The sequence below is a fragment of the Chromobacterium violaceum ATCC 12472 genome (genome assembly GCF_000007705.1).
GTDB classification, from domain to species: Bacteria; Pseudomonadota; Gammaproteobacteria; order Burkholderiales; family Chromobacteriaceae; genus Chromobacterium; species Chromobacterium violaceum.
In genome coordinates this window covers 3405027-4308176 of sequence record NC_005085.1, presented here as the reverse complement: position 1 = coordinate 4308176, position 903150 = coordinate 3405027, and the positions used below count along the sequence as shown (strand labels likewise).

At 65.4% G+C, this 903150-nt stretch carries 862 protein-coding genes, 25 tRNA genes, 6 rRNA genes, 5 pseudogenes and 4 riboswitches (2 of these 902 running past the window's edge); of the genes and pseudogenes, 504 read left to right on the top strand and 394 right to left on the bottom strand.

The window, feature by feature from the left end; translation table 11 throughout:
• The 42 genes from tssM to CV_RS19520 all read left to right on the top strand — a co-directional run.
• Positions 1–3443 carry the 3' portion of a type VI secretion system membrane subunit TssM gene (tssM, locus tag CV_RS19725; RefSeq protein WP_227590059.1) on the top strand. Its footprint begins 307 nt before the window's first position, so only the last 3443 of its 3750 coding nucleotides appear in the window; its start codon lies off the left edge, out of view; it ends in the stop codon at positions 3441–3443.
• Between the two features lie 16 nt (positions 3444–3459).
• Positions 3460–4476: a type VI secretion system-associated protein TagF gene (gene tagF, locus CV_RS19720; RefSeq protein WP_043598356.1), complete on the top strand. Its 1017-nt coding sequence runs from the start codon at positions 3460–3462 to the stop codon at positions 4474–4476.
• 41 nt (positions 4477–4517) lie between these two features.
• The gene (tssB, locus tag CV_RS19715) at positions 4518–5024 is read left to right on the top strand and encodes a type VI secretion system contractile sheath small subunit (protein ID WP_011137526.1); all 507 of its coding nucleotides are present in this window, start codon (positions 4518–4520) and stop codon (positions 5022–5024) included.
• Positions 5021–6499: a type VI secretion system contractile sheath large subunit gene (tssC, locus tag CV_RS19710; protein ID WP_011137525.1), complete on the top strand. Its 1479-nt coding sequence runs from the start codon at positions 5021–5023 to the stop codon at positions 6497–6499. The genes tssB and tssC overlap by 4 nt, the downstream gene beginning before the upstream one ends.
• A gap of 69 nt (positions 6500–6568) precedes the next feature.
• Positions 6569–7066, top strand: coding sequence for an Hcp family type VI secretion system effector (locus tag CV_RS19705; protein ID WP_011137524.1), 498 nt, complete (start codon positions 6569–6571; stop codon positions 7064–7066).
• A gap of 74 nt (positions 7067–7140) precedes the next feature.
• Complete coding sequence (locus CV_RS19700; protein ID WP_011137523.1) at positions 7141–7578, top strand: OmpA family protein; 438 nt, start codon at positions 7141–7143, stop codon at positions 7576–7578.
• A 108-nt stretch (positions 7579–7686) separates the two neighbouring features.
• A complete protein-coding gene (locus tag CV_RS19695) occupies positions 7687–10305 on the top strand; it encodes a type VI secretion system Vgr family protein (protein ID WP_011137522.1) in 2619 nt (872 codons plus the stop codon).
• Positions 10302–11093, top strand: coding sequence for a DUF4123 domain-containing protein (locus tag CV_RS22410; protein ID WP_052278879.1), 792 nt, complete (start codon positions 10302–10304; stop codon positions 11091–11093). The genes CV_RS19695 and CV_RS22410 overlap by 4 nt, the downstream gene beginning before the upstream one ends.
• A complete protein-coding gene (locus tag CV_RS22405) occupies positions 11090–11632 on the top strand; it encodes a DUF3304 domain-containing protein (protein ID WP_011137520.1) in 543 nt (180 codons plus the stop codon). The genes CV_RS22410 and CV_RS22405 overlap by 4 nt, the downstream gene beginning before the upstream one ends.
• Before the next feature lie 45 nt (positions 11633–11677).
• Positions 11678–12226, top strand: coding sequence for a DUF3304 domain-containing protein (locus tag CV_RS22400; RefSeq protein WP_011137519.1), 549 nt, complete (start codon positions 11678–11680; stop codon positions 12224–12226).
• Positions 12214–14289, top strand: coding sequence for a T6SS phospholipase effector Tle1-like catalytic domain-containing protein (locus CV_RS19675; protein ID WP_011137518.1), 2076 nt, complete (start codon positions 12214–12216; stop codon positions 14287–14289). The genes CV_RS22400 and CV_RS19675 overlap by 13 nt, the downstream gene beginning before the upstream one ends.
• 108 nt (positions 14290–14397) lie before the next feature.
• Positions 14398–15030 (top strand): hypothetical protein, encoded by a 633-nt coding sequence (locus tag CV_RS22395; protein WP_147296213.1) that lies wholly within the window; start codon positions 14398–14400, stop codon positions 15028–15030.
• Positions 15031–15095: 65 nt separating this feature from the next.
• Complete coding sequence (gene tssF / locus CV_RS19665) at positions 15096–16955, top strand: type VI secretion system baseplate subunit TssF (protein WP_011137516.1); 1860 nt, start codon at positions 15096–15098, stop codon at positions 16953–16955.
• A gap of 7 nt (positions 16956–16962) precedes the next feature.
• Entirely contained in the window at positions 16963–17262 is a 300-nt protein-coding gene (locus tag CV_RS19660; protein ID WP_011137515.1) for a hypothetical protein, read from the top strand.
• Entirely contained in the window at positions 17249–18286 is a 1038-nt protein-coding gene (gene tssG / locus CV_RS19655) for a type VI secretion system baseplate subunit TssG (RefSeq protein WP_043598348.1), read from the top strand. Before CV_RS19660 ends, tssG begins: the two co-directional genes overlap by 14 nt.
• Before the next feature lie 17 nt (positions 18287–18303).
• The gene (locus CV_RS19650) at positions 18304–19011 is read left to right on the top strand and encodes a hypothetical protein (protein ID WP_043596794.1); all 708 of its coding nucleotides are present in this window, start codon (positions 18304–18306) and stop codon (positions 19009–19011) included.
• Between the two features lie 36 nt (positions 19012–19047).
• On the top strand, positions 19048–21687 hold the full coding sequence (gene tssH / locus CV_RS19645) for a type VI secretion system ATPase TssH (RefSeq protein ID WP_043596793.1): 2640 nt from the start codon (positions 19048–19050) through the stop codon (positions 21685–21687).
• A 12-nt stretch (positions 21688–21699) separates the two neighbouring features.
• Positions 21700–23136 (top strand): hypothetical protein, encoded by a 1437-nt coding sequence (locus CV_RS19640; RefSeq protein ID WP_043596790.1) that lies wholly within the window; start codon positions 21700–21702, stop codon positions 23134–23136.
• Positions 23133–23396 carry a PAAR domain-containing protein gene (locus CV_RS19635; RefSeq protein ID WP_043596788.1) on the top strand — a complete coding sequence of 88 codons (264 nt, stop codon included), beginning with the start codon at positions 23133–23135 and terminating at the stop codon, positions 23394–23396. Before CV_RS19640 ends, CV_RS19635 begins: the two co-directional genes overlap by 4 nt.
• 9 nt (positions 23397–23405) lie before the next feature.
• A complete protein-coding gene (gene tssA / locus CV_RS19630; protein ID WP_011137510.1) occupies positions 23406–24491 on the top strand; it encodes a type VI secretion system protein TssA in 1086 nt (361 codons plus the stop codon).
• Positions 24492–25190: 699 nt separating this feature from the next.
• The gene (locus tag CV_RS19625; protein WP_011137508.1) at positions 25191–25916 is read left to right on the top strand and encodes a (5-formylfuran-3-yl)methyl phosphate synthase; all 726 of its coding nucleotides are present in this window, start codon (positions 25191–25193) and stop codon (positions 25914–25916) included.
• 10 nt (positions 25917–25926) lie between these two features.
• Positions 25927–26742 carry an isopentenyl phosphate kinase family protein gene (locus tag CV_RS19620; RefSeq protein WP_011137507.1) on the top strand — a complete coding sequence of 272 codons (816 nt, stop codon included), beginning with the start codon at positions 25927–25929 and terminating at the stop codon, positions 26740–26742.
• Between the two features lie 4 nt (positions 26743–26746).
• A complete protein-coding gene (gene asnB, locus CV_RS19615; RefSeq protein WP_011137506.1) occupies positions 26747–28735 on the top strand; it encodes an asparagine synthase (glutamine-hydrolyzing) in 1989 nt (662 codons plus the stop codon).
• A 14-nt stretch (positions 28736–28749) separates the two neighbouring features.
• Complete coding sequence (locus CV_RS19610; RefSeq protein ID WP_158303334.1) at positions 28750–29919, top strand: polyprenyl synthetase family protein; 1170 nt, start codon at positions 28750–28752, stop codon at positions 29917–29919.
• 10 nt (positions 29920–29929) lie between these two features.
• On the top strand, positions 29930–30697 hold the full coding sequence (locus CV_RS19605; protein WP_011137504.1) for an HAD-IIA family hydrolase: 768 nt from the start codon (positions 29930–29932) through the stop codon (positions 30695–30697).
• Positions 30698–30701: 4 nt separating this feature from the next.
• Positions 30702–31586 carry a UbiA family prenyltransferase gene (locus tag CV_RS19600; RefSeq protein WP_011137503.1) on the top strand — a complete coding sequence of 295 codons (885 nt, stop codon included), beginning with the start codon at positions 30702–30704 and terminating at the stop codon, positions 31584–31586.
• A 1-nt stretch (position 31587) separates the two neighbouring features.
• Positions 31588–32517 (top strand): hypothetical protein, encoded by a 930-nt coding sequence (locus CV_RS19595; protein ID WP_011137502.1) that lies wholly within the window; start codon positions 31588–31590, stop codon positions 32515–32517.
• Positions 32517–33632 carry a polyprenyl synthetase family protein gene (locus CV_RS19590; protein WP_218567072.1) on the top strand — a complete coding sequence of 372 codons (1116 nt, stop codon included), beginning with the start codon at positions 32517–32519 and terminating at the stop codon, positions 33630–33632. Before CV_RS19595 ends, CV_RS19590 begins: the two co-directional genes overlap by 1 nt.
• A 56-nt stretch (positions 33633–33688) precedes the next feature.
• Positions 33689–34870: an SDR family oxidoreductase gene (locus CV_RS22390; RefSeq protein ID WP_011137500.1), complete on the top strand. Its 1182-nt coding sequence runs from the start codon at positions 33689–33691 to the stop codon at positions 34868–34870.
• A 29-nt stretch (positions 34871–34899) separates the two neighbouring features.
• Positions 34900–35922: a methyltransferase domain-containing protein gene (locus CV_RS19580; RefSeq protein ID WP_011137499.1), complete on the top strand. Its 1023-nt coding sequence runs from the start codon at positions 34900–34902 to the stop codon at positions 35920–35922.
• Between the two features lie 21 nt (positions 35923–35943).
• Positions 35944–36282, top strand: a complete 339-nt coding sequence (locus CV_RS19575) for a hypothetical protein (RefSeq protein WP_011137498.1) — start codon at positions 35944–35946, stop codon at positions 36280–36282.
• Positions 36283–36284: 2 nt separating this feature from the next.
• Positions 36285–36728 carry a 3-hydroxyacyl-ACP dehydratase FabZ family protein gene (locus tag CV_RS19570; RefSeq protein WP_011137497.1) on the top strand — a complete coding sequence of 148 codons (444 nt, stop codon included), beginning with the start codon at positions 36285–36287 and terminating at the stop codon, positions 36726–36728.
• Between the two features lie 19 nt (positions 36729–36747).
• Positions 36748–37977 (top strand): beta-ketoacyl-[acyl-carrier-protein] synthase family protein, encoded by a 1230-nt coding sequence (locus tag CV_RS19565; RefSeq protein WP_011137496.1) that lies wholly within the window; start codon positions 36748–36750, stop codon positions 37975–37977.
• The gene (locus CV_RS19560) at positions 37970–39139 is read left to right on the top strand and encodes a beta-ketoacyl synthase (protein ID WP_011137495.1); all 1170 of its coding nucleotides are present in this window, start codon (positions 37970–37972) and stop codon (positions 39137–39139) included. The genes CV_RS19565 and CV_RS19560 overlap by 8 nt, the downstream gene beginning before the upstream one ends.
• A 54-nt stretch (positions 39140–39193) precedes the next feature.
• Entirely contained in the window at positions 39194–39973 is a 780-nt protein-coding gene (gene fabG, locus CV_RS19555) for a 3-oxoacyl-ACP reductase FabG (protein WP_043596780.1), read from the top strand.
• The gene (locus CV_RS19550) at positions 39966–42005 is read left to right on the top strand and encodes an FAD-dependent oxidoreductase (RefSeq protein ID WP_158303333.1); all 2040 of its coding nucleotides are present in this window, start codon (positions 39966–39968) and stop codon (positions 42003–42005) included. The genes fabG (CV_RS19555) and CV_RS19550 overlap by 8 nt, the downstream gene beginning before the upstream one ends.
• Complete coding sequence (locus tag CV_RS22385; protein WP_052278876.1) at positions 42002–43057, top strand: zinc-dependent alcohol dehydrogenase; 1056 nt, start codon at positions 42002–42004, stop codon at positions 43055–43057. The genes CV_RS19550 and CV_RS22385 overlap by 4 nt, the downstream gene beginning before the upstream one ends.
• On the top strand, positions 43054–43944 hold the full coding sequence (locus CV_RS19540) for an NAD(P)-dependent oxidoreductase (protein ID WP_011137491.1): 891 nt from the start codon (positions 43054–43056) through the stop codon (positions 43942–43944). Before CV_RS22385 ends, CV_RS19540 begins: the two co-directional genes overlap by 4 nt.
• Positions 43945–44034: 90 nt before the next feature.
• Positions 44035–44784 carry an ABC transporter ATP-binding protein gene (locus CV_RS19535; protein ID WP_011137490.1) on the top strand — a complete coding sequence of 250 codons (750 nt, stop codon included), beginning with the start codon at positions 44035–44037 and terminating at the stop codon, positions 44782–44784.
• Entirely contained in the window at positions 44781–46073 is a 1293-nt protein-coding gene (locus tag CV_RS19530; protein WP_011137489.1) for an ABC transporter permease, read from the top strand. Before CV_RS19535 ends, CV_RS19530 begins: the two co-directional genes overlap by 4 nt.
• A gap of 13 nt (positions 46074–46086) precedes the next feature.
• Positions 46087–46830 (top strand): outer membrane lipoprotein-sorting protein, encoded by a 744-nt coding sequence (locus CV_RS19525; RefSeq protein WP_043598340.1) that lies wholly within the window; start codon positions 46087–46089, stop codon positions 46828–46830.
• A complete protein-coding gene (locus CV_RS19520; protein WP_043596778.1) occupies positions 46802–47917 on the top strand; it encodes a hypothetical protein in 1116 nt (371 codons plus the stop codon). Before CV_RS19525 ends, CV_RS19520 begins: the two co-directional genes overlap by 29 nt.
• A gap of 235 nt (positions 47918–48152) precedes the next feature.
• On the opposite strand, the gene CV_RS19515 is transcribed toward CV_RS19520, so the two are convergent.
• From CV_RS19515 to CV_RS19500, 4 genes are all read right to left on the bottom strand, one after another.
• Positions 48153–48950: a hypothetical protein gene (locus CV_RS19515; RefSeq protein WP_011137486.1), complete on the bottom strand. Its 798-nt coding sequence runs from the start codon at positions 48948–48950 to the stop codon at positions 48153–48155.
• Between the two features lie 273 nt (positions 48951–49223).
• Positions 49224–49772 (bottom strand): hypothetical protein, encoded by a 549-nt coding sequence (locus CV_RS19510; protein ID WP_011137485.1) that lies wholly within the window; start codon positions 49770–49772, stop codon positions 49224–49226.
• 212 nt (positions 49773–49984) lie between these two features.
• Positions 49985–50977 (bottom strand): succinylglutamate desuccinylase/aspartoacylase domain-containing protein, encoded by a 993-nt coding sequence (locus CV_RS19505; RefSeq protein ID WP_052278875.1) that lies wholly within the window; start codon positions 50975–50977, stop codon positions 49985–49987.
• Positions 50965–52551, bottom strand: a complete 1587-nt coding sequence (locus tag CV_RS19500; protein WP_043596773.1) for an ABC transporter substrate-binding protein — start codon at positions 52549–52551, stop codon at positions 50965–50967. The genes CV_RS19505 and CV_RS19500 overlap by 13 nt, the downstream gene beginning before the upstream one ends.
• 141 nt (positions 52552–52692) lie before the next feature.
• Between CV_RS19500 and CV_RS19495 the strand changes: the two genes are divergently transcribed.
• The 4 genes from CV_RS19495 to CV_RS19480 all read left to right on the top strand — a co-directional run bounded on the left by CV_RS19495 (position 52693) and on the right by CV_RS19480 (position 54749).
• Entirely contained in the window at positions 52693–53304 is a 612-nt protein-coding gene (locus CV_RS19495) for a M15 family metallopeptidase (protein ID WP_011137482.1), read from the top strand.
• Positions 53305–53510: 206 nt separating this feature from the next.
• Entirely contained in the window at positions 53511–53786 is a 276-nt protein-coding gene (locus tag CV_RS19490) for a hypothetical protein (RefSeq protein WP_011137481.1), read from the top strand.
• Positions 53787–53818: 32 nt separating this feature from the next.
• Positions 53819–54250, top strand: coding sequence for a hypothetical protein (locus CV_RS19485; RefSeq protein WP_147296212.1), 432 nt, complete (start codon positions 53819–53821; stop codon positions 54248–54250).
• Positions 54251–54311: 61 nt separating this feature from the next.
• Positions 54312–54749 (top strand): DUF411 domain-containing protein, encoded by a 438-nt coding sequence (locus CV_RS19480; protein ID WP_011137479.1) that lies wholly within the window; start codon positions 54312–54314, stop codon positions 54747–54749.
• A 62-nt stretch (positions 54750–54811) separates the two neighbouring features.
• Here the strand turns inward: CV_RS19480 and CV_RS19475 are convergent, their stop codons facing one another.
• Both CV_RS19475 and nadB read right to left on the bottom strand, forming a co-directional pair.
• Positions 54812–55894 carry a chitosanase gene (locus CV_RS19475; protein ID WP_011137478.1) on the bottom strand — a complete coding sequence of 361 codons (1083 nt, stop codon included), beginning with the start codon at positions 55892–55894 and terminating at the stop codon, positions 54812–54814.
• A gap of 314 nt (positions 55895–56208) precedes the next feature.
• Positions 56209–57798 (bottom strand): L-aspartate oxidase, encoded by a 1590-nt coding sequence (nadB, locus tag CV_RS19470; protein ID WP_011137477.1) that lies wholly within the window; start codon positions 57796–57798, stop codon positions 56209–56211.
• 450 nt (positions 57799–58248) lie between these two features.
• Here nadB and CV_RS19465 point away from each other — a divergent pair.
• From CV_RS19465 to rrf (CV_RS19445), 5 genes are all read left to right on the top strand, one after another.
• Positions 58249–59784: ribosomal RNA gene (locus CV_RS19465) — 16S ribosomal RNA — on the top strand.
• A gap of 182 nt (positions 59785–59966) precedes the next feature.
• Positions 59967–60043 (top strand) — tRNA-Ile (locus tag CV_RS19460).
• A gap of 86 nt (positions 60044–60129) precedes the next feature.
• Positions 60130–60205 (top strand) — tRNA-Ala (locus CV_RS19455).
• 253 nt (positions 60206–60458) lie between these two features.
• Positions 60459–63347, top strand: a 23S ribosomal RNA gene (locus CV_RS19450).
• A 124-nt stretch (positions 63348–63471) separates the two neighbouring features.
• Positions 63472–63586, top strand: a 5S ribosomal RNA gene (rrf, locus tag CV_RS19445).
• Together the 16S, 23S and 5S rRNA genes with 2 tRNA genes alongside form the textbook arrangement of a ribosomal RNA operon.
• A 101-nt stretch (positions 63587–63687) precedes the next feature.
• On the opposite strand, the gene CV_RS19440 is transcribed toward rrf (CV_RS19445), so the two are convergent.
• The 7 genes from CV_RS19440 to CV_RS19410 all read right to left on the bottom strand — a co-directional run bounded on the left by CV_RS19440 (position 63688) and on the right by CV_RS19410 (position 73238).
• Positions 63688–64008, bottom strand: coding sequence for a VOC family protein (locus tag CV_RS19440; RefSeq protein ID WP_011137475.1), 321 nt, complete (start codon positions 64006–64008; stop codon positions 63688–63690).
• A gap of 93 nt (positions 64009–64101) precedes the next feature.
• On the bottom strand, positions 64102–65562 hold the full coding sequence (gene gabD / locus CV_RS19435) for an NADP-dependent succinate-semialdehyde dehydrogenase (protein ID WP_011137474.1): 1461 nt from the start codon (positions 65560–65562) through the stop codon (positions 64102–64104).
• Positions 65563–65631: 69 nt separating this feature from the next.
• Positions 65632–66897 (bottom strand): 4-aminobutyrate--2-oxoglutarate transaminase, encoded by a 1266-nt coding sequence (gene gabT, locus CV_RS19430; protein WP_011137473.1) that lies wholly within the window; start codon positions 66895–66897, stop codon positions 65632–65634.
• 180 nt (positions 66898–67077) lie between these two features.
• Entirely contained in the window at positions 67078–68412 is a 1335-nt protein-coding gene (locus tag CV_RS19425) for a TolC family outer membrane protein (protein WP_011137472.1), read from the bottom strand.
• The gene (locus tag CV_RS19420) at positions 68409–71498 is read right to left on the bottom strand and encodes an efflux RND transporter permease subunit (protein ID WP_011137471.1); all 3090 of its coding nucleotides are present in this window, start codon (positions 71496–71498) and stop codon (positions 68409–68411) included. Before CV_RS19420 ends, CV_RS19425 begins: the two co-directional genes overlap by 4 nt.
• 10 nt (positions 71499–71508) lie before the next feature.
• Positions 71509–72576, bottom strand: coding sequence for an efflux RND transporter periplasmic adaptor subunit (locus CV_RS19415; RefSeq protein ID WP_011137470.1), 1068 nt, complete (start codon positions 72574–72576; stop codon positions 71509–71511).
• Positions 72573–73238 carry a TetR/AcrR family transcriptional regulator gene (locus CV_RS19410; protein ID WP_043596769.1) on the bottom strand — a complete coding sequence of 222 codons (666 nt, stop codon included), beginning with the start codon at positions 73236–73238 and terminating at the stop codon, positions 72573–72575. The genes CV_RS19415 and CV_RS19410 overlap by 4 nt, the downstream gene beginning before the upstream one ends.
• Positions 73239–73416: 178 nt before the next feature.
• On the opposite strand from CV_RS19410, the gene argB reads away from it, so the two are divergent.
• Together argB and CV_RS19400 are read left to right on the top strand one after the other, a co-directional pair.
• Positions 73417–74286 carry an acetylglutamate kinase gene (gene argB, locus CV_RS19405; RefSeq protein WP_011137468.1) on the top strand — a complete coding sequence of 290 codons (870 nt, stop codon included), beginning with the start codon at positions 73417–73419 and terminating at the stop codon, positions 74284–74286.
• Positions 74287–74384: 98 nt separating this feature from the next.
• Complete coding sequence (locus CV_RS19400; RefSeq protein ID WP_011137467.1) at positions 74385–74819, top strand: CBS domain-containing protein; 435 nt, start codon at positions 74385–74387, stop codon at positions 74817–74819.
• A 60-nt stretch (positions 74820–74879) separates the two neighbouring features.
• Here CV_RS19400 and CV_RS19395 read toward each other — a convergent pair whose 3' ends face one another.
• On the bottom strand, positions 74880–75650 hold the full coding sequence (locus CV_RS19395; protein WP_011137466.1) for an IclR family transcriptional regulator: 771 nt from the start codon (positions 75648–75650) through the stop codon (positions 74880–74882).
• 132 nt (positions 75651–75782) lie between these two features.
• Here CV_RS19395 and CV_RS19390 point away from each other — a divergent pair, with 132 nt between their 5' ends.
• From CV_RS19390 to ylqF, 7 genes are all read left to right on the top strand, one after another.
• Positions 75783–76970: an acyl-CoA dehydrogenase gene (locus tag CV_RS19390; protein WP_011137465.1), complete on the top strand. Its 1188-nt coding sequence runs from the start codon at positions 75783–75785 to the stop codon at positions 76968–76970.
• Positions 76971–77190: 220 nt separating this feature from the next.
• Positions 77191–78381 (top strand): CaiB/BaiF CoA transferase family protein, encoded by a 1191-nt coding sequence (locus CV_RS19385; RefSeq protein WP_011137464.1) that lies wholly within the window; start codon positions 77191–77193, stop codon positions 78379–78381.
• Positions 78382–78483: 102 nt separating this feature from the next.
• Positions 78484–80103, top strand: coding sequence for an electron transfer flavoprotein-ubiquinone oxidoreductase (locus CV_RS19380; protein ID WP_011137463.1), 1620 nt, complete (start codon positions 78484–78486; stop codon positions 80101–80103).
• A gap of 332 nt (positions 80104–80435) precedes the next feature.
• Positions 80436–80975, top strand: a complete 540-nt coding sequence (locus tag CV_RS19375) for a hypothetical protein (protein ID WP_052278874.1) — start codon at positions 80436–80438, stop codon at positions 80973–80975.
• Positions 80976–80986: 11 nt separating this feature from the next.
• The gene (locus CV_RS19370; protein WP_223938065.1) at positions 80987–81337 is read left to right on the top strand and encodes a DUF4870 family protein; all 351 of its coding nucleotides are present in this window, start codon (positions 80987–80989) and stop codon (positions 81335–81337) included.
• A 201-nt stretch (positions 81338–81538) separates the two neighbouring features.
• Complete coding sequence (locus CV_RS19365) at positions 81539–81751, top strand: DUF3820 family protein (protein ID WP_043596768.1); 213 nt, start codon at positions 81539–81541, stop codon at positions 81749–81751.
• Between the two features lie 3 nt (positions 81752–81754).
• Positions 81755–82693, top strand: a complete 939-nt coding sequence (gene ylqF / locus CV_RS19360; RefSeq protein ID WP_011137459.1) for a ribosome biogenesis GTPase YlqF — start codon at positions 81755–81757, stop codon at positions 82691–82693.
• Positions 82694–83006: 313 nt separating this feature from the next.
• Here the strand turns inward: ylqF and CV_RS19355 are convergent, their stop codons facing one another.
• The 3 genes from CV_RS19355 to CV_RS19345 are packed head-to-tail and all read right to left on the bottom strand — an operon-like array spanning position 83007 to position 84449.
• On the bottom strand, positions 83007–83465 hold the full coding sequence (locus tag CV_RS19355; protein WP_011137458.1) for a DUF3592 domain-containing protein: 459 nt from the start codon (positions 83463–83465) through the stop codon (positions 83007–83009).
• A complete protein-coding gene (gene ruvX / locus CV_RS19350; protein WP_043596766.1) occupies positions 83465–83905 on the bottom strand; it encodes a Holliday junction resolvase RuvX in 441 nt (146 codons plus the stop codon). Before ruvX ends, CV_RS19355 begins: the two co-directional genes overlap by 1 nt.
• Positions 83889–84449, bottom strand: a complete 561-nt coding sequence (locus CV_RS19345; RefSeq protein WP_043596763.1) for a YqgE/AlgH family protein — start codon at positions 84447–84449, stop codon at positions 83889–83891. The genes ruvX and CV_RS19345 overlap by 17 nt, the downstream gene beginning before the upstream one ends.
• Before the next feature lie 125 nt (positions 84450–84574).
• Here CV_RS19345 and smc point away from each other — a divergent pair, with 125 nt between their 5' ends.
• The 3 genes from smc (at position 84575) to CV_RS23095 (ending at position 90365) form a co-directional block, all read left to right on the top strand.
• Complete coding sequence (gene smc, locus CV_RS19340; RefSeq protein WP_011137455.1) at positions 84575–88063, top strand: chromosome segregation protein SMC; 3489 nt, start codon at positions 84575–84577, stop codon at positions 88061–88063.
• A gap of 197 nt (positions 88064–88260) precedes the next feature.
• Positions 88261–89640 carry an MFS transporter gene (locus CV_RS19335; protein ID WP_011137454.1) on the top strand — a complete coding sequence of 460 codons (1380 nt, stop codon included), beginning with the start codon at positions 88261–88263 and terminating at the stop codon, positions 89638–89640.
• Complete coding sequence (locus CV_RS23095) at positions 89598–90365, top strand: energy transducer TonB (protein ID WP_080509073.1); 768 nt, start codon at positions 89598–89600, stop codon at positions 90363–90365. The genes CV_RS19335 and CV_RS23095 overlap by 43 nt, the downstream gene beginning before the upstream one ends.
• 15 nt (positions 90366–90380) lie before the next feature.
• On the opposite strand, the gene CV_RS19330 is transcribed toward CV_RS23095, so the two are convergent.
• Positions 90381–90848, bottom strand: coding sequence for a MarR family winged helix-turn-helix transcriptional regulator (locus tag CV_RS19330; RefSeq protein WP_011137452.1), 468 nt, complete (start codon positions 90846–90848; stop codon positions 90381–90383).
• A gap of 510 nt (positions 90849–91358) precedes the next feature.
• Here CV_RS19330 and CV_RS19325 point away from each other — a divergent pair.
• From CV_RS19325 to CV_RS19305, 5 genes are all read left to right on the top strand, one after another.
• Positions 91359–92555, top strand: coding sequence for a cell division protein ZipA C-terminal FtsZ-binding domain-containing protein (locus tag CV_RS19325; RefSeq protein ID WP_011137451.1), 1197 nt, complete (start codon positions 91359–91361; stop codon positions 92553–92555).
• Positions 92556–92617: 62 nt separating this feature from the next.
• Entirely contained in the window at positions 92618–95029 is a 2412-nt protein-coding gene (gene ligA / locus CV_RS19320; RefSeq protein WP_043596760.1) for an NAD-dependent DNA ligase LigA, read from the top strand.
• Positions 95030–95040: 11 nt separating this feature from the next.
• The gene (locus tag CV_RS19315) at positions 95041–96474 is read left to right on the top strand and encodes a tetratricopeptide repeat protein (protein ID WP_011137449.1); all 1434 of its coding nucleotides are present in this window, start codon (positions 95041–95043) and stop codon (positions 96472–96474) included.
• A gap of 70 nt (positions 96475–96544) precedes the next feature.
• A complete protein-coding gene (gene galU, locus CV_RS19310) occupies positions 96545–97417 on the top strand; it encodes a UTP--glucose-1-phosphate uridylyltransferase GalU (protein ID WP_011137448.1) in 873 nt (290 codons plus the stop codon).
• A gap of 59 nt (positions 97418–97476) precedes the next feature.
• Complete coding sequence (locus tag CV_RS19305; RefSeq protein WP_011137447.1) at positions 97477–98019, top strand: hypoxanthine-guanine phosphoribosyltransferase; 543 nt, start codon at positions 97477–97479, stop codon at positions 98017–98019.
• 58 nt (positions 98020–98077) lie between these two features.
• Here CV_RS19305 and CV_RS19300 read toward each other — a convergent pair whose 3' ends face one another.
• From CV_RS19300 to hemP, 6 genes are read right to left on the bottom strand one after another with little or no spacing between them, the layout of a single operon-like run.
• The gene (locus CV_RS19300; RefSeq protein ID WP_011137446.1) at positions 98078–98845 is read right to left on the bottom strand and encodes an ABC transporter ATP-binding protein; all 768 of its coding nucleotides are present in this window, start codon (positions 98843–98845) and stop codon (positions 98078–98080) included.
• Positions 98838–99794, bottom strand: coding sequence for a FecCD family ABC transporter permease (locus CV_RS19295; protein ID WP_052278873.1), 957 nt, complete (start codon positions 99792–99794; stop codon positions 98838–98840). Before CV_RS19295 ends, CV_RS19300 begins: the two co-directional genes overlap by 8 nt.
• Positions 99791–100582 carry a heme/hemin ABC transporter substrate-binding protein gene (locus CV_RS19290; protein ID WP_043596757.1) on the bottom strand — a complete coding sequence of 264 codons (792 nt, stop codon included), beginning with the start codon at positions 100580–100582 and terminating at the stop codon, positions 99791–99793. The genes CV_RS19295 and CV_RS19290 overlap by 4 nt, the downstream gene beginning before the upstream one ends.
• The gene (locus CV_RS19285) at positions 100572–101606 is read right to left on the bottom strand and encodes a hemin-degrading factor (protein ID WP_011137444.1); all 1035 of its coding nucleotides are present in this window, start codon (positions 101604–101606) and stop codon (positions 100572–100574) included. Before CV_RS19285 ends, CV_RS19290 begins: the two co-directional genes overlap by 11 nt.
• A 49-nt stretch (positions 101607–101655) precedes the next feature.
• The gene (locus tag CV_RS19280) at positions 101656–103863 is read right to left on the bottom strand and encodes a TonB-dependent hemoglobin/transferrin/lactoferrin family receptor (protein WP_011137443.1); all 2208 of its coding nucleotides are present in this window, start codon (positions 103861–103863) and stop codon (positions 101656–101658) included.
• Between the two features lie 57 nt (positions 103864–103920).
• Positions 103921–104094, bottom strand: coding sequence for a hemin uptake protein HemP (gene hemP / locus CV_RS19275; protein WP_011137442.1), 174 nt, complete (start codon positions 104092–104094; stop codon positions 103921–103923).
• A gap of 307 nt (positions 104095–104401) precedes the next feature.
• On the opposite strand from hemP, the gene CV_RS19270 reads away from it, so the two are divergent.
• The 24 genes from CV_RS19270 (at position 104402) to CV_RS19155 (ending at position 133991) form a co-directional block, all read left to right on the top strand.
• The gene (locus CV_RS19270) at positions 104402–105130 is read left to right on the top strand and encodes an S-methyl-5'-thioinosine phosphorylase (RefSeq protein ID WP_043596755.1); all 729 of its coding nucleotides are present in this window, start codon (positions 104402–104404) and stop codon (positions 105128–105130) included.
• A 270-nt stretch (positions 105131–105400) separates the two neighbouring features.
• Positions 105401–106171, top strand: a complete 771-nt coding sequence (rfbF, locus tag CV_RS19265; protein ID WP_011137440.1) for a glucose-1-phosphate cytidylyltransferase — start codon at positions 105401–105403, stop codon at positions 106169–106171.
• Complete coding sequence (gene rfbG, locus CV_RS19260; RefSeq protein ID WP_043596753.1) at positions 106156–107214, top strand: CDP-glucose 4,6-dehydratase; 1059 nt, start codon at positions 106156–106158, stop codon at positions 107212–107214. Before rfbF ends, rfbG begins: the two co-directional genes overlap by 16 nt.
• 16 nt (positions 107215–107230) lie before the next feature.
• Positions 107231–108544, top strand: a complete 1314-nt coding sequence (rfbH, locus tag CV_RS19255) for a lipopolysaccharide biosynthesis protein RfbH (RefSeq protein WP_011137438.1) — start codon at positions 107231–107233, stop codon at positions 108542–108544.
• An 11-nt stretch (positions 108545–108555) separates the two neighbouring features.
• Positions 108556–110043 (top strand): N-acetylneuraminate synthase family protein, encoded by a 1488-nt coding sequence (locus CV_RS19250; RefSeq protein ID WP_011137437.1) that lies wholly within the window; start codon positions 108556–108558, stop codon positions 110041–110043.
• Between the two features lie 2 nt (positions 110044–110045).
• Positions 110046–111875: a thiamine pyrophosphate-binding protein gene (locus tag CV_RS19245; RefSeq protein ID WP_043596750.1), complete on the top strand. Its 1830-nt coding sequence runs from the start codon at positions 110046–110048 to the stop codon at positions 111873–111875.
• Positions 111876–111878: 3 nt separating this feature from the next.
• Complete coding sequence (locus CV_RS19240; RefSeq protein ID WP_011137435.1) at positions 111879–113033, top strand: class I SAM-dependent methyltransferase; 1155 nt, start codon at positions 111879–111881, stop codon at positions 113031–113033.
• A gap of 2 nt (positions 113034–113035) precedes the next feature.
• Positions 113036–113662, top strand: coding sequence for an NUDIX domain-containing protein (locus CV_RS19235; protein ID WP_011137434.1), 627 nt, complete (start codon positions 113036–113038; stop codon positions 113660–113662).
• A 94-nt stretch (positions 113663–113756) separates the two neighbouring features.
• Entirely contained in the window at positions 113757–114869 is a 1113-nt protein-coding gene (locus CV_RS19230; RefSeq protein WP_043596749.1) for a radical SAM/SPASM domain-containing protein, read from the top strand.
• Positions 114870–114908: 39 nt separating this feature from the next.
• Complete coding sequence (locus CV_RS19225; protein WP_011137432.1) at positions 114909–115706, top strand: hypothetical protein; 798 nt, start codon at positions 114909–114911, stop codon at positions 115704–115706.
• Positions 115707–115715: 9 nt separating this feature from the next.
• Positions 115716–116789 (top strand): NAD-dependent epimerase/dehydratase family protein, encoded by a 1074-nt coding sequence (locus CV_RS19220; protein WP_052278872.1) that lies wholly within the window; start codon positions 115716–115718, stop codon positions 116787–116789.
• Between the two features lie 94 nt (positions 116790–116883).
• Positions 116884–120441 (top strand): hypothetical protein, encoded by a 3558-nt coding sequence (locus tag CV_RS19215; RefSeq protein ID WP_043596746.1) that lies wholly within the window; start codon positions 116884–116886, stop codon positions 120439–120441.
• A 188-nt stretch (positions 120442–120629) separates the two neighbouring features.
• Positions 120630–122384 carry a B12-binding domain-containing radical SAM protein gene (locus tag CV_RS19210; protein ID WP_158303332.1) on the top strand — a complete coding sequence of 585 codons (1755 nt, stop codon included), beginning with the start codon at positions 120630–120632 and terminating at the stop codon, positions 122382–122384.
• Positions 122385–122601: 217 nt separating this feature from the next.
• Positions 122602–126456 (top strand): glycosyltransferase, encoded by a 3855-nt coding sequence (locus CV_RS19205; protein WP_158303331.1) that lies wholly within the window; start codon positions 122602–122604, stop codon positions 126454–126456.
• Between the two features lie 175 nt (positions 126457–126631).
• Positions 126632–127480, top strand: coding sequence for a flagellin (locus tag CV_RS19200; protein ID WP_011137426.1), 849 nt, complete (start codon positions 126632–126634; stop codon positions 127478–127480).
• Between the two features lie 175 nt (positions 127481–127655).
• The gene (locus CV_RS19195; protein ID WP_011137425.1) at positions 127656–128504 is read left to right on the top strand and encodes a flagellin; all 849 of its coding nucleotides are present in this window, start codon (positions 127656–127658) and stop codon (positions 128502–128504) included.
• Positions 128505–128579: 75 nt separating this feature from the next.
• Positions 128580–129005 (top strand): flagellar protein FlaG, encoded by a 426-nt coding sequence (locus CV_RS19190; protein ID WP_011137424.1) that lies wholly within the window; start codon positions 128580–128582, stop codon positions 129003–129005.
• 36 nt (positions 129006–129041) lie between these two features.
• Entirely contained in the window at positions 129042–130412 is a 1371-nt protein-coding gene (fliD, locus tag CV_RS19185) for a flagellar filament capping protein FliD (protein ID WP_011137423.1), read from the top strand.
• A gap of 59 nt (positions 130413–130471) precedes the next feature.
• A complete protein-coding gene (gene fliS, locus CV_RS19180) occupies positions 130472–130909 on the top strand; it encodes a flagellar export chaperone FliS (protein WP_011137422.1) in 438 nt (145 codons plus the stop codon).
• Positions 130910–130915: 6 nt separating this feature from the next.
• On the top strand, positions 130916–131248 hold the full coding sequence (locus CV_RS19175) for a flagellar protein FliT (RefSeq protein ID WP_011137421.1): 333 nt from the start codon (positions 130916–130918) through the stop codon (positions 131246–131248).
• A gap of 97 nt (positions 131249–131345) precedes the next feature.
• Positions 131346–131699: a DUF2802 domain-containing protein gene (locus CV_RS19170; protein ID WP_011137420.1), complete on the top strand. Its 354-nt coding sequence runs from the start codon at positions 131346–131348 to the stop codon at positions 131697–131699.
• Positions 131696–132724, top strand: coding sequence for a flagellar hook-length control protein FliK (locus CV_RS19165; protein ID WP_011137419.1), 1029 nt, complete (start codon positions 131696–131698; stop codon positions 132722–132724). The genes CV_RS19170 and CV_RS19165 overlap by 4 nt, the downstream gene beginning before the upstream one ends.
• Complete coding sequence (locus CV_RS19160) at positions 132717–133055, top strand: EscU/YscU/HrcU family type III secretion system export apparatus switch protein (RefSeq protein ID WP_011137418.1); 339 nt, start codon at positions 132717–132719, stop codon at positions 133053–133055. Before CV_RS19165 ends, CV_RS19160 begins: the two co-directional genes overlap by 8 nt.
• A gap of 69 nt (positions 133056–133124) precedes the next feature.
• Positions 133125–133991: an NAD(P)-dependent oxidoreductase gene (locus CV_RS19155; protein ID WP_011137417.1), complete on the top strand. Its 867-nt coding sequence runs from the start codon at positions 133125–133127 to the stop codon at positions 133989–133991.
• 67 nt (positions 133992–134058) lie between these two features.
• On the opposite strand, the gene CV_RS19150 is transcribed toward CV_RS19155, so the two are convergent.
• Positions 134059–134328, bottom strand: a complete 270-nt coding sequence (locus CV_RS19150) for an HU family DNA-binding protein (protein WP_011137416.1) — start codon at positions 134326–134328, stop codon at positions 134059–134061.
• A 231-nt stretch (positions 134329–134559) separates the two neighbouring features.
• Here CV_RS19150 and CV_RS19145 point away from each other — a divergent pair, with 231 nt between their 5' ends.
• Together CV_RS19145 and CV_RS19140 are read left to right on the top strand one after the other, a co-directional pair.
• Positions 134560–134829, top strand: coding sequence for a DUF3761 domain-containing protein (locus tag CV_RS19145; RefSeq protein WP_011137415.1), 270 nt, complete (start codon positions 134560–134562; stop codon positions 134827–134829).
• Positions 134830–134945: 116 nt separating this feature from the next.
• Positions 134946–135392, top strand: coding sequence for a hypothetical protein (locus CV_RS19140; protein WP_011137414.1), 447 nt, complete (start codon positions 134946–134948; stop codon positions 135390–135392).
• 67 nt (positions 135393–135459) lie between these two features.
• Here CV_RS19140 and CV_RS19135 read toward each other — a convergent pair whose 3' ends face one another.
• Complete coding sequence (locus tag CV_RS19135) at positions 135460–137088, bottom strand: methyl-accepting chemotaxis protein (RefSeq protein ID WP_011137413.1); 1629 nt, start codon at positions 137086–137088, stop codon at positions 135460–135462.
• 458 nt (positions 137089–137546) lie between these two features.
• Between CV_RS19135 and CV_RS19130 the strand changes: the two genes are divergently transcribed.
• Positions 137547–139247: a B12-binding domain-containing radical SAM protein gene (locus tag CV_RS19130; RefSeq protein ID WP_080509072.1), complete on the top strand. Its 1701-nt coding sequence runs from the start codon at positions 137547–137549 to the stop codon at positions 139245–139247.
• 284 nt (positions 139248–139531) lie between these two features.
• Here the strand turns inward: CV_RS19130 and CV_RS19125 are convergent, their stop codons facing one another.
• The 15 genes from CV_RS19125 to CV_RS19060 form a co-directional block, all read right to left on the bottom strand.
• Positions 139532–139867, bottom strand: a complete 336-nt coding sequence (locus CV_RS19125; RefSeq protein WP_115610242.1) for a hypothetical protein — start codon at positions 139865–139867, stop codon at positions 139532–139534.
• 233 nt (positions 139868–140100) lie between these two features.
• Positions 140101–140751: a hypothetical protein gene (locus tag CV_RS19120; protein WP_011137410.1), complete on the bottom strand. Its 651-nt coding sequence runs from the start codon at positions 140749–140751 to the stop codon at positions 140101–140103.
• A gap of 316 nt (positions 140752–141067) precedes the next feature.
• Complete coding sequence (locus CV_RS22380) at positions 141068–141472, bottom strand: hypothetical protein (protein ID WP_011137409.1); 405 nt, start codon at positions 141470–141472, stop codon at positions 141068–141070.
• A gap of 47 nt (positions 141473–141519) precedes the next feature.
• Complete coding sequence (locus CV_RS22375) at positions 141520–143679, bottom strand: hypothetical protein (protein ID WP_011137408.1); 2160 nt, start codon at positions 143677–143679, stop codon at positions 141520–141522.
• Positions 143680–143682: 3 nt separating this feature from the next.
• Positions 143683–143895: a helix-turn-helix domain-containing protein gene (locus CV_RS19105; RefSeq protein ID WP_011137407.1), complete on the bottom strand. Its 213-nt coding sequence runs from the start codon at positions 143893–143895 to the stop codon at positions 143683–143685.
• Positions 143896–144029: 134 nt separating this feature from the next.
• On the bottom strand, positions 144030–144383 hold the full coding sequence (locus tag CV_RS19100; protein WP_011137406.1) for a hypothetical protein: 354 nt from the start codon (positions 144381–144383) through the stop codon (positions 144030–144032).
• Positions 144380–145201, bottom strand: a complete 822-nt coding sequence (locus tag CV_RS19095) for a hypothetical protein (protein ID WP_011137405.1) — start codon at positions 145199–145201, stop codon at positions 144380–144382. Before CV_RS19095 ends, CV_RS19100 begins: the two co-directional genes overlap by 4 nt.
• Entirely contained in the window at positions 145198–148074 is a 2877-nt protein-coding gene (locus CV_RS22370) for a DUF927 domain-containing protein (RefSeq protein WP_052278871.1), read from the bottom strand. Before CV_RS22370 ends, CV_RS19095 begins: the two co-directional genes overlap by 4 nt.
• Positions 148075–148162: 88 nt before the next feature.
• Positions 148163–148504, bottom strand: a complete 342-nt coding sequence (locus tag CV_RS19085; protein WP_011137403.1) for a hypothetical protein — start codon at positions 148502–148504, stop codon at positions 148163–148165.
• A complete protein-coding gene (locus CV_RS19080; protein ID WP_011137402.1) occupies positions 148501–148890 on the bottom strand; it encodes a hypothetical protein in 390 nt (129 codons plus the stop codon). The genes CV_RS19085 and CV_RS19080 overlap by 4 nt, the downstream gene beginning before the upstream one ends.
• On the bottom strand, positions 148887–149165 hold the full coding sequence (locus CV_RS19075) for a hypothetical protein (protein ID WP_011137401.1): 279 nt from the start codon (positions 149163–149165) through the stop codon (positions 148887–148889). The genes CV_RS19080 and CV_RS19075 overlap by 4 nt, the downstream gene beginning before the upstream one ends.
• A 299-nt stretch (positions 149166–149464) precedes the next feature.
• Complete coding sequence (locus tag CV_RS23090; RefSeq protein WP_011137400.1) at positions 149465–149695, bottom strand: helix-turn-helix transcriptional regulator; 231 nt, start codon at positions 149693–149695, stop codon at positions 149465–149467.
• A 172-nt stretch (positions 149696–149867) separates the two neighbouring features.
• Positions 149868–150920: a hypothetical protein gene (locus tag CV_RS23690; RefSeq protein ID WP_011137399.1), complete on the bottom strand. Its 1053-nt coding sequence runs from the start codon at positions 150918–150920 to the stop codon at positions 149868–149870.
• A gap of 101 nt (positions 150921–151021) precedes the next feature.
• Positions 151022–152293, bottom strand: a complete 1272-nt coding sequence (locus tag CV_RS19065) for a tyrosine-type recombinase/integrase (protein WP_011137398.1) — start codon at positions 152291–152293, stop codon at positions 151022–151024.
• A 243-nt stretch (positions 152294–152536) separates the two neighbouring features.
• A complete protein-coding gene (locus CV_RS19060; RefSeq protein ID WP_011137397.1) occupies positions 152537–153403 on the bottom strand; it encodes a YicC/YloC family endoribonuclease in 867 nt (288 codons plus the stop codon).
• A gap of 95 nt (positions 153404–153498) precedes the next feature.
• Here CV_RS19060 and CV_RS19055 point away from each other — a divergent pair, with 95 nt between their 5' ends.
• From CV_RS19055 to rph, 3 genes are read left to right on the top strand one after another with little or no spacing between them, the layout of a single operon-like run.
• On the top strand, positions 153499–154473 hold the full coding sequence (locus tag CV_RS19055; protein ID WP_043596730.1) for a serine/threonine protein kinase: 975 nt from the start codon (positions 153499–153501) through the stop codon (positions 154471–154473).
• Positions 154470–155348 (top strand): PP2C family protein-serine/threonine phosphatase, encoded by an 879-nt coding sequence (locus CV_RS19050; RefSeq protein WP_011137395.1) that lies wholly within the window; start codon positions 154470–154472, stop codon positions 155346–155348. Before CV_RS19055 ends, CV_RS19050 begins: the two co-directional genes overlap by 4 nt.
• 52 nt (positions 155349–155400) lie before the next feature.
• On the top strand, positions 155401–156117 hold the full coding sequence (gene rph / locus CV_RS19045) for a ribonuclease PH (RefSeq protein WP_011137394.1): 717 nt from the start codon (positions 155401–155403) through the stop codon (positions 156115–156117).
• Positions 156118–156171: 54 nt separating this feature from the next.
• Here rph and CV_RS19040 read toward each other — a convergent pair whose 3' ends face one another.
• The 14 genes from CV_RS19040 to ffh form a co-directional block, all read right to left on the bottom strand.
• Positions 156172–156981, bottom strand: a complete 810-nt coding sequence (locus CV_RS19040; protein WP_011137393.1) for a trypsin-like serine peptidase — start codon at positions 156979–156981, stop codon at positions 156172–156174.
• Between the two features lie 89 nt (positions 156982–157070).
• Complete coding sequence (locus tag CV_RS19035; protein WP_052262568.1) at positions 157071–157976, bottom strand: hypothetical protein; 906 nt, start codon at positions 157974–157976, stop codon at positions 157071–157073.
• A gap of 131 nt (positions 157977–158107) precedes the next feature.
• Positions 158108–159382, bottom strand: coding sequence for a two-component system sensor histidine kinase RstB (gene rstB / locus CV_RS19030; RefSeq protein ID WP_011137391.1), 1275 nt, complete (start codon positions 159380–159382; stop codon positions 158108–158110).
• 6 nt (positions 159383–159388) lie between these two features.
• Positions 159389–160102: a two-component system response regulator RstA gene (rstA, locus tag CV_RS19025; RefSeq protein WP_011137390.1), complete on the bottom strand. Its 714-nt coding sequence runs from the start codon at positions 160100–160102 to the stop codon at positions 159389–159391.
• Positions 160103–160220: 118 nt separating this feature from the next.
• Positions 160221–161108 (bottom strand): formate dehydrogenase accessory protein FdhE, encoded by an 888-nt coding sequence (gene fdhE / locus CV_RS19020; RefSeq protein ID WP_043596728.1) that lies wholly within the window; start codon positions 161106–161108, stop codon positions 160221–160223.
• Between the two features lie 257 nt (positions 161109–161365).
• Positions 161366–161983, bottom strand: a complete 618-nt coding sequence (locus CV_RS19015; RefSeq protein ID WP_011137388.1) for a formate dehydrogenase subunit gamma — start codon at positions 161981–161983, stop codon at positions 161366–161368.
• A complete protein-coding gene (gene fdxH / locus CV_RS19010) occupies positions 161980–162867 on the bottom strand; it encodes a formate dehydrogenase subunit beta (protein WP_011137387.1) in 888 nt (295 codons plus the stop codon). Before fdxH ends, CV_RS19015 begins: the two co-directional genes overlap by 4 nt.
• Before the next feature lie 12 nt (positions 162868–162879).
• Positions 162880–165936 (bottom strand): formate dehydrogenase-N subunit alpha, encoded by a 3057-nt coding sequence (gene fdnG, locus CV_RS19005; RefSeq protein ID WP_011137386.1) that lies wholly within the window; start codon positions 165934–165936, stop codon positions 162880–162882.
• A 278-nt stretch (positions 165937–166214) separates the two neighbouring features.
• Positions 166215–167645, bottom strand: coding sequence for an efflux transporter outer membrane subunit (locus CV_RS19000; RefSeq protein ID WP_011137385.1), 1431 nt, complete (start codon positions 167643–167645; stop codon positions 166215–166217).
• A 4-nt stretch (positions 167646–167649) separates the two neighbouring features.
• Positions 167650–168810: an efflux RND transporter periplasmic adaptor subunit gene (locus CV_RS18995; protein ID WP_011137384.1), complete on the bottom strand. Its 1161-nt coding sequence runs from the start codon at positions 168808–168810 to the stop codon at positions 167650–167652.
• A 1-nt stretch (position 168811) separates the two neighbouring features.
• Positions 168812–171994 carry an efflux RND transporter permease subunit gene (locus CV_RS18990; protein WP_011137383.1) on the bottom strand — a complete coding sequence of 1061 codons (3183 nt, stop codon included), beginning with the start codon at positions 171992–171994 and terminating at the stop codon, positions 168812–168814.
• Between the two features lie 359 nt (positions 171995–172353).
• Positions 172354–174522 carry a hypothetical protein gene (locus CV_RS18985; RefSeq protein WP_011137382.1) on the bottom strand — a complete coding sequence of 723 codons (2169 nt, stop codon included), beginning with the start codon at positions 174520–174522 and terminating at the stop codon, positions 172354–172356.
• Between the two features lie 266 nt (positions 174523–174788).
• The gene (purB, locus tag CV_RS18980) at positions 174789–176159 is read right to left on the bottom strand and encodes an adenylosuccinate lyase (RefSeq protein ID WP_011137381.1); all 1371 of its coding nucleotides are present in this window, start codon (positions 176157–176159) and stop codon (positions 174789–174791) included.
• 176 nt (positions 176160–176335) lie between these two features.
• Positions 176336–177691 (bottom strand): signal recognition particle protein, encoded by a 1356-nt coding sequence (gene ffh, locus CV_RS18975; RefSeq protein ID WP_011137380.1) that lies wholly within the window; start codon positions 177689–177691, stop codon positions 176336–176338.
• A 113-nt stretch (positions 177692–177804) separates the two neighbouring features.
• Between ffh and CV_RS18970 the strand changes: the two genes are divergently transcribed.
• The 9 genes from CV_RS18970 (at position 177805) to yacG (ending at position 186257) form a co-directional block, all read left to right on the top strand.
• Positions 177805–178626, top strand: coding sequence for a cytochrome C assembly family protein (locus CV_RS18970; protein ID WP_011137379.1), 822 nt, complete (start codon positions 177805–177807; stop codon positions 178624–178626).
• A 68-nt stretch (positions 178627–178694) separates the two neighbouring features.
• Positions 178695–179012 carry a ComEA family DNA-binding protein gene (locus CV_RS18965; protein WP_011137378.1) on the top strand — a complete coding sequence of 106 codons (318 nt, stop codon included), beginning with the start codon at positions 178695–178697 and terminating at the stop codon, positions 179010–179012.
• A gap of 406 nt (positions 179013–179418) precedes the next feature.
• Positions 179419–180525, top strand: a complete 1107-nt coding sequence (locus CV_RS18960; RefSeq protein WP_011137376.1) for a porin — start codon at positions 179419–179421, stop codon at positions 180523–180525.
• Between the two features lie 168 nt (positions 180526–180693).
• Complete coding sequence (pilB, locus tag CV_RS18955; protein WP_011137375.1) at positions 180694–182400, top strand: type IV-A pilus assembly ATPase PilB; 1707 nt, start codon at positions 180694–180696, stop codon at positions 182398–182400.
• A 125-nt stretch (positions 182401–182525) separates the two neighbouring features.
• Positions 182526–183749 (top strand): type II secretion system F family protein, encoded by a 1224-nt coding sequence (locus tag CV_RS18950; RefSeq protein WP_011137374.1) that lies wholly within the window; start codon positions 182526–182528, stop codon positions 183747–183749.
• The gene (locus tag CV_RS18945) at positions 183749–184666 is read left to right on the top strand and encodes a prepilin peptidase (protein ID WP_011137373.1); all 918 of its coding nucleotides are present in this window, start codon (positions 183749–183751) and stop codon (positions 184664–184666) included. The genes CV_RS18950 and CV_RS18945 overlap by 1 nt, the downstream gene beginning before the upstream one ends.
• A complete protein-coding gene (gene coaE / locus CV_RS18940) occupies positions 184651–185265 on the top strand; it encodes a dephospho-CoA kinase (protein WP_011137372.1) in 615 nt (204 codons plus the stop codon). The genes CV_RS18945 and coaE overlap by 16 nt, the downstream gene beginning before the upstream one ends.
• Positions 185266–185301: 36 nt before the next feature.
• Entirely contained in the window at positions 185302–186060 is a 759-nt protein-coding gene (gene zapD, locus CV_RS18935; RefSeq protein WP_011137371.1) for a cell division protein ZapD, read from the top strand.
• Between the two features lie 5 nt (positions 186061–186065).
• Positions 186066–186257 carry a DNA gyrase inhibitor YacG gene (yacG, locus tag CV_RS18930; protein ID WP_011137370.1) on the top strand — a complete coding sequence of 64 codons (192 nt, stop codon included), beginning with the start codon at positions 186066–186068 and terminating at the stop codon, positions 186255–186257.
• A gap of 72 nt (positions 186258–186329) precedes the next feature.
• Here the strand turns inward: yacG and CV_RS18925 are convergent, their stop codons facing one another.
• Both CV_RS18925 and tsaE read right to left on the bottom strand, forming a co-directional pair.
• Complete coding sequence (locus CV_RS18925; RefSeq protein WP_043596725.1) at positions 186330–187571, bottom strand: N-acetylmuramoyl-L-alanine amidase; 1242 nt, start codon at positions 187569–187571, stop codon at positions 186330–186332.
• Positions 187532–188023: a tRNA (adenosine(37)-N6)-threonylcarbamoyltransferase complex ATPase subunit type 1 TsaE gene (gene tsaE / locus CV_RS18920; RefSeq protein ID WP_011137368.1), complete on the bottom strand. Its 492-nt coding sequence runs from the start codon at positions 188021–188023 to the stop codon at positions 187532–187534. The genes CV_RS18925 and tsaE overlap by 40 nt, the downstream gene beginning before the upstream one ends.
• A 37-nt stretch (positions 188024–188060) precedes the next feature.
• On the opposite strand from tsaE, the gene queG reads away from it, so the two are divergent.
• Positions 188061–189098, top strand: a complete 1038-nt coding sequence (gene queG, locus CV_RS18915; RefSeq protein ID WP_227590057.1) for a tRNA epoxyqueuosine(34) reductase QueG — start codon at positions 188061–188063, stop codon at positions 189096–189098.
• A gap of 2 nt (positions 189099–189100) precedes the next feature.
• Here the strand turns inward: queG and CV_RS18910 are convergent, their stop codons facing one another.
• A complete protein-coding gene (locus CV_RS18910; RefSeq protein WP_011137366.1) occupies positions 189101–189517 on the bottom strand; it encodes a MaoC family dehydratase in 417 nt (138 codons plus the stop codon).
• A 240-nt stretch (positions 189518–189757) separates the two neighbouring features.
• Here CV_RS18910 and CV_RS18905 point away from each other — a divergent pair, with 240 nt between their 5' ends.
• From CV_RS18905 to CV_RS18810, 20 genes are all read left to right on the top strand, one after another.
• Positions 189758–190507 (top strand): electron transfer flavoprotein subunit beta/FixA family protein, encoded by a 750-nt coding sequence (locus CV_RS18905; RefSeq protein WP_011137365.1) that lies wholly within the window; start codon positions 189758–189760, stop codon positions 190505–190507.
• A 3-nt stretch (positions 190508–190510) separates the two neighbouring features.
• Positions 190511–191443, top strand: coding sequence for an electron transfer flavoprotein subunit alpha/FixB family protein (locus CV_RS18900; RefSeq protein WP_011137364.1), 933 nt, complete (start codon positions 190511–190513; stop codon positions 191441–191443).
• Between the two features lie 154 nt (positions 191444–191597).
• Positions 191598–193379 carry an acyl-CoA dehydrogenase gene (locus CV_RS18895; RefSeq protein WP_011137363.1) on the top strand — a complete coding sequence of 594 codons (1782 nt, stop codon included), beginning with the start codon at positions 191598–191600 and terminating at the stop codon, positions 193377–193379.
• 294 nt (positions 193380–193673) lie between these two features.
• Positions 193674–194288 (top strand): type II secretion system protein N, encoded by a 615-nt coding sequence (locus tag CV_RS18890; RefSeq protein WP_011137362.1) that lies wholly within the window; start codon positions 193674–193676, stop codon positions 194286–194288.
• A gap of 9 nt (positions 194289–194297) precedes the next feature.
• Positions 194298–196424, top strand: a complete 2127-nt coding sequence (gene gspD / locus CV_RS18885) for a type II secretion system secretin GspD (protein WP_011137361.1) — start codon at positions 194298–194300, stop codon at positions 196422–196424.
• Positions 196421–197881 carry a type II secretion system ATPase GspE gene (gene gspE, locus CV_RS18880; RefSeq protein WP_011137360.1) on the top strand — a complete coding sequence of 487 codons (1461 nt, stop codon included), beginning with the start codon at positions 196421–196423 and terminating at the stop codon, positions 197879–197881. Before gspD ends, gspE begins: the two co-directional genes overlap by 4 nt.
• Positions 197881–199092: a type II secretion system inner membrane protein GspF gene (gspF, locus tag CV_RS18875; protein ID WP_011137359.1), complete on the top strand. Its 1212-nt coding sequence runs from the start codon at positions 197881–197883 to the stop codon at positions 199090–199092. The genes gspE and gspF overlap by 1 nt, the downstream gene beginning before the upstream one ends.
• 84 nt (positions 199093–199176) lie before the next feature.
• Positions 199177–199620 (top strand): type II secretion system major pseudopilin GspG, encoded by a 444-nt coding sequence (gene gspG / locus CV_RS18870; RefSeq protein WP_011137358.1) that lies wholly within the window; start codon positions 199177–199179, stop codon positions 199618–199620.
• Between the two features lie 21 nt (positions 199621–199641).
• The gene (locus CV_RS18865) at positions 199642–200118 is read left to right on the top strand and encodes a prepilin-type N-terminal cleavage/methylation domain-containing protein (protein WP_011137357.1); all 477 of its coding nucleotides are present in this window, start codon (positions 199642–199644) and stop codon (positions 200116–200118) included.
• Positions 200115–200495 carry a type II secretion system minor pseudopilin GspI gene (gene gspI / locus CV_RS18860; RefSeq protein ID WP_011137356.1) on the top strand — a complete coding sequence of 127 codons (381 nt, stop codon included), beginning with the start codon at positions 200115–200117 and terminating at the stop codon, positions 200493–200495. The genes CV_RS18865 and gspI overlap by 4 nt, the downstream gene beginning before the upstream one ends.
• Positions 200492–201076: a type II secretion system protein GspJ gene (locus CV_RS18855; RefSeq protein ID WP_011137355.1), complete on the top strand. Its 585-nt coding sequence runs from the start codon at positions 200492–200494 to the stop codon at positions 201074–201076. Before gspI ends, CV_RS18855 begins: the two co-directional genes overlap by 4 nt.
• Entirely contained in the window at positions 201073–202062 is a 990-nt protein-coding gene (gspK, locus tag CV_RS18850; protein ID WP_011137354.1) for a type II secretion system minor pseudopilin GspK, read from the top strand. Before CV_RS18855 ends, gspK begins: the two co-directional genes overlap by 4 nt.
• Positions 202019–203209, top strand: a complete 1191-nt coding sequence (gspL, locus tag CV_RS18845) for a type II secretion system protein GspL (RefSeq protein ID WP_043596718.1) — start codon at positions 202019–202021, stop codon at positions 203207–203209. Before gspK ends, gspL begins: the two co-directional genes overlap by 44 nt.
• Positions 203210–203211: 2 nt before the next feature.
• Positions 203212–203721, top strand: coding sequence for a type II secretion system protein GspM (gene gspM, locus CV_RS18840; RefSeq protein WP_043596716.1), 510 nt, complete (start codon positions 203212–203214; stop codon positions 203719–203721).
• Positions 203718–204467 carry a type II secretion system protein N gene (locus CV_RS18835; RefSeq protein ID WP_011137352.1) on the top strand — a complete coding sequence of 250 codons (750 nt, stop codon included), beginning with the start codon at positions 203718–203720 and terminating at the stop codon, positions 204465–204467. The genes gspM and CV_RS18835 overlap by 4 nt, the downstream gene beginning before the upstream one ends.
• 202 nt (positions 204468–204669) lie before the next feature.
• On the top strand, positions 204670–205797 hold the full coding sequence (carA, locus tag CV_RS18830; protein WP_011137351.1) for a glutamine-hydrolyzing carbamoyl-phosphate synthase small subunit: 1128 nt from the start codon (positions 204670–204672) through the stop codon (positions 205795–205797).
• 14 nt (positions 205798–205811) lie between these two features.
• A complete protein-coding gene (leuE, locus tag CV_RS18825; protein ID WP_011137350.1) occupies positions 205812–206462 on the top strand; it encodes a leucine efflux protein LeuE in 651 nt (216 codons plus the stop codon).
• A 76-nt stretch (positions 206463–206538) separates the two neighbouring features.
• Positions 206539–209748: a carbamoyl-phosphate synthase large subunit gene (carB, locus tag CV_RS18820; RefSeq protein ID WP_011137349.1), complete on the top strand. Its 3210-nt coding sequence runs from the start codon at positions 206539–206541 to the stop codon at positions 209746–209748.
• 142 nt (positions 209749–209890) lie between these two features.
• A complete protein-coding gene (greA, locus tag CV_RS18815; RefSeq protein ID WP_011137348.1) occupies positions 209891–210367 on the top strand; it encodes a transcription elongation factor GreA in 477 nt (158 codons plus the stop codon).
• 47 nt (positions 210368–210414) lie between these two features.
• Positions 210415–210843 (top strand): DUF4149 domain-containing protein, encoded by a 429-nt coding sequence (locus CV_RS18810; protein WP_011137347.1) that lies wholly within the window; start codon positions 210415–210417, stop codon positions 210841–210843.
• 62 nt (positions 210844–210905) lie between these two features.
• Here the strand turns inward: CV_RS18810 and CV_RS18805 are convergent, their stop codons facing one another.
• Positions 210906–211226, bottom strand: a complete 321-nt coding sequence (locus tag CV_RS18805) for a YhbY family RNA-binding protein (RefSeq protein WP_043596712.1) — start codon at positions 211224–211226, stop codon at positions 210906–210908.
• Positions 211227–211381: 155 nt separating this feature from the next.
• Between CV_RS18805 and rlmE the strand changes: the two genes are divergently transcribed.
• The 6 genes from rlmE to CV_RS18775 all read left to right on the top strand — a co-directional run bounded on the left by rlmE (position 211382) and on the right by CV_RS18775 (position 218979).
• The gene (rlmE, locus tag CV_RS18800) at positions 211382–211999 is read left to right on the top strand and encodes a 23S rRNA (uridine(2552)-2'-O)-methyltransferase RlmE (protein WP_011137345.1); all 618 of its coding nucleotides are present in this window, start codon (positions 211382–211384) and stop codon (positions 211997–211999) included.
• A gap of 81 nt (positions 212000–212080) precedes the next feature.
• Positions 212081–214000 carry an ATP-dependent zinc metalloprotease FtsH gene (gene ftsH / locus CV_RS18795; protein WP_011137344.1) on the top strand — a complete coding sequence of 640 codons (1920 nt, stop codon included), beginning with the start codon at positions 212081–212083 and terminating at the stop codon, positions 213998–214000.
• Between the two features lie 100 nt (positions 214001–214100).
• Positions 214101–214937 carry a dihydropteroate synthase gene (gene folP, locus CV_RS18790; protein ID WP_011137343.1) on the top strand — a complete coding sequence of 279 codons (837 nt, stop codon included), beginning with the start codon at positions 214101–214103 and terminating at the stop codon, positions 214935–214937.
• A gap of 87 nt (positions 214938–215024) precedes the next feature.
• Positions 215025–216362: a phosphoglucosamine mutase gene (glmM, locus tag CV_RS18785; RefSeq protein ID WP_011137342.1), complete on the top strand. Its 1338-nt coding sequence runs from the start codon at positions 215025–215027 to the stop codon at positions 216360–216362.
• 146 nt (positions 216363–216508) lie between these two features.
• Entirely contained in the window at positions 216509–218422 is a 1914-nt protein-coding gene (locus tag CV_RS23685; RefSeq protein ID WP_011137341.1) for an ExeM/NucH family extracellular endonuclease, read from the top strand.
• A complete protein-coding gene (locus CV_RS18775; protein WP_043596709.1) occupies positions 218404–218979 on the top strand; it encodes a rhomboid family intramembrane serine protease in 576 nt (191 codons plus the stop codon). Before CV_RS23685 ends, CV_RS18775 begins: the two co-directional genes overlap by 19 nt.
• On the opposite strand, the gene alr is transcribed toward CV_RS18775, so the two are convergent.
• Positions 218921–219994, bottom strand: coding sequence for an alanine racemase (gene alr / locus CV_RS18770; protein WP_011137340.1), 1074 nt, complete (start codon positions 219992–219994; stop codon positions 218921–218923). The two genes, CV_RS18775 and alr, sit on opposite strands and share 59 nt — an antisense overlap.
• A gap of 112 nt (positions 219995–220106) precedes the next feature.
• Between alr and CV_RS18765 the strand changes: the two genes are divergently transcribed.
• Positions 220107–220724: a DedA family protein gene (locus tag CV_RS18765; protein ID WP_011137339.1), complete on the top strand. Its 618-nt coding sequence runs from the start codon at positions 220107–220109 to the stop codon at positions 220722–220724.
• Positions 220725–220786: 62 nt separating this feature from the next.
• On the opposite strand, the gene CV_RS18760 is transcribed toward CV_RS18765, so the two are convergent.
• Complete coding sequence (locus CV_RS18760) at positions 220787–221113, bottom strand: FKBP-type peptidyl-prolyl cis-trans isomerase (RefSeq protein WP_011137338.1); 327 nt, start codon at positions 221111–221113, stop codon at positions 220787–220789.
• 138 nt (positions 221114–221251) lie between these two features.
• Here CV_RS18760 and CV_RS18755 point away from each other — a divergent pair, with 138 nt between their 5' ends.
• Both CV_RS18755 and CV_RS18750 read left to right on the top strand, forming a co-directional pair.
• Positions 221252–222037 carry a DUF2189 domain-containing protein gene (locus CV_RS18755; protein WP_011137337.1) on the top strand — a complete coding sequence of 262 codons (786 nt, stop codon included), beginning with the start codon at positions 221252–221254 and terminating at the stop codon, positions 222035–222037.
• Between the two features lie 10 nt (positions 222038–222047).
• The gene (locus CV_RS18750) at positions 222048–222998 is read left to right on the top strand and encodes a D-2-hydroxyacid dehydrogenase (RefSeq protein WP_011137336.1); all 951 of its coding nucleotides are present in this window, start codon (positions 222048–222050) and stop codon (positions 222996–222998) included.
• Positions 222999–223225: 227 nt separating this feature from the next.
• Here the strand turns inward: CV_RS18750 and CV_RS18745 are convergent, their stop codons facing one another.
• Complete coding sequence (locus CV_RS18745) at positions 223226–223705, bottom strand: DUF1841 family protein (RefSeq protein WP_011137335.1); 480 nt, start codon at positions 223703–223705, stop codon at positions 223226–223228.
• 116 nt (positions 223706–223821) lie between these two features.
• On the opposite strand from CV_RS18745, the gene CV_RS18740 reads away from it, so the two are divergent.
• On the top strand, positions 223822–224301 hold the full coding sequence (locus CV_RS18740; RefSeq protein ID WP_011137334.1) for a glutathione peroxidase: 480 nt from the start codon (positions 223822–223824) through the stop codon (positions 224299–224301).
• Between the two features lie 47 nt (positions 224302–224348).
• On the opposite strand, the gene trmB is transcribed toward CV_RS18740, so the two are convergent.
• Together trmB and CV_RS18730 are read right to left on the bottom strand one after the other, a co-directional pair.
• Complete coding sequence (gene trmB / locus CV_RS18735) at positions 224349–225029, bottom strand: tRNA (guanosine(46)-N7)-methyltransferase TrmB (RefSeq protein ID WP_011137333.1); 681 nt, start codon at positions 225027–225029, stop codon at positions 224349–224351.
• 37 nt (positions 225030–225066) lie between these two features.
• On the bottom strand, positions 225067–225984 hold the full coding sequence (locus CV_RS18730; protein WP_011137332.1) for an SDR family oxidoreductase: 918 nt from the start codon (positions 225982–225984) through the stop codon (positions 225067–225069).
• Positions 225985–226023: 39 nt separating this feature from the next.
• Between CV_RS18730 and CV_RS18725 the strand changes: the two genes are divergently transcribed.
• From CV_RS18725 to arcC, 6 genes are all read left to right on the top strand, one after another.
• Complete coding sequence (locus CV_RS18725; protein ID WP_011137331.1) at positions 226024–227052, top strand: CDP-6-deoxy-delta-3,4-glucoseen reductase; 1029 nt, start codon at positions 226024–226026, stop codon at positions 227050–227052.
• A 178-nt stretch (positions 227053–227230) separates the two neighbouring features.
• Positions 227231–227362, top strand: a complete 132-nt coding sequence (locus CV_RS23680) for a DUF3149 domain-containing protein (protein ID WP_099973774.1) — start codon at positions 227231–227233, stop codon at positions 227360–227362.
• A gap of 473 nt (positions 227363–227835) precedes the next feature.
• Entirely contained in the window at positions 227836–229287 is a 1452-nt protein-coding gene (gene arcD / locus CV_RS18720; protein ID WP_043596707.1) for an arginine-ornithine antiporter, read from the top strand.
• Between the two features lie 71 nt (positions 229288–229358).
• The gene (locus CV_RS18715; protein WP_011137329.1) at positions 229359–230591 is read left to right on the top strand and encodes an arginine deiminase; all 1233 of its coding nucleotides are present in this window, start codon (positions 229359–229361) and stop codon (positions 230589–230591) included.
• A gap of 141 nt (positions 230592–230732) precedes the next feature.
• Positions 230733–231743, top strand: coding sequence for an ornithine carbamoyltransferase (locus tag CV_RS18710; protein ID WP_011137328.1), 1011 nt, complete (start codon positions 230733–230735; stop codon positions 231741–231743).
• 147 nt (positions 231744–231890) lie between these two features.
• Positions 231891–232835 (top strand): carbamate kinase, encoded by a 945-nt coding sequence (gene arcC / locus CV_RS18705; protein WP_011137327.1) that lies wholly within the window; start codon positions 231891–231893, stop codon positions 232833–232835.
• Positions 232836–232908: 73 nt separating this feature from the next.
• Here the strand turns inward: arcC and CV_RS23860 are convergent, their stop codons facing one another.
• Both CV_RS23860 and CV_RS18700 read right to left on the bottom strand, forming a co-directional pair.
• Positions 232909–233064, bottom strand: a complete 156-nt coding sequence (locus CV_RS23860; protein ID WP_011137326.1) for a hypothetical protein — start codon at positions 233062–233064, stop codon at positions 232909–232911.
• A 72-nt stretch (positions 233065–233136) separates the two neighbouring features.
• Positions 233137–234198 carry a patatin-like phospholipase family protein gene (locus CV_RS18700; RefSeq protein WP_011137325.1) on the bottom strand — a complete coding sequence of 354 codons (1062 nt, stop codon included), beginning with the start codon at positions 234196–234198 and terminating at the stop codon, positions 233137–233139.
• Between the two features lie 283 nt (positions 234199–234481).
• Here CV_RS18700 and CV_RS18695 point away from each other — a divergent pair, with 283 nt between their 5' ends.
• Genes CV_RS18695 through CV_RS18675 form a run of 4 tightly spaced genes read left to right on the top strand, consistent with a single transcriptional unit; the run spans position 234482 to position 237021 of the window.
• Positions 234482–234823 (top strand): PadR family transcriptional regulator, encoded by a 342-nt coding sequence (locus tag CV_RS18695; protein ID WP_043596705.1) that lies wholly within the window; start codon positions 234482–234484, stop codon positions 234821–234823.
• Positions 234820–235929 (top strand): DUF1700 domain-containing protein, encoded by a 1110-nt coding sequence (locus CV_RS22365; protein ID WP_011137322.1) that lies wholly within the window; start codon positions 234820–234822, stop codon positions 235927–235929. Before CV_RS18695 ends, CV_RS22365 begins: the two co-directional genes overlap by 4 nt.
• Before the next feature lie 29 nt (positions 235930–235958).
• A complete protein-coding gene (locus tag CV_RS18680; protein WP_011137321.1) occupies positions 235959–236237 on the top strand; it encodes a hypothetical protein in 279 nt (92 codons plus the stop codon).
• A 22-nt stretch (positions 236238–236259) separates the two neighbouring features.
• Entirely contained in the window at positions 236260–237021 is a 762-nt protein-coding gene (locus CV_RS18675) for a hypothetical protein (protein ID WP_011137320.1), read from the top strand.
• Positions 237022–237141: 120 nt separating this feature from the next.
• Here CV_RS18675 and CV_RS18670 read toward each other — a convergent pair whose 3' ends face one another.
• A complete protein-coding gene (locus CV_RS18670; RefSeq protein ID WP_021478751.1) occupies positions 237142–237699 on the bottom strand; it encodes an adenine phosphoribosyltransferase in 558 nt (185 codons plus the stop codon).
• Between the two features lie 105 nt (positions 237700–237804).
• Positions 237805–239103, bottom strand: coding sequence for an NCS2 family permease (locus CV_RS18665; protein WP_011137318.1), 1299 nt, complete (start codon positions 239101–239103; stop codon positions 237805–237807).
• 165 nt (positions 239104–239268) lie between these two features.
• Here CV_RS18665 and gmk point away from each other — a divergent pair, with 165 nt between their 5' ends.
• The 12 genes from gmk (at position 239269) to CV_RS18605 (ending at position 249676) form a co-directional block, all read left to right on the top strand.
• Complete coding sequence (gmk, locus tag CV_RS18660) at positions 239269–239901, top strand: guanylate kinase (RefSeq protein ID WP_011137317.1); 633 nt, start codon at positions 239269–239271, stop codon at positions 239899–239901.
• 80 nt (positions 239902–239981) lie between these two features.
• Positions 239982–240188 (top strand): DNA-directed RNA polymerase subunit omega, encoded by a 207-nt coding sequence (gene rpoZ / locus CV_RS18655; RefSeq protein ID WP_011137316.1) that lies wholly within the window; start codon positions 239982–239984, stop codon positions 240186–240188.
• A gap of 23 nt (positions 240189–240211) precedes the next feature.
• On the top strand, positions 240212–242368 hold the full coding sequence (locus tag CV_RS18650; RefSeq protein ID WP_011137315.1) for a RelA/SpoT family protein: 2157 nt from the start codon (positions 240212–240214) through the stop codon (positions 242366–242368).
• Positions 242365–242574 carry a sulfur carrier protein ThiS gene (gene thiS / locus CV_RS18645; RefSeq protein ID WP_011137314.1) on the top strand — a complete coding sequence of 70 codons (210 nt, stop codon included), beginning with the start codon at positions 242365–242367 and terminating at the stop codon, positions 242572–242574. Before CV_RS18650 ends, thiS begins: the two co-directional genes overlap by 4 nt.
• Before the next feature lie 42 nt (positions 242575–242616).
• Positions 242617–243417, top strand: a complete 801-nt coding sequence (locus CV_RS18640) for a thiazole synthase (RefSeq protein ID WP_172539954.1) — start codon at positions 242617–242619, stop codon at positions 243415–243417.
• Between the two features lie 162 nt (positions 243418–243579).
• Positions 243580–243792 (top strand): 30S ribosomal protein S21, encoded by a 213-nt coding sequence (rpsU, locus tag CV_RS18635; RefSeq protein WP_011137312.1) that lies wholly within the window; start codon positions 243580–243582, stop codon positions 243790–243792.
• A 110-nt stretch (positions 243793–243902) separates the two neighbouring features.
• Positions 243903–244349 (top strand): GatB/YqeY domain-containing protein, encoded by a 447-nt coding sequence (locus tag CV_RS18630; protein ID WP_011137311.1) that lies wholly within the window; start codon positions 243903–243905, stop codon positions 244347–244349.
• A 17-nt stretch (positions 244350–244366) separates the two neighbouring features.
• A complete protein-coding gene (dnaG, locus tag CV_RS18625) occupies positions 244367–246163 on the top strand; it encodes a DNA primase (RefSeq protein ID WP_011137310.1) in 1797 nt (598 codons plus the stop codon).
• A gap of 77 nt (positions 246164–246240) precedes the next feature.
• A complete protein-coding gene (gene rpoD / locus CV_RS18620; RefSeq protein ID WP_011137309.1) occupies positions 246241–248172 on the top strand; it encodes an RNA polymerase sigma factor RpoD in 1932 nt (643 codons plus the stop codon).
• A 92-nt stretch (positions 248173–248264) separates the two neighbouring features.
• A tRNA-Ile gene (locus tag CV_RS18615) sits at positions 248265–248343 on the top strand.
• Positions 248344–248544: 201 nt separating this feature from the next.
• Positions 248545–249318 carry a DUF1223 domain-containing protein gene (locus tag CV_RS18610; RefSeq protein ID WP_011137308.1) on the top strand — a complete coding sequence of 258 codons (774 nt, stop codon included), beginning with the start codon at positions 248545–248547 and terminating at the stop codon, positions 249316–249318.
• Positions 249319–249421: 103 nt separating this feature from the next.
• Positions 249422–249676: a hypothetical protein gene (locus CV_RS18605; RefSeq protein ID WP_011137307.1), complete on the top strand. Its 255-nt coding sequence runs from the start codon at positions 249422–249424 to the stop codon at positions 249674–249676.
• A 53-nt stretch (positions 249677–249729) separates the two neighbouring features.
• Here the strand turns inward: CV_RS18605 and CV_RS18600 are convergent, their stop codons facing one another.
• Complete coding sequence (locus tag CV_RS18600; RefSeq protein WP_011137306.1) at positions 249730–250989, bottom strand: murein transglycosylase A; 1260 nt, start codon at positions 250987–250989, stop codon at positions 249730–249732.
• A gap of 199 nt (positions 250990–251188) precedes the next feature.
• On the opposite strand from CV_RS18600, the gene CV_RS18595 reads away from it, so the two are divergent.
• Positions 251189–251503, top strand: coding sequence for a BON domain-containing protein (locus CV_RS18595; protein ID WP_011137305.1), 315 nt, complete (start codon positions 251189–251191; stop codon positions 251501–251503).
• Between the two features lie 73 nt (positions 251504–251576).
• Here CV_RS18595 and lysA read toward each other — a convergent pair whose 3' ends face one another.
• Positions 251577–252806, bottom strand: coding sequence for a diaminopimelate decarboxylase (lysA, locus tag CV_RS18590; RefSeq protein WP_011137304.1), 1230 nt, complete (start codon positions 252804–252806; stop codon positions 251577–251579).
• A gap of 122 nt (positions 252807–252928) precedes the next feature.
• Between lysA and CV_RS18585 the strand changes: the two genes are divergently transcribed.
• The gene (locus CV_RS18585) at positions 252929–253846 is read left to right on the top strand and encodes a LysR family transcriptional regulator (RefSeq protein WP_011137303.1); all 918 of its coding nucleotides are present in this window, start codon (positions 252929–252931) and stop codon (positions 253844–253846) included.
• Between the two features lie 42 nt (positions 253847–253888).
• Here the strand turns inward: CV_RS18585 and CV_RS23855 are convergent, their stop codons facing one another.
• Positions 253889–254047, bottom strand: a complete 159-nt coding sequence (locus CV_RS23855) for a hypothetical protein (protein ID WP_158303330.1) — start codon at positions 254045–254047, stop codon at positions 253889–253891.
• Positions 254048–254268: 221 nt separating this feature from the next.
• Here CV_RS23855 and dtpA point away from each other — a divergent pair, with 221 nt between their 5' ends.
• On the top strand, positions 254269–255756 hold the full coding sequence (gene dtpA / locus CV_RS18580; protein WP_011137302.1) for a dipeptide/tripeptide permease DtpA: 1488 nt from the start codon (positions 254269–254271) through the stop codon (positions 255754–255756).
• Positions 255757–255803: 47 nt separating this feature from the next.
• Here dtpA and CV_RS18575 read toward each other — a convergent pair whose 3' ends face one another.
• Both CV_RS18575 and CV_RS18570 read right to left on the bottom strand, forming a co-directional pair.
• Positions 255804–256493 (bottom strand): MOSC domain-containing protein, encoded by a 690-nt coding sequence (locus CV_RS18575; protein ID WP_011137301.1) that lies wholly within the window; start codon positions 256491–256493, stop codon positions 255804–255806.
• Positions 256494–256509: 16 nt separating this feature from the next.
• Positions 256510–257217 carry an alanyl-tRNA editing protein gene (locus tag CV_RS18570; protein ID WP_011137300.1) on the bottom strand — a complete coding sequence of 236 codons (708 nt, stop codon included), beginning with the start codon at positions 257215–257217 and terminating at the stop codon, positions 256510–256512.
• Positions 257218–257324: 107 nt separating this feature from the next.
• Here CV_RS18570 and CV_RS18565 point away from each other — a divergent pair, with 107 nt between their 5' ends.
• A complete protein-coding gene (locus tag CV_RS18565; RefSeq protein ID WP_158303329.1) occupies positions 257325–258311 on the top strand; it encodes a GNAT family N-acetyltransferase in 987 nt (328 codons plus the stop codon).
• 75 nt (positions 258312–258386) lie between these two features.
• Positions 258387–259064: a pseudouridine synthase gene (locus tag CV_RS18560; protein ID WP_011137298.1), complete on the top strand. Its 678-nt coding sequence runs from the start codon at positions 258387–258389 to the stop codon at positions 259062–259064.
• Positions 259065–259133: 69 nt separating this feature from the next.
• Here CV_RS18560 and queF read toward each other — a convergent pair whose 3' ends face one another.
• The 3 genes from queF to murJ are packed head-to-tail and all read right to left on the bottom strand — an operon-like array spanning position 259134 to position 262281.
• A complete protein-coding gene (gene queF, locus CV_RS18555) occupies positions 259134–259973 on the bottom strand; it encodes an NADPH-dependent 7-cyano-7-deazaguanine reductase QueF (protein WP_011137297.1) in 840 nt (279 codons plus the stop codon).
• An 11-nt stretch (positions 259974–259984) separates the two neighbouring features.
• The gene (locus tag CV_RS18550; protein ID WP_011137296.1) at positions 259985–260743 is read right to left on the bottom strand and encodes a CPBP family glutamic-type intramembrane protease; all 759 of its coding nucleotides are present in this window, start codon (positions 260741–260743) and stop codon (positions 259985–259987) included.
• A gap of 2 nt (positions 260744–260745) precedes the next feature.
• Positions 260746–262281, bottom strand: coding sequence for a murein biosynthesis integral membrane protein MurJ (gene murJ, locus CV_RS18545; protein WP_043596695.1), 1536 nt, complete (start codon positions 262279–262281; stop codon positions 260746–260748).
• 127 nt (positions 262282–262408) lie between these two features.
• Here murJ and rpsT point away from each other — a divergent pair, with 127 nt between their 5' ends.
• Together rpsT and CV_RS18535 are read left to right on the top strand one after the other, a co-directional pair.
• Entirely contained in the window at positions 262409–262672 is a 264-nt protein-coding gene (gene rpsT, locus CV_RS18540) for a 30S ribosomal protein S20 (protein WP_011137294.1), read from the top strand.
• 172 nt (positions 262673–262844) lie between these two features.
• Positions 262845–263543, top strand: a complete 699-nt coding sequence (locus CV_RS18535; protein WP_011137293.1) for a glutamine amidotransferase — start codon at positions 262845–262847, stop codon at positions 263541–263543.
• 8 nt (positions 263544–263551) lie between these two features.
• Here the strand turns inward: CV_RS18535 and CV_RS18530 are convergent, their stop codons facing one another.
• Genes CV_RS18530 through fabI form a run of 3 tightly spaced genes read right to left on the bottom strand, consistent with a single transcriptional unit; the run spans position 263552 to position 266443 of the window.
• A complete protein-coding gene (locus tag CV_RS18530; protein WP_011137292.1) occupies positions 263552–264703 on the bottom strand; it encodes an acetate/propionate family kinase in 1152 nt (383 codons plus the stop codon).
• Complete coding sequence (locus CV_RS18525) at positions 264700–265635, bottom strand: phosphate acetyltransferase (protein ID WP_011137291.1); 936 nt, start codon at positions 265633–265635, stop codon at positions 264700–264702. The genes CV_RS18530 and CV_RS18525 overlap by 4 nt, the downstream gene beginning before the upstream one ends.
• Positions 265636–265645: 10 nt before the next feature.
• Complete coding sequence (fabI, locus tag CV_RS18520) at positions 265646–266443, bottom strand: enoyl-ACP reductase FabI (protein WP_225547843.1); 798 nt, start codon at positions 266441–266443, stop codon at positions 265646–265648.
• Positions 266444–266677: 234 nt separating this feature from the next.
• Between fabI and CV_RS18515 the strand changes: the two genes are divergently transcribed.
• From CV_RS18515 to CV_RS22355, 6 genes are all read left to right on the top strand, one after another.
• Positions 266678–266932 carry an FmdB family zinc ribbon protein gene (locus CV_RS18515; RefSeq protein ID WP_043596693.1) on the top strand — a complete coding sequence of 85 codons (255 nt, stop codon included), beginning with the start codon at positions 266678–266680 and terminating at the stop codon, positions 266930–266932.
• 23 nt (positions 266933–266955) lie between these two features.
• A complete protein-coding gene (locus CV_RS18510) occupies positions 266956–267609 on the top strand; it encodes a DUF502 domain-containing protein (RefSeq protein WP_223938053.1) in 654 nt (217 codons plus the stop codon).
• A 78-nt stretch (positions 267610–267687) separates the two neighbouring features.
• Complete coding sequence (aspS, locus tag CV_RS18505) at positions 267688–269481, top strand: aspartate--tRNA ligase (RefSeq protein WP_011137287.1); 1794 nt, start codon at positions 267688–267690, stop codon at positions 269479–269481.
• Positions 269482–269773: 292 nt separating this feature from the next.
• Positions 269774–270388, top strand: a complete 615-nt coding sequence (locus CV_RS18500) for a peroxiredoxin (RefSeq protein WP_011137286.1) — start codon at positions 269774–269776, stop codon at positions 270386–270388.
• Between the two features lie 116 nt (positions 270389–270504).
• On the top strand, positions 270505–271707 hold the full coding sequence (locus CV_RS22360) for a GGDEF domain-containing protein (protein WP_147296198.1): 1203 nt from the start codon (positions 270505–270507) through the stop codon (positions 271705–271707).
• A complete protein-coding gene (locus CV_RS22355) occupies positions 271704–272924 on the top strand; it encodes a GGDEF domain-containing protein (RefSeq protein ID WP_052278870.1) in 1221 nt (406 codons plus the stop codon). Before CV_RS22360 ends, CV_RS22355 begins: the two co-directional genes overlap by 4 nt.
• Positions 272925–272948: 24 nt before the next feature.
• Here the strand turns inward: CV_RS22355 and CV_RS18485 are convergent, their stop codons facing one another.
• Positions 272949–274172, bottom strand: a complete 1224-nt coding sequence (locus CV_RS18485; RefSeq protein WP_011137283.1) for an MFS transporter — start codon at positions 274170–274172, stop codon at positions 272949–272951.
• 127 nt (positions 274173–274299) lie between these two features.
• A complete protein-coding gene (locus CV_RS18480) occupies positions 274300–274896 on the bottom strand; it encodes an arylesterase (protein ID WP_011137282.1) in 597 nt (198 codons plus the stop codon).
• Here CV_RS18480 and CV_RS18475 point away from each other — a divergent pair.
• The 3 genes from CV_RS18475 to CV_RS18465 are packed head-to-tail and all read left to right on the top strand — an operon-like array spanning position 274895 to position 278644.
• Positions 274895–275593 (top strand): ABC transporter ATP-binding protein, encoded by a 699-nt coding sequence (locus CV_RS18475; protein WP_011137281.1) that lies wholly within the window; start codon positions 274895–274897, stop codon positions 275591–275593. The genes CV_RS18480 and CV_RS18475 overlap by 2 nt on opposite strands.
• On the top strand, positions 275590–278085 hold the full coding sequence (locus CV_RS18470; protein WP_011137280.1) for an ABC transporter permease: 2496 nt from the start codon (positions 275590–275592) through the stop codon (positions 278083–278085). Before CV_RS18475 ends, CV_RS18470 begins: the two co-directional genes overlap by 4 nt.
• A 34-nt stretch (positions 278086–278119) precedes the next feature.
• The gene (locus CV_RS18465; protein WP_225547850.1) at positions 278120–278644 is read left to right on the top strand and encodes a DUF2946 family protein; all 525 of its coding nucleotides are present in this window, start codon (positions 278120–278122) and stop codon (positions 278642–278644) included.
• Positions 278645–278709: 65 nt separating this feature from the next.
• Here CV_RS18465 and CV_RS18460 read toward each other — a convergent pair whose 3' ends face one another.
• From CV_RS18460 to CV_RS18430, 7 genes are all read right to left on the bottom strand, one after another.
• A complete protein-coding gene (locus CV_RS18460; RefSeq protein ID WP_011137278.1) occupies positions 278710–279963 on the bottom strand; it encodes a CynX/NimT family MFS transporter in 1254 nt (417 codons plus the stop codon).
• A gap of 9 nt (positions 279964–279972) precedes the next feature.
• Positions 279973–280662, bottom strand: a complete 690-nt coding sequence (locus CV_RS18455; protein ID WP_011137277.1) for a FadR/GntR family transcriptional regulator — start codon at positions 280660–280662, stop codon at positions 279973–279975.
• 79 nt (positions 280663–280741) lie between these two features.
• Positions 280742–282274, bottom strand: coding sequence for a flagellar filament capping protein FliD (gene fliD / locus CV_RS18450; RefSeq protein ID WP_043596690.1), 1533 nt, complete (start codon positions 282272–282274; stop codon positions 280742–280744).
• Between the two features lie 165 nt (positions 282275–282439).
• Complete coding sequence (locus CV_RS18445; protein ID WP_043596688.1) at positions 282440–282694, bottom strand: hypothetical protein; 255 nt, start codon at positions 282692–282694, stop codon at positions 282440–282442.
• Between the two features lie 41 nt (positions 282695–282735).
• A complete protein-coding gene (modB, locus tag CV_RS23675; RefSeq protein ID WP_011137274.1) occupies positions 282736–283410 on the bottom strand; it encodes a molybdate ABC transporter permease subunit in 675 nt (224 codons plus the stop codon).
• The gene (gene modA, locus CV_RS23670) at positions 283407–284135 is read right to left on the bottom strand and encodes a molybdate ABC transporter substrate-binding protein (RefSeq protein ID WP_011137273.1); all 729 of its coding nucleotides are present in this window, start codon (positions 284133–284135) and stop codon (positions 283407–283409) included. The genes modB and modA overlap by 4 nt, the downstream gene beginning before the upstream one ends.
• Before the next feature lie 53 nt (positions 284136–284188).
• On the bottom strand, positions 284189–284815 hold the full coding sequence (locus CV_RS18430; RefSeq protein ID WP_011137272.1) for a DUF3313 family protein: 627 nt from the start codon (positions 284813–284815) through the stop codon (positions 284189–284191).
• A gap of 228 nt (positions 284816–285043) precedes the next feature.
• Here CV_RS18430 and mltG point away from each other — a divergent pair, with 228 nt between their 5' ends.
• From mltG to CV_RS18395, 7 genes are all read left to right on the top strand, one after another.
• Positions 285044–286036, top strand: coding sequence for an endolytic transglycosylase MltG (gene mltG / locus CV_RS18425; RefSeq protein WP_011137271.1), 993 nt, complete (start codon positions 285044–285046; stop codon positions 286034–286036).
• Entirely contained in the window at positions 286033–286671 is a 639-nt protein-coding gene (tmk, locus tag CV_RS18420) for a dTMP kinase (protein ID WP_011137270.1), read from the top strand. Before mltG ends, tmk begins: the two co-directional genes overlap by 4 nt.
• Positions 286671–287675, top strand: coding sequence for a DNA polymerase III subunit delta' (locus tag CV_RS18415; protein ID WP_011137269.1), 1005 nt, complete (start codon positions 286671–286673; stop codon positions 287673–287675). The genes tmk and CV_RS18415 overlap by 1 nt, the downstream gene beginning before the upstream one ends.
• 16 nt (positions 287676–287691) lie before the next feature.
• Positions 287692–288069, top strand: coding sequence for a PilZ domain-containing protein (locus CV_RS18410; protein ID WP_011137268.1), 378 nt, complete (start codon positions 287692–287694; stop codon positions 288067–288069).
• Between the two features lie 61 nt (positions 288070–288130).
• A complete protein-coding gene (locus CV_RS18405; RefSeq protein ID WP_011137267.1) occupies positions 288131–288901 on the top strand; it encodes a TatD family hydrolase in 771 nt (256 codons plus the stop codon).
• 13 nt (positions 288902–288914) lie between these two features.
• A complete protein-coding gene (locus CV_RS18400; RefSeq protein WP_011137266.1) occupies positions 288915–289298 on the top strand; it encodes a hypothetical protein in 384 nt (127 codons plus the stop codon).
• 16 nt (positions 289299–289314) lie between these two features.
• A complete protein-coding gene (locus CV_RS18395) occupies positions 289315–290091 on the top strand; it encodes an MBL fold metallo-hydrolase (RefSeq protein ID WP_043596686.1) in 777 nt (258 codons plus the stop codon).
• A 47-nt stretch (positions 290092–290138) separates the two neighbouring features.
• Here the strand turns inward: CV_RS18395 and CV_RS18390 are convergent, their stop codons facing one another.
• The 4 genes from CV_RS18390 to CV_RS18375 all read right to left on the bottom strand — a co-directional run bounded on the left by CV_RS18390 (position 290139) and on the right by CV_RS18375 (position 292655).
• On the bottom strand, positions 290139–290600 hold the full coding sequence (locus tag CV_RS18390) for a CreA family protein (protein WP_011137264.1): 462 nt from the start codon (positions 290598–290600) through the stop codon (positions 290139–290141).
• A gap of 86 nt (positions 290601–290686) precedes the next feature.
• Positions 290687–290962 carry a chorismate mutase gene (locus CV_RS18385; protein ID WP_011137263.1) on the bottom strand — a complete coding sequence of 92 codons (276 nt, stop codon included), beginning with the start codon at positions 290960–290962 and terminating at the stop codon, positions 290687–290689.
• A gap of 30 nt (positions 290963–290992) precedes the next feature.
• Positions 290993–292015 (bottom strand): tryptophan--tRNA ligase, encoded by a 1023-nt coding sequence (trpS, locus tag CV_RS18380; RefSeq protein ID WP_011137262.1) that lies wholly within the window; start codon positions 292013–292015, stop codon positions 290993–290995.
• A 229-nt stretch (positions 292016–292244) separates the two neighbouring features.
• The gene (locus CV_RS18375; RefSeq protein WP_011137261.1) at positions 292245–292655 is read right to left on the bottom strand and encodes a nuclear transport factor 2 family protein; all 411 of its coding nucleotides are present in this window, start codon (positions 292653–292655) and stop codon (positions 292245–292247) included.
• A 115-nt stretch (positions 292656–292770) separates the two neighbouring features.
• On the opposite strand from CV_RS18375, the gene CV_RS18370 reads away from it, so the two are divergent.
• On the top strand, positions 292771–293523 hold the full coding sequence (locus CV_RS18370) for an AraC family transcriptional regulator (protein WP_011137260.1): 753 nt from the start codon (positions 292771–292773) through the stop codon (positions 293521–293523).
• Here CV_RS18370 and CV_RS23080 read toward each other — a convergent pair.
• Entirely contained in the window at positions 293422–293727 is a 306-nt protein-coding gene (locus tag CV_RS23080) for a hypothetical protein (protein ID WP_043596684.1), read from the bottom strand. The genes CV_RS18370 and CV_RS23080 overlap by 102 nt on opposite strands.
• Before the next feature lie 153 nt (positions 293728–293880).
• Here CV_RS23080 and CV_RS18360 point away from each other — a divergent pair, with 153 nt between their 5' ends.
• Positions 293881–294237 carry a translation initiation factor Sui1 gene (locus CV_RS18360; RefSeq protein WP_011137258.1) on the top strand — a complete coding sequence of 119 codons (357 nt, stop codon included), beginning with the start codon at positions 293881–293883 and terminating at the stop codon, positions 294235–294237.
• A gap of 16 nt (positions 294238–294253) precedes the next feature.
• Here the strand turns inward: CV_RS18360 and CV_RS18355 are convergent, their stop codons facing one another.
• A complete protein-coding gene (locus tag CV_RS18355; RefSeq protein ID WP_011137257.1) occupies positions 294254–295075 on the bottom strand; it encodes a posphoenolpyruvate synthetase regulatory kinase/phosphorylase PpsR in 822 nt (273 codons plus the stop codon).
• Positions 295076–295358: 283 nt separating this feature from the next.
• Here CV_RS18355 and ppsA point away from each other — a divergent pair, with 283 nt between their 5' ends.
• Positions 295359–297746 (top strand): phosphoenolpyruvate synthase, encoded by a 2388-nt coding sequence (gene ppsA / locus CV_RS18350; protein ID WP_011137256.1) that lies wholly within the window; start codon positions 295359–295361, stop codon positions 297744–297746.
• Positions 297747–297823: 77 nt separating this feature from the next.
• Here ppsA and CV_RS18345 read toward each other — a convergent pair whose 3' ends face one another.
• The 4 genes from CV_RS18345 to CV_RS24350 form a co-directional block, all read right to left on the bottom strand.
• Positions 297824–298486: a redoxin family protein gene (locus CV_RS18345; RefSeq protein ID WP_011137255.1), complete on the bottom strand. Its 663-nt coding sequence runs from the start codon at positions 298484–298486 to the stop codon at positions 297824–297826.
• Between the two features lie 121 nt (positions 298487–298607).
• Positions 298608–299933 (bottom strand): dicarboxylate/amino acid:cation symporter, encoded by a 1326-nt coding sequence (locus CV_RS18340; protein ID WP_011137254.1) that lies wholly within the window; start codon positions 299931–299933, stop codon positions 298608–298610.
• A 140-nt stretch (positions 299934–300073) separates the two neighbouring features.
• Complete coding sequence (locus tag CV_RS18335) at positions 300074–300676, bottom strand: MarC family protein (RefSeq protein ID WP_011137253.1); 603 nt, start codon at positions 300674–300676, stop codon at positions 300074–300076.
• Positions 300677–300843: 167 nt separating this feature from the next.
• Positions 300844–303507 carry a THUMP domain-containing protein gene (locus CV_RS24350; protein ID WP_085953303.1) on the bottom strand — a complete coding sequence of 888 codons (2664 nt, stop codon included), beginning with the start codon at positions 303505–303507 and terminating at the stop codon, positions 300844–300846.
• Between the two features lie 128 nt (positions 303508–303635).
• Here CV_RS24350 and mutY point away from each other — a divergent pair, with 128 nt between their 5' ends.
• The 15 genes from mutY to CV_RS18260 all read left to right on the top strand — a co-directional run bounded on the left by mutY (position 303636) and on the right by CV_RS18260 (position 317471).
• The gene (gene mutY, locus CV_RS18325; RefSeq protein WP_011137250.1) at positions 303636–304679 is read left to right on the top strand and encodes an A/G-specific adenine glycosylase; all 1044 of its coding nucleotides are present in this window, start codon (positions 303636–303638) and stop codon (positions 304677–304679) included.
• 91 nt (positions 304680–304770) lie between these two features.
• Positions 304771–306975 carry a RelA/SpoT family protein gene (locus CV_RS18320; protein ID WP_011137249.1) on the top strand — a complete coding sequence of 735 codons (2205 nt, stop codon included), beginning with the start codon at positions 304771–304773 and terminating at the stop codon, positions 306973–306975.
• A 9-nt stretch (positions 306976–306984) separates the two neighbouring features.
• Entirely contained in the window at positions 306985–307215 is a 231-nt protein-coding gene (locus CV_RS23665) for a hypothetical protein (RefSeq protein ID WP_147296197.1), read from the top strand.
• On the top strand, positions 307199–307966 hold the full coding sequence (deoC, locus tag CV_RS18315; RefSeq protein WP_011137248.1) for a deoxyribose-phosphate aldolase: 768 nt from the start codon (positions 307199–307201) through the stop codon (positions 307964–307966). The genes CV_RS23665 and deoC overlap by 17 nt, the downstream gene beginning before the upstream one ends.
• Positions 307967–308078: 112 nt before the next feature.
• A complete protein-coding gene (gene deoA, locus CV_RS18310) occupies positions 308079–309404 on the top strand; it encodes a thymidine phosphorylase (RefSeq protein WP_011137247.1) in 1326 nt (441 codons plus the stop codon).
• Positions 309405–309419: 15 nt separating this feature from the next.
• Positions 309420–310637: a phosphopentomutase gene (locus CV_RS18305; RefSeq protein ID WP_011137246.1), complete on the top strand. Its 1218-nt coding sequence runs from the start codon at positions 309420–309422 to the stop codon at positions 310635–310637.
• Between the two features lie 94 nt (positions 310638–310731).
• Positions 310732–311442 (top strand): purine-nucleoside phosphorylase, encoded by a 711-nt coding sequence (deoD, locus tag CV_RS18300; protein WP_011137245.1) that lies wholly within the window; start codon positions 310732–310734, stop codon positions 311440–311442.
• Between the two features lie 379 nt (positions 311443–311821).
• A complete protein-coding gene (gene rplM, locus CV_RS18295) occupies positions 311822–312250 on the top strand; it encodes a 50S ribosomal protein L13 (RefSeq protein WP_011137244.1) in 429 nt (142 codons plus the stop codon).
• Positions 312251–312265: 15 nt separating this feature from the next.
• The gene (rpsI, locus tag CV_RS18290; RefSeq protein ID WP_011137243.1) at positions 312266–312658 is read left to right on the top strand and encodes a 30S ribosomal protein S9; all 393 of its coding nucleotides are present in this window, start codon (positions 312266–312268) and stop codon (positions 312656–312658) included.
• 131 nt (positions 312659–312789) lie between these two features.
• On the top strand, positions 312790–313818 hold the full coding sequence (gene argC / locus CV_RS18285; protein WP_011137242.1) for an N-acetyl-gamma-glutamyl-phosphate reductase: 1029 nt from the start codon (positions 312790–312792) through the stop codon (positions 313816–313818).
• A 174-nt stretch (positions 313819–313992) separates the two neighbouring features.
• On the top strand, positions 313993–314325 hold the full coding sequence (erpA, locus tag CV_RS18280; RefSeq protein WP_370448048.1) for an iron-sulfur cluster insertion protein ErpA: 333 nt from the start codon (positions 313993–313995) through the stop codon (positions 314323–314325).
• Between the two features lie 67 nt (positions 314326–314392).
• Positions 314393–315250, top strand: coding sequence for a CheR family methyltransferase (locus tag CV_RS18275; RefSeq protein WP_011137240.1), 858 nt, complete (start codon positions 314393–314395; stop codon positions 315248–315250).
• A gap of 104 nt (positions 315251–315354) precedes the next feature.
• Positions 315355–316602 (top strand): D-amino acid dehydrogenase, encoded by a 1248-nt coding sequence (locus CV_RS18270; protein ID WP_011137239.1) that lies wholly within the window; start codon positions 315355–315357, stop codon positions 316600–316602.
• A gap of 72 nt (positions 316603–316674) precedes the next feature.
• Positions 316675–317064, top strand: coding sequence for a group II truncated hemoglobin (locus CV_RS18265; protein ID WP_011137238.1), 390 nt, complete (start codon positions 316675–316677; stop codon positions 317062–317064).
• A gap of 122 nt (positions 317065–317186) precedes the next feature.
• The gene (locus CV_RS18260; RefSeq protein WP_011137237.1) at positions 317187–317471 is read left to right on the top strand and encodes a hypothetical protein; all 285 of its coding nucleotides are present in this window, start codon (positions 317187–317189) and stop codon (positions 317469–317471) included.
• A gap of 9 nt (positions 317472–317480) precedes the next feature.
• Here CV_RS18260 and CV_RS18255 read toward each other — a convergent pair whose 3' ends face one another.
• Complete coding sequence (locus CV_RS18255; RefSeq protein ID WP_011137236.1) at positions 317481–317840, bottom strand: dihydroneopterin aldolase; 360 nt, start codon at positions 317838–317840, stop codon at positions 317481–317483.
• 84 nt (positions 317841–317924) lie between these two features.
• Between CV_RS18255 and plsY the strand changes: the two genes are divergently transcribed.
• Positions 317925–318545, top strand: coding sequence for a glycerol-3-phosphate 1-O-acyltransferase PlsY (gene plsY, locus CV_RS18250; protein ID WP_043596681.1), 621 nt, complete (start codon positions 317925–317927; stop codon positions 318543–318545).
• Positions 318546–318610: 65 nt separating this feature from the next.
• Here plsY and lepB read toward each other — a convergent pair whose 3' ends face one another.
• Both lepB and CV_RS18240 read right to left on the bottom strand, forming a co-directional pair.
• Positions 318611–319279, bottom strand: a complete 669-nt coding sequence (gene lepB / locus CV_RS18245; protein ID WP_011137234.1) for a signal peptidase I — start codon at positions 319277–319279, stop codon at positions 318611–318613.
• Positions 319280–319299: 20 nt separating this feature from the next.
• On the bottom strand, positions 319300–320259 hold the full coding sequence (locus tag CV_RS18240; protein WP_011137233.1) for a histone deacetylase family protein: 960 nt from the start codon (positions 320257–320259) through the stop codon (positions 319300–319302).
• A 73-nt stretch (positions 320260–320332) separates the two neighbouring features.
• Here CV_RS18240 and CV_RS18235 point away from each other — a divergent pair, with 73 nt between their 5' ends.
• Genes CV_RS18235 through CV_RS18225 form a run of 3 tightly spaced genes read left to right on the top strand, consistent with a single transcriptional unit; the run spans position 320333 to position 324073 of the window.
• The gene (locus CV_RS18235) at positions 320333–321238 is read left to right on the top strand and encodes an AAA family ATPase (RefSeq protein WP_011137232.1); all 906 of its coding nucleotides are present in this window, start codon (positions 320333–320335) and stop codon (positions 321236–321238) included.
• Positions 321222–322166 (top strand): DUF58 domain-containing protein, encoded by a 945-nt coding sequence (locus CV_RS18230; RefSeq protein WP_011137231.1) that lies wholly within the window; start codon positions 321222–321224, stop codon positions 322164–322166. The genes CV_RS18235 and CV_RS18230 overlap by 17 nt, the downstream gene beginning before the upstream one ends.
• 5 nt (positions 322167–322171) lie before the next feature.
• The gene (locus tag CV_RS18225) at positions 322172–324073 is read left to right on the top strand and encodes a transglutaminaseTgpA domain-containing protein (RefSeq protein WP_011137230.1); all 1902 of its coding nucleotides are present in this window, start codon (positions 322172–322174) and stop codon (positions 324071–324073) included.
• Between the two features lie 42 nt (positions 324074–324115).
• Here the strand turns inward: CV_RS18225 and rpoS are convergent, their stop codons facing one another.
• The 5 genes from rpoS to nadA all read right to left on the bottom strand — a co-directional run bounded on the left by rpoS (position 324116) and on the right by nadA (position 328703).
• Positions 324116–325066, bottom strand: a complete 951-nt coding sequence (rpoS, locus tag CV_RS18220; protein ID WP_011137229.1) for an RNA polymerase sigma factor RpoS — start codon at positions 325064–325066, stop codon at positions 324116–324118.
• Positions 325067–325119: 53 nt separating this feature from the next.
• On the bottom strand, positions 325120–326199 hold the full coding sequence (locus CV_RS18215) for a peptidoglycan DD-metalloendopeptidase family protein (protein WP_052278920.1): 1080 nt from the start codon (positions 326197–326199) through the stop codon (positions 325120–325122).
• Between the two features lie 74 nt (positions 326200–326273).
• Entirely contained in the window at positions 326274–326942 is a 669-nt protein-coding gene (locus tag CV_RS18210; RefSeq protein ID WP_011137227.1) for a protein-L-isoaspartate(D-aspartate) O-methyltransferase, read from the bottom strand.
• The gene (surE, locus tag CV_RS18205; RefSeq protein WP_011137226.1) at positions 326927–327670 is read right to left on the bottom strand and encodes a 5'/3'-nucleotidase SurE; all 744 of its coding nucleotides are present in this window, start codon (positions 327668–327670) and stop codon (positions 326927–326929) included. Before surE ends, CV_RS18210 begins: the two co-directional genes overlap by 16 nt.
• 115 nt (positions 327671–327785) lie before the next feature.
• On the bottom strand, positions 327786–328703 hold the full coding sequence (gene nadA / locus CV_RS18200) for a quinolinate synthase NadA (protein WP_011137225.1): 918 nt from the start codon (positions 328701–328703) through the stop codon (positions 327786–327788).
• 195 nt (positions 328704–328898) lie between these two features.
• Between nadA and CV_RS18195 the strand changes: the two genes are divergently transcribed.
• The 8 genes from CV_RS18195 to xerD all read left to right on the top strand — a co-directional run bounded on the left by CV_RS18195 (position 328899) and on the right by xerD (position 336033).
• Complete coding sequence (locus tag CV_RS18195; protein ID WP_011137224.1) at positions 328899–329909, top strand: cation diffusion facilitator family transporter; 1011 nt, start codon at positions 328899–328901, stop codon at positions 329907–329909.
• The gene (locus CV_RS18190; protein ID WP_011137223.1) at positions 329906–332581 is read left to right on the top strand and encodes a bifunctional acetate--CoA ligase family protein/GNAT family N-acetyltransferase; all 2676 of its coding nucleotides are present in this window, start codon (positions 329906–329908) and stop codon (positions 332579–332581) included. Before CV_RS18195 ends, CV_RS18190 begins: the two co-directional genes overlap by 4 nt.
• 106 nt (positions 332582–332687) lie before the next feature.
• Entirely contained in the window at positions 332688–332939 is a 252-nt protein-coding gene (gene rpsP, locus CV_RS18185; protein ID WP_011137222.1) for a 30S ribosomal protein S16, read from the top strand.
• 34 nt (positions 332940–332973) lie between these two features.
• On the top strand, positions 332974–333483 hold the full coding sequence (gene rimM / locus CV_RS18180; protein ID WP_011137221.1) for a ribosome maturation factor RimM: 510 nt from the start codon (positions 332974–332976) through the stop codon (positions 333481–333483).
• Positions 333483–334250: a tRNA (guanosine(37)-N1)-methyltransferase TrmD gene (gene trmD, locus CV_RS18175; protein WP_043596678.1), complete on the top strand. Its 768-nt coding sequence runs from the start codon at positions 333483–333485 to the stop codon at positions 334248–334250. Before rimM ends, trmD begins: the two co-directional genes overlap by 1 nt.
• Before the next feature lie 3 nt (positions 334251–334253).
• Positions 334254–334622, top strand: a complete 369-nt coding sequence (gene rplS, locus CV_RS18170; RefSeq protein ID WP_011137219.1) for a 50S ribosomal protein L19 — start codon at positions 334254–334256, stop codon at positions 334620–334622.
• Between the two features lie 72 nt (positions 334623–334694).
• Positions 334695–335159: a methylated-DNA--[protein]-cysteine S-methyltransferase gene (locus tag CV_RS18165; protein ID WP_011137218.1), complete on the top strand. Its 465-nt coding sequence runs from the start codon at positions 334695–334697 to the stop codon at positions 335157–335159.
• The gene (xerD, locus tag CV_RS18160) at positions 335146–336033 is read left to right on the top strand and encodes a site-specific tyrosine recombinase XerD (protein ID WP_011137217.1); all 888 of its coding nucleotides are present in this window, start codon (positions 335146–335148) and stop codon (positions 336031–336033) included. The genes CV_RS18165 and xerD overlap by 14 nt, the downstream gene beginning before the upstream one ends.
• Before the next feature lie 69 nt (positions 336034–336102).
• On the opposite strand, the gene clpA is transcribed toward xerD, so the two are convergent.
• Together clpA and clpS are read right to left on the bottom strand one after the other, a co-directional pair.
• Entirely contained in the window at positions 336103–338385 is a 2283-nt protein-coding gene (clpA, locus tag CV_RS18155) for an ATP-dependent Clp protease ATP-binding subunit ClpA (RefSeq protein WP_011137216.1), read from the bottom strand.
• On the bottom strand, positions 338385–338693 hold the full coding sequence (gene clpS / locus CV_RS18150) for an ATP-dependent Clp protease adapter ClpS (RefSeq protein ID WP_043576531.1): 309 nt from the start codon (positions 338691–338693) through the stop codon (positions 338385–338387). The genes clpA and clpS overlap by 1 nt, the downstream gene beginning before the upstream one ends.
• Before the next feature lie 225 nt (positions 338694–338918).
• Here clpS and CV_RS18145 point away from each other — a divergent pair, with 225 nt between their 5' ends.
• Complete coding sequence (locus CV_RS18145; RefSeq protein WP_011137214.1) at positions 338919–339122, top strand: cold-shock protein; 204 nt, start codon at positions 338919–338921, stop codon at positions 339120–339122.
• Positions 339123–339170: 48 nt separating this feature from the next.
• Here the strand turns inward: CV_RS18145 and CV_RS18140 are convergent, their stop codons facing one another.
• On the bottom strand, positions 339171–339737 hold the full coding sequence (locus tag CV_RS18140) for a GNAT family N-acetyltransferase (RefSeq protein WP_011137213.1): 567 nt from the start codon (positions 339735–339737) through the stop codon (positions 339171–339173).
• A gap of 97 nt (positions 339738–339834) precedes the next feature.
• Here CV_RS18140 and CV_RS18135 point away from each other — a divergent pair, with 97 nt between their 5' ends.
• On the top strand, positions 339835–340725 hold the full coding sequence (locus tag CV_RS18135) for a LysR family transcriptional regulator (RefSeq protein ID WP_011137212.1): 891 nt from the start codon (positions 339835–339837) through the stop codon (positions 340723–340725).
• A 63-nt stretch (positions 340726–340788) separates the two neighbouring features.
• Here CV_RS18135 and CV_RS18130 read toward each other — a convergent pair whose 3' ends face one another.
• On the bottom strand, positions 340789–343026 hold the full coding sequence (locus tag CV_RS18130) for an NADP-dependent isocitrate dehydrogenase (RefSeq protein ID WP_011137211.1): 2238 nt from the start codon (positions 343024–343026) through the stop codon (positions 340789–340791).
• Positions 343027–343361: 335 nt separating this feature from the next.
• Between CV_RS18130 and CV_RS18125 the strand changes: the two genes are divergently transcribed.
• The gene (locus tag CV_RS18125; protein WP_043596675.1) at positions 343362–344039 is read left to right on the top strand and encodes a pseudouridine synthase; all 678 of its coding nucleotides are present in this window, start codon (positions 343362–343364) and stop codon (positions 344037–344039) included.
• 131 nt (positions 344040–344170) lie between these two features.
• Here CV_RS18125 and CV_RS18120 read toward each other — a convergent pair whose 3' ends face one another.
• Both CV_RS18120 and mutS read right to left on the bottom strand, forming a co-directional pair.
• On the bottom strand, positions 344171–344596 hold the full coding sequence (locus tag CV_RS18120; RefSeq protein WP_011137209.1) for a hypothetical protein: 426 nt from the start codon (positions 344594–344596) through the stop codon (positions 344171–344173).
• A 64-nt stretch (positions 344597–344660) separates the two neighbouring features.
• Positions 344661–347201, bottom strand: a complete 2541-nt coding sequence (gene mutS / locus CV_RS18115; RefSeq protein ID WP_043596673.1) for a DNA mismatch repair protein MutS — start codon at positions 347199–347201, stop codon at positions 344661–344663.
• A gap of 156 nt (positions 347202–347357) precedes the next feature.
• Between mutS and CV_RS18110 the strand changes: the two genes are divergently transcribed.
• The 9 genes from CV_RS18110 (at position 347358) to ugpQ (ending at position 356875) form a co-directional block, all read left to right on the top strand.
• Positions 347358–348620, top strand: a complete 1263-nt coding sequence (locus CV_RS18110; protein WP_011137207.1) for a glycerate kinase type-2 family protein — start codon at positions 347358–347360, stop codon at positions 348618–348620.
• A 206-nt stretch (positions 348621–348826) separates the two neighbouring features.
• Positions 348827–349402 (top strand): GbsR/MarR family transcriptional regulator, encoded by a 576-nt coding sequence (locus CV_RS18105; protein ID WP_011137206.1) that lies wholly within the window; start codon positions 348827–348829, stop codon positions 349400–349402.
• A complete protein-coding gene (locus CV_RS18100) occupies positions 349399–350745 on the top strand; it encodes a cytochrome ubiquinol oxidase subunit I (RefSeq protein ID WP_011137205.1) in 1347 nt (448 codons plus the stop codon). The genes CV_RS18105 and CV_RS18100 overlap by 4 nt, the downstream gene beginning before the upstream one ends.
• Entirely contained in the window at positions 350742–351752 is a 1011-nt protein-coding gene (locus CV_RS18095) for a cytochrome d ubiquinol oxidase subunit II (RefSeq protein ID WP_011137204.1), read from the top strand. Before CV_RS18100 ends, CV_RS18095 begins: the two co-directional genes overlap by 4 nt.
• A 175-nt stretch (positions 351753–351927) precedes the next feature.
• On the top strand, positions 351928–353256 hold the full coding sequence (gene ugpB / locus CV_RS18090) for a sn-glycerol-3-phosphate ABC transporter substrate-binding protein UgpB (protein ID WP_011137203.1): 1329 nt from the start codon (positions 351928–351930) through the stop codon (positions 353254–353256).
• A 57-nt stretch (positions 353257–353313) separates the two neighbouring features.
• Positions 353314–354195: a sn-glycerol-3-phosphate ABC transporter permease UgpA gene (gene ugpA / locus CV_RS18085; RefSeq protein ID WP_011137202.1), complete on the top strand. Its 882-nt coding sequence runs from the start codon at positions 353314–353316 to the stop codon at positions 354193–354195.
• A complete protein-coding gene (gene ugpE, locus CV_RS18080) occupies positions 354195–355034 on the top strand; it encodes a sn-glycerol-3-phosphate ABC transporter permease UgpE (protein WP_011137201.1) in 840 nt (279 codons plus the stop codon). The genes ugpA and ugpE overlap by 1 nt, the downstream gene beginning before the upstream one ends.
• A gap of 13 nt (positions 355035–355047) precedes the next feature.
• Positions 355048–356160 (top strand): sn-glycerol-3-phosphate import ATP-binding protein UgpC, encoded by a 1113-nt coding sequence (locus CV_RS18075; RefSeq protein ID WP_011137200.1) that lies wholly within the window; start codon positions 355048–355050, stop codon positions 356158–356160.
• On the top strand, positions 356123–356875 hold the full coding sequence (gene ugpQ / locus CV_RS18070) for a glycerophosphodiester phosphodiesterase (protein WP_043596668.1): 753 nt from the start codon (positions 356123–356125) through the stop codon (positions 356873–356875). Before CV_RS18075 ends, ugpQ begins: the two co-directional genes overlap by 38 nt.
• Positions 356876–356878: 3 nt before the next feature.
• On the opposite strand, the gene CV_RS18065 is transcribed toward ugpQ, so the two are convergent.
• Positions 356879–357607, bottom strand: a complete 729-nt coding sequence (locus CV_RS18065) for a substrate-binding periplasmic protein (protein WP_011137198.1) — start codon at positions 357605–357607, stop codon at positions 356879–356881.
• A 421-nt stretch (positions 357608–358028) separates the two neighbouring features.
• Here CV_RS18065 and CV_RS18060 point away from each other — a divergent pair, with 421 nt between their 5' ends.
• Entirely contained in the window at positions 358029–359444 is a 1416-nt protein-coding gene (locus CV_RS18060) for an alanine/glycine:cation symporter family protein (protein WP_011137197.1), read from the top strand.
• Positions 359445–359524: 80 nt separating this feature from the next.
• Here CV_RS18060 and CV_RS18055 read toward each other — a convergent pair whose 3' ends face one another.
• Entirely contained in the window at positions 359525–361540 is a 2016-nt protein-coding gene (locus CV_RS18055) for a methyl-accepting chemotaxis protein (protein WP_011137196.1), read from the bottom strand.
• 169 nt (positions 361541–361709) lie between these two features.
• Entirely contained in the window at positions 361710–363116 is a 1407-nt protein-coding gene (hemN, locus tag CV_RS18050; protein WP_011137195.1) for an oxygen-independent coproporphyrinogen III oxidase, read from the bottom strand.
• A 106-nt stretch (positions 363117–363222) separates the two neighbouring features.
• On the opposite strand from hemN, the gene fnr reads away from it, so the two are divergent.
• On the top strand, positions 363223–363969 hold the full coding sequence (gene fnr, locus CV_RS18045; protein WP_011137194.1) for a fumarate/nitrate reduction transcriptional regulator Fnr: 747 nt from the start codon (positions 363223–363225) through the stop codon (positions 363967–363969).
• Positions 363970–364018: 49 nt separating this feature from the next.
• Here fnr and CV_RS22350 read toward each other — a convergent pair whose 3' ends face one another.
• Both CV_RS22350 and CV_RS18035 read right to left on the bottom strand, forming a co-directional pair.
• Positions 364019–364930: a DUF1853 family protein gene (locus tag CV_RS22350; RefSeq protein ID WP_045050455.1), complete on the bottom strand. Its 912-nt coding sequence runs from the start codon at positions 364928–364930 to the stop codon at positions 364019–364021.
• A complete protein-coding gene (locus CV_RS18035) occupies positions 364920–365681 on the bottom strand; it encodes an RNA methyltransferase (protein ID WP_043596666.1) in 762 nt (253 codons plus the stop codon). Before CV_RS18035 ends, CV_RS22350 begins: the two co-directional genes overlap by 11 nt.
• Before the next feature lie 145 nt (positions 365682–365826).
• Between CV_RS18035 and CV_RS18030 the strand changes: the two genes are divergently transcribed.
• From CV_RS18030 to CV_RS17985, 10 genes are all read left to right on the top strand, one after another.
• Positions 365827–366618 (top strand): inositol monophosphatase family protein, encoded by a 792-nt coding sequence (locus CV_RS18030; RefSeq protein ID WP_011137191.1) that lies wholly within the window; start codon positions 365827–365829, stop codon positions 366616–366618.
• 141 nt (positions 366619–366759) lie between these two features.
• Entirely contained in the window at positions 366760–368244 is a 1485-nt protein-coding gene (locus CV_RS18025; protein WP_043596664.1) for a multicopper oxidase family protein, read from the top strand.
• Positions 368245–368292: 48 nt separating this feature from the next.
• Positions 368293–368616, top strand: a complete 324-nt coding sequence (locus CV_RS18020; RefSeq protein ID WP_011137189.1) for a metal-sensitive transcriptional regulator — start codon at positions 368293–368295, stop codon at positions 368614–368616.
• Between the two features lie 56 nt (positions 368617–368672).
• Positions 368673–368969 carry a hypothetical protein gene (locus CV_RS18015; RefSeq protein ID WP_011137188.1) on the top strand — a complete coding sequence of 99 codons (297 nt, stop codon included), beginning with the start codon at positions 368673–368675 and terminating at the stop codon, positions 368967–368969.
• Positions 368970–369125: 156 nt separating this feature from the next.
• On the top strand, positions 369126–369500 hold the full coding sequence (gene rpsF / locus CV_RS18010; RefSeq protein WP_011137187.1) for a 30S ribosomal protein S6: 375 nt from the start codon (positions 369126–369128) through the stop codon (positions 369498–369500).
• An 18-nt stretch (positions 369501–369518) separates the two neighbouring features.
• Entirely contained in the window at positions 369519–369818 is a 300-nt protein-coding gene (priB, locus tag CV_RS18005; protein ID WP_011137186.1) for a primosomal replication protein N, read from the top strand.
• Positions 369819–369823: 5 nt separating this feature from the next.
• Positions 369824–370051, top strand: coding sequence for a 30S ribosomal protein S18 (gene rpsR / locus CV_RS18000; protein ID WP_011137185.1), 228 nt, complete (start codon positions 369824–369826; stop codon positions 370049–370051).
• A 21-nt stretch (positions 370052–370072) separates the two neighbouring features.
• Positions 370073–370522: a 50S ribosomal protein L9 gene (gene rplI / locus CV_RS17995; protein ID WP_011137184.1), complete on the top strand. Its 450-nt coding sequence runs from the start codon at positions 370073–370075 to the stop codon at positions 370520–370522.
• A 126-nt stretch (positions 370523–370648) separates the two neighbouring features.
• Positions 370649–371554, top strand: a complete 906-nt coding sequence (locus tag CV_RS17990; RefSeq protein WP_043596661.1) for a MarR family winged helix-turn-helix transcriptional regulator — start codon at positions 370649–370651, stop codon at positions 371552–371554.
• Positions 371555–371640: 86 nt separating this feature from the next.
• The gene (locus CV_RS17985; RefSeq protein ID WP_011137182.1) at positions 371641–372951 is read left to right on the top strand and encodes an anaerobic C4-dicarboxylate transporter family protein; all 1311 of its coding nucleotides are present in this window, start codon (positions 371641–371643) and stop codon (positions 372949–372951) included.
• A 1-nt stretch (position 372952) separates the two neighbouring features.
• Here the strand turns inward: CV_RS17985 and CV_RS17980 are convergent, their stop codons facing one another.
• From CV_RS17980 to CV_RS17970, 3 genes are all read right to left on the bottom strand, one after another.
• Positions 372953–373282, bottom strand: a complete 330-nt coding sequence (locus CV_RS17980) for a DUF2322 family protein (RefSeq protein ID WP_011137181.1) — start codon at positions 373280–373282, stop codon at positions 372953–372955.
• Positions 373283–373645: 363 nt separating this feature from the next.
• Complete coding sequence (locus tag CV_RS17975; RefSeq protein WP_011137180.1) at positions 373646–374197, bottom strand: hydrolase; 552 nt, start codon at positions 374195–374197, stop codon at positions 373646–373648.
• A 64-nt stretch (positions 374198–374261) separates the two neighbouring features.
• Positions 374262–374597, bottom strand: a complete 336-nt coding sequence (locus tag CV_RS17970; RefSeq protein WP_011137179.1) for a DUF7709 family protein — start codon at positions 374595–374597, stop codon at positions 374262–374264.
• Between the two features lie 95 nt (positions 374598–374692).
• On the opposite strand from CV_RS17970, the gene CV_RS17965 reads away from it, so the two are divergent.
• The 4 genes from CV_RS17965 (at position 374693) to CV_RS17950 (ending at position 377057) form a co-directional block, all read left to right on the top strand.
• Positions 374693–375436 carry a helix-turn-helix transcriptional regulator gene (locus tag CV_RS17965; RefSeq protein ID WP_011137178.1) on the top strand — a complete coding sequence of 248 codons (744 nt, stop codon included), beginning with the start codon at positions 374693–374695 and terminating at the stop codon, positions 375434–375436.
• Positions 375437–375529: 93 nt separating this feature from the next.
• The gene (locus CV_RS17960) at positions 375530–376048 is read left to right on the top strand and encodes a GNAT family N-acetyltransferase (protein WP_011137177.1); all 519 of its coding nucleotides are present in this window, start codon (positions 375530–375532) and stop codon (positions 376046–376048) included.
• Positions 376045–376551 (top strand): GNAT family N-acetyltransferase, encoded by a 507-nt coding sequence (locus tag CV_RS17955; RefSeq protein WP_011137176.1) that lies wholly within the window; start codon positions 376045–376047, stop codon positions 376549–376551. Before CV_RS17960 ends, CV_RS17955 begins: the two co-directional genes overlap by 4 nt.
• Positions 376548–377057: a GNAT family N-acetyltransferase gene (locus tag CV_RS17950; RefSeq protein ID WP_011137175.1), complete on the top strand. Its 510-nt coding sequence runs from the start codon at positions 376548–376550 to the stop codon at positions 377055–377057. The genes CV_RS17955 and CV_RS17950 overlap by 4 nt, the downstream gene beginning before the upstream one ends.
• Positions 377058–377135: 78 nt before the next feature.
• Here the strand turns inward: CV_RS17950 and CV_RS23950 are convergent, their stop codons facing one another.
• Positions 377136–377300 (bottom strand): hypothetical protein, encoded by a 165-nt coding sequence (locus tag CV_RS23950; protein ID WP_011137174.1) that lies wholly within the window; start codon positions 377298–377300, stop codon positions 377136–377138.
• 177 nt (positions 377301–377477) lie between these two features.
• Between CV_RS23950 and CV_RS17945 the strand changes: the two genes are divergently transcribed.
• Entirely contained in the window at positions 377478–378377 is a 900-nt protein-coding gene (locus CV_RS17945; RefSeq protein ID WP_011137173.1) for a LysR family transcriptional regulator, read from the top strand.
• Positions 378378–378414: 37 nt separating this feature from the next.
• Here CV_RS17945 and CV_RS23945 read toward each other — a convergent pair whose 3' ends face one another.
• The 12 genes from CV_RS23945 to CV_RS23660 all read right to left on the bottom strand — a co-directional run bounded on the left by CV_RS23945 (position 378415) and on the right by CV_RS23660 (position 388379).
• A complete protein-coding gene (locus CV_RS23945; RefSeq protein WP_011137172.1) occupies positions 378415–378588 on the bottom strand; it encodes a hypothetical protein in 174 nt (57 codons plus the stop codon).
• 215 nt (positions 378589–378803) lie between these two features.
• On the bottom strand, positions 378804–380045 hold the full coding sequence (locus CV_RS17940; RefSeq protein ID WP_011137171.1) for a uracil-xanthine permease family protein: 1242 nt from the start codon (positions 380043–380045) through the stop codon (positions 378804–378806).
• Between the two features lie 40 nt (positions 380046–380085).
• Positions 380086–380727: a hypothetical protein gene (locus CV_RS17935; RefSeq protein WP_011137170.1), complete on the bottom strand. Its 642-nt coding sequence runs from the start codon at positions 380725–380727 to the stop codon at positions 380086–380088.
• Complete coding sequence (locus CV_RS17930; protein ID WP_011137169.1) at positions 380724–381209, bottom strand: GNAT family N-acetyltransferase; 486 nt, start codon at positions 381207–381209, stop codon at positions 380724–380726. The genes CV_RS17935 and CV_RS17930 overlap by 4 nt, the downstream gene beginning before the upstream one ends.
• 73 nt (positions 381210–381282) lie before the next feature.
• On the bottom strand, positions 381283–381915 hold the full coding sequence (upp, locus tag CV_RS17925) for a uracil phosphoribosyltransferase (protein ID WP_011137168.1): 633 nt from the start codon (positions 381913–381915) through the stop codon (positions 381283–381285).
• Between the two features lie 168 nt (positions 381916–382083).
• The gene (gene grxD, locus CV_RS17920) at positions 382084–382395 is read right to left on the bottom strand and encodes a Grx4 family monothiol glutaredoxin (RefSeq protein WP_011137167.1); all 312 of its coding nucleotides are present in this window, start codon (positions 382393–382395) and stop codon (positions 382084–382086) included.
• A 68-nt stretch (positions 382396–382463) separates the two neighbouring features.
• Positions 382464–383792 carry a chloride channel protein gene (locus tag CV_RS17915; protein WP_052262902.1) on the bottom strand — a complete coding sequence of 443 codons (1329 nt, stop codon included), beginning with the start codon at positions 383790–383792 and terminating at the stop codon, positions 382464–382466.
• 177 nt (positions 383793–383969) lie between these two features.
• Complete coding sequence (locus tag CV_RS17910) at positions 383970–385223, bottom strand: RsmB/NOP family class I SAM-dependent RNA methyltransferase (protein ID WP_198404105.1); 1254 nt, start codon at positions 385221–385223, stop codon at positions 383970–383972.
• A complete protein-coding gene (locus CV_RS17905; protein WP_011137164.1) occupies positions 385219–386346 on the bottom strand; it encodes a DUF3108 domain-containing protein in 1128 nt (375 codons plus the stop codon). The genes CV_RS17910 and CV_RS17905 overlap by 5 nt, the downstream gene beginning before the upstream one ends.
• Positions 386347–386988 carry a phosphoribosylglycinamide formyltransferase gene (gene purN / locus CV_RS17900; protein ID WP_011137163.1) on the bottom strand — a complete coding sequence of 214 codons (642 nt, stop codon included), beginning with the start codon at positions 386986–386988 and terminating at the stop codon, positions 386347–386349.
• A gap of 129 nt (positions 386989–387117) precedes the next feature.
• Complete coding sequence (purM, locus tag CV_RS17895) at positions 387118–388155, bottom strand: phosphoribosylformylglycinamidine cyclo-ligase (RefSeq protein ID WP_011137162.1); 1038 nt, start codon at positions 388153–388155, stop codon at positions 387118–387120.
• A gap of 38 nt (positions 388156–388193) precedes the next feature.
• Positions 388194–388379, bottom strand: a complete 186-nt coding sequence (locus CV_RS23660) for a hypothetical protein (protein ID WP_131825712.1) — start codon at positions 388377–388379, stop codon at positions 388194–388196.
• 15 nt (positions 388380–388394) lie between these two features.
• Here CV_RS23660 and hda point away from each other — a divergent pair, with 15 nt between their 5' ends.
• The 5 genes from hda (at position 388395) to CV_RS17870 (ending at position 392198) form a co-directional block, all read left to right on the top strand.
• On the top strand, positions 388395–389069 hold the full coding sequence (gene hda / locus CV_RS17890) for a DnaA regulatory inactivator Hda (RefSeq protein WP_011137161.1): 675 nt from the start codon (positions 388395–388397) through the stop codon (positions 389067–389069).
• Positions 389066–389758 (top strand): HAD family hydrolase, encoded by a 693-nt coding sequence (locus tag CV_RS17885; protein ID WP_011137160.1) that lies wholly within the window; start codon positions 389066–389068, stop codon positions 389756–389758. The genes hda and CV_RS17885 overlap by 4 nt, the downstream gene beginning before the upstream one ends.
• 154 nt (positions 389759–389912) lie before the next feature.
• The gene (locus CV_RS17880) at positions 389913–390788 is read left to right on the top strand and encodes an ATP-binding protein (RefSeq protein WP_052278919.1); all 876 of its coding nucleotides are present in this window, start codon (positions 389913–389915) and stop codon (positions 390786–390788) included.
• Positions 390789–390828: 40 nt separating this feature from the next.
• On the top strand, positions 390829–391764 hold the full coding sequence (locus tag CV_RS17875; RefSeq protein ID WP_043596650.1) for a Nudix family hydrolase: 936 nt from the start codon (positions 390829–390831) through the stop codon (positions 391762–391764).
• On the top strand, positions 391761–392198 hold the full coding sequence (locus CV_RS17870; protein WP_043596648.1) for a hypothetical protein: 438 nt from the start codon (positions 391761–391763) through the stop codon (positions 392196–392198). The genes CV_RS17875 and CV_RS17870 overlap by 4 nt, the downstream gene beginning before the upstream one ends.
• Before the next feature lie 59 nt (positions 392199–392257).
• Here the strand turns inward: CV_RS17870 and CV_RS17865 are convergent, their stop codons facing one another.
• The 3 genes from CV_RS17865 to CV_RS17855 form a co-directional block, all read right to left on the bottom strand.
• Entirely contained in the window at positions 392258–392461 is a 204-nt protein-coding gene (locus CV_RS17865) for a hypothetical protein (RefSeq protein WP_011137156.1), read from the bottom strand.
• Positions 392462–392619: 158 nt separating this feature from the next.
• Positions 392620–393492: a 4-hydroxybenzoate octaprenyltransferase gene (gene ubiA / locus CV_RS17860; protein ID WP_085953318.1), complete on the bottom strand. Its 873-nt coding sequence runs from the start codon at positions 393490–393492 to the stop codon at positions 392620–392622.
• A complete protein-coding gene (locus tag CV_RS17855) occupies positions 393492–394016 on the bottom strand; it encodes a chorismate--pyruvate lyase family protein (protein WP_227590056.1) in 525 nt (174 codons plus the stop codon). Before CV_RS17855 ends, ubiA begins: the two co-directional genes overlap by 1 nt.
• A gap of 104 nt (positions 394017–394120) precedes the next feature.
• On the opposite strand from CV_RS17855, the gene CV_RS17850 reads away from it, so the two are divergent.
• From CV_RS17850 to CV_RS17840, 3 genes are all read left to right on the top strand, one after another.
• Complete coding sequence (locus CV_RS17850; protein ID WP_011137154.1) at positions 394121–394465, top strand: CidA/LrgA family protein; 345 nt, start codon at positions 394121–394123, stop codon at positions 394463–394465.
• Positions 394462–395166: an LrgB family protein gene (locus CV_RS17845; protein WP_011137153.1), complete on the top strand. Its 705-nt coding sequence runs from the start codon at positions 394462–394464 to the stop codon at positions 395164–395166. The genes CV_RS17850 and CV_RS17845 overlap by 4 nt, the downstream gene beginning before the upstream one ends.
• 65 nt (positions 395167–395231) lie before the next feature.
• Positions 395232–395690: a SixA phosphatase family protein gene (locus CV_RS17840; protein ID WP_011137152.1), complete on the top strand. Its 459-nt coding sequence runs from the start codon at positions 395232–395234 to the stop codon at positions 395688–395690.
• A gap of 64 nt (positions 395691–395754) precedes the next feature.
• On the opposite strand, the gene metE is transcribed toward CV_RS17840, so the two are convergent.
• Positions 395755–398037, bottom strand: coding sequence for a 5-methyltetrahydropteroyltriglutamate--homocysteine S-methyltransferase (metE, locus tag CV_RS17835; protein WP_011137151.1), 2283 nt, complete (start codon positions 398035–398037; stop codon positions 395755–395757).
• A 96-nt stretch (positions 398038–398133) separates the two neighbouring features.
• Here metE and CV_RS17830 point away from each other — a divergent pair, with 96 nt between their 5' ends.
• A complete protein-coding gene (locus CV_RS17830) occupies positions 398134–399063 on the top strand; it encodes a LysR family transcriptional regulator (protein WP_043596640.1) in 930 nt (309 codons plus the stop codon).
• On the opposite strand, the gene CV_RS22345 is transcribed toward CV_RS17830, so the two are convergent.
• Positions 399040–399591, bottom strand: coding sequence for a hypothetical protein (locus tag CV_RS22345; RefSeq protein WP_139791101.1), 552 nt, complete (start codon positions 399589–399591; stop codon positions 399040–399042). The two genes, CV_RS17830 and CV_RS22345, sit on opposite strands and share 24 nt — an antisense overlap.
• Positions 399592–399833: 242 nt before the next feature.
• On the opposite strand from CV_RS22345, the gene CV_RS17820 reads away from it, so the two are divergent.
• From CV_RS17820 to CV_RS17800, 5 genes are all read left to right on the top strand, one after another.
• Positions 399834–401162 carry an MFS transporter gene (locus CV_RS17820; protein WP_011137147.1) on the top strand — a complete coding sequence of 443 codons (1329 nt, stop codon included), beginning with the start codon at positions 399834–399836 and terminating at the stop codon, positions 401160–401162.
• Positions 401159–401851, top strand: a complete 693-nt coding sequence (locus tag CV_RS17815) for a transglutaminase-like domain-containing protein (RefSeq protein WP_011137146.1) — start codon at positions 401159–401161, stop codon at positions 401849–401851. Before CV_RS17820 ends, CV_RS17815 begins: the two co-directional genes overlap by 4 nt.
• A gap of 70 nt (positions 401852–401921) precedes the next feature.
• Positions 401922–403199, top strand: a complete 1278-nt coding sequence (locus CV_RS17810) for a phenylacetate--CoA ligase family protein (RefSeq protein ID WP_043596636.1) — start codon at positions 401922–401924, stop codon at positions 403197–403199.
• A 10-nt stretch (positions 403200–403209) separates the two neighbouring features.
• The gene (locus tag CV_RS17805; RefSeq protein ID WP_011137144.1) at positions 403210–404031 is read left to right on the top strand and encodes a pyridoxal-phosphate dependent enzyme; all 822 of its coding nucleotides are present in this window, start codon (positions 403210–403212) and stop codon (positions 404029–404031) included.
• A complete protein-coding gene (locus CV_RS17800) occupies positions 404028–404588 on the top strand; it encodes a hypothetical protein (protein ID WP_043596633.1) in 561 nt (186 codons plus the stop codon). Before CV_RS17805 ends, CV_RS17800 begins: the two co-directional genes overlap by 4 nt.
• Positions 404589–404666: 78 nt before the next feature.
• Here CV_RS17800 and CV_RS23940 read toward each other — a convergent pair whose 3' ends face one another.
• Positions 404667–404822, bottom strand: coding sequence for a hypothetical protein (locus tag CV_RS23940; protein WP_011137142.1), 156 nt, complete (start codon positions 404820–404822; stop codon positions 404667–404669).
• Positions 404823–404987: 165 nt separating this feature from the next.
• Between CV_RS23940 and CV_RS17795 the strand changes: the two genes are divergently transcribed.
• Positions 404988–405488 (top strand): VOC family protein, encoded by a 501-nt coding sequence (locus CV_RS17795; protein WP_011137141.1) that lies wholly within the window; start codon positions 404988–404990, stop codon positions 405486–405488.
• A gap of 270 nt (positions 405489–405758) precedes the next feature.
• Here the strand turns inward: CV_RS17795 and CV_RS17790 are convergent, their stop codons facing one another.
• The 5 genes from CV_RS17790 to glnA all read right to left on the bottom strand — a co-directional run bounded on the left by CV_RS17790 (position 405759) and on the right by glnA (position 411236).
• Positions 405759–406511, bottom strand: coding sequence for a substrate-binding periplasmic protein (locus CV_RS17790; RefSeq protein ID WP_011137140.1), 753 nt, complete (start codon positions 406509–406511; stop codon positions 405759–405761).
• An 85-nt stretch (positions 406512–406596) separates the two neighbouring features.
• The gene (gene ntrC / locus CV_RS17785; protein WP_011137139.1) at positions 406597–408009 is read right to left on the bottom strand and encodes a nitrogen regulation protein NR(I); all 1413 of its coding nucleotides are present in this window, start codon (positions 408007–408009) and stop codon (positions 406597–406599) included.
• Positions 408010–408036: 27 nt separating this feature from the next.
• A complete protein-coding gene (glnL, locus tag CV_RS17780) occupies positions 408037–409095 on the bottom strand; it encodes a nitrogen regulation protein NR(II) (RefSeq protein ID WP_011137138.1) in 1059 nt (352 codons plus the stop codon).
• 123 nt (positions 409096–409218) lie between these two features.
• Entirely contained in the window at positions 409219–409686 is a 468-nt protein-coding gene (locus tag CV_RS17775) for a DUF4124 domain-containing protein (RefSeq protein WP_011137137.1), read from the bottom strand.
• Between the two features lie 131 nt (positions 409687–409817).
• Positions 409818–411236 (bottom strand): type I glutamate--ammonia ligase, encoded by a 1419-nt coding sequence (gene glnA, locus CV_RS17770; protein ID WP_011137136.1) that lies wholly within the window; start codon positions 411234–411236, stop codon positions 409818–409820.
• Between the two features lie 272 nt (positions 411237–411508).
• On the opposite strand from glnA, the gene CV_RS17765 reads away from it, so the two are divergent.
• From CV_RS17765 to CV_RS17740, 6 genes are all read left to right on the top strand, one after another.
• Positions 411509–411961 carry a rhodanese-like domain-containing protein gene (locus CV_RS17765; protein WP_011137135.1) on the top strand — a complete coding sequence of 151 codons (453 nt, stop codon included), beginning with the start codon at positions 411509–411511 and terminating at the stop codon, positions 411959–411961.
• A 171-nt stretch (positions 411962–412132) separates the two neighbouring features.
• On the top strand, positions 412133–412954 hold the full coding sequence (gene aroE / locus CV_RS17760; RefSeq protein ID WP_011137134.1) for a shikimate dehydrogenase: 822 nt from the start codon (positions 412133–412135) through the stop codon (positions 412952–412954).
• A 2-nt stretch (positions 412955–412956) separates the two neighbouring features.
• A complete protein-coding gene (gene mtgA / locus CV_RS17755) occupies positions 412957–413643 on the top strand; it encodes a monofunctional biosynthetic peptidoglycan transglycosylase (RefSeq protein WP_011137133.1) in 687 nt (228 codons plus the stop codon).
• Between the two features lie 222 nt (positions 413644–413865).
• Positions 413866–415305 carry a magnesium transporter gene (gene mgtE / locus CV_RS17750; RefSeq protein ID WP_011137132.1) on the top strand — a complete coding sequence of 480 codons (1440 nt, stop codon included), beginning with the start codon at positions 413866–413868 and terminating at the stop codon, positions 415303–415305.
• Between the two features lie 7 nt (positions 415306–415312).
• Positions 415313–416134, top strand: coding sequence for a peptide chain release factor N(5)-glutamine methyltransferase (gene prmC / locus CV_RS17745; RefSeq protein WP_043596630.1), 822 nt, complete (start codon positions 415313–415315; stop codon positions 416132–416134).
• A gap of 3 nt (positions 416135–416137) precedes the next feature.
• Positions 416138–416884, top strand: coding sequence for a phosphatase PAP2 family protein (locus CV_RS17740; protein WP_011137130.1), 747 nt, complete (start codon positions 416138–416140; stop codon positions 416882–416884).
• 65 nt (positions 416885–416949) lie between these two features.
• Here CV_RS17740 and CV_RS17735 read toward each other — a convergent pair whose 3' ends face one another.
• Positions 416950–417429, bottom strand: coding sequence for an FKBP-type peptidyl-prolyl cis-trans isomerase (locus CV_RS17735; RefSeq protein WP_011137129.1), 480 nt, complete (start codon positions 417427–417429; stop codon positions 416950–416952).
• Between the two features lie 141 nt (positions 417430–417570).
• Between CV_RS17735 and CV_RS17730 the strand changes: the two genes are divergently transcribed.
• On the top strand, positions 417571–418704 hold the full coding sequence (locus tag CV_RS17730; protein WP_011137128.1) for a cupin domain-containing protein: 1134 nt from the start codon (positions 417571–417573) through the stop codon (positions 418702–418704).
• A gap of 726 nt (positions 418705–419430) precedes the next feature.
• Here the strand turns inward: CV_RS17730 and bamC are convergent.
• Positions 419431–420543 carry an outer membrane protein assembly factor BamC gene (gene bamC / locus CV_RS17720; protein ID WP_011137126.1) on the bottom strand — a complete coding sequence of 371 codons (1113 nt, stop codon included), beginning with the start codon at positions 420541–420543 and terminating at the stop codon, positions 419431–419433.
• Between the two features lie 26 nt (positions 420544–420569).
• A complete protein-coding gene (gene dapA, locus CV_RS17715; RefSeq protein ID WP_011137125.1) occupies positions 420570–421445 on the bottom strand; it encodes a 4-hydroxy-tetrahydrodipicolinate synthase in 876 nt (291 codons plus the stop codon).
• A gap of 172 nt (positions 421446–421617) precedes the next feature.
• On the opposite strand from dapA, the gene CV_RS17710 reads away from it, so the two are divergent.
• Both CV_RS17710 and fabG (CV_RS17705) read left to right on the top strand, forming a co-directional pair.
• Positions 421618–423249, top strand: coding sequence for an ABC-F family ATPase (locus CV_RS17710; RefSeq protein WP_011137124.1), 1632 nt, complete (start codon positions 421618–421620; stop codon positions 423247–423249).
• Positions 423250–423472: 223 nt separating this feature from the next.
• Positions 423473–424213, top strand: a complete 741-nt coding sequence (fabG, locus tag CV_RS17705) for a 3-oxoacyl-ACP reductase FabG (RefSeq protein WP_011137123.1) — start codon at positions 423473–423475, stop codon at positions 424211–424213.
• 212 nt (positions 424214–424425) lie between these two features.
• Here the strand turns inward: fabG (CV_RS17705) and cysB are convergent, their stop codons facing one another.
• Positions 424426–425370, bottom strand: a complete 945-nt coding sequence (gene cysB / locus CV_RS17700; protein WP_011137122.1) for an HTH-type transcriptional regulator CysB — start codon at positions 425368–425370, stop codon at positions 424426–424428.
• Between the two features lie 112 nt (positions 425371–425482).
• On the opposite strand from cysB, the gene CV_RS17695 reads away from it, so the two are divergent.
• The 8 genes from CV_RS17695 to ispH all read left to right on the top strand — a co-directional run bounded on the left by CV_RS17695 (position 425483) and on the right by ispH (position 434723).
• Positions 425483–426187 carry a phosphoadenylyl-sulfate reductase gene (locus CV_RS17695; protein WP_011137121.1) on the top strand — a complete coding sequence of 235 codons (705 nt, stop codon included), beginning with the start codon at positions 425483–425485 and terminating at the stop codon, positions 426185–426187.
• Positions 426188–426230: 43 nt separating this feature from the next.
• Positions 426231–427889, top strand: a complete 1659-nt coding sequence (locus CV_RS17690; RefSeq protein ID WP_011137120.1) for a nitrite/sulfite reductase — start codon at positions 426231–426233, stop codon at positions 427887–427889.
• Complete coding sequence (locus tag CV_RS17685) at positions 427873–428382, top strand: DUF934 domain-containing protein (RefSeq protein WP_043596626.1); 510 nt, start codon at positions 427873–427875, stop codon at positions 428380–428382. The genes CV_RS17690 and CV_RS17685 overlap by 17 nt, the downstream gene beginning before the upstream one ends.
• Before the next feature lie 239 nt (positions 428383–428621).
• Positions 428622–429302, top strand: coding sequence for an OmpA family protein (locus CV_RS17680; protein ID WP_011137118.1), 681 nt, complete (start codon positions 428622–428624; stop codon positions 429300–429302).
• A gap of 132 nt (positions 429303–429434) precedes the next feature.
• A complete protein-coding gene (locus CV_RS17675) occupies positions 429435–430370 on the top strand; it encodes a bifunctional riboflavin kinase/FAD synthetase (protein ID WP_011137117.1) in 936 nt (311 codons plus the stop codon).
• Positions 430367–433144 (top strand): isoleucine--tRNA ligase, encoded by a 2778-nt coding sequence (ileS, locus tag CV_RS17670; RefSeq protein WP_011137116.1) that lies wholly within the window; start codon positions 430367–430369, stop codon positions 433142–433144. The genes CV_RS17675 and ileS overlap by 4 nt, the downstream gene beginning before the upstream one ends.
• 69 nt (positions 433145–433213) lie before the next feature.
• Positions 433214–433696, top strand: a complete 483-nt coding sequence (gene lspA / locus CV_RS17665) for a signal peptidase II (protein ID WP_172539955.1) — start codon at positions 433214–433216, stop codon at positions 433694–433696.
• A gap of 91 nt (positions 433697–433787) precedes the next feature.
• On the top strand, positions 433788–434723 hold the full coding sequence (gene ispH, locus CV_RS17660) for a 4-hydroxy-3-methylbut-2-enyl diphosphate reductase (protein ID WP_011137114.1): 936 nt from the start codon (positions 433788–433790) through the stop codon (positions 434721–434723).
• A gap of 67 nt (positions 434724–434790) precedes the next feature.
• Here ispH and CV_RS17655 read toward each other — a convergent pair whose 3' ends face one another.
• The 4 genes from CV_RS17655 to xseA form a co-directional block, all read right to left on the bottom strand.
• Positions 434791–434982, bottom strand: a complete 192-nt coding sequence (locus CV_RS17655; protein ID WP_043596623.1) for a hypothetical protein — start codon at positions 434980–434982, stop codon at positions 434791–434793.
• 38 nt (positions 434983–435020) lie between these two features.
• Positions 435021–435470, bottom strand: coding sequence for a hypothetical protein (locus CV_RS17650; protein ID WP_011137113.1), 450 nt, complete (start codon positions 435468–435470; stop codon positions 435021–435023).
• Positions 435471–435522: 52 nt separating this feature from the next.
• The gene (locus tag CV_RS23850) at positions 435523–435699 is read right to left on the bottom strand and encodes a hypothetical protein (RefSeq protein ID WP_158303328.1); all 177 of its coding nucleotides are present in this window, start codon (positions 435697–435699) and stop codon (positions 435523–435525) included.
• 541 nt (positions 435700–436240) lie between these two features.
• Positions 436241–437605 carry an exodeoxyribonuclease VII large subunit gene (gene xseA, locus CV_RS17645; protein ID WP_011137111.1) on the bottom strand — a complete coding sequence of 455 codons (1365 nt, stop codon included), beginning with the start codon at positions 437603–437605 and terminating at the stop codon, positions 436241–436243.
• Positions 437606–438059: 454 nt separating this feature from the next.
• Between xseA and CV_RS17640 the strand changes: the two genes are divergently transcribed.
• The gene (locus tag CV_RS17640; protein ID WP_011137110.1) at positions 438060–438572 is read left to right on the top strand and encodes an O-acetyl-ADP-ribose deacetylase; all 513 of its coding nucleotides are present in this window, start codon (positions 438060–438062) and stop codon (positions 438570–438572) included.
• Here the strand turns inward: CV_RS17640 and CV_RS17635 are convergent.
• Positions 438569–439438, bottom strand: a complete 870-nt coding sequence (locus tag CV_RS17635) for an ion transporter (RefSeq protein ID WP_011137109.1) — start codon at positions 439436–439438, stop codon at positions 438569–438571. The two genes, CV_RS17640 and CV_RS17635, sit on opposite strands and share 4 nt — an antisense overlap.
• Positions 439439–439605: 167 nt before the next feature.
• On the opposite strand from CV_RS17635, the gene cysK reads away from it, so the two are divergent.
• The 6 genes from cysK (at position 439606) to CV_RS17605 (ending at position 443405) form a co-directional block, all read left to right on the top strand.
• Positions 439606–440538, top strand: a complete 933-nt coding sequence (cysK, locus tag CV_RS17630) for a cysteine synthase A (protein ID WP_011137108.1) — start codon at positions 439606–439608, stop codon at positions 440536–440538.
• Between the two features lie 100 nt (positions 440539–440638).
• Entirely contained in the window at positions 440639–441103 is a 465-nt protein-coding gene (locus tag CV_RS17625) for a hypothetical protein (RefSeq protein WP_043598250.1), read from the top strand.
• Positions 441103–441510 (top strand): YchJ family protein, encoded by a 408-nt coding sequence (locus tag CV_RS17620; RefSeq protein ID WP_011137106.1) that lies wholly within the window; start codon positions 441103–441105, stop codon positions 441508–441510. The genes CV_RS17625 and CV_RS17620 overlap by 1 nt, the downstream gene beginning before the upstream one ends.
• Before the next feature lie 94 nt (positions 441511–441604).
• A complete protein-coding gene (locus CV_RS17615) occupies positions 441605–442636 on the top strand; it encodes a histone deacetylase family protein (RefSeq protein WP_011137105.1) in 1032 nt (343 codons plus the stop codon).
• A gap of 107 nt (positions 442637–442743) precedes the next feature.
• A complete protein-coding gene (locus tag CV_RS17610) occupies positions 442744–443007 on the top strand; it encodes a hypothetical protein (RefSeq protein ID WP_147296195.1) in 264 nt (87 codons plus the stop codon).
• Between the two features lie 110 nt (positions 443008–443117).
• Complete coding sequence (locus CV_RS17605; protein ID WP_011137103.1) at positions 443118–443405, top strand: hypothetical protein; 288 nt, start codon at positions 443118–443120, stop codon at positions 443403–443405.
• 62 nt (positions 443406–443467) lie between these two features.
• Here CV_RS17605 and CV_RS17600 read toward each other — a convergent pair whose 3' ends face one another.
• Together CV_RS17600 and dcd are read right to left on the bottom strand one after the other, a co-directional pair.
• Positions 443468–443944, bottom strand: a complete 477-nt coding sequence (locus CV_RS17600; RefSeq protein ID WP_011137102.1) for a glutathione peroxidase — start codon at positions 443942–443944, stop codon at positions 443468–443470.
• 270 nt (positions 443945–444214) lie between these two features.
• On the bottom strand, positions 444215–444787 hold the full coding sequence (gene dcd / locus CV_RS17590; protein ID WP_011137101.1) for a dCTP deaminase: 573 nt from the start codon (positions 444785–444787) through the stop codon (positions 444215–444217).
• A gap of 235 nt (positions 444788–445022) precedes the next feature.
• Here dcd and CV_RS23845 point away from each other — a divergent pair, with 235 nt between their 5' ends.
• From CV_RS23845 to CV_RS17570, 4 genes are all read left to right on the top strand, one after another.
• Positions 445023–445253 carry a FeoA family protein gene (locus CV_RS23845; RefSeq protein WP_043596616.1) on the top strand — a complete coding sequence of 77 codons (231 nt, stop codon included), beginning with the start codon at positions 445023–445025 and terminating at the stop codon, positions 445251–445253.
• A complete protein-coding gene (gene feoB, locus CV_RS17580) occupies positions 445250–447019 on the top strand; it encodes a ferrous iron transport protein B (RefSeq protein ID WP_011137100.1) in 1770 nt (589 codons plus the stop codon). Before CV_RS23845 ends, feoB begins: the two co-directional genes overlap by 4 nt.
• A 47-nt stretch (positions 447020–447066) precedes the next feature.
• On the top strand, positions 447067–447534 hold the full coding sequence (bfr, locus tag CV_RS17575) for a bacterioferritin (RefSeq protein ID WP_011137099.1): 468 nt from the start codon (positions 447067–447069) through the stop codon (positions 447532–447534).
• Positions 447535–447686: 152 nt separating this feature from the next.
• Positions 447687–448637: a dihydroorotate oxidase gene (locus tag CV_RS17570; RefSeq protein WP_011137098.1), complete on the top strand. Its 951-nt coding sequence runs from the start codon at positions 447687–447689 to the stop codon at positions 448635–448637.
• 10 nt (positions 448638–448647) lie between these two features.
• Here CV_RS17570 and CV_RS17565 read toward each other — a convergent pair whose 3' ends face one another.
• The 4 genes from CV_RS17565 to CV_RS17555 form a co-directional block, all read right to left on the bottom strand.
• Complete coding sequence (locus CV_RS17565; RefSeq protein WP_011137097.1) at positions 448648–449427, bottom strand: DODA-type extradiol aromatic ring-opening family dioxygenase; 780 nt, start codon at positions 449425–449427, stop codon at positions 448648–448650.
• A 106-nt stretch (positions 449428–449533) separates the two neighbouring features.
• Positions 449534–449710 (bottom strand): hypothetical protein, encoded by a 177-nt coding sequence (locus tag CV_RS23840; protein WP_158303327.1) that lies wholly within the window; start codon positions 449708–449710, stop codon positions 449534–449536.
• 110 nt (positions 449711–449820) lie between these two features.
• Positions 449821–451266 (bottom strand): catalase, encoded by a 1446-nt coding sequence (locus tag CV_RS17560; protein ID WP_011137096.1) that lies wholly within the window; start codon positions 451264–451266, stop codon positions 449821–449823.
• Between the two features lie 269 nt (positions 451267–451535).
• Positions 451536–452531: a recombination-associated protein RdgC gene (locus CV_RS17555; RefSeq protein ID WP_011137095.1), complete on the bottom strand. Its 996-nt coding sequence runs from the start codon at positions 452529–452531 to the stop codon at positions 451536–451538.
• 97 nt (positions 452532–452628) lie between these two features.
• On the opposite strand from CV_RS17555, the gene CV_RS17550 reads away from it, so the two are divergent.
• From CV_RS17550 to CV_RS17515, 7 genes are all read left to right on the top strand, one after another.
• A tRNA-Pro gene (locus tag CV_RS17550) sits at positions 452629–452705 on the top strand.
• A gap of 78 nt (positions 452706–452783) precedes the next feature.
• Positions 452784–452860, top strand: a tRNA-Pro gene (locus CV_RS17545).
• A 61-nt stretch (positions 452861–452921) separates the two neighbouring features.
• Positions 452922–452997: transfer RNA gene (locus CV_RS17540), tRNA-Thr, on the top strand.
• A gap of 770 nt (positions 452998–453767) precedes the next feature.
• The gene (locus CV_RS17530) at positions 453768–453986 is read left to right on the top strand and encodes a hypothetical protein (protein WP_043596615.1); all 219 of its coding nucleotides are present in this window, start codon (positions 453768–453770) and stop codon (positions 453984–453986) included.
• 659 nt (positions 453987–454645) lie between these two features.
• Complete coding sequence (locus CV_RS17525; RefSeq protein ID WP_218567064.1) at positions 454646–455002, top strand: phage holin family protein; 357 nt, start codon at positions 454646–454648, stop codon at positions 455000–455002.
• 10 nt (positions 455003–455012) lie between these two features.
• Positions 455013–455396, top strand: a complete 384-nt coding sequence (locus tag CV_RS17520; protein WP_011137092.1) for a M15 family metallopeptidase — start codon at positions 455013–455015, stop codon at positions 455394–455396.
• A 354-nt stretch (positions 455397–455750) separates the two neighbouring features.
• Complete coding sequence (locus tag CV_RS17515) at positions 455751–456026, top strand: hypothetical protein (protein ID WP_043596614.1); 276 nt, start codon at positions 455751–455753, stop codon at positions 456024–456026.
• Positions 456027–456179: 153 nt separating this feature from the next.
• On the opposite strand, the gene CV_RS17510 is transcribed toward CV_RS17515, so the two are convergent.
• Positions 456180–457016: an SPOR domain-containing protein gene (locus tag CV_RS17510; RefSeq protein ID WP_043596610.1), complete on the bottom strand. Its 837-nt coding sequence runs from the start codon at positions 457014–457016 to the stop codon at positions 456180–456182.
• A 132-nt stretch (positions 457017–457148) separates the two neighbouring features.
• On the opposite strand from CV_RS17510, the gene ndk reads away from it, so the two are divergent.
• The 15 genes from ndk to CV_RS17435 all read left to right on the top strand — a co-directional run bounded on the left by ndk (position 457149) and on the right by CV_RS17435 (position 472497).
• Positions 457149–457574, top strand: coding sequence for a nucleoside-diphosphate kinase (ndk, locus tag CV_RS17505; protein WP_011137089.1), 426 nt, complete (start codon positions 457149–457151; stop codon positions 457572–457574).
• Between the two features lie 66 nt (positions 457575–457640).
• On the top strand, positions 457641–458735 hold the full coding sequence (rlmN, locus tag CV_RS17500) for a 23S rRNA (adenine(2503)-C(2))-methyltransferase RlmN (RefSeq protein ID WP_011137088.1): 1095 nt from the start codon (positions 457641–457643) through the stop codon (positions 458733–458735).
• 32 nt (positions 458736–458767) lie between these two features.
• Positions 458768–459484 carry a type IV pilus biogenesis/stability protein PilW gene (gene pilW / locus CV_RS17495; RefSeq protein WP_172539952.1) on the top strand — a complete coding sequence of 239 codons (717 nt, stop codon included), beginning with the start codon at positions 458768–458770 and terminating at the stop codon, positions 459482–459484.
• A gap of 2 nt (positions 459485–459486) precedes the next feature.
• A complete protein-coding gene (locus tag CV_RS17490) occupies positions 459487–460422 on the top strand; it encodes a helix-turn-helix domain-containing protein (RefSeq protein ID WP_011137086.1) in 936 nt (311 codons plus the stop codon).
• A gap of 13 nt (positions 460423–460435) precedes the next feature.
• A complete protein-coding gene (ispG, locus tag CV_RS17485) occupies positions 460436–461719 on the top strand; it encodes a flavodoxin-dependent (E)-4-hydroxy-3-methylbut-2-enyl-diphosphate synthase (RefSeq protein WP_011137085.1) in 1284 nt (427 codons plus the stop codon).
• A 35-nt stretch (positions 461720–461754) separates the two neighbouring features.
• Positions 461755–463026: a histidine--tRNA ligase gene (gene hisS / locus CV_RS17480; protein WP_011137084.1), complete on the top strand. Its 1272-nt coding sequence runs from the start codon at positions 461755–461757 to the stop codon at positions 463024–463026.
• 17 nt (positions 463027–463043) lie between these two features.
• On the top strand, positions 463044–463673 hold the full coding sequence (locus tag CV_RS17475; protein ID WP_011137083.1) for a YfgM family protein: 630 nt from the start codon (positions 463044–463046) through the stop codon (positions 463671–463673).
• Positions 463674–463677: 4 nt separating this feature from the next.
• Positions 463678–464817 (top strand): outer membrane protein assembly factor BamB, encoded by a 1140-nt coding sequence (gene bamB, locus CV_RS17470; RefSeq protein WP_011137082.1) that lies wholly within the window; start codon positions 463678–463680, stop codon positions 464815–464817.
• Positions 464818–464827: 10 nt separating this feature from the next.
• Entirely contained in the window at positions 464828–466237 is a 1410-nt protein-coding gene (der, locus tag CV_RS17465) for a ribosome biogenesis GTPase Der (protein WP_011137081.1), read from the top strand.
• 89 nt (positions 466238–466326) lie between these two features.
• The gene (gene hfq, locus CV_RS17460) at positions 466327–466587 is read left to right on the top strand and encodes an RNA chaperone Hfq (RefSeq protein WP_011137080.1); all 261 of its coding nucleotides are present in this window, start codon (positions 466327–466329) and stop codon (positions 466585–466587) included.
• A 100-nt stretch (positions 466588–466687) separates the two neighbouring features.
• On the top strand, positions 466688–467818 hold the full coding sequence (gene hflX / locus CV_RS17455) for a ribosome rescue GTPase HflX (protein ID WP_011137079.1): 1131 nt from the start codon (positions 466688–466690) through the stop codon (positions 467816–467818).
• Entirely contained in the window at positions 467805–469031 is a 1227-nt protein-coding gene (hflK, locus tag CV_RS17450) for an FtsH protease activity modulator HflK (protein ID WP_011137078.1), read from the top strand. The genes hflX and hflK (CV_RS17450) overlap by 14 nt, the downstream gene beginning before the upstream one ends.
• Complete coding sequence (hflC, locus tag CV_RS17445; protein ID WP_011137077.1) at positions 469028–469912, top strand: protease modulator HflC; 885 nt, start codon at positions 469028–469030, stop codon at positions 469910–469912. Before hflK (CV_RS17450) ends, hflC (CV_RS17445) begins: the two co-directional genes overlap by 4 nt.
• Before the next feature lie 98 nt (positions 469913–470010).
• The gene (locus CV_RS17440; protein WP_011137076.1) at positions 470011–471162 is read left to right on the top strand and encodes an ATP phosphoribosyltransferase regulatory subunit; all 1152 of its coding nucleotides are present in this window, start codon (positions 470011–470013) and stop codon (positions 471160–471162) included.
• A 39-nt stretch (positions 471163–471201) separates the two neighbouring features.
• Entirely contained in the window at positions 471202–472497 is a 1296-nt protein-coding gene (locus CV_RS17435; protein ID WP_011137075.1) for an adenylosuccinate synthase, read from the top strand.
• A gap of 253 nt (positions 472498–472750) precedes the next feature.
• Here CV_RS17435 and CV_RS17430 read toward each other — a convergent pair whose 3' ends face one another.
• Together CV_RS17430 and CV_RS17425 are read right to left on the bottom strand one after the other, a co-directional pair.
• On the bottom strand, positions 472751–473104 hold the full coding sequence (locus CV_RS17430; RefSeq protein ID WP_011137074.1) for a VOC family protein: 354 nt from the start codon (positions 473102–473104) through the stop codon (positions 472751–472753).
• A 60-nt stretch (positions 473105–473164) separates the two neighbouring features.
• Positions 473165–474406, bottom strand: coding sequence for a cytochrome-c peroxidase (locus CV_RS17425; protein ID WP_043598245.1), 1242 nt, complete (start codon positions 474404–474406; stop codon positions 473165–473167).
• A gap of 169 nt (positions 474407–474575) precedes the next feature.
• Between CV_RS17425 and CV_RS17420 the strand changes: the two genes are divergently transcribed.
• Both CV_RS17420 and CV_RS17415 read left to right on the top strand, forming a co-directional pair.
• The gene (locus CV_RS17420; RefSeq protein WP_011137072.1) at positions 474576–476678 is read left to right on the top strand and encodes an acid phosphatase; all 2103 of its coding nucleotides are present in this window, start codon (positions 474576–474578) and stop codon (positions 476676–476678) included.
• A 125-nt stretch (positions 476679–476803) separates the two neighbouring features.
• Positions 476804–478201 carry a DHA2 family efflux MFS transporter permease subunit gene (locus CV_RS17415; protein ID WP_220468469.1) on the top strand — a complete coding sequence of 466 codons (1398 nt, stop codon included), beginning with the start codon at positions 476804–476806 and terminating at the stop codon, positions 478199–478201.
• Positions 478202–478852: 651 nt separating this feature from the next.
• Here CV_RS17415 and CV_RS17410 read toward each other — a convergent pair.
• From CV_RS17410 to CV_RS17395, 4 genes are all read right to left on the bottom strand, one after another.
• Positions 478853–478939 (bottom strand) — tRNA-Leu (locus tag CV_RS17410).
• Between the two features lie 57 nt (positions 478940–478996).
• Positions 478997–479083, bottom strand: a tRNA-Leu gene (locus tag CV_RS17405).
• A gap of 33 nt (positions 479084–479116) precedes the next feature.
• Positions 479117–479203 (bottom strand) — tRNA-Leu (locus CV_RS17400).
• A 51-nt stretch (positions 479204–479254) separates the two neighbouring features.
• Positions 479255–479341: transfer RNA gene (locus CV_RS17395), tRNA-Leu, on the bottom strand.
• A gap of 73 nt (positions 479342–479414) precedes the next feature.
• Between CV_RS17395 and rnr the strand changes: the two genes are divergently transcribed.
• The 7 genes from rnr to CV_RS17360 all read left to right on the top strand — a co-directional run bounded on the left by rnr (position 479415) and on the right by CV_RS17360 (position 489314).
• Positions 479415–482282, top strand: coding sequence for a ribonuclease R (rnr, locus tag CV_RS17390; RefSeq protein ID WP_011137070.1), 2868 nt, complete (start codon positions 479415–479417; stop codon positions 482280–482282).
• 437 nt (positions 482283–482719) lie between these two features.
• Positions 482720–484255 (top strand): 16S ribosomal RNA (locus CV_RS17385).
• Positions 484256–484437: 182 nt separating this feature from the next.
• Positions 484438–484514: transfer RNA gene (locus CV_RS17380), tRNA-Ile, on the top strand.
• Between the two features lie 86 nt (positions 484515–484600).
• Positions 484601–484676 (top strand) — tRNA-Ala (locus tag CV_RS17375).
• Between the two features lie 253 nt (positions 484677–484929).
• Positions 484930–487818, top strand: a 23S ribosomal RNA gene (locus CV_RS17370).
• A gap of 124 nt (positions 487819–487942) precedes the next feature.
• Positions 487943–488057 (top strand): 5S ribosomal RNA (rrf, locus tag CV_RS17365).
• 213 nt (positions 488058–488270) lie between these two features.
• Positions 488271–489314 (top strand): oxidoreductase, encoded by a 1044-nt coding sequence (locus CV_RS17360; protein WP_011137069.1) that lies wholly within the window; start codon positions 488271–488273, stop codon positions 489312–489314.
• 10 nt (positions 489315–489324) lie between these two features.
• Here CV_RS17360 and CV_RS23655 read toward each other — a convergent pair whose 3' ends face one another.
• Positions 489325–489840 carry a hypothetical protein gene (locus tag CV_RS23655; RefSeq protein WP_011137068.1) on the bottom strand — a complete coding sequence of 172 codons (516 nt, stop codon included), beginning with the start codon at positions 489838–489840 and terminating at the stop codon, positions 489325–489327.
• Between the two features lie 26 nt (positions 489841–489866).
• Here CV_RS23655 and CV_RS17350 point away from each other — a divergent pair, with 26 nt between their 5' ends.
• The gene (locus tag CV_RS17350) at positions 489867–490607 is read left to right on the top strand and encodes an acetoacetate decarboxylase (RefSeq protein ID WP_011137067.1); all 741 of its coding nucleotides are present in this window, start codon (positions 489867–489869) and stop codon (positions 490605–490607) included.
• A 57-nt stretch (positions 490608–490664) separates the two neighbouring features.
• Here CV_RS17350 and CV_RS17345 read toward each other — a convergent pair whose 3' ends face one another.
• Positions 490665–492572, bottom strand: a complete 1908-nt coding sequence (locus CV_RS17345; protein WP_011137066.1) for a S53 family peptidase — start codon at positions 492570–492572, stop codon at positions 490665–490667.
• A gap of 465 nt (positions 492573–493037) precedes the next feature.
• Here CV_RS17345 and moaA point away from each other — a divergent pair, with 465 nt between their 5' ends.
• Positions 493038–494012 (top strand): GTP 3',8-cyclase MoaA, encoded by a 975-nt coding sequence (moaA, locus tag CV_RS17340; protein WP_011137065.1) that lies wholly within the window; start codon positions 493038–493040, stop codon positions 494010–494012.
• Positions 494013–494091: 79 nt separating this feature from the next.
• Here moaA and CV_RS17335 read toward each other — a convergent pair whose 3' ends face one another.
• The 12 genes and pseudogenes from CV_RS17335 to queC form a co-directional block, all read right to left on the bottom strand.
• Positions 494092–494616, bottom strand: coding sequence for a hypothetical protein (locus CV_RS17335; protein ID WP_011137064.1), 525 nt, complete (start codon positions 494614–494616; stop codon positions 494092–494094).
• 9 nt (positions 494617–494625) lie between these two features.
• Positions 494626–495474 (bottom strand): phosphoserine phosphatase SerB, encoded by an 849-nt coding sequence (gene serB / locus CV_RS17330; RefSeq protein WP_043596603.1) that lies wholly within the window; start codon positions 495472–495474, stop codon positions 494626–494628.
• 77 nt (positions 495475–495551) lie between these two features.
• Entirely contained in the window at positions 495552–496031 is a 480-nt protein-coding gene (locus tag CV_RS17325; RefSeq protein ID WP_043596599.1) for a DoxX family protein, read from the bottom strand.
• Entirely contained in the window at positions 496028–496795 is a 768-nt protein-coding gene (locus CV_RS17320) for an HvfC/BufC N-terminal domain-containing protein (RefSeq protein WP_011137061.1), read from the bottom strand. The genes CV_RS17325 and CV_RS17320 overlap by 4 nt, the downstream gene beginning before the upstream one ends.
• Positions 496782–497612, bottom strand: coding sequence for an MNIO family bufferin maturase (locus tag CV_RS17315; protein ID WP_011137060.1), 831 nt, complete (start codon positions 497610–497612; stop codon positions 496782–496784). Before CV_RS17315 ends, CV_RS17320 begins: the two co-directional genes overlap by 14 nt.
• A 55-nt stretch (positions 497613–497667) precedes the next feature.
• Complete coding sequence (locus CV_RS17310) at positions 497668–497925, bottom strand: BufA1 family periplasmic bufferin-type metallophore (protein WP_011137059.1); 258 nt, start codon at positions 497923–497925, stop codon at positions 497668–497670.
• Positions 497926–498017: 92 nt separating this feature from the next.
• Positions 498018–498269: a BufA1 family periplasmic bufferin-type metallophore gene (locus CV_RS17305; protein ID WP_011137058.1), complete on the bottom strand. Its 252-nt coding sequence runs from the start codon at positions 498267–498269 to the stop codon at positions 498018–498020.
• A 400-nt stretch (positions 498270–498669) separates the two neighbouring features.
• Positions 498670–499305, bottom strand: coding sequence for a 7-carboxy-7-deazaguanine synthase (queE, locus tag CV_RS17300; protein ID WP_011137056.1), 636 nt, complete (start codon positions 499303–499305; stop codon positions 498670–498672).
• 28 nt (positions 499306–499333) lie between these two features.
• Positions 499334–499633, bottom strand: a pseudogene (locus CV_RS24175) (6-pyruvoyl trahydropterin synthase family protein); the annotation flags it as partial.
• Positions 499634–499699: 66 nt separating this feature from the next.
• A pseudogene (locus tag CV_RS24170) lies at positions 499700–500050 on the bottom strand (6-pyruvoyl trahydropterin synthase family protein); the annotation flags it as partial.
• A gap of 93 nt (positions 500051–500143) precedes the next feature.
• A pseudogene (locus CV_RS24165) lies at positions 500144–500353 on the bottom strand (6-carboxytetrahydropterin synthase); the annotation flags it as partial.
• A 1-nt stretch (position 500354) separates the two neighbouring features.
• The gene (queC, locus tag CV_RS17290) at positions 500355–501059 is read right to left on the bottom strand and encodes a 7-cyano-7-deazaguanine synthase QueC (protein ID WP_011137054.1); all 705 of its coding nucleotides are present in this window, start codon (positions 501057–501059) and stop codon (positions 500355–500357) included.
• Between the two features lie 269 nt (positions 501060–501328).
• Between queC and CV_RS17285 the strand changes: the two genes are divergently transcribed.
• Positions 501329–502423 (top strand): M35 family metallo-endopeptidase, encoded by a 1095-nt coding sequence (locus CV_RS17285; protein ID WP_011137053.1) that lies wholly within the window; start codon positions 501329–501331, stop codon positions 502421–502423.
• 233 nt (positions 502424–502656) lie between these two features.
• Positions 502657–503823 (top strand): SpoIIE family protein phosphatase, encoded by a 1167-nt coding sequence (locus CV_RS17280; RefSeq protein ID WP_043596594.1) that lies wholly within the window; start codon positions 502657–502659, stop codon positions 503821–503823.
• 265 nt (positions 503824–504088) lie between these two features.
• Here the strand turns inward: CV_RS17280 and CV_RS17275 are convergent, their stop codons facing one another.
• From CV_RS17275 to CV_RS17250, 6 genes are all read right to left on the bottom strand, one after another.
• Entirely contained in the window at positions 504089–505024 is a 936-nt protein-coding gene (locus tag CV_RS17275; protein WP_011137051.1) for a diguanylate cyclase domain-containing protein, read from the bottom strand.
• On the bottom strand, positions 505021–509574 hold the full coding sequence (locus CV_RS17270; protein WP_052278869.1) for a response regulator: 4554 nt from the start codon (positions 509572–509574) through the stop codon (positions 505021–505023). Before CV_RS17270 ends, CV_RS17275 begins: the two co-directional genes overlap by 4 nt.
• A 249-nt stretch (positions 509575–509823) precedes the next feature.
• Complete coding sequence (locus tag CV_RS17265) at positions 509824–511893, bottom strand: prolyl oligopeptidase family serine peptidase (protein ID WP_011137049.1); 2070 nt, start codon at positions 511891–511893, stop codon at positions 509824–509826.
• 305 nt (positions 511894–512198) lie between these two features.
• Positions 512199–513293 (bottom strand): alkene reductase, encoded by a 1095-nt coding sequence (locus tag CV_RS17260; RefSeq protein ID WP_011137048.1) that lies wholly within the window; start codon positions 513291–513293, stop codon positions 512199–512201.
• A 28-nt stretch (positions 513294–513321) separates the two neighbouring features.
• Positions 513322–514062, bottom strand: coding sequence for an NADPH-dependent oxidoreductase (locus CV_RS17255; protein ID WP_011137047.1), 741 nt, complete (start codon positions 514060–514062; stop codon positions 513322–513324).
• A 76-nt stretch (positions 514063–514138) separates the two neighbouring features.
• A complete protein-coding gene (locus tag CV_RS17250; protein ID WP_011137046.1) occupies positions 514139–514756 on the bottom strand; it encodes a TetR/AcrR family transcriptional regulator in 618 nt (205 codons plus the stop codon).
• 201 nt (positions 514757–514957) lie between these two features.
• Between CV_RS17250 and CV_RS17245 the strand changes: the two genes are divergently transcribed.
• On the top strand, positions 514958–515914 hold the full coding sequence (locus tag CV_RS17245; protein ID WP_011137045.1) for a metallophosphoesterase family protein: 957 nt from the start codon (positions 514958–514960) through the stop codon (positions 515912–515914).
• 11 nt (positions 515915–515925) lie between these two features.
• Positions 515926–516246: a cupredoxin domain-containing protein gene (locus CV_RS17240; RefSeq protein ID WP_011137044.1), complete on the top strand. Its 321-nt coding sequence runs from the start codon at positions 515926–515928 to the stop codon at positions 516244–516246.
• A 7-nt stretch (positions 516247–516253) separates the two neighbouring features.
• Here the strand turns inward: CV_RS17240 and CV_RS17235 are convergent, their stop codons facing one another.
• Positions 516254–516526, bottom strand: coding sequence for a metal/formaldehyde-sensitive transcriptional repressor (locus tag CV_RS17235; protein ID WP_011137043.1), 273 nt, complete (start codon positions 516524–516526; stop codon positions 516254–516256).
• A 117-nt stretch (positions 516527–516643) separates the two neighbouring features.
• Between CV_RS17235 and CV_RS17230 the strand changes: the two genes are divergently transcribed.
• Together CV_RS17230 and CV_RS17225 are read left to right on the top strand one after the other, a co-directional pair.
• On the top strand, positions 516644–517744 hold the full coding sequence (locus CV_RS17230) for a nickel/cobalt efflux transporter (protein ID WP_011137042.1): 1101 nt from the start codon (positions 516644–516646) through the stop codon (positions 517742–517744).
• Between the two features lie 218 nt (positions 517745–517962).
• Positions 517963–520230, top strand: coding sequence for a nitric-oxide reductase large subunit (locus CV_RS17225; protein ID WP_011137041.1), 2268 nt, complete (start codon positions 517963–517965; stop codon positions 520228–520230).
• A gap of 69 nt (positions 520231–520299) precedes the next feature.
• Here the strand turns inward: CV_RS17225 and CV_RS17220 are convergent, their stop codons facing one another.
• Positions 520300–520827, bottom strand: coding sequence for a GNAT family N-acetyltransferase (locus tag CV_RS17220; RefSeq protein ID WP_011137040.1), 528 nt, complete (start codon positions 520825–520827; stop codon positions 520300–520302).
• 292 nt (positions 520828–521119) lie between these two features.
• Here CV_RS17220 and CV_RS17215 point away from each other — a divergent pair, with 292 nt between their 5' ends.
• Positions 521120–521434, top strand: a complete 315-nt coding sequence (locus CV_RS17215; protein WP_043596592.1) for a hypothetical protein — start codon at positions 521120–521122, stop codon at positions 521432–521434.
• Positions 521435–521681: 247 nt separating this feature from the next.
• Here the strand turns inward: CV_RS17215 and CV_RS17210 are convergent, their stop codons facing one another.
• Both CV_RS17210 and CV_RS17205 read right to left on the bottom strand, forming a co-directional pair.
• The gene (locus tag CV_RS17210) at positions 521682–522005 is read right to left on the bottom strand and encodes a hypothetical protein (protein ID WP_011137038.1); all 324 of its coding nucleotides are present in this window, start codon (positions 522003–522005) and stop codon (positions 521682–521684) included.
• Positions 522002–524626, bottom strand: a complete 2625-nt coding sequence (locus tag CV_RS17205) for a glycoside hydrolase family 15 protein (RefSeq protein ID WP_011137037.1) — start codon at positions 524624–524626, stop codon at positions 522002–522004. The genes CV_RS17210 and CV_RS17205 overlap by 4 nt, the downstream gene beginning before the upstream one ends.
• Before the next feature lie 488 nt (positions 524627–525114).
• On the opposite strand from CV_RS17205, the gene CV_RS17200 reads away from it, so the two are divergent.
• The 3 genes from CV_RS17200 (at position 525115) to CV_RS17190 (ending at position 527401) form a co-directional block, all read left to right on the top strand.
• Positions 525115–525543, top strand: coding sequence for a lytic polysaccharide monooxygenase (locus CV_RS17200; RefSeq protein WP_227590098.1), 429 nt, complete (start codon positions 525115–525117; stop codon positions 525541–525543).
• 146 nt (positions 525544–525689) lie between these two features.
• The gene (gene hmpA / locus CV_RS17195; RefSeq protein WP_011137035.1) at positions 525690–526904 is read left to right on the top strand and encodes an NO-inducible flavohemoprotein; all 1215 of its coding nucleotides are present in this window, start codon (positions 525690–525692) and stop codon (positions 526902–526904) included.
• Positions 526905–526960: 56 nt separating this feature from the next.
• The gene (locus CV_RS17190) at positions 526961–527401 is read left to right on the top strand and encodes an RrF2 family transcriptional regulator (RefSeq protein ID WP_011137034.1); all 441 of its coding nucleotides are present in this window, start codon (positions 526961–526963) and stop codon (positions 527399–527401) included.
• A gap of 63 nt (positions 527402–527464) precedes the next feature.
• Here the strand turns inward: CV_RS17190 and CV_RS17185 are convergent, their stop codons facing one another.
• Positions 527465–527851 carry a VOC family protein gene (locus CV_RS17185; protein ID WP_011137033.1) on the bottom strand — a complete coding sequence of 129 codons (387 nt, stop codon included), beginning with the start codon at positions 527849–527851 and terminating at the stop codon, positions 527465–527467.
• Between the two features lie 113 nt (positions 527852–527964).
• Here CV_RS17185 and CV_RS17180 point away from each other — a divergent pair, with 113 nt between their 5' ends.
• Positions 527965–528306: a YnfA family protein gene (locus tag CV_RS17180; protein ID WP_011137032.1), complete on the top strand. Its 342-nt coding sequence runs from the start codon at positions 527965–527967 to the stop codon at positions 528304–528306.
• A gap of 10 nt (positions 528307–528316) precedes the next feature.
• Here the strand turns inward: CV_RS17180 and CV_RS17175 are convergent, their stop codons facing one another.
• Together CV_RS17175 and CV_RS17170 are read right to left on the bottom strand one after the other, a co-directional pair.
• Positions 528317–528772: a DMT family transporter gene (locus tag CV_RS17175; protein ID WP_043596586.1), complete on the bottom strand. Its 456-nt coding sequence runs from the start codon at positions 528770–528772 to the stop codon at positions 528317–528319.
• Positions 528773–528774: 2 nt separating this feature from the next.
• Positions 528775–529245 carry a DMT family transporter gene (locus tag CV_RS17170; RefSeq protein ID WP_011137030.1) on the bottom strand — a complete coding sequence of 157 codons (471 nt, stop codon included), beginning with the start codon at positions 529243–529245 and terminating at the stop codon, positions 528775–528777.
• Positions 529246–529366: 121 nt separating this feature from the next.
• Here CV_RS17170 and CV_RS17165 point away from each other — a divergent pair, with 121 nt between their 5' ends.
• Entirely contained in the window at positions 529367–530314 is a 948-nt protein-coding gene (locus tag CV_RS17165) for a LysR family transcriptional regulator (protein WP_011137029.1), read from the top strand.
• Entirely contained in the window at positions 530311–531726 is a 1416-nt protein-coding gene (locus tag CV_RS17160) for a cryptochrome/photolyase family protein (RefSeq protein ID WP_011137028.1), read from the top strand. Before CV_RS17165 ends, CV_RS17160 begins: the two co-directional genes overlap by 4 nt.
• Here the strand turns inward: CV_RS17160 and CV_RS17155 are convergent.
• Complete coding sequence (locus CV_RS17155; protein WP_011137027.1) at positions 531716–532537, bottom strand: AraC family transcriptional regulator; 822 nt, start codon at positions 532535–532537, stop codon at positions 531716–531718. The genes CV_RS17160 and CV_RS17155 overlap by 11 nt on opposite strands.
• Positions 532538–532633: 96 nt before the next feature.
• Here CV_RS17155 and CV_RS17150 point away from each other — a divergent pair, with 96 nt between their 5' ends.
• The 4 genes from CV_RS17150 to CV_RS17135 all read left to right on the top strand — a co-directional run bounded on the left by CV_RS17150 (position 532634) and on the right by CV_RS17135 (position 538372).
• A complete protein-coding gene (locus CV_RS17150; RefSeq protein ID WP_011137026.1) occupies positions 532634–533530 on the top strand; it encodes a DMT family transporter in 897 nt (298 codons plus the stop codon).
• Positions 533531–534097: 567 nt separating this feature from the next.
• Positions 534098–535744 (top strand): Nramp family divalent metal transporter, encoded by a 1647-nt coding sequence (locus CV_RS17145; RefSeq protein WP_011137025.1) that lies wholly within the window; start codon positions 534098–534100, stop codon positions 535742–535744.
• 137 nt (positions 535745–535881) lie between these two features.
• Positions 535882–536610: an MgtC/SapB family protein gene (locus tag CV_RS17140; RefSeq protein ID WP_011137024.1), complete on the top strand. Its 729-nt coding sequence runs from the start codon at positions 535882–535884 to the stop codon at positions 536608–536610.
• Positions 536611–536845: 235 nt separating this feature from the next.
• A complete protein-coding gene (locus CV_RS17135) occupies positions 536846–538372 on the top strand; it encodes a fumarate hydratase (RefSeq protein ID WP_011137023.1) in 1527 nt (508 codons plus the stop codon).
• A 41-nt stretch (positions 538373–538413) separates the two neighbouring features.
• Here the strand turns inward: CV_RS17135 and CV_RS23650 are convergent, their stop codons facing one another.
• Positions 538414–540183 carry a hypothetical protein gene (locus CV_RS23650; RefSeq protein WP_140411236.1) on the bottom strand — a complete coding sequence of 590 codons (1770 nt, stop codon included), beginning with the start codon at positions 540181–540183 and terminating at the stop codon, positions 538414–538416.
• A 324-nt stretch (positions 540184–540507) separates the two neighbouring features.
• On the opposite strand from CV_RS23650, the gene CV_RS17130 reads away from it, so the two are divergent.
• Entirely contained in the window at positions 540508–541278 is a 771-nt protein-coding gene (locus CV_RS17130) for a class I SAM-dependent methyltransferase (protein ID WP_011137021.1), read from the top strand.
• 63 nt (positions 541279–541341) lie between these two features.
• On the opposite strand, the gene CV_RS17125 is transcribed toward CV_RS17130, so the two are convergent.
• The 3 genes from CV_RS17125 to tadA are packed head-to-tail and all read right to left on the bottom strand — an operon-like array spanning position 541342 to position 543117.
• Positions 541342–541755: a DUF2721 domain-containing protein gene (locus CV_RS17125; RefSeq protein ID WP_011137020.1), complete on the bottom strand. Its 414-nt coding sequence runs from the start codon at positions 541753–541755 to the stop codon at positions 541342–541344.
• A complete protein-coding gene (locus CV_RS17120; protein ID WP_011137019.1) occupies positions 541755–542381 on the bottom strand; it encodes a L,D-transpeptidase in 627 nt (208 codons plus the stop codon). The genes CV_RS17125 and CV_RS17120 overlap by 1 nt, the downstream gene beginning before the upstream one ends.
• 1 nt (position 542382) lies before the next feature.
• Complete coding sequence (tadA, locus tag CV_RS17115; protein ID WP_011137018.1) at positions 542383–543117, bottom strand: tRNA adenosine(34) deaminase TadA; 735 nt, start codon at positions 543115–543117, stop codon at positions 542383–542385.
• A gap of 202 nt (positions 543118–543319) precedes the next feature.
• Between tadA and CV_RS17110 the strand changes: the two genes are divergently transcribed.
• A complete protein-coding gene (locus CV_RS17110) occupies positions 543320–544384 on the top strand; it encodes a hypothetical protein (protein WP_011137017.1) in 1065 nt (354 codons plus the stop codon).
• A gap of 11 nt (positions 544385–544395) precedes the next feature.
• Here CV_RS17110 and CV_RS17105 read toward each other — a convergent pair whose 3' ends face one another.
• The 7 genes from CV_RS17105 to smpB all read right to left on the bottom strand — a co-directional run bounded on the left by CV_RS17105 (position 544396) and on the right by smpB (position 549541).
• Positions 544396–544668: a hypothetical protein gene (locus CV_RS17105; RefSeq protein ID WP_011137016.1), complete on the bottom strand. Its 273-nt coding sequence runs from the start codon at positions 544666–544668 to the stop codon at positions 544396–544398.
• A complete protein-coding gene (locus tag CV_RS17100) occupies positions 544665–545057 on the bottom strand; it encodes a phage holin family protein (RefSeq protein WP_011137015.1) in 393 nt (130 codons plus the stop codon). Before CV_RS17100 ends, CV_RS17105 begins: the two co-directional genes overlap by 4 nt.
• A 5-nt stretch (positions 545058–545062) precedes the next feature.
• Entirely contained in the window at positions 545063–545377 is a 315-nt protein-coding gene (locus CV_RS17095; protein WP_011137014.1) for a DUF883 family protein, read from the bottom strand.
• A gap of 116 nt (positions 545378–545493) precedes the next feature.
• Complete coding sequence (locus CV_RS17090) at positions 545494–546798, bottom strand: MFS transporter (protein WP_085953302.1); 1305 nt, start codon at positions 546796–546798, stop codon at positions 545494–545496.
• A gap of 286 nt (positions 546799–547084) precedes the next feature.
• Positions 547085–548668 carry a glutamine-hydrolyzing GMP synthase gene (guaA, locus tag CV_RS17085; protein WP_085953301.1) on the bottom strand — a complete coding sequence of 528 codons (1584 nt, stop codon included), beginning with the start codon at positions 548666–548668 and terminating at the stop codon, positions 547085–547087.
• Positions 548669–548738: 70 nt separating this feature from the next.
• Positions 548739–549089, bottom strand: a complete 351-nt coding sequence (locus tag CV_RS17080) for a hypothetical protein (RefSeq protein ID WP_043596582.1) — start codon at positions 549087–549089, stop codon at positions 548739–548741.
• Positions 549086–549541, bottom strand: coding sequence for an SsrA-binding protein SmpB (smpB, locus tag CV_RS17075; protein ID WP_011137011.1), 456 nt, complete (start codon positions 549539–549541; stop codon positions 549086–549088). The genes CV_RS17080 and smpB overlap by 4 nt, the downstream gene beginning before the upstream one ends.
• A gap of 200 nt (positions 549542–549741) precedes the next feature.
• Between smpB and CV_RS17070 the strand changes: the two genes are divergently transcribed.
• Both CV_RS17070 and CV_RS17065 read left to right on the top strand, forming a co-directional pair.
• A complete protein-coding gene (locus CV_RS17070) occupies positions 549742–550179 on the top strand; it encodes a type II toxin-antitoxin system RatA family toxin (RefSeq protein WP_043598227.1) in 438 nt (145 codons plus the stop codon).
• The gene (locus tag CV_RS17065; protein ID WP_011137009.1) at positions 550172–550474 is read left to right on the top strand and encodes an RnfH family protein; all 303 of its coding nucleotides are present in this window, start codon (positions 550172–550174) and stop codon (positions 550472–550474) included. The genes CV_RS17070 and CV_RS17065 overlap by 8 nt, the downstream gene beginning before the upstream one ends.
• A 68-nt stretch (positions 550475–550542) precedes the next feature.
• Here CV_RS17065 and CV_RS17060 read toward each other — a convergent pair whose 3' ends face one another.
• From CV_RS17060 to CV_RS17045, 4 genes and pseudogenes are all read right to left on the bottom strand, one after another.
• Complete coding sequence (locus CV_RS17060; protein ID WP_043596581.1) at positions 550543–552318, bottom strand: GGDEF domain-containing protein; 1776 nt, start codon at positions 552316–552318, stop codon at positions 550543–550545.
• 63 nt (positions 552319–552381) lie between these two features.
• Complete coding sequence (gene ftsB, locus CV_RS17055; RefSeq protein ID WP_011137007.1) at positions 552382–552684, bottom strand: cell division protein FtsB; 303 nt, start codon at positions 552682–552684, stop codon at positions 552382–552384.
• A 4-nt stretch (positions 552685–552688) separates the two neighbouring features.
• Positions 552689–553973, bottom strand: a pseudogene (gene eno / locus CV_RS17050) (phosphopyruvate hydratase).
• A gap of 155 nt (positions 553974–554128) precedes the next feature.
• Complete coding sequence (locus tag CV_RS17045) at positions 554129–555769, bottom strand: CTP synthase (protein ID WP_011137004.1); 1641 nt, start codon at positions 555767–555769, stop codon at positions 554129–554131.
• Positions 555770–556050: 281 nt separating this feature from the next.
• Between CV_RS17045 and rpmB the strand changes: the two genes are divergently transcribed.
• On the top strand, positions 556051–556284 hold the full coding sequence (gene rpmB / locus CV_RS17040) for a 50S ribosomal protein L28 (RefSeq protein ID WP_011137003.1): 234 nt from the start codon (positions 556051–556053) through the stop codon (positions 556282–556284).
• 34 nt (positions 556285–556318) lie between these two features.
• Positions 556319–556474, top strand: coding sequence for a 50S ribosomal protein L33 (gene rpmG / locus CV_RS17035; RefSeq protein ID WP_011137002.1), 156 nt, complete (start codon positions 556319–556321; stop codon positions 556472–556474).
• A 144-nt stretch (positions 556475–556618) separates the two neighbouring features.
• Here rpmG and CV_RS17030 read toward each other — a convergent pair whose 3' ends face one another.
• Genes CV_RS17030 through CV_RS16990 form a run of 9 tightly spaced genes read right to left on the bottom strand, consistent with a single transcriptional unit; the run spans position 556619 to position 564968 of the window.
• Positions 556619–557461 (bottom strand): uracil-DNA glycosylase, encoded by an 843-nt coding sequence (locus CV_RS17030; protein WP_011137001.1) that lies wholly within the window; start codon positions 557459–557461, stop codon positions 556619–556621.
• Positions 557458–557901: a ribosomal protein S18-alanine N-acetyltransferase gene (rimI, locus tag CV_RS17025; protein WP_011137000.1), complete on the bottom strand. Its 444-nt coding sequence runs from the start codon at positions 557899–557901 to the stop codon at positions 557458–557460. The genes CV_RS17030 and rimI overlap by 4 nt, the downstream gene beginning before the upstream one ends.
• Positions 557898–558569 carry a tRNA (adenosine(37)-N6)-threonylcarbamoyltransferase complex dimerization subunit type 1 TsaB gene (gene tsaB / locus CV_RS17020; protein WP_011136999.1) on the bottom strand — a complete coding sequence of 224 codons (672 nt, stop codon included), beginning with the start codon at positions 558567–558569 and terminating at the stop codon, positions 557898–557900. Before tsaB ends, rimI begins: the two co-directional genes overlap by 4 nt.
• A gap of 29 nt (positions 558570–558598) precedes the next feature.
• The gene (locus CV_RS17015) at positions 558599–559825 is read right to left on the bottom strand and encodes an EAL and HDOD domain-containing protein (protein WP_227590055.1); all 1227 of its coding nucleotides are present in this window, start codon (positions 559823–559825) and stop codon (positions 558599–558601) included.
• Between the two features lie 12 nt (positions 559826–559837).
• The gene (locus tag CV_RS17010; RefSeq protein WP_011136997.1) at positions 559838–561739 is read right to left on the bottom strand and encodes a chemotaxis protein CheA; all 1902 of its coding nucleotides are present in this window, start codon (positions 561737–561739) and stop codon (positions 559838–559840) included.
• Between the two features lie 41 nt (positions 561740–561780).
• Complete coding sequence (gene cheZ, locus CV_RS17005) at positions 561781–562542, bottom strand: protein phosphatase CheZ (RefSeq protein ID WP_043598223.1); 762 nt, start codon at positions 562540–562542, stop codon at positions 561781–561783.
• A 44-nt stretch (positions 562543–562586) separates the two neighbouring features.
• Positions 562587–562982 carry a chemotaxis response regulator CheY gene (gene cheY, locus CV_RS17000; protein WP_011136995.1) on the bottom strand — a complete coding sequence of 132 codons (396 nt, stop codon included), beginning with the start codon at positions 562980–562982 and terminating at the stop codon, positions 562587–562589.
• A gap of 51 nt (positions 562983–563033) precedes the next feature.
• Positions 563034–563975: a chemotaxis protein gene (locus CV_RS16995; RefSeq protein WP_011136994.1), complete on the bottom strand. Its 942-nt coding sequence runs from the start codon at positions 563973–563975 to the stop codon at positions 563034–563036.
• Between the two features lie 39 nt (positions 563976–564014).
• On the bottom strand, positions 564015–564968 hold the full coding sequence (locus tag CV_RS16990; RefSeq protein WP_011136993.1) for a chemotaxis protein: 954 nt from the start codon (positions 564966–564968) through the stop codon (positions 564015–564017).
• Positions 564969–565145: 177 nt separating this feature from the next.
• On the opposite strand from CV_RS16990, the gene CV_RS16985 reads away from it, so the two are divergent.
• The 9 genes from CV_RS16985 to cheD all read left to right on the top strand — a co-directional run bounded on the left by CV_RS16985 (position 565146) and on the right by cheD (position 576559).
• Positions 565146–566303, top strand: coding sequence for a sensor histidine kinase (locus CV_RS16985; RefSeq protein WP_227590054.1), 1158 nt, complete (start codon positions 565146–565148; stop codon positions 566301–566303).
• A gap of 65 nt (positions 566304–566368) precedes the next feature.
• Positions 566369–566683 (top strand): STAS domain-containing protein, encoded by a 315-nt coding sequence (locus CV_RS16980; protein WP_043596576.1) that lies wholly within the window; start codon positions 566369–566371, stop codon positions 566681–566683.
• 469 nt (positions 566684–567152) lie between these two features.
• Positions 567153–567518, top strand: coding sequence for a response regulator (locus CV_RS16975; RefSeq protein ID WP_011136990.1), 366 nt, complete (start codon positions 567153–567155; stop codon positions 567516–567518).
• A 39-nt stretch (positions 567519–567557) separates the two neighbouring features.
• Complete coding sequence (locus CV_RS16970) at positions 567558–569792, top strand: chemotaxis protein CheW (protein WP_227590053.1); 2235 nt, start codon at positions 567558–567560, stop codon at positions 569790–569792.
• 16 nt (positions 569793–569808) lie between these two features.
• Positions 569809–570309, top strand: a complete 501-nt coding sequence (locus CV_RS16965; protein WP_011136988.1) for a chemotaxis protein CheW — start codon at positions 569809–569811, stop codon at positions 570307–570309.
• 28 nt (positions 570310–570337) lie between these two features.
• The gene (locus CV_RS24420) at positions 570338–573964 is read left to right on the top strand and encodes a methyl-accepting chemotaxis protein (protein ID WP_115610168.1); all 3627 of its coding nucleotides are present in this window, start codon (positions 570338–570340) and stop codon (positions 573962–573964) included.
• Positions 573965–574026: 62 nt separating this feature from the next.
• Entirely contained in the window at positions 574027–574881 is an 855-nt protein-coding gene (locus CV_RS16955) for a CheR family methyltransferase (RefSeq protein WP_043598218.1), read from the top strand.
• The gene (locus CV_RS16950) at positions 574878–575957 is read left to right on the top strand and encodes a protein-glutamate methylesterase/protein-glutamine glutaminase (protein ID WP_011136983.1); all 1080 of its coding nucleotides are present in this window, start codon (positions 574878–574880) and stop codon (positions 575955–575957) included. Before CV_RS16955 ends, CV_RS16950 begins: the two co-directional genes overlap by 4 nt.
• Positions 575954–576559, top strand: coding sequence for a chemoreceptor glutamine deamidase CheD (gene cheD / locus CV_RS16945; RefSeq protein ID WP_011136982.1), 606 nt, complete (start codon positions 575954–575956; stop codon positions 576557–576559). Before CV_RS16950 ends, cheD begins: the two co-directional genes overlap by 4 nt.
• Positions 576560–576712: 153 nt before the next feature.
• Here cheD and fdxA read toward each other — a convergent pair whose 3' ends face one another.
• Positions 576713–577036, bottom strand: coding sequence for a ferredoxin FdxA (fdxA, locus tag CV_RS16940; protein WP_011136981.1), 324 nt, complete (start codon positions 577034–577036; stop codon positions 576713–576715).
• Positions 577037–577128: 92 nt separating this feature from the next.
• On the opposite strand from fdxA, the gene gluQRS reads away from it, so the two are divergent.
• The 9 genes from gluQRS to CV_RS22330 all read left to right on the top strand — a co-directional run bounded on the left by gluQRS (position 577129) and on the right by CV_RS22330 (position 590438).
• Positions 577129–578025: a tRNA glutamyl-Q(34) synthetase GluQRS gene (gene gluQRS / locus CV_RS16935; protein WP_011136980.1), complete on the top strand. Its 897-nt coding sequence runs from the start codon at positions 577129–577131 to the stop codon at positions 578023–578025.
• A gap of 334 nt (positions 578026–578359) precedes the next feature.
• On the top strand, positions 578360–579643 hold the full coding sequence (locus CV_RS16930; protein ID WP_045051571.1) for an amino acid permease: 1284 nt from the start codon (positions 578360–578362) through the stop codon (positions 579641–579643).
• Between the two features lie 172 nt (positions 579644–579815).
• Positions 579816–579906, top strand: a riboswitch (glycine riboswitch).
• 14 nt (positions 579907–579920) lie between these two features.
• Positions 579921–580019: riboswitch (glycine riboswitch) on the top strand.
• A gap of 40 nt (positions 580020–580059) precedes the next feature.
• Positions 580060–581148, top strand: coding sequence for a glycine cleavage system aminomethyltransferase GcvT (gene gcvT, locus CV_RS16925; protein WP_011136978.1), 1089 nt, complete (start codon positions 580060–580062; stop codon positions 581146–581148).
• A 56-nt stretch (positions 581149–581204) separates the two neighbouring features.
• Positions 581205–581591 (top strand): glycine cleavage system protein GcvH, encoded by a 387-nt coding sequence (gene gcvH / locus CV_RS16920; RefSeq protein WP_011136977.1) that lies wholly within the window; start codon positions 581205–581207, stop codon positions 581589–581591.
• Between the two features lie 92 nt (positions 581592–581683).
• Positions 581684–584536, top strand: coding sequence for an aminomethyl-transferring glycine dehydrogenase (gene gcvP, locus CV_RS16915; protein WP_011136976.1), 2853 nt, complete (start codon positions 581684–581686; stop codon positions 584534–584536).
• 289 nt (positions 584537–584825) lie between these two features.
• The gene (locus tag CV_RS22335; RefSeq protein ID WP_158303326.1) at positions 584826–585386 is read left to right on the top strand and encodes a class I SAM-dependent methyltransferase; all 561 of its coding nucleotides are present in this window, start codon (positions 584826–584828) and stop codon (positions 585384–585386) included.
• A gap of 205 nt (positions 585387–585591) precedes the next feature.
• Positions 585592–587580: a putative bifunctional diguanylate cyclase/phosphodiesterase gene (locus CV_RS16905; RefSeq protein WP_011136974.1), complete on the top strand. Its 1989-nt coding sequence runs from the start codon at positions 585592–585594 to the stop codon at positions 587578–587580.
• A gap of 257 nt (positions 587581–587837) precedes the next feature.
• Positions 587838–589418 carry an ABC transporter substrate-binding protein gene (locus CV_RS16900; protein WP_011136973.1) on the top strand — a complete coding sequence of 527 codons (1581 nt, stop codon included), beginning with the start codon at positions 587838–587840 and terminating at the stop codon, positions 589416–589418.
• 369 nt (positions 589419–589787) lie between these two features.
• The gene (locus CV_RS22330) at positions 589788–590438 is read left to right on the top strand and encodes a TetR/AcrR family transcriptional regulator (protein WP_011136972.1); all 651 of its coding nucleotides are present in this window, start codon (positions 589788–589790) and stop codon (positions 590436–590438) included.
• A 224-nt stretch (positions 590439–590662) separates the two neighbouring features.
• Here CV_RS22330 and CV_RS16890 read toward each other — a convergent pair whose 3' ends face one another.
• Positions 590663–591739, bottom strand: coding sequence for a porin (locus CV_RS16890; protein WP_011136971.1), 1077 nt, complete (start codon positions 591737–591739; stop codon positions 590663–590665).
• 653 nt (positions 591740–592392) lie between these two features.
• On the opposite strand from CV_RS16890, the gene CV_RS16885 reads away from it, so the two are divergent.
• Positions 592393–593247 carry a Rossmann-like and DUF2520 domain-containing protein gene (locus CV_RS16885; RefSeq protein ID WP_011136970.1) on the top strand — a complete coding sequence of 285 codons (855 nt, stop codon included), beginning with the start codon at positions 592393–592395 and terminating at the stop codon, positions 593245–593247.
• A gap of 80 nt (positions 593248–593327) precedes the next feature.
• Here the strand turns inward: CV_RS16885 and pncB are convergent, their stop codons facing one another.
• Genes pncB through CV_RS16870 form a run of 3 tightly spaced genes read right to left on the bottom strand, consistent with a single transcriptional unit; the run spans position 593328 to position 595830 of the window.
• Positions 593328–594536, bottom strand: a complete 1209-nt coding sequence (gene pncB, locus CV_RS16880) for a nicotinate phosphoribosyltransferase (RefSeq protein WP_011136969.1) — start codon at positions 594534–594536, stop codon at positions 593328–593330.
• Positions 594537–594547: 11 nt separating this feature from the next.
• Positions 594548–595252, bottom strand: a complete 705-nt coding sequence (locus CV_RS16875; protein ID WP_011136968.1) for an SAM-dependent methyltransferase — start codon at positions 595250–595252, stop codon at positions 594548–594550.
• Positions 595249–595830, bottom strand: a complete 582-nt coding sequence (locus CV_RS16870; RefSeq protein WP_011136967.1) for a Maf family protein — start codon at positions 595828–595830, stop codon at positions 595249–595251. Before CV_RS16870 ends, CV_RS16875 begins: the two co-directional genes overlap by 4 nt.
• 117 nt (positions 595831–595947) lie before the next feature.
• On the opposite strand from CV_RS16870, the gene CV_RS16865 reads away from it, so the two are divergent.
• The 11 genes from CV_RS16865 to CV_RS16815 all read left to right on the top strand — a co-directional run bounded on the left by CV_RS16865 (position 595948) and on the right by CV_RS16815 (position 605953).
• Positions 595948–596451, top strand: coding sequence for a YceD family protein (locus CV_RS16865; protein ID WP_043598212.1), 504 nt, complete (start codon positions 595948–595950; stop codon positions 596449–596451).
• A gap of 47 nt (positions 596452–596498) precedes the next feature.
• Entirely contained in the window at positions 596499–596678 is a 180-nt protein-coding gene (gene rpmF, locus CV_RS16860) for a 50S ribosomal protein L32 (protein ID WP_011136965.1), read from the top strand.
• Between the two features lie 56 nt (positions 596679–596734).
• Positions 596735–597772: a phosphate acyltransferase PlsX gene (gene plsX, locus CV_RS16855; protein WP_011136964.1), complete on the top strand. Its 1038-nt coding sequence runs from the start codon at positions 596735–596737 to the stop codon at positions 597770–597772.
• 5 nt (positions 597773–597777) lie between these two features.
• Positions 597778–598737, top strand: coding sequence for a beta-ketoacyl-ACP synthase III (locus CV_RS16850; RefSeq protein WP_011136963.1), 960 nt, complete (start codon positions 597778–597780; stop codon positions 598735–598737).
• 125 nt (positions 598738–598862) lie between these two features.
• Positions 598863–599792 (top strand): ACP S-malonyltransferase, encoded by a 930-nt coding sequence (gene fabD, locus CV_RS16845; protein WP_011136962.1) that lies wholly within the window; start codon positions 598863–598865, stop codon positions 599790–599792.
• A 91-nt stretch (positions 599793–599883) separates the two neighbouring features.
• A complete protein-coding gene (fabG, locus tag CV_RS16840; RefSeq protein WP_011136961.1) occupies positions 599884–600621 on the top strand; it encodes a 3-oxoacyl-ACP reductase FabG in 738 nt (245 codons plus the stop codon).
• 110 nt (positions 600622–600731) lie between these two features.
• Complete coding sequence (acpP, locus tag CV_RS16835) at positions 600732–600971, top strand: acyl carrier protein (protein ID WP_043596572.1); 240 nt, start codon at positions 600732–600734, stop codon at positions 600969–600971.
• A 165-nt stretch (positions 600972–601136) separates the two neighbouring features.
• Positions 601137–602378: a beta-ketoacyl-ACP synthase II gene (gene fabF, locus CV_RS16830; RefSeq protein WP_011136959.1), complete on the top strand. Its 1242-nt coding sequence runs from the start codon at positions 601137–601139 to the stop codon at positions 602376–602378.
• Between the two features lie 133 nt (positions 602379–602511).
• Positions 602512–603804 carry an aminodeoxychorismate synthase component I gene (locus CV_RS16825; RefSeq protein WP_011136958.1) on the top strand — a complete coding sequence of 431 codons (1293 nt, stop codon included), beginning with the start codon at positions 602512–602514 and terminating at the stop codon, positions 603802–603804.
• Positions 603804–604616: an aminodeoxychorismate lyase gene (pabC, locus tag CV_RS16820; RefSeq protein WP_011136957.1), complete on the top strand. Its 813-nt coding sequence runs from the start codon at positions 603804–603806 to the stop codon at positions 604614–604616. The genes CV_RS16825 and pabC overlap by 1 nt, the downstream gene beginning before the upstream one ends.
• 155 nt (positions 604617–604771) lie before the next feature.
• Positions 604772–605953 carry a dicarboxylate/amino acid:cation symporter gene (locus tag CV_RS16815; RefSeq protein WP_011136956.1) on the top strand — a complete coding sequence of 394 codons (1182 nt, stop codon included), beginning with the start codon at positions 604772–604774 and terminating at the stop codon, positions 605951–605953.
• Positions 605954–606245: 292 nt separating this feature from the next.
• Here the strand turns inward: CV_RS16815 and CV_RS16810 are convergent, their stop codons facing one another.
• A complete protein-coding gene (locus tag CV_RS16810; RefSeq protein WP_011136955.1) occupies positions 606246–606506 on the bottom strand; it encodes a DUF4936 family protein in 261 nt (86 codons plus the stop codon).
• 81 nt (positions 606507–606587) lie between these two features.
• On the opposite strand from CV_RS16810, the gene CV_RS16805 reads away from it, so the two are divergent.
• On the top strand, positions 606588–607478 hold the full coding sequence (locus CV_RS16805) for a prephenate dehydrogenase (RefSeq protein WP_011136954.1): 891 nt from the start codon (positions 606588–606590) through the stop codon (positions 607476–607478).
• 2 nt (positions 607479–607480) lie between these two features.
• Positions 607481–608221, top strand: coding sequence for an SDR family oxidoreductase (locus CV_RS16800; protein ID WP_011136953.1), 741 nt, complete (start codon positions 607481–607483; stop codon positions 608219–608221).
• On the opposite strand, the gene CV_RS16795 is transcribed toward CV_RS16800, so the two are convergent.
• Positions 608218–609102 carry a LysR family transcriptional regulator gene (locus tag CV_RS16795; RefSeq protein ID WP_043596569.1) on the bottom strand — a complete coding sequence of 295 codons (885 nt, stop codon included), beginning with the start codon at positions 609100–609102 and terminating at the stop codon, positions 608218–608220. The genes CV_RS16800 and CV_RS16795 overlap by 4 nt on opposite strands.
• 100 nt (positions 609103–609202) lie before the next feature.
• On the opposite strand from CV_RS16795, the gene CV_RS16790 reads away from it, so the two are divergent.
• Positions 609203–610456 carry an MFS transporter gene (locus CV_RS16790; protein WP_011136950.1) on the top strand — a complete coding sequence of 418 codons (1254 nt, stop codon included), beginning with the start codon at positions 609203–609205 and terminating at the stop codon, positions 610454–610456.
• 53 nt (positions 610457–610509) lie between these two features.
• Here the strand turns inward: CV_RS16790 and mnmA are convergent, their stop codons facing one another.
• Genes mnmA through CV_RS16775 form a run of 3 tightly spaced genes read right to left on the bottom strand, consistent with a single transcriptional unit; the run spans position 610510 to position 612666 of the window.
• Positions 610510–611586, bottom strand: a complete 1077-nt coding sequence (gene mnmA, locus CV_RS16785; RefSeq protein WP_043596568.1) for a tRNA 2-thiouridine(34) synthase MnmA — start codon at positions 611584–611586, stop codon at positions 610510–610512.
• Positions 611583–612176 (bottom strand): hypothetical protein, encoded by a 594-nt coding sequence (locus tag CV_RS16780; RefSeq protein WP_225547410.1) that lies wholly within the window; start codon positions 612174–612176, stop codon positions 611583–611585. Before CV_RS16780 ends, mnmA begins: the two co-directional genes overlap by 4 nt.
• Positions 612177–612198: 22 nt before the next feature.
• Entirely contained in the window at positions 612199–612666 is a 468-nt protein-coding gene (locus CV_RS16775; RefSeq protein ID WP_011136948.1) for an NUDIX hydrolase, read from the bottom strand.
• 60 nt (positions 612667–612726) lie between these two features.
• On the opposite strand from CV_RS16775, the gene CV_RS16770 reads away from it, so the two are divergent.
• On the top strand, positions 612727–612927 hold the full coding sequence (locus CV_RS16770) for a (2Fe-2S)-binding protein (protein WP_043596565.1): 201 nt from the start codon (positions 612727–612729) through the stop codon (positions 612925–612927).
• 127 nt (positions 612928–613054) lie between these two features.
• Positions 613055–613531, top strand: a complete 477-nt coding sequence (gene bfr, locus CV_RS16765; RefSeq protein ID WP_011136946.1) for a bacterioferritin — start codon at positions 613055–613057, stop codon at positions 613529–613531.
• Between the two features lie 57 nt (positions 613532–613588).
• Here bfr (CV_RS16765) and CV_RS16760 read toward each other — a convergent pair whose 3' ends face one another.
• Complete coding sequence (locus CV_RS16760) at positions 613589–615181, bottom strand: YdgA family protein (RefSeq protein ID WP_011136945.1); 1593 nt, start codon at positions 615179–615181, stop codon at positions 613589–613591.
• A 160-nt stretch (positions 615182–615341) separates the two neighbouring features.
• Between CV_RS16760 and CV_RS16755 the strand changes: the two genes are divergently transcribed.
• The 6 genes from CV_RS16755 (at position 615342) to CV_RS16730 (ending at position 622563) form a co-directional block, all read left to right on the top strand.
• Positions 615342–616529 (top strand): DesA family fatty acid desaturase, encoded by a 1188-nt coding sequence (locus CV_RS16755; RefSeq protein ID WP_223938040.1) that lies wholly within the window; start codon positions 615342–615344, stop codon positions 616527–616529.
• 169 nt (positions 616530–616698) lie between these two features.
• Positions 616699–617535, top strand: a complete 837-nt coding sequence (locus CV_RS16750; protein ID WP_011136943.1) for a class I SAM-dependent methyltransferase — start codon at positions 616699–616701, stop codon at positions 617533–617535.
• A 107-nt stretch (positions 617536–617642) separates the two neighbouring features.
• Positions 617643–619013 (top strand): pyridoxal-phosphate dependent enzyme, encoded by a 1371-nt coding sequence (locus tag CV_RS16745; RefSeq protein ID WP_011136942.1) that lies wholly within the window; start codon positions 617643–617645, stop codon positions 619011–619013.
• A gap of 61 nt (positions 619014–619074) precedes the next feature.
• Positions 619075–620217 carry a trans-sulfuration enzyme family protein gene (locus tag CV_RS16740; protein ID WP_011136941.1) on the top strand — a complete coding sequence of 381 codons (1143 nt, stop codon included), beginning with the start codon at positions 619075–619077 and terminating at the stop codon, positions 620215–620217.
• Between the two features lie 58 nt (positions 620218–620275).
• Entirely contained in the window at positions 620276–620623 is a 348-nt protein-coding gene (locus CV_RS16735; protein ID WP_011136940.1) for a RidA family protein, read from the top strand.
• A gap of 335 nt (positions 620624–620958) precedes the next feature.
• Positions 620959–622563 carry a hypothetical protein gene (locus tag CV_RS16730; protein WP_043596560.1) on the top strand — a complete coding sequence of 535 codons (1605 nt, stop codon included), beginning with the start codon at positions 620959–620961 and terminating at the stop codon, positions 622561–622563.
• Positions 622564–622619: 56 nt separating this feature from the next.
• On the opposite strand, the gene CV_RS16725 is transcribed toward CV_RS16730, so the two are convergent.
• Positions 622620–622886 (bottom strand): hypothetical protein, encoded by a 267-nt coding sequence (locus CV_RS16725; RefSeq protein WP_052278867.1) that lies wholly within the window; start codon positions 622884–622886, stop codon positions 622620–622622.
• A gap of 274 nt (positions 622887–623160) precedes the next feature.
• Here CV_RS16725 and CV_RS16720 point away from each other — a divergent pair, with 274 nt between their 5' ends.
• Complete coding sequence (locus tag CV_RS16720) at positions 623161–623832, top strand: hypothetical protein (protein ID WP_011136938.1); 672 nt, start codon at positions 623161–623163, stop codon at positions 623830–623832.
• A 13-nt stretch (positions 623833–623845) separates the two neighbouring features.
• Positions 623846–624430 (top strand): C39 family peptidase, encoded by a 585-nt coding sequence (locus CV_RS16715; protein ID WP_011136937.1) that lies wholly within the window; start codon positions 623846–623848, stop codon positions 624428–624430.
• Positions 624431–624480: 50 nt separating this feature from the next.
• Here the strand turns inward: CV_RS16715 and miaA are convergent, their stop codons facing one another.
• The gene (gene miaA / locus CV_RS16710; protein ID WP_011136936.1) at positions 624481–625458 is read right to left on the bottom strand and encodes a tRNA (adenosine(37)-N6)-dimethylallyltransferase MiaA; all 978 of its coding nucleotides are present in this window, start codon (positions 625456–625458) and stop codon (positions 624481–624483) included.
• A gap of 117 nt (positions 625459–625575) precedes the next feature.
• On the opposite strand from miaA, the gene CV_RS16705 reads away from it, so the two are divergent.
• From CV_RS16705 to greB, 5 genes are all read left to right on the top strand, one after another.
• Positions 625576–626091 carry a GNAT family N-acetyltransferase gene (locus CV_RS16705; RefSeq protein WP_011136935.1) on the top strand — a complete coding sequence of 172 codons (516 nt, stop codon included), beginning with the start codon at positions 625576–625578 and terminating at the stop codon, positions 626089–626091.
• Positions 626092–626169: 78 nt separating this feature from the next.
• Positions 626170–626802 carry an SMC-Scp complex subunit ScpB gene (gene scpB / locus CV_RS16700; RefSeq protein ID WP_011136934.1) on the top strand — a complete coding sequence of 211 codons (633 nt, stop codon included), beginning with the start codon at positions 626170–626172 and terminating at the stop codon, positions 626800–626802.
• A gap of 39 nt (positions 626803–626841) precedes the next feature.
• On the top strand, positions 626842–628254 hold the full coding sequence (locus CV_RS16695; RefSeq protein WP_043596557.1) for a pseudouridine synthase: 1413 nt from the start codon (positions 626842–626844) through the stop codon (positions 628252–628254).
• An 89-nt stretch (positions 628255–628343) separates the two neighbouring features.
• Positions 628344–628811: an NUDIX domain-containing protein gene (locus tag CV_RS22325; protein WP_158303325.1), complete on the top strand. Its 468-nt coding sequence runs from the start codon at positions 628344–628346 to the stop codon at positions 628809–628811.
• A gap of 28 nt (positions 628812–628839) precedes the next feature.
• Positions 628840–629394, top strand: a complete 555-nt coding sequence (greB, locus tag CV_RS16685) for a transcription elongation factor GreB (RefSeq protein ID WP_011136931.1) — start codon at positions 628840–628842, stop codon at positions 629392–629394.
• Between the two features lie 63 nt (positions 629395–629457).
• Here greB and CV_RS16680 read toward each other — a convergent pair whose 3' ends face one another.
• The 8 genes from CV_RS16680 to minC form a co-directional block, all read right to left on the bottom strand.
• Positions 629458–629919 carry a MarR family winged helix-turn-helix transcriptional regulator gene (locus CV_RS16680; protein ID WP_011136930.1) on the bottom strand — a complete coding sequence of 154 codons (462 nt, stop codon included), beginning with the start codon at positions 629917–629919 and terminating at the stop codon, positions 629458–629460.
• Between the two features lie 276 nt (positions 629920–630195).
• Positions 630196–632211: a M3 family metallopeptidase gene (locus CV_RS16675; RefSeq protein WP_011136928.1), complete on the bottom strand. Its 2016-nt coding sequence runs from the start codon at positions 632209–632211 to the stop codon at positions 630196–630198.
• A 64-nt stretch (positions 632212–632275) separates the two neighbouring features.
• Positions 632276–634300, bottom strand: a complete 2025-nt coding sequence (locus CV_RS16670; protein WP_011136927.1) for a M3 family metallopeptidase — start codon at positions 634298–634300, stop codon at positions 632276–632278.
• A gap of 86 nt (positions 634301–634386) precedes the next feature.
• Entirely contained in the window at positions 634387–634668 is a 282-nt protein-coding gene (locus CV_RS16665) for a hypothetical protein (RefSeq protein ID WP_011136926.1), read from the bottom strand.
• 71 nt (positions 634669–634739) lie between these two features.
• Positions 634740–635678: a LysR substrate-binding domain-containing protein gene (locus CV_RS16660; RefSeq protein ID WP_011136925.1), complete on the bottom strand. Its 939-nt coding sequence runs from the start codon at positions 635676–635678 to the stop codon at positions 634740–634742.
• 3 nt (positions 635679–635681) lie between these two features.
• Positions 635682–635939, bottom strand: a complete 258-nt coding sequence (gene minE / locus CV_RS16655) for a cell division topological specificity factor MinE (protein ID WP_011136924.1) — start codon at positions 635937–635939, stop codon at positions 635682–635684.
• 3 nt (positions 635940–635942) lie between these two features.
• Positions 635943–636755, bottom strand: a complete 813-nt coding sequence (minD, locus tag CV_RS16650) for a septum site-determining protein MinD (RefSeq protein ID WP_011136923.1) — start codon at positions 636753–636755, stop codon at positions 635943–635945.
• Between the two features lie 20 nt (positions 636756–636775).
• Complete coding sequence (gene minC, locus CV_RS16645; protein ID WP_011136922.1) at positions 636776–637498, bottom strand: septum site-determining protein MinC; 723 nt, start codon at positions 637496–637498, stop codon at positions 636776–636778.
• 409 nt (positions 637499–637907) lie between these two features.
• On the opposite strand from minC, the gene CV_RS16640 reads away from it, so the two are divergent.
• Positions 637908–638477 carry a phasin family protein gene (locus CV_RS16640; protein ID WP_011136921.1) on the top strand — a complete coding sequence of 190 codons (570 nt, stop codon included), beginning with the start codon at positions 637908–637910 and terminating at the stop codon, positions 638475–638477.
• 54 nt (positions 638478–638531) lie between these two features.
• On the opposite strand, the gene CV_RS22320 is transcribed toward CV_RS16640, so the two are convergent.
• Together CV_RS22320 and ppa are read right to left on the bottom strand one after the other, a co-directional pair.
• Positions 638532–639254: a hypothetical protein gene (locus tag CV_RS22320; RefSeq protein ID WP_052278866.1), complete on the bottom strand. Its 723-nt coding sequence runs from the start codon at positions 639252–639254 to the stop codon at positions 638532–638534.
• A gap of 165 nt (positions 639255–639419) precedes the next feature.
• A complete protein-coding gene (ppa, locus tag CV_RS16630) occupies positions 639420–639947 on the bottom strand; it encodes an inorganic diphosphatase (RefSeq protein WP_011136919.1) in 528 nt (175 codons plus the stop codon).
• 127 nt (positions 639948–640074) lie between these two features.
• Between ppa and coq7 the strand changes: the two genes are divergently transcribed.
• The 7 genes from coq7 to CV_RS16595 all read left to right on the top strand — a co-directional run bounded on the left by coq7 (position 640075) and on the right by CV_RS16595 (position 646489).
• A complete protein-coding gene (coq7, locus tag CV_RS16625; RefSeq protein ID WP_011136918.1) occupies positions 640075–640695 on the top strand; it encodes a 2-polyprenyl-3-methyl-6-methoxy-1,4-benzoquinone monooxygenase in 621 nt (206 codons plus the stop codon).
• A gap of 242 nt (positions 640696–640937) precedes the next feature.
• The gene (locus CV_RS16620) at positions 640938–642266 is read left to right on the top strand and encodes an anaerobic C4-dicarboxylate transporter (protein WP_011136917.1); all 1329 of its coding nucleotides are present in this window, start codon (positions 640938–640940) and stop codon (positions 642264–642266) included.
• 13 nt (positions 642267–642279) lie between these two features.
• A complete protein-coding gene (gene frdA / locus CV_RS16615) occupies positions 642280–644055 on the top strand; it encodes a fumarate reductase (quinol) flavoprotein subunit (RefSeq protein WP_011136916.1) in 1776 nt (591 codons plus the stop codon).
• Positions 644052–644798, top strand: coding sequence for a succinate dehydrogenase/fumarate reductase iron-sulfur subunit (locus CV_RS16610; protein ID WP_011136915.1), 747 nt, complete (start codon positions 644052–644054; stop codon positions 644796–644798). Before frdA ends, CV_RS16610 begins: the two co-directional genes overlap by 4 nt.
• Entirely contained in the window at positions 644795–645193 is a 399-nt protein-coding gene (locus CV_RS16605) for a hypothetical protein (protein ID WP_011136914.1), read from the top strand. Before CV_RS16610 ends, CV_RS16605 begins: the two co-directional genes overlap by 4 nt.
• The gene (gene frdD / locus CV_RS16600; RefSeq protein ID WP_011136913.1) at positions 645190–645552 is read left to right on the top strand and encodes a fumarate reductase subunit FrdD; all 363 of its coding nucleotides are present in this window, start codon (positions 645190–645192) and stop codon (positions 645550–645552) included. Before CV_RS16605 ends, frdD begins: the two co-directional genes overlap by 4 nt.
• A 256-nt stretch (positions 645553–645808) precedes the next feature.
• A complete protein-coding gene (locus CV_RS16595) occupies positions 645809–646489 on the top strand; it encodes a hypothetical protein (protein WP_011136912.1) in 681 nt (226 codons plus the stop codon).
• Between the two features lie 83 nt (positions 646490–646572).
• On the opposite strand, the gene CV_RS16590 is transcribed toward CV_RS16595, so the two are convergent.
• The 3 genes from CV_RS16590 to CV_RS16580 form a co-directional block, all read right to left on the bottom strand.
• A complete protein-coding gene (locus CV_RS16590; RefSeq protein WP_043596552.1) occupies positions 646573–647601 on the bottom strand; it encodes a DUF475 domain-containing protein in 1029 nt (342 codons plus the stop codon).
• 110 nt (positions 647602–647711) lie between these two features.
• On the bottom strand, positions 647712–648923 hold the full coding sequence (locus tag CV_RS16585; protein WP_011136910.1) for a DUF1615 domain-containing protein: 1212 nt from the start codon (positions 648921–648923) through the stop codon (positions 647712–647714).
• Between the two features lie 108 nt (positions 648924–649031).
• Positions 649032–649715, bottom strand: coding sequence for a M23 family metallopeptidase (locus tag CV_RS16580; protein WP_043598189.1), 684 nt, complete (start codon positions 649713–649715; stop codon positions 649032–649034).
• Positions 649716–649784: 69 nt separating this feature from the next.
• Here CV_RS16580 and CV_RS24415 point away from each other — a divergent pair, with 69 nt between their 5' ends.
• The gene (locus CV_RS24415; protein ID WP_080509057.1) at positions 649785–650222 is read left to right on the top strand and encodes a substrate-binding periplasmic protein; all 438 of its coding nucleotides are present in this window, start codon (positions 649785–649787) and stop codon (positions 650220–650222) included.
• Positions 650223–650237: 15 nt separating this feature from the next.
• Positions 650238–650507, top strand: a complete 270-nt coding sequence (locus tag CV_RS24410; protein ID WP_158303324.1) for a transporter substrate-binding domain-containing protein — start codon at positions 650238–650240, stop codon at positions 650505–650507.
• A gap of 45 nt (positions 650508–650552) precedes the next feature.
• Here the strand turns inward: CV_RS24410 and ettA are convergent, their stop codons facing one another.
• The 9 genes from ettA to gpmI all read right to left on the bottom strand — a co-directional run bounded on the left by ettA (position 650553) and on the right by gpmI (position 661701).
• On the bottom strand, positions 650553–652220 hold the full coding sequence (ettA, locus tag CV_RS16565) for an energy-dependent translational throttle protein EttA (protein WP_011136907.1): 1668 nt from the start codon (positions 652218–652220) through the stop codon (positions 650553–650555).
• An 87-nt stretch (positions 652221–652307) separates the two neighbouring features.
• Positions 652308–652733, bottom strand: coding sequence for a BLUF domain-containing protein (locus CV_RS16560; protein ID WP_011136906.1), 426 nt, complete (start codon positions 652731–652733; stop codon positions 652308–652310).
• Positions 652734–652842: 109 nt separating this feature from the next.
• Positions 652843–653322, bottom strand: coding sequence for a DUF456 domain-containing protein (locus CV_RS16555; RefSeq protein ID WP_011136905.1), 480 nt, complete (start codon positions 653320–653322; stop codon positions 652843–652845).
• 4 nt (positions 653323–653326) lie between these two features.
• Entirely contained in the window at positions 653327–655405 is a 2079-nt protein-coding gene (ppk1, locus tag CV_RS16550; protein WP_011136904.1) for a polyphosphate kinase 1, read from the bottom strand.
• Between the two features lie 70 nt (positions 655406–655475).
• Entirely contained in the window at positions 655476–655748 is a 273-nt protein-coding gene (locus CV_RS16545; RefSeq protein WP_021475089.1) for an oxidative damage protection protein, read from the bottom strand.
• Positions 655749–655846: 98 nt separating this feature from the next.
• Complete coding sequence (argA, locus tag CV_RS16540) at positions 655847–657154, bottom strand: amino-acid N-acetyltransferase (RefSeq protein WP_011136902.1); 1308 nt, start codon at positions 657152–657154, stop codon at positions 655847–655849.
• Between the two features lie 145 nt (positions 657155–657299).
• Positions 657300–658721: a S41 family peptidase gene (locus CV_RS16535; protein ID WP_011136901.1), complete on the bottom strand. Its 1422-nt coding sequence runs from the start codon at positions 658719–658721 to the stop codon at positions 657300–657302.
• A 43-nt stretch (positions 658722–658764) separates the two neighbouring features.
• On the bottom strand, positions 658765–660105 hold the full coding sequence (locus CV_RS16530; protein WP_043596545.1) for a murein hydrolase activator EnvC family protein: 1341 nt from the start codon (positions 660103–660105) through the stop codon (positions 658765–658767).
• A gap of 72 nt (positions 660106–660177) precedes the next feature.
• Positions 660178–661701, bottom strand: a complete 1524-nt coding sequence (gene gpmI / locus CV_RS16525; RefSeq protein ID WP_011136899.1) for a 2,3-bisphosphoglycerate-independent phosphoglycerate mutase — start codon at positions 661699–661701, stop codon at positions 660178–660180.
• A gap of 108 nt (positions 661702–661809) precedes the next feature.
• On the opposite strand from gpmI, the gene CV_RS16520 reads away from it, so the two are divergent.
• Positions 661810–662106 carry an ArsR/SmtB family transcription factor gene (locus CV_RS16520; RefSeq protein WP_227590052.1) on the top strand — a complete coding sequence of 99 codons (297 nt, stop codon included), beginning with the start codon at positions 661810–661812 and terminating at the stop codon, positions 662104–662106.
• Between the two features lie 140 nt (positions 662107–662246).
• Here the strand turns inward: CV_RS16520 and CV_RS16515 are convergent, their stop codons facing one another.
• On the bottom strand, positions 662247–662708 hold the full coding sequence (locus tag CV_RS16515; protein WP_011136897.1) for a DUF4442 domain-containing protein: 462 nt from the start codon (positions 662706–662708) through the stop codon (positions 662247–662249).
• Positions 662709–662986: 278 nt separating this feature from the next.
• Between CV_RS16515 and CV_RS16510 the strand changes: the two genes are divergently transcribed.
• The 7 genes from CV_RS16510 to CV_RS16480 all read left to right on the top strand — a co-directional run bounded on the left by CV_RS16510 (position 662987) and on the right by CV_RS16480 (position 667489).
• Complete coding sequence (locus tag CV_RS16510) at positions 662987–663601, top strand: MotA/TolQ/ExbB proton channel family protein (RefSeq protein ID WP_011136895.1); 615 nt, start codon at positions 662987–662989, stop codon at positions 663599–663601.
• Between the two features lie 2 nt (positions 663602–663603).
• Positions 663604–664020, top strand: a complete 417-nt coding sequence (locus CV_RS16505) for an ExbD/TolR family protein (RefSeq protein WP_011136894.1) — start codon at positions 663604–663606, stop codon at positions 664018–664020.
• Between the two features lie 13 nt (positions 664021–664033).
• Positions 664034–665053 carry a tetraacyldisaccharide 4'-kinase gene (gene lpxK, locus CV_RS16500; RefSeq protein ID WP_011136893.1) on the top strand — a complete coding sequence of 340 codons (1020 nt, stop codon included), beginning with the start codon at positions 664034–664036 and terminating at the stop codon, positions 665051–665053.
• Positions 665043–665225, top strand: a complete 183-nt coding sequence (locus CV_RS16495; protein ID WP_011136892.1) for a Trm112 family protein — start codon at positions 665043–665045, stop codon at positions 665223–665225. The genes lpxK and CV_RS16495 overlap by 11 nt, the downstream gene beginning before the upstream one ends.
• Positions 665222–665977, top strand: coding sequence for a 3-deoxy-manno-octulosonate cytidylyltransferase (gene kdsB, locus CV_RS16490; protein WP_011136891.1), 756 nt, complete (start codon positions 665222–665224; stop codon positions 665975–665977). Before CV_RS16495 ends, kdsB begins: the two co-directional genes overlap by 4 nt.
• Positions 665978–666039: 62 nt before the next feature.
• On the top strand, positions 666040–666696 hold the full coding sequence (gene adk, locus CV_RS16485) for an adenylate kinase (protein WP_011136890.1): 657 nt from the start codon (positions 666040–666042) through the stop codon (positions 666694–666696).
• A gap of 175 nt (positions 666697–666871) precedes the next feature.
• The gene (locus CV_RS16480) at positions 666872–667489 is read left to right on the top strand and encodes a PAQR family membrane homeostasis protein TrhA (protein WP_011136889.1); all 618 of its coding nucleotides are present in this window, start codon (positions 666872–666874) and stop codon (positions 667487–667489) included.
• Positions 667490–667555: 66 nt separating this feature from the next.
• On the opposite strand, the gene CV_RS16475 is transcribed toward CV_RS16480, so the two are convergent.
• From CV_RS16475 to CV_RS16405, 15 genes are all read right to left on the bottom strand, one after another.
• The gene (locus CV_RS16475) at positions 667556–669148 is read right to left on the bottom strand and encodes a DUF3369 domain-containing protein (protein ID WP_011136888.1); all 1593 of its coding nucleotides are present in this window, start codon (positions 669146–669148) and stop codon (positions 667556–667558) included.
• A complete protein-coding gene (locus tag CV_RS16470; protein ID WP_011136887.1) occupies positions 669145–670656 on the bottom strand; it encodes a sensor histidine kinase in 1512 nt (503 codons plus the stop codon). The genes CV_RS16475 and CV_RS16470 overlap by 4 nt, the downstream gene beginning before the upstream one ends.
• 139 nt (positions 670657–670795) lie before the next feature.
• Positions 670796–671719: a DMT family transporter gene (locus CV_RS16465; protein ID WP_011136886.1), complete on the bottom strand. Its 924-nt coding sequence runs from the start codon at positions 671717–671719 to the stop codon at positions 670796–670798.
• A 68-nt stretch (positions 671720–671787) separates the two neighbouring features.
• Complete coding sequence (locus CV_RS16460) at positions 671788–673254, bottom strand: bifunctional ADP-dependent NAD(P)H-hydrate dehydratase/NAD(P)H-hydrate epimerase (protein WP_011136885.1); 1467 nt, start codon at positions 673252–673254, stop codon at positions 671788–671790.
• Between the two features lie 2 nt (positions 673255–673256).
• Complete coding sequence (locus tag CV_RS16455; RefSeq protein ID WP_011136884.1) at positions 673257–673862, bottom strand: flavin prenyltransferase UbiX; 606 nt, start codon at positions 673860–673862, stop codon at positions 673257–673259.
• A 52-nt stretch (positions 673863–673914) separates the two neighbouring features.
• On the bottom strand, positions 673915–674757 hold the full coding sequence (gene rapZ / locus CV_RS16450) for an RNase adapter RapZ (RefSeq protein WP_011136883.1): 843 nt from the start codon (positions 674755–674757) through the stop codon (positions 673915–673917).
• Entirely contained in the window at positions 674738–675694 is a 957-nt protein-coding gene (gene hprK / locus CV_RS16445) for an HPr(Ser) kinase/phosphatase (protein ID WP_011136882.1), read from the bottom strand. The genes rapZ and hprK overlap by 20 nt, the downstream gene beginning before the upstream one ends.
• A complete protein-coding gene (gene ptsN / locus CV_RS16440; RefSeq protein WP_011136881.1) occupies positions 675687–676148 on the bottom strand; it encodes a PTS IIA-like nitrogen regulatory protein PtsN in 462 nt (153 codons plus the stop codon). Before ptsN ends, hprK begins: the two co-directional genes overlap by 8 nt.
• 122 nt (positions 676149–676270) lie before the next feature.
• A complete protein-coding gene (gene hpf, locus CV_RS16435) occupies positions 676271–676603 on the bottom strand; it encodes a ribosome hibernation-promoting factor, HPF/YfiA family (protein WP_011136880.1) in 333 nt (110 codons plus the stop codon).
• A gap of 67 nt (positions 676604–676670) precedes the next feature.
• Complete coding sequence (locus CV_RS16430; protein WP_011136879.1) at positions 676671–678071, bottom strand: RNA polymerase factor sigma-54; 1401 nt, start codon at positions 678069–678071, stop codon at positions 676671–676673.
• A gap of 3 nt (positions 678072–678074) precedes the next feature.
• Entirely contained in the window at positions 678075–678803 is a 729-nt protein-coding gene (lptB, locus tag CV_RS16425) for an LPS export ABC transporter ATP-binding protein (RefSeq protein WP_011136878.1), read from the bottom strand.
• A complete protein-coding gene (gene lptA, locus CV_RS16420; RefSeq protein ID WP_011136877.1) occupies positions 678800–679360 on the bottom strand; it encodes a lipopolysaccharide transport periplasmic protein LptA in 561 nt (186 codons plus the stop codon). Before lptA ends, lptB begins: the two co-directional genes overlap by 4 nt.
• On the bottom strand, positions 679350–679919 hold the full coding sequence (gene lptC, locus CV_RS16415; protein ID WP_011136876.1) for an LPS export ABC transporter periplasmic protein LptC: 570 nt from the start codon (positions 679917–679919) through the stop codon (positions 679350–679352). Before lptC ends, lptA begins: the two co-directional genes overlap by 11 nt.
• Positions 679916–680440: a KdsC family phosphatase gene (locus tag CV_RS16410; RefSeq protein WP_011136875.1), complete on the bottom strand. Its 525-nt coding sequence runs from the start codon at positions 680438–680440 to the stop codon at positions 679916–679918. The genes lptC and CV_RS16410 overlap by 4 nt, the downstream gene beginning before the upstream one ends.
• Before the next feature lie 46 nt (positions 680441–680486).
• Positions 680487–681464: a KpsF/GutQ family sugar-phosphate isomerase gene (locus tag CV_RS16405; RefSeq protein WP_043596538.1), complete on the bottom strand. Its 978-nt coding sequence runs from the start codon at positions 681462–681464 to the stop codon at positions 680487–680489.
• Positions 681465–681575: 111 nt separating this feature from the next.
• On the opposite strand from CV_RS16405, the gene CV_RS16400 reads away from it, so the two are divergent.
• A complete protein-coding gene (locus tag CV_RS16400; protein ID WP_011136873.1) occupies positions 681576–683546 on the top strand; it encodes a cation:proton antiporter in 1971 nt (656 codons plus the stop codon).
• Positions 683547–683605: 59 nt separating this feature from the next.
• Here the strand turns inward: CV_RS16400 and CV_RS16395 are convergent, their stop codons facing one another.
• The 7 genes from CV_RS16395 to CV_RS16365 form a co-directional block, all read right to left on the bottom strand.
• Positions 683606–685756, bottom strand: coding sequence for an AsmA family protein (locus tag CV_RS16395; RefSeq protein ID WP_011136872.1), 2151 nt, complete (start codon positions 685754–685756; stop codon positions 683606–683608).
• Between the two features lie 55 nt (positions 685757–685811).
• Positions 685812–685885: transfer RNA gene (locus CV_RS16390), tRNA-Gly, on the bottom strand.
• 170 nt (positions 685886–686055) lie between these two features.
• A complete protein-coding gene (locus tag CV_RS16385; protein ID WP_011136871.1) occupies positions 686056–686577 on the bottom strand; it encodes a cytochrome b in 522 nt (173 codons plus the stop codon).
• A gap of 71 nt (positions 686578–686648) precedes the next feature.
• A complete protein-coding gene (locus CV_RS16380) occupies positions 686649–687797 on the bottom strand; it encodes a lytic polysaccharide monooxygenase (RefSeq protein ID WP_011136870.1) in 1149 nt (382 codons plus the stop codon).
• A 249-nt stretch (positions 687798–688046) separates the two neighbouring features.
• Positions 688047–688982 (bottom strand): substrate-binding periplasmic protein, encoded by a 936-nt coding sequence (locus CV_RS16375; RefSeq protein WP_218567040.1) that lies wholly within the window; start codon positions 688980–688982, stop codon positions 688047–688049.
• Positions 688983–689055: 73 nt separating this feature from the next.
• Positions 689056–690903 (bottom strand): methyl-accepting chemotaxis protein, encoded by a 1848-nt coding sequence (locus tag CV_RS22315; protein WP_052278865.1) that lies wholly within the window; start codon positions 690901–690903, stop codon positions 689056–689058.
• Between the two features lie 7 nt (positions 690904–690910).
• The gene (locus CV_RS16365; RefSeq protein ID WP_011136867.1) at positions 690911–692896 is read right to left on the bottom strand and encodes a methyl-accepting chemotaxis protein; all 1986 of its coding nucleotides are present in this window, start codon (positions 692894–692896) and stop codon (positions 690911–690913) included.
• A 905-nt stretch (positions 692897–693801) separates the two neighbouring features.
• Here CV_RS16365 and CV_RS16360 point away from each other — a divergent pair.
• On the top strand, positions 693802–694374 hold the full coding sequence (locus CV_RS16360; RefSeq protein WP_043596534.1) for a hypothetical protein: 573 nt from the start codon (positions 693802–693804) through the stop codon (positions 694372–694374).
• A 222-nt stretch (positions 694375–694596) separates the two neighbouring features.
• On the opposite strand, the gene sgrR is transcribed toward CV_RS16360, so the two are convergent.
• From sgrR to hflK (CV_RS16330), 6 genes are all read right to left on the bottom strand, one after another.
• On the bottom strand, positions 694597–696282 hold the full coding sequence (sgrR, locus tag CV_RS16355) for an HTH-type transcriptional regulator SgrR (RefSeq protein WP_011136864.1): 1686 nt from the start codon (positions 696280–696282) through the stop codon (positions 694597–694599).
• 291 nt (positions 696283–696573) lie between these two features.
• A complete protein-coding gene (locus CV_RS16350; protein ID WP_011136863.1) occupies positions 696574–698949 on the bottom strand; it encodes a chitinase C-terminal domain-containing protein in 2376 nt (791 codons plus the stop codon).
• Positions 698950–699331: 382 nt separating this feature from the next.
• Positions 699332–700402, bottom strand: coding sequence for a TerC family protein (locus tag CV_RS16345; protein WP_011136862.1), 1071 nt, complete (start codon positions 700400–700402; stop codon positions 699332–699334).
• A 24-nt stretch (positions 700403–700426) separates the two neighbouring features.
• Entirely contained in the window at positions 700427–701680 is a 1254-nt protein-coding gene (locus tag CV_RS16340) for an NRAMP family divalent metal transporter (RefSeq protein ID WP_011136861.1), read from the bottom strand.
• A complete protein-coding gene (gene hflC, locus CV_RS16335) occupies positions 701677–702555 on the bottom strand; it encodes a protease modulator HflC (RefSeq protein WP_011136860.1) in 879 nt (292 codons plus the stop codon). Before hflC (CV_RS16335) ends, CV_RS16340 begins: the two co-directional genes overlap by 4 nt.
• Positions 702555–703580, bottom strand: a complete 1026-nt coding sequence (hflK, locus tag CV_RS16330; protein WP_011136859.1) for an FtsH protease activity modulator HflK — start codon at positions 703578–703580, stop codon at positions 702555–702557. The genes hflC (CV_RS16335) and hflK (CV_RS16330) overlap by 1 nt, the downstream gene beginning before the upstream one ends.
• 191 nt (positions 703581–703771) lie before the next feature.
• On the opposite strand from hflK (CV_RS16330), the gene CV_RS16325 reads away from it, so the two are divergent.
• Together CV_RS16325 and CV_RS16320 are read left to right on the top strand one after the other, a co-directional pair.
• Positions 703772–703987: a YdcH family protein gene (locus CV_RS16325; RefSeq protein ID WP_011136858.1), complete on the top strand. Its 216-nt coding sequence runs from the start codon at positions 703772–703774 to the stop codon at positions 703985–703987.
• 126 nt (positions 703988–704113) lie between these two features.
• Complete coding sequence (locus CV_RS16320) at positions 704114–704395, top strand: hypothetical protein (protein WP_043596531.1); 282 nt, start codon at positions 704114–704116, stop codon at positions 704393–704395.
• Between the two features lie 62 nt (positions 704396–704457).
• Here the strand turns inward: CV_RS16320 and CV_RS16315 are convergent, their stop codons facing one another.
• Positions 704458–705192, bottom strand: a complete 735-nt coding sequence (locus CV_RS16315) for a substrate-binding periplasmic protein (RefSeq protein WP_080509056.1) — start codon at positions 705190–705192, stop codon at positions 704458–704460.
• A 143-nt stretch (positions 705193–705335) separates the two neighbouring features.
• Positions 705336–706103 carry a 2OG-Fe dioxygenase family protein gene (locus CV_RS16310; RefSeq protein ID WP_076227865.1) on the bottom strand — a complete coding sequence of 256 codons (768 nt, stop codon included), beginning with the start codon at positions 706101–706103 and terminating at the stop codon, positions 705336–705338.
• Between the two features lie 158 nt (positions 706104–706261).
• On the opposite strand from CV_RS16310, the gene CV_RS16305 reads away from it, so the two are divergent.
• Complete coding sequence (locus tag CV_RS16305; protein ID WP_011136854.1) at positions 706262–706939, top strand: DUF1345 domain-containing protein; 678 nt, start codon at positions 706262–706264, stop codon at positions 706937–706939.
• A gap of 58 nt (positions 706940–706997) precedes the next feature.
• On the opposite strand, the gene CV_RS16300 is transcribed toward CV_RS16305, so the two are convergent.
• The 3 genes from CV_RS16300 to aceB all read right to left on the bottom strand — a co-directional run bounded on the left by CV_RS16300 (position 706998) and on the right by aceB (position 710152).
• Positions 706998–707609, bottom strand: a complete 612-nt coding sequence (locus CV_RS16300; protein ID WP_011136853.1) for a glutathione S-transferase — start codon at positions 707607–707609, stop codon at positions 706998–707000.
• A 103-nt stretch (positions 707610–707712) separates the two neighbouring features.
• Complete coding sequence (locus tag CV_RS16295) at positions 707713–708411, bottom strand: SIMPL domain-containing protein (protein WP_011136852.1); 699 nt, start codon at positions 708409–708411, stop codon at positions 707713–707715.
• Positions 708412–708556: 145 nt separating this feature from the next.
• On the bottom strand, positions 708557–710152 hold the full coding sequence (gene aceB / locus CV_RS16290; RefSeq protein ID WP_011136851.1) for a malate synthase A: 1596 nt from the start codon (positions 710150–710152) through the stop codon (positions 708557–708559).
• 125 nt (positions 710153–710277) lie between these two features.
• Here aceB and CV_RS16285 point away from each other — a divergent pair, with 125 nt between their 5' ends.
• Together CV_RS16285 and treR are read left to right on the top strand one after the other, a co-directional pair.
• The gene (locus CV_RS16285) at positions 710278–711174 is read left to right on the top strand and encodes a LysR family transcriptional regulator (protein ID WP_011136850.1); all 897 of its coding nucleotides are present in this window, start codon (positions 710278–710280) and stop codon (positions 711172–711174) included.
• Positions 711175–711261: 87 nt separating this feature from the next.
• Positions 711262–711966 (top strand): trehalose operon repressor, encoded by a 705-nt coding sequence (treR, locus tag CV_RS16280; RefSeq protein ID WP_011136849.1) that lies wholly within the window; start codon positions 711262–711264, stop codon positions 711964–711966.
• A gap of 190 nt (positions 711967–712156) precedes the next feature.
• On the opposite strand, the gene CV_RS16275 is transcribed toward treR, so the two are convergent.
• The gene (locus tag CV_RS16275; RefSeq protein WP_011136848.1) at positions 712157–713875 is read right to left on the bottom strand and encodes an AIPR family protein; all 1719 of its coding nucleotides are present in this window, start codon (positions 713873–713875) and stop codon (positions 712157–712159) included.
• 691 nt (positions 713876–714566) lie between these two features.
• On the opposite strand from CV_RS16275, the gene treP reads away from it, so the two are divergent.
• From treP to CV_RS16250, 5 genes are all read left to right on the top strand, one after another.
• On the top strand, positions 714567–716024 hold the full coding sequence (treP, locus tag CV_RS16270) for a PTS system trehalose-specific EIIBC component (protein WP_227590051.1): 1458 nt from the start codon (positions 714567–714569) through the stop codon (positions 716022–716024).
• Entirely contained in the window at positions 716017–717666 is a 1650-nt protein-coding gene (gene treC / locus CV_RS16265) for an alpha,alpha-phosphotrehalase (protein ID WP_011136846.1), read from the top strand. Before treP ends, treC begins: the two co-directional genes overlap by 8 nt.
• 104 nt (positions 717667–717770) lie before the next feature.
• Positions 717771–719039 carry a carbohydrate porin gene (locus tag CV_RS16260; RefSeq protein WP_011136845.1) on the top strand — a complete coding sequence of 423 codons (1269 nt, stop codon included), beginning with the start codon at positions 717771–717773 and terminating at the stop codon, positions 719037–719039.
• Between the two features lie 104 nt (positions 719040–719143).
• On the top strand, positions 719144–719590 hold the full coding sequence (locus CV_RS16255; RefSeq protein WP_011136844.1) for a hypothetical protein: 447 nt from the start codon (positions 719144–719146) through the stop codon (positions 719588–719590).
• Positions 719591–719865: 275 nt separating this feature from the next.
• Complete coding sequence (locus CV_RS16250) at positions 719866–721263, top strand: amino acid permease (RefSeq protein WP_011136843.1); 1398 nt, start codon at positions 719866–719868, stop codon at positions 721261–721263.
• Between the two features lie 56 nt (positions 721264–721319).
• On the opposite strand, the gene CV_RS16245 is transcribed toward CV_RS16250, so the two are convergent.
• The 5 genes from CV_RS16245 to CV_RS16225 form a co-directional block, all read right to left on the bottom strand.
• Entirely contained in the window at positions 721320–721979 is a 660-nt protein-coding gene (locus CV_RS16245) for a dihydrofolate reductase family protein (RefSeq protein WP_011136842.1), read from the bottom strand.
• A 118-nt stretch (positions 721980–722097) separates the two neighbouring features.
• Entirely contained in the window at positions 722098–723564 is a 1467-nt protein-coding gene (locus CV_RS16240; RefSeq protein WP_011136841.1) for a DegQ family serine endoprotease, read from the bottom strand.
• Between the two features lie 128 nt (positions 723565–723692).
• Entirely contained in the window at positions 723693–724325 is a 633-nt protein-coding gene (gene nth / locus CV_RS16235) for an endonuclease III (protein WP_011136840.1), read from the bottom strand.
• A complete protein-coding gene (rsxB, locus tag CV_RS16230) occupies positions 724322–725095 on the bottom strand; it encodes an electron transport complex subunit RsxB (RefSeq protein WP_011136839.1) in 774 nt (257 codons plus the stop codon). Before rsxB ends, nth begins: the two co-directional genes overlap by 4 nt.
• Before the next feature lie 26 nt (positions 725096–725121).
• Entirely contained in the window at positions 725122–726054 is a 933-nt protein-coding gene (locus CV_RS16225; RefSeq protein WP_011136838.1) for a LysR family transcriptional regulator, read from the bottom strand.
• A gap of 122 nt (positions 726055–726176) precedes the next feature.
• Between CV_RS16225 and CV_RS16220 the strand changes: the two genes are divergently transcribed.
• A complete protein-coding gene (locus CV_RS16220) occupies positions 726177–726959 on the top strand; it encodes a 3-methyl-2-oxobutanoate hydroxymethyltransferase (RefSeq protein ID WP_011136837.1) in 783 nt (260 codons plus the stop codon).
• On the opposite strand, the gene CV_RS16215 is transcribed toward CV_RS16220, so the two are convergent.
• Positions 726899–727822, bottom strand: a complete 924-nt coding sequence (locus CV_RS16215) for a LysR substrate-binding domain-containing protein (protein ID WP_011136836.1) — start codon at positions 727820–727822, stop codon at positions 726899–726901. The genes CV_RS16220 and CV_RS16215 overlap by 61 nt on opposite strands.
• 110 nt (positions 727823–727932) lie before the next feature.
• Between CV_RS16215 and CV_RS16210 the strand changes: the two genes are divergently transcribed.
• The 4 genes from CV_RS16210 to CV_RS16195 all read left to right on the top strand — a co-directional run bounded on the left by CV_RS16210 (position 727933) and on the right by CV_RS16195 (position 731228).
• Positions 727933–728247 (top strand): carboxymuconolactone decarboxylase family protein, encoded by a 315-nt coding sequence (locus CV_RS16210; protein ID WP_011136835.1) that lies wholly within the window; start codon positions 727933–727935, stop codon positions 728245–728247.
• Positions 728248–728258: 11 nt separating this feature from the next.
• Positions 728259–728663, top strand: coding sequence for a tautomerase family protein (locus tag CV_RS16205; RefSeq protein ID WP_011136834.1), 405 nt, complete (start codon positions 728259–728261; stop codon positions 728661–728663).
• Positions 728660–729226, top strand: a complete 567-nt coding sequence (locus tag CV_RS16200; RefSeq protein WP_011136833.1) for a DUF4865 family protein — start codon at positions 728660–728662, stop codon at positions 729224–729226. Before CV_RS16205 ends, CV_RS16200 begins: the two co-directional genes overlap by 4 nt.
• A 112-nt stretch (positions 729227–729338) precedes the next feature.
• A complete protein-coding gene (locus CV_RS16195) occupies positions 729339–731228 on the top strand; it encodes a methyl-accepting chemotaxis protein (protein WP_011136832.1) in 1890 nt (629 codons plus the stop codon).
• Between the two features lie 55 nt (positions 731229–731283).
• Here CV_RS16195 and CV_RS16190 read toward each other — a convergent pair whose 3' ends face one another.
• The 6 genes from CV_RS16190 to CV_RS16165 all read right to left on the bottom strand — a co-directional run bounded on the left by CV_RS16190 (position 731284) and on the right by CV_RS16165 (position 737843).
• Entirely contained in the window at positions 731284–731994 is a 711-nt protein-coding gene (locus CV_RS16190; RefSeq protein WP_011136831.1) for a class I SAM-dependent methyltransferase, read from the bottom strand.
• Positions 731995–732034: 40 nt separating this feature from the next.
• Entirely contained in the window at positions 732035–732994 is a 960-nt protein-coding gene (locus CV_RS16185) for a SphA family protein (protein ID WP_011136830.1), read from the bottom strand.
• Positions 732995–733142: 148 nt separating this feature from the next.
• Positions 733143–735107, bottom strand: a complete 1965-nt coding sequence (acs, locus tag CV_RS16180; RefSeq protein ID WP_011136829.1) for an acetate--CoA ligase — start codon at positions 735105–735107, stop codon at positions 733143–733145.
• Positions 735108–735182: 75 nt separating this feature from the next.
• Positions 735183–736862, bottom strand: a complete 1680-nt coding sequence (locus CV_RS16175) for a cation acetate symporter (RefSeq protein WP_011136828.1) — start codon at positions 736860–736862, stop codon at positions 735183–735185.
• Complete coding sequence (locus CV_RS16170) at positions 736862–737170, bottom strand: DUF485 domain-containing protein (RefSeq protein ID WP_043596526.1); 309 nt, start codon at positions 737168–737170, stop codon at positions 736862–736864. Before CV_RS16170 ends, CV_RS16175 begins: the two co-directional genes overlap by 1 nt.
• 382 nt (positions 737171–737552) lie before the next feature.
• Complete coding sequence (locus CV_RS16165) at positions 737553–737843, bottom strand: hypothetical protein (RefSeq protein ID WP_218567038.1); 291 nt, start codon at positions 737841–737843, stop codon at positions 737553–737555.
• A 236-nt stretch (positions 737844–738079) separates the two neighbouring features.
• Here CV_RS16165 and CV_RS16160 point away from each other — a divergent pair, with 236 nt between their 5' ends.
• The 9 genes from CV_RS16160 to vioE all read left to right on the top strand — a co-directional run bounded on the left by CV_RS16160 (position 738080) and on the right by vioE (position 749213).
• Positions 738080–738622, top strand: a complete 543-nt coding sequence (locus CV_RS16160) for a cytochrome b (protein WP_011136825.1) — start codon at positions 738080–738082, stop codon at positions 738620–738622.
• A gap of 19 nt (positions 738623–738641) precedes the next feature.
• Positions 738642–739211, top strand: a complete 570-nt coding sequence (locus tag CV_RS16155) for a YceI family protein (RefSeq protein WP_011136824.1) — start codon at positions 738642–738644, stop codon at positions 739209–739211.
• A 31-nt stretch (positions 739212–739242) separates the two neighbouring features.
• Positions 739243–739821, top strand: a complete 579-nt coding sequence (locus CV_RS16150; RefSeq protein WP_011136823.1) for a YceI family protein — start codon at positions 739243–739245, stop codon at positions 739819–739821.
• A gap of 222 nt (positions 739822–740043) precedes the next feature.
• Positions 740044–741576, top strand: coding sequence for a sphingomyelin phosphodiesterase (gene sph / locus CV_RS16145; protein WP_011136822.1), 1533 nt, complete (start codon positions 740044–740046; stop codon positions 741574–741576).
• A gap of 312 nt (positions 741577–741888) precedes the next feature.
• Positions 741889–743145 (top strand): NAD(P)/FAD-dependent oxidoreductase, encoded by a 1257-nt coding sequence (locus CV_RS16140; protein WP_011136821.1) that lies wholly within the window; start codon positions 741889–741891, stop codon positions 743143–743145.
• A 74-nt stretch (positions 743146–743219) separates the two neighbouring features.
• Positions 743220–746216: an iminophenyl-pyruvate dimer synthase VioB gene (gene vioB, locus CV_RS16135; protein WP_011136820.1), complete on the top strand. Its 2997-nt coding sequence runs from the start codon at positions 743220–743222 to the stop codon at positions 746214–746216.
• Position 746217: 1 nt separating this feature from the next.
• Positions 746218–747507, top strand: a complete 1290-nt coding sequence (locus CV_RS16130; protein WP_011136819.1) for an FAD-dependent oxidoreductase — start codon at positions 746218–746220, stop codon at positions 747505–747507.
• Entirely contained in the window at positions 747507–748628 is a 1122-nt protein-coding gene (locus CV_RS16125) for a tryptophan hydroxylase VioD (protein ID WP_011136818.1), read from the top strand. Before CV_RS16130 ends, CV_RS16125 begins: the two co-directional genes overlap by 1 nt.
• Positions 748629–748637: 9 nt before the next feature.
• A complete protein-coding gene (gene vioE / locus CV_RS16120) occupies positions 748638–749213 on the top strand; it encodes a violacein biosynthesis enzyme VioE (protein ID WP_011136817.1) in 576 nt (191 codons plus the stop codon).
• 65 nt (positions 749214–749278) lie between these two features.
• Here vioE and CV_RS16115 read toward each other — a convergent pair whose 3' ends face one another.
• Genes CV_RS16115 through CV_RS16100 form a run of 4 tightly spaced genes read right to left on the bottom strand, consistent with a single transcriptional unit; the run spans position 749279 to position 754351 of the window.
• A complete protein-coding gene (locus CV_RS16115; RefSeq protein WP_011136816.1) occupies positions 749279–750376 on the bottom strand; it encodes a tryptophan 7-halogenase in 1098 nt (365 codons plus the stop codon).
• The gene (locus CV_RS16110) at positions 750366–752186 is read right to left on the bottom strand and encodes a LodA/GoxA family CTQ-dependent oxidase (RefSeq protein WP_011136815.1); all 1821 of its coding nucleotides are present in this window, start codon (positions 752184–752186) and stop codon (positions 750366–750368) included. The genes CV_RS16115 and CV_RS16110 overlap by 11 nt, the downstream gene beginning before the upstream one ends.
• 13 nt (positions 752187–752199) lie before the next feature.
• Positions 752200–753462, bottom strand: a complete 1263-nt coding sequence (locus tag CV_RS16105) for a ferritin-like domain-containing protein (RefSeq protein WP_011136814.1) — start codon at positions 753460–753462, stop codon at positions 752200–752202.
• A gap of 43 nt (positions 753463–753505) precedes the next feature.
• Positions 753506–754351, bottom strand: a complete 846-nt coding sequence (locus CV_RS16100) for a heme-binding protein (protein WP_011136813.1) — start codon at positions 754349–754351, stop codon at positions 753506–753508.
• A 470-nt stretch (positions 754352–754821) separates the two neighbouring features.
• On the opposite strand from CV_RS16100, the gene CV_RS16095 reads away from it, so the two are divergent.
• Positions 754822–756306, top strand: a complete 1485-nt coding sequence (locus CV_RS16095; RefSeq protein ID WP_011136812.1) for a hypothetical protein — start codon at positions 754822–754824, stop codon at positions 756304–756306.
• A 63-nt stretch (positions 756307–756369) separates the two neighbouring features.
• On the opposite strand, the gene CV_RS22310 is transcribed toward CV_RS16095, so the two are convergent.
• From CV_RS22310 to CV_RS16065, 6 genes are all read right to left on the bottom strand, one after another.
• On the bottom strand, positions 756370–757134 hold the full coding sequence (locus tag CV_RS22310; RefSeq protein WP_011136811.1) for a DUF2182 domain-containing protein: 765 nt from the start codon (positions 757132–757134) through the stop codon (positions 756370–756372).
• A 15-nt stretch (positions 757135–757149) separates the two neighbouring features.
• Positions 757150–757626, bottom strand: a complete 477-nt coding sequence (locus tag CV_RS16085; protein WP_011136810.1) for a hypothetical protein — start codon at positions 757624–757626, stop codon at positions 757150–757152.
• Between the two features lie 31 nt (positions 757627–757657).
• The gene (locus CV_RS16080) at positions 757658–758548 is read right to left on the bottom strand and encodes a tyrosinase family protein (protein WP_011136809.1); all 891 of its coding nucleotides are present in this window, start codon (positions 758546–758548) and stop codon (positions 757658–757660) included.
• A 156-nt stretch (positions 758549–758704) separates the two neighbouring features.
• On the bottom strand, positions 758705–759208 hold the full coding sequence (locus CV_RS16075) for a GNAT family N-acetyltransferase (protein WP_011136808.1): 504 nt from the start codon (positions 759206–759208) through the stop codon (positions 758705–758707).
• A 55-nt stretch (positions 759209–759263) separates the two neighbouring features.
• Entirely contained in the window at positions 759264–761741 is a 2478-nt protein-coding gene (locus tag CV_RS16070; protein WP_011136807.1) for a two-component system response regulator, read from the bottom strand.
• Positions 761738–763192 (bottom strand): sensor histidine kinase, encoded by a 1455-nt coding sequence (locus tag CV_RS16065; RefSeq protein WP_011136806.1) that lies wholly within the window; start codon positions 763190–763192, stop codon positions 761738–761740. The genes CV_RS16070 and CV_RS16065 overlap by 4 nt, the downstream gene beginning before the upstream one ends.
• Positions 763193–763541: 349 nt before the next feature.
• Here CV_RS16065 and CV_RS16060 point away from each other — a divergent pair, with 349 nt between their 5' ends.
• Positions 763542–764531 (top strand): agmatine deiminase family protein, encoded by a 990-nt coding sequence (locus CV_RS16060; protein WP_011136805.1) that lies wholly within the window; start codon positions 763542–763544, stop codon positions 764529–764531.
• 11 nt (positions 764532–764542) lie between these two features.
• A complete protein-coding gene (locus CV_RS16055) occupies positions 764543–765496 on the top strand; it encodes a LysR family transcriptional regulator (RefSeq protein ID WP_011136804.1) in 954 nt (317 codons plus the stop codon).
• On the opposite strand, the gene CV_RS16050 is transcribed toward CV_RS16055, so the two are convergent.
• From CV_RS16050 to CV_RS16040, 3 genes are all read right to left on the bottom strand, one after another.
• Complete coding sequence (locus CV_RS16050) at positions 765447–766202, bottom strand: AraC family transcriptional regulator (protein WP_198403962.1); 756 nt, start codon at positions 766200–766202, stop codon at positions 765447–765449. The genes CV_RS16055 and CV_RS16050 overlap by 50 nt on opposite strands.
• 169 nt (positions 766203–766371) lie before the next feature.
• On the bottom strand, positions 766372–768621 hold the full coding sequence (locus CV_RS16045) for a M9 family metallopeptidase (RefSeq protein ID WP_011136802.1): 2250 nt from the start codon (positions 768619–768621) through the stop codon (positions 766372–766374).
• A gap of 112 nt (positions 768622–768733) precedes the next feature.
• Complete coding sequence (locus tag CV_RS16040; RefSeq protein WP_011136801.1) at positions 768734–769639, bottom strand: LysR family transcriptional regulator; 906 nt, start codon at positions 769637–769639, stop codon at positions 768734–768736.
• A gap of 119 nt (positions 769640–769758) precedes the next feature.
• Here CV_RS16040 and CV_RS16035 point away from each other — a divergent pair, with 119 nt between their 5' ends.
• On the top strand, positions 769759–770613 hold the full coding sequence (locus tag CV_RS16035; RefSeq protein WP_011136800.1) for a pirin family protein: 855 nt from the start codon (positions 769759–769761) through the stop codon (positions 770611–770613).
• Between the two features lie 18 nt (positions 770614–770631).
• Here the strand turns inward: CV_RS16035 and CV_RS16030 are convergent, their stop codons facing one another.
• Both CV_RS16030 and CV_RS16025 read right to left on the bottom strand, forming a co-directional pair.
• Positions 770632–772353, bottom strand: coding sequence for a diguanylate cyclase (locus CV_RS16030; protein WP_011136799.1), 1722 nt, complete (start codon positions 772351–772353; stop codon positions 770632–770634).
• Between the two features lie 106 nt (positions 772354–772459).
• Positions 772460–773107, bottom strand: a complete 648-nt coding sequence (locus CV_RS16025; protein WP_011136798.1) for a helix-turn-helix transcriptional regulator — start codon at positions 773105–773107, stop codon at positions 772460–772462.
• Positions 773108–773414: 307 nt separating this feature from the next.
• Between CV_RS16025 and CV_RS16020 the strand changes: the two genes are divergently transcribed.
• Together CV_RS16020 and CV_RS16015 are read left to right on the top strand one after the other, a co-directional pair.
• A complete protein-coding gene (locus tag CV_RS16020; protein ID WP_011136797.1) occupies positions 773415–774380 on the top strand; it encodes a threonine/serine dehydratase in 966 nt (321 codons plus the stop codon).
• On the top strand, positions 774367–775311 hold the full coding sequence (locus tag CV_RS16015) for an ornithine cyclodeaminase family protein (protein WP_011136796.1): 945 nt from the start codon (positions 774367–774369) through the stop codon (positions 775309–775311). The genes CV_RS16020 and CV_RS16015 overlap by 14 nt, the downstream gene beginning before the upstream one ends.
• Positions 775312–775321: 10 nt before the next feature.
• Here the strand turns inward: CV_RS16015 and CV_RS22305 are convergent, their stop codons facing one another.
• The gene (locus CV_RS22305; protein WP_080509054.1) at positions 775322–780511 is read right to left on the bottom strand and encodes a PAS domain S-box protein; all 5190 of its coding nucleotides are present in this window, start codon (positions 780509–780511) and stop codon (positions 775322–775324) included.
• A 162-nt stretch (positions 780512–780673) separates the two neighbouring features.
• On the opposite strand from CV_RS22305, the gene CV_RS16005 reads away from it, so the two are divergent.
• The gene (locus tag CV_RS16005) at positions 780674–781777 is read left to right on the top strand and encodes an HD-GYP domain-containing protein (RefSeq protein ID WP_043596520.1); all 1104 of its coding nucleotides are present in this window, start codon (positions 780674–780676) and stop codon (positions 781775–781777) included.
• A gap of 5 nt (positions 781778–781782) precedes the next feature.
• On the opposite strand, the gene CV_RS16000 is transcribed toward CV_RS16005, so the two are convergent.
• Entirely contained in the window at positions 781783–782808 is a 1026-nt protein-coding gene (locus tag CV_RS16000) for a magnesium transporter (protein WP_011136792.1), read from the bottom strand.
• A gap of 77 nt (positions 782809–782885) precedes the next feature.
• A riboswitch (M-box (ykoK) riboswitch) is annotated at positions 782886–783050 on the bottom strand.
• Positions 783051–783368: 318 nt separating this feature from the next.
• Here CV_RS16000 and CV_RS15995 point away from each other — a divergent pair.
• A complete protein-coding gene (locus tag CV_RS15995; RefSeq protein WP_043596517.1) occupies positions 783369–784148 on the top strand; it encodes an HAD-IIA family hydrolase in 780 nt (259 codons plus the stop codon).
• Positions 784149–784169: 21 nt separating this feature from the next.
• On the opposite strand, the gene CV_RS15990 is transcribed toward CV_RS15995, so the two are convergent.
• The 7 genes from CV_RS15990 to CV_RS24140 all read right to left on the bottom strand — a co-directional run bounded on the left by CV_RS15990 (position 784170) and on the right by CV_RS24140 (position 789450).
• A complete protein-coding gene (locus CV_RS15990; protein WP_011136790.1) occupies positions 784170–785567 on the bottom strand; it encodes an MFS transporter in 1398 nt (465 codons plus the stop codon).
• Positions 785568–785670: 103 nt separating this feature from the next.
• Positions 785671–786270, bottom strand: coding sequence for a hypothetical protein (locus CV_RS15985; RefSeq protein WP_011136789.1), 600 nt, complete (start codon positions 786268–786270; stop codon positions 785671–785673).
• 111 nt (positions 786271–786381) lie between these two features.
• Positions 786382–786834: an aminoacyl-tRNA deacylase gene (locus tag CV_RS15980; RefSeq protein WP_011136788.1), complete on the bottom strand. Its 453-nt coding sequence runs from the start codon at positions 786832–786834 to the stop codon at positions 786382–786384.
• Between the two features lie 17 nt (positions 786835–786851).
• Positions 786852–787475, bottom strand: a complete 624-nt coding sequence (locus CV_RS15975) for a LysE family translocator (protein WP_011136787.1) — start codon at positions 787473–787475, stop codon at positions 786852–786854.
• Between the two features lie 86 nt (positions 787476–787561).
• The gene (locus CV_RS15970) at positions 787562–788494 is read right to left on the bottom strand and encodes a LysR family transcriptional regulator (RefSeq protein ID WP_011136786.1); all 933 of its coding nucleotides are present in this window, start codon (positions 788492–788494) and stop codon (positions 787562–787564) included.
• A 141-nt stretch (positions 788495–788635) separates the two neighbouring features.
• The gene (locus CV_RS24145) at positions 788636–789112 is read right to left on the bottom strand and encodes a hypothetical protein (protein ID WP_256595702.1); all 477 of its coding nucleotides are present in this window, start codon (positions 789110–789112) and stop codon (positions 788636–788638) included.
• A complete protein-coding gene (locus CV_RS24140; RefSeq protein WP_011136784.1) occupies positions 789055–789450 on the bottom strand; it encodes a hypothetical protein in 396 nt (131 codons plus the stop codon). The genes CV_RS24145 and CV_RS24140 overlap by 58 nt, the downstream gene beginning before the upstream one ends.
• A gap of 408 nt (positions 789451–789858) precedes the next feature.
• On the opposite strand from CV_RS24140, the gene CV_RS15960 reads away from it, so the two are divergent.
• Together CV_RS15960 and CV_RS15955 are read left to right on the top strand one after the other, a co-directional pair.
• Positions 789859–790536 (top strand): type 1 glutamine amidotransferase domain-containing protein, encoded by a 678-nt coding sequence (locus tag CV_RS15960; RefSeq protein WP_218567036.1) that lies wholly within the window; start codon positions 789859–789861, stop codon positions 790534–790536.
• A gap of 51 nt (positions 790537–790587) precedes the next feature.
• Positions 790588–791001: a MerR family transcriptional regulator gene (locus CV_RS15955; protein WP_011136782.1), complete on the top strand. Its 414-nt coding sequence runs from the start codon at positions 790588–790590 to the stop codon at positions 790999–791001.
• A gap of 114 nt (positions 791002–791115) precedes the next feature.
• On the opposite strand, the gene CV_RS15950 is transcribed toward CV_RS15955, so the two are convergent.
• From CV_RS15950 to CV_RS15890, 14 genes are all read right to left on the bottom strand, one after another.
• The gene (locus tag CV_RS15950) at positions 791116–791610 is read right to left on the bottom strand and encodes a BON domain-containing protein (RefSeq protein ID WP_052278860.1); all 495 of its coding nucleotides are present in this window, start codon (positions 791608–791610) and stop codon (positions 791116–791118) included.
• A gap of 199 nt (positions 791611–791809) precedes the next feature.
• Complete coding sequence (groL, locus tag CV_RS15945; RefSeq protein WP_011136780.1) at positions 791810–793426, bottom strand: chaperonin GroEL; 1617 nt, start codon at positions 793424–793426, stop codon at positions 791810–791812.
• 29 nt (positions 793427–793455) lie between these two features.
• Positions 793456–793773: a co-chaperone GroES gene (groES, locus tag CV_RS15940; protein ID WP_011136779.1), complete on the bottom strand. Its 318-nt coding sequence runs from the start codon at positions 793771–793773 to the stop codon at positions 793456–793458.
• A 169-nt stretch (positions 793774–793942) separates the two neighbouring features.
• Positions 793943–794569 carry a hypothetical protein gene (locus tag CV_RS15935; RefSeq protein WP_011136778.1) on the bottom strand — a complete coding sequence of 209 codons (627 nt, stop codon included), beginning with the start codon at positions 794567–794569 and terminating at the stop codon, positions 793943–793945.
• 97 nt (positions 794570–794666) lie between these two features.
• On the bottom strand, positions 794667–794894 hold the full coding sequence (locus tag CV_RS15930; RefSeq protein WP_043596513.1) for a TIGR02450 family Trp-rich protein: 228 nt from the start codon (positions 794892–794894) through the stop codon (positions 794667–794669).
• Positions 794881–795417 carry a lipocalin family protein gene (locus CV_RS15925; RefSeq protein WP_011136777.1) on the bottom strand — a complete coding sequence of 179 codons (537 nt, stop codon included), beginning with the start codon at positions 795415–795417 and terminating at the stop codon, positions 794881–794883. The genes CV_RS15930 and CV_RS15925 overlap by 14 nt, the downstream gene beginning before the upstream one ends.
• A gap of 8 nt (positions 795418–795425) precedes the next feature.
• Positions 795426–796955, bottom strand: a complete 1530-nt coding sequence (locus CV_RS15920; protein WP_218567035.1) for a cryptochrome/photolyase family protein — start codon at positions 796953–796955, stop codon at positions 795426–795428.
• A complete protein-coding gene (locus tag CV_RS24295; RefSeq protein WP_230623759.1) occupies positions 796952–797041 on the bottom strand; it encodes a DUF2256 domain-containing protein in 90 nt (29 codons plus the stop codon). Before CV_RS24295 ends, CV_RS15920 begins: the two co-directional genes overlap by 4 nt.
• A 71-nt stretch (positions 797042–797112) precedes the next feature.
• Complete coding sequence (locus CV_RS15915; protein ID WP_011136775.1) at positions 797113–797547, bottom strand: nuclear transport factor 2 family protein; 435 nt, start codon at positions 797545–797547, stop codon at positions 797113–797115.
• Positions 797544–798323 (bottom strand): SDR family NAD(P)-dependent oxidoreductase, encoded by a 780-nt coding sequence (locus CV_RS15910; RefSeq protein WP_043596508.1) that lies wholly within the window; start codon positions 798321–798323, stop codon positions 797544–797546. Before CV_RS15910 ends, CV_RS15915 begins: the two co-directional genes overlap by 4 nt.
• Entirely contained in the window at positions 798320–798853 is a 534-nt protein-coding gene (locus CV_RS15905; protein WP_043596506.1) for a DUF3833 domain-containing protein, read from the bottom strand. The genes CV_RS15910 and CV_RS15905 overlap by 4 nt, the downstream gene beginning before the upstream one ends.
• Entirely contained in the window at positions 798853–800058 is a 1206-nt protein-coding gene (locus CV_RS15900; RefSeq protein ID WP_043596505.1) for an SAM-dependent methyltransferase, read from the bottom strand. Before CV_RS15900 ends, CV_RS15905 begins: the two co-directional genes overlap by 1 nt.
• Entirely contained in the window at positions 800055–800831 is a 777-nt protein-coding gene (locus tag CV_RS15895; protein ID WP_011136772.1) for a DUF1365 domain-containing protein, read from the bottom strand. The genes CV_RS15900 and CV_RS15895 overlap by 4 nt, the downstream gene beginning before the upstream one ends.
• Positions 800828–802114 carry an NAD(P)/FAD-dependent oxidoreductase gene (locus CV_RS15890; protein ID WP_043596502.1) on the bottom strand — a complete coding sequence of 429 codons (1287 nt, stop codon included), beginning with the start codon at positions 802112–802114 and terminating at the stop codon, positions 800828–800830. The genes CV_RS15895 and CV_RS15890 overlap by 4 nt, the downstream gene beginning before the upstream one ends.
• Before the next feature lie 115 nt (positions 802115–802229).
• On the opposite strand from CV_RS15890, the gene CV_RS15885 reads away from it, so the two are divergent.
• A complete protein-coding gene (locus tag CV_RS15885; protein WP_011136770.1) occupies positions 802230–802865 on the top strand; it encodes a TetR/AcrR family transcriptional regulator in 636 nt (211 codons plus the stop codon).
• Positions 802866–802874: 9 nt separating this feature from the next.
• Here the strand turns inward: CV_RS15885 and CV_RS15880 are convergent, their stop codons facing one another.
• Entirely contained in the window at positions 802875–803777 is a 903-nt protein-coding gene (locus CV_RS15880; protein WP_011136769.1) for a LysR family transcriptional regulator, read from the bottom strand.
• A gap of 95 nt (positions 803778–803872) precedes the next feature.
• On the opposite strand from CV_RS15880, the gene CV_RS15875 reads away from it, so the two are divergent.
• From CV_RS15875 to CV_RS15860, 4 genes are all read left to right on the top strand, one after another.
• Entirely contained in the window at positions 803873–805372 is a 1500-nt protein-coding gene (locus CV_RS15875; RefSeq protein WP_011136768.1) for an NADH-quinone oxidoreductase subunit L, read from the top strand.
• Positions 805365–807725 carry a YbcC family protein gene (locus CV_RS15870; protein ID WP_043596500.1) on the top strand — a complete coding sequence of 787 codons (2361 nt, stop codon included), beginning with the start codon at positions 805365–805367 and terminating at the stop codon, positions 807723–807725. Before CV_RS15875 ends, CV_RS15870 begins: the two co-directional genes overlap by 8 nt.
• 206 nt (positions 807726–807931) lie before the next feature.
• Entirely contained in the window at positions 807932–808390 is a 459-nt protein-coding gene (locus CV_RS23835) for a DUF6671 family protein (RefSeq protein WP_011136766.1), read from the top strand.
• A 142-nt stretch (positions 808391–808532) separates the two neighbouring features.
• Positions 808533–809498 (top strand): L-threonylcarbamoyladenylate synthase, encoded by a 966-nt coding sequence (locus CV_RS15860; protein WP_011136765.1) that lies wholly within the window; start codon positions 808533–808535, stop codon positions 809496–809498.
• A 185-nt stretch (positions 809499–809683) separates the two neighbouring features.
• On the opposite strand, the gene CV_RS15855 is transcribed toward CV_RS15860, so the two are convergent.
• The 9 genes from CV_RS15855 to CV_RS15810 form a co-directional block, all read right to left on the bottom strand.
• Positions 809684–811993: a copper-transporting P-type ATPase gene (locus tag CV_RS15855; protein ID WP_080509052.1), complete on the bottom strand. Its 2310-nt coding sequence runs from the start codon at positions 811991–811993 to the stop codon at positions 809684–809686.
• 40 nt (positions 811994–812033) lie between these two features.
• Positions 812034–812660: a methyltransferase family protein gene (locus tag CV_RS15845; protein ID WP_011136763.1), complete on the bottom strand. Its 627-nt coding sequence runs from the start codon at positions 812658–812660 to the stop codon at positions 812034–812036.
• On the bottom strand, positions 812657–812902 hold the full coding sequence (locus tag CV_RS15840) for a DUF2933 domain-containing protein (RefSeq protein ID WP_011136762.1): 246 nt from the start codon (positions 812900–812902) through the stop codon (positions 812657–812659). The genes CV_RS15845 and CV_RS15840 overlap by 4 nt, the downstream gene beginning before the upstream one ends.
• A gap of 77 nt (positions 812903–812979) precedes the next feature.
• Positions 812980–813438, bottom strand: coding sequence for a hypothetical protein (locus CV_RS15835; RefSeq protein ID WP_011136761.1), 459 nt, complete (start codon positions 813436–813438; stop codon positions 812980–812982).
• A gap of 92 nt (positions 813439–813530) precedes the next feature.
• Positions 813531–813911, bottom strand: a complete 381-nt coding sequence (locus CV_RS15830) for a hypothetical protein (protein WP_011136760.1) — start codon at positions 813909–813911, stop codon at positions 813531–813533.
• A gap of 415 nt (positions 813912–814326) precedes the next feature.
• Complete coding sequence (msrB, locus tag CV_RS15825) at positions 814327–814716, bottom strand: peptide-methionine (R)-S-oxide reductase MsrB (RefSeq protein ID WP_011136759.1); 390 nt, start codon at positions 814714–814716, stop codon at positions 814327–814329.
• A 139-nt stretch (positions 814717–814855) separates the two neighbouring features.
• The gene (locus CV_RS15820; RefSeq protein WP_011136758.1) at positions 814856–815497 is read right to left on the bottom strand and encodes a histidine phosphatase family protein; all 642 of its coding nucleotides are present in this window, start codon (positions 815495–815497) and stop codon (positions 814856–814858) included.
• Between the two features lie 20 nt (positions 815498–815517).
• Positions 815518–816879, bottom strand: coding sequence for a deoxyguanosinetriphosphate triphosphohydrolase (locus tag CV_RS15815; RefSeq protein ID WP_176217286.1), 1362 nt, complete (start codon positions 816877–816879; stop codon positions 815518–815520).
• Positions 816880–816973: 94 nt separating this feature from the next.
• Positions 816974–817195 (bottom strand): glycine zipper 2TM domain-containing protein, encoded by a 222-nt coding sequence (locus tag CV_RS15810; protein ID WP_011136756.1) that lies wholly within the window; start codon positions 817193–817195, stop codon positions 816974–816976.
• Between the two features lie 251 nt (positions 817196–817446).
• Between CV_RS15810 and CV_RS15805 the strand changes: the two genes are divergently transcribed.
• Positions 817447–818016, top strand: a complete 570-nt coding sequence (locus CV_RS15805; RefSeq protein ID WP_043596492.1) for a lysophospholipid acyltransferase family protein — start codon at positions 817447–817449, stop codon at positions 818014–818016.
• A gap of 58 nt (positions 818017–818074) precedes the next feature.
• Here CV_RS15805 and CV_RS15800 read toward each other — a convergent pair whose 3' ends face one another.
• On the bottom strand, positions 818075–818632 hold the full coding sequence (locus tag CV_RS15800) for a DUF1415 domain-containing protein (RefSeq protein WP_011136754.1): 558 nt from the start codon (positions 818630–818632) through the stop codon (positions 818075–818077).
• 102 nt (positions 818633–818734) lie between these two features.
• Positions 818735–818938: a cold-shock protein gene (locus CV_RS15795; RefSeq protein WP_043596489.1), complete on the bottom strand. Its 204-nt coding sequence runs from the start codon at positions 818936–818938 to the stop codon at positions 818735–818737.
• 301 nt (positions 818939–819239) lie between these two features.
• Here CV_RS15795 and CV_RS15790 point away from each other — a divergent pair, with 301 nt between their 5' ends.
• On the top strand, positions 819240–820346 hold the full coding sequence (locus tag CV_RS15790) for an HD domain-containing phosphohydrolase (RefSeq protein ID WP_011136752.1): 1107 nt from the start codon (positions 819240–819242) through the stop codon (positions 820344–820346).
• Positions 820347–820355: 9 nt separating this feature from the next.
• Here CV_RS15790 and CV_RS15785 read toward each other — a convergent pair whose 3' ends face one another.
• Positions 820356–821201 carry a dienelactone hydrolase family protein gene (locus CV_RS15785; protein WP_011136751.1) on the bottom strand — a complete coding sequence of 282 codons (846 nt, stop codon included), beginning with the start codon at positions 821199–821201 and terminating at the stop codon, positions 820356–820358.
• 189 nt (positions 821202–821390) lie between these two features.
• Between CV_RS15785 and CV_RS15780 the strand changes: the two genes are divergently transcribed.
• A complete protein-coding gene (locus CV_RS15780; protein ID WP_011136750.1) occupies positions 821391–822551 on the top strand; it encodes an HD-GYP domain-containing protein in 1161 nt (386 codons plus the stop codon).
• Between the two features lie 6 nt (positions 822552–822557).
• Here CV_RS15780 and CV_RS15775 read toward each other — a convergent pair whose 3' ends face one another.
• From CV_RS15775 to yjgA, 5 genes are read right to left on the bottom strand one after another with little or no spacing between them, the layout of a single operon-like run.
• Complete coding sequence (locus CV_RS15775) at positions 822558–823133, bottom strand: hypothetical protein (RefSeq protein WP_011136749.1); 576 nt, start codon at positions 823131–823133, stop codon at positions 822558–822560.
• A 21-nt stretch (positions 823134–823154) separates the two neighbouring features.
• Positions 823155–823667 carry a PaaI family thioesterase gene (locus tag CV_RS15770; protein WP_011136748.1) on the bottom strand — a complete coding sequence of 171 codons (513 nt, stop codon included), beginning with the start codon at positions 823665–823667 and terminating at the stop codon, positions 823155–823157.
• A gap of 53 nt (positions 823668–823720) precedes the next feature.
• Entirely contained in the window at positions 823721–824695 is a 975-nt protein-coding gene (locus CV_RS15765) for a YheT family hydrolase (protein WP_011136747.1), read from the bottom strand.
• On the bottom strand, positions 824692–825270 hold the full coding sequence (gene mog / locus CV_RS15760; RefSeq protein ID WP_011136746.1) for a molybdopterin adenylyltransferase: 579 nt from the start codon (positions 825268–825270) through the stop codon (positions 824692–824694). The genes CV_RS15765 and mog overlap by 4 nt, the downstream gene beginning before the upstream one ends.
• Positions 825270–825812, bottom strand: a complete 543-nt coding sequence (gene yjgA / locus CV_RS15755; RefSeq protein WP_011136745.1) for a ribosome biogenesis factor YjgA — start codon at positions 825810–825812, stop codon at positions 825270–825272. Before yjgA ends, mog begins: the two co-directional genes overlap by 1 nt.
• Positions 825813–825895: 83 nt before the next feature.
• Here yjgA and pmbA point away from each other — a divergent pair, with 83 nt between their 5' ends.
• From pmbA to CV_RS15730, 5 genes are all read left to right on the top strand, one after another.
• Entirely contained in the window at positions 825896–827239 is a 1344-nt protein-coding gene (gene pmbA, locus CV_RS15750; protein ID WP_043596488.1) for a metalloprotease PmbA, read from the top strand.
• Positions 827236–827883, top strand: a complete 648-nt coding sequence (gene alkB / locus CV_RS15745; protein WP_011136743.1) for a DNA oxidative demethylase AlkB — start codon at positions 827236–827238, stop codon at positions 827881–827883. Before pmbA ends, alkB begins: the two co-directional genes overlap by 4 nt.
• A 3-nt stretch (positions 827884–827886) precedes the next feature.
• Entirely contained in the window at positions 827887–828780 is an 894-nt protein-coding gene (locus CV_RS15740) for a DNA-3-methyladenine glycosylase family protein (protein WP_011136742.1), read from the top strand.
• Positions 828781–828988: 208 nt separating this feature from the next.
• Entirely contained in the window at positions 828989–830128 is a 1140-nt protein-coding gene (locus tag CV_RS15735; protein ID WP_011136741.1) for a patatin-like phospholipase family protein, read from the top strand.
• Between the two features lie 216 nt (positions 830129–830344).
• Positions 830345–830845, top strand: a complete 501-nt coding sequence (locus tag CV_RS15730; protein WP_011136740.1) for a disulfide bond formation protein B — start codon at positions 830345–830347, stop codon at positions 830843–830845.
• Between the two features lie 16 nt (positions 830846–830861).
• Here CV_RS15730 and CV_RS15725 read toward each other — a convergent pair whose 3' ends face one another.
• The 14 genes from CV_RS15725 to CV_RS15660 form a co-directional block, all read right to left on the bottom strand.
• Positions 830862–832538, bottom strand: a complete 1677-nt coding sequence (locus CV_RS15725; protein ID WP_011136739.1) for a CHASE2 domain-containing protein — start codon at positions 832536–832538, stop codon at positions 830862–830864.
• A 9-nt stretch (positions 832539–832547) separates the two neighbouring features.
• A complete protein-coding gene (locus CV_RS15720) occupies positions 832548–834080 on the bottom strand; it encodes a FecR family protein (RefSeq protein WP_011136738.1) in 1533 nt (510 codons plus the stop codon).
• A gap of 163 nt (positions 834081–834243) precedes the next feature.
• A tRNA-Asp gene (locus tag CV_RS15715) sits at positions 834244–834320 on the bottom strand.
• Positions 834321–834326: 6 nt separating this feature from the next.
• Positions 834327–834403 (bottom strand) — tRNA-Val (locus tag CV_RS15710).
• Between the two features lie 27 nt (positions 834404–834430).
• Positions 834431–834507 (bottom strand) — tRNA-Asp (locus CV_RS15705).
• A 6-nt stretch (positions 834508–834513) separates the two neighbouring features.
• Positions 834514–834590: transfer RNA gene (locus CV_RS15700), tRNA-Val, on the bottom strand.
• 27 nt (positions 834591–834617) lie between these two features.
• Positions 834618–834694 (bottom strand) — tRNA-Asp (locus CV_RS15695).
• 12 nt (positions 834695–834706) lie between these two features.
• A tRNA-Val gene (locus CV_RS15690) sits at positions 834707–834782 on the bottom strand.
• Positions 834783–834808: 26 nt separating this feature from the next.
• Positions 834809–834885, bottom strand: a tRNA-Asp gene (locus CV_RS15685).
• 12 nt (positions 834886–834897) lie between these two features.
• Positions 834898–834973, bottom strand: a tRNA-Val gene (locus CV_RS15680).
• A gap of 26 nt (positions 834974–834999) precedes the next feature.
• Positions 835000–835076 (bottom strand) — tRNA-Asp (locus CV_RS15675).
• 12 nt (positions 835077–835088) lie between these two features.
• Positions 835089–835164: transfer RNA gene (locus CV_RS15670), tRNA-Val, on the bottom strand.
• Between the two features lie 26 nt (positions 835165–835190).
• Positions 835191–835267: transfer RNA gene (locus CV_RS15665), tRNA-Asp, on the bottom strand.
• 12 nt (positions 835268–835279) lie between these two features.
• Positions 835280–835355 (bottom strand) — tRNA-Val (locus tag CV_RS15660).
• Between the two features lie 212 nt (positions 835356–835567).
• Between CV_RS15660 and CV_RS15655 the strand changes: the two genes are divergently transcribed.
• Positions 835568–836533 (top strand): acetyl-CoA carboxylase carboxyltransferase subunit alpha, encoded by a 966-nt coding sequence (locus tag CV_RS15655; protein ID WP_011136737.1) that lies wholly within the window; start codon positions 835568–835570, stop codon positions 836531–836533.
• On the top strand, positions 836505–837842 hold the full coding sequence (gene tilS, locus CV_RS15650) for a tRNA lysidine(34) synthetase TilS (protein WP_043596485.1): 1338 nt from the start codon (positions 836505–836507) through the stop codon (positions 837840–837842). Before CV_RS15655 ends, tilS begins: the two co-directional genes overlap by 29 nt.
• 236 nt (positions 837843–838078) lie before the next feature.
• Here the strand turns inward: tilS and CV_RS15645 are convergent, their stop codons facing one another.
• The 4 genes from CV_RS15645 to CV_RS15630 form a co-directional block, all read right to left on the bottom strand.
• On the bottom strand, positions 838079–840430 hold the full coding sequence (locus CV_RS15645; RefSeq protein ID WP_011136735.1) for a TonB-dependent receptor: 2352 nt from the start codon (positions 840428–840430) through the stop codon (positions 838079–838081).
• Between the two features lie 482 nt (positions 840431–840912).
• Positions 840913–841626 (bottom strand): UDP-2,3-diacylglucosamine diphosphatase, encoded by a 714-nt coding sequence (locus tag CV_RS15640; RefSeq protein ID WP_011136733.1) that lies wholly within the window; start codon positions 841624–841626, stop codon positions 840913–840915.
• A gap of 69 nt (positions 841627–841695) precedes the next feature.
• Entirely contained in the window at positions 841696–842187 is a 492-nt protein-coding gene (locus tag CV_RS15635; protein WP_011136732.1) for a peptidylprolyl isomerase, read from the bottom strand.
• A gap of 35 nt (positions 842188–842222) precedes the next feature.
• Positions 842223–842780 carry a peptidylprolyl isomerase gene (locus CV_RS15630; protein ID WP_011136731.1) on the bottom strand — a complete coding sequence of 186 codons (558 nt, stop codon included), beginning with the start codon at positions 842778–842780 and terminating at the stop codon, positions 842223–842225.
• Between the two features lie 246 nt (positions 842781–843026).
• Between CV_RS15630 and CV_RS15625 the strand changes: the two genes are divergently transcribed.
• A complete protein-coding gene (locus CV_RS15625) occupies positions 843027–844364 on the top strand; it encodes an OmpP1/FadL family transporter (protein WP_011136730.1) in 1338 nt (445 codons plus the stop codon).
• Positions 844365–844422: 58 nt separating this feature from the next.
• On the opposite strand, the gene CV_RS15620 is transcribed toward CV_RS15625, so the two are convergent.
• Positions 844423–844983 (bottom strand): cysteine dioxygenase, encoded by a 561-nt coding sequence (locus tag CV_RS15620; RefSeq protein ID WP_011136729.1) that lies wholly within the window; start codon positions 844981–844983, stop codon positions 844423–844425.
• Positions 844984–845295: 312 nt separating this feature from the next.
• Positions 845296–845775, bottom strand: a complete 480-nt coding sequence (locus CV_RS15615) for an Lrp/AsnC family transcriptional regulator (protein ID WP_043596483.1) — start codon at positions 845773–845775, stop codon at positions 845296–845298.
• Positions 845776–845903: 128 nt separating this feature from the next.
• On the opposite strand from CV_RS15615, the gene phhA reads away from it, so the two are divergent.
• The 5 genes and pseudogenes from phhA (at position 845904) to CV_RS15595 (ending at position 849661) form a co-directional block, all read left to right on the top strand.
• Positions 845904–846797, top strand: a complete 894-nt coding sequence (phhA, locus tag CV_RS15610) for a phenylalanine 4-monooxygenase (RefSeq protein ID WP_011136727.1) — start codon at positions 845904–845906, stop codon at positions 846795–846797.
• 226 nt (positions 846798–847023) lie between these two features.
• Positions 847024–847599: pseudogene (locus CV_RS24340) on the top strand (nucleoside-diphosphate sugar epimerase/dehydratase); the annotation flags it as partial.
• Positions 847520–847756, top strand: a complete 237-nt coding sequence (locus tag CV_RS24335; RefSeq protein WP_158303339.1) for a sugar transferase — start codon at positions 847520–847522, stop codon at positions 847754–847756. The pseudogene CV_RS24340 and the gene CV_RS24335, both read left to right, overlap by 80 nt.
• A gap of 10 nt (positions 847757–847766) precedes the next feature.
• Positions 847767–849224 carry a mannose-1-phosphate guanylyltransferase/mannose-6-phosphate isomerase gene (locus CV_RS15600; protein WP_043596477.1) on the top strand — a complete coding sequence of 486 codons (1458 nt, stop codon included), beginning with the start codon at positions 847767–847769 and terminating at the stop codon, positions 849222–849224.
• Positions 849221–849661 (top strand): hypothetical protein, encoded by a 441-nt coding sequence (locus CV_RS15595; protein ID WP_011136724.1) that lies wholly within the window; start codon positions 849221–849223, stop codon positions 849659–849661. The genes CV_RS15600 and CV_RS15595 overlap by 4 nt, the downstream gene beginning before the upstream one ends.
• 79 nt (positions 849662–849740) lie before the next feature.
• Here the strand turns inward: CV_RS15595 and pcp are convergent, their stop codons facing one another.
• From pcp to pxpB, 6 genes are read right to left on the bottom strand one after another with little or no spacing between them, the layout of a single operon-like run.
• Positions 849741–850373 (bottom strand): pyroglutamyl-peptidase I, encoded by a 633-nt coding sequence (pcp, locus tag CV_RS15590; RefSeq protein ID WP_011136723.1) that lies wholly within the window; start codon positions 850371–850373, stop codon positions 849741–849743.
• A 12-nt stretch (positions 850374–850385) separates the two neighbouring features.
• Positions 850386–851342 carry a DUF979 domain-containing protein gene (locus CV_RS15585; protein ID WP_011136722.1) on the bottom strand — a complete coding sequence of 319 codons (957 nt, stop codon included), beginning with the start codon at positions 851340–851342 and terminating at the stop codon, positions 850386–850388.
• Entirely contained in the window at positions 851339–852040 is a 702-nt protein-coding gene (locus CV_RS15580; protein ID WP_011136721.1) for a DUF969 domain-containing protein, read from the bottom strand. Before CV_RS15580 ends, CV_RS15585 begins: the two co-directional genes overlap by 4 nt.
• A 31-nt stretch (positions 852041–852071) precedes the next feature.
• Positions 852072–852809: a 5-oxoprolinase subunit PxpA gene (pxpA, locus tag CV_RS15575; RefSeq protein WP_011136720.1), complete on the bottom strand. Its 738-nt coding sequence runs from the start codon at positions 852807–852809 to the stop codon at positions 852072–852074.
• Positions 852799–853725: a biotin-dependent carboxyltransferase family protein gene (locus CV_RS15570; protein ID WP_043596474.1), complete on the bottom strand. Its 927-nt coding sequence runs from the start codon at positions 853723–853725 to the stop codon at positions 852799–852801. Before CV_RS15570 ends, pxpA begins: the two co-directional genes overlap by 11 nt.
• A complete protein-coding gene (pxpB, locus tag CV_RS15565) occupies positions 853725–854387 on the bottom strand; it encodes a 5-oxoprolinase subunit PxpB (RefSeq protein WP_011136717.1) in 663 nt (220 codons plus the stop codon). The genes CV_RS15570 and pxpB overlap by 1 nt, the downstream gene beginning before the upstream one ends.
• Positions 854388–854529: 142 nt before the next feature.
• Between pxpB and CV_RS15560 the strand changes: the two genes are divergently transcribed.
• A complete protein-coding gene (locus CV_RS15560) occupies positions 854530–855048 on the top strand; it encodes a winged helix DNA-binding protein (RefSeq protein WP_011136716.1) in 519 nt (172 codons plus the stop codon).
• Positions 855049–855200: 152 nt separating this feature from the next.
• On the opposite strand, the gene CV_RS15555 is transcribed toward CV_RS15560, so the two are convergent.
• Positions 855201–856028, bottom strand: a complete 828-nt coding sequence (locus CV_RS15555) for a hypothetical protein (protein WP_011136715.1) — start codon at positions 856026–856028, stop codon at positions 855201–855203.
• Positions 856029–856200: 172 nt separating this feature from the next.
• Here CV_RS15555 and CV_RS22285 point away from each other — a divergent pair, with 172 nt between their 5' ends.
• Positions 856201–856938, top strand: a complete 738-nt coding sequence (locus CV_RS22285; RefSeq protein ID WP_052278856.1) for a substrate-binding periplasmic protein — start codon at positions 856201–856203, stop codon at positions 856936–856938.
• Here CV_RS22285 and CV_RS15545 read toward each other — a convergent pair.
• A complete protein-coding gene (locus tag CV_RS15545; protein WP_011136713.1) occupies positions 856935–858113 on the bottom strand; it encodes a DUF1501 domain-containing protein in 1179 nt (392 codons plus the stop codon). The two genes, CV_RS22285 and CV_RS15545, sit on opposite strands and share 4 nt — an antisense overlap.
• 10 nt (positions 858114–858123) lie before the next feature.
• Positions 858124–859569, bottom strand: coding sequence for a DUF1800 domain-containing protein (locus CV_RS15540; RefSeq protein ID WP_115610163.1), 1446 nt, complete (start codon positions 859567–859569; stop codon positions 858124–858126).
• 124 nt (positions 859570–859693) lie between these two features.
• A riboswitch (TPP riboswitch) is annotated at positions 859694–859788 on the top strand.
• Positions 859789–859838: 50 nt separating this feature from the next.
• Between CV_RS15540 and CV_RS15535 the strand changes: the two genes are divergently transcribed.
• From CV_RS15535 to CV_RS15520, 4 genes are all read left to right on the top strand, one after another.
• Positions 859839–860855, top strand: a complete 1017-nt coding sequence (locus CV_RS15535) for a thiamine ABC transporter substrate-binding protein (RefSeq protein ID WP_011136711.1) — start codon at positions 859839–859841, stop codon at positions 860853–860855.
• Positions 860856–860920: 65 nt separating this feature from the next.
• Complete coding sequence (locus CV_RS15530; RefSeq protein ID WP_052278855.1) at positions 860921–861472, top strand: GNAT family N-acetyltransferase; 552 nt, start codon at positions 860921–860923, stop codon at positions 861470–861472.
• Entirely contained in the window at positions 861469–863034 is a 1566-nt protein-coding gene (locus tag CV_RS15525) for an ABC transporter permease (RefSeq protein ID WP_011136709.1), read from the top strand. The genes CV_RS15530 and CV_RS15525 overlap by 4 nt, the downstream gene beginning before the upstream one ends.
• Positions 863009–863968, top strand: coding sequence for an ABC transporter ATP-binding protein (locus tag CV_RS15520; RefSeq protein WP_011136708.1), 960 nt, complete (start codon positions 863009–863011; stop codon positions 863966–863968). Before CV_RS15525 ends, CV_RS15520 begins: the two co-directional genes overlap by 26 nt.
• On the opposite strand, the gene CV_RS15515 is transcribed toward CV_RS15520, so the two are convergent.
• Entirely contained in the window at positions 863958–864485 is a 528-nt protein-coding gene (locus CV_RS15515; protein ID WP_011136707.1) for a MarR family winged helix-turn-helix transcriptional regulator, read from the bottom strand. The genes CV_RS15520 and CV_RS15515 overlap by 11 nt on opposite strands.
• A 172-nt stretch (positions 864486–864657) precedes the next feature.
• Between CV_RS15515 and CV_RS15510 the strand changes: the two genes are divergently transcribed.
• A complete protein-coding gene (locus CV_RS15510; protein ID WP_011136706.1) occupies positions 864658–865062 on the top strand; it encodes a VOC family protein in 405 nt (134 codons plus the stop codon).
• A 14-nt stretch (positions 865063–865076) separates the two neighbouring features.
• Here CV_RS15510 and CV_RS15505 read toward each other — a convergent pair whose 3' ends face one another.
• Both CV_RS15505 and CV_RS15500 read right to left on the bottom strand, forming a co-directional pair.
• Positions 865077–865877, bottom strand: coding sequence for a helix-turn-helix transcriptional regulator (locus CV_RS15505; protein WP_011136705.1), 801 nt, complete (start codon positions 865875–865877; stop codon positions 865077–865079).
• 4 nt (positions 865878–865881) lie between these two features.
• The gene (locus CV_RS15500; protein ID WP_011136704.1) at positions 865882–866427 is read right to left on the bottom strand and encodes a kinase inhibitor; all 546 of its coding nucleotides are present in this window, start codon (positions 866425–866427) and stop codon (positions 865882–865884) included.
• A 160-nt stretch (positions 866428–866587) separates the two neighbouring features.
• Here CV_RS15500 and yidD point away from each other — a divergent pair, with 160 nt between their 5' ends.
• The gene (yidD, locus tag CV_RS22280; RefSeq protein WP_052278854.1) at positions 866588–867001 is read left to right on the top strand and encodes a membrane protein insertion efficiency factor YidD; all 414 of its coding nucleotides are present in this window, start codon (positions 866588–866590) and stop codon (positions 866999–867001) included.
• Here the strand turns inward: yidD and CV_RS15490 are convergent.
• Positions 866974–867471 carry a GNAT family N-acetyltransferase gene (locus tag CV_RS15490; protein ID WP_011136702.1) on the bottom strand — a complete coding sequence of 166 codons (498 nt, stop codon included), beginning with the start codon at positions 867469–867471 and terminating at the stop codon, positions 866974–866976. The two genes, yidD and CV_RS15490, sit on opposite strands and share 28 nt — an antisense overlap.
• 90 nt (positions 867472–867561) lie before the next feature.
• On the opposite strand from CV_RS15490, the gene CV_RS15485 reads away from it, so the two are divergent.
• Positions 867562–868500 (top strand): LysR substrate-binding domain-containing protein, encoded by a 939-nt coding sequence (locus tag CV_RS15485; protein ID WP_011136701.1) that lies wholly within the window; start codon positions 867562–867564, stop codon positions 868498–868500.
• A 42-nt stretch (positions 868501–868542) separates the two neighbouring features.
• On the opposite strand, the gene CV_RS15480 is transcribed toward CV_RS15485, so the two are convergent.
• Positions 868543–869412, bottom strand: coding sequence for a serine hydrolase (locus CV_RS15480; RefSeq protein WP_011136700.1), 870 nt, complete (start codon positions 869410–869412; stop codon positions 868543–868545).
• 294 nt (positions 869413–869706) lie between these two features.
• Between CV_RS15480 and uvrB the strand changes: the two genes are divergently transcribed.
• Positions 869707–871719: an excinuclease ABC subunit UvrB gene (gene uvrB / locus CV_RS15475; protein WP_011136699.1), complete on the top strand. Its 2013-nt coding sequence runs from the start codon at positions 869707–869709 to the stop codon at positions 871717–871719.
• A gap of 55 nt (positions 871720–871774) precedes the next feature.
• Here uvrB and CV_RS15470 read toward each other — a convergent pair whose 3' ends face one another.
• Positions 871775–873334 (bottom strand): hypothetical protein, encoded by a 1560-nt coding sequence (locus tag CV_RS15470; RefSeq protein WP_011136698.1) that lies wholly within the window; start codon positions 873332–873334, stop codon positions 871775–871777.
• Between the two features lie 188 nt (positions 873335–873522).
• Between CV_RS15470 and blaCVI the strand changes: the two genes are divergently transcribed.
• A complete protein-coding gene (blaCVI, locus tag CV_RS15465; protein ID WP_043598132.1) occupies positions 873523–874290 on the top strand; it encodes a CVI family subclass B2 metallo-beta-lactamase in 768 nt (255 codons plus the stop codon).
• Positions 874291–874292: 2 nt separating this feature from the next.
• Here the strand turns inward: blaCVI and CV_RS15460 are convergent, their stop codons facing one another.
• Positions 874293–874994 carry a hypothetical protein gene (locus tag CV_RS15460; protein WP_011136696.1) on the bottom strand — a complete coding sequence of 234 codons (702 nt, stop codon included), beginning with the start codon at positions 874992–874994 and terminating at the stop codon, positions 874293–874295.
• Positions 874995–875279: 285 nt separating this feature from the next.
• Here CV_RS15460 and CV_RS15455 point away from each other — a divergent pair, with 285 nt between their 5' ends.
• Genes CV_RS15455 through CV_RS15445 form a run of 3 tightly spaced genes read left to right on the top strand, consistent with a single transcriptional unit; the run spans position 875280 to position 879530 of the window.
• Positions 875280–877607, top strand: coding sequence for a sigma 54-interacting transcriptional regulator (locus CV_RS15455; protein WP_011136695.1), 2328 nt, complete (start codon positions 875280–875282; stop codon positions 877605–877607).
• Positions 877597–878790, top strand: a complete 1194-nt coding sequence (locus tag CV_RS15450) for a DUF917 domain-containing protein (protein ID WP_011136694.1) — start codon at positions 877597–877599, stop codon at positions 878788–878790. Before CV_RS15455 ends, CV_RS15450 begins: the two co-directional genes overlap by 11 nt.
• Entirely contained in the window at positions 878787–879530 is a 744-nt protein-coding gene (locus tag CV_RS15445) for an aspartate/glutamate racemase family protein (RefSeq protein ID WP_011136693.1), read from the top strand. Before CV_RS15450 ends, CV_RS15445 begins: the two co-directional genes overlap by 4 nt.
• Before the next feature lie 44 nt (positions 879531–879574).
• Here CV_RS15445 and CV_RS15440 read toward each other — a convergent pair whose 3' ends face one another.
• Positions 879575–880546 carry a bile acid:sodium symporter family protein gene (locus CV_RS15440; protein ID WP_011136692.1) on the bottom strand — a complete coding sequence of 324 codons (972 nt, stop codon included), beginning with the start codon at positions 880544–880546 and terminating at the stop codon, positions 879575–879577.
• Between the two features lie 93 nt (positions 880547–880639).
• Here CV_RS15440 and CV_RS15435 point away from each other — a divergent pair, with 93 nt between their 5' ends.
• A complete protein-coding gene (locus tag CV_RS15435; RefSeq protein WP_011136691.1) occupies positions 880640–881554 on the top strand; it encodes a LysR family transcriptional regulator in 915 nt (304 codons plus the stop codon).
• Between the two features lie 72 nt (positions 881555–881626).
• On the opposite strand, the gene CV_RS15430 is transcribed toward CV_RS15435, so the two are convergent.
• Positions 881627–881968, bottom strand: coding sequence for a hypothetical protein (locus tag CV_RS15430; RefSeq protein WP_043596470.1), 342 nt, complete (start codon positions 881966–881968; stop codon positions 881627–881629).
• 536 nt (positions 881969–882504) lie between these two features.
• On the opposite strand from CV_RS15430, the gene CV_RS15425 reads away from it, so the two are divergent.
• From CV_RS15425 to CV_RS15305, 25 genes are all read left to right on the top strand, one after another.
• Complete coding sequence (locus tag CV_RS15425; RefSeq protein WP_320406880.1) at positions 882505–883020, top strand: low molecular weight protein-tyrosine-phosphatase; 516 nt, start codon at positions 882505–882507, stop codon at positions 883018–883020.
• Positions 883021–883131: 111 nt separating this feature from the next.
• Positions 883132–883827: a chemotaxis protein CheB gene (locus CV_RS15420; RefSeq protein ID WP_043598126.1), complete on the top strand. Its 696-nt coding sequence runs from the start codon at positions 883132–883134 to the stop codon at positions 883825–883827.
• 25 nt (positions 883828–883852) lie between these two features.
• Positions 883853–885229 carry a sigma-54-dependent transcriptional regulator gene (locus CV_RS15415; RefSeq protein ID WP_011136685.1) on the top strand — a complete coding sequence of 459 codons (1377 nt, stop codon included), beginning with the start codon at positions 883853–883855 and terminating at the stop codon, positions 885227–885229.
• Positions 885230–885231: 2 nt separating this feature from the next.
• A complete protein-coding gene (gene fliE, locus CV_RS15410; protein WP_011136684.1) occupies positions 885232–885555 on the top strand; it encodes a flagellar hook-basal body complex protein FliE in 324 nt (107 codons plus the stop codon).
• A 53-nt stretch (positions 885556–885608) separates the two neighbouring features.
• On the top strand, positions 885609–887348 hold the full coding sequence (fliF, locus tag CV_RS15405) for a flagellar basal-body MS-ring/collar protein FliF (RefSeq protein ID WP_011136683.1): 1740 nt from the start codon (positions 885609–885611) through the stop codon (positions 887346–887348).
• Positions 887341–888339 (top strand): flagellar motor switch protein FliG, encoded by a 999-nt coding sequence (gene fliG / locus CV_RS15400; protein ID WP_011136682.1) that lies wholly within the window; start codon positions 887341–887343, stop codon positions 888337–888339. The genes fliF and fliG overlap by 8 nt, the downstream gene beginning before the upstream one ends.
• Positions 888320–889192 (top strand): FliH/SctL family protein, encoded by an 873-nt coding sequence (locus tag CV_RS15395; RefSeq protein ID WP_043596465.1) that lies wholly within the window; start codon positions 888320–888322, stop codon positions 889190–889192. The genes fliG and CV_RS15395 overlap by 20 nt, the downstream gene beginning before the upstream one ends.
• Positions 889173–890573, top strand: a complete 1401-nt coding sequence (gene fliI / locus CV_RS15390; protein WP_011136681.1) for a flagellar protein export ATPase FliI — start codon at positions 889173–889175, stop codon at positions 890571–890573. Before CV_RS15395 ends, fliI begins: the two co-directional genes overlap by 20 nt.
• Before the next feature lie 9 nt (positions 890574–890582).
• On the top strand, positions 890583–891032 hold the full coding sequence (fliJ, locus tag CV_RS15385) for a flagellar export protein FliJ (RefSeq protein ID WP_043596463.1): 450 nt from the start codon (positions 890583–890585) through the stop codon (positions 891030–891032).
• A 53-nt stretch (positions 891033–891085) separates the two neighbouring features.
• Positions 891086–892021, top strand: a complete 936-nt coding sequence (locus tag CV_RS15380; RefSeq protein ID WP_011136679.1) for a flagellar hook-length control protein FliK — start codon at positions 891086–891088, stop codon at positions 892019–892021.
• 108 nt (positions 892022–892129) lie between these two features.
• Positions 892130–892648 (top strand): flagellar basal body-associated FliL family protein, encoded by a 519-nt coding sequence (locus CV_RS15375; RefSeq protein WP_043596459.1) that lies wholly within the window; start codon positions 892130–892132, stop codon positions 892646–892648.
• Positions 892649–892655: 7 nt separating this feature from the next.
• Positions 892656–893660: a flagellar motor switch protein FliM gene (fliM, locus tag CV_RS15370; protein ID WP_011136677.1), complete on the top strand. Its 1005-nt coding sequence runs from the start codon at positions 892656–892658 to the stop codon at positions 893658–893660.
• Positions 893657–894100, top strand: coding sequence for a flagellar motor switch protein FliN (gene fliN, locus CV_RS15365; protein ID WP_011136676.1), 444 nt, complete (start codon positions 893657–893659; stop codon positions 894098–894100). Before fliM ends, fliN begins: the two co-directional genes overlap by 4 nt.
• Before the next feature lie 104 nt (positions 894101–894204).
• Positions 894205–894579, top strand: a complete 375-nt coding sequence (gene fliO, locus CV_RS15360; protein ID WP_227590049.1) for a flagellar biosynthetic protein FliO — start codon at positions 894205–894207, stop codon at positions 894577–894579.
• The gene (gene fliP / locus CV_RS15355) at positions 894579–895331 is read left to right on the top strand and encodes a flagellar type III secretion system pore protein FliP (RefSeq protein WP_011136674.1); all 753 of its coding nucleotides are present in this window, start codon (positions 894579–894581) and stop codon (positions 895329–895331) included. Before fliO ends, fliP begins: the two co-directional genes overlap by 1 nt.
• Before the next feature lie 5 nt (positions 895332–895336).
• Positions 895337–895831: a GNAT family N-acetyltransferase gene (locus CV_RS15350; protein WP_011136673.1), complete on the top strand. Its 495-nt coding sequence runs from the start codon at positions 895337–895339 to the stop codon at positions 895829–895831.
• On the top strand, positions 895828–896097 hold the full coding sequence (gene fliQ / locus CV_RS15345; protein ID WP_011136672.1) for a flagellar biosynthesis protein FliQ: 270 nt from the start codon (positions 895828–895830) through the stop codon (positions 896095–896097). Before CV_RS15350 ends, fliQ begins: the two co-directional genes overlap by 4 nt.
• The gene (gene fliR, locus CV_RS15340) at positions 896097–896855 is read left to right on the top strand and encodes a flagellar biosynthetic protein FliR (protein WP_011136671.1); all 759 of its coding nucleotides are present in this window, start codon (positions 896097–896099) and stop codon (positions 896853–896855) included. Before fliQ ends, fliR begins: the two co-directional genes overlap by 1 nt.
• A 100-nt stretch (positions 896856–896955) precedes the next feature.
• A complete protein-coding gene (locus tag CV_RS15335) occupies positions 896956–897681 on the top strand; it encodes a YebC/PmpR family DNA-binding transcriptional regulator (RefSeq protein WP_011136670.1) in 726 nt (241 codons plus the stop codon).
• 133 nt (positions 897682–897814) lie between these two features.
• The gene (locus CV_RS15330; protein WP_011136669.1) at positions 897815–899110 is read left to right on the top strand and encodes an aminopeptidase P N-terminal domain-containing protein; all 1296 of its coding nucleotides are present in this window, start codon (positions 897815–897817) and stop codon (positions 899108–899110) included.
• A gap of 17 nt (positions 899111–899127) precedes the next feature.
• Positions 899128–900285: an FAD-dependent oxidoreductase gene (locus tag CV_RS15325; protein ID WP_115610161.1), complete on the top strand. Its 1158-nt coding sequence runs from the start codon at positions 899128–899130 to the stop codon at positions 900283–900285.
• A gap of 3 nt (positions 900286–900288) precedes the next feature.
• Positions 900289–901440: a UbiH/UbiF family hydroxylase gene (locus CV_RS15320; protein ID WP_011136667.1), complete on the top strand. Its 1152-nt coding sequence runs from the start codon at positions 900289–900291 to the stop codon at positions 901438–901440.
• Between the two features lie 34 nt (positions 901441–901474).
• Positions 901475–902194 carry a DsbC family protein gene (locus tag CV_RS15315; RefSeq protein ID WP_227590048.1) on the top strand — a complete coding sequence of 240 codons (720 nt, stop codon included), beginning with the start codon at positions 901475–901477 and terminating at the stop codon, positions 902192–902194.
• Between the two features lie 69 nt (positions 902195–902263).
• Entirely contained in the window at positions 902264–902836 is a 573-nt protein-coding gene (locus tag CV_RS15310) for a hypothetical protein (RefSeq protein WP_043596452.1), read from the top strand.
• Between the two features lie 101 nt (positions 902837–902937).
• Positions 902938–903150, top strand: the 5' portion of a protein-coding gene (locus CV_RS15305; RefSeq protein WP_011136664.1) for an acyl-CoA-binding protein. 48 nt of this gene lie beyond the right edge of the window; the window shows 213 of its 261 coding nt (coding positions 1–213); the start codon lies at positions 902938–902940; the stop codon falls past the right edge of the window.

The following is a 903150-nucleotide window of genomic DNA, read 5'->3' as shown; positions in this document are numbered from 1 at the left end:
CCCGCGGCAGCGCGGCGCTGTACGAATTGCCGTGGTACATGATCATTGGTCATCCGGCCGCCGGCAAAAGTTCCGCCATCCTGCAGTCCGGTCTGAGCTTCCCGTTCAGCGACAAGAGCGGCATTCAGGGCGTGGGCGGCACCCGCAACTGCGACTGGTTCTTCTCCACCGAGGGCGTGCTGCTTGACACCGCCGGCCGTTACGCGACCGAGAGCGAGGACCGCACCGAGTGGCTGGCCTTCCTCAAGCTGTTGAAAAAGCACCGCGCCAAGGCGCCGGTCAACGGCATCATGGTGGCGATCAGCCTGCCGGAGCTGGCCCAGCACAACAGCGAAGGTTTCGTGCTCTACGCGCGCCAGGTGCGCGAGCGCATCCACGAAGTGTGCAACACCTTCGGCCTGATGGTGCCGATTTACCTGGTATTCACCAAGCTCGACCTGTTGGGCGGCTTCGCCCAGTTCTTCCACGATGCCGGCGAGGAGGAGCGCTCCCGGGTATGGGGCGCGACGCTGTCCGCCGACCAGGGCACCGGCTTCGATGCCGGCGCCGTCGTGTCGCAGCAGTTCGAGCAGCTGTACCGCGGCCTGGTGCAGATGGGCGAGGAGAAACTGGTGGGCGCGCGCGGCGACGCGGTGAAATCCGCCCACTTCGCCTTCCCGATCGAATTCCACGGCCTGCAGGAGGCGGTGGTCAAGTTCGTCCGCCTGCTGTTCGAGGAGGATCCCTACCATTCCCGTCCGCTGCTGCGCGGCTTCTATTTCACCAGCGCCTTGCAGGAAGGCGTGCCGCGCATCGTGACCGCAGGCCGCGTGCAGGGCCAGTTCGACCTGTCCTCCGCGGGCATCGACAAGCATCAGGCGCCTGCCTCGTACAGCTACTTCCTGCGCGGCCTGTTCCGCGAAGTGCTGTTCCCCGACCAGCACCTGATCTTCCAGCAGACGCGCCCGAGCGGCAGCCGCTGGCGCCTGGTCGGCATGGCGGCCGGCCTGGTGTCGCTGGCAGCGGTGGCCGGCGCGTGGACCTGGTCCTTCGTCGGCAATCAGCAGATGATCGCCCAGGTGAACGCCGAGCGCGTCCAGGCGCAGAAACTGGCCGCGTCCGGCCAGCTGTACGACCGCCTGAACGGCCTGCTGATCCTGCAGCGCCGTCTGGAGGAGCTGCAGAATTACCGCCGCAACGGCGAGCCGTGGCAAGTCGGCCTGGGCCTGTATCAAGGTGAGGAGCTGGAGCGCAATCTGCGCAAGGCCTATTTCGCCGGCCTGAAGGACGTGATGCTGCGCCCGGTGCAGAAGAATCTGGAGACCACGCTGGCGGCGCTGAAACCGGGCGCGGTGCAGCCGGTGGCGGTGACCCAACCGCCCAAGCCGGAGCCGAAGCCGGAAGCGAAGCCGGCCCCTGCGCCGAAGCCGCTCAAGCCGTACAAGCCGCGTCCCAAGCATGGTTTGCCGAACATTCAGCTGGGCGCGCTGGAGCTGCCGCAGCGTGCGACTACCGCCAAGCTCGATGCTTCCGCGCCGGCCGCGGGCGAGCCTGCGGCGGAAAGTGGCCAGCCGCAGAAGTCGCAAAAGCTCGACGTCGCTTACAACGCGCTGAAAACCTATCTGATGCTGCATGACCGCCGCCGCATGGAGGAAGCGCACCTGGCCGACCAGCTGCCGCGCTACTGGCGCCCGTGGCTGGAGAGCCAGCGCGGCGAGTATCCGGTCAGCGAGGTGATGGGCCAGGCCGAGAAGCTGGTGGCTTTCTACGTCAGCCAGATCAAGGAGCAGGACCTGCCGCTGATCGACAACGACGTCAAGGTCGTCGCCGACGCGCGCGACGTGCTGCGCGGCTCGTTCAAGCAGCTGTCCGCCCAGGAGCGCGTGTACAACGAGATCAAGGCGCGCGCCAACACCCGCTTCGCGCCGCTGACCGTCGCCCGCATCCTCGACAACCGCGACATGGACATCATGGCCAGCAGCCAGATGGTGGAGGGCGCCTACACCCGCGAGGCGTGGAACACCTATGTCCGCGCCGCCATCGACGAGGCGAGCAAGGGGACCATCCGCAGCGACGACTGGGTGCTGGCGTCGTCCACCCAGGACGACCTCGGCAAGGACGGCGACGTGGAGAAGAACCGCGCCGCGCTGGAAGCGCTGTACCGCGCCCAGTACATCGCCGCCTGGCACAAGTTCCTGGCCGGCGTGGTGGTGCGCGACATCACCAACCCGGCGCAGTCGGCGTCGGCGATGACCCGTCTTGCCGACAAGCAGAACTCGCCGATCAAGCTGATCCTGGCCCGGGCGGCGCAGGAAACTTCCTGGGACAATCCGTCCGAGCTGAACCGCTCGCTGGAGACCGCCAAGCGCTCGGTGCTGGAGAAGACCACCGAGTTCTTCAAGAGCGGCGATGCGCCGGCAGCCAAGAACGAAAAACAGTACGGCGTCGTCGGTGCGCACTTCGCAGGCGTGGCCGCGCTGGTCAAGGGCGACAATTCGCCGCTCAACGGCTATCTGGACCAACTCGGCAAGCTGAAGGTGAAGATGGCGGCGATCGCCACCACCGACCAGCCGGGTCCGCAGGCCCGCACCGCGCTGCAGTCCACACTGAGCGGTTCCGGCTCCGAGCTGGGCGATACGCTGTCCTATGTCGACAACACCCTGCTTGCCGGCGCGACCTCCGACACCGTCGAGATGGTGCGGCCGATGCTGCTGCGTCCGCTGTCGCAGTCGTACAGCGCCTTGTTGGGCCCGGTGGCGCAGGACATCAACCAGGCCTGGGCCAACGAAGTGCTGCCGCAATGGAAACAGCTGGCGAGCAAGTATCCGTTCAGCGACTCCAGCAGCAGCGCGTCGGTGGCCGACATCAGCCGTTTCGTAAAAGCCAACGACGGCACGCTGGACAAGTTCATCAACAAGTATCTGACCGGCCTGGTGCAGAAAAAGGGCGACGAGCTGGTGCCGCGCGTATGGGGCAACCAGGGTGTGCGCTTCAATCCGCAGTTCCTCAGCGGCGTCAGCAGCCTGATGGCCCTGGCCAATACCCAGCTGCAGGACGGCGAGAACAGCCGCTTCGAGCTGCAGCCGCTGCCGACGCCGGGCCTATCCGAGATCGTGTTGAGCATAGACGGCCAGGAGCTGCGCTACCGGAACGGCCCCCAGCAGTGGCAGCCGTTCAACTGGCCGGGCAGCAACGGCGAAGGCGCGCGCATCCAGGTGGTCAACTACGCGGGCTCCAGCACCGTGGTGGGCAACCAGTCCGGCCGCATGGGCCTGATGCGCCTGCTGGCGGGCGCCAAGGTCAGCCAGGACGGCGATGGCGCGCAGCTGACGTGGGCGCTGCCCAAGGGCAGCGGCGCGGAAGGCCAGACCGTTCGCTTCAATTTCCGCATGCTGGGCGGGGTCAATCCGCTGCAGTTGAACCGCCTGTACAAACTGACGTTGCCCGAGCGCGTGACGTTGTAATGGAGAGATGAACGGCATGCCGCTCAATTTCAAGCGCACCCAGGAGGTGCCGCCGCAGTACTGCATTTTCGGCAAATTGCCGCGCCGCGCCGATTTCGTGCGCGTCAACGCCACCCATCCGGCGGCGATGCAATTGGACCAGCTGCTGGCGCAGAGCCTGCAGCGGCTTGAATTCACCGAGGAGGCGACGCGCCATTATCTGGGCATGCCGCCGACCTCCTTCGTGCTGCAGAGCCGGGATCACAACTGGCTGTCGCTGGGGGTGATCCAGCCCAGCCGCGACGAGGGCGGCCGCAACTACCCGCTGGTGGCGGCCTCGCTGGTGGCGATCGATCCGGCGCTGCCGTCCACCGCCATTCTGCTGCTGGCCAACGAACTGTTCTTCACCGGCCTCAGGGATCAGTTGGCCAGCGCCATCGAGAACTCGGTGGAAATGCTGGCCTGCAAGCAGTTTCTGGAGGAGCAGCTGCGCTTCGGCGCTTCGTCAGTGGCGGACATCGACCTGGCGCAGCAACTGCTGGAGAAGCATCTGTCGGTGACGACCGCCGATTCCCTGTCGCGCAGCCTGAGCGCGGCGGGCCGCGGCGACCTGGAATCGGTGCTGCTGGCTTTCGTGTTCCACCACCGGCTGCTGAAGAAGTTCCGCGACAGCCTGCCGGTGCAGGCCTATGTGCTGCCCTTGCCGGCGGTGGAGGGCGACAACGTGTTGGCCGCGGTCACCTGGCTGGCGCTGTACCACGCCGCCACCGACAACGGCGCGGCGCTGGAGCAATGCCTGATCGTGCGCCGCCCGGAAGGGCATTTCCTGGTGCTGCTGCCGGCGGGTTTGAACGAGCAGATCGCCAGCCAGTGCTGGGGCGCGCCGCTCGATTCGAAGCACGTGGTGGATATCGACGACGTGAAGGCGCCCTGGCGCAATCACCAGTCCTATGCCGAGGCGGCCTATGTGCTGGGGCGGCAATTGAACGATCCGGGCTTGTCTTTAGCACAGTTGCGAACCGTTCTATCCAGTCTCGCGCGCAATATTGCGTAGCTTTGTTTTGAACCTTTTTGAACATCTTGTAGAGAAGAGCCATGGGCAAGGAAAGCACTCAGAAAAAACTGTCGAGGGTCCGTCCGCCGCGCGTGCAGATCACCTATGACGTCGAGATCGGCGACGCGATCGAAACCAAGGAGCTGCCGTTCGTGCTGGGCGTGCTGGGCGATTATTCCGGCCACAGCAAGGAGCCGCTGCCGAAGATGAAGGAGCGCAAGTTCGTCCAGATCGACCGCGACAACTTCGACGAGGTGCTGAAGGGCATGGCGCCGCGCCTGGCGATGAAGGTGGACAACGCGCTGAAGGACGACGGCACCCAGCTGGGCGTGGAATTGAATTTCGAGAGCCTGTCGGATTTCGAGCCGCAGAACGTGGTTCGCCAGATCGACCCGTTGAACCAGCTGCTGGAGGCCCGCACCCGCCTGGCCGATCTGCGCAATAAGCTGGCCGGCAACGACAAGCTCGAAGAGCTGCTGGACGAAGTGGTGCGCGATACCGAGAAGCTGCGCCAGATCGGCGGCAAGAAAGAAGGAGGCGAGCAGTGAGCGCGGAATTGCAACAACAGGCGGCGCCGGCCGCGGCGGAAGGCGTCAGCCTGCTCGACAGCATCATCGAGCAGAGCCGCATCGCCACCAATGAAAGCGAGAAAAGCCACACCCGCGACCTGATCGGCGAACTGGTCGACCAGGTGCTGCAGGGCAGCGTCACCGTCTCGCGCGACCTGTCGGCCAGCATCGACGCCCGCATCGCCGAGATCGACAAGCTGATCTCCGACCAGTTGAACAACGTGATGCACCACGCCGAGTTCCAGAAACTGGAAGCTTCGTGGCGCGGCCTGAACTACCTGGTGATGCAGTCCGAAACCAGCACCCAGCTGAAGATCAAGGTGCTGAACGCGTCCAAGAAGGACTTGGTCAAGGACTTCAAGGCTGCCGCCGAGTTTGACCAGAGCGCGCTGTTCAAGAAAATCTACGAGGAAGAGTACGGCACCTTCGGCGGCGCGCCTTACGCCGCGCTGGTGGGCGACTACGAATTCACCCGCCACCCGGAAGACTTCTACCTGCTGGACGAGCTGTCCCACGTGGCCGCCTCCGCCCACGCGCCGCTGATCTCGTCGGCCGATCCGGGCTTGTTCGGCCTGGAAAGCTTCGCCGACATCGGCAAGCCGCGCGATCTGGCGAAGATCTTCGACACCGTCGAGTACGCGAAGTGGAAGTCGTTCCGCGAATCGGAAGACTCCCGCTACGTCGGCCTGGTGCTGCCGCATGTGCTGGGCCGCCTGCCGTACGGCCGCGACAATGTGCCGGTCGAGGAATTCGATTTCGAGGAAAATGTCGACGGCAGCAACCACGACAAATACTTGTGGACCAACGCGGCTTACGCCTACGCCGCGCGCCTGACCGACGCCTTCGCCCAGTTCGGCTGGCTGGCGGCCATCCGCGGCGTGGAAGGCGGCGGCCTGGTGGAAGGCCTGCCGGCCCACACCTTCAAGACCGACGACGGCGAAGTGGCGCTGAAGTGCCCGACCGAGGTGGCGATCACCGACCGCACCGAGAAGCTGCTGTCCGACCTGGGCTTCATCTCGCTGGTGCACTGCAAGAACACCGACTACGCGGCCTTCTTCGGCGGCCAGTCGGCGCAAAAGGCCAAGACCTACAACACCGACTCGGCCAACGCCAACGCGCGCCTGTCCACGCAGCTGCCGTACATCTTCGCGGTATCCCGCATCGCGCATTACATGAAGTCCATCATGCGCGACAAGATCGGCAGCTTCGCTTCGCGCCAGAACGTCCAGGACTACCTGAACACCTGGCTGGCCCAGTACGTGCTGCTGGACGATTCCGCCAGCCAGGAAGCCAAGGCCAAGTACCCGCTGCGCGAAGCGCGCGTCGACGTGGTGGAAGTGCCCGGCAAGCCGGGCGTCTACCGCGCCGCCGCTTTCCTGCGCCCTCATTTCCAGCTCGACGAGCTGACGATTTCTTTGCGTCTGGTGGCCGAGCTGCCGCAACCGGCGGGCTAACGCGACGCATTGATCAGCTTGGGGGAGTCCCGCCCCCATTTTTTGAACCTTGTTTAAGGAGAAGTACTGATGGCTTTTGATGCATTTCTGAAAATCGATGGCATTCCTGGCGAAAGCGGCGACGACAAGCACAAAGACTGGATCGAAATCCAATCGTTCAGCCACAAGCTGGAACAACCGGCCCAGGCTTCCGCCAGCACCGCCGGCGGCGCTACCGCCGAACGCGTGAACCACGGCGTGTACGAAATCACCCACTTCCTGGACAAAGCCAGCCCGAAGATCTACGAAGCTTGCTGCACCGGCAAGCACATCAAGGAGATCACCATCGAGCTGTGCCGCGCGGGTGGCGACAAGGTGAAGTACATGGAAATCAAGATGGAACAAGTCCTGATCTCCAAGGTTGAGCCGCACGGCTCCGCCACCGACAGCGGCTTCCCGGCCGAAAAGGTGAGCTTCAGCTACGGCAAGATCAAGTGGACCTACACCCAGCAGAAGCGCGCCGACGGCGCCGGCGGCGGCAATGTCAGCGCCGGTTGGGACCTGACCGCGAACAAAGTAATCGCCTAATTCCAGCGATGGAATTCTGACCCGCCCGGCCCCGGGCGGGTTTTTAAGTTTTTTTTAACTTGGGGAAAGTCGCTATGAAACGTTTGTTGATCGCCGTGGTTGTCGCCTTGTCTTGCGCCGCCTGCAAAACGGTGCCGACCAAGGAGCAAGTGGAGGCCAGCAAGGCCGCCGCCGCAGCCAATGATGCTAAGGCGCAGATTGCCAAGCAGGCTGCCGCCAACTACGCGGCCGACGCTACCCTGGTTCCGTTTGAAAAGATGAACGCCAAGCTCACTCCGGTAGGCGAGGCCCAGCTGGACCTGCTGCTGCCCAAGCTGAAGACCGCCAAATCCATCCTGATCCGCGGTCATTGCTATCGCCGCGACATCGGCAACGCCAAGGCCGCGTCCCAGACTCGCGCCGCCAATGTGCGCGATTACCTGATGAACGCCGGCGTGCCGTCCAGCAAGATCACCCTGCGCTACGACACCGAGCGTCCAGTGCATGGCGTGCGCCTGGTCGTCAACGACTGATAGACGCAGGAAACAGCCGCCCCGTCGCCGCATCTCCGCCGATATCGGCGTGAGCCCCACGGAGCGGCATCAAAGCCTTCAGATACACGATAACGGATAGATTGCGCCATGGACCTTAGCTCTCTCCTAGCCAGCTTCGCCTCCGCCTTCAATCAAGACCAGCGCCTGCTCACCCTGGAGCTGGGCAGCGGACAGGTCGCCGCCGAGCAGCTGCTGCCGCAAAGCCTCAATGGCGAAGAAGGCGTGTCCCAGGCCTACCGCTATCAACTCACCTGCCTTTCCCCCGACGGCGCCATCGAACTCAAGACCCTGCTCGGCCAGGCCGCCCGCATCGGCATCGCCGACGCCCAGGGCCAGGAGACCATCCGCTGCGGCGTGGTCAGCCAGGCCCGGCTGATGGGTTCCGACGGCGGCTTCGCCCAGTACGGCCTCACCATCGAGCCGCCGATCGCGCTACTGCGCCACCGCCGCACCTCGCGCGTGTTCCAGGACTTGAGCGTGCCGGACATCGTCCAGCAGATCGTCCATGAGCATCAGGCGGCCAACCCGGTGTTCGCGCGCGCGCAAACGGTGGAGTTCAAGGTCGGCCCGGCGCAGCCGCGCAGCTATTGCCTGCAATACCGCGAGGACGACTTCAGCTTCATCGTCCGCCTGCTGCACGAGGAGGGTTACGCCTGGCGCTTCGAGCACGTCGACGGCGACGCGCCCCAGGTCAAGCTGGCGGTGTTCGACGACGCCTACAGCCTGCCGCCGGCCGAGGTGGAGCGGGTGCGCTTCCACCGCAGCGACGCGACGGAAGAGGAAGACGGCCTCACCGACTGGAGCGCCGCCCGCCAGATCGTGCCCGGCAACGTGGCGCTGGCCACCTTCGACTACCAGCCGGTGTCCACCCAGCACACCGGCGACAGCAGCCAGATCGACCAGGGCCCGGGCGGCCAGGCGCTGCAGTCCAGCCTGCAGGACTACGATCCGCAGGGCCTGTACTACGCCGGCGACGCCGAGCAGTTGAGCCACTACGCCCGGCTGCGCCAGCAGGCGCACGACCTGCAGGCCAAGAGCTTCGAAGGCGCCGGCTCCATCCGCGGCCTGACCGCCGGCCAGTGGTTCCGCCTGGACGACCACCCGGCGCACGAGGCCGACAGCCACGAGCAGCGCGAATTCGTCGTCACCGGCCAGACGCTGCAGGTGCGCAACAACCTGCCGACCGATCTGCAGTCCATCCTGCCGACGGACGACCAAACCGACGCCCCGTTTACCACCCGCATTCAGGCCCAGCGCCACGGCATCCCGCTGACCCCGGCCTATGCCGGTACAGAACACGCCAAACCGAAATCGCGCGGCGTGCAGACCGCCACTGTGGTGGGACCGGCCGGCGAGGAAGTCCACACCGACCAACACGGCCGCATCAAGGTGCAGTTCCACTGGCAGCGGCCGGACGAGCACCCCACCATCGGCGCCGCGCTGGACGACAAATCCTCCTGCTGGCTGCGCGTCGCCATGCCGTCGGCCGGCGCCGGCTGGGGCCACCAGTTCATCCCGCGCATCGGCCAGGAAGTGCTGGTCGACTTCATCGAAGGCGACATCGACCGCCCGGTGATCACCGGCGTCTTGTACAACGGCAGCCACCCCACGCCCGACTTCAGCGGCGCCGGCAGCCTGCCGGCCAACAAGACGCTGTCCGGCATCAAATCCAAAGAACACCAGGGCGGCGGCTACAACGAGCTGCTGTTCGACGACACCCCGGGCGAAGTGCGCGCCAAGCTCAGCAGCGAGCCGGGCAAGACCCAGCTCAACCAGGGCTACCTCGCCCACCCGCGCAGCAACGGCAAGGCCCTGCCACGCGGCGACGGCTTCGAGCTCAGAACCGACCACCACGGCGCCATCCGCGCCGCCCACGGCCTGCTGCTCACCACCGAAGCGCAGAACGGCGCATCCGGCAAACAGCTGGCGCGCGAGCATGCGCAGAGCCAGCTCGACGCCGCCTTGAGCCTCTCGCAAGCCTTGGCCGAAACCGCCAGCGGCCAGCTGGCCGACGCCATGGAAACCGGCCCCGACGAAATCGGCCCGGACAACGCCAAGGCCGGCAAGAAAACCGACGGCCACCTGCAGCACCACGTCGACGCGCTGAAGGCCTGGGAAGCGGGATCGAACACCGACAAGGATGGCAAGACCGCCAAGGATCAAGCGGGACAGCAGCCGCTGCTGGTGCTGTCCGCGCCCGCAGGCATCGCCGCCCTCACCGAACAAAGCCAGACCGTCTCCGCCGGCCAGAACCTGAACCTGGTCGCCCAGCGCGACGCCAACCACACCACGGGACGGCGCTGGATTCACAACGTGGGCCAGCACATCAGCCTGTTCGTGGCGGGGGTGAAGGACAAGGTGGCGCTGAAGCTGATCGCGGCGAAGGGCAAGGTGCAGGTGCAGGCGCAGAGCGACGCGATGGAGCTGACGGCGGATAAGGATGTGACCATCACCTCGGCCAAGCAGACGATACACGTCAATGCTAAGCAGGAAATCCTGTTGACCTCCGGTGGGGCCTATATCCGCCTGAAGGACGGCAAGATCGAGCTACACGCGCCGGGCACCATCAGCATCAAGGGTGCCAGCCACAATTTCAGCGGACCGGATCAAATGAATCCGCCGCTGCCGCGCTTCCCCAATACCGTATGCAAGCAATGCATGGCACAGGCGTTCAGCCAGGCCAACCCGCTGGTGGCCGCCAAATGAAGCCGCAAATCGTGATGACCGCCCCCAGCCCGGAAGCCTGGCTGTACATGTTATTGCAGACGGCGCGAGAGCTGGAGCTGCCGTGGCTGGACTTGATCGTCGATCAAGCCGAGATGGGCGCGCGCTGGCAAAGCCGGGTGGGCGCGCTGTATCCGCCGCGCATGCTGTTGCAAGACACCCCGCATGCCGAGGCCGCCGACGAAGGCCCGGTCTTGGTGCGCCTGGATGCCAATCAGCCGCAAACGCGCTTGCTGAAACTGCTGCGGCAATGGCAGGGCCAGCCGCGGGTGCTGGCGCTGTTCAGCGGTTGGGACTACGACCAACTGGCCGAGCGGCTGACGCTGTGCATGCAGGCCTCCTGGGACAAAGGCTTGCAGCAGGGCGTGCTGCGTTTCCACGATCCGCGGCTGTTCGCCGCCGTGGTGGACGCATTGGACGAGCCGCGCCGCCAGTTGCTGTTGGAGCCGGCGGTGCAATGGCACTGGCTGGACCGCGACGGCCACGCCCGCATGCTGGACGCCACCGCGCTGCAGTCGTTGCCGCCACTGGAGTGGGTGCATGACACGCTGACGCTGGAGCAGCCGCATATCGACGCGCTGGCCTGCTGGCATTTGGCGGAAACCTGGCGGCAAAACCACCTGTTGGTGCCGCAGCTGTATGGCCTGGATTCCGAAGAGGAGCTGGTGCGCCGCTTGGCGCAGGCCCATCAGGCGGCGGACAAGGCCAAGTTGTGGTCCGAGGCGGAGCGGATCCCGGTAGTGGAGCGCATGCTCAGGGAAAACGCATGAGCTGGCGGCGCTTGCTCTGGGGAGGCGCGTTGATCGGTCTGGCGGGCTGTCAGGGCATGGGCGAGCCCAAGATGATGGGTGGCTCGGGACGGGTGATCAATACCGATAATCGAACCAGCATTGTTTGGGCGAAATTCAATGGTCAGGGTATCGCCGGCAGCGGCGGCGATGATTGCTGTATCGAGTATCCCGCCAAATGGCAGCCGGGAATGACGGCGACAGTCGAGTGGATGAAAGATCCGCAGCGCTGGGGCAATCCGGATGGCTCTAAACGGCCAGCCAGTAATCAGGAAGCGATCAATCGCTGGGACAAGATTCATGAGTCCCGCTACACCCGGCATACTGCCATCGTATCGGTGCCGAAATATGATGGGACTTGCGGCGTGACGTTGATCATCCTGCCCTGTGACGAGGCAAGGGTGATTATTGATTGCCAGCAACATTTCGATGTAGTTCAGACCTTGCCAAGTGGCCCAGGACGCTATCCGGAATTGATCCGCCGTTTAGGCGGCAAGACGCAATGCGTTGCCGGCGTTTGAGACGCAAGCCAATGATTGAATGAAATATGAATAAGGGGAATAGGTATGTGGCGTAAATGGTGGATGTTGCCGCTGCTGGCGGTGTTGGCGGCTTGCCAAAGCATGGGCGAGCCCAAAATGATGGGGGGGGCGGGGCGAGTGATCAATACCGATAATCAAACTAGTATTGTCTGGGCGAAATTCAATGGCCAAGGCATCGCCGGCAGCGGCGGCGATGATTGCTGCATTGAATATCCCGCGAAATGGCAGCCGGGGATGACGGCGACAGTTGAGTGGATGAAGGATCCTCGGGTCGGCCTGAATGCTGACGGTTCAAAGCGTCCTCGAGGTAACCTAAATGGCTCGTTGTCGGAGGCCGAGAAAGTATGGGTAAAGGCGCATGAGGCCCAATACACCCGTCACGCCGCGATTGTATCGGTGCCCCAATATAACAAGACCTGCGGTGTGACGTTGATCTTCCTGCCTTGCGATGAGGCCAGGGTGATTATCGATTGCAAACAGTACTTCGATGTGATCCAGACCTTGCCGGGGGGAGCGCGCCGCTATCCGGAGCTGATTCGCCGTTTGGGAGGTCAGCAGACATGTCGAAAGTAAGCCTGGCTCCCGCCTTTCCGGAGCGTGGCCACTGGCCGAGCGACTTGAATGAGGTGATCAAGCAGCGTTATGCGCAGCAGCGGGAAATCGCCGCGCACTGCGTGGATGCCCGCGGAGAGGGCAAGCCGGCGGATTGCGCGCTGGTGATGAATGTCAGCCTGTTTTTTGACGGCACCAATAATCACGGCGATAGCGATGATGCCGCCGATCCGGTGTGTAGCACCAATATCCGTCGCCTGTATCATGCGACAGTCGGTAAGGATGATGCTCAGTCTAGTGGCTATTTCAGCTACTACATCCAGGGTGTGGGCACTTGTTTCCCTGAAATTGGTGAGAAAAAGCCTTTGGATAGCGGTCTGCGTTACGCGTCTGGCGGCGATGCCAGAATCCAGTGGGGAATTACTAGGTTAATTCGCGCTTTGCATTTGGCGACGCCGTTGGAGCCGCCATCTGAGGAAGATATGGCCAAGCTGGTCGAGGGCCTGCAATACCAGTACGAAAAGCGTGAGAAGGGGCCCACGGTCAAGTATGAGACCACGCCGGATGAGCGGCGGGCCCTGGTGAAAAAGGCGCTTAAGGACGTACTGGCTGAGCAGGAGAAGCCGGATCACAAGCCAAAGATCTTGAAGATCAAGTTGTTCGTTTATGGCTTTTCCCGCGGCGCGGCCGAGGCGCGCGCCTTCTTGTGGCGGCTGGGAGAGTTGATCGAGGATGGCGCGCTGGCCAGCTTCCCGATAGAGGTGAAGTTTGTCGGTCTGCTCGATACCGTGGCCTCGGTGGGGTTGACCGAGCTGGCGCCAGGCGCGCAGGGTCACCAGGGCTGGGCGGATGGCACAATGAAATTGCCGCCGTGGTTGCCAGCCGACTGCTGCGTGCACTTGGTCAGCGCGCATGAGCAGCGGCTGTGTTTCCCATTGGATTCGGTGGGTACCGATGCGGTGGGGGCCTATCCGGCCAGCGTCAAGGGCGAGTGGGTTTATCCCGGCATGCATAGTGATGTTGGTGGAGGCTATCCGCCACAAGATCAGGGTAAGGCATTGGATGGACAGCCGCTGCTTTTGTCTCAAGTAGCGTTGTTGCATCTGTATTCGCTTGCTTTTGCAGCGGGAGCACCTTTGAAAATCAATGCAGATAGGTTGATGAATGCCAATCCTCAGCAGTTGGCGATGCTGAAGGCTAAGGAACCATGGCGCTTCATGCTTGACGATGTGCAAAAGCTGTTTGCTATTGATGATGTTCTGATTCGTAGATTCAATGCGTGGCAAAATTTTTCTACCAAACATCTGCCTGCCTCACGAAAAGAGGAGGGGCCGATGGAGGCGATAATGCGGGCTCAAGCTGCCCAGATTAATGCTTGGCGGATAGAGCGTTTCTCTGGCGGCTTGCAGGGCAAGGGGGGGCAGGACCAGAGTCATTCCAATTTCTACCAATACGCGTCCAAAGAGCGGCAAACGCCTGAATGGCGGGTGAAGGAAGAAAAGCGGATCTGGGACAAGCAAAGCGGCAAGGGAAAACCGGCAGCCCCGGAACCACTGTTGGACGAGGATAAAAAGCCGAGACTGGACGAGAATGGCAATCCTATTGAGTGGAAGCCTAATCTGAACAAGGCGTATGAGCCGACGCTGGACAAAGTGCAACTGGATTTGGGCGCGACCGACTTCACGAATGACTATCTCGATCGTGCTAGCTTGGCCAATAAAGGCAATTTGGTAGGCATTCTGACGTCCATTTTGACCAGCCCTTCGCGTTTGTTCAGCGCGGACAAGATCATGGACGAGTTCCCCTTGCTCAAGCGTGACAGCGAAGCTTTGCACGCTGATGTGGTGGCGGACAAGGAGTTGATGGCCTTGTATGACGACCACGTGCACGATTCCCGAGCCTGGTTCATGCAATCATCGCTGGACAAGCTGGAACCGGGGGGCACTTATTGGCGTTACCGCACTATTTTCTTCACCGACGACATCAATAACAAGCAGCAGTTGGACAAGTTGCCGGAAGTGAAGGCGGAGCGTGAGCGGCGAGAGCGCGAGAAGGAAATGAAGAGGATGTACAGCGGCGGCTAAGCTGCGGGTAATCCGGATATTGGACCCGAACAGGCTTGACGGGAATAGTGAGTGAATGGACCGGGCATGGAGTTGCGTGTGCGGGCTGTAATTTTTGCAAGAATGAATATGAATCGTCGCAATTTTCTATTATCGACTGCCGCCTTGGCCTTGAGTGGTTGCACTACTGCCTCTTTGCTCAAAAAAAGCACGGAAGACACTGTTGACTATCAGCGTGAAAGAGTAAGCGGTTTTTTCGCTTCTGTGGATGGCAAGAAGTTGGTGGTGCTGGGAACGGATTATCACTATGTGATGGACCAGATTGGTGATCTGCCCCAAGTGTTGCGGTCGCCGCTGAAGCCGCGGCTGAACGCTGAGTTTTCCTATTTCGACCTGGATCACGACAATCATGTGTCTGGCCAGGTGACGCTCCAACTCAAAGGCAAAGTCTCCGACGCGGAGCGCCAGCAGCTGCAAATGGAAGGCTTCGAATGCAAGGGGTTCCAAGAAGAAGTCTGGACCAAGGTTTACAAGGTTAGGGGCACGCGTTATTTGGCCAAAGGCTTCGAACTGCCAGCGTCGGTCAGCAAATTCAACCACGATTATGAAATCATCGTGCGGGAGAGCCACTCTCCGGGAGTGAAGCGCGCCATGGTGCTATTGACGCCGGTGACGTTGGCGATGGATGGGGTGCTGGTACTCGGCGGGATTGTGCTGGCGCCGGTAGCCCTTGTCGTGCTGAGCAACACCCATTGGCGTTGAGTGCATGCATAGCTATTGATTTGGAATTGGCAGGCGATTGATATAACTATTTTACTTGAGCCTTCATGCTTGAATCCTTACTACCGTATTACGAACGCGAACTCGGCCACCTGCGGGAGCTGTCGGGCGAGTTCGCGCGCCGCTATCCGAAGATCGCCGGCCGGCTGCAGATGGAAGGCGACCAGTGCGCCGACCCGCACACCGAACGGCTGATCGAAGCGTTCGCGCTGCTGGCTTCGCGCATCCACAAAAAGCTGGACGACGATTATCCCGAGGTGGCGGAAAGCTTCCTGGATGTGCTGTATCCGCATTATCTGCAGCCGATTCCGTCGGCCACCATCGTCCAGTTCGAGTGCGATCCGGCGCGGCCGGAGATCGCCAAGCGCTACCGCGTGGAGCGCGGCCAGCCGGTGCATGCGCCGGCGATCAACGGCGTGGTGTGCAAATTCCGCAGCGCCTACCCGGTGGACCTGTATCCGCTGTCGCTGAATAGCGCCAAGCTGGAGCTGACCAGCGGCTCGCCCTATCTGCGCCAGTTGGCGCCGGACGCGGCGGCGCTGCTGACGATGGAGTTCCAGACCCACGGCGGCCTGGCCTTGAACAGCATAGGGCTGACTTCGCTGCGCTTCTTCCTGGACGGCGAGCCGGCGCTGATGCACCTGCTGTACGAGCTCCTGCTGTCCCAGGTGCTGCGCATCCGCGTCGGCGATGGCAGCGAGGACCCGTCGCGCAGCGCGGTGCTGCCGGCCTCGGCCATCCGCCCGGTGGGCTTCGGCCGCGACGAGGGCATGCTGGAGTACGACGAGCGCTCGTTCATGGGCTACCGGCTGCTGACCGAATATTTCTGCTATCCGGACAAGTTCCTGTTCGTCGACATCGCCGAGCTGGACAAGGCCGCGGTGCGCCTGGATGGCGGCAAGCTGGTGCTGCAGCTGGTGCTGGGCGACTACCCGGACAGCGAGCGCCATCACCGGCTGTTGACCCAATTGCAAGCCCATCATCTGAAGCTGGGCTGCGCCCCCATCGTCAACCTGTTCAACCAGCCCGGCGAGCCCATCCGCGTCAGCCACCAGAAGGCCGGCTACGCGGTGCTGGCCGACGGCCGCAAGCAGCAGGCTTACGAAGTGATCCAGATCCGCCGCGTGGTGCGGGTGGAGAAGTCCGGCGAGGGCGAAAGCAGCGAGGAGGTGCCGCCGTTCTATGCCACGCGCCACGGCAGCGAGCGCCAGACGCCGCGCTTCTACTGGCACGCCAGCCGCGAAGGCTCGCCGCGAGCCGGTGACAAGGGAACGGACCTGGAACTGCATCTGGTGGATCTGCAGTTCAACGCGGTGCGGCCGGCGGCCGAGGTGCTGAGCCTGGACTTGCTGTGCAGCAACCGCGACCTGCCGGAGCAGATTCCCTTCGGCGGCAGCCAGGCGGCGCAGCGCACCGATTTCAGCCTGCCCGGCCATTCGGTGGTGAAGCGGGTGAGGCTGCTGCGCAAGCCGTCGGCCACCCAGCGCAGCCCTTTGGGCCGCGCGGTGCAGTGGCGGCTGATCTCGCATCTGTCGCTGAACTACATGTCCATCGTCGATTCCGGCGTGGCGGCGCTGCAGGAGATGCTGGCGCTGTACAACCTCACTGGTTCGCCGGTCAACGTGCGCCAGATCCAGGGCGTGGTGGGCATAGACAGCAAGCCGGCGGTGACGCGCGTCAGCGGCCGCGATTTCGCCGGCTTCGTCCGCGGCAGCGAAATCAGGCTGAAACTGGACGCCGATTACTATGTCGGCGGCAGCGTCTACTTGTTCGCCTCGGTGCTGGAACGCTTCTTCGCTTTGTACTGCGCGCCCAACAGCTTCACCCGGTTGCGGGTGGAGACGACGCAGCAGGACCAGGAGGTGGCGGTATGGCCGGCGCGGGCGGGCGAGGCTTTGGTGATATGAGGGCACGATGGAATGGATGGTGATCGCCGTGCTGGTGCCTAGTATCGTCCAGCTATGCCATTTCTCCTTTTTTCATGACAACGTGGCGGAAGAAAGAAAAGGCAAATGGAATTTGATGGTTTGTGCATGTTTGCCTTTGGCATTTATCATGTGCGGCGTTCTGTATTTTTTCAGCGGAGCCATGGCGGAGACGCTGTTGGTTTCGCTGGCTCTTGTGCCGGGAGGAGCGCTGGGTTTGATGACCGGGCTGTTCTTCGGCGCGTGGGCACGCAGGAAAAGGGTAAAGGATGCAGATGAGCGATGCTGAGTTGGCTGTTACGGCATCGTCGCGGCAGCCCCGCGACCTGCGGCACGAGCTCGCGGCCGATGCCAGCCAGTTCGGTTTCTTCCAGGCCGCGCGCATACTCGGCTTGTCCGGCGCGCGCCGGCCGGGCGCGCGGCGCGGGCGTTTGCCGGAGCGGCTGCGTTTTCGCACGCTGGCGTCCCTTTCCTTCCCGGCCAGCGAGCTGACCGGCTACAAGCCGGGAACGGAAGAGGGCGACGCGGCGGACGAGATGACGATCAGCTTCCTCGGCCTGACCGGGCCGAGCGGCGCGCTGCCCACCGCCTATACCGAGCTGCTGCTGGAGCGCCGCCTGCGCCACCGCGACGACACCATGCACGCCTTCTTCGACCTGTTCAGCCACCGCGCCGCGTCGCTGTTCTTCGAGGCCTGGTGCAAGTACCGCAGCTGGATCCATGTCGAGGCGGGCGAGCGGAATGGCTTCACCCGCAACCTGCTGGATCTGGGCGGCGTCGGCCTATCCCAGCTGCGCCAGCAGATGGGGCCGGGCGCGGAGCTGGACGAGCGGATGTTCGTCTACTACGCCGGCCTGCTCAGCCAGAAGCCGCTGTCGGCGCAGTCGCTGCTGACGCTGGTGGAAGGGTTCTTCGGCGTCGACGCCACTTTGGAGCAGTTTGTCGGCCAATGGCTGCAGGTGCCCGAGGGCGAGCAGAGCCAGTTGGGCATGGATGGCTGCGAGTTGGGATTGTCGGCCTTCGCCGGCGAGCGCATCTGGGACCGCCAGACCAAGCTCAAGCTGCGGCTGGGGCCTTTGCGCCGAGAGCAGTTCAACGCGCTGCAGCCGCACGCCGCCGGCGCCCAGGCGCTGCGCGCGCTGATGAAGTTCGCGCTGGGCCACGGCCTGGCCGCCGAAGTATGCCTGGTGCTGGACCAGCGCGACGTGCAGCCGGCGGTGCTGGGGTCGGCCACGCTGAGCCTGGGGGGAGACAGCTGGATGGGCCGGCCGGCGGGACACCCCGACGATATGCGTTACACCTTGCTGGACTGAAACGGGAAACAGAAGCCATGGGCATACTCAAGCGATTGATGGGGCGTGGGAAGGCGGCGCAACTGAGCGTCAGTCACGGAGAGACGCCGCCAGAGCTGGCCGCCGCGGTAGATGCCCTGCAACGAGAGGATTGGCCGCAGGCGCTGCGGCTGGCGCAGCCTCATCTGGAAGCGAAGTCCGCCGGCCTGCGCGCCGACGCTTACCGGCTGTGCGCGCTGGCCACCAGCCGGCAGGGGCAGTGGCGCACGTCCTTCTCCTGCTGGCACAAGCTGTTCGAGCTGGAGCCGTCGGCCCACAACGCGCTGCAGCTGGCCAGCGCGTCGGTGATGGCGGGAGACGTGGAGCGGGGCAAGGCCTGGCTGATGAAGTTCGACGAGATCAACCGCGTCCGCCGGGAGTATTCCTGCGCGGCGGCCTATGTCAATTTCATTTCCGCGCTGGCCCAGGCCGGCCACGCGCGCGAGACGCTGCCCTATCTGACCTGGCTGCGCGAGCTCTACCGCCAGCTGAAGGTCACCGACGACATGTTTCTGCACCAGCGCGGGGTGCCGTTCCTTCATGTTTTCCTGGAGAACAGCTGGCCGCTGCTGCTGCAATGCCTGAACGAAAAACAAGTCCGGGAGTGGTACGGCGCGATGCTGGCCGACCTGGACGAAGACGGTTGCGCGGCGCTGCGCCGCTGGCTGGACGAGATGATGCCGGTCGCCGCCGCCAACGATGAATGATTTGAATCCATACCTTTAGAAAACGAGTACAAGCATATGTCCGTATCGCTGAAATCCCTGATAGACCGGTTGACGCCCACCGCGCGCCAGGCCATCGAGCAGGCCGCCAGCCGCGCGCTGGCCCGCACCCACTTCGAGATCGAGATCGAGCATGTGCTGCTGGCGATGTTCGATCAGGACGACAATGCCGCGCTGGCGGCGCTGCGCGCGCTGGGCGCGGACCTGGGCCGCGTCGAGCGCGAGCTGGACGCCGCGCTGGACAACTTCCGCAGCGGCAATACCCGCAATCCGGTGCTGTCGTCGTGGCTGCCCAAGTGGCTGGAAAAGGCCTGGCTGCTGGCCAGCGCCGAGCACGGCCAGGACAGTGTCTCCACGTTGGACTTGCTGCTGGCGCTGTGGCAGGACGACGCCCTGCGCGGCGCGCTGCAGTCCGGCGCGCCGGCATTGGCGCGCCAGGATGCCGGCAGGCTGTCCGGCGCCTACGCCGCGCTGCGCCAGCACGGCGGCGAGGCGGCGGGCGGCGAGCAGCCGTCGGCCGCGGCAGACGAGGGCGAAGGCGAGGCGCCGGCCGCGCCGCAGGGCAAGCGCGGCGGCGCCGCGCTGGACAAGTACACGATAGACCTGACCGCGCAGGCCAAGGCCGGCAAGATCGACCCCATCCTGGGCCGCGATGTCGAAATCCGCCAGATGATAGACATCCTGATGCGCCGCCGGCAGAACAATCCCATCCTCACCGGCGAGCCGGGCGTGGGCAAGACCGCGGTGGTGGAAGGCTTGGCGCGCAAGATCGTGCTGGGCGAGGTGCCGCCGGTGCTGTCCGGCGTCACGCTGCGCACGCTGGACCTGGGCCTGCTGCAGGCCGGCGCCAGCGTCAAGGGCGAGTTCGAGAACCGCCTGCGCCAGGTGATAGACGAGGTCAAGGCCAGCCCGGTGCCCATCATCCTGTTCATCGACGAGGCGCACACCCTGATCGGCGCCGGCGGCGCGGCCGGCCAGAACGACGCGGCCAACCTGCTGAAACCGGCGCTGGCGCGCGGCGAGCTGCGCACCATCGCGGCGACGACCTGGGCCGAGTACAAGAAGTATTTCGAGAAGGACGCCGCGCTGGCGCGCCGCTTCCAGGTGGTGAAGGTCGAAGAGCCGGCGCCGGAAATCGCCGTGCAGATGGTGCGCGGCCTGACCGACGCGATGGCCAAGCACCACAAGGTGGAAATCCTCAACGAGGCGGTGGCCGCCGCAGTGCAGCTGTCCAGCCGCTACATCGCCGGCCGCCAGCTGCCGGACAAGGCGATCAGCGTGCTCGACACCGCTTGCGCCCGCGTCGCGCTGTCGCGCGCCGGCAAGCCGGGGCCGATCGAGGACGTGACGGTGCTGATAGACAACATCGACCGCGAAACCGCCGCGCTGGAGCGCGAGGAAGGCCACGCCGAGCGCATCGCCGAGCTGCAGGCGCAGCGCGCCAAGCTGGAGCAGGATCTGGCCGCGCTGCATCAGGCCTGGGAGGCGCAGCAGAAGCTGATCGAAGAGATAGACGAGCTGAAGGCGGCCAAGGACGAGGCCAAGCCGGCCAAGGGCAGGAAGCTCAGCCCGCTGCAGGCCAAGCGCAAGGAATTGCGCGAGTTGCAGAAGCATCAGCCGCTGGCGTTCGAATGCGTGGACGAGAGCGTGATCGCCGACGTGATCGCCGGCTGGACCGGCATCCCGCTGGGCCGCATGGTCAGCAACGAGCTGGAGCAGGTGCAGAAGCTGGCCAAGCTGCTGGCCGAGCGCGTGATCGGCCAGGACCACGCGTTGGAGCAGATCGCCGAGCGGGTGCAGATCGCCAAGGCCAATCTGGAAGATCCCGGCAAGCCCAAGGGCGTATTCCTGCTGGTGGGCCCGTCCGGCGTCGGCAAGACCGAGACCGCGCTGGCGCTGGCCGAGGCGCTGTACGGCGGCGAGCGCAATCTGATCACCATCAACATGTCCGAATACCAGGAAGCGCACAGCGTGTCCGGCCTGAAGGGCTCGCCCCCGGGTTATGTCGGCTACGGCGAGGGCGGCGTGCTGACCGAGGCGGTGCGCCGCAAGCCGTACTCCGTCGTGCTGCTGGATGAAGTGGAGAAGGCGCACCCGGACGTGCTGGAGCTGTTCTTTCAGGTATTCGACAAGGGCGTGCTGGAGGATAGCGAAGGCCGCGAGGTGGACTTCAAGAACACCATCATCCTGCTGACGTCCAACGCCGGCACCGATCTGGTGATGCGCGCCTGCGAGCACGGCGTGACGGTGGAGGACGAGACCCGCGACCCGACCGCGGAAGACCTGGTGGAAATCCTGCGCCCGACGCTGCAGAAGACCTTCAAGCCGGCTTTCCTCGGCCGCCTGACCATCGTGCCTTACTTCCCGATCAGCGACGACGTGCTGCGCGCCATCGTCGGCCTGAAGCTGGACAAGATCCGCCGCCGCATCGCCGACAACCACGGCGCCCAGGTCGAGTTCCCGGAAGAACTGGCCGATCAGATGGCCGCGCGCTGCCTGGACGTGGACAGCGGCGCGCGCAACGCCGACGCCATCCTCACCCGCACGCTGCTGGCGCAGATCTCCAACGACCTGCTGTCGCGTATGGCCAGCGGCAAACCGGTGAAGAAGATCGCCGTCGCGCTGAAGGGCGAGCAGGTCAAGGTGAAGGTGAGTTAAGGAGCATTCGCGATGTGGAGAACCTTGGGCCTGTTCGGCGGCGTCACCATAGGCTGGTGGGCGCTGCTGTGGCTGGTGTTGCCGCAGAGCTGGCAGCGCATCAGCCCGTCGGCCATCCTGATGCTGCACCTGGGGCCGCCGATGCTGCTGAGCGCCGGCGTCAGGCTGTGGAGCTATCTGAAGGAAAAACGCGCGGCGGACGAGGCGCAGCAGCAGGAGGAACAGGCGGAGGCCGAGCGCAACGACAAGCGCGAGGCGGCGCGCGCGCAGCACGCCGCGGAATTGCGCGAGCGCCAGCGCGCGGTCGGCTGCCGTTGGCTGTGGACCGCGGCGGCCCCGGCCAAGGACGAGCCGGCCTGGCTGGCCGAGATGGCCGACGGCGCCCATTGGCTGGCGCTGGACAAGGACGAGGTGGAGGCCGGCGAGGCGATGGACGCGCTGTCCCCGCACCTGTCGGAGATGTTGTCCGGCCTGTACGCCGAGGCGCCGGGCGCGGCCTGGCTGCCGCTGTACCTGGAGCCGATGCGCCAGGTGCCGGGCGTCGAGCAACTGACCCGGGTCAAGGAACTGAAGCAGCTGGCGGTCGCCGAGACCCTGGGCGGCGACGTCCATGTCGGCGGCGACTGCCGCTTCCTGCCCGGCAGCGGACAGCTTGCCGACCGCGTGCTGCAGGTGCTGCAGCAGGATCCGGAGCTGCCGGGCCTGGTGGTGCTGGCGGCCGACGCGCCGCTGGCGGAGCGCGACGACGATGAAGACTGGGGCGAGGTCGATCCCGAGCTGAGCAAGCGCCGCAGCTGGATGGGCGAGCCGGGGATCGCGGTGGTGGCCATGCTGTTCCTGCGCGACGGCCTGGTGGCGCCGGCGGAGCCGGAACAGGAAGCCGAGGACGCCGATCCCTATCAGCCGTACTGGGAGAAGGATTTCGCCGGTCCGGCCGCCGGCTGGGGCATCGTGCCGCCCAGCCAGCAGGCCAGCCTGGCCAGGCTGCCCAAGCTGGCCATCCTGTCGCAGTCCAGCTCGGTGAGCTTGGCGCAGGACAAGGCGCTGCAACTGGCGCGCAGCCTGCAGCCGGTGCTGGACAACGCGCTGGTCAACGCCGCGCTGCTGGACTACCCGTTCAGCCCGGAAGAGGCCAAGCCGGAGAACAACCAGGCGTCCAGTTTGGCCTGGCTGTGCCACAACAGCGGACAGATCGACGTCGGCGGCGTGCGGCTGGCGGCCATCGCCACCGCGTTGTCCCGCCATCAGGTGGAGTTGCACCCGATAGACGAGGCGAGCAATGTGGTGCGCGAGTGGGGCGACGCCGGCGCGGCGACGCCGATGCTGCTGGCCGCGGCCGCGGTCAGCCACTGCGCGCGGCTGCAGGCGCCCGCCGTGATTACCCATTTCCATGACGAGCTGGTGTCTCTGGCGATGGCCAGACCGCCGGCAGAGGAGGCGACAGCATGAAGGCTGCAATCCGTTTGGGCGACCCGACCGACCACGGCGGCAAGGTGGTGAGCGCCGCCTCGTCCACCACGCTGTTCGGCAAGCAGGTGGCTTGCGTCGGCGATGCCGTCACCTGCCCGCAGCAGGGCCACGTCAACTGCACCATCGTCGAAGGCGACGGCGGCTGGCTGGTCGGCGGCAAGGCGGTGGCGCTGGACGGCCACAAGGTCAGCTGCGGCGCCACGCTGATTTCCACGCTGCCTCAGGTCAGCAAGGGCTAGAGAAAGAACATGGATCAAAGCATTGAACATCTGATGCAGCCGGTGCGTCCGGATGCGCCGGCCGGGGAAGACCTGGCCTACTCCCTGATCTTCGACCAGATCCGCGAGGCGCGCCGCAGCGACGATCCGTCGCTGGCGATGGGCGATTGGGAACAGTCGCTGAAGACCGCCGAATGGCCGCAAGTGATACGCCTGTGCGAAGACGCGCTGAAGAACAAGAGCAAGGATCTGCAGCTGCTGGCCTGGTATGCCGAGGCGCAGACCCAGGTCAACGGCGCGGGCGGCCTGGCGCGCGGCCTGGCGCTGGTGGGCGGCTGGCTGCGGGACTTCTGGGAAAGCGGCTATCCCGAACTGGACCCGCACGATCTGGACGAGCGCGTGGCCAAGCTGGAGTGGATGAACCAGCAGCTGGGCAACGCGCTACGCAATGTGCCGCTGATCAAGCCCGAGTTCGGCGGCTACAGCTGGCACCAGTGGCAGCAGTCGCGCGATGTGGAGAACCTGGGCCTGAAGGACGGCGAGGCGCGCGAGGCCGCCATCGCCGAGGGCAAGCTCAGCGGCGAGGCCTTCGAAAAGGCCGCCACCCTGTCCGGCCACGGCTGGTTCCAGGCCAAGGCCGAAGAGCTGGTGGCCTTGCTGACCGCCTACGAGGAGCTGGATGCCTTGGTCGACCAGCGCTTCGGCCAGGCCGGCCCCAGCCTGGCCGACATCCGCAACGCCATCTACGCCTGCCAGGACCTGGTCCTGCGCTATCGCCAGCAATTCGCCGGCAACGCGCCGGCGGCCGCGCCGCAGCGGCAGCCCGTCGAGGAAAGCAAACCTGTGAGCCCAGCCATGAGCAGTCCGGTCCATGCCGCCGCCCCGGCTACCGCCTTCAACGGCCAGATCCGCAGCCGCCAGGAGGCGGTGACCGCCTTGACCGAGGTGGCCCGCTACTTCCGCCACAACGAGCCGCACAGCCCGGTGGCGCTGCTGGCCGAGCGCGCCGCGCGCTGGGCGGAGATGAGCCTGGAGGAATGGCTGCAGCACGTGGTGAAGGACAGCGGCACGCTGAGCCAGCTGCAGGAGCTGCTGGACGTGCGCCAGGGCGATTGAGTCGGAATGGAATAGATCGGCGATTTCCAGCGCCGGCAATAAAAAACACGCGGCAGCGATGCCGCGTGTTTTTTTATTGCGTGCCGGTTTGCGAATGATTTTCCGCTTTGGCGCGATTGCTGTCCGTGGCGGCAAGGCGTTTCTCCAAACCGCTTAGCGTTTGCGTCGGGTGCCGAATCGCCGCTGTGGATAATAGGGAGCGTTTCGGAATGGGCTTTCTGTTTATCGCCAAGTAAGAGCCTGTTTTGCCTTGAGCGGATTTTTTTGGAAATGGTCAACAAATCTGGCATTTATTAAGTCATTGCATTTGTCATTATTCGGGAGTCTGATTGATATGTTTCTGATTTTTATTTGTTTTCATTTGATTGGTCTTGCTGATTGATTAAGAGCGAAATATATTTTTCAGACATTAATCTTATTTAGTTTCTCATTTGAAACAATATCTTGTGTCTTTTTGGCTGCATGGTTTGCGGCTATTCGAAATTTTTATTTTTACAAATCGATAAATGATGTAGTTTGATGACATTCACATTTTTCGTGTGGGCGTCGCTTTCATCATCGAGGCATGCTTGGACGCGGGGCACGGCGAAGCGTGGATGACGTTGCTGGAGTCAGGTCGTTCGGTTCATGGAAATCCATTGGGGCGGACCGCGGATGGCGGCCGCCGTTTGCTTAATCGTCAGAGTCAGGGGGCAGGGCATGAAGGTTCTTATCAGTCCTATCAGTACGGCGGAAGCGGTTGTGGCTTGGGAGTGCGGCACGAACATCATCGACATCAAGAACATCAACGAAGGCTCGCTCGGCGCGAGCTTTCCCTGGATCATCCGCGAGGTGATCGCCCGCATCAACGATCCCAAGGTGGTGTTCAGCGCCACGCTGGGCGATCTGCCGCACAAGCCGGGCACCGCCTCGCTGGCGGCGCTGGGCGCGGTCAGCAGCGGCGTCAAGTACGTCAAGGCCGGCCTGCACGGCTCCAAGGACGTGGCCGAAGGCGTGGAACTGATGAGCGCCGTGGTACGCACCTGCAAGGACTTCGATCCGTCGGTGACCGTGGTCACCGCCGGTTACGCCGATTACCAGCGTTTCGGCGGCCTGTCGCCGCAGCAACTGGTGGAAATCGCCGCCCAGTCCAAGTCGGATATGGTGATGGTGGATACCTATATCAAGGACGGCAAGTCGCTGTTCGACGCGCTGAACGAGCAGCAACTGACGGAATTCGTGCAGCAGGCCCACGCCAAGGGCCTGAAGGTGGCGCTGGCCGGTTCGGTGCGGGCCGAGCACCTGGAACTGTTGGCCCGCATCGGCGCCGACGTGGTCGGCGTGCGCGGCGCGGTGTGCAGCGGCTACGACCGCGGCACCACCATCGATCCGTTGAAGGCCGAGCAATTCATCAAGGCCGCCAACGCCATCGCCGTGGCGCAGTGACGCGGCCATCGTGAGCGGCATTCCACACTCCGCATCCGCGCCGGGCTGCGCGGTGGTGAAACTGGGCGGCAGCCTGATCACCTGCGAAGGGCCCGGCGGTCCGGACGTCGATCGCGACCTGCTGACGGCGCGCGCGCGCGAGTTGGCCGCTTGCGGCCGGCCGCTGGTGCTGGTGCATGGCACCGGCGCCTACGGCAAGCCGCCGGCGCGCCGCTACGGCTATCTGGACGGCAGGCTGCCAAGCGGCCGCGCCGGCGTGGTGGCCGAGGTGGCGCGCGATCTGGCCCGGCTGGAGCTGGAAGTGGTGGATTGCCTGGAGGCGGGCGGGCTCAAGCCTTTGCGGCTGCCCGCCATCCAGTTGTTCCGCGCCAGCGCGGGGCGCGCGTCTCCGCTCGATCTTGAGCCGGTGCGGGAGCTGCTGGCCCGCGGCGTGACGCCGGTGGTCGGCGGCAATTTCGTGCTCGATTGCGACGGCTTCGCCGTCTGCTCCAGCGACATCATGGCGGTGGAACTGGCGCTGGCGCTCGGCGCGGCCAGCCTGGTGCTGGCCACCCGCGCGCGCGGTGTCTACCGGGAGCACGGCCGCGGCGAGGCGATACATGGTCAGCTGTCCGACAGCGATGGCGACGCGCTGCGCAAGATAGACGCCGCCGGGCAGGACGTCAGCGGCGGCATGCTGGCCAAGATTTCGCACGGTTTCCGCGCCGCGCGCCACGGCATCGCCACCTACGTGGTGGATGGCAGGGTGGCCGGCAACCTCAACGGCGCGCTGGATGGTTCGCCGCTGCAGGGCACGCGGCTGCTGTCCGGCCAGGCGGGAGGGTAGGCGCATGTGCGGAATCGCGGGAGCGCTGCTGGACCGCCATGCGCACGATGGCGACGTGGCCGAGGCCAGGCGGATGATACTGCGCCAGACCCATCGCGGCCCGGACGGCCTGGCGGCGCGGCGCGTCGGCCCGGCGTTGCTGGCCTCGTCCAGGCTGGCCATCGTCGATGTCGCCAACGGCAGCCAGCCTTTCAGCGACGAGAGCCGCGCCATCCACGCCGTGTTCAACGGCGAAATCTACAACCACCTCGAATTGCGCGAAAACCTGTCGCGCCGCGGCCATAGCCTGTCAGGCGGCAGCGACGGCGAAGTCATCGTCCACCTGTACGAGGAGTACGGAACGGATTGCTTCCAATGGCTGGACGGCCAGTTCGCCATCGCCATCTTCGACTCCCGCGACGACTCGCTGCATCTGGCGCGCGACCGAATGGGCATCTGTCCCTTGCATTGGGCGCGGCTGGACGGCGCGCTGTATTTCAGCTCCGAGATCAAGGGCCTGCTGGCGGTGGCCGGTATGCCGCGCCGGGCGGAGCCGCGCGCGATGCTGCAGCTCGCTTATTTCGGCGCCGTCTGCGCGCCGCTGACGCCCTTCGGCGGCATCCATCAATTGCCCGCCGCCCACAGGCTCAGCTTCCGCGCCGGACGGCTGGAGATTGGCCGTTACTGGTCGCTGGATTTTCCGCTGGCCGGCGAGCATGCCAGGCTGAGCGAGGCGCAGGCGGCCGAGGGGCTGGCGGCTCGGCTGGAACGGGCCGTGGCCAGCCACGCTCAGGGCGAGTTCGAGCCGACCTGCTTTCTCAGCGGCGGCATCGATTCGGCCGTGATCGCCGCGCTGCTGCAGCGCCGCAGCCAAGCATCCATCGCCGCTTTCTGCGCCGCATCCGAACATGGGCGGATGGACGAGGGCGGCGCCGCGGCCCGCACCGCCGAGTGGCTGGGCGTGGATTTGAAGCGGGTCCGCATCGACGAGGCGGGCATCGCCGACGCCTTCCCCCGGCTGATCTGGCATGGCGAGACGCCGGTGATCTCCACCGAGGCGTCGGCCCTGATGCGCTTGGCCGGCGAAGCCGGCAAGCGTTCGAAGATCGTGCTCACCGGCGAGGGCGCCGACGAGGCTTTCGCCGGCTATCTGGCCTTCCGCCAGTACCGGCAGCTGGGCGCGCTGACGGGGCGCGGCCTCTCGCCGTTGCGGACGATGGTCCGGCCGTGGCTGCGCGGCCATTACGGCTCGGAATGCCTGTTGCCGGGGGAGGACCGGCTGGGCGTGTTGGCCGAGCATTTCGGCTGCGTGCCGGCGCAGGCCTATGAGTGGGAGTTCTACCGCGAGGCGTTGACGCCGCTGTTTTCCCCGGAGCTGAGGGCGATGGCGGCGGCGGGCGGCTGCTGGGACGGCTTCGAGTTCGACCGCGGCGCGGTGCGCGGCCGCCATTGGCTGGACCGCTCGCTGTACGTGTCCTACCAGGTGATGCTGCCCAATTATCTGCTGGGCGCGCATGGCGACCGCATCTATGCCGCCCATTCGGTCGAGGGGCGCTACCCCTTTCTGGATCGTGCGCTGGTCGAGTACGCGGCGGCGCTGGATCCGGCGCTGAAGCTGCGCCGCGGGCGGGAGAAACACATCCTGCGCGTCGCCGCGGCGCGCTGGCTGCCTGACGAGGTGGCCTGGCGGCCGAAAACCCGTTTCGTGATGCCCTTCGGCACCCCTTTCGTCGGCCCGCGCGCCGCGCCGCTGTACGCGGAGCTGCTGTCGCCGGGCAAGCTGGCCGAGTACGGCTATTTCGATCCGGAGCGAGTGCGTTCGCTGTTCCGGGCGCTGGCCTCGCCGCCGTCTGCCGGCGGCAAGGCCCGGCGCTATCTCGAGCGGCTGGCGCTGGGCCTGGGCGCCACCTTCGTGGTCAGCGCCCAGCTCTGGCACCACCTGCATTTGGCCGATGGCGGATCGGCCGTGTCCGGAGAGGCGGCGCGGCGCTCCGCGCCGGCGACCATCGCATGAGCAAGGAGCCGTTGATGAACGCAACAGCGCACGATGCGCAGCGCATGCCGGCCGAACTGGAGCGGCTGCGGGGCAGGATAGACGAATGCATCGCGGCGGCGATCGAATCGCTGCGCGAGGACGGGCCGGAGCGCGGCCATCCGCTGATAGGCCGCGTGTACGGCTGGCTGCGGCATTACCTGGACTGCGACGGCAAGCGGATGCACGGCATCGCCGCGGCGCTGGCCCATCTGGCCTGCGGCGGCGGCGAGGACGCCATCCTGCCGGTGGCCGCGGCGATGCAGCTGTACCACCACCATACCCTGGTGCACGACGACATCTACGACGAGGATGCGGCGCGGCGAGGCTGGCCGACCGTGCACCAGGCCTTCGCCGGCTGGTTCGCCGATCGGCGCGGGTCGGAGGAGGGCGTCGGCAGGGTGTTTTCCGGCGGCGCGATGCGGCGCGGCGCGATCACCGCCTTCGCCTACGGCAAGATCTGCCGCGCGCTGGCCGGCAGGCTGCTGCTGGAGAGCGGATTCGACCAGGCCGCGGTGCTGGACGTCGCCCGCGCGCTGGAGAGGCACGAATTCTTCGACAACGCGGCCCAGCTCAAGGACGTGTTCCACGAGGGCGACGAGATGCCATCGCCGCAGGCCTGCCTGGATAACGCCTGGCTGAAGACCGGCAGGCTATTCGAGCTGTGCGCGTACGCCGGCGCGCGGCTGGCCGGCGCGGAAGCGGGCCGGACCAAGGCGCTGGAGCGCTGGGCGGGGCAATCGGCGCTGGCCTACCAGCTGCAGGATGATCTGGAGGACTTGAACGCTGCCAGCGAGAAGGGACAGGGGCGCGGCGTCGCCACCGACCTGCTGCACTGCAAGCCCACCTATCTCTACGCGCTGGCCAAGACCATGGCCGAGGGCCGCGACCGCGACGCGCTGCTGGCGTGGCAATCGGGCGCGCAGGCCGGCCTGGACAGCGGCGACATCATCGCCATCCTGGCGCGCAGCGGCGCGCTGGACGCCTGCGGGGGCGAAGTGGCGCGCTGCATCGCCCGCGCCGGCGCGGCGCTGGACGGCGCGGTGCCGGCATTGGCGGCGGACAGGCTGCCGCTGCTGCGGCAATTTTCCGACTACTTCGTGTCGCCGGCCTACTGGCATCGTCCGCTGGCGGCTTCGCGCCCGGCGGCGGCGCTGCTGGCCTGAGGAGGACGCCATGGCTTACGCGCCCCTGATCTTCGATCTGCACGGCGTGCTGCTGGGCCGGCGGGAGCCCGATGGCCATCTGCCGGCCGGAGAAGTGCTGCGCCAGCTGCGCGCGGCCGGGCACCCGCTGCGCTTCCTCACCAATTCCAGCAGCGTCGAGCGGCGGCAGGTGGTGGCGCAGCTGGCGTCGGCCGGCGTCGAGGTTGACGCCGGCGAGGTGTACACCGCGGCGATGACGGTCGCGCATTATCTGCGGCGCTGCGGCCGGCCGCGCAAACTGTTCGTCGTCGGCTCCGACGCGCTGCGCGCCGAACTGGACGCCATGTGCGGCGGATTGCTGAGCTGGGCGGCGCCGGAGGAAGCGGACACCGTGGTGGCGAGCCGCGATCCGGCGCTGGACGAGGACACGCTGCGGCGTCTGGCGCGGGCGGCGCAGCCGCAGCTGATCGCCACCTGCCGCGATCTGGGCTTTCCCGACGGCGACGGCATCCATCCCGGCCCCGGCCAGACCGTGGCCCGCGTCGAGCAGGCGCTGGACGCCCAGGCGATGGTGCTGGGCAAGCCGAATCCCTATGCGTTGGAGTCGGTGATGGATTTGCCGGCGCCTTTGTCCGACTGCGTGGTGATAGGCGATTCGCCGCTGCAGGACGTCGCGCTGGCGCGCAAGGCCGGCGCGAGGGCGGTGCTGGTGGCGTCGGGCGGCGAAGCGCCGGACGGCCCGGAGCCGGACTGGCGCATCGACGCCATCGATCAACTGCTTCCCTTACTGTGCAGGTGACAGCATGAATATCCGCGCCTTGAGCCTAGGCACCGCCGGCTACTTCTTCACCAACCGCTTCCACATCGCGCTGATGCCGGTGTTCCTCACCTATTTCTGGAACCAGGCGCTGCGCTTGCCGCTGGCTTTCGATTACTACCTGATGATCGTGCTGACCACAGCCGGCGGCTACATCTACAACATCTACACCGACGCCGAGGAAGACGGCGTCAACTACAGCAGCCGCTACCGCCTGTTCGGCCGCAACCGCCACACCAAGGCGGTGGTCGCCGCCTGCTTCTTCGGCGGCTTTCTGCTGTCGCTGCACGCCGGTTGGATCTTCGTCCTCTACGGCGGCGCCGTGCATTTCCTGGGTTCGCTGTACAGCCGGCCGCTGCCCTTCGTCTGGCGCGGCCGGCCGCTGCGGATCAAGGAAGTGCCGTTCGTGAAGAATCTGTACGCCGGCCTGTTCTGGTCGGTGGCGCTGGTGCTGACGCCGCATCTCTACGTCGGCGTCCGCCCCGGCGAGGCCGCGCTGCAGGCCATCGTCCTCAGCTTCGCCCTCAATTACTTCGTCGAGCTGATGTGGGACATCCGCGACATGCCGGGCGATGCGCGTGCCGGTTTCCGCACCGTGCCGCTGCTGCTCGGCGAGCGCGCCGCCTACTGGCTGCTGCGGCTGGTGCACCTGCTGACCTGCGCGCTGATGTATTACGGCGCGGCCTCCGGTGTGCTGACGCCGGGCTGCGTGCTGTTCGCCGTCGTGCATCTGCCGGTGGGCCTGTTGTTTCTGGAATGGTACCGGCGCCAGCCGGAGAAGGACTGGGCCTCCCATCTGTACATCATGTACGGCGGCGGCCTGCTGGCGGCCGGCATGGTGTGGACGCATGCACTGACTACAGGGAGTTGATGTGATTACCACGCAATTCAAGGCTGCGCAGCAATGCGCGTCGGCCGCCCTCCACCGCTACCTGCCGCAGCGCGAGGACATGGCCTGGCTGGCCGAGGTAGTCGACCGGCCCCGTTTCGGCTGGGACTGGCCGGCGCTGGAGCAGGGCTTCTTCCAGCCGCTGCGCGAATGGGCGGACCAGCACGACGCCAGGCTGAAGCCGGCGCTGGCCGGCCTGCTGATCGACGCGCTGGGCGGAGACAAGCGCGAGCATCCGGCCTTGCTGGCCGCGCTGGAGTTCAGCCATCTGGCGTCCTTCATGCTGGATGATCTGGCCAATGGCCGAGATCTGGACGCCAGCGTCAGCGACAAGGTGTCGGTGCCGCTGCCGGTCTGGGTCACCATCGCCTACAACGCGCGCCAGCTGGCGCCGGTGCTGGTGTTGCGCCGCGCGGAAAACCTCGCGCCGGCGGCGCGGCTGCGGCTGGCTCAGCGTTATCTGTTCCAGCAGAGCCTGGGCACCACCATGGATCTGTGGGGCGCCGAGCGCGGGCTGGAGCATGGCTCGCTGACCGACTTCATCGCCCATCTCTCCAACTACGCCGGCGCGCCGGGCTTCGGCCTGGCGGCGGCGACGGCGGCAGCGGCCGCCGGCTTGGCCCCCGACGACGCCGACGCGCTGCGCCAGGCGGGAACGGAGTTGGGCGTGTCGCTGCGCCTGCGGGCTTTGGCCGACGGCCAGGCGCGATCGCTGACACTGAACGGCGACAGGGTGGCCGAGGCGGAAATCCGCTGGCGGGCGGAATACGACCGCGGCGCGCTGCTGGCCAGCGCCGACAGGCTGCAGTCGTCGGCGCTGGACGGCGCGCGCCGGCTGGGGCCGGACGTCGGCGCGGCGATGGCCGGTTTTCTGGCGGCGCTGGGCGCGCCGGTTGCTGAAGGGAGGCTGTGATGAACGGCAACGCGCAGTATAGCGACGATTTCCTGGCCGACATGGCGCCCGCGCTGGCGCAGCAGTACCGCCGCTGGTACCCGTGGTGCCGCGAGACGGTGCTGGCGACGATAGACCGGTTGGCGAGCCGCCCGTATCTGGAAACCGCGCTGGGCGCGCGGCTGTCCGAGGCCATGCTGCAGGCGGTGAAGGATGCCTGGCTCGATCCCTACCGTTCCTACCACAACCGGATGGGCAAGATGCTGCGCCCCTTCCTGGTATGCAGCGTGATGCAGGCCTTCGAGCGCGATCCGCGACGGACGCCGGTCGTGGTGGCGATCGCCGAGATCATCCACGCCGCCTCGCTGGTGCTGGACGATGTCGCAGACGACTCGCCGCTGCGCCGCGGCGGGCCGACCGCGCATCGCCAAGTCGGCGTCCGCGTCGCCGGTGCCGCAGGCTCCGCCTGGCTGAACGCCTGCTTCCAGCTGCTGGCCGCCGACGATTCCGGCCTGGAGCCGGAACAGGCGCAGCGCCTGGCCGACGAGATCGCCTGGGAGCACTGGGTGACCGGCGTCGGCACCACGATAGACACCACCTGGCCGTGGATGGGGCGGCTGGACGGCACGCCGGCGCAGTATCTGCAGTCGGTGGTGCACCGTTCCACTTCCTATACCTACCGCTTGCCGCTGAAGCTGGGCGCGATCGCGGCCGGCGCGTCGCCGCAGCAAACCGCGCAATTCGCCGCGCTGGGCGAGGAGCTGGGCATCGCCTTCCAGATCATCGACGACATCCTCAATGTGCAGCCGGGTGACGACAAGTGGGGCAAGGCGCTGGCCGAGGACATCACCCAGGGCAAGATCAATCTGCAGGTGCTGCTGGCGCTGGAGCGGCTGGGATCTGCCGAGCGGGCCAGGCTGGTGGAGATCCTGCAGAGCCGCACCGCCGACCCCCAGACGCTGGCCGAGGCGGTGGCGCTGATGGCCGGCAGCGGCGCTTTCGACGCCGCGCGCGACATCGCCCAAGGGTATATCGACAGCACCCAGGCCATCGTCGCCGGAATGGACTTCCTCAACCCGGTCGACCGCGAACGCTTCTCCGCCTTCGTCGACTACGTGATCCACCGCAATCGCTGAATGGAACCGCCCGCCAAAGGCGGGCATCGGCTTCGGCTGCGCAAAGGTGATGGCAAATGAGTTTTGTCGCTCAGGAAATGCAGGGAACGGTATTGCTGACCGGCGTCACCGGCGGGCTGGGAGGGGAGTTGCTGCCCAGGCTGCTGCGGCGCCACCCGGCTTGCCAGGTTGCGGCGCTGGTGCGCGGCGATGCGCCGGGGCAGGCGGCCGGCAGGCTGGCCGAGGCGATGGATTACGGCCGCTTGTCGCCCGCGGAACGGGCCAGGGTGTCGCTCTGCCACGGCGACGTCTCGCAGCCCCGTTTCGGCCTGGCCGAACCGGCCTGGCGCGAGCTGGCGGCGCGCACCCGGCGGGTGTTCCACCTGGCGGCCAGCGTCGATTTCGACCTGCCGCTGGAAGCGTCGCGGGCGGCCAATGTCGACAGCACCCGCGCGGTGCTGGCGTTCGCCGCGGAGGCGATGCGCGCCGGCGGCGATTTCCGGCTCAACTACGTGTCCACCGCCTACGTGTCCGGACGGCGCGGCGGCCGGCTGGGCGAGGAGGAGCTCGATCAGGGGCAGGCCTTCTGCAATGGCTATGAACAGTCCAAGTTCGAGGCGGAGCAACTGGTCTGGCAGGCGAGCGGCCGGCTGCCGCTGACCGTCTACCGGCCCAGCCAGATCATCGGCGAGTCGCGCGCCGGGCGCATACGCAAGTTCTTCGGCTACTACGAATTCCTCAAGCTGGCCGAGCGCGGCCGCATGCCGGTGCTGCCGGCCAACGCCAAAGCCCGGCCCGATCTGGTGCCGGCGGACTATGTATGCGAGGCGATGCTGCACCTGGATGCGGCGTCCCATACCATCGGGCGTTGCTATCACCTGACCGCCGGCCTGGCCAACAGTCCGGATTTCGAGCGCATTTTCGGCCTGATGTACCAGGAGCTGGCCGCGCGGCGGCCGGATGGCGGCGCGCCGGCCCGGCCACGGATGTTCCGTCCGGAGGAACTGGAAGCGATGGCGTCGCCGGAGGAGCTGCGCCGTTTCCACCTGAGCCCGCTGAAGCTGCTGTTGCGGACCTACCGCGCCTATCTGGACGAGGAGCGCGACTTCGATTGCGCGGCCACGCAGGCGGAACTGGCCGCCGTCGGCATTCCGTTGCCGGATGTCGAGGCCGCGCTGCGGCTGAGCACCCGTTACGCGCTGGACGCCCGTTTCGGCCAGCCGGCGCGCGGCCGCGCGCTTGAGCGGCAACCGGCCTGATCATTGCAACCTAGCTGGAGCAGACAACGATGAAACGCGAATTGCTGGCCATTCTCCGCTGTCCCCATTGCCGCGGTGAATTGCACGTGGCCGGAAGCGGAGAGAATGAGGGCGAGATCGACGACGGCGAACTCCACTGCGCCGGCTGCCGCCGCCATTACCCGGTGGTGCAGGGCGTGCCGCGGCTGTTGCTGCAGGACGGCCTGGTGGCCAGGACCCGCAGCGGCTTCACCTACCAGTGGAACAAGCGGCAAACCGGCCGCGCCGAGCGCCGCGCGGTGGTGTACGGCTACGAGATAGGCAAGTTCATGGATTGGTTCGTCGGCGAGTTCACGCCCGGCCTGTCCGCGCGCGCGGCCGGCGCCTGGCTGTTGGACGCCGGCTGCGGCAGCGGCGAGAAGGCGCGCGAGCTGGCGCGGCGCTTTCCGCAGCACCAGGTGGTGGCGATAGACCAGTCCAACGCCATCGCCCGCGCGGCCTGGGAAAACCGCGATCTGCCCAATCTGCATTTCGTCCAGGCCAACGTCTGGTTCCCGCCGTTCGCCGAGCGCAGCCTGCAGTTCGCGATGAGCATAGGCGTGCTGCACCACACGCCGGACACGCTGCGTGCCTTCCGCGCGATCGGCGCGCTGGTGGCGCCGGGCGGCGACTTCATGACCTGGCTGTATCCGCTGCCGGAAGAGGACAGCTTCTGGGCCGGACTGTACCGTCAGCGCGACCGCCATTTCCTCAAGCTGGGCCACCGCCTGCCGCATTGGCTGACGATCGCGCTGTGCCATGCCTACATCGCGGTCTTCTTCCCGCTGGTGCTGCGCTTCCTCAAGGCCCAGTACCGGGTGAACAAGGACCGTTTTCCCATCTATCCGGACCGGCCGACGCTGGGCGAGCTGTACCGCAGCTCGGTGTTCCTGTCTTTCGACAACGTGATGCCGCCGCACCAGTTCCGCCACGGCAGGCCCGAGGTCCGCGGCTGGTACCGCCAGCACGGTTTCGGTGCGGTCAACGACCGCTACCCGGGTTTTTTCCACGCGATACGCGGCCATGCCGCCTGATTACCAACGGAGGAGACTGCAATGAACGATGCCACCGTCGCGCTCGAGGCCGCGCTGGAGGACAAGCTGCGCGACTTCCTGGTCCGGCTGCTGAAGCTGGACGAAGACCAGCCGCTGCCGGCCGAAGCCGACTTGATCAACCAGATCGGCCTGGACTCCATCGAGGCCTTCGACGCCATCGCCACCCTGCATGAGCTGCTGGACGCGGTGATCCCGGAGAACTTCAACCCCAAGGTGGTCAACAGCATACGCACGCTGGCGCGCTATGTGCTGGACACCTTCGGCGACGGCGCGGCCCGCCGTTTCATCGAGCTGGACCTGGAAGCGGTGACGGCTTTTGACGCCGAGGAGGATCTGTAGCCATGGCGGCGCGGCGCTTCACCGGCGACGAGTTGGCGGCGCTGCTGCCGCACGCCGGCGACGCCTTTTTCCTCAGGGATGCCGAGGTAGACGGCTGGCGCGCCAGCGGCGGCGCCAGCTGGCGGTCCGACCATCCCCACCTGCGCGGGCACTTTCCGGGCGAGCCCATCGTGCCCGGGGTCTATTTGCTGGAGGCGGCGGCGCAATTGGCGGGCGTGGCGATACGTTGCGGCGCGGAGGACTGGACGCCGGAAACGCTGGGCGTGTTGGCTGGGGTGCGCAAATCCTACTTCCACCGCTTCGTCCGGCCGGGCGAGCGGGTGGATTATGCGCTGGACGTGAAGCCTGCGCCTGGCAGCGCGATGTACGCGGTCAGCGGGCTGGGCAAGGTGGACGGGGACAAGGTGCTGACCGTGGAATTGACGATAGCCGGCGTGCGGCGCTAGCGCGGCGGCGGGAGGGGGCATGGACAAGCGAAGAGTGGTGATCACCGGCATCGGCGTGGTGTCGCCTTACGGCGCCGGCCTGCAGCGTTTCTGGCAGGCGCTGGCGGGCGGCGAGAGCGCGCGGCGGCCGATACAAGGCTTCGACGCCTCGGTTTACCGCAGCGCCCAGGGCGGCGAGGCGCCGGCGGAGCTGCTGGCCGACGCCGGCGCGCGCGCGCGCTGCGGCGATCCGGGCGAGGACAGCGCCTACTTCCTGGCGCTGGCCGCCGCCGAGGCGTTGGCGGATGCCGGCCTGGGCGCGGCGTTCTCCGACGAAGACCGGGTGGGCTGCGTGCTGGGCACGCTGTGCGCCGGCATGCGCAATATGCGCGAATACGGCGCCGCTTACGAGGCGGGGCGGCCGTCGCCGGTGGCGGCGGAGACGATCCCGGCCCATTACCAGCTGGACTTCCTGGCGCGGCGGCACAATCTGACCGGGCCGTCGTCGCTGGTGTCCACCGCCTGCTCGTCCACCACCGACGCGTTGGGCTATGCCTTCGACCTGATACGCGGCGGCGAATGCGATAGCTGCCTGTCCGGCGGCGGCGACGTGCTGGCGGAGATGATACACGCGGCCTTCAACGGCCTGTATTCGATCACCACGGGCGAGCCCAGGCCGTTCGACAGCGAGCGGGACGGTTTCTTCATCGGCGAGGGCGCCGGTCTGTTCCATCTGGAAACGCTGGAGTCGGCGCGCGCGCGCGGCGCGCGCATCCATGCCGAGATTTTGGGCTACGGCCTGTCCAACACCGGCCACCATCTGACCGCCACCTCGGAAGACGGCGCCGGCGAGGCGCTGGCGATACGCCGCGCGCTGGACGACGCCGGCCTGGCGCCGGCGGACATCGACTACATCAACTGCCACGGCACCGGCACCCGCCACAACGACGCGTCCGAGATCCGCGCGATCAACCGGGTGTTCGGCGACGCCGCCGAGCGGCTGCACATCAGCTCCAACAAGGCCTCGATCGGTCATTGCATGGGCGCGGCCGGCGCGCTGGAGGCGGCCGCCACGGTGCTGGCGCTGGAGAAGGGCCTGATTCCGCCGACGCTGCACACCCGCGGCGACGAGGCGGAGTTGCGCAGTCGCCTGGTCGGGGCCGAGGCCCGGCCCGCTGCGTTGCGGCGCGCGCTGTCGCAGTCGTTCGGCTTCGGCGGCGCCTGCTCCTGCATCGTGTTCGGCCATTATGGGGAGGATGGGCATGCGTGAAGTGGCGATTACCGGCATCGGCGTTGTCGGGCCGCACGGCGTGGGGCTGGCTGGCGTGCTCGACGGGCGCTTCGTGTTTTCCGCCTGGCCGGATTCGGCGTCGCCGCCGCACGCCGAATCCCTGATCGCCAGCGTCGGCGACTACCCGCGCACCCGCTATTTCAGCGAGCGCGCGCTGCGGCTGATGGACAAGCCGATGATGCTGGCCAGCTTCGCCGCCGGCGCGGCGCTGGAAGATGCCGGCTACGGCGACGGCGAGGCACCGGAGGACTGCGCGACGCTGCTGGGCACCGCGCGCTCGGAGCAGACCTCGGTGCACAAGTTTTCGCTGCCGTTGCTGCAGGGGCGGCCGGAGCGGATCAATCCGGCCGAATTCCCGCTGGTGGCGCGCAATATCGCCTGCGGCCAGATGGCGATCCGCTTCGGCCTGCGGGGCCCCAGCTCGGTGCTGGCGTCGGGGCCGCTGGCTTCGCTGCAGGCGGTGGCGCGCGCCGCCGGCCTGATCCGCTCCGGGCGAGCCAAGGTCGCGTTGGCGGGCGGCGTGGAGGCGTTGTCGCGCTTCGCCTTGCGTTTCTGCCGCGATTACTACGGCGACGCGGCGCTGGCCGGCAGGCCGGCCTTCTTCGGCGAACGGGGCGGCGGGCTGATTCCGTCCGAGGGCGCGTGCATGCTGGTGCTGGAGGATGCCGAACACGCTGCGGCGCGCGGCGCGCGCGTCTACGCCAGGCTGGGCGGCTGGCACGCGGGCCGGCTGGGCCGGGGCGACGCGGTCCAATCGCTGCTGGACGGCTGGCGCCGCGCGGCCGACATGGCGCCGGCCCTGCTGCTGCCGGGCGCCGGCGGCGCGGGGCGCGCTCACGAAAGGCTGGAGACGCTGGCCTTGCGGCGCTGGCAGGCGGAGGGCGCCGCGCAGCCGTCCCGACTGTTAGCCGCGCGAGCCCTGGCGGGCGAGGGCGAGAGCTGGAGCGGCGCGCTGCAGGTGGCCTTGGCCGCCGCCTCGCTGGCGCGCCGGCATGCGCCGGCGACGCCGGACGTGGCGGCTGACGCGGATCCGGCGCTGGCGCGGGCCGCCGCGGGCGGCACGCTGCCGGACGATGCCGCCGCGCTGGTGTTGGGCAACGATGCCGCCGGCGCCTTCTGCGCGCTGGGGCTGCGCCGATGAGCGTCATCATTTCCGCGCTGCGCGCTGGGAAGCGGCGGCCATATGGAGAATCCGATGAGTGAACACGCACTGCCGCTCGCCTTGCGCAAGGCGGCGCTGGTGACCGGGGCGGGGCGGGGCATAGGCCGCGCGATCGCGCTGGAGCTGGCCGGCCGCAAGCTGCCGGTCTTCGTCAACTATCGCAGCGACGCCAAGGCGGCCGAGGATGCTTGCGCGGCGATCCGGGCCGGCGGCGGCGAGGCCTATCCGGTTGGCGCCGACGTGTCCGACCGCGACGCGGTGGCGGCGATGTTCGCCGACATCCGCCAGCGCGGCTTCTGGGTGCAGACTCTGGTCAACAACGCCGGCATCGTCCGCGACGGCCTGTTGGCGATGATGCCGGCCGACGACTGGAGCGCGGTGCTGGGCAGCAATCTGGACGGCAGCTTCCACTGCGCGCGCGCCGCGCTGCAGACCATGATGAGCCGCAAGAGCGGGCAGATCGTCAACATCGCCTCGGTCGGCGGCATGCGGGCCCAGGTCGGCCAGGCCAATTACGCGGCGGCCAAGGCCGGCCTCTTGGCGCTGACCCGCGGGCTGGCGCGCGAGGTCGGCCGCTACGGCATACGCGTCAACGCGGTGGCGCCGGGTTTCATCGACACCGACATGTTGGCGCAGATGAAGGCGTCGGACAAGGGCGCGGCCTTGCTGGAGGACGCGCGCGCCAGGCAGATCCCGCTGGCGCGCTTCGGCAGGCCGGAGGAGGTGGCGCAGACCGTCGGCTTCCTGTGCTCGGGCGCGGCCAGCTATATCACCGGCCATGTGCTGGTCGTCGACGGAGGGCTGTGTGCCTGAAGCCAGACCCTTGCTCGGCCGGCTGTTCTCGCCCATCCGCCTGAACCGGCTGCGGCTGCCCAACCGGCTGCTGATGAGCTCGATGCACCTCAACCTGGACGAGTGCGACGACGCCTGGCACAGGATGGCGGCGTTCTACGCGCTGCGCGCGCGCGAGGGCGTCGGCCTGATCGTCAGCGCCGGCTGCGCGCCGGACGAGGCCGGCAAGACCACCCAGGGGGGCTTCGCCCTGTGTCGCGACGACGAAATCGCCGGGCATCGGCTGATCACCGGCGCGGTGCACGAGGCCGGCGGCCGCATCGCGCTGCAGATCCTGCATTTCGGCCGCGAGGCCTTTCACGGCGGCATGGTGTCGTCGTCGGCCGAGCGGCTGCCGTCCAGCGTGTTCACGCCCAGGCCGCTGAGCGAGGCCGAGATCCAGGCGACCATCGCCGCCCACGCCGATTGCGCGGCCCGCGCCGTCGCCGCCGGCTACGACGCGATCGAGCTGCTGTTCGGCCAGGGCTTCCTGGTGCACCAATTCCTGGCCCCGGCTTGCAATAAGCGGACCGACCGCTGGGGAGGCGGCTTCGACAACCGCGCGCGGCTGGCGGTGGAGATCGCCGCCGCGGTGCGCCGCCGCGTCGGCGCGGATTTTCCGCTGATCTTCCGCCTGCCCTGCATGGACCTGCTGCCGGACGGGCTGGGCGCCGAGGAGTCGATGGCGCTGATCGGCAAGCTGCTGCCCTACGGCATCGACCTGCTCAACGTCAGCATAGGCTGGCACGAATCCGAGGTGCCGACGATCGCGGCGGCGGTGCCGCGCGCGGCTTTCGCCGACGCCGCCCGGCTGGCGCGGCGTCGCTATCCGCAGCTGAAGCTGGCCGTCAGCAACCGCGTCAACGACCCGCGCGACGGCGAAGCGCTGCTATTGGACGGCTGCGCCGATGTGATCGCGATGGCGCGCCCCTTTCTGGCCGACCCGGCGCTGGCCAGCAAGGCCGAAAGCAACCGTTTCGACGAGATCAACGCCTGCATCGCCTGCAACCAGCGCTGTCTGGACCACGTGCTGACTGGCCAGCCGGTCGGCTGCAGCGTCAATCCGGATTGCGGGCTGCCGGACGAAGGCCGCTATCCGCCGCTGCCGCGCGCGATGGAGGTGGCGGTGGCCGGCGGCGGCATCAGCGGCATGGGCGCGGCCCTGTTCCTGGCGCGGCGCGGCGCGCGGGTGACGCTGTTTGAGGCCGGGGACGAACTGGGCGGCCAGTTGCGCCTGGCGGCGCGCATTCCGCAAAAGGAGGAGTTCGCCGCCACCATCCGCCATTACCGCGGCGAGCTGCTGCGCGCGGGCGTGGCGGTGCGGCTGGGCTGCCGTTTCGACGCGCGCGCGCTCGACGGCGCGCGTTGGGACCACGTGGTGCTGGCGCAGGGCGCCGCGCCGCGCCGGCCGGAAGGCGTGCCGGGGCTGGAGCTGCCGCATGTGCGGGACTATGCCGAGGTGCTGGAGCAGGGCTGTCCGGTGGCGTTTCCGGTGGTGGTGATCGGCGGGGGAGGCATCGCCTGCGACCTGGCGAAATACCTGGCAGCCAAGCGCGGCAAGCTGACCCGCGATGCGCGCGCCTATCTGGCGCGGCATTTGCCGGCGGAGGCGCTGGCGCCGTACCTGGACGGCGGCGCGGACGACGAGGCGCCGGCGATCACGCTGCTGCAGCGTTCCGGCCGCAAGTTCGCCCACCGCGTCGGCCGCACCACGCGCTGGATATTGATGGACGCGCTACGCCGCGACGGCGTGCGCTTGCTGGGCCGGGTCGAAGTCGTCGAGATCACCGGCGACGCGGTGATCGTGCGCGAGCGCGGCGGCGCGGCGCGCAGCCTGCCGGCGCGCAGCGTGGTGATCGCCGCCGGCCAGACGCCGCGGCCGGGGCCGGAGGAGGCGCTGAGGCGGGCCGGCATTCCCTGCACCGTGCTGGGGGCGGCCGACGGCGGCGTCTTGGGCGTCAATCTGGCCGCCGCGCTGCAGGCGGCCTACCGCTTTGCGATGGAGCTCAGATGAACACGATGAAGGCGGTGGTATGGGACGGGCCGCAACGGCTGAGGCTGGCGATGCTGCCGCGGCCGGCGCTGTTGGCGCCGGACGATGCGCTGCTCAGGGTTACCCACGCGTCCACCTGCGGCACCGATCTGCACATCTACCGCGGCGCGGTGCCGGGTTTCGAGCCGGGCACGGTGATCGGGCACGAATTCGTCGGCGAGGTGGCGGCGGTGGGGGCGGCGGTCAGGCGGCTGCGGCCCGGACAGCGCGCGGCCTGCGCCGATTTCGTCGCCTGCGGCGAATGCGAGTCTTGCGCGGCGGGCCGGCATGCCCAGTGCGGCGAACGGCGGCTGTTCGGCTTCTCCGGCCTGCAGCCGCGGCTGGACGGCGGCCTGGCCGAATACGTGAGAGTGCCGCGGGCGGATGTCGCGCTGAGCCCGCTGGCCGCTGGCGCCGACCCGCGCTTCGGCCTGTTGTCCGGCGACGTGATGCCGACCGCGCTGGGCGCGCTGCAACGGCTGGCGCTGGCTCCGGGCGAACGTTTGGCGGTGGTCGGGGCCGGCCCGGTGGGCGTCTTGACCGCCTGGCTGGCGGCGCGCCGGGGTGTCGAGGTCCTGTTGTTGGAGGCCAGCCCTGCCCGCGCGGCGCGCGCGCGCGGCGGGGGGCTGGCGGTGGCGGAGATCGCGGTCGGGCAGCCGCTGTCGGACGCGGCGCCGGGCTTGGCCGGCGTTTTCGACGCCGCGGTGGACGCGGTGGGCGGCGAAAGCGGCCTGAAAACCGCGCTGGCGGCATTGCGGCCGCGCGGCAGGCTGGTCGGCGCGGGATCGCAAGCCGGCCGTTTCGAATTGGACTGGGGCGCGCTGATGCAGCGCGAGATCGCGCTGCAGTTCGTGATTGGCGATCCGATCGGCCTGCGCGGCGAGGTGGCGGCGGCGATGGCCGATTGCGCGCCGGCGCTGGACCTGATGTTTTCCGACAGATTGCGCCTGGACGAGGTGCCGGATTACTTCGCCGCGCTGTACCGGCGCGAGCGCTTCAAGGCCTTGGTCGAGGTGGCGGGGGAGGCGGCATGAGCAGGCGGAATGCGGGAAAACGGCTGGCGCTGATCGGCTGCGGCGCGATGGGAACCGCGCTGGGACTGCGGCTGCTGGGCCTGGGCTGGGAGGTGCGGGTCTATAACCGCAGCCCGGAGCGGACGGCGCCGTTGCGGGACGCCGGGGCCAGCGCGCACGCGACGCCGGCCGAAGCGGTGGCTGGAGCCGACTGGGTGGCGACGGTGCTGACCGACAGCGCCGCGCTGCGCGCGCTGTTGTTCGGCGACAACGGCATCGCCAGCGCGCCGGCCGCCGGCCGCCGGCTGGTGGACCTGGGCACCCATCAGCCCACCCAATTGGCCGCGCTGGGCGCCGAAGCGGCAGCGGCCGGCTGGCCATTGGTGGAGGCGCCGATGACCGGCAGCGTGCACGACGCCAGCCACGGCACCCTGCATTTTCTGGTCGGCGGCGCGGAGGCGGACGTGGAGTGGGCGAGCCCGCTGCTGTGGGCGCTGGGGCGCGGCGTCCATCATCTGGGCGGGCTGGGCGCGGGCAATACCGCCAAGCTGGCTTTGAACCTGCTGGTGGGCGTGATGGCGGGCGGGCTGGGCGAGGCGATCGCGTTGCTCAGGGCGCACGGGCTGGCGGTGGACAGCTTCCTCGACGCGCTGGACGGCAGCGGCCTGGCCTCGCCCTTGTACCGGCGGCTGGGGCAGCGCTATCTGGACGGCGACCACGCGCCGCGCTTCTCGCTGGCCAATCTGGAGAAAGACCTGCGCTGGGAGTGCGAGCACGCGCTGGCCAGCGGCTTGCAGCCCAGGCTGGCGCCGGCGTTGTGCCGGCTGCTGGCGCCGCTGAGCGAGGAGGCCAAGCGCCGCGACTACTCGGCCCTGATCGCCGATCTGGCCGGTGCGCCGTCCTGTTGAATTCATTGTCATGGTTGTTGAATTTATTAAATGATATATTCATTAAAAAACCATGCCGCCTGTCCCTTTCGAAAAACGAGCGAGCGCTTCATGAGTACAGCAGTCAAACCATCGACAAGCGGGCCCATCGTCGAGCTGCAGGACGCGGGCCGCACCTTTTTGCTGGGCGAAACCCGGATCGAGGCCCTGCGCCACGCGTCGCTGGCGGTCCAGCCTGGCGATTTCCTGGCGATCTGGGGGCCGTCCGGCTCCGGCAAATCCACCCTGCTCAACCTGCTGGGCCTGATAGACAGCCCCAGCTATGGCCGGATGCTGTTCCGCGGCCGGGACGTCGCCGGCCTGGACGACAACGCCTTGTCCGACTACCGCAGCCGCGAGATCGGCTTCGTGTTCCAGAACTTCAACCTGATCCCGGTGCTGTCGGCGCTGGAGAACGTGATGCTGCCGCTTTACTGCCAGCGCCTTCCCAAGGCCCAGGCCAGGGAGCGCGCCCGGGCCTGGCTGCAGAAAGTGGGCCTGGAGGCCTTTGCCGACCATCCGCCGGAAAAGCTCAGCGGCGGCCAGCGCCAGCGGGTGGCGATCGCGCGGGCGATGGTGACCGAGCCTTCGCTGGTGATCGCCGACGAGCCGACCGCCAACCTGGACTCGCGCACCAGCCGCGAGGTGATAGACCTGATGCAGGCGCTGAACCACAGGACCGGCGTCACCTTCGTGCTGTCCACCCATGATCCCAGGCTGCTGGCGCGGGTGTCGCGCCACTTGGCGCTGCGCGATGGCGAGATCGCCGAGGCCTCCTACGAGGAGAGCATGCTGAAACTGAACGCGGAGAGCCTGACATGAATCCCATCGTGATGGCGTGGCGCAATCTGCTGCGCAACCGCCGCCGCAGCCTGGTTACCCTGCTGTCCATCGCTTTCGGCATCGCCGCGCTGGCGCTGTTCGCCGGCTACACCCAGACCATCTACACCGGGCTGGCCAACCTCTCCATCCACGGCGAGATGATCGGCCACCTGTCGGTCAACAAGCGCGGCTGGCGCACCGAGGGCAAGCTGCATCCGGCGCGCTACCTGCTGACGCCGGCCGAGATCGCCAAGGTGGATGCCATCGTCCGCAAGCGCCTGCCGCAGGGCCATGTGCTGCCGCGGATGGGGCTGGACGGCATGATCTCCAACGGCCGCAACAGCACCATCTTCATCGCCGAGGGCATAGACCCGGCCGCGCTGCAGCTGATACTGGGCCCGCTTAGCGGCGTGCACCGCAACATCGTCGCCGACAAGCCCAACGGCGTGTCGGTCGGCGAGGCGCTGGCCGCGGTGCTGGGGCTGAAGCGCGGCGGCGAGGCTTCGTTGCTGGTCGGCACCATCCATGGCCAGGCCAATGCCGCCGACGTCGAAGTCAACGACGTGATCAACACCGGCAACACCGCCACCAACGACAAATTCCTGCTGGTGCCGCTGCAGTTGACCCGCTCTTTGAAGGATGTCGGCGCGCAGGCCGAGTGGTTGACGGTGCTGATCAACACCCCGGCCAAGGCCGGCGGCCAGCTGGACAAGGGCATGCTGGCGATGCTGACCACGCCGGCGCCCGACGAGGCCACCACCATCGCGCTGCGCGACCGGCTGCAGGCCGATTTCCAGGCGGCCGGGCTGGACCTGGAGGTGCGCACCTGGCAGGACATGTCCTTGTACTACAAGCAGGTGAAGAATATGTACGACCTGATCTTCACGCTGCTGCTGGGCATCGTGCTCGCCATCGTGGTGCTGAGCATCGCCAACGCGATGAGCATGAGCGTGCTGGAGCGCACGCGCGAGATCGGCACCTTGAGGGCGATGGGCTACCGCCGCGTCCGCGTGGTGGGCCTGTTCATCGCCGAGGCCTGCCTGCAGGTGGCGCTGGGCTGCCTGCTGGGCTTGCTGCTGTTCTGGCTGGCCAGCCACGCGGTCAACGCCGCCAACATCCAGTACGTGCCGCCGGGCAACAGCGTCAGCGTGCCGCTGTACATCGATTTCGATCCGGCGCGCACCGTGTTCGCGATGCTGCTGCTGGGCACGCTGAGCATCGTCGCCGCCTGGATGCCGGCGCGCAAGGCGTCGGGCCAGCAGATCACGCTGTCGCTGGCGCACAGCTGAGAAAGGGATGCGCATGAAGAGGACGATGATGATGGCCGGCCTGCTGCTGGCCGGCCTGATCGCCGCGCCGGCGGCCTTGGCGGCGCCGGACGCGCAGGAGCTGCTGCGCCAGTCCGACCAGGCGCGCGGCGGCGATCTGCCGGGACTCGCCTGGGAAGTGCGGCTGGCCAACAGCGGCAGCGCCAGCGAGGACCTGCAGCCTATGCGGCTGGACGTGAAGGCCAACAGGACCGCCAGCCTGGCCGAGGTGCGCGAGCCCTTGAGCAACAAGGGCTCCAAGATGCTGCAGGTGGACCGCAATATGTGGCTGAGCAAGCCCGGGCTGAAGAAGCCGGTGGCGATCTCGCCGCGGCTGCGGCTGTCCGGCCAAGCGGCGATAGGCGACATCGCCGCCACCAATTACGCCAAGGACTACGCGGCCAAGCTGCTGCGCCAGGAGACGCTGAACGGCGAGCCCTGCTACGTGCTGGACCTGAAATCGGCCAATAAGCAGAGCACCTACGACCGCATCGTCTACTGGGTGTCGGAGAAGCGGATGGTCGGCGTGCAGGCGCAGTTCTACAGCCTGTCCGGCAAGCTGCTCAAGCAGGCCAGCTTCCAGTACGACAATACGGTCAAGGTAGGCGGCAAGAGCATTCCCTTCGTCAGCGCCATGCAGATCAACGACGCGCTGACCGATGCCCGCACCACGCTGAAGTACGGCGAGCTGCGGGTGAAGACCTTCGCCGATGCCGAATTCCAGGTGGACAATCTCTGAGCGCGCCGCGGCCGGCCTGGCCGCGCTGCTGCTGTGCGCCGGCGTCCGCGCCGCCGAAGCCGACGGCGGCGAGGCATGGCGGGCCGACGCCAGCTTGGAGACCTGGCTGTACGGCGACGCCTACCGGCTGACATCGCCGGCGCCGCTGCCGCAGAAGCAATACCACGCCGAGGGCCGGCTGGACCTGACGCTCAGGCGCGACGCGCTGCGCGTGGAGCTGGCGCCCAGGCTGAATTGGCTGCGCGCCTGCCCGCCCGGCGGCGCGGATTGCCGCAGCGACGGGCAGGCCAGCCTCAACCAGGGCTACTTCAGCCTGGCCAGCGGCGGCGAGCAGCTGGCGGCCGGCCGCGAGAAATTCAGCTGGGGGCCGGCCAATTTCCGCTCTCCCAGCAATCCCTTCTATTTCGACAGCGGCCGGACCAATCCGCTGGCCGACACACCGGGCGTCGATCTGGCGCGCTGGACCCACAGCGCCGGAGCCTGGCGGTTGACTTCCGCCTACGTGTCCGACACCCGGGCCCTGCCGCAGCCCAGGCAACGCGACACCGTGCTGTTCAAGCTGGACCGGCAGGACGACGATTCATTGGCCAGCCTGGTGTTCAGCCAGGCGCGCAGCCAGCGCCTGGGGCCTTTCCTCGGCGCTTTCGCCCAATACACGCCCGACGACGCCTGGCTGCTGTACGGCGAAGCGTCCGCCCAGCGGCGCGAGGCGGCGACGGCCGCGCGCTGGCTGGCCGGCGCCAGCTACACCAGCGCCGCCGGCCGGGTCTGGTCCGCCGAGTACCTGTTCAACGGCGACAACGGCGCGGCGACGCTGCAGGCCGATCCCGCCGCGCTGCGCGGCCGCCATTACCTGTGGGCCAGCGTGCAGAGCAATCCGCAGGAACTGGAGCGCTACTGGCGGCTGGAATGGACGCGCAACCAGGACGACCGCAGCCAGGGCTGGATGCTGTATGGCGAGCGCCGGTTGCTGCCGCGCTTGTCCGGCTTCGCGATGCTGATCCTGGGCGAGGGCGGCGCCGGCAGCGAATTGGGCGGTGCCTACCGCAGCGGCGTCACTCTGGGACTCAAGCTGTTCCTGTTCTAGATCTTTGTCGGCAGGCATGCCGAAATGACGGTAGCCGAAGGGCGCGCAGGCGTAGCGGCCGTGTGACTGCCGTCCGCCCGGCCCCGATTGCATCGCGCGGCGGCGTGGGGATGAAGGAGGCGGAGGACGCGCACGCAAGGTTGCCCGTGTTTCCGACAGCTTCCACCGCCGTTTCCAGATGGGACCGTCCTGTTTGTTGCCTCTCGCGGCGGCGGCGGATGTTTGCGCAGTCTGGCTAGAGCCGCTTCGAGCCTATCAGCCGGTTGAACAGCGAGCGCGGGATCTTGCGGTGCATGCCGTGGTGGACCAGGAATTCCTTCAGCGCCTGCAGTCGGGCCTGTTCGATGCCGAACTTCTCGCACAGGTAGTTCTTGCACTTGATCACCGAGTCGGTGGTGCGCGGCGCGTTGCGCGGGCGGTACTTGTCCATGAAGGCGGCGATCTGCTTGAACTCCCAGTTGAGCAGCAACAGGAAGCAGACTTCCTGCTCGTACTCGGTCAGCGTCACGCCCTCCAGGCTGCTGTAGGCCGAGCCCTGTTCCAGGCTGCAGCCGGCGCCGAACTCCAGCACGTAGTTGGGGATGATATTGAGGAAATTGCCGATTTCCACGTCCTGGCCGCTGTAGATGGTGCCCAGGATGGACCGGCTGGGGTGGTGGACCAGCAGGTGCTTGTTGAACACGCGGGCCTTCAGGCCGTCCGCGTATTCGTGGATGTTCAGCGTGGCGAGCTTGCGGCCGGGTTCGCCTCCCTGCATCAGGGACAGGTCTTCGCTCACGTAGCTGTCGGCGAACTGGGCGGTGCCCTCGCACGGCATTTCGCTGTCCAGCCGGCCGGCGACGTCGCCGCCCCTCTCCAGCGCGACGATCCGGGCGTAGGCGTCGGTGGCGGCCAAGTGGCGGGAGCGGATGTCCTTGGCGCCCAGCATCATGTTCGAGCTGCTGGACAGCATTTCCATCGATTGGCGAAATCCGGCCAGGAAGCTTTTGTGTTCGTCGGTGAAGCAATCCGGGGCCAGCATGGCATAAGTCATGGGATTTTCCTTCCTCGCGCGGCCTGGCTGGCGCGGGACGATGCGATGTCTTATCGTTCGGGGCGTTTGCCGTTTTGAAGTCCGGCGCGATTGATGGGCGGGTGTTTCAGACGCGCCAGGCAGGAATTTTAACCAGCCCGGAAGCCTGTTGATGCCAGGCCTGTCCGTCCGGCCATCCGCAGCGCATGGTTCCAGGCTATTCGAAAAGGAAAGGCGTGACTGGCGCGACGGGGCGATGCGCAGCCGAATGCGGTTTGGGCGGGGGCGGCGCGCTCAGGCGGCCTGGCGGGCCTCCTGCTGGAAGCGAAGGCAATAGGATAGCTGCAGTTTCAGCCGATACAGGGTGAGGCGCTGATTGGACCATCCGCGGGGCGGGCCGGTTTCCTCGTCCTCCAGCCCGGCGGGCAGGCTGGCGATCTGACGGCGCAGCAGGGGGATGCGCGCCAGCCGCAATGGCTGCAGCACCTTCTCTTCCGGATGCTGGCGGCCGGCCAGCGTCGCCGCGCGCACCTGCCAGTAGCGCGGGTCGTACCAGGGGCCGGTGCCCGGCGGCAGGTCCCGGTAAGGCATGTGCCCGATATAGGGCAGGTAGAGATCGCCATGCCATACCGCGTCGTCTTCTATCGTGCCGCACAGCTGCAGCAGCAGGGCTTCCTGCCGAAGCGACCAGCCGGTGGAGGAAACGAAGACCATGGCTTCGGGCAGCAGCTGGAAACCCTGGTGCTCCAGCATCGCGCACAGCGGTCCGCTGAGCGTGCCGCGCGCGTAGATTCTCATCCTGTCGTCGTCCGGAGAGTACGTGGCGGTCATCGGTTTATTCATGTTTCCCCTCCCGTTGTTTGCGCGCGGCAGTCTATGAGCCTGCATGCCGGTGCTCCTGGCTCGAGGCTGGATTTTGCCCCTTTGTCCTACCAGGCGTAACTCCAGTTTTCTGGAGGTGGGCGCTCGCCGCGCGGCAGGCCGCGCCAGCGGAGGCGGGATGTCGGAATCGGCGCGTTCAGCGCTCGGCGCGGATAGGCCGGCGCGCGGCGACTTCAGGCATGGCGGCTTGCCAGGCGATCGGACGTTCTGGCCAGGTAGAACCACTCCTGGCCGGCCTGGGCGCGCGGATTGGGAAACACGATGCGGGCGTCGTCACGCGCGCAGACCGGGCTGCCGTCGGCGCGGCGGCCGATCAGGTCGCCTTTACGGACAATTTCGAAGCTGGTCCAGCCGCGGACGAAGCTGTCGGCATCATCCTGCTTGTCCACCACTTCGTACAGGCTGAGCAGGGACAGCGTCCGGGGAGCGGGATCGGGCGCGTCGACCAGGCCCAGATGGGCCAGCGCGTTGAGGATGGCGCGGTAGGCGACTTCCGGCGCGGCCGGGTCGGCGTGCTGGCCGCATTCCAGCGTCAGCGCCCAGCCGCCCTGGCTGCGCATGTATTCGGTGGTGCCCACGCCGTAGCGCGCGTCGCCGTTCAGTTCCCGGAGTCTGTGGTCGCCGACCGGCGACAGCCGCCGGCGTACGACGCCCAGCGCGTAGGTGGACAGCCAGCCGTCCACCGCGTCGGCGACGCCCAGCCGCCGGGCCAGCGCCTCTTCCCGGGCCGCGTGGGCGAATGGTTCCAGCTCGCCGTCGTTGTCCGTCGGGCCGAGGAACACGAAAGGCTGCCCGGGTGACTGGAACGAGTGCAGATCGAGCAGGACGTCGTGCTCGGCCAGCAGCGGGCACAGCCAGTTGGCGGCATGGTCCTCGTAGTCTTGCGGGGATGGGTTCGGCGCGAGGTTGCGATTCAGGTTGCGGTCTCCGCCGCGCTGGCCCAGCCGGTAGGCCAGCGGATTGGCCACCGGCACCAGAGTCAGTCTTCCGGCGCGCAGCGACAGCATTCCCTGCTCCAGCTCCGCCATCACGCGGCGGATGGCGACGGCGCCGCAGACTTCATTGCCATGCACCGCGCCGGTGACGATCAGCGCCGGACCGTTCGCCAGCGCCTGGTAGCGGTGGCAGGCGAAGGCCTGCGGCCAGGCCGGATTCACTTGAGCCATACGTCCTCGAAATCGAAAGAGCCGTTGGGGTTCATGATGAAGCCCTGCACATTGGCGCGCAACGGGATGTAGATGCGCGAATGGGCGATGGTGATCCACGGGCGCTCGCGCTTGAAGATTTCCTGAGCCTTCAGGTAGTACTGCGTCCGCTGCTTCTGGTCGGTGGTTTGGCGGCCCAGTTGCAGCAGCCGTTCGAACTCGGCGTTGCAGAAGCGCTGGCCGCCCTTGCTGACGCTGCAGGACAGACTGTTCCAGAGGAAGTCGTCCGGGTCGCCGGAGTTGCTGGTCAGGCCGGACATGTAGACATCGTGCTCGCCGGCGCCGGCCCGCTTCAGGTACTCGCCCCATTCATAGGACTGGATATTGGCCTTGACCCCTATCCGGGCCCAGTCCTGCTGGATCATCTGCGCCATCAGCTTGCCGTTGGGATTGGTCGGGCGCTGCACCGGCAAAGCCCACAGGTTGACGGTGAAGCCATCGGGATAGCCGGCCTTGGCCAGCAGCGCCTTGGCCTTGGCCGGATCGTATTCGTTGCGGGTGCGCGGGTTCCAGCTCCAGGTGGACGGCGGAAACGGGTTCACCGCCTGCGTCGCGCCGCCCTTGGGGAACAGCGCCTTGAACAGCGCGTCGCGGTTGATCGCGATGTCCAGCGCCACCCGCACCTCGCGCTTGGCGAACTGCGGCCGTTTCAGATTGTAGGCGAGGTAGGAGATGTTGCTGGCGCCGGTGGAGGCGATCTTGATGTTTTTATCTCCGCTTAGCGAGTCGAGGTCGGACTCGCGCACCGCCGCGGCGACCTGGCATTCGCCGGCCTTTAGTTTCTGGATGCGCACCTGCGGGTCGGCGACGATGGCGAACACCAGGTCGCGGGTTTTCTGCGGTTTGCCCCAGTACTGCGGATGGGCCTCGTAGCGGATGATGGCATCCTTGGCGTAGCTCTTGAAGCGATAGGGACCGGTGCCGATCGGCAGCAGATTGAGCTGTTGCGGCTTGCCGGCTTTCAGCAGTTGGTCGGCGTATTCGGCCGACTGCATGCCGGCGAAGCCCATCGCGAAGAAAGTGAGGAAGGTGGCGTTGCGTTCTTTCAGCCTTATCCTGACGGTATGGTCGTCCACCTTCTGCACCGAGTCGATCAGCTTGGCGAGGCCGTAGCCGTCCGGTCCGGTCAACGGTGTTCTGAGCGCCTGGTTGAACGGCAGCTCGGGGCGTATCCAGCGGTTGACGGTGAAGACGGCGTCGTCGGCGGAGAAGTCGCGGCTGGGGGTGAAATAGGCGGTCTGATGGAACTTGACGTTGCGACGGAGTCTGAATGTATATACCAGTCCATCGGGCGACACCGACCAGCTTTCGGCCAGGCCGGGCCGCAGCGCGACGCCGCCGCGCTTGAACTCGACCAGGCCTTGGAACACCGGCTTGGTGATGTTGTAGGTGGTGGCGCTGTCCCACATCGCCGGATCGAAGCCTTCCGGCGAGGCTTCCGCGCAAAAGACCAGTGGTTTGGCGGCGAGGGCGGGCAAGGCCGTGGCCAGCGCCAGGGACAGCGACAGGGCGCGAAGGGAACGGGAGAGGATCATGTCCGTTTTCCTGATGGTTCGCGCGCGGCGGCGATCGGCCGCGCGTCGGTATCGATATGCCTGCAGAGTATCGCACACTCCGGGTCCGCGACCGAGTGGGGGGAGCGGCAGGTTTGTTTCAGATCAGCGGGAGGCGGGGCGATGACGGGGACGATCAGGCTCGAGGAGCTGGAAAACCATTCCGAATACGTGTCCATCGCGGGCATGGCCGGCGTGAGGCTGGATTTGCGCTATGCCAGCGACGACAACTTCGTCGGCCGCGATCTATACGGCCCGTCGGCGCATGCGCTGCTGCACCGAGAGGCCGCCCGCCGGCTGGCCCGCGCCGCGCGCGAGCTGGCAAGCCGGCGAGCCGGATACAGACTGCGTGTTTTCGACGCGCTGCGGCCCGGCCGCGTGCAGCGGGTGCTTTGGGACATCGTCAAGGACACGCCGCAACGCATTTACGTCGCCGACCCCGCGCGCGGCTCCATTCACAGCTTCGGCATGGCGGTGGACATTACGGTGGAGGATGGACAGGGACGGGAGCTGGACATGGGCACCGGTTTCGACGATTTCACCGAGCGCGCCCAGCCGCAGCGGGAAGCGGAGATGCTGGAGAGAGGACTGCTCAGCGACGCCCAGCTGGACAATCGGCTGCTGCTGCGCGGCTGCATGGCGGCGGGCGGTTTTCGCGGCATCGCCACCGAGTGGTGGCATTTCGAGGCGGCGGACCGCGATTGGGTGCGCGCCCATATGCGCTTGATCGAATAAGCGCCCATCCGCGGGCTTCCCTGCGATTCCGCATGAGGCCGATTCTTCCTTCACCTGCGTGCATCTGATCTGGCGGCCTTCGGCAGGCCCGCGACAATGCCGCTCTGACGGAAGACAGGCGACCAGGGCGGCCGTCGGCGCGCAGCAAGGGGGAGGAGAGATCGTCCCGCAAACCGTGCGCAGCATGAAGCGCATCGCCGAGCATCATGGCCATCCACGACATCGCCTGTCAGATCCATCTGCCGGCGCAGAGCGTCGCCTGCGAGATCGAAGGCATGGGCGGGCTGGGGAAGCGGGTGGTGGCGATCTTCGCGCAGATCATCCACTCCACCCGGGAGCCGTCCACCGCCGTCGGCCATATCGCCCGCACCACCAAGCACATCCATGGCCTGACCCGCTCCACGTCGGAAGTGATCCACCCTGAACGAGCTGAACCGGCGCGCCTGCAAGCTAAAAACGTGGTGGAGCGCTGCCATATCTGAGCGCACGGCCGGGGCGCGGCGGACGGATGCGCTTGACGCTGCGCAAGCTCGATCGGCTCGGGTTCCGCTTGCGCCGCCCGGCGTGGTATCGTCGCGGAATGAGAATTCTGGGCCGCATCCTGTTGCTGATCGCGCTGCAGCTGTCCTTGCTGACCGGCTGGGCGGTTGCCGCGCGCGCGCCGCTTGCGGGCATGCAGCCGCATGATTGGTGCGCGGAGATGGCTGCCGCGCGGGAGTGCGCCGGCATGCGCGACGGACTGCCATCCGGCAAACCGGCGCCGATGGCGCATGCCTCCGCTTGCGATGCGGCCTGCGCGCAGGCATGCCCGCCGTTGTTCATCGAGACGGCTTTGCCTCGCATGGCCGTGATCAAGCCGAGCGGCGTGCGGGTGGCGGCGCTGCCATCCCTGTCGGCGGGCCCGATCCCGCCGCCGCCTTTGCGTCCTCCAGCCGTCCGGACCTGAGCCATTCCATCCGCGCCATCGCGCGCATCCGATCCGGACATTTTCTATATGGAGGGCAATCATGCCCCTGTTGCGTCATACCCTGTTCGCGGCCGTTTTGGCCGCCGTCAGCGCGTCCGCCCTGGCCGCCGTTCCCGTCACCGTTTACAAGAGCCCGAGCTGCGGCTGCTGCGAGGCCTATATCGCCTATCTGAAGCAGAATGGCTTCGCCGTTTCCGCCGTCAATCGCGACGACATGCAGCAGGTGAAAAGCCAGCTTGGCGTCACGCCGGGCATGGGCAGCTGCCACACCGCCAAGGTCGGCCGCTACGTGGTGGAGGGACATGTGCCCGTTGCCGCCATCAAGCAGCTGCTGGCCGGCAACAGCAAGCTGACCGGCATCGCGGTGCCGGGCATGCCGCTGAATTCGCCGGGCATGGGCGAGACCAAGCCCGGCACGTTGCCAGTGTACGCGATGTCGGCGGAGCAGAAGACCGGCGTGTTGTACGGTCGCTTCTAAGCGCTGAAACGAAAACTGCGCGCGCCGGCTTCGACGGCGCGCGCGGTTCGGCTGGCCGGGTCTTACTTCATTTCCCAGTTGGTGACTTTCTGCACCGCGGCGTCGGCATTCTTCAAGTCGGTCTCGCCCATGTTCAACAGCGTGCTCCATTGCTTGACGCGGTTTTTGCCGTTGGGCGGCTGATTGTAGTCGTTGGTGTCGACGATCTTGCTGCGCTGCGCGTAGAAGGCGGTCATGAAGGTTTTCTCGTCGCCGCTGTTGCCGGAGCGGGACAGCAGGCCCTGCAGCGTGCCGGAATCGCCGGTTGCGCCCTGGTTCAGCGCGGTGTCGACGAAGGAGCCTATGGTCAGCGCGCTGGAGAAGCCGCGCTGGCGGGCCTGCTGCACGCTGTATTGGATGTATACCTTGTAGAAGGTGTTCCACATCGCGTCGCGCCAGGCGGGATTGTTCTGCAGGCTGCCGATCTTGTCGCAGAACACCTTGGCGCTGTCGCTGATCTTCAGGATCTTGCCCTGCATGCTGCCGTGCACGCCGGCGCGGGCCAGACCGCCGGCGATGGAGGGATTGCTCGCGCCGCTGGAAGCGTCGAACTCCTTGAACAGCGTGGGACCGTCCGGGCCCTCGTCGTTCGGGCCACCGGTGGTGGCGCCGAAGATGCCTATCGTGTATCCGCGCTTGTCGCCGATGTTCTCGCAGTAGCCGTAGAACTTGGTCCACTCCAGCGAATCCTGCTCCGGCTTGTTGACCAGCTTCATGATGTTGTCCCACTGCTCGCCGTCCAGGCCGGTGTTGGCTTTCAGGAATTTCAGCGTCGCGGGCGGAAAGTTGGCGTCGTGGTCGGCGGCCTTGGCCTGCGCGGCCGGACGACAGCGCTTGCCGGCCTGCCAGGCCTGGCCCTGTTCCGGAGGATTGCCCTGGGTCCAGAAGGCCGCGGTGTAGTTGACGCCGCCGCGGCTGGCGACGCTGCCGGCTTGATAGGGCGAGGCGGGGCTCCACGCGGCGGCGCAGTCGGGCAGGCGAACGGTTTGTCTTTCGGGGCTGCCGGCCGTCGAGCCCTGGGCCGCCGCAGAACCGGCGGCGGCGAGGAGGGCGAGTCCCGCCAGGATGGCGGACGGGAAGGAAAGGCGTTTTGCTGCGTATTTCATGAGTCTTCTCCCTGTTAGGTGGTATTGCCTAAGAGATGCTTCCTGATGAAACAGCTGAAACGATGCATGTCCGTGGCGACCTGCCGGTGTTGGCGGAAAGGTTTCCCCGCGCAGGGCTGCCAAGAATCTGGCGTGATGCGATGGACGGCAGCACCGCGCTCGGATAATGCGCGGGACCATCATAAGCGCCAATAACTCAAATTGACTTATTTATTTTAAATTTTCATGCCATTGTGTTGCATGGGTGTCTGTACGAGTTTCGGCGAACATGAAAAAAGCCGCCCGCAGGCGGCTGTTCGGATCAGGGAAGCGGCTCAGCCGCCGAGCGGCGCATCCGGCGCCAGCACGGTTTCCGCCGCCTCGGGCAGCAGGTTGGGGTAGTCACGGCTGTAATGCAGGCCTCGGCTTTCCTTGCGCAGCAGCGCGGAGCGGACGATCAGTTCGGCGGTCTGCACCAGGTTGCGCAGTTCGATCAGGTCGTTGCTGACGTGGAAGTGGCTGTAATACTCGTCGATCTCGCCTTTCAGCAGGTCGATCCGGTGCAGCGCGCGCTCCAGCCGCTTATTGGTGCGGACGATGCCGACGTAGTCCCACATCGCGCGGCGCAGTTCGTCCCAGTTGTGGGAGATCACCACCTCTTCGTCCGGATCGGTGACGCGGCTGTCGTCCCAGGCCGGGATGGCCGGCAATTTGATGCTGTCCGCCGCCAGGATGTCCTCCGCGGCCGCCTTGCCGATCACCAGGCATTCCAGCAAGGAGTTGCTGGCCAGGCGGTTGGCGCCGTGCAGGCCGGTACAGGCGACTTCGCCCACCGCGTACAGTCCGTCCACATCGGTGCGGCCGGCCAGGTCGGTGACGATGCCGCCGCAGGTGAAATGCACCGCAGGCACCACCGGTATTGGTTGCTGGGTGATGTCTATGCCCAGTTCCAGGCAGTGGGCGTAGATATTGGGGAAGTGTTCCTTGATGAACTGGGCCGGTTTATAGGAAATATCCAGGTAGACGCAATCCAGGCCGTGCTTTTTCATCTCGAAGTCGATCGCGCGCGCCACCACGTCGCGCGGTGCCAGCTCGCCGCGCGGATCGTGCTGCGGCATGAAACGGGTGCCATCCGGCAGCTTCAGGATGCCGCCCTCGCCGCGCACGGCTTCCGATATCAGGAAGGACTTGGCGTGCGGGTGGTAGAGGCAGGTGGGATGGAACTGGATGAATTCCATATTGCCCACCCGGCAACCTGCGCGCCAGCCCATCGCGATGCCGTCGCCGGTGGCGGTGTCGGGATTGGTGGTATAAAGGTAAACCTTGCCGGCGCCGCCGGAGGCGAGGATGGTGTGTTGGGCGGCGATGGTGACGACTTCGTCGCCATTCTTGTCCAGCGCGTACACGCCATAGGCGCGCTTGCCGGACTGGCCCAGCTTCTGCGAGGTGATCAGGTCGATCGCTATATAGTGTTCCAGCTCGGTGATGTTGGGATGGGCCTTGATCTTCTGTCCCAGCGTGCTGGTCACGGCGGCGCCGGTGGCGTCGGCGGCGTGGATGATGCGGCGGTGGCTGTGGCCGCCTTCTCGAGTCAGGTGATAGCCGGTCTGGTGTTCGTCGTCGCGGGTGAAGGGCACACCCAGCTTGATCAGCCAGTCTATCGCCTCCTTGGAGTGTTCGACGATGAAGCGGGTCGCCTTCTCATTGCATAGTCCCGCGCCAGCGACCAGCGTGTCGCGGATATGGTCTTCTACCGAGTCTTCGGTATCCAGTACCGCGGCGATGCCGCCCTGGGCGTAGGTGGAGTTGCCTTCCAGCAGATCCCGCTTGGTGATCAATCCTACCTTGCGCGTTTCCGCCAGGTGCAGCGCCAGCGTCATCCCAGCCAGGCCGCTGCCGATAATCAGCACATCAAACTTGAGCATATATAGAGAGTTCCACGGCAGGCACCATGCGTGCCAAATGCATGTGAGCGTAGCAGAATCGCGGGCGGGCGCGTAGCGGGCCGCTCAATTCCCGGGTTTCGAGGAGCGAAATGGCGATGCCTTGAAATAATTCTTCAGCATAAATGCTTTCTTTTCAGCTTGTTATTGCGGTTCTGGAAAAGAATTGGCATTTTCCTGAGATTTTTCTCGCGAAAGGTGTTGACGGGTTTGGGGTCGGGGCGTATAGTTCGCCTCCTCAGCTGACGCAGCGAACGAAACAGCGGAAACGAAACGGTTCCGCAGCGACGACGCAGCGACCGGCACTGCTCTTTAACAGAATGAATAACCGATAGGTGTAAGTGCTTGGCGAAAGCCGAATACTTGCACTGCAAGAGATAGGAAATACCAGTTATTTCTTTGAACTTGCGTGCCAGAAATTGCTAAGAGATTGAACTGAAGAGTTTGATCCTGGCTCAGATTGAACGCTGGCGGCATGCTTTACACATGCAAGTCGAACGGTAACAGGGTGCTTGCACCGCTGACGAGTGGCGAACGGGTGAGTAATGCGTCGGAATGTACCGTGTAATGGGGGATAGCTCGGCGAAAGCCGGATTAATACCGCATACGCCCTGAGGGGGAAAGCGGGGGATCGAAAGACCTCGCGTTATACGAGCAGCCGACGTCTGATTAGCTAGTTGGTGAGGTAAGAGCTCACCAAGGCGACGATCAGTAGCGGGTCTGAGAGGATGATCCGCCACACTGGGACTGAGACACGGCCCAGACTCCTACGGGAGGCAGCAGTGGGGAATTTTGGACAATGGGGGCAACCCTGATCCAGCCATGCCGCGTGTCTGAAGAAGGCCTTCGGGTTGTAAAGGACTTTTGTCAGGGAGGAAATCCCGCTGGTTAATACCCGGCGGGGATGACAGTACCTGAAGAATAAGCACCGGCTAACTACGTGCCAGCAGCCGCGGTAATACGTAGGGTGCGAGCGTTAATCGGAATTACTGGGCGTAAAGCGTGCGCAGGCGGTTGTGCAAGTCTGATGTGAAAGCCCCGGGCTTAACCTGGGAACGGCATTGGAGACTGCACAGCTAGAGTGCGTCAGAGGGGGGTAGAATTCCACGTGTAGCAGTGAAATGCGTAGAGATGTGGAGGAATACCGATGGCGAAGGCAGCCCCCTGGGATGACACTGACGCTCATGCACGAAAGCGTGGGGAGCAAACAGGATTAGATACCCTGGTAGTCCACGCCCTAAACGATGTCAACTAGCTGTTGGGGGTTTGAATCCTTGGTAGCGTAGCTAACGCGTGAAGTTGACCGCCTGGGGAGTACGGCCGCAAGGTTAAAACTCAAAGGAATTGACGGGGACCCGCACAAGCGGTGGATGATGTGGATTAATTCGATGCAACGCGAAAAACCTTACCTGCTCTTGACATGTACGGAACTTGCCAGAGATGGCTTGGTGCCCGAAAGGGAGCCGTAACACAGGTGCTGCATGGCTGTCGTCAGCTCGTGTCGTGAGATGTTGGGTTAAGTCCCGCAACGAGCGCAACCCTTGTCATTAGTTGCCATCATTCAGTTGGGCACTCTAATGAGACTGCCGGTGACAAACCGGAGGAAGGTGGGGATGACGTCAAGTCCTCATGGCCCTTATGAGCAGGGCTTCACACGTCATACAATGGTCGGTACAGAGGGTTGCCAAGCCGCGAGGTGGAGCTAATCTCAGAAAACCGATCGTAGTCCGGATCGCACTCTGCAACTCGAGTGCGTGAAGTCGGAATCGCTAGTAATCGCAGATCAGCATGCTGCGGTGAATACGTTCCCGGGTCTTGTACACACCGCCCGTCACACCATGGGAGTGAGTTTCACCAGAAGTGGGTAGGCTAACCGCAAGGAGGCCGCTTACCACGGTGGGATTCATGACTGGGGTGAAGTCGTAACAAGGTAGCCGTAGGGGAACCTGCGGCTGGATCACCTCCTTTCTAGAGACTGGCGATTGCCAAGTACTTACAGCCTATCGGTTATTCAAGTTAAGGGCATTTTCGATGAAAATCTGCGCAGCTCTGCGTTGAAAGCCTCCTCGTGTACTCGATGTACACGTCGTCAGCTTTCGCCTGGATCTGCTTGATTTTGATCGAAAAGGATGTGGTATCAAACGACTACTGGGTTTGTAGCTCAGCTGGTTAGAGCACTGTGTTGATAACGCAGGGGTCGTAGGTTCGAGTCCTACCAGACCCACCAGTATTTTTTGGGTCAGGCAAGGCGCGAAGAAGCGAAGTGTGCTCATGCACATGAGCGACTGAGCAACGCAGCATCACCCAAAAAGAGGGGGATTAGCTCAGTTGGGAGAGCACCTGCTTTGCAAGCAGGGGGTCGTCGGTTCGATCCCGTCATCCTCCACCATACGCCGCAAACAAAATCGAATTGAGAAGTTTGATTTTGTTTGCGTTGTAAAACGCCCGATCTTTAACAAACTGAAGAAGCCGAATATATAAGACGGCGAGATGAAAGCGTAGAGTTAACTCTTTACGCGGACAAATCGTCATCTTGGGTATTTGATTGTATCTAAGGCTGCGTCGCCATATCAAAAGGGGCGGTGCAGTCGTCGCACAAACACGCTCCGTCGTTTTGGTGATTTAGGTTACTGAAATGATAGGGTCAAGCGACTAAGTGCATCTGGTGGATGCCTTGGCGATCACAGGCGATGAAGGACGTGTAAGCCTGCGAAAAGCGCGGGGGAGCTGGCAATAGAGCTTTGATCCCGCGATGTCCGAATGGGGAAACCCCTCCGCAAGGAGATCCCTGACTGAATACATAGGTCAGTGGAGGCGAACCGAGTGAACTGAAACATCTAAGTAACTCGAGGAACAGAAATCAACCGAGATTCCGTAAGTAGTGGCGAGCGAACGCGGAACAGCCTGTACGTGTTATGGATTGTGTTAGTGGAAGGTTATGGAAAGGACCGCCATAGTGGGTGATAGCCCCGTACACGAAAACACATTCCAAGGACTAGGCGTACGAGAAGTAGGGCGGGACACGCGAAATCCTGTCTGAAGATGGGGGGACCATCCTCCAAGGCTAAATACTCGTGATCGACCGATAGTGAACCAGTACCGTGAGGGAAAGGCGAAAAGAACCCCGGGAGGGGAGTGAAATAGAACCTGAAACCGGATGCATACAAACAGTGGGAGCGGACTTGTTCCGTGACTGCGTACCTTTTGTATAATGGGTCAGCGACTTACGTTCAGTAGCAAGCTTAACCGAATAGGGGAGGCGTAGGGAAACCGAGTCCGAATAGGGCGTCTTAGTTGCTGGGCGTAGACCCGAAACCGAGTGATCTATCCATGGCCAGGATGAAGGTGCGGTAACACGCACTGGAGGTCCGAACCCACTAGTGTTGCAAAACTAGGGGATGAGCTGTGGATAGGGGTGAAAGGCTAAACAAACTCGGAGATAGCTGGTTCTCCCCGAAAACTATTTAGGTAGTGCCTCATGTATCACTTCCGGGGGTAAAGCACTGTTATGGCTAGGGGGTCATTGCGATTTACCAAACCATGGCAAACTCTGAATACCGGAAAGTGCGAGCATGGGAGACAGACGGTGGGTGCTAACGTCCATCGTCAAGAGGGAAACAACCCAGACCGCCAGCTAAGGTCCCAAATGATCAGTTAAGTGGTAAACGAAGTGGGAAGGCCTAGACAGCCAGGATGTTGGCTTAGAAGCAGCCATCATTTAAAGAAAGCGTAATAGCTCACTGGTCGAGTCGTCCTGCGCGGAAGATGTAACGGGGCTCAAACTGATAACCGAAGCTGCGGATGGGCACGTAAGTGTCCGTGGTAGGGGAGCGTTCTGTAGGTCTGTGAAGGTGTCTCGTAAGGGATGCTGGAGATATCAGAAGTGCGAATGCTGACATGAGTAGCGATAAAGCGGGTGAAAAGCCCGCTCGCCGAAAGCCCAAGGTTTCCTACGCAACGTTCATCGGCGTAGGGTGAGTCGGCCCCTAAGGCGAGGCTGAAAAGCGTAGTCGATGGGAAACGGGTTAAAATTCCCGTACTTTTGTGTAGTGCGATGTGGGGACGGAGAAGGTTAGGTCATCAGACTGTTGGAATAGTCTGTTTAAGCCGGTAGGCGTGAGGGGTAGGCAAATCCGCCCTTCTTTAACGCCGAGACGTGATGACGAGGGTCTACGGACCTGAAGTGACTGATACCACGCTTCCAGGAAAAGCCACTAAGCTTCAGCTACACAAGAACCGTACCGCAAACCGACACAGGTGGGCAGGATGAGAATTCTAAGGCGCTTGAGAGAACTCAGGAGAAGGAACTCGGCAAATTGATACCGTAACTTCGGGAGAAGGTATGCCTCTTAGAGTGTAGGACTTCGCGTTCGAAGCTTTGAGAGGTCGCAGAGAATCGGTGGCTGCGACTGTTTAACAAAAACACAGCACTGTGCCAACACGAAAGTGGACGTATACGGTGTGACGCCTGCCCGGTGCCGGAAGGTTAAGTGATGGGGTGCAAGCTCTTGATCGAAGCCCCGGTAAACGGCGGCCGTAACTATAACGGTCCTAAGGTAGCGAAATTCCTTGTCGGGTAAGTTCCGACCCGCACGAATGGCGTAACGATGGCCACACTGTCTCCTCCTGAGACTCAGCGAAGTTGAAGTGTTTGTGAAGATGCAATCTCCCCGCTGCTAGACGGAAAGACCCCGTGAACCTTTACTGTAGCTTTGCATTGGACTTTGAACAGACTTGTGTAGGATAGGTGGGAGGCTTTGAAGCCAGGACGCTAGTTCTGGTGGAGCCGTCCTTGAAATACCACCCTGGTGTGTTTGAGGTTCTAACCTTGGTCCGTGATCCGGATTGGGGACAGTGCATGGTAGGCAGTTTGACTGGGGCGGTCTCCTCCCAAAGTGTAACGGAGGAGTTCGAAGGTTACCTAGGTACGGTCGGAAATCGTGCTGATAGTGCAATGGCAAAAGGTAGCTTAACTGCGAGACCGACAAGTCGAGCAGGTGCGAAAGCAGGACATAGTGATCCGGTGGTTCTGAATGGAAGGGCCATCGCTCAACGGATAAAAGGTACTCCGGGGATAACAGGCTGATACCGCCCAAGAGTTCACATCGACGGCGGTGTTTGGCACCTCGATGTCGGCTCATCACATCCTGGGGCTGTAGCCGGTCCCAAGGGTATGGCTGTTCGCCATTTAAAGTGGTACGTGAGCTGGGTTCAAAACGTCGTGAGACAGTTTGGTCCCTATCTGCAGTGGGCGTTGGAAGTTTGACGGGGGCTGCTCCTAGTACGAGAGGACCGGAGTGGACGCACCTCTGGTGTACCGGTTGTGACGCCAGTCGCATTGCCGGGTAGCTAAGTGCGGAAGAGATAACCGCTGAAAGCATCTAAGCGGGAAACTTGCCTGAAGATGAGACTTCCCTGGAGGCTTGACCTCCCTGAAGAGTCGTTCGAGACCAGGACGTTGATAGGTCGGGTGTGGAAGCGCTGTGAGGCGTGAAGCTAACCGATACTAATTGCTCGTGAGGCTTGATCCTATCATTTGAGTGGCTTGGAGAATCCGAGTTGCGAAGATAGCGTGTGTGCGACACGATCAGATACCGAATATTCAGAATCAGAGCGATGCTCTGGTTCAGGCTTCTTGAGTTTGACCAGTTTATGTCTGGTGGCCATAGCGAGGTGGTCCCACGCCTTCCCATCCCGAACAGGACCGTGAAACGCCTTAGCGCCGATGATAGTGTGGCATTCGCCATGTGAAAGTAGGACACCGCCAGACGCCCATACGACAAAGCCCAGCTCAGACGAGCTGGGCTTTGCGCATTCCGGCGCAGGACATTGCGCCGCGCCAATCCTGCCCCGACCGGACCCCGGCGGGGCTTAGTTATTTTTATCGTACTGCATCAGTTCGACCGGAGCGCCGTTGACTTCGATGAAGGCGACGGTGAGGCCCGGGCTGGGGCTGTTGGGGGCGATCAGCAGCTTGTGTCCTTCCAGGGCTTGCGCCAGATCTTCGACCTCGAAGGCGATGTGCGGCACCCGTTTGACCAGTTCCGGATAGGGCGCGTCCTGCCAGTAGCGCTGCCACTGGATGCCGAAGGCGTTGTCCTGATGATCGCTGACTGTCATCTTCAGGTGCGGCAGGTCGATTTCATTGTCGAAGCGTCCGCTGGTCGGTATGCCGATATGGTTGTATTTCATCTTCTAATCCTTGGTGACGGCGACGGGCGTAAAAAATCCCCGCTGTTTCGACAGCGGGGAGGGGGGAGAAATCCTGTTGATCGAGGATGCGGCTCAGCGATCCAGCCCGCCCAGCAGCACGTATTTGATTTCCAGATAGTCCTCGATGCCGTACTTTGAGCCCTCGCGGCCCAGGCCGGATTGCTTGACGCCGCCGAACGGCGCCGCCTCGTTGGACAGCAGGCCGCTATTGACTGCCACCATGCCGTACTCCAGGCCTTCGGCGACGCGGAAGATGCGGCCGACATCGCGGGCGTAGAAATAGCTGGCCAGGCCGAACTCGGTGTCGTTGGCCAGGCGGATCGCTTCTTCCTCGGTCTTGAAGCGGAACAGCGGCGCCAGCGGGCCGAAGGTCTCTTCGCGCGCCACCTTCATGTCGCGGGTGACGTCGGCGATCAGCGTCGGCTCGAAGAAGGTGTGGCCCAGCGCGTGGCGCTTGCCGCCGGCGATCAGTCGGCCGCCTTTGGCCAGCGCGTCGGCGATGTGCTCTTCCACCTTGGCCACCGCGTTGTGGTCGATCAGCGGCCCCTGGCTGACGCCGGCCTCCAGGCCGTTGCCCACCTTCAGGGTGGCGACGGCGGCGGCGAATTTCTCGGCGAAGGCGTCGTAGACGCCGTCCTGCACGTAGATGCGGTTGGCGCAGACGCAGGTCTGGCCGGCGTTGCGGTACTTGGAGATCAGCGCGCCTTCCACCGCGGCGTCCAGATCGGCGTCGTCGAACACGATGAAGGGCGCGTTGCCGCCAAGCTCCATCGATACCTTTTTCACCGTGCCGGCGCATTGGGCGATCAGCTTGCGGCCGACTTCGGTGGAGCCGGTGAAGGAGAATTTCTTCACCGTGTCGCTGCCGGTCAGCACCGCGCCGATTTCGCTGGAGCCGCCAGTGATCACCGAAAACACGCCGGCCGGGATGCCGGCGCGCTCGGCCAGCTCGGCCAGCGCCAGCGCCGATAGCGGGGTCTGGCTGGCCGGGCGGACCACCATGGTGCAGCCGGCGGCCAGCGCCGGCGCGGCCTTGCGCGTGATCATCGCGCTGGGGAAGTTCCACGGCGTGATGGCGGCGGTGACGCCTATCGGCTCCTTGGTCACCAGCACGCGGCGGTCGCCGGCGGGACCGGGCACGATGTCGCCGTAAACCCGCTTGGCCTCCTCGGCGTACCACTCGATGTAGCTGGCGCCGTAGGCGATCTCGCCCTTGGCTTCGGCCAGCGGTTTGCCTTGCTCGGAGGTCAGGATTATCGCCAGGTCTTGCTGGTGGGCGATGATCAGGTCGAACCAGCGGCGCAGGATGGCGGCGCGCTCCTTGGCGCTCTTGGCTTTCCAGGCTGGGAAGGCGCGGGCGGCGGCGGCCACCGCGCGTTCGGCTTCGGCGGCGCCCATCTTGGGCACTTGGCCGATTTTCTCGCCGGTGGCCGGGTTGTGGACCGCGATGTGCTGGCCGCCGTCGGCATCCAGCCATTCGCCGCCCAGATAGCATTGCTGGCGCAGCAGCGAGGGGTCTTGCAGATTCAACATGTCGGGCATTCCTTGAGCAAAAGAGCGGACGCGCCGTCTTGCGCGGCCGCTCGCATTGGCGTGTGTCGATCAGGCCTTGAGCGCCGCTTCCAGCTTGCCGAGCGCCTCGGCGAAGATCTCGTCTTCGATGGTCAGCGGGAACAGGAAGCGCACCACGTTGGCGTAGATGCCGCAGGTGAGCAGGATCAGGCCGTTGGCCAGCGCGTGCTGCTGCACTTTCTTGGCGAAGTCCGGATCCGGCTGATGGCTGCCGGGTTGATTGAATTCGACGGCGATCATCGCGCCCAGGCCGCGCACTTCGGCGATCTGCGGCACCGCGGATTTGAGGCCGTTCAGTTTTTCCTTCAGCGCGTCGCCCAGGCGCTGGGCGCGCTCGGCCAGCTTCTCGCTGTCGATGACATCCAGCACCGCGTGAGCGGCGGCCAGCGCCAGCGGGTTGCCGGCGTAGGTGCCGCCCAGGCCGCCCGGCGCAGGCGCGTCCATCACTTCGGCGCGGCCGGTGACGGCGGACAGCGGGAAGCCGCCGGCCAGCGACTTGGCCATGGTGATCAGGTCAGGCACCGCGTCGAAATGCTCGCTGGCCAGCAGCTTGCCGGTGCGGGCGAAGCCCGACTGCACCTCGTCGGCGATCAGCAGGATGCCGTGGCGGTCGCACAGTTCGCGCAGCGCCTTCACCCATTCGGCCGGCGCGGCGTAGAAACCGCCTTCGCCCTGCACCGGCTCGTAGATGATGGCGGCGACGCGGGCCGGGTCGATGTCGAACTTGAACAGTTTTTCCAGGCCGACCAGCGAATCCTGCACCGACACGCCGTGCAGCGTGTTCGGATACGGGGCGTGGTAGACGTCGGAAGGGAAGGGACCGAAACCGAGCTTGTACGGCGCCACTTTGCCGGTCAGCGCCATGCCCATCAGCGTGCGGCCGTGGAAGGCGCCGCCGAAGGCGATGACGCCGGGGCGGCCGGTGGCGGCGCGGGCGATCTTCACCGCGTTTTCCACCGCCTCGGCGCCGGTGGTGAAGAAGGCGGTCTTCTTGGCGTGCTTGCCCGGGGCCAGCGCGTTCAGTTTTTCCGCCAGGCTGATGTAGGACTCGTACGGCACCACCTGGTAGCAGGTGTGGCTGAAGCGGGACAGCTGCTCGGCCACCGCGGCTTCCACTTTCGGATGCAGGTGGCCGGTGTTGAGCACGCCGATGCCGCCGGCGAAGTCGATGTAGCGCCGGCCCTCGGTATCCCACACTTCCGCGTTCTTGGCGCGGTCGGCGAAGAAACTGCACATCACGCCGACGCCGCGCGGGGTGGCGTCGGATTTGCGTTGCATCAGTTGCTGCTGGCTCATGGAAGTCTCCTCGGGGCCGGGCGATCGTGGCGCCGCCGCGGCGGGTCGATATGGCGCCGGGATGGATGGCGCGTCAGCGGATCATTCTATGAGGGTGTTTAGCAAAAAGCCACAGATGCATTAAAAAATTAAACGCCTGTGGCGGATGCGGCACAGGCGTTTTGTCGGGGCGGCCCGGGCTCAGCGCATGATCAGCTGATTGACCTCGGCCAGCGCATCCGGCTGCAACTGGCCGGCGGCCTGGGCCAGCGCCAGGCGCGCGGTCAGATAGCTGTACTTGGCATTGGCCAGCGTGGTCAGCGCGGTGTAGTAGGCCTGTTCGGCCTGCAGCAGGTCGATGCTGGTGCGGATGCCCACTTCCTTGCCCAGGCGGGTGGATTCCACCTTGCTCTTGGCCGAGACCAGCAGTTGTTGCTGCGCGCGCACCAGGGCGGCGCCGTTGGTCACGCCGAGAAAGGCCTTGCGCACGTCTTCCTTCACCTGACGGCGGCTGGATTCGAGCTGGTCGCGCGCGGCTTCTTCCTGCGCCGTCGCCTCGCGCACCTGGGAGTTGATGCCGCCGCCGGCGAACAGCGGCAGGCTGACGGTGACGCCGACATTGCTGCCGCGCGTGTGCGGGTAGCTGCCGCTCTGGTTGCTGATATTGTCGGCGTAGCCGGCGTTCAGGGTGACGGTGGGCAGGTGGTTGCCCTTTTTCTCGATCACGGTCTGGCGCGCCAGCTCCAGGTTCTGCTGCGCGCTCTTGATCTTCAGGCTGTTGCGCTGCGCCATGTCGATCCAGGCGTCCAGGCCGGCCGGCTTGGGCGGAAGCAGCGGCAGCTGGTCGCGCACGGTCTGGATGCCGGACGGCTCCAGGCCGGTCAGGCGCTTCAGATTGTTTTCGGCCAGTTCCAGATTGTTGGCGTCGCTGATTTCCTGCGCCACTGCGCCGTCGTAGCCGGCCTGCGCCTCATGGGTGTCGGTAATGGTGGCGGTGCCGACCTCGAACGCGGTCCTGGCCTGCTCCAGCAGGTTCTGGTAGGTCTTCTTGCTGGCGCGGGTGGCGGCCAGCGTGTCGCGGGCGCGTAGCACGTCGAAGTAGGCCTGGGCGATGTCCAGGATCAGTTGCTGCTCGGCGGCGTCGAAGGTGGTGTCTGCCAGCTCGGTGCCTATCTTGCCCTTCTGGTAGCCGGTGTACTTGCCGGCGTCGAACAGCGGCTGCTGCAGGCCGACGTTGTAGCCGTGGGTCTCATAGGGCTTGTTGGCGACGAGGTTGCCGGAGGCGCCGATGCCCTGCGACGGCTGCAACGGATTATTGTAGGCGTAATTGCCGGTGACGCTGACCTGCGGCAGCAACTGGCTGCGGCCCTGCACCGCTTTTTCCTGGCCGGCCTCGCGCTGGGCGCGGGCGGCGGCGAAATCGGCGTTGTAGTCGCGGGCGGCCTGCCAGGCGCCGACCAGGTCGAAGGCCTGGGCGGGCAGCGCGGCGCCGAACATCAGCAGGGCGGCGATGAGGGGGAGGCGGTGGTTCTTCATTTGTGCTCTTGTTCTTGCGGTTGGGCGGAGAGCCGCTGTTCATTGCGTCCGACGCGGAACCATTGGGCGTACAGCGCCGGCAGGAACAGCAGGGTCAGCACGGTGGCGACCAGCAGCCCTCCCATGATGGCGACCGCCATCGGACCCCAGAACGTACTGCGGGTCAATGGAATCATTGCCAGAATGGCGGCCAATGCTGTCAGCATTATGGGCCTAAAGCGGCGCACGGTGGAACCGACGATGGCTTCGAAGCGGTCTATGCCTTCGCGGATGTCGTGCTCGATCTGGTCCACCAGGATCACCGAATTGCGCATGATCATGCCGGACAGCGCGATCACGCCCAGCATCGCGACGAAGCCGAAAGGCGCGCGGAACAAGATCAGCGTCAGGGTGACGCCTATCATGCCCAGCGGTGCGGTCAGCACCACCATCAGCGTGCGCTGGAAGCTCTGCAACTGCAGCATCAGGAGTGTCAGAACTACAACAATCATCAGCGGCGCGACTGCGGCGATCGCCTTTTGCGACTTGCCGCTGGACTCCAGCGTGCCGCCGACCTCGATGTGGTAGCCCAGCGGCAGCGTGCGCTCCAGCGCCTGCATCTGCGGCCACAGCTGGCCGGACACGTCGGCGCCCTGCACGCCGTCCACCACGTCGGCGCTGACGGTGATCGCCGGCAGGCGGTTGCGGCGCCAGATGATGCCTTCCTCCGGCTCGTAGCGGATATGGCCGATCTGCGACACCGGCACGAAGCGGCCGCTGCCGGTCTGCACCATCAGATTGCCGAGGCCGGCGACGTTCTTCTGCTCGCCCGGATTGAGACGGGCGACGATGGCGATGCTCTGGTCACCCTCGCGGTAGGCGCTGACCGCGGAGCCGGAGATCAGCATCTGCAGCTGTTGCGACAGTTGCTGCGAGCTCAGCCCCAGCGCGCTGGCCTTGTCCTGGTCGATGTCTATCCGCAGCGCCTTGACCTGCTCGCCCCAGTTCTGATTGACGTGCAGCGTAGACGGCTGCTTGCGCACCAGCGCCTCCACCTGGTCGGCGATCTTGCGCACCTGGTCGTGGTCCGGACCCATCACGCGGAACTGCACCGGGTAGCCGACCGGTGGACCGTTCTCCAGCCGGGTGACGCGGCCGCGCACCAGCGGGAAATCGTTGTCGAAGATTTTCTCCAGCCGCTTCTTCACGTCCTCGCGCACGTGCTCGTCGCGGGTCATTACCATCAATTGCGCGTAGTTGACGTGCTGCTGCTGCTGGTCCAGCGGCAGGTAGAAGCGCGGGCTGCCGCTGCCGACGTAGCTGGTGACGCTGACCACATTGGCGTCGGCGCGGACCTGCTTTTCCATCTTCTCCACCTGTTCCAGCGTGGCGTGGTAGCTGGCGCCGCGCGGCAGCCACATGTCCACCATCAGCTCCGGCCGATTGGACGAGGGGAAGAACTGCTGGGCGACGAACAGCTTGAACGCCAGCAGCGACAGGATGAAGGCGCCCAGCGTGACGGCGATCACCGTCTTGCGGTAATCCAGGCACCAGGCCACCAGCGCGCGGAAGCGGCGGTAGAACGGCTTCTGGTAGACGTCGTGCTGCTCGCCGTGATGCGGGTGGGCCGGCAGCAGCTTGTAGCCCAGGTAGGGCGTGAACACCACGGCGACGATCCATGACAGCACCAGCGCGATGCCGACCACGGCGAACAGGCTGAACACGTACTCGCCGGCCATGGACTTGGCCAGGCCCACCGGCAGGAAGGTGGCGGCGGTGATCAGCGTGCCGGTCAGCATCGGGAAGGCGGTGCTGGTGTAGGCGTAGGTGGCGGCCTGGAATTTGTTCCAGCCCTGTTCCAGCTTCAGCGCCATCATTTCCACCGCGATGATGGCGTCGTCCACCAGCAGGCCCAGCGCGATGATCAGCGAGCCCAGCGAGATGCGCTGCAGGTCGATATTGAAGAAGTACATGGCGAGGAAGGTCATCGCCAGCACCAGCGGGATGGACAGCGCCACCACCACGCCGGTGCGCAGGCCCAGGCTGAAGAAGCTGACCGCGAGCACGATCACCACTGCCTCCACCAGCGAGCGCATGAATTCGCCCACCGCGTCGTGCACCACCTTGGGCTGGTCGGACACCGCGTGGATTTCCACGCCCAACGGCAGCTTGCCCTTGATGCGGGCGATGGCCTGGTCCAGGTTGGCGCCCAGCTTCAGCACGTCGCCGCCGCCCTTCATGCTGATGGACAAGGCCAGCACCGGCTTGCCGTTGAAGCGCACGCTGGTGGCCGGCGGGTCGATGTAGCCGCGCGATACGGCGGCGATGTCGCCCAGCTTGAAGGTGCGTCCGCCCACGCTGACCGGCGTCGCGGCGACGGCCGCCACCGAGTCGTACTTGCCGGTGGGGCGCACCCAGATGCGGTCGCTGGCGGTTTCGAAGGTGCCGGCCGGCGTCATCGCGTTCTGCTGCTGCAGCGCCTGCCAGATGGCGCGGCTGTCGAGTCCCAGGCTGGCGAGCTTGGCGCTGGACAGATCGACGTAGATGCGCTGCTCCTGCTTGCCCAGCATCTGCACTTTCGCCACATCCGGCACGCGCAGCAGCTCCTTCTTGGCCGCTTCCGCATACTGGCGCAGCTCCTCGTAACCGAAGCCGTCGCCGCTGAAGGCGTAGATGTTGCCGAAGGTGTCGCCGAACTCGTCGTTGAAGAACGGCCCCTGCACGCCGGACGGCAGCGTGTAGGCGATGTCGCCCAGCTTCTTGCGCACCTGGTACCACAGCTGCGGCACATTCTTGGGCGGCACGTCCTCGCGCAGCGACACCACCATCAAGCTTTCGCCCGGCTTGGTGTAGCTCTGCACGTAGTCGATCTCGCCCATCTCCTGCAGCTTCTCTTCCAGCTTGTCGGTGACCTGGCGCTCCATTTCCAGCGTGCTGGCGCCGGGCCAGTTGGCCTGCACCAGCATCGCCTTGAAGGTGAATTCCGGGTCTTCCTTCTGGCCCAGCTGGGTATAGGCCCAGGCGCCGGCCAGCATCAGCATGATCATCAGGTAGCGCACCAGCGCCTGATGGCCCAGCGCCCACTCGGACAGATTCAGTTTCTTCATCGGCGCGTCCTCACTGATTCAGCAACTTGACGCGCTGGCCTTCGCGCAGCAGGTGCACGCCGGCGGTGACGATCTTGTCGCCCGGCCGGACGCCCGCGGCGATGACGGCGCCGTTGCTGTCTATCGACGCCACATGCACCGGCTTGCGGCTGACGCGCAGGGTCTGGCCGTCTATCGTCCACACGTATTGCTTGCCCTGCAGGTCCAGCAGCGCGGTCAGCGGCAGCTTGAGCTCGCCGCTGGCGCGGGCGGGCAGGGTGGCGGTGGCGGTCATGCCCAACTGCAGCGCATGGCTGTCGCCGGCCAGCGCGATGCGCGCCGGATAGGTGCGGGTGGCCGGATCGGCGTCGGCGGCCAGCTCGCGCAGCCTGCCCTCCAGCGGCGCGCCGCCCTTCCACAGCGTCACGCTGAAGGCGCCCGCCTTGCGCACCGCCTCCAGCGCGTTTTCCGGCACCTGGATGGCGATCTCGCGCGCGCCGTCCTGCGACAGCCGCGCCACCGGCTGGCCGGCGGCCACCACCAGGCCGGGCTCGGCCTGCATCTGGCTGACCACGCCGTCGGCGTCGGCCGTCAGCGTCGCGTAGCCGGTCTGGTTGCGGCTGGCGGACAGCGCGGCGCGCGCCTGGTTGACCTTGGCCTGGGCGGCGTTGACGCCGTTCTGCTGCGCGTCTACCTGGGCCTGGCTGATGAACTGTTTGGCCAGCAGCTCGCGGTAGCGCTTCAGGTTGAGCTGCTGCTGGGCGAGGTCGGACTCGGCCGCGGCCAGCTGCGCCTGCTTGGCGGCCAGGTCCAGCTGGTAGTCGCTGGGGTCCAGCCGCGCCAGGGCCTGGCCCTTTTTCACGCGCTCGCCGCTGTTGACCAGCTTGGCCACCACCTTGCCGGCGACGCGGAAGGCGAGCTGGGTTTCGTGCCGGGCGCGGATCTCGCCGGCGTAGCTGTCGCCGCCGATTTCGGCGTTGCCGCCGGCCACTACGTAGCGTACCGGGCGGATGTCTTCCGGCGCGGCGGTCTTGTCCTGACAGGCGGAAAGGCCCAGCGCGGCGATGAGCGCGAGGCTGAGGGGAAGCGGATGTTTCATGTGCGGGCGTCCTGGGGCGCGGGCTGTTGCATGCCTTGCAGCGTCAGCCGCAGAGAGGTCTTGAGGAATTCGAGCGGGTTGTCCTTGAGGGTGTCGCAACAGCCGGGCACCAGGGCGAAGGAGTGGCTGAGTATCATCGTCATCATCATCGGCGCGGTCACCGCGTCGATCGCGTAATCGAGGTGGACCGGGCGGAACTCGCCGCTGTCCATGCCGCGCTGGATGATGTGGCCCAGCAACTGGCGCGCCGGCAGGATGGCTTCCTCGTAGTAGAAGCGCGCCAGGTCCGGGAAGTTGGTGGCCTCGGCCGCCATCAGCTTGCACAGGCCTGCGGAGCGGGTGGAGCCGATGTAGGTCCACCAGTCGTCCAGCGCCAGGAACAGCAGCTCGCTGCTGCCGACGCCGTGCAACTGGGCCAGCTGGGCGCTCATCGCGTGCACGCGGGCGACGATGGTTTCCCGCACCACGGCCTTGAAGATTTCTTCCTTGTTCTGGAAGTACAGATAGGGCGTGCCCTTGGTAACGCCGGCGGCGCGGGCGATGTCTTCCATCTTGGTGGCGAGATAGCCTTTCTCGACGAACAGCGTCAGCGCTGCGTCGAGGATCTCGCTGGGCCTGGCGTCCTTCTTGCGCTGCCAGCGGCTGCTGCCGGTCTCTCCCATTGCGGTCTTTCTGAATGGCTGTTCAGTAATGTCGGCACTGTAGGCCTTCAGGCCAGGATCAGGCAATTAATAAATAACAGTTCAGTAATTGATGTGATTAAAATGCAACACCGTAATCCGAAATCGCCGGCCTGCCGTCATGGCTGGCAAAAGCGATCCGCCAGCAAGGAGAAATGAAGTGGCAACAGACGCAGCCGAAAAGGCGAACATCCTGGCCGAGGCCTTGCCGTACATCCGCGAATTCGCGGGCAAGACCATCGTGATCAAGTACGGCGGCAACGCGATGACCGACGACGCGCTGAAAGAGGGCTTCGCCAAGGACGTGGTGTTGCTGAAGCTGGTGGGGATGAACCCGGTGGTGGTGCATGGCGGCGGCCCGCAAATCAACGACCTGCTGGCGCGCGTCGGCAAGCAGGGCGAGTTTATCCAGGGCATGCGCGTCACCGACGCCGAGACCATGGAAGTGGTGGAAATGGTGCTGGGCGGCCTGGTGAACAAGGAGATCGTGTCGCTGATCAACAAGCACGGCGGCAAGGCGGTGGGCCTGACCGGCAAGGACGGCCATTTCATCCGCGCCCGCAAGCTGTTCCTCAAGACCGACGGCGACGAGGACGTCGATATCGGGCAGGTCGGCGAGATCGAGGCCATCGATCCGGCGCTGGTGTCGCTGCTGGACAGCCAGGATTTCATCCCGGTGGTGGCGCCGATCGGCGTCGGCGTGGATGGCGAAGCCTACAACATCAACGCCGACCTGGTGGCCGGCAAGCTGGCCGAGACGCTGCGGGCGGAAAAGCTGGTGCTGATGACCAATACCCCGGGCGTGCTGGACAAGCAGGGCCAGCTGCTGACCGGACTGACCGCGCAGCGCATCGACGAGCTGTTCGCCGACGGCACCATCTCCGGCGGCATGCTGCCCAAGATCAGCTCCGCGCTGGACGCCGCCAGGAACGGCGTCAACTCGGTCCACGTCATCGACGGCCGGGTCAAGCACGCGTTGCTGCTGGAAATCCTGACCGCGGCCGGCGTCGGCACCATGATCCGCGCCTGAGCCGGGACCGTCCGGCGGACGTGGAGCCGCGGGCGGCGGTGGGCTATAGTGATGTCATGCCGCGCGCCTTGGCGCCGCGGGTCACAAGGGGAGGCAGCATGCAGACCGTGAGACAACTTCTGGACAGCAAGCCCACTCGGGCGCTGGTGTACGTGACGCCGGACAGCACCGTGTTCCAGGCGCTGCAGGTGATGGCGGAAAACGACATCGGCGCGGTGCTGGTGATGGAGTCCGGCGACATCGTCGGCATTTTCTCCGAACGCGACTACGCCCGCCGCATCGTATTGCAGGGCCGCACCTCGGCCGGGACCAAGGTGCGCGACATCATGACCAGCCGGGTGGTGTACGTGACGCCGCAGCAGACGCTGGACGAATGCATGGGGCTGATGACCGAGAAACGCATCCGCCACCTGCCGGTGATGGAGGATCAGACCGTGCTCGGCATCCTGTCCATCGGCGACCTGGTGCGGGCGACGATAGAAGAGCAGGAGCAGGTGATCAACCATCTGGTTCATTACATCCAGTCGGCCTGACTCCACATTAAGCAGTTCCGCCAACGGCCCGCCTTGCGCGGGCCGTCGTCGTTGGCGCGCTCAGCCCGGCGTCGGCGCGATGCGCTGGCGCAGCGCCTTCAGCGCCGGCGCCACGCGTTCGCGCATCGCCGCCTCGTCGAAGGCGAAGGCCGGCCCGCTGGCGTTGAGCGCCATCGCCGGCTGGCCGGGCAAGAGCGCCGGCAGGTGGATGCCCACCGCCATCACGTCGGGCTCGTATTCGCCGAAGGACGCGGTGTAGCCATGGACGCCGTAGTCGGCCGAGGCGCGCAGCAGCCGGTCGCGCAGCGCCGGCCAGTCGCCGCCGTAGCGTTCGGCCAACAGCGGCAGCAGCGCGTCGCGCTCGGCTTGCGGCAGGCCGGCGAAATAGGCGCGGCCGATGGCGGTGGTGGCCAGCGGCACCCGCGAGCCGGTGGACAGCTGCACCGACACCCGCGCCTGGCTGCGGCAGGTTTCCAGATACACCATGTCGCTGCCGTCGCGCAGCGCCAGGCTGACCGACACATTGTTGGCCAGCGCGAACTCGCGCATCAGCGGCGCCGCCGCCGCCCGCGCGTCGTAGCCGGCCAGCGCCGCCGCGCCCAGCGCCAGCAGCGCCAGCCCCAGCCGGTACTGGCCGTTTTCCCCTTCCTGTTGCAGATAGCCGAGCCGGGTCAAGGTATAGCTCAGCCGCGACACCGTGGACTTGGGCAGCCCGGTGCGGCGCGCCAGTTCCTGGTTGGACAGCGCGCCCTCGCCGGGGCGGAACGCCGCCAGCACTTCCAGGCCGCGCGCCAGCGCGGTGACGAACTGGCGGTCTTCTTGCTGTTGCATCTTGTTCCCCATTGCGACAAAGAAATTGCCGCATGACAGGTAAATCGCTTTACAAGCGCGCGGCAGAGTGTTTAGTCTATTCTGCATGGTGAAATCTAATTCCGCAATGCGGAACTAAGAGGGAGAAGGCAGATGGCAGCATCCACGCAGCGCGCCCCGTTCGCTTGGGAAGATCCCCTGCTGTTGCAGGACCGCTTGACCGATGACGAGCGGCTGGTGCAGCAGAGCGCGCACGAGTATTGCCAGGAGCGGCTGCTGCCGCGGGTGCTGATGGCCAACCGCGAAGAGCGCTTCGACCGCGAGATCATCAGCGAGATGGGTGAGCTGGGCTTCCTCGGCTGCACCATAGAAGGCTACGGCTGCGCCGGGCTGTCCCACGTCGCCTACGGCCTGGTGGCGCGCGAAGTGGAGCGGGTGGATTCAGGCTACCGCTCGGCGATGAGCGTGCAGTCGTCCTTGGTGATGCACCCGATCTGGGCCTACGGCTCCGACGCGCAGAAGGACAAGTATCTGCCCAGGCTCGCCAGCGGCGAATGGCTGGGCTGCTTCGGCCTGACCGAGCCGGACTCCGGCTCCGACCCCGCCAGCATGAAGACCCGAGCCCGCAAGGTCGACGGCGGTTACCTGCTGTCCGGCAGCAAGATGTGGATCACCAACAGCCCGGCCGCCGACGTGTTCGTGGTCTGGGCCAAGGATGACGACGACGAGATCCGCGGCTTCATCCTGGAAAAAGGCATGAAGGGTCTGTCCGCGCCGGCGATACACGGCAAGTTTTCCTTGCGCGCGTCCATCACCGGCGAAATCGTGATGGACGACGTGCTGGTGTCGGAAGACCAGCTGCTGCCAGGCGTCAAGGGCCTGAAGGGACCGTTCGGCTGCCTGAACAAGGCGCGCTACGGCATCGCCTGGGGCGCGATGGGCGCCGCCGAGTTCTGCTGGCACGCCGCCCGCCAGTACACGCTGGACCGCGAGCAGTTCGGCCGCCCGCTCGCCGCCAACCAGTTGATCCAGCTGAAGCTGGCCAATATGCAGACTGAAATCGCGCTGGGCCTTTCCGCCGCGCTGCAGGTGGGCAGGCTGATGGACGAGGGCCGCGCCGCGCCGGAGATGATTTCGCTGATCAAGCGCAACAACTGCGGCAAGGCGCTGGACATCGCCCGCGTCGCCCGCGACATGCACGGCGGCAACGGCATCTGCGACGAATTCCATGTGATCCGCCACGTGATGAATCTGGAGGCGGTCAACACTTACGAGGGCACGCACGACGTGCACGCCCTGATTCTGGGCCGAGCCCAGACCGGTATTCAGGCATTTGCCTGATAAGCCGGCGCGGCCGGAGGGCCGGCCGCGCCGTTGATTCCTGTCTGTCCTTTGTTGGCCCGGCTTGCCGGGCCACTTTTTTTGCCGGAGCGCAGGGCGGGCCGGATAAGGGGACAGTGTCCGGAATATCAGCGATTGCTACACTGGAAGCGCTCGTATTGCGGGATGTGTCGCGAACGGGCGGCATCATCGACAATCCGGAGCGAAGGAGGAAGGCGCGATGGCAGGAGCGTTGTCGGGTATCAAGGTGGTGGACCTGAGCCGGGTGCTGGCCGGGCCGTGGGCCAGCCAGTTGCTGGCGGATCTGGGCGCGGAGGTGATCAAGATAGAGAAGCCGGGCAGCGGGGACGACACCCGGCAGTGGGCGCCGCCCAGCCTGCCGGACGGCAGGGCCGCCTATTTCCTGTGCACCAACCGCGGCAAGCGCTCGCTGACGGTGGACATCGCCCAGCCGGCCGGCCAGGAGATCGTGCGCAAGCTGGTCGCCGACGCCGATGTGGTGCTGGAGAACTACAAGGTGGGCGGCTTGAGGAAGTACGGGCTGGATTACGACAGCCTGAAGGCCGTCAACCCCAGGCTGGTGTATTGCTCGATCACCGGTTTCGGCCAGACCGGCCCCTACGCCAGCCTGGCCGGCTACGACTACATCGTGCAGGGCATGTCCGGCCTGATGAGCATCACCGGCCCGGCCGACGGCGAGCCGCACAAGGTGGGCGTGGCGGTATCCGACCTGTTCACCGGCCTCTACGCCGCCAACGCGGTGCAGGCGGCGCTGATCGCCCGCGAGCGCACCGGCGCCGGCCAGCACATCGACATGGCGCTGTTCGACTGCTCGCTGGCGATGCTGGCCAATGTCGCCTCCAACTGGCTGGTCGGGCATAATGTGCCGCCGCGGCTGGGCAACGCCCACGCCAACATCGTGCCCTACCAGGTGTTCGCCGCCTCCGACGGCCACTTCATCCTGGCCTGCGGCAACGACAAGCAGTTCGCCGAGGTGTGCCGTCTGGTCGGCCAGGCGCAATGGGCGCGCGATCCGCGCTACGCGACCAATCCGCAGCGCGTCGCCCACCGCGTGCAGTTGGTGCCGCTGCTGGCGCAGGCTTTCCGCCACCACGGCCGCGACTACTGGCTGTCGGCGCTGGACAAGGCCGGCGTGCCCTGCGGGCCGATCAACAATGTGGCCGAGGCATTCGCCGATCCGCAGGCGCAGGCGCGGCAGATGCAGCTGGACATGCGGGACGACGCCGGGCGGCAAGTGCCGCTGGTAGGGTGTCCGATCAAACTTTCCGGCACGCCGGTCGAGTACAATCTAGCCCCTCCCGAGCTGGGAGAACATACTGAGCAGATCTTGCGCGCGTTGGGTTACGTGGATTCGGACATTGTCGCATTGCGCAACAATGGCACCGTTTAAACGCTTGTTTGATTTTGACGACGTGACATCTTCATAGCATGATGTCCGGAAAATCAAACCCGTCCCAGCGGGCGCAAAGGAGAAACGGTGCAACGCGAATACATGGAATACGACGTGGTGATCGTCGGCGGCGGTCCTTCCGGCCTGTCCGCGGCGATCCGTTTGAAACAGCTGGCGGCCGAGCAGGGCCGCGACATCAGCGTGTGCCTGCTGGAGAAGGGCTCAGAGATCGGCGCCCACATCCTGTCCGGCGCGGTGATCGAAACCGGCGCGCTGGCCGAGTTGCTGCCCAACTGGAAAGAGCTGGACGCGCCGCTGAACACGCCGGCGCTGTCCGACCGCTTCCTCTATCTGACCGAGACCGAGTCCATCCAGCTGCCCACCCCGCCGCAGATGCACAACCAGGGCAACTACATCGTCAGCCTGGGCAACTTCTGCCGCTGGCTGGCGCAGCAGGCCGAGAACCTGGGCGTGGAGATCTACCCGGGCTTCGCCGCCGCCGAGGTGCTGTACCACGCGGACGGCTCGGTCAAGGGCGTGGCCACCGGCAATGTCGGCACCGGCAAGAACGGCGACCAGGAAGGCGAGCCGGGCATGGAGCTGTGGGCGAAGCAGACCATCTTCGCCGAAGGCTGTAGGGGCTCGCTGACCAAGGGGCTGCTGTCGCGCTTCCGCCTGACCGACGGCTCGGATCCGCAGACCTTCGGCATCGGCATCAAGGAATTGTGGGAAGTGAAGCCGGAAAACCACCAGCCCGGCCACATCACCCACACCGTGGGTTGGCCGATGGACACCGCCACCTACGGCGGTTCCTTCCTTTACCACCTGGAAGACAATCTGGTGGCTGTCGGCTTCGTGGTCGGCCTGGATTATAAAAATCCCTATCTGTCGCCGTTCGAGGAGTTCCAGCGCTTCAAGACCCATCCGGCGATCAAGAAGACCTTCGAAGGCGGCCGCCGCGTGTCCTACGGCGCGCGCGCGCTGGCCGAGGGCGGCCTGCAAAGCCTGCCCAAGCTGACCTTCCCCGGCGGCGTGCTGGTCGGCGACACCGCCGGCTTCCTCAACGTGCCCAAGATCAAGGGCACCCATACCGCGATGAAGTCGGCCATGCTGGCGGCGGAGGCGGTGTTCGAGCTGCTGGGCGACGACGCGCAGGCGCAGGGCGGCGAGGCCAAGTCCTACTCGGCCAAGTTCCAGCAGAGCTGGGTACGCGACGAGCTGCACAAGGTGCGCAATATCCGCCCATCGTTCCGCTGGGGCCTGTGGCCGGCGATGATCTACTCGGCCATCGACACCTTCCTGTTCCGCGGCCGCGCGCCGTGGACGCTGCATCACCAGCACGCCGACAACGAGGCGCTGCGTCCTGCCTACGAATTCAGCCCCATCGCCTATCCCAAGCCGGACGGGGTGCTGACCTTCGACCGCCTGTCGTCGGTGTTCATTTCCAACGCCAACCATAGCGAAGACCAGCCGGCCCATCTGAAGCTGAAGGACGCGTCGGTGCCGATCGCAGTCAACCTGGCCAAGTACGACGCCCCCGAGCAGCGCTACTGCCCGGCCGGCGTCTACGAGATCGTCGGCCAGGACGAAGGCGCGCCGCGGCTGCAGATCAACGCGCAGAACTGCGTGCACTGCAAGACCTGCGACATCAAGGATCCGACCCAGAACATCAACTGGGTGACGCCGGAAGGCGGCGGCGGGCCGAATTATCCCAACATGTGATCGAACGGCGCATGCCGCGCGAGGCCGGGTTTCCTGTCGGAAATCCGGTCTTTTTTCTTGATGGCGGCCAAGTCTTGGGAAACAACGGCTTGACGGCGGCGGCCATCATTGGCAGCATGGCCGAATGCTCGAACGCACCGTTTTCTTCGCCCACGCCTATTATTGGTACCGCCCCTCCCGGCGGCGCCAGGGATAGGCTCGACAGCGAGAAACGCGACACCTCGAGCACATTCCGACCATGCCGCCGCATCACCGGCGGCATTTGTCATTTCAGTCTCAAACAGCAAATGGTCTCCGGAGCGGCGGCAAGCTTCCATCCAGGAGACAGTGCCATGAACGAAGTCAGCGACGCCCTTTCACTCGCCACCAGCCGCAGTCTGCCCCAGGCCGACCTGCCGCTGTACCCGGCCGCCCTGGCGACCGACGGCGAGGCGCTGGCTTATCGCCCGGGGCCGCCGCGTGCGTTGCCGGACGGCGCCTGCCTGTCGGAGGCGCTGCTGCCGGAAATCCGCCTGCTGGCGCTGCGCCTGGCGCTCGGCCGCGGCTGGCCGGAAGGGCGGACGCCGGAGCGCGTCGCCGAGCCGGCCGACTGGCTTGCCGCGCGCATCCTGCTGCTGGAGTGGCAACAGGTGGAGCTGGCGCTGGACGAGCTGGCGCTGCTGGACGAGGCCAACCGCCGCGCGCAGGCATTGGCCGCCGCGCGCGGGCTGGCGTTCCAGCCGGCGCTGCCGGTGTTGCTGCCGACCGGCCGCGCGCCGGGCGCGCTGCGCGGCTGGCGCGCGCATCCGCTGCCGCGTGGCGGCGTGGCCGAGGCCAGCCGGCGCTGCCGCGAACGATTGTCGGCGCGTTTTGCCGAACTGTCTGGACAATAGAACAGGAGAGCATGCCCATGGAGCTGGAGCTGCACGACGAGAACGAACGCAAGCTGAACAATCTGACGCTGGCGGTGTACATCCTGCAGGCGGTGAGCCTGCTGGTCGGCGTCACCGCGCTGGTCGGGGTGATCATCAACTACGTGAAGCGCGACGATGTGCGCGGCACGCTGTACGAAAGCCATTTCGAATGGCAGATTCGCACCTTCTGGCTGGCGCTGCTCGGCTACGTCGTCGGTTTCGCCACCATCTGGCTGGTGGTCGGCGCCTTCGTGCTGTTCGCGGTGTGGGTGTGGTACATCTACCGGGTGGTGAAGGGCTTCCTGTACTTCAACGACCGCAAACCGATGCCGGCCCGATGAAAAGGCGGGCGCCGGAGCGCCCGCAAACGGCTCTGCGCGAACCGGGAAAAGCGGCCGATGGATCGGCTTGATGGCTGTACGCCATGCTAAACCGGCCGCCGGCGCCCTGCAGCGAAACCCGGCGGCCGCTTGTCCCCGGTCAAGCCTGGCAGCAAGCCGCCGACTTTGGCACAATGCCCAACCTCATCTATACCTGCCATCATGCAAGCCGAAGACCTGCTCTCCCTGACCACCCGCACGATGCCTTTCGGCAAGCACAAGGGCACGCTGATCTGCGATCTGCCGGGAAACTACCTGAACTGGTTCGCCCGCGAGGGCTTTCCGCCGGGCGAGATCGGCCGGCTGCTGCAACTGATGCAGGAACTCGACCACAACGGTCTGACTTATCTGCTGGACCCGATTAGAAAGCGCTGAACAATGGCAATCCAATGGTTTCCCGGCCATATGAACAAGGCGCGCAAGGATGTTTCCGAGCGCCTGAAGGATATCGACGTCGTCATCGAGATGCTGGATGCCCGCCTGCCGGCGTCCAGCGCCAACCCGATGTTGGCGCGCATGGCCAAGGGCAAGCCCAGGCTGATGCTGCTGAACAAGCAGGACCTGGCCGATCCGGCCGTCACCGAGCAGTGGCTGGCCTGGTACCGCGCCAAGAAGCAGACCGAGGCGCTGGGCATGGACGCCGGCGAGCGCGCGCCGGCGCAGCGGCTGATCGCCGCCTGCCGCGCGCTCGCCCCCAACCGCGGCGGACTGGAAAAGCCGCTGCGGGTGCTGATCTGCGGCATTCCCAATGTCGGCAAGTCCACGCTGATCAACAGCATGTCCAGCCGCAAGATCGCCAAGACCGGCAATATGCCCGGCGTCACCAAGAACGAGCAGCGCATCATCCTGGCCGACGACTTCGAGCTCTACGACACCCCCGGCATGCTGTGGCCGAAGATCGAGGTGGAGGAGGGCGGCTACAATCTGGCCGCCAGCGGCGCCGTCGGCCGCAACGCGATGGATGAGGAAGAGGTGGCGCTGGAGTTGCTGAAATACCTGCTGGTGCATTACCGCGCCGAACTGGCCGCCCGCTACAAGCTGGATGAGGAGGAACTGGACGGCGCGCAGGACTGGCAGGCGCTGGAGCGGATAGGCAAGCGGCGCGGCGCGGTGCTGTCCGGCGGCCGCATCAATATGCAGAAGGCGGCCGAGATCGTGCTGACCGATTTCCGCGACGGCCAGACCGGCCGCATCACGCTGGAGCGCCCGGAAGAGTGGGCGAAGTGGGAGAAGCGCGCCAAGGAGATCGCCGCCCAGCGCGCCGCCGAGCGCGAGGCGCGGGAGCAGGAAAAGGCCAGCCGCAAGGGCAGCCGCTGACCGCCGATTCGGTGCAGGCATGCCAAGCAGACAGGCCCGGATTTCCGGGCCTGTCGTCGTTTGATGGGGGGCGGAATAGCTCCGGCCATGGCGTCGACGATGCCGCCATCCAGCAGCGCGGCGCTGGCCAGCGCAAGCCGCGTGGTTTGGCTGATGCTGATGACGAGCCCTTGTTTGAGTCTGCCTTGGCTGTCCGTATCGGCCGCTCGGACATCGGACTCAATGGCGCTTCATAGTTTCGAACAAAACAATGGCTTGCGCCCAATTCCAGGGATGGGAAGGGCCTGGTCGGCCCTACGCGCAGGGAGGGGGCTTAGCCCCGGATCAGCAGGGCGACGCCGGCGACGGCGAACAGCAGCATCAGCAGTTGGCCGGCGCGCACGCTCCAGTGGGCGCCGGCCTCCAGGCAAGCCTGTTCCGGTTTGGCCGGGTTGTAGCGCACTTGCACCGACGCGCCTACGGGATAGCGGCTGACGGTGTCCTGCGCCAGCGTCTGGCTGCCGCCGAAGCCGGCGTCGGGGATACGGATGTTGCCGGCGCGGTGGGTTTGGCCGCCCGCCTGGTAGCGGTAGACGACGTCGGCGCGGTATTCGCGCGGGTCGCTGCTGTCGCCGCCGCGGCGCTGCCGCCATTCCACCTCGCTGCGTTCGACCGTGCCGACGGCCACCGGCCAGTCCTGCGCGGCATTGGCCAGCTGCGCCTGGCGCCACAGCCAGCAGAAGCCGGCGACGCTGACGGCGATCAGCAGCAAGGCGAACAGTTTGGCCGGCATCAGACGGCGGTGCCCGGCTGCTCGAACCAGCCGGCGAGGATGGCCTGGGCGGCCACCTGGTCCAGCGCCGGCTTCTGCTTGCGGCCTTTCTTCACGCCGGCCTCTTCCAGCAGTTGCTCGGCGATCACCGAGGTGTAGCGCTCGTCCACCAGCCATACCGGCAGGCCGAAACGGCCCTTCAGCCGGTTGGCGAAGCGGCGCGACAGCGCGGACAGCTCATGTTCCTCGCCGTCCGGATGCATGGGCAGGCCCACCACCAGCTGCCTGGGCTGCCACTCTTCTATCAGCCTGGCGATGGCGGCGAAGCGCTCGTCGGTGACGGCCGTGTCTATCGTGGCCAGCGGATGGGGAATGCCGAGAATCGTGTCGCCGACGGCGACGCCGATGCGGCGCTCGCCGAAATCGAAAGCCAATGCGCAACCTTCAGGCATGGCCGACATCCGACGACAGCAGGGAGGGATCGAAGCCAAGCAGCGCCATCGCGGCGTCGTAGCGCTCTTCGTACGGCAGGTCGAACACGATGGACGGCTCGGCCGGCACGGTCAGCCAGCCGTTGTCGGCGATTTCCTTTTCCAGCTGGCCGGCGGACCAGCCGGCATAGCCGAGCGAGATCAGCAGCTGTTCGGGCTTCTTGCCCTCGGACACCGCCACCAGCACGTCCTTCGAGGTGGTCAGCGCGATGTCGTCGGTGACCATCAGGCTGGATTGCCAGTTGCCGGCCGGCTGGTGCAGCACGAAGCCGCGGTCCGGCTGCACCGGGCCGCCGAAGTAGACCAGGCCGGTGCGGGTATCCTCGTCGTCCAGCGGCAGGTCGATCTGGTCGAACAGCTGCGCCATGGCGATGCCGGACGGCTTGTTGATGATCAGACCCATGGCGCCGTGCTCGCCATGCTCGCACAGATAGACCAGCGATTTGGCGAACAGCGGGTCGCCCATGCCTGGCATGGCGATCAGGAAGTGATGGGACAGCGATAGGGATTCCATACGGCCATTATGGCACAACTGCCATGCCGGCTGGCTAGCGGCATTTTGTCGCTTTGGCGGCGCGAGCGCCGGCGGCGGCGGCCTGATAAAATGAACAGTTTGCTCCACTTCGCAGCGAGGACGTTTTGCGCCTGACCCATATCAAGCTCGCCGGTTTCAAGTCATTCGTCGACCCCACCAGCATCGCGGTGCCGGGCCAACTGGTGGCGGTGATCGGCCCCAACGGCTGCGGCAAATCGAACGTGATCGATGCCGTGCGCTGGGTATTGGGCGAGTCGTCGGCCAAGCAACTGCGGGGCGAATCGATGCAGGACGTGATCTTCAACGGCTCGTCCAGCCGCAAGCCGGTGTCGCGGGCGTCGGTGGAGCTGGTGTTCGACAACGGCGACGGCCAGCTGACCGGCCCATGGGGCCAGTACGCCGAGGTGGCGATCAAGCGGGTGCTGACGCGGCAGGGCGAATCCAGCTACTACATCAACAGCCAGCAGGTGAGGCGGCGCGACATCACCGATCTTTTCCTCGGCACCGGCGTCGGCGCGCGCGGCTACGCGGTGATCGAGCAGGGCATGATCTCGCGCATCATCGAGGCGCGGCCGGAAGAGCTGCGCGCTTATCTGGAGGAAGCGGCCGGCGTGTCCAAGTACAAGGAGCGCCGCCGCGAGACCGAAAACCGCCTGACCGACACCCGCGCCAACCTGGAACGCATCGCCGACCTGCAGCAGGAGCTGGAGCGCCAGGTGGAGCGCTTGTCCGAGCAGGCCGAAGTGGCCGCGCAATACCACGACATGCGCGGCGCGCTGACGCACAAGCAGAACCTGCTGGCGCTGGCGAGGCGCGAGGAGGCGGCCCGCAACGAGGCGCACGCCCGCGGCGAGCTGGCGCGCATCGAAACCGAGGAGGCCGCGCTGGAAGCCTCGGCCACCCATCTGGAAACCGAACAGGAAACCGTGCGCGAGCAGCATTTCGCCGCCAGCGACGCGGTGCACGAGGCGCAGCAGCGGCTGTTCGAGGCCAACGCCCAGCTGGCGAGGCTAGAGGAGGCGCAGCGACACCGCGAGCAAAGCCGGCAGCGGCTGGAGCGCGATCTCTTGGCCGCGCGCGGCGAGCGCCAGCAACTGGCGGACAACCGCCAGCAGGTGGAGGCGGAGCTGGACGACTGGCTGCCCAGGCTGGAAGAGGCGCAGCTGAGGCAGGAGGAAGCGCAGATGGCGCTGGAGGACGGCGCCGACGAGCTGCCGACCGCCGAGGCGGCGTTCCGCCAGCTGGACCAGCGGCAGTCGCAGCTGGTCGCGCAACAGGCCAACCTCACCCGCGAGCGGGACCTGTCGCGGCAGAAGATAGAACATTGGCAGCGCGGCATGCAGCAGCTGGACGGCCGCGACGCCGCGCTGACGCGCGAACTGTCCGATCTGAATCTGCCCGAGCACCAGGCGCTGGACGCCGCGCGGCAGGCGGTGGACAAGGCCAAGGCCGCGCTGGACGCGGTGCGGGCGAGGCTGGTGGCCGACGAGGCCAAGCAGGCGGATCTCGCCGCCGAGCGGGAGAAGATCGATCAGCAACTGGCCGCCAAGCGCACCGAGCTCGCGCGCGCCGAAGCCGAAGCCGCCGCGTTGGCCGCGCTGCTGCAGCGCGAGGCGGCGGACGAACAGCTGGCCGGCTGGCTGGAGACGCATGGCCTGGCCGACGCGCCGCAGCTGTGGCAGTCGCTGCAGGTGGACGCGCGCTGGCAGCAGGCGCTGGAAGCGGCGCTGGGCGAGCGTCTGTCCGCCCGCGCCGCCGCCTTGCCCGGCGAGCCGCCGCCGGCGGCGCTGGCGGTGGTGGACGGCAAGCGCGCCGCCGCGGCCGGGCTGCCCGAGCGCGCCTGGCCGGCCCTGTCGGCGGCAGTGAAGGCGCAAGCGCCGTTCGACGCGGCCTTGGGCGACTGGCTGGCCGGCGTGTATCTGGCCGATACGCTGGACGCCGCCCTGGCGCGGCGCGGCGAACTGACGGCCGGCGAATGCTGGCTGACGCCGGAAGGCCATCGCGTCGACGCCGTCAGCGTGCGCTATCACGCCGAAGCCAGCGGCGACGGCCTGATGGCGCGCAAGCGGCAGCTGGACGAGGCATCGGCCCGCGCCGACGTCTTGCGGCCTGAGATCGACGCCATGCAGAAGAAGCGGGACAGCCTGCAAAGCATCGGCAATATGCTGGCCGAGGCGGTGCGCGGCCAGAAGGGATCGCTGACCCGTCTGGAGGCGGAGCTGAACGCGTCGACGCTGGAGCACGTCAAGCTCGACCAGGCGGCGCGGCAAGGCGCCGCGCGGCTGTCGGCGATCGAGGCCGAGCGCGGCCGCATCGCCGAGGAGCGGCGGCATGCCGAGGAGGGCATCGCCGAGGCCGAGCTGATGGGCGAGGAGGCGGCGCTGACGCTGGAAGAGCTGGGCCTGCAGCTGGAAGAGGCGCGGCTGGAGCGCCTGAACGCCGAAACCCGCCTGGAGCTGGCGCGCAACAAGGCGCGCGACGCCGAGCGGGTGCTGCACGAGATCAAGCTGGCGCTGCACAGCGCCGAGCAGAAAGTCGCCGAGCTGTCGCGCCGCGGCCGCGAGCTGGCCGACCGCGACGAGCAACTGCAGGAAAGGCTGGAAACGCTGGTCGGCGAAGCCGAAACGGTGGACGAGGCGGTGCCCGAGGAGGCGCTGCAAATGGCGCTGGCCGAGCGCGAGGCGCGCGATGGCGAAGTGTCCGCCGCGCGCGACCGGCTCAACCAGTTGACCGAGCGGATGCGCGAGATCACCCAGCGCCAGCACGAGGCCAATGCCGCGCTGCCGGCGCTGCGCGAGGCGCGCTCCGACTGGCTGCTCAAGCATCAGGAGGCCAGGCTGGCGATGGAGCGCTTCGCCGAGGAGCTGGCCCAGGCGGAGGCGGATGAGGCTGCCTTGCTGGCCGACCTCAACGAAGGCGTGAAGCCAAACGCGCTGGCGGCGGAAATCGCCCGGCTGGCGCGCGCGCTGGAAGGGCTGGGCGCGGTCAACCTGGCGGCGCTGCAGGAGTTGGACGAAGCGAAGAAGCGGGGCGAGTACCTGCAAAGCCAGTCCGACGACCTGAACCAGGCGATGGCGACGCTGGAGGAGGCGATCGCCAAGATAGACGGCGAAACCCGCGACATGCTGCAGACCACCTACGACGCGGTCAACGCCAAGATGCGCGAATTCTTCCCCACCCTGTTCGGCGGCGGCCGCGCCGAGCTGGTGTTGACCGGCGAGGACCTGCTGGACGCCGGCGTGCAGATCATCGCCCAGCCGCCGGGCAAGAAGAACAGCACCATCCACCTGCTGTCCGGCGGCGAGAAGGCCCTGACCGCGATGAGCCTGGTGTTCTCGTTGTTTTCCCTGAATCCGGCGCCGTTCTGCCTCTTGGACGAGGTGGACGCGCCGCTGGACGACGCCAATACCAGCCGCTTCTGCGACCTGGTCAAGCAGATGTCCGAGCGCACCCAGTTCCTCTATATTTCACACAACCGGCTGACGATGGAAATGGCCGAGCAGCTGGTGGGCGTGACCATGCAGGAGCAGGGCGTCAGCCGCATCGTGGCGGTGGACATCGTCGAGGCGCTGAAGATGCGCGAAACGGCTTGAGCGCGGGCGCCGTTCGACTCGCGTCCCGCGCCCGGCCGGAGCGCGCCTTCCATGAAGCGATCGCGGACAGGCGCCCAATCCGGTCTTGATCCGGCGCAAGTCCGCCGGCATGGGCGGATGGCATACTGCGCCGCCTGGCCGACTGGATTGCGTGCGACAGTCCGGACGCGTCGTTCTGTCATTGTGGAAGTCGAGTCATGACCGTAAGCATCAAGCGTTGGGAGCCGGAAAACGTCATTTTCTGGCTGAGCCGCGGCCGCGGCATCGCCCGGCGCAATCTGTGGCTGTCCGTGTTTTCCCTGCACCTCAACTTCAACATCTGGATGATGTGGAGCATGGTGGTGGTCAATCTGCCGGCGGTCGGCTTCCTGATCTCCGGCCAGCAGCAGTTCCTGCTGGTGTCGATTCCGCCCTTGGTCGGCGCGCTGATGCGCTTGATCTACTCGTGGATCTGGAGCTGGGTGGGCGGCGGCCTATGGCTGGGGCTATCGACGCTATTGCTGCTGCTGCCGGCCTGGGGCGTAGGCCGGGTGGTGCAGGACATCGCCTCGCCGTTCTGGCAGCTGCTGCTGGTGGCGGGATTGTGCGGCGTAGGCGGCGGCGCCAGCGCGTCCCACTTGTCCAATACCAGCTTCTTCTTCCCCAGGTCCGAGAAGGGCTTGGCGATGGGGCTCAACGCCGGTTTCGGCAACCTGGGCGTGTCGGTGGCGCAGCTGCTGATCCCCTTGTGCATCCTGTATCCGCTGTTCGGCGCTTGGGCCGGCGAGCCCCAGGTGTGGGGCCGCGGCGGCGAGGTGCATTTCGTCTGGCTGCAGAACGCCGCCTACGTCTGGCTGCCATTGATCGCGCTGATCGCCGCGGCCTGCCTGCTGTACGCGCACGACCTGCCCAAGCTGCGCATCACGCCGCACGACCAGCTGGACGCGATGCGCGAGGGGCACACCTGGTATATCTGCTTGCTGTACATGGGCAGCTACGGCACCTTTCTCGGTTTTTCCGCCGCCTTCCCGCTGCTCGCCCGCGCGATGTTTCCCCAGGTGGACGCCAGCCCCTATCTATTCGTCGGGCCCATGGTGTGCGCGCTGTCGCGTCCTCTGGGCGGCTGGATGGGCGACCGCGTCGGCGGCGGCGTGGCCACCGTGGCCAGCAATCTGCTGATGGCGCTGGGCACCGTCGGCGTCTACCTGAGCCTGCCGTCTGCGGTCAGCGGCGGTTCGTTCTGGCTGTTCCTGGCGATGTTCCAGCTGATCTTTTTCGCCGCCGGCGTCGGCAACGGCTCGTCCTACCAGCTGGCGCCCAAGGTCTTCCTGATCCAGGCCGGCCGCGACGCGCAGCGTCATGGCGAAAGCCTGCAGCAGGCTTATGCCAGAGGAGGCCGACGCGGCGCTTCGGCGATGAATGTCAGTTCGGTGATGGCGGCCTTCGGCGGTTTCGTGATTCCCAAGGCCTTCGGTTCCTCGCTGAGCTGGTTCGGCAGCTTTCTGCCGGCATTCGGGATGTTCTTCCTGTTCTATCTGCTGTGCTGCGCGGTGGCATGGTGGCAGTACAGCCGTCCGGGGGCGGCGATGCGTTGCTGAACCGCGACGACAGGCGCTGGTGGCGGGCTTTGTTGCTGTCCGCCGCCATCCATTTGTCGGCGCTGGCCGCTTGGCTGGCGCTGGACGGCCGCGCCACGGCGCCGCCCGCTGATACGGCGCCGCTGGTGCTGGCGTTGAGGCCGGCCGGCTCGCCTTCTGCTGACCGCGCGGCCATTCGTTCGGACCCAGCCCGCTATGGCTCCCCGCCGCCGGGCAGGCCGGCGGCGGCAGGCGGGCGTCGGCCAGGCATTGGTCATCCGGAGGCGGAGAAAAGACGCGTTGGCTCGCCTGTGCCCGCAACGCCGGAATGGGCGGGACGAGAATGGAAGACGGAGCCGAAGGATGGCGTTGGACCTGGCGGACTTGCTGCACTCACCGGCGGAAATCGAGCGGGAAAGACGGAGGGCGCCGATACGGGCGCGCTCAAAGGGGGCGGGGACAGCGACGCCTCATACGCGCCGGCGTATCTGGAGAATCCGCAACCCGCGTATCCGGAGCGTTCCCGCCAACTCGGAGAGGAGGGCGTGGTGACGCTCAGCGTCAGAGCTGGCGTGGACGGCCGGGTGCTGGCGGTGACGGTGGCGCGCAGCAGCGGTTTCAGGCGGCTGGATCAAGCCGCTACCGATGCTGTGTCGAGGTGGCGTTTCGTTCCCGCGAAGCGCAGCGGCAAACCGGTGGAGTCCGACTGGACGGTGCCGGTGCGCTTCGAGGTGAAGGGGCGCTAGCGCCCCGCCGGCGGCTCAGGCCGGCGTGTTTTCCTGCTGCTCCAGCGCCTGGCTGAAGCTGGCGCGCAGGCGGCCAAGCTCGTTGCAGAATCCGGAGAGGTCCTGCTCGCCGAATTGTTGGAAGGCGTTGTGCATGTAGTCAAGATGGGCCGGGAAGGCGTCATTGAACAATTGCTGGCCGTACGGGGTCAAAGCCACGAATACGCTGCGGCGGTCGTTGGGCTGCATGCTGCGGGTGACGATGCCCTTGTCTTCCAGGCGGTCCAGCACGCCGGTCAGCGTGCCCTTGGTGATCAGCGTGTGATCGGACAGCTCCTTGCAGTTCATCCCTTGGCTGTTGCCCAGCGTGGTGACCACGTCGAATTGCGGCGGTGTCAGTCCCAGCCGGCGGATATTGTAGCTGGCGAACTGTTCAAAGGCCTGATAGGTGCGCGACAGTTCGCGTACGACAGGCAGGAAACTGGCTTGATCGGATTTTTTCATCGAAAGAGTCCCCGTGCTGTTCTTAAGCAGAGTGGTACAGAGTAAGGCCCTAATTGACAGAGTCACCTACAATTCTGACACGCGCTCTGGATAAATTCGCCTGTCTGAAATGTCATGTTCATCCAGACAAAATTTTCTAGATCGGCCTGTCCTTATCGGCAGTAAACAAGGCGGATCGATCGATGGCAGCGCGGGGAATGCCGGATTTCGGCATGACGCCAGCCTGGAATCGGTTTTTGTCAAGCGCCAGGGCATTGCCAAATGGTGCGCCGAGGCGGGCTTTCGTTATAATGAGCGAGAAATGCCCGCGAGCGGCGGGCCGGCAGCCGGAAAACGGCGGCCGGGCAGGGACAGGATAATAACGGGAAGCTGCCTGAAAAGCATCGCCGCAAGAAACGGGCGGGCATCCGGGGCGATCGGCGCGGGGCGCGGCGTCAGGGCGCTTGTTTACCGGCTCTTGATGGTTTTGGACAGGCGGCTTCGATTATTCGCCTTAATGCGGACTGGCTAATGAGCGAATTGCAGATTGGTGTATTGATATTGGGCGGCGGCGTGATCGCCCTGGTTGTCGGTTTCAACGTGTTCCAGGAATGGCGTTTCCGCAAGCGGACGCAGCAGGCGTTCGCGCGCGCCCATGATGACGTATTGCTGGACGTTCCCAAGAACAATGTCCGCGACGGCGTGCGAGCCGACAGGATGGAGCCGGTGCTGGTGGACGCGGAGCTGGAGCCGGAGGATGACGCGCTGGCGTTCGAGCCGCAGTTTCCCGAACAGGCGCCCGTCGCCCGCGAGCCGGCCGCGCATCCTGCCAGACAGGAGCCGGCCGCGCCGCAGTTCGACGTGCCGGTGATAGACGAGGAGGACGAGGCCGAGCTGGCGATGGACTCCGCCGACCACCAGGCGCTGGTGGTCGCGATGCTGGATCCGTCGCTGGACTTCATCGCCGAGGTGGTGTTCCACGAGCCGCACGAGCTGGCCGCGATGCCGCGCTTCAACGTCGGCAAGCGCACCCAACTGATCGGCCGCACCGAACGCGGCCTGTGGAAGGTGGCCGAGGCGCTGCCGGGCACCCGCTACAAGCAGATCAACGTCAGCATGCAGATGGTGGACCGCTCCGGCGCGGTGACCGAGCAGGAGCTCGCCGCCTTCTGCCAGCAGGTGTCGCGCTTCGCCGAGGACCATGACGCCGCCGTCAGCTTCCCGCAGCGCCAGCAGAAGCTGGTGGCCGCGCGCGAGCTGGACCGCTTCTGCGCCGACGTCGACGTGCTGATCGGCATCAACATCGTGCCCCGATCGGCCATCGAGGGCGCGCGCCTGCGCAGCTTCGCCGAGGCGGCCGGACTGCAGCTGGAGCCGGACGGCGCCTTCCACTACCTGGCCGATTCCGGCAATACTCTCTATTCGCTGGTGGCTGCCGACCAGATGCCGTTCACTTTCCACACGCTGCTGGACAAGTCCTTCCCGGCGCTGACGCTGTTGTTCGACGTGCCACGCGTCGCCGGCGGCGTCGACGTGTTCGACCGCGCCGTGCATTTCGCGCGCCAGCTGGCGCAGGAGTTCGACGCCCAGCTGGTGGACGACAACCGCCGCGTGCTGAGCGAGACGGGGCTGGCCCGCATCCGCGACCAGCTGCTGCACATCTATGGCAGCATGGACGACCGCGGCATCGCGCCGGGCAGCGTGGCGGCCCTGCGCCTGTTCGCCTGAACGATGATTTGACGATACCCGGGGCCGGCTTTGCCGGCCCTTTTGCCGTTCGAGAGTTTCCGATGACCGCAAATGAATTGCGCGCAGCCGAGCTGCGCGAGCTGCTGAACCGCTACGGCCATGAATATTATGTGCTGGACGCGCCGACGGTGCCCGACGCCGAATACGACCGCCTGTTCCGCGAGCTGCAGGCGCTGGAAGAGGCGCATCCGGAACTGGCGGTCTCCGATTCGCCGACCCGCCGCGTCGGCGGCGCGCCGCTGGACGAGTTCGTCAGCGTCGTGCACGCGGTGCCTATGCTGTCCCTGTCCAACGCTTTCTCCGACATGCAGCTGACCGACCCGGCCGAGCGCCACTCCGAGCTGATCCAGTTCGACGAGCGGGTGCGCAAGGGACTGGACGCGGCCGAGGTGGAGTACGCGACCGAACCCAAGTTCGACGGCCTGGCTATCTCCCTGCTGTACGAGAACGGCGTGCTGACCCGCGCCGCCACCCGCGGCGACGGCGTGGCCGGCGAGCAGGTGACCGAGAACGTGCGCACCATACGCGCGATTCCGCTGAAGCTGGATGGCGCGAATCCGCCGGCGCTGCTGGAGGTGCGCGGCGAGGTGCTGATGCTGAAGCGCGACTTCGAGCGGCTGAACGCCGATCAGATCGCCCGCGGCGACAAGACCTTCGCCAATCCGCGCAACGCCGCCGCCGGTAGTCTGCGCCAGCTGGATTCGCGCATCACCGCGCAGCGCCGGCTGTCGTTCTTCGCTTATTCCATCGCCCAGGTCGGCGGGGCTGACTGGCCGGCGACGCACGCCGGCGAGATGGCCTGGCTGAAAACGCTGGGTTTTCCGGTGGTCATGGACAGCCTGCGGCCGGTGGTCAGCGGCGCAGCCGGCCTGGCCGGCTATTACGAGGCGGTGCTGACGGCCCGCGCCGGCCTGCCCTTCGAGATAGACGGCGTGGTGTACAAGGTGAACCGGCGCGACCAGCAGGAGGCGCTGGGTTTCGTGTCGCGCGCGCCGCGCTGGGCCATCGCCCACAAATTCCCGGCGGAGGAAGCGCTGACCTGCGTCGAGGCGATCGAGGAGCAGGTGGGCCGCACCGGCGCCATCACGCCGGTGGCGCGGCTGAAGCCGGTCTTCGTCGGCGGCGTCACCGTCACCAACGCCACGCTGCACAATGAGGACGAGGTGCGGCGCAAGGACGTGCGCGTCGGCGACACCGTGGTGGTGCGCCGCGCCGGCGACGTGATTCCCGAGGTGGTGTCGGTGGTGCTGGCGCAGCGGCCGATGCAGCCGGCCGAAGGCGGCGACCTGTTCAGTGCCGGCGAGGAGCCGCGATACCCGGCCTACCGCTTGCCGACCGCCTGCCCGGTGTGCGGCAGCCACGTGGTGCGCGAGGAGGGCGAGGCCATCGCCCGCTGCTCGGGCGGGCTGTCCTGCCGTGCCCAGCGCAGCCAGGCGATCCAGCACTTCGCCGGCCGCCGCATGATGGACATTGACGGCCTGGGCGAGCGCTATATCGACAAGCTGGTCGAGTACGGTTATGTCCAGGGCGTGGCCGACCTGTACCGGCTGAAGCTGGAAGACCTGCTGGAGATGAAGCGCCGCGCCGACGAGGACGAGGGCGTGACGCCGGAGACGGTGAAGGCCGGCAAGGTGGCCAGCAAGTGGGCGGAAAACCTGATCGAGGCGATAGACGCCAGCCGCGCGCCGCCGCTGGCCCGACTCCTGTTCGCGCTGGGCATCCGCCATGTCGGCGAATCCACCGCCAAGACGCTGGCCGACTGGCTGGGCACCATGGCGCTGATCCGCCGCTGTCCGGCGGCGTTGTTCGCCGCGCTGCCGGACATCGGCGGCGTGGTGGCCGATTCGCTGGCCGATTTTTTCGCCGAGGACAACAATGAAAAGGCGCTGGACGCCTTGCTGGCCGAAGTGAAGCCGGCCGACGAGCATGCGCCGTCGCCCAAGCTGCGCGAGCGGCTGGACGACGCGTCGCTGCTGGCGCGGCTGGCCATTCCGCGGCTGACCGAGGTGCGCAGCCAGCAACTGGCCGCGCAGCGCAGCCTGGCCTGGCTGGGGCAGAGCGAGCGCCGCGCGTTGCTGGCGCTGGAACTGCCGGCCGAGGTGGTCAACGCCCTGGCCGACTGGCTGGACGAACCGGGCCGCCGCGCGGCGCTGGCCAGCCTGGCCGGCCTGCGGGACGAGATCCTTGCCAGCCTGCCGGCCGCGGCCGAGGCGGCGGCGCTGCCGCTGGAAGGCAAGACGCTGGTGCTGACCGGCACGCTGCCCACGCTGAGCCGCGATCAGGCCAAGGCGCTGATCGAGGCCGCCGGCGGCAAGGTGTCCGGCAGCGTGTCCAAGAAAACCCACTACGTGGTGGCCGGCGAGGAGGCGGGCGGCAAGCTCGCCAAGGCGCAGGAACTGGGCGTGGCGATACTGGACGAGGCAGGCCTGCAAGCCTTGCTGGCGGGTAACTGAACGAGGTTGAGATGACATCTGCTGCGATGGCGACAGCCTATTTCGACAAAGGCAATCAATGCGCGGCCCGCTGCGACTGGCTGGGCGCGATCGAGGCCTTCGACCACTGCCTGTCCCTGAATCCGCGCGACTGGCAGGCGCTTGCCAATCGCGGCAATGCCAAGGTGCAGCGCGAGGATCTGTCAGGCGCGCTGGAGGACTATCTGGCCGCCGCCGCGCTGAATCCGTCTTCCTGCAATATAAAAAGCAATCTGGCGGTGCTGTTGAAGGAGCTGGGGGAGCTGGATTTAGCCGCGGCCTTGCTGGAGGAGGTGCTGGCCGCGGAGCCCGCCCATGTCGACGCCTGGAGCAATCTGGGGATCGTGCGGCAGCACCAGCGGCGCTACCAGGATGCGATCGCCTGCCAGCAGAACGCATTGGCCATCGCCGGGCCTTCGGTCGCGCGTTACAGCAATCTGGGCAATGCCTATAGCTGCGCGCTGATGCTGGATGCGGCGATCGAGGTGCAGCGCAAGGGACTGGAGCTGGCGCCGGATGATGCCAACCTGCAGTTCAACCAGTCCATCACCTTGCTGACTGCGGGCCGTTACGCCGAAGCCTGGCCGCTGTACGAGGCGCGCTGGCGCAGCGTGCTCAGGCCGAGGTTGACCCAAAAGCGCTGGCAGGGCGAAGCGCTGGGCGAACGCACGCTGCTGCTGTGGTCGGAGCAGGGGCTGGGGGACAGCCTGCAGATGGTCAGGCTGCTGTCCTGCTTGCGGCGCGCGCATCCGCAGGCCAGGCTGTTGCTGGCCTGCCCGGTCTCCTTTCATAGATTGTTCGCGCAATTCGACGGCGTGAGCCTGCTGCCGGCCGATGCGCTGCCTGAGCATGACTGCCAGTTGCCGCTGATGTCCTTGCCGTGGCTGCTGGGCATCACGCTGGACAATTTGCCGACCGAACCCTATCTGCGCGTGCCCGGCGGCATGGTGCCGCCGCTGCCGGCGGCGAGCCGGCGCAGAGTGGGCGTGGTGTGGGAGAGCGGCCTTTGGGGGGTCGGCGTCGCCGATCTGGGGCGCCAGCACAAATCTATCCCTGCCGGACTATTCGCCGAAATCTGCCGGGTTCCCGGCATCGAGTTCATCGCCCTGCAGCCGGGAGGGGTTCCCGCCGAGCTGAGCGATTGGGTCCGCGCCTGTCCGATCAGCGATTTCGCCGATACCGCGGCGCTGGCCGCGCAGATGGACCTGGTAATCTGCGTCGACACCGCCATCCTGCATCTGGCTGGCGCGATGGGGCGGCCGGTATGGGCCTTGCTGCGGGCCGAGAGCGCGCCGTTCTTCCTGGCAGATGCCGAAACCGCGCCGTGGTATCCATCGGTGAAATTGTGGCGGCAGCCGGCGCCCGGCGCCTGGGAGCCCATGCTGAAGCAGATCGCTGAGGCGCTGGCTGGACGACAGACATTTTGACCTTGAGCGAAGTCGGGCTAGAATGCGGCGCTGTTATCTAGCCTGATCGACATGGATTGCGGAGTTTGAGATGAAGAAAATCACCAAAGCGGTATTTCCGGTGGCCGGTCTGGGCACCCGTTTCCTGCCCGCCACCAAGGCCAGTCCCAAGGAGATGCTGCCCGTCGTCGACAAGCCGCTGATCCAGTACGCGGTGGAGGAGGCGATCGCCGCCGGCATGACCGAGCTGATCTTCATCACCGGCCGCAACAAGCGTTCGATCGAGGACCATTTCGACAAAGCCTACGAGCTGGAGACCGAGCTCGAATACAAGAACAAGCAGAAGCTGCTGCAGCTGGTGCAGGAAATCATTCCGCCTTCTGTCAGCTGCATCTATATCCGCCAGACCGAGGCGCTGGGCCTGGGCCATGCCGTGCTGTGCGCGCGCCCGGTGGTGGGAGACGAGCCGTTTGCGGTGATTCTGGCCGACGATTTGATCGAAGGCGCGCCGGGCGCGATGGAGCAGATGGTGCGCCTGTTCGACGAGACCCACTCGTCCATCCTGGGCGTGGAGACCGTGGCGCCGGAAGAGACCGGCTCCTATGGCATCGTCAAGGTGGCCGCAAATGCGCAAGGCCATCAGCGCGTAGAGCACATCGTGGAGAAGCCGCGCCCGGAAGAGGCGCCGTCCAATCTGGCCGTGGTCGGCCGCTATATCCTGACCCCGCGCATCTTCGACAAGCTGGTCAACACCGCAGCCGGCGCCGGCGGCGAAATCCAGCTGACCGACGGCATCGCCGCGCTGATGAAGAACGAGCCGGTGCTGGCCTTGCCCTTCAAGGGCACCCGCTACGATTGCGGCTCCAAGCTGGGCTATCTGAAGGCCACGGTCAACTATGGTTTGAAGCACAATGAGGTGGCCGGCGATTTCGCCGCCTTCCTGCGCGAGCTGAAGCTCGACTGACCGTTTTTCCCATTGCGCCGCCCGCGGGCGGCGCCGCCTGTTCTGTTCAAGGAGTCATCATGCCTAATATTGCCGAAGCCCGCGGTCTGATCAACAGCTCCGACGTGCTGTTCACCGCCGAGCAAGTCAGCGCCGCCGTCGATCGCATGGCGGTGGAAATCACCGAAAAGCTGGGCGAAGAATACCCGCTGGTGCTGTCCGTGATGGGCGGCGCCGTGGTGTTCACCGGCCAGTTGCTGCCGCGCCTGGCCTTCCCGCTGGATTTCGACTACGTCCACGTGTCCCGCTACGGCGACAAGACCCACGGCGGCGAGCTGGTGTGGAAGCAGGCGCCGAAGGAAGATGTGCGCGACCGCGTGGTGCTGGTGCTGGACGACATCCTGGACGAGGGCCACACCATGGCCGCCATCCGCGACAAGGTGATGAGCATGGGCGCGAAGGCTTTCTACAGCGGCGTGTTCGCCAACAAACTGATCAGCAAGGAAAAGCCGCTGGCGGCCGACTTCGTCGGTCTGGACGTGCCGGACCGCTACGTGTTCGGCTACGGCATGGACGTGCGCGGCGCCTGGCGCAACCTGCCGGCGATCTACGCGCTGAAGTAAGGCGGGGAGCCGTCGCGCAAAAAGCCGCCCCCGGCATCCGGGAGGCGGCTTTTGTGTTTCAGGCGGCCCGCCGGTGCGTGGCGCGGTGTTCCAGCCGCACCGGCCAGCGGTATACCGCCAGCAGCCGTTCCGGCGTCAGCACCGCGCGCGGCTGGCCCTCGGCCAGCAGCCGCCCGTCGCTCAGCAGCGCCACCCGATCCGCGTACTCGGCCGCCAGCTGCAGATCATGCAGCACCTGGGCGACGGTCTTGCCCTGGGCGGCGAGTTCGCGCAGCAGCAGCTGCAGCTTGTGCTGGTGGCGCAGGTCCAGGTGGTTGGTCGGCTCGTCCAGCAGGATGACCGGCGCTTGCTGCGCCAGCGCGCGGGCGATGGCGACCCGCTGGCGTTCGCCGCCCGACAGCGCGTCCAGCCGCTTGGCCGCGTGGCCGTCCATTTCCACGGTGGCCAGCGCTTCGGCCACCGCGGTCCGGTCGGACGGCGACGGGCGGGTGAAGGCGCCCAGATAGGGCATGCGGCCCAGGGCGACAAACTCCGCCACCGTCAGCGGAATGTCGGCGGGCAAGTGTTGCGGCACCCAGGCGATGCGCCGGGCGCGCTGCAGCGCGTCCATCCGGCAGACGCACTGGCCGTCCAGGCGCACCGCGCCTTGGCTGGGAACGGCCAGGCCGGCCAGCAGCCGCAGCAACGTGGTCTTGCCGGCGCCGTTGGGGCCGAGCAGCGCGCTGACCTGGCCGGCAGGCAGGTCCAGGCGGATGTCGCGCAGCAGCGCGCGGCCGTTCACGCTGTAACCGAGTTCGCGCGCTTTCAGAGTATGGGTGTCAGGCATCGCGGGGGCTCCGTTGTTGGCGGCGGAAAAGCCAGATGAAGAAGGGCGGGCCGGCGAAGGCGGCCATCAGCCCCACCGGCAGGTCAAGCGGCCAGGCGATGTTGCGCGCCAGCGTGTCCACCGCCAGCAGGAACAGCGCACCGGCCCACGCCGATGTCAGGATCAGCTTGCGGCGGCAGCCGCCGACCAGCAGCGCCAGCGCGTTGGGAATCATCATGCCCACGAAGCCGATCACGCCGGACAGCGCCACCGCGCCGCCGGTGGCCAGCGCCGCGCCGATGGCGGCCAGCCGCCGGGTGCGGCGGGTGTCTATGCCCAGCGAGCGGGCGGTCTCCTCGCCCAGCAGCAGGCAGTCCAGGTCGCGCCCTATCGCGCACAGCAGCGCGACGCCGAACCCGGCGATCAGCAGGCACGGCCACAGCCGGCCGGGCAGCGCCGATCCCAGGTTGCCGGCCAGCCAGCTGCTGGCGGCGCGCAGCGTCAGGTCGTCGGACAGGAACAGAATCAGGCTGGACACCGCGCCGCAGAACGCGCCGACCACCAGCCCCATCAGCAGCAGGCCGGCCAGGCCGCCTTTGGCCAGACGCGCCAGCGCCAGGATCAGCCAGGTGGCGGCCAGGCCGCCGCCGAAGGCCGCCAGCGGCAGCGACAGGCCAGCCATGCCCAGCGCCAGCACCGCGATCACCGCCAGCGCGGCGCCGCTCGAGGTGCCGATCAGGCCGGGATCGGCCAGCGGATTGCGGAACAGCGCCTGCAGCGCGGCGCCGCTGGCGGCCAGCGCCGCGCCGACGCCGAGCGCGGCGACCACGCGCGGCAGGCGCAGTTCGGCGACCAGCGGATCCGCCAGATTGGGCCATGCCAAGTGGCCGGCGGAACTGGCCAGCGCCAGCAGCGGCAGCGCCGCGCTGGCGATGACCAGGACAGGCCACAGCAGTCGGGCGCCGCTCACATCCTCACCATCCGTTCGACCACCTCCGGGCTGCCCAGGCCGATCAGCATGCCCTGCTGCGGCGGCAGCAGGTAGATGCGCCCCTGTTTGCCGGCGGGCGTGGCGGCGATCTCCGGGCGTCTGGCGAAGGCGTCCTTGCCGCCGTATGCGGCGGCGGTGTGGCTGCCCAGGATGATCACGTCCGGCTTCAGCGCTTGCCAGGCGTCGCGCGCCAGCGGCTTGAAACCGTTGAGGCCGGCCGCGGCGTTGACGCCGCCGGCGGCGCGGATCAGGGTGTCGGGAGCAGTCTCGCCGCCGGCGACCAGGCTGCCGTCGTAGCTGACCAGGTAGCGCACGGTTCGGCCGGCGCGGGGCTGCATGCCGCGCTGCCAGTCGGCCGCCAGCTTGGCGGCGGCGGCGTCGCGGCCCAGCAGCGAGCCCACCTTGCGGATGGCCTCGGCGAAGTCGCGGCCGTCTTCGCGGGCGCTGACCGCCTCGGCGCGGAACTTCAGCTGCTTCAGCTGCGGCCACAGCGTCGGCGGCTGGGCGGCGGCGCTGCCCAGCACCAGGGTGGGTTTGAGCTTGGCGATGGCTTCGGCGTTCAGCGCGCGGGAAAAGCCCACCACCTGGGCGTGGGCCAGCTCGGCTTCCTTGCTGCCGCGGTCACGGCCCACCACCTCGCCGGCCGCGCCCAGCGCGACTACGATCTCGGCGATGTCGGGCGTCACCACCACCAGCCGCTCGGCGGCGAGGCCGGCCGGCGGCAGGGCGGCCAGCAGCAGGCCGGCCAGCAGGGTTTTACGCGACATCGGCTTTCTCCAGCAGCGGCAGCTCGCCCAGCAGCTTCACCCATTCCGCCCGCTCCGGGCGGCCCGGCTTGCGCTCGCCGAAGAAGGTGGCCAGCGATTCGCCCTGCTCGTCGAACAACTCCAGCGAGGTGACCACGCCGTTGTCGCCGGGCTTGCGGGTGACCCAGGCTTCTGCGATCAGGTCGGTGCGCAGGTGCAGGTTGAAGTCCGGGTCCAGCACGTTCAGCCAGTCGCCGACCACCTGGATGTTGCGCACCGGGCCGGTGTGGATCTGGATCATGCCGCGGTTGCCGGCGAACACCATGATCGGCGTTTCGGTGGCGGCGGCGCGGCGCAGCAACTGCTCGACCGCGTCTTCGCGCACGCGCCAGGCCTGGCCTGCCGGCGCCAGCCGGAAGCCCTGGCGGCGCGATACCTGCCAGCGGCGCAGGAAGGGGTGGAAGGCGTGCACGTCGTTCAGGCTGCGCCACTCGGCCTGGAACGCGGCGCGGTCTATGGCGTCGTCGGGTTGCTCGGCGGCGGCCGCGGCGACCGGCTCCAGCTCCAGCGCCGCCGGGGTCGAGGCGAAACGCGCGGCCAGCGCGTCGAAGGCGGCGACGTCGCTGTCGGCGGTCAGATAGACCTTGTGCACGGCTTCTCCGTGGCGGTCGAAGAACTGCAGGCTGCGCTGGACGCCGCGCGGCGTCTCGCCGCGCACGGCGAAACCGTGCCGCCAGTGGAACAGGAAGATGCGCAGGTCTATCACCGGGTTGATGGCGAGGCCGACCCTGCCGTCGATTTCGACATTGGCGTAGTCGCCCTTGGTTTCATGGACGCAGGCATGGTTGCGCGTCAACGCCATCACCCGGCCCAGCGGGGCCAAGGCGGCGAGGATGGCCGGCCATTCCGGCTGCAGCGGGGTGGCGGCCGGGTCGGCGGCCACCAGCTCGCATTCGCTGACGCCCAGCGCCATCGCGGCGTCGCGGACGCGCAGCTTGGGCTGGCTGGCTTTGAGCGCCTGGTAGCGGTCCCATAGCTGGCTCATGGTGTTCTCCTGTGGTTGGCGGCGGGCGGGAGGCCGCCCGCCGGGTGGATCAGAATTGGTATTCGACGCTGGCGCTGACGTTGCGGCCGGGCTGGGTGTAGCGGTCCAGCGCCGGATCGCCGGCGGCCATGCCGCGCACGTCGGCGGTCTTCCAGTATTTGCGGTCGAAGATGTTGAACACGCCGGCGCGCACGGTGGTGCCCTTGGCCGGCTTCCAGTAGGCGGTCAGGTCCAGCGTCGCGTAGCCCGGGGTCTCGAAACCGGCGGTCTGCCCGGCCGAAGGCGGGGGCAGCGCCACCGCCGGCGCGCGGTTGTTGCGGACGGCGGCGCGCAGCAGCGCCTCCCCGCCGAAGCGCGCCTGGCCGTAGCGCAGGCCCAGCACCGCCGACATCGGCGCGACCGACGCCAGCGCGGTGTGGCTGTCGAGATCCTCGCCGTGGGTGTAGGCGACGGCGGCGTGGGTCTGCCAGCCCGGAGCGAAGCGCCAGGCGGCGCGCGCTTCGGCCCCCTTGATGTCGACCCGGCCGATGTTCTGGTACTGATAGGTCAGCAGGCCGTTCACCATGCCCAGACTCTGCTGCTCGATGAAGTCGCGGTAGCGGTTCTGATAGGCGGTCAGGCCGAAGTCGACGCTGTCCCACTGGCCTTTCAATCCCAGCTCGACGCCGCGGCTGGTTTCCGATTTCAGCGCGGGGTTGACGATCACCTGGTAGCCGTGGGCGCGGTTGACGAAGGCCATGTTGGCGTCGTCGAACGGCGGCGCGCGGAAGCCGGACGACAGCTGGGCGAAGGCGGTGTAATGGCCGGCGAACGGGATGCTCAGGCCCAGCTTGGGCGAGAACGCGCTGTCGCTGAACGACGGCACGGCCTGGCCGCCGCTGTTGGCATAGGCCTGGTCCGGGCTGGTGGTCATCTTGTAATGGTCCCAGCGCAGCGATGGCGACAGGACGACGCCGTTCGCGAACTTCATCTCGTCCTGAACGAACAGGCCGACGCGGTTCGAGGCGCTGTCGGGGAAGGTCTTGCTGGGGAAGGTCTCGCCGCCCACGACGTTGCTGGCGCTGCCGTCGGCGTTGTATTGCGTCTTGAGCCGTGGCCGGCTGGTGTCGGTGCGCGAGAGGTCCACGCCCCACAGCAGCAGCTGTTCGGCCGACAGCGCGGCGAAACGGTGCTCGGCGTCCAGGCTCAGGCCGAGGATTTTCTGGTCGAAGCCGTAATTCGACGCGATGCGGCTGCCATTGCCGTACTGCTCGAGGCTGTCGTCGGCATTGTCCAGCTTTTGCTGGTACAGCTTGACGGCCAGGCGTTCGAAAGGCCCGGTCCGTTTCGCTTCCCAGCCAAGCGAAACGCGGTCGCGCTGGGTGCGGTCGGCGGCGGTCTGCGCTTGCAGCGCCGGCTTGGGCCGGCCCGAGCGGCGGTCGATGGAGGCCGGGTACAGCGTGTTCAGCAGCTTGGTGTCGGTGTCGCGCCGGAAATGCTCCAGCGTCAGCTCCAGCCGCTGCCGTTCGACCAGCTTGTAGCCCAGCTTGGCCAGCAGGCTGTCGCTGTGCCAGCTTTGCGGATTGGGCGCGGTGCGGGCGGCGCCGTCGCTGCCGTTGCCGCCTTGGTTGCCGGTTTCATGGCCGTTGCGATGAGTGTAGATCAGCATGGCGTCGGCGCGCTCGCCCTTGGCGCCGAAGCCGGCGCTGCCCCCCCAGCTATTGTCCGCGCCGGCGCCGAAGGCCTTGACGCTGCCGCCTATCCCCTGGTCTTCCGGCACGAAGTCGTCGACCGCCTTGGTGCGGTAGCCGATCACGCCGCCGATGGCGTCCGAGCCGTACAGGCTGGAGGTCGGCCCCTTGACGATGTCGATCGCCCGCAGCGTTTCCAGTTCGACGAAGTCGCGGCCGGCGATGGCGCCGTTGCCGTTGCCGCCGCCGGCATAGGCTTCAGGCAGCCGCTCGCCGTCGATCAGCATCAGGATGCGGTTGCCGTCGATGCCGCGTATGGTCCACCCCGCGTTGCCGCGGCGGCTGGGGTCGGCGGCCACCTCCACGCCCGGCTCGTATTTCGCCGCGTCGGCAATATCGCGGATCAGCCGGTCGTCCAGCTTGTGGCGCGACACCACGGCGGCGTTGGGGGCGGTTTCCGCCAGCGGTTTCTCGCTGCGGTGCGCGGTGACCTGGATGGTCTCCAGCGCCGGCGAGGCGGTGTCTGCGAAGGCGGGCCAGGCTGCCGCCAGGCTCAGCACCAGAGGGGTGGCACGGAACAGGGCCATGGAAACTCCAATGTTGTTGTCGTTTCCGCTGGCTGGCTGTCGGCTGGCTTGCGGGTGTTACTTGATCAGTATCAGTTTGCCGTTGCGGGTGAGCTGCAGGCGGTAGATCTCGCCCTGATGCTCGATCCGCACCTCGCGCCCGCCGTCGAACAGCTGGCGGCTGTGCAGCAGCGGCGGGGAAGCCGGCGCGGGTGCTTTGTCGGGGATGGGCGGTGAGTGATATGTGCTCATTTAAAAATGATAACCATTATCATTTAAGTCGGCAAGCGAAAATGACTCAAGCCGAATGCCTCGCCTTGAATATGGGGAAATCCGTTTGGGAAGTAAGCGCCAGCTTGCCGGCGCGCTTGCGCGCAGAGGACGCGCCAGCATGCGCGCCCACGGGGCTTTGGCGGCTTGGCCGGCGTCGCGGACTATGCCGAAACCGCAGGATTCGGACATAATCAGATGGCGGGAACAAGGGGGCGGGGAGACCGCCGTGCCCGTCCGGAACGTTCCGGACGGCGTCCGCGCAGGAAACACGCAAGGGGAAACGAATATGATGGCAATCATCGGCGGCAGCGGCCTGGCACAGCTGCCTGTACTGGACGTCACGCATCGCCAGGTGGTGCGCACGCCTTACGGCGATCCTTCCTGCGCGCTGACCTTCGGCAAGCTGTCCGGCCAGAACGTGGTGTTCATCGCCCGCCACGGTTACGGCCATTCGCTGGCGCCGCACGAGATCAATTACCGCGCCAACCTGTGGGCGCTGCACAACCAGGGCGTGAAGGGCGTGATCGCCATCGGCACGGTGGGCGGCATCCGCCCCGACATGGCGCCGGGACGCCTGGTCGTGCCTCACGACATCATCGACTACAGCTGGGGACGCAAGCATACCTATTTCGAAGGGCCGGAGCGGCCGGTGGTGCACGCCGAGTTCACCACCCCGTATGACGCGGACCTGCGCCGGCGGCTGCGCGAGGCGATCAAGTCCACCGGCATCAGCGGGGTGCACGATGGCGTGTACGCCTGCACCCAGGGACCGAGGCTGGAGAGCGCGGCGGAGATTCTCAAGCTGGAGCGCGACGGCGCGGACATCGTCGGCATGACCGGCATGCCGGAGGCCGCGCTGGCCCGTGAGCTGGAGCTGCCTTACGCCCACTTGTGCCTGGTCAGCAACTGGGCAGCCGGCAAGGGAAAGCAAGGCAAGGTCGAGTTCGACCCGGCGGTGGCCGCCAAGAGCGTGCAGGACCTGATGGATACTCTGCAGGCCTGCTTCGGAAGCTGAGCGCCGGGCGCCCGCCCGGGGCGGGGCGAGCCGAATGGGGCGAGATTGCCGCGGCCGGCTCAAGTGCTCCGCCCTTCGCGCCGATAAAACCGCAAAGGACGCGATGCCGGGCCGCTGGCGGCCCCGGCGCGCGATCTGGCATAAACTGACTGGAGGTCGCGGGCGGCATGCCCGTCCCAAAGCGGATCCAGCCTTGCGGATGTCCGATTTACATTGGAATGGATTATCGAATCCATTTAATATACGCCGGGCGCAACAAGAGAGAGATGTATGAAAGCCGTGATTTTGGCTGGTGGTCTTGGCACGCGCATCAGCGAAGAGTCCCATCTTCGTCCCAAACCGATGATCGAGATCGGCGGCAAGCCCATCATCTGGCATATCCTGAAAATCTACTCCGCACACGGCATCAATGATTTCATCATCTGCCTGGGCTACAAGGGATATGTGATCAAGGAATACTTCGCCAACTATTTCCTCCACACTTCCGACGTCACGCTGGATCTGAGCAACAACCAGATGTTCGTGCACGAGCGCCATGCCGAGCCGTGGCGGGTGACCCTGGTCGACACCGGGGAAAGCACCCAGACCGGCGGCCGGCTGGGGCGGGTGCGCAGGCATCTGGAGAACGAGCAGGACTTCTGCTTCACCTACGGCGACGGGGTCAGCGACATCGACATCACCGCCGCCGTCGCTTACCACCGCAGCCAGGGCGTGGAAGCCACCGTCACCGCGGTGCATCCGCCCGGCCGCTTCGGCGCGCTGGAGATCCGCGACGAGCGCGTCGAATTCTTCAAGGAAAAGCCGCGCGGCGACGGCGGCATGATCAACGGCGGCTTCTTCGTGCTGAACCCGTCGGTGCTGGACCTGATAGACAGCGACGACTGCGTCTGGGAATCCGAGCCGCTGGAAACGCTGGCCAGCCGCGGACAGCTGGCCGCTTACGAACACAGCGGTTTCTGGCAGCCGATGGACACGCTGCGCGACAAGACCCTGCTCGAGGAGTTGTGGCAGAGCGGGGAGGCGCCGTGGAAGCTGTGGTGAATCCGGCCTTCTGGCGCGGGCGCAAGGTATTCCTGACCGGCCACACTGGCTTCAAGGGCGGCTGGCTCAGCCTGTGGCTGGCCGACATGGGGGCCGAGGTGCACGGCTACTCGCTGCCGCCGGAGCAGTCGCCGGCGCTATTCGAGGCCGCCGGCGTCGGCGGCCGCACCATGGGTATGCTGGCCGATATCCGCGACGCGGCGGCTCTGGCCGACGCGATGCGCTCCTGTCGCCCCTCCATCGTTTTCCATCTGGCGGCGCAGCCTCTGGTCCGGCACAGCTACGCCGATCCGCTGGGCACTTTCACGACCAATGTGATGGGCACCGCCAACCTGCTGGACGCGGCGCGCCATTGTCCGGGCGTGGAGGCCGTAGTGGCCGTCACCACCGACAAGTGCTACGAAAACCATGAATGGCCGTGGGCCTACCGCGAGAGCGACGCGCTGGGCGGCCACGATCCCTACAGCAGCAGCAAGGCCTGCGCCGAGCTGGTGTGCGCCGCTTACCGGCGCTCCTATCCCGGCATGGCCCCCATCGCCACCGCCCGCGCCGGCAATGTGATAGGCGGCGGCGACTGGTCGGCCAACCGGCTGGTGCCCGACTTGCTGCAAGCCTTCTCCGAGAACCGCTCGCTGGCGATACGCAGCCCGGACGCCGTCCGTCCCTGGCAGCACGTGCTGGAGTCGCTGGCTGGTTACCTGCGGCTGGCCGAGCGCCTGGCGCAGGGGCAGGATGATGCCGCGTCGGCCTGGAATTTCGGCCCCGCCGACGACAGCAATCGTCCGGTGTCCTGGATCGCCGACACGCTGGCCCGGCAATGGGGCGGCGACGCCCGCTGGCACCGCGACGGCGGCGACCATCCGCACGAGGCGCAGACCCTGCGGCTGGACAGCGCCAAGTCCCGCCAGCGGCTGGGCTGGTCGCCGCGCTGGAGCCTGGAGCAGGCCTTGTCGGCCACGCTGGACTGGCATCGCGCCTGGCTGCGCGGCGAGGACATGCAGGCCTTCACCTTAAAGCAGATCTCAGCCTATACGCGCGGCTGAGCAGAGAGAGCAAGACATGACTGACACAAGCCGAGAGGCCATTCTCGCCCTGGTGCGTCAATACGCCGAAGCGCGCCTGGCCCAGGCCGAATTCATTCCCGGCCAGACCGCCGTGCCGCCGTCCGGCAAGGTGGTGGGCGCCGCCGAAGTGGCGAACATGGTGGACGCCGCGCTGGACGCCTGGCTGACCACCGGCCGCTTCAACGCGTCCTTTGAAACCCGGCTGGGCGAATTCATCGGCCTGCCGCACGTGCTGACCGTCAATTCCGGCTCGTCGGCCAATCTGGTGGCCTTCACCGCGCTGACCTCGCCCAAGCTTGGCGAGCGCGCGATCAAGCCCGGCGACGAAGTGATCACCGTGGCGGCGGGCTTCCCCACCACGGTCAATCCCATCATCCAGAACGGCGCGGTGCCGGTGTTCGTCGACGTGCAGCTACCGACCTACAATATCGACGCCGATCTGCTGGAGGCCGCGCTGTCGCCGCGCACCAAGGCCATCATGATCGCCCACACGCTGGGCAACCCGTTCGATCTGGACAAGGTGGCCGCTTTCGCCCGCAAGCACGGCCTGTGGCTGGTGGAGGATTGCTGCGACGCGCTGGGCTCCACCTTCAACGGCCAGAAGGTCGGCACCTTTGGCGACATCGGCACGCTCAGCTTCTATCCGGCCCACCACATCACCATGGGCGAGGGCGGCGCGGTGTTCACCCGCGACCCGCAACTGCGGCTGATCATGGAGTCGGTGCGCGACTGGGGCCGCGACTGCTATTGCGCGCCGGGCAAGGACAATACCTGCGGCAAGCGCTTTTCCTGGCAGCTGGGCCAACTGCCCTGCGGCTACGACCACAAGTACACCTATTCCCACATGGGGTACAACCTGAAGATCAGCGACATGCAGGCGGCCTGCGGGCTGGCCCAGCTGGACCGGCTGGAGGGCTTCATCGCGGCGCGCAAGCAGAACTTCGCCTATTTGAGCGAGCGGCTGCAAAGCTGCGCCGAATTCCTGGTGCTGCCGCAGGCGACGCCGGGTTCGGACCCGTCCTGGTTCGGCTTCCCGCTGACGCTGAAGCCGGAGGCGCAGCTCAGCCGGGTCGACCTGCTGCACTACCTGGACCAGCACCGCATCGGCACCCGGCTGCTGTTCGCCGGCAACCTGACCCGGCAGCCCTATATGCAAGGCCGGAACTACCGCTGCGCGACGCCGCTGCCGGTGACCGACCGCATCATGAACGACACCTTCTGGATCGGCCTCTATCCGGGCTTGAGCCGGGAGATGCTGGATTTCACCGTCGAGAAGCTGGAAACCTTCCTCGGCGCCAACTTCGACTAGAGAGGCCCATCATGAGCAAGCCGCTATTCATCTTCGAGATGGCCAACAACCACATGGGCAACGTCGAGCACGGCGTCGCGCTGATCCGCGCCATCCGCGAATCCTGCCAGGGCTTCGATTTCGACTTCGGCTTCAAGCTGCAGTACCGCAACCTGGACACCTTCATCCATTCCAGCTTCAAGGGCCGCGACGACGTCAAGTACGTGAAGCGTTTCGAGGAGACCCGGCTGCAGCCGGAACAGATGCAAAAGCTGGTGGCCGAGATGAAGGCCAACGGCTTCAAGGCGATCTGCACCCCGTTCGACGAGGAATCGGTGGACCTGATCGAAGCGCACGGCATCGAGATCATCAAGATCGCCAGTTGCTCGTTCACCGATTGGCCCCTGCTGGAGCGCATCGCCCGCAGCGACAAGCCGGTGGTGGCGTCCACCGCCGGCGCGCGGCGCGAGGACATCGACAAGGTGGTCAGCTTCATGCTGCATCGCGGCAAGGATCTGACCATCATGCACTGTGTGGCCGAGTACCCGACGCCGGACGACCATCTGCACCTGGCGCGGATCAAGACGTTGCGCCAGCAGTACGCCGGCGTGCGCATCGGCTACTCCACCCACGAAGACCCGGACTTGATGGAACCCATCATGCTGGCGGTCGCCCAGGGCGCGACGGTGTTCGAGAAGCATGTGGGCCTGCCCACCGACCAGTACGGCATCAACAATTACTCCGCCAATCCGGAGCAGGTCCGCCGCTGGCTGGCCGCCGCCGCGCGCGCGCTGGCCATGCTGGGCGATGGCGAGGACGACGCGGTGTCGGAGACCGAGCAAGCCAGCCTGCGCTCGCTGCGCCGCGGCGTGTTCGCCACCCGGCCGGTCGCGGCCGGCGAGGCGCTGACCGCCGACAATGTCAGCTTCGCCTTCCCGCCGGTGGAAGGGCAACTGACCGCCAACGAATGGTCCAAATATGTCCGCTACACCGCCAAGACGCCGATCGCCGCCGACGCGCCCGTGATGGCCGCCGATCTGGAGCCGGTGAACCTGCGCGACAAGGTGCAGAAGGCGGTGGAGGCGGTGAAGGCCTTGTTCAAGCGCGGCAAGATCGTGGTGCCGGGCCGCTCCGAGCTGGAAATCTCCCACCATTACGGCATGGAGCATTTCCACGAATACGGCCTGACCATGGTGACCGTGGTCAACCGCGAATACTGCAAGAAGCTGATCGTGATGCTGCCGGGCCAGACCCATCCGGAGCAGTACCACCACAAGAAGGAAGAAACCTTCATCGTGCTCTACGGCGAGATGACCATCTGGCTGGACGACGAGGAGCGCCAGGCCCAGGCCGGCGACGTGATCACCGTGCAGCGCGGCGTGCGCCACCGCTTCCATTCGCGCAATGGCGTGGTGTTCGAGGAGATCTCGTCCACCCATTACGTCGACGATTCCTACTATACCGACGAGCGGATCAGCGCCAACCAGGACCGCAAGACCCGCCTGACCTACTGGATGTGAGCATGAGCGCAAAACTTGTCCGCCTGGCGGACTACGTGATGGATTTCCTGGCCGCGCGCGGCGTGCGCCACGTGTTTCTGCTGCCGGGCGGCGGCGCGATGCATCTGAACGACGCGCTGGCGCAGCAGCCCGACATCGCCGCCGTCCATTGCCATCATGAGCAGGCCTGCGGCATCGCCGCCGAGGCCTACGGCCGGCTGGCCGAGCGCACCGGCGTGGCCATGGTGACCACCGGCCCCGGCGCCACCAACATCCTGACGCCGGTGGCCGGCGCCTGGATCGAATCGCTGCCGCTGCTGGTGATTTCCGGCCAGGTGAAGCGCGCCGACCTGCTGCAGGGCAGCGGCCTGCGCCAGAAGGGCGTGCAGGAAGTGGATGTCGTGTCCATGGCCAAGCCGGTGACCAAGTACGCGGTCACCGTCACCGATCCGCAAGCCATCCGCCAGCATCTGGAGGAGGCGCTCTATCTGGCGCACAGCGGCCGTCCCGGCCCGGTGTGGCTGGACATCCCGCTGGACGTGCAGGCCGCGCCCATCGATCCGGCCACGCTGCCGGGCTGGCAACCGGAAGGCGAAACCGCGCCGGCCGCGCAAGACCATGTCGCCGCCATCGCCGATCTGTTGAAGCAGGCCGAGCGGCCGCTGATCCTGGCCGGCCACGGCGTGCGCATTGCCGGCGGCGCCGACGCGCTGCGCCGGCTCAGCGAAACGCTGCAAGTGCCGGTGGCCGCCACCTGGAACGCGATGGACCTGATGCCGTGGGACAGCCCGCTGTGCGCCGGCCGTCCCGGCGTGGTGGCGCTGCGTCCCGGCAACTTCGCGGTGCAGAACTGCGACCTGTTGATCGCCATCGGCACCCGCCTCGACAACATCCTCACCGCCTATAACCCCAAGGGCTTCGCCCGCGCCGCGCGCAAGGTGGTGGTGGACGTCGACGCCGCCGAGATCGCCAAGCTGGAGATGGAGATCGACCTGCCGTTGGCGATGGACGCCAAGGCCTGCCTGGAGGGCCTGCTGGCGGCCGTCGAGCGCCTGCCCAAGGCCAAGTGGCAGTCATGGCTGGACCGCTGCGCCGACTGGAAGCGCCGCTACCCGGTGCAGGACGGCGCGCCGTTCCCGACCTCCGGCCAGATCAGCCACTATCACTTCGTCGACGCGCTGTCCGACGCCGCGCCGGAAAACACGCTGATTTCCACCGGCAGCTCCGGCCTGGCGGTCGAGGTGTTCTACACCGTGTTCCGCAACAAGCCGGGCCAGCGCGTATTTCTGACTTCGGGCCTGGGATCGATGGGCTACGGCCTGCCGGCGGCGATAGGCGCCTGCCTGGGCAACGGCTCCAGGCCGATGATCGCGTTGGAAAGCGACGGCAGCCTGCAACTGAACCTGCAGGAGCTTGCGACGCTGAAGGCGCTGCGACTGCCCATCCGCCTGTTCATCATGAACAACAACGGCTACGCCTCCATCCGCAACACCCAGCGCAATTATTTCGACAGCCGCTATGTCGGCACCGGGCCCGAAGCCGGCGTGCTGATCCCGGACCTGCTGGAGCTGGCCGAGGCCTACGGCCTGCCTGCGGTGCGCATCGAACGCGTCGAGGAGCTGGCGGAAGGATTGGCCAAGGTGATGGCGCATCCGGGACCGATTCTGTGCGACGTGCGGCTGAACGAGAACGAAACGCTGCAGCCCAAGGCCGCCGCGCTGCCGCAGCCGGACGGCTCCATGCTGTCGATGCCGCTGGAAGACATGTCGCCGCTGCTGCCGCTGGAGCAGCTGCGCGCGGAAATGCTGATTCCGCTGCTGCCGGCGTCGGAAGCCGCCAAGCGGGGCGTTTGAGCGATGGCCGCTGCGATCGATCACTGCCGCCTCTGCGCGCAGCCGCTGTTTGATCAGCCCTTGCTGGTGCAGGACGACATGCCCGCCGCCGCCCAGGGGCTGCCGAGCGCCGAGCAGCTGCCCGGCGACCGCGGCGTCAGGCTTGCGCTGCGCCAATGCGGCGGCTGCGGCCTGGTGCAGCTGGATGCCGAGCCGGTGCCGTACTGGCGCGACGTGATCCGCGCCGCCGGCATTTCGCCGGAAATGCGCGATTTCCGGCTGGAGCAATTCGGCGGCTGGTTGGCCGAGCATGGCCTGACAGGCCGCAAGGTGCTGGAAGTGGGCTGCGGCCGCGGCGAGTATCTGTCGCTGCTGGCCGAGGCCGGCGCCGACGCCTACGGCGTCGAGCATCTGCCGGCGTCGGTGGACGCCTGCCGCCAGGCAGGGCTGAGGGTGGAGCAGGGCTTTGTCGACGGCCCGGACACGCGGCTGGCCGCGGGCCCGTTCGACGGCTTCATGATCCTGAATTTCCTCGAGCATATCCCTGCCGCCCATCGGACCTTGCAGGGCATCGCCGCCAACCTGGCCGACGGCGCCGTCGGCATGGTGGAGGTGCCCAACTTCGACATGATCATAGCGAAGGGCCTGTTCGCCGAGTTTATCCCGGACCACCTGTTCTACTTCACCGAGCGCACGCTGGCGCGGCTGCTGGAGGCCAACGGCTTCGAGGTGCTGGACTGCCGCGCCGCCTGGCACGACTACGTGCTGTCGGCCACGGTCAGGAAGCGCCGCCCACAGGACCTGTCGGCGCTGGCCGCCTGCCAGGGCGCGCTGCGCGCGTCGTTCGACGGCTTCCTCGGCCGCTTCGAACCCGGCCGGGTGGCGATCTGGGGCGCGGGCCACCAGGCGCTGGCGCTGATCAGCCTGATGGGCATCGCCGGCCGCATCCGCTACGTGCTGGATTCCGCGCCGTTCAAGCAGGGGCGCTACACGCCGGCCACCCACCTGCCCATCGTGCCGCCGGCGCGGCTGGATGACGGCGAGGTGGACGCGGTCATCGTGCTGGCGGCCAGCTACAGCGCGGAAGTGGTGCGGCAGATCCGCGCCCGCCACGGCGAGCGCTTCGCTATCGCCGTGCTGGACGGCGATGCGCTGCGAACCCCGGCTCCGGAGGCCTGACCATGCCGCGTCAACCATCGGTTCCCCGCGAGGCGATGCAGCAGGCGATCGAAACCCTGCGCGAAGCGGTGGGATCGGCGCGCGATGGGTTGCCGGAAGAGGTGTTCCTGTTCGTCAGCAGCCTGACGCCCATGGTCAACGTCGACCTGCTGATCCGCGACGAGGAAGGGCGCACGCTGCTGACCTGGCGGCACGACCGTTTCTACGGTCCGGGCTGGCATATTCCCGGCGGCATCATACGCTTCAAGGAGAGTTCGGCCGAGCGCATCGCCGCGGTGGCGGCCAAGGAGCTCGGCGCCGAGGTCGGCTTCGACCCGCGCCCGCTGTGCCAGCACGAGATCGTCAACCACAGCCGCGACGTCCGCGGGCATTTCATTTCGCTGCTGCACGCATGCCGGCTGCTGACGCCGCCGGACGAGGCGAGACGCTTCGACCCGTCGGCGCCGCGCGACGGCGACTGGGCCTGGCATCAGGGCTGCCCGGACGATCTGATCCGGGTGCACGAGATCTACCGCGCCTTCATCGATGGCGCGGAAGCCGGCAGTCCGCTTCCTTCGGCTCAAGTTTCGCTGGGAAAAGCCGAAAATCATATAAGAAATGCTGATACAGAAAACCAGGCGGCGCGCTAATCCGGCACGGCCTCTCTGATACACTCGAAATACTTGCAAAGCCCTGCCGGCGCGCGTGCGGACGGCGGGGATGGAAAGACCTGGAGATACCCACATGAATGCTCCCCTGGAAACCGCGAACTTGGCCTTGAGCCAGGCAGAGCAGGCGAAACGCAACGACCTCGCGCAGCGCAAGCCGTACATCGCGGCCAAGCTGGCGCGCATCGCGGAAATGGAAGAGCGCGGGGAGATCAGCCCCATCATCCGGCTGGAGAAGAGCTATCTGTGCAACTTCAAGTGCACGCACTGCTCGGCCGAATACTACATGGACCGCCACCTGAAGAACGTGATCAAGGTGGTGGACACCCGCAGCAAGATGGAATACGAGGACATCCGCAACCTGTCCCGCCAAGCGGACGAATTGGGCCTGGCCCGCTTCGTGATCACCGGCGGCGAGCCGCTGGTGATGAAGGATCTGGACGATGTCGTCGCCGCCATCGATCCCGAAAAGCATTATGTGATCGTCGACAGCAACGGCTGGTTTCTCGACCTGGAGCGCGCCAAGCATCTGAAGTCCATCGGCGTGGAAAAGATCCAGCTGTCGCTGGACAGCTTCGTCGAGAAGGACCACGACAATTTCCGCAACAAGCCCGGCTCGTACAAGCGGGTGATCCGCGCGGTGGACGCCTGCCTGGACGCCGGCCTCAATCTGATCCTGTCGACCGTGCTGGTCAAGGGCCGGGCCAAGAGCAAGGAATTCCGCCAGATGTGCGAGTACGCGACCCAGCGCGGCTTCGGACTGTACGTGTCCTACGCCAAGCCCACCGGATCGTGCACCGAGCACCCGGAATTCGTCATCGACAAGGAAGACGCCGACATCCTGCGCCAGATGGAGAAGGAGTACAACGTCTTCACCCACATGACGCCTTCCTACGGCTCGCACAAGGGCTGCATCACGGTCAAGGGCATCATCACCGTCACCTCCACCATGGAAGTGACGCCGTGCCCGTACATCGATTTCTCCATCGGCAACCTGCGCGAAACCCCGCTGAAGGAAGTGCTGGCGCGCGGCATGCGCAACCCGTGGCTGGGGCCGCACCGGCCCGACTGCCTGATCGGCGAAGACCCGAAATTCATCAAGATCCACACGGAAAAGACCGCGGGCGCCAAATTCCTGCCGCTGCCGTGGGGACAGGGCTTCTCCGACGAAGATTCGCTGTACGACTGAGACGGCACGACCCACAGAACACGGTAAAGGCTTTACCCGATGAACGCACCAGACATGATTCAAACCGCGCAGCGCTTCGACGCCCACGGCCGCTGCCTGCCGCACGAGGCCACCCAAGCCGCCTGCCATCGCCAGACCCGGCGCTATTTCCTGCCGACCCAGCCGGCGCTGGACTACGCCGCCATCCACCAACGCATCGTCGGCCAGCTCGGCGACGCCGGCGTGGATGCGGCCGAGTTCGAGCGCCGCGCGCGCGACGTGCTGGCCCGCCTGGCGGACGACGAAGCCACCCGCGGCATCCTGAACGGCCCGCACGCGCCCTTCCTGCTGCCGGCGGCCAGCCACGGCGACATCGGCGAGGCGCTGGAGAGCCGTTATCTGCCGGCCGTGGAGCGGGCCTATGCCCAAGCGCTGCCGGAATACAGTTTCTCCAACCATCACAAGGCCGGCCTCGCCGGCAAGCTGACGCCGGCGGAGGGATCTCGCCACCAGCGCCTGATCGACGCGATGGCGAGCGGTCCGGTGGTGGGCGTCTACTTTCCCTGCCTGCTGGAGTATTCGATTCCGGCGGCGATCGAGCAGATGGCTAGCCTGCCCGAGCCTTTCCTGCTGGCCGGCGGTTACGATACCGCCGCCGCCTTCATCGGCTCCCCCGACCTGCTGCTGCGCAAGGACGGCTATCCGCCGCTGCTGTGGCTGGCCGGACTCGATGGCGAGAAGGAGGGCATCGGCTATCATTTCGAAGCCTACGGCTACGATCTCACCTTCAATCGCCGCGTCCATCAGGGCATGGCGGCCGAATACTGGGCCAGCGGCCTGGTCGTCCTGGCCGGGTAGGTCGGCCGCATGCCCGCAGACCGCCGCGCCGCGGAGCCGCGCCGCGCGCTGAACGACGATCTGGACGCCATCCTCGCGCGCAAGCCCGAGGTGTGGGAGAGCCTGCGCGGCGCCTCGCTGTTCATCAGCGGCGGCACCGGCTGGTTCGGCCGCTGGCTGCTGGAGGCCATCGCCCACGCCAACGCCCGGCTGGGAACGGATATCCGCGTGCTGGCGCTCAGCCGCGATCCGGGCGCCTTCGCGCGCCGCGCGCCGCACCTGGCGTCCAATCCCGCCATCCGCTTCCACATCGGCGACGTCCGCGACTTCGACTTTCCCCGCGAGCGCTTCACCCATGTCCTCCACGCGGCCACCACGTCGGCGCATGAAACCTTCAACGGCGAAAGTCCGCTGGGCAAGTTCGACACCCTAGTGAGCGGTACCCGGCGCGTGCTGGATTTCGCGGCGGAGGCCGGTGTCCGGCATTTCCTGTTCACCAGCTCCGGCGCGGCCTACGGTCCGTCGCCGCGCGGCCTGCCGTTGCGGGAGGACGACGTCTGCGCGCCGGACACCATGGACCCGATGACGGCCTTGGGGCAGGCCAAGCGCGCGGCGGAGTTCCTGTGCGCCGCTTATGCCCGGCAATATGGCTGGCATCTGAGCGCCGCCCGCTGTTTCGCCTTCGTCGGGCCTTTCATGCCGCTGGACATCCATTATGCGATCGGCAATTTCATCCAGTGCGCGCTGCAAGGAGAGCCTATCATCATCAATGGAGATGGCTCTCCGGTCCGTTCCTATCTGTACATGGGCGACTTGGTGGTCTGGCTGATGACGCTGCTGCAACGCGAGGGGGCGGCCGAGGTCTTCAACGTCGGATCGGATGAGGCCATCGACATCGCGGCGCTGGCGAACCGGGTCCGGGACCGGCTGAATCCGGGCGTGGAGGTGCGCATCCTGGGCCGCTCCGACGCCAGCGTCGGCAACCCGGTCCGCAACCTGTACCTGCCCGACATCGGCAGGGCGCGGGAGAGGCTGGGCCTGGAGCCCTGGACTTCGCTGGACGATGCCATCCGGTTTTCGGCCGACGCGTTTCAACAGGCATGATATTGTCTGCTAGCCGGCTTGGCCGGTTGGCGTTCTTGTTCCGGGCGGGCCGAGGCGGCAGGCTGGAGCAAGGGATACACGAAAGCAAGCGAACATGCAGATCGAAAAAAAATTCTACAACGAGAAGCACCGGCCTTATTACATCTGCGCGCCAGGATTTACCCGGGTCTCCAACGGCGTGCGCGCCATGCACCTGTTGTGCCATTACCTGAACAAGCTGGGGGAGGAGGCGTATGTCTTCACTCCGGAGACCGATCCCAAGCTCAGGACGCCCTACCTGACCCAGGACATCGTCGACCGCCACAAGGCGACCAAGCGTTCGCCCATCGTTGTCTATCCCGAAGTGCTGCATGGCAATCCGCTCAACGCGACCTCGGTGGTGCGCTACATCCTCAACCACCCGGGTTTGCTCGGAGGACCCAAGGATTATCCGGAATCGGACATGCTGGTGTTCTGGCATCAGGACTACGTGGACTTCGCCAAGTATGCCGATCCGTCCTACATCTTCATCCCGTCCATCGATACCGGCATCTTCAATAACGACGACAATCCGCATGATGATGAACGCCACCTGACGCTGGTTTACCCCGGGCGTTACAAGACCGCGGAGCAGGATTTTCCCGAGCTGTTCAAGGACTCCACCGTCATCACCTATGACTGGCCGCAAAGCCATGAGGAGTTGGCGGCGCTGCTGAGGCAGGGCAGGGTGGTGTACACCTTCGCCAACTCCGCGATCATCTCCGAGGCGCTGCTGTGCGGCTGCCCGGTGGTGATCAAGGAAACCGTGTATTCCAAGAAGCCGGAGGAGCGCGCAGGGGTGGCGCTGGGCCTGGCCTTGCCGGGCGCGACATTCGACGACACGCCGGAAGGCATTGCCGCCGCGCATGCCAAGACGGTGGAATACCAGCAGGTGTATCACCAGTACCAGCTTGAGCTGCTGGGACAGCTCGAGCACTTCATCGATCGTTCCCAACTGCTGCCGCAAGGCGCCGGCAACGAAGTGGTGCTGCCCTCCTTCCAGCCGCAGGCGGCGCCGGTCAGCCAGGAGGAGGCCAGCTACGATGCCTGGATGCGTCGTCATGCCTTGACGCCGGCATCGGCGCAGCTTCATGCAGAGAGGATGATCCGCAGCTGGAGCGGACAGCCGCGTTTCATCATCCTGATGCCTTTGACGATGGATGGTTTGCCGGATGCGATCAGATCGATCAATTCCCTATCCCAGCAGTTGTACAAGCAATGGCAGCTGATTCTGGTCGCCGATTTCGACGAGCCCAGCGCGGTGTTCCAGAACTCCGAAATACTGGGCTGGCTGCGCATAGACAATGCCCGCGACCCCGCGCAACTGACCCAGGCCTATGCGGCCGTGCTGGGGGCATTGCCTTGCGATTGGATGGGCATTTTGCCGCCGGGGGCGGAGCTGGAGCCGCATGCCCTGATCGCGCTTGGCGATTATGCCGCCTTGAATCCTGCCTGGCAGGCGATTTACAGCGACAGCGACATCATTTCGCGGAACGGCAAACGCAGCCAGCCGGCCTTCAAGCCGGATTTCAATCTGGACTTGTTGCGGGGGAGCGACTATGTCGGCGACGGCGCCTGGTTCCGCGCCGAGGCTCTGCAGGAGATCGGCGCTTTCGCCGAGGCGCCGGACGCCGACAGCTACGATGCCCTGTTGCGCATCCATGACCGCTACGGCGCGATGGTGATAGGCCACATCCCCGACATGCTGCTGCATGCGCCGTCCCGCGGGACGGCGGACGGCTCGGGCCAGCGTGCCGCCTTGGACGCCCATCTGGCCCGCAACGGCGGCGGCGCGGACATCGAGGCGGGACCTGCGGCCGGCACGCGCAGAATCCGCTATCCGGCGCCGGAGCAGGCCAGACTTTCCATCATCGTCGCCGACGCTGGCGACGGTTTCCACCTGTCCCCCTGCATCGATGCCTTGCAAGCCAGCCTGGGGGGCTGCGCGTGCGAGATCCTCGCCATCGCGGCTGACGGCGAGCCTGGCGACGCGGCCAAGCTGCTGCGCTGCGACCCCGGGCTGGGGCTGGCGGCGCGTTTCCAGCTGGGCGCTGAGGCCGCGAGCGGCGATTTCCTGCTGTTCATCGATAGCCGGGTCGAGCTCGCGCAGCCGGATGGCCTGCAGGCACTGCTGGGTCTTGCCGCCCGCCCGGAAGTCGGCGCCGCCGCGCCGCGGCTGCTGCGGCCGGATGGCGAGGCTCTCTGGCGCGGCCCGCTGCTGATCGGCGCCGGCGAAGGCGCGGCGGCCTTGTTCTGCGATGCCGGGGCATCGGAGGCCGGTCATCTGAACCGACAGGCGGTCGAGCATAATCCGGGCGCGCTGCGTCTGGAATGCCTGCTGATGGCTAAAGCGTTTTACCAGCAAATCGGCGGCATGGACGCCTCTTTGCCGACCTTGCTGGACACTGCGGTCGACTTGGGACTCAGAATCCGGGCCGCGGGCAGATTGCCGGTATGGACGCCGTTCGTATCCGCGCGCCGGCATGGCGCGCTGGATGTGTCCGAGCCCCCGGAAACCTGCGATGCCGATGCCCTGTCTTTGCGCTGGAACGGCTGGCTGGGGCAGGACCCCGCCCATAACCGCCATTTGAGCCTGGCGGCCGACAAGGCCTTCCAGATAGAGGACGTTTATTCGGCGCAGTGGGATGCCAGCTTCCATGAGCGGACCAGGGTGCTGGCGCTGCCGGCAGAGAGCAAGGCCACCGAGGCGCGCATGGCATCGCCATTCAGGATTCTGCAGGAGGACTGCCAGTGCCAGTTGACGCAGATCCCCGCGGGCCAGCGCTTGCCTAGCGCCGGGGAAATCGAGCGGATGGCGCCCGACGCGCTGCTGATGTCGGCGCGTTTCGATTCCGCCTCCCTGGCCTGGCTGCGGGGGTATAGGCAGCGCAGGCCGGATGTGCTGGCGGTGCTGATGCTGGACAAGCTGGATTTCGGCGCGGGAACCACCCACCGCTACGGCCATTCGCTGTTGCAGGCGATGGCGGGCATGGCGGACAGGGTCATCGTTCCCACCGAGTCTCTTTACCGGATGGCGCTCGCCTTCGCTGACGATGTGCGCCTGGTGCCGGACGGTTTGGAGGAGGCGCGCTGGTTCGAACTGCAGTCCTTGCGCCGGGTCGGCAAGAAGCCCAGGGTCGGCTGGGTAGGCTCGGCAGCCGAGGCCCCCGACCTGCTGATGCTGAGCGGCATCATATTGGCGACCGCGGCTGAGCTGGACTGGATCGTGCTTGGCGACTGTCCCGAGGTGCTCAAGCCTTGCCTCGCCGAATACCATGCCTTCGATCTGTCCAGCGACGACTATCCGACCAGGCTGGCCAGCCTGAGTCTGGACATGGCGGTGATGCCCAAGGCCGCCACGCTGGCCAACGAGACGGGCAGCCCCTTGCGGATGTTCGAGTTCGGCGCGCTTGGCGTTCCAGTCATCTGCAGCGCTGTCGGCGAACTGGGCCTAAGCCCGGCGCCGGTGGCGAGGGTGGAGAACGATGTGTCAAGCTGGGGAGAGGCGCTGCGGGAGCTGGCTCGCGACGCGGCCGCCGCGGCGCAGGCTGGGGATGGCTTGCGCGCCTGGGTGCGGGAGAATTGCGGTTTGAAACGGCATCTGCCCTTATGGCAGCAGGCAATCAGCCGATAAAGCCTTATAGCGGGTCATCCGATATCGCTCCGCCTGGCCGCGGAGCGGTTGACGAGGTGATATTGTTGCGCGGGCGGCCGGAAGAGGCATGAGACCGGGACCGCTGTCATCGAGAATGGTTGGTAGCACAGATGAATGGCTGGCTTGACGCAAGCGTGCGGGGCAGGCCGTTGATCGGGGAGGGTGGGATGAAGAAGCTGCTGTTTGTCGTGCCCATGCACATTTCCTGGGACTCGTTCACCAAGCCCGAGTACTACAATGTGCAGTTGGCCAAGGGCGATGGGAAGGTTTACAACATTCCCCGCACCGATTTGCCCTTGGGGCCGTTGTCGATCTCGGCGTACTTGAAGAAATTCTTGTCGCTGGACGTCAAGCTGATCGATTTCAACGCGGAAGTGAACGCGCTGGACGCGGTGCCCTTCGATTGCTTCGAGGCGCTGTGCCGGCATTTCTTCCAGCAGATCCGCGATTTTCAGCCGGATTTTGTCGGCATTTCCTCGCTGTTCAGCCCATCCTTTCCCAACTTCATGGATTGCGGCAGGGTGGCGAAGGAGGTCTGGCCGGACAGCATCGTGGTCGGCGGCGGCAACATCCCGACCAACAGCTACGAGCAGATCTACCGCGACATGGGCTGCACCTTCTTCGACGGCCTGTGCTTCGGCGAGGGCGAGAAGCCCATGCTGCACCTGCTGGAGTCGGACGATCCGCGCGCCTTCCTGGCCAGTTCGGACACCTGGATCACCCGCGGCAAGGTGATGGGCGAGGAGCTGTTCGCCCCCAAGCATGACTTCATCGACGATCTGGATGAAATCCCGTTCTTCGATTACGACCTGTGCGACATCGACAAGCACGAAATCAATCAGGTGGTGGCGTCCTACCACAACCTGGACAAGACCCGCGGCTTCCACGTGATGACCTCGCGCGGCTGCCCCTTCCTGTGCACCTTCTGCGCCTCGCACCGCACGCACGGACGCTCGATGCGCTACCACTCGCTGGAAAGGGTGCGCGAGGACTTCACCCGGCTGGTGGAGAAGTACAACGCGGCGACGGTCATTTTCCAGGACGACCACCTGATGGCCGACTCGGACCGGGTCTACAAGATCCTGGACATCGTGAAGTCGCTGAAGCTGCATTCGGTGTACCAGAACGGCCTGACGCTGTACGCGCTGGACCGGCCGATGCTGGAGGCGTTCTGGGACGCCGGGGTCCGCCACCTGGTGCTGCCGGTGGAGAGCGGCAGCGAGAAGGTGCTGAAGAAGCAGATGCGCAAGCCCCTGAAGATGAAGATCTCGGAAAGGGTGGCCAAGGACTGCCGCGAACTGGGCATCTACACCAATACCAACATCCTGATCGGCATGCCCGGCGAAACCAAGGCAGACCTGGAGGACGCGCGGCGCAACCTGCGCGAGATCGCCTCCAACTGGTTCAACATCGCCTGCGCCAGCCCCATCGTCGGCAGCGAGATCCACGAAATCTCCAAGGCGAAGGGCTATATCAAGATCAACGATCTGGGATCCGATTACCGGACCGCCGTCATCAATACCGAGGATTTCAGCGCCGAGTTCATCCAGGAATACCAGTACTTCATGAACCTGGATCTGAACTTCGTGCATAACTACGATCTTCGCTGCGGCAATTACGCCTGGGCGGAGCGCGGCCTGAAGAACGTGCTGCGGCTGAAGAGCGATCACGCCTTCGCCCATTATTATCTGGCGCAATGCTACCGCGGCCTGGGCCAGGCGGAGCTGGCCGACCAGCACTACGCCAGCTACCTGGAGTCGATCAAGACGCCGTTCTGGGGACGCTGGGCATGGATATTCGGCCTGGAGGGCATCAATCCGGACGATTGGTCGGATGCGGATTACGGCCTGCTGGCCGACATCCTGCATCCCCCGGCCATGACGGAAACCGACGATTCCCGGATCATCGCGGCTTCCGCCTGAGCCGTCTTGCTTGACGCGATGGGGCGAACCGGCGGGCAATCCGCGGGTTTTGCCCCGTTTTTACTTTGCGGTCCGCCGAATGGGCCGCTAGGATGCCGGCAGAGGACCGGGCCGCTTTCCCGGGGCTAGGCCCCGCCGCGATCTGTTATGCTGTTTGAGGGGACCGGATTCATCGATGTCCTAGCGAGCCGCAGCCATGAAATCACAGGAAAATAACGTGGAACAACAACCCCGTAAGCCGCGCGTCGGCGTGTTGACTCGAGATCTGCAGGAAGCCGCCTGCTTCAAGTTGAGATTGGGAGATCCGCTTGGCCTGCTGGCTCCGATGCTGGACGTATACGAGTTCCGCAATCAGGCGGACTTCAATTATGAAGGCTCTTTCCCGTTCGACAGCGATAGCGCGTTCGTCGAGGCCATGGACATGTTCATCGTCCAGCGGGTGTTTCCTTTCGAAGAGTTCATGCCGGTATTGCGGGAGATCGTCGAGTCCGGCAAGCCCATAGTCTACGAGGCTGACGACTGGCTGCTGGACATGCCGGAACAGCACATCATGTACGATATCTGCAGCCCGGCTTTCGAAGGCATCAAGTGGCTGTTGCCCAAGTGTTCGCTGGTGACGGTGTCGACGCCGACGCTGGTGGAGAAGGTCAAGGCTTACACCGACAAGGTGCTGCTATTTCCCAACTACCTAGCCAAGGAGCGCCTGGTGGAGCCGCTGCCGCGCGACGGCGAAATCACCATCGGCTTTGCCGGCACCTCCACCCACGAAAAGGACCTGGCGCTGCTGTCCAACGTCCTGCAACGGATTTACAACGAGTACGCCGGCCAGGTGAAGTTCGTGTTCTGGGGCCAGGTGCCGGAAAGCTTCGTCGGCATCAAGGATGTGCGCAAGGTCCAGGAGTTCGTCGGCTACAACGAATATCTGACCGAGCTGGCCAAGCTGAACATCGATATCGGCATCGCGCCGCTGACCGACAGCGAGTTCAATCAATCCAAGTCGGATTTGAAGTGGATGGAGTATTCCATCGTCGGCGCCGCCTCCGTGGTGTCGGACGTCCCTTCCTATGCCGGCCTGAAGGACAGCGGCCTCGCCATGGTGGCGGCCAATACCGAACAGGCCTGGATCGAAGCCATCAGCAAGCTGATCGACGATCCCGAGTTGCGGACCCGCCAGGCGGCGGCCGCGCGCAAGCATGTGCTGGAGCATCGCCTGCTCGAGGATCATGTCGCGGCTCTGTGGGCCAAGTACGCCGAGTTGCTGCCGGCGCATCTGCGCTCGCAGCCGCTTGGCGCATTGGGCAAGATACAAACCCGCAATCTCACCGAAAACGACGTCGATACGGTGAGGAGCTACCGCAAATGGGTGAGACGGCACGAGATCCGCGAAATCCATGCCGAGCAGTTGGCCGAGCGGATGATGACCGTGTGGCGCAAGATACCGGTGTTCACCCTGATGGTGCTCGCGCCGTCGGATAAGCTGACCAGGCTGTCGGAAACCTTCGCCGCGATGGAGAAAGTGCTGTATCGGCACTGGCGGCTGATCGTCATTTCGGACGCGCAACAACCCGATCCCATCTTCAGCCAGAGCCAGCAGCTGGGCTGGCTGCAGCTGGATTCGCTGGATGACGAGCAGAAAGTGACGGAGGCGATCAACGGCGTGGTCGCCGATCTGCCGTCCGACTGGGTGATGCTGCTGCCGGCCGGCGCGCGCCTGCAGCCGCACGCGCTGGCGCGTTTCGGCGAGCATGCCCACGTCCATCCCGAGCAGGCCGCGATTTATTCCGACCACGATATCGTCTCTCCGATGGGCAAGCGCTTCCGCCCGTCGATGCTGCCGGATTTCGCGCCGGAATACCTGCGTTCGATGGACTACATCGGCCACGCGGTGACCTTCCAGACCGAGGCGATCGCCAAGATCGGCGGTTTCCAGCCTTTCCCGAGAGCGCATTGCTATGACGCCTTGCTGAGGATTGCGGAACAGTTCGGGATCGACAGGGTGGGACACATCGATACCGTGCTGGTCTCCCTGCCTTGGGTGGACCCCAAGTACGACACCTTGGGCCATGCGTCGCGGCTGGTGGCGCTGGAGGGCCATGCCCAGCGTTGCGGCATGCCGGTGCAGGTCAGCGACGGCTTGGTGCCGGGCACCTTCCACTATCAATACCTGTTGGCCGGCGCGCCGCTGGTGTCGGTGATCATTCCCAGCAAGGACAAGCTGGAGTGCCTGACGCCCTGCCTGCAAAGCCTGTTCCGCATCACCGGCTACCAGAACTTCGAGGTGCTGATCGTAGACAACGGCTCCGAGGATCCCGAAACCTTCGAGTTCTACCAGGAGATGAAGGCCCAGCATCCGGACCGCATCCGCATCCTCAGCTACGACGCGCCCTTCAATTTCTCCGCGCAGTGCAATCTGGGCGCGCGCGAGGCGCGCGGCGAATACCTGCTGCTGCTGAACAACGATACCGAAGTGATATTCCCGCAGTGGCTGGAACGCATGCTCGCTACTGCGCAGCAGCCAGGCGTGGGGGCCGTCGGCGCGCGCCTGCTGTATCCGGAGGTCGGCCTGGTGCAGCACGCCGGCATCGTGCTGGGCATGCCGGGCGGCATGTACTCGGTGGCGGACCATATTTTCGAGGGTATGGACTACCTGTATCCGGGCTATATGAACCGCAGCCTGACCATGCAGAACTACTCGGCGGTCACCGCCGCCTGCCTGCTGGTGGAAAAGCAGATATACGATCTGGTCGGCGGCTTCGACGAAGAGTCGCTGCAAGTGTGCTTCAACGATGTCGATTTCTGCCTCAAGGTGCAGGCCGCCGGCCTGCGCAATGTCTACAATCCTTTCGTCGTGCTGTACCACAGCCATGGCCAGAGCATAGGCCGGGTGACCACCGACCCGCGTCCGGCGCTGAAGGCCGCGGTGCGAGAGCGGGATGAGATGGAGGTGATGCTGGCGCGCTGGCTGCCGGTGCTGCAGCGCGACCCTTGCTACAACCGCAATCTGACGCTGCGCACCAAGCGGACGACAACCGAGTGGCAGCGCTCGGTGGCCTGGGATCCGGGCTTCTCCAGCCGCAAGCGGGTGCTCGGCATCCCGGTGCCCGGCGGCAGCGGCGAATACCGTCTCAGCCAGCCGCTGTCGGTATTGCAGGAGAAGGGCAAGCTGGATGGCGAAATCCACCAGCCTGACGAGGGCATCCCGACCGTGGTGGAACTGGCGCGGCAGGCGCCGAACACCATTCTGCTGCATACCGGCATCAGCGACTACATCTATGAAACCATGGATGCCTACCGCAAGTTCATTCCGGACCTGCGCATCGTCTTCGGCCTGGACGATCTGGTCGGCGGGGTGCCGGAGAAGAGCAGCCTGTACGATCACTGGAGCCGCCATTATCCGGATGCCAAGCAGCGGCTGCGCCGGGTGTTGAAGCTGTGCGACGCCGCCGTGGTGTCGACCCAGCCTTTGGCCGACTTCATCCAGAACATGGTTGGCGAGGTGACCGTCGCGCCCAACCGGCTGCGCAAGACGATCTGGGGCGATTTGAAGTCGCAGCGGCGCGTCGGCGCGAAGCCGCGCGTCGGCTGGGTGGGCGCCAGCCAGCACCGCGGCGACCTGGAGCTGATCTATGAGGTGTTGAAGGCCACTCACAAGGAAGTCGACTGGGTGTTCATGGGCATGTGCTTGCCGCAATTCCGACCCTTCGTCGCCGAGATGCATCACGGCGTGCCTTTTGCCGATTACGCGGCCAAGGTGGCGACGCTGAATCTGGATCTGGCGGTGGCGCCGCTGGAGATCAATCCTTTCAACGAGGCCAAGAGCAATCTGCGTCTGCTGGAGTACGGCGTGCTGGGTTGGCCGGTGGTGTGCACCGACATCTACCCGTACCAGACCAATAACGCGCCGGTATGCCGCGTGCCCAACCGGGCGGAGGCCTGGATCGAGGCGATACGCGCGCGGGTGCATGATCTGGACGCGCTGGCGAAAGAAGGCGATGCGCTGAAGGCCTGGTTCGATCGCGACTACTGGCTGGAGGAGCATTACGAGGAATGGTTCCGGGTCCTGCACGGTTGAGCGGGATGCGGCTCCGCCCCCGGACAGGTTCCGGGGTTTTTTTTTTATTCAAGGGAGGATGGTTCGATTAGTTGGCAGTTTTGCCATTTTCATCAAAGTTTCCCCGCCATGGCCGATCTGATCGGCAACAGGCAATTATTTTGGTGAGCCCGCTGGGCTGATTAAGAGGAACAAAATGGCAATTACCGTCAATACCAATACCAGTTCGCTGCAGGCTCAGCTGAACCTGAATGGCTCCCAGATGGCGCTGTCCAGGTCGCTGCAGCGGCTGTCTTCCGGCCTGCGCATCAACAGCGCCAAGGACGACGCGGCCGGTCTGGCGATTTCGCAGACCCTGACCTCGGCCATCCGCGGCAACAACCAGGCCGTCAACAACGCCAACGACGGCATTTCCGTCGGGCAGACGGCGGAAGGCGCGCTGGGGCAGATCGCCAACAACCTGCAGCGTATCCGCGAAATCGCGGTGCAGGCGTCCAACGGCTCGGTCAGCAACACCAACCGCTCGCAGCTGCAGAACGAAGTGGATCAGCTGACCCAGGAAATCTCGCGTATCGTGCAGACCACCCAGTTCAACGGCACCTCGCTGTTGTCCGGCAGCGCGGTGCTGACTTTCCAGGTCGGTTCCTCCGGCGCCAGCAGCAACCAGGTTTCGGTTTCCTCGGTGGACATGACTTCCGCCGGCGTCCTGTGCAGCTACAACTCGTCCTTGACCAATACCGGCACCATCAGCGTGCTGAGCCAGGGCAGCGCTTCCGCGGTGCTGTCGAGCCTGGATCACGATATCGCCGCGATCTCGAACGTGCGTTCCACCTGGGGCTCGGTGCAGAACCGCTTCGACGCGGTGGTGGCCAACCTGCAGAACTATGTGCAGAACCTGACCGCTGCCAATAGCCGTATCCTGGATGTGGACTTCGCCTCTGAAACCGCGAACCTGACCAAGAACCAGATTCTGCAGCAGGCCGGCTCTTCCATCCTGAAGCAGGCCAACTCTTTGCCGCAGGCCGCGCTGACGCTGCTGCAGTAAGCGCAATCGATGGCGCCGCAGTCTGCCTGGCAGCCTGCGGCGGATTGGGGATTGGCAAAGGGATTTGCAGTATTGATGCAAAAATTCACATCCGGGGCATAAAGTTCGGATCGCCTTGGTCGATAAGTTGTGTAAGCAAGCTGTTTTGCCCACCTAAAGCACCAGGAGAGTCACCATGGCTATTACCGTCAATACCAACGTATCCTCGCTGCAAGCGCAGCTGAACCTGAACAATTCGCAGATGTCGCTGACCAAGTCGCTGCAACGTCTGTCTTCCGGCCTGCGTATCAACACCGCTAAGGACGACGCGGCCGGTCTGGCGATTTCGCAGACCCTGACCTCGGCCATCCGCGGTAACAACCAGGCCGTCAACAACGCCAACGACGGCATTTCCGTCGGGCAGACGGCGGAAGGCGCGCTGGGGCAGATCGCCAACAACCTGCAGCGTATCCGCGAAATCGCGGTGCAGGCGTCCAACGGCTCGGTCAGCAACACCAACCGCTCGCAGCTGCAGAACGAAGTGGACCAGCTGACCCAGGAAATCTCGCGTATCGTGCAGACCACCCAGTTCAACGGCACTTCGCTGTTGTCCGGTAGCGCGGTACTGACTTTCCAGGTGGGTTCGTCCGGCGCCAGCAGCAACCAGGTTTCGATTTCCTCGCAGGACATGACGTCCGCCGGCGTGCTGTGCAGCTACAACTCGTCCTTGACCGCCACCGGCACCATCAGCGTGTTGTCGCAGGGTAGCGCTTCCGCGATTCTGTCCGCCTTGGATCAGGACATCTCCCAAATCTCGAACGTGCGTTCGACTTGGGGTGCGGTGCAGAACCGGTTCGACGCCGTGGTGGCCAACCTGCAAAACTACGTGCAAAACCTGACTGCCGCCAATAGCCGGATTTTGGATGTAGACTTTGCCTCGGAAACGGCTAACCTGACTAAGAACCAGATTCTGCAACAGGCTGGCGCGTCTATCCTGAAACAAGCGAATACTCTGCCCCAGGCAGCGCTGACGCTGCTGCAATAACAGTAGTACACTGATGGTATAGCCAGTCGCAGCTCCGGTTGGGCAGCCGGAGCTGCGGTCACGAGGAGCGTGATCATGCAAATCCCTTCCATCTTATCGCCTTCCGTTCCGACGACATCCGCTCCAGTACAGCGTCAGCAGCTGGTAGAGCTGGCGCAGGCTCCGACCAGCGACCAAAACCAGCAGGTGCTGGCGGAAACGACACAGGCTGTTGCCGCGGTTGGGCAGAACCAGCAGCAACAGGCGGCTGCGGATTCGGAGCAGAAGCAGCAGTCGCTGACCAAGCAGTTGGAAGACTCGGTCAAGCAGTTGAACAACACGGCTTCGTTGTACAACAGCTCCTTGCTGTTTTCGGTCGACAAGGACACCGGCGCCACCGTGGTGAAGGTGGTCGACAAGGAAAACAACAAGGTTATTCGTCAAATTCCGTCCGAAGAAGCGTTGCGCATCGCCAAGGCGATCGGCGACTTCAAGGGACTTTTGCTGAAGGACAAGGCCTGACCTCTTTGTCCCGATGCGGCTAAACATGGGGATGACATGGCAGCCATTACCAGTTCCGTGGGTGCATTGGATGTACAAGGCATAGTCAGTCAGTTGATGGCGATAGAGCGCAGGCCGCTCAACGAAAGCCAGCAACGCGCCGACCAATACAACACCCAGCTCAGCACCGTAGGCAAGCTCAGTTCTTCGCTGTCCGCGCTTCAAACCGCGTTGACAGGGCTTTCCTCCGGCCGTTTCCTGCAGGTGTTCAAGGCCACGGTCAGCGACGCGTCGATGGGCGCCGTGTCCACCACCAGCGGCGGCAGCTCCGGCACTTACCAGATCGATGTGAAGAATCTGGCCACCAGCCGCCAGCTGGTGTTCGATCAGGTCGGCACCAGCACGATCACCGATCCCAAGGCGGCCATCAGCGGCGCGCCGGACTCGATCTCCTTTCAAGTCAATGGCAAGACCCAGACGGTGACGCTGCGCAGCAAGCCGGACGACGTGGTTTCGCTGCAGACCATCAACGACAAGATCAATGCGGCCGGCATCGGCATCAACGCTTCCGTGGTCCAGAACGGCTCGCAGTACAAGCTGGTGTTGGGCTCGGTGGAATCCGGTCTCGACAATCAATTCAAGATCGTCGCCGGAAGCAATAGCAGCGACTCGGGCGGCACCAGCGGCTCCACGCTGGCGGGCCTGTCGCAGAGCCCCACCGCGGGAACGGAGTCGCGGGATGCCAGCAATGCCAGCCTGACCGTCAACGGCGTCGCCATCAGCGCCGGCAGCAACAAGGTGACCAGCGCGGTGGCCGGCGTGGAGATAGATCTCTACAAGGCGGGCAGCTTCACGGTGTCGCTGTCGCCGGACAGCGCCGGCGTGGCCAAGAATCTGCAGTCTTTCGTCGACGCGTACAACCAGGTGATAGGCGACGTCAAGGCCGCGCGCAGCGGCGCCCTGAAGGGCAACGCGTCTATCCTGGACATCCAGGGCAAGCTGCAGCAGGTCCTGGCCACCCCGGTGGCCGGCGTCGATCCGGTGAATTCCATCGCTTATCTATCGCAGGCCGGCATCTCTCTGCAGAAGGACGGCACGCTGAAGCTGGACCAGACCGCCTTCAACGACGCGATGAAGAAGGACAAGCAGGCCGTGGTCAATCTGTTCGGCAACGCCTCGAATACCGGTTTTGCCCAGCGCTTCAACCTCGAGATCAACGGCATGCTGGATCCCAAGGGCGTGATCGAGACCAGCAAGGCCACGATACGCACCAAGGTGAGCACGGAAACCCAGCTGCAAAGTTCCCTGCAGTCGCGCCTGGACACCAAGCAGGCGCAGCTGATCAGGCAGTACACGGCATTGAACAAGACCCTGGCCGAGATGCAGTCCGGCTCGTCCAGTCTGTTCAATCTGATTTCCAGCAAGTAAAGTGGCGGACCGGATGGCATGGCGCTGTCCGGTTTCAGTTCTAGAAATGATGGTGGGCCATGCTGAATTCACGAATGCTCAAGCAGTTCAACCAGGCATACGCCAACGATGCCTTGAAGACCGCGATTTATGGCGCGAGTCCGGTCGGCATCGTCGTGATGCTTTACGAGGGGGCCATCAAGGCCCTGCAGGCCGCGGATACCGCCATCGACAACAGCCGTTTCGATGAAAAGGCCAGGATGATCACCAAGGCGGTGGATATTCTGGAGGGGCTGAGAATCGCTTTGGATCTGGAGCAGGGCTCGGAAGCCGCCGTGAATCTGAACGATTTATACCTGTACATGAAACTGCGCTTGGCCAAGGCCAGCTTGAAGAACGACAAGGAGATCCTGGCCGAGGTTCGTTCATTGCTGGAAACCTTGCTGCCTGCCTGGCAGCAGGTCAACCGGGCCGGCGCGGCGCAAGCCGCGGGCGTAGAGCCTCAAGCGGGGGCCTAGGACGGGATGACGTCGCAAACCGCGCGTTCGGCATTGGCCGAACTGATTGAGCAACTTGAGCCTCTGACCAGAGAGCTGCTGGAAGCGGCGAATCTGCGGGACCGTCCGCGCTTCTCCTCGCTGTATGGCCGCAGCGAAGCCCATGTGCAGCAGTTGCTGAAAACCTTGGAGCAGGAGGGGCGCGACCAACTGAGCGACGAGCAGCGCGAGGCCTTGCACAGGGTACTCATCGTGCGTGAGGAAACCCAGCGGCAGCTGGCCAATTGGGCCGGCCAGGTAAAGGATGAGCTGCGCACGCTGAGCAAGAGTTCCAAGCTTAACCGCCAATACAAGGGGTGAATCCAGGAGGGATGCCCGCCCCGGGTTTTGGCTTGGGTTGCGCGGTATTTCGCCATACACTTAAGTCAGTGCGGATCTCACCCGAGGGGAAATCTCCATGTCCGGCGCCTTCTTCCCTTATCTGATGCTCGTATTCTGGCTTGTGCTGGCCGTGGCGGTCGTTTATCTGTACAGCCGCCTGCGGCGGCTGGAGAGCAAGCGCGACAGCGTCACCTCGCTGTATCTCGACCAGCTGCAGCAGCAGATCAGCGCCTTGCAGCGGGATGTGTCGCGTTTGCAATCGAGATTGGAAAACCGCAATCAGGGCGAGCACGGGCTGAGTCCCTACAACCAGGCGATAGAAATGATCCGCCAGGGGCTGACCGCTTCCGAGGTGGCGTCGCGTTGCGGCATTTCCCGCAGCGAGGCGGAGTTGATCGTCTCTCTTTACCGTAACAGTCCGACTTCATGATTCCATCGTTGCCCACCAATCTGCCCGTCACCAGCCAGGGAACGGCGCAGACGCCCAATCAGCTCAGAACCTCGATAGACGGCGCGCGGCTGCTGGAGGCGCTCAGCCAGCCGTCGAAGCTGCCGTCCTTGATGGTGGGCGAACTGCTGACCGCCAAGGTGGCGGATCAACTGGGCAACAACCAGCTGGCGGTGCTGATCAAGAACGCGCTGTTCACGCTCAGTCTGCCGCAGGGAGCCAATCCCTCGGGCGACACGCTCAACCTGCGGGTGGTGTCGTTGCAGCCGTCCCTGACTTTCGCCTTGCTGGACAGCGGCAAGGAGGCCGCGGCGCCTCAGGACGGTTCGGTCGCGGTCAAGCTCAGCCAGGCGTCGCGCTATCTGACCTCGCTGCTCAATTTCGGCGAGGCCCAGACCGCAGCCTCCAGCAAGCCTTTGCAACTCGATGTCGCCCAGCAGCCGCCAGCCCAGGTAGCGAAGCAGCTGCAGCAGGATGTCAAGCAGAGCGGATTGTTCTACGAATCGCACCTGAAGGATTTCAGCAACGGGCAGCATCCGCTGGAACAGCTGAAGCAGGAGCCGCAGGCCAAGCTGAGCGTGACCCTGCATGCGCTGGAGGACGATCAAAAAAACAGCAATCAAGTCAGGCCGCAGCTGCAGGAGCTGGGCGGCCTGGTGCAGCGCCAGCTGGATGGCTTGGAGAACAAGGCCATCCAGTTTCAGGGTTTCGCCTGGCCCGGCCAGCCGATGCAGCTGCAGATCGAGCAGGAAAAGGCCGAGAACGAGAGGCAGGGCAGCGCCGACGAGGACATCCCGGTGTGGAATACCAGCCTGTCGCTGGAGCTGCCGGCCTTGGGCGGCATGGGCGTCAGGTTGCGGATGGTGGGGCAGTCGGTGCAGGTGATGTTCAGCGCCGACGAGGGGGAAACCGGACAGATGATACAGCGCCACGCGTCCCGCTTGCAGAGCGGCATGGCCGCCGCCGGCCTGAATCTGTCCAGCCTGGTGGTGAAGCAGCATGAATGAAGCGCAGAATGACGAGAAACGCCGCTCCGCGGTGGCGCTGTCCTACAAGGAAGGGCAGCGTTCTCCCCGGGTGGTGGCCAAGGGCTATGGCCAGATGGCCCAGCGCATCATCGATTGCGCGCAGGATGCCGGCGTGTTCGTCCACGATTCCCCGGAACTGGTGTCGTTGCTGATGCAGGTGGATCTGGACAAGCATATTCCGCCGGAGCTGTACCGCGCCGTCGCCGAGATCCTGGCCTTCATCTATTACCTCGAGCGCCAGGCGGGCGCCCAGGACACCGCGTTCGAAGACTGGACGGCCGGCCGCCGGGAGGCCGCCGGCAACCCCTGAGCGCCTCTGGCGCGCTCGACCGCAATCCCCTATCCTCACCCGATCGCTGTTTTTCTATCGGAGAGCGGAATGCGCATCGGCTATATCGGTCTGGGCATCATGGGGCGTCCCTGCGTCCTCAATCTATTGAAAGCGGGCTTGCCCGTCAGCGTATGGGCGCGGCGGCGCGAGAGCGCGGCTTCTTTGCTGGAGGCCGGCGCAGCCTGGGCGGACAGCCCGGCGGAACTGGCCGGTCAGGTGGACGTGCTGGTGACCAATGTGTCGGACACCGCCGACGTCGAGGCGGTGCTGCTGGGCGAGCAGGGCGCGATCCATGGCGCGAAACCGGGACTGGTTTGCGTCGACATGAGCACCATCTCGCCGAACGGCGCGCGCCGGATCGCCGCCGCGCTGGCGGAAAAGGGCGTGGATTTCCTGGACTGCCCGGTATCCGGCGGCGAGGTGGGCGCCATCAACGGCACGCTGACCATCATGGCCGGGGGCCGGGAGGAGGCGCTGGAGAAGGCTAGGCCGGCATTACAGGCGATGGGGCAGACCATTACCCACATCGGCGCCAGCGGCGCCGGCCAAGTGGCCAAGGCTTGCAACCAGATCGCGGTGGCGGTCGGCGTGGCCGCTGTCGCCGAGATCGTCAAGCTGGCAAAGGCCTGCGACGTGGATCCCGCCCCGGTGCGCGCCGCGCTGATGGGCGGCTTCGCGCAGAGCCGGGTGCTAGATGTGCATGGCCAGCGGATGATAGACGACAATTACGCGCCGGGTTTCAAGGCCAAATTGCACGCCAAGGACATGCATATCGTGATCGATACCGCGCGGGAACAGGGCATCAGCCTGCCGGCGGCGGAGCGGACGATGCGATTGATAGACCAGCTGGTTGAGCAGGGGGACGGCGAACTCGACTCTTCCGCTATCGCCAGGTTGATCTGGCAGCAGAACTGACGTCAGGACATCCAAGCAAAAGGGCCGCGGAATCGCGGCCCTTTTTCATGTTCGGCTCATGCGCGCATCAGGCGATGCGGTCTTTCAGCTGCTTGCTGGCCACGAAGGAGACCTTGCGCTTGGCGGCGATCTGGATGGTTTCGCCGGTTTTCGGATTGCGGCCGGTGCGGGCGGCAGTTTCCTTCACCTTGAACTTGCCGGCCACGATGCTGATCTCGCCGTTGTCGGCCAGGGTGTCCAGCAGCACTTCGTCGAAGGCGCCGAGGACGCGCAGCACGTCAGCCTTGGTCAGGCCGGACTTGTCGGAGAGGAGGGCAATCAGTTCGGCTTTGGTCATGGCGATGAATCTTTCGAGAGGAGTAAAACCCCATTTTCTGCGATTTTACGCCGCGAATAAAGGTAAAAAAGCATGTCTGGCTTGTAAAAGCCCGCTCTATCTCCCTGATCGTGGCATGGCTGCTGCAGACAGGAGCGCGTTTCTATCTGATTTTCCATGGATTATCATATTCTGGATTGTTTGATAAATTCATACGGCCGCGTTTGCGGCATCGGATATCGAGGAGCGCGAATGTTGGCAGCAGCAAGAGTCGCCATGCTGGCGGCGGTATTGGCATTGTCCTGGCAGCCGGCCATGGCCAAGCGGGTGGCGGGGGCCAGCAATCTGGTGACGGAAGACAGTTATGTCAATCGCGACGGCATACGGGTGCACAAGCCCGTTCATGCCAAGAGCCGGCCAGCCAATGCCACCGCTCGTTGCCGAGACGGCAGCTACAGCTTCAGCACCCACCATCGCGGCACCTGTTCCGGTCATCGCGGCGTGGTGGAATGGTATCGCTGACGAGGCATGGAATAATGAGATGAGTATTTGTTAAGATATTGTTTGGTAAGGAATTTTTTACATTTCGCCATATCCAATCACTTCACCCAATCCGGCACGGGATGGAGGAGTGAGCGATGAGATCGATCAGTTGCTTATTGTGCGCGGCGTTCGTGTTGGCGGGATCGGCAGCGTGGTCTGCGTCAGGCGGGCACGGAGGCGGCCATGGGCAGGGCGAGGGAAACGGCGCTGCCCATGCGGGAATGAGGGCGGCGGATGCGGGCAAGAGCGTCTCGGATAAGCTGGCCAAGGATTCCAGGCTGTCCGCCGGCTTGGCCGCGAAATTGCCGCCAGGCACCGATCTGCAGCAAGCCGCCGCCGGTTTTCGCAATCTGGGGAGTTTTGTGGCCGCGGTCCATGTCTGCAGCAATCTCGGGATTTCCTTTAGCGAACTCAAAGGCAAGATGATGTCCGGCGATTCATTAGGCCAGGCCATTCATGCGTTGAAGCCTGGAGTGGACGCCGACGCGGCTGCGCGCAAGGCGCGAAGCCAGGCGCGCGTCGAACTGGCCGCCGCGCGCTGACCGCATCGTTTTTCCAGGCGGAGGCTGAGCGCCTCCGCCATCGTTTTGCCGCCTGCCGGAGCCGCGCTCACAATTTGAAGCGGGCGGTGACATGCTGCAGATTCTGGGACAGGGAATTGAGCTCGCTCGAGGTGGTGGCCAGCTCCTCCACCGTGGCGCTGTTCTGCTCCGCCATCTGCGACACCTGCTCCATATTCTGCGCCAGCGTCAAACTGGCCGCGCGCTGCTCAGACAGGCTGGAAGTGATGCTGGCGATGGTGCCGACGATGGATTGAGTGCTGTTCTCGATTTCCTGCATCGAGTTGCTCGCCTCGCTGGCGCTGCCTGACACCGCCTCGACGCTGGTCAAGCTGCCTGCCATGCTGTCCACTACCCGGTGGGCGTTGTGCTGGATCGAGCCTATCATCTGGGTGATTTCCTGGGCGGAGCTGGTGGTCCTTTCGGCAAGTTTTCTCACTTCGTCCGCCACCACCGCGAAGCCGCGGCCCATCTCGCCGGCGCGGGCGGCCTCGATCGCCGCGTTCAACGCCAGCAGATTGGTCTGGTCGGCCACGTCCCGGATCACGGTGACGATATTGCCGATGCGCTGCACTTCCTCGGTCAGCGTCTGCATCTGTTGCGAAGTGCTGGCGACGGATTGGGACACGGTGCCGATCTGGCCGACCGAGGCCTGAACGTTGTGGCCGCCGCGGCTGGCCAGTTCGCCTGCGGAGCGGGCCTGGCCGGATGCCTGGTCGGCGTTGTCGGCGACGTGGTTGATGCTGACGGTCAATTGCTCGATGGTGGCGGCGGCGGAGGTGGTGGCTTCGGATTGCCGCTGCGCGCCTCCGGCCACTTCTTCCGACATGCTGGCCAGTTCGCGGGCGGCATTGGACACGTTGTGCGCGTTTTCCTGGATGCTGGACACCACTTCGCGCAGTCCTTTTCGCATGTCCTGGATGTCGCGCGCGATGTTGATGGCTTCGTCGCGGGCCGCCGGCAGCGGCTCATCCGCGCCGGACAGATCGCCTTGCTTGATCTGATGCACCAATTGGGCCGAGCGTTGCAGCGGGGCGGTGATCAGCCTGGAGATGAACCATGCCGCCATCGCGCCCAGCGCCAAGGCCAGCAGCGCCACGGTGACCATCAGGCTGCGGGCCTGACTGTAGGTGCCTTGGCTGTCTTGCACCGCTTTGTTCATCCGCTCTTCCTGGTATTTGGCCAAATCCTTCAGCGCCGCCATGAAGATATTGTTGGATGCCGCGAAGTGCTGTTTCAGGAAAAGATAGGTGGGGGCGCCCTTGCTGGTGCGCGCCAGCTGATACATGGGCGCGTATTGCTGGCCCAATACGGCGCGAGTCTGTTTTACCTTCTCCAACAGTTCGCGCTCTGGCGGCGTCGCCATCAGCTTGTCCAGTGCATCCATGTCCGCGGTATTGGACGCGCGCAGGCTTTCCACCTTGGCGATCTCGGATTCGATCAGCTGCGGATCGGGAGCGATGATGGCGTTGCGCACGCCGCGGCCGATGTCCAGTGTGGTCATCGTGATGCGGTCGATCAGCATCACCTTGGGATAGCGGTCCTCCGTAATGTCCCGCGTCTTCTGCTGGATGTTGTCCATCTTGAACATCGCCACGATCACCACGGCGAGCAACATCGCCAGCAGCGAACCGAATCCGGCGAAAAGCTTCTGCCTGACTGTCAACTGATAAAACATCTCACTTCTCCACGATTGATCCATCGACGCGGCTACGCGAATAACCCCCTTCATATTAGGTGCTTGATTCGGAAGCGAAAGGTTTTCGGCAATGGTATGCAGACAGGTTGCCGGTCTGTTGATGAATGGGTTCGGGGAATGGACATATCTGAGTCAAGAGGCTGTCGATGCGGCCGATAACTGGTCTAGAACAAAGGAAGTCAGACTCCAACCGTGCGCTGCGCCATAGGCTTTGCGTCGAGAGGCGGAAGCCGGGTGGCCCAGATTGATGGGCGGCGCACTTGAAATGTCGAGGTACTGTGATGCTTATGGCATCATGTGGTGTTTGGGGGGGAAAGCAGCATCCTCCAGGTTTTGGGATGGCGTAGGCTAGGACAATAAGCATGACGTTGAGAGGCCTGGACCCTATCGTCAATGCTTAAGATTCATGCACTCATTGCAAGTCAGCGAGGTCGGCAATGTCTTCCAAGTGTTTACTGATTATTCCGCCCAACATCACGTTCGAGGCTTTTGTCAATCCATCTTCAAACAGCAAGTATTGGATGCATAAGAACGGAAAGAAATATGGCGTCCTGATCACGGATGTGCCTCTTGGCGTATTGACAATAAGCGCTTGGCTGAAAGAAAAGTGCGACACTGAAGTCAGGGTAGTCGATTTCAATACGGAAATACATAAAACATGGGATGATCCACAGGCCACTTCATTCCATGCCTGGTTTGAGCAGGTATTTATAAAAATCAAGCAGTCCGGGTTTGAGCCGGATGTGATAGGTTTTTCATCCTTGTTTATTACCGGCTATGATAATCTCCTCGCCCTGGCCGATGTTGCCAGCATGGTCTTTCCTGCCGCATTCAGGATCTGCGGCGGCAACTTGCCGACAACCATGTATAGAGAAATTTTCTCTGACAAACCAGAGGCATTTGACGCGCTTTGCTTCGGAGAAGGGGAATTACCTATTTCGGAGTTGATGGCGGCGGATGACAAGGCTGCCTATTGCAATGGTTCGAGTCAGTGGGTCACGCATGAAAATTTGAAATCAGGTGGGATTTATCAGCATAACTTCATTTCAAACCTGGACGATATTCCTGACCTGGATTACGACTGCATCGATTTGACGGACTATCACCTGAATCCGACTATCAAAGCCTATACATCAATAGGCGATAGAACAAACTATATTACTTATATGGGGAGTCGTGGCTGTCCATTTCATTGCACATTTTGCGCCGCGCATACCGTGCATGGACGAAAAATGCGCAGCTTCACCATAGACAGGATAGAGCGTGAACTGTCAGGGTTGTGCGATAAGTATGCGCCAAACACGCTGGTTATCGAGGATGACATGTTCCTGTGGGACAAGAGCTGGGCTACCAGCGTTTTGAAGATCGCACAGAAATTGAAGCTGACCTGTTTCTTTCCAAATGCGCTTGCCTTGTATGCTTTGGATCGCCCCATGCTGGAGGAATTGCACCGAACGGGCGTCAGACAGTTGACTCTTGCGGTGGAGTCCGGCAGCGCCAGGGTATTGAAAGAGGTGATGAAGAAACCGTTGAAATTGTCTATCACGAACCGGGTGGTCGAGGATTGCCGGGATCTGGGAATTTATACCGACTGCAATATCATCATCGGCATGCCCGGTGAAACATTAAATGATATCAAAGACACCCGAGAGTTTTTGAAGTCACTGGATGCGAACTGGTATCGGATAAACGTTGCCACGCCATTGGCGGGCAGTGAAATGTATATCAAGGCAGTCAAAAATGGACAGATAAAAGGCGATATCAGGATGGCAGGCTACAAAAAGTGCGTAGTCGAAACCAAGGATTTTACGCCTGCGCAAATAGAATCGATCGCATACGATATTAATTTGGAAATGAATTTCCTGAGAAATTCAGATATTAAGTATGGAAATTATGAGAGAGCGTTGGAAACGTTCGAAAATGTCTTGTTGCTGCGCAATGACCATGCTCTGGCTATGTACAAAGTCATCGAATGCAAGAGGCTGATGGGGGATAGCCAAGGGAGTGAGGCTTTATCGGCGCGGTTGCAAGAGATGATCGATGCGAGTCCTTTTTGGACGCAGTATTTCCAGGACCATGCTCTGACTGCGCAAGACTTCAGCGCGGACAGTTTGCCGGCGGAGCTGAAGGCAGGGTGAGATTGAGTATTTTCTTTTCTTGCCGACTGAATAAAAGAGCCGCCTCGTGATCAAGGCGGCTCTTTGCGTTCCCAAGAGAGGTATTTTACTCGATGTTGAATTTGATTATTGAGTAGAGGTCTCAAAGCCTTGCCTGGAAAGGATTGAGCTATTCGCGTTTTTCTTACGGGTACACCCATGGGTACACGGAAAAACAGGGTGCTCCCGGTGTTCGACTCATTCCCTCAGTTTTGCGATCCTGTGGAGTTGGTTGATGGTCTGCTTTGGATTGTGCTCCACTATGCTCAGTAACAAACGCTGCCGAGGCTGACTTCCCACTGCACCCCGCGCTGATCAATACCGTTTTGCGCTACGTAGGTCAGAAAAGGGTAGTCGAGCTTGATGATGCTGGCCTGTCCCTGGTCCCAGAAAATAACCACGTACCTTGCGATATAGTCGAAGTCTACCCTGTGTGTCGCGATATTCAGTTCTGACCCTGTAAGTGAGGTGGCTTCCACCTTGTAGGGATTCGACCAGTTGTACCCTTGTCGATACTTGGCACATACCTCGACTTTGTCGGCAGCCATTGCTTGCGCTGCAAGGAGTAGCGCAGACATAGCGCAGAGCATGGTGGCTTTCATGTATGCGGCTCGTAGAGAATGGACTCCCCATGATATGACAAAAGCCAGGAGATTTTTACCTTAGGGCTTTTGCCTTGCGCTTGCGCCACATTGCGTCAATGTGGTGATCGCAAGAGTGGCGGACTTCCGGAGCATGTCGCTTTGTCCTCCATGGGGTTTGTTTTCGCTAAGAGGCACCCATGCCGGCAGAAGCCGCTGGATCCCTTGCGCAGGCACACCGGATTGGCCCGGATTCAGGCATGGCTGACGCTGACGACGACCTCTTCCAGAACCTTCTTTGGCTCGATCCTTAAGCCATCGGGGAGGAAGCGGCTGTCGAAGGTGCCGGCGCTGAACAGCTTGATGAGGAGGACAACCAGGCCCGCGTCGCAGTCGGCCATGGAAAAGATCAGCGGCGCGGTGCGCTTGGCGGTGTGAAGCACCATGGTTGAGCTGTCTATGGCCTCCAGGGACATCACGTCCGACAGCTTGAAGCTGATGGTCTTTTGGGGCGACAGGAATACGGCCCGCTTGTTGGTCAGGTTGAGCGCGCCGTCGGCCAGCGGCGTCAAGGCATCTACGCTGATGCGCTGCCCGCCGCCTACATAGACGCCACGCGCGACACGCACAGCCCCGCCGACATTGTAGGACTGCTTGCGGTAGCCGTAGAGGGTGGCGCCGGCCTCGATCACGCCAAACTCTCCCGCCTGCATGTTCAATGGCAGCGGCACGTCAGGGAAGGCTCGTGCGTCGTCCACCTGGCGGAAATAGCACATGAGCGCATCGGCTCTTGCCTGCTGCTGCGCCACCGCTTCTTGCCGTTGGCGTTGTCGGTTTTGCTCCTTGACGTGTAGCCGCCAGACTGCCAGCGCCATGGCGGCAGTTATCAACAGTATCCATTCCATGATGCGCCCCTTGCGATGGTGTCATCATAGTGGGAAATCGATGGGCTGAAAGCTGGGCTACTGGTCTTCCATGGGGTTTGTTTTCGAAATCAGGATGGGCGGCCAGTATGAGGCGCGGCCGCCGTCCCGTTTTAGTTGGCCTTCGGCTTCTTGAAGGCCATGGCGTGCCAGTCAAATTGGTTGCCGGCAAACTCCGCCAAGGTGACGTAGAAGGCCACATGCTCATGCGGCATCAGCTTGTCCACGTCGAAGAGGAGATGGAAAGGAACCCCGTTTTTCAGTAGGTAGCAGGATTGCTGAAACTCGGGGTTCCGACTCAGTTTTTTGCGGCTTCCTTCTCAGCATCCAGCAGCTTCGCCAGCGCGGCGCGTGCCGCCTCGTTCTTGGCTGCCAGGTGGTCGATGATGGCATGCATGCCTTCAGTGTCCAGGTCATCCAGTACCATCTCGATTTCGGCGATAGACCCAGGCTGGCCGTAGGGCTCGCCGTCAATGTAGGCGACCATCGCGGCCGGCACGACGAAGGTGTTCAGGTAGACGGTGTTGGCGGCGTTCTCCGGGCCAACGGCCAGGATCAGTCTAGACTCGTCCAGGGGCGTCAGGCGGCGCAGCCGGATATTGCGACCCTTAGCGTCGATCACGGTTTCATACTGAGGCTTGGGTTTGGCCACGACTTCGGTATTGATTTCGGCGGCCTGGTGTACGGTGACTCGCTGGTTCATGGAGCTTCCTTTCTGGTTACGCGTGGTGATGCCGGAATGGCTGGGGCTTAGCCCCGGGGGAGAATTGAGGACGGCATGTCAGGACGCAGCGGCATCATTGAGCCGTCGAAACCAGACATGCCGGTCTGGGGTTTGCTGGCCTCGCGGACCATCTCGCGGGTGACGACGGCAGCCACATCCTTGCCGCCGACCTGTACCTTGACGTTGATGACCGGCTGTACTGCTGGTGGAATGGGGGAGAGGGCCAACAGGCTTTGCACGGACACCGGCGTGGTGAACTGGTACCGATCCTTGCTGTGGCCGTAGGCCCCATCATCCGGGATAGCCAAGAAGTCGTTCTTCTTCGGGAACATCTGGTTCGCGCGCTCGACGGTTGGGCCGGGGCGGTAGTTATCCATCACGCCCAGGCTTTGGCCAGGCTTGAAGTGAGTGTTCTGGTTCTTGTCTTTGTCCTGGCCCCAGCCGGCCACCCAGCGGCCCGCGATGGTGCCGGCATCTGCCGCGGCACGGAAAATGTCCGGCAGGATCAGCAGCGCTAGACCGACTTCCCCCAGCACCATTGCGAATCGGGACAGGCCTCCGGCAATCCTGGCCAGGCGGCCGCCCTTGTCGAGCTCGCCGACGGTGCCCGACAGTTTGCCCACACCCAGCGCCGCGCCTTCGGCCTTCAGCTTGGATGCTGCTGCCGCGTTACCCAGGACGTTCACCTCTTGGGATAGCCGGCGCACACGGCCGGCGGTGGTGGTGGCTTCTACCTCGGCCAGCTTGGTTGCTCGGGTCAGACCACCCATGCTGCCGGCGGCGGCTTCTGACTGCATCTTGGACAGCTTCATGATGAGGCCCAAGCCACCCATGGCGCGGCTGGTCAGTTGGATCGTGCCGCCGATCATCAGCGCCGGCCCAAGGATGAACAGGTCTTTCGTCAGTGCCTTGATGCCGTCACCGTCCTTCTTCATCAGCTCGTTGGTCACGCTGAGGAAGCTGTTCAGCTCCTTCAGCACGCTGATGGCGGATGGCAGGATGGAAACGCCCAGTTGGGTCATCAAGGTGTTCCACTGCTTGTGCAGTTCCAGCATCTGGCCGTCCACCGTGCCGCGCGCGGCCTTCTCGCTCTGGCCAATTCCCATGGCGGACTTGTTGGCCTGAATCTGACGTTCCAGTGTCGGCATCTGCTGGTAGATCCGGCCCAGCAGCGCGGAACCGGTGCGGTTGCTCAGGATCATGCCCAGCTCGCGGATGATGGCCTCATCGCCTGTGATGCCGTGCCGCTTGAAGGCCGGTAGCAAGACTTCTTTGAGGAAAGCGAGTTCGCCCCGTTCCTCCAGAATGTTGGAGCCGATGAACGCGCCGGCCTTGGCCTTCTTGAGCTTGCCCAGCTTATTGAACTGGACCATGGCGGGATTGAGCAGGCCCAGGCGGAACATCTCTTGCTGTGACGTGATGGTGCCTCGCATCTGCACCAGGTTTTGATACAGCGACATGGTGCCGGTGCCATAGCGCGATCCGCCAAACTCCTGGATCAGTGGCTCGGCGCCCAGGTAGAAGGCCTCATTGCTGCGACGGGTGAGCGCCAGGCCGCCGGTTTTCAGCGCCTGCAGCATCTGGGAAGCGTCCACCCGGTTGCGGCTGCCGGTAATGACTTTCTGCGCAAAGTCGGCCTGTTCCGCAAAAACCTTTTCGCTCAGCGTGCCGCCGCGCAGCTCAATCACCTTCAGCAGATCCATGAACTTGCGTTCATTGGCTTCGCCGCCGGCCTTGCCATACAACGTTTCGTTGGCAAACTTCATCCTGGCCATGATCGGCGCGGCAAACTCGGCATGGTGCAAGTCTTTGAAGACCGCCATGGCGTCAGACAACAGCGTCATGTTGTCGGTCAGGCTGGTGCCGAAGGTCTTCATGCCCAGTGCGAATTGCTGCGCCTGCCGGTTGACGTTATCGCCAAAGCCCAATGTGGAGAAGCGCGCGATCTCCGTCTGCAGCTTGCGTGCATCCTCCAGCGGCTGCTTGAACATCAGCGTGATGCCGGCGCCCGCGCCAATTGCCAGCGCGCCCGACTTGGCGAAGTCACGCAGTTTGTCGAGCTTCCCCTGCAGCTGGTCAACGCCCTTTTGCGAGCGTGCCAGATCGGACGACAGCAGCCGCAAGCCTGAACTGATCTCGTTCAGAAGGCTGATTTTTACCGCTACCGAATAGGATTCAAACGCCATGGCTTAGTCTCCGTCCTTCATGACCTGGCCAGCCAGAGCCGCCACTTCTTCCACCGGCCAGCCCAGACGGCCACCGATACGAACTGGGCGCAGCGGCCCGGCTTGACTGCAGGCCCACTTGCGCAAGGTCTGAGGTTTGCGCCCAAGGATGGCGGCCGCCTCTCTGGTGCTGAAAACATGCTTTCCCATGGACCGGGCCGCTTCGATCAGCTTCATGCCACCCCCTTCTGCCGCCTACCGTCTGCAGGCTATTGATTGACTTAGGCTATTATTTTTTGGCTAAAAATAGCAAAAGTCAATCATTTGGGTTGATACGGATAGATCGCGGCTATCGTGAGGGCGGGGGTAGATCAGGTGGCGCTGTCATCATCCCGCATGGCGCGGTTCATGGATTCCATCAAGCGCATGCTGTCCACAGCGTCGCAGGCTTCGGCCAACACCGGCAGGACGCGGCATACATCCGCGCCTGGGCGGTCCAGCCAGGTTTCGAGATAGCCCACCTTCGGAAAACGGGCGGCCCTGAAAACTGCCATGCAAGCCCGGATCAACTCGCGGGCATTGGCGCGGCCTTGTTCGCTGCCGTCTTCCATGTCGAACAGCGCATCGTAAGCCAGCCAGATGGTAGCCGCGGCGCTGAGGTAAAGCCCGCCCTCCGGGTCATCGGGGATGGGGCGGAAGTGGTCTTCGAGGCGGAAGGGCTTCATGCGGCGTGCTCCTGAATGTGCGCCGGCTGGAAGGCGCATTGCCCGATGAAGTGCCACCGGGTGTAATCGGCCTCGCTGGCCATGTTGGAGATGCGCCAGGGCCGGTAACGGGCGCCGCACATCCCTTGGGTGGCGTTGCCGCGGTGCGGCGTCTGCAGGCCCACCATCTGCGCCGCGCGCTGGCGTGCATCCGGCACGGTGGCTTCTCCCTTCCAGTGCCGGCAGTTCATGCAATCGTTCGCCTGCTTGGCGCGGTGCTCAGCTTCGGCGCGCGACAAGCCGCCGTCGTGCTCCATGATCGCGGCTCGCTCCTCGATGGCTTCCCGGTCATCGTCAGCCGTCGCGCCGGCATGGTGGCGGTTCAGGTGGGCATCGAGGGCGGCCACCAGCTCAGCCACCGGCACACCGTCGCGCTCGATTTGCGCGCGCAGCATCCCCAGCCACTCGACACGGCCGGCGCTCGGCCAGCGTTCCAGGTTGCAGATCAGGCTGACCCGCTCCAGCAGATCGGCGGGCAGGGCGGCCGGCGGCATCGGCTGCTTCATCACCAGCGCGGTGACGATGCCGGCGGCAAAATCGCCGGCCGAAGGGATAGCGCCCCCCTCCAGAGGGAGGCTTGAGAGCGTTTTCTGGGGTGACTGTTTTTCGGTGGGAACAGTGGGAACAGTGGGAACAACTTCCTGAATCCCTTGCTGGATAAGGCTTTCCGGTGTTCCCGTTTTTTGTTCCCACGTTCCCGTGTTCCCACTTTTGGCCTCTTCTGGGCTGCTTTTCCCTGACTGGTGGATGGTGGCATTGAGCCATTGCGGCATGTTCATTCTTCGCCCTCCAGTACTGTGCTGGTCAGCACGTAGACGTTCACGGTTGCGGAATCCAGCGCCTTGATCCGCTTCTTGCGGGTGTGGCGCCGCGTGTTGCCTTCGGTGTCGCCGGCGAGCAGCCAGCCGGCGCGCAGCAGCGAGCGGGCGGCGATCAGCGGGGTGTAGCCGCGGCACAGCTCCTTCTTGAAGGGCTCGGACAACACCCAGAATTGCTGCGTGCCTTGCTCGTCGATGAAGGTGAAGCCAGCGCGGTTCAGGTAGCGGGCCAGCACTTCTGGAGCTGCGTCGTGCGGTGGGAAGCGGGTGGAGCTGTGGGTCTGCATGAAACCGCTGACCTGGGCGAACAGCGCGCGGTCGTCGGCGGCCATTCCGGTATGGTTCTCGGCCAGCCATTCGCGGAAGCAACGCCGGGCCGCCTGTACCGCCTCGCCGGGTTTCCAGCCGGTGACGCCGTAGCGCGTGGCCAGTTCGCCGGCGAAAGCCACCAGCGCAAAGCGCGCGGCCACGCGGCCCACCTCCTGCGCGGCGCCAGCCGGAACGCCCAGATACTCGATCAGGCCGGTGACGCCGTCTTTGATGTCGCGCCGGATCTCGTCCATGCATTCCGGAGGTGTCAGCGCGGCGAGGAAGGCCGGGCCCGCGGTGCCGTAGTACTGGCGGGAGTAGGCCTTCATGGCGTCGGCGAAGGCCTGGCCGCTGGGGTGCTGGTGTAACTGCTCCAGGGTGCCCATGCCGGCGCCGGCATCGGCGGGGATGGCGGGTAAGCGGGCGATCTGGCCGCCTTTGGCGCTCTTGCCGGCTTCGGCCATGTGCTGGGCCAGGTCGATCTCGCCGGCTGACAGCAGCATCACGCGCCAGGTGTGCGCCGGCCGGTTGCCGCCCTCCTTGGTCATGCGCGCCTTGGCCTGGCCGTTGGCGATCAGGTAGGCGGCGCCGCCGGCGTCGGCCGGGGCGATCTGGGCCAGCTCGTCCAGGATCAGCAGATTGTCGTTGCGGCCCAGGCATAGGCCCTCGAGCCCGTTCTGGGTGGTACGCCACTTCTTGGCGAACTGGTCGGGATTGCCCCAGACGCTGGCGGCCGGATCCAGCAAGGTGGATGTCTTGCCCTTGCTGGTGGTGCCGACGAAGTGGAAGCCGCCGCCCGACTCGCCGGCCATGTCTGCCAGCACGCCAGCGAAGGCCACCGAGATGGCGAACACGATGCGGCTGTTGCCGGCCGCGGCGGCGGCGATGTGGGTTTGCCACTCCTGCAGCGTGCCGGCGCGGTCGAAGTCGCCGCTGTCGGCACCCTGGTAGATCACGCCTTCGCCGTCCTGCTCGCCGTGGACCTCCCCGGGCAGCACATAGCGCACGTCGTGCCAGCCAATGCGGGAGACGCAGCGCAGGCGCGTCGCGGCGGCCTGGCGGTGGCTCAACACGTAGTCCACCAGCTTTTGCCGGGCCTTCTGGCTGGTCGACATGGTCAGCCCGCCGCGCACCAGCTCGCGGCGGAACTCAGCGGTGTCGCTGGCGGCCAGCATCTCCACCGGGCAGGCCCAGCGGTGCGGGTGGCCGTCGTTGTCGCGCCACTCCAGCAGCCGGCCCCAATTCGATTGGCTGGCGTCGCGGGTCTCGGCCAGGACGTGCAGCGGCGAGCACAGCCACCACGGCGTGGCCGGGTCTTTGCCATCCTCCGCCGGCGGCAGCCAATACACGCCATCGCGCTGGCCGGGAATGCCCTCCACTACGAAGAAAGGGGAGCCGTCAGCCGGCGCCGACGGGGTATTTTCGGGGAGAAAGTGGGAACACTCGGAAGTGGGAACGGAAAACTGGGAACGGCTAGAACCCTTATCTGGCAATGGTTTCAGCGGTTCTGTTCCCACTGTTCCCAGTGTTCCCACCATTTTTGAATCACCCGGAAAAACGCTCTCGGTGACAGCCTCCAGGCCGGCGAGCTGGTGCAGGTCGTTGAAGTCGGATGGCAGTTTGTCGCCATGCTGCTGGCGATGCTGCTCCACCTGCTCAGTGGTGAAGACCGGGACCACGGAGCGTCCCCGCGGCTGGAGCAGCTGGGCAGCGCGGCCGGCGGCCTGCTGGCCGGTCAGGCTTTCGTCGCTGTCGCCGCAGACGATCACTTCCACCGCCGGCGGCAAGGTGGCGGCCAGGCGCCCGGCAACTGTTACCAGGTTGTGGGCGTTGAAGGAGACGACGACAGGCTGGCCTGTCGCCTGGTGCAGGCTGCAGCCGGTGGCCCAGCCCTCGCACAGCAGCACCTGGGCGGCGTCGCGCAGCTTGCCCAGCACCAGCGATGCGCCCTTGACCTGGCCGCCGGTCAGGAAGCGCTTGCTGCCATCTGCGCTGATGATCTGCAGGTTGACCAGCTCGCCGCCGGCGCGCAGCGGGATCAGCAGCATGTCGCGCAGCTGGGCGGCGCCGGCCGGCACGATACCCTTGCAGGTCAGGTATCCATGCTCGGCGCTGACGCTGTGGCCGCGCTCCCACAAGCGGCCGGCCTTGGTCCTGGCCTGTTGGCGTTGCTGCTCGGCCAGCGCTTCGGCTTCGGCCTGGGCCGCGGCGCGCTCGGCGTCCAGCCGCGCCCGCTCTTCTGGGCTGGGGGCTTGGTAGGGCTGCTCGGGCCGGTATCCCTGCTGGATGGCCAGCGCGAACAGGCTGGAGATGGTGACGCGGCCGGCTGGCTTGATCGACTTCCAGACGCTGTGCGCGGCCTTGGCCTGGTAGTTCTTCGCCGTCTGGCTCCAGTCGTCCCAGATCGGGAAGCCGGCTTCGCCCAGCTCGAACTTAATCGCCATCGCCATGGCCACCCAGGTTCCCCGCTCGTGGGCATCGATGTGGGCCAGCGCGGCGCGGATCTGCTCGGATGTATTGCTCATTGCGTACCCTTTGGGCGTAAGGAGGCCCGCGCCCGGAAACGTGTCCGTTCGTGGGTCAGGGCCTCCCCGTGTCTAGGTTGTGGTGTGCTTAAGTGGAGGTCGGGTTATCCCAGTCGTCGGGATCCAGTGTGGAGGCGATGCTTTCCAGCATACCCACGATCCAGCCGCGCAGGCGCTGTTGCTCCAGCGTCAGGCTGCGGCCCTCCAGACCAAGGCGTAGCAGCAGCTGCGACTTGCAGCGAGTCAGAGTGCTGCTCGGGCTGTCTTTATCTACTGACAAGGCGAAGATCAACTCTCCTTCGAGCGCACCCAAGAGGTAAGCCTGGGTATCGATGCTTTCGTGGATCAGCTCATCGGCCTCATGGCGAAGGTTCTCCACGGCAGGGAGCAGGCGAGAGCCGGCAGCGGGGTTGAAGTGAACGGGACTCATGAGTTGGCCTCCTTGTGCTTCGACTGCTGTTTGGCTTCCCTTGCTTGAGCAACTCGATATCCATCGCCGGCCATCTGCACTGCGTTTTGTAATGCGCAGATGGTGTCGCCGGTTTCCTGAAGTAAGCCGGCCAAGCCGTATAAGATTTCAGCTTCATCCCCGATCGTATTGTCATGACTACGGATCAGCAGACCAATAGCTTTGAGACCTCGGGAGAGGTGGCCGATTGACACCTCTGCCGAGCTCTCGATAAGACCAAGCTGGTATGCCGAGCCCACGAGTTCTGAGCCGCCAGCGGCTTCGTCATATCCAATTTGTTGAAGCAGGTGGCTGTTCTCGATCAGCATTGCTGTACCTGCTTGGAATTGGGGGAGTTCGCGGTTCATATGCGGGCCTCCTCTTGTTGTTGGGTGGTATGGCCTACGGAGAACAAGGCTTGTTCGATCTGGGCCAGGATGGATTTACTGGTGATCATGATTTGCCTCCCAATGGGCTGATAGCGCGTGATGTCGACCATCGACATTTGGCGCAAGGCAAACGGGATACCGATACCGTTGGCATTGGAAGACTTGCTCTGCTTTATCAGAGCAGTGGTAGCTTTTTCTGGGACAGGGTGAACTGAGAGATGGGCGCGGGGAGCGCGCAGGGAGATGCTAGACATGGTGCATGTCTCCTTGAGTCTGGTTTCACCAGCCTCCCGCCGCCAAGCGGGGTGGGCTGGCACAATGGCAGGATTGGCGGACCGGGACTCAAGGTGACCGGCGCGTGCAAGCACGCTCCTGCCATGGCCAGCCCATAGAAAAGGGCGCACCAATGGCAATTGACGGACATAAAAAATGCCGCATATGGCGGCAATCCGCCTTGAGTCTAACAGGCCGCCAAGCCTGGCGCTGGGATTGACCAGCACAAGGGAATTATGGCGCGGCTGGTGTGGGGTGGCAAGTGTCATTGCGTGTCACCTCATGCCGCACGGTTCTGGCTGTCCAGCCACTCGCGTATGTCCTCAGCTTTCCAGGCGGTAACACGATCGGACAGCTTGATAGGGGCGGGAAAAGTGCCGGCGCGGACGCGGCGCCATAATGTTGAGACTGAGAATGGCAGGATGCCAGGCTTGCCGGACTTGGCCTCACCGACCAGTAGAGGCTGACGAATGTAGCCGGTTTCAGGGAGTGTGATGACATGGGGTGGCATGTTGCGATTCCTTATGACACGTCGTGGTTGACGGTCAAATGAAAGCGCATGAGATTACCCTAGGGGCAATACTAAAAGGGCTGAGGGGTAGGGAAATATCTACCCTCAGGGTTATGTAGAAACCTTGTAGCCATAAGAGAGTTTTCCCTGAGGGTTGGCGCCGTCTATCAAATTAGCGCAAGCGGTACTTTCCGCTTGCATTTCTAGGGTCTCTATCAATTGGGGAGGCTACCTTGTCGATGGCTTTCGCGATAGCGTCCGTCATGCCGGGGTACTTTTCCTTCAGGTTTTTAACTATCGCCTCTTGATTGGCTCGAGACCGGACATCATCTTGAGGAGTAAGCTGGCTGTGCCAATGGATACGGAAAATGTCCATGGCTATTTGAACAAGTGGTGGCAGGGGCGTACAAGTTGTATTGTTGATTTCCGACCTTAACTCTTCTATTTCTTGGCGATATTTTTCCGATTCTCTACGCGCTACCGATAGCTCGTCGGATAGCGTACTAGTAATTCTCTCCGGCGAGGTCAATGTGCCAGCCTTTTCTCCATGCTTATGCTTTAGGCATGAGAAATAAAGCTCTAGCCGAGATTCATCTTCTGGATTGTTTCCCATCATGTCCAGAAAGAGGCTGCGGTCATATGGTCGAAAATAAGCCTTTTCGATCCAATTTGGAATGTGATTAAGGGTAAGGTCACTGCCAAGGTAATGTAGTGATGTTATTGCTTTATGAAGCTTTGAGTTGGGTAGTAAAGGCAAAAAGTCATTATTATCATTTTTGGTGAAAAATGGTATGCCTAGAGCAGCATCATCAGAGGAGCAATGTAAATCAAGCGAAAACTGCTCTGCTATTTCTTCTGATACTAGAGCTAGATCTGATGGTTTTCCATTAATGGGTTGCCATTTTTCCACATTGGCAGCATTTTCCGGAAGAAATAAAAAGTGCTTCAGAGAGAATGAGAGTGAACGATCAAGCCATTGCTTTAGGCTTATGAGCTCATCATCCTTATTAGTGATCTTTGCCGTGTTCTCAAATATCTCTGCTGAGAATAGTATTGCATATAGGCCTATGTTGTTTATTTTCTCTGCTTTTATTCTTTCTTTGATTGATTTTGTTGTTTTGCAATATTCTTGCCCGTTCCATTTGCCTGGTTCTATATTTGCGAAATCACTTAGGTCTATGTTCCATTTATTAAGTGTTGCAAGGACTGACTCGTGAATAGTCATTCATGCGCTCCCTTTGCGCAACCCTGAGAATGGGTTGCCGCGCCAGGCGGGCAGGGTTTCCCGCTTTTCGATTGGCCGATCTAGGCGTGGCAAAGCTGGTGTCAGGCCGTCTTGATCCGACCCTTGGTAATTGGCGTCACGTTGTAGGCCTCTCCCTTGTCCAGGGCATCAAGCAGCCCGGCCCACTTGTTCAGGGCGTCGCGGCGCTCGTTGAAGTAGTCGTGACGGTTGTAGATGCCTTCCACGCCCTTGATCTTGTGATTCAGGCAGCGCTCGGCCACCACCGGGTCGACGCCCAATTCCGCCAGGTGGGTGCGCGCGGTGCGGCGCAGGTCGTGGATGGTGAAGGCCGCCACGTCCGGCATGTGCGGCTTAACCTTGCCCAGTGCGGTGCCGATGGTGCCCTCGTGGATGTGCGGCACCATGCGGTGCTGCATCTTGCGGGCCGGCAGCAGCCAGGCGCTGGGGCCGGCCAGGTCGAACAGCTGCTGCAGCCATTCCACCGCCAAGGCGGGCAAGGGGATGTCGATAGGCTTGCCGGTCTTGCTGCGCTCGCCTGGCAGGTGCCAGACGCCGGCCGGCAAGTCGAACTCTTCCTTGCGCGCGGCGCACAGCTCCATCTTGCGGACGCAGAGCAACAGCAGCAGGCGGATGGCGAGGTCGTTTTCCACGCTGAAGCCGCGGGCTAGCTTCATGGCCTGGAACAGCTTGGCCAGCTCGTCGCGGCTCAGCGCGCGCTCGCGGGCCTCTTCCTTGCCACCGGCGTCGCCCAGATCGAAGGCGCTGGCCGGGTTGATCTCGATGATGTGGCGCTTGATGGCGTAGTCGAACATGCGGCGGGTCCAGCGCAGCACGTCGTTGGCGATGGTAGGCGCGCCGCGCTTGACGATGGTCTGCAGCATGTCGTCGATGTGGCGGGGCTTGATGTCCTCTACCTTCATCTTGCCCAGCATGGGGCCGATGTCTTTGTCGATCCGGCGCCGCACGATGTCCGGGTGCTTCCAGCGGCCCAGGATCATCCGCTCGTAGTACTCATTCGCCAGCGCCAACATGGTGACGGCGTTCTTCTCTTCCTCGATCTTGGCCAGGGCTGCGGACTTTTTCTCCTGCTTCTCCGCGGCAACATCATGGCCCAGCGCCACGCGGGCGGAGAGGGATTTGACGGCTTCTCTGGCTTTGGCAAGCGACAACTCTGCGTAGCTGCCGATCTGCATGGTGCGGGACTTGCCGGCGAACTTGTAGCGGTAGCGCCAGACCGGCACCTTGTCATTCTCGCGGAAGCGCAGCCAGAGCCCATCACCGTCGCCGCGGCCCTCGAATCGTTCCCCGGCCTTGATCCAGGCCTTGATCTGCATGTCGGTCAGCTTGCCCATGTTTGCACCTCGAATACTGAGTAGCCCCCTTAAACCCGCACCGCTGCTGGATCGGGAAAAATCTGAACAGCGAATAGAGGGGGTGTACCCAAACGCCCCTGCGAAAAACGCCTAGGGTACACCCTTGGGTACACGGTAAGTATGCGCTTTGTTGACACGTAGTGACACGTTATGAAATGAAGAAAGCCCCGGTTGACGGGGCTTTTGTGGTTTCGCTGACACGTTGTGACACGTAGTGAATGCTTACTCTATGTTTTGAATTTGCTCGCGCATCTGCTCGATCAGCACTTTCAGCTCCACCGAGGCCTGGGTGGTGTCGGTGGAGACCGACTTGGAGCCCAGGGTGTTGGCTTCGCGGTTCAGCTCCTGCATCAGGAAGTCCAGGCGCTTGCCGGATTGGCCGCCGGATTTCAGGATGCGTCGCACTTCTGAGAGGTGGGTGGTCAGGCGCGACAGTTCCTCGTCCACGTCTATCTTCTGCGCGAACAGCGCGAATTCCTGTTTCAAGCGGTCTTCATCGACGCTGCCCAGCGCCTCCTGCAGGCGGCCGGACAGTTTGGCCATGTAGTTTTCCAGGATTTGCGGCAGCTTGGGTTTGATCGCGGCGACGATGGCTTCCATCGCCTCGATGCGCTCGATCAGCACGGCCTTCAGCTTTTCGCCCTCGCGGCCGCGCGAGGCGTTGAAGTCGGCCAGCGCGGTTTGCAGCGCGTCCAGGCACAGCTGGTGCAGCACTTCCGGCGCCAGCTCGTTGCTCTTCAGCACGCCGGGCCAGCGCATCAGTTCGCCGACCGACAGTCCCTTGCCTTCGCCGCACTGTTTTTGCACGTCGCGGGAGACTTCCAGCAGGCGGGCGAGGAAGGCCTGGTTCACTTCCAGCGTGGGGGCGGCGCTGTCCACCTGGTTGAGGCCGACGCGGCATTCCAGCTTGCCGCGGGTGACGCGGGCGGCGATCTGCTCGCGCAGCTGGGGTTCGATGATGCGCAGCTCTTCCGGCAAGCGCATCTGCACGTCCAGGTAACGGTGATTGACGGCGCGGACTTCCAGGCTCAACATGCCGCCAGGGAATTCCCGGGTGGCGGCGGCGAAGCCGGTCATGCTCAATATCATGCGGAGCTCCTGTATCGGTATTTTCGAATGCTGGGCCCGAATTGCTTTGCTAAGCTCAATTCAGGGCCAGTGAACACTATAACAACTGCCATCCGATGACTCAATCCAGCAAGCAGACCCCGCTTCCGGCAGGCTACCGGCTCGCCGAATACACGATCGTGCGACAACTGTCGATGGGCGGTTTCAGCGTCGTGTATCTGGCTTTGGATGACGACGACCGCAAGTTCGCCATCAAGGAATACCTGCCGCGCAACCTGGCCGAGCGCAAGGACGACGGCGGGGTGACGGTGCCGCACGACTTGGACCGGGATGCCTTCAACCTGGGGTTGAAGTGTTTTTTCGAGGAAGGCCGGGTGCTGTCCGGCATTTCCCATCCAGCGGTGGTGCGGGTGAGCAATTTCTTCCGCGCGAATCAGACGGTCTACATGGTGATGGAGTATGCCGATGGCCGCTCGCTGGGGCGCGAGCTGGAGCTGGCCGGGGGGCGGATGGAGGAGAGGCTGATCCGCAAGTGGTTCGCGGCCCTGCTGTCCGGTTTGAGGGAGGTGCACAGCCGTCGCTTGCTGCATCTGGACATCAAGCCTGCCAATATCTATCTGCGGCGCAACGGCGTGCCGCTGCTGCTGGATTTCGGCGCGTCGAGGCAGACCCTGGCGCGGCAGGACAAGCATTTCGCCGCGATGTACACGCCGGGTTTCGCCGCGCCGGAGCAGTACGACAAAAGCCAGCCGCTTGGACCGTGGACCGATATCTACGCGATCGGCGCCTGTCTGTATGTCTGCATGGGCGGCGCTACGCCGCAGCCGTCGAGAGAGCGGTGCGAGCAGGATCTGTTGGCGCCGGCCAGCCAGGTTTTCCGCCACCGGTATTCGCGCGAGTTGACCGGCTTGTGCGATCGTTGCCTGTCGCTGGAGCCCAACCTGAGGCCGGCGTCGGTGCTGGAAATCCAGAAGAGCCTGCAGCAGACGGAATACAGCCAGCCGGAACGCCCGCCTGCGGGAGAGGGCAGCCGCCTGGTCGGCTGGATCAAGGGGCTGGCCGGTGGCCGGCATCGAGAGGGGTCGGAATGAAACTGTCCATCTTTCAGGAAAGCCGGATCGGCGGGCGCAGCTATAACCAGGACCGGCTGGCCATCGCCCATTCGCGCGAGGCGGTGATGCTGGTGATGGCCGACGGCATGGGCGGGCACATGCGCGGCGAGGTGGCCGCCCAGATCACGGTGGACCTGCTCAGCGAACTGTTCTACCAGCAGGCGACGCCTACGATCAGCCACCCCAACCGTTTCCTGGTGAACGCCATCAGTTCGGTGCACCAAGTGATCCTGGAGTATGCGGCCGACCACCGGCTGCCCGATGTGCCGAGCACCACGGTGGTGGTGGCCATCCTGCAGCACGGCCAGCTGTATTGGTGCCATGTCGGGGATTCGCGGCTGTACCTGCTCGACGGCGGCGGGCTGAGGCTTCGCTCGCGCGACCATTCCCAGGTGCAGCGGCTGATAGACCAGGGCCTGCTGACCGAGGAGGGCGCCAAGACCCATCCCGAACGCAACAAGATCTACAACTGCCTGGGCGCCGCGGGCGAGCCCGACATCGACATCGGCGAGCGGCAGGTAATCGGCCCGGGGTGTTCCATTCTGTTGTGCACCGACGGCTTGTGGTCGCAAGTGCAGGACGCCGAGCTGGAAAAGGTGTTCGCCGGGCGCAGCGTCAACCAGGTGATGCCGGCGCTGATCAATGTGGCGGAGCGGCGCGCCGGCAACGGCGGCGACAATCTGTCGGCGGTGGCGGTGACGCTGCTGGAGGATAGCCTGGAGCTGGGCGAGCGCGACGACGTGCTGGATACCGAAAAGACGCCGCCGCAAAAGGCCGGCCGGCTGATCCTGGAGTCCAACCTGGCGACCATGCACCAGGAAATCCTGGCCAGCCAGGTGGACAAGGACAGCTGAGCGCGGGCGGCTGTTATAATCGCCGTCGATCTTCTTTATCCCCAGGGCCATCATGCGACCTTCCCAACGTAGTGCCGACGCGATGCGCGTCGTGCGTCTGACCCGCTCTTACACCAAGCACGCCGAGGGTTCGGTGCTGGTGGAGTTCGGCGACACCAAGGTGATCTGCACCGCCAGCGTCGAGGAAACGGTGCCGTCCTTTCTCAAGGGCAAGGGACAGGGCTGGGTGACCGCCGAATACGGCATGCTGCCGCGCTCCACCGGCAGCCGCATGCGCCGCGAGTCGGCCGCCGGCAAGCAGTCCGGCCGCACCCAGGAAATCCAGCGTCTGATCGGCCGCTCGCTGCGCGCGGTGACCGATCTGGCCAAGCTGGGCGAGCGCCAGATCGTCATCGACTGCGACGTGATCCAGGCCGACGGCGGCACCCGTACCGCCAGCATCACCGGCGCCTATGTGGCGCTGGCCGACGCGATCCGCGGGCTGATCGATGCCGGCAAGCTGAGCGCCACCCCATTGCGCGACCAGGTCGCCGCGGTGTCGGTGGGCGTGTACAAGGGTCAGCCGGTGCTGGATCTGGACTATCTGGAGGATTCCGACTGCGAGACCGATATGAACGTGGTGATGACCGGCAGCGGCCGCTTCGTCGAAGTGCAGGGCACCGCCGAAGGCGAGCCGTTCAGCGAGGAGGAGATGGCGGCGATGTTGGGGCTGGCGCGCAAGGGCATTGCCGAATTGCTGGCGCATCAGCGGCAGGCGCTGAACGTATGAAGCCCAGGGTTTGAAGTCCGTTGCACAGAAAAAAGCCGCCTCGGGGCGGCTTTTTCATTTCTTGGCGGATTTGGCGATGAAGGCCTGCAGCGCTTGCCGGAACACCGGCGCGGACACGCTCATATTGTCTTCCAGCTTGCGGCGCGCTGCCGGCGGCGCCGAACTCTGCACCGCGACGATGGTGGCCTGGCCCTTGGCGTCGATGACGAAGATCGGCGAGCCGCTGTTGCCTTCCAGCGTGTCGCAGCGGTGGGTCAGGCGGCCGTCTTCGCGCAGCGCGGTGGCCTTGCAGCCGTGATGCGCGCGCAGGTGGCGCTGGTCGTCCACCGGGTAGCCGCCCTGGGTGAGGGTCCAATTCTGCTTGGCCAACAGCGCTTTCAGCGCCTGGGCGTCGCCGGAGAACACCGGCACCGTGCCCTGGCTATTGCCCAGCGGCGTGGCCAGCCGCACGAAGGCGAAGTCGCGCGGCGCGATGCGCGGCGGGATGTACAGGCCGTCGCGCTTTCGGATCAGGCCTTTGAGAAAGGCCTTGTCCACCTGCACTTCCTGTATGCGGCTCAGCGCCGTGTATTCGTCGCCCCACAGGCCGACGGTGAAGCTGGTGGCGGGATCGAAGCGTCCCTTCTCGTCGACGAAGCAATGGCCGGCGGTCAGCACCACGTCGGGGGCGACCAGGGTGCCGGTGCAGATGGTGCGGGAGCGGGTTTCCAGCTGGCCCACGCTGCGCCAGGGCGCGCGCTCGGGCTTTTCCAGCACGCGGTCGTCCTTGCCGAAGAACAGGATCTTGTGCTCTTTGCTCAGCGGAGCGGATTGGGCGAGGGCGGGGATCAGGGCGAGGCAGAGGGCAATGCGCGGCAGCTTCATCGTGGTGGCACCTGGAAATGGAAACGGGGCGCCGAAGCGCCCCGTGCAATGCTAAGCCGCTGAGTGATCAGACGGCGTCGGCACTGGAATTACTTGGCAGCGGAAGCGGCCTTCTTCTTGCCGGCTTTCTTGGCCGGAGCGGAAGCTTCTTTCTTGGCGGCTTGAGCCTTTTGAGCAGCGGAAGCTTCTTTCTTGGCTACGTGCTTTTTGGCGTGCTTGTGGGCAGCCTTCTTAGCCGGAGCGGAAGCGTCGGCCTTAGCGGCTTGGGCTTTCTGAGCAGCGGAAGCTTCTTTCTTGGCAGCGTGCTTCTTGGCGTGGTGCTTGTGAGCCTTCTTGGCCTTCGGAGCGGAAGCGTCGGCCTTGGCGGCTTGAGCCTTCTGAGCGGAGGCTTCCTTCTTGGCTACGTGCTTCTTGGCCTTCTTGGCTTTCGGAGCGGAAGCGTCGGCCTTGGCGGCTTGGGCTTTTTGAGCAGCGGAAGCTTCTTTCTTGGCAGCGTGCTTCTTGGCGTGGTGCTTGTGAGCCTTCTTGGCCTTCGGAGCGGAAGCGTCGGCCTTAGCGGCTTGAGCCTTCTGAGCGGAGGCTTCCTTCTTGGCTACGTGCTTCTTGGCCTTCTTGGCTTTCGGAGCGGAAGCGTCGGCCTTGGCGGCTTGGGCTTTTTGAGCAGCGGAAGCTTCTTTCTTGGCGGCATGCTTCTTGGCAGCGTGCTTGTGTGCCTTCTTGGCCTTCGGAGCGGAAGCGTCGGCCTTGGCGGCTTGAGCCTTCTGAGCTGCGGAAGCGTCCTTCTTGGCTACGTGCTTCTTGGCCTTCTTGGCCTTCGGAGCGGAAGCGTCAGCCTTGGCAGCTTGAGCCTTTTGAGCGGAAGCTACTTTTTTCTTTTCGGCTTTCTTGGCCTTGTGGATGGCCGGAGCGGAAGCAGCAGCTTTTTCAGCGGCGAAGCCGTTGGCGGACACCAGGCTGAAAGCAGCGGTCAGGGCGAGCAGAGCCAGCTTTTTCATTTACGAAACTCCTAAGTTTCTTTCGATTGGGTTGAAACGGACCCGAAGAAGTCCTAATTCAGGGCGAATGCTATCGGTGGCAAGGGGGAGCGTCTAGGGGAGGCTTGTATCTCAATGTTACAAAATGTACATCAGCCTGTAGGCCAACGCAGCACGAAGCGCGCGCCGCCCATGGGCGAGCTTTCCACCTTGATGCTGCCGCGGTGGGCGCGGGCGATGCCGGCGACGATGGCCAGTCCCAAGCCATGGCCGCCGGTCTTGCGGCCGCGGCTTTCGTCCAGGCGGACGAAGGGGTCGAACACCCGTTCGCGGTCCTCTTCCGGGATGCCGGGGCCGTCGTCGTCGACGATGATGCAGTATTGTTGCTTGTCGACCAGGATATGGGTGGCGACGACGCCGTTGGCGTGGCGGCGGGCGTTGGACAGCAGATTGTCCAGCGCGCGGGTGATCAGGTGCTCGTCGGCGGTGATGGTCAGCTCCTCGCCCGCGGGCTCGATCCAGTGGATCTCCTGCGCCAGCGCGGCTTGGCCGGCGATGCGGTCGCGCGCCCAGGGCAGGGCGTTGAAGCTGACCGGCTTCAGCGGCGCCTCGGGACGGTCCAGCCTGGCATGGAACAGCAATTCTTCCACCAGCTTGTCGATGGCGGTGAGGTCGCGCTCTATGGCTTGGCGCTCCGGCGTATCCTCGTCGCCCTCCAGCAGGGCCAGCCGGTAGCGCAGCCGCGCCAGCGGCGTGCGCAGCTCGTGGGCGACGGCGTTGGTCAGCGTTTTCTTGCTGTTGATCAGCGCGCCGATGTTGTCGGCCATGTGGTTGAAGGCGATCCCCAGGTGGTGGACGCCGGAATGCGGCGGCAGGTCGACGCGGGCGGCCAGGTCGCCGCTGGCCAGCCGGCCGGCGGTGCGCTCCAGCGCCACCAGGTCGCGCCAGTGCGGCCGCATCCACAGGAACACCGGGATCGCCAGCGACAGTCCCAGCAGGGCGAGCAGCGCGTAGTCCACCCACTTGAGCTGGTGCAGGAAGAACAGGTAGCGCAGCGGTCCGGCCACCAGCAGGTAGTTGCTGTCCTGCAGCTTCTGCAGGAACAGGTACTTGTCCTCCAGCATCACGATTTCGCCGCGGTCCAGCGCCTGCTTGGATTCCTCGTCCAGGATGTAGTTGCTCATCTTCTCCACCTTCACGCGGAAGGTGAAGCCGTAGTCGGAGTTGGCCAGGGTCTCGCTCCAGCGGTCCTCCGGCACGCCGCGCAGATCGGCCTCGATCAGCGACAGCGTGGTGCGCAGGAGGTCGGACAGGTAGCGTTCGCCCTTCTCGTTCGACGCTTGCTTGTACACCAGGCCGACCATGATGACGGCCACCAGGAAGCAGGCCATCAGCAGCAGGTAGAACTGGACGAAAAGACGGCGCATCCGCGCTTACTCCCAGCCCGACAGCGAGAACAGGTAGCCGCGGTTGCGCACAGTCTTGATGCGGAACGGCTCGCTGGGGTTGTCGCCCAGTTTCTTGCGCAGGCGGGAGATGGCCACGTCTATGCTGCGGTCCAGGCCGTCGTAGTCGACGCCGCGCATTTCCTTCAGCAGCAGGTCGCGGTTCAGCGTCTCGCCGGCGTGGCTGGCCAGCAGCCACAGCAGGTCGAAGTCCGAGGTGGACAGCGGGATCTTTTCGCCGCAGAGCACCACGTCGCGGCTGACCGGATCGATCGACAGCTGGCCGAACACCGCCTTGCGCGAGCCCTTGGCCGGCAGCGCCTCGGCGGCCTGGGCCGGCCGCAGGTTGCGCAGCTGGGCGCGCAGCCTGGCCACTAGCACCGACGGCGGCGTGGTTTTCAGGATGTAGTCGTTGGCGCCGAGCTCCAGGCCCAGGATCTGGTTCATGTCGCTGTCCAGCGAGGTCAGCATGATGATGGGCCCGTCGAACTTGGGCCGCAGTTCGCGGCAGATGGACAGGCCGTCCTTGCCCGGCAGCATGATGTCCAGCAGCACCAGGTCCGGCGCTTCGCGGGCGATGGTGTCCAGCGCGGTGTCGCCGCGCGGTTCGATCACCACTTCCATTTCGTGGCGGGACAGGAAATCGCTGATCAGTTCGGCGAGGTCGGCGTCGTCTTCGACGAATACGATGCGATGGGTCATGCGGGTATCCATGCGGTTGATTGGCGGTTCGCCGGCAAGTATCGCGCGCCCGGCCCCGCCGCTCAAGTGCGGGGCCGTCTCGGACAGGCCGGACCGGGCAAAGACCGCGAACCGGCGCTCAGGCCGGGTCGCCGGGCAGGAACAGCGGATTGAAGCCGATGCGGGCGTAACCGGCCTCGCCGGCCAGCAGATCCAGCGCCAGGCTGGCCAGGTCGTCGGCGCCGGCCTCCGCGTCGGCGTCCAGCAGCAGCGAGATCTGTTTCAGCGCGCCGTGGCATTGATCGCAGGCTTCCACTTCGCGCGCGCCGCGCGCCTGGTGCGGGCGTTGATGGTCGGGCTCCGGCGGAAGGTAGTCGCGCGCCGCCAGCGAGTAGTAATGCAAATCCCGGCTGTTGCCGCAGGACAGGCAGCGCACCCGGCCCACCGGCCAGGCGTGGCTGCACATCGAGCATACCACGTAGCGTTGGGCGTGGCCGCTGTCGCCGCGCAGCAGCAGCGAGGCTAGCGGCAGGCCGCCGCAGCATGGGCAGCGCGGCTCCTGGCTTTGCGGCTCCGGCAGCGGCCGCTGGCGGACGCTGCGGGTGGCCTGCGCCTGCAGCGCGGCGCCCAGCAGCGGCAGCGCGGCGAACAAGGGACCGTCCGCCGGATAGTCGCCGTTGATCAGGCGCTCGGCCAGGCGGCTGAGCGCGGCGGCGTCCTGCGCCAGCAAAAGATCCAAAGCGGCTTGCGCCGGCACGGGAAGCTGAGGCGTTAAGGCTTCGGCAAGCTTTTCCAGCGCGGCGCGCGGATCGAGCCGCGACGCGTCGTGCAGCGCCTGCTGTTGTTGGCAGATGGCGGCGCACAGCCGCAGAAAGCCGGCCATCGCGTGGCCGTCGGCCAATCGCAGCAGCCGGTCGGCGCGGCGGGAGAAGAGGTCGGCCGGCGGCCGCTGCACGGGCAGGCTCATCAGCGGGGCGTCGCCGGCGCGGATCTGCTCAGCCGGCAGGATGGGTTGGGTGGGGGTCATGGTGGGTATTGAGGCTCTGAGGTGGTTTTGCTATTTACATGGTAAGAAATCGGCCTTTATCGGCACTAGGATCGAGTCGATGCAACGGATTCCCCATCAGCGCAAGCCGGGGTTTCGCCGCGCTGTTGGGGCGGCTTGGGATGGCCTCTGCGTGTGAATCTTCGATTCACTCAGCGATAGGGCTGGCCGCTCAGCCCCTGGCCCGTCTGCCGGGCGGAACCGGCACCTAAACATGTCGTCCGCGCAGCGGACACTCGCTATTTCTTCCCCATCATTTCCTTATACCAGCCCGGATGATGCTTCTTGGCCCAGGCGTGGGTGACCACGCCCTCCACCATCGCCCGTATCGTGCCCTTCACCCACAGCGCGGCATAGACGTGGACGATGATGCTGGCGATCAGCGCGGTGGCGGCCCAGGCGTGCAGCAGCAGCGCCAGCCGGATCACCGGGATGGGGAAATAGCCGGAGAAGTACTGGCGCCAGGCGATGATGCCGGTGACCAGCATCACGGCCACGCACAGGGTCATGATCCAGAACATCGCCTTCTGGCCGCCGTTGTACTTGCCCACTTCCACGGTCTCATGGCCGCGCAGCACGTCCTTCACCGCCAGCATCCACTGGATGTCCTGGCTATTGATCAGGTTGCGCCGCCAGTAGCGGAAAAACTGGCGGAAGAAGCCCAGGAACATCAGCACGCCGACGAAGGGATGCACCATCCGCGCCAGCTGCGGCGTGCCGAACACGCCGGTCAGCCAGAAGAAGGCCGGGTAGAACAGCGCCAGCCCGGACAGCGCCAGCAGCACGAAGCAGATGGCGACGATCCAGTGGTTGATCCGTTCCGCCGCGCTGTAGCGCTGCAGCAGTTTCTCCTTCATTGCTTGTCCTCCTCGCGGGTTTCGCTTTCCGCTTCGTCATCGGCGCGGTTGGGCCCGACGGTGATGTAGTGCAGGAAGCCGAACAGGCCGGCGGCGGCGATGCCTATCGTCGCCAGCGGCTTGAGCAAGCCCTTCCACAGCTGCACGGTGGGGCTGATTTCGGGGTTGTTCGGCAGGCCGGAGTACTGTTCCGGCTTGTCGGCGTGGTGCAGCACGTACATCACGTGGGTGCCGCCCACGCCTTGCGGATCGTACAGGCCGGCGTGTTGATAGCCGCGCCGCTTCAGATCCGCCACCCGTTCCGCCGCCACTTCCTTCATGTCTTCCTTGGAGCCGAACTGGATGGCCCCGGTGGGACAGGTCTTGACGCAAGCCGGCTCCAGGCCGACGGCGACGCGGTCCGAGCACAGCGTGCACTTGTAAGCCTTGTTGTCTTCCTTGCTGATGCGCGGAATATTGAACGGACAGCCGGCGATGCAGTAACCGCAGCCGATGCAGTTTTCCTGGTGGAAGTCGACGATGCCGTTGCTGTACTGCACGATGGCGCCCGGCGACGGACAGGCTTTCAAACAGCCGGGGTCGGCGCAGTGCATGCAGCCGTCCTTGCGGATCAGCCACTCCAGCTTGCCGTTGCTTTCCTCCTCGGCGAAGCGCATCACCGTCCAGGCCTTGGCGGACAGGTCGGTGGGGTTGTCGTAGACCCCGATGTTGTGGCCGACTTCCTCGCGGATGTCGTTCCATTCGGAACAAGCCACCTGGCAGGCCTTGCAGCCTATGCAGGTGGAGGTGTCGATCAGCTTGGCCACTTCCAGCGTCTGGCGGACCTTGGGGCTTTCGGTCGGGCTGGCGGAGCGGCGGTGGATATCCAGGGATTGCAATGGCATGGCCGGGGCTCCTTACAGTTTTTCCAGCTTGACCAGGAAGGCCTTGTACTCGGGTGTCTGGGTGTTGCAGTCGCCGACCGCGGGCGGCAGCGCATTGGTCAGGTAGCCCGGCCGCGCCACACCCTCCCAGCCCCAGTGCAGCGGGATGCCGATCTGGTGCACGGTCTGGCCGTTGACCTTCAGCGCCATCAGCCGCTTGGTGACCACCGCCTTGGCCTTGACGAAGCCGCGGTTGGAGCTGACCTTGACCATGTCGCCCTGGGCGATGCCTTTTTCGCGGGCCAAGGCTTCGCCGATCTCGACAAACTGCTCGGGCTGGGCGATGGCGCTCAAGAGCACCGACTTGGTCCAGAACTGGAAATGCTCGGTCAGCCGGTAAGTGGTCCCGACATAGGGGAAGTCTTTGTGCGTGCCCAGGCGCTTCCTGTCGCTGTCGAACAGCCGCACCGCCGGGCTGGACACCACCTTGGGGTGCAGCGGATTGGTGCCGATCGGGCTTTCCATCGGCTCGTAATGCTCGGGGAAGGGGCCGTCCACCAGCTTGTCGGCGCAGAACAGCCGGCCCACGCCCTCGGGATTCATGATGAAGGGCTGCATGCCGGAGTCCGGCGCGGCGTCGGCCTTGAAGTCCGGCACGTCGCCGCCCACCCATTTCTCGCCGTTCCAGCTGATCAGCTTGCGCGCGGGGTCCCACGGCTTGCCGGCCGGGTCGCAGGAGGCGCGGTTGTACAGGATGCGGCGGTTGGCCGGCCATGACCACGACCAGCCCGGCGTGTTGCCGAGGCCGGTGTCGGTGTTGTCGCGCCGCGCCATCTGGTTGCCGGCCTGGGTCCAGCAGCCGGAGAAAATCCAGCAGGCGCAGGCGGTGCGGCCGTCGTCCTGCAGCGCGGCGAAGCCGGGTAGCTGCTCGCCCTTCTTCACCAGTGTCTTGCTTGGGTCGGCCGGGTCCGGCAAGTCGGCCAGCGCCTTGCCGTTCATTTCCATCGCCAGCTCGCTGGGCGTCGGGGCCTTCGGATTGCGGTAGTTCCAGTTGACCTTGAGGATGGGATCGGCCAGCTTGCCGCCTTCCTTGCGGTAAAGGTCGCGGATGGCGACGAACAGCTCGCCGATGATCTCGTTGTCGCCCCTGGCCTCGCCCGGCGGCTGGGCGCCTTTCCAGTGCCATTGCAGCCAGCGCGCGGAGTTGACGATGGAGCCGTCCTCTTCGGCGAAACAGGTGGACGGCAGCCGGAACACCGTGGTCTGGATCTTGGCCGGATCGACGTCGTGCGCGTCGCCGTGGTTCTGCCAGAAGGTGGAGGTCTCGGTGGCGATCGGGTCGATGATCACCATGTACTTGAGCTTGGAGAAGGCCTCGGTCACTTTGGCGGCGTCCGGGAAGCTGGCCAGCGGGTTGAAGCCCTGCACGATGAAGCCGTTCATCTTGCCCTGGTACATCAGCTCGGCCATGTGCAGCACGTCGTACATCTTGTCCCACTTGGGCAGCCAGTCGTAGCCCCAGTCGTTGTCCTTGCCCGCGTTGTCGCCCCACATCCACTTCATCAGGCTGACGAAGAACTTGGGGGTGTTGCTCCAGTAGTTGAACTGGTTCGCCTGCAGGGCCTTGGGCGTGGTCTTGGCCAGATAGGTCGCCAGGTCCGGGTGGTCGGCTTCGCTCGGCAGCGTCAGGTAGCCGGGCAGCTGGGTGGACAGCAGGCCCAGGTCGGACAGGCCCTGGATGTTGGAGTGGCCGCGCAGCGCGTTGACGCCGCCGCCGGGCATGCCGATGTTGCCGAGCAGGAGCTGGATCATCGCCATGGTGCGGATGTTCTGCGAGCCGGTGGTGTGCTGGGTCCAGCCCAGCGCGTAGAGGATGGTGCCGGCCTTGTCCGGGCGGGCGGTCTCGCCCAGCTCCTTGCATACCTGCAGGAAGCCGTCCACCGGCGTGCCGCAGATGGTGTTGACCATTTCCGGCGTGTAGCGCGAATAGTGCTGCTTCAACAGCTGCCAGACACAGCGCGGGTGTTGCAGCGAAGGGTCGGTCTTGGCGTAGCCGTCGTCGCCCAGCTCGTAGTTCCAGCTGCTCTTGTCGTACTTGCCCTTGGCGGCGTCGTAGCCGGAGAACAGGCCTTCGTCGAAGCGGTAGTCGTCGCGGACGATCAGCGCGGCGTTGGTGTAGGCCTTGACGTAGTCCCAGTGGATTTTGTCGTGCTGGATCAGCCAGTTGATCACGCCGCCGAGGAAGGCGATGTCCGAGCCGACGCGGATCGGCAGGTAGAGGTCGGACACCGAGGCGGTGCGGTTGTAGCGCGGGTCCACCACGATCAGCCGCGTGCCGCGGGTCTTCTTCGCCTCTATCGCCCATTTGAAGCCCACCGGGTGGGCCTCGGCGGCGTTGCCGCCCATCACCAGGATGAAGTCGGCGTTCTTGATGTCCACCCAGCTGTTGGTCATCGCGCCGCGGCCGAAGGTGGAGGCCAGCGCCGACACGGTCGGGCCGTGGCAGACGCGGGCCTGGGCGTCGGTGGCGACGATGCCCAGGCTGCGGATGAATTTCTGCGAGATGATGCCGGTTTCGTTGGAGCCGGCCGACGCGGTCAGCATCGCGGTGGACAGCCAGCGGTTGATCGGCACGCCGGCGGCGTTTTTCTCGACGATGTGCGCGTCGCGGTCATCCTTCATCAGCCGGGCGATGCGGGAAATCGCCTCGTCCCAGCCGATGCGCTTCCATTCGCCGCTGCCCGGCTCGCGCACTTCCGGATATTTCAGCCGCTTGGGGCTGTGGATGAAATCCAGCAGGCCGGCGCCCTTGGGACAGAGCGAGCCGCGGCTGACCGGATGGTCCGGGTCGCCCTCGATGTGGTAGATCTCGCCGTGGGCGTTCTTGGCGCCGTCGCCCAGTCCGTACAGGATCAGGCCGCAGCCGACGGAGCAGTAGGTACAGGTGTTGCGGGTTTCGCGCGCGCCCAACAGTTTGAACTGGCGGACTTCGGCCAGCGCCTGTTGCGGCGCGAAGCCCATGGCGACCAGGCTGGATGCGCCCAGCTGCGCCGCGGTCAGCTTGAACAGCTGACGTCGGGTGACTTGCATCGTCCATCTCCTCCAGGACATCGCGCCGCTTTGCGGCGCTGGATATCCAAAATGACAGCCTTGCAGCGTTTTTTACTTTTTTATGCTACTCCGCGGCGGCCTTAATGACCACCTTATTGACATGGCTTTGACGGACGACGCGGGGAGCCTGGGGCGGAGGGATGGGGCGATGGCGGGGAATGGGCCAGGCCGCTGCGGCTAACCGGCAGGCGGCGGGGCATCCCGCCGGCCCGTCCAGTTATTTGTAGCAGTTTTATTACGATTTGGAGATGTGTCCATTAAAACGGTTGGCGAGGGAATGGCGCTTGCCAGCCGCCGCCCAGCGCCTTCAGCAAGCTGACGCTGGCGGCCAGCTGGGCGCCGCGCAGCTGCGCCAGCGTCCGTTGCGCCGCCAGCTGGCTTTGGCGGGCGGAAGCCAGCGTCAGCGCGCTGTCCAGGCCTTCGCGATAGCGCAACTGGATGACGGCGTAGGCCTTGTCCTGGTTGCGCGCCGCCTCGTCCTGCTGGCGGCGCGCCTGGTCCAGCCCGTGCAGCGAGCCCAGCGCGTCCTGGGCTTCTTGCAGCGCTTGCAGCACAGTCTGGCGATAGGCGGCCAGCGCGGCGCGGTAGCCGGCTGCGGCGTAATCGACGCCGGCGCGGGCCTTGCCGTTGTCGAACAGCGTTTGCGTCGCCTGCAGGCCCACGCCCCAGATCAGCGCCGGCGTGGAGAACAGCTTGCCGAGGCCGGTCGATTCGCTGCCAAGATAGGTCGGCGCCAGCGTCAGTTGAGGGAAATACGCGGCCTTGGCGACGCCGATCTGGGCGTTGGCGGCGGCCATCGCCCGTTCGGCCGAGGCGATGTCGGGGCGGCGCTGCAGCAGATCGCTGGGCGCGCCGTTCGGCAAAGCCGGCAAGGCGGCGGGCAGCGAGCCGGATGCCAGCCGGAACGAGGGCGCCGGCGCGCCGCTGAGTGTGGCCAGCAGATCCTCATTGGCGCGGCGCTGGTTGAGCAGCAGTTCGCGCTGGGCGCGGCTGGCGGCGGAGGCGGCGGCCTGCTGCGCTTCGTCGCCGGCGGACGCGAGGCCGGCCAGGTGGCGGATGCGGGTCAGCTCCAGCACCCGCTGCTGCGCGTCCAGGATGCCGTCCAGCAGCCGGATTTCTTCGTCCTCTTGGCGCAGTTGCAGATAGGCGCTGGCCAGCTGGGCGGTCAGCAGTAGTTCGACGTTGGCGCGATCGGAGGCGGCCTGTTCGGCGCCGGCGCGCGCGCTTTCGATGTCGCGCCGCACCCGGCCCAGCCAGTCGATCTCGTAGCTGACGCTGAGCATGGGCTTCAGATCGCTCTGCACCGCGCTGGCGTTGCTGGCGCCATAGCTGGACAAGGGGCGGTCGGCGGAGACGCGGCTGCGCGAGGCCGCCGCGCCCAGGCTGGCGGCGGGCAGCGCGGCGGCGCCGCGGATGCGGCTTTGCGCCTGGGCCTGGTCCAGCCTGGCCAGCGCCAGCTGCAGCGTCGGGCTGCGGGCCAGCGCGTCGGCTTCCAGGCGGTTCAGACCCTCGTCGCCGAACATCCGCCACCAGTCGCGTTTGGGCAGCGCATCGGCGGGCGCAGCCGGCAGCCAGCCGGCGTCGCTCTTCCACTGCGCCGGCAATTCGCTGGCCGGGGGGCGGTAGTCGGGGCCGACGGCGGCGCAGCCGGACAGCGCGGCGGCGAGCAGCAGGGGAAGCGCGCGCATCGCCTCACTCCCCCTTGGCGGCGGGCACCACGGTCACCGCTTGTCCATCGTTGATCGAGTCCGGCGGGTTGACGATCACCTTGTCGTCCGGCTTCAGGCCGGCGCGGATTTCCACCTCGTGGCCGTAATCGACGCCTATCGCCACCGGCCGCAGATGGACCTTGCCGTCGGCGCCGGCCAGCGCGACGCGGCTGCCCTTGGCGCCGAACTGCAGCGTGTTGGTGGGCAGGGTCAGGCTGTCGCCGGCGGGCAGCTTGAACGAGACATCGACGTATTGGCCGGGCATCAGGCCGTGGCCGGCATTGGCCACCACCACCTCCACTTGCAGCGTGCGGGTGGACGGGTCCAGGGCGCCGGCGGTGCGAACCACCTTGCCGGAGGCCGGATGGCCAGGCGCTTCCTGGCGCGCGATGCTGACGGTTTCGCCGACGCGGACGTCGGCGGCGCGCGACTGCGGCACGTAAGCGTACAGGTGCAGCTTGTCGATCTGGGCGGTGGCGAACAGCGCTTGCGCGCTGCCGCCGTTGCCGGCGTTGACCAGGCTGCCGGTGTCGATATTGCGGCGGGTGACGATGCCGTCGAACGGCGCGACGACGCGGGCGAAGTCCTGCTGGTCGCGCAGCCGCTTCAGCTCGGCCTCGGTTTGCCGGTAGGCGGCCTGCTTCTCGTCGAATTCCTGCTGCGGCACCGCGTCCTGCGCGCGCAGCGCTTTCCAGCGCAGGTAGGCGGTTTTGGCCAGGCTGAAATTGGCCTGCGCCTCCTGCACCTGCTTGTCGATGTCGGGAATGTCCAGCTCTGCCAGCAGTTCGCCCTTCTTCACCGGCTGGCCGATGTCCTTGTGCCAGCGTTTGATGTAGCCGTTGGTGCGGGCGTAGATCTGCGCCTCCGCCATGCCCTGCAGCGTGGCCGGCAGCGTCAGCGAAGCTTCGCCGTGGCCCTGGCGCGGCGTGACCACGCTGACGGTGAGCACCGCGCTGCGTGCCGCTTCGCGGGCCAGCGCCTCGGCGTTGGCGTGGCGCGCCAGCAGCGTGCGGCCGAGTCCCAGCAGCAGCAGCGCGACGGCGATGACGGCGGCGATGCGGGCCTTGCGCGCCACCATGCCGCGGCGGGTGTGGTGCAGATGGAGTTCGGGCAGGCCCTGGTGGGCGTGGCGCGGGTCGGTCATGTCATGCGTCCTGCGCGGCGGAGCTTGCCGCGTCCGCCGCGTGTTGTTTGCGTTGAGCCAGGTAGCGGTGGAAGCTGGCGAACACCACCGGTACGAACAGCAGGGTGGAAACGGTGGCGAACAGGAGGCCGCCGATCACCGCGCGGCCGAGCGGGGCGTTCTGTTCCGAGCCCTCGCCGATGCCGATCGCCATCGGGATCATGCCGATGATCATCGCCAGCGCCGTCATCAGCACCGGCCGCAGCCGGGTGGTGCCGGCCTCCAGCGCCGCCGACAGCGGCGGCAGGCCGTCCTGCATCCGGTGGCGCGCGAACGACACCACCAGGATGCTGTTGGCGGTGGCCACCCCCATGGTCATGATGGCGCCGGTCAGCGCCGGCACCGACAGGCCGGTGCCGGTGACGATCAGCATCCAGGCGATGCCAGCCAGCGCCGCCGGCAGCGCGCTGATGATGATGAAGGGATCCAGCCACGACTGGAAATTCACCACGATCAGCAGGTAGACCAGCACGATGGCGCCGAGAATGCCGACGCCAAGGCCGATGTAGGACGAGCGCATCGTCTCCGCCTGGCCGCGCAGGCCGATGCGGCTGCCCTTGGGCAGATGGGCCTGTTCCGCGCGGATCGCCTGCTGGATGTCCGCGGCCACCGAGCCCAGATCCCGGCCGCGCGCGCTGGCGTAGATGTCGATAGACGGCAGGATGTTGTAGCGGGTGACGATGGCGGCTTCGCGGCCGGGCGCGGCGCTGACCAGATTGCCCAGCGTCTGCGCGCCGGCGCCGCGGCCGCCGGGCGCGTTGACCGGCAGCTGCAGCAGCTGGTCCAGCGTGCCGATCCAGTATTGCGGCGCCTGCGCCTGCAGGTTGTAGACGATGCTGTTGGCCGGGTTCAGCCAGAACGCGGGCTGGGTCTGCTGGCTGCCGGACAGCGGCAGCAGCAGGTTCTGCGCGACGTCGAGCGGCGCGATGCCCATGCTCTGCAGCCGGGCGCGGTCCATGGCCAGCTTGATCGCCGGCGCGTCCAGCCGCTGGTGGATGTGGATGTCGGCGGCGCCCGGAATCGTTTTGAGGCGCGCCTGCAGGCGGCCGGCGAAGGCCGCGTTTTCCTTCAGATTCTTGCCGAAGATCTGCACGTCGATGGCGGCTGGCGAGCCGAAGTTCAGAATCTGGGTGATGATGTCCGCCGGCTGGAAGAAGAATTCCACGCCGGGAAAGCGGCGCTCCAGCCTGGCCGGCAGCGCGGCGATGTAGCCGGCGCTGGGCTGGTGGCCGGGCTTCAGCGAGATCAGCGCGTCGGTGTCCAGCGTGCCTATGGTGCCGGAGTTGCTGTACGACAGGTTGATGCCGCTGTAGGGCAGGCCGATGTTGTCGATGATGGCGTCCAGGTCTTCCGGCGGGATCACCTTGCGGATTTCCGCGTCCACCTGGTCGGCCAGGATGGCGGTGTTCTCGATGCGGGTGCCGGTGGGCGCGCGCAGGTGCAGCTTGATCTGGCCCGCGTCCACCTCGGGAAACAGGTCGCGGCCCAGCAACAGATACAAGCCGCAGGACGCCAGGCAGAAACCGAGGAAGACGGCGATGAAGCCCTTGCGGCGGGTGAGCAGGTGGCTGAGCAGATGCACGTACAGCGCGCGCAGCCGCTCGAAGCGGGCGTTGAAGCCCTGGTGAGCGCGGCGTATCCAGGCCTCGATGCGGCCGTCCCGATGGCGGTGGCCCATCAGCAGCAGCGCCAGCGTCGGCACCAGCGTCCGAGACAGCACGTAGGAGGCCAGCATCGCGAACACCACCGCCTCGGCCATCGGCACGAACAGGTAGCGCGCCACGCCCTCCAGGAAGAACATCGGCACGAACACGATGCAGATGCACAGCGTGGAGACGAAGGCGGGCACGGCGATCTCGCCGGCGCCGTCCAGGATGGCGGTGTACAGCGGCGACCCCATGTGCAGGTGGCGCTCGATGTTTTCGATGGTCACCGTGGCGTCGTCCACCAGGATGCCCACCGCCAGCGCCAAGCCGCCCAGCGTCATCACATTGATGGTTTCGCCTATCATGTGCAGCGCGACGATGGAAGAGAAGATGGACAGCGGAATGGAGACGGCGATGATGGAGGTGGTGCGCCAGTTGCCGAGGAACAGCAACAGCATCGCCGCGGTCAGCGCGGCGGCCACCAGCGCCTCGTGGATCACGCCTGCCACTGCCGTTTTCACGAAGATGGATTGGTCGGCCAGCAGGCTGACGCGCAGGTCATTGGGCAGCAGCGGCAGCAGGCCCGGCAGTTTTTCCTTCAGGTGGCCCACCACGTCCAGCGTCGACGCGCCGCCGTTCTTGTAGATGGACATCATCAGGCCGCGCTGGCCGTTCTGCTTGACGATATTGGTTTGCGGCGAGTAGCCGTCGCGAACATGGGCCACCTCGCGCAGAAAGACCGTGGCGCCGTTGGCCGATCGCACCGGGATGTCGTTCAGGCCGGCGATGGTGTCGGGCGAGCCGTTCAGCTCGACATTGTACTCGCTGCCGCCGATCTTGGCGGTGCCGGACGGCAGCGCCAGGTTCTGGCTGTTGACCGCGTTGATCACGTCGGCCGGGGTCAGGCCCTTGGCGGCGATGGCGCGCGTGTCCAGGTCCACCGACAGCAGCCGCACCTTGCCGCCGTAGGGATAGGGGATGGCGATGCCCGGTATCGTCACCAGCTGCGGCCTGAGCGTGTTGATGGCGGCGTCGAACACGTCCTGTTCCGACATCGACTTGCTGGCCATGCCGATCTGGATCACCGGCACGCTGGAGGCGGTGTACTTGATGACCAGCGGCGGCGTCGCGCCGGGCGGCATCTGCTTGACCACCGCCTGCGACACCGACACCACCTGGGCGATGGCGGTCTGGATGTTGACGCCCGGCTGGAAGAAGATCTTGATGATGGCGATGCCGGCCAGCGACTGCGACTCGATGTGCTCGATGTCGTTGACGGTGGTGGTCAGTATCCGCTCATGCGTCTGCGTGATGCGGTCGGCCATCTGCTGCGGCGCCAGGCCGCCGTAGCCCCAGATCACGCTGATCACCGGGATGTCGATTTCCGGCAGCACGTCCACCGGCGTGCGCATGATCGCCAGCGGGGTGGCCAGCAGGATGACGATGGCCATCACGATGAAGGTGTAAGGCCGTTTCAGGGCCGTTTCGACGATCCACATATTGGACGGCTTGTCCTCTCTCCGATTGCGCGTCCGGACGGCGGCATCCGCTTCCGGACCTCCAGGGGCGTCTCTTGCGATTCCCGGGGCGCCTTGTTGCAGCTTATGCCAGCCTCACGGCGTTCTGTGGCCGGATTGCGCGGGGCGGAAGCGGGGTTTTGTTAAGGAGTGATGCGGCGGCGCGGCTTGCAGCGCGTTGGCATATTCATTGGCCTGCCAGCAGGATGAACTGGTCAATTGGCCAAGGCGTTGACACTTTCAGTCTGGTGGCGACAAAAATAATCCGCCGCGGGGCGCGGGCAGCAGAAACCCCGCCGCGCGCGGGGGCGGGGCGGGGTTGGAAGGCGCTGCCGGATGGGTTAGGCGTGGTGTTTGCGCGAGTAGCTGTTGAGCGAGACCACCCGGGTCTTGCCGATGCGGTGGCGGTAGATCTCGCGCAGGTAGCACACCGCTTTCTGCACGTGCTCGCGGGTCAGCCGGATGTCGTTGATCGACACGAAGCGCTTGCTGTCGCGGATCAGCTCGCGGTATTTCTTCTCGTACATCGGCTTGATCGCGAACCAGTTGGTGTCCAGGATCTTGGCCGGGTTTTCGTACTCGTTGAGCAGGCGTTCCAGCACCGTTTCGTCGAAGGTGTCAGCGGTGATCAGGTCCAGTATCACGTTGTCCAGGCTGTCGTCGAAGCGGTGGTTGCCGTGGGCGAAGCAGCGCTTGATGTAGGCGACGATCAGCGTCAGGAAGTCGTCGCTCAGGCAGGGGCTCTTGGCCACCAGCGTGGTCAGCGACAGATTGGTGGACGCGCCGATCACCAGCGCGTAGCGCTTCAGCGTGGTGCTGGGGAACAGGTCGTTCAGGTGGCGCTTCAGCCGGTTCAGGTCCAGGTAGGACAGCTTGTAGCCCTTGGGCAGCGACAGGATGGCCACCACCGACGAGCAATTCTGGAAGAAGAACAGCTGGTTCAGCTTTTCCGCCGCGTAGCCGGACTGCTTGTAGTCGGCCAGCGCCGCGCGGTAGCTGGCCGATTCGATCGGCAGCAGGCTGATGCCTTCTATCGCCTGGGTCTGCTGGTTGAAGTGCGGGAGGTCGATCGAGCGGTAGAACAGATCGTCGATGTCCAGCTTGTTGACGAAGCCGTCCGAGCCCAGCGGGTCTGACACCACCGATTCGGCGTAGGCGACGGCCACCGGGCCGGCCAGGCTCATGAACAGGTCGTTGGCGTCCAGCCGTATCGTCTCGCCCATGTCGATGCCGGCGCGCAGGAAGTAGTTCTCGTCGTAGTCGCTGGTGACAGCCTGCGCGGTCAGGATGTTGAAGATCTGCTGCGAGATGTACTGGTTGGCGTGGCGCTCCATCGCGTTGACGTCGAGGTGCTCGATGTTGCCGCCTTCGCTCTCCTCGGCGTAGCGCATGATGTCGTTGGAGATCAGCATCATCGCGTTCCACGGCCGGATGCGGCGCATCACGCTTTCGGCGCCGGCTTCCTCGTTGTCGAAGTTGTAGGAGAAGTCCCACTCTTCCGACAGGTATTTGCACAGCAGCCGGCCGGCGTTGATGTGCAGCGCTTCAGAGCCTTCGGCGTGCTGGCCGGAGATGTTGGGCAGGATGCAGATGCCGCTGGTGAAGATGGGTTCGAACACGAAGCCGTAGTCGTCGCCCTGGTCGGCCTTGCCTTCGTTGCGGGTCTCGAAGGTCTTGCTCATGTAGGCGTACTGCTGGGCCAGGCCGAATTCGGACGCCATGCCGGAGCCGGTGCCGCCGCCGGCGCTGAAGATGTAGAAATACAGCCGCGACTGGTTGGCCTTGATGCCGCAGGAGTCCACCAGGTAGGAGTGGATCAGCGTCCAGTCCGGGTCGGAGAAGCTCAGCGTGTCCTTGTTGAGAATGATCTTGGCCAGGTACTGGCCCAGAATGGGCGCGTTGCCGGCGCCGCCGGCGTGGACCTCGGCCAGGTCCATGATCTTCAGCTTGTTGTAGTTGTTGATGAAGTCGCCCTGCTCGCCGCGGCGGGAGAAGCGGATGCGGCCCTTGATGTCCTTGTCCAGGTCGCCCAGCATCACCATCGGTTCGATCAGGAAGGCCGGCTTGGCCGCCTTGTGCTGGGCCAGCAGGTTGCGGTGCAGCCATCTGCGCGGCCGGCGCTGCTCCTGCTCCGGCGCGCTCTTGTCGTCCTGGTTGAACTCGTTCAGGTAGAACTTGCGCGCGTTGTAGACCAGCGTCGCCACGTCGAGCGCGATATTGGAACCGCAGCGCCCCAGGCCGATCAGGCAGACCGAGGGGAAAGGCTTCTCGGTCGGACCGCTTTGGCCGTCTTCCGCGTCGCGGGAAAAGGCCATGCCGCGCAGCGTGTCCAGGTGCTGCAGGATGCGGTTGGTGTCGTGTTCGATGAAGTATTGGTACAACCCGTGCTGGCCGCGCTCGTTCAGATTCAGCAACTGGCGCGTGGTGACCGCCTGCGGGGGAGCGGCGGTCGGTTCGTCGGGGGTTGTCGGGGGATTCGAGGACTGGTCGTACATAGATTGCATGATCATCCATTCTCTCTTCAAGGTTACCCTTGGGGGGCGGTCGGGCCGGCGTGGCCGGCCTTTCCTTTCAGCAGCGATGCTTATGGTGTTTTGGTGTTATTCACATACCATTGTCAGGTCCAATTGGTATTTTGACCACTAAATTTTGCGGAATGGATGGCGGGACGAGGGCGAGGTGCGGCTAACTTGCCAAATGGCGGGGAGGCCGGCGGAGCGGGACATGAAAAACGCCGCCCGGGAGGGCGGCGCGGCGGGAGGCTGCGGGGATGGCGTCAGATGCGGCGCGCCAGTTCCTCGGCCTTGCCCAAGTAGTTGGACGGGGTCAGTTCCAGCAGGCTGGCCTTGACCGCGTCCGGCAGCTCCAGGCCGCGGATGAAGGCGTGCAGCGTCTCGCGGGTGATGCCGCCCTTGCCGCGGGTCAGCTCCTTCAGCTGCTCGTACGGGTTGGCGATGCCGTAGCGGCGCATCACGGTCTGCACCGGCTCGGCCAGCAGCTCCCAGGCGGCGTCCAGCTCGGCCGCGATCAGGGCCGGATTGATCTCCAGCTTGTTCAGGCCTTTCAGGCAGGACTTCAGGCCCAGGATGGTGTAGCCGAAGCCGACCCCCATATTGCGCAGCACGGTGGAGTCGGTCAGATCGCGCTGCCAGCGGGAGATCGGCAGTTTTTCCGCCAGGTGGCCCATGATGGCGTTGGCCATGCCCAGGTTGCCTTCTGAGTTTTCGAAGTCGATCGGGTTGACCTTGTGCGGCATGGTGGAGCTGCCCACTTCGTCCTTCTTCACCTTCTGCTTGAAGTAGCCCAGCGAGATGTAGCCCCAGATGTCGCGGTTCAGGTCGATCAGGATGGTGTTGACGCGCATCGCCACCTGGTACAGCTCGGCCATGTAGTCGTGCGGCTCGATCTGGATGGTGTACGGATTGAAGGTGATGCCCAGACCGGTGACGAAGCGGCCGCACAGGCTTTCCCAGTCGATGTCCGGGTAGGCGGACAGGTGGGCGTTGTAGTTGCCGACCGCGCCGTTAATCTTGCCCAGGATTTCCTGGTGCACCAGCTGCTCGCGCTGGCGCTTCAGGCGGTAGACGGCGTTGGCCAGCTCCTTGCCCATCGTCGACGGCGTGGCCGGCTGGCCGTGGGTGCGGCACATCATCGGCGTGTCGGCCAACTCGTGCGCCAGCTTCTGCAGCTTGTGGATCACTTCGTCCAGCGCCGGCAGCAGCACGGTGTTGCGCGCGGTCTTCAGCATCAGCGCGTGGCTGAGGTTGTTGATGTCCTCGGAGGTGCAGGCGAAGTGGATGAACTCGCTGGCGGCCATCACTTCCGGATTGCCCGACAGGCGCTCCTTCAGCCAGTACTCGATCGCCTTGACGTCGTGGTTGGTGCGGACTTCGATCGCCTTCACCTCTTCGCCGTGCTCGACGCTGAAATTGGCGATCACGTCGTCGATCTCGCGGATGGTGGCGTCGGAGAACGGCTTGACTTCTTCGATGCCCGGCTCGGCGGCCAGCATTTTCAGCCATTCCAGCTCCACCTTGACGCGGCACTTCATCAGGCCGAATTCGGAGAACAGGTTGCGCAGGCCTTCCACCTGGCCGGCGTAGCGGCCATCCAGCGGAGAGAGGGCGGTCAACGTAGTCAGATTCATGCGGGGTATTTCCAAACGTGGTTTGCCAAACAGCGGCAGGTTGCAATACAAACGGCGTTCAAATTCGCGATCGGGCGCCGGCTCGCCTTCCTATCAATGTAGCGGCTGGCTGCCATCTTGCCGGCAGCTTGTCTTCATCTCAAAAGAAACGGGCGACTAGCGCCCGTTGGTTTTGCTTACATGCCGGGCATCATGCCCTTCATGCCGCGCATCATCTTCATCATCCCGCCCTTGGACGAGAACTGCTTCATCATCTTCTGCATCTGTTCGAACTGGTTGAGCAGGCGGTTCACCTCTTGCACCGTCACGCCGGAGCCGGCGGCGATGCGGCGTTTGCGGCTGGCCTTCAGCAGTTCCGGCTTGCGGCGCTCTTCCGGCGTCATCGAGTTGATGATGCCTTCGACGCGGCGCATCGCCTTCTCGGCCTCCGCGCCCTGCACGCCCTTGGCCATCTCGCCCAGCTGGCCCGGCATCTTTTCCAGCAGGTTGGCCATGCCGCCCATCTTCTTCATTTGCTGCATCTGAGCCTTGAAGTCCTCCAGGTCGAAACCCTTGCCGGACTTCAGCTTCTTGGCCATCGCCTCCGCTTCCTTCTGATCGATGCCCTTCTGGACTTCTTCGATCAGCGACAGCACATCGCCCATGCCCAGGATGCGGCTGGCGATGCGGTCGGGGTGGAACGGTTCGATGGCGGCGACCTTTTCGCCGACGCCGATGAACTTGATCGGCTTGCCGGTGACGTGGCGCACCGACAGCGCGGCGCCGCCGCGCGAATCGCCGTCCATCTTGGTGAGGATGACGCCGGTCAGCGGCAGCGCTTCATTGAAGGCCTTGGCGGTGTTGACCGCGTCCTGGCCCTGCATCGCGTCCACCACGAACAGCGTCTCCACCGGGTTGATCGCCGCGTGCAGCGCCTTGATCTCCTCCATCATCGCCTCGTCGATGGCGAGGCGGCCGGCGGTGTCGACCAGCAGCACGTCGAAGAAGTGGCGGCGCGCGTGGTCGATCGCGGCGCGGGCGATGTCGACCGGTTTCTGCTTCTCGTCGGACGGGAACCATTCCACGCCCACCTGCGAGGCCAGCAGCTTCAGCTGCTCGATGGCGGCGGGGCGGTAGACGTCGGCGGAAACCACCAGCACCTTCTTCTTCTGGGTTTCCTTCAGCCTTTTGGCCAGCTTGCCGACGGTGGTGGTCTTGCCGGCGCCCTGCAGGCCGGCCATCAGCACGATGGCGGGCGGCACGGCAGCCAGGTTGAGCTCGTCGTTCTTGTCGCCCATCAGCTTGACGAGCTCTTCGTTGACCACGCCCACCAGCGCTTGGCCCGGGGTCAGGCTGCCCATCACGTCCTGGCCCAGCGCGCGCTCCTTCACCTGGGCGATGAAGGTTTTGACGACGGGCAGCGCCACGTCGGCTTCCAACAGCGCCATGCGCACTTCGCGCATCGCGTCCTGGATGTTCGATTCCGTCAGCCGCGCGTTGCCGCGCAAGGTTTTCATCACGCCGGACAGGCGGCTGGTCAAGTTGTCTAGCATGGGGTGCTGTCCTTACTCTCTGCCAACGAGCGGCAGCTTGGTGTAGACTCTCAAATCCGTCGATTTTACCACGAGCCGCCCGGGCCGCGCCCGGATTTGATCACATACCCGATATGACCAGCCTATTGCTCGTTCTGTCCCTGCTTCTCATCCTCTCCTACGGGGCCTTCACCTGGCATTACCTGGCCAACTGGAAAGGCTCGGCCCGCTGGCCGCGCAACCCGCGGCTAGAGCACAGCCTGCTCGGCCTGCTGCTGCTGGTGCAGGCTTTCGTGGTGGTGGTGCCGCTGAGCGCCAGCGGAGGCCTGTCGCTAGGAGTCGGCCACGCGCTGAGCGTGATGGTGTGGATCATGTTGCTGATCTACTGGACCTGCAGCTTCTTCTATAAGGTGGAGGGCCTGCAGCTGTTCATGATGCCGCTGGCGATGGCCGCGCTGGCCTTCGCCATCGCCTTCCCGGGCCGGCACATGGTCAGCGACTTGTCCAACCCGGCTTTCGTGCTGCACATCCTGGTGTCGATGCTGGCTTACAGCCTGTTCGCGATCGGCGCGCTGATCGCGGTGCTGATGCTGATCCTGGAGCGGGCGTTGCACCACCGGCGGGTGTCGATGCTGGCCAGGCAGCTGCCGCCGCTGCTGACGCTGGAAAAAATGATGTTCCAGGTGATCGCCGTCGGCTTCCTGCTGTTGACGCTGACGCTGCTGACTGGCGTGCTGTTTTCCGAGGAAGTGTTCGGCCAGGCCGCCGCGCTGACGCACAAGACGGTGTTCGGCGTGATTTCGTGGCTGATCTTCGCCGGCCTGCTGCTCGGCCGCCGGCTCAAGGGCTGGCGCGGCAAGGTGGCGATACGCTGGGCGCTGGCGGGTTTCCTGTCATTGATGCTGGCATACGTGGGCAGCAAGGTGGTCTTAGAATTGATCCTGCAGCGCGGATGAGTCCGCTCGTCTGTCGCTGACGCATACCCATTCGCTTTCACGACTGCACTTTCACTTAGGAGTTAGCCATGAAGAAGCTGTTCGCCGTATTCGCCGCTCTGTTGCTGCTGTGCAATGTCGCCTGGGCCGCCGTCAATCTCAATACCGCCACCCCGCAGCAGCTGGAAGCGCTGAAGGGCATCGGTCCGGCCAAGGCCAAGGCCATCGTCGATTACCGGACCAAGAACGGTCCGTTCAAGACCGTGGATGACCTGAAAAAGGTTTCCGGCATCGGCGACAAGACGCTGGAAAGCCTGCGCAAGGAAGTCACCGTGGGCGGCGCCGCCGTTCCGGCGGCCAAGCCTGCCGCCGCGAAACCCGCAGCCGCCAAGCCCGCAGCCAAATGACATCCTGCCGGCAAGCGCCGGCATCACATCGCAACCGCCATGCCGCCACGGATGGCGGTTTTTCATTTTCAGCGTCTTCTGTTGAATGTCTGACAGTCTGGCTGCTTTGGTTCGGGTGGTTTTTGTTGTTAACTAGCAACAATGTGACGTTTCTGTTGTTTTTGCGCGTCTGTCGCTCGCTTGGTTGAGGGTTGGAAGTATTTTGTAAACAAATGGATAGCGCTGTCTTGTTGTTTTTTTGCCGATTTTTGCCTGTCATGTCGGGGCTGTCTTTGTTTTTTTGCAACGCCAGTCTTATATTGGCTACAGCGATCGACGGAATATACCGTCGGCACATAAATGTCCGGGCAAACGGCTCAGCCGGGAAGCCAACAGGACAAAATCAACTGACTTGAAAGGATCTGCAATGAACAAGAAGCTCATCGCCTTGGCGCTGGCAGCCCTGCCCGCGGCCGCCATGGCAGACGTGACCATCTACGGTCAGATTCGTGGCGGTTATGAGTACAACAAGACTTATAACTCCACGCTGAGCAAGGATGCTAACGGCAAACCCCAGGGCAGCTCCGAGATCAATGACTGGACTTCGCGTCTGGGCTTCAAGGGCGGCGAAAGTCTGGGCAATGGCCTGAAGGCGATCTGGCAGGTGGAAAGCGCGATCAGTGTTGATGGCACCAACTCCACTGGTTTCGGCACGCGCGACACCTTTATCGGCTTGGCCGGCGACAGCTGGGGCCAGGTTCGCTTGGGCCGCCTGTCCAACTATCCGAACATGGATATGGAGCAGGTGGATCCGGGCTACTACAGCTCGCAAAGCGTAGGCGGCTTGGGCATGTTCACTCGCTTGGATACTCGAGTGAACAACTCCATACGCTATGACAGCCCGAATTGGTCTGGCTTCAGCTATATGGCCTTGTGGGGTGTTGATGAAGCCAGAAATGTAGCGACTGACGGCTCTGGTTCTCGCACCAACAATCAACTGATCAACATCGGTTTGAGCTACGAGAATTCGGGCTACTTTGCCAAGTACAGTTTCGTCAATATGGGCGACTCCAACAAGCTTGGGGCGGGGCTGAAGGATTGGCATCGCTTGGAGGCGGGTTACAACGCCAACAATATTTATGCCGCGTTTGGTTATCAGCAAGTTCGCGGTTATGTGGGCGGAGTGGCTGGAGCATATTCCGATACGACTGGCGTGCTGTATAACGTAAAGGCGTTGAATGCCAGTGGTTCGTCCCTTGGTTCCAATCAGCAGGTTAAGACCAAAGAGCTGGCTTTGACTGGCGGCTATACCTTTGGTGCGTTTACTCCCTACCTGAGCTATGCCAAGGGGTATGACCTCAGCGCCGGCGGAAATACCGTCTCCAAGTCTGGTTATGACCAGTTCGTGCTGGGTCTGGACTACGCGCTGTCCAAGCGCACCGATGTTTACACTTCTTACGGCCATGTGAACTGGAAGGCCGATGGCGTTGCCAGCGAAAGCTCCTTCGGCCTGGGCCTGATCCACCGCTTCTAATAAGCAGTATCTGCTTGGTCTGAAAAGGGCTGCCTCGGCAGCCCTTTTTTTGTCCAAGCCGCCGGGAAGCCTTGATAGACAGGGATTTGCCAGCCCGATTCGCATATAATACCGTGGCAGCCTGTACCTGATCACGACCGCAAGGTCCGAACTGGATCGATTTCGCTTATGGAAGCTACGGCAGGAATTTCCGGCCTGGGCAGAGCCCTGGTTCAGCACAATATGCTATTGCAGCAAGATGCGGATGCCATCTCAAAACAGGCGACGACGTCGCATCTCAGCTTCGTCGAGCAACTGATCCAGAGCAAGAAGATGACGTCGCGCGATATCGCGATGTTTTCATCGCGGGTTTTCGGCTATCCGCTGCTGGATTTGGCTTCGCTGGACACCGAACAATTGCCCAAAGGGTTGGTGGACGACGAGGTGATCGCCAGCCGCCGCCTTTTGCCGTTGCTGAAGCGCGGCAACAAGCTGTATATCGGCACTTCCGATCCTACCCAGACCTCGGCCTATCATGCGATCACCTTCAAGACCGGCTTGACGGTCGAGGTGGTGGTGGTGGAAGAGGACAAGCTGTCCAAGCTGATCGGCCGTTACCAGGACAATTCGACCTCGGCTTTGAAGGAGCTGGAGAGCGAGGACTTCGGCGACCTGGAGTTCGCCGATCCGGACGCCCAGCTCGACAGCGGCCCGCAGACCGAGGTCGACGACGCGCCGGTGGTCAAGTTCATTCACAAGATGCTGCTGGACGCGATAGGCATCGGCGCGTCCGACATCCACTTCGAACCTTACGAGAAATATTACCGCATCCGCTACCGAGTGGACGGCGTGCTGAAGGAGGTGGCGCAGCCGCCCTTGCTGCTGAAGGAAAAGATCGCCTCCCGCATCAAGGTGATTTCCAGGCTGGACATTTCGGAAAAGCGCTTGCCGCAGGATGGCCGCTTGAAGCTGGTGATTTCCAAGACCCGGGCGATAGATTTCCGCGTCAGCACGCTGCCCACGCTGTACGGCGAGAAGATCGTCATGCGTATCCTGGACTCGTCCGGCGCCTCGCTGGATATCGACCAGCTGGGTTTCGAGCCGGAGCAGAAGGCGCATCTGCTGAAGGCGATCGCCAGGCCGTACGGCATGGTGCTGGTGACCGGTCCGACGGGCAGCGGCAAGACTGTGTCGCTGTACACCTGCCTGAACATCCTGAACAAGCCGGACACCAATATCTCCACGGCGGAGGATCCGGTTGAAATCAACCTTCCCGGCATCAACCAAGTCAACGTCAACGAGAAGGCCGGGCTGACCTTCGCGTCGGCGCTGAAAGCCTTCTTGCGGCAGGATCCGGACGTGATCATGGTCGGCGAAATCCGCGATTTCGAAACCGCCGACATCGCCATCAAGGCGGCTCAGACCGGCCACATGGTGTTTTCCACGCTGCATACCAATGACGCCCCGTCCACGCTGACCCGGATGCTGAATATGGGCGTGGCGCCGTTCAACATCGCCAGTTCGGTGTTGCTGATCATGGCGCAGCGCCTGGCGCGCCGCTTGTGCAGCCATTGCAAGCAGCCGGTGGAGATCCCGAAGGAAGCGCTGCTGCGCGCGGGTTTTACCAAAGAGGACCTGGCGGGCGGCTGGCATCCGTACGGGCCGGTTGGCTGCGAGGAGTGCCGGAATACCGGCTACAAAGGCCGGGTCGGCATTTTCGAAGCCATGCCGATCAGCGACGCGATGATGCGCTTGATCATGAAGAACGGCACCTCGGTCGACATCTCCGATCTGGCCAAGGAGGAGGGCATGGTCGATCTGCGCCGCGCCGGCCTGTTGAAGGTGATGAGCGGAGTGACTTCGCTGGCCGAGGTCGAAGCGGTAACCAACGATTGAACGGCCCCGCCGGCAAAGCTCCGCCTCCGCCCTGGGCCAAGGCGCGCATGTGCCGCGCGGCAAGAGCGCGGCGCCGGCAGGATCAGGGGTTTTGTGGGCGGCGCTAAATTAAAAGGAATGGGGCGATGGCGACCACGGCAGCCAAAAAGGCGAATCCGGGCTACATCTGGGAATGGGAAGGCAAGGACAAGTCCGGCAAGATGATACGGGGCGAGCTGCGCGCCGAGTCGGAGGCCGTCGCCAAGACCCAGTTGCGGCGGCAGGGCATCAATGTCGCCAAGATCCGCCGGCGGCGCAGCGGTTTCGGCAAGAAGATCACCGAAAAGGACATCACGCTGTTCACCCGCCAATTGTCGACGATGATGCGCGCCGGCGTGCCGCTGCTGCAGGCCTTCGACATCGCGGCCAAGGGCCACAGCAATCCAGCGGTGACGCGGATGCTGCTGGAGGTGCGGGCGGATGTCGAAACCGGCCTGTCGCTGGCCGAGGCCTTCCGCAAGCGCCCGCTGTATTTCGACAAGCTGTTCTGCAACATCATCGCGGCCGGCGAGGCGGGCGGCGTGCTGGATACCTTGCTGGACAAGCTGGCCACCTATAAGGAAAAGGTGATGGCCATCAAGTCCAAGATCAAGTCGGCGATGATCTATCCGTCGGCCATCGTCGGCACCGCCTTCATCATCACCGCGGTGATCATGATTTACGTGATCCCGGCGTTCAAGGACCTGTTCTCCAGCTTCGGCGCCAATCTGCCGGCGCCGACGCTGTTCGTGATCTGGCTGTCGGACCAGTTCGTCCATTTCTGGTGGCTGATCTTCGGCACGCTGTTCGGCGCGATATTCGCCTTTTTCTACGCGTTCAAGCGCACGCCCAAGATGCAGGAGCAGATGGACCGCATCCTGCTGCGCTTGCCGGTGATCGGCGACATCATACGCAAGGCCACCATCGCGCGCTGGGCGCGCACCTTGTCCACGCTGTTTTCCGCCGGCGTCCCGCTGGTGGAGGCGCTGGACTCGGTCGGCGGGGCGGCCGGCAATCAGGTTTACGCCGAGGCGACGCGGCGCATCCAGGCCGATGTCAGCACCGGTTCCAGCCTCAATTACTCGATGCAGCGCACCGACTTGTTCCCTAACATGGTGCTGCAGATGACTTCGATAGGCGAAGAGTCCGGCTCGCTCGACCAGATGCTGGACAAGGTGGCCGACTTTTACGAGGAAGAAGTGGATAATGCGGTGGCCGCGCTGTCCAGCCTGCTGGAGCCGGCGATCATGGTGATTCTGGGGATATTGATAGGCGGGTTGGTGATCGCGATGTACATGCCGATTTTCAAGATGGGCCAGGTGGTGGGTTGATGCTGGATGACATGACATGGCTGCTGGCCACTCACCCCGCTTGGCTGGCAGGCGCGGCGCTTGTGTTCGGATTGATGGTGGGGAGTTTTCTGAACGTGGTGATCCACAGGCTGCCCAGGATGCTGGAGCGGGAGTTCCTGGCCGACAGCGTGGAGTACCTGGCGGAAGGGGGCGCGCCTGCCGCGCTGCGCTTGGCCGCGGAGCAGGCCAGGCACGAGCTGGACGATGGCGGCTACAATCTGTGGCGGCCCGCCTCGCATTGCCCCGCTTGCCGCGCGCCGGTGCGGCCCTGGCACAATGTGCCCTTGCTCAGTTACCTGCTGCTGCACGGCCGCTGCGGCGATTGCGGCGAAGCTATCAGCCGGCGATATCCGCTGGTGGAGCTGCTGTGCGGCGCACTGTACGGTTTCCTGGCGTGGAAGCTGGGCTGGGGCTGGCCGCTGGCCGGCGCGCTGGCGCTGACGGCTGTCCTGCTGGCGCTGGCCTTCATCGATTTCGACACCAAGCTGCTGCCGGATGGCCTGACCCTGCCGCTGCTGTGGGGCGGCTTGCTGTTCAACCTGATGACGGGGCTGGTGCCGCTGTCGGCCGCGGTGTTGGGGGCGGTTTATGGTTACATGACGCTATGGCTGGTGTCGCATGCCTACAAGCTGGTGGCGGGACGGCATGGCATGGGGGGCGGTGATTTCAAGCTGCTGGCGGCGCTGGGCGCCTGGCTGGGATGGACCATGCTGCCGCTGATCATATTGTTGTCGTCTTTGGTTGGAGCGGTTTGCGGCATCGCCATGATGTCCGCCTCGCGCGTTGGCCGGGGGCAGGAAATCCCGTTCGGCCCCTATCTTTCGGCCGCCGGCTGGATCGCGCTGGTGTGGGGGCCGCAGATCATGAATGGATATTTGACATGGCTATCCCGGTAGTGGGGCTGACCGGCGGCATCGGCTCAGGCAAGAGCGCGGCGGCGGACCGCTTCGCCGAGCTGGGCGTGCCGGTCATCGATACCGACAGCATCGCCCACCAGTTGACGGGGCCGGGCGGCGCGGCAATGACCGAGATCGTCCGCGTCTTTGGCCCGGGCGTCGTCGCCGGTGACGGTTCGCTGGACCGCGCGGCGATGCGGGCGCGGGTGTTCGCCGCGCCGGAGGAGAGAAAGCGGCTGGAGGCCATCCTGCATCCGGCCATTCACGCGGAGAGCGTGCGGCGCCTGCAGGCGGCGGTCGGAGACTACGCGGTGCTGGTGGTGCCTTTGCTGTTTGAGAGCGACCGCTACGCGCCGCTGCTGGCGCGCGCTCTGGTGGTCGACTGCAGCGAGGAAGTCCAGGTGGAGCGGGTGATGCGGCGCAGCAAGTTGAGCGCGGACGCGGTGCGCGCGATCATGGCCGCCCAACTGCCGAGGTCGGAGAGGCTGCGCCGCGCCGACGATGTCATCGACAATAGCGGCGGCTTGGCAGAATTGAGGCTTCAAGTTGATGCCAAACACAGTTATTATCTGGCAAATCTTGTCAAAGCAATGTTATAAGGCTTGCTGCAAGCCGTGGAGAAGGGCAGATCTGCCGTGATCAGTTTCGAATTTCCTGTCACCGAGCGCACCCGTATTCTGCTCCGTCTGGAGTATCTGTACGGGCGGCTGGCCTACTTCATCGGCAAGGATCATCCCCACGATCACCATGCCGCGCTGCAGGTGCTGTTCGAGTTGATGGAGACGGCGTCCCGCGCCGACCTGAAAGCCGACCTGCTGCAGGAGCTGGAGCGGCAGAAGCAGATGCTGGAGGCCTTGCGCGACAATCCCAACGTCGCGGAAGAAACGCTGGAAGGCGTGCTGGAGGAGATCGAGCGCGCGTCGTCGCAGCTGCTGGCGCTGACCGGCAAGTTCGGCCAGAACCTGCGCGAGAACGAGTGGCTGATGGCGATCAAGCAGCGCGCCGGCATTCCGGGCGGCACCTGCCAGTTCGACCTGCCGTCCTACCACCTGTGGCAGCAGCGCTCGGCCGAAGTGCGGCGCCAGGATCTGCGCCGCTGGGCCGCGCCGCTGATGCCCACCGCCGACGCGGCCGAAATCCTGCTGCATCTGCTGCGCGACAGCGGCAAGACCTACCATTACGTGGCGCGCAAGGGCGCGTTCCAGCAGATGTCCGGCGGCAAGGTGGTGCAGCTGATCCAGGTGGCTTACGACGACAATCTGGAACTGCTGCCCGAATTGTCCGCCAACAAATACGCGCTCAACATCCGCTTCGTCAGCGCGGTGACCGGCGAGGCCCGGCCGCGGCAGACCGAACAGGATGTCGAATTCCAACTGACCAACTGCAAGTTTTGAGCATCATGTCCGAGTCCGTACGCATCGTCGCCTGCCCCACCTGCAAAGCCGAAGTGCGCTGGGAGCCGCAGAGCCGTTATCGCCCGTTCTGCAGCGAGCGCTGCCGCCTGATCGACCTGGGGCAGTGGGCCAGCGAGAGTTATCGGGTGCCGGCAGAGGAGGATCATCCTCCCGGGGAAACGCCGCCGACGCATTGAGCGCTGGCTGACAGACAAAAAAACCGCCAGGCCAAATGGCCGGCGGTTTTGTTTTGGCGGCTGGACGCCCGTTCAGGCGCGCGCGGCCAGCGCCGCGCCCGACGCGAAGTAGCGCTTGACGCCGCTGAAGATGGCGTTGGCCATCTGCTGCTGGAACTCGGCGGTGATCAGCCGCTGTTCCTCTTCCGGATTGGAGATGAAGGCGGTTTCCACCAGGATGGACGGGATGTCCGGCGCCTTCAGCACCGCGAACCCCGCCTGCTCCACCGCGTTCTTGTGCAGCTTGTTCAAGCCGCCCAGCTGGCCCAGCACCGTCTTGCCCAGCTTGAGGCTGTCATTGATGGTGGCGGTCTGCGTCAGGTCCAGCAGCGTGTGCGCCAGGTATTTGTCCTTGCTGCCGATCTTGACGCCGCCGACCAGGTCGGAATTGTTCTCGGTCTGCGCCAGCGCCTTGGCGAAGGCGCTGGTGGCGCCTTTCTCGGACAGCGCGAACACCGAGGAGCCGCGCGCGGCGCGGTTGGGCGCGGCATCGGCGTGGATGGAGACGAACAGGTCGGCGTTCAGCTTGCGCGCCTTGGCCACGCGCACGCCCAGCGGGATGAACACGTCGTCGCTGCGCGTCATGTAGGCCTTCATGTTGGATTCGGCGTCGATCAGCTGCTTCAGCTGATGGCCTATCTTCAGCACCACGTCTTTCTCGCGGTTGCCCTGCAGGCCGATGGCGCCGGGATCTTCGCCGCCGTGGCCGGGGTCCAGCATCACGATGATGGGCCGGTCGGTGTTCTTGGACTTGGGCTTGATCTGGGCGGGCGGCTGCTCCATCTTGCCCTTGTTGTAGTCCTGCAGCAGCGCCAGCAGCGGATCGTCCTGCTGGCCGCTGGCCGGGTACAGGTCCACTACCAGCCGGTGCTGGTATTCGGCCACCGGGGCCAGGGTGAAGGCCTGCGGCTTGACGTCGGTTTTCAGGTCCAGCACCAGGCGCACGGTGTCCGGATCGAACTGGCCGGCGCGGGCGGTGCGGATATAGGGATCGGCGGCGGCGATCTGGCCGCTGATGTCCTTCAGCACGCCGTTCAGCTGCACGCCTTGCAGGTCTATCACCAGCCGGTTGGGATTGGCCAGCGTGAACTGCTTGTACTGGATGGCGGCGCTGGACTCCAGCGTGATGCGGGTGTAGGTGGACGACGGCCAGATCCGCAGGGCGACGATCTGGCTGCCGGCCGCCCAGCCCTTGCGGCTGACGGCGAACAGGAAGGTGGCGGCTGCCGCGCCTATCAGCGCGCGGCGTGTGGGGTCGAAAGTCGAATCAGGCATGACTGTCCGGTTTGGCTCAGGGCTTGAAAGTGATAGGTGCGACCATCTCCGTCGACGGCAAGTTCCAGCACGATGTCGGGCGCGGGCGCGAGTCCGCGGGCCTTGTCCGGCCACTCCACCAAGCATAGGCTGTCCTGGCCGAAATATTCGCTGAAGCCGGCGTCGTTCCATTCCTCGGGATCGGCGAAGCGGTACAGGTCGAAGTGATGGACACTATATTCAGGAAAGGCGTAGCTTTCCACCAGGGTGTAGGTGGGACTTTTCACTTTGCCGCGGTGGCCCAGCGCGGCCAGCAGGCCGCGGGTGAAGGTGGTCTTGCCGGCCCCGAGGTCGCCCAGCAGGTGCACGGTCAGGCCGGGTTGCGCGGCGGCGGCGAAGGCTGCGCCCAGCGCCAGGGTCGCGCTCTCGTCGGGCAGGCTGCCGCTTTGAACGCTGGTATCATCCATCGCCATGACTGAGAATCCTCCTCAAAAACCGGATTATCCCGAATTGTCGCGCCAAATCAAAGCCTGGGCGCGCGAAGCCGGTTTCGCCGATGCCCGCGTCACGCGCGCGGCGCTGCCGCCGGAGGCGGAGCAACGGCTGGAAGCCTGGCTGGCGGCCGGCCATCACGGCGAGATGGACTACATGGCGCGCCATGGCGCGCTGCGCGTCCGCCCCGCGGAGCTGGTGCCGGGCACGCTGTCGGTGATTTCGCTGCGGATGAATTACTGGCCGGGATCCGAGCCGGCCGAACGGGTGCTGGCCGACCCGTCGCGCGCCTATTTGTCGCGTTACGCGCTGGGGCGCGACTATCACAAGGTGCTGCGCAACCGGCTGCAGAAACTGGCTGAGCGCATCGAGGGCGCGGTCGGATCGTTCGGCTATCGGGTGTTCACCGACAGCGCGCCGCTGGCCGAAGTGGCGCTGGCCTCCCAGGCTGGCCTGGGCTGGCGCGGCAAGCACACGCTGCTGCTGACCAAACGCCAGGGCTCGCTGTTCTTCCTCGGCGAGATCCTGACCGATCTGCCGCTGCCGCCCGACGAGGCCGAGGATGGGCACTGCGGCCGCTGCACGCGTTGCCTGGACGTGTGCCCCACCGGCGCCATCGTCGAACCCTATACGGTGGACGCGCGGCGTTGCATTTCCTACCTGACCATCGAGTTGAAGGGCGCGATCCCGGAACCGCTGCGGCCCTTGATCGGCAATCGCGTTTACGGCTGCGACGATTGCCAGCTGTTCTGTCCGTGGAATCGTTTCGGCGCTTTAACAGCGGAAGCTGATTTTGCGGTGCGTCATGGCCTGGATTGCGCCAGTCTGGTAGAACTGTTCGACTGGAGCGCGGACGAATTCCGCGAGCGGATGGCGGGCAGCCCGATCTATCGGATCGGCTACCACAAGTGGCTGTCCAACCTGGCCGTGGGCCTGGGCAACTCGCCCACCACGCCGGAAGTGGTGGCCGCGCTGCGCAGACGGCTGGACTTTCCCGACGAGCTGGTGGCCGAGCCGGTGCGCTGGGCGCTGGCCCGGCACGGCCAGTCCTGTTGAGCTCAATTGCGGGACGGCGCGATCACCAGCGATTCCCCTTCCAGCACCACCTTGTCGCCGACGCGGCATTGGGTGGAGAGCCGCACCCGTTTCTTTTCCGGGATCAGCTCTTCGACGGTGACGCGGGTGGTGACGGTTTCGCCGATGCGCACCGGCGCCTTGAAGCGGGTGGACTGAGACAGGTAGACGGTGCCGTAGCCGGGCAGGCGGGTGCCGATCACGCCGGAGATCAGGCTGGCGGTCAGCATGCCGTGGGCGATGCGGGTCTCGAAAGGCGTGGTGGCGGCGTAGGTCTGGTCCAGATGCACGGGATTGTTGTCTCCGCTGACGGCGGAGAACAGCAGTACGTCGGCCTCAGTGATGGTTTTGCCCGATTCGGCGCTGGCGCCGACGGCCAGATCCTCGAAATAGACGGTCATGACAACTCCCTGCGAGATTTATGACGGGGAAATGTTGCAGTGCATTGTGACAGCTTTGGCCTGAAATGCAAACCGCAGGGAAATGACGTACTATCGACGCCGAGTTGCATTTTCACCACGCGTCGCGTCGATGCGTACAAACCAAACGCTCGTTTGAATTTTGCTTGGGGCATAATCAGGCTCTGCTGGCCGTCGTTGCCTTCCGCGTTCGATTAACCCACAGAAGTTTGCTGGAGGAATATGAAAGTTCTAGTCGCAGTGAAACGCGTTGTCGATTACAACGTGAAAGTCCGCGTCAAAGCCGACGGCAGCGACGTTGATATCGCCAACGTCAAGATGTCGATGAATCCCTTCGACGAGATCGCCGTGGAAGAGGCGGTGCGTCTGAAGGAAGCCGGCAAGGTGAGCGAGATCGTCACCGTGTCCATGGGCGTCAAGCAGTGCGAGGAAACGCTGCGCACCGCGCTGGCGATGGGCGCCGACCGCGCCATCCTGGTGGAAACCGACGTCGAGCTGCAGCCGCTGGCCGTGGCCAAGCTGCTGAAGGCCGTCGCCGACAAGGAGCAACCGCAACTGGTGATCCTGGGCAAGCAGGCGATCGACGACGACGCCAACCAGACCGGCCAGATGACTTCCGCGCTGCTGGGCTGGTCCCAGGGCACGTTCGCCTCCAAGGTCGACCTGGCGGCCGAGACCGTGGACGTGATCCGCGAGATCGACGGTGGCCTGGAAACCGTCAAGCTGCGCCTGCCGGCCGTGGTCACCGCCGACCTGCGCCTGAACGAGCCGCGCTTCATCAAGCTGCCCAACATCATGGCCGCCAAGAAGAAGCCGCTGGACAAGACCACGCCGGCCGAACTGGGCGTCGACGCCGCGCCGCGCCTGAAGACGCTGAAAGTGGCCGAACCGGCCAAGCGTTCCGCCGGCATCAAGGTGGCCAACGCCGCCGAACTGGTCGCCAAACTCAAGAACGAAGCAAAGGTGCTGTAAGACATGGCTATTCTCGTTATCGCTGAACACGACAACCAGAGCCTGAAGGCAGGCACCCTGAACACCATCACCGCCGCGGCCAAGCTGGGCGAAGTGCATGTGCTGGTGGCCGGCCACAACGCCGACGCCGCCGCCGACGCCGCCAAGAGCGTGGCCGGCGTGGCCAAGGTGCTGCTGGCCGACGCCGCCCACTATGCGCACGGTCTGGCCGAAAGCCTGTCCGCGCTGATCGTCGGCCTGGCCAAGGGCTATAGCCACGTGCTGGCCCCGGCTTCGTCCTTCGGCAAGAATCTGCTGCCGCGCGTCGCCGCGTTGCTGGACGTCGCTCAGATTTCCGAAATCGTCGCCATCGAATCCGCCGACACCTTCGTGCGCCCGGTCTACGCCGGTAACGTGCTGGCCACCGTGCAGTCGGCCGATGCCATCAAGGTGATCACCGTGCGTACCACCGCCTTCGACGCGGCGGGCCAGGGCGGTTCGGCCGCGGTGGAAACCATCGCCGCCGGCGCCGACAGCCAGCTGTCCGCCTTCGTCGGCCAGGAACTGACCAAGTCCGACCGCCCGGAACTGGGCTCGGCCAAGGTGATCGTGTCCGGCGGCCGCGCATTGGGCTCGGAAGAGCAGTTCAAGGCGGTGATCGGCCCGCTGGCCGACAAGCTGTCCGCCGCCGTCGGCGCCTCGCGCGCCGCGGTCGACGCTGGCTACGCGCCGAACGACTACCAGGTCGGCCAGACCGGCAAGGTGGTGGCACCGCAGCTGTACTTCGCCGTCGGCATCTCCGGCGCGATCCAGCACCTGGCGGGCATGAAGGACTCCAAGGTGATCGTCGCCATCAACAAGGACGAGGAAGCTCCGATCTTCCAGGTGGCCGACTACGGCATCGTCGGCGACCTGTTCACCGTGGTGCCGGAGCTGATCGCCGAACTGTCGAAGTAAGCGGCAGCCGGGGGCGCGGCCGCAAGCGCCCCCGACCGAGCAGGCAGCATAGCCGCCGGAATCAACAACAGCAGCCGGCGCCCAGAGTTGAGCGCCGGTTTTTTCATGGCCCGCGGCACGCGGGCCGACGCGAGAGAAGCAGAGGAGAAGCGCGATGATCTATCACGCCCCAATCAAGGACATCCGATTTGCATTGAACGAGCTGGCCGACCTGGCGGCGATCTGCGGACTGCCGGGCTACGGCGAATGCTCGGTGGAACTGACCGACGCCGTGCTGGAGGAGGGCGCCAAGTTCGCCGAGGGCGTGCTGGCGCCCATCAACAAGCAGGGCGACCAGGGCGCCAAGTGGAAGGACGGCGAAGTGAGCGCCGCGCCGGGCTTCAAGGACGCCTGGCAACAGTATGTCGAGTCCGGCTGGGTGGGCCTGCGCGCGCCGGAGGAATATGGCGGCCAGGGCATGCCGGCGCTGGTGGCGGCGGCGGTGGAGGAAATGTGGTGTTCGTCCAACCTGGCCTTCTCGCTGGCGCCGCTGCTGACGCTGGGCGCGGTGGAGGCCATCCACCATCACGCCTCGGATGAGCTGAAGAACATCTATCTGCCGATGATGGCCAGCGGCCAGTGGACCGGCACCATGAACCTGACCGAGCCGCAGGCCGGCTCCGACCTGGCCCAGGTGCGAACCAAGGCCGCGCCGGCCGCCGACGGCAGCTACCGCGTCAGCGGCCAGAAGATCTTCATCACCTGGGGCGAGCACGACATGGCCGAGAACATCGTCCACCTGGTGCTGGCCCGTCTGCCGGACGCGCCAGCCGGGGTGAAGGGCATCTCGCTGTTCATTGTGCCTAAGTTCCTGGTGAACGCCGACGGCTCGCTCGGCGCGCGCAACGACGTGCGCTGCGTGTCGCTGGAGCACAAGCTGGGCATACACGGCAGCCCGACCGCGGTGATGAGCTTCGGCGACAACGACGGCGCGGTCGGCTACCTGGTCGGCGAGCCGAACAAGGGCCTGAACTACATGTTCACCATGATGAACCACGCCCGCCTGGGCGTGGGCATCGAAGGCGTGGCGGTGTCGGAGCGCGCCTATCAAAAAGCGGTGGAGTACGCCCGCGATCGGGTGCAGAGCCGCGCCATCGGCTCGCCGGACCCGGCCGGCGTGGCCATCATCCGGCACCCTGACGTGCGCCGCATGCTGATGACGATGCGCGCCCAGATCGAAGCGCAGCGCGCGCTGACTTTCTACGCCGCGGCCGCGCTGGACCGCGCCGCCCGCCATCCGGTGGCGGCCGAGGCCGCGCGCAACCAGGCGCTGCTGAATTTCCTGATTCCCATCGTCAAGGGCTGGAACACCGAGCAGGCCAACGAGATCACCAGCCTCGCCGTCCAGGTGCATGGCGGCATGGGCTACATCGAGGAGACCGGCGTCGCCCAGTATTACCGCGACGCCCGCATCACCGCCATCTATGAAGGCACCACCGGCATCCAGGCGCTGGACCTGATCGGCCGCAAGACGGCGATGGATCACGGCGTCGTGGCCCGCGCGCTGCTGGCCGAGGCGCAGTCGACGGCGGGCAAGCTGCAGGCCGCCGGCTTCGACTCCATCGCCGGCAACCTGTCGTCGGCGATCGCCGATGCCGAGCGCTGCGTCGCCTTCATCCTGGAGACCTTCGGCGCCCAGCCCCAGCTGGCCGCCGCGGGATCGGTGCCGTTCCTGAAGCTGATGGGCATCGTGCTGGGCGGCTGGCAGATGGGCCGCGCCGCGCTGATCGCCAAGGACAAGCTGCAGGATGCGGACGCGGACAGCGATTTCCTGAACGCCAAGATCGTTACCGCGCGCTTCTTCGCCGAGCATCTGCTGCCGCAGGTTTCCGGTCTGGCCGCGGCCATTTTGAAAGGTGCGGACAGCGCGCTGGCGCTTGGCGACGATCAATTTTGATCCTGTTTATTCGACCCTCCGACGCCGCGGTCTTGCCGCGGCGTTTTTTATGCGAGAATGCCGAAAGTTTACATTTTCCCATTGGAAATTCCTTGGCGATATGCGGTAGAAATCAATTGCCAGGCTGCTTTGACGTAAATATTAACGATGACTAAATTTTTATCTGTCATCAAATATTCGTACTGGCTATTGCAAAATCGTCCTCTTGCTGCTTAATCTAGCGTGCCTGCAGTGACAGTTGCGCAGCATAATTTACGATACGGGAAGCTGATGGTTTCAGGGGACAAGACAATCATGCGCCGCAAGCCGGATTTCAGTCGCTGGAGATTGCCGGGCCGTCAGTGGCACAAGGCTTTGCCTGTCCTGGCGCTGGGACTGGCGGCCTTCTGGCTGGGGCAGCAGTTGAGCGCGCTGATCGCGCCGTCCTCGCGCGCTTACCGCGACCTGGCGCCGGCCCAGCCGCAGGCCGCCGCCGCCGCGGCCGCGCAAGGGCACTGGTTCGGCGAAGCGCCGCAGCAGCCGGTGGCGGCCTTGCCCCCGGTTCGCCTGCTGGGCGTGTACGCGCCCAGCCGCGACGGCGTGCAGGGGTTCGCCATCATCGACAGCAACGGCCATCCGGAGCCGCTGCTGCAGGGCAAGCAGACCCCCGACGGCTGGGAATTGGTCAAGGTCGCGCCCAATGGTGTCACCCTGCGCTCCGGCGGCAACGAGCAGTTCGTTCCGCTGCAGCGGCAGGGGAGCGGAGGAGCCGGCGGCGACATGCCGCAGTCCGCGCCGCAGCAACCTCCCGCGATGCAACCCGCCCAGCCGATGCCCGGAGCCGTGCCCGTTCCCATCCCGGGCCAGAACGCCGTCCCCGATGGCCAGCCTCAACCCGCGGTGGACCCTGCCGCGATGATTCGCCAATAAGAGAATGCAATGCGAATTTCCAAACTCGTCGTCGCCCTGTCCCTGATTTACAGCTGCAATCTGCTCGCCGCGCCGCAGAACGATACGGTCATGCTCAATTTCGTCAATGCCGACATCGAGACCGTGGTCAAGGCGATAGGCGAGATCAGCGGCAAGAATTTCATCATCGATCCGCGGGTCAAGGGTACGGTCAACATCGTGTCCAGCCGGCCGGTGCCGCGCGCGCTGTCCTATCAGGTGCTGCTGTCCTCGCTGCGCCTGCAGGGCTTTTCCGCGGTGGAGGGCAACGGCGTGATCAAGATCGTGCCGGAAGCGGACGCCAAGCTGCACGCCAAGGCCAGCAAGCGCATTCCGCGTGGCGACGGCGACCGCCTGATCACCAAGGTGTTCGCGCTGAGAAACAGCAACGCCAACCAGCTGGTGCCGGTGATCCGCCCGCTGGTGTCGCCCAACAACACGGTGGCAGCCTATCCGCAGGCCAATGCGCTGATCGTCACCGACTATGCCGACAACATCCAGCGCATCGAGTCCATCATCGAGTCCGTAGAGTCGGCGGCGGCGGGTGACACCGTGGTGATCCCGGTGCTGTTCGGCTCGGCGGTGGAGTTGGCCAACTCGCTGAACAAGCTGATGCAGGAAGGAGGCGCCGATGGCGGCAAAACCACCATCCTGGCCGACGCCCGCGCCAACGTGCTGCTGGTGCGCGCCGACACGCCGGGCAAGATCGGCAAGGTGAAGAGCCTGCTGAAAGTGCTGGACCAGCCCAGCCAGGCCGGCTCCAATGTCCGCGTGGTGTATTTGAAGAACGCCCAGGCGTCCGAGGTGGCCAAGACGCTGCGCCTGCTGCTGGCCAGCGAGGGTAGTCCGGTGCAGACGCGCAGCACGATCAATACCGCCACGTCCACCGGCGGCAGCGCCAGCCTGATGCCTTCCACAACCGGCTCAGGCAGCGGCGCCTCGGCGCAGAACCCGGTGTCGTCGCCGGACGCCGGCGCGGCCGTGGCAGCGTCCTCGTCTTCCGCGCCGTCCGGCGCCGGCGTCGGCACCATGATCCAGGCCGACAGCAACAGCAACGCGCTGATCCTGAACGTGCCGGATCCGATGTATCAGAACCTGCGCAATGTGATCGACCTGCTGGACAAGCGCCGCGCCCAGGTTTACGTCGAGGCGCTGGTGATGGAGGTGACGGCCAGCCGCGCCACCAAGATCGGCGTGCAATGGGCGGCCAACGTGCATGGCAACGGCCTGATCGGCAACAGCTTGCCTAGCCCGTCCAAGCCGCTTGTGCCGGGCGGCTCCGGCGCTTCCGACACCCCCGGCACGGCATTGGGCTCCCTGGTCAGCAGCCTGACCGGCGGCGGCCTGACCGCGGCCATCATCAATACCATCACCGTCGGCGGGCAACAGATTCCGACGCTGGGCCTGCTGGCCCAGGCCTTGGAGCAGGAGGCGCAAGGCAATCTGGTGGCCAGTCCGCAACTGGTGACCATGGACAACGAGAAAGCCAAGATCGTGATCGGCCAGGAAATCGGGGTGCCCACCGCCACCTATCCCGCCGGCACCAACGGCACCTCCAACGCGCCTTACAGCACCTATGACCGCAAGACGGTGGGCTTCGGCTTGGAGATCACTCCGCAGATATCCGAGGGCGGCACCATCCGGATGAAGATCAGCCAGGCGGCCGACTCCATCGACCAGACCACGCTGAGCGCGGCCGCCGGTCCGACGTTCAACCGGCGCACGCTGGACACGGTGGTGACTGTCGGCGACGGCGGCCTAGTGGCGCTGGGCGGCCTGACCCAGGAAACCACGAGCAACGCCGAGGACAAGGTGCCGCTGCTGGGAGACATCCCGGTCATCGGCAACCTGTTCAAGTACCAGGGCAAGGAGCGCAAGAAGACCAATCTGATGATCTTCATCCGTCCCACCATCATCCGCGACGAGATCGGCAACCGAGCGGTGGCCGGCGAGCGCTACGGCTATGTGATGGAGGATGCGGCGCGCAATGTGGGCCGCAAGTTGCCGCTTGGCCTCAACGACCAGTTGAAGACGCCGGCCGCCGGCAGTATCCATGGCGCGTTGAACGCGCTGGATACGTTGAACAAGTCGGAAGACAACACCAAGGCCAAGCAATGATGCAAGCCAAGTTCTCGACGCTGCTGCCCTTTCCCTTCGCCCGCGCCAACGGCGTCATCCTGCTGGACGGCGAGGCGGGGCGGGTGCTGCTGCTGCGCGAGGATGCCAAGCCGGCGGCATGGGGCGAGGCGCTGCGGGTGCATGGCGGCCAGCTGTCCGGCGTGGAGACGCTGACGGCCGCCCAGTTCGAGAAGCGCCTGTCCGAGCATTACGCCAGCCGCGACGGCGCGGCGGCGGAAATGGTGGACGACATCGGCCAGGACCTGGATCTGAACCAGATGGTGGAGTCGCTGCCCACCGTCGAGGATCTGCTGGAGAGCGAGGGCGACGCCCCCATCATCCGCATGATCAACGCGCTGCTGACCCAGGCGCTGCGAGACGGCGCGTCCGACATCCACATCGAGGCGTTCGAGGACCGCTCGGTGGTGCGCTTCCGGCTGGACGGCACGCTGCGCGACGTGGTCAGCCCGCATCGCGCCCTGCACGCGGCGATGGTGTCGCGGATCAAGATCATGGCCAACCTGGACATCGCCGAGAAGCGCATCCCGCAGGACGGCCGCATCTCGCTGCGCCTGGGCGGCCGGCCGGTGGACGTGCGCGTGTCGACGCTGCCCACCAGCCACGGCGAGCGGGTGGTGCTGCGCCTGTTGGACAAGGAGAACGCCAAGCTCGACCTGGCCACGCTGGGCATGGCCGCCGACACGCTGGCCTCAGTGGACAAGCTGATCCGCCAGCCGCACGGCATCCTGCTGGTGACCGGCCCCACCGGCTCCGGCAAGACCACGACCTTGTACGCCGCCCTGTCGCGGCTGGACGCCAGCCACACCAACATCATGACGGTGGAGGACCCGGTGGAGTACCACCTGGACGGCGTCGGCCAGACCCAGGTCAACGCCCGCATCGACATGACCTTCGCCAAGGCGCTGCGCGCGATCCTGCGCCAGGACCCGGATGTGGTGATGATAGGCGAGATCCGCGACCTGGAAACCGCGCAGATCGCGGTGCAGGCGTCCTTGACCGGCCACCTGGTGTTGGCCACGCTGCACACCAACGACGCCGCCAGCGCCGTCACCCGCCTCACCGACATGGGCGTCGAGCCCTTCCTGCTGGCGTCCAGCCTGCTGGGCGTGATGGCGCAGCGGCTGGTGCGCCGCGTCTGCCCGCAGTGCAAGGCGCCGCACCCGGTGCCGCTGGAAGACGCGCCGGAAGTTGTCCATTACCGGCCGGTGGGCTGCCCGGCTTGCGGCCAGTCTGGTTACAAGGGCCGCTACGGCATCTACGAATTGATGCTGGTCGACGACACCATGCAGCGGCTGATCCATGATCGCGCGTCCGAGCACAGGCTGCGCGACCACGCCGACCGCCACGGCATGCGCAGCCTGCGCGACGACGGCATGCGCTGGGTCAAGGCCGGCGAGACCAGCCTGGAAGAAATCCTGCGGGTGACGAGGAGCTGATGGCGGCGTTCAAGTACACCGCCTACGACGCGGCGGGCAAGGAGCAGAGCGGGCTGCTGGAGGCCGACTCCGCGCGCGCCGCGCGCGCGCAGCTCAGGGAGCGCGGCCTGCTGCCGGTCACCGTGGACGGCGTCAGCGCCAAGACCGGCGGCGCCGGCAGCAATGTGTTGCGCCGCGGCCTGCCGCGCGCCGAGCTGGTGATGATCACCGAGCAGCTGTCGACGCTGCTCAACGCCGGCCTGACGCTGGAAAAGGCGTTGACCGCGGTGACCGAGCAATCGGAAAACGCCCGCAGCCGCACCGTGCTGGCGGCGCTGCGCAGCGACATCCTGGAAGGCAAGGGCTTCGCCCAGGCGCTGTCGTCGGCGCCCGGCGTGTTCTCGCCGCTGTACCGCTCGCTGGTGCAGGCCGGCGAACAATCCGGCCACCTGGACATGGTGATGTCGCGGCTGGCCGAATACCTGGACAAGCGGCAGAACACCCAGCAGAAAGTGACGCTGGCGCTCGCCTATCCGGCGGTGGTGACGCTGGTGGCCATCCTGGTGGTGGCCGGCCTGATGAGCTACGTGGTGCCGCAGGTGGTCAGCGTGTTCGCCCAGACCAAGCAGAGCCTGCCTTTCCTGACCCGCGCGCTGGTGGCCTGCAGCGATTTCCTGCGCCAGTGGGGCGTGGCGCTGCTGATCGGCATCGCCGCCGCGGCGTTCCTGATCGTCCGCGCCCTGCGCGCGCCGGCGCTGAAGCGGCGCTTCCACGCCAGGGTGCTGAAGCTGCCGGTGTTCGGCCGGCTGTTCCGCGCGCTCAACACCGCGCGCATGGCCAGCACCCTGTCCATCCTGGTCGGCTCCGGCGTGCCGCTGCTGACCGCGCTGGAGACGGCGCGCGGCCTGATGACCATGCTGCCGATGCAGGACGCGGTGGCCGATGCGATGGCCAAGGTGCGCGAGGGTGTGTCCTTGTCGCGCGCGCTCAATGCCAGCCGCCAGTTCCCGCCGGTGCTGATCCACCTGATTTCCAGCGGCGAGGCCAGCGGCACCTTGTCCCACATGCTGGACCGCGCCGCCCAGCAGCAGGAGCAGGAGGTGGAGCGCAAGCTGGCCACCTTCACCACGCTGATGGAGCCGCTGCTGATCCTGGTGATGGGCGGCATGGTGCTGTTGATCGTGCTGGCCATCATGATGCCCATCATCGACATGAACCAGATGGTGCATTGAGTGCCCGCCATGGCGGCACGCATTCCGATTACCCATTGAAGCAACCCGGCGGCGAGCCCGCCGGACATGAAAGACGGAGATACGATGAAACAGCTCAAACGCGCCGCCCAACGCGGCTTTACCCTGATCGAGATCATGGTGGTGATCGTCATCCTCGGCGTGCTGGCCGCGCTGGTGGTGCCCAAGGTGATGAGCCGCCCGGACGAGGCGCGCATCGTCGCCGCCAAGCAGGACATCGGCGCGATCAGCCAGGCGCTGAAGCTGTACCGGCTGGACAACGGCCGCTATCCGAGCACCGACCAGGGCCTGTCGGCGCTGGTGCAGAAGCCGACCGCCGCGCCGGAGCCTAAGAACTGGAAACCGGGCGGCTACCTGGAGCGCCTGCCGAAGGATCCGTGGGGCAACGCCTATCAATACGCCAACCCGGGCACTCACGGCGAAATCGACATCTGGAGCTTCGGCGCCGACGGCGAGCCGGGCGGCGAGGGCAACGACGCCGACATCGGCAACTGGGACAGCGGCAAGTAAGCCGGACGCGGAGGAACGCCCGTGGCTTTTGCGGCGCGCGCGCGCGGCTTCACGCTGATCGAAGTGATGGTGGTGATGCTGATCATCGGCGTGCTCGCCACCACGGTGACGCTCAGCCTGAGGCCGGACACCCATCGCCAGCTGAACGACGAGGGCTACCGCTTCGCGCGCGTGCTGGAGCAGGCCGGCGATCTGGCCGAGATGGGCGACACGCTGGCGCTCCGCTGGAACGGCAAGGGCTACGCTTTCAGCCGGCTGGATGATGACGGCGACTGGCAGCCGGTGACCGAGGAGCTGTTGGCCGCGCACGAGTGGCCCGAAGGCATATCGGGAGAGGGCGCGCTGCTGGATGGCCAGCCCTGGAGGGGCGAGCGGCCGCTGCTGTTGTGGCAGGACGGCCGCGCCGCCGCGCTGGCGCTCAGGCTGGACGGCGCCGGCCGCAAGCTGACGGTTTTGCAGTCGCCGCTGGGCCGGGTGACGGTGGCGGACGGATCATGAAGCGGCAGCAAGGCTTCACCCTGTTCGAGGTATTGGTCGCGCTGGCCATCATCGCCGTGGCGCTGGGCGCCCTGCTGCGCGCCACCGGCCTCGCCGCCGACAACGCCGAGGGCATGGAGCGGCGCATGCAGGCCAATTGGGAGGCGCAGAACCAGATCGCGATGCTGCAGGCGCTGCGGCAATTCCCGGAGCCGGGACAGCAGGCCGGCGAAAGCAAGGAAGACGGCGTCGAGTGGCGCTGGGAGCGTGAAATCTCCCCCACGCCCAACCCCAACTTCCGCAAGGTGGTGGTGCGCATCCTGGCGCCCGGCGCCGGCCATTACGTGCTGGCGGAAATCACCGGCTATCTCCGGCAGCAGGCGGGAGGCGGGGGGTGAGCGCGCGGCGGCAGGGCGGCATGACGCTGCTGGAAATCCTGGTGGCGATGAGCCTGTTGGCCATCCTGTCGGTGATGGGCTACAAGGCTTTCGGCTCGCTGCTGATCGCCCGCGAGCGGCTGATGCAGACCGGCGAGCAGTGGGTGGACGTGGCGCGGGCCTTCCGCCGGCTGGAAAGCGATCTGTCCGGCCAGCAACCGGCGGCGAACGCCGCCGAGCAGCAGCAGGGCCTGACGCTGGGCGCCAGCAGCCTGGTGCTGCAGCAGGACGGCAAGGGCCAGGCGCTGGTGCTGGAGGCGGTGTCCACGCGTTACCCGAGCGGACGGGAGCGCATCGTCTACCAGAGCGGAGAGGGCGGCGTCAGCTGGTCTGCGGGAGAGGCGGGCGCGGCCTCGCCCGTCGTCTACGCCTTGCTGGGACGCGACATGCGCGTCGATTGGCGGGTCTTGCTCAACGACGGCAGCTGGCAGCAGGCATGGCCGATGGGCGACGCGGCCCAGGGACGGGTGCCGAGAGCGCTGGAGATGCGGGTGCAAATGCCGGGCAAGCGGCAGGCGCGGCGGATATGGGTGTTGCCATGAGGCGGCGCCAATCCGGCATGGCGGTGATCATGGCGCTGCTGATCGTCGCGCTGGCCACCACCGCCGCCAGCCTGGTGTTGTGGCAGCAGGGGCTTTGGTGGCACCAGTTGGAGAACGACAAGAGCCGCGCCCAACTGCGCCTGGTGGCCGACGCCGGCCTGGGCTGGGCGATGGAGATACTGCGCTTCAACAACGGCCCGGCCGGCAACGGCGTGGTGGCGCTGTCCCAGCTGTGGGCGCAACCGTTGCCGCAGACCGAGGCGCAGGGCGTGAAGGTGAGCGGGGCGCTGACCGATTTGCAGGGCCGCTTCAACGTCAATTCGCTGGTGCTCAACGGCCAGACCAACGTCAAGCAGCTGAAATTCTACAAGCGGCTGCTCAGTTCGCTGGGTCTGCCGAGCAAGCTGTCCGAGCCCTTGCTCAAGGAGCTGCGCGGCGGCAAGGACGAGGACGACAAGCCGTCGGCGGATGGCGCGGTCGCCGCGCCGCAGCCCAACCGCCCGCTGGCGCGGGTGGAGATGCTGCGCTGGCTGCCAGGCTACACGCCGGAGGTGATGGAGAAGCTGCTGCCGCACATCGCGGCCTTGCCGCCGTCGGTGACGCAGATCAACGTCAACACCGCGACCGGCGAGGTGCTGAAGGCGATGGTTCTCGGCCTGGGCGACGGCAACATGATGGTGTTGATGAAGCAGCGGCAGACCAATTATTTCAAGGACGCCAACGATTTCAAGGCCCGGCTGCCGGGCGGCGGCGTGTCCTTGCAGGATGTGGACATCGGCGCCGCGTCCAGCTATTTCCAGCTCGACAGCCGCGCCAGCTACGACAAGGCCAGGCTGTCGATGCGGGCGATGATCTACAGCAATCAGAACGTCGTCAAACTGGTTTGGCGACAGGAAGGCAATGACGGCCGCAGCCCGCAGGCGCGGTCCGGTGGAGACAAACATGACGACGCTGCGACTTTATCTGCGTCCGGGCTGGCCCGATAGCGAGCCCGGCCTGCCCTGGGCCTTGCTGGGCGCCCGCGGCGAGCTCTCCGCCCAGGGCGACAGCGCGCCGGGCGGCTGGCCCAAGGCCGAGCAGTGCGAGCTGGTGCTGCCGGCCGGCCGCACCCTGTTCACCGACGTGAAGCTGCCGGACGCGGTCAAGCAGCCCACTCCGGCCGTGATCGGCTTCGCGCTGGAGGAGGGCTTGGCCAACGACCCGGGCGCCAATCTCTATGCATTGGGCGAGGCCTTGCCCGGCGGCCGGCGCGCGGTGGCGGCGACCGAGGCGGCCGGCCTGCGCCGCGCGGTGGCCATGCTCAAGAGCCTGGGCCGCCTGTGCGACCGCATCGTGCCGGAGGAGTGCCTGCTCTCGCCGCCGCCGGCCGGCGGTTGGAGCGTGACCCGCTTGTCCGACCGCTGGCTGGTGCGCGCGGCCGCGCCGTACGCGGCCAGCCTGCCGCGAGGCGGCGGGCAGCAGGAGCAGGCGCTGTTCGCCTCGCTGCTGTCGACGGCCATGCCGGCCCGGCTGCAGCTGTGCGGGGTGGACAGCGCCGAAGAGGTGCTTGCCCGCCTGCCGGGCTGGCAGGGCGAAACCGCGCGCGGCGAAGCCTGCGACTGGCGCAGCGCCCGCCGCCACGGCGGCTACGACTTCGCCCAGGGCGATCTGGCTGCCAACCGCTACTGGCGCGACTGGGCGCCGTCGCTGAAAAAGACCGGCTGGCTGCTGGGCGGCCTGCTGGCCGCGCAGATCCTGCTGACGCTGGGCCAGTCCGGCTGGTACGCGTGGCAGAAGCACAGCCTGTCGCAGCAGATCCGCGCGGCGGCCACGCCGTGGATAGGCGGCCAGGCGCAGCCGGGCAGCAGCGCGCTGGCGATGACGCGGGCGGTGGACAGGCTCAGGCTCAGCCACGGCCTGCCCGCGCGCGACGACCTGGTGGAGCTGATGGGCGCGCTGGCCGCGGTCAGCGGCCGCGAACTGCAGGTGCGGACGCTGGAGTACGAGGCCGGCAGGCTGAAACTGCAGGTGGCCGAGGTGCCGGCGGAAAGCTTGGCCCGCTGGCGCAAGCAGCTGGCGGCGCGGCAGATCATGCTGGACGCGACGAGCAGCCAGCCCGGCAGCAAGCAATTGGTGGTGGCGCGGGAGCCGTGACGATGAAAGCCTACAAGCAACAGTTTCTCGAATACTGGAGCCAGCGCAGCCCGCGCGAGCGGCGGCTGCTGGCGGCGATGGGCGCGGTGCTGGGCGTCGCGCTGCTTTACCTAGCGGTGTGGGAGCCGGCCGACAAGTCGCTGCAGCGCAACCGCGCCTCGGTCGCGCGGCTGCAGGCCGAGCTGGGCGCGGTGGGCGCGCTGGCCGACGAGGCCGCCAAGCTCAAGCGCCAGCCGGCGCAGACGCCTCTGCCGGCCAAGGAGCTGATTCCGCTGCTGCAGCAGACGGCCAAGAGCCAGGGCCTGCCCATCGCGGCGCTGCAGTTCAACGCCGACGGCGAGTCCGGCGTAGCAATGGAGGGCGTGGTCGGTTTCGACGACTGGGCGCGCTTTGTCGGCGTCCTGGCCGCGCAGCAGCAGGTCAGGGTGGTCAACGTCAAGGCGGAGGCGCAGCCGGTGCCGGGACAGGTGAAGATCAAGGCGCTGCTGGCGCATGCGGGGGCGGCGGCATGAAGCGGCGGATCGTGAAATGGCTGGGCCTGGCCGTCTTGCTGTTGGCGGGGCTGGCGTCATCATTGCCGGCGAGCTGGCTGTCCTGGCCGGTGTCGCGCTACAGCGATGGACGCTGGGGCGTCAGCGAGGCCAAGGGCACGGTCTGGGACGGCGGCGCCAAGCTGGTTTACCTGGGGCCGGCAGGCGAGGTGCAAAGCATGAGTCCGCTGGCGTGGAAATGGCAGCCCAAGGCGTTGCTGTCCGGCCTGATGGTCTGGCATCTGGACAGCGCCGGCCAGCCGGGCATGCTGCAGCTGGGCTTCGGCAAGCAGGAGGTGAGGGGGCTGGCCTTGTCGCTGCCGGTGGCGGCCTTGGCCAATCTGTCCAAGACCTGGCAGGCGGCCCGCCTGGGCGGCGAGCTGCAGCTGAGCATTCCGCAGCTGGCGCGCCAGGGCAAGGAGATCAGCGGCAATATGCAGCTGGCTTGGCGCGGCGCTTCGTCTCCGCTGACCACGGCGCTGCCGTTCGGCAGCTACCAGCTGGACGTTGCCGGCGCGCCGCAGGGGCTGAATCTGACGCTGTCCACGCTGGAGGGGCCGCTGATGATCAACGGCCAGGGCGTCTTGCCGGCCGGCGGGGCTTTCCACATGGCCGGCACCGCGGACAGTCCGCAGGACAAATACGACGCGCTGAAGCCCTTGATGCTGATGCTGGGACAACCTGCCGGACCGACCAGCGTCAGCTGGCAGGTGAAGCCGGGCATGTGACGTTTTTTTGAAAAATGGCATTTGCGGTATTGTGCAAGTGCAAAATGCGCGGTACTATAGAAAGGTTTAACCAAACGGGACAGGCGCAAGGCGCCGAGTCCCGTTATTCACATAAGAATTTTGAAAATCCCAGGGTGTAAAACGAAACCGGCCGCTGCCGGTTTTTGTGTAAGCGCCCGAGCAATGCAACAGGAGCCAGCCAGTGTCAAACCTCCCCGCAATCCTTGTCTTGGCTGACGGCACGCTTTTCAAAGGTAGCGCTATCGGTGCCGCCGGCCATACGGTCGGCGAGGTGGTATTCAATACCGCCATCACCGGTTACCAGGAGATCCTGACGGATCCCTCCTATACCAGGCAGATCGTCACACTCACTTATCCGCACATCGGCAATGTCGGCGCGAATTCGGAAGACACCGAATCCCGCGCCGTTTTTGCATCCGGCCTGATCATCCGCGATCTGCCGCTGCTGCACAGCAACTTCCGCGCCGAAGATTCGCTGTCCGATTACCTGAAAAAGCACAATGTGGTGGCGATCGCCGACATCGACACCCGCAAGCTGACCCGCATCCTGCGCGAGAAGGGCGCCCAGGCCGGCTGCATCATGGCCGGCGACATCGACGAGGCGAAGGCGCTGGAGCTGGCGCGCGGCTTCGGCAGCATGGCCGGCCAGGACCTGGCCAAGGTCGTCAGCTGCCAGAAGCCGTACGCCTGGACCGAGAAGCAATGGAAGCTGGGCGCCGGTTACCAGGTCCAGGCCTCCACCCGCTTCCACGTGGTGGCCTACGACTTCGGCGTCAAGCACAACATCCTGCGCATGCTGGCCGAACGCGGCTGCCAGCTGACCATCGTCCCGGCCCAGACGCCGGCGGCCGATGTGCTGGCGCTGAATCCGCACGGCGTGTTCCTGTCCAACGGCCCCGGCGATCCGGAGCCGTGCGGCTACGCGATTGCCGCGATCCGCGACATCCTGGAGACCAAGCTGCCGGTGTTCGGCATCTGCCTGGGCCACCAGTTGCTGGGCCTGGCCACCGGCGCCGCCACTTCCAAGATGAAGTTCGGCCACCACGGCGCCAACCACCCGGTGCAGGACCTGGATACCGGCCGCGTGATGATCACCAGCCAGAACCACGGCTTCCAGGTGGATGAGACCAGCTTGCCGGCCAATGTCCGCGTCACCCACCGCTCGCTGTTCGACGGCACGGTACAGGGCATCGCGCTGACCGACCGCCCGGCGTTCTCGTTCCAGGGCCACCCGGAAGCGAGCCCGGGGCCGGAGGACGTCGCCTACCTGTTCGACCGCTTCATCGCGGCGATGGCGGAACGGCAGTAAGGCGGGATAGCAATATGTTGGGCATTACCGACCTTACCACCTACCTGATCGGCACGCTGATCGTGATCCTGCTGCCGGGCCCGAACGCCATGTACGTGTTGTCGGTGGCGGCGCAGCGCGGCAAGCGCGCGGGCTTCGCCGCCGCCGGCGGCGTGGTCAGCGGCGACTTCATCCTGATGACGCTGGCGGCCACCGGCGCGGCCGGCCTGCTGCAGGCCAACCCGGCGTTGTTCGCGGTGGTCAAGTACATCGGCGGCGGCTACCTGGCCTGGCTGGGCGTCAACATGCTGAAGTCCGGCATCCTGGCCTGGCGCCGCGCGCGCCGCGGCGACGAGTCGCCGACGAGGCCGTCGGCGCTGTCCGGCGGCCATCCTTACCGCAAGGCGCTGCTGATCAGCCTGATGAACCCGAAGGCCATCCTGTTCTTCGTGTCCTTCTTCGTGCAGTTCGTCGATCCGGTCTACCCGCATCCGGCGGTCACCTTCGCCGCGCTGGGCGCCATCGTCCAGTGCTGCAGCATCGCCAACCTGTCGATGCTGATCCTGCTGGGCGACAAGCTGGCCGCGGCCTTCCGCCGCCGCCGCAAGCTGACGGCGGCGCTGGGCGGCTCGGTGGGCGCGGTTTTCGTCGGGTTCGGGGCCAAGCTGGCGGCGGCCAGCCTGTAAGGTCGAAAGCAAACATGCCGCGCCGCCGGGGAGGGGGCGCGGCCGGAAAAATACAAGTCATCAAAGAGTAGAAGCCATGCCAAAGCGTACCGACATCAAAAGCATTCTGATCATTGGCGCCGGCCCGATCGTCATCGGCCAGGCCTGCGAGTTCGACTACTCCGGCGCCCAGGCCTGCAAGGCGCTGCGCGAGGAAGGCTACAAAGTCATCCTGGTCAACTCCAACCCGGCCACCATCATGACCGACCCGGACATGGCCGACGTCACTTACATCGAGCCCATCAGCTGGCCGGTGGTGGAAAAGATCATCGCCAAGGAGCGTCCGGACGCCATCCTGCCGACCATGGGCGGCCAGACCGCGCTGAACTGCGCGCTGGATCTGGCCCGCAACGGCGTCCTGGAAAAATACAAAGTGGAGCTGATCGGCGCCACCGAAGACGCGATCGACAAGGCCGAGGACCGCGGCCGCTTCAAGGAGGCGATGGCCAAGATCGGCCTGTCCTGCCCGCTGTCCTTCGTCTGCCACACCATGGAAGAGTCGCTGGAGGCGCAGGCCAAGGTCGGCTTCCCGACGCTGATCCGCCCGTCGTTCACCATGGGCGGCTCCGGCGGCGGCATCGCCTACAACAAGGAAGAATTCCTGGCGATCTGCGAGCGCGGCTTCGAGGCTTCCCCCACCCATGAGCTGCTGATCGAGCAGTCGGTGCTGGGCTGGAAGGAATACGAGATGGAAGTCGTTCGCGACAAGAACGACAACTGCATCATCATCTGCTCGATCGAAAACTTCGACCCGATGGGCGTGCACACCGGCGACTCCATCACCGTGGCGCCGGCGCAGACGCTGACCGACAAGGAATACCAGATCATGCGCAACGCCTCGCTGGCGGTGCTGCGCGAGATCGGCGTCGACACCGGCGGCTCCAACGTGCAGTTCGCCACCAATCCGGCCACCGGCGAGATGATCGTCATCGAGATGAACCCGCGCGTCAGCCGCTCTTCCGCGCTGGCGTCCAAGGCCACCGGCTTCCCGATCGCCAAGATCGCCGCCAAGCTGGCCGTCGGCTTCACGCTGGACGAACTGAAGAACGACATCACCGGCGGCGCCACCCCGGCCTCGTTCGAGCCGTCCATCGACTACGTGGTCACCAAGATCCCGCGCTTCGCCTTCGAGAAATTCCCGCAGGCCGACGACCGCCTGACCACCCAGATGAAGTCGGTGGGCGAAGTGATGGCGATGGGCCGCACGCTGCAGGAATCGATGCAGAAGGCGCTGCGCGGCCTGGAGACCGGCCTGGCCGGTTTCGACCCGGTCACCACCGACGAAGCCGCCATCCGCCACGAGCTGGGCGCGCCGGGACCGGAGCGCATCCTGTACGTGGCCGACGCCTTCCGCATCGGCATGAGCCGCGACGACATCCACGCGGTCAGCAAGATCGACCCGTGGTTCCTGGCCCAGATCGAGGACATCGTCGGCGAGGAGACGGCGCTCTCCGGCCGCAAGATCGAGGACATGGACTACGCCGAGCTGCGCCGTCTGAAGCGCAAGGGCTTCTCCGACCGCCGCCTGGGCGAACTCTTGGGAACCGACCAAGCCGCCGTGCGCGCCAAGCGCTGGGCGCTGGGCCTGCACCCGGTGTACAAGCGCGTCGACACCTGCGCCGCCGAGTTCGCCACCAACACCGCCTACATGTACTCCAGCTACGAGGAAGAGTGCGAATCCAACCCGTCCGACCGCAAGAAGGTGATGGTGCTGGGCGGCGGGCCGAACCGCATCGGCCAGGGCATCGAGTTCGACTACTGCTGCGTGCACGCCGCGCTTAGCCTGCGCGAATCCGGTTTCGAGACCATCATGGTCAACTGCAACCCGGAAACCGTGTCCACCGACTACGACACCTCCGACCGCCTGTATTTCGAGCCGCTGACGCTGGAGGACGTGCTGGAAATCTGCCGCGTCGAAAAGCCGTTCGGCGTCATCGTCCAGTACGGCGGCCAGACACCGCTGAAGCTGGCCCGCGCGCTGGAGGCCAACGGCGTGCCCATCATCGGCACCACGCCGGACATGATCGACGCCGCCGAGGACCGCGAGCGCTTCCAGAAGCTGCTGAACGAGCTGGGCCTGAAGCAGCCGCCGAACCGCACCGCGCGCGCGCCGGCCGAGGCGATGAAGCTGGCCGACGAGATCGGCTACCCGCTGGTGGTGCGCCCGTCCTACGTGCTGGGCGGCCGTGCGATGGAAATCGTCCACGAGCCGGCCGACCTGGAGCGCTACATGCGCGAGGCGGTCAAGGTATCCAACGACAGCCCGGTGCTGCTGGACCGCTTCCTCAATGACGCCATCGAGGTCGACGTCGACTGCGTGTCCGACGGCGAGCAGGTGGTGATCGGCGGCATCATGCAGCACGTGGAGCAGGCCGGCGTCCACTCCGGCGATTCGGCGTGCTCGCTGCCGCCGTACAGCCTGTTCCCGGCGCTGCAGGACGAAATCCGCCGCCAGACCGAAGCGATGGCCCGCGCGCTGAACGTGGTCGGCCTGATGAACGTGCAGTTCGCGATCCAGGGCGACACCATCTACGTGCTGGAAGTGAATCCGCGCGCCTCGCGCACCGTGCCTTTCGTCTCCAAGGTGACCTCCGCGCCGCTGGCCAAGATCGCCGCCCGCGCGATGGCCGGCATCAGCCTGGCCGAGCAGGGCTTCACCAAGGAGGTGATCCCGCCGTTCTACGCGGTGAAGGAAGCGGTGTTCCCCTTCATCAAGTTCCCGGGCGTCGATACCATCCTGGGACCGGAAATGAAGTCCACCGGCGAGGTGATGGGCGTCGGCAAGACCTTCGCCGAAGCCTACGTCAAGGCGCAGCTGGGCGCGGGCGACCGCCTGCCCAAGACCGGCAAGGTGTTTCTGTCGGTGCGCGACGGCGACAAGAACGGCGCCGTGGACGTGGCGCGCGAGCTCCAGCGCCTGGGCTTCGGCGTCTGCTGCACCCGAGGCACCGCCAAGCACCTGACCGAGGCCGGCCTGATCGTCCAGGTGGTCAACAAGGTGAACGAAGGCCGTCCGCACATTGTCGACATGATCAAGAACGGCGAAATCGATCTGGTGATCAATACCGTGGACGAGAAGCGCACCGCGATCCAGGACAGCCATTCCATCCGCCGTTCCGCGCTGCAGGCGCGCGTGCCGCAGTACACCACGCTGTCCGCCGCCAAGGCGGTGTGCGTGGGCATGAAGCACGCCGAGTCCTTCGATGTGTACAGCGTGCAGCAGCTGCATGCGCAGATCGCGGGTTGAGGAGGAGTGAGCACCGGTAGGCTTTGATGCGGAAGCGATTTGCCGTTACAATTCCGCTCAAACCCGCTCGCGCAAGCCGCCGTCCCGTACGGCGGCTTGTGCTTTTGATGAAGGCGGACAACCGCCTGTGGAGAATACTGTAATGATCAAAGTCCCGTTGACTGTACGCGGCGCCGAGCTTCTGAAGGAAGAACTGCAACGCCTGAAGAGCGTGGAGCGTCCGTCGGTGATCGAGGCGATCGCCGAAGCCCGCTCCCATGGCGACCTGTCGGAAAATGCCGAGTACGACGCGGCCAAGGAACGCCAAGCCTTCGTCGAAGGCCGCATCGCCGAGCTGGAAGGCAAGCTGTCCAACGCCGTGATCATCAATCCGGCCGAGCTTGACGCCGACGGCCGCGTGGTGTTCGGCGCCACCGTCGACCTGATGGACCTGGAAACCGAAGAGAGCGTCACCTACCAGATCGTCGGCGACGACGAGGCCGACATCAAGGTGTGCAAGGTATCGGTCAACTCGCCGATCTCGCGCGCGCTGATCGGCAAGGAAGCCGGCGACGTGGCCGAAGTGGTGGCCCCTGGCGGCATCCGCGAGTACGAAGTGCTCGACGTCAAATACATCTGATGCGGACCGCGCGTTTTTCATGAGCTGCGTCTGTTGCAGGGGGAGAGATGGACGGCTTGCGTGCAGTGGCCAAGACCTTGTGGATTGGCGGTTTGTGGGTGATCGGTCTGATCGTGGCGCCGGTGCTGTTCAAGTCGCTGGACGCGGCGACCGCCGGCATGGTGGCGGGGAGGCTGTTCTCGGCCATCGCCTGGGTCGGGCTGGTGTGCGGGGTGTTCCTGCTGGTCGACCAGGTCTGGCGCAACGGCGTGGCCGGCTTGAAACAGGGCGCCTTCTGGCTGATTGTCGGCATGCTGGTCTGCACGCTGATCAACCAGTTCGGCGTCGCGCCCATCATCGTCACCTTGAAGCAGCAGATGAATCACGCGGCGGAAGGGCTGTTCGGCGGCGGCTTCGCCACCTGGCACGCCATCTCCAGCCTGATTTACCTGGTGCAGAGCGTGCTTGGCCTCGCCTATATCTGGCGCAGCGAGTGACGCGGCGATAAAAAAAGCGGTGGCAAAGCCACCGCTTTTTTTCATCCGCCGGGCGGGAGGACTCAGTCCTTCATCGCCTGCTTGTTCTTCGGCAGCGCGATGCGCGCCTTGTCGCTGGGGCGCCACAGCACCAGAAGCTTGCCGATGTGCTGCACAGGGGCGCAGCCCAGTTCGTCGCAGATCTGCTCGAACATGGCGATGCGGGCGTCGCGGTCGTCGCCCAGCACGCGCACTTTGATCAGTTCGTGGGCGTCCAGGCTGATGGCGATTTCGCGCACCACGGCTTCGGTCAGGCCGTTGTTGCCCACCATCACCACCGGGTCGATGCCGTGCGCCAGACCCTGCAGGTACTTGCGCTGAAACGGCTTGAGTTCAATTTTCATGGAAATACGGAATTCAAAGCAAAACGCGATTCTACTAGAATTTGGCCCTGCGCCCAAAGTTTGGGGCTGAAATAACCGAAAAACAACAGGATAGCGCGCCGTCCGGCGCGCATCGGCTATCCTGACGAGTGAGACGACAGAAAGCACCGCCGCGTATGGCAAGAAGCAAGAGCAGCAACAACTGGTTGCAGGAGCACGTCAACGATCAATACGTGCACATGGCGCAGAAGGACGGTTACCGCGCCCGCGCCGCCTACAAACTGCTGGAAATCAACGACAAGGACAAGCTGATCCGGCCGGGCACCGTGCTGGCCGACCTGGGCTCGACGCCGGGCAGCTGGTCGCAGGTGGCGGCGCGCATCGTCGGGGAAAAGGGCAAGGTGTTCGCGCTGGACATCCTGGACATGGATCCGGTGCCGGGCGTGGATTTTATCCAGGGCGACTTCCGCGAGGAAGCGGTGTTGCGCGAATTCGAGCAATTATTGGATGGACGCGCGCTCGACCTTGTAATTTCCGACATGGCGCCCAATATGTCAGGCATGAGCGCCATCGATCAGGCCAGGAGTTTCCTGCTGTGCGAGCTGGCGCTGGAATTTGCGCGCGATCATTTGAAACCTGGCGGGCACTTTCTCGTCAAAGTGTTCCAGGGAAGCGATTTTCAACCCTACCTCAAGGCCATGCGCGAGCTGTTCGACGAGGTGGTGACGCGCAAGCCCAAGGCATCGCGCGACCGTTCCAGTGAAATCTATCTGCTGGGCAAGGGTCGCCGCTGACATAAAAGGGCGCGCAGCGTACAATCGTAGCCATTCAAAACAAGCAACCAAAAAGTCAGGGCACAGAGGAGTCCGCCACTCGTGAACAATATCGGCAAAAACATCGCCATCTGGGTGATCATCGGCCTGGTGCTGATGACCGTCTTCAATCAGTTCAACAAGCGCCAGGACACTCAGAACCAGCTCGAGTACTCGCAGTTCGTCAGCGATGTCGAGTCGGGCAAGGTGCAATCCCTGACCATCGAGGGGCATCCGCTGCGCGGCCAGTGGCTGAAAGGCAAGCTGACCGACGGCACCGCGTTTTCCACCTTCGCGCCGTACGATCCGCAGCTGGTCGACGACCTGATCAAGAACAACGTCCGCTTCTCCGCCAAGCCGGAGGAGGAGCCGTCGATGCTGATGAGCATCTTCATCAGCTGGTTCCCGATGCTGCTGTTGATCGGCGTGTGGGTGTTCTTCATGCGCCAGATGCAGGGCGGCGGCAAGGGCGGCGCGTTCTCGTTCGGCAAGAGCAAGGCGCGCATGCTGGACCAGGACGCCAACACCGTGGTGTTCGCCGACGTGGCGGGCTGCGACGAGGCCAAGGAAGAAGTGAAGGAGATCGTCGACTACCTGCGCGATCCTTCCCGCTACCAGAGCCTGGGCGGCCGCATCCCGCGCGGCATCCTGCTGGCAGGCAGCCCGGGCACCGGTAAAACCTTGCTGGCCAAGGCCATCGCCGGCGAGGCCAAGGTGCCGTTCTTCAGCATTTCCGGTTCCGACTTCGTCGAAATGTTCGTCGGCGTGGGCGCGGCCCGCGTGCGCGACATGTTCGAGCAGGCGAAGAAGAACTCCCCGTGCATCATCTTCATCGACGAAATCGACGCGGTCGGCCGCCAGCGCGGCGCCGGCCTCGGCGGCGGCAACGACGAGCGCGAGCAGACGCTGAACCAGCTCTTGGTGGAGATGGACGGCTTCGACACCAATTCCACCGTGATCGTGATCGCCGCGACCAACCGTCCGGACGTGCTGGACCCGGCGCTGCAGCGTCCGGGCCGCTTCGACCGCCAGGTGATCGTGCCGCTGCCGGACATCCGCGGCCGCGAGCAGATCCTGAACGTGCACATGCGCAAGGTGCCGATCGCAGCCGACGTCAACGCCGAGGTGATCGCGCGCGGCACGCCGGGCTTCTCCGGCGCCGACCTCGCCAACCTGATCAACGAGGCCGCCCTGTTCGCTGCCCGCCGCAACAAGCGCCTGGTGGACATGGAGGACCTGGAGTCCGCCAAGGACAAGATCATGATGGGCGCCGAGCGCCGCAGCATGGTGATGACCGAGGAGGAGAAGCGCAACACCGCCTACCACGAGTCCGGCCACGCCGTCGTCGCCAAGCTGCTGCCGAAGTCCGACCCGGTGCACAAGGTCACCATCATCCCGCGCGGCCGCGCGCTGGGCGTGACCATGCAGCTGCCGGAACAGGACCGCTTCGCCTACGACCGCGGCTACCTGATGGACCGTCTGGCCATCCTGTTCGGCGGCCGCATCGCCGAAGAGCTGTTCATGAACCAGATGACCACCGGCGCCAGCAACGACTTCGAGCGCGCGACGCAGATGGCGCGCGACATGGTCACCCGCTACGGCATGTCCGACAAGCTGGGCCCGATGGTGTACGGCGAAAACGAGGGCGAGGTCTTCCTCGGCCGCTCGATCACCACCCACAAGAACCTGTCGGAAGCGACGCTGCAACAGGTGGACGCCGAAATCCGCCGCATCATCGACGAGCAGTACGCGCTGGCGCGCCGCCTGCTGGAAGAGAACCGCGACAAGGTGGAGGCGATGACCGCCGCGCTGCTGGAATGGGAAACCATCGACGCCGAGCAGATCAACGACATCATGGATGGCAAGCCGCCGCGTCCGCCCAAGCCGGGCTCCGGTTTCGCCGCCAAGGCGGAGGAGAAGCCGGCCGAATCGGAGGAGCCGGCGGCGCCGTCGGCCACCTCGGACCCGGCCCAGGAAGTCTGACCGCCGCATTCTCTTCAACCGGGCAAGCCTTTGCGGGCTTGCCCGGTTTTGCTTTCCGCTCCCCGTCGCTCCGGCGGGGGCGCCAGGAACCAGAGTCAAAATGAAAACCTTGCAATGCGGGCGTTTCGCGCTCGAGTTGTCCCGTCCGCTGGTGATGGGCATCCTGAATGTCACGCCGGATTCCTTCTCCGACGGCGGCCGCTTCAACCGCATCGACGACGCGCTCGCGCGCGCCGAGGCGATGCTGGCCGAAGGCGCGGACATCCTCGACATCGGCGGCGAGTCCACCCGCCCCGGCGCGCCTTTCGTCAGCGCGGAAGAGGAGATGGCGCGGGTGCTGCCGGTGCTGGAGAAGCTGCGCGGCATCGGCGTGCCGCTGTCGCTGGACACGCGCCGGGCCGAGGTGATGCGCGAGGCATTGCTGCTGGGCGCGGTGGATTTGATCAACGACGTGTCCGCGCTGGAAGACGAGGGCGCGTTGCCGCTGGTTGCCGCCAGCCGCGCCGCGGTGTGCCTGATGCATAAGCAGGGCAACCCGGACACGATGCAAGACCGGCCCGAATATGGCGACGTGGTGGCCGAGGTGGCCGATTACCTGAAGCGCCGGGTCCAGCTGTGTCTGGACGCCGGCATCGTCCGCGAGCGTCTGTTGGTCGATCCGGGCTTCGGCTTCGGCAAGACGCTGGAGCACAATCTGGCCTTGCTCAAACGGCTGGACGAGATCGAACGCATCGCCGGCGCGCCGCAGCTGGTGGGCCTGTCGCGCAAGTCCATGCTGGGCGCGATCACGGGCGAGCGTGAGCCCTCCCTGCGGCTGGGCGCCAGCGTCGCCGCGGCGCTGGAGTCGGCGCGGCGCGGCGCGGCGGTGATCCGCGTGCACGATGTCCAGGCGACTCGGCAGGCGCTGCAACTGTGGCAGGCGCTGCGGGATTCTTGATTTGAAGCTGGTTTTCCACCCGGCGGTGGTGGCAAAATGGCGGGCATCGAGCCTGTCAAGGCATTGAACCGATACAGAGAATACTGAATGAGTCGCAAATATTTCGGCACCGATGGCGTGCGCGGCGAGGTCGGCAAATTTCCGATCACGCCCGAATTCGTGATGAAGCTGGGTTACGCGGCCGGCCGCGTGCTGGTCAACCATGACCAGGACAGCCGTCCCACCGTGCTGATCGGCAAGGACACCCGTATTTCCGGTTATATGCTGGAAGCGGCGCTGCAAGCTGGTTTTACCGCCGCCGGCGTCAACGTGCTGTTGACCGGCCCGTTGCCGACGCCCGGCATCGCCTACCTGACCCGCGCGCTGCGGCTGGAGGCCGGCGTGGTGATCTCCGCCTCGCACAATCCATTCCAGGATAACGGCATCAAGTTCTTCGCCGAAGGCGGCAACAAGCTGGACGACGCGTTGGAGCTGGAGATCGAGGCGATGCTGGACCAGCCCATGGCCACCAATCCGTCGCTGGAGCTGGGCCGTGCCCGCCGCATCGACGGCGCCGCCGAGCGCTACATCGAATTCTGCAAGAGCACCTTCCCCAACGAGCTCAGCCTGAAGGGCTTGAAGTTGGTGGTCGACTGCGCCAACGGCGCCACTTACCACATCGCCCCCAAGGTGTTTCACGAGCTGGGGGCCGAGCTGGTGGAGATCGGCTGCGAACCCAACGGCTACAACATCAACGACAAGGTGGGCGCCACCTATCCCAAGACCTTGCAGATGGCGGTGCTGGAGCACCAGGCCGACTTCGGCATCGCGCTGGACGGCGACGGCGACCGCCTGATCATGGTGGACGCCGCCGGCCGCGTCTACGATGGCGACCAGCTGATCTACGTGATCGCCAAGGCGCGCGCCGCGCGCGGCGAATTGAAGGGCGGCGTGGTCGGCACCGTGATGACCAATATGGCGATGGAGCTGGCGCTGCAAAAGCAGGGCGTGCCCTTTGGCCGCGCCAAGGTAGGCGACCGCTACGTGCTGGAAATGCTGCATGCGGACGGCTGGCAGGTGGGCGGCGAGGCGTCCGGCCATATTCTTTGCCTGGACAAGCACAGCACCGGCGACGGCATCATTTCCAGCCTGCAGGTGCTGGCCAGCCTGAAGCAGCTGGGCTTGAGCCTGGCCGAGATCTGCGCCGACTGGCGGCCATTCCCGCAGACGCTGATCAATGTGCGCCACAACGGCTGCGACTGGAAGGCCGCCTCGGCGGCGCCGCTGGCCGAGGCCGAGGCCGCGCTGCAGGGCCGCGGCCGCGTGGTGTTGCGCCCATCCGGCACCGAGCCGGTGGTGCGGGTGATGGTGGAGGCCGACGACAAGGCCCTGGCCGACACCTGGGCGAAAGCCATTGCCGCGGCGATCGAGAAAGTCTCTGCCTGAGCGTTCCGTCGCGCGGTCTGAAAAGAATGCCGACCTGTACGGGTTGGCATTTTTTTCATCCAAAATTTGTTTTCCGATAATAATAAACTTGAATGTCATCAATCTGTGGATAGAATTGCCGCACCTCTACTCAGGATGACAACAAGATGAGAACAATAGCCGCATTTCCCCTTTCCCGCGCCGCCGTCGCGGCTGCGCTGGCGCTCGCCGGCCTGCAGGCGCATGCCGCCTGCAGCTTGCCGGACGCGCGCATCCACCAGGTCCAGGGCAATGGCGCTCAAAGCCCGATGCAGGGCAAGACCGTCGCCGTGCAGGGCGTGGTCAGCAGCCTGCTGTACGGCAAGGACGGCCCGGTGGGCTTTTTCATCCAGGAAGCGCCGCAGAACCAGGACGCCGACCCCGCCACTTCAGAGGGCATCTACGTCTATACCGGCAAGCTGGCGCTGCCGGCGCTGAAGGCCGGCGACGTGGTCGGCGTGCGCGGAAAGGTGCTGGAATTCGGCCGCAAGGGCGACACGCGCACCGAAACCCAGCTGCAGCCGGCTGCCGCCGGCGATGTGCAGGCGTGCGGCTATCAGGGCGAGCTGGCGCCGGTGGCATTGCGCCTGCCGCTGAGCGGCGACGCGGCCCAGCTGGAGTCGCTGGCCGGCATGGCGGTCAAGTTCGAGCAGCCGCTGTATGTCATCGACAGCTACAACTACGGCCGCTACGGCGAGCTGACCTTGTCCAGCCAGCCGCGGCAATGGGTGCCTACCCAGCGCTATCGCCCCGGCAGCGCCGAGGCCCAGGCGCTGCGCGCCGCCAATCCGCGCGACCGCGTGCTGCTGGATGACGGAAAAACCTGGCAGAACGCCGACGCCTGGCTGCCCGCTCCCGGAGGCTTGTCGGCAGCCAATACGCTGCGGGTGGGGGATAGACTGGATGGCCTCGCCGGCGTGGTGTCGTTCAGCAACGGCGCTTATCGCGTGCAGCCGCTGTCCCCGCCGCAGGTATCGGCTGCCAATGCGCGCTCGGCGGCGCCGGCGCGAAAGGCGGGCCACCTGCGGGTGGCCAGCTTCAACGTGCTCAATTTTTTCAACGGCGACGGATTGGGGGGCGGCTTTCCGACCGAGCGCGGCGCGAAGACCCGCGACGACTTCCTGCGGCAGAAGGCCAAGATCGTCAGCGCCATCCGCCAGCTGGACGCCGACGTGCTGGGTCTGATGGAACTGGAAAACGACGGATTCGGCCCGCAATCGGCGGTGAAGGAGCTGGTCGACGCGTTGAATGCCGGCCAGGCGGCCGACAAGCAATATCGCTTCGTCGATCCCGGCTTGCCGAAGATCGGCACCGACGCCATCACCACCGGCATGCTCTACCGTCCGTCGCGGGTGAAGCCCGACGGCGCCGCGCAGGCGCTGACGGTGGGCGATCCGGGCAAGAACCGCCTCAGCCTGGCGCAAACTTTCGCCGCCGACGGCAAGAAGCTGACGCTGGTGGTCAACCATCTGAAGTCCAAGGGCAGCAGCTGCGATCAGGTCAAGGTGGATGGCGCGCCCGACGCGGATACCGGCGACGGCCAGGGCAATTGCAATCTGACCCGTGTGCAGGCCGCGCGCGATCTGGTGAAGTGGGCGAAGCAGCGCGGCGCGTCCGCCAAGGAAGGGCTGCTGGTGATGGGCGACATGAACGCCTACGCCAAGGAGGACCCGATCCGCGCCTTCGAGGACGGCGGCTTGTCCAATCTGCTGGCGCGTTTCCAGAAGGACGCCTACTCCTATGTTTACCAGGGCGAGTCCGGCAACCTCGACCATGCGCTGGCCGACGCTTCGCTGGTCAAATGGGTGGCCGACGCCGGTGAATGGCACATCAACGCCGATGAGCCGACCGCGCTCGAATACGGCAGCGAGTTCAAGTCCGCCGAGCAGCGGCAGAATTACTACGCGCCCGACGCCTACCGTTCGTCCGACCACGACCCCTTGTACGTGGATCTGCAGCTGGTCCCGATCGCCGGCGCCGACGAGGTCGCCCTGGGCATGCTCGGTCTCGCCGGTTTCCTGGCTTGGCGCCGACGCAGGTGAGGCTGCCGCCGGCCAGCCTGTTGCCGGCGCTGCTGCCGCTGCTGGCGCCTTGGGGCGAGGCGGCGCGGCGCTGGCTCTTCAATCCGTCCATAGACGGCGAGTGGTGGAGGGCTTTCACCGCCAGTTGGGTGCATGCCGACTGGCGGCACGCGGCATTGAACAGCGCCAGCTTGCTATTACTGGCCGGCCTGGGCGGGCGGCGCGCGGCCTGGGCGTTGTGCGCGCTGGCGTTGCTATTGCCCTGGCTGATCGCAGGGCTGCAGATGATCCCGCCCGAACCGCAGCCTTTCCTCGGCGCATCGGGCGTGGTTTATGGCTGGTGGGCGGCAGTGGCCTGGTTGAAGCGGAGCGAAACCGCCGGCCCTTGGCTGGCGGCGGCGCTGCTGTTGCGTTTGGCTTGGCAGGGCATGTGGCCGAATCTGGGGCCGGGCGGCGAGCCGGTGCTGTGGTCGGCGCATGTCTGCGGCGCCTTGCTGGCGCCGCCGCTGCTGCTTGGACTCAGCTGCGCACGACGCGCGGTACCCGCGGCATCACCGCGCTCATCAGCTCGTAGCTGATGGTGCCGGCGGCCGCGGCCACTTTCTCTATCGGCGCGTTTGGCCCCCACAGCTCCACCCGGCTGCCGACGCCGGCCTGGGGCAGATGGCTGATATCCACCGTCAGCATGTCCATCGATACCCGGCCCGCCAGTCGACAGGGTTGGCCGTCCACCGCCGCCGGCGCGCCGTTGGCGGCGACGCGAGGATAGCCGTCGGCGTAGCCGCAGGCGACCACGCCGATGCGCATGGCCCGGTCGGCGATGAAACGCCGGCCGTAGCCCACCGCGTCGCCGGGTTGCAGCTGTTGCACGGCGATGATGTCGGCCGACAGCGTCATCGCCGGCATCAGGCCGAGGCCGGCGCCGGTTTCGTTTTCGAACGGCGAGGCGCCGTAGAGCACGATGCCGGGGCGGCCGATGTCGCCGTGGGTATGCGGATGGCGCAGCAGTGCGGCGGAATTGGCGGCGCAGACCTTCAGTCCGCTGGCGACGGCCACCGGCTCGAAGCGGGCCCATTGCTCGGCGACGCCGTAATCTTCATCGGCGGTGGCGAAGTGGGTCATGACCGCGGTCAGCCGCGCGCCGGGCAGCGCCTGCAACCGGGCTTGGGCGGCGGCGGCCTCTTGCGGGCGGAAACCCAGCCGGTTCATGCCGCTGTTGATTTTCAGCCAGACGTCGATGGGCCGATCCGCGGAACCTTTGGCCAGCCAGTCCATCTGTTGTTGTGAGTGGACCGCGCCGCCCAGGCGGTAATCGGCCATCGCGGCGGCTTCGGCCGCGTCGAACGGTCCCTCCAGCAGCGAGATGGGGTGATCGAATCCCGCTTCGCGCAGGCGCACGGCATCTTCGATATTGAGCAGGGCAAAACCGTCGGCCTGATCGGCCAACGCCTTTGCAGTGTCCAATAAGCCGTGGCCGTAGGCGTTCGCCTTGATCACGGCGAACAGGCTGCGGGCCTGGGAATGCTGGCGGGTGAACAGGAAATTATGGCGGATGGCCGGGAGGGAAATCTCCAGCCGGATAGGGCGTGTCATGTCAAGAAAGCGTGTAGGAGAGGTGTGCTATTATACACCTCCGTGCATGGACATTAGCCGCCCAGCCGCTTGATCGCGACGATTTGGAATGAGCCGGCGGACGGAATACTAGATGGATACTCTGCAGATACTTCTCGATTTTTTCGCTGGCTACGGCTACGTGGCTGTGTTCGCGGTGTTGCTGGTTTGCGGTTTCGGGGTGCCGATTCCCGAGGACATCACCCTGGTGGCCGGCGGCGTGATTTCTGGCCTGGGCTACGCCAATGTGCATTACATGTTCGTGGTCGGCATGGCCGGCGTGCTGGTCGGCGACGGCATCATGTTTCTGGCCGGGCGGATCTTCGGCCACAAGGTGCTGCGCTTCAAGCCCATCGCCCGCATCCTGACCCAGGAACGCTTCGAGGCGGTGCAGGAGAAGTTCGAGAAATACGGCAACTGGGTGCTGTTCGTCGCCCGTTTCCTGCCAGGCCTGCGTTCCCCGATCTTCATCACCGCCGGCATGACCCGGCGCGTGTCCTATTGGCGCTTCCTGATCATGGATGGCTTCGCCGCGCTGATCTCGGTGCCGGTCTGGGTCTATCTTGGCTATTATGGCGCGGCGAACCGCGACTGGCTGATGACGATGGTGCACCGCGGCCAAGCGGGGATCCTGACCGTGGTGGCGGTGCTGCTGCTGGTGGTCGGCTTCGTCTGGCTCAAACGCCGCCGCATGTCCTGCGCGAAGAAATAAGCATCCGGCAATGCAAATGAAAAGGCCATCCTTGCGGATGGCCTTTTTGCCGTCAGGGCGGATCAGCCTACCTGCAGCAGCTCCACTTCGAACACCAGCGTCGCGTGCGGCGGAATCACGCCGCCTGCGCCGCGCGCGCCGTAACCCAGCTCGGACGGGATGGTCAGCTTGCGCTTGCCGCCCACCTTCATGCCCTGCACGCCCTGGTCCCAGCCCTTGATCACGTAGCCGGCGCCCAGCGGGAAGCTGAACGGCTGCATGCGGTCCTTGCTGGAGTCGAACTTGGTGCCATCGGTCAGCCAGCCGGTGTAATGGACGGTGACTTCCTGGCCGGTGACGGCTTCGGCGCCTTCGCCGACCTGCAATTCTTCGATGATCAGTTCGCTCATGGTATTTCCTTCCACGGGTAGGGTGTTGACCGCGCGATTGTAGCAGCCGGCCGGCCGATTTGTGTTTTCCCCTGTGTGGCATATAACGAAAATCAGAGCGTTCGTCTCTATTTTCCACGCGATGCAAGGGGGTGTGCCATGGATGTCACTCACCGCGATGTTCCGCCCGTGCGCCCGGTGGCGCGCAAGGTGGAGCTGCGACAGCCGCTGCTGTGGCTGAAAAGGGGATTCCGAGATTTCCAGAAGGCGCCGGCCGACTGCCTGTTCTACGGCGCGGTCTTCGTCCTGATGGGCTATCTGCTGGGCGCCTATGTCGATCAGGCGCCGGAACTGGTGATCACGTTCACCACCATCTTCCTGCTGGCCGGCCCCTTCCTGGCGATCGGCCTGTACGACATCGCCAAGCAGATGGAGGCCTTCGACGGACACGGACGAGTTAAGCTGCTGCACAGCATGGCCGCCTGGCGCGTCAACATGCCGGGCTTCAGCCTGTACGCGGTGCTGCTGGCGGTGCTGGTGTTCGGCTGGTTCCGCGTGTCGCTGCTGATGTTCGCGCTGTTTTACGATACGGCGGCGCTGCCCAATCTGAACGAGATCGTCGCCGACGCGTTCAATCCGGACAACCTGGAATTCCTGATCGCCTACTTCGCCGTCGGCTTTCTGTTCGCCCAGCTGGTGTTTTCGGTCAGCGTGGTGGCCATCCCGCTGCTGCTGGACAAGGAGGTGGACACCATCACCGCGATGATCGCCAGCGTGCAGGCGGTGTACCGCAACCTGCTGACGATGGGCGTCTGGGCCGCTATCATAGTCGCGATGACGGTGGTGGGCTTCGCCACCTATTACCTGGGCCTGATCATCATCATGCCGGTGCTGGCGCTGGCCAGCTGGCATGCTTATCGGGATCTGATCACCTTCGAGCGATGACCGCCACGCAATGACTCATAACGTCGTATTTCTGGACCGGGACAGCTTGCCTGTCCCGGTTCCCGTTTTTGGCTTCCCGGTTCATTACCGCGAATATCCGGCGACCGCCTCCGAGCAGCTCGCAGCCCATGCGGCCGGCGCCGACATCGTGATCAGCAACAAGGTGCCGCTGTCCCGCGAGGCCATCGCCGCACTGCCCGAACTCAGGCTGGTCGCCATCGCCGCCACCGGCTACAACCACGTCGATCTGGATGCCTGCCGCGAACGCGGCGTCGCGGTATGCAATATCCGCCATTACGGCGATCACACGGTGGCCGAGCACGCGTTTATGCTGATGATGGCGCTGATGAAGAATCTGCCCGCCTACCAGCGCGACGTCGCCGCCGGCGTGTGGAGCCAGTCGCGGCAGTTCTGCCATTTCGGCGCGCCGATACGCGAAGTGCGCGGCGCGACGCTGGCCATTGTCGGCAGCGGGGGGATAGGCGGACGGCTGGCGCAGATGGCGCGCGCCTTCGGCATGGAGGTGCTGTTCGCCGAACGCAAGGGCGCGACCCGGGTCAGGGAGGAGCGGGTGCCGTTCGACGAGGCGCTGGCCCGGGCCGACGTGGTGTCGTTGCATTGCCCGCTGACCGAGGAGACCCGCGGCATGATCGCCCAGCCTGAGCTGATGGCGATGAAGCCAGGAGCCATCCTGATCAATACCGCGCGCGGAGGCCTGGTGGATGAGGCCGATCTGGTGGCGGCGCTGAAATACGGACAGCTGGGCGGGGCCGGTTTCGACGTGCTGAGCAGCGAGCCGCCGTCGCCGGATAACCCTCTGCTTAAGGCGCGCCTGCCCAACCTGATCGTCACGCCGCACGTGGGCTGGGCCAGCGGCGAAGCGATGCGCCGGCTCGCCGCGCAGCTGGTCGCCAACATCGAGGCGTTCGTCGATGGACGGAAAGTAAACCGTTTAATTTAATCAGAAATTAGTGTTTTTGTGGTGATGCCTGTCATCCTTTGCAGGAAAACAAGCCGCCGCTGTCATGTTGGCTATGATTTTATTGTTTTTATTGAAAAAGAATTTGATGTATCTTACAGGTTGAGCTACTTTTAAATGGCTCGGTCGGTTCGCCGGCCTGAGCTGCCCCGCTTGTTACACCGTGGACAGTCCTCCTGCCACGGTGTCTTTTTGTCCGCTCGCCGCGTTTAGCCGTCGACGTCGTTTGGATTGATTCGCGGCGCATCCTCTTCGCCCATGCCCAGCTTGCCGCGCACGCAGCTGATGTAGCGGTTGACGTCCGGTCCGCCGCCGTAGCGCTGAGCGTGCCAGATCATCTCGCCCAGGCATTCCATGATCTCGTGCTGGGCGCGGTGTTCGTCGCCGTGGCGCAGCGCCAGCTGCGCGTACAGCGCGCGGATGCCGAAGGGCTGGTCGATGGAGCGCTGTTCCGCGATCGCCACGTGCAGGCCCAGGTGCAGGAAGGGATTGGTCTCGCCCATGTCCGGCGTCCATTCCTGCTCCATGAAGGCCTCCGGGTTTTCCAGGATGGGATGATACTCAGGGTGGTCTATAAGAATGGAGAGGACGATTTGTTCCAGGTCGGACAAGGGCTGGCTGGATTTGGATTTCTGCCAGGTGTCGAAGAAGAAGCGGCGCGCGTCCTGGCGGCTGGGGTTGAACAACATCGATAAAGACCTCGGGCGATTGCTGGCGCGCCCGGGACGGGCTTGCTCTGCAAGAGGATCTGGGTCGCAGGCGGCTGCCATTCCGGGCAGCGGCATTATACGGGAGGGAGCTTGCCATGACCACGCTCTACGATTTTAGCGCGCAGCGGGCCGACGGCGCCGAACAGGCGCTCTCGGCCTATGAGGGCAGGGTGGCCTTGCTGGTGAACACCGCCAGCGAGTGCGGCTATACCCGGCAATACGCGGGACTGCAGGAATTGCAGGACTATTTCGCCGGCCAGGCTTTCGTCGTGCTCGGTTTTCCCTGCAACCAGTTCGGCGGCCAGGAGCCGGGTGGCGAGGACGAGATCGTCGATTTCTGCCGCAGCCGTTTCGGCGTGTCCTTCCCGCTGTTCGCCAAGCTGCAGGTGAACGGAGACGGCGCGCATCCCTTGTGGCGCTGGTTGACCCAGGCCGATTCAGACCGTCCGCATCCGATCAAGTGGAACTTCACCAAGTTCCTGGTCGATGGCCGCGGCCGGGTGGTGAAGCGCTACGAGCCGGCGGTGGAGCCGCACGAGCTGGTAGACGACATCAAGGCGCTGCTGGCGAGGTGAAAGAAAAACGGCCCGCGCGAGCGGGCCGTGGCTGCAGAGCGGATCGCTTACTTGCGGCGGAAGATCACATCCCACACGCCATGGCCCAGCTTGATGCCGCGGGCTTCGAACTTGGTCAGCGGGCGGTAGTCCGGGCGCGGCGCGTAGCCGTCGGCGGTGTTTTCCAGATCGGCGTTGCCGTTCAGCACTTCCAGGATCTGGATCGCGTAGTCTTCCCAGTCGGTGGCGGCGTGGAAGTAGCCGCCCGGCTTCAGCTTCTTGGCCAGCTTTTCCACCAGCGGCGCCTGGATCAGCCGGCGCTTGTTGTGGCGTTTCTTGTGCCACGGATCCGGGAAGAAAATGTGCACGCCGTCCAGGCTGCCGTCGGCCAGCATATTGTCCAGCACTTCCACCGCGTCGTGGCGCATCAGCCGCAGATTGGTCAGCTCTTTTTCCGCGATCAGCTTGCACAGATTGCCGACGCCGGGGCCGTGCACCTCGATGCCCAGATAGTCATTGTCCGGGTTGGCGGCGGCGATCTCGGCGGTGGCGCCGCCCATGCCGAAGCCGATTTCCAGGATCTTGGGCGCGGCGCGGCCGAAGACCTGTTCCAGATCCATCGTTTCCGGACGGTACTCTATGCCCCACTTGGGCATGCCTTCGTCCATCGCCCGCTGCTGGCCTGCGGACAGATGGCCCTGGCGCAGCACAAAGCTGCGGATCGCGCGTTTGAAAGCCGGATTTTCCATTTTGCTGGCCTGCTGAAAACTCAAAAAAACCGCGATGTTACCGAATCTCGGCGTAGCTTGCGAGTATTGCCGACCGCCGGCCCTCGTCCCGCCGCAGCGCGGCCAGGTAGTCGAGCACGCTGGGCCAGCGCAGCCGGACGTCCAGCTCGCGCCGCATCCTGCTGTTGTCCAGGCGGCGGGATTCGGCCAGGAACGACCATTGCGACGGCGCGACGCGAGCCTTGACCTCCGCCCGAGGCAGCCGCGGCGGCATGGACAGGCCAAGCGTTTCCCCAAGCGCCGCGTACCACTGGCCGACCGGCATCGGCCTATCGTCGCAGGCGTTGTAGACGCGGATGCCGCGCCGGCGGCGCAAGGCCGCTACGCATAGCTGGGCCAGATCGTCGGCATGGATGTGGTTGCTCCAGCTGTCCTCGGCGTCGATGATCAGCGGCGCGCCGCTGGCAAAGCGCGACAGCGGCAGCCTCTCGTCGGCGTAGATGCCGGGCGCGCGCAGTATGGTCAGCGCGCAGCGGCGCCGGCAGGCGAAACGGCGCAGCTGGGCTTCGGCGTCGGCGCGGCGCTGCGCGCGTTCGTTGCGCGGACGAATCGCCGCGGCTTCGTCCAGCAGGCCGCCGCCGGCGTCGCCGTACACGCCGCTGGTGCTGATGTAGATCAATTGCTGTGGTATGCTGTCGGCTTTTGCCAGCGCGTACAACAACTTGCGCATTCTCGGGTCTGTCCGGCCATGGGCCGGGGGCGGGGCGGTCAGCAGCGCGGCGTCGGCCAGGCCGGCTAGCCGCTCCAGGCTGCCGGAGTCGTCGAGATCGCCGATCAGGGGCACGGCGCCCAGCGCGCGCCAGCGGGCGGCGGAGGCTTCGGTCCGGCACAGGGCCAATACCCGCCAATGCCGGAGCAGCAGCGGAAGGGCGCGCCGCGCGACATCGCCGGCGCCGATGATGAGCAAAGTACGCATGGTGGCATTTTAGCCAGAATTCGGGATTGAGAAACGATTATGACTTGCCAGGTGAAGGTGCTCCCCAGCGGGCATACATTCGGTGTCGAAGCGCATGAAACCATTCTTGAAGCCGCGCTGCGCCAGGGCGTGGGCCTGCCTTACGGCTGCCGCGACGGCGCCTGCGGCGCTTGCAAGGGCAAGGTGCTGGAAGGGGAAGTGAGCCAGGACGGCTTCCAGGAGAAGGCGCTGTCCGCGGCCGAGCGCGCTCAGGGCATGGCGCTGTTCTGCTGTTCCCGGCCCAAGGGCGATGTGAGCATCGAGGCCCGGGAAGTGACGGGCGTCGGCGACATCCAGATCAAGACGCTGCCGTGCCGGGTGGAAAAGATCGACAAGATCCATGACGTGGCGGTGCTGAAGCTGAAGCTGCCGGTGTCCGAGCGCTTGCAGTTCCGCGCCGGCCAGTACATCGATATCCTGATGAAGGACGGCAAGAAGCGCAGTTTCTCGATCGCCAACGCGCCGCATGACGATGCCTTCCTCGAGCTGCACATCCGCCATCAGCCCGGCGGCTCCTTCTCCGAGTACGTGTTCCACCAGATGAAGGAACGCGAGATCATGCGCTTCAAGGGGCCGATGGGTTCCTTCTTCCTGCGCGAAGAGTCGGACAAGCCCATCGTGCTGATCGCCAGCGGCACCGGCTTCGCGCCGGTCAAGGGCATCATCGAGCATGCCATCCACCACGGCATCACGCGGCCGATGCAGTTCTACTGGGGCGCCCGCACCAAGGCCGACCTCTATATGTCGGAACTGGCCGAAGGCTGGGCGGCCGCGCATCCGAACATCCGTTACATCCCGGTGTTGTCCGAGGCGCTGCCGGAAGACGGCTGGACCGGCCGCACCGGGTTCGTCCACCAGGCGGTGCTGGAAGACTTCGCCGATCTGTCCGGCCACCAAGTGTACGCCTGCGGCGCGCCGGTGATGGTGGAGGCGGCGCACGGCACCTTCATCCGCGAACGCGGCCTGCCCGAGGACGAGTTCTTCTCCGACGCCTTCTTCCTGGCCAAGGACATGGGCGGCGGCAAGTAAATACACAAGCTGCTGATCTGTATATGAAAAAGCCCCCGGCAATCGCCGGGGGCTTTTTGTTTGTCCTGCGTCAAAAGGCCGGGGCGAGCGGTTTGACCTGGGTCAATTCCACTAGTATCAGAGTGGTTATTATGTCGTTGGCAAGTTAACGGAGCCGCATGCCGGTGAGGAGGAAACCATGGAGTTGCTGACCCTGCTGTTGTCCGACGATGTCGGCCGTCTGAGCCTGATGACTATCGTGGTCGCCACCTTGGTGGCGTGCGGGGCTTTGTGGGTGATTTTCCGGAACATCAACAAGCCCGGCAAGTAAGGATTACCCCTGTCGTTTTTGGCATTTCCTCTTGATGTGTGTGTTGGCGGATACGGTGGTGGGCCGTATCCGTTTTTTTTTTGCGCCCGCCGGATTTTGTTCTACGTCAGATCAGCCTGGCTTCGGACTGTCCCTCCGCATTTCCTTTCCTATGCTTAAGAGCCGCCGGCCATGACGTGTCCGGCAACGGCGCCGATGCGCGGCGATACGGTCGCATCGGCGGATCAGGGTAGGGCGGGCGGCTGCGGGCGCGCGGTTTTCATCTTCCGGGACCGGGCGGCCATGACGCCTTAATGCAAGCCTTGGTCGCATTCCATTGAAGTCGCCGGATTGGCCGGCCGACCCGCTTGACGCAAATCAATCTAGCTATCGTCACCGCTGGAAAGCCTTGTTTTCCGGCGTATACCATAATTTCAGATGATAAGAATTTAATAATGTAATGCTCGGTTTACATCCCAGATTGGAGAATGAAAATGTCTACTGAAACTGCAACCCAAGCCGGCGTGGCCGAGGGCGGATCGCCCAGGCTGAAGCTGGGCGCGCTGACGGCGCTGGTCGTCGGCTCCATGATAGGTGGCGGCATCTTCTCGTTGCCGCAGAACATGGCGGCGGGCGCCGGCGCTGGCGCGATCCTGATCGGTTGGGCGATCACCTTCGTCGGCATGCTGGCGCTGGCCTTCGTGTTCCAGATGCTTGCCTCGCGCAAGCCTGAAGTGTCCGGCGGCGTGTACGGTTACGCCAAGGCCGGTTTCGGCGACTACATGGGCTTCAACTCGGCCTGGGGTTACTGGATTTCGGCCTGGATCGGCAACGTTTCCTATTTCGTCGTGATGTTCTCGGCGCTGGGCTTCTGGGTGCCGGCCTTCGGCGACGGCAACACGCCGATCGCCATCGCCTGCGCCTCGGTGCTGCTGTGGGCCCTGCACTTCCTGGTGCTGCGCGGCGTGCACGGCGCGGCCTTCATCAACACCATCACCACCATCGCCAAGCTGGTGCCGCTCGCGCTGTTCATCGCGCTGATCGTGTTCGCCTTCAAGGTGGATACCTTCAGCCTGGACTTCTGGGGCAGCGCCAAGCTCGGCTCCATCGTCGACCAGGTGAAGAGCACCATGCTGGTGACGGTATGGGTGTTCATCGGCATCGAGGGCGCGTCGATGTTCTCCGGCCGCGCCGAGAGCATGAAGGACGTGGGCAAGGCCACCGTGATCGGCTTCCTGCTGACCATCGCGCTGCTGGTCGCCGTGTCGGTGCTGTCGCTGGGCGTGATGACCCAGGCTGAGCTGGCCGCGCTGAAGAACCCGTCTACCGCCTACGTGCTGCAGAAAGCCTTCGGCACCTTCGGCGCCAACCTGATGAACGCGGGCCTGGTGATCTCCGTCGGCGGCGCGCTCTTGGCCTGGACCCTGCTGGCCGCCGAAGCGCCCTACCTCGCCGGCAAGGACGGCGTGATGCCCAAGGTGTTCGGCACCGTCAACGGCAACGACACCCCGGCCGCCTCGCTGTGGCTGACCAACGGCCTGATCCAGCTGTTCCTGCTGATCACGTTGAAGAGCTCGGCTGGCTACCTGGCGCTGCTGTCGCTGGCCACCTCGATGATCCTGATCCCCTACCTGCTGTGCGCCGGCTACTCCTGGCTGGTGGCGCAACGCGGCGAGGGCTATGCCCAAGGCGAGGCCCGCGGCAAGGAGCTGGGCACCGCCATCCTGGCCACCGTTTACGGCGCGTGGCTGATCTACGCCGCCGGACCCAAGTACCTGTTCCTGTCCATGGTGCTGTACGCCCCCGGCCTGCTGTTCTACCTGTGGGCCAAGAAGGAGCAGGGCCAGAAACCGTTCAACCTGATCGAAGCCGTGCTGGCCGCCATCGTGGTGGTGCTGGCGGTGATCGCGGTCTACATGCTGGCCACCGGTCAGATCGGCCTGTAAGCGAAAGATTTTGAAACCAGTGGGGGCGGATGCCCGCCCCCGAAGTCAGACAAGACTCAAGGAGTAGCGTTATGACCAAGTTTGGTGTTCATTCTGAATGCGGCAAGTTGCGCACCGTGATGGTGTGCCGTCCCGGCCTCGCCCACAAGCGCCTGACCCCCGACAATTGCCATGACCTGCTGTTCGACGACGTGATCTGGGTGGAGCGCGCGCAGAAGGACCACGCCTACATGGTCGAACAGATGCGCGCCCGCGGCATCGAGGTGATCGAGGTGCATGACGCGCTGGCCAAGGTGCTGGACGACAAGGCCGCCCGCAACTGGATCCTGGACCGCAAGGTCAAGGCCGACAACGTGGGCATCGGCATGCTGTCCGACCTGCGCAGCTGGCTGAACGAAATGCCGTCGTCGCAGCTGGCCGACCACCTGGTGGGCGGCATCGCCAAGTTCGAGCTGCCGTTCGACCCGAAAGGCCTGTTCGGCGGCTATCTGGACCGTTCCGACTTCGTGCTGCCCCCGATCCCGAACAGCCTGTTCCAGCGCGACCCGTCCTGCTGGATCTACGAGGGCGTGACGCTGAACCCGATGTATTGGCCGGCCCGCCGCCAGGAAACGCTGATCCTGCAATCGATCTACCAGTTCCACCCGTATTTCGCCGGCAAGGTGAACATCTGGTGGGGCGGCTGCGACACCGATCACGGCCCGGCCACGCTGGAAGGCGGCGACGTGATGCCTATCGGCAACGGCGTGGTGCTGATCGGCATGGGCGAGCGCACCAGCCCGCAGGCCGTGGTGCAAGTGGCCAAGCGCGTGCTGCACCGCGAGGGCGGCGCCAAGCGCGTGATCGCCTGCCAGATGCCCAAGTCCCGCGCGGCGATGCACCTGGACACCGTGTTCAGCTTCCTCGACATCGATCTGTTGTCGGTATTCCCGGACGTGGTGGACGAAATCACCTGCACCAGCATGTACGCCGGCGACCGCGAAGGCGAAATCCGCTTCGAGCGCCACGAGGGCGTGAAGCTGGTGGACGTGGTGCGCGAGGCGCTGAATCTCAAGGAAATCCGCGTGATCCAGACCGGCGGCGACGCCTACCAGCGCGAACGCGAGCAGTGGGACGACGGCAACAACGTGGTGGCGCTGGATCGCCGCGTGGTGGTGGCCTACGACCGCAACACCTACACCAACCGCCTGATGCGCGAGCACGGCGTGGAAGTGATCGAGATCCCGGCGTCCGAACTGGGCCGCGGCCGCGGCGGCGGCCACTGCATGACCTGCCCGATCATCCGCGACGAAGTGAAGGTGTAAGGCTGTATTTCCCGGCCGGCGAGTCCGGCCGGGGCTGAGAATCCGTATCTAGTTCTAGTTTGTTTGCAAAAAGACAGGTTGACCGCCGCTTCCCCCGGGGACGACGGCCCGCTTGCCCAGACTCTAATCAGGAGCAATATCATGGCTTTCAATCTGCGCAACCGTAACTTCCTGAAAATGCTGGACTTCACCCCGCGTGAAATCCGTTACCTGCTGGACCTGTCCCGCGATCTGAAGCGCGCCAAGTACAGCGGCACCGAACAGCAGCACCTGAAGGGCAAGAACGTCGCCCTGATCTTCGAAAAGACCTCCACCCGCACCCGCTGCGCGTTCGAGGTGGCCTGCTTCGACCAGGGCGCCAACGTGTCCTACATCGGGCCGTCCGGCTCGCAGATCGGCCACAAGGAATCGATGAAGGACACCGCCCGCGTGTTGGGCCGGATGTACGACGCCATCGAATACCGCGGCTACAGCCAGGACATGGTCGAGCATGAGTTGGCCGCCTACGCCGGCGTGCCGGTGTACAACGGGCTGACCGACGAATACCACCCGACCCAGATGCTGGCCGACGTGCTGACCATGTGGGAGCACAGCGACAAGCCGATCTCCCAGATCAGCTACACCTACCTCGGCGACGCCCGCAACAATATGGGCAACTCCCTGCTGGTGATCGGCTCCAAGCTGGGCATGGACGTGCGCATCGGCGCGCCGAAGCACCTGTGGCCGACCGACGAGCTGGTGGCCGAGTGCCGCGAGATCGCCAAGCGCACCGGCGCCCGCATCACGCTGACCGAAGATCCGAAGGAAGCCGTCAAGGGCACCGACTTCATCCACACCGACGTATGGGTGTCCATGGGCGAGCCGGCCGAAGTGTGGGCCGAGCGCATCCGTCTGCTGAAGCCGTACCAGGTCAACAGCGCGCTGATGGCCGCCTCCGGCAATCCGCAGGTGAAGTTCATGCACTGCCTGCCGGCCTTCCACAACAGCGAAACCAAGGTGGGCAAGGAAATCTCCGCCCAGTATCCGGAACTGGCCAACGGCATCGAGGTGACCGAGGACGTGTTCGAGTCCGAGGCTTGCATCGCCTTCGAGCAGGCCGAGAACCGCATGCACACCATCAAGGCCATCCTAGTATCCACCCTGGGCGATTGAGCCCGCGGGCCAAGCGCCTGGTTTCAGACGCTTTGCGATTGGGGTTGCATGGGGCCGGCAAGCCGGCCTGATCGAATACCGGCCGGCCAAGGACTCCTGACCGGAAGCCTTGGCCGGCGTGGTCAGAAGAATGAGGAAGGAAGCATTATGCGAGTCGTCGTAGCTTTGGGCGGCAACGCCCTGCAGCGTCGTGGCGAGGCCATGACCGCCGACAATCAGCGCGCCAACGTCAGAGTGGCCGCCGAACAACTGGCCGCCGTGACCCGGCTGGGCCACAACCTGGTGATGTGCCACGGCAACGGTCCGCAAGTGGGCCTGCTGGGGCTGCAGAACGATGCCTACGCCCGCCACGTGGACGACAAGGTGACGCCGTATCCGCTGGACGTGCTGGGCGCGCAGACCGAGGGCATGATCGGCTACATGGTCGAGCAGGAGCTGGGCAACGTGCTGCCGTTCGAGGTGCCGTTCGCCACCATCCTGACCCAGACCGAGGTGGACGCCAACGATCCGGCGTTCAAGAACCCGACCAAGTTCGTCGGCCCGGTCTACAGCAAGGAAGAGGCCGAGAAGCTGGCCGCGGAAAAAGGCTGGACAGTGAAGGCCGACGGCCAGTACTACCGCCGCGTGGTGCCGAGTCCGAAGCCGAAGCGCATTTTCGAGATGCGCCCGATCAAGTGGCTGATCGAGAAGGGCGCGGTGGTGATCGCGGCCGGCGGCGGCGGCATCCCCACCATGTACCAGGGCGACAAGCTGGTCGGCGTGGAGGCGGTGATCGACAAGGATTTGGCTTCCGCGCTGCTGGCGCGCGAGATCGAGGCCGACTACTTCGTGATCGCCACCGACGTGAAGACCGTGTTCGTCGGCTGGGGCACGCCCGAGGCCAAGGCCATCCGCCAGGCCCATCCGGACGAGATGGACAAGCTGGGCTTCGCCGCCGGCTCCATGGGGCCGAAAGTGGAGGCCGCCTGCGAGTTCGCCCGCCTGACCGGCAAGAAGGCGGTGATCGGCGCGCTGGAAGACATCGAGAAGATCGTCAAGGGCGAAGCCGGCACCATCATCTCCACCGAGAAGCAGGGCATCGAGTGGTATTGAACGGGCGCGGAAATCCGAGCCGAGAGAAAGGGCTGCCTGGGGCAGCCCTTTTCGCATGCGGACGCCGGCAGGATCATTCCGTCTTGAGCTGGCGGATCAGCTCCTCCAGTTCGGCAGGGTCGGGGGGCAGGCCGTCGCGGTCCGGCGCGGACTCGGCGCCCGGCGTTTTGAGATTGCCCTGCGCGACGGCATCGGTGATCTGGTCGTTGACTGCGGTGGGGAACGCCATGGCCGGTCTCCTTGCTTGAGTGTGGCGGATATTCAGATTAGCCGTCCGGCCGGCTGGCCGGAATCGTTGCAACTACGCAGTCATCTGCAGCGGCGCCTTCAGGCCCAGCTCGCGCGCGTAGCGCCGCGCGGTGTCCTGGCCCGCGCGGTAGCCGGCGTCGTATAGCCGGGACAGATTGGAGAACGACCAGTCCAGCTCCTCGCGGAATCCTTCCCGGCGGATGTGCGCGTCGAAGTCTATCTTCAGCACCTCGGTGCGCGGCTGGCCGTTCTCGTCGCGGTTGTGCAGCGCCTGGAACAGCCGCAGGTCGTCGCGGGCGATCTCGGTCAGCGGCGCGATGATGGACTGCACCCAGGCGTCGTACAGGTTGCGCGGCGGGTGCAGCAGCTTGTCGCTGCCCAGCACGTCGAACACGATGGTGTAGTCGATGTGCGGATGCAGCTCGAACAGGCGCTTGAAGTTCAGCGTGTCTATCGCCGCGCCTTCGATGTAATAGCCGTCTTCCAGCTTGTAAGGCGGGTAGATGAAGGGGAAGGACAGCGCCGCGAGGAAATGCTCGTGGGTGATTTCACGCTTGTCCCAGCAACGCATCTCGCCGCGGCTGATGTTGTAGGCGTTCAGGTAGAACTCGCCGGGCAAGGACTGCAGCTTGGAGAAATCCACCACCTGTTCGATGAAGGGCACGTGCGCGCACAGCCCCTGGCTGTCGGAGGTGAGGCCGCTGGGGCATAGCGCGGCCAGCGCCAGCGAGGTCCAGTCGGCGAACAGCCGGTGAGCCGGGCTGTCGTCGGCCTGTTGCTGTATCGCCTGCAGGAAGGGGTTGCGGGACAGCAGCGCGCGCCACGCGTCGGCCAGCGCGCCCGGCTTGTTGAACACCTTGAAATTGACCGGGAACAGGCTGTAGATCGAGTCGGACACGCCCATGTCGGCCAGCCGGGACAGCGCGGCCAGCGCATCGCCCTGGCGCGGGGCCGCGTACAGCAAACCGACGATGGCGCCGGCGCCGGACGCGGAAATGATGTCGAATTTGACGCCGGCTTCAGTCAGCGCCACCAGGGCGCCCGCCATCAGCGTGGCGTTGGGCGCGCCGCCGCCCAGCACCAGCGCGATCGAGGGATTTCGGGATTGGGCCATTGCTTGTTTCTCCATCTTGGATTGCCGTCTGGAAATGCCATTGGGGAAGACAAATGCATGGCTGAAGTATGACCGGAAAAGCGGGTTTTGCAATGCAGCATGTCAATAGCCCGCTGTGGCGGAAAAGACGCATTCCCATCCGCATTGAACAGAGCAATGAAAGATACCTTGCGATACAAGGTATCTTGTCATACAGTTCACTCAGACATCCGGATGAGGCAGTTTACCGAAGTTCCTTGTAATGCAAGGTATCGTGCATTGCCAGTCGGTGAGGAAGGCAACAATGAAGACACAATTGAAAAAAGGCACGCTGGACATGTGCGTGCTGGCGGTGCTGTCGCAAGCCGACAGTTACGCCTACGAGCTGGTCAGCAAGCTGTCGCAGGGCATGGACATCAGCGAAGGCACCATCTACCCGCTGATGCGCAGGCTGCAGAACGAATCGTGGGTGAGCACCTACCTGGTGGAGTCGTCGTCCGGGCCATCCCGCAAGTACTACAAGCTGACGGAAACCGGCAGGCGGGAACTGGAAACGATGCGGCAGGAATGGCAGGAATTTGTGGCCGAAGTGGAAAACGTGCTGCGGGGCGGACCGGCGGCAACGAAAGAGGGAGCGCAGCAATGACACGCAAGGAATTCCTGAAGCAGCTGGAACACGCGCTGTCCGGCCTGAGGCCGGAGGCGGCGCGCGAAATCCTCGCCGACTACGACGAGTATTTCAACGACGCGCTGGCCGACGGCCGCGACGAGGCCGAGGTGGTGGAGGCGCTGGGCAGCCCGCAGAAGCTGGCGCGGGAATTGAAGGCGCAAACCCATTACCGGCAATGGCAGGAGCATCGCTCCTTCGCCAACCTGTCGCGGGTGGTGATGTCGATCGCCGGCCTGGGCGTATTGAACTTTGTTCTGGCGATTCCCTTCCTGGTCTATCTGCTGTTCCTGACCGTCGGCTACATCGCGTCGATCGGCTTTTTGATGGCGGGCTTGACGGTGGTGCTGGCCTGGGGCAGCCACAGCCTGTTCGGCTGGCCGCAGTTCACCAGCGACGGTTCCGGCTGGTATATCGGCCGCTACGGCGACAACGGCGCCGAAATGGCCTGGCGCAGCGACAGGAGCGACCACGCCGAACAGGTCTGGATCGACAACGGATTGCTGGTGCTGAGGCCGGACGATGGCGACCGCTTCGAGCTCAGAACCCGGCAGGGAGAGCCGCTGCTGGTGTCCAGGTCGGACGACAAGCTGACGGTGGACGCCAGCCAGCCTGCGGTGCGCCAGCTGGTCCGGATCCGCGACGACGAGGTCAGCATCGACGGCGGCGCGATTCGCGAGCTGAAGCTGAAGGAGGAAAGCGGGGACGTGTTCACCGCCAGGGTCGACGACGGCAGCCGCCTGGTGCGCGTGGACGCCTCCTCTGCTGGCGGAACCGTGCTGAAACTGGTGGCCAGCGGTCCGAGCGGCAGCATCTCGCTGAAGGACGGCGACAGCACGCTGGAGATTTCAGAGCGCAGCATCGAGCTGAAAGACGGCATGGACCATATCCAGATCGATGCGCTGCCTGGTTTGTCGGTAGGGATGAGCGCGCTGGTGGTGGGATTGCTGCTGCTGCTGGGCGGTTCGCTGGGGCTGGTGTTCTGCGTGTGGCTGACCCGGCTGACCTGGCGCGCGCTGGTCGCCTATGTGAAATATCAGATTGAGCTGGTTTCCGGCAAGGTCGGCGAAAACGCCGAGGCCTGAATCTTAAACTTCGCAATGGAGTATGGATCATGAAGAACGATGCCTGCCTGCAACAACTGCAACTGACCCTGGTCGAATTGCCGGAAGCCGAATTGCGGAAACTCCTCCGCGACTACCGTGGTTATATCCGTGGCGCGGTGGCCGACCGCGCCAGCGAAAGCCGGCTGCTGGCGATCCTGGCCGATACCCGCGAACTGGCCGCCGGGTTTTCCCGCCGGCGCGGCCCGGCCCGAGTGGCCGAGCATGGCCTGGCGCTGGCGTTCGCGCTGGCAGCCACTTTGTCCGTCTATTGGCTGTTCCTGAACTGAGCGCATCCGAGGAGAACCGTGAATGAGCATCGTCAAGATAGGCTGCGGCTTGCTTCTGCTGATCAGCGCGGCCGCGCAGGCCGAGGACGTCAATGGCATCGACAGGCTGAATTTCAGCGGCGACGCCCTGAAGCTGGATCTGAGCGCCGACGCCTCCAAACCGTACAAGCTGAATCTGGAAAAGCGGAACTGGTCGGACGCCGACTGCAAGGTGACCGTCACCCGGATGGGGAAGGACCTGACTTTCCAGGTCAAGCTGAACAGGCCGGCCGGCGAGCGCTGCAAGCTGGAGGTCAGCGGCAACGTCAAGCCCGGCAAGCAGGTGGGCGTGGATCTGAAGGCTTTCGACGGCGATCTGAACGGGCAGTTCGCCGCGGTGCAGCTGCGCGGCCAGGCGCTGAAGGTGGAGCTGAAAGGCGCTTACGGCGCGGTGTCGATGCACGGCGACGCGGTCAAGGCCGAGGTCAGGGCCAGCGTGGAGGAGCTGAAGGCGCAAGGGCAGGCGGTAAACCTGGCCTTCGACGGCAGCGCCCGCGGCATGACGCTGGACGGCCAGGCGGTGAAGGCGGAGGTCAAGCTTCGCGGCGCCCAGCCGGCGGCCAGCGTCGACGTCAAGGGGCAGATGGTGAACCTCGACTTCAGCGCCGGCCGCCAGGCCAAGCTGGATTACCAGGTGAGCGGACAGGCCAGCAAGGTCAGCGGCGACTGGGCCAATACCCCGGGCGCGCCGCTGAAGCTGAGGGTCAACGGCTCGGCGGTGAAGGTGTCGCTCGAGCGCGACTGATTACGGTATGACTCCGTGTCCCTTTGCCCGGCCCTAGGCCGGGCCTTTTTCGTTTCGGCATGAAAAAACGGAGCCGTCGGCTCCGTTGTCAGCATGCGCGCGCGGATTTGCCTGCCGCGCTCAGTGGCCTTCGTAGCTGCAGACCGTGAACAGGTCCAGGCCGCCATCGCGAACCAGCTGGCCGCCGCCCAGTTCCGGCAGTTCGATGATGGCCGCGGCTTCCAGCACGTCGGCGCCCATGCGCTTGAGCAGCTTGTAGCCGGCCATCATGGTGCCGCCGGTGGCCACCAGGTCGTCGATCAGGATCACGCGGTCGCCCGGCTTGCAGGCGTCGGTGTGCATTTCCACCGCGGCGTTGCCGTATTCCAGCTCGTATTCCTCTTCCACCGTGGTGAAAGGCAGCTTGCCTTTCTTGCGGATGGGCACGAAGCCGACATTCAGCTCATAGGCCAGCACCGAGCCGATGATGAAGCCGCGCGCGTCCAGGCCCGCCACCAGGTCCACCTTTTCCATCATGTAGCGATGGACGTAGATGTCGATCAGCATGCGGAAGGTTTTCGGGTTTTGCAGCAGCGGCGTGATGTCGCGGAACATCACGCCTTGCTGCGGCCAGTTGGGCACGGTGCGGATCCAGCCCTTCAGGTAGCTGGAGTAGTCGAGATTGCTGAGGTTTTCCATGGGCCTATTGTACTTCGAAATCAAGAGACTGTGCCGACTGACACGGTTCGCGACGACGGCCTGCGCGTAGCGGGCAGGCCGTCGGATGAAGGGATTATTGTGCTTTTAGTGGAAGAACGCCAGCTTGAAGATCCACAGCAGGGCGATGATCAGCACCGCCGGACGCAGGTCGGAGAAGCGGCCGGCCAGGATCTTGATCACGGCGTAGCTGATGAAGCCGAAAGCGATGCCGTCCGCGATGGAGAAGGTGAAAGGCATCGCCAGCGCGGTCATCACCGCCGGGGCCGATTCCGTCAGGTCGTTCCATTCGATTTCGGCGAGGCCCCTGGCCATCAGCACGGCGACGTAGCACAGCGCCGGCGCGGTGGCGTAGGGCGGCACGGTGGCGGCCAGCGGCGACAGCCACAGCGCGGCCAGGAACAGCAGCGCCACCACCATCGCGGTCAGGCCGGTGCGGCCGCCGACGGCGGTGCCGGCCGCGGATTCAATGTAGGCGGTGGTGGACGAGGTGCCCATCACGGCGCCGGCGGTGATGGCGATGGAGTCGGCCATCAGCGCGCGCTTCAGGCGCGGCAGCTTGCCGTCCTTGTCCAACAGGCCGGCGCGGTGCGACACGCCGACCAGGGTGCCGGTGGTGTCGAACAGGTCGACGAAGAAGAACACGAAGATCACGCCGATCAGGCCGGCGTTGAGCGCGCCCTTGATGTCCATCGCCATGAAGGTGGGCGCCATGCTGGGCACCGGGGCGACGATGCCCTTGAACGGCGACAGGCCGAACGCGATCGACAGCACGGTCACCACCAGGATGCCGATGATGATGGAACCCGGGACCTTGCGGTATTCCAGCGCCACGATCAGGAAGAATCCCAGGATGGCCAGCAGGGTGGTCGGGTTGTGGATGTCGCCCAGCGTCAGGTAGGTGGCCGGATGCGCGGCGATCACGCCGGCGTTCTTCAGCGCGATGATGGCGAGGAACATGCCGACGCCGGCCGAGATGGCGAACTTCAGCGACTGCGGAATGGCGTTGACGATGGCCTCGCGCACCTTGAACAGGCTGACCGCCAGGAATACGATGCCGGAGATGAACACCGCGCCCAGCGCGGTCTCCCACGACAGGCCCATGCCCTTGACCACGCTGAAGGTGAAGTAGGCGTTCAGGCCCATGCCCGGCGCCAGCGCGATCGGGTAGTTGGCCACCAGGCCCATGATGGCGGTGCCGAGCGCGGCGGCCAGGCAGGTGGCGACGAACACCGCGTTCAGGTCCATGCCGGTGGAGGACAGGATCAGCGGATTGACCAGCACGATGTAGGCCATGGTCAGGAAGGTGGTGAAGCCGGCGATGACCTCGGTTTTCACCGTGGTGCCGTGCTCCTTGAGCTTGAAAAAGCTTTCCAGCAGTTGCATGAAAAATGACTCCGGACGGATCGCGAGCGTTCTGAAACGCGGCATTATCGGCCAGCGGGCGCTCAAACACCTAAATCTTGACGTGAAAATATGTCATTGCTTAACAATGGCGGTCCCGCTGTGCTATCCTGAAAAATTACTCTTTGGCAAATGTTGGTAGCTTGCATGAACCAGCCCATCGGCAACATTTACATCGTGGTGGCGCCCTCCGGCGCCGGCAAGACCTCGCTGGTGGCAGCGCTGTTGCAGGCCGAGCCGAGCGTCGAGCTGTCGATTTCCTATAGCACACGCCAGGCGCGCAAGGGCGAGATCGACGGCCAGCATTACCACTTCATCGACCGCGCGGCTTTCGAAGAGATGAAGGACCGCGGCGACTTCCTGGAGTGGGCCGAGGTGTACGGCAACTGCTACGGCACCAGCGCGCCGTGGATACGCGGCCGCCTGGAGGCCGGCAGGGACATCCTGCTGGAAATCGACTGGCAGGGCGCCGAGCAGGTGCGCAAGGTTTTTCCGGACGCCATCGGCATCTTCATCGCCCCGCCGTCCATCGAGGAGCTGGAGCGCCGCCTGCGCGGCCGCGACACCGACACCGAGGAAGTGATCCTGCGCCGGCTGGCCTCGGCCCGCGCCGAGATCGACAAGATCGCCGAGTACGACTACATCGTGGTCAACGACGACTTCGAGCGCGCGCGGCTGGATCTGATCAGCATCGTGCGCGCTCAGCGCCTGAGAAGCGCCCCGCAGTGCCGCCGGCTGGCCGACATGTTCCGCCGCATGGGCACCGCCGGCGCGAAATGAAAATAGTTCCGTCCCGCCGTGCCGGACGGGACGAAAATCGATATAGTGAACCCTGTAACCGTCATTAGCTGAGAGAGATCATGGCCCGTATTACCGTTGACGACTGCCTGGACCGCATCCAGAACCGTTTTGACCTGACCCTGGCCGCCGCTTACCGCGCCCGCCAAGTGGCTTCCGGCGCCAGCGCCTTTGTCGAGCCGGGCCGCCACAAGCCGACCGTGATCGCCCTGCGTGAAATTGCCGCCGGCCACGTCGGCAAGGAAGTCCTCAACCGCGGCAAGGCCTGATTGACGCAGTACGGAGCGCGAAGATGGGCACCGGCATTGAGACAGGCATCGACTACAACGTCCTGATCGAGTCCGAAGCGGCGGCATTCCTGGAGAGCGCCGCGCGCTACCTCAAGCCGGAAGACGTCGAAATGCTCAGGCTGGCCTTCCAGGTCAGCCGCGATGCGCACGAAGGCCAGACCCGCAAGAGCGGCGAGCCCTACATCACCCATCCGCTGGCGGTGGCGACCATGCTCACCGACTGGCGGCTGGACGTGCAGGGCCTGGCTGCGGCGCTGCTGCACGACGTGCTGGAAGACACCGGCGTCACCAAGCCGACGCTGGTGGAGAAGTTCGGCAAGATCGTCGCCGACCTGGTCGACGGCCTGTCCAAGCTGGAGCGGCTGGAGTATCAGACCAAGGAAGACGCCCAGGCCGAAAGCTTCCGCAAGATGGTGCTGGCGATGGCGCGCGACATCCGCGTCATCATCGTCAAGCTGGCGGACCGGCTGCACAATATGCGCACGCTGGACTCGATGCGCGAGGACAAGCGCCGCCGCATCGCCCTGGAAACGCTGGAGATCTACGCGCCGATCGCCAACCGCATCGGCCTGAACAAGGTTTACCGCGAGCTGCAGGACCTGGCGTTCAAGCATCTGCACCCGCACCGCTACAGCGTGCTGTCCAAGGCGGTGCGCGCCGCGCGCGGCAACCGCCGCGAAGTGGTGAACAAGATCCTGCAGGCGGTCAGCCAGCGGCTGGTGCAAAGCAATATCGAGGCCACGATCAAGGGCCGCGAAAAGAACCTTTACAGCATCTACAAGAAAATGCAGGAGAAGCACCTGTCCTTCTCCGAGGTGCTGGACATCTACGGCTTCCGCGTCGTCGTCAACGACATTCCGGCCTGCTACCTGGCGCTGGGCGCGCTGCACAGCCTGTACAAGCCGATTCCCGGCAAATTCAAGGATTACATCGCCATTCCCAAGGGCAATGGCTACCAGAGCCTGCACACCACGCTGTTCGGCCCCTACGGCACGCCGGTGGAGATGCAGATCCGCACCCGCGAGATGCACAACGTGGCCGAGGCCGGCGTGGCCTCGCACTGGATGTACAAGAGCGGCGAGGGCGTCAACACCGCGCAGCAGCGCACCCACCAGTGGCTGCAGAAGCTGCTGGACATGCAGGAGGAGAGCGACGACGCCGTCGAATTCCTCGAGCACATCAAAATCGACCTGTTCCCGGACGAGGTTTACGTGTTCACGCCCAAGGGCAAGATCATGGTGCTGCCGCAAGGCTCCACGCCGGTGGATTTCGCCTACGCGGTGCATACCGACGTCGGCCACCGCTGCATCGCCGCGCGCGTCAACCACGCGCTAGTGCCCTTGCGCACCGCGCTCCGGAACGGCGACACCGTCGAGATCATCACTTCCACCCAGGCCAAGCCCAATCCGTCGTGGCTGGCCTTCGTGCAGAGCGGCCGCGCCCGCTCCGGCATCCGCAATTATCTGAAGAGCCTGCAGCGCGAGGAGGCTGTGGCGCTGGGCGAAAAGCTGCTGCGGCAGGCGGTGGGCGCGCTGGCGTCGACGCCGCTGGCGGTCAGCGACGAACTGCGCGCCGAATACTTCGCCGCCTACGGCGAGAAGATGCAGGGCTTCGACGACGTGCTGGCCGACATCGGCGCCGGCAAGCTGCTGCCCATCGTGGTGGCGCGCCGCATGCTGGAGCTGGCCGGAGAGCGGCTGGGCGAAGGCGTGCGGGTCGGCCCGATCACCATCCGCGGCAACGAGGCCGGCATGGTGCAGCTGTCCAACTGCTGCAACCCCTTGCCCGGCGACGACATCCTGGGCGTGATCACCAAGGGCCAGGGACTGGTGATCCACCGCGTCAACTGCCCGAACGCGCGCCGCGCGGATCCGGACAAGCTGCTGGAAGTGACCTGGGAAGCGCAGCGCGACCGGATGTTCGGCGTCACCGTCGGCGTGCTGTCGCGCAACGAGCGCGGCGCGCTGGCCGATATCGCCACCGCGATTTCGCAGGCGTCGGCCAATATCGAGAGCGCCGATACCCAGGACAGCAGCCGCGACGGCGACAGCCTGTTCAATATCCACTTCCGCCTGCAGGTGGAAGGCGTGGAGCACCTGGAGCGCGTGCTCGCCGCCGTCCGCCAACTGGCGGTGGTGCAGCGCGTGGAGAGAAGATGAGTCAATTGAATCTGCGCATCAACGGCGAAGATCGGAGTTTCTCGGGCATCGCCACCTTCGCCGAGCTGGTCGAAGCCTTGCAGCTGGGCGGCAAGCGCATCGCCATCGAGCGCAACGGCGAGATCGTGCCCCGCGGCCGGCATGCCGAAGCGCGGCTGGCGGACGGCGACGTGCTGGAAATCGTGGTGGCGGTCGGCGGCGGCTGAAACCGTCTGTCCGCCATTCTAAGGCCAATGGAAGAAAAGGGAATGCAGGTGGACGACAAACTGGTGATAGCCGGCAGGGAGTACGGCTCTCGCTTGCTGGTGGGGACCGGCAAATACAAGGATTTCGAGCAGACCGCGGCGGCGCTGGACGTGTCCGGCACCGAAATCGTCACCGCCGCGATAAGGCGGGTGAATCTGGGGCAGAACGCCAACGAGCCGAATTTGCTGGACTTTCTGCCGAAAAACCGGTATAACCTGCTGCCCAACACGGCGGGGTGCTATTCCGCCGAGGATGCGATCCGCACCCTGCGCCTGGCGCGCGAGCTTCTGGACGACCATCGTTTCGTGAAGCTGGAGGTGCTGGGCGATCCCAACAACCTGTATCCCAACGTCAGGGAAACGCTGAAAGCCGCGGAAGTGCTAGTGGCCGAAGGCTTCGACGTGTTGGTGTACACCTCGGACGATCCCATCGTCGCGCGCGAGCTTGAGCAGATTGGCTGCTGCGCGATCATGCCGCTGGCCAGCCTGATCGGCTCCGGCATGGGCATCCTGAATCCGTGGAATCTGCAATTGATTATCGAGCAGTCCAAGGTCCCCGTGATCGTGGACGCCGGCGTCGGCACCGCGTCCGACGCGGCGATCGCGATGGAGCTGGGCTGCGATGGCGTGCTGATGAATACCGCGATTGCCGCTGCGCGCGATCCGGTCCGAATGGCGCACGCGATGAAATTGGCCGTGGAGGCAGGCCGCGCCGCGTATCTCGCGGGCCGGATGCCGAAGCGTTTTTACAGTGCAGTGCCAAGTTCTCCTAGTGAGGGGGTGATTTCTTCCGTCAAGTCGTGATGTTCATGGCCCAGGCTGGCCGCGCCAAACCGCGCAAAACACCACAAAAGACCTGACGTTGCCGTTTCAGACTTTTACAAATGCAGTAACATTGCTAAAATGCTGTTTTTACAGGCGGCGGCCCTAGCCACGCCCTAAAGAAATCTAAGGACCCTTAAGTACATGCCGACTATTCGCGTAAAAGAGAACGAACCGTTTGAAGTTGCCCTGCGTCGCTTCAAGCGCGCTGTAGAGAAGACTGGCCTGCTGACCGAACTGCGCGCCCGCGAGTTCTACGAGAAGCCGACCACCGAGCGCAAGCGCAAGCATGCCGCTGCCGTGAAGCGCCACTACAAGCGCATCCGCAGCCAAATGCTGCCGCCGAAACTCTACTAAGAGCTGCCCGGCATCAAGCAGGACCGCAGGCCATGCCTGCGGTTTTGCCATTTGTACTCCCGAATTTCCCCCGCTGCCCGCGCAGCGCCCGATTTCCAAGTGAGCACGACATGAGCCTCAAAGTTCGCATCACCGACGACATGAAGTCCGCCATGAAAGCCAAGGAAGCCGACAAGCTGGCCGCTATCCGCCTGCTGTTGGCCGCCGTCAAGCAGAAAGAGGTGGACGAGCGCATCGAGCTGGACGATGCCGGCATCACGGCCGTCATCGACAAGATGATCAAGCAGCGTCGCGACTCCATCGCCCAGTACCAGGCCGCCCAGCGCCAGGATCTGGTCGACAAGGAACAGGCCGAGATGGACGTGCTGATGGGCTACATGCCGCAGCAGCTGAGCCAGGCGGAGATCGAGGCGCTGATCGCCAAGGCGGTGGCCGATACCGGCGCCGCCGGCATGCAGGACATGGGCAAGGTGATGGGCGCGCTGCGCCCTCAACTGGCCGGCCGCGCCGACATGGCGCAGGTGTCCGCGCTGATCAAGGCCAAGCTGACCGCTTGACGCTCGGGTAGCAGGGTTTGATTCCGCAGGATTTCATCGACCAGCTGTTGTCCCGCGTCGACATCGTCGACGTGGTGGACCGCTACGTCCCCTTGAAGAAGGGCGGCCAGAACTACATGGCTTGCTGCCCCTTTCACAAGGAAAAATCGCCCTCATTCACCGTCAGTCCCAGCAAGCAGTTCTATCATTGCTTCGGCTGCGGCGCGCACGGCTCGGCCATCGGCTTCGTGATGGAGTACCAGGGCATCGGCTTCGTCGATGCCGTCAAGATGCTGGCCGAAGGCATCGGCATGCAGGTGCCGAACGAGCGCAGCGTCAACCCGGAAGCCAGCCGCAAGGCGCGCGAGAAGCAGGTGTCGCTGGAGCAGCTGATGCAGCTTGCCAGCGACTTCTACCGCCGCGAGCTGAAGGGGGCGGCCAACGCCGTCGCCTATTGCAAGGGGCGCGGGCTGTCGGGCGAGATCGCCGCGCGCTTCGGCCTGGGCTATGCGCCGGACGGCTGGCAGAACCTTGAGGCCGCGGTAGACAACTACCAGGACGACAAGCTGGTGGAAGCCGGCCTGGTGATCGTGGCCGAGGACAGCGGGCGACGCTACGACCGCTTCCGCGACCGGCTGATGTTCCCGATCCGCAACCAGCGCGGCGCCATCGTCGGCTTCGGCGGGCGGGTGCTGGGCAAGGGCGAGCCGAAGTATCTGAACTCGCCGGAAACGCCGCTGTTCGAGAAGGGGCGCGAGCTGTACGGCCTGTACGAGGGGCGGCAGGCGATCCGGGAGAAAAACCGCGTCCTGGTGGTCGAAGGCTATATGGACGTGGTGGCGCTGGCCCAGTACGGCATCGGCTACGCGGTGGCCACGCTGGGCACCGCCACCACCGGCGAGCATGTGCGCAAGCTGCTCAAGCACGCGGAGCAGGTGTATTTCTGCTTCGACGGCGACGCGGCCGGCCAGAAGGCCGCCTGGCGCGCGCTGGAGAACAGTTTGCCGCAGCTGGTGGACGGCAAGGCGCTGAACTTCCTGTTCCTGCCGACCGAGCACGATCCGGACAGTTATGTGCGCGAATTCGGCGCCGATGCGTTTGAAGAGTTGCTGACCCAGCAGAGCCTGCCGCTGTCGGTGTATTTCACCCGCGAGTTGTGCCGCGGCATCAACCTCGGCACGCCGGAGGGCAAGGCGGACCTGATCCGCCAGGCGACGCCGCTGCTGGCGCAGATCGCCGCGCCGGCGCTGGGGTACATGATACGCAAGCGGCTGGCCGAGATGGCCGGCGTGGACGTCGACGAGCTGGACATGCTGACCGGCGGCAAGCCGCAGCGATCCGAGCGCGGCGGCCGCAGCGGCGGCCGGCGAGATTACAAAGTGCCGGCCGAGTCGCAGCGCGTGGTCAACACCACCATGGTCAAGAAGCTGATCAAGTGGTTGTTGATGAACCCGCAATGGGCAAGCGACGTCAAGCTGCCGGACAGCCTCGCGCTGTCGGACGAGTTGGGCTGTTTCGCGATGCTGGCCGAGCGGGTGCTGGAGCACGGCGACGCGCCGAATACCGCTCAGTTGATCGAAGGATTGCGCGGCACGCCCTACGAGGGCTTGATAGACGGCGTGCTGCAGCAGGCGATGCAGGATCCGGACGAGTTCGCCGATCCAAGCGACGATGACCGGCAGCTGTTCCAGGATGGCAACGACAGGCTGCTGAAAATGCTGCATGCGGAGCAACTGGAGCGGCTAAAACTGAAGGACCGGCACGAAGGGCTGACTCCTGAGGAGAAAGCCCTGATGGGCCAGCTGTTGCGGGAAATGTTCTCGCCGCCGAACTAACGGGTTCGGCGGAAAAGTTCAAGTGGTTGTGTTATAATCAACTGTTTTTTTCGGCTTTTTTTCTAGCAGGAAGCGAAATGGCGGCCTCTCCCGAAAACCAGAAAGATGTGAAGGACAGCCAACAGGAGGTGATGAGCCTGGAAGAGCAGCGGAAACGCTTGCGCCAGCTGATCGCCCTGGGCAAGGAGCGTGGGTACCTGACCTACGCCGAAATCAACGACCACCTGCCGGAAGACGTATCCGACGCCGAGCAGATCGAGAACATCGTCACGATGATCGCCGGTCTGGGCATCCAGGTATGCGAGGAAGCGCCGGACGCCGAAACCTTGCTGATGTCCGACGCCACCCCGTCCGTGGCGGACGAGGACGCCGTGGAGGAGGCCGAGGCGGCCCTGTCCTCGGTGGACTCCGAATTCGGCCGCACCACCGACCCGGTGCGCATGTACATGCGCGAAATGGGTTCGGTCGAGCTGTTGACCCGCGAGGGCGAAATCGAGATCGCCAAGCGGATCGAGGACGGCCTCAAGTACATGATCCAGGCCATCTCCGCCTGCCCCGGCACCATCGCCGAGGTGCTGGAGCTGATGGAACGCGTGGCGCGCGATGAAATCCGCGTCGACGAAGTCGTCGACGGCTTCATCGATCTCAACGCCCCGACCGAGGACGAGGCGCAATTCGCCGAACCGGAGGACAGCGACGATCTGCTGGACGAGGAAGAGGAAGAGGAAGAGGACGAAGACGGCGCTCCGGTCGACGCCGACGCCGACGCCGCGGCCAATCTGGAAGAGCTGAAGCAACAGGCGCTGGAGCACTTCGCCGGCGTGCGCATGCTGTTCGACAAGATGGTCAAGGCGCTGAACGCCAAGGGCCAGCAGAGCAAGGAATACCTGGAGCTGCAGGACGCGATCACCACCGAGTTCATGCTGGTGCGCTTCGCGACCCGCCAGGTGGAAAGCCTTTGCGAGTCGCTGCGCGGCCGCGTCAACGAGATCCGCACCTACGAGCGCGATATCCAGGACATCTGCGTCAGCCGCGTGCGCATGGACCGCGCCCACTTCATCAAGGTGTTCCCGGGCAACGAGACCAATCTTGACTGGGTGGAAAACGAGATCGATTCCGGCAAGGCCTGGAGCGAGGCGTTGACCCGCTTCAAGCACGCGATCATCGAGAAGCAGACCCGCCTGTCCGATCTGCAAGACAAGGCGATGCTGTCGATCAAGGCGCTGAAGGAAATCAACCGCCAGATGTCGGCCGGCGAGTCCAAGGCGCGCCGCGCCAAGAAGGAAATGATCGAGGCCAACCTGCGTCTGGTGATCTCCATCGCCAAGAAGTACACCAACCGCGGCCTGCAGTTCCTCGACCTGATCCAGGAAGGCAACATCGGCCTGATGAAGGCGGTGGACAAGTTCGAATACCGCCGCGGCTACAAGTTCTCGACCTACGCCACCTGGTGGATCCGGCAGGCCATCACCCGCTCGATCGCTGACCAGGCCCGCACCATCCGCATTCCGGTGCACATGATCGAGACCATCAACAAGATGAACCGCATCTCGCGGCAGATCCTGCAGGAAAGCGGCCGCGAGCCGGATCCGGCGGAGCTGGCCGAGAAGATGGAGATGCCGGAAGAGAAGATTCGCAAGATCATGAAGATTTCCAAGGAGCCCATCTCCATGGAAACCCCGATCGGCGACGACGACGATTCCCATCTCGGCGATTTCATCGAGGACCAGAACAACCTGGCCCCGTCCGACGCGGCGATGTACTCCAGCCTGAAGGACGCGACCAAGGAAGTGCTGGACACGCTGACGCCGCGCGAGGCGAAAGTCCTGCGCATGCGTTTCGGCATCGACATGAATACCGACCACACGCTGGAAGAAGTGGGCAAGCAGTTCGACGTGACCCGAGAGCGGATTCGCCAGATCGAGGCCAAGGCGCTGCGCAAGCTGCGCCACCCGACCCGTTCCGAGCGTCTGCGCAGCTTCCTGGACAGCGAGCCGGGCGGTCAGTAAGCGCATCGCTTGAAATGCTGGAAATCCCCAAGCGCCTTGAATAAAGGGCTTGGGGATTTTTGTTTTCCTCGCTATAATTGCCCACTCTTTCAGGGCCTCTAGCTCATGCTTGGTTAGAGCAGCGGACTCATAATCCGTTGGTGCGGGGTTCGACTCCCCGGGGGCCCACCAGACAATCAAGGGGTTGCGCGCGAGCGCAGCCCCTTTTCCTTATTCTGCTCGCAGGCGGCGCCGTTCCGCCGTCTCCAGCCGCGGCGCGTCGTCTTCACCGCCGCCCCGCAGCGCCCGTCCCGCCGGGATCCCGACCCGCGCCCATCGCAAGAAAACCTCTCCGTCCGCGACTAATTTGCGGATGGAAACAGGAGAGCGGAAATGAACGGTCGGAATAAGTTTTTCTGGGCGGGCATGCTGTCGCTTTGCGCCCAGGCTGCCTGGGCTGACGGCGCCTGCGTTCTGAACGGCGCGCAGGGAAGCGGCCGGCAAGCGTCGCTGCTGGAGCTGTACACCTCGGAGGGCTGCAGCAGCTGCCCGCCGGCCGAGGCCTGGTTGTCGGGATTGGCCGCGGCAGGGCTGGACGCGCGGCGGGTGGTGCCGCTGGCCTTCCATGTCGACTACTGGGACGGGCTGGGCTGGCGGGACCGTTTCGCCAAGCCCGATTATTCCCAGCGCCAGCGTTGGCGCTCGGCCCAGGCCGGCTCGACGCTGGTCTACACGCCGCAGCTGCTGCTTGACGGCCGCGATTGGCGCTTCGCCGGCTATGACGGGCTGCGGGCCGGCTTGCGCGGCGGACGGGCGGGCGCCTCGTTGCGCGTGAGCGGACGGCTGGCCGGCGACGGCGTGGATGTCGAAGTCGAAGCCGTTCTGGAGTCCGGCTCTCCGGCGCAGCGCCTGATGCTGGCCGTGTTCGAGGATGGCTTGCAAAGCCGGGTGGAGGCTGGCGAGAACGAGGGCAGGCTGTTGCGGCACGACGCCGTGGCGCGAAGCTTGGCGGGGCCCTTTCCCTTGTCCGGGGCCAAAACGACGCTGAGGCGCCATTTGCGGTTCGCCGGCGGCCAGCGGCCGGGGGCCAGCGGCGTGGCCGTCTGGCTGGAGGATGGGCAGGGGCGGGTGAGCCAGGCGCTGGCCGCGCGTTGCGCAGGTGGCTGAACAGACAGGTGCGCTTTCCGCCGGGAATGCCGATCCTATGCGAGGTCCGGCCCCGATATTCGGGGCATGGATTGTCGTTTCATCAGTCTTGGGAGCCTGCATCATGTCGCCAGCCGAAGCCCGCAGCATCGTGGAAGCGCTTGCCATCGGAGTAGACCCGATCAGTGGCGAGCTGTTGTCGCAACCCGCCGTTCTCAGGCAGCCGGAAGTGGTGCGCGCGCTGTTTCTGGCCAGCCGGGCCCTTGAGGCCGCATTGCGCGGCAAGCTCGAGCGGGAGGACGACGAGGAGGGCGCGGTCGCGCTGCACCCGCCGGTCATGGTGGCCGGCCGCTGCCGCCAGCGCGCGCTGGCGGTCTGAGCCGCGAGGGAAAGCGGAGCGGGGCCGCTAGGCCCCGTTTGTCTTGCTTCGCGCTACAGCGAGGCGCCGGGCGACACGCCCTTGGGCAGCAGCAGCCACAGGCTGCCCTGTTGCTTCATCCGGCCCGCGTACATGCCGGCCTCGGTGCCGTAGCCCCAGAACAGGTCGGCGCGCAGCGCGCCCTTGATCGCGCTGCCGGTGTCCTGTGCGTGCACCAGCCGCACCAGCGGCTCGCTGGAGTGAGGCCAGGTCGTGGACAGGTAGACCGGCGCGCCCAGCGGGATGTAGCGCGGGTCCACCGCGATGCTGTAGCCGCCGGTCAGCGGCACCCCCAGCGCGCCGATCGGCCCGCCGTTGTCGCCGGGCAGCGGCTTGAAGAAGATGTAGCTCTGATTGACGGCCAGCAGCTCGTCGCGGCGCTGCGGGTTTTTCGCCAGCCAGTCCTTGATCCCCTGCATCGACGCTTGTCCCAGCGTCATCTCGCCCTTGTCCACCAGCCATTTGCCGATCGACTGGTAGGGATAGCCGTTTTGGTCGGCGAAACCGACGTGCAGGAAGCTGCCGTCGTCGAGCTGGATGCGGCCGGAGCCCTGCACCTGCAGGAAGAACAGCTCCACCGGGTCCTCCACCCAGGCGATCACCGGCGCGCTGCCGGCGATGCTGCCCTGGTTGATCTGGCCGCGGGTGAAGTAGGGCAGCAGCCGCGAGCCGGACAGGCGGCCCTTCAGCCGGATGCCGCGCGGATCCGCGGGGAAGTCGGCCGGATTGATCTCGATATTGCCGCCCGCCGCCAGCACCAGCCGGCCCGGGCCGGCCTGCTTGGCGCGCAGCGTGCCTCGATTGCGCTGGCTCATCGGCACGTCGACGCTGAGCATGTCGCGCGGCGCGCCGTAGACCGGCCATGGCGTGCGCTCGGAGCGGTTGAGGCTGCCGTTGAGCAGCGGCTCGTAGTAGCCGGTGATCAGGCCGCTGTCGCGGCCGCCGTCGCGCAGTTTCCAGGCGGTGAAGCGGTTTTCGAAGAAGCGGCGCGCGGCGTCGGCGTCGTTGTCCGCCAGCGCGCCGGCTTCGCGGCAGACGCCGCTCCAGGCCGGTTTCTTCTGCAGCGTGCGGCAGCTTTGGCGCAGGCCCTGCAGCGAATCGCCGACGGCTTGGTCGTTCCAGGACGGCAGCGCGGCGGGGCTGGCGCTGTCGGCGCCGGCGGGGATGCCCGTGGAGGGGCCGCCGGGCGTGACGGAGGGCGTGGTGGTGCAGCCGGCAAGCGCCAGCAAGGCCAGCCACAGCGGCCAGCTTTTCTTCAACAGTGTCTGCTTCATGCTTGGGCCGGAAGGCCTTTCCGTGATAGATGGTCTGGATTGTAACCCGATGCGCGGCCCGGCGTGATGCCGGGCAGATGTGAAGTCATTGAGCTGAAACAAAACCGAAAAGTTTCATCGTTAACATGGGCGGGTCCCATGGATATGGCCGCCGGCGTGGATGCCGAGCGGTCGTGGTCGCGAGAAATTGGAGAAAACGATGAAACGAATCGCAAGCCGCACTCTGCTGTTGGCCGTTCTGGCCTGCTCCGGCGCTTTCGCCGCCCATGCCGTTTACGCCGAGGACGCCGCAGTCGCCGCGCCGACCGACGAACAGCTGGCCGCCAGCGTCAAGCAGGCGCTGGACGCCGAGCCGGAACTGAAGCCGCTGGACCTGAAAGTGTCCAGCAAGAAGGGCGAAGTGACCATAGAAGGCGTGATGACCGACGACCAGCAAATGTTCAAGGCGGGCCAGGCTGCCGAGAAGGTGCCGGGCGTCAAGTTCGTCATCAACAAGATGGAACAGAAGGGCTGATTCCGGCCCGGGTTTGACGGAATGTGCGAAAAAGCCGGGCGCTGCCCGGCTTTTTCGCGCGCCGAGCGCGGCGTCAGGCCTCCAGCGCCAGCAGCTCGGCGATGGTCTGGCGGCGGCGGATCTGCCGGACGGCTCCGCCATCCACCAGCGCCTCGGCCAGCAGCGGCCGGCTGTTGTAGTTGGACGACATGGTCGCGCCGTAGGCGCCGGCGTCGTGGAACACCATCAGGTCGCCGACTTGCGCCGGCGGCAGCGGCCGGGTTTCCACGGTGCCGCCTTCCTGCTGGGTGAACACGTCGCCGGATTCGCACAGCGGGCCGGCCACCACGGTGTCGACGGCGCCGGTTTTTTCCGCGCCGTCCGCGTCCAGCAGCGAGATGCGGTGATAGCTGCCGTACAGCGACGGCCGCATCAGATCGTTGAAGCCGGCGTCCACCAGCACGAAATGGCGGCTGCCCATGTTTTTCACCGCGCGCACCTCGGAGAGCAGCGCCCCCGCTTCGGCCACCAGGAAGCGGCCGGGCTCGATTTCCAGCTGCACCGGATGGCCCAGATGCGCTTCGATGCGCCGCCGCGCCGCATCCCATAGCTGGAAGTAGTGGGCGGTGTCGATGCGCGCGTCGCCGTCGCGGTAGGGGATGGACAGGCCGCCGCCGGCCGAGATCGCCTCGATGTCGCATTCCAGCCGGGCCACCAGCTCCACCATCGCGCCGCATACCTGCTCCAGATGGCCGTAGTCGACGCCGGAGCCGATGTGCATGTGAATGCCGATCAGGCGCAGATTGAAGCGGCGCACCGCCTGCAGCGCCTCGTCCAGGTCGCCATGCCAGATGCCGTGCTTGCTGTTTTCGCCGCCGGTGTTGGTCTTCTGGCTGTGGCCGTGGCCGAAGCCGGGGTTGATGCGCAGCCAGACCGGGTGGCCGGGGGCGGCTTCGCCAAGCTGCCGCAGCATGTCGATGGAGCCGGCGTTGACCGGAATGTTCTCGGCGATCACCTTGGCCAGCGTCGGCCGATCCAGCACGTCGGCGGTGAACACGATATCGGACGGTTCGCCGCCGCCGCGGTAGCCGGCCGCCAGCGCGCGCTCGATCTCTCCCAGCGACACCGCGTCCACCTTGACGCCCTCGGCGCGCATCAGCCTGAGGATGTGGGTATTGGAGTTGGCCTTCTGCGCGTAGCGTATGGTGTCGAAGGCTTTCAGCTCCGCGATGCGCTCGCGGATGGTATCGGCGCGGTAGACCCATAGCGGCGTGCCGTACTGGCGGGCGATGTCGGCGAGCTGGCGATTGTCGAAAGCGTGCATGGCGGGCAATCCGGTTGAGGTTTCACACGATGATCCGCTGGCGGGACATAAAAATAAAATAGCAATTTTTAGATCAGTCTTTCATTTATGATATGGATTGGTTTGAAAGTACGGTGAGGTCCATGTCCATCAGCTTGCGCCATATCGAAGTGTTCCGGGCGGTGATGACCTGCGGCAGCGTCAGCGGCGCCGCGCGTTTGCTGCACACGTCCCAGCCTACGGTCAGCCGCGAGCTGGCGCGTTGCGAGCAATTGCTGGGCATGGCGCTGTTCGAGCGCGGCCATGGCCGCTTGCGTCCCACCCAGCAGGCGCTGCAGCTGTTCGCCGAAGTGGAGCGCAGCTTCGTCGGGCTGGAGCGCATCGTCGCCAGCGCGGATGCGATCCGGCAGTTCGCCGGCGGCCAACTGGCCGTCGCTTGCCTGCCGGTATTCGCGCAGGCGCTGCTGCCGGGGGCCTGCGCCGATTTCGTCGCCGACTTTCCCGACGTGGGCGTGGACATCAGCCCGCAGGAGTCGCCGTGGCTGGAGGAGTGGCTGGCCGCGCAGCGCTTCGACCTGGGACTGACCGAGCAGCAGCAGGCGCCGGCCGGCTGCCAGATGCAGCCGCTGTGGCAGGGCGACGAGCTATGCGTGCTGCCGGCGGGGCATCCGTTGGCGGAGAAGCGCAGGCTGGAGGCGCGCGATTTTGACGGTTTGTCCTTCATCAGCCTGGCGGCCAGCGACAGCTACCGGCAGCAGGTGGACGCCTGGTTGGCGCGGGAGGGCGTGTCGCGCCGTTTGCAGCTGTCGTGCCACAGCGCGGCTTCGGTGTGCGAAATGGTGAGGCTGGGACTGGGCGTGGCCATCGTCAACCCGCTGACGGCGCTGGCCGAGGCGGAGAGGGGGCTGGCAGTGCGGCCGCTGGCGGAGTCGATACCGTTTTCCGTGCAGCTGGTGCTGCCGCAATTCCGTCCGGCATCGCCGCTGCCGGCGCGCTTCATCGCCGCCTTGCGGCGGCGCGTGTCGGAACTGGATATCAGGCTGTCGGCTTTGCGAGGCTGAGCGCGGGAGAGTGGTGGTTTGATATAAAAGCAATTAAATTGCTTAAAAATTAAAAATAACAGTATTCTGTCTTTTTTTAATCGATTTGCAAGCGTTTTGATTGGTAAAATGCTGCCGCTTTTCCAAATCCCGCTCTTGCCATGCGGGTATTTTTCCATATTGCCAAGCCGCGGCATTGACAGTTGCGACAACTTCGATCATCAATAGTTCCTGAACGCTATCTTTTGTCGAGCAAAAGCGCTATTCGTCGTGCTTTTCCGAATGATGGCAAGAGTTTGCCTTATTTTTCAGTAGTGACCACTGTCTGTCTCACCCTGGCGTGACTGGCGATGGCCGGCGCCCTGGGGGCCTGTCTTTCCGTCATTCCGCCACGCAGGAGCTTTTCCCGGGTCCGCGGCAGTTCTGATTACAAGGAACCCAATATGACGACGTCTGCGCTCAACCCCTTGCGCCAGCCCAAGCCGTTCTACCTGATCTTCTCGATCGAATTCTGGGAGCGTTTCGGTTTCTATGGCCTGCAGGGCATCCTGGCCGTTTACCTGGTGAAGGCCCTGGGCCTGCGCGAGGCCGACTCCTTCACGCTGTTCTCCTCCTTCATCGCGCTGGTGTATGGCCTGATCGCCGTCGGCGGCTGGCTGGGCGACAAGGTGCTGGGAACCAAGCGCACCATCCTGCTGGGCGCGCTGGTGCTGACCGCCGGCTACGCGATGGTGACCGCGTCGTCCGAGCATATCAGCCTGCTTTACTTGGGCATGGGCACCATCGCGGTGGGCAACGGCCTGTTCAAGGCCAATCCGTCGTCGCTGCTGTCCAAGTGCTACGAGGAGAACGATCCGCGGCTGGACGGCGCCTTCACCATGTACTACATGGCGATCAACATCGGTTCGCTGCTGTCGATGCTGGCCACGCCGTGGCTGGCCGACCAGTTCGGCTACGCCCACGCCTTCGCGCTGTCGGTGGTGGGCATGCTGATCACCGTCGCCAATTTCATCCTGATGCAAGGCTGGGTGAAGAACTACGGTTCCGACGCCGACTTCCGCACGCCCAGGCTGTCCACCTGGCTGGCGGTGCTGGCCGGCGTGGTGGCCGCCTGCGCCGCCGCCGCGCTGCTGCTCAAGCACGAGATCATCGCCAACGTGGTGCTGGCCGTGCTGTCGATCGGCGTGGTGGGCCTGTACGTCAAGGAAACGCTGCTGCTGAAAGGCGCGGAGCGCAAGAAGATGATCGTGGCCGCCATCCTGATGCTGCAGGCAACCGTGTTCTTCGTGCTGTACAACCAGATGCCGCTGTCGCTGAACTTCTTCGCCATCCACAACACCGAGCACATGCTGTTCGGCATCCCGGTGCAGCCGGAGCAGTTCCAGTCGCTGAATCCGTTCTGGATCATGCTGGCCAGTCCGCTGCTTGCCTTGTGCTACAACAAGCTGGGCAATCGCCTGCCGATGCCGCACAAGTTCGCGATCGGCATGGTGCTGTGCGCCGGTGCCTTCCTGGTGCTGCCGCTGGGCGCCAAGTACGCCAACGCGCAGGGCCTGGTGTCGTCCAACTGGATGGTGCTGAGCTATCTGCTGCAGAGCGTGGGCGAGCTGCTGATCTCGGGCCTGGGGCTGGCGATGGTGGCGCAGCTGGTGCCGCAGCGTCTGATGGGCTTCATCATGGGCGCCTGGTTCCTGACCTCGGCCGCGTCGTCGGTGATCGCCGGCTGGGTGGCGGGCCTGACCGCCGCGCCGGACAACGTGACCAACCCGCTGGCCACGCTGGAGATCTACAGCCGCGTGTTCACCCAGATCGGCGTGGTGACCGGCGTGATCGCGGTGGTGACCATCATCATCGCGCCGTGGCTGCACCGGATGACGCTGGACGAGAAGCCGGCGCATCCTGAACACGAGATGGCGCTGGACGCTCGTTAAGCCGGCGCGCGAGTAAAAAAACGGAGACCATGCGGCCTCCGTTTTTTTTATCCATCCAGCCGGCGGCTCCAGTCTTCCAGTTGGCCGCTTTCCAGCCGTTTCTCGATCAGCGCCCGCCACGATTCCACCAGCGGCAGCCGGGCGATCTCCAGCAGCAGCTCCCGCTCCAGTCCGCGGCGGTAGAACGCCTCGACGAGCCTGGCCAGCGTCCATTCCGGATAGGGGCGCGCCAACAGGCGGATGTCGTCGCCGGCGCCGATATCGCCGGGCTGCAGCACCCGGCAGTACCAGCCGGTGCGGCCGGTGTCCTGCAGCCGTCGGGCCATGTCGCGCTGGTCGAAGCGGTGGTTGAGCTTCCAGCAAGGCTGGCGGCCCTGGGAGATTTCCAGCGCCGCGGTGCCGATGGCCAGCCGGTCGCCCAGGCACAGCGTGCGCTCGTCCACGCCCAGCGTGCTCAGGTTTTCGCCGAAACCGCCGGGCCGGCTCAGCGCTTGGCGCGGGCCGATCTCGTCGCGCCAGCGGGCGTAATGCTCGAAAGCGTACAAGTGAATCGCCTTGTGCGGCCCGCCGTGGTAACGGGGATCGCCCTGCTCGTCGCCTTCCAGGCCAAGCGTTCCGACCGCCGCGCGTCCGTTCCGGGCTTGCTTGTCGATGGCGCTGAGCGCGCCGGGGCGGGCATAGGGCACGGCTTTGCCTGCCAGAACGGCGAGCACGCTGCCGATCACGGTTTCGTCCATGGCGTTTCTCCCGGCGTCAGTCGACCAATTCCACCACCACGCGCTTGTTGCGCGCGCCCTTGCTTTCTATCTTCTTCACCCTGACCCGGCCCACTTCGCCGGTGCGCGCGACATGGGTGCCGCCGCAGGGCTGCAGATCCACGCCTTCGATTTCGATCAGACGGATTTCCGGCAGATGCAGCGGCGGCGTCACCGACATGGTGCGGATCAGCTCAGGCTGCGCCTTCAACGCTTCGCCGCTGGTTATCCTCACCGCGAGGGGCAGGTCGGCGTCCACCAGGCGGTTCAATTCGGCCTCGATGTTTTCCTTGTCCAGCTCCATGCCCTCGGGCAGCGCGAAGTCCAGCCGGCCCGATTCGGCGGTCATGTTGCCGCCGGTGACGCCGGCCTTGACCACCACGCCCAGCAAATGCAGACAGGTGTGGATGCGCATGTGGCGGTAGCGGCGGTCCCAGTCCAGCTCCAGCGTCACTTCCGTTCCCGGCGCGAGACGGGCGTCGCCTGCTGTCTGGTGCAGGATGGCCCGGGTTTCGCGGTCGCGGCGGGTGTCTGCGATGCGCAGCGCGGAGCGGTCCGCCAGCGTCAACGCGGCGCTGTCGCCGGGCTGGCCGCCGCCGAGCGGGTAGCACAGCGTGTCTTCCAGGATCAGGCCGGCGTCGTCGTGACGCAGCACGCGGGTGGCGAGGCGGGTTTGATAGGCATTGGCGTAGAACTGTTCGCTCATGTGATTTCCTTGTTTTTAACTATTTTCATGAACTATAGTAACTAAAACTAAATTATTGGTCTGGTCGGGGCATGGCCGTCATTCTTGGACCCTGGATGCGCCGACCCATGCTTACTCTACAAGATTTGCCTGCTCCGCCGGCCGATTTCTCCGCCGGCAATCCCGATAACGCCGATTTCTATAGCGCGTTCTCCCGTGGTTGCATGCCTGAGTTCCGGCAGGGTTTTTTCGTCGCGAAGGAGGCCGGCCGTCGCGTGTGCTGCATTCCTTACTTCGTCACCGATCTGGAACTGAACATCCTGTTGCCCAGGGGACCGCTGTTCGCCTGGCTGCCCAAACTGAGCATTCCGATGGCTTGCGTGGGCAACCCGGTGACGGACTTGGGGCGGGTGGAGGGGGAGCTGACGCCCGAAATCATCGCGGAGGTGACGCGGCGCTTGGGCCAGAAGGGGCGGCTGATCGCCTGGAAGGGATTCGGAGAAGACCTGCCGCTGAATGGCTACGCCAGGGTGAAGGGTCTGCCGGTTCCCGTCATCCGCTTGCGCGGCGATTACTACGCTTCGCTGAAAGGCAGCCGTCGCCGCGGACTCAGGCGCAAGCTGAAAAAATCGGACAGCTTGCGATACGAAGTGGTCGAAGGGCTGCCAGTCAGCTTGCTGGGCAGGATATACGCGCTCTATCTGCAAACCTGGGAGAAGGCGCCGCTCAAGTTCGGCCGGCTCGGCCCCGACTACTTTACCCGCACCAGCGACGGCAGCATCTACTTGCTGTTTTATCTGCAGGGCGAACTGATCGGCTTCTGCCAGTTGCTGGGCAAGGGGGCGTTGATGATGAACGCCTTTGGCGGACTGGATTACCTGCATGCCTATGATTACGGCCTTTACGCCACCATGCTTATTCGCTCGGTGGAGGTAGCCGAGGCGCGGGGCTGCGCGGAGATCGAGCTGGGTTCCACCAGCTATGCGTTCAAGCGCATCCTGGGGGCGGAACAGCGGCCCACCTGGAACTATTTCCAGCATCAGTCCAGGCTGCTGAACTGGCTGCTGACGCGTTTCTCGTCGTTGCTGGAGCCCTCCGCGGAAGATCTGAAGTAAGACTCAGGGGGCCTTGTCTCGATCCGGCGGAGCGCCGATAATCGCCGCCAATACCCGTTTTCAAAGCCGTTTTCGATGCAAAGACACAACCTGGAGCATTACAATCCGCCGCCGGACACCGGCCTCGACGTGATCTACGCCGACGATTGCCTGCTGGTGCTGGACAAGCCCAGCGGCCTGCTGTCGGTGCCGGGGCGCGGCGAGGACAAGGCCGACTGCCTGATCAGCCGCGCGCAGAAGGTGTATCCGGACGCGCTGACCGTGCATAGGCTGGACATGGATACTTCCGGCCTGGTGGTGATGGGACGCGGGCCGGAGATGCAGCGCGCGCTGTCGATCGCCTTCATGGACCGCAAGGTGAAGAAGCGCTACATCGCGGTGGTGGACGGCATCATCGAGAGCAACAGCGGCACCATAGACCTGCCGCTGATCATAGACTGGCCGAACCGGCCGCGGCAGAAGGTGGACTTCGACCAGGGCAAGGAAGCCATCACCCATTACCGGGTGATTCTGCGCGATACCGGCCGCAACATCAGCCGGGTGGAGCTGGACCCGCAGACCGGCCGCGCCCACCAGCTGCGCATGCACATGCTGAATCTGGAGTCCGGCCACCCCATCCTCGGCGACACCATCTACGCGCCGCCGGAGGCGCTGGCCAAGGCCGACCGCCTGCTGCTGCATGCGTCGCGGCTGGTGTTGCGCCATCCGGTGACTTTCGAGGAAATGGAGTTCGAGGCGCCGGCGCCGTTCTGATGCCTGGCCTGGGCCGCAAAAAAAGGGATGCCGAGAAGCATCCCTTTTGTTTTGCGCGTTTCGCCGGCGCTACTGCCGGGCGGTGCGGACGTTGTCCGTCGGCGCTGCGTCGCAGTTGCTGCGCCAGGGGTTGATGTCCAGGCCGCCGCGGCGGGTGTAGCGGGCGTAGACGGTCAGCTTCGTTGGCGCGCAGGCGCGCAGCACGTCGACGAAGATGCGCTCGACGCATTGCTCGTGGAATTCATTGTGCCGGCGGAAGCCGATCAGATACCTCAGCAGCGCTTCGCGGTCTATTTTCGGACCGGTGTAGCGGATGGACACGCTGCCCCAGTCCGGCTGGCCGGTGACCAGGCAGTTGGACTTCAAGAGATTGCTGCACAGCGTTTCGCTGACGATGGCCGTGGAGTCGGCGCTCAGGATTTCCGGGCAGGGCGCGTAGTTGTCGACGGCGATGTCCAGCTCGTCGATGCATTCGCCCGCGAGCTCGGCGATCCGCTCGGCGGCGAAGGCTTGCGGCAGCGCGATGCTGACCGCCACCTCGGCGCCGGCGGCGGCGGACAGGTCCCGCGCCAACTGGGCGGCGAGGGCGTCGATGCCGTCCATCCGCGTCTGGTTGTAGCTGTTCAGGTAGAGCTTGAACGACTTGGACTCGATCAGCCTGGGGCTGCCGGCCGGAATGCGGAAGGTGGCGATGCCGATCTGCGGCTTGCCGCGGGCGTTGAGCCAGGACAGCTCGAAGCCGGTCCAGATGTCGACGCCGGCGAAGGGCAGCGCGGCTTCATCCACGCCGATCTCGTCGCGCTTGGTCTGGCGCGCGATCGGGAACAGCAGGGACGGATCGTACTGGTCCTGGTAGCTGACGGTTTTGCCCAGCGGCGAATGTTCGGGTGTGGCGGCATGTATGTTCATGATGATTTCCTTTACAGCAGACCCTTGCGCCACAGCGCCATCAGGTCCATGGTCAGCGCCACGCTGCAATGCAGCGCCACGCCCAGCCAGATTGATTTATAGCGGTAGCTTAGCAAGCCCAGAGCGGCGCCGGCGATAATGGCGGCCAGGCTCTCCAGCGCCGGTTTTTCGAAATGGATCATGCAATAGGGGATGATCATCACGAATACCGCCAGCCAGCCGAGGCGGGGCTTCAGCCCATGCACCATATAGCCTCGAAAGAAGAACTCCAGCGCGGCGAACTGGGCGAAATAAAGCATTTCCCACAGCAGCCAGTGCGGCCATAGCGTTTCTCCCGAACTCAGCCGGAAGAAAGGATAGATGGCGAGAAAGCCAGGCTGAGCCGATGCCCACCACACCAGCGGCAGCATCAGTGCATAGAACAGCGGAAACAGCTTCAGGTCGGCGCGCAGCGTGCTGCGGTCCGGCCAGGCGATGCCGTAGTCGGACAGCTTGCCGCCTTTGAGCCGAATGTGCAGCCAAGGTAGCAAAACATAGCCGGCGATGCTGGCCAGCGCCCAATAGGCGACGCGGAACAGTTCGGTATGCGGATTGTGCACCACGGAGGCGCGAAACCAGTCCGCGGCCTGGGGCAAGGCCAGATTAAGCGTGGCCAGCATCCAATAGCGGTTGGCGGGGTATTGCAGCCAGACCATGCACAGGCTGCAAACCAGCAAAACCGTCAAGGCCTGGCGCTCTGCCTGAGAAATAGCCTTGAGCGTCTGGCGCATGATCAATGCTCGCGGCGCATGAAGTGGCGCGGGCGGAAGCCCTGGACGAACAGCGCGGCGAAATAAACCGCCGCGCCGACGCCGACCAGCAGCAGCAGCCACAGCGCGCGCTGCCAGGCGTGGCCGTGCCAGTCTATCGGCAGCCATTGCTGGCAGGCCAGCAGCGCGGCCGCCATCGCCGCGATGGCGATGAACAGCTTGGCGAGGAAGGGCTTCCAGCCGGCTTCCGGACGGTAGATGCCGCGCTTTTGCAGCGTGTGCATCAACAGGCCGGCATTGATGCAGGAGGCGAGGCCGATCGACAGCGCCAGGCCGGCGTGCTTCAGCGGGAACACGAAGGCCAGGTTCATCACCTGGGTGGCGATCAGCGTCGCCACCGCGATGCGCACCGGCGTCTTGATGTCCTGGCGCGCGTAGAAGCCCGGCGCCAGCACCTTGACCAGGATCAGCCCCAACAGGCCGAAGGAGTAGGCGATCACCGCCTGCTGCGACATCAAGGCGTCGTGGGCGGTGAACTTGCCGTACATGAACATGGTGTACAGCAAGGGGCCGGACAGCAGGCCCAGGCCGACGGTGGCCGGCACCGCCAGCAGCAGCGACAGCCGTATGCCCCAGTCCAGCAGCACGCTGAACTCGGCGTCGGACTTGCTGGCGGCGTGTTTGGACAAGGACGGAAGCAGGATGGTGCCGAGCGCCACGCCCAGCACGCCGGACGGGAATTCCATCAGCCGGTCGGCGTAATACATCCAGGACACGCTGCCGGTGGGCAGGAAGGAGGCGAAGGTGGAGTTGATCAGCAGCGAGATCTGCGCCACCGACACGCCGAAGATCGCCGGCCCCATCTGTTTGATCACCCGCCAGACTTCCGGATCGCGGAAGGCGAGGATGGGCTTGGCCAGCATGCCGATCTGCTTCAGGAAGGGCAGCTGCCACACCAGCTGGATCAGCCCGCCGACGAACACCGCCCACGCCATCGCCATGATGGGCGGATGGAAGTAATGGGTGAAAGCCAGCGCGAAGACGATGAAGCTGAGGTTTAGGAAGGTGGGGGTGAAAGCCGGGATCGAGAACTTGCCCCAGCTGTTGAGCACGCTGCCGGTCATCGACGACAGCGAGATGAAGAAAATATATGGGAAGGAGACGCGCAGGATGTCGGCGAACAGCGCGGCCTTGGCCGGCTCGCGGTAAAAGCCGGGCGCCGAGATCCACATGATGGCCGGCGCGGCCAGCATGCCTATCGCCGTCACCAGCAGCAACACCGAGCCCAGCACGCCGGTGACCTTGGCGACGAATTCGCGGGTCTCCTCGTGCGTCCTGTTCTGCTTGTATTCGCCCAGTATCGGCACGAAAGCCTGCGAGAACGCGCCCTCGGCGAACAGCCGGCGCAGCATGTTGGGAATCTTGAAGGCGGCGTTGAAGGCGTCGGCGGCCATGCCGGCGCCGAAAATGCGGGCAACCAGCGTGTCGCGCACCAGGCCGAGCACGCGGGAAACCATGGTCATGCTGCTGACTGCAGCCAGGGCCTTGAGCAGGTTCATTGCTTTATTTGGGTGTCAGAGGCGTTGAGCAAGCCCGCTAGTTTACGCTGGCGGGATTCCTGTTGCAAAACCTGTGTTTAGGGCTTAGAATCGCGGGTTTCAGATTCCGCTATCAGGAGAAAGATTCATGGCTAACAGCGCACAAGCTCGCAAGCGTGCACGCACAGCCCTCAAGCAGCGCGCGCATAACGCCAGCCTGCGTACTGCGTTCCGTACCGCAGTGAAGAAAGTGCTCAAGGCAATCGAAGCCGGCGACAAGGCCGCCGCTCGCGTGGTGTTCCAGGCTTCCGAAAAAGTGATCGACCGCATCGCCGACAAGGGCGTGTTCCACAAGAACAAGGCCGCTCGTCACAAGAGCCGTCTGTCCGCTCAGATCAAGGCCATGGCCTGATCTAGCCAGCCAAGGCTGCAAGAATACGCAAAGGCTCCGCATCGCGGGGCCTTTTGTGTATCCGCGCCCCCGCCGCAGAGATGCGGCGGGGGCGTTGTCCTTTCCATCGTCGACAATGGCGGGGGGCTTATGCATACTCGGAAAATTGAATCCGCATAGGAAGGGGGCGCGGATGAAGACCGCCATCGCGATCCGCCATGTCGCATTCGAAGATCTGGGAACGCTGCGCCGCGTGCTTGAGATGCGCGGCTACCGCATTGAATACCGCGAAGCCGGCGTGGACCGGCTGGACACGGCCGCATTGGATCAGGCGGATCTGCTGGTGGCGCTGGGCGGCCCGATCGGCGCGAACGACGAGGCGCAGTATCCCTTTCTGGAGCAGGAGCTGAGATTGCTGCAAGCGCGGCTGCGGCAGCGGCGGCCGACGCTGGGCGTCTGCCTGGGCGCGCAGCTGATGGCGCGCGCGCTGGGCGCCAAAGTGGCGCCGATGGGGCACAAGGAGATAGGCTACGCGCCGCTGAAGCTGACCGAAGCGGGCCGGGCGTCCGCGCTGGCGCCGCTGGCCGACGCGCCGGTGCTGCACTGGCACGGCGACCAGTTCGCCGTGCCCCGCGGCGCGCAATGGCTGGCCGCCAGCGAGCGCTGTCCGCACCAGGCTTACGCCGTCGGCGATTACGCGCTGGGCCTGCAGTTTCACCTCGAGGCGGAGCCGCAGCAGCTGGAGCGTTGGCTGATCGGCCATAGCGGCGAGCTGGCGGCGGCCGGCATCGACCCGCGCGAGCTGCGCGAGCAGAACCGACGCCATGGCGAGGCGCTGACGGCGCTGGCCGCTCAGGTGCTCACCCGCTGGCTGGGCGGCGCGGGCGCCTGACCCTGTTTTTATAACAAGCGCGCGGCCTGGCGCGCCATTTCGCCCTCCTCGTCGGTGGGCAGCACGTAGGCCGGCAGGCGGCTGCCGGCGGCGGTCAGCCGCCGCGCGTGGGCGAGGTTGGCGGCGTGGTCGAGATCGAATCCCAGCCAGGACAGCTGCTGCAATATCCTGGCCCGCACCTCGGCCGAGTGTTCGCCTATGCCGGCGGTGAAGACCAGCCCGTCCAGGCCGCGCATCGCCGCGGCCAGGCTGGCCGCCTCGCGCGCGGCGCGGTAGCAGAACAGCTCCACCGCCTCGCGCGCTTCCGGCAAGTCGCTGGCCAGCAGTTCGCGCATGTCGGCGGATACGCCGGACACCCCCAAGAGGCCCGAGTTCTTGTACAGCTCGCGCCGCACGTCCTTCACGCCCATGCCTTCGTGTTCCTGCCAGTACAGGATCACCTCCGGGTCGATATAGCCTGGACGGCTGCCCATCATCAGCCCGTCCACCGCCGAGAAGCCCATGCTGGACGCCACGCTCTTGCCGGACTCGATCGCGCAGGCGCTGGCGCCGCTGCCCAGGTGGCAGACCACCACCTTGCCGTGGGCAAGCCCCAGCTCCGGCAGCCGCCGCGAGATGGCGGCGTAGGACAGGCCGTGGAAGCCATAGCGGCGCACGCCCTCGTCGTGCCAGTGGCGGGCAATGCCGAAACGGGTGGCCACCGTGGGCTGGGTGGCGTGGAAGGCGGTGTCGAAGCAGGCAATCTGCGGCAGCCGCGGATCCAGTTCGCTGAACGCGTCCACCACCTCCAGGCTCACCGGCTGGTGCAGCGGCGCCAGCGCGATGTAGTCGTCCAGCGCCGCGCGGACTTCGGCGTCTATCCGCACCGGCTCGCGGAAGCGGCTGCCGCCGTGCACCACGCGGTGGACCAGGGCCTGCGCCTCCAGACCCTGGTCGGCCAGGCTGTTGAGTACCGCGGCCAGGGCGGCGGCGTGGGCTGCGTCGGCCAGATCGCGCTCGGCCAGGGCCTGGCCCTTGGCGTCGGCCAAGCGCAGCCTGGCCTCCTTGCTGCCGAAACGGTCCACCATGCCGCGCGCCAGCAGCGTCCGGCCATCCGGGGAGAAGGCGCGGAACTTCAGCGTGGCGGAACCGGCATTGATCGCCAGCAGGCAGCGGTTCATGGACGCCCTCCCTGTTGGCGGCGCTGGTGGGCCAGCAGATTGGCGATGGCGCTGGAGGCGAGGCGGCCGCTGGCGTCGTCGGCGCGGCTGGTCAGCACCATGGGCACGCGCGCGCCCATCACGATGCCGGCCGAGGCGGCCTGGGCGAGGTAGGTCAACTGCTTGCCCAGCATATTGCCGGCCTCCAGGTCCGGCACCAGCAGGATGTCGGGATCGCCGGCCACCGGCGAGACGATGCCCTTGCTCTGGGCGGCTTCCTTGGAGATGGCGTTGTCGAAGGCCAGCGGACCGTCCAGGATGGCGCCGGTGATCTGGCCGCGGTCGGCCATCTTGCACAGCGCGGCGGCGTCCAGCGTCGAGCGCATGTCGGGGTTGATGGTTTCCACCGCCGCCAGGATGGCCACCTTGGGGCAGGCGATGCCCAGCGCGTGGGTCAGGTCGATGGCGTTCTGGCAGATGTCGCGCTTGGTGACCAGGTCGGGCTCGATATTGACCGCGGCGTCGGTGATGAACAGGTAGCGGGGGTAGCTTTCCACCTTCATGATCCAGACGTGGCTGATGCGGCGGTCGGTGCGGATGCCGGTCTCGCGCGCCAGCGCCGCGCTCATGAACTCGTCGGTGTGCAGGCTGCCTTTCATCAGGATGTCGGCGTAGCCGTCGCGGGTCAGCTGCACCGCGCGCTCGGCGGCGGCGTGGCTGTGCTCGACGTCGATGCACTCGAAGCGCCCGAGGTCCACTTCCAGCTCGTCGGCCAGTTTCTGCAGCCGAGCGTGCGGCGCCACCAGAATGGGCGTGGCGATGCCGTTGTCGGCGGCCTCCACCGCGCCCAGCAGCGATTCCCGGCTGCAGGGGTGGGCCACCGCCATCGGCAGCGCGCCCAGTTGCCGCGCCTGCTGCAGGATGTCGTCGAATGCGTGGGTATCGTGAATCATGCCGCTCTCCTCAAGCCTTGATGTGGTGTCCGCCGTCTACGTAGATGGTCTGGCCGGTGAGGCCGCTGGCGGCGTCCGAAATCAGGAAGGCGCAGGTCATGCCCACTTCCTCTATCTCCACCAGGCGATTCTGCGGCGCGTGGGCGATAGCGTCCTCGATCAACTGGTCGAAATGCGCGATGCCGGAGGCGGCGCGCGTCTTCAGCGGGCCGGGCGACACCGCATGCACGCGGATGCGCTTGGGGCCGAGCTCGTTGGCCAGGTAGCGGGACACGCTTTCCAGCGCGGCCTTGACCGGGCCCATGATGTTGTAGTGCTCCACCACCTTGTCCGCACCGTAGTAGCTCATGGTGATCAGGCTGCCGCCGCGCTTCATCAGCGGCTCGGCCAGGCGCGCCATCTCGATGAAGGAGTAGCAGGACACCCGCATCGCCTGCTGGAAGCCGGCCAGCGAACAGTCGGTGACGCGGCCGTGCAAGTCCTCCATCGGGCAGTAGGCGATGGAGTGGACGATGAAATCCAGCTCGCCCCAGCGCTTTTCTATCTCGGCGAATACGCTTTCCAACTGGCCCGGCTGCTCCACGTCCAGCGGCAGCACCAGCTTGGCCTGCAGTTGCTCGGCCAGCGGCCGCACGTATTTCTCGGCCTTGGCGTTGAGGTAGGTGACCGCGCATTCGGCCCCCAGCTGGCGCAGCACGCTGGCGCAGCCGTAGGCGATGCTGTTCTCGTTGGCGATGCCGACGATGAGCCCCCTCTTGCCGGCGAGAATGTTGCGTATGCTTTCCATCTGACCTTCTTGGTAAACCATTTGGACCTCCGGGATAGCGTTGCAGGGCGGTGTTGCAGCAGAATGATTGAAAGTGGTTTTTGTATTGTCGTTTCAGTCGGATATAATGGCAGGTTTGCAGGCGGCGCACTTGATTTGAAAGCGGGCGGCCGCATCTGTACAGTCAGACCTGTCCTGAGTTTAGTTCCGGATGTGGTGCAGTGCAGCAAACGTGCGTATTATGCCATTGTGGTCAATTGGCGGGAAAGTAAAGCTATGCCGATCTATGAATATCGTTGCGGCGCCTGTGGCGTCGCCAAGGAACACCTGCAGAAACTGAGCGACGCCCCGGTGGCCGCCTGTCCGGAATGCGGCAGCGCCGACTACCATAAGCAGCTGTCCGCCGCGGGCTTCCAGCTGAAGGGCTCGGGCTGGTACGCGACCGACTTCAAGGGCGGCTCGTCGAGCGCGTCCGGCGGCTCGGCCCCGGCCGGCGGCCACAGTTGCGGCGCCGGCTGCGGTTGCGACTGATGTCGGTTCCCCCGCAAATCAAGATGACCCTGAAGGGGTACCTGATCGCCGGCCTGCTGATCTGGCTGCCGCTGGCGATCACCCTGTGGGTGCTGAACCTGATCATCGGTTCGCTGGACCAGACGCTGACGCTGCTGCCGGCCGAATGGCGTCCGGAGCGGCTGTTCGGCATGCATATCCCCGGCCTCGGGGTGGTATTCGCCGTATTGGTGGTGATGGGCACCGGCATGCTGGCCGCCAACGTGCTGGGCCGCCGCCTGGTGGAGTTCTGGCACGGCCTGCTGTCGCGCACGCCGGTGGTCAGCTCCATCTACAACAGCGTCAAGCAGGTCAGCGACACGCTGCTGTCCGACTCCGGCAACGCGTTCAAGAACGCGCTGCTGGTGCGCTGGCCTCACCAGAACGCCTGGACCGTGGCCTTCCAGACCGGCACGCCGGCCCAGGAGATCCTGCGCCACGCCGAGAGCGGCGAGGAGCTGGTCAGCGTTTACGTGCCGACCACGCCGAACCCCACTTCCGGCTATTTCATCGTGGTGCCGCGCAGCGACACCCGCGAGCTGAACATGAGCGTCGATGAGGCGCTCAAGTACGTCATTTCCATGGGCGTGGTGGTTCCGAACCCGCCGCCGCAGGCTCAGCGCCCGCGGCTGAATGATGAACATAATCGGCAGGGCTAGGCCGTCACCCTGTCTAGCCCCTAAGCATGTCGTCCCCTAGCGGGAACTTCGAAGAATTCAATCAAAAAGGTTTACCCAATGCGCACCGATTATTGCGGACTCATCGACAAGAAATACCTCGGTCAAACCGTGACCGTCAAAGGCTGGGCCCATCGCCGCCGCGACCATGGCGGCGTGATCTTCATCGACCTGCGCGACCGCGAAGGCCTGGTGCAGGTGGTGATCGATCCGGACACCCCGGAAGCGTTCAAGCTGGCCGACAGCAGCCGCGGCGAGTACGTGCTGTCCATCACCGGCATCGTGCGCGAGCGCCCGGCCGGCACCGCCAACAGCAAGATGATCTCCGGCGAGATCGAGATCCTGGCCAAGGAAATCGAAATCCTGAACGCCGCGGCCACGCCGCCGTTCCAGATCGACGACGAGAACCTGTCCGAGAACGTCCGTCTGACCAACCGCGTGATCGATCTGCGCCGCCCGGCGATGCAGAAGAACCTGCGCCTGCGCTACAAGGTGGCGATGGGCGTGCGCAACCACCTGGACAAGCAAGGCTTCATCGACATCGAAACCCCGATGCTGACCCGCTCCACCCCGGAAGGCGCCCGCGACTACCTGGTGCCGTCCCGCGTGCATCCGGGCGAGTTCTTCGCGCTGCCGCAATCGCCGCAGCTGTTCAAGCAGCTGCTGATGGTGGCCGGCTTCGACCGCTACTACCAGATCACCAAGTGCTTCCGCGACGAAGACCTGCGCGCCGACCGCCAGCCTGAATTCACCCAGATCGATATCGAGACCTCGTTCCTGAACGAGGACGAGATCATGGACATCACCGAAGGCATGACCAAGGAGATCTTCCAGGACGTGCTGGGCGTGACGCTGCCGACCTTCCCGCGCATGACCTACGGCGACGCGATGTTCTACTACGGCTCCGACAAGCCGGATATGCGCGTTGCGCTGAAATTCACCGAACTGACCGACGTGATGAAGTCGGAAGAGTTCAAGGTGTTCCGCGGCGCCGCCGACATGGCGAACGGCCGCGTAGTGGCCCTGCGCGTGCCGAACGGCGCGTCGTTCAGCCGCAAGGAAATCGACGACTACACCCAGTTCGTCGCCATCTACGGCGCCAAGGGCCTGGCCTACATCAAGGTCAACGACGTCACCAAGCTGAACGAAGAGGGCCTGCAGTCGCCCATCGTGAAGTTCCTGTCCGCCAATGGCCTGAAGGAAATCATAGCCCGCACCGGCGCGCAGAACGGCGACATCATCTTCTTCGGCGCCGACAAGGCCAAGGTGGTGAACGAGGCGATCGGCGCGCTGCGCATCAAGATCGGCCACGAGCACGGTCTGGAAAACGGCTACTTCGTCAAGGAATGGCGCCCGCTGTGGGTGGTGGACTTCCCGATGTTCGAGCACGACGAGGAAGAAGACCGCTGGACCGCCTGCCACCATCCGTTCACCAGCCCGAAGCCGGGCCACGAGGACCTGATGGCCACCGATCCGGGCAAGTGTCTGGCGCGCGCCTACGACATGGTGCTGAACGGCTGGGAAATCGGCGGCGGCTCCATCCGTATCCACCGCGCCGACATCCAGGAGAAGGTGTTCGGCGCGCTGAAGATCAGCCCGGAAGAGCAGCAGAACAAGTTCGGCTTCCTGCTGGACAACCTGAAGTTCGGCGCGCCGCCGCACGGCGGCCTGGCCTTCGGCCTGGATCGCCTGGTGACGCTGATGTGCGGCGCGGAATCGATCCGCGACGTGATCGCCTTCCCGAAGACCCAACGCGCCCAATGCCTGTTGACCAACGCGCCGAACGCGGTGGACGACAAGCAGCTGCGCGAGCTGAACCTGCGCCTGCGCCAGAAGGCCGAGCCGAGCGCTTGATTGGGCGGGATCGCCTGGAAAAACGGACAGCTTGCTGTCCGTTTTTTTTTCGCGCCCGGCCGGCTGATATCCGTCGGCTTGAAACTTAGGCCGGCGATCCCCATCTCAAACAATGGCCCCCGCGCCGCCGGGGCGGTTCCGCGCTCCGCGATTGCAAAACTTTATCGCAACGATATCGATTTACAATTTGCCGGGCTCGGACGCAGTGTTTTATAAAGCTCCGCAATCCACGGCGTTTTCCGATGCCCGATCAGGGAAACGTTGTCATATCAAGACCTTTAAGGAGATCAAAATGGCCGTACTCGTTGGCAAGCAAGCCCCGTTCTTCGCTGGTGAAAAGACTTTCTCCGCCGTGCTGGGCAATGGCGAGATCGTAGACAACTACTCCTTCAAGCAAGCCACCGCCGGCAAGTACGCCGTGGTGTTCTTCTACCCGCTGGACTTCACCTTCGTCTGCCCGTCCGAACTGATCGCCTTCGACCACCGCCTGGCCGAATTCAAGGCCAAGAACGTGGAAGTGATCGGCGTGTCCATCGACAGCCAGTTCACCCACGCCGCATGGCGCAACACCCCGGTGGAAAAGGGCGGCATCGGCCAAGTCGGCTACACCCTGGTCGCAGACATCCAGCACGACCTGTGCAAGGCCTACGATGTTGAAGCCGACGGCGGCGTGGCTTTCCGCGGCTCCTTCCTGATCGACAAGTCCGGCGTGGTGCAGCACCAAGTGGTGAACAACCTGCCGCTGGGCCGCAACGTCGACGAAATGCTGCGCATGGTCGACGCGCTGCAATTCACCGAAGAGCACGGCGAAGTGTGCCCGGCTGGCTGGAACAAGGGCAAGAAGGGCATGAAGCCGTCCGCCGAAGGCGTGGCTTCCTACCTGGCCGAGAACGCCAAGGACCTGTAATCCGCGACTGACCCGGATTCCGTCCCGCACCCCGCCCGCGCAAGCCGGCGGGGTGTTGTTTTATCGACCGCCGCCGTCCCCTATAACAATAGTATTCATAGGGTTAGGGGGATGGAGTGCAAGCGACCAGGCGGCGAATGGTGGAGCGGGAATCCAGGCTGCAGGTGATGCGCGCCTCCGGCGACTGCCTGCCCTATGCCTTTCCCGGCGTGCTGGTGCTGCAGGCGCTGCAATGGGGCCATGCGCCCACCATTGGCTTGCTGCGCTGGGGCATGCTCATCTATCCGCTGCTGGCGCTGGAGTACCTGATCACCATGCTGGCCAGGCGTTGCCGCGACGACGACGACGACCGCGTCGCCGTCCTGTATCGCAGCTTTGTCGCCTGCCTGCTGGCGAGCAGCCTGGGATGGGGCAGCTCGGCCTGGCTGATCATGCGCGACGACGACATCACCTACGCCTTGGTGGTATTGCTGTGGATGCTGGCGATCAGCGCGGTGCAGGGCGCGTTGCTGATCGGCAAGCGCAGGCTGTTCTACCTGTTCGAAGGAATCTTGGGGGCGCTGATGCTGACGCGTCTGTTCGACTCCCATGACCAGCTGCTGCACCTGGTCGGGGTGTCTGTGCTGGTCTTCAGCGGCGTGCTGATCCAGTTCACCGCCCATCTGCATCGTTTCCTGGTGGAATCGATCAAGAATCGGGTCGATAACCAGCTGTTGTCCTGGCGGCTGGGAGAGGAACGCGCGCAGCTGGACGACTGCAATGCGCAGCTGGAGCGGCAGAACGACGAGCTCGACGCCACCTTGCTGCGGATACGCGAGCTGACGGTTCGCGATCCGTTGACCGGTGTCTTCAACATGCGGGCGTTGACGCCCGAGCTGGAGCGCCTGCTGCAGCGTTCCGAGGAGCAGGGCGCGCCGTTCGCGCTGTCCATCATCGACCTGGATTACTTCAAACGCATCAACGACGAATGCGGCCACCCGACCGGCGACGAGGTGCTGCAGCAGCTGTGCCGGATCGTCAGCGCCACGCTGAAGCCAGGCGAAGTGTTCGCCCGCTACGGCGGCGAGGAATTCCTGCTCGTGACGCCGGATTGCAACGGCGGCGAGCATTTCCGCCGCATGGACGCCTTGCGCTCGGCCATCGCCGATTACGACTGGACGCCATTGACCGGCATCCTGCCGGTGACCATCTCCTGCGGGGTGGCCAGCTGGTATCCGGGCACCGATCTGGGCGCGATGCTGCAGCGGGCGGACAGCGCCTTGTACATGGCCAAGGCGCAGGGGCGCAATCGGGTCTGCTCCGAGAAGGACGCGATATGACGCGGATCGATCGCGAGCCTATCGTCTTCGGCCGGCAGGAGGCGGAGCTGGCGCGGGAGATGGTGGGCATGCTCAGGCTGTCGATTTGGCAATCCTTCCTCACCATTCCCTTGTTCGTGCTGCTGATGCTGCCCCAGGTGCCGTGGGTGAGGGGGCTGGCATGGGCGCTGCCTTTCCTGGCGATGCAGTTGTGGCTGCGCAAGTTGTGCGAGCGCTTCGGCAACGAGCCATTGTCCTTGTGGCAGACCTGGCGCCGCTACCTGGCGCTGCGGGGGGTGATGCTGGCGAACAGCATGGCTTGGCCCGCCATCATGTGGCTGATGCTGCCAGACCAGGACGAGCCGTACCGGATGGTGACCCTGCTGTGGCTGGTGGGCGCCTCGGCGCTGCTTTCCCTGCTGTTGGCGCCATGCCGGGACATGCTGCGCGCCCATTTGGTCGGATACTGGGCGTATCCCTTGTACCGGCTTTACAGTGAGGGCGGCAGCCTGTACCTGGCCCTGATGGTGGGGTCCGCCATCTATATCCTGGTGCAATGGGAATTCCTGCAGAGTTTTCACCGCCAGCTGCAGGATACCGCCAACCTGAGCGAGCGCAACGAGAGCATGCTGGCCTCGGTGCAGGCCCTGCATCGGGAGAGCATGGGCAAAAAGGCCCTGCTGGAAAAGCGGCAGCAGGTGCTGCAGAGCGCGCTGCAGCAGATGAAAAAGCTTGCGGAGAGCGATGCCCTGACCGGCTGCTACAACCAGCGGGCATTGCGCGAGAGGCTGGACCGCTGCGCCGAAGCCAGCCTGGCCAGCGGACGTCCCTGGTCGCTGGCGATGCTGGATCTCGACCATTTCAAGCAGGTGAACGATACCTTCGGCCACCTGGCGGGGGACCGGCTGCTGTGTCAGACGGCCAGGCTGATCGAAAGCCGCTTGCCGGAAGGCTGCATTCTGGCGCGATACGGCGGCGAGGAGTTCGCGGTGCTGGCGCCGGACCGGGACGGGCTGGAGCTGCTGAGCCTGATGGAGGAGGTGAGGACCCTGCTTTCCACGTCCAGCCTGGAGGGGTTGCCGGTGGGACGGGTGCAGACGATGTCGGTGGGGGTGGTAGGCTGCCAGCCGGGCGACCTGGTGCGGCAATGCCTGAAGCGGGCCGACGTGGCGCTGTACCGCGCCAAGCAGGGCGGGCGCAACCGGGTCTGCCTGGCGTCTCCGATGGATGACATCTAGGGTCTGGATCCGCGTTGACGGGCCTTAGCCCCTTTCCGCCGCGGGGGCGAGCATGGCTTTCAGCGCGCCGTGCTGGATGGCCACGCCCAGGCAGGCGGCCAGCGCGCACAGCCACCATAGCATTTGCCCTCCGAACTGGCCATAGAGCGCGGTGCCCAGCGCCGGCGCGACCAGCGTTCTTCCGTTCCATGCCGCGTTGTAGAGTCCCAGGTAGCTGCCGCGCAGCCTGCCCTCGGAGCGGTGCATCACCAGATGGGCGTAGCTGGGCGACAGCAACAGCTCGCCGAAGGTCAGCGTCATCATCATCAGCACCGCCCACGGCACGCCGTGGCCGGCGTTCAGCCACAGGAAGGAGCAGCCGGTCAGCAGCACGCCCAGCTGGGTGCTGCGCGCCAGCCCCCAGCGCAGGATGCGCCGGCTGATCGGAATCTGCAGCGCCACCACCATCAGGCCGTTGAGGGTGAACAGGTAGCCGACCCATTGCGGCCCCAGTTGGTAGTGTTCGCGCAGGAACAGCGCCAGCGTGACGTACATCTGGTCGAAGGCCAGCGTGATCAGCACCAGCGCCAGGATGCTGCGCAGAAAGCTCGCGTCGCGCCAGGGGCCGGCCAAAGCGTCTTCATCATCGGCCCGGCGCCTCTGCGGACGGGTGCTTTCCACGCGGCGGGCGTAGGAACAGGCCATCCAGCAGGCACCCAGCAGCGTGCCGGCGGCATTGGCGGCGTACACCCATTGGTAGCCATAGGCGGCGAGGAAGCCGCTGCTGACGCCGGCGATGGCCACGCCCAGGTTGAAGGCTACCCGCATCATGCCCTGGGCCACCGGACGCTGCTGCGGCGCGCAGGGCTCCAGCGCCAGCCGTTGGTTGATCGGCCGGAAGCCGCCGTCGGCCATGCCGGACAGCACCAGCACCGGCATGAACAGCCACACCGGAATCCGCAACGCCAGCAAAACCATGCACAGGCCGGACACGGCCAGGGCCAGCACGCCCAGCGCGCGGCTGTCGAAGCGGTCGGTCAGGCTGCCGCCCTTCAGCGAACCGGCCAGCATGCCGGCGCCGTAGAAAGCCATCAGCATGCCGATCTGGTTGTAGGGTAGCTGGTAGCTCTCGCGCAGATACAGCGGCAGGAACAGCTTGGAGATGCCGCCCACGTTGTTGATGAAGCTGCAGACGACCTGGATGTAGACGCTGGGCGGCAGGCCGCGGTAGGGACGGGAAAGACGGCGTAGCAAAGCGGCTTGAGGCATGGCGCGGCAACGGCCGTTCGGCCTGGTTCCGGCTGCGCGGCGGAAGCAGATTGGCGGATCGTTGTATGGTTATGCGATATGCTTATTCTTCTATTTAAAACAATAACCAGTCAATGGCTTTGTTGCATTATTTCACTGGCAGTTTTGCCTTGACCGTGCGCATCATGGTGGCCTGCTTCTCCGCGCGGGGATGCAGGCCGTCGGGCTGGAAGGCGCCGAGGTCGCCGGCGAAGCCCTCGACCAGCAGCGGCACGTAGGCCAGGCGGTTGCGGCGGGCCAAATCGTCATAAACGGCGCGGAACTCGGCGCCGTAGCGGGGGCCATAGTTGGGTGGCAGCGCCATGCCCACCAGCAGCACCTTGGCCTTGCGCGCCTGGGCCAGGTCTATCATCCGCTGCAGGTTGCGCCTCATGTCAGCCATCGGCAGGCCGCGCAGGCCATCGTTGGCGCCGAGTTCCAGCACCAGCACGTCGGGCTGGTGGCGGGCGAGCGCGTCGGGCAGCCTGGACAGGCCGCCGGCGCTGGTTTCGCCGGACACGCTGGCGTTGACCACCTTGTGCCGGGGCGAGAGGTCGCGCGCCAGCAGCGCCGCCCATCCCTGGCCCGGGGCCAGGCCGTAGCCGGCGGACAGGCTGTCGCCGAACACCAGCACGGTGGCGGCCAGGGCGGGCAGCTGCCACAGCAGCAACAAAGGGAACAGCATTTTGCAGACGATAGAGCGCATGAACCATCCTGAGAAAAAGAAGGCGGTGTTGGCCGCCAGCGAGTTGGCGAAACAAGTGCATTTCCGCGGCGACGTGCTGCACATCCTGCGCAGCGCCTCGCTGACGCTGTATCCGGGCGAGAGCGTGGCCATCGTCGGCACCTCGGGCTCGGGCAAGTCCACGCTGCTGTCGCTGCTGGCCGGCCTCGACCACCCCAGCGACGGCGAGGTGGCGCTGTTCGGCAAGCCGCTGTCCCGGCTCAGCGAGGATGCCCGCGCGCTGCTCAGGCGCGACCGGGTGGGCTTCGTGTTCCAGAACTTCCAGCTCCTGCCGCAATTGACCGCGCTGGAGAATGTCATGCTGCCACTGGAGCTGGCCGGGCGCAACGACGCGCGCGAGGCGGCCAGGCAGATGCTGGAGCGGGTGGGGCTGTCGGCGCGGCTGGGCCACTATCCGCGCCACCTGTCCGGCGGCGAGCAGCAGCGGGTGGCGCTGGCGCGCGCTTTCGTCATCCATCCCGGCCTCCTGTTCGCCGACGAGCCCACCGGCAACCTCGATCCGCACACCGGCCGCCAGATCATAGACCTGCTGTTCCAGCTCAACGCCGAGCAGGGCACGGCGCTGGTGCTGGTCACCCACGACACCGAGCTGGCCAGCCGCTGCGACGCGATTTACCGTCTGGTGGACGGCAAGCTGAACGGAGCGCGCGCCGAATGACCCTGCTTGGACGTTTCCGTTTCGTCGCCCGCTTCATCCGCCGCGAACTGGCGGCCGGCGAGCTGACCATCCTCGGCTTGGCCCTGCTGGTGGCGGTGGCGGCGATGAGCAGCGTCGCCTTTTTCTCCGACCGGGTGGAGAAGGCGCTGACCACCCAGGCCACCCAGCTGCTGGCGGCCGACCTGGTGCTGTCCGGCAACGAGACGGCGCCGGACGCGGTGCGGGCGGAGGCGAGGCGCCGCGGCCTGGAGACCGCCGACAACATCACCTTCCCGTCGATGGCGTTCGCCGGCGGACAGGCGACGCTGGCGCAGTACAAGGCGGTGAGCGCCGGCTACCCGCTGCGCGGCGAAACCACGGTGCGGCTGCTGGACGGCGGTGAAAAGAGCGGCAGGCTGCAGCCCGCGCCCGGCACCGCCTGGGCCGACGCCAGGCTGATCAGCCGGCTCAAGCTGAAACTGGGCGACGAGATCGGCGTCGGCAACGCCCAGTTGAGGCTGGCCGGCATCATCGTCCGCGAGCCGGACGGCAGCATGGACATTTATAACTTCGTGCCGCGGCTGATGTTCAACAGCGCCGACCTGCCGGCCACCGGCCTGGTGCAGGAGGGCAGCCGCATCCGCTGGCGCCTGCTGTTCGCCGGCGAGGACCGCCAGGTCGCCGATTTCCGCGCCTGGCTGCGCACGCACAAGCCTAAGGGGGCCCGGCTGGAAAACGTGGAGGAGATGCGGCCGGAAATCCGCACCGGCCTGGAGCGCGCGCGGCGTTTCCTCGGCCTGACCGCGATGCTGACCGTGGCGCTGGCCGCGTCGGCGGTGGCGCTGGTGGTGCGCCGCTACCTGCGGCGCCACTGGCAGCAGGTGGCGGTGCTGCGCTGCCTGGGACTGGGCTCCGGCGAGGTATGGGGGCTGTTCGTCGGCCTGTTCGTGCTGGTGGGGCTGTTGGCCGGCCTGCTCGGCACGCTGGCCGGCTTCGGCGTGCAACTGGGGTTGATGCGGCTGTTCAGCGGCTATGTCGGCGAGATCCTGCCCGATCCAGGCTGGCAGCCGTGGCTGATCGGCCCGCTGGCGGCGCAGCTGCTGCTGGCCGGCCTGGCGTTGCCGCCCTTGATGGGCATACGCGACGTGTCGCCGGCGGCGGTGCTGCGCAACGAGCTGCCGCCGACCCGCCAGGGCGTGATCGCGCCGGTGCTGGCGCTGGCCACGCTGCTGGGCCTGGCTTCGTGGCAGGTGGGGGAGTGGTCGCTGGCCGGCTGGCTGCTGGCGGCGATGCTGGGTTTTCTCGCCGTGTCCGGCGCGCTGGCGCTGGGCCTGGTGCTGCTGTTGCGCCGGCTGCCGCGCGGCGGCAAGGTGGGCTGGCGCTTCGGCATCGCCAACCTGGCGCGGCGGCGCTGGCTGGCGGTGCTGCAGATCGCCTCGCTGTCGGTGGGGCTGATGGCGCTGCTGACGCTGACCGTGGTGCGCGACGACCTGATCGGCGCCTGGCAGCGCAGCGTGCCGGCCGACGCGCCGAACAAGTTCGTGATCAACATCCAGGGCAACCAGCTGGACGGCGTGCGCGACGCGTTTGCCGCCGCCGGGCGGCCGCTGCCCGAGCTCGCGCCCATGGTGCGCGCGCGGCTGATCGCCATCAACGAGCAGCCGGTGCGCCCGGCCGCCTACGACAACGAGCAGGCGCGGCGGCTGGCCGAGCGCGAGTTCAACCTGTCCTGGCGCGCCGAGCCGCCGCCGGGCAACCAGGTGGTGTCCGGCAAGTGGTGGGACGAGGGCAAGCGGGTGAAGCCGCAATTCTCGGTGGAGAAGGGCCTGGCCAATCTGCTGGGCATCAAGTTGGGCGACACGCTGGCTTTCGACTTGGCCGGCACCGCCTACCGCGCCAAGGTGACCAGCCTGCGCGAAGTGCCCTGGGACAGCTTCCGCGTCAATTTCTTCGTGATCGGCACGCCGGGCCAGTTCAGCCGGCAGCCGGCCAGCTGGATTACCAGCTTCCGCCTTGAGCCGGCGGACGAGGCCTTCGCCAATCAGTTGGTGGAGCGCTTCCCCAATCTGACGGTGATAGACGTGGGCAGCATCCTGGCCGAGGTCAGGGCGATGGTGGACAAGCTGACGCGGGCGATCGAGGCGATGTTCCTGTTGGCGCTGGCGGCCGGGGTGCTGGTGTTGTGGGCGTCGCTGACGGCCACCCGCGACGAGCGGCTGGCCGACGTGGGGCTGATGCGGGCGCTGGGCGCGTCGCGCAGGCAAGTGCGCAGCGTGGTGCTGGCCGAGCTGGTATGGCTGGGCGCGGTGTCCGGCTTGCTGGCGGCATTGGGCGCGATGGGAATCGGCGTGCTGGCGGCGGTGAAGCTGTTTGCTCTGCCGCTGCTGCTCAACTGGTGGCTGCTGCCGCTGGGGATGGCCGGCGGCGTGCTGGTGGTGACGCTGGCCGGCTGGCCGCTGGTGGGCAAGGTAACGAGGACGCCGCCGCTGACGGTGCTGCGCGCGCTAGGCTAGCGGAAAAAAGCGGGAGATATCCGCGGGAGGAGAAATGATGGACGAAATGGTGTTGGCGGCGCTGGCCAAGTGGCCGAACGTGCCGGCGGTGTTCGGCTGGCTGCGGCTGGACGCCCGGGGCCAGTGGTGGATCAAGGACGCCCGGCTGCAGCACGAGGGCATGGTGGAATTCTTCAACCGCAATTACAGCCGGGACGGCCAGGGCCGCTGCTATGTGCAGAACGGCCCCCAGAAGGTTTACGTGCAACTGGACGCCGCGCCCTTGGCGGCGCGGCGCACGCCCAAGGGCTGGAGCACGGTGCCCTACGACGACGACCTGCCGGCGCGCGCCGCCTGGCTGACGCCGGACGGCATGCTGCTGCTGGAGATCGGCGGCGAGCTGGCCGTGGTGGACGACCGCGACTTGGCGGCGGTGCTGGAGGAGGCGCTGCCGGACTGGGACGGGGACGCGGCGACGCTGCCCGTCGCGCTCAAGGTCGGCGACGCCAGTCTGCCGCTGGCGGCCGAGACCTTGCCGGCGCTGCAGGCGCGTTACGGCATCGTCGCCCGGCCCAGGTGAGTCGTTTGTCGGGATGAGAAAAAGCCCCGCCTAAACGGCGGGGCTTGCTTATGGGGAGAGGCCGGTTAGACGGCTTCGGCCTTCACGCCGACCAGCCGTTTGCGGCCGGCCAGCATGCCGACGCAGAAGGCCGCGGCGGCGATCAGGCTGAACAGCAGCGCCAGCGGCCAGGCTTCATGGCTGTGGCCGCGGATCAGGCCGACGGCGAACGGGCCCAGCGAGGCCAGCATATAGCCTATGCCCTGGGCCATGCCGGACAGGTGGGCCGCCACGTGCTGGTCCGGCGAGCGGTGGGCCAGCAGGCTGAGCGCGGTGCTGAACAGGCCGCCCTGGCCGAAGCCGAGCAGGACCGCCCACAGGATCAGGCTGTCGGTGGGCGCGTACAGCATGCCCAGCAGGCCGGCGATCACCGCCAGCAGCGTGACGGCGATGGGCGGGCGCTGGTTGCGGCAGCGGTGGGCCAGCATCGGCACCAGCAGCGACGCCGGCACCTGTACCATGGTGGACAAGGACAGCATCAGTCCGCCCTGCATCGCGGTGAGGCCGCGGTCCATCAGGATGGACGGCAGCCAGCCGAACACGATGTAGGCCAGCGAGGATTGCAGGCCCATGAACAAGGTCACCTGCCAGGCCAACGGGTCGCGCAGAATGCCCCGCACCCGCCATTGGCCTTGGCTGGCGGCGTGGCGGGCGCTCAATTGCGGCCACCAGACCGCCAGCGCCAGCGCGGCCGGCACCGCCCACAACGCCAGCGCCGGTCGCCAGTCGTGGCCGAAGCTCTCGGCCACCGGCACGGTGAAGCCGGCGGCCAGCGCCGCGCCCAGGCATAGCGCCATGGTGTAGACGCCGGTCATCAGGCCGGCGCGGTTGGCGAATTCGCGTTTGACGATGCCGGGCAGCAGCACGCCGATCACGCCGATGGCGGCACCGGCCAGCGCCGAGCCGGCGAACAGGCCGAACAATCCGAGCTGGGTGCGCAGCAGGATGCCGGCGGCCAAGACCAGCAGGACGGCGGCGATGGTCTTCTCGCTGCCCAGGCGGCGCGCCAGGTGGGGCGCCAGCGGGCCGAAGATGCCCAGGCAAGCCACCGGCAGCGTGGTCAGCAGGCCGGACATCGCAGGGCTCAGGCCGGTGTCGGCGCTGACCATGGCCAGCACCGGCGCCAGGCTGGACAGCGCCGGGCGCAGGTTGAGTCCCACCAGCACCAGGCCCAGCAGCAACATCAGCACGCGATGGCGGCTGCCGGTTCGCGGCGCGGCTTCGTCGTCAATCAACAGTTCGTCGGCGATAGCTTTGGATCGCCCCATGTTTTCTTGCATCGTGCTTCCTTATTGTTTTGTGTCCAGCAGCCGGTCCAGCGTGGCCAGCAGCGGGCGGGTGATGGCGGCGGCGGCGCGGCCGGCTTCGTCCGGCCGGCCTTGCCGGATCGCGTCGAAGATGGCGGCGTGGGCGGCGAAGTCCGGGTCGGGCAGCGCCTCGTCGCGGATGGAGTCCTGCACGCTCTGGCGCACCGCGCGCGAGAAAAAGTGGTACAGGCCGGCCAGCGCCTGGTTGCCGCTGGCGTCGGCGATGGCGACGTGGAAGGCGAGATCGCGCTCGGCGTAGCTTTCCGGCGTTTCGCCGTCCCGGCGTTGCAGCCCGTCCAGCGTGGCGGCGATGCGGGCGATGTCGCCGGCGCCGGCGCGCTCGGCGGCCAGCCTGGCCGCGCTCTCCTCCAGCAGGCAGCGCACTTCCAGGTGCTCGCGCAGGCTGGCGCGGCTGAGCGCGCGCATCGCCTCGCCCGGATTGACGATGGCGCGGACATAGGTGCCGTCGCCCTGGCGCACCTCCAGCAGGCCGGCGTACAGCAGCACCCGCACCGCTTCGCGCACGGTGTTGCGGCTGATGCCCAACTCGTCGGCCAGTTCCGGCTCGGTGGGGATGCGGCTGCCCACCGGCCAGCGGCCCTGTTCCAGCTGTTTGCCCAGATTGTCGACGGCGATGTCGACCAGCGAGCGCTTGGAGGAGGAAATATTCATGGGAGTCCGATTAAACATCCAATCATCCGATGAATTTTACCGCCAAACGCGGCATGGAGCAAAGGGCGGGGAAAATCGCTCAGGCGATGGCGGAGAAGCCGCTGCTGGACAGGCCCAGCCCCTGGCCGACCAGCAGCGAGTTCAGCGCGTACGGCGCGCCGATCGAGTACACCAGCGCGTACATCGCGAGGCCGCTGATCTGCTGGGAGGACAGCAGGCTGTTGCTGGACGGGTAGCTGAGCAGGTTCTGCAGATTGTACGGGAAGGTATTGGGCGTCGGCCGGGTGTTGGTCACCAGCTGCCGGGTGCGCTGCTGGGCCTGCAGCGCGCGGGTTTCGTTGACCAGCGTGCCGTTGCCTTGAGTGGTATAGCTGTTGGCCAGCGCGTTCAGCGATTGCGCGACCGTGTACAGTAGGTTGGCCGTGCCGCTGGAATCGCTGTTGTACGCGGCCTGCAGCGAAGCGACGTTCAGGTTCAGCGTGCCGCCCAAGCCGTATTGCGCCGGGCTTTGGTAGTTCAGGCCGACCTGGCTCAGCGTGGTGAGCAGCGAGCTGCCGTTGCTGTAGCTCTTCTGCGCCTGCTGGTTCAGCATTTGCGGCAGTTGCCTGGCGATAGGATCCTGGCTTGGCAGAACCTGGTTGCCCAGCAGGCTGTTGATGGCGCCCAGAGCGGTGTTGAAGGCGCTGGCCAGCGACTGGGCGCTGGTGTTGAGCTGGCCGAAGTCGACGTTGACGGTGATGTTGCTGCTGCCGGTGGCCAGCAGGTTGGCTGACACGCCGCTGCCCAGCTGGATGCCGGCGTTGCTGGCGCTGGAGCCGGACGCGCCGTTGACGGTGTAGCTGGCGTTCAGCGCGGCCTGGGTCTGGGTCAGGTTCTGGCCGCTGCCCACCGCCTGGGTCTGGTCGAAGGCCAGCCGAGACAGGCCGCTCTGGTCGGTGTTGTTGCCGTCGTTGTCGCTGACGGTGATCTTGAAGTTGTTGCTGGCGCCGGTGCTGGCCTGGCTGATCTGCAGCTGGTAGCCGCCCGACGCGTTCTGCACCACGTTGGCTACCACGCCGGCGCCGGCGCCGTTGATCGAGCTGGCGATGCTGGACAGCGTGCCGTTGCTGATGCTGATGGTCACCGGGGAGCCGCTGGCGGTGAAGCTGGTGGCCGAGGTCGAGCTGGTGTAGGCATAGCTGCCGGTGGAGATGGTCAGGCTGCCGCTGCCCACCACGGTGGAGCCGCTGTCGGACAAGGAGAAGCTGGTGGTTGCGCTTTGAGCTTGCGCCAGTTGGGAAACATTGAGCAGATAACTGGCGTTCTGCGCGCCGGAGGAGGTGCTGACGCTGGCCACGGCGGGATTGCTGCTGCTGGCGGTGCCGCCGCCGAAACGGATGGACGGCGCGTAAATCTGCTGCAGACTGCTCTGGAAGGTGCCGAGTATCGACATCAGCTGGCCCAGCGTGGACAGCTCGATCTGTATCGGATCCGTTTTGCTGCTGCTGGCGCTGGCCTGGCTGGCGGCGCTGGACGAGCCCAACAGCAAGCCGCTCGACAACAAACTGCTCAAGTTTGGCAGCAGGCTGTCGAAAGACGAGACAGAGGGGTTGTATCCGGACAGGGCGTTCATTGCCAACACTCGCAAGCCACACCTTGTTTGAGTGTAGCGCATGGCGCGCAAGTTGTTGTCCGGAATGGATTTTTAGGAAAAGTAAAACGGCATGGCGATGCCATGCCGTTTGTGTCTGGCAAAGCCGCGATTCGACGCGGCCGCCGCATGGAGAGCTGGAAGGCTTTACTTGGCCATCGCGTCCTTCATGCACTTCTTGGTGAAGCTTTGCTTGGCCGCGCCAGCCAGCTTCTTCTCAGCGGCTTTGCCATCACAGCTTTTCTGGGCGGCGGCGCTGTCCTTTTCGCATTTCTTCAGGAAGCTCTGCTTGGCGGCGCCGGCCAGTTTCTTCTCGGCTGCCTTGGCGTCGCAGGCGGCGTCAGCCAGCGCCAGGTTGGCGCTGAACAGGGCGAGTACGGCGAGCAGCACGGATTTGCGCATGGTGGATGTCTCCAGTGTGGCGCCCGCGGCGCGGGCGGATGTCATTCGGATTGTTTCTGTCGGGCGTTCAGCCAATAAACGGCGCTCAACGCCGCCAGTGAAAACAGCAGCAACATCAGCGCCAGCTGGTGGGCGGCGCCGTAGTTGGCCTGCTCCACCTGATTGTACAGCGCGATCGATATCACGCGCGTTTCGCCGTCGATATTGCCGCCTATCATCAGCACCACGCCGAACTCGCCTACCGTATGGGCGAAGCCCAGGCAGGCCGCGCTGAGCAGGCCGCTGCGGCAGGAAGGCAGGATCACGTGGCGCATCCGCTGCCAGCGTCCGGCGCCCAGCAGCCGCGCGCTTTCCAGCTCTTCCTGCCGCACCGCGCGGAAGCTGGCCAGCAAAGGCTGCAACACGAAGGGAAGCGAGTACAGGATGGAGGCGAGCACCACGCCGGGGAAGGTGAAGGCGAGGCCCGGCAAACCCAGCGAGGATGTCAGTTTGCCGACCGGCCCGTGCGGTCCGAAGGCCAGCAGCAGATAGAAGCCCAGCACCGTCGGCGGCAGCACCAGCGGCAGCATGGCGCCGGCTTCCATGATGGGGCGCAGCCGGGAGCGGCTGTGCGCCAGCCACCAGGCGCAGGGAATGCACAGGGCCAGCAGCAGCAGCGTGCTGATGCCGGCCAGGCGCAGGGTCAGCGCGATCGCGCTCCAGTCCTGCGGGCTCACGGCTTGAAGCGGTAGCCTGCCTGGGCCATCAGCGCGCGCGCCTGCTCGCCCTTGAGGTAGGCCATCAGCGCGGCCGCGGCCGGCGTCGGCTTGATCAGCAGCGCGTCCTGGCGGATCGGCTGGTGCAGTTTTTCCGGCACCAGCCAGTAATGGCCGCGTATGCCTTGCTCCAGCAACTGGGAGTAGGCGACGAAGGCGAAGTCTGCGCCGCCAACCTCGGCGAATTGCATGGTCTGGCCGATGTTGTCGCCGGTCAGCAGCTTGGGCTTCACCGCCGCCTCCAGCTTCAGGGCGGCCAGCGTTTCCAGCGCGGCGCGGCCATAGGGCGCGGTGGCGGGGTTGGCGACCGCCAGCTTGGCGAAATCGCCCTTGCGCAGCGCCGCTTCGCCGGCGTCGTCGCGCTGCTTGCTCCATAGCGCCAACTGGCCATAGGCGTAGGTGAACTGGCTGGAGGCCTGGCCGAGGCCGGCTTTCGCCAGCTCGGTCGGGCGCTCGTCGTCGGCGGACAGGAACACCTCGAACGGCGCGCCCTGGCGGATCTGCGCCGCCAGCTTGCCGGAAGCGCCGGCGCTGGCCTTGACGTCATGCCCGGTGGCCGCCTTGAAGGATTTGGCGATCTTGTCCAGCGTCTGCTGAAAGTTGCTGGCGACGGCGACATTGACGGTATCGGCGAGGGCGAGCGGGGAAAGGATCAGGCACAACAGGGCAAGGCGCAGGCGCGGCATGGCGGACTCCGGAAGCACGGTCATCCCGCCATTATGCGGCCAAAGGCCGGCGGCTAGCCAGCCGCCCGGTCGGCAGTCTTGAACTGCAGCAGCTGCTGCCAGTCACAACCAAGCAGGTCCTGCCAGGTTTCCCCGCGCGCGCCTGCCGGGTGCGGCGCCGGAGTCTGCAGGTTGACGACGCCGCCCAGCAGATGTCCGTCGAGAGAGTCTTCCAGCTGGGCGACGCTGGCCACTTGCTCCAGATAGGGCGCGATGCCGCGCACCAGCGGCGACTGGCCGTCTATCGGCCGGCCGGGCGTCGGAGCGGCGTCGGCGCTCGGGCCGCGGACGACCAGCCTCAGCCGGGCGACGCCAGGCGCCGGCTCCGCCGTCTGGGGGATGTCCGGCATCCAGGCGCGCAGCAGGGTTTGCAGGCGCAGATTGAGGCTGTGGCCTAGCGCGGTGGCCACCAGCTGCCAGCGGCCATCCCTGCGGGTGTCCAGCAGCCAAAGCGGGTCCAGCAGCAGGCCATGGTAGGGCTTGAGCAGTCCGGCGGAGTCGGCGTAGACGAACTGGCGGTTGTGCCTGCCCTGGCAGAAACCGGGCCTGGCCGTTTGCGGATCGTTTTCGCCGCGGCGCGCCACCCGGCATAGTTCGTTCCAGGCGACCAGCGCGCATCCGAGATTGAAGAAAGGTTTCATCGCTTGTTCTGCCTGGCCGGATTTCATTAAATGGAGTGAAGGAGCGACCGGCGCGAGGCCGGCTGTCTAGGCTGAAAAATAGGCAAAAACCGGCAAATGACTATTGATTTGGCGCAAACGACCGGGCTTGCGGCCAGTGCAAGCTGGCATGTCGGACAGCCTCGCTTGCTGGTATGATTCCGCCTTCGTCGCGATGGCGGCCGTCAACCTGGATTTGCGAAGCGTTAGATGAAGAAAATTTCCCGCGTTCTGTTGCTGCTGCTGTTGTGCGCGGCCGGCTGGCTGGGCTGGGCGCTGCTGCTGCCCGTCGACATGCCCGCAGGCGGCTACAAGCTGCTGGTCGGCCCCAACCGCACGATGAAGCAGATCGCGCATGCGCTGGCGAAGGACGGCGCGATACGCAATGGCCAGCTGATGATCGCGCTGGCGCGGATTTCCGGTTCCGATCGCAAGGTCAAGGCCGGCCTGTACCGGCTGGAGGGCGGGCAGTCGATGCTGGACGTGCTGGACCGGCTGGTGCAGGGCCATCCGGACGAGGCCAGCCTGACCGCGATAGAAGGCTGGACTTTCCGCCAGCTGCGCCAGGCGGTGGACCGCAATCCGGATATCAAGCACGACGCGCTGAAGATGAGCAATGCCGAGCTGATGCATCAGCTGGACCTGCCCGACATCAATCCCGAGGGCTTGTTCTTTCCCAGCACCTATCTGTTCACGCCGGGCTCTTCCGATATCGATCTGTACCGGCAGGCCTTTTCGACGATGGCGCAGCAGCTGGACGCCGCCTGGGCGGCGCGCAAGCCGGGCCTGCCTTACGCCACGCCGTACGAGTTGTTGACCATGGCCAGCCTGATCGAGAAGGAAACCTCCAGCGAGGCCGACCGGCCGATGGTGGCGGCGGTGTTCGTCAACCGGCTGAAGAAGGGCATGCGGCTGCAGACCGATCCCTCGGTGATCTACGGCATGGGCAGCAGCTACCAGGGCAATATCGCCAAGGCCGACTTGCGCCGCGATACGCCGTACAATACCTATACCCGCGCCGGCCTGACGCCGACGCCGATCTCGCTGCCGGGCAAGGCCGCGCTGTACGCGGCGGCCCAGCCGGCCGAAACCGACGCGCTGTATTTCGTCGCCCGCGGCGACGGCAGCTCCCAGTTTTCCAGCACCCTGGACGAGCATAACCAGGCGGTGCGCAAATACATCCTGAAGAAAGGCCAGCAATGAGCAGTGAGGTCCGACGCGGCCGTTTCATCACGCTGGAAGGCATAGACGGCGCCGGCAAGAGCACCCATCTTTCCTTCATCCGCGACTGGCTGGCCCGGCATGGCGTCGACGCCGCGTTCACCCGCGAGCCGGGCGGCACGCCGCTGTCCGAGAAGATCCGCGACCTGCTGCTGGATCCCGGCACCGTGGCCTCGCTGGACGCCGAGGCGCTGCTGGCCTTCGCCGCGCGCCAGCAGCACATCGCCGAGGTGATTGAGCCGGCGCTGGCCGCCGGCCGCTGGCTGGTGTCCGACCGCTTTACCGACTCCACCTACGCCTTCCAGGGCGGCGGCCGCGGCGTGCCGTTCGAGCGCATCCGCGCGCTGGAGGACTGGGTGCAGCGCGGCCTGCAGCCGGACTTGACCCTGCTGTTCGACTTGCCGACCGAAGTGGCCGCCGGACGCATGGCCGGCACCCGGGTGCCGGACCGTTTCGAGCAGGAGGCGGCCGATTTCCACCGCCGCGTGCGCGCCGCCTACCTGCGCCGCGCCGAGGAGGCGCCGCAGCGCATCGCCGTGCTGGACGCCAGCCGCGGCATCGCCGACATCCAGGCTGACATCGTGCTCCACCTGGAACGCCTGCTGGAGCGCGGCTGATGCTGTACCCGTGGCAGAGCGCGGATTGGACGCGCCTTTCCGCCGAGCGCGAGCGCATGCCCGGCGCCTGGCTCTTCACCGGCGCCGCCGGCATCGGCAAGCTGGCTTTCGCCGAGCACTTGGCGCAATCGCTGCTGTGCGAGAGCCCGGCGGCCGGCCACCAGCCGTGCGGCCAATGCCAGGGCTGCCGCTGGTTCCATAGCGGCACCCACCCCGATTTCCGCCGCCTGTCGCCGTTCGCCGACGAGGAGGAGGAGGGCAAGGAGGCCAAGACCACGCGCAAGCTGCCGCAGATCAAGATCGAGGCGGTGCGCGAGGTGATCGATTTCGCCCACCTGACCGCCCATCGCGCCGGCCGCCGCGTGATCCTGGTGGAGCCGGCCGAGAGCCTGAACCTGGCCGCAGCCAACGCGCTGCTGAAGATACTGGAAGAGCCGCCGGAGGCGGTGCTGTTCCTGCTGGTGTCGCACGCGCCGCAGCGCTTGCTGCCCACCATCCGCAGCCGCTGCCGCCAGTTCGCGCTGACCCGGCCGGCCGAGAGCGCCGCGCTGGCGTGGCTGAAGGAGCAGGGCGTCGCCAACGCCGAGGCGGAACTGGCGCACAATGGCGGCGCGCCGCTGTTCGACCACGATCCCGAGCTGGCCGCGCTGCGCGGCCAGTTCGTCCGAGGCCTGGGCCAGCCCAGTTTCGCCGGCATGCTGCAATTGGCCGAGCTGATCGACAAGAACAAGCAGCTGTCGCTGCTGCAGCCCTTGTCCTGGCTGCAGAAGTGGCTGCACGACCTGGCGGCGCTGTGCCTGGCCGGCCGCGTCCGCTATTATCCAGATCATGAGCGCGCGCTCGCCGCGCTGGCGCCGCGCTGCGACGCCGTCCAGCTGATGGCCTGCCAGCAGGCGCTGACGGCGCTGGCGCCGTTTTCCCAGCATACGCTGAATGCCCGCCTGCAACTGGAGGCGGTGTTGATGGATTACCTGAAGATCTTCGCCGGCGGCAAGGCCGGCTGAGCAAGAAGGGGCCCGCATGGATGCCGCCAACCACCGGCCGGATCTGAACAATCCCAATCGCCCCGGCGTGCTGTCGCTGCATATCAAGGAGCGCAGCGCGCTGTTCGCCGCCTACATGCCGTTTCTGCGCAACGGCGGCATTTTCATTCCCACCAACAAGGAAATGCAGCTGGGCGAGGAGGTGTTCCTGCTGCTGACGCTGATGGAGGATCCGCAGCGCATCGCGGTGCAGGCCAAGGTGGTGTGGATCACGCCGGGCGGCGCCAACAACAGCCGCGTCCAGGGCGTGGGCGTGGAGTTCGTCTCCGGCGAGGCCGGCAAGCAGGCCAAGGACAAGATCGAGGCGCTGCTGGGCGGCGTGCTCAATTCCAGCCGCCCCACCCATACCATGTGAGGTACGGGGGGCGGACGTGATATCCTGTGGGCCGGATTCACGTTTTATCTGCCCACCGACCATGTTGATCGACTCCCACTGCCACATCAATTTTCCCGACCTCGCCGAGCGCATGCCCGACGTGCTGGCCAATATGCGCCAGAACCAGGTGACGCACGCCTTGGTGATCGGCGTCAGCCGTCCCAAATATCCGCAGGTGCTGGCGCTGGCCGAAGCGCATCCCAATCTGTACGCCACGGTCGGCGTGCATCCGGACGACCCGGAAGCCGAGGAGTACAGCGAGGACGAGCTGGTGGCGCTGGCGGGCCATCCGCGCGTGGTGGGCATAGGCGAGACCGGCCTCGACTACCACTGGTGCAAGGGCGAGCTCGATTGGCAGCATCAGCGCTTCCGCACCCATATCCGCGCCGCCAGGCGCGTCGGCCTGCCGCTGGTGATCCACACCCGCGAGTCCGCCGAGGACACCATCCGCATCATGCGGGAAGAGCATGCCGAGCAATGCGGCGGCGTGATGCACTGTTTCACCGAGACCTGGGAGGTGGCCGAGGCCGCGCTGGCGCTGGGCTTCTACATCTCCTTCTCCGGCGTGGTGACCTTCAAGAACGCCAGGCAGGTGCAGGAAGTGGCGCAGAAGGTGCCGCTGGAGCGCATGCTGATCGAGACCGATTCGCCCTATCTCGCGCCGGTGCCGTTCCGCGGCAAGACCAACGAGCCGGCCTATGTGCGCCACGTGGCGGAGTTCATCGCCGGGCTGCGCGGCATCCCGTTCGAAGAGGTGGCGCAGGCCACCACCGACAATTTCTTCCGCCTGTTCGCCAAGGCGGCCCGCTGAAACGGAGGGCATCATGCGGCTGTCCGCATTGGGCTGGATCGGCTGGCTGATGGCGCTGCCGGCGCTGGCTAATTGCGTCAGCCTGGGCGGCCGCAGCTACTGCGCGCCTCCGGGCGGCCAGGCCCTGCTGTATCAGGGGCAGCCGTACTGCGGCGCCGGGGCCTGCACCTCCGACGAATTCGGCAACCTGTTCTGCTCGCCCTATCCAGGCGGCGGCGTGATCCGCGCCCGCGGCAGCTTTTACGCCGGACCGGGCCTGTGCGTGCTGGGACCGGACGGCGCGCCCCATTGCGCGGCGCAGCCGGGCGGCAACTGCGCGATCGGCCCGGGCGGCCAGCCCTTATGCGACGGCGGTTCGACGGCGGCGCCGGCGGCGCGCGCGCAGCCGTGCCAGTGATCAAGCAAGGAGAGTCGTGAACACGCTAGAAGTCACCATACTGGGCTGCGGCTCCAGTTCGGGCACCCCGGCGATAGGCTGCGGCTGCCCCACCTGCCAGTCGGACGATGTCCGCAACAAGCGCACCCGCGCCAGCGCCTATGTGCGCGTCGGGGAGCTGGGTTTCCTGATCGACACCGGGCCGGATCTGCGCCAGCAGGCTCTGCGCGAAGGCGTGAGCCGGCTGGACGCGGTGCTCTATACCCATCCGCACGCCGACCACCTGAACGGCATCGACGATCTGCGCGCCTTCTGTTATCTGAAGCAGGGGCCGATCGCGCTGTACGGCAACGACTTCACCATCGCCAACATCCGCGAGCGCTTCGGCTACGCGCTGCAGCCGCCGTCCAGGATGTGGGACAAGCCGGTGTTGCTGCCGGAGGTGGTCAACGGGCCGTTCCAGCACCAGGGCGTGACGCTGACCCCCATTCCCCTGCTGCACGGCAGCTGGCCCTGCCTGGGATGGCGCATCGGCGACGTGGCCTGGCTGACCGATCTGTCGCGGATTCCCGACAGCAGCCTGCCTTTGCTGGAAGGCTTGGAGCTGCTGTTCCTCGATTGCCTGAACGAAGATCCCTATCCGTCCCACCTGTCGGTGGGAGAGGCCTTCGAGTGGGCCGCTCGCATCGCCGCGCGCCGCACGGTGCTGATCCACATGACGCACAAGCTGGAATACCTCGATCTCAGCCAGCGCTGTCCGCCCGGCGTGGAGGTCGGTTTCGACGGCTGGCGCGCGGAAGTGGCTATGGAATGATGAATATCATGTAAAAAAACATGATCTTTATCAATGGTTTGTGAGGTTCACTTCTTGAGCGGTATCTTCTGGTCCAGCACCGCCACCGCGGTGATCGCGTTGTCCGGGCTGCCGTCCACCAGCTTGTCCGAGTAAGTCAGGTAGGTCAGCACATTGCGTTTGGCGTCGACGATGCGCACCACGCGCACATGCTTGAACACGAAGGACGCGCCCTCCTTGAACACCTGCTCCTGCGGCGGGATCGGCTTGCTGAAGCGGATGGCCCCCACCTGCCGGCAAGCGACGGAGAAGCGGGACGGGTCCTTGGCCAGCCCCATCGCGCCCTTGTAGCCGCCCGTCCTGGCGCGCGATACATAGCAGGCGACGCCTTGCACCGACGGATCGTCGAAAGCCTCCACCACCACCTTGTCGTTGGGGCTGAGCAGCTTGAAGGTGGTGGAGACTTCTCCCACTTCCTCGGCCAGGGCGGGCAGGGACAGGAGGGCGAGCAGCAGGGCGGCTTTCTTCATCGGTTTTCTCCGGCGGAACCGGCCGCGGAAAGCGGCCGGACGGGGTCACAGGGTGGAGACGATTGTAGGCAAAGCCGCCCGCGGCCTCAATCTTCGGCCGTTCTGGCGCGGAAGGCGGCCATTTCGTCGGTGACGAAGTCACTTATCATGGCGCGGTAGACGGCGGCCGTCAGCGCCGCGTCGGCGCCCAGCCGCTCGACGCGCCTCATCGCCTGGTCGGCGCGCTTGCCGCCTTCCACTTCCCCGCGGCCATGCTTGAACGCCGCCGCCTGGCGCACGCAGATGCCGCGCTCGGCGATCAGCGCCACCAGCGCGCGGTCGATGCGGTCGTCTGCGCGCGCGTTTCTGCGAGGTTTTGGCATGGGTAGACGTGTTCCATGCCGGGCTCCCGCTCAGTAATAGTTCAGGCCCATCGCCGCCTTCACTTCGGACAGCGTGCGGGCGGCGACGTCGCGGGCGCGGCGGGTGCCGGTTTTCAGCATCTCCAATACCGCCGACGGATCCTGGGCGTAGTGCTCGCGGCGCGCGCGTATCGGCGCCAGCATCTCCTGCAGGCAGTCTTCCAGATGCTTCTTGATCACGGTGTCGCCCAGGCCGCCGCGGCGGTAGTGGTCCTTCAGGCCTTGCACCAGCTCGCGGTCGGGGTGGAAGGCGTCTAGGTAGGTGAACACCACATTGCCCTCCACCTGGCCGGGATCGGCCACGCGCAGATGGGTGGGATCGGTGTACATCATCTTCACCGCCTGGCGGATGTCGTCGGGGGACGCCGACAGCGTGATGGTATTGCCCAGCGATTTGGACATCTTGGCCTTGCCGTCAATGCCGGGCAGGCGGGAGCCCACTTCCGGCACCACCGCCCTGGTTTCCACCAGCACCGGCTGGTCTACGCTGGCGTTGAAGCGGCGCACGATCTCGTTGGTCTGCTCGATCATCGGGATCTGGTCGTCGCCTACCGGCACGATGGTGGCCTTGAACGCGGTGATGTCCGCCGCCTGGGCGGCCGGGTAGGTGAGGAAGCCGGCCGGGATGTCGCGCTCGTAGCCGCGCTGCTTGATCTCGTCCTTGATGGTCGGATTGCGCTCCAGCCGGGCCACCGTCACCAGGTTGAGATAGTAGGAGGCCAGCTCGGTCAGCTCCGGCACCAGGCTCTGGATGAAGATGGTGCTCTTGGCCGGGTCGATGCCGACGGCCAGGTAGTCCAGCGCCACCTGCAGCACGTTGTCGCGCACCTTCAGGTAGTTGCCCATATTGTCGGTCAGCGCCTGGGCGTCGGCTAGCAGCAGGAATTGCGCGCAGCGCTCCTGCAGGATCACGCGGTTGCGCAGCGAGCCGACGTAATGGCCGAGGTGCAGCTGGCCGGTGGTGCGGTCGCCGGTGAGGATGATGTCTTGCGAGCTGATCGTGTCCAGATTCATGTCGATATCTCCATCGGGTTGGAGAGGAGGCCGGCAAGGTGGACTGGGAGGAACCGCCAAAAACAAAACCCGGTGCGCCTTGTCGGCAGCCTCCGGGTTCTTGTGCGTGCGCAAGCGCCGGTGCCGCCTAGGAGAGGCGCCACCACCAAAACTGGATTGCGAATGCGGATGCGGTTTTCATGATGCCATCAAAACACGGCGCCGCGCGTCGCGTCAAGCTCCGCCCGGTTCAGTGGCGCGAGCCGAGATCGCGGTCGCCGACTGAGCCTTCCACCTGGCGGGTCAGTTCGTCGCAGGCGACGATCCTGCCGTCGCGCAGCGTGATGTGGGCCAGCACCTGGAAGCGTGCGGCGCTGCCGTCCTTGTTGGCGACGCGTACCTGGTGGTGGGTCAGCACGCAGTCGTGGTCCTGGGCGACGGCGAGGAAATGCACCTCCATCTTTGCCACGCTTGCGCGCTGCAGGCGCAGGTGATTTTTGAAGTCGTCCAGATCCAGCTCGCGGCCGTCCACCCGTTGGCGGTAGCCGGGCGCCATGTAGCGGGCGATGCTGTCGTCGTCGACGCGGCCGGTTTCGATCAGCTCGGCGAACATGCCGCGGACGATGGCGAGGTTGTCGGGCGAGTGGGGGGAAGAGCTCATGTTGCGGTCTCCTGGTATGGCGGCGCTGGCCGATGGTGGATGGAGACACAGTAGGCGCTTTACGGTTTGATGTGTTAGCGGCAAAGTATCAAGTATTGTCGCAATCGGATCAATCATGGATGCCGTCGATCTGCCTTTTCATTGCCAGGCGCTGCAAGGGGTGTCGCGCTGCGGGACGGCCAGCCATGTCCACGCGGTCGGCCAGCTGATCTATCTGCGCCGCGGCGCGATGCTGTGCCAGAGCGAGACCATGCGCTGGCTGATGGCGGCGGGGCAGGTCGGCTGGATTCCCGCCGGCGTCGCGCACAGCGCCGAACCGTTGGCCGAGCTCTATGGCGTGACGGCCTATGCCGATAGCGCGGCGTATCCGGATCTGCCCGCCGAGGTGCGGGTGATGCCGGCCGGGGGCTTGATGGGATTGCTGCTGGAGCGGCAACTGCGCTACGAGGCGGAGCCTTGGCCCGGCCGCCGGCAACGGCTGGCCGGGGCGATCGTCGACGAGCTGCTGCAATTGGTGCCCTTGCCGCAGCAGCTGCCCTTGCCGGCCGAACGCCGTCTGCGCGCGCTGTGCCGGCGGGTGCTGGCGGATCTGGGGCGGGGATGGCTGCTGGACGAGCTGGCGGTCGCGCATGGGTTTTCCCGCGCCAGCCTGACGCGGGCCTTCGCCAGGGAAACCGGCGTATCGTTCGGCCATTGGCTGGCGCAGGCCAGGCTGTTGGAAGCGGTGCGCCTGCTCAGCGGCGGCGCGATGGTCGGCGAAACCGCCTTACAGGTAGGGTATCAGTCCCCGAGCGCGTTTTGCGCGGCGTTCCGTCGCCATCTGGGTATGGCGCCGGGCGAACTCCAGCGTGCTCAGGCCCGCGTTTGAATCCAGCATGGAGGGGCGCGCGGCGGCCGCTTGAGGCGCAGACGGCGCCTGCAGGTTGTTCAGCAGCCGGCGGAACAGCATTTCCGCCAGTTCGCGCTGGGCCGAGGATTGGCCCTGGCTGGCGGTGGCGATGCCGTTGACCCGCTGCAGCGATGGCTGCCGCAACGCCGCGATGGGCGACAGATTGGGATCGGGCAGATTCATGACGCTCTCTGTTGGTAATATTCACACCATTTGAGAGCGAATGATTTCTATTGTTCTTGATTTTGCAGGAAATTTACAAATAAACAATGGCATGGCGCATAGCCGCGTTTTGCCGGGATGGCATGGCTGGCTATGCCAGGGAGTGGAGCGGAGATGGGAAGAGAGAAAACAGGCGGGCTGGTGTATTCGACCGAGCACGGACGGATGTGTCCGGCTTGCCGGCTGCCGGAGGCGCAATGCCAATGCAAGGCGCAGGCGGCGCCGGCCGGCGACGGCGTCGTCCGGGTGTCCAGGGAGACCAAGGGCCGAGGCGGCAAGGCGGTGACGGTGGTGAAAGGGCTGCCGTTGGCGGCCGACGAGCTGGCCAAGGTGGGCAAGCAGCTGCGCGCGCGCTGCGGCAGCGGCGGCACGGTGAAGGACTGGACGCTGGAAATCCAGGGCGACCACGTCGAGACCGTGGTCGCCGAGCTGGCCAGGCTGGGTTTCAAGGCCAAGCGGGCGGGCGGCTAGGCGCCGCTCGGCGGGATCAGAATTTCCGGCCCAGCGCCGCCTTGTGCATGATGGTGGACGCGATTTCCTCGATCGACTTGTGCGTGGTGCTGATGAAGGGCACCCCGTGATGGCGGAACATCGACTCCGCCTCGTTCACCTCGCGGCGGCAGTTGTCCATGCTGGCGTACTTGGAATCCGGACGGCGCTCCGAGCGAATGTGGTGCAGCCGGTTGGGATCGATGGTGAGGCCGAACATCTTGTCCTTGAACGGCAGCAGCATCTTGGGCAGCGTCGGGCTGCCCAAGTCTTCCGGCGTCAGCGGGTAGTTGGCCGCGCGTATGCCGTACTGCAGCGCCAGGTACAGGCAGGTTGGCGTCTTGCCGGAGCGGGACACGCCGACCAGGATCACGTCGGCCTCGTGCAGGTCCTTCAGCTTGACGCCGTCGTCGTGGTTCAGCGAGAAATTGACCGCCTCGATCCGGTGGTCGTATTTCTCCTCGTTGACCATGCCGTGGGCCTTGCCCACCGTCAGCGTCGCCTTCTGGCCAAGCTCGATCTCCAGGTGGCCGATGAAGCTTTCGAAGAAGTCGATCAGCACCACGTTGTTCAGCCGCAGCGCCTCGCGCACTTCCGGGTTGACGATGCTGGTGAAGACCAGCGGGCGCAGGTGGTCGCGCTCCGCGATCTCGCTGATGCGCTCGGCCAGCGCGCGCGCTTTCTCTACGGTGTCGACGAAGGGCACGGTCTCGCGCTGGAAGTCCAGCGCGTCGAACTGGGTCAGCAGGGTATGGCCCAGCGATTCGGCGGTGATGCCGGTGCGGTCGGAAATGAAGAAGGCGGAGCGGTGGTGAGACATGGATGACCTTGCGGATGGTGGATTTGCCTGCTGCAAAGTGTATACCGGCGCGGACGGCGGCGATATGGCGGGGCGCGGTTCGTTTTCTTCATGTAATCATAAAATTACATGATATTTGGTTATTTTGGACTGTCTTTGTCTAAACAACTGTTTGATTGTATTGATTTTGTTGAATCGGCTGTCGCAAAAAGTCTTGTGCAGCGCAAAAGATGCTACGCAATTCGCACGTAATTCGGCTAGAATGCGGCCCTATCGTCCCAATCCCAACACAGGAAGTGAAGTGATGGCAGACAACTACGTCATCTGGTTCGAGAAGCTGCGCATGACCGACGTGGAAGAGGTAGGCGGCAAGAACGCCTCCCTCGGCGAAATGATCAGTCAGCTGGCGGGCTCCGGCGTTCGTGTTCCCGGCGGCTTTGCCACCACTGCTCAGGCATACCGGGATTTCCTGCAGCACAATGGCCTGGCCGACAAGATCAACGCCGCGCTGGCCAAACTCGATATCGACGACGTCAGCGAACTGGCCCGGGTGGGCAAGGAAATCCGCCAGTGGATCATCGACACCCCGTTCCCGGCCAAGCTGGATGCCGACATCAAGGAAGCTTGGGACAAGATGGTGGCCGACGCCGGCGGCGCCGACATCTCCGTGGCGGTCCGCTCCTCCGCCACCGCTGAAGACCTCCCCGACGCCTCGTTCGCAGGCCAGCAAGAAACCTTCCTGAACATCCGCGGCCTCGACAACGTCAAGGACGCGATGAAGCACGTGTTCGCCTCCCTGTACAACGACCGCGCCATCTCCTACCGCGTGCACAAGGGCTTTGCCCACGACGTGGTGGCCCTGTCCGCAGGCGTGCAGCGCATGGTGCGTTCCGACATGGGCGCGGCCGGCGTGATGTTCACCATCGACACCGAATCCGGCTTCGAGGACGTGGTGTTCATCACCGCTTCCTACGGCCTGGGCGAGACCGTGGTGCAGGGCGCCGTGAACCCGGACGAGTTCTACGTGCACAAGCCGACGCTGAAGGCCGGCCGCCCGGCGGTGCTGCGCAAGACCATGGGCTCCAAGCTGATCAAGATGGAGTTCACCGACGCGTCGCAAGCCGGCCGCTCGGTCAAGACCGTGGATGTGGAGCCGGCGCTGCGCAAAGCGTTCTCGATCAGCGACGCCGAAGTGGCTGAACTGGCCCAGTACGCGCTGATCATCGAAAAACACTACGGCCGCCCGATGGACATCGAGTGGGGCCGCGACGGCGTGGACGGCAAGCTGTACATTCTGCAGGCGCGTCCGGAAACCGTTAAGTCGCAGGAAGACCGCAAGGACACCCTGCGCCGCTACCGCCTGAACAGCAAGTCCGAGATCCTGTGCGAAGGCCGCGCCATCGGCCAGAAGATCGGCCAGGGCGTGGTGCGCACCATCAAGGACGCGTCCGAGATGGACCGCGTCAAGCCGGGCGATGTGCTGGTCACCGACATGACCGACCCGGATTGGGAACCGGTGATGAAGCGCGCCGCCGCCATCGTGACCAACCGCGGCGGCCGCACCTGCCACGCGGCGATCATCGCGCGCGAGCTGGGCATCCCGGCCGTGGTCGGCTGCGGCGACGCCACCGACGTGCTGAAGGAAGGCATGCAGGTCACCGTGTCCTGCGCCGAAGGCGACACCGGCAACATCTACGACGGCCTGCTGGACGTGGAAGTGATCGACCTGGAACTGGACAAGATGCCCAAGGCCCCGGTCAAGATCATGATGAACGTCGGCAATCCGGAACTGGCTTTCGATTTCGCCCAACTGCCTAACGAAGGCGTGGGCCTGGCGCGGATGGAATTCGTCATCAACCGCCAGATCGGCATCCACCCGAAAGCGCTGCTGGAGTTCGACAAGCTGAGCCCGGAGCTGAAGGAAACCATTTCCGACCGCATCGCCGGCTACGCCAGCCCGGTGGACTTCTACGTCGACAAGATCGCCGAGGGCGTGTCCACGCTGGCCGCGGCCTTCTACCCGAAGAAGGTCATCGTGCGCATGTCGGACTTCAAGTCCAACGAGTACGCCAACCTGATCGGCGGCCAGCTGTACGAGCCGCACGAAGAGAACCCGATGATCGGCTTCCGCGGCGCCGCCCGCTACGTGGCCGAGTCGTTCCGCGACTGTTTCGAGCTGGAATGCCGCGCGATCAAGAAGGTGCGCGACGTGATGGGCCTGACCAACGTGGAAGTGATGATCCCGTTCGTCCGCACCCTGGCCGAAGCCGAGAAGGTGGTCGAGATCCTGGCTGAAAACGGCCTGAAGCGCGGCGAAAACGGCTTGCGCCTGATCATGATGTGCGAGCTGCCGACCAACGCGGTGCTGGCTGAGAAGTTCCTGCAGCACTTCGACGGCTTCTCCATCGGCTCCAACGACATGACCCAGCTGACGCTGGGCGTGGACCGCGATTCCGGCGGCCCGATCGCCTCCACCTTCGACGAGCGCAACGAGGCGGTCAAGGCCATGCTGCACATGTCCATCCAAGCTTGCCGCAAGCTGGGCAAGTACGTGGGCATCTGCGGCCAGGGCCCGTCCGACCACCCGGACTTCGCCAAGTGGCTGGTGGAGGAGGGCATCGAGACCGTGTCGCTGAACCCGGACACCGTGGTGGAAACCTGGCTTTACCTGGCCAAGGAGCTGAACAGCTGAGGCTGACGGCAGCCCATCGGTGAATGAGAAACCGCCCGGAAACGGGCGGTTTTCGCTTGTTTGCGGCAGGCTGATGATCAGCGGCCGGGGTCGCCGTTCCTGTTCAGCTGGTCCTGGATCAGCTTGGCCTTCTCCAGCAGCCGTTCGGTGCCTTTTTCCCGCTCCGCGTCCTGCTCCTGCCTCGCTTCCGCCGCCTCGCGCTCGGCGGCCATCGCCTGCTGCTCGCCTTCCTGCAGCAGTTTCTCTATGGCGTCGAAATCAAAGAAGTCCCGCGTATTGGCCAGCCGCTCCGAGTAATGGACCACATTGGCGGCGTCGGCCAGGATGATGGCCGGCGAGGTGTAGCCGCTGAGCGGGTATTCGGTGATCAGCACGCCGTAGCGCTTGTGGAAGTCGCGGCCGCGCAGCGTGGACAGCAGCGCGATGTTGGGCAGACCGTGCTCGTGCCGGGCGCGCGCCAGCGACGATGGCGAGTCGACGGTGATCACGATCAGCTTCAGGTGCGGCCAGCTGTCCAGAAAGCGCCGGGTTTCGCGCAGCAGCAGCAGACCGGCGTGCTCGTCCTCGTCCACCGACAGCAGGGTGACGATCAGTTTGGGCGTGTGGGAGAAGCTCTCCAGCGCGGCGTCGTGTTTCTGGTCGTCCACCAGCATGAAGCTGGGCAGATAGTCTCCCTTGCGCGGGAAATCGCCGATGACGGGCAACATTTCGTCGCCATACTGTACCCAAAAGTCTTCCATTTCAGCTCCTCCTCGAATTTCTATCGTGGACGAGCGAACGGCGAAATCAAGAATTTCGTCCTAAATAAAACGAAAAAACCCGCTTCGCAGCGGGTTGGGTACGTATTGCGGGGTGGGAGGCTCAGCGAGTCTGCAGCGCCGGTTCCGGCATGGTCTCGCGCTTGGTCTTGGGCGGAGCCGGGGGCTCGCTTCCTTCCAGCACCTGGCGCATCCGTTCGACGTCCAGCGCCTTTTCCCACTTGGCGATCACCACGGTGGCGACGCCGTTGCCGATCAGGTTGGTGATGGCGCGCGCCTCGGACATGAAGCGGTCGATGCCGATCAGCAGCGCCAGGCCCTCCACCGGCAGCTTGCCGCCCAGCGTCGCCAGCGTGGCGGCCAGCGTGATGAAGCCGCCGCCGGTCACCGCCGCCGCGCCCTTGGAGGTCAGCAGCAGCACGCCGATGATAGCCAGCTCCTCGCCCAGCGTCAGGTTCACATTGGTGGCCTGGGCGATGAAGATCGCCGCCATGGTCAGGTAGATGGAAGTGCCGTCCAGGTTGAACGAGTAGCCGGTGGGCACCACCATGCCGACCACCGGCTTGGAGCAGCCCAGGTTTTCCAGTTTCTTCATGATGCCGGGCAGCGCGGATTCGGAAGAAGAGGTGCCGAGCACCAGCAGGATCTCTTCCTTGATGTAGACCAAAAAGCGCCACAGGCTGAAGCCGGAGAAGCGGGCGATGGCGCCCAGCACGATGAACACGAAGGCGAAGCAGGTGAGATACACGCAGGCCATCAAAAAGCCCAGCTGCTTCAGCGAACCGATGCCGTATTTGCCGATGGTGAAGGCCATCGCGCCGAAGGCGCCGATCGGGGCCAGCTTCATCAGCATGTTGATCACGCCGAACAGCGCGTGCGAGAACTCGTCCAGGATGTGGACGATGGTCTTGCCGTTGTCGCCCATCTTGGTCAGCGCCAGGCCCAACAGCACCGAGAAGGTCAGCACCTGCAGGATCTCGCCGCTGGCGAAGGCGCCGACCACCGTGTCCGGGATGATGTGCAGCAGGAAATCGACCGTGTTCATTTCCTTGGCGCCGGCGGTGAACTTGGCGATGTCCTTGGCGTGTAGCGTATGCGGGTCGATGTTGAGGCCGGCGCCCGGCTGCAGCAGGTTGACCACGATCAGGCCGATCACCAGCGCCAGCGTGGTGACGGCTTCGAAGTAGAACAGCGCCTTGACGCCGACGCGGCCCACTTCCTTCATGTCGCCCATCTTGGCGATGCCGACCACGACGGTGGCGAAGATGATGGGCGCGATCATCATCTTGATCAGCTTGATGAAGGCGTCGCCCAGCGGTTTCATCTTGGCGCCGAGGTCAGGCGCGAGAGCGCCGAGCGTGACGCCCAGCGCGATGGCGATCAGCACCTGGACGTACAGGCGCGAAAAGAACGGAGTCTTGGTTTGCATGGTTCTCCCGACTGGCGTTGATTGCAGGAATCCGGACTCTTGAACGGTCCATTTTCCAGCGATGCTAACAACAGCCTTCAGCCGGGAGCATTGTCGATATCCCTATCGGGGATAACCCTGATGCGATATCCGGATTGGATTCAGTGCAGCTGCTTCAGGTAGGACGCGAAGCCGCTGAGCAGCATCTCCACCGAGATCGCGGTCAGCACCAGGCCCATCAGCCGCTCCAGCGCGGTGATCGCCTGTTCGCCCAGCAGCTTCTGCAGGCGGCTGGAGAACAGGAAGGTGACGGTGGTGACCAGCATGCAGATGGTCAGCGCGCCCATCCACTCCAGCATCCGGCCCGGCTCGCGGGTGGACAGCAACAGCACGGTGGCCATCGCCGACGGGCCGGCGATCAGCGGGATGGCGATCGGCACGATGAAGGGTTCGCCGCTCATCTTGTCGCCGCCGAACACGCTGCCTTCGCCGGGGAAGATCATCTTGATGGCGATCAGGAACAGGATCACGCCGCCGGCGATGCGCATCGATTCGTCGGTCAGGTGCATCAGGTCGAGGAAGTTGCGGCCGAACAGCATGAACACGCTCAGCACCAGGAAGGCGATCAGGCATTCGCGGTAGACCACGCGCTTGCGGCGCTCGGGCTTCACCTGCTTCAGCGCGGCGATGAACAGCGGGATGTTGCCCAGCGGGTCGGTGATCAGGATCAACAGGATGGTGGCGGACAGAAACGAGGTTTGCATGATTCGAGGCTTGGGTGGGTTCGGCCGCGATTATCGCATGCCGTCCGAGTGCCGGCGAGCGGCGATGCGACTGGAAATTAAGCGTTTTCGCGATGTTTGCCGGCGAACGTCCGTAAAAACGCCGCCCGGCCGGAGGCGGGGCGGCGTGTCGCCGTGAAAGCGGGGGTTTACTGTTCGTCGCCGGTTTCGATTTCGGCTTCGTCGCCGTCCTTCTGCTTGCGCGCGCTGCCTTCCACCATGTTGATGACGAACAGCCGGCATTGCAGCGAGCCGTTGAACAGCGGCGTGCGGCGCTTGGGCGCCAGCCGGATCAGCTTGCCCAGGCGCAGATCGCCGCTGAACAGGCAGGCGGTCCAGCCGGCGAAGTGGGCCTTCAGCCAGTCGCCCAGCTCCGGGTACCAGGCCGCCAGCTGGTCCTGCTCTTCCAGCCGCACGCCGTACGGCGGGTTGCTGACGATCAGGCCGTGCTCGGCGTGCGGGCGGGAGGCGGTCACGTCGGCGGCGCTGACTTCCACCAGCTCGGCCAGGCCGGCGCGCTCCAGGTTGGCGCGGGCGATATTGACCATGGCCTGCGAGCGGTCGGAGCCGCGGATGGCCAGAGAGGACGCCGGCTGCTCGGCCTTGCGCGCGTCCTGCTGCAGCTTTTCCCAGGCGGCGGAGTCGAAGCTAGACAGCGCCTCGAAGCCGAAGCGGCGGGCGCGGCCCGGCGCGCGGTTCAGCGCGATGTCGGCGGCTTCCACCAGGAAGGTGCCGCTGCCGCACATCGGGTCCAGCAGCGGCTGGCTGCCGTCGTAGCCGGCCAAGAGCAGGATGCCGGCGGCGAGGTTTTCGCGCAGCGGCGCCTCGCCGGTTTCCTCGCGCCAGCCGCGCTTGAATAGCGGCTCGCCGCTGGTGTCGAGGTAGATGGTCGCTTCGTCGGCGGTGAGGAACACGTTGACGCGCACGTCCGGGTGGCGGGTGTCGACGCTGGGGCGGCCGAGGTGCGCCTGGCGGAAGCGGTCGCAGATCGCGTCCTTCACCGTCAAGCCGATGTAGTCCAGGCTCTTGACGCGGGCGGCGATGCCGTCGGCCTTCAGCTTGATGGTGCGCGACACCTCGAACCAGCGCGGCCAGTCCACGCTCATCGCCAGCCGGTAGATGTCCTGCTCGGCGTGATAGCCGCCGTGGGCCAGGCGCAGCAGCACGCGGCTGGCGGTGCGCGAGTGCAGGTTGACCGCCATCATCAGCCTGGCGTCGCCGGCGAAAGCCACGCCGCCGTCGGCCGGGGCGATGTCGCCGGCGCCCAGCGCCAGCAACTCGTCGGCCAGGATTTGCTCCAGGCCGCGCGGGCAGGGCGCGAACATGGCCAGCCGGCTGTCCAGGCGGTTGGTGATCACGTTTTCCGCGCGGGGCGCCGGCGCGTGGCTGCTGTCGTGCGGGCGCTGCTCGAAGGCGCGGCGCGGCTGGTCGACCCGGTGGGTGTCGCCGAACGGCTGCAGGCCGCGCGAGCGATGCTCGTGCCTGTCGCCCCGCGGGGTGCGGTCTTCGCGCGGCTGCCATTGCGGCTTGTCGTCGCGGCGGAAGCGGCTGTCGCGCTCGCCGTCCTCGCGCTTGGCGAACAGCTTGCGCGGCGCGTCGCCGTCCTGGCGCGGGGCGCGGTCTTCGCGCGGCTGCCATTGCGGCTTGTCGTCGCGGCGGAAGCGGTTGTCGCGCTCGCCGTCCTCGCGCTTGGCGAAGATCTTGCGCGGGCCGTCGCCATCGTGGCGCGGCGCGCGGTCTTCGCGCGGCTGCCATTGCGGCTTGTCGTCGCGGCGGAAGCGGTTGTCGCGCTCGTCGTCCTCGCGCTTGGCGAAGATCTTGCGCGGGCCGTCGCCATCGTGGTGGGGCGCGTGGTCTTCGCGCGGCTGCCATTGCGGCTTGTCGTCGCGGCGGAAGCGGTTGTCGCGCTCGCCGTCCTCGCGCTTGGCGAAGATCTTGCGCGGGCCGTCGCCGTCGTGGCGGGACGCGCGGTCTTCGCGCGGCTGCCATTGCGGCTTGTCGTCACGGCGGAAATGATGGTCGCGCTCGCCGCCTTCGCGCTTGGCGAAGTCTTTGCGCGGGCCGTTGTCGCCGTAGGGCGCGCGATCCTCGCGAGCTTGCCACTGCGGCTTGTCGTCGCGGGGGAAGCCGCCTTGGGCGCGCGGCTTGAATTCGCGCGGCGGCGCGTCTTCGGTGTGCAGCGGCTTGCGGCCGGACGGGCCGCGGTCGCGGCTGTAGCGCTTGTCCTGCGGCGCGCCGTCGCGGCGGAAATCGGCGGCGCGTTCCACGCCCTCCGGCAGCGGCTTGCGATTGGATGGACCGCGGTCGCGGTCGTAGCGGCGGTCGTCCTGGCGCGGCTGCCAGGCCGACTTGTCGCCGTCGCGGTGGAAGCGTTGCTGCTGGCCTTGGCCGCGGTCGTCGGAGCGCTTGTCGAAGCGGCGGTCATCCTGGCGCGGCTGCCAGGCCGGCTTGTCGCCGTCGCGTTGGAAGCGTTGCTGCTGGCCTTGGCCGCGGTCGTCGGAGCGCTTGTCGAAGCGGCGGTCGTCCTGGCGCGGCTGCCAGGCCGACTTGTCGCCGTCGCGGTGGAAGCGTTTCTGCTGGCCATCGCCGCGGTCGTCGGAGCGCTTGTCGAAACGGCGTTGTTCCTGGCCGGGCTTCCAGTCCGGCTTGCCCGGGCCGGGACGCTGGCCGGAGTACGGCGCGCGCGGTTTGCCGTCCTGCGGCTGCCGATCGGGGGCGCTCGGGTTTCCGCCTGCCGGCGAGTTGGCCGCGCGTTCGCGGCTGGTTTGATCGCGGCGCTGGCTGGCGCGTTGGCGGGAGCGGAAACTGGACATGAAACGACCTCGAATGGGCAAACTAAATAAGTAATCCTTTAATTTTAACGTATTTGGCCGCCGCCTGCTTGGTGGCGCTGCGGCTTTCCGCTACCATAACCGGTTCGATTCGATATTGGATTGCGATGTTGCACAGCAGTTTCGCCTCCCGGCTGGTGGCCTGGCAACGGCGGCATGGCCGCCACGACCTGCCCTGGCAGGTGAAGGACCCGTATCGGGTGTGGCTGTCAGAGATCATGCTGCAGCAGACCCAGGTGAAGAGCGTGCTCGACTATTACCCGCGTTTCCTGGCCCGCTTCCCGGACGTGGCCAGCCTGGCCGCCGCGCCGGTGGACGACGTGCTGGCGCAGTGGAGCGGCCTGGGCTACTACAGCCGGGCGCGCAATCTGCACAAGGCGGCGAAGATGGTGATGGATGCTTTCGGCGGCGCCTTTCCCCCCGAGCGGGAGCGGCTGGAGCAGCTGCCCGGCGTCGGGCGCTCCACCGCCGCCGCGATTTCCGCCTTCGCCTTCGGCCGGCGCGAGACCATCCTGGACGGCAATGTCAAACGGGTGCTGGCGCGCTGCTTCGGCATAGACGGCTTTCCCGGCGACAAGGCGATAGAGAAGCGGATGTGGGCGCTGGCCGAGGAGATCCTGCCGGCCGCCGCCGCCGACATCGGCCCCTATGTGCAGGGTCTGATGGACCTGGGCGCGACGGTGTGCAGCCGCGGCAAGCCGGCCTGCACCGCCTGTCCGATGGTGGACGGCTGCGTGGCGGCGCGGGAGGGCCGCACCGGCGAACTGCCGACGCCGCGGCCGAAAAAGGCTGTGCCGATCCGGCACACGGCGATGCTGCTGGCGCGGCATGAAAACAAGGTATGGCTTGAGCGCCGGCCGCCGACCGGCATCTGGGGCGGGCTGTTGTCGCTGCCGGAGTTCGCCACCACCTTGGAAATGGAAGACTGGCTGAGCGGCCGGGGCGATGGCGACATGCTGCCCGCCTGGCCGGAGCTGGAGCATGTGTTTACTCATTTCCGCTTGATCATCACGCCGCAGCCGGTCCGGATCGACCGCCTGCATGCGGCGGGAGCCGCCGAGGCCGATGGCCAGTGGCTGGACATCGATCAGGCTGTGGACGCCGGCGTGCCGGCGCCGGTCCGTCGCCTGCTGCTCAGGCTGGCGTCGGATTGACGAGGGCGGACGAGGGTCCGCCGATTGTGGCAAATGCCGGGCGCGCCCCGGCTTACAATTGAAGACGGCGAGCCCGTCCAGATAGACAGATATGGTTTCCGTAGTCCGCACCGTTGCCGATACCCTGGCCGACGCCGCCGACCCGGCGCGCTGGCTGGAGCATATGTCCGCCGCTTTTCCCGACGAGGACGGCGCGCTGCTGGCGCGCGCCTTTCACGCCGCGCGCGAACTGTACGCGGGCAAGACCGTCCCCGCCACCGGCGAAGACCTGTTCACCCACGCGGTGGCCGCTGCGGCCGTCGTCGCCGACCTGAACCTGTTGCCTGACGCCATCGTCGCCACCTTGCTGTTCTCGGCGCCGGATTTTCACCCGGAGTGGCAGGCCTGGCTAACGGAAACCTTCAACCCGACGGTGGCGATGCTGGTGGACGGTGTGGGCGGCGTGCGCCGCATCACCGAGTTCGCCCGCATCGACAGGATGGCCACGCCGGAGGACTGCGCGCGCCAGGCCGAGACCATGCGCAAGATGCTGCTGGCCATGGTGGCCGACATCCGCGTGGTGCTGATCAAGCTGGCGTGGCGCACCCAGACCATGCACTACTTGGCCAATGTGGCCGACGAGGCGGTGCGCCGCCGCATCGCCGGCGAGACGCTGGAGCTGTTCGCGCCGCTCGCCAACCGCCTGGGCGTGTGGCAGATCAAGTGGGAGCTGGAGGACCTGGGCCTCAGGCACACCGAGCCCGACACCTACAAGAAGATCGCCAAACTGTTGGACGAGCGCCGGCTGGAGCGCATCGACTATATCGAGCGGGTGCTGGACGTCTTGCGCGACGAGCTGAAAAAGGCCGGCGTCAGGGCCGAGGTGGCCGGCCGCCCCAAGCACATCTATTCCATCTGGAAGAAGATGAAGAAGAAAAAGCTCGATTTCACCGAGCTTTACGACATCCGCGCGGTGCGCATCCTGGTGGACAAGCTGCCGGACTGCTACACCGCGCTCGGCATCATCCACGGCATGTGGCAGCCGATACGCGGCGAGTTCGACGACTACATCTCCCATCCCAAGGCCAACAACTACCGCAGCCTGCACACCGCGGTGGTGGGCCCGGAGGACAAGGCGCTGGAGGTGCAGATCCGCACCTTCGAGATGCACGAGCACGCCGAGTTCGGCGTGGCCGCGCACTGGCGCTACAAGGAGGGCGGCAAGGGCGACGCCGCCTACGAGGAGAAGATCTCCTGGCTGCGCCAGCTGCTGGACTGGCGCGAGGAAATGTCTGACCGCGAAGGCCTGGCCGAGGCGTTCAAGACCGAGCTGTTCGCCGACACCATCTACGTGTTGACGCCGCAGGGCAAGGTACTGGCGCTGCCGCAGGGCGCGACGCCGATCGATTTCGCCTACGCCATCCACTCCGGGCTGGGCAACCGTTGCCGCGGCGCCAAGGTGGAGGGGCAGATCGTGCCGCTGTCCACGCCGCTGCAGAACGGCCAGCGGGTGGAGGTGCTGGTGGCCAAGGAGGGCGGCCCGTCGGTTAACTGGCTGCACGACGGCTGGGTGAAGAGCCACCGCGCCATCTCCAAGATCCGCCAGTACATCCGGCTGCAAAACGCCGACACCGTGCGCGAGACCGGCAAGGCGCTGTTCGAGCGCGAGCTGGCGCGGCGGCCGCACATCCAGCCTAATCTGCAGCAGCTGGCGGAGAAGCTGGGCTACGACAAGCTGGACGAAGTCTACGGCGCGCTGGGCCATGGCGAGTTGACGATACGCGCAGTCAGCAACGCAATCACCAGCTTCGCGCCGCCGCCGGCGGTGGAGGTGCAGCCGGAAAGCCTGATCCGCGCCAGCAAAGGCGGCCACGATGCCGGCGGCGTGCTGATCGAGGGCGTGGACAATCTGATGACGGTGCTGGCCAAGTGCTGCAAACCGGCGCCGCCCGACCAGGTGATGGGCTTCGTCACCAAGGGGCGCGGCATCTCCATCCACCGCAGTAGTTGCCTGACGCTGAAGAAGCTGTCGCAGGAGGTGCCCGAGCGCCTGATCGCCGCCGAATGGGGCGACCAGCGCAACAGCGTGTTCCCGATCGACATCGAGGTGATGTCGCAGGACCGGCCGGGCCTGCTGCGCGACATCTCCGACGTGCTGTCGCGGGAGAAGCTCAACCTGATCGGCGTCAACACCCTGTCGCGCGACCTGAAGAGCCGCTTGCGGCTGACGGTGGAAGTGCGCCAGGTGCAGGACATCAGCCGCGTGCTGTCGCGCCTGATGGAACTGTCCGGCGTGCAGGAAGCCCGCCGGGTTTGAGCTAAAACCATGAACCGGCTGGAATGCCCGTGGATCGGGCGTTTCAGCCGGTTCCGCTTTTGGCGGGCGAGCCCGGCCGGCGCCGGGCGGTTTGCGTTTAAGCAAGCGGCGTTGATTCGCGATTTGCTTTCACGTGAAGAAATTTTCATAATCGTGGGCATTGCCCTGGTCAAACCGCTGTCATGCGGTTTGCGCCTTTTGGACGCATACGAGAGAGATAGACATGTCTGCACTGATTGAAGCCGCGCGCCGCGCGCTGTCCCTGATGGACCTGACCACCCTCAACGACGACGATACCGACGAGAAGGTGGCCGCGCTGTGCCGCAAGGCCAAGAGCCCGGACGGCACCGTGGCGGCGGTATGCGTGTTTCCCCGCTTCGTGCCCATCGCCAAGAAGACGCTGCGCGAAGCGGGTTGTCCGGAGGTGCAGGTGGCCACCGTCACCAACTTCCCGCACGGCAATGACGACGTCTCCATCGCGGTGGCCGAAACCCGCGCCGCCATCGCCTACGGCGCCGACGAAGTGGACGTGGTGTTCCCGTACCGCGCGCTGATGGCCGGCAACCGCGACATCGGCTTCGAGCTGGTCAAGGCCTGCAAGGAAGCCTGCGGCGGCAAGCTCTTGAAAGTGATCATCGAGAGCGGCGAACTGAAGGACGCGGCGCTGATCCGCGAAGCCAGCGAGATTTCCATCCGCGCCGGGGCCGACTTCATCAAGACTTCCACCGGCAAGGTGCCGGTCAACGCCACCTTGCCCGCGGCCGAGACCATGCTGGCCGTGATCAAGGAGCAGGGCGGCCAGTGCGGCTTCAAGGCCGCCGGCGGCGTCAAGAGCGCCACCGAGGCGGCCGAATACCTGGCCCTGGCCGCGCGCCTGCTGGGCGAAGATTGGGTGAGCGCCCGCCACTTCCGCTTCGGCGCGTCCAGCCTGCTGGCCAATCTGCAGATCGAGATCGCCGGCGGCGTCGCCAAGCCGAGCAGCGGCTACTGATCCATTCAAGAATTCGCGGGGTTACCGCAACTCTGGCCGGGCGATTTCCCGGCCGCACCGCCCATTGCCGTTTCATTCTGCAGCGCGATGGGTATCAGGCAGGGAGAATGCCATGTTTTTGCCGCAGGAAATCATCCGCAAGAAACGCGACAACTTGACGCTGTCGCAACAGGAGATTCAGCAGTTCGTCGCCGGCATCACCGACAACAGCGTCGCCGACAGCCAGATCGCCGCGCTGGCGATGGCCATCTACTTCAACGGCATGGAGCTGGAAGAGAACGTGCACCTGGCGCTGGCCATGCGCGACTCCGGCCGCCGCATGCACTGGAAGGACCTGAACCTGCCGGGCCCCATCGTCGACAAGCACTCCACCGGCGGCGTCGGCGACGTGGTGTCGCTGATGCTCGGGCCCATGGTCGCCGCCTGCGGCGGCTTCGTGCCGATGATTTCCGGCCGCGGCCTGGGCCATACCGGCGGCACGCTGGACAAGCTGTCCGCGGTGCCCGGCTACAACCCGTTCCCGGAGCCGGAACTGTTCCGCAAGGTGGTGAAGGATGTGGGCGTGGCCATCATCGGCCAGACCTCCGACCTGGCGCCGGCCGACCGCCGCTTCTACGCCACCCGCGACGTCACCGCCACCGTGGAGTCGATCGCGCTGATCACCGCGTCCATCCTGTCCAAGAAGCTGGCTGCCGGCCTGGACGTGCTGGTGATGGACGTGAAGGCCGGCAGCGGCGCCTTCATGCCGACCATGCAGAAGTCCATCGAACTGGCCGAGCGCATCGTCAAGGTGGGCAACGGCGCCGGCGTGGCCACCACCGCGCTGATCACCGAGATGAGCCAGCCGCTGGCCTCCACCGCCGGCAACAGCATCGAAACCCGCGAAGCGGTGCGCTACCTGAAGGGCGACCAGCGCAACCCGCGCCTGCACGAGGTGACCATGGCGCTGTGTGCGCAGATGCTGATCGGCGGCAAGCTGGCCGCCGACGAGGCCGATGCCCGCGCCAAGCTGCAGGCCGCGCTGGATTCCGGCCGCGCCGCCGAGATCTTCGGCCGCATGGTGACCGCGCTGGGCGGTCCGGCCGACTTCATGGAACATTACGACCGCCACCTGGCGCCGGCGCCCATCATGCGCCCGGTGTACGCCGACCGCGCCGGCTATGTCGGCGCGATGGACACCCGCGGCATCGGCATGGCGGTGTGCGCGCTGGGCGGCGGACGCCGCCTGGCCACCGACGTGCTGGACTTCCGCGTAGGACTGTCGCAGTTCGTGGAACTGGGCCAGAATATCGGCAAGGACACCCCGCTGATGATGATCCACGCCGCCGACGAGGCGAGCTTCGAAGACGCGGCGCGCCGCGTCAAGGCCGCCATCCGCATCGACGAAGCCGCGCCGTCCGAGCTGCCGCTGGTCTACCAGATCATCCGCGGAGAATAAGGCCGGGGAGGCATCATGAAACGCGCAATCATTCTGATACTGGACTCGCTGGGCATAGGCGCGGCGGCTGACGCGCCGAAGTTCGGCGACGCCGGCAGCAACACTTTGGGCCACATCGCGATGGAGGCGGCCGCCGGCCGCGCCGACATCGGCCGCAGCGGTCCGCTGAAGCTGCCCAATCTATCCCGGATGGGCCTGGGCCATGCTTGCCAGCTGTCGTCCGGCTACTTCCCGGAAGGGATGGATCCGGCCGCGCCGGCAGCCGCCTACGGCTACGCCCGCGAGATTTCCAGCGGCAAGGACACGCCGTCCGGCCATTGGGAAATCGCCGGCGTGCCGGTGCTGTTCGACTGGGGCTATTTCTCGGACCACGACAACAGCTTCCCGCAGCAACTGCTGGACGCCATTGTCGACAAGGCCGGACTGCCAGGCTATCTGGGCAACTGCCACGCCTCCGGCACCGAGATACTGGACCGGCTGGGCGAGGAGCACATGAAGACCGGCAAGCCGATCTTCTACACCTCGGCCGATTCGGTGTTCCAGATCGCCTGCCACGAAGAGACCTACGGCCTCGAGCGGCTGTACGAGCTGTGCAAGATCACCCGCGAGCTGCTGGAGCCGTACAACATCGGCCGCGTGATCGCCCGGCCCTTCGTCGGCGAAGGCAAGGGCAAGTTCGCCCGCACCGGAAACCGCAAGGACCTGGCGGTGGAGCCGCCGGCGGCCACGGTGCTGAAGAAGCTGGCCGACGCCGGCGGCGACGTGGTGTCGATCGGCAAGATCGCCGACATCTACGCCCACGTCGGCATCACCCACAAGCACAAGGCCACCGGCTTCGACCAGCTGTGGGACGCCACGCTGACCGCGATGGACCAGCATCGGGACAAGCCGGCCATCATCATGGCCAACTTCGTCGATTTCGACTCCAGCTACGGCCACCGCCGCAACACCGCCGGCTACGCCGCGGCGCTGGAGGAGTTCGACGCGCGCCTGCCCGAGGTGATGGCGGCGCTGGGCGACGACGACATCCTGATCCTGTCGGCCGACCATGGCTGCGATCCGACCTGGCCGGGCACCGACCACACCCGCGAGCACATCCCGGTGCTGTGCTACGGCAAGCAGGTCAAGGCCGGCCCGATAGGCGAGCGCGCCACCTTCGCCGACATCGGCCAGAGCGTGGCCGCCCACCTGGGCCTGCCCAGGATGGACTACGGCACGTCCTTCCTGGACTGAGGCCGCCACCCCGGGCCGCCGCGCGCGGCCCGGCGTCGTTTTTCCCCGCTTGCGCAAGCGCAGCGGGAGCAGAATCATTTAGAGGAGACCTTGAATGGCAACCCCGCATATCAACGCCAAAGACGGCGCCTTCGCCGAAACCGTACTGATGCCGGGCGACCCGCTGCGCGCTCAGCTGATCGCCGAGACCTTCCTGGAGGGCGCCGAGCTGGTGACCAACGTGCGCAACGTGTTCGGTTACACCGGCACCTACAAGGGCAAGCGCCTGTCGGTGATGGCGCACGGCATGGGCATCCCGTCGGCCAGCATCTACACCACCGAGCTGATCAAGGACTACGGCGTCAAGAACATCATCCGCATTGGCTCCTGCGGCGCGGTGACGCCGGACATCAAGCTGCGCGAGCTGTTCGTCGCCATGGGCGCGTCCACCGACAGCAAGGTGAACCGCATGCGCTTCAACGACCACGACTACGCCGCCATCGCCGATTACACGCTGCTGCGCACCGTGGTGGACACCGCCGCCGAGCAGGGCAAGAAGGTGACCGTGGGCAATGTGTTCTCCGCCGACCTGTTCTACGGCGTGCAGCCGAACATGCTGGACGTGCTCTCCAAGCTGCAGGTCAACGTGATCGAGATGGAGCTGGCGGGCATCTACAGCGTGGCCGCCCAGTACGGCGCGCGCGCGGTCGGCATCCTGACCGTGTCCGACATCATCCCGACCGGCGAGGCCACCAGCGCCGAGGAGCGCCAGACTTCGTTCCGCGACATGATGGAAGTGGCGCTGGACGCTGCGATCAAGCTGTAAGTCACTGAAAAAGCTGGATAAGTGGACGCCTTTCGGCGTCCGTTTCCGCATTGCGGAACCGGGTGTGGCATGCGCGCACATCGTTTATCGTGCAGTGCACAAAAAATGCTTGCCTAATCCCGATGGGATACCGATAATCGGTATTGCATCAGGGCGTTACGCACTGTGGCGTTCCTGGTGTTGTCTCCTCCATCCTCCTTCTTTAGGTGGAACTTGGCGCAACACGCATGAGCGTTGCGCTTTTTTTTTTTGCGGCCGTTCCGGCCCGAATCCCCCCGTTTGCCGCCGTGTGGAAATCTGTTGTCGCACAAGGGTTTGACAGCAGGGCGGCCACTGCACTAGAATCCGTAACTTTCAAGAATTACGATGGAAGAGTTCCATGAAGACCTTTTCTGCCAAGGCGCATGAGGTAAAGCGCGAATGGTACGTGGTCGACGCTGCCGATAAGGTGCTGGGTCGCCTGGCTGCCGAAATCGCCCGCCGCCTGCGTGGCAAACACAAGCCGGAATTCACTCCGCACGTCGATACCGGCGATTTCATCGTCGTGGTGAACGTCGAGAAGCTGCGCGTGACCGGTACCAAGGCTCAAGACAAGAAGTACTACCGTCACTCCGGTTACCCGGGCGGTATCTACGAGCGCACCTTCACCGAACTGCAAAACCAGTTCCCGGAACGCGTTCTGGAAAAGGCCGTGAAAGGCATGCTGCCGAAGGGTCCGCTGGGCTACGCCATGATCAAGAAGCTCAAGGTGTACTCCGGCTCCGAGCACCCGCACGCCGCCCAACAGCCCAAAGTGCTGGAAATCTGATTTTAAGGCTTAACAATGAACGGTAAATACTACTACGGCACCGGCCGTCGCAAGAGCTCCGTCGCTCGCGTGTTCATGCAGAAGGGTTCCGGCCAAATCATCGTTAACGGCAAGCCGGTTGACGAGTATTTCGCCCGCGAAACCGGTCGCATGGTTATCCGCCAGCCGCTGGCCCTGACCGAAAACCTCGAATCCTTCGACATCAAGGTGAACGTGGTTGGCGGCGGTGAAACCGGCCAGGCCGGCGCGATCCGTCACGGCATCACCCGCGCGCTGATCGACTTCGACGCTGCTCTGAAGTCCGCTCTGTCCGCAGCTGGTTACGTGACCCGCGACGCTCGCGAAGTTGAGCGTAAGAAGGTCGGCCTGCGTAAAGCACGCCGCGCCAAGCAGTTCTCCAAGCGTTAATCGCAAGGATTCTGCCGCAGAAAAAACCGCCTGGCTTTGCCCGGCGGTTTTTTCCATTTGTATGCTTGCCGCTACAGCCCGGCCTGCCTAAAATGTCGTCTTTGCGACATTTTTTTACATAAAGGCTAGCCATGGTCAAAGTTGGGATCGTTGGGGGCACCGGCTACACCGGTGTTGAGTTGCTGCGTTTGCTGGCCAAGCACCCGCAGGCGTGCGTGACGGCGGTGACCTCGCGCAAGGATGCGGGCATTCGCGTCGACGAGATGTTTCCCAGCCTGCGCGGCCGCATCGATCTCGCCTTCACCACGCCGGACGAGGCGCGTCTGGCCGAGTGCGACGTGGTGTTCTTCGCCACGCCCAACGGCATCGCCATGCAGGATGCCGCCGCGCTGCTGGACGCCGGCGTGCGGGTGATCGACCTGGCGGCCGATTTCCGCATCAAGGACGTGTTCGAGTGGGAGAAGTGGTACGGCATGCAGCATGCCTCGCCGCACCTGGTGGCCGACGCCGTCTACGGTCTGCCCGAGGTGAACCGCGAGGCGATCCGCAGCGCCCGCCTGGTGGCCAATCCCGGCTGCTATCCCACCGCGGTGCAACTGGGCTTCCTGCCCTTGATCGAAGCCGGCGTCATCGATACGGCCAGCCTGATCGCCGACTGCAAGTCCGGCGTGTCCGGCGCCGGGCGCAAGGGCGAGATCGGCGCCCTGCTGGCCGAGGCCGGCGATTCCTTCAAGGCTTATGGCGTGGCCGGCCATCGCCACCTGCCTGAAATCCGCCAGGGTCTGGCCCGCGCCAGCGGCAAGCCGGTGGGTCTGACCTTCGTGCCGCATCTGACGCCGATGATACGCGGCATCCACGCCACGCTGTACGCCAGGCTGACCAAGGACGTCGATCTGCAGCGGCTGTTCGAGAGCCGTTACGCCGATGAGTCGTTTGTCGATGTGCTGCCGGCCGGCAGCCATCCCGAGACGCGCTCGGTGCGCGGCGCCAATCTGTGCCGCATCGCCGTCCACAGGCCGCAGGGCGGCGACACGGTGGTGGTATTGTCGGTGATCGACAACCTGGTCAAAGGCGCGGCGGGCCAGGCGGTGCAGAACCTGAATCTGATGTTCGGTCTGCCGGAAAACGAGGGTCTGGATGTGGTGCCGCTGCTGCCTTGAGCCGCGCAGGGCGTGCGCTCCGAAGGGGCGTTGCGCCATTCCCGCTCCGCAGTCAAGGCATAAGGGGCTTGAAGGCTCGCCATCCGCCCCGATATCCGACTAAAATAGTGGGTGAATGGCCGCGACCGGCCTGATTGAATTGCGAGGTTACACATGACAGAAGCTGCTACCGAAATGCCGAGCCCGATCAACTTCACCGAGAGCGCTTGCGCCAAGGTGCAGGATCTGATCGCGGAAGAGGGCAATCCCGACCTGAAACTGCGCGTGTTCGTCACCGGCGGCGGCTGTTCCGGCTTCCAGTACGGTTTCACGTTCGATGAAATCGCCAACGAGGACGATACCGCTATCGAGCGCCAGGGCGTCACCTTCCTGGTCGATCCGATGAGCTACCAATACCTGGTCGGCGCCGAGATCGACTACCAGGAAAGCCTGGAAGGCTCCCAGTTCGTGATCCGCAACCCGAACGCCACCACCACTTGCGGTTGTGGTTCTTCGTTCTCGGTGTGATACTGAACCCAGGTAAGAACCAGGCCCGGGCCCTTGCCCCGGGCCTTTTTGCTGTGGAATCCAGGACATGAACAAGCTGCCGCCGGTGGTATTGCCCAAGATCGAATTCAATCGCGAGTTCTCTTTCACGGATGCCGACTTCGAGCGCATCCGCAAGCTGATCTACAAGGAGGCGGGGATTTCCCTGAATCCATCCAAGAAGGATATGGTTTACGGCCGCCTGGTGCGCCGCATCCGCGAGCTGAAGCTGCCCGGCTTCGCCGCCTACGTCGACTTCCTGGAGTCGATAGGCGGCAAGCGCGAGTTCGAGCAGTTCGTCAACGCGCTGACCACCAACCTGACCTTCTTCTTCCGCGAAGAGCATCATTTCCCCATCCTGGCCGAGCACCTGAAGAAAAAGGCGGCGGCGGGCGGGGAACTGTCCATCTGGTGCGCGGCGGCCTCCACCGGAGAAGAGCCGTATTCGCTGGCGATCACCGCGCTGGAAGCGTTTCCCGGCGTCTCCAAGCCCAATGTCAGCGTGCTGGCCACCGACCTCGATACCAGCGTGCTGGAAACCGGCCGCAAGGGCATCTATCCGGCGGACAAGATCGCCCGCCTGCCGGCAGGCCACGCGGTCAAATACTTCGACAAGCAGCCGGACGGCAGCTACCAGGCCAAGCAGGCGCTGCGCAACATGATCACTTTCCAGCGGCTGAACCTGGTCGAAAGCAACTGGAGCGTGCGCAAGCAGTTCGACGCCATCTTTTGCCGCAATGTGATGATCTATTTCGATCGCGACACGCAGTTCGCTGTGCTGAAGCGTTTCGCGCCGCTGCTGAAGCCGGATGGGTTGCTGTTCGTCGGCCACTCGGAAAACTTCTATTTCGCGTCGGATTACTTCCATCTGCGCGGCAAGACCGTGTACGAGCACGCGAAAAAGTAGGCATTTGTCAGACAAAACAGTCGCCGCGCCGCGCGATTGCCATTACCATTCCACCTCTAACGGGCAAGCGAGTCTTGCCCGTTGTCTTTCGTGTGGGGGATGGTATGCGAGTGGCGGTTCTCGGGGCCGGCGTGGTGGGCGTGTCCACTGCCTGGTTCCTGGCCAGGATGGGGCATGAGGTGGTGGTGCTGGAGCGCGCTTGCGGCGCCGCGCGGGAAACCAGCTTCGCCAATGGCGGCCAGCTGTCGGTCAGCCAGTCCGAGCCCTGGGCCAATCCCGGCGCACCCTGGCAGGTGCTGCGCTGGCTGTGGCGCGACGACGCGCCGCTGCTGTTCCGGCCGCGGCTGGACCCGGCGCAATGGCGCTGGATCGCCGGCTTTCTTGCCGAATGCCTGCCGGGCCGCCATCAGCGCAATACGCGTCAGATGGTGGCGCTGGGCCTGTATAGCCGCGATGCGATGCGCCAGCTGCGCGAGGAGACCGGCATTTCCTACCGCCGTCTGTCGCGCGGCATTCTCAGCCTGCATTACGATGCCTGCCAGTTGCGCCATGCCAGGCGTTCGGCTGCGCGGTTGCAGGCGCTGGGCGTGGACAAGCGGGTGCTCACCCCGATGCAGGCGCTGGCGCTGGAGCCGGCGCTGGAGCCGGCCTTGCCCATGCTCAGCGGTGCCAGCTGGTGCCCGGACGACGAGTCCGGCGATGTCCACCTGTTCACCCGCGGGCTGGCGGAAGCCGCCGCCGGTTTGGGCGTGGAGTTCCGCTACAGTACGCGGATCAATGCGCTGGAAGCCGCGAGAGGCGAAGTGTCCGGGGTGTCGGTCACCGGGCCGGACGGCAGCTACCAGCGCGTGACGGCGGACGCCTACGTATTGGCGCTGGGCAGCCATTCGCCGCTGTTGGCCGCGCCGCTGGGCCTGCGCCTGCCGATTTACCCGGCCAAGGGCTATTCGGCGACGGCGCCGGTGAAGAGCCTGATCGCGGCTCCCATGGTCAGCCTGACCGACGAATCCCACAAACTGGTGTTCAGCCGGCTGGGGGACGAATTGCGCATCGCAGGCACGGCCGAACTGTCTGGTTACTCGTCCAGCCTCGATCCGAGGCGTTGCGAAGCCTTGCTGCGGCGAGCCAGGGCCTTGTTTCCCGCCGCCTGCGATTGGGAGGCCGCGCGTTTCTGGAGCGGCCTGCGGCCGGCTACGCCGGGCAATGTGCCCTTGATAGGAAAAAGCCGCGTCGGCCGCTTGTATCTGAATACAGGGCATGGCACGCTGGGCTGGACCGAGGGTGCCGGTTCGGGGCGCGCGTTGGCGGAAATCATCAGCGGCAGGATGCCGCAGCTGGATTTCGCGTTCTGAGGGCGCTGAGGCGGCGGAATGCTTGATTTGCGGTTTTGACCGGCGCGTTTCGCGCCGGCGTCTGGAGTTTGAATGAGCGAAGTGCAGGAAATGACGCCATACCAGTTGCTGGGCGGCGAAGGCGTGGTGCGTTGGCTGACGGACCGGTTCTACGACATCATGGACAGCGAGCCTTCGGTGAAGCCGCTGCGCGACATGCATCCGGCGGATCTCGCCGGTTCGAGACAGAAGCTGTTCATGTTCTTGTCCGGCTGGCTGGGCGGGCCGTCGCTGTATATGGAGGCGTTCGGCCATCCCCGGCTGCGGATGCGCCACATGCCGTTCGCGGTCGACGAGGACGCGCGCGACCAGTGGATGTTCTGCATGCGTCGGGCCGTAAGCGAACTGGTGGTGGAGGACTGGCTGAAGGACAAGCTTCTGGAGGCGTTCCACAACACCGCGGATTTCATGCGTAATCGTTGACGCGATGGCGTATCGGCATGCCCATCCTATTGATCAGGAAATGATGGAGACTCTTGTAAATAGATGCTTGCAATCAGCCTTGCTTTGTCCATGATTAAAGTATCTATGCTCGGAGTCTGGACATGGGCCGCCTGCTGCTGCTGCTCGCCATTGGATGGGGTGGAGATTCCGCCTTGGCGGGGTGTTTGCCGCAGGCGATGATGTGTGCGTCGCCGCGCGATCCGGAGGTGAAGCAGCCGGCGTTGTCCGAGCAGGGCTTGCAACTGGGGCCCTTGAGATTGGAACGCGAACCCGGCAGCCAGAGCCTCAAGCTGACGCCGTCGCTGGATATGGGCAAGCGCACCCACCTGTCGGTGCGCATGCATCGCAAGGATGTCGGTCTGAGGCTGAAATTCAATACCGATTAGAAATCGGCTTCAGTTCGGCCTGTGCCCGCGCTCTATCTGCACGCCCACGCGCTTCACGCCGGGCAGGATGCCCAGCTTGGTGACCGCCACTCTCACCCAGGGCGCGCCGAACTCCTCCCGCACCATTTGCGCGATATGCTCGGCCAGCGCCTCCAGCAGCAGGAAGTGCTGCTCCTCCAGCGACTGGCGCAAGCGCTCCACCACTACGCCGTAGTGTATGGTGTCGCCGATGTCGTCGCTATGGCAGGGCGTGTCGCTGGGAATGCCGATCTCCAGATCGATTTCTATGGTCTGGGCGGCTTTGCGCTCCCAGTCGTACACGCCGATCACGGTGTCGGCGCGCACTTCGCGCAGGAATATGATGTCCATCTGTCCGTCAGGTGGTTGGGCTTTGCCGCCCGATACCGTAAAATCCGAAGCTGTCTATTCTAATGCAACGGATACCGCTCCACCATGACCACGACCGCATTCGCTTTTGTCCTGGCGGCTTATTTGATCGGATCGCTGTCTTTCGCCGTCATCGTCAGCAAGGCGATGGGCATGGCCGACCCGCGCAGCTATGGCTCCGGCAACCCTGGCGCCACCAATGTGCTGCGCACCGGCAAGAAGCTAGCCGCCGCGCTGACGCTGCTGGGCGACGGCGCCAAGGGCTGGGTGGCGGTGGCGCTGGCCTCCTGGCTGGGACCGCGCTACGGCTTGGGCGAGCAGGGCATCGCGCTGTGCGCGCTGGCGGTGCTGTTTGGCCACATGTGGCCGGTGTTCTTCGGCTTCAAGGGCGGCAAGGGCGTCGCCACCGCGGTCGGCATCCTGTTCGGCATCAATCCCTGGCTGGCGCTGGCTGCGCTGGCCACCTGGCTGTTCATGGCCTTCGTGGTGAAGATATCGTCGCTGTCCGCCATCGTCGCCTGCGTGCTGGCGCCGGTTTACGCCTTTTTCATCCTGGGGCCGCACAGCGTGTATTTCGGCACCTGCATCATCATCGCCATCGTGGTGGTCCATCGCCACAAATCCAACCTGATCAAGCTGATGACCGGCCAGGAAGACAAGATAGGCAACAAGGGCGATGCCGGCTGACGCGCAGCCCCGAACATGAAAAGCCGCCCCGTGGGGCGGCTTTTTGCTTGCTTGGCGTGTCTCTTTTAGTGAAAGCCGCTGGCGAAGCGCTCCCAGCGCGGCATCCAGCCGCCGGCGATGTCGGCCGAGGCGATCACGCCGACGGCGCGGCCGATCAGCAGCTCGCGCGGCACCAGGCCGATGTAGCGCGAGTCCGCGCTGTTGTCGCGGTTGTCGCCTAGCATCATGTACTGTCCGGCCGGAATGCTGAGCGGGCCGAAATCGCTGCGGGCGTCTACGCCGGCCAGCCATTGCACCCGGTGGGCCGGCAGCGCGCCGCTTTCCCGCAGGCGCAGCGCCGGCAGCGCGACATGGTCGGACACGGTTTCCGTCACCTGCTGCAAAGCTTGGTAATCGGCGGCGCGGCCATTGATGATCAGCCTCTCCCTGCGCATTTCCACCGTGTCGCCCGGCACCGCCACCAGCCGCTTGATCAGATGCTTGCCGTCCTTGGGCGAGTAGAAGGTGACGATGTCGCCGCGTTGCGGCTCGCCGGTTTGCTGCAGGACGACGTTGGTCAGCGGCAGCTTCAGATCGTAGGCCAGCCGGTTGACCAGCACCACGTCGCCCTCCAGCAGCGTCGGGCGCATCGAACCGGAGGGGATCGGGTTCCAGTCCGCCACCGCGGTGCGGAACAAGCCGAACAGCAGCAAAAAGACGAGAAAGCCGCGGTTGTTTTGCAGCCAGTTTTTCATATCGATTCCTAGTCGTTAGGTCAGCCGTCGGACAGCACGCGGATGTGGGCGGCGACGCTGCGGCCCAGCGCCGACAGGTCGTAGCCGCCCTCCAGCACCGACACCACCCGGCCGGCGCAATATTGGTCGGCGATCTGCACCAAGTGGCGGGTCACCCACTCGTAGTCGGACTCGGTAAGACCCAGCGAGCCCATGTCGTCCTCGCGGTGGGCGTCGAAGCCGGCGGAGATGAACAGCATCTGCGGCTGGAATTCGTGCAGTTGCGGCAGCCAGACATTCTCCACCGCCTCGCGGAATTCCCGCCCGCCGCTGCCTGCCTTCAGCGGCACATTGTGCATGTTGGGCCCCATCGGCTCGTCGCCGCTGTACGGGTAGAACGGGTGCTGGAAGACGGACACCATCAGCACCCGAGGATCGTCGTGCAGGATTTCCTCGGTGCCGTTGCCGTGGTGGACGTCGAAGTCCACCACCGCCACCCGTTCGAACTTGTAGTGGGCCAGCGCGTGGGTGACGCCGACGGCGAGGTTGTTGAAGAAGCAGAAGCCCATCGCCTTGTCGCTCTCGGCGTGGTGGCCGGGCGGGCGGATCGCGCAGAAGGCGTTGGGGGCCTTGTCCTCGGCCACCAGCTCCACCGCCTTCACTACCGCGCCGGCGGCGCGGCGCGCGGCTTTCAGCGTGCCGGGCGACATCGCGGTGTCCGGGTCCATGCGGAAGGTGCCCACGCTGGGCGCGCAGGCCTCCAGGTATTCGACGTAGCGGGGCGGGTGCACCCGGGCCAGCTGTTCGTAGCTGACTTCGGGCGCCTCGATTTCCTGCAGAGAATCGAATATCTGGGAAGCCATCAGCTGGTCGCGGATGGCGGTCAATCGTTCCGGGCACTCGGGGTGGCCCACCCCCATATTGTGTTGCAGGCAGTCGGGATGGGTGACGTAGGCGGTCAGTCCGTTCCGCTGCAGGCGGTTTTTCAGCCAAGTGAACACGAAGGCTCCCTGCGCGCTTACAATGGGATGGCGATATGTGATTTTAATAAATACTGCGCGCAAGCGGAGGCAAATGCAATCACTCTCCCAGGCCTACCGGCAACTGAACACCTTGATTCTGGGCAAACCGCAGGCGATCCGGCTGTCCTTCGCCTGCCTGATCGCCCGCGGCCATCTGCTGATCGAGGATGTGCCCGGCGTAGGCAAGACCACGCTGGCGCACGGGCTGGCTACCGTGCTTGGCCTGGATTACCGCCGGGTGCAGTTCACCAGCGACCTGCTTCCCGCCGACATCCTCGGCGTCAGCATCTACCAGCGCGACAGCGGCCGCTTCGAGCTGCACAGGGGGCCAGTGTTCACCCAGGTGCTGCTGGCGGACGAAATCAACCGCGCTTCGCCCAAGGTGCAATCGGCGCTGCTGGAGGCGATGGAGGAGCGCCAGGTGTCGATAGACGGCGACACCCATCCGTTGCCGGCGCCGTTTTTCGTGATCGCCACCCAGAATCCGGGCGAACAGATGGGCACCTTCCCCTTGCCCGAATCCCAGCTGGACCGCTTCCTGATGCGGATCTCGTTGGGCTATCCGCCGCGCGAGGCCGAGCGCGCGCTGCTGATGGGCGAGGACCGCCGCGCGCTGCTGGCGCGCTTCCAGGCAGTGATGGCGCCGGACGAGCTGTTGGCGCTGCAGCGCAAGGCCGCAGCGGTGACGGTGTCGCCGGCGCTGGCCGATTACCTGCTGGCGCTGCTGGAGGCGACGCGCAGGCCTGGCCTGTTCGCCACCGGCCTGAGCCCACGCGCCGGGCAGGCGCTGGTGGCCGCCGCGCGGGGCTGGGCGTTGTTGTCGGGGCGCGACCACCTGCTGCCCGAGGACGTGAAGGCGATTTTCGCGCCGGTGGCCGCCCACCGGCTGCAATCGGCGTCCGGCGCGCCGGTCGAGCGGGAACTGGACAGGCTGCTCGCCCATGTCGCCATTCCGTGAGCGCCTGCGGCGCTGGTGGCGGGCACGCCTGCCGCTGGAGGACCGTTGCGAGCTGTCGCAGCGCCGCATCTACCTGCTTCCCACCCGTTTCGGCTTGCTGCTGATGGCGGTGGCGCTGGCGGTCTGGCTGGGCGCGCTCAATTATCAGGTCAGCCTGGCTTACGCGCTGGCGTTCTGGATCGCCGGCCTGTTGCTGGTGGCGGTGCTGATGGCCTATCGGCAGCTGGCCGGGTTGAGGCTGAGCGCCGACGGCGGTCCTGCGGTATTCGCCGGCGAGACGGCGGTGTTTTCCCTGTTGCTCGAGAACCGGATGCCGGCCGCCAGGCGCTTGCGCGTCGCCGTCGACGGCGGCGAGCCGCGCGCGTGCGAGTTGGATGCCATGAGCGACGGCCGGGTGGCGTTGGCAGTGGTCGCCGCCAGGCGCGGCTGGACGCCGCTGCCGGCCTGCGTTGTCGACAGCGATGCGCCGTTCGGCCTGGTGCGCGCCTGGGCCGTGCTGAAGCTGCGCGCGCGGGTGCTGGCCTATCCGGCGCCGCTGCCCGACGCGGCAAGGGGACGGCATGACACGGAAACGGGGAGAGGGGGCGGCGAGCGCGCCGGCGACGAGGATTTTTCCCATCTGGATGCCTACCGTTACGGCGATGCGCCGCGGCAGATCGCCTGGAAGGTGATGGCGCGGCGCGACCTGTTGGCCAGCAAGCGCTTTTCCGCCGAGGCCGGCGCGCCGCTGCTGCGCCTGGGCTGGGACGATTACATCGGCGAATCCGATCCAGAGCGGCGCTTGTCGCGGCTGGCCTGGCGGGTGGAGCAGTGCGAGCGCCGGCGCCTGCGCTACCGGCTGTGCCTGCCGGATGGCGAGATCGGTCCGCAGCCCGGGCAGCGCGAACGGGCGCTCGGCGCGCTGGCGCTGTTCGGGAGCGCGCCGTGACGGCGATGGATGCGCGGGACGAAGGCCGCTGGCCGACGCTGCTGGCGCTGCTGTGGGCAATGCTGCCGCTGGCTTGGCATCTGCCGCCATGGCTGCCGGCCAGTTGCGCGCTGGCGCTGCTTTTGCGCGGCTGGCGGCCGGTTTTGCCGCCGCGCTGGCTGTTGCTGCCGGCGTTGCCGTTGGCGGCCGGGGCGCTATGGCTGAATCTGGGCACGCTGGTGGGGCGAGAGGGCGGCGTCGCCCTGTTGACGGCGCTGATCGCCTTCAAGGCTTTCGAAACCCGAACCCTGCGCGACTGGCGCGTGTTGGTGGCGCTGGGGTTTTTCCTGGCGGCGATGCCGCTGCTGTTCGACCAGTCTCCACTGATGGCCGGCTGGCTGGCGCTGGCGCTGCTGTTGCTGACCTGGGCTGCGGCGAGGCTGGCCGGCGCGCCGCCGCGCGGCGGCTGGCGGCATGCCGCTCAGGCTTTGCTGCTGTCGTTGCCCTTGATGCTGGCGTTGTTCGTGGCGATGCCGCGCCTGCCGCAGCCGCTGTGGAGCCTGTCGACGCCGCCGAAGACAGCCGCCAGCGGCCTGGGCGACGACATGGAGCCGGGGAGCATCAGCCGGCTGATCCTGAGCCGGGAGCCGGCTTTTTCCGTGACGTTCGATGGCGCTGCCCCTAGGCAGGATCAACTGTACTGGAGAGTGGCGCTGCTCGACGATTTCGACGGCCGGCGCTGGCAGGCGCTGGGAGGCCAGCGGGGAGAGCGCATCGAGCCGGCGCAGGGGCCGGTCGTCCGTTACAGCCTGACGCTGCGCGCCGATGACGGGCGGCTGCCGGTCTTGGAGCAGGCGCTGCGCGCTGGACGGGACAGCCATCTGGAAGATGGCGGATTGCTGCGCCAGGACAGGCGCGGCGACGAGCTGGCCCGTTATGCGCTGGAGAGCCGGCTCGGCGGGGGCAGCCGGATGGCCTTGAGTCCATCGCGGCGCGCGTTCTACCTGCGGCTTCCGCCCGGCAATTCACGAAGCCGGGCGCTGGCCGTCCAATTGGCTGCAAATGGGGGGAATGGCCGCGGATTCGTACGCGCGGCGCAGGATTTCCTGCGGCAGGGCGGCTTTCGCTACACCCTGCAGCCGCCCTTGCTGGGCGAGGAGGCGGTGGACCAGTTCCTGTTCGGCACCCGCCAGGGCTTCTGCGAGCATTACGCGTCGTCCTTCGCCTTTCTGGCCAGGGCAGCGGGCGTGCCGGCCCGGGTGGTGATCGGCTACCAGGGAGGAGAGTACAACCAGGTGGGACGATTCTGGCTGCTGCGCTCGTCGGATGCGCATGCCTGGGTCGAGGTCTGGCTGGATGGCGGCTGGCAGCGCGTGGACCCGACCGCCGCGGTGGCGCCGGGCAGGCTGGAGCAGGGCGCCGAGCAGGCCTTGCCGCCATTGCGGCTGGAAGGGAGCGTGGCGGGCTTGCCTCCGGCGTGGCTGAGGGGGATCCGCCAGCGCTGGCAGGCGGCCGGCTTCGCCTGGCAGCAATGGGTGGTAGGTTACGACGCGGACCGCCAGCGAGGTTTGTTCCGGCTGCTGGGGCTGGGCGAACGGGTCGATGCCGCCAGCGTGCTGCGCGCCTTGGCTGCCGGCATGGCGCTGGCCTTCCTGCCGCTGTTGTCGTGGTGGCGCCGGCGGCCGGTCGTCGGGCCCTTGCCGGCAGGCTGGGAGGCGTTGCGCCGGCGGCTGGAGCAGAAGGGGGTGCGGGTGTCGCGTGCGCAAGGGCCGCTGGAGCGGCTGAAGGCGGCGAGGGGGCTGCCGCGCGACGATTTCCGCCGCCTCAAGGCATTGGTCGACGAGTATATCGAATTGCGCTATCGGGGAATCGAAGCGGACGCTGCGCGCGAAAGGCGCTGGCGGAAACGGGCGCGGCGCTGGAAATGACAAGGCCCGGCTACGGGGCCGGGCCGATTGGGCGATGCGGAATCAGAGCAGGAAGTCGCGGGAGATGCCCTTGCGGCGCAGAATGCGGCGCAACTGCTCCAGGCCTTCGATCTGGATCTGCCGGACGCGCTCGCGGGTCAGGTTCAACGACGCGGCCAGCTCTTCCAGCGTGCAGATCTCGTAGCCGTTGAGACCGTAGCGCCGCTCTATCACCAGCCTTTGCTTTTCGTTCAGCTGGCTCAGCCAGTCGTGGACGAACATTTCCAGCTGGCTGTTGTGGAGCTGCAGCTCCGGCTCCTCATGCTGCTCGTCCGGAATCGACTCCCCGATGGACAGCATGGGGTCGATGTCCAGCGGCGCGTCCAGCGAGGCCATGCGCTCGTTCAGGTTCAGCACCTTGCGCACGTCCTCCACCGGCTTGCCGACCAGGTGGGCGATCTCTTCCACGCTGGGTTCCCGGCCAATCTGGCTTTCCAGGTGGCGCGAGGCGCGCAGATAGACGTTCAGTTCCTTGATCACGTGCACCGGCAAGCGGATGGTGCGGGACTGGTTCATGATCGCCCGCTCTATGCTCTGGCGTATCCACCAGGTGGCATAGGTGGAGAAGCGGAAGCCGCGCTCCGGGTCGAATTTCTCCAGCGCGTGCATCAGGCCGATGTTGCCTTCCTCGATCAGGTCGAGCAGGGCGAGGCCGCGGTTGATGTAGTGCTTGGCGATGTTCACCACCAGCCGAAGATTGTGCTCGATCATCTTCTGGCGGGCTTCGAACTCGCCAGCCACCACGCGGCGGGCCAGCGCAAGTTCCTCCTGCGGCGTCAGCAGCGCGTTGTTGCCGATGTCGTTCAGATAAATCTGGGTGACGTCGGCGACCACGTCTTCGAATACAGCGGTGCTTTCGCTGCTTTCTTCTGCCTCGGCTTCGGCGGCGTTTTCCTCGCCGCCTTCTTCGTCGAGGATGTCATCCTCGTCCAGGATGTCTATTTCGTTACTCATCTCTCTACCCCCGTCGCTGTCTTGTCCCGGCGGGAGTAGCTGGCTACGCCCGGTCAGGACTTGTGTTCAAGATACTGCATCGGATCCACCGGCTTGCCGTAGCGGCGGATCTCGAAATGCAGCTTGACTTGGTCGGCATCGGTATTGCCCATTTCGGCAATCTTCTGCCCTTTCTTGACAGTCTGTCCTTCCTTGACCAGCAGTTGGCTGTTGTGCGCGTATGCGGACAGGAAGGTCTTGTTATGTTTGATGATGATCAGCTTGCCGTAACCCCTCAGTCCCGCGCCGCTGTACACCACCTTGCCGTCTCCGGCCGCGAGCACCGGCTGGCCCATCCGGCCGCTGATTTCGATGCCCTTGTTGCTATCCGAATACCCCTTGGTCATTTTGCCTTCGGTAGGCCAGGCCCAGGCCACAGCGTCTTCCTCCTGCTTGGCGCTGGGGGCGCTGGCTTCCTTGGCCGGCGCGGGGGCTTGCGTGACCGCGCTGGCTTCCGGTTTCTTCGCCGGAGGCGGGACGACCGCGGGAGCGGATGTTTGAGCGTTGTTGTTGCCGGCTGCGCGTCCCTCGCTCAGGGCCGGCAGGTTCTTCACCGCTTCACTGCTGTACGGTTGCTTCAGCGCCTTCGGATAAGCCTTGACGCTGGAGCCGCCGACATTCTTGCCTGCCTCGTTCGCCGCCACGATCGGCGCGGCCGCAGGCTTGTCCGTCGCGGCTGCCGCCGCGTTGGCGGCGCCGCCCGGAGGCGTCAGCCGCAGCACCTGGCCGACCTTGATGTTGTTGTCGGGCAGATTGTTCCAGGCCGCCACGTCCTTGTATTTCAGCCCATGGTTCAGCGAAATCCGGAACAGGTTGTCGCCGGGTTTCACCACGTAAGTGTTGCCGTTTTCCGCTGCCGCGTCATCCGCCACGGGCTGGACTTTCAGACTGCCCTGGTCGTGATAGGGGGCGGCCACGGTTGCGTCATGCGAGGCGGGCGGCGTTTCAGCCTTGGCGGTCGCCGGCTGGGCGACGCGCGCCGGCGCGGCGCTTTCCACCGGCGCGGCCTGTTGCACCATGCTGCTGCAGCCGGCCAAACCCGCTACCGCCGCGGCGACTAATATATGTGCATACCTGCAATGCATTTTTAGCATGTTTTTTTTGTTCAAACGTTGAATAAGAGTTTTGCTTGATTGTCTGACAGCTGAAGTGTTGCGTTTTTGCCGCCTCAGCCGCGTCCGCCCAGCAGCGGAACGAACTTGACCGGATCCAGCCGGGTCTTCTGCAGGCCTTGCGCCGTTTTTTCCAGCAGCCACAGGTGTTGCTCGGCGTCGCCAAGCGGCAGCACCATCCGGCCGCCCTCGGCCAGCTGGTCCACCAGCGGCGCCGGCACCGCGCGCGCGGCGGCGGTGATGATGATGCCGTCGAACGGCGCGGCCTCGGGCAGGCCCGCGTTGCCGTCGCCGTGCACCAGCCGGGCGTGGACCAGCTTGGCGGCGCGCAGATTGCGTCTTGCTTGGTCAAGAATCGCGCCGAGTCGTTCAATCGAATAGACTTCGGCGCCGGTTTTCAGCAGCACCGCCGTCTGGTAGCCGCAGCCGGTGCCGACCTCCAGGATCTTTCCGGGTTGCCGGCCCTGGATCAGCAATTCGGTCATCCTCGCCACCGTCAGCGGCTGGGAGATGGTCTGGCCATGGCCGATGGGCAGCGACACGTCGTCATAGGCGCGGGTGGCCAGCGCCTGGTCGACGAACAGGTGGCGCGGCACCTCGTGCATCGCCGACAGCACCCGCTCGTCGCTGATGCCGTGCTGGCGCAGGCGGTCGCTCATGCGGCGGCGCGTGCGCTCGGAAAGCATGCCGTAGGCCTGGGCGTTCGGGGTCAGCGGTGCAGCCATGTGGAAATCCTGTCCAGTTGCCCGTAGGCGGTCAGATCCAGCATCAGCGGCGTGACGGACACCTGCTTGGACGCGACGCAGCCGAAGTCGGTGCCGGCGCCGGCATCCTGCACCGCGCCGACCGGTCCTACCCAGTATATCGTCTCGCCGCGCGGATTCTGAGATTTGATCACCGGCTGGGCGGCGTGGCGCCGTCCCAGCCGGGTGACTTGGAGCGCGCCCACTTCTTCCGGCGGCGCGTCCGGCACGTTGACGTTGAGCAGGACCGGCTGCTGGAACGGCTCCTCCAGGCAGCGCTCGACCAGTTGCTCCACCACCTTGCCGGCGCTGGCGAAATGCTTGCCGCTGTGGCCGGCCAGCGAGACCGCGACGGAGGGAATGCCCAGCATGAAGCCCTCGGTGGCGGCGGCGACGGTGCCGGAGTACAGCGTGTCGTCGCCCATGTTCGGGCCATGGTTGATGCCGGTGAAGATCATGTTCGGCCTGAAATCCAGGAAGCCGGTGACCGCGAGGTGGACGCAGTCGGTCGGCGTGCCGTTGACATAATGAAAGCCGTTGGCGGCCTTGCGCACCGTCAGCGGCCTATCCAGCGTCAGAGAGTTGCTGGCGCCGCTGCGGTCGCGTTCCGGCGCCACCACCACCACCTCGCCGTAGCGTTGCAGCGTCTGGGCCAGCATGGCTAGTCCAGGCGCGAAATAACCGTCGTCGTTGCTGAGCAGAAACTTCATACTGTCTTTCCGTGAATGTCGCCCGATTGTAGCGCCGCCGGCATGACGGCGGATAGCGCGGCGTGGGCGCGGGGACCGTAAAAAAACCCGCGGAGGGCGGGTTTTTCGGCCTGCGTCAGGCGTAGTAGCGTTTGCTGAATTCCAGCATCCGCTCGATGGGCACGCGCGCGGCGTCCATCTGTTCCGGGCTCAGGTAGTCGATGACCAGGCCCTCGCCCTGCTGCGCCCGCTTCACCGCCTCTATGGTGTTCATCTTCATGTAGGGACAGGAGTTGCACTGGCAGCCGGCGTAGATCGGCGCCTGGCGCAGGTCCAGGTCGGGACGGGCCAGGCCCATGTTGTACAGGATGCCGTCCTCGGTGGCGACGAAGATCACCGCCTTGGCGTCGCCCTGGTAGGCCTTCACCCAGTTCAGCATGCCGGAGGTGGAACCGACGTAATCGGCTTTCTTCAGCACCGGCAGCGGGCTTTCCGGATGGGCGATCAGGTACTTTTCGCCGGGCACCGCCTCGAAGGCCTCGGCCAGCGCGGCTTCGTTGAACTTGTCGTGCACTTCGCACACGGCGGACCACAGCGGCATGTCGTAGCCGTACAGGTCGTTCAGGTAGCCGCCCATATTGCGGTCCGGCGAGAAGATCACCTGCTTACCCTCGGCGTACAGGTGGGCGATGATGTCGTCGACGTTGCGGCTGGTGACGATCCAGTCGGACACGGCCTTGTGTTCGGCGCTGGAGTTGATGTAGGACACGTGCACGTGGTCCGGGTAGCGCTTGCGCCACTGGGTCAGCTCGGCGACGTCGGTCTGGGTCACCAGGGAACAGGTGGAGCCGGCGTCGGGCAGGATCACCGTGGCTTCCGGATTGAGGATCTTCGCGGTCTCGGCCATGAAGCGCACGCCGGCGAACACGATGATGTCGGCCTGGGCTTCCTTGGCGTACAGGGACAGCTCCAGGCTGTCCCCCACCTTGTCGGCCATCTGCTGGATTTCCGGCTGGGTGTAATAATGAGCGAGAGTGACGACGCGTTTCGTCATGGTGTGTCGGCTCCTGCCGGACCGGAAGACACGCCCCGGGCCGGTTGAATGCTGCGGCGCAATAAACGTTTGTTGCGAAACTGTAAAGGTTAGCAATATTGTAAAGCCTGCGCCACTGGCTGGATATCGCCCGGCTGGAATTTAACCGAACGCCGTGGCTGAAATGCATCTGTCAGCGGTTTGTCGGAGGTCAAAATGACGCCCAGCTTCCATCTGCATGATGAGAACGGCGTGGACCACGCCCACGACGACGATCACGACGCCAACCATCCCCACCTTCACCGCCACGGCGGTCCGGCGGGCGGGGAGGGCCGGCGGCTGAGCAGCCGCGCGCTGGCCAAGGTGCTGGCGCTGACCTGCGGCTTCGCGCTGGTGGAGGCGCTGGGCGGCTGGTGGAGCGGGTCGCTGGCCTTGCTGTCCGACGCCGGCCACATGCTGACCGATTCGCTGTCCCTGCTGCTGGCCTTGTGGGCAGCCCGCATCGGCAGGCGGCCGGCCACCGAGCGGCTGTCGTTCGGACATGGCCGGGCCGAAGTGCTGGGCGCGCTGCTGAACAGCCTGCTGCTGTTCGGCCTGTCGGCCTTCATCGTCGCGGAGGCGGTGGAGCGGCTGCTGCGCCCGCACGCGGTGAACGGCATGGGGGTGATGCTGATCGCCGCCATCGGACTGGCCGTCAACGTGCTGGCGGCCCGGGTGCTCAGCCGCGGCGCGCATTCGCTGAACAGCCGGGCGGCGCTGCTGCATGTGCTGGGCGACCTGTTCGGCTCGGCGGCGGCCATCGCGTCCGGCGTGGTCATCTACCTGACCGGCTGGATGGCGGCGGACCCGCTGTTGTCCATGCTGGTGGCGCTGATGCTGCTGGCAGCGGCCTGGCGCCTGATCCGCCAGGCGGTGATGGTGCTGATGGAGGGCGTGCCGCCGCACCTGGATTACAACCGCATCGGCGAGGCGCTGTCGGCCATCGCGGGGGTCCGCTCGGTGCATGACCTGCACGTGTGGACGATGTCGGCCGAGCGGGTGGCGCTGTCCGCCCACGTGCGCATCGCCGCGCCGCAGGACTGGCCGCGCATCCTGGCCGCCTGCCAGCTGATGCTGTCGCGCGAATTTTGCATAGATCACGTAACCTTGCAGGCGGAATGGCCGGCGTCCGCGCCCGCCGGCAAGCCGGTACCGATAGACATCATTTCCGAGGACAAGCTCCCATGAGGCCGCATTACCTGACCCCGCTGTTTTCCCCGCGCACCGTGGCCGTGGTCGGCGCCAGCGACCGGCCGGGCTCGATCGGCCAGGCAGTGTTCGCCAATCTGCTGGCCAGTTCCTTCCAGGGCAAGCTGTTCCCGGTCAACCTCAACCACAAGGTGGTGGGCGGCATGCCGGCGGTGGCCTCGGTGCGGCAGATAGACGAGCCGGTGGACCTGGCGGTGGTGGTGACGGCGATCCGCTCGCTGCCGGCCGTGGTCAAGGACTGCGGCAAGAAGGGCGTGAAGGCGGTGCTGCTGGCCAAGGAGTTTTCCGACAGCGAGCAGCTGGAGCAGGAGCTGATCAACGAGGCCCAGTCCATCGCCCGCCATTTCGGCGTCCGCATCCTGGGCCCGAATGTGCTGGGCCTGATGCGGCCGGTGGCCGGCTTCAACGCCAGCAACTACAGCGGCAAGGTGAGGCCGGGCAACCTGGCGCTGGTATCGGAATCGTCGGCGCTGTGCGCGGCGATGCTGGACTGGGCGGACAGCAAGGAGATCGGCTTTTCCAGCGTGATCTCGCTGGGCGGAGCGCTGGACGTCGGCTTCGGCGAAATCCTGGATTACCTGGTGGCCGACAATGCCACCCAGGGCATCCTGTTGCACGTTCACCACATCCACGACGCCCGCCGCTTCATGTCGGCGCTGCGCGCCGCCGCCCGCACCAAGCCGGTGGTGGTGATCAAGTCCGGCCGCTTCGAGAACGACGCCAGCGGCCTGACCCACGCCAGCAATCTGGTGGCCAGCGGCGACGCCTTCGACGCCGCGCTGGCGCGCGCCGGCGTGCTGCGGGTGTCGTCCATCGCCCAGCTGTTCACCGCCGCCAAGGTGCTGGCCGCCAACTACCGCGTCGGCGGCAGGCGGCTGGCCATCGTCACCAACGGCTTCGGCCCAGGCATGCTGGCCGCCGACAGCGCGATCGACTACGGCGTGGAGCTGGCCAGGCTCAGCGAGGGCACGGTCAAGCTGCTGGACAGCGTGCTGCCGCGCAACTGGTCGCACGGCAATCCGCTGGACATCATCGGCGACGCCAGTCCGATGCGTTTCCGCACCGCGGTGAAGGCTTGCGTCGACGATCCCGGCGTGGACGGGGTGATGGTGATCTTCACCCCGCAGGCCGGCACCGACCACCTGACCACCGCGCAACTGATGATAGGCCTACAGCGCGAGACCACCAAGCCGCTGTTCCTGTCCTGGCTGGGCGATGCCAAGGTGTCGGAAAGCCGCGAGCTGTTTTCCAAAGCCAAGTGCGCCCATTTCCGCGCGCCGGAGTACGGCATCGAGGTGTTTAGCCACCTGGCCGACTACCAGCGCAACCAGCAGCTGCTGCTGCAGACGCCGGGCCCGCTCGAAGGCCGGCGCAACGACCCGGACGTCAACACCGCGCGCAAGGTGATGGACGCCGCGCTGGCCGAGGGCCGCACCGTGCTGTCCGAGCGCGAGTCCAAGCAGGTGCTGGCGGCCTTCCACATCCCGGTGAACCCGACCACGCTGGCCCGCACCGCCGACCAGGCGGTCAAGCAGGCGGCCAAGATCGGCTACCCGGTGGTGCTGAAGATCGACTCCCCGGACATCATTTACAAATCCGACGTCGGCGGCGTGGAGCTGAACATCAGCAACGAGGAGACGCTGCGCGCCGCCTTCGAGGCCATCGTCTCCCGCACCCGCCAGGCGCGGCCGGAGGCGCGCATCGACGGAGTGTCGGTGCAGCCCATGCGCAAGCGCCGCTTCGCGCGCGAGCTGATGGTGGGCGTGGCGCGCGACGCCGGCCTGGGGCCGGTGATCGCCTTCGGCGCCGGCGGCATCGCGGTGGAGGTGATGCGCGATCTGGCGCTGTCGCTGCCGCCGCTGAACGACTACCTGGTGGACAGCATGATAGGCCAGACCCGGATCGGACAGCTGCTGGGGCCGTTCAAGAACCTGCCGCCGGTGGACGTGGATGAGCTGCGCCATGTGCTGCTGCAGGTGTCGGAAATGGTATGCGAGCTGCCGCAACTGAGGGAGATGGACATCAACCCGCTGGTGGCGGACGAGCAGGGCGTGATCGCGCTGGACGCGCGCATCTTCGTCGGTCCGGCGCGCGCCGACCAGAAACGCTACGGCCACATGGCCATCATGCCTTACCCCACCCATATGGTGGTGTGCGCCAAGTTGCATGACGGCACGCCGGTGATGATACGGCCGATCCGCCCGGAGGACGCCGACATGCAGCAGGCCTTCGTCCGCAACCTGTCCGAAGAAAGCCGCTACAACCGCTATCTGTCCAGCATCAAGCAGCTGTCGCAGAGCATGCTGGTCCGCTTCACCCAGCTCGACTACGACCGCGAGATGGCGCTGGCGATGACGCGCGACGGCGAAGGCGGCGAGGAGATGCTGGCGGTGGCGCGCTTCATCACCGATCCGGACAACGAGGCCTGCGAGTTCGCGCTGGAGGTGGCCGACGACTGGCAGGGGCGCGGCATCGGCACCCTGTTGATGCAGGCGCTGTTCGACGCCGCGCGCGAGCAGGGGTTGAAACTGATGCGCGGCGAGGTGCTGGCCGGCAACAAGGGCATGCTGAAACTGATGCATAAACTGGGATTTAGCGTCGAACCGCACCCCGAGGACAGGGCGCTGACGCTGGTGCTGAAGACGCTGTGAACGGGCGTTTCGCGACAGCCTTGCATTAAGCGCTTGCAAGATAAGGGAAATCTGCCATAAAATCGTGGGCTTTTCTATATCCAGTTTTTTTCAAGGACAATCGACAATGGTAGTGATTCGTCTGGCCCGCGGCGGCGCCAAGAACCGTCCGTTCTACAACATCGTGGTGACCGATTCCCGCAACCGTCGTGACGGTCGCTTCATCGAGCGCGTTGGCTTCTACAACCCGGTAGCCAACGAGAAGCAAGAGCGCGTCCGCTTCACCATGGACCGTCTGAACTACTGGGTCGGCGTTGGCGCCCAGCTGTCCGACTCCGTTGCCAAGCTGCTGAAAGAGCAGAAAGTCGTAGCCGCTTAATCCGGCTATCCGACATCAAGACGGAATTGGGCGCATGCGCGACGAAGATCTCGTAGTAATGGGCTTTGTGCGCGGCGCCTTCGGTATCAAGGGCTGGGTGAAGATCCACGCCGATACCGAATACGCTGACGGCCTGTTCGATTACCCGACCTGGTGGTTGGGCAAGAACGGCAGCTGGAAGCCGTATGCATTTGAGAACGGCGCTGTCCAGCCCAAGGCCCTGGCGGCCAAGCTGGAGGGCGTCGACGACCGCGACGCGGCGGAGGCTCTCCGCGGCACGCAGATCGCCATTCCGCGCAGCGAGCTGCCGGAAGCCGGCGACGGCGAATACTACTGGGCCGATCTGATCGGCCTGAGCGTCGTCAACCAGCAGGGCGAGACGCTCGGCAAGGTGGACAGCCTGCTCGAAACCGGCGCCAACGACGTGCTGGTGGTCAAGGGCGGCGACGGCCAGCAGCGCCTGATCCCCTTTGTGGATCAATACGTGCTGGAAGTGGTGCCGGCCGAAGGTCGCATCCTGGTGGACTGGGGTCTGGATTACTGATGCAGATCGACGCGGTGACGCTGTTCCCGGAGATGTTCGATTCGATTGCCCGCTTCGGCGTCAGCCAGCGGGCGCTTGACTTGGGCCTCTGGCAGTTCAAGGCCTGGAACCCGCGCGACTTCACCCACGACAATTATCGTCGGGTGGATGACCGGCCCTATGGCGGCGGCCCCGGCATGGTGATGCAGATCGAGCCGCTGGAGCAGGCGCTGGATGCCGCGCGCGCGCGCCAGCGCGAAGCCGGCGTCGAGGCCAGCCACGTGGTCTACCTGTCGCCGCAAGGCGCGCGGCTGACCCACGCCAAGGCGGCGGAGCTGTCGCAGCGGCCAGGTTTGATCCTGCTGTGCGGCCGCTACGAAGGCATAGACGAGCGCTTGATCGCCACGCAGGTCGACGAGGAGATTTCCATCGGCGACTACGTGCTGTCGGGCGGCGAATTGCCGGCGATGGTGCTGGCCGACGCGGTGGTCCGGCTGCTGCCGGGCGCGCTGAACGACGCCCAGTCGGCGTACGAAGACTCATTTGTGGACGGTCTCTTGGACTGCCCGCACTATACCCGACCCGAAGAGTATCGAGGCATGCGGGTGCCGGACGTGCTGTTGTCCGGTAATCATGCCCTGATCGCCAAATGGCGGCTCAAGCAGTCGCTGGGCAGGACGTGGCAACGTCGGCCCGAGCTGCTGCAAGACCGCGTTTTGACAAAACAGGAATCTCGGCTGCTGGCGGAGTACCAGCAGGAACAAGATATCCGCAAAAAACCGGAGTAAAACATGGATCTGATCCAGAAACTCGAGCAAGAAGAAATCGCACGCCTGGGCAAGACCCTGCCGGAATTCGCCCCGGGCGATACCGTCGTGGTTCAAGTCAAGGTAAAGGAAGGCAACCGCGAGCGTCTGCAGGCTTACGAAGGCGTTGTGATCGCCAAGCGTAACCGCGGCCTGAACAGCGCGTTCACCGTGCGCAAGATGTCCGCCGGCGAAGGCGTTGAGCGTACCTTCCAGACCTACTCCCCGCTGGTGGCTTCCGTTGAAGTGAAGCGCCGCGGCGACGTGCGTCGCGCCAAGCTGTACTACCTGCGTGGTCGTACCGGCAAGTCCGCACGCATCAAGGAAAAGCTGCCGGCCCGCAAGCAGGGTTAATCCTGCCGGCGATCGCCGCTATCATCAAAGCGCAAGGCCTGGCCTTGCGCTTTTTTCATTTGGGGAGGGGGAATGGACTATCCGGTGGTGATCGCCGCGCCGTTCGGCCGGCTGGGCGTGCGCTGCGAAGCCGGCGAGTTGCGCGAGCTGCGCTTCCTGCCGGCGGGCATGGCCTTGCGGCCGCCGGCGCCGGGCAGCCTGGAGGCCGAGGTGGCCAGGCAGCTGGACGCTTATTACGCCGATCCGCGCCATGTGTTCACCGTGCCGCGGCGCTTGCTCGGCACGCCTTACCAGCTGCGGGTGTGGCAGCGGATTGCGGCGATACCCTGCGGCGAGACCCGCCGCTACCAGGACCTGTCCCGCGAGCTGTCATCGTCGCCGCGGGCTGTCGGCGGCGCCTGCGGCCGCAACCCCATCCCCGTCATCGTGCCCTGCCACCGGGTAGTGGCCAGCGCCGGCCTCGGCGGCTTCAACCAGTCCACCGGCGACGAAACGCTGGACATCAAGAAATGGCTGCTGCGGCATGAGCTCGGATAAGGACAGCATCGACGCCTTCCTCGACCAGCTGTGGCTGGAGGACGGCCTGTCGCAGAACACGCTGGCCGCCTATCGCCGCGACCTGTCCAAGCTGGCGGCCAGGCTGGCGGAGCGCGGCGTTTCGCTGGAGACGGCCACGCTGGCCGATCTGGAGCAGGCCTTGCTGGCCGGCGTGGCCAGCGAAAAGCCGGCCACCCGCGCGCGGCTGACGTCGGCGTTGCGCCGCTATTACCAGCATCTGTCGCGCAACGGCGTCCGCCAGGACGATCCCAGCGCCCGGCTGGCGTCGCCGAAGCAGGGGCTGAGGCTGCCCAAGTCGATGTCCGAGATGGACGTGGAGGCGCTGCTGGACGCGCCGGACGTGGAGACGCCGCTGGGCCTGCGCGACCGCGCGATGCTGGAAGTGCTGTACGCCAGCGGCCTGCGGGTGTCCGAACTGGTGGGCATGACGCTGAACCAGCTGAACCTGCTGGACGGCGTGGTGAAGACCATGGGCAAGGGCAGCAAGGAGAGGCTGGTGCCGCTGGGCGAAATCGCCCAGGACTGGCTGCTGCGCTATCTGAAGGAAGCGCGGCCGCTGCTCTTGGCCGGCCAGCCGTGCGACGCGGTGTTCGTCACCCAGCGCAAGGCGGGGATGACGCGGCAGATGGCCTGGCATCTGATCACCCAGTACGCTGGCCGGCAGGGCCTGGCCAAGGTCAGCCCGCACGTGCTGCGCCATGCCTTCGCCACTCATCTGGTCAATCACGGCGCCGACCTGCGCGTGGTGCAGCTGCTGCTGGGCCACGCCGACATCTCCACCACCCAGATCTATACCCATGTCGCGCGCGAGCGGCTGAAGCAACTGCACGCGCGCCATCATCCGCGCGGCTGAGGCTGGAACGGGACGAAAGTCCAAACAAAAACGCCCGCTTGCGCGGGCGTTCGTTCCGACTGGCTGGGATCAGGCCGGCTCGGCCGCGGCCAGCGCGTCCTGGTCGAACTTCAGCTCCACCTTGTCGTCGATCACCGTCACCGTCACCTCGCCGCCGGCCACCAGGCGGCCGAACAGCAGCTCGTCGGCCAGCGCCTTGCGCAGCGTGTCCTGGATCAGGCGCGCCATCGGCCGCGCGCCCATCAGCGGGTCGAAGCCGTTCTTCGCCAGGTAGCGGCGCAGCTCGTCGGTGAAGTGAATGTCGACGTGCTTTTCCGCCAGCTGCTGTTCCAGCTGCATCAGGAACTTGTCCACCACCTGCAGGATGATCTGCTCGTCCAGCATGCCGAAGGGGATGATGGCGTCCAGGCGGTTGCGGAACTCGGGGCTGAACATGCGCTTGATGTCGCCCATCTCGTCGCCCGCCGCCTTGGTCTGGGTGAAGCCCAGAGACGGCTTGGACAAGGATTCGGCGCCCGCGTTGGTGGTCATGATCAGCACCACGTTGCGGAAGTCCGCCTTGCGGCCGTTGTTGTCGGTCAGCGTGCCGTGGTCCATCACCTGCAGCAGCACGTTGTAGATGTCCGGATGCGCCTTCTCGATCTCGTCCAGCAGCACCACCGCGTACGGATGCTTGTTGATGGCCTCGGTCAGCTGGCCGCCCTGCTCGAAGCCGACATAGCCCGGAGGCGCGCCGATCAGGCGCGACACCGCGTGGCGCTCCATGTACTCGGACATGTCGAAGCGGATCAGCTCGACGCCGAGGATGTAGGCCAGCTGGCGCGCCAGTTCGGTCTTGCCGACGCCGGTCGGGCCGGAGAACAGGAAGGAGCCGATGGGCTTCTGCGGATTGCCCAGGCCGGAGCGGGTCATCTTGATCGCGCTGGCGAGGCCCTCGATCGCCTTCTCCTGGCCGAACACCACGTTCTTCAGATCGCGCTCCAGGTTCTTCAGCACGTTCTTGTCGTCGCTGGAGACCGTCTTAGGCGGAATGCGGGCGATCTTGGCGACGATCTCTTCGATCTCCGACTTGTTGATCACCTTCTTCTGCCGCGATTTCGGCAGGATCTTCTGCGCGGCGCCGGCCTCGTCGATCACGTCGATGGCCTTGTCCGGCAGGTGGCGGTCGTTGATGTAGCGCGCAGACAGCTCGGCCGCGGTGGACAGCGCCGACTGCGTGTACTTGACGCCGTGGTGGGCCTCGAAGCGGGATTTCAGCCCCTTCAGGATTTCCACCGTCTGCTCGACCGTCGGCTCGGTGACGTCTATCTTCTGGAAGCGGCGCGACAGCGCGTTGTCCTTCTCGAAGATGCCGCGGTATTCGTTGTACGTCGTCGCGCCTATGCAGCGCAGGCTGCCGTTGGACAGCGCCGGCTTCAGCAGGTTGGACGCGTCCAGCGTGCCGCCCGATGCCGCGCCGGCGCCGATCAGCGTGTGGATCTCGTCGATGAACAGGATGGCGTTGGTGTCGTCGGTCAGCTGCTTGATCACCGCCTTCAGCCGTTGCTCGAAATCGCCGCGGTACTTGGTGCCGGCCAAGAGGGCGCCCATGTCCAGCGCGTAGACGGTGGACTTGGACAGGATCTCAGGCACCTCGCCGTTGACGATGCGGCGCGCCAGGCCTTCGGCGATCGCGGTCTTGCCGACGCCGGCCTCGCCGACCAAGAGCGGGTTGTTCTTGCGGCGGCGGCACAGGATCTGCACCGTGCGCTCAAGCTCGTGCTCGCGGCCGATCAAGGGATCGATCTTGCCGTCGCGCGCCATCTGGTTGAGGTTCTGGGTGTAATTCTCCAGCGCCCCGCCCGGACCGGTGGCCTGTTCCTCGCTGTCGGCGTCGTTGTTGCCGTTGTCGCGCGGCTCCTGCGGCGGCTGCTGCGACCGCTGCTTGGTGATGCCGTGCGAGATGAAGTTGACGACGTCCAGCCGCGAGATGCCCTGCTGGTGCAGGTAGTACACCGCGTGCGAATCCTTCTCGCCGAAGATGGCGACCAGGATATTGGCGCCGGACACCTCCTTCTTGCCCGACGACTGCACGTGCAGGATCGCGCGTTGAATCACGCGCTGGAAGCCTAGGGTGGGCTGGGTTTCGACTTCGGTTTCGCCGGGCACGGTTGGGGTGTGCTCGTCGATGAAGTCGGTCAGCTGCTTTTTCAGTTGGTCGATATTGGCGCCGCAGGCCCGCAATACTTCTGCGGCCGACGGGTTGTCGGTCATCGCGAGCAGCAGATGCTCCACGCTGATGAACTCGTGGCGCTTGCGCCGTGCGTCCATGAACGCCATGTGCAGGCTTACTTCAAGCTCCTGGGCAATCATCAGTTTTCCTCCATTACGCACTGAAGCGGATGCTGATGCGCTTTCGCATATTGCAACACCTGCTCGACCTTCGTTGCAGCCACGTCTTTGGTATAAACGCCACACACGCCGTGACCTTGCGTGTGGACTTGCAGCATGATGTGGGTGGCCTTCTCTCTGTTCATGTGGAAGAACTGCTGGAGAACCTGCACCACGAAGTCCATCGGGGTAAAATCATCGTTCAATAACAACACCTTATACATCGGGGGTGGGTTTTCCCTAACCCGTGACGCCTCAAGCTGGGCATCGTCTTTGACCGAGGTGGACATGTCGACTTTCATGGAAACGGTGCCTCACTTCAATTTTGGTTCCCCCGGACTTTTTTTCAAGGGGCGCCTGAAGACCGCAATCACTTGACGCCGCCGCCGCGGTTGCGTAGAAATGCAGCTGGTGCTTGGCTTAACTGTTTGGCATTTTGCGGCACAGCATTTTGTCAAACTCTATTAAGCTCTAAGTTGGTCGGCTTCACCAGCCTTTTTTTGCAAGGAAGTTAAATGGCATTTGGTACCGTGAAGTGGTTCAATGACGCGAAAGGCTTCGGCTTTATTACCCCGGACGAAGGTGGCGAGGATCTGTTCGCCCATTTCTCGGCCATCAACATGCAAGGCTTCAAGACCCTGAAAGAGGGTCAGCGCGTAAGCTTTGAAGTGGTGTCCGGCCCGAAGGGTAAGCAAGCGTCCAATATTCAGAACGCGTAAATACTGTTCTGAATCAGTCTCGCCGTGTGGCGGGCTGCAAGGCATATTTCAAAGCCCGCCTCCGGCGGGCTTTTCATTTGCGTCGGCGTTTCCCGCTGTCGGCGCGCGCAGCGCGTAGACCAGCGATGCCGGCGCGGCCGGAATGTCGCGCAGGCTGCCGTGATGGCGAAAACCCAGCCGCAGCAGCACGCGGATCGAGGGCAGGTTGGCCGGCCTGACCTTGGCGAAGACCGCGGGCGCGGCCAGCTCTTCGAACGCGCAACGCAAAGCCTGCCCTGCCATTTCGCTGGCCAGCCCTTGTCCCCAGGCCGACGGCGCGAAGCGGTAGCCGAGGTTGAGCCTGTCCCTGCCGCCGTAATCGCTGTAGTTGAGGCCGCCGAAACCGATGACGCGCCCGGCGTCATCTTTGCTTGCCACCGCCCAGCGGCCGAAGCCGTGCCGCTCCCATTCCTTCATCCAGCCGGCCAGCTGCAGGCGGGCATGTTCCAGCGAGGGGAAGGGGCCATGCGGGTTGTAGCGGTTGGTCTCAGGATCGCCGAAGATCGCGTACAGCGCTTCAGCGTCGCCGGCGTTGACGGCGCGCAGCAGCAAGCGTTCGGTCTGGATGCGGAGCATGGCTGGTCTTTTGTCCTATCAGTCGAGACGCTCATTGTCGGCAGTAGCCAGATATCATGTAAGGACTTGGCTGAAATGTTTGTTATGGATTTTCATTATGTCTATCAGTCTGGAAGATCTCGAATTGCTGCTGGACGTGGCCGAGCTGGGCAGCTTCAGCCAAGCCGCCGCACGCAGGGGATGGTCGCAGCCTCAGGCCAGCCAGCGCGTCGCCTTGCTGGAGAAGCGCTTGGGCGCGCCGTTGTTCAGCCGGCACCGCCGCGGCGCGGAGCCGACGGCGGCTTGCCAGGCCTTCCTGCCGGCGGCGCGGGCGGCGCTGGATGCGCTGGCCGAGGGGCGGAATAGGCTGGCGGGAGCGGAGGGTTTGCCGCGGCTGAGGATGGCTTGCCTGCCTTCGTTGGCTGGCGTGATATTCGGACCCTTGCTGCATAGGCTGGCCGAGGCGCCGATGGAAATCCGCTGCGATACCGACCATTCGCCCCAGATACTGCAATTGTTGCTGGCAGGAGAGCTGGATATCGGTTTCGTGCTGCATCGGCCGGCCATTCCGGGGCTGGAACAGGACGTTCTGTGCGATTCGCCCATCGTGGCGGTGGCGGAAGCTGCCCATCCGCTGGCGGCGGCTGAGCGGCCGTTGTCGCTCGGCCGGCTTGCCGGATATCCGCTGGCGCCGCAGAACTGGGGGGAGGGCGCGGAAGAGCTGGTCCGTCGGCTGAGGGGCCAGTGCGCGTCGGCGCGGCCCATCCATTTGCTGCAACCGGCCGCGGCAGCGAGGGATCTGGCCTTGTGGCATGGCTACGTGGCCTTTGTGCCGCGGCTGGCGGTGAGGCAGGAGCTGGAGAAGGGCGTATTGCGGGAGTTGGCGCTGGCGGAGCCGGAACTGGGACGATGGCGGGTGATGATGGCATGGCGCGGCGGCAAGCGGCGCGATGCCGCCAAGACGATGGCGCTGGATGCGGCGAGGGCCCTGGCCCGCGACTGGCGTTAAGGGGAGGGCGCGCGCGGGCAAGAAAAAAGCCCCCGGAAAACCGGGGGCTGTGTTTCTGCTTCCTCAGGCGCGCACAGCGGCGATGGCGGCGTTGAAGGTGGCGCTGGGACGCATCACCGCGCTGCACTTGGTGGCGTCCGGCAGGTAGTAGCCGCCGATGTCGGCCGGCTTGCCCTGCACAGCCTTCAGCTCGGCCAGGATCTGCTGCTCGCCGTCGGCCAGTTGCTTGGCCACGGGCGCGAAGCGGGCCTGCAGTTCCTTGTCTTCGGACTGCTCGGCCAGCGCCTGCGCCCAGTACAGAGACAGGTAGAACTGGCTGCCGCGGTTGTCGAGCTCGCCGGTGCGGCGCGACGGGGACTTGTTCTCGTCCAGCAGCTTGCCGGTGGCCAGATCCAGCGTCTTGGCCAGGATCTTGGCCTTGGCGTTGCCGGTCTTGATGCCCAGGTCTTCCAGCGAGACCGCCAGCGCCAGGAATTCGCCCAGGCTGTCCCAGCGCAGGTGGTTCTCTTCCAAGAGCTGCTGCACGTGTTTCGGCGCCGAGCCGCCGGCGCCGGTTTCGTACATGCCGCCGCCGGCCATCAGCGGCACGATGGACAGCATCTTGGCCGAGGTGCCCAGCTCCATGATGGGGAACAGGTCGGTCAGGTAGTCGCGCAGGATGTTGCCGGTGACCGAGATGGTGTCCAGGCCCCTCGCCACGCGCTCCAGCGTGAAGCGCATCGCGCGCACCTGGGACATGATGTGGATGTCCAGGCCGCTGGTGTCGTGATCCTTCAGATAGGTCTGCACCTTCTTGATCAGTTCGTTCTCGTGCGGGCGGTACGGGTCCAGCCAGAACACCGCCGGCATGCCGGAGTTGCGGGCGCGGGTCACGGCCAGCTTGACCCAGTCGCGGATCGGCGCATCCTTCACCTGGCACATGCGCCAGATGTCGCCCTGCTCGACGTTCTGCGACAGCAGCACTTCGCCGGTGGCGAGGTCGACGATGTTGGCGACGCCATCTTCCTGGATTTCAAAAGTCTTGTCGTGCGAGCCGTATTCCTCGGCCTTCTGCGCCATCAGGCCGACGTTGGGCACGGTGCCCATGGTGCGCGGGTCGAAGTTGCCGTGCCATTTGCAGAAGTTGATCATCTCCTGGTAGATGCGGGCGAAGGTCGATTCCGGCATCACCGCCTTGCAGTCGTAGGGCTTGCCGTCGGCGCCCCACATCTTGCCGCCGGCGCGGATCATCGCCGGCATCGAAGCGTCGACGATCACATCGTTCGGCGAGTGGAAGTTGGTGATGCCCTTGGCGGAGTCCACCATCGCCAGGCGCGGACGGTGCTCCTGGCAGGCGTGCAGGTCGCGGATGATCTCTTCGCGCTTGGAGGCCGGCAGGGTCTCGATCTTCTCGTACAGCGTGGCCATGCCGTTGTTGACGTTGACGCCCAGCTCGTCGAACAGCTTGCCGTGCTTCTCGAACGCGTCCTTGTAGTAGATCTTGACGCAGTGGCCGAACACGATGGGGTGGGACACCTTCATCATGGTGGCCTTCACGTGCAGCGAGAACAGGATGCCGGCCTCGCGGCAGTCTTCCATCTCGCGCTCGTAGAACTCGCACAGCGCCTTCTTGCTCATGAACATGGAGTCGATGATTTCGCCGTCCTGCAGCGCGACTTTCGGCTTCAGCACGATGGTCTGGCCGCTCTTGGTCACCAGTTCCATCTTGACGTCGCGGGCCTTGTCCAGCGTGATCGACTTCTCGCCGTGGTAGAAGTCGCCGTGGTGCATGTGGGAGACGTGGGTCTGCGACCACTGCTTCCATTCGCCCATGGAATGCGGGTGCTTCTTCGCGTAGTTCTTCACCGCCAGCGGCGCGCGGCGGTCGGAGTTGCCTTCGCGCAGCACCGGGTTCACCGCGGAGCCCAGGCACTTGGCGTAGCGGTCCTTGATCGCCTTTTCTTGGTCGTTGGCCGGGTTTTCCGGGTAGTCGGGCAGCTTGTAGCCCTTGGACTGCAGCTCCTTGACGCAGGCGGCCAGCTGGGCCACCGAGGCGCTGATGTTGGGCAGCTTGATGATGTTGGCTTCCGGCTGCAGCGTCAGCTTGCCGAGTTCGGCCAGCGTGTTCGGAACCTTCTGCCCGTCGGTCAGATAGTCGGGGAATTCGGCCAGCACGCGCGCGGCCACGGAGATGTCTGCAGTGTCGACCTGGATGCCGGCGGAACCTGCGAACGCCTGCACGATGGGCAGGAAGGAACTGGTGGCCAGCGCCGGCGCTTCGTCGGTGAGGGTGTAGATGATTTTCGATTGTTCTGCTGGCATTACTCTATCTCCATGTTGATCTTGTGACGACAGAACGATTGCGCGAAGAGTTCATCGCTCGGACGATGTTCCGAGGAACACCGGAGCGCGCGGCAGCCCAGACGCGAGGGTCCGGCGGCTCTTGGGCAATTTTCAAAAGCGAATTATACCTCTTCTCACAGGCTTGGTTGGCGGCGCAACTGAAACTTTTATGCCTGATAACTGGCGGCAGGACGTTCGAATGCGAATAAAACGGTTGTTCGAAGGCCGGCGCCGCGGCGGCGCGCATGATATCGATCACGAACCGGCCCGGGCTTGCTATCATTCGCCTACCTTATGTTTTCCGTGTCGTCCGCATGCCCCAGCTCATTCTGCTCAACAAGCCTTACGGCGTGATCTGCCAGTTTTCCGAACACCCGACCCATCCGACGCTGAAGTCCTGCGTGCCGCAGGCCGGCGTGTATCCGGCCGGACGGCTCGATACCGACAGCGAAGGCCTGCTGCTGCTGACCGGAGACGGCGCCTTGCAGCACCGCATCGCCGATCCGCGCTGGAAACTGCCCAAGACCTACTGGGTGCAGGTGGAGGGCGACCCGAAAGAAGAACAGCTGGAGATGTTGCGCAGGGGCGTGGACCTGGGCGATTTCGTCACCCGGCCGGCCGAGGTCCGGCGCATCGAGACGCCGGAATTATGGCCGCGCAATCCGCCGGTGCGTTTTCGCAAGACGGTGCCGGATTGCTGGCTGGAAATCATCATCAGCGAAGGCAAGAACCGACAGGTGCGGCGGATGACGGCCAAGGCCGGATTGCCTACGCTGCGCCTGGTGCGGGTGGCCATCGGGCCTTGGAAACTGGACGGTTTGCAGCCGGGCGAGATGCGCGCGATTGACGTGCGGACTGAGGATTTGCCCAGGGGGGCGAGTGCCGGCCCGGGCGGCAAGCCAGGCGACCGGGCGCCGCAGAGCCGGAGCGCCGCGGCGGCCAAGAGCGGCAAGATCCCGAGCTTCCGCTTCGCGCGAAACCGGAAAGGCTAGCGCCGTACGGCTGCGGGACGCTTCGTCAGCAAGCGGCCCGCTACGTTCCGGAGGAGCCGAAATGCGAAGCGGGGAAGCCTGGCTTCCCCGCTCGGGCGCAGCGATTGCGCCTATCTTGGTTCACGGAGGGTTTACTGGCTATGGTGATCCTCGAAATAGGCGATCGGACCGGCGCTGGTCAGACCGATATGGAAATTCGAGCTTTCCGAGAACACCTCGCCGGCGCTTTCGGCGGCCCGCACAAATTCGAACAGAACTTCGACTTCCTTGAACTTGCGCGCCAGGATCAGATTGCCGTCGAGCCAGTTGCGGATTTCATCCGCATGCGGGTGCTGGTTCTCCAGCTGAAGCTGGAAACCCTCTCCGCTGATCAGACTGATGGCGGGCGGCATGCTGATGTCGAACTGGCTCAATTCCTTTTGCGCCAGCTCTGCGAAGCTGGACAGTTCGTGGTTGGCCTTTTCCCGGATATCGGAAAGGGCGATGGATCCGTCGTCCCCGATGTGGCCAAGCAGCTGGCTCAGGCTGGGAATGGCGGAGGCGGTTTCAAACGACATCACTTGCTCCTCTTCTGAACGTTACCATTTAGTAATAATAGGAAACGATTCTCGAGTGGGCTGGTCAATCGGCCAGTTTTTTGAGCTCATACAGGATTTCCAGCGCCTGTCGCGGGCTCAGCACGTCGGGATCGATCTCCTGTAGACGGTCCATTGCAGGACTAAGTTCCGGTTCGGAAGCGGGCGCCGGCGCGGAGAACAGGTCGGGCTGCACCCGGGCCGCCGACTGGTTTTCCAGCTCGGCCAGATGGCGTCGCGCGTCGCGTATCACCTTGGCCGGCACGCCGGCCAGCTGCGCCACCGCCAGGCCGTAACTCTGGCTGGCGGGGCCGTCCTCGACGTGGTGCAGAAACACGATGCGGTCCTTGTGCTCCACCGCCGACAGGTGAACGTTGGCCACCGCCGGGTATTCGCCGGCCAGCGTGGTCAGTTCGAAGTAGTGGGTGGCGAACAACGTGTAGGCACGGTTCTTTTCGATCAACGCGCGGGCGATGGCCCAGGCCAGCGCCAGGCCGTCGAAGGTGGACGTTCCGCGGCCCACCTCGTCCATCAGCACCAGCGAGTGCTCGCTGGCGTTGTTGAGGATGTTGGCGGTTTCGGTCATTTCCACCATGAAGGTGGAGCGGCCGCCGGCCAGGTCGTCGCTGGCGCCGATGCGGGTGAAGATGCGGTCGATGGGGCCGATCACGGCGCTGTCGGCCGGCACGAAGCTGCCGACGTGGGCCAGCAGCGTGATCAGCGCGTTTTGCCGCATATAGGTGGACTTACCGCCCATGTTCGGGCCGGTGATCAACAGCAGCTTGCGTTCGGCGGACAGCCTGGTGTCGTTGGCGATGAAGCGTTCGACTTCCGCTTCCACCACCGGGTGGCGGCCGGCGACGATGTCGAGCTTGGGCTCGGGCACGAACTGCGGCTCGGCGTAGTTGCCGATGGCGGCGCGTTGGGCGAAGGCGGACAGCACGTCCAGCGCCGCCACCGCCTGGGCGATCAGCTTCAGCTCGGCGATGTGCGGGGCCAACTGGTCCAGCAGCGCCTCGTACAGCTGCTTTTCCAGCGCCAGCGCCCGGTCCTGCGCGGTCAGCGCCTTGTCCTCGAATTCCTTCAGCTCCGGCGTGATGTAGCGCTCGGCGTTTTTCAGCGTCTGGCGGCGGCGGTAGTCGTCCGGCACCTTGTCCGACTGCGCCTTGGACACCTCGATGTAGAAGCCGTGCACGCGGTTGAACTCCACCTTCAGCGTGGTGATGCCGGTGCGTTCCTTCTCGCGCGCTTCCAGTTTCAGCAGGAAATCGCCGCAGTCGGTCTGGATCGCCCGCAATTCGTCCAGCACCGGGCTGAAGCCGTCATTGATCACGCCGCCGTCGCGCAGGAAGGTGGCCGGCTCCGGCAGGATGGCGGCGGCCAGCATCTTTTGCACCGGCGATTCGGTCGGCAGCACGCCGGCCAGCTCGTTCAACAGCTCGGAATCCAGCGAGGCCGCCAGCGCCTTGACGCCGGAAAGGGCGGTCAAGGAATCGCGCAGCGCCGACAGATCGCGCGGGCGGGCGGAACGCAGCGCCACCCGCGAGGTGATGCGCTCGATGTCGGACACCTGGTCCAGCTCGGCGTGCACGTCCTGGTAGCGCGACAGCAGCGCGCGCACCGCGCCGTGGCGGCGGGCCAGCTTGCCGTGGTTGCGCATCGGATGGTGCAGCCAGTGGCCGAGCAGGCGGCTGCCCATGCTGGTGGCGCAGGTGTCGAGCAGCGACGCCAGCGTCGGCGAGGCCTCGCCGCGTATGGTTTCGGTCAGTTCCAGATTGCGGCGGGTGGCGGCGTCCATGCGGATCAGCTCGCCGGCGTCTTCCACCGACAGCGCGGAGATGTGGGCCGGGTTCACGCCCTGGGTGGACTTCACGTATTCCAGCAAGGCGCCCGCCGCGCCGACGGCCACCGGTAGCGTGTCGGCGCCGAAGCCGGCCAGATCGCGGGTGCCGAAGTGGCGGGTCAGCGCCAGCTTGGACGATTCGATGTCGAACTGCCACGGCGGCAGCTTTTTCTTCGGGGTCGAGATGCCTTCGAAGGCGGCCAGGCCGGTGTCGTCGGGAATCACCAGCTCGGCCGGCTTCAAGCGTTCCAGCTCGCTGGCCAAGTCCTCGACGCTAGCTTGCATGATCTTGAACTCGCCGCTGGCCAGCGACAGCCAAGCCAGGCCCAGCACGCCCTTGACCATATTGACCGCCAGCACCAGGTTGTCGCGCTTGTCGTCCAGCAGCGCGGCGTCGGTCAGCGTGCCCGGCGTGACGATGCGCACCACCTTGCGCTCCACCGGCCCCTTGGCCAAGGCCGGGTCGCCGATCTGCTCGGCGATGGCCACCGATTCGCCCATCTTCACCAGCCGCGCCAGGTAGCCTTCGGCGGCGTGGTAGGGAATGCCGGCCATCTTGATCGGATTGCCGGCGCTGGCGCCGCGAGCGGTCAGGGTGATGTCCAGCAGCCGCGAAGCCTTTTCCGCGTCCTCGTAGAACAGCTCATAGAAATCGCCCATGCGGTAGAACAGCAGCTTGTCGGCGTGTTCGCGCTTCAGGGCTAGATATTGCTGCATCATCGGGGTGTGCTGGGGCGTGCTCATCGGGTGTCTGGCTCTGCTCTTGGTCTGTCTGGATAAATGCGTAACGCCCCGGTGAAGGCGGGGCGTTGGAATCGCCGCCATTCTAACGCGCGGCGGCGGGGGTGTCAGCCGCCGCCGGCTGCGGCAGAATGGCGTCATCGCCACCGGGGAAACGCCATGTCCGATCTCGATCCGCAATCCACGCTCCGCCGCCTGTTCGCCGCCGCCGTCGCCAGCGCGATGCCGGAGCGGCTGGCCGACCATCTGCCGCCGCCGCCTCGGGGCCGCACCGTGGTCGTCGGCGCCGGCAAGGCCGCCGCGGCGATGGCGCGGGCGCTGGAGCAAGCCTGGCCGGGCGAGCTGTCCGGCGTGGTGGCGACGCGCTACGGCCACGCGGTGGCGACCGAACGGATAGAAGTGCTGGAGGCGTCGCACCCGGTGCAGGACGAGGCGGGCTGCGCCGCCGCGCGGCGGATGCTGCAAGCGGTGAGCGGGCTGACGGCGGATGATCTGGTGATCTGCCTGCTGTCCGGCGGCGGCTCCGCCTTGTTGGCTTTGCCGGCGCATGGCGTCAGCCTGGAAGACAAGCAGGAGGTTAGCCGGCAGTTGCTGGCCTGCGGCGCCGGCATCGACGAGATGAACGCGCTGCGCAAGCATGTGTCCGCCATCAAGGGCGGGCGGCTGGCGCTGGCCTGCGCGCCGGCCAAGCTGGTGACGCTGGCGATTTCCGACGTGGTGGGGGACGATCCGGCAGTCATCGCTTCCGGGCCGACGGCGGCGGATCCCAGCACCTATGCCGACGCGCGCGCCGTGGTCGCCAAATATGGTTTGACCTTGCCGCGGGCAGTCACTGCGTTGCTGGCGGCGGAGCCGGACGAAACCCCCAAGCCGGGCGATGCCAGGCTGGCGCATGCCGAGTACCGGCTGATCGCGACGCCGCAGCTGGCTTTGCGGGCGGCCGCCACCGAGGCGGAGCGGCTGGGCCTGAACGTGCTGCAGCTCGGCGACAGCATAGAGGGCGAGGCGCGCGAGGCGGCCAAGGTGCACGCCGGCATCGCGCGGCAGATCGCCGCGCACGATTCGCCTGTGGCCAGGCCGGCGCTGATCCTGTCGGGCGGCGAAACCACGGTGACGCTGCGGGGCAAGGGCAGAGGCGGGCGCAACAGCGAATTCCTGCTGGCGCTGGCCATCGCGCTGGACGGCCTGCCCGGCGTGTACGCGCTGGCGGCGGACACCGACGGCATTGACGGCAGCGAGGACAACGCCGGCGCGCTGATTTCGCCCGATACGCTGGCGCGCGCGGCGGCGCTGGGCGTGAATGCCGGCGCGCGGCTGACCGACAATGACGGCTACGGCTTCTTCGCGGCGCTGGGCGATCTGCTGGTCACCGGCCCCACCCATACCAACGTCAACGATTTTCGCGCGATCCTGCTGCGGTAACGGAGTCGCGGCCAGCCGCGAGTCGGAACGCCGCCCGGCTCTCCACGATCCAGGCCATGCGATGCATGGCCTTTTTTGCGCGCGCATTCATGACATGGAGGTATGGTCAAGCCTACAGATCAGACTTTGTTCATCTTGACCCGAACTATCTTGGGCAACTATGATTCATATCAAAGTTTCAGAAATTCCTGAAAGTTGAGAATGTCATGAATATTCCACCTCTGGTGCAGGCTTTCGTGCTGCATTTCGGCGAGATGGGCAGCCGCTGGGGCATCAACCGCACGGTTGGCCAGATCTACGCCTTGCTGTACGTGTCGGAAAAACCGCTGAACGCCGACGAGATCGGCGAGGCGATAGGCTGTTCCCGCTCCAATGTCAGCATGGGGCTGAAGGAGCTGCAGTCGTGGCGGCTGGTCAAGCTGCAGCACTTCCCCGGCGACCGCCGCGAATACTTCTCCACGCCGGAAGACGTGTGGCTGATCTTCAAGACGCTGGCGGAGGAGCGCAAGAAGCGCGAGGTGGAGCCGACGCTGACCATGCTGCGCGGCGCCATCATGGAAAGCCCGGCCAGCGAGGCCGAACAGCACGCGCAGGCCAGGATGAAGGAGATGTACCAGCTGATCGAGCTGGTCACCACCTGGTTTTCCGACATCCAGCACATGGACGTGGAAACCCTGCAGCGGCTGATGAAGCTGGGCTCGCAGGTGCAGAAAGTGCTGCAGTTCACCCAGTCGCTGTCCCGGCTGGGCAACCGCGATCAAGACCGGGAGCACGCAGAATGATGACCGAACTCGACCCCGTCACGCTGGCGCGCATCCAGTTCGCCACCAATATCAGCTTTCACATCCTGTTTCCCACCATCAATATCGCGATGGCCTGGGTGCTGCTGTTCTTCAAGCTGCGCTTCCGCCAGAGCGGCGACCAGGGCTGGATGGACGCCTATGGCTTCTGGGTGAAGATCTTCGCGCTGTCATTCGCGCTGGGCGTGGTGTCCGGCGTGACGATGAGCTTCCAGTTCGGCACCAACTGGCCCGGCTACATGCAGACGGTGGGCAATATCGCCGGCCCGCTGCTGGCCTACGAGATCCTGACCGCCTTCTTCCTGGAGGCCGGCTTCCTCGGCATCATGCTGTTCGGCCGCTCGCGGGTACCGGAAAAGGTGCACACGCTGGCGACTTTCCTGGTGGCTTTCGGCAACACCGTGTCGGCATTCTGGATCATCGCGCTCAACTCCTGGATGCAGACGCCGACCGGCCACGTGATGCGCGACGGCCGCGCCCACGTGCTGAGCTGGTGGGAGGTGATCTTCAATCCGTCGATGCCGTACCGGCTGACCCACATGCTGATCGCTTCCGGCCTGACCGTGGCCTTCCTGGTGGCTGGCCTGTCCGCCTACCGTTACCTGCGCGGCGAGCGCGGCCGCGGCGTGATGGCGGCCTTGAAGACCGGCGTGTTCCTGGCCGCGCTGCTGATTCCGCTGCAGATCTTCGTCGGCGACATGCATGGCCTCAACACGTTGAAGCACCAGCCGGCCAAGCTGGCGGCGATAGAGGGCATCTGGCACACCGAGAAGGACGTGCCGCTGCTGCTGTTCGCGCTGCCCAACGCCGAAACCCGCAGCAACGACTACGCGATCGGCGTGCCGCAACTGGGCAGCCTGATCCTCACCCACACCTGGGGCGGCGAAATCAAGGGCCTCAACGAGTTCGCACAGCATCCGCCGGTGGCCAAGGTGTTCTGGAGCTTCCGCGTGATGGTGGGCATGGGCATGCTGATGCTGCTGGCGTCCTGGCTGGGCGCATGGCAGTTGAAACGGCGCGGCGAGGTGTCGCGCGGCCTGGCCAGGCTGCTGGTGTGGATGACCTTCTCCGGCTGGATCGCCACGCTGGCCGGCTGGTTCGTCACCGAGATCGGCCGCCAGCCCTGGCTGGTGACCGGCATCCTCACCACCGCGCAGGCGGCGGGGCCGGCCACCGCGCCGATGCTGTTCACCTCGCTGAGCACTTATCTCGCGCTGTACGCGCTGCTGCTGCTGGCTTACGTCTCGGTGCTGTTCCACCTGGCGCGCAAGGCCGGCTCGCATGAACTGGCCGCCAACGCCCAACTGAAGGAGAAACTGGCATGAGCGAGGCTTACTACCTGCCGGCGGTGTTCGCCGGACTGATGGCGCTGGCGATGCTGGTGTATGTGGTGCTGGACGGCTTCGACCTCGGCGTCGGCATCCTGCTGCCGCTGGCCAGCGACGAGGAAAAGGATCTGATGATCGCATCCATCGGTCCGTTCTGGGACGCCAACGAAACCTGGCTGGTGCTGGGCGCGGGCCTGCTGCTGGTGGCTTTCCCGCTGGCGCACGGCGTGGTGTTCGGCGCGCTGTACCTGCCGGTGCTGGCGATGCTGGTGGGGCTGATCCTGCGCGGCGTGGCCTTCGACTTCCGCGTCAAGGCGCAGGACCCGCACAAACCGTGGTGGAACGCGGCCTTCGCCGGCGGCTCGATGCTGGCGGCGCTGGCCCAGGGCGTGATGCTGGGCCGCTATCTGACCGGCTTCGCCGACACCTCCACTTCCTGGCTGTTCTCGTTGGTGGTGGGCATCGGCCTGGCGCTGGCCTACGCGCTGCTCGGCGCCTGCTGGCTGGTGATGAAGGCTCATGGCGGCTTGCAGGCCAAGGCGATACGTTGGGCGCAGCTGAGCCTGTACGGCGCCGGCACCGCGGTGGTGGCGGTGTCGCTGGTGACGCCGCTGGCCAATCCGGCCATCGCCGCCAAGTGGTTCGCGCTGCCGCAATTCCTGCTGTTGCTGCCGCTGCCGCTGGGCACGCTGGCGCTGTTCGTGCTGCTGATCGCCTGCCTGCCCAGGCTGGCCCGCCGCCAGGCCGCCGGCAACGACAGCTTCTGCTGGCTGCCGTTCGCCGCCAGCGTCGGCATCGTGCTGCTGTCGTTCTGGGGACTGACTTACAGCGTGTTTCCGGAGGTGGTGCTGGGCCGGATGACCATCTGGCAGGCGGCGGCTGACCCGGAAGCGCTGTGGGTGATACTGTGGGGCGCCATCGTGGTGCTGCCCTGCATCATCGGCTACACCGCTTTCGCCTACCGGGTGTTCTGGGGCAAGGCCGACAAGCTCAGCTACCAGTAGAGCGGGGCAAAAAACAAAAAAGCGCGCCGGCATGGCGCGCTTTTTTTGCGTCTTCATTCCATTTTTGCGTCTTGATGCAAATTTAATGTCATATTATCGTAACGATACTGTCATTTTGTCCGGCCACAATCCGCCGCGTGAATGCCAGCCGCCATAACGATAAATGGAGAAGCCGATGTCCCGAGCCCTGTCCCTCACCTTACGCCGCGCCGCCGCGCTCGCGCCGCTGACGCTGGCCTTGTCCCTGCCGGCGCAGGCCGCCACCGAAATCCAGTTCTGGCATTCGATGGAAGGCTCGCTGGGCGACCGCGTCAACGCCATCGCCGCCCAGTTCAACGCCAGCCAGAAGGACTACAAGGTGGTGCCGGTGTACAAGGGCCAGTACGACGAGTCGCTGGCCGCGGCCATCGCCGCCTACCGCAGCGGCAACGCGCCCGCCGTCGTCCAGGTGTTCGAAGTGGGCACCGCCACCATGATCCAGGCCAAGAAAGCGGTCAAGCCGGTATACCAGATGATGGCCGACGCCGGCGAAAAGCTGGACGAGAAAGCCTTCATCCCGGCGGTGGCCAGCTATTACAGCGACGCCAAGACCGGCCATCTGCTGTCCTTGCCGTTCAATAGCTCCACCCCGGTGCTGTACTACAACAAGGACGCGTTCAAGAAGGCAGGCCTGCCGGACGCGCCGCCCAAGACCTGGCCGGAACTGGCCGCCGCCGCCGCCAAGCTGAAGGCTTCCGGCATGCGTTGCGGCTACAGCACCGGCTGGCAGGGCTGGGTGCAGCTGGAGAACTTCAGCGCCTGGCACAGCCTGCCGTTCGCCAGCCAGGACAACGGCTTCGGCGGCGGTAACGCCACGCTGCAGTTCAACGGCCCGGTCCAGGTCAAGCACATCGAATTCCTGGCCAAGATGGCCAAGGACGGCACCTTCAGCTACGCCGGCCGCAAGGACGAGGCGACGCTGAAGTTCTACAGCGGCGAATGCGGCATCATGACCGGCAGCTCCGGCTCGCTGGCCAATATCCGCAAGAACGCCAAGTTCGCCTTCGGCATGGGCATGATGCCCTACGATCCGGCGGTGAAGGGCGCGCCGCAGAATGCCTTGATCGGCGGCGCCAGCCTGTGGGTGATGGCCGGCAAGTCCCCGGCCGAGTACAAGGGCGTGGCCCGCTTCTTCAAGATGCTGGTCTCGCCGGAAGTGATGGCCAAATGGCACCAGGACACCGGCTACCTGCCGGTGGTGAACGCCGCCTATGATTTGTCGCGCAAGCAGGGCTTCTACGACAAGAACCCGGGCGCCGACATCGCCACCCGCCAGATGCAGAACAAGCCGCCCAAGTCCTATACCCGCGGCCTGCGCCTGGGCTACATGCCGCAGATCCGCACGGTGATGGACGAAGAGCTGGAAGAAGTGTGGACCGGCAAGAAGAGCGCCAAGGCCGCGCTGGACAGCGCCGTGCTGCGCGGCAACGAGCTGCTGCGCCGTTTCGAGAAAACCGCCAATTGATCCATCCGGAAACGGGCGCGCCGCGAGGCCGCCCGTTTTTCTCGATAGAGTCCACGCATGCAGAATCGCATTCATTTTTCCAATCGCTGGCTGGGTTTCGCCTTGATGGCGCCGCAGCTGGCGATCACCTTGATCTTCTTCCTGTGGCCGGCGCTGGAGGCGCTGTGGCAGTCGGTGCAGCAGCAGGACCCGTTCGGCCTGGACAGCCAGTTCGTCGGCCTGGCCAATTTCAGCCTGCTGTTCCATGACCCGCTGTATCTGGGCACCATCCAGACCACGCTGCTGTTCAGCGCGCTGGTGACCTTGCTGGGCACCGGCAGCGCGCTGATCCTGGCGGTGATGGCCAATCAGATCGTCCGCGGCAGGCGCGTCTACCAGACGGTGCTGATCGCGCCGTACGCCATCGCGCCGTCGGTGGTGGCGGTGCTGTGGCTGTTCCTGTTCAACCCCAGCCTGGGCTGGATCAGCTACCTGCTGCGCGAGGCCGGCTACGAGTGGAACCACGCGCTCAACGGCGGCCAGGCGCTGCTGCTGGTGGTGCTGGCCTCGGCCTGGAAGCAGATCAGCTACAACTTCCTGTTCTTCTACGCCGGCCTGCAGGCGATACCGGCGTCCTTGATCGAAGCGGCGGCGATAGACGGCGCCGGCCCCTTGCGCCGCTTCCGCGACCTGGTGTTCCCGTTGCTGTCGCCGACCAGCTTCTTCCTGCTGGTGGTCAACCTGGTGTACGCCTTCTTCGATACTTTCGCGGTGATCGACGCAGCCACCGGCGGCGGGCCGGGCAAGTCCACCGAGACCATGATCCTCAAGGTGTATCTGGAAGGCTTCAAGGGCCTGGACCTGGGCAGCTCGGCCGCGCAGTCGGTGGTGCTGATGGCGGTGGTCGGCCTGTTGACGCTGATCCAGTTCCGTTACGTGGAAAGAAAGGTGCAGTACTGATGGTGGAGAACCGTAAAGGGCTGGACCTGTTCTGCCACGCGATGCTGATCGCGGGCATGCTGGTGGTGGCCTTTCCCTTGTATCTGATGCTGGTCGCCGCCAGTCAGGACGCCGATCAGGTGACGCGGGTGCCGCTGTCGCTGCTGCCCGGCAGCCAGCTGTGGACCAACCTTTCCACCGTGCTGTGGAACGGCAGCGGCGGGTTGGCGGTGCCGCTGGCGCGCACGCTGTGGAACAGCTTCGTGATGGCGATGCTGATCGCCGTCGGCAAGATCGTCATTTCCTTCCTGTCGGCCTACGCCATCGTCTATTTCCGCTTCCCGCTGCGCAAGACCGGCTTCGCGCTGATCTTCGTCACACTGATGCTGCCGGTGGAGGTGCGCATCTTCCCGACGGTGGAAGTGGTGACCAAGATGGGGCTGATCAACAGCTATACCGGCCTGACGCTGCCCTTGATCGCGTCCGCCACCGCCACCTTCCTGCTGCGGCAGTTCTTCATGACGCTGCCCAAGGAATTGATGGAGGCGTCGCGGGTGGACGGCGCGGGGCCGATCCGCTTCATGGTGGACGTGGTGCTGCCCTTGTCGCGCACCAATATCGCGGCCTTGTTCGTGATTACCTTCATCTACGGCTGGAACCAGTATCTGTGGCCGCTCTTGGTCACCCATGATCCGGCGATGTCCACCTCGGTGATCGCGATCAAGGGCATGCTGGGCGAGGGCGCGGTGCAGTGGCACCTGGTGATGGCGTCCGCGCTCTTGACCCTGCTGCCGCCGCTGGCGGTGGTGATCGGCATGCAGCGCTGGTTCGTCAAGGGCCTGGTGGACAACGAGAAATGAGAAAGAGCGCCAAATGGCAAAACTGAGTCTGAAGAATATCGCCAAGCGCTATCCCGGCGCCGAGCGCCGGGTGCTGGAAGAGATTTCGGCGGAGATCGCCGACGGCGAGTTCGTGGTCATCGTCGGCCCGTCCGGCTGCGGCAAATCCACGCTGCTGCGGATGGTGGCCGGGCTGGAGAGCACCGAGGACGGCGAGATCCGCATCGGCGAGCGCCTAGTCAACCAGTTGGAGCCCAAGGACCGCGACATCGCGATGGTGTTCCAGAACTACGCGCTGTATCCGCACATGACGGTGGCGGAGAACATGGGCTACGCGCTCAAGCTCAAGGGCCTGAAGAAGGTTGAGATCATGGAGCGGGTGCTGAAGGTGGCCGCGGTGCTGGAGCTGGAGCAGCTGTTGCAGCGCAAGCCGCGCGAGCTGTCCGGCGGCCAGCGCCAGCGGGTGGCGATGGGCCGCGCCATCGTGCGCGAGCCGGCGGTGTTCCTGTTCGACGAGCCGCTGTCCAACCTGGATGCCAAGCTGCGCGGCCAGATGCGGCTGGAAATCCAGCGCCTGCACCGCCGGCTGGCCACCACCAGCCTGTATGTCACCCACGATCAGGTGGAGGCGATGACGCTGGCCGACCGCGTGATCGTGCTGAACAAAGGCCATATCGAGCAGATCGGCGCGCCGGACGAAATCTACGACCGGCCGGCCACCGCCTTCGTCGCCGCCTTCATGGGCTCGCCGGGGATGAATCTGTTCGACGCGCAGGCGGACGAGAGCGGCGAGCGGCTATTGCTCGGCGACGGCGTATCGCTGGCGCTGCCGGCGGCCAATCCGGCGCTGGCGGGGCGCAGGCTGAAGGCCGGCATCCGCCCCGAGCATCTGCGCGCGGCGGGCGAGGGCGGCGAGACGCTGAGCCTGCGGGTGGACAGCCTGGAGATGCTGGGCGCCGACAATTATGTCTACGGCTTGCTGGCCGGGCAGAACGTGGTGGCGCGGCTGGCGCATGGCCATCGGCCCGAGCCGGGCAGCCGGCTGGAAGTGGCGGTGCGCGCCGAGTCGCTGCACCTGTTCGACGCGGAAACACAGAGGAGAATCGAGCATGCCGCAGCATCGCAAGCAAGCCTGGCCGTATCCTGAGGTCGTCGCCCACCGCGGCGGCGGCACGCTGGCGCCGGAAAACACCGTCGCCGGCTTCCGCGAGGGCATCCGCTACGGCTACCGCGCCGCCGAGTGCGACGTGAAGCTGTCGGCCGACAACGTCTGCTTCCTGCTGCACGACGACACCGTGGACCGCACCAGCAACGGCAAGGGCGAAGCAAAAGCCAAGACCATGGCCGAGTTGTCGCAGCTGGACGCCGGCGGCTGGAAAGGCGCGGCCTTCGCCGGCGAGGCGCTGCCGACGCTGGCCAATGTGGCGGCCTGCTGCCTGGCGCAGGACATGCTGCTGAATATCGAGATCAAGCCCTGCCCGGGGCGCTTCGAGGAAACCGGCCGGCTGGTGGCGCAAGAAGCCGCGCGGCTGTGGGCCGGCGCGTCGCCGCCGCCCTTGCTGTCCTCGTTCGAGATCGACGCCTTGCGCGCGGCCAAGGCCGCCGAGCCGGCGCTGCCGCGCGCCTTCCTGTGCGAGGAGATTCCGGCCGACTGGCGCGCCATCCTGGCCGAGCTGGACTGCGTGGCGCTGCACTGCGACCACCAGACCCTGACCGAGCAGCTGGCGCGCGACATCAAGGCCGCCGGCTACCAGCTGTTGTGCTACACGGTCAACGATCCGGCCGACGCCCGCCGCTTGCTGGGCTGGGGCGTGGACAGCCTGTGCACCGACAGGCTGGACCTGTTGCCGGCGCGCGGCTAGCGCTCACTGCGCCCAGCGCTGGAATATGGGCTGCAGCGCGCCGCTCTGCTGCAGCCGTTTCAGCGCCGCCTCGAACTGCCGCGCGCGCGGATCGCCCTTGGCGAAGGCCACGTAGCGCGGCATCTCCACCAACGGCCTGGGCAGCACCTTCACCAGGCCGGCGGCCCTTTGCTCCTGGATGAAGTACATCAGCTGCACCTTGTCGCCGATGATGACATCCACCCGGCCGGCCAGCAGCATCGCCACCAGCTGGCGCGGCGAGCCGGCGTGGTCGTCGCGGGTGAGCGGGGCCTTGTCGAATTCGGTGTCGTAGCTGTAGCCGCGCACCTGGCCGATCACATAGGGCTTGAGATCGGCCAGGCCGCGCCAATCCGTGAGCGGGTTGCGCTTCATGACGACGAACACCGTCTGGCCCTTGCGCAGCGGGCCGACCAGATCGTATTGCGCGCGGCGCTCCGCGGTGCCGGTGAACACGAAGCCGGCGTCGGCCTCCTTCAGCGCCAGTTGCTGCTTCACCCGTTCCCAGGGCAGCAGGCTGATGCGGAACGGCTGCCCGGTCTCGCGCATCACCGCGCTGACCAGTTCCACGTCCAGCCCCCGCGGGGCAAGGTCCTCGGACAGATAGCTGTAGGGTTCGAAATTGGCGTCCGCCACCAGCCGCCAGGCTGGTTTGTCGGCGGCCGGCACAAGGGCGGCTGCGCAGAGCAGCGCGCACCAGAACAGGGATTTCATCCGCGTCTCGACTCCTGTGTCGGTAGGCCATCCCGCTGGCCGGATCCGCATCGAATGCTTCAGCTTAGCATTTGGATGCGGCGGTCAAGCATGCCGCCGGAGACATTTGGCAAGCCGTTCGTTTGCAATTCATTTACTTATTTTTGATTGTCAGTGTGGGAACTTTATTGCTAGATTTTTCGAGATTTCGCCCTCCGGGCGGAACCTTATGGCTAACATTCCCGCCAGTGTGATTTTCCCTTCACTCGAGCATCCCGTGCGCGGCCGACCGGCCGCCTGCCTGTCCTTCCATCTCGTTAGGCGCAGCATGAAACGGTGGCCTTGCGCCCGCTCGCAATGATTTCACCCGGCGTCAGACCGGGAGACCGTTCCGCGGCCGCGCGCCGTGGACTCCGATACGCTCAGGACAACAAGGAAAACCATGGAGTTGCTTCATTCTTTGATCAATGCCGTCAACGACGTGCTGTGGGGCAAGGTGCTGATCGCCCTGCTGTTGGCGGTGGGTCTGTATTTCTCGCTGCGTTCCGGTTTGTTGCAGCTGAGGCTGTTCTCGCGCGGTTGGCGCGAAATGATGGGCGGCCGCGGCGGCCATGTCAGCAAGAATGACATCTCGCCGTTCCAGGCCTTCGCCACCGGCCTCGCCAGCCGCGTGGGCACCGGCAACATCGCCGGCGTCGCCATCGCCATCGCCGCCGGCGGTCCCGGCGCGGTGTTCTGGATGTGGCTGACCGCCTTGCTCGGCATGTCCAGCGCCTTCGTCGAATCGACGCTGGCCCAGCTGTTCAAGACCAGCCACCACGACGACACTTTCCGCGGCGGCCCCGCTTACTACATCCAGAAGGGCCTGGGCCTGCGCTGGCTGGGCGTGCTGTTCGCGCTGTGCCTGATCCTGGCTTTCGGCCTGGTGTTCAACGCGGTGCAGGCCAACTCCATCGTCGCCGCGACCGAAGGCGCCTGGGGCTGGAACCGCTATGCGGTGGGCGTCGGCCTGGTGCTGTTGACCGCACCGGTGATCTTCGGCGGCGTGCGCTCGGTGGCGCGGGTGGCGGAGTGGCTGGTGCCGGTGATGGCGCTGATCTACCTGCTGATGGCCTTCTACGTGCTGGCCATCCACGCGGCCGAACTGCCGGGCCTGGTGGCGCTGATCGTCAAGAGCGCGCTGGGCCTGGAGCAAGCCGCCGGCGGCGTGGCCGGTTACGCGGTCAGCCAGGCGATGATGCTGGGCATCAAGCGCGGCCTGTTCTCCAACGAGGCCGGCATGGGTTCGGCGCCCAACGCCGCCGCGACCGCCACCTCCAAGCATCCGGCCAGCCAGGGCGCGATCCAGATGTTCGGCGTGTTCATCGACACCATGGTGGTGTGCACCGCCACCGCGGCCATCATCCTGCTGTCCGGCGTGCACGACCAGGGACTGAGCGGCGTCGCGCTGACGCAGAAGGCCGTCGAATCGCAGTTCGGCCCGATCGGCGTGTCCTTCCTGGCGGTGGCGATGTTCCTGTTCGCGTTCTCGTCCATCCTGGGCAATTACGCCTACGCCGAGGGCAACGTGGAGTTCATCCGCAACAACAAGCGCGCCTTGCTGGGCTTCCGCCTGGTGGTGCTGGCCATGGTGATGTTCGGCGCGCTGGCCAGCCTGCCGCTGGTATGGGACATGGCCGATCTGGCGATGGGCCTGATGGCGCTGATCAACCTGGTGGCCATCGTGCTGCTGTCGCGCTATTTCTTCACCGTGCTGGGCGATTACCAGCGCCAGCTGAAGGCCGGCGTCGCCGCGCCGGAATTCAAGGCCGACCAGTATCCGGAACTGGCCGGCAAGGTGGAGAAGGGCGTCTGGTAAGCCTGTCTCCCAATCCGCGATGACGAAGCCCGCCGTTTCCGGCGGGCTTTTTGTTTGGACGGCGCGGGCGAGCCCGGCGGTCAGACGGTGAAGCGTCCGGCCAGGCCCGTCAGTCTTTGCGAGATGGCCTGCAGCTCGCCGGCGGTTTGCGCGCTGTCCCGGACCGCCATGCTGTTTTGCTCCGACATCTTCGACACCTGCTCCACGTTCAGCGCCAGCGCCTGGCTGGCGCTGCTCTGCTCGCGCAGCGAGGAGGTGATCTGGTGGATGCTGTCCAGCACGTCGTCGACGCAGTGGCGGATGTTGTCCATGCTGGAACCCGCTTCGCGGGCGCGCTGCTGGCCGTCCATGATGGATTTCATGCCCTGTTGCATGCTGTCGTTGCCTTTCTGCGCGGTGTTCTGGATCTGGTTGACGATATTGCTGATTTCCGTGGTCGACAGCGCGGTGCGCTCCGCCAGCTTCCTCACCTCGTCGGCCACCACCGCGAAGCCGCGGCCCATTTCGCCGGCGCGCGCGGCCTCGATCGCCGCGTTCAAGGCCAGCAGATTGGTCTGATCGGCCACGTCGCGGATCACGTCGACGATGCCGACGATGGATTCGGACTGCCGGCCCAGGTCGGTGATGGTGTCGGATACCGAGGACACGTCGCGCACGATGCCGTCCATGGTGCTGGCGGTGGCGGCGATCACCCGGTTGCCGTCCGACGAGCGGCTGGCCGCGTCTGTCGACAAGCGGTCGGCCTGTTCGGACTGTTCCGCGCACACCGACAGGCTGGTGCTCAGCTGCTCTATCGCCGCCGCCATGCTGGCGGCCGCCTCGCTCTGCTGGGCGCTGCCGACGGAGATGCTTTGCGCGCTGTGGGCCATCGCGTCGGCGGCCCGGGTGACCTCGCCCGAGGTCTCCAGCAACTGGCTCACGGTTTCGCGCAACTGGTTGCGCATCTGGCGGATCGCCGCCAGCAGGCTGAGCTCGTCCCGCTCGCGCAGGTGGATGCGGGTATCCAGCCGGCCGGCCGCCAGCTGTTCCACCACCTGTTGCACGTAGCGCGGCTCGCCGCCCAGCTGCAGCGTGATGGACAGGTAGAGCTGGTGGAACAGGAAGATGGCCAGCAGCATCGATGCGACCCCGATGGCGATGTAGCTGTTGCGCTGGCTGGCGGTGCGGTCTATCCGCGCCTGCAGCAGCTGATCCAGGCGGCCCAGGCCGGCGTCGATGTAGGCGGCGACGGTCTGGGCGGCGTCGGCGCTGTGCCCGGCCACCTTCAGCCCGCTTGCGCCCGTCTTGCCGCCGACCGCGTCGTCTATCGCCGGCAGCTGGCCTTTCAGCGCCGCCGCGAGCTTGTCCGCCTGGGACGCCATGTCCGCTTTCAGCGCGGCGTTGTAGGCGACGGCCTTGGCGATGTCGCTGCCCAGGCCGTCATTGACTTCGGCGATCAGCGGCCTCAGCTCCACCAGGCGGTCGCGCTGGGCGGGATCGAGCGGGTGGCCGGCTTCCGCCAGCGAGGCGATGGCGTTGGCCTCGCCCAGATGGCTGATCAGCGTGGTCAGCTTGGCGGTGGCGGCGTCCATCAGGTAATAAGTGTCGATGTCCGGATCCAGCGTCAGGTTGGAATTGTCGCTGATGACGCCGATCAGATTATTCAGCTTGTCGCTGAGATTGCCGTAGGCAGCGATCCATTGCGTAGGCTGGGCGGATTGCGTGGCCTTCAGCTTGTCCCAGGCGGCAGAGGCGTCCTTCCAGGCGGCGTCGCTGGCCAGCTCGGCGCCTAGCCGGCCGTTGGCGTCCTGCAGCGCCTGCCACTTGCCTTGCAGCTGCTGCATGGCCGAGGGCAGCTCGTTCCGGGCCTGGGCGTTGCCCAGCGCGGCGCGCACCGCCACTTCCTGGCCTTGCTGCGCCTGGGCCAGCATCGCGGTCAGCGGCCGCATGTAGGCGACGCCCACTTTTTCCTTGGCGGTGGATTCGATATTGTCCTGGTTGCTGCGGTACAGACCGTAGACCAGGTACAGCAGCGCCGCGGCGAACAGCACGCCGATCACGGCGAAGCGCTGCGGATAGCTCAGGCGCTGCATCAGCCTGACGATGGGCGTGGACATGGGCGGCTCCTTGCAAAAGCGGGCTGCCGCGCCTGGTTCTGCCCGGCACGCTTGCATACCCTTTGTATAAGTGATTTTGCTTACCACGCAGGGAAAAATAAGCGCTACCCGCCTTAGGAACAGTTCCGCCGGGAACGGCGGGGCCGGAGAAACCCCGCCGGGAAGAGGCTCAGATAGTTCTGGAGTAGCGGGCTTGGGTCTCGCGCTCGCGCAGGTGGCGGTCGAAGATCATCGCGATGTTGCGGATCAGGAAGCGGCCCTTGGGCTCCACCATCAGGAAGTCGCCGTCGAAGGACAACAGTCCCTGCTGCTGGAATTCGCGTATCTGTGGCATTTCCGCCGCAAAATACTGGGCGAAGTTGATGCCGTGGACCTCCTCGATGGCCTCCACCGACAGCGCGAAGCGGCACATCAGGCTCTGGATGATGGTCCGGCGCAGCACGTCGTCGCTGTCCAGCGTCAAGCCGCGCACCACCGGCAGCCGGCCCTGGTCCAGCGCCGCGTAGTAGCCCTCCAGCGTTTTGTCGTTCTGGCTGTAACAGGATCCCACCTTGCCGATGGACGAGACGCCGAAGGCCAGCATGTCGCAGTCGGCATGCGTGGAATAGCCCTGGAAGTTGCGTTGCAGCCGGCCCTGGCGCAGCGCGACGGCCAGTTCGTCGTCGGGCTTGGCGAAATGGTCCATGCCGATGAACACGTAGCCGGCGTCGGTCAGCGTCTTCACCGCGTCCTGCAGGATGTCCAGCTTGAGCGCGGCGCTGGGCAGCTCGGCCTCGTTGATGCGGCGCTGCGGCTTGAACACGCTGGGCAGATGGGCGTAGTTGTACAGCGACAGCCGGTCGGGATCCAGCGCCAGCGCCTTCTGCAGCGTGTCGCGCATGGTCTCGCGGCTTTGCAGCGGCAGACCGTAGATCAGGTCCAGGCTGACCGACTTGAAGCCGCCTTCGCGGGCGGCGTCGATCACCGCGCGGGTCTCCTCCACGGTCTGCACCCGGTTCACCGCCTGCTGCACCGCCGGATCGAAATCCTGTATGCCCACACTGACGCGATTGAAACCATAATCTGCCAGTTTCAGCATGGTTTCGCGTTTTACCTTGCGCGGATCTATCTCTATGGAATATTCTCCGTCGCTCATGAATTCGAAATGGGTTCCCAGGATGCCCATCAGCCGCTCAAGCTGGGCATCGGACAGAAAGGTGGGGGTGCCGCCGCCGAAGTGCAGCTGTATCACTTTTTCCCGGAAACCCAGCTCCGCGGACACCAGACTGATTTCCTTCTCCAGATAATCCAAATACAGGTCGGCCTTGCTGCTGTCCTTGGTGATGATCTTGTTGCAGGCGCAGTAATAGCAGATGGTGTTGCAAAATGGTATATGAGCGTATAATGATAGAGGCTTGCGGTTGGCGCCGATCTGACGCTGGCGCAATTTGTCCAGATAGTCTTGCGTCGAGAAATTTGACGTAAAACGATCTGCCGTCGGGTAGGATGTGTATCTAGGCCCCGCGCCATCCAGCCTTTCGATCAACTCGCGATCGAAGACGAAATGGGCGGGAGAGAAGGGGTGGGTAGTTTTCATGTCGTATTCGGATGGTAAAACTTCTGGAGGACTGGTAAATTTGCGAAAAACTTGTGAATTCCGCCTTGATAAGGGTCAAGCTTCGCCGGCTTGTAGCAAACACAGCATGTCTGAACAAAACCACACCTCCCTGCATACGCTGAAAATCTCCTGCTCCAGCTGCAGTCTGCGCGAGCTGTGCCTGCCCGTCGGCCTGAACCGCGAGGAAATGGGCCAGCTGGACGCGGTCATCCGCCAGAGCCGCCGCCTGAAGCGCGGCGAATACCTGTTCCGTAGCGGCGAGTCCTTCAAGTCGCTGTACGCGATCCGCACCGGCTTCTTCAAAACCTGTGTCGCCAGCCAGGACGGCCGCGAGCAGGTGACAGGCTTCCTGATGTCGGGCGAGCTGATGGGCCTGGACGGCATTTCGTCCAGCAACCACAGCTGCGACGCGGTGGCGCTGGAGGACAGCGAGGTATGCGAGCTGCCGTTCACCCGCATGGAGTCGCTGTGCCGCGACATCCCCAGCCTGCAGCACCATTTCTACCGGCTGATGAGCCGCGAGATCGTGCGCGACCAGAACGTGATGCTGCTGCTGGGCAATATGAAGGCGGAGGAGCGCATCGCCGCCTTCCTGCTGAACCTGTCGCAGCGCTTGTCCACCCGCGGCTTCGCCGCCAACGACTTCATCCTGCGCATGAGCCGCGAGGAGATCGGCAGCTTCCTGGGCCTGAAACTGGAAACGGTCAGCCGCACGCTGTCCAAGTTCCAGCAGCAAGGCTGGATCACCGTTGATCACAAGCACATCCAGCTGGTGCAGCTGGCCGAGCTGAAGAACCTGATCTCGGGCTGCATGCACGCCGACGGCCACTGAGCCGGCGGAAGGTCTTTGCGACAAAGGCAGGCGCGCAGCCTGCCTTTTTTCATGCCTGCGCGATCTTGAGCCGCAGCGCGGCCAGGCGCTCGGCGTCCGGCCAGCCGGGCGGCGAGACGAAGCCGCGCGCCGCTTCCCGCCAGCGGCCGTGTCCGGCCGGCTGCAGTTCGGCCAGCATCTGCGGCGCGTCGACTCCCCGCAGCCGCGCGCGCAGCGAGGCTTCGTCCTCCGTGTCGGCTGCCGTCCGCAGCGCGGGCGCGAGCCAGGACAGCCTGGGCAGCCAGGCCCAGCGGGAATTTTCATACAGCCGGGGCCAGTCGGTGTCGAGCGGGGCGAGCCAGCCGCGCAGCTGGCCGCAATCGAGCGGCGCCGGCGGACAACGGCCTGGCGGATAGAAGAACCAGCCGCAGATCCGGGCGCCTGTCCGGCAGTCATGAAAGCCGTCTGGCAGCAGGGGAAGCGCGTCGGGATGGCGGGACAGTTGCAGCTGTGTGGTTATTTTGGTCGCTTTCAAGCGCCAGGCATCGTTGAGGCCGGGACCGAGCAGATCGTCGGCGGTCTCGCCCAGGGAAAGGTAAAGCTTGCATGCCGTTTCCAGGTGCCAGGGCTCGCCATCCACGCGCAGCAGATAGTCGAACTCCCCCACCGTGCGGCGCTCGCTGTTTATGACTTTGAGATTTTCCGCGATCAGATCAATGTGCGGCGCATGGCGGAACCAGAAGGAAAAAAGCCGTTCGGCATATTTGCCCAGTCGTTTGCCCGGGGCGGCGGCCAGCCAGGCTTCCAGCGCGGCCGGCGCGCGGTCCAGCCTGGCCAGCAGCGCTTCTCCGCGGAGGCCCAGCAGCCGCTGCGGCGGCAGATCGGCGCCGCAGCGCCAGGGGGAGGGGGAGGTCAGCAGGAAGGCGAGGTCGCGCACCGCGGGGTGCGCGTAGGGCAGGGTGAGGCCGGGCTCAGTCGGCATCTCCGGAGCGGCCAGAAGCGGTGCGCTGCACCTGTTTGTAGAAACCGCGCAGGATGTCGATCTCCTCGCGCAGCATGCCGGCGCGGTGGAACATGGTGCGCATCCGGCGCATCAGCCGCTCGCTGTTGCGGCGCTGGAAGTAGCCGATCTCGTCCATCGCCTGCTCCAGGTGGCCGCACATGCCGTCCACCTCGCTTTGCGTCGCCGCCTCGCCCTCGGCGCGCAGGTATTCCACGTCCACGCCGGTGTGGCTGAATAGCTCGTAGGTCATCACCTGGACCGCCATCGCCAGGTTAAGCGAGAAGTAATCGGGGTTGCCGGGGATGGTCACCAGACGGTTGCATTGCTCCACCTCCTCGATCGACAGGCCGAAGGTTTCGTTGCCGAACACCAGGGCCACCTGTTCGCCGTCGCGGGCGCGGGCGATCAGCTCCGGCGTGGTCTGGCGCGGAGTGGACAGCGGGGTGGTCAGTTCGCGGCGGCGGCTGGTCAGCGCGCAGGCGACGGTGACGTCGGACAACGCCTCCCGCAGCGAGCCGACCACGGTGGCGTTCTCCAGCAGGTCCACCGCGCCGGAGGCCAGCGCGTTGGCCTCTTCGCTGGGAAACACCTTGGGTTCGACCAGGTAGAGGCGGCTCAAACCCATGGTTTTCATCGCGCGCGCGGCCGAGCCGATATTGCCCGGATGGTTGGGGCGGGCCAGCACCACGCGGATGTTTTGCAGAAAATCAGGTACTTGGGGTTTATTCATTGGCGTTTTCACATTAAAATAGCGGGCATATACCAAAAGCCCGCGCCCAGGCGTCGGGTTTTTTTGTTCCTTAACCCAGATTGTTACCGGCGGGTGTCGCGTCATCGACGGACACCCGCCCATCGTTCAAGTGTAGAGGCCGTCAATGCATCCGATGCTCAATGTCGCGGTTAAAGCCGCTCGCCGCGCAGGCAGTGTTATCCAGCGCGCGTCGCTCAACCTCGACGCCATCCGCGTAGAGAAGAAAAAGCACAATGACTTTGTGACCGAGGTGGATCGCGCCGCCGAGGAAGCGATCATCAACGTCATTCTCGAAGCCTATCCGAAGCACGCGATTCTAGCAGAAGAGTCCGGCGCCAAAGGCGTGGGTTCTTCCGAATACGAATGGATCATCGACCCGATCGACGGCACCACCAATTTCCTGCACGGCCACCCCCAGTACGGCATCTCTATCGCGATGGCGCACAAGGGCCAGATCCAGCAGGCGGTGGTCTACGACCCGAACCGCAACGATCTGTTCACCGCCTCGCGCGGCGTCGGCGCCTTCCTCAACGATCGCCGCATCCGCGTGTCCAAGCGCTTCATGATGAACGAGTGCCTGATCGGCACCGGCTTCCCGGTTTCCGACCAGAGCTATCTCGACCAGTACCTCGGCATGCTGAAGGACGTGATAGCCAAGACCGCGGGCGTGCGCCGCGAAGGCGCCGCGTCGCTGGACCTGTGCAACGTCGCCTGCGGCCGCACCGAAGGTTTCTTCGAACTGAACCTGAAGCCGTGGGACATCGCGGCCGGCAGTCTGATCGTGCAGGAAGCGGGCGGCATCGTCACCGACCCCACCGGCGAGCAGGGCTGGTTCGAGTCCGGCGACATCGTCGCGGGCAACCCGAAAGTGCTGGCCCAGCTGCTGCAGCTGCTGGCGCCGCACGTCGCCAAGTAAGCGCATATCCGCATTCCGAAAACGGCAGGCCATCAGGCCTGCCGTTTTTTTTGCCCTCGCAAGCACAGCGCGCGGAACTGTTGCCATCGCGGCCGCTCTAGGTTCAATATACCTGCTAGGGGTATCTGTATGGAGCATGCGATGCAAAGACGTCAAATGATGCGCTGGGGCGCCGCGCTGGCCCTGTCCCCGTGGCTGCTCAGACCGGCGGCGGCCGCGTCCGCCCATGCGGGCCACGGCGGAATGGCGATGGGGCAGGCGGCGCCGCTGCCGGCCGCCGCCGCGCTGGGCCTGGCCAGGGGCCTGCAGCTGCCGGATTTGAAGCGGCTGCCGTTGGAGCGCAAGGACGGCGCGTTGCGAGGCTGCCTGACCGCGGCCGCGGTGAGCCTGCCCTTGCTGCCCGGCAAGCCTGCCACCGAGTTCTGGGCCTACAACGACAGCGTGCCCGGTCCTGCGATTGAATTGTTCGAGGGCGAGACGCTGGGCCTGCGTTTCGACAACCGCCTGCCGCAGCCTACCACCGTGCATTGGCATGGCCTGCCGATTCCGTCCGACCAGGACGGCAATCCGCATGATCCGGTGCCGCCCGGCCAGGGCCGCGACTACCGCTTTTCCCTGCCGGAGGACAGCGCGGGCAGCTACTGGTACCACCCGCATCCGCACGGCCATACCGCCGAGCAGGCTTACCGCGGGCTCGCCGGCGTATTCGTGGTGAAAAGCCGCAACGATCCGCTGGCCCATCTGCCGGAACGCTGGCTGGTGCTGTCCGACCTGAAGCTGGACCCGGACGGCAAGATCGCCGCCAATAGCGACGCGGACCGGATGGACGGCCGCGAGGGACAGTTCGTGCTGGTCAACGGCGCATGGCAGCCAAAGCTGGCGCTGGGCCGCGGCGAGCGCCAGCGCTGGCGGATCTGGAACGCCACCAGCGCGCGGGTGCTGAAGCTGGCGCTGCCGGCCCACGAGGTCTGGCTGGTGGGCACCGATGGCGGCCTGATTGAAAAGCCGCGCCGCGTCGAATATCTATTGCTGCCGCCGGGCGCGCGCGCCGAGCTGGCCGTCACCGGCCGCTTCGCCGCCGGCAAGCCGGCCGGCCTGGTCGCGCTGCCGTACGCGCGCGGCAAGATGATGGGGCCGGAGCAAGGCCAGGCGCTGCCGCTGCTGGACATCGAGGCCGGCGGGGGCATGGCCACCGCGTCCTTGCCGGAGCGGCTGCGCCGGATCGATCCCTTGCTCAAGGCTTCGGTGACGCGGCGCGTGGTCTTCAGCGAGGACATGGCCAATCCGGCGGCGATGTTCCTGATCAACGGCAAGACTTTCGATATGAACCGGATGGATTTCACCGGCCAGGTGGGCGCGGTGGAGGAGTGGGAAATCGACAATCAGGCCGATATGGACCACCCCTTTCACTTGCATGGCACCCAGTTCCAGGTGACGGAACGGCATGACGGCAAGGGGTGGAGGGCCGAGTCCTATCTCGCTTGGCGCGACGTGGTCAACGTGCCGCCGGGGCAGAAAGTCAGGCTGAGGTTCCGCCAGGACATGCCGGGTCCGCGCATGTTTCACTGCCACATCCTGGAGCACGAGGACGCCGGGATGATGGGCACGCTGGATGTCCGTGCCTAGCGCGGACGGATGGGCGATAATGCCGATATGAAAAATCCGGGAACCGTCATGGACGATACACATTCCAGCCAGGCGTGCTGTCATGAAGAGGCGCAGGCCGAGCGCAGCGTGGTGCAGCCGGGCAAGGCCGCGTTGCTGAAGCGCCTGGCGCGGATCGAGGGCCAGGTCCGCGGCATCAGCGGCATGATAGAGTCCGACCGCTACTGCGTGGACGTGCTGACCCAGGTGGCAGCGGTGAAGTCGGCGCTGGACGCGGTGGCGCTGCAGTTGCTGGAAAACCATATGAAGGGCTGCGTCGCCCGCGCGCTGCAGCAGGGCGACGCGACCGGCATGGTCACCGAGCTGATCGACGTGGTGAAGAAGGTGCGCTGAGCCGGCCGGTGTTTCAAGGAGCCTGTTGTCGCGGGCTTTTTTTCGGGGAGTTTGAGATGAAGAAACTGGCATGGATCGCGCTGTTGTCCTCCGGCGCCGCCCACGCGGCGCCGATCCCGTTCGAAACCTACATCAAGCTGCACAACGGCATGCTGGAGGCCGAGCTGGTGTCGGTGGCCGGCGCGCCGGATTACGGCAGCGACAGCAATCAGGGCCGGCTCGCCAGCGGCGTGGCCACCGTGTCCACCACCCGCCAGCTGTCCTGGCTGGCCAACGGCCAGACTCCCTACACCACTGTCGTCACGCTGCGCGACGGGGTGGTGGTGGACATCAAGCGCGACAAGAAGTTGTAATTCCACCGCGTTTCTCAGGCGCAGCGCGTTGATGTTTCTGAAAAAACGCGCTTAAAGTTTGCCTGGCCGCGGCAAAGTGCGTAGAATGCTGCGGTTTACTACCTTGCCTTTCGCAATCGCATGGCGAAAGGCTACGAATAGCCAAAAGGAGTTCACATGCGCCATTACGAAATCGTGTTCATCGTGCACCCGGACCAGTCCGAACAGGTCCCGGCCATGATCGAACGCTACAAGGGTATGGTTCTGGCCGCCGAAGGCAAGATCCACCGTCTGGAAGACTGGGGCCGTCGTCAACTGGCCTACCCGATCCAGAAACTGCACAAGGCTCACTACGTTCTGATGAACGTCGAGTGCCAAGCGGAAACCCTGGCCGAGATCGAGCACGCCTTCAAGTTCAACGACGCCGTTCTGCGTCACCTGACCATCAAGATGGATCGCGCGATCAGCGACGCTTCCCCGATGATGAAGGACGAAAAGGCTAAGAACCTGCTGGACGCCCAGCCGGCTGCCGAGGTTGAAGCTTCCGCCTAATCGGCAGGGGCTCAAGTCTTGCAGAACCGCCTGGTACTGACCGTCACGGTTGATCGCGAAGATGCGCTGAGATACACGCCCGCCGGCTTGCCGGTCGTGGAAATGTGGCTCAAGCACCAGTCCCGGCAAAGCGCCGGGGGATTCGAACGCGATGTGGCCTGCGACATACAGGCCGTGTGGGTGGGAGAGGAAGCCAAAAAGCACGCCGGGAAACTGGCGGGTCGGGTGATGAACGTCACCGGTTTTCTCAGCCAACGCAGCCTGCGCAATCCGCGGTTGGTACTCAATATCGAATACGTTGAATTTGTAAAAGGTTAGTCAAAATGGCTCGTCAACTCTTCAAGCGCAAGAAGTTCTGCCGCTTCACGGCAGAAGGCATCAAGGAAATCGACTACAAATCCGTTGATCTCCTGAAGGATTTCATCGCCGAAAACGGCAAAATCATCCCGGCTCGCATCACCGGCACCAAGGCCCGCTACCAGCGTCAGCTGACCACCGCTATCAAGCGTGCTCGCTTCCTGGCCTTCTTGCCGTACACCGATCAGCACTAAACCGGGAAAGGAACTTAAGAGATGCAAATCATCCTGCTCGAAAAAGTTGCCAACCTGGGTCAACTGGGTGACGTGGTGAACGTGAAGAACGGCTTCGCCCGTAACTTCCTGATCCCGCAAGGCAAAGCCAAGCGCGCTACCGAAGCCAACCTGAAAGAGTTCGACGCTCGCCGCGCCGAACTGGAAGCCAAGCAAGCCGAAATCCTGGCCGACGCCAAGGTTCGCGCCGAGAAGCTGAACGAAGCCGTGATCACCATCGCCCAGAAGGCGGGCGTGGACGGCCGTCTGTTCGGCTCCGTGACCAACGTCGACGTCGCCGAAGCGGTTACCGCTTTCGGCGTGCAGATCAAGCGTCACGAAGTTCGCCTGCCGAACGGCCCGTTCAAGGCCATCGGCGAATACGACATCGAGATCGCGCTGCACCACGACGTGGTTACCCCGATCAAGATCGTTGTGGTCGGCGAAGCTTAATTCCTGTTTCAGGAATCTTCGAGAAAAGCCCGCTTCGGCGGGCTTTTTCGCATTTGGCGAAAATATGGTTGCGTAGCGCAACTTGTATCGTTTATGGTTGCGTATCGCAACTTTAAAGGACGCGTCATGAACGAGCGCGAGCTGCGCGCGCTGTCGCGCGACATCGTCAGGGAACTGGGCATGCTGGCCGGCCGTTGCGGCGAGGTGGATCTGAGCCCGGTGGAGGCTCACCTGCTGATCGAGCTGGAGGCGGCCCCGGCGAACAATCAGCAGCTGGCCGAGCGCTTGCGGGTGGACAAATCCAACAGCAGCCGGCCGTTGCAGCGGCTGGCCGAGCGCGGTCTGATCGCCTGGCGGGCGGATCCGGCCGACGGGCGCAGCAAGCTGGCCGAGCTGACGGCAGCGGGCCGCGATTGGCTAAAGCGGCTGCACGCGGCGATGGACGCCGACATGGAGCGGGTGCTGGCTCAACTGGACGACGGGGAGCGGGCGGCGCTGGAGTCGGGCCTGCGCGTTTACCGCAGGGCGCTGTCGCAGGCGGATAGGCAGCGCGGCTACGTCATCCGCCCGCTGGCGGCGGCCGACAATGGCGAGCTGGCGGCGCTGATCCGGCGGGTATCGGCCGAGTACGGCCTGGGCGAGGGCTGCAGCTTTCTCGATCCGCAGCTGGACGCGCTGTTCCAGGTTTACGACCGGCCGGGCTCTTGCTATCTGGTGGTGATCGGGCCGGACGGACGACTGCTTGGCGGCGGCGGCATCGCCCCGCTGGCGGGCGGCGAACAAGATGTATGCGAACTGCAGAAGATGTATTTCGACGCGGCGCTGCGCGGTCGCGGGCTGGGGAGGCGATTATTGCGCCGGCTGCTGGCCGAGGCGAGGGCCTTGGGCTACCGGCGCGCTTATCTGGAAACCACGGCCGCGCTGGGCGAGGCGACGGCCTTGTACGCATCGGAAGGCTTCGCCAGGCTGAATGGGCGCTGGGGCGATACCGGGCACGGCGCTTGCGAGATCGCGATGGCGCGGGAGCTGTAAGAGCATAAGCGTATCCTGATCTTGGACAATCCGCAGGCGTGGCATTATTGCGACAATGGGGCCCTGATCCTGCGGAAAGTCGCATCATGGTATACCTGCAACTCGTAGTCGTGCTGGGGCTGATCTTCCTCGGCGTGCGCATGGGCGGCATCGGGCTGGGCGTCACCGGCGGCGCCGGCTTGTTCATCCTGACATTCGTCTTCGGCCTGAAACCCGGCCACGCGCCGATAGACGTGATCCTGATCATCATCTCGGTCATCACCGCGTCCGCCGCGCTGCAATCGGCGCGCGGGCTGGACTACATGGTCGGCGTGGCCGCCCGGCTGCTGCGGCGCAATCCCCGCCACATCGTGCTGCTGGCGCCGCTGGTGGGCTGGCTGTCCACCTTCCTTGCCGGCACCGGCTTCATCGCGCTGGCGCTGATGCCCATCGTGGTGGAAGTGGCGGAGAAGACCGGCATCCGGCCCGAGCGGCCGCTGGCGGGCCTGACCGTGGCGTCGCAGAACGCCATCGTCGCTTGTCCGGTATCCGCCGCCACGGTGGCGCTGGCCACGGTGCTGGCGCCGCACGGCGTCGCGCTGACCGACATCATCATGATCAGCATTCCGGCCACGCTGCTGGGCGCGCTGGCGGGCGGGGCGGTGATGCTGCGCTACGGCTGCGAACTGGCCGACGATCCCGTCTACCGCCAGCGGCTGGCCGACGGCGGCATCCGCCGGCCGCAGACCGACGCCGAGGAGGCCTTGCCGCGCACCGCCGCCTGGTCGGTTTACGGTTTCCTGCTGACGGTGGCGCTGATCGTGCTCTTGGCGGCGATGCCGCAGCTGCGCCCGGCCTGGCCCGGCGCCAAGGGCATGGAGCCGGTGGCGATGGTGGACGTGATCCAGATGTGCATGCTGGGTTATTCCGCGCTGGCCGTGCTGGTATGCAAGGCCGACCTGCAGGGCATGGTGTCGGGCAGCATGTTCCGCTCCGGCGCGGTGGCGGCGGTGACGATACTGGGCGCGGCGTGGATGAGCGATACCTTTATCCAGGCCAATCTGCCGCTGTTCAAACACAATATCGTCAGCATCATCGAGTCGGCGCCATGGCTGTTCGCCTTCGCGGTGTTCACGATGGCGGTGATCCTGTTCAGCCAGGGGGCGACCACCAAGGTGATGATGCCGCTGGGGGTGTCGCTGGGAATCGCGTCGCCGGTGCTGATCGCCATCTATCCGGCGGTAGTGGGCGTCTACGTGCTGCCCAGCTATCCCAGCCTGATCGCGGCGGTGGAGATGGATTACACCGGAACCACCCGCATCGGCCGCTGGGTGTTCAACCACAGCTTCATCCTGCCGGGGCTGGCGAGCACCGCGGTGTCGATCGCGGCCGGCTTCGCCTTGCTGGCCTTGAGGTGACTTACTCTTCCGTTTTCAGCACGACGCGGGCGCGCAGGCCCGGGGCGCCCTGTTCGGCGATGGCCAGCAGGCGGTCGATGTTGGGGTGGCTGCCGGGATGGGCGCGGGCGGCCGCGGTATGCTCGGCGAACAGCTCCAGTCCTTCGCGGGCGGCGTTGCGGTCGATGCGGCCGTGGCGCTTGACCAGCGCGTGGTAGACGCGCACCGAGCCGGCGGTGCCGGGGCGGTTCTCCAGCCGGTGCATCGCTTCGCCTTCCGGGCTCAGCAGCACGATGGCGTCGATGCCGTCGGTGGGCGGCAGGGTTTGCAGCAGATCCTGGAATGGGGTCATGGTCATTCTCCTTGTTATGCATGCCTTGTCTGTCACTCATAGGATAAGGGCTAAAGATGACAGTTCCAGATGAAGGTATTCATTAAGCTGACGGCAAGTGTTAATGAATGTTGCATCTTGGTGCATTTGGAGGCGTTTACGCACTGAATTGGTGCGGTTTTGCCGGCAAGGCATTGAGGTGTCCGTTTGAAACGGCGTTTTCCGGCGAGATATGAGCTGGCACGCTGTTTGCTTTATCCTGTCCGAGCTGTGAGCAGGGCCGCGAGGCTCGCGCGCCAGTCTGCAAAGGGGAGGATGAGAGCGGCAAAGCCGCCATTGGACGGGGTTGTCGAAGAGGTAAGCTTCGACAACCCCGATTCATTTTCAGGGCTGATCGCCCAGCAGATAGCGCTGGCTCATCGCCTTGAAATGATCGCCGCCTGATTTTTCCAGCAGTTCGAACAGCATCATCTCCCGGCTGACGATGACCGCGCCGGCCGCGCGCATCCGCGCCACCGCCAGTTCGATGTCGGACGGCTTGCGGCTGGAGATGGCGTCGGCGACGACGAATACCTGCTTGCCGGCGGCCAGCAGCTGCAGCACCGTTTGCAGCACGCAGACGTGGGCCTCCATGCCGCAGACGATGATCTGGCGCTTGTCGGTCAGCGCCGGCGGCAGGCAATCCGCCGCCACGCAGGAGAAGTGCAGCTTGTCCACCACCTGCGCTGCCGGCGCCTCTTCGCGCAGCGAGGCCAGGGTGCCGCCCAGGCCGCGCGGGTATTGCTCGGAAAACACGATGGGCAGCCCATGGTCGCGCGCCACGCCCACCAGCCAGCGGCTGCGCGCCAACAGCCCGTCCGCGTCGTGCACCGCCGGCAGCAACTTGTCTTGGATGTCCACCACCAAGAGGCCGGCTTCTTGTCTTTGCATCAGCATGTTCCGCTCCTGTCGATTCGAGGCTACAGCTTAACGCCAAAGACGGCGGGCTGGCATCGTCTGATCATGCCGATGTGTTTTTAGTCGGCCCGGCCAGCCACCGGCCAGCCAGTTCCCCGACCAGCTTGCGGCCCGGATTGTCGCCCCGCGTCCATTCCTCGGGCGGAAACAGGTCGAACAGTCCCACTTTGAACAGCGTCGGCACGGCCAGCTCCAGCTGGTTCTCCACCTCGCCTCGCTCGCCCCGGTTGTAGGCGGCGATGTTGACCAGCATGGTCGCGACGGTGCCGGTTTGCACCGTGCTGCCGTCGCGCAGCTTCACGGCCGGCAGCGTCTCGCCGTCGGCGATGACCTTGCGGTTGATCGCGGACAGGGCTTCGGTGTGTTGTACGTGTTTCATGGCCAACTCCTTGCGTGGAATGAGCGCCCAGTATCGCGCTGGCGGGATTGGCCTGCTTTCCATATAGTGCCAATGAATATCTATAAAGGGCCAATATGGAGCGAGCCATTCTGCCGGGACTGGCGGTGGCGGCGTTGCGGCGCGGCGTCGGCGACCATACCGCGCGCCACAGCCATGCGGAGGGACAGCTGGCCTGGGCCAGCGCAGGCGCGTTGGAGCTGGACGCGGATGGCCGGCGCATCCTGCTGCCCGGCGGCTGCGTCGGCTGGATTCCGCCGGGCATGCCGCATGGCGCGCATTACCATGGCGAGTTGCGCGGCTGGAGCCTGCAGCTGGAGGCGGCCTGCTTGCCGGCCTTGCCGCCGGACCTGCGCGTGTGGCGGGCTTCGCCGTTGCTGCAAGGCGTGTTCCAGCGCCTGGGCGACTGGCCGGAGCAGGCCGGTCCGGACGCGGCCAGGCGGCTGGTCGCCGTGCTGGCGGACGAGTTGGCCTGGGCCGAGCCTTATCCGGCCAGCCTGGCCTGGCCTTCCCATCCGGCGCTGCGCAAACTGGCCGAGGCCCTGTCGCGCGATCCGTCTCTGGATTGGGATCTTGAGCGCTGGGCGCGACAGATCGGCATGTCGAGGCGCAGCCTGATCCGCCATTTTCGCGCCGAGACCGGCATGGGCGTGGCCGAGTGGCGCGAGCGGCTGCGCATGCTGCGGGCCAGGGCGCTGCTGGCCGAGGGGCGCTCGGTCGGCTATTGCGCGGCGGAGCTGGGCTATGCCGGCAGCAGCGCCTTCATCGTCGCCTTCCGCCGCTGTTTCGGCGAGACGCCGGGACGCTACTTGTCGGCATGAAAATCATATTGCTATGCACAATAGTTATTTGGCATGATGGTGTGCCGGGCCTGGCGGCGATCCCGCCTGTGCCCATCAACTCAGGAGACCATCATGTCCCAGCCTTACTTGATCCGTTCCGTCGAACCGTCCGACGCCGCCGCCCTCCACCGCATCAAAACGTCCCCCGGCGTCTATCCGGACACGCTGCAGCTGCCGCACCAGCCTTTGGCCGACACCGAGAAACAGTTGAACGAGCGACCAGCCAACCTTCATCAGCTGGTGGCCTGCGCCGGCGGCGGCGAGGTGGTCGGCTCGGCCGGGATCATTGTCAATGAGGGCATGCGGGTGCGCCACAGCGCCGAACTGTTCCTGGTGGTGCGCGACGATTGGCAAGGCAAGGGAGCCGGCGGGGCGATGATGCGCGCCATCATCGACTTGGCCGACAACTGGCTGGGCTTGATCCGCATCGAGCTGAAGGTCATCCACGACAATGCCCGCGCCATCGCCTTGTACGAGAAGTTCGGCTTCGAATACGAGGGCCGGCTGCGCCAGGAGCAGCTGCGCGCCGGCAAGCTGGAAGACGTGCTGGTGATGGGGCGGTTGAACTGGCCTCGGAGGGCCGAGGCATGAGCGAATATCGAATCCGCCATGCCGAGCCGTCCGACGCCGAGGCCTTGAACGCGATGTTCAGCGACCCGGCGGTATTCGGCAACATGCTGGGCCTGCCTTGGCCGGCCTTGAGCAAGCGGCGCGAATGGCTGCAGAAAAACGAGCCGGGCCGCACCGTGCTGGTGGCGGCGGACGAGGCGGAGCGGGCTGTGGGCTGGGCGGCCTTGCTGCCGTCGGCCCGGGAGCGGCAGCTGCGCGCCGCCGAGTTGGGCCTGGGCGTCGATGTCGGCCTGCATGGGCGGGGCATAGGCTCGCTGCTGATGGCGGCGGCGCTGGCGCAGGCCGACGGCTGGCTGGGGCTGCGCCGCATCGAGCTGACGGTGTTCGCCGACAACGCTCGCGCCCAGGGCCTGTATCGAAAGTTCGGCTTCGTCGAGGAGGCCAGAATGCGCGCCTACGCGCTGCGCGACGGCGTCTACCAAGACGTGCTGGCGATGGCCAGGCTGAAGGAGGCATGGCGATGAGCGCATTCCGCATCCGTCACCTGGAGCCGGACGACGCGGGCGATCTGCGCGAGCTGGCCGCCGACGCCTCGGTATACGGCAATACCTTGCAACTGCCTTTTCCGTCCGCAGCCACCATGGCGTCGAGAATGGAAAAAATGCTGGGCGCGGGCCGCTGCCAGCTGGTGTGCGAAACGGCGGGCGGCAAGGTGGTCGGCAGCGCCGGGCTATGGCGTTTCGACGAGCAAAGGCTGGCCCATATCGCCGGGCTTGGCATCAACGTCCACCGCGATTGGCAGGGGCGGGGCGTCGGCAAGCTGCTGATGGCGGCCTTGCTGGATCTGGCCGACAACTGGATCGGCCTGCAACGGATCGAGCTGACGGTCTATCCCGACAACCTGCCGGCGCAAGCCTTGTACCGCCGTTTCGGCTTTGTCGAGGAGGCGAGGATGCGCGCGCACTCGTTCCGCGACGGCGCTTACCACGATGTCCTGTTGATGGGACGCTTGCGCGGCGGCCGCGTCTGAAGCGGGTGGTGCGGGTATGAGAAAACGCGCCGCGGACCATCCGGTCCGCGGCGCGTTTGTCTTGCCAGTGGGAGGCGCTTACTTCTGGGCCGGAGCCTGGTGCTGCACTTGCTGGGATTGGCCTTGCAGTTGAGCGTCCATGCGGTCACGCATGGCTTTCATATTGTCGTAGCCTTCGCCGGCGATGGCGGCGCCGGACAGCAGGATCATGGACAGGGCGGCGATGGCGGTTTGCTTCAGCATGGTGGTTTCCTTTCAGTGTGTGGATCGCCAGCATTTGCTTATGCATCAAAAATATTGATGTCCCGTTTGGGGTGTTGCTGGCTTCTTGCTACGGAGACCATTCTATTGCGGACGCTTCCTCGATAAAATCGGAAAGAACCGAACAAAGCATTCAAAAAAATTGAATTAGGTGTGCGAATGAAACTGACTCTGGAAGCATTGCAGGTGCTGGACGCGATCGAGCAGCACGGCAGCTTCGCCGCGGCGGCGGAGGCCTTGTTCAAAGTGCCGTCGGCCTTGACCTATACCGTGCAGAAGCTGGAGCAAGGCCTGGGCGTGGCCATCTACGACCGCAGCGGCCACCGCGCGCGGCTGACGCCGGCCGGCGAGCGGCTGCTGAAGGATGGCCGCCACCTGCTGGACGCGGCGCGGCAGCTGGAGCTCAGGGTCAGCAAGCAGGCGCAGGGCTGGGAGGACAGGCTGCGCATCGTGGTCGGCGATCTGGTCGGCTTCGAGCAGCTGCTGCCGTCCATCGCCGATTTCGACCGATTGCAGTCGGACACCCGGCTGCATTTCATCCGCGAAAGCTTCGGCGGCATCTGGGACGCCCTGTACGACGACCGGGCCGACCTGGTGATCGGCGCGCCCAACCAGCCGCCGCCAGGCGATTATTTCACCCGCAATATCGGCGATTACGACTTCGTGCTGGTCGCGGCGGCGGGGCATCCGCTGGCCGCCGAGCCGGAGCCGGTGCCGCCGCACGTGTTGCGGCGTTACCGGGCGGTGGCGGTGGGGGACACCTCCCGCCGCCTGCCGGCCCGCACCGGCGGCCTGCTGGAAGGGCAGCAGGTGCTGACCGTGCATAGCAGCCAGGCGAAATTGAAGGCCATCGTCGCCGGCCTCGGCACCGGCCACCTGCCGCGTTCGCACGTGCGGGCGCACCTGGACAGCGGCGAGCTGGTGGAGAAGGCGGAGGAGGAGAGCGGCAGTTTTCCGCCGATGTGCTTCGCCTGGAAGCAGGAACAGCCGGGACGGGCGATGCAGTGGTTCATCCAGCGGCTGGAGCTGGCGGTGGAGCAAGGAGAGCTTTATATCTGAGCATGCCGCCGCCACCGGGGCGGCGGCGGGACTGGGCTCAACCGTTGGACGGGATGGAATTGTTCTGCGGAATCATCGGCGCGGGCTGGCCGTGCAGCTGGGCATCCATCCTGCCGCGCATCGCCCACATCGCGGACAGGCCTTCGCCGGCCATGGCGGAGCTGGATAGCGTCAAAAGGGTGAGAGCGGTGGCAACTAGGGTTTTCAACATGGCTTTCTTCCTTGTTCTTGGCTTGGAATCAGGCCGCGTCAAGCCGCTGTGGGCAGGTGATGCTGGTTTGGGCAGCAGTTTGGCTCGGTCTACCGCGCCGCGGCGGCATGCCGCGGCGCTGAACTTCAGTGTAGACCCCGTCAGTTGCGTTGACGTGTGTTCAGTTGTGAATGATTTTTAAATTCAATAGTTTATGTTGATGTGCTGAGGTCGCGCTAGATATCCTGCCCTTCGACGATGCCGTCGTGGCTGGCCGCCCGGCGCGGCAGGATCAGGTTCAGGATGATGGCCAGCAAGGAGCACAGGCCGACGCCGGACAACGCGAAATCGCCCAGTTTCAGCGTCAGGCCGCCGATGCCGGCGGTCAGCACCACCGAGATGATCACCAGGTTGCGCGGCTCCATCAGGTCCACCTTGGCCTCGATCAGCGTTTTCAGGCCGATGGAGGCGATGGTGCCGAACAAGAGCACCATGATGCCGCCCATCACCGGCATCGGGATGGATTGCAGCAGCGCGTTGAATTTGCCGAAGAAAGCCATGCAGATGGCGAACACCGCCGCCCAGGTCATGGTCACCGGGTTGAAATTGCGGGTGATCATCACCGCGCCGGTCACTTCGGCGTAGGTGGTCACCGGGGGGCCGCCGATCAGGCCGGCCACGCATACGCCCAGTCCGTCGCCGGCCAGCGTGCGGTGCAGGCCGGGGGTCTTGGTGTAATCCTTGCCGGTGACGCCGCCGATGGCCATCACGCCGCCGATGTGCTCGATGGCCGGGGCGATGGCCACCGGCAGCATGAAGGCCGCCGCCGCCCAGTTGACTTCCGGGCTGTGGAAGGTCGGCGCCGCGAACCACGGCGCGGCGGCCAGCTTGGCGAAGTCCACCGCGCCGAGGAAGGCGGCTGCGATGTAGCCGACGGTGACGCCGGCCAGGATGGGTACCAGCTTGAACATGCCGCGGGCGTAGATGGAGACGACGATGGTGGTGGCCAGCGAGATGGCGGCCAGCAACAGAGAGGTCTCGTACGGCAGCACCTGCTTGCCGCCGGCCTGGCCCATCGCCATGCCGGAGGCGGCGGTGGCGACCGACAGGCCGATGATCATGATCACCGGGCCGATCACCACCGGCGGCAGCAGCTTGTTGACCAGCGCCATGCCGCGCCAGCGCACGATGGCGGCGAACACGAAATACATGAAGCCGGCGGCGAACAGGCCGAACATGGTCGCGCCCGGGCCCCAGGTGTGCATCGAGTAGATGATGGGGCCGATGAAGGCGAAGGAGGAGCCGAGAAAAATCGGCACTTGGCGGCCGGTGCAGGCTTGAAACAGCAGGGTGCCGAGACCGGCGCCCAACAGCGCCATCGCCGGATTCAGGCCGGTGAGCAGCGGCACCAGCACCAGCGCGCCGAAGGCGACGAACAGGATCTGGGCGCCGGACACCGCCAGCTTGAGTTGTTGCATCATCATTCTTCCTTGTTTTGGTTTTGTAATCGTGTCGGGTTCAGACGGCGCAGTACATCACCGCCTGCGCCAGCGTGTTGTCCACGTCCGCCGCCACCGCGCTGCGGCTGCGGAAATCCAGCACCATCCGCTGCACCGCCAGGTAGCATTCGTAGTTCGGCCTGGACTGGTAATGGATGTCCACGCCCAGCCGCGCGGCCACCTTCTTCACCGTGGTCGGCTTGATGCAAACGTGGCGCTGTGGATCGAAGCAGGCCAGGAAGCAGCTGACGATAGGCCATTTGGCGGCGTTGGCCTTGGGGTCCATCCGCGCCATCGCCAGCGTGTCGACATAGGTTTCAAAGCTGGCCGGACCGAAATCGTGCAGCACATCGCGCAGCGCCTGCACGAAGGGCAGGTTCAGGTCGCGGTTGTCCATGTAGTTGCGGAAGGCGATCTTCTCGAAGGTGCTGACCGTGGTGGCCAGCGAGATGATCTGGCGGCAGGCCTGGGTGGCGTCGGCCAGCTTGCCGCTCGCCAGCGCCGTGTCCAGCTTGCCGCGGGTCAGCTCGCGCTGGCACAGCGCCTCGGCCTTGGCGTAGCTTTTGTGCCTACGCGCCAGCGTCTGCCAGTCGGGATCCTGGAAACCGCCCGGGAAGCGGGCGAGGAAGTCTGCGTCTATCGCGGCGTAGCGGTCCGTCATCGCGCGGCTCCTGCAAGGGATTTGCTCATGATCTGGGATTGCGCGGCGAGCCCGTGGCGGGCGTAGAACGCCAGCGCGCCCTGGTTGAACTGCATCACTTCCAGCCTGAGCTCGTCGGCATCCTGCCGGCGGCCCCAGTCTTCGGCGGCGGCGAGCAGCCGCGATCCTATTCCTTGCCCTTGGCAGGCTTCGTCCACCACGATGGTGCCGATGCGACAGATGCGGCGCGCTTGCAGGAAAGGTAGCGGCGGTGAGCTTTGCAATTGCGCGGTCAGGAAGGCCAGCACCGCGCCTTCGCGCTCGGCGACCAGCAGCACGCTGTCTTCTCCTTCCAGCCGTGCGCGCCAGAACGCGCGGTCGGCATCGGCATCCGCCGCCGCCAGGAACAGCTCGGGCAGCGCCTGGTGGTGCTGGCGATTGATCTGCGCCGCCAGGCGGCAGATGGCGTCCAGATCTTGGGCGTCGGCCTTGCGTATCAGCATGGAACTGTCCTCGGACTTGCAAAAAAGCCGCCGGCTGCGGAAGCAACGGGCGGCTGATCGGGATGCATGGCGCTCAGGCCTGCTTGGTGCCGAAGATCTTGTCGCCGGCGTCGCCGAGGCCCGGGATGATGTAGCCGTGCTCGTTCAGGTGGCTGTCGAGCGAGGCGGCGTAGATCTGCACGTCCGGATGGGCGTCGTTGACGATCTTCACGCCTTCCGGCGCGGCCACCATCACCACGGCCTTGATGTGTTTGCAGCCATTGCGCTTGAGCAGGTCGATGGTGGCGACCAGCGAGCCGCCGGTGGCCAGCATCGGGTCGATGATGATGGCGATGCGTTCGTCCAGGTTGCCGACGAATTTCTCGAAATAGGACACCGGCTCCAGCGTCTCTTCGTTGCGGGCCAGGCCCACCACGCTGATCTTGGCCGACGGCACCAGGTCGAGCACGCCGTCCAGCATGCCGATGCCGGCGCGCAGGATGGGCACCACGGTGACTTTCTTGCCCTTGATCTGCTTGACGTCGATCTTGCCGCACCAGCCGTCTATGGTGACGCTTTCCAGCTCGAAGTCGCGGGTGGCTTCGTAGGCGAGCAGCCGGGCCAGTTCCTGGGTCAGCTGGCGGAACTTCATGGTGCTGGTGTCGGCTTCGCGCAGCAGGCCCAGCTTGTGCTGTACCAGCGGATGATCAACGATGGTGATGTTCAATTTCGGCTCCCTACCTTGGCAAAAAGCTGCTTGCCGGCGAAGGCAAACAGCTTTCAATACATATGACAGCGGCAGCCGCAGGGCTGCCGTGGATGGTATGGGGCATCATTCTAACGCGGATGACCCTGAAAACGCAAAACCCGGCCGGGGCCGGGTTGCTTGAAATGCTTACAGATCCTTCAGCAGATCCTGCAGTTCGCCGTTCTGGTACATCTCGTACATGATGTCCGAACCGCCGACGAATTCGCCCTTCACGTACAGTTGCGGGATGGTCGGCCAGTTGGAGAAATCCTTGATGCCCTGGCGGATGTCGGGATCGCGCAGCACGTCCACGGTCAGGAAGTTGTCCACGCCGCAGGCCTTCAGGATCTGCACCGCGCGCGACGAGAAGCCGCACTGCGGGAACTGGGCGGAGCCTTTCATGAACAGCACCACGGCGTTGTCGGCGACGGTCTGCTGGATATCTTGTTGAATCGACATGTATTGAATCCTTGCTGTGGGCCGGCGAAGGAGCCGGCGGAAATACCCGATCTTTTCAATAGGTTATTCTACGTGCGGGCGGCTGGCTGGTCAATTTGGCCGGCCTGGGTCCGCCATTGCGGCAGGAACAGCCGCACTTGGCCGTCGTACAGCGCGCGCCGGCTCACCAGCCGGGACACCGAGGCCGCGATCAGCGCGGTGGCCATCAGCGGAATGATCATGCCCGAGGTGTCGGTCATCTCCATCACGATGACGAAGCCTGTCATCGGCGCGCGCGTCATGCCGGCGAAAAAGCCCACCATGCCCAGCAGCACCACCATGCTCTGCGGCAGGAAGGGCAGCAGCTGCGACATATTGAGGCCGAAGCCGGCGCCGACAGCCAGCGATGGCGCGAACATGCCGCCCGGCACCGCGCTGATGTGGCTGACGAACATGCTGATCAGCTTCAGCACGCCGTAATCCTGCAGCGCCGCGCCGTGGCCCTCGATGATGTCGCGGGCGCGGAAATAGCCGGTGCCGAAGGTGCTGCCGTGGCTGACGATGCCGATCACGGCCAGCGCCAGGCCGCAGCCGGCGGCGAAGCGGATCGGATAGCGGATGCGCCAGCCGTGCAGCGGGCCGGGCAGCCGGCTGGACAAGGCCAGCAGCACGCGGCAGGCCAGCCCGCCTATCAGTCCGCCGACGACGCCGCAGGCCGGGATGGCCAGCCAGGCCTGCTGGTTGTCCATCGCCACGTGGACGATGCCGAAGTAGCTGTAGTTGCCGTTGATGGCGAAGGTGGTGAGGCCGGCGACGATCACCGACAGCAGGATGGTGGAGCTGGCGCGCATGTCGAAGATGCGGCCCATTTCCTCGATGGCGAACACGATGCCGGCCAGCGGCGCGTTGAAGGCCGCGGCCACGCCGGCGGCGCCGCCGGCCAGGATGAAGCTGCGGGCGGCGCCCTCGTGGCGCTGCGCCGCCTTGCGGTTCAGCGAATACTTGATCGCCGCGCCGACCTGGACGATGGGGCCTTCATAGCCGAAGGTGGCGCCGGAGCTGATGCCGATCAGCGTCAGCAGCACCTTGCCGAAGGCGGCCTTCAGCGTGAAGCAGTACTCGCGCAGCTTTTCCATGCCGGGCTCCAGCGCGGCGATCGACTGCGGAATGCCGCCGCCGGCGGAGCTGGGGAAAAAGCGCCGCATGATCCAGATCGCCAGCGCCAAGCCGGCCGGCGTGATCAGCAGGCTCCAGTACGGCGACGCGTCGTAGGCCTTGAAAAACAGGTCGTGCGACCAATGGCTGCCCAGCGCGAACACGTAGGCCACCAGGCCGATCAGGATGGCCGCGATCCAGACCGGCACCTGGCGCCGCAACTGGGCGGCGGACAGGTAGAGATGGCGCAGGCGGCGGTTCATCCGCTGGCGTCTGGAACGGCGGGGTAGGTGATCCTGCATCGTTTGGCGGCTCCCATTGGGCGGAGTCCAATTCCGCCCATTAATCATTTTTGTCTAATATACTCTCTATTGCCGCCTAATACGAGGGCGGCCCGCCTGCGCGTGGCAAGCGGGCCGCCGTCCATGCCCTTGTTCCGCTTAGGCTTGGCTGCGTTCCAGCACCGCGGCGAAGAAGCCGTCGGTGTTATGCAGATGCGGTTTCAGCTCCAGGTAGTCGCCGCATTGCAGCGGGATTTTCTGTTCGGCCAGCACCTCGTCCATCTTCACCAGGCGGAAGTCCGCGTGTTCGGCCAGGAAGGCTTCGACGATGGCCTGGTTCTCCTGCGGCAGCAGGCTGCAGGTGGCGTACACCAGCCGGCCGCCGTTCTTCACCAGCCGCGAGGCGGAGGCGAGGATGGACGCCTGCTTGGCGTTCAGCTCGGCCACGCTGTCCGGGCTCTGGCGGAACTTCAGGTCAGGGTTGCGGCGCAGCGTGCCCAGGCCGGAGCAGGGCGCGTCCACCAGCACGCGGTCGGCCTTGCCGGCCAGGCGCTTCACCTTGGCGTCGTTTTCGTGCGACAGCAGCTGCGGATGCACGTTGGACAGGCCGGAGCGGGCCTGGCGCGGCTTGAAGTTGGCCAGGCGCTTCTCCGACACGTCGAACGCGTACAGGCGGCCGCTGGACGCCATCTGCGCGCCCAGGAGCAGGGTCTTGCCGCCGGCGCCGGCGCAGAAGTCCACCACCATTTCGCCGCGGCGCGCGCCGGTGATCAGGCCCAGAAGCTGGCTGCCTTCGTCCTGCACCTCGAAGGCGCCGGACTTGAACAGCTCGTGCCTGGACAGCGCCGGCTTGTCTTTCAGACGGATGCCGAGCGGCGAATACGGCGTGGCTTCGCAGGCGATGCCGTCCGCGTTCAGGCGATCCAGCAATTCCTCGCGCTTCATTTTCAGCGTGTTGACGCGCAAATCCAGCGGCGCCATCGACATCAGGCCCTGGCCCAGCGCTTCCACCGCGGCCGGCTCCTGTTCGCCCAGGCGCTCGATCACCCATTGCGGCAGCTCGGCGCGGATTTCCAGGCTGTCTTCCAGCGCCTTGCCCTTTACCGTGCCCAGCCATTCGCGCTCGCCGGCGCTGGTGGCTTCGCTCAGTTCCTTGACGTTCAGCTTGTTGAACTTCATCAGCGCCACCAGCGCCAGCCGGCGCGGCGTGGCCTTCTCCGGCGCGATCAGCGCGCGCAGCTGGATCAGGCGGCGCAGCGCGCCGAAGGCGGTTTCGGCGATCAGATGGCGGTCGGCGCTGCCCAGTTTGTTGTGCTCGCGGAAGTAAGCCGACAGCACGGCGTCGGCGGGGCGGTCGAAGCGGGTCATCTGGCCGATGACGGTTTCCAGGTGTTTCAGTTGGCTATGGCTAATGTGCATTCTTGTTCCGTATCGTCGGTTGCGGCGGCAATTCCCACTGCCGCTTGCCGTTCACGTCTATGCGGATCGCTTTCAGCTCGATCCGCTTGTCCTTGTCGGCGCGCAGGATGCGCACCGGCAGATTGGCGAAATCCGGGGCCAGCCAGAACTCGGTGAAGTCTCCGTCGCCTTGGGCGCGGAACACGATCACGCGCATCTTGCCGGCGCCGGTGTCGTAGTCGAAGGCGCCGTTCGGCGCCATCGGGTATTCGTAAACCTTCTTGGCGGTGGTGATCTGTATCGGCGCATGGCCCAGATCGCCGCCCTTCAGCGCCAGCTGGAAGGCCAGGCTGAACGCGTCCTGCGCGCCGGGCTTCAGCGGCAGCTGCTGGCTTTCGTTGCTGCCGTAGCGCAGCAGCCCGGCGCCGTAGTCGAAGCGGGCCGACTCTTTCAGGTCGCCGCCGCGGAACGATTGCATGCTGTCCGGACGCAGTCCCGATTTTCCTATCGTCCCTTGTGCAAGATAGCGCAGCTTGGGCCCGATGAAAGGGCTGACCGAGATGTCCAGCTGGTAATGGCCTTGCCCGCGTTGCCAGTCCAGGTCGCCGAAGCCGACCATCGCCGAGCCCCAGTAGCCCTGGTAGCGTATCCTGGCCGCGGATGGGAAACGCTTCAACGGCGCGTCGGGATGCAGGATGTCGCCCTGGTCCGCCTGGTCTCGCGGCGGCGCTTCCGTCGCCGGCGCGCTGGATGCCCGCGCCGTCTCGGTGCGCGGCGCAGTCTCCGCCGCCGGTTCCGAGCTGGCCTGGGCGATCGCGGTTTCCGCCGCCGGCGCCGAGGCCTGCGCCTTGTCGTCCTCGGGGCGGGACGCTTCCCGCTTATGCGCCGGCTTGGGCTTGCGCCTGGGTTTCGGCTTGGGCGCCTCCGCCGGCCGCAGGCTGACCCCGGCCGATCGGGGATCGGGCCGAGGCGGCGGCTCGTCGAGCCGCATCGCCTGCATCTTGACGTCTATCTTCTCGAGCTTGGGCTCTTCGGCCGGCGGCGCGCTGATCGCGGGCAGCAAGTCGGAGCCGAGCAACGCGAGGTGCAGCAGCAACGACAGGACAAGGGCGATCAGCAGCAGACGGCGACGGGTCATTTAGGCCTTGCTTGAGGGTAGGGGCGACAGCAGGCTGGCGGCGGCTCCCGGGCCGGCGGCCACTTTGCCGTCGACGACGGCGATCTCGCCGGCGACGAAGCGGCGCACCGCTTCCGGGTACAGTTGGTGCTCCAGCTTCAACACCCGGGCGGCCAGGCTGTCCGGCGTGTCGCCGTCCAGCACATTCACCGCGCCCTGGGCGACGATGGGACCGTGATCGAGCTCGGCGGTGACGAAGTGTACCGTGCATCCGGCCAGTTTGCAGCCCATTTCCAGCGCGCGCTCGTGAGTGTGCAGGCCGGGGAAGGCCGGCAGCAGCGACGGATGGATGTTCATCATCCGGCCTTCGTAGCGGCGGGTGAAGCCTTCGGTCAGGATGCGCATGAAGCCGGCCAGCACCACCAGGTCGGGCTGATGCGCGTCTATCGCTGCGGCCAGCGCGGCGTCGAAGGCCTCGCGGCTGGCGTAGGCCTTGTGGTCCAGCGCCGCCGTGGCGATGCCGCGCTCGGCCGCCCAGGCGAGGCCGGCCGCGTCCGGGCGGTTGGCGATCACCGCGGCGACGCGGGCGCCGGGAATGCCGGCCTCGACGATGGCCTGCATATTGGAGCCGCGGCCGGAAATCAGGATGACGATGTTTTTCATGGCTCATGTCCGGAATGGCTTGCCATTCCTGTTTGTTGCGATTGCGCCGGCTGGGTTCCGCCGCCCGGCGATAAACGACAAGCGCCGCCGGCGGAGCCAGCGGCGCGGGGCGCTACCTGCGGAAGAACCTCAGGCTATCTGGGTCTGGTGCTCGCCGCCCTGGCGCTCGCGCACCTGGCCGATGCGATAGACGGTCTCGCCGGCCTCGCGCAGCAGCGCCAGCGCCTGCTCGGCGTGCTCGGGCGCGACCACCACCACCATGCCGATGCCGCAATTGAAGGTGCGGTACATTTCCTGGATGTCCACATTGCCTTCGCGCTGCAGCCACTGGAACAGCTTGGGCAGCTGCCAGCTGGCGGCGTCGATCTGGGCGACGGTGTTGTCCGGCAGCACGCGCGGAGTGTTTTCGGTGATGCCGCCGCCGGTGATGTGGGCCATGCCCTTGACCGGCAGCGTCTCCATCAGCTTCAGCAACGGCTTGACGTAGATGCGGGTCGGCGCGATCACCGCGTCGCGCAGGGTCTTGTCGCCGTCGAACGGCGCGTCCAGCTCAGGCTGAGCGCGGTCGATGATCTTGCGCACCAGGCTGTAGCCATTGGAGTGCACGCCGTTGGACGCCAGGCCCAGCACCACGTCGCCGGGGACGATGTCGCGGCCGCTGATCACCTTGCTCTTCTCCACCACGCCGACGGCGAAGCCGGCCAGGTCGTATTCGCCGGCCGGGTACATGCCCGGCATCTCGGCGGTTTCGCCGCCGGTCAGCGCGCAGCCGGCCTGTTCGCAGCCGGCGGCGATGCCCTTGATCACCTCGGTGGCCTGGGCCACGTCCAGCTTGCCGCAGGCGAAGTAGTCGAGGAAGAACAGCGGCTCGGCACCCTGCACCAGGATGTCGTTGACGCTCATCGCCACCAGGTCGATGCCGACGGTGTCATGGCGGTTCCAGTCGAAAGCCAGCTTGAGCTTGGTGCCCACGCCGTCGGTGCCGGAAACCAGCACCGGCTCCTTGTACTTCTTGGAGATTTCCACCAGTGCGCCGAAACCGCCGATGCCGCCGAGCACTTCCGGGCGCATGGTGCGCTTGGCAAACGGCTTGATGTTTTCGACCAGCGCGTCGCCGGCGTCGATGTCTACGCCGGCATCACGGTAACTGAGGGACGTGGTGTTCAAGATAATCTCGCTTTCTGCAAACTTGAAATATTTTTACATCAAGCTTTCGCCGGTGCGAAAGCACTGTATTTTAACTGAAAATCGGCAAAAAGGCTGGCGCTGCGGGAAGCCTTTTTCCTTTGTCGCCTTGATTTGCCGATGTCATCAATCTTGTCGGGGAAAATGGCGGTTCCAACAGCGGGCCGTATCGTCGTAAAATCGCATTCATTGATGTCAGCACGCAACGCAGCACCGTAAACTTGGACCAGCTCGTACTCGATCTCACGCCCACGCCGCTGCCGGCCTTCGACAATTTCCTGGCCGAGCGCAACCGCGAGGTGATCACCGCACTGACCGCCACCGAAGGCGAACGCTTCATCTATCTGTGGGGCGAGCCCGGTTGCGGCAAAACCCATCTGCTGCAGGCCTGGATCGCCCATGCCGAGCGGCTGGGCCGCGCCGCCATCTACCTGGACGGCAAGGGCGACCACCTGCCGGACTTCGCGCGCGAGGCCAGCTTCATCGCGGTGGACCATGTGGACGACCTGGCGCCGGACGACCAGATCATGCTGTTCTCCTTCTACAACTCCTTGAAGGAGGGCGGCGAGGGGCGGCTCTTGATGGCCGGGCGCAAGCCGCCGGTGGCGCTGTCGGTGCGCGACGACCTGCGCACCCGCCTGGGCTGGGGCCTGGTGCTGGAGGTGAAGGCGCTGTCGGACGACGACAAGCTGGCCGCCTTGCGCAGCCACGCCGCCAACCGCCAGCTGTCGATACCCGACGACGTCTACCGCTACCTGCTCACCCACTGGCGGCGCGACCTGACCAGCCTGATCTCGATGATAGACATGCTGGATCGCTACTCGCTGGCGCTGCGGCGCCCGATCACCGTGCCGCTGGTGAAAAACGTTTTGCAAACCGCCACCCCGGAATCATGACGACAGCCACTCCCGCCAAACGCAGGCTCGCCCTGTTCGACCTCGACCACACGCTGATCGCCGGCGACTCCGACTTCGAATGGCCGCGCTTCCTGATCAAGCGCGGCATTCTGGACGCCGCCCAGTACGACGAGCGCAACAGCTATTTCTACCGCCAGTACCAGAACGGCACGCTGGACATGAACGAGTACCTGGCGTTCATCCTGGCGCCGCTGACGCGCTTCTCGCGCCATCAGCTGGACGAACTGCACGCCGACTACCTGGAAAACCACATCAAGCCGCTGATCCCCAACAAGGCGCGCGAGCGGCTGGCCGCCCACCGCGCCGAAGGCGACCAGATCGTCATCATCACCGCGACCAACCGCTTCATCACCGGGCCGATCGCGCGCGAGCTGGGCGTCGAGCATCTGATCGCGATCGAGCTGGAGCAGGACGCCGACGGCAATTACACCGGTCGTCCTACCGGCGTGTTGAGCTTCAAGGAAGGCAAGATCACCCGCATCGAGCAATGGCTGGCCGAGCGCGGCGAGAGCTGGGACAGCTACGCCGAGAGCTTCTTCTACAGCGATTCGCACAACGACCTGCCGCTGATGAAGCTGGTGGACAATCCGGTGGCGGTGGACGCCGACGACAAGCTCAAGGCCTATGCCGAAGCGCACGGCTGGCCGGTGATCTCTTTACGCGATTGATTTGGGCGCGGCCGACAAAACGCCCGATGCGGCGTTGCGCCGCCTTGCCGCACCCGACGTACTGTCTGCGGCGGCGCGGCTTTCCGCCGTTTGCGATCAGAATGACAGCCTGTGTCTCGCCGCAGGCTGTTTTGCCATCTGAAAGGGAAGCATGATGGACGCCTTGCAGGATTTCTTGAACCGCGCCGAGGCGGTGCTGGCCCGGCTGGAGCCGATGCTGCCGCCGCCGCGGCGGGAGCCGGACTGGAGCGCCCAGGCCTTCCGTTGGCACCGCCAGGGCCTGGCCGGCTGGCTGGAGGCGGTGCATGAGCCGCATGCGGTGGCGCTGGACCGGCTGGCCTGCGTCGACGCCCAGCGCGAGCAGCTGCTGGCCAACACCCGCCAGTTCGTCGCCGGCCTGCCGGCCAACAATGTGTTGCTGACCGGCGCGCGCGGCACCGGCAAATCGTCGCTGGTGAAGGCGCTGCTGCCGGAGTTCGGCCGCGACGGCCTGCGTCTGATCGAGATAGACCGCGAGCATCTGGCGGATCTGCCGCAGCTGGTGGAGCTGCTGTCCGGACGGCCGGAGCGCTTCGTGCTGTTCTGCGACGACCTGTCGTTCGAGCACGGCGACGCCGGCTACAAGGCGCTGAAGAGCGCGCTGGACGGCGGCCTGGCCCGCCGCTGCGACAACCTGCTGGTGTACGCCACGTCCAACCGCCGCCACCTGCTGCCGGAGCAGATGAGCGAAAACCGCGAAGGCTGGCTGCGCGACGGCGAAATCCATCCCGGCGAGGCGGTGGAGGAGAAGGTGTCGCTGTCCGACCGTTTCGGCCTGTGGCTGTCCTTCTACCCGTTCGACCAGGACGCCTACCTGGCGGCGGTCAGGGAGTGGCTGGGCCATTTCGGCCTGAAATACGGCGACAAGGCCGAACGCGCGGCCCTGCAATGGAGCCTGTCGCGCGGCAGCCGCTCCGGCCGGGTGGCCTGGCAGTTCGCCTGCCACTGGGCCGGCAGCCAGAAGCTGGCCAGGCGCAGCGGCAAGAAATGAATCCCGGGCGCCAGGCGCCCATAGCCGACAGATTGAAGACATGACGAGCAACAAGATCATAGATGTAGTGGCGGGCGCGCTGATGCGGCCGGACGGCAGCTTCATGCTGGGCAGCCGCCCCGAGGGCAAGCCTTACGCCGGCTACTGGGAGTTCCCTGGCGGCAAGGTGGAGGCCGGCGAGACGCCGCTGGCGGCGCTGAAGCGGGAATTCAACGAGGAAATGGGCATCACGGTCACCGCCGCCACGCCGTGGTTGACCAAGATCCACCATTACGAGCACGCATCGGTGCACCTGCGCTTTTTCCGCATCTGGGACTGGCTGGGCGATCCGCATCCGCGCGAAGGCCAGTCCTTCGCCTGGCAGCGCCCGGGCCGGCTGACCGTGGCGCCGATGCTGCCGGCCAACGGGCCGATCCTGAAGTCGCTGGCGCTGCCGTCCTGCTACGCGATCACCTGCGCCGCCGAAATCGGCGTCGAGGCGCAGCTGGCGCGGCTGGCCGAGCGCGACTGGGGCATGGTCCAGGTGCGCGAGCGCGAGATGGGGCGCGAAGCGCTGGCCGATTTCGTCGCCCGCGCCGCCGCCATCGTCCGCCCGCGCGGCGGCAAGCTGGTGGTCAACGCCGATCCGGCGTGGCTGGAAGGCTGGCCGGTGGACGGCGTGCACCTGAACGGCGCGCGCCTGGCCGCGCTGGAATCGCGTCCGGCCTTCGACTGGGTGGGCGCGTCCATCCATGGCGCGGACGAACTGGCGCGGGCCGGCGAGCTGGGACTGGACTACGCGCTGCTGAGCCCGGTCGCGCCCACGGCCACCCATCCCGGCGCGTCGCTGCTGGGCTGGGACGGCTTCTCCGCTTGCCTGGCCGGCGGCGTGCCGCTGCCGGTGTACGCGCTGGGCGGCATGCGCGCCGAGAACCTGGACCTGGCCCGCCTTCACGGCGCCCATGGCGTGGCGCTGATGCGCGGGGCGTGGCGATGACGGCGAAGCAGCGCAAGCTGCTGATCCTGGGCGCGGCGCTGCTGGCCTTCGGCGCCGTCAAGTTCGGCCTGATCTACTACTGGTATTCGCATAACAGGCAGCCGTCCGCTCCGGCGGCGCAGGTTTTGTCCTGCGACATCGAGCGCGGCGCGTGCGCGCTGCCGGGCGGCGGCGCGCTGCGCTTTTCCGCCCGGCCATCCAACGGCCAGCCCTTCGAGATCCGGCTGGACGGGGTGGCGGCCGAGGCGGCGCCGACCGCCGACTTCACGATGCCGGGCATGGACATGGGCTTCAACCGCTACACCTTCCTGCGCGACGGCGCGGGATGGAAGGCCAAGGCCATCCTGCCGATGTGCGTCAGCGGCAGCCGCGACTGGCAGGTGGAGTTGAAGCTGGGCAAGGGTGCGTATCGGCTGCCGTTCCGCGTGCGCTGACCATCGCGTCCGGCAATGAAAAAAGCTCCCTTGCGGGAGCTTTTTCTGCGTCTGGCGGCTTACTTGGCGCCGGAAGCGGCTTTCTTGTGCTTTTCATGCGCGGCGCCGGAGGCGTGTTTCTTGTGCGCTTTCTTCTTGTGATGCTTCTTGTGCTCGGCCTTGTGTTCCATCTTCTTCTCGGCGGCAGGGCCGGAGGCGGCCGGAGCGGCGAAGGCGGAGGTGGCGAAGGCAGCAGCGATCAGAGCGGTCAGCAGTTTTTTCATGGTGTTCACCTTCCAGGAAGTCGCTTATTGGTATTGGACAGCCAAGCTATGGCACCGGGCCGCGGCCCGGCCTTGCTATGAGCCGCGCCGGCGGGCGAAGTTCATCCCAGAATGCTGACGCATGCGTAATTTATTGTAAATGGCATATGGGTCAGGTCTCAGCTCAGCCAGTAGCTGAGCAGCACGCCGGCGAACACGGCCGCGCCGACACGGTTGTTGTCGAGAAAGGCCTTGAAGCACTTGGCGCGGTCGCGGTCCTTGATCTCGCGGTATTGCTGCATGATCAGCGCGGCCGCGGCAGCGAGGCCCAGGTAGTAGGGCCAGGCCAGCGCCAGATGCACGCCTATTCCGCACATCAGGGCGAGGAAGGCGGCATGGCACAGCATCACGCCGGCGACGTCGTAGTCGCCCATGGTGATGGCCGAAGTCTTGATGCCGATCTTCAGATCGTCCGGCTTGTCCGCAATCGCGTAGGCGGTGTCGTAGGCCACCACCCAGAACAGGTTGGCCAGCAGCAGCAGCCAGGCCAGAACGGGTACTTCGCCGGTTTCGGCGGCGAAGCCCATCGGGATGCCGAAGGAGAAGGCGACGCCCAGGTAGGCCTGCGGCATCGGGAAGAAGCGCTTGGTGAACGGGTAACTGGCCGCGATCAGCACCGCCGGCACGCTCAGCAGCTTGGTCAGATTGTTCAGCGGCAGCACCAGCAGGAAGGAGAGGGCGGCCAGCAGGGCGGCCAGCAGCAGCGCCTCCTTCTTGCTGACCGCGCCGCGCGCGAACGGGCGCTGGCTGGTGCGCGCGACGTGGGCGTCGTAGTCGCGGTCGGCGTAATCGTTGATCACGCAGCCGGCCGAGCGCATCAGGAAGGTGCCCAGGCAGAAGATGGCGACGATGGACAGGCGGGGCGCGCCATGGGTGGCGATCCACAGCGCCCACAGCGTCGGCCACAGCAGCAGCAGAGTGCCGATCGGCTTGTCCCAGCGCATCAGTTGCCGATAGTTTTCGTAGCGGTCGCGGATGGTGGCGGTCGAAATCACAGGAAATCCTCCAGCGCGGGCAGGAACAGCTCGGTCAGCAGCAGCGGCGAGCCGCCCAGCAGAAAGCGGCAGCGGCGGGCCGGATAGCCGGCCGCGGGCTGGACCCGGGTGGCGGCGGCGGCCAGCGGATGGCCGTCGGCCAGCCATCCGTAGCGCAGCGGCTCGCGGTCCAGCTCGGGCAGCTCGCCGAACAGCGTCAGGCCCAGCGAGCGGCTGCCGCGCCGCAGCACCGGCAGCCAGGCCGGACAGTCGGGGCGGGCGGCGCTGCGGGCGTACACCACCGGCATGTCGTCCAGGGTCAGCAGCACGTGGCGGGCGTACATAGGCTGGCCTTCCGGCAGGCCCAGCGCCTCGGCCTCGTCGGCCAGCACGCGGTCTTCGCCCTGGCTCAGCACGGACACCGCGAAACGGCGGCCGCCCGCCTGCAGCCTCAGGCTCAGCGAGGCGGGCTCGGTCAGGCAATCCAGCATGGAGTCGGGCAGGGCGGGGGGCGCGGCGCGCCACAGGACATCGTTTACCATGGCGCGCATTATGCCAAAAGCCGGCGGCGCTTGTCGCCTGCGGCGATACCCGGAGGCGGCGACTTGCCGTTATCATGCCCAGAGCGCGTTGGACGGGAGGGCATATGCTGGATCTGCTGTTGTGGCTGCTGGGCTACCAGCTGGCGGGAGAGGCGCTGGTGCGCGGCATGGGCTGGCCGATGCCGGGGCCGGTGATGGGGCTGTTGCTGCTGTTCGCCACGCTGTGGTTGCGCCGGGCGGCGCCGCAGACGCTGCAGCGGGAGACGCCGCGCTTTCTCGGCCACATGTCGCTGCTGTTCATCCCGGCGGGCGGCGCGCTGATGGCTTACGCGCCGCTGCTGCGCTCGCATGGCTGGCAGCTGGCGCTGATCCTGCTGGGCTCCACGCTGGCCACGCTGCTGGCTACCGGGCTGGTCCTGAAACTGCTGCTGCGCGGGAGGCGGCATTGAGCGCCGCCTGGCTGGATTCGCCGCTGACCGGCGTCTTCGTCACGCTGCTGGCTTATCGGCTGGCGCTGGCGGGCCACCGCCGCTGCCATGGCCATCCGCTGGCCAACCCGGTGCTGCTGGGCGTGCTGCTGGTGCTGGCCTGGCTGTGGCTGAGCGGCAGCAGCTATCAGCAGTACATGAATGGCGCCCGTTTCATCCAGCTGCTGCTGGGGCCGGCGACGGTGGCGCTGGCGGTGCCCTTGTACGGCAACCTGGCGCGTTTGAAGAAAGCCGCCGCGCCGCTGTTGGCCAGCATCGCGATCGGCGGTCTGGTGGGGATGGCCAGCGCGGCCGGCCTGGGATGGTGGCTGGGTCTCGACCAGCCGGTGCTGGTGGCGCTGTCCACCCGGGCGGTGACCACGCCGATCGCGATGAGCCTGGCCGGGGGCCTGGGCGGCTCGCCGGAGCTGGCGGCGATGTTCGTCATCGTGTCCGGCATCGTCGGCGCGGTGATGGCGCCGCCGCTGTTCAAGCTGCTGGGCTGGGACGACGACATGCTGCTGGGCGTGGCCACCGGCGTGACCGCGCATGGCATCGGCACCGCCAGGCTGTTCCAGCTGTCCGAGGCGGCGGGCGCCTTCGCCGGCCTGGCGATGGGGCTGAACGGGGTGTTCACCGCGTTGGCGCTGCCGTGGCTGGTGCGGGCGCTCGGGCTCGGTTAGCATGCGGGGGCGCGGTTGGTTTGGCATGAAGACAAACCGCCGCGCGGTCGCATAAGGAGAATGATATGGATCTGATTTTGTGGCGCCACGCCGAGGCCGAAGACGGCGCCGACGATCTGGCGCGCGCGCTGACCCGGCGCGGACAGCAGCAGGCCAGCCGCATGGCGTCGTGGCTGCGGGACAGGCTGCCGGACGATTACCTGCTGCTGGCTTCCGAAGCCCGGCGTTCGCAGCAGACGGCCGCCTATCTGGCCAAGAGCTATGAAGTGATGCCGGAGCTGAACCCCGGCTCCAGCGTGGATGAGGTGCTGCAGGCGGTGGGCTGGCCGGAATCGGGACGTCCGGTGGTGCTGGTCGGCCACCAGCCTTACATCGGCTGGCTGGCGGCGCGCCTGCTGTCCGAGCAGCAGCAGCTGTGGAGCGTGAAGAAGGGCTCGGTGTGGTGGTTGAACCGCCGCGAGCGCCACGGTTATGAGCAGGTCAGGCTGAAGCTGATGCTGACGCCGGGGATGCTCGAGCCGTGAGTCCCGAACCTTCCCCCTGTCCCTGTCCGACGCCCCGGCATGCCGGGGCGTCTTCGTTTCCGCCTCAGGCCGCCTGTGCCAGCTTTTCGCGCAGCTCGCGGCCGACGGCCACCATCGCCGCCAGTGCGGCCTCCACCTCGGGCCAGCCGCGGGTTTTCAGCCCGCAGTCTGGATTCACCCACAGGCGCTCGGCCGGAATCACCCGCAGCGCCTTGTCCAGCAGCGCGCGGATTTCGGCGGCGGACGGCACGCGCGGGCTGTGGATGTCGTAGACGCCGGGCCCGATCGCGTTCGGATAGCGGAAGCGGCCGAAGTCGGCGAGCAGCGCCATGTCCGAGCGCGAAGTTTCGATGGTGATCACGTCGGCGTCCAGCGCGGCGATGGCCGGCAGGATGTCGCCGAATTCCGAGTAGCACATGTGGGTATGGATCTGCGTCGCGTCGTCCACGCCGCGGCTGGACAGACGGAAGGCCTCGCCGGCCCAGGCCAGGTAGACGTCGCGGCCGGCGCGCTTCAGCGGCAGGCCTTCGCGGATGGCGGGCTCGTCGATCTGGATCACGCGGATGCCGGCGGCCTCCAGGTCGAGCACCTCGTCGTTCAGCGCCAGCGCGATCTGGCGGCAGACTTCGCGCCTGGGCAGGTCGTCGCGGACGAAGCTCCATTGCAGGATGGTGACCGGACCAGTCAGCATGCCCTTCACCGGTTTGGCGGTCAGGCTTTGCGCGTAGCGCGCCCAGTCCACGGTCATGGGCTTGGGCCGCGCCACGTCGCCGAAGATGATGGGCGGCTTCACGCAGCGGCTGCCGTAGCTCTGCACCCAGCCGCCGGCGGTGAAGGCGAAGCCGGCCAGCTGCTCGCCGAAGTATTCCACCATGTCGTTGCGCTCGGCCTCGCCATGCACCAGCACGTCCAGCCCCAGCGCCTCCTGGCGGCGGATCGCCAGCTCGATTTCCTTCTCCATCGCCTGCCGATAGCCGGCGGCGGACAGTTCCCCCTTCTTGAACGCGGCGCGGCTGGCGCGGATGGCCGGCGTTTGCGGGAAGGAGCCGATGGTGGTGGTCGGCAGCGGCGGCAGCTTGAGCCAGGCTTGCTGCCGCTCGGCGCGGATGGGGTAGGGGCTGGCGCGGCGGTCGGTGCCTTCCGGCAGCGCGGCCAGGCGCCGCGCGACGGCCGGGTCATGGATGCGGGGGCTGGCTCGGCGCTGCTCGCGGGCGAAATCGCTGCCCGATAGTTCGCCGGCGATGGCGGAGCGGCCGTGCTCCAGTCCGCGCTTCAGCGTCTTGAGCTCGTTGAGTTTCTGCACCGCGAAGGCCAGCCAGTTTTTCAGCTCCGGGTCCAGCCCGGTTTCGGCGGCGGCGTCGAAGGGGCTGTGCAGCAGCGAGCAGCTGGGGGCCAGCCACAGCCTGTCGCCCAGTTGCTGGGCCAGCGGGGCCAGGCGGTCCAGCAGCGCGGACAGGTCGGCGCGCCAGATGTTGCGGCCGTCGACGATGCCGGCGGACAGCACCTTGTCGGCCGGATAGTCCGGCAGGAAGGCGGAAATCTGTTCCGGCGCGCGGACCAGGTCCAGGTGCAGGCCGGCCACCGGCAGCGACTTCAGCCGCGCCGCGTGTTCGGACACATCGCCGAAATAGGTGGCCAGCAGCAGCTTGGGCGCATGCCGGCTCAATTGCGCGTAAGCTGGCGCGAAGGCGTCCAGCCACGACGGCTCCAGGTCCAGCGCCAGGATGGGTTCATCGATCTGCGCCCACTCCGCGCCGGCGGCGCGCAGCGACGACAGCAGCTCGCGATAGGCGGCGACCAGGCCGGGCAGCAGCGCGAGCCTGTCGAAAGGCCGGCCCTTGGCCTTGCCCAGCCATAGCAGGCTGAGCGGCCCCAGCAGCACGGGCTTGGCGGCCACGCCCAGCGCCCGGGCCTCGCGCAACTGCGACAGCAGCCGCTCGGGCTGGGCGGAGAAGGCGGTGTCGGCATGCCATTCCGGCACCAGGTAGTGGTAGTTGGTATCGAACCACTTGGTCATTTCCATCGCAGGCTGAACGGCGTTGCCGCGCGCCAGTTCGAAATACTGGCCGGTGGTGAGCGCGGCGGCGTCGAAGCCGAAGCGCGCCGGCGCGGCGCCGACCAGCAGCTGCGCGTCCAGCACGTGGTCGTACAGCGAGAAGTCGCCGACCGGGCTCAGTTCGACGCCGGCGCCTTTCTGCAGCAGCCAGTGCTTCTGGCGCAGCTCTTTCGCGCCCTGCGACAGCGCGGCTTCGTCCAGTTCCTGTTTCCAGTATCGCTCCAGCAGCGTTTTCAGCTCGCGCTTGGCGCCGATGCGGGGGAAGCCCAGCAGGTGGGTGGCGTGGCTCATGGGTGCGTTCCTGTTCTTGTCGGGATGGAACAAGCATCTGTCATTGCGGTGTATGATTCAAACTCATTATTTTGTTGTTCAACATGAATGGAATCGATGATGAGCGTGCTGGAGCTGAGGCATCTGAAAAGCTTGCTGGCATTGGCCGAAACCGGCAGCGTGTCGCTGGCCGCGCAGCGGGTGTGTCTGACGCAGTCGGCGTTGTCGCATCAGTTGAAACAGCTGGAGACGGCTTATGGTTTGACGCTGTTCGAGCGCAAGACCCAGCCGCTGCGCTTCACGCCGGCCGGCGAGCGGCTGCTCAGGCTGGCGCGGGAGCTGCCGGCCCAGGTGGCGGCGGCGGAGCGCGATTTGGCGCGCATCCGCCAGGGCGAGGCCGGCGAGGTCAGGGTGGCGGTGGAATGCCACACCTGTTTCGACTGGCTGATGCCGGCGATGGACCGGTTCCGCCAGCATTGGCCGGCGGTGGAGCTGGACATCGTGTCCGGCTTTCATGCCGACCCGGTGGGTTTGCTGCTCAGCGACCGCGCCGACCTCGCCATCGTGTCCGAGGCGGAGCCGCAGGCCGGCATCGTCCACCTGCCGCTGTTCTCCTACGAAATGGTGGGGATCGCCGCGCGCGAGCATCCGCTGGCGGCGAAAGCGGTGTGGCGGGCCGAGGATTTCGCCGCCGAGACGCTGATCCACTACCCGGTGGCGGACGAGATGCTGGATTTGCTGCGCAAGCTGCTGCTGCCGGCCGGCGTCAATCCGGCGCGGCGCACCGCCGAGCTGACCATCGCCATCATCCAGCTGGTGGCCAGCCGGCGCGGCGTGGCGGTGCTGCCGTACTGGGCGGTGCAACCCTATCTGGAGCGCGGCTACGTCGCGGCCAGCCAGGTCGGGGAGGACAAGCTGCGCAGCGAGCTGTACGCGGCCTTGCGCGCGGACGATGCCGAACGCGCCTATATGCAGGATTTCGTGCAGACGGTGCGGGACAGCAGCTTCGCGACGCTGCCGGGCTTATCCCCGTTGGCGGGGGCTTGAGCGCAGCGCCGGCAGCAGCGCGTCCAGCCGTTGCCGGCATTGCGGACGCAGCCGCCGGCTGTTGGCCGCCATCGCGGCCGCCCCGCCGGCGTCCCGGACCGGCTGCTGGAACGGCGCCCAGCCGCCCAGCAGCCAGGGGACGGGGCCGAAAGAGGCGGGGAGAGCCGCAGCCTCGGGCGCCGCGGCCCCGCATAGCTCGCGCAGGCGCGCGTTCGCTTGTTCCAGAATGTCGTTTTCCAGCTTCGCCATTTCCACTCTTTCCAGCCGCAGCAGGTAGATGCGGGCGGCCAGCCAGTCTGCTTCGTCGCTGAGGCGGGGCGGGGTGGGACGGCAGCCGGCGCGGCGGGCGGCCAGCAGCATGGCGAGCAGGCGGATCTCGGGCAACAGCGACTCCAGCAGCCAGCCGCATTGTCGCTGCCGGCTCAGCCAGGCTGTCAGAGGGTGGCGGCCGTGATCCAGGGCTTGTCTCAGGCATTCTCCGTCCCGGACCAGGATGATGGGGCGCAGATTTCCAAGTCTCGTTTCCATGAGGTCATGATCAGGATGTGGTTTGCAAATGGTCTGTTTCCCGTAAGCGACATGGCGTTGAAGCACGGGATGGCGCGTTTTGACCAGGGTTATGGCTTGATCGACATCAATGACATAGGAAAATGAATAATTAATTTATTTCCATAATGAATATTTTGTTTGACTTCGGCGGGCATTGTTGCGCACCATATATTTGAAATCAATATATTTTTATGAATCAAAATTCTATGGGAGAGCTGTCGATGTCGGCCAGGCAACTGGATGTCGGCGATCTGATCAATCGCCAGCGCTTTTCCGCGCGGCAATGGCGCATTCTGATGCTGTGCTTCCTGATCGTGCTGTGCGATGGTTTCGATACCGCCGCCATCGGCTATATCGCGCCGGCCGTGATCCGCGACTGGGGCGTGGCGCGCACCCAACTGGGGCCGGTGATGAGCGCCGCGCTGTGGGGCTTGGCCGCGGGCGCGCTGCTGGCGGGGCCGCTGGCCGACCGCATCGGCCGCAAGCGCGTGCTGCTGGGCGCGGTGCTGCTGTTCGGCGCGATGAGCGTCGCGACCTCCGCCGCCGCCGATCTGGCCGCGCTGGCCTGGCTGCGTTTCGCCACCGGACTGGGCCTGGGCGCGGCGATGGCCAACGCGGTGACGCTGACGTCCGAGTATTCGCCGGAGCCGCGGCGGGCCTTCATCGTCAGCGCGATGTTCTGCGGCTTTCCGCTGGGCGCGGCCTGCGGCGGGTTGCTGGCGTCGTGGCTGGTGCCGCATGCCGGCTGGCGCAGCGTGCTGTTGCTGGGCGGCATCGCGCCGCTGCTGCTGCTGCCGCCGATGTGGCTGTCGCTGCCTGAGTCGCTGCGTTTTCTGATACTGCGCGGCAGAGAGGGCGAAGCCCGCCGCATCCTCAGGCGGCTGCTGCCCGACGCGCCGTTGCGCGACGGCGACAGGCTGGTGCTGCGCGAGGCCGAGCGGATGCCGGGCTTGCGGCTGGTCTGGTCCGCAGATTACCGGACGGGCACGCTGTTGCTGGCTCTGGCTTATTTCATGGGCCTGCTGATCTTCTATCTGTTGACCAGCTGGCTGCCCATCCTGATCAGCGACAGCGGCATGGATTTGCGGCAAGCGGCGTTGCTGACCGCGCTGTTCCCGTTCGGCGGCCTGCTGGGCAGCACGCTGACCGGCTGGCTGATGGACCGCTGCGACGCGCACCGCGTGCTGGCGCTCGCCTATCTGCTGACCGGCGCGCTGGTGTTCTGCATCGGCCAGGCGCTGAACAATCACGGCCTGCTGGCGGCGGTGATCTGCCTGGCCGGCATCGCGATGAACGGCGCGCAGGCATCGATGCCGTCGCTGGCCGCCGGCTATTACCCGACGGCGGGCCGGGCCAGCGGCGTGGCGTGGATGATGGGCATGGGCCGCTTCGGCGGCATCGCCGGCGCGATGCTGGGCGCGACGCTGCTGAAGCTGCAACTGGGCCTGCCGCTGTTCTTCGCGCTGCTGTCGCTGCCGGCGCTGCTGGCGGCAGCGGCCTTGCTGCTCAAGCGCCGTTCCATCGCGATGGCGAGGAGGGCATGGGCATGAGCGAGAGGACGATAGCCGGCGTGCTGGAGGCCGTGCGCCGCCAGGCTTTGCCGGCCGACGACCGGGAGTTCTGCGTCGCGCTGCACGACTACGTGCGCGACCGGGTGCGTTTCGGCTTCACCGCCGGTTTCGAGCGCGTCACGCCGGAGCAGACGCTGGCCTTGGGCCGCGGCCATTGCAACGCCCAGGCCGACCTGCTGTGCGCCTTGCTGCGCGGCGCCGGATTCGAGGCCAGCCTGCGTTTCGTCGCGCTGGACAAGCGCATCCTGCGCCACGCGGTGCCGGCGCCGGTGCTGTTCTGTCTGCCCTCCAGACTGTTCCACGCGGTCACGCAGCTTAAGCTGGGCGGCTTGCGCTGCAATATCGACAGCTATATTTTCGACCGCTCGGGTTTCCGCCAGCAGCGCGCGCGGCTGCAAGCCGCGGGGTGGGAGCGCGGCTTCGGGCTGGGACGCGGCGCGGTCTGCGAATGGAGCGGCCGCGGCGACGCGTTTTCCCAGGCCGAGCCCGGCAATCTCAAGCCCGACAACCTCGAATTCCCCTCGCTGGCCGAAGCCGTGGCCAGCGGCGCCGGCAACAACACTTTGCTCGGCATCCATTTCAACCAGTGGCTGGCCTGCGTGCCGACGCCGCTGCGCCGCGCCAGCGAGCGCTATCTGAACAGCCGCCTGGGGCCCGCCATGACTTAGCGGCCGCTGCGGCGTCGTGTCCGGCCCGAGGGGCCGGCGTCTGATCATCCGTCCAACGAGGAAACCAACCATGTTGCCTGTAGCAAGGATTGCTCGCGTCGTCGAGCAGGCGTCGCTGCGTCCGCACTACCCGCGCCATTGGGGCGTGGAGCGGGAGCAGATCATGCAATGGCTGCGCGACGGCGAGTATCACCGCGTGCCCGCGATCCGCAAGCAGGATCTGTCCAACCATTGGGACGAGCTGATGGAGTACGGCGACTTCACCGATGTCGTCAGCTCTTCCGGGACCACCGGACGGCCGGTGGAACTGCCGGTGCACCGGCTGCAGGAAATGGTGTGGGTCGATTGCGTGGCGCGGGTGCTCACCGAGCTGGGCGCGAAGCCGGGCGACCGCATGCTGCATCTGCTCAGCAACAACGACATGTTCACGCTGGGGCCGCTGGTGCTGCAGGCGGCCAAGAAGGTGGGTCTGGGGCCGTTCCGCTGCTCGCCGCAGCGCACGCGGCGCATCCTGGACGTGGTGCATTACCACCAGCCGGCCTTCGTGGTCGGCAATCCGGCTGTGATGCTGGAGCTGGCGCAGACCATGGGCGCGGATTTCCCGGCGCCGGAGTGTCTGCCGGATTACGCCTATTTCGGCGCCTGCGGCGCTTTCGACGCCGACAACCGGCCGACGCCGGTGGCGCGCAAGGTGATGGAGCTGTGGGGGCTGAAGGAGGCGCTCAACGAGTACGGCTGCAGCGAACTGGGTTCGGTCGGCCATGAGTGCCTGCAGCATCGCGGCTTCCACATCAACGACGATGCGGTCCACGTCGAGCTGATCGATCCCGATACCGGCCTGCCGGCCGCGCCGGGCCAGCCGGGCGAGGTGGTGGTCACCTCGCTGACCTTGCCGCGCGGCTTCATCGCGGTGCGCTACGCGACCGGCGACATCGCCAGCTGGCTGGACGACAGCCCTTGCGACTGCGGCCGCCGCAGCCCGCGGCTGGGCGCCATCATCGGCCGGGTCGACCACCAGTTGAAAATCCAGGGCCAGACGGTCTATCCGGATCTGATCTTCGACGTGCTGGGCGGCGTGGCCGGCATAGACAACGAACTGGTGGTGCGCTGTCCGGACGAGCAGGGCGGCCAGCGGGTGGAGGTATGGCTGTCGGCGGGAGACGGCGGCGCCGACATCGTCCGCCGGGTCGGAGAACTGCTGTTGCAGCGGCTGGCGGTGGCGCCGCCGCTGCGCCTGGTGCCGTCCGAGCTGATCCAGAAGCTGAAGCGCGACAAGATGGCCAGCGGCAACGGCGTCAAGGTGCCGCGCTTCATCGAGCTGCCGCTGCCCGTCCATGCCTACCTATGAGGGATGCGCGATGACCCCCTTGTTGCAGGCGCCGCGTCTGATGCCCGGCCTGAGCCTGAAGCTCGAATACCTGAATCCCTCGCTGTCGATCAAGCACCGTTCGCTGCCGAAGACGCTGCTGGCGCGCGCGGAAGCGGGCCGGATAGGCCGCGGCACGACGCTGGCGATCATGACCGCCGGCAGCGCCGGCGTCAGCGTGGCCTGGGCCGCCAGCCAGATAGGCTGCAAGGCGCTGTTGCTGATGCCGGAGAGCGCGCCGGACAGCGTGGTCAATTACGCGCGCTGGCTGGGCGCCGCGGTGGAGCGCCGCCCGCATCCGCAGTTGCAGGAGCTGCTGGACGCGCATCGCGGCATGCCGGACAGCCATGTGGTCGAGCAGTTGAGCGACGCGGAGCTGATCGGCCATTACCGGGCGGTGGGCGAGGAGTTGCTGCGCCAATCGCCCGGGCTGGCGGCGGTGACGGTGCCGGCCGGCACTTGCGCGTCGCTGATGGGCATCGCCGAGGCGCTGGCGCCGGCCGGCATCCCGGTCTACGCGGCGGAGCCTGCGGAAGCGGCCGTGCTGTCGGGCGAGCCGTGGCGTCCGCATGATATTCCCGGCCTGGCGCCGCCGGCGCCGACGAAATTATTCCGGCGCGAGGCCGTGGCCGGCATCGTGCCGGTGGCGTCGGCGTTGGCCTGGTCGACGGCGCGCGAGGCGCTGGCCGCTTGCGGCGAGCCGGTCGGGCCGTCGTCAGGCGCCGCCATCGCTGCCGCGCGCGCGCTGCGGCGGCAGGGCGTGGACGGCGACATCGCCGCGGTCTGCTCCTCTCACATGGCCACCAGCCTGTGAGGCTGCATCAGGCAAGCGCGGGGGGCGTCCGCCTCCCGCCGTTCCTGCCGGACGCGGAACAGGCGCGGCCAGCCATCACGATTCCCTGGGAGAAGGCCTGGCCGGTGTCGCCGGACGAGATCTGCGCGTGCAGCCGCGGCGCGCTGGTCCACGACGGATACATGACCGGCGCCCTGCAGGCCAGCCGTGGCTGCATGCTGCGCATCCGCCGGCTGTGGCAGCGGCATGACGCGCGCAGGCTGGAGCGCAGCATCCTGTTGCTGGACGAGGCGCAGCGTTGCCACGTGGCGGCCTGGATACGGATAGAGCTGCTGGCTTTCGAACCGAGGCTCAAGCGGCAGTTGATCGAGTCCGACCTGCCGTTCGGCAGCATACTGGCGCGGGCGGGCATCCAGCCGTCCTTCTCCGGCCGCCGGTATTTCGCGTTGCCCGGGCTGTTCGCCGCCGGCGGGGGCATCGCCTACCGCGAGTGCTGCGACCGGCACTATGGGCGCAGCCACTGGATGCTGGACGGCGAGGGCCGGGTGCTGGCCGAGGTGTGCGAAGCGCTGCCGTGAAGGCGGCGCTTGGCGAAATGCCGAAAGCATGGCAGTCTGCCGCGGCAGAGCGCCAGCCGGACACGCCCGGGCGCAGGCTCAGAGCAGGCGGGTCACCACGTAGTAGATGACGTAAAGCCAGCTCAAAAAGCCGTGAATGATCGCCCACAGGATGGAATGGTTGGCCGACCATGACAGGGCGACCGCGATCAGCGTGCCCAGCGAGAATCCGATTCCGATATGACGTGTGTCCATGCTGCTTGGCTCCTGTAGGCTTGGATGGCGCCTGCGTGCGGCTGTCTGCCGCGTGTCGGCGCTTTTAATAATAAACCATTTATAAAGTTTTTTATTTATGTTTTAAATTGCGCCGCTCCTCCCAATTTTCCAGGCGCGGCGGCGACTTTCGAAACCAGGTGATCGATGGGCATCAAACGACTCAATCATGCCGTGCTCTACGTCAGCGACGTGGCTGACAGCGCGGCTTTCTACCGCGACGTGCTGGGCTTCCGCCCCAAAGGCGACGCGGCATCCGGCCGCGCCGTGTTCGCGCAGGCGGCGCATTCCGACAACGACCATGATCTGGCCTTGTTCCAGCGCAATCTGGGCCAGCAGCGTTCGGGCCCCTTCAGTCCGCGCGGAGAGACGCCGGATCCGCACCAGCCCAGGGCAGGTCTGTACCATCTGGCCTGGGAGGTGGATACCATCCAGGAATTGAAGCGGATTCGCGACCATCTGGCCGAGATCGGCAAGCTGGGCATGGAGGAGGACCACGGCGTGCACAAGAGCGTGTACGGCCACGATCCGGACGGCTTGCTGTTCGAGGTGTGCTGGTTCGTGCCCGAGGACAGGATGGACGCGCGCGACCGCGAGCCCGGCGACGGCCGGCTGGATTGGGCGCGCGAGCTGGCGCGCTTCGCCTGAGGCCCAGGGGCTGTTGACGTTTGCCGAGCGGTCGCGCCGGGATGCGTTTTGCGGCGAATCCAGGCGTTTCGCGCGCCGCATAGTCATGCTCTGCCAGCGCGGCACAACGAAGCGTCGTCGCGAAACGCGCCCGGCCCGCGGGTTTGGCCGCTTTGGGACGGAAGCCGCGTTGCCCAGCCCTTGCATAGCATGACTATGCGTCGGACTGTGCGCCTTGCTTCCGTCCCAAATCGGCGCAAACGCGATCCGCTCACCAAACGTCAACAGCCCCTAGCCGCCGCCTTCCGGCAGATAGCGCGCGCGCAGGCCGGGCAGCTGCCGCCACACGCATTCCGCGTGCCGCGGATGGCGGCGCGCGTAGTCGCGGCTGAATACCCAGTAGTAGGTCTTGCTGAGCAGGGGCGGGGACAGCCGGCGGACTTGCAGCTCCGGATGGTGGCGCAGGTAGAGATCGCCGGCCTGGCGGTGCAGCGCGTAGGCCTGGATGCGGCCGGCTTTCAGCTTGGAGAAATTGTCGGCGATGGTGCTGCCGTTCTCGGCGGCGATGCCGAGCGCCGCCAGATCGCCGCCGATCGACCAGCCGCGGTTGATGCCGACCGCGCCGTCCAGACCGCTCAGCCGCGCGCCGTCCCAGCGCAGCGCGCTGTCGTTCCGCACATAGAAAACGTAGTGGAAGGTGGCCATGCGGCGGTTGGCGTCGGGCTTGTCTCCGCGCATCGGATAGGCCATCAGGTCGCGCCGGGGCGCTTGGTAAGACAGCAGCAGCGCGCTGTCCAGCCTATGCAGCCCAAGGTTTTGCACCAGGCGCTTGCCGGGCTGGCGCAGGAAGCGCGCCTCCAGCCCGCAGCGCCGCAACGCGGTTCGGGCCAGATCGATGGCCCGGCCCCGCGGCAGGCTGTCGGCCGCGGGATCTTCGATCATGTAGGGACTGGTCAGCGCGTCGCTGATGCCGACGCGCAGCGGCTCCGCGGCGGGCAGGGACAGCGGGAACAGGCAGGCCAGCGCGATGGGCAGACGGGACATCGGACATTCAGGCTGGGAAAGGTCTGCCCATTTTATCAAAATGATTAAAAATATGCTGATTGTTTTGGAATTATTTGATTAACAATTAACTGTGCTGAGCGTCGTGCTCCAGCCCTAGTTCCTGAATCTTGCGGGTCAGGGTGTTGCGCCCCCAGCCCAGCAGGTGCGCGGCTTCCACCCGGCGCCCGCCGGTATGGCCGAGGCTGGCGCGGATGCAGGTGGTTTCGAAGCGGCGCGTCAGCTCATCGACGATGCCGACCTCGCCGGCGCGCAGACGCCGGCGGATCTCGTCCTCCAGCATCCGGTCCCAGTCGCCGTGCGGGCAACCGGCGGCCTCGGCTTGCGGCTCGCGCAGCTCCGGCGGCAGGTCGGCCACTTCGACGGTCTGGCCCGGCGCCATCACGCATATCCACTGGCACAGGTTTTCCAGCTCGCGCACGTTGCCGGTGAAAGCGCTGCGCTGGATCAGCGCCATCGCCGCCTCGGACAGGCGCTTGGGTTCGACGCCCAGCTGGGAGGCGCTCTTGGCCAGGAAGTGGCGGGCCAAGAGCGGGATGTCCTCGCGCCGCTCCCTCAGCGGCGGCAGCCGCAGGCGGATCACGTTGAGGCGGTGGTACAGGTCTTCGCGGAACAGCCCGTCGCGCACCCGTTGCTCCAGGTTCTGGTGGGTGGCGGCGATCACCCGGACATTGGCCTTGATCGGCGTGTGGCCGCCGACGCGGTAGAAATGGCCGTCGGACAGCACTCTGAGCAGCCGGGTTTGCAGCTCGGTCGGCATGTCGCCGATCTCGTCCAGGAACAGCGTGCCGCCTTCGGCTTCCTCGAAGCGGCCGCGCCGCGTGGCCAGCGCGCCGGTAAACGCGCCTTTTTCGTGGCCGAACAGTTCGGATTCCAGCAGGTCCTTCGGTATCGCCGCGGTGTTGAGCGCGATGAAGGGCTTGCCGGCGCGCACCGAGTGGCGGTGCAGCGCCTCGGCCACCCGTTCCTTGCCGGTGCCGGATTCTCCGGTGATCAGCACGGTGACGTTGGATTGGGCCAGCCGGCCGATGGCGCGGAATACGTCCTGCATCGCCGGCGCCTGGCCCAGCAGCACCGGCATCGCTTCCGGGCTGTCGGCGCCGCCGCCTTGCGCCTCGCTTTCGGCCAGCGCGCGCTCGATCAGCAGCACCGCCTGGTCGATGTCGAACGGCTTGGGCAGGTATTCGAAGGCGCCGCCCTGGAAGGCCGACACCGCGGAGTCCAGGTCGGAGTGGGCGGTCATGATGATGACCGGCAGCTGCGGATGCTCGGTCTTCACCTTGGACAGGAACTTCAGGCCGTCGGTGCCCGGCATGCGGATGTCGGAGATGATGGCTTGCGGCTTGTCGTCGTATAGCGCGTTGAGCGCGTCGTCGGCGCTGGCGAAGCTGTCGAAGCCGATGCCGGCGCGGGTCAGCGCCTTTTCCAGCACCCAGCGTATCGCCTTGTCGTCGTCTATGATCCAGACCGGCTTGGCCATGGCGTTTCTCCTCGTGTTCTCTTGTCGTTATCCCGCTTCGCCGCCGAAGGGCAGCAGCACGGTGAAGCAGGTCTGGCCCGGCCGCGAATCGAACTCTATGCTGCCGCCGTGCTGGTGGACGAAGGCCTGGGCCAGCGTCAGCCCCAGGCCGGTGCCTTCGGCGCGGCCGGTGACCAGCGGATAGAAGATGTGGTCGCGGATGTCGTCGGGTATGCCGGGACCGTCGTCGATGATCTGCAATTTCAGTGCCAGCTGATGGCGCTTGCGCGCCAGCGTGATCTGCCGCGCCACCCGGGTGCGCAGCGTGATGCGCCCCTGGCCGCGCAAGGCTTGCACCGCGTTGTTGACGATGTTCAGCACCACCTGGATCAGCTGTTCCTTGTCGGCGGAGAGCAGCGGCAGGCTGGTGTCGTAGTCGCGGACGACGGTCAGGCCCTGCGGATGCTGGGCCAGCGCGATGCTGCGCACCCGCTCCAGCACTTCGTGGATGTTGATCGGCCCGCGGTTGTGGCTGCGGTGCGGCGCCAGCAGCCGGTCTACCAGCGTTTGCAGCCGCAGCGCCTCCTCGGTGATCACCTCGGTGTACTCCTTGAGCTCGGGCCGGTCTGCCAGCTCGTGCTCCAACAGCTGCGCCGCGCCGCGTATGCCGCCCAGCGGGTTTTTGATCTCGTGGGCCAGGTTGCGGATCAGCTCGCGGTTGGCCTGGTGCTGCAGCAGCGAGCGCTCCTCGTTGGCGATCTTCAGCTGCTGGTCCAGCGGCCTGAGTTCGATCAGTGCCTGGCAGCCTTCGACGTCTATCGGCGTGATCGACAGCATCACGTGCAGCGCCGAGTCGTTGTGCAGCGGCTTCAGCTCCAGATCGTGCTCGATGTAGCTGGCGCCCTGGGCGAGCGCGGTGGCGAGCGCCTGATTCAGCGCCGGGCAGGGCTGGAACAGCTCGGGCAGCGCATGGCGCAGCAGTTCCCGGCTGCCCAGGGCCAGCAGGTTCTCGCAGGCGGGATTGACGAAGCGCAGCGCGGCTCCGGCATCGCAGATCAGCACCGGGGTGTCCAGGAGCTCCAGTCCGGCAAAGCTGGGTATCGTCATGGGGTAGGCTTGATCTATGGGTGTCGCGCGGAGAGCAGCAATAAGCGCGCCAGCCCGCCGGCTGGATTCCGCGGGGAGGCGCGCGCGTTCAGCTTCAAGTTTGCACCATTTTGGTGCAGCTTGCTATGGCAGGCCCAATTCCTTCTTCAGCGCCTGGACGTTCTTCTCGCGGTCGGTGACCTCGTTCTGCAGTTTCTGCACCCGGTCCAGGTATTTCTGGTAGTTGCGGGCTTCGTCGCCCAGCCGCACCGCCTTGCCTTCGTCCAGCGCCTTCTTGGCGGCGTCCAGCGCCTTGGCCTCGTTGGCCAGCTCCTGCTCCAGTATCTTCTTGCGGCCGCTGTCGCGCTGTTTCTGGGTGTCGGCATCGACGCTGGGATAGCCGCCGGACGCGGCCGGCTTGCCGGCGGAGGCGCCGCCGCTCTTCGCCCGCTGGCCGGGATAGGACGACAGCGGGTTCAGCTTGATGGGCTGCGCGCCGCGCAGCGGCACATTGGTGTAGGTGACGTTGCCTTGCGGGTCGACGTACTTGTAGATGGTGGCCGCCTGGGCGGCCCCGCAGGCCAGTAGCAGGCAGAGTGCGAGTGTCTTCATCGTCCGGGTACAGGGTGGGAATCGCCCTTGCATGATAAGCAAATCGCGCCGCCGCGTCATTCATGCCAGCATGCCGGCAGGGCATGAAAAACGGCAGCCTGGGCTGCCGTTGTGATCGACGCGCTTGCCGCTTACAGCGAGTAGTACATCGCGAATTCCACCGGGTGGGTGGTCATGCGGGTCAGGTTGACTTCCTGCATCTTCAGCTCGATGTAGGCGTCGATCCACTCGTTGGAGAACACGCCGCCGCGGGTCAGGAATTCGCGGTCCTTGTCCAGCGCGGCCAGAGCTTCATCCAGCGAGGCGCAGACGGTCGGGATCAGCTTGTCTTCTTCCGGCGGCAGGTCGTACAGATTCTTGTCGGCGGCGTCGCCCGGGTGGATCTTGTTCTGGATGCCGTCCAGGCCGGCCATCAGCAGCGCGGAGAAGCACAGGTACGGGTTGGCCAGCGGATCCGGGAAGCGGGCCTCGATGCGGCGGGCCTTCGGGCTGGCCACGTGCGGAATGCGGATCGAGGCGGAGCGGTTCTTGGCGGAGTAAGCCAGCTTCACCGGCGCTTCGTAATGCGGCACCAGGCGCTTGTAGGAGTTGGTGCCCGGGTTGGTGATGGCGTTCAGCGCCTTGGCGTGCTTGATGATGCCGCCGATGTAGTACAGCGCGGTGTCGGACAGGCCGGCGTAGCCTTCGCCGGCGAACAGGTTCTTGCCGTCCTTCCAGATCGACTGGTGCACGTGCATGCCGGAGCCGTTGTCGCCGACGATGGGCTTGGGCATGAAGGTGGCGGTCTTGCCGTAGCTGTGGGCGACGTTGTGCACCACGTACTTCAGGATCTGGGTCCAGTCGGCGCGCTGGGTCAGCGTGCTGAACTTGGTGCCGATTTCGTTCTGGCCGGCGGTGGCCACTTCGTGGTGGTGCACTTCGACCGGCACGCCCAGCTCTTCCAGCAGCAGCACCATCGCGGAGCGGATGTCCTGCGAAGAGTCCACCGGCGGAACCGGGAAGTAGCCGCCCTTGATGCCCGGGCGGTGGCCCATGTTGCCGCCTTCGAATTCCTCGGCGGACGCCCAGGCGGCTTCCTCGGCCTTGATCTTGACGAAGCAGCCGGACATGTCGGTGCCCCAGGTCACGCCGTCGAAGATGAAGAATTCCGGTTCCGGACCGAAGTAGGCGGTGTCGCCGTGGCCGGAAGCCTTCAGGTAGGCTTCGGCGCGCTTGGCGATGGAGCGCGGGTCGCGGTCGTAGCCCTTGCCGTCGGCCGGATCGATCACGTCGCAGTGCATGAACACGGTCGGCTCGTCAAAGAACGGGTCGATGCGGGCGGTGGCCGGATCGGCGATCAGCAGCATGTCGGAGGCCTGGATGCCTTTCCAGCCGGCGATGGAGGAGCCGTCGAAGGCGTGGCCGCGCTCGAACCAGGCATCGGCGTCTTCCAGCAGCACGTGCGCAGGGATGGAGACGTGCTGTTCTTTGCCGCGGGTATCGGTAAAGCGCAGATCGACAAATTTGACGTCGTTTTCTTGGATCAGTTTGACTACGTCGGCTACTGCCATGTTTTATCTCCTGAAAGGCAACGTGCACCCAAGGGCAAGTGCGTGAAAATTTTGGTACGTCCCGTTAAGCAGGAAGCGTGCCAGCCTCTGAAGCGCTGCTGCTGCATTGTGTCATAGCCGCCTGGGCTTATCCAGCTGGCTGGAATGGCTGTGCTTGAACCATTCTGGTGCCATGGCTTGAGTGATGCACCGATATGGTGCCATTTGCCAGCCATGCCGCGCGGGTCGATAATCTCCAACATAAGCCCGCAGTGTTGCAGGAGGAAAACAGCATGAGCAAAATGAGCCGGATTCTGCAGGACGCGCATCAGCGCGCGGAGCAAATGAGCCTGCCCTACAGTGGGGCGGTGCTGCCCGACGAAGCGTACGAATTGATGCAGGGTCTGCCCAAGGCGGTGCTGCTCGATGTGCGCAGCCACGCCGAGTGGCAGTTCGTCGGCACCGTGCCGGGCGCGGTGAACATCGAATGGCGCAGTTATCCAGGCATGGAGCCGAATCCGAATTTCCTGGCCCAGCTGACCCATCAGGTCGACCCCGAGGCCGTGCTGCTGGTGATCTGCCGCTCCGGCGCCCGTTCCGACCAGGTGGCGCGGCTGGCGGCCGAAAACGGCTACAGCGAGGTGTACAACGTGCTGGAAGGCTTCGAGGGCGACCGCGACGGCGAAGGCCACCGCAACTCCGTCGGCGGCTGGCGCTGGCGCGGCCTGCCTTGGGTGCAGGGCTGATTGTTCGCTGGCCCGAGGCGGTTGAAGTTTGCGGCGTTAAGCGGCAAAGTGTGGGGTGAACCCACGGTCCGGGTTCGCTGAACGGTCTTCTTCTGTCCGCCGCGCGGGCGCGGGAGGCCGCCTCGGCGCTTCCTGGCCGCAGAAAACATATCGCATTTTGGAAAGCCGGACATGACCGACCGTTACGCCGTAATCGGCAACCCGATCTCCCACAGCCAGTCTCCGTTCATACACGAGGAGTTCGCCCGCGCCACCGGGCAGGACATCAGCTACGAGCGCCTGTTCGCCGACATCGGCCGCTTCAACGACGTGGTGGGCGAGTTCGTCGCCAGCGGCGGCAAGGGCTTGAACATCACGCTGCCGTTCAAGGGCGACGCTTTCCGCTACGCGTCCGAGCTGACCGAGCGCGCGCGCGCGGCCGAGGCGGTCAACACGCTGACTTTCCGCGACGGCAAGGTATACGGCGACAACACCGACGGCGTCGGCCTGGTGCGCGACATCGTGGAAAACCTCGACTACCCGATCGTTGGACGACGCGTGCTGATCCTGGGTGCCGGCGGCGCGGTGCGCGGCGTGCTGGAGCCCATCCTGGAGCAGAAGCCGGCCAGCCTGACCATCGCCAACCGCACCGTGATCAAGGCCGAGGCGCTGGCCCATCATTTCGCCCGCTACGGCAAAGTGGAGGCCGTCGGCTACGCCGCGCTGGAAGGCCGCAGCTTCGACATCGTCATCAACGCCACCTCCACCAGCCTGAACAACGAGATGCCGCCGCTGCCGCACGGCGTGTTCACGCCGCGCACGCTGGCCTACGACATGGTGTACAGCACCGGCCTGACGCCGTTCCTGCAGCGCGCCCAAGGCGAAAACGCCGGCATGCTGGCCGACGGGCTGGGCATGCTGGTGGAGCAGGCGGCGGAATCGTTCTCCATCTGGCGCGGCGCGCAGCCGGAAACGCGCAAGGTGACCAATATGCTGAGGGAAGTGCTGGCCTGAGCATGTCGCGCATCCTGTTCAAGATCCTGGCGGCCCTGGTGGCCGCCTTTCTGCTGTATAACCTGTGGGTGCTCGGCCATATCATTTACTGGCGCGACCACAATCCCGGCGCCAGTTCCTTCATGAACGAGCAGCTGGCCAGGCTGCAGCAGGACGACCCCGAGGCCGAGCTGCGCCACAAGTGGGTGCCGTACGACAAGATCTCGCCCAATCTGAAACGGGCGCTGATCGCGTCGGAGGACGCCCGTTTCGTCGACCACGAGGGCTTCGACTGGGACGGCATCGAGGCGGCGTTCGAGAAAAACCTGAAGAAGGGCAAGATCGTCGCCGGCGGCTCCACCATCAGCCAGCAGCTGGCCAAGAACCTGTTCCTGTCCAGCGGCAAGACGCCGTGGCGCAAGCTGGAAGAGGCGCTGATCACGGTGATGCTGGAGACGGTGCTGGACAAGCGCCGCATCTACGAGATCTACCTGAACGTGATCGAGTGGGGCAACGGCGTGTTCGGCGCCGAGGCCGCCTCGCGTTACTACTTCCGCACCGGCGCCTCGCGCCTGTCGTCGTCCCAGGCCGCCAAGCTGGCCGCCATGGTGCCCAACCCGCGCTATTACGACGAACATCGCAACGCGCCGGGCCTGGCGCGCAAGACCCGCATCATCCAGCGCCGGATGGCTTACGTCGAGCTGCCCTGATCCCGTTCCTTCCCGCCTGCCGCCACGCCCGTGGCGGCGGCTGGAAGCCGCTTGTGACGGTATGTTACAATCGCGACTTTCTTTTCGCGCGCCGCGGGCACGTCGCGGCCAACGCAATGGACTTACCCAGTTATCCCTTAATCCAATCCCGTATCACTCTATAAAAACCCGCCTCACACCGTCGGCCCCCTTCGCGCGCCCAGTGGGCGGAAGGAGACGTGCATGACGGTTGCCTACAAGCAACAATCCGCCGATCGTCTGCAGGAAAGCCTGGGCCTGGTGCAGCGCCTGATCGAGCGCCAGCGCCAGCTTGAACATCTTGCCACGCGTCCGGACGCGGTCGAAACGGCCGCCGATCCCCTGGCGCTGCAACACAATCTGCAGGAACTGGGACACAAGCTGTCCCAGCTGCACCCGGCCGACATCGCCCACGTGCTGGAGGCGCTGCCGCTGGAAGACCGGCTGCTGGCCTGGGACCTGACCGATCCCTCGCGGGACGGTTCGGTGCTGCTGGAAGTCTCCGACGCGGTGCGCGAGTCGCTGATCGAAGTGATGGAGCCCGACGAGCTGGTGGCGGCGCTGGACGAACTGGACGCGGACGAGCTGGCCGAGCTGGCGCCCGACCTGCCGCGCCAGGTGGTGTACGAGGCCATGGGCCGGCTGGACGAGGAAGAGCGCGGCCAGCTGCAGTCCGTGCTGTCCTACGACGACGACCGCGTCGGCGCGCTGATGGATTTCGAGCTGGTGAAGATCCGCGCCGACGTCAGCTGCGAGGTGGTGCTGCGCTATCTGCGCCGCTTCGACGAGTTGCCCGGCCAGACCGACAAGATCTTCGTCACCGACGAAGCCGGGCTGCTCAAGGGCGTGCTGTCGGTGCGCAAGCTGCTGGTGTCCGATCCGGACACGCTGGTGGCGGAGGCGATGGCCACCGAGGTGGTGAGCTTCCATCCCGACGAGCCGGCGGTGGACGCCGCCCAGGCCTTTGAACGCTACGATCTGGTCAGCGCGCCGGTGGTGGACGAGCGCGGCGCGCTGCTGGGCCGGTTGACCGTGGACGCGATGGTGGATGTGATCCGCGAGGAATCTGACAGCGAGATGCTGAATCTGGCGGGTCTGAAGGAAGAGGAGGACCTGTTCGCGCCGGTGATCGACTCGGTGAAGAACCGCTGGTCCTGGCTGGCGATCAACCTTTGCACCGCCTTTTTCGCCTCCCGCGTGATCGGCGCGTTCGAGCATTCCATCGCACAATTGGTGGCGCTGGCGGCGCTGATGCCCATCGTCGCCGGCATAGGCGGCAATTCGGGCAACCAGACCATTACCATGATCGTGCGCGCGCTGGCCATGGGCCAGATGCAGCTTGGCCAGGCCGGCCGCCTGTGGCGCAAGGAGCTGGGCGTCAGCGTGATCAACGGCATGGTCTGGGGCGGCGTCATCGGCGCGGTGGCGTGGCTGCTGTACGGCAGCGTGTCGCTGGGCCTGGTGATGCTGGCGGCGATGACGCTGAACCTGATGCTGGCCGCCACCATGGGGGTGATGATCCCGACGCTGATGCAGAAGCTGGGCAAGGACCCGGCGCTGGGCTCCAGCGTGCTGATCACCGCCTGCACCGACTCCGGCGGCTTCCTGATTTTCCTGGGGCTGGCCACCCTGTTCCTGCTGTAATAGAACCATGCCGACCATAGAACAGGCGCTGCGGCGCCACCCCTTGCCCAGGCTGGAGTCCAGGATGCTGCTGACGCAGGCCTGGCCCGGCCTGACCCACGCCACCATCCTCGGCCATCCCGAGCGCGAGCTGCCGGAGGAGACTGCGTCCGCTTTCGACGCGCTGGCCGCGCGGCGCCTGGCCGGCGAGCCGATCGCCTACCTGCTGGGATCGCGCGAATTCTACGGCCGGGATTTCCGGGTGAGCCCGGCGGTGCTGATTCCGCGGCCGGAAACCGAACATCTGGTCGAGCAGGCGCTGTCCCGCGTCGACCGTACCATGCCGGCTCGGGCGGTGGATCTGGGCACCGGCAGCGGCATCATCGCCATCACGCTGGCGCTGGAGGCGCCGGACTGGTCGTTGGGCGCGGTCGATGTCTCGGCCGAGGCGCTGGCCGTCGCGCGCGGCAATGCCGACGCGCTGGGCGCCCGCGTCGATTTCCGCCTGGGCAGCTGGTTCGGCCCGCTGGACGCGGACGCGCGTTTCGAGCTGATCGTGTCCAACCCGCCCTACATCGAGCGCGGCGACCATCATCTGGCGGAAGGCGACCTGCGTTTCGAGCCGCGCGGCGCGTTGACCGACGAGGCCGACGGCCTGGCCTGCCTGCGCGAAATCGCCGCCGGCGCGCCGGGGCGGCTGGCCGACGGCGGCTGGCTGATGGTCGAGCACGGCTACGACCAGGGCGAGGCGGTGCGGGGCTTGTTCGCCGACGCCGGCTTGCTTGAAGTGGAAACCATTGTCGATCTGGCGGGGCAGGACCGCATCACCATCGGGCGGAAGGCGGTTTGAGCGATGTCCCGGCTTAGCCGATTCTGGCCGGCCATGCTGTTGGCCGCATTGAGCGCGGCCCTGCTGGCCTGGCCGCAGGCCAACCGCCTGCTGTTTCTTTTTCTGCACCCGCTGCTTCAGCACCTGCCGGCGCCGCTGTGGCGCTTGATCAGCGTGTTCGGCGATTGGCCGACCGTGCTGGCGCTGATGCTGGCCCTGTGCTGGCGCGAGCCGAGGCGTCTGCCGGCGCTGATTGTCGGCGGCGCGGCCGCCATCGCGCTGGCGGCGCTGCTGAAGGCCGGCTTCGCCGTGCCCAGGCCGCCGCTGGTGTTGCCTCGCGGTTCGGTCGATCTGCTGGACCGGCTGCCCGGCAACGGTTCTTTTCCGTCCGGCCACGCGATGGCCGCCGCCGCGTTGGCCACCTTCGCCTGGAGAGGCGCAGGATGGGGCAGGGCGGCCGCGTGGCTGCCGCTGGTCGGGCTGGTGATGCTGTCCCGAATCGCCATTGGCGTGCATTGGCCGCTGGATTTGTCCGTCGGCGCGCTGCTGGGCTGGGTAACGATGCGGCTGGCGCTGCGTTTCGCCTGGCCGGGCGGCTGGCTGCGCGACACCGCCCGCACGGCGGAATTGATTTTGCTGGTGTTGCTGGCGGGCGCGCTGGCCTGGCTGCTGGGACAGCGCGGCGTGTTCGCCGAATACTGGCTGCGCGCGGCGATTGCCGGCGTCGTGTTGCTGGCGGGTCTCTGGCGCTTTGCCCGCAGCGGGCGCTGAGGACACATAAAAAAGCGGCCCGCGGGCCGCTTTTCCAGACAGGGCGATGAGTCGCCGCTTGCCGATCAGTGGTGATGGCCGTGTTCGCCGTGGGCGTGGCCGTGGCTGATCTCGTCGTCGCTGGCGGCGCGGACTTCCACTACCTTGGCGGCGAAGCGGATGCTCTGGCCGGCCAGCGGGTGGTTGGCGTCGACCACGGCTTTGCCGTCGGCGATGTCGGTGACGCGGAACAGCAGCAGTTCGCCGGTTTCCGGATCGTCGGCTTCGAATACCATGCCGACTTCGACGTCGGCCGGGAACACTTCCAGGTCTTCCACGCGGATCAGCTCTTCTTCCGGATCGCCGAACGCGTCGTCGGAGGTCAGCTTGACGTCGACGGATTCGCCGACGTTCTTGCCTTCCAGCGCCTCTTCCACCAGCGGGAAGATGCCATCGTAGCCGCCGTGCAGGTAGCTGATCGGCTCTTCGGTCTTGTCGAGCAGGTTGTTGTCGGCGTCGAACATCTCGTAGTGGATCGTGACGATGGTGTTTTTGGCGATTTGCATGAGTTGGATATCCGTGATGGATGGTAAAAAAACTTGACAGGGACGGTCCCGAGGGTGTTCCTTCCACCGCAAGATAGGACGCTCGCGCGTCTAGCTGGCGTATTGTAAACCATAGACGGGCGGCTGAGCCCGTAAAAGCAGATGAATACCACAAACTTGCTGGGCGGCATGCCGCCCGAACAATTCCTGGCCGAATACTGGCACAAGAAACCGTTATTGATCCGCGGCGCGCTGACCGATGTCGGCCCGCACGTCGACTTTTCCGTCTTGTCCGAACTGGCGCAACGGGACGACGCCGAGTCCCGGCTGATCGAATACAAGAAAGACAAGTGGCACCTGGAGCGCGGTCCCTTCCGCGCCTCGCGCTTCCGCCGGCTGGCGGAAACCGACTGGACGCTGCTGGTTCAGGGCGTCAACCACCATCTGCCGCACATCGACGACATCCTGTGGCGCTTCAATTTCATCCCCTATGCCAGGCTGGACGATCTGATGATCAGCTATGCCCCGCCAGGCGGCACGGTCGGCCCGCATTTCGACGCCTACGATGTGTTCCTGCTGCAAGTGGGCGGCAAGAAGCGCTGGCAGATTTCCTCGCAACACGACGACGACTTCATCGAAGACGCGCCGATCCGCGTGCTGAAGGATTTCCGCATGGAGCAGGAGTTCGTGCTGGAACACGGGGACATGCTGTACCTACCGCCCCACTGCGCGCACTACGGCGTGGCGCTGGAGCCGGGCATGACTTACTCGATCGGTTTCCGCGCGCCGCCGGCGCAGGAGCTGGCCGCCCAGTTCCTGGTCTATCTGCAGGACCGCGTCTGCATCGACGGGGTTTACGCCGACCCGGATCTGAAGCTGCAGGCCGATCCGGCGAAGATAGGCGGCGAGATGATCGATCAGGTCGCCGGCCTGTTGTCCAAGATTCGTTGGGACAAGGACACGGTCTGCGATTTCCTCGGCCATTATCTGACCGAGCCCAAGGCGCACGTATTTTACGATTCGCCCGAGGACGAGCTGGATGAGGAGGCGTTTGCCGAGGCGGTGGCCGAGCGCGGCCTGGAGCTGGATCGCAAGAGCCAGATCCTGTACTGCGACGCCTGCGTCTACTGCAACGGCGAGAAAGTGGATGCCGCCGATGGTGATTTTGCCGATTGGCAACACTTCGGCAACCGCAGGCGGCTGCCGGCGGGCTCTTATTCGGCCGATATGATAGACGCGCTGTACGATGGCTATCTGTCAGGTTATTGGCATCTTTCGTCTTTTGTCGCAGAATAGCAACAGTTTTCTTGCTTGTATCGACCGAGCAACGCGATGGAAGGCTGGATTTGGGGGGCAAACGCCCGTTTTAGTGCCTGAGCGGACACATGCCAGCCTGTGCTTGGCATTGTGGTTTTTTTAGATTTTTGCCCTCTATACAGCCATTTTTTTCGTGATACAATTTGCTCACTGATGGATTTTCAGTCGCCCGGCTTATTGTCGAGACCGTGCGATAACTGACGTCTTGTTCAACTTATCCTCAAAGGTAAAGAAAAAATGAAACAGTCGCTCCTCGTTGCTGCCCTGCTGGCCGTAGCCCTGTCCGCTTGCGGTAAGAAAGAAGCTCCGGCTGAAGCTTCCGCTCCGGCAGTTGAAGCTTCCGCTCCGGCCGCTTCCGCTCCGGCTGCTGAAGCTTCCGCTCCGGCCGCTTCCGCTCCGGCTGCCGAGGCTTCCGCTCCGGCTGCTTCCGCTGCCAAGTAATTCGCGGCGAGCAACACCAAAAAAACCGGCTTCGGCCGGTTTTTTTGCGCCCGCTGTTTGGCGGGTATCGATGATTTGTAAATATTTGGTGGAAAAACCACAGTTATCGCTGTCGAATACAAAGCGTTACATATTGCCGACGATAATTGCGGGAGCCATTCTCCCGGAGGCCGTCACTGCGATAAAGGCGGCAATTAAATGAATCCCGCATAAGAAACAGCCCGCTTTCGCGGGCTGTGGCGTTTTGGAGACTCGGCTGTTGCGTTATTGCAGCTCGGTCTGCAGTTTGCCGAGCGCTGCCTTGACGAAGGCGTCGGACAGCGGTTTGCCCTGCTTGTCCTGGATCTGCAAGGCCGTGGTGCCGTTGCCCTGTTCCACCAGTTTGATTCGGTATTCCGGCTCGGTCGGTTTGACGCCCTGGCCATCCTTGCTCTTCCAGAAGGCGAGGTTGGACCAGAAGCCGCCGGATTCTTCCTTGTCGGTGTCGCCCTTGGCCGGTTTCACGTAGTACAGGCCCTGGGAGCGGTCGCGGTCGGTGACGACCAGGCCGACGCGGTCCAGCGCCAGGCCGACGCGGCGCCAGGCGCGGTCGAAGCCGTCGGACAACTGCAACTGGCCGTCGACGATCGGATCTTGCGGTTTGGCCGGCTTGGCCAGCGTCTGCTTGACCTGGTCGCGGGCCTTCTCTTCGTTCATGCCCAGCCGCATCATGAAACGGCCCAGCAGTTCGGCTTCCAGGTTGGGATCGGTGGCGCGCGGCTGCCACACGGTGTTGGTCTTGCTGTTGTCGGCGTAGACCTCTTCCATGCCGCGGTGCGAGAAGTAAACCTCGGTGCCCTGCGGCGTGTTTTCCAGGCGGATGCGGAATTTGTCGCGCTCGCCGGTGGAGTACACGCTGCCGAGGCCGACGGTTTCCAGCAGCTTGCGCAGGCCGTCGTTCGGCAGCTTGGCGCGGTTCTCGGCCCAGTCGGTTTCCATGATGCCCAGGCCCGGATCCTCGGTTTTGATCACGAAGCCGTTTTCCTGCCAGAACGCTTTCAGCACCGGCCACAGCTCGGCGGCCTTCTTGTTGCCGACCAGCAGCCAGCGCTGCGTGCCGGCGCGCTCCATCTTGATGTTGTCCAACTGGTTGACGGCGACGGGCGAGCCCACGGCCGGCTCGCCGGCGTCGACATTGGCCGCGGTGACGCCGCCGGGCAGGTTGTACTTGTTCTGCACCTGCGGCGCGGTCAGGTCCGGCGGCACTTCCAGGCTGTTGGCGGTGGTTTTCGGAGCGTCGGACTTGTAGTCCAGAGGCTTGCTGAGCGGTTGCTGGGTGCTGCAGGCGGCCAGAACGCCGCTTGCCAGCAGAATCGCGACGGACGCGCTTCGTTTCATGCGTACTCCCATCTTTCGGGGGTGAATCAAATGACTTCGGCTTGTTTCAGCGCCGCTTCCACCAGGGGGCGGGAGACGGCGCTCAGCGGGGTCAGCGGCAGGCGGATGCCGGCGGGGATGCGCTGCATCCGCTCCAGCGCCCACTTGGCCGGGATAGGGTTGGGTTCGACGAACAGCTGCTTGTGCAGGCCCTGCAGCTTGTCGTTGATCGAGCGGGCCTTGCGGGCGTCGCCGGAGGTGGCGGCCGCGCACAGCTCGCTCATTTGTTTGGGCGCGATATTGGCGGTGACCGAGATCACGCCATGGCCGCCGCACAGCATGAAGGCCATGCCGGTGGCGTCGTCGCCCGAGTACAGCGCGAAGCCTTCCGGCGCGCGCAGCGCCAGATCGCAGGCGCGGCCGATGTCGCCGGTGGCGTCCTTCAGGCCGACGATGTTCGGATGAGCAGCCAGGCGCAGCGCGGTGTCGTTGCTCATGTCGGCCACGGTGCGGCCGGGCACATTATAAAGGATGACCGGCAGCGGGCTTGCGTCGGCGATGGCCTTGAAGTGCTGGTAGATGCCTTCCTGGGTGGGCTTGTTGTAGTAGGGCACCACCGACAGCACCATGTCGGCGCCGACCTCGGCCGACAGCCTGCCCAGCTCGATCGCCTCGCTGGTGGCGTTGCCGCCTGCGCCGGCGATTACCTTGACCCGGCCCTTGGCGTAGTCGACCACCGCTTTCACCACGGCGATGTGCTCTTCCACCGACAGGGTGGCTGATTCGCCGGTGGTGCCGACGGCGACGATGCCGGCGGTGCCGTTTTCGATGTGGAACTCAACCAATCGTTGCAACGCCGCAAAATCCACCGCCCCATCGTTCGACATCGGTGTTACGAGCGCTACCAAGCTGCCGGTAAGCATAGTTTTGCCTATCTGGAATAAGGATTTACAAGGTTTACGATTGTATCGGAATTCGTCTGGCTGGCAAAAGTTCGTGAGCCAGGCCCCCGCAAGGCTTCGGGGAACGGTCCTCATTGTGATAGAATCCTACGTTTTTCCGATACTTACGGCTCTGGCTGAAGGATCCTCAAGCGTGATTACCACAAGCAACATTACCATGCAGTTTGGCGTGAAACCTCTGTTCGAGAAGGTTAGCGTCAAATTCGGCGAAGGCAACCGTTACGGCCTGATCGGCGCCAACGGTTCCGGCAAATCCACTTTCATGAAAATCCTGGGTGGCGACCTGGAGCAGACCGCGGGCGAAGTCGCCATCGAGAACGGCCTGCGCCTGGGTAAGCTGCGCCAGGACCAGTTCGGCTATGAAGACCAGCGCGTCATCGACGTGGTGATGATGGGCCATACCGAGATGTGGGCGGCGATGAGCGAACGCGACGCCATCTACGCCAATCTGGAAGCCACCGAAGACGACTACATGCGCGCGGCCGATCTGGAGGCCAAGTTCGCCGAGTACGACGGCTACACCGCCGAAGCGCGCGCCGGCGAGCTGCTGATGGGCGTCGGCATTCCGGTCGAGCAGCATTTCGGTCCGATGAGCGAAGTCGCCCCGGGCTGGAAGCTGCGGGTGCTGCTGGCGCAGGCGCTGTTCTCCAACCCGGACATCCTGCTGCTCGACGAGCCGACCAACAACCTGGACATCAACACCATCCGCTGGCTGGAGCACGTGCTGAACGAGCGCAACTCCACCATGATCATCATCTCGCACGACCGCCACTTCCTGAATTCGGTCTGCACCCACATGGCGGATCTGGACTACAACACCATCCGCATTTACCCGGGCAATTACGACGACTACATGATCGCGTCGGCCCAGGCCCGCGAGCGTCAGCTGTCGTCCAACAGCAAGGCCAAGGAGCGCATTCAGGAGCTGCAGGAGTTCGTGGCCCGCTTCTCCGCCAACAAGTCCAAGGCCCGCCAGGCGACTTCCCGCCTGAAGCAGGTGGACAAGCTGAAGTCCGAGATGGTGGAAGTGAAGCCGTCCAGCCGCCAGAACCCGTTCATCCGCTTCGAGATGGACGACAAGTTCAAGCTGCACCGCCAGGCGGTGGAGGTGGAAGGCCTGAGCAAGGCTTACGACAACAAGGTGCTGTTCAAGGATCTGAACCTGATCCTGGAAGCCGGCGCGCGCCTGGCCATCATCGGCCCCAACGGCGCGGGCAAGACCTCGCTGATCAAGCTGCTGGCCGGCGCGTTCGAGCCGGCTTACGCCGAAGGCCTGACCGCCGATCGCGGCACGATCAAGTGGGCGGAGAAGGCGCAGATCGGCTACTTCGCCCAGGATCACGAGGCCGACTTCGACAGCGACGCCACGCTGACTGAGTGGATGCGCGAATGGGGCCAGGAAGGCGACGATGAGCAGGTGATCCGCGGCACGCTGGGCCGTCTCTTGTTCGGCGGCGACGAGGTGGGCAAGCCGGTGCGCGTGCTGTCCGGCGGCGAGAAGGGCCGCATGCTGTACGGCAAGCTGATCCTGCAGAAGCCCAATGTGATGATCATGGACGAGCCGACCAACCACATGGACATGGAATCGATCGAATCCTTGAACATGGCGCTGGAGAAGTACAAGGGCACGCTGATCTTCGTATCGCACGATCGCCAGTTCGTGAGCTCCCTGGCCACCCACGTGCTGGAGCTGGACGGCAAGGGCGGTTACGACTACTACACCGGCAACTACGAAGACTACCTGGCCAGCAAGGGCCTGGAGTAATCAACGGTCATACGGATACGGTCTGTCACAGGCCGTAACTTTACCGGCGGGAGGGCGTGCGCTATATTGCGGTGCACAAACTCCCGCTTTTCATATCCGCGCTCCGCGGAAAGACAACAATAATCGGGGAACCGGCCGGGAAGGCCGATGATGGAGACATCCGGGCTCATCCGTCCTGGTGACCTGATGAGATCTGCAAGCCAGAGAGATAGAAGGAAATCACATGCGTTTGAAAGGGAAAGTATCCATCATCACCGGCTCGGCCAGCGGCATCGGCAAGGCGACGGCGGAGAAGTTCGTCAAGGAGGGCGCCATCGTCGCGGTGTGCGACCTGAACCCGGACGCGGTCAAAACCGTCGTCGACGAACTGAAAGCCCTGGGCGGAGAAGCTTACGGCTACAAGGTGGATGTGACTGACAAGGGCCAGATCGCCGAGATGGTGGCCGACCTGAAGAACCGTTGCGGCCGCATCGACGTGCTGGTCAACAACGCCGGCATCGTCCAGGATGCCCAGCTGATCAAGATGAGCGAAGACCAGTTCGACAAGGTGATCGACATCAACCTGAAGGGCGTTTACAACTGTGCCCGCGCCGTGGTGGATACTATGGTGGAGCAGGGCGGCGGCGTGATCCTCAACGCCTCGTCGGTGGTGGGCGTTTACGGCAATTTCGGCCAGACCAACTACGCGGCGGCCAAGTTCGGCGTGATCGGCTTCGTCAAGACCTGGGCCAAGGAATTGGGCAAGAAGGGCATCCGCGCCAACGCGGTGTGTCCGGGCTTCGTCGCCACCCCCATCCTGAAGGCCATGCCGGAAAAAGTGCTGCAGGCGATGGAAGACAAGGTGCCGATGCGCCGGATGGCCGATCCGGCCGAGATCGCCAACGTCTACGCCTTCCTGGCGTCGGACGAGGCCAGCTACATCAACGGCGCCGCCATCGAGGTGACCGGCGGTTTGACGCTGTAAGCGCGAGTCCGCAAGCCCAAAGAAAACGCCCCGGCAGGTCCGGGGCGTTTGCGTGTCGGATTCGAGCGAGCTAAGCGAGGCCTCCTTGCAGGGCAAGGGCGGGGGGATGGGGATTTCAACGGCAGGCTGCGGAACGGGCTGCAAGAGTGAAAAGGCCCGGCTTTGCCGGGCCCTCCAGGTTCCCGCCGAATCACGATATCCGCGGCGGGCGCTCATTCCTCGTCGTCGACATCGTGCGCCAGCAGCGCCGAGTCTACCTCGCGGCGGTGCAGATGCGGCGCGAACAGCTCGATGAAGGTGTAGGCGAAGCCGCGCAGGTAGGCGTCCTTGCGGATGCCGATCTTGGTGGTGGACGGCTCGAACAGGTGGCCGGCGTCGATCGCCGTCAGGTTGTGGTCGCGCTCCGGCTCGAAGGCCATGCTGGCGATGATGCCGATGCCCAGCCCCAGCGAGACATAGGTCTTGATCACGTCGGTGTCGATCGCGGTCAGCACCACGTTGGGCGTCAGGCCCTGTTCGGCGAACGACTTGTTGATCTTGGAGCGGCCGGCGAAGGCGAAGTCGTAGGTGACGATCGGGTATTGAGCGATGTCCGCCAGGGTGATTTCGCGTTCCAGCGCGGCCAGCGGGTGGCCCTTGGGCACCACCAGCGAGCGGTTCCATTCGTAGCAAGGCAGCGTCGCCAGCTCCTTGTACAGCGCGATGCCCTCGGTGGCGATGGCGAGATCGGCCTCGCCGGACACCACCATGTCGCAGATCTGCGTCGGGCTGCCCTGCTTCAGCGACAGCCGCACCTTGGGGTAGCGGCGCACGAATTCGGCGATCGCCTGCGGCAGCGCGTAGCGGGCCTGGGTGTGGGTGGTGGCGATGGTCAGCGCGCCTTCAGACTCGCGGGAGAACTCGTCGCCGACCCGTTTCAGGTTCTGCGCCTCGCGCAGGATGCGCTCGGAGATGCGCAGCACTTCCTTGCCCGGCTCGGATACCGACACCACCCGCTTGCCGTTGCGGATGAACACCTGGATGCCCAGTTCGTCCTCCAGCAGGCGGATCTGCTTGGAAATGCCCGGCTGCGAGGTATGCAGCTTCTCGGCGGCCTCGGAAACGTTGAGGCCCTGCTTGGCCACCTCGACCAGGTAGCGGAGTTGTTGTAGCTTCATCTTGGCAGTCTGTCCTCTATACAACCTGTAGTCATTAAATACTAACACAATATTCTTTTAGGTTTATAAGCGCTTTGGTTAGGATACGCTCGAACCATCCCCGGAGTGCTTGATGAGCCTGGAGTCCAAACTCGCCGCCACCACGGCCCTGCTGCAAACCATCGCCGCCGAACATCCCGACGCGGTGCTGGCCAACAGCTACGGCGCCGAAGACATGGTGCTGACCGACCTGATCGCCCGTCTCGGCCTGCCGCTGGAAAGCTTCAGCCTGGACACCGGCCGCCTGCCGGCCGAAACCTATGAGTTGATGCAGCAAGTCGCCGAGCGTTATCCAGGCCATCCGGTCAGGATGTACTTCCCCGACACCGCCGCCACCGAGCAGTACGTCAACTTCCACGGCATCAACGGCTTCTATCGGAGCGTCGAGTTGCGCAAGTCCTGTTGCGCGGTTCGCAAGCTGGAGCCGCTGAAGCGCGCGCTGGCCGGCCGATCGGCCTGGATCACCGGCCTGCGCCGCCAGCAGTCGCCGACGCGCCAGGACCTGGCCGACAGGGAGTACGACGCCGACAACGGGCTCGTGAAATTCAGCCCGCTGCTGGAATGGACGGAAGCCGAAGTGTGGCAGTACCTGAAGGAAAACCAGGTGCCGTACAACGCGCTGCACGATCGGCACTATCCGTCGATAGGCTGCGCGCCCTGTACCCGCGCCATCAGCGTGGGCGAAGACGTGCGCGCCGGCCGCTGGTGGTGGGAAAACCCGGAAACCAAGGAGTGCGGGCTGCACGCGAAGTCCAGTCCGCTGCAGCGCCCCGTCTGAAACGCCGGCCCGCCGATGCGGGCATCCCCGTTGGAATCCAAACATGTATCGATACGATGAAGTAGACCATCGGCTGGTGCGCGAGCGCGTGGTCCAGTTTCGCGACCAGACGCGCCGCTTTCTGGCCGGCGAGCTGTCCGAGGACGAGTTCCGGCCGCTGCGCTTGATGAACGGCCTGTATATCCAGCGCCACGCGCCGATGCTGCGGGTGGCGATTCCCTATGGCCACTTGCGCAGCGAGCAGCTGAGAAAGCTGGCCGACATCGCCCGCCGCTACGACAAGGGCTATGGCCACTTCACCACCCGGCAGAACATCCAGTTCAACTGGCCGGAACTGGACAAGGTGCCGGATATTCTGGAAGAGCTGTCCACGGTGGAGATGCATGCGATTCAGACCTCCGGCAACTGCGTGCGCAACACCACCACCGACGCCTTCGCCGGCGTCGCCGCCGACCAGCTGTTCGACCCGCGTCCCTACTGCGAGATCATTCGGCAGTGGAGCACCATGCACCCTGAATTCAGCTTCCTGCCGCGCAAGTTCAAGATCGCGGTATCCGGCAGCATCGAGGATCGGGCGGCCACCATGGTCCACGACATCGGCCTGCACGTCAGCCGCAACGAGACCGGCGAGGCGGGATTCAAGGTGATCGTCGGCGGCGGGCTGGGCCGCACCCCAATGGTGGGCGAGGTGATACGCGAGTTCCTGCCGCGCCAGCACCTGCTGACCTATCTGGACGCGGTGCTGCGCGTCTACAACCGCTTCGGCCGCCGCGACAACAAATACAAGGCCCGGATCAAGATCCTGGTCAAGGCGATGACGCGCGACGGTTTCGCCGCCAAGGTGGAGGATGAGTGGAGCCATCTGAAGGATGGCCCTGCCACGCTGCGCGACGAGGATGTCGCCCATTACGCCAGCTTCTTCGCCGACCCGGACTACCCGGCGCTGGCCGACGATCCGGCGGAGCTGACTGGCCCGCTGGCCGAGGACAAGGCCTTCGCCCGCTGGTTCGAGCGCAATACCCGCGCCCACCGCCGGCCAGGCTACCGTTCCGTGGTGCTGTCGCTGAAGGAGAGCGGCGCCCCGCCGGGTGACATCACGTCTGAGCAGATGGAAGCCGCGGCCGACTGGGCCGACCGCTTCGGCTTCGGCGAGCTGCGCGTCGCACATGAGCAGAACCTGGTGCTGCCGGATGTGGCGCAGAAGGATCTGTACGCCTTGTGGCAGGCAGCCCGATCGCAGCGTATGGCCACCCCGAACATCGGTCTACTGACCGACATCATCAGCTGCCCCGGCGGCGACTTCTGCTCGCTGGCCAACGCCCGCTCCATCCCGGTGGCCAACGCGATCCAGCAGACCTTCGACGATCTGGACTACCTGTACGACCTGGGCGACATCGCCTGTAACTTCTCCGGCTGCATGAACGCCTGCGGCCATCATCATATCGGCAACATCGGCATCCTGGGCGTCGACAAGAACGGCGAGGAGTGGTACCAGATCACGCTGGGCGGCAGCCAGGGCAGCGACACCACGATCGGCAAGGTGATAGGCCCGTCCTTCGCTCAAGCCGACGTGCCGGTGGCCTTCTCCAAGATCATGCAGGTCTACATCGAGCGGCGGCTGGATGGCGAGCGCTTCATCGAAACCCTGCGCCGCATCGGCGCGGAACCGTTCAAGGAGAGGGTGTATGCCCCAGTTCATTAAGGATGGCCGCTTGCAGGCCGATGCCTGGAGGCTGTTGCGCCCGGATGAGAGCGGCGCGCTGCCGGCGGCGGACCCCTCCGAGGACGTGATCGTGCCGCTGGCGAGCTGGCTGGCCGATGCGGATGGTTGGCGCGCCCGCGCGGGCGGCGTCGGCGTCTGCCTGTCGCCTGACGACGATCCGGCGAAGCTGCAGCCTTACCTGGCCGAGCTGGCCTTGATCGCGGTCGACTTTCCCGCCTTCACCGATGGGCGGGGCTATAGCCTCGCCAGGCTGTTGCGCGAGCGCTATGATTACGCCGGCGAGCTGCGGGCGGTGGGGGATGTCTGGGCGGATCTGATCCGGCCCTTGTGGCAGGTCGGTTTCGATGCCTTCCTAGTCAAGGACGGCAAATCGCTGAATGATGGCGATTATTACAATACTTTTAGTGAAAGCTATCAGGTTACGTACAGGCAGCCGCTGCCACTGTTTCGCCGGCGCGTCACAAGACCGTAATGTGTCGCATCAGAGATACAGCTTCTGGTATAATCAGAAAAATGTGATGTATTTATGCAACGCTAACGCGACAAAGCGCCCGACGCTGTGTTGACATGGTGTTGCAGCATTCCTATAGTGCGGGTTAACTGCATCAACACAGCATGTAGCCATCCCTGATGTTTGCAGTCAACTTAGTTCGCGTGGTCTTTGCGTCAGCCCGCATTGCTACCCATTTTATAGATTAAAGAGGGAATAACATGACTAAACAGCTGAAACTGAGCGCACTGGTTGCCGCCCTGTTGGTTTCTGCTAGCGCTTTTGCTGCCAAACCGGGTTATGCCGTTGACCAATCCACTGACGCAGTGACCCGCAACAGCTACGGCGAATGCTGGAAGACCACCTACTTCGACAAGGCCAAGGACGGCCTGGTTGAGTGTGGCGACCGCGAAGCCGCCAAGCCGGTTGCCGAAGCTCCGAAGCCGGCCCTGGTTTCCGTGAAGGAAAAAGTGACCCTGTCCGCCAAGGTTCTGTTCGACTTCAACAAGTCCGTTCTGCGCGCTGACGCCAAGAACGAACTGGATCCGCTGGTTGCCAAGCTGAAGGCTCACGCCGGCAAGGGCTACCTGAACGGTGTTGAAGTTGACGGTTACACCGACTTCATGGGTTCCGACAAGCTGAACAACGCGCTGTCGCAAAACCGCGCTGACGCTGTCAAGGCTTACTTCGTGAACGCTGGTGTGCCGGCCGAGAAAGTGACCTCCATCGGCAAGGGCAAGGCTGAAGCCAAGATGACCGAAGAGTGCAAGGCCAAGTTCCCGAAATACGCGAAGAACAAGAAGCAAAACGCCGAAATCAAGGCTTGCATCGAGTCTGACCGCCGCGTAGAAGTGACCATCGACGCTGTTAAAGAGTCCGTGGTAGAGAAGTCCGGCAACTAATCGTTGCTCGGCGCAAAAAAAGCCCCGCGATCCGCGGGGCTTTTTGTTTGCCTCCGCGCGGGATCATGGCTGGACGCTATCGCTTGCTGGCGGCTACAATCGAAGGTTTCGGGACGTATGTAAAGACAGCGAATGCAGGTATTTCTGGGGGACCCGCGCCGTTTCGGCCTGCCTGGATGCGCGTTGACCATCGGCAATTTCGATGGCGTGCATCAGGGCCACCGGCGCATGCTGGAGCGTCTGCGCGCGGAGGCGCGCGCCCGCGAGCTGCCGACAGCCTTGCTGACCTTCGAACCGCACCCGCGCGAGTTTTTCGTCCGCGCCAATCCGCCGGCGCGTTTGTCGACCTTGCGCGACAAGTTCTCCTTGCTGGAAGAGCTGGGGCTGGTTGATTATGTGTTTGTCTACCGCTTCAACCACAGCTTTTCCAATATGCCGGCAAGGGATTTCGTCGATCAGGTGCTGGTGACGGAGTTGAACACCCGCTATCTGCTGATCGGCGACGATTTCCAGTTCGGCTCCGGACGGAAGGGCGATTTCGAGCTGCTGGCTTCCTGTCCGCGTTTCGCCACGGAGGCGATGCCGTCGGTGCTGGTCAAAGGCGAGCGCGCTTCCAGCACGCTGGTGCGCGAGCGATTGGGCGCGGGCGATCTGGACTCGGCCAATGCCTTGCTGGGCGGCGTGTACCGGATATCGGGCAAGGTGATGCATGGCAAGAAGTTGGGACGCACGATAGGCTTTCCCACCGCCAACATCCATTTGCCGCATTTGAAACCGGCGCTGCAGGGCGTATTCGTGGTGGAGGTCGATACTCCGGGCGGCCGCCTGGGCGGCGTGGCCAGCCTGGGATTGAATCCGACGGTCAGCGACACGCCGGATTACAAGCTGGAAGTGCACCTGTTCGATTTCTCGGGCGATCTGTACGGCCAGCGGCTGACAGTGCGTTTCCTGAAAAAGTTGCGCGATGAAGCGCGCTATGATGATTTGGCGACGCTGGTGGCGCAGATCGAACGCGACGCGGCCAGCGCCAAGACCTATTTGACAAGTTTGCAGCGAGAGCAGGCATGAGCATCGATTATCGTAAAACCGTAAACCTGCTGGATACACCCTTCGCCATGCGCGGGGATCTGGCCAAACGCGAACCGGCCTGGGTCAAGCGCTGGCAAGAGGAAAAGCGCTACGAAAAGCTGCGCAAGCTTGCCGCCGGCCGTCCCAAGTTCATCCTGCACGATGGCCCGCCGTACGCCAACAACGACATCCACCTGGGCCACGCGGTCAACAAGGTGCTGAAGGACATCATCGTCCGCTCCAAGACGCTGGCCGGCTTCGACGCCCCCTACGTGCCGGGCTGGGACTGCCACGGCCTGCCGATCGAGCTGATGGTGGAAAAACTGCACGGCAAGGACATCCCGGCCGCCAAGTTCCGCGAATTGTGCCGCGAATACGCCAAGGAGCAGGTGGCCCGCCAGAAGAAGGGCTTCATCCGCTTGGGTGTGCTCGGCGATTGGGACAATCCCTATCTGACCATGGATTTCAAGACCGAGGCCGACATCGTCCGCACCCTCGGCAAGATCCATGAGAACGGCTACCTGACCAAGGGCGAGAAGCCGGTGCACTGGTGCATCGAGTGCGGCTCCTCGCTGGCCGAGGCCGAAGTCGAATACGAAGACAAGGTGTCGCCGGCGATCGACGTCGGCTTCAAGGTGGTCGACACCGACAAGGCCTCCGCCGCATTCGGCGCGGACGCCGCCGGCGCGATGGCCGTGATCTGGACCACCACGCCGTGGACGCTGCCGGCCAACCAGGCGGTCGCCGCCGGCGCCAATCTGGATTACCAGCTGGTCGACACCCCCAAGGGCAAGCTGATCCTGGGCAAGGATCTGGTCGAATCGGCGATGAAGCGCTACGGCGTCGAAACATACCGCGTGCTGGGCGAAGCCAAGGGCCAGGCGCTGGAACTGCTCCAGCTGCAGCACCCGTTCTATGGCCGCCAAGTGCCGGTGATCCTGGGCGATCACGTCACCACCGACGCCGGCACCGGCCTGGTGCACACCGCGCCGGCCCATGGCCTGGAAGACTTCCAGGCCGGCCTGCAGTACAAGCTGCCGATCGCCAACCCGGTGGCCGACGACGGCCGCTACAAGAGCACGACCGAGCTGTTCGCCGGCATGCTGGTATGGGACGCCAACCCGCGCGTGATCGAAACGCTGGAGTCGCACGGCTCGCTGGTGCACAAGTCCAAGCTGGAGCATAGCTACCCGCATTGCTGGCGCCACAAGACCCCGATCATTTTCCGCGCCACGCCGCAATGGTTCATCAGCATGGACCGCAAGGCCAACGGCGGCGAGACGCTGCGCGAAGTCAGCCAGCGCGCCGTCGACGCCACCGAGTTCTTCCCGTCCTGGGGGCGCGCCCGCCTGGACGCGATGATCAAGAACAGCCCCGACTGGTGCGTGTCGCGCCAGCGCAACTGGGGCGTGCCGATGACGTTCTTCATCCACAAGGAAAGCGGCGAGCTGCACCCGCGCTCCGCCCAGCTGCTGGAGGAAGTGGCGCTGCGCATCGAGCAGCAGGGCATCGAGGCCTGGTTCAGCCTGGACGCCAAGGAACTGCTGGGCGAAGAGGCCGAGCAATACCGCAAGCTGACCGACACGCTGGATGTGTGGTTCGACTCCGGCGCCACCCATTTCGCGGTGCTGAAGCAGCGCCCGGAACTGGCCTGGCCGGCCGACCTGTATCTGGAAGGCTCGGACCAGCACCGCGGCTGGTTCCAGTCGTCGCTGAAGACCGGTTGCGCCACCATCGGCCGCGCGCCGTACAAGCAGCTCCTGACCCACGGCTTCACCGTGGACGACAAGGGCTACAAGATGTCCAAGTCCAAGGGCAACGGCATCGCGCCGGAGGAAATCTGCGGCACGCTGGGCGCGGACATCCTGCGCCTGTGGGTGGCCAGCGCCGATTACTCCGGCGACATGTCGCTGTCGCAGGAGATTCTGAAGCGCACCACGGAAAGCTATCGCCGTCTGCGCAACACCATCCGCTTCCTGCTGTCCAACCTGTCGGATTTCGATCCGCTGGAACACGTCGTGCCGCTGGCCAATATGGTGGAAATGGACCAGTACGCGCTGCTGCGCGCCCGCGAGGTGCAGGAGAAGGTGGTGGGCGAGCTGTATTCCCGCTACGCCTTCCATCACGTGGTGCAGGAAGTGGTCGGCTACTGTTCGGAAGACCTGGGCGCGTTCTATCTGGACGTGATCAAGGACCGCCTGTACACCACCAAGGCCGACAGCCATGCCCGCCGCAGCGCGCAGACCGCGCTGTACCACATCACCCGCAGCCTGCTGCTGATGGTGGCGCCGATTCTGTGCTTCACCGCCGACGAGGCGTGGAACGTGCTGGTGGACAGCGAGGAAGAGTCGACGCTGTATCACATCTGGCACGAGTTCCCGGCCCAGACCGTGGAGCGCGAGGCCGCGCTGTCTTCCAAGTGGCAGGCCATCCGCGAGCTGCGCGCCGCGGTCAACAAGGAAATCGAGGCGCTGCGCAGCGCCGACAAGCTGGGCTCCTCGCTGCAGGCCGAGGTGGAAATCGACGCGCCGGCCGAGCTGGCCCGCCATCTGGCCAGCCTGGGCGAGGAACTTAAGTTCGTGCTGATCGTGTCCAAGGCTGATGTGCGCGAGGCAGGCGAGGTGGCGATCCGCGTTTCACCGTCCGCGCACGGCAAGTGCGACCGTTGCTGGCACTACCGCGCCGACGTGGGCAGCCACGCCGGCCATGGCGCCGTCTGCGGCCGCTGCGTCGACAATCTGGATGGCCAGGGCGAGCCGCGCCGCTACGCCTGACCATTCGCCGGGGCCGCTGCGGCGGCCCCGTCTGCCCATGGATACCGACAGATGGATTCTGCAATGACTATGCCTGGCGCCCGCGGCTGGCCAAAATGGTTCGCGCTGGCGGCCCTGGTGATCGTACTGGACCAGATCAGCAAGCTGTATTTCAACAGCCGTTTCCAGTACGGCGAAATCCGGCCGGTGGTGGAGGGGTTCTTCAACTTCACCCTGGTCTACAATCCCGGCGCGGCGTTCAGCTTCCTGCACGACGCCGGCGGCTGGCAGAAGTATCTGTTCACCATCCTGGCCTTCGCCGTGTCAGGCTGGCTGGGCTGGAACATCGTCAAGCGGCGCTTTTCCGGCCTGATGAACCTGGCCGCGGCCTTCATCATGGGCGGCGCGCTGGGCAATGTGATCGACCGCCTGGCCTATGGCCACGTGATCGACTTCATCATGGTCCACTATTACAACGAGTGGTACTACCCGGCGTTCAACCTGGCCGATTCCTTCATCTGCGTCGGCGCGGCGCTGATGGTGGCGGACAGCATGAAGAAGCCCTCGCGCTGAAAAGGGCGGGGAACAGCACCTGCGATGGCCCGCTTGGCGGGCCATTCGCGCATTCGCCGGGCAAGGCCCTGGCCTGATTGAGGAAATACGGATGACGAAGACCATCATGCTCGCCAACCCGCGCGGCTTCTGCGCCGGCGTGGACCGGGCCATCGCCATCGTCGAGCGCGCGATCGAACTTTACGGCGCCCCCATCTACGTGCGCCACGAAGTGGTGCACAACCGTTTTGTGGTGGACGACCTGCGCGGCAAGGGCGCGGTGTTCATCGAGGAATTGAAGGACGTGCCCCCCGGCAGCACGCTGATCTATTCCGCGCACGGCGTGCCGCTGTCGGTGCGCGCCGAGGCCGAGGCGCTGGGTCTGACCGTATTCGACGCCACCTGTCCCTTGGTGACCAAGGTGCACGTCGAAGTGAAACGGATGAACAAGGCCGGCATGGAAATCATCATGATCGGCCACGCCGGGCACCCGGAAGTGGAAGGCACGATGGGCCAGGTGGATGCCGGCATCTACCTGGTGCAGACCGTGGACGATGTGGCCACGCTGCGGGTGGTCAACGAGGACCAGCTGTCCTACGTCAGCCAGACCACGCTGTCGGTGGACGAGACCCGCGACATCATCGCCGCGCTGAAGGCCCGCTTCCCCAACATCCACAGCCCGAAGAAGGACGACATCTGCTACGCGACGCAGAACCGCCAGGACGCGGTGAAGCTGCTGGCCGACCAGTGCGATATCGTGGTGGTGGTGGGCTCGCCCAACAGCTCCAACTCCAACCGCTTGCGCGAAGTGGCGGCGCTGAAGGGCGTGGACGCCTACATGGTGGACAACGCCAGCCTGCTGGAGCCCGAATGGTTCGCCGGCAAGCGCCGCGTCGGCGTCACCGCCGGCGCCAGCGCGCCGGAAGTGCTGGTGCAGGCGGTGATAGACCGCATCAAGGCTTTCGACGTCACCCAGGTCACCGAGCTGCCCGGCGTAGAGGAGAGCACGGTGTTCGCGCTGCCTCCGGCGCTGCGCCCGCTGTTCTGACGCGGGTTTTATCGCCAAAGCCAAGGCCGCTCCATCTGGAGCGGCCTTTTCCATGGCAGTGGGCCCCTTAGGATTGGGGAACAAAACCTGTTGTCGGCGGCTTGCGCGGCACGAAGCCGGTGGCGGGGCCATTGTTGTCTTGGCCGCCTGACACGCACTCGATCTCCTCGGCGCTCAGCCGCACCATCCGGGCGATTTCCAGGCTGCGGTCCAATTGGGCGTTCCATTCCGAGCGTTGCAGGGTTTGGGTTGCTTTCATATCGATTCTTTCTTTTCTGAGCGATGGCTTGAAAGGCTTCAACAGCCGGCCGAGGCGGATCCGGGCGGCATCCGGGCCTGGGCGATGGCTTCGTCCGGCTGGCGATCGATGGACACCACCTGCGGACAGCGCGCGCAGGCATCCCGGCCGTGCTGGCTCCACCACATGCAGCGGGGGCGTATCGCGCAATAAGCCAGCCGGTCGACCACCTCGGCCGCCGCGGCCACCACGCGTTCGGCCAGCGTGCAGCGCGCAGCGGCGTTGTCGTGATGGGCGCACTGGCTTTTGGCGCAAGGGCCGGCGGTGCGGAATACTTCTTCCGGCGCGATGTCTTCCAGCCTGGCGCGATCTATCTGGTTGGCCGGCAGCATCTGCTTCAGATAGATCACGCGGCGCTGCCGCGCGCTGCCGCCGACAATGCCGAACACCATATTGCCTTCACCCTCGAAGGTTGAGCTGGGACACAGCCGGGTCTGATCGTTTTTCATATCGGTTCGCGTCGATGCCGGAATGGATGATGTCGGTGTACGGCTGGCCGGTTTATGGCCTGGCCGGCGGCAATACGATTTTTCCGGTCATGCGCGGCGGATTTTCCTGAGCGCCGCCGCTGATCATTTCCATTTCTTCCACGCTCAAGCGAACCATGCGGGCCAGCTCCAGGCTTTTCTGCATTTGATTTTCAAATTCAGCAGTCGTTTTGATTTGATCCGGTTTCATTTTTCATGTCCTCGCATTGAAAGTTTGAATGGCATCGCCATTGGACGGCGGTTGTTTTCTAAGCTAAATCGTTCTTGGGGTGTGGATTTCGCTTGGAAAGAAAACCATTTCGATGGCGACATTTATTAAATTCAAGGATGTAGAGACGCATGGCCTTGAGTTGCGGCGCATGATCGCAAAGCGGCATGATAACGTCAATGCTGAAGGCTTAATCTGGATCAGGAAACGCGCGATTTGATAAAAGCATGGCGCGGAAAAATAAAATAACAGGCTATGATTTTGGCTGTGTTTTAAATAAATATTCGATGAATTATTTGGATGAAAATAAGATGCATTGAAATGATGAAGAGAATGCCGGGACATGAAAAAAGACGCCGATGGCGTCTTTTTCGAATGGTTGCCGATGCGGAAAGGCGGCAGGCGGAGGAGCGGGCGCAGGACCCGCTAACGGATCTCCGTGAAGCGCCTGAGGCAAGGCGCGCCGGCGGTGTAAATCGTACGACGCGTCGGCGCAACGCAGCATCAGGGGTTTTGCGCAGCGCTAAAACGGCAACTGGCCCTGGGCGCCCTGATTGTGCTCGATGCGCGCCTCGGCGCTGCCTTCGGCCAGCCGCAGCGTCACTTTTTCGCGGTCAGCCAATTCCGCCGGGTTCTTGACCGCGCGGCCATCCTGCTTCTGCACGATAGCGTAGCCACGCGCCAGCACGGCTTCCGGGTTGAGCGCGGTCAGCGTGGCGGCCAGTTGCGCCAATTGCTGGGCGCGGCGCTCCAGCAGACGGTCGCGGGCGCGCAGCAGCGCGGCCTGCCGTTGCCGCAGCGCCTGCTTGCCCACGTCTAGATCGGGTTGGTGGCGGGAGAGGCGGGTGCCGGCCAGTTGCAGCCGCCAGCGGCCTTGCTCGAAGGCAGCCTGGACGCGCTGCCCAAGCGCGCTCGACAACGCGTCCAGCCGTTCGCGCTGCACCTGCAAGCGCGCGCCGGGATGCGTCAGGCGGCGGCCGAGGAAGTCCAGCTGCTGCGTCTTGTCCGTCAATAGCCGGCTCAAGGCGCGCTCCAGCGCGCGCTTGGTCTGTTCCAGCTGGATGGCCAGGTGCTCGCGGTTGGGCGATACCAGTTCCGCCGCCGCGGTCGGCGTCGGCGCGCGGCGGTCGGCGACGAAGTCGCAGATGGTGAAATCGGTTTCGTGGCCGACGCCGCTGACGGTGGGGATGGGGCTGGCGGCGACGGCGCGAGCGACGATTTCCTCGTTGAACGACCACAGGTCTTCGATGCTGCCGCCGCCACGGCAGACGATCAGCACGTCGACCTCGCGCCGCTCGCCGGCCAGGCGGAGGGCGTCGGCGATCTGCCTGGCCGAGCCTTCTCCCTGCACCTGGGTCGGGTAGAGAATCAGCGGGATGCCGGGCATGCGGCGGCGCAGCGTGCTGACCACGTCGCGTAGCGCGGCGGCGGCGGGCGAAGTGACGATGCCGATGGCCGCCGGATGGGCGGGCAGCTCGCGCTTGCGCGCGTTGTCGAACAGGCCCTCCGCCTGCAGCCGGGCCTTCAGCCGCTCGAAGGCCTCGTACAGCCTGCCGAGGCCGGCGGCGCGCATCTCGCCGACATTGATCTGGAATTCGCCCCTGGCCTCGTACAGCGTCACTTGGCCGCGCAGCTCCACCTGCATGCCTTCCTGCGGGCGGAACGGCAGCAGGGACAGCTTGTGGCGGAACATCACGCAGCGGATCTGGGCGCCGCCGTCCTTCAGCGAGAAGTAGGCGTGGCCGGAGGCGGCCAGCGTCAGATTGGAGATTTCCCCGCCGATCCACACCGGCGGAATGCCTGCTTCCAGCAGGTCCCGCGCCATGCGGTTGAGCGAGGAGACGCTGATCACGTCCTGGCTTTGATCAGGGAAATGGTGTCTTGTCAAGTGATCCACAGCGCTTCACTGGAGTAAATATTCAAGGGGCGCAGGCGGCCTCCCACCTGCGTAGTGTTTGATATCTGATTCAAAATGCAATCAAATCAATATCTTACGAAAATCAATCCCCGGCGTGAAAAAACACCGGAAGCCAGGTTCGGCAAGGGTTTCAGCCAACTGTTCACCGGCTTATCAACAAAGTTATCCACAGTTTGCCGCCCAGACCGGCGCGGCCGGCTCCCTGGCCCCGGTGGAATGGAGTGACTTGCCAATGGCATGTTGCGTCCGAGCCGCAGTTGAAGTAAGCGCTTGCTATTTGAGGGCTGGGACGTGTGTCCGCCGCGCCGCACAGATGGCATTCGCATGCATTCCGGTTGCGCGCCTAGGCTGGACGTCATGATACCACCCGACGGCTTTTGGCGGCCGGTGATCGGGCGTAAGCTCAGAGACATGAGGAGGCGATATGGATGATTTGCTGCGCTGCGTGCAGGGCGATATTACGCGGATGCGGGTGGACGCCATCGTCAATGCCGCCAACAGCCGCCTGCTGGGCGGCGGCGGGGTGGACGGCGCCATCCACCGGGCGGCGGGGCCGGCGTTGCTGGAAGCCTGCCGCAGGCTGGGTGGTTGTCCCACCGGGGAGGCTAGGCTGACCGAAGGCTATCTGTTGCCCGCCCGTTATGTGATCCATACGGTGGGACCGGTCTGGCAGGGCGGGGACTGCGGCGAGCCGGCGTTGTTGGCGGCCTGCTACCGCAACAGCCTGGCGCTGGCCGCGCGCCAAGGCGTGGCCAGCATCGCGTTTCCGGCGATCAGCTGCGGGGTTTATGGCTATCCGCTGGAGGCGGCTTGCGCGCTGGCGGTCACGACCCTGCGCCATTGGCTGTCTGGTTGCGACCACCCCTTGCTCGAAGTCCGGCTGGTGGCCTTCGACGCGCTGGCCTTGAGGGCCTACCAGCGGGCGCTCGAGGCCTAGCTGACCTCGCCCTTGGCCGGGCGCGGCAGCTGGCCGCCGCAGTGCTTGCAGTGGCGCGCGTCCCAGTCGTGCCCCTCGCTGAAACAGTGCGGACACAGCCGGGTGGCGGAGCGGTTGTCGGAGGGCTCCGGCGCCGCGCTGCGGGCGATCTCCGCGCTGACGATGCCGGTGGGCACCGCGATGATGCCGTAGCCGGTGATCATCACCAGGCTGGCCAGCGCCTGGCCCATCGGCGTTTTCGGCGTGATGTCGCCGAAACCGACCGTGGTCAGGGTGACGATGGCCCAATAGATGCTGATCGGGATGCTGGTGAAGCCGTGTTCCGGGCCTTCGATCACGTACATCAGGGTGCCCAGCACGATCACCAGCAGGATGACGGTGGCCAGGAACACGGTGATCTTGCGCCGGCTGGCCAGCAGCGCCTTCTGCAGCTGCGCGGCCTCGCCCAGGTGGCGGCTGAGCTTGAGGATGCGGAACATCCTGAGCAGACGGAGGATGCGGATGTCGGCCAGAAAGCGGCTTTCCGGGATGAACAGGCCCAGGTACAGCGGCAGGATGGACAGGAGGTCGATGACGCCGAAAAAGCTTTTCACGTAGCGCATCGGTTTGTGCACGCAGATCAGCCGCAGCGCGTACTCGATGGTGAACAGGATGGTGAACAGCCAGTCCAGCACGGCCAGCAGCGTGCCGTAGCGCTGGCGTATCGAGGACACGCTTTCCAGCATCACGCAGGCGACGGAGATCAGGATGGCGACGATCAGCGCCATGTCGAAAATCCGCCCGGCGCGGGTGTCTGCCTCGTAGATGATGATGTACAGCTTGCGGCGCCAGCCGGACAACGGAATCAGGGTTTCCTGGGTGGGCATATGAACCTTGCCTGTGTTTGCATTGACTATAACAAAGCGGTTTAGAGAGGGCGGCCGGAGTTTGGTTTGCTGGATATAAGCAAACAATATTAGGTCATCCGCGCCGGATTGATTATGATGCCGTGGAATATCGGCATTGTCATTTTAGCTGGATGAGGAATAAGATCATGCGCATCGCCAACACCATCACCGATCTGATCGGCAACACCCCGCTGGTCAAGCTCAACCGCGTCACCGAGGGCGTCGGCGCCACCGTCGTCGCCAAGCTGGAGTTCTTCAATCCGGCGCACAGCGTCAAGGACCGCATCGCGGTGGCGATGCTGGACGCGGCGGAGCAAGCCGGCAAGATCGGTCCGAACACCGTCATCGTCGAACCCACCTCGGGCAATACCGGCATCGGCCTGGCGATGGTGTGCGCGGCGCGCGGCTACAAGCTGGTGATCACCATGCCGGAAACCATGAGCAAGGAGCGCCGCCAGCTGTTGAAGGCCTACGGCGCCGAACTGATCCTGACCCCGGGGCCGGACGGCATGGGCGGCGCCATCGCCAAGGCGAAGGCGCTGGTCGACGAATTTCCCGACACCTACTTCATGCCGCAGCAGTTTGAAAACCCGGCCAACCCGGAAATCCACCGCCACACCACCGCGGAAGAGGTGTGGAACGACACCGACGGCAAGGTGGACATCTTCGTGGCCGGGGTCGGCACCGGCGGCACCATCACCGGGGTCGGCGAGGTGTTGAAGGCGCGCAAGCCGGGCGTGCAGATCGTCGCGGTGGAGCCGGACGCGTCGGCGGTGCTGTCCGGCAGCCCCAAGGGCCCGCACCCGATCCAGGGCATAGGCGCGGGCTTCGTGCCAGCCATCCTCAATACCGGCATTTACGACGAGATCATCCGCGTCAAGAACGAGGACGCGCTGCAGACCGCGCGCGAGGTGGCCACCAAGGAAGGCATCCTGGTCGGCATCTCGTCCGGCGCGGCGGTGTGGTCGGCGCTGCAGCTGGCCAAACGGCCGGAAAACGCCGGCAAGCTGATCGTAGTGGTGATCCCGTCGTTCGGCGAGCGTTACCTGTCCACCGTGCTGTTCGAGCATCTTGGCTGAGCGGTCGCCGGATTCGGCCCGCCGGCCCGCGCCGCGCGCAATCGATCGCAATACCTTTGCCGTTGACGGCGCGCGGGCAGGGCGGGCTACAATGGCCGCCATGAAAAGACAGCTCATCGCTTTCTCCCTGCTGGGCTCGCTGACAGCGTGCAGCGCGCTGCAGCAGTTGGGCGTGCCCATCCATTCCGGCTCGGGCGCCTCGTCGCGTCCGGCGCCGCCGCGCGCCGCCGCCAAGGTGGACCTGCTGCTGGCCGAGGCCAACCGCCTGGCCGACAAGGTCAAGTCGGGCGAACTGACCCGCACCGCGGCGGCCGACCAACTGAACGCCGCCCGGCTGCGCATCGCCGGCAGCAACGCGGTGGACAACGACAACTTCGCCGTCTATCGCCAGCTGACGGCGGAGCGCGACGCCGGCCGCATCGACTCCGACGCCTTCCGCGCCAGGCTGGAAGCCCATCTTCGCGAATGGATGCGGCGCTGGCCCAAGTACGCGCCCAAGCCGGCCGATCCCGCGTTCACCAATTTCCTGCTCAAGCTGTACGGCTTGCCGCCGCTGGGGTACTGATGAAGTCTAAGAAACAAGCCAGGGCCGCCTGCCCCTGCGGCGGCGGCGAGCTGGCCGCCTGCTGCGGCCGCTACCTCGGTCCGGACGCTTCGCCGGCGCCGACCGCGCAGGCGTTGATGCGCTCGCGCTACAGCGCCTACGCGCTGGGGCTGGAGGATTACCTGCTGGCCACCTGGCATCCGTCCACCCGGCCCGAGGCGCTGCATCTGGACGAAGATGCCGGCGTGGTGAAGTGGATAGGCCTGGAGGTGAAGCGCTGCGAGGCCGGCAGCGAGCGCGATGCCGAAGGCGTGGTGGAATTCGTCGCCCGCTGCAAGGTGGGCGGCAAGGCCGAGCGCATGCATGAAACCAGCCGTTTCCTGCGCGAAGACGGCCGCTGGTACTACGTGTCCGGCCTGGTGGCCTGAGCGGCGCTTGTCCTGGCGCAAGTTCGCGCCCATCAATGTTTGACCCGGCAGGCCCATGGCGGGAGCATGGAGTTTTCCCACGCCGGAAAACATCATGCTCACCGTCTACTCCGATTCCCACCGTCTGCAGCATGGCCAGGCCGAGCTGATAGACGGCACCCTCAAGCCCTGTTTCGAAACCCCGTCCCGCGCCGACATGGTGCTGGCCGCCGTGCGCGACCGCGAGCTCGGCGACGTGATCCATCCGCGCCGCCACGGGCTGGACCCCATCTTGCGCGTGCACGACGCCGGCTATGTCAGGTTCCTGGAAACCGCCTGGCGGCGTTGGACGGAAATGGGGCGCGACTATGACGCGCTGCCCAAGATGTGGCAGGTCCGCCGGCTGCGCGAAGCCATTCCCGAGCACGTGGAAGGCCAGCTCTGCTATTACTCGATGGATTGCGGCACGCCTGTCACTTCCGGAACCTGGCAGGCGGCGAGCGCGGCCGCCGACACCGCGCTGACCGGGGCCGACCGGCTGATCGGCGGCGAGCGCGCGGTGTTTGCGCTGACCCGGCCGCCCGGCCATCACGCGGCCTTCGACTATTGCGGCGGCTACTGCTTCCTCAACAACGCCGCCATCGCCGCCCAGGCGCTCCGCGACCACGGCATGCGCAAGGTGGCGGTGCTGGACGTCGACTACCATCACGGTAACGGCACCCAGGACATCTTCTACCGCCGCGCCGACGTGCTGTTTTTGTCGATACATGGCGATCCGCGCACCGAATACCCGTTCTTCCTCGGCTTCGCCGACGAAAAGGGCGAAGGAGAGGGGCTGGGCTACAACTTCAATTTCCCGCTGGCGGCCGGGTCCTGCGTCAGCACCTGGTTCGTCGCGCTGGACTGCGCGCTGGAGCAGATCGCCCGTTTCGGCGCCGAGGCGCTGGTGGTGTCGCTGGGCGTGGACACGTTCCAAGGCGATCCGATCTCGCGCTTCCAGCTCGACTCCCCCGACTTCGTCACCCTGGGCGCGCGGCTGGCGGGGCTGAAGCTGCCGACGCTGTTCTGCCTGGAAGGCGGGTACGCGGTGGAGCCGATAGGCACCAACGTGGTTAACGTGCTGGCTGGTTTCGAGGCGCGCGGCTGACGCGGTTTTTTGATGGGCTTTGGCCTATGCTCAAAGAGTCTTTCGCCGCCATCACGGCGGGCGCCGTAGGCGCGGAAGCGGATATGGAGAAGGCGATGGGCAATAGCATGGAAAGATTGGTCGCCGGCCTGGGCGAGGCGGCCGCGGCGCCGGGCGGTCAAGGGGCCGCGCGGCGGATGGCGGCGGCGCTGCCGGCGGACCGGGCGCTGGAATTGCAGGCGTTGGCGGCGGCTTTCGGCAGCAGCAGCGAGGACATGGCCGGCAGGCTCCTGGGGGCGGCGATCGCCGACGCCTGGGACGCGCTGGACGATGGCCAGATGCTGAGGGCGACCCGGGCTTGCCGGCGTCTGCTGGACGACGGCTCGGCTTGAACCGGTGGAATGGCCCTCGCCAGGCAGGCGGCCGGCTGGCGAGCGGAGGCAGTGGCCGCAGGGGTCGGGCTTGGCCCGGCGAGGATGAACGAGAGTGCGGGGAGGGCAGAATGGGACTGGCCTTGAAGACCTTGTTGGCGGAGCTGGAGGCCCAGCGCGCGGCCCAGCCCGAGGAGGCGGCGGATGTGGCGCTGACGGCGGTGCGCACCCTGGAGGTGCCGCTGGACATCACCGCGTGCCGCGAGTTGAGGGTGCTGGCCCATGTGTTCAATGGCGACCAGGCGGCGCTGGCCGCGGCGGTGCTGCGCGCGGCGCTGATGGATATCCAGGAGCACCTGGACGACGATCTGGACCTGTTGGCTGTGAGCGCCAGGCGCAATATCGATTCGTGCGCGTGAGCGGGATCATTCCGCTGCGCCGCGACGACGCGGCGATGGAGCCGGGCGATGCCCGGCTCTTTTCATTTGAGCAGCGCTTCTATCCTGGCGGCCAGTTTTTCCGGCCGGGTGAACGGGGCGAAGCGCGCGACCACCCGGCCCTGGCGGTCCACCAGGAATTTGCTGAAGTTCCAGCGTATCGCCTGCCCGAGCAGGCCGCGTTTCTGCCGCTTCAGATACTGCCACAGCGGGTGGGCGTTCGCGCCGTTGACGTCCACCTTGTCGGCCATGGCGAAGTCCACGCCGTAGTTCTTCTGGCAGAAGGCGCCGATTTCGCCGGCGTCGCCCGGCTCCTGGGCGCCGAACTGGTTGCAGGGGAAGCCGATGATCGCCAGGCCTTGCGGGCCGAAGCGGCGGTGCAGCGCCTCCAGGCCGGCGTATTGCGACGTGAAGCCGCAGCGGCTGGCGGTGTTGACCAGCAGCAGCACGCTGCCGCGGTAGTCGGCCATCGCCTGTTCGCTGCCGTCCAGGCGGCGGAAGGAGAAGTCGTAGATGCTCATGAATGGCGGGAAGCTGGGAAAAGAAAATGATGGCTTCGTTGGCGGGCGCTGGCAAGCGTATGGGCATAAAAAGGGGGCGCAGCGGCAAGGGGGAACCGCGACGCCCCAAGAAGAAACAGCTTGCTGTGCAAAGGGTCGGCGCAACCGGGATGTCAGCTAACCCTTTGTTTAGCCTAGAACAGATGGCGGAAAATGCGAGCGGCTTTTGCGCGGGGCGCAAACAAAAAGGGATGGCCTCGGCCATCCCTTCTCAGCTTGGGCGGCTTGCGCTCAGGGACGCGGCAGCGTGACGCCCACCTGGCCCTGATACTTGCCGGCGCGGTCCTTGTACGACACGTCGCACTCCTCGTCCGACTCGAAGAACAGCACCTGGGCCACGCCTTCGTTGGCGTAGATCTTGGCCGGCAGCGGCGTGGTGTTGGAGAACTCCAGCGTCACATAGCCTTCCCATTCCGGCTCGAAGGGGGTGACGTTGACGATGATGCCGCAGCGGGCGTAGGTGGATTTGCCCAGGCAGACGGTCAGCACGCTGCGCGGGATGCGGAAGTACTCGACGGTGCGCGCCAGCGCGAAGCTGTTGGGCGGGATGATGCAGTAGCCCTTGCCGGAGACTTCGACGAAGGAGTTGGGGTCGAAATTCTTCGGGTCGACGATGGTGCTGTTGATATTGGTGAACACCTTGAACTCGTCGGCGCAGCGGATATCGTAGCCGTAGCTGGAGGTGCCGTAGGAGATCAGCTTCTGCCCGTCGGCGGCCATTTTCACCTGGTTGGCCTCGAACGGCTCGATCATGCCGTGCTGGTCCGCCATCCGCCGTATCCACTTGTCCGATTTGATGCTCATAGTCGTTGGCCCGTTTTGTCGATATTTCAATGCCTGCGATTCTACCCGCTTAGCGCCATGTCGGGTGGCTGATATCCGCGCTCCGGCCGCTAGCGGGCCGGAGCATGCCGTGGTATGGCATGATGGCGGGCTTGACCGAAGTCAAGCCGCGCGCGGATTGCGGCAATATGCCGCATCCCGGCGCGGAGCGCTTCGATATACTAATGCAAACTATTCGCATTATCTGGGAATTCCTATGCAGTCATTGGATGGCTTTCCGGCCGGCGCCTGCGGCGTCGTGGACCGGCTGGATCTGAACGACGAGGCGTTTCGCCGCGTGGCCGCCTTCGGCCTGGTGCCGGGCTGCCGCTTTCATTTGCGCCGCGCCGCGCCCTGGGGCGGCCCGCTGCTGCTAGAAGTGGGCGCCACCCGCTTCCTGCTGCGCCGCAGCCTGGCCAGGCGCATCCTGGTGAGGGCGGCGGCATGAAGCGTTTCGCGCTGATAGGCTTGCCCAATACCGGCAAGTCCACGCTGTTCAACCGCCTGACCGGCATGTCGCAGCGGGTGGGCAACTGGCCGGGCCTGACCGTGGAGCTGATCAGCTCGCGCCTGCTCCTGGGCGGCAAGATGGTGGAGCTGATCGACCTGCCCGGCGTCAACGACCTCACCGGCTACACCGACGATGAGGCAGTGGTGCGCGACGTGCTGCTGTCCACGCCGTTCGACGGCGCGGTGCTGGTGCTCAACGCCAGCCAGCTGGACCGCCAGCTGCCGCTGGCGCTGCAGGTGATCGCTAGCGGCCTGTCTTGCCTGGTGGCGCTGAACATGGCCGACGAAGCCAGGCTGCTGGGCGTGTCCATCGATGTGGACGCGCTGGCCGAGCGGCTGGGCGCGCCGGTGGCGCTGGTGTCGGCCAAACGCATGGAAGGCTGGCCCAGGCTGAGCGAGGCGCTGAACCGGCTGGCCGCGCAGTCCGGCCCGGCGGTGCACGCGCAACTGGACAAGGTGCCGGAAGCGCAGCGGGCCATCGATCTGGCCCGCCGCAAGCTGGAGGGCTGCTGGCGGCTGCCGCCGGTGCTGCCGACGCTGCTGACCGAAAAGGTGGACCGCTGGCTGCTGCATCCGTGGCTGGGCCTGCCGCTGTTCTTCGCCTTCATGGCGCTGCTGTTCAACCTGACTTACCAGATCGGCACGCCGCTGCAGGACGCGGTGGGCGGCCTGCTCGACTGGGTGAAGGACGGCGCGCTGGCGCCGGCGGTGTCCTCCTTGCCCGCCATCGTGCAGAGCCTGCTGCTGGACGGCGTGTGGCAGGGCGTGGCCACGGTGCTGACCTTCGCGCCGATTCTGTTCGTGTTCTTTGTGCTGATGGCGATGGTGGAGGACAGCGGCTACCTGGCCCGCGCCGCTTTCCTCACCGACGCCATGATGGCGAGGCTGGGACTGGACGGCCGCGGCTTCGTGATGCAGCTGATGGGCTTCGGCTGCAATGTGCCGGCCATCATGGGCACCCGGGTGATGCGCGAGCGCAGGCAGCGGCTGCTTACCATGCTGGTGATCCCGTTCTCGCTGTGCTCGGCGCGGCTGCAGGTGGTGGTGTTCTTCGCCGGCATCCTGTTCAGCAAGGCGCAGGCGCCGTGGGTGGTGTCCGGCCTGTACCTGATGACCTTCGTCGCCGCCATCGTCACCGCCTGGGTGTTCAAGCGCCGCTACCGCGGCGACGAGGCTTTCCTGCTGGAAGTGCCGCCGTATCGGCTGCCGGGCGCGCGCCACATGCTGACCCGCGCGGCGGGCGAGGTCAGCGCCTTTCTGCGGCTGGCCTCCACCTTCATCCTGGCCGGCGTGGTGATGGTCTGGCTGCTGACCCACATCCCGGCCGGGGGCGACAAGACGCTGGCCTACGCGCTGGGCGAGGCGTTGTCGCCGGTGCTGAGCCCGATCGGCATACGCGCCGAGCTGGCGGTGGCGCTGCTGTTCGGCTTCATCGCCAAGGAAATCCTGCTGGGCAGCCTGGCGGTGATCTACGGCGTGTCCGAGGCCGGGCTGGGCGGGGTGCTGGTGCAGCATCTGGACTGGGTGTCGGCGATGAGCTTCCTGATCTTCACGCTGGTGTACGTGCCCTGCCTGTCCACCGTGGCGGCGATGCACCGCGAGTCCAAGAGCTGGCGCTTCGCCGCGATGTCGGTCGGCTGGTCGGTGCTGCTGGCCTGGACGTTGTCCTTCGTTTTCTACCAGGGCGTGCATCTGCTGCGCTGAACGCCTAAAATGATGGTTTGCATCAGCCGGAAAGACAGGACAAGAACATGAAGGGCGATCCCAAGACCATAGCGCTGCTCAACGATTTGCTGGCCGAAGAGCTGTCCGCCGCCGACCAGTATTTCATCCATGCCGAGATGTACAAGGACATGGGGCTGAGCAAGCTGTTCGAGCGCATCGACCACGAGCGCGAGGACGAACTGGAGCATGCGCGCACGCTGATCGCCCGCACCCTGTTCCTGCAGGGGCGTCCCGATGTGGCGCGCCGCGTGCCGATCAAGGTGGGCGAGGACGTGCCGGCGATGCTGAAGGCCGATCTGGAGGTGGAGTACCGCGTTGGCGCCTTGCTGAAGGACGTGATCGCCCACTGCGAGAGCGTGCGCGACTACGTGACCCGCGACGCGCTGATGGTGCTGCTGGAGGAAACCGAGAACGACCATGCGCACTGGCTGGAGCAACAGCTGAAGCTGATCGAGCTGATGGGCGTGGAAAACTACCAGCAGGCCCAGATGTAAGCCGCGGCGTGAGCGCCGCCCCCAGGCATGCCCGGCTTCGGCCGGGCATTTTCTTTGGCGGCCATCGCCGCCATGTTTGACCCCGCTCAGCGCGTCCGGGCGTTCTGTCCCGCAAAATCAAGGACATCTCAAGCTCCTGACGAAAGCGTCCGATGTCCCACGACCACGCCATCGATCTGTCCGTCACCTGGCTGGGCCAGACCATGCCGGGCTGCCTGTACAATGCCTCCGGCGTCTGGTGCCGCGAGGAGGACGAACTGGAGGTGCTGCTCGCCTCCGACGCCGCCGCGGTGATCAGCAAGAGCGCCACGCTGGCGCCGCGCGACGGCAATCCCGAGCCGCGCTATTGCCGCACCGCCATGGGCAGCATCAATTCCATGGGCCTGCCCAACCGCGGCTTCGACTATTACCTGGACTACGCGCGCCGCTATCGCTACGGCAGCGGCAAGCCGTTGTTCCTGTCCCTGTCCGGCCTGTCGCTGGACGACAATTGCGCGATGCTGCGCCGTCTGGCCGAGGAGGGCTTGCCGGCGGTACCGGAGATCAATCTGTCCTGCCCCAACGTGCCGGGCAAGCCGCAGTTGGGCTACGACTTCGCCGCCACCGCCGAGGCGCTGGGCGCTTTCGACGCCGCCTATTCCGGCCTGTACGGCGTCAAGCTGCCGCCTTACTTCGATCCCGCCCATTTCGCCGCGATGGCGGAGATATTGAACCGCCATCCGCGCCTGGCCTTCGTCACCTGCATCAACTCGATAGGCAACGGCCTGGTGGTGGACATCGACAGCGAGGCGGTGGTGATCAAGCCCAAGGACGGCCTGGGCGGCCTGGGCGGCGACTACGTGTTGCCGACCGCGCTGGCCAATGTGCGGGAGTTTTACCGGCTGCTGCCGGGCAAGGACGTGGTCGGCTGCGGCGGGGTGAAGAGCGGCCGCGAGGCTTTCATGCACATCCTGGCCGGCGCGCGCGCGGTGCAGGTGGGCACCTGCCTGTATCACGAGGGGCCGGGCGCCTTCGCCCGCATCGCCGGCGAGCTGGCGGCGCTGATGCGGGTCAAGGGTTACCGCCGCCTGGACGATTTCCGCGGCAGGCTGCGCACCCTGTAGGCGCTTTTGCTCAGTCGAAGCGCCAGCACGCCATCGACAGCGAACCCATGCGCCAGTCGTCGTGCAGCTTGACCGGAACCGCGTCGTCATCCGACGCGCCCAGCGCCACCAGCAGCGGCTGGAAGTGCTCGTCGCTGGGATGGTTTTCGCGCGGGTAGGGCGCGCGCTGTTGCCAGTGGACGATGTCGTCGCGGCGGTTGTCCAGCAGCGCCTGGTCCATCCAGCCGGCGAAGTCCGCCGCCCAGGGCGCCGGCTCGCTGCCTTCCGGGCTCAGCTCCCACAGATTATGCGTATAGCTGCCGCTGCCTATCACCAGCACGTTGTCGTCGCGCAGGGGCTTGAGCGCCTGGCCCAGCGCGTAGTGCTCGGCGACGCCGGCCTGGTGGCGCAGCGAGATCATCACCAGCGGGATGTCGGCCTGGGGAAACATCAGCATCAGCGGCGTCCACATGCCATGGTCCAGCGGGCGTTCCTCGGTGGCGGCCACTGGCAGGCCGGCAGCGTCCAGCAGGCCGATCACGCGCTCGGCCAGCGCCGCGTCGGTGGCGGCCGGGTAGCGCAGCGTGCGCAATACCGGAGGGAAGCCGCCGAAGTCGTACATCGTTTCAGGCCGGGGCTGCAGGTTGACGGTGAGGGCGCGCGCTTCCCAGTGGGCGGACACGATGACGATGGCGCGCGGGCGCGGCCAATCGCGTCCCAGCTGTTCCAGGAAATGGCGGGTGGGGCTGTCTTCTATCGGCAGCGTCGGCGCGCCGTGGGAAATAAATAGCGAGGGTTGTCGGGTGGTCATGATCTGTTGCCTGCAATGGGGGTATGGCAACAGCTTACGCCGGCGTGGCGGTTAAAAAAACGCCGGTTTTCTCACTTTATTATTTACTTTTGTTCAATAAATTCGCTTAACGCGCGGCCGACGCCGCCGCGGGGCGAGAAGCCTGTTCCACGCCGTGCTGCAGCCACAGCAGGCTGCCGGCGCAGAAGATGGCCAGGCCCAGCCAATGGCGCCAGCGGCGGCTAGGGGCTGGAGCGGGTTTGCCCGCCTGGCGGCGGGAGGGAAAGGGGCTGACGGTTCGCATGGCGGCTCTCACGGGGATGTCTTTCCATAATAATGATAATGATTATCATTTAAATCAAGAGGGGAGAAAAAAGCCGGCGGCCCGGGCGCGCCGGCTGGATCAGGCCGGCGTCAGACGCTCAGGCCCAATGCCTTGGCCACGCCCGCGCCATAGGCGGGATCGGCCTTGGCGCAGTTGGCGATGTGGCGGCGCTTGATCGCTTCGTCGACGCCGCCCATCGCGCGTGCGGTGTTGTCGAACAGCGCTTGCTGTTGGGCCGGCGTCATCAGCCGGAACAGCGCGCCGGGCTGGCTGTAGTAATCGTCGTCGTCCGCGCGGAAGTCGTAGTGATAGGCGTTGCCCTGCAGCGCCAGCGGCGGCTCGTCGTATGCCGGCTGCTGCTGCCACTTGCCCTGGCTGTTCGGCTCGTAGCCGATGGTGGCGCCGGCGTTGCTGTCCACCCGCATCGCGCCGTCGCGGTGGTAGCTGTTGTGGAAGGGGCAGCGCGGCGCGTTCACCGGAATCAGATGGTGATTGACGCCCAGGCGGTAGCGCTCGGCGTCGCCATAGGCGAACAAGCGGCCCTGCAGCATGCGGTCGGGCGAGAAGCTGATGCCCGGCACCACGTTGGCCGGATTGAACGCGGCCTGCTCCACGTCTGCGAAGTAGTTCTGCGGATTGCGGTTCAGCTCCAGCACGCCCACCTCGATCAGCGGGTAGTCCTTGTGCGACCACACCTTGGTCAGGTCGAAGGGGTTGAAGGGACAAGCGTCGGCCTGGGCTTCTGTCATCACCTGGATGTACAGGGTCCAGCGCGGGAAATCGCCGCGGTCTATGCACTCCAGCAGGTCGCGCTGCGCGCTTTCGCGGTCTTGGCCCACCAGCTTTTCCGCCTCGGCGTCGCTCAGATTGCGGATGCCCTGCTGGGTGTGGAAATGGAACTTGACCCAGTGGCGCTCGCCCTTGGCGTTGATCAGGCTGAAGGTGTGGCTGCCGAAACCGTGCATGTGGCGGTAGCTGGCCGGTATGCCGCGGTCGCTCATCACGATGGTGACCTGGTGCAGCGCCTCGGGCAGCAGCGTCCAGAAGTCCCAGTTGGCGTTGGCGTCGCGCATATTGGTGTACGGATTGCGCTTCACGGCGCGGTTGAGGTCGGGGAATTTCAGCGGGTCGCGCAGGAAGAACACCGGCGTGTTGTTGCCTACGAGGTCCCAGTTGCCCTCCTCGGTGTAGAACTTGACGGCGAAGCCGCGGATGTCGCGCTCGGCGTCGGCCGCGCCGCGCTCGCCGGCGACGGTGGAGAAGCGCAGGAACAGGTCGGTCTTTTTGCCGATGTCGGAGAACAGCGCGGCGCGGGTGTAACGGGTGATGTCATGGGTGACGGTGAAGGTGCCGAAGGCGCCGGAGCCTTTGGCGTGCATCCTGCGCTCCGGAATCACCTCGCGGTCGAAATGCGCCAGCTTTTCCAGATACCAGACATCTTGCAGCAGCATCGGGCCGCGCGGGCCGGCGGTCTGCACGTTCTGGTTGTCGACGACCGGCGCGCCGGCGGCGGTGGTGAGGGTGTGCTTTCTCATCCTGCTTTCTCCTTGAGTGGGGCGAATCGACGGAAGGGATTTCATTGCAGCCAGGCGAAGCCCGACCACATTTCCAGCAAGGCGTGATGCCAGTTCTGTTTCATGACTCTCTCCCGATAGTTGACGCTCGCAGTATCCGCAAGTTTGATAGTTTTGTTAAATCAATTGTTTTAAATCGATAGTTAGTTTTTCTTAATGGCAGAAAGCCGGCTGTGGATGGACGCAAAAAAACCCGGCGGAGCCGGGTGGTTCGCGGGAGGAGGGAGGGCTTAGTCCCAGGGTACGTCGACGGCGCCGCCCGAATCGGCGGGGGCCGTTTGCGGCGCGGGAGTCGGAGCCGGAGAGGACGCCGCAGGCTGCGCCTGGCTGTCTTCCAGGCCGCCCAGCGCCTCCACCAGCGCTTCCACCAGTTCGCCCAGCTCTTCGCTCATTAGGATGAAGGTGGCTTCGAACAGGCTTTCGCGGTCGTCGCCGGCCTGGCTGGCTTCGTCCTGCAGCATGTCCAGGAACTGGATGCGCTTCAGCTGCAGCGTGTCGGTCAGCTGGAAGCGGATCTTCTCGTTCCAGATCAGGCCCAGCTTGGTGGCCTGCTTGCCGGTGGCGATGTGCTGGCGGATCTCGTCGCTGGTCAGGTCGATGCGGCTGCAGCGCACCACCGCGCCGTTTTCGCTGCCGTCCTTCAGTTCGCAGTCGGCGTCCAGCTCGAAGCCGCCCGGGGCTTCGCCGGCCGCCAGCCAGTCGGTCATCGCGGTGTGCGGCGCGATCCGGGTGCGCGGCAGCGCGGCCGGGAAGGGCGGCAGCGCCTCGCGCAGCTTGGAGACCAGCGCCTCGGCCTTGCTGGAAGAGCCGGAGTCCACCATCAACCAGCCGCGGGCGATGTCCAGGTAGGCGCTGGTGCGGCCGCTGCGCACGAAGGCGCGCGGCAGCAGGTCGTCGGTGATCTGCTCTTTCAGCGCCAGCTTTTCCTTGCGGCCGACTTTGCGCAGCTCCTTGTCCTCGATCTCCTGCACTTTCATTTCGACGAAGTCGCGGATCACCGAGGCCGGCAAAACCTTGTCTTCGCGGCGCATGGAAACCATCAGGCTGCCGCGGGCGGCGTAGACCGGCGCTTCCAGGTGCCCGGCCGGCGCCACCCAGCCTTCGCTGAACCAATCCAGGCCCATGCAGGGTTGAAACGGACGTTTTTCCAATGCCTGCAACAGCTTATCGGCGTCCACCAGGCTTTCGCCGCTCAAACGATAAAAAGATAGTTGCCTAAACCACATATTTGTTCCATAATGCGCGTCCTCTGAAGCCGCTGATTGTACCGCAGCAAGCGATGCAGCAGCAGTTTTTCAGACAAGCAGTTTGTAAGCGGGTCGTCGGAGTGTAGCTTAGCCTGGTAGAGCGCTACGTTCGGGACGTAGAGGCCGGAGGTTCGAATCCTCTCACTCCGACCAGTTAACAAACCGCTTGTCAGAAAATGAAGTTTGAGGTAAAGTAGCTCTCCTCGACAAAGCGTCGAGAAGCAGCAAAATCGGAGTGTAGCTTAGCCTGGTAGAGCGCTACGTTCGGGACGTAGAGGCCGGAGGTTCGAATCCTCTCACTCCGACCAGAATTCAAAAAGCCTTGATTTTCAAATTCAGAGAATCAGGGCTTTTTTTACAGATTGGTTTGCCGGTATAGCTCAGTTGGTAGAGCAGCGCATTCGTAATGCGAAGGTCGTAGGTTCGACTCCTATTACCGGCACCATTAAGACCAAAAGGTCGCGGAAAATTTCCGCGACCTTTTTTGTTTTGGCTGGCTAAATGATTTTGTCGCGAGTCGGGGCGGATAATTGCCGCGTCTGAATCGGATGATATGCGCGTTTGGCCTTGATTGTTGGCGGCCCCGGAAGTATGTCGCAGCGCATTCTGTCTAACGGCGACGCATGCGCAATGGCGTGCGTTGCAAGTGAGCGGGTGGAAATCGCTTTCTTTGGCGGTCGCCGACCGGGCTATGCGCAATCGCTAAGTCTGCGAGATCGTCAGGGCGGAATGGGGCGGCCATCACTTCCGCTTCGTTGCGGAATAAGCAAGCTTCTTGAGGGGTGTTGAGGAGGGAGTCGGGAAGAAGGAGGGGTTTGGCCTTGGTGTGGTTGCCAGCCCGGCGCTTGCCGGAGCTCAAGGACGATCTGGCGTAGTAGGGAGGGCGGTCTGCTTTGCAAGGGCGAGTGGGCTGGGCTAAATTTTCCAAAAAAAAGCTTGTCAGAATAAAAATGAAAAGGTATAGTTCCCCTCTCTCGAGACGCAAGGCGTTTTGAGTAGTGTTGGCGGTTAGCTCAGTTGGTAGAGCATCGGATTTTGATTCCGAGGGTCACAGGTTCGAGCCCTGTACCGCCTGCCAGAATCATAAGCAAAAGGCCAGTTCGAAAGAGCTGGCCTTTTGCTTTTCTCGCATCAAATCGTCTCTCCCTTCTCTCTCCCGCACACGCACCGCTGCTCTCTCATCTGCTGGATGATTCCGGCGTGCTTCGATGTCCGTTGGTTCTGCTGTTTTCCATGCTGAATGAAAATTTCGACCAGCTCTCTCGATGGGAAAATAAAAATCCTGCGCGGGCTGTGAATGTTTTTTCCGCTTCTTCAATCCTCCAGGGCGTCATGGAGATCGTGGTGGCCCTGTGTTGGAATGCCCAGAGGGGAGCGATGCTCGATCGGTCGGGTCGCTTCGGCGTTTTTTCGAGCGCGCAGGCCGAGAGCTGAATCTTGTCTGTCTGATTCCAATCCCCGTGTCCAAGTATCGATTTTGCCAGTGTCGCGTCGAGATGCTGCGCTCCATTGCGAGCGATGATGGGTGAGTTCGCGAATTGTTGCCAAAGTCTGCAACGATATCCTGAATGGTTGTGTTTTATTGCGGTCTGCAGGGCTTGGCATGCTGCGCCTGAATGATTTCGCGACTGGCAGGGCGTTGTTGCTTTTCTGTTGGCGAGTTTGGCTTTGGGTTGAAATGAAATTAAAATCGGGGCGCTATGGATGCAATCGGGCGCAAGATGCCTATTCGATAGCCGAAGCTTGGATGCATGTCGAGATATATTATTTGATAACGCGAGTTGATTGACGTGGCTCTGTCGAAGCTCGTTGCGAGGGTTGAGAGGTGAACCCTTTTTGAATTCAGTTCAGCGGCTATTGAATTATTATGCTTTGGGTGTGAGGCATGAGTGATGCGCTGGCGCAGCTCTTGAGCTGTGATTTTTGGCTGTGCATGGCATGATTTTGAATAGGCTAGGATTGCTCTGATATTATTTCCTGGATTGTATTTTCGGTGTTTATCATGATGTTATTGGCGCAATCGTGGGCATTGAATTGGACGATATATTTGAATGCGGCGATGTGTGGTAAATCGCCGCAAGGGCGGAATCGCGTTGCGTTTGTTCGGGATGATTGGGCTGGCATGGCATGGTGATGGAGAGATGATGGGATTCATAAAGCCTAGTGATGCTCAAATTTTTACTTGGGCGCTGATTGGCGGGTTTTCTGCTTGGGGCGGTGTGGTGCGTTATATCATAGATGTGCAGGGGAGGCAGAAAAAATGGAATATTTTTGGTGTCTTCAGTCAAGTGATTGTGTCGGGTTTTACAGGCCTGCTTGGAGGATTGCTTGGCTTCGAGAGCGAAAGAAGCTACTACATCACCTTGGCAATCGCAGGCTTGTTTGGCGCGATGGGCAATACCGCGTTAAGTTATATTTGGCAGAAAATTCTTAGTATGGCTGCTAAATGATGGGGGTGTCATGTCATGTTTTGGCAAGCGCAGCGAGGAGCTTTTGGTCGGCGTGCATGTGGATTTGGTCATGGTGGCGAGAAGGGCAAAGGCAATCGCCAGTTTGGACTTCATTGTCATCGAGGGGGTGCGCAGCATCATTCGCCAAAAAGAGTTGGTTGGGCAAGGAGCAAGCCGCACGATGAATAGCCGTCATCTGACGGGGCATGCGATTGACTTGGCTCCATGGATGGATGGCGCTATTCCTTGGGAAAATTGGCCTGCATTTGAAGAGGTGGGGCTTGCCATGAAGAAGGCTGCTTCGGAATTGAAAATTCCAATCGTGTGGGGTGGAGATTGGAAGAACTTCAGGGATGGCCCGCATTTTGAATTGCCGCGAGTGTATTATCCGTGACTGGGTTGTTGGGCCGGGGTGGCGCAGCATTGATCCGTCTGGGCGAGGATGTTCCGAGGCGATCGCTCCGGCGAAGAGCCGAGATTCTCGTTCGCTGAATGCGGATGCGTCGGTATTCCGAGATTTCATCGAGCGCTTTCTCGAGCTTGGGCATCGCTGCATTGCTGGCAAGCTCAACGCAGCGGGGCTGTCGTTGGGCGGCGCCGTCTTGAAGTCTGCCCGTAACCAGCCGTCTGGGCATGTTGTGCCGGGAAAATTGCGGAGGCATCAACAGCTGCCATGTCACGTCAGGGTTGCTTGTCTGTCGGCAGTCGCGGCTGAAGGATGTCTAAAGCTCATCCGCCTCGGGGCTCGTTGGAGGAGGATCTTCTGACCGGCCTGGCCGTCTATTGGAAAGGCGAAGGCAGGGTGCCGCGCGGCGATGGCATGAGCGCGGTGGCAAAACGCGGCGCGACGCGGCGGATCATGGACATCGTGCTCGATTTCGCCTGGGCGCTGCGGGATAGTGGCAGGCTCAGGCGGCTTTCCGTCGGCGGCTGCAGTGATTTCGCCATCTCATCCTGCTTGTTTCCCTGCTCGCTGCAGGGTTCCTCGCGGGGCTTGGAGTCGGGTGAGCGCCATGGTATTTGAGGGCGGGCATATGGCTTGCGGCGCCGAGGCGTCCTGTTTTGGTCGAGCCGCCGCGGCTTGCTCCTGCGTCCGACCCGGATCCGAGGCTGCGAGGCGGGCAGCAAAAAGCCCCGGGCTTTTGCCTGGGGCTTTCTCGTTGCGCGGTTCGGGGGATTATTGCCCGCCGGCGGCCAGCAGTGGAGAGTAGCCGAGCTCGCGCAGTTTTTTCATCGCCTCTTCCGCCTCGGCGCGGTTCTTGAACGGCCCCAGCTGCACGCGAGTGACGGTATGGGCAGCGATGCCGTGTTTCTGCAGGTCGCGCACCAGTTTCTGCGCATTGCTCATGCTGGAGAACAGGCCCAGCTGTACCTGGTAGCCGACTGAGCTGCCCGCCGGCTCCGCCTTGGCGGGGCTGGGGGCGGCCGCTGCGGGAGCGGGGCTGGCCTCCGTTGGGGCGGCGCTTTGCGGCGGCGTAGCTGTGGTTTCGGTGCGCGGCGCGGCGGCGCGCTGCGCCGGCGGCTTGGCTTGCGCTTCCTTGAATGGGGGCGTAGCGGGTTTTGCTGCCGGGGCTTGGGGCGCGGCGGCCTGTTGCTGGACGTGAGCGGCTGGCGGCGCTGCGCGATGCGAGGGCTGCTGGTTGGCGATGGCCGGCGTCTTGCTCAGGTCCGGCGCGGCCGGACTGGTTTCGGCGGGAGAGGCCGGCGCGCGATTGGCGGTTTCCGCCGCCGGCGCGCTGCTTTGGGCGATCGGCGAGCTGGCGGGGGCGACCTGGACGACGATGGCGCCGGCATCCGCCGACGAGGCCGGTTTGATGATCTTGCCGGAGCTGGGGCTTTGCGCGTCGCTGCTCATTTCCACCTTGGGCTTGGTCAGCGCGTCCATCAGCGGGATGGCTGCCAGCGCCACGGCGACCAGGCCGCCCGCGATCCAGAGCCGCTTTTTCAACTTGCCGCTGAGGTTGGATTCGTCTTCGCCGTCGTACGGCGTCTGCTGTTGATTTTGTTCGCGCATGGTGCCTGATCGGAATATGCAGCACGTGATTGAAAACGCTGCTAAAATAGCGGGTTCGTCAGAATTGGGTAACCCGAGTGGCGTCATAATACTCAAGTTTAGCCACTTGTCTTGTCGTTAGGGAGAATTTATATGGCAATCGAACGTACCTTGTCCATCGTTAAGCCGGACGCTGTAGCCAAAAACGTGATCGGCAAAATCTACGACCGCTTCGAGTCCGCGGGCCTGAAGATCGTCGCCGCCAAGATGAAGCAACTGTCCCGCGCCGAAGCCGAAGGCTTCTACGCCGTGCACAAAGAGCGTCCTTTCTTCAAGGACCTGGTCGACTTCATGGTTTCCGGCCCGGTGATGATCCAGGCGCTGGAAGGCGAAAACGCCGTACTGAAGAACCGCGAGCTGATGGGCGCCACCGATCCGAAGAAAGCTGAAGCCGGCACCATCCGCGCCGACTTCGCCGAATCGATCGACGCCAACGCCGTTCACGGTTCCGACAGCGTGGAAAACGCTGCCATCGAAGTGGCCTATTTCTTCGCCGCTTCCGAAATCAGCTCCCGCTGATTCAAAAGTAGTCGAATGACCGGAGGTCGCCGCTGCCGGCGGCCTCTTTTGCCTGTTGAGGATTGCATGAAAACCAACCTGCTCGACTTCAATCTGGACCAGCTGACGCAGCACTTCGCGGAGATGGGCGAGAAGCCGTTCCGCGCCAAGCAAGTGATGCGTTGGATGCACCAGATGGCCGAAGACGATTTCGACGCGATGACCGACCTCGCCAAGAGCCTGCGCGCCAAGCTGCACGAGCGCGCCGAAGTGCGCGTGCCGTCGCTGATGACCGGGCAGGCGTCCAGTGATGGCACCCGCAAGTGGCTGCTCGATGTCGGCACCGGCAACGGTGTGGAAACCGTCTTCATTCCGGAAGACGATCGCGGCACCTTGTGCGTGTCATCCCAGGTGGGCTGCGCGCTGGAGTGCACCTTCTGCTCCACCGGCCGCCAGGGATTCAACCGCAACCTGTCCACCGCCGAGATCATCGGCCAGCTGTGGTGGGCGAACAAGGCGATGGGCGTGACGCCCAAGAACGAGCGCGTGGTGTCGAACGTGGTGATGATGGGCATGGGCGAGCCCCTGGCCAACTTCGACAACGTGGTCAGCGCGATGCAGATCATGCTGGACGACCACGGCTACGGCCTGTCCCGCCGCCGCGTGACGCTGTCCACCTCCGGCCTGGTGCCGCAAATGGACCGGTTGCGCGAGGAGTGCCCGGTGGCGCTGGCGGTGTCGCTGCACGCGCCGAACGACGCGATCCGCGACGTGATCGTGCCGATCAACAAGAAATATCCGCTGTCGGAGCTGATGGCGGCCTGTCGCCGCTACCTGGAAAAGGCACCGCGCGATTTCATCACCTTTGAATATGTGATGCTTGACGGGGTCAACGATAGGCCGGAACATGCTCGCCAGCTGCTGGAGCTGGTGCGGGACGTGCCCTGCAAGTTCAACCTGATCCCGTTCAATCCTTTCCCCAACTCGGGTTATGATCGTTCCAGCAACAACGCGATTCGCATTTTCCGTGAAATTCTGCAAGAACAAGGTTACGTGGTGACCGTGCGCAAGACCCGCGGCGACGATATCGACGCGGCCTGCGGCCAGCTGGCCGGCCAGGTGCAGGACAAGACGCGGCGCCAGGCCAAGTGGACGCAGATCATAGAGGACAGGAAATCATGACGTCATGGCGGGGGAGATTGGCTGGATGGCTGTTGGCATTTGGCGTAATCGCCCCCGCCGCGGCGGATGGCAGCAATCCGTCGGAAGTGGCGAGGATCCGCAGCCAGCTGGCGGTGGAGTACTCCAGGATAGGCAATCTGAAGTCCGCGCTGGACAACGCCAACCAGGCGGTCCAGGCGGATCCCGCCTACATCACCGGCTACCTGAGCCGAGCCTACGTGCTGGGCCTGCTGCAGATGGACGACAAGGCGGAGCAGGACTACCAGCAGGCATTGAAGCTGGATCCGGCCAACCCGCAGGTCAACAATAATTACGGCCTGTTCCTGTGCGAGCATGGACGGCCGCAGGATTCGCTGGCTTTGTTCCAGAAAGCGCTGGCCAACCCGTTGTATGATTCGCCGCAATCGGCGTATCTGAACCTCGGCCGTTGCAGCGCCAAGCTGGGGCGGACCGACCAGGCGAACGACTATTTGCTGAGCGCCTTGCGCGTGGCGCCGAATTACGCGCCCGCCTTGAGCGAACTGGCAGAAATGCAACTGGGCCTGGGCAATGCCAAGTTGGCGGCGTTCTATTTCGAACGGCTGCGCAGCGGCGGCGGAATGAACGGCCTGGGCGCCGCCGAGCTGTGGCTGGGCGCCAGGATCGCCCGCAAAACCGGTAACGCCGCGCTGGAGCGCGCGTGCGGAAATGAACTAAAGAACCGGTTTCCGGACTCTAGGGAAACACAACTGCTGTTGAGTGGAAGCTGAGGATGGAAGAAAAACACGAATATCATGACGCGCCGGGGCACGGCGACATCGGCGCCACCTTGAAAGCCGCTCGCGAGGCGGCCGGTTTGGGCCTGGGGGAGGTAGCGGACAGGCTGAAACTGTCTCTCAGGCAGCTGGAGGCGATAGAGCGCGACGATTTCGACGCGTTGCCAGGCGCCACCTTTGTCCGCGGTTTTGTTCGCAATTACGCCAGGTTTCTGGAGGTGGATCCCGAGCCGCTGATGAAGGCGCTGGAGCAGCATTTCCCGTCTGCGGTCAATGACGTGGCCAATCTGGTCAAGGGCACGGCGGCGCGCGAACAGGCGCCTGAACCGGCGGAAGCCGTCGAGGAGGTTTCCGGGGGCGGAGGCAAGTGGGTGATCCTGCTGTTGCTGGCCGCGGCGGTGGCGGGCGGCGGTTACTGGTATGCCAGCCGCGACAGTTCTCCGGAGAAGCCGGCCGAGCATGCGGCCAACGAACTGGCGCCGATGCTGACCGAGCAGTCGTCCGCGCCGGCCGCCAGCGCGGCAGCCGCTTCCGAGCCGGCCAAGCCGGTTCAGGCCGCTAGGCCGGCCTCCGTTCCGACTGCGGCCGCGGCGAAGCCGGCCGCATCCGCCGCCCAAGCCGCAGCCAAGCCTGTGGCGAGCGCTCCGGCCAAGGCGGCCAAGGCGCAGCCAGCCAGCGCGCCGCAGTCGCAGGGCACGGACAAGGTCAGCGTCAACGTCAAGGACGCGGCCTGGGTATCGGTGCAGGACGCCGACGGCCGCAGGCTGATTTACAAGGTGATGCAGCCGGGCGATCCGGCCGAGGTGACCGGCACCGCGCCGTTCAAGGTGGTGATAGGCAACGCCAGCCAGGTGGAGCTGAGCTACAACGGCAAGCCGGTGGACCTGGCCGACAAGATCAAGGGCACCACCGCCAAGATTCAACTCAAGTGATGCAGGGTAGCGAATGGATAGCGTGAACATCGCGCGCCGCCCCACCCGCCTGGTGCGGGTGGGGCATGTTTTGGTGGGATCGGACGCGCCGGTGATGGTGCAGTCCATGACCAATACCGACACCGCCGACGCGGCGGGCACGGCCGAACAGGTATACCAGCTGGCGCAGGCCGGCTCCGAGGTGGTGCGCATCACCGTCAACTCGCCGGAAGCCGCGGCGCGGGTGGCGGAGATCCGCCAGCGGCTGGACGACCTGGGCTGCGACGTGCCCCTGGTCGGCGATTTCCACTTCAACGGCGATCGGCTGCTGAAGGAGTTCCCGGACTGCGCGCGGGCGCTGGCCAAGTACCGGATCAATCCGGGCAACGTCGGCAAGGGCGCCAAGGGCGACGACAAGTTCGCCTTCATGATCCGCACCGCGATGGAGCACGACAAGGCCGTCCGCATCGGCGTCAACTGGGGCAGCCTGGACCAGGCGCTGCTGGCGCGGATGATGGACGCCAACAACCGCGCAGCCAACCCGCTGCCGCTGCCCAAGCTGATGCAGGAGGCGCTGATCGTGTCGGCGCTGGAGTCGGCGGAGAAAGCGGTGGAAATCGGCCTGTCGCCCGACAACATCATCCTGTCGTGCAAGGTCAGCAATGTGCAGGACCTGATCAGCGTCTACCGCGAGCTCGGCGGTCGCTGCGACTACCCGCTGCACCTGGGCCTGACCGAGGCCGGCATGGGCAGCAAGGGCATCGTCGCCTCCAGCGCCGCGCTGGCCGTGTTGTTGCAGGAAGGCATAGGCGACACCATCCGCATCTCGCTGACGCCGCAGCCGGGCGAGGCGCGCACCAAGGAGGTGGTGGTCGCGCAGGAGTTGCTGCAGACCATGGGCCTGCGCAGCTTCACGCCGCTGGTCACCGCCTGTCCGGGCTGCGGCCGCACCACCAGCACCTTCTTCCAGGAGCTGGCCGATCATATCCAGAGCTATCTGCGCGAGCGGATGCCGGTGTGGCGGCTGCAGTATCCGGGCGTCGAAGACATGAAGGTGGCGGTGATGGGCTGCGTGGTCAACGGTCCGGGCGAGTCCAAGCTGGCCGACATCGGCATTTCGTTGCCTGGCACCGGCGAAGTGCCGGTGGCGCCGGTCTACGTGGACGGCCAGAAGGATGTGACGCTGAAGGGCGATAACATTCCGGCGGAATTCACCGCCATCGTCGACAACTATGTGAAAACGCGTTATGGCGAGGGCGGGGCCAAGCGCCGCGAGGTCGCCAGCCGCACGATTCCGATCCGGCCGGTGAAGGCCTGACGGAAACAGAATCCAGCTGATACAAGAAGATAGCAATGGCTCAGAAATACCAAGCGGTCAAAGGCATGAACGATGTGCTGCCGGCCGAATCCTACCAGTGGGAATACTTTGAAGAGGCGCTGCGCAAGCTGCTGGCCGACTACGGCTACCAGAACATCCGCACCCCCATCGTCGAAGGCACGCCGCTGTTCGTGCGTTCCATCGGCGAAGTGACCGACATCGTCGAGAAGGAAATGTACACCTTCGTCGACAGCCTGAACGGCGACAGCCTGACGCTGCGCCCGGAAGGCACCGCCGGCACGCTGCGCGCGGTGGTCGAGCATAATCTGCTGTACAACGCCACGCCCAAGCTGTGGTACATGGGCCCGATGTACCGCCACGAGCGCCCGCAGAAGGGCCGCTACCGCCAATTCCACCAGGTGGGCGTGGAGGCGCTGGGCCTGGCCGGTCCGGACATCGACGCGGAAATCATCGCGATGACCGCCGACCTCTGGCGCCGCCTTGGCATCAGCCAGTATGTGCGGCTGGAGATCAACTCGCTGGGCAACGCCGAAGAGCGCGCCGCCCACCGCGAGGCGCTGATCGCCTACCTGGAACGCCACGTCGACATCCTGGACGAGGACGGCAAGCGCCGGATGCACACCAACCCGCTGCGCGTGCTGGACACCAAGAACCCGGCCTTGCAGGAAATGGCCAACGCCGCGCCCAAGCTGTCCGACTACCTGGGCGAGGAGTCGCGCGCCCATTACGAGGGCTGGAAGGCGATGATCGCCGCGCTGGGCATCGAGTACATCGAGAATCCGCGCCTGGTGCGCGGCCTCGACTACTACAACCGCTCGGTGTTCGAGTGGGTGACCTCCGAGCTGGGCGCCCAGGGCACCATCTGCGCCGGCGGCCGTTACGACGGCCTGATCGAGCAGCTGGGCGGCAAGGCCGCGTCGGGCATCGGCTTCGGCATGGGCATGGAGCGCGTGCTGCTGTTGCTGCAGGACAAGGGCCTGCTGCCGGCGCAGCGCAGCGTCGACGTGTTTCTGGTCAACCAGGGCGAGGGCGCCGGCCTGTACTCGATGAAACTGGCTCAAACCCTGCGCGCCGCCGGCTATTCGGTGGTGCAGCACCTGGGCGAGGCCAGCTTCAAGTCGCAGATGAAAAAGGCCGACGGCAGCGGCGCGGAATTCGCGCTGATCGTCGGCGAAAACGAAATCCAGGCCGGTCAGGTGGTGGTGAAGGCGCTGCGCGCCGACGTCGCCCAGCAGACCGTGGCGGCCGATGCGGTTCTGGCCACCCTCGCCACTCTGAAAGCTTGATAGGAAGGGGGAACGCGATGGCGTTCGACTTGCAGGAACAGGAACAGATCGATTCTCTGAAGGCATTCTGGCAGCAGTGGGGCAAGCTGATCGGCGGCGCCGTGCTGGCCGTCAGCCTGGGCTACCTGGGCTACAAGGCCTACGGCATGTACCAGCGCGGCCAGTCCGAGAAGGCCGCCGCCGCCTATGAGGCCGTCGACGACGCGGTGGCCGCCAAGGACATCGCCAAGCTGAAATCCGCTGCCCAGCAGCTGCAGGGCGAATACGCCGGCACCCTCTACGCCAGCCGCGCCGCGCTGGTGCTGGCCAAGGCCGCCTTCGACAAGAATGATCCGGCGCTGGCCGCGAGCCAGCTGGAATGGGTGTTGAAGAACGGCAAGGACGAGGAGCTGCAGGCGATCGCCCGCTTGCGCCTGGCCTCGTTGCTGCTGGACCAGAAGAAGTTCGACGGCGCGATCGGCGAACTGAATCAGGCCCACCCGGCCGCGTTCGACGCCGAGTTTCTGGAGCTGAAGGGCGATGTGTTCGTCGCCAAGGGCGACAGCAACGGCGCGCGCGACGCCTACAAGGCCGCGCTGGCCAAGATGCAGGGCGAAAGCCCGAATCGCCAGCTGGTGCAAACCAAGCTCGACGCGCTGGGAGGCTGACCGCATGCGCCGCCATCTGTTGCTTACCGCCCTGACGTCCTCGCTGCTGCTGGCCGGCTGCGCCAGCTGGTTCGAGGGCTCCACCCAGTTCCAGCCGACCCCGCTGGCGGCGATCAAGCCGCTGCAGGCGCTGGACGTCAAATGGACGCTGCAGCAGGCCGCGCCGGCCGCCAGCTTCCTGCCGGTCTACGCCAACGGCAATGTGGTGACCGCCGACGCCGACGGCCGCATCCGCAGCGTGGACGCGCTGTCCGGCCGCGTGCAGTCCGACGTGGCGCTGAAGCGCGGGCTGGCCAGCGGGGTGGCCGTCAGCGGCGACACCGTGCTGGTCGGCAGCCAGGACGCCAAGCTGCTGGCCGTCAATCGCACCAGCGGCAAGATCCTGTGGGAACAGCCGCTGACCAGCCTGATGCTGGAAGCGCCGCAGATCGCCGGCGACATCGTCGTGGTCCGCACCAACGACGCCCGCCTGACCGGCTTCAGCCTGGCCGACGGCAAGCAGCAATGGTCGGTGGTGAACGTGCTGCCGCAGCTGACCGTGCGCAACAACGGCTCGATGCAGGCGGTGGGCAAGGAGGCGGTGATGGTGGGGCAGGCCGGCGGCCGCGTCGACATCGTCAATCCGCTTACCGGCAACACCATCTGGCAGGGCGCGGTGGCCACGCCGCGCGGCGCCACCGAGCTGGAGCGCGTCACCGACGTCACCAGCCGGCCGGCTTTCGACGGCGGCCAAGTGTGCGCGGTGGCCTACCAGGGCCGCGTCGCGTGCTTCGACGCCCGCAGCGGCAGCCTGCAATGGGGGCGCGAAGTGTCCTCCAGCCGCGGCGTGGCGGTGGACGCCCGCAATGTCTACGTGACGGCGGAAGACGGATCGATCTGGGCGTATGATCGCCAGAGCGGCCGCAATGTATGGAAAAACGACGACCTCAAATACCGCGACGTTTCCGGTCCCGCGATGATCGGGCGTTTCGTGCTGGTGGTGGACGGCGAGGGCTATGCCCATCTGCTGTCCAACGAGAGCGGAGGCATCGTCGGACGCAACAAGATCGGCACCACCGGACCGGTCAATCAACCGGTGTCGCTCGGCTCCTCCGCCCTGGTACAGGGACGCGACGGCCGCCTGGCGATGCTGAATCTGGGATAAGCAGTTTTAGATGAAACCTACCGTAGCGCTGGTCGGCCGCCCCAATGTGGGCAAGTCGACCCTTTTCAATCGGCTGACCCGCAGCCGCGACGCCTTGGTCGCCGACCAGCCTGGTCTGACGCGTGACCGCCACTACGGCCAAGGCCGCGTTGGCGAGAAACCGTACCTGGTGGTCGACACCGGCGGCTTCGAGCCGGTGGTGGACGAAGGCATCCTGTTCGAGATGGCCAAGCAGACGCTGCAGGCCGTCGACGAAGCGGATGCCGTGGTCTTCCTGGTGGATGGCCGCGCCGGCCTGACGCCGCAGGACAAGATCATCGCCAACCGCCTGCGCCAGCTGGACCGCCCGGTGTTCCTGGCCGTCAACAAGGCCGAGGGCATGAAGCACGCGATCGCCGGCGCCGAGTTCCACGAACTGGCGCTGGGCGAGCCGCTGGTGATCTCCGCCGCCCACGGCGACGGCGTGCGCGAGCTGATGGAGCTGGTGCTGGAAGGCTTCCCCGACGAAGTCGAGGAAGAGGACAGCCGCCATCCGAAGTTCGCGGTGATCGGCCGTCCCAACGTTGGCAAGTCCACGCTGGTCAACGCCATCCTCGGCGAAGAGCGGGTGATCGCCTTCGATCAGGCCGGAACCACGCGCGACAGCATCTATATTGATTTTGAGCGCGAAGGCCATACCTATACCATCATCGACACCGCCGGCGTGCGCCGCCGCGCCAAGGTCAACGAGATGCTGGAGAAATTCTCCGTCATCAAGACCATGAAGGCGATCGAGGACGCCAACGTCGCGGTGCTGGTGCTGGACGCGCAGCTGGACATCTCCGAGCAGGACGCCACCATCGCCGGTTTCGCGCTGGAAGCGGGCCGCGCCTTGGTGGTGGCGGTCAACAAGTGGGACAATCTCGACGGCGAGCAGAAGGAAAACGTGCGCCGCGAGATCGCCCGCAAGCTGAACTTCCTGGATTTCGCAAAGTTTCATTACATCTCGGCCATCGAGGGCCGCGGTGTGGCAGACTTGTTCAAGTCCATCGACGAAGCCTACCGCGCGGCGATGAGCAAGCTGGCGACGCCGAAGCTCACCCGCGTGCTGCAGGTGGCGCTGGAGCGCCAGCAGCCGCCGCGCTCGGGCCTGATCCGTCCCAAGATGCGCTATGCGCACCAGGGCGGCCAGAACCCGCCGGTGATCGTCGTGCACGGCAATGCGCTGGACAGCATTCCGGCCAGCTATACCCGCTATCTGGAACATACTTTCCGTAAAGTGTTCAAATTGCAGGGTACGCCGCTGAGAGTGCAGTACAAGTCGTCGGAAAACCCGTTCGACAACGACGAAAAGGACAAGCCGCGGGCCAAGCCCAAGCCGATGTCCAAGATGCGGGGCAGGGAAAAGGAAGTTCGCTACGGCAAAAACAGCAAGAAATAGTACGGCGGAATGTTTTCTGCTAAAAATAAGCAGGCCGCCGCGCTGTTTGCTGGACTTAATACAACAATCAACGATTCGGAGAAAAACGAATGAGCTCTAAAGGGCAAATGTTACAAGACCCCTTCCTGAATATCCTGCGCAAGGAACACGTGCCGGTTTCCATTTATCTGGTTAACGGCATCAAGCTGCAAGGTCAGGTTGAATCTTTTGACCAATACGTCGTTCTGCTGAAGAACACGGTCACCCAGATGGTCTACAAGCACGCCATCTCCACCGTGGTTCCGGCCCGCCCGGTCAATATCCCGCACGAGCACCCGGCGCAAAAGCAGGAACAGGCGCAGGACGCCTAAACCGTCCTCGCTTCGCCGATCGGGCCGATTGGCCGCATCTCAGGATGCGGCCTTTCGGCCTTTGTCATTTATCGCCGTACTCACGAATGGTTAGCAAACAGTGTTTGATCGTCCCGACTTAGGCGACCAGGCCATCCTGGTCAGCCTGGATTTTGGTGATGCCGACTACCAGGAAAGCGTCGCGGAATGCGCCGAGCTGGTGCGCGGCAGCAAGGTGGAAATCCTGGGCATGGTGCAGGGCAAGCGCCAGCGCCCGGATGCGGCGCTGTTCGCCGGCAAGGGCAAGGTGGAGGAGATTGCCTCCATGGTGCGCGCCACCGGCGCCAACGTGGTGATCTTCAACCACGCGCTGTCTCCGGGCCAGGAGCGCAATCTGGAGCGCGCGCTGCAATGCCGCGTGATCGACCGCAACAGTCTGATCCTGGACATCTTCGCCCAGCGCGCGCGCAGCCACGAAGGCAAGCTCCAGGTGGAACTGGCCCAGCTGTCGCACTTGTCCACGCGCCTGGTGCGCGGCTGGACCCACCTGGAGCGCCAGAAGGGCGGCGTGGGCTTGCGCGGTCCCGGCGAAACCCAGCTGGAAACCGACCGCCGGCTGCTGGGCATCCGGGTCAAGGCCTTGAAGGACAGGCTGGCCCAGGTGCAGAAGCAGCGCAATACGCAGCGCAGGAGCCGAAATCGGGCCGGCGTCTCCTCGGTGTCCATCGTCGGCTACACCAACGCCGGCAAATCCACGCTGTTCAACGCGCTGACCAAGGCCAACATCTACGCCGCCGACCAGCTGTTCGCCACGCTGGACACCACCAGCCGCAAGCTGTTCCTGAACCACGATTGCTCGGTGGTGCTGTCCGACACGGTCGGCTTCATCCGCGACCTGCCCCACACCCTGGTGGCCGCCTTCCGCGCCACGCTGGAGGAGACGGTGCAGGCCAATCTGCTGCTGCACGTGGTGGATTGCGCCAACGAGACGCGCGACGCGCAGATCGACGAGGTCAACAAGGTGCTGGCCGAGATCGACGCCGACGGTATTCCGCAGCTGATCGTGTGGAACAAGGGCGACTTGCGCGAGCTGCCGCCGGAGATCGAGCGCGACGAAGACGGCGTTGCCGTTGCCGTGCGCGTGTCGGCGCTGAAAGGCGAGGGCCTGGAACTCTTGCGCGAGGCGATTGCCGAACGGGTGCAACCTTTCGCAAACAACCATAAAGAACCATACGAGCATGTCGCAGAATGACCCGAACCGTGGCCGCAACGGCCAGAATGGGCCACCGGACCTCGATGAAGTGTTCCGTGATCTGAACCGAAAACTTTCCCGCCTGCTGGGCGGCAAGCCCAACAACGGCGGCCAGGGCGGCAATCAGGGCAACCGTCCCGGCGCGTCGTTCACCCCGCCGTCGTACAAGGGCGGCGCCGCCGTCGTGGTCGGCGTGCTGGCCGCGCTGTGGCTGGCCAGCGGCTTTTACATCGTCGATGCCCGCGAAGAGGGCGTGGTGCTGCGCCTGGGCAGCTACAACCGGCTGACTGAGCCCGGTTTGCAGTGGCATGCGCCGTATCCGTTCGAGAAGGCGGAGATCGTCAACCTGACCGAACTGCGCAGCGTCGAGGTCGGCTACCGTGGCAGCGCGCAGAACCGCGTGCCGGAAGAGTCGCTGATGCTGACCTCGGATCAGAACATCATCGACGTGCAGCTGTCGGTGCAGTACGACATCAAGGATGCGCGCGCCTTCCTGTTCAACAACGCCGCGCGCGAGCGCGACGGCAAGGACTTGGTCAAGCAGGCCGCCGAAACCGCGATCCGCGAGGTGGTGGGCCGCAACAAGGTGGACTTCGTGCTGAACGAGGGCCGCGCCCAGATCGCCGCCGACGCGCGCAAACTGATCCAGGACGTGCTGGACCGCTACCACGCCGGCATCCGCATCGCCAAGGTCAACATCAACGACGTGCAGCCGCCGCAGGCGGTGCTGGCCGCCTTCGATGACGCGGTGAAGGCCGGACAGGACAAGGACAAGCTGCGCAATGAAGGCATGGCCTACGCCAACGAGGTGGTGCCCAAGGCCAAGGGCATGGCCTCGCGCCTGGTGCAGGAGGCCGAAGGCTACCAGCAGCAGGTGGTCGAGCGCGCCCAGGGCGATGCCGAGCGTTTCAAACAAGTGTTGCCTGAATACAACAAGGCACCCAAGGTCATGCGCGACCGGCTGTACCTGGACATGATGCAGCAGATCATGAACAACAGCAGCAAGGTGCTGGTGGATCAGAAGGGCGGCAACAGCCTGCTGTACCTGCCGTTGGACAAGCTCGCTCAGATGGCGTCTGCCAACGCGCCGGCTCCGGCGCAACCCTCCGCAACCCCGGCTCCGGAGGCTGCGGCCCAGCCGGCTTCGCCGCCGGCGGCGAAGAACGGGCGCGACGCGTCGCGCGGTCGTGATTTCTTTGGAGCGGAGCGATGACTGAAAGACTGATTCCCACCCTGGCGGCGGTGGTCGGCGCGCTGTTCGTCGCCAGCCTGTCGCTGTTTACCGTCGATCAGCGCCAGTACGCGCTGGTTTTCCAGTTCGGCGAAGTCGTGAAGGTGATCTCCGAGCCGGGCATCCAGTTCAAGATTCCGTTGCTGCAGAACGTCCGCTATTTCGACCGCCGCGTGCAGACCATAGACGCCGAGGCGCCTGAGCTGTTCAACACCCGCGAGAAGAAAAACGTGCTGGTGGACAGCTTCGTGAAGTGGCGTGTTGTGGATGTGTCACAGTTCTACAAGAGCGTCGGCTCCGAGGCCGCCGCGGTGGCGCGGCTGAAGCAGACCATCAACGACGGCCTGCGCGCCGAGTTCGGCCAGAAGACCGTCGCGGACGTCATTTCCGGCCAGCGCGACCAGGTGATGGAGACGGTTCGCAAGCGCGCGGACGCGGATGCGCGTAAAATAGGCGTGGAAATTCTCGACGTGCGCTTAAAACGAGTCGATTTTCCGGATAAAATAAGCAGTTCCGTCTACGACCGCATGCAGTCCGAGCGCCGCACCGTGGCCAGCCAGCTGCGCAGCGAGGGCGCGGCCGACGCCGAACGCGTGCGGGCCGAAGCCGACAAGCAGCGCGACGTGATCCTGGCCGAAGCCTACCGCAAGGCGCAGGCGCTGAAGGGCGCGGGCGACGCCAAGGCGGCGGCGATCTATGCCGAGGCCTATGGCAAGAACCCCGAGTTCTACGCCTTCTGGCGCAGCATGGAGGCGTACAAAGAGTCGTTCAAGAACAAGAGCGACGTGATGGTGCTCGACCCAAGCAGCGACTTCTTCAAGTATCTGAAGAATCCGCAGGCGGGGCAGGGCAAGAGCAAGTAGGCGACAATTGATTTTTTGAGAAGACTGGCCGGGGCGACCTGGCCAGTTTGCTGATGACAAGGCGGGTCCTTCCCCGCCTTTTATTCTGTTGAAACGAAATGCGTAATTGGCTGTTACCCGAATACATCGCTGACATCCTGCCGGCCACCGCGCGCCAGGTGGAGTCGGCCAAGGCCGCGATGCTGGAAGGCTTTCGCGTGGCCGGCTACGAACTGGTGCTGCCGCCGCTGATCGAATACATCGACTCGCTGGTGAGCGAAGGCGACGACACGCTGGACCTGAAAACCTTCAAGCTGGACGACCAGCTGTCCGGCCGCCAGCTGGGCCTGCGCGCCGACATCACGCCGCAGGTGGCGCGCATCGACGCCCACCTGCTGGGCGAGCGCACCGGCGTCACCCGCCTGTGTTACGCCGGCAGCGTGGTGCACAGCCGCCCGTCCGGCCTGACCAGCTCGCGCGAGCCGCTGCAGGTGGGCGCCGAGCTGTACGGCTACGCCGGCATCGAGGCCGACCAGGAGATCATCGAGCTGATGCTGGCCACGCTGGAAAAGGCCGGCGTGAAGAAGCTGCGGCTGGATGTCGGCCATATCGCCATTTACCGCGGCCTGGCCGCGGCGGCCGGGCTGTCGCCCGAGGTCAGTCGCGAGCTGTTCGGCCTGCTGCAGAACAAGGACGCCGCCGGCATCGCCGCGCGGGTGGCCGGCGTGGCCGAGCCTTACAAGAGCGCTTTCCTGGCGCTGCCGGAACTGTACGGCCCGGCCGCGGTGCTGGAGAAGGCGCGCACCCGGCTGCCCTCGCTGCCTGAAGTGGAGCTGGGCTTGATGCAGCTGTCCGCCATCGCCCGCGCGATGGAGGGCAGGGTGGAGCTGAGCTTCGACCTGGCCGAGCTGCGCGGCGACTTCTACCACACCGGCCTGATGTTCGCGGCCTACGCGCCCGGCTGGTCCGACGCGATCGCCCGCGGCGGCCGCTACGACAATGTCGGCCGCCGCTTCGGCCGCGCCCGTCCCGCCACCGGCTTCAGCCTGGACCTGCGCGACCTGTTGCGCATCCTGCCGGAGCGAGACCCCAGCCGTGGCATCCGCGTCTCCGCGCGGCATCTGCCGGCGGCCGCCGCGGAAGTGTCGAGGCTGCGCGCCGAAGGCGAGATGGTGGTGGTGGATTATCTGGGCGAATCCGCGGCCGCGCTCAATTGCGACCGAGAGTTGGTTCCCGCTGCCGATGGTTGGCAGCTGGCGCCGTTTCATTGAATTTTTGTTTGAATCTGACTGACGAAGAGGTTTTTTCCAATGTCCAAGAACGTTGTCGTGATTGGCACCCAGTGGGGTGACGAAGGCAAAGGCAAAATCGTTGACTGGCTGACCGACCACGCGCGTGCCGTTGTGCGCTTCCAAGGCGGCCACAACGCCGGCCACACCCTGTGGGTGAATGGCAAGAAAACCGTCGTGCGCCTGGTGCCGTCCGGCATTCTGCGCCCGGATGTGGAGTGCTTCATCGGCAACGGCGTGGTGCTGTCGCCGGAAGCGCTGCTGAAGGAGATCGACGAGCTGGAGGCCGCCGGCGTCAACGCCTCCGCCCGCCTGAAGATCGCCGAAGGCTGCCCGCTGATCCTGCCGTACCACATCGCGCTGGACCAGGCCCGCGAAGCCGCCAAGGGCGACGCCAAGATCGGCACCACCGGCCGCGGCATCGGCCCCTGCTACGAAGACAAGGTGGCCCGCCGCGCGCTGAAGGTGATCGACCTGTTCGATCCGGCCCGCTTCGAGACCAAGCTGAAGGAAAACGTAGACTACTACAACTTCCTGCTGACCAATCTGTTCAAGGCCGAGCCGGTGAGCTATGAAGCGATCCTGGCCGACACCATGAAGATGGCCGAGCGCATCAAGCCGATGGTGGCCGACGTGTCCCGCACCCTGTACGACCTGGACAAGGCCGGCACGCCCATTCTGTTCGAAGGCGCGCAGGGTACGCTGCTGGACATCGACCACGGCACTTACCCGTATGTCACCTCGTCCAACTGCGTGGCCGGCGCCGCCGCGCCGGGCGCCGGCGTGCCGCCGCAAATGCTGAACTACGTGCTGGGCATCGTGAAGGGCTACGCCACCCGCGTCGGCTCCGGTCCGTTCCCGACCGAGCAGGAAAACGAAATCGGCGCCTTCCTGGCCAAGCGCGGCAACGAGTTCGGCTCCGTCACCGGTCGTCCGCGCCGCTGCGGCTGGTTCGACGCCGCCGCGCTGAAGCGCTCGATCCAGATCAACGGCGTGTCCGGCCTGTGCGTGATGAAGCTGGACGTGATGGACGGCCTGGAAGAGATCAAGCTGTGCACCGGCTACATGCTGGATGGCCAGAAGGTCGACATCTTGCCGTTCGGTTCCGATGCCGTCACCAAGTGCGAGCCGGTGTACGAAACCCTGCCGGGCTGGACCGGCACCACCGTCGGCGTCAAGCGCTGGGAAGACCTGCCGGCCAACGCCCAGGCTTACCTGAAGCGCATCGAAGAAGTTTGCGGCGCGCCGGTCGACATCGTGTCCACCGGTCCGGACCGCGAAGAAACCATCGTGCTGCGCCACCCGTTCGGCCTGTAAGCCGAGCGCTGGTTCCCGCTGTTGGAAAGCCCACCGCTTGCGGTGGGCTTTTTGTTTGCCTGCTGGGGCCTGCTCATGAATGGCTTCCGGCGCCGGACGCGGCAAGTCGGCCCCGCGGGGGCGCGGGCACGGCTGTTTTTATGCTTCACGGTGCCGGCGCATTGTCCGCCGGTGTTTGAAAATATGCCGGCAGGCGATGCTGCGGAAGGGTGTTCTACGGGATCAAGCGGCTGTGCGGAGCCCGTCGGGAGGCTCAGTCCAGATGCTGGAGGATATTGATCAGTTGGCCAAGCGGATCGCGGACGAAGAAGCGGCGCACGCCCCAGGACTCCACGGCCGGGCCGTACACGACAGGGATGCCTGCGCCGCGAACCCTGGCCAGCGCCTGCTCCACATCGTCCACTTCCACCGACAGCGCCGGCACAGGGGTGCCGGAGCCGCCTTCGCTGGCGAAGCTGAGCTGCGGCTGCATCGAGGCATCGGATGCGTAGATGCGGATCCAGCCCTGGTCCATCACCATGTCCAGACCCAGCACATTGCGGTAAAAGCGTTCCGCTTCGGCCGGGGAGGCCGTGGCGATATTGGCGACGATGCGCAGCACTTTCATCGGGGGCTCCCGCGGGACGGAGTCGATGATTCAGGATAGCCGGGCAGGCCGCGCTATCGCTCAGCTTTTGCCGTGGCGCGCCGGCTTGTAGCCGTCGTTCAGCGTTTTCAGAAAAGCCAGCATGTCGTCGATGTCGCGCTCGTTGAACATCGGCTTGCCGCCCGCCTTGCCGCCGAATGGCGCCTCCATGTTGACGTTGGCCTGATAGCGCGCCGGCAGATCGTCGAACTTGGCCACTTTGCCGTCCTTGCCTTTCGGATACCACTTTTCCGGACGCGTGTCCCGTTCGGCATAGAAGCGCAGCACCTGGCGCAGATCGTGGAAGCCGCCGTTGTGGAAGAAAACCTTGCGGGTGGCGACGTTGCGCAGGCTGGGGGTGCGGAACAGGCCGCAGTAGTCGGCGCGGTTCTTGAAGTCGGTGCGCGCCGGCCCGCACAGGCCAAGGTCGAAGTAATGGCTGTCGCGGTTGGCGGCGAGCTGAGAATTGCGCGGTGCGCCGACGGCGATATGGCCGTAGTCGCTGAATTGCGGGAAGGCGCCGCCTTCGCTGCGCTGGCTGATGTGGCAGGACGCGCAGTTGCCTTTGCCCGGATCGTTGAAGGCTTTCAGGCCGCGTGCCTCCTGCGCGCTCAGCTTGGCCTGGCCACGCAGGTAGGCGTCGTATTTGCTGTCATAGGGATAGAACTCGCGCGGATTCTGCTGGAACACTTCCAGCGCCAGGGCGGCCTTGTCGAAAGCCTGCGCGGGGCGGCTGAAGATGTCGTCGCCGAACAGGCTCCTGAAGCGCGCGGCGGAAGATGAGCGCCGCAGCTTGCCGACGACTGCTGCCGGCGTGCCGTTGGCCATCTCGTTGGCGGCTAGCAGCGGCATCGCGGCCTGGGCGTGGGCGGAGTCGGCGCGGCCGTCCCAGGTGTAGCCGCCGGTGGGACCGGCATCCTCGCTGTCGTTGCCGTCGTTGTCGTGGAAGTGTTCGCTGAAGGGCGGCACGGTCTGCAAGTAGCGCAAGGACGGCACGGCGCGGGTGCCGGGCTGCTTGCCATCCCGGCCGCCCAGTTGCGCGGGCAGGCCGTTGGGCGGGCCATAGGCATGGTCGGGACTGTGGCAACTGGCGCAGGACATCTTGCCGGAGGCCGACAGCGAGCGGTCGAAGAACAGCTGGCGGCCGAGCGCTTCCAGCTGCTTGGCGCTGACAGGGCGCGGGCCCGGCGCGTAGCTGGCGCCTTGATAAGCTGGTTTGGCGGGCGCGCCGGCCGAGATGAGGCTGGAGCAGGACAGCAGGATGAGCGCGAGGATTCGTTGCATGGTGACGGCGTCGATTGCGGTGGCGGGACTGTACTTCGGCTTCATGACAGAAAGATGAAAATGGAAATACAGCGTCTGTTTATACGGAAAATACTAACAGAATGTAAATGTAATGTAACATGCCGTCGCGATACTTCGCATTTTACCTTAAACAGCAAGGAAATCCGTGATGCAACGTTTAGCCTGTGGGCTGGCGCTGACCGTGATCGGCGCCGCCGTTTTGAGCGCCTGCGGCAGCGCCGGCGGCTCGGCCTCCACCAGCGGGGTGGTGACCGGCAGCTACTTCCGCCATGCCAAAGTCTGCCTCGATCGTAACGGCAACGGCCGCTGCGACAGCACCGAAATCTCGACCTACACCGACGACAACGGCGCGTTCAGCCTCAATGGGCAGGGCGATGTGGTGGTCGAAGTGGGAACCGATGCCGTCCGCTACGATCCCGACGCCAAAACCGCGACGCCGGTGACCGACCCCTTGGTGTTCCGCGCGCCGGCTTCCGCCCCTGGCGTGGTCAGCTCGTTGTCCACGGAAGTGGCCGACCTGATGGACGGCGGCATGGACCTCGCCAGCGCGCGCGGCGCGGTGGCGGCCCGAGTGGGCGTGCCGGCGGATAAGCTGTTGGGTGACCATAACAAGGAAAGCGATCCCGACGTCAAGGCGGCGTTGAAGGCGGCCATCAACCAGAACATCGACGCCATCGCCGGCGCGATGAAGGAGGCGGGCGCAGGTGGCGACGTCAAGGCCAGCCTGCACAAGCGGATGGCGCTGTCCGACATCAAGAACGTGGTGGTGATCTACGCCGAGAACCGCGGCTTCGACAATCTGTACGGCCTGTTCCCCGGCGCCAACGGCGTGCCCGGCGTGAATCCGGCCTCCAAGGGCGGCTACGTCGCGCAGAAGGATTTCGACAACTCGGTTCTGCCGGCGCTGCCGCCCACCTGGGGCGGCCTGACCGCCGCCGGCCAGCCGGTGACGCTGAGCCAGGCGCAGACCATAGGTTTCGCCAACAAACCGTTCCAGATCGACGATCCCAACGGCCTGAACGGCACCGGCGTGGCGGTGCCGCAGTCGGTGGTCACCCGCGACCTGGTCCATCGCTTCTACAATAACCAGATGCAGATCAACGGCGGCGCCAACGACAAGTTCGCCGCCTACTCCGACGCCGGCAGCCTGTCCATGGGGTATTACGACGGCAGCAAGATGGCGATGTGGAAGCTGGCCCAGCAATACACGCTGGCCGACAACTTCTTCATGGGCGCTTTCGGCGGCTCCTTCCTCAACCACCAGTACCTGGTCTGCGCCTGCGCGCCGCAGTATCCGAATGCCGATGCCTCGCCGGCCAAGGGCAGCATCTCGGCGATAGACGTAGACGGCAACGGCAACTTCATCCGCCTGACGCCGGCCGCCAATGCGCCGGCATCGGTGCTGTCCGGCCCGGCCAAGTACCTGAACGACGGCAATCTGACGCCCAAGGACGCGGCCGGCATGTATTACGCGGTCAACACCATGCAGCCGGCGTTCCAGCCCAGCGGCAACGCCCCGGCTTCCGGCGATGCCAGCGGCCTCTACGCCGACCCGGCCAAGGCCAACACCTTGCCGGCCCAGACCCAGGCGACCATCGCCGACAGGCTGGACGCCAAGAAGGTGAGCTGGGCCTGGTATGCCGGCGGCTGGGCGCAGTCCACCGCCGACCGCAGCAAGATCTACAATGGCAGCGTGCCGAATTTCCAGGCCCACCATCAGCCGTTCAACTACTACGCCGGCTTCGATCCTTCCAAGCAGGCGGCCTATCGCGGCCAGCACCTGAAGGATTTCGACCAGGACTTCCTGGGCGCGGCGGCGGCGGGCACGCTGCCGCAGGTGGCGTTCTACAAGCCGCAGGGCAATCTGAACCAGCATGCCGGCTACGCCAGCGTGGCCGATGGCGACGCCCACATCGCCTCGGTGATCGCCAAGCTGCAGCAGAGCCCGCAGTGGAAGAACATGCTGGTGGTGGTCACCTATGACGAGAACGGCGGCTTCTACGATCACGCTGCGGTGCCCAAGGGCGACCGCTGGGGCCCGGGCACCCGCATCCCGGCCATGCTGATCTCGCCGTTCGCCAAGAAAGGCTATGTCGACCACACCCAATACGACACCGCGTCCATCCTGCGCTTCCTGACCCGCCGCTTCGGCCTGCAGCCGTTGCCGGGCGTGACCGCGCGCGACGTCGCGCTGGTGAGGAATGGCGGCAAGCCGATGGGGGACTTCACCTCGGCGTTGACCTTCAACTGAGCCGCTGCGTGCAGGTGATGACAGGCCGCCCTTCCGGGCGGCTTTTTGTTAGCGTTCATGACATCCGGCATGGCGGTCGCCGGCAAGTGGTAAGATAAAAAAACTTTCCCCCACACCTTTCTGTCATGCAGTTGAAAATCGCTCCCGGCATGCTGACGCCGCTCATCGTCGCCACGGCGCTGTTCATGGAAAACATGGACGCCACCGTGATCTCAACCTCGCTGCCGGTGATCGCCCAGGATCTGGGCGTGGACCCGATCTCGCTGAAGCTGGCGTTGACGTCCTATCTGGTCAGCCTGGCGGTGTTCATTCCCATCAGCGGCTGGATGGCTGACCGTTTCGGCGCCCGCCGGATTTTCCGCTCCGCCATCCTGGTGTTCATGCTGGGCTCGCTGTTGTGCGCGGCCACCGGCAGCCTGCACGGCTTCGTGCTGGCGCGCTTCCTGCAGGGCATAGGCGGGGCGATGATGGTGCCGGTGGGGCGCCTGGTGATCCTGCGCACCATAGACAAGGCGGACCTGGTGCGCGCGCTCAGCTACCTGACCGTGCCGGCGCTGCTGGGACCGGTGATAGGCCCGCCCTTGGGCGGCTTCATCAGCACCTATTTCCATTGGCGCTGGATTTTCCTGATCAATATCCCGATCGGCCTCCTGGGGCTGGCGCTGGCCGGACGCTTCATCGCCAACTTGAAGGAGGACGAGGTGCCCAGGCTGGACTGGTGGGGCTTTCTGCTCACCGGCACCGGGCTGTCGATGCTGATGCTGGGCCTGGCCACCGAGGGCAAGCACATGCTGTCGGCCACCGCCTCGATCTGGCTGTCGGCGCTGGGGGCGGCGCTATTGCTGGCCTATCTCCGGCATTACCGCAAGCAGACGCACCCGTTGCTGGATCTGTCGCTGCTGCGCTTGCCCACCTTCAACGCCGGCGTGGTCGGCGGCTTCATGTTCCGCATCGGCATCGGCACCATTCCCTTCCTGTTGCCGCTGATGCTGCAGCTGGGTTTCGGTTTCTCGCCGTTCGAGTCGGGCCTGCTGACTTGCTCCACCGCGATGGGGGCGATGGGCATGAAGACCATCGTCGCCAAGGTGCTGCAACGCTACGGCTTCCGCCGCGTGCTGGTGGTCAACAGCATCCTGGCAGGCTGCTCGGTGGCGGTGTATTCGCTGTTCCAGGCCGATACGCCGCATTGGCTGCTGCTGCTGGTGTTCGTGCTGGGCGGGTGCATGCGCTCGCTGCAGTTCACCAGCCTGAACGCGATCACCTTCGCCGATGTCGACAAGGACAGGCTGAGCCACGCCACCAGCCTGTCCAGCGTGGCGCAGCAGCTGGCCGCGGGTTTCGGCGTGACCGTGGGCGCGTTCGCGTTGCAGAGCGTGGCCTGGCTGCAGGGCCATCAGCAGCTGACCGCCGTCGATTTCGGCCATGCCTTCCTGATCATGGGCGGCCTGACCATGCTGTCCAGCCTGCAGTTCCTGAAGCTGGAGCGGGATGCCGGACGGCAGGTGTCGGCCGGGCATGAGTGATGGCCGCCAGGCGGGGCCGCGTCCCCTGGCGCGCAGCCAGGGGACGTCGGCGCAGGGCTGACGCCTGGCTGGTGAACGCCCAGGCGTCGCGCTCGCCGAACCCCAGCCGGCACTCGCCGGCGGGTCTGGGCCGCTGCCGGTAGGTCAGTGGTCGACTGCTCCTGGCGTGGCGGCGGTGGGGGCGAAGCCCGGTGCCGGCGCGCCGCCTATTACGCCTGGGGTGTTGTCGATGGTGGTTTGTCTCGAATGGCGGGGCGGAGTGCTGTGAAATCCGCGCCTAGGCCAGGGCAACGTTTTCGTCTCCGTGGCTGTGCAGCGGGTTGGCGTTGCTCAGCCGCGGCAGCGAAAAGGTGCTGGCGGCCAGCCCTGCCGCCGCCGCGGCCATCTGGCGATGGGGTGCCGCGCCTGGCAGTCAGGGACAACGGCCGCTGGCCGAGCGGGGCAAGGTATTGCGAGGTTTGACCGGTTGGCAGGCGAGAGGCAGGAGGGCGGTGGCCTGGGGGGGCATCGTCTGGGAGATGGCGGGGCGGCACGGCGCGCGCGCCTGTCGCTGGGTCTGGCTGCGGAAGGCGGTTTGCGGCTAGGACCGAGCTTTACGGAGCGCTGAAAAACGAAAACCCCATTGCCTGAGCAATGGGGTTTCGTCGAATTTGGTGCCCAAGAGAAGACTCGAACTTCCACACCCTTGCGGGCGCTAGGACCTGAACCTAGTGCGTCTACCAATTCCGCCACCTGGGCAAAACTCTAAATTGTATTACTGCTGAAATCTGGAACCGAAGCGCCGGATTTTAAATCTGGTGCCCAGGAGAAGACTCGAACTTCCACACCCTTGCGGGCGCTAGGACCTGAACCTAGTGCGTCTACCAATTCCGCCACCTGGGCAAGCTACTATGCGATGCTACTGATTGTCTGTGTTGGTGCCCAAGAGAAGACTCGAACTTCCACACCCTTGCGGGCGCTAGGACCTGAACCTAGTGCGTCTACCAATTCCGCCACCTGGGCCAACCAGATTTTCATGATGCCAGCTTAGCGACGGGCTTACAATAGTAAGATTGGTGCCCAAGAGAAGACTCGAACTTCCACACCCTTGCGGGCGCTAGGACCTGAACCTAGTGCGTCTACCAATTCCGCCACCTGGGCGTCGCTTTGCGGTATCATTCTGTTGCATCGCTGCAACGAGAAGCGAATTATAGACATAATTCTGAGGGTGTCAATGGCTCAAACCTCAAAAAAGCAAAAAAACTCTTCCCTCCGCGAACAGGATCCGTTCCTCGACAGGGAAAAACTCAAATATTCCAATCCCTTGCCCAGCCGCGAGTTCATCATGCAGATTCTCGCCGAGCAGGGGGTGCCGCTGTTTCCGGACGAATTGGCCCATATGCTGTCGATTCGCCGCGACGAGCATGCCTTCTTTGAACGCCGGCTGCGCGCGATGGAGCGCGACGGCGAAATCATCATCAACCGCAAGGGCGCGGTCTGCGTCGCCCAGAAGTTGGATCTGATCCGCTGCAAGGTGTCCGGCCATCGCGACGGCTACGGTTTCGCCATGCCCGACGAGGGAGAAGGCACCGGCACCGACATCTTCCTCCCCGAACGGGAGATGAAGAAAGTGATGCACGGCGACCGCGTGATGGTGCGGCCGTCCGGCGTCGACCGCCGCGGCAGGCAGGAAGGCAAGATCGTCGAGGTGCTGGAGCACGCGGTGAGTAAGCTGGTCGGCCGCATCCAGCACGAGCGCGGCGTGTGGGTGGTGCGGCCGGAAGACCGCCGCATCAACCACGACATTTTGGTCGAACCGGGCGGCGACGCGGGCGCCAAGGACGGCCAGGTGGTGATGGTGGACATCCTGCAGCAGCCGGATGCCTACCACCAGCCTGTCGGCAGGGTGGCCGAAGTGCTGGGCAACTATGCCGATCCGGGCATGGAGATCGAAATCGCGCTGCGCAAGCACGCGCTGCCGCATCGCTTTCCGGACGATGCCCTGGCCCAGGCCAAGGCGACGCCGAAGAAAGTGCGCAAGAAGGATTGGACCAAGGACCGCGTCGACCTGCGCGATTTGCCGCTGGTGACGATAGACGGCGAGACCGCGCGCGACTTCGACGACGCGGTGTACGCCGAAAAGCTGGGCAAGGGTTACCGTCTGGTGGTGGCGATCGCCGACGTCAGCTTCTACGTGCAGCCGGGCGACGCGCTGGACAAGGAAGCGCTGGACCGCGGCACCTCGGTTTATTTCCCGCGCCGGGTGATCCCGATGCTGCCGGAGGCGCTGTCCAACGGCATCTGTTCGCTGAATCCCGACGTCGAGCGCATGTGCATGGTCTGCGACATGCAGATCAACGCCAAGGGCGAGGTCAAGAAGTATAAGTTCTATCCCGCGGTGATGCAGTCCAAAGCCCGCCTCACCTACAACCAGGTGTGGGACTGGCTGCAGAACGGCACCGATCATCCGATGCTGCCGCATGTGAAGGACTTGTACGCTTTGTTCAAGATCCTGCTGGCCGCGCGCTCCAAGCGCGGCGCCATCGAGTTCGACTCGGTGGAGACGCAGATGATCTTCAACGATCAGGGCAAGATCGAGCGCATCGTCCCCATCGTGCGCAACGACGCGCATCGGCTGATCGAGGAGTGCATGCTGGCGGCCAACGTCTGCTCGGCCGATTTTCTGCAGAAAAACGGCCACAAGGCGCTGTACCGCGTCCATGAAGGGCCGACCGAGGAAAAGCTGGAAAACCTGCGCACCTATCTGCGGCTGGTCGGCCTGACGCTGGGCGGCGGCGACAAGCCCACCGCCAAGGATTACGGCAAGCTGGCGGAGCAGATCCACGGCCGCCCGGACGCGCCGGTGCTGCAGACCATGTTGCTGCGCTCGATGCAGCAGGCGGTCTACACGCCGGACAACAACGGCCATTTCGGCTTGGCTTACGAGGCTTACACCCATTTCACCTCGCCCATCCGCCGCTACCCGGACCTGCTGGTCCATCGCGCGATCAAGGCGGTGCTCAAGGGCGTCAAGTACAAGCCCGGCAAGTGGGCGCAGCTGGGCGTGCATTGCTCGATGACCGAGCGCCGCGCCGACGACGCCAGCCGCGATGTCGAGTCCTGGCTGAAAACCTATTACATGCGCGACAAGGTAGGCGAGGTCTTCCAAGGCAAGATCAGCGCGGTCACCAGCTTCGGCGTGTTCGTGTTGCTGGACGATGTCTACGCCGAGGGCCTGGTGCACATCTCCGAACTGGGCAAGGACTACTTCCATTTCAAGAAGGACGTTCAGGCCATCATCGGCGAGAAGAGCGGCATCCAGTACCGTCTGGGTGATGCGCTGACCGTCAAGGTGATGGGCGCCAATCTGGAAAGCTCCCAGGTCGATTTCGCCCTGGTCAGGGACGAGCCATCCGCCCAGGCGGTGGTGGGAGCGGGAGCGGGAGCGGGAGTGGAGCGGGCTGCGCCAGCCAAGGCGGGACGCCGTCGCCGCGGCAAGGCCGGCGGCGCGGGCGATGCGCGCGCGCAGCCGAGCGAGGCCATTCCAGCTCCTGATGCGGTGAAGGCGGAGCCGGCTATGAGCAAGCCGGCCGGTTTGCCGCCGGCGCCGAAGGGGCGCAGCCACCCGACCAAACCGGTGACCGAGCAAAAGCCTGTCGCCAAGACGCAGACGCGGCAAGTGGCCAAGCCGGCTGAGGTGCGGGAGTCCGCGAAGAAGCCCGACTCAAGGTCCGGCGCCGCGGCGCAAGCGCCTGCCAGCGCGGCCAAGCCTGTCGCTGCCAAGGGGCGGAGCACATCGGCGAAGCCCACGGCCGAGGCAAAGCCGGCGAGCCAGCCCGTGGTCGCTCAGCCTGCGGCCACCAAGCCCGTTCCGGCATCCGGGGACGCGACCGCGCCTGCCGCGGGTACGGCGCGCGGCCGTTCGGCCAGGCGAGGCCGGCAGGACGCGGCTGCGACGCAGGCACCCGAGGCGAAGCAAGCTGCTGCCCGCGGACAAGCGGCCAAGCCACCGGCCGTCGCTCCTCAGGCGGAACCCAAGGCTCGGCCGCAAGCCGCGAGCCGCAAGCGCGGCAGTGCTAAGCGGGGGGCTGACGAAGCCTGATCAGCGCTTATCTATATTAAAAGGTATAAAGCAACCGGCTCGAAGCGCAGATTCGAGCCGGTTTTGTTTGTTTGGCCAGCCTTGCTGAGCATGAGTTCCGGTCCTTCATGCCGAGATGGCGCAATTTCTTTTCCCGTTGTTTCACTAAAAATCAATCACTTGTGACGGAGTGACGAAGAAAGTTCATTTTTTCTCGCAAAAGGTGTTGACGGGTTTGGGGTCGGGGCGTATAGTTCGCCTCCTCAGCTGACGCAGCGAACGAAACAGCGGAAACGAAACGGTTCCGGTGATGACGACGCAGCGATCGGCACTGCTCTTTAACAGAACGAATAACCGATAGGTGTAAGTGCTTGGCGAAAGCCGAATACTTGCACTGCAAGAGATAGGAAATACCAGTTATTTCTTTGAACTTGCGTGCCAGAAATTGCTAAGAGATTGAACTGAAGAGTTTGATCCTGGCTCAGATTGAACGCTGGCGGCATGCTTTACACATGCAAGTCGAACGGTAACAGGGTGCTTGCACCGCTGACGAGTGGCGAACGGGTGAGTAATGCGTCGGAATGTACCGTGTAATGGGGGATAGCTCGGCGAAAGCCGGATTAATACCGCATACGCCCTGAGGGGGAAAGCGGGGGATCGAAAGACCTCGCGTTATACGAGCAGCCGACGTCTGATTAGCTAGTTGGTGAGGTAAGAGCTCACCAAGGCGACGATCAGTAGCGGGTCTGAGAGGATGATCCGCCACACTGGGACTGAGACACGGCCCAGACTCCTACGGGAGGCAGCAGTGGGGAATTTTGGACAATGGGGGCAACCCTGATCCAGCCATGCCGCGTGTCTGAAGAAGGCCTTCGGGTTGTAAAGGACTTTTGTCAGGGAGGAAATCCCGCTGGTTAATACCCGGCGGGGATGACAGTACCTGAAGAATAAGCACCGGCTAACTACGTGCCAGCAGCCGCGGTAATACGTAGGGTGCGAGCGTTAATCGGAATTACTGGGCGTAAAGCGTGCGCAGGCGGTTGTGCAAGTCTGATGTGAAAGCCCCGGGCTTAACCTGGGAACGGCATTGGAGACTGCACAGCTAGAGTGCGTCAGAGGGGGGTAGAATTCCACGTGTAGCAGTGAAATGCGTAGAGATGTGGAGGAATACCGATGGCGAAGGCAGCCCCCTGGGATGACACTGACGCTCATGCACGAAAGCGTGGGGAGCAAACAGGATTAGATACCCTGGTAGTCCACGCCCTAAACGATGTCAACTAGCTGTTGGGGGTTTGAATCCTTGGTAGCGTAGCTAACGCGTGAAGTTGACCGCCTGGGGAGTACGGCCGCAAGGTTAAAACTCAAAGGAATTGACGGGGACCCGCACAAGCGGTGGATGATGTGGATTAATTCGATGCAACGCGAAAAACCTTACCTGCTCTTGACATGTACGGAACTTGCCAGAGATGGCTTGGTGCCCGAAAGGGAGCCGTAACACAGGTGCTGCATGGCTGTCGTCAGCTCGTGTCGTGAGATGTTGGGTTAAGTCCCGCAACGAGCGCAACCCTTGTCATTAGTTGCCATCATTCAGTTGGGCACTCTAATGAGACTGCCGGTGACAAACCGGAGGAAGGTGGGGATGACGTCAAGTCCTCATGGCCCTTATGAGCAGGGCTTCACACGTCATACAATGGTCGGTACAGAGGGTTGCCAAGCCGCGAGGTGGAGCTAATCTCAGAAAACCGATCGTAGTCCGGATCGCACTCTGCAACTCGAGTGCGTGAAGTCGGAATCGCTAGTAATCGCAGATCAGCATGCTGCGGTGAATACGTTCCCGGGTCTTGTACACACCGCCCGTCACACCATGGGAGTGAGTTTCACCAGAAGTGGGTAGGCTAACCGCAAGGAGGCCGCTTACCACGGTGGGATTCATGACTGGGGTGAAGTCGTAACAAGGTAGCCGTAGGGGAACCTGCGGCTGGATCACCTCCTTTCTAGAGACTGGCGATTGCCAAGTACTTACAGCCTATCGGTTATTCAAGTTAAGGGCATTTTCGATGAAAATCTGCGCAGCTCTGCGTTGAAAGCCTCCTCGTGTACTCGATGTACACGTCGTCAGCTTTCGCCTGGATCTGCTTGATTTTGATCGAAAAGGATGTGGTATCAAACGACTACTGGGTTTGTAGCTCAGCTGGTTAGAGCACTGTGTTGATAACGCAGGGGTCGTAGGTTCGAGTCCTACCAGACCCACCAGTATTTTTTGGGTCAGGCAAGGCGCGAAGAAGCGAAGTGTGCTCATGCACATGAGCGACTGAGCAACGCAGCATCACCCAAAAAGAGGGGGATTAGCTCAGTTGGGAGAGCACCTGCTTTGCAAGCAGGGGGTCGTCGGTTCGATCCCGTCATCCTCCACCATACGCCGCAAACAAAATCGAATTGAGAAGTTTGATTTTGTTTGCGTTGTAAAACGCCCGATCTTTAACAAACTGAAGAAGCCGAATATATAAGACGGCGAGATGAAAGCGTAGAGTTAACTCTTTACGCGGACAAATCGTCATCTTGGGTATTTGATTGTATCTAAGGCTGCGTCGCCATATCAAAAGGGGCGGTGCAGTCGTCGCACAAACACGCTCCGTCGTTTTGGTGATTTAGGTTACTGAAATGATAGGGTCAAGCGACTAAGTGCATCTGGTGGATGCCTTGGCGATCACAGGCGATGAAGGACGTGTAAGCCTGCGAAAAGCGCGGGGGAGCTGGCAATAGAGCTTTGATCCCGCGATGTCCGAATGGGGAAACCCCTCCGCAAGGAGATCCCTGACTGAATACATAGGTCAGTGGAGGCGAACCGAGTGAACTGAAACATCTAAGTAACTCGAGGAACAGAAATCAACCGAGATTCCGTAAGTAGTGGCGAGCGAACGCGGAACAGCCTGTACGTGTTATGGATTGTGTTAGTGGAAGGTTATGGAAAGGACCGCCATAGTGGGTGATAGCCCCGTACACGAAAACACATTCCAAGGACTAGGCGTACGAGAAGTAGGGCGGGACACGCGAAATCCTGTCTGAAGATGGGGGGACCATCCTCCAAGGCTAAATACTCGTGATCGACCGATAGTGAACCAGTACCGTGAGGGAAAGGCGAAAAGAACCCCGGGAGGGGAGTGAAATAGAACCTGAAACCGGATGCATACAAACAGTGGGAGCGGACTTGTTCCGTGACTGCGTACCTTTTGTATAATGGGTCAGCGACTTACGTTCAGTAGCAAGCTTAACCGAATAGGGGAGGCGTAGGGAAACCGAGTCCGAATAGGGCGTCTTAGTTGCTGGGCGTAGACCCGAAACCGAGTGATCTATCCATGGCCAGGATGAAGGTGCGGTAACACGCACTGGAGGTCCGAACCCACTAGTGTTGCAAAACTAGGGGATGAGCTGTGGATAGGGGTGAAAGGCTAAACAAACTCGGAGATAGCTGGTTCTCCCCGAAAACTATTTAGGTAGTGCCTCATGTATCACTTCCGGGGGTAAAGCACTGTTATGGCTAGGGGGTCATTGCGATTTACCAAACCATGGCAAACTCTGAATACCGGAAAGTGCGAGCATGGGAGACAGACGGTGGGTGCTAACGTCCATCGTCAAGAGGGAAACAACCCAGACCGCCAGCTAAGGTCCCAAATGATCAGTTAAGTGGTAAACGAAGTGGGAAGGCCTAGACAGCCAGGATGTTGGCTTAGAAGCAGCCATCATTTAAAGAAAGCGTAATAGCTCACTGGTCGAGTCGTCCTGCGCGGAAGATGTAACGGGGCTCAAACTGATAACCGAAGCTGCGGATGGGCACGTAAGTGTCCGTGGTAGGGGAGCGTTCTGTAGGTCTGTGAAGGTGTCTCGTAAGGGATGCTGGAGATATCAGAAGTGCGAATGCTGACATGAGTAGCGATAAAGCGGGTGAAAAGCCCGCTCGCCGAAAGCCCAAGGTTTCCTACGCAACGTTCATCGGCGTAGGGTGAGTCGGCCCCTAAGGCGAGGCTGAAAAGCGTAGTCGATGGGAAACGGGTTAAAATTCCCGTACTTTTGTGTAGTGCGATGTGGGGACGGAGAAGGTTAGGTCATCAGACTGTTGGAATAGTCTGTTTAAGCCGGTAGGCGTGAGGGGTAGGCAAATCCGCCCTTCTTTAACGCCGAGACGTGATGACGAGGGTCTACGGACCTGAAGTGACTGATACCACGCTTCCAGGAAAAGCCACTAAGCTTCAGCTACACAAGAACCGTACCGCAAACCGACACAGGTGGGCAGGATGAGAATTCTAAGGCGCTTGAGAGAACTCAGGAGAAGGAACTCGGCAAATTGATACCGTAACTTCGGGAGAAGGTATGCCTCTTAGAGTGTAGGACTTCGCGTTCGAAGCTTTGAGAGGTCGCAGAGAATCGGTGGCTGCGACTGTTTAACAAAAACACAGCACTGTGCCAACACGAAAGTGGACGTATACGGTGTGACGCCTGCCCGGTGCCGGAAGGTTAAGTGATGGGGTGCAAGCTCTTGATCGAAGCCCCGGTAAACGGCGGCCGTAACTATAACGGTCCTAAGGTAGCGAAATTCCTTGTCGGGTAAGTTCCGACCCGCACGAATGGCGTAACGATGGCCACACTGTCTCCTCCTGAGACTCAGCGAAGTTGAAGTGTTTGTGAAGATGCAATCTCCCCGCTGCTAGACGGAAAGACCCCGTGAACCTTTACTGTAGCTTTGCATTGGACTTTGAACAGACTTGTGTAGGATAGGTGGGAGGCTTTGAAGCCAGGACGCTAGTTCTGGTGGAGCCGTCCTTGAAATACCACCCTGGTGTGTTTGAGGTTCTAACCTTGGTCCGTGATCCGGATTGGGGACAGTGCATGGTAGGCAGTTTGACTGGGGCGGTCTCCTCCCAAAGTGTAACGGAGGAGTTCGAAGGTTACCTAGGTACGGTCGGAAATCGTGCTGATAGTGCAATGGCAAAAGGTAGCTTAACTGCGAGACCGACAAGTCGAGCAGGTGCGAAAGCAGGACATAGTGATCCGGTGGTTCTGAATGGAAGGGCCATCGCTCAACGGATAAAAGGTACTCCGGGGATAACAGGCTGATACCGCCCAAGAGTTCACATCGACGGCGGTGTTTGGCACCTCGATGTCGGCTCATCACATCCTGGGGCTGTAGCCGGTCCCAAGGGTATGGCTGTTCGCCATTTAAAGTGGTACGTGAGCTGGGTTCAAAACGTCGTGAGACAGTTTGGTCCCTATCTGCAGTGGGCGTTGGAAGTTTGACGGGGGCTGCTCCTAGTACGAGAGGACCGGAGTGGACGCACCTCTGGTGTACCGGTTGTGACGCCAGTCGCATTGCCGGGTAGCTAAGTGCGGAAGAGATAACCGCTGAAAGCATCTAAGCGGGAAACTTGCCTGAAGATGAGACTTCCCTGGAGGCTTGACCTCCCTGAAGAGTCGTTCGAGACCAGGACGTTGATAGGTCGGGTGTGGAAGCGCTGTGAGGCGTGAAGCTAACCGATACTAATTGCTCGTGAGGCTTGATCCTATCATTTGAGTGGCTTGGAGAATCCAAGGCGCGAAGATAGCGTGTGTGCGACACGATCAGATACCGAATATTCAGAATCAGAGAGGATCTCTGGTTCAGGCTTCTTGAGTTTGACCAGTTTATGTCTGGTGGCCATAGCGAGGTGGTCCCACGCCTTCCCATCCCGAACAGGACCGTGAAACGCCTTAGCGCCGATGATAGTGTGGCATTCGCCATGTGAAAGTAGGACACCGCCAGACGCCCATACGACAAAGCCCAGCTCTTCGAGCTGGGCTTTGCGCATTCCGGCGCCGGATACTGCGCCGCGCCAACCCTGCCCCGACCGGACCCCGGCGGGGCTTTGCCTTCTCCGGCTTCATGATCCCGCTCTCCAAGAAAGCCTCGCTTCTCGCGGGGTTGGGCATTCAGCATCCGCAACGTATCATGTGGGCTTGGTCGGAGGAGGAGGCAAGATGACAAGACGACTGAAAGCGGGGTTGCTGGGCTATGGCTATGCCGGCGCGACGTTTCATGCCCCCTTATTGAGTGCGACCGCCCGCGTGGATTTGGCTGCCGTGGCGTCCAGCAGGCCGGAGCAGGTTTTGCGGAACTGGCCGCAGGCGAGAGTGCTGCCGGATGCCGAGGCGTTGCTTGCTGAGGGGGAGATCGACTTGGTGGTGATCGCCACGCCGAACGACAGCCACTTCCCATTGGCGCAGGCGGCATTGCGAGCCGGCAAGCACGTGGTGGTCGACAAGCCCTTCGCTCTGGATGCCGCGCAGGCTCGGCAATTGATGGAAGAGGCCGAGCAGGCCGGCCGGCTGTTGTCGGTGTTCCATAACCGGCGCTGGGATGCGGACTTTCTCGCAGTGCGCCAGTTGCTGGATGAAGGGGCGCTGGGTCGGGTCGCGCATTTCGAGTCGCACTTCGACCGCTATCGTCCTCAGGTTCGGCAGCGCTGGCGCGAGTCGTCGGCGCCGGGGGCCGGCTTGTGGTTCGATCTGGGGCCGCATCTGCTGGACCAAACGTTGCAGCTGTTCGGGCTGCCGCAGGCGCTGAGCTTGGAGCTGGCGGAGCTGCGGGATGGGGCGGTTTGCGACGACTGGTTTCATGCGGCGCTGCGCTATCCGGACAAGCGGGTGATCCTGCATGGCAGCGCGCTGGTGGCTGACGCGGGACCGCGCTTCATCATTCACGGCACGCAGGGCAGCTTCAGCAAATACGGACTGGATCCGCAGGAGGATGCGCTTAAGGGAGGCGTGCGCCCAGGGGGAGAAGGCTGGGGCGTGGACCCGCAGCCTGGCCGGCTGTTGCTGGCGGATGCCGGGGAGAAAGTATTTTCCGGACCTGCGGGCGATTACCTCCGCTACTACGCCGGCGTGCGCGACGCCATCCTGCATGGCGGGGCGAACCCTGTGCCGGCCGAGGAGGCATGGCAGGTGATGGCCTTGTTGGAACTGGGCAAGCGCAGCGCGATGCTGCAATGCTGGCAGCCGGTGCCGGACAGCCTGCGCTGACCGGCAAGTCTCAGCTCTTCTTCTTTTTGCCGGCGTCCGCCTGCCGGGTGGCATCGGCCACGTCTTCGGCGCTGACTGCGGCTTTCTGGTCCGGCGCGATTTCGGTCAGCAGCTGCTCCAGCAGTTTGCTGCGCGAACTGATGTGGTGATCGAAGCGCCAGTCTTTCAGCAGATCGATCGCGACATCGAAATAGCGCATGTCTATATCGTACAGCAGGCTCAGGTCGAAGGAGCGGCCCATTTCCAGTGCTGCAGCCAGCTCCTTCAATACCTGCATCTGCTGCGGATCATGCCCTTCCTCGATGAAGCGGCGAATTTTCTTGGCGGCGTTCATAAACGGGTCCTTGCCTGAAGATTGCGGTGTCAAAAAGTGAAAATGCGCATGCAATGATGGTGGGAGAGGCGGTGGCGCGTCAATCTCGCCTTGCGCTGTCGCTGCGAGCGAGATCCGAGTGGAAAACTGGCCTTCCAGGCAGGAATGAATGTTGCGTTGCAGTATCTGCTTCATATTGCCGATGGTCCGCATGCCATCCTGCTTGAAGGGAGTTAGCCATGAAGCAACAGGAAGTCCGCCAGCGCGCGTTCGCGATGCCCTTGACCAGTCCTGCCTTTCCGCCGGGGCCTTATCGTTTCGTCAACCGCGAATACATGATCATCACCTACCGCACCGATCCCGCCGCGATCGAAGCGGTCTTGCCTGAGCCGCTGCAGATGGCGGAGCCGGTGGTCCGGTATGAGTTCATCCGCATGCCGGATTCGACCGGATTTGGCGATTACTCGGAAAGCGGGCAGGTGATTCCCGTGACGTTCCGCGGCGAGCGCGGCAGCTATACCCTGGCGATGTTTCTGGACGATCAGCCGCCGTTGGCAGGCGGGCGCGAGTTGTGGGGCTTCCCGAAAAAGGCGGGCAAGCCCAGGCTGGAGGTGCATCAGGACACCCTGGTGGGAAGCCTGGATTTCGGCCCGGTCCGCATCGCCACCGGCACCATGGGCTACAAGTACGAAGCGCTGGATCGTTCAGCCTTGCTGGCCAGCCTGGCCGAACCCAATTTCCTGCTGAAGATCATCCCGCATGTGGACGGCTCGCCGCGCATCTGCGAGTTGGTGCGCTACCATACCACCGATGTCGCGATCAAAGGCGCGTGGAGCGCGCCGGGGTCGCTGGAGCTGCATCCGCACGCGCTGGCGCCGGTTGCGGCCTTGCCGGTGCTGGAAGTGCTGTCGGCGCGGCATTTCGTCTGCGATCTGACGCTGGATCTGGGAACCGTGGTGTTCGATTACCTGCGGCAATAACGGCGGCTGCGAGAAAAACGGCCCCTTTGGGGCCGTTTCTCATTGCCGGTTCGCGCTTCAGAACCAGAAGTAGCGCCGCAGCGCGGCATCCAGGTTGGCCACGTCCGGCGCGCCGACGCCGGTGGCCTGGTCGTAGCCGCGGTGAGCGTTGTAGCCCCAGTTGTTGCCGGCGGTGATGTCGCGCAGCGGCGCGCCGTGGCGGCCGAAACCTTGATAGCCGTGGCCGGTGGCTACCAGGCCGTACAGCGAGAAATTCAGCAGGCCCAGGCGGCCGCCCAGCGACTGGTTCAGCAGCGCGGTGATGCCGGCCAACTGCGGCGCGACGAAGCTGGTGCCGCCGTTGTTGGTCTGGATCGAGAAGCCGGTCTTGCTGGAGGTGTAGTACACCACGTAGCCGGTTTCCGGGTCGCCGTTCATCGAGATGTCCGGCACGTTGCGGCCCTTGAAGTTGGCGGGCAGGGTGGCGATCACCTGCGGCGGATTCTGGCTGCTGTCCACCAACTGTTGGCCAGCCGGGCTGTTCTGCATGCCTGGCAGCCAGTTCTGGTAGAAGGGGCGGCCGATGAAGCTGCTGACGCCGCCGCCGTCGCCGACCGGGAAGGTGCCGCAGGCCACAGGATCCTTGCCCAGCGCCTTGCACAGCCCGTTCAGATAGTCCCAGCCCCAGGCGCGCTCGGTCGGGATCTTGATCTTCATTTCCTTGCCGTTGGGATGGAAGGTCAGCGTGGTGGGCACGGTGGTGGCGCCGGCGGCGGTGATGAATTGCTGGTTGGCCGGGCTGTCCACCGACAGCACCTTGTTGTACTGCGGCAGCGGCGCGGCGCGGTTCACGTCGTAGGCGCCGGAGTCGCCGGAGGCGGCGAACATGGTCTGGCCTTGCAGCGCGGCCTGCAGGAACAGGTCATGGTAGGTCTGCAGCACATTGGCGCTCTTGCCGTTCACCGGATTCACCGCCTGGCTCTGCTGGTCGAACCATTCCCATTCGCCCCAGCTGACCGACAGCGTGTCGGCGGCATTGGATTCGATGGCCTTGGCGAAAGCGTCGACAAAGCCCTGGGTGGTGTTGGGCGCCTGGTAGACGATGATCTTGGCGTCGGGGGCGATGCCGCCGGACTGTTCGACGTCCAGCGTGGTTTCGCTGGAACCGCCGTCGTCGCTGGGCGCGCCCGGGCCGCCGTCGATGTCGACCACGGTGAGGCGGTTCGGATCGGTGGCCAGGCCGATCGAGCTCCAGTACTGGAAGGCGTCGGATGGCGTGAAGCTGGCCAGGGTGACGATGCCGATGGTGGCGCCCTGGCCGTGGATGCCCTTGTTGTAGAGCGGGGTGATGTTGTAGTGGCGGGCCAGGTCGGTGACGGTCCACTTGCCCGGCGCGTTGCCGTTGGTCACGGCGCTGGCGCTCTTGTCCATGGATGCCTGCAGATGGCTGGGCAGCTGGCGCAGATGCGGGCGGAAATGCGGGCGGCTGTCCAGGCCGATCACAGCCTGCACGTCGCTCAGGTCGATACCTGGCGTGGAGGCGCGCACCGGAGCGGTATAACGCGCGGCGGCGCCTTGGACGACGGACTTGTTCTGGAATACGTGCACTTCGGCGCCGAAGGCTTTCTGCACGGTGGCGGCGGGGCCGCTGACTTGCAGCAGGGTGCTGCCGATGCGCTTGACGCTCAGGCCGGCGGCCTGGAGGCGGGCGGCCACCTTGGCCAGGCTGGCTTCGGTGGGGGCGTAACGGGCGCGGAACTCGGATGGCGTCAGGAACTTATGGTAATTGGGGCTGGACGGGGTGTGCACTTCCTGCAGATAGCGGGCGGCGGCATCGCGGTCGCGCAGGCTCAGCGCGATGGTCACGGTCAGTTTTTGCGCCGGGGCGGCCTGTTCCACCTTGCCCAGATCCTGGACGGAGGCGGCCATCGCGCCGAAGGCGGCGATAGCGGACAGGGCGGCTGCCAGCATTGTCATCTTGAACATATTGTTTGCTCCTTGTGTAGATTCCGGGCCGCGTTTCTGTGGGGCGGCTCCGGTCCGGGTTAAATATCCGGATATCCAATCGGAATAATTGGATTGACCAGTATAGGGAGCCGAAAATGTGACCGGTTGAGCGTTTTTGTAACATTCTGTGTGGACAAGCCATCGGTGTGTCATGGCGAGCCGCTGCTCGACGAGGCGGGATAGCTAGCGTTTGCAACTGAACTGGCGTGGACAAGGCGCCGGATGTCGCGGCAGGCTGGGTAGGGTGCCCGATGCATGCTGGCGGAGCGATTGCGCGTTTGGATTTCGGAAACTACCGATCAGCCTGGCTGGCCGCGGTGAAGTACAATGAAAGAAGCGGCGCGGGCGGGGGAAGCTCGCGATCCGCCGCGGCTGCGAGACGATGTCAGATTGTCCGTGCAGTGCCGACTAAATGAGACACAGGGGGAGCGCTGCGGAGGATGCATGCTGATTGATCGTTTTGGACGGGCCATAGAATACCTGCGACTGTCCGTCACAGACCGCTGTGACCTGCGCTGCAGCTACTGTCTGCCCAAGGGTTTCAAGCATTTCGAAGAGCCGGAAAACTGGCTCACCTTCGACGAAATCGAGCGGGTGGTGGCGGCCTTCGCCAGGCTTGGCACCCGCCGGGTGCGGCTGACCGGCGGCGAGCCGCTGCTGCGGCGCAATCTGCCGCAGCTCGCCGCGCGCTTGTCGGCGCTGCCGGGCCTGGACGACCTGTCGCTGACCACCAATGGCACCCAGCTGAGCAGGCAGGCGGCCGAGCTCCATGCCGCCGGCGTGCGGCGCATCAATCTGAGTCTGGACTCGTTGCGCCGGGACTGTGTTGAAGAGATCACCGGCAGCGACAGCCTGCCCAAGGTGCTGGATGGCCTAATGGCCGCCAAGAAGGCAGGTTTCGCGCCGATCAAAATCAATATGGTGGCGATGCGCGGCGTCAACGAGCAGGACATCGAGGCGATGACCGCCTTCTGCATCGAGCACGGTTTCATCCTGCGCCTGATCGAGGCGATGCCGATGGGGGACACCGGCCGCTCCGCGCATTACCTGGATCTGCAACCGGTGCTGCGGCGCCTGTGCGCGCAGTTCGATCTGGTCGAGCAAGCCAGAACGCTGGGCGGCGGCCCGGCCCGTTACTGGAGCAGCCGCGACGGCGGCTTCTCGCTGGGGGTGATCACGCCCATCTCGCAGCATTTCTGCGCCACCTGCAACCGGGTGCGGCTGTCGGTGGACGGCACGCTGTACATGTGCCTGGGACAGGAGGAGAAGATGGAGCTGCGTCCTCTGCTGCGCGCCGGCATCGACGACGCCGGCCTGGAGGCGGCGCTGCGCGAGGCGATAGAGCTGAAGCCGGAGCGGCACGAGTTCCGCGAGCAGCCGCAGAAACTGGTCCGCTTCATGTCCATGACCGGCGGCTGAGAGCCTGCCACGGTTTTGCCGCCACGGGTCCGCGGCCAGGCAGGCGTCCGGTTGACGGCGTTGATGCCGATGACCGGCGTTAACGCTCCAGGATCGCCCGCCGATGCCGCCGGAACACCCATTTTTCCCACATCAGGTGGGTATCCTGATCGAAGCTGCCGTGAATGTCGGCGCTCAGCAGATGCGCTTTGCCGCCCTGTGGGCGGCATTCCAGCACGCGGCCGTACAGGCACAGGCTGAGCGCCGAATCCGGATTCGGATACAGCGACAGCAACAACGGCTGACCCGGCGCCCAGGCCTGGCTGTCCTGCCAAGCGATCGCGTTCAGGCCCAGCCGGCATGGCGTGCAGGGCGGCCGCTCCGGGTGGCGCTCCAGCAGCGACACTTCCAGCGCCAGGTCCAGCTTGGCCTCCAGCCTCAGCAAAACCGGATTGCTGTCATCCGGCGTTTCGCCGGGCGCGGCCAGCACGCGCAACGCCAGGCGGGTTTCCCGCTGCAGCCGGGGCGAATAATCGCCTTCCAGCGCCTGAGCGAGAAAAGGCAGTTCGGCGTCGAAGCTGACGGTGTCGAGCTCCAGCAGTCCGGGCGTTTGCTTGTCGGCCATGGTCGTCGCTCAGTGGAATAGGCGCAGGATGGTATCGAGGCCGCCGTGTTCGATCGCGATGTCGGCTTCGGCGCTGACGCGGGGTTTGGCATGGTAGGCGACGCCGATGCCGGCTTCGCGCAGCATGGGCAGGTCGTTGGCGCCGTCGCCGACGGCGATCACCTGGCCGGGATTCAGCTCCAGCGCGTCGCGGGTGGCGATCAGCAGCCGCTTCTTGGCCTCCGCGTCCACGATGTCGCCCTGCAGGCGGCCGGTCAGCTTGCCGTCGATGATTTCCAACTGGTTGGCGTAGGCGTAATCCAGGCCGTAGTCGGCCTTCAGCCGCTCTGTGAAGTAGGTGAAGCCGCCGGAAACCAGCAGGGTCTTGATGCCGAAACGCTTGCAGGCGTCCAGCAGCCGCTCGGCGCCGGGATTCAGCCTCAAGCGCTCTTCGTAAACCTGACGCAGCGCCGATTCATCCAGGCCTTTCAGCAGCGCCACCCGTTCGCGCAGGGCGGCGGCGAAGTCCAGCTCGCCCCGCATCGCTCGTTCGGTGATCTCGGCCACCTGGGGCTTGATGCCCTTGATGTCGGCGATCTCGTCTATGCACTCGATATTGATCAGCGTGGAGTCCATGTCGGAAACCAGCAGGCCGAAATCGGCGAATGCCAGGCTGCTGTCGACGTAGGCGGCATCGTAGCCGTGCGCGCGGCAGCGCTCCAGGACCGATGCGCCATGGGCCGGGTTGGCGCCGCGCATCCGCACGACATCGATGTGCGGATGGTCCAGATGCGGCGCCTCGGCCAGGAGGGCGATATCGGTGATGTGTTGAGGGTCAGGCTGCGGGGCGAGTACGACCAGGGTTTTCAGAGTGCTCATTGTGCGATAGGCGTCAGGACGGTTGCTTTCATTATGCCACGTCTTGCGCCGGCTGCCGCCCCGCTGGCGGCCTGGACTCAGCCCGCTTGGGAGCAGGCCGCGCAGCGGCCGGCGAACCAGCGCTTGAGCAGCGCGTCCACGGACAGCAGGCCGGGGCCGAAGGACAGCAGCACCAGCAGTTGCGCGCCCCAGAAATAGTGGAACTGGCGCGTGGCGTCGGTCAAGGCGGGGTAGCTGATCACTGCCACCGCGTTGAGGATGAACAGGCCGGCGGCGGCGAAGCGTCCGCCCAGGCCCAGCGCCAGCAGCGCGGACAGGCCCAGTTCGCCGCAGGTCGCCATCACCGCGGCCACCGCGGGCGGCAACAAGGGAACGTGGTATTCGTCGGTGAACAGCGCCAGGGTGATGTCCCAGTCGTCTATCTTGGTCAGGCCGGAGCGGAAGAAGACATCCAGCAGCCATAGCCGGAGCAAGAGCAGGACCAGCGGTTGCAGCCAGTCCGCGCAGCGGATCAGCAGTTGGTAGGCGGAGACCGCCGGTTTGGCGAGGGCATTCATTCGGTATCACCTTGTCGGATGTGCAGGGAGGCCAGCAGCGGAGGCTGGAACAGGCCCAGCAGCGCGGATTGCAGGTCGAAACCGGCATCGCGCGCCTGGGCCGCTTCGGTGGCGTCGGCCAGCGCGGCGCCGTCGAACAGCGCGGCGTAGAAGGCGTGGCGCGCGTCGTCCAGCGGCTGGGTTTTCACTTCGCCGCGCTCGCGGTAGACCAGCGCGTTCTCCGGCGGCAAGGCCAGCAGGCCTTCCAGCGCGCCGCGCTCGCGGTGGGCGCGCCAGATGCTGAGCGCCGGGCTGTCGGCGCGGCACAGCGCGACGTCGGGCAGCGCTTGGAACGCCAGCGCTCCCCACTGCTCGGGCGCGATGGCGGCCAGCGCCGAGACGCCCAGCGGCTCGGCATCGGGGGCGTAATAGCTGCGGTGGACCGCCCACTCCAGCCGCGCGACGTCGGGGAGGTAAGGCAGTTCGCGGCAGTGCTCAAAGCCGGCGATGAAGTCGGCGAAGCCGGCGCCGTAACGGTGCAGATTGCCGCTGTCGGACGCGTGGGTCTTCACGTATTCGCGCGCCAGCGCGGTGAAGAAGTCCTCGCCCACCAGCTCCCGGCAGACCGGGTGGCTGTGCGCCAGCGTGTCGATCAGGCCGACGCGGTAGTTGTTGCGGTAGACCGCCAGTCCGGCCGGGTTCACGCCCAGCGCGGCGGCGGCGGATGCCTGCGCCGGATCGGCTATCGCTTCCAGCAGCGCGTGTTGCCAGTCATGACCGTTCATCGGCTCCCCCCAGTATCGCCTGCGCCTTGGCGGCCTCCGCTTGCAGCGTGGCCAGCGGCGGGATGTCGAGATCCCATTCGATCAGCGTCGGACGCGGGCCGATGCGGCGGATCACCTCGCGGTAGAAGCGCCAGACTTCGTCATGCACCGCCTGGCTGTGGGTATCCACCAGCATGCCTTCGCGTTCGCTGTAGCCGGCCAGGTGGATCTCGCCGATCGCGTCCGGCGGCAGGGCGGCCAGCACGGCGTCGGTGTCGGTGCCCAGATTGATTCGGTTGACGTACAGATTGTTGACGTCGAGCAAAACGCCGCAGCCGGTGATGCGGACCAGCTCGGCCAGGAACTCGCCCTCGTTCATCTCGTTGTCGGGGAATTCGACGTAGCTGGACAGGTTTTCCAGCAGGATGGTCCGGCCAAGGGCGTCCTGGGTTTCGGACACATGGCCGGCCACCGTGTCCAGCGCGGCGCGGGTGTACGGTATCGGCAGCAGATCGTTGACGTAGCGATGCGGCGAATGGTTGAACGACAGGTGCTCGGATACCGCGGCGGGACAGGTTTCGTCCACCAGCCGCCTAAGCGACGCCAGATGCCCGCGGTCCGGACGGGCGGCCGAACCCAGGCCCAGGCCGACGCCGTGCAGCGACAGCGGCCAGCATTCCGCCACGCGGCGCAGCATGGCCAGCGGCGTGCCGCCGTCGAAGAAATTCTCGCTGTGCACTTCCACCCAGCCCAGCTCGGGGCGGGCATCCAGGGCTTCTCGATAGTGCGGCGCGCGCAGGCCTATGCCGCAAACGCCGGGAAGAGTGGTCAGGGACATGCTGGTGTTCCGGGGAGAGGACGGCCCGCCGGGGCGCGGGCCGCCATGGGTGGGATTACTTCGCGCTGAGCTTGCCGCCCATCTTTTCGCAGCTGCCCTTGGCCACGTATTTCCAGTCGCCCGGATCCTTGTCCACCTTGGCCTGGCCGGCGCAGGAGTGGGTGCCGGTGGCGGAGGCGCAGTCGTTCTTGCCCGCCTGTGCGATGCCGTAGCATTTTTCCTTGTCGGCGGCGACAGCCGGCGCGGCGCTCAGCGCGCCCATGGCGATGACGGCGCCCAGAGCGGATGCGATCAGTGCTTTGTTTTGCTTCATGTGTGACTCCTTGCTTGGGTATGCGCCGGACAACCCTTGTCGTCCGGCCGGGGTATGGTAATCAATGCGGTTGGAATTGCCAGCCGGATAAATCACATCGGTTTGGTTTGACCGCCCATCTGCTGGCAAGTGCCGGCGGGCACCAGTTTGAAGTCGGCCGGGTCGTTGTCCATCTTGGACTGCCCGGCGCAGGCGTGGGCATCGGTTTTACAATCGTTCTGGCCGGCTTTGGCGACGCCGAAGCACTGGTCCTTGTCCGCGGCGGCGGCGGGGGCGCTGGCCAGCACGCCGAGGGCGATCACCGCGCCGAGCGCGGAGGCGATCAGAGTCTTGTTGCGATTCATGGCTTTTCTCCTGGGTAGTTCGTTTTTTGTCGATGGCGACGGATGCCTGGGTCCTGATGGCGTCTGGGCATCTGCGCACAATCATTGAGTCGCGGTGCCTTTTCGTTTCTTACGCGAATATTCAAAAAAATTACGCGGGCCAGGATCGCCGCGCCGGACAGGCGCCGCCCACCCTTCGGCGCGGATGTTTTCGTCGTTATAGCGTGCGTTTCCCTGATGGCATAGAACGGCGCCGCAGAATGGGAGCAGAGTGAAATCGCGGCGGGGCCAGGTTTCGGCACGTGGCGCCATGAAAAAAGCGGGGCGTTGGCGGCGCGGAGACGAAGATGCCCGGGCATGCCGGGCATCGGGCGCACGCCGTTGGACACCGGCATGCGGGCAGACAGGCGCGTTGCGGCGCTCAGCGGATGTCGACCACCTTGTGGGTCTGCACCGACAGCCGCCATTGCGGATGCGCCATGCAGTAGGCGATGGCGGCGCGGGTGTTGGCCGCCAGCTCGGGGCCGTCCATCGGCTGCAGGTAGAAGGTGCCGAAGTCCAGATCGGCCACGGTTTCCGGCATCTGGGCAGCCTGCGGGTAGACCAGCTTCAGTTCGTCTCCGGCGCGTTGCTTCAATTCTGCCCCCGCCTTGGGGCTGACGCAGATCCAGTCCAGCCCGGCCGGCGCGGCGACGGTGCCGTTGGTCTCGACGGCGATTTCGAAGCCTTGGGCGTGCAGCGCGCCGATCAGCTCCGCGTCCAGCTGCAGCAGCGGCTCGCCGCCGGTGCAGACCACGTAGGGCGAGCCGCCGGCATCCTTCGGCCACTCGGCGGCGATGCGCGCGGCCAGCGCCGCCGCGCCGTCGAACTTGCCGCCGTCGGGTCCGGCGCCGACGAAGTCGGTGTCGCAAAATTGGCAGACCGCCTTGGCGCGGTCCTCCTCGCGGCCCGACCACAGATTGCAGCCGGCGAAGCGGCAGAACACCGCCGCGCGGCCGGCCTGACGGCCTTCGCCTTGCAGCGTGTAGAAGATTTCCTTGACGGTATAGGTAGTCACGACATTTTCTCGCAATCGAGGGCGGCGGTCACAGCAGCGGCCAGCGCATGTCCTGGCGGAAATGCAGCGACACGCCGGCGTCGTCGCTTTCCATCAGGTCTATCCGGGACAATTCCGGCACCAGCGGCGACAGCTGGGCGTGGATCCATTCCGCCACCGCGGCGCTGTCGGCGCCGCGAACGCCGGCCAGCTTGTCCAGCGGATTGTGGTCCAACTGGCGGTAGATGGGCTTGAAGCGGTCCTTGACGTCGCCGAAGTCCAGCAGCCAGCCCATGGTGCGGTCTATGCCGCCGGACAACATCAGCCGCACCAGGTAGCTGTGGCCGGTGTAATTGCCGTCGGCGTCGAAAGGGATTGCGCTTTCGAAGCGTTGCTCCTTCCAGATGCGGAAGGTCTTGCCGTCGAACTGGCTGCCGGCGCTGTGCGTTTCGCGCACCTCTACCCAGGCGAGGCCGGGCACGGCATCGCTCAGCTGCTGGTGCAGCCATTGGGCCAGCACCTCGCTGGTCGGATTGTCCAGCCCGGCGATGTCGTTCAGGTAGTGATGGTTGAGCCGTCGATGCAGCGGCGCCCAGGCGCGCGCCAATTCGCGCTGGCCGCACTGGGCGGCGTCGGCGACGATGCGCACGCCGAAGCCGTGGCCGTGCAGGCGGCCGCACTTATGGCCGGGCGGCACGTGGGGCAGGTGATGGGCGGCCTCGAAAGACGAGGCGATCCAGCTGAGCGCGCGCGGGCCGTCCAGCATCACGCCGCGGTCCGGCGCGCCGCGCAACTGGATGGCGGCCGGATGGGGCAGGGCGTCGGCAACGTGCCGGGCCAGCGAGAGATCGTCGCAGGCGGCCAGCGCGGCATTCAGGTCGGTGTAATCCAGCGGCGCCACGGCGGCCTGGACGGCGGCTTGCAGCGCCGCCTGGTCGGCGTATTGGACCTCGCTGCGCACGCTCAGGCGGAAACTGTGGCCATGAGGGCGCGCGGCCTTGCCGTGGTCGGCCGGCAACCGCCGCGCCGCTTCGAAGCCGGCGCCGGCTATCAGGTAACAGGCGTGCATCTCAGAGTCCTTGCGCTTCGGCCTGGCAGCGTTCCACCAGCGGGTCCGGCACGCCTGCCTCGGCGAAACCCTTGGCGCGCAGCTCGCACGACGCGCAATGGCCGCAGGGCGGCACCTCGCCGTTGTAACAGGTGTGACTCCAGGCCAGGGCCTCCAGCGCGCCAACCTGTTGCGCCAGGGTCACAGTTTCGGCCTTGGACAGGTACATCAGCGGCGTGTGCAGCTCTACCCGGCTATCCATGCCCAGCCGCAGCGCCACTTCCAGCGCCTTCAGCGTGTTCTCGCGGCAATCGGGATAGCCGGAGTAGTCGGTCTGGGCGACGCCGGTCACCAGGTGGCGCGCGCCGCGGGTATAGGCGAAGGCGGCGGCGAAGGTGAGGAAGACCAGATTGCGCCCGGGGACGAAGGTGTTAGGCAGGGCGTCGTCGTCGCGGACGCCTTCTTCCGGGGCGATGCTGGCATCGGTCAGCGCGTTGCCGCCGATGGCGGCGAAGGTGTCGATCGGCAGCACGGTCTGGCGCACGCCGGCGAGTGCGGCGATCTTGCGCGCGCAGTCCAGCTCCACGCGGTGGCGTTGGCCGTAATCGAAGGTGACGGCTTCAACCTTGCCGGCGCCGAAACGGCGCAGCGCCCAGTAGAGGCAGGTGGTCGAGTCCTGGCCGCCCGAGAGCACCACCAGGGCTTTTTCATCAGATGCTTGGTTCATGTTCCGTCGAAAAACAGTCGAGGGGTTTGTGACGGCGCGCCGGGATCGGTCTCACCCGCCGCGCAAACCGATGATTTTAACCCACTATAGACCTGGCGGGGGAGGTAGGCTGTTTGTGGTTAAAATATGACATGTGGAAAATTCGAGACAGGGCGATTTTTTTGATTGCGATCATGACAAGTTCATGCAATTAATGATCTGCGCATGATGATTGTGCGTTTTATAACTTTTCGTGATGTGCAAAGCATCCAGACAACAAAGGGAAAACAATGGACAAGAGATTACCCATCGCGGCGGCGGCCCTGCTGCTCGCCTCATCCGCATTCGCCGGCGACCTGCAAGTCAGCCTGGGCCAGCCCACGGTCAGCGCTTCGCAGGACGTGGACGTGACCGTCACCTATCGCAACACCGGCAAGGAAACGCTGCATGTCTACCGCTGGTACCTGCCGGGCAAAGAGCTGCAGGAACAGTTCCTGGCGGTGAACGTGAACGGCAAGCAGGCTGAATACCTGGGGCCGCGTTACAAGAGGGTGGTGCCTTCGCTGCGCGACACGGTTTCACTGGCGCCGGGCGCCACGCTGAACGCCAAGGTGAGGGTGTCCGATTATTACGACCTGTCGAAGGGCGGCCAGCTGAGCGTGCGCTTCGAGAGCAGCAGCAACAAGGTGCTGAACCACAGCCTGCCGGCCGGCGTCAGCGCCAAGTCGGCGGGAACGACCCCGCCGGCGGACGAAGCGATCACGTCGAACGCGGTCAGCGGCTACAGCAGCGGCAAGATCAGCCCGTTGCTGCAGCGTTCGCAGACGGCGAAGCTGGAGTGGCAGGCGCTGGCCCGCACCGCGGTCAGCGGCGTGACCTATGCCGGCAACTGCTCGGTCACCCAGCAGAACCAGTCCAAGGATGGCGTCACCGCCGCCAGCGCGATGGCCGACGAGACCAATGCTTATCTGAATGGCACGCCGTCCGGCACCCAGCGCTACACCACCTGGTTCGGCAAGTACAGCCAGGCCAACTGGACGACCGCCAAGTCGCATTACGTGAAGATCAAGGACGCGCTGGATACCAAGCCGATCAAGCTGGATTGCAGTTGCACCGATGGCGGCACCTATGCCTACGTCTATCCGTCCCAGCCCTACACCATCTATCTGTGCGGCGCTTTCTGGACGGCTCCGACCAAGGGCACCGACTCCAAGGGCGGCACGCTGGTGCATGAGCTCTCCCACTTCACCGTGGTGGCGGGCACCGACGACCACGTCTACGGCCAGGCCGGCGCCAAGAACCTGGCGAAGACCAATCCGACCCAGGCGCTGAACAACGCGGACAACCACGAATATTTCGCCGAGAACACGCCTTACCAGCCCTGAGCCGGCAAGGAGGATCCGTCTCCAACCCGCCCGCCTCGGCCGGCGGGTTTTTCATGGCGGGTCGTCATGCGGCCGCCATGATGGGCGGGCACGGGTAATGAGGTGGAATACCGACCGGGCGCGTCTTATTATGGAATGGCCCGAAGCATGGGATGGGAGGGCCGAGGCCGCAGAGGAGGCTGGCGGCCCTGATGTTCCGGGTTTGGGGCAACCCGCAATGGCTTGGGGATCCGATGTCGTCGACGACCATCTTGTTGGTAGAGGATAGCGCCACTAACCGCTATTTCATCGAGCAATTCATCCAGGAGCTCGGCTATCGCTGCGCGTCGGCGACGAACGGCGTGGAGGCGGTGGAGTATTGCCGGAACCAGGTGCCGGACTTGGTGCTGATGGACATCATCATGCCGGAGATGGACGGCTTGCAAGCCACCACCGAACTGCGCAGGCTGTTCGGCGAGCATTGGGTGCCCATCATCTTTTTGACCAGCCTGAACGAGCTGGAGAGCGTGGTGTCGGGCCTAAAGGCCGGCGGCGACGACTACCTGGCCAAGCCTGTCAGCTTCGACCTGCTGTCCGCCAAGATCCATGTCTTCCTGCGCATCGCGCAGATGCAGAACCAGATCAACCAGGATGCGATCCGGCTGGAGAAGTATTACCAGGAAAACGAGTTCGAACAGCAGCTGGCGCTGGAGCTGATCGAGCGGCTGGTCCGGCTGCGCACCTCGCGGCCGGGCCATGTCTGGCAATATCTGAATCCCGCAGCAGGCTTCAATGGAGACCTGATCATCATCTGCCAGCCGCCGGGAGGCGGCGAGCACATCATGCTGGCCGATTGCACCGGCCATGGGTTGACGGCCGCGATCAGCGCGCTGCCGGCGATAGACTGCTTTCACGAAATGACGGAGGCCGGCTGCGACATGGCCGCCATCGCGCGCGGGGTCAACCAGAAACTGCACAAGCTATTGCCGGGCGGCCGATTCGTCGCCGCGGCGCTGATCGCGATCGACGCCGACGGGCGCCATGCGCGGGTCTGGAACGGCGGCGTGCCCTGCGTGCTGCTGTTCAACGAGAAGGGCGAGGTCGAGGCGCGCTGCAAGTCGGCTCACCCGCCGTTGGGCGTGCTGCCGGCCGAAGCTTTCGACGACAGCATGCAGACCCTGGCCTGGCTGCCGGAGCAGGCGCTGGTGGTCAGTTCGGACGGCATCACCGAGGCCAAGGACAGCCAGGGGGCGATGTTCGGCCTGGTCGGCGTGGAGGCGGCGGTCCGTCGCGGCTGGCCGGACCGGATCGGGGAGGCGGTGCTGGCGGCGGCCAAGGCGCACATGCAGGGCGGCGCGGCCAGCGATGACGTCTCGCTGCTGGTGGTCCGCCATCCTGGGGGCGGCGCCTCGGCTGGGTGAGGCTGGTGTTGGAACCTGTCCAAAGTCTTTTTGCGGCAGCGGTCATTCTATGCCGGATGCCAGGCGCGGAAAACGGCACGCCGCAGTGCCATTCACTGCAAGGGCCGTTTGACAAAGCCATGCGCCGACAGAAAACGGCCCCAACGGGGCCGTTCAGCCAGCAAACCATCTGCCGCGTTGTCAGGCTGGGCCTTGGATAGCCAAGGCCTTGCATCTGGCTTGCAGGCTGAAGTGCGCTGCTCGCAAAAAGACTTTGGACAGGCTATCAGACCGCGCACACGCGGCCGCGGCCGGTGCGCTTGGCAAGATACAGCTGGTCGTCGGCCAGCCTAAGCAGCCTTTCGCTGTCCGCGCCGGTTTCGGGTTCGATCACGGCCACGCCCTGGCTCAGCGTGACGCAGGCATCGACATTCGATGCCGGATGCTCGATCTGCAGCGCCCTCACCGCCGCGTCTATCTTGATCGCCACGGTCACGGCGCCGGCCAGCGTGGTTTCCGGCAGCAGGCATACGAACTCCTCGCCGCCGTAGCGCGCGGCCAGGTCGTAAGGGCGGCGCATTTGCGATTGGATCGCCGTCGCCACCTGCCGCAGGCATTCGTCGCCGGCGTGGTGGCCGCAGTTGTCATTGTATTTCTTGAACAGGTCCACGTCGGACAGAATCAGCGCCAGCGTGCTGCGATTGCGCTGGCAATGCCGCCAGGCCCGTTCCAGGCGCTCGTCGAAATTCCTGCGGTTGGCGATGCCGGTCAAGCCGTCGTGATAGGCCAGCACGCGCAATTGGTCCGCCTGGAATTTCAGCGTGAGGTGCGCGTTGACGCGGTTGAGCAAGGTGATGGGGGTGACAGGCTTGCTGACGAAGTCGGCGGCGCCGGCTTCCCAGCAGGCAAGCTCTTGCTGCGGGTTTTGCAGGCCGGTGACGAAGATCACCGGGATGTCCTGGGTCGCTGGGTCCTGTTTCAGGCGGCGGCAGACGTCCATGCCGTTGAGGCCGGGCATTTCAACATCCAGCAGCAACATGTCCGGCGGCGTCGTCCGGCAGAATTCCAGCGCCTGTTCGCCGCCGGTGGCCATGAAGACGTCGTGCCGCTCGCGCAGGATCTGGTGCGCGACCACGATGTTGGCCGGCTGATCGTCGACGACCAGTATCCGGCCGCGCCGGCCGGCTGTTGGCCTGGCCAGGTCGGGAGTGTCTTGGTTCATGACTGTGGCGCTTTCTGTTGCTGCATGTCCTCGCACAGGCGGACGGCAGCCGCGAAATTCATCTGCATGATCGCCTCGTTGAGCCGGTCGAATTCGCCTGGCCGATAGCGGCCGTAGCGTTCCCGCAGCGAGGAGAACAGCTGTACGGCTTCGACATTGGCCTCGCGCAGCAACTGCGTCAATCTGGCGAGTTCGTCCCCCAGCCCGGGAAGCGGATCCTGGCCATCCGCGCCATGCGGCAGGGCGCGGGACGCGCCCGCCAGCTCCCCTGCGAGGCGTCTGGCAGCCTGCTCGGCCTCCCGGGCCGCCCGCTCCAGGACCGCATAGCTGGGCGGCCAGTCCTGTTCGGTCGCGCGCAGCTTTTTTTCCTCGAGCGCCGCCGTCGCCGCCAGCGCTTCGGCGCCGATGGTGGCTGCCAGTCCTTTCAGTGTATGCAGGAACTGTATGCCTTGCTGGCGTTGCCGGAAGTCGTGCGCGCGCTGAAGTCCGTCCAGCAGCGCGCGGCTTTCCTCGCAGAAACTGAGCAGCGTGTGGCGATAGATTTCCCGATTGCCGCCGAAGCGGACGATGGCCGCCTCGCTGTTCAGCAACTGGCCGTCGGCGGATTGGGCGGCGGGATGGCGGCTTTCCGGCGCGTCATGGCCGCGGGTGTGGTGCAGGATGACGCCGACCAGTTGCGCCAGGTCGAAGGGCTTGCCGACATGGTCGTTCATGCCGGAGGCCAGCGCGGCTTCGCGGTCCGCCGGCATCACGTTGGCGGTCATGGCGACGATGGGCAGGGCATCGGCGGGAAAGTCCTGCCGCAGGAGACGGGTGACGGCGTAGCCGTCCATGTCGGGCATCTGGATGTCCATCAGCACCAGATCGTACGGCGCGGCCGCGCCGCGCACCGCATCCAGCGCCGCCCTGCCGCAGTCGGCCACGTCGATCTCGGCGCCTTCTCCGCCCAGCAGCTCGCGGGCCACTTGCTGATTGGTCTGGTTGTCTTCCACCAGCAGCAGTCGCAGTCCGCTCAGTCTGAACTGGGGAGACGCGCCGGGAGCGGGATGGCTGTCCCGGCGGCCGTTGCCGGAGCGGGCGTCGGCGACGGCGTCGAACAGCATGGAGGCGGTGACGGGTTTGACTAGCAGGCTGTCGAACATGTCCGGCGACTGGGCGCGCCGCTGTTCCAGCCATTCGCGGCCATAGGCGGTGACCAGCACGATCACCGAGGCGCGCGCGCGGCTTTCCAGTTCGCGCAGCCGCTTGCAGGTTTCCCAGCCATCCATTCCCGGCATGCGCCAGTCGACCAGGATGACGTCGTAGTCGACCGCTTGAGGATCTTCCATCAGGGCCAGCGCTTCCTCGCCGCTGGCGGCCACGTCGACGCGCCATCCGAAGGCCCGCAGCAGGCCGCTTTGGGTCTGCCGGGCGTTTTCGTTGTCGTCTATCACCAAGCAGCTGAGATCGCGCAATGAGACGACGTCGACGGCCGGCTTCGGCGCTTCGGCGGCAGCGCAGTCGACTTCGAAGCGGAACACGCTGCCCTTTCCTTCTTCGCTCTCCACGGTCAATTGGCCGCCCATCAGCGCCACCAGGCGCTGGCTGATGGCGAGTCCCAGGCCGGAGCCGCCGTAGCGGCGCGCGGTGGAGGCTTCCGCCTGGGAAAAGCCCTCGAAGATGCGCTGCAGGTGTTCCGGCGCGATGCCGATGCCGGTGTCGCGCACCGAGAAGGCGATGCGCAGCCCCGCCTCGTCGCGGCGGGCCAGCCGGGCGGCGATCACCACCTCGCCGCGCTCGGTGAATTTGATCGCATTGCCGGACAGGTTGATCAATATCTGCTGCAGCCGCAGCGAGTCGGCGGAGATCCAGTCCGGCAGCTCGGGGTCGATGTCGAACAGCACCTCGACGTCCTTGTCGCCGACGTTGGCGGACATGATCACGCCGACGTCGCGCAGCAGCTTGTCGATGCTGAACGGATGAGGCGCCAGCGTCAGCTTGCCGACTTCCACGCGGGAGAAATCCAGAATGTCGTTGAGTATGCCCAGCAGCGTGCGGGCCGCGGAGGAGGCCTTGTCGGCGTAGTCGGCCTGGCGGGCATTCAGGCCCGTCTGCTGGATCAGTTGCAGCATGCCCAGGATGGCGTTCATTGGCGTGCGGATTTCATGGCTCATATTGGCCAGGAACTCCGACTTGGCCCGGTTGGCGCTGTCCGCCGCCGACTTGGCCTGGCTGAGCCAGGCCTCGCGCTCGCGCTCCAGCGTGACGTCGCGGTTGATGCCCGTCACCCTGACTGCCTTGCCGTCGGCGCCGTATTCGATCCGGGCCGCCACCTGCAGGTGGCGAGCCTCGCCGTCCTGGCGCAGGATGCGGAAATCGGCGTTGAAGGCGTCGGCGCCCTCCAGCGCCCGCTGCAGCTGGTGTTCTATCCGTTCTATATCGTCAGGATGGACCCGGCCGCGCCAGTGATTGTAGTAGAGGCCGAAATCGCGGAACGATCTGGGCAGATCGTATATCTCGAACATGCGGTCGTTCCACTCCAGCACGTCGCTGTCCAGCGTCCAGCTCCAGATGCCGAGCTCGGCGACTTCCGCCGCCTTGACCAGCTGGTCGCGCGCCAGCTCCAGTTGATGGCGGTCCTGTTCGCGCTGGGTGATGTCGGCGGCGATGACCAGATAGCTGGTCACGTGGCCGTCGTCGTTTTCCAGCGCCGATATGGTCAGCAGCACCGGCAAGGTACTGCCGTTGCGGCGGATGTAGGTCCACTGGCTTTCATCCGACCGCGCCTGGCGGGACGGCGAGACGATGGCGTCGAAGCCGGATTCGATTTGCTGGCCCAGGCGCTCGCCGATCTGGCGGGCGCGCTCGGCCAGTTCGCGCGGGTCGTGGAAGCGGGTCAGGGACACCCTCCCTATCACGTCGGCGGCGGCGTGGCCCAGCATGCGCTCGGCAGCGGGATTGAACAGCGTGATCACCCCGCTGCGGTCGGTCGCGATGATCGCATAGCCCGCATTGGCGAGGATGGCGTTCTGCAGGGCGGAAAAGACGCGGATCTCGGCGGTGCGCTGCTCCACCTGTTGTTCGAGCGAGGCGTTCAGCTTGCGGATGTCCCGCTCGTTGGCCACCAGCTCGGTGATGTCCCGGATGATCAGGGCAACGCCGCCCTGCTTGTCGGAGGTCTTCACCGGCGACATCGTGACGGCGGCGTCCAGCCGCCTGCCGTCCCGGTCGTGAAGAAAGCAGATCAGTTCCAGCGGCGTCTGTTCCCGCTGCACGCTGAGCAGCGGCGGGGCGCGGTCGTCCGGCTCGGGCAGCTTGACGAAATTCTCCAGCGGCTTGCCCAGCGTCTCCTGGGCCGGGTAGCCCAGCATGTTTTCCGCGCCGCGGTTCCAGCTGTCGATGCGGCCGTCGGCGGCGCAGCCGATGATAGCGTCGTGCGAGCTTTCCACGATGGCGGCCAGTTCGGCCTGGCGGGCGTTGGCCTGGCGGTATTTGCGCCGGTAGACGGCCAGCACCAGGCCGATCAGCAGGAATACGCCCAGCGCGCTGCCCAGCGCCGACAGCCGGGCGGTCTGGGCGAGCGTGGCGACGGCCTCGTCGGGCAGCACCGCGTAGACGCGGCAATAATGCTCCGGCGCGGCCGGGTCGAAAGGGATGTCCAGCCAGCGCGCGTAGGCGGTGCCGTGGGGCGAGGAGTAGGCTTGCAGGCCCGCTGGCTGGTCGGCCCCGGCCGGAAGCGGCCGGAAGTCGTCCTGCCAGCGCCAGCGGCGGCCGTGCTCGAAGCCGAAGGTGCGGCCGGCATCGGGCTGCAGCAGGTAGTCGCCGTCGCGGTTGGTCAGATAGATGCGCAATTCCACCGGGATGCTGTAGCGCAGCGATTGCAGCAGCCGGCTGGCGTTGTAGTTGAGGATGACGATGCCGAACACGCGGCCTTGCCCGTCGAAAACCGGGGTGGCCACCCTCAGCGTCGGGACCAGGGGGGCGTTGGGGTGCCGCAGCCTGAGGTGGCGGGCGCCGGCCGTGATGTCGGAAAAATACGTCTGGCCTTTGGACAGCCGGGTCGCGGCCAGCATGTAGTCGCTGCCGCCGTGGCTCCGCAGCGTCTGGCCGGGCGGGGATTCGGGCCGGCCGTCGGGCCCGCGCTCCGCGCGCACCAGTTCGCGGCCGTCGTCCGCCACGCCGATGAGGCGGATGGCGGTCAGATCGGGATTGGCCGCCAGGAAAGCGTCGAATATCGCGCCCAGCTGTTTCTTCCAGGCCTCGCCGCTGGTGTTGCCCCGCGTGTCCAGGCCTCGGTTGGATGCTGCCCGGATGATGCCGGACACCGGAGGGGTGGCGCTGAGGAACAGCGCGTCGCGGCGCAGCTGGTCGAACTGTTGGCGCAGGATGTCGTTGCGGGTGTGGGTGACGTAGCCGAGCCGGGTCTGGTAGGCGCCCAGCAGCTGCTGGCGTTGATGCAATCCGGCCTGGAACGCCACGACCGCGCTGACGGCCGCGACCATGCCCAGGAAAACGACGATCAGCCGCAATTCCTGTTTCAGCCAGCCGGACAGACGCGGAATCCGAGACACGTGGCATCTCCTGCAAGTAAAGGAGGGCGGACCAGCGATACCGTTTTCGATTATAGGTACAGCCCGTCGTCATTTGAATTGCATTGTGTGCGAAAAGCGCTGAGCGGGAGGATCGGACAAACGGGAAGCGCCGTTGCCGGAGCGGCAAGCAGGGAAGGGAGGCGGGCCGCTCCCAGCCGAGATGGCGGCCGGAAGCGGCGTTTTGTCAAACGGAGGAAGCCGGAAGGCCCTGGGCGGGGCCGTCCGCGATCAGCGCAGCTGGCTCCACAGGAAGGCGTACTCCATCGCGGCGATGCGGGCCTCCTCGTCGTGGTTGGCGGCTGCGCCGTGGCCGCCCTCGGTGCGCTCGTAGTAGCGGACGTCGGCGCCGATTTCCTTCATCGCCGCGTACATCTTGCGGGCGTGGCCGGGGTGGACGCGGTCGTCCAGCGTGGAGGTGGCGAACAATGTGGCCGGATACTTGGCGCCGGGCCGGATGTTCTGATACGGCGAGTAGCGCTTGATGTAGGCCCAGTCGGCGGGCTTGTCGGGATCGCCGTACTCGTCCATCCAGCTGGCGCCGGCCAGCAGCTTGTTGTAGCGGCGCATGTCCAGAAGCGGCACCTGGCAGACGACGGCGTGGAACAGCTGCGGGTACTGGGTCAGCATCACGCCCATCAACAGGCCGCCGTTGCTGCCGCCCTTGATGCCGAGATGGCGGGCGTCGGCGATGCCGCGCCGCGCCAGATCCTTGGCGATCGACGAAAAGTCGTCGTAGGCGCGCTGGCGGTGTTCCTTGCGCGCGGCCTCGTGCCAGGCTGGGCCGTATTCGCCGCCGCCGCGGATGTTGCCCAGCACGTAGACGCCGCCGCGCTCCAGCCAGGCCTTGCCCAGGGTGCCGCTGTAATAGGGCGTCAGCGACACTTCGAAGCCGCCGTAGCCGTAGAGCAGCGTCGGGTTCTTGCCGTTCAGCTTCAAATCCTTGCGCGCCACCACGAAGTAAGGCACGCGGGTGCCGTCCTCGGAGCGGGCGAAGAATTGCTGGATGCGGTAGGGCTTGGCGTCGAAGAAGGCCGGCTGCTGTTTCAGCGGCTCGCGCGCGTCGCTGCCGGCGTGGGCCAGCGACAGCGAGGTCGGCGTCAGGAAGTCGGTGAAGGTGAAGAAGTAGTCGTCGGAGGCGTCGCTGTCCACCGCGCTGACGCTGATGCTGCCGTAGCCTGGCGCGGCCACCGGGCGCGACTGCCATTTGCCGTCCGCCACTTTCCATTCGACCAGCCGGCTTTTGACGTTGTCGAGCACGGTCAGGATCAGCGCGTCGCGGGTGCCGGCGCTGCCGCCCAGCGAGGTGGACGCAGTGGGCTGGAACAAGGCGGCGAAGTCGCGCTTGCCCTGCAGGTAATCGTCCACCTTGACCGCCAGCAGGCTGCCGGCCTTCCAGTCATGGCCGCCGACGCTCCAGTCCTGGCGCGGCCGCAGCAGCAGCCAGGCGCCGTGAAAGGACGCTTCGACGTGGCCGGGCTTGTCCAGCTTCAGCCACTTGCCGTCCCGCTTCAGATAGGCGTCGTTGGTGAAAAAGCTGGTGCCCTGGCTGATCACGTCGTAATGGTGGCCGGCGGTGTCGATGCCGTCGGCGCTGACCGAGATGTCGGTCTGCTTGCCCTCGAACAGCGTCGGGGCGGCGGCCAGCGGCTGGCCGCGCTTCCATTCCTTGACGATGCGGGGGTAGCCGGAGTCGGTCAGCGTGCCCTGGCCGAAATCGGTGGCGACGTACAGCGTGTCGCGGTCGGCCCAGTTGACTTCGCTCTTGGCTTCCGGGACGACGAAGCCGTCGGCGAGGAAGCGCTTGGCCGGCAGGTCGAATTCGCGCACCACCGCCGCGTCGCCGCCGCCGCGGCTCAGCCGGATCAGGCAGCGGTCCTGCCTGGGCTTGACGCAGTCGGCGCCTTGCCACACCCAGTTTTCCTTTTCATCGCGGGCCAGCTTGTCCAGATCCAGCACGGTTTCCCAGGCGGGGTCGGCCTTGCGGTATTCGTCCAGCGTGGCGCTGCGCCACAGGCCGCGCGGGTGTGCGGCGTCGCGCCAGAAGTTGTAGTAGCGGTCGCCTATTTTTTCGATGGCGGGGATGCGGGCGCTGGAGTCCAGCACGGACAGGATGTCGCGCTTCAGCGCCGGGAATCCTTTGCGGCTCTCCAGTTCCTTGCTGGTGCGCTCGTTCTGCTGCTTCACCCATCGCAGCGCATCCTTGCCCTGGATGTTTTCCAGCCACAGGTAGGGATCGTCCGCCGCATGGCTCTGCGCGGCCAGCAGCAGGGCGGCGGAGACGAGCAGTCTGGTCTTCATGATGTTCTCCTAAGTGCGGGGCCCTTGCCGCCGGCGCGGCCGGCGTGCAGGGCTCCTTGTTGTCGCGGCGGGCCGGCAGCCAATCCCAGACTGTATCTCGTTTTAAATCCTTTTGTCATTATCCCGGCACATGGCCTCTCCCCCTGACGCAGGTGTCCGGGGCCGCGGCCGCTCGCCTGGCCTCCATGCCGGAGCGGGCCAGGCCGCTGCGGCATCGCTGCGCCGGACGGACGCGCGCGTGGCGTCCGTCTGGCACCGCCAGGGCATGAAAAAAGCCCCGCGCGGTGCGGGGCCGTGGGCGGGGCTTACAGCGTCGGGTAGTCGGTATAGCCTTCCGCGCCGCCGCCATAGAAAGTATCCGGCTTGGGCGGGTTCAGCGGAGCGTTCTGCTTCAGACGCTCCACCAGATCCGGGTTGGCGATGTAGCTGCGGCCGAAGGCGGCGGCGTCGATAAAGCCTTTCTTCAGCAGCGTTTCGGCCTTCTCCGCGGAGTAGCCGCCGGCGCCGATGATCACGCCGGGATAGCGCTGGCGCAGTTCGGCGCGGAAGCCGTCGTCCAGCGTCGGGCCGCCGGCCCAGTCCGGCTCGGAGATGTGCAGGAAGGCCAGCTTGCGCTTGGCCAACTGCTCGGCCAGGTACAGCGCCATGTCCAGCTGGTCGGTGTTGCTGACGCCGTTGAAGATGCCCAGCGGCGAGATGCGGATGCCGACGTGATCGGCGTCCCATTCCGCCACCACCGCGTCCACCACTTCCAGCAGGAAGCGGGCGCGGTTTTCCACGCTGCCGCCGTACTGGTCGGTGCGGACGTTGGCGGCCGGCGACAGGAACTGGTCGATCAGATAGCCGTGGGCGCCGTGGATCTCCACCATGTCGAAACCGGCGCGGCGCGCGTTGTCGGCGGCGCGGCGGTAGTCCTCGATGATGTCCTCGATTTCCTCGATTTCCAGCGCGCGCGGGGTGTCGCATTGTTCGCGCACCAGGCTGCCGTCGGCGGCGCGGATGTTGGTGCGGCTGTCGGCCTGGATGGCGGACGGGCCGACCGGCGCGTCGCCGTTCGGCTGCAGCGAGCGGTGCGAGATGCGGCCGGTGTGCCACAGTTGCAGCGCGATCTTGCCGCCGTCTTGATGCACCGCGCCGGTGACTTCGCTCCAGGCGCGCACTTGTTCCTCGCTGTAGATGCCGGGCGCGCCGGCATAGCCCTTGGCGGTGGGGGAAATGTGGGTGCCTTCGGCCACGATCAGGCCGGCGCTGGCGCGCTGGCGGTAGTATTCCTTGGCCAGCGGGCCGGGCACGTCGCCCGGTTCGATGTTGCGCAGGCGGGTCAGCGGGGCCATGACGACGCGGTTGCTCAGGGCGACGGCGCCCATGGTCAGCGGGGTCAGCAGTTTGTCGGCGTTCATGTCGGTTTCCTTGAAGGCGTGGTCGGAGTTACTGGTCGAAGCCAAAACCCTGGGCGCGCGCGACGGGCGCGACCTTGGGGAAATAAACCTGGCGGTAGTAGCGGGCGGTGTTGGCGGTCCATGGTTCGCCGTCGGCGCGGCCGATGTCCTGCCAGTGGCGGCGCAGCGTGTCGTCGTAGGCGGCGATGTGGCCGGCCAGCTCCGCGGCCTGATAGCTTTCGCGGTGGATGAAGCTCGCGCGCGGCAGGCGGGGCTTGAGATCGGCGTCATCCTGAACGTGGCCGATCACCAGGCCAACCAGCGGAAAGGTCAGTTCCGGCAGTTCCAGCAGGTCTATCATCGCCTGCGGATCGCGGCGGATGCCGCCGATCGGCACCACGCCCAGGCCGGCGGCGTGCGCGGCGGTGATCATATTGCCCAGCGCGATGCCGGCATCCACCGATCCGACGGCGAAGGCTTCGACGCTGTCGTGTATCACCTGTTTCTCGCCGGCCATTTCCACGCCCAGGCGGGTCTTGTGGAAATCCATCACCACGGCGACGAAGACCGGCGCCTGCGCGATCCACGGCTGGCCGCCGGCGATTTCGGCGATGCGCTTGCGGCGTTCCGGGTCCTGCACCACCACCAGCGAGATCTGCTGGCCGTTGATCGAGGTGGGGCCTTTCCAGGCGGCGTCCAGCACGGCGTCCAGCAGTTCCGGCGCGACAGGTTTGTCCTGGTAGCTGCGCACGCTGCGATGGGAATGCATCAACTGCAAGGTTTCGTTCATGTGTGGCTCCGTTTTGAGTAGACCAGTCGTCTAGTTTTGATGTCAAGAAAACCCGCCGGCTCGGCGGGTGAGTGCTTTATCGCTTGCAGCTGGCCAAATCGGGTTTGATCAGCATGGTTTCCGTCAGTCGGTAGGCGTTGAGCATCGGCTGCTGCGAGCGCTGCACCTTGTACAGCAGCGCGCTGCCCACCCACAGGCTGTACAGGCTGGCGGCCAGTTCGTCCGGCTCCAGGTAGGTGCACAGGCTGCCTTCCCGCTGGCCGCGTCGGATGGCGTCGGCCAGGCGGGCGATCAGCCTGCCCATGCCTTCGGCCAATGTTTCGCGCATAGGCTCGGACAGGTCTGACACTTCGGCGGCCAGCTTCACAGCCAGGCAGGTGTGGCTGTGCTCGGTGCACTTGTGGTGGTCCAGCCAGCCGTTGAAATAGGCCATCAGGCATTCGCGGGCGTCGCCGGCTTCCGGCCGCAGCAGGAGCACCAGCCTTTCGTCGTAATTCAGGAAGTAACGGCGCAGCATCTCCACGCCATAGCCTTCCTTGGATGGAAAGTAATGGTAGAACGAACCCTTGGGCACGCCGGCCGCGGACAGGATTTCCGCGAGTCCGACGGCGGCGAAGCCTTTGCCGAGAATGATTTCCTCGCCGGTGGCCAGCAGGTGTTCGCGCGTGTCTGTGGAATGGTTGGCTCGTGACATGGAATGGATACTACTAGACCAGTCGTCTAGTTTCAAGCGCTGGACGCGTCTCGCGGCGAAAAGCTGTTGTTTTTCAGCATGCGGACGGCCTCAGGCCGCGTCGGCCGGGATGTCGACGGCGAGCTTGATCTTGCGCCGGCCGCGGCCTACAACCAGCTCAGCGCGGCCGCAGCCGGCCGGCGACGGATCAAGGAGAGGGCGATGGACGAGAAGCGTGAAGGCAGGGCGAAGGACGTCGCGGATGAGGGGAGGCGCGAGGCGCTGGGTTGTCTGGCGGCCTGGTCGGGCGCGGCGCTGGTGTGGACCGTGGTCGGCGGCGTGCCGCGGGCGCAGGCGGCGGATGGCGAGGGCGTCGCGCAGGACGGGTTGGCTTTCGTCCAGATCAGCGACACCCACCTCGGCTTCCGCCGCGAGGCGAATCCCGACGTGCAGGGCAGCCTGCGCCGCGCGATCGCCGACATCAACGCGCTGGCCAAGCGGCCCGCCTTCGTCGTGCATACCGGCGACGTCAGCCACCTGTCCAGGCCGGAGGAGTTCGACCTGGCCCGCCAGATGTTGAAGGACATCCGCGTCGACCGCGTCCACACCATTCCGGGCGAGCACGACGCGCTGGACGACGGCGTGTCGGGCTATCTGAAGTTCTTCGATCACGACGGCAGGCACAAGGCCTGGTACAGCTTCGACCAGGGCGGCGTCCATTTCGTCGCGCTGAACAATGTGCTGAATTTCTCTACCAGCCGGCTGGCGGCGCTGGGCGACGAGCAACTGGCCTGGCTGAAGCGCGATCTGGCCGGGCTATCGCATTCCACGCCCGTCATTGTGCTGGCGCACATCCCGCTATGGACAGTCTACGAACCGTGGGGCTGGGGCACCGCCGACGCCGCCCAGGCCATGGCGCTGCTGCGGCCGTTCGGCTCGGTGACGGTGCTGAACGGCCACATTCACCAGGTGTTGCAGAAGGTGGAAGGGAATGTGGCGCTGCATACCGCCCGTTCGCTGGCTTACCCGTTGCCGACGCCGGGCCAGGCCGGTTTCGGCGAGCCGGCGCCGGTCAAGGTGCCGGCGGGCGAATTGGGCAAGCTGCTGGGCACCAGGCAGATCGCGGTGGTGCGCGGGCAAAGCCGATTGGCGATGGTGGACACGCCGCTGGATCATTGAGGGGAGGGGCGATGAAAAACTTGGGGAAGGGATGGCTGCTGGCCGCATGGCTGGCGGCCAGCGCGATGGCTAGTGCCGGGACGCAGACCGTGGAGATCAGCAAGTTCGCCTTCACGCCCAAGGAGGTCACCGTGGCGCCGGGCACGAAAGTGGCGTGGGTCAACCACGACGAAATCCCGCATACGGTGTCGACGCGGGACAAGGCTTTCACGTCCAAGGCGCTGGACACCGACGACCGCTACGAGCACGTGTTCGACAAGGAGGGCGACTACGCCTACTTCTGCGCGGTGCACCCGTACATGACCGGCGTGGTGCACGTGCGCAAGCCTTGAGCGGGCGCTATTTCAGATAGGAGCGGAGCACCTGCAGCACGGCATCGAGGTCGTGCTGGCGTTGCGCCAGCTCCGGCTCCTTGACCACGTGGTCGGTCAGGTGGCCTTCCATCACCGCCAGCATCAGGCCGTTGACCGCGCCGCGTATCGCGGCGATCTGCTGCAGGATGGCCGAACAGTCGCCATCGTTTTCCAGCTGTTTTTCCAGCGCGGCGGCCTGGCCCTGCAGGCGGCGCACCCGCGCCAGCAGCTTGGCCTTGTCCCGTACCGTGTGCGACATCGCGTGATTCTCCGTATCCGATTGATCGATCTTAGCATGGCATATACTGGGGGATAGTATTTTGATACTGGGGGTGAGTATAATGCCCCGCATCTTCCTTTTAGCCCGGAAATCGCCATGACCTCGTTCGCCGCCTTGCTGCAGCAGGGCAACGCCTGGCTGTTCCTGCCCAGCGCCATCGCGCTCGGCGCCTTGCACGGCCTGGAGCCCGGCCATTCCAAGACCATGATGGCCGCCTTCATCATCGCGATCCGCGGCACGGTGCGCCAGGCGGTATTGCTGGGCCTGGCCGCCACAGTGTCCCACACCGCCGTGGTCTGGCTGGTGGCGTTGGCGGGACTGCATTTCGGCCGCAACTGGAACGCGGAAACCTCGGAGCCGTATTTCCAGATCGCCTCGGCGGCGCTGGTGATCGCGGTGGCGGCGTGGATGATGTGGCGCACCTGGCGCCACAGCCGGCATGGTCACGATCATCATCACCATGCTGGCGAGGCCAAGGAGATAGACACCGGCCACGGCGTGGTGGCGTTGGAGATTTTCGAAACCGGCGCGCCGCCGCGCTTCCGCCTGGCCGCGGCGGACGGCCAGCGTTTGTCGTGGCGGGCGGATCAAGTCGCGCTGGAAACGGAGCGCGCCGATGGCGGCCGCCAGGTTTTCGCTTTCCGCGACGCCGGCGCTTTCCTGGAGTCGGTGGAGGAAATACCGGAACCGCACGAATTCGTCGCGCGGCTGAAGCTGGGGCATGGCCATCACAGCCATGACTACGACGTCGAATTCGCCGAGCATGGTCACAGCCACGCGGCGGCTGAGCACGCAGGCCTGGACGTGTCGGCGCCCGGCTACCAGGACCCGCACGAGAGGGCGCACGCCAACGACATCCGCCGCCGCTTCGCCGGCCGCGACGTCACCACCGGACAGATCGTGGCCTTCGGCCTGACCGGCGGCCTGGTGCCGTGCCCGGCCTCCATCACCGTGCTGCTGCTGTGCCTGCAGTTGAAGCAGGTGGCGCTGGGGGCGACGCTGGTGCTGTGCTTCAGCATCGGCCTGGCGCTGACCATGGTGGCGTCCGGCGTGCTGGCGGCGCTGAGCGTCAGGCATATGGCCGGGCGCTGGGGCGGCTTCGGCGAATGGGTGAGAAAGGCGCCTTACTTTTCCGGGGCGCTGATCATGCTGGTGGGCCTGTACCTGGGCTGGTCCGGCTGGTCGCACCTGGCCTGAGCTTTCCCGGACATCGGCGAAGGCGGCTTCCGCAAGGCGGGGCCGCCTTTTTTCATGGCGCGGGCGAGGGGGGGGGGGGCCCGGCTCCTGGCATGGCGTGGGACCGATGGTCTTGATCTGCATCATGCATAAAGATGTGCAATATATACATCTTTAAAAGATGCATGTATTCTGCATCTTATGTAAATGATTTCGGAAGGCCCGCAAGGGGAGCGCACATGAAAAACACGCGAAGACTATGGGGATGGCTGGCGGTGATCTGCCTGCTGTCGTTCTCGGTCCTGCTCTACATGGGCAAGGAAATCTACCAGGCGGCGCCGCCGATTCCGGCGGTGGTGCAAGGAGCGGACGGCAAGGCAGTGTTCACCGGCGATCAGATCCGCCGCGGCCAGCAGGCCTGGCTGTCGTCCGGCGGCCAGCAACTGGGCACGGTATGGGGCCACGGCAGCTATGTGGCGCCGGACTGGTCGGCCGACTGGCTGCATCGCGAGGCGCTGGCGCTGCGCGAGGATTGGGCGCGGCAGCGCTTCGGCAAGGCCTACGCGCAGCTGGACGTCGGCCGCCAGGGCATGCTGGACGCCGAGCTGCGCCGCGAGATGCGCGCCAACGGCTATGACGCCGCCAGCGGCAAGCTGACGCTGAGCGTGGCCCGCGCCGCCGCCGCGCGCGAGGTGGCCGGCCATTACCAGGGCCTGTACGGCGCCGATCCGGCCTTCGACAAGCTGCGCGAGCAGTACGCGATGACCGCCGACGCGCTGCCGTCCGCCGACGACCGCCTAGCGGTGTCGGCGTTCTTCTTCTGGTCCGCCTGGTCGGCCGCCGCCGACCGCCCGGGCGAAACCGGCCTGTCCTACACCAACAACTGGCCGCACGAGCCGCTGGTCGGCAACGCGCCCACCGCCGCCAACGGCATGTGGTCGATCGCCAGCGTGATCCTGATGCTGGCCGGCATCGCCGCCATGGTGTGGTACCACATGGCCGCCGGCGAGGGCGAGGAGGCCGCGCAGGTGCCGGATGCCGACCCGCTGGGCCGGCTCAAGGCCACGCCGTCGATGCGCGCCACCCGCAAGTATTTCTATGTGGTGATCGGCCTGCTGCTGACCCAGGTGGGCATGGGCGCCATCACCGCCCACTACGCGGTGGAAGGCCACAGCTTCTTCGGCCTTCCGCTGGCCGAGGTGCTGCCCTGGGTGGTCAGCCGCACCATCCACACCCAGTTCGGCGTGCTGTGGATCGCCACCGCCTGGCTGGCCACCGGCCTTTACATCGCGCCGCTGCTGTCCGGCCATGAACCCAAGCTGCAGAAGCTGGGCGTGGACGTGCTGTTCTGGGCGCTGATCTTCATCGTGGTCGGCTCCACCGTCACCGGCTGGCTGGGCACGCTGCAGCGGCTGGGCACCGATTTCAGCTTCTGGCTGGGCAACCAGGGCCTCGCCTACACCAGCATGGGCCGGGTGTGGCAGATCCTGCTGTTCATCGGCTTGCTGTTCTGGCTGTTCCTGGTGGCGCGGGCGCTGCTGCCGGCCCTGCGCGACAAGGCAACGGAAGGCCGCAGCCTGATCGCGATGCTGCTGCTGTCCGCCGCCTGCATCGGCCTGTTCTACGCCACTTCCCTGGCCTGGGGCCAGCACACCCACTACTCGATGATCGAGTACTGGCGCTGGTGGCTGGTGCACCTGTGGGTGGAAGGCTTCTTCGAGGTGTTCGCCACCGCGGTGATCGCGCTGATCTTCGCGCGGCTGGGCCTGATCCGCATGGCCAGCGCCAACCGCGCCATCGTGCTGGAAACCATCGTTTTCTTGTTCGGCGGCATCCTGGGCACGCTGCACCACCTGTACTTCACCGGCGCCTCCACCTCGGTGATCGCCATCGGCGCGGTGTTCTCGGCGTTTGAAGTGGTGCCGCTGGCGCTGGTGGGTTTCGAGGGCTGGCAGACCTATCGCCGCGGCGGCGCCGCGCCGTGGGTGGCGCGCTACCAGTGGGCGATCCTGTGCTTCGTCGCCGTCGGCGTGTGGAACACCGTGGGCGCCGGCCTGCTGGGCTTCTCCATCAACCCGCCGATCTCGCTGTACTACGTGCAGGGCCTGAACATGACCCCGGCCCACGGCCACGCGGCCTTGTTCGGCGTCTACGGCATGCTGGGCATCGGCCTGATGCTGTTCTGCCTGAGCGGCGTGTCGGATACCGAGCAATGGGACAACCGCCTGCTGAAGCCCACCTTCTGGCTGCTCAACATCGGCCTGTTCATGATGGTGTTCCTGTCCATCCTGCCGTCCGGCATCTACCAGGCCTGGGCCAGCGTCGAGTACGGCTTGTGGTACGCGCGCTCGCCCGAGGTGGTGCACTCGGCGCTGATGCAGAACCTGGTGTGGCTGCGGGTGCCGGGCGACATCGTGTTCGCGCTGGGCGTGCTGTACCTGGGCCGCTTCGCGCTGAAGCTGCTGGGCCGGCGCAGGAAGGAGGCCGGCGCCGCGCAGCGCGCGTGACGCGGTATCTGGATAAAAGCCGGGCTTGCCCGGCTTTTTCGCGTTTGGGGCCCGCGATGGGGCCGTCTTTCAGAGCGCCTTGTACATCAAGACCGTCGCCTGCAGCTTCTCGCCGCGGCCGTCCAGCGCGTAGCCGGGGATGACGCCGGCCGTCTGGTAGCCGAGCGAGCGGTACAGCGGCTCGGCTTTGTCGCCGCTGGCGGTGTCCAGCGTGAGCAGGCTGCGGCCGCGTGCGCGCGCCTGGGCCTCCAGCTCCGCCATCAGCGCGCGCGCGACGCCCTGGCGGCGGTGGCGCGGATGCACCATCAGCTTGCATGCCTCGGCGCGGTGCGGCTGGTTGGGCGGGGTGTCATAGTCCAGCTGCACGCTGCCGGCCAGCTCCCCGTCCAGCAACGCGGCCAGCAGCGCCCGTCCGCCGCCGGCGATTCCCGGCAGCGCCTTGTCGCGCCAGAAGGCGGCGGCCTGCTCGATGGAGAACGGCTGCACGAAATGAATGCTGGCGCCGCCCTGCACGCAGGCATGCAAGAGCTCGGCGAGCTCCGGCAAATAGGCAGCAGTCTGGGCGGCGTCGAGTACGGCGATTTCCGGTTTGGGCACGGGTTTTTCCTCAATGGGTTGGCAGCCGCCGCGGCGCTCGGGGCAGGCTGCATGGGTTTGACCATCCGTGGAAGCAGCTTGCGTGCCAGCCAGAGGCTAGGCGCCGGGAGGCGGCGCATGCTTCAGAACGATCCGATTGGCCGGCGGAATGGTCCGGGAGCGTTTCAATTGCCCGCTCCGATTGTTTCGCAAGTAGCCGGGGGGCGGAGATCGGACTTTCCGCAAAATTTTGGCCGCGGCGGGCGATTATCTTTAACCCGCGGGATAGTGAAAATTTCCAGTGCTGGAGCGAATGATGAAGAAGCTTCTCTGGGTTGCCGTCTTTCTTGCCATGACAGCGGCGGCGGCCGCGCATGCCGCAGCCATTTGCAATGGCAAGTGGGCTCTTGTCACGACATATGCTTGCGATGGCTCCCCCATGTACGGAGAAGCCAAGTGCGTCCTGGTGGGGCGCGATAAGAATCAGGATGGTAAATGGGATGAGGGGGATGAGTTCAAGGTCAGGTTCGAAGACGAGCCGTGGGCTGATATCACCTATCAGAAAGCATGCACCGGCGATAATGCCCATCTTTGCGCGAAGCCGGAAAAAGCCCAGTGCATCAATTGAGTGGTTCCGCTGCGGCGGTTATCGCTTTCCGATGGTCGCTCAGGGCGATTTTATGAACGCTGTGCTTTGATCGGCTGGGGCGAATAGGTTTTCCCATCGCGCAGATTCCAGGCAAAGGGATCGTCCCTGTGCGTCGGCGAAGCCGGCCACTCCTGGCGATGCCGCCATGGTGCCGCCGGCGCGGGTTGGGGCCGCATCCGGTCGGAAAGCGGCCCGCGCCATCCCGATGCGTCTGGCCGATTTCGCTTCAGGGGTCGGGCGGCCGGGGCAGAGGCTGCGCATCCGGGATGTCGGGCGCGCCGCGCTGGGCTTCCACCTTGTTCGTCACCGGCTCGGCTTGCGGACGCCAGCTGTCGCCGCCCTTTTTCACCGCAGGCAGCGCCGGCTGGGCGGGAGGCTGCCACGGTGTGGCCGGCGTGGCCCGGCGGACGATGGGCAGGACCGGCGGCGCGGCGGCAGGCTCGGCGATGGCCGGCGGAGGCGGCGAGCCCGCCGGCCAAAACCGCCAGGCCGCGCCGCCGGCCGCCGCCCCGATCAGCAGGACGGCGGGCCAGAGGCGGCGCCGGCTCACCAGTTCACCTGATCATTCAGGCTGAGGCTGCCGCTGGCGGGTGTCTGCAGACTGCGGTTGCCGGCCAGGTTTTCCCAGCTCACGCTGCCGTCGGCGTTCTTGCGGTAATACTTGTAGGCGATTTGCTGGCCGGCCGGCAGGTTGGCGCCGTTTTTCCACGACGGATAGGCGGCCGCGTCCAGCGGGATGCCGAGGTCGGTGTTCCAGTTGCCCAGCGCGCGGGCGTTGCCGGTGACATAGACTTGCTGGCCCCATTGGGTGGTAGCGCTGGCGTTGATGGCCACCGCCACCTCGCCGGACTTGGGCGCGGCGCGGCAGTTGTTGTAGCGCGCGCAGACCACCTGCGGGATGTCGACCACCCGGCCGGCGCCGATCGAGGCCAGCAGGCTGATGTATTCGCCCATCGCCCAGTTCAACGGTCCCATCGACTTGGTGGCGCTGCCTGGCCGGTAGCCGGCCGGCGTGGTCACGGCCCAGCCGTCCGGCAGCGTCGCGCTGTTGGACCACACTTGTTCCGGCAACATGCCTTCCGGCGTGGCCAGCAGCTTCAGCGTGGCGAAATAGGGCTGGCCGGCGCTGCCAGCGCCCTGGCGGGCGATCTCGTACATGCCGCGCTCGGCGGTGAAGATCGGCCACAGCCGGCCCGCGCCCGTGCCGTCGAAGTCGCGGCCGTCGTTATGCTCGCCGTAGCCGTCGAAATTGTAGCGGAACCAGGCGTTGGCCGGCAGCGCAGGCGCGCCGGGCAGCGCCAGGTTCTGGCCCAGCACGCTGTCGAACACGGCCATGGTGTTGACGATGGTGGGGTCGTCGGCGCGCTTGACGCCCATCCGCACCAGTTCCAGGAAGCCGCCGTCGACGACGCGGCGGGCGTCGTGGCTGCCGCCGCCGTTCTTGACCGTCAGCGTTTGCGGCGTGTCCGGCCCCGCCGCCGGATTGAAGCTGGCGCGGTCGGCGCCGCTTCCGGAGCGGTTGGCCGGGTTGATCCGGACATAGTAGCTGCCGTTGCCGAAGCTGCCGCTGGTGGTGTAGGTCCAGGTTGCGACGTTTTGCTGCCAGTAGTCGGCGGCGGACAGGTAGCGGCCGGCGCTGGCGTCGTCGCCGTTGGCGCGGGCGATGTCGGCGGCGGCCACCAGTCCGGCGATTTCGGCGGCGATGGTGGACGGCGAGTAGCCGGCATTCTCCTCCCAGCGCTCCTGGTAGCTCCATGGCCCGGTGGCGACGATGTAGTCGGCGGTCTGCTTGATCTTGGGCCACAGCGGATTGGACACCGCCGGCCCCAGACGCCAGGCCAGCAGGATGGGCATCGCCTGCTCGTCCATTTGCGTGCCCTGCCAGTACGGCCAGCCGCTGATCCAGGCGTTTTGCGGGAAGCGGCCGACGCGGCTGTAGCCGGCGGCGCAGCCGGGCGCGTTGTATTCCGCCGCGCCGCAATCGCTGGTTTGCTGCAGCGTGTTGAACAGGTAGTTCACCACCGAGGCGGCGGTGGCGGCGTCGCCGGCGGTGTAGAGGGCGTTGGCGAACTTGAATAGGTCGCGCGGCCACACCAGGTGGTAGCCGCCCTGGTTGGTGTCGCCCTGGGTCTCGCCCCACGGCGTGCCGATGCCGGCGATCATCGCGCCGTTGCTCTTGTCCTGCATGGTTTTCAGCGTCATCGCCGCCAGGTAGTAGCGGTCATCCGCCAGGCCGCCCTGGTTGGACAGGCCGGCGGCGTAGGCGTGCCAGGCGTTGTCGTACTGCTGCTGCGCGGCGGAAAGGTCGCTGCCGAGGGCCGCGGCCGCGGCGTTGACGGCGTCGCCCTGATTCTTGCCGAAGGCCAGCACCATGTCGAAAGACACGCTGGTCGCGGTTGGATCGCCCAGGTCCAGCCAGCCGGTTTGGGCGACGTTGCCGTTGGTGGCCGAGCCGTAGGTCCAGTTCATCGTGTTGTCGCCGCTGCCTATCAGGTCGGTCCAGCCGTCGCTCTGGCCGACGAAGCCGCTGGACAGCATGGCCTGGCCGTTGACGGTCTTCCACGGCAGGCTGGCCATCAGCGCCGACGCGCGGCTATTGCGGCTGGCCGCCAGCGCGTAGCCGCCGGCAACGGCCACGGTCTGCGCGCTGTTGCCGCTGCCCGAATTGTCCAGATAGGGCTTGAACAGCGCGTACAGATTGAAGTCGCCGACCGTATGGCCGTTCAGCGCGGTGAAGGTGACGCGCTGCACCAGCGCGTCGCGGTTGGGATCGGCGAAGATGCGCTTGCTGATTTGCCAGTTGTGGCCGGCGTTGCCGGTGCTGGCGACCCAGCTCATCGTGCGCTTGTCGCTCTGGCTGGCGGAGTAGGCCTGGCGTTTCTCCTCGTCGACGAAGGTGCGGCCGGCGTCGCCGACCAGGAATTGCAGATCCACCGATTCTGGCGTGTCCAGCAGCGGGTAGTACACCTCGGACACGATGCCGCGGTAGCCGGTGAAGTAGACGCGGGAAGGGCTGTTGACCGCGGTGCCGACGAAGGACTTGGCTGCCGGGCCGCGCACCGGCGCGCCGCCGGGCGAGCCGAATGCCTCCCCAGCCTGGACGGCGGGCGCAAACAGGGCGGCGATCAGGGCGCCCAGCAGGGCGGGGCGGATCAGGGACGGGTGTTTCATGATGATTGTCTCCTCTTTCAAGGGGTTGCGTTGATCAAGCTTTTTCGCTTGATGTCATTGTAATTTTGCTACGCAATATACCAAATAAATGCCGACGCCACGGCATCCGTCGCATGGGCGCGCGAACGTACAGGCCGGGCGGAAAGGCAAGGGCGGGCAGGCTGTTGGGATAGACATCGGTTGAGGAGGGCGGTCTGCCGTCCCAAAGGATGGGGCGACGCGGGCGGTGCGGCGCTTGCGCTGCGAACAGCCGGACGATCTGTCCGGTTTTCCAATCCATACAGGAGATGCAATGAGTTAGACCAAGGTGTGGTCCCAGTTCGTCGCCCAGCCTCGCCATGGCCAGATCTTCGAGCCCGCTTCGCGCGGCCGGCTGTGCGTGGACGGGTCAACGCGCAATGCCCGTTGCAGGGCTGGCAGGTCAACGGCCTGGAGAGCGGCAAGTTCTTCCCGGCGCGGGAGGCCCGCCTGCTCGACCCGCTGGCGCCATCCGACGCCGTCAATGCCAGGCCGCCGGCAGGATAGCCAGCGCCGGGCAAGCGCATTCGGCGGTGCTGGACGAGCAGAGCGCTGTCCGCTGGCACAAGCCTCCAGTCAAATCCGGCCAGATGCTGGAACTCGAGTGGAGCTATCACGCCAGCCACCTGACCCGCCGCTGGAATGACTTCGTCACCCAGGCGTGCTGGGATCCAAACCGGCCGCTGGCGCGCGACCAGTTCGAGTCCGAGCCGTTTTACAAGGCCGAGCTGACCGCACAGCCGTTCTGGGAACACCAGGCCGAGCTGACGCCGCCGCAACAGACCATCCACCAGGTCCGCCTGTCGGAGCGCCGCGGCTATCACGTGGTGCTGGCGGCATGGGAAGTGGCCGACACCGGCAATGCCTTCTATCAGGTGATCGATTTCAATTTCTCGTGACGCGCGCGCGCGGTGTTGCCGCTGTAGTTTTGTGACACAGATCAAATAAACATGTATTATTTGAACATCTTTTAAGAATCCCCGGTCGGTAGGGGATTTTTTTCCGGCAATAAAGATGTATTTTTTAAATATCTTAAGGAGTTGGTATGCTGAGCGAACAAACCCGATCCCTGGTCAAGGCCACCGTCCCGGTGCTGCAGCAGCACGGCGTGGCGCTGACCAGCCATTTCTACCGCCGCATGTTCGAGCACAATCCGGAACTGAAAAACGTGTTCAACCAGGGGCACCAGCATTCCGGCCAGCAGCAGCAGGCGCTGGCGATGGCGGTGCTGGCCTATGCCCGGCACATCGACGACCCGTCGCCGCTGCTGCCGGTGCTGACCCGCGTCGCGCACAAGCACGTCAGCCTGGGCATACGCGCCGAGCACTACCCGATTGTCGGCAAGCACTTGCTGGCGTCGATCCGCGAGTTGCTGGGCGAGGCGGCCGGCGACGATCTGATCCAGGCCTGGGCCGAGGCCTACGGTTTGCTGGCGGATACGCTGATCGGCATCGAAAACGGCATGTACGGCGACGCCACCAGCGCCGACGGCGGCTGGAGCGGCTGGCGGCCGTTCCGCGTGGCGAAGAAGGAAATCGAGAGCGAGGAGATCGCGTCGTTTTACCTGGAGCCCAGCGACGGCGGCGCGCTGCCGGCGTTCAAGCCCGGCCAGTACGTGTCGGTGAAGCGCTTCGTCGCCGAGTGGGGGCTGAGCCAGCCGCGCCAGTACAGCCTGTCCGACGCGCCCAACGGCGAATACCTGCGCATCTCGGTCAAGCGCGAAGACGCGGCGCAGGGCAAGCCGGCGGGGCGAGTATCCAATCTGTTGCACCGCGAGGTGCAGGTCGGCGATGTGCTGGAGCTGAGCGCGCCGCAGGGCGATTTCTTCCTGCATGAGGAACGCGACGGTCCGGCGGTGCTGATCAGCGCCGGCGTCGGCCAGACGCCGATGCAGGCGATGCTGGGCCAGTTGCTCAAGCGCGGCGGCCGCGAAGTGCGCTTCCTGCACGCGGCCCGTCACGGCGGCGCGCATGCGATGGGCGCCAAAGTGCGCCAGCTGGCCGATCGCCATCCGCAACTGAAGGTCCACGTTTGCTACGAGACGCCGCGCGCGCAGGATGCGATCGGCGTCGACTACCAGGCTGCGGGGCGGCTGAACCTGGCGGATGTGAAGGGCATCGCGCTGTTGCCGGACGCCGACTACTATCTGTGCGGCCCGCTGGGCTTCATGCGCGCGCAGCGCGACAGCCTGCGCGGCCTGGGCGTGGCCGCCGACCGCATCCATTACGAAGTGTTCGGCTCCCATCCCGGCGACGATTGAGGCCGCCGGCCAGACGCGGTATGCTGCCGCCGATTCCCTGCACTGATTAGAGCGCCATGCAACTGACCCGATTCACCGACCTAGGCCTGCGCGTGCTGATGTACCTGACCGGGCAGCAGCCCGGCCAGTTGGCCACCATTCCGGAAATCGCCGAGCGCTTCGAGGTGTCGCGCAATCATCTGGTCAAGGTGGTGCATTTCATGGCGCAGCAGGGCTGGCTGGTCACTTCTCGGGGCAAGGGCGGCGGCATGACGCTGGCGCGGCCGCCCGAGCATTACCGGCTGGGCGAGGTGGTGAGGATGCTGGAGGGCAAGCCGCAGTTGATAGACTGCGTGGAGCCGCCGTGCGCGCTGAGCCGCGGCTGCTTGCTGAAAGGCGCGCTGGACGAGGCGCTGGCGGCCTTTTTCCTGTCGCTGGACGGTTATACGCTGCGCGACATCGTCGCCAGTCCTACCGGCGACGCCATCATCCGTTTGCACCGCTCGAGCCGCGGATAGCACCCTGATCCTGCGTTGCGCCCCTTTGCCGTATGATGTGTCCTGTCCGAGCCGAGTCGGTGCTTAGGCTGTTGGCGGGCCTTTCAGCTCGATGCCGTTGCCGTCCGGGTCGCACAGGTAGATCGACGGGCCGGAGCCTTCCGCGCCGAAACGCTGTTTGGCCGGCTCGACGACGATGCCCAGCCCGGCGAGGTGGGCGCGGATCGCGTCCTCGTCGAACGGCTCCACCCGCAGGCAGAAGTGGTCGACATTGGCCCCTGGTGCCTCTCTTTCTGTCGCGGGCACCAGATCTATCAGCGCGCTGCCTGCATCCAGGTGCACCAATCCCAGTTTTTCCTGTCTCTTCACCACCCGGCAACCCAGGGTTTCCAGATAGAAACGTTCGGAGCGGGCGGGATCGGCGACGCGCAGCACGATGTGATCGATTCCCAGGATGCGGAACGGACGCATGGCATTTTCCTGTCGGTGGTTGATGTTGATATGCTATTTAAATTTAATGTTAATGTTAAATTGCTATTTTTCATGGCGCCGATAGCGTCGCAGCGCGCGGCTGGGGAGGAAGCATGGAATGGCTGACCGGCCTGCCGCGCGTGGCGGGCCTGTTCGTATTGACCGCATTGGCCGAGATCGTCGGCTGCTATCTGCCGTGGCTGGTGTTGCGCGAGGGGCGGTCCTTGTGGCTGCTGGCCCCCACGACGCTGGCGTTGGCGCTGTTCGCCTGGCTGCTGACCCTGCATCCGGCAGCCGCGGGCCGCACGTATGCCGCTTATGGCGGCGTTTACGTGACGGTGGCGATCGCTTGGCTGTGGCTGGTGGACGGCGTGCGGCCGGACCGTTGGGACGCCCTGGGTTGCGCGCTGGCGCTGGCCGGGATGGCGGTGATCATGCTGGCACCGCGCAGCTAGCCGGCAAGGGTCAAGACGATGCGCTAACCTCCGCCGTCGGTTTGGCGGGGCCGCGCTTGGAGAGGTACAGCCCCAGGGCGATCAGCCCGATGCCCGCCAGTTGGGCCTGCGCGGATTTGCCGCCATTGCCCGCAAGCCGATCGATCAGCACGCCGGACAGCATCTGGCCGGCGATCACCAGCAACGCGGTTTTCATCGTGCCCAGCCGCGGCAGGGCGAAGCCATTGAGGGCGACGAAAGCCGCGCCGATGACGCCGCCGCACCAGGCGCTCCAGGGGGCGTCCAGGGGCAGGCGAAACGCCGCAGCGCCGCTGGCCAGCAACAGGCTCAAAAACAGAAAGCCGCCGAGGTGGTTCCAGAACGAGGCGGCCAGGGCGCCGTCATGTTGCGCCAGCTTGCCGTTGATGGAGCGGCTGCCGCCTATGCACAGCCCGTTGGCGATGGCCAAAGTCATGAAAAACAGCATGGTCAGGCTCCGAAAATCAGGACCGCGCAGCCGGAGAGCACCAGCGGCAGCGCCAAGGCGTCGTTCAGGCGAAGCGGCCGGCGCGGCATGCCGAACAGGCCGAAGCGGTCGGACAGCAGGCCGAACAGCATTTGTCCGGCCATGCCCAGCGCGAGGGTGCCGGACATCGCCAGCGGGCTGTTGACGGTGATGGCCGCCAGCGCCACCACCAGCGCGCCGGGCACGCCGCCCAGATAGGCCCAGCGCGGCGGGCGGTCGATGCCGGGGCGCGCGCGCCGCTGGGTCTTCCACAGCAGCAGCGCGGCCAGCATGCCTATCGCGTGGGCCAGCCATGACGCGGTCAGCGGATTGCCGTATGCGGCCAGCCGGCTGTTGCAATGGATCATCAGCGCGAGCAGCGCGCCGGCCAGCAGCGCCAGCGCGCTCAGCCCGTACTTCGTGAGCGGCTGTGCGGCGGAATGATGGGTATGCATGGAAATCCTTTAGGTCTTGAATGAACACGGCGAGGCCGGATGTCAGAACTGTACATTGTGTCTTTCTGGCTGATAATCTGTATTTTTGGAAACTGATTGCGGATGGAAAGTGGACAATAAGATGGAGCATTTCGCCGCGATACCGATATTCGTCGCCGTGGTCGAGGCCGGCAGTTTCTCTGCCGCCGCCGAACGGCTGGGGCTGACCAAATCCGCGGTCAGCAAGCGGGTGCAACAATTGGAGGCGGGCTTGAACGTGAGGCTGCTGCAGCGGACCACCCGCAGTCTGAGCCTGACCGAGGCCGGCGAGCGCTATTACGACCGCGCCCGCGGCGCGCTCGCGCTGGCCCGCGAGGCGGAGGAGGTGGCGGCCGGGCTGCAGGGCCGGCCGCAGGGTTTGCTGCGGGTTGCCGCGCCGATGGCTTTCGGCCGGCTGCACCTGTCGCCGCTGGCGGCGGAGTTCCTGCGCCGCTATCCGGACATCCAGCTGGACTTGGCGATGGACGACAGGATGGTAGACCTGGTGGAGGGCGGCTACGACCTGGCGGTGCGGATCGGCAATCTGCCGGACAACCGCATGGTGGCGCGCCGCCTCGCCCCGTGCCGGGTAGCGGTGTGCGCGTCGCCGGACTACCTGGCGGCGCATGGAAGGCCGGCGCATCCATCCGAGCTGGCGCGGCACAACTGCATCCATTATTCATACTATCGCGGCGGCGCTTACTGGACTTTCCAGGGGCCGGACGGCGAGATCCGCGTGCAGCCTCGCGGCAATTACCAGGTCAACAACAGCGAGGCGCGGCGCGACGCGCTGCTGGCCGGCCTGGGCATCTGTGAAATGCCCACCTTCATCGTCGGGCCGGACTTGGCCGCCGGCCGGCTGGAAGCGGTGCTGACCGATTACCCGCTGCCGCCGCACGCTATCCACGTGGTGTTCCCGCAACGGCGGCTGCCGGCCAAGGCTCGGGCCTTCATCGACTTCCTTGACGAAAAACTGGGCGGCGACAGGCCGTTGTGGGATAGCGACCTGCCCCCATCTGTGCTGTCATCTCAATATGGGGAGCGCCCATGAGCAAACGTTATCGGACGGCCTTGGTCTGGCTGCGCCGCGACCTGCGGCTGGACGACCACGCCGCTTTTTACCATGCGCTGAAGCACAGCGAGGCCGTGCTGCCGGTGTTCGTGTTCGATGCCTCGATACTCGCGGCCTTGCCGCGCGACGACCGGCGCGTGGATTTCATCTGGCAGAGCGCGGCGGCGCTGAAGGCCGAGCTGAACCAGCTGGGCGGCGACCTGCTGATCCGCCATGGCCTGCCGCAACACGAGATACCGCGGCTGGCGGCGGAATTGGGCGCCGAGGCGGTATTCTGCAACCGCGACTACGAGCCGGCCGCCCGCGCGCGCGACGCCGAGGTGGCGCAACGGCTGGCCGAACAGGGCGTCGCCTTCCGCGACAGCAAAGACCAGGTGATTTTCGAGACCGACGAAGTCTTGACCGGGGCCGGCAAACCGTTCTCGGTGTTCACGCCGTACAAGAACGCCTGGTTGAAGAAACTGACGCCGTTCCACCTGCAGGCCTACCCGGTGCGGCGCTATCTGGACGCGCTGATGCCGCGTGAACCGCAATCCATGCCCAGCCTGGCCGATATCGGTTTCCTGCCCAGCGATCTGGCCTCGCTGCCGGTCAAGGCCGGCGCGGCCGGGGCCGAGGCGCTGTTCGCCGACTTCGCCGGCCGCATCGAGCGCTACAAGGCGCAGCGCGACTTTCCCGGCGTCAAGGGCGTGTCCTATCTCAGCGTCCACCTGCGCTTCGGCACTCTCTCCATCCGCCGGCTGGCCGCCTACGCCTGGCATGACGGCGGCGAAGGCGCGATGACCTGGCTGAGCGAGCTGATCTGGCGCGACTTCTACCAGCAGGTGCTGTGGCACCGGCCCGATGCGGCGAAGCACGCGTTCAAGCCGGAGTACGACGCGTTGCCGTTTCCCAACGATCCGGAATGGTTCGACGCCTGGCGCGAAGGCCGCACCGGCTACCCGCTGGTGGACGCGGCGATGCGTCAGCTCAATCGCAGCGGCTACATGCACAACCGCTTGCGCATGGTGGCGGCCAGCTTCCTGGTCAAGGATCTGCTGATCGACTGGCGCTGGGGGGAGCAGTACTTTGCCGAGAAACTGCTGGACTTCGACCTGGCGGCCAACAACGGCGGCTGGCAGTGGGCGGCCAGCACCGGTTGCGACGCCCAGCCTTATTTCCGCATCTTCAATCCGGTCAGCCAGAGCGAGAAGTTCGACCCCGACGGCCGCTTCATCCGCCGTTACGTGCCGGAGCTGGCGGCGCTGCCGGACAAGCTGATCCACGCGCCGTGGCAGGCCAAGCCGGAACAACTGATGTCAGCCGGCGTGCGGCTGGGACGCGACTATCCGCATCCCATCGTCGACCACGCGGTTCAGCGCGAGCTGGCGCTGGCGCTGTTCAAGCGCTGAATTCGTCGGGCCAGCCGCCGCTTTCCAGCAGTTGGCGGCGGTAGCGTTCCGGCGAGTCGCCCAGATGTTTCTGGAACATGGCGATGAAGGCCGATGGCGTCGCGTAGCCCAGCCGAGCGGAGATGGCCTGCACGCTGTCGCCCTGCTTGAGCCCGGACAAGGCTTCCAGCAGCCGCGCCCGGTTGCGCCATTGACCGAAGCTCATGCCCAGCTCGCGCTGGAACAGCCGCGCCAGCGTGCGCTCGGTGCTGAACACCCGTTCCGCCCAGGCTTTCAGCGGCGTGGTGTCGGCCGGGTCCTGGCGTATGGCGTCCAGTATCGGCTGCAGCAACCGCTGCCGGCTGTCGGGCAGGTAGCTGGCCTCGCGTCCGGATTGCAGGATGCGCCGGCATAGCAGCTCGGCCTGGCGGATGTCCCAGGGATCGGTCGGCGTCGTGATCTGGCGCTGGCCGAAGTCGTCCAGCAGCGCGCGCACCAGCGGCGTCTGCTCCAGCAGACAGGTCGACAGCGGCAGCCGCGCGGCCACCTCGTCGCCGACGTAGATCGAGGTGTAATGCATCGCCTGGTGGATGTAGGCCGCGTGCGGCTCCGCCGGCGGCGTCCACAGCAGGTATTGCGCGGTGGCCACCACCCGCCTGTCGTCCAGCAGCAGCTCCATCATGCCCAGGTTGATGCGGCTCAGCTGTCCCCAACGATGGCGATGGCGGGCGAACTCGCTTTTCGGCGTGAAGCGGTGGAAGCGGAAGATCAGCGGCGCCGGCTCCGGCAGGCCCTGGTCGCCGGCGAAATAGTCGTTTTCCGAGCCGTCCATATTGTCCGGTTTGCCTCAGTGATTTGTCCGTTTTGCATTATATCGTCCATAACAGACGGTTCTACAATAGACCGGATAGAGTCTAAGGAGGCTGTGATGGCCATGCTGTTTCCTCTGCTGGCGGTGCTGATCTGGGCCGCCAACACCATCGTTTCCAAGGCCGCCGCCCAAGTGCTGGACCCGGCGGCGATCTCGATTTACCGCTGGCTGCTGGCGGCGCTGGTGCTGACGCCGTTCTGCCTGCCCGTTTTGCGCCGCCGGATGGGCGAGCTGAAGCCCTGGCTGGGCAAGCTGCTGGTTCTGGCGATGCTGGGCATGGTGATGTTCCAGTGCCTGGCCTATTACGCGGCGCACAGCACCAGCGCCACCAATATGGGCGTGATCACCGCGCTGGTGCCGCTGCTGGGCTTGCTGCTCAATGCGGCGGTTTTCCGGCAGAAAGTGGCGGCGCTGGCCTGGCTGGGCGTGGCGGTGTCGCTGTCCGGCGTGGTTTACCTGCTGGGCAAGGGCGACCCCGCCAGCCTGCTGGCCAACGGCGTCAACACCGGCGACGCGCTGATCCTGGCCGGCGCCGCGTCCTACGCGCTGTACGGCATCCTGCTGCGGCGCTGGGCGCCGCCGTTCGGCGCCTGGCTCAATCTCTATCTGCAGGCCAGCCTGGCGGTATTGCTGCTGTTGCCGCTGACGCTGACCGCGCAGAGCATGGCCATTCCGGCCAAGGGCATCGGCCTGGTGCTGTTCGCCGGCATCGGCTCTTCTCTGGTGGCCGCCTATTTCTGGATGCGCGGCATCCAGAAGCTGGGCAGCGAGCGCACCGCCATCTTCATGAACCTGCTGCCGCTGTTCACCGCGCTGCTGGCCAGCGCGCTACTGGGCGAAACCATCCACCATTACCACTGGCTGGGCGGCGGGCTGATCCTGCTGGGCGTGGCGCTGGGCCAGGGCCTGCTGCGGCTGGGCGGCGCGAAGCGGCCGGCTTTTGTAAATAAATAACACAATCCATTAACAAAAATTTACCTGGCCGGCGTGGCGTTTTATTGCGCCTATCACGCGAGAGCGAAGGCAAATCCGCGCGCCGGATCGATAGCCGGCCATGCCGTGGCAGATAGCTGCGCATGGCCGTGTTGCGGCGCGAAAATGCGGCGTCATCGGGGTGTTGACGTTGATTTCGCGCCGGGATTACCATCGCCGCGTTTTCATAACTGGGGGCTGATGCCTTGGAAAGTTGCAGTAGTAGTTGGTTATCCACCGGGTCGCGCTGACCGGCAAAGGCATCGTCACCATTTCATTGGCCGCTGTCCCGCCGCGAGGCCAGACAGTGCGCATCCCAAGGCTCGGCCGTTCCGCCGCAGCCGCGTGCTTACCCCAATACCGTTACTGCTGATGACCGCGTACCGAACTCTGTCGGACGCCTAAATCAGGTTTGCGCATGCGCGCGTTTGCATCCGCCCGGCGTTCATCCGTCCGGCAGACGCCGCCGCGTCCATGCCCGCATGCCTTCGTTTGCTTGAAAAACGACGGGCGGTCCCCGCTTGCGCCGCCCGTTCGGAGACGATGACAATGACGAATAACGTCAAGAACGAAGCTGTACTCGACAGCGCCCACGTCGGAGACATCCGCGGCGCATTCGGCACCATCCGCCACGGCGACGTGGCCGCGCGCAACGGCCTCTGGCAGCGGCTGCGCACGCTGCTGGCCATCCTGGGTCCCGGCCTGATCGTGATGGTCGGCGACAACGACGCCGGCGCCTTCAGCACCTACGCCCAGGCCGGCCAGAACTATGGCACCTCGCTGCTGTGGACGCTGATCCTGCTGATCCCGGTGCTGTACGTGAACCAGGAAATGGTGCTGCGCCTGGGCGCGGTCACCGGCGTCGGCCATGCCCGGCTGATCCTGGAGCGGTTCGGCAAATTCTGGGGCGCTTTCAGCGCCATCGACCTGTTCCTGCTGAACGCGCTGACCATCGTCACCGAATTCATCGGCATCACGCTGGGCCTGCAATACCTGGGGCTGCCCAAGGCATGGGGCGTGATCGCCGCCGCCGGCCTGGTGATGGCCGCTGCCGGCACCGGCGACTTTCGCCGCTTCGAGCGCTTTTCGCTGATCCTGGTGGTGTTCAGCCTGCTGTTGGTGCCGGTGTTCATGATGGTGCATCCGCCGATGTCCCAGATCGGCCACGACCTGTTCGTGCCCGGCATGCCGGCCGGCGGCAAGCTGTCCGACGTGATGCTGCTGATCATCGGCATCGTCGGCACCACGGTGGCGCCGTGGCAGCTGTTCTTCCAGCAAAGCTACGTGATAGACAAGCGCATCACGCCGCGCTTCATCAAGTACGAGCGCGCCGACCTGTGGCTGGGCATCGTGCTGGTGCTGATCGGCGCCGTCGCCATCATCGGCATGGCCGCCGCGCTGTTCGCCGGCAAGCCGGAATTCGGCAATTTCCAGGACGCCGGCGCGGTCGCCGCCGGCCTGGGGAAATACCACAGCCATCTGGCAGGCGTGCTGTTCGCGGTCGCGCTGATCGACGCCAGCCTGATCGGCGCCAGCGCGGTGTCGCTGTCCACCGCCTACGCGCTGGCCGACGTGCTGAACATGAAGCATTCGCTGCACCGCAAACCGTCCGACGCCCGCGCCTTCTACCTGGTGTATTTCCTGCTGATCGCCGGCGCCGCGTCCCTGGTGCTGATCCCGGGCGTGCCGCTGGGCCTGCTGACCAACGCGGTGCAGACGCTGGCCGGCGTGCTGCTGCCGTCCGCCTCGGTGTTCCTGCTGCTGCTGTGCAATGACAAGGATGTGCTGGGCCCGTGGGTGAACGGCCGCTGGACCAATCTGTTCACCGGCCTGGTGGCGGCGGTGCTGGTGCTGTTGTCGGTGATCCTGACCGCCTCGGTGCTGTGGCCGGACATTTCCAGCCAGACCATCGTCAACGTGCTGGTCGGCGGCGGCATCGTCGGCGGCATCGTGGTGATCGCCGCGCATGTCGTCAAGCTGCGCCGCGACGCCGAAACCGGCGCCGACCTGCAGGAGGAGGCCAAGCCCAGCAAGCTGTACATGCAGACCTGGCGCATGCCGCCGCTGGCCCAGCTGAAGCCGATGGCGCTGTCGCGCAGCAACCGCATGTGGATGGCCGTGCTGCGCGGCTATCTGGTGGTGGCTGTCATCATGGTGGTGTACAAGGTGACGCAGGTCGCCTTGCTCGGCCAGTAAGCGGCGGGTTAAGGTGGGGCCGGTGCCGCGCAAGGCGTGGCGCCGGCTTTTGCCATATTAGGGACCGGTGCATGGTGGCTTTCGCGGAAAACCACCATGCATGTTCCTTATAAGAAACCGGATAACAAGGAGGACGCATGCATTACAACCTGCACAATATGTTCGAGCTGGATTGGTTCGGCCTGCTGCATTCGCTGATCTGCCTGGCGATGGCCTTCGCCTGCGGCACCGTGATCGGGCTGGAGCGGCAGTACCGCCAGCGCACCGCCGGCTTGCGCACCAACGCCCTGGTGGCGGTGAGCGCGGCGGCCTTCGTCAATATGGCCTTGCAGCTGGACGGCTCAGGCAGCGCGTCGCGGGTGGTGGCTTACGTGGTGTCCGGCGTGGGTTTTCTCGGTGCCGGCACCATCATGAAGGAGGGCTTGAACGTGCGCGGCCTGAACACCGCCGCCACGCTGTGGGGCTCGGCGGCCACCGGCGCCTGCGCCGGCGCCGGCATGCTGGGCCAGGCCATCCTGACCACCGTGTTCGTGCTGGCGGTGAACACGCTGCTGCGGCCGGTGGTCAACTCCATCAACCGCCGCCCGATAGACGACGACGCCAGCGAAGTCACTTACCAGCTGTGCGTGATCGCCACCCGCGAGGAGCAGAAGCAGGCGCTGGCCCAGGTGGGGCAATTGCTGGAGAAGGCCAATTACCCGGTGGGGGATCTGGATGTCGAGGCCTTCGGCGACGACGAGGTGGAGATGACCGCCACGCTGCTGGCCACCTCGGTGGATTCGGACGAACTGGACCGCATCGCCGCCGAGCTGGCGGCCAAGCCCTATATCAGCCAGGCATACTGGAACACCAGCACCAGCGAGTGAGCGCAAGTCTTTCCGGCATCCGCCGCCGCGGCCTTTAGGCGCCGGCGGCTTTTTTGCGTCCGATGCCGGGCGGGATAGCCGGCCGCGCGCCTTGTCCGGGGTCAAAGTTCATGACAGACGGTGTTACAATCAACACTAGGTTTTTAGTTGTCGCAAGGCGCAGGCAGATCGGTGCGCCGGCGGCGGGGTAATTCACGGGCGGCCGCACCGGCGCCCGGTTTCTCGAGACAGCCTTATGACCATCATCCGCCAGGAAGACTTCATCCAGAGCATCGCCGATGCCTTCCAGTACATCAGTTGCTACCACCCTAAAGACTATATCGACGCGCTGTACCAGGCTTACCTGAACGAGGAGAGCACCGCCGCCAAGGACGCGATGGCGCAGATCCTGGTCAACAGCCGCATGTGCGCCGAAGGCCGCCGGCCGATCTGCCAGGATACCGGCATCGCCGTGGTGTTCCTGAAAGTGGGCATGAAAGTGCAGTGGGACGCCCAGCTCAGCGTGCAGGAGATGGTCAACGAAGGCGTGCGCCGCGCCTACAACCACCCGGACAACAAGCTGCGCGCCTCCGTGCTGCTGGACCCGGCCGGCAAGCGCCAGAACTCCAAGGACAATACCCCGGCCGTGGTGCACTTCGAGATCGTCGAAGGCGACCAGGTGGAGGTGATCTGCGCGGCCAAGGGCGGCGGCTCGGAAAACAAGTCCAAGATGGTGATGCTGAACCCGTCCGATTCCATCGTCGACTGGGTGCTGAAGACCGTGCCGACCATGGGCGCCGGCTGGTGTCCGCCTGGCATTCTCGGCATCGGCATCGGCGGCACGCCGGAGAAGGCGATGCTGCTGGCGAAAGAGTCGCTGATGGACCACGTCGACATCCACGAGCTGAAGGCCAAGGCCGCGGCCGGCGCCGAGCTGTCCCGCGTCGAGGCGCTGCGGCTGGAGCTGTTCGACAAGGTCAACGCGCTGGGCATCGGCGCCCAGGGCCTGGGCGGCCTGACCACGGTGCTGGACGTGAAGATCCTGGATTACCCGACCCACGCGGCGTCGCTGCCGGTGGCGATGATCCCCAACTGCGCCGCCACCCGCCACATCCATTTCCACCTGGACGGCAGCGGCCCGGCCCACCTGGAAACGCCTAGCCTGGAAGACTGGCCGGACATCACCTACGACGCCTCGTCCGGCAAGCGCGTGGACCTGGACAAGATCACCAAGGAAGAAGTGGCCAGCTGGCAGCCGGGCGACGTGCTGCTGCTGAACGGCAAGATCCTGACCGGCCGCGACGCCGCGCACAAGCGCATGATCGATATGCTGAACAAGGGCGAGAAGCTGCCGGTGGACTTCACCAACCGCTTCATCTACTACGTCGGCCCGGTCGATCCGGTGCGAGACGAAGTCGTCGGCCCGGCCGGCCCGACCACCGCCACGCGGATGGACAAGTTCACGCGCCAGATGCTGGAGCAGACCGGCTTGCTGGGCATGATAGGCAAGGCCGAGCGCGGTCCGGCGGCGATAGAGGCGATCAAGGACAACAAGGCGGTCTACCTGATGGCCGTCGGCGGTTCGGCTTACCTGGTGTCCAAGGCGATCAAGGCGTCCAAGGTGGTGGGCTTCGCCGACCTGGGCATGGAGGCGATCTACGAGTTCGAGGTCAAGGACATGCCGGTGACGGTGGCGGTGGATTCCTGTGGCACCTCGGTGCACAACACCGGCCCGGCGGAGTGGCGGGTGAAGATTGGCAAGATTCCAGTAAGCCAAATTTAATCTATCAAATAAAAGCGCCACCATTTGGTGGCGCTTTTATTTTAGTTGGCAATCCAGATGGCTGGCGGCTTGTTAAATAAGAATAGACCACCTCCTGCGCAGTATGGTGAGTAATTGGGGTTCCAGTCTGTCCCATCCTGGCAGCCTACCCAATATTTCCCATTTTTACTGTAGGTGATAGAGGTTATTTGTCTGTCGTAATTCCCTGGATTTCCTTTTATTTCTATTGCTGATTTGTCAATGGAGCTTACGACAAGCCAGTATCTATTCCCCTTCTTAAGACTTATTCCATCCGAGCCTAGTGAAAATTGAATTCCATTTGGGTAAAAGTTTGATTTTAATTTACCGTTCACAGATGGAATAGGTTTTTGACCAAAGGAACTAGTCTTTAAGTTGCTTGTGATTAGTGAATTTCCAGGAATCGCGTAGCTATTATTGGGGTTGGCAGTCGTTTCGTCATAGATTGACATATTAAGGCTTGACTTGCTTGATCCGTCTATGCCTGCATATCTTGCGACGAAGTCAACATCGGGAGTGAAGGAGAAAGCGATATAACTTACATCATTCTTTGTACTAATTATGGGTGTCGGGGTTGATTGGTCATAGTATGTGTTGTCAAATTTTAACTCAGTATTTTTACTTTTTAAAAGCCAGCTGATGTTTTTATTGCCTAATTTTACTCTAGTTTCTTTTGATTCTCCAAACGATGGGGCGCTTGCTTTTACTTGTAGAGTGTCACCATTTTTTGCGGAGGTGGCGCTGCTTGCTATTTGATTGTTTTTAATAAGGGTTGCATTGTCGATTAATTGTACGAATATTGATTCGTCTTGTTTGAGGCCATCTATTTTTATCGAATTGCTAGTGTAAAGATTGTCTGGGGCTGCGTTTTCGGTAGGGATGAAATTTTGCGCGCTGGGCTCTATCATTCGTCGAGGAATAATTCCTGAATTATCTTTATCTACCCATTCTTCGAATTTAGGCGCAACTATCTTGATACCTCTGCCAGTGTAGTAAGTTTCTACATTTCGACGAACAGCATCTAGGTCTATTTGTGTTGCAGCTAGCTTGATTTGATCTTGCAGAGATTGTGAGGATAGTTTGCCATTATTGGTCAGATCGCTGGCAATTGTGCTGATTAAATGAGATAACTCCGCTGTTTCAGTATCGGGGAGCGATATCTGATTTTTCGCAGCTTGTGACAAGATGGAAGACGTTGCCAGTAAGATCGAGTCTTGGTCGGCTGTGCCGTTGATACGCATATCGAACAGCGAGCCCAGATTGTCCACCTTGCCCGCATCAATGCCGAACACGGCCAGCACTTCATTGCGTGATTGAGTGTAGGCGGCTTGGTAGTCACTACCGCTAGTCATCAAGGCTTTTAGGCGGGGGGCCTGCAGTGTGGTCAACAAGTTGATAGTCAGTGACTTGGAAGTGCTCAAGTCGGCAACTGCATTCAAGGTGACCGGCGCGGTAGACAGCGTGCCGGTCAACTCGTTCATGTAGTAGCCGCTGCCAGTCAATTCCACCAGCTTGGCGTCGATGGCTCCAGGTATGCCGAAGTTGCCCAGGTCATCCTTGGTTTGTGTCATGTATACCTTGCCAGTGGGTGATAGCTTGTCGTTCAGCTCGGAAATCCAGATCTGGGAGCCGAAGATGAACGGGCCTTTCTGAACCTGGCCGGCGACGCGGTATTGACTGGCTGCGCCGCCGCCTTGCGATGAAGTCGAGGCGCCGCCGGAGCCGCCTCCGCCGCAGGCAGCCAGGCTGCTGGCAATCATGATGGAGAGCATTCTGCGTGTAAATTTTGTCATTGCGCACTTTCTTCTTGTGTTTCACGGAAAAACCATCAGTAGCATACTGATGGAGAAGCTATTTTGTAATTAAAATGGCATTTATTATGCCATGTTTTTATTTATTTTGACTTCATGGGGCGGTGGCGGATTTTGCGCGTAGACAGTTGTTAAAGGAGGGGAATCAGGCTGAGAGGCTTGGGGTAGGGTGTTGCATACAAGCGGCACAGATAGATCGTCTGCAGCATATTTTCATTTTTTATCTTGCAAATCTTTTACTTACGGCATAAATACTGAAAATGTTCACGGCATGGTTCTAGTGTTTCTACTTAGCGAGTAATGAATATGGAACTCGGTTCCGTCGCTACCTTCAGTTTGTATCCGGACTTGTACGCCCGCTTCCGCCCGTCGTATCCGGAGGAGCTGTACGATTGGCTGCTGCCGCTGTGCCCGGGGCGGCAGCGCGCCTGGGACTGCGCCACCGGCAGCGGCCAGACCGCGGTGAGGCTGGGGGAGAGTTTTTCCCGCGTCGACGCCACCGACATCAGCTCGTCGCAATTGTCGGCGGCCGAGCCGCACACCCAGGTGTATTACCGCGAGTGTCCGGCCGAGGTGACGCCGTTCGACGACGACTGCTTCGACCTGATCTGCGTGTCGCAGGCGCTGCACTGGTTCCATCTGCCGTCGTTCTGGCCGGAGATGCAAAGGGTGCTGAAGCCGGGCGGCATCTTCGCCGCCTGGGGGTATCACCATTGCGTGGTATCGCCGGAAGTGGACCGCGCCTGCAGCGTGCTGTGGTCCATCATCGAGCCGTTCTGGTCCAGCCGTTGCCAACTGCTGTGGGACGATTTCCGCGGCAGCGGCTGTCCGCTGCCCCTGTTGAAGGCGCCCAGCTTCACCATCAGCAGCGACTGGGCGCTGGATCACTTCCTGGGCTTTTTGAACACCACCTCGGCCAGCAAGCTGTGCAAGCAGGCGCTGGGCGAGAGCATCCTGGACGATGCCTGTCAGCGCATCACCCGGGCATGGGGGCCGAGAAACCAGGTGCGGCGCGTGGATCTGCCGCTGCACCTGATGGTGGCGCGCAAGGACGATGCGGGAGGATACGCCGGCTGAGCGCCGCGGTGGGCAGAGAAAAAGCGCCCGCTTGCGGGCGCTTTTGGCTTCAGGAGGCGGGGTTCAGCGGCGGCGGTCGTATTCCGCCTGCAGATCGGACAGCAGGATGTTGAGCGCGTCGGACGAACGCACCAGTTCCAGCAGCGACACGGCCAGCGAGGCGATCATGCACAGCAGGCTGGCGCCGAAGGTCACCTCCCCGGTGGCTTGCCAGCCGGTATAGATCTGGAACATCGCCACCGTGCACAGGAACAGGCTGGCGATGCCCATGAACTGCATCCACTTGATCAGGGAAATCCGAGCGCGCAGGTTGCCGATCTGGCGCAGGATTTTCGGGTCCTGGCTGTCGCGGTATTCCTCGTACAGATTGCGGATGATGCTCGCCAGGCCGAGAAAGCGGTTGGTGTAGGCCAGCAGCAGCAGCGAAACGGCGGGAAACAGCAGGGCCGGGGTGGCCAGGTTCAGTGCGGAGTGCATCAGGAGTTCTCGTCTATCCATACGTCGGTGCCGTTGGGCACGGCATCGAACAGTTCAATCACATCGCGGTTTTTCATGCGGACGCAGCCCAGCGAGCTGGGCCGGCCCCATGGTACATGATCGCCGGCGCCGTGGATGTAGATCGCGCGATCGTAGCTGTCCACATTGCCGCCCTGGTTGAGGCCGGGCTCCTGCCCGCACAGCCACAGGATGCGGGTGAGGATCCAGTCCTTGTTCGGGTATTGGACGTGCAATTCCGGCGTGTATTTCCACGGCGTCACCTGACGGCGGAAGATGATGGTGTTTGCCTCCGCGCCGGCGCCCAGCTTTTCGCATACGGCATGCCAGCCGCGCGGCGTCTGATAGCTGCCGCTGGTTTCTCCGACGCCGTTTTTCGCGGTGGATACCGTGAACTCCTTCTGGATCCGGCCCCAGTCGTCCAGCAGGCGCAGCGTCTGCGACTTGACGCCCACCCAGACCCACGGCGCGCCGTAATGGCGGGCGTTGGGATGGGTGGCTTGCAGCGGGCCGTCGGTCTGCGCTTGCAGGACCAACGCCGCGTCGTCGACCGCAGCCAGGCAGGGTTGGACCAGGCAGGCCAGCAGGACGGCGAATTTCGCGCGCATCTCAGTCCTCCCCCGCGGACTGGCGCCGCTGGCGGAAAAAGGCGGACAGCTGCGCCGCGCACGCCTCGGCTTCCACGCCGCCGAATACCGCCGCGTGGTGGTTGAGCCGCGGGTCGGCGAACAGGTCGACCGTGCTGCCGGCCGCGCCGGTCTTGGCGTCGGCGGCGCCGTAGATCACGCGGGCGACGCGCGCGTGCAGGATGGCGCCGCTGCACATCGGGCAGGGCTCAAGCGTCACGTACAGGTCGCAGCCGTCCAGCCGATAGTTGCGCAGCCGCGCGGCGGCGTCGCGCAGCGCCTGCATCTCGGCGTGGGCGGACGGGTCGTGGCGGCCGATGGGCTGGTTGTAGCCGCGGCCTATGATCTCGCCGTCTTTCACCACCAGCGCGCCCACCGGCACTTCGCCTTCGGCGGCGGCCTGCTGGGCCAGATCCCGGGCCTGCCGCATGTAGCGCAGGCGGTCATCCGCGTCCGGCGGCAGCGCCACCGGGGGGTGGTCGGACAGCCGGCGCAGCAGCAGCGCCTTGTCCTCCTCCTCCAGCTGCCGCCAGTGTATGCCGCGGGCGGCGGCCTCCAGCGCGAACAGCAGCCGGCGGGTTGCGGTGTGTCCGGCCGCTTTCAATTGCAAAAAGGCGGTGACTACGCCGCGGGCGTGCAGCTGCTGGCGGGTATGGATGTCCAGCTCGGCCAGCCAGGCGATGGCGGCGGGAGGCAGCGGAGGGGAGGTGAGCGTCACGGCGTCGGGCGGAACGAGGGTTGCGGCAATACCGTCATTATCGCGTGTTTCCCCCCGCGAACCAAACCCTGGCGGGATGCGAGGCGCGCGGCGCGCGCGGATTTCATGCGGAAAAGAAGATTGGGTTGGAATGTTTTCGATTTTGGCATAAAGAAGTCGGGAAGACGGCCGATATCATTGGAAAATACCAGAAAGTCCGCCCATGTCCGTGATCTCCGCTACCTCTGGCGCCAGCATCTGGCGGCAGAGCCTTTTTCCGTCAGCCTCATCCGCGGGGACGGGGCAGGCCAGCCCCGCCGAGGCGGATGGCGGCTCCGACGCTCAGAATCCGCTGCAGCCCAAGCTGCCCGATCCGCGCAGCGCGCTTCAGAAGTCGCTGAATCAAGGACTGCAGGAGTATATGCAGAAGCTGCGGGTCGATTTGAACCGCCCGGCGCCGCGCCAGAGCGGCGAGGCCGACGCCATGCAGAAGGCGATTCTCAAGCAGCGGGTGGAAGGGCTGCGCCGGATGATGATGATGGCGCACGACAAGGCCAGCCTGCGCGCGCTGGCGGCCGAGCTCGGCCGCCTGGCCAGGGCGTTGAAAGAGCTGGTGTCGAGCATGACCCAGAATGCAGCCGATAGCCAGATGGCGGTCAGCGTGGGCGAAGGCGGCGCGCAGGCATCATCGGACGCGGCGACGCCGGGAGGCGGGGCGGAAGGCGCGGACAATGCGGCGAGCGCCGCCGCTTCGACGGACAGCGGAGGGGCGGTGGCCGACGCGGCGGGAGGAATGCCGTCCGGGGCCGATGCCGCGGCAGCGGCAGCCGCGCCTGCGGCGGGCGGAGAAAGCGCCGCGCAACAGCAAGCAGCCGGCGGGCAAGATGCGGCGAATGCGGCTGGCCAGTCCGCCGATGCGGCGGCGAAGGAGCAGGGCGGCAACGGTCAGCCGGCCGGCGGCAGCCAGTCCGTCGATGCCGGCGCCGCGCTGCACAGCATGTTGTCCAGCGGCAAGGGCAATCCGGTCTCCAAAGACCAGGACATCCAGGAAATGCTGCTGACGCTGAAGATGGTCAAGGAATTCATCAAGCAGCAGGCGCAGCAACTGAAGGACAAGCGCGAAACGCAAGACAAGCTTCAAACGCAGGACGAAATCAAGGGCGCCGAGAAAGCGCTGGAGGATGTCGACAAGATACTCAAGGGCGGCCCGGAGGCGGAGGAGGCGATGGGCGGCCAGATCAGCGTCAACATCAGCGACGCCGCCAGCGGCGTCAACGTCTCCGCGTGAGGCCGATGGCGTCAGCGCGGCCAGGCGCGCCGCAGCAGGCGCCAGACCACCCATAGGCGGGCGCCGCCCTGCAGCCAGCGGCGCAGGCGCTCGTTGGGCAGCAGCTTGCCCAGCGCATCCATCGCCGCGCCGAGCCAGCCCTGCTCCTTCCATAGCGCGAAGCCGGAGCCGGCCAGCCGCATCGGTTGCAGCAATCTTTCCTTTTCCAGCCGCAGCTTGATCCGCAGGGCCTCCCCCTTCATCACCAGCAGCTGTTTTTTCAGATCCCGGTCCTGCGGCGTCACCTGCGCTCTCCATCTGGGCCGAGGGCCGCCCAGTCCTTGCGGATTTCTTCCAGCGTGGTGGAGAACGGTGCCGGCTGTTGCCGCAGCCGCCGCCGCAGTCCCAGCAGCAGCGCGAGGCCGCCGCCGCAAAGCAGCAGGGCGAGGCCGGCCATGATGGCCAGCCGCCATTCGGCCGGCGTCAGCGCCCACAGCGCGAGCACGGCGGCTATCAGGCCGCAGCCCAGCAGGACCAGGCCCAGCATGCCTTGCAGCAGATTACCGACGATTTCGTCCTTCAGTTCCTGGATTTCCAGCGCCAGCAGTTCGGCCCGGGTCAGAAACAGCGACGCCAAGCCGCCCGCGAACGAACGCAAGGTGCCGGGGCGGGGGGCTTGGCTGGAATCGGACATGGCGCTCAGCGGCGGGATACCAGCATGCCCAGCAGGAAGCCTACGCCGGCGGCGATGCCGATGGACTTCCAAGGATTGTCGTGCACGTATTGGTCGGTAGCCTTGGCCGCCTCTTTGGCTTTGCCGACCACGGCGACCTCGGCGTCGCGCAGCTTGGCCTTGGCGGTGCCAAGCTTGTCGGCAAGACGCTTGCGCAGCTCCTTGGCGTGCTGGCTGCCGTCGTCGACGGTGGAATTGATCAACTCCTCGGTGCTGTTCAGCACCTGGCGCACATCATCCAGCAATTGCTCTTTTTCTTTGGCACTAGCGGCGGTGGACATGACAACCTCCTGGCGAATATTGAAAAGAAAGCGATCGGGCGCAGCGCGGCATGCCGGCCGCGTCCAGTCCAAGCTAACAGGCCGGCGCGGCCGAGTCAAACCGCCGCGCCGACGGCTTACCCGTGTTGGTAGAGCGCTTCGTCCAGCGAAGGTTCCTGCGTGTTTCGGGCCGAACGCAGGCAGAACAAGCCGGTCAGCGCCATGGTTGCGCAATAGAGCACGCAGATCCACGGACTCCATGGCATGGCGGCGATCAGCAGCAACGGGGTCACGCTGGCCCAGGCCGAGTAAGCAACGTTGTAGGTGAAGGAAATGCCCGACACCCGCACCTCGGCCGGGAACATGCCGACCATGATGGATGGCACCACGCCGACGATGCCGCAGCACAGGCCGGCGAAGGCGTAGGCCAGGCCGGGCCAGCCCCAGCCGGCGATCAGGTCGGCGTACAGCGCGGCGATGCCGATCGGCAGCAGCAGGCTGTACAGGACCAGGCTGCGGCGCTGGCCGATGCGATCGCAAACGTGGCCGGCGATTACGCAGCCGACGTTCAGAAACACGATGCCCACGCTGCTGAGCGCGAAGGCGCGGTCGGCGTGCATGCCGAAGCGTTGCTGCAGCAGGGTGGGGGTCACCACCACCAGCACCACCACCGCGGAGGTGAGCACGCAGGTCAGCACAGCGGCCGGCAGCAGCGTGTGCTTGTGCCGGCGCAGCACGGCCAGCAAGGGGTAGGCGGCGCGCGCGTCCCGGCGCTCGCGCAGCGCCAGGAACACCGGCGTCTCGCTCAGCCAGCGCCGCAGCCAGACCCCAATCAGGCCGAAGGGCCCGCCCAGCAGAAAGGGGATGCGCCAGCCGTAGTCCAGCATCTCCTGCGGCGTGAACACGCGCGCCAGCAGCGTGGCGGTCAGGGCGCCCAGCAGGTAGCCGAAGGTCAGCCCGGCCTGCAGCACGCCCAGCGCGTAGCCGCGTCGGCCGCGCGGCGCATGCTCGGCGACGAAGGACCAGGCGCTGGGCACTTCGCCGCCCACGGCCGCGCCCTGCAGAATGCGCAGCGACAGCAGCAGCAGCGGCGCCAGGATGCCGATGTCGGCGTAGGTGGGCATCAGGCCGATCAGCAGGCAGGGGCCGGCCATCATCAGGATGGTCAGGCTGAACACGCGCTTGCGGCCCAGCCGGTCGGCGTAGTGCGCCATCAGGATGCCGCCCAGCGGCCGCGCCAGGTAGCCGGTGGCGAAGATGCCGAAGGTCTGCAGCAGGCGCAGCCACTCCGGCATGTCGGGCGGGAAGAACAGCTTGCTCAGCGTGGTGGCGAAGAAGGCGAAGATGATGAAATCGTAGATTTCCAGCGCGCCGCCCAGCGCGGCCAGGCCCAGGGTCTGGTAGTCCGAGCGGGTGAGCGGGGTGGATCGGGAGTCAGTCATGGTCAATCACGTGCTTGGAATGCCGGCAGGCGGCATCGCGATGGTAAAGAGCGGGCCAGGCTTGGGCCGGAGGCACGCTCGCGCATGGCCGCCAGTTTAGCGCGGGATGGCTATTCTGCGGTAATAATAATATTCCTATCGCATCTTTATCCTGATGCTGGAAGGGGGGATGGCGCTGGATGCCATGCCTGGCGGTGTTGGGCGAGGCATCAGGCAAGCATGAAAAAGGCCGACGCGGGGTCGGCCTGTTGGCGGAGTCAGGCGGTCGAGGCCGCCTGCGCATGGTTTATTCCCACTCGATGGTCGCTGGCGGCTTGCCGCTGACGTCGTAGACCACGCGGTTGATGCCGCGGACTTCGTTGATGATGCGGTTGGAGGCGCGGCCCAGCAGGCTGTACGGCAGCTCGGCCCAGTGCGCGGTCATGAAGTCGCTGGTCACCACGGCGCGCAATGCCACCACGTAGTCGTAGGTGCGGCCGTCGCCCATCACGCCGACGGACTTCACCGGCAGGAACACGGCGAAGGCCTGGCTGGTCAGCTCGTACCAGTTTTTGCCGGTCTTCTCGTCCACGGTGTTGCGCAGCTCTTCGATGAAGATGGCGTCGGCCTGGCGCAAGAGATCCGCGTATTCCTTCTTCACTTCGCCGAGGATGCGCACGCCCAGGCCCGGGCCCGGGAACGGGTGGCGGTAGACCATGTCGTGCGGCAGGCCGAGCGCTACGCCCAGCTGGCGCACTTCGTCCTTGAACAGCTCGCGCAGCGGCTCCAAGAGCTTCAGGTTCATGTCTTCCGGCAGGCCGCCCACATTGTGGTGGCTCTTGATGGTGTGCGCCTTCTTGGTCTTGGCGCCGGCCGATTCGATCACGTCCGGATAGATGGTGCCCTGGGCCAGCCACTTGGCGTTGGTCAGCTTGCCGGATTCGCGGTCGAACACTTCGATGAATTCCGCGCCGATGATCTTGCGCTTCTTCTCCGGGTCGGTCTCGCCGGCCAGCTTGGCCATGAAGTCGGCCTCGGCCTGCACGTGGACCACCTTGACGCCCAGGTTCTGGGCGAACATTTCCATCACCATCTTGCCTTCGTTCAGGCGCAGCAGGCCGTGGTCGACGAAGACGCAGGTCAGCTGGTCGCCGATGGCGCGGTGGATCAGCGCGGCGGCCACCGAGGAGTCCACGCCGCCGGACAGGCCGAGGATGACTTCTTCGTCGCCGACTTGCTCGCGGATCTTCTTCACCGCTTCGTCGATGTAGTTGGGCATGGTCCAGCTGGGCTTGCAGCCGGCCACGTGCAGCACGAAGCGGTGGATCATCTCGGTGCCGCGCTTGGTGTGGGTCACTTCCGGGTGGAACTGCACGCCGTAGAAGCCGCGGGCTTCGTCAGCCATCGCCGCGTACGGGCAGGACGGGGTCTCGGCGATCACCTGGAAGCCGGCCGGAAGCTGGGTCACCTTGTCGCCGTGGCTCATCCACACGTCGAGGAAGCCGTTGCCGGCGTCGTCGATCTGGTCCTGCAGGCCTTCCAGCAGCTTGGAGTGGTGGCGGGCCTTGATCTGGGCGTAGCCGAACTCGCGCTTGTCGCCGCTTTCCACCTTGCCGCCCAGGGTCTGGGCCATGAACTGCATGCCGTAGCAGATGCCCAGCACCGGCACGCCCAGCTCGAACAGCTTGGGATCGGCCTGGTAGTCGGATTCATACACCGAGTTGGGGCCGCCGGACAGGATGATGGCCTTGGGCGCGAAGGCCTGGATCTCTTCGATGGGCATGTCGAAAGAATGAAGCTCACAGTAAACGTGAGCTTCGCGTACGCGGCGGGCGATCAGCTGGGTGACCTGGGAGCCGAAGTCGAGAATGAGGATCTTGTCCATGCCTATCCTTGAAAAGTAATGCAGGCCGTTAAGGCCATTATCGTCAATGCTGAAAATTATTCCGCGCTTTCCGCGCTCAGTCTTCGCTGGGCGGCAGCCGGCGCCGCGGTTCGGTGCGCTCCGGCACGCGCTCGCTGCGCGCGACCAGCAGCAGCGCGCCCATCAGCACCATGCCCAGCGCCACGAAATGGGTGGCGCGCAGGCCGAGCTGGTCTATCGCGTAGACGCTGGCGCCGGCGTAGACCAGCATCGGGCTGGTGACCAGCGTGGACTTGTTGAATCCGTCCAGCGCGAATAGCAACACGCCCGCCGCGAACAGCAGCAGGGCGAGCAGGGTGGAGGTGTTGGGCAGCAGGGCGGTGCTTTTCAGGAACCAGACGCTGCCCAGGCAGATCAGGGCGATGGGCAGGGCGGCGCCGCGCTTCATGCCGCGCCCCGCTGGTTCTTCATCACGCGCTGTTTTTCGCGTTGCCATTCGCGGTCTTTTTCAGTGTCGCGCTTGTCGTGCAGCTTCTTGCCCTTGGCCAGGCCGACCTCGGCCTTGACGTTGCCCTTGGTGTAATGCAGGTCCAGCGCCATCATGGTGTAGCCGGCGCGTTCGACCTTGCCGATGAAGCGGTTGATCTCGGCCTGGGACATCAGGAGCTTGCGCGGACGCACCGGGTCCGGCTTGACATGGGTGGAGGCGGACTGCAGCGGGGTGATGTGGCAGCCGATCAGCCAGAAGGCGCCGTTCTTCCAGTCGACGTAGCTTTCCTTCAGCTGTACGCGGCCGGCGCGGATCGCCTTGACTTCCCACCCTTCCAGCACAAGCCCGGCCTCGAGTTTTTCCTCGATGAAGTAGTCGTGGAAAGCCTTGCGGTTCTGGATGATGCTCATGTGACGGTGAGTTCCTTTGAATCCGACATTGTATCAGAAGCCGGCCCGCAACCAAAATCCTGCCTTTTCAGTGGTTTGATGTGAAAGGACTTGGCCGTGCCGGCGGCTTGAAGGCCGGGCGGGCGGCGGGCGGCGCTTTTTGTTAGAATTGCGGCTTGATTGTCAGTTCCGAGACCCCGGCCGGACCGGGTTTTTTGCCGATGCAGCATGTCGAAAAGAGCGTCCTGGTGGCGCACACGCCGGCGCAGATGTACGCGCTGGTGGACGATATCGAACATTACAGCCGCTTTCTGCCCTGGTGCGGCAAGGCCGAGGTGCTGTCGCGCGACGGCGGCCAGGTGGTGGCCAGCCTGCACATCGATTACCTGAAGGTGCGCCAGCAATTCACCACCCGCAACCACAACGTCGAGAACGAATCGATCAAGATGGAGCTGGTGGAAGGGCCGTTCGAGCTGCTGGAAGGGCTGTGGCACTTCAAGCCGCTGGGCGAGTTCGGCTGCAAGATCGAGTTCAGCCTGCGCTACCAGTTTTCCAGCCGCATTCTGGAGAAATTGATCGGTCCGGTGTTCGGCCATATCTCGGGCACGCTGGTGGATGCCTTCATCAAGGAAGCGGACAGGAAGTACGGCGATGACTGAAAAGCTGAGCGTGGAAGTGGCCTATGCCAGGCCGGACCGGCAGTGGCTGGTGGCGTTGACCCTGCCGGCGGGCGCGACGGCGCTGGACGCGGCGCTCGCGTCAGGCATTCTGGAGGCGTGTCCGGAGTTGGATCGGACCGCGTTGAAGCTGGGCGTGTTCGGCAAGGCCGCCAAGCCAGACGCCGCGCTGCGCGAGCATGACAGGGTGGAGATCTACCGCCCGCTGCTGGCCGATCCGAAAGAGGTGCGCAGACAGCGCGCCGAAGCCGGGAAGAGGATGAAAAAGGGCGGCTGAGTCCGGCGGGTGGAAACAAAAAAAGGATGGCCTGGAAGCCATCCTTTTTTTATTGGCCAACGGGCTGGTCAGCCGGGCATGTCCTCGGCCGAGCAGACGCGGTTCTTGCCGTTGATCTTGGCCTGGTACATCGCGTGGTCGGCGCGCTCCAGCACGTCGGACTCCTGCTCGCCCAGATGCCAGCGGGCGACGCCGGCGCTGAAGGTGATCAACAGTTTGTCGTTATTGGCCAGGAAGAAGGTCTTGGTCAGTTCGCGCTGCAGACGCTGCACGGTCTGCACCGCCTCGGTCTCCGGCGTGTCCGGCATCAGGATCACGAACTCCTCGCCGCCGAAGCGGGCGACGATGTCGGCCGGGCGCAGGCTGTGCTTGATGGTGTCCACCAGGTATTTCAACGCGTCGTCGCCGGCCAGGTGGCCGTAGCGGTCGTTCAGCTGCTTGAAGTTGTCGACGTCGATCAGCGCGATGGACAGCGGCGCGGCGGTGCGTTCGGCGCGGCCGATCTCGCGCTGGAAGTATTCGGCCAGGCCGCGGCGGTTGTAGGCGCCGGTCAGCTGGTCTTCCTTCACCTTGGCGCTGGCGGCTTCCAGCGCGGTTTCCAGTTCGCGGATGCGGTGTTCGGCCGCCTCCACCTGTTCCTTGGCGGAGACCAGTTCGTCGCGGGAACGGGTCAGGTCCAGTTGCATGATGGAGGTGTCCTCCATCAGCGAGCCGATGATGCCGCCCAATTCGTCCACATTGGGCATCTGTTTCAGCTTTTCGCTGTGCGCCTGGATCTTGCCGTGGAATTCGTCGGTGCTGTCGGTCATCAGCGCCAGCCGGCTGACGAAGCGGTCCAGCAATGCGCGCAGCGAGCTGGCGGCTTCGTCCAGCGAGCTCTTCAACATGCCCTGCTTGCGGATGACCTCTTTCAGGCTGGTTTCCAGCTGGTAGATCTGCTGCATCGACAGCGGCTCGTGCGACAGGATTTCCTGCAAGGAGCCGACCTGGCCGAGCAGGTATTCGTCGGAGCGGTTCAGCTCGGCGACGTTGTCCAGCATCAGCTTCAGCAGGTTGGCGAGGCCGGTGGCCAGGCGCCCTTCCTGCTGCGACTGCAGCTCCAGCTTGATCATGAAGGCCCGCAGCTTGGGCATGAACACGTTCAGGCTGGGATCGTCGGCGATGCCCTCCAGCTCCTGCAGCAGCGACTCCAGTCCATCCACCAGGTCGGGATAGTCGGACAGGCGCGGTTCCAGTCCGTGCTTGAGGGCGAAAGCCAGGGTGCGCTGCCAGGCCTGCCAGCTGCCGGAGGCGTCGCTCGCGGCTTCGTCGGCGCCGTCAAGCGCGGGCAGCGGCTCGGGCGGGGGGAGATCGCGGCTGGACGGCGAGGCGTTCCAGTTCTGCAGCAGGGCGACCAGCTTCTGGTTCAGCTCCTCCGGCTGGTTGCCGAAGTTGATCAGCACGCGTTCCAGCGTGCTCTGCTTGTGGTGCTGGGGCAGGTCCGGCTGGCGCAGGTCCCAGCTCTTGATCAGGTTCTGGATCAACTGGCCCCAGCTCTGGGCCAGTTGCTGGGCGGAGAAGATGCCGCGCAGGAAGTCGATGATCAGCTGCGGCGCTTGTTCCCAGCGGTTTTCGTCCAGCACCTGGCGCAGGCGGGTCATGGTGACCTTGGCCTGGACATTGTCCTGGGGCAGCGTTTCCAGCGCCCGCAACAGCAGCACCGCCAGCTTGTTGTCGCGCCCCATCGGGGTTTGCGTCAACTCATGGTAGACCCGCTCGAAGTTTTCCGGTGTCGGAAGCAGCTTGCGCGTCGATAGCTGCTTCAACGTTTCTCTTGCCACTTCGATGGGGTTCTGTGTCGTCATTGCCCAAACCTTGGTGCTTTTAAGGCGGCCTGCCATCATCGGTTATCGGTGGGTGAGTGTACGTTATCGGTGACTCGCCCGGGAGGGGTTCTTGCTTGGATCGAGCAACTGGAAAAACACTTCGCCGTTGCGGATCATGCCAAGCTCGTTCCTAGCTCTTTCCTCGATCGCGTCACTGCCTTGTTTCAGATCGCGCACTTCTGCATCCAGGGCGGCGTTGCGGGCGACCAGCTTTTGGGTGGTCGCCCGCTGTTCCTGCAGCTGCTTGTCCAGCTGCCAGACCCTGAGCCAACTGCCCTTGCCGAACCAAAGCGGCCATTGCAGGGCGAGGATCACGGTTACCAGGGTCACGGTCAGCCAGCGCATGCAATTACTTCAGATGGTAGAAAGCCGCACGGCCGGGGTAGTGGGCGGCGTCGCCCAGTTCTTCCTCGATGCGCAGCAGTTGGTTGTACTTGGCCATGCGGTCGGAGCGCGACAGCGAACCGGTCTTGATCTGCATGCAGTTGGTGGCGACTGCCAGATCGGCGATGGTGCTGTCCTCGGTCTCGCCGGAGCGGTGGCTCATAACGCAGGTATAGCGGGAACGCTTGGCCAGATCAACTGCTTTCAGGGTTTCCGACAGCGTGCCGATCTGGTTGACCTTCACCAGCAGCGAGTTGGCCACGCCCTTGGCGATGCCTTCGGCCAGAATCTTGGGGTTGGTGACGAACACGTCGTCGCCGACGATCTGCACCTTCTGGCCCAGGCGGTCGGTCAGCAGCTTCCAGCCTGCCCAGTCCTGCTCGGCCATGCCATCCTCGATCGAGATGATCGGGTATTTGTTGACCAGGTTTTCCAGGTAGTCGGCGAACTCTTCCGAGGACAGCGACAGTTTTTCGGCGGTCAGGTGGTACTTGCCGTCGCGGAAGAACTCGGAGGCGGCGCAGTCCAGCGCGATCATCACGTCCTGGCCGGCCACGTAGCCGGCGGCGTCCACGGCTTCCAGGATCAGCTTGATCGCGTCTTCGTGGCTTTCCAGGTTCGGCGCGAAGCCGGCCCTCGTCGCCGACGGTGGTGGCGTAGCCGTGGCGGTCGCAGATCTTCTTCAGGTTGTGGAAGATCTCGGCGCCCATGCGCAGCGCTTCGCGGAAGGTTTGCGCGCCCACCGGGATGATCATGAATTCCTGGATGTCCAGGGTATTGTTGGCGTGCTCGCCGCCGTTGATCACGTTCATCATCGGCACCGGCAGGGCCATCGGGCCAGCGCCGCCCAGGTAGCGGTACAGCGGCAGGCCGGCGTCTTCGGCGGCGGCGCGGGCCACGGCCATGGAGACCGCCAGCATGGCGTTGGCGCCCAGGCGGGACTTGGTCTCGGTGCCGTCGAGTTCGATCAGGGTCTTGTCGATGAAGGTCTGGTCGGCGGCGTCCAGGCCGATGATGGCTTCGCAAATCTCGGTATTGATGTTGTCAACGGCCTTCAGCACGCCCTTGCCCAGGTAGCGGCTCTTGTCGCCGTCGCGCAATTCCAGCGCTTCCCGGGTACCGGTGGAAGCGCCGGACGGCACCGCCGCGCGGCCCATGACGCCGGATTCCAGCAGCACGTCGGCTTCCACGGTCGGATTGCCGCGGGAGTCCAGGATTTCGCGAGCTACCACGTCAACGATCGAACTCATTGTCTTTCCCTTCATAGCTTTCGGTTGAACTTGCAGAGGCGGTCCGCCCGACAGGGCGGGCGGACATTACCAGCTGTGTGTTACAGCAAGTGCTCAGCTTGGGATTGTGCTGCGCACGCTCATGGGGCGCATTGAGCGTGGTCAGCAATTGCCAATCAGCTGGCCTGCTTGTCGGCCTGGTGCGCCAGCGCGGCCTTCACGTAGGCGATGAACAGCGGATGGCCGTCACGCGGGGTGGAGGTGAATTCCGGGTGGAACTGGCAGGCGAAGAACCAGCGGTGGCCCGTCAGCTCGATGGTCTCGACCAGCTTCTCGTGGCCGGCGGAGCGGCCGCTGATGGTCAGGCCGGCCTGTTCCAGGCGCTGGATGTAGTAGTTGTTGACCTCGTAGCGGTGGCGGTGGCGCTCGGTGATCTCTGTGCTGCCGTAGACGCGCGCGGCCAGCGAGCCGGGAACCAGGTCGCACTGCTGGCCGCCCAGGCGCATGGTGCCGCCCATATTGGAGTTCTCGTCGCGCTTCTCGATCTTGCCGTCGTGGTTCACCCACTCGTCGATCAGCGCCACCACCGGGAAGTTGGTGTCCAGGTCGAACTCGGTGGAGTTGGCGCCGGCCATGCCGGCCACGTCGCGGGCGTATTCGATCAGCGCGATCTGCATGCCCAGGCAGATGCCCAGGTAGGGGATGTCGTTCTCGCGGGCGAATTTCACCGCCTTGATCTTGCCTTCCACGCCGCGCTTGCCGAAGCCGCCCGGCACCAGGATGGCGTCCATGTCGCGCAGAGACTCGGCGCCGTCGCGCTCGATTTCCTCGGAGTCGACGTAAATGATGTCGACCTTGGTGCGGGTGTGGATGCCGGCGTGCTTCAGCGCTTCGGTCAGCGATTTGTACGATTCGGTCAGATCGACGTACTTGCCCACCATCGCGATCTTGATCGCGTGGTCCGGCTTTTCGATCGCGTCGATGATGCGGTCCCAGGCGGACAGGTCGGCCTGGGGCAGGTCCAGTTGCAGCTGTTCGGCGATGATGTCGTCGATGCCCTGGGCGTGCAGCATGCCCGGCACCTTGTAGATGGAGTCGGAGTCGTAACAGCCGATCACCGCGTTCTCTTCCACGTTGCAGAACAGCGCGATCTTGCGCTTTTCGTCCTCCGGCAGCTCGCGGTCCATCCGGCACAGCAGGATGTCCGGCTGGATGCCGATCTCGCGCAGCTCCTTCACCGAGTGCTGGGTCGGCTTGGTCTTGATTTCGCCGGCGGTGGCGATGTAGGGCACGTAGGAGAGGTGCACGTAGAGCGTGTTCTTGCGGCCGTGGTTGGAGCGCATCTGGCGGATGGCTTCCAGGAAGGGCAGCGATTCGATGTCGCCGACGGTGCCGCCGATCTCGACGATGGCGACGTCGGCGTCAGCCGCGCCTTCGCCCATTTTCAGCTTGATTTCGTCGGTGATGTGCGGGATGACCTGCACGGTGCCGCCCAGGTAGTCGCCGCGGCGCTCCTTGGTGATGACCGATTCGTACACCTGGCCGGTGGTGAAGTTGTTGCTCTTCTTCATCTTGGCGTGGATGAAGCGCTCGTAGTGGCCGAGGTCAAGGTCGGTTTCCGCGCCGTCTTCGGTGACGAACACCTCGCCGTGCTGGAAGGGGCTCATCGTGCCCGGGTCGACGTTGATATAGGGATCGAGCTTCAGCATGGTGACTTTCAGCCCGCGGGATTCGAGGATCGCGGCGATGGACGCAGCGGCAATGCCCTTGCCCAGGGAGGACACCACGCCACCGGTTACGAAGATGTACTTGGTCATGAGATTACGGCTCTGTGGGAATCCGGGATTTTACCCTGAAATCGGACGAAGTTGAATCACTTGCTGCATCTTGTTGCGGCCCCGTCTGCGGCGCAGAATGCAACACTCACTATAGACGGCCGGCGATAAAGCTCGCGCAGCTGTTGTGAATCCGTTACAATGCCCGCCGACTGTTTCATTAAGAGAGCGCGCCCGTCTGTCAGTCGGGTGCGCGTTCCGCTTGAATTACTGGCTTTTTCTATGTTATAAAGCCAGCTTTTACCGGTTTTGGGAGTTTAACCATGGCGCGTGTTTGCAAAGTCACCGGCAAGCGTCCGATGACCGGGAACAACGTTTCCCACGCCAACAACAAGACTAAACGTCGTTTCCTGCCGAACCTGCAATATCGCAAGTTCTGGGTGGAAAGCGAAAACCGCTGGGTGCGCCTGCGCGTATCCAACGCTGCACTGCGTACCATCGACAAGGTGGGCATCGATGTAGTGCTGGCTGATCTGCGCGCTCGCGGCGAGATCTAAGCGGTCAACCAGATAAAGCACTGAGGTATACATCATGCGCGACAAGATCAAGCTGGAATCCAGCGCTGGCACCGGCCACTTCTACACCACCACCAAGAACAAGCGCACCATGCCGGAAAAGATGGAGATCAAGAAGTTCGATCCCGTCGCCCGCAAGCACGTTCTGTACAAAGAAACCAAGCTGAAATAAGCTGGTTTTCGGTAGGTTGAAGAGCCCTTCTCTGGTGCACGGAGAAGGGTTTTTTATTTGACTGGCGGTGTTCCGCCGGCAGTGCGCGAAACGACAAAGGCCAGTCTCATGACTGGCCTTTGTCGTTTTCGATCAAGCCGGTTTTCAGGAACTGGCTTGAAGGAATACCTTGCGGGCCAGCAGCAGATCCTGCCAGGCTTTGGCCTTGTCGGGTTGGTTGCGCAGCAGGTAGGCGGGATGGTAGCTGACCACCAGCGGTAGCCCTTGATAGCGGTGCACCTTGCCGCGCAGCCGGCCGATGGAGCTCTCGGTCTCAAGCAGCGTCTGGGCGGCGAAGCGGCCCAACGCGACGATCAGGGTCGGCTGGATATGCCGGATCTGCTGCAGCAGGTAGCCGTTGCAGGCGGCGATTTCGTCCGGCGCGGGATTGCGGTTGCCTGGCGGGCGGCATTTGAGCACGTTGGCGATATAGACATCCTGCTCCCGGTCCAGGCCGGCGGCCGACAGCATATTGTCCAGCAACTGGCCGGCGCGGCCGACGAAAGGCAGGCCTTGCCGGTCCTCGTTCTCGCCCGGCGCTTCTCCTATCAGCATCCAGCGGGCTTGCGGATTGCCGCGGCCGAACACCGTCTGGGTGCGAGTCTCGCACAGGCGGCAGTCCTGGCAGTCGGACACCTTGCGCTGCAGTTGCGGCCAGTCCAACAGCGGGGATTCTGTTGCGACTTCGGCGCGCAGCGGCTCCGCCGCCGGCTGCGGTTGCTCAGGGGGCGAGAAGTTGGAAGCCGGCGGAGCGACCGAGGCGGTCTCCTGCGGGGCTGGGATGAGCGAGCGCGGCTCCAGGGCGGGATCGGGCATGCCTGATTCCGCATCGTCCGCCTGCGTCTGTTCGCGCAGCCGCTGCGCCGGGTGTTGTTCGAACCACCCTCCACGCGCCATCCAGGCCGGCCCCAGGCCCATTTCCTGTTGCAGCAGGCTGGCGCGGCTCATAGCGACGCCTCCATCAGGATCGCGTGTTCGCGGCCGCCGCTGATCGGGTAATAATTCTTGCGCAACCCGCATTGATGGAAGCCGCAGCGTTGGTAGAGCCTGCGCGCCGGGGCATTGCTTTCCCGCACTTCCAGAAACAGCCGGCGGCAGCAGTCTTCACGCAGGTTCTGCAGCATGGCCTGCATCAGTTGCTGGCCGAAGCCCTGGCCCTGGTGCGCCTTGGCGATCACAATGTTGAGGATTTCCGCCTCGTCCAGCACGCGCATGATCAGCGCGAAGCCCATCAGCGAGCCGTCATCGCCGAACAGGCCGTAACAGGGGTAGCCGGCGGCCAGGCTGTCGCGGTACTGGCCGACGCGCCATGGGTGCGGCGTGGCCTGTTGCTCCAGATCGGCCAGCGGCTGGGGATCGGCGGGCCTGAACAGGCGGACCGTGCTCATCGGCTGCGCGCCTGCTGTTGTTCGACCGAGGTCAGCGCCACCTTGTTGCGCACATAGAGCAGCTCGGCTTCGCGCGGATGTCGCGCCGGATAGCGGCCGCTTTCGGCCAGGCGGATGTAGGCGGCGGCGTGCGGGCGCGGGTGCGGCGACAGCGGCAGCGCCCGGCGCGCGTCGGCCAGCAGTTGCGGGTAGCTGTCGAAGCCGTCGCCGGCCAGCAGCGTGGCGTCTTCCGGCAGGCGCACGTCCTCGGGCGAGACGACGGAGATCGGGCCTAGCCGTTCCCAGTCGGCGCCGGTGCGGTACAGCGCGCTGTAAACCTGTTGCATGCGGGCGTCGAAACAGACCTGGACCACACCTTCGCCAGCCTGCCAGGCAAGGTTGTCCAGCGTCGGAATAGCGGTGACGGGCAGGTCGGCGGAGTAGGCCAGGCCTTGGGCGATGCCGCAAGCGATGCGCAGTCCGGTGAATGAGCCGGGACCCTGTCCGAACACGATGCCATCCAGCTCGCCCAGCGCGACGCCGGCTTCGGCGAGCAGGCGCGACACTTCTGGCAGCGTGCGTTCGGCATGCTTCTGTTCCACGCACTGGTGGAAGGCGAGCGTGTCGCCGCCGACGCTCAGGGCCAGCGACAGATAGGTGGTGGAGGTGTCCAGGGCTAACAGTTTCATTGGGTTTGATGCGCTTGCAAGGCTGGGAATTATAAGCCGAGTTCCTCCACCCAGGCGAGCGCGGAGATGTGGGCCTGGTTCAGCTGCTCGCTGGACAGGCCCAGTTGATCGCATAGCTGCGGCACGCCGTCGAGCGTCCCGTCCTCGCAGGCGCGCGCCAGCTTCAGGTAGAGGCTGATCGCGCCGCGTTCGTGCAGCAAGGCGTCCATGACCTGGGGCGGGAGCTGCAGGTGCTCGATGATTTTGTCCATCGGCATGTCGAACAGCACGTCCAGCAGGCTGAACAGGCCGACGATGAACAGATTGTCGTTGACGTCGTGGCGCTCGCCCAGCTCCACGCCCAGCAGTTCCATGAAGCGGCCCCGGGTGACGGCGGTTTTCTGCAGCGCGGGCGGGGCGTTGTTGTCGTCCGAGGCCGTGACCAGCAGCAAGGTCAGCCAGCGGTAGAGCTTCTGGTAGCCCAGCACGGTGACGGCATGGGAAAAGGAGCTGATCGTGGTGTTGAGGCCGGCCGCGGCGGAGTTGACGTAGCGCAGCAGCTTGTAGGACAGGGCGACATCGCGTTTCAGCACCTGCTCGATGTCGCGGATGTCGGCGTCCATGCGCAGCAGGTTCAGCAGCTCCAGCGTGTTGCTGAAGGCGGGATGGATCACCTTGGCCGCCAGCGTCTCCGGACGGGCGAAGTAATAGCCCTGGAAGCCGTCCATGCCCAGTTCCTTGCACAGATGGAACTGGGCGTGGGTTTCCACCCGTTCGGCGATGCGGATCAGCGGATAGCTGCGCAGCCGCGCGGCCAGCATCTGGAAACGGGTGGTGTCCTGGTTCTGGATGTCCAGCTTGACGTAGTTGGCGAGTTCGAGAAAGGCGGCGGCCGGGGATTCGAAGCTGAAGTCGTCCAGCGCGATGCCGAAGCCCATCGAACGCAGGTGGCGGGCGCGGGACAACAGCTCATTGCTGGGCACGATGCGCGGCGACAGGTCCAGAATGATGCGCCGGGGCGGCAGCAGTTCCAGGAATTCGCTGTTCAGCATGGTCTCGCCGACATTGATGAACGCCAGCTTGTTGCCTATCAGCCAGCTGGTGCCCATATTGTTCAGCGTATTCACCAGCACATCGGTGTCGGCCTGGAGTTCGGTATGGCGGCCCACGCCGATGGCGTCCCCGCTGGGACGAAAAAGCAGCTCATAACCTATGAGCTGCTGGTTGCGGTTCAATACCGGCTGCCTTCCGATGAAGGCGGTGTTGGTGGTCATCATTGCACCCTGTGTTTAGGTGGCAATCATATCCGTCGTCCGAGTCTGGGTATTGTTGCTTTCGCTGGATGCCAGCAGGTCTTCCATGTCGAGAACCAGCACGACGGAGCCGTCGCCGGACAGGGTGGCGCCGGCCACGCCCTTCGGGCGGATATTCTGCAACGGCTTGATCACCACATCGTCTCGGCCGACGAAGGAATCGATTGCCAGGATGAAGGATTTTTCCGCGGACTGCATCAGCACACCGAAGTAGGGCTTCTGGGTCGGTTCCCAGCCCAGCAGCCCGGCCAGCGTTTTCAGCGGCAGGATTTCGTCGCGCACCACGATGGTGGGCTTGCCCGACACTTCCTGGATCGCGCTGCCGTCGATGGTGATGATCTCGCGGACCATGGCCAGCGGCACGGCGAACGGCTGGTTGCAGGCACGAACCACCAGCACCGGGAGGATGGCCAGGGTCAGCGGCAGCGAAATGCTGATGCGGGTGCCTTCGCCCGGCACCGAGCTGATGTCGATGCGGCCGTTCAGCTTCTGGATGTTGGTGCGCACCACGTCCATGCCGACGCCGCGGCCGGATACGCTGGAAATCTGATCCTTGGTGGAGAAGCCGGGCAGGAAGATCAGCTGCAGACACTGCTTCTCATCCAGTGAGTTGGCGGTTTCCTGGTCGATCAGCCCCTTTTCGATGGCCTTGCGCCGCAGCGCGTCGGGGTTCATGCCCTTGCCGTCGTCGGTGATCTCGATCAGGATGTGGTCGCCCACCTGTTCGGCGGTCAGCTGGACCAGCGCCTGCGGTTTCTTGCCGGAGGCGATGCGGTCTTCCGGCGACTCGATGCCGTGGTCCACGGCGTTGCGGACCAAGTGGACCAGCGGATCGTTCAGATCCTCGATCATGGTCTTGTCGAGTTCGGTTTCCTCGCCGGACAGCACCAGCTCCACTTCCTTGCCCAGTTGCCGGGCCAGGTCGCGCGCCAGGCGCGGGTACTTCTGGAACAGGCGGCCGATCGGCTGCATGCGGGTCTTCATCACCGCGTTTTGCAGATCGCCTACCAGCAGGTCGAGCTGGCTGATGGCTTCGTCGAGCGAGCGTAGGGTATTGGTGTCGCGGTTGCCCTGCAGGATCTCGGTGCGCAGCGTGGTCAGGCGGTTCTTGGTCAGCCCGATCTCGCCGGACAGATTCAGCACCATGTCCAGGCGCACGGTATCGATGCGGATGGTGTTTTCCTGCGGTCCGCTTGCCACCGGGCCGCCGCCGCCGGACGGTTTGGACGGGGCGGGCTTGGGGGCGGGGGGCTTGGGCGCGGCCGCCGGCGCGGGAGGCTGGGCCGGCGCCGGCGCGGGTTCCGCGCGCGGAGCCTGGGCGGCGGGAGCAGGCGCCGCGCTCGCGGGAGCGGCTGCCGCATTCGGCGTGACAGCCTGGTACAGTTGGTTCCAGTCCGGTCCGTTGCCGGCGGGGGCCGGAGCCGCTTCGGCAACGGCGGCAGGCGCCGCCGCCGGTTCCGCGTGGTGGACTTCAGCCGCGACCGGCTCTCCGGCCAGCGCGGCATCCAGCGCGGCCAGCACGCGGGCGTCGGCGTCGCCCGGCATCAGGCCCTGGCCCAGGGTGCCGAACATGTCGCGGACGATCCCGGTGGCGTCGAGAATCACGTCCATCACCTCGGGCGTGATATGCATCTCGCCGTTGCGCAGCTTGTCGAACAGGTTCTCGGTGCGGTGGCACAGATTGACCATGGGGATGACGTTGAGGAAGCCGGCGCCGCCCTTGATGGTGTGGAAGCCGCGGAAGATGTCGTTGAGCAGGGCCTTGTCTTCCGGGCGTTTTTCCAGTTCGACCAGCTTGTTGTCCACGTCGGACAGCAGGTCGGTGGACTCCATCAGGAAGTCCTGAAGCAACTCTTCCATGCCGCCAAATTCGCTCATATTTCACCCCACCCGTTCTGCGTTGTCTTGCTTGCGTTGCTTTAGAAGCCGAGGCTTTCCAGCAGGTCGTCCACCTGCTGCTGGCTGGTGACCACGTCGGTCTTGCCTTCCGGATTGATGACCGGGCCGTTCAGCAAGCTGGTATTCAGTTCGCCCTTCTTGTCGTCGGGGGAGAACTCGATCAGGAAATTGACTAGTTCGGTTTCCAGGATCTTGACCATGCCCATCATTTTCTTGATCACTTGGCCGGTCAGGTCCTGGAAGTCCTGCGCCATCACGATCTCGAGCAACTGGGTATTGGTGGCCTGGGTCTGGTTCGGCACATCCTTGAGGTACTGCCGGGTTTCTTCCGCCAAGCGCTTGAATTCTTCCACGCTCAGCAGGTTGGCGTACAGTTTTTCCCAGCGCTCGCTGAGTGCCTGGGCCTGGCTTTCCAGCTTGTCCTGAAACGGCTTGGCGATATCGGTGGCGTTCAGCACCCGCTCGGCGGAGTTTTCCGTCAGCGTGGCGATATAGGCCAGCCGATCCTTGGCGTCGGGGATGGTTTCGGCCACTTTTTCCAGCGACTTGTCGTACCCCAGATCGCGCAGGGCGTCGTGCATCTTGCGGGTCATCTGTCCAATGTGCTCATACATCGTCGAAGGATTGGTCTCGCTCGAGAACAATTTGGCGCCGGCCTCTTGGCCGGCCGGTGCTGCCGCGGCGGCAGGCGGCTCGGGTTCGCTATCCTGCTGCTGGGCGATGCTGTCGAACAACGCCTCCAGTTCCGGCGAGTCCCCGTTCTCCATAATATGATCCGGCACGTTCAATCCTCCTCAATGCAAATGCGGGCAGTCTTGTTTGATGCTCAGGCTGGCTTGTTCATGTTCTGGAAGATTTTGTTCATCTTCTCTTCCATGGTCGCGGCGGTGAACGGTTTCACAATGTAGCCGCTGGCGCCGGCCATGGCCGCCTCGATGATGTTTTCCCTTTTGGCCTCGGCAGTGATCATCATGAAGGGAAGATGCTTCAGCTGGGGGTCCGCCCGTACTGCCTTGAGTAGCTCGATGCCCGTCATATTGGGCATGTTCCAGTCGGAGACGACGAAGTCGAAGCTCTGGGTTTTCAGCTTGTGCAGCGCGACCTGGCCGTCCTCGGCCTCGTCGACGTTGGTGAAACCCAGCTCTTTCAGCAGATTGCGGACGATTCTGCGCATGGTGGAGAAGTCGTCCACGACCAGGAATCGCATATTCTTGTCTGACATCGAGGTATATCCTGAATTATCTATGTTCCATCAAGGCGCACATTGTAGCGACTACCTTTGCAGGAATGGAATCAAAGTTTCTGCCAGAACGCCGGGGTCGAACTTGGCAACGTAGGAATCCACCCCGACACTGGAGCCCATCGCTCGGTTGGCGTTGGACGACAGCGACGAGTGCATGATCACCGGAATGCCCTTGAAGCGCTGATCGGACTTGATCAGCTTGGTCAGCACGTAGCCGTCCATTTCCGGCATTTCGGCATCAACCAGGATGATTTTCAGATAATCGTGCAGGCATTCGCCGTCTGCCCAGTTGCGGCCGGCCAGCACCTGCAGGCGGTCCCAGGCCTCGCGGCCGTTGGTGGCCTGCTGGAACTTGATGCCCATTTTTTCCAGCACACCGGTGATTTCCTTGCGCGCCACCACTGAATCGTCGACGAAGAAGATGTACTGGTCGGTTTCCAGCTGGGCAGTGGGCACGTCGGGCAGGCGGGGTTCGCCGACCACGCTGGCCAGAATCTGTTCGACGTCGAGGATGGAGACCAGCTTGCCGTTTTCCAGCTCGGTCACCGCGGTGATCAGGTTCTGGTTGGTGCCGGCGGCCGCCATGATGTTCTCCGGCGCCCGCACCTTGTCCCAGTCGACGCGGATGATGCGGTCGACCGAGTCCACCAGGAAGGCCTGGGTGCTCTTGTTGAACTCGGTGACGATCATGGTGTCGAATTTGCTGCCGCCATGGTCGTGGCCGATGAACTTGGCCAGCGAGATCACAGGGATGATGTTGCCGCGCAAGGACAGCACGCCTTCCACCCCGAACGGCATATTGGGCGTCTTGGTGATGGTCGGCGTCTGCGAGACCTCGCGCACCTTGAACACATTGATGCCGAATGTTTCGCGCGTTCCCAGCGAGAACAGCAGAATCTCCATCTTGTTGGAGCCGGCTAGCTTGGTCCTGGCGTCAACACTGGCGAGCAAGGAGGCGTCGGTGCTAGGCATGTCGTATCCCTATCCCTTGAAAATCTTGAAGAAGGCCTGTTAGTTGCTGGGTTCCAGTTTCAGCATCTGGCGCAGCTTGCTGGCGAGCTTCTGCGGTTCGAATTTGGAAACGTAGGAATCCACGCCAACCGACTCGCCGAGCTTCTGGTTCGACGAGCCGGACAGAGACGAGTGCATCAGCACCGGGATGCCGGCGAAGCGCGGGTCGCTCTTGATCATCTTGGTCAGCATATAGCCGTCCATCTCCGGCATTTCCACGTCGGTCAACACCAGATGCAGCTCGTCGGACAGTTTGCGCCCGGCGGCTTCGGCTTGCTGGGCCATCTTTTGCAGGTCTTCCCAGCCGCGCATGCCGTTGATGGCCGAGGTGTACTTGATGTTCATCGCTTCCAGCGTGCGCTCGATCTGCTTGCGGGCGACCGCGCTGTCGTCGGCGAAGAAGATGCGGCGCTCTTCCTTGACAGGTTCGATATTGATGAAGCTATGGCCATCGTCGATGATGCTGGTTTCGGCCAGAACCTTTTCCACGTCCATCATCATCACCAGCGTGCCGTTGTCCAGCTCGGTGACGGCCGTCACCAGGCCGGCCATGCGGTTGGTGATCATGTCCGGCGGCACGCGCATCGCGGACCAGTCCAGGCGCAGGATGGTGTCCACTGCTTCGACCAGAAAGCCCTGGGTATGGCCGTTGTACTCGGTGACGATCATGATTTCCGGGCGGTTGCTGGTCACGATGCCGGAATATTTCGCCAGATCGATCACGGGAACCAGCGCGCCGCGCAAGCTGACCATGCCTTCCACCGACGAGGGCATTTCCGGAGCGGAGGTGATCTCCGGGGTGCGCATCACTTCGCGCACTTTGAATACGTTGATACCAAAAATTTCTTTTCGACCGGTACGCTGATCATGCCCCAGAGAGAACAGCAGGATTTCCAGCTTGTTGGTGCCCGCCAGTTTGGTTCTGGCGTCGATTTTTTTGAGAAGCTCTGACACAGAAACCTCCGCAGCATCTTTTGGAATGGCGTACTACTTCCCTTTATACGCCAGATATTGGTTTTTCCCGTTTTTTTTTGCTCACGGCGAGGCCTGCAGCGTGTTGGCGCGCCATGAGCTGGTCATTATCATACCGTTTAAGTGGTTTTTACAAATGACAGTGAAGCGATGCCGACTATGGTTTCAAGCCTGAAGGATCAGCAGCAGCTCGAGGCCGCGTTCGAGCAATTCAATGCGGTTTCCGGGCAACTCATTGATGCATATAGACAACTTGAGGTTCAGGTCAATGTTTTGAACGCTCAGTTGGACGAGGCGAACAGCCAGTTGCGAAAACAGCGCGACGAGAATGCCGAGCTCGCGGAACGGCTGGCGTCGTTGCTCAAGATGCTGCCGGCCGGCGTGGTGGAGCTGTCTCCCGATGGGCGGGTCATCGCCGAGAATCTGGCGGCGGAATCGCTGATAAGCGGTTGTTATATAGGAGAATATTGGGAGGCTGTGCTGGAGCGGCTGCTGACGCAGGAGGCGGATGGCAGCTTCGCGTTGGAGGCCGGCGGCGAGTCCAGGCGCCTGACGCTTCAATACCAGGATTTGCCTGCGTCCGGGGGGCGGATTGTGCTTATTCACGACGTGACGCGGCTGCATCAGCTCAATAGCGAGCTCGCGCAGCAGCAGAAACTGGCGTCGATGGGCAGCATGGCCGCCGCGCTGGCGCATCAGCTGCGCACGCCCTTGGCCAGCGCGATGTTGTATACGGCCAACTTGAAGCAGGATATTCCCCGTCCGGAAGACCGGGCGCGTTTTGTCGACAAGAGCCTGGCGAGGATGCGCGCGCTGGAAGGCCTGATCCAGAACATGCTCGGTTTCGTGCGCGGCCAGGTGTCGTCGCTGGAGAAGGCGCCGCTGGAGCCGCTGCTGGAAGACGTATGCGCCGTACTGGCCCCGCAATGCCATGACAAAGGTGTGTTTTTTGATTGCAATCTGCCCGCCGATTCTGCCATAACGGTCTTGATAGACCGCAAGGCGCTGCAGGGCGCGCTGATCAATCTGCTCGAGAATGCGCTGCAGTTCGCGTCGCCGGGCGGGCGGGTCGGCCTGGCGGTGGCGAGCGACGGCGCCGATGTCGTATTCTGCGTCGAGGACGACGGGCCGGGGATAGACGAAGCGGTGAGGGAGCGGATTTTCGAACCATTCTTCACGCAAAGGCCGGGCGGAACCGGCCTGGGGCTGGCGATCGTGAAGAAGGTGGCCGAAGAGCTGGGGGGGAGTGTACGGTGTTACAACAAGGTGGCGGGCGGCGCCTGCTTCGAATTGAGGCTGCCGACGTGTCCGGCGTGAGGCCGGATCCAGCTGCGTCGTTCGTTCAATGTGTTCGCGAACCTATGGAAAGCCGAGGACCAGTGATGAGACCGATAGTCAGAGTAGAGGGGAATGTCGGGAAGATGGTGCTGATTGGGCAGTTTGATTTCAATCTGCACAAGGAATTCCGCCAAGCCAGCCAGGAGCTGCTGGACAATCCCGAAGTTCAGGAAATCCAGGTTGATTTCGACCAGGTTCCGTTTCTGGACAGTTCTGCGCTGGGCATGCTGCTGCTGTTGAAGGAAAGAGCCGCAGGGCAGAAAAAATCGATGGTGCTGGTCAACTGCCGGGAGGCGGTGATGCAGGTTTTCGAAATCGCCTGCTTCAACAAGATGTTCACGATCCGGCCGGCTGCCTGAGCCGGCCTTGCTTGCGCCGCCGCCTGCATGGCCCGGGCGGCGCGCGGGCGCGCTCCCGCCTGGCTCGCTTTTCGTGCCGGCCATCGGTTGCCGGCAGGAAAGTGGCGGTCGATGCCGCGGCGGATGCATGCGCAGTCCGCTGCATGCCATCTGCACCAAATCCTTGTTTTCAATAGATGCCACGTGATTCATCCGGTCTGGTGCATGATTGCGTAATCCATGCCGGCCATGAGAGCGGGATTTATCTATGGGATGGATGGCGGGAGCGTGTGAATAGTGCTATTCCGATATTGTCGTTGAAGATTGATGACGTTGCGGTGTCGTTCCTGCCTGTGCGGGATGACGCCCGCGGTGTGTCCGCCGGGCCTGGGGGCGGTTGCCGGCGCTGGATGGCGCCGGCATGGCTGGTTTGACGGAATCCGCGCGGCCGCGTGTATTTCAACGGGAGTCTCTCGATAACGGGAACGCCATGCCTAAGAAAATTCTCACGGTGGACGACTCCGCGTCGATTCGCCAGATGGTCAGTTTCACCCTCAAGAGCGCAGGCTACGAGGTGGCCGAGGCCGTGGACGGCAATGCCGGCTTGAGCAAGGCGCAGAGCATGCAATTCGATCTGGTGTTGACCGATCAGAACATGCCGGGCATGGATGGATTGACGCTGATCCGTTCTCTGCGCAAGCAACCCTCCTACAATTCGACTCCCATCCTGATGCTTACCACCGAATCCAGCGACCAGATGAAGGCGCTGGGCAGGGCCGCGGGCGCTTCGGGCTGGCTGGTCAAGCCGTTCGATCCGCAGAAGTTGCTGGACGTCGTCAAGCGCCTGGTCGGTTAACGCAGCCATCGCTACGGGGGGACGATTGTGGCAATCGACATGTCCCAATTTCACCAGGTCTTTTTCGACGAGACGGAAGAGCATCTGGCTGCGATGGAGTCGTTGCTCCTGGCAATGGATGTCGCCCATCCCGAGCAGGAAGATCTCCACGCCGTGTTCCGCGCCGCCCATTCGATCAAAGGGGGCGCCGCTACCTTCGGCTTCTCCGAAATGGCCGAGCTGACCCATGTGCTGGAAAACCTGCTGGACCGGGTGCGCAAGGGCGCGATGGGTCTGACGGTGGAGATGGTGGACGCGTTCCTGCAGGCGAAAGACGCGCTGCAGTCGATGCTGGGCGCGTACAAGAACGGAGAAGAGCCTGACGGTGGCCGGCAGGAAGAGATTCAACGGCAGCTTGAGGCGATAGAAAGCCAAGCGCCCGAGGCCGAAACGGCGGCATCCCCGCAGGATGCGGCGCCGGCGGCTGAGCAGCTGTGGACGCTGTTTCTGGAACTGACGCCCGCTGATGAGCATGACATCCGCCCCTTGCTGGAAAACCTGGCGGCGCAGGGCGATCTGACCATTGTCCAGGAAGGCCGGACGGCGGATGAGCTGCCCTGGGTCGCGGTGTTCACCTCTTCGCTGGAAGCGGACGAGGTCGCCGAATCGCTGGCGTTCATGCTGCCGCCGGAGCGGTTCCGCGTCAGCATGGACCGGGGGGGGGAAGGCGGCGACGAATACGGCTTCTTCCTGTCGGACGATCATGTGTCTCCCGGCAGGAAGGGAGAAGGCGGAGTCTCCTACGTGGACGAGGATGGCGGCTTCGGTCTGTTCGAGCCGCTGCCAGGTCGGGAGACGCCGGGCGCGGATGCCGGCTCCGAGAGGCTGGCGCGGATGGAGCAGGATGGCAGTTTCGGCTTGTTCGAGCCTTTGCAGGCGCCGGCGAAGAATGAAGGCAGGGACGTGGAGGGCGAAGGGTTCGGCCTGTTCGGCGGCGCGCCGGGAGTCGGCGCCCCCGCGCCAGGCGCGGCGGCCCAGGCCGAGAAACCCGTGGCGCCGGCCCGGACGTCGCCCGATAAGGGCGCGGCCGCCGGCGAAAACTCGATCCGGGTCAATATCGAAAAGGTCGACATGCTGCTGAACCTGGTCGGCGAACTGGTGATCACCCAGTCGATGCTGATGCAGTCAGGCAGCGCGCTGGACCCGGTCGAGCACGAGCGCCTGCTCAACGGCATCAGCGCCCTGCAGCGCAATTCGAGAGAGTTGCAGGAGGCGGTGATGTCCATCCGCATGACGCCGATCGCCTTCGTGTTCAACCGCTTTCCCCGCGTGGTTCGCGACCTCGCCTCCAGGCTTGGGAAGCAGGTCGACCTGAAAATGGTGGGCGAGAACACCGAGCTGGACAAGGGCTTCATCGAAAAACTGTCGGACCCCTTGACCCATCTGGTGCGCAACAGCCTGGACCACGGCATCGAGTCGCCGGACGAACGGGTGGCCAAGGGCAAGTCTCCTGCCGGCCGGCTGACGCTGCGGGCCTTTCATCAGGGCGGCAGCATCGTGATCGAGGTCAGCGACGACGGCGCGGGGCTCAGCCGCGAACGCATCCTGGCCAAGGCGCGGGAGCGCGGCATGCCGGTCAGCGACAACATGACGGATGCTGAGGTGTGGGGACTGATCTTCGAGGCCGGCTTCTCGACGGCGGCGGAAGTGACCGACGTGTCCGGCCGCGGCGTCGGCATGGATGTGGTCAAGCGCAACATCCAAAACATGGGCGGCAGGATCGAGATCGATTCCATGGCCGATGTCGGCACCACGATGAGCATACGCCTGCCGCTGACGCTGGCCATCATGGACGGCATGTCGGTCAGGGTGGGCGACGAGATCTACGTGTTGCCGCTGGGCTTCATCCTGGAGTCGCTGCAGCCTGAGACCAAGGCGGTCAAGACCGTGGCCGGGCGGGGCGAGGTGGTGCACATCCGGGGCGAATACCTGCCCATCGTTCCGCTGGGGCGCTACTTCAACGTCGGCAAGGCCAGGCAGCGGGCAGACGAGGGCATCCTGGTGATCGTGGAGGCCTCGGGCTCCCGCGTCGCCCTGCTGGTGGACGACCTGATCGGCCAGCAGCAGTTCGTGGTGAAGAATCTGGAAACCAATTACCGCAAGGTGGACGGCCTGTCCGGTGCCACGATACTCGGCGACGGGCAGGTGGCGCTGATACTCGACATTTCCACCATCGCCCGCAGCAACGGCGGCCCGCGCGGATCCGCCGCGCAAATGGCGGCCATCGCGGAATGACAGCCGGAGAAGCGATATGCAACTGGACAATCTGAGCGATGCCCAGGCGAGGGGCGCAGGGACGCGGGAGCTGCTGGTGTTCACGCTGGGCAGCGAGGAATACGGGCTGGACATCCTCAAGGTGCAGGAGATACGCGGCTACGACACCGTCACCCGCATCGCCAATGCGCCGGAATTCATCAAGGGCGTGATCAATCTGCGCGGCAGCATCGTGCCCATCGTCGACCTGAGGCTGAAGTTCGGCCTGGGCGAGCCGCACTACAACGAGTTCACCGTGGTGATCATTCTCAATATCGGCAAGCGCACGGTGGGCATCGTGGTCGACGGCGTATCGGACGTGATCCAGCTGGATCAGGATTCGATGCGCGCGCCGCCCGAGTTCGGCGCGGCCGTCGACACCGCCTACATCGAAGGGTTGGGAACGGTGGGGGAGCAGATGATCATCGTTGTCGATATCGAGCGTTTGATGCGCAGCGAGGAAATGGCGCTGACTGACGAAGTGGCTTCCCGGGCCTGAGGCCGGGAACCGAGCTTGGGAGAGGAAAATGAGCGACATCAGGTTGAAGCAGCAGCTGACGCTGGGAATCGGCTTGCTGGTGGTGGCGATGGCGGCTGCGTTGTATCTCGCCCAGGCGCAGTTGCACCGCCTGCAGGGCGCGGCCGACGATGTCGCCGACGGCCAGTCCGCCCAGATCGCCCAACTGGCCCTGGCCGGCCAGGCCCAGCAGGCGTCGCAGCTGTTGCTGCGGCAACTGGGCGGGTTGCTGCCGGACGACTCGCTGGCGGCGCAGCGCGCGGCCCAGCCGCCGCTGGACGCGGCGCTGGACGGCGTGACCGGGCGCCTGAACAGCCTGTCTGCCCACGCGTCCCCCGACGCCAAGGCCAAACTGGACGCGGCGCGCAACCTGGACGGGCCGCTGCGCAGCCAGATCGCCGCTTACCGCCAGTTGCTGGCGGGAGGGCGGGGCGAGGAGGCGCATGGCTACCTGGCGGCCACGCTGTGGCCGGCCGCGCTCAAGTACCAGGACGCCATCGGCCAGTATGTCCGATTCGAGGGCGAGCAGGCCTTGAAGGCGGAACCGGCGGACGCGGGCGTTTCCGCCGGCGCGATAGGCAATGAGCTGCTCAGCATGGGCGTCGCGCTGCTGTTGCTGGCGGCGGTGCTGGTCTGGCTGCTGCGCCGCGCGCTGGACAGGCAGTTCGGCGGCGATCCGCAGTTGCTGGCCACCGTGTTGCGAGAGCTTGCCGACGGCGAAGTGCGCACCGAGTTCCGGGTGCGGCCGGGCGACAAAGACAGCCTGTTCGCCTGTCTGGCCGACGTGGTTGCGCATACGCTGGAAAATCTGAGGGTGCGCAACGCGCTGGACGTCTGCACCACCAATGTGATGATCGCCGACGACAACCACCAGGTGGTGTACGCGAACCGGGCTGTGCTGGACATGTTCCAGCAGGCGGAGGCCGACATCCGCCAGGAGCTGCCGCAGTTTTCCGCGCGGACGATCCTGGGCAGCAGCATAGACAGTTTTCACCGCAATCCGTCGTACCAGCGCGGCGTGCTGCAGCAATTGACCGGCACCCATCGCGGCACCATCAAGGTGGGGGGGCGCACCTTCAGCCTGGTGCTGACGCCGATACGCGACGGCCAGAACCGCAAGCTGGGCGCGGTGGTCGAGTGGCTGGACACCACCCGCGACCTGGAGCTGAAGGCGGCGGAAGAGGCGCGGCTCGCCGCCGACCGGCGCGCGGCGGCGGAAAACGCGCGCATCCGCAGCGCGCTGGACGTCTGCACCACTAACGTGATGATCGCGGACGAGGATCATCGCATCATCTATACCAACCAGTCGGTGCAGAAGATGTTCCAGCAGGCGGAGGCCGACATCCGCCGCGACATTCCCCGCTTCTCCGCCGGCGGGCTGCTGGGCAGCAATATCGACGATTTCCACAAGAACCCGTCCTATCAGCGCGGGCTGCTGCAGCAGGTGCGCGAGTCCCATCGCTCGTCGATATCCGTCGGCGGCCGCACTTTCGGCCTGATCCTGACCCCCATTCTCGGCGCCAAGGGCGAGCGCCTGGGCGACGTGGTGGAGTGGCAGGACAATACCGAAATGCTCAGGCTGCAGCGCGAGGCCGACCTGCGCGCGGAGAAGGAAAGCAAACTGGCGGCGGAGAACGCGCGCATCCGCAGCGCGCTCGACGTCTGCACCACCAACGTGATGATCGCGGACGAAAGCCACCACATCGTCTACGCCAACCAGTCGGTGCTGAACATGTTCCAGCAGGCGGAGGCCGACATCCGCCGCGATATCCCGCGCTTCTCGGCGGCCGGCCTGCTGGGCGGCAAGATCGACGATTTCCACAAAAACCCGTCCTACCAGCATGGCCTGCTGCAACAAGCCAGGGGCACGCACCGCTCGTCCATCGTGGTCGGCGGCCGCACCTTCGGCCTGATCCTGTCGCCCATCTTCAACGACAAGGGCGACAGGCTGGGCGCGGTGGTCGAGTGGCAGGACAATACCGAGGCGCTGCGCCTGAAGGCCGAGGCCGACGCCCGGGCCTTGGAGGAGAGCCGCGTCGCCGGGGAGAACGCCAGAATCCGCAGCGCGCTAGACAACTGCACCACCAATGTGATGATCGCCGACAACGATCGCAGGATCATCTACATGAACCACAGCGTGACCGACATGCTGCGCGGCGCCGAGTCCGATCTGCGCAAGGCCTTGCCCAACTTCGAGGTGCGGCGGCTGATCGGCTCCACGATGGACGAATTCCACAAGAACCCGGCCCACCAGCGCGATCTGCTGGCCAATCTGCGCAGCACTTACCGCGCCGAAATCCAGGTAGCCGGCCGCACTTTCTCGCTGGTGGCCAACCCGGTGTTCGACGCCGACGGCGAGCGCCTGGGATCGGTGGTGGAGTGGAAGGACCGCACCGCCGAGGTGGAGATCGAGCGCGAGGTGTCGGAGATCGTCCGCGCCGCGTCGGCCGGCGAATTCGGCAAACGCATCGAGGTGGACGGCAAGCAGGGCTTCTTCAAAGTGCTGGGCGATGGCATCAATCAGTTGCTGGGCGTCACCAGCCGCGGCCTGAACGATATCGCCAACGTGCTGGGCGCGTTGGCCAAGGGCGATCTGACCAAGAGCATAGGCGCCGATTACGACGGCCTGTTCGGCCAGCTGAAGGCCGACAGCAACGCCACGGTCGAGCAGCTCAAGGAAATCATCGCCAACATCAAGGACTCCACCGACGCGATCAACACCGCGGCCAAGGAGATCGCCGCCGGCAACTCCAATCTGTCCAGCCGCACCGAGCAGCAGGCGGCCAGCCTGGAGGAGACCGCGTCCAGCATGGAGGAAATCACCAGCACCGTCCGGCAGAACGCCGAGAACGCCAAGAAGGCGAATTCGCTGGCCACCGGCGCCTCCGACATCGCCGCGCGCGGCGGCAAGGTGGTCGGCGACGTGGTGTCGACGATGAACGAGATCAACGAGAGCGCCAAGAAGATCGTCGACATCATCAGCGTGATAGACGGCATCGCGTTCCAGACCAATATCCTGGCGCTGAACGCGGCGGTGGAGGCCGCGCGCGCCGGCGAGCAGGGCCGCGGCTTCGCGGTGGTGGCCAGCGAGGTGCGCAATCTGGCGCAGCGCTCGGCCGCCGCGGCCAAGGAGATCAAGTCGCTGATCGGCAACTCGGTCGACAAGGTGGAGTCCGGCAGCCGGCTGGTGGACGAGGCGGGCCGCACGATGAACGAGATCGTGGTGTCCATCCGCCGGGTCGCCGACATCATGAGCGACATTTCGGCGGCGTCGATGGAGCAGAGTTCCGGCATCGAGCAGGTCAATCTCGCCGTCACCCAGATGGACGAGAACACCCAGAAGAACGCCGCGCTGGTCGAGGAGGCCGCCGCCGCCGCGGAATCGCTGGAGGAGCAGGCGCGCTATCTGGCGGACGCGGTGGCGGTGTTCAAGCTGGATGACAAGCCGTCGCACGGCAAGCCGCCCGCAGGCAAGCCCGCGCCACGCCTCGGGGCCGCGGCCGTGCCGCAGATCGCGCTGGCCGGGGCGCTGGCGCACAAGACCAGCCATCACCCGGGCAGCTATCAGGTCAAGCCCAGGGCGATAGAGCCCATTCAGCCGCCGGGAGACGGCGAGGACGGCTGGGAGGAGTTCTGAGGCAGGGTTGACACAGGGCGATGCGCCGCTTGCCGGAAGGCGGCGGCGCGAGGGGACGCGGCATGGCCGACGAAACGGGGCTCAAGTTCACCCGCAACGATTTCAAGCGGGTCCGGGAAATGATCTACCAGCGGGTAGGCATTTCGCTGAGCGATTCCAAGACCCACATGGCTTACGCCAGGCTGGCCAAGCGGGTGCGCTCGCGCGGGCTGCGCAGCTTCGCCGATTACCTGGACCTGTTGCAGCACAGCGAGGAAAGCGAGGAGTGGCAGGGTTTCATCAACGCGCTGACCACCAACCTGACCTCGTTCTTCCGCGAATCCCATCATTTCGACATCCTGCGCGAGCACGCCAGGCGGCAGCGAAGGCCGGGAGAGACGTTCCGGGTATGGAGCTCGGCCTCGTCCACCGGCGAGGAGCCGTATTCGATCGCCATCACCCTGCTTGAGCTGTGGCGGGAAGCGGGAGCGGGAAGCTTTCAGCTGCTGGCGTCCGACATCGACACCAATGTGCTGCAGCAGGCGGCGCGCGGCGTTTACGCCAGGGAGCGGGCGGAAAAGGTGTCGGCGGATCTGCTCAGGCGGTACTTCGACAAGGGCGTCGGCGGCAACGAGGGCATGATACGGCTCAAGCGGCAGGTGAGGGACGCGGTGTCCTTCTTCCAGTTCAATCTGGTGGCGCCGACCTGGCCGGACATCGGCCGATTCGACGCGATCTTCTGCCGCAACGTGATGATCTATTTCGACAAATCGACCCAGGCGGCCATCCTGGAGCGAATGGCTGCCTGCCTGCGGCCGGATGGCCTGCTGATGCTCGGACATTCGGAAAACATCGTCCACCTGACCGACGCCTTCATCGGCTGCGGCAGGACCACCTACCGGCTCGCGCATCCGGACCGCGGAGAGGGGGGCGGATGAGCGCGGGAACGGGGCGGAGAATCCGGGTGGTGGTGGTGGACGATTCGGCGCTGGTGCGCAGCCTGCTGACGGCCATCGTCAACGAGGCGCCGGACATGGAGGTGGTGGCGACGGCGTCCGATCCCATCATCGCCCGGGAAAAGATACGCGAAACCAGCCCGGACGTGGTGACGCTGGATGTGGAAATGCCGCGGATGGACGGGCTGGAGTTCCTGCGGCGCCTGATGAGGCTGAGGCCGACGCCGGTGTTGATGATCTCCTCGCTGACCGATGCCGGTTCGGAAACCACGCTGGCCGCGCTCGAGCTGGGCGCGGTGGATTTCATCCACAAGCCGGCCGACGACATCGCGCGGCACATGCAGGAGTACGCGGAGGAGATACGGGAAAAGCTCAGGGTCACGGCCGAAGCCAGGCTCAGGCAGCCGAACCGTTTCCGCCAGCCGCCGCCGGCGCGCAAGACGGGCCCAGGCGCGCCGTTGAGGAAGAACGCGCTGGTCTTCGTCGGCGCGTCCACCGGCGGCACCGAGGCGATCAAGGACTTCCTGATGGGCATGCCGGCCGACGGGCCGCCCATCCTGATCGTGCAGCACATGCCGGAGCATTTCACTTTCACTTTCGCCGAGCGCCTGAACAAGCTGTGCCCGATGCGGGTGAAGGAGGCGGAGGACGGTGAGGCCGCGCTGGCCGGCGTTGCCTACATCGCGCCGGGGCACTCGCACATGCGGGTGGCGCCCGCGGGGGGCGGCGGCTTCCGGATCGCCCTGGATCAAGAGGAGCCGGTCAACCGCCATCGGCCGGCGGTGGATCCGTTGTTCGATTCCGCGGCCAGGCATCTGGGCAAGAACGCGATCGGCGTGATCCTGACCGGCATGGGCAAGGACGGGGCGGAAGGGCTGTTGCGGATGCGCCATGCGGGCGCCGTCACCTTCGGCCAGGATGAGGCCAGCTGCGTGGTGTACGGCATGCCGCGGGAAGCGTTCAGGATAGGCGCGGTGGCGCATGTCCTGCCATTGAACAGACTGGCGGAGAAAGTGGTCGAGTGCCTGCAGAGCCAAGCCGAAAGGGCGATAACATGAATCATGCCGAAGGGATGAACAGCCACCAGTACTACGACAAGCACTTCCAGATCACGGCGGTCAAGGTATTTCCGGGCGAGTTTCACGCCACCAACCAGTCGCGCCTGCTGGTGACGCTACTGGGCTCCTGCGTGGCGGTCTGCCTGAGCGACCGCATTTCCGGCGTGGCCGGCATGAACCATTTCCTGTTGCCGGAAGGGTCGCTGGACCTGGGGGCGGGCACGTCCGCCGCGCGTTTCGGCGTCAACGCGATGGAGTTGCTGATCACCGACATGCAGAAGCTGGGCGCGATGCGCAACCGGCTGGAGGCCAAGATATTCGGCGCCGGCAACGTGCTGGACGGCATGACGGTGGTGAAGGTGGGCGAGCGCAACACCAACTTCATCCGCAGCTACCTGGCCAATGAACAGATTCCCATCCTGGCGGAGGATCTGCTTGGGGAGTGCGCGCGCAAGGTGTATTTCTTCACCGCCACCGGCAAGGTGCTGATCAAGAAGCTGAAGAAGAGCGGCGCCGCGATCAAGCAGGAGCAGCCGTATCGCGGCCGCATCGTGGATCAGGGCGAGGGCGCCAAGACCGGCGACATCGACCTGTTCATCTGAGAGCCGGCTCAAGGCATGTTTGCGGCGCCGGCTCCATTCTGCCGGATGCTAGGCGCGAAAGAGGCTTGTCGTTGGACTCGGCTGCTCGAGGCGGCAGCCGGTGGAGGGGCAAAGGCGGCGGGAGGGCCGTCTTTGCCTGCGGCGGGAGAGGGATCAGCGTTCCAGGTAGGGCAGCTTGTCCTTCACGTCCGCCCAGTCCGCGTGGTCGGGCAGCGGGTCGATGCGCTCGACGATGCTCGGCCAGTTCTTGGCCAGTTCCGCGTTGAGCGCGATGAAGGCCTCCTGGCCCTTGGGCACGTCGTCCTCGGCGTAAATGGCGCCGACCGGGCATTCTGGCACGCACAGCGAGCAGTCTATGCATTCGTCCGGGTCTATCGCCAGGAAGTTGGGGCCTTCGCGGAAGCAGTCCACCGGACAAACCTCCACGCAATCGGTGTATTTGCATTTGATACAGGCATCGGTTACAACGTACGCCATTCTCGTATCCTCAGTAAGGCTGGGTCGTGATTCGGGATAATCGTCATTTTAGCGATAAATCTTCGTTCCGACGCTCCGGCAAATCCCTCACGATGTCGAATGCACTCTACCGGGGCCGTTTCGCCCCCAGTCCCACCGGCCTGCTGCACGCGGGTTCGCTCAGCACCGCCATCGGCAGTTACCTGGAAGCGCGCAGCCGAGGCGGCGAGTGGCTGCTGCGGATGGAAGACCTGGACCCGCCGCGCGAGGTGCCCGGCGCGGCCGACGACATCCTGCGCACGCTGGAGGCATTCGGCTTCGAGTGGGACGGCGAGGTGGTTTACCAGAGCCGCCGGCATGGCTTGTACCGCGCCGCGCTGGAGCGGCTGATCGCCTCAGGACGCGCTTACGCCTGCTGCTGCACCCGCAAGGAGATCGCTGCGACGGCGCGGCGGGGCCTGGACGGCTACGTCTATCCCGGCACCTGCCGCAACGGTTGTCCAGACGGCCGCGAGGGGCGCGCCTGGCGGCTGCGGGTGGATGAGGGCGAGTGGACGGCGCATGACCGGCTGCAGGGCGAGCATCGGCAGGATCTGGCGCGCGACATCGGCGACTTCGTGCTGCTGCGCGCTGACGGCTTCTGGGCCTATCAGCTGGCGGTGGTGGTCGACGACGCCGAGCAGGGCGTCACCGATATCGTCCGCGGCGCCGATCTGCTGGTGTCCACGCCGCGGCAACTGGCGGTTTACGACGCGTTGGGCCAATCCGCGCCCGGCTATTGCCATCTGCCGGTGCTGACCAATGCCGCCGGCGAGAAGCTGTCCAAGCAGACGCTGGCGCCGGCGATCTCGACCCGCGACGCCGCGCGGCAGCTGCGCGAGGCCCTGGCGTGGCTGGGCCATGTTCCGCCAGCGGATTGCGGAAGCCTGGACGAGCTGTGGCCTTGGGCTGTGGCGAATTGGTCATTGAGCCGCGTGCCGGCCGGCCCGCTGCAACTCCCTCTTTCCTGACGACTTTTCATTGCGATGACATAAGCATCTGTCTGTTAACGGATTTTTGTTGAAAAAATCGTCAATGCGACATGTTTTTACGTCAAAACTGTGTTTTAATGCGCCCTTTTTTTGGCGCGGCGGCAGGCCGCCACCGGCTGCGGCGCAGCCGAGAGCCCCGGTTTCAACTATCTTGAAGCCATGGCCGACAGGCTTGCCGATGCGGTTTTGACCTTTCCCGCATGTCTGGCGCCGGGTGTGTCCATCCCCGGCGCGCGATGCTTTCGTTCCCCACGGAGAGTCAGGTTTGAACGAAAACAGTTCCACTCAAAAGAAGGGCTCGCTCGGAGTCTGGATGTGCACCGCCCTGGTGGTGGGCAATATGATAGGTTCCGGCGTCTTCCTGCTGCCGGCCTCGCTGGCGCCGTTCGGCGGCGTGTCCATGCTGGGCTGGCTGGTGACTTCCTGCGGCGCCATCTGCCTGGCGCTGGTGTTCGCCCGGCTGTCGTCCATCCTGCCGCGCGAGGGCGGACCCTACGCCTATATCCACGCCGGCTTCGGCGACTTCGCCGGCTTCTGGATCGCCTGGGGCTACTGGATCGCGCTGTGGGCGGGCAATGCCGCGCTGGCGGTGGCGGCCACCAGCTATCTGCAGGTGTTCTTCCCGATATTGGGGCATAGCGAGCCGCTGGCCGGCGCCGTCGCCATCGGCCTGATCTGGGTCGTCACCTGGATCAACAGCCGCGGCGCGCGCAGCTCGGGCGTGGTGGCTGTGGTGACCACGCTGCTGAAGCTGCTGCCGCTGGCGGCGGTCACCTTCATCGGCTTCTTCCATTTCCAGCCGGAAAACCTGGCGTTCAACCCTCATGGCAAGCCACTGCTGTCCTCGCTGTCGGCGACGATGGCGCTGACCTTGTGGGCCTTCCTCGGCCTGGAGTCGGCCTCGGTGCCGGCAGGCGACGTGGTGGAGCCGGAGAAGACCATTCCGCGCGCGACAGTGATAGGCACGCTGCTGGCCACCGTGCTCTACATCCTGTCCACGGTGTCGCTGATGGGCCTGATGCCGGCGGACACGCTGGCGGCTTCGCAGGCGCCGTTCGCCGATGCGGCGCGGCTGATGTGGGGCGACTGGGGCTACTGGCTGGTGGGCTTCGGCGCAGTGGTGTCCTGCTTCGGCGCGCTCAACGGCTGGAGCCTGATGCAGGCCCACGTGCCGGCGGCGGCTGCCAAGGACGGGTTGTTCCCCAGCCGTTTCGACCAGCGCAACGCGGCCGGCGTGCCCATCTTCGGCCTGGTGCTGTCCAGCGCGCTGGTCACCATTCTGATGGCGATGAAGTACGCAGGCGGCGACAGCGGGGTGAAGATCTTCGAGTTCATCATCCTGCTGGCCACCGCCACTACGCTGCTGCCCTACGCTTTCTGCTCGATGGCGCTGATCGCCATCATGCTGATGCGCGGCAAGGCGTTCACGGCCAAGGATTACATCGCGCCCGGTTTCTTCGCCGGCATCGGCTTCGTCTACTCGCTGTGGGCGCTGTACGGCTCCGGCGCCGACATCGTGATGTGGGGCATGCTGCTGTTGCTGATGGGCCTGCCCATTTATGTCTGGCAGTTGAAGGAGCGGTACGCGGCCGATTGATCCGCGTGCGGATCAACGAAAAGCGCAGCGCGGCAGCCTGCGCTTTTTTCATTTTCGAATGGTTGTGATGAGGGAAATGGCGCGTTTTTTTTCCTTCAAAAACATTTATTCAGACTGTTTTACGTAGAAATAATATTGGCTTGCCAAGGCCCGGATACTGACACCATAATCGCCGGGTCATACAGGAGAGAGCGGCTTTCTGGCCGCCGCCGAAGGCGCAAGCGCACCCGCAATCGCTCAGGCAAAAGGACTGTATCATCGGGCCGGCGGCAGCCGGTTCGCGCAATCTGGAGAGCGGCGTCCGCGCGACGCCCACCGAAGGGGCTAACGGCTTATCCGGCCGGAAAATCTCAGGTGCAGGGACAGAGGGGTGTGGTTGATGAGGCTATCCACACTATTCTCGAAGGAACCGCGCCATGACGGCCCCGAAACGTACCCCGCTGTTTGATGCCCATATCGCCGCCGGCGCCAAGATGGTCGATTTCGCCGGTTGGGAAATGCCCATCCACTATGGTTCCCAGCTGAAAGAGCACGAAATCGTCCGCAGCGACGCGGGCATGTTCGACGTCTCGCACATGACGGTGATCGACATCACCGGCGCCGACGCCAAGGCCTGGCTGCAAAAACTGATCGCTAACGACGTGGCCAAGCTCGGCTTCGAGGGCAAGGCGCTGTATTCCGGCATGCTGACCCCGGAAGGCACCGTCGTCGACGACCTGATCGTCTACCTCACTGCCTACGGCTACCGCATGGTGGTCAACGCCGGCACCACCGAGAAAGACTTGGCCTGGATGGAAAGCCAGAAGGCCGGCTTCGACGTGGCGCTGAAGGTGCGCCGCGACCTGGCGATGCTGGCGGTGCAGGGCCCCAAGGCGATTCAAAAAGTCTGTTCCATCAAGCCGGAGCTGGCCGAGGCCATCCGCGCGCTGAAAGTGTTCCAGGGCCTGCCGCAGGGCGAGTGGTTCTACGCCCGCACCGGCTATACCGGCGAAGACGGCCTGGAAATCATGGTCCCGGCCGATCAGGCCATTTCCTTCTTCCATCAATTGCAAGCCGCCGGCGTGTCGCCGATCGGCCTGGGCGCGCGCGACACGCTGCGCTTGGAAGCCGGCATGAACCTGTACGGCCACGACATGGACGAGACCGTGTCGCCGCTGGAAGCCGGCATGGGCTGGACCATCGCCTGGGAGCCGGCCGAGCGCAAGTTCAACGGCCGCGAGGCGCTGGAAGCGCAAAAGGCCGCCGGCGTGAAGATGAAGCAGGTGGGCCTGGTGCTGGAAGGCCGCGGCGTGCTGCGCGAAGGCCTGAAGGTGGTGGTGGAGAGCGTCGGCGAAGGCGTGATCACCAGCGGCACCTTCTCGCCTACGCTGAAGCATTCCATCGCCATCGCCCGCGTGCCGGCCGCCACCGGCGCCGCCGCCCAGGTGGACCTGCGCGGCACGCTGACCGACGTCCGCGTGGTGAAGATGCCCTTCGTCCGCAACGGCAAGAAAGTATTCGAATAAACCGGCCGGCGCGCCGCGCCGCCATCCCGATCATCAATACATCTGGAGAAAACGAGATGAGCAACATTCCCGCCGAACTGAAATACGTCGACAGCCACGAATGGCTGCGCCTGGAAGCCGACGGCTCCGTGACCGTGGGCATCACCGCGCACGCGCAGGAATTGCTGGGCGACATCGTCTTCGTCGAGCTGCCGAAAGTCGGCGCGAGTCTGGCCAAGGATGAGCAGGCCGGCGTGGTGGAGTCGGTGAAGGCCGCTTCCGACGTCTACTGTCCGATCGCCGGCGAAGTGCTGGCCGTCAACGAGGAGCTGGAGGGCGAGCCGGAGCTGGCCAACAGCGATCCGTACGGCGACGGCTGGTTCTTCAAGATCAAGCCGGCCAACGCCGCCGATCTGAACGGCCTGATGGACGCCGCCGCCTACGCCAAGGAAATCGGCGCCTGATAGCCTGACCGCCCCGCCGTCGCCAGACGCCGGGGCGTTGTTTTTCCCGGCACGGCCTCGCCCAGGCCGCCGCAAAGAAGGAAGTCCCAAGCATGTCGCTCACCGAACTCTTCAACCGTCACGAATTCCTCGCCCGCCACATCGGCCCGTCCGACGCCGAGCGCGCCGAGATGCTGGCCGCCGTCGGCGCGCCGTCGATCGACGCGCTGGTCGACCAGACGCTGCCGGCCGACATCCGCCTGAACCGCCGCCTGGACCTGCCGTCGCCGCAGCCGGAGGCCGAGGCGCTGGCGGCGCTGAAGGCCGTCGCATCCAAGAACGTGGTCAACAAGTCCTTCATCGGCCTCGGCTACTACCCGGTGCTGACGCCCACCGTCATCCTGCGCAATGTGCTGGAAAACCCGGGCTGGTACACCGCCTACACCCCGTACCAGGCCGAGATCGCCCAGGGCCGGCTGGAAGCGCTGCTGAACTTCCAGCAGATGGTCATCGACCTGACCGGCCTGGAAATGGCCAACGCCTCGCTGCTGGACGAAGCCACCGCCGCCGCCGAGGCGATGGCGATGGCGGGGCGCGTGTCCAAGTCCAAGTCCACCCGCTTCTTCGTCGACAGCCGCGTGCTGCCGCAGACGCTGGACGTGATGAAGACCCGCGCCAAGTACTTCGGCTTCGAGCTGGTGCAGGGCCATCCGGAAGAGGCCGGCAACGGCGACTACTTCGGCGCCTTGTTCCAGTATCCGGGCGAGGCCGGCGACCTGCTCGATCTAACCCCGCACATCGCCGCCGTCAAGGCCAAGGGCGGCGTGGTGGCCGTCGCCGCCGACGTGATGGCGCTGGTGGCCTTGAAGTCACCGGCCGAGATGGGCGCCGACATCGCGCTGGGCAACACCCAGCGCTTCGGCGTGCCGATGGGCTTCGGCGGCCCGCACGCCGCTTATTTCGCGTTCAAGGACGAGATGAAGCGCTCGGCGCCGGGCCGCATCATCGGCGTGTCCATCGACGCCAAGGGCAAGACCGCGCTGCGCATGGCGCTGCAAACCCGCGAGCAGCACATCCGCCGCGAGAAGGCCAACTCCAACATCTGCACCAGCCAGGTGCTGCTGGCCAATATCGCCGGCCTGTACGCCGTTTACCACGGTGCGGAGGGCGTGCGGCGCATCGCCGCCCGCATCCACCGTCTGGCGGCCATCTTCGCCCACGCGGTGAAGGAAGCCGGAGGCAAGCTGGTGTTCGACCGCTTCTTCGACACCGTGCAGGTGGACGCGCCCAAGGCCGACGCCATCTACGCCGCCGCGCTGGCCGCCGGCTACAATCTGCGCCGCGTCGGCAAGACCGTGCTGGGCGTGGCCTTCCACGAGGCCGCCACCGAGTCGGACCTGGCCAAGCTGATCGAGCTGTTCACCGGCAAGCCGGCCGACATCGCCGCCCTGGACGCCGCCGCCCTGGACGCGATCCCGGCCGCGCTCAAGCGCGAGTCGGCCATCCTGACCCACCCGGTGTTCAACACCCATCATAGCGAGCACGAGATGCTGCGCTATATGAAGAAGCTGGAAAACCGCGACCTGGCGATGAACCACTCGATGATCTCGCTGGGCAGCTGCACCATGAAGCTGAACGCCACCAGCGAGATGATCCCGATCACCTGGCCGGAATTCGCCAATATGCACCCGTTCGCGCCGCGCGAGCAGACCGTGGGCTATCTGGAGCTGATCGAGGGCCTGCAGAAGCAGTTGAAGGCGATCACCGGCTTCGACGCGATCTCGATGCAGCCGAATTCCGGCGCCCAGGGCGAGTACGCCGGCCTGCTGGCGATCAGCCGCTACCACGAGTCGCGCGGCGAAGCGCATCGCAATATCTGCCTGATTCCGCAATCGGCGCACGGCACCAATCCGGCCACCGCGCAGATGATGAATATGCAGGTGGTGGTGGTGAAGTGCGACGAGGCCGGCAACGTCGACGTGGCCGACCTGAAGGCCAAGGCCGAGCAGCACGCCGCCAATCTGGCCGCGCTGATGATCACCTATCCGTCCACCCACGGCGTGTTCGAGCAGGGCATCAAAGAGATCTGCGAGATCGTTCATGCCCACGGCGGCCAGGTCTACATGGACGGCGCCAACCTGAATGCCCAGGTGGGGCTGACTCGCCCGGCCGACATCGGCGCCGACGTGTCGCACATGAACCTGCACAAGACCTTCTGCATCCCGCACGGCGGCGGCGGACCGGGCATGGGCCCGATCGGCCTGAAGGCCCACCTGGCGCCGTTCATCGCCAACCACGTGGTGGCGCCGGTGCCGGGCGCGGTGGAAGGCCAGACCGCGGTGTCGGCCGCGCCGTTCGGCTCCGCCTCCATCCTGCCCATCTCCTATATGTACATCGCGATGATGGGCGCGGAGGGCATGAAGCAGGCGACCGAGAACGCCTTGCTGTCCGCCAACTACCTGGCCACCCGCCTCTCCGAGCACTTCCCGGTGTTGTACACCGGCGCCAACGGCCGCGTCGCCCACGAGTGCATCATCGACCTGCGCCCGCTGAAGGCCGCCTCCGGCGTCACCGAGGTGGACGTGGCCAAGCGCCTGATGGACTACGGCTTCCACGCGCCGACCATGAGCTTCCCGGTGCCGGGCACGCTGATGATCGAACCGACCGAATCCGAGCCCAAGGCGGAGCTCGACCGCTTCATCGCGGCGATGGCCGCCATCCGCGCCGAGATCGACCGGGTGCAGAGCGGCGCATGGCCGGCGGACAATAATCCGCTGGTCAACGCGCCGCACAGCAAGGCCGACATCGCAGGCGACTGGGACCGCCCTTACAGCCGCGAGCAGGGTCTGTTCCCGCTGCCCTACGTGCTGGAAAACAAGTTCTGGCCGAGCGTGAACCGCATCGACGATGTGTATGGCGACCGCAACGTGGTGTGCAGCTGCCCGAGCACGGAAAGCTATATGTAAACTGTTCGGCTGGCGCAGCTGATCCAGACCCCGCCCGGGCGAAAGCCGGGCGGGGTTTTTATGTCCAAGGGATGTTTACGTACAAATACTTAGAAACAATAACTAAGTAGTCTTACATTCGTGTTCGAACTATCACTAAGGAGCAGCAGGCAATAGTCTGGCGCGCAGGATGGGCGTCGGCACATTTTGGGTAGGTAGAGCAGGGGCAGAGGATATGTGTTTCGCTAATTTCGACGCGTTTTATCGCAAAAACAGTTCCTTTTATGGCGACAGGCCGGCACTGTCTCTGATGTATTTCCTCGAAAAATACGGCGTGGAAGGCGGCGGGCAGGGGCTGGACCTGGCCTGCGGGCAGGGGCGGAATGCTTTCTACCTGGCCAGCCGCGGGTTTTCCATGTTCGGCGTGGACGAGTCCTCCGAAGCGATCGCGAGCTTGGGCGAGCGGGCCGATGAGCGCCACCTCGACGTCAGCGGCAAGGTGGTCAACCTGACCGAGCTGGACATCGAGCCGCAGCGTTACCGCATCATCGTCGCCTATACCGCGCTGGATCATGTGGATGCCGTCGCCGGCGAGCGTCTGGCCAAGGCGATGATGGCCGGCCTGGAGCCGGGAGGGTATTTGTTCGCCGCGGTGTTCTTGGCCGACGACCCCGGCTGCACAGGCCGCGGCGGTGGCGTCAGCGAGACTGCCGCCTATGTCAGACATTATTACCGGCAGGGCGAGCTGCGCGATCAGTTTTCAGGGTTGACGCCATTGGCCTACCAGGAGGAATTCGCCCTGGACCTCAGCCACGGCCATCCTCACCATCACAGCATGGCCAGGCTATTCGCGCAGAAGCAGGCCGCCTGATCCGCCGTTTGCCATCGATGAAGAACAGGGCGCATGCGCCCTGTTTTTTTATTGTGTTTGCGGCGTCCTCCAGCGCAGCCACGCCGTGGAATAAAAAAAACGCGTCAGGAAATGAGACGTGTTTGCTACAATGGCGGGCGCTCGCGATGGCAGTCGCGCGGCGATTTTTTGATGAATAAATAAAAGGTTAGCGGCGGACATGCCGATGAAGAGCGTACTTTCCTGGCAGGGGGGCAACCTGGAGCTGCTGGAGGCCCTGAGCCTGCCGGTGTGGATTTTCGACATCGATCACAGGCGGGTGTTCTGGGCCAATGAGGCCGCGCTGCAGGTCTGGGGGGCGGGCAGCCTGCTGGAATTGCAGACGCGCGACATGGCGCGCGACATGTCGGTGTCGGTGGCGCAGCGGCTGGCCCAGTATCAGCAGGACTTCGAGCGCGAAGGCGCCAGCTTTGTCGAAAGCTGGACGCTGTACCCCAATGGCCGCCCCAGCGTGCTCAAGGTGAAATTCCGCGGCATACGGGTGAATGGCCGCATGCTGATGTTCTGCGAGGCGCAGAACAGCCTGAGCGCCGATCCGGCGTCCCTGCGCAGCACGGAGGCGCTGCTGCACACCTCGGTGCTGATCACGCTTTACGACGGCAACGGCGGCGCGCTGTACCGCAACCCGGCCTCACGGGAGCGGGTGGCGGTGGCGGGCGAAGGCTGGCGCCAGCATTTTGTCCACGACAACGATTGGCAGCAGCTGCGCCAGGGCGTGGCGGCCTGCGGCGAGGCGCGGCTGCTGGCGCGGGTCAACACCCGCGAGGGCATGCGCTGGCACGAGGTCGCGGCCCGCGCCTGCCGCGACGCGGTCACCGGCCAGGACGCGCTGCTGGTCAGCGAGGTGGACATCACCGATCTCAAGCACGCCGAGGCGCGTGCCAGTTTCCTGGCCAACCACGACGTGCTGACCGGCTTGCCCAACCGTAACGGCATCCGCAGCGAGCTGTTGCCGCATCTGCAGCAGGCGCTGCGCAATGGCCGCCAAGTGGCGCTGATGTTCATCGACCTGGACCGCTTCAAGAACGTCAACGACTCGCTGGGCCACGCCTGCGGCGACGAGCTGCTGATCCGGATGGCCGGCCGGCTGGTCGGCCTGCTCGGCCATGACGAGAAGGCGGCGCGGCTGGGCGGCGACGAGTTCCTGGTTATGCTGAGCGCGCCGCAGGTGGCGGAACGCGCCGAGGCGCTGGCGCGCCGCATCCTGCAGGCGCTGTCGGTGCCGATGCGGCTGGAAGGGATGGACGTCGGCGTGTCGGCGTCGATCGGCATCAGCGTCTGCGAAGGCAGGGAGCTGGACCTTGAGCAGATGATGCGCCATGCCGACCTGGCGATGTACGCCGCCAAGGACGCCGGGCGCAACAACCTGATGTTCTTCACGCCGGCGCTGGAGGCGCGCAGCCAGGCGCAGCTGGCGCTGGAGAACGATATCCGCCGCGGCCTGGATTGCGGCGAATTCATCGCCTACTTCCAGCCGCGGGTGGACATCGCCAGCGGGCGGGTGGTGGGCGCCGAGGCGCTGGCGCGCTGGCGGCATCCGCAGCGCGGCCTGCTGATGCCCGATAGCTTCATCCCCATGTGCGAGGACTGCGGCATGGTGATGGAGCTGGGCAGGCAGATACTGCTCCAGGCCGCCCGCCAGCAGCGGCAATGGCGCGACCGTGGGCTGGATCTGCTGGTGTCGGTCAACCTGTCCGCCTGCCAGTTCGTCGATCCCGGCCTGCCGGGCCAGGTCGAGCAGATACTGGCCGACAGCGGCTGCCAGCCGGACCGGTTGGAGCTGGAGATCACCGAGTCGGTGCTGCTGGGGCACGATGAGCAGACCATGAGCACGCTGCAGGCCATGCGCGCGCTGGGCGTGCGCATCGCGGTCGACGATTTCGGCACCGGCTACTCCAACCTGGCCTACCTGCAGCGCTATCCGCTGACCTCGCTGAAAATCGACCGTTCCTTCATCGCCGATCTGGACGACAAGCCGGCCATCGCCGAACTGATCACCACCCTGTGCCGGATGATGGGACTGAACATGGTGGCGGAGGGGGTGGAAACCGAGGCGCAGCTGGCCTGGCTGGCCGAGCGCGGCTGCCAGGAGTACCAGGGCTATCTGTGCAGCCCGGCGCTGTCGGCCCAGGAGTTTCAGCAACGCTTGCTCTAGGACGGGCCGCGGCGCTTGGGAGGCGCGGCTCCGGCAGGCCGCAGTCTGGGGAGGCTCTCCGGGAGAATGGGCGGACGCATCGCCTGGCCGGCGCGACTGTGGAGCCAGGCCGGCTGCCGCGCCCGCGGCGTGGATTGGTCCGGGCGGCAGCCGTCTTATATCAATATGTGGATTAAATCATTGGTTTCTCCGTGCGCTTGGCTTACCCTATGCCGGTAATGCGGGCGGCATGTCCGCCCGGCAGCTAGGAGAACAATATGAAGAAACTGAGCGCCGCCGCGCTGGCGGTCCTGCCGCTGGCCGCCTTGGCGGCCAAACCCCTGACCGTATGCACCGACGCCAATCCGGAAGGTTTCGACGTGGTGCAGTACAACTCGCTGGTCACCACCAACGCCTCGGCAGACGTGTTGATGGACCGCCTGGTGGAATACGACGCCGCCGCCGGCAAGCTGCGGCCGGGCCTGGCCGGCAGCTGGGAGGTCAGCGCCGACGGCCTGGCTTACACCTTTCACCTGCGGTCCGGCGTCAGCTTCCACGGCACCGACTATTTCAAGCCGACGCGCAAGCTGAACGCCGACGACGTCGTGCAGACCTTCGACCGCATGCTGAATCCGGACAATGCCTGGTACAAGACCGCGCCCGCCGGCTATCCGCATGCGCAGTCCATGCAGTTTCCCAAGCTGATCAAGGCGGTGCGCAAGCTGGATCCGCTGACGGTGCGCTTCGAGCTCAATTACCCGGAAGCCACCTTCTTGTCCAGCTTGACCATGGGCTTCGCCTCCATCTATTCCGCCGAATACATGGCCCAGCTGCTGGCCGCGGGCAAGACCGGCGAACTCAACAGCAAGCCGATCGGCACCGGGCCTTTCGTGTTCAGGAGCTTCTCCAAGGACGCGCTGGTGCGCTATGCGCCGAATCCGACCTACTTCGGCGCCAAGCCCAAGGTGTCGGCGCTGATCTACGCGATCACGCCGGATTCGAATGTCAGGCTGCAGAAGCTGCGCGCCGGCGAATGCCAGATCGCGCTGTCGCCCAAGCCGCAGGACGTGCAGGCGGCCAAGACGGATGGCAGGCTGCAGGTGTCGCAGACGCCGGCCTTCATGACCGCCTTCGTCGCCTTCAACAGCCAGAAGAAGCCGCTGGACAACCCGCAGGTGCGACAGGCGCTCAACCTCGCCTTCGACAAGGCCAATTATCTGAAGACGGTGTTCGGCAATACAGCCGGGGCCGCCAGCCTGGTTTATCCGCCCAATACCTGGAGTTACGACAAGGCCATCAAGCCCTATGCCTATGATCCGGCGCAGGCGAAGAAGCTGCTGGCGCAGGCGGGCTACCCCAACGGCTTCGACGCCACGGTATGGGTGCGCCCCAGCGGCAGCACGCTGAATCCCAATCCCAAGGCCGGCGCGGAGATGTTGCAGGCGGACCTCGCCAAGGTGGGCGTCAAGCTGCAGATCAAGGTGCTGGAGTGGGGCGAGCTGATCAAGCGCGGCAAGGCCGGCGAACACGAGATGCTGTTCATGGGCTGGGCCGGCGACAACGGCGACCCGGACAATTTCCTGACGCCGCAGTTTTCCTGCCCGGCGGTGCAGTCCGGCACCAATTTCGCCCGCTATTGCGACGGCAGGCTGGACAAGCTGATCGCCGACGGCAAGAAGACCAGCGACTTCAAGACCCGGGCAAAGCTGTACCAGGCGGCCCAGCGCATCATCCACGAGCAGGCGCTGTGGCTGCCGCTGGCGCATCCCATCGCCTATGGCTTGGCGCGCAAGGAGGTGAGCGGCTACGCGGTCAATCCTTATGGACGGGTCAATTTCGTTAGTGTTGGCTTGAAATAAACGACTTCTCGAGCAAGAATAGACCACTCCGTTTTATAAACAGAGTGGTCTCTTTCTTTTTTTGGAGCTTGCGCCAGAGCAAAGCCGCACCCGTCGCGGGCGGAGATAATGCTTGATGGCGTGCAGGATGGGGCGTCGCCGCGACAAAGCGCTTATGCGTTGCGTAGAGCCGTGTTGCCAGTTGCATGCAGACCGCTGGGATTTGGTAGTATTGCTGCTGCGGCCGCGCTTGGCGCCGCCGCCAGGGGAGAGAGGAGCGCCTTGCCGTTGGCGTGTCTTGCTTGTTCTTAGAATGTGCCCGCCCTCGCTTGAACATGCGCTTTCGCGTATCATGCGCCGGGCTCGGGCCGATAAATGATAAAACAATAGATGCAAACCAGACGAACACAGCAAAGCCGCAGGGAGTCCACCATAGGCAAACTGGTGGAGGCGGCGATCGAATGCCTGATGGAGAGCGGCTACCACGGCACCAGCGTGCAACTGATCTGCGGCCGCGCCGGCGTTTCGCAAGGCGCGCTGTTCCGCCATTTCGCCACCAAGAACGAGCTGATGCAGCCGGTGGGGCGCAAGGTGGTGGACGACATCTTCGAGTCCGCGCTGGGCCTGGCCGCCCAGCTTCCGCCCGGCATGTCGGAAGAGGAGCGCATCATCGCGCTGATGAAAGCGCTGGTGATGTCGCCGCGCCACATCGTGCTGCTGGAGCTGCTGATGGCGGCGCGCACCACGCCGGATTTGCGCGACATCTTCCTCGGCAGTTCCAGCACCTATTTCCGCGACCGCTTCGTCGCGATGATGGCTTCGTTGTTCCCGCGCTACGCGATCTCCACCGGCTTCTTCGCCACCCTGCTCACCATGATGACCACCATGCACGGCATGGCGCTGTACCGCACACTGGCCGAGCACCCGGAGGGCGACAGGATGCGTGAGCAATGGCTGCTGTCCGCGCTGCGCGCCGAGCTGGAGCGGATACGGCAGGAAGGGGCGGATACCCGCAACCCGGTCTATCAGCTGCCGTTCTGAGTCTTTATTTTCTCGATTGAAAACCCCGTCGCTTGCGGCGGGGTTTTTGTTTATCTGGTGAGCTTGGGGCGGGTCGAAAGCTGGGGCAGGACGGGCGAGCCATACGGCGGAGCCTGCCCTTGCTCCATTTGTTGTCATTCATTTGAAGCAGGCATGAAAAAAGACCCGCCGAAGCGGGTCTTTTTTGCGTCTAAGTTCGCAGGTTCTTGCGTCGAACCGTTGAATTAGAAGGCGTGAACCATGTTCAGGCCGAAAGCCTTCAGGTCCTTGTTGCCGGTGCCCTTAACAGCGATCTGGCCGTATTGAGCGCCGAAGGTGGTGCGCTTGGAAATAGCGTAGTCAGCGCCCAGAACGTATTGATCGTACTGGGTGTTGTCCAGCTTCACGCCGCCAACTTCAACCTTGTCGCCACGAACGTAGGAGAATTTCGGAGTGATGGCGCCGAAGGTGTAGGCAGCAGTCAGAGCGTATTCGCGGGTCTTGACCTTGCCATTTGCGTCCGGGGTAGCGGATGCGGTCATGCCGGTCTTAACCAGGTCGAACCAGTCTTGGCCTGCAACGTCAGCGCCGCCCTTGGCTTGTTGATAGCCGAAGCCCACGAACAGGTTGTTGGCATTGTAACCAACTTCCAGACGATGCTTGTCGTTGGCGGTGTCTTTCAGGGCATAAGCGGTGGTAACCGAGGAAACAGCCTTGCTCTGGTGGGTGTAAGCGTACTTGCCGAAGAAGCCGCTGTTCTCGTAGCCCAGGCCCAGAACGGTGGTTTCACGATCGCTGTTAGCAACACCCTTGGTTTCCTTCACGCCATATTGCAGAGCGGCGGTCAGGCCCGGAACTACGGTCGGCAGATCGTAGCGCACGGAGTTCTTCAGACGCGTGCCGTCGCGGGTGAACATGCTCAGGCCCAGAGCGTTGCTGTTGTATTCCCAGGTGTCAACGGTGCCCATGTCGCTGTCCAGGAAGTTGGACACGTTACCCAGACGCACGGTGCCGAAGCCGCCTTGCAGACCGATGAAGGAGTTACGGTTGGCGAAGGTGCCGCTGCTGGACTTGCTGTATTGATCCTTGTTGCCGTCAATGGCAAAACCGGTTTCAACTTGCCAGATGGTCTTCAGGCCGTTGCCCAGATCTTCGGAACCTTTGAAGCCGATGCGGGAACCCAGATCGTCAACGTTGGTTTGCTTGGTGGAACCGTTGTCGACGTATTCAACGCCGCCTTTGATTTTGCCGTAGATGGTTACGTCGGCGAAAGCGGCAGCCGGCAGGGTGGCTACCAGCAGGGCGATCAGACTCTTTTTCATGGTCAAGTCATCCTTTTTTAGGTTTAGGAATGTGAGCAAATGCTATTGGCTGGGTTGTGAAAATGCAACTTCGCCTGCCGAATGGTGTTGTTATCAAGCAACTGTTGTTGAATTTTGCGCGAAGTAAAATTCGTTTTTTGATGTGGTAAGTTGTTGAATTGTCAGTGATGTCACTGTTGATGTGATTGCTGTTTGTTCGTGTTGCGAAAAAACATCAGTTTGGCCAAATGCCTATGAATATTGAGTTATCGAGAACGGATGTTGGTTGGGAGGCAAAAAAAATAGCCCGTCCGGATGGGGCGGGCTGAAAAATCAACGTGACTTGAAGTGAATCCAGCAGACGCGGATTGCATCTGCACAAATTCGCTTCCGATCATATTAAAAGAAAGCATTGACTCTGTAAATTGAGTGAATATTCCATTTCCCAGGTATTTTTTGCGAAAGATTGTATTCAATGCATTGATTTTACTTAGTATTTTTTACGTCGAGCTAGTTGCGAGAAAGCGCGTCTCGTGGTGGAAAGTGATGCGTTTTGGCTACGCATGACGGTTTTCGCGGCGGGGAGGGCGGTGCCGGGCGCTGCTTCTGGCTGGCGGAATTCCCCTACAATGTCGGCTTCGAATCCGTGGCTGAAACTCAGGTATATATAAGGTATGCAAACACTGACGGTGGTGGGGCTGGGCAGATTGGGCCGCAGTCTGGGCAGGCTGGCGGCGGATAGCGGGGCTTACCGCCTGCTGGATCTGATGGGGCGGCGCGCGCAGCCGCTGGCGGAAGGGCGTGATTTCGTCGGCGCCGGGCGGCCGGTGAGCGAAATGCGGCAGCTGGCGCCGGCAGACCTGTACCTGCTGGCCGTTCCCGACGCGGCCATCGCGTCTTGCGCGCGCGGTCTGGCCGCGGCGGGCGTGGCGCCGGCTGGCAGTGTGGTGTTTCATGCCAGCGGCGTGGGCGATGCTTCCCTGCTGCGGCCGCTGGCGGAACAGGGCGTGCTGACCGCCAGCCTGCATCCGGCCTTCTCCTTCGCCGATCCGAAGCGGGCGGTGGAGGGCTTCGCCGGCACCTTGTGCGCGCTGGAGGGCGACGAGCAGGCTTGCCTGAGGCTGGAGGCGTTCGCGCGCGCGCTGGGCGGACGGCCGTTCCGGTTGGCGCCGGGCGGCAAGGCCGCCTACCACGCCGGCTTGTCGGTGGCATCCAATTTCCTGGTGGCGCTGACCGCGATGGCCGGGCAGTTGACGGCCCGGGCGGGGGTGCCGCCGGAGCTGGCGCGGCAACTGCTGGGCGGCTTGATGCGGCAGACGCTGGACAATGCGCTGGAGCTGGGGCCGTACGACGCCTTGACCGGGCCGATACTGCGCGGCGATATCGGCACCGTCGAGCGGCATCTGGAGGTGTTGGCCGATACCGGCCTGATTTCCGCCTACCGGACGCTGGGCCGCCAGGTGGTGGAATTGGCCGGCGAGCGTCTACAGGAGCCGGCGCGCCAGCAGTTGCTGGCGCTGCTGTACTGATCCGCTTGATAGCCTGCAGACAAGGCCGACGCGGGTCTTGGCGATAGGGTGCAGGATCGGGGGGGGCGGGTTCGCGGCGCTCAGGCGAGGGCGGGGACCTTGAATACCTGGCGCAGGTAGGCCAGGAAAGTTTCGTCGCTGCACATGGTTTTGCCGGGGCTGTCGGACAGTTTGGCTACCGGCTGGCCGTTGCAGCTGACCAGCTTGAGCACGATCTGCAGCGGCTCCAGCCCCATGTCGTTGGTGAAGTGGGTGCCGATGCCGAAGCTGACCTGGATGTGCGGGCTGAAATGGCGCTGCAGTTGCAGCGCGCTGTCCACGCTGAGGCCGTCGCTGAAGGTCAGCATCTTGGTCGCGGGGTCTATCCGCAGCTTGCGATAATGGGCGATCGCCTTCTCGCCCCAGATGTAGGGATCGCCGCTGTCGTGGCGCAGGCCGTCGAACAGCTTGGCGAAATAGAGATCGAAATCGGCCAGAAAGGCATCCATGCCGACCACGTCGGTCAGCGCGATGCCCAGGTCGCCGCGGTATTCCTGCACCCACGATTCCAGCGCCGCTTTCTGGAAATCCCGCAGCCGCACGCCCAGCGCCTGGAAGGCCTGGAAGAATTCGTGGGCCATGGTGCCGATAGGCGTGATGCCCAGCTTGCGGGCTAGGTAGACGTTGCTGGTGCCGCGGAACACCTGCGGCAGCGCGTGGTTCAGCCTCTCCACCACGTGGGCCTGCCAGTCGCGGCTGAAGCGGCGGCGGGTGCCGAAGTCGGCGATCAGCAGCGGAAAGCGCTGGCCGGGGGCCTCTTCGCGCTGGAAGCGCTCCAACTCCGCCAGCTTGGCTTCCAGCCGGCGGCGGCCTTCCTCGCGCACGGCCTTGCTGTCCAGAGGGCGGAAATACAGCTCGTTGACGATGGCCAGCACGAAAATCTCGAAGAACATCGCCTGCACCATCGGGCCCTTGATCCGGATGGCCAGCTGTTCGCCTTCCTCGCTGACGCTGATGAAGCGGCGCTGCAGGTGGAACAGCTCCAGGTAGTCGACGTAGTCGCTCTTGATGAAGCGCAGGCCGCGCAGATAATCCAGCTCGTCCTGGCTGAAGCGCAGCTCGCACAGCAGGTCCAGCTGCGTTTCCAGTTGCTGCTTCAGCTGGGTCAGCGGCGTGTCCGGATGGTTGCGGCAGCGGAATTCGTATTCGCCATGGGCTGCGGGGAATTGGTGCAACACCACCTGCAGCATGGTGAACTTGTACAGATCGGTATCCAGCAGCGACCGGATGATGGGCGTGTTCTTGGGCATGGCGGCGCGTCTCAAGCGGCGTGGATCACGAAGATGGCCGGCCGCTTGTGCAGGTCGGGCGGGTTCTGCGGCCAATCCTGCACGCGGTGGCTGACGATGGTTTGGGTCGGCAAGGTCAGATCGCAGGCTACCGCAAGCCGGGTGGACGGCGCCAGCGTTTCGCGCAGCTGCGCCAGCAGCGCGTTGTTGCGGTACGGCGTCTCGATGAACAGCTGGGTCTCGTTGTGCTTGCGCGAACGCTGTTCCAGCTCTTTCACCAGCTTGGATTTTTCCGCGGCGTCCACCGGCAGGTAGCCGTGGAAGGCGAAGCATTGGCCGTTGGCGCCGCTGGCCATCAGCGCCAGCAGGATGGACGAGGGGCCGATCAGCGGCTCGACGCGGATGTCGCGCTGGTGGGCCAGCGCCACCAGCTGGGCGCCCGGGTCGGCCACCGCCGGGCAGCCGGCCTCGGAGATCAGGCCGACGTCGTGGCCGGCTTGCAGCGGCGCCAGCAGCGCGGCGACGTCGGTCTCCTTGGTGTGCTCGTTCAGCGTGGACATCGACAGCTCGCGGATGGGCGTGGTCACGCCCAGCGCCTTCAGGTGCTTGCGCGCGGTCTTTTCCGCCTCGACGACGAAATGGGTGATGTGGACGACCTTGGCGCGCTCGCCTTCCGGCAGCCAGGCGACGGTCTCGTCGCCGAGCGGGGCGGGGATCAGGAAGAGGGCGCCGCTCATTTCAGCACCTCCACGCCCTCGTTGCCGAGCATGGTGATCAACTGGAACAGCGGCACGCCGATCAGCGCGTTGGGGTCGTCGGATTCCACCTTTTCCAGCAGCGCGCCGCCCAGGCCTTCGCTTTTGGCGCTGCCAGCGCAGTGCAGCGCGTCAGGCTCGCGGGTCAGGTAATTGCGGATCTGCGCTTCGGTCAGCCGGCGCAGCGTGACGCGGGTAATGCCGACGCACTCCTGCAGCCGGCCGCTGGCGGTGTTGTACAGCGCCAACGCCGAATGGAAGACCACGGTGCGGCCGCTCATCCATTTCAGCATTTCGACGCCCTGTTCGAAGCCGCCGGGCTTGCCGATCTGCTTGTCGTCCAGCAGCGCCACCTGGTCGGAGCCTATGATCAGCGCTTCGGGATGTTTGCCGGCCAGCGACTGCGCCTTGACGCGGGCCAGCCGCACCGCGGTTTCCAGCGCGGTCTCGCCGGGCAGAGGGGTTTCGTCGCAGACGGGCGGTTCGGCGCAGAAGGGCAGGCCCAGGCGGGCGATGATTTCTTGGCGGTAGCGGGAAGTGGAAGCCAGTACGATGTGCATGATTCGAGCCGGTTGGCGGCGATGCCGGCGGCGCGGGCGGCTCGTCCGCGGCCTCGCTTCGGCCTCGCCTTGTTTCTTTTGACAAATCAGGGGAATGGATTGTACCATGCGGAGTTTATGTCTAAACCGATTTTGATCGATCCGCTCAAGTTCGCCCGGGAAGGGGCTTCGCTGTCCGGCAAGTTGCCGGTAAGCGGGCTCGACGAGCGCGTGCATGACGACCTGTCCGACACCTCTGGCGAGGTGTCGTACCGGCTCGAGGGCTTTCGTGACGAGCTGCAGCGCCCCGCGCTGCGCATCCGGCTTGAGGCCGGCCTGAACGTCACCTGTCAGCGCTGTCTGGACGGCATGCCGTTCAGCCTAGACACCGATTCGGTGATCACGCTGTTCACCAGCCAGGAAAAGCTGGAAGAAGCCTGCGAGCTGGACGAGGAGTTGGACGCCGTCCTCGCCGAACCCGAACTCGACGTGGCTGCGCTGATCGAAGACGAAATCATTATGGGCTTGCCGCATGCGCCGAAACACGACGAATGCGGCAGGGAAACTCTCTCGCTCGCCAAGGCTGACAAGCCCAACCCGTTTGCGGTACTGGCGACGCTTAAGAGACCCAAGTCCGAGTAACCCGGATCCGCTGGCGCGGATTCACTTGAATTTCTTAGGAGTCGACCATGGCTGTTCAACAGAACAAAAAGTCCCCGTCCAAGCGCGGCATGCATCGTGCACACGATTTTCTGACCGCTCCGGCTCTGGCAGTTGAAGCCAGCACCGGCGAAGCCCACCTGCGCCACCACATCAGCCCGAACGGCTTCTACCGTGGCCGCAAGGTTGTGAAGACCAAGGGCGAGTAATCTCCCAGTCCTCACTTCCTTTCCTTTTTTGGTAGGCACTTTTACCGCATTCGTTGATGACTATCACCGTCGCGGTTGATGCTATGGGCGGTGACGTTGGCCTCAAGGTTACCGTCCCGGCATCGATCCAATTCCTGCAAGACCACCCCGACACCCATCTGATTCTCGTAGGCGACCAGCCGGCCCTGGAGGCTGAACTGGCCCTGCACGATGGCGCCGTGCGTGAGCGCATCCTCATCCAGCATGCCACCCAGGTGGTGGGCATGGACGAGGCGCCTCAGCTCGCCCTCAAGAACAAGAAGGATTCGTCGATGCGGGTGGCGATCAATCTGGTCAAGGAAGGCAAGGCGCAGGCCGCCGTTTCCGCCGGCAACACCGGCGCGCTGATGGCTACCGCCCGCTTCGTCCTCAAGACCATTCCAGGCATCGACCGCCCCGCCATCGCCAAGCTGCTGCCCAATGTCAAGGGCACTTCCTGCGTGCTGGATCTGGGCGCCAACGTCGATTGCACCCCAGAACAACTGTTGCAGTTCGGCATCATGGGTTCCGAGCTGATGGCCTGCCTGCAAGGCAAGGCCAATCCTTCCGTCGGCCTGTTGAATATCGGCAGCGAAGATATCAAGGGCAACGACAATATCAAGAAGACTGCCGAGCTGTTGCGTCAGTCGGAGCTGCATTTCTACGGCAACGTGGAAGGCGACGACATCTGCAAGGGCACGACCGATGTGGTAGTCTGCGATGGCTTTACCGGCAACGTGGCGTTGAAGACAGCTGAGGGGCTGGCGCACATGTTCGCCGTATTCCTGCGGGAAGAGTTCGGCCGCAGCTGGTGGACGCGTTTGTGCGCGTTGGCCGCGCTGCCGGTGCTGGCTCTTTTCAAGAAGCGCATCGATCCGCGCCGCTACAACGGGGCCAGCCTGCTGGGCCTGCGCGGCATCGTGGTGAAAAGCCACGGCAGCGCCGATGTCACGGGATTTCGTTACGCGTTGGCGCAGGCATGCGAGGAGGCCGGTTCCGACGTTATTGCACACATCGCCGATCGGGTTGCCAAACAACTAGACAACCTCAAGCAATCCGAGGCGGAAGCGAACTGAAAAATATGGGCTATTCCCGCATTCTCGGCACCGGCAGCTTCCTGCCGTCCCAGGTGCTTACCAATGCGCAGTTGGCCGAACGGGTGGAAACCAGCGACGAGTGGATCGTCTCTCGTACCGGCATCCGCGCGCGCCATATTGCCGACGAAGGGCACAAGACCAGCGATCTGGCGCTGAGGGCGGCGCAAGCCGCCATCGCCAGCGCCGGCATCGACAAGGGCGAGATCGACCTGATCATCGTCGCCACCACCACCCCCGACATGGTTTTTCCCAGCACCGCCTGCATCCTGCAGGAGAAGCTGGGATTGCCCGGCGTGCAGGCCTTTGACGTGCAGGCCGTGTGCGCCGGCTTCGTCTACGCGCTGACCACGGCCAACGCCTACATCAAGAGCGGCCTGGCCAAGAAGGCGCTGGTGGTCGGCGCCGAAATCATGTCGCGCGTGCTGGACTGGGATGATCGCCGCACCTGCGTGCTGTTCGGCGACGGCGCCGGCGCCGTGGTACTGGGCGAGTCCGACGAGCCTGGCATCCTGCATGCCAAGCTGGCGGCGGACGGCCGCTACCAGGGCTTGCTCAACACGCCGGCGCAGATTTCCGGCGGCAAGATCCAGGGCATCCCCTATCTGCACATGGACGGCCCGGCGGTGTTCAAGTTCGCCGTCAAGTCGCTGTCCGAGATCGCCACCGCCACGCTGGCCGAGGCCGGCGTCGAACAGGCCAGCCTGGACTGGCTGGTGCCGCACCAGGCCAATCTGCGCATCATCGAATCCACCGCCAAGCATCTTGGCCTGCCGATGGACAAGGTGGTCGTCACCTTGCCGGAGCAGGGCAATACCTCGGCGGCTTCCATTCCGCTGGCGCTGGACGTCGCGGTGCGCGACGGACGCATCCGGCGCGGCCAGACCGTGATGCTGGAAGGCATTGGCGGCGGTTTCGCCTGGGGCGCGGTGCTGCTGACCTTCTGATTGGCATTCCGCAAAGTGGCTTTTTCGCCGCATGATCGCCGATAATGACAGCGTTTATTGATCGGCGACGTGGCGCGCATGGCCGCTTTGCGTCATCCTTTGCGTCGAATTCTGTGGAGTCGACTATGGCTTTTGCTTTTCTTTTTCCGGGACAGGGCTCGCAAAGCCTGAAAATGATGGACGGCTTCGCCGACCTGCCCGTGGTGCAGCATACATTCGAAGAGGCGTCCGACACGCTGTCGCTGGATCTGTGGGCGATGCTGCGGGCGGATAGCGCCGACGCGATCAACGCCACCGTGAATACCCAGCCCATCATGCTGGCCGCCGGCTATGCCACTTACCTGGCATGGCAGGAGCTGAACGGCAAGCAGCCGTCGGTGGTGGCCGGCCATAGCCTGGGCGAGTACACCGCGCTGGTGGCCGCCGGCGCGCTGCCGTTCGCCGAGGCGGTGAAGCTGGTTCGCCTGCGCGCCGAGGCGATGCAGGCCGCGGTGCCGGCCGGCGCCGGCGCGATGGCCGCCATTCTCAACCTGCCTGACGACGACATCCGCGCCGCCTGCGCGGAGGCCGCCCAAGGCGAGGTGGTGGAGGCCGTCAACTTCAATTCCCCGGGCCAGGTGGTGATCGCCGGCAACAAGGGCGCGGTGGAGCGCGCGATGGACCTGTGCAAGGAGAAGGGCGCCAAGCGCGCGCTGCCGCTGCCGGTGTCGGTGCCTTCGCACTGCTCGCTGATGCGCCCGGCCGCCGAGCGCTTGGCCGAGGCGCTGCGGGACGTGCATCTGAGCGCGCCCGCCGTTCCGGTGCTGCACAATGCCGACGTGGCCAGCTACAACGATGCCGCGCAGATCCGCGACGCGCTGACCCGCCAGCTGTTCATGCCGGTGCGCTGGACCGAAACCATTCAGAAGCTGGCCGCCGAAGGCGTGACCCTGATGGCCGAGTGCGGTCCGGGCAAGGTGCTGACGGGCCTCGCCAAGCGCATCGACGGCAACGTCAAGTGCCTGGCGCTGACTGACCGCGCCGCGCTGGAAGCCGCGCGCGAAGAGCTGGTCTGACGCGAAATTCCGGCGCGTCGGCTTTGTCCGGCGCGCCATCGCCTTGTCCCGCGCAAGCGGAACGGGGCGTCGACAACAAGGAGACACATTGATGAGTCTGCAAGGCAAAGTGGCGCTGGTGACCGGCGCCTCGCGCGGCATAGGCGCGGCGATCGCCGACGCGCTGGCCGCCGAGGGCGCCGTCGTCATCGGCACCGCCACGTCGGAATCCGGCGCGGCCGCCATCCATGAGCGCCTGTCCGCCACGGGCGGCGCGGGCCGCGTGCTGAACGTCACCGAGGAGGGCGCCGTCGACGCGCTGATCGAATCGGTGGAGAAGGACTTCGGCGCGGTCGCGATTCTGGTCAACAACGCCGGCATCACCCGCGACGGCTTGTTGATGCGGATGAAGGACGAGGACTGGGACGCCATCATGGACACCAATCTGAAATCGGTGTTCAAGACCTCCAAGGCCGTGATGCGCGGCATGATGAAGGCCCGCAGCGGCCGCATCATCAATATCGCTTCCGTGGTCGGCGCGATGGGCAATGCCGGCCAGGCCAACTACGCGGCCGCCAAGGCGGGCATCATCGGCTTCACCAAGTCGATGGCGCGCGAGGTCGGCAGCCGCAACATCACCGTCAACTGCGTGGCGCCGGGCTTCATCGACACCGACATGACCCGCGCGCTGCCGGAAGCGCAGCGCGAGGCGCTGGTGGGCCAAATTTCCCTAGGCCGCCTGGGCGAAGCCAAGGACATCGCCGATGCCGTGGTATTCCTGGCATCGGACCGCGCGGCTTATATTACGGGCCAGACTTTGCACGTGAACGGCGGCATGCTGATGCCTTAATTTCGCTCCGGCTGGCGCCGGATAGAGATTTAGGTAGGCTGCTCTAATTTTTTTTTGTAGAATACCGGGGTTTTGTGATCCCGAATCAGAAAGGTCAAGGGTTTAAACAAATGGAAAACATCGAAGCGCGCGTCAAGAAGATCGTTGCCGAGCAACTGGGCGTGAACGAAGCCGAAATCAAGGTGGAAAGCTCCTTCGTTGACGATCTGGGCGCCGATTCCCTGGATACCGTTGAGCTGGTGATGGCACTGGAAGAAGAGTTCGAGTGCGAAATCCCGGACGAGGAAGCCGAGAAGATCACCACCGTTCAGCAAGCCATCGACTACGTGACCGGCCATCTGAACAAGTAATCCCTTTTTTCGGGACCAGGACCTCTGCGTGGTGTGGCTTCGGCTCGCCTGCAGAGGTTCTTTTGTTAAGAAGGTTCCAAACGCGCGTTTGAACCAAGCTTGTGTTCACCCGGCGCGCGTGGTTTCATCGGGAGACTGCCCTCCCATCTATCACGGAGATTCTTCGTGTCCAAACGCAGAGTAGTAGTCACCGGCCTGGGCCATGTGTCCCCGGTCGGCAACGACGTCGCCACCGGCTGGGCCAATCTGTTGGCCGGCAAGAGCGGCATCGCCAAGATCACCCGTTTCGACGCCAGCGACATGGCCTGCCAGATCGCGGGCGAGGTCAAGGACTTCAATATCGGCGACTACATTTCGCCGAAGGAAGCGCGTCGCAACGACCTGTTCATTCACTACGGCATCGCCGCGGCCTTGCAGGCCGTCGCCGACGCCGGGCTGGACGACATCCCGGGCCTGGACAAGACCCGCGTCGGCGTCAACATCGGCTCCGGCATCGGCGGCCTGCCGCTGATCGAGGAAACCGGCGTGGCGCTGATGGAAGGCGGTCCGCGCAAGATCGGCCCGTTTTTCATCCCGGGCTCGCTGATCAACCTGATCGCCGGCCAGGTGTCCATCCTGAAGGGCTATCAAGGCCCCAGCTACGGCATCGTGTCCGCCTGCACCACCGGCGCGCACTGCATCGGCGACGCCGCGCGCCTGATCCAGTACGGCGACGCCGACATCATGGTCGCCGGCGGCGCCGAGGGCGCGGTGTCGCGCCTGGGCATCGGCGGCTTCGCCGCGATGAAGGCGCTGTCCACGCGCAACGACGACCCCGAGGCCGCCTCCCGTCCGTGGGACAAGGGCCGCGACGGCTTCGTGATGGGCGAGGGCGCCGGCGTGCTGGTGCTGGAAGAGTACGAGCACGCGGTCAAGCGCGGCGCCAAGATCTATGCCGAGCTGATCGGTTTCGGCATGAGCTCGGACGCGCACCACATCACCGCGCCCAACGCCGAGGGCCCGGCCCGCGGCGTGGTCAACGCGCTGCGCGACGCCGGCATCAATGCCGACGCGGTGCAGTACGTGAACGCGCACGGCACGTCCACCCCGCTGGGCGACGCCAACGAGACCAACGCGCTGAAGATCGCTTTTGGCGATCACGCCAAGAAGCTGGTCGTCAACTCCACCAAGTCCATGACCGGCCACTTGCTGGGCGGCGCGGGCGGCGTGGAGGCGATCTACACCATCCTGGCGATCCACAACCAGGTGTCTCCGCCGACCATCAACCTGGTCGAGCAGGATCTGGAAGCCGGCTGCGATCTCGATTACGCGGCCAACACCGCGCGCGAGATGAAGATCGAGGTGGGCATTTCCAACTCCTTCGGCTTCGGCGGCACCAACGGCACCCTGGTGTTCAAGCGCGTCTGATCGCCGCTGCCGGCGATTGACAGAGCGAACCGCTGCGCTACACTCGCAGCGGTTTTTCTTTTTTCGCCGCCGCTCAAGGCGGGCGGCGAGTTGTCGCGAATCAGTGCCGGGCCTTGCCGGCCCAGGACCGTAGATGTTCACCCAGAAACTCGATTTCATTCCCGACCTGCTGGCGCTGCATGCCGCGGACCGCGAAAACTTTCCCTATCTGATGCAATCGTCCGGCGACGTCGGCTGGGACCTGCTGCTGATGCAGAGCGAGCGGCGCGTGTTCATGGCGGGCGAGGGGCAGGCCTTCCTCGACCAGCTGCGCGCGTTCCGGCCGCGGGCGGTGTCCAATCCGCACGGCCTGCCTTTCGTCGGCGGCTGGTTCGTCTACCTGGCCTACGACCTGTTGTCGGAATTCGAGCCGCATGTGCCGGCCGCCTTGCCGGACAGCTTTCCGCTGGCGGCATGGGCGCGCGCGCCGGCCGCGGTGCTGGTGGACCGCGCCAAGAACGAAGCCTGGCTGGTCGGCGAAACCGCCGATGACTGGCATGCGCTGGAACGGCTGGTTTCGATGAGGCCCGCCTTCGCGCCCCAGCCGGTCGCCTTGGCCGCGCTGGAGGAAGATCCGCCCGAGTGGTATACCGACGCGGTGGTTCGGCTCAAGCGCTACATCTACGAAGGCGACGTGTTCCAGGTGAACATCTCGCGCGGCTGGCGCGCCCAGCTGGCGGACGGCATCGCCGCGCCCGACCTGTTCGCGGCGCTGCGCCGGGCCAATCCGGCGCCGTTCTCGGCGCTGGCCGACTTCGGCGCCGCGCAGATCGTCAGCTCGTCGCCGGAGCGGCTGGTGCGGGTGCGCGACGGCTGGGCCGAAACCCGGCCGATCGCCGGCACCCACCCGCGCTCCCAGGACCCGGCCGAAGACGCCGAGCTGAAAAAGCGGCTGATCACCAGCATCAAGGAGCGCGCCGAGCATGTGATGCTGATCGACCTGGAGCGCAACGACCTGGGCCGCATCAGCCGGCCGGGCACGGTGGAAGTCAACGAGCTGATGGCGGTGGCCAGCTACGCCTACGTCCATCACATCGAGTCCAATGTCCGCGGCAAGCTGCGCGACGACATCGCGCCGGCGGACGTGCTGCGCGCGCTATTCCCCGGCGGCACCATCACCGGCTGTCCCAAGGTGCGGACCATGCAGATCATCCGCGAGCTGGAAAACAGCGCGCGGCGCGCCTATACCGGCAGCCTGGGCTATCTGAACCGCGACGGCAGCATGGACTTCAACATCCTGATCCGCACCTTCATGCAGGAGGGCGACGCGCTGCGCTTCCGCGCCGGCGGCGGCATCGTCGCCGACTCCGATCCCGAGCGCGAATTGCAGGAAACCCGTCACAAGGCGCGCGGCCTGCTGCGCGCGCTGGGCGTGGAGCAGGCCTGATGGCGGTGCTGGTCAATGGCCTGCCTGGGGAGGCGGTGTCGGCGCTGGACCGCGGCTTCAACTACGGCGACGGCGTGTTCCGCACCATGCAGCTGCGCCATGGCCGGCCGTGGATGTGGCGCTGGCAGTACGCGCGGCTGGCCGACGACGCCGCGAGGCTGGCGCTGACGCTGCCGGACGAGCAGCAGTTGCTGGACGAGCTGATGGCGCTGGGCCGCGAGCACGCGCTGGCCGTGGGCAAGATCGTGATCACCCGCGGCGCCGGCGCGCGCGGCTACGCGATGGCGGGCGCCGGCGCGCCGACGCGCGTCGTGTCGGCGACGCCATGGGCCGGCTATCCGTCGGAGTACGGCGAGCGGGGCGTGGCCGCGCGCTGGTGCGAGCTGAGGCTGTCGCTGCAGCCGCGCCTGGCTGGCGTCAAGCACCTGAACCGGCTGGAGAGCGTGCTGGCGCGGTCGGAGTGGAGCGATCCGGCGATACAGGAAGGCCTGCTGCTGGATCAGGACGGCTGGCTGGCCGAGGGCACGATGAGCAATGTCTACCTGCTGCGCGACGGCGAGATCCAGACCCCCTTGCTGGATCGCTGCGGCGTGAACGGCGCGGTGCGGGATTGGTTGACCGATAATGTTTCAATTTTCGGACTTAAATTTTCGGAAAGGCGACTTTCCGCCGCCGATTTGATTGACGCTGAGACGGCGTTTCTCTCCAATAGCCTGATCGGCGTCTGGCCGCTGGCCCGTCTGGGCGAGCGGATCTGGACGCCTTCGCCTTTGCTGCAGGCATTGCGGCAAGCCTTACTACAACAAGCCTGATGCATGGCGCCGGGGAACGTCGGCGCGATGTTCCGCTTGCCGCGCCGGCTGGCTCCCTCTCTTCTTCCGCATCGATCCGATCGCGCCGGAGCGGGCGGGTTTCGCCCCTCGCCGCGCCAGGCGCGGCGGGCTGGATAACCCGGAAGAGGTTGCCTGTGAAATTGATTCTCAAACTGCTGGCCGGCATGGCCGTCGGCCTGCTGCTGGGCTTGTACGCGCCCGGACCGCTGCTGACGCTGCTGCTGACCTTCAAGGGATTGTTCAGCCAGTTCATCGGCTTCATGATCCCGCTGATCATCGTGTTCTACATCATGAGCGGCATCGCCGCGCTGGAGACCGGTTCCGGCCGCATGCTGGGCTGGACCGTCGGCTTGGCCTACGCGTCGACCATCCTGTCCGGCGTGCTGGCCTTCACCGCCGCGTCCGCGCTGCTGCCGCAATGGCTGGGCGCCGCCGCCGCCGCGCCGGTCGCCGCCAACAAGCTGGCACCCTTGTTCAAGCTGGAGATCAAGCCGCTGTTCGACGTGATGACGGCGCTGATGCTGGCCTTCGTGTTCGGCCTGGGCATCGCCGCCACCGGCGCGGCGCGCTTGCGCGAGATCGCCGAGCAGGGCAAGGACATCGTCGAGAAGGTGCTGGCGCGCGTGCTGGTGCCGCTGCTGCCGGCCTATATCGCCTGCGAATTCGCCGACATGGCCGCCGCCGGCACCGCCTTCGCCACGCTGAAGACTTTCGGCGTGGTGCTGCTGATGGCCATCGCCCTGCACTGGCTGTGGCTGGCCGTGCTGTACGGCGCCAGCGGCGCGCTGTTGGGCCGCAACCCGCTGTCCTTGCTGCGCGCGATGCTGCCGGCCTATTTCACCGCGCTGGGGACCATGTCGTCCGCGGCCACCATCCCGGTGGCGCTGCGTTCGGCCGGCAATATGAAGGTGTCGCCGCCGGTGGTGAATTTCGTGATGCCGCTGTGCGCCACCATCCACCTGTGCGGCTCCACCATCACCCTGGTCAGCTGCGCCACCGCGGTGATGCTGATGACCCATGGCCTGGATGTGCCGGGCTGGGACGTGATGCTGCCTTTCATCCTGCTGCTGGGCGTGACCATGGTGGCCGCGCCGGGCGCGCCGGGCGGCGGCGTGATGTCGGCGCTGGGCATCCTCTCCAGCGTGCTGGGCTTCCCGGAAGCCAGCCTGGCGCTGATGATCGCCCTCTACCTGGCGCAGGACAGCTTCGGCACCGCTTGCAACGTGGCAGGAGACGGCGTGGTCGCGCTGTGGGTGGACCGCCTGGTGGGCCGCGCTCCGCAGCCGGCCGGCGAGGCGGCCGCGCAGCGCGGCTGACGGTGATTTGCTAAGCAGAACAAGTGATTTGGGAGAGCGGCCGGCGCTGGTTATAGTGTTTGCCTGACCGTTTGGTTTGCCGCCGCCTTAGAGCGGCTAACAAAACCCCTGATGCTGCGTTGCGTCGACTTGCCGTACTGCTGGTACTGTCTGCGTCGGCGCGCCTTGCCTCAGCCGTAAAACTGAGTTTTGTTAGCCACTCTTAGCGTGGAGGTTTCGGTTTCTCTCGTTAATCGTGTTTGTTTTGGCCGGGCTTTGCGCCCGGCCTTTTTCTTGCCTGGTCGATCCGCGGCTACAGCGGCTGGAACCATTCCTCGCTGGCCGGCAGCGTCAGGCCGTGGCGCAGCCGGGCCGATTGCCAGGCCGAGCGGAAGGCGTCGCGGTCGGCGATGCCGGGATAGACCTCCATCCAGGTGTCGGCGTCGTCGCAGCGGCGCAGCAGCTCGCCGGTCCAGCCGGCGGCGGCCAGCTCCCTCTGCAGCGCGCGGAATCGGTCCAGCACGGCTTCGCGCTCGGAGGGCGCCTTGAAATAGCAATACAGCGTCGCGGTCATCCAAATCTCCAGACTGGCCATGTTGGCAAAATTGTTTATGATAGACCTTCTCGCCGCGCAAGTGGCGGCAGGACAAGGGGGATGCAGGTGCAGCAGCAGATAGACACCCTGGTGGTGGCGGGCGTCGGCCTGATCGGCGGTTCGTTCGCGCTGGCGCTCAAGCGCGCCGGCAGGGTGAAGACCGTGATCGGCGTCGGGCGCACGCTGGCCAATCTGGAAAAGGCGCTGACGCTGGGCGTGGCGGACGAGATCAGCCAGGACATCGCCGCCGTCGCCCACCGCGCCGACATGGTGCTGCTGGCTTCGCCGGTGGGCCAGATGGGCGCCTTGATGGCGGCGCTGGCGCCGGGCCTGAAGCCGGGCGCGGTGGTCACCGACGGCGGCAGCACCAAGAGCGATGTGGTCGAGCTGTACCGCCGGCATCTGCCCGGACATCTGCCATGGTGCGTGCCGGCCCATCCCATCGCCGGCTCCGACATGTCCGGCGCGGTGGCCGCCCAGTACGGCCTGTACGAGAACCGCCGCGTGGTGCTGACGCCGCTGGAGGAGACCGCGCCCGCGGCGGTGGAGGCCGTGGCGGATCTGTGGCGCGCCTGCGGCGCGGAAATCCACTGCATGGACGCCGCCGAGCACGACGCGGTGTTCGCCAGCGTCAGCCATCTGCCCCACCTGCTGGCCTTCGCCTACGTGGACCGGGTGGCGGCCAAGGCCAACGCCGAGCGCTGCTTCGATTTCGCCGCCACCGGCTTTCGCGACTTCACCCGCATCGCCGGCAGCCATCCCGAGATGTGGACCGACATCAGCCTGGCCAACCGCGACGCGCTGCTGGCCGAGCTGGCCGACTACCGTTGCGGACTGGATCGGCTGGCCGCGCTGCTGGAGGCCGGCGACGCCGACGGCCTGAACCGTTTGTTCGGCGAGGCGCGCGCCGCGCGCACGCGCTGGCATCAGCAATTTCTGCGCAGGGGCTAGCGATGGACGGCAAGGTGGCGTTGGTGACCGGCGGCACGCGCGGAATCGGCGCGGCCACCACGCGATTGCTGGTTGCGGCCGGCTGGCGGGTGGCGGCCAACTATCGTTCGGACGAGGCTGGCGCCGCCGCCTTGAAGGCCGAATTGGGCGAGGCGGTGCGGCTGTTCCGCGCCGACGTGTCCGAGGAGAAGGCCATCGTCCGCCTGTTCGATGACGCGCTCTGCCATTACGGCCGGCTGGACGGGCTGGTCAACAATGCCGGCGTCACCGCGCCGATGTGCCGGCTGGAGGACTATAGCGCCGAGCGGGTGGAGCGCGTGTTGCGCGTCAATGTGCTGGGGCCGCTGCTGTGCTGCCGCGAGGCGGTGCGGCGCATGTCCACCCGCCATGGCGGCGACGGCGGCGCCATCGTCAATGTGTCGTCGGCCGCGTCGCGGCTGGGCTCCGCCGGCGAGTACATCGATTACGCCGCCAGCAAGGGGGCGATAGACACGCTGACCCTGGGCCTGGCGCGCGAGGTGGCGGAAGAGGGCATACGCGTCAACGCGGTGCGCCCCGGACTGATCGATACCGATATCCATGCCGCCAGCGGCGAGGCGGGCCGGGTGGCCAGGCTGGCGCCGACTGTGCCGATGCGGCGGGGCGGCCGGGCCGACGAAGTGGCCGAGGCCATCGTCTGGCTGTTGTCCGACGCCGCGTCGTTCTGCACCGGCAGCCTGCTGGACGTATCCGGCGGCCGCTAGCCGCCGCGCACCCCTGACAGGAAATTGGCCACCAGCGGCGAGTCATCGTCGCGGCGCACGGCGATGCCCATGGACAGATAGGCGCCGTCGTCCGATAGCGGCACGTAGCGCACCGCCGGTATCTGCACGCATTCCAGCGGCGAGGGCAGGATGGCGATGCCGACGCCGGCCGCCACCAGGCCGATCTGGGTGATCGCCTCGCCCGCCTCCTGCACCATCTTCAACTCCAGGCCGTTTTGCAGCGCCAGCTGGCGCACCACGTCGCTGAGGCCGGAGCCGGATTCGCGCGGGTAGCCGATCAAGGGTTCGCCGGCCAGCAGTTTCAGCGGCAGCGTTTTTCTTTCGGCCAGCGGATGGGCGCTGGGCACGACCGCCAATAGCCGGTCGCGGTGCAGCTCCTCCACCCGGATCAGCGGACTGGGCGTGGTGCCGTTGAAGCGGACGAAGCCCAGGTCCAGCTGGCGGCGCTCCAGCGCGTCGAACTGGCCGGCGGTGAACATTTCGCTCAGCGTCAGCCTGACCTCGGGGTAGGCTTGCCGATAATGCTGCAAGCTGTGGTGCAGGATGGGCGTCAGCGGCAATGAGGAGGTGAAGCCGATGCGCAGCTCGCCGGTTTCGCCGTCGGCGGCGCGGCGCACCGCGGCAGCCGCCGCCGCGCTGTCGGCCAGGATCTGGCGCGCTCGCGGCAGCAGCTGCTGCCCCGCGGCGGTCAGCTCCACCTTGCGCTGGTGGCGGCGGAACAGCGGCGCGCCCAGCTCGGCCTCCAGCGCCTGGATTTGCTGGCTCAGCGGCGGTTGGCCGATGTGCAGCCGCTCGGCGGCGCGGGTGAAGTGCAGCTCCTCGGCCACGGCGAGGAAGTAACGCAGGTGGCGCAGTTCCATATTGATACTTTAAAAGTATTAATCATGGTTGAAATATATATTGGACTGTGGTTTTACCCAAGCCTAAGCTGACGGTGTCGTTAAAGAAGAGATTGATGCCGTGTCCGCCCCCGCCCCCTCCGCAGCGCTGTCAGAGCGCCAGACCGATTCCGTTTCGCCCGCCGGCAAGCTTCACGCCGGCACGCCGGCCTTCCGTTCCACCGCCCGCGCGATGTTCGTCGGCGGTTTCTGCACGTTCGCCATGGTGTACGGCACCCAGCCCTTGATGCCGCTGTTCGCCCATGACTTTTCGCTGACGCCGGCCGCGGCCAGCGGCGTGGTGTCGATGTCCACCGGCGCGCTGGCGCTGGCGCTGATTCCGGCCAGCTTGCTGGCCGACCGCTTCGGCCGCCGCGCGCTGATGAACCTGGCGCTGGCGCTGGGCGCGGTCTTGATGCTGCTGTCCGCCTTCGTCGCCGGCTTCGGCGCCTTCCTGCAGCTGCGCGCGGTGTTCGGCCTGGTGATGGCCGGCTTGCCGGCGGTGGCGATGGCCTATCTGAGCGAGGAGGTGGACGCCAGGTCGCTGGGCCATTCGATGGGGCTCTACATCGCGGGCAACGCGTTGGGCGGCATGTGCGGCCGGTTGCTGGCCTCGCTGCTGGCCGACCATGTCGGCTGGCGCGGCGCGGTGCTGGCGCTGGCCTTGATCGGCTGCGTCGGCGCCTGGCAGTTCTGGCGCTGGCTGCCGGCCTCGCGCCATTTCCAGCCGCGCCGGCACGATTTTTCCCGCATGGGGCGGGAATTGAGCGGCATGCTGCGCGATGGCGGGCTGCCCTGGCTGTTCGTCACTGCCTTCCTGCTGATGGGCTGTTTCGTCAGCCTGTACAACTACCTGGGCTTTCGCCTGCTGGCCGCGCCGTTCCATCTGAGCCAGAGCGCGCTGGCGCTGGTGTTCTCGCTGTACGTGGTGGGCATCTGGTCGTCCGCGTGGGTCGGGCGGCTGGCCGACGGGCTGGGCCGGCGCAACGTGCTGTGGATGATGGTGGCGATGATGCTGGCCGGTTTGGCGCTGACGCTGGCCGACACCTTGTGGCTGCTGGTGCCGGGCGTGGCGCTGTTCACTTTCGGCTTCTTCGCCGCGCATTCGGTGGCCAGCAGCTGGGTGGGCCTGCGGGCCAGGGAGGGCAGGGCCTTGGCCTCGGCGCTGTACCTGACCGCCTATTACCTGGGCTCCAGCGTGTTCGGCTCGATGTCCGGCCTGATGTGGGGACGCGGCGGCTGGCACGGCGTGGCCTCGGCGGTGGCGCTGGCGTTGCTGGTGCTGCTGGGCATCAGCCTGTGGCTGAGGCGGCTGCAGCCCTTGCCGCCGCATTGAACGATGGACGTAAAAAAGCCCCGCCGGATCCGGCGGGGCTTTTTTGCGGGCGCTTACTGGATGATGCCGCCGCCCAGGCAGATGTCGCCATGGTAGAGCACGGCCGATTGGCCCGGCGTCACCGCCCACTGCTTTTCCTGGAAGGTCAGGCTGGCCTGGCCGTCGACGATGGGCGACAGCGTACAGGCGGCGTCGGCCATCCGGTAGCGGTTCTTGGCGCTGTATTCGCCGGGCGCGGGCGCGTCCGGCAGCGTCCAGCTCAGGTCGGCCATCGAAAGCGTCGGCTTCAGCAGCAGCGGATGGTCATGGCCCTGGACCACGATCAGCTTGTTGCCGGGAATGTCCTTGCCGGCGACGAACCACGGCTCGCCGTTGCCGTCGCGCGAGCCGCCTATGGTCAGCCCCTTGCGCTGGCCCAGCGTGTAGTACATCAGGCCGATGTGCTCGCCGACGACTTTGCCGTCCGGCGTCACCATCTGGCCGGGCGAGGTGGGCAGGTAGCGCTGCAGGAATTCGCGGAACGGCCGCTCGCCGATGAAGCAGATGCCGGTGGAGTCTTTCTTGGCCGCGGTCGGCAGGCCGGCCTCTTCGGCCAGCCGGCGCACCTCGGTCTTCCTGATGTCGCCGAGCGGGAAGATGGCCTTGGCCAGCTGATGCTGCTGCAGCCGGTACAGGAAGTAGCTCTGGTCCTTGGTGTGGTCCACCGCCTTCATCAGGTAGTGGGTGCCGTCCTGTTCCAGCTTGCGCGCGTAGTGGCCGGTGGCGATGCAGTCGGCGCCCAGTTCCATCGCGTAGTCGAGAAAGGCCTTGAACTTGATTTCGGCGTTGCACAGCACGTCCGGGTTCGGCGTGCGGCCGGCCGAGTATTCTTTCAGGAAGTACGAGAACACGCGGTCCTTGTATTCCTTGGCGAAGTTGACGATTTCCATGTCGATGCCGACGATGTCGGCCACGCTCATCGCGTCCAGCGCATCCTGCTTGATCGAGCAGTACTCGTCGTCGTTGTCGTCTTCCCAGTTCTGCATGAACACGCCGATCACCTCATGGCCCTGCTGCTTCAGCAGCCAGGCGGTCACCGACGAATCCACGCCGCCGGACATGCCGACGACGATGCGTTTCTTACCCGTCACGGGGCGTTTCCTTCCTTGTTTTTGCTTGCCTGTCTGACAGGCTCGGATACCGCCGGAGGCTCGTATCCCTTCATCCAAACTGAAAGGGGAACCACCACGGGCGGTTCCCCGAAATCCTTGAACCAGGTATCCACCGCCCAGTCCTGCTTGGCGGCGTTGTCATGCAGCACGCCGGTGTAATGCAGATCCAGTATCCACGGCGCGCGCCATTCAGGTGGCGCCGCGCGGTGGAATTTCAACCATCCCTGCCGCTGCAGGTAGTTGAGAAAGGTGGTGACGTTGCTGCTGTGGTCGACGCAGTCCATCCGGCCCTCGGCCGGCCCGTCGCGGTAATTGCCGCCCTTGTCCTGCCAGATCGGCGTCTCGCGCGCGGCGATGCGGTAGAGCGTCAGCACCGCGTCGGCGACCGCTTCGCGCTCGGCTGAGGCGGAGTCGGCGCGGGCCAGGCGCGCGGCTAGCCAGTCATGCTCCTCGTCGGAGATGTCGAACTGGGCGTGTCTGGAACATCCGTAATGATAACAGATGTTTAAGCCGTCGGCGCGGGCGGCGGGAAGGAGCAGGGCAAGCAGCAGCGGCATCAGCAGTCGCATCGGGCATCCTGTGGCGGGTGGGTCAGCGCAGGTCGCGTATCAGTTGCAGAGGATACGCGATGCCATTGAGATAGTCTTGCAGGCATTGCGATACCACGGGGCTGCGAAGCCGTGTTTGCTGGGCGGCGATGTCTTCGAAGGAGAGCCAGTGCACGGCGACGATGCCGGCGTCCAGTCGCGGCGGGGCGGCGGGGGGAGTGGCGTCGCCGTGGAAGGCGAAGCGCATATAGGTGACGTCGCCGTCCTGGGCGTCGGCCAGGTAGATGCCGGTGAGTCCGCGCGGCGCGAACAGCCAGCCGCTTTCTTCCAGCGCCTCGCGCGCGACCGCCTGCAGCAGCGTCTCGCCGCGCTCCAGGTGACCGGCGGGCTGGTTGAGGCGCAGTCCGGCCGGCGTTTCCTCCTCGACCATCAGGAAGCGGCCATCGCGTTCGATGATGGCGGCGACTGTGGCATTCGGCTTCCACTGCCGCGGTTTGTTATTGACAATCATTCTTGTCTGTCTCTATGATGATGATAACTATTCTTGATTGTAAGCCAGAGGGGGCTTCCGATGTATGTCTGCTTGTGCAATGCAGTGACCGACAGCCAGATCCGCCAGGCGGTTCATGGCGGCGCCACCCGCATGTGCGACCTGCGTCGGGAGCTCGGCGTCGCGTCGGACTGCGGCAAGTGCGCCTGCATGGCCAACCAGATACGCAAGGACGCCCAGAGCGAGCTGGCCGCCTGCTCGGTGGCCCGCACCGCCGCCTGATCCGGCATCGAAAGGGGCGCGCAGCCGCCCCGACAGGCCAGCCCTTGAGCTGGCCGTTCCCATTTATGCCTTGAGCTATCTCCCTGCTGTGCCATAATGCCTGAACGATTTTTCAGGAGAATATGACATGCAAGGCGACAAGAAGGTCATCAAGTACCTGAACCAGATCCTCAAGAACGAGCTCACCGCGATCAACCAGTACTTCCTGCATGCCCGCATGTACAAGAACTGGGGGCTGAAGAAGCTCAATGAGCACGAATACGAAGAATCCATCGACGAGATGAAGCACGCGGACAAGCTGATCGAGCGCGTGCTGTTCCTGGAAGGGCTGCCCAATCTGCAGGACCTGGGCAAGCTGCACATCGGCGAAAATCCGAAGGAAATGCTGGAGTGCGACCTGAAGCTGGAAATGGACGCGCTGCCGCTGCTGCGCGAGGCGATCGCCTACTGTGAGACCTCGAAGGACTATGTCAGCCGCGACCTGCTGGAAGACATCCTGGAGAGCGAGGAAGAGCACGTCGACTGGCTGGAGACCCAGCTGGGCCTGATCGAGAAGGTCGGCCTGCAGAACTACCTGCAAAGCCAGATGGAAGACGCCTCCTGATCGGGAGGGACAAAAGAAAAAGGGCTGTCGCAACGACAGCCCTTTTTTGCGTCCCGCTTACTTCTTCGCAGCCGGCTCGGCGGCGGGCGCGGAGGCGTCGGCGGGCTCGCCGCTCTCCTCCCACGGCAACGGCACTTTCTGCTGGTGTATGGTCAGGCCCTTGGCGTCGTATTTGAGATCGGTGGAAATCTGGCCGTTGTCCTCCACCAGGTAGCCGCCCGACTTCCATTGCGACAGCTGGCTGTCCAGCAGGCTGCGGGCCAGGTCTTCCACTTCCTGCATGTTCGGCTGCTCTTCGGCGCTCTGGTCGACGGTGAACAGGTTGCGCGCCTGGGTCAGCACCAGGTCTTCCAGCGTCTGGCGCGGCAGGCTCAGCTTGGCGTCGGCCTCGATGCGCTTGGCCAGCTGCGTGATGTCGTTCAGGTCGGCCGGAGTGAAGCCGTTGATGCCCAGGCTGCCTTGCAGCTTGGCCTCGCCGGTCGGCATCTTCAGGTAGAACTCGTTGACCAGCAGCTTGGGGCTGTTTTCCAGCAGCGGGATCGCGTTCTTCTTGACGGTATCGACGTACTGCTTGCGCAGCACCGCCGGGTCCACGCCCTCGAACGGAATCTCGCTGATCGCCTTGTCCAGCTTGACCAGGGTGGGGCCGTGCAGGTGGTTGGCCGACACGTCCAACCGCATCGGGCCGTAGCGGTTGGCGTTGAAGCTCAGCTCCGCGAAGTTGACCTTGCCGCGGGTGTTGACGAACGCATCCTGCTCGCTGGTGACGATCTGGTAGCTGAAGTTCTTCAGCACGACCGACGACGGCTTGAACTCGCCGGACGGGTTGACGAATTCGCCGACGCGGACGCGGGTCATCAGGTAGATCAGCTCGTTCAGCTTGATGCTGTAAGGCACGCTTTCGCGCGAGCTCAGCTGCACATTGCCTATGGTCAGCTCGCTGGTGCCGAGCTTGACGCCGGTATTGCCCGGCCGCATGTCGGACACGTAGCGCACGCCTTCGAACGAGATGTTGCCCTTGCTGGCGGCTTCCAGCAGGAAGCCCGGCGACAGCGCCTCGGTCTTGTATTCCTGGTAGCCGTGGGCGTAGTCGACCTTGAGATCGAAGCCCTTCCACTTCATCTTGACGCCGGACAGCGCCTCCTCGTAGTCGAAGGCGGGCACCGCCACTTCCAGCAGGCCGCCGCCGCCGAAGCCGATGCGGTTGGTGATGGCGATCGGCTCCTTGTCGCCGAAGAAGGTCTTCAGCGTCTTGCGGGTGGCGTCGCTCATCGCGAACTCGGTGCGCACCAGCGCGCGGCCCGGATGGAAGTCGAAGTCGGCCAGGCCGGGCAGGGGGCCGTGCTTGACGTTGTTGGTGAACTTGATCGTGGAGTTCAGCAGCGGCTTCATATTGTCCGGCAGCATGTTCTCGTACGGGCCGGACAAGTGGCGGTTGAACACCAGTTCGGTGGTCTCGGTGGACGAGAACCAGCCGCGTTGATAGCTGTGCGATTTGACCTTGAACAGCGGCAGGCGGGCGAGCATCCGGTATTGCTCCTGCAAGGTCTCCTCGGCCTTGACGCCGGCCCAGTAGCTGGATCCCGCGTACAGGACGAACAAGCCGCCGATGGCGGCGCCGGCAATGATCAGTCGACGTTTTGGCAACACTAGTATTTTTCTGAACTAGGGTGAAATGATGCCCTATGGTACACCAATGCACCGCCGGATGCGCTGTCAGGCTAACCGGGCGGTCAAATTTGGTTCTGCATCGCGGCAGGGCTTGTTATAGAATAGAGCTTTGTCTCTAGTTACTGGACGCATCGAATACATGAACCTGAACTGGCTCAACGGTCTGCTGGATCTGCCTTGGTGGGGCAATATCATCGCCGCCCTGATCCTGACCCACATCACCATTGCCTCGGTCACCATTTTCCTGCATCGCCACCAGGCCCACCGCGCGCTGGACCTGCACCCGATTCCCAGCCATTTCTTCCGCTTCTGGCTGTGGCTGACCACCGGCATGGTCACCAAGCAGTGGGCGGCCATCCACCGCAAGCACCACGCGCGCTGCGAAACGCAGGAAGACCCGCATAGCCCGCAGGTGCTCGGCATCAAGAAGGTGCTGTGGGAAGGGGCCGAGCTGTATCGCGCCGCCTGCAAGGACCAGTCCATCATGGACAAGTTCGGCCACGGCACGCCGGACGACTGGCTGGAGCGCAACGTTTACAGCAAGCACAACGCCAAGGGCATCGTGCTGATGCTGCTCATCGACCTGGCGCTGTTCGGGCCCATCGGCCTGTCGATCTGGGCGGTGCAGATGGTGTGGATCCCGTTCTGGGCGGCCGGCGTGATCAACGGCCTCGGCCATTACTGGGGCTACCGCAATTTCGAGAACGAGGACGCCTCCACCAACCTGGTGCCCTGGGGCATCCTGGTCGGCGGCGAGGAGCTGCACAACAACCACCACACCTTCGGCACCTCGGCCAAGCTGTCGTACAAATGGTACGAGTTCGACATCGGCTGGATGTACATCCGCATGCTGGAAATCTGCGGCCTGGCCAAGGTGCGCAAGGTGGCGCCGCAGCTGGCCCACGATCCGTCCCGCCCGCAGCTGGACCTGGAACACCTTCAGGCCATCATCGCCAACCGCTACGCGATCGCCGCGCGCTACGCCCGCGAACTGAAGGCCGAGTGCCGCGCCGAACTGGCCAAGCTCAGCCTGCCCGAGCTGCCGCAGGTTAATCTGCCGCGCAAGATGAAGGTATGGCTGAAGCAGGACGCCAAGGACCTGCCCGAGTGCGAGCGCGACCAACTGGCCCGCATCCTGGAGCAGAGCCACGTGCTCGCCACCATCTACAACATGCGCCAGGAGCTGACCCGCCTGTGGGAGCGCTCCAACCTGACCCGCGAGCAACTGCTGCATGAGCTGCAGGACTGGTGCGCGCGCGCCGAGGCATCCGGCATCGCCGCTTTGCAGCGTTTCTCGCTGAACCTGAGGCAGACCGCCTTGGCTTGATGCCGCTAAGCCATTTCGTTTCGAACCCCGCATCCGGCGATGCGGGGTTTTTTATCGTCCCACATGCCGTTAGAGTTTTTTTCTATATTCAAATAGAAAATAAAGTTTGATTTCAAAATAGCTTAAAGAAATATAATGATGGCCTGTTGCTGTCCGAACGAGGTCATCGATGAGTGCATTGCAATTGGCGGACGCGCAAGCCGATCTGCCCTATATCCATGGTTTTTCCGCCGCCGAACAGGCGCGGCTGGTGCGCCAGGCGCGCTTTTCCGAGGCGATGGTGTACCGAGACGTCGATTTTTCCGGCGTGCAAAAATTGCTCGAGGTCGGTTGCGGCGTCGGCGCGCAGACCGAGATTTTGTTGCGCCGCTTTCCCGACGTGGGCATCACCGGCCTGGACTTCAGCCAGCGCCAGCTGGCAGTGGCGCGCCAGCGGCTGCAGGGCAGCCCTTATCACGACAGGGCGACGCTGCTGCACATGGACGCCGAGGATTTGGATTTCCCGCCTGCCAGCTTCGACGGCGCCTTCCTGTGCTGGATTCTGGAACACGTCCATTCGCCGGAGCGCGTGCTGGCCGAAGTGCGGCGGGTGCTGAAGCCAGGCGCGCGGCTGTACGCGACCGAAGCGATGAACGCCACCTTCTTCCTGGCGCCGTATTCGGCCAATCTGCAGCAGTACTGGCTGGCTTTCAACGACCACCAGTTGTCGGTCGGCGGCGATCCCTTTGTCGGGGCGAAGCTGGGCAACATCCTGATGCGGCTGGGGTTCCGCCACGTGGAAACCAAAGTGAAGACCTGGCATCTGGACAGCCGCGAGCCGCATCGGCGCCAGCAAGTGCTGGATTACTGGGCCGAACTCCTGTTGTCGGCGGCCGACCAGTTGATAGAGGCGGGCAGAGTGGATGCCGAACTGGTTGATTCGATGACAAGGGAATTGAGATTGCTGAGAAGCAATCCAGAACTGGTATTCTTCTACAGCTTCATGCAGGCGAGCGCCGTGGTGTGAAGGCTAACTATATTCAGTAGGACTACTTCTCCTTTGTAGAAGATTCTGCAATTTTTATATAACAAAAAATTACTAAAAGTAATTTTAAAATAGCCAGGAGTATTGAAATGCAGGACAATAGCGTCTTATCGCTGATCGGCAACACGCCATTGGTTCGCGTCAGCCATCTGGATACCGGGCCGTGCGAGCTGTACCTGAAGCTGGAAAGCCACAATCCGGGCGGCTCCATCAAGGATCGGATCGCCTTGACCATGATCGAGGCGGCCGAGCGGGACGGCAAGTTGAAACCGGGCGGGGCCATCATCGAGGCCACCGCCGGCAATACCGGGCTGGGTCTCGCGCTGGTGGCCGCGCAGAAGGGCTACCCGCTGACGCTGGTGGTGCCGGACAAGATGAGCCGGGAGAAGATTTTGCATCTGCAGGCGCTGGGCGCCCAGGTGGTGCTGACCCGCTCCGACGTCGGCAAGGGCCATCCGGAGTACTACCAGGACCTGGCGGCGCGCATCGCCAGCGAGACGCCCGGCGCCTACTACATCGACCAGTTCAACAACCCGGCCAATCCGCTGGCGCATGAAACCACCACCGGGCCGGAAATCTGGCGCCAGATGAACGGCGAGGTGGACGCGGTGGTGGTCGGCGTCGGCTCCAGCGGCACGCTGACCGGCCTGACCCGCTTCTTCCGCGCCAAGGCGCCGGCCACCGCCTTCGTGCTGGCCGATCCGGTGGGGTCTGTGTTGGCCGATTATGTCGAAACCGGCAGCTTCGGCCAGGCCGGCAGCTGGCTGATCGAGGGCATAGGCGAGGACTTCATCCCGCCGCAGACCGATCTGTCGATGGTGAAGCGCGCCTTCCGCGTCAGCGATCAGGAAAGCTTCGACACCGCCCAGCAACTGCTGCGCAGCGAGGGCATTCTGGCCGGTTCGTCGTCCGGCGCGTTGCTTGCCGCCGCGTTGCGCTACTGCCGCGAGCAAACCGAGCCCAAGCGGGTGGTGACGCTGGTGTGCGACAGCGGCAACAAGTACCTGTCCAAGATGTACAACCGCGACTGGCTGGTCGACCAGGGCATGCTGCGCCTGCCCGAGGTGGGCGGACTGACCGATCTGATCGTCCGCCGCCACCAGGACGGCAGCACGGTGTCTTGCCATCCGGACGAGCCGCTCAATGTGGCTTACCAGCGGATGCGCCTGCACGACGTGTCGCAGATGCCGGTGCTGGACGACGACAAGGTGGTCGGCGTGCTGGACGAATGGGACCTGCTGCTGTCGGTGCACGGCGAGCCGGAAAACTTCCGCCAGACCGTGGCCACGGCGATGAGCAGCCATGTGCGCACGCTGTCGCCGCAGGCCTCGTTGCAGGATCTGCTGCAGGTGTTCAACGACGGCCACATCGCGCTGATCGTCGACAAGGGCCGCTATCTGGGGCTGATCACCCAGGCCGACCTGCTGTCGTTCTGGCGCCGCCAGCCGCGCGCCGCTTAAGCCGATTTCCCGCCCTGGCCGATTGCGCCGGGGCGCATGATTTTGAGAGAGGATTGAAAACATGACCGATTTCCACACCCTGGCCGTGACCGCCGGCGCGCACGAGGACCCGTTCGGCGCGGTGATGCCGCCGATCTACGCCACCTCCACCTACCGCCAGCACGCGCCGGGCGAGCACACCGGCTACGAGTATTCCCGCTCGCAGAACCCGACCCGCGAGGCGCTGGAGCGCGCGGTGGCCGAACTGGAAGGCGGCATCCGCGGCTACGCTTTCGGCTCCGGCTTGGCGGCGATCTCCACCGTGCTGGAGCTGCTGCCGGCCGGCAGCCACCTGATCGCGGTCAACGACCTGTACGGCGGCACCTATCGTCTGTTCGAGAAGGTGCGCAAGGCCAGCGCCAACCTGGAAGTGACCTATGTCGCCTCCGACGACAGCGCCGCGCTGGAGGCCGCCATCCGCCCGAACACCCGGATGATCTGGGTGGAAACGCCGTCCAATCCGTTGAACCAGCTGGTGGACCTGCAACAGGTGTCGGCCATCGCCCGCCGCCACAAGCTGATCGGCGTGGTCGACAACACTTTCGCCTCGCCGGTCAACCAGCGGCCGCTGGACTTCGGCTTCGACATCGTCGTCCACTCCGCCACCAAATACCTGAACGGCCATTCCGACGTGGTGGCCGGCGTGGCTGTGGTCAGCCGCGACCAGCCGGAACTGGCCGAACAGCTGGCCTTCCTGCATAACGCGGTGGGCGCCATCCTGGACGCCTTCCCCAGCTTCCTGGTGCTGCGCGGCTTGCGCACGCTGGCGCTGCGCATCGAGCAGCACAACCGCAACGGCCTGGCCATCGCGCGCTGGCTGGAGGCGCAGCCTTGGGTGGAAAAGGTGCTGTACCCAGGCTTGGAAAGCCATCCGCAGCACGCGCTGGCGCGCCGCCAGATGCAGGGCTACGGCGGCATCGTGTCGTTCTATCTGAAGGGCGACGTCAAGGCCTTCCTGGCCAGGCTCAAGCTGTTCGCGCTGGCCGAAAGCCTGGGCGGCGTCGAAAGCCTGGTCTGCCTGCCGGCGGCGATGACCCACGCGTCGATTCCGGCCGAGCGCCGCGCCGCGCTCGGCATCCACGACAACCTGATCCGCCTGTCGGTCGGCGTCGAGGGCGAGGCGGCGCTGATCGCCGACCTGGAGCAGGCGCGGCGGGACAGCTGAGCGCTTTGCCGCTAGAATCGGCCGTCATGCCCACCTACCCATCGATATGGAGAACGATATGAGCATTTACCGTCACAAGCAGGGCGCCCGCCTGGCCGAGGCCGTGGTCAGCAACGGCCTGATCTTCCTGGCTGGCCAGGTGCCGGAAAACACCGACGCCGACGCGCGCGGCCAGACCGAGAACGTGCTCGCCCAGATCGACGCCCTGCTGGCGGAACTGGATTCGGACAAGACCAAGATCGTCGACGTCACCATCTTCCTGGCCAGCTTGGCCGATTACGACGCGATGAACGCCGCCTGGGACGCCTGGGTGCCGGCCGGCAACGTGCCCGCCCGCGCCACAGTGGAAGCCAAGCTGGCCAATCCGGCGTGGAAGGTGGAGATCAAGCTGGTGGCCGCGCGCTGATCCGCATCCGGACAGGAGGCGCCAGCCTCCGCCGGGATACGAAAGCCCAGCGTCCGCGTGGCGGACGCTGGGCTTTTTCATGGATGTCCTTGTTGCGCGCGGCTCGGGGCGTATCGCCTGTTCGTCGGCTTTGTCTTTCGCCATGCAGGCCGGGCGTGCCTGTCCAGGCTGTATTCCTAAGTAATTTCAACTAGTTATTTATCAATTGAAACGTCATTTCCCCTTCGCTAGAACGGATATAGGCGCTTCATTCAGGGCTGCAGGCTTGAATGAGCGCCTTTTCCATGTCCAGCCGCTTTGCCGCTGGCCCTAATGCTTACAGGGAGATACGCAGAATGTTCATCCGCAAAGCTATCGCCGGCGCGCCGGCGGCATCCGCGATCTTGCTGGCCTGCCTGGCCGGCGGCGCCAGCCAGGCGCAAAACCTGGTTCCGGCGGACGCCGCGGCCACCTGTACGGTGAGCCCGGCCATATTCCAAAGCTGGTTCCTGTTCGACCGGGTGACGCCCAACGGCGTGGTCACGCCGGCCAACAGCGTCAAGTTCAACCACGACACCGTCAATCCGCCGGCCAGCAACAAGACCATCAATTGCAATTTCTACCAGTGGTCGCAGCGGATGTTCCTGTGGCTGACCTCCTCGCCGATGCGCTTGTTCGGCGGCAACGGCACGGTGATGGACTCGGTGGCGTTCTACAGCGTGCTGAACAGCGACGACGGCAAGGCGCGCTGCCTGGTCAATCGCGAGCTGGGCGTGAACACCTGCGGCGGCAAGCCGGCATCGCTGTTCAGCATCCGGGTGAACAAGCCGCGCTTCGACAAGACCGATGCGGTGGACAAGGATAGCGGGGTCACCCAGGCCGACGGCAGCGGCCCCCAGCAGGCCGACGGCGCCGCGCTGATGGGGCGGGGCGGCAAGATGGTCTACTACACCATCCTGGTCAACGACGTGTACGCCTTCTTTGCCTCGGCCAGCGGCACCAAGAATCCCAGGCTGCGCTTCCCCACCACTCAGGCCGAGCTGGACAAGGTGCTGGCCTGGGCCAAGCAGCACCATCACCGGGTGCCGGATGCCGACGCGCTGGCGCTGGAATTGAAAGCCTCCTGGGTGGAGGCGGACGGCCTGGATACCAATCGCTATATCACCACCGTGGGCGAGATTCCGGTGTTCGATACCCGCGATTCGCAGAAATGGGTGCAGACCGGCAGCCGCCAGGCGCTGCTGGCGCTGGTGGGCCTGCATGTGGTCGGCAGCGCCGCCGGGCACCCGGAAATGATCTGGGCCACGTTCGAGCATGACAGCAACTCGCCCAATGGCGCCTATTCCTACATCAACGCCCAGGGCGCGACGGTGGCGGTGCCGCAGGAAGTGCCCAAGGGCATGCTGTTCTCGGCCAATGGCGCGACCGGGCCGTTCAACGTCCAGCACATGTATGTCGATCCCGATGCCAGTCCGCTCACGGTCAGGGCCAGCAGCGGACAGACCGTTTCGCCCAGCGACACCCTGCGCACCTTCCCCTGGGGGGTGTCCGCCGCTTTGCCGATACAGCCGGCGCAGAGCGCGGCGCAGGCCAACAGCGAGGTGATTTCGATCAACAACAGCGTCCGCAGCCTGCTGAAACAAGGCGATACCCGGCGCAACTATCTGCTGATCGGCGCCACCTGGACCAATGGCGGCAATGATCCGTACAACCCGTTCCAGGCTGCCGGCGGCAACAACCAGCCCAATCACGTCGGCGGCAACGCGCTGGCCAATTCGACGATGGAAACCTATGTCACCCTGGGCAACAAGCTGTACAACTGCTTCTCCTGCCACAACGCCGGCAAGGCGACCGACACCAACGCCAAGGCTACGGTGGGCGTCAGCCACATCTACGAAAGCATCAAGCCGTTCACCGACCCCCAACTGAACCGGCTGTGGGAGGGCGTGCTGGCCAAATGAGCGCATGAGGACGGCGCGGTCCGGGCAGGCCGCGCCGTTTTTTTTTCGTGCCGCGCCTATTGCGGCGGGGGCGGGGCCTTTCCTTCCGGCGGCGGGGGCGGATGGTCGGGCACGGCCGCCATCCGGGCCGGCATCATTCTGCATTTGCCGCTCATTTTCTCGCCGCGCGGGGTGGTGAAGGTGACGGCATCGCCGGCTTTCTTGCCGTTGCAGGCTTGGAACGCTTCGTCGGGCGGCACGCGCGGGTGGTCGGGAGCGGGGGCGGCCTGGATCGATGCCGCTGCCAGCAGGGTGTACAGGAGCGGCGGAATGGCGATGCGCATGGGGTGTCTCCCGGCAAGATGTTTCACGATAGGCGGACATTTGCATGAAGAACAAGATGACTCCTGATCTTCAGAACAGTTTTTGTCTGATTTTTTACTTTAAAAACGTCGTACAAGTGAATGTAATTCATTGATTTTTTATTGAAAATTCAATCAATTGGACCTTGTTTGCAAATTTGAACCGCAGATTTTCGACCGCTAAGACTATTGGTATGCGTTTGGTATTTTTGGCGCAGTGAACCGCAACCGCATCCCCAGCAAGGAGAGTCCAGCCATGCAGTCGAAATCTTTGATCATTCTGGCGGTCGGGCTCGGCCTGGCCGTCATCGCCTCCCGCCCGGCGTCGGCGCAGCCGCTCCCCGTTTCATACGCAATTCAGGAGCAGGGCATCGCCGGCGCCGCCCGCCAGGGCCTGGCCGAATTCGCCAAACAGAACCAGGCGGAGCACGGCGCCCGCCTGCCGGATGGTTTTCCGCTGGCGCTGGCGGATGGCCGCGAACTGGCCTCGCTCCAGCTGGGACGCGGGTTTCCGGTTTATACCGTCGATCCGCAGCGGCTGCTGGCCGCCGAGGCCGATCTCAGCCGACTGATGACGCCGACCGGCAGCTGGCGCTTCGTCGTGTTGTCCGGGGCGAGGCCGGTAGGGCTGGTGACCGTGGAGAAGATGGATGGCCGCTGGCAAGCCATTTCCTTCGGCGCGGCCGAGCTGGCCCGCAATGTCGAGGCCGCGCAAGCCGGCCACGGCCAGACTCGCTTCCTGCGCGTTTATCAGGCGCAGACCGATTTCCTGGAGGTGGCGCCTGCGGGCGGCAAGCCGCGATTCGCCGCGCTGATGTCGGCGCGGGAGAGGCTGTCGCTGCAGCAGCAGCCGGCGCTGCTGGACGGCGCGGACCTGATCGAACCGCTGCGCGCCGCGGTGCGCGCCGGCCTGGCTAGTTTCCGTTGAGGAGGGCGTGAACATGAACAAGCGCTTGAACGCGATGATCCTGGCCTCGGCCCTGTCGGCGTCGGCGGCGGCCGCGCTGGCGGACAGCAAGGTGCTGAATGTGCCGCTGACCACCCAGGAGCACAGCCAGTGGTGCTGGGCCGGCTCCAGCAAGGCGGTGCTGGGCCTGTACAACAAGACGCCCACCCAGTGCGCGATCGTCAACTGGGCCTTCGGCATCAATTACGCCTGCGGCAATAGCAATTTCAACTGGAACAGCTATGCCAACCAGCCCAACGACATGTTCGGCAGCAACGGCAGCCTGCAGGGCATCCTGAAGAACTGGGGCGTGCCCAACACCGCGGTGTACGACTACCTGTCCTGGACCCACGTGCTGCAGGACATCCAGGCCAACCGCCCCTTCGTGATCCGCTACGGCTGGACCAACGGCGGCGGCCACTTCATCGTCGGCCGCGGCTACCAGAGCGGCAGCGGCAACTACCTGTACATGATGAATCCGTGGCCGGGGGAAGGAATGACCTATGCTTCGTACAACAGCGTGGTGTCGGCCAGCGACCACAACTGGACGCACACGCTGCGGATGAGCGTCAGCCCCTGAGCGGCTTGCGGGGCGATGCGGAAACGGCGGGCCGGCCCGCCGTTTGTCTCTCAGAAATCGCCGGCGTAGCGCAGCGACTCGGCCGGCGGCCGGCCGGCGAGGAAATCGTCCACCGCGTCGCCCAGCAGCCCGGCCAGGCCGTCGCGCTGCGCGTCGACCGGGATCGCGTCCAGGCTGCGGGTCCAGGTCAGCTGGCGCTTGGCCAGCTGGCGGGTGGCGGCGACGCCGCGCTCGACGAATTCGTCGTGGCCGTACAGGCCGTCCTGGTGCTCCCAGGCCTGGCGGTAGCCGACGCAGCGCATCGACGGCAGGTTCAGCGTCAGTTCCGGATATTTCGCCCGCAATCGGCTGACTTCGTCCAGAAAGCCCTGCTCCAGCATGATGCGGAAGCGCTCGGCGATGCGCGCGTGCAGCCAGCCGCGCTCGCGCGGCACCAGCGCCAGCGGCAGGAAACGGAAGCCTGCGGCGGCTTCCTTGCCCTGGGCGATCAGCTCGGACATCGGCTTGCCGCTGAGCAGGCACACTTCCAGCGCGCGGTGGATGCGCTGCGAGTCGTTGGGATTGAGGCGGGAGGCGGTCGCCGGGTCGAGTTCGGCCAGGCGCGCGTGCATTGCCGGCCAGCCCAGCAGCGCGGCGTCGGCGTCTAGCTCGGCGCGTAGCGCGGCGTCGGCCTGAGGCAGGTCGGACAGGCCTTCCAGCAGCGCCTTGTAATAAAGCATGGTGCCGCCCACCAGCAGCGGCAGCTTGCCGCGCGCCTGGATGTCGGCGATCAGCCGGTTGGCGTCGGCATGGAACTGCGCGGCGGAGTAGCTTTGCAGCGGGCTGATGACGTCTATCAGATGATGGGGACAGGCGGCCATCTCCTCGGCCGTGGGCTTGGCGGTGCCGATATCCATGTCGCGGTAGACCAGCGCCGAATCGACGCTGACGATTTCGACGGGGAAACGACGGGCCAGCTCCAGCGCCAGCCCGGTCTTGCCGGAGGCGGTGGGGCCCATCAGCAGTATCGCTTGTGGGGTGTCGCTCATGGTGTTGCTCGCTGCGGTCAGGGGGCGATTGTCGCACAGCCGGGGCGCGCATGCGCGAAAGGCTTGACCTTGCCGCTCAGCTGTTTACGATGTGAGTATCGACTCCGGGAGCCGCCAATGAAAATCGAAGCCGCCAGCGAGCAGCATCTGTCTGTCTACCGCCGCTATTTTCGGGCATGCCGGGACGAGGACTTCGAGTATTACCGCGGCCTGCCCGACGATGCCGACGGCTGGCTGCTCAAAGTGGTGCAGCATGCCGACGGCGAAGCGCTGCCGGAGGGCTGGGTGCCGTGCCAGACCTGGTTCCTGCTCAGCGACGACGGCGAGATCGCCGGCGCCGCCCGCTTGCGGGAGGGCGAGACCGCGGTGATCCAGGACGTGATCGGCCACATCGGTTTCGAGGTGCTGCCGCAGTGGCGCGGCCACGGCTACGGCAGGGTTTTGCTGCAGTACGTGCAGGCGATGGCCCCGGCGCCGGCCTGCGGCAACTGGGTCTTGGTCTGCGACGCGGACAGTCCCGCGTCGGTGCGCACGATAGAGGCGTGCGGCGGCCAGCGGCTGGAGGATATGCCGCAGCCGGATGGCCGCGTCCTCAGGCGCTACAGCCTCGCCTCGATGGGACTGATGCAATAGTTTCGCGCTCGGCGGAAGTCGTGTAGAATCCACGGCTTCCCCGCGCTTAGACCCCGAACTCTCCGGCACCCCGGTTTAATGTCCACCATTACCGATTTAAAGTATCTGAAGATTGTGCTGGAGACGGCCTTGCTGACAGCGCAGGAACCCCTGTCGGTTTCCCAGCTGAAAAGGCTGTTCACCGAGGACGTCAAGGCCGCGCTGATCAACGACATCCTGGAGGATATCCAGGGCGACTGGCGCGGCAGGGGAATCGAGCTGGTCAAGCTGGCTTCAGGCTGGCGCTTCCGCGCCCGGGCCGAATTCACGCCTTACCTGAACCGGCTCAATCCGGAAAAGCCGCCCCGCTATTCGCGGGCGGTGATGGAAACCCTGGCGATCATCGCCTACAAACAACCTGTGACCCGTGGCGACATCGAAGCGATACGCGGCGTATCGGTGTCCACCAATGTGATGCAGACCCTGCTGGAGCGGGGCTGGATCGAAGTCATCGGTCACAAGGACGTACCGGGCCGCCCCGGCCTGTACGCCACCACGCGCAAATTTCTGGATGATCTGAGCTTCGTCTCGCTGAACGACCTGCCGCCGCTGGCGGAGCTGGGCAGCCTGGTGGTGCCGGATCCCCAAACACAGGACGACAGCCCCGATGCGGGCGCAGACGATATCCCCCTCGACGATGAGGCGGACAATTTAGAGCCAGTCGCGGAATAACGCTTCCGCCAGTTGCTCGCATGGAAAGAGCAAGCACATATGTCTACAAAAGGACAACGTAGCCACGCGCGCCAGCCGGTAGCGCGGGTCAAGGGGCGCGAGACCTCGCAGCCGCGCCAGAACGCCGGCCGCAGCCAGGGCCAGCAGCGCCAGGGCAAGAATTCCGCCGCCGGCATCCAGCCGCGCTTCCCGCAGCAGCAGGCGCAGCCAGGCCAGCAGGCGCGCCGCGGCGGCCCGCGCCAGGCGCGCGACGCTTACGGCAACCCGATCATGCCGTCGCAGGACGGCGTGCCGCTGTTCAAGATGAGCCGCCGCGAGCAGGAGCAGCAGCAACTGAATTCGGGCAACCGCAAGCCGCAGTACCAGCGCGACAGCAACGGCGACATCAACGGCAACGTGGCGCTGGACCATGAGCAGCGTTTCGGCAACAAGAACGCCGCGCGCCCTGCCGGCAAGGGCCGCAACCAGGCGGAAGGCAAGGCCGAGGGCCAGCCCAGGGCGGAAGCCAAGCCGCGCGGCGACGCCAAACCCAAGCAACAGGTGCAGAAGGCCAAGAAGCTGCGGCTGCGCAGCCCCAGCCAGGACATCAAGAACAAGGCGCAGAAGCTGAAGGAAGTGCGCGTCGATCACGCCGAAATCGAGCCGGTGCGCCTGCAGAAGGCGCTGTCCTCGTCCGGCGTCGGCTCCCGCCGCGAGATGGAGGAGTGGATCGAGGCCGGCCTGGTCACCGTCAACGGCAAGAAGGCCAGCCTGGGCGACAAGGTGGGGCCGCAGGACAAGGTGCTAGTCAAGGGCGACCAGATCAAGCTGAAGTGGCCGGACCGCCTGCCGCGCGTGATCATGTACCACAAGGAAGAGGGCGAGATCGTCACCCGCGACGATCCGGAAGGCCGCGTCACCGTGTTCGACCGCCTGCCCCAGGCCAAGTCCAGCCGTTGGGTGGCCATCGGCCGTCTGGACGTCAACACTTCCGGCCTGCTCTTGATCACCACCAGCGGCGAGTTGGCCAACCGCATGATGCACCCCAGCTTCGAAGTGGAGCGCGAGTACTCGGTGCGCGTGCTGGGCGAACTGACCCCGGAAATCATGAAGGAAATGACCAAGGGCGTGGAGCTGGAAGACGGCGAGGCCCGCTTCGACCGCATCTTCCAGACCGGCGGCCAGGAAGAGTCGGCCAACCAGTGGTACAACGTGGTGATCAAGGAAGGCCGCAATCGCGAAGTGCGCCGCATGTTCGAGCACTTCGGCCTGACCGTCAGCCGCCTGATGCGTGTGCGCTTCGGCAACATCGGCCTGCCTCCGCGCCTGAAGCGCGGCCAGTTCTACGAGCTGAACGCCGCCGAAGTGGCCGCGGTGATGAAGTGGTCCAACCTGACCGTGACCGGCGGCAAGAAGGCCGGCGGCCAGCGCCGCGGATCCCCCCGCAAGCCCAAGGCCGCGCGCAGCGAGTAAGCCGGCCGTTCCGCGAAAGCGGAACCCGCTTCCAAGACATGGGCGACCGCCGGCTGGCGGTTGCCCGTTTTTGTTTTCCGGGAGGTCAGTTGGAAGAATTCGGTCAATGCGAGGCCGGCCTGCCTTTGCCGGCGGCGCAGCGCAAGCAGCGCGCGTCCATCGTCATCATCGAGAACGGCAGGCTGTTGCTGATGCGCAGGGTGAAGCCGGGCAAGGAGTATTATGTTCTGCCTGGCGGCAACATCAAGCGGAACGAGACGCCGGCGATGGCCTGCGTGCGCGAGACGCGAGAGGAGACGGGCTTGAATGTCTGGCTGGAGGAAGGCCCGCTGTGCGTGCTGGAGAGCGAGAGCCGGACCGAGCATGTGTTCGTCGCGCGCGAGCACCGCGGCATGCTGAGGCTGGGCGGTCCGGAACTGGCCAAGCTGTCGCCGGACAATCACTACGAGCTGGTCTGGCTGGATGCCGAGGCACTGGCCATGGTCAAGTTGCGGCCCAAGTCGCTGCGCCCGCATTGCCTGGCGCGGCTGGGAGCCGTGGACGGGACTCGGGCATAATGGCGAAATCCTCATCAGGAATACCGACATGAGCAAGGCGTTTACCAAAGAAGACGAGCAGCAGGACGATGATCTGCCGGCCGAGCGCCGCCTGCCGGGCTCGACCAAGAACTACATCACGCCCATGGGCTGGCAGCGGTTGAAGGATGAGCTGTACCACCTGGTCAACCGCGAGCGCCCCGAGATCGTGCAGGTGGTGAACTGGGCGGCCAGCAACGGCGACCGTTCGGAAAACGGCGACTATCTGTACGGCAAGCGCCGGCTGCGCGAGATCGACCGCCGCATCCGCTTCCTGACCAAACGATTGGAAATCGCCGAAGTGGTGGATCCGGAAGCCCGCGAGGCGACCGACCAGGTGTTCTTCTCCGCCACCGTGCTGATCCAGCGCGGCGACGGCAGCGAGCAAAGGCTGTCCATCGTCGGCGTCGACGAGATCGACTTGCAGAGGGGCCGCATCAGCTGGATATCCCCGATCGCGCGCGCGCTGCTGAAGTCGCGCGAGGGCGACACCGTGCTGTTTCGGGGCCCGGATGGAGACGAGGACATCGAAGTGCTTGAAGTCAGCTACGTTCGGCTGGACTGAGGCGGAAATGATGAAAACGGCCCGGAATGCTCCGGGCCGTTTTTGTTTGGGCGGCGGGAGGGATCAGGGCTGCATGTGCTCGGACAGCTTGCCGTTGATCATGAACCAGTCGCGGGTGGCCTTGTCGCCGCAATCGTCGAAGGCGTTTTGCAGCACGCGCTGCTGTTCGCGGTGCAGGTTTTCCTCCAGCTTGACGCCTTCCTCGCTCAAGGTCAGCTGTTTGACGCGCTTGTCGTGCGGCGCCGGCTGGCTGAGGATCAGCTCCATCTCCATCAACTGGCGCAACGGGATGTTGATCGCCTGCTTGGTGACGCCGAGGAAGGACAGCAAATCCTTGACCGACAGTTTGGGGTAGCGCGCCACGAAGAACAGGATGCGGTGGTGGACGCGGGCCAGGCCGCGCCGCGCCAGCATCTCGTCCGGTTTGGCGGTCAGCGCCTTGTACGCGTAGTAGAAAATCTCGATCGCTGCCCGGGTGTCCAGCCCGGTTTCCGCCTCCTTCTTGCTTGCAACAGACTGGCTCATGTCATGTCCTGTTCAGGTTGATGGACGCCGGCGACCGCCGGCGCGGGTGAAGCTCAGCGCTCGCGGATCATCGCCTTGACGCTGGAAAGCGTCTGGGGCCGGTGTCTCCGACCGCGCCCAGGCCAAGGCCTGGCCGCTGGGCAGGCTGCGCATGCGTGTCTGCATCGAAGCGCTAGGCCGCGGATGCGTCAGTATCCCGGCGGAGGCGGAATAGATCAATGACATTTTCATTCCCCCGCCCGCGGGAGGGGGATGAGTGTTGCGGCGCGGCTGCGGCTAGACGGTCAACCCTCTTTTTTTCAGCATGGCCTGCACGGATGGTTCACGCCCGGAGAAAGCCTGGAAGGCTTGCTTGGGGTTGCGGGCGTTGCCTGCGCTGTAGATGTGGCGGCACAGCGAGGCGGCGAGCTCCGGATCGAACAGGTCGCCGCTTTCCTCGAAGCGGGCGAAAGCTTCGGCCTCCAGCACTTCCGCCCATAGGTAAACGTAGTAGCCAGCCGCGTAGCCGCCGTTGAACAGGTGGTTGAAGTGGGGCAGCGAGTGGGCAAGCCCGGCTTCCGCCGGCAGGCCGTAATGCTGGCATAGTTCCGTTTCGAAGGCCGCGGGGTCGTCGACGCCGTCGGCCTCCTGGTGCAGCGCCAGATCCAGCAGCGCCGATATCGTGTAGCGCACGGTGGCATAGCCCTGCTGGAAGTTCTGCGCGGCGAGAATGCGGGCGCGCAGCGCCTCTGGCATGGGACGGTCGGTTTCTGCGTGCCGCGCGTGCCTGTCCAGGATGTCCGGCGTCCAGGCCCAGTTTTCCATCAGCTGGGACGGCAGCTCGACGAAGTCGCGCAGCACCTGGGTGCCGGACAGGCGCTGATAGTCTACGTCCGACAGCAGACCATGCAGCGCGTGGCCGAATTCATGGAATAGCGTGCGCACGTCGTCCAGGCCCAGCAGCGTCGGCTCGCCCTTGGAAAAGTTGGTGTTGTTGACCACGATGGGCAGAGACAGTCCGCCATGGCGGCCCTGGGCGCGGTAGACGCTCATCCAGGCGCCGCCCTTCTTGCCGGGGCGGGCGAAGTTGTCGCTGAGGAACACGCCGATGACGGCGCCGTCGCGCAGCACCTCCCAGCCGCGCAGGTCCGGGTGGTAGCGCGGCAGGTCGCCGCGCTCGGCGAAGCTCAGGCCGAACAGACGGCCGGCGACATCGAACATTGCGGCGATCATATTGTCCAGGCTGAAGTAGGGCTTGATTTCGGCGTCGTCCAGCGCGTAGCGCTCCAGCCTGACCTTCTCCGCCAGATAGCGCCAGTCCCAGGGCGCGATGTCATCGGGCAGCCCCTCGCGCCGGGCCGTCTCCTGCAACAGCGCCTTTTCCCGCGCGAACTGGGCGAGCGCGGCTTCCCAGGTCGGCTCCAGCAGCCGGTACACCGCTTGCGGCGAACCCGCCATGCGGTCGCTCAGCGCGTAATCGGCATAATTGGCGTAGCCGAGCAGACGGGCCTGGCGTTGGCGCAGTTGCAGCATGCGGCGGATCAGAGGGCGGTTGTCGCGCGCCTGTGTCGTTCCGCGCGAAGTCCAGGCGCGCCACAGCGCCTGGCGCAGGTCGGCGCGGCTGGAGTGGGTGAGGAAGGCGACCGTGCTGGAGCGCGCCAGCGTGATGGCGTGGCCGTCCAAGCCGCGCTCGCGCGCGGCGCGGGCCGACGCGTCCCGCAGCCAGCCGGGCAGGCCGGCGAGATCGGCCTCGTTCTGCAATTGGAGCGCGTACTCCGTTTCGTCGGCCAGCACGTTCTGGCCGAAGGCGGCGGACAGCGACGCCAGCTCGGCGACGCAATCGGCGAATTCGCGCCTCGCTTCGCCTTGCAGCCGGGCGCCGGCCAAGGTGAAGTCCAGGTGCCAGCGCTGCAGCAGGCGGCGTTGTTCCTCGCTCAACTCCCAGCCGGGCGCCGCGCGCATCGCCTCGTCCAGTCGGGCGAACAGTTGCGTGTCCAGGAAAATGGCGCTGTGGTGGGCGGCCAGCCGCGGCGCCAGCTCGCGCTCGACGGCGCGCAGTTCCGGGCTGGAGTGCGAACTGCACAGATTGTGCAGCACCAGCGTCACGCGTTTCAGCGGCAGCGCGGCGGCGTCCAGCGCTTCCGCGGTGTTGGCGAAGCTGACGGGGCCGGTCTGGGCGGCGATGGCGGAGATGGCCCGCCTGTGCTCGGCCATCAACTGCTCGATGGCGGGCGCGAAGTGCTCGGCGCGAATGAGATCGAACGGCGGCAGCTGGTGTGGCGTGTCCCAGGCTTGCAGCAGCGGGTTGTTCATGATGATTCCTTGGCGCCGGAGCGGCAATGTAGCAGCCGCCGGGCGGTCCCGGCGGCTCGGTCCCTTACAGCAGGCCGCGGTTTTTCAGCATCGCTTCCGCTTGCGGATCGCGGCCGCGGAAGGCGCGGAAGGCGGCGCGCTGCTCGCGGGCGTCGCCGGCGCTGTAGATGTGGCGGTACAGCTTGTCCGCCAGTTCCGGATCAAACGGGTCGCCGGCTTCCTCGAACGCGGCGAACGCTTCGGCTTCCAGCACTTCCGCCCACATGTAGACGTAGTAGCCGGCGGCGTAGGCGTCGTCGGAGAAGATATGGCCGAAGTGGGGCGGGCGGTGATTCATGCCGGCCGCCGGCGGGATGCCCAGCCGCTCGCGCTCCGCCGCCTCGAAGGCGGCGATGTCGACGCCCTCGGCGTCGGCGCGCTCGTGCAGCGCCAGGTCGATCAGCGTGGACGCGGCGTAGCGCACCGTTTCGAAGCCCTGGTTGAAGTGGCGCGCCGCCTTGATCTTGGCGACCAGTTCGGCCGGGATGGCCGCGCCGGTTTGCGCGTGGCGGGCGTGTTTTTCCAGCACCTCCGGCACCAGCGCCCAGTTCTCCATCAGCTGCGACGGCAGCTCGACGTAGTCCCATGGGCAGTTGGGGCTGGCCAGCAGCCGGTATTCGACATCGGACAGCAGGCCGTGCAGGCCGTGGCCGAATTCGTGGAACAGCGTGCGCACGTCGTCGAAGCTCAGCAGCGTCTGGCCGCGGCCGGACTTGGCGAAGTTGTTGTTGTTGACGACGATGGGCAGCGCCACGCCGCCGTTGCGGGCCTGCCAGCGGTAGACATGCATCCAGGCGCCGCCGCGCTTGTTCTGGCGGGCGTAGTTGTCGCCTAGGAACAGGCCGATCACCTTGCCGCCGCGGCTGACGTCCCAGGCGCGCACGTCGGGGTGGTAGAGCTTGAGGTCGTGCCGTTCGGCGAACTCGAGGCCGAACAGGCGGCCGGCGACGTCGAACATCGCGGCGATCATATTGTCCAGGCCGAAGTAGGGCTTGATCTCGGCGTCGTCCAGCGCGTAGCGGGCGATACGCACTTTCTCCGCCAGGTAAAACCAGTCCCAGGGCTGGATGTCGGCCGGCTCGCCGAGCTTGGCGGCCTCTTCGCGCAGCATCGCTTTTTCCGCTTCGAAGCGGGCCTTGGCCGGCTCCCACACCTGGTCCATCAGCGCGTGGACCGCGGCCGGGGTGCCGGCCATGCGGTTGGCGATCGCATAGTCGGCGAAGCTGGCGTAGCCGAGCAGCCCGGCCTGCTCGACGCGCAGCGCCAGGATCTGCCTGGCCAGCGGACGGTTGTCGCGCTCCGGGTGTTCGCCGCGGCCGGTCCAGGCGCGCCAAGCGGTTTCGCGCAGCTCGCGGCGGGCGGAGAAGGTGAGGAAGGGCACGATGGACGAGCGCGACAGCGTGATCGCCCAGCCCGGCAAGCCGCGCGCTTCGGCCGCTGCGCGGGCGGCGTCCAGCAGGAAGGGAGGCAGGCCGGCGAGGTCGGCCTCGCCCAGCTGCAGCGCGTATTCGCTTTCGTCGGCCAGCACGTTTTGGCTGAAGGCGGTGGTCAGTTCGGCCAGCCGGGACACGATGTCGGCGTAACGCCGGCGGTCGTCGCCTTGCAGCTTGGCGCCGGCGCGGACGAAGTCGCGGTGGATCAGGTCCAGCAGCCGGCCCTGTTCCTCGCTCAGCCCCAGGCTGTCCCGCCGGGCATGGACGGCGTCGAGCCGGGCGAAGAAACCCTCGTGCATGTATACGCGGCTGCGGTGGCCGGCCAGCTTGGGCGCCATCCGGCGCTCCACTTCCTGCAGCTCGGGCGAGGTTTCCGACGCGGTCAGGTTGTCCAGCAGCAGTTGGGCGCGCTCCAGCTTCAGGCCGCAGCGATCGAAGGCGGCGGCGGTGTTGTCGAAGTCGGCGGGTTCCGCCCGCGCCGCCAGCGCGTCGATCTCGGCCAGGTGTTCGGCGAACAGCGCGTCGAAGGCCGGTTCGAAGTGCTCGGGACGGATCTGCTCGAACGGGGGCAACTGGTGCGGGGTGGTCCAGTCTTGCAGCAGGGGATTGGCGTTCATGGCGCTCTTCTCGCTTGGGTTGGCGTTGAGCTCATGACTTTAGCATTGTTTCGGGTCGGAACAAACCAATCCATGCCGAAGAAATGTCATAGGTTCTGCGCGATGCGCCACAGCACGCCGGATGGGTCGGTCAGCGTGAAGTCCAGCATGCGCCATGGCTGCTGTGTCAGGTCGCCGATTGCCATTTGGTATTGCTCGGCGATGCCGCGGCGCTGAAGCTCCCCATTCCAAGCGGCGTGCGCGAAGTAGGCGATGCCGTCGCCGACGAATTTCCGCTTAAAGCCGACATCCTGGTAAAAGGCCTGGGACAGGGCGAAGTCACGGCTTGGGATGAAGGCTTTCAGTTCGACGGTATTCGGATTCGGCATGGCGACGCTCCTTTGGGATATGAAAAACCCGCCTCGGCTACGCCGGGCGGGTTTGTCGGGCAATGGCGGCGTCATGCCAGCTTCGGCTCGCCTTCCAGCATGACGACATCGGGCAGGCCTGAGCGGAACACCGCTTGGCGCAGCGTCTCGATCGCCTTCTTGCGGAAGAACTGCTTGCGCGTCACCAGCAGCACGCGGCGCTGCGGCGCCGGCGAGTCGAAGGGCACGATGGACAGCAGCGATTCATCTCCGGAGCCGACCGAGGTGGCCGGCATCACGGTGACGCCCATGCCGCTGGCCACCATGTGGCGTATCGTGTTCAGCGAGCTGCCCTGCAGCGCGCTGGCCAGATTGTTGCCGTGGTTCTGCCGGGCGGACAGCTCGCTGCAGGTCTGCAGCACCTGGTCGCGGAAGCAGTTGCCCTGAGTCAGCAGCAGCACGCTTTCCTCGGCCAGCTGGCAGGGCTGGATCGCCTGCTGCTTTTCCCAGGGATGGCCCTTGGGCGTGGCGACGACGAAGGGCTCGTCGTACAGCGGCCAGGCCTCGATGCCGGTTTCTTCGAAAGGATCGGCGACGATGATGGCGTCGACCTCGCCGCGCTTGAGCATTTCTGCCAGCCGGGAGGTGTAGTTCTCCTCCAGGATCAGCGGCATGTCCGGCGCCAGGATGCGCAGCGCCGGAATCAGCTTGGGCAGCAGGTAGGGGCTGATCGTGAAGATCACGCCCAGCTTCAGCGGCCCGGCCAGCTCGTTCTGGTGCTCTCCGGCCAGGCGCTTGACCGCTTCGGCCTCCTCCAGCACGCGCTGGGACTGCTCGATGATGCGCTCGCCTATCTCGGTGACGGCCACTTCCTGGCCGCCGCGTTCAAACAGGGTGATGCCCAGCTCGTCTTCCAGCTTCTTGATGGCGATCGACAGCGTCGGCTGGCTGACGAAGCAGCTCTGGGCCGCGCGGCCGAAGTGGCGCTCGCGCGCCACCGCCACGATGTAGCGCAGTTCGGTCAGCGTCATGGCTTAGCGTTGGTGCTCCGGCAGCACGATGTTGACTTCCAGGACCTCGTAGTCGTCCTGGCGCTCGACCTGAACCTTGATGTCTTCCAGGTTGACGGACACGTACTTGGAAATCACTTCCATCAGCTCGCGCTGCAGCGCGGGCAGATAGTCGGGCGCGTGGCGGCCGTTGCGCTCGTGCGCCAGGATGATCTGCAGACGTTCGCGGGCGATGGCGGCGGATTTCTGGCGCTTGCCAAAAATCATATCAATCAGTGACATGGCTTAACCTCCGAACAGGCGCTTGAGGATGCCCACCTTGGGGGCGTCCAGGAAGCGCATCGGGCGTTCTTCGCCCAGGAAGCGCGAGATCACGTCGCCGTAGGCTTCGGCCACGTCGCTGCCCTTCAGGTGGATGGCGGGGGTGCCGGAGTTGGATGCCTGCAGCACGCTCTGGGATTCGGGGATGACGCCGATCAGCGGCACGCGCAGGATTTCCTTCACGTCGTCCACCGAAAGCATTTCGCCCTTGTCCACGCGGCCCGGCGCGTAGCGGGTGATCAGCAGGTGCTCCTTCACCGGCTCCCGGTTCTCCTCGGCGCGCTTGGACTTGGACGACAGGATGCCCAGGATGCGGTCGGAGTCGCGCACCGACGACACTTCCGGATTGGTGACGATCAGCGCCTCGTCGGCGAAGTAGAGCGACATCAGCGCGCCCTTCTCGATGCCGGCGGGTGAGTCGCAGACGATGTAGTCGAAGCCGGCTTCTTCCAGGTCCTTCAGCACCTTCTCCACGCCTTCTATCGTCAGCGCGTCCTTGTCGCGGGTTTGGGAGGCCGGGAGGATGTAGAGATTGTCGCAGTGCTTGTCCTTGATCAGCGCCTGGTTCAGGCTGGCTTCGCCGTTGACCACGTTGATCAGGTCGTACACCACGCGGCGTTCGCAGCCCATGATCAGGTCCAGGTTGCGCAGGCCGACGTCGAAGTCGATCACGGCAGTTTTGTGGCCGCGCAGTGCCAGGCCGGAGGCGAAGCTCGCGCTGGTGGTGGTTTTGCCTACGCCACCCTTGCCGGATGTCACAACGATGATTTTTGCCACGGGGCTTTCCTTTGGATGTGTTACTCGCCGAGCGCGGTCATCACCAGCCGCTCGTTCTCAAGATAGATTTGGGTGGGCTTGCCCAGAATGCTGTCCGGCAAGGCTTGCTCGATCGTGCGGTACACGCCGGCGATGGATACCAGCTCGGCCTCCATGCTGCGGGCGAAGATGCGGGCGGCGTGGTTGCCGCGCGCGCCGGCCAGGGCGCGACCGCGCAAAGGTGCATAAACGTGTATGTTGCCGTCGGCGATGACTTCGGCGCCAGCGCTGACCATCGCCAGCACCACCAGGTCTCCGCCCTTGGCGTAGATCTGCTGGCCGGCGCGCACCGGCCGGTCGATGATCATGGTCGGCGCGGAAGCAGGGGCCGCTGCCGATTCGACGGCGGCTTTGGGCGCCGGTTCCGCGGCGGCCTGCGCCGAGCGCGGCTGGGCGGCGCTGTTGGCGAAGGCGAGGCCATAACGGCTGGCGACGGCGGCCAGCGCGTTGTCCGGGTGGCGCAGCGCGACCGCGCGGATGCCGCGGCGGCTGAGCAGCGGCAGCAGGCGGCCGAGGTCCAGCTCGGTCGGATTGGGCAGCGCTTCCACGTCGAGCACGAAGGCTTCGGCCGGGGCGTCGCTGGTGTCGCCGAAACGCGCATCCAGCGCCTGGCTCAGTTCGTCCAGGTTGTCGGTGCGCAGCAAGAGCGCCAGCAGATCGAGGCTGGCGGATTTAATGTCAAAGGCGTTGGCCACGGGGCTCATTGGGCTGGCTTTTATTCGGTAGATAGATTTCTTCTATGGGGCGAGTGTACTGGCTTGGGCGCGGCCTTTCAATGGCAATGGCCCGCTTGCCGGCCATGCCGTGGCGGCATGCAGACATCCGGAGGGCGGCCGCGTGCCGGTCGAGCGAAAAATGCTGTTGCGGCGCGCAAACGCCGCGTCGGAATCTTGCCTCCGGGGACAGGTGTTGCCTTGTAATGATTATGGAATAATCGCGTGATAAAACCGTGGCGGAATAGCCGTTTACTGCATTGTGCGTTGCAACAAATCCTTGACTGCGCGAAATGCGAGGCGTTAAAGTGTGCTTGTTGCAATGCAGCATTCGCGGAACAGCGGTGTTGTCGCTGCCGTACCGAGTCGTTGTCTACCCGACATACTAGGAGCCGATCACATGTTTACCACTACCCAGGAACTCTCCGCCCTCGGCCAGTCGCAGTTCGACAAGGCCGTCCGCCTGTCCTCGATCGTTCTGGCCGGCGCCGAGCGTTTCGCCAGCCTGCAGCTGGACCTGTCCCGCAAACTGCTGAACGACAATGCCGAGACCTTCAAGGCGCTGAGCGAAGTGAAGGACGCCAAAACGCTGGGCGAACTGCAGAGCAACCTGGCGCAGCCGGCGCTGGACCAGGCTTTTTCCGCAGCCCGCAATGTCTACGACGCCGCGCTGGTCACCCAGAACGAGCTGAGCAGCTTCGTCGAAGAGCAGATCGCCGAGAACAGCAAGGCGCTGCAGTCCGGCCTGGACCGCCTGTCCAAGAACGCGCCGGCCGGCTCAGACATCGCCGTCGCCGCGCTGAAGACCCTGCTGAACACCTCCACCGCCGCGTTTGAAAGCGTGTCCAAGACCGCGAAAAAAGTGAGCGCCGAGATCGCCGAAGCCGGCGTCGAAGCCGCCACCAATTCCGCGAAGGCCGCCAGCGCCGCCGTGTCCCGCAGCAAGAAGACCGCTTCTAGCGCCGCCTGATCCCGCGCGCTCTGGTCAAGTCATTCCCGCCGACGGCATGCCGCGGCGGGTTTTTCATTTCCTGGCGCCGGATGGCTCTTGCGGGCTGGCGGCCAGTTCATCCTGCAAAGCGGCCCAGTCCTGACCATCCGGCATCGCCAGCAGGATGGTCCTGGCCAGATTGGCCGCGTAATGGGCCGCGGCGTCGGGGGCGTGGGCCGGATACGGTGGGAGCTGGCCGACCCGCTCGGCCAGGTAGGCTTCGGCCAGCGCGCGCAGCTTGTCGGCCAGCGCCCATTGCCGGCGCAGCGCGCCTTCCCAGTCCAGCGCCCGCGGCTGGCCGTCTGGCGGAGGCAAGGAGAAGAGGCCCGCGTGCAGCAGGCCGGCGAAGGCGCGCTGGCAGAAACGCGCGCTGTGGACGGGGCCGCTATGCAGCCAGCAGCCGGGCTGGGGCGCCAGCGCGTCCAGTCCGGCGCGCGCCTGCGAGCCGGGCAGGGGGGCGTCGCCCACCAGCAACATGAAGCCGAATTCGCCGCCTGCGGGCATCCAGTCGCCGGCCAGTTCCGCGAAAGGCAGGCCGATGGCGCGGCAATGGGCGGCCCGCTCCGCCAGCGCCGCGTCGCCGTCGCGGCCCAGATCCAGCCAGCCGTCGGCAAACTCCAGGCCGATCCAATCGGCGGGCAGCCGCAGGGGGCGATTGTCTGCCGGCGCGGCCGCCAGTCCTTGCGCGGCAAGCCGGCGCAAGAACCAGGGAAGATGGGGAGCGTGCTCCCCTATGCGATAGGAAACGGCCATCATTCGGATACCACGGACCACCATGAAGCGAGGTTGCATGGAAAGCGTGGCAGATATCACCGGCCACGGCAAACCATTATCCTGCGGAATGCGAATATTGTGCAATGCAGCATCAGCCGGGCGATAAAAAAACCGGCCAGGTGGCCGGTTTGTCGCGCGGGAGGCAGCTTACTTGCCGAAGCGTTCGATGCCTTCGACCAGTTCGGTCTTGGCGTCTTCCAGCGTGCCCCAGCCCTGGATCTTGACCCACTTGCCCTTTTCCAGGTCCTTGTAGTGCTCGAAGAAGTGCACCATCTGGTTGCGCAGCAGTTCCGGCAGGTCTTCCAGTTTCTGGATGGACTTGTACATCGGGCACAGCTTCTCGACCGGGACGGCGACCAGCTTGGCGTCCACGCCGCCGTCGTCTTCCATCTTGATCAGGCCCAGCGCGCGGCAGCGCACCACCACGCCCGGCGGCAACGGGAACGGCGTGACCACCAGCACGTCCACCGGATCGCCGTCGCCGGCCAGGGTTTGCGGCACGAAACCGTAGTTGGCCGGGTACATCATGGAGGTGCCCATGAAGCGGTCCACCACCAGCGTGTTCCAGTCCTTGTCGAATTCGTACTTGATCGGAGCGGCGTTGGCGGAGATTTCGATGACGACGTTGAAGTCGCCCGGCATGTCCTTGCCCGGGCCGATGCTTGCGAGGTTCATTGCGCGCAATCCTTCGTGTTTGATGTAGATGAACGGGTTTAACCGGCCGATTATATCAGCAGCTGCCGGCGCTGTGCCCGCAAGGTATAATCGCCGGTTTGACGACGCTCGCTAGGAAGACCGCCCGATGCTGGACAAGTTGATCACCGAACTGGACAAGGGGCTGCGCACGCTCTGCGCGCCGGCGCACAGCGGCCGCGCGCATCCGGACCAGGATATCGCCGAGGCGGATCTTTCCGCGGCGGAGAAGAAGCATGCCTTGGGACTGATGCGGGTCAATCACTGCGGCGAGGTGTGCGCGCAGGCGCTGTACCAGGGGCAGGCATTGACCGCGCGCGACGCGTCGGCGCGCGAGGCGCTGCGCCAGGCGGCGCAGGAAGAGGTGGAGCACCTGGCCTGGACCGAGCGCCGCATCCGCGAGCTGGGCGGCAGGCCCAGCCTGCTCAATCCGCTGTGGTACACCGGCTCGCTGGCGCTGGGCGTGGCGGCCGGCGTGCTGGGCGACAAATGGAATCTGGGCTTCCTGCAGGAAACCGAGCGCCAGGTCGGCGCCCATCTGGACAGCCATCTGAGCGCCTTGCCGCCGGATGACGCCCGAAGCCGCGCCATCGTCCGCCAGATGCGCGACGACGAGTTGCAGCACGCCGAAATGGCGCATGAGCTGGGCGCGGCGGAATTGCCCGCGCCCGTGAAGGCGGCGATGAAGCTGTCGGCCAAGGTGATGACCGGCAGCAGCTACCGCGTGTAATGGCGTCCGCCACCCGATCGCGCTCCTCCCAGCCGGCCTTGCGCCGGCTTTTTGTTTGTCCTGCCTCAAACTTGGCTCGGATTCGCCATGCCGTCTTCATATCCTGTCAACCCGCGTCCTGCTTGCTTGATCAAGGTCTACCATCCGCATCCGCGCATGTCCTATAAACGGTCGCAATAGCAAGCGGCTGCGTTTCCGGCCCGGCTCATCCGGAGCCGGCCGGGCGGCCACGGAGAGCAGGCATGTGGACTTTCTGGATTGAATTCGCGTTGCTGCTGACCGCCATCCTGATCGGGATACGGCGCGGCGGCGTGGCGCTGGGGATGATAGGCGGCTTGGGCGTCGCGGTGATGGCCTTCGTGTTCCGGGTGGCGCCGGCCGAGCCGCCGATCACGGTGATGTTGATCATCCTGGCGGTGGTGACCGCGTCGGCCACGCTGCAGGTGGCGGGCGGGCTGGACTTCCTGGTGCAGCAGGCGGAGCGGCTGATGCGCAGGCATCCGCAGCAGATCACCTTCCTCGCGCCCTTGTCCACCTTTCTGCTCACCATGTGCGTCGGCACCGGCCACGCCGTGTATTCGCTGCTGCCGGTGATCGCCGACGTGTCGCTGAAAACCAAGATCCGCCCGGAGCGGCCGATGGCGATGGCCAGCGTGGCCTCGCAGATGGGCATCACCGCCAGCCCGGCGGCGGCGGCGGTGACCACGCTGCTGGCGCTGACCGCCAAGAGCGGGCAGCCGCTGAGCTTGTGGCAGATTCTGATCGTGACCATTCCGGCCGGTTTGGTCGGCGTGCTGGCCGCCGCCTTCTGGAGCCTGAGGCGCGGCGCCGAACTGGATCAGGATCCGGAATACCAGGCGCGGCTGCTGGACCCGGATTTCCGCGCGTCGATAGAAAAATCGGTGACCACGCTGGACAAGACGCTGCCCGCCCACGCCAAGCCGGCGGTGGTCCTGTTCTTCTCCGGCATTTTGCTGGTGGTGCTGCTGGCGCTGTTCCCGCACTGGCTGCCGCTGGACGGCAAGGGCAAGCCGGTGCCGATGACGACGGCGGTGCAGTTCGTGATGCTGGCCTTCGGCGCCTTCATCCTGTTCCTGTCCAAGGCCAAGGCCGCCGTGATCGCCCGCTCCGAAGTATTTACCGCCGGCATGATCGCCGTGGTGTCCATCTTCGGCATCGCCTGGATGAGCGACACCTTCGTCAAGGCCAACGAGGCCTTCCTGGTCGACAACATCAAGGTGATGGTGGCCTACGCGCCGTGGACCTTCGCGCTGGCGATGTTCGCGGTGTCGGCCTTCGTCAAGAGCCAGGCCGCCACGCTGACCATCATGGTGCCGTTCGGCCTGGCGCTGGGGCTGACCCCGCACCAGTTGCTGGCCATCATGCCGTCCTGTTACGCCTATTTCTTTTTCGCCTTTTATCCCAGCGACCTGGCGGCCATCAATATGGACCGCAGCGGCACCACCCGCATCGGCAAATATCTGCTCAACCACAGTTTCATGATGCCGGGCCTGATCGGGGTGGGCGTGTCCACGTTGGCGGCCTACGCATTGACACATTTTTATTTCTGACGAGGGGGAGTCCGTGAAGACCTGCCAAGCAGACGTAGTGATTGTCGGCGCCGGCGGCGCCGGCCTGAGGGCGGCCATCGCCGCCGCGCAGTTCGATCCCAAGCTCAAGATCGCCCTGGTGTCCAAGGTGTATCCGATGCGCAGCCACACGGTGGCGGCGGAGGGCGGATCGGCAGCGGTGAAGCAGGATCATGACAGCTTCGACGCCCACTTCCACGACACCGTGGCCGGCGGCGACTGGCTGTGCGAACAGGACGTGGTCGAGTATTTCGTCCGCCAGTGTCCGGAAGAGATGGTGCAGCTGGAGCATTGGGGCTGTCCGTGGAGCCGCAAGGACGACGGCAGCGTCAACGTGCGCGCCTTCGGCGGCATGAAGATAGAGCGGACCTGGTTCGCCGCCGACAAGACCGGCTTCCACATGCTGCACACGCTGTTCCAGACCTCGATCCAGTTTCCTCAGATCCAGCGTTTCGACGAATACTTCTGCGCCGACCTGATCGTCGAGGATGGCCAGGCGCGCGGCGTGCTGGCCATCGAGATCGCCAGCGGCGAATCCGTCTTGATCGAGGCCGGCGCGGTGGTGATGGCCACCGGCGGCGCCGGGCGGGTGTTCCGCGAAAACACCAATGGCGGCATCGTCACCGGCGACGGCATGGCGCTGGCCTACCGCCACGGCGTGCCGCTCAGGGACATGGAGTTTGTCCAGTACCACCCTACTTGCATGCCGCGCACCGGGCTGTTGTTCACCGAGGCCTGCCGCGGCGAGGGCGGCCTGTTGATCAACAAGGACGGCTACCGCTACCTGCAGGACTATGGACTGGGGCCGGCCGAGGACAAGCCGCGCAACAAGTTCATGGAGCTGGGCCCGCGCGACCGCCTGAGCCAGGCCTTCTGGTACGAGCAGCAGAAGGGCCGCACCGTGCAGGGACCATGGGGTTCCGCCGTATACCTGGACCTGCGCCACCTGGGCCATGCCAAGCTGCGCGAGCGGCTGCCGCAAATCTGCGAACTGGCCGAGGAGTTCCTGGGCATCGATCCGGCCAAGGAACCGATCCCGGTGCGGCCGGCAGTGCACTACACCATGGGCGGCATCCTGGTGGACGGACATTGCGCCGCGCCCATGCCTGGCTTGTACGCGGCGGGCGAGTGCTCCAGCGTCGGCATCCACGGCGCCAATCGTCTCGGCTCCAATTCGCTGGCCGAGCTGTCGGTGTTCGGCAAGGTGGCCGGCGTCGAGGCCGCGCGTTTCGCACGCGACTGCAAACCCGCCAAGCGGGAGTCGCTGCTGAAGCAGGCGGAGGCGGTCCAGGCCCGCCTGCATGCGCTGCGGGCCAAGGACGGCACCGAGCGCATCGCCGATTTGCGTCGCGAAATGGCGGAAACCATGGAGGCAGGCTGCGGCATCTACCGCATGGAAGACAGCATGCGCGCCACCTGCGACAAGCTGGCCGAGCTCAAGCAACGCTTCCGGAACGTCAATGTGGAAGATAAATCCAGCGTGTGGAACAGCGACTGGCTGCTGGCCATCGAGCTGGGCTACCAGCTGGACGTGGCCGAGGCGATGGCGCATTCGGCGCTGCACCGCAAGGAATCGCGCGGCGCCCACCAGCGGCTGGACGGCTTCGAGCAGCGCGACGATGCCAACTTCCTCAAGCACAGCCACGCCATTTATCAGCCGGATGCCGGGCCGCGCATCGAGTACGGCGCAGTGAAGATCACCACGTCCCAACCCGGCGTGCGCGCCTATGGCGCGGCGGGGGTGGCCGCAGAACAAGGAGAACAGGCATGACGGACAAAACCATCCATATCGAGGTGCTGCGCTACCGGCCCGAGCAGGACAAGGAGCCGTGGCTGCAAGGCTTCGACGTGCCGTACAGCGACGACATGTCGGTGCTGCAGGGCCTGCAATACATCCGCGATTATCTCGACGGCACGCTGGCCTTCCGTTGGTCCTGCCGCCAGGCCATCTGCGGCAGTTGCGGCATGATGGTGGACGGCGTGCCCAAGCTCGCCTGCAAGACCTTTCTGCGCGACTATCCGGGCAGGGTGCGCATCGAGCCCTTGAACCACTTCCCGATCGAGCGCGATCTGGTGGTGGTGCTGGACGACTTCATCGACAAACTCGAAAGCATCACGCCCTATATCGTGCCCAAGGAAGACAAGCCCTTGTCCGAGGGCGAGTACCAGCAGACGCCGGCGCAGATGGACTGGTACGCCCAGTTCAGCGGCTGCATCAATTGCCTGCTGTGCTACGCCGCCTGTCCGCAATACGGCCTGAACTCGGATTTCCTCGGCCCCGGCGCCATCGCGCTCTTGCACCGCTACAACCAGGACAGCCGCGATGGCGCGTCCGAACAGCGCATGGCGCTGCTGGCGGCGCAGGAGGGCGTGTTCAACTGCACGGCTGTGGGTTACTGCTCGGAAGTCTGTCCCAAGGCGGTGGACCCGGCCAATGCGGTCAACCTGAACAAGACCGAAGTGGCCAAGGACTATTTCCTGCGATTCGTCAGACCTAAGGGAGCATGCCAATGAGCAAGCGCAAGCCCTACGTCCGGCCGATGGAAGGCTGGTGGAAGAAGAACCCCTACTTCATCGAGTACATGATCCACGAGGGCACGGCGCTGTTCGTCGCCGCCTACGGTTTTGTGCTGCTGTTCGGCCTGTGGCGCTTGAGCCAGGGCGAGGCGGCGTGGAACGGCTTCGTCGCCGCGCTGCGAAGCCCGCTGTCCATGCTGTTGCACCTGATCCTGCTCGCCATGATCGGCTATCACGGCTACACCTGGTTCAAGATCATGCCGCGCACCTTGCCGCCGCTGATCATCGGCGGCAGGCGCGTCTCCGCCACCGCCATCACAGCCGGGGGCTTCGCCGCTACCTTGCTGGCCAGCCTGGCCTTGCTGGGCGTCGTATGGGGGATCTCGCAATGAAAAACCGCCAATTGAAGCGTTCCCACGCGCCCATCTTCTGGGGATTGTTCGGCGCAGGCGGCATGCTGGCCGCGCTGTTCGGGCCGATGCTGGTGGCCATCACCGGCTTCGCCGCGCCGCTGGGCTGGCTGCCGGCCAAGGCCGCCAGCTACCAGGGCGCGCTGGCGCTGGCGCAGAGCCTGACCGGCAAGCTGGTGTTGTGGGGACTGATCAGCCTGCTGCTGTGGCATGCGGCGCACCGCATCTATCACAGTCTGCACGATGTCGGCGTGCATGGCGGCCCGCTGGCCAAGGCGCTGACCTATGGCGTGGCGGCGGCGGGCACGCTGGCGGCGATGTGGCTGTTGGCCGGCATCTGAGCCTTGTTCGATGAAAAGCCGACCGTGTCTGGCCCTTGGGGGCGGGGCGGTCGGCTTTGTCGCATGCCCCCGGCCATTCGGACCGGCCGGGGCATGGGTGACGCAATTCGGGCTTGCGCAATGGCATTTCTGGTGTTTTGCTTGAATTAACAAAGATTTGCACTTTGTCGCTGTGCGCCGGGCCTTCGGTGCCGATATACCGATATCAGCGCAGGCTGGGCGCGGGCCGTTCCGTCATCCAGGTAAGGAGAGCGTCATGTCAGTCAGTTCTCTCGGCAACAGCTCCATTTCCTTGCAGTACACACAGGTCGACATTCAGGAAAGCTTCTCGTCCGACGCCGGTCAGGGCGGCGGCGCGGTTCAGGGCGGCGGCCATCGGCATCGCGGAGGCGGCGGCGAGCTGACGCAGAGCGTGCTGCAGGCGCTGCAGCAATCGGGACTGTTGCAGCAGGCGTCCGCCGGCTCGAGCGGCGACAGCGGAGGCCCAACGGGCGGCGGCGACGCCGGCGCGGTGGGCGCGGCCGGCAACACCGGGCAAGCGGTGCACGCCTTCATCCATTCATTGTTCCAGGCCTTGCGGCAGGAGGGGGCGTCCTCCGCCAGCGGCTCGGGCTCCGCTTCCGACAATGACGGAGACGTCGACAGCGGCGGACAGGACCAGGACAGCGGCGCGGCGGTCGGCGGCAGCGCCTACGGCGGCCTGCAGAACAATCTGCAGCAGCTGCTGCAGGATCTGGCCAACGGCACCCAAAACGACGCCGCCTCGGGCATCCAGTCGGCTTTCCAGAGCCTGCAGCAGGCGCTGGGCCTGAGCGGCGGGCAATCGGGGCAGTCGTCTTCCCTGCAGACGTTTCTGCAGAACCTGGCCAAGGATCTGCAACAGAACCAGCCCGGCGCCCATGCGGGCGTCGGCGCTTTGCTGAGCACTTCCGCCTGACCAGGTTGCCCCGCGCGGGGCGCCGAGTCGGGATGGAAAAGGCCGGGGGAAACCCCGGCCTTTTTCCTGGCAGCCTCAGCGGCTCAGCGCTTGTTGCGCGAAGGCAGGCTGGTGAGCACGCCCAGTCCGATGATGGCGACGCTGATCAGGCCGGTCGCCACTTCGCCCAGCTCCACGTGCAGCGCCGCGGCGAACATGATGGCCACCAGCGCGGCGATCGCCCAGAACGCCGATACTTCCAGATACTTGAACTGGCTCATCACGTCGCGCTCCACCAGGTAAAGGGTCAGCGAGCGCACGAACATCGCGCCTATCCCCAGGCCGGCGGCGATCAGCCAGAAATCATTGGTGATGGCGAAGGCGGCGATCACGCCATCCATGGAGAAGCTGGCGTCCAGCACCTCCAGGTAGACGAAGCCGATCAGGCCGTTTTTGGCGGCGGCGGTCTGGATGTCCACGCCGCCGAACAGCTGCTTGAACATGTGCAGCACCATGAACACCACGTAGCCCCAGAAGCAGCTGCTGATGAAAGCCATTTTCTGTCCGGCCGGCAGCAGCGCGGCGATGGCGGCCACCACCAGGATGGTGACCAGCGACTGGGCGTTCTCCACGCTGCCCAGCTTGGCCAGCAACGGCTCGATGCCGGGCAGCCAGTGCTCGTCCTTCTCGTGCTGGACGAAATATTCGATCACCACCATCAGCAGGAAGGTGGCGCCGAAGCCCATGATCATCAGATGGCTGTCGTGCATGATCTGCTGATAGCGTTCCGGCTGCCGGGTCGCCACCGCGAAGGCTTCGGCCAGCGATACGCCGCCGGCGGTGGACACGATCAGCAGCGGGAACAGCACGCGCATGCCGAACACCGCCACCGCGATGCCCACGGTCATGAAGACTTGCCGCCAGCGGTGGCTCATCGCCTTGAGCACGGTGGCGTTCACCACCGCGTTGTCGAAGGAGACGCTGGTTTCCAGCACCGCCAGCACCGCGGTGGTCAGCAGGAAGGCGCCGGCCAGCTCGGCGCCGCCGCGCATGTGGCCGTACCAGGCGACGGCGGCCAGCACGGCGACGCTGAAGATCAGCGAGCCGCGGAAATAGGAAAAAGTGGAAGGCATGGGTTCAACCTGAGCAAATGCGGCGTCGCCGCTGTTTTTTTTGAATGCACAAACGGCCGGAGGGGCCGGCCGTTGCGTGGGCATTATATGACGCCGTCAGCGCCAGCGCATCAGCGCGCGCCGGCTGCGCGGGCCAGGCACTGGCGGTAACGGCCGTCCACCCGCTTGGCGAACCACTCGGTGGTCAGCTTGCGGCTGATCTTGGGGCTTTTCAGGTCGATCTGCGGCATCCGCTCGCGCGGCTGCGCCTGGCCAGCCTGCTTGTCCGCCAGCGCGAACACCTGCCGGTAGAGCGGGGTTTGCCCGAAGGCGGCGTTCTTTTCCAGCTGCAGATCGCGCTGGATGGCGGCGGCGCTCATGCCCAGCCGGCCGGCCAGCGACAGCGCGGCCTGTTGGCTGCCGGAGGCGGCCTTGCCCTGGTAGTTCAACAGGTCGCCGTCCAGCGCCAGCTTGCGGCCGGAAAGCCGCGACAGCGCGGCCTGGAAGGCGGCGTTGCGGCTGCTGTAGCGGCCGGCGTTGAAATCGGCGAAGCGGTACAGCATGTCCCGGTACGGGGCCGGATACTGCAGCAGGATGGCGGCGCCGAAATAGACGCCGCCGCGGCGGCTGAACACTTCGTGGCGTATGCTGCCCTGCACCGGATAGGGATAGGGCCAGACCCTGGCGTGCCCTTCGGCGAATTCCACGCTGACCTGCATCGGCCCGCCGGTGCGTATCGGGTTCTTCATCTCCATCGGCAGGCCCAGTTTTTGCGCCTCCCGCGACATGTCTTCGTACAGCAGGTTCATTTCGCGCTCGGTGCGCAGGTTGTCTATCCGCGTCTTGTAGCTCTGGCCGTTGGGCGAGGTTTTCAACAGCGCGCCCTTCACCACGGTCAGCGGCACCAGGTAGCGGTGCGCGCGCTCCTCTATCTTGCCCCAGACGATCTTGGGCAGGCCAGGCACCACCGGATCGGCCTGCCAGCTGGACTCCTGCTCGATCACCGCCGCCAGCGCGCAGGCATTGTCGGCGGTGGCGGGAATCTGCAGGTGGCGGAAGGCGCCGTCGATGTCGGCGATCCAGCCCTGGCGGTCGCGCGCGCCGCTGGGGACCGCGGCGGCGATGAAGGCGCGCGAAACCGGCGGCGTTTTGGCCGCGCTGTTCTGCGGCGGCGTGGCCGGCGCGGCGGGGGGCGGTTCGACGGGCGGCGGGAGAGGCTGCATGGCATCGGCCGCGGGCGGCACGGTTTCGGGAGACGTCAGCGGTGCGGAGGCCGGAGCGGGGCGCGTGCCGGCGCAGGCGGCCAGCAGCGAGCACAACAGCATCAATGGAAGCTTTTTCATTTTTCTAGGTCTGGAGCGGTGCGACAGCGGCGAGGTTAGGCCAAGCCGCCTGGGCGCGCAAGCGCCGTCAGCCGAGCCCGCGCGCGTCCCGGCAAGTCTGGCCCTGGCTCAGCGCGGCGGCAGGTAGGCGGCCGGGTCCACCACCCGGGTGCCCAGCCGCAGCTCGAAATGCAGCTTGACCCGGTTGGCGCCGGAGTCGCCCATGGTCGCGATCTGCTGGCCGGCGCTCACCTGCTGGCCTTCCTGCACCAGCAGCTTCTGGTTGTGGGCGTAGACGGTCAAGGTGTTTTCATTGTGCTTGACGATCAGCAGATTGCCGTAGGCGCGTATGCCCTTGCCGGCGTACACCACCTTGCCCGCCGCGGCGGCGCGCACAGGGTCGCCGGCCTTGCCGGCCAGGTCCAGCCCCTTGTTGCGGTTGCCGTCGAAACCGGATATCAGCGCGCCGTCGGCCGGCCATTGCAGCTTGATGTCCAGCTTGGCCGGCGGCGGCGCCGGCCGGGTCTCCGCCGGCTTGGACGCGGAAGGCTTGCCGGCCGAGGGCGGCCTGGCTGCGCTGGCCGGCGGCTGGATCCGCAGCAGCTGCCCGGCCTGGATGCTTGAGCGGTCCGCCAGCTGGTTCCAGCGCGCCAGGTTGGCGACGCTTTGCTTGTTCTGGCGCGCGATGCGGTACAGCGTGTCGCCCGGCTGGACGCGGTAATAGCCGGCGGGAGCCGGCGCGTTCGACGCGGATGGCGTGGCGCAGGCAGCTAGCAATAAGCTGCTACAAAGAATAAGAGTACGCAGGGACATGGTTTGGGATTCTATCATCGTCCGCCTGCCGGGCCGCAGTCCCGGCGAGCGGATCGACGGGGCGCCGCGATGAGGAAATGGCTTTGGCTTGGCTTGTGTTGCATTGGTTCCTTCTGCCGGGCGGAACCCGTCATCAATCTGTATACCATCAACTACCCGCCTTTCGTGATCCGCGAGGGGCACGATCATGCGCTGCACGGCATCGCCATCGATTTGCTGGGGCAGGCGCTTGCCCGCAGCGGCGTTCACGCGCAATACGTCGACCTGCCGTGGAAGCGGGCGCAGCTGCAGGTGCAGGCCGAGGAAAACGGTTGCCTGTTGCCGTTGACCCGTTCGCCCAAGCGCGAGGACACCTATCGCTGGGTGGGGTTGATGGACGAGAGCAGCCAGTCCCTGTTCGTGGCCGCCGGCAGCAAGCTGCAGCTTCGGGGCGTGGCGGATCTGAAGGGCTTGCGCGTGGTGGCGCTGCTGGGCTCGTCGATGGCGGACTGGCTGCGCCTCCACTAGGTGGCGTTTTCCGAGTTGCCGACCACCGAGGACGCCTATCGGGAACTGAGCAGCGGCGTCGCCGATGTCTGGGCGGTGCATAGCCCGGTGGCGCGCTACCTGGTGAAGAAACAGGGCAGCGGCGCGGTGCCGGTGCGCGAGGTGATGAAGCTGCAGAGCACCGGCATCTATCTGGCTTGCAGCCGGCGGATGCCGGACGATCTGGCGCAAAAGCTGGGCGCCGCGTTCAAGCAGCTGCGCGACGACGGCACCGGCGCGCGCGTGGCGGCGCATTATCTGGAGTGACGGCAAAAAAGCCCCCGGCGAAGGGGGCTTGCTGTTGTCCGCGGATCAGCGGCTGATCGGCTTGTAGCGGATGCGCTTGGGCTTGGCGCCTTCCTCGCCCAGGCGCTTCTTCTTGTCGGCCTCGTATTCCTGATAGTTGCCGTCGAAGAAGGTCCATTGCGATTCGCCTTCGGCCGCCAGGATGTGGGTGGCGATCCGGTCCAGGAACCAGCGGTCGTGGGAGATCACGAACACGGTGCCGGCGTATTCCAGCAAGGCGTCTTCCAGCGCGCGCAGGGTTTCCACGTCGAGGTCGTTGGACGGTTCGTCCAGCAGCAGCACGTTGCCGCCCTTGAGCAGGGTCTTGGCCAGGTGCAGGCGGCCGCGTTCGCCGCCCGACAGCATGCCCACCTTCTTCTGCTGGTCGGCGCCCTTGAAGTTGAAGCGGCCGAGGTAAGCGCGGCTGGACATCTCGAACTTGCCGACGGTCAGGATGTCGGCGCCGGCGGCCACGTCCTCGAACACGGTCTTGTCGCCGTCCAGGCCTTCGCGGCTTTGCTCGACGAAAGCCATCTGCACGGTCTGGCCGATCTTGACCGTGCCGCTGTCCGGCTGCTCCTTGCCGGCGATCATCTTGAACAGCGTCGATTTACCGGCGCCGTTGGGGCCGATGATGCCGACGATGGCGCCCGGCGGAGCCTTGAAGCTGAGGTTGTCGATCAGCAGGCGGTCGCCGAAGCCTTTGGACACGCCTTCGAACTCGATCACTTCATTGCCCAGGCGCTCGGCCACCGGGATGAAGATTTCCTGGGTCTCGTTGCGCTTCTGGGTCTCAAAGCTGGACAGCTCCTCGAAGCGGGCGATGCGCGCCTTGGACTTGGCCTGGCGGCCCTTGGGGTTCTGGCGCACCCATTCCAGCTCCTGCTTCATCGCCTTCTGGCGCGCGGCCTCGCCCTTGGCTTCCTGAGCCAGGCGCGCTTCCTTCTGTTCCAGCCAGCCGGAGTAATTGCCCTTCCAGGGAATGCCTTCGCCGCGGTCCAGCTCCAGGATCCATTCGGCGGCGTTGTCGAGGAAGTAGCGGTCGTGGGTGACGGCCACCACGGTGCCGGGGAAGCGCACCAGGAACTGCTCCAGCCATTCGACCGATTCGGCGTCCAGGTGGTTGGTCGGCTCGTCCAGCAGCAGCATGTCAGGCTTGGACAGCAGCAGCTTGCACAGCGCCACGCGGCGCTTCTCGCCGCCGGACAGCGGGCCGATCTTGGCGTCCCACGGCGGCAGGCGCAGCGCGTCGGCGGCGATTTCCAGCTGGTGCTCGACGTTGTCGTTGGCGCCGGCGGCGATGATGGCTTCCAGCTTGGCCTGTTCCTCGGCCAGGGCGTCGAAGTCGGCGTCCGGATCGGCGTAGGCGGCGTAGACCTCTTCCAGGCGCTTCTGCGCGCCCATCACTTCGCCCATGCCGCTTTCCACTTCCTCGCGCACGGTTTTTTCCGGATCCAGCTGCGGCTCCTGCGGCAGGTAGCCGATGTTCAGGTTGGGCTGCCACTGCACTTCGCCGTCGTATTCCTTCTCGACGCCGGCCATGATCTTCAGCACGGTGGATTTGCCCGCGCCGTTCAGGCCCAGCAGGCCGATCTTGGCGCCGGGGAAGAAGCTGAGGGAGATATCCTTGATGATTTGCCGCTTGGGCGGGACGATCTTGCTCACGCGGAGCATCGACATCACGTATTGGGCCATGAGTGCGTTCACATTGGTTGGATGGGACTAAGCGTCGATTATAACGAAATCCGCGCCCATCCTGCGGCCGGGATGAGCGGATGGCGGTCAGCGGCAGTGCTCGCGGAAAGTCAGCAGCATGCTCATCGCCAGCGAGGGGCGTTCCGCCAGCAGTTTGGGTTGGAAGTCGGGACCATAGATGTCCACGAAGCCCGGCTGCTTGCGGATGGTCTCGTCGTCGAGGCGGGTGAAGCCCATTCGCCAGTCGGCGAAGCTGCGCCGCTCGATGTTTTCGAGCAGGATTTCTATCAGATTGTGGTGGAGCGGATCGTCCAGAATGCGCTGATAGGTTTCGGCGACGGCATCGGCTTCGCCTTCCAGCACCTGGATGAAGTTGCCGGGGCCATACAGCAGGACGCCGCTGATGTCGTTCCGCAGGTTGTGGCGCACGCAGGATTCAAGCAGGGCTTCCAGATCCGCGTTGTCCAATTCCCGGCGGGCGGTGCTGACATAGATCAGATGCTGCAGGGCCATGGCGGATGTCCTCGGCTGAAGGGGCGGGCGCTATCGATCGCAACAGCATAGCAAAATCTGCGCGCCGCCGCCGGGATGGCCGCGCCGGCCATCCGCATGGCCAGGGGGGCTACAGCGCCAGCGCCAGCGCGGCGGTGGCCAGCATCGCGAAGGCGCAGGCCACCTTGGCCACCGCGCCGACGATGAAGCCGATGAAGGTGCCGACGCCGACCTTGCCGGCCTGGAACGCGTCCTTGCGGGCGATGAATTCTCCGACGATGGCGCCGATAAGCGGACCCAGGATCACGCCGGCGATGCCGAAGAACATGCCGACCAAGCTGCCGATGAAGGCGCCCCACAACGCCTGGCGGCTGGCGCCGGTCGCCTTGGCGCCCAGCAGGCCGGCGACGAAGTCTATCAGCAGGCCCAGCGCGGCCAGCACCGCGAGTATGGTCAGGCTGACCGCGCCCAGATGGTTGAAGCCGTCCATCCAGGAGGCCAGCAGCAGGCCGCCGAACATCAGCGGCAAGCCGGGGATGGCCGGCAGGATGGTGCCGGCGAGGCCGGCCAGCACCATCAGCGCGGCGATGAGATAGCCGAGGATTTCCATGCGCTTATTCCGCTTCCGGATTGCCGGTATAGGAGGCCAGCAGCTCGCGCTGCGCGCAGTGCGGCTTGCCGCGGCTGGTCCGGCGCTTGTAGCCGCCGTCCGGCAGCATTTCCCAGCTGTTGACGTTGTCTTCCAGATACAGGCGCAGCGCCTCCTTGATGATGCGGCGCTTCAACTTGTTGTCCAGGATAGGCGCGCAGGTCTCGATGCGGCGGAAGAAGTTGCGACCCATCCAGTCGGCGCTGGACATCAGCAGGTCTTCCTTGTGATCGTTGTAGAAGTAGAACACGCGCGGGTGTTCGAGGAAGCGGCCGACGATGGAGCGGACGGTGATATTGTCCGACAGCCCCGGCACGCCCGGCCGCAGCGCGCACACGCCGCGCACGATCAGCTGGATCTTCACCCCGGCCTGGCTGGCGCGGTACAGCGCGTGGATCACCTGCGGCTCCAGCAGCGAGTTCATCTTGGCGATGATCTGCGCCGGCTTGCCGGCCTGCGCGTGCTCGGTCTCGCGCTGTATCGCCTCCATGATCATGCTGTGCAGCGTGAACGGGCTCTGGAACAGCCGCTTCAGGCTGCCGGCGCGTCCCAGGCCGGTGAGCTGGATGAAAATGTCGTTGACGTCGCTGGCGATTTCCTCGTTGCAGGTCAACAGGCCGAAGTCGGTGTACAAGCGCGCGGTGCGCGGGTGGTAGTTGCCGGTGCCCAGATGCACGTAGCGGTGCAGGCCGTGGGCCTCGCGGCGCACCACCATCAGCATCTTGGCGTGCACTTTGTAGCCGATCACGCCGTAGACCACGTGGGCGCCGGCGTCTTCCAGCCGGCTGGCCCAGCCGATGTTGGCCTCTTCGTCGAAGCGGGCCATCAGCTCCACCACCACCGTCACCTGCTTGCCGGCGCGGGCGGCGGCGATCAGCGACTCCATCAGCACCGAGTCGGTGCCGGTGCGGTACACCGTCATCTTGATGGCCACCACGTGCGGATCGGTCGCCGCCTGGGTGAGGAAGTCGATCACCGGCTGGAAGCTCTGGTACGGGTGGTGCAGCAGCACGTCGCCCTTGCGGATGACGTCGAACAGCGAGGACTTGGACTTCTTCTGCAGATTGGCCGGCAGCGTCGGCGTGAACGGCGCGAACTTGAGATCGGCGCGGTCCACCAGGTCGGGCACCTGCATTAGCCGCACCAGGTTCACCGGGCCGTTGACGCGGTAGACGTCGCGCGGCTGCAGGTTGAACTGGGTCAGCAGGAAGGATTCCATGTGTTGCGGGCAGGTATCGGCGATCTCCAGCCGCACCGCGTCGCCGAACTGGCGCTGGCGCAGTTCGCCCTGCAGCGCGGTGCGCAGGTTCTTGAAGTCGTCGTCGTCGACCGACAGTTCGCTGTCGCGGGTCACGCGGAACTGGTAGCAGCCCTTGACCGCCATGCCGGGGAACAGCTCGTGCACGTGCGAGTGCAGTATCGACGACAGGAACACGAAGCAGTGCGGGCGGCCGTCGCAGACGTCGGCCGGCAGCTTGATCACGCGCGGCAGGATGCGCGGCGCCTGCACGATGGCGGTGCCGGACGCGCGGCCGAAGGCGTCGCGGCCTTCCAGCTCCACCGCGAAGTTGAGCGATTTGTTCAATACCTTGGGGAAGGGGTGGGACGGATCGAGCCCGATCGGCGTCAGGATGGGCATCAGCTCGCGGAAGAAGTAGTTTTTCACCCATTCCTGCTGCTGCTCGGTCCACTCGCTGCGGCGCAAGAACACGATGCCCTGTTCGCGCAGCGCCGGGAACAGCACCTCGCTCATCACCGCGTATTGCTCGCGCACCAGCTGGTGGCTGGCGCGGGACACCTTGGCCAGCGCCTGCTCCGGCGTGGAGCCATCCGCCAGGATGCGGTCGGGCGTGGCGTGGGCGGCGTCTTGCAGCCAGGCGACGCGGACTTCGAAGAATTCGTCCAGGTTGGAGGAGACGATGCACAGGAACTTCAGGCGCTCCAGCAGCGGCAGGTCCGGGTCTTCCGCCTGGGCCAGCACGCGGCGGTTGAATTCTATCAGTCCCAGTTCACGGTTCAGCAGCAGGTCTTGCGGTTGTGACATACGGTATGCGAGCCAAAATGACGGTGATCGGAAACAATAAAGCCCTCGCTTGGAGGGCTTGTTCACGGCTTTAGTTCTGCGGCGGCGTATAGCCCGCCGGCGCGTCGGCGCCCTGGCCGAAGAAGTAGGCATCCAGCTGGCTGGCCAGATACTGGCGAGCGCGGGCGTCGGCCAGGCTGAGACGGTTTTCGTTGATCAGCATGGTCTGGTAGCGCAGCCAGCCTTGCCAGGCTTCCTTGGACACGCTTTCGTAGACGCGCTTGCCCAGTTCGCCCGGCAGCGGGGGGAAGTCGAGGCCTTCGGCTTCGCGGCCCAGCTTGATGCAGTTAACGGTTCTGCTCATCGCTTGAAATCCTTGCTTGGAATCGGATTGAAACAACAGGCTATTGTGTCACAGAGCCTGCGCCGTTCCAACCGTGGCGGCATCATCGCCGTTAATTGTTACAGCTTCTTTACGAACACCTTCGAGCGGCGCTGGTAATTGTAAAACTGCTGGCGCGCCAGCGGCAGCGAGCTCTTGTCGGCCTCGGCGAAACCACGCTCGACGAACCAGTGCGAGGTCTGGGTGGTCAGCACGAACAGCGATCGCAGGCCCTGGGTGCGCGCCTGGTATTCCACGTGCTTGAGCAGCATCTCGCCGAAGCCGCCGTCGCGTTTTTCCTGCGACACGGCGAGGCAGGCCAGTTCGGCCGTCTCCGCTTCCGGGAACGGGTGCATCGCCACGCAGCCGTAGATCTTGCCGTCGTGCTCCAGCACCGAGTATTCGCCTATCTCCACCTCCAGCCGCTCGCGGCTGCGGCGCACCAGAATGCCCTGTTCCTCCAGCGGGCGGATCAGCCCCATGATGTCGCCTACGTCCTCTATGCTGGCGTGGCGGACCTTGACCAGCGGGTCGCGGGCGATCATGGTGCCGTTGCCGCCGCGGGTGAAGTGCTCCAGCAGCAGCGCGCCGTCCTGATGGCGGCTGACCAGGTGGGCGCGGGGAATGCCTTCGCGGGTGGCGCGTATGCAATAGGGCAGGCAGGCGGCGACGTCGTCCTGCAGGCTGCCCGCCTGCAGCAGCTGCTCGGCTTGCTGGGCGGTCAGCGTGCTGATCAGCTCGCTGTCCTGCTCCACCGCGCCGCGGCCTTCTACGACGAAGATCAGCTTCTCCGCCTTCAGCGCGATGGCGGCGTGGGTGGCCAGCTCTTCCATGGTCAGGTTGAAGCTCTCGCCGGTCAGCGAATAGCCGACCGGGGTCAGCAGCACCAGTTCCCCGGCGTCCAGGCGCTGGCGGATCGCCGCGGCGTCCACGCGCCGCACCTGGCCGGTGTACTGCATGTCCACGCCGTCCAGCACGCCGAGCGGCTGGGCGGTGACGAAGTTGCCGCCGGCCACGCGCAGGTGGGCGCCGTGCATCGGCGAGTGCGGCATGCCCATCGACAGCCGGGCCTCGACGTCATGGCGGGTGGCGCCGGCCGCCTGCTTGACGATGTCCATGGTAGCGGCGTCGGTGACGCGGCGATCGCGGTGGAACAGGCGGGCGATGCCGTGGCGCTTGAGCAGGGTTTCGATCTGCGGGCGGATGCCGTGCACCAGCACGATGCGCACGCCCAGGCTGACCAGCAGGTTGATGTCCTGGGCCATGCTGGAAAAGTCGCCGTCCAGCAGGCTCTCGCCGCCCATGGCCAGCACGAAGGTCTTGCCGCGGTAGGCGTTGATGTAGGGGGCGGCTTCGCGGAAGGTGTGGACGAACTCGCGGGTCAGCATGCGGCGGGCTCCGGCCGGTGGAAGGAATGGATAACCATCAAGAATATCAGGATTGCCGCGGCATTGTGTTTCGGAAAGTAAGCCCGCCTGCATGAAAAATGCCGCCCGGCGGGGCCGGGCGGCATCGTGTCGGGAACCGGGGGGATCAGTTCTCGTTTTTCTGCAGGATCTGCTGCACCTTGAGCACGTTCAGCGCCTGGGACAGCTGGTAGTCGCTCTTCGGGTTCGGCATCCGCTGTCCGCCTTGCGCGTCCGGCGCGGCCGGCTCCTTGTCCTTGCCCTCCGGAACGGGCGCCGGCGCGGGCGGCTGCGCAGGCTTGGCGGCGGGTTTGGCCGTCTTGGCCGGCTTGTCGTCGCCGTTGGGATTGGCCAGATGGTTTTCCAGATCCGCCTCGCGCACGCGCAACGCCTGGTCGGCGGCGGTCAGCGTCGCGTCCTCGGCCACCACGTCCGGCGTGATGCCCTTGGCCTGGATCGAGCGGCCGCTAGGCGTGAAGTAGCGGGCGGTGGTCAGCTTGATGCCGCCCTGGCTGCCCAGCGGCAGGATGGACTGCACGGAGCCCTTGCCGAAGGTTTGCGTGCCCACCAGCACGGCGCGCTTGTGGTCCTGCAGCGCGCCGGCGACGATTTCCGACGCCGAGGCCGAACCGCCGTTGACCAGCACCGCCAGCGGCACGCTGCGCACCGCCACCGGCAGCTTGGCCAGCGGATCGCTGCCGTTCTGGCGCGCGTAATTCTGCAGCGTGGCGGTCAGGCGCATCTTGGCGTCCGGCGTGCGGCCCTCGGTGTAGACCACCAGCTTGTCCTTGGGCAGGAAGGCGGCGGCGACGCCGACGGCGCCGTTCAGCAGGCCGCCCGGGTCATCGCGCAGGTCCAGCACCAGGCCTTTCAGCGGCTGCTTGTTTTCCTGATACAGCTTCTGCAGACCGGCGGCCAGGTCCTCGGCGGTGTGTTCCTGGAACTGGGCGATGCGCACGTAGCCGTAGCCCGACTCCAGCATCCGGTACTTGACGCTCTTGGTCTTGATCACCGCGCGGGCCAGCGTGAACACCAGCGGCTTGGCCTCGTTCTTGCGGGCGATGGTCAGCGTGACCTTGCTGCCCGGCTTGCCGCGCATCTTTTTCACCGCGTCGTTCAGCGACAGGCCGCGCACCGGAGTGTCGTCGATCTTGATGATCAGGTCGCCGCTCTTGATGCCGGCCTTCTGCGCCGGGGTGTCCTCGATAGGGGACACCACCTTGACCAGGCCGTCCTCGGCGCCGATCTCTATGCCCAGGCCGCCGAACTCGCCCTGCGTGCCTTCGCGCAGTTCCTTGAATTCCTCGGGGTCCATGTAGTCGGAGTGCGGGTCCAGGCCGGTCAACATGCCCTTGATGGCTTCGTCTATCAGCTTCTTGTCCGTCACCGGCTCGACATAGCTCTGCTTGATCAGGCTGAACACCTCGGCGAAGGTGCGCAACTCGTTCAGCGGCAGCGGCGAGGCCTCCTTGTCGGCCAGCGCCTGCATGCTGAGGGTCAGTACGCCACCGGCCATGGCGCCTGCCACCAACCATGCGATTTTCTTCATTTTTTGGCTGCTCATGCTTTGCTGATTCTCCGTGTCCCGGACCTTAGCGCGTCCAGGCTTGCGGGTTGAGGGTGCGGCCCAGGTGCCGGATTTCAAAGTACAGTCCGGATTCGCCGTTGTCCAGTGCTCCGGTGTTGCCGAGTGTTTCCCCTGCCTTGACGCCGCTGCCGGACGATTTGGCGATGGCGGACAGGTTGGTGTACACCGTCATATAGTTGCCGCCGTGGTCTATGATCACCGCCTTGCCGAATCCGCGCAACTCGTCGGCATACACCACGGTGCCGTCGGCGACGCTGCGCACCGGCTGGCCGGAGGCGGCGCGGATGAACACGCCCTTCCAGGTGGTGCCTTCGCGCCGCGCTTTGCCGTAGGCGCCGCCGATCTGGCCGGCCACCGGCATCTTCATCTTGCCCTGCAGGCTGGCGAAGGCGCGGCCGGACGCGCTGTCGTCCGCGACTTCGTCCACTTTGTGCGCCGGCTCTTCCTTGACGATCACCGGCTTCTTCGCCTCTTCAGGCACCGGCTTGCCCTGTTTCTTGGCTTGCTCGGCCAGCTTGCGGCGACGCTCGTTTTCCTTGCGCGCGGCTTCCCGGGCGGCGGCCAGCTTGGCCTTGCGCGCCTCGGCGGCCTTGCGCGCGGCCTCGGCGCGGCGGCGCTGGATCTCGCGGTTGATCTGGGCGATCACATTGGCCAGATGCTTCTCGTCCTCCTGCAGCTGCGTCAGCTTGCTCTGGCCCTGCTTGATCTCGCCGGCTACTTTGTTCAGCTGCTGCACCTGCTGGGTCTTGTCCTTTTCCAGGTCGCTTTTTTCCTGCGACTTGCGATCGGACAGATTGTTCAATCTGGCCAGCTCCTGCTCCAACTGGGCCGATAGCGTTTCCAGCTGTTTCTGCTGGACGACCAGTTGTTGCACCAGCTGCTGCTCGGCGCGGGCGATGTGCTGGTAGTAGGTGAGGTCGCGGGCGCTCTGGTTGGGGTCGTCCGCGTTCAGCATCAGCTTCATCGCGTCGTGCTGGCCGTTCTTGTACTGGCGCACCAGCATCTGGCCGACGCGCTGGCGGGTGCCGGCCAGCTTGGCGCGGGTTTGCTCGATCTTGCCGCGCAGTTCGGCCAGCTGCTGTTCGGAACGGTTTTGCTTCTGCTCCAGCGTCGCCAGCGCCTGCTTGGTCTGGCTGATGGCCTGCTCCGACTCCTTGATCGCGGACTGCGCCTCCTTCTGGACCGTCTGCTTCTGCGCCAGGTCCTTCTTCAGGGTGTCGATCTCCTTGCGCACGTTTTTCAGGTCTTGCTGATGCGGGGCGACGGACAGGCTGGTGGAGGAGGCGTTGGTATTGGCCGCCTGGGCGGCGCCGGCCAGCAGGGCCAGCAGCAGGTAAGGTTTCATTCCCTTGGTGTTCTTTCGCTTGAGGCAATAACGGCGGCCACGCCGGAGCATGGCCGCCGCTCCGTGAGGCGATTATTGGAAGTCGATCAGCGATTGACCGGTCATCTCCGCCGGTTGTTCCAGGCCCATCATCGCCAGCAGCGACGGCGAGATGTCGCGCAGCGAGCCGCCGGCGCGGATTTTCGCCGGCCGGCCGATGTAGAGGAAGGGCACCTGGTTGGTGGTGTGCTGGGTATGCGGCTGATGGTGCTCGCCGTCGTACATCTGCTCGCAGTTGCCGTGGTCGGCGGTGATCAGCACCTCGCCGCCGGCGGCCAGCATCGCGTCCACGCAGCGTTCGATGCAGCCGTCCAGCGCTTCCACCGCCTTGACCGCGGCGTCGAACACGCCGCTGTGGCCGACCATGTCGCCGTTGGCGTAATTGCAGAAGATGGCCTGGTATTGGCCGGACTGGATCGCCGCGACGATCTTGTCGGTGACCTCGCCGGCGCTCATTTCCGGCTGCAGGTCATAGGTGGCCACCTTGGGCGACGGCACCAGGATGCGGTCCTCGCCCGGGTAGACCTGCTCTTCGCCGCCGTTGAAGAAATAGGTGACGTGCGGGTATTTCTCGGTTTCGGCGATGCGCAGCTGTTTCAGTCCCTTGGAAGACAGGTATTCGCCCATGCCGTTGTGGATCTTCTGCGGCGCGTAGGCGACCGGCAGCGCCGAGTAGGCTTCGCCGTAGGAGGTCAGGGTGGCGTAGTAGCCGAACTTGGGCTGGCGCGCCTTGAAGCCGTCGAAGGCCGGGTCGGTGAGCGCGGAGGTCAGCTGGCGGGCGCGGTCGGCGCGGAAATTCATGAAGATCAGCGCGTCGCCGTCCTGCATCTTCACCGGCGCGCCGATGCCGGTAGCCTTGACGAACTCGTCGTTCTCGTCGCGCTCGTAAGCGGCTTTCAGCGCGTCCAGGCCGGTTTCGGCGTGGAACAGGCCTTCGCCGTCCACCAGCAGGCGGTAGGCGGGCTCGACGCGCTCCCAGCGCTTGTCGCGGTCCATCGCCCAGTAGCGGCCGGTCACGGAAACCAGGCGGGCATTCGGGCATTCGGCCAGCGCCGCGTCCAGGCGCTTCAGATAGGTTTCGGCGCTGCGCGGCGGCGTGTCGCGGCCGTCGAGGAAGGCGTGGACGTAGATTTTGGGCACGCCGGCGGCCTGGGCGGCGCGGATCAGCGCATGAATGTGGTTCTCGTGGCTGTGAACGCCGCCATCGGACAGCAGGCCCAGGATGTGCAGGGCCGAGCCTTGAGCTTTGCTCATGGCTTGCTGCAGTGTGTCATTGCTGGAGAAGCGGCCATCCTCGATGTCGCAGTCGATGCGGCTGATGTCCTGCTGGACGATGCGGCCCGCGCCGATGTTCAGGTGGCCGACCTCGGAATTTCCGAACTGCCCGGAGGGCAGGCCGACGAAGTTTTCCGAGGCGTTGATCGTTCCGTACGCGTACTGTTCGCGCAGGCGGCTCCATACCGGCATTCTGGCGTGCAGGATGGCGTTGTCGTCGCCTTCCGTGCGATGGCCGAAACCGTCGAGGATCAATAACAACACAGGCTTGATGGATTTCATGGCATTCGCATTCAGAATATTAGAAAACCTTGATAGTATCTGGTTTTGTGGATACTATTGTACCGCAGTCAAATCAAAAAAATGTCAGGCTACATTAGGAGAAAAGCTTTGCTGTTCAACGACGACCAGATCGAGCAGACGTCGCGGGCGATGAAGGCCATGTCGCATCCGCTGCGTTTGAAGATCATATCGGTGCTGGAAGACAGGGAGGTGAGCGTGCAAGACATCGTCGAGCAGGTCGGCACTTCCAAGAGCAATATTTCCCAGCACTTGGCCATTATGCGGGACAAGGGCGTTTTGCGCACGCGCAAGGACGCCAACCGGGTTTACTACCGGGTGGGCGACATCCGCACGCTGGACGTGCTGAGGATGATGCGCGAAGTGTTCTGTGGTTTCGGGGAGTAAGCGCTTCACGGGACCCATATGGAAAAAGCCGCGAAACGCGGCTTTTTCCATATGGGTTTCGCGCTTGCAGCCGCTAACAAAACCTTGTAGAGCGTCTGAGCCAAGGAGGCGCAACGCAGGATCAGCGGTTTTGTCGGCGGCTATCGGCGCCGGTCCGGCTTTCGGCGCACGTACAGCGTCTTGTGCACGGTGGCCACCAGCTCGTCGTCGGCGTCGCGGATCTCCACCGTCATTTCCGGCAAGTGCTTGTCGCCGCCGGCGGTGCGCTCGCGGATGTCGGCCAGCTGTTCGTCGCTCAGATGGAACAGCGCCCGCACCACGCCGCGGCCCGGCTTGACGTAGTCTATGCGCCCGGCCTTGTCCCACACGTAGTAGTCGCCGCCCAGCTGGCGCAGCAGCATCAGCATGTAGAACGGATCCGTCATCGCGTACAGGCTGCCGCCGAAGTGGGTGCCGACGTAGTTGCGGTTGCCCAGTCCCAGCTTGAGCCTGACCTCGGCCTGGCGGAAGTCGGGGGACAGCTTGTGCACGCGGATGCCGGCGCCGAGAAAGGGCGGCCACAGATTGAACAGCAGCTTGATCAGCCAGATGGGCAGGTTCATTTTTATTCAAACGGTCGTTTGGATATTTCCATCGTCGACAAAGCTTTGACCGATGTCAATGCCGGCGCGGGGAAATCCGTCCAATCGCTTGTCGATTTATCCACAGCAATCGCGGAATAACCTTGTGGATAAGTGGCGCGGCGTGCCGGTGGCAACGGCTTTTGACAGTGCTTGCCCAAAAAAGTGGCAAGCGGCGAGAAATTTATTCCCGCGAGGTTGCCTGAACCCGGTCGTAGGGAATAAAGTCTGGCGTTTGTATCGATGACGGAGAATGCTTCGTGTGGGCTATCGTTGAAGCGGCCGGCTGGCCGATCTGGACCATCATCGCGGCTTCCGTGGTGTCGCTGGCCATCATTCTGGAGCGCCTGTACACGCTGCGGCGCGGCGCGGCGGTGCCGCAGGGGCTGCTGGCGCAGACGCTGCAGGAGTACCGCCGGGTCGGCGACAAGGAGGAGCTGCTGCAACGGCTGCAGGGCCATTCGCCGCTGGGCCGCCTGTTCGCCGCCGGCCTGCGCAATGTGCACGGCAGCCGCGAGGTGATGAAAGAGGCGATCGAGGACGAGGGCCGCCAGGTCGCCTACCAATTGGAAAGGTTGCTGACCACGCTGGGCACCATCGCCGCGATGGCGCCGTTGCTGGGCCTGCTCGGCACCGTGATCGGCATGATCGAGATCTTCGGCTCGCAGAACGCCAGCGGCGCCAATCCGCAGCAACTGGCGCATGGCATTTCCGTCGCGCTGTACAACACCGCCTTCGGCCTGATCGTCGCCATTCCCAGCATGATGTTCTACCGCTACTTCCGCTCCAAGGTGGACGGCCTGCTGGTGGAGATGGAGGCGCAGGCGGTCAAGCTGGTGGAAGTGGCGCACGGCGAGCGCAAGAACGGGAGCTGAGCATGGATTTTCGTCGCGGCCGAGGCCGGGAGGAGCCGGAGATCAACTTCATCCCGTTGATCGACGTGCTGCTGGTGATCCTGATCTTCCTGATGGTCACCACCACCTATTCGCATTTTTCGGAGTTGAAGATCAACCTGCCCGCCGCGCAGGGCGAGCAGCAACAGAACAAGACCGTCGAGATCAAGGTGGCGGTGGCCGCCGACGGCGCGATGGCGGTAGGCGACGCCAGGCTGGCGCCAGGCGACAAGGCCGGGCTGCTGGCCAGCCTGAAAACCGCCGCGGCCGGCAAGACAGACGTGGTGGTGGTGGTCAACGCCGACGCCAGGTCCACGCATCAATCGGTGATCACCGTGATGGAGGCCGCGCGCGAGGCCGGCCTGTCGCAACTGACTTTCGCCACCCAGAACCTGAAGTGAAGCCGAAGGCCGCATGCGTCTGATCGAACAACACTGGTACCGGCCGCGAGGCTGGCTGACAGCCCTTCTGGCGCCGCTGGAAGGGCTGTTTGCGCTGCTGGCCGCTGCTCGCCGGCAGGCGTTCCGCCGCGGCTGGAAAACGAGCGGGCGACTGCCGGTTCCGGTGGTGGTGATAGGCAACATCAATGTCGGCGGCGTCGGCAAGACGCCGCTGACGCTGGCGCTGCTGCGCGATTTCGCCGCGCGCGGCGTCAAGGTCGGGGTGATCAGCCGCGGCTACGGCGGCAAGGCGCCGGCGCCGACCGAGGTGGGGCCGGACAGCGACCCGGCCCTGGTCGGCGACGAGCCGCTGCTGCTGGCCGCCGCCGGCGCGCCGGTGGTGGTGGGGCGCGACCGCGTCGCCGCCGGCCGCCATCTGCTGGCGCGGCATCCGGACGTGGAGCTGATTCTCAGCGACGACGGCCTGCAGCATTACCGGCTGGCGCGCGATCTGGAGATCGTCGTGCTGGACGGCAGCCGCGGCCTGGGCAGCGGCCGGCTGCTGCCCAACGGCCCGCTGCGCGAGCCGCCGTCGCGGCTGGCGGCGGTGGATGCCGTGGTGGTCAACGGCGAGGGCGCCCAGTTGCCGTTGCCGGATGGTCTGCCGCGCTTCGCCATGACGCTGCGCCCCGGCGCCTGCCACGCGCTGGACGACGCGTCGCGCGCGCGGGACGCGGCCGGCTTTGCCGGGCGGAAGGTGGCGGCCTTGGCCGGCATCGGCCATCCCGAGCGGTTTTTCGACACGCTGGCGGGGCAGGGCATCGCCGTCGAGCAACGACTGTCCTTCCCCGATCACCACGCGTTCGTCCCCGGCGACATTCCCGCCGACGCCGACGCGGTGATCGTCACCAGCAAGGACGCGGTCAAGCTCGCGCGCGTGATTCATGATGCGGCGCAGCGTGCTAGACTATGGGTTTTGCCGGTTCAGGCCACGCTGGCGCCTGATCTGTGCGAATGGATACTAGCCCGCTTGAAGACGAAACATGGACGCTAAATTTCTGGAAATCCTGGTGTGCCCGCTGTGCAAGGGCCCGCTGGTGTTCGACAAGAGCAAGGACGAGCTGATCTGCAAGGGAGACCGCCTGGCGTTCCCGATCAAGGACGGCATCCCGATGATGCTGGAGAGCGAAGCGCGCGAGCTGGCCCCGGAAGAAGAAGTCAAATGAACGGCTTCACGGTGGTGATCCCGGCGCGGATGGCGTCCAGCCGTCTGCCTGGCAAGCCGCTGGCAGACATCGCCGGCAAGCCCATGGTGGTGCGCGTGGCGGAGCAGGCGGCGAAGAGCCGCGCCGCCCGCGTCGTGGTCGCCACCGACCACGCCGACATCCTGGCCGCCTGCGCCGCGCACGGCGTCGAGGCGGTGCTGACGCGCGAAGACCACGCCAGCGGCACCGATCGCCTAGCCGAAGTGGCCGCCAAGCTGGCGTTGCCGGACGACGCGCTGGTGGTCAACGTGCAGGGCGACGAGCCGCTGATCCAGCCTGAGCTGATCAACCGGCTGGCCGAGCTGCTGGCCGGCGCCGACGCGCCGGTGGCGACCCTGGCGCACGCGCTGCACGACGCGGCCGACCATTTCAATCCCAATGTGGTGAAAGTGGCGCTGGACAAGCATGGCCGCGCGCTGTACTTCAGCCGCGCGCCGATTCCCTACGCCCGCGACGCCTACGCCGCCGACCGCTCGGCGTTGCCGGCCGGACTGCCGGTTTACCGCCATATCGGCATGTACGGTTACCGGGCCGGTTTCCTGGCTGCCTATGCAGGCCTGGAGCCGGGGCCGCTGGAGCAATACGAAGCGCTGGAACAATTGCGCGTGCTCTGGCATGGTTACGGCATCGCGGTGGCATTGGCGGACGAGGCGCCGGCCGCCGGCGTGGACACGCCGGAAGACCTGGAACGGGTGCGCCGGCTGTTCGCCTGAGGGGCAGGGAGCGGCCGCTCCGTCAAAGAATTCATAAATCAAACAGAACTGGAGTCACACAAATGCGATTGATCCTGTTGGGCGCGCCCGGCGCCGGCAAAGGCACCCAGGCCAACTACATCCGCGAGAAGTTCGGCATCCCGCAGATCTCCACCGGCGACATGCTGCGCGCCGCGGTCAAGGCCGGCACCCCGCTGGGCCTGGAAGCCAAGGCCATCATGGATGCCGGCGGCCTGGTCCGCGACGACATCATCATCGGCCTGGTCAAGGAGCGAATCGCCCAGGACGACTGCGCCAACGGCTTCCTGTTCGACGGCTTCCCGCGCACCATTCCGCAGGCGGAAGCGATGATCGCCGCCGGCGTCGACATCGACTACGTGGTGGAGATCGACGTGCCGGACGCCGCCATCGTCGAGCGCATGGCCGGCCGCCGCGTGCACCTGGCTTCGGGCCGCACCTACCATGTCACCTTCAACCCGCCCAAAGCGGCCGGCAAGGACGACGTGACCGGCGAGGACCTGGTCCAGCGCGACGACGACAAGGAAGAAACCGTGAAGAAGCGCCTGGCTGTCTACCACGAGCAGACCGCCGTGCTGGTGGGCTTCTACGGCAAGCTGGCCGAGAGCGGCAGCGCCAAGGCGCCGAAGTACGTGAAGATCGACGGCACCCGCGCGGTGGAAACCGTGCGCGACGACGTGCTGAAGGCGCTGGGCGCCTGAGTCTCCGCGGCAATCGGCAAGCAAGCGGGCTTCGGCCCGCTTTTTGTTTGCGCAAACCGCTAGTCTTGGGCCGCCGGACGGGGGACAATGGAACCCAGAGGAGCCGGGAAGGCTCCAATCTGGGTTGCAACCGTTTCAAGCGCCGGCCGGATGCCGGCGCCAAGGAAAAACAATCATGTATCGCGGCGAACGTTTCAACGGCTATTCGCATCTTGCCGGCACCCTGCTGGCGATAGCCGGCCTGGTGGTGCTGGTGGTCGAGGCGGCCATGCAGCGCGATCCGTGGAAGATCGTCAGTTTCAGCCTGTACGGCGGCACCCTGGTGACGCTGTACCTGATCTCGACGCTGTACCACAGCTTCAAGGGCAGGGCCAAGGCCATCTTGCAGAAATGCGACCATTCGGCGATCTACCTGCTGATCGCCGGCAGCTACACGCCGTTCGCGCTGGTGACGCTGCGCGGCGCCTGGGGTTGGACCCTGTTCGGCATCAGCTGGGGACTGGCGCTGTTCGGCATCGTCCAGGAGCTGACGCTGGGGCGGCGCACCCGCATCCTGTCCATGATCCTGTACGTGGCGATGGGATGGCTGGTGCTGATCGCCGTCAAGCCGCTGATCGAGGCGCTGGAGCCGGGCGGACTGTTCTGGCTGGCGCTGGGCGGCCTGCTGTACAGCGCCGGCATCTACTGGTTTCTCAACGACGAGAAAATCCGCCACGGCCATGGCATCTGGCATCTGTTCGTGCTGGGGGGCAGCATCTGCCAGTACCTGTGCGTGTTGAACTACGTCGCCTGAGCGAGCGGGCGGAAACGGAAAAACGGCAGCGGAGCGCTGCCGTTTTTGTTTGGATGGCCGCGGGGATCAGTCGCCGAACTGCACCGGCAGCCGGTCCTCGCTCACCAGCCGGCTCAGCGCGGCGACCACGTGCGGGTCGAACTGGGTGCCGGAGCGGCCGTTGATGTACTTCATCGTGTCCTCCATGCTCCAGGGCTCCTTGTAGGGGCGCTTGTTGAGCAGCGCGTCGAACACGTCCACCACCGCGACGATGCGCGCGGACAGCGGGATGGCCTGGCCCTGCAGCTTGCCGGGATAGCCGTTGCCGTCGAAGTGCTCGTGATGGCCGCCGGCGATCTCGGAGCCCAGAGACAGGTAGCTGGCGCCTTCGACCAGCTGGGCGGACTTGGCCAGGATCTGCGCGCCTATCGTCGCGTGCTGCTCCATGATGGCGCGCTCTTCCGGGTCCAGCTTGCCGGGCTTGAGCAGGATGTGGTCAGGCGTCGCCACCTTGCCGATGTCGTGCAGGATGCTGGCCATGCCGACCATGTCCATGAATTCATGGGTCATCAGTTCGGGATAATGGTTGTGGCTGACCATTTCCTCGGCGATGGCGTCGGTCAGCTTTTGCACCCGCAGCACATGATCGCCGGTGTCGGTGTCGCGGAATTCCGCCAGGTCGGCCAGCGCCACCACCGTCGCCTCCTGCGCGCTGCGCAGCTGGTTGTACAGGTAGAGGTTGTCGTAGGCGGCCGAGATGCGCTGGCAGAATACGTCCAGCAGGTCGCGCTCCACCGAGTCGAGCGGCCACTGCGGCATGAAGTGGACGGCGAATTCGCGGCGGTTGCGCGAGGAAATGTACAGCACGTCGTACGGATGCTGGTAGATGCTGCGTTTTTCCTTGAACACCTGCTGGAACACCGCCGCCAGGTGCGGCTCGTTGGACAGGTCGCCGGACTCGGCCAGGTATTCGTAGGCGCCGGACACCGCCAGGATTTCCAGCTCCGGCCGGCCGACCAGGTTGTCGTTGCGCACGCACAGGATGCCGTCGGTGCCGATGTCCAACAGCGCGCTGATCTGGCGCAGCACGCCGGACGCGAATTCCCGCAGCGAGTGCAGCTGGTACAGGTCGGACGCGCTTTCCAGGATCTTGGCCAGGCCCTGGCGGTTCTTTTCCAGCGATACCAGGTTCTCGTAGGCGCGCAGCGAGGCGATGGTGGTGGTGAACAGCTTCTGAGTGGTCAGCTCGGTCTTGGTCTTGTAGTCGTTGATGTCGTAGTTGAGGATGACTTCCTGTTCCGGCGCCTGGCCGGGCTGGCCGGTGCGCAGCACGATGCGCACCACGCCGTTGTCCAGCTCCTCGCGGATGCGATGCACCAGCCTGAGGCCGGCGTCCTCGCTTTCCATCACCACGTCCAGCATGATCAGCGCGATGTCCGCGTGCTGCTGCAGCATCTGGAAGGCCTCGGCGCCGCTGTAGGCGCTCAGCAGCTCCAGCGGGCGCTCCTTGTAGCTGATGCCGCGCAGCGCGATGCGTGTGGCGGTATGCACATCCTTTTCGTCGTCGACGATCAGCACTTTCCAGGGCTTGCGCACCTCGGACGGCCGTCCGGCTTCGTCGCCGTCGGTATCTTCCAGCAGCCAGTTGTCGTCGTCGGGAAGAGAGGCTTGTTGGCTCATGCCACATTCTCCTTGTGCTGGACGGTGGGTGCGATGCAGGGCATGTCCAGCGTGAATCGGGTGCCCTGTCCAACTTCGCTGTGAACCTCGATGTTGCCGCCCAGTCGCTGCCGCACGATGTTGTAGACGATGTTGAGGCCAAGACCGCTGCCGCCGCTGCCGCGGCGGGTGGTGAAGAAAGGTTCGAACACCCGGCCGAGGTTTTCCGGCGAAATGCCCTTGCCGCTGTCGCTGATGGTCATCGACACGTGCTGGGCGTCGCTGCGGTGGGCCTCGATGACGATGGTGCCAGCAATTTCGCCGCTTTCATAGCCGTGTATCAGCGCGTTGACCACCAGATTGGTCAGCACCTGGGCCAGCGCGCCGGGATAGCTGTCCAGCAGAATGTCCTCCTCGCACTGGATGTCTATCGCGACCTTGGTGTGCTTGAAGCGTGGTTTCAGGCTGGTGATCACCTCGTTCAGGTAGTCGTGCAGATGGAAGCTGCGACGGGCCTCGCTGGTCTGGTCCACCGCCACCTGCTTGAAGCTGTGGATCAGGTTGGCGGCGCGTTCGGAGTTGGCCAGGATCAGCTCGCAGCATTCCTGGGCCGTTTCAAGGTAGCTCTGGAAGTCGCTTTTTTTGATGTTGCCGCTGTCCAACTTGCCGGTGATGTGGGAGGTGGCGGTGCCGAGGTGGGAGGCGGCGGTCAGCGTGATGCCGACCGGCGTATTGATCTCGTGGGCGACGCCTGCCACCAGGCTGCCCAGCGAGGCCATCTTTTCCGCCTCCACCAGCGTTTCCTGCGTCGCCATCAGTTGGCTGTAGGCCTGTTGCGCCTTTTCCTTTTCCTCGCGCGCGACGGCCTCGGCCGCCGTCCGTTTCACCAGGTCGGCCGCGGTGCGTGCGACGATGCGGTTGAAGCCGTTGACGATGCCGCCGATCTCGTCGTCCGCCAGGTGGGTGATCTGCGCGCCGCTGGCGTCCGGCGCGCGGATCGCGGTGTTCAGCGCCAGCTGCAGCTTGGACAGCGGCTGGAAGATGAAGCGCTGCAGGTTGAACGACATGATGAAGAAGATCAGGCCGTCCAGCAGGATGATCTGGGCGAAGATGGTGATCAGGTGCTGGTCTTCGCGCGCGCGCAGCGCGTCGTGCGACAGGTAGACGGTGGCGGTGCCCAGGTGTTCCTTGCCCTGGTAGATGATGGGGATGCTGAGGGTGTCGTCGACCTTGGGCTGCTCGTTGGGCAGCATGTCGCGCAGATTGCCGTTGGCGTCGCGGGTGCGGCCCAGGTTGAGGCCGCTTTCCCCCTTTACGTTGATGGCGATCACCGATGGCCAACTCAGCTCGCTGTCCAGCGCCAGGCGGACGTTCTCGTCATCCAGCTGCCAGATGCCGTGGGGCAGGGACAGCGACAGGCGCGATTGCACGGCGGCGCGTTGGGTTTGGAAGTCGTTCTGGTCGATATTGTAGTCATGGATGTAGAAATACAGTCCGGTCGTCCCCAGAATGGTGGTGATCCATGCCATCAGCCATAACATTAACCTTGTCTTGATGCTTTTCATGGTGCCTGTTTGCTCGTGCCCTCAGAATCAATCGTAGGCAGAGGGAGCCGGAATTGCCATGCTGGATCGAGAGCGGCCGCCCTGCCGATGCCTGGTTCGCGGATCAGGACGGCGGGTTGGCCAGCGGCTGCGGCTGGACGCGGCGCAGCGGCAGTTTCTGCGCCAGCAGGCCGCCCAGGATCAGCGCCAGGCCCAGCAGCGTAGACGGCAGGATGGCCTCGCCGACGATCAGGTGGATCAGCAGCAAGGACGCCATGGGCGACAGGAAGATCAGGTTGGCGATGCTGGCGGTGCTGCGCGTCAGCTTCATCGCCGACAGCCACAGCACGAAGGTGAAGCCCATCTCCAGCGCGCCGACGTAGGCCGCGCCGGCCAGTCCCTGCCAGGCGGGCGGCGTCAACTGGCCATGCCAGGCGCACCAGGCCAGGCTCAGGGGTAGGCTGGAGGCGAAGTTCAGCGCCAGTCCCAGCACCGGTTCGCGCGTGTCGCGGGTGTTGAATATCCAGTAGCCTGCCCACAGCAGCGTCGAGGCCAGCGCCAGCAGCACGCCCAACTGGTTGGAGAAATGCAGTTCGAGCAGCTGTCCCCGGGTGCCGATCACCAGCACGCCCAGATAGCAGACCAGCGCGGCCATCGCGTCCTGCAACCTCAGCTTCTGCTTCAGCAGCGGCACGGCCAGCAGCGTCATCGTCAGCGCCCAGGTGTAGTTGATCGCCTGCGCCTCCTGCGCCGGCAGCAGCGAGTAGGCCTGGAACAGCACCAGGTAGTAGGCGAAGGGGTTGACCGCGCCGAGCAGCAGCGAGCTTTTCCAGTGGCGGCGGAAGGCGGCGGCCAGCTCGGGTAGCCGTCCTTGCCAGGCGAGGATGGACAGCAGCGACAGCAGCGAGGCGGCGCTGGCGTACAGCACCAGCTGCATCGGACTGAGATATTGCAGGCTGAGCTTGAAGGCGCTGGCGACGGTGGACCAGGCCAGCACGGCGCCCAGGCCGAAGGCGTAGGCTTTTTTCTGGTTATGGGCGGACGACAAGACGGCTCTCCGGTATGTGGGCTTGCCGGTCGATCTTAACTACAAACCGCCGTCATCGGCAAAGCGCTTCAGCCTTCGGCGTGCAGATGGTTGAGCGCGCGGCTGAGGCGCGGAACGGTGGCGGACGCGGTCAGTCCGATCGGGCCGCCGCTTTCGGCGCGGTAGCCGTCGCCGGCCAGGCCGTGCAGCCGCGCCGCCAGCGAGGCCGCGTCGAAGGCGTCCAGGCCCTGGGCCAGCAATGCGGCGACGAGGCCGGTCAGCACGTCGCCCTGGCCGGCGGAGGCCAGTTCCGGCCCCCCGCTGTCGTTGACGCGATAATAGCCGTCCGGCCGCGCGATCAGGCTGCCCGCGCCCTTCAAGACCACCACGCAGTTGAAGAGGGCGGCCAGGCGCCGGGCATGGCCAACGCGATCGGCCTGGATTTCCCGCGTGTCCAGCTTCAGCAGCCGCGCCGCCTCGGCTGGGTGGGGCGTCAGCACGGTGGGCGCGCCGCGCGCCGCGATGCGGGCGGCCAGGTCGCGGCGGACGGCAAGCAGATTGAGCGCGTCGGCGTCCAGCACCAGCGGACAGGCGCGGGAGATCGCCAGTTCCAGCAGCCGCTCGGCCAGCTCCTGTTGCCCCAGGCCGGGGCCGATGGCCAGCACGTCGGCGGCGGGGATGTCCGCCGACTCGTCCGCCGGGCGCATCATCAGTTCCGGCGCGGCCGGATCGACGGGCAGCCTGTCGTCCAGCGCGCACAGGTAGACCTTGCCGGCGCCGCCTGCCAGCGCGCTGCGCCCGGCGAGCAGCGCCGCGCCCAGCATGCCGGGCGCGCCGCCGATGACCGACACCGAGCCGTAGCTGCCCTTGTGGCTGTCGCGGGAACGGGCGAGCGCCGCCGCTGACGGGCGGTTGAGCTCGCCTTCTGCTTCCGGGTACAGGGCGGCGGGGCAATCCAGCGCCGCCAGTTCCACCCGGCCGGCGAAATCCGCGCCGGGGCCGCCGAACAGACCCGGCTTGTGGCAGAGGAAAGTCAGCGTGTGGTCGGCGCGGATCGCCGCGCCCAGGGCATGCCCGGTGTAGGCGTCCAGCCCGCTCGGGCAGTCCAGCGCCAGCCTGGCGCAGTCCAGCCGGTTCAGCCGGGCGATCAGGTCTTGCCAGGACGCGTCCAGCGGCCGGGACAGGCCGATGCCGAACAGGCCGTCTATCAGCAGCGCCGGCGTCGGCGCATTGTCGGGGAGCTCCGCCAGGATGGCGATGCCCGCGCTTTCGGCCTGGAGGCGGGCGGCACGGCATGCGTCGCTGGCCGGCGCGACGGGTTGCAGGACCGTCAGCGGATGGCCGCGCTTCTGCAGCTCCAGCGCCGCGTACAGCGCGTCGCCGCCGTTGTTGCCGGGGCCGGCGCAGACCAGCAGCGAAGAGGCGGGCGGGCAGTGGCGGGTGACCCAGTCCGCGGCGGCCAGCGCGGCGCGGCGCATCAGGTCCAGGCCGTCGCCGGCGGCGGCCTTCTCCAGCCGGCGCAGCGCTTCCAGGCTCAGGATCGGGCCGCCGTCCATGCCTACTCTCCCCAGCGCGGCGTCAATGTCTGCGCTACGCCCAGTTGATCGAGGATGCGGGAGACGACGAAGTCCACCATGTCGTCCACGCTCTTGGGGTGGGTATAAAATCCGGGGGAAGGCGGCAGGATCACCACGCCCAGGCGCGCCAGCTCCAGCATGTTCTCCAGGTGGATGGCGGACAGCGGCGTCTCGCGCGGCACCAGCACCAGCTTGCGCTGCTCCTTGATGCAGACATCTGCGGCGCGTTCGATCAGGTTGTCGCTCATGCCGTGGCGGATGGCCGCCAGCGTGCCCATCGAGCACGGACATACCACCATCGCGTCCGGCGGATTGGAGCCTGAGGCGGCCGGCGCGAACCATTCCTCGCGGCCGTACACTTCCAGCTGGCCGTCGCCGGCCGGGTAGCGCTCCCGCAGCCAGGCGAGCATTTCCGCGGGACGGGAAGGCAGCGTCAGCTGCATTTCCTGTTTGGCCACCACTTGGGCGGCCTGCGAGTACAGCACCCATACCCGCGCGCCGGCGGCGAGCAGGATTTCGATCAGGCGCAGGCCGTAGGGCAGGCCGGAGGCGCCGGTCAGCGCGACGGTGATGGTCTTGCGGGTCATTTCATCCTTCTTGAGCCAAGCGGGGAGGGAAGCGCGGCGTCTTCCCGGCCATTCAGTGTTCGCGGTACAGCTGGCGGTGGCGGACCAGCACCTGGCGGTCGGAGAAGGCGCGCGCCAGGTTTTCGATGATGTAGACTGAGCGGTGCTGGCCGCCGGTGCAGCCGACGGCCACCGTCAGGTAGCTGCGGTTTTCCTTGCCGTAGCAGGGCAGCCACTTGGCGATCATCGCCTGGATGTCGGCTATCATTTCGGCCACGGCCTTGTTGCCGGAGAAGAAGTCGATGATGGGCTCGTCGCGGCCGGTGAACGGGCGCAGCTGCGGGTCGTAGTAGGGATTGGGCAGGCAGCGGGCGTCGAACACGAAGTCGGCGTCCTGGGGAACGCCGTGCTTGAAGCCGAACGATTCGAAGATCAGCGTCAGCCGGTTGCCGTCCGCGTCCACCAGTTCGCGCACCCAGCTTCTGAGCGCGTTGGCCGACAATTCGCTGGTGTCGATGCGGGTGCCGAGCTCCAGCACATCGGCGAGCATCTCTTGTTCCAGCAGTATGCTTTCCTCCACCGTGATGCCCGAGCCGGACAGCGGATGGCGCCGGCGGGTCTCTGAGAAGCGCTTGACCAGCGTTTCCGGCTTGGCTTCCAGGAACAGCAGGCGCACGTCGATGCCCTGGGTTTTCAGTCCTTCCACCACCTGCGGCAGCGCGCCCAGCGACGGGCCGGAACGGGTGTCGACGCTGATGGCGATATCCTGGTAGCCGAAGTCGTCGTACATCGCCATCGCCTCGGGCAGCATGGTGGCCGGCAGATTGTCCACGCAATAGAAGCCGGAGTCCTCCAGCGCGCGCAGCGCCACCGACTTGCCGGAGCCGGACAGGCCGCTAATCAATATCAGGCGCATTTTCCTGGTCTCTCAAGAAGTTGGTATGGCGTTCGATGAACTCGCGGGTGCTGTCTATGCCGCGCAGCTGCAGGATGTAATTGCGCACCGCGGCTTCCACCAGCACCGCCAGGTTGCGGCCTGCGGCCACCGGCAGCACCACCTTGCGCACGGTGACGCCGATGATGTCCTGGGTTTCGGACTGGATGTTGAGCCGGTCCAGCGCCTGCATCGCCTGGTCGTTGGCCTTGACCAAGTGGATGATCAGCTTCAGCACTTTCTTGGGACGGACCGCGGTCTCGCCGAAGATGGTGCGGATGTTGAGGATGCCGAGGCCGCGCACTTCCAGAAAGTCGCGCAGCAGCGGCGGGCAACGGCCCTCCAGCGTGTCCGGGCCGATGCGGTACAGCTCCACCGCGTCGTCGGCCACCATGCCGTGGCCGCGGGAAATCAGCTCCAGCGCCAGTTCGCTCTTGCCCATCGCCGAGTCGCCCATGATCAGCACGCCGATCTCGAACACGTCGAGGAACACGCCGTGCAGCACCGTGGACACCGCCAGCGCCCGCGCCAGGTAAATCCGCAGCACGTCCATCAGGTACGGGCTTTCCAGCGTGCTGCACATCAAGGGCACGTTGTGGCTGTGGCAGTAGTCGCGCAGCAGCCGGGGCACGGGCTGGCCGTTGGCCACCATCACCACCGACATGCTCTTGTGGAACAGCTGGTCCAGCGCGGTCTTGGCCGCCGACTGCTCCAGCTTGTTCAGGTAGTCCACCTCGGCGAGGCCCAGCACCTGCACCCGGTTGGGGTGGATGAAGTTCAGGTGGCCGACCAGGGCCAGCGTAGGACGCTGGTCGTCGTTGCCAATCACATTGTCGGAGCCGCCGGTGCCGGCGACCCAGGTGAGATTCAGTTTCTGCTGGTTTTCCTGATACAGCCGGCGCACGGTGATGCTAGGCATGGGGGGTCCATTCGCAAAGCAGCTGGTACAGGTCGTCGCGCGCGTCCACGCCCAGCATCTGCTCGCGCATCTGGCGGCTGGAGAACATCTGCGCCAGCTCCGACAGCACCTGCAGATGCAGGTCGGTGGCGTGCTCGGGCACCAGCAGCACGAACAGGCATTGCACCGGCTTGCCGTCCGGGGCGTCGAAGGGGATGGGCGCCTTCAGGCGGATGAACACGCCGGTGGCTTCCTTCAGGCCGCGCGCGCGGCCATGGGGGATGGCCACGCCCTGGCCGAGTCCGGTGGAGCCCAGTTTTTCACGGCTGAACAGGCTGTCGAAAATCTCGCTGCGGGCGATGCCGCGGGTGTTTTCCACCAGCAGGCCCACCTGCTCGAACACCCGTTTCTTGCTGGCGACGTCCAGGTCCAGCAGGATATGGTCCGGGGTCAGGATCTTGCCGATGAGATTCATGTTGGATTATGCATGCGGCTTTTGGGGAAACTGTGGATTCTACGTTGCCTTGATAGTACTGAAAACCGGCAAGCGCAAAGAAAAACGGGAACCGCCAGGCTCCCGTTCTCTTCAGTCAGGCCTTACAGCGAAGCCTGGGTCTGCGAGGCCTCGCCCGAGCCCAGCGCGCGGTGCTCGGTCAGCTTTTCCTTGTATTTCAGGACCTGGCGGTCCAGCTTGTCCATCAGGATATCGATGGCGGCGTAGAGATCGGCCTCGGAAGCCTCGATGTGGATGTCCTTGCCGGACAGGTGCACATTGACTTCGGCCTTCTGGACCAGCTTGTCCACCGACAGGGTGACGGAGATGTCGATCACATGGTCGACATGGCGGGTAATGCGCTCCAGCTTGTTCTCGATGTATTCGCGCAGCGACGGGGTGACTTCCAGGTGCAGGCCAGTTACTTTGAGGTTCATACCCTAGCTCCTTCTGGTGTTGACCGCCCGGTCGGGTTGTCGGGCGGCATTGTATTCTTGAGGCGCCCTACAGCGCCTTGCGCAGATTCACCGCCGGAATCTGCATGGCTTCACGATACTTGGCTACGGTGCGTCTGGCAACCTGAATTCCCTGTTTGGCCAGCGCGTCGGCGATGGCGCTGTCGGACAGCGGCTTGGCGCGGTCCTCGGCGTCTATCATGCCGCGGATATGGGCCTTGATCGCGGTGGCGGAGCACTCGCCGCCGCTTTCAGTTTCCAGCGAACTGCCGAAGAAATACTTGAGCTCGAACAAACCCCGCGAACAGAGCAGGTATTTCTGGCTGGTGGATCGGGAAACGGTGGATTCGTGCAGGCCCAGCTCTTCCGCGATGTCCCGCAGAATCAGCGGGCGCATCGCCACTTCGCCGTGCTCAAAGAACAACTGTTGACGCTCGACAATAGCTTCCGCCACTTTGAGTATGGTGTCAAATCGCTGCTGGATGTTCTTGACCAGCCAGCGCGCCTCCTGCAGACGGCCCGACATTTCGCCGCCGGCGCGGTGGTCGGCCAGCATCCGTTCGTACAGCCGGTTGACCCGCAGGCGGGGCATCGCGGCGCGGTTGAGCTCGGCGGTCCAGCGGCCGCGCAGCTTGCGTACGCTGATGTCGGGGATCACGTAGTGGACGTCGCCGTGGCCGAAGCCGGTGGCGGGATGGGGGTTGAGCCTGGCGATCAGCGCCTGCGCGTCGCGCAGCGCGGCGTCGTCGCAGCGCAGCAGCTTTTTCAGCCTGGCGTAGTCGCGTCCGCCCAGCAATGCCAGATGCTCGCGGACGATGGCCAGCGCCAGCGCGTGCCCGGGCTCGTCTCCCGGCAGGCGCCGCAGCTGCAGCGTCAGCGATTCGGCCAGCGAGCGGGCGCCGACGCCGGCCGGGTCGAACTGCTGCAGCAGCGCGAGGCCCACCGCCAGCTCGTCGCTGTCCAGCTCCAGTTCCAGCGGCAGGTTGCCGGCCAGTTCGTCCAGTCCCAGCGGCAGGTAGCCGTCGTCGTCCAGCTCCTCGATCAGCAGGCTGACCACCGCGCGGTCGCGGTCGGTGAGGGCGAGCTCGCCCAGCTGGGTCAGCAGGTGCTCGCGCAGGCTGATGGGGCAGGGCACGTTGAGCATGGGGTCGAAGTCGTCGTCGTCCCCCTTGCGTGCGCCCGCGCCCCAGTCCAGCAGCTCGCCGGCGCCGTCGTCGCGGCTATCGGCTTCCTGCGCTTCGACCGGGCTGTCCTGCTGTTCGGGGCCGTCGCCCGGGGCCTCGCCGTCGCGGGGCTCGTCGCCGCGCTCCAGCAGCGGATTGTCGAGCAGGAAGCGTTCCACTTCCGCCTGCAGATCCAGCGTGGACAGCTGCAGCAGCTTGATCGACTGCTGCAGCTGCGGCGTCAGCGTCAGTTGCTGGGATACCTTGAGCTGAAGGGCCTGTTTCATCGCTTACAGGTGGAAGTGCTCGCCGAGGTAGACCTCGCGCACTTTCTCGTTGTTGACCAGTTCTTCCGGCTGGCCGGAGGCCAGCACCGAGCCGTCGCTGATGATGTAGGCGCGGTCGCAGATGCGCAGCGTTTCGCGCACGTTGTGGTCGGTGATCAGCACGCCGATGCCGCGCTCCTTCAGGAAGGAGATGATCTTCTGGATGTCGATCACCGCGATCGGGTCCACGCCGGCGAACGGTTCGTCCAGCAGGATGAAGCGGGGGCGGGTGGCCAGCACGCGGGCGATCTCCACCCGGCGCCGCTCGCCGCCGGACAGCGACAGCGCGTTGCTGTCGCGCAGGTGGCCGATGTTCAGGTCGTCCAGCAGCAGGTCCAGCTCTTTTTCCAGCTCCTTGCCCTTGAGGCCGGCGATCTCCAGGATGGCGGCGATGTTTTCCTCCACCGTCATGCGGCGGAAGATGGACGCTTCCTGGGGCAGGTAGCCCAGGCCCAGCTGGGCGCGCTGGTGGATCGGGTAGCGGGTGATGGACGCGTCGTCCAGCCGGATGTCGCCGTCGTCGGCGCCGATCAGGCCGACAATCATGTAGAAGCTGGTGGTCTTGCCGGCGCCGTTGGGGCCGAGCAGGCCGACCACTTCGCCGCTGTCTATGCTCAGCGACACGTCCTTGACCACGGTGCGCTTCTTGAAGCGCTTTTTCAGCTTGGAGACAGTGAGGGTGCTGTGCTTCATGGCTTGGCGGCTCCGGCGGCGGGCTTGGCGGCCGCCGGCTGCGACGCGGAGGTCTTGGGCTGCAGGATCACCGTGGTGCGTCCGCCGCCCTTGCCGGCGCTGGCGCCGCCGCCCATCACCTGGTAGACCTCGCTCTGGGTGTCGTAGGTGATCACGTTGCCGATCACGAGGTCGCCGTTGCGCTTGACGCGGGCGTTGCCGGTCAGCACCGCGAAGTGCTTGGCGCTGTCGTAGTCGAGCTTGCTGGATTGGCCTTCGATCCAGCCGCTGTTGTTGTCCAGCTTCTGGCGGAAGGTGACGATGCGGCCGGTGGCCTGCAGCGTCTGGTTGCCCTGCTGGTCCTGCGTGGCGACTACCTTGTCGGCGTTCAGGCGCAGCGTGCCCTGCACCACCACCACGTTGCCGGTGCAGGTGGAGATGCCCTTGGTCTGCTCCATGGTGCAGCCGTTGTCGCTGGTGATTTCGATGGGCTTGGTTTTATCCGCCTGTTCGGCGTGGGCCAGCGCGGCGGCGGACAGCAGCAGGCCGGCCAGCAGGATGCGGGAGTTATTTGACATAGACGATCTTGGTTTTGGAGTACAGATTGAGCAGGCCCAGCGACTCCTGGTAGCTGAAGCCGATGGAGTTGGCCACCGAATTGCCCTGATAGATCACCGATGGCGCCTTGGAGCTGGCGAAGCGCTTGCCGGTGTCGACGAACATCGCGCTGCTGACCAGCCGGGTTTCCGGTTGCTTGCTGTCTGCGGGTTTGATCAAAACGACTTTCTTGTCGAAGTAGGCCTGCTGGCTTTTGTTGTTGTAGCGTCCGGTCTCGCCGGTCACGTGGTATTGCAGCGCGCCCTGCTGGTACTGGTACAGGTCGGGGTTCTCGAAATAGGCGTCGGGCTTGCCTGGGTATTGCCACATCCGGGTGGCGATCAGCTTGTCCATCAGCATGCCCTGCTTGTCGTAGCGGGTTGCCACCAGGTTTTCCGCCACGTATTCGGGCTTGTCCGGGTCCAGCTCGCGGCGGTGGCTGTCCCAGCGCGAGATCTGGTCCAGCCATACCGTCAGCAGCGCGGTCAGGCCGATCAGCAGCACCGGGAACAGGCGGTGTGAGCGCAGCAGCTTGATCATGCCAGATACCGTGCGAGCACGCCTTCGAAACTGCCCTGGGCCTGCATGATCAGCTCGGCGAGCTCGCGCACCGCGCCGTGGCCGCCGGGGTTGCCGGTCACGTAATGGCAATGCTGGCGCACCTGCGGCGGAGCCTCGGGCACGGCCACGGCCAGGCCGACCCGGGTCAGGATGGGAAGGTCGATCAGGTCGTCGCCGATGAAGGCGCACTCGTCGGCGGACAGGCCGGTCTTGTCCAGCAGATCGGCCAGCGCGACTTGCTTGTCGTGGACGCCGCCGTAGTAATGGTCGATGTTCAGCGCGCGGGCGCGATGCTCGACGCAGCGGTCGGCGCGGCCGGAGATGATGGCCAGCTGCACGCCTGCGCCCTGCAGCAGGCGCAGGCCGAGGCCGTCCTGCACGTAGAAGGACTTGCTCTCCTCGCCCTGGGCGTTGTAGTAGATGCGGCCGTCGGTGAGAACGCCGTCCACATCCATGATCAGCAGTTTCACCTTGCGGGCCTGCTCGGAAATCATACGCATTGCTTGATCCTTGCCGCCGCCGGTCGATGCGACCGGCCGGCTGGTGTTAAAACACGCCGGCGTGCAGCAGGTCGTGCATGTGGAGCACGCCGGCCAGCTTGCCCTGGGCGTCGACGACCACCAGGCTGGTGATCTGGTGCTGTTTCATCAGGAAGCCGGCCTCGGCCGCCAGCTTGTCCGGTTGTATCGTGCGCGGCTTGCGGCCCATTACCTCGTCCACTTTCAAGCGGTAGACGTCCACGCCCTTTTCCAGCGTGCGGCGCAAGTCGCCGTCGGTGTAGATGCCGTGCAGCGTGCCGTCGGCATCGCCGACGGTGACCATGCCCAGACGTTTCTGGGACATTTCCAGCAGCGCGTCCTTCAGCGGCGTGCCCGGCGCCACGCGGGGCAGGGCGTCGCCGCCGTGCATGAGGTCCTTCACGTGCACCAGCAGGCGCCGGCCCAGGCTGCCGCCCGGGTGGGACAGCGCGAAATCGCTCTGCCCGAAGCCGCGCGCCTCCATCAGCGTCACCGCCAGCGCGTCGCCCAGCGCGATCTGCGCGGTGGTGCTGGTGGTCGGCGCCAGGTTCAGCGGGCAGGCCTCGCGCTCGACATGCGTGTGCAGCAGGACGTCGGCGGCCTGCGCCAGCGTCGATTCGGACCGGCCGGTCACCGCGATCAGCTTGCTGCCTTTCAGCTTCAGCGCCGGCAGCAGCGACACCACTTCGGCCGACTCGCCGGAGTTGGACAGCGCGATCACCACATCGTCGCCGGTGATCATGCCCAGGTCGCCGTGGGCGGCTTCGGCCGGATGCACGAAGAAGGCCGGGGTGCCGGTGCTGGCCAGCGTGGCGGCGATCTTGCGGCCGACGTGGCCGGACTTGCCCATGCCGGTGACAATCACGCGGCCCTGGCAGGCCAGAATCGCTTCCACCGCGTCCAGAAACTCGCCGTTCAGGCGTTCGGCCAGGGTGCTCAGCGCGGCCGCTTCGGTGAGCAGCACTTCGCGCGCCGTCTCCAGGCGGCTGATGTGAGTTTTTTCCATAAGGCAAAAGTATATCAAAGGTTATAATCGATTGACGCGGGTGCTGGTGCAAGTTTTGCTTGGCGGTCGTGTTTTCCGTTGCCAATTCTTACCCAGGAGCCCCGTCCGCCGATGCATTCCATGGCCCCCATCGTCCTCGTCCTGCTGGCCGCCGTGCTGGTGGTCACCCTGTGCCGCAGCCTGAAGGTGCCGGCCATGCTCGGCTACCTGGTGGTGGGCTTCCTGACGGGGCCGGGGGTGATGAACCTGATTCCGCAGGGCAAGGAGACTGCCTTCCTCGGCGAGATCGGCATCGTGTTCATGATGTTCACCATAGGCCTGGAGTTTTCGCTGCCCAGGCTGAGGGCGATGCGCCAGCTGGTGTTCGGCGTCGGTTTCGCCCAGGTGGCGCTGACCATGCTGCTGGTGGCGATGGCCATCGCCTATCTGACAGGCAGCCCGCTGACTGGTTTCGCCATCGGCGGGGCATTGGCGATGTCGTCCACCGCCATCGTCAGCAAACTGCTGGCGGAACGGCTGGAATTGAACCAGCCGCACGGCCAGCTGGCGATCGGCGTGCTGCTGTTCCAGGACATCGCCGTGGTGCCGCTGCTGATCATGCTGCCGGCCTTCGCCGGCGGCAGCGACACGCTGTGGCTGGATCTGGCCAAGGCGGGCGGCAAGGTGCTGGTGGTGCTGGCCTTGCTGCTGTTCTTCGGCCAGCGTCTGGTGCGGCCCTGGTTCCACCTGGTGGCGCGCCAGCGTTCCGGCGAATTGTTCATGATCAACGTGCTGCTGGTGACGCTGGGCATCGCCTGGATGACCGAGCTCTCCGGCCTCAGCCTGGCGCTGGGGGCCTTCGTCGCCGGCATGCTGATCTCGGAAACCGAGTACCGCTACCAGGTGGAGGAGGACATCAAGCCTTTCCGCGACATCCTGCTGGGTTTCTTCTTCATCACCGTGGGCATGAAGCTGGAATTGTCGGTGCTGTTCGGCCGCTTCGGCGAGGTTTTGCTGTTGCTGGCGCTGCTGCTGCCTTTGAAGCTGGCGGTGGTGTTCGGTCTGGGCCGTTTGTTCGGCCATCGTTCCAACGACGCGATGCGCTCGGCGCTGGCTCTGGCCCAGGGCGGCGAGTTCGGCTTCGTGCTGCTGTCGCTGGCGCTGAACTTGAAGCTGGTGGCCGCGCCGATGGCCCAGGCCGCCATCGCCGCGATACTGATCTCCATGCTGGCGGCGCCTTTCCTGATCATGCACGGCGAGCGCATCACCCGCAGGCTGATCAAGCAGGACTGGATGCTGCAATCGCTGGACCTGCACCAGATGCTGGTGGCCGGCATGAGCAAGGACGAGCATGTGCTGATTTGCGGCTACGGCCGCAGCGGCCAGGCGCTGGCCCGTTTGCTGGAGACCGAGAAGATCAATATGTTCGCGCTGGACATGGATCCGGAGCGGGTGAGGGAGGCGGGCGAGGCCGGCGACCCGGTGGTGTTCGGCGACGCCGGCAAGAAGGAGGTGCTGCTCGCCGCCGGCCTGATGCGCGCCAAGGTGGTGGTGGTGACCTTCGCCGACACCCATGCCGCCTTGCGCATTTTGCACACGGTGCGCGAGGTGCGGCCGGATCTGCCGGTGATCGTGCGCACCATAGATGAAAGCGAGCTGGACGTGCTGCGCCAGGCCGGCGCCGACGAGGTGGTGGCCGAGGTGATGGAAGGCAGCCTGATGCTGGCCTCGCAGGCGCTGCTGGAGGCGGGCGTGCCGCCCAGCCGGGTGCTGCGGCGCATCCGCGCGGTGCGCGAGGAACGCTACGATCTGTTCCGCGGCTTCTTCCGCGGCAGCAGCGACGAGACGGAAAGCCTGGAGGAGTCGCTGGTGCCCCGGCTGCTGAGCGTGCAGGTATGCGGCGGCGCGGCGGCGATCGGCCAGCCGCTGGGCGCGCTGGGCCTGGACGCGCTGGGCGTGGAGCTGAAGGCGATCCGCCGCAACCGCGTGCGCCGCACCGATTTCGACGACAGCTTCGAGGTGGCGCCGGACGACGTGATGGTGCTGCTCGGCACGCCGGAGCAGCTGGCGCTGGCTGAGTCGAGAATCCTGCAGGGAGATTGAGCCCCGCGCCCAATGAAAAAGCCCCGGTTTCCCGGGGCTTTTCGTTTGGGGCCGTCGGCTCAGGGCAGTATCGTGGTGATCTGCTTCTGAAGCTGCTGCTTCAGCGCCTGTTGCTTTTCGCCTTCGGTCTTCTTGCCCTTGACCAGCGCGTTGAAGTCCAGCGCGTACACCGGCGAGTTGATCGGCCCGGTGATCTTGAGCGGCACGTTGACGCCTTTCAGCCGGGCGAATTCCTGAGGGTTGGCCTGCACGTCCATCGTGTAGTCGACGATGTTCTGCTTCAGGTCCATCTTGCCGCCGCCGTTGACGTTGACCAGCTGCGAGGCCAGCTTCAGGTCCTGGCTGCGCGCCACGCCGCTGTCCAGCTTGAAGCTGGTGGACAGCGTGGAGAAGGTGGTTTTCTGGTCGTTCTGCGCAGCGCCGTTCCATTCCTTCAATTCCGCCGGCAGGTTCTTCAGCGCGGCGACCAGGTCTATGCCGGTCAGCGCGCCGTTGTTCAGGCTGAAGGAGGCGTCGCCGCTGAGCGTGCTGCGCAGCTCGGCGAAGGACTTGCCGTCGGCGTTGATGTCTATCCTGCCGTTGCCCTTGCCGTCCAGGCGGTTGAAGTTGAACAGGTCCACCAGCAGCGGGCGTATCTTCATGCCCTGCAGCGTCTGCTTGACCTGCAGGTGCGGCACGTCGCGCCGGCTCAGGGAGGCGTCGCCCTGCAGGCGGCCGTCGTAGATGTCGGCGGACATCTGGTCCAGCTCGAAGGCGCGCGGGTTGATGCGCACGTTGCTGGTGATGTGGTTGATGCGGAAGCGGCCCATCGCCAGTTCGCCTATCGCCACCTTGCCGTTCAGGTCGAAGAAGTCCAGCCAGTCCAGCGGAATCTCGTTGGTGTTCTGGAAGATGGCCACCGGATCGCCCTGGGTTTCCGGCAGGTAGCGGTTCAGGTCCAGCTTGCCGATGTTGAGCGTGGCCTCGTGGCGCGGCTTGATCAGGCCATACTGGCTCAGCGTGGCGGACACCTCTGAGCCGTCCAGCTTGCCGGCGACGCGCAGGTTGAAGCGCGGCTCGTCGATGTCGCCGTCCAGCGCGCCCTCCATGCTGGCCACCAGGCGGCCGCGCGGCAGCGCCGGCGTGGTGATGGTGCTGGTCAGCTTCAGCGGCTGCATCAGCAGCTGGTTCATGCCGGCCAGCGACAGCGGCGCGTTCAGCTTGACGTTGACCTTGCTGGAGCCGGCCAGCCAGTTGAACTCGCCGTCCAGCTTGTCGGCGTAGAGGCCGCCCTCGCTCAGCTTCAGATTGTCCAGCGCCGCCTGCAGCTGGTACTGGCTGCGCGCGTAGCTGAGCTTGGCGCTGAGGCTGCCGGACGGCATGGTCAGCTCGCGCAGGCTGGCGTTGATCTGCGGCAGGGTCAGTTTGACCTCGCTGCTGGGGCGCTCGCTGGTGAAGCTGACGGTCACCTCGCTGCCGGTGGCCTGCAGCGAAGCGAAGTTGAGCTTGTACTGGCCGGCGATGGTCAGCTTGGTCTCGCCCAGGCCCTGGATGTTGCTGATCGCCACCGCCTCCAGCTCGGGCAGGCTGACCTGGTCGTCCTGTATCGTGAGCGGGGTGGTCAGCGCCAGCCGCACCGGCCGCCTGTCGTCGTCGAGGATGGCGCCGAAGCTGACGTCGGCGGTGCCGCGCAGATTGTCGGCGTCCAGGCTGATGCTGGCCAGGCGCTTGTCGGTGTGGGTCAGCTGGTCGGACAGCAGCAGCGTGCCTTCGCGCACGGTCAGCCGGTCCAGCTTGAGGGTGTAGCTGTCCTGGTGGCGGCGCTGGAACAGGTCGGCGATGTTCAGCTGGCCGTCCAGGCCGCGGCTGACGCCGGCGCTGGGGCCGTACAGGTCCAGCGCTTTGACTTCGCGGTTGCCGAACAGCAGCGGCATCCAGGCCAGCGACACGCGCAGCATCTCGACGCGGGCGAAGGCGTCGGGCTTGCCGGGGTCGCTGATGCTGAGTTTTTCTATCTCAATGCCGGGGGAGGGGAAAACCTGGGGCGTGATGCGGCCGTCGATGCGGACGCTGCGCCCGGTGTCTTGCAGGGCGTGGGTCAGGCTGCTGCGCACGGCAGCTTCGTCGAATTGCCAGTAGATCAGCGCGCGGATCAATACCAGCAGCAGGACCACGGCCAAGGTGCCGTAGGTCGCGATTCTTAGCCACAGCCGGCCGGAGTTCAATTTCATCGGGATCGCTCGGAGAGGCCATGCATGGAGTTGTCTGGGGGATGCGAGAAGCCTGTGGAGCGGGTGAAGGGAATCGAACCCTCGTCGTAAGCTTGGGAAGCTTCTGCTCTACCATTGAGCTACACCCGCGCGCTTCGCTAGAGCGGTCGAATTTATCGGTTTTCGGCAGGCTTGGCAAGGTTTTGCGGCGCAGCAAAAGCGACGGGCGCGGCGGCGGCGGCGCCCGGATTTCAAGGTGGCGCGCTAAGTGTCTGATAGGAAATGATCTTCCTTCTCCGCCTGGCGGCGGAGAAGGAAGATCATCGCTCGGAACGGCCGGAGCTCATGCGCCTAAGGATGGGAAGGCCCCGGCGGTGGTGGACGGCGACCGCTGAGATGTGGGCGGCGACGGCCAGGGCAAGCAGCACGTTGCTGACGAAATGCGCCAATGCGAAGCCGCTGGTCAGCAGGCCGGGCGGCAGCGGCGCGGCCAGCGTGAACCAACCGAATACGCTCATCGGGCGCTCCATCATCAAGATGCCGCTGAGCAGCGACAGCGATCCCAGCGCGTAGAGCGCCAGATGTCCGCGCCTGGCCATCGCCCAGTCGCGCGGGGCCATGTCTGCGGGCGGGGGCATGCGGAAAGTGAGGCGGTAGAAGAGGCGCAGCAGCCAGAAAGGAAGCAGCAGCGTGGTCAGCGCGATGTTGAGCGGCGGGATGGCCTTGGCCCAGATCGGCGGCAGGATGCCGGAGGCCAGCGCGAATCCGCTGCACAGCGCCCACAGTATCGCGGCAGCGCTCAGCCAATGCAGCAGCATCGCCAGGAAAGGATAGCGTTTCATGGATTTCTCGAAGCGAGGGGCGGCGGGAGGCGGCGAGCCGCCTCCAGACGCGTTTCTATGGGGTTAGCGGTTTAGGCCGGGGTCCACAGCGCGGGCTGGGTGGAAGGCGTCCAGCCGGCGCCGGTCCAGGCGGTGTGGCCCTGCAGGCAGCGATAGCGGCGGCCCTGGTAGCTGACGATCTGACCCACGGTGTAGGCCACGCCCTCGCGCCACTCGTCGCCCGGCACCGGCGGATTCACCCCGCCGTCGCCCTTCTTGATGTCGATCTGGTACCGGTAGCCGCTATAGCGCTCATTCAGCCACACGCGGTTGGCGGTGGCGCTGCGGACCGGGTTGATCGTGACGGCGCGTTGTTTACTGCTGATCACGCCGATGCGGCCGATCTGGGAGGCGGCATTGACCTTGACGCCCAGTTCGTAGGGCCAATTGGCTGCCTGGCCGCTGGAGGCGCTCAGGTCCACCTTGTGGCTTTCCACGTCGCGGCCATGGCTGTCGAAGATGCGCAGCGTCACCGAGCTCTTGTCCGGCAGGTTCTCGTGGGCGGTCACGCTGCCTGCTTCCTTCCACGGATTGGAGATCGGCGGCGGCTCCGGCTTGCCGTCGTTGGTGAAGTTGACGTCGGAGCACGAATAGAAAGCCTCTTCGCTGTCCGAACGCTTCCACACGTTGTAGATGATGTGGCGGCCGGTCTTGCCGGTCGGCAGCTTCATGGTCATGTGGTAGCGCTGCTTGTCGTCGAGCGGCGGATTGCCGTTGTAAGTGCCGAACGGTTCAAGATCCGACCATTTGAGCGGCTGATTCGGATTCCAGCCGTTCCGGGTGACGTAGAACTTGAAGTACTTGGTGGCGTGCGGCATGGTCGCGGTATAGATGAATTCGAAATTGCCCTTGGCGTCCGGGACGATATTGGTGGTCGGCCAGTCGGTTCGCGCCAGGTTGAAGCCCTTAAATTTCGCCTGGCCGCCGCCGCACAGCGTGCCATCTGGAACAACGGACTGGTGGTTGTCTCCCGGAGGATTCTGGTTGATGCCGTTCCAGTCGTACATCGCCTGTGTGCCGCCGACGCGTTTGGCTTCCTGGCAGGCGGGCGTCTTGGGGGATTCGGCGCCTTCCTTGGAGCAACTGTAGGTGCGGTTGATCGGCACTTCCATGGTGCCGTGCGCCCATGACGAGGTGCTTAATCCTGCCAGCATCATGACAATGGAAAAATGCGGTTTCATGTTTGGACTCCGTCTGTCGGTTTGCCGAATGTCGCTGTAAGTTGATACCACTTTGGCACCACTTGCCTCGACGGAGTCCAAGCTATGCTGCGGATATGGTCCTAACTTGCATAAATCGCTCATTTGGACAACTAAATTGCTGTTTGTTGGCGTTTGATCAATTTTTCTTGCATTGGTTATTTTTGAATTTTATTTGAACGTACAGTTCGATTGTCTTGCAATATTCGGGGCCGGCCCGGTAAGAGACGATCACCTGGCCCGGGAGGCGGGCTGGTACCATAACCTGGCGTCGTCCAGCGGCGTCTTTTTCGGCAGCATCGGATTGTCTAGCCGGATCAGCGTGCGGCCGTCCAGATCGGCGCGGCGTATCGACGCGCCGTAATGCTGCTGGAAAAACCGATCGTAGGAGCCGTCTTTCAGCATCAGGCGCAAGCCTTCCTCCACCCGCTTCGCCAATTCCGCCCCGCGCTCGCGGTTGAAGAAGAAATAATAGGGCCAGGGGTAGTAGATCAGCAGCGACTTGTCCACTGCCAGGCCGGGATAGGCGGCGGACCGGTTGTCCAGTTCGGAAAACACCTCGCCGATGCCGCGGGGAAACAGATCGAAGCGCCCCTTGTCCAGCATGGCGAACAACAGCTCGTAGCCGGCCTCGGTCACCTGGATGCCGTTGTGGCGGTAAAGCCGGACGTCGCCCCACCCCAGTCCCTGGCCCACGCGCAGTCGCCGCAGTCCGGCCAGATCGCGCACGCCGGCTATGACGGACTGGCGCGCCGCCGGTATCAGCGCGACCCGATAACCGAGCAGCCCCTTGTCCAGGGGGATGCGGACGGGCCGCATCAGCCGCTCCCGCTCTTCGCTGGTGGAGCTCCAGGCCACGTCCAGATTGCCCAGCAGCAGTTCCTGCAGGTAGCGGGTCTCGGTCATCGATTGGGGCGAGGGCTGGAGTTCTGCCGGACCATATTTGGGGCTGGTGCGTTCCAAGGCCTCGCGCAACAAGTCGAGATAAGGTTGGAAACGGGCTTCGGACTCGGGTGAGAAAGCCGGATAGCGGATGAGGATGGGCTCGCCAGCCCAGGCCGCCGCCATGCATGCGAGAAAGCATATGGGCGCTAGCCAGCGCCGCGCGGCGGACAATATCGCGCGCGCCATGGAAACCTGGGCGCGGGAATGGGGGAGCGGCTTCATCGGAGGGCGCGCCATGGGCGGGTGGGTTGCATCCTGTGCGGTCCTGGCGCTTCGCTGGGTCGGGGCCGGGCGTTCAATCCGGTCGCGGCTGGTGGAAATATTCCATCTGCCGGCGCAGGCTGTCGGCGCGCTGAGCGGTTTCGTGGGCGGCGGCCGACAGTTCTTCGCTGGTGGCGGCGTTGTCTTGGGACAGATGGCTCAGGCCTTGCATCACCGTTGTGATGTTGCCGACCTGGCGCGCCTGGGCGGCGGCGTCGCGCGAGATGCCGTCCACCAGCTCCCGGGTCTGGTGGCTGGCAGCGACGATGGCGTCCAGGCTGGCGCCGGCGCTTTCCGCCAGCCGCACGCTGCGGGTGGCGACCTGGCTGATTTCCCTGGCGGCGTTCTGGCTGCGGATCGCCAGCTTGCGCACCTCGTCCGCCACCACGGCGAAGCCTTTGCCGACCTCGCCGGCGCGCGCGGCCTCGATGGCCGCGTTGAGCGCCAGCAGATTGGTCTGGTAGGCGATGTCGTCGATGATCTCGGTGCGCTGGGCGATGTGGCGCATCGCCAGTATCGCCTCGCCGACGACGCGGTTGCCGGAGTCGGCCTGGCTGGCGGCCTGGCTGGCGATGTCGCCGGTATGGCTCGCCTGGTCCGCCATATGGAACATTTGCCGGCTGATGTCGTTGACCGAGACACAGGTTTGCTCGATGTCGGCCGAAGTGCCGCAGGCGCTGGTCGACAGGTTTTGCGAGGCGGTGTTCAATTCCAGCGAAGCGTTGGCCACGGCGTCGGCGTCGGCTTGCACCTGCAGGATCACCGTGGACAGCTTCTCGCCCATCTTGCGGATATGGGCGGCCAGGCTGCTGGTGTCGCGCTTGGCCAGAGGCAGGGTGAAGTCCAGCCGGCCGTCGGCCAGTTCGCGCATGCCCTGCGCGACGTCGTCCGGCTCCGCGCCCAGCGTGCGGATGATGTCGCGGGCCAGCAGGATGGACGCGCCTATCGGCAGCAGCAGGGCCAGCAGTCCGGCCAGCGCCATCCAGCCGTGGCGGCGGGCCTGTTCGGCCTGTTCGGCCGCGCGCTGGCGGATATCGCGCAGCATTTGCCCCTGCAACTGGTACAGCGCGTCGATGCGCGCGCTGGCGCTCTGGAACCAAATGGCGGGAGACGGCTGCGGGCCCAGTTTGCCGGGCTCGCGCTCCAGCAGCGCGTCGCGCATGGCCTCGAAGGCGCGGGTGGAGTGCAGCGCCAGCGCCAGCGCCGAGGGATTGCCGCCATGCTGGAGGTACAGCTGTTGGCACAGGCTCTCCTGGGACACCACGCCGCTGACGCGGCGGACGTCGGTCACCGTCATCCGGCCCGCCGACAGCACGCCGTTGACCAGGCCGCGGGTCCGGGCGGTGTACTCGCTCTGGCATTGCAGCGCCGACCATTGCTGGACGCTGGCGCGGATGTCTTCGCTTTGCGCGTCGAACAGAGCGATCACGCCGGCCAACTGATCTATCATCGCCGAATAGGCGGTGAAGGCCTCCTGCGGCACCATGCGGCGGGCGCTGATGCCGGCGCGCAGGCGTTCGAGCTGGCCCGAGGTGGGCACGTCGCTGTCGATGAAAGCGCGCAGCCGCGGCGTCAGATGGCCGGCAGGCTGCTGGCGCAGCCTGTCCAGCAGCGCGGAGGCTTCCGCGCGCCGTCGGCGCAAGGCGTCCGGCAGCGGCGTGGATGTGTTCAGATAGCCGTTGCTCAGGCCGCGCTCGCTTTGCAGCGCGTGTATCAGCTCCCCGATCAGCGCCACGTTGTCGGTAAGCGCCACGTCCCTTTGCAATTGGGCCGCGGCTTGAAGCCGGTCGACAGTGTAGGCGCCGCCGCCGGCGAGCAGCAGCAGGGCAAGCGGCGCGGTGAGCAGCACCAGCCTGTGGACCAGTTTCAAACGGCGGGGCATGGCAGGATCAATCCGCGAGGTGCTTGAAGCGGTCCACCAGGCGCACCAGTTCCCCGGCCGACGCGTTCAGCCGGTCGGACAGCTTGGCCACCTCCTGCACCAGGGAGGCGTTGTCCTCGGCCAGCGAGGCGATGACGCTGATGTTGGTGGCCACCTCGTTGCTGGCCGAAGTCTGCTCGGCCATCGCGGTGGCGGTATCCTGGCTCTTGCTGGCCGCGTGGCCGGCTTCGCTGTGTATCTGCTCCAGATCGTCCACGGTCCGGCTGACCATCTGCAGGCCGGACTCCATCCTTTCCTGCGCCTCCTGCATGTGGTGGGCCGCGGTCTGCGTCTCGCCGCGGATGTCCTCGATCAGCGCCGTGATGTCCAGCGTTTCCTTGCCGGTGCGTTCGGCCAGCTTGCGCACCTCGTCGGCCACGACGGCGAAGCCGCGGCCCATTTCGCCGGCGCGCGCCGCCTCGATCGCGGCATTCAGCGCCAGCAGGTTGGTTTGATCGGCAATCTCGCGGATGGCGGTGATGATGGAGCGGATGTCCTCCGATTTCCGCTGCAGCGATTCGATGCGGTTGCCCGCGTCGTCGAGCACCGAAGAAGTCTGATGCATGGCCGAGGTGGTGTCGCCCATGCGCTCGCGTCCGTCGTGGACGCTGCGCTGCATCTGCTGGGCCAGGGTCAGCGATTGCTGGGTGTTGCTGGTGACCGATTCGATACCGGCGGTCATCTGCTCGACGGCGGCGGCGATTTCGGTCGCCGACTGGCTTTGCGTTTCCGATGCCTTGGCCGCCCGCTCGGCGATGTTCAGCATGCTGTTGGCGGCGTCCACCAGGGTGTGGGCGTTGCGGTTGACCTCGTTCAGCGTGTGGGCGAAGGCGTCCACCAGATGGTCGAAAGCGTGGCCCATGCGGGAAATCTCGTCGTGGCCCCGGATCGTCGCGCGCGGCCTCAGATCGAAGTCCTGGCTCATCGTCGTCATCAGCGCTTCCAGGCGCTGCACCGGCATGTGGATGCCGCGGTAGATGGCGAAGCCCAGGCTGCCCAGCAGCAGGATGACCAGCGCCGAACCGCCGAGCGTCAGCATCAGGTCGGAGCGGGCCGCCGCCACCTTGACCGCCACCATCTGCGCCATCTGTTGCAGCAATTGATCCTGCTCGCCCTTCAGCGCGTCGATGCGCCTGGTGGTGGCCTGGAACCATTCGGCCGGCGGAACGCCCACCGGCTGGCCCAGCGCCTGGTTCATCACCTTGGCGCGCAAGGCTTGCACCGCGCGGGTTTCGTCGCCGCCGTCCAGCGCTTCCTTCTGGCCGCGCAGGGTATCGTCGGCGATCAGCTTGAACTGGTTGGCGCAGGCGTCCTGCTTGGCGATCAGGCTGGCCGCCTGCGCGTGGCTTTGCTGGTTGAGCACGCCGGCCTGCAGCAAGCCGTTGACATAGCCCCGCTCCCGCCCCGCGAATTCCTTTTCGCACTGCAGGTTGAGCAGAGCCATGGTGCTGCGCAGCAGGTCGCCGTCGTTGTTGGCCTGCGCCAGGCGGGCGATCAGCCCGATCAGCGCGTCGATGTCCTTGGAGTAGGATGAAAAGGCGTCCGGCGCCGCGATGCCGCGTTTCTCGACATCGGCGCGCAACTGAGCCAGCCCCTGCAGCTGGCCGTTCAGCGCGCCCAGCCGCTCGCTCAGCCGGCTGTCGCCCAGTTCGCCGCTGACGGCGGTAAAGGCGGCCAGCGATTTGTCGCTGTTGGCGCGCGCCGCCTGCAGCGGAGGCGGCAACGAGGCGGCCTGGCCGCTGAGAAAGCCGTTGCTGAGGCCGCGTTCGGTTTGCAGGTCGTGTATCAGTTGGCTGGAGCCGCCGGCGATGGAAATCAGCCGGTCCGAGCGCCGCAGCTCATTCAGCGTTTGCTGGCGGTCCAGCGACAGGATGCTGGCGAGTCCTACCAGGGCCAGGGAAAAGGGCAATAGCAACAGCAGCAGTTTGCTGGCGATGGACAGCCTCGACAACATGTCGTTCTCCCTTTCGGGGATGGTGGGATCTGAATGGCGCTGACTCGCATGCCGGATTTCACTATAGGCGAAGTTGCCATCCAGGCAGACTGTCGTTTAAGTGGCATGGTGCGCTGCGGGGCGGAGCGGCCCGCAGGCGTGGCCGCATTCGCGGCCGTGGCGTCGGTAGACGCCGATTCCCCGCCTGAGGTCGGGCCGCGCGGGATGTTCCGGGCCGTATTCCTTTTCCGCGGCCGCCAATTGCCGCGCCATGTTCCAAGCCGGCCAGGCGCTCCAGGCGGCCGGGCGGCGCTTCGCCCGCTGGTCGAGACAGGCGCGCGCGGCCGTCCAGAGGCCGGCGGGCGAGCCGCCATCGGCGAATCTCGCGCAGTGTTTTTCCGCAGCGGAGGCTGCTGCGGACAAACAAAGCGCTTCTTAGCGCGGCTGACAAAACCGCTGATGCTGTGTGGCGCCGACTTGCCGTACGGCTTGTACGGTCTGCGTCGGCGCGCCTTGCCTCAGCCGTAAAACTGAGTTTTGTCAGCCACTGTTATTGGGCTGAAACGCCGGAAGCTCCGGTATTCGCGTGTGTGCGGGCATGGCGCCGTCTGCGATGGGTGTCACCTTAATAATATGCGCCGGCATGGCGGGCCGGATCATGCGGGTTGGCTGGTTTTGAAAATTCTTGGTGACATAAAGTTTTGGCAGGAATATGCTAACGGGTTTTTGTTTCCTTTGGCCGCGAGCAGCGAGCCAGGCGTCCTGGGGGGGGCGCTGGCGGGGGCGGTGGGGAATGAGGCGCGGGGCGCCTCAGGGGAACTCTAAGGTGGTGAAGCCTTGCGGGGTACGGACGGCGGCGGGTGTTCCATTGAGGGATGGAGCGGATTGCGCCGCCGGGCAACGATTTCTGCTTAGGTGATGGGCAAATGCGCAAGATATTGCAAATACTGTTGTGGCTGCCGCTGGCGGCTTGTCTGGCCACGCCGGCGCGCGCGGCCGAGGGGATGAGGCCGTACCAGGGGCCGCTCAAGTGCTCGGCGTCGGGCATGGACGACATGTGGCTGGACCAGCGCCTGGGGTGCCTGACTCCCGGCAGCCGGTTCATCGTCAATGCGGGCGGGGCGGAGGGCGAAACCCAGGACATGGCCTACGTGGTCAACGAGGCGATCTACGACAACGATTTCTATCTGATCAACAATCGCAAGGTGCGCTATTTCCAGTCCTTCCTGTGCGTGCGCAACCATCCTCGCGGCGTGCGGCCGCTGTTCCTGTCCGGCGACCTCGCCAATGCGCTGGAGCTGAGCAATCAGGACCGCAAGCCGGCGGGAGTGGGGCCGACGTCGGTGAACATATCCGGCGGCGATCGAGCCGGCGGCGTCGCGACCGCCTGCGACCCTGCCAGGCATCCCTTGATCGTCGATTACCGCAGCGGCAAGGTTGAGTCGGTCAATCCGCTGGCGTTGCAGGCGCTGCACGTGTACGAGCTGCCGTACAACTGAGCGCGGCCGGCCTGACGCCAACTTGGCCGGCGCGCGTTCTGGCGAGGTCGACTCCATGCCTGGCGGCGGATGAGGCGCGCGGCACTCCACGGGCCCATCCGGCAACGCGGCAGCGGACGGCTTGGCAGGGCTTTGCGGAGCCGGGCGCCGCTTTGCCGCAGGCCGCGCGCAACCCAAGTCCCAGCCTGGCATCATGCGGCGCCAAATGGGCGTCAACAGGTCCTAGATGTCCGCCGGCCTCAGCCAGACAGACTTGAAGTCGAACCAGCCCATGCTGTTGAGGCGAAAGTCTTCGACCTGGCCGGGGCCCTTCAAGCGCAGCCAATTGTGGAACAGCGGCAGCATCCAGTGCCGCCGAACCACCTGGGCCGACAAGCCGGAGGCTTGCTCCTCGCCGCGGCGCCAGCCTTGCAGCCATGCCTGCAGCGGCAACGCCGGCTCCAGGCTGCGCCGCAGCAAGGGCGTGCCCAGCAGCCAGGCGGGCACCGCGTAGTCTATGTCGCAGCTGAAGTTGACCGTGCCCAGCCATAGATCGGCCTCTCCTTCGCCACATTCCCAATCTTGATAGCTGCAGGTCCTGCACTCGACGCAGATGCCGTGCGGGACCAGGCATTGCGCGATGGCCTCGGCGATCAGCCGGTATTCCGGATGTTGTTCGTAGTAGGCCAGCCGCAATGACGGGAGCTTGGGCGCGGGGGGGGGCGTCTGGGGCCGGCTGTGGTGCCAGCGCGGCAACAGGCCGGCGGCGGCCACCCAGAACTGGCGCGCGGCGGGCGCGGTCTGCTGCATGATGGCCAGCGGCGTCAAAGCCTGGGCCAGCCATTGCCGGACGGCGTCGTCCCGCATCGCGGGGGAGCGGTTGTCGCACAGCAGGAAATAGACGCCGGCCTCCAGCGACATCTCGGTCTGCTCCAGCGCCGGCCGCGGGTTGATTTCCACCGTCAGGTCGCATGCCCCCTGCACGTCCAGCTCCAGCTGGTCTCCCAGCTTGGGCACCATCCAGATGTCCACTTGGTCCAGCAACGCGCGATGGCCGAAATAGTCGTCGAAAGCCTGCAGCGACAGCCGATGGGCGTCATTGATCGCCACCCGGTAGGGGCCGGTGCCGACAGGAAGGGAAGCGAAGCCGGGGCGCGCGTCGCGATCGGCCGGCAGGATCAGCGCCGCCGGGTCGGCCAACAGCCGGGGCAGCCAGGGGTCGGGTTCGGACAGCAGCACGGCGACGCAGCGCGGCGACAGGCGGCGGACACCGGCCAAATGGGAGAACAGGGGCTGTGTCCGCAAGCGTTCCAAGGTAGAGGCGATGTCGTCCAGGCTCAGCTCGCGGCCATCGTGCCAGCGCACGCGCGGCCGCAGGTGGAAGTGCCATTCCCGTTCCGAGTGCTGCTCCCAGCGATGAGCGAGATCGCCTTCCACTTCCCCTTTTTCCTCGTTTAGCCGCGTGAGGCCATTGAATATCTGGGAGACCAGGTGGCGCTCGGAGCGCCTGAGCGGCGTGCCGGGCATCAGATTGGGCATCGGCCGGTAATAGGGCACGCCCAGCACCTGCCGGTCCTGGCTCCAGCGGTGTCCCAGCCGGGACAGCAGCAGCGGCGCCAACTGCCTGGGATCGTCGCCAAGCAGCTCGACCGCCTGCTCCACCCGGCCCTGCTCCAGCAGCTGTTCGGCCTGCTGGCGCTGCAGCTCGGCCATGCCGCGCAGGAAACGCAGGCCGGAGCGGCTGCCGCGCCCGGAGCGGGCGCTCCATTCCAGCCAGCCCAGCCGCTGCATTTGCGACAGCAGGCTGCGCATGTGGCGGCGGGTGCAGCACAGCAGGTCGGCCAACTGCTGCAGCGTAGCTTCGCAGTCCTGGCCGGAGCAGCCCCGATGCAGGCGGCTGTACTGTTGCAACAGGCGGTTATGGCTCATAAAGAGGAAATTTGTAGGAAAAAGTCAGCAATTTTTTATTCATGTTATCAGCGCGACAATGCGGCATCCAGCATGAGGAGTCCAAGATGGAGCAGGATCGTTTGTCGCGTTTTTTACAGGCCTATCTGGGCCGCCAACCCAGGCGGTTCGGCATCGATCCCCGGGAGGCCTTGAGCCGCCTGAGCGAGGTGATGCAATGGGGAGACGAAAAAAAAGACGGCCGGGATGAGCCGGCCGCAAGCGGAGGAAGCAGGGATGGATCCGGGCCCGCGGCTGGCGCGGGCCGGGCGCTCAGCGCAGATAAGGCAGGTAGGGCGCTTCGTCGCGGATAGCGTAGGTTTTGCCGTTCAGGCCCACCGTGTAGTGGCTGGGGCCCGAGATCGGCAGGTAATACACCACGTCCAGCGTCACGCTTTGTCCGGCGCCCAGGCTCTGCCAGCTGGGCAGCTTCACCGACACGCGGTTGAAGTCGCCCTTCAGGCCGCCGACGTTGCTGCCGCTGTGGCCGGCGCTGACCACCTTGAGCCCGAAGCCGGACTGGTCGGCGATATTGGCCGGCGCCGAGGTCGGCACGTCGAACTGGAACTCGGTGCCGCCGGGCAGCGTGGTCTGCGAGCGGTTGACGATGGTCAGCTTGGGGTTGATCGGATAGTTCTGGTCGCCCAGCTTGAAGCCGCCCAGGCTGAAGCCCACGTCTATCGCCGCGGTCGGCGCCGGCGCGGCGTCGGCGCGGCGGGCGCTGACCTTGGGCGGCTGGCTGAAGGTGTTGTACAGCAGCGAGGTCAGCGTGGTGCCGATGAAGTACTCGCCCTGGCCGTTGTTGCGCTGGGCTTTCCAGTCATAGTCGCCGGCCAGCTCCCAGAACATCACGCCGCCGACGTTGTTGGCGTCTATCCAGGCGGCCTTCTGCGCGATCGACTGCTCGTCCTCGGTGGACAGGAACACCTTCTTGCCGGCGTTCCACAGCCACGGCGCGGCCAGCGCGCCGTTGTAGTTGCGCTGGTAGCTGCCGGTGAGCTGGTTGATCGGCAGCGTCGGGTCGATGCCGTAGGCGGCGAGGTAGCTGCCGGCCAGGCCTTTCTCCAGGTTCTTGGCGTGCCACATCGGGTTGGAGCCGCCCGGGATCTCCTTGCCGCTGTCGTCCAGATCGTGCCAGATGTTGTCTATGCCCACCGCGCCGTCGCCGCATTCGGTCAGGCCGGCCGGGCAGTTGCTGCCCACCGAGCTGCCCCACAGGCCATTGCTGCCGCCGCTGACGTTTTTCCAGCCGCGGGTGTAGTAGGGCACGCCCATGTTGACGCGCGAGGCGGGCAGGCCGCCGCGGTAGTAGTGGTAGGCCCAGTCGGTGTTCAGGTAGCCGATATTGCCGTACTGCGGCGTGCTGTACACGTTCCAGAACGCCAGTTCCGCGTCCTTGCCGTCGTCGTACAGCGCGGCGTTGGGGCCGACGAAGCGGTTCCACGCGCCGTGCAGGTCGTAGGACATCACGTTGACGAAGTCCAGATACTTCAGGCCCTGGAAGGTTTCCATGCCGCGCAGCAGATAGCCGGAGGCCGGCACCGCGGCGGTGATCTGGTAGTAGCGGCCGTCCTGGGCGGCGGCGCGGTCCAGCCGGTCGCGCAACGTCTGCAGCAGCGCCACGTAGCCTTTGTTCAAGGATCCCAGGCGGGCGTTGGAGAAGGTCCAGTCCAGCGGGTTGCCGGCGTTGTTCATCGAGGTCGGGTATTCGAAGTCGATGTCGACGCCGTCGAAGCCGTATTTGCGCAGGAAGGCGACGGCGGAGTCGGAGAAGGCGTTGATGCCGGCCTGATTGACGGTGCCGTCGGCGTTGACGGTCATGCTGTAGAAGCCGCCGCTGGCCACGCGTTTGCCGTTGGCGTCGAAGTAGCCGCCGGTTTCGGCCCAGCCGCCGACCGAGATCAGCGTCTTCACGCCGGGATACTTGCGCTTGTACTGGGTCAGCAGGTTGAAGTGGCCCTTGTACGGCAGGCTGGCGTCCATCTCTGCGCCGGCCACGCCCGGCCAGCTCATGTCGGTGGCCGGGTTGCCCGGCGCGGTCTCGTTGACCGACAGCTTGTTGCTTCCATCCACGTGGGCGAAGGCGTAGTTGATGTGGGTGAGCTTGCTCCAGGGGATGTCGCTGGCCAGGTAGGCCGGGCTGCCGTCCTTGCCGGTGCGCCAGCTGGTGAAGTAGCCGATGATGCGGCGGCGGCTGCCGTTGGCCAGCTGCTCCGCGCCGCCCTGCTTGTAGACCGCGCAGTAAGGAACGTCCACCCCCTGGGTCTGCGCCAGCGCCTCGGGCCGGCACAGCGCGTTGCCGGTCGGCGGCGGCACCTGCACCAGCGGCGGATCGGACGGCGTGCCGCCGCCGCATTGGCCGATCAGCTGCCAGGGGCTGGCGTCGCCTGCCGCCGGGGTATTGCCCTGCGTCCACCACTTGGCTTGCCAGGTCTGGTTCTGGTAGCTGACGCGCTGGCCGCCGGTGTAGACGGCGGCGGCGTTCCAGGCCGGGTCGGCGCAGCTGCTGTCGGCGGTTTTGACCAGGTAGGAGGGCGCCAGCGCCGCGGGGGGCGGCGCGACGTTCTGCGCGGTGCCGGCCACCAACGCGACGCCGCCCATGGCGCCGGCTGCGAGGCCGCTTTTCACAAGCATCAGGGTCTTGCTCACTCGGTATCTCCCTTTGTCATTGGGTGCGGAAACAAGCGTTGTGAGTTGTATTGAAGTGGTATTGCAAATTGGAATGTAGCGACTAGGAGGAAAAATGACCCTGTACTTTTTGGCAGGCTGGTCTTGTAATTAATAACTTTTAGATAGCGGCTTGTTTGTTAATCAATGCAGTCATTTAGAGAAAAAGCGCAAAATGACATTGTCCTTGTTTGGTGTGGGGGAAGGCTTGCAGCGCCAGACTTTGCCAGCTTGAAAGCGATGAGAGGCGATGGGGAGGAAGGGATGTCAGGCGCGCTTACGCTGATTTCGGCTTCCAGGCAGGCTGGCCGTCAGGTCAGCCTGCCTGCCTCGAATGTGTTGCATACCAGATACATACCAGATGTCAGGGGTGAGGAGACGGCGCGCGATGGTGAGGCGCGGGAAGCAGGCCCTGGCTGATCAAATGCCAGGCCAGCCACAGCAAGACGACCGCGCCTATCGCCGCGGCGAGGCCGACCAGCAGCTTGAGCGCGGGGCTGAGGCGAGAATCGTCGCGACCGGCGCGCGGCAGCGGCTCGGTCGAGGCCGTTATCGCCGGCGGAAGGATTTCGGCCGCGGTAGCGGCGTCGACGGACGCCGGAGGGAGGTTGGCGGGCGGCGTTTCGGCGGGCGTCGACAGCGGGATGGCCGGGGCCGGGCCGGCATGGGTTCCGGCATCGCCCAGGCTGGCCAGCCTGCGGGCCAGGGGGGCGAACAGCGGCGTCGGCGGCGGCTCCGGCAATTTGGCCCGCTGCTCGCGGACGATGCGGCTTTGCAGCAGCACGAAGCCCGCGCCCAGAAGCGGCGCCACCACCAGCAGAGCCGGGGCCTGGCTGGCCACCCAGTCCCCCCACAGCGCGTCGCCGGCGGCCAGGCCGCCGGCCAGCCAGCCCAGCACCGCGGCGCCGGCCGGGATCAGCAGCGGGTAGCCGTCCATCAGCCTGGACAGCAGCAAGCTGCCGTACATCAGCAGCGGCACGCTGAGCGCCAGGCCCAGCAGCAGGAACAGCACGCTGCCCTGGGCGGCGGCGGCCAGCGCCACCACATTGTCCAGGCTCAGCGCAAGGTCGGCGCCCACCACCAGCATCACCGCGTTCCATAGTTGCTGGCTGTGGCCGGCCCGCTCCGCCAGCGCTTCGCCGCCGCCGTCTTCGTCGCCGCCCAGCAGCAGCTGGATGGCGATGGCCAGCAGGATGACGGCGCCGATCAGCTTCAGCATCGGCACCCGCAGCAGCACGCCGGTGACGGCGGCCAGCAGCAGCCGCAGGACGATGGCGAAGCCGGTGCCCCACAGCACGGCGCGGCGGCGCAACGCTTCCGGCAGCGAGCGGCAGGCCAGCGCGATCACCAGCGCGTTGTCGCCGCTGAGGATGAGGTCCAGGAAGGAGACCTGGAAGGTCAGGCTCAGCGAGCGGGCGAGGCTGTCGGGTTCCATAGCGTATTCCTTGAGGATCGGGCGTCAGCCCAGGCTGCCGACGACGCCGGCGTAGAGGCTGAAGCCGGCGAGCAGCAGCAACAGCGGCGCCAGCGCCATCCGGTAGCGGCGGCTCGGCGCCAGCGGCGCCGGCAGCTCGCGGCAGGCCAGCCAGTACAGCCCGGCGAGCATCACGGGCAGCAAGAGCGCGTTGGCGACCGAGGTGACGATGGACAGCTTGACCAGGTTGACGCCCGAGGCCACCAGCGCGTCGGCGCCGGCCAGCATCGCGGCGAAGCCGCCGTAGAACCAGGGCGCGTCCAGCGGATGCTTTTCCAGCGAGTCGCGCCGTCCGGCCAGTTCGCCCAGCGTCCAGGCGCTGGTCAGGCAGACCACGATGGCGGCGACCAGCGCGCCGCCGCCCAGCGCCAGCGCGAACAGCAGGCGGCCGCCGGTGGGGCCGAGCAGGCGGGTGAAGCCGCCGGCGATCTCGGGGATGGTGTCCAAGCTTTGTCCGCCGGCGCCGTCGCCGAAGGCCGCGGCGGCGGCGATCAAAATGCCGGCGGTGATGATCTGGCACAGGATGGCGCCCAGCAGCGTGTCCAGCCGCGCCGGCTTCAGGTCGTCCAGCGTCAGCCCCTTGTCCAGCAGCGCCGATTGCTGGTAGCAGAGCGTCCACGGCATCACGCAGGTGCCGATGTTGGCGGCGGCCAGCAGCAGGAAGTCGTGGCTGCCCAGCGGCAGGCTGGACAGCTGCGCCGCCATCTGGCCCGGGTCGGGGCGGGCCAGCCAGGCTTCGGCCAGAAAAGCCAGCTCGAACACGCCCAGGCAGAGCACGATGCGCTCCACCGAGCGGTAGCTGCCGGTGCACACCATGGCCAGGACCAGCGCGCACAGCAGGGTTATCGTCTGCCAGGCGGGGATGCCGAACAGCTGGCCGATGCCGGCCAGGCCTGCCAGCTGCGTGGCCAGCGCGCCCAGGCAGCTCAGCAGCAGCACGGCGGCCGAGGCCCGCTCGGCGCGGCGGCCCCAGCGGCGGCGCACCAGCTCGCCGTAGCTCAGCCCGGTGCCCAGCGCCAGCCGTATCGTCAGCTCCTGCGCCAGGTACAGCAACGGAATCAGCACCAACAGCAGCGGCAGCATGCGGTAGCCCCAGTGCGCGCCGCTCTGGGCGGCGGCGATCACGCTGCCGGTTTCGGTGTCGGCCAGCATCACCACCAGGCCGGGGCCGAGCGCGGCCAGCAGGTGGCGCAGCCGGCGCAGCGCCGATGGTTGCAGCGGCATGTCGGTCCCGCTCATGGCTTGCCGCCCGCCGGACCGGTTTTCAGGTCATGCAGCAGCGCGGAGTCGGGCGACAGCACCAGCGTCGGCGCGGAGTCGGCCAGCGACTGGCGGTAGGTTTGCAGCGAGCGGTAGAACTTGTAGAACTTGGGATCCTTGCTGAAGGCCTGGGCCAGGGTGCGGCCGGCCTCTGCGTCGGCCTCGCCGTGGATGATGGCGCTTTGCCGCTGCGCCTCGGACAGGATCACGGTGCGGTCGCGCTCGGCCTTGGCCTGGATCTGTTGCGCCCATTCCGCGCCCTGGGCGCGCAATTCCTTGGCCTCCTGCTGGCGGGCCGACTTCATCCGGTCGTAGATGGCCTGGCTGGTTTCCAGCGGCAGGTCGGCGCGGTGCAGCTGCACCTCGGTCACCTCCAGGCCCAGCGGCCGGCCGCGTTCCGCCACTTCCTGCTGGATGCGGGCGACGATGGCGCGCCGGCGCGGCGACAGCAGATCGGTCAGCGGCGCCTTGCCCAGCTCGCGCCGCAGCGAGGTGCTGACCAACTGCGCCAGCTGCGCGCGCGCCTGCTCCTCGGTGCGCAGCGCCTGGTAGAAGCGCAGCGTGTCGGCGATGCGGTAGCGGGTGTAGGTTTCCACCTCCAGCCGCTTCTCGTCGCCCAGGATCACCTGCTCCGGCGGCGGGGCCAGCATCTGCAGCCGGGTATCGTAGTACTGCACGCTGTCCACCAGCGGCAGCTTGAATTTCAGCCCCGGCTCGCCGTCCACGTTGACCGGCGCGCCCAGGCGCACCACCAGCGCCTTCTGCCCCTCGTTCAGCGTGTATTGCGCCGACAGCGCCAGCCATACGACCGCCAGGCCCGCCGCCCAGCCGATTCCGCGCCACTGCTTATCCATCAGCGGTTCTCCTTGCCGGCCTTGGGTTTGTCCTGCAGCTGCAGCAGCGGCAACACGCCGGCGCCGCTCTTGCCGCTGCCGTCTATCACCACCTTGCTGGCCTTCTTCAGCATGTCGTCCATGCTTTCCAGGTACAGCCGCCACGCGGTGACGTCCTTGGCCTGGGCATAGGTCTGGTACACCGAGTCGAAGCGCCTGGCCTCGCCCTGGGCCAGGTTGACCACCTGGCTGCGGTAGGCTTCGGCCTCCTGGCGGATGCGCTCGGCCTCGCCGCGCGCCTTGGGCAGGATGTCGTTGCTGTAGGCCTGGGCCTCGTTGCGCGCGCGCTCCTGGTCGGCGCGGGCGCGCTGCACGTCGTTGAAGGCGTCGATCACCGCCGCCGGCGGGTCGACCCGCTGCAGCTGCACCTGGGTGATCAGGATGCCGGCCTGCTGCGCGTCCAGCCGCTGCTGGATCAGCTCGCGGGCCTCCTCGGCCACCTGCTGGCGGCGGTTGGACATCGCCGCCTGGATGGGCGTGCGGGAGATCACCTCGCGCAGCGCGCCTTCGGCGGTGATGCGCAGCGCTTCTTCCGGCTTGTTGGCGCGGAACAGGAACCGGCCGGCGTCCTTGATGCGCCAGAACACCGCGCAGTCGGCCTCGATGATGTTCTCGTCGCCGGTCAGCATCTGCTTTTCGCGCGGGTCGGCGGCATCGGGCGGGCCGCTTTCATACAGATTGGCCAGCTTCAGCTGCTTGATCTGGGTAACTTTGGGCAGCTGGATGGTCTCCATCGGCCAGGGCAGGTGGTAGTGCAGGCCGGCCGCGGTGGTGTCGGTCCAGCGGCCGAAGCGCTGCACCACGCCCTGCTCGTCGGGCTCCACGCGGTAGATGCCGGAGGCCAGCCAGAGGATGGCGATCATGCCGGCGAGCAAGGCCAGGCCTTTTCCGCGCATGCCCAGCAGTTCCAGCGTGTAGTCCAGCCGCAGCCGCAGCGCGGCGAACGGGGAGGGGGGGGGCGGTGTGTTGGGGCGGGTTTCGGGCATCAAGGGCTTGTCCTGGTTTTAACCATGCTTGCTGTCGGGTTTAACGCGGCAAATGCCGGACGGATGACAGCGTCGGCGTATTTAGGGATGCGGCAATGCCTGAGACAGATCAAACGGAGGCGGACGGACGGACGCTAGCATGAAGTCATGGCCGGCCGGACCGGCCTCACCCGCCATGAAGGAGGTTGCCGATGTTTCCCGAATACCGCGAACGGATCACCCGTCTGAAAACCGAGGATGCGCATTTCGCCCGCCTGTTTGACAAGCATAACCAGCTGGATCAGCAGATCAAGAACATGGAAGACCGCATCGTATCCGCGACCCACGAAGAGATAGAAACGCTGAAGAAGGAAAAGCTGAAGCTGAAGGACGAGCTGTACGCGTTGCTGAAGGCCTGCGCGTCCTGATTCGCGACAGGTCCGATCGGATGACAAGGCCGGCCGTTTGCGCCGGCTTTATGATTTCCGGCCTGCAAATCGCTCGAGTTGAGACTAATACTAATAAAACAACTCTATGCCCCGGGGAAGGTTTCCATGCATTTCGATGAGATCCAAAGCAAGCATTTCGTCACCCTCAGCCGCACGCCGCTGCCGCATACGCTGATCGAGCAGGCGCTGGTCGCGATGGGAGGAGGCGGCAACGACGGCATGAATTTCCGCAAGCAGGCGCTGGCCGCCGCCGGCTGGAGCTACGACGGGTTGGTGCCGTTCGCCAAGCATCCGGACAAAGCCGCGGAGGCGTTCAACCGCCTGCGGGAGGCGATGGCCGGCGCCGAGTCGCCGGACGCGCTGCTGAAGGCGCTGGGCGTCGAGTGAGTCCCGAGGCCTGATCGCCACGCCCCGAGCGGATGGCCGCCGGGGCGTTTTCGTTTGCGCGCTCAGTCGTCGCGGTAACGGCGGCGTATGGCCTGCAGCCGCCCGTCGGCGCGTATCCGGTCCAGCGCGGCCTGCAGTTTGGCCACCTGCTCCGGGGGCGTGTGCGGATTCAGGGCGAACCAGTATTGCAGCTTGCCGTCCAGCAGCCAGGCGGGCGCGACGGTGTTTTCTGGCAGGCGCTGCAGGCGCAGCTGCCAGGCCATCGCCCAGTCCAGCATGGCTATCAGGTCCACCCGTTTCAGCAGCAGCTTCTTCAGGTTGACGGCGTCGCTCTGGCCCAGGTCCAGGTTGAGGCCGCTCTGCAGGCCCAGCGCCTGCAGCTGGCTGGCGGTGGCCGATCCCGTCAGCACGCCGTTGCGGTAGCGGGTGAGGTCGCTGGCGGCGTCGACGCGGATGTTGCCGCGCGGGCCCAGGCGGTACATGTAGATGCGGCGGGAGCCGATGGGGCCCACCCACTGAAACTGGGCTTCCCGCTCCGGCGTGCGCACCACGGTGTACAGCAGCCCGCCCGCCGTGTCCCTGGCCTTGGCGTAAGCGCGCAGCCAGGGCAGCACTTCCACCGTCAGGTTGAAGCCCGCCTCGCGCGCCACCAGCTGCAGAACCTCGGTGGAGTAACCCTTCACGTTGCCATTGTCCAGATAGTTCAGCGGCGGAACGTCTTCGGTATAGGCATGGAGCTCCGCGGCCGGCGCGCAGCCGAACCAGCAGGCCGCCATCAGCGCCAGCATGCTTCTCATCACGGTCCACTCCATCCGGCTTGTCGTCGCCATTGTTTACATCAGCATAGGCCAAGAAGATTACCATTTGGCGTGGCCGGCGCATGTCCCGATGCCGCGCCGGCGCGCCTGGCCTCCGGCGGGAACTGGATGGCCGGAGAGGGTCAGCGGCGGCGGAAGCTGATCAGCAGCACGTCGCGGTGGCCGTCGCGCGAGGGATCGAGCTGGCTGACCGGGGTGACGCCGTGCAGCACGCGCTCGTCGTTGACCAGCGCGATGTCCAGCGGGTCGGTCAGCGTGAACGAGGCCAGCGGCTGTTTTTCCAGGTCGAACAGCTCGGTGGCGCCGTTCACCAGATTGTGACGCTTGACCAGCATCATCATCAGGAAATGCACGCCGTCGCGGTGCACGCCTTCCGGCGTGGGCCAGCCGGGTTCGCGGTTGCGTGCCTCGATGCGGAACTGGTGGGCTTCGATATGCCACGGCGTGTACGGCGACAGCTGGCCGAAGATGGCGCAGCCCAGGCTCAGCGCCGCCTGCATGGTGGGGCCGAGCAGGATTTCGTTGCGTATCGGCTCGAAATGGCGCGGCACGCCGCCGTTCAGCGGGTTGTACAGCTTGCTCTGGTAGTGTGGGCGGTGGGGCTCGGCGCGCGCGACGCGGGAGGATGGCTCGGCGCTGAGCGTCGCGTGCAGCCGTTTGCGGTAGCGGCCGCCGTCCGCCATGAACTTGTCTTGCTGCAGATGGTTCCAACTGTCCTGAAAGGCGGTCCAGTCAGCCAATGCGCCCGGGAAGCGTTGCATCAGGGAACGGCTTTGCTCCGCCGGCAGCAGGCAGAAGTCCTGCAGCGCCAGGCGGCGGCAGATCGGCTCCAGTTGCGGTTCGGGATGGGAGGGGGCTTGCGGGTGGTGGGCGGCGAGTGCCGAAGTCATGATCTCTCCATGGTTCTTGTGCTTGTAATCTGAATTCTGCTGTAACTGAATTGAAAAGAGAAATATTTTATGCAATTTGAATTTAGCGTGAGGCCATGCCCGCCCGATAGTCCGGGCGCGGCGCGTCGCGCGCATTCGACACTGGAGGATATCCATTGATGACGAGCATGATTCGCCGTTTCATCCTGGTACGCATGATATTGGCCCGCCCCAGGCTGGCATGGTCGGCGCTGTTCGGCCTATTGGTGATCGCGGTTTTGCCCCATGTCGCGGCGATGCACGATGTCACGCGCTACATCGTCGGCTGGAACGCCGGCGCCTGGCTGTATCTGGCGCTGGCCGGCTGGATGATGTTCGGGGCGGGGCGCAAGCCGATACGGCATTGGGCCCGGGTGGAGGACGAGGGGCAATGGCTGGTGCTGCTGCTGGTGTGCGTGGCGGCGGCGGCCAGCCTGTCGGCCATCGTGATGGAGCTGGCGGTGGTGAAAGACATGCATGGCTGGCCGCGCGCCGCCCATATCGCGCTGGCGGTGCTGACCTTGCTGTCCTCGTGGGCGTTCACCCATGTGATGTTCGCGCTGCATTACGCGCGCGGCTTCTACGCGAGGGAAGCGCACGGCCTGCCGGGCGGGCTGGAGTTCCCGGGCACCCGGCAGCCGGATTACGAGGACTTCCTGTATTTCGCCTTCATCATCGGCACCTCGGGCCAGACCGCCGACGTCAGCTTCACCGACGGCAGCCAGCGCCGCACCGGCACCGTGCACTGCGTGCTGGCCTTCTTCTTCAACGCCACCGTGCTGGCGCTGATGATCAACATCGCCGCCGGGCTGATCTGATCCGCCTGCAATGCGAAACGCCACCGCGTGCGGTGGCGTTTTTGCGTCCGGCGGGCGCTCAGGCCGCGGGCGGTTCGGTATCCTGGAAGGACGGCCGGGCGTACAGCCGCTGCAGCAACGCGTCCAGATTGGGATGGGCGGCGCGCCAGTCGATTTCCGGCGCGCGAAAGTCCAGGTAGCCCAGGCAGCAGCCGACGGCGATGTCGGCCAGGCTGTAGCCGTGGCTGGTGCACCATTGCTTCTCGCCCAGGTCTTCCGACAGCGTGGCCAGGCCGCGCAGTATCTTGCCGCGCTGGCGCTCCACCACTTCCTCCATCTGCTTCTCCGGCGGGCGGCGGCGCTCCAGCACGATGGCCACCATCGCGTCGATGATGCCGTCTGCCAGCGCTTCCCAGCGGCGGGTGAGGATGATCTGCCGATTGTCCTGCGGCAGCAGCCGCGATACCGGCGAGCTGTTTTCCAGGTATTCGACGATCACGCGGGAGTCGTAGAGGGTGGAGCCGTCGTCCAGCTCCAGCACAGGCACCTTGCCCAGCGGATTGTACTCGGCGACGCGGGTGTCCGCGTTCCAGGGCACGTCTTCCTCCAGCGGGCAGTCGATTTTCTTTTCAGCCAGCACGATGCGCACCTTGCGGGCGTATGGGCTGGTCAAAGAGGCGATCAGTTTCATGTTCGGAGCGATGGCGAGAGGTCGGGAAGAGGACGCCGGCCCCGAAGGTGGGGCCGGCGCGCGCAGTGCTTACTTTAGCGCAAGCGGGCTGGGGCTGAAAGCCTTACTTGAGCTCCACCTTGCCGCTGACCTGCAGTTGCAGCTGGGTCTGGCCCGGCTGCAGGTCGGGCTGGCTGACGTTGGCCGCCTCCGCGCCCGCCATCGACGCCTTCATCATCATCACTGGCGGACGGAAGCCGTGGCTCTGCTGGCCGATGTCCAGCTGCTGGATGTTGACCACGTTCTTGCCCAGCGCGCGCGCGGCCACTTCGGCCTGGCCCTTCAGGTTGGCGATGGCCTCGGGAATCATGCTCTGCTCGGCCTTGCGGCGGGCTTCGTCGGACACGCCGAACTGCACGCCCTCCAGCAGCATGGTCTGTTGCAGCTTGCCGATCAGCTCGGCGGCCTGGGCGAAGTCCTTGCTCTTCAGCTGGATTTCGGAACGGCCTTGCCAGCCGGTGATCTTGCCGTTCTTGTCGTAGCTGGGCCAGGTGCTGTAGCTGCCGCTGGACAGCTGGACGTCCTTGTAGCCGCGGCCGATGGCCAGGCCGTTGGCGGTGGCCTTGTTCAGCCTATCGGCCAGCACCGCTGCTTGGTTGTTGCTTTGTTGCACATACAGGGTGGCGCTGATCTGGTCGTTGGCCACGTCGCGCTGGGCATTGGCGGACAGATTGAGCTGGATGCCGTCGGCGGCGGAGGCCAGCGGCGCGGCGGCGGCCAGCATGCAACACAACAGCATGGGCTTGATTCGGTTTTTTCTCATTTCGGCTCCTGGGCTGAATGTGAGGGAAGTAGACTCCCCTTCGATCCGATTGGCAAGCGCCGGTTCCATGCCGTCCGGCGCCGGCGGCGTGGCTGAAAATGCCAAACGGCCCCGGAAGGGGCCGTTCGGAAGGCCGAAAGGCTGGTCAGGCGATGTATTCGTAGCCCGGCAGCGTCAGGAACTCGACGAAGTCGTCCGAGGTGGTGAGCAAGTCGAACATCCTGGCCGCGTCCTCGTATTGGCGGGTCCAGCGCGCGCCGTATTCGGCTTGCAGCTTGGCCACTTCGCGGGCCTGCAGCTCGCGGAACAGCTCCACCGTCACCTTGCGGCCGTCGTCCAGCACGCCCTTGGGCGAGCGTATCCACTGCCAGATCTGCGAGCGCGAGATCTCGGCGGTGGCGGCGTCTTCCATCAGGTTGTGGATGGGCACGCAGCCGTTGCCGGAAATCCAGGCGCCCAGGTACTGGATGCCGACGTTGATGTTCATGGCGAGACCCGCTTCGGTGATCGGCGCTTCCGGCTGGAAGTTCAGCAGGTCGGCGGCGCTCACCTGCACATCCGGGCGCTGCTTGGCGATCTGGTTGGGCGCGTCGCCCAGCGCGGCGGTGAAGGCGGCGTTTGCGATCGGCACCAGGCCTGGGTGGGCCACCCAGCCGCCGTCGTAGCCGTCGGTGGCGTCGCGCTCCTTGTCCGCCTTCACGCCGGCCAGCGCCTTTTCATTGGCGGCGGCGTCGTTCTTGATCGGAATCAGCGCCGCCATGCCGCCGATGGCCGGCGCGTCGCGGTGGTGGCAGGTTTTCAGCAGCAGCAGCGCGTAGGCGCGCATGAAGGGCACGGTCATCGTGATCAGCGCGCGGTTGGCCAGGCAGAAGTCGCGGTTCTGCTTGAACTTCTTGATGCAGCTGAAGATGTAGTCCCAACGGCCGGCGTTGAGGCCGGCGGAATGCTCGCGCAGCTCGTAGAGGATTTCGTCCATCTCGAAGGCGGCGAGGATGGTCTCGATCAGCACCGTGGCCTTGATCGTGCCCTGCGGGATGTTCAGCTCGTCCTGGGCGAACACGAACACCTGATTCCACAGCCGCGCTTCCAGATGGCTTTCCATCTTGGGCAGGTAGTAATAGGTGGCGCTGCCGCGCTCGCGCAGGTAATGGATGTTGTGGAAGAACGACAGGCCGAAGTCGAACAGGCTGCCGGACACGATCTCGCCGTCCACCTTGACGTGCTTTTCCATCAGGTGCCAGCCGCGCGGGCGCAGCAGCAGGGTGGCGACGGTGTCGTTCAGCCGGTACTGCTTGCCTTCCGGGCTCTGGAAGGAAATGGTCTTGCGGTAGGCGTCGCGGACATTGATCTGGCCGGCGATCTGGTTGTCCCAGCTCGGGCAGTTGGAGTCCTCGAAGTCGGCCATGAAGCTCTTGGCGCCGGAGTTCAGCGCGTTGATCATCATCTTGCGCTCCACCGGGCCGGTGATTTCGACGCGGCGGTCCAGCAAGTCCGCCGGCAGCGGCGCGATCTTCCAGTCGCCGGCGCGCACGGCGGCGGTTTCTGGCAGGAAGTCCGGCAGCTTGCCGGCGTCCAGCTCGGCCTGGCGCGCGGCGCGGGCGGCGATGCGCTCGCGCCGCGTCGGCTCGAAGCGGCGGTGCAGCTTGGCGACGAAGGCCAGCGCCTCGGGGGTGAGGATTTCGGCGTAGGCCGGAGTGATGTCGGCGAGAACTTCCACGCCCTGCGGGAGATTGACTGCCATGCGCGCGCTCCTGTGTAGAGAAGATGACATGATGATGCTGCAATGCAATGTTTGACAGTCTATTCGCCGCGCGAGTAAAAAGAAATGGCATGAATTGCACAACATCTTTTACTTTTAGGTAGCTAATGAGCGAGCTGAAGCAGCTGGAGACCTTCGTCGCCGTGGTGGGGCTGGGCAGCTTGTCGGCCGCGGCGCGGCAGCTGGGCGTGGTGCCGGCCATGGTGGGGCGGCGCCTGGACGCGCTGGAGGAGCGGCTGGGGGTGCGCCTGTTGGTGCGCACCACCCGCAGCGTGGCGCCGACCCAGGAAGGTGAGGCTTTTTATGAAGATTGCCAGCGGATACTGGCCGATCTGACTGAGGCGGAGGCGGCGGTGGCGTCCGGCAGCGGCAGGGCGCGCGGCCATCTGCGCCTGTCGGCGCCGGCCGGCTTCGGCCGCCGCCATGTGGCGCCGCACGTCGCCGCCTTTCAGCGCCTGCATCCCGAGGTCAAGGTGACCCTGGACCTGTCAGACCGGCTGGTGGACCTGCAGCGCGACCGCATCGACTGCGCGATCCGCATCTCCGATCTGTCCGACTCCGGCCTGGTGGCGATCCGGCTGGCGGAAAACCATCGCGTGGTGGTGGCGTCCCCGGCCTATCTGGCCGCCCACGGCGCGCCGCGCGCGCTGGAGGATCTGCAGCGCCATCAGTGCCTGTCGCTGGGCGAGAGCCAGAGCCGCGGCTGGAGCTTTGCGGTCGACGGCAAGCCGGTGAACCTGAAGGTGTCGGGCGCGCTGGAGTGCAACGACGGCGCGGTGCTGCACGATTGGGCGCTGCAAGGCCTGGGCCTGGCCTGGCGCTCGCTGTGGGAGGTCAAGGACGATCTGTCCGAAGGCCGGCTGGCGACGGTGCTCGACGATTTCTCGTCGCCGGACTACCCGGTGTACGCGGTGGTGCCGCAGCGCAAGCTGCTGCCGGCCAGGGTGCGGCATTTCATCGAACATCTGAAAGCCGCCTACGCCGCGCCGGGCTATTGGGATTGAGCGCGGCGCCGGTTTGCCGCGCCGGCCCCGGCTTGCTAAGGTAGGGCCTCGCCGCGCAGGGGCCGCGAGCACAAGAAGACAAACAACGTGAACAAATACCATCAAATCTATTCCGACATCGTCGCCGACATCGACAACCGGCGCTACGCCCAGGGCGAGCGCATCCCGTCAGAATCCGAGCTGATGCACCACTACGACGCCAGCCGCGGCACCGTGCGCAAGGCGGTGGACATGCTGCAGGAACGGGGCTACGTGCAGAAAATCCACGGCAAGGGCATGTTCGTGCTCAAGCCGGGCAATATCGAATTCCAGCTCAGCGGCATCGTCAGCTTCCAGGAAATGAACGAGCGCATGGGGCGCAAGGTGGTGTCGCGGGTGGCGGAGCTGGCGCAGCTGCCGGCCGACACGGCGCTGGCCCAGGCCACCGGCCTGGCCGAGGGCACCGCCATGGTCAAGATCAAGCGGGTGCGCAATATCGACGGCGAGAACGTGATCCTGGACATCAACCACTTCGTCGCCGGCCTGGTGCCGGGCCTGAACGCGGACATCGCCGCCGGCTCCATCTACCGCTACATCGAGCAGGATCTGGGGCTGACCATCAGCTACGCCCAGCGCATCATCGAAGCCCAGCCCTGCAACGACGACGACCGCCGCTACCTGGACCTGAACGGCATGGACCACGTGATCGTGGTCAAGAACCTGACCCACCTCTACGACGGCAGGCTGTTCGAATACACCGAGTCGCGGCATCGATTGGACAAGTTCTATTTTACGGATATTGCGAGGCGGTAGCGTTTTTCATCAGGGTGTGGGTGTGCGGAGACAGGCCACACTTCATTCCACCTGGTTGATACGATGGAAATCGTGGTCTGTCCCCCTTTTTTCCGGTCCCCATTTTTTGGTGGTGAATATGTCTTATGCATAATATGGGGCATAAGAGTCTCGACCAGGCTTGCCGGGGCGAGCCCTCAGAAGGGTAGATCTAGTTAGCATCGACAGCTGGTTTACCAAGGCCCGCCAGCAACTCTTGTAGGACGGTTTGGCGTTTTAGCCTGTCAGCGGTCACGTCCCCCAAGCCTTGGCAAACTGCCACGATACGGGCAAAAACTTCCGTGGCTGCGGCTCCATGTTGCCCCATGACTTCTATGACGCGCAGGGCTGACCGCTCGGCTTGCCTAGAGTTTAGGGGCACTATCTCTCCGCCGCCGCAAATAGCGGCTCGAGCCAAGGTGAGCATGTGCCATTTGAACCGCTTCATGTTCTTCGGTATCGTACTATTCGACACTAGTAGGTTGAAGCGATACATAGTCAAGCAGGAAGCGTAGTAGACCGATTCCTTGACTGTGTCAGCAAACATTTGGTCTTTCAATTCGTTATACATCTGCTTTGTATAGCGACTTGCGAGTTCTGGTCGGTTCAGCCACATTGCTGCGACGCACCTTGATGCGTTGTTCAAAGTGAAGATGCGAATGGCCGGCACTTCCATTCCAACGAACTGTCTGTCGCGTCGCTCAAGGTACAGGCGGCTCTCTGCTCCATCGTACGAGTTGAAGTAGTGTTCGACGTTTCTGACAATTGGCTTAAGTGAGAGGAACTGCGCGTCCTCCACCTTTGATTGGCTATTGGTCGCTCGGACAAGTTCGGCGAACACGTCCTCGTGCTGTGTCTTTACCACTTTGATATTGACCATTACGTCGCCAAGTGCCTCGCGATGGCGAAAGAGTACGTTTGACGTTTGGCAGCCATTAACAATCTGATAATTGAATAGATGAAGGGTTGTGCCTTGGAGCTTGATGTCAGGGCAAACGATTGTGATCCCGTTGTTTAGCACCGGGAAGCGCGACGAACTGTCAGAAGCTAGTGTCGCTGCAATCGATGCGTTCACTGTGTTGTCTTCACCAAGGAACGACCGAACGTTCTCCTCGAAAACATGAGTACGAAGGCCCCCTTCAGAGGTAACGAGAAGATTGTCGACAAAGTCGCTCGCTTTGACCACTGCTAGGTATGCCTCGTCGATCCCGCGGATATTCGGCAGTGCGGCTTGGCTAAACAGTGGCAAGCTCGCTTCGACACCAGAATATGTTCCAACCCACAACTTAGTGAGTTCGTCGCGATCTACGAACTTTACATCGATACTGTGAAACAGTCCTAGTTCGGTCAGTTGTCCGACGAAGTCGCGGAGCGCAGTTTCTAGCGCATCTGGTTTTTGGTACTGTCCCGTAGTAACGAACCTCGCAGTCAGTGTCGGACGTCCGTTTCTTAGTTTTGGGACTTCTCGCACTACGAGTTCGAAAGTGGCGCGAGCTTCGACAAGAACTTCATCTGTCGCTGCGTAAGGGGTTTGATTTACAAAGCGGAGGATGCCCTCTTTAAACTTCAGAAACTCACCGAGATCGAAACCCTCGCTTCGCTTGGCCTGAATGAATACGAAGTCGACATCGTGATTCCGGCGGGCAGTTTGGAATGGTGCTGCCGCGTCCTCTGCGGAAGTGGTAACCATTTCGTCGATCACAACAGCAACGGCGTCAATGCCGTCGTCTCCCGTAGACGTCACCACGTCATCTAGATCGAATTCTCCAGCGTAGAAACTGGAGAGAATGCAATGAGAAGAAAATTTCTCGAACTGAGTTGCCTCATCGTCAGCTTCAAGTCCAAAGCTAGTGACAAAACTTGCTAAGTGGGACTGAATGATTCGATGCATAGAGATCCGTCCGGAGTGAAGTGGTGAAATTTATGTGCGTACCGACTGTGCGACCTTTTTTGCGTGGCCTAACGTGGAGCTAGGGGATAGCCGTCGGCGCGTCCCTGCGACCAGAGGATGCGAAATTGAGCACCACCAAAAATGTCGTATTAAAGCCTGCATTTTGGTGTGGAAAAATTATGCCGTCAATATTTTCATATTGGAATCATGATGATAATGAATTTTTTTGCTTATTTGGGGGCTAAAATTCGACGAAACACGCCACTTTCTGGAGGAGAGCTGTGTATTTGTCGGATGCTCTGGCGAGAAAGATCCGTCTGCCGCCACGTATCCCGCATATCCCCATGATGGCTGCGCCCCGGCGGAACCCCCGGCCTTGTCGAGATTCCGCCCTACGGCAGGCGGTTTTGTAGGGTGGATGCCCCGCAGGGGCGATCCACCGTTGATTGCAGAACAGATGAATGAGACCGGCCCGGCGCGGAGTCATCCGCCCGGGCCTTCTTTTTGCCGCTGTTGCGAAATGGCGGCAGTCAGTTTGACTTTCCGCAAACTCGTACAGACGAGTGTTGACCAACTTGTATGTACAAGTTAACTTGCCCTCGGTTGCCATGCAGACAATCACCACAAACAGGCGGATTTCGGGCATCGTGAATAGACGCTGACCCGCCGCCGCAACAAGGGACAGGGAGGGATGATGAGTCACGACTATCAGGCGATCGCCGCGCGGATACTGGAAAATATCGGCGGCGCTGGCAATATCCGCCAAGCTGCGCACTGCCTCACCCGGCTGCGCATCTCTTTGAACGACGAATCCAAGGTGAATGGGGACGCGCTGCGCCAGGTGGCGCTGGTGAAGGGCCACTTCATCAATGCCGGGGTATTTCAGATCGTCATCGGCTCCGGCGATGTGGACCGCGTCTACGCCGAGATGGTGAAGCAGGGCGGCGTGGCGCGCGCCACCATCGCCGACGTCAAGGCCAGCGGCGACGCCAAGCAGAACCGCTTGCAGCAGCTGGTCAAGGTGTTCTCCGACGTGTTCATGCCGATATTGCCGGCCATCGTCATCGCCGGCCTGCTGATGGGCGCCAACAATCTCTTGGGCGCCAAGGGCATGTTCATCGCGGACAAGAGCCTGCTGGACGCCTATCCGGGCCTGTCGGGCTTGTGGGGCCTGATCAATATGATGGCCAACACCTCCTTCGTGTTCCTGCCGGCGCTGGTGGGCTGGTCGGCGGCCAAACGCTTCGGCGGCAGCGAGATTCTCGGCATCGTGCTGGGCCTGCTGCTGGTGCATCCGGACTTGCTCAACGCCTGGAACTACGGCAAGGCGGCGGCCGGGCTGGACGGCGCCTCGGTGCCTTACTTTGATCTCTTTGGCCTGCATATCGAGAAGGTGGGCTATCAGGGCCAGATCCTGCCCATCCTGGCCGCGGCCTGGGTGATGTGCCGCGTTGAGCTGTGGCTGAAGCCCAGGGTGCCCAACGCGGTGCAGCTCTTGGTGGTGCCCATCGTCACCATCGCGGTCAGCGGCTTCCTGGCGCTGGCGGTGATCGGTCCGCTGGCCCGCCACCTGGGCATTGCTGTCACCGACGCGCTGGTTTACGTGTTCAACCTGGCGCCGTGGCTGGGCGCGGCCTTGTTCGGCGCGCTGTACGCGCCGCTGGTGCTGACCGGCATGCACCATATGTTCATCGCGGTGGACTTGCAGCTGATCTCCAGCCAGGGCGGCACCTTCATCTGGCCGATGATCGCGCTGTCCAATATCGCCCAGGGCAGCGCCGCGCTGGCGATGTTCTGGCTGGCCAGGAACGCCAACGACAAGAACATGGCGTCCACCTCGGCGGTGTCGGCCTTCTTCGGCATCACCGAGCCGGCGATGTTCGGCGTCAATCTGCGCTACAAGCTGCCGTTCTACGCGGCGCTGGCCGGCTCCGCCTGCGCGGCGGTGTTGATCAGCCTGGGCCACGTCAAGGCGTCGGCGATCGGCGTCGGCGGCCTGCCGGCCTTTATCTCCATCATTCCGCAGCACATCCCGCTGTTCCTGGCGGGCACCCTGGTGGCCTTGGCCCTGCCCTTCGGCCTGACCTGGCTGCTGGCGCGCCGCCAGCTGGCCGCTGCCGCTCAAGAGGAGGCCGCGCAAAATGTCTAAGGACATGAAACGGGCGGTGGTGTACCAGATCTACCCCAAGAGCTTCAGCAGCCATCGCAATCAGGCGACGGGGGATCTCCTGGGCGTGGTGGACCGGCTGGACTACCTGGCCTGGCTGGGCGTCGACTACCTGTGGCTGACGCCGTTCTACCGCTCGCCGCAGCGCGACAACGGCTACGACGTCAGCGACTACTACAGCATCGACCCGGCTTATGGCGAGATGGAAGACTTCGAATTGCTGCTGGCCGAGGCCAAGCGGCGCGGCATCGGCGTGATGCTGGACATCGTGGTCAACCACACCTCCACCGAGCACGCCTGGTTCCAGGAGGCTCGCAAGGGCAGGGACAATCCCTACCGCGACTTCTACATCTGGCGCGACGCGCCGAACAACTGGCAGTCCAAGTTCGGCGGCAGCGCCTGGGAGTGGGACGAGGCCAGCGGCCAGTACTACCTGCACCTGTTCGACAAGACCCAGGCCGACCTCAACTGGGAGAATCCGGCGGTGCGGGCCGAGGTGTACAAGATGATGCGCTTCTGGCGCGACAAGGGCGTGGCCGGCTTCCGCCTGGACGTGATCAACCTGATCTCCAAGGACCCGGCCTTCTCCGAGGACGACAGCGACGGCCGCCACTTCTACACCGACGGCCCGCGCGTGCACCAGCATCTGCAGGAGATGCACCGCGAGGTGTTCGACGGCCATGACTTGCTGACCGTGGGCGAGATGTCGTCCACCTCGTTGGAGCACTGCATCGCCTACAGCCGGCCGGACCGGCGCGAGCTGAGCATGACCTTCAATTTCCACCACCTGAAGGTGGATTACCCGGATGGCGAGAAATGGCGGCCGGGCGCGGTGGACTTCATCGCGCTCAAGCGCATCCTGTCCGACTGGCAAACCGGCATGCACGCCGGCGGCGGCTGGAACGCGCTGTTCTGGTGCAACCACGACCAGCCGCGCGCGCTGTCCCGCTTCGGCGACGACGGCCGCTGGCGGACCGAATCCGCCAAGATGCTGGCCACCGCGCTGCACGGCCTGCAGGGCACGCCTTATATCTACCAGGGCGAGGAGATCGCCATGGCCAATCCCGGTTTCGCCGACATCGGCCAGCTGCGCGACGTGGAAAGCCTGAACGCTTATCGCCAGTTGCTGGCCGAGGGCTTCACCGCTGCCGACGCGATGGCGGTGATCCGCCAGCGCTCGCGCGACAACGCCCGCACGCCGATGCAGTGGGACGACGGCCCGAACGCCGGCTTCAGCGCCGCCGAGCCCTGGATAGGCGTGGCGGCGGACGCCGGCAGCGTCAATGTCGCCACGGCCATCGGCGACCCCAACTCCACGGCACACCACTACCGTCGGCTGATCCAGCTGCGCAAGCAATACCGGGTGTTCGCCGACGGCGACTACCGCTGCCTGACGCCCGATCATCCCAGCCTGTGGATTTACACCCGCCGCTGCGCCGACGAAATGCTGCTGGCCATCAGCCACTTCGGCGCCGACGACAGCCATTACGCGCTGCCGGCCGGCGCGATGCCCGAGGGCTGGACGATGGAACTGCTGCTGTCCAACTACCCGCCGCAGCCCCCTGGCCGATTGCGGCCCTGGCATTCGCTGCTGTACCGGGCGACGCCGCCGGCCGCGACCTAAACGCGCCTATACCCGAACACCTCCTCATGCCGGCCGACAGGCCGGCAGGGCGGAGCTTTGCCCGCGCGACGGGCGTGAACATGCATTGGGACAAGGAGACAAGAATGAGGACGAAGACGATAAGCTGGCTGTGCGTGCTGCTGCCGCTGGGGGCCGGCCTGCCGGCCTGGGCCGATGAGACGCCGGCCGCCGCGCCGGCGCCGCAGCTCAGCGCCGAGCAGTTGAGCGGCGCGGTGAAAAAGGCGCTGGACGAGATGGGCTTCCAGTTCGACGGCTATCTGCGCAGCGGCTTCTACGCCAGCGCCGGCGACAATCTGCCCAAGGGCCAGTACCAGCTGGGTGGCGATCTGCAGCACTTCCGCCTGGGCAACGAGGGCGACACCTATATCGAGTTCGGCGTCGGCAAGAAATGGACGCTGGGCAACGGCGTCAGCTGGGGCGCTTACGTGATGCCCACCATCTACAACGGCAAGACCAGCGCCTCGCAGGTCTACGGCTACATCAGCGGGCTGGAATTCGCGCCCAACCTGACGCTGTGGGCCGGCCAGCGCTACCACCGCATCCAGGACATCCACATCCTGGACAACTGGCTGATGCAGGACGGCGACAACTACGGCGCCGGCGTGGACGGCATCTCCGTCGGCCAGGCCAGGCTGAACCTGTCCGTCTCCTCGTCCGGCAGCTACGCCAACGACAACGCCACGCCCAACAACGCGCGCCGCGCCAACTTCCAGCTGACCGGCATAGAGACCAATCCCGGCGGCAAGCTGACGCTGACCGGCGCGGCGATAGGCGGCGACTTCGCCATCGGCAAGCCCGGCGCGGCGCTGGGCCTGTTGCACAATCAGAAGGACTTCCTGGCCCAGGGCGTCAACAACTCGCTGTTCCTGCAGACTTCCACCGGCCACGCGTCGCTGTCCGGCCAGTTCTACAACCTGGACAGCAAGGGCACGGCGCAGGCCGGCGCGCGGCAGAGCCGCGTCGCCGACGTGCTGGACTGGCAGCGCGGGCGCTTCGGCGGCCAGGCGGTGCTGGGCTGGCAGAGCGTGGCGCCGGACAACGCCGGCAAATACCGCGATGCCACCCTGGGCGGCAGGCTGTCCTACGGCGTGGCGGCCAACGTCAAGCTGCTGACCGAGATCGGCCTGACCCGGCGCAATGCCGACGATCAGCCGGCGCAGCAGCTGAACAAGGCGACGCTGGCGGTGGCGTTCGCGCCCAATACCGATTTCTGGACCCGGCCCGAGCTGCGGGTGTACGCCAGCCACTATAACTGGAACAACGCGGCGGCCCAGGCCAACCTGAGCACTTTCGCCGCCGGCGGCCGCACCCACGCCAACACCTTCGGCGTGCAAATAGAGGCGTGGTGGTAGGAATCTTCCTGCTTCCGTCTTTTTAAAAGTGCCGCGACCGCCATCGCGGCACTTTGTCGTTTGGAGGCAGTCTGTTCGGGTATCGGATAGAAAAGGAGAGGGCGATGAGCGGTTTGCTGACGGGCGGCCTGGCCGCGCTGCTGCTGGTTTCCGGCCTGGCCTGGGCGGACATCGGCGATTCCGCGGCATCGGCGCCCCGCGTCCGGCTGGAGTGCCTGCCCGACGGCGACGGCGCCGACTGGCATGGCTGGCTTTCCGCCCGGCTGGCGCTGCGCGGCCTGGAAGAGGGGCCGCCGCCGGGCTGGCGCCTGTGTTTCGCCGAGGAGCAGCGTCAGCAGTGGGTGGACCAGCCTGTGGATTGGCGCTATGACGGTTACTGGCGTCAGCCGCCGTACCGGCTTGAGCAGTGGATCGAGTTGAGCCTGACGGTGAAGGGCGAAGACGGAACCGTATTGTGGAGCGGCCGCGAGCGGCTGGGCGACGGCGACAACCGGCGCGCCAGGTTGGAGCGGGCGGCGCGCAGGCTGGTGGACAGGATGCCGCTGCCGTAATTGCTCCTTGTTATGACTGTTGATTATTTGCTTGTAAGCTATTGGTGTTTTCCCGTATTGTGACCGTTGCTTCCTACGGTAGTATCGATGGCCTCCGCGAGCATGGCCTGCACATGGCAGACAAGACAGGACAGCCGCAGAGGGACAAATCAGATCACAACAGCCGAATCCGAGTATGAGGCGCCCGCCTGGACAGCGGGCGTCTTGTCGTTTCAGCGCCGCCGCGACGTACGGCGGCGCGGGCCGGTTTCGGGGTAAATACGGGATAGTAGACAATGAGTTTGATGCGCAAGAAGAGCGTGCAAGGCATGTTGGCCGCCGCTCAGACTTCGCGCGGGCTGCGAAAAGAGCTCTCCGCGTTCGACCTTACCATGCTGGGCATCGGCGCCATCATCGGCACCGGCATTTTCGTGCTCACCGGCACCGGCGCCACCATCGCCGGCCCCGGCCTGGTGCTTTCCTTCGTCATCAGCGCCTTCGCCTGCGGCTTCGCAGCGATGTGCTATGCCGAATTCGCTTCCATGCTGCCGATTTCCGGCTCCACTTACACCTACGCCTACGCCACGCTGGGCGAGCTGATCGCCTGGATCATCGGCTGGGACCTGCTGCTGGAATACCTGCTGGCCTCGTCCGCGGTGTCGGTCGGCTGGTCCGGCTACTTCCAGAGCCTGCTGTCCGGCTTCGGCGTCACGCTGCCGCAGGCGCTGACCGCCGCCGCCGGCTCGGTGCCGGGCAAGGAAACCTTGTTCAACCTGCCGGCCTTCTGCATCGCGATGATCATCACCGCGCTGCTGGCCTTCGGCATCAAGGAATCGAAGCGCGTCAACAACATCGTGGTGCTGATCAAGGTGGCGGTGGTGGTGCTGTTCATCGCCATCGGCGTGTGGCACGTCAAGCCGGCCAACTGGCAGCCGGCGCTGCCGTTCGGCTTCTCCGGCGTGTTCCACGGCGCCGCCATCGTGTTCTTCAGCTTCATCGGCTTCGACGCCGTCACCTGCGCGGCGGAAGAGGTGAAGAACCCGGCCAAGGACATCCCGCGCGGCGTGATCTGGTCGCTGGTGGTGTGCTCCATCCTGTACGTGGTGGTGGCAGCCATCATGACCGGCATCGTGCCCTACATGAACTTCGCCGGCGTCGACCACCCGGTGTCGCTGGCGCTGCAGGTGGCCAAGCTGGACTGGTTCGCCGGCTTCGTCGACCTGGGCGCCATCCTGGGCATGATGACCGTGATCCTGGTGATGACCTACGGCCAGACCCGCATCCTGTTCGCGATGAGCCGCGACGGCCTGCTGCCCAAGATCTTTTCCGAGGTGAACCCCAAGTACGGCACCCCGTACAAGGCCACCTGGCTGATCGGCACCATCATCGCGCTGCTGGCCGGCTTCGTGCCGCTGCACACGCTGGCCGAGCTGGTGAACATCGGCACCCTGGCCGCGTTCACGCTGATCGCGCTGTCGGTGATCGTGCTGCGCAAGCGCGAGCCGGACCTGCCGCGCAAGTTCGTCTGCCCGGCGGTGCCCACCATTCCGGCGCTGGCCATCCTGTGCTGCGGTTTCCTGATGACCCAGCTGTCGCTGCTGACCTGGACCTGCTTCGCCGCCTGGCTGTTGATCGGCCTGGTGGTGTACTTCGGCTACTCGCGGCGCAATTCGCTGCTGCACAATCCGGCCTGATTCAGGCTGTGTTTGAAATGGCGGAGCCCATGGGCTCCGCTTTTTTTGTTTCCGCCTCAGGCCGGCCGGTCGAGCCGGCGCAGCAGCAGATGGCAGGCTCTTTCGCCCGGGACCCGTTCCGCGCATTGGTAGCCGAGCGCCGGCAGGTCCAGCCCGGCGAACAGCGCTTCGCCGGCGCCGAGCAGCACGGGCGCGATGGCCAGGTGCAATTCGTCGACCAGGCCGGCGCGCAGGTATTGCCGCACCGTGTCGACGCCGCCGCCCAGCCGCACGTCCCGGCCGCCGGCCGCTTGCCGGGCCCGTTGCAGCGCGGCCTGGATGCCGTCGGTGACGAAATGGAACACGGTGCCGCCCTGCATCGCGAGCGCGGGACGGGCGTGATGGGTCAGCACGAACACCGGGACGCGGTAGGGCGGCTCCTCGCCCCACCACCCCTTCCATTCCCGATCCGGCCATGGGCCGCGCACCGGGCCGAACATATTGCGTCCCAGTATCCAGGCGCCGACATTGTCGAAGCCGCGCTCGATGAAGTCGTTGTCCACTCCGGTCTCGCCGCCGCTGCCGCCGCCGTGCAGGCGCTGGAAGGCGGCGGTGGCGAACGCCCATTGATGCAGCGCCATGCCGCCGATGCCCAGCGGGTGGTCCAGGCTCTGTTCCGGTCCGGCGCCGAAACCGTCTGCCGACAGCGCGAAACAGGCTACGCGCAGCTTGCCCATCGCATCCTCCCTCCGCGCTCGGCGGAAAGCGTTTGTCATGCAGGATTTATAGACGGTTTGCGATGGACAAAAAAACGCCGCCCGGAAGGCGGCGTTTTTCGTCGGAGCGGGGCAAGGCTCAGTCGGTGCGCAGCGCGATGTAGAGCACCGCCTCGCCGCGGCGCACCAGCAGCGCGGCGTGGCCGCCGGCGCTGGCCAGCGCTTTCTCGAAGGCGCTGATGCTGGTGATGTCGTTCTGGTTCAGTCCCAGGATGATGTCGCCCGGCATCAGGCCGGAGCGCGCGGCCGGGCCTTGCGACTTCTGGATCAGCAGGCCGCCGCGGATGCCGAGGTCGCCGCGCTGCTCCGCCGTCAGCTCGGACAGCGTCAGGCCCAGCTTGCCGAACTGGTAGCCTTGCGGCGAGTTGTCGCTGGCCGGTTTCGTGTTGCTGCCGGGTTCCTGTGCCTGTTCCACCAGTGTGGCTTCCATCGTCTTCTCGAAACCCTTGCGCCACACCACCAGCTTGATCTTGGTGCCGGGGCCCAGCGAGCCCACCAGCATCGGCAGATCCTTGGAGCTGTCGATGGACTGGTTGTTGAGCTTCAGGATGATGTCGCCAGCCTGCAGGCCCGCCCTGGCGGCGGGGCCCTTGGGGTCGACGCGCACCACCAGCGCGCCGGAGGGCCGCTGCAGGCCGAACGATTGCGCCAGCTCCTGGGTCACTTCCTGGATGTTGACGCCCAGCTGGCCGCGGCTGACCTTGCCCTTGGTCTTCAGCTGGTCGGCCACTTGCATCGCCAGGTCGATCGGGATGGCGAAGGAGATGCCCATGAAGCCGCCTGAACGGCTGTAGATCTGCGAGTTGATGCCGACCACCTCGCCGCGCAGGTTGAACAGCGGGCCGCCGGAGTTGCCTGGGTTGATCGCCACGTCGGTCTGGATGAAGGGCACCAGGGTCTCGTCGGGCAGGCTGCGGCCCTTGGCCGATACGATGCCGGCGGTGACGGTGTTGTCGAAGCCGAACGGCGCGCCGATGGCGGCCACCCATTCGCCGACCTTCAGGTCGGCCGGATTGCCGATCTTGGCCACCGGCAGGTCGGCCGCGGCCACCTTGAGCAAGGCCACGTCGCTGCGCTTGTCCAGGCCCACCAGCTTGGCGCGCAGTTCGCGCTTGTCGGTCAGCGTGACGCGGATCTGGCCGCCGTCGGCCACCACGTGGGCGTTGGTCAGGATGAAGCCGTCGCTGCTGATGATGAAGCCGGAACCGTAGGACACGCTTTCCTCCGGGCCCTGCTCCTGTTGCGGCGGCTGGTTGGGCATGAAGCGGCGGAAGAAGTCGTACAGCGGGTCGTCTTCCGGCACCGGGAAGGGCATGTTGCCGCTTTGCTGCGGCGCGGCTCCGCCGCCTTCGCGGGTGGCCTGGATATTGACCACGGCCGGGCCGTCCCGGCTGACCAGCTGAGTGAAGTCGGGCAGCAGCATGGCTACGCGGCCGTCCTGCTGGGCAGGAATGGCGACGGGGGCTGGCTGGTTGCTGCCTTTGACAAACTGCTCGATCCTGTCGCAGCCGGACAGTAACGACGCCGCGAGCAGGGCGCCGGCCATGATGCGAAGACTCGTTGTCACAGGCAATCCTCTTGGTAGCTGGCTGATTCGAAAAGGCATATTGGGGCGAATAGTGGAATATACAAGCCGTTTTCTGTCATCGATATCGAATTTCGACTCTATTTCCATCATAACGGTTTTGCCGGGTATTCGCAGAGGTCCGCGATCGCGCAGCGGTGGCATTCCGGCTTCCTGGCCTTGCATACGTAGCGCCCCAGCAGGATCAGCCAGTGATGCGCGTCCAGCTTGAATTCGGCGGGCACGAAACGCTCCAGCTTGTCCTCCACCTCGCGCACATCCTTGCCCGGCGCGATGCGGGTGCGGTTGGACACGCGGAAGATGTGGGTGTCCACCGCGATGGTGGGCTGGCCGAAGGCGGTGTTGAGCACCACGTTGGCGGTCTTGCGGCCGACGCCGGGCAGCGCCTCCAGCGCCTCGCGCGTCTGCGGCACCTCGCCGCCGTGTTTTTCCAGCAGCAGCCTGCAGGTGGCGATCACGTTCCTGGCCTTGGTCTTGTACAGGCCTATGGTCTTGATGTATTCGGCCAGGCCTTCCTCGCCCAGCGCCAGCATCGCGGCCGGCGTGTTGGCCACCGGGTACAGGCGGCGGGTGGCCTTGTTGACGCCGACGTCGGTGGCCTGGGCCGACAGCAGCACCGAGATCAGCAGCTCGAACGGCGTGTTGTATTCCAGCTCGGTGGTCGGATGCGGATTGTCGTCGCGCAGGCGGCGGAAGATTTCTTGGCGTTTGGCGGCGTTCACTCTTTATCCTTGTCTGCTTCCTGCTGGGCGGCCTTCATCGCGGCGGCGCGCTCCATCGCGGCGCGTATCACCGCCATCTTGTCGGCGGACGCGGTGGCGGCTACCGGCGCCTGTTGCTTGGCGCGCTCCATCGCCTTGCGGATCAACTCGTTCTTGTCGGCGGCGAGCGCCGTGGCGGAGGGGGCGACCCCGGCGACGGGGCTCGCCGCGGGAGCGGGCGCCGCCACCGCGGCGCGCTCGGCCAGGCGTCTCGCCTTGTCCGCGGCGTCGCGGTCCTTGCGCGCCTGGCGGGCGTCGAAGCGCTTGCGCGCCTGCGCCGCGCGGGCCATCACCCGCTCGCGCTTGCCGTCGTCCGGATCGGCCACTGGGACGAGGTCGATGCAGTCGACAGGACAGGGCGCCAGGCACAGCTCGCAGCCGGTGCATTCGTCGGCGATCACCGTGTGCATCTGCTTGGCCGCGCCGACGATGGCGTCCACCGGACAGGCCTGGATGCACAGCGTACAGCCTATGCAGCTGTCTTCGCGGATCACGGCCAGCGCGCGCGGCTTGGGCTGCGGGCCGGCGGGGTCGAAGGGGATGGCCGGCTGGCCCAGCAGCTCCGCCAGCGCCCGGATGCCGTCCTCGCCGCCCGGCGGGCAGCGGTTGATCGGGTCGCGGCCTTGCGCCAGCGCCTCGGCGTACGGGCGGCAGCCGGCGTGGCTGCACTGTCCGCACTGGGTCTGGGGCAGGAGGGCGTCGATCCGGTCGACGAGAGTGATGACGGCCATGCTGTCGGATTCCGCTTCAAAAACCGTTAATTATCTTCGTTAGCGCTATCCTCTTCAACACCCGCCGCGCCGTCCCGCGCCGCGTTTTCATCGACCAGCAGCTGGCGCCATCGTTCGGCCGGTTCGGACAAGGCCGCGCCGCGCCGCCAGATCAGCGATAGCCTCCAGCTCAGCGCCGGATCGTCGCACGGCACCAGCGCGATGTCGGCCGAATGGGGCGGCAGCCAGGGTTCCGGCAGGATCAGTAGGCCGCAGCCGGCGGCCACCAGCGACAGGCATAGCCCCAGGTGGCCGCTGTCGGCATAGGTTTCCGGCACCAGCCCGGCCTGCTGCCAGGCGTCGGCGGCCATGCGGTTCACCTGCGAGGCGCCTTCCAGCCGTATCCAGGGCAGGTCCGCCACTTCGGCCGGCTTCAGGCTGGCCCGGCCGGCCAGCGGATGGGAGAGCGGCAGCGCGAAGCGCAGCGGATGCTCGCAGATCAGCAGGCTGTCCAGTTCCGGCCGCTGCGGCTGCAGGCAGATCGCCACTTCGATGTCGCCGCGCAGCACCGCCTCCTCCTGCTCGCAGCCGCCGCGCTCGAACAGGCGCAACTGAACCAGCGGATAGCGGGCGCGGAAAGTCTGCAGCAAGCGCGCGACCTGGGGAATGCCGGCCAGCGGCGGCAGGCCCAGGCGCAGTTCGCCCTGCGGCTGGCGTTTCAGGCGGGCCAGATCGTCCAGCATGGCGGCGTTTTCGCTCAGCAGCCTTTCCGCGCGGCGCAGCACCAGTTCCCCGGCCGGCGTCAGGCTGGCCGGATTGCCAGGGCGGCTGCGCACCAGCAGGGTCGCGTCCAGCTCCTCTTCCAGCTGCTGGATCGCCTTGCTCAACGCCGGCTGCGTCAGGTGGATGCGTGGCGCGGCCTTCTGGAAGCTGCCGTGGCGGGCCACGGCGACGAAATAGCGTAGATTGCGCAGATTCATGGCTGTATAACGTTTGGATGGACAGGATATGACAAATTCTCATTAACCTATCGGCAGGATACTCTAATAGCATGCCCGCTTCATCCCCGGCGAGCGCGCCGGTCATCCTAGGAGCATGCATCATGAGCAGCAAGGCAAGCGTTAGCCGGCGCGTGACCGTGCCGGCCATCCGGAACAGCAAGGGGCGGCGCAAGCTGATGGCCCTGACCGCCTACAGCGGCGCCATCGCGGAGGCCGTCGACGAATGGGTGGACATCGTGCTGATAGACGACGCTGTCCCGATGGAGGGGGATGCCCAGCCTGGCGCGCAATCGTTCGCGCTGGAGCGCATGGTCCGTCACACGGGCGCAGTAGCGCGGGCGACCGAGCGCGCCTGCGTGGTGGCGGACCTGCCCATGCCCTGCTGCGGGGCGTCTTCGGAGCAGGCGCTGCGCAGCGCAGCCCGGCTGCTGGAGGCCGGCGCCGCGGCGGTCAGGCTGGCGGGCGGCCCGGAGACGGCGGACACGATGGCGTTTCTGGTCTCCTGCGGCGTGCCGGTGATGGGGCACATCAGAAGGGAATCGGCGCGCGCCGGCATGGCGCCGCACGAGGCGGCGGCGCGGGAGATGGAGCGGGCCGGGGCCTTCGGCCTGTTGCTGGACGGGGTGGACGAGCCGGCCGCGCGGAGGATCGCCGACGAGGTCTCGATTCCGGTGATATCCGGCCCGGCCTGCGATGGCCAGATGCTGGAGACCGAAGACATCCTTGGCCTGGGCGGGGATTTCGTCCAGCGTTACGCCGAGCAGTATGCCGATGTGAGAGCGGTGGCGGAACAGGTGGCGCGCGACCATGCCGGCGCGCAAGCTTACGCGGCCGCCTCGGGTACCCGCGGCTTCGGCGCGGCGCGCTCGCCGGCCGCGATCTGAGCGGCCGCGCCGTCCCGCAGGATGAGGCGCAGCTGTTCCGCCGCGACGGGCAAGGGCGTCTGCGCCCGCCATAGCGCCAGTTCCAGCTTCTGCAGGGGCGGCAGGCCGGCTGCGGTGGCGTCGAGCGGTTTCAGGTCCGGCGGCAGGCACAAGGCCGCGCGGGCGGTGACGCCCAGGCCGGCGCGCACGGCGGACCACAGGCTGGCCAGGCTGCTGCCGTTTACGGCCACCCGCCACGCCAGTCCTGCCTGGTCCAGCGCGTCGCAAGCCTGGCGACGCGCCAGGCAGGGCGGATCGAAAAGCGCCAGCGACACCGGCTGGCCGGGCGCGCGGGCAACCGTCGCGGAGCTGGCGATCCAGTGCAAGGGAATCTGCCCCAGCTGGTCCTGATGCGGCCAGTGCGAGCCGTCGCTCCACAGCAAGGCGAGGTCGAGCTGGCCGTTCCTCAGCGCCTGCTGCAATCCCTGGCTGCGGCCTACCTTCACTTCCACGCATACGTCCGGGCAGGCGCGGGCGAAACGTCCAAGCGCGTCGGGCAGCAGGCCTTCGCCGAAGTCCTCGGCCAGGCCCAGCCGCACGCTGCCGGCCAGCGCCGCGCCCTTCAGCGCCTGCACCGCCTCGTCGTTCAGCTCCAGCAGCCTGCGGGCGTAGGACAACAGCGCTTCGCCGGCCGGCGTCGGCTCCAGGCCGCGGCCGTTCTTCTGCAGAATGGGTATGCCCGCCTGTTCCTCCAGCTTTTTCAATTGGGCGCTGATGGCGGAGGTCGACCGGTGCAGGCCTTCGGCCGCGCGGGCAAAGCTGCCCAGCTCCACGCCGCGGACGAAGCTTTGCAGCGCGTCCAGGTCGAGCAGGGTTTTGCGCATCTTAATAGTCCTGAATTTTAGGATGATTTGTGAAAATATATTCGATTTTATGAATTATTGCCTGGGTTTACAGTGAGCGCATGCCTTCAACGCCACAAAGGAGCCGCTCCATGTTTTCCCCATCCGAAGCTTTGCCGCGCCTGGCGCCCAAACTGGATCAACTGACCCGGGAGGCGCTGTTCGGCGACGTCTGGCAGCGCGCCGCGCTGTCGCCGCGCGAGCGCAGCCTGATCACCATCGCCGCGCTGCTGGGGCAATCCCGCCCCCATGCATTGGCCTTCCACCTGAGGCGCGGGCGGGACAACGGCCTCGCCGCCGATGAGCTGGCCGAGGTTGTGACCCACCTGGCTTTCTACGTCGGCTGGCCGTCGGCCACCGCCGCGCTGGAGCAGCTGGATGCCGTTCTGGCCGATCCAACTTTATAAAGGAGCGCACCATGCCTTACGTTCGCATTTCCCTGCACAAGGGCAAGCCGCCGCAATACCTGCGCGCCTTGGCCGACAGCATCCACCAGGCGATGACGGAATGCTTCGCCGTGCCGCCGGCCGACCGTTTCCAGCTGATCCACCAGCATGAGCCGGGCGAGATGATCTTCGACCGCGATTACGCCGGCGGTCCGCGTTCCGGCGATTTCACGCTGGTGGCCATCCAGACCGGCCGGCCGCGCAGCGCGCAGGCCAAGGCGGCGTTGTACGCCCGGATGGCCGCATTGCTGGCGGCGTCCCCCGGCCTCGCGCCGGCCGACCTGATGGTGGTGGTCAGCGACGGCGAGATGGACAACTGGTCGTTCAGCCATGGCCGCCAGGCGTCTCAATTGCCCGCGGAGGCGCTGAAATCATGATGGCGATGCGCTACCGGATCGCGCTGCCGGCCGATTACCCGATGGAGATCATCGAAAAACGCATCGCCGAGCGCGGCCATCTGACCGACGGCATGCCGGGCTTGGGCCTCAAGGCCTATCTCTACAGCCGCGCAGGGGAGGCCGGTGCCCAGGCGAACGCCTACGCGCCGTTCTACCTGTGGCGGCGCGCGGAAGGCATGCGCGACTTCCTGTCCGGCCCCGGCTTCGCCGCGCTGTGCGCCTCATTCGGCCGGCCGGCGGTGGAAAGCGCCGCCGCCTGGTTCGGCGAGTGGACGGACGATGTGGCCGAGGCCCGCTATGCGATGGTGGAGAGATTGCCGCTGCCGGAGGGCATGGGCATGGAGGCCGCGCGGCAGGCGCAGCAGGATTGGCGTGACGCTCGCACGGCGGCGGGCGATGCGCTGGCCCTGGCGGCGGCTTTCGATCCCGCGAGCTGGACCATGGTTCGCCTGAGTCTGTCGCGCAGGCCGCTGGAGCCGAGCGATGGCGGAGTCTGCGAGTGTTACCGGGTCGGGCGGGTGTCTTTCGGCGCGCCGGCTTGAGACGCGGGATGTCGAAACTTGGCGGTTTTTGTAAATAAATGAACAGGCCGGCTTGGCGGTGTGCACAGGTGCGCTATGGTGAAAATACTCACTCGACCTTGGACCCCCTGTCATGAAGATCGCGCACAAAGCCGGCCTGATTTCCGCTCTGGTGCTGGCTGTGACCTTGTCGACCCTGTCCTGGCTGCAATACCTGAGCGTCGCCGACAGCATACGCAGCGGCAAGGAGCAGGAGGTGGTCCAGACCAGCCAGGTGCTGGCCGAGCAGATCGCCAACTGGCTGAACGGCAAGCTGGCGCAGATCCAGCTGATGTCGGAAACCATAGACGCCAATTTCAGCGGCGAGCGCATCGTCGAGGTGTTTCAGCGGCCGATGCTGAAGAAGGAATTCAAGCTGGTGTTCGGCGGCCTGGATACCGACGGCAAGAAGATCTCCAACGATTCTTCATGGAATCCGCCGCCCGACTGGGATGCCCGCAAGCGGCCGTGGTATCCGGTGGCCAAGGCCGCGGCCGGCGTGGGATTGACCGATCCCTACCCGGATGCCGCGTCCGGCGAGATCCTGATCTCGGTGGTGGCCAAGCTGACCGACAAGGGCGCGTTCAAGGGCGCGTTCGGCGGCGACCTCAGCCTGAAATCGGTGTCCGAGGCGCTGAATACCGCCACCTTCAACGGCGCCGGCTATGCCTTCCTGCTGTCCGCCGACGGCAAGATCATCAGCCATCCGGACGCCAAGCTGAACGGCAAGAGCGTCGCCGAGCTGTTCGGCGGCGCCGCGCCCGCGCTGGGCGACAAGGTGCAGGAGATCGAGGCCGGCGGCCGGAAGCTGATGGTGGCCTTCCATCCGCTGGACCGCCTGCAGCCGGCCAAGTGGCTGGTGGGCGTGGTGCTGGATGAGGACAAGGTGATGGCCGAAGCCAGACAGATAGGCTGGCGCGGCTTCTGGGGCGCGGTGATCGGCGTGGTGCTGAGCATGGTGATCCTCAGCACGCTGATGCAGCAGATCCTGCGCCGGCCGCTGCAGCAGCTCAAGCTGTCGCTGGCCGAACTCAACAGCGGCAACGGCGACCTGACGCGGCGGGTGGACGAATCGTCCAAGGACGAGTTTGGCGAAGTGGCGCGCGAATTGAACCGTTTCATCGCCTACCTGCAGCGGCTGATCGGCGACATCCGGCAGATTTCCACCCGCGTCCATCACGGCGCCGAACAGAGCGCGGAAGAGGCTCAGCAGAGCAGCGGCGAGGCCAGCCGGCTGCGGCAGGAGCTGGAGCAATTGGTGGCTGCCATCGGCCAGGTGGCGGAGGCGTCCGGCGAGATGACGTCCAATGCCGGCGCGGTGGCGGAAGCCGCGCGGCTGGCGCACGAGGAGACCGGCAGCAGGATGTCGCTGGTGACCCAGTCCAGCCAGGCGATCCGGCGCTTGGCCGACACTTTGGACCAGACCTCGAACTCGATGAATGAACTGGCCGAATTCAGCAAGAACATCGAATCCATCGTCAGGGTGATCACCGGCGTGGCGGAGCAGACCAATCTGCTGGCGCTGAACGCCGCCATCGAAGCGGCGCGCGCCGGGGAAATGGGGCGCGGCTTCGCGGTGGTGGCCGACGAGGTCCGCAAGCTGGCGTCGCAGACCCAGCAGGCGACGCAGGAAATCCGCAGCATGATCGAGCAGCTGCAGCGCGGCGTCGGCGAGGCGAGGGAAAAAATGGACGAAAGCCGCGAGTGCGCCAGCAGCACGGTGAAGGACGCCGAGCAGATCAGCGAGATGCTGCTGCGCATCCAGGACGTGATTTCCGACATCAATGCCAGGAACAGCGAAATCGCCGGCGCGGTGGGCCGCCAAAGCCAGATGACGCAGGAGATCAACGACAGCGCCGGCAACATCCAGCATATCGGCCAGCGGGTCAGCGACGCGGCCCAGGTGCAGCTGCGGCATTGCAACGACACCGTCTCCGACGTGGCGGAGCAGGACAAGATGATCGCGCGCTTCCGGCTGGAGTGAGCCGCAAGCTAGCGGGATGTCGCGGCGGAACGCCCGGCGCCGCCGGGCTTCCGCCCTATTTTTTGCGCGCCAGCATCGTCATCAGGAAATCCCTGCCGAACAGCGGGCCGGATGCGGGCATCTCCCGCATCGGCGCGATGGCTTCTATCTCCAGCCATGGCGACCACAGCTCGCGCAAGCGCCGTTCGTCGTACCCCAGTCCGCCGCCCAGGCTGTTTTTCTCGTATACCTCGGCGTCGCTGAACCCGCCGCCGCCTGACGGCGAGAAGCACACCAGGCCGAAACAGCCGCCCGGCCTCAGCATGCTGGCGACGCGCGCCATGTATTGATGGCGTCGATGCGGGGCGAGGTGATGAAAGCAGCCGCCGTCGTAGACCAGGTCGGCCGCGCCTTCCTCGAATGGAAATTCGAACACCGAGGCCTGGATGACTTCGACGGGCCGTCCGCTGGCGGCGACGCGCTCGCGGGCCCAGGCGATGGCGGATTCGGAGAAGTCCACGGCCCGAACGCGAAATCCCTTGCCGGCCAGGTGCAAGGCGTTGCGGCCGTGGCCGCAGCCCAGGTCTATGGCCAGGCCAGGCGCAATGCGGCCGGCGTCCAGCCAGGCCGCGAGGTTTTCGTCCGGCGCGTCGACGAAGAAAGGGCAGGGACGTTGCCGGTTCGCGTAGAACGACGGCCATTTTTCATGAGAACCGGCGAGGAGGGCGTCAAGGCGAGCCAGTTCTGTCTCATGCAGGTTGGCGAAGTCTGGCGGCAGGAGCGTCATGGGTTGCGGGCTTTCATCGCGGCATGCGTCGGATGGCGCGCTAGATCGGCGCGAACAGCGACAGCCAGGCGTTCCAGCCGGCGGTGCGGTTCCTGGCGTCGAATTCGTCGTAGGCCTTCAGGTTGGCGTACCACTGGTTCTTGCCCACCTTGAAGAAATAACCGAGCTGCGGTCCCAGGCCGGCGACCCGCGATTTCAGATCCTTCCTGCCGATGCCGGGCGCGGAGTCGTTGGCGAGCTGGTGGTAGGCGTAGCCGACCAGGCCGATGTGGACATTCTCGTTCAGGAACTGCGACAGCGACACGTCCAGATGGGCGTCGTTGCCGTTGCGGTATTCGGTGTCCGGGTTTTTCTGGTTGATCGTCATGCCCAGCACGGCCGAGAACTCGGTGCCGCTGGCTTCGTTGAGATAGGTGTAGCCGCCGCCGGCATCGTACGACCAGTGGTTGAGGCCGAGGTTGGCGGCGCGATTGACGTCGTAGTCGCCCGTCGGCATGCCCAGCGTCGCATAAGCCAGGTAGTGGTGGCTACCCCGCTGCCATTTCAGCGTCGCCATCGGGTACAGGTCGCCGACGCCGCTGCGGTTGTCATCGCTGCTGGCCGAACGGGTCCGGCCGCGGGCGGAGGTGACGGATTCGTTGTCGTAGACATCGGTGCGCCCGTACAGCCCGGTCAGCGACACCGCCGCCTGCGCGCCGGCCACCGGCGTGGCGAAGGTGTAGGCGGGCGCGATGAACAGCGTGTCGCTGGGCGTGCTCAGCGCGCTGTCGCGCACCCGGCCGTTCTTGTTCTGCTTGCGGGTTTCCGAATTGGCGTAGGCATGATAGCCGCTGAAGGTCCACGACCAGCCGGGGTCGTTCCGCACTGCGGCGAAGGTGCCCATCTGGCCCGGCAGCCAGAAGCCGACGCCGCCTTCGTCGGCGCGGGCATGGCTGGCGGCGAGCAGGGCGGCGGCCAGCAGGGCGGCGCCAGGCAAACGGACGGGGAGGCTTTTCTTCATCGGGGCTTATCCGGCATGCGGCGCAACGCCATTGGCATTCATGGCGCCAGTTTCGCATACTCCTGCGGCGCGGAGTAGTGCCAGGCCGAGGCGGGGAATGAAAAAAGGCCGTCGCCAGGCGACGGCCGTCAATGCGCTCCTCAGCGTATTACAGCGGCTGCTGCAGTTGTTGCAGGATTTGCGGGTTTTCCAGCGTGGAGACGTCCTGGGTGATCTCCTCGCCCTTGGCGATGGAACGCAGCAGGCGGCGCATGATCTTGCCGGAGCGGGTCTTGGGCAGGTTCTCGCCGAAGCGGATGTCGTCCGGCTGCGCGATCTTGCCGATCTCGTGCGCGACCCAGTTCTTCAGTTCGGCCGCCACGGTCTTGGCCGCGTCGCCCTGCGGACGCGCGCCCTTCAGCACCACGAAGGCGACTACCGCCTCGCCCTTCACCTCGTGCGGCTTGCCGACCACGGCGGCCTCGGCCACCAGCGGGTTGGCCACCAGCGCCGATTCGATCTCCATGGTGCCCAGGCGGTGGCCGGACACGTTCAGCACGTCGTCGATGCGGCCCATGATCCAGAAATAGCCGTTCTCGTCGCGGTGGGCGGAGTCGCCGGCCAGGTAGTACTTGCCGTCGAACTCGTCGGGGAAATAGGTTTTCTTGAAGCGTTCCGGATCGTTCCAGATGGTGCGCACCAGGCTGGGGAAGGGCTTCTTGATCACCAGGAAGCCGCCGCGGCCCGGCTCCACCTGGGCGCCGGACTCGTCGACGATGTCGGCGATCACGCCCGGCAGCGGCAGCGTGCACGAGCCAGGCTTGGTGGCGATCGCGCCCGGCAGCGGCGCGATCATCGTCGAGCCGGTCTCGGTCTGCCACCAGGTGTCGACGATGGGGCAGCGGCCGCCGCCGACGGTTTCGTAGTACCAGATCCAGGCTTCGGGGTTGATGGGCTCGCCGACCGTGCCCAGCACGCGCAAGCTGGACAGGTCGTATTGCTTGGGCAGGTCCGAACCCAGCTTGATCAGCGAGCGGATCGCGGTCGGCGCGGTATAGAAGATGGACACCTTGTGCTGCTCGATCATCTTCCAGAAGCGGCCGGCGTCGGGATAGGTGGGCACGCCCTCGAAGATCACCTGGGTGGCGCCGTTGGCCAGCGGGCCGTAGCAGACGTAGCTGTGGCCGGTGATCCAGCCGACGTCGGCGGTGCACCAGAAGACGTCGTTGGGTTTGTAGTCGAACACCCAGCGGAAGCTGTTCAGCGCGCCCAGCAGGTAGCCGGCGGTGCTGTGCTGGATGCCCTTGGGCTTGCCGGTGGAGCCGGAGGTGTAGAGGATGAACAGCGGGTCTTCGGCGCCCATCCATTCCGGCTCGCAGGCCTCGCTCTGGCCTTCGATCAGCTTGTGCCACCACACGTCGCGGCCGTCGGTCCAGTCGGCGCCGCCGTTGGTGCGCTGGTACACCACCACGTGCCTGACCGATTCGGCGCCTTCCAGCGCCAGCGCCTCGTCGACGGTGGCCTTCAGCGGCACGTTCTTGCCGCCGCGCACGCTCTCGTTGGCGGTGACCACCACGGTGGCGCCGGCATCCTGGATGCGGTCGCGCACCGCGCCGGCGGAGAAGCCGCCGAACACCACCGAGTGGATGGCGCCGATACGGGCGCAGGCCTGCATCGTCACCACCGCCTCGATGCCCATCGGCATGTAGACCACGACGCGGTCTCCTTTCTTCACGCCCAGGCTCTTCAGGCCGTTGGCGAACTGGCAGACGCGGCGGTGCAGCTCGGAGTAGGTGACGCGGGTGACCTCGCCGTCGTCGGCTTCGAAGATGATGGCGATCTTGTTGGCGTTGGCGGCCAGGTGGCGGTCCAGGCAGTTGTAGGAGGCGTTCAGCACGCCGTCGTCGAACCACTTGAAGAACGGCGCCTGGCTGTCGTCCAGCACGCGGGAGAACGGTTTTTTCCAGGTGATCAGTTCGCGCGCCAGATCCCCCCAGAAGGACAGGTAGTGGTCGTCGGCCTGCTCGCACAGCGCGTGGTAGGCTTCGATCCCGCTGATGGACGCCTTGCGGCGGAATTCTTCCGACGGGGCGAAGCTGCGGGTTTCCTTGAGGATGGAATCTAGCGTCGACATACGTGTTTCTCCAGAGTCTTTTCGGTGTTATCGCCGCGCGTCATCCGGCGCGCGGCATGTCAATGATGATGACATTTAGTGCTTGCTGGCGCCACTGGCGCCGATGCCGGTCATCGCCCGCACGTACTGGGCCTCGAACTTGGCCTTCTCGTCTGCGGCCTGCTTGGAGGTGTCCAGCACCGAAACCAGCCAGGTGACGACGAAGGCCAGGGTCATCGAGAAGATGGCCGGGTTCTTGTACGGGAAGATGGCGTGCTCGTGCTTCATCACTTCCACCCACACCGTCGGTCCCAGCACGATCAGCACCACCGCGGTCAGCAGGCCGACCAGGCCGCCCACCACCGCGCCGCGCGTGGTCAGGCCCTTCCAAAACATGGACAGGAACAGCACCGGGAAGTTGGCGGAGGCGGCGATGGAGAAGGCGAGGCCGACCATGAAGGCGATGTTCTGCTTCTCGAACACCAGGCCCAGCACGATGGCCACCACGCCCAGCACCACGGTGGTGATCTTGGACACGCGGATCTCGTCGGCCTCGTTGGCCTTGCCGTGCTTGATCACGCTGGCGTACAGATCGTGCGACACCGCGGACGCGCCGGACAGCGCCAGGCCCGCCACCACCGCCAGGATGGTGGCGAAGGCCACCGCGGAGATGAAGCCGAGGAAGATGTCGCCGCCGACGGCGTCGGCCAGGTGGATGGCGGCCATATTGTTGCCGCCGATCAGCTGGGTGACCGACTTGCCGTTCTTGACCACGGTTTCCATCATGCCCGGCTGGTTCAGCACCAGCATGATGGCGCCGAAGCCGATGATGAAGGTCAGGATGTAGAAGTAGCCGATGAAACCGGTGGCGAAGAACACCGATTTGCGGGCTTCCTTGGCGTCGGCGACAGTGAAGAAGCGCATCAGGATGTGCGGCAGGCCGGCGGTGCCGAACATCAGCGCCAGGCCCAGCGAGATGGAGTCGATCGGGTCCGCCTTGCCCGGCGCCATGATGGCGGCGCCCTTGCTGTGCGCGGCCACGGCTTTCTCGAACATCATTTCCGGGCTGAAACCGACGGTGGACAGCACCATGATGGCCATGAAGGTGGCGCCGGACAGCAGCAGCACCGCCTTGATGATTTGCACCCAGGTGGTGGCCAGCATGCCGCCGAACAGCACGTAGCACACCATCAGCACGCCGACCATCAGCACGGCGGAGCTGTAGCTCATGCCGAACAAGAGCTGGATCAGCTTGCCCGCGCCGACCATCTGGGCGATCAGGTAGATCGCCACCACCACCAGCGTGGACAGCGCGGCGAAGCTGCGCACCGGCGTCTGTCCGAGCCGGTAGGAGGCGACGTCTGCGAAGGTGTACTTGCCCAGGTTGCGCAGCCGTTCGGCCACCAGGAACAGGATGATGGGCCAGCCGACCAGGAAGCCCATCGAGTAGATCAGGCCGTCGTAGCCCTTTTCGAACACCAGCGCGGAAATCCCCAGGAAGGACGCGGCGGACATATAGTCACCGGCGATCGCCAGGCCGTTCTGGAAGCCGGTGATGCCGCCGCCCGCGGCGTAGAAGTCGCTGGCCGACTTGGTGCGGCGCGCCGCCCAGTAGGTGATGCCCAGCGTGAAGGCGACGAACAGGAAGAACATGATGATGGCGTGCCAGTTGGTGGCTTGCTGCTTGACGTCGCCTTCTATCGCGCCGGCCGCGCAGGCGAGCGCGGGCAGCAGCGCCGCCGAGCAGGCGGCGAGTTTGAGTCGGATTTGCTGCATCACTTGGCCTCCTCGACGATCTGCTGGGTCAATGGGTCGAATTCCTGGTTGGCGCGGCGCACGTAGATGCCGGTCAGCACGAAGGCCGACAGGATGATGCACACGCCGACCGGGATGCCCACGGTCATGGTCGCGCCCTGGTACAGCGGCTTGCCCAGCAGAGACGGGGCGAAGGCCAGCACCAGGATGTAGCCGTAGTAAATGACCAACATCACGATGGCCAGCGTCCAGCCGAGGCTGGTTTTCTTGTGGACCAGTTCCAGATACTTCGGATTGGACTGGATCTTCTTCAGAGTCTCCTCATTCATGACATCCTCCTTTGGGGGTGCTGCGCTCGTTTGGCGCTGCTGAAAAAATAAAAGAGGAAGCCGGAGGGACGCTAATCGTATTTTCTGATGCTGTGAATTAGTCAGACCGATGGTTGTTTGGTAAACAGTACAAAAAACAATGGTTTGCGGTGGAATGTTTGCTCGAAATTTCCTGTCTTCCATGCGCTTGTCCTCTGGTGCGACGTTCGAGCCTGACAAAACGGCATGGCCGCGGCATGATGGCGATGCACAGGACGGCGACGCGCGAAGCGCTGCCTGAGCAAGCGCTGTCGGAACAGCCATATGGCCGGTTCAATGGGCGATCTGGAGCGGAAGCCGGGGAAGAGGGGGGCTGGAGCGCCATGCCGGCTAGGGCCGGCGATCAGTCCGCCTTGGGGTGAAAGCGCAGGCAAGGCCGGCCGGAGGCTGCCTGCACGTCCTGGCAGGGCGGGCGCTTGCTGGAAAAGCCCATCGACCGGCAGCCGTAGGGGAAGCGCGGGTCGTGGGTGATGTAGTGATGGCGGCAGTTCCGGCAAAGCGGGACGCGGCGCCGCGTGGCGGCATCGGCAAGCATGGCGTCGGGCAAAATGAGGATGCAGGCCAGCTTAGCAGCGGCAAGGAAGATGCGGTAGAGGTCGCGCAGTCTTTCGGGGCGTTTGCAGTCATGGGGCATGATCTGAGATGCTATTGGTATCTTCGGCGCGGGGTGAAGACCGCGGAGCGGATGGGAAGAAAATAGTTCCGGCAGATTGTTTCCTGATGGGAAATGATGAATTTGCCTTCGCCGTCTATTTCGCGAAATGAAAAGCGCTTACAGTTTTAAGCAGGCGGCATCCCTCCTCGGCATCGGCAGCGCCGCGCGCGACGGGGGAGGCCGGCTTTTTCGTTGAGTTCACCAAGAGGCTGCCCATGTCGCAAACGCGTTACACCTCTACCGCCATTCTGCTGCACTGGCTGATGGCGGTGATGCTTGTCTGTCTGTTCGGCGTCGGCTTCTACATGCATGGCCTGCCGCTGTCGCCGTTCAAGCTGAAAATCTATTCCTGGCACAAGTGGGCCGGCGTCACCGTGTTCCTGCTGGTGTGGCTGCGGCTGGCCTGGCGTTTCGGCCACCGACCGCCGGCGCTGCCGTCCGCCATGGGCGCGGCGATGCGGGCGATGGCCCATGCCGGCCACTTGGCGCTGTATCTGCTGATGATCGCCATTCCGCTGTCCGGCTGGCTGATGAGTTCGGCCAAGGGTATCCAGACCGTCTATTTCGGCGTGCTGCCGCTGCCCGACCTGATCGCGCCGGACCGCGAACTGGGAGAGAGCCTGCAGCGCCTGCACGGCTTGCTCAATTACCTGCTGGCCATCGTGGTCGTGGGCCATATCGGCGCCGCGCTCAAACATCATCTGATCGATAGGGACGATGTGCTGACGCGCATGCTGCCCTGGCGCATCAAATCCTGACCCATCCGGAGAACCCACCATGGATATCAAACGCATCGCCATGCCGCTGTTGCTGGGCGGCCTGCTGGCCGCGCCGCTGGCCGCGCAAGCCGTCGAATACACTGCTATCCAGCAGGACAAGAGCAATATCGCCTTCGGCTACAAGCAGATGGGCGTGGGCATGCAGGGCCACTTCAAGAAGTTTTCCGCCCAGCTGAATTTCGACCCGGCCAAGCCGGCAGCCGCCAAGGCGCAGTTGGACGTCAGCCTGGCCAGCATCGACACCGGTTCCGCCGAAGCCAACGAGCAGGTGGCGGACAAGGACTGGTTCAACACCAAGCAATATCCGAACGCGCGCTTCGTTTCCAGCGCGATCAAACCCCTGGGCGGCAACCGCTTCCAGGTGGACGGCAAGCTGACCATCAAGGGCCGCACCCAGCCGGTCAGCACCGTGGCCACGATGACGCCGCAGGGCAACGCCGCGGCCTTCGACGGCGTGTTCACCATCAAGCGCGCCGATTTCGCGATCGGCGAGGGCGACTGGAAGGATTTCGGCACCGTGGCCAATGAAATCCAGATCAAGTTCCATCTGCTGGCGCGCGCAAAGTAAGCGCCGCCGAAACCAAACCAAGGAAGAAGCCATGAACAAACTGACCCGCCTGACCTTGGCCGCCGTGGCCGTCGCCGGCTTCAGCAGCGCCGCGTTCGCCAAGCCGGAGACCTACGTGATCGACGGCACCCACACCTTCCCGCGCTTTTCGTACAGCCACCTGGGCTTCTCCACCCAGCTGAGCCGCTTCGACAAGACCAGCGGCAAGATCGTGCTGGACAAGGAAGCCAAGACCGGCTCCGTCGACGTCACCATCGACATGAAGTCGGTCGACACCGGCTACCCGGTGTTCAACGGCCACATCCAGGGCGCGGATTTCTTCGACACCGCCAAGTTTCCGACCGCCACCTTCAAGTCCACCAAGGTGCTGTTCGACGGCGACAAGCCGACCGCGGTGGAAGGCAACCTGACCATCAAGGGCGTGACCAAGCCGGTGACGCTGACGCTGTCCAGCTTCACCAACAAAGAGCACCCGATGCTGAAGAAGGACGCCATCGGCGCCAACGCCAGCGTCAAGGTCAAGCGCACCGAATTCAACGCCGGCAAGTACGCGCCGTATGTCGGCGACGAGGTCACCATCGACATCGCGGTGGAAGCGATCCACGAATAAGCCGCGCCGGGTTTTCCGCGCGCAAGCCGCCGTCCGCTGGGACGGCGGCTTTTTTCATGCGCGTCGGGCGGTGCGCGAGGCGGCCGTCCTCCTGGCGCGCGGATCGGGCTGGGGTTAATGTATTGAAAATGTAAATGACATATTAATTTTCTGATAATTAACCATATTGAAAGAAAACTGCTCCAGCCTTTGCCGCTTCCTCCACCCACCAAAGGATGTCCGATGAAAGCCTGGCGTTTTCTGCTGTGCGCGGCGCTGTCGCTGCCCGCCGCCTCTCATGCCGCCGATCCCGAAGACCTGAAGCTGGCCACCTGGAACGCGATGCTGCTGCCGCAGGCGCTGTATCCCAATTACGGCCAGATGCGGCGCGTCGAGCTGATGGCCGCCGCGCCGATTCTGCAAGCCCAGGACGTGCTGGTGTTCCAGGAACTGCAGGACAACGCCGCGTCGGACAAGCTGCTGGCGCTGCTGAAGCCGCGCTTTCCCTACCAGACGCCGGTGATAGGCCGCGCGCAACAGGGCTGGGACGGCACCGAAGGGTGGAATGGCATGAAGCCCGAGGACGGCGGCGTCGCCATCGCCAGCCGCTGGCCCATCGTCGAGAAGCGGCAGTACCTGTTCCAGACGCCCGGCTGCAGCTGGGACGGGCAGGCGCTGAAGGGCTTCGCCTACGCCAGGATAGCCGTGAACGGCCAGTTTTATCATGTGATCGGCACCCATCTGCAGTCGGAAGACAGCGGCTGCGCCAATCACGCCGACATCGGCGTGCGCCAGGCGCAGCTGCGCGAGATCGCCGCCTGGGTGCAGTCGCGCCATCTGCCGGTAGAGGAGACGGTGATCGTCGCCGGCGACATGAACATCGACCGCTACAAGAGCGCCGAATACCGGGCGATGCTGGACATCCTGCAGGCCGGCGAGCCGCGTTACGCCGGCATGCCGCACAGCTTCGACACCGCCGGCAACGGCATCGCGCTGGAGCGCTACGGCGCGCGCGGCGGCGACGCGCCCGAGTACCTGGACTACATCCTGACGCTGAAAGGCCACCGCCAGCCCGCGGCTTGGCACAACCAGGCGCTGGACGCGCCGTCGCCGCAGTGGACGGCGCAGTCGGCGGTGGCGAAGCAGACCTACGCCTACGCCGATTTCAGCGACCACTACCCGGTGCAGGCCTTCGCCTGGGCCGATGCCGCGACGCCGACGCGCTCGCTGAGCGCGCAGCCGGGCGCTTACCGCCAGATCAGCCTGCAGAACCTGGCCAGCGGCCGTTATGTCCAGGCCGGCGACGCCAATGACGGCTGGCTGAAGACCGACGCGGCGGCGGCGGGCGCGCGGGCGCGCTTCAATCTGTCCAACAACTTTTCCATGCGCGACAACGGCTGCATCCGCTCCGGCGAATACGTGAGGCTGGAGCGCGCCGACCGTCCCGGCTGGTTCTGGGCCTGGTGGGGCGGCGTGGGGGGCAACCAGTACGCGTACTACACCGCCCAGGGGCCGCTCAATCGTTCCGCCGAGCTGCGCCTGATCAATCACAGCCGGCCGGACGGCTGCCTGCAGGACGGCGACGTGGTGTCGTTCAAGGATTGGGCGCGCGCGGCCGACTACTACCTGACCGCCTGGGTTGGCGGCAGCCATGCCGACCAGCTGTATCTGTGGCAGCCGGCGTCTGGGGATGGGGAACGATTCCGGCTGCGGATGGGCGCATCGCCGCAGTATCTGGACTGGCGCGGACTATTGCGTTTCGCCAAACGCCGTTGAGGGATTGCTTGGCTTTTGTATCCAATTCTCCACGTCATGCCCTGACCCTTGGAACAGTATTAGCCACATTGTCAGACAATATGGTTGATGAATGAGTCCGGTTGAACTAATGTGGCTTGAAATTACAAAAGCATTTTATTGTTAAAATAAAATGTCAAACGATTTTTTGTGCCCGGATTGACCGGGCATGACGAGGAAACGAAAGGCAGCATCCCGATTCCAAGGCGCGAGTGCCGTAGGTTTTCGCCGCCCATGCCCGTCCGCCGTTGCCGCGCGGCGGGCGTGAGTTGACTAGTCAAAAGGACATTCGCGATGAAGCATTCTTCCGATATCTGCATTGTCGGCGCCGGCATCAGCGGCCTGACCTGCGCCAGCCATCTGCTCGACTCGCCCGCTTGCCGCGGCCTGTCGCTGCGCATCTTCGACATGCAGCAGGAGGCGGGCGGCCGCATCCGCTCGAAGATGCTGGATGGCAAGGCGTCGATAGAGCTGGGCGCGGGGCGATACTCCCCGCAGCTGCACCCGCATTTCCAGAGCGCGATGCAGCATTACAGCCAGAAGAGCGAGGTGTATCCGTTCACCCAGCTGAAATTCAAGAGCCATGTCCAGCAGAAGCTGAAGCGGGCGATGAACGAGTTGTCGCCCAGGCTGAAAGAGCATGGCAAGGAATCCTTTCTCCAGTTCGTCAGCCGCTACCAGGGCCATGACAGCGCGGTGGGCATGATCCGCTCCATGGGCTACGACGCGCTGTTCCTGCCCGACATCTCGGCCGAGATGGCCTACGACATCGTCGGCAAGCACCCGGAAATCCAGAGCGTGACCGATAACGACGCCAACCAGTGGTTCGCGGCGGAAACGGGCTTTGCGGGCCTGATCCAGGGCATCAAGGCCAAGGTCAAGGCTGCCGGCGCGCGCTTCAGCCTGGGTTACCGGCTGCTGTCGGTGAGGACGGACGGCGACGGCTACCTGCTGCAACTGGCCGGCGACGACGGCTGGAAGCTGGAACACCGGACCCGCCATCTGATCCTGGCCATTCCTCCGTCGGCGATGGCCGGGCTCAATGTCGACTTCCCCGAGGCGTGGAGCGGCGCGCGCTACGGCTCGCTGCCGCTGTTCAAGGGTTTCCTCACCTACGGCGAGCCATGGTGGCTGGACTACAAGCTGGACGACCAGGTGCTGATCGTCGACAACCCGCTGCGCAAGATCTACTTCAAGGGCGACAAGTACCTGTTCTTCTACACCGACAGCGAGATGGCCAATTACTGGCGCGGCTGCGTGGCCGAAGGAGAGGACGGCTACCTGGAGCAGATCCGCACCCATCTGGCCAGCGCGCTGGGCATCGTTCGCGAGCGCATTCCCCAGCCCCTCGCCCATGTGCACAAGTATTGGGCGCATGGCGTGGAGTTCTGCCGCGACAGCGATATCGACCATCCGTCCGCGCTCAGCCACCGCGACAGCGGCATCATCGCCTGTTCGGACGCCTACACCGAGCACTGCGGCTGGATGGAGGGCGGCCTGCTCAGCGCCCGCGAAGCCAGCCGTCTGCTGCTGCAGCGCATCGCCGCGTGAACGGTCCGGCCGCCGCATCGCGTCGCCGCCCGGTTCCGGGCGGCGCTTGTCAGCCATGACCGTTCGGGAAACACATGAGCATTCTGGATTTTCCACGCATCCATTTCCGCGGCTGGGCGCGGGTCAACGCGCCCACCGCCAACCGCGATCCGCACGGCCACATCGACATGGCCAGCAATACGGTGGCCATGGCAGGCGAACCGTTCGACCTCGCGCGCCATCCGACCGAGTTCCACCGCCACCTGCGGTCGCTGGGGCCGCGTTTCGGCCTGGACGGCCGGGCTGACCCGGAAGGGCCGTTCAGCCTGGCCGAGGGCTACAACGCGGCCGGCAACAACCATTTCTCCTGGGAGAGCGCCACCGTCAGCCACGTGCAGTGGGATGGCGGCGAAGCGGACCGCGGCGACGGCCTGGTCGGCGCCAGGCTGGCGCTGTGGGGGCATTACAACGATTACCTGCGCACCACCTTCAACCGCGCGCGCTGGGTGGACAGCGACCCCACCCGCCGCGACGCGGCGCAGATCTACGCCGGGCAGTTCACGATCAGCCCGGCCGGCGCCGGACCGGGCACGCCCTGGCTGTTCACCGCCGACATCGACGACAGCCACGGCGCGCGCTGGACGCGCGGCGGCCACATCGCCGAGCGCGGCGGCCATTTCCTGGACGAGGAGTTCGGCCTGGCGCGGCTGTTCCAGTTCTCGGTGCCCAAAGACCATCCGCACTTCCTGTTCCACCCGGGGCCATTCGATTCCGAAGCCTGGCGCAGGCTGCAGCTGGCGCTGGAGGACGACGACGTGCTCGGCCTGACGGTGCAGTACGCGCTGTTCAATATGTCGACGCCGCCGCAACCCAACTCGCCGGTGTTCCACGACATGGTCGGCGTGGTCGGCCTGTGGCGGCGCGGCGAACTGGCCAGCTACCCGGCCGGCCGGCTGCTGCGTCCGCGCCAGCCCGGGCTGGGCGATCTGACGCTGCGCGTAAGCGGCGGCCGCGTGGCGCTGAATCTGGCCTGCGCCATTCCGTTCTCCACCCGGGCGGCGCAGCCGTCCGCGCCGGACAGGCTGACGCCCGATCTCGGGGCCAAGCTGCCGTTGGGCGACCTGCTGCTGCGCGACGAGGACGGCGCGTTGCTGGCGCGGGTGCCGCAGGCGCTTTACCAGGATTACTGGACGAACCACGGCATCGTCGACCTGCCGCTGCTGCGCGAGCCCAGGGGCTCGCTGACGCTGTCCAGCGAGCTGGCCGAATGGCGCGAGCAGGACTGGGTCACGCAGTCCGACGCCTCCAATCTTTATTTGGAAGCGCCGGACCGCCGCCACGGCCGTTTCTTTCCGGAAAGCATCGCGCTGCGCAGCTATTTCCGCGGCGAGGCCCGCGCGCGCCCGGACATTCCCCACCGGATCGAGGGGATGGGTCTGGTCGGCGTGGAGTCGCGCCAGGACGGCGATGCCGCCGAATGGCGGCTGACCGGCCTGCGGCCCGGCCCGGCGCGCATCGTGCTCGACGACGGCGCGGAGGCGATCCCGCTGCGGGTGCTGCCGGACGACTGGGCGTTGGACGACGCGACGGTGGAGGAGGTCGATTACGCCTTCCTGTACCGGCACGTGATGGCCTATTACGAGCTGGTCTACCCGTTCATGTCCGACAAGGTGTTCAGCCTGGCCGACCGCTGCAAGTGCGAGACCTACGCCAGGCTGATGTGGCAGATGTGCGATCCGCAGAACCGGAACAAGAGCTACTACATGCCCAGCACCCGCGAGCTGTCGGCGCCCAAGGCCAGGCTGTTCCTCAAATACCTGGCCCATGTCGAGGGCCAGGCCAGGCTGCAGGCGCCGCCGCCGGCCGGGCCGGCGCGCATCGAGAGCAAGGCCCAGCTGGCGGCCGAGCTGCGCAAGGCGGTGGATCTGGAGTTGTCGGTGATGCTGCAGTACCTGTACGCCGCCTATTCCATTCCCAATTACGCCCAGGGCCAGCAGCGGGTGCGCGACGGCGCGTGGACGGCGGAGCAGCTGCAGCTGGCCTGCGGCAGCGGCGACCGGCGCCGCGACGGCGGCATCCGCGCCGCGCTGCTGGAGATCGCCCACGAGGAGATGATCCATTACCTGGTGGTCAACAACCTGCTGATGGCGCTGGGCGAGCCGTTCTACGCCGGCGTGCCGCTGATGGGCGAGGCGGCGCGGCAGGCGTTCGGCCTGGACACCGAATTCGCGCTGGAGCCGTTCTCCGAGTCGACGCTGGCGCGCTTCGTCCGGCTGGAATGGCCGCACTTCATCCCTGCGCCGGGCAAATCCATCGCCGACTGCTACGCCGCCATCCGCCAGGCCTTTCTCGATCTGCCCGACCTGTTCGGCGGCGAGGCCGGCAAGCGCGGCGGCGAGCACCACTTGTTCCTCAACGAGCTGACCAACCGCGCCCATCCCGGCTACCAGCTGGAGGTGTTCGATCGCGACAGCGCGCTGTTCGGCATCGCCTTCGTCACCGACCAGGGCGAGGGCGGGGCGCTGGACTCGCCGCATTACGAGCATTCGCATTTCCAGCGGCTGCGGGAGATGTCGGCCAGGATCATGGCGCAGTCCGCGCCGTTCGAGCCGGCGTTGCCGGCGCTGCGCAACCCGGTGCTGGACGAGTCGCCGGGCTGCCAGCGCGTGGCGGACGGACGGGCGCGCGCGCTGATGGCGCTGTACCAGGGCGTGTACGAGCTGATGTTCGCGATGATGGCGCAGCACTTCGCGGTCAAGCCGCTGGGCAGCCTCAGGCGCTCGCGGCTGATGAACGCGGCGATCGACCTGATGACCGGCCTGCTCAGGCCGCTGTCCTGCGCGCTGATGAACCTGCCGTCGGGCATCGCCGGACGCACCGCCGGGCCGCCGCTGCCGGGGCCGGTGGATACCCGCAGCTACGACGACTACGCGCTGGGCTGCCGGATGCTGGCGCGGCGCTGCGAGCGCCTGCTGGAGCAGGCGTCGATGCTGGAGCCGGGCTGGCTGCCCGACGCGCAAATGGAACTGCTGGATTTCTACCGCCGGCAGATGCTGGATTTGGCTTGTGGAAAGCTTTCTAGAGAGGCCTGAAATGAAAAGAGCAATCATAGTCGGAGGCGGGCTCGCCGGCGGGCTGACCGCCATCTACCTGGCGAAGCGCGGCTACGAGGTCCACGTGGTGGAAAAGCGCGGCGACCCGCTGCGGGACCTGTCTTCCTACGTGGATGTGGTCAGCTCGCGGGCGATAGGCGTCAGCATGACCGTGCGCGGCATCAAGTCGGTGCTGGCGGCCGGCATTCCGCGCGCGGAGCTGGACGCCTGCGGCGAACCCATCGTGGCGATGGCGTTTTCCGTCGGCGGCCAGTACCGGATGCGGGAGCTCAAGCCGCTGGAGGATTTCCGCCCGCTGTCGCTGAACCGCGCGGCGTTTCAGAAGCTGCTGAACAAGTACGCCAACCTGGCCGGCGTCCGCTACTACTTCGAGCACAAGTGCCTGGACGTGGATCTGGACGGCAAGTCGGTGCTGATCCAGGGCAAGGACGGCCAGCCGCAGCGCTTGCAGGGCGATATGATCATCGGCGCCGACGGCGCGCACTCGGCGGTGCGGCAGGCGATGCAGAGCGGGTTGCGCCGCTTCGAATTCCAGCAGACTTTCTTCCGCCACGGCTACAAGACGCTGGTGCTGCCGGACGCGCAGGCGCTGGGCTACCGCAAGGACACGCTGTATTTCTTCGGCATGGACTCCGGCGGCCTGTTCGCCGGCCGCGCCGCCACCATCCCGGACGGCAGCGTCAGCATCGCGGTCTGCCTGCCGTACAGCGGCAGCCCCAGCCTGACCACCACCGACGAGCCGACGATGCGCGCCTTTTTCGACCGTTACTTCGGCGGCCTGCCGCGGGACGCGCGCGACGAGATGCTGCGCCAGTTCCTGGCCAAGCCCAGCAACGACCTGATCAACGTCCGTTCCAGCACCTTCCACTACAAGGGCAATGTGCTGCTGCTGGGCGACGCCGCCCACGCCACCGCGCCTTTCCTCGGCCAGGGCATGAACATGGCGCTGGAGGACGCGCGCACCTTCGTCGAGCTGCTGGACCGCCACCAGGGCGACCAGGACAAGGCCTTTCCCGAGTTCACCGAGCTGCGCAAGGTGCAGGCCGACGCGATGCAGGACATGGCGCGCGCCAACTACGACGTGCTCAGCTGCTCCAATCCCATCTTCTTCATGCGGGCCCGCTACACCCGCTACATGCATAGCAAGTTTCCCGGCCTTTACCCGCCGGACATGGCGGAGAAGCTGTACTTCACGTCCGAGCCGTACGACAGACTGCAGCAGATCCAGAGAAAACAGAACGTTTGGTACAAGATAGGGAGGGTCAACTGATGAAGATTCTGGTCATCGGCGCGGGGCCGGCCGGCCTGGTGTTCGCCAGCCAACTGAAACAGGCGCGTCCGCTGTGGGCGATAGACATCGTCGAAAAGAACGACGAGCAGGAAGTGCTGGGCTGGGGCGTGGTGCTGCCCGGCCGGCCCGGCCAGCATCCGGCCAATCCGCTGTCCTACCTGGACGCGCCGGAGAGGCTGAATCCGCAGTTCCTGGAAGACTTCAAGCTGGTCCACCACAACGAGCCCAGCCTGATGAGCACCGGCGTGCTGCTGTGCGGCGTGGAGCGCCGCGGCCTGGTGCACGCCTTGCGCGACAAGTGCCGCTCGCAGGGCATCGCCATCCGCTTCGAATCGCCGCTGCTGGAGCATGGCGAGCTGCCGCTGGCCGACTACGACCTGGTGGTGCTGGCCAACGGCGTCAATCACAAGACCGCCCACTTCACCGAGGCGCTGGTGCCGCAGGTGGACTACGGCCGCAACAAGTACATCTGGTACGGCACCAGCCAGCTGTTCGACCAGATGAACCTGGTGTTCCGCACCCACGGCAAGGACATTTTCATCGCCCACGCCTACAAGTACTCGGACACGATGAGCACCTTCATCGTCGAGTGCAGCGAGGAGACCTATGCCCGCGCCCGCCTGGGCGAGATGTCGGAAGAGGCGTCGGCCGAATACGTCGCCAAGGTGTTCCAGGCCGAGCTGGGCGGCCACGGCCTGGTGAGCCAGCCCGGCCTCGGCTGGCGCAACTTCATGACCCTGAGCCACGACCGCTGCCACGACGGCAAGCTGGTGCTGCTGGGCGACGCGCTGCAGTCCGGCCACTTCTCCATCGGCCACGGCACCACGATGGCGGTGGTGGTGGCGCAGCTGCTGGTGAAGGCGCTGTGCACCGAGGACGGCGTGCCGGCCGCGCTGAAGCGCTTCGAGGAGCGCGCGCTGCCGCTGGTCCAGCTGTTCCGCGGCCATGCCGACAACAGCCGGGTCTGGTTCGAGACGGTGGAGGAGCGCATGCACCTGTCCAGCGCCGAGTTCGTGCAGAGCTTCGACGCGCGCCGCAAGTCGCTGCCGCCGATGCCGGAAGCGCTGGCGCAGAACCTGCGCTACGCGCTGCAACGCTGAGGAGGCCGCATGGAAAACCGGGAACCGCCGCTGCTGCCGGCGCGCTGGAGCAGCGCCTATGTGTCGTACTGGAGTCCGATGCTGCCGGATGACCAGCTGACGTCCGGCTACTGCTGGTTCGACTACGAGCGCGACATCTGTCGGATAGACGGCCTGTTCAATCCCTGGTCGGAGCGCGACACCGGCTACCGGCTGTGGATGTCCGAGGTCGGCAACGCCGCCAGCGGCCGCACCTGGAAGCAGAAGGTGGCCTATGGCCGCGAGCGGACCGCCCTGGGCGAGCAGCTGTGCGAGCGGCCGCTGGACGACGAGACCGGCCCGTTCGCCGAGCTGTTCCTGCCGCGCGACGTGCTGCGCCGGCTGGGCGCCCGCCATATCGGCCGCCGCGTGGTGCTGGGCAGGGAAGCCGACGGCTGGCGCTACCAGCGTCCGGGCAAGGGGCCGTCCACGTTGTACCTGGACGCCGCCAGCGGTACGCCGCTGAGGATGGTGACCGGGGACGAGGCGTCGCGCGCGTCGCTGCGCGATTTCCCCAACGTCAGCGAGGCCGAGATTCCCGACGCCGTCTTCGCCGCCAAGCGCTAGGGCCTGGATCGGGCAGAAAAACGGGGCTGCTTTCGGGCAGCCCCATTGTCGTCGCCGGACGAGGATCAGGCGGGAACGGCCAGCGCCGCGGGCGAGAAGGCGCGGCGCTGCCAGAACGGCTGCTCCGGCCAGCGGTTTTCCTGCCGGTAATGCCGCCGCCGCTCCGCCAGATAGCGGCGGAAGCAGTCGTCGGCGCGCTTGGCGTAGGCGCGAGCCGGCGCCAGCTCGCCGTCCAGCATCGCGACGATGGCCGGCGCGGCGGCCAGCGCGTCGCCGAGCGCGCAGGCGATGCCGGACGAGGTCAGCGGGTCCAGGCCCATCAGCGCGTCGCCGACGCAGATCCAGCCGGGGCCGGCGGCGCGGGCGACGCAGCCGCTGTGCGCGGCGAAGGCGTGCGCGGCGTCGATCCGCTGCGGCGGCGGCAGCCTCTCCGACAGCAGCCGGGTGGCGCGCCAGGCAGCCAGGAAATTGGCGGGATGTTCCAGCCCCAGTTCCCGGGCCAGGTCCTGGTCCGTCATCAGCGTGGCCAGCGCGCGGCCGTCCGGCAGCGCCGCGGCATACCACCAGCCGTAGGGCGCGGACTCCACCAGCGAGTAGCCGCTCAGTTGTCCGGGGCCGTCGACGCGGCACGCCAGCGCCTGCAGCCGGTCCAGCCTGCATCGGGAAATGCCCAGCCTGGCGGCCAGCGGCGAGCGCCTGCCGCCGGCATCCACCACCACCCGCGCCTCCACTTCGCCGAGGCCGCGCACTCGCAGCCGCCAGCCGCCAGCGGCCGGCGCGATGGCATCGACGCCGGATTCGCCCAACACGGCCACGCCGCGCGCCATCGCCTCCTGCCGCAACGCATGGTCGAAGCCGGCGCGATCCAGATGCCAGCCGTGGCCGCGGCCGCGGTACAGGAAGTGGTCCAGCCGCGGCGACTCGCTCCCCCACAGCGAGAGGTTGCCGTGGTAGCCCGGCTGGCCGTCCAGCGCATGGCCGGCGCCCAGGCGCTCGAGCAGGCCGGCGACATCCGGCGTCGCCGATTCGCCGATGCGGAAAGGCTGGGCCAGCGGGCGGTCCAGCAGCAGCGCCTCCACGCCCTGCGCCTGCAGCGCCAGCGCGAGGGCGCTGCCGGCCGGGCCGGCGCCGGCTATCGCCACCGGGTAGCGGCTAACGCTCATTGCGCGGTTCCGGCCGCGGCGGATGGGCGGGATCGAAGGGCCGGGGCAGTTCGCGCGCCACCTCGACGAAGCGGCGTTCGCCCTCCACCTGCTTTTCCATCACGAAACCCAGGCCGGCCCAGTACTTGACCATGTCGATGTCGTCGGCGAACTGGATGAAGTCGCCGGCCAACTGGTCGTAGTCGGTGCCCAGCCACGGCACCTGCTTGCCGGTTTCCTGGTCGGGCGGCGGCGGGGGCGAGGCCGCCAGCGTCCGCGGCTGCGGTTGCGGCTCCAGGTAGACGAATTCCGGCCGTTGCGCCGGCCACCACCATAGCCGCCTGCCGTCCAGCGGCTGCGACGAGCACTCGTTGAAGTCGGCTTGCCAGGGGATGGCCATGTAGCGGGTGACGTCGCCGGGCTCCATGCCGCGCTTCAGATCGAAATCCAGGCTCAGCGGGCCTTCGGGCACGAAGTGGTTGCGGATGCGGAAGGGCTGGCCGTAGATGGCCGGATTGCGCGAGATCCAGGTCATCTCGATGCCGGGCGAGAACGGTCCGCCGACGCAGTTGTCCAGCGCCGCCCGGGTCAGGTTCTCGGCCGCGTCGCCGTCCTCCGGCCGGTTGACGAAGCAGCCGGCCACCCACTGCTGCAGCATGAAGTACTGGGTGTCGGTGAGGCGCATGTACTTGCTGGTGGCGGTGCTGAGCACCAGGCAATTGTCGCCGGCCAGGTACGGCATCATCGTCGCGCCGCTGGCGGTGAGGATGTCGTTCTCCTGGTAGGGCGGGCGGATGAAATCCAGGATGTACTGGCGGAAGCCCTGGAGCTCCGGCGCGCCCAGACCGTCGGGCCCGGTGGCGCCCAGCTTGCCGAAGTCGAAGTGGTGCGGCTTGGGGGGGATGGCGGCCACCCAGGGCATATAGGTCGCGCGCTCCAGCAGCGGGCGGATTTCGGTGTGGAAATTGGGCTGGAAACCATCCTTGCCGGACTTCCAGAAGCCGTTTTCGTAAATGGCCGGGTAGTGGCCGCTGCGCACCAGCGCGTCGAAGATGGTGTCGTACAGGGTGATCAGGTTGGGCACTTCCGGCGCGTACTTGGGCGGCGCCACCAGCACGTGGGCCGGCAGCGCCTCGATCCGGCTGCCGTCGGAGAACTCGATCACCGCGCTGACCGGTCCGTCGGAGGTGTCGTCCCACCAGCCGTCGTTGTTGGCGTAGTCGGTGATGGTCGCGTCCGGATCGGCGGAGCCGGATATGCCGTAGCCCCCCAGCACCAGCAGCCGGCCGTCCTGGTCGGTGCGCAGCTCGCCCAGGGTGTCGATGGAGTCGTTCATCGGATAGAGCGGACTGGGCGGGAAGTGGGCGCCCTCGTAGCCCGGCGGCACGGTGCCGCGGCTGAACTGCTGTCCCTGCTGGCTGCGGCCGGATATCTGGCGCGGCCCGGCGTCGATCAGCAGCGCGTGGCGATCCTCGGCCTGCGGATTGCGCAGCGGGTGGTTGGGCGCGTAGCCGCCTTCTCCCTCTGCCGGCACGAAGGTGTACCAGCTGGGCTTCTTGTTGGCCAGGTGCGCGGTCCAGCGTATCGCGTGGACGCCGTCGGTGTTCAGCGTCACCTCCTCGCTGACGCCGTTTTCCACCTTGTACACCTTGAAGCGCGCGGCTTGCCGGCACAGCCGGCCTTCGGCGTCGCGGAAGTCCTGCTGGGTGAACGGTTTGCCGTCCGGCATGATGGGCAGGCCGCAGTAGCGGTCCGGCTCGATGTAGAACTTCTCCGGCGCGTTGCCGACGCGGGCGATGCCGATGGCGGGGTAGATCCGGTATTCGATCATGATGGCTCCCGATTCATGCTTGTGCGGTCTGATGGGCGGCCGCCAGGCGGCCGACGTTGTCGCGCACGCTCTCCAGCGCGTCCACCATCTCGCCGCGTTCCGCCGGGTCGTCTATCTGCTGCCTGGCCACCTGGACGGCGGCGGGCAGCCGCGCTGCCAGATCGGCCAGCCTGCTGCCGGGCTGGTACAGGTAGGTGGGCGCGCCGTTGGGGCCGACGTCGCCGTTGGTGTCCTTGTGCAGCGGCGTCTGCATCAGTTTGCGGGCCAGGTTGGGCAGCGCCTGGTGCATCAGCGGCAGGCCCTGGGTGAAGAAGCTGTCTCTGGCCTGGCCGGCGACGAAGCTGCGCTCCATCGAGTCCAGCATCAGGCTGTAGGCGATATCGAACAGCTCGGCCAGCTGGATGGCCAGCGGATTGGTGAAATCGCTGCGCTTGGGGTTGGACACGATGGGGTAGGTGGGCGGGAAGGCCGCCTTGTCCAGCGACACGGTGCGGAATTTCTTGAAGTGCGACATCTCGTACGGCGAGCCGATGATGGGGCCGTAGGTGCCGTCGGTCCGCTCGCCGTAGGTGTTGTAGGTGGCCCACGGCTCGATCGGAATCATCGACTGCGACTCCGGCACGCTGCCTTCGCCCTGCTGCACGATCTGCTGGACGCCCAGCCGGGCGCTGGCCAGGTCGGTGACCCGCACCGGCTTGCCGCCGAATTTGCCCAGGTAGATGTCCAGCCGCTGACAGGCGTCGGGGTTCGGCTGGAACAGCGCCGCCTGGTCCGGGTAGGCCGCCAGGCCGTCCAGCAGCGCGTCGTACAGCTGCGCGATGTAGCTGTAGTTGTCGCCGCGCGGCGGCGCGTGCGGCGGCGCCGGAGTCTCGATCGCGGTGAAGGTGTCGTTGAACACTTCCACCGACGCCCGGCACAGGCCGATGAAGGGCGTGGTGCTGGTGTTGGCGTGGGGCAGGTAACAGGGATAGACCGGCGCGGCGCTGCCGGTCAGCCGGGGCCGGCCGCCGATGGCCACCAGCAGATTGGCGGCCTGGTTGATGTGGAACATCTCTTCCATCATCACGCTGCGCAGCAACTGGTAGGCCTCGCAGTTGGGGTCGCTGATCGAATACAGCGCGGTCAGATAGGGCGGGATGGTGGTCATCTCCACCTGGATGGCCAGCTGGGCCGCGTCCTGCAGCGGCTTGCGGGCATCCGCCAGGTCTTCGGCGGCGCGCTGGCCGTAGATGCGGTCGAACAGCATGCCGAAGGGTTTGCTCGAGTCGATGCTCATGTTTCCTCCGCGTATCGTCGGGTAGGCAGACGGCGAGGCGCGCTCAGCGCTTGATCAGCGTGGCCACCGACACGTGCGGCCAGATGATTTCGTCGAACACCAGCAGCACGGTCTGGGTGTATTGCAGCTGCAGGAACTGGCTGCCGTCCGGACGCTGCAGCGTCTCGATCCAGAAGATGGCGTTCATTTCGGTGGCGTCCGCGTTCTGGACGATGAAGGGGATGTTGGCGATGCCGCCGGAATCCTGGGTGCTGACCGGCAGATTGGTGGTGCTCACCACCTTGAGCTCCAGCTGCTGTTGCTGATATTTCAGCACGTCCACCAGGGCCTGGTTGGGATTCTGCATGTCGAATCCGGGCGGGAACTTGCCGTTCAGATAGGGATCGGTATAACCAAGGGGCAACGGTTTGCCGTCGACCCGGGTGGGCATGGTGCTGACCGGCGCGATATTGGGCGCGCGCGCCTCGGCGGACGCCTGACCCTGGGCCAGCAGCGAGTCGCCGTGCGGGATGGTGGCCTGGCGCACGATGGTGGGCGGGTCCTGCGGCGCGGCGGTGGCCGGCACGTTCAGCCAGATGCCGGGCTCGATGTGTATGCCTTCGCCGGTGGCGGCGTCGCTGACCTGCTGCAGGTAGGTGAGGCCGTAGAGAAAGATGTCGTTCTGCTTGGAGCCGCGGTTGGGCACCGGGCCGCCTATCGGGTTGAAGTCTATGGTCTCGGTGGTGGCGTTGACGATCAGGCGGAAGATCTGCCCGTTCTGATGGTCGGGCACGGCGATCATATTGTAGCCGTGGCCGGTCCAGTGGCCGGAGAGCTCGGCCAGCGGGCCGAGATGGTCAAGGCTTTGCGATAGCGGGGCCGAAGCGCGTTGGAATTGGCTCAGGTTCATGGTTTGGCTCTCCAAGACATGGTCAGGATGACTGCGTGTTGCCTGGCGTGCTGCCGACCCGATACCGCGATATTGTCGTCCGCCTGTGGCGGCGGATCATGTCAGGTAAGTAGAATTGCTTAACCATACTTGCAGTATGGAATATCCGACATGTGCTGGTTATAGCCGGGGGCGGAGCCATGTCAAGCGTGGCGCGGGCTGGAGCGGTTTCCGCGGCCCGGCGGCCATCATCGGCGCAAGTTTTCTTGTTCTGAAAAAATGATCAAAAACAGGTATTTATGTCAGTTCCAAACATGCCGGGTCAGGACGATTCCGGCATAAGATGAAAGTCCGCCTTATCGGCCCGCGGGTTCGCCAGGATCGGATCGCCAGTCCGCGGCCCAGGCGTTTCGGGCCGAGCCGGAGCGGGCCGCTCCCGGAGATTCCGCGCAGGAAGTTCGCGCCCGCGCCAGCCGCGGCAGGAGGCCGAAATGGAAGTCAGACGCATCAATCAATACCACGCGCCGCAGTTGGTGCCGTTCAGCGCCAGGCTGGACGATGATGGACAGACCGTGGTGCTGGCCGCCGAAGCCAACGAATACAAGCTCGCTTTCACGGGAATCGAGGGAGGGCGGGTGCTGGACAGCGTGTTGGCGATGGCCAACCCGGGCGCGGAAATCTGGTTCGACATCCATTCCGGTTCGGCCCAGCCCTGGCAGCTGTCGCTGGCGCGGCAACTGGATGCGCTGTCGCTGATCAGGGACGCGCCTCCAGGCCGCTCCGTGCTGGAAATGCGCCGCCTGGAGCAGGAATCGCTGATCCGCCGCTGCGTCGAGCGTCTGCTGGCGGGCTCCCGGGAGGGCGGCGGGCTGCACATTCCCATCGCGCGGGTGATGCTGCATCTGCTAGACGAGCCGCCTCCCGCGCCAGGCGCGTTTCTCCTCGAGGATGTCGCTTCGCCGGAGTGGAGCGACAATTTCGCGCTGCAGACGTTCTACCTGCAAAAACTGTACCTGGAAGACAATCTGCCGCAACTGATTCCGTTGTGGCGGAGAGTGTTGACGGGCTTCATCGAGGCGTCCGGGTGCGTCGACCGCGAGCGCGGACCGGGCCGGGTGGCGCGGCCGGACGTGCTGGGTTTTTATTGCCCGGTGCAGGAGGAGTCGTATCTGTTGTGCCTGGTGGATCTGGTGCTGCAGGCGCCGCGCTTGGCGGCGCGGCGGCGTTTGCCGGGCTGGACGTCGCCGACGGCGGCGGACAGCGGCGTCAATTTCATGCGCCGGGCGCGGCAATGCCTGGCATCCGGTCTCGAGGCCCTGGGAGAAGACCGCTTCTCCAAGCTGGCGCAGGCTGGCGGCGCGGAGGCCGGCGCGCTGGTTCAGGGCTTGTTCATCGAGCAGTACCACGTCTCCCGGCGTTTCGCCGAGATCATCGCGCCCCTGATGACCCGCAGGATGAGGCTGCCCTTGAAGCAGCATGTCCATCGTTATTTCCAGGACGAGCTGGCGCGCGAGGTGTATGGGAGATCGGTGTGCGAAGCGCTGGGCGTGCCGTCGGCCTGGCTGGACCAGGCGCTGCCGCTGCCGTTGTTCCAGGCCTATGTCGACGCCTTTACCGTGCTGGGTCGGCATGATCCCATCGGCTATCTGGCCGCGCTGATGGCCTTCGAGTGCGGACTGGGCATGAAGGGACTGGAGGATATGGGCCAGGATGGCGCGGCGGAGGAACGCGCGGTCTATCGGCCTTCTCCGCCCCGGGACGAAGGCTGCCAGGAGGGCGGATGCGCGGCGTTGCCGCAGTTGTTCTTCCGCGAGATTTCGCTGCTGGGCGCGAGCGCGCAGCGGCGCGCGCTGGGCAGCCTGGCCTACATGATGGAGTTGGAGCGCCGCGCGATGGATCAGGTCGCGGATTTTTACCGCGGGCAGGAAACGCTGGGAATGTGCTCGCTGGACAGCTTTTACGGCGAGGACGGCTGAGACGGTCTGAAAGCGCCGTCCAGTCAGCGGGCCTGCAGCTCGCAAAAAGAGCGTAAACAAGCGCTAAGAGGCCAGCGCGCGCCACAGCGCCAGGCCGAGCAGCGCGGCCGCCGAGAGGCCGGCCGCGGGCCGGAGATAGCGCTCCGCTGCGGCCAGCGCAGTGGCTGCCAGCATCATCGCCAGATCGTGGCCGCCGGCGACGGGCAGCAGCATCAGCAGCCAGCAGCTGCGGACGCAGGCCGCGCCGTTTCGAAAGCCATACAGCAGGCAGTCCCGGTCGGCCGGCCAGCCTGAAGGCGCCAGCGAATGGCCCTGGTGGCAGGCCGCCAGCGCGGCGGCCTTGGCCGGGCAGAGCTGCCAGGCGGCCGCGGCCAGCGCGATGCCGGCGAGGGCCAGCGGCTTGTCGTTGATGGCGGCAAGCCATGGCGCGGCCATCTCATCCAGCAGCCAGCCCGCGGCCAGCCAGACGGCAAGATAGCCGCACAGGAAGACGGCGATCGCCCGATGCCGGCGACGCCACAGGCTGCGGAAGGCCGCGTACCGGGAGGAGCCCGCCGCCAGCGGCAGCATCATCGCCGCCGTCATCAGCGGCAGGCCGCCGTCCGGCGCGGCGACCGCGATCCGTTCCGGCCTGCCGGAGGCCGCGCGGCAGACGGAGGCGAGTCCGGCGCCGTCCGGCTTCAACTGCAGCCACAGCCATGCCGCGGCGCACAGCGACAGCATCCACCACTCGGGGTGCCGCCGCAGCCAGCCCGACGCTTGTTCCAGAACGGCCGGCCATGCTCGCGCCGCGGCGAGGCGGGAGCCGCGGATGGATGGCGGGCGCATCGTCTCGATCCGCGGCTATGCGTAATACAGGCTGACCCGTCCCACCCGGACTTCGGCATCTTGCCTGGGCTGCCGTCTGGGCACGAAGGTGACGCGCAGGTCCTGGGGATCCCAGCCGGGTTCCCGTTCCAGCCTTTCCATCAGCTCGGTGACGTCGAACACGTAATGCAGGCCGGTGCCCGCATGCCCAGCGCCTTGCCGGGACGCCTTGTCCAAGCCGAACAGCGGCAGCACGCCGGCGCACAGCTCTTCCCGGCGGCTGGGCTGGTTTTCGCCCGGCGGATGCAGATAGATCTCGTAGCCCGGCGGCATGCCTTTCCCGGTGATCCGTTCGACCCGGAGATAGGCTTGGCGAGGTTTGCCGCCGGCCTGGGCTTTCAGCGCCGGGCCGGTGGGCGCCGCTACGGGCAGGCTGACCGTGACGCCCCGGGATGCCAGCGGGAATGATTCCTGCGTGGCGGCCACCATCTCGCTAGGGTGTTCCGTTGACATGAGTGGGTCCTCCCGTGATGGCCGGGCGCGGCTAGTGGACGTTGCCCAGCGGATTGGCGAGATTGTCGTACTGGTAGTGCCAAGGGCCGTTGGCGGTATCCAACACGTCCTGGGGCGCGAAAGAAACCGCCTTGCCCGCGGCGTCGTGGAAGAAGAAACGGGTGGCGTTCAGCCATTTTGGATCGGAGGGGTTGGCGTTGCCCATCTTGCGCCATATCTCCCAGAGCCGGTCGATGTTGGCGTGATGCAGCCAGAAGATGGGGTCGAGCGCAGCGGTGTCCGGGTCGCCCATCAGCCCGCCGATGTCGCTGTGTATCATGTCGTGGGGCACCATTTCCAGTTGCCCCTGGTCGCTGTCTCCCATGTGGTTGGGTCCGCGCATCGGTCCGCCGAAGCCCGAGTCTCCGCCCGGCGCCAAATGCCCGGCGAAACCCTTGCGTTTCAGACAGTTCAGGTTGACCGCCTTGTTGTCCAGAAAGGGCTTGCCGTCGTTGCCCTGATCGCGCTCCACCAGCAGGGGGTTCTGGCCGGGCAGGCCGGCGAACTGTTTGGCGGCGAAGGCGGAAGGAAGCGCGCGGGCGCCGGGGTCGCTGTAGTTCCAGTATGGCAGTGCCCAGTCCTGTGGGCCGCCCAACCTGGCCACGGTATTCGCGACGATGTCTTCGAATATGCCCAGGTAGGCGCGGTGCCAGGGCAGGAAAAACCAGGTGGCGTGCTGGCATTGCGCCCAGGCCTGGCGCTGGTCCGGCGTGAAGGCGGCCGGATTCTGCCGCGTGCCGTGCACCGCCGCCTGGTATTGCCAGCTGGTGGCGTCGCTGGACGGGCGCTGCTGCATGTCGTGCACGGCGCGGGCGTACCACAGCAGCGTCTGGTCGCCGGCATCCAGCGTGGATACGTTCTTGCGCATGCGGAGGGTAGGCATTTCGGCTGCTCCTGGTTTGGCGCCGCTTGCCGCAGGACGGGCAGATATAAGGCTGGGGCGCAGATCCGCCTTCGCGGCGGCTTGCCGCCTTGCAGGTATAGCCGCCAAGCGCGGCCATGCGCCTCGTGACGAATACTTAAGTGCTAATGCGGATATTTAACTTTTTGAATGATCTGTGCCGCTCAGCACCGCGTATGCCGCCCCCGCCAGCGTGAATCCGGCCACCTCGCGCAGGCCCAGCCGCAGGTGCGCGCGCAGCGAGGCGGCGTTGTCGCGACGGATGAACAGGATGGCTTCCCTGCCGGGCAGAAGGGATCGCTGCGCGGCGTAGAGCCGGGCCGGCAGGCCTTGGCCGCGTTCGGATTCCGCCACGCAGACCGGGCCATAGACATAGGCGTCGGGTTCGCCGGGCCAGGCGCGCAGCATGGCCGCCACTGGCGGAGGCGGAGAGGGTTGGGTCGTGGACGAGGCGAACAGGACGCCGACGATGCGGCCATCGCGCAGGGCTGCGACCTCCGGCAAGTCCGAGCGCAGCATCGCGGCGACCTTGGCGGCTGGAAATTCACCGGTCAGCGAGCCGCCGCTGGACGGCGCGTTGGCCTGCAGCAGCGCGGCGACGCCGTCCAGGTCTTCGAGGGAGGCGGGGCGGATGTCCAGCATGTCTGGCCTTGTCGGGCGTAATCTGTCCCCATCCTCGCCCGGCGGAGCCGGACGGTCAAGCCGGCTCTCTGTGCGTTTGCGGCGGGAAGTCTCCGGGCAGGCTGCCGCCGTGGCTCCGCAGCAGCTCGACGAAGCGCTCGGCCGGCAGGGGGCGGGAATACAGGAAACCCTGCGCGTGCTCGCAGCGGCAGGCCTGCAGGATGGCCGCCTGGGCCGGGGTTTCCACGCCTTCCGCGATGACATTCAGGCCCAGCTTGTGGGCCATGACCACGATGGCCTCGCACAGCGCGTGGTCGCGCGGTTCTTCGGCGATCTGGCCGACGAAGGCCTGGTCTATTTTCAGGTAGTCCAGGCGGTAGCGTTTCAGGTAGGACAGCGCGGAGTAGCCGGTGCCGAAATCGTCGAGCGCGATCTGGATGCCGGCCGCCCGATACAGGTCCAGCGCCTCCTGTACCTTGTGGTCGGCATCCAGGAGCAGGGACTCGGTGATTTCCAGCATCAGCGCCTCGCCGGGCACGCCGGCCCGGGTCAGCTTGTCCAGCCAGCGGACTGGGTTGCGCAGATCGCGGAAGTGCAGGGCCGACACGTTGATCGCGATGCGCAGATCGTCGCGCAGCATGTCGCGCCACGCGCGGATGAAGTCCAGCGCCTGGTCGTACACCCACTCGCAGATCTTGGCGATCAGGCCGCACTCCTCGGCGATCGGGATGAACACCGCCGGGTTGATGACGCCGTGCTGCGGATGGTGCCAGCGCAACAGCGCTTCCGCCTTGCGTATCCTGCCGCAGGAGAGATCGACGATGGGCTGGAACTCCAGCCGGAACTGTCCCTGCTCCAGCGCCAGGTGCAGGCCGCTGGATATCTGCAGCCTGACTTCCGCGGCCTTTTGCATCGCCGGCGCGAAGAAGCAGTAGCGGTTGCGGCCGGCGTGCTTGGCGCCGTACATCGCCTGGTCTGCGTTGCGCAGCAGCTCGTCCACGCCCATGCCGTCGGTCGGCGCCATCGAGATGCCTATGCTGCCGGTCACGTAGCACACCATCTGCTCCAGGCGGACCGGCTCGGCCAGGCGCTGCAGCAGTTTCTGCCCCATCAGATCCACGTCTCCCGGCGATTCGATATCCCCCAGCACGATGCAGAATTCGTCGCCGCCTAGCCGCGCCACGGTGTCGCTGGCGCGCACGCTGCCCTGCAGGCGGGTGGCGATGGTGGCCAGCAACTGGTCGCCGTGGCCGTGGCCGAGCGAGTCGTTGATGGTCTTGAAGTGGTCGAGGTCTATCAGCAGCACCGCCATCATCTTCTGGCGGCGCATCGCCTGGGCCAGTTCGTATTCCATCCTGTCCTGCAGCATGCGGCGGTTGCACAGATTGGTCAGCGGATCATGCTTGGCCAGGTAATCCAGCTGTTCCTGAGCGGCCAGCACCGAACTGATGTCGGAGAACACCAGCACGTAGTTGGCGACGCCGCCGTCGGGGCCGGGCACGATGCTGATGCTCTCCCAGATATTGAGAACCTTGCCGTTCTTGTGCAGGTAGTTGACGTTGCCCTGCCACAGCTTGCGCTCTTCGGGAGAGGCCGGCGAACTGGGCTGGATGAAGTTGTTCGGCGTTTGGTACAGCGGGTCGATGTCAGGCCAGGCCATCGCCTCCTCGGGGCTGTAGCCGGTTTGCTGGGTGAAGGCCGGATTGACCGACACCACCTTGCGGCGCGCATCCAGGATCGCGATGCCTTCGGCGGTGGAGTCGAACACCGTGGCGGCCTGGCGCAGCCGTTCCTCGGTCCGGCGCTGCCCGGTGATGTCCTGCAGCACGCCGACGATGCGTCTGCCGGGCTCGCCATCGTCGAAGCATCGCGCGCGCGCGCGCAGCCAGCGTTCGTCCTGCTCGGCCCCCGTGCGGGCGCGGAACTGGATGTCCAGCGCCTGGCCATGGTCCCGCGCAAGGGATATCGCGTCGCTTACCGCGGCGGCGTCTCGGGCGTCCACTTGCTCGATGAAGTGCCGGATCGATTCGTTGCCGGCCAGTCCCGAAGCCAGCGGTTCGCTGCCGGTGAGGCTGAACATCTGCATCTGGTCGGTTTCCACCCGCCATTCCCAGACATCCAGTTCGGCGGCCTGCATCGCCTTGCCCATCCTGCCCAGCTGTTCGTCGGCCCGGCGCTGGATGCCGAAGCGCACCATGGCCATCTGCAGCGTGGCGTGCAGCTCGCGCGGGGACACCGGCTTGACCAGGTAGCCGTAGGGCATCGCGCTTTCGGCGCGCTGCAGCGTCGCGTTTTCGGCGTAGGCGCTGAGAAAGACGATGGGTATTTTGTGGCGGCGGTAGATTTCGCAGGCGGCGTTCACGCCGTCCAGTTCTCCCTCGAGGTGGATGTCCATCAGCACCAGGTCGGGTTGCTCCTTTTCCGCCCGCTCCACGGCCAGGCGGCCGTCGGCCACCACGCCGCATATCTGGTAGCCGAGCGCCTGCAGCTGCAGCTGCAAGTCCATGGCGATGATGCGCTCATCCTCGACGATCAGTATGCGCACGTTCTTCACTGGCCTTCTCCCGCGCCGAATACCGGAAAGCTGACCTCCACGCGCACGCCGGGCCGGTTGTCCAGCGTGTTCAGGCGGGCGCCCATCTGTTCGGCCAGCATGGGCACCAGCTGCAGGCCCAGCGAGTTGGGCCGGGAGGCGGGGGCGGCGCCGGGCAGTCCCACGCCGTGGTCGGCCACGACCAGCAGCGCCCGCCGTTCGTCCTGGCGGGCCAGCCGCATCCAGATGGTGCCCTGCCCATCCGGATAGGCGTGTTTGATCGCGTTGGTCAGCAGCTCGTTGATCAGCAGGCCGCAGGGCGTCGCCCGCTGCAGTTCGATGCAGACCAGCCCCGCCGGCGCGTCCAGCTCCACTTTCAGGCCGCTGGCCAGCTGGCCGTAGCTGCTCAGCAGCAAGTGGTTGAAGCGCTGCAGGTATTCGCCCAGGTCCACCTTGGAAAAATCGTGGCGCTCGTACAGCAGCTGGTGTATCAGCGCCATCGAGCGCACTCGCGCCTGGCTGTCCTGCAGCACGCCGCGGGTGCTTTCCTCGCGCACGTACTGGGTCTGCATGTTCAGCAGGCTGATGATCACCTGCAGATTGTTTTTGACCCGGTGGTGGACCTCGTTCAGCAGCGTGGTTTTCTCTTGCAGAGCGGTTTCCAGCTGGCGTTGCGTCTGCTTGCGGGCGGTGATGTCGACGATGCCGGCCAGCACCATCGGACCGGCCTCGGTTTCGATGGGGTTGAGGCCGATTTCGATCGGGAATTCGCAACCGTCCTTGCGCAGGCCGTACAGGTCGCGGCCCACCCCCATGGGCCGGGCTTCGGGCTGGCGCAGGAAACCCTGGCGCAGGTGGCCGTGGCGGCCGCGGAAGCGCTCTGGCATCAGTTTTTCGATGCTCATGCCCAGCAGTTCGTCGCCGGGATAGCCGAACATCGCTTCGGCCAGGCGGTTGGACAGGATGATGGAGCCCGCGCCGTTGATCATGATCATCGCGTTCGGCGATTCCTGGACCACCTGGCAGAAGCGATTCTCCAGCTGTTTGCGATGGCTGAGGTCGCGGGTGATCTTGGCGTAGCCGCGCAGCTCGCCGCCCGCGTCCCGCAGCGGGACCAGCAGAATGTCGGCGAGAAAGCGGCTGCCGTCGTTGCGGACGTGCCAGCGCTCGCCGGCGTAGCGGCCGTCCTGAGCTGCCTGCGACAGCTCGCGCATCGCCTGCAGGTAGGCGTCGTCCGCGGGCGGCAGCAAGCAGCTGAAATGGCGGCCCAGCGCCTGCGGAACGGTGTGGCCGTGGATGCGCTCCGCGCCGGCGTTCCAGCTTCGGATCAGCCCGTCCGGATCCAGCAGGATGATCGCGTGGTCTTCCACAAACTGGATCAGCAGCTCGAAGCAGACATCGCTTTCCCGGATGCCGGGCAGAGGGAGCGAGCCCGAGAGGGGCGTCCTGTTTTCGCTGGCGCAGTTGAGCATGGTTGACAGGTCCGTGGGGCTTGGAATCCGGGCGTTTGGCTAGCAGTCATACCGTTATAGGGTTAGTGCCGATCGCATTTCCATGCCATTAGTATTTTTACTGGTGCATTAAAAGACCAGTTAGGAAAAATTTCATATCGATATATGATGTAACTTGATTGGTTTGCGGAAAATTAATCAATTTTTCAAATGAAGATCTGCTTGCACAATCCTGCCCATGGATTCAGTCAGGGAGACAACGATGGTGAGCAGACGATGATTTCTGGGCGGAAGCCTGCTGGCGGCGGGGGGATGGCTGGCCGGCAAGACGCAGGCAGGCGGCGCGCTGGCGGCCGCGGACGGGCGCATCATGCCTGATGAAGGCGCGCCGCATGCGGCAACCTGGATGGCCTTCGGCCCCAGCCTGTCGGTGTGGGGCGCGCGCCTGTTGCCGGAGGTGCGTCGGGATCTGGCGCGAGTGGCGTCGGCGATCGCGGCTTTCGAGCCGGTGCGCATGCTGGCGCGCGAGAACGAGCTGGATTTGGCGGGCAGGCTGTGCGGTTCAGGCGTGGAGCTGGTGGCGCAGCCGCTGGACGACTTGTGGATACGCGACAGCGGGCCGGTGTTCGTCAAAACCGGCGCGGGCGGGATGGCCGCGGTCGATTTCAATTTCAACGGCTGGGGCGGCAAGCAGGCGCACGGACGCGACGCCAGGGTGGCCGGCTTCGTCGCCGGGCGCGCGGGCGCGCTTCCGTTGCGGTCCGGATTGGTGCTGGAGGGCGGAGGCATCGAGGTGGACGGCGAAGGCACGGCCATCATCACGGAAAGCTGCGTGCTCAACGCCAACCGCAATCCCGGCTGGAGCAAGGCGCAATGCGAGGGCGAGCTGCGCCGTGTGCTGGGCGTGGAGAAGGTGATCTGGCTGCCGGGCGTGGCCGGGCGCGACATCACCGACGGCCATACTGATTTCTACGCGCGCTTCGCCCGGCCCGGCGTGGTGGTGGCCGGCCTGGAGACCGACCCGGCGTCCTATGACTACCAGGTGACCCGTCGTCACCTGGCCATGCTGCGGCAAGCGCGCGATGCGCGCGGACGCAAGCTGGAGGTGGTGGCGATTCCGGGGCCGGACCGCGTCCGGCCCGAGTACGAGGATGATGAGATGGCCGCCGGCTACATCAATTTCTACGTCTGCAATGGCGCGGTGATCGCGCTGGAGTTCGGCGACGCCAGGGCAGACCGCAACGCCAGGAGCGCGTTGCGCGAGCTGTTCCCGGAACGCGAGGTGGTGCAGCTGAACATAGACGCCATCGCGGCCGGCGGCGGCGGCATTCACTGCGCGACGCAGCAGCAGCCCGCTTGAGGGGGACGGACATGTCTGAGCACCAGGCAATCGGCGAGGAATCGCCGGAGGAGCGCGCGTCAAGGCTGCCTTCGCTGAGGTTGTTGGCCGGTTTCGAGGCCGCCGCGCGGATAGGCAGCTTCTCCCGCGCCGCCGAGTCGCTGCACCTGTCGCAATCGGCGATCAGCCACCAGATCCAGCAACTGGAGGCATTCGTCGGCCAGCCGCTGTTCCACCGGGTGGGGCGCGGCGTGGAACTGACTTTCGCCGGCGAAATGCTGCTGCAAAGCGTGGGGCGCGCGTTGGAAACCCTGCGTCGCGGCCTGGACCGGATCGCCGCTTACACCGATCCCGGCCTGGTGGCGCTGGTGGGGCCGGCCTCTCTGCTGCAGGGCTGGCTGCAGCCGCGGCTGCCCGCGCTGCGCGCCGCCCACCCCGATATCGTCCCCTTGCTGTCCACCGACGAGGCGCCCGGCCAGGCGGACGAGGTCGACCTGGATCTGCTGATTTCGCCGCGGCCCCTGGCCATGGCCGGCTGGGAGGATGCGCGCTGGCTGCGCGACGAGTGGCTGTTCGTCTGCGCGCCGGCGCTGGCCGAAAGGCTGGCGGGGCTGCCGTTCGAGCGTCACCGTGACTGGGCGCGGCTGGTGTGCCTGGAGCGGGCGCGGCTGCCGGATGGCGTCGAAGCGGAAGCGCGCCGATTGCAGCAGCGGCTCGGGGTGGCGGCCATCTACGACGATGTCCAGCTGGCGCGCGACGCCGCGCTGCGAGGCCACGGCATCGCCTGCCTGTCCTCGTTGGCAGTGGATGAGGATCTGCGCGAAGGCCGACTGCGGACGCTGGCCGGCTATCCGAGGCTGCCGGGCGCGCAATGGTGGCTGTCGCGGCCGGAGAACGCCTTGCGCAGCGACGCGATGGAAAGAATGTACCAGTGGCTCAGGTCTGCTGCGCGGCCAGCGCCTGCCAGCGGAGCTGGCGCGGACTGAGTCCCAGCAACTGGCGGCATAGCCGGGTGAGGGCGCTCTGGTCGGAAAAACCGCAGCCGGCGGCGATGTCGGCCAGCGGACGGCGGCTGTGGCGTATCGCGTGGCAGGCGGCTTCCATCCGCGTGCGGCGGATGAAATCGCCGGCGCACAGCTGGAACACCCGCTTCATCCTGCGGTCCAGCTGGCCGATGCTGAGGCCGGACAGATCGCACAGTTCCTCGAGGTGCAGCGGGCGGTGGTAGTGGGCCTGGATGTGATCGACGCAGGCGGCGAAGCGCGCGTCCAGCAGCCTTTCGCGGGTGAGGTCGGCCAGGTCTTTCGAGATGCAGACCAGGCCCAGCAGGCGGCCGTCAGGATGGAGCAGCGGCTGCTTGCTGGTCAGGCACCAGCCGGGCGAGCCGTCCGGGTAGACGGTCAGGTCCAGCCGGTTGCGCAGCGGCAGCCGTTCGGCGAACAGCAGGCTGTCCTGTTCCCGGTAGCGGTTCGCCATCGCGTGGGGAAACAGCTCGTGCGCGGTGCGGCCCTCGGCCTGGACGCGGTTGCGCAGCGCGCAGCGGTGCACGCAGCCTTCGCTGAGCGCCAGGTAGCGGCTGTCCAGATCCTTGACCGCGAACACCACGTCGGGCAGGTGGTCGAACAGCGCGGCCATCGCGCGGACGGCGGGCAGGTCGCTGACGAGATGCGGCTGCTGCAGGGGCATGTTCATGATGGGACGATCCTTGCGCAAATGCCGCCGCCGGGCGGCGAGATGGAGGCGCCATCCGATCCGACACTTATTCCTTTGGCATTTATTTAAAACAGCATCGCTCATCTGTATGCGTTTTGCAAGAATGCCGCGGCGGCGCCGAATGCCGCCGCGGCGAAGCCCCATCCCGCTATTCGTAGCTGGCGCTGACGGCGACGTTGGCGAAAGGCTGCTTCGCCTGCAGCGTCAGGTAGTACCAGTGGCCGGCCTGAGGCGCGGCGATGGCCACCGATTCCTCGTTGCCGGAGGCGGCCGACGCGTAGTCGTAGCTGGCCGGCGTCGGATAGCGGTCCTTGGCCACGTAGAGATCCACGTCGCCGCTGCCGCCGCTGGTCCACAGCTTCAGATTGCGCGCGCCGGCCGGCACCCAGATGGTGGCGTAGGCGGCGCTGGACGAGGACAGGCCGGAAATCGAGCAATTCTTGCCCAGCCGTTCCGGATAGCCCTCGTTGCAGGCCGGCAGGCCGGTAGACGGCGGCAGCGGCGGCTGGCCGGCGGTGGTGGCGCTTTGCGCCCAGCTGGCGAATTCGCCGTCGTAGCGGCTGCCGATCTGCCGCATCATGCCCATGTAGCCGCCCGCGTAGTCGCCCTTGCGGAACAGCGGCAGCATGGCGTCGACGTCGGCGCGGTGGCGCTCGAACATGAAGCGGGTGGCCATATAGCCCCAGCGGTAGGCGCGGGTGACGTAATCGGGCATGTCGTAGGTGTTGCCGAAGATCTGGCTCAGTTTGTAGTTGCCGGTCTTGGCGACGTCGATGGCGGTCTGGTTGTCGTTGCGCAGCGACAGGTATTCGGCCAGTCCCTCTATCCACCATACCGTCGGCTGCTGGGTGGCGGCGGCGAAGTCGCCGTACATGTCGAAGCGGCCGTCCAGGTAGTGGATGTATTCATGCTCCAGATTCCATACCTTGAACACCGGGCGCAGCCACGAGGCCTCGTGGGCGATGAAGCGGGCCTGGTTGTTCGGATCGGCCGGGTTGCCTTCCAGATACATGCCGCCGTTGTCGGTGGAGATGCCGTAGATCACACCGGCGTACTTGGAGTAATTGTTGTAGTCGTCGAATACCACCACCTCCAGCGAGGTGCTGTTGTCGTTGGCCACCGGCTGGTTGCGCGTCTGCAGCATCTGGTGGAAGTACGACTCCTCCTTCTGCAGCAGCGCGCAGGAGGATTGCATCTGGTCCGTGGTCATTTCCTGGGCCCGGATATGGATGGTGGGGCTGCAGGTGTAGCGGTTGACCAGGATGGCGTCGGCCAGCCTGGTTTCGAAGCCGCAGGTGCCGTACTCGGCGCAGTTGTCGTTGTCGTAGTACTTCACCGCTTCGGCCGCCGCCAGCCACAACTCGTTGTCGGCGCCGGTCATGCTGCTGCCGGCCAGGATGGCCTTGGCCTGGGGCTTGATCGCCGGTTTCAGCGCCGGGTACTGCATGAAGCGCAGGCCTTCGCGGGTGGCGTCGCCCAGCTGGTAGGCGGTTTCGGTGCCGAGCAGGCCGGCTTTGTCCGCCTGGACGAATTGGGTCAGCGCCGCCGAGTAGCTGCCGTCGTTCTGCAGCAGCGGCGCGGCGTTGGCGCGGCCATGGGCGTAGAAGAACACGGTCAGCGCGCCGGTGAAGCCCTGGCTGGCGGTGGTTTCGCGCAGCGCCTGCGCGGCGTTCGGGTTGGCCGCGGTGTTGGTGTAGCGCTGGACGATGGTCCGGATGGAGGGCAGGTAGTAGGCCTCGTCCGCCATATTGGTGATCAGCGTCATCACCTCGTGGGCGGTGGTGGGCGCCTGGGCATTGGCGGCGAACAGCGCCGCGCCGTCGGCCAGTTGCTTGATGCCGGGGCGCAGCACGGCCTGCAGATTGGCGTCCAGCGCCGGCAGCGTGCCGGTGCTGGCCAGGTAGTAGCCGGCGCGCAGGTAGAGCGTGAGGTTGACCAGCGTCATCGACGAGGCGTTGTAGGCGGCGGCCTCCTGCGCGAAGCGGCTGGCCACGGCGTTGAGGTTGGCCGGGGTGTAGATGGCGGAGGCCAGCGTCTTGTCCAGCGCGAACAGGCCGTAGGTGCAGGTGTAGTCGGGCAGGCTGGCCAGGTAGTTGGCGAGATCGGTGCCGCTGTGGCCGGCCATCGCGTTCATGTCCTGGCACTGCGGCGTGGCGGTGTGGCGGATCAGCTTCTTCAGCGGGCGGCCGATCACGGTGCGGTTGTCCTGCAAACGGTAGCGGGCCTGGAAGTCGGTCGGCGGACGCTGGCGCCACAATCTCGGCGGCGCCGGCTGTCTGGGTTTGGCCTGGGTCTTGGCCTGGTGCGGCATCTTGTAGGTTTTGGGCGCGGCGTGGGCCGGCGCCGACAGCGCCGCGGCCAGGGCCAGGCACAGCGCGGCGAGGGGAAGGCTTCGCATATTCTGTCTCCGGAAAGTCAGGGCGTTTCCCTGACCGGAAGATCATGCCAAGCGCCCCCGCGCATTTCTTGGCGAGTCTTTTCGCCGCCGCGCGCAGATTTGCCAAATGCGCTCAGGCGGACGGCGCGCTCCGCGACAGCCGCTCCACCACCATGTCGACGAAGGCGCTCACCGCCGCCGGCAGATGCTTGCGGCTGGGGTAGAGCACGCTGAGCCCGGGGCCGGGGCGGCGGTATTGCGGCAGGACAGGCCGCAGCCTGCCTGCCTCCAGGTCCAGCCTGGCCAGCGCCGGAGGCAGCAGGGCGATGCCGAGCCCCGCCAGCGCCGCGCGCCGCTGGGCCTGCGCGGTGTCGCCGCGGAAGCGGCCGCCGACCTGGACCGCTTCCTCGCGGCCGTCCGGTCCGATCAGTTTCCATGTCGTCCATTCGCCGGGGATGCGGGTGGTCACGCAGTCGTGTCCGGCCAGTTCGGCCAGGCTGGCCGGCGCGCCGCGGCTGGCCAGGTAGGCAGGGCTGGCCACCAGCCCGCCTCCTCCCGCCACCGGCAGGCGGCGGGCGACGTAGCCGGAATCGGCCAGTTCCCCGCCGCGGAAGGCGACGTCGATCCGGTCGGCGATCAGGTCGGCCCGCGCGTCGCTGAGCGCGAATTCGATCTTCACCCGCGGGTGCGCGTCCAGGAATTCCGCCACCCACTCCATCGGCAGGAAGTCGAAGAAGTCGGCGGTGGCCGCCACCCGGATCAGTCCGCCGGGCTCCCCGCCGTCGCCGGTCTGCGCCTGGCCGGCGTCCAGCAGGCTGTCCACAGAGGCGGCGCAGCGTTGGTAGAAGGCTTCGCCGGCCGAGGTCAGGCTCAATTTGCGGGTGCTGCGCTGCATCAGCCGGCTGTCCAGCGCATTCTCCAGCTGCTGGATGCGGCGGCTGACGGTGTTGGCCGGCAGCCCCAGTCGGCGGCCGGCCTCGGCGAAGCTGCCCAGTCGGGCCACTTGTACGAACAGCGCGACGTCGTTCAGATCCAGCATCGCGGCATTCCTTCTTTTTTTGGATGAGTTAAATCCAATTATACCGTCTAGTTTGATAATGGCGCGGAGGCTAAGCTGTATACATCGAACAGACGTCATCTGCAGACAAGGAATACGCCATGAACGCCATCACGCTTGCCCAGCCGCGCGCCGTCGTCCACCGCACCCGCGGCAATGCCCATGGCCCCATCACCCGGTTGCTGAGTCCGGGACGCCTGGGCCGGAAGCTCAAACCCTTCGTGTTCCTGGACTGGTTCGACCTGGACCTGAGCGGCGGCCACCAGGGATTCGGCCTGCATCCGCATTCCGGCATCGCCACTTTTACCTGGCTGATCGAGGGCGAGGCGGCTTACGAGGACACCACCGGCGCGCGCGGCGTGCTGCCGGCCGGCGGCGTGGAGTGGATGCGCGCCGGCAAGGGCGTGTGGCATGCCAGCGAGCCCACGCCGGCCTCCCGCAGGATGGCGGGCTTCCAGCTGTGGCTGGCGCTGCCGGCCGAGCTGGAGCTGGCGCCGGCCGAGAGCGTGTACCTGGCGCCGGAGCGGATTCCGCAGGCGGGTCCGGCCAAGGTGCTGCTGGGCGAATACGGCGGCGAGAAAAGCCCGGTCCCGTCGCCGGCAGGGATCAGTTATCTGGCGGTCAGCCTGAAGGACGGCGAGCGCTGGACCTTCGAGCCGCCGGCCGGACACGAGGTGGCCTGGACGGCGTTGAATGCGGGCGCGCTGAGGGTGGCCGGCGAGGCGGCGCCGCTGACGGCCGGCGAGCTGGCGGCTTTCGCCGAGTCGGGCGAACCGATCGAGTTCATCGCGGACGGCGACGCGGCCTTCGTGCTGGGCTCGTCGCCTCGGCATCCGCATGAGCTGGCCACCGGCTACTACTCGGTGCATACCAGCCCGGAAGCGCTGGCGGCCGGCGAAGCGGAAATCGCCCGCATCGGAGAGCGCCTGAGGGAACTCGGCAGGCTGCAGGCGTGACGGGCGCCGGGGGCGAGGTCAGCTGGCGTCCACCATCACCCGGTTCCGCCCCAGCCGCTTCGCCGCGTACAGCGCGCGGTCGGCGGCCTGCAGCAGCCGCTCAAGCGAGGGAGCGGCTTCGCCCAGCGTGGCGACGCCGAAACTGGCGGTGACCGCCAGCTTCTGGCCGGACGGCAGCAAGCACGGCGATTCCGCGATGGCAGCGCGCAGCCGTTCGGCCAGCGCCTCGCCGTTCGACGCCCCGCGGTAGCAGGCCAGCACCACGAACTCCTCGCCGCCGTAGCGGCCGGCCAGGTCGCCCTCGCGGCAGACGCGCTCGACGATGGCCGCGACGTGGACCAGCACCGCGTCGCCGCAGTCGTGCCCGTACAGGTCGTTCACCTGCTTGAAGTGATCGATGTCGAACAGGATCAGCGTCGCCGACTCCCGCGCCAGGCCGGCGCGCGCGATCTCGGCGTGGGCGGCCTGCGTGAACGCTCGCCGGTTGGTGATGCCGGTCAGGAAGTCGATCCGCGACATCTCGGTCAATTCGTCGATCAACCTTTGGCGCTCATGCTCCAGCGCGCGCTTTTCCTGGCTGTTGCGCCGCAGGATGGCGATGGCGCGCAGCACGTCGCCGATTTCGTCTTTCCGGTGGCTGTCGGGAATATCCGCGTCCAGCTTGCCGTCGGCGAGGTCGGACAGCAGCCGCGACGCGGCCAGCAGCGGCCTGGCGATCAGCCAGCGGATGTAGGCGAACAGCGCCAGTTGCGCGATCAGTGCGACCACGCCCAGCGCGATGGTGCCCAGCAGGTGGCGGAAGGCGGCGCTCCGCTGGACGCGGGCCTCCTCCGCCGCCGCGGTCAGCATGGCGTCGCGCAGTTCGACGATGCTGTACAGGGTAGGCACGTAGCCGGCGGTGAATTCGGCCAGGCTGACCCGGTAAGGGCGGCCGAGGTGGCTGTCGAGCAGGATGTCGTCCACCTGCGCCAGTCCTTCGCGGAAATAGAGGCTTTCCATGTCTCCCACCGCCTGGCGCGGTCCCGGTTGCAGGGACGGAGCGTTGAGGCGCTGCAGTATCGTGCCGCGCAGCTGTTCGATGCGACCGCGCAGGATGTGGATGTCCCGGGTTTCGCTTTCGGCCAGCGGCCGTTGCTCGGCCAGCGCGGGCGTCAGCGTCGAGCCCAGCCGGCCGGCGTATTCGCGCAGTTCGGTCGCCATGCGGGCGCCGCTCAGCGGATGGGACAACTGGGGATAAACGCTCGATGCCTGCGAGGAGAGGGCGGTCACCGCCTCGAGAATGGCGGGCACCACGTCGAACATCCGCCGGATAGACGGCATGATCCCGGCCGAAGCGGGCCTCGGCGAGGCGATGACCCGGTCCATGCCCAGGCGCGCCTCGCTCAAGCGCTGCCGGGCGGAGCGCACCGCGGCCAGCGCCTGCCGGTGGTAGGCGGAGCTCGAGGGCGACAGGGCCGAGACCAGATCCTGCAGCGCGCGGTCGCTGGTCTGCCGGGCGCGGCGCAGCCGCTCGCGGGCGTCCTGATCGGCCGGCGAGCCGATCAGGACATTGGCCGGGCCCCGCTCGAAGGAAATCTTCTCTACCGCCACCATGGCGAGATGGGCGATCTGTATCGAAGCCAGCCCCTCGTCGGCGGCGCGGTACACCGCCCACTCGCCATTGACTATCCAGGCCAGCGGCAGGCAGGCGAGCACGAACAGGACAAGGGTGACGACGGTGAATATCTTGGACAGGCGCATCGATCTCGTTCAGTGCAAGGAATGCTGCGTTCAGCGCAGGCGCTGTGCAAGATTGAGTATATGCGCGGCGGCGGCGCGGCAGGAAAATTTGCCGCTGCGGCTCCGCCTAGCGGTCCGCCGCTTCGCGCAATTCCTTGATCCGCTTGTATACGGTGGCGCGGCCCATGCCCAGCACATTGGCCACGTAATTGACCGCGCTCTTGCCGCCGAAGGCGCCTTCCTCGTGCAGCGCGTCCACCAGTTCCCGTTTCTGGGCGCGCCCCAGAGTGTTGAGGCTGGCGCCGCGCTCGCGCAGCCAGCCGTGAAGGAAGAGATTGATGCGTTCCTGCCAGTCGTCGCGGAACAGTTCGGCCGGCTGCGGCTGCACGCCGGCGCCCTTGAGCAGGATGTCCAGCGCGCCGCGCATCTCGTCGAACACGGCGATATTGAAGTTGATGCACATCATGCCGGCTGGCTGGGCCTGATCGTCGAACAGCACCGCGCTGACGCTGCGCATCCTGCGGCCGTCCCAGTTCAGTTTTTCGTAGGGACCGACCATCCGGTCGCGGACCGTTCCGGGTATCTCTTCCAGCGCGGAGTCGTCGCCGGGCTCGCGGCGAGACAGGTTGTTGGCGATGTGCAGCACGGTCTGGTCGCGCAGGTCGTGGATCACCACTTCGACGTAAGGATGGAACAAGGCGGCGACGCCGTCGGCGATGTGGGCGTAACGGTTCAGCAGCAGGTCTTTCACCGGGGAAGGGTTGGGTCGGCGCATGGCGGCGGGCGAGTGGAAATGATGCTTGCGATTATAGACAGTTCGTCTCGATTTTGGACAGTGTCGCCTGAATGCCCCATGCGGGCAAGATCGATGGCGATACGATGCAATGTACCGTTACAGCTGGTTCTGCGGCCTTTTCAGGCGCTGTTCGCATCTGGTCGCGGCAGGCTGCGGGATGCGCGCCGCGACTATTTTTTTGTATTAATTGTCTATTTTGTAATTTTTGTCTATATTTGATCCAGGACTTCCACTTACCCGCGGCGGCTGCCCTGCTTCCCGCCGGCAACTTAAAGGATCCAGGATCATGAATGACTTGTACCAGTACATACTCGATGCCCATCGGGCATTGCGGCCGCAGGTCGCCGTCACGCCTCTGAGCCACAGCCCGGCATTGTCGGCGCTGACCGGCTGCGAAGTGTATTTGAAGTGCGAGCACCTGCAGCACACCGGCTCCTTCAAGTTCCGCGGCGCCAGCAACAAGATCCGGCTGCTGGACGCCGCGTCGCGCCGGCTGGGCGTGGCCACGGTGTCCAGCGGCAACCACGGCCTGGGCGTGGCGCTGGCCGGCAAGCTGGCCGGCGTGCCGGTCACGGTGTACGCGTCGGCCGCGGCGTCCGAGGTGAAGCTGGACGCGATCCGCGCCCACGGCGCGAAGGTGGTCGTCATCGACGCGCCAATGCTGGAAGTGGAGCTGGAGGCCGCGCGGCTCGCCGAGCGGGCCGGGCTGCCCTTCGTCTCGCCGTACAACGACGTCGACGTCATCGCCGGCCAGGGCACGATAGGGATGGAGCTGGCCGAGCAGCATCCCGGCCTGGTGGCGGTGTTCGCGTCGGTGGGCGGCGGCGGCATGATTTCCGGCATCGGCTCCGCGCTGGAGATGATGAGCCCGAGTACCGAGATCGTCGGCTGCTGGCCGCGCCATTCCCAGGCGCTGTACCAGAGCATGCTGGCCGGCGAGATCGTCGAATACGAGGAGCTGGACACCATTTCCGACGGCACCGCCGGCGGCGTGGAGCCCGGCGCCATCACCCTGCCCATCGCGCAGCGGGTGATAGGCAAGACCGCGCTGGTGGACGAGGCGGCGATCAAGGCGGCGATGCGCAAGATCGCCGAGGCCGAGCGTTGGATCGTCGAGGGCGCGGCCGGCGTCGCGATGGCGGGGCTGTTCCAGCTGGCCGAGGCATATCGCGGCCGGCCGGTGGCGGTGGTGCTGTGCGGCCGCAACATCAAGCTGGAGACTTTCCTGGAGGCTTGCCATGAAGCTGCTTGACAAGAACGCCATCATCGCGCGCTTCGACGCCGACCATGCGCTGGCCAGGGTGAAGGCCGGCTTCATCGCCTACTCGCGCGGCCAGGTCCAGTCTGCGCCGGTGCAGAATTTCCATTTCGCCGGCGCCAACGGCGATTGCTGCGTCAAATCGGCGCATATCGCCGGCGAGGAGGCGCTGGTGGTCAAGATCTCCACCGGCTTCTACGACAACCCGTCGCGCGGGTTGCCCAGCAACGACGGCTTGGTGCTGGCGCTGTCGGCCACGGACGGCCGGGTGCTGGCGCTGCTGCAGGACCAGGGCTGGCTGACCACGATGCGGACCGCGCTGGCCGGGCGGCTGGTCGCCGGCTTGCTGGCGCCGTCGCGGGTGGAGGCGATAGGCCTGCTGGGCGCGGGCGAACAGGCCCGCGCCCAGCTGGAGCAGCTACGGGCGGTCACCGACTGCCGCGAAGTCCGGGTATGGAGCCGGCAGCCGGAGCAGGCCGCCGCCTTCTGCGCCTTCGCCGCGCAACTGGGCTTCCGCGCGCTCGCGGCGGCCGATCCGCGCGCGGTGGCGGCGGAGGCGAACCTGATCGTCACGGCGACGCCGTCGCGCGGGCCGCTGCTGCAGCGCGGCTGGATACGGCCGGGCACGCACATCACTGCGCTGGGCGCGGACGGGCCGGGCAAACAGGAGCTGGACCCGGCCATCGCGGCCGACGCGAATGTGGTGGTCGCCGATTCGCTGGCGCAGTGCGCGGCCTACGGCGAATTGTCCCACGCGGTGAAGGCCGGCCTGCTGGCGCCGTCCCGCATCGTCGAACTGGGCGATGCGCTGGCCAGCGGAGTGCGCTTGCGGCAGAACGACGAGCAGATCACGCTGGCCGATCTGACCGGCATCGCTGCCCAGGATGCGGCCATCGCGGCCAGCGTGCTGGCGCCGGGCGGCTGAGATCCCGGTTTCAGCCGCCCGGCGGCTGTCCGCCGCCTTCGATGGACTGGACGATGGCCAGCGCCTCTGCGAAGTCGAACCCCCGCATGCGCCGCTCCAGTTCGAGCAGCGCGTCGGCGCCGCAATGGCCGTTCAGCGCTTCCCGGTTGCCGATATACAGGCTGTAGGCGGCGAAGTCTCCGGCCCGCAGCGCGTTTTCCAGCTGTTTCAGCACGGCCGCCGCGTCGACCGGGGGCATGGGCGCCGCGGGGTTTCCGGTCGTCGTCGAGGCGAGGCAGCGGGCAAGCTGGCCGAGAATGGCCTCCAGCCGGGCGATGTGGCCGGCGGCGTCGGGATGGTCGCGGTTCAGCTCGGCCTCCAGCGCGGCGGCGGAGGCTTGCAGCTCGGTCAGCCCCAGCGTGCCGCTGCTGCCTTTCAGGGAGTGGGCCAGCCGCATCGCATCCTGTTCCCGGCCTTGGTCGCGCAGCGCGCGCAGTTTGGCCGCGTCGTCGCCGTGGCCAGCCAGGAAGCGCGTCAGCATGGCGCGGTAGCGTTCCAGGTCGCCGCCCAGACAGGCCAGGCCTTGTCGCAGGTCCAGGCCGGGTATATTGCCCAGCATCCCTTGCAGCTCGCTGACTGGCGGGGCGGGGGGAGCGGGCGCCTCCGTTCGTCCCGCCGGCAGCCAGCGCCGCAGCGCGGCGAACAGCTGGTCCGGATCGACCGGCTTGGCGACGAAGTCGTTCATCCCCGCCTCGCGGCAGGCCGACCGGTCTTCGGCGAAGGCATTGGCCGTCATCGCCATGATGGGAATGTTCTCCCCGGCATCCAGCGCGCGTATGCGGCGGGTGGCTTCCAGCCCGTCCATTTCCGGCATCTGCACGTCCATCAGGATCAGCGCGTAGCGGGCGGGTGCCGCCTGGACCCGTTCCACCGCGATCTTGCCGTTTTCCGCCATGTCGGCTTCGAGCCCGACATCCTGCAGCAATGCCTGGGCCACTTCGCGGTTGATGGCGTCATCCTCGACCAGCAACACACGCAGGCCGTCCCAGCGCGTGCGGGGCTGCGCTACGCCCGTCTGCTGCGGATACTGGTCGGCGGCGGCTTGGCCGCTTCTGGCCACGCGGGCGGTGAACCAGAACAGGCTGCCCTGGCCGGGCGCGCTTTCCACGCCCACCGCGCCGCCCATCAGCTCCGCCAGCCGCTTGGTGATGGCCAGTCCCAGGCCGGTGCCGCCGTAGCGGCGGGTGGTGGAGGCGTCCGCCTGTTCGAAGGCGCCGAACAGCCGGGGCTGCACTTCGGCGGGAATGCCTATGCCGGTGTCGCGCACTTCGAATCGGGCAAGGACGCCGTACTCGTCCTCGCCGTCAATGCTCAGGGAGATCGCTATCCGCCCGCGTTCGGTGAACTTGACCGCATTGCTGAGCAGATTGAGCAGGCATTGGGTCAGCCGGGTGGCGTCGCCGCGGACCGGCAGCGGCCCGGCATCCGCTTGCAGCGACAGTTGCAGCCCTTTGGCCTTGGCCTGGTCGGCCACCAGTCCCATCACGTCGGCGGGCAGGCGTGCCAGGTCGAAATCGCTGAGCGCGAGTTGCAGCTTGCCGACGTCGGCCTTGGACAGGTCGAGAATGTCGTTGATCAGGTTCAGCAGGTGGCGCGCCGAGCGGTCAATGGTGTCCAGCTGGTGCTGCTGCTGAGCGGACAGGCGGCCCTGGCTCAGCAGGTAGACCATGCCGAGGATGGCGTTCATCGGCGTGCGGATCTCGTGGCTCATGTTGGCCACGAAGGCTGTCTTGGCCAGGTTGGCCTTTTCCGCCGCCTCCTTGGCCTGGACCAGCGTTTGCTCGGTTTCCTTGCGGCGGCTGATGTCGGTCAGGAAGGCGATGACGCGGGCAGGGGCATCGGCGTCGCCTTCCATGTAGTACAGCGTGATTTCCACCGGGATGGGAACGCCGCCCCGGGTCTCTATCTGGCTTTGGAATTGGGTATAGCGCGATTGGCGCAGCCGCGCCATCGTGGCGTGGAAGGCGGGAAGCGGGAAGGCGGGATCGATGTCGGATACCGTCAGGGTCAGCATTTCCTGCTCGCTGTATCCCAGCAGCTCGGCCGTGTGCCGATTGGCGTAGACGAAGCGGCCGCTATCGGGATCGATCCACTGTATGCCGATGCCCACGCTGTCCATCGCGAACTGGGTGATCTGCAGCCGGGCATGGGCTTCGCGGACCTCAGCGGTGCGCGCCTCGACCAGTTCTTCAAGGCGGTGGCGGTAATTGTCCAGCTCCAGTCCCAGCCGCTTCTTCTCGGTGATGTCCTCCTGCAGCGCCAGGTAGTGGCTGATGCGCCCATCCTTCTCGCGGATGGGCGCGATGCGGGCGAGTTCCACCAGTTCGCGGCCATCCTTGCAGCGGTTGTGGAATTCTCCCTTCCACGATTGTCCATCCTGCAGCTGCCGCCACAGGTCCTCGTAGGTGGACTTGGGCGTCTTGCCGGAGGCAAGCAGGCTGGGGTCGCGGCCTATCACTTCGTCCGGGCTGTAGCCGGTCTTGCGGACGAAGGCATCGTTCACATACTCGATCCGCGCCTGCCTGTCGGTGATCATGATGCTTTCCGGACTCTGCTCCACCACCAGCGACAGCTTGCGGATCTCTTCCTCGGTCCGCTTGCGCTCGGCGATGTCGCGGCAGGCGCCGTAGAAGGTGCCGTCCGGCAGCTGGATCGCGTTGATTTCCACCGGCACCTGGCCTCCGTCCTTGCGCTTGAGCAGCAGCTCGGCGGTGACGTGGCTGCCCGCCAGCAGAGACTGGAAGGCGCGGGCGGCGTTGCCGGCGTCCTCCGGCGGCGTGATGTCGGCGATCGACAACTTCAATAGCTCCTGCTGGCTGTAACCCAACAGCTGGCTCGCCTGGCGGTTGGCGTACAGATAGCGGCCGGCGGGATCGGCGATGAATACCGCGTCGGCGGCATGGTCCAGCACAGTCTGGTAGCGGGCCTGGCTTTCCGCCAATGCCAGGCTCTTTTCTTGCAGCGGGCGCAGATCGGCGTAAGTGACGACATAGCCTTCCAGCGTGCCGGCCTGGTCATGCAGTGCGGCGGCGGAGGCATAGACCGGTATCGATCTGCCCTGGCTGTCCAGCCGCGCCAGTTCTCCGGACCAGCTGCCCTCGGTCAATATCTTCTGCTTGATGATGTCCCGCTCGGCCTGGTCGGCGCCCGGGGCGAGCTGGTTGGCCTGGATGCCGATCAGTTCGTCCCGCGAATATCCCATCAGCGCGGTATAGGCGGGATTGGCGTAGGTGACGCGGTCTTCGGCATCGACCATCAGGATGGGTTGGGCGGCCTGGTTCAGCGCCTCGGCCAGCCAGTGCTTGTCTTTTTCCGCCTGCTTGCGCGCGGTGATGTCTTCGGTGTAGATCAGGATGCCGCCGATGGTGCCGTCGCGCCGCCGCCAGGGCCGCACCTCCCATTTTTGCCATTGCTGGTCGCCGTTGGCGCGGATGAACAGCGCCTCTTCCTCGCGGACCACTTCGCCGTCCAGGCCGCGCCGGTGCACCGCGCGCCAGGCGGGCGGGATTTCCGGGAAGACGGCGTAGTGCGACTGGCCCAGGATGTCCCGCCCTTCCAGGCCGTAATCGCGCAGCCAGCGGCGGCTGACCGCCAGGTAGCGCATCTGGCGGTCGAACATCGCCAGCGCGGCCGGCGCATGCTCGACGAACAGGTGCAGCAGTTCCTCGCTTTCCCTTAGCGCCAGTTCCGCCTGCTTGCGGTCGGAGATGTCCTGCATCGCGCCGCGCACCTTCACCACCCGGCCGTCGCGGACCTGCGGGCGGCCCAGCGTGCGCACCCATTTGCGCCGGCCAGTGGCGGAAATCAGTTCCAGCTCCAGGTCGTAGGGCTTGCCGTCGCGGATGGCGGCCTGGACCGCCGCCTCTATCCGCTCGCGCGACTCTCCGCTGTAGTAGGACAGGCCGTCTTCCACATTGACCGGCGCCGCTTCCGGCAGGTCGTGGATGCGCGCCACCTCGGCGGTCCAATTGCCCTGGCCGCTGATCGGGTCGAACCACCAGCCGCCGATGCGGGCGATGGCGCTCATGTCGCGCAGTAGTTCGTCATGCTCGCTGATCTGGCTTTCCAGCCGCTTGCGCTCGCTGATGTCGGTGGCGATGCCGCCGATGGCGTAGATCTCGCCGGAGGGCGCGCGCAGCGGGAACTTGAGCGACAGGTAGGTGCGGGGCGGGTCGAGGTGTTCCATCAGCACCTCGAACTCCTGGGGGCGGCCGCTGGACAGCACCTGGCGGTCGGCTGCCGCCAGCCGGTCCGCGAACGCCTCGGGAAACAGGTCGTGGTCGCGCAGCCCGGCTTCGGGCACCCGCGGCAGCCCAAGCAGGGTTTGAGAGCCCAGGTTGGCCAGCAGGTAGCGGCCGTCCAGATCCTTGACGAAGATCGCCGCCGAGGAATTGTCCAGTATCGATTGCAGCAGTTGGTGCTGACGCGCCAGTTCGGACTGCACTTCGTGCTCGGCGGACAGGTCGCGTATCACCACGCTGAATGACCGCCTGCCGTCCTCGTCCTCGAAAGGGTGCAGGGAGACCGAGGCGGGGAAGTCCTGGCCGTCGCCGCGCCGCAGCCTCAGCTCCAGCGCGCGGTCGCGGTCGCCGTCATCGGGCAGGGGAGCGTTCAGCAGGCCGGACCAGCCCAGTCGGCGCAAGGTCTCCTCGTCCTGGCCGAGCAGGTGCTGCGCTTCCCGGTTGGCGGCGCGGATGGCGTTGTCGGCATCCACCAGCAGCACGCCGTACTGGCTGTTTTCGAACAGCGAGCGGTAGCGCATGTCCTCGCGGCGGCGGGCGGCCGCCAGCGCCTGCTGCCGGGTCAGCCGCCGCGCGCGGTGGCTGTAGGCGCTGAAGGCGATCCCGGTGGCGATGAACACCGCCGCGGAGAAGGCGTCGGCCGCGGTGGCCGGCGCGCCGTACTGGCGCAGCGGGATGAAGACCAGCCAGACGATCAGGGCGGACAGCAGGGTGGCCAGCAGGCCGCCTTCCAGACCGGTCGCCAGCGCGGCGCCGAAGGCGGCGGGATAAAACAGGATCCAGATATAGGGATGAAGATAGGGCCACAGCAGCCACTGACAGGCCAGCGCGGCCGCGACCAGCAGCAAGGCCGGGGCGATGCGGCGCATGCGCCGGGGCTGGGGGGGGTGGGATTGCGGGGCGGTTGCTGGCGGTTCCATCGGGTGTCCTGTCGCGCGGCGCCGCCGTGGAGCGGGCGCCCATAGTCCAGACTAGACCACGAAGCGGCAGCCCGGCTTCATGCCGGATGGACAATTCGACGTTTGCCTAGGAGCGGGCGGCCGCGTACGGTGAATAGGAGGGCGGCGAGACAAGGGGAGGGGATGATGGAGAGGGCGACCGTGCTGATCGTCGACGACGCGCCGGAATGCCTGGCGGCGCTGGGCGAGCTGTTGCAGCCGCATTACCGGGTGCTGGTCGCCAATGGCGGACCGGCCGCGCTCAGGCTGGCCGAGGGTCCTATCCGGCCCGACCTGATCCTGCTGGACGTGATGATGCCGGAGATGGACGGCAGGGAGGTGTTCGCCGGGCTGCGCAAGCGCGAGGCCACGGCTGCGATTCCCGTCGTTTTCGTCACCGCGATGAATGAATGGAGAGACGAACTGCTGGGGCTGGAATCCGGCGCCGTCGATTACATCACCAAGCCCATCATTCCGCCGCTGGTGCTGGCGCGCGTGCGCACCCAGCTGGAGCTGAAACAGGCGCGCGACCGCCTGAGCGACCAGAACCGCTGGCTGGAGGTCGAGGTGTCCCGCCGCATGGCCGAGAACGATCTGACCCAGCGGATGGCCATCCACGCGCTGGCGCGGCTGGCCGAGATGCGGGACCTGGAAACCGGCAACCATCTGTTGCGCACCCAGGGCTACGTCGATGCGCTGGCGAGGCGCTTGCGGGAGTTGCCGCGCTACCGCGGCGAGCTGAGCGAGCGGCGGATCGAACTGATCGCCCGATCCGCGCCGCTGCACGATATCGGCAAGGTCGGAGTGCCGGACCGCATCCTGCTCAAGCCGGGCAGGCTGGACGCGGATGAATGGGACATCATGCGCAGCCACGCCAGGCTGGGCGAGCAGGCGATCGCCCAGGCCGAGCGCGACATCGGCCACCAGGTGGAGTTTCTTTCCTGCGCCAAGCAGATCGCCGGCCACCACCACGAGCGCTGGGATGGCGGCGGCTACCCGGACGGGCTGGCCGGCGAGCGGATTCCGCTGCCGGCCAGGCTGATGGCGCTGGCCGACGTGTTCGACGCGCTGATCTCGCGCCGCTGCTACAAGGCGGCGATGTCGTTCGAAGAAGCGAGGGGGCTGATCGCCGCCGGGCGCGGCAGCCAGTTCCAGCCGGAGCTGGTGGACTGTTTTCTCGACGGCTTCGACGACTTCGCCGCCATCGCCGCCCGCCACGCCGACGAGCCGGAAGCGGTGGCGGGCTAGCGCGCTCAGGCCAGGTCGGCGATGACCAGCTTGGCGATGTTGAAGTAGATCACCAGGCCGGTGCCGTCGATGAAGGTGGCGATGAAGGGCGCCGACACCACGGCAGGGTCGATGCGCATCTTCTTCAGCACCATGGGGATGATGGATGACACGATGGCGCTCCACACCGTGATGGCCACCAGCGTCAGGCACACCACCAGCGCCACCTCGTTGCCGACGCCCAGCATCCAGGCGCGGAACAGGCCCACCAGGCCGATGGCCAGCGCGATCATCACCGAGGTGGTGACCTCCTTGCGCAGCACGGCGGCCAGATTGCGCAGCCCCACCTCGCCGACCGCCATCGCGCGCACCAGGGTGGAGGTGATCTGGGTGCCGCTGTTGCCGCCGGTGCCGATCAGGAGCGGAATGAAGAAGGCCAGCGCGATCACCGCTTCCAGCTGTTCCTCGAACACCTGCAGGATGGTGCTGGTGTAGGCCTCGGCGGCGAACAGCAACAGCAGCCAGGGCAGGCGTTTCTTCCACAGCGCCCACGGGCTGGTGGCCAGGTAGGGCGTGTCCAGCGGCAGGCTGGCGCCCTGGCGCTGGGCATCGTCGGTTTCCTCGTCGCGGATCAGCGACGCGATCTCGCGCTCGTACAGCGCGCCGGCCAGCTTGCCGCCGCGCACCACCGGCACGGTGTCCGGCGATTTTTCCTGCAGCTCCGGCGCCACGTCGCGGCGCAGCTGGCCGGGCTCGACCGAGTAGTCGATCGGCTGCATCAGCTCGCAGACCGGGCGCGCGTCGTTCCGCTCGGTGAGCAGGGTCTTCAGCGACAGCCGGCCGTGCAGGAAGCCGCTGTCGTCGGTGACGAAGATCTGGGCCGGGACGTCGTCGTCGCGCAGCTGGCCCAGCATGTGGGCGCGCGCGTCGCCCGCCTTCATGCCGCGCCGGAGCGTGATCAGCGACGCGCTCATGTAGGAGGCGACGGTTTCCTTCAGTTTGATTTCCGCCGCTTGGCCGGCGGCGAGGGTGTGGCTTGCTACGTAAGTCATGGTGAGAAATTCCCCGTTTAGCTGTTTGAACCGCAAACAGTTCTCAATGGGGGCGACAACCAGGAGGAGAGTGCAGAAAGCGATCTCCGCGTCTAGGTTTTGGCACTATGCAACGTATCCGTTGGAAGTCACTTTGGGCTAAACCTTAATCCGATAAAGCCTGTCCTAACCTTGGGCGTCTCTCGACGTCGTCAGATCAGTGACCTGTGTTTGCATAGGAGCCTCGCCGAACGAGACACTGCATCTTTAAATGATGGATGGACGCCGCGGCCGATGGCCGGGCATCCCGCCGGCCGATGCCGCGAGGGGCGTCCGCCGGACTGACGGTCTGAACGGGAAATGTGCTGTTCGTTCCATGGGTTTACGGTCTGTTGGCAATACAGTGCGTTCGCATGCGGAATTTCCCGCCATCTTGCCATCCGGTAGCTCTCCGGCATGCCGGACCTGGCCGGCGCGGCGAGGCTGAGGCGCGGCCATGCTATGCTGTGGCCGTTGCGGCGGCATGCCGTAGCCCGCGACCGTGCCCGCGCAGCCGGCACCAAGTGTTCTGGATACACCGTATGAGCAAGAGCATCATTTCCGACATGGATGGCGTGATCTACCGAGGCAAGCAGCTGATCCCCGGCGCGCGCGAATTCATCCAGCGCCTGATCGACACCCAAACGCCCTTCCTGTTTCTGACCAACAACGCCGAGCAGACTCCGCTGGACCTGAGGCTGAAGCTGGAGGGCCTGGGCATTTCCGGCCTGACCGAGGACAACTTCATCACCAGCGCGATGGCGACGGCGATGTTCCTGAAAAGCCAGACCCGCAAGGCGATGCCCACCGCCTACGTGGTGGGCGGCGCGGGCCTGATCAACGAGCTCTACAACGTCGGCTTCTCGATTTCGGAGTCGCATCCGGACTACGTGGTGGTGGCCAAGTCGCAGACCTTCAGCTTCGAGCAGATCAAGAAGGCGGTGCGCTTCATCGACCAGGGCGCCAAGTTCATCGGCACCAACCCCGACATGATCGACCCGATAGAGGGCGGCGGCTACGAGCCGGCGGCCGGCACGCTGCTGGCGGCGATCGAGGCCGCCACCGGCCGGAAGCCCTACATCGTCGGCAAGCCCAACTCCCTGATGATGATGCTGGCCACCCGCAAGCTGGGCGTGCATCCGGAAGAGGCGGTGATGATAGGCGACCGCATGGATACCGACATCGTCGGCGGGCTGGAGGCCGGCATGAGCACCGCGCTGGTGTTGTCCGGCGTGTCCAGCCGCGCATCGATGGAGCAATTTCCCTACCAGCCGGACTACGTGTTCGACAGCGTGGCCGACATCGATCCGCAGGCGCTGTGACGGCCAGGGGCCGCCGGGCGCTTACGACAGCTGACCCGCTCCGGCTTCCGCGCGGGCCGGCGCGGCGGAGGCGAACGCCCGCGGGCTGACCCAGGCGCCGATCAGCGCCAGCAGCGCCGACATCGCCAGGATGGGCAGCGCGTCCGGCGGCGCGGACGGACGCGACAGCGCGTGGATCAGCAAACCGGCCAGCGCCAGCGCGATGCTGGAAGACAGCGCGTCGCTCAACTGCAGCGCCGAGGCGTTGCTGCCTTGCTCGTCCGGCCGGGACAGCTTCATCGTCAGCACCGACAGCATCGGGAAGCTCAGGCCTATCCCTAAGCCGGTCACCGCCCAGCCGGCTACCACCCATCCGGCGTGCAGCGACAGGCTGGCCGCGCCCAGCGCGAAGCACAGGCCGGCGCCCATCGCGGCGAAGCCCAGGGTCAGTCCGCGGCGGCGGGCGGCGTCGCCGCGCAGCCGCGTCTGGGTGGCGCTGCCTAGGCTCCACATCACCGCGCTGGCGGTGAGCGCCAGGCCGGCCGACCCCAGGCTCCAGTGGTAGCGGGTGGTCAGGATCAGCGGGACAAAGGCCTCGCTGGCGAAGAAGGCGGCGGCGATGAGGCCGCGCATCGCCACCACCGAGGGCAGGCCTTCGGCGGCGCGCAGGCTGCCGGCGGGCAACAGACGGCGCGCCGCGAAAAAGGCGAGGGCGAAGCCGGCCGCCAGCATCGGCAATATGTATTGCGTTTGCGGCAGATGGCTGCCGCCGTGCAGCGCCAGCGCGCCGCTGGCGGCCAGCAGGCTCCAGCCCAGGCGTCGCCAGCGCATCGGCTTGGCGGCGCCGGCCGGCGCCTCCTGCCGGCTCAGGGCGGGCAGCAGCAGCGCGCCGGCGACCGGCGCCAGCGCCGCCACCGCTAGGAACACCGCGCGCCAGCCGAAGATGTGGACCAGGCCGGCGGCGATGCCGGGGCCGATCAGCGCGGGCACCACCCAGGCGCCGGCGAACATCGCGAACAGCTTGGGATGCAGCGCGGGCGGCACCGCGCGCGACATGCCCACGTAGATGGCCACGCCCAGCAGGCCGGAGCCCAGCCCCTGCATCAGCCGCCCCAGCACCAGCGTGTACATGTCGGACGCCGCGCCCGCCGCCAGCAGGCCGGCGATGAAGGCGGCCAGGCCCAGCCAGGCGGAGCGGGCCGCGCCGTAGCGGTCGCAGATCTCGCCGCCCAGCGTCATGCCCGCCACCGAGGTGGCCAGCGTGCCGCCGAAGGCGATGGCGTAAAAATCCAGGCCGCCCAGCGCGGCGGCGACGGCGGGCATGGCCGCGGCGACGGCGATGGATTCGAAGGCCAGCAGCGAGATCAGCGCGATGCCGCCGATGCAGGCCGCGGTTCTGCCCTGGCTGAAGAGACTTTCGTTGTTGACGGATGGCTGCATGGGGAAACTCTTGTAGCGGTAGGAGCCGTCATGATGAAAGTTAAAGTTAACTTGAAGTCAAGAGCCTGCGCGTACGGCCGCAGCATGGCATCCGGCCGGCCGTTCACGCGCCGGGGCAGGCGTCGGGCAGGTCGTTCAGGTCCTGCTTGTCATGCCGGAAGCGGGCGATGGGCTTGCCCTTGCCGTAATCGATGTCGATCACGTACAGGCTGTCGAAGTCATTCTTGCTCCAGGCCGGCACCTGGGCCGCGCCATCCTTGCCGCCGTAGCGGCGCATGATGTCGGCGGCCAGCGCCTGCAGCTGTTTGTGCTCCCAGGCGATGTAGACCGTCTTGCCGTGGCGCAGCGGATTGAGCAGCTGTTGCTGCAGGCCGTCTATCGCCAGCATGTCGAACGCGGTGTTCACCGGCAGGCCCAGGGCGATGGCGGTGGGTTCTATCGTCGCCAGCGGGCGGATGTAGTTGAAGGTGCCGGCCGGGTCGCGCTTCAGGCTGGCGGTGGACGGCGCGTAAATCTGGTCGGCCTTGCCGAATTTGGCCGGCAGCGTCTTGATCAGCGCCAGCGAGCGGTTCAGCCCCTTGCAGCTGAGCTGGCCGTAGCCGCCGTCCGGTTTTTCGCCGTGGCGCAGCATGACCAGCGTTTGGCTATCGGCGAAGGCGGGCGCGGCGGCGAGCAGGGCGAGGCAGAGTAGGGTGGTTTTCATTCGGGCGAATCCGTCGGCGGTAAAACGCCCATTTCGCGCCAGCGCCGCGCCGGATGCAAGCGAAATCGCAAATTCGCGCGGCCGGCATCTCGGCGGCGGCGCGCGGCGCGCTTACCCGTACCAGAGGGATACGCGGTTCAATTCCGCCAAGACGCGGGGAGAGATCTTCAGCGTCCTCAGCGGATCGCCGGCGCCGCCGTAGACGAAGTCGTGGGCCAGCAGCAGGCGGTCCATCGCGCAGGGCAGGTCCAGGCCCAGCAGCGGCACTGCGCCGGCGTCGCAGCCGGTGATGTCGCGGACGCGGCGGCGGTCGGCCAGGCGGGCGTGGCTGCGTCCGAGCAGTCGCGCCAGCTTGGCCCAGTCCAGGCCGTCTCGTCCGCCGGACAGGATGCAGGCGAAGATGTCGCCGTCCGCTTCCACGATCAGCGTGGGGGCGGTCTGCGCCAGCGCGATGCCGAAGTGGGCCGCGCCTTCCCGGGCCGAGCGCAGCGGCTTGTCGTGTTCCAGCACCTCGCCGCCGTGGCGCACGGCCAGCGCGGCGAAGGTTTGCGGATTCCATGCCATCGTTTTCTCCGTCATCGTCACACCACTAGGATGCGCAGGCCCAGCAGCAGCATCAGCGCGCCGCCGCAGCCGTCTATCCACCGGCTCTTGCGGTGCAGGCCGCTCAGGATGGACGGGTGGGAAATCAGCAGCGTCAGCAGCGCGTACCAGCCGAAGTCCAGCCCCATCGCGGTGGCGATCAGCAGCGCTTGGCCGCTGGCGGGCATGTCGGCAGTGACGAACTGGCTGAGCAGGGCGACGAACATCACCGCCAAATGAGGGTTGGACAGCGACACGGCCAGGCCGGTGCGCGCGGCGCGCCAGGCCGAGGTCGGCGCGGCGGCGGCGGTTTCGCCGCTGGCGGCCCGCGCCGGGCGGGACGCCGCCCGCAGGCCCTGCACGCCCAGCCACACCAGATAGGCGGCGCCGAGGCTGGAGATGATCTTGAACAGCAGCGGATGTGCCGCCATCACCATCGCCAGCCCCTGGGCGGCGGCCAACGCGTACAGGCCCACGCCCAGCGCGTGGCCCATCGCGGCGGCCAGGCCGCCGCCGCGTCCGCCGCGGGCGGTCTGCTGCAATACCATCGCCAGGCTGGGGCCGGGCGACATCGCGCCCAGCATGCACACGCCGGCGAATTGCAGCCAAATGGTCCAGGTCATGACTTTCTCCTTATTTGCTCGATGACAATCAGGACAAAGTCTATGGCGCGGACGCGGCGGGCAGAACCGCCATCGGCGGATAGCCGCTATGCGTCCCCCGCATACTTGCTGACGCCGTGGATCGAGTGGTACAGCACGTCGAACACATGGCCGCGGAACCAGCGGTGCGCCGGGTCCTTGTCCGCCCGGCCGTGCCACAGCAGCCAGTAGCGGTAGGTGTAGTCGATGAAGGGCAGGGGCTTGGCGCGCACCGGGAACTGGCGCTGGAAGCGGACGGCCAGGTGTTCCGGCAGCGTCAGCAGCAGCTGGCTGCGGGAGACGATGCTCAGCGCGGACACGAAATAGGGCGTGGCGATGCGGATTTGGCGGCTCAGGCCATTGCGCGCCAGCTGGATGTCGACGAAACCGTCCTTGTCGCTGGCGGAGCTGACGCGCGCGTGCGGCCAGGCCAGGTAGTCGTCCCGCTCCAGCGCGGGTTTGTCATGCAAAGGATGGTTGTCGGCCATCACGCACATCGGCTGGTCCTGGCCCAGCGATTTGCCGTAGATATTGTCCGGCACCTCGTCGGCGATGGTGGAGATCAGGTCGGCGGCGCCGTCCGACAGCAGGTCGAAACGGCCGGCCTGCCAGGGGATGAACTTCAGGCGCATGCCCGGTGCCTGCGGCAGCACCCGGTCCAGAATGTCCGGCAGCATGTATTCGGCCAGGTAATCGGAGCCGGCGAAGGAGAATTCCCGTTCGCAGGCGGAGGGATCGAACTGCGGCGGCTGGTATAGCTGCTCCACCTGCTCCAGCACCGCCTTCAGACCCAGGCGCAGCTCCTCCGCCCGCTCGGTCAGCACGAAGCGCTGCCCCTCGCGCAGCAGCAGCGGATCCTGGAACTGCGCGCGCAGCTGCACCAGGTGGCGGCTCATCGCCGACTGGGTCAGGCCCAGCCTGGCGGCGGAGCGGGTGAGGTTGCGCGTTTCCAGCAGCGCCTCCAGCGAGCGCAGCAGGTTCAGATTCAGGGGAGGGGACATGGGCATCCGTCATTCTTGGGCAAGGCCGCCGGCGGGCCGCCGTGCATGGCCGCGCCTGGCGCGGCGCGCCGGGTTGCTAGATCTGTCGATTGTGGAGCGGGCGCGGCGTTTAGGGAATAGCCGGGCGAACGTCGCAAGCGTTCAGCCTGGCTGATTTGGCGCTAGCGCGATGCGGATACGGCGTGCGCTTTGATCCAGCGGCGGTTGCGTACAGTCCGCATCTTGGCGTCCCACTGCTGCCGCAGCAGCGCCAGGGCCGGGGCGACATCGGGCCAGGGGTGCTTGCCTTGGCTGAGGCGGCGCAGCTGGTATTTCACCATCGCCATATAGCCGACCGAGGCTAGCATCGTGTTTTTCCAAGGTATGGCGCGCAGCCGGGGCGCGGCCGTCGCGGGTCTGGCCGTGCATGGCCAGCGCTTCGTAGCTGCCGCCGGACAGCTCGATCAGGTCCAGGCCCAGCGGGTTCAGCATGGCCACCACCTGTTTGGCGTCGTCGGCGCTGAAGCCGCCGCGCTGGAAATCGGCCGAGTTGATTTTCACCGACACGGAGAAGCCGGCGCCTACGGCCTGGCGCACTTCGCGGACGATGTCCAGCAACAGGCGGGCGCGGTTTTCCAGGTTGCCGCCCCAGCGGTCGGTGCGCTGGTTGGTGATGGGGGACAGAAACTGGCTGATCGGTAGCCGTGGGCGGCGGCGGCCCACTGCTCAAAACGCTCGCCGAATCGCGCCGACTCCAGCACCACGCCGCCTGGGCCGGTCATCGCGCGCCGGTCCACCATGACGTTGCCGGTGATGATCAGCCCCGCGCCGCCTTCTGCCCAGGCGCGGTACAGGCGGATCAGTTCTTCGGACGGCGCGTGGTCGCGGTCGGCCAAGTTTTCCTCCATGGCGGCTTTGGCTAGGCGGTTCGGCAGCAGGCTGCCATTGGGCAGGGTGAGGGAAGCGAAGGGATTCATCGTTGTCTCCAGGGGAGCGATGAGTGCACGATAGGATTAAAGCCAACTTTAAGGTCAAGCCTGTCGGCGCAGAATTTTTCCTGGCCGCGGGAAAACTGTTTTCTAGATCATATGCTTGCGCGCGTGAGGCGCTGGGCCGGGGGCATGAGGGCGGGCGGGAGAGCGCTGGTTGACATTCAAGCTGGCTTTAAGCTTAGCATGGAGTCTGTCGCCCGCTTTCATGCCTTTGGAATTGAGCCGACAGGGGAAATGGCGCGATGTACTATGATCCAGAAGGTGCCGCACCATGCCCATTTTCAAGAACCCTCTCTGGTAGCCATGTCCATGCCAATCATGCAAACCGCCGCAGCAGACCCCGCGTTTTCGGCTTCGCAATCATCCGCCGGCGCGGGCAAGATCCTGATGGTCATGACCAATCATGACCGCTATCCGAGCCGAGCCGAGCGCACTGGATTGTGGCTCGCCGAGCTGACGCACGTTTACGATGTGCTGGAGGCTGCCGGCTATGCCATCGATTTCGCCAGCCCGAACGGCGGCGCCATTCCGCTCGACCCGCGCAGCCTGGGTTGGCCGCATGCCGATGCCGCCGCCAAGGCCCGCCTGAACGACCCGTCCTTCATGGCGCGGCTGCAATCGACCCAGGCGGTGGCCGACCTGGACCCGACGGTTTACCGCGCCATCTTCTACACCGGCGGCCATGGCACGATATGGGACTTCCGCGGCAACGCCGATCTGAAGCGCGTCGCCGAAAGCATTTACCGCAGCGGCGGCATCGTCTCGGCGGTGTGTCATGGCTTGGCGGGCCTGCTCGATCTGCAGGCGGAGGATGGCAAGCCGCTGCTGGAAGGCCGCCGCGTGACCGGCTTCTCCAATCTCGAAGAGTCGCTGTCCGGGGTGAAGGACCAGGTGCCCTACCAGTTGCAGAGCGAGATGGAGGCCAGGGGCGCGCGCTATGAGAAGTCGCTCCTCCCCTTCGGCAGCTTCGCGCTGACGGACGGCCGCCTGATCACCGGCCAGAATCCACGCTCCAGCAAGGCGCTGGCCCAGGCTTTGCTGGCGGCGCTGCGCAATGCGCAAGCCCGGTAGGCCGGCCGTGTGATCCGACGAGATTCAGGCAAGGGCCGAAGCAGGAGCGATATGAAAATCGGAGAACTGGCCAAACGGAGCGGCATGGCGGCCTCGGCCATCCGCTTCGATGAGTCCAAAGGCTTGTTGCAGTCGGCCAGCGGCCAGGCGAACGGTTATCGGGACTATCCTCCGGAGACGGCTGCGGCGCTGGCCATCATCCGCGACGCGCAGCAGTCCGGCTTCTCGCTGGACGAGATCAGGCAGATTCTGCCGGCGGGCGTTTCATCCTGGCGGCACGACGAGTTGTTGGCCACGCTCAGGCGCAAGGTGGCGGATATCGAGTCGCTGCAGGCGCGGCTGGCGCAGAACAAATCGCACATCCAGTCCCTGATCCAGCTGATCGAATCCAAGCCCGGGGACATGGACTGCGCCGACAATGCCGCCAGAGTGATGGCGGTCATGGGCATTGGCGGCGACAAATAAGGAAGCCCTTTTTAGGCTGGGCGCGTCAACGGCAGCCTGTCCCGCTCAGCGCCGGAATAACCAGACCATGGGTGCCGCGCGGTCACCCGCAGAGCGAAGCTTCCCCCCTCGCCGTTATCGTTCGGGCATGACGGCATAGTTCGGTTTGCCGGCGCCGACGATGATGTTGGCGATCACCAGCTGCACGTCCGGCGTCTGCTTGATGAAGGCTTCGATGCCAGAGGCGGCATTCCGGCTGCGGACGCAGCCTTCCACGTAAACGAAGCGGCGTTGCACGGTCAGCCACAGACTGGCGTTGGCGAAGCGACGGCTCTTGGCGAATCGGCGCCGCAGATCGGCGGCGATATCCGCGTCGTACATGTAGGCGTTGGGCTTCGCGCATTGTTTGGCCAGCCAGCAGCTGGTGCCGCGCTCGATGCGGGAATGCGCTTGCTGTTTCATTTCCGCCTCGGTGGCGAACGGTCCCAACGGCGCCGGGCAGGCGGCGATGCGGCCGCGCACCTGGATGAACGGATCGTCGAACCAGTTCTTGAGCGGCGGTGCGGCAAGCGCCGCGGCGCAGGCCAGCAGCAGGCAGCCGCCTAGGCTGCGGAGGACGAGGGCGCGCATGTATGGAGTGGCAGGGTCTGTGAAAAGGTTTGCCTTGCCCGGCAAGGCGGCTAGTTCTTTTCAGCATTGTTGAGAGGGATCGGGTCCGTCAAGGCGAGAGTCTGAATGGCTCGTGCCGCCATGGAGCTGAGGTTTCCGCCACGAAAAAAAGCCCGCGCCTGAGCGCGGGCCAATGAGGAAAGGGGACCAGATCGGCGGATCAGTAATCCAGCTCCGCCGGGGCTTTGGCCTTGCTGTCCTGCCCCGCTTCGGCCACGGTGGCGTCGGTAGTCAGGATCAGGCTGGCGATGGAGGCCGCGTTTTGCAGCGCGGTGCGCGTCACCTTGGTCGGGTCGATCACGCCCATTTCCACCAGGTCGCCGAACTGGCCGCTGGCGGCGTTGTAGCCGTGGTTGCCCTTGCCCTCCAGCACCTTGTTGACGATCACCGACGGCTCGTCGCCGGCATTGGCGGCGATGGCGCGCAGCGGCGCTTCCAGCGCGCGCAGCACGATCTGGATGCCGGCGTCCTGGTCGGGGTTGTCGCCCTTCAGCTCCTTGATGTGGGCGCGGGCGCGCAGCAGGGCCACGCCGCCGCCGGCGACGATGCCTTCTTCCACCGCGGCGCGGGTGGCGTGCAGCGCGTCGTCCACGCGGTCTTTCTTCTCTTTCATTTCCACTTCGGTGGCCGCGCCGATGCGGATCACCGCCACGCCGCCGGACAGCTTGGCCACGCGCTCCTGCAGCTTCTCGCGGTCATAGTCGCTGGTCGCCGCGTCGATCTGGGCGCGGATGGCTTGCACGCGCGCGTCGATCTTGGCCTTGTCGCCGGCGCCGTCGATGATGGTGGTGTTTTCCTTGCCGATTTCCACGCGCTTGGCGCTGCCCAGCTCGGCCAGGCCGGCTTTTTCCAGCGTGAGGCCGGTTTCCTCGGCGATGACGGTGCCGCCGGTGAGGATGGCGATGTCTTCCAGCATGGCTTTGCGGCGGTCGCCGAAGCCCGGAGCCTTGACGGCGGCCACCTTCAGGATGCCGCGCATGCTGTTCACCACCAGGGTGGCCAGCGCTTCGCCCTCCACGTCCTCGGCGACGATCAGCAGCGGCTTGCCGGCCTTGGCCACTTGCTCCAGCACCGGCAAGAGGTCGCGGATATTGCTGATCTTCTTGTCGTAGAGCAGCACCAGCGGGTCTTCCAGCACGGCGGTCTGCTTTTCCGGATCGGTGATGAAATACGGCGACAGGTAGCCGCGGTCGAACTGCATGCCCTCAACCACGGCCAGCTCGTTGTCCAGCGACTTGCCGTCCTCGACGGTGATCACGCCTTCCTTGCCCACCTTGTCCATCGCGTCGGCGATGATCTTGCCGATGGCTTCGTCGGAATTGGCGGACAGCGCGGCCACCTGGGCGGTTTCCTTGCTGTTGGTCACCGGTTTGGACAGGGTTTGCAGTTCTTTGATTACGGCATGGACGGCCTTGTCGATGCCGCGCTTCAGGTCCATCGGGTTCATGCCGGAGGCCACGTATTTCATGCCTTCCTGCACGATGGCCTGGGCCAGCACGGTGGCGGTGGTGGTGCCGTCGCCCGCCACGTCGGCGGTCTTGGACGCCACTTCCTTCACCATCTGCGCGCCCATGTTCTCGAACGGATCCTTCAGTTCGATCTCCTTGGCGACAGACACGCCGTCCTTGGTGATGTGCGGCGCGCCGAAGCTGCGCGCCAGCAGCACGTTGCGGCCTTTCGGGCCCAGGGTGACTTTCACGGCATCGGCCAGCACATTGACGCCGTTGACGATGCGCTCACGGGCGTTGTCGTGGAAGCGGACTTCTTTCGCAGCCATGGTTTAACTCCTGTGATGATGGTGAGAAATCAGGCAGCCTTGCGGCCGGATTGGGATGCGTCTTCAACGACTCCGAAGACATCCTCTTCGCGCAGCACCAGGTATTCCTGGTCGTTTAGCTTCACGGTCTGGCCGCCGTATTTGCCGAACAGCACCAGATCGCCCACCTGCACCTGCATCGGCAGCAAGGTGCCGTCCGGCAGGCGCTTGCCGGGACCAACGGCGAGAACTTCACCTTGTTCCGGTTTTTCCGCGGCGCTATCGGGAATGACGATGCCGGAAGCAGTCTGGCGGACCTTTTCGACCCGCTTGACGATAATCCGGTCGTGCAGAGGACGGATTTGCATATCAATCTCCTGTGCGATTCAGATCATTGGAAACGGTATGTGAGACCGGCCTGCCGCAGGCGCGAACAGGCCCGCGCTTGCCGGTCAAATTCAGCCAGGGCGGCTGACGAATGACGAAGTAAGGGCGGGCCAAAAGCTTTTCAAGAGGTTTTTTGCAGAAAAAATCCGGCTAAAGAATGATGCGTTCGACACGGCCGAAACGGTATTCGGTCCGGGCCGCCTTGCCGCCGCGGCAGGCGCGCGGCGCGAGCGGGCAGGGGGGCTGGCGCAGCCCGGCCTCGCCCAGGGTGTCGTCTTCGGCCAGATCGCGCCACAATCCGCCATGCACAGGCCGGAACTGCCAGGAAACATAACCGCGGCGGGCCGCCAGCCGCATCATCTCCGGTGCGTCGGGCGCCTCGGCCACGATGCTTTCCTGGCCGTCGATAGGCGGCAAATCCCCGAAAGCCTGGCGGCAGGCCAGTTCCTCGCCGGCGGCGGCGCCCATGGTATTGCAGCCGCGCCGCTCGTCGCGCAGCAAGCTCCACGCGCCCAGCTGCCAGGCCGCGTCCAGAATCTCTTCCTCCACCCGCGACAGCGCCTCCCACCTGCGCGTCAGCTGCAAGGCCGACGCCGGCACTTGCCGCAGCATACTGGTGTCCGTCCGCGCGCGGTCAGGGGGCGATTGGCGGAAGCCATGCCAATGCAGCATCAACAGCAGCGGCGTATCGGGAAAGGGGACCGCGCTGAGGCTGACCGCGAACAGCGGCAGGCGCATATGGCGGATCTGGGCGGACAAGGTATCGAACAACTCCATGGCGACACTCCATGACAATGGATGCGAAGACATGTTTAAACGATAAAAACATTGCCGGCGCGAGGCAAGCCCATGCTGTGCGGCGATGGCCAGGTTTTCATTGCCAACCTTGCAGCCATTGGTCCGTATCCCGCAGCGCCTGCCACGCCATGGTTTGCCGACGCCGGCTATGCACCGCCTCCAGCGTCACCGTCTCCACCGGCGCGTCCGGCGCCGGCCGGCCCAGCGCCACCACCAGGAAGTGCTTCTCCCGGTTGCGCGGCGCGGCGGCGGTCCATTTGCTCAGCAGCAATTTTTCCGGATTCAGCCGCCTAGTTGTCGCCACGGTCCTGCCTCACCCAGATCAGCTTGTCGGCCGGCACGCCCAGCCTGGCGGTTACCGCCAGCAACGCCGGCTTGGCGGCGGGCGCGGGCTGCTTGTCGCGCGACAGCAGCCACAGATAGTCCTTGTCCGGCCCCACCACCACCGCCCAGCGGTAGCCGGGGTCCAGCGCCGCCACATGGTAGCCGCCGTAGAACGGGCCGAAGAACGACACTTTCAGCGAGGCGACATCGGCAGGGCCGTTGAACCAGGCCTTGCCGACGGCTTGGCGCCAACTGGCGGCGGCGGCGTCGTAGCCGCGGTTGACCACGCGGATGCTGCCGTCGGCGTTGCGGCTGTAGTCGGCGCTCACCGCCTGCAGGCCGCGTTCGAAGCGGTGATCCAGGCGGGCGATTTCATACCAGCGGCCTTGGTAGCGTTCCAGCTGGAACCCCCGCACCGGGTCGATGCCGGACGGCGGCGCGGTGGAGCAGCCGGTGAGCGGCAGCAGGGCGATGGCGAACAGCGCGAGCGGTTTTCTCAGCATGCTTGACCTCACAGTGCGTCTAGATCGGCTTGCAGCGCGGCGGCGCGCGCGGAGATGGCGGCGCGTTCGGCTTCCGGCAGCTTGTCCAGCTGGCGGTAGACCAGCGCCAGCCGCGGATTGGCGGCCAGCCGCGCGCGGTGGCGCTGGAAAAAATCCCAGTACAAGGCATTGAACGGGCAGGCGTCGGCGCCGACGCGCTGCTTGGGCCGATAGCGGCAGCCGGCGCAGTAATCGCCCATGCGGCCGATATAGGCGGCGCTGCCGGCGTAAGGCTTGCTGCCCAGCAGCCCGCCGTCGGCGAACTGGCTCATGCCCAGCGTGTTGGGCAGCTCCACCCATTCGAAGGCGTCGATGTAGACGCCCAGATACCATTCGTGCAGCGCCTGCGGCGACAGGCCGGCGATCAGGCCGAAATTGCCTATCACCATCAGCCGCTGGATGTGGTGGGCGTAGGCGTCTTCGAGCGATTGGCCGATGGCGTGGGCGAGGCAGCGCATGCCGGTGTCGCCGTCCCAAAACCAGCGCGGCAGCGGCAGCCGGTGATCCAGCGCGTTGCTGTCGCGGTAGCCGGGCATCTTGGCCCAGTACACGCCGCGCACGTACTCGCGCCAGCCCAGCAGCTGCCGCGCGAAGCCTTCCACCGCGGCCAGCGGCGCGTCCCCCCGGCGCCAGGCGGCGACGGCGGCGTCCACCGCCTCGCGCGGATTCAGCATTTTCACATTGAGGGCGAAGGACAGCAGCGAATGGAACAGCCGCCGCGCGCGCGGGCTCATCGCGTCCTGGTAGGCGCCGAAATGCGGCAGCGCGTGTTCGACGAAGGCGCGCAGCTGCGCCAGCGCCTCGGCGCGGTTGAGCGGCCAGCGCAGGGCGTCCGCCTGCGGCTGGCCGAAGCTGTCCACCCCGGCGTCGACAATGGTTTGCCACAGCCGGCTGTGGTCATGCTCGGGACGCGCATCGTTTGGTTCGGGCGGGTGGCCGGGCCAGCGCTGGCGGTTGTCGGCGTCGAAATTCCAGCGCCCGCCGGCGGGCTCGCCGTTGTCGTCCATCAAAATGCCGTGCTGGCGCCGCAGGTGACGGTATAGGGTCTCCTGCCGCCATTGCCGCCGCGCGCCGAAGAACGCCGCCGCCTCGCCGCGCGCGGTGTAGAAGTGCTCGCTGTCCGCCATGCGGCAGGGTATGGGCAGGCCGGCCGCCCATTCCGCGAGCTGGCGGTCCAGCCGCCACTCGTCCGGGGCCTGGTACTCCACCGCCGCCGCGCGGTAATGGGCGATCAGCGCGTCCAGATTGCCGATCAGCGACTGGCGGTTGCTGGCGTCGTCTATGGCCACGTAGCGCACGCGGTGGCCTTGCGCTTTCAACTGGGCGGCGAAGTCGCGCATCGCGGCGAAGATGGCCAGGATTTTCTGCGCGTGGTGGCGCACGTAATCGGTTTCCTGGCGGATTTCCATCATCACATGCACCACGTTGGCGTCGGGCTCGGCGAACCAGCTGTGGCGGGGATTGAGCTGGTCGCCCAGGATCAGCCGCAAGGTGGTCATGCGGCTTTGCCTTTCCGGCGGCGGCAGCGCTCGGAGCAATACTGGACAGCGTCCCAGCTGGCGCGCCATTTTTTGCGCCAGCTCATGGTTCGGCCGCAGCCGGCGCAGGGCTTGGACGGCAACGCCGCCTTGTTGCCCTTGAATGCCGCAGCCGACATCAGACAACCCTCAGTTTCTTGCGCAGCCAGGCCACGGGCAGGCCGAACAACGGAATTTTCTCGAACAGTTCTTCCGCCGCATCCCAGTAGTCGCGGTGCAGCGTGATCTTGCCGTCGGCGTCGAACTGCAGATGGCTGCCGCCGTGGATGCTCATTTGGCGGCCGGCATACAGGAAGTGGAAATCCCAGGTGATAAAGGCCTGGTCGCCGTCGCGCAGCGCATGGATGACGGTGAAGCGCGGATGCTCCAGCGTCTGGAACATGTGGCGGAACACCGCCTGGATCCTGGCCACGCCGCGCGCGTCGTTGAACGGGTCCTTGAAGCGGGCCTCTTCGGCGTAATAGCGGCCGATGTCCGGCAGCGTGTCCGGCGTCAGCGTCTGGTACCAGTCGAGCAGGGCCTGCCATTCGGTTTGGGTAGGAATGCGTTTCATGGTCGTGCCAACCTCGCGAGCAAGGGCAGCCGCAGCCGGTAGGGCAGCAGCCGCAACAGTTTGAGCCATACGGTGAAGCGCAGCGGGAAGTGGATTTCGAACGCGCCGCGCTCTAGCCCGCGCATGATGTGCCGCGCAGCCTGGCGCGGCGTCAGCAGCGCCGGCATGGTGAAGTGGTTCTTGGCGGTGAGCGGCGTGGCGACGAAGCCGGGATTGATCAGGTAAACCGCCACCCCGCGCGGCCTGAGCTCGGTGTAGAGGATTTCCGCCAGATTGATCAGCGCCGCCTTACCGGGGCCGTAGACCACGGCGCCGGGCAGGCCGGCGTAACCGGCCACGCTGGCGACCAGCGCCACGCCGCCGCGGCCTTGCCGCGCCAGCGTCGGCAACACCACTTCCAGCCCGTGGTAGACGCCCAGCAGATTGGTGTCGAGCAGGCGGCGGGTTTCCTCTGCGTACAGGTCCAGGCAGGTTTGCGGCCGGTAATCGGCCGCGCAGAACACCACGAAATCGGGCAGCGCGCCGGCGGCCTCCAGATGCGACCAGGCGGCCTGCCAGGCGGCGGGATCGGTCACGTCCAGCGTTTCCACCCGCGCGCCCGGGCAGCCCGCCGCCAGCATGCGCATCGGCTCGGCGCGGCGCGCCGACAGGATGACTTCGGCGCCGGCCTGCAGCAGTTCGTCGGCCAAGGCCGCGCCGATGCCGCTGGACGCGCCTATCACCCACACCCGGCGCGCGCGCCAGTCCGCTATGGCGGGATTGAGGCGCAGCGTCATGGCTTGGCCTCCGGCTTGCGGAAGAACAGCGTGACTTCGCCCAGGCGGAAGCCGAACTTGCTCATCGTCGTCCGGTTGAGCAGGCTGCGCTCGTCCTGCAGGAACATCCAGTCGTCGAACTGCACCAGGTACTGTTTGCCGTCCACCGGCAGCTTCAGCGTGTAGCGCCAGCGCAGCGCGTTGCCGGCCGTCTCGCCGACGGCCTCGCCGACCACATCGTCGGCCAGGCCGCGCCAGCGGCCGTCGCCGGTGGGCTTGAGCCGCCATACGCGCTGCTGGCGGCTGCCGTCGCTGTAATGGAAGCGCTCGGTCAGCACCAGCTCCTCGCCCTGGCGTTCGCCGTCCATGTCCACGGTGAAGCGCTTGGCCACGCGGCCTTGCCGGTCCTGGAACATGCCCCAGGCCTCGGTCTTGCCGAGGAAAAAACGGCCAGGGTCCAGCAGCGGGCGATTGGCGGCGTAATCGGCCACCGAGGGTCCGGCACAACCCGTCAGCAAGGCCAGCAAGGAGGCGAAGGCGGCGCGCGGCATCACGCATTCCTTTCCAGCAGAAATTGCGAAACGCCGATGCGGCCTTCGTCGAAACCGGCTTCGCAGTAGCACAGGTACAGCCGCCACAGCCGGATGAAGGCCTCGTCGAAGCCCTGGCCGCGGATGGCGGCGAGGTTGGCCTCGAAGGCCTGGCGCCAGCGGCGCAGCGTTTCCGCGTAGTCGGCGCCGAAGTCCAGCCGCGTGCCGCATGCCAGGCCGCTTTGCTGCGCCGCGCTCTGGAAGCGCTCGCGGCTGGGCAGCATGCCGCCGGGAAAGATGAAGGTCTGGATGAAGTCGGCGCCGGCGCGGTACGCGTCGAAGCGGGACTCCTCTATGGTGATGCTCTGCGCCAGCGCCTGGCCGCCCGGCTTCAGGCAGCGGCGCAGGGTATCGAAATAGCCGCGCCAGTAGCGTTCGCCCACTGCCTCGAACATCTCGATCGACACGATGGCGTCGTATTGGCCGGAGAGGTCGCGGTAATCGCGGTGCTCCAGCCTGACCAGCGGTTCGTTGGCCAGGCGGCGGCGGGCGAAGTCCAGCTGCGCGTCCGAGATGGTGATGCCATGCACCGCCACGCCGAGGCGGGCGGCATGCTCGGCGAAGCCGCCCCAGCCGCAGCCGATTTCCAGCACCCGCATGCCGGGGCGCAGCCGCAGTTGCTCGCAGATGCGCTGGTACTTGCGCGCTTGCGCGTCGGCTAGGGGCAGGCTGTAGTCGCCAGCGAACCAGGCGCTGGAATAGGTCCAGCTCGGGTCCAGCCACAGCCGGTAAAAATCGTTGCCGATATCGTAATGGGCGTGGATGTTGCGCCGGCTGCCGCGGCGGCTGTTGGCGCGCGCCAGGTGGCGCAGCTTGTGCCAGCAGCGCGCGGCCCAGCGGCCTAGCCTGCCCAGCTGCAAGGCGTCCTCGTTGCGCAGCGCCAGCCGCAGCAGCGCCGTCAGGTCGGGGCTGTCCAGCCAGCCGTCGCGATAGGCCTCGGCAAAGCCGATATCGCCGCCGGCCAGGATGCGGCCGCAGGCGCGCCAGTCGCGCAGCTGCAGCTCGGCGTCGGTTTCCGCATGGAGAGCGCCGAACCACAGGGTCTCGCCATCCGGGGTGATGAGTTTGAGGCTGCCGTGGCGCAGTTTCGACAACAGGGCCTGCAGCGCCCGCCCGGCGGCGGGAATATCGGGACGGGACAAGGCGATGGGTTGGCTCGCGCTCATGGCTTCAACTCCTGGCCGCGGCTGAGCGCGGCGGCGGGGGGATGGGGTTTGCGGAAGATGGGCACGCGTTTCAGCCACAGCTTCAACGCCTGCCAGTGGATGCGGGCGATGACGCCCAGGGTCAGCAAGGGCTGGCGCAACAAGGCGGCCGCCGCCGCCGGCGCTGTCAAGGCGCGCAGGCGGCCGGCTATCGAGGTGTGCAGCAAGGCGCCCGCGGCGTCGTGATAGTCGATGCGCACCAGCGCGCGGCCCGGCTGTTCGGCGAAGCGGAAACGGTAATGGCCTTCCACGCGGCAAAACGGCGAAACGTGCAGCAGCTTGCGGCAGGCGAGCTGGCTGGAGGCGCTGATCTCGCCGCCCTGGGACGGACTGAGCAGATAGCCGTGATGCTCGCCGAAGGTGTTGTTCACCTCGGCCAGCACCGCGATCAAGCGGCCGGCCGCATCGTGGCAATACCAGAAGCTGACCGGGTTGAAGGCATAGCCGAACACGCGCGGAAAGGTTTGCAGCCAGATTTCGCCGTCGGCCGGCAGCCCGGCTTCCGCCAGCCGCGCGCGGGCCCACGGCAGCAGCGGCGAGCCGTCGCGCGGGCCATAGTCGCGCGTGCGCAGCGCCAGCGGCCGCCAGCGGTCGACGCCGAGCCAGAAGCCGTTCGCCTCCTCCAGCGCCGACAGCTTCAGGCGCAGGCAGAACACTGGGTAGACAAAACGGTTGGCGGCCGGGCGCAGGCGGTGGTGCATCACCTGTCCGGTCAGCAGATAGGCGCCGTTCATCTTTCCACCCTCGCCCAGGCCGGAGCCAGGCCAAACGCCTGCGCCACCCGCAGCGCGGACTTCAGCCCGTCCTCGTGGAAGCCGTAGCCGGTCCAGGCGCCGGCGAACCAGCAGCCGTGGCGGCCCTGGATGCTGGGCAAGGCCTTTTGCGCGGCGATGGCGGCGGCGTCGAGCAAAGGATGTTGGTAGCGGAAGCGGCCCAGCACCTTGGCGGGATCGGGCGGACGCGGCGGATTCAAAGTCACGACCACCGGCGTGGCGACAGGCAGCGGCTGCAGCTGGTTGAGCAGATAGCTGACGCCCACCGCCCGGCTGTCGTCCGGCTCGTCCGCCAGGAAGTTCCAGGCCGACCAGGCGGCTTGGCGCCGGGGCAAGAGCGCGGCGTCGGTGTGCAAAACGGCTTCGTTTGCCTGGTAGCGGACCGCGGACAATATCCTGCGTTCCAGCTCGCCCGCGTCGGCCAGCATGCCCAGGGTTTGCGGCGCATGGGTCGCGAACACGGCCGCGTCGAAGGTTTCCTCGCTGCTGGCGGTGAGCAGGCGCAGGCGGCCGTCGACGCGGCTGGCGCGCAGCACCGGGGTCGACAGCCGGACATCGGCCAGGCCGGCGGCGATTTTATCGACATATTGCCGGGCGCCGCCCGGCACGGTGCGCCACTGCGGCCGGTCGCGCAGCTGCAGCAGGCCATGGTTCAGGCAGAAGCGCAGGAAAGTCTCGGCCGGAAAGGACAGGATGTCGCGGCAGGGGCTGGACCAGATCGCCGCCGCCATCGGCAGCAGATAGTGGCGGCGAAAGCGCGCGCCGTATCCGTCCGCGTCCAGCAGGTGCCCCAGGCTTTGCGGGGCCTCGATCGCGCGGCGCAGATTGCGCTCCGCCTCGCGGTTGAAGCGCAGGATGTCGGACAGCATGCCCCAGAAGCCGGGCGACAGCAGATTGCCGCGCTGGACGAACACGCTGTCCAGATTGCGTCCCGCCCATTCCAGCCGGCCCTGGCCCAGGGAGACGCTGAACGACATGTCGCTGGGATGGCTGGGGATGCCCAGCTCCTGGAACAGGGCGATCAGATTGGGATAGGTGCGATCGTTGAAGACCAGGAAGCCGGTATCGACGGCGAAGTCGCGGCCGTCGACCGTGACATCGACGGTGTGGGTATGGCCGCCCAGATAGTCGGCGGCTTCGAACAGCGTCACCGCGTGGCGCCGGGAGAGAAAGTGGGCCGTGGCAAGGCCGGCGATGCCGCTGCCTATCACAGCGATGCGTTGTGGCGATGAGGCGTTCACCATGTCGTCCTGTCGCGAGGTCGGAAATCCACCGGCTTGGCAGTGCGCCGGCGCTGCTTTATATTCAGGATAAAACCGATTTGAAAAAAATGCTACTGATCAGTAAAAGGTGTTACCGATGGGTATATTAGGCAGGCTCAGCTTCAAGGACCAGGCCTTCAAGCTGCGCGAGCAAGCCGTGCTGGACGCCACGACGCGGATGCTGGCGAGCAAGGGTTTCGACCTGATGACCATGGACGATGTGGCCGGCGAAGCGGGGATTTCCAAGCCCAGCCTGTACAAGCATTTCAAATCCAAGGATGAGCTGGCGACCGAGGTGATGATCCGCTTGCTGGACGATGCCCAGGATTTTCTGGCGCGGCAGGCGCCGGAGCTGAGCCCGCTCGCCCGCCTGCGCGATCTCTTGGCCTGGGCGCTGCGGGTGCGCCTCGAGGGCGGGCTGCCTTTCCTGCCTTCGGCCAGTCCGCAGGTGCGCGCCATGCTGACGCGCAGCCTGCGCTACGTCAGCCGGGCGATCAAGCTGCACAAAACGCTGCAGGGCATCGTCGAGCAGGCCAAGCGGCAGGGGGAGTTGCGGGCGGATATGCCGACCGACGTGATCCTGTACAGCTACTATTCCCGGACCTGCGATCCGGCGGTGGAGTATTTGCGGGTGTATGGGAAATACCCGGATGAAGACATCGTCAGGCATATGCTTGAGGTCTGTTTCGACGGCATGTCGGCTGGCCAGCGCCGCGCTGACGGAGACGCGTGAAGCCGCGGATCAGGGCGCGGCCAGGCTCCGTGCCTGATCGTCTGCCGCCATGCGCAGCAGATCTTGCAGCAGCGGCGGCAGATACTGCCGCTGCACGGTGATGGCGTAGAAGGTCTCCTCGACGCGCGGCACCACGCAGTATTGTTGCAGCAAGCCCTTGCCTAGCTCGTCGCGCACCACGATGGCCGGCAGCAGCGCCACGCAGCCGGCGTCGCGCGCCAGCAGGCGCAGCATGGCCATATCGTCCACTTCGGCGCGGATGGCCGGCTGCAGCGCCAGCTCCTCGCACAGCAGGTCGAAGCGCAGGCGGATCTCGCTCTTGCGGCTGGGCACCAGCAGCGGCAGCGCCGGCAGATCGCGCTCGAACTGGAAGGTCCGCCCCTCCGGCCGCGGCGGCCCCACCAGCACCACCGGCTGGCGCGCCAGCGTGCGGCAGCGCCAGGATTGCTTGTCGTCGCCCAGGGCAGGGCGATTGGACAGCACCACGTCCAGTTCGTGCGCCTTGAGCCGCTGCAGCAGCTCGTCCAGGCTGCCGGACTCCAGCACCAGCCGTACATCGGCTTCTTTCAGCACCGGCTGCAAAAACCATTCCTGGAAATTGCGCGACAGCGTGGCCACGCTGCCTATGCGCAAGGTGCCGCGTCCTTGGCCGGAGGCGGCGGTGGCCAACAGCTCGTTGCCCAGCGCGAAAATCTCCTCGGCATAGCGCATCACCACCGCGCCCAGCTCGGTCAGCTGCAGCTTGCGGCCTTCGCGCAGGAACAACGGCTGGCCCAGTTGCTCTTCCAGCTGGCGAATTTGCGCCGACAGCGCCGATTGCGAGACATGCAGCCTCTCGGCCGCGCGCGTCAGGTGGCCCTCGCTGGCAACCGCCCAGAAATAGTGCAGATGGTGGTAGTTGAGCCGGCTCATTGTTCTAAAATAAAGAATGAAAACTAATATTTAATCTATTTTACTGAACATATTCGCTCAGGCAAAGTTCGAGCAGGAAAACAACGGAGCCTTCCATGCCCCAAACCCTGCTTGCCGCGTTGCCATACGCGATCGCGCTGGCCTGGTTGCTGCCCGCCCTGTGGCCGGGCCGCGCGCTGCCGCGCCACTGGCAGGCCGCCGAAATCGCCGCGCTGGCCGGCGGCCTGCTGCTGCTTCCTCTTATCTTTCTGCCCACGCCTGCGCCATGGTTCGCCGCCGCCTGGCTGATGCAGGCGCTGATCCAGCTGCTGGGCTGGATGGTGCTGCGCTACTCGCGCCGCTATATGCAAGGCGAGCCGGGCCAGGCGCGCTTCTTGCGCGCCATCGGCTGCTTGCTGGCGGCGGTGACGCTGGTGGTGCAAGCCAGCCACCTGTTGCTGATGGCGCTGGCCTGGATCGCCTGCAGCCTGGCCTTGCAGACGCTGCTCACCTTTTATCCCGGCCGCCCGGCGGCGCGCCTGGCCGCCCGCCGCGAATGGCGCGCCAGCCGGCTGGCCGAATGCTTGTTGCTGGGCGCGCTGTTGCTGTGGGCGCTGGCCGGCGGCAGCCTCAGCCTGCTGCCCGGCTCGCCGCAGGCGTTGGCCGACGGCGCGCAGGGCTACGCCGCGGCGGCCGGCCTGCTGCTGGCGGCGGCGGTGGCGATCAAGACCGCCCAGTTGCCCTTCCACGGTTGGCTGACCCAGGTGATGGAAGCGCCGACGCCGATTTCCGCGCTGCTGCACGCCGGGGTGGTCAATCTGGGCGGCATGGTGCTGATCAAGGCGGCGCCGCTGCTGCAAGCCGCGCCGCCGGCCAACCTCCTGCTGATGCTGTGGGGCGGGGCCAGCGCGCTGTTGTGCTGCGTGGTGATGCTGACGCGCATCAGCATCAAGCTGCGCTTGGCCTGGTCGACCTGCGCGCAAATGGGTTTCATGCTGCTGGAAATCGGCATGGGCTGGTATGCGCTGGCCTTGCTGCATCTGCTGGCCCACTCCTTCTACAAGGCCCACGCCTTCCTGCTGGCCGGCGAAACGGCGCGCGACAGCGCGGCGCGGCGCATGCTGGGCCAGGAAAGCGCCGACGGAGTCCTCCCGCATCTGGCCCGGGGCCTGATTGCGGCCGCGCTGCTGGCGGCTTCGCAATGGCTGTGGCAGCGCTGGATTCCCGCAGCCGCCTTGCCGCCGCTGTTCTGGCTGGCGATGGGCCTGGGCATGGGCGCGCTGCTGCGCGGCGGGGCCGGCTGGCTGGCGGCGCTGGCCTTGAGCCAGTCCTATCTGCTGCTGCACGCGCTGGCGGCGCGGATCCTGCCGCTGCATGGCCCGACGCCGCCGGAGTGGGCGCAAGCCTTGCTGGCCGCGCTGTTCCTGCTCGTCTTTTTGCTACAGGGTTGGCTGCTGCGCCATCCCCAAGGCGCGCTGGCGCGCCGGATCTATCCGCATGCCTTCGCCGGTTTCCACCTGGACGAATGGTGGTGCATGCTTGGCCGCCGCCTTCCGCGTCCGCCCGCGCCCTTCGCCCTGAAATGGCCTCAACTGCGGGAGAGCAGCCGTGATTGACAGCAAGGCCATAGACCAAGCGCTGGCCGCCATCGCGCCGGCCTGGCCGCTGGACAGCCTGGTGGCCAGCTCGCCCTACTGGGGTCTGCGCGAACAGTCTTTCAGCCAGGCCGCCGACACGCTGCGCCTAGTGGCGGATAGCCCGCTGCACCTGCCGCGCGGCGAATATCTGGCTGCCTGGCGGCGCGGCGAAATCAGCGCCGCGGCGCTGGAGACCGCGCTGTCGGAAACGGGCTGGACCGGCGGCGCGCAGGCCTGGCTGGACGCCGAACCGCGCGATGTCGATCCTGTCCCGCCGCCGCGGCTGCTGGCAGCCTGCCATCGCGAAGCGGCGGGCCCGCTCAGCGCGCAAAGCTGGACCGATGTCGTCATCCAGCAGATCAGCCAGTATTGCGCGGCCTGGTTCGACCGCGACCAGGCCAACTGGCACCTGGACCATGAGCGCGGCTTTTACGCCGCCTGGCTGGAGCAGATGCGCCATCCTTACGGCCTGAGCGCCTTGCCGGAGCGGCGCGAACAGCTGCGCCTGCGCGCCGAGCGGCTGCCCGGCGACGCGGAGGCCATGCTGGCCGCGGGGCTGGCGCAGCTGCAAGCGGAGCCGGAATGGCTGAAGCCCTGGCTGCAGGCGCTGCTGATGCGCAATAACGGCTGGGCGGCCTGGTGCGCCTACCTTGGCTGGCAGGCCGGGCTGAAAGGCGAAACCGACGGCCACCTGCGCCAGCTGCTGGCCATCCAGATGGCTTGGGAATGCCTGCTGGACGACGGCGCGCGCGGGCCGGACAGCGCCTGGGCGGCCTGGCACCGCGATTGGGGGCTGCGCCTGCATGGCCGCGCCGACCCGCGCACGCTGATCTGGCAGCGCGCGCATGAACTGTCCTTGCATGCGCCACTGGCCCAGGCGCTGTGCCGCGAATCCGCCGCCGAAGACGGCACCCGTCCGGCGATGCAAGCGGTGTTCTGCATAGATGTGCGTTCCGAACCGCTGCGCCGCGCGCTGGAGCAAACCGTTCCCGCCAGCCGCACCTACGGCTTCGCCGGCTTTTTCGGTCTGCCGCTGGCCTACCGCGTGCCGGGCAGCGATGTCGCCCAGCCGCGACTGCCGGTACTGCTGGCGCCGGGCTGGGAAGCGAGCGCGGCGCCCGCTTCCAAGCCATCTGCCGCGCGGCGCGGTTGGCGGGCCTTCCAGCGCTCGCCGCTGTCTGGGTTCGCCCTGGTGGAAAGCGCCGGCCTCGCCAAGCTGGCGGCGCTGGCCGGGCGCAGCAAGGCGCGCGGCCGTCAAGCCGCGCTGCCGCAGCTCGACCCCTGGCTGACGCCGGATAGCGCCAAGCCTGTGCCCCGGGACGGCCTGGGCCTGGAGAGGCGCGCGGAAATCGTCTCCGGCCTGCTGCCAGCCATGGGCCTGGCCGGCGCGCTCGCCCCCTGGGTGCTGCTGGTCGGCCATGCCAGCCACGTCAGCAACAATCCGCAGGCGGCGGCGCTGCAATGCGGCGCCTGCGGCGGGCATGGCGGCCACCAGCATGTGCGCTTGCTGGCCGGCTGGCTCAATGATCCGGCGCTGCGCGAGCGGCTGGCGGCGCTGGGCCGGGCCATTCCCGCCGACACGGTATTCCTGCCCGCGCTGCACTTGACCCATAGCGACGAAATCCTGTTGCTGGACGCGGACACCCTGAGCGCGGACGCGCGCGCCCGTCTGCCGGGCCTGCAGGCGCAATTGCGGGCGGCGTCGGCGCTGGCGCGGCGGCGACGCGCGCCGCTGGTAGGCCTCGCGCCGGAGGCGGACGACGCCATTCTGCTGAACAAAATGCGGCAGAAGGGAGACGACTGGGCGGAGACCCGGCCCGAATGGGGGCTGGCCGGCAATGCGCTGTTCATCGCCGCGCCGCGCGCCAAGACGCGCAAGCTGGACCTGGGCGGCCGCGCCTTCCTGCATGAATACGACTGGCGCGCCGACCCGGACGGCAAAGGGCTGCAGGCCATCCTCGCCGCGCCCATGGTGGTGGCGCACTGGATCAATATGCAGTACTTCGCCTCCACGGCGGACCCGCGCCGCTTCGGCAGCGGCAACAAGCTGCTGCACAATGTGGTGGGCGGCCGCATCGGCGTGTTCGAAGGCAATAGCGGCGACTTGCGCATCGGCCTGGCCTGGCAGTCGGTGCACGACGGCCAGCGCCTGCGCCACGCTCCGCTGCGGCTGGCCGCCTGCATAGACGCGCCGCCGGACAGGCTGGCGGAGGCGCTGGCGGCGCAGCCCGTCCCGCGCCAGCTGGCGGAAAACGGCTGGCTGCACCTGTATTGCGTGCACGGCGACACGCCGCTGCGCTGGCATGCCGATGGCGGGTGGCGACATGACTGAGCGCCGCGCCGCCTTGCTGACCCGCCACGGCAAGCACGCCGCCATCGCGCCCGCGCTGGCCGGCATAGGCTGGGACCTGGCGCTGGTGGACAGCTTCGATACCGACAGCCTGGGCGCTTTCACCGGCGAGACGCCGCGCGCCGGCAGCCAGCTCGACGCCGCGCTGGCCAAGGCCAAGCTGGCTTGCGAACTCAGCGGCCTGCGCTATGGGCTGGGCAGCGAAGGCAGCTTCGGCGGCGACCCGTGGCTGGGCCGCTGCGGCTGGGCCACCGAACTATTGCTGTGCTGGGACGCCCAGCGCCAATACGCGGTGGAAGCGGCCGGAAACCAATTTCCGCCACTGGACGCTGAGCGATCTGGCGGCCTTGCCGGACATCCTGCGCCTGTCAGGCTTTCCGGCGCACGGCCTGATCGTCGGGCGGCCCGGCGAGACGGCCTTCCACAAGGCGCTGACCGGCGAAGCCGCGCTGCGCGCGCATCTGGCGCGGCATCTGGCAGACGGCCCGCTGCATCTGGAGTGCGATATGCGCGCCCACCGCAATCCCACGCGCATGGCGATGATAGCGCGCTGCGCCGCCGCGCTGGCGGAACGGCTGGCCAGCGCCTGCCCGGATTGCGGCGCGCCCGGTTTCGGCGAGATCGCGCCGCTCCCCGGCGCGCCGTGAGAAGACTGCGGCGCGCCGACGCGCCAGCCCAGCGCGCGCCGCTGGCAATGCCCGTGCTGCCAGGCCTCGCGCGAACAAACCTTGCAGGCGGCCGCCTCGCCGCAATACTGCGATTACTGCAATCCCTGAACCTTGGAAAACCATGAAGTCGCTTAGCCCCACCCCCGAAGGACTGGACCAGGCCGCCGCGCTGCTGCGCGCCGGCGAGCTGGTCGCCGTGCCCACCGAAACCGTTTACGGACTAGCGGCCGACGCCACCCAGCCCGACGCCGTGGCCGCCATTTTCCGCGCCAAGAACCGGCCGGCCGATCACCCGCTGATCGTGCACTTGCCGGGCCTCGAGCAGCTGAACGAGTGGGCGTCGCGGGTCCCGGACTGTGCCTGGCCGGTGATAGAACGCTTCTGGCCCGGTCCGCTGACCCTGGTGCTGCCGGCAAGCGAAAAGGTGCCGGCCATCGTCAACGCCGGACAAGACACGGTGGCGCTGCGCTGGTCCAGCCATCCGCTGCTGCAAGCGTTGTTGGACCGGCTGCAGCGGCCGGTGGCGGCGCCATCGGCCAACCCGTTCTGCCGCATCAGCCCCACCACCGCCGAGCATGTGCGCGCCAATATGGAAGGCCGCATCGCCGCCGTGGTGGACGGCGGGCCGTGCGCGGTGGGCATAGAGTCCACCATTCTCGATCTCAGCGGCGCGCGGCCGGCCATCCTGCGTCCCGGCGCCGTCACCGCCGCCATGCTGGCGCCTTACCTCGACCTGGCGGAAACCGCCGCGCCCGACGCGCCGCGCGTGCCGGGCAATCTGGCTTCGCATTACGCGCCGCACCAGCCCTGCTACCGGCTGGAGGCCGCCGAAGCGGAGGAGAGGGCCGACGACGCCGGCTGGCGGCAGGCCGCGGTGCTGGCCATCGACGCGCCCGCCGCGCGCTGCGGCTGGCTCAAACGCATGCCGCCGACCCCCGAGGGCTATGCCCAGGCGCTGTACGCCGCGCTGCACCAGGCCGACGCCAGTGGCTGCCCATCGGTCTGGATCGTGCTGCCGCCCGACGAGCCGGCCTGGCGCGCCGTGCGCGACCGGCTGCAACGCGCCGCGCGCTCGCTAGACAGCTAGTGTGGCAAAGAAGGATTGGAGAGCTTGTGGTGTGTGGAGGCCATTCAGAGCAATAAAAATACATGCAGCTTGCGGTACGTATGGATGCAGGCGCTCTCGAGCCAGATTTGTTTGATGTGGCCTGGTCCCATGTTTCTCGCTGGTATGTTCTCCTCGGGAGTGGCAGTCCTGATCGTCTGGGCCTTCTATTGACGACGCAGGCGCAGAGCGTTGCCGATCACGGAGATGGAGCTCAAGCTCATCGCCAGCGCGGCAATTATGGGTGAGAGCAGAATCCCAAAAAAGGGATAGAGCAATCCGGCGGCGATGGGGATGCCCAGCGCGTTGTACAGCAGGGCGAAGAGCAGGTTCTGCTTCATATTGGCCACGGTTTGAATCGACAACGTCCGAGCGGCCACGATGCCTCGCAGGTCGCCTTTGATCAGGGTGAGCTGGGCGCTATTCATGGCGACATCGGTGCCATTTCCCATGGCGATGCCGACATCGGACTTGGCCAGGGCGGGGGCGTCGTTGATGCCGTCTCCTGCCATGGCAATGATGCGTCCCTGTCGCTGCAAGTCGGCTACCAAGGCCAGCTTGTCTTCGGGGCGGACCTCGCCGTGGATTTCGGTGATACCCAACTGCTCTGCTACGGCGCGGGCAGTTGTTTCGCCATCGCCAGTTGCCATGACCACGGTGATGCCGGCCTCTCGCAAAGCGACCAGCGCTTCGCGGGTGGTCGGCTTGATGGGGTCGGAGATGAACAGCGCACCAGCCAGTTCGTTGCCTGTTGCCAGAAAAACGGCGCTCGCGCCGGGACGCTGCGATATATCTGCCAGCTTGGCCGGGGCGATGCCCAGTTCCAGCATCATCGTCTTGTTGCCTAAAGCCAGCCTGTGGCCGGCAACCATGCCTTGCACGCCGATGCCGGAGTCCGAGGCGAAATCATTAACCGGCAGCAGCTCCAGGCCGCGTTGGAGCGCGCCATGGACGATGGCATGGGCCAGCGGGTGTTCGCTGCCCTGATCCAAGCTGGCGGCATATTGCAGAACAGTCGTTTCGGTCCAGATGCCGAAGGGCTGCACGGCATTCAGCGAGGGTTTGCCCTCTGTCAGCGTACCCGTCTTGTCTACGATCAGGGTGTCCACCCGGCATAGTTGTTCGATTGCGGCCGCATCACGGAATAGCACGCCGCGCATCGCCGCTTTGCCTGTCGCTACCATGATCGACATCGGCGTCGCCAGTCCCAGGGCGCAGGGGCAGGCGATAATCAGCACCGCCACGGCATTCAGCAGGGCATATGACCAGCTTGGCGCAGGCCCCCAAAATCCCCACGCCAGGAAGGTCAGCATGGCGCAGGCGATGACGGCCACCACAAAGCCGCCGGCCACGCGGTCCGCCATTCTTTGCATGGGCGCCTTGGAGCGTTGCGCATTGGCCACCATCTGGACAATCTGCGCCAACACGGTTTGCTCGCCAACCTGCGTGGCCCGCATGATCAGCGCGCCACTGGTATTCAGTGTGGCGCCAATGAGAGCGTCACCGCTTTTTTTGCTGATGGGCAGCGGCTCTCCCGTCAGCATTGATTCGTCTACCGCGCTGCTGCCTTCGCTGACCACGCCATCCACCGGCACTTTCTCGCCCGGCCTGACCCTGAGCATATCGCCTATCGCGACATCGGCGAGGGGGATATCCTCTTCTACGCCACCCGGCCGGATTCTGCGGGCAGTCTTGGGCGCAAGGCCCAGCAAGGCCCGGATGGCGGCGGAAGTTTGCGACCGCGCCTTCAGCTCCAGCAACTGGCCGAGCAGCGTCAGCGAAAGAATGACATCCGCTGCCTCGTAGTAAACGCCCACCCGCCCCATCGAGCGGAAGGATGCCGGGAAGGCCTGCGGCGCGACTGTGGCGGCCAGGCTGAACAGAAAAGCCGCTCCGGTGCCGATCCCGATCAGCGTCCACATATTGGGCTGCCGCTGGCCGATGGATCGGGCGCAACGAATGAAGAACGGCAGACCGCCATAAAGGACGACGGGCAGAGAAAGCGCAAGCTCGATGAAAGGCTGAACATCCTCGGCAACGATCCGCAGCGACCGGCCCAGCATGGCCAGCAAAAGCACAGACAGGCTGAAGGGCAAGGTTAGCCAGCAGCGATGCCGAAGATCCTTGTACTCGCTGTCGTCCTCGTTGTCGGTTGGGACCATCGCCTCCAGCGCCATGCCGCATTTGGGGCAGTTTCCCGGCATGGGCTGGCGGATTTCCGGGTGCATCGGGCAGGTATAGAACGTTCCGTCAGGCATGGAAACCGACGGTTCGATCCTGTTCGTCGTGTGATGCGGATGAGGGTGATCCTGGACAGCTCTCCCCTCCGAAACGAGCTGCATGCGACATTGTGGGCAGGTTCCAGGTTGGTTGGACTGCACTTCCGGATGCATCGGGCAGTGGTATCGGATGGCCAGGGCCCCCGGTGGAGCGGCAGCTTCGGGCACCGTGTGATCGTGCTCATGATGTTCATGCATCAGCCTGCTCCTTGAATGTCAAGCGCCTGCCGCGGTCGGATTACCAGGGAAAGAAAGCGGGTACCCGACTCTTGTAATCCCGGTATGCCTCGCCGAACCGGTGTTCCATCTCGCGCTCTTCGCGCTTGGCCAGCCGGGCATAGGCCCAAACCAGGATAGGGAACATCACCAGGGTGATCAGTGTTGGCCACTGGAGCAGAAAGCCCAGCATGATGACGACAAAAGCGAGGTATTGCGGATGCCGAATGCGGGCGTAAGGGCCTTCTTCTGTCAATCGCCCGCTTGCCTGGGCGCTGTACAGCACTCGCCAGGCGGAGGAGAGCAGCAGGAAGCCCAGGAAGATCAGCAGCGCGCTGAGCAGATGAAAGGGGCCAAAGTGCGGATTGGCCCGCCAGCCGAACATCATCTCCAGCAAGTGGCCGGAGTCGTGGTTCATGAAGTCGATGCCTGGGTAGTGCCGGGTCAGCCACGGCAACAGTAGGTAGATGGTCAATGGGAAACCGTACATTTCAGTAAACAGCGCCAAGATGAAGGCGGAAAACATCCCCAGAGAACGCCAGTCGCGCGGCGTTTTGGGCTTGGTGAAGCTGAATGCGAAAATGATGAACACCAGGGAGTTCAAGAGGACCAACGACCATAGGCCATAACCGTAATCGGCATGATTCATGGCTGCCTCCCCTGGTCATGATCATCCTCTTTGTCATCTGGAGAGTCGTGATGATGATGGTGGGCGTGACCGCCGTGATGCATGAATAGATGCATCAGCGGGCACGCCAGCAGCAGCAAGTAAGGCAAGGCGCCCAGCACGTGCGCGGTATGCTCGGCCAGCAGGAAGAAGGCGGCAACGGCCGCGAATCCCCAGAATACCCACCGGAACTTTGCCGGAGGCTCATGATGATGGTCATGCATGCGATCTCTCCCTTGGCGTACCCCCCGTTTTCAAGACAGGCATGGCGTAGTCGGCCATGCCTGTCCGAACAGGCTTGTCATTGACCTTTAGGCATGCCCATCATGGCTGACTGTTGATCCATCATTTGCATCATCATGTCCATCATGCCGGTATCGCCGTGCATCATGCCCATGCTGCCTTTCTGGTCACCCTTCATCGTGCCCATTTTCGCCATCCTGTCCTGGCAGTTCTCCATGTGCATTTTCTTCATCATCGCCATGCTTTCCCGCATGGTGCCCATGGCCTCCTGCATGGCGGCTTGCCGTTCTTCCGGGGTCTTGGCCGCCGCCATCTTGGCTTGGGCGGCTTTCATTTTCGCCAACTGGACATCCATATTCTTGTTGGCGGCCATTTTCTTTGTAGCGGTTTTTCCTGCTTTGGCGGCCGCCGGCGCGGAAGCGGCCGGGTGATGCGCCTCGTGGCTATCTTCGGCTTGAACGGTAAGGGTGGAAGCCAGCAGAGCGATGGCCAGGACGGTTTTGAATGGGGTTTTCATATCGATCTCCAAATGGAAATTAGGTCAGGCGCCAGGTTCGGGTGAACAGACGCAAGAAGGCACGAATGGCTAGGCCATTCGCGAGGAGTTGGCTAATGATTGAGACGCGAGAACTGCAAGCGGATAGGCACGGGGACGGGGAGTGGCCAGTCTCTGCGCCGCCAATGGGAAAGTGTGTGGAAAACCAGCAGCATCAGCGGGAGCAGCATCAATAGCGGCCCAATGAAGTCGGTGGCGGGCCAGGAGTGGTCCGGCTGGGTCACCGAACGCTGAGCTTCGTCGCAGACCGTGTTGCAGGCTTCGTGGTGCGCTTCGCCTGTGTGATGGCTCCAAGACTCAATGTGCGGCGCGGCGTCCGGATCCTGCAGTGACGGGAACTGGCAGTGCTGGGCAGAGATCGATGCAAACGCCAGCGCCCAGACCGTCAGTGCAAGGCGGCACCAGATAGGCAGACGTTGACGAATCCAGTTCATGGAGGACTCTCCGTTGACCACCTCAGCTTAGATCACAGAGCCATTTCACGCAGTTGACTTGAGTCAAAGGACGTGAAGGCTGCGAGGGTGGCTCGATTCGTTCAAGACGTCTGAATACCGCTTCGGATTCCTGTTTCTTGTTCCTGAAGCAGACAGCGAAGGTCTCTAGCGTCACTTCACCCATGCCGGGCGAGTTCAGCGTATGCCTGGCACGGCGGTGCCGGTCAAATAGTAGGGGTGATAAGGTCGGCGAAGCTGTTTTTCGTTGTGTGGAAAGGCAGGGGGTTTATAAGTTTTCCGATGTGTGCGTTGAAATAACTAAAGGCATAGCGAGTAAGAGCTATGCCCTATGTTGGTGCAATTTCGACTATGTGCACAGAGTTTTCAATAACTCTGAAAACCTACATAACCGGTCTTACTCCGCCTTGAAATCCAGGCACACCGAGTTGATGCAGTAGCGCTCGCCGGTCGGTTCCGGGCCGTCCTCGAACACGTGGCCGAGGTGGGCGTCGCAATGCGAGCAGCGGACCTCTACGCGCACCATGCCGTGGGTGGTGTCGGTGAGGCGGGCGATGTTGGCGCCGGCGGCTTCGGCCCAGAAGCTGGGCCAGCCGCAGCCGGCGTCGAACTTGGTGTCGCTGTGGAACAGCAGCGTGCCGCAGCAGACGCAGAAATAGTCGCCCTTCTTGTTGTGGAAGTAGTGTTCGCCGCTGAAGGGGCGCTCGGTGCCGGCTTGACGCGCCACGCGGTATTGCTCCGACGTCAGTTGCGCGCGCCATTCGGCGTCGGTTTTTTCTATGGTCATGGCGGGTGTCCTTGTGTCGTCCAGCCCGGCGGGCCGAGCGCTTGATGGTTGGTCGCCGCGCGGGCGGCTTTCTTACCGGAGACTAACAAATTCCCGCCGGCGCGTGGAGGCGTGGTTCCGGACGCGCGCCGCGGCGGGGTTACTGGATTTCGTCCAGCGCGCTGCTGAGGTGGGATTCGTCGGCCCAGCGGCGCAGCGTCCAGCCGCCGTTTTGGTAGTCCAGCCAGTTCAGCGCGGCGTTGGGAATGGGGAAGTCGCGTTTTTCTTCCAATGGTTTTGAGGTGGCGGCGCGGTAGACGATGTCCAGCACGCCGCCGTGGGTGACGATCAGCACGTTCTCGCCGGGATGCAGGGCTGCGATGCTGGCGAGACCGTCCAGAATGCGGGCGCGGAAACGGCGCAGGCTTTCGCCGCCTTCCAGGTCGAAGTCGGGATCGCGCGCCTGGTGCCGGCGGTAGAGGTCGGGAATTTGCTCGGCGGCTTCCGCATAAGTGAGGCCCTGCAGCGCGCCCATGTGGCGCTCGCGCAGCTGCGGCGTGTAGTGGGCGTTCAACTGCAGCCGGGTTTGCAGCGGCGCCGAGGTTTGCCGGGTGCGGATCAGGTCGCTGACATAGAGCGCCTGGAAGGCGTGGTCGGGCCGGAAGGCATGGGCCAGCTGGCTGGCCTGCTCCAGTCCGGCGTGGTTGAGGGGGATGTCGGTATGGCCTTGCAGCCGGTATTCGCGGTTCCAGTCGGTTTCGCCGTGGCGAACCAGGCAGAAGCGGGTAACGGGCTGAGTCATTGTCGCCTTTCTTCGAGTATCTACAGAATGCCGACGCCGGACAGTTCGCGCGCCAGATTGGCGGCGTAGTTGTCGGTCATGGCGCCGACGAAGTCCAGCACCTTCATATAGGCCTGGTACAGGCTGTCGCCTTTTTGAATATGGCCGTCCAGCAGGCCCATCGCCAGGTGTTCGCGCGGGGTCAGCGCCTTGTCGTCCTTGGTGACGAAGGCGTGCGTCGCGGGCACCAGCACGTTGAGGATGGTGGCGATGCAGGGGTAGGAGGCCAGTTCGGTCACCAGTTTGGTGCGGTGGCGGTACACCTTGTGGCTGGCCAGGTCCTTGGCCTGCAGCAGGGCGTCCTGCACGGCGGGATCGCACAGGTTGATCAGATCCTTGGCCGGGAATTCGCCGCGCAGCAGCGAGGAGTGGTGCAGCATGAATTTTTCCGCCACCTCGGTCACGCAACGGCCGATGGCCACGCCGCGCAGCGTGCCGCATTTCTGGCGGACGTCGTGCATGCCCCAGACGCGTTCATGCTCGGAGAAGCCGGAGAACAGCGTTTCGAATTCCTTGAAATCCAGGATGCCGATTTCCACCGCGTCTTCCAGGTCCAATATCGCGTAGCAGATGTCGTCGGCCGCCTCCATCAGATAGGACAGCGGATGGCGGCACCATTGGCGCTCGCCCTGGCGCAGCAGGCCCAGCTCCTCGGCCACCCGCTCGAAATAGCGCAGCTCGGTGCGGTAGAGGTTGAACTTGTCGCGCTCGTAGGCGGGCGGCGCGTCGGCGGTCCACGGGTATTTGATCAAGGTGCCCAGCGCGGCGGAGGTGAGGCGCATGCCGCCTTCGCCGTTGTACATTTCCAGCGTGGCCAGCATCCGGAGGCCGTGTGCATTGCCTTCGTAGGTCTGCACGTCGCGGATTTCGGCGTCGCTCAGACCTTGCAGCCAGTGCGCGTTGTTCTTGTCGCGGAACCAGTCGCGCAGCGCGTATTCGCCGGTATGGCCGAAAGGCGGGTTGCCGATGTCGTGCGCCAGGCAGGCCACCTGCACCACCGCGCCGATGTCGTGCGGAGTGTAGCCGGGCGGCAGCAGGCCGTCGTGCTCCAGCATCACGCCGACGCGGTTGCCCAGGCTGCGGCCGACGCTGGCCACCTCCACGCTGTGGGTGAGGCGGTTATGGGTGTGGTCGTGACGGGCCAGCGGGTGGACCTGGGTCTTGCGGCCCAGCCGGCGAAAGGCGCTGGAGAACACCACGCGGTCGTGGTCGATGTGGAAATCGGTGCGCAGGCCGGAACCGCCTTCCTGGGTTGCCGGCGTGCGGGTTTCCTTCACTTCGCCCTGGATGATCTTGAAGCGGCGGGTGGAGAGCAGGCTCTCCCAGTGCATGGTTTGGCTCATGGTTTGGCCCGGTGTGGATTCCATCAGGATGATAGGGGCGCGGGCCTCAAAACAAAAGAGCCAGCGGCGGGCTGGCTCTGATGGGCGGCGGGACTTAGCGCTTGCCGGTCTGGTGGCCGATCACGCCGCCGACGGCTGCGCCGCCTACCGTGCCGATGGCGTCGCCGCCGGTGAGCACGGAGCCGAGCACCGCGCCGGCAGCGGCGCCGATGGCGGTGTTTTGTTGACGGTGCGACATATTGGCGCAGCCGGAGAGCATCGCGACGGCGATCAGTCCGGCGGCGGCGAGTTTCAGGCTGGTCTTGGCAGTGTTCATGGTCAAGGTCCTACGGGTGAAATATACGGCTTTGTCAGTTCGCCGCGGCCGCAGTTCCGTCCGTTATGTTACTGATTGTTATCGATTGGCGTGGTTGATCGACGGCGGTTTGCGTTATGGTCTTTACTGGTAGTGTTTCATTTAGTACATTCAGCGCCTTCCACGTGTTTGGCGCCCGCTCCGACGCTGGGGCGGCGCGCTGGATGCCGCCTCCTGCGCGCGTACGGGCGCCGCTGTACAACAGGGCTGCCATGCATTTCACCATTTTCGATACCCCCATCATCCGCGATCTGTTCCGCTGGCTGTCCATCGTCATGCTCAGGCTGTGCGGCTGGAAGCTGAAGGGCGCGTTTCCCGCGCAGGACAAGTACGTGATGATAGGCGCGCCGCATACCAGCAACTGGGATTTTCCGATCACGCTGGGTTTGTGCTTCGCCGCGCGCGCCAAGATTTACTGGATGGGCAAGCACACGCTGTTCAAGGGGCCGATGGGGCCGGTGATGCGTTGGCTCGGCGGCGTCCCGGTGGCGCGGCACCAGAACAACTCGCTGGTGCAGCAGATGGTGGACGTGTTCCAGCGCAGCGACCGGCTGGTGCTGGCGATTCCGCCGGAAGGCACGCGCAAGGCGGTCAAGGAATGGAAGACCGGCTTTTATCACATCGCCTGCGGGGCGGGGGTGCCGATCGCACTGGCCTATCTGGACTATGGGCGCAAGGAGGGCGGCTTTGGTCCGCTGTTCCAGCCTAGCGGCGACATCGAAGCCGACATGCCCAGGATCCGGGCCTTCTATGCGGACAAGCAGGGCCGCTATCCGCGTTGAGGAGAGGCAAACGACAAAGCGCAGCCATGGAGCTGCGCTTTTTGTGTTTCGGAGAGCCTTATTCGGACGGCTTGGGCGCGAACAGCGCCTTCCAGCCGGCCAGACCCAGCTTCTGCAGGGTTTCGATATTGCGCTCGTAGATGGCCTCGGCCTCCGGGAAGGCCTCCACCGCGCGGTCTATGCTGGCTTCGCGGATCAGGTGCAGCGTCGGGTAGGGCGAGCGGTTGGTGTAGTTGTCGATGTCGTTGACGCCGGTGCCTTCGAACTGGAATTTGGGATGGAAGCTCGCCACCTGGATCACGCCGTCTAGTTCCAGGTCGTCGACGATGGCGTCGGCGATGTCCAGGAATTCGTTGAAATCCAGGAATCGGCCCAGCGTGTCGGGATGTACCAGCAGCGTGGTGTCGATTTCCTGAGGATCGGTGTCGGCCAGCAGTTTCAGCTCCGCGGCCAGCTCTTGGGCAAGCTGTTGCGGATTGGCGGCTTCGCTCACCTGGATGCGCACCTGGTTCTTCACGTACACGGATTTGGCGAACGGGCACAGATTCAGGCCGATCACCGCTTTCTCAACCCATTCGCGGGTGGCGGCGATCACGGTTTCGTGCTTGTCGGACATGCAGGCTCCTGTAGGGCTGGCGCGGATCGGCTCGATCAGAATGCAAAAAACCCGGACAGGTCCGGGTTTTGTCATCACTGCCAGATGATCTCTCGAAAGAGATTAGATGGGCTGGATGTTGGAGGCTTGCTTGCCCTTCGGGCCTTCGACGATGTCGAAGCTCACGCGCTGGTTTTCGGCCAGGGAGCGGAAGCCCTTGGCGTTGATTTGGGAGAAGTGAGCAAATACGTCGTCGCCGCCTTCGTCCGGGGTGATGAAGCCAAAGCCTTTGGAGTCGTTAAACCACTTAACGGTACCGGTTGCCATTTTGTTAAATTCCTCAAAACGAGCAGTTGAATAAAAGGCACGAAGATCAAGGGAAATGGCGACTGAGGTACGGCTATTGCCACTACGACAACTACACATCACACAACTTGAGCATCCTGCGGGAGGCATAGTGCCTCTAGTTGCACGCTATGGCAAGCGTTTTCTTCAGGAATCGTCTGTTTTTACGAATCTTTAATACGTTTGGACAGGATATTTACATTGGGTGGAACGACGCTTGCCGGGATGCGGAGCGGCCTGGCTTGCATATACTGGATAGGATGCCAATCCGAAAGGACCCCATATGGCTACGCTGCAACTGATGCCGGAAATCATCGATCCGATCTCGTTTCAAGACTTTCGCGACGCCTTGTCCGATTACGCGCCGCAACTGGAACAGCTGGTCTGCCAGCTGGAGGATGGCAGCGGCAACGAGGAAAAGATCGCCCAGCTGTTCCGCATCCTCCACAGCGTCAAGGGCGACGCCAGCCTGTGCCAGGTGCACTTCGTGGAGCCCTATGTGCACGTGCTGGAGCACCTGCTGGACAGGGTGAGGCACAAGGAGCTTCCTTATCTGGACGTGCTGGGCGACGTGCTGCTGCTGGTGATGGACCGGCTGGTGCTGATGCTGGACGCCGTCGCGCAGGATTGGCCGCTCGACGACCTGCGGATGGACGCCTTGCGGATGCGGCTGGAGCCGCTGCTGGACAAGAGCGCCGACGAGCTGCCCCAGGCTTGCGCCAGGCTGGTGGCCAGCATGATGGGACAGGCGCCTTCCTCCTCCCAGGCTGCGGGCGAGCATGGCGCTAGCCATGGAGGCCATCGCTTCGCCGACCTGCAGTTTTTCCGCTCGCTGGCGGTGCAGCTGGAGCAGCGCGTTCCGGCCTATGCCGGCCGCACCGAGCGCAATCTGGCGCTGGCGCTGGAAACCAACCGGCTGGCCGAGCAGCCGCTGCCTATGGAGCAACTGGCGGCTGCCATCTACATGCACGATATCGGCATGATGCTGCTGCCGGAGTCCTTGTGGCTGAAGGCCGGGCGGTTGAGCGAGGAGGACAGGCGGGCGCTGTCCGCGCATCCGGGCTGGGCGTCGGGATTGCTGGAGCGGATGCCCGGTTGGGAGGAGGCCGCGGTGATGGTGGCCCAGCATCACGAACGTCCGGACGGCAGCGGCTATCCGGATGGTCTGACGGACGGGGCCATCTGCTCGGGCGCCAGCCTGCTGGCGCTGGTGGACGCGTTCGAGTCGGTGATGCTCAAGCACGCCCAGCAAGGCCAGCGCCGTTCGATGCTGCGGGCGGTGGCCGAGCTGAACGCGTCGGAGCGGCAGTTCGACCCCTACTGGCTGCAGCTGTTCAACCAGGTGGTGCGCACCCGGCTGGAGCTGGGCAATGTGGTCGGCGGCACCTAGCCGGGCCGCTCAGCGCGCGCCGTGGCGGGCGAACCAGTCCAGCATCCTGCGCCAGGCGTCGCCGGCGTCGCGCGGATGATAGCTGGGACGGTAGTCGGCGTTGAAGCCGTGGCCAGCGTCCGGATAGACGACGATTTCGCTTCCCTTGCCGGCGGCGCTCAGCGCGGCCTTCATTTTATCCACCCCGGCGAGCGGGATGCTCTGGTCCTGCCCGCCATACAACCCCAGCACCGGCACCTTCAACTCGCCGGCGATGTCCAGCGGCTGGCGCGGCATATTGGCGTTCGCCGCGCCTTCCAGCTTGCCATACCAGGCGGCGGCGGCCTTCAGCCGTGGATTGTGCGCGGCGTAGAGCCAGGCCTGGCGTCCGCCCCAGCAGAAGCCGGTGACGGCGGCGCGGTCCAGATCGGCGCCGTGCGCGCCGGCCCAGCGCCAGGTCGCGTCCAGATCGCTCAGCACCTCGCTGTCCGGCACCTTGGAGACGATATCCCGCAGCAGGCTGTCTATGTCCGGCGCTTGCGCCGGCTTGCCGTGGCGGAAATACAGTTCCGGCGCCACCGCCAGGTAGCCCTGCTTCGCCAGGCGGCGGCACAGGTCCTGGATGTGTTCGTGCACGCCGAAGATTTCCTGGATCACGATCACCAGCGGCCAGGGGCCATCGCCCTGGGCGGGACGGGCGTAGTAGCCCGGCATCGTTCCATGGCCGGTGTCGATGTCCGGCTGGCCGGTTTGCAGTTGCCGGTTGTCGGTGACGATGGTGCTGGCGGCGATGGGCTGGACCGCAAGGGCGAAGCCCAGGCTGCCTGCTCCGGCCAGGAAAGCGCGGCGGGGAAGGGATGCGTTGCTGTCGCTCATGTCGGGGCGGCTCCTGTAGCGGATGCGCGGGCTGGCATCCGCGCGCGTTTTCGATAAAATTTAAATAAAATCCCGGCAACTGCTCTAGCTAGAACTAACAAAACCGGCGACGCGCCCGATAACAGGGCAGGACCGGGCGGTTTTTGAAGCGATAGCCGGCGAAGCCGGCGCAACTGACGCAAGTGAAATATGACGGATTCGTCTGCAAAGGTAAAACTGCCGCGCAATTTTCTCCGCGCCGGCCAACAGGCTCCGGTGGATGTGTACGCCAAGAACGGCGTGCTGTTGCTGAAGAGGGGGCTGTACGTGCTGACGGAAGCGCAGCGCGACCGCCTGGCGCAGCTGGGGCATGGCGAAAGCGAGGAAGTGTCGGCCAGGCTGGAGCGGGAGCGGTTGGAGCGCGCCGCCCAGCGCGAGAAGGAGGCCGAGCAGCAGCGCAATAGCGCCAATCCGCTGCAGGAAATGGCTTTCTTGCTGCGGCGGGCCGAGGGCGTGCTGCAGCATGGCCTGGCGGTGCGCGATCTGGCGGGCAGTCTGCTGGACATGGCGGAAGGCTTGCTCGCTTTGAGCCGCCGCCATCCGGACGGCGTGCTGGCCAGCGTGTTCCTGTTGCCGTTCCAGGACATCGGCAGCGCGCAGAGCGTGCACGTGGCCGCGGTGCTGGCGGTACTGGGCCGGCGGCTGGGCCTGTCCGACGCCGAGCTGCGGCCGATGCTCGGCGCGGCGCTGAGCATGAACCTCGCCATCACCGGCCTGCTCAACCAGCTGGCGGCGCAGAGCGCGCCGATGGACCTGGCCCAGCAGGAGGCGATGTTCGCCCATCCGGCCTTGGGTTCGGCCATATTGCGCGAGGCCGGCGTCGACGACGAGTACTGGCACCTGCTGGTGCAGCAGCACCATGAGCAGCAGGACGGCAGCGGCTATCCGCAAGGGCTTGCCGGCGAGGAAATCGAAACCGATGCCCTGCTGCTGCAGATGGTGGATCTGGTGTGCGGCTGCGTGCACAATCCGCAGCCGCAATTGCCGGCGCTGGTGCTGGGCAGCCTGTTCCGCGGCGAGCTGGGCGGCTTTCCGCCCCAGCATGTGTCGCTGCTGGTCAAGGAGATGGGCGTTTATCCGCCCGGCAGCTTTGTCAGGCTGGCCAGCAACGAGGTGGCGGTGGTCACCCACCGCGGCGACAAGGCCAACACGCCCAAGGTGGCGGCGCTGCGCCGGCTGGACGGGCCGCCGTACGCCGACCCGCTGCTGCGCGACAGCCGGCAGGCGGCCTACCAGGTGCTGGAGCCGGTGGCGGCTTCGGCGGCGGCGGTCAAGCCCGCCTATCTGTACAAGCTCTGGTACAAGCCCTGAACCGCTTCAGGGATGGGTCGGGCCGGCGGCCGCCAGCGGCCGGATTCTGACCTGGCTCAGATCCTTGATCTTCCATACCCGGCGCATGTGGCCGAAATCCCGCCGCCGCTCGTCTGACAGCTTCACTTCCGGCAGGAAGGACATTTCCACCTGCACCTGGCCCAGGTATGCCGTTTCGCCGGCATCCAGGTGGAAGGGCGCGTTCAGCGGAAACTGCCTCATCCTCAGGTCGACGCCGAAAACGCCGTCCTCCATCCAGTGTGCCCATGCGCCCGAGACGCGGTAGTCGCCCGGCGGCAAGGTCATCAGCACCAGCTTGCCCTCCGCCGGAGACATGCCTTCCTCGCCGAACACGGTATCGGTGATCAGGCTGGCGACATCCTGGGACACCACCCGTCCGCCGGCGTCGCTGACGGACAGGCCTATGGTGGCGCGGTCGGGGTCGAAAGCCTTGCCGGTCAGCGACACGATGGCGTAGGCCTGGCCCGGCGGCGGCGTCAGCGTGCCCCTGAGGCGGTCGGCCATGGTGGCGCAGCCGGTGAGCAAGGCGAACGCGCAGCACAGCAGCGCGGTGCGGATCATGTGTTTTTCCTTTTGAACGAGCTAGCCGGCCGGGGCGTCGAAGATCATGCAGGTGGTGGTGGCGTGGGCGTACAGTTTGCCGGCTGCGTCCTGCAGCCTGGCTTCCGCGGTGGCCATGCGCCCGCCGGAATGGATGACCTGGCCGCGGCACAGCAGCTTGCCATGGCGTGGCAGAACGGCGCGCACGAAATTCACTTTCAACTCCAGCGTAGTGTAGCCCTTGCCGCGCGGCAGCAGCGAATGGACGCTGCAACCCATCGCGGAGTCCAGCAGCGTGCTGATCACGCCGCCGTGGACGCTGCCGATCGGATTGAAATGGGACTCGTGCGGGACGAAGGCGAATTCGACTTCGCCTTCCGTTGCGCGAACGAAGTCGAAGCCGAGCAGCTTCATCACCGGCGGCGGCGGGATGTCGCCGGCCTCCATCGCCCGCAGGTATTCCAGGCCGCTGAGCGTTTGGGCGGCGCGGGCGCCTATCATCGGATCGTCCCACTGGACGGTAAGGCTGCGTGCGGCGGTGTCTGGGCTGGTCATTGGCGTTCCCCTGGAGGCAAGTTCTCAAACTTGCCATCGGGAAGGCGGAATCGTCAACGGCTATGACATTCGGGCGCGGCGCTTTGCAGATGCGGCGCGATGAACGCCAGCAGCCGTTGTGGCAGCCAGTCTATCCGTCCGGGGAAAGGGCCGGTGGCGAAGCCCACATGTCCGCCGTCGCTGGGGAAGTCCAGCGTCACGGCAGGCGACACCTGGCTGGCGTCGGGCAGCGCGCTCTCCGGCAGGAAGGGATCGTTGCGGGCGTTCAGCACCAGCGTCGGGCGGGCGATCTGGCCGAGCCGGGGCTTGCTGCTGGCTTGGGTCCAGTAATTGAGCGCGGTGCCGAAGCCATGGATGGGGGCGGTGACCAGGTCGTCGAACTCGATGAAGGTGCGCGCGCGGCTCAGCCTGGCGCCGTCGAACAGGCCCGGATGGCGCTGCAGCGACGCCATCGCCTTCGGTTTCAGCGTGTCCATGAACATCCGGGTGTAGAGGAGCTTGCCCAGGCCGCGGTCCAGCCGGGTGCTGGCGGCCACCAGGTCCAGCGGCGCGGACACCGCGGCGGCGGCCAGCGGCAGCGCGGCTTGGCCGTCGTCCGCCAGGTAGTTGAGCAGCATGCTGCCGCCCAGCGACACGCCGACGGCGGCGATGGCGGCGAAGCGGCCGGACAGCCGCTGCAGGATCCAGCGCACTTCGGCGGCGTCGCCGGCGTGGTAGGCGCGCGGCAGCGGGTTGTCCACGCCGCCGCAGCCGCGGAAGTGCGACACCGCGCCGTGCCAGCCGCGCGCGGCCACCGCCTGCATCAGCGCCTTGGCGTAATGGCTGGCGCTGCTGCCTTCCAGGCCGTGGAACAGCACCACCAGCGGCGCGCCGGGCTGGCCGTCGACGAAGTCCAGCGCGATGCGCGCGCCGTCCGGGGTATCCCACAGCTCGCGGCGGTAGGACGGCGCGTCCTGCTTGACCGCCAGCGCCGGCCAGATGGTTTGCGCGTGGCCGCCCCGCAGCCAGCGCGGCGCGCGGTAGCTCATGGCGCCGGCTTGACGGCGGACTTGGGCCGGAAGGCCTTGACCACCGCTTCATCGGTTTCGATGTAGGGCGCGCCGATTAGGTCCAGGCAGTAGGGCACGGCGGCGAAGATGCCGGGCACCTCCACCTTGCCGTCGGCCCCGCGCAGGCCTTCCAGCGTTTCCTGGATCGCCTTGGGCTGGCCGGGCAGGTTCAGGATCAGGCTCTGCTTGCGGATCACGCCGACCTGGCGCGACAGGATGGCGGTGGGGACGAAGCGCAGGCTGATCTGGCGCATCTGTTCGCCGAAACCGGGCATTTCCCGGTCGGCCACCGCCAGCGTGGCGTCCGGCGTCACGTCGCGCGGCGCCGGGCCGGTGCCGCCGGTGGTCAGCACCAGCTGGCAACCCTCGTCGTCGACCAGCGCCTTCAGCGCGGCCTCGATGCCCGGCTGCTCGTCGGGGATCAGCCGGCTGACGGTTTCGAACGGCGTGGCGATCGCGCGCGCCAGCCATTCCCGCAGCGCGGGCAGGCCCTTGTCCTCGTACACGCCTTGGCTGGCGCGGTCGGAAATGGAAACCAGGCCTATCTTCAGCATTATTCTTCGTCCTCGTCCTTTTGCCACAGCCGCGGCTTGCCCGGCTCCGGGATCAGCGCCTTGATTTCCTGGAACAATTGGCGGTAGGCCTTGGGCGGTTTGTTGTCCTGCAGCTCCTTGCGGGCGTTGCGCATCAGCGTGCGCAGCTGCTGCGGATCGCCTTCCGGGAAGGCGGCCAGGAAGTCGGACAGCGCCTTGTCGTCGGCCATCAGCTTTTCGCGCCAGCGTTCCAGCAGGTGTTGCCAGGCGATGTGTTCGGACGACTCGCCCTTCAGCACTTTCAGGTATTCGCGGATCGGTTCCGGATCGACGTCGCGCATCAGCTTGCCGATGTACTGCATCTGGCGGCGCAGCGCGCCGTTGGCGGTGAAACGTTTATAGTCCAGTACGGCGGTGAGCAGATCTTCCGGCAGCTGCATCTTCTTCAGCGTGTCCTTGGACAGGTCGACCAGTTCGCGGCCCAGATCCTGCAGCGCGTCCATGTCGCGCTTGCGCTGGGACTTGCTGACGAAGCCGTCGTCGTCGTTCTGGTAATCGGTCATCGTTGCTAGGTCTCACTCGGTTTTCAAGGCTGGTATGATACCGGAAAAGGCCGTCGGCCGTTTCCACTGTTCCGAAAGATACTATGGCAGATAAGACATTCAGTTTCAGTTCCGACACCCTGGGCGGCATCGCCGGCCGCGTGCTCGAGCTGGCGAGCCAGCAGGGCGCCAGCTCGGCCGAGGTCGACGTTTCCGAGGGCGTCGGCCAGACCGTGAGCGTGCGCCTGTCCGAGGTGGAAACCATAGAGTACAACCAGGACAAGGGCGTCAGCGTCACCGTCTATCTGGGCAAGAAAAAGGGGCATGCCAGCACGTCGGATTTCTCTGACGAGGCGCTGTCCGATACCGTGCGGGCCGCGCTGGACATTGCCCGCTACACGGCGGAGGACGACTGCGCCGGCCTGGCGGATCCGCAACTGCTGGCCGACGATCTGCCGGACCTGGACCTGTTCCATCCCTGGCAGTTGCCGGTGGAAGAGGCGATCGAGCTGGCGCGCCGCTGCGAGGACGCCGCGCGCGCGGTGGACGCCCGCATCCGCAACTCCGAGGGCGCCAGCGTGTCGGTGCAGGCCAACCAGTTCGTATACGCCAACAGCAACGGTTTCAGCGGCGGCTTCGCCGGCAGCCGCCACAGCTTGTCGGCCGCCGTGGTGGCCGAGCAGGATGGCGTGATGCAGCGCGACTACTGGTACTCCGCCGCCCGCCATCAGGATGATCTGGCGTCGGTGGAGGAGATCGGCCGCATCGCCGGCGAGCGCGCGGTGCGCCGTCTGGGCGGGCGCCGGGTCAAGACCGGCCAGTACCCGGTGCTGTTCGAAGCGCCGGTGGCGATGTCGCTGCTCGGGCATCTGGCCGCGGCGATCAGCGGCGGCAACCTGTACCGCAAGTCGTCCTTCCTGCTGGACGCGCTGGGCAAGCCGGTGATGGCGTCCCGGGTGACGATAGACGAAGACCCGTTCCTGCTGCGCGGCCTCGCCAGCAGCGCCTTCGACAACGAGGGCGTGGCGACCAAGGCGCGGCGGCTGGTGGACGGCGGCGTGCTGCAGGGCTACTTCCTCAGCAGCTACTCTGCGCGCAAGCTGGGCATGCAGACCACCGGCAACGCCGGCGGCGCGCACAACCTGGTGGTCCATTCCACCGGCGAGAGTTTCGCCGAGGTGCTGTCGCGCATGGGCAGCGGCCTGCTGGTGACCGAGCTGCTGGGCCAGGGCGTCAATACCGTCACCGGCGACTATTCGCGCGGCGCGGCCGGCTTCTGGGTGGAAAACGGCGTGATCGCCTACCCGGTGGAGGAAATCACCATCGCCGGCAATCTGCGCGACATGTTCGTCAATATCGAAGCCATCGCCGACGATACGCTGGACCGCGGCGGCCGCCGCATCGGCTCGGTGCTGGTGGGCGGCATGATGGTGGCCGGCGAGGAGTGAGCGACAGCCTGTTCGCGCCGGACGACGGCCCGTGGACCGAGCGGCTGTCGGCCGGCGCCGCCTTGCTGCACGGCTGGGCCTGCGCCGGCGACGCGGAGCTGGTCGCCGCGGTGGAGGCGGTCGTAGCGCAGTCTCCGCTGCGCGGCATGGTGACGCCCGGCGGGCAGGCCATGTCGGTGACCACCGCCAGCTGCGGCGACTGGGGCTGGGTGTCCGATCGCCGCGGCTACCGCTATTCCGCCGTCGATCCGGATAAGGGACGGCCCTGGCCGGCGATGCCTGGGCCGCTGCGCGAACTGGCGCGCGGCGCGGCCGCCGAGGCGGGTTTTGCCGGCTTCGATCCCGACGCCTGCCTGATCAACTGCTACCTGCCCGGCGCCCGGATGGGCCTGCATCAGGACAAGGACGAGCGCGATTTCTCCGCGCCCATCGTTTCCGTGTCGCTGGGCCTGCCGGCGATATTCCTGCTGGGCGGCCTGAGCCGCGCCGACAAAACCGCCCGCATCCTGCTGCAGCATGGCGACGTGCTGGTGTGGGGCGGGCCGGACCGGTTGCGCTTTCATGGCGTGCTGCCGGTCCAGCCGGGCATTCACCCGCTGCTCGGCGGCCGGCGTCTCAACCTCACTTTCCGCAAGGCCTTTTGATCCATGTCCGTCATCGATTGCGATATCGCGCTGCCGGCCGGCTTCCGGCCGCAGGACATCCTGGCCTTCCACCGTCGCGACGGCGAGCGCCTCGCCGAGCAGGTGGACGACGACGGCCTGAGAAAGGGCCTGTTGTGGCAAGGCCTGCCCGCCTGCCTAGACTTGCGCTTCCGGCCCGGCTGGGCCGTCCTCAGGCTGGATGTCGACGGCGGGGCGGCAGAGGCCCGGGCGCTGGAGGACATCGGCCGGCGCATGCTGGGCCTGAACCAGCCGGTGGAGGCGTTCGAGCGCCGATACCGCGACCATCCCCAACTGGGCGGCCTGATCGCCGCGCGCGCCGGCCTCAGGGTGCCGCAGACGGCCACGCCGTTCGAGGCGCTGGCCTGGGCGATCACCGGCCAGCAGATCAGCGTGGCGGCGGCGGTGACGATACGGCGGCGGCTGCTGCAATTGTGCGATTGCCGCCATTCTTCCGGCCTGCTGTGCCACCCGGACGCGCCGCGGCTGGCGGCGCTGACGGCGGATCAACTGGGCGAGGCCGGCTTTTCCCGCGCCAAGAGCCGGGCCTTGCTGGCGCTGAGCCAGGGCGCGGCGAGCGGCGCGCTGCCGCTGGATGGCTGGCTGGACGGCGCGCCGGCGGAGGAGATCGCCGAGCGGCTGCTGGCGGTGCCGGGCATCGGGCCATGGACGGTCAGCTACGCGCTGTTGCGCGGCTACGGCTGGCTGGACGGCTCGCTGCACGGCGACGTGGCGGTGCGCAAGGCGCTGGGCATGGCGCTGGGCATGGCCGACAAGCCCGACCAGAAGCAGGCGCAGCAGTGGCTGGACGCGTTCTCGCCGTGGCGGGCGCTGGTGGCCGCCCACCTGTGGGCATCGCTGCAGGCGGGGGGATTCTGACCGCTCGCGCGATCCGCCGCGCTTTGTCGAGGCGATATCGCAAACGCCATCCGAATGGCTATCTTCGCGGGCAAGTTCCGCTTTTCTCGCCGCGCTGTCTCGCATGCCCAAGCCCGCCGGATCGCGAACGCGGTCTGGCGCTTGCCGTCGCTTCGTCTTTTTGACTATGTCTAAATAGAACTGACAAGGCGTTAAGAAAGAGACGAGCATGGGCAGACCGAGCAAGATCGGTTTGGTGCTGTCGGGCGGGGGCGCCCGCGCGGCCTACCAGGTAGGGGTGCTGCTGGGCATTGCCCGCTTGCTGCCGGACCCCAGGCACAATCCTTTTCCCATCATCTGCGGCACCTCGGCCGGCGCGATCAACGCGGTGGCGCTGGCTTCCGGCGCCGGCAATTACCAGCTGGCGGTGAGCACGCTGGCCAAGGTGTGGAAGCAGCTGCACATCCCCGATGTCTACGACGTCGGCGCCATGTATTTCATCAAGACCTTTCTCCACTTCGGCGTTTCGCTGTTGAGCGCCGGCCATGCCTGGACGAATCCGCAGAGCTTTCTCGACAACGCGCCGCTGCGGCAGACGCTGGGCAAGATGATGCCTTTCGACGGCATCGAGCCGTCCATCGCTTCCGGCGCGCTGCAGGCGCTGGCGCTGACCGCGTCCTGCTACACCACCGGGATGTCGGTCACGTTCTTCCAGGGCGAGGAAAGCCTGGGGGAGTGGACGCGCTACCAGCGGCTGGGGGTGCGCGAGCGGATCGGGCTGGATCACCTGATGGCCACGGCGGCGATTCCGCTGATCTTTCCCTCGGTGCGGATAGGCGAGAAGTTTTATTGCGACGGCGCGGTGCGCCAGCTGTCGCCATTGTCGCCGGCGCTGCACCTGGGGGCGGAGAAGCTGTTCGTGGTCGGGTTGGCCAGCAAGCGTCCGGACACGATAGAACGCCGCACTGTCGGCTCTTATCCAATGCCGGCCCAGATCTTCGGCCACCTGCTCAACAGCGTGTTCATCGACAGCATGGCGGTGGACATGGAGCGCCTGACCCGGATCAACCATACCGTATCGCTGCTGCAAAGCAACGAGGAGCTGGCCTGCCAGACCCAGCTGAAAAAGGTGGACATCTTCCAGTTGAATCCCAGCCAGTCGCTGGAGGGCATCGTTTACCGCCATACCCATTTGTTTCCGCCGATGCTGCGTTTCATCATGCGCGGCGCCGGCGCAACCCGTCAGCGGGGCACCGCGTTGGCCACTTATCTGCTGTTCGAGCCGGCTTATTGCCGGGAGCTGATCGCGCTCGGTTACCGCGACACGCTGCATCACAAGCACGCCATCCGCGAGTTTCTGGAGCTGTAGGCGCTTTGGGCAGGCGGGCCAGGCGGGAGCAAGCCTGGCGGCGCTGGCTTCCCTTGGGACCGTTTTCCGCACCCTGTGTCCGGCGGAAAGCGGCCTGCGGCCGGAAAAGCCTTTGAGCAGGCTCCCCGCTCCGGAACTTTGCCGGGCCGCCCCAATCTCAGCTTTTCCGTTTACACTGCGTTCACTCACAAGACATAACAGGAAAGGTCAAGGGGGATGGGTTTGAATATCACGAACCGTCAGGGGTTCTTGCTGGTGGCGGCGGCTTGCGCCGGCGCCATCGGCTTTGCGCTGTTCGCGCAATACCAGCTGGGGGAGGAGCCATGCCCGCTGTGCATTCTGCAGCGCATCGGCGTGATGGCGGTCGGCGCGCTGGCCTTGCTGGCCGCGTTGCACAATCCCGGCAAGACTGGCGCGAAGGTATGGGGCGGGCTGATGACGCTGGCCGCGCTTTCCGGCGCGGGCGTGTCGCTGCGCCAGCTGTGGCTGCAGAGCCTGCCGGCCGACCAGGTGCCGCAGTGCGGGCCGGGCCTGGAGTTCCTGATGGAGTCCTTCCCATTGTGGGAGGTGTTGTCCAAGGTGCTGAAGGGCAGCGGCGAGTGCGCGGCCATCCAGGGGCGTTTCCTCGGCATGACCATGCCGTTCTGGGTGGCGGTGTTCTTTGCCGGCGTGATCGTCTGGACCTTGTGGCTGGTTGGGCGCCGCCGCCGCGGCTGAACCGTTTCCCGGATGTTCAATCCTGCCGCGCGGACGTTATGTCCGCGCTTTTTTTTGCGCCGTTCCCGGGTGGGCCTTGGTAAAGGCTGGCGCGGTTGCGGCCGCCGCGCTTGGCTTCGTACAGCGCCTGATCTGCCTGCTCGAACAGGGTGCGCGTGCTGTCCGCCGGTCCGGGGATGCAGGCGCATACGCCTATGCTACAGCTGATCTTGCCGAGCGGGCTGGCGGAATGGGGCAGCTCCATCGCCGCCAGGCGGCCGAGAAAGCGCTCCGCGGCGGACAGCGCCTGCGGCGTGTCCCCCGGCGTCAGCAGCACGCCGAACTCCTCCCCGCCCAGCCGGGCGGTCAGCTGGCCTTTCTGGCGAAAGCAGTCCTTGAGCGCGCGGGCCACTTTCTGCAGCGCTTCGTCGCCGGCGTAGTGGCCGTAATGGTCGTTGTATTTCTTGAAGTGGTCTATGTCCAGGATCAGCAGCGCCAGCGGCTTGCGTTTCTGCCGGCATTGTTCCACCGCGTGGCCGAACGCCTCGTCGAAATGGCGGCGGTTGTAGAGCCGGGTCAAGCCATCGGTGAAAGCCAGCGAGAACAGCTGGGCCTGGCCGCTGACGTAGCGCATCGTGCCGCTGAGCAGCAGCAGGATGGCCACCACGCTGCCGCCGGCCCACAGCGAGGCGAAGTAGAGCAGGGCGGCCGAAGACAGCAGCACCACCGCCGACGCCAGCGCGTAGCCTGCCAGCAGGCTGCGCGCGCGCACCCGGCGCGACAGCAGCCAGTCTCCCAGTCCCAGCAGCAGGGCCCCCAGCAGGCACTCCAGCAGCAGCGGCATCGGGCGTATCTGCTGGTGGGTGAGCAGGCCGTGGACCATGTAGGCGTCGATTTCCACGCCCGACATGCCGGTATTGTTGGCCGAGACCGGGGTCGGCTGCTGATTGCCCAGGCCGTTGGCGGTCACGCCTATCAGCACGATGCTGTCTTCGAAGAACGAGGCCGGCAGCCGGTTCAGCGCGTCGCTGTACGACACCGTGTGAAAGGGCTTGGGGCCGCTGCTGAACGGCACCATCACCAGGTCGCGGCGCTGCCAGGCCTGGCCCGGGCGAGGGCGTTGGGGCGCGGGGATGGTTTCCTTCCTGCCGTCTGAGACGGCGCAGACGGCGGCGGCGAAGCTGGGATAGCGCGGCGCGCCCAGCCCGGCTTTCAGGTAGACGCGGCGTATGGTGCCGTCGTCGTCGCGCTCATAGTCGGTGTGGCCGAGGGCGGCCATCGCGGAGGCGATCGGCGGCAGGGGGCGGGTTTCCAGCAATTGGCCGCCCTGCAGTTCGGGAAAGACCGGGCCGACCACCTTGCCGTTGCGGCGGATGGCCTCGGCAAGATGCTTGTCCGCCTCGGGATGGTCGCGCGAGGGCTCGGCGATGGCGATGTCGAAGCCGATCGAGCTGGCGCCGCCCAGCTTGTCGAGCAGTTGGGCGTGATAGGCGCGCGGCCATGGCCATCGGCCCAGCTCAGCCAGGCTTTTTTCATCTATGGCGATGACGATGAGGTTCTGGTCCGGCTTGTGCAGCGGGTTGGCCCGGGTCAGACTGTCGTACAGCCAGAAATCCAGTCGCCCCATCAGCTGGCTGGCGATGAGCAGCAGGCCAAGGAGAGCGAGCAGCAGGGGAATGCCCCTGCTGTAGCGGGATATCTGGATGGAACGCATGGTGTGATTTTACGGCAAAAGCAGCGCCGGATATCGCTCTTCGGCATGATATCCGCCATCGCCGTCCACCAGGATGGTGGCGGCGAAGCGCCCGCTGGGCATGCGCAGCAAGGACCAGCTGGGTTCGGCCGCGCTTTGTTGCCAGACTATGCGTCCGGGTTCGTCCGGCCGGGCCAGTTGCAGCGTGTAGCGGGCGTTTGCGACCGGATAGCGGCGGGCCTGCAGCTTGCGGTCGCCGGGCAGGCTCATTTCATACCAGGCCTTGATCCTCAGTTCCTGAGTGTTGCCGTAGGGGCCGGGCTGGCCCTGGCTGTCCAGCGAAGCCAGCCGCCAGTACCATTTCCCCTTGTCCGGCAGGTTGAGGGCGAAGCTATCCTGCTCCAGCCGGCCCTGGTACCAGATGTCGGCGAAGGCCGGGTCGCGCGCGACCTGGAGCCAGGCCGGACGTTCGGGGCTGGCGCTGCTGCCCACCCACAGGGTTTGCCCGCGCTGGCTGATCCGCTTGCCGTCGCTGAAGATCAGCGGCGGCAGCGGACTGGCGGCCAGCATGAAGCCGCGGCTGGCGTCGTAGCCTTCGATGCCTTGGGCGTTTCGGGCGCGAATTGTCAGCAAATAGCGGCCATTTTTTGGGAGTTCAGGGTAAAAGCGCGCGGTTTCCGCGCTGCGATTGTACAGTTGCTGCTGGGTCTGGGCGTCGGAAATCGCCAGTTGATAGCCGGCTTCGCCTTCCTGCTTGTGCCATTCCAGCAAGGGCGGATTGAAAGGGCTGACCGTGATCACGCCGTCGAGCGCGGGCGCCTTGGGCAGCGCCACCGATTGCTTGCCGCCGTTGCGGCCGCCGAATCTGGCGGGGATGTCGATTTCGCCGGCATCGGACGCCAGGCTGACCTTGCCGTGAAGCACTTCGGTCGCCGTATCCTTGTCATCCAGGCTGCGCACGCGAAATTCGGTGCCGCGCACCGTGGTCACCGCGGAGGGTGTGTAGATCTGGTAGCGGTTGGGCATCAGCTGCCTGGGCACCACGGCGTTGCTGGCCGAGCCGTGATCGAGCCGGTTTTGCGACTGGATGGCGCCGGTGGTGGGGTAGAACACTTGCTTGCCCAGCGTCAGCTTGCTGTTGGACCAGAGCTGGAGCATGGAGCCGTCCGCCATCCGCAGTTTCAGCATGGCGTCCTTGCCGGTGGAGATGCGGCTGCCGGCCTGTAGGTGAAGGCCCGGCGCCGCCTTCAGCGCCTGCCCATCCGAATCCTGCACGCTGACCATGCCGGACAGGGCTTCGATGGTGACCGAGGATTCGTTCTGCCGGGTCCAGCTGTAAGGCACGACCAGCTGGCTGCCGGGCGTCAGCCGGTAGGGGTTGGCGATGCCGTTTTGCTGTTGCAGTTTCGGCACATAGGAGGGGGAGGTCAGGTGCTTGGCGGCAAACGACCACAGCGTATCTCCCGCCTGGACCGTGTACTGCCATGTGGCCTCATCGCCGCCGCTGCCGGCCCAGGAGGCGTGGCTGCTCAAGCACAGCGCCAGCAGGGCTGTCTTGTTCATGTGAAATCTCTTGATGTGAATTTTTAAAAGTCTGACAGTATTGCCAGCAATCCTGCATTTTGCAACCGCAACATGCGAATGGGGTGAGGAGGGCTGCGCATGTTGGGCTCATGCTGTGGCGGGAAATGCAAAAAAGCAGCCTTGGGCTGCTTTCTTGCAAGATTGGCGGAGTGGACGGGACTCGAACCCGCGACCCCCGGCGTGACAGGCCGGTATTCTAACCAACTGAACTACCACTCCGTTTTCTGGTGGGCGGTACTGGACTCGAACCAGCGACCCCTGCCGTGTGAAGGCAGTGCTCTACCAACTGAGACTAACCGCCCAGAAAACTATCTACTGCTTGAAACTGTTGGCGGAGTGGACGGGACTCGAACCCGCGACCCCCGGCGTGACAGGCCGGTATTCTAACCAACTGAACTACCACTCCGTTTTCTGGTGGGCGGTACTGGACTCGAACCAGCGACCCCTGCCGTGTGAAGGCAGTGCTCTACCAACTGAGACTAACCGCCCAGAAAACTATCTACTGCTTGAAACTGTTGGCGGAGTGGACGGGACTCGAACCCGCGACCCCCGGCGTGACAGGCCGGTATTCTAACCAACTGAACTACCACTCCAACCGCAAACTTTGGTGGGCGTTGACGGAGTCGAACCGCCGACATTCTGCTTGTAAGGCAGACGCTCTACCAACTGAGCTAAACGCCCGATATTCGGGTACTGCTTGAAACCGTTGGCGGAGTGGACGGGACTCGAACCCGCGACCCCCGGCGTGACAGGCCGGTATTCTAACCAACTGAACTACCACTCCAACCGCAAACTTTGGTGGGCGTTGACGGAGTCGAACCGCCGACATTCTGCTTGTAAGGCAGACGCTCTACCAACTGAGCTAAACGCCCGATATTCGGGTACTGCTTGAAACTGTTGGCGGAGTGGACGGGACTCGAACCCGCGACCCCCGGCGTGACAGGCCGGTATTCTAACCAACTGAACTACCACTCCAACCGCAAACTTTGGTGGGCGTTGACGGAGTCGAACCGCCGACATTCTGCTTGTAAGGCAGACGCTCTACCAACTGAGCTAAACGCCCGATATTCGGGTACTGCTTGAAACCGTTGGCGGAGTGGACGGGACTCGAACCCGCGACCCCCGGCGTGACAGGCCGGTATTCTAACCAACTGAACTACCACTCCAACCGCAAACTTTGGTGGGCGTTGACGGAGTCGAACCGCCGACATTCTGCTTGTAAGGCAGACGCTCTACCAACTGAGCTAAACGCCCTGAAACCGTTTCGCTGTGTGCGTTTCAGCGAGGAGGCGAATTAAAGCACAGGGTTTAAGCTCGCGCAAGTGCCAGGCGGAAGTTTTTTTGCAGAAAGCCCGTGTTTTGAATATTTGCTCCATTTTTTCAGGTTTTTGCCGGGTCTGCGGGTGACGCCGGCTTCGCGCCTCATGTATCATGCCGCGATTAGGTTTGACGGATGATTGTAAAGAATGAAGCCGACCTTTCTCGATTTTGAGCAGCCGATTGCCGAGCTCGAGAACAAAATTGAAGAGCTGCGTTTCGTGCAGGACGACTCCGTGCTGGATATCTCCGAGGAGATCGCCCGTCTGCAGAAGAAGAGTCTGGAACTGACCAAGACTCTATACGCCAAGCTGACGCCGTCGCAGATCGCGATGGTGGCTCGCCATCCGCAGCGCCCTTATACGCTGGATTACATCCAGGCCATCTTTACCGACTTCGAAGAGTTGCACGGCGATCGCGCCTTTGCGGACGATGCCGCCATCGTCGGCGGTCTGGCGCGCTTCAACGGCCAGTCGGTGATGGTGATCGGCCACCAAAAGGGACGCGACACCAAGGAAAAGATTCGCCGCAATTTCGGCATGCCGCACCCGGAAGGCTATAGAAAGGCATTGCGCCTGATGAAGCTGGCCGAGAAGTTCGGCATCCCGGTGCTCACCTTCGTCGATACCACCGGCGCTTGGCCGGGCATCGGCGCGGAAGAGCGCGGCCAGTCCGAGGCGATCGGCCGCAATCTGTACGAGATGACCAATCTGCGCGTGCCCATCGTCGTCACGGTGATCGGCGAGGGCGGTTCCGGCGGCGCGTTGGCCATCGCTGTGGGCGACCACGTCAACATGCTGCAGTACGCGACTTATTCGGTGATCTCTCCGGAAGGCTGCGCGTCCATTCTGTGGAAGACCGCCGAGCGCGCGTCCGACGCGGCCGAAGCGCTGGGCATCACCGCGCCGCGCCTGAAGACGCTGGGCCTGATCGACCGCGTGGTCACCGAGCCGGTGGGCGGCGCCCATCGCGACCATGCTCAGATGATGACCACCTTGAAGCGCGTGCTGCAGGATCAGCTGAAAGAAGTGCAGTCCAAGCCCATGGATGCGCTGCTGAAAGAACGTTTTGATCGCCTGATGAGCTATGGCCGCTTCAAGGAAGACGCCGCCTGAGCTGGCGGATAGCCTGATCGAGCATTGGCCGGACGAGTTGTCCGGCCTTTTCGCTTTTGAGGTCGGGTTTTCCGGCGGACTCGACTCGGTCGCCTTGCTGTCGCTGCTGTGCGAGGCGCGCGCGCGCCGGCCGGAGATCGGCTTGTCCGCGGTGCACGTTCATCACGGCTTGAGTCCAAACGCCGATGCCTGGGCCGCGCATTGCCAGGCGCTGTGCGACTCCCTGCGGGTGCCTTTGCGCATCGAACGGGTGCACGTCCGCGCCGGCGGCGGCGAAAGCGTCGAGGCGGCGGCGCGCGAGGCGCGCTACCAGGTTTACCGGCGCTCCGCATCCGAGGTGATCGCGCTGGCCCACCATCAGGACGATCAAGCCGAAACCATCCTGCTGCAACTGTTGCGCGGCGGCGGCGCGCGGGCGCTGGCGGCGATGCCGGCATTGCGCGAACTGGCGCCGGGCAAGCTGCTGTGGCGGCCGTTGCTGGAGATCCCCCGCGAGCGGCTGGAGGCTTACGTCAAGGCGCGCGGGTTTGCCTGGGTGGACGACGAAAGCAATCTGGACACCCGCTACCGTCGCAACCTGTTGCGGCACGACATTCTGCCTCGGCTGGAGCGGGCGCTTCCGCATTACCGCAGCCACCTGGCGCGCGCGGCGATGCTGCAGGCGGATGCCGCCGCCATCCTGGACGAAGTCGCGCGGGAAGACCTGCAAGCCTGCCGAACGGAAAACGGATTGGACTGCGGGAGCGTGCTGGCGCTGTCCGCGCCGCGCCGGCGCCAGACCCTGCTTGCCTGGCTGGATGCGCTGGGTTGGCCCGCGCCGGAGCCGGGCGCGCTGTTGGAGTTTTTGCGGCAGGCGGAATACGCGGAGCGGGGCGCCAGCCCGGTTCTGAGACTGCGGCAGGGGTGTCTGTTGCGTTTTGCCGATACTTTGCAGGCCTGGCCTAAAGCACAGTCAGAGCCGCCGGCCTCCACTGCTCTGCTGTGGCGCGGAGGCGACGCTCAGTCGCTGTCCGAGTGGGGCGGCGAACTGGCCTGGGAGCGGCGAGACGCCGGCGTGCCAGCGGCCTTGCTGGAAAGCGGCGCCTATCTGGCGCCGCGGCGAGGCGGAGAAAAACTGTCGGCTCGGGTTGGGCGGCGCGAAGTCAAGGACCTGCTGCGGGAGGCTGGGGTGCCGCCGTTGCTGCGTCGCCGCTGGCCGCTGCTGTATGGCGCGGATGGCGAATTGCTGGCGGTGCCGGGCATCGCGGTCTCCTACCGCGCGGCGGCGGATGGCGGCTGGTGGCCGTTGTGGCGGCCTGCCCGTCCTTAGAAACGCCGCCGTTGGCGGACCGTCGGCGGCGGATGAGGGTCTTCCCCAGAACTCAGGCCGCTTGACGCGATGGGCGTTCCCCAAGTCCCCGGATCGCCGTTCCGCGATCCATCCCCCTTTCTTCCGATCATGTTTTGCATCTGGCCGTTCAGTGGGGCGCGGCGCCTTCATCACTTCTGGAAACAAGAAAAAAGCCGGGCTTTCGCCCGGCTTTTGGATAGCGTCCGCTGCCGGAGCTACAGATCGACCTGCATCGTCACCGCCGCGCTGCGGGGCGCGCCCAGGTTGTAACGCACGGTGTCGGCTGCGTTGACCTTGGACGAGGTCGGGATGCGGTAGCTGGTATTGAACATATTGCTGACGTTCAGCTTGATGGTCGGATTCTTCAGCATGCCGATATTGCCGAAGCGGTAGCCGGCATCCAGATCCACCGTCGTGTATTCCGGCACCACCTCGTCGTTGACTAGGGTGGCGAACTGCTTGCCGGTGTGCTTGACGTCGGTGCGGACATACCAAGCGCCCGGCGAGTACTGCAGCGACAGCGCGGCCATCCAGCGCGGGGTCATCGGGAAGTCGTTGCCCTGGGTCTGCAGCACGGTGTTGCTGCCGGACGCGTCCTTCCAGTTCAGGTTGCTCTGGATTGCGCTGTGGTTGCTGGTGAACGAGGCGTAGGCGCTCCAGCCCTTGACCGGCACGGTGCCCAGCTCGATCTCGCCGCCCCAGGTATGTACGCCGCCGGCATTGATGTTCACCGATTTCAGCGTCACCGGGTCGTAGGAATTGGCCTGGCGATTGCTGAAATCGACGTTGAACAAGGAGCCGCTCAGCGTGACGATGTCGCCCTGCCAGCGATAGCCCAGGTCGGTGTTGACCGAGGTTTCCGGCACCACGTCGTTGTTCAGCACCACCTGGCCGTTGACCACCTGCACATTGCCGTTGCTGCTGCTGTAGGCGTAGTTGGGCACCGCGCGGTAGTTCTTGGTGATGTTGAAGAATACCTGCTGCTTGGGCGTCAGATAATAGCGCATGCCGAAGCTGGGCAAGGTTTCGCGGTAGGTTTTGCTGATGGTGTAATCGTAGGCCGCCGCGCAGGTCTTGCTGGAGGCGCCGCAGCCTTCGTTGGCGTGGTTGGTGAACTCGCGCTTGATCTGCGGCGTGCGCAGGCCGGCGTTGATGCCGAGGCGGTCGTCCAGGAAATTGAAGGTGCCGATGGCGAACAGCTGGGTGGCGGTGCTGACGGTTTCCCAGTCGCGGTACTGGTACAAGCTGCCGTCCGGACGGGTGATCAGGCCGGACCGCATCCATGGGTCCTGCGGGCTGCCGTCGGCGTTGGTCAGGCTTTCCGGTCCAGTCTGGATGTGTTGGGCGCGCTCGTACCAGACCCCGGCCTGCAGCAGGTGGTTGCCCAGGCTCTGCTCCATGGTGACGGTGATGCCCGGGCGGCGGGTGCGGGTGATGCTGCTGCCGTTGACCACGATGGTGTCCAGCGTATCGCCGTCGCCGTTCAGGTCCCTGGCCGCCGTGTCGGTATGGGCGGACTTGTTCAGGAAGGCGCTTTCGGACTGGGTCTGCTGGCTGGTGGCGCCGCCGTAGCCGTACCAGAAGTAGGGCTGGATCTTGACGCGGGTGTCGGGGCCCAGCTTCAGCACGGCGTCCACCTTGGCGATCACGTTCTCGAACGGGTTCTGCTGCAGCTGGTAGTAGGCGGGCGTCGGCCCGGTTTCCTTCTGCGCGGTGCCGTTCTTCGGCGGCAAGTGTCCCGGCACGAAGCTGGTGGAGTAGTCGTAGCCGTAGCCGGTCTGCTGCAGCTGCTGCAGCGTCGGGGTGCCGAAGGCGTTGCCGATCTGGCGGTTGTACAGCACGGACGCGTTGATGTAGCCGCCGCTGAAGTCGTAGCGGATGCCGGTGTCGACGTGGTCGCGCTTCATGCCGCCGGCGCCTTTCCACTTGTCGGTTTCGCTGTGCGAGTAGCTGGCGAAGGCGCGCGCCTTGCCGTCGGCGAACAGGCCGGTATCGCCGCGCACATAGGTGCGTTGCAGGCTGTTGCTGCCCAGGGTCTGGGCAAATCGCACGCGGCGTTCTTTTTCCGGATCGCAGGTGACGAAGCTCATATTGCCGCCGCTGGCGCCCATGTGCGGCGCATCGGTGTCGCTGGAGCCCTGGGTGACCGAGCCCTGGCACAGGTTTTCCAGATCGACGAATTCCTGCGGGTAGACGTTGTAGCTGCCGGAGTCGTTGACCGGCACGCCGTTGATGGTGACGCCGATCTGATCGGAGTTGAAGCCGCGTATGGTCAGCGCGCCGCCGAACATGCCGGTGTTGTCCTGGCTGGAGGCGTTGACGCCGGGCAGCATGTTGATGCCCTGGTAGATGTTCGAGGTCGGGCTTTGTTTCTCCAGCGCGGCCTTGCTGACGTCGCTGCGCGCGCGCGCGCCTTCCTGCTGCTGCAGCAAGCCGACTCCCAGCTTGTCTCCGGCGCCGGTGATGGTGACGGTCTGCAGCTGGGTTTCCTCCGCGAGCGCGGCCTGGCTGGCGAGCGCGGTGAGCACGGCCAGAGCCAAAGGACGCAAATATGCTTTTTTATTCATTGAATTTCCTGATTTGTAGAGAAATCAATTTTTAAATCGTTTGTGTTTTCTGCGCAGCCGTTCCCCTGCCGCAAGGCATGGGTTTTACGGCTATCGTTGCGCAGATCGACTGCTGGTCGGAGCGGAGGAGCGGTGGCTTTATTCGATTGAGGAAAGAGTCATGGTTGAGAATGGCTGCTCACCCAAGTTCTTGAAATGCTATCAATTCGAATTATTTTGCCTGGAAATTATTTTTAAGCGGCAAATCTAGTCGATTGTCATTTCGTTTTCAAGAAACAACTGTTACGAAAAGAATAAACAAATATGTCTTTATGTTGAGAATTACGGGCAGAAGAGGTGGGGTTGACAGCGATATTTCGCTTGTTTGGCGAAATATGTTAATGAATTGTAAGGATTAAGTGATGGGCTGCCATTGTAGTTGAATGGCATGAAATGTCGTTGGAGGGGAGGGGCGGCGTCGCGGGCCGCCCACAGGACAACTCTCAGTTGCCGAGCGGCAGCGAACGGATGCCGCCGTCGTCCAGCAGCAGATAGCCGCCGCGGCCGCCGTGCCAGTCCTGGATCACCCAGCGGCTGGACGCGTCGTGAAGGTGGTGGGCGGGCCGATGGGTGTGGCCATGGATCAGCGTCGGCCAACCATGGGCGGCCAGCAGCTCGCGCACCGCGTTCTCGGTGACATCGGAAATGTCGGTCAGGCCGGTCTGCTGCTTGTTCATCTCGCTTTGCGCGCGGGCATGGCGGGCGATGGCATGGCGTTCGGCCAGCGGCTTGGCCAGCATCGCCTGCTGCCACTGCGGGTTGCGGCTCATCGCGCGGAATTGCTGGTAGGCGGCGTCGTCGGTGCACAGCGCGTCGCCGTGGCTGAGCAGGATGCGCTGCCCGTGCGCTTCGATCAGCGTCGGGTCGTCCAGCAGCCTGGCGCCGCTGCGGGCCTCGAAGCCGGCGCCCAGCAGGAAATCGCGGTTGCCGCGCATCACGTAGAGCGGGGTTTGCGCGGCGAAGTCGCGCATCGCCGCCAGCGGCGCTGCCAGATAGGGTGAGTCGTCGTCGTCGCCCACCCAGTATTCGAACAGGTCGCCCAGGATGTACAGCGCGGCGATCCGGCCCCGCCAGGCGGCGAGCGTGTCCAGGAACAGCTGGTTGAGCGCCGGGGTGTCGTCGGCGAGATGCAGGTCGGAAATGAAGTGAATGGCCATGGCTGCTGCCTTATCCGGGGCAAGACAAAGCCGGGGCGGGGCCCCGGCTGGTTTTTCGGCGAGACGGGTTTAGACGATCTCGGCCTTCTGGATCACCACCGGCTCCACCGGCACGTCCTGATGCATGCCAGTGCGGCCGGTGCGTACGGTCTTGATGCGGTCCACGATGTCCTGGCCGGCGACGACCTGGCCGAACACCGCGTAACCCCAGCCCTGGGTGCTTTCCGATTTGAAGTCCAGGAAATCGTTGTCGGAGACGTTGATGAAGAACTGCGCCGACGCCGAGTGCGGATCCATGGTGCGGGCCATGGCGACGGTGTAGGTCTTGTTGGACAGGCCGTTGTTGGCCTCGTTCTGGATCGGCTCCTGGGTCGGCTTCTGGTTCATGTCGGCGTCGAAGCCGCCGCCCTGGATCATGAAGCCGTTGATCACGCGGTGGAAGATGGTGCCGTCGTAGTGGCCGCTTTTCACGTATTGCTCGAAGTTGGCGGCGGTTTTCGGCGCCTTCTCGTGATCCAGTTCCAGGGTGATTTCACCGAAATTGGTCGTCAGTTTGATCATTGCGTTTTCCTTTGCGATGCAGCCGCGGGACGGCCTTACGGTTTGATGGTGACTTTCTGGATGATCACCGGCTCGAACGGCACGTCCTGCATGCCGTTCATGCTGCCGGTGCGGACTTTGGCGATGCGGTTGACCACATCCATGCCCTTGGTGACTTTGCCGAATACGGCGTAGCCGGCGCCCTGCGGGGTCGGCGAACTGTAATTGAGGAAGTCGTTGGCGGCGACGTTGATGAAGAACTGCGCGGTGGCGGAGTTCGGATCCGAGGTGCGGGCCATCGCGATGGTGCCGACATCGTTCTTCAGGCCGTTGCTCGCCTCGTTGGCGATCGGCGCGCGAGTCGGCTTCTGGTTGAGCTTGGCGTCGAAGCCGCCGCCCTGGATCATGAAACCGTCTATCACGCGGTGGAACACGGTGCCGTTGTAGTGGCCGGCCTTGGCGTAGGCGACGAAATTGGCGACGGACTTGGGCGCCTTGGCCGAATCCAGCGCGATTTCGATATTGCCCTTGTTGGTGACCATCTCCGCCACCGGGGCGGCGAAGGCGAGTGCGGGCAGGGCGGCGAGGGCCAGGCTGCTGATCAGTTTCTTCATCGTGGATGGGCTTTGCGGACGTGTGGGACAGGGCGCTGATTCTAGCACAGCCGACTGCGGCGGATAGGGGCGCGTCGGCGCGCGGCCGGGTTCGCAATCGTTAACAAAGTCGTGTCTTTCTCTTGCGGCGGGCCGATTTCGAGCTTAGACTCCGCACTCTAAAAGATGCAAGCACTATCTTTTTATTCTGTCTGCATGATGCGCCGGCACCGCCCGGCGCGATTCATTTCAGGAATTCAAAATACAATGCAAGCCGCACCCCGCTCCCTGAGCCTGTTGTCCGTTTCCCTCGCCGCCCTGTTCGCCGCCGCGCCCGCCGCGCAGGCCGCCGGTTTCCAACTGACCGAGCAAAGCGTCACTGGCATGGGCCGCGCCTACGCCGGCGCCGGCATGGCCGGCGACGACCTGTCCGCCGTGTTCTACAACCCAGCCGGCATGACCCTGCTGTCCGGCACCCGCGTGCAAGGCGGCCTGACCTACGCGGAAATCGACGCGCCGTTCAGCGGCCGCAATACCAGCGTCAGCCATCTGCCTGGCACGCCTCCCGCCACCGTGACGACTTCTGCCAACGACAATGGCCGCGGCGCGGGCGAAGTGATTCCGAACGGTTACCTGACCCACCAGGTCAACGACCAGCTGTTCCTGGGCCTGGGCGTGACCACGCCGTTCGGCCTGGGCGCAAGCTATAGCGACAACTGGGGCGGCCGCGACAACGGCATCTCCAGCAGCATCATGACGGTGGACATCAATCCGTCGCTGGCTTACAAGCTGAACGACAAGTGGAGCTTTGGCGGCGGCGTGTCTGCGCAATACGCGAAGGCGGACCTGAAGCAGGGCGCCTATCTGCCCGGCGCCAGCGGCGAGCTCAAGGCCGACAGCTGGGGCTTCGGCTACAACCTGGGCGTGATGTACTCCTACAGCGCCGATACCCGCGTCGGCCTGTCCTATCGCTCCAAGATCCATCACGACGCCAAGGGCGATTACACCAATGCCGGTTTTCCCGCGCCGCTGGGCGGCCTGCTCAATGGCACGTATTCCGGCTCGGCCGAGGTGACCACGCCGGAATGGCTGATGCTGAGCGGCTACAGCAAGCTGAACAGCAAGTTCGCAGTCGGCGCCACCGCGCGCTGGACGCGCTGGAGCCGCTTCGACCAGCTGGTGGTCAAGGGCAGCCCCGTGGTGCCTAAGTTGCCGGGCCTGACGCCCGCGCCGATCGACACCACCACCACCATCGACAACCACTGGAAGAACAGCTGGCTGTTCTCGGTGGGCGGCGACTACTTCTACAGCGAAGCGCTGACCCTGCGCGCGGGCCTGGGCTACGAGACCACGCCGGTGCCGAACCCGCAGCACCGCAACGTGTTGATTCCGGACGCCGACCGCATGTGGCTGACCCTGGGCGCCGGCTACCGGATCAGCAAGCAGGCGAGCGTGGACGTGAGCTACGCCTATCTGCGCGCGGTGGGCGACACCAAGATCGACAATACTTCGCATAGCCCGTTCGGCACCACCAGCCGTCTGCAGGGCGATTACTCCTCGATCAGCGGCCACCTGCTGGGCGTGCAGATGCAGTACCGCTTCTGATATCCGTCGGGATATGAGAAAAGGCGCGGCCCAGGCCGCGCCTTTTTGTTTGTCCGGATCAGATCTGGAATTCCAGGCAGTCGTCCAGCAACTGCACGCGCCGTTGCTGCGGCTCCATGCCGAACAGCTCCATCCGGGACAGCGGCGGCGAATAGAGATGCAGGGTGACCAGATCTCCGCCATCGGCTTGCAGATTGGCTACCTGGTGGATGTCCAGATGGCCGTTGATCACCAGGCTGCCGGCGGCCAGCTCCCGGGTTTCGCGCGCGGCCAGCTGTCCGGATGGCGTGGCTTCGAACACGGTCTCGGTGGCGACGCCCTCTATCACCCTGACGCCGCACAGGCTGCCCTTGTGGTTGTGGATCTGGCTGCGCTGGCCTTCGCGCCAGCACAGCAGCAGCAATTCGCAATGCTCGTCGCGGTAGATGCGGTTGCGGCAATAGCGTTCGTCGTCGAAGCGGCGAAACGGCGCGAGGTCTTCCTGGGCGGGGCGCAGCGCGCGGTGGAATTGAAGAATCTGTTCCTGGCTCAGGCGGCCGGCATGGAGCGACAGCTGGCGCAGCGAGGCGGCCAGGTTGGGGCTGAATGTGTCGAACGGCGGACAGTCGGACGATTCCATCGGTTTCTCCTTGATCTCTGAACGTGGCGCGGCGGCGGTCATGCTGGAATGACGGCTATTTTCGGAGATGTCAGGCCGTTTTCTTATATTGATTTCAGCATAAACCATCGGCAAAAACGGATTGCCGCCATGAACCGGTATAGCCGCGGCGGCATGGGGAATGGACGGGCAGAAATGTCAGAGAGTTTCCGGGTGCCCGAGCCGGCTCACAATCTTTTGGCGGGCAACGCAGCCCTGCCAGCGGACCGGATGCAAGGCGGAGGAGGCATTGCAAGACCCTGCTTGGCAACGCGAAAGGCCGTGGACCGGCTTTCAGGGCAGGGACGACAAGGGCAGTTTCATCGTCTGCTTGATCGCGTTGAGCACGATGGTGGACTTCACGCTGCGCACCAGCGACAGCTGCATCAGCTTGTTCATCACGAAGGACGACAAAGACGGCAGGTCCGGCACCACGATGCGCAGCAGGTAGTCGGCCTCGCCGGCCGCAGCGTAGCATTCCAGCACCTCGGGCAGATTGTCGATGGACTGGGCGAAGTCCTGCAGCGCGGCTTCGTTGTGCCGCTCCAGGCTGACGTTGGCGAAGGCCATCACCGACAGGCCGACATGCTCGGGGTTGAGCGCCACCTGGTAACCCTGGATGACGCCATTTTGTTCCATGCGCTGGATGCGGCGGCCGATCTGGGAGGCGGACAGCGGAATGTCCTGCGCCAGCTTCTGATGGGTGGCGCGGGCATCCTGCTGCAACAGGTGCAGGATCTGCAGGTCGAAGCGGTCTAATTCTATTTTGCGCATTTTGTGCACTTTATGACATTTTATGCGGTAAGTATGCAAAATTTCCGGCAAAACGGCAAATAATGCGGTCTTTCCGCATGGCGGCCGGGCTAAACTAGAGTAAATCGCCAAATTCCAGGAGCCCAGCAATGAACGACCGCGCCGACTTTGTGGTGCCCGACATCACCACCCGCAAGAATGTCGGATTGAGCCACGACGCCAACGACTTCACCTTGCCGCAGCCGTTGGATCGCTACTCTGCGGAAGATCACGCCACCTGGGCCACGCTGTACCAACGCCAATGCAAGCTGCTGCCGGGGCGCGCCTGCGACGAGTTTATGGAGGGCCTGGAGCGGCTGGAGGTGGATGCCGACCGGGTGCCGGACTTCAATAAGCTGAACCAGAAGCTGATGGCCGCCACCGGCTGGAAGATCGTCGCGGTGCCGGGCCTGATTCCAGACGACGTGTTCTTCGAGCACCTGGCCAACCGCCGCTTCCCGGTCACCTGGTGGCTGCGCGAGCCGCACCAGCTCGACTACCTGCAGGAGCCGGACGTGTTCCACGACCTGTTCGGCCACGTGCCGCTGCTGATCAATCCGGTGTTCGCCGATTACCTGGAGGCCTACGGCAAGGGCGGGGTGAAGGCGAAGGCGCTGGGCGCGCTGCCGATGCTGGCGCGGCTGTACTGGTACACGGTGGAATTCGGCCTGATCAATACTCCGGCCGGCATGCGCATCTACGGCGCCGGCATCTTGTCCAGCAAGTCGGAATCCATCTACTGCCTGGACAGCGCCAGCCCCAACCGCGTCGGCTTCGACCTGATGCGCATCATGAACACGCGCTACCGGATCGACACCTTCCAGAAAACCTACTTCGTCATCGACAGCTTCAAGCAGCTGTTCGACGCCACCGCGCCGGATTTCGCTCCGCTATACTTGCAGCTGGCCGACGCGCAACCGTGGGGCGCTGGCGACGTCGCGCCGGACGACCTGGTGCTGAATGCCGGCGACCGCCAAGGATGGGCGGATACCGAAGACGTCTGAACCGCATCGATCCGGTTCCCCTAGCCCGCATGAATGCGGGCTTTTTTGCGTCCGGATTGTGCCTGGACTAAGGATGGGTTGACTCTGGTCATGCATTAGGGAGGGACCGGTACAGGCGGAGCGGCAGGCAGTACATCATGTTTTATTTTGAAGAATTAATTGACACACTAATCATGAATAATTATAAACAGATTGACGTTTGATCTGCTTTCATGGGTGGGTAAGCATGCGTGTGCGGACTGTAGACAACCTGGTTGTGACCCACCCCGAGGTATTGAGCTATATCGCGCTGATGCTCAGGTTGTTGCATCTGGCCATGGTGACGCTGCCTGGCTACGCGCTGTGCTGGTTGCGGCTGCCGCAGCTGCGGGCGCAAGCGGTCTATCTGCTGGAAGCCTGTTTTTACGCGGGCCTGCTTGCCATGGTGGTGTTCCAGGCGGCCGATATCTACGGCCAGGACCTGTTCAGCCGCTTCCTGCGCATCCGTCCCCTGGCGCTTGCCTGGAGCGTGGCTTTCCTGCTGCTGCTGGTCCGGCCCCTTGTGCCGCTGATCCTGCAGCGGCTGGCCATGCATTGGAGCGGCGCGCGCCTGGTAAGCCGCGGCGTGGGGCTGCAGCGCGCGGTGGTATTGGGCGCGACAGCGAGCGGCAAGCTGCTGGCGGAATTCCTGTGCGAGAACGCCGATTTGCGCAGCCGCCTGATCGGCTACGTCGAGGACCGTCATGACCGTCCGCATGAAACGATGGCGACGCTGTCCTGCCTGGGCGATCTGCGCGAGCTGGAGCGCATGGTGCGCGACGGCGATTTGCATCAGGCTGGACTCTCCCGGACCCGTGCTGTTCCGGCAGAAGCGCTACGGCTACAACAGCAGGTTGATCGAAGTGTACAAGTTCCGCTCCATGTACGCGGACAAGACCGATCACGACCCCGCAGTGATTTCAACCGAAGCAGCCTATTGAGACGGCAAGCATGGCAAACACAGAACTGATCCCCTGCATCCTGTCCGGAGGGGCCGGCACCCGGTTGTGGCCGGTTTCGCGAATGGAGTTGCCCAAGCCTTTCATCCGGATGGCGGATGGCCACAGCCTGTTGCAGAAGACCTTTCAACGCGCGGCCCGCTTGCCGGGAGTACGCCGCGTCATGGCGGTCACCAATCAACAGGCGATGTTCCGGACCCTGGAAGAGTGCAGCGAGGTCAACGAACGCCAGTTGGCGCTGGAGTTGCTGCTGGAGCCGGCGGGACGCAACACCGCCCCGGCCATCGCCGCAGCGGCGCTGGACATGCTGGAGAGGCAGGAAGGGAGCGAGGCCATTCTGCTGGTGCTGCCGGCCGATCATCTGGTGACCGACGAAGAGGCATTCGCCGCGGCAGTCCAGGAAGCCTGGGAGCTGGCCGAGGCGGGGCGCATCGTCGCCTTCGGCCTCAAGCCTAGCCGGCCGGAAACCGGCTTCGGCTACATCGAGCAGGGGGAGCCGCTCGCCGGAAAGGGTTTTGAGGTGGCGCGTTTCGTCGAAAAGCCGGACGCCGCCGCCGCGCAAGCCTATCTGGACGACGGGCGCTACTGGTGGAACAGCGGGATGTTGTGCTTTTCCGCCTTGGTCATGTGCGATGCGTTGGCGCGGCTAGCGCCGGAGGTGCTGGATGGCGTGGAGGCCTGCTTGAGGGCGAGCCCCTGCCTGAGCGGGGCAGGGCGGCGACAACGCGAGCTGGACAAGGCGAGCTTCGCCTTGTGTCCGGACATTTCCATCGATTACGCGGTGATGGAAAAGACCGACAACGCCGCCGTGGTGCCCTGCGACCTTGGATGGAGCGACATCGGCAATTGGGACAGCCTGATGGGCGAGTTTCCCGCCGATGGCAACGGCAACAGCAGCTCGGGGGAGGTGCTGCTGTGCGATACCCGCCGGAGCTTCGTGCAAAGCCGGGGGCGCCTGATCGCCACGCTGGGCGTGGACGATCTGCTGATCATCGACACCCCGGACGCCTTGCTGGTGGCGGACCGCAAGCGCAGCCAGGATGTGCGGGACATCGTCGCCGAGCTGAAGCGGCGCGGCCACCCGGCCTATCTGCAGCACCGCACTTCGCAGCGACCCTGGGGGCACTACACGGTGCTGGAGGATGGCCCGCGCTACAAGATCAAGCGCATTGTGGTGAAGCCCGGGGCCACGCTGTCGCTGCAGATGCACCACCACCGCAGCGAGCACTGGGTGGTGGTGAGCGGCACCGCGCTGGTGGTCAACGGCGAGGACGAGAAGCTGGTCCACTGCAATGAATCCACCTTCATCCCGGCCGGTGTCAGGCACCGGGTGGCCAATCCGGGCGTGATCGATCTGGTGATGATAGAGGTTCAGAGCGGCGACTACCTCGGCGAGGACGACATCGTCCGCTTCTCCGACCATTACGGCCGCTCGGAGAGCGCCGGATGAGCACCACCGCGCTGATCCTGCCGGTGCGCAACGCCGGCCCTCATCTCGACCGGCTGTTGTTCGGCGGCGTGCTGTCGCCCCGGGGACTGGCGGCCGGGCCCTTGCCGGCGCTGCTGGCCTGCTATGCGCCGGGGCTGGTGTTCGGCGGCTGGAACGGATTGCTGGCGCGTTATTTCTATGCCGGCGGCGATACCCGCACCCCCCTGGCCTTTGAACTGGCAGGGAGCGCCTTGCAGGCCGGCGCGCTGCTTTCCTCCCGCGCCGGGCATGGCTTGGGCCCCGAGCTGATGCGCATGGGCGGTTGGACCTCGCTGGCCGCTGTCCTCTGCGCCGGCTGGCTGTTTCCGCTGGATGGTACCTGGCGGCAGCTGGGCGCCGCATCGGCTTGCGGTGCGGCGGCGATGGCCATCCTGGCATGGCGTGCGCGACGGCGTTGAGCCGCCGGCCAAGCTTCCCAGGGCCGGAGCGCGCCGGCACGGAAGCTTGTCGGCGCAGGGCAGGGGGCGCCTGCGGTGTTCAATGAATGGTCCCGCCCTCCCGCTTTTCATCCTTCCCGCGTGTCAGCGACAGCTCCACCGCCAGCCGCAACGCTGCCACGCAGTCGTCCAGCTTCAGGCTGAAGGCGCCGGGATGCCGGATCGCCTGTTCCGGCAGGAAGGGCAAATGGATGAAGCCGGCGCGCGGGCCGCCGCGGTGCAACAGCCCATACATCACGTGATTGCAGACGAAGGTGCCGGCGCTCTGAGACACCGTCGCCGGCAGGCCGCGCTCGCGCAGCCCGGCGACGATGGCCTTGATCGGCAGGGTGGCGAAATAGGCGGCGGGGCCGTTCGCGACGACTGGCTCGTCTATCGGCTGCCGGCCCGCGTTGTCGGGGAAGCGGGCATCGTCGACATTGATCGCCACGCGCTCCACCGCGATGTCGGGCCGCCCCCCAGCCTGTCCCACCGCGATGGCGACGTCGGGCCGCAGCGCGTCCAGCTGACGGTAGAGCTCATCCAGCGCCGCGCCGAACTCGCAGGGGAGCAGCCGCGCGTGCACGCGGGCGCCGGCTATGGTTTCGCCGTCCAACTGGCGCGCGGCTTCCCAGGATGGGTTGACGGTTTCGCCGCCGAAAGGCTCGAAGCCGGTCAGCAGGACGGTTTTCATGCGGTCATTTCCTCAGCGGAACATCAGCCAGTCCAACAATACTGCATTCACCGCCAGCAAGGCCAGCGCGGTCGGCAATTGGGCCTTGATCACCGCATTGCGGTCGGGCAGCTCCAGCAGCGCCGCCGGCACGATGTTGAAGTTGGCGGCCATCGGCGTCATCAGCGTGCCGCAATAGCCGGAGAACATGCCGACGGCCGCCATCACCGCCGGGTCGCCGTGATGCGTTCCCACCAGGAAGGGCAGGCCGATGCCGGCGGTCATCACTGGAAAGGCGGCGAAAGCGTTGCCCATGACCACCGTGAACAGCGCCATGCCCAGCACATAGGTCAGCACCGCCAGCCCGCGGGTGTCCAGCGGCAGATAGCTTGCCGACAAGTGGGCGATGGCCTTGCCAACCCCGGCGTCGGCGAACAGCAGGCCCAGCAGGGCAAGCACCTGCGGCAACAGGAAGGCCCAGCCCACGCTGTCCAGCAGGCGGCGCGTCTCACGCACCGCCTGCAACGGCGTTTCCCGGGTGAGCCGGCAGGCCAGCGCGGTGGAGGCCAGGCAGGCCAGGCCCAGCGCGAGAAGGGTGAGGTTTGCTGGCTCGAGCCAAGCGGCGACCGAGGCGGGAAGCCGCCGTGCCAGCAGGCTCAGCGCGATGGTCAGCAGCGGCAGCAGCAGCGAGGGCAGGAAGATGCGGTTGCCCAGTTTTTCCATGCTGTCCCGCAGCCGCTCCGGCGACAGCTTCCCATGGCTGCCCGGCGCCAGCCGCCCCAGCCCGGCCAGCAGCGCCATGGTCAGCACCATGGCGCCGGTCCATTCCGCGGGCAGCCGGTCGCCGGCGATAAACAGCAGGCCGAACAGACCCCAGAAGGCCGCGCTGCCCAGTCGGCGCGGATGCGACCGGTCCCGCAGCGCCATGCCCGCCGCCAGCAGCAGGATGCCGCCCACCAGCCAGTACAGATGCTCCGCCCGCAGCATCATTCGCTTTCCTCCGCGCGCGCGGCGCGGCTGATCCTGTACTCATGCCAGGCCAGCCGGCCGGCATGGATCAGGAAGGCGAACATGGCGGTAGGAATGCCCCACAGTGCCAGGTAGAGCGGGTCCAGCGCATGGCCGTTCTCGCGCAGGAAGGCGTGCATCAGGATCACGGCGCTGAAGGCCACGAACAGGTTTTCGCCGAAGAACAGGCCGATGTTGTCGGTGGCGGCGCACATCGCCCGCAGCCGGGTGCGTTGCGCGGCGTTCAGCTTGCCGTGCAGTTTTTCCCAGGCGCCTTCCGCCATCGGCACCAGGATGGGCCTCACCACCTGGGGGTGGCCGCCCTGGGCGGACAAACCCAGCGCGGCCGACAGCTGGCGCGCCAGCAGATAGACGATCAACAGGCCGCCGGCGGTGGCATCGCCTATGTCCTGTATCCAGCGATAGGCCCGCTCGCGCAGCCCGTGCCGCTCGGCCAGGCCGACCGCCAGCAGCGCCAGCAGCAGGGCAGCCGACAAGCCGCGGGTCTTGATGAAGCCTTCTCCCACCTTGGCCAGGATGGCCTGGGGATCCAGGCCGGCGGCCGCGCCGGTGACGACGCCGGCGCAGCAGACGACCAGCAGCGGATTGCCGCGCAGCAGGAAGCCGAGAATGACGGCGGCGATGCCCAGCAAGGGCCAAAGATTGACGGTCTGGTCCATGATTCGTCCTTGTGGTCCGGATGGCGCCGGCTCAGTCGGCGCAAATTTCCACGCCCAGCGCTTCGAGCCGCTCGCGCAGCAGACGGGCGAAGCGCAATGCGTGCTCGCCGTCGCCGTGCAGGCACAGCGTGTCCACGCGCGCCGGAATGCGCAGGCCGTTGACGGCGGCCACGGTTTGCCGCAGCGCCATGTCTTCCGCCTGGGCCAGCATGGCGGAGTCGTCTTGCAACAGGGCGCCGGGCAGGCCGCGCGGCACCAGGCTGCCGTCGGCGCGGTAGCCGCGGTCGGCGAAGCCCTCTTGCCACACCTCCAGGCCTTCGGCGCGGCAGGCGTCGATGAAGCACCCTCCGGCCAGGCCGACCGCCCGCAAGGCGGGATTGAAGTCCCGGATCGCGCGGGCGAGTACGGCGGCCAGTTCGGGCTCGCGCGCCGCCTGGTTGTACAGCGCGCCGTGGGGCTTGACGTGCCGCAGCGCGCCGCCTTCGGCGCGGACGATGGCGTCCAGCGCGCCCAATTGGTACAGCAGGCCGGCCCGCGCGGCTTCCATCGGCAGCCGCATTTCGCTGCGGCCGAAGTTTTCGCGGTCGGGGAAGCCGGGGTGGGCGCCGATGGCGACGCCTTTCTCCAGCGCGAGCAGGACGGTTCTGCGCATGGTGTCGGCGTCGCCGGCGTGCCAGCCGCAGGCGATGTTGGCGGAACTGACCAGGCCGAGCAGCGCGGCGTCGTCCCCGCAGCCTTCGCCCAGGTCGGCGTTGAGGTCAATTTTCATCGCACAGCCTCTCGATTCTCCGCAGGTAGCGTTGCAGTTCCCGGTCGGCCTGTTCGGCCTCGTCCCGGCTGGCCTCCACGAAACGCAGCTGGCTGCCCAGCCGGGCCTGGCCCAGCTGCCATAGATCCGCCGCGGCCACCATGCCCAGCCGCGGATAGCCGCCGGTGGCCTGGGCGTCGGCCATCAGCACGATGGGCTGGCCGTCCGGAGGCAGCTGGATCAGGCCGGGCAAGGCGCCGTGTGACGGCATTTCGGCGGGTTCGCTCATGCGCAGCGCCGTTCCCGCCAGGCGGTAGCCCATGCGGTTGCTGCGCGGAGTCAGTTGCCAGGGATGGCCCCACAAGCGCTGGCGGTCCGGCTTGGACAGCCACGCGTATTCCGGGCCGGCGCAGACGCGGATCCGGTTGCCGGGCCGCGGCAGCCAGACGCCCAGCCGGGGACGCGGCGGCCGCGCTTCTCCCAGCGGCAGGCGGTCGCCGTCGCGCAGCGCGCGGCCTAAGTGGCCGCCGAAGCCGGCCATCAGGTCGGTGCTGGCAGATTCCATCAGCAAGGGCACGGCGATGCCGCCATCCACAGCCAGGTAGGCGCGCATGCCGCTCCGTGGCGCTTCCAGCTTCAATACCTGGCCGGCGCGGAAAGCGGTGCGCCAGCCCGGGAAAACCGGTTCGCCGTCCAGCGTGGCGCGGCAGTCGGCGCCCGCCAGCGCCAGCATGCCGCCGCGCAGCAAGCGGAAACAGGCCGGCGGTAGCGCGATTTCCAGCGCCGCGGCCCCGGCCGGGTTGCCCGCCAGCCGGTTGGCCACGGTCAGCGCCAGCGCGTCCATCGTGCCGGCGCGGCACACGCCCAGATGGCGGACGCCGAAACGGCCCAGGTCCTGCACCGTGGTCTGTGGGCCGGCCTTGATCACCTCCAGCATCAGGCGTCCTCCATCGGTACGAAGCGCACGATATCGCCGGGCCGCAGCGGGCAGGGCGGCTGTCGCGAAGGATCGAACAGCGCGGCGTCGCTGCGTCCGATGATTTGCCAGCCGCCGGGCGAGGCGGTCGGATAAATGCCGGTCTGGCTGCCGCCTATCGCGACGGAGCCGGCCGGCACTTTTTGCCTGGGCGTCGCGCGGCGCGGCGCGGACAAAGCCGGATCCAGGCCTCCCAGGTAGGCGAAGCCGGGTTGGAAACCCAGGAAGAACACAGTATAGCGGCCCGCCGCATGGCGGGCGACGACCTCGTCGGGCGCCAGGCCGCAATGCCGGGCGACGGCTTCCAGGTCCGGGCCGTGACGGCCGCCGTAGCTGACCGGGATATCCACGACGCGGCCGTCTTCGACGATGCCTTCCGTGAACTGCCACAGCTTGCGCAGCCGCGAGGGCAGGGCGGCGGCGTTCGCGCCTGGCCGGAGCTCCAGCGTCAGGTTGTTCATGCCGGGAATGACCTCGCGGAAGTCGGCGTCGGCGCGCAGCCGTTCGGCCAATCGCCAGATTCGGCGCTGGCAGTCCAGCGTCGCCGGGGGGGGCAGCTCCAGCACCAGCGCCTGGTTGCCGAGCCAGTGAACGGCCGGCGGAATGTGGGATTCGGATGACATTGCGTACGGGATGGCGTGATCCGGGAATATGGATATGATAATGGGTTGGATGGTGGCGATGATGCAATGTCGAGAATTTCTCGTCAATTTATCGTTACCTGGATGCCGGCCACCTTTCCGTGGCGCAATATGGAGAGAATGGGTGTCAACGACGCAAGACTTGCCTAAGATCGTGTCCTCGCAGCATCTGGTTTCCGAGCGCAGTCCGGAGCTGTCCGAGTTTGAATTCAGCCTGACGGTGGTCAACAACGCCTTCCATCGCTGGATGGTGCGTTGCATGTCGGCGGCGGGGGAGAAGGACATGACGCCGACCGAAGTGCTGCTGGTCCACCATGTCAATCATCGGGGGCGGCAGAAAAAGCTGGCCGACATCTGTTTCGTGCTGAACATGGAGGATACCCACGTGGTGTCCTACGCGTTGAAGAAGCTGGTGAAGATGGGGTATGTGGCCAGCGAGAAAAGCGGCAAGGAGGTGCTGTTTTCCACCACGGAAAGCGGCCGCCAGCTGTGCGAGCGCTACCGGCAGGTGCGCGAGCAGTGCCTGATGTCCACGCTGGGCGACGGCGGCATCGCCAATCCTCTGATCGGGGACATCGCCCAGTTGATGCGGACGCTGGCCGGGGTCTACGACCAGGCGGCCCGGGCCGGCGCCTCTTTCTGAGCGCCAGCCCTGGGCTGCGCTGCGGGGCCGTTGTTGCCGGCGCTGGCTTTGTCAAACGTCCCCGGCTGCGAATGACGCTGCGGTAGGCCGTTGTTGGCGCCCAGCGTCCGGCAGAAAACGGCCGATGCCGCCAAAAGATCGCGAACAGGCGCTTAGATGACGGCCCAGATCGCGAAGATGGCTGCCAGTATCAGCACCCCGGTCAGGATTTGCGAGGTGCTTTTTTCCTTTTGCAGCGCGCGCTTCAGGCTGTCGTGCGCGCTTTCCAGCTTGTCCAGCTGCTGCTGCAGCTCGGCCCGGGCCTCGTCCTGGCCGGCAAGCGTCTTCAGCATTTCCTCGCCGCCGAATTCCTTGACCGCTTCCTTGTTCCAGACGCCCAAGAGCTTGTTCACCTTGTCCTTGAAATACAGCGCGCTGCGCTGGGCCGGATCCTGCCACTCGAACTGGAAGCCCTGGCCGGCATAGAAGGCGTGGCACTTCAGCCGTTCTTCCTCGGTATGGTTCTGTCCCATGGTGATCATGCCCGGGCTGATGGCGAAATCGGGGCAGACGCCCTTGGCCCAGGCGATGACGCTGGCGAACAGATAGGCGTCCAAGCCGCTGCCTGCCAGTCCAGGACTGGCCTGCACGCCGCTCTTGGGACCGAAGGTGACGGTCTTGCTCGGGCGATCCACCCTGACCCAGGCCAGGTTGTAGACGGCGTGGAAACGGCTGTCGTCGCCTTCCAGCGGCTGCCAGTGCGCGCCGTCGGAGCGGGCATAGCCGCGGAACTGCAGGCGGAAATAGTCGGACTGGGCCGTCATCGCCCGGCTGCGCTGCAGGATGCCGTAGATGGGGCGGCCGTCGCCGCTGAGCGTCAGTATGGTTTCGCCCAGTGGGATGGCCAGGTTGGCCAGCGTGACTTCGCTTTCCGGCGGCGGCAGCGGAATCTCTTCCGTTGTCTGGTGTGGATCGTTATTCTGGGTATTGTTCGAAGTCATGTGGCTAGGGTTCTGTCGCTGGGTGGTCGTGTGCCTGCGCCCGCGGGACGCCATCGGCATGGGAATTCTATCCTACATTGTAGGGGAGCGCGCTTGCGCTTGCCGGTCGCGGGAGGGGATGGTGCGGTTTATCGGGGGTTTTGCTTTACTGGCGTGCTGGGCTTTGCCGGCGATGGCGGGCGGGATATGCGGCAAGACTATCCAGGTGGGCTGGGAGGAGAGGCCGCCGTATCATTATCAGGGACGGGATGGCCGGCCCGCGGGCTATTCGGTGGAGCTGCTGAACCAGGCGGCCGCGCGCGTTGGCTGCCGCCTGGCGTATCGCCGAATTCCCTGGTCGCGCACGCTGCAGGCGCTGGAGCTGGGCAAGGTGGATGCCGCGATGCAGGCGCTGAAAACGCCGGAACGGGAGGCGTACGCCTGTTTTGTGCCAGGCTACAGTTCCTCGCTGGTGCGGCTGTGGGCGCGCGGCGATCGCGCTGCGCATTGGCCGGTTGCCCAGCAGCAGGACTTGGGCAAGCTGGGCGTCGTCAGGCTGGGGGTGACGCATGGCGACAGTTACGGCGACAAATGGGACCGTTGGCTGAAAGCGCCTCCCGGAACGGTGAAGGTGGACGCCGGGGAAACCCTGGCCGGCAGTTTGCGCAAGCTGCAGCTGGGGAGGATAGATCTGCTGCTGGCCACCATGGACACGGCGCCGAATGAACTGGCCCGCCTGCCGCAGCAGCCTGCGATCGTCGCCCTGCCGCCGGTATGGCCGATAGGCGGGGCCTTTTACGTTTTCAGCAAGCGCAGCGTGTCTCCTGAGTTGTGCCACGCTTTTGCCGCCGCGCTCAGCGACATGAAGCGCGACGGCGTGGTGGACCGGCTGTACCGCAGCCGCTTCAATATCGCGTATCCCGATCCCTAGCCGCGCAGCAGGGGCAGCGGCGCGAAGCGTCCGCCCAGCACGTTATGGCTGTCCTTGCCCCACCAGCCGTCTATCGCCGTGGCGTAAACCTGGCGGAAGTCTATCGCATGCGGCAGATTGCCCTCGCTGACGCCGGCCAGTTGCGGCATCTGGCCGTACAGGCCGCCGTTGACGCGGCCGCCCAGCGCGAAGTGGACGTTGGCGGTGCCGTGGTCGGTGCCGCGGTTGCCGTTCTCGCGCGGGCGGCGGCCGAATTCGGCGTAAGTCAGCGCCAGCGTGTCGTTCCAGCGGCCCAGCCGCGTCATCTCGCTTTTCAGCTGCGCCAGTCCGTCCGCCAGTTCCGCCAGCAGCCGCGCCTGCACCGGCTGCTGGTTGCCGTGGGTGTCGAAGCCGGTCAGCGTGATGCGGGCGACGGCGATGTCCACGCCGCGGGCCAGGGTGTCGGTCAGCGTGCGCACCGCCACGCCGAAGCCGCCGTTGGGCTTGGGGCCGGCGGTGGGCGCTTCGCTCGCCGCGGTGCGCGGCAGCGGCGCCAGGCTGGCGGCGGCCTGGCGGATGTCGCCTTCCACTTTCAAGATATGCTCCAGCGCCGCGCCGGCGCGGCCGGGCTGCTGGTCCGCCACCAGCTTGGCCTGGCGCGCGAAGTCTTGCGGATTGGACAGCACCACCGCGCGCGCGCCGCCGTCCAGCGGTCCCAGCACCTGGCTGGACAGCACCACGCCGTCGGCGGCGAAGTTCTTGGGCGTCGGCTGCTCATGGAACAGCCGGGTCAGCCAGCCTTCGCTCAGGTATTGCTGGCTGGCCGACGCCGTGTCCCAGATCTCGATCGAGCGGAAGTGCGACAGATTGGGATCGGGGTAGCCGACGCCCTGCAGCAGCGCCAGCTGCTTGTCCTGCCACAACGGCATCAGCGGCGCCAGCGACGGGTGCAGGCCGATGTCGCCGTTGATCTGCAGCACCTGCTCGCGGGCGATGGCGATGCCGGGACGCAGCCGGTAGTAGTCGGCGCTGGCGTAGGGGACCACGGTGTTGAGGCCGTCGTTGCCGCCCTTCAATTCCACCAGCACCAACAGGCGCTTGTAACCGGCTGGCGCCAGCGCCCAGGACAGATTGGGCAGCACCGACATCATCAGGCCGGCGCCGGCCGCTTTCAGGAATTCTCGTCTCTTGAACATGGAAGTTTCCTCATTCCACCTGATAGGCCGGGTCCAGCAGCAACTGGGCGATGGCCTTGGCGCCGCTGGCGCCCTGCGGCAAGGGGTTGGTCGGCGGCACGGCCAGCAGCAGCCGCGCGGCGTCGGCGGCGGTGCGGACGCCGTAGACGGCGGCCCATTCATCGGGTTGCAGCTTCATCGAATTCAGCCCGTTGCCGACGAAGCGGCGGATGCGCGCCTCGCGGCCGGCCATCTCGTTCAGGCCGCCATCGGCCTGGACGTAGGCGTCGCGCGCCGGCGCGGCGTCGCGGGCGATGCGGTCCAGAAACTGCTTGCGGGTGAGCAGGGTGGCGCTGTTGATCCAGGCCTCGCCGCCGGGCCAGCCCTTGACGTTGGGCGGCGCGAACACGTCTTGACCCAGCTGGCGGTTCAGGCCGGCGATCACGCGCCAGTCCGGCGGATTGAGGTCGAAAGTCACCAGCGTGCCTACGGTCAGCTCCAGCGGCGATTTCACCAGTTGGCCCTGGCTGCGCCAGAACTGCGGCGTCAGCAGCAGCGCGCGCATCAAGGGCTTCAACTGGTAATGGCCGCGGCGGAAGTCGGCGGCCAGCTTGTTGATCGTGGCCGGATCGGGCGTCGGCGACACGAAGTTGCGCCACAGCTTGCTGGTGACGAACACCGCGGTGCTAGGCTGCTGCAGCAGCAGGTCGATCACGTCGTCGCCGTCGAAATTGCCGCGCTGGCCGAAGATGACTTTCTCGCCGGTGTCGCGCAGCCGCGGACGGACGATGAACTGGTCGTCGCGGTCCAGGCCCCAGCCGGTGAAGGCTCGGGCGGCCTCGCGGATGTCCTGTTCGCTGTAGCGGCCTTCGCCCAGCGTGAACAGCTCCATCACCTCGCGGGCGAAGTTCTCGTTGGGCTGGTCCTTGCGGTTGTTGGCGGTGTCGAGGTAGCGCATCATCGCCGGATCGCGCGCCACCGCGTGCAGCAGCTGGCCGAAGTCGCCCAGCGCGTAGTGGCGCAGCAGCAGGTTTTGCTGGTACATCATCTGCGGCGAGCGCACCTTGTCCAACGCCGACACGAAATGGTTGTGCCAGAACAGCGTCATCTTCTCCGTCAGCGGCGACGGCGTGTTGCGCATCTCGGCCAGCCACCAGCTGCGCAGCTCGACCGCGTGCTGATTGCGTTCCTGTTGCAGCGCCTTTTTCTGTTCCTCGGTGAGGCCGGGCTGGCCGGGCCGTTCGAACGGCTCGTTGGCCCACCCAGGCGGCGGCGTCGCCGCCTGGGTGCGGACACCGGCCAGTATCTTGTCCACCGCCGCCTCGCGGCTCAGCGGCGCGAAAGCCTCGATCTGCGCCGGGTTGGCGCCGAAGCCGGCGCGCGCCAGCAGGTGGCGGGCGCCGTCCGCGCCGATGCCGGCCAGCGCGCATAGCGGCAGGCCGAGCAGGGCGGAGGCGAGCAGTATTCTTTTGATCATGGGTTCACCGCGGCAAGCCGTTTGCATAAGCGATTGACTGTGAGCATAGTGGCCACTCTTCGCTGCGGTATTAAGCGGACTGGTCAGAGTGTTAAGTTGTTTGCGCATCTGGGCTATACTGTCGCCCTGTCACCGGGGGTGCCCGCCATGCGGGCTGAGAGACACCCTGAGAACCTGATCTGGATCATGCCAGCGGAGGGAGCGTGATGAAGCGGAATCTCGTCCGCCTTGCCTGCTTGCTCCGTGGCCGCATCGCACGGAGATTGTCCATGAAACTGTTCCCCAAAATTGCCGCCGCCGCCTTGAGCCTGGCTGGACTGTCCGCCCAGGCCGCCGAACTGCGCGTGCTTGCGCACAGTTCGTTCAGCGTCGACAAGCCGCTGCTCGCCGCCTTCGAGAAACAGACCGGCGCCAAGGTGTCCATCATCAAGGCCGGCGACGCCGGCGAGATGGTCAACAAGCTGATACTGACCAAGGGCAGCCCGATCGCCGACGTGGTGTTCGGCATCGACAACAGCCTGATCGGCAAGGCCGAGCAGGCCGGCGCGCTCGCGCCGCTGCCGGCGGAACTGGCCAAGGGCGGCAAGGTGGGACTGCCGGGCGCGGCCGCCGTCGACTACGGTTACGTGACGCTGAACTACGACAAGGCTTGGTTCGCCAAGAACAAGCTGCCGTTGCCCAAGACCCTGAACGACCTGGCGCTGCCGGCCTACAAGAACCTGCTGGTGGTGGAAAACCCCGCCACCTCCAGTCCGGGCCTCGCCTTCCTGTCCGCCACCATCCACGCGCTGGGCGAGGACAAGGCCTTCGCGCTGTGGGGCAAGCTGCGCGACAACGGCCTGAAGGTCAGCAAGGGCTGGACCGAAGCCTACTACACCGATTTCTCCAAGAACGGCGGCGGTCGGCCCATCGTGGTCAGCTACGCCACCAGTCCGGCGGCCGAGGTGTTCTACAGCAAGGACAAGCCGGCGGACGCGCCGACCGGCAATCTGTTGCTGCCGGGCACGGTGTTCCGCCAGGTGGAGGGCGCGGCGCTGGTCAAGGGCGGCAAGGAGCCCAAGCTCGCCCAGCAGTTCATCGCCTTCCTGCGCTCGGACGCGGTGCAGAAGGACATTCCGACCCGGATGTGGATGTATCCGGCGATGGACAATATTCCGCTGGACCCGGTGTACAAGCATGTCGAGCAGCCGGCCGCGCATGACACCCCCGACAGCGCGACGCTGGCGGCCAAGCAGCGCGCCTGGGTCGGCCGCTGGACGCGGGTGGTGCTGAAGTCCGGCCAGTGAGCGACGATGACTGGCCCGGCATCGCCTCTGTTATGATCCGGGCATGTTTGTTTGGAAGCTCATTCATGATCGACGACATCACCAGCCCCCGCCTGCTCCTGCGCCACCTGGACGCGGATTTTCTCGAATCCTGCCTGCGCGGCGACATCGACGCCGCCGCGGCCCGGCTGGGCTGCCGCCCGGCCGCTGGCTGGATGGGGGAGACCGCGCTGATGGAGATGCGGCTGGCCGATATGGCTGCGGAGCCAGCCTATGCGCCGTGGTCGGTGCGGGCGCTATTGCGCCGCGACGATCTGGCCATGATCGGCCACATCAATTTCCATACCCGGCCCGGCCATCCCTATCTGAACGGCTATGGCGACGTCGAGCTCGGCTATGCGGTCTATCCCGCATTCCGCCGCCAGGGCTATGCCCGCGAGGCGCTGTTGGCGATGGCCGGCTGGGCGGCGCGGCAGGGCGGCGTGCAGCGGCTGGTGTTGTCGATCGAGCCCGGCAACCTGCCGTCGCAGGCGCTGGCCGCCCAGCTTGGCTTCGCCAAGGTGGGCCAGGCGCGAGATGACGACGGTTGCGAAGATGTGCTGACGGCCGATTGGCCATTGCCTGGAGCCTTTGTTTGAAGCAGTCCGCCGTGCCCCGGCTGATCCTGGCCGGACTTCCGCTGTCCTTCCTCTTGCTGCTGGCCGTCGCGCCGCTGTTCCGCCTGTTGGCGGAAGGCGGCCTGCAGTTCAATCTCTCGCTGCTGGCCGACGACTACCTGCGCTGGCGGCTGCTGTGGTCGCTGATCCAGGCGTCGGCCAGTTGCCTGCTGTGCCTGGTTCTGGGCGTGCCGCTGGCCTGGATGCTGGCCCGTTACCGCTTTCCCGGACGCGCGTTGCTGCTGCGCTTGCTGATGCTGCCTTTCGTGATGCCGACGCTGGTGGCGGCGATGGGCGTGCTGGCGTTGTTCGGGCCGCGGGGCGCGTTCGGCGTCAACCTGCAGGACACGCCGTGGCTGCTGCTGTACGGCAATCTGTTCTTCAATCTGCCGCTGGTGGTGCGCGCCGGCTGCGACGGCTTTTCCCAGGTGCCGGCCAGCCGCCTGGCCGCCGCGCGCACGCTGGGCGCCACCCGCTGGCGCGCCTTCTGGCGCGTGGAATGGTCGGCGGCCCTGCCCTGGCTGCTGTCCAGCCTGTGCCTGGTATTCCTGTACTGCTTCTCCGGCCTGGGCCTGGCGCTGGTGCTGGGCGGCCAGCGCTACGCGACGCTGGAGGTGGAGATCTACACCCTGGTGGCTTACGAGCTGAACCTGGCCGACGCCGGCGCGCTGGCCTTGCTGGTATTGCTGGTGTGCGGCGGCATCGCCGCAGTTTATGCCGCCTTGGCGCGCCGGCTGGCTACCGTGGCGAAGGTGGAGCCGCTGCCGCTGCGGCCGGCTGCGAGCGGGATCGAGCGGCTGGCTTTGGGCGCGACTTTGTCCGCGCTGCTGCTGTGCAGCGGCCTGCCGCTGCTGGCGGTGCTGTGGCGTGGCCTTTGCGCCGGCGCGGAATGGGCGGCGCTGTGGGACGAGGATACGCGCCAGGCCTTGTGGAACAGCGCCCGCTTCACCGGCGTGACCGTGCTGGCGGCCGGCGCGCTGGGCCTGGCGCATGCGCTGGCCTGCGGCCGCAGCCTGGCGTTGCGCGCCGCCGTCTTTCTGCCCTTCGTCGCTTCGCCGGTGTGCGTGGCTTTCGGCCTGCTGTTGCTGTACCCGCAATGGAGCGGCGCGCTGGGCCTGCTGATGGCGGCTTACGCGCTGCTGGCCTACCCGCTGGTGGCCAAGGCTGCGCTGGCGTCGCTGGACGGCCAGCCGCCGCATTGGCGGGCCGCCGCCCGCGGCCTGGGCGCCGGCCCGTGGCGCGCTTTCCGCCGCGTCACCTGGCCCTTGCTGCAGCCTGCGCTGCGGCGCGGGCTGGCTTTCGCCGCCGCCACCGCGGTCGGCGAGTTCGCCGTCACGCTGTTCCTGTCCCGGCCGGAGTGGCTGACGCTGACCACGCTGATCTACCAGCGGCTGGGGCGACCCGGCGAAGCCAATGCCGACGCGGCGATGCAGCTCTCCTGCGCGCTGATGCTGCTGGCGCTCATTGCTTTCTGGATCATTGAAACCGCCGGCGGCGCCGGCCCGGAGGAGGACAGCCGTGCTGACGCTGCGAAACCTGAATAAGCGCTTCGGCGCGCGCGTGGTGGCCGACGATGTGTCGCTGGAGGTGTCCGCCGGCGAAACGCTGGCGATGCTGGGGCCGTCCGGCTGCGGCAAGAGCACGCTGCTGAAGATGATCGCCGGCCTGGAGCGGCCGGACGGCGGCGCGCTGGCCTTTGACGGCGAAGACCTCGCGCGGGTGCCGCCGGAGCGGCGCGGCTTCGCGCTGATGTTCCAGGATTTCGCGCTGTTTCCGCATCTGGACGCGCTGGGCAATGTGATGTTCGGCCTGGTCGAGCAGGGCGTATCCAAACGCGACGCCGCCGCGCGCGCGCAGGCGATGCTGGCCCGCGTGGGGCTGGCCGAGCACGGCGCGCGCAAGGTGTGGACGCTGTCCGGCGGCGAGCAGCAGCGGGTGGCGCTGGCGCGGGCGCTGGTCACGCGACCCAGGCTGCTGCTGCTGGACGAGCCGTTTTCCAGCCTGGACGCCGACCTGCGCCGCATGCTGCAGCGCGAATTCCGCGAACTGCTGCGCGAGGCCGGCATACCGGCCATCATCGTCACCCACGACCGCGACGAGGCGTTCGCGCTGGCGGACCGGGTGGCGGTGCTCAAGGATGGCCGGCTGCTGCAGTGCGCGCCGCCGCGCCAGCTGCTGGCCGCGCCGGCCTGCGCCTGGCTGGCGCGCTTCATCGGCTTTGACAATGTGCTGGAGCATGCGGCGGTGCCGCCGGGCGCGCTGCTGCTGGGCGACGATCAGCCGCCGGCGCGCATCGTCGAGCTGACGCCGCTGGCGGATGGCCTGCGGCTGAGGGTGGAGGCCCAGGCCGGTCCGTTGGCGCTGATGCTGTCCGCGCGCGAGGCCGAGAGGCTGGGCGACGCGCTGTTCATAGGCGGAACGCTGGGCGTCGGCGTCGACGAATCGCGCCTGCTGCGTTTTCCCGCGCTCAGCTCTTGACCGGCCCCCAGACCTTGGCCAGCAGGCGCAGCAATTGCTGCCGTTCCTGGGCGTCAAGGTGGGCGGTCAGGCCGGCGCAGGCGCGCCAGAAGTCGGGCAGCGCCTGTTCCAGCAGCGCGCGGGCCTCTTGCGTCAGGCTCAACTGCAGGCTGCGGCGGTCGGCAGGGTGGGGGTGGCGGGCGATCAGCCGGCGTTTTTCCAGCCAGTCCAGCAAGCCGGTGGCCGATGCGCGGGTGATGCCGAAATAGTCGGCGATGCTGGACGGCGTCGGCGGCTCCGCGCCCAGCCGGCCGTCTTCGAACAGGCGGAACAGCAGCAGCACATGCAGCTTGTTTTCCGAAATCCCCAGCGGCGCCAGATGCCGGTTCAGACGCAGCAGCACGTCGTCGCCCAGCCACAGCAGCAACAGCCCGGCGGCGGCGGCGTCCTGCTGGGTGTCGGCGTCGGCGGTATCCGCCATCAATTGCAGATGGGGCGCCATGGCGGCGCTGGCGTCTTGCGGGTGTCGTGCGTCCATGAGGATTCGCCTGGCTGAGTTGTGGCTATGTGATGGGCCGCGATGATGCTAGCCGAAAAGCGTCGTTACGTCGAACTCCGTTCCCGGTCATTTTGTTAGTTTGACTAATTATATGTTTTGCGTATTATTGTGTGGCCGGCAGGGGCCGGACTCACATCGGAAAGGAATGGAGATGGCTATCGAAGTGCAGGCCTTGCATCACGTCGGCTTCAGCGTGCCCAAGCATCAGGTGGCGGCGCTGCAGGCTTTCTACCGCCAGGTGTTCGGCCTGGAGGCGGATCCGTCGCGCTGGCACATTCCCGGCGTGCCGGGTTGCTTCCTCGATTTTCCCAACGCTACTCAACTGCACATCATGGGCAAGGACGGCGTGTCGCCGTACGCGCAGGGCGAGGGACAGGACCCGGTAAGCAATCATGTCGCGTTGACGGTGGCCAGCCTGGAGCGGGCGGCGGCCGAACTGAAGGAGAGAGGCATCGCCTTCTTCAGCCAGCGCAACGTCGCCGCCGACAGGTTGGAGCAGCTGTTCGTCCGGGATCCGGCGGGCAATCTGCTGGAGCTGAGGCAGGACGCCGGCTGAGCGGCGGGCCGGCGTCAAAGCGTCCGGCGCAAGGCGCTGGGCGTCAATCCGTAACGCTGGCGGAAGCGCGCGGCGAAGCGGGACGCCGACGCGTAGCCGCTGGCCTCGGCGATCTGGGCGATGGACCGCCGGCCATCCTGCACTTGCTGCAGGGCCAGGCCCATCCTCACCTCTTCCAGAATCGCCTGGAAGCCGGCGTCTTCCTCAGCCAGCCGGCGGCGCAAGGTCGACGCGCCCAGGTTGAGCCGGCGCGCCGCCGTTTCCACGCTCCACGGCGCCGCCGGATCCAGCATCATCAGTTGCCGCAGCCCCTGCGTCAGGCTGTCGGTCTTTTCCCGAAGCAACGGTCCGGCCTGGCCGGCCAGGGCCAGGGCCAGCAGCACGCCTTCGGCGTGATGCTGGCGGATTTCCGGCGCGGCGTTGCCGTGAAGGCTGTCCATCAGCAGCGTCCATGCCGACGCCAGGGGGCCATCCATCGTCGGGCAGAGTTCCTGGCCTGGCCGCTGCCTCAGCAGCAACGGACCGTGGCGGTCGCGGAAGCGGTCCAGCAAGTCCGGCGGCAGGCCGACCACGTCGGCCAGGTAGCCGCCAGGCCCCGGCAGGTTGACGATGTCCAGTTCGCAGCCGGCCGGCAACAGCACCAGCTGGGATGGCCCGGCCGACATCTCCCTATCGCCCAGCCGGATGCGCTTGCCGCCATGGCGGACGCGGCATAGCGCCGGCATGCACACCGGCACTCGCCGCACGTGCTGCGGCAGGCGGGCGCGTATTTCGCCGGCCTCGATGCGGCTCAGGCGGTGAGCGATGTCGGCCATGGGCTCAGCGGCCGTAGGTGGCGGTGAGCTGCGCCTTGCCCAACGCGTTGGCGTTGAGCATGAAGCCTACCAGCGCGCCGCTGGCGTTGGCGTCGATCGGCAGCTTGTCGATCTTCAGCGCCCAGACGGTGAACTGGTAGCGGTGCGGCTTGTCGCCTGCGGGCGGGCAGGCTCCGCCGAAACGGGATTCGCCGTAGTCGGTGCGCCCTTGCACCGCGCCTGGCGGCAGCGAGCCGCCTTGGCTGCCGGCGCCTTCGGGCAGCGAGTGCACGCTGGCCGGCAGGTTGGCCACGGTCCAGTGCCACCAGCCGCTGCCGGTGGGCGCGTCCGGATCGTAGGCGGTGATCGCGAAGCTCTTGGTGCCGAGCGGCGCGCCGCTCCACGACAGTTGCGGCGAGACGTTGCCGCCTTCGCAGCCGAAACCGCGGTAGACCTGTTTCAGGCTCAACGGCTTGCCGTCGGCCATGCTGTCGCTGGACAGCCTGAAGGCGTCGGCATGGGCGGCCAGCGGCAGGGCGAGCAGGCTGGCGATCAGCAGGGTGGTGCGCATATCGGTTCTCCTGTGGCTAGAGGGTTCGACGATGTTATGCGTCGGCGCGCGGCGAGATTGTGCCGAAACGCTCGCCGGCGGCGCGGGCGCGCTCGCCGACGACTTTAGCAGCGTGGGCGGGGAATGGGTATGATGAATCGCTTGGGGAAAGGAAGGGACCGTGTCGAAATGGCTGGCGTTGTGCCTGATCCGGATCTACCAGCGGCATCTGTCGCCGCGCAAGGGCTTCGGCTGCGCTTACCGGGCCGGCACTGGCCGGGCGGGATGTTCCGGCCTGGCTTTCCGCGCGATTCGCCGCTACGGCTTGTGGCGCGGAGGCGGGATCGCCCGCGCCCGCTTGTCGCGCTGCGCGCGAGCGGCCAGGGAGCCGGCGGCGCGGCTGCGCCAGTCCGGCTATTGCGAGCCGCCGCCGTGCGGCCCGGATTGCCTGAGTCCGGCCCATTGCGATGGCTGCCTGGATGATGCCGCCTGCCGCTCCGGCGAGTGCCTGGCGCATTATTGGCCCGGCTGGCGGCGGAACCGCCGCCGAAAGGCAGTCGGAGCTGATCAGGCGGCGACCGTATCCTCGCCATAAGCGAAGCGGCGCAATCCCTCGCCCGCCAGCCGGTAGCGTATCCACTCGGATTGCGGCGCGGCGCCTATCGATTCGTAGAAGTCTATCGCCGGCTGGTTCCAGTCCAGCACGCTCCATTCGAAGCGCCCGCAATCGTTGTCGCAGGCCAGCCTGGCCAGATGCCTCAGCAGCGCCTTGCCGGCCCCGGCGCCGCGCAGCTCGGGCGTCACGTACAGGTCTTCCAGATACAGCCCGTTCTTGCCCAGCCAGGTCGAGTAGCTGAAGAAATACACGGCGAAGCCGGCCAGTTTGCCATCCACTTCGCACATCAGCGCCTGGGCCTTGGCCCCGGGGCCGAACAGCGTGGCCTCGATGTCGGCGACGCCGGCCTTCACTTCGCGCTCGGCGCGTTCGTAGATGGCCAGCTCGGTGATGAAGCGGTGGATCTCGGCCGCGTCCTGCGGCCGGGCCGGGGTGATGGAAATCTGCATGCGTCGTTTCCCGTGGATGGTCGAAATGTCGGTTTCGGACATCTTAGTGCAAGCATTAAAATGCAAACAGTGCATTGTTTTCAGGTAAAAATGAAGAATATTCATCCCGGTCTGCGCGGCCTGGATCTCAACCTGTTGCTGCTGCTGGACGCGCTGTTCCGAGCCGGCTCGGTGCAGGGCGCGGCGGACAGTCTGGCGATCAGCGCCTCCGCCTGCAGCCACGCGCTGGCGCGTCTGCGCCTGGCTTTGGGCGACCAGCTGTTCGTGCGGGTGGGCGGCGGGATGCGGCCGACGCCGAGGGCGGAACAGCTGGCGCCGCTGGTGGAGGCGGCATTGGCATTGCTGTCCGACGGCCTGGCGCGGGGCGCGGAGTTCGATCCGGCCCGCAGCGAGCGCCGCTTCGTGCTGGCCGCCACCGACTACACCGCTTTCGCCGTATTGCCGCGCTTCCTGAACCGGATGCAGTCGCTGGCGCCGGCGCTGAGCTTTCGCGTGCTGCAGGCGGAGCGCAAGGTGCCGCTGGATGCGCTGCTGGCCGGCAGCATCGATTTCGCGCTCGGCTACTCGGAGGAAGACGGGCCGCCGCCGGCGGATATCGAGGAGTTCGATTGGCCGGAGGAGGAGTACGTGGCGATCGCCAGCCGCGATCATCCGCGCATCCGGGGCCGGCTGAGCCTGGAGGCCTACCTGGCGGAGCGCCATGCGGTGGTGACGCCGTGGAGCGAGCCGCGCGGGGTGGTGGACCTGGTGTTGGAGAGGATGGGCCTGGCGCGGAGCGTGGCGCTGCAGCTGCCGTCGGTGCTGGCGGCGCCCTTCGTCATCGGCGGCAGCGAGCTGATCATGACGCTGCCCAGGCGCGCGGCGCAGCGCTTGGCCGAAGCCGCGGGGGTGCGGCTGTATCCGGCGCCCTTCGCCATTCCGCCGTACCGGCTGAAACTGTACCGCCATCGCCGGCACGCGGGCTCGGCCGCGCACGACTGGGTGTGGCGGCAGCTGGCGGCCTGCGGGCCGGAAGCGCGTTCCCCATGAAAAAGGCCGGCATGGCCGGCCCGGTTGAAGAGGCGTTGGGGATCAGCCGGCCAGCCAGCTGCCGGGATGGGATTCCAGCCAGGTCCTGATGTTCTTGGCGTCGTTGGCGCGCGCGGAACTGGCGCCGGCGTCCAGCAGCACGAAAATCAGTGGCTGCGAGCCGACGGTGGCTTGCAGCACCATGCAGCGGCCGGCCTCCTGGATATAGCCGGTCTTCTGCACGGCGATGTCCCAGTCGCCTTCGCGCACCAGCGCGTTGCTGTTCTTGTACTGCAGCACGCGGTTGCGCACCGAGACGATCTGGTGGCGCTCGGTGGTGGTGAATTCGCGGATCAGCGGGTATTTCTGCGCGGCTTGCACCATCTTGGCCAGGTCGGCGGCGGTGGAGGTGTTGCGCACGTCCAGGCCGGTGGGGTCGTGGAAGACGGTTTCCGTCATGCCAAGGCTGCGCGCCTTGAGGTTCATCCGCTCGACGAAGATGGGCGTGCCGCCGGGAAAGGCGGTGCGGGCCAGCGTGGCCGCCGCGCGGTTCTCCGACGACATCAGCGCCAGCAGCAGCATTTCCTGCCGGCTGAGCGTGGTGCCGACCGCCAGCCGCGAGGTGGTGTGCTTGACGCGGTCGATTTCGGCGTCGGATACCGTGACCATCTGGTCCAGCGGCGCGCCCGAATCCAGCAGCACCATCGCCGTCATCAGCTTGCTGATCGACGCGATCGGCATGCGCTGGTGGGCGTTCTTCTCGTAGAGCGCCTCGCCGGTCTGGCCGTTGAGGATCAGCACCGAATGGGAATTGAGCCTGGGGGCGGTGTAGCCGGCCATTTCGCTGGCTACCAGCACGCCCTGCGGCGAACCTGCCAGCACCGGCATGGCCAGTGCCGCCGATACCAGCAGGCTTGCGATTTTCTTGATCATGCGTCACTCCGTTGTGCGCTTATTTTTGGAGGAAACCGGACTGCATCTTCATGGCATCTGCCGGCAAAATCCGTCAAGATGTTGACATCATTTGCTGCAGGCACCCGCTGCGCCCTGATTGCATTTTAAACAATGTCTCCGCTCTGTGTAGGGCAAAATGCGGTTTTTCTAAGGGGCGCGCGGCGGCGGTTTTTCCTTGCCGGGCGGCGCTGCGCCGGGCACCGGGAAACGGGGGGTGAGATCGGGCGGATATCGGCGTAAAATCAACCTTTTCGCCATTGTTCCGGGTCCGCCATGCTGCTCACTTTTCCCGACAGTCCGTTCCAGCTGAACCAGCCTTTTCCGCCGGCCGGCGACCAGCCCGCCGCCATCGAGCAATTGGTGGAGGGCCTGTCCGACGGCCTGTCCTATCAGACGCTGCTGGGCGTGACCGGCTCCGGCAAGACCTACACCATGGCCAACGTCATCGCCCGCACCGGGCGGCCGGCCATCATCATGGCGCACAACAAGACGCTGGCCGCGCAGCTGTACAGCGAGATGCGCGAGTTCTTCCCGCACAACGCGGTCGAATACTTCGTCTCCTACTACGACTACTACCAGCCGGAAGCCTACGTGCCCAGCCGCGACCTGTTCATCGAGAAGGATTCCAGCATCAACGAGCACATCGAGCAGATGCGCTTGTCGGCCACCAAGTCGATACTGGAGCGTCCCGACTGCATCATCGTGGCGACGGTGTCGGCGATCTACGGTATCGGCGACCCGTCCGACTACCACCAGATGATCCTGCACCTGAAGGAAGGCGAGACCACGCCGCAGCGCGACATCATCAGCCGGCTCACCACCATGCAGTACAGCCGCAACGATCTGGATTTCGGCCGCGGCACCTTCCGCGTGCGCGGCGACGTGATCGACATCTATCCGGCGGAAAGCAGCGACACCGCGCTGCGCGTCAGCCTGTTCGACGACGAGGTGGAAACGCTGACGCTGTTCGACCCCTTGACCGGGACGACCAAGCAGCGCGTCGGCCGCTACACCGTGTTCCCGTCCAGCCATTACGTGACGCCGCGCGACACCGTGCTGCGCGCCTGCGAGCAGATCAAGGACGAGTTGCGCCACCGCATCGAGTGGTATCAGAAGGAAGGCAAGCTGGTGGAGGCGCAGCGCATCGAGCAGCGCACCCGCTTCGATCTGGAAATGCTGTACGAGATGGGCTTCTGCAAGGGCATCGAGAACTACTCGCGCCATTTCTCCGGCCGCGGCCCCGGCGATCCGCCGCCGACGCTGATCGACTATCTGCCGAAGAACGCGCTGATGTTCATCGACGAAAGCCACGTCACCGTGCCGCAGGTGGGCGCGATGTACAAGGGCGACGCCGCGCGCAAGGCCAACCTGGTGGAATACGGCTTCCGCCTGCCGTCGGCCGCCGACAACCGGCCGCTGAAGTTCCACGAGTTCGAGCAGCTGATGCCGCAGACGATCTTCGTGTCGGCGACGCCGGCGGTGTACGAGAAGGACCACGCGGGCCAGGTGGTGGAGCAGGTGGTGAGGCCGACCGGCCTGGTGGATCCGGAGATCGAGATCCGTCCGGTGGCGACCCAGGTCGACGATCTGCTGTCCGAGATCCGGGAGCGGATGGCGCGCGGCGAGCGGGTGCTGGTCACCACGCTGACCAAGCGCATGGCCGAGCAATTGGCCGACTACTACACCGAGCACGGCGTCAAGGTGCGCTATCTGCACAGCGACATCGACACCGTCGAGCGGGTGGAGATCATCCGCGACCTGCGCCTGGGCATGTTCGACGTGCTGATCGGCATCAATCTGCTGCGCGAGGGCCTGGACATTCCGGAGGTGAGCCTGGTGGCTATCCTGGATGCTGATAAAGAGGGTTTCCTGCGTAGCGAGCGCAGCCTGATCCAGACCATAGGCCGCGCCGCGCGTAACCTGCGCGGCAAGGCGCTGCTGTACGCCGACCGCATCACCGACTCCATGCGCAAGGCGATGGACGAAACCGAGCGCCGCCGCGCCAAGCAGATGGCGTTCAACGCCGAGCACGGCATCGTGCCCAAGGGCGTGGAGAAGAAGATCAAGGACATCATCGACGGCGTCTACAGCGTGGAGGCCGAACGCAAGAAGCTGGTGGACGAGGCCGCGGTGGCGATGATGGATGAGAAGACGCTGTCCAAGGAGATCAAGCGTCTGGAAAAGGAGATGATGGAGGCGGCGCGCAATCTGGAATTCGAACGCGCGGCGCGCATCCGCGACGAGTTGAAGCAGTTGAAGGAAAAGGCCTGGCTCAGCGATTTGTGAGCGATGGCCCTGTCTCCCCGGCAAGCCCGCGCGTCGACCCGCGCGGGCTTGTCTTTTATCCGGACTCCAACAGCTCCGGCGGCAGTGCGGCCATCTCGGCGCGGAAGAAGCTGCGCTCGCTGCGGCGCAGATGCGGCAGCAGCAGCTTCAGCCTCTGCGCGTTGCCGCAGGCCCGCCTGCTGAGCCCGTCTTCCCAGGCCTGGAACCACAGCGTCTCCAGCAACAGGTTGGCCAGTTGCAGCGGCGTCAGCGGCAGGCGGCCCTGGTCGTGCTCCTCCAGCGTCACTTCCGCGACGGCCGCCCAGCTGCGGTAGCCCTTGGCCGCGGAAAACGGGCAGGGCGACAGGGCCAGCGCGTCGCGCAGGTCTTGCAGCGGGAACGGCTTGGCGGACCGGAATCCGGCGAGGGACGGCCGCTTGGCATGCAGGCAATCGCCGCGGGCGATGCGCAGCAGGAACACGACGTTCCAGGCTGAGCCGTTGCCCACGCCGAAGCGGTCGCAAATCCATTCCGACAATCCCAGCCAGCGCATCGCCAGACGCTGCATGTCCGCCATCCGCAGCACGCGCAGCGGATCGATCAGCTGTTGCTGCCAGAACAGCCACAGGCACCAGCCCAGATTGGCCGCCACGTGCTGGGCGGCGTCGATGGAGTCCGCCTCGTAGGCGGCTTCCAGGGCGCCGGCCAAATCGCGCAACGCCGCTTCCGCGCGTTCCGGCGCGCGCTCTGCGATGGCGGCCTGCTTGTGCAGCAGCGCGCCCAGGTTCAGGCATTCGAAACGCACGCGGGGGTTGTAGCGGTAGACCGGCTGCAACTCGCCCGGGCCGAGCAGTTGGCCGAGGCAAGCTTCGGCGCTCACGGATTCTCCGCGCGCGTAATGGTCCCAAGCGCGCGCGATGCAAGCCATCGCGGCGAAGGTGGGCTGGGCGGTTTCGAAACGGCGGCCGTCCAGCACCCGCCCCAGTTTTTTCAGCGCCAGCCTGCTGTCGTCGAATTGGGCGCTGCGGCGCCAGGCCAGGCTCTCCTTGGTCAACGCCAGCGCCTGCTGGAAATCGTTGCGCGCCGCCAGGCTGGCGGCATGGAAGGAGGCGGCCACCTGCGGTCCCGCCAGCCTGCCCATGCCGTCGCGTTCGTCGCGGATCGCCTGGGTGAGCTGGCTCCAGTAATCGAGGTTGTGCGACAACGTGTCCAAGCGGGCGGCGTCCGGCTCCGAGGAGGGCCAGGGCGCCAGTCCCAGGAATAGTTCCAGCTGGCGGCGATCGGCGGGTTTTCCGTCCACCAGGAAGCCCAGCCGCGCGTGGCCGGCGGCGCTCAGCCAGAAGGGGCCGCGGCTGCGGCCGTCCGGGTTCAGCAGGGCGATGGATTCGCTGGGCGGCGCGCCCCAGCCGACCTCCACGCCCCAGGCGGCGAAATCGGCAAACGCTCGGGAAACCAGCATGCGCGGCGTCCGGCTGGCGGGAAAACGCTGGCGCAGCGCGGAAACCGCCACCATGCCGTCTTCGTGGGCCGCCGCGTAATGGAGCCGCGCGAGCAGCCACAGCGACTGGAAACGGGCAGGTTTGCCGTCATGGCGATAGGGCGGGGTGAGTTCAAAGCGTATGGAGTCGGCGGTCATGTCGTTCGGTTACGGCAGTTACGGCCGGCGCGGTTTACCCCGCCGGATCGGGCTGGCTAGAATCCTGCCGGGATCGCGGTTTGGGCAGGCACACCTGATTTTGGAGTTGCGAGCGGATGGCTAGTTCTCTCCATGCGCGAAAAATCAGAACCTTCCTGCTTTCATTTGAATTAATTGTGGATATCAAGATGCGCACAGTATTTGGATTCGCCGGCGCGCTGTTGGGCCTGGCGGCCGCCGCCTGCGCGGCGCAGGGCGGCCTGGCTCTCAAGCACCTGAAGGGCGGCGTGTACGTGGTGGAGGATGGCTATTACGCCAAGGAGAACTCGGTGGTCTATGTCGGCGCGGAGCACGTGACCGTGGTGGGCGCCACCTGGACGCCGGATACGGCCCGAGAGCTGGCGCGGCAGATACGCGCAGTCACCGACAAGCCGATCGCGGAAGTGGTCAATCCCAATTATCACCCCGACCGCGCCGGAGGGAACGCATACTGGAAGTCCATCGGCGCCCGCATCGTGTCGACCCGGCAGACCGCCGACGAGATGCGCCGGGGGTGGGACGAGGTCGTCGCCTTCACCCGCCGCGGCTTTCCCGATTATCCGGCGCTGCCCGTCTCGCTGCCGGACCGCGAGCATCCCGGCGATTTCGAGCTGCAGGATGGCAGGATCAAGGCTTTCCACCTGGGCGCCGCGCATACCCGCGATGGCATCTTCGTCCATTTTCCGCAGGAGAGGGTGTTGTACGGCAACTGCATTCTCAAGCAGGAGCTGGGCAACCTGAGTTACGCCGACCTGAACGAATACCCGAAAACGCTGGAACGGCTCAAGCTCAGCGAGCTCGATTTCGATACGGTCATCGCCGGGCATCTCGACGCCTTGCATGGTCCGGAACTTATCGACCATTACCAGCGGCTGCTGAAGCGGCAGGCATCGGATGCCGCGGCCGAACGCAGCTGAGCTCAGGTCTGCCAGGCGGGGCGGCCTTCGACGACCTCGACTATCCAGTCGCCGCGGCGGTCGTAGATCAGGTTGAAAGTGGTATGGCCTTCGCCGGCGTCGCAGACGGCCGCGCCTTCGCGGCAGCTGGCGAAATCGATGACGGTGCCGGCGTGGCGGCGGCCGACGCCGGCGTAGAAGCGCGGAAGCGGCGCGCAGTCGATGTCGCGGCCCGGACTGGCGTCGATGAAGCTGGACAGCACCATGCGGCCGTCGCCGGTGCGCACCGCCTGGCCGACGTTGCAGGGCCGCCGCCCGGCGTCGTAGTCGGGAATGCTGATGCGAAACGCGTTCTCTCTCACGCCGGGATGATGGCGGGCGGCGCTGAGTTCAGGTTCGGGCTCCAGGCTCATGGTGACCGCGTTAGGCGCGGAGTGGCCCGGGCGGGCGGTCCGCACCGGCTGGCAGGACATGGCGTGCCCAGAGGGCAGGCCGGGGCGCGGCGCCGGGTCCGCGCGGGCCTGCGCGGCGGCGAAGCTGGACGGCAGCAGCTCCAGGATCAGGATGGCGCCGGTTTCCGATATCGGCGGCAAGGCCCGGTGGTAGAGGCTGTTGCTGTAGACGCGGCTGTCCGAGCCGACGTAGCGGGCCGGCTCCTGGAACAGGAAGAAGTCCTGGCTGTGCCTGCTGTTGTTGAGAATATTGATGGTGTAGCGAGCGTTCATGCCCAATTTCCGGGTGTGTGTTTTTCGCCGCCTCCGGGCCAGGCCGGTCTTGCGGCATCCGCTGTCTACAGCAGCAAGCGTGCCAGTTTGTAAAGTATTGTATTCATTGCGCTTGTCCCGATGCAGCGCGCGCTCGAGTGGACGGATTCGTCCATTTTTCGGTTTCATGCCGGACGAATCGACGCGGCATTCATTTTTTTCATCCTTGTCATTTTAAAAGTCGTTGGCATAATGCCTTGCCATGTTGGGCGCGCCCGCCGGGCGCGCCGCTTGCGCAAGGTGGCCATGGACATTCCCACATACGATGTATCCCCGTTGCATGCACGGGCCGATCCGGCCGAGCGCGCGATAGGCCAGTCCGCGGTTTTCCAGCGGCTGCTGCAACTGGTGCGGCGGGTGGCGCCCACCGACAAGACGGTATTGATCTGGGGGCCGACCGGCGCCGGCAAGGAAGTCATTGCCCATGAGCTGCACCGCCACAGCCTGGTGGCCGGGCAGCCTTTCATCGATCTCAACTGCGCGGCGATTCCCGAGCACCTGATGGAGGCCGAGCTGTTCGGCCACGCCCGCGGCGCCTTCACCGGCGCGCAGGGCAGCCGGGTCGGCCTGCTGGCCAGGGTAGGGCGCGGCACGCTGTTTCTGGACGAGATCGGCGAGTTGCCGCTGACGCTGCAGCCCAAATTGCTGCGGGTGCTGGAGACGCGCAGCTTTCGCCCGCTGGGCTCGGCCGAATCCCAGCATTTCGCCGGACGCGTGGTCGCCGCCACGCATCGCGATCTGCAGGCCGCGGTGCGCGACGGACGGTTCCGGGAGGACTTGTATTACCGGCTGTCGGTATTCGTGCTCAGCCTGCCGGGGCTGGAGCAGCGCCGCGACGACATCCCCGCGCTGATCGAGCATTTCTGCGCGATGCAGCCGCGTCCGCTGCGCTTCGCCGCCGATGCCGTGACGCGTCTGCAGCACAGCCGCTGGCCGGGCAATGTGCGCCAGCTGCGCAGCCTGGTGGACCGGCTGGGCGTGCTGGCCGACGGTCCGCTGATCACCGCGGCGGCGCTGGACGAGTTCCTGGAACCGCAGGCCCACGCATGGCATGCGGACGCCGCCGAACTGGCCGACGCGCTGCTGGCCTTGCCGGGAGAAGACAAGCTGGCGGCGGCCGAGACGCTGTTGCTCAACCGGGCATTGCATCTGAGCCGCGGCAACAAGGCCGCGGCCGCGCGCGCGCTGGGCGTCGGCCGCAAGGTGGTGGAGCGCCGGCTGGGCGCGCGGCAGGACAGGCGGCAGCAGTTGCGCCGCTTGCTGGACGAGGGCGGCCGCTTGATGGACGGCGGCGATTTCGCCGCGGCCGAGCGCGAGTTGTCGCGCGGACTGGCGTTGCTGGAAAGCGCCTCATTGCAGGACGAGGCGAGGGAGGAGCACTTCCACCTGCTGCGCCAGCTCGGCATTTGCCACAGCGCGCGGCACGGCTGGTCCAGCGCGGAGGCGCTGTCCTGCTACGAAGCCGCGCTGGCCGTGGGCAAGGAGCTGGATTGCGAGCCGGAGATCATGTCCATCCTGTTCGGCATCTGGACCAGCCAGCTGATGTCGCTGGAGCTGGACCGGGCTCGCGGCGCGGCGCAGCAGATGCTGCAGCGCGGTCAGGCCACCGGGGACGCCAGCGCGCTGGCCGACGCCCATTTCGTGATGGCCAACACCCTGTTCTGGCTTGGCGATCACGCCGAGGTGCTGGCGTGCCTGGAGCGGGGCGGCCTGCTGGACGGCGGTCCCAGCCGGAGGATGGGAACCCAGGGTTTCGATCTGAGCGGCCTGGTGCTGACCTTCGAAGGGCTGGCGGCGTTTCAGCTGGGCCAGTTCGCCCAGGCGCGCACGGCGCTGGAGGCGCTGCGCTCGCGGCAGGGTAGCGAAGACCAGCCTTTCAGCCGCGCCATCGCCCTGCAGGGGGCGGTCTGGCTGGCCTGCCTGTTCGAAGACGAGGCGCTGGGCAGCCTCGCGACGCAGATGGAGGGGCTGTCGCGGCAACATGGTTTCGCCTTTTACCAGGGCGTCGCCCAGTTCTTCCTGGGCTGCCATCTGGCGCGGCGCGGCCAGCTCCGGGAAGCGGAGGCCGCGATGGAGGAGGGCTACCAAGGGCAGATGCTGCGCCATGGCGGCAAGCTGTTCCATTCTTTCTATGCCTGGCAGCGCAGCCGACTGCTGCTTGCCGCCGGGAGGGCGGAGGAGGCGCTGGCCTTGGCCGACCGCGGGCTGGAACTGGCGATGGCGCACAAGGAGCGAGCCTACCTCGGCGAATTGCTGATCGCGCGCGCGGACGCGCTGCGTGCCTTGGGCGATGAGTCCGGCGCCGAGCATGGCCTGCGCAGCGCATTGACCACGGCGGAAGCGCTGGGCGCGGTGCCGCCCAGGGTGGAGGCCGCGACGCGGCTGGCGGAACTGCTGGCCGAGTCTGGAAGGGAAGAGCAGGCGCGGGCGTTGCTGGAGTCGGTTTTGCGGGCCTGCGACGGCTCCGCCGAGCCAGCCCATCCCGTGCTGCAATGGGCGCGCATCCGGCTCGGCAGCCTGCCGGGCGGGCGCGCCGACCACAACGCAACAACAGGTGCAAGCCATGGCTTTTGAACTTTCTCCCAGCGATCTGGAACCCTTGCTGCAAGGGGCGTGCTTTTTCGGCAGCGGCGGCGGCGGGACGATGATTTCCGCCCGCCATCTGGCGGCGAACTTTCGCAAGGGCGATTACTATCCGACCGACAAGGTGCGGGTGGTGGATGTGGACGAGGCGACCGACGGCGATTGCGTGATGGTGGCCTATATGGGCGCGCCGGACGCGATCAACCAGGTGCAGTGGCCGAACGGACCGGTGGAGGCCGCCCTCGCGGCGCGGCAGCGGCTGGAATCGCAAGGGCGCAAGCTGGCTTATGTCGTGGCGCCGGAAAGCGGCGCGCTGGGTTTCGTGGTGGCCAGTCTGGTGGCGGCCAAGCTGGGGCTGGCGGTGGTGGACGCCGACGGCGCCGGCCGCGCGGTGCCGTCCTTGCCGATGCTGACCTACGCCGCCGCCGGCGTGCCGCCGACGCCGGCCTTTCTGGCGGGCGAGAGCGGCTTGTGCGTGGAGCTGGGCGTGCGCATGCCGCCGCCGGACGGCCAGCGGCGGGAAGACATTTCCACCGTGGTGGAGCAGATGCTGCGGCCTATCCTGACCAATCCGCAGTTCGGCCAATTCGGCGGCCTGGCGATGTGGATGATGTCGCCGGCGCAATTGGGCGGCGCGCTGCCGGTGCGCGGCACGCTGAGCCGGGCGCTGAAGCTGGGCCGCGCGCTGCAGGACGGGAAGGTGAAGACCGCCGAAGCGATGCTGGACTTCCTGCGCCGCGAGCTGGACATCAAGGGCAAGCTGCTGTTCGGCCCGGCGACGCTGGCGTCGTCCGAGGTGAGCACCGCCGGCGGCTTCGACCTGGGCAAGGTGGTGCTGGAGGACGGCGAGCGCCGCTGCACCGTGCTGTATCAGAACGAATCGCTGCTGGCCTGGGACAGCGCGCTGTCCCATCCGCTGGCGACCGCGCCGGACGCCATCAGCTATTTCGTCGAAGGCGAGGGCCAGCATGTGTTCAGCAACGGCGACTTGTCGGGCAACGACCATGGTCTGGACCCGTCCGTGCGCGGCCGCAAGGCGGCGGTGATCGCGCTGCCGGCCGCCGCGCCGCTGAGCGAGGGGCTGATCCTGCAAAGCTTCGCCGACGAACTGGCGCAGCTAGGCTACCTGGGACCGTACGCGCCGGTGGACGCCGGCCGGGAGGGCGCGCGATGAGCTTGCGCATCTGCGTGCTGGTGCCGGTGGGCGTCGACACCTTCAATCAGCCGATCCTGGAATCCATCCGCCCGGTGATCCCGGCCGACGTCGAGGTGGAGGCGCGCAACCTGCCGCGCGGCACCAGCCACATCCAGGACCGCATCGACTGGCTGGCCAATGGCCTGGCGGTGGTGGAGACGGCGCTGCAGCTGGAGCGCGAGGGCTTCGACGGCATCTGGCTCAGCGATTTCGACATGTGCGGCGTCGAGGCCGCGCGCGAGGCGGTGAACATCCCCATCGTCGGCGGTTTTCCGACGGCGGCGTTCAGCGCGCTGATGCTCAGCCAGCGCTTCTCCATCGTCACCGTGCTGCAGTCGACGCTGGCGATGCAGCACGGCCATGTCCAGGCTTACGGCCTGCAGGATTCGTTCAGCTCGATCCGCGCGATAGACTGCCCGGTGGACCAGCTGTCCAATATGGATGTGGTGGTGCCCAAGGTGTACGAGTGCGCGCTGGAGGCGGTGCGCCGCGACGGCGCCCAGTCCATCCTGCTGGGCTGCACCGGCTTCGTCGGCGTGGCGCGCCGGGTGGAGCAGCTGCTGGAGGCGACGCTGGGCTGCTATGTGCCGGTGATCGATCCCAACCAGGCCGGCTTCAGCCTGCTGCTGTCGCTGGTTCGGATGCGCGTGCGTCCCAGCCGGCTGTGCTACGGCAAGGAGTCGCTGCCGGTCATCACCTCGCTGGCGCGGCAGGCCTGAGGGCTTGCCGGTGAACCATCCCCGCTTCGGCGGGGATTTTTCTTTCAGGCGCGGGCTTCGGCCAGCTGGCGCTGGCGGAAGCGCTGGGCCAGCATCGCGCACACCATCAGCTGGATCTGGTGGAACAGCATCAAGGGCAGCACGATGGCGCCGATGGCGTGGCCGGCGAACAGCACCTTGGCCATCGGCACGCCGCTGGCCAGGCTCTTCTTCGAGCCGCAAAACAGGATGGTGATCCTGTCCTCGCGGCTGAAGCCCAGCTTGCGGCCGGCCAGCGAGGTGATCGCCAGCAGCAGGCCCAACAGGATGGCGTTGACCGCCAGCAGGCCGGCCAGCGCCGACGGCGGCGTCTGCCGCCACAGCCCGCTGATCACCGCCGCGCTGAACGCGGTGTACACCACCATCAGGATCGAGCCCTGGTCCACGTATTTCAGCAGGGCCTTGTGCTTGTCCACCCAGCCGCCTATCCAGCGGCGGGCGATCTGGCCGGCGATGAAGGGCAACAGCAGCTGGTAGACGATGTCCAGCGCCGACCCCATGTTCTGCGCCCCGCCGGCGTGGCCGGCCACCAGCCAACCCGTCAGCAGCGGCGTGATGAAGATGCCCAGCAAGTTCGACGCGGTGGCGCTGCAGATGGCGGCCGGCACATTGCCCTGGGCCATGGAGGTGAAGGCGATGGATGACTGCACGGTGGACGGCAGCATGCACAGATAGAGCACGCCCAAGTACAGCTCCGGCGTCACCAGCGGCGTCAGCGCCGGTTTGAGCAGCAGGCCCAGCAGCGGGAACAGCGCGAAGGTGCAGGCCAGCACGGTCAGGTGCAGCCTCCAGTGGCCGGCGCCGGCGATCACGGCCTCGCGCGACAGCTTGGCGCCGTGCAGGAAGAACAGCAGGCCGATGGCCAGATTGGTGGCCAGGTTGAAGATCTGCGCGGCTGGGCCGTAACAGGGCAGCAGGCTGGCCAGGGCCACGGTGGCCAGCAGCGCGGCGGTGAAGGAATCCAACAGTTTGGGCATGGCATCGGGCGTTCGTTGTTCGATGCCGCTATTGAAGCGCGGATCAATTCAGAATACAAATGTATTTATCTGATCAATTAATAACTTATTTTTATGAATTTCACGCTGAGGCAGTTGAGAGCCTTTTGCCGGGTGGCCGAATGCGCCAGCTTCAGCCGCGCCGGCGATGAGCTGGGCCTGACCCAGCCGGCGGTCAGCCGCGCGGTACGCGAGCTGGAGCAGGCGCTGGAATTGCGGCTGCTGGACCGTACCACCCGCGAAGTGGCGCTGACCGCGGCCGGGGCGCGGCTGCTGCCCAAGCTTAGGCGCGCGCTGGCGGAGCTGGACGAGGTGCTGGACGCCGCGCGCAAGGAGGGCGAGCAGGCGTTGGGCAGCGTGCACGTCGCCAGCAGCCCGACGCTGTCGGCCAGCTTGATGCCGGCCATCGTGTCCGCCTGCCGCGAGCGCTATCCGCAGCTGGACCTGCATCTGCATGACCAGGTGCAAAGGCTGAACATCGCCGCTGTGCGCAATGGCGAGGCGGACTTCGGCCTGGTGGTGGAGCCGGAGGCCTGCGACGATCTGGAGCAGGAAACGGTGTTGATCGACGACTTCTGGCTGGTGTGCCGCGCCGACCACCGGCTGGCCGCAAGCGAGGCGGTGGCGTGGAAGCAATTGGACGGCGAGGCGCTGGTGCTGCTGGACGGCAGCTCCGGCAGCCGGCCGCTGATCGATCAACTGCTGCGCGATCATGGCCTGAACTGCCCGGTGTCGCAGCAGCTGGGGCATTCCCACTCGGTGTTCCGCATGGTGGCGGCCGGCATCGGCGTCAGCGTGTCGCCGGGGCTGGCCATGCCCTTGCCGGAAAACTGTGGCCTGACCGCGCGCCGCTTGTCGCCGCGCGCCAGCCGCCGCATCGTCTTGATCCGCCGGCCCAACCGCACGTTGTCGCCTGCCGCGGAGCGCGTATGGCGGCTGGTGTTGGAGATGAGGGGGCCATTGCAGACGCTGGCCCAGCGGGTCGCGTAGGCGGGGAGGTGCTGATCGGGGAGGACAGGCGCCCGGACGTCGCCCTATCGGCGCGTCCGGGCGATTTGGAGCTTACTGAGCGGTGTTGGATGCCCAGACCGGGATCTTCGGCTCGTAAATCACCAGGTTGCCGTCATCCTGCATGGTGACGAAACATCCCGGCTTGCCGTTGGTGCCGGACGCCCACAGCGGCTTGCCGTGGAAGTCGTACAGCACGAAGTTGCCGTCGGTCTGCATGATGGCGCGCATCGCGTCCTTGCCATTGGTGTTGGAGGCCCACAGCGGATGATGATTGGCCATCCGGTACAGCACCAGATTGCCGTCGCTTTGCAGGATCAGCTGATAGGCGCCGTTGGTGGACAGCAGGTATTCGTTGATGCCCAGGACTTGGTTGGGCAGAAGGGTATTTGCCATGTTGCCACTCCTTTAAATAAGGTTGTCAGGAAAGCTGAGGCAGAAAGCGATGTGGATTGCGCCGGCCGATTACTCATCGGGAGGCATGTCGCGATTCACATGCTGGGCGGATATTATTCCCGACTCAATGTGGGGGCAATATATAAATGTCGGCAATTTCGATGTTTGCGCATTGGAATATAAGGTTGATGTCTGAAGGTACAGTTTTTTGTGGTGTTTTTGGTTTGTTTTGATTTTAAGTTGCTATGGATAATGTTTGAATTGCTATTTTGAATGGACGTCATATTCGACTAAGGGTGTTTGAGATAATTGTTTTTGGGATGGTTGGATTTCTAAATGACGCCTGGAGAGTAAATGCTTTCGGTGTTGTATAAGCATCGGTAGTCTGGAGCGTTTCATCATGCCGGCCCAAGCATTGCTCCATCTTTGCGTTGGCAAATGAGCGCGACTGGCCGCCATGCGGTTTTCGTGTCAAGATGCCTGTATTCAGCAAAGGCCTGAAATGACGGTCTTAAACGCCGCCGATTACAGGCGGGATGGCGTGTTCGGCATCAATCGAGGGGAACGGTATGAGCGAAAAGGATGTTTTCTCTATCCTTTTTGTATGTCATGGAAATATATGCAGGTCTCCGACCGCTGAAGGTGTGATGCGGGCGAGGCTGGAGGGGGCTGGTTTGACGGGCAGGGTCGAGATCGACTCCGCCGGCACGCACGGCTATCACGTCGGCGAGGTGCCGGACGCGCGAAGCGCGCGCGCCGCCGCCGCTCGCGGTTACGACCTTTCCGCGCAACGGGCCAGGCAGGTGGTCGACAGCGATTTTTCCGCCTTCGATCTGATACTCGCCGCGGACTGCCGCAACCTGGCCGATCTGCGCCGGCGCTGTCCCGAGGCGCTGGCCGGCAGGCTGCGCCTGATGCTGGAGCCGCTTGGCGAGGGGCGGGAGGTGCCGGATCCGTATTACGGCGGCGAGCGCGGTTTCGAACAGGTGCTCGATCTGCTGGAGGCCGCCTGCGACGCCTGGCTGGCGCGGATCGCGGCCGGCTTGCGTTGAGCGCCTGACCGAAAGCGGCGCTCCTGCTAAGCTATTTGAAACAACCCCGTCATGCCTGAGCGGGCCGAAGCCGACGGCTGCGCGGGCGAACCCTGTCTGCAAGGTAAAAACATGGCCTTGACTTCGCGCGAGCGAGCGAACAAGACTCCGCTGGAAATCGTTCCCAGCCACAACGCGGACGTGATCCTGCCGCGCCAGCCGACCAAGACGCCGCTGGCCAGCCAGACCGTCATCGTCATCGGCTCGTCCACCGGCGGCACCGAGGCGCTGCGTACGCTGCTGACCACGCTGCCCGCCAATATGCCGCCGATACTGATCGCCCAGCACATGCCGGAAATGTTTACCCATTCGTTCGCCCAGCGGCTGGACTCGCTGTGCCGGCTGAGGGTGAAGGAGGCGGAGGATAACGAAAGGCTGCAGGCCGGGACCGTCTACATCGCGCCCGGCCATTCCCATTTATTGATCAAGAGCGCGCCGACGATAGGCTACAGCACCTCGCTGAACAATGGCCCGGCGGTCAACCGCCACCGACCGTCGGTCGACGTGCTGTTCCGTTCCGCCGCCAATCTGGTCGGCAAGAACAGCATCGGCGTCATCCTGACCGGCATGGGCCGCGACGGCGCCAACGGCATGCTGGAGATGCGGCAGGCCGGTGCCTGGAACATCGCCCAGGACGAGGCGAGCTGCGTGGTGTTCGGCATGCCCAAGGAGGCGATCGCCATCGGCGCCACCCACGAGGTGCTGGGACTGCCCAGCATCGCCCAGAGGCTGGTCACGCTGGTTCACCAGCGTCAGCCGTCGGTGTAACCATAATTAAGAAGCATTGGACTCCATGAAGTATCTTCCGATTCTGGTGGTCGAAGACGACGCGGATCTGCGCGAGGCCATCGTCGACACGCTTTCCCTGGCGGGCTATCCGACGCTGGAGGCCGCCGATGGCGGCTCCGCTCTGCAGAAGCTGGCCCAGGAGCCGGTGGGGCTGATCATTTCCGACGCCCAGATGGCGCCGATGGACGGCTATGACCTGTTCGAGGAGGCGAAGAAGCGCTATCCCGGCGTGCCCTTCATCCTGATGACCGCCTATGGCGTGATCGAGCGCGCGATCGAGCTCTTGCGCGCCGGGGCCGCGCATTACCTGCTCAAGCCCTTCGAGCCGCAGAGCCTGTTGGCCGAGGTGGACAAGCATCTGCTGGCGATGCCGGGAGACGGCGGCGGCGATGTGGTGGCTGAATCCGCGGCGATGCGCCAGTTGTTCGCGTTGGCGGGCCGGGTGGCGCAGAGCGACGCCAGCGTGATGATTTCCGGCCCCAGCGGCAGCGGCAAGGAAGTGCTGGCGCGTTACATCCACCGCCACTCCAAGCGCGGCAGCGGGCCGTTCGTCGCGGTCAATTGCGCGGCTATCCCGGACAATCTGCTGGAGTCCACGCTGTTCGGCCATGAGCGCGGCGCCTTCACCGGCGCGGCGCAGGCCTTGCCGGGCAAGTTCGAGCAGGCTCAGGGCGGCACCATCCTGCTGGACGAAGTGACCGAGATGCCGCTGCCCTTGCAGGCCAAGCTGTTGCGGGTGCTGCAGGAGCGCGAGGTGGAGCGGATAGGCGCCACGCGCACCATCAAGCTGGACATTCGCGTGCTGGCCACCTCCAATCGCGATCTGCAGGCGGCGGTGGAGGCTGGGAATTTCAGAGAAGACCTGTATTTCCGTCTGAATGTTTTCCCGCTGAGAATACCGGCGCTCGCCGAGCGGCCGGAGGATATTCTACCTTTGGCACGATTCCTGCTTAAAAAACATGCGGAGGCCGCTGGACGGGCATCTCTGGTGTTTTCCAGGGATGCGGAACGTCATTTGACGGCCTATAGTTGGGAGGGTAACATCCGCGAACTGGATAATGTCGTGCAGCGGGCGGTGATTCTTGCCGCCGGAGCGGAAATTCTTGCCGCCGATCTGATGCTGGGCGATATTGCTGGCGTGGGGCAGTTTACCCGAGCGGAGTCCGAATCGGACAGTTCGGTGTCGGGTGAAACCGACATGAAAACCCTTGAGAAACGCCATATCCTGGAAACATTGGCGGCAGTCGGCGGCGTGAAGAAGCTGGCTGCGGAGAAACTGGGCATCAGCGAGCGCACTTTGCGCTACAAACTGCAGCGCTACCGTGATGAGGATGCTGCGGATGCCGGTGGAAATGTTCCGGAGGGAAGTGGCACGGAGTAGCCATGTCAGTCAATAACATCGACCAGTTGCTTGGCGAGCTGAAAAGCGCGGCGGCGCTGGCTTCCGGCAAGCAGGCGCCGGCGGCACAGCAGACGCCGCAGGTCGACTTTTCCGACGTGCTCAAGTCGACGATAGAGCAGGTCAATTCGGCGCAGCAGACATCGGAGGAGATGCAGAAGCAGTTTCAGCTGGGCGACAACAAGGAAGTCAATCTGCAGGATGTGATGATGTCTCTGCAGAAAGCCAGCCTGTCGTTCCAGACGATGGTTCAGGCGCGCAACAAGCTGGTCAGCGCCTATCAGGAAATCATGAATACCCAAGTCTAGCGCTGCCGATGGCCACGGCCCGGCGGCGGTGGACCTAAACCACAAACCACCGTATGGCTGATCTGGCAGAAGAAAACGCTACTCCAGTTTGGCGCGCTCGACTGAACGAGGCGGGAGACCGCTTCAAGGCGCTGCCCAACAACCGAAAAATCCTGTTTCTTACGGCGCTGGCGGCGATTTTCGCCGTCGTCGTCGGCGCGGTGCTTCTCAACCGCACGCCTTCCTACAAGATCCTGTTCTCCAATCTGGCCGACCGCGACGGCGGCCAGGTCACGGCCGCGCTGCAGCAGATGAACGTTCCCTACCAGCTGGGCGAGGGCGGCGTGATCTCGGTGCCGGCGGACAAGGTGTACGACGTCCGCTTGAAGCTGGCGGCCCAGGGCCTGCCCAAGGCCAGCGGCGTGGGCTTCGAACTGATGGACAACCAGAAGTTCGGCATCAGCCAGTTCGCCGAGCAAGTCAATTACCAGCGCTCCATCGAGGGCGAGCTCGCCCGCACCATCGAGGCCATCTCCTCGGTGCAGAGCGCCCGCGTCCACATCGCCACGCCCAAGCAGAGCGTGTTCGTCCGCGAGCAGCAGTCGCCCACCGCCTCGGTGATGCTGCAGCTGTACCCGGGACGCATGCTGGACGGCGGCCAGGTGGCCGGCATCCTGCACCTGGTGTCCAGTTCGGTGCCCAATCTGCCGTTGAAGAACGTCACCATCGTCGACCAGGACGGCAACCTGTTGTCCAAGCAGGCCGGCCCGGACGAGAATTCCGGCCTGGATCAGCGCCAGCTGGGCTTCGTGCGCCAGATCGAGGAGGGCTACGTCAAGCGCATCGAGGACATACTGGAGCCCATCTTCGGCCGCGGCAACGCCCGCGCCCAGGTGACGGCCAACGTCGACTTCTCCGAAACCGAGCAGACGTCGGAAACCTACCGGCCCAACTCCAGCCCCAATCCCTCGGCCACCCGCAGCCAGCAGATCAGCGAGAAGCTGGTCAACGGCTCGGCCAACCCCACCGGCGTGCCGGGCGCGCTGTCCAACCAGCCGCCGTCGGCGGCGTCCGCGCCGATCACGCTGCCGCCGGGCGCCGCCCCGGGCACGGCCAATCTGTCCGGGGGAAGCGTCAGCGCCAGCGGCACGCTGCAGCGCGACATCACCACCAATTACGAGGTGGACAAGACCATACAGCACACCAAGGTGCCGACCGGCGTGGTCAAGCGGCTGTCGGCCGCCGTGGTGGTCAACTATCGCCGCATGCCTGACAAGAGCGGCGAGATGAAGCCGACGCCGCTGACGCCGCAAGAGGTGCAGCAAATCAACAACCTGGTCAAGGAGGCGATGGGCTACAACTCCGGCCGCGGCGATACGCTCAACGTGGTCAACGCCGCCTTCGCCGACAATGCCCAGCCGGTCACCATGCAGGAGCGGGTGATCGATTACGTCAGCGGCAACGGCACCAGCCTGGTCAAGTACGGCTTGCTGGGGATCGCGGTGCTCTATCTGCTGTTCGGCGTGGTGCGGCCCATCATGCGAGATCTGGTTCGGCCGCCGGCGCCTGCCCCCGGCGCCGAGGGCGAGGCTGCGGCCGCCGGCGCGGCCGGGCCGGGAGGGCGCCTGCTGGGCGTGGCCGGGGAAGAGGGCGAACCCGGCGTCGCCGCCGCGATGGCGGGCGGCGGAGAAGACCCGCGCGAAGCGCAGAAGCGCCAGTACAGCAGCAACCTGGAAGCCGTGCGCGAGCTGGTGAAGTCTGATCCGCGCATGGCGGCCCAGATCATCAAGGAATGGATAAGCGCCGATGAGTGACAACGGAATCCGCAAGAGCGCCGTGCTGCTGTTCAGTCTCGGCCAGAACGAGGCGGTCGAGGTGTTCAAATACCTCGGCCCCAAGGAAGTCCAGAAGATTTCGCTGGCGATGGCGGCGATCAACAACCTCAGCTACGAGCAGATCGACGAGGTGGTGGCCGAATTCCGCAAGGAATGCGACGCCCGCGCCAGCATCGGCGCGTCCGACGAATACCTGCGCAATGTGCTGATCGAGGCGCTGGGACCGGACAAGGCCGCCAATCTGCTGGACAAGATCATGCAGGGCAACGACCACAGCGGCATCGAAAGCCTGAAGTGGATGGATCCCTCGTCCGCGGCAGACCTGATCCGCCACGAGCACCCGCAGATCATCGCCACCATCCTGGTGCACCTGGAGCCGGACCTGTCCAGCTCCATCCTGTCCTTCTTTCCGGAGCGGATGCGCAACGAAGTGCTGATCCGGACCGCCACGCTGGAAGGCGTGCAGCCGCAGGCGCTGCGCGAGCTGAACGACGTGCTGACCCAGTTGCTGTCGGGTTCCGACCGCATCAAGAAGAGCGCGTCCGGCGGCGTCGGCCTCACCGCGGAAATCCTCAACTTCATGGGCGGCAACGTCGAGGCGTCGGCGCTCAGCTTCATCCGCGAGTACGATCCGGAGCTGGCCCAGCGCATCCAGGACAAGATGTTCGTGTTCGAGAACCTGCTGGACATCGACGACCGCTCGATCCAGACCATCCTGCGCGAGATCCAGTCCGACTCGCTGGTGATCGCGCTGAAGGGCACCAGCACCGATCTGAAGGAAAAGATTTTCCGCAACATGTCCCAGCGCGCCGCGGAAATGCTGCGCGACGATCTGGAATCCAAGGGGCCGGTCAAGCTGTCCGAAGTGGAGGCCGAGCAGAAGGAAATCCTCAAGGTGGTGCGCAAGCTCGCCGACGACGGCCAGATCGTGCTAGGCAGCAAGGGCGGCGATGAAGGCCTCATCGAGTAACGGACCCATCATTCCCGGCGAGGAGCTGGAAAGCTGGAGCAGCTGGAGCCCGGCTTCGCTGGACGGCTTCACCCAGGCCCTGTCGCCGGCCCAGCTGGTGGCGATGGCGCAGATGCGCCGTCCCGGCCTCAGCCTGGCCGAGCGCATCGCGGCCTCCGAGCCGCCTGTCGCGCCCGTGCCGCTGGCCGAGGCGGAAGCCTTGGCGGAACAGGCCGAAGCGGTGGCGGCCGAACCGGAAGAAGAGGCGCAGGCGCTGGGCTACCCCACCGCGGCCGAACTGGAAGCCATCCACCAGGAGGCCTGGCAGGCCGGTCATGAGGCCGGCCTTGAGGCGGGCAGGGCGGAGGGATTCGAACAGGGCCTGCAGGCGGGGCGGGAGCAAGGCGCCGCCCAGGCGCTCGCCGAGCAGCTGCCGAAGCTGGAAGAGGCCTGGCAGGCGCTGCGCGACATGGGCGGCGATTTTTCCGGCGAGCTGGCCCGGTTGGAGCAGGAGCTGGCCCGGGACGTGCTGCAATTGGCCTGGGCTCTGGCGCAAAAGCTGCTGCAGCAGAAGCTGGAGCGCGACGAGCAGGCGCTGCTGCCGTTGTTGCAGGCGGCCCTGGCGGAGTTGCCTTCCACGCTGGCAAATGCCCGCCTGCGCGTCAACCCGGCCGACCTGGCCGTGGCGCGGGAATTCCTGCAGCAGGAGACGCCGGAAACGGCATGGCAGTGGGTCGAGGATGCGCAGGTGCGCCGCGGCGGCTGCGTGATAGACGCCAGCTCGGTGAGGCTGGACATGACGCTGGAAACCCGGCTGGCGGCGATGAGCCGCGCGCTGGGCCTGGAGGATGGAGATGAGCGGCAGCCTGCTTGAGCGCCAGCGGGGCTGGCTGGCGGCTTGCGGCGCGGCCGCTGAGGCGGCCAGCTTGTGGCAGCCCTGCGGCAGGTTGGTCCGCGTCACCGGCATGGTGATGGAGGCGGTGGGCATCAAGTTGCCAGTCGGCAGCGCCTGCCGGGTGATGCTGGCCGACGCGCACTCGGTGGAGGCCGAGGTGGTGGGCTTTTCCGGCGACAAGGTGTTCCTGATGCCGCTCACCAATGTGCACGGCCTGCTGCCCGGCACGCCGGTGCTCCCCTTGCCATCCTTCAATCCGCCGCGCTACGGCAGCGAGCCGGGCGCGGCGCAGGCCGCCTCCAATGGCGCGGCCGGCCGGCAGGTGCCGGTGGGCGCCAGCCTGCTGGGCCGGGTGCTGGATTCCCTGGGCCGGCCGCTGGACGGTCTGGGGCCGATTCATCCCGATGCCTGGTTCCCCTTGTACAGCCAGCCGATGAACCCCTTGCATCGCACGCCGGTGCACGATGTGCTGGATGTGGGCGTGCGCGCGATCAACGGACTGCTCACGGTCGGCCGCGGCCAGCGCCTGGGGCTGTTCGCCGGCTCCGGCGTCGGCAAGTCGGTGCTGCTGGGCATGATGGCCCGCTTCACCAAGGCCGACGTGGTGGTGGTGGGGCTGATAGGCGAGCGGGGCCGGGAAGTGAAGGACTTCATCGAGAACATCCTGGGCGAGGAGGGACGCGCCCGCTCGGTCGTCGTGGCCGCGCCGGCCGACATGCCGCCGCTGATGCGCCTGCACGGCGCCGCCTACGCCACCGCGCTGGCGGAGTACTTCCGTTCCCAAGGGTTGGATGTGCTGTTGCTGATGGATTCGGTCACCCGTTTCGCCATGGCGCAGCGCGAGATCGCGCTGGCGATCGGCGAGCCGCCGGTGACTCGCGGCTATCCGCCGTCGGTGTTCGCGCGGCTGCCGCAGCTGATCGAGCGCGCAGGCAACGGCGAAGAGGGCGGCGGCTCGATCACCGGCTTTTACACCGTGCTGTCCGAGGGCGACGACCAGCAGGATCCGATCGCCGACTCCGCGCGCGCCATCCTTGACGGCCACTTCGTGCTGTCGCGCGATCTGGCCGAGGCCGGCCATTATCCGGCGATAGACATCGAGCAGTCGATCAGCCGGGTGATGGTGGACGTGGTGCCGCAGCAGCAAATGGACCTGGCCCGCCATTTCAAGCAGCTGTATTCCCGTTACCAGCGCAACCGCGACCTGATCAGCGTCGGGGCTTACGTGTCCGGCTCCGATCCGGTGCTGGACGACGCCATGCGCCGCCAGCTGCCCATGGTCAGCTTCCTTACCCAGCCCATGCACGAGTCGCACGATTACGCGTCCTGCTGCGAGCAGCTGGCCGGCGTGATGGCCTGAGCCTGATCCATGGCCAGCAAATACCAACTGCTGATCCAGCTCGCCGATGAGCGCCAACAGGCGGCGGCAGAGCGGATGGGCATGGCGCAAAGCCGGCTGGCCGAGTCCCGTTCCCGTCTGGATCAGCTGGACGCGTTCCGGGAGGAGTACCGCCAACGCCTGGTGGGCGGCGGCGGACAGGGCATGTCCATCGTCCAGTACCAGGATTTCCGCCGCTTTCTGGCCAGGCTGGACGAGGCCATGATCCAGCAGCAGCAGGATGTCGATCGCTGCGCGCAGCGTTTCGTGATGGAGCGCCAGGCCTGGCAGATGGAATACAAGAAGCTCAAGGCCTACGAAAAGCTGCTGCAGCGCGAGCAGGAGCGCGAGGCGCGGCAGGAGGCCAAGCGCCAGCAGAAGCAGACGGACGAATTCGCCACCCGCCGTTTCTGGGACAGGACTCATGGCGGCGATGCCTGAATTGGCACGCTCCTTGCTTTGATTGGCCTCGTTATACTCGTAGAGGCATCGCCATGACTATCATCGTGAACACGCCGGCGGCGAATGCCGGCACGCAGGCATCTCCGGGAAGCGTCGCTTCCGCCGGCAACTCCGGCAGCGGCGCGGCCGGCGATCTGTTCGCCAGCCTGCTGGGCATCCAGATGAGCACGATGGGCGCGATGCTGCCGGAGCTGGGCGATGGCGGCAACGGCAAGTCCGCCGACGACAAGCCGGCGGCCAAGGACGGCCAGGGCGACGGAACGCTGCAGGCCGCGCTGGCGATGCCCATGCTGACCGCGTTGCAGCTCCAGCCGCAGCAGGCCGAGACCAAGACTCCGGTTCAGGATCTGCTGACCCAGCAAACGACCGCCAAGGTCGATCCCTCTTTGCTGTTGCAGACGGCGAAGCAGGGCTTCAATTGGCAGGACGGCCAGCAAAAATTGCCGGATCCGGAAACCACGGCCGCGCAATTCTTGCCGCTGCAGCAGTTGCAGCAAGCGCAGCCGCAACAGGCCGCCCATGTTCAGAGCAATGCCGGCCTGCCCCAGCTGACCCTGCCCCAGACCCTGACCGATCCGAATTGGGGCAAGGCCCTGGGCGAGCAGATGCTGAGCATGGTCAACCTGAAGATGGACAAGGCGCAGATTCAGCTCAATCCGCCGCAGATGGGGCCGATCGAGGTGACTTTGAAAATGAACGGCACCGACCAGGCCCAGGTTTTGTTCACCGCCGCCGTGCCGGCGACGCGCGAGGCGTTGGAAAGCAATATGCACCGGCTGAGTTCCATGCTGTCCTCCAGCGGCATCCAGTTGACCGACTCCCAGGTTTCCAGCGGCAATTCCGGCCAGCAGCAACAGGCATTCCAGCAAAGGAAAGGACAGCACCAGCCCGTCATCGGCGAGGCTGAGGTCGTGGACGCCTTGAGCGCGATCAAGACCGCACGCGGCATACTCAGCATCTTCGCTTGACCCGATTTGAGATTGACACTGTTCAGCAGGCCGAGAAAACAGGAAAATGTGGCCGGGAAATCGTTTAAGATTTCACTAGGAACTCCATAAAAGAACAGGTCATAACTTATGTCGGATGATAAAAAGGCGGACAAGGCGGAAAAAAAGGCGGGAGGGGGCGGCAACAAGCTGATGCTGATCGTCATCATCCTGCTGATTCTGGTGTTGGCCGCCGTGGGGGGGCTGGCGGCTTACATGTTCACCAATATGAACAAGCCGGCGGGGGCTCAGGCTGAGCAGGTGCAGGAAAAACCGAAGAAAAAGCATGAGGGTCCGCCCATCTTCGAGAAAATGGACACCTTCGTGGTCAACCTGGCCGGCAATGACGGCAGCCTGCTGCAGATAGACATGCAGGCCGAGCTTGGCGACGAGGAGGCCAAGAAGAAGTTCGCGGACTATGCGCCCAAGGTCCGGAGCGCGGTGATCCTGCTGCTGTCGTCCAAGACCGCGGCCGAGGTCAGCACCGCCGAAGGCAAGGTCAAGCTGAAGGCGCAAGTCAAACAGATCATCAACGAGGCGATGGACGCGGGCGAAGAGCCCGTGGTCGAAAGCGTCCTCTTCACTTCCTTCATCATCCAGAAGCAGTAGGCGCGCCATGGGCGACGATATTCTGTCCCAGGAAGAGGTAGACGCGCTATTACGAGGCGTCTCCGGAGAGGACGAAGATGATGACGGCGGGCAGGATGCCCAGGGTGTCCGCGGCTATGACATCGGCCGGCAGGAGCGGATTGTCCGCGGCCGGATGCCGACGCTGGAGATCATCAACGAACGCTTCGCGCGCAACCTGCGCATCGGCTTGTTCAACTTCCTGCGCCGCAACGCGGAAATCTCCGTGGGGCCGGTGCGGGTGCAGAAGTACAGCGAATTCATCCGCAACCTGGTGGTGCCGACCAACCTGAACCTGGTTCACGTGAAGCCCTTGCGCGGCACCGGCCTGCTGATTTTCGACCCGGACCTGGTGTTCCTGATCGTCGACAACCTGTTCGGCAGCGACGGACGCTACCATGTGCGCGTAGAGGGCCGCGACTTCACGCCGACCGAGCAGCGCATCATCCACCGGCTGCTGGAAGTGGTGTTCACCGAATGCCAGAAGGCCTGGGAGCCGGTGTATCCGATAGAGTTCGTCTATCTGCGCTCGGAGATGAACACCCAGTTCGCCAACATCGCCACGCCCACCGAAGTGGTGGTGGCGATGACCTTCCATATCGAACTGGGCGCCGGCGGCGGCGACTTTCACATCTGTCTGCCGTATTCTATGGTGGAGCCGATCCGCGATCTGCTTTCCAGCACCATGCAGGCCGACCGCACCGAGGTGGACAACCGGTGGGTCAACCTGATGACCCACCAGGTGCAGGCGGCGGAGGTGGAGCTGGTGGCCAGCCTGGCGCACGCCAAGGTCACGCTGGGGCAGATCCTGAATCTGAAGAACGGCGACGTGGTGATGATAGAAATACCCGAGCGGGTGGAGGCCGACGTGTCCGGCATCCCGGTGTTCGAAGCCAGTTACGGCACCGTGCAGGGCCGATACGCGCTGAAGGTGGAAAAGATACTGGCGGGGACCAACGAGTTCCTGGAGTCCCCCGGAGAGCATGAGCAATGAGCGAAGAAGAATTGCAGGGCGGCGCGGCCGGCGCCGAAGAGGAGGTCTCGATGGACGACTGGGCCGCCGCGATGGCGGAGCAGGAAACTGTCGAAACCCAGCATGCGGTGGAGGCGGAGGCGGTTCCGGCCCAGGGCCTGTTCCAGGAGATCGGCGCCGGGGCGGTGGCCGGCGGCCCTCCCAATCTGGACATGATCCTGGACATCCCGGTCCAGCTGACTGTCGAGCTGGGGCGCACCAAGATCGCCATTCGCAACCTGCTGCAACTGGCGCAGGGTTCGGTGGTGGAGCTGGACGGCATGGCCGGCGAGCCGATGGACGTGCTGGTCAACGGCTGTCTGATCGCCCAGGGCGAGGTGGTGGTGGTCAACGACAAGTTCGGCATTCGTCTGACCGACATCATCACCCCGGCAGAGCGGATACGGCGGCTGCAGAAATAATGGACATGGGAAAACGCGTGAAAGTGCGCCTGGCGCTGCGGGGCGCACTTTGTTTTATGGCATCTTCGCCGCTGTGGGCGGCGACCGCTACGGCTCCAGCGCCGGTGTCTGCGCCTTCGCCTTCGCCGTTCGCCAGCCTGCTGCAGGTGATCCTGGGGCTGGCGGTGGTGCTGGGCGCCATCGTCGGCGTGGCCTGGCTGTTCAAGCGCCTGTCGGGCGGCATGCTCGGCGGCGCGGGCCGTGTCCGCGTCGTGGGCGGCACCATGGTCGGCCAGAAGGAGCGGGTGGTGATCGTCGAGCTGGAGGGCGAATGGCTGGTGCTGGGCGTGACGCCGCAACAGGTCAATCTGCTCAGCAAGATGCCGCGGCCGGAGGGCGCGGAGTCGGAGCCGGCTGAACCGGCGGAGCCGTTCGCGCGCTGGCTGAAGGCCGCATTGGACAAGAGCCGCGAGGCGCAACGGCGCCGGCAGGACAAATGATGAAGAAAAAGATCGTGATCGCCCTGCTGTCCGGCGGGGCGCTGCTGTCGCCGTTGCTGGCGGACGCCGCGGCGGGCTTGCCGCTGATGACCAGCACGCCGGCGGCGGGCGGCGGGCAGAACTACTCGCTCAGCCTGCAGATGCTGCTGTTCATGACGGCGCTGACCTTCATCCCGGCGATGATGCTGATGATGACGGCGTTCACCCGCATCGTGATCGTGCTGTCGCTGCTTCGCCAGGCCTTGGGCACCACCCAGTCGCCGCCCAACCAGGTGATCGTCGGCCTGGCGCTGTTTCTGACGCTGTTCGTGATGGGGCCGACTTTCGACCAGGTCTACGCCAAGGCCTGGGTGCCGTTCTCCGACGACAAGATCAGCTTCAACCAGGCGCTGGACGAGGGCAGCAAGCCGATGAAGGCTTTCATGCTGCGCCAGACGCGAGAGAAGGATCTGGCCTTCTTCATCGAGATTTCGCAGTCGCCGAAGCCGCAGAGCAAGGAGGAGGTGTCGATGAAGACGCTGATTCCGGCTTTCGCCGTCAGCGAGTTGAAAACCGCTTTCCAGATCGGTTTCATGATCTTCATTCCCTTCATGATCATCGACCTCGTCGTCGCCAGCATCCTGATGGCGATGGGCATGATGATGGTTTCGCCGGTGACCATTTCCTTGCCGTTCAAGATGATGCTGTTCGTGCTGGTGGACGGGTGGACGCTGCTGATGGGCTCGCTGGTGCAGAGTTTCTACACGGGATGACGGCGATGCGGCTGGAGTGTTTGTCGCCGGCGGACCTGTCCGCCTGCCATGCCCTGTTCCGGGCCAGCGTGCATGCGCTGGCCGGCGGCGTTTACACGGGCGAGCAGTGCCTGGCCTGGGCGCCGGAACGGATGTGGGACGAAGAGGTCGAGGCGGTCTGGCGGTCCAGGCTGGAAGGCGCCTGGGCTTGCAAGGCGGTGGCCGAAGACGGCCGGCTGGCCGGTTTCGCCTGGCTGAAGCGGAGCGGCGAGTTCGACATGCTGTACGTCGCGCCCTGGGCGGGCCGACGGGGGCTGGGCGGCCGCATGCTCGCCGAGCTGGAGCGCCAAGCCGAAGAGGCCGGCGTGACCGCCCTTCATGCCTGGGCCAGCCACGCGTCGCGCCCGGTGTTCGAGCGGGCCGGCTACCGACTGCTGCGTGCCAATCGCATCGTCCGGGGCGGGGTGGGGATCGACAACTGGCTGCTGGCCAAGGGCGGCTGGCGGGAGGAGGGAGCATGAGTCCGGAATTGGTCATCAGCATTGTGCAGAACGCGCTGTACATCCTGATCATCGTGTCGGCGCCTGTGCTGCTGACGTCGCTGCTGGTGGGGCTGCTGGTCAGCGTGCTGCAGGCGGCCACCCAGATCAACGAAATGACGCTGACCTTCATTCCCAAGCTGCTGGCGATGTTCCTGGTGCTGGTGCTGGCCGGTCCGTGGATGCTGAACACGCTGATCGAGTACACCACCCGCTTGTTTCAGAGCATACCCAACGTGATCGGCTGATGCTGGCGATAAGCGATATCCAGATCAACGCCTGGGTCAGCGTGTTCGCCTGGCCGTTCGCGCGCATCGTCGGACTGTTCCTGGCCGAGCCCGTGTTCGCTTACCGCGGCGTGCCGCGCCGTTTCAAGGCCGCGTTCGCCCTGGTGCTGACCGTGATCCTGGCGCCCTTGCTGCCGCCGCTGCCGGCCGAAGGCATCGCCATCCTGGTCCAGCAATTGCTGATCGGGTTGTCCATGGGTTTCGTGATGCGCATCGTGATCAGCGCGGTGGAGTTGACCGGCTTCATCATCGGGGCGCAGACCGGCCTGGGCTTCGCGATGTTCTACGACCCGGTGCATGCCGCCCAGGTGCCGGTGCTGTCGCAGATGCTGTCCTTGTTCACCTTTTTCCTCTTCCTCGCCTTCGACGGCCACCACGTGGTGCTGGGCGCGCTGGCGCACAGTTTCCAGGTGTTGCCCATCGGCATGCCGATGCCGGCGCAGGGCATCAAGGCTTTGACGCTGTGGGGCGCGCACCTGTTCGAGTGGGGGGTGTGGCTGGCGATGCCCATCATCGGCGCGCTGCTGATCACCAACCTGGCCATCGGCGTGATGACCCGCGCCGCGCCGCAGTTCAACATCTTCTCCTTCGGCTTCCCGCTGACCATCATGATAGGCTTCTGCACCCTGTACCTGACGCTGCCGATGATGATTCCGGTGATAGAGCGCATGTACCAGGCCGGCTTCGACATGATGCTGCGCATGCTGCAGGCCAAGTAGCCCGGCCCGTCTCGTAAAGCCGGCCGGCTTTCTGCTAGAATACCGCGAATTTTGATTGACGCTCCGGCGCGCCGGGGCCAGACAACGCACAGAGGCAAATATGGCAGGTCACAGCAAATGGGCTAACATCCAGCACCGCAAAGGTCGCCAGGATGCCAAACGTGGCAAGATCTTCACCCGCCTGATCAAGGAAATCACCGTCGCGGCCAAGATGGGCGGAGGCGACGCCAACATGAACCCGCGCCTGCGCCTGGCCGTGGACAAGGCCAAGGCCGAGTCCATGCCCAAGGACAATATCGAGAACGCGATCAAGCGCGGCACCGGCCAGCTGGACGGCGTCGACTACGTCGAATGCCGTTACGAAGGCTACGGCATCGCCGGCGCGGCGGTGATGGTGGATTGCCTGACCGACAACAAGACCCGCACCGTGGCCGACGTGCGCCACGCCTTCTCCAAGTACGGCGGCAACATGGGCACCGACGGCTGCGTGGCCTTCCAGTTCAAGCATTGCGGCTACCTGGTGTTCGCGCCGGGCGTGGACGAGGACGCGCTGATGGAAGCGGCGCTGGAAGCCGGCGCCGAGGACGTGGTCAGCAATGACGATGGTTCCATCGAGGTCATCACCGGCCCCTACGAATTCTCCGACGTCAAGGACGCGCTGGAAGCCAAGGGCTTCAAGTCCGAGATGGGCGAAGTGACCATGCGCGCCGAGAACGAAACCGAACTGTCCGGCGACGACGCCGTCCGCATGCAGAAGCTGCTGGACGCGCTGGAAGACCTGGACGACGTTCAGGACGTCTACACTTCGGCCGTGATCGGCGAGTAAGCGCTTTCCGCCAGTTTCGAAAACCCGGCTCGGCCGGGTTTTTTCATGCCCGCGCCGCTTGGGCCGCGCGCCGGCCCGGTGTAAACTGGCGTTTTGCCCCGCACGACCCGTTCCCGCAAGGATTTCATTGCCCATGCACCAGCCGCATGCCGAACGCCGCAAGCGCCTGTTGGCCCAGATAGGCGACGGCGTCGCCTTGTTGTCCACCGCCCCCGTGGCGGTGCGCAACGCCGACAATCACTATCCCTACCGCGCCGACAGCCATTTCCTGTACCTGACCGGTTTCGAAGAGCCGGAGGCTGTGTTGCTGCTCGACGGCCGCAGCGGCCATTCTGTGCTGTTCTGCCGCGATCGCAATCCCGAGATGGAAATCTGGGACGGCTTCCGCTACGGGCCGGACGGCGCGAAGGAGATGTTCGGCTTCGACGAGTCCTATCCCTTGTCCGAGATGGCCGAACGGGTTCCCGACCTGTTGGCCGACCGCAGCCAGCTGTGGTGGCCGCTGGGCCACGACGAGGCCTTCGACCGCCGCGTCAACCGCTGGCTGGACGCGGTGCGCGGCCGTTCGCGCGCCGGCGCCCGGCCGCCCGCGCATTACGGAGACCTGCGCGCGCTGCTGGACGAAATGCGCATGGTCAAGGACGAGGCCGAGATCGCGCTGCTGCGCCGCGCCGGCGAGATCTCCGCCGCCGGCCACGTGCAGGCGATGCGTACCGCGCGTCCCGGCATGCGCGAATACCAGCTGGAAGCGGAGCTGCTGCACGTTTTCGTCGGCCACGGCGCCCGCCAGCCAGCGTACGAAAGCATCGTCGCCGCCGGCGCCAACGCCTGCACGCTGCACTACGTGGCCAACAACGCGCGGATCAACGACGGCGAGCTGCTGCTGATCGACGCCGGCTGCGAATACCGCGGCTACGCCGGGGACATCACCCGCACCTTTCCGGCCAACGGCCGCTTCAGCGGGCCGCAGCGCGACGTGTACGAGATCGTGCTGGCGGCGCAGCAGGCCGGAATCGACGCGGTGAAGCCGGGCGCGGTCTGGCACGCGCCGTCCGACGCGGCGCTCGAAGTCCTGGCGCAGGGCATGGTGGATCTGGGACTGTTGGCTGGCAGCGCGGATGGCGTGATCGAATCCGGCGCCTACCGCCAGTTTTACATGCACGGCATCGGCCACCTGATCGGCCTGGACGTCCACGATGTCGGCCAGCGCAAGCACGACGGGCAATGGCGCCGCTACCAGCCGGGCATGTGCACCACGATAGAGCCGGGCCTGTACATCCGGCCGGCGCCCGGGGTGCCTGAGGCGTTCCACGGCATCGGCGTGCGCATCGAGGACAATGTGCTGGTGACCGCGGACGGCAACGAGGTGTATACCGCGGCGGCGCCCAAGACGGTGGCCGGGATCGAGGCGCTGATGCGCGGGGAGTAAGGACGATGGATTCTACGATGAGTGAACATGCCGATGTGCTGATCGTCGGCGGCGGCCCGGTGGGCGCGCTGGCCGCCTTGAGGCTGGCGCGGCAGGGCCGCAGCGTGCTGCTGCTGGAGGCGCGCGCGAAAGACGCCGAGGTGCGCGACGCCCGCGCGCTGGCGTTGTCCTGGCATAGCCGCCGCCTGCTGGAAGAGGCCGGCGCCTGGCCGGCCGACCTGCCGGCCACGGCGATAGACACCGTCCACGTGTCGCAGCAGGGCGGTTGCGGCCGCACCCGGCTGGACAGCGCGGACCTGGGTCTGCCGCACCTGGGCGCGGTGGTCGATTACCCGGCCTTGGTCGCTGGCCTGGGCGGCGCGCTGGAGGCGGCGGGCGTGCAGGTGATATGGCAATGCCGGGTGACGGCGGTGAAGAGTCTGAGCCAGTACGCATGCGCCGAGGTGGAAACGCCGCAGGGCAAGCAGCTGCTGACCGGCAGCCTGCTGGTATTGGCCGAGGGCGGCGCGCTGGCTGAGACGCTGCCGGGCATCCGCCGGCTGACACATGATTACCGTCAGTGCGCGCTGCTGGCCGAGGTGGAGACCGAACTGCCGCCCCAGGGCGTGGCGTACGAGCGCTTCGCCCACGCCGGGCCGTTCGCGCTGCTGCCGCACGGCGAGCGCTACATGCTGGTGTGGACCCGCAGCCAGGCCGATGCCGAGCGGCTGGCCGCCGCCGACGCGGCGGTATTGCGCGACGAGCTGCAGCAGGCTTTCGGAGAGCGCCAGGGACGGATATTGTCGATCGGGCCCAGGGCCAGTTTCCCGCTGGCGCTGCGCCAGGCCAACCGGGTGACCAGCGGGCGGGTGGCGCTGATCGGCAATGCCGCCCAGACCATGCACCCGGTGGCGGCTCAGGGCCTGAATCTGGGCTTGCGGGATGCGGTCGGCCTGGCCGACGCGCTGGAGAACGCAGCCGACGCCGGCGACGCGCGCGCGTTGAAGCGCTACGCGGATTCGCGCAAGCTCGACAGCCACGCGGTGGTCGGCTTCACCCATGGCTTGATCAAGCTGTTCGACGGCCATCACCCGCTGATGAGCCGGCTGCGCGGCGTCGGCATGACGGCGCTGGACGCGCTGCCGTCCTTGCGGCGCAAATTCGCCGGCCACCTGGTGTTCGGCGTGCGGGGATAAACGATGCGTTACGACAAATATCACGCGGTCGTCGTCGGCGGCGGCCTGGTCGGGGCCAGCCTGGCCCTGGCGCTGGCGCGCGCCGGCAAGCGGGTGGCGCTGCTGGAGGCCGGCGAGCCCGCCGTTGATGGACTGGAGCAGGGCTGGGACGCGCGCGTCTACGCGGTCAGCCCGGCCAACCGGCGTTTCCTGGATGGCATGGGCGCCTGGCCCGACATGGCGCGGATCGGCACCATCGCGTCGATGGACGTGCGCGGCGACGCCGGCGGGCGGATCTCGTTCTCGGCCCGCGACGCCGACGCCGACGCGCTGGCCTGGATCGTCGAGAACCGCTGGCTGCTGGCCTCGCTGTGGGCGCAGCTGCGCGACGGCGGCGCGGAGCTGATCACCGGCGCCCGCGCCCAGGCGCTGGCCACGACGCCTGGCGAAGCCCGGCTGAAGCTGGAGGATGGCCGCGAACTGGCGGCCGAGCTGCTGGTGGGGGCCGACGGCGCCAACTCCTGGGTAAGAGGTCAGCTGGGCTTGCAGGCCAGCGTCAAACCTTATGGCCAGAGCGGCGTGGTGGCCAATTTCTCCTGCGAGCAGCCGCATCAAGGCGTGGCGCGGCAATGGTTTTTCGGCGACAGCATCCTCGCCTGGCTGCCGATGGCAGGGAACCGAATATCGATGGTCTGGTCCACTCCTGATCCGCAGTCGCTGCTGCAGCTGTCGAACGAGGAATTGGCCGCGCGCGTGGCGGAGGCCGGCGGGCGCCAGCTGGGCGCGTTTGCGACCCTCACGCCGGCGGCGGCCTTCCCCTTGCGGCTGATCCAGCCCGAGGCGGTGGTCAGCGAGCGGGTGGCGCTGATAGGCGACGCCGCCCACACCGTCCATCCGCTGGCCGGGCAGGGCGTCAACCTGGGTTTCCAGGACGCGGCCCAACTGGCCGCGCTGCTGGGCGCCGCGCCCGATTGCGGCGACTGGATGCTGCTGCGCCGCTACCAGCGCCAGCGCCGCGAGGCGGTGGCCGCGATGCAACTCGGCTGCGATGGCTTGTACCGGTTGTTCCATGCGAAACTGCCCGGTCTGCCATGGCTGCGCAATACCGGCCTGTCCCTGACCAACTGCCTGACCCCGTTGAAACGGCAGTTCGCCAGGCAGGCGATTGGATACTGATATCCCAAAGGACCCCTGATCGATGAACAAGAGAATGAAAACGCTGGCCCTGTCCAGCGCGATGCTGATGTCGCTGGCCGCCTGCTCCCAAGCCGCCGGCGGCAATGTCGAGGACGTGAAGAAGGCTTTCCTGAATCACTTTCCCGGCAAGCAGGTGAAGAGCGTCAGCGCCACCCCGGTCAAGGGCATCTACGAGCTGGTGGTGGACGGCCGCCAGGTGGTGTACGTCAACAGCGACGCCAGCTATCTGTTCGTCGGCGACCTGATCGACGCCAAGAACAAGGAAAGCCTGACCGAGAAGAAGATGGCCGAGCTGTCCAAGGTGGACTTCAACGCGCTGCCGTTCCAGTACGCGTTCAAGGACGTGCGCGGCAAGGGCGAGCGCAAGATGGCGGTGTTCACCGATCCGGACTGCCCGTTCTGCAAGAAGCTGGAGCGCGAGAGCCTGAAGGACATCGACAATGTCACCATCTACACCTTCCTCTACCCGCTGACCCAGCTGCATCCGGACGCGATGCGCAAGTCCAAGCAGATCTGGTGCTCGGCCGACAAGGCCGCCGCCTGGACCGCCTTCATGCGCGACGGTAAGCCGCTGACCGGCCCGGACAACTGCGACACGCCGCTGGACAAGATCCAGGCGCTGGGCGAGAAGATGGGCATCACCGGCACGCCGGCGCTGGTGTTCGCCAATGGCCGCATGGTGCCGGGCGCGATCGACGGCGGCGACATCGAGCAGCTGCTGAACGCCAAGTAAGCCAACAGCGACGGGGCCGGTTTCATGGGTCCCGTTTTTGATGGCGGGCTGCGCGGAGCGGGGAGAGGGATGAGGCGCTGGAACACGACCGAACGGCTGCTGCTGGCGCTGTGGTTGTCCCTGCTCGTCCATGCGGCGCTGCTGTGGCTGCCGCTGCGGCCCGGACAATGGAGCGGCTGGCATGAGGCGCTGCGGGTGCGGCTGCGGGGCGAGCCGGCGCCGGCCGCCGCCGAGCCGCCGCCGATCGCGCCGCCGCTGGCGGAAGCGCCCCAGCCCGAGCAGGACGACATGCCTCCGGAAGACATCGGAGACGATAGATTGCGTCTGGGCGCCGACATCTATTACCCGGCCAGGGAACTGGACCAGCTGGCGCAGGAGCGCGGCCGCATCGCGCTGCCGGATGTGGTTTTGAGCGGGTCGACGCAGCCGATCGAGGTGCTGGTGTTCATCGGCGCCGGCGGCAGGGTGGACGCGGTGCGTTTCGAGGGCGAGGTGAATGCCAAGCTGGCCGATGCCGTCGCGCCGGTTTTCCGCGGCGCGGATTACCAGCCGGCGCGCAAGGACGGACGGGCGGTGAAGAGCTACAAGCGGATACGGATCGAGCCGCAGACGGAGGCCGCGCCGCCGCCCCTGTCGCATTGAGCCCGCTTCATGCTACATTGTCCCCCGTTCCGGCGCATGCCGGAGGGCTAACACCGCCAGGGACGGAGCCAACCGTCCCGGCAATCGACAAAGGAAACGCCATGTCTGATCTGCAGACTCTCTTCACCCAGGCCCAGGCCGACGTCAAGACCCTGTCCGAGCGTCCGGACAACCAGACCCTGCTGCAGCTGTACGCGCTGTTCAAGCAAGCGACCGAAGGCGACGCCACCGGCGAGCGCCCGGGCATGATGGACTTCATCAACCGCGCCAAGTTCGACGCCTGGGAAAAGCTGAAGGGCAAGGATGGCGCCGCG

Coding starts and splice junctions, on each gene's coding strand:
- tagF (WP_043598356.1), top strand. CDS start 3,460: ATGCCGCTCAATTTCAAGCGCACCCAGGAGGTGCCGCCGCAGTACTGC.
- tssB (WP_011137526.1), top strand. CDS start 4,518: ATGGGCAAGGAAAGCACTCAGAAAAAACTGTCGAGGGTCCGTCCGCCG.
- CV_RS19705 (WP_011137524.1), top strand. CDS start 6,569: ATGGCTTTTGATGCATTTCTGAAAATCGATGGCATTCCTGGCGAAAGC.
- CV_RS19700 (WP_011137523.1), top strand. CDS start 7,141: ATGAAACGTTTGTTGATCGCCGTGGTTGTCGCCTTGTCTTGCGCCGCC.
- CV_RS19695 (WP_011137522.1), top strand. CDS start 7,687: ATGGACCTTAGCTCTCTCCTAGCCAGCTTCGCCTCCGCCTTCAATCAA.
- CV_RS22410 (WP_052278879.1), top strand. CDS start 10,302: ATGAAGCCGCAAATCGTGATGACCGCCCCCAGCCCGGAAGCCTGGCTG.
- CV_RS22405 (WP_011137520.1), top strand. CDS start 11,090: ATGAGCTGGCGGCGCTTGCTCTGGGGAGGCGCGTTGATCGGTCTGGCG.
- CV_RS22400 (WP_011137519.1), top strand. CDS start 11,678: ATGTGGCGTAAATGGTGGATGTTGCCGCTGCTGGCGGTGTTGGCGGCT.
- CV_RS19675 (WP_011137518.1), top strand. CDS start 12,214: ATGTCGAAAGTAAGCCTGGCTCCCGCCTTTCCGGAGCGTGGCCACTGG.
- CV_RS22395 (WP_147296213.1), top strand. CDS start 14,398: ATGAATCGTCGCAATTTTCTATTATCGACTGCCGCCTTGGCCTTGAGT.
- tssF (WP_011137516.1), top strand. CDS start 15,096: ATGCTTGAATCCTTACTACCGTATTACGAACGCGAACTCGGCCACCTG.
- CV_RS19660 (WP_011137515.1), top strand. CDS start 16,963: ATGGAATGGATGGTGATCGCCGTGCTGGTGCCTAGTATCGTCCAGCTA.
- tssG (WP_043598348.1), top strand. CDS start 17,249: ATGAGCGATGCTGAGTTGGCTGTTACGGCATCGTCGCGGCAGCCCCGC.
- CV_RS19650 (WP_043596794.1), top strand. CDS start 18,304: ATGGGCATACTCAAGCGATTGATGGGGCGTGGGAAGGCGGCGCAACTG.
- tssH (WP_043596793.1), top strand. CDS start 19,048: ATGTCCGTATCGCTGAAATCCCTGATAGACCGGTTGACGCCCACCGCG.
- CV_RS19640 (WP_043596790.1), top strand. CDS start 21,700: ATGTGGAGAACCTTGGGCCTGTTCGGCGGCGTCACCATAGGCTGGTGG.
- CV_RS19635 (WP_043596788.1), top strand. CDS start 23,133: ATGAAGGCTGCAATCCGTTTGGGCGACCCGACCGACCACGGCGGCAAG.
- tssA (WP_011137510.1), top strand. CDS start 23,406: ATGGATCAAAGCATTGAACATCTGATGCAGCCGGTGCGTCCGGATGCG.
- CV_RS19625 (WP_011137508.1), top strand. CDS start 25,191: ATGAAGGTTCTTATCAGTCCTATCAGTACGGCGGAAGCGGTTGTGGCT.
- asnB (WP_011137506.1), top strand. CDS start 26,747: ATGTGCGGAATCGCGGGAGCGCTGCTGGACCGCCATGCGCACGATGGC.
- CV_RS19610 (WP_158303334.1), top strand. CDS start 28,750: ATGAACGCAACAGCGCACGATGCGCAGCGCATGCCGGCCGAACTGGAG.
- CV_RS19605 (WP_011137504.1), top strand. CDS start 29,930: ATGGCTTACGCGCCCCTGATCTTCGATCTGCACGGCGTGCTGCTGGGC.
- CV_RS19600 (WP_011137503.1), top strand. CDS start 30,702: ATGAATATCCGCGCCTTGAGCCTAGGCACCGCCGGCTACTTCTTCACC.
- CV_RS19590 (WP_218567072.1), top strand. CDS start 32,517: ATGAACGGCAACGCGCAGTATAGCGACGATTTCCTGGCCGACATGGCG.
- CV_RS22390 (WP_011137500.1), top strand. CDS start 33,689: ATGAGTTTTGTCGCTCAGGAAATGCAGGGAACGGTATTGCTGACCGGC.
- CV_RS19580 (WP_011137499.1), top strand. CDS start 34,900: ATGAAACGCGAATTGCTGGCCATTCTCCGCTGTCCCCATTGCCGCGGT.
- CV_RS19575 (WP_011137498.1), top strand. CDS start 35,944: ATGAACGATGCCACCGTCGCGCTCGAGGCCGCGCTGGAGGACAAGCTG.
- CV_RS19570 (WP_011137497.1), top strand. CDS start 36,285: ATGGCGGCGCGGCGCTTCACCGGCGACGAGTTGGCGGCGCTGCTGCCG.
- CV_RS19565 (WP_011137496.1), top strand. CDS start 36,748: ATGGACAAGCGAAGAGTGGTGATCACCGGCATCGGCGTGGTGTCGCCT.
- CV_RS19560 (WP_011137495.1), top strand. CDS start 37,970: ATGCGTGAAGTGGCGATTACCGGCATCGGCGTTGTCGGGCCGCACGGC.
- fabG (WP_043596780.1), top strand. CDS start 39,194: ATGAGTGAACACGCACTGCCGCTCGCCTTGCGCAAGGCGGCGCTGGTG.
- CV_RS22385 (WP_052278876.1), top strand. CDS start 42,002: ATGAACACGATGAAGGCGGTGGTATGGGACGGGCCGCAACGGCTGAGG.
- CV_RS19540 (WP_011137491.1), top strand. CDS start 43,054: ATGAGCAGGCGGAATGCGGGAAAACGGCTGGCGCTGATCGGCTGCGGC.
- CV_RS19535 (WP_011137490.1), top strand. CDS start 44,035: ATGAGTACAGCAGTCAAACCATCGACAAGCGGGCCCATCGTCGAGCTG.
- CV_RS19530 (WP_011137489.1), top strand. CDS start 44,781: ATGAATCCCATCGTGATGGCGTGGCGCAATCTGCTGCGCAACCGCCGC.
- CV_RS19525 (WP_043598340.1), top strand. CDS start 46,087: ATGAAGAGGACGATGATGATGGCCGGCCTGCTGCTGGCCGGCCTGATC.
- CV_RS19520 (WP_043596778.1), top strand. CDS start 46,802: ATGCCGAATTCCAGGTGGACAATCTCTGAGCGCGCCGCGGCCGGCCTG.
- CV_RS19515 (WP_011137486.1), bottom strand. CDS start 48,950: ATGACTTATGCCATGCTGGCCCCGGATTGCTTCACCGACGAACACAAA.
- CV_RS19510 (WP_011137485.1), bottom strand. CDS start 49,772: ATGAATAAACCGATGACCGCCACGTACTCTCCGGACGACGACAGGATG.
- CV_RS19505 (WP_052278875.1), bottom strand. CDS start 50,977: ATGGCTCAAGTGAATCCGGCCTGGCCGCAGGCCTTCGCCTGCCACCGC.
- CV_RS19500 (WP_043596773.1), bottom strand. CDS start 52,551: ATGATCCTCTCCCGTTCCCTTCGCGCCCTGTCGCTGTCCCTGGCGCTG.
- CV_RS19495 (WP_011137482.1), top strand. CDS start 52,693: ATGACGGGGACGATCAGGCTCGAGGAGCTGGAAAACCATTCCGAATAC.
- CV_RS19490 (WP_011137481.1), top strand. CDS start 53,511: ATGGCCATCCACGACATCGCCTGTCAGATCCATCTGCCGGCGCAGAGC.
- CV_RS19480 (WP_011137479.1), top strand. CDS start 54,312: ATGCCCCTGTTGCGTCATACCCTGTTCGCGGCCGTTTTGGCCGCCGTC.
- CV_RS19475 (WP_011137478.1), bottom strand. CDS start 55,894: ATGAAATACGCAGCAAAACGCCTTTCCTTCCCGTCCGCCATCCTGGCG.
- nadB (WP_011137477.1), bottom strand. CDS start 57,798: ATGCTCAAGTTTGATGTGCTGATTATCGGCAGCGGCCTGGCTGGGATG.
- CV_RS19440 (WP_011137475.1), bottom strand. CDS start 64,008: ATGAAATACAACCATATCGGCATACCGACCAGCGGACGCTTCGACAAT.
- gabD (WP_011137474.1), bottom strand. CDS start 65,562: ATGTTGAATCTGCAAGACCCCTCGCTGCTGCGCCAGCAATGCTATCTG.
- gabT (WP_011137473.1), bottom strand. CDS start 66,897: ATGAGCCAGCAGCAACTGATGCAACGCAAATCCGACGCCACCCCGCGC.
- CV_RS19425 (WP_011137472.1), bottom strand. CDS start 68,412: ATGAAGAACCACCGCCTCCCCCTCATCGCCGCCCTGCTGATGTTCGGC.
- CV_RS19420 (WP_011137471.1), bottom strand. CDS start 71,498: ATGAAGAAACTGAATCTGTCCGAGTGGGCGCTGGGCCATCAGGCGCTG.
- CV_RS19415 (WP_011137470.1), bottom strand. CDS start 72,576: ATGAAACATCCGCTTCCCCTCAGCCTCGCGCTCATCGCCGCGCTGGGC.
- CV_RS19410 (WP_043596769.1), bottom strand. CDS start 73,238: ATGGGAGAGACCGGCAGCAGCCGCTGGCAGCGCAAGAAGGACGCCAGG.
- CV_RS19400 (WP_011137467.1), top strand. CDS start 74,385: ATGCAGACCGTGAGACAACTTCTGGACAGCAAGCCCACTCGGGCGCTG.
- CV_RS19395 (WP_011137466.1), bottom strand. CDS start 75,650: ATGCAACAGCAAGAAGACCGCCAGTTCGTCACCGCGCTGGCGCGCGGC.
- CV_RS19390 (WP_011137465.1), top strand. CDS start 75,783: ATGGCAGCATCCACGCAGCGCGCCCCGTTCGCTTGGGAAGATCCCCTG.
- CV_RS19385 (WP_011137464.1), top strand. CDS start 77,191: ATGGCAGGAGCGTTGTCGGGTATCAAGGTGGTGGACCTGAGCCGGGTG.
- CV_RS19380 (WP_011137463.1), top strand. CDS start 78,484: ATGGAATACGACGTGGTGATCGTCGGCGGCGGTCCTTCCGGCCTGTCC.
- CV_RS19375 (WP_052278874.1), top strand. CDS start 80,436: ATGAACGAAGTCAGCGACGCCCTTTCACTCGCCACCAGCCGCAGTCTG.
- CV_RS19370 (WP_223938065.1), top strand. CDS start 80,987: ATGCCCATGGAGCTGGAGCTGCACGACGAGAACGAACGCAAGCTGAAC.
- CV_RS19365 (WP_043596768.1), top strand. CDS start 81,539: ATGCAAGCCGAAGACCTGCTCTCCCTGACCACCCGCACGATGCCTTTC.
- ylqF (WP_011137459.1), top strand. CDS start 81,755: ATGGCAATCCAATGGTTTCCCGGCCATATGAACAAGGCGCGCAAGGAT.
- CV_RS19355 (WP_011137458.1), bottom strand. CDS start 83,465: ATGCCGGCCAAACTGTTCGCCTTGCTGCTGATCGCCGTCAGCGTCGCC.
- ruvX (WP_043596766.1), bottom strand. CDS start 83,905: ATGTCGGCCATGCCTGAAGGTTGCGCATTGGCTTTCGATTTCGGCGAG.
- CV_RS19345 (WP_043596763.1), bottom strand. CDS start 84,449: ATGGAATCCCTATCGCTGTCCCATCACTTCCTGATCGCCATGCCAGGC.
- CV_RS19335 (WP_011137454.1), top strand. CDS start 88,261: ATGACCGTAAGCATCAAGCGTTGGGAGCCGGAAAACGTCATTTTCTGG.
- CV_RS23095 (WP_080509073.1), top strand. CDS start 89,598: ATGGTGGCAGTACAGCCGTCCGGGGGCGGCGATGCGTTGCTGAACCGC.
- CV_RS19330 (WP_011137452.1), bottom strand. CDS start 90,848: ATGAAAAAATCCGATCAAGCCAGTTTCCTGCCTGTCGTACGCGAACTG.
- CV_RS19325 (WP_011137451.1), top strand. CDS start 91,359: ATGAGCGAATTGCAGATTGGTGTATTGATATTGGGCGGCGGCGTGATC.
- ligA (WP_043596760.1), top strand. CDS start 92,618: ATGACCGCAAATGAATTGCGCGCAGCCGAGCTGCGCGAGCTGCTGAAC.
- CV_RS19315 (WP_011137449.1), top strand. CDS start 95,041: ATGACATCTGCTGCGATGGCGACAGCCTATTTCGACAAAGGCAATCAA.
- galU (WP_011137448.1), top strand. CDS start 96,545: ATGAAGAAAATCACCAAAGCGGTATTTCCGGTGGCCGGTCTGGGCACC.
- CV_RS19305 (WP_011137447.1), top strand. CDS start 97,477: ATGCCTAATATTGCCGAAGCCCGCGGTCTGATCAACAGCTCCGACGTG.
- CV_RS19300 (WP_011137446.1), bottom strand. CDS start 98,845: ATGCCTGACACCCATACTCTGAAAGCGCGCGAACTCGGTTACAGCGTG.
- CV_RS19290 (WP_043596757.1), bottom strand. CDS start 100,582: ATGTCGCGTAAAACCCTGCTGGCCGGCCTGCTGCTGGCCGCCCTGCCG.
- CV_RS19285 (WP_011137444.1), bottom strand. CDS start 101,606: ATGAGCCAGCTATGGGACCGCTACCAGGCGCTCAAAGCCAGCCAGCCC.
- CV_RS19280 (WP_011137443.1), bottom strand. CDS start 103,863: ATGGCCCTGTTCCGTGCCACCCCTCTGGTGCTGAGCCTGGCGGCAGCC.
- hemP (WP_011137442.1), bottom strand. CDS start 104,094: ATGAGCACATATCACTCACCGCCCATCCCCGACAAAGCACCCGCGCCG.
- CV_RS19270 (WP_043596755.1), top strand. CDS start 104,402: ATGATGGCAATCATCGGCGGCAGCGGCCTGGCACAGCTGCCTGTACTG.
- rfbF (WP_011137440.1), top strand. CDS start 105,401: ATGAAAGCCGTGATTTTGGCTGGTGGTCTTGGCACGCGCATCAGCGAA.
- rfbH (WP_011137438.1), top strand. CDS start 107,231: ATGACTGACACAAGCCGAGAGGCCATTCTCGCCCTGGTGCGTCAATAC.
- CV_RS19250 (WP_011137437.1), top strand. CDS start 108,556: ATGAGCAAGCCGCTATTCATCTTCGAGATGGCCAACAACCACATGGGC.
- CV_RS19245 (WP_043596750.1), top strand. CDS start 110,046: ATGAGCGCAAAACTTGTCCGCCTGGCGGACTACGTGATGGATTTCCTG.
- CV_RS19240 (WP_011137435.1), top strand. CDS start 111,879: ATGGCCGCTGCGATCGATCACTGCCGCCTCTGCGCGCAGCCGCTGTTT.
- CV_RS19235 (WP_011137434.1), top strand. CDS start 113,036: ATGCCGCGTCAACCATCGGTTCCCCGCGAGGCGATGCAGCAGGCGATC.
- CV_RS19230 (WP_043596749.1), top strand. CDS start 113,757: ATGAATGCTCCCCTGGAAACCGCGAACTTGGCCTTGAGCCAGGCAGAG.
- CV_RS19225 (WP_011137432.1), top strand. CDS start 114,909: ATGAACGCACCAGACATGATTCAAACCGCGCAGCGCTTCGACGCCCAC.
- CV_RS19220 (WP_052278872.1), top strand. CDS start 115,716: ATGCCCGCAGACCGCCGCGCCGCGGAGCCGCGCCGCGCGCTGAACGAC.
- CV_RS19215 (WP_043596746.1), top strand. CDS start 116,884: ATGCAGATCGAAAAAAAATTCTACAACGAGAAGCACCGGCCTTATTAC.
- CV_RS19210 (WP_158303332.1), top strand. CDS start 120,630: ATGAAGAAGCTGCTGTTTGTCGTGCCCATGCACATTTCCTGGGACTCG.
- CV_RS19200 (WP_011137426.1), top strand. CDS start 126,632: ATGGCAATTACCGTCAATACCAATACCAGTTCGCTGCAGGCTCAGCTG.
- CV_RS19195 (WP_011137425.1), top strand. CDS start 127,656: ATGGCTATTACCGTCAATACCAACGTATCCTCGCTGCAAGCGCAGCTG.
- CV_RS19190 (WP_011137424.1), top strand. CDS start 128,580: ATGCAAATCCCTTCCATCTTATCGCCTTCCGTTCCGACGACATCCGCT.
- fliD (WP_011137423.1), top strand. CDS start 129,042: ATGGCAGCCATTACCAGTTCCGTGGGTGCATTGGATGTACAAGGCATA.
- fliS (WP_011137422.1), top strand. CDS start 130,472: ATGCTGAATTCACGAATGCTCAAGCAGTTCAACCAGGCATACGCCAAC.
- CV_RS19175 (WP_011137421.1), top strand. CDS start 130,916: ATGACGTCGCAAACCGCGCGTTCGGCATTGGCCGAACTGATTGAGCAA.
- CV_RS19170 (WP_011137420.1), top strand. CDS start 131,346: ATGTCCGGCGCCTTCTTCCCTTATCTGATGCTCGTATTCTGGCTTGTG.
- CV_RS19165 (WP_011137419.1), top strand. CDS start 131,696: ATGATTCCATCGTTGCCCACCAATCTGCCCGTCACCAGCCAGGGAACG.
- CV_RS19160 (WP_011137418.1), top strand. CDS start 132,717: ATGAATGAAGCGCAGAATGACGAGAAACGCCGCTCCGCGGTGGCGCTG.
- CV_RS19155 (WP_011137417.1), top strand. CDS start 133,125: ATGCGCATCGGCTATATCGGTCTGGGCATCATGGGGCGTCCCTGCGTC.
- CV_RS19150 (WP_011137416.1), bottom strand. CDS start 134,328: ATGACCAAAGCCGAACTGATTGCCCTCCTCTCCGACAAGTCCGGCCTG.
- CV_RS19145 (WP_011137415.1), top strand. CDS start 134,560: ATGTTGGCAGCAGCAAGAGTCGCCATGCTGGCGGCGGTATTGGCATTG.
- CV_RS19140 (WP_011137414.1), top strand. CDS start 134,946: ATGAGATCGATCAGTTGCTTATTGTGCGCGGCGTTCGTGTTGGCGGGA.
- CV_RS19135 (WP_011137413.1), bottom strand. CDS start 137,088: ATGTTTTATCAGTTGACAGTCAGGCAGAAGCTTTTCGCCGGATTCGGT.
- CV_RS19130 (WP_080509072.1), top strand. CDS start 137,547: ATGTCTTCCAAGTGTTTACTGATTATTCCGCCCAACATCACGTTCGAG.
- CV_RS19125 (WP_115610242.1), bottom strand. CDS start 139,867: ATGAAAGCCACCATGCTCTGCGCTATGTCTGCGCTACTCCTTGCAGCG.
- CV_RS19120 (WP_011137410.1), bottom strand. CDS start 140,751: ATGGAATGGATACTGTTGATAACTGCCGCCATGGCGCTGGCAGTCTGG.
- CV_RS22380 (WP_011137409.1), bottom strand. CDS start 141,472: ATGAACCAGCGAGTCACCGTACACCAGGCCGCCGAAATCAATACCGAA.
- CV_RS22375 (WP_011137408.1), bottom strand. CDS start 143,679: ATGGCGTTTGAATCCTATTCGGTAGCGGTAAAAATCAGCCTTCTGAAC.
- CV_RS19105 (WP_011137407.1), bottom strand. CDS start 143,895: ATGAAGCTGATCGAAGCGGCCCGGTCCATGGGAAAGCATGTTTTCAGC.
- CV_RS19100 (WP_011137406.1), bottom strand. CDS start 144,383: ATGAAGCCCTTCCGCCTCGAAGACCACTTCCGCCCCATCCCCGATGAC.
- CV_RS19095 (WP_011137405.1), bottom strand. CDS start 145,201: ATGAACATGCCGCAATGGCTCAATGCCACCATCCACCAGTCAGGGAAA.
- CV_RS22370 (WP_052278871.1), bottom strand. CDS start 148,074: ATGAGCAATACATCCGAGCAGATCCGCGCCGCGCTGGCCCACATCGAT.
- CV_RS19085 (WP_011137403.1), bottom strand. CDS start 148,504: ATGAGTCCCGTTCACTTCAACCCCGCTGCCGGCTCTCGCCTGCTCCCT.
- CV_RS19080 (WP_011137402.1), bottom strand. CDS start 148,890: ATGAACCGCGAACTCCCCCAATTCCAAGCAGGTACAGCAATGCTGATC.
- CV_RS19075 (WP_011137401.1), bottom strand. CDS start 149,165: ATGTCTAGCATCTCCCTGCGCGCTCCCCGCGCCCATCTCTCAGTTCAC.
- CV_RS23090 (WP_011137400.1), bottom strand. CDS start 149,695: ATGCCACCCCATGTCATCACACTCCCTGAAACCGGCTACATTCGTCAG.
- CV_RS23690 (WP_011137399.1), bottom strand. CDS start 150,920: ATGACTATTCACGAGTCAGTCCTTGCAACACTTAATAAATGGAACATA.
- CV_RS19065 (WP_011137398.1), bottom strand. CDS start 152,293: ATGGGCAAGCTGACCGACATGCAGATCAAGGCCTGGATCAAGGCCGGG.
- CV_RS19060 (WP_011137397.1), bottom strand. CDS start 153,403: ATGATATTGAGCATGACCGGCTTCGCCGCCGCCACCCGGGAATTCCCT.
- CV_RS19055 (WP_043596730.1), top strand. CDS start 153,499: ATGACTCAATCCAGCAAGCAGACCCCGCTTCCGGCAGGCTACCGGCTC.
- CV_RS19050 (WP_011137395.1), top strand. CDS start 154,470: ATGAAACTGTCCATCTTTCAGGAAAGCCGGATCGGCGGGCGCAGCTAT.
- rph (WP_011137394.1), top strand. CDS start 155,401: ATGCGACCTTCCCAACGTAGTGCCGACGCGATGCGCGTCGTGCGTCTG.
- CV_RS19040 (WP_011137393.1), bottom strand. CDS start 156,981: ATGAAGCTGCCGCGCATTGCCCTCTGCCTCGCCCTGATCCCCGCCCTC.
- CV_RS19035 (WP_052262568.1), bottom strand. CDS start 157,976: ATGAAAAAGCTGGCTCTGCTCGCCCTGACCGCTGCTTTCAGCCTGGTG.
- rstB (WP_011137391.1), bottom strand. CDS start 159,382: ATGCGCCGTCTTTTCGTCCAGTTCTACCTGCTGCTGATGGCCTGCTTC.
- rstA (WP_011137390.1), bottom strand. CDS start 160,102: ATGACCCATCGCATCGTATTCGTCGAAGACGACGCCGACCTCGCCGAA.
- fdhE (WP_043596728.1), bottom strand. CDS start 161,108: ATGACCCCCACCCAACCCATCCTGCCGGCTGAGCAGATCCGCGCCGGC.
- CV_RS19015 (WP_011137388.1), bottom strand. CDS start 161,983: ATGAAGGAGAAACTGCTGCAGCGCTACAGCGCGGCGGAACGGATCAAC.
- fdxH (WP_011137387.1), bottom strand. CDS start 162,867: ATGCCATTGCAATCCCTGGATATCCACCGCCGCTCCGCCAGCCCGACC.
- fdnG (WP_011137386.1), bottom strand. CDS start 165,936: ATGCAAGTCACCCGACGTCAGCTGTTCAAGCTGACCGCGGCGCAGCTG.
- CV_RS19000 (WP_011137385.1), bottom strand. CDS start 167,645: ATGCGCGCGCTTCCCCTGCTGCTCGCCGCCGCGCTGTCCGGCTGCGCC.
- CV_RS18995 (WP_011137384.1), bottom strand. CDS start 168,810: ATGACCGACCCGCGCCACGCCCACCAGGGCCTGCCCGAACTCCATCTG.
- CV_RS18990 (WP_011137383.1), bottom strand. CDS start 171,994: ATGTGGATCGTCGAAACGGCCCTGAAACGGCCTTACACCTTCATCGTG.
- CV_RS18985 (WP_011137382.1), bottom strand. CDS start 174,522: ATGATCATGCAATCTATGTACGACCAGTCCTCGAATCCCCCGACAACC.
- purB (WP_011137381.1), bottom strand. CDS start 176,159: ATGAATCTGACTACGTTGACCGCCCTCTCTCCGCTGGATGGCCGCTAC.
- ffh (WP_011137380.1), bottom strand. CDS start 177,691: ATGCTAGACAACTTGACCAGCCGCCTGTCCGGCGTGATGAAAACCTTG.
- CV_RS18970 (WP_011137379.1), top strand. CDS start 177,805: ATGACCAGCCTATTGCTCGTTCTGTCCCTGCTTCTCATCCTCTCCTAC.
- CV_RS18965 (WP_011137378.1), top strand. CDS start 178,695: ATGAAGAAGCTGTTCGCCGTATTCGCCGCTCTGTTGCTGCTGTGCAAT.
- CV_RS18960 (WP_011137376.1), top strand. CDS start 179,419: ATGAACAAGAAGCTCATCGCCTTGGCGCTGGCAGCCCTGCCCGCGGCC.
- pilB (WP_011137375.1), top strand. CDS start 180,694: ATGGAAGCTACGGCAGGAATTTCCGGCCTGGGCAGAGCCCTGGTTCAG.
- CV_RS18950 (WP_011137374.1), top strand. CDS start 182,526: ATGGCGACCACGGCAGCCAAAAAGGCGAATCCGGGCTACATCTGGGAA.
- CV_RS18945 (WP_011137373.1), top strand. CDS start 183,749: ATGCTGGATGACATGACATGGCTGCTGGCCACTCACCCCGCTTGGCTG.
- coaE (WP_011137372.1), top strand. CDS start 184,651: ATGGCTATCCCGGTAGTGGGGCTGACCGGCGGCATCGGCTCAGGCAAG.
- yacG (WP_011137370.1), top strand. CDS start 186,066: ATGTCCGAGTCCGTACGCATCGTCGCCTGCCCCACCTGCAAAGCCGAA.
- CV_RS18925 (WP_043596725.1), bottom strand. CDS start 187,571: ATGCCTGATTCGACTTTCGACCCCACACGCCGCGCGCTGATAGGCGCG.
- tsaE (WP_011137368.1), bottom strand. CDS start 188,023: ATGGCGATGGATGATACCAGCGTTCAAAGCGGCAGCCTGCCCGACGAG.
- CV_RS18910 (WP_011137366.1), bottom strand. CDS start 189,517: ATGACCGTCTATTTCGAGGATCTGGCCGTCGGCGCCAGCGCCGAATCG.
- CV_RS18905 (WP_011137365.1), top strand. CDS start 189,758: ATGAAAGTTCTAGTCGCAGTGAAACGCGTTGTCGATTACAACGTGAAA.
- CV_RS18900 (WP_011137364.1), top strand. CDS start 190,511: ATGGCTATTCTCGTTATCGCTGAACACGACAACCAGAGCCTGAAGGCA.
- CV_RS18895 (WP_011137363.1), top strand. CDS start 191,598: ATGATCTATCACGCCCCAATCAAGGACATCCGATTTGCATTGAACGAG.
- CV_RS18890 (WP_011137362.1), top strand. CDS start 193,674: ATGCGCCGCAAGCCGGATTTCAGTCGCTGGAGATTGCCGGGCCGTCAG.
- gspD (WP_011137361.1), top strand. CDS start 194,298: ATGCGAATTTCCAAACTCGTCGTCGCCCTGTCCCTGATTTACAGCTGC.
- gspE (WP_011137360.1), top strand. CDS start 196,421: ATGATGCAAGCCAAGTTCTCGACGCTGCTGCCCTTTCCCTTCGCCCGC.
- gspF (WP_011137359.1), top strand. CDS start 197,881: ATGGCGGCGTTCAAGTACACCGCCTACGACGCGGCGGGCAAGGAGCAG.
- gspG (WP_011137358.1), top strand. CDS start 199,177: ATGAAACAGCTCAAACGCGCCGCCCAACGCGGCTTTACCCTGATCGAG.
- gspI (WP_011137356.1), top strand. CDS start 200,115: ATGAAGCGGCAGCAAGGCTTCACCCTGTTCGAGGTATTGGTCGCGCTG.
- gspK (WP_011137354.1), top strand. CDS start 201,073: ATGAGGCGGCGCCAATCCGGCATGGCGGTGATCATGGCGCTGCTGATC.
- gspL (WP_043596718.1), top strand. CDS start 202,019: ATGACGACGCTGCGACTTTATCTGCGTCCGGGCTGGCCCGATAGCGAG.
- gspM (WP_043596716.1), top strand. CDS start 203,212: ATGAAAGCCTACAAGCAACAGTTTCTCGAATACTGGAGCCAGCGCAGC.
- CV_RS18835 (WP_011137352.1), top strand. CDS start 203,718: ATGAAGCGGCGGATCGTGAAATGGCTGGGCCTGGCCGTCTTGCTGTTG.
- leuE (WP_011137350.1), top strand. CDS start 205,812: ATGTTGGGCATTACCGACCTTACCACCTACCTGATCGGCACGCTGATC.
- carB (WP_011137349.1), top strand. CDS start 206,539: ATGCCAAAGCGTACCGACATCAAAAGCATTCTGATCATTGGCGCCGGC.
- greA (WP_011137348.1), top strand. CDS start 209,891: ATGATCAAAGTCCCGTTGACTGTACGCGGCGCCGAGCTTCTGAAGGAA.
- CV_RS18810 (WP_011137347.1), top strand. CDS start 210,415: ATGGACGGCTTGCGTGCAGTGGCCAAGACCTTGTGGATTGGCGGTTTG.
- CV_RS18805 (WP_043596712.1), bottom strand. CDS start 211,226: ATGAAAATTGAACTCAAGCCGTTTCAGCGCAAGTACCTGCAGGGTCTG.
- rlmE (WP_011137345.1), top strand. CDS start 211,382: ATGGCAAGAAGCAAGAGCAGCAACAACTGGTTGCAGGAGCACGTCAAC.
- folP (WP_011137343.1), top strand. CDS start 214,101: ATGAAAACCTTGCAATGCGGGCGTTTCGCGCTCGAGTTGTCCCGTCCG.
- glmM (WP_011137342.1), top strand. CDS start 215,025: ATGAGTCGCAAATATTTCGGCACCGATGGCGTGCGCGGCGAGGTCGGC.
- CV_RS23685 (WP_011137341.1), top strand. CDS start 216,509: ATGAGAACAATAGCCGCATTTCCCCTTTCCCGCGCCGCCGTCGCGGCT.
- alr (WP_011137340.1), bottom strand. CDS start 219,994: ATGACACGCCCTATCCGGCTGGAGATTTCCCTCCCGGCCATCCGCCAT.
- CV_RS18765 (WP_011137339.1), top strand. CDS start 220,107: ATGGATACTCTGCAGATACTTCTCGATTTTTTCGCTGGCTACGGCTAC.
- CV_RS18760 (WP_011137338.1), bottom strand. CDS start 221,113: ATGAGCGAACTGATCATCGAAGAATTGCAGGTCGGCGAAGGCGCCGAA.
- CV_RS18755 (WP_011137337.1), top strand. CDS start 221,252: ATGGATGTCACTCACCGCGATGTTCCGCCCGTGCGCCCGGTGGCGCGC.
- CV_RS18750 (WP_011137336.1), top strand. CDS start 222,048: ATGACTCATAACGTCGTATTTCTGGACCGGGACAGCTTGCCTGTCCCG.
- CV_RS18745 (WP_011137335.1), bottom strand. CDS start 223,705: ATGTTGTTCAACCCCAGCCGCCAGGACGCGCGCCGCTTCTTCTTCGAC.
- CV_RS18740 (WP_011137334.1), top strand. CDS start 223,822: ATGACCACGCTCTACGATTTTAGCGCGCAGCGGGCCGACGGCGCCGAA.
- trmB (WP_011137333.1), bottom strand. CDS start 225,029: ATGGAAAATCCGGCTTTCAAACGCGCGATCCGCAGCTTTGTGCTGCGC.
- CV_RS18730 (WP_011137332.1), bottom strand. CDS start 225,984: ATGCGTACTTTGCTCATCATCGGCGCCGGCGATGTCGCGCGGCGCGCC.
- CV_RS18725 (WP_011137331.1), top strand. CDS start 226,024: ATGACTTGCCAGGTGAAGGTGCTCCCCAGCGGGCATACATTCGGTGTC.
- CV_RS23680 (WP_099973774.1), top strand. CDS start 227,231: ATGGAGTTGCTGACCCTGCTGTTGTCCGACGATGTCGGCCGTCTGAGC.
- arcD (WP_043596707.1), top strand. CDS start 227,836: ATGTCTACTGAAACTGCAACCCAAGCCGGCGTGGCCGAGGGCGGATCG.
- CV_RS18715 (WP_011137329.1), top strand. CDS start 229,359: ATGACCAAGTTTGGTGTTCATTCTGAATGCGGCAAGTTGCGCACCGTG.
- CV_RS18710 (WP_011137328.1), top strand. CDS start 230,733: ATGGCTTTCAATCTGCGCAACCGTAACTTCCTGAAAATGCTGGACTTC.
- arcC (WP_011137327.1), top strand. CDS start 231,891: ATGCGAGTCGTCGTAGCTTTGGGCGGCAACGCCCTGCAGCGTCGTGGC.
- CV_RS23860 (WP_011137326.1), bottom strand. CDS start 233,064: ATGGCGTTCCCCACCGCAGTCAACGACCAGATCACCGATGCCGTCGCG.
- CV_RS18700 (WP_011137325.1), bottom strand. CDS start 234,198: ATGGCCCAATCCCGAAATCCCTCGATCGCGCTGGTGCTGGGCGGCGGC.
- CV_RS18695 (WP_043596705.1), top strand. CDS start 234,482: ATGAAGACACAATTGAAAAAAGGCACGCTGGACATGTGCGTGCTGGCG.
- CV_RS22365 (WP_011137322.1), top strand. CDS start 234,820: ATGACACGCAAGGAATTCCTGAAGCAGCTGGAACACGCGCTGTCCGGC.
- CV_RS18680 (WP_011137321.1), top strand. CDS start 235,959: ATGAAGAACGATGCCTGCCTGCAACAACTGCAACTGACCCTGGTCGAA.
- CV_RS18675 (WP_011137320.1), top strand. CDS start 236,260: ATGAGCATCGTCAAGATAGGCTGCGGCTTGCTTCTGCTGATCAGCGCG.
- CV_RS18670 (WP_021478751.1), bottom strand. CDS start 237,699: ATGGAAAACCTCAGCAATCTCGACTACTCCAGCTACCTGAAGGGCTGG.
- CV_RS18665 (WP_011137318.1), bottom strand. CDS start 239,103: ATGCAACTGCTGGAAAGCTTTTTCAAGCTCAAGGAGCACGGCACCACG.
- gmk (WP_011137317.1), top strand. CDS start 239,269: ATGAACCAGCCCATCGGCAACATTTACATCGTGGTGGCGCCCTCCGGC.
- rpoZ (WP_011137316.1), top strand. CDS start 239,982: ATGGCCCGTATTACCGTTGACGACTGCCTGGACCGCATCCAGAACCGT.
- CV_RS18650 (WP_011137315.1), top strand. CDS start 240,212: ATGGGCACCGGCATTGAGACAGGCATCGACTACAACGTCCTGATCGAG.
- thiS (WP_011137314.1), top strand. CDS start 242,365: ATGAGTCAATTGAATCTGCGCATCAACGGCGAAGATCGGAGTTTCTCG.
- CV_RS18640 (WP_172539954.1), top strand. CDS start 242,617: ATGCAGGTGGACGACAAACTGGTGATAGCCGGCAGGGAGTACGGCTCT.
- rpsU (WP_011137312.1), top strand. CDS start 243,580: ATGCCGACTATTCGCGTAAAAGAGAACGAACCGTTTGAAGTTGCCCTG.
- CV_RS18630 (WP_011137311.1), top strand. CDS start 243,903: ATGAGCCTCAAAGTTCGCATCACCGACGACATGAAGTCCGCCATGAAA.
- rpoD (WP_011137309.1), top strand. CDS start 246,241: ATGGCGGCCTCTCCCGAAAACCAGAAAGATGTGAAGGACAGCCAACAG.
- CV_RS18610 (WP_011137308.1), top strand. CDS start 248,545: ATGAACGGTCGGAATAAGTTTTTCTGGGCGGGCATGCTGTCGCTTTGC.
- CV_RS18605 (WP_011137307.1), top strand. CDS start 249,422: ATGTCGCCAGCCGAAGCCCGCAGCATCGTGGAAGCGCTTGCCATCGGA.
- CV_RS18600 (WP_011137306.1), bottom strand. CDS start 250,989: ATGAAGCAGACACTGTTGAAGAAAAGCTGGCCGCTGTGGCTGGCCTTG.
- CV_RS18595 (WP_011137305.1), top strand. CDS start 251,189: ATGAAACGAATCGCAAGCCGCACTCTGCTGTTGGCCGTTCTGGCCTGC.
- lysA (WP_011137304.1), bottom strand. CDS start 252,806: ATGCACGCTTTCGACAATCGCCAGCTCGCCGACATCGCCCGCCAGTAC.
- CV_RS18585 (WP_011137303.1), top strand. CDS start 252,929: ATGTCCATCAGCTTGCGCCATATCGAAGTGTTCCGGGCGGTGATGACC.
- CV_RS23855 (WP_158303330.1), bottom strand. CDS start 254,047: ATGATCGAAGTTGTCGCAACTGTCAATGCCGCGGCTTGGCAATATGGA.
- dtpA (WP_011137302.1), top strand. CDS start 254,269: ATGACGACGTCTGCGCTCAACCCCTTGCGCCAGCCCAAGCCGTTCTAC.
- CV_RS18575 (WP_011137301.1), bottom strand. CDS start 256,493: ATGGACGAAACCGTGATCGGCAGCGTGCTCGCCGTTCTGGCAGGCAAA.
- CV_RS18570 (WP_011137300.1), bottom strand. CDS start 257,217: ATGAGCGAACAGTTCTACGCCAATGCCTATCAAACCCGCCTCGCCACC.
- CV_RS18565 (WP_158303329.1), top strand. CDS start 257,325: ATGCTTACTCTACAAGATTTGCCTGCTCCGCCGGCCGATTTCTCCGCC.
- CV_RS18560 (WP_011137298.1), top strand. CDS start 258,387: ATGCAAAGACACAACCTGGAGCATTACAATCCGCCGCCGGACACCGGC.
- queF (WP_011137297.1), bottom strand. CDS start 259,973: ATGAACATACATGCCGCCACACCCGAACATTCGCCGCTGGGCAAAACC.
- CV_RS18550 (WP_011137296.1), bottom strand. CDS start 260,743: ATGCGCCAGACGCTCAAGGCTATTTCTCAGGCAGAGCGCCAGGCCTTG.
- murJ (WP_043596695.1), bottom strand. CDS start 262,281: ATGAACCTGCTCAAGGCCCTGGCTGCAGTCAGCAGCATGACCATGGTT.
- rpsT (WP_011137294.1), top strand. CDS start 262,409: ATGGCTAACAGCGCACAAGCTCGCAAGCGTGCACGCACAGCCCTCAAG.
- CV_RS18535 (WP_011137293.1), top strand. CDS start 262,845: ATGAAGACCGCCATCGCGATCCGCCATGTCGCATTCGAAGATCTGGGA.
- CV_RS18530 (WP_011137292.1), bottom strand. CDS start 264,703: ATGAACCGCTGCCTGCTGGCGATCAATGCCGGTTCCGCCACGCTGAAG.
- CV_RS18525 (WP_011137291.1), bottom strand. CDS start 265,635: ATGATTCACGATACCCACGCATTCGACGACATCCTGCAGCAGGCGCGG.
- fabI (WP_225547843.1), bottom strand. CDS start 266,443: ATGGTTTACCAAGAAGGTCAGATGGAAAGCATACGCAACATTCTCGCC.
- CV_RS18515 (WP_043596693.1), top strand. CDS start 266,678: ATGCCGATCTATGAATATCGTTGCGGCGCCTGTGGCGTCGCCAAGGAA.
- CV_RS18510 (WP_223938053.1), top strand. CDS start 266,956: ATGACCCTGAAGGGGTACCTGATCGCCGGCCTGCTGATCTGGCTGCCG.
- aspS (WP_011137287.1), top strand. CDS start 267,688: ATGCGCACCGATTATTGCGGACTCATCGACAAGAAATACCTCGGTCAA.
- CV_RS18500 (WP_011137286.1), top strand. CDS start 269,774: ATGGCCGTACTCGTTGGCAAGCAAGCCCCGTTCTTCGCTGGTGAAAAG.
- CV_RS22355 (WP_052278870.1), top strand. CDS start 271,704: ATGACGCGGATCGATCGCGAGCCTATCGTCTTCGGCCGGCAGGAGGCG.
- CV_RS18485 (WP_011137283.1), bottom strand. CDS start 274,172: ATGCCTCAAGCCGCTTTGCTACGCCGTCTTTCCCGTCCCTACCGCGGC.
- CV_RS18475 (WP_011137281.1), top strand. CDS start 274,895: ATGAACCATCCTGAGAAAAAGAAGGCGGTGTTGGCCGCCAGCGAGTTG.
- CV_RS18480 (WP_011137282.1), bottom strand. CDS start 274,896: ATGCGCTCTATCGTCTGCAAAATGCTGTTCCCTTTGTTGCTGCTGTGG.
- CV_RS18470 (WP_011137280.1), top strand. CDS start 275,590: ATGACCCTGCTTGGACGTTTCCGTTTCGTCGCCCGCTTCATCCGCCGC.
- CV_RS18465 (WP_225547850.1), top strand. CDS start 278,120: ATGATGGACGAAATGGTGTTGGCGGCGCTGGCCAAGTGGCCGAACGTG.
- CV_RS18460 (WP_011137278.1), bottom strand. CDS start 279,963: ATGCAAGAAAACATGGGGCGATCCAAAGCTATCGCCGACGAACTGTTG.
- CV_RS18455 (WP_011137277.1), bottom strand. CDS start 280,662: ATGAATATTTCCTCCTCCAAGCGCTCGCTGGTCGACATCGCCGTCGAC.
- fliD (WP_043596690.1), bottom strand. CDS start 282,274: ATGAACGCCCTGTCCGGATACAACCCCTCTGTCTCGTCTTTCGACAGC.
- CV_RS18445 (WP_043596688.1), bottom strand. CDS start 282,694: ATGCGCAAATCCGTGCTGCTCGCCGTACTCGCCCTGTTCAGCGCCAAC.
- modA (WP_011137273.1), bottom strand. CDS start 284,135: ATGCCGCGCCTGCGCCTTGCCCTGTTGTGCCTGATCCTTTCCCCGCTC.
- CV_RS18430 (WP_011137272.1), bottom strand. CDS start 284,815: ATGAAACCTTTCTTCAATCTCGGATGCGCGCTGGTCGCCTGGAACGAA.
- mltG (WP_011137271.1), top strand. CDS start 285,044: ATGAAGAAAATTTCCCGCGTTCTGTTGCTGCTGCTGTTGTGCGCGGCC.
- tmk (WP_011137270.1), top strand. CDS start 286,033: ATGAGCAGTGAGGTCCGACGCGGCCGTTTCATCACGCTGGAAGGCATA.
- CV_RS18415 (WP_011137269.1), top strand. CDS start 286,671: ATGCTGTACCCGTGGCAGAGCGCGGATTGGACGCGCCTTTCCGCCGAG.
- CV_RS18410 (WP_011137268.1), top strand. CDS start 287,692: ATGGATGCCGCCAACCACCGGCCGGATCTGAACAATCCCAATCGCCCC.
- CV_RS18405 (WP_011137267.1), top strand. CDS start 288,131: ATGTTGATCGACTCCCACTGCCACATCAATTTTCCCGACCTCGCCGAG.
- CV_RS18400 (WP_011137266.1), top strand. CDS start 288,915: ATGCGGCTGTCCGCATTGGGCTGGATCGGCTGGCTGATGGCGCTGCCG.
- CV_RS18390 (WP_011137264.1), bottom strand. CDS start 290,600: ATGAAGAAAGCCGCCCTGCTGCTCGCCCTCCTGTCCCTGCCCGCCCTG.
- CV_RS18385 (WP_011137263.1), bottom strand. CDS start 290,962: ATGCCAAAACCTCGCAGAAACGCGCGCGCAGACGACCGCATCGACCGC.
- trpS (WP_011137262.1), bottom strand. CDS start 292,015: ATGAATCTGGACACGATCAGCTCGCAAGACATCATCCTCACCGGCGAC.
- CV_RS18375 (WP_011137261.1), bottom strand. CDS start 292,655: ATGAGCTCTTCCCCCCACTCGCCCGACAACCTCGCCATCGTCCGCGGC.
- CV_RS18370 (WP_011137260.1), top strand. CDS start 292,771: ATGGATGCCGTCGATCTGCCTTTTCATTGCCAGGCGCTGCAAGGGGTG.
- CV_RS23080 (WP_043596684.1), bottom strand. CDS start 293,727: ATGAATCTGCCCGATCCCAATCTGTCGCCCATCGCGGCGTTGCGGCAG.
- CV_RS18360 (WP_011137258.1), top strand. CDS start 293,881: ATGGGAAGAGAGAAAACAGGCGGGCTGGTGTATTCGACCGAGCACGGA.
- CV_RS18355 (WP_011137257.1), bottom strand. CDS start 295,075: ATGTCTCACCACCGCTCCGCCTTCTTCATTTCCGACCGCACCGGCATC.
- ppsA (WP_011137256.1), top strand. CDS start 295,359: ATGGCAGACAACTACGTCATCTGGTTCGAGAAGCTGCGCATGACCGAC.
- CV_RS18345 (WP_011137255.1), bottom strand. CDS start 298,486: ATGGAAGACTTTTGGGTACAGTATGGCGACGAAATGTTGCCCGTCATC.
- CV_RS18340 (WP_011137254.1), bottom strand. CDS start 299,933: ATGCAAACCAAGACTCCGTTCTTTTCGCGCCTGTACGTCCAGGTGCTG.
- CV_RS18335 (WP_011137253.1), bottom strand. CDS start 300,676: ATGCAAACCTCGTTTCTGTCCGCCACCATCCTGTTGATCCTGATCACC.
- CV_RS24350 (WP_085953303.1), bottom strand. CDS start 303,507: ATGTCCAGTTTCCGCTCCCGCCAACGCGCCAGCCAGCGCCGCGATCAA.
- CV_RS18320 (WP_011137249.1), top strand. CDS start 304,771: ATGGTTTCCGTAGTCCGCACCGTTGCCGATACCCTGGCCGACGCCGCC.
- CV_RS23665 (WP_147296197.1), top strand. CDS start 306,985: ATGAACCGGCTGGAATGCCCGTGGATCGGGCGTTTCAGCCGGTTCCGC.
- deoC (WP_011137248.1), top strand. CDS start 307,199: ATGTCTGCACTGATTGAAGCCGCGCGCCGCGCGCTGTCCCTGATGGAC.
- deoA (WP_011137247.1), top strand. CDS start 308,079: ATGTTTTTGCCGCAGGAAATCATCCGCAAGAAACGCGACAACTTGACG.
- CV_RS18305 (WP_011137246.1), top strand. CDS start 309,420: ATGAAACGCGCAATCATTCTGATACTGGACTCGCTGGGCATAGGCGCG.
- deoD (WP_011137245.1), top strand. CDS start 310,732: ATGGCAACCCCGCATATCAACGCCAAAGACGGCGCCTTCGCCGAAACC.
- rplM (WP_011137244.1), top strand. CDS start 311,822: ATGAAGACCTTTTCTGCCAAGGCGCATGAGGTAAAGCGCGAATGGTAC.
- rpsI (WP_011137243.1), top strand. CDS start 312,266: ATGAACGGTAAATACTACTACGGCACCGGCCGTCGCAAGAGCTCCGTC.
- argC (WP_011137242.1), top strand. CDS start 312,790: ATGGTCAAAGTTGGGATCGTTGGGGGCACCGGCTACACCGGTGTTGAG.
- erpA (WP_370448048.1), top strand. CDS start 313,993: ATGCCGAGCCCGATCAACTTCACCGAGAGCGCTTGCGCCAAGGTGCAG.
- CV_RS18275 (WP_011137240.1), top strand. CDS start 314,393: ATGAACAAGCTGCCGCCGGTGGTATTGCCCAAGATCGAATTCAATCGC.
- CV_RS18270 (WP_011137239.1), top strand. CDS start 315,355: ATGCGAGTGGCGGTTCTCGGGGCCGGCGTGGTGGGCGTGTCCACTGCC.
- CV_RS18265 (WP_011137238.1), top strand. CDS start 316,675: ATGAGCGAAGTGCAGGAAATGACGCCATACCAGTTGCTGGGCGGCGAA.
- CV_RS18260 (WP_011137237.1), top strand. CDS start 317,187: ATGGGCCGCCTGCTGCTGCTGCTCGCCATTGGATGGGGTGGAGATTCC.
- CV_RS18255 (WP_011137236.1), bottom strand. CDS start 317,840: ATGGACATCATATTCCTGCGCGAAGTGCGCGCCGACACCGTGATCGGC.
- plsY (WP_043596681.1), top strand. CDS start 317,925: ATGACCACGACCGCATTCGCTTTTGTCCTGGCGGCTTATTTGATCGGA.
- lepB (WP_011137234.1), bottom strand. CDS start 319,279: ATGAAAAACTGGCTGCAAAACAACCGCGGCTTTCTCGTCTTTTTGCTG.
- CV_RS18235 (WP_011137232.1), top strand. CDS start 320,333: ATGCAATCACTCTCCCAGGCCTACCGGCAACTGAACACCTTGATTCTG.
- CV_RS18230 (WP_011137231.1), top strand. CDS start 321,222: ATGTCGCCATTCCGTGAGCGCCTGCGGCGCTGGTGGCGGGCACGCCTG.
- CV_RS18225 (WP_011137230.1), top strand. CDS start 322,172: ATGGATGCGCGGGACGAAGGCCGCTGGCCGACGCTGCTGGCGCTGCTG.
- rpoS (WP_011137229.1), bottom strand. CDS start 325,066: ATGAGTAACGAAATAGACATCCTGGACGAGGATGACATCCTCGACGAA.
- CV_RS18215 (WP_052278920.1), bottom strand. CDS start 326,199: ATGCTAAAAATGCATTGCAGGTATGCACATATATTAGTCGCCGCGGCG.
- CV_RS18210 (WP_011137227.1), bottom strand. CDS start 326,942: ATGGCTGCACCGCTGACCCCGAACGCCCAGGCCTACGGCATGCTTTCC.
- surE (WP_011137226.1), bottom strand. CDS start 327,670: ATGAAGTTTCTGCTCAGCAACGACGACGGTTATTTCGCGCCTGGACTA.
- nadA (WP_011137225.1), bottom strand. CDS start 328,703: ATGACGAAACGCGTCGTCACTCTCGCTCATTATTACACCCAGCCGGAA.
- CV_RS18195 (WP_011137224.1), top strand. CDS start 328,899: ATGACGCCCAGCTTCCATCTGCATGATGAGAACGGCGTGGACCACGCC.
- CV_RS18190 (WP_011137223.1), top strand. CDS start 329,906: ATGAGGCCGCATTACCTGACCCCGCTGTTTTCCCCGCGCACCGTGGCC.
- rpsP (WP_011137222.1), top strand. CDS start 332,688: ATGGTAGTGATTCGTCTGGCCCGCGGCGGCGCCAAGAACCGTCCGTTC.
- rimM (WP_011137221.1), top strand. CDS start 332,974: ATGCGCGACGAAGATCTCGTAGTAATGGGCTTTGTGCGCGGCGCCTTC.
- trmD (WP_043596678.1), top strand. CDS start 333,483: ATGCAGATCGACGCGGTGACGCTGTTCCCGGAGATGTTCGATTCGATT.
- rplS (WP_011137219.1), top strand. CDS start 334,254: ATGGATCTGATCCAGAAACTCGAGCAAGAAGAAATCGCACGCCTGGGC.
- CV_RS18165 (WP_011137218.1), top strand. CDS start 334,695: ATGGACTATCCGGTGGTGATCGCCGCGCCGTTCGGCCGGCTGGGCGTG.
- xerD (WP_011137217.1), top strand. CDS start 335,146: ATGAGCTCGGATAAGGACAGCATCGACGCCTTCCTCGACCAGCTGTGG.
- clpA (WP_011137216.1), bottom strand. CDS start 338,385: ATGATTGCCCAGGAGCTTGAAGTAAGCCTGCACATGGCGTTCATGGAC.
- clpS (WP_043576531.1), bottom strand. CDS start 338,693: ATGTCCACCTCGGTCAAAGACGATGCCCAGCTTGAGGCGTCACGGGTT.
- CV_RS18145 (WP_011137214.1), top strand. CDS start 338,919: ATGGCATTTGGTACCGTGAAGTGGTTCAATGACGCGAAAGGCTTCGGC.
- CV_RS18140 (WP_011137213.1), bottom strand. CDS start 339,737: ATGCTCCGCATCCAGACCGAACGCTTGCTGCTGCGCGCCGTCAACGCC.
- CV_RS18135 (WP_011137212.1), top strand. CDS start 339,835: ATGTCTATCAGTCTGGAAGATCTCGAATTGCTGCTGGACGTGGCCGAG.
- CV_RS18130 (WP_011137211.1), bottom strand. CDS start 343,026: ATGCCAGCAGAACAATCGAAAATCATCTACACCCTCACCGACGAAGCG.
- CV_RS18125 (WP_043596675.1), top strand. CDS start 343,362: ATGCCCCAGCTCATTCTGCTCAACAAGCCTTACGGCGTGATCTGCCAG.
- CV_RS18120 (WP_011137209.1), bottom strand. CDS start 344,596: ATGTCGTTTGAAACCGCCTCCGCCATTCCCAGCCTGAGCCAGCTGCTT.
- mutS (WP_043596673.1), bottom strand. CDS start 347,201: ATGAGCACGCCCCAGCACACCCCGATGATGCAGCAATATCTAGCCCTG.
- CV_RS18110 (WP_011137207.1), top strand. CDS start 347,358: ATGTCCGATCTCGATCCGCAATCCACGCTCCGCCGCCTGTTCGCCGCC.
- CV_RS18105 (WP_011137206.1), top strand. CDS start 348,827: ATGAATATTCCACCTCTGGTGCAGGCTTTCGTGCTGCATTTCGGCGAG.
- CV_RS18100 (WP_011137205.1), top strand. CDS start 349,399: ATGATGACCGAACTCGACCCCGTCACGCTGGCGCGCATCCAGTTCGCC.
- CV_RS18095 (WP_011137204.1), top strand. CDS start 350,742: ATGAGCGAGGCTTACTACCTGCCGGCGGTGTTCGCCGGACTGATGGCG.
- ugpB (WP_011137203.1), top strand. CDS start 351,928: ATGTCCCGAGCCCTGTCCCTCACCTTACGCCGCGCCGCCGCGCTCGCG.
- ugpA (WP_011137202.1), top strand. CDS start 353,314: ATGCAGAATCGCATTCATTTTTCCAATCGCTGGCTGGGTTTCGCCTTG.
- ugpE (WP_011137201.1), top strand. CDS start 354,195: ATGGTGGAGAACCGTAAAGGGCTGGACCTGTTCTGCCACGCGATGCTG.
- CV_RS18075 (WP_011137200.1), top strand. CDS start 355,048: ATGGCAAAACTGAGTCTGAAGAATATCGCCAAGCGCTATCCCGGCGCC.
- ugpQ (WP_043596668.1), top strand. CDS start 356,123: ATGCCGCAGCATCGCAAGCAAGCCTGGCCGTATCCTGAGGTCGTCGCC.
- CV_RS18065 (WP_011137198.1), bottom strand. CDS start 357,607: ATGAAATCCCTGTTCTGGTGCGCGCTGCTCTGCGCAGCCGCCCTTGTG.
- CV_RS18060 (WP_011137197.1), top strand. CDS start 358,029: ATGGAGTTGCTTCATTCTTTGATCAATGCCGTCAACGACGTGCTGTGG.
- CV_RS18055 (WP_011137196.1), bottom strand. CDS start 361,540: ATGTCCACGCCCATCGTCAGGCTGATGCAGCGCCTGAGCTATCCGCAG.
- hemN (WP_011137195.1), bottom strand. CDS start 363,116: ATGAAAACTACCCACCCCTTCTCTCCCGCCCATTTCGTCTTCGATCGC.
- fnr (WP_011137194.1), top strand. CDS start 363,223: ATGTCTGAACAAAACCACACCTCCCTGCATACGCTGAAAATCTCCTGC.
- CV_RS22350 (WP_045050455.1), bottom strand. CDS start 364,930: ATGCCGACTGAGCCCGGCCTCACCCTGCCCTACGCGCACCCCGCGGTG.
- CV_RS18035 (WP_043596666.1), bottom strand. CDS start 365,681: ATGAATAAACCCCAAGTACCTGATTTTCTGCAAAACATCCGCGTGGTG.
- CV_RS18030 (WP_011137191.1), top strand. CDS start 365,827: ATGCATCCGATGCTCAATGTCGCGGTTAAAGCCGCTCGCCGCGCAGGC.
- CV_RS18025 (WP_043596664.1), top strand. CDS start 366,760: ATGCAAAGACGTCAAATGATGCGCTGGGGCGCCGCGCTGGCCCTGTCC.
- CV_RS18020 (WP_011137189.1), top strand. CDS start 368,293: ATGGACGATACACATTCCAGCCAGGCGTGCTGTCATGAAGAGGCGCAG.
- CV_RS18015 (WP_011137188.1), top strand. CDS start 368,673: ATGAAGAAACTGGCATGGATCGCGCTGTTGTCCTCCGGCGCCGCCCAC.
- rpsF (WP_011137187.1), top strand. CDS start 369,126: ATGCGCCATTACGAAATCGTGTTCATCGTGCACCCGGACCAGTCCGAA.
- rpsR (WP_011137185.1), top strand. CDS start 369,824: ATGGCTCGTCAACTCTTCAAGCGCAAGAAGTTCTGCCGCTTCACGGCA.
- rplI (WP_011137184.1), top strand. CDS start 370,073: ATGCAAATCATCCTGCTCGAAAAAGTTGCCAACCTGGGTCAACTGGGT.
- CV_RS17990 (WP_043596661.1), top strand. CDS start 370,649: ATGAACGAGCGCGAGCTGCGCGCGCTGTCGCGCGACATCGTCAGGGAA.
- CV_RS17985 (WP_011137182.1), top strand. CDS start 371,641: ATGGTATACCTGCAACTCGTAGTCGTGCTGGGGCTGATCTTCCTCGGC.
- CV_RS17980 (WP_011137181.1), bottom strand. CDS start 373,282: ATGACCCCATTCCAGGATCTGCTGCAAACCCTGCCGCCCACCGACGGC.
- CV_RS17975 (WP_011137180.1), bottom strand. CDS start 374,197: ATGCTGATGCAAAGACAAGAAGCCGGCCTCTTGGTGGTGGACATCCAA.
- CV_RS17970 (WP_011137179.1), bottom strand. CDS start 374,597: ATGAAACACGTACAACACACCGAAGCCCTGTCCGCGATCAACCGCAAG.
- CV_RS17965 (WP_011137178.1), top strand. CDS start 374,693: ATGGAGCGAGCCATTCTGCCGGGACTGGCGGTGGCGGCGTTGCGGCGC.
- CV_RS17960 (WP_011137177.1), top strand. CDS start 375,530: ATGTCCCAGCCTTACTTGATCCGTTCCGTCGAACCGTCCGACGCCGCC.
- CV_RS17955 (WP_011137176.1), top strand. CDS start 376,045: ATGAGCGAATATCGAATCCGCCATGCCGAGCCGTCCGACGCCGAGGCC.
- CV_RS17950 (WP_011137175.1), top strand. CDS start 376,548: ATGAGCGCATTCCGCATCCGTCACCTGGAGCCGGACGACGCGGGCGAT.
- CV_RS23950 (WP_011137174.1), bottom strand. CDS start 377,300: ATGCTGAAGCAAACCGCCATCGCCGCCCTGTCCATGATCCTGCTGTCC.
- CV_RS17945 (WP_011137173.1), top strand. CDS start 377,478: ATGAAACTGACTCTGGAAGCATTGCAGGTGCTGGACGCGATCGAGCAG.
- CV_RS23945 (WP_011137172.1), bottom strand. CDS start 378,588: ATGTTGAAAACCCTAGTTGCCACCGCTCTCACCCTTTTGACGCTATCC.
- CV_RS17940 (WP_011137171.1), bottom strand. CDS start 380,045: ATGCAACAACTCAAGCTGGCGGTGTCCGGCGCCCAGATCCTGTTCGTC.
- CV_RS17935 (WP_011137170.1), bottom strand. CDS start 380,727: ATGACGGACCGCTACGCCGCGATAGACGCAGACTTCCTCGCCCGCTTC.
- CV_RS17930 (WP_011137169.1), bottom strand. CDS start 381,209: ATGCTGATACGCAAGGCCGACGCCCAAGATCTGGACGCCATCTGCCGC.
- grxD (WP_011137167.1), bottom strand. CDS start 382,395: ATGTCGATTCAACAAGATATCCAGCAGACCGTCGCCGACAACGCCGTG.
- CV_RS17915 (WP_052262902.1), bottom strand. CDS start 383,792: ATGAACCGCCGCCTGCGCCATCTCTACCTGTCCGCCGCCCAGTTGCGG.
- CV_RS17905 (WP_011137164.1), bottom strand. CDS start 386,346: ATGACCCGTCGCCGTCTGCTGCTGATCGCCCTTGTCCTGTCGTTGCTG.
- purN (WP_011137163.1), bottom strand. CDS start 386,988: ATGAAAAACATCGTCATCCTGATTTCCGGCCGCGGCTCCAATATGCAG.
- CV_RS17885 (WP_011137160.1), top strand. CDS start 389,066: ATGACGACAGCCACTCCCGCCAAACGCAGGCTCGCCCTGTTCGACCTC.
- CV_RS17880 (WP_052278919.1), top strand. CDS start 389,913: ATGGACGCCTTGCAGGATTTCTTGAACCGCGCCGAGGCGGTGCTGGCC.
- CV_RS17875 (WP_043596650.1), top strand. CDS start 390,829: ATGACGAGCAACAAGATCATAGATGTAGTGGCGGGCGCGCTGATGCGG.
- CV_RS17870 (WP_043596648.1), top strand. CDS start 391,761: ATGACGGCGAAGCAGCGCAAGCTGCTGATCCTGGGCGCGGCGCTGCTG.
- CV_RS17865 (WP_011137156.1), bottom strand. CDS start 392,461: ATGAAAAAACTGCTGACCGCTCTGATCGCTGCTGCCTTCGCCACCTCC.
- CV_RS17855 (WP_227590056.1), bottom strand. CDS start 394,016: ATGGTAAACGATGTCCTGTGGCGCGCCGCGCCCCCCGCCCTGCCCGAC.
- CV_RS17850 (WP_011137154.1), top strand. CDS start 394,121: ATGCTGGATCTGCTGTTGTGGCTGCTGGGCTACCAGCTGGCGGGAGAG.
- CV_RS17840 (WP_011137152.1), top strand. CDS start 395,232: ATGGATCTGATTTTGTGGCGCCACGCCGAGGCCGAAGACGGCGCCGAC.
- metE (WP_011137151.1), bottom strand. CDS start 398,037: ATGAGCCACGCCACCCACCTGCTGGGCTTCCCCCGCATCGGCGCCAAG.
- CV_RS17830 (WP_043596640.1), top strand. CDS start 398,134: ATGATGAGCGTGCTGGAGCTGAGGCATCTGAAAAGCTTGCTGGCATTG.
- CV_RS22345 (WP_139791101.1), bottom strand. CDS start 399,591: ATGGAAACGAGACTTGGAAATCTGCGCCCCATCATCCTGGTCCGGGAC.
- CV_RS17820 (WP_011137147.1), top strand. CDS start 399,834: ATGTCGGCCAGGCAACTGGATGTCGGCGATCTGATCAATCGCCAGCGC.
- CV_RS17815 (WP_011137146.1), top strand. CDS start 401,159: ATGAGCGAGAGGACGATAGCCGGCGTGCTGGAGGCCGTGCGCCGCCAG.
- CV_RS17810 (WP_043596636.1), top strand. CDS start 401,922: ATGTTGCCTGTAGCAAGGATTGCTCGCGTCGTCGAGCAGGCGTCGCTG.
- CV_RS17805 (WP_011137144.1), top strand. CDS start 403,210: ATGACCCCCTTGTTGCAGGCGCCGCGTCTGATGCCCGGCCTGAGCCTG.
- CV_RS23940 (WP_011137142.1), bottom strand. CDS start 404,822: ATGGACACACGTCATATCGGAATCGGATTCTCGCTGGGCACGCTGATC.
- CV_RS17795 (WP_011137141.1), top strand. CDS start 404,988: ATGGGCATCAAACGACTCAATCATGCCGTGCTCTACGTCAGCGACGTG.
- CV_RS17790 (WP_011137140.1), bottom strand. CDS start 406,511: ATGTCCCGTCTGCCCATCGCGCTGGCCTGCCTGTTCCCGCTGTCCCTG.
- ntrC (WP_011137139.1), bottom strand. CDS start 408,009: ATGGCCAAGCCGGTCTGGATCATAGACGACGACAAGGCGATACGCTGG.
- glnL (WP_011137138.1), bottom strand. CDS start 409,095: ATGACGATACCCAGCTTTGCCGGACTGGAGCTCCTGGACACCCCGGTG.
- CV_RS17775 (WP_011137137.1), bottom strand. CDS start 409,686: ATGAAGACACTCGCACTCTGCCTGCTACTGGCCTGCGGGGCCGCCCAG.
- glnA (WP_011137136.1), bottom strand. CDS start 411,236: ATGGCAGTAGCCGACGTAGTCAAACTGATCCAAGAAAACGACGTCAAA.
- CV_RS17765 (WP_011137135.1), top strand. CDS start 411,509: ATGAGCAAAATGAGCCGGATTCTGCAGGACGCGCATCAGCGCGCGGAG.
- aroE (WP_011137134.1), top strand. CDS start 412,133: ATGACCGACCGTTACGCCGTAATCGGCAACCCGATCTCCCACAGCCAG.
- mtgA (WP_011137133.1), top strand. CDS start 412,957: ATGTCGCGCATCCTGTTCAAGATCCTGGCGGCCCTGGTGGCCGCCTTT.
- mgtE (WP_011137132.1), top strand. CDS start 413,866: ATGACGGTTGCCTACAAGCAACAATCCGCCGATCGTCTGCAGGAAAGC.
- prmC (WP_043596630.1), top strand. CDS start 415,313: ATGCCGACCATAGAACAGGCGCTGCGGCGCCACCCCTTGCCCAGGCTG.
- CV_RS17740 (WP_011137130.1), top strand. CDS start 416,138: ATGTCCCGGCTTAGCCGATTCTGGCCGGCCATGCTGTTGGCCGCATTG.
- CV_RS17735 (WP_011137129.1), bottom strand. CDS start 417,429: ATGCAAATCGCCAAAAACACCATCGTCACGATCCACTACGAGATGTTC.
- CV_RS17730 (WP_011137128.1), top strand. CDS start 417,571: ATGAATACCACAAACTTGCTGGGCGGCATGCCGCCCGAACAATTCCTG.
- bamC (WP_011137126.1), bottom strand. CDS start 420,543: ATGAAACGAAGCGCGTCCGTCGCGATTCTGCTGGCAAGCGGCGTTCTG.
- dapA (WP_011137125.1), bottom strand. CDS start 421,445: ATGCTTACCGGCAGCTTGGTAGCGCTCGTAACACCGATGTCGAACGAT.
- fabG (WP_011137123.1), top strand. CDS start 423,473: ATGCGTTTGAAAGGGAAAGTATCCATCATCACCGGCTCGGCCAGCGGC.
- cysB (WP_011137122.1), bottom strand. CDS start 425,370: ATGAAGCTACAACAACTCCGCTACCTGGTCGAGGTGGCCAAGCAGGGC.
- CV_RS17695 (WP_011137121.1), top strand. CDS start 425,483: ATGAGCCTGGAGTCCAAACTCGCCGCCACCACGGCCCTGCTGCAAACC.
- CV_RS17690 (WP_011137120.1), top strand. CDS start 426,231: ATGTATCGATACGATGAAGTAGACCATCGGCTGGTGCGCGAGCGCGTG.
- CV_RS17685 (WP_043596626.1), top strand. CDS start 427,873: ATGCCCCAGTTCATTAAGGATGGCCGCTTGCAGGCCGATGCCTGGAGG.
- CV_RS17680 (WP_011137118.1), top strand. CDS start 428,622: ATGACTAAACAGCTGAAACTGAGCGCACTGGTTGCCGCCCTGTTGGTT.
- CV_RS17675 (WP_011137117.1), top strand. CDS start 429,435: ATGCAGGTATTTCTGGGGGACCCGCGCCGTTTCGGCCTGCCTGGATGC.
- ileS (WP_011137116.1), top strand. CDS start 430,367: ATGAGCATCGATTATCGTAAAACCGTAAACCTGCTGGATACACCCTTC.
- lspA (WP_172539955.1), top strand. CDS start 433,214: ATGCCTGGCGCCCGCGGCTGGCCAAAATGGTTCGCGCTGGCGGCCCTG.
- ispH (WP_011137114.1), top strand. CDS start 433,788: ATGACGAAGACCATCATGCTCGCCAACCCGCGCGGCTTCTGCGCCGGC.
- CV_RS17655 (WP_043596623.1), bottom strand. CDS start 434,982: ATGAAAGCAACCCAAACCCTGCAACGCTCGGAATGGAACGCCCAATTG.
- CV_RS17650 (WP_011137113.1), bottom strand. CDS start 435,470: ATGAAAAACGATCAGACCCGGCTGTGTCCCAGCTCAACCTTCGAGGGT.
- CV_RS23850 (WP_158303328.1), bottom strand. CDS start 435,699: ATGAAACCGGATCAAATCAAAACGACTGCTGAATTTGAAAATCAAATG.
- CV_RS17640 (WP_011137110.1), top strand. CDS start 438,060: ATGGATGATTTGCTGCGCTGCGTGCAGGGCGATATTACGCGGATGCGG.
- CV_RS17635 (WP_011137109.1), bottom strand. CDS start 439,438: ATGCCCACCCAGGAAACCCTGATTCCGTTGTCCGGCTGGCGCCGCAAG.
- cysK (WP_011137108.1), top strand. CDS start 439,606: ATGCGCATCGCCAACACCATCACCGATCTGATCGGCAACACCCCGCTG.
- CV_RS17625 (WP_043598250.1), top strand. CDS start 440,639: ATGAAAAGACAGCTCATCGCTTTCTCCCTGCTGGGCTCGCTGACAGCG.
- CV_RS17620 (WP_011137106.1), top strand. CDS start 441,103: ATGAAGTCTAAGAAACAAGCCAGGGCCGCCTGCCCCTGCGGCGGCGGC.
- CV_RS17615 (WP_011137105.1), top strand. CDS start 441,605: ATGCTCACCGTCTACTCCGATTCCCACCGTCTGCAGCATGGCCAGGCC.
- CV_RS17610 (WP_147296195.1), top strand. CDS start 442,744: ATGGAAAGATTGGTCGCCGGCCTGGGCGAGGCGGCCGCGGCGCCGGGC.
- CV_RS17605 (WP_011137103.1), top strand. CDS start 443,118: ATGGGACTGGCCTTGAAGACCTTGTTGGCGGAGCTGGAGGCCCAGCGC.
- CV_RS17600 (WP_011137102.1), bottom strand. CDS start 443,944: ATGAGCATCTACGACTTCTCCTTCCGCCGCCTGGACGGCAGCGAACAG.
- dcd (WP_011137101.1), bottom strand. CDS start 444,787: ATGAGCATCAAATCGGACAAGTGGATACGGCGGATGGCGGACCAGCAC.
- CV_RS23845 (WP_043596616.1), top strand. CDS start 445,023: ATGCAGTCATTGGATGGCTTTCCGGCCGGCGCCTGCGGCGTCGTGGAC.
- feoB (WP_011137100.1), top strand. CDS start 445,250: ATGAAGCGTTTCGCGCTGATAGGCTTGCCCAATACCGGCAAGTCCACG.
- bfr (WP_011137099.1), top strand. CDS start 447,067: ATGAAGGGCGATCCCAAGACCATAGCGCTGCTCAACGATTTGCTGGCC.
- CV_RS17570 (WP_011137098.1), top strand. CDS start 447,687: ATGTCCCACGACCACGCCATCGATCTGTCCGTCACCTGGCTGGGCCAG.
- CV_RS17565 (WP_011137097.1), bottom strand. CDS start 449,427: ATGACCACCCGACAACCCTCGCTATTTATTTCCCACGGCGCGCCGACG.
- CV_RS23840 (WP_158303327.1), bottom strand. CDS start 449,710: ATGCGAACCGTCAGCCCCTTTCCCTCCCGCCGCCAGGCGGGCAAACCC.
- CV_RS17560 (WP_011137096.1), bottom strand. CDS start 451,266: ATGAGAAAGCACACCCTCACCACCGCCGCCGGCGCGCCGGTCGTCGAC.
- CV_RS17555 (WP_011137095.1), bottom strand. CDS start 452,531: ATGTGGTTTAGGCAACTATCTTTTTATCGTTTGAGCGGCGAAAGCCTG.
- CV_RS17520 (WP_011137092.1), top strand. CDS start 455,013: ATGTCATGTTTTGGCAAGCGCAGCGAGGAGCTTTTGGTCGGCGTGCAT.
- CV_RS17510 (WP_043596610.1), bottom strand. CDS start 457,016: ATGCGCGAACAAAATCAACAGCAGACGCCGTACGACGGCGAAGACGAA.
- ndk (WP_011137089.1), top strand. CDS start 457,149: ATGGCAATCGAACGTACCTTGTCCATCGTTAAGCCGGACGCTGTAGCC.
- rlmN (WP_011137088.1), top strand. CDS start 457,641: ATGAAAACCAACCTGCTCGACTTCAATCTGGACCAGCTGACGCAGCAC.
- CV_RS17490 (WP_011137086.1), top strand. CDS start 459,487: ATGGAAGAAAAACACGAATATCATGACGCGCCGGGGCACGGCGACATC.
- ispG (WP_011137085.1), top strand. CDS start 460,436: ATGGATAGCGTGAACATCGCGCGCCGCCCCACCCGCCTGGTGCGGGTG.
- hisS (WP_011137084.1), top strand. CDS start 461,755: ATGGCTCAGAAATACCAAGCGGTCAAAGGCATGAACGATGTGCTGCCG.
- CV_RS17475 (WP_011137083.1), top strand. CDS start 463,044: ATGGCGTTCGACTTGCAGGAACAGGAACAGATCGATTCTCTGAAGGCA.
- bamB (WP_011137082.1), top strand. CDS start 463,678: ATGCGCCGCCATCTGTTGCTTACCGCCCTGACGTCCTCGCTGCTGCTG.
- der (WP_011137081.1), top strand. CDS start 464,828: ATGAAACCTACCGTAGCGCTGGTCGGCCGCCCCAATGTGGGCAAGTCG.
- hfq (WP_011137080.1), top strand. CDS start 466,327: ATGAGCTCTAAAGGGCAAATGTTACAAGACCCCTTCCTGAATATCCTG.
- hflK (WP_011137078.1), top strand. CDS start 467,805: ATGTCGCAGAATGACCCGAACCGTGGCCGCAACGGCCAGAATGGGCCA.
- hflC (WP_011137077.1), top strand. CDS start 469,028: ATGACTGAAAGACTGATTCCCACCCTGGCGGCGGTGGTCGGCGCGCTG.
- CV_RS17440 (WP_011137076.1), top strand. CDS start 470,011: ATGCGTAATTGGCTGTTACCCGAATACATCGCTGACATCCTGCCGGCC.
- CV_RS17435 (WP_011137075.1), top strand. CDS start 471,202: ATGTCCAAGAACGTTGTCGTGATTGGCACCCAGTGGGGTGACGAAGGC.
- CV_RS17430 (WP_011137074.1), bottom strand. CDS start 473,104: ATGAAAGTGCTGCGCATCGTCGCCAATATCGCCACGGCCTCCCCGGCC.
- CV_RS17425 (WP_043598245.1), bottom strand. CDS start 474,406: ATGCAACGAATCCTCGCGCTCATCCTGCTGTCCTGCTCCAGCCTCATC.
- CV_RS17420 (WP_011137072.1), top strand. CDS start 474,576: ATGCAACGTTTAGCCTGTGGGCTGGCGCTGACCGTGATCGGCGCCGCC.
- CV_RS17415 (WP_220468469.1), top strand. CDS start 476,804: ATGCAGTTGAAAATCGCTCCCGGCATGCTGACGCCGCTCATCGTCGCC.
- rnr (WP_011137070.1), top strand. CDS start 479,415: ATGGCTCAAACCTCAAAAAAGCAAAAAAACTCTTCCCTCCGCGAACAG.
- CV_RS17360 (WP_011137069.1), top strand. CDS start 488,271: ATGACAAGACGACTGAAAGCGGGGTTGCTGGGCTATGGCTATGCCGGC.
- CV_RS23655 (WP_011137068.1), bottom strand. CDS start 489,840: ATGCGGACCATCGGCAATATGAAGCAGATACTGCAACGCAACATTCAT.
- CV_RS17350 (WP_011137067.1), top strand. CDS start 489,867: ATGAAGCAACAGGAAGTCCGCCAGCGCGCGTTCGCGATGCCCTTGACC.
- CV_RS17345 (WP_011137066.1), bottom strand. CDS start 492,572: ATGTTCAAGATGACAATGCTGGCAGCCGCCCTGTCCGCTATCGCCGCC.
- moaA (WP_011137065.1), top strand. CDS start 493,038: ATGCTGATTGATCGTTTTGGACGGGCCATAGAATACCTGCGACTGTCC.
- CV_RS17335 (WP_011137064.1), bottom strand. CDS start 494,616: ATGGCCGACAAGCAAACGCCCGGACTGCTGGAGCTCGACACCGTCAGC.
- serB (WP_043596603.1), bottom strand. CDS start 495,474: ATGAGCACTCTGAAAACCCTGGTCGTACTCGCCCCGCAGCCTGACCCT.
- CV_RS17325 (WP_043596599.1), bottom strand. CDS start 496,031: ATGAATGCCCTCGCCAAACCGGCGGTCTCCGCCTACCAACTGCTGATC.
- CV_RS17320 (WP_011137061.1), bottom strand. CDS start 496,795: ATGAACGGTCATGACTGGCAACACGCGCTGCTGGAAGCGATAGCCGAT.
- CV_RS17315 (WP_011137060.1), bottom strand. CDS start 497,612: ATGTCCCTGACCACTCTTCCCGGCGTTTGCGGCATAGGCCTGCGCGCG.
- CV_RS17310 (WP_011137059.1), bottom strand. CDS start 497,925: ATGAAGCAAAACAAAGCACTGATCGCATCCGCTCTGGGCGCCGTCATC.
- CV_RS17305 (WP_011137058.1), bottom strand. CDS start 498,269: ATGAATCGCAACAAGACTCTGATCGCCTCCGCGCTCGGCGCGGTGATC.
- queC (WP_011137054.1), bottom strand. CDS start 501,059: ATGAACCAAGCATCTGATGAAAAAGCCCTGGTGGTGCTCTCGGGCGGC.
- CV_RS17285 (WP_011137053.1), top strand. CDS start 501,329: ATGGACAAGAGATTACCCATCGCGGCGGCGGCCCTGCTGCTCGCCTCA.
- CV_RS17280 (WP_043596594.1), top strand. CDS start 502,657: ATGTCGTCGACGACCATCTTGTTGGTAGAGGATAGCGCCACTAACCGC.
- CV_RS17275 (WP_011137051.1), bottom strand. CDS start 505,024: ATGAACCAAGACACTCCCGACCTGGCCAGGCCAACAGCCGGCCGGCGC.
- CV_RS17265 (WP_011137049.1), bottom strand. CDS start 511,893: ATGAAGACCAGACTGCTCGTCTCCGCCGCCCTGCTGCTGGCCGCGCAG.
- CV_RS17260 (WP_011137048.1), bottom strand. CDS start 513,293: ATGAACGCCGACAAACTGCTGACCCCGCTGACCATGGGCGCCGTCGCC.
- CV_RS17255 (WP_011137047.1), bottom strand. CDS start 514,062: ATGAACGAAACCTTGCAGTTGATGCATTCCCATCGCAGCGTGCGCAGC.
- CV_RS17250 (WP_011137046.1), bottom strand. CDS start 514,756: ATGTCACGAGCCAACCATTCCACAGACACGCGCGAACACCTGCTGGCC.
- CV_RS17245 (WP_011137045.1), top strand. CDS start 514,958: ATGGACGAGAAGCGTGAAGGCAGGGCGAAGGACGTCGCGGATGAGGGG.
- CV_RS17240 (WP_011137044.1), top strand. CDS start 515,926: ATGAAAAACTTGGGGAAGGGATGGCTGCTGGCCGCATGGCTGGCGGCC.
- CV_RS17235 (WP_011137043.1), bottom strand. CDS start 516,526: ATGTCGCACACGGTACGGGACAAGGCCAAGCTGCTGGCGCGGGTGCGC.
- CV_RS17230 (WP_011137042.1), top strand. CDS start 516,644: ATGACCTCGTTCGCCGCCTTGCTGCAGCAGGGCAACGCCTGGCTGTTC.
- CV_RS17225 (WP_011137041.1), top strand. CDS start 517,963: ATGAAAAACACGCGAAGACTATGGGGATGGCTGGCGGTGATCTGCCTG.
- CV_RS17215 (WP_043596592.1), top strand. CDS start 521,120: ATGATGAAGAAGCTTCTCTGGGTTGCCGTCTTTCTTGCCATGACAGCG.
- CV_RS17205 (WP_011137037.1), bottom strand. CDS start 524,626: ATGAAACACCCGTCCCTGATCCGCCCCGCCCTGCTGGGCGCCCTGATC.
- hmpA (WP_011137035.1), top strand. CDS start 525,690: ATGCTGAGCGAACAAACCCGATCCCTGGTCAAGGCCACCGTCCCGGTG.
- CV_RS17190 (WP_011137034.1), top strand. CDS start 526,961: ATGCAACTGACCCGATTCACCGACCTAGGCCTGCGCGTGCTGATGTAC.
- CV_RS17185 (WP_011137033.1), bottom strand. CDS start 527,851: ATGCGTCCGTTCCGCATCCTGGGAATCGATCACATCGTGCTGCGCGTC.
- CV_RS17180 (WP_011137032.1), top strand. CDS start 527,965: ATGGAATGGCTGACCGGCCTGCCGCGCGTGGCGGGCCTGTTCGTATTG.
- CV_RS17175 (WP_043596586.1), bottom strand. CDS start 528,772: ATGCTGTTTTTCATGACTTTGGCCATCGCCAACGGGCTGTGCATAGGC.
- CV_RS17170 (WP_011137030.1), bottom strand. CDS start 529,245: ATGCATACCCATCATTCCGCCGCACAGCCGCTCACGAAGTACGGGCTG.
- CV_RS17165 (WP_011137029.1), top strand. CDS start 529,367: ATGGAGCATTTCGCCGCGATACCGATATTCGTCGCCGTGGTCGAGGCC.
- CV_RS17160 (WP_011137028.1), top strand. CDS start 530,311: ATGAGCAAACGTTATCGGACGGCCTTGGTCTGGCTGCGCCGCGACCTG.
- CV_RS17155 (WP_011137027.1), bottom strand. CDS start 532,537: ATGGACGGCTCGGAAAACGACTATTTCGCCGGCGACCAGGGCCTGCCG.
- CV_RS17150 (WP_011137026.1), top strand. CDS start 532,634: ATGGCCATGCTGTTTCCTCTGCTGGCGGTGCTGATCTGGGCCGCCAAC.
- CV_RS17145 (WP_011137025.1), top strand. CDS start 534,098: ATGACGAATAACGTCAAGAACGAAGCTGTACTCGACAGCGCCCACGTC.
- CV_RS17140 (WP_011137024.1), top strand. CDS start 535,882: ATGCATTACAACCTGCACAATATGTTCGAGCTGGATTGGTTCGGCCTG.
- CV_RS17135 (WP_011137023.1), top strand. CDS start 536,846: ATGACCATCATCCGCCAGGAAGACTTCATCCAGAGCATCGCCGATGCC.
- CV_RS23650 (WP_140411236.1), bottom strand. CDS start 540,183: ATGACAAAATTTACACGCAGAATGCTCTCCATCATGATTGCCAGCAGC.
- CV_RS17130 (WP_011137021.1), top strand. CDS start 540,508: ATGGAACTCGGTTCCGTCGCTACCTTCAGTTTGTATCCGGACTTGTAC.
- CV_RS17125 (WP_011137020.1), bottom strand. CDS start 541,755: ATGCACTCCGCACTGAACCTGGCCACCCCGGCCCTGCTGTTTCCCGCC.
- CV_RS17120 (WP_011137019.1), bottom strand. CDS start 542,381: ATGCGCGCGAAATTCGCCGTCCTGCTGGCCTGCCTGGTCCAACCCTGC.
- CV_RS17110 (WP_011137017.1), top strand. CDS start 543,320: ATGTCCGTGATCTCCGCTACCTCTGGCGCCAGCATCTGGCGGCAGAGC.
- CV_RS17100 (WP_011137015.1), bottom strand. CDS start 545,057: ATGTCCGATTCCAGCCAAGCCCCCCGCCCCGGCACCTTGCGTTCGTTC.
- CV_RS17095 (WP_011137014.1), bottom strand. CDS start 545,377: ATGTCCACCGCCGCTAGTGCCAAAGAAAAAGAGCAATTGCTGGATGAT.
- CV_RS17090 (WP_085953302.1), bottom strand. CDS start 546,798: ATGACTGACTCCCGATCCACCCCGCTCACCCGCTCGGACTACCAGACC.
- CV_RS17080 (WP_043596582.1), bottom strand. CDS start 549,089: ATGAAGCGCGGCGCCGCCCTGCCCATCGCCCTGATCTGCCTGGGCAGC.
- smpB (WP_011137011.1), bottom strand. CDS start 549,541: ATGAGCATCATCCAGAACCGCAAGGCTTTCCACGACTACTTCATCGAG.
- CV_RS17070 (WP_043598227.1), top strand. CDS start 549,742: ATGCAGCATGTCGAAAAGAGCGTCCTGGTGGCGCACACGCCGGCGCAG.
- CV_RS17065 (WP_011137009.1), top strand. CDS start 550,172: ATGACTGAAAAGCTGAGCGTGGAAGTGGCCTATGCCAGGCCGGACCGG.
- CV_RS17060 (WP_043596581.1), bottom strand. CDS start 552,318: ATGACGACACAGAACCCCATCGAAGTGGCAAGAGAAACGTTGAAGCAG.
- ftsB (WP_011137007.1), bottom strand. CDS start 552,684: ATGCGCTGGCTGACCGTGACCCTGGTAACCGTGATCCTCGCCCTGCAA.
- CV_RS17045 (WP_011137004.1), bottom strand. CDS start 555,769: ATGACCAAGTACATCTTCGTAACCGGTGGCGTGGTGTCCTCCCTGGGC.
- rpmB (WP_011137003.1), top strand. CDS start 556,051: ATGGCGCGTGTTTGCAAAGTCACCGGCAAGCGTCCGATGACCGGGAAC.
- rpmG (WP_011137002.1), top strand. CDS start 556,319: ATGCGCGACAAGATCAAGCTGGAATCCAGCGCTGGCACCGGCCACTTC.
- CV_RS17030 (WP_011137001.1), bottom strand. CDS start 557,461: ATGAGCCGCGCCAGCCTGCTGCAACAGGAAATGGGCCTGGGGCCGGCC.
- rimI (WP_011137000.1), bottom strand. CDS start 557,901: ATGAGCACGGTCCGCCTGTTCAGGCCCGCCGATCCCCAGCCGCTGGCC.
- tsaB (WP_011136999.1), bottom strand. CDS start 558,569: ATGAAACTGTTAGCCCTGGACACCTCCACCACCTATCTGTCGCTGGCC.
- CV_RS17015 (WP_227590055.1), bottom strand. CDS start 559,825: ATGATGACCACCAACACCGCCTTCATCGGAAGGCAGCCGGTATTGAAC.
- CV_RS17010 (WP_011136997.1), bottom strand. CDS start 561,739: ATGAGCGAATTTGGCGGCATGGAAGAGTTGCTTCAGGACTTCCTGATG.
- cheY (WP_011136995.1), bottom strand. CDS start 562,982: ATGTCAGACAAGAATATGCGATTCCTGGTCGTGGACGACTTCTCCACC.
- CV_RS16995 (WP_011136994.1), bottom strand. CDS start 563,975: ATGCCTAGCACCGACGCCTCCTTGCTCGCCAGTGTTGACGCCAGGACC.
- CV_RS16985 (WP_227590054.1), top strand. CDS start 565,146: ATGGTTTCAAGCCTGAAGGATCAGCAGCAGCTCGAGGCCGCGTTCGAG.
- CV_RS16980 (WP_043596576.1), top strand. CDS start 566,369: ATGAGACCGATAGTCAGAGTAGAGGGGAATGTCGGGAAGATGGTGCTG.
- CV_RS16975 (WP_011136990.1), top strand. CDS start 567,153: ATGCCTAAGAAAATTCTCACGGTGGACGACTCCGCGTCGATTCGCCAG.
- CV_RS16970 (WP_227590053.1), top strand. CDS start 567,558: ATGTCCCAATTTCACCAGGTCTTTTTCGACGAGACGGAAGAGCATCTG.
- CV_RS16965 (WP_011136988.1), top strand. CDS start 569,809: ATGCAACTGGACAATCTGAGCGATGCCCAGGCGAGGGGCGCAGGGACG.
- CV_RS24420 (WP_115610168.1), top strand. CDS start 570,338: ATGAGCGACATCAGGTTGAAGCAGCAGCTGACGCTGGGAATCGGCTTG.
- CV_RS16955 (WP_043598218.1), top strand. CDS start 574,027: ATGGCCGACGAAACGGGGCTCAAGTTCACCCGCAACGATTTCAAGCGG.
- CV_RS16950 (WP_011136983.1), top strand. CDS start 574,878: ATGAGCGCGGGAACGGGGCGGAGAATCCGGGTGGTGGTGGTGGACGAT.
- cheD (WP_011136982.1), top strand. CDS start 575,954: ATGAATCATGCCGAAGGGATGAACAGCCACCAGTACTACGACAAGCAC.
- fdxA (WP_011136981.1), bottom strand. CDS start 577,036: ATGGCGTACGTTGTAACCGATGCCTGTATCAAATGCAAATACACCGAT.
- gluQRS (WP_011136980.1), top strand. CDS start 577,129: ATGTCGAATGCACTCTACCGGGGCCGTTTCGCCCCCAGTCCCACCGGC.
- CV_RS16930 (WP_045051571.1), top strand. CDS start 578,360: ATGTGCACCGCCCTGGTGGTGGGCAATATGATAGGTTCCGGCGTCTTC.
- gcvT (WP_011136978.1), top strand. CDS start 580,060: ATGACGGCCCCGAAACGTACCCCGCTGTTTGATGCCCATATCGCCGCC.
- gcvH (WP_011136977.1), top strand. CDS start 581,205: ATGAGCAACATTCCCGCCGAACTGAAATACGTCGACAGCCACGAATGG.
- gcvP (WP_011136976.1), top strand. CDS start 581,684: ATGTCGCTCACCGAACTCTTCAACCGTCACGAATTCCTCGCCCGCCAC.
- CV_RS22335 (WP_158303326.1), top strand. CDS start 584,826: ATGTATTTCCTCGAAAAATACGGCGTGGAAGGCGGCGGGCAGGGGCTG.
- CV_RS16905 (WP_011136974.1), top strand. CDS start 585,592: ATGAAGAGCGTACTTTCCTGGCAGGGGGGCAACCTGGAGCTGCTGGAG.
- CV_RS16900 (WP_011136973.1), top strand. CDS start 587,838: ATGAAGAAACTGAGCGCCGCCGCGCTGGCGGTCCTGCCGCTGGCCGCC.
- CV_RS22330 (WP_011136972.1), top strand. CDS start 589,788: ATGCAAACCAGACGAACACAGCAAAGCCGCAGGGAGTCCACCATAGGC.
- CV_RS16890 (WP_011136971.1), bottom strand. CDS start 591,739: ATGAAAAAGAGTCTGATCGCCCTGCTGGTAGCCACCCTGCCGGCTGCC.
- CV_RS16885 (WP_011136970.1), top strand. CDS start 592,393: ATGCAAACACTGACGGTGGTGGGGCTGGGCAGATTGGGCCGCAGTCTG.
- pncB (WP_011136969.1), bottom strand. CDS start 594,536: ATGCCCAAGAACACGCCCATCATCCGGTCGCTGCTGGATACCGATCTG.
- CV_RS16875 (WP_011136968.1), bottom strand. CDS start 595,252: ATGAGCGGCGCCCTCTTCCTGATCCCCGCCCCGCTCGGCGACGAGACC.
- CV_RS16870 (WP_011136967.1), bottom strand. CDS start 595,830: ATGCACATCGTACTGGCTTCCACTTCCCGCTACCGCCAAGAAATCATC.
- CV_RS16865 (WP_043598212.1), top strand. CDS start 595,948: ATGTCTAAACCGATTTTGATCGATCCGCTCAAGTTCGCCCGGGAAGGG.
- rpmF (WP_011136965.1), top strand. CDS start 596,499: ATGGCTGTTCAACAGAACAAAAAGTCCCCGTCCAAGCGCGGCATGCAT.
- plsX (WP_011136964.1), top strand. CDS start 596,735: ATGACTATCACCGTCGCGGTTGATGCTATGGGCGGTGACGTTGGCCTC.
- CV_RS16850 (WP_011136963.1), top strand. CDS start 597,778: ATGGGCTATTCCCGCATTCTCGGCACCGGCAGCTTCCTGCCGTCCCAG.
- fabD (WP_011136962.1), top strand. CDS start 598,863: ATGGCTTTTGCTTTTCTTTTTCCGGGACAGGGCTCGCAAAGCCTGAAA.
- fabG (WP_011136961.1), top strand. CDS start 599,884: ATGAGTCTGCAAGGCAAAGTGGCGCTGGTGACCGGCGCCTCGCGCGGC.
- acpP (WP_043596572.1), top strand. CDS start 600,732: ATGGAAAACATCGAAGCGCGCGTCAAGAAGATCGTTGCCGAGCAACTG.
- CV_RS16825 (WP_011136958.1), top strand. CDS start 602,512: ATGTTCACCCAGAAACTCGATTTCATTCCCGACCTGCTGGCGCTGCAT.
- pabC (WP_011136957.1), top strand. CDS start 603,804: ATGGCGGTGCTGGTCAATGGCCTGCCTGGGGAGGCGGTGTCGGCGCTG.
- CV_RS16810 (WP_011136955.1), bottom strand. CDS start 606,506: ATGACCGCGACGCTGTATTGCTATTTCAAGGCGCCCTCCGAGCGCGAA.
- CV_RS16805 (WP_011136954.1), top strand. CDS start 606,588: ATGCAGGTGCAGCAGCAGATAGACACCCTGGTGGTGGCGGGCGTCGGC.
- CV_RS16800 (WP_011136953.1), top strand. CDS start 607,481: ATGGACGGCAAGGTGGCGTTGGTGACCGGCGGCACGCGCGGAATCGGC.
- CV_RS16795 (WP_043596569.1), bottom strand. CDS start 609,102: ATGGAACTGCGCCACCTGCGTTACTTCCTCGCCGTGGCCGAGGAGCTG.
- CV_RS16780 (WP_225547410.1), bottom strand. CDS start 612,176: ATGCGACTGCTGATGCCGCTGCTGCTTGCCCTGCTCCTTCCCGCCGCC.
- CV_RS16775 (WP_011136948.1), bottom strand. CDS start 612,666: ATGATTGTCAATAACAAACCGCGGCAGTGGAAGCCGAATGCCACAGTC.
- CV_RS16770 (WP_043596565.1), top strand. CDS start 612,727: ATGTATGTCTGCTTGTGCAATGCAGTGACCGACAGCCAGATCCGCCAG.
- bfr (WP_011136946.1), top strand. CDS start 613,055: ATGCAAGGCGACAAGAAGGTCATCAAGTACCTGAACCAGATCCTCAAG.
- CV_RS16755 (WP_223938040.1), top strand. CDS start 615,342: ATGAACCTGAACTGGCTCAACGGTCTGCTGGATCTGCCTTGGTGGGGC.
- CV_RS16750 (WP_011136943.1), top strand. CDS start 616,699: ATGAGTGCATTGCAATTGGCGGACGCGCAAGCCGATCTGCCCTATATC.
- CV_RS16745 (WP_011136942.1), top strand. CDS start 617,643: ATGCAGGACAATAGCGTCTTATCGCTGATCGGCAACACGCCATTGGTT.
- CV_RS16740 (WP_011136941.1), top strand. CDS start 619,075: ATGACCGATTTCCACACCCTGGCCGTGACCGCCGGCGCGCACGAGGAC.
- CV_RS16735 (WP_011136940.1), top strand. CDS start 620,276: ATGAGCATTTACCGTCACAAGCAGGGCGCCCGCCTGGCCGAGGCCGTG.
- CV_RS16730 (WP_043596560.1), top strand. CDS start 620,959: ATGTTCATCCGCAAAGCTATCGCCGGCGCGCCGGCGGCATCCGCGATC.
- CV_RS16725 (WP_052278867.1), bottom strand. CDS start 622,886: ATGCGCATCGCCATTCCGCCGCTCCTGTACACCCTGCTGGCAGCGGCA.
- CV_RS16720 (WP_011136938.1), top strand. CDS start 623,161: ATGCAGTCGAAATCTTTGATCATTCTGGCGGTCGGGCTCGGCCTGGCC.
- CV_RS16715 (WP_011136937.1), top strand. CDS start 623,846: ATGAACAAGCGCTTGAACGCGATGATCCTGGCCTCGGCCCTGTCGGCG.
- miaA (WP_011136936.1), bottom strand. CDS start 625,458: ATGAGCGACACCCCACAAGCGATACTGCTGATGGGCCCCACCGCCTCC.
- CV_RS16705 (WP_011136935.1), top strand. CDS start 625,576: ATGAAAATCGAAGCCGCCAGCGAGCAGCATCTGTCTGTCTACCGCCGC.
- scpB (WP_011136934.1), top strand. CDS start 626,170: ATGTCCACCATTACCGATTTAAAGTATCTGAAGATTGTGCTGGAGACG.
- CV_RS16695 (WP_043596557.1), top strand. CDS start 626,842: ATGTCTACAAAAGGACAACGTAGCCACGCGCGCCAGCCGGTAGCGCGG.
- greB (WP_011136931.1), top strand. CDS start 628,840: ATGAGCAAGGCGTTTACCAAAGAAGACGAGCAGCAGGACGATGATCTG.
- CV_RS16680 (WP_011136930.1), bottom strand. CDS start 629,919: ATGAGCCAGTCTGTTGCAAGCAAGAAGGAGGCGGAAACCGGGCTGGAC.
- CV_RS16675 (WP_011136928.1), bottom strand. CDS start 632,211: ATGAACAACCCGCTGCTGCAAGCCTGGGACACGCCACACCAGCTGCCG.
- CV_RS16670 (WP_011136927.1), bottom strand. CDS start 634,300: ATGAACGCCAATCCCCTGCTGCAAGACTGGACCACCCCGCACCAGTTG.
- CV_RS16665 (WP_011136926.1), bottom strand. CDS start 634,668: ATGCCGAATCCGAATACCGTCGAACTGAAAGCCTTCATCCCAAGCCGT.
- CV_RS16660 (WP_011136925.1), bottom strand. CDS start 635,678: ATGACGCTGACCGAACTGCGCTACATCGTGGCGGTGGCGCGCGAGCGC.
- minE (WP_011136924.1), bottom strand. CDS start 635,939: ATGTCACTGATTGATATGATTTTTGGCAAGCGCCAGAAATCCGCCGCC.
- minC (WP_011136922.1), bottom strand. CDS start 637,498: ATGAGCCCCGTGGCCAACGCCTTTGACATTAAATCCGCCAGCCTCGAT.
- CV_RS16640 (WP_011136921.1), top strand. CDS start 637,908: ATGTTTACCACTACCCAGGAACTCTCCGCCCTCGGCCAGTCGCAGTTC.
- CV_RS22320 (WP_052278866.1), bottom strand. CDS start 639,254: ATGATGGCCGTTTCCTATCGCATAGGGGAGCACGCTCCCCATCTTCCC.
- ppa (WP_011136919.1), bottom strand. CDS start 639,947: ATGAACCTCGCAAGCATCGGCCCGGGCAAGGACATGCCGGGCGACTTC.
- coq7 (WP_011136918.1), top strand. CDS start 640,075: ATGCTGGACAAGTTGATCACCGAACTGGACAAGGGGCTGCGCACGCTC.
- CV_RS16620 (WP_011136917.1), top strand. CDS start 640,938: ATGTGGACTTTCTGGATTGAATTCGCGTTGCTGCTGACCGCCATCCTG.
- CV_RS16610 (WP_011136915.1), top strand. CDS start 644,052: ATGACGGACAAAACCATCCATATCGAGGTGCTGCGCTACCGGCCCGAG.
- CV_RS16605 (WP_011136914.1), top strand. CDS start 644,795: ATGAGCAAGCGCAAGCCCTACGTCCGGCCGATGGAAGGCTGGTGGAAG.
- frdD (WP_011136913.1), top strand. CDS start 645,190: ATGAAAAACCGCCAATTGAAGCGTTCCCACGCGCCCATCTTCTGGGGA.
- CV_RS16595 (WP_011136912.1), top strand. CDS start 645,809: ATGTCAGTCAGTTCTCTCGGCAACAGCTCCATTTCCTTGCAGTACACA.
- CV_RS16590 (WP_043596552.1), bottom strand. CDS start 647,601: ATGCCTTCCACTTTTTCCTATTTCCGCGGCTCGCTGATCTTCAGCGTC.
- CV_RS16585 (WP_011136910.1), bottom strand. CDS start 648,923: ATGAAAAAGCTTCCATTGATGCTGTTGTGCTCGCTGCTGGCCGCCTGC.
- CV_RS16580 (WP_043598189.1), bottom strand. CDS start 649,715: ATGTCCCTGCGTACTCTTATTCTTTGTAGCAGCTTATTGCTAGCTGCC.
- CV_RS24415 (WP_080509057.1), top strand. CDS start 649,785: ATGAGGAAATGGCTTTGGCTTGGCTTGTGTTGCATTGGTTCCTTCTGC.
- ettA (WP_011136907.1), bottom strand. CDS start 652,220: ATGGCCCAATACGTGATGTCGATGCTCCGCGTGAGCAAGATCGTCCCG.
- CV_RS16560 (WP_011136906.1), bottom strand. CDS start 652,733: ATGGCCCTGCAGCATCTGATCTATGTCAGCACCGCCCGCCGGGAATTG.
- CV_RS16555 (WP_011136905.1), bottom strand. CDS start 653,322: ATGGAAATCCTCGGCTATCTCATCGCCGCGCTGATGGTGCTGGCCGGC.
- ppk1 (WP_011136904.1), bottom strand. CDS start 655,405: ATGTCACAACCGCAAGACCTGCTGCTGAACCGTGAACTGGGACTGATA.
- CV_RS16545 (WP_021475089.1), bottom strand. CDS start 655,748: ATGAGCAGAACCGTTAACTGCATCAAGCTGGGCCGCGAAGCCGAAGGC.
- argA (WP_011136902.1), bottom strand. CDS start 657,154: ATGCTGACCCGCGAGTTCGTCCACACCTTCCGCGAAGCCGCCCCCTAC.
- CV_RS16535 (WP_011136901.1), bottom strand. CDS start 658,721: ATGAAGAAAATCGCATGGTTGGTGGCAGGCGCCATGGCCGGTGGCGTA.
- CV_RS16530 (WP_043596545.1), bottom strand. CDS start 660,105: ATGAAACCTTACCTGCTGCTGGCCCTGCTGGCCGGCGCCGCCCAGGCG.
- gpmI (WP_011136899.1), bottom strand. CDS start 661,701: ATGAAATCCATCAAGCCTGTGTTGTTATTGATCCTCGACGGTTTCGGC.
- CV_RS16515 (WP_011136897.1), bottom strand. CDS start 662,708: ATGAACCTGCCCATCTGGCTGATCAAGCTGCTGTTCAATCTGTGGCCG.
- CV_RS16505 (WP_011136894.1), top strand. CDS start 663,604: ATGGATTTTCGTCGCGGCCGAGGCCGGGAGGAGCCGGAGATCAACTTC.
- lpxK (WP_011136893.1), top strand. CDS start 664,034: ATGCGTCTGATCGAACAACACTGGTACCGGCCGCGAGGCTGGCTGACA.
- CV_RS16495 (WP_011136892.1), top strand. CDS start 665,043: ATGGACGCTAAATTTCTGGAAATCCTGGTGTGCCCGCTGTGCAAGGGC.
- kdsB (WP_011136891.1), top strand. CDS start 665,222: ATGAACGGCTTCACGGTGGTGATCCCGGCGCGGATGGCGTCCAGCCGT.
- adk (WP_011136890.1), top strand. CDS start 666,040: ATGCGATTGATCCTGTTGGGCGCGCCCGGCGCCGGCAAAGGCACCCAG.
- CV_RS16480 (WP_011136889.1), top strand. CDS start 666,872: ATGTATCGCGGCGAACGTTTCAACGGCTATTCGCATCTTGCCGGCACC.
- CV_RS16475 (WP_011136888.1), bottom strand. CDS start 669,148: ATGAGCCAACAAGCCTCTCTTCCCGACGACGACAACTGGCTGCTGGAA.
- CV_RS16470 (WP_011136887.1), bottom strand. CDS start 670,656: ATGGCATGGATCACCACCATTCTGGGGACGACCGGACTGTATTTCTAC.
- CV_RS16460 (WP_011136885.1), bottom strand. CDS start 673,254: ATGGACGGCGGCCCGATCCTGAGCCTGGAAGCGCTGCGCCGGCTGGAG.
- CV_RS16455 (WP_011136884.1), bottom strand. CDS start 673,862: ATGACCCGCAAGACCATCACCGTCGCGCTGACCGGCGCCTCCGGCCTG.
- rapZ (WP_011136883.1), bottom strand. CDS start 674,757: ATGCGCCTGATATTGATTAGCGGCCTGTCCGGCTCCGGCAAGTCGGTG.
- hprK (WP_011136882.1), bottom strand. CDS start 675,694: ATGCCTAGCATCACCGTGCGCCGGCTGTATCAGGAAAACCAGCAGAAA.
- ptsN (WP_011136881.1), bottom strand. CDS start 676,148: ATGAATCTCATCGGCAAGATCCTGACCCCGGACCATATCCTGCTGGAC.
- hpf (WP_011136880.1), bottom strand. CDS start 676,603: ATGAACCTCAAAGTAACTGGCCTGCACCTGGAAGTCACCCCGTCGCTG.
- CV_RS16430 (WP_011136879.1), bottom strand. CDS start 678,071: ATGAAACAGGCCCTTCAGCTCAAGGTATCCCAGCAACTGACGCTGACG.
- lptB (WP_011136878.1), bottom strand. CDS start 678,803: ATGAAGCACAGCACCCTCACTGTCTCCAAGCTGAAAAAGCGCTTCAAG.
- lptA (WP_011136877.1), bottom strand. CDS start 679,360: ATGTCAAATAACTCCCGCATCCTGCTGGCCGGCCTGCTGCTGTCCGCC.
- lptC (WP_011136876.1), bottom strand. CDS start 679,919: ATGATCAAGCTGCTGCGCTCACACCGCCTGTTCCCGGTGCTGCTGATC.
- CV_RS16410 (WP_011136875.1), bottom strand. CDS start 680,440: ATGCGTATGATTTCCGAGCAGGCCCGCAAGGTGAAACTGCTGATCATG.
- CV_RS16405 (WP_043596538.1), bottom strand. CDS start 681,464: ATGGAAAAAACTCACATCAGCCGCCTGGAGACGGCGCGCGAAGTGCTG.
- CV_RS16400 (WP_011136873.1), top strand. CDS start 681,576: ATGCATTCCATGGCCCCCATCGTCCTCGTCCTGCTGGCCGCCGTGCTG.
- CV_RS16395 (WP_011136872.1), bottom strand. CDS start 685,756: ATGAAATTGAACTCCGGCCGGCTGTGGCTAAGAATCGCGACCTACGGC.
- CV_RS16385 (WP_011136871.1), bottom strand. CDS start 686,577: ATGAAACGCTATCCTTTCCTGGCGATGCTGCTGCATTGGCTGAGCGCT.
- CV_RS16380 (WP_011136870.1), bottom strand. CDS start 687,797: ATGAAACCGCATTTTTCCATTGTCATGATGCTGGCAGGATTAAGCACC.
- CV_RS16375 (WP_218567040.1), bottom strand. CDS start 688,982: ATGAAGCCGCTCCCCCATTCCCGCGCCCAGGTTTCCATGGCGCGCGCG.
- CV_RS22315 (WP_052278865.1), bottom strand. CDS start 690,903: ATGCCCCGCCGTTTGAAACTGGTCCACAGGCTGGTGCTGCTCACCGCG.
- CV_RS16365 (WP_011136867.1), bottom strand. CDS start 692,896: ATGTTGTCGAGGCTGTCCATCGCCAGCAAACTGCTGCTGTTGCTATTG.
- CV_RS16360 (WP_043596534.1), top strand. CDS start 693,802: ATGCGCAAGATATTGCAAATACTGTTGTGGCTGCCGCTGGCGGCTTGT.
- sgrR (WP_011136864.1), bottom strand. CDS start 696,282: ATGAGCCATAACCGCCTGTTGCAACAGTACAGCCGCCTGCATCGGGGC.
- CV_RS16345 (WP_011136862.1), bottom strand. CDS start 700,402: ATGGAACCCGACAGCCTCGCCCGCTCGCTGAGCCTGACCTTCCAGGTC.
- CV_RS16340 (WP_011136861.1), bottom strand. CDS start 701,680: ATGAGCGGGACCGACATGCCGCTGCAACCATCGGCGCTGCGCCGGCTG.
- hflC (WP_011136860.1), bottom strand. CDS start 702,555: ATGGATAAGCAGTGGCGCGGAATCGGCTGGGCGGCGGGCCTGGCGGTC.
- hflK (WP_011136859.1), bottom strand. CDS start 703,580: ATGCCCGAAACCCGCCCCAACACACCGCCCCCCCCCTCCCCGTTCGCC.
- CV_RS16325 (WP_011136858.1), top strand. CDS start 703,772: ATGTTTCCCGAATACCGCGAACGGATCACCCGTCTGAAAACCGAGGAT.
- CV_RS16320 (WP_043596531.1), top strand. CDS start 704,114: ATGCATTTCGATGAGATCCAAAGCAAGCATTTCGTCACCCTCAGCCGC.
- CV_RS16315 (WP_080509056.1), bottom strand. CDS start 705,192: ATGAGAAGCATGCTGGCGCTGATGGCGGCCTGCTGGTTCGGCTGCGCG.
- CV_RS16310 (WP_076227865.1), bottom strand. CDS start 706,103: ATGACTTCGGCACTCGCCGCCCACCACCCGCAAGCCCCCTCCCATCCC.
- CV_RS16305 (WP_011136854.1), top strand. CDS start 706,262: ATGACGAGCATGATTCGCCGTTTCATCCTGGTACGCATGATATTGGCC.
- CV_RS16300 (WP_011136853.1), bottom strand. CDS start 707,609: ATGAAACTGATCGCCTCTTTGACCAGCCCATACGCCCGCAAGGTGCGC.
- CV_RS16295 (WP_011136852.1), bottom strand. CDS start 708,411: ATGAGAAAAAACCGAATCAAGCCCATGCTGTTGTGTTGCATGCTGGCC.
- aceB (WP_011136851.1), bottom strand. CDS start 710,152: ATGGCAGTCAATCTCCCGCAGGGCGTGGAAGTTCTCGCCGACATCACT.
- CV_RS16285 (WP_011136850.1), top strand. CDS start 710,278: ATGAGCGAGCTGAAGCAGCTGGAGACCTTCGTCGCCGTGGTGGGGCTG.
- CV_RS16275 (WP_011136848.1), bottom strand. CDS start 713,875: ATGCATCGAATCATTCAGTCCCACTTAGCAAGTTTTGTCACTAGCTTT.
- treP (WP_227590051.1), top strand. CDS start 714,567: ATGATGAGTCACGACTATCAGGCGATCGCCGCGCGGATACTGGAAAAT.
- treC (WP_011136846.1), top strand. CDS start 716,017: ATGTCTAAGGACATGAAACGGGCGGTGGTGTACCAGATCTACCCCAAG.
- CV_RS16260 (WP_011136845.1), top strand. CDS start 717,771: ATGAGGACGAAGACGATAAGCTGGCTGTGCGTGCTGCTGCCGCTGGGG.
- CV_RS16255 (WP_011136844.1), top strand. CDS start 719,144: ATGAGCGGTTTGCTGACGGGCGGCCTGGCCGCGCTGCTGCTGGTTTCC.
- CV_RS16250 (WP_011136843.1), top strand. CDS start 719,866: ATGAGTTTGATGCGCAAGAAGAGCGTGCAAGGCATGTTGGCCGCCGCT.
- CV_RS16245 (WP_011136842.1), bottom strand. CDS start 721,979: ATGGGCAAGCTGCGCGTAGCCTGTTTCGCGCTGTCGGCAGACGGTTTC.
- CV_RS16240 (WP_011136841.1), bottom strand. CDS start 723,564: ATGGCCGGCGCCCTGCTCGCGGCGTCGTTACTGTCCGGCTGCGACAGG.
- rsxB (WP_011136839.1), bottom strand. CDS start 725,095: ATGGCCGTCATCACTCTCGTCGACCGGATCGACGCCCTCCTGCCCCAG.
- CV_RS16225 (WP_011136838.1), bottom strand. CDS start 726,054: ATGAATCTGCGCAATCTACGCTATTTCGTCGCCGTGGCCCGCCACGGC.
- CV_RS16220 (WP_011136837.1), top strand. CDS start 726,177: ATGAGCAGCAAGGCAAGCGTTAGCCGGCGCGTGACCGTGCCGGCCATC.
- CV_RS16215 (WP_011136836.1), bottom strand. CDS start 727,822: ATGCGCAAAACCCTGCTCGACCTGGACGCGCTGCAAAGCTTCGTCCGC.
- CV_RS16210 (WP_011136835.1), top strand. CDS start 727,933: ATGTTTTCCCCATCCGAAGCTTTGCCGCGCCTGGCGCCCAAACTGGAT.
- CV_RS16205 (WP_011136834.1), top strand. CDS start 728,259: ATGCCTTACGTTCGCATTTCCCTGCACAAGGGCAAGCCGCCGCAATAC.
- CV_RS16200 (WP_011136833.1), top strand. CDS start 728,660: ATGATGGCGATGCGCTACCGGATCGCGCTGCCGGCCGATTACCCGATG.
- CV_RS16195 (WP_011136832.1), top strand. CDS start 729,339: ATGAAGATCGCGCACAAAGCCGGCCTGATTTCCGCTCTGGTGCTGGCT.
- CV_RS16190 (WP_011136831.1), bottom strand. CDS start 731,994: ATGACGCTCCTGCCGCCAGACTTCGCCAACCTGCATGAGACAGAACTG.
- CV_RS16185 (WP_011136830.1), bottom strand. CDS start 732,994: ATGAAGAAAAGCCTCCCCGTCCGTTTGCCTGGCGCCGCCCTGCTGGCC.
- acs (WP_011136829.1), bottom strand. CDS start 735,107: ATGTCGACGCTAGATTCCATCCTCAAGGAAACCCGCAGCTTCGCCCCG.
- CV_RS16175 (WP_011136828.1), bottom strand. CDS start 736,862: ATGCAGCAAATCCGACTCAAACTCGCCGCCTGCTCGGCGGCGCTGCTG.
- CV_RS16170 (WP_043596526.1), bottom strand. CDS start 737,170: ATGAATGAGGAGACTCTGAAGAAGATCCAGTCCAATCCGAAGTATCTG.
- CV_RS16165 (WP_218567038.1), bottom strand. CDS start 737,843: ATGCCCCATGACTGCAAACGCCCCGAAAGACTGCGCGACCTCTACCGC.
- CV_RS16160 (WP_011136825.1), top strand. CDS start 738,080: ATGTCGCAAACGCGTTACACCTCTACCGCCATTCTGCTGCACTGGCTG.
- CV_RS16155 (WP_011136824.1), top strand. CDS start 738,642: ATGGATATCAAACGCATCGCCATGCCGCTGTTGCTGGGCGGCCTGCTG.
- CV_RS16150 (WP_011136823.1), top strand. CDS start 739,243: ATGAACAAACTGACCCGCCTGACCTTGGCCGCCGTGGCCGTCGCCGGC.
- sph (WP_011136822.1), top strand. CDS start 740,044: ATGAAAGCCTGGCGTTTTCTGCTGTGCGCGGCGCTGTCGCTGCCCGCC.
- CV_RS16140 (WP_011136821.1), top strand. CDS start 741,889: ATGAAGCATTCTTCCGATATCTGCATTGTCGGCGCCGGCATCAGCGGC.
- vioB (WP_011136820.1), top strand. CDS start 743,220: ATGAGCATTCTGGATTTTCCACGCATCCATTTCCGCGGCTGGGCGCGG.
- CV_RS16130 (WP_011136819.1), top strand. CDS start 746,218: ATGAAAAGAGCAATCATAGTCGGAGGCGGGCTCGCCGGCGGGCTGACC.
- CV_RS16125 (WP_011136818.1), top strand. CDS start 747,507: ATGAAGATTCTGGTCATCGGCGCGGGGCCGGCCGGCCTGGTGTTCGCC.
- vioE (WP_011136817.1), top strand. CDS start 748,638: ATGGAAAACCGGGAACCGCCGCTGCTGCCGGCGCGCTGGAGCAGCGCC.
- CV_RS16115 (WP_011136816.1), bottom strand. CDS start 750,376: ATGAGCGTTAGCCGCTACCCGGTGGCGATAGCCGGCGCCGGCCCGGCC.
- CV_RS16110 (WP_011136815.1), bottom strand. CDS start 752,186: ATGATCGAATACCGGATCTACCCCGCCATCGGCATCGCCCGCGTCGGC.
- CV_RS16105 (WP_011136814.1), bottom strand. CDS start 753,462: ATGAGCATCGACTCGAGCAAACCCTTCGGCATGCTGTTCGACCGCATC.
- CV_RS16100 (WP_011136813.1), bottom strand. CDS start 754,351: ATGAACCTGAGCCAATTCCAACGCGCTTCGGCCCCGCTATCGCAAAGC.
- CV_RS16095 (WP_011136812.1), top strand. CDS start 754,822: ATGGAAGTCAGACGCATCAATCAATACCACGCGCCGCAGTTGGTGCCG.
- CV_RS22310 (WP_011136811.1), bottom strand. CDS start 757,134: ATGCGCCCGCCATCCATCCGCGGCTCCCGCCTCGCCGCGGCGCGAGCA.
- CV_RS16085 (WP_011136810.1), bottom strand. CDS start 757,626: ATGTCAACGGAACACCCTAGCGAGATGGTGGCCGCCACGCAGGAATCA.
- CV_RS16080 (WP_011136809.1), bottom strand. CDS start 758,548: ATGCCTACCCTCCGCATGCGCAAGAACGTATCCACGCTGGATGCCGGC.
- CV_RS16075 (WP_011136808.1), bottom strand. CDS start 759,208: ATGCTGGACATCCGCCCCGCCTCCCTCGAAGACCTGGACGGCGTCGCC.
- CV_RS16065 (WP_011136806.1), bottom strand. CDS start 763,192: ATGCTCAACTGCGCCAGCGAAAACAGGACGCCCCTCTCGGGCTCGCTC.
- CV_RS16060 (WP_011136805.1), top strand. CDS start 763,542: ATGCCTGATGAAGGCGCGCCGCATGCGGCAACCTGGATGGCCTTCGGC.
- CV_RS16055 (WP_011136804.1), top strand. CDS start 764,543: ATGTCTGAGCACCAGGCAATCGGCGAGGAATCGCCGGAGGAGCGCGCG.
- CV_RS16050 (WP_198403962.1), bottom strand. CDS start 766,202: ATGAACATGCCCCTGCAGCAGCCGCATCTCGTCAGCGACCTGCCCGCC.
- CV_RS16045 (WP_011136802.1), bottom strand. CDS start 768,621: ATGCGAAGCCTTCCCCTCGCCGCGCTGTGCCTGGCCCTGGCCGCGGCG.
- CV_RS16040 (WP_011136801.1), bottom strand. CDS start 769,639: ATGCTGGATCTGAACGACGTCGCGCTGTTCGTACAAGTGGCCCGACTG.
- CV_RS16035 (WP_011136800.1), top strand. CDS start 769,759: ATGAACGCCATCACGCTTGCCCAGCCGCGCGCCGTCGTCCACCGCACC.
- CV_RS16030 (WP_011136799.1), bottom strand. CDS start 772,353: ATGCGCCTGTCCAAGATATTCACCGTCGTCACCCTTGTCCTGTTCGTG.
- CV_RS16025 (WP_011136798.1), bottom strand. CDS start 773,107: ATGCGCCGACCCAACCCTTCCCCGGTGAAAGACCTGCTGCTGAACCGT.
- CV_RS16020 (WP_011136797.1), top strand. CDS start 773,415: ATGAATGACTTGTACCAGTACATACTCGATGCCCATCGGGCATTGCGG.
- CV_RS16015 (WP_011136796.1), top strand. CDS start 774,367: ATGAAGCTGCTTGACAAGAACGCCATCATCGCGCGCTTCGACGCCGAC.
- CV_RS22305 (WP_080509054.1), bottom strand. CDS start 780,511: ATGGAACCGCCAGCAACCGCCCCGCAATCCCACCCCCCCCAGCCCCGG.
- CV_RS16005 (WP_043596520.1), top strand. CDS start 780,674: ATGATGGAGAGGGCGACCGTGCTGATCGTCGACGACGCGCCGGAATGC.
- CV_RS16000 (WP_011136792.1), bottom strand. CDS start 782,808: ATGACTTACGTAGCAAGCCACACCCTCGCCGCCGGCCAAGCGGCGGAA.
- CV_RS15995 (WP_043596517.1), top strand. CDS start 783,369: ATGAGCAAGAGCATCATTTCCGACATGGATGGCGTGATCTACCGAGGC.
- CV_RS15990 (WP_011136790.1), bottom strand. CDS start 785,567: ATGCAGCCATCCGTCAACAACGAAAGTCTCTTCAGCCAGGGCAGAACC.
- CV_RS15985 (WP_011136789.1), bottom strand. CDS start 786,270: ATGAAAACCACCCTACTCTGCCTCGCCCTGCTCGCCGCCGCGCCCGCC.
- CV_RS15980 (WP_011136788.1), bottom strand. CDS start 786,834: ATGGCATGGAATCCGCAAACCTTCGCCGCGCTGGCCGTGCGCCACGGC.
- CV_RS15975 (WP_011136787.1), bottom strand. CDS start 787,475: ATGACCTGGACCATTTGGCTGCAATTCGCCGGCGTGTGCATGCTGGGC.
- CV_RS15970 (WP_011136786.1), bottom strand. CDS start 788,494: ATGTCCCCTCCCCTGAATCTGAACCTGCTGCGCTCGCTGGAGGCGCTG.
- CV_RS24140 (WP_011136784.1), bottom strand. CDS start 789,450: ATGAATCCCTTCGCTTCCCTCACCCTGCCCAATGGCAGCCTGCTGCCG.
- CV_RS15960 (WP_218567036.1), top strand. CDS start 789,859: ATGACCAATCATGACCGCTATCCGAGCCGAGCCGAGCGCACTGGATTG.
- CV_RS15955 (WP_011136782.1), top strand. CDS start 790,588: ATGAAAATCGGAGAACTGGCCAAACGGAGCGGCATGGCGGCCTCGGCC.
- CV_RS15950 (WP_052278860.1), bottom strand. CDS start 791,610: ATGCGCGCCCTCGTCCTCCGCAGCCTAGGCGGCTGCCTGCTGCTGGCC.
- groL (WP_011136780.1), bottom strand. CDS start 793,426: ATGGCTGCGAAAGAAGTCCGCTTCCACGACAACGCCCGTGAGCGCATC.
- groES (WP_011136779.1), bottom strand. CDS start 793,773: ATGCAAATCCGTCCTCTGCACGACCGGATTATCGTCAAGCGGGTCGAA.
- CV_RS15935 (WP_011136778.1), bottom strand. CDS start 794,569: ATGGAGTTGTTCGATACCTTGTCCGCCCAGATCCGCCATATGCGCCTG.
- CV_RS15925 (WP_011136777.1), bottom strand. CDS start 795,417: ATGCTGAGAAAACCGCTCGCGCTGTTCGCCATCGCCCTGCTGCCGCTC.
- CV_RS15920 (WP_218567035.1), bottom strand. CDS start 796,955: ATGACCACCTTGCGGCTGATCCTGGGCGACCAGCTCAATCCCCGCCAC.
- CV_RS24295 (WP_230623759.1), bottom strand. CDS start 797,041: ATGAGCTGGCGCAAAAAATGGCGCGCCAGCTGGGACGCTGTCCAGTAT.
- CV_RS15915 (WP_011136775.1), bottom strand. CDS start 797,547: ATGAAACGCATTCCTACCCAAACCGAATGGCAGGCCCTGCTCGACTGG.
- CV_RS15910 (WP_043596508.1), bottom strand. CDS start 798,323: ATGACGCTGCGCCTCAATCCCGCCATAGCGGACTGGCGCGCGCGCCGG.
- CV_RS15905 (WP_043596506.1), bottom strand. CDS start 798,853: ATGCCGCGCGCCGCCTTCGCCTCCTTGCTGGCCTTGCTGACGGGTTGT.
- CV_RS15900 (WP_043596505.1), bottom strand. CDS start 800,058: ATGAGCGCGAGCCAACCCATCGCCTTGTCCCGTCCCGATATTCCCGCC.
- CV_RS15895 (WP_011136772.1), bottom strand. CDS start 800,831: ATGAACGGCGCCTATCTGCTGACCGGACAGGTGATGCACCACCGCCTG.
- CV_RS15890 (WP_043596502.1), bottom strand. CDS start 802,114: ATGGTGAACGCCTCATCGCCACAACGCATCGCTGTGATAGGCAGCGGC.
- CV_RS15885 (WP_011136770.1), top strand. CDS start 802,230: ATGGGTATATTAGGCAGGCTCAGCTTCAAGGACCAGGCCTTCAAGCTG.
- CV_RS15880 (WP_011136769.1), bottom strand. CDS start 803,777: ATGAGCCGGCTCAACTACCACCATCTGCACTATTTCTGGGCGGTTGCC.
- CV_RS15875 (WP_011136768.1), top strand. CDS start 803,873: ATGCCCCAAACCCTGCTTGCCGCGTTGCCATACGCGATCGCGCTGGCC.
- CV_RS23835 (WP_011136766.1), top strand. CDS start 807,932: ATGGGCTGGGCAGCGAAGGCAGCTTCGGCGGCGACCCGTGGCTGGGCC.
- CV_RS15860 (WP_011136765.1), top strand. CDS start 808,533: ATGAAGTCGCTTAGCCCCACCCCCGAAGGACTGGACCAGGCCGCCGCG.
- CV_RS15855 (WP_080509052.1), bottom strand. CDS start 811,993: ATGCATGAACATCATGAGCACGATCACACGGTGCCCGAAGCTGCCGCT.
- CV_RS15845 (WP_011136763.1), bottom strand. CDS start 812,660: ATGAATCATGCCGATTACGGTTATGGCCTATGGTCGTTGGTCCTCTTG.
- CV_RS15840 (WP_011136762.1), bottom strand. CDS start 812,902: ATGCATGACCATCATCATGAGCCTCCGGCAAAGTTCCGGTGGGTATTC.
- CV_RS15835 (WP_011136761.1), bottom strand. CDS start 813,438: ATGAAAACCCCATTCAAAACCGTCCTGGCCATCGCTCTGCTGGCTTCC.
- CV_RS15830 (WP_011136760.1), bottom strand. CDS start 813,911: ATGAACTGGATTCGTCAACGTCTGCCTATCTGGTGCCGCCTTGCACTG.
- msrB (WP_011136759.1), bottom strand. CDS start 814,716: ATGACCATAGAAAAAACCGACGCCGAATGGCGCGCGCAACTGACGTCG.
- CV_RS15820 (WP_011136758.1), bottom strand. CDS start 815,497: ATGACTCAGCCCGTTACCCGCTTCTGCCTGGTTCGCCACGGCGAAACC.
- CV_RS15815 (WP_176217286.1), bottom strand. CDS start 816,879: ATGAGCCAAACCATGCACTGGGAGAGCCTGCTCTCCACCCGCCGCTTC.
- CV_RS15810 (WP_011136756.1), bottom strand. CDS start 817,195: ATGAACACTGCCAAGACCAGCCTGAAACTCGCCGCCGCCGGACTGATC.
- CV_RS15805 (WP_043596492.1), top strand. CDS start 817,447: ATGCATTTCACCATTTTCGATACCCCCATCATCCGCGATCTGTTCCGC.
- CV_RS15800 (WP_011136754.1), bottom strand. CDS start 818,632: ATGTCCGACAAGCACGAAACCGTGATCGCCGCCACCCGCGAATGGGTT.
- CV_RS15795 (WP_043596489.1), bottom strand. CDS start 818,938: ATGGCAACCGGTACCGTTAAGTGGTTTAACGACTCCAAAGGCTTTGGC.
- CV_RS15790 (WP_011136752.1), top strand. CDS start 819,240: ATGGCTACGCTGCAACTGATGCCGGAAATCATCGATCCGATCTCGTTT.
- CV_RS15785 (WP_011136751.1), bottom strand. CDS start 821,201: ATGAGCGACAGCAACGCATCCCTTCCCCGCCGCGCTTTCCTGGCCGGA.
- CV_RS15780 (WP_011136750.1), top strand. CDS start 821,391: ATGACGGATTCGTCTGCAAAGGTAAAACTGCCGCGCAATTTTCTCCGC.
- CV_RS15775 (WP_011136749.1), bottom strand. CDS start 823,133: ATGATCCGCACCGCGCTGCTGTGCTGCGCGTTCGCCTTGCTCACCGGC.
- CV_RS15770 (WP_011136748.1), bottom strand. CDS start 823,667: ATGACCAGCCCAGACACCGCCGCACGCAGCCTTACCGTCCAGTGGGAC.
- CV_RS15765 (WP_011136747.1), bottom strand. CDS start 824,695: ATGAGCTACCGCGCGCCGCGCTGGCTGCGGGGCGGCCACGCGCAAACC.
- mog (WP_011136746.1), bottom strand. CDS start 825,270: ATGCTGAAGATAGGCCTGGTTTCCATTTCCGACCGCGCCAGCCAAGGC.
- yjgA (WP_011136745.1), bottom strand. CDS start 825,812: ATGACCGATTACCAGAACGACGACGACGGCTTCGTCAGCAAGTCCCAG.
- pmbA (WP_043596488.1), top strand. CDS start 825,896: ATGGCAGATAAGACATTCAGTTTCAGTTCCGACACCCTGGGCGGCATC.
- CV_RS15740 (WP_011136742.1), top strand. CDS start 827,887: ATGTCCGTCATCGATTGCGATATCGCGCTGCCGGCCGGCTTCCGGCCG.
- CV_RS15735 (WP_011136741.1), top strand. CDS start 828,989: ATGGGCAGACCGAGCAAGATCGGTTTGGTGCTGTCGGGCGGGGGCGCC.
- CV_RS15730 (WP_011136740.1), top strand. CDS start 830,345: ATGGGTTTGAATATCACGAACCGTCAGGGGTTCTTGCTGGTGGCGGCG.
- CV_RS15725 (WP_011136739.1), bottom strand. CDS start 832,538: ATGCGTTCCATCCAGATATCCCGCTACAGCAGGGGCATTCCCCTGCTG.
- CV_RS15720 (WP_011136738.1), bottom strand. CDS start 834,080: ATGAACAAGACAGCCCTGCTGGCGCTGTGCTTGAGCAGCCACGCCTCC.
- CV_RS15655 (WP_011136737.1), top strand. CDS start 835,568: ATGAAGCCGACCTTTCTCGATTTTGAGCAGCCGATTGCCGAGCTCGAG.
- tilS (WP_043596485.1), top strand. CDS start 836,505: ATGGCCGCTTCAAGGAAGACGCCGCCTGAGCTGGCGGATAGCCTGATC.
- CV_RS15645 (WP_011136735.1), bottom strand. CDS start 840,430: ATGAATAAAAAAGCATATTTGCGTCCTTTGGCTCTGGCCGTGCTCACC.
- CV_RS15640 (WP_011136733.1), bottom strand. CDS start 841,626: ATGGCCATTCACTTCATTTCCGACCTGCATCTCGCCGACGACACCCCG.
- CV_RS15635 (WP_011136732.1), bottom strand. CDS start 842,187: ATGATCAAACTGACGACCAATTTCGGTGAAATCACCCTGGAACTGGAT.
- CV_RS15630 (WP_011136731.1), bottom strand. CDS start 842,780: ATGAAGAAACTGATCAGCAGCCTGGCCCTCGCCGCCCTGCCCGCACTC.
- CV_RS15625 (WP_011136730.1), top strand. CDS start 843,027: ATGCAAGCCGCACCCCGCTCCCTGAGCCTGTTGTCCGTTTCCCTCGCC.
- CV_RS15620 (WP_011136729.1), bottom strand. CDS start 844,983: ATGGAATCGTCCGACTGTCCGCCGTTCGACACATTCAGCCCCAACCTG.
- CV_RS15615 (WP_043596483.1), bottom strand. CDS start 845,775: ATGCGCAAAATAGAATTAGACCGCTTCGACCTGCAGATCCTGCACCTG.
- phhA (WP_011136727.1), top strand. CDS start 845,904: ATGAACGACCGCGCCGACTTTGTGGTGCCCGACATCACCACCCGCAAG.
- CV_RS24335 (WP_158303339.1), top strand. CDS start 847,520: ATGACCGTCCGCATGAAACGATGGCGACGCTGTCCTGCCTGGGCGATC.
- CV_RS15600 (WP_043596477.1), top strand. CDS start 847,767: ATGGCAAACACAGAACTGATCCCCTGCATCCTGTCCGGAGGGGCCGGC.
- CV_RS15595 (WP_011136724.1), top strand. CDS start 849,221: ATGAGCACCACCGCGCTGATCCTGCCGGTGCGCAACGCCGGCCCTCAT.
- pcp (WP_011136723.1), bottom strand. CDS start 850,373: ATGAAAACCGTCCTGCTGACCGGCTTCGAGCCTTTCGGCGGCGAAACC.
- CV_RS15585 (WP_011136722.1), bottom strand. CDS start 851,342: ATGATGCTGCGGGCGGAGCATCTGTACTGGCTGGTGGGCGGCATCCTG.
- CV_RS15580 (WP_011136721.1), bottom strand. CDS start 852,040: ATGGACCAGACCGTCAATCTTTGGCCCTTGCTGGGCATCGCCGCCGTC.
- pxpA (WP_011136720.1), bottom strand. CDS start 852,809: ATGAAAATTGACCTCAACGCCGACCTGGGCGAAGGCTGCGGGGACGAC.
- CV_RS15570 (WP_043596474.1), bottom strand. CDS start 853,725: ATGCTGGAGGTGATCAAGGCCGGCCCACAGACCACGGTGCAGGACCTG.
- pxpB (WP_011136717.1), bottom strand. CDS start 854,387: ATGTCATCCGAATCCCACATTCCGCCGGCCGTTCACTGGCTCGGCAAC.
- CV_RS15555 (WP_011136715.1), bottom strand. CDS start 856,028: ATGACTTCGAACAATACCCAGAATAACGATCCACACCAGACAACGGAA.
- CV_RS22285 (WP_052278856.1), top strand. CDS start 856,201: ATGGCGGGCGGGATATGCGGCAAGACTATCCAGGTGGGCTGGGAGGAG.
- CV_RS15545 (WP_011136713.1), bottom strand. CDS start 858,113: ATGTTCAAGAGACGAGAATTCCTGAAAGCGGCCGGCGCCGGCCTGATG.
- CV_RS15540 (WP_115610163.1), bottom strand. CDS start 859,569: ATGATCAAAAGAATACTGCTCGCCTCCGCCCTGCTCGGCCTGCCGCTA.
- CV_RS15535 (WP_011136711.1), top strand. CDS start 859,839: ATGAAACTGTTCCCCAAAATTGCCGCCGCCGCCTTGAGCCTGGCTGGA.
- CV_RS15530 (WP_052278855.1), top strand. CDS start 860,921: ATGATCGACGACATCACCAGCCCCCGCCTGCTCCTGCGCCACCTGGAC.
- CV_RS15515 (WP_011136707.1), bottom strand. CDS start 864,485: ATGGACGCACGACACCCGCAAGACGCCAGCGCCGCCATGGCGCCCCAT.
- CV_RS15510 (WP_011136706.1), top strand. CDS start 864,658: ATGGCTATCGAAGTGCAGGCCTTGCATCACGTCGGCTTCAGCGTGCCC.
- CV_RS15505 (WP_011136705.1), bottom strand. CDS start 865,877: ATGGCCGACATCGCTCACCGCCTGAGCCGCATCGAGGCCGGCGAAATA.
- CV_RS15500 (WP_011136704.1), bottom strand. CDS start 866,427: ATGCGCACCACCCTGCTGATCGCCAGCCTGCTCGCCCTGCCGCTGGCC.
- CV_RS15490 (WP_011136702.1), bottom strand. CDS start 867,471: ATGCAGATTTCCATCACCCCGGCCCGGCCGCAGGACGCGGCCGAGATC.
- CV_RS15485 (WP_011136701.1), top strand. CDS start 867,562: ATGAAGAATATTCATCCCGGTCTGCGCGGCCTGGATCTCAACCTGTTG.
- CV_RS15480 (WP_011136700.1), bottom strand. CDS start 869,412: ATGATCAAGAAAATCGCAAGCCTGCTGGTATCGGCGGCACTGGCCATG.
- uvrB (WP_011136699.1), top strand. CDS start 869,707: ATGCTGCTCACTTTTCCCGACAGTCCGTTCCAGCTGAACCAGCCTTTT.
- CV_RS15470 (WP_011136698.1), bottom strand. CDS start 873,334: ATGACCGCCGACTCCATACGCTTTGAACTCACCCCGCCCTATCGCCAT.
- blaCVI (WP_043598132.1), top strand. CDS start 873,523: ATGCGCACAGTATTTGGATTCGCCGGCGCGCTGTTGGGCCTGGCGGCC.
- CV_RS15460 (WP_011136696.1), bottom strand. CDS start 874,994: ATGAACGCTCGCTACACCATCAATATTCTCAACAACAGCAGGCACAGC.
- CV_RS15455 (WP_011136695.1), top strand. CDS start 875,280: ATGGACATTCCCACATACGATGTATCCCCGTTGCATGCACGGGCCGAT.
- CV_RS15450 (WP_011136694.1), top strand. CDS start 877,597: ATGGCTTTTGAACTTTCTCCCAGCGATCTGGAACCCTTGCTGCAAGGG.
- CV_RS15445 (WP_011136693.1), top strand. CDS start 878,787: ATGAGCTTGCGCATCTGCGTGCTGGTGCCGGTGGGCGTCGACACCTTC.
- CV_RS15440 (WP_011136692.1), bottom strand. CDS start 880,546: ATGCCCAAACTGTTGGATTCCTTCACCGCCGCGCTGCTGGCCACCGTG.
- CV_RS15435 (WP_011136691.1), top strand. CDS start 880,640: ATGAATTTCACGCTGAGGCAGTTGAGAGCCTTTTGCCGGGTGGCCGAA.
- CV_RS15430 (WP_043596470.1), bottom strand. CDS start 881,968: ATGGCAAATACCCTTCTGCCCAACCAAGTCCTGGGCATCAACGAATAC.
- CV_RS15425 (WP_320406880.1), top strand. CDS start 882,505: ATGGCGTGTTCGGCATCAATCGAGGGGAACGGTATGAGCGAAAAGGAT.
- CV_RS15420 (WP_043598126.1), top strand. CDS start 883,132: ATGGCCTTGACTTCGCGCGAGCGAGCGAACAAGACTCCGCTGGAAATC.
- CV_RS15415 (WP_011136685.1), top strand. CDS start 883,853: ATGAAGTATCTTCCGATTCTGGTGGTCGAAGACGACGCGGATCTGCGC.
- fliE (WP_011136684.1), top strand. CDS start 885,232: ATGTCAGTCAATAACATCGACCAGTTGCTTGGCGAGCTGAAAAGCGCG.
- fliF (WP_011136683.1), top strand. CDS start 885,609: ATGGCTGATCTGGCAGAAGAAAACGCTACTCCAGTTTGGCGCGCTCGA.
- fliG (WP_011136682.1), top strand. CDS start 887,341: ATGAGTGACAACGGAATCCGCAAGAGCGCCGTGCTGCTGTTCAGTCTC.
- CV_RS15395 (WP_043596465.1), top strand. CDS start 888,320: ATGAAGGCCTCATCGAGTAACGGACCCATCATTCCCGGCGAGGAGCTG.
- fliI (WP_011136681.1), top strand. CDS start 889,173: ATGAGCGGCAGCCTGCTTGAGCGCCAGCGGGGCTGGCTGGCGGCTTGC.
- fliJ (WP_043596463.1), top strand. CDS start 890,583: ATGGCCAGCAAATACCAACTGCTGATCCAGCTCGCCGATGAGCGCCAA.
- CV_RS15380 (WP_011136679.1), top strand. CDS start 891,086: ATGACTATCATCGTGAACACGCCGGCGGCGAATGCCGGCACGCAGGCA.
- CV_RS15375 (WP_043596459.1), top strand. CDS start 892,130: ATGTCGGATGATAAAAAGGCGGACAAGGCGGAAAAAAAGGCGGGAGGG.
- fliM (WP_011136677.1), top strand. CDS start 892,656: ATGGGCGACGATATTCTGTCCCAGGAAGAGGTAGACGCGCTATTACGA.
- fliN (WP_011136676.1), top strand. CDS start 893,657: ATGAGCGAAGAAGAATTGCAGGGCGGCGCGGCCGGCGCCGAAGAGGAG.
- fliP (WP_011136674.1), top strand. CDS start 894,579: ATGAAGAAAAAGATCGTGATCGCCCTGCTGTCCGGCGGGGCGCTGCTG.
- CV_RS15350 (WP_011136673.1), top strand. CDS start 895,337: ATGCGGCTGGAGTGTTTGTCGCCGGCGGACCTGTCCGCCTGCCATGCC.
- fliQ (WP_011136672.1), top strand. CDS start 895,828: ATGAGTCCGGAATTGGTCATCAGCATTGTGCAGAACGCGCTGTACATC.
- fliR (WP_011136671.1), top strand. CDS start 896,097: ATGCTGGCGATAAGCGATATCCAGATCAACGCCTGGGTCAGCGTGTTC.
- CV_RS15335 (WP_011136670.1), top strand. CDS start 896,956: ATGGCAGGTCACAGCAAATGGGCTAACATCCAGCACCGCAAAGGTCGC.
- CV_RS15330 (WP_011136669.1), top strand. CDS start 897,815: ATGCACCAGCCGCATGCCGAACGCCGCAAGCGCCTGTTGGCCCAGATA.
- CV_RS15325 (WP_115610161.1), top strand. CDS start 899,128: ATGAGTGAACATGCCGATGTGCTGATCGTCGGCGGCGGCCCGGTGGGC.
- CV_RS15320 (WP_011136667.1), top strand. CDS start 900,289: ATGCGTTACGACAAATATCACGCGGTCGTCGTCGGCGGCGGCCTGGTC.
- CV_RS15315 (WP_227590048.1), top strand. CDS start 901,475: ATGAAAACGCTGGCCCTGTCCAGCGCGATGCTGATGTCGCTGGCCGCC.
- CV_RS15310 (WP_043596452.1), top strand. CDS start 902,264: ATGAGGCGCTGGAACACGACCGAACGGCTGCTGCTGGCGCTGTGGTTG.